A 766,167-nucleotide genomic window follows, 5' to 3' on the forward strand; every position below is an offset into this window, starting at 1 on the left:
CACACCAGAAGCCGCCATAACAGGTTCCTCAGCAGGTCACCCGAAGCGGCCATGTCAGCTTAGCTCAAAGCGGACATTACTACTTTGCCTCCTCAATCAAAGGGCGCATAATGTATATTATGTTAAATGAAGTATGTGAACGCGCACTTAAATCACCATCAGCCCATCACCTGCCTTCAAACACCTCATTCACCAACAATCCGTAACCAGCGATAATCCTGGCAACGGACTGTTGAACTAACGATGCCGTTATCTGCGGCCTTTGATCACTGACGCCTTCCAGTTGAAATCGCTAACCTCGCTCTCTTTCAGCGACTCCGGTTTCTTCCTGCGCGTTGGCGTTTTCTTTGCTTTATCAGCCAGCGCTTTCTCTTTGACCAGTTTCGCCGTCATGATTTGCTGACGGGCTTCCGCCGTGAACTCTTTCTCTTTCTTTGCATCCGGCTCTTTGCCGGTGCGTTGGCGATACTTCTCCATCAATCCTTTAAACGCTTCTTCTACTGCAACGCGTTCACTGAGATTGAATTGATCGATGGAAATCATTTTCTTGTCGTTCATAGCGTACCGTCCAATAGTGATTTTCTGGCAACAAGTGTACCGCATTTACCGGCAATGAAGATCGCACCATTGCCGCTGGCGAGGCTTTCTTGTAACCTTTGCCGTCAACATTTTAAGGATTTCCTATGAACGATCATCGCTCCAAAGATCCCTTGCACGGCGTGACGCTTGAGATGCAAATTAATGCGCTGGTCGCCCATTATGGCTGGGCCGAACTGGGCAAGCTTATTAATATCAACTGCTTCAAAAGCGATCCAAGCGTCAAATCGAGCCTGAAGTTTTTACGCCGCACACCGTGGGCACGCGCTGAAGTTGAAGCACTTTATCTGGATTCACTGGATGATTTTGCTACAGATAAGCCGGATGATTCAGCGCCAAATCCCTGGACGATGGGCAAAGATAAGTAATTTCTGGCGATAAAATCGGCAGTGCTACGTGAATTCTCAGCAGTTACTACCCTGCTCTTTTGGCAGAATTCACGTAGCGACGTCATATTAATATCCCCGTTTATCCTCCGTTCTGTCACTTTCATAACTTCCCAACCTTGCCTGCGTCATCACATTTTCCAATGACCGATCGTATTGTAAGTTTCTATCCTGCGTGACAATATCGCTACATGTATATACATGTACCGCCAAGATAAGCCACATCATACTAACAATAATTCGCCCTCTTTAGACGCTTCAGCGAGGAAACTATGTCAGCCGAATCACCTGCAGCAGATTACGCCGGCGCAGAGAAACAGCGCCTGTCAGAAACGCGATCCATTGATTACATTCCTCCGAGCGAACGCCACGGACACCCTTTTAGCCAGTTCACCTTATGGTTTGGCGGCAATCTGCAGATCACCGCTATCGTGACCGGCGCACTGGCGGTGGTGTTGGGCGGCGATGTGGTATGGTCGATCATTGGCTTGTTGGTTGGGCAAGTTGTCGGTGCGGCGATCATGTCGCTGCACGCGATTCAGGGACCGCGCCTCGGATTGCCGCAAATGATCACCAGCCGCATGCAGTTTGGCGTTTATGGTGCGGTGATTCCGTTAGTGTTGGTGTGCATCATGTATGTCGGATTTTCTGCCAGCGGCACGGTGTTGGCCGGACAGGCGCTGGCCAAACTGATCAATACCAGCAATGCTTCAGGCATGATCCTGTTTAGCGCGATTATCGTCGTCATCGCGGTGCTGGGATATCGCGTGATTCACAAGCTGGGTAAAGTGGCCAGCGTGATTGGCGTGCTTGCCTTTGTTTACCTGTTTATCACGCTGCTCTCAACGCATGATCTTTCTGCGGTGTGGCAAAACCAGCATTTCACCGTCGCTAACTTCCTGCTGGCGGTTTCGTTGTCGTCGTCATGGCAGATTGCATTCTGTCCGTATGTCTCTGACTATTCACGCTATTTACCGGCCAACGTCTCAGCAAAAAAACTCTTTAGCTGCGTTTTCTTCGGTACCGTTTTAGGCACCCAAGCTTCAATGACCTTGGGTGTGATTGTCGCGGCGATTGCCGGTAAGGCTTTTTCTGGCAACGAGGTTGGCTATATCGTCAGTTTAGGCAGCAGCGCCACGATGGCGATGGTGATTTACTTCGCGATCAGCTTCGGCAAAATCACCTTCACCACGCTGAATGCTTACGGCAGTTTTATGTCGCTTACCACCATCGTTTCTGGTTTTCGTCAGAAAACCGCGTTAAGTCGTGGCGGCCGCATTCTGTTTGTGGTGCTGATGGTGACGATTTCCTGTGTGATTGCGCTGATTAGCGAACCCGCGTTCCTGAAATCTTTCACTCATTTCCTGCTGTTTTTACTGGCCTTTTTTGTGCCGTGGAGCGCCATCAGCCTGACGGATTTCTACCTGATCACCAAAGGGAAAGTCGATGTTCCGGCGCTTTCCCAACCCAACGGACGTTACGGGCGCTGGAACTGGGCGGGGATTATTGTCTACTTCTGCGGCGTGCTGGTGCAGTTGCCGTTCATTGATAATCCGCTGCATCACGGTTCGTTAACCTGGATTTTTGCCGGTAACGATGTGTCGTGGATTATTGGTTGGTTTGTCACCGCGCTGCTGTGGTTAGCCGCAAGAAAGTTCGATCGTCGCGGAATGTTAGCACAATCTGTTTACCCCAATTAGTGACAATGTCACGCACCCTGCATTAATGAATTGCGCTCACAAGTGCTTGCAGCTTTGAGCGCATTATCATTCAGCCATCCCGCCGCTACACTTTAACCATGCTGCACTTACATGGAGATAAAGATGAAAGACCAATTTGATGGCAATGGTATCTTCCCGAAAGGGCCTAAAAACGACGCTTTTGCGCAATACTTTACCGGTACCAGCTATCTGAGCATGCTGACGACTGAAGGCGTCAACATCGGCAACGTGGTGTTTGAACCGGGCTGCCGCAATAACTGGCACATCCATCACGGCGGCGGCCAGATTTTGCTGGTGACTGGCGGAACCGGTTGGTATCAGGAGTGGAATCAGCCAGCGCGTCAATTAGTGGCGGGCGATGTGGTAAACATTCCGGCGGGACTGAAGCATTGGCATGGCGCGTCGGCGGATAGCTGGTTCGCACACATTGCTATCGCAGTACCGGCTGAAGGTGCTTCTAACGAGTGGCTGGAACCGGTTTCTGACGAGGAATATCAGCAACTGTAAGGTGCGCATTTTGATAGCGGTCGCCATGAATGGCGACCCTACGGGATTATTTGTAACTCACTACCGTCACCCAGTTGGCGTCTCCGCCGGCCGGTGCCTCGCCAACACGTTTCAGCGCCCCGCTTTCTTGATCAATGGCATAGCTGCCGGTAACCGCACTCTTTTCGCCGCTGGCAATCAGCCAACGTCCGTCAGCGGTAATCGCGATACCGCGCGGCTGCTTCTCGATTTGCCAGCTATCAATCAGCGTCAGTTTGCCGTCATCTTTATTGATCCGGTATCCGCTGATGGTGCTGCTGGTCCGCTCGCTAACATACAGAAAACGGCCGTCCGGCGTGAGACGAATATCGGCCGCCCAGATGCGCGGCGTGGTGTCGCTGTAGCCCGGCGGCCGCTCTTTACCGTGTTGCAGTTTATATTTTTCCGCTACAGCATTCGGCGTCTCCGCCACTTTCACTAGCTCGCCGCTGGCTTCGCGCCGAAACTGCGTAATGATGCCGCCCATTTCACCGATATTGTAGAGATAGCGATTATCCGGGGACAACACCGAATGGCGCGGTCCGTTTTCTGTCGCCGTTTTAACATAACCGTTGCCCAAACCCGACAGTTCGCCTTCGGCGCTCAGCTTCAATTGCAGCACGCGATCGGTGCCGAGATTGCCGACATAAGCGTGTTCTCCGCTCGCATCGACAATCACTGAGTGCGCGGCATGTCCGGTTTTGTAGCTGCCGATTGGAGGCGCAATCAGCTTGCCATCGTTATTGAGTTTGTAAACGTGCACCACATCGCCATCATAGGACGCGCCCAGCAGAAAACGCCCTTGCGGGTCCGTGCTGATGTAGGGATAACTGGCCGCAGCGGATACGGCGTTCAAAGGGCTGAGATCGCCCGATTTGCTGTCGATGTTCCAGCTGACAACTTGCAGCGGTTTGCTGCGAATCGCGGCGTACAGTTGTTTATGATCGGCGCTCAACGCCATCGGCATCACTTTGCCACCGGCTTGCGTGCGTCCCAACAGTTGTAGCGCACCGGTTTGCTCGTTCAGCGCGTAGCGCGCGATGGTGCCATCATCGGCTTCTGAAACGTAGACAAAAGTTTGCGCCAGTAACGGCGCGCTGGCAGCTAACGACGCTAACAGCGTCGCCGCGCTTAATAGGTTCTTCATGCGGCTTCCTTAGCGTACCAATGACGGACGTTTGGCGTCATAGCGCCAGTTATCGATCAAAAACTGCATCCCCAGCGCATCGTTGCGATTTTTATCCGGCAGCGCGTTGTAGAGCGCATGCGCTTGCTCGACGCGATCCATATCCAGCTCAATGCCCAATCCTGGTCCCGGCGGCAGCTCCAGATAGCCGTCACGGATCTGCGGCGGTTGACGTGTAAGCTGCTGACCATCCTGCCAAATCCAGTGCGTATCAAAGGCGGTTTGACGATCGCCCGGTGCCGCGGCGCCAAGGTGCGCGACCATCGCCAGCGAAATATCAAAATGATTATTGGAGTGGCAGCCGGTTGTCAGCCCCCATTCATTGCACAGCTGCGCCACCACGTTGGCGTTGCGCATCGTCCAGAAGTGCGGATCGGCGAGCGGGATATCGATAGCATTCAGCTGCAGCGCATGATGCAGCTGGCGCCAGTCGTTGGCGATCATGTTAGTCGCGACCGGCACGCCGGTGGCGCGGCGAAACTCGGCCAGCGTTTCCCGGCCGGAATAGCCCTGTTCAGCGCCGCAAGGATCTTCCAGATAAGGCACTTTCCCGGCCAGCTGCTTGCCAAAGCGAATCGCCTCATCCAGCGACCAGCTGGCATTAGGATCGACGGTGACGCGCGCGTCAGGGAAGCGTGCCAGCAGCGCCTCAACCGTTGCCACTTCCACTTCGCCTGGCTGCACGCCGCCTTTCAGCTTAAAATCGCGGAAGCCGTATTGCTCAACCGCCGCTTCGGCGAGCCGCACCACGGCATCGCTGTCCATCGCCGCTTCATGACGCAGACGGAACCAGCCATCTTGCTCATGCTCTCCCGATCGATAGTTCATATTGGTGCGCTGGCGATCGGCGATGTAGAACAAATAGCCCAGCACTGGAATGCGATCGCGCTGTTTGCCGCTGGCGAGCAGATCCGCTACCGGCAGATTGAAAAGCTTGCCTTGCAGATCCAGCAGCGCCGCTTCAATCGCGGCGGCAGCGTTATAAAACTTCTCCGGATTCATCTGCGGGATATGAATGTCATTGGTGTGCGAAGTTTGCTGCTGACGTGCCTCGCTGCTGAACAACTGGCCTAGCGTCGCGTTGAGGCGCAGCAGCGAACTGCCTTCGATCAGCGGACGAAACTGTTCCAGCAGCTGCAAGGTGGATGCATGACACGGCGTTTCACCGACGCCGGTATGTCCAGCGGAATCGGTCAATATCACGATGATGCGCGTGAAATAGCAGTTATGGGCGCCGCCAATGTTCAATAACATGCTGTCGTAACCGGCAACCGGCACGATGCGCATCGATTTAATGACTGGACTGTCTGACATGGTTTCTCTCCGTGTGACCGAATGCGGGTGGAACAGGCTTGCGACGCAGCAGCAAATAGAGTCCGGTAACCACAGACACGCTGGTTAGCGCGTAAAGTCCGCCGGTGGTGCTGCCGGTATGCATTTCGAGGTAGCCGAATACCGTGGGCGCAAAGAAGCCGCCCAGGTTGCCAATCGAGTTGATCAGTGCAATGCCGGGTGCGGCAATCGAGGCCGGTAATTCACTTTGTGGCATCGGCCAGAAGAACGCCGCGCTCACTTTGGAGCCGATACAGGCCACAATCATCGCCACAAAACCAAACCACGGTGTACCTAGCGTGGCCATAAAGGTGCCGCACGCGGCGATCAGCATGGCGATGCCGAGCCCTCTATCCAGTTTGTCGCGATAGCGGTCGGTGGCTTTGCCCAGCAGAAACAGCGCGACAATCGCGAACAACCACGGAACGGCGGTCAGCAATCCGGTTTCAAAACTGTTGAAGCCCTGAATACGCTGAATGATCTGCGGTAGCCAGAACACTAACGTGTAGCCGGTCATGGTCATGGTGAAGAAGATTAGGCAGTAAGACAAAAGGCTGCGATCGGTGATCAAGCCCCAGCGGCCGTGTGTCACCGCATGCTCTTCGCGAGCATCATCTTCCAGTGCTAGTTGCTGCGCCAGCGCCTGCTTCTCCGCGTCGCTGAGCCACTTCGCGCCTTCAGGTTTGGATACCAACACAAAGGCGGCCAGCAAGCCGATCACAATCGATCCGCCGCCTTCCATAAACATCACCCATTTCCAGCCTGCGATGCCGCCAACATCGTGCATCATCAGAATGGCGCCGGTGAGCGGACCGGAGAACAGAAAGGCGCTGGCGGTGGCGCTCAACACCATCGCGGTAGCGCGTCCTCGCCAGGCATTCGGCACCCATTGGCGAAAATAGAAAAGCACGCCAGGGAAGAAGCCGGCTTCCGCCACGCCAAGTAAGAAACGCAGCAGATAGAAATGCAGCGGCGTACTGACAAAACCGGTAAGCACCACCACCATGCCCCACGTAATCATGATGCGCGTCAGCCACACGCGTGCGCCGAGTTTCTTCAGCATCATGTTGCTCGGCACTTCAAACAGCGCATAGCCGATAAAGAACAGCCCTGCGCCTAAACCGAAGGCGGCGGCGCTGATGCCCGCATCCGTTTGCAGTTCGGCTTTGACGAAGCCAATGTTTGCCCGGTCAATCTGGTTCACAATTAACATCAGCGCCAGCATCGGAATGATGCGGCGGAAAAACTTGCCGATGGCTGAGGCGATATGCGCGTCATGATCGGGCGAGAGTGCGTATTGTTGTTGTGTCATGCGTCACCTGTAGGGAGAAAAGCATCGCTATAGGTATACGCAGCAGAGTGAGGCCTAGTGTATGTGGCATTGCCCGAGACCGCTTAGGCAAATGCCCTATGAATGTTAAAATTCATGGTGTTATATTAATTCGCGTCGAAAAGTTTACGCTTGGTTTGTGCGCTGGCTCACTGGCGTTTTTACCAGGTGCGCATAAATGCGCACCTTACGAAACATCTGTAGGGTCGCCATTAATGGCGACCTTATCCTCAAACTTGCCTTTTCCTCGTCTACACTTCCCTCACGTGAAAACGCTAATAGAGGTAAAAATGTCGCAATCAAATCAATGTAATCAAGCTTGGCTATTAGCCTCACGCCCGCATGGTGAACCGGTAAAAGAGAACTTCCGCCTGGTGGAGCAGCCAATTCCTGAGGTGAAGGATGGCCAAATCCTGCTGCGCACGCTCTATTTGTCCCTCGACCCGTATATGCGCGGGCGCATGGATGACAGCAAATCCTATGCTGCGCCAGCAGAACTCGACCAACCGATGGTTGGCGGCACGGTGAGCGAAGTAGTGGAGTCTAAACACGCGGATTTCAAACAAGGTGATGTGGTCCTCGCGCAGAGCGGCTGGCAAAGCTATGCGGTTTCTGACGGAAACGGCGTGGCGAAACTGGGCGATCTGCCCCATCCTTCCTGGGCGCTGGGCATTCTCGGGATGCCAGGCTTTACCGCCTATATGGGCTTGATGGATATCGGCCAGCCGAAACAGGGTGAAACCTTAGTGGTCGCGGCAGCTACCGGCCCGGTCGGTGCCACGGTGGGTCAGCTTGGCAAGCTCAAAGGTTGTCATGTGGTAGGTGTTGCCGGCGGCGAAGAGAAGTGCCGTTATGCGATTGAGAAACTCGGTTTCTCTGCCTGTGTCGATCACCATCGTGACGATTTTGCAGAACAGCTGGCGGCGGCCTGCCCGGACGGCATCGATATTTATTTCGAGAATGTCGGCGGCAAGGTGTTTGATGCCGTATTCCCGCTGTTAAATACCGCTGCGCGCGTGCCGGTATGTGGTCTGGTTTCTGGTTACAGCAGCCGCGAATTACCGCCGGGCCCGGATCGCACCCCGCAAATCATGGGCGGTATTCTCAAACGTCGTATTCGCATGCAGGGCTTTATCATCTTCCAGGATTACGGCGATCATTATCCTGAATTCCTCAAAGCGATGACACCGCTGGTGGAGCAGCAAAAAATCCACTATCGCGAGCACATGATCGACGGGCTGGAAAACGCGCCGCAGGCGTTTTTCGATATGCTAAAAGGTAAAAACTTCGGTAAAACCGTGGTTAAAGTCAGTTAACGCTTTTCAGGGCGAAAGGGATCTTCGCCTGTTTATGCCGAGTTAAGTAAAGATACTGGTAATCCATACAGATAAGGTTCAGGATGGTCGCTCATCCTGGATTAGCACCCACGGCCATTCACCCTCAATCTGAGGGCTCGTAATGAACTTTTATTCAACTGAAACCGTTTGCGCCATTACCGGTGCCAACCGTGCCAATTTACGTCGCTGGTTGCGCGGTGGATTAATTTCTGAGAATCACGTCAATAAGGATTGGAGCCGACATCAGGTTGATGAAGTGCTCGCCATGATGGCATTAACCGCCGGTGGCGCCACGCTGTGGCAAATCTATCAGGGCAGACACTGCGGGCTCGATTACTCGTCGTCTGGTTGGGTGGCACGCCGTGGCGATCTGTTACGACAACTGGAGCTAGGTTCTGACCGCGAACTGGCGCGTACCGTGCGCAATCTGGCGGGCGATTATAGCAGCGATGATTTCGTCAACGTGCTGATGAAACCGCTTAATCGCTGGCTGCGTGATGATACACGTCGTGGCGCATCGCGTCGGTTAACGCGCTTCCATGAGGCGATCGTGCATCATAGCGACTGCGTAAAACGCGCGTCAGCCCGTCAGCAGCAGATGCCACTGTTGCTTGAAGTGGTCAGCACCGGCGATGAAACTGAAGTGTGGCTGGAAGCCATTCGCCTTAGCGGACAAGGATTCTGCGTTGATGTCGATCAAACCTCACAACCGATGCTGTACGGATCAGAAAGCCGTCACGATCATCACCTGCTGTGGTGCGGTGCCGGAATCAGCCAAGAACGCATGACCCAATTCCAGCGCGGATTACGTTCCGGTAAACCGGTGATGCTCAGCGGGCCAGATCGCAGCATTCATCCGGCTGTCGCTGCAGCTAAGGTTGCTTAGCCGGTGCATTATGCACCGGTCTCACCGTTTATCGCATTCCGCACTTTGCTTATTCAAAAGAAGTAGTTAGCCACGGCAACAACGGTTAAGTCCGATCTATCCCTCTTCTGTTACGCTCTCGCCTCCCAATCAGGAGGATCCATGAGTTCATTAATCGATATTTTCACCAGTCATAAAAGCGATCGCAGTTTTACCGACCTTCCCGTTGAGGATGCGGTGCTGGATCGCATCATTTCGGCCGCGTATCGCGCGCCAACCTCGGTGAACTCGCAGCAGGTCTCTTTGGTGGTGACGCGCGATGCTGAGAAACGCGCACAAATCTCACAGATTGCCGGCGGCCAACCGTGGATTGCCAAAGCGCCGGTGTTTATTACCCTGGTGCTGGATATGCATAAATCGCGCCTGGCGATGAATGCGATCGACCGCGAGCAAATCGCCCAGCAGAGTATCGAAAGCATTGTGTCGGGCTCAACCGACGTCGGTATTGCGCTGGGTTCGATCATGGCAGCGGCGCGCGCAGAAGGTTTGGGCATTGTGCCGATTGGCGGTATTCGTCGCGATCCACAGGCATTAATCAGCTTGCTGGATTTGCCGGAATACACTTTCCCGGTGGCGGGCGTGGTGATTGGCCATGTCGATCAGCCTGCGCATCAGAAGCCGCGTCTGCCGCTGGCAACCTTCCGTCATGAAGAGCGCTATCAGCGTGATGGACTGGAGCAGCACATCGCCGCCTATAATCAGGAAATGGTGCAGCACTGGAAAAATACTGGACGTGATGATGGCGATAGCTGGAGCGAAAGCGTCAGCGGTTATTATCACAAGATTTACTTCCCACACGTGCTGGACGCGCTGAAGAAGCAAGGATTTGGTAACGACAAGTAACGGCTTTTCCCCGCGCACTCTGCGCGGGGAATGAAAAATTAACGCCCTTTCTTCTTACGACCCGGCTGCGCGAAACGCTGGCGATTCGCTGGTTTTGCACCCGCTTTCTCACCCGGCTTAGCTCCGGCAGCGGGCTTTTTCGCGGGGCTGGCCGGTTTCTTCTTCGCCTGCGTCTTCTGCGTTTTTTGATCTTCGGAAGACGAGTCTTCAATCAGTTTGAACAGGTCGATCAGCTCGTCATCGGTTAAATCACGCCATTCGCCGAGCGGAATCCCTTTCAGACTGACGTTCATGATGCGCGTACGTTCAAGCTTGGTGACTTCAAAACCGAAGTGCTTGGTCATGCGACGAATCTGACGATTCAGCCCCTGAACCAGAATGATGCGGAAGACAAAGGTCGACTCTTTTTTAACTTTGCACTTCTTGGTGACGGTGCCGAGCATCGGCACGCCCGCGCCCATTCCGGCAATAAATTCATCGGTGATCGGCTTATCGACGGTAACCACATACTCTTTTTCGTGATTATTACCGGCACGCAGGATTTTATTCACCAGATCGCCGTGGTTGGTGAGGAAAATCAGCCCCTGCGAATCTTTATCCAGACGACCAATCGGGAACACGCGTTTGCTGTGATTGACGAAATCGCCGATGTTGTCGCGTTCACCCTCTTCCATGGTAGTGATGATGCCAACCGGTTTGTTCAGCGCAATCAGCACTAAATCTTCTTCGTCACGCGGCTCAATCAGTTGCCCGTTCACTTTGACTTCATCCCCCGCAAACACCTGCGCACCGACGGCAGCGCGTTTACCGTTAATGAAAACGTTGCCTTGCTCGATGTAACGATCAGCATCGCGGCGTGAGCAGATACCGCTCTCGCTGATGTATTTGTTCAGGCGTGTGGATGAGTTAGGCAGCATGGTTCCTCCGAAAAAAAACGGACTATACAGCAACCTTAGGCGTTGGTTAAGCATCGCGACAATCATCCGCATTTCTCTCACCACGATATAACAGCACACTAACAATGTGGTTGTTGTCAGCAGATCGATCAGCGACAATTCGCACCCATCGTTTTTTCTTATGACAGAGTGATTCCCTCATGACAAATCAGCCATCGGTGACGTGGATAACCTCCGTGCGCACCTTTCTGGCCCGCCTTTGGCCTCATCCGTTACCGGGAGGCAAAAAGCAGATGGTCATCGCCAGTGTTGGCGCGGGATTGGGTTTAATGATTACCAGCCTGACCAGTCACTGGCTGCTGGGCGAAGTGAATCTGTGGTTTGTCGCGCCGATGGGCGCTTCGGCGGTGTTGCTGTTTGGTCTGCCGAACAGTCCGCTGGCGCAGCCGTGGTCAATTGTCGGCGGCAATCTGGTGGCGGGCGTTGTCGGTGTTACCATTGCGCTGTTGGTTCCCCATGCTGCATTGGCGTGCGGCATCGCGGCCTGTTTGACCATTGCGTTGATGTTTCAACTGCGCTGTCTGCATCCACCAAGCGGCGCGGTGGCGCTGACAGCAATATTGGGCGGTAACGGTGTCCAGCAGCTGGGTTACCACTTTATTTTGACGCCGGTGTTGTTGAACTCGGTTTGCCTCGCGCTGCTGGCGTTGGTGTTTAATAATCTCGCCGGACGTCGTTACCCGCATCCGCTGGCGGCAACTGAAATCAAAGCACCGCCTGTGGTGATCGACGTACCTATTACGCGTGAAGACCTGCATCAGGCGCTGGAAAGCGGTGAAGTGCTGGATATTGATGAGGATGATTTGCAACAGTTGCTGCAGCGCGCCGAAGAGATTGCGATTCTTCGTCAGCGCGGGCAAATGCCAGTATCATCATGAGCGGTCGCCATGAATGGCGACCCTACGCCGTATTCTTTCACGCGTACTTCGTCGCCCTCAATCTCAACCACTGCAAACGGCACCTCGTCTGCTCCATCCAGCATGCCTTTCAGCGTATAAAAGCCTGTTTGACCGATGCGCGCAAAGCCGCCGCGGTGGTCGTGCCCTGAGAAACAGCACTGTATGTTGTAACTAGAAAGGAGATCTGCCAGCGCGCTGCCGTTTAGTAAGTTGTGGCTGTTGTGCGGTGCCAGCGGATAATGACCAAACACCACCACTTTCTCTCCTTGCTGCTGGGCTTGCAGCAACTGCTGCTCAATCCATGCCAGTTGCTGCATTCCTACCGCGCCGTTCCACGGTTTCGCCTGCGGCTGCTGACGCTCGGTCAGATCCACCAGCATCGCCTCTGCCTGCGCGCGATCGTCACCATTCTGCGTGTTGCAATAGAGGCTAATATCGTTGCCGTCATAAACAATAAAACGCCAGCCCTGCAATCCAAAGGCGTAATAGCTTTTTGGCAGCGCGGCAGCTTCGTTGAGATGCTGCGCGATGGTCTGCGCATCGTGATTGCCCAGCACCACCGCATGTGGATGTTCGAGGCGATCGTAAATCGGCAATATCGCCGCGTAGCTGCTCCAGTCGCGATCGACTAAATCCCCCAGCGTGACGACAAAATCCAGCGGCTGCTGATTCAACACTTCTATCGCCTGCGGTAACTTGCGCAGCGCATGACGATAGTAGAGATTTTTCGCGATATCGGCGTCGATGTCGGCGTATTGTGGATCGGCAATCAAACCAAAACGCAGCGTGCCGCTCAGCGGTGCGCAACGCACATCGGGTAAAGCATAGAGCTCGGCGACATCGCCCAGCAGTTCACGCTGCAATTCAGTCAGCGGATGCGGATAAGACACGAAAAGCACTCCTTAGCGAATACCTGCACGCATAAACGATTGAATAAACTGACGCTGGAAAATCAGGAACAGCACCAGCAGCGGCAAGGTGGTCATCAACGTAGCAGCGCCAATCAACGCCCATTGCACGCCCTGCTCTGGCGCCGAGAACAGTTGCAGGCCAACGGTAAGCGGCCGCACGTTGACGGAATCAGTAATCACCAGCGGCCAGAGGAAATCATTCCAGTGGAAGCTGATCGATACCAGCGCAAAGGCCACATAAATCGGCTTGGCCAGCGGAATGTAGATCTTGCGCAGAATGTAAAAGCGGCTGGCACCTTCGACAATCGCCGCCTCTTCCAATACCAGCGGAATACTTTTAAACGTTTGGCGCAGCAGAAAGATGGCGAATGCCGAGGAAAAATACGGCAGCGCGATGCCGGTCAGCGTATCGCGAAAACCCAGTGCGCCGATGGTTTTGTAGTTATTCAGAATCAACACGTCGGGGCTGATCATCAGCTGCAGCAAAATCAGCGCAAAGATCGCGCCCGAGAACTTCAGGCGGAAGCGTACTAACGCGTAAGCGGCCATGGTCGCCAGAATCAGCTGCACCACCACAATCATCAGCACCAGCAAACTGGTATTGAGGAAGTAGCGACCAAAGGGCGCGGCATGCCAGGCATTAACGAAGTTTTGTACCGTCAGCGGCGAAAACAGCGAAAAGCTCGCCTGATCGGATGCTGGATGAATCGCCACCCAAAACGCCACCAGAATCGGTAAAAACCACAGTAAAGCGGCAAGCCCAATGGCCGTATTCAGGCATAGGCGACCAAAAGTGATTGTCGGCTTCATTGGTAATGGGCTCGCTTGTCCAGCAGGTTGAATTTAAGCAGCGCAATTGCGGCGAGAATCACCAACAGCACCACCGTCATGGCCGCCGCTGCGGGCATATCCCAGAAGCTGAAAGCGGTTCGATAGATGTAGAACAGCAGCAAGCTACTGCTGTTATTCGGTCCGCCGTTGGTCATGGCGATCACCTGATCGACGATGCGGAAGGCATTCATCGACGCATTGATCAGTACAAACAGCGTGGTAGGCATCAGCAGCGGCCACTGCACGCGACGGAAAAAATAGCTGCGTGAGGCCCCTTCTATCTGCGCGGCTTCGCTGAGGCGCGGATCGATCTGCTGCAAAGCGGCGAGATAAAAGATCATAAAGAAGCCCGCTTCACGCCAGACTGAAACCGCCATCAAGCAATACAACGCGCTACCCGGTTCGCCGAGCCAGTTAATCGCTGGCAGCGAAAACAGCGCCAGCAGCTTATTCAGCAAGCCCAGCTGCGGCGTGTAGAAGAACAGCCACAGATTGGCGATAGCGATCATCGGCAGCAGCGAAGGAATAAAGAACGCGGTACGCACCAGCGCATTAGCACGCATATGGCGATTGACCGCCAGCGCCATCAGCAGCGCCAGCGTGACCGCCAGCGGAATGGTGATCAGCGCATACAGCAGGTTATTCCACAGCGACTGGATGAAGATGTCGTCATCCAGCAGCGCGAGATAGTTATCCAGCCCAACAAAATGGGCTGGACGACCGTTACGCGCTGCGCTGAACAGGCTTTCCCACACGGTCGCAACCGCCGGATAGTGGGTGAACAGCAGTAAAAAGCTCAGTGCTGGCAAAATCAGCAGATAGCCATACAGCTGCATCGACCATAACCGGGGACGACGAACCGGCGCGACGGTGAGAATCGTGCTCATAATTATTGGTATGACTTCAGCAGACGATCGGCTTGCTTCTGCGCGCCTTCAAGTGCTTCGGCTGGGGTTTTCGCCTGCGTTACCGCCGCTTCTACCGCGTGATTGAGCGCATCCTGAATCTGCACGCTGTTGTAAGTAGAGAGTTCCGGCTGCGCATACTTCAGCTGTTCACGCGCCACCAATGCCTGCGGAACGTCTTTGACGTAATCCTTCATCACCGTGGTATCCCACGCTGCCGGAGACGTCGCAACGTAACCGGTGGCGATACTCCAGCGCGCCGCCTGCTCGGGTGACGTGACCCAACGGATAAATTCCATCGCCGCTTTCTGCTGTTCTGGCGAAGCGTTTTTGAACACATACAGGTTGCCGCCGCCGGTTGGGCTGCCGCGCTGGGTTTTCTCCGGCAGCATCGCTACGCCGAACGGGAACTTCGCGTTATCACGCACGTTGGTCAGGTTGCCGGTGGTGGTCACCATCATGGCGGTTTTGCCGCTGATGAAATCCTGTGGCGTGGTGCCCCACGCAATCGCACCCTTCGGCGACACTTCTTCTTTCTGGCCGAGATCGGTCAGCCACTGCAGCGTTTCCACGTTGCCCGGCGTGTTGAAGTGCACCGCTGTGCCTTTGCCGTTATCCAGACGACCGCCGTTGGTAGCGGACAAGCCCTGGAAGTTCCAGTAGCCGTTTGGCGTGGACGGAATCTCGATGCCCCATTGGCTGACGCCGTTGGCATCTTTGATCGTGAGTTTCTTACTGAACTCGACCACTTGCTGCCAGTTGGCCGGTGGCGTATCGGCGTTCAAACCGGCTTTCTCAAACGCCTGTTTGTTCCAGTACATCACCACGGTTGAACGCTGGAACGGTACGCCCCACACTTTGCCGTCAATGTGACGCAGAAACGCCGGATAGAAACCGTCGATCCATTTTTTGCCTTCATCGCCCTGCGCTAAATCGCTGGCCGCCACAATCGCACCGGCATCAATCAGAGAATAGGCTTCGATATCGCCGATCACCGCCAGCTGCGGCGCGTTGCCACCGCGAAATGCGGTCAGCGCTTTGGTCACGGTGGTAGCGTAGTCACCGGTATACACCGGCTGAATGCTCACGTCCGGATGCACTTTCTGGAAATCCGCCACCAGCGTGTCCACGGTGTGGCTCACTTTGCCGCCCACCGCGATCGGGTAATACATTTGCAGCTTGACCGGTTCAGCCGCAAAAGCTGAGGTGGTAACGGCGAGGACTAATGCAGAAAGACGTGAATAACGAATTGCAGACATGATTTTCCCTTGGGCAAATGACAACGGTTAAACGGCGTATTTTTTCTGTGAGGCAAACATGTGTTGTTCAGCTGGCGCGCAGCGCTTACCGCTCTGGCTATGAAACAGATATTGCCGCGCGGCGGACCACTGCAATCCCACTTCGCTGCCATCGGTAAAGCGCTGCATGCCCGGCACTTTGACCGTCAGCGGCTCGCTGATGCCGGTAAGCTGGCACACCAGCAAGGTATCAGCGCCCATATATTCGGAACTGATCACCCGCGCGGTCAGCGCTGCCTGTTCTGCGGCGATCAGCTGAATATCTTCGGCACGTAATCCAAGACTCAGCGCTGCTTCGTGGTATTCCACAACGGGCGCGGTCAGGTGCATCAGAGTGTGATGTGCGCCGTTGCGCTGCAGCGGCAGGATATTCATCGGCGGTGCGCCTATGAACTGCGCGGCAAACACGCTGGCAGGATTGTTATAGAGATCGTCTGGCGTGCCGTGCTGTTCGATGTGACCGTCGTTGAGCAGGATAATGCTGTCGGCCATGCTCATCGCTTCGGTTTGATCGTGCGTCACGTACAGCATGGTCAGGCCAAGTTTCTTCTGCAGCGCGCGGATTTCACGGCGCATGCTCTGACGCAACTTGGCATCGAGGTTCGACAGCGGCTCATCCATCAGGCAAAGCGTGTTATTGGCGATCACCGCACGGCCCAGCGCCACGCGTTGCTGCTGTCCGCCGGAGAGCTGCGACGGCAGACGATCCAGCAGCTTATCCAGCTCCATCAGCTTACTGACGTTATTGAGGCGTGCAGCAAATGACTGCTTCTCCTCGCCGCGCGCTTTCAAACCAAACAGCAGGTTTTCACGCACGTTGAGATGGGGAAACAGCGCGTAGGATTGAAACACCATCGACAGCTTGCGCTGCGACGGCGGCAGATGAGTGATATCGGCGTGTTTAAAGTGGATCGCCCCGCGATCGGCCGTTTCCAGCCCGGCAATGGTGCGTAGCAGCGTTGATTTACCGCAACCCGATGGACCGAGCAGCGCGACAAACGAGCCTTCTGCCGCGTCGAAGCTGATGTCGTCCAGGGCGATTTTCTCGCCCCAGGCTTTAGTGATGTGATGAAGCGAAAGGTGGCTCATGCATCCGCAATCCAGAAATCAGAATGGCGGTAAGCTAGCGGAAGGAAATGAAGGATTTATGTCACTGCGGTGACCGGGCGGTTAAAGTGGCTCCCGTAGGGTCGTCATTTATGACGACCTTCTAACACGCATCACTGATCAAAATAATGCCGCTTCAAAATCGCCGCCCCATCATCAATCGCTTTCATCAAAATCTTCTCACTGGTAACACCATCTCCCGCCTGCAACGCTTCCAGCAGATGATCATAATTATGATGCCCATTCACCACCTCGGCCGGCTGCGGATAGAGATAGTTAAAGCACGGACCAATCTGCACCCAAAGCTGTTCAATCAGCGCTTCAAGCGTAGGCATTTGCGCATAGCCATACAGCGTAAAACGAAACGCGCGATTGGCTTCGAGCGCCAATGCTGCATCGCCGCTTAACTTGGCCTGCATAAAGCTGACGCAGAGTTTTTTCAGTTCAGAAAGCTGTTTTTTTCCCACAAACGGCGTTGCCGTTCTCACTGCTAAACCTTCAAGCTGCTTACGAATTAGCGTGATTTCCTCGAAGCGCTGCAGTGACATTTCCGGCACTAAAAAGGCGGCGGCGGGCGTGGCATCCAGCGCGCCGGCAGAAACCAGACGCAATAAGGCTTCACGCACCGGCGTGATGCTGGTACCCAGTTGAGCCGCCAGATCGCGCGTCACCAGCCGTGCGCCAGGTTTTAACTTGCCGACAATCAGCGCGCTGCGCAGTGACGATTCCACCTGCGCGGTCAAACTCATGCGCTGCGCTTTATCCATTTCGATCATTTTTTGTGAGCCCTTTACCGAAATCCGCAAATGGTAAGTTATTTTTAATGTTTTATTGCCAACCAGCCAGATTATAGGATATATCATGTATTACAAATAAGCACAGTCTTGATTCTGGCCGCAGCCACTCTTTTCACTACCTTGCCCTGGCAATTTTTGGAAAACGTTATGAGACTACCTGCAGTGAAGTTTGTCACTACCGCGTTGCTATTTGCTCTGATGCCTGCTGTACAGGCGGCAGAACTGACCATTGGCCAACCCACGTCTGCGACGGCGATGGATCCCGGCTTTCTTAAAGAATCTGCCACACTGGTAGATAACATCTTCGATACTTTAGTGCGCCGCGCCGATGACATGTCATTGCAGCCGGGCTTAGCCACTGAGTGGAAAGCGATTAACGAAACCACCTGGCAATTTACCCTGCGCCAGGGCGTGAAATTTACCGATGGCGAGCCGGTTAACGCCGAAGCGGTGAAATTCTCCATCGATCGTATTTTAGACCCCGCCAATCACGCGCCGACGATTTCCTATATCCGCACCATCAAATCGGTGGAGGTGATCAACGATTATCAGGTGCAGATCCACACCAACGGCCCGGATCCTCTGCTGCCGACGCGCATGAGTCGCTATCCGGCTTACATTGTGCCACCGGCGTACGTGAAGAAAGTCGGCGCCAGCCAGTTTGCGCGCAAGCCAGTGGGCAGCGGCGCTTACAAGCTGGACAGCTTTATCCCGGACGAAAAAGTGGTGATGGTCGCAAATGAAACTTACTGGCGCGGCAAACCGGCGATTGATCGCGTTACCTGGCGTCCCATTCCCGAAGCCACCGCGCGCCTTACCGCGCTGCTGACCGGTGAAGTGCAGCTGATTGAAAGCGTGCCAGCCGATTTAGTCCCCGCGTTGAAAAATCGCCCCAACGTCGAGCTGGAACAGGTGAAAGGCGGCGGGTTGACGATTTACCTCGGCCTTAAAGATGATGAGAAACCGCTGAGTGATGTGCGGGTACGTCAGGCGCTTTCGCTGGCGTTGAATCGCCAGGCGTATACCCAACAGCTGCTGCACGGTTTCGGCACACCAACCGGCACCATGGCCGGAGCCAATGACTTTGGTTATCTGGCGGTTCCGGCTACCGCGCAAGATGTGGCGAAAGCCAAATCGCTGCTGGCTGAAGCCGGTTACGCTAACGGTTTTACCCTGCGCTTCCAGGCGCCGCGCCGCTATATTGCCAGCGCCGATGTGGCGCAAGCCATCGTGCAGGATTTAGCCGCAATTGGCGTGAAAGCCGAGCTGGAAGTGCCGGAATGGTCGGTTTACACCCAGCAGGTCGCATCACAGAAACAGGCTCCGATGTATATGCTGGCGTGGGGCTCAACCCAAACGCTGGATGCCGATGCCGCGCTGTTCCCGATTCTGCGCAGCGGCGAGCCCTATTCCACCGTGCATGATGCAGAGCTGGATAAGTTGCTCGATCAAAGCCGTCAGATTGTTGATCCCGCTGCGCGCAAAAAGGTGTTAGAGCAGATTCAGCAACGCGTTGCTGAACAACAGCCGCTGCTGCCGCTGTATCGTGAAGACACCTTGTATGCACACAGCACCTCGCTCAACTTCAAAGGCCGCGTCGATGCCCGCATCCCGCTGTTTGATTTGAGGCTGAAATGATTTCACCGGGCAACGTGCTGCAGCGCCGTCCGCGCCGCCTGATTTACGGCGATGCGGTGATCGGCAGCGTATTGCTGATCGTGGTGATTGCCGCGGCGCTGCTCTCTCCGTGGCTGCCGTTGCCCGATGCCTTAAGTAACAACCTTAATGAGATGTTCCTGCCGCCGGGTTCGCCCGGTGCGCAAGCCACGCATTGGCTTGGCACTGATCAACTGGGCCGCGATCTGCTGGCGCGCATTCTCTCCGGCACGCGCTTGTCGCTGCTGGTGGTATTAGTCGCGGCGGCGATTGGCGCGGTGATTGGCGTCGCGCTCGGCATGATTGCCGGTTACGCCGGCGGTTGGGTTGATGCGCTGATCATGCGCCTGATCGACATCCAACTGGCGGTGCCGTTTATTCTGTTGATTCTGCTGGTGATTGCGCTGATGGGCGCATCACTCACCAACATTATTGTGATTATGGGCTGCACCAGCTGGGCGATTTATGCCCGCGTGGCGCGCGCCAAAACCTTAGAAATTCGTGAACTGGAATATATTCAGGCGGTGCGCGCCATGGGCTTTTCGCCGCTGCGCGTGCTGCTGCGGCATATCCTGCCCAATCTGCTGACGCCACTGGTAGTGCTGCTGACGCTGGATATCCCACGCTTGATCGTGCTCGAAGCCTCAGTCGGATTTCTTGGCATGGGCATTCAGCCGCCCACGCCGACGCTGGGCAACTTAATTGGCGAAGGCCGCTCTTACATGCTGCTGTCGCAATGGCTGGTGCTCTATCCCGGTTTAGTGATTGCGGCGCTGGTGATTGGCTGCAACCTGCTCGGCGATGCGCTGTTACGTCGCACGCACACAAGGCTGGATTAAGATGCTGAACATTCTGCTCAATCGCCTTGGCCAATCAGTATTAGTGCTGCTTGGCGTGTCGCTGCTGATTTTCTTTAGCCTGCACATGACGGGCGATCCGGCGGCGCTGATGATGCCGCCCGGCTCCAGCCAGCAGGAGATTGATACGTTCCGTCACAGCATGGGCTTTGATCGCCCGCTGCTGTGGCAGTACAGCCACTATCTTGGCGGCGTGCTACACGGCGATTTTGGTGAATCGCTGCGCTACAGCCAGCCGGTGCTGGCGCTGATTGCTGAACGCTTGCCGGCAACAGCGCTGCTGGCGGTGAGTGCGCTGGCGTGGAGCTCGCTGCTCGGTCTGCTGCTGGGCATTATCAGCGCCCTGCGACCGCACAGCATTTGGGATTTGCTGTGCCGCCTGCTGGCCTTCTCTGGTCAGGCGATTCCGGTGTTCTGGCTGGGGCTGCTGCTGATTTTGCTGTTTAGCCTGAAGTTACAGTGGCTGCCTTCCAGCGGTTACGGCACTTTCGCCGCGCTGGTGATGCCCGCACTCAGCCTTGGTGCGTTTTACATGAGCGCCGTAGCACGTTTGACGCGCGCCAGCCTGCTGGATGTGCTGCAACAGGATTATATCCGCACCGCGCGCGCCAAAGGGCTCAGCGCCTGGCGCATTGTGGTACGCCATGGTTTGCGTAACGCGCTGATTCCGGTGATCACCGTGCAAGGCATGTATTTCGCCTCGCTGCTCGGCGGCGCACTGGTAACAGAAATTATTTTTGCCTGGCCGGGCATTGGTCGTCTGGCGATTCAGGCGATTCAAAACCGCGACTTCCCGCTGGTGCAAGCGATTGTGTTGCTCGCTGCGGTGGTGTTTGTGGCGATCAATTTGCTGATCGACCTGCTCTATCTGGTGCTGAACCCGAGGATTCGTTTATGAGTCGCCTTGATGCCACGCTTGAACTGCTGAGTGAACTGACGCGCTGGCCGAGCGTGGCCGGTCAGTTATCCTCGCAGCGCGGGTTGGCCGCCTGGCTGGAACAGTGGATGGTGGAGCAACTTGGCGCCAGCGTGATTTATCCGGTGGCGTCGCAAACCGACAATTCTCCGCCGCTGGTGCATGTGCGCATCGATAACGGCAGCGCCAAAACCGTGGTGCTCTACAACATGTATGACGTGATGCCTGCGGATGATGCCGGTTGGGATGTGCCGCCGTTTGTCGGTGGCGTGTGTCACTGGGACGATCTCGGCGCGGTCTTTGTCGGACGCGGCGCAGAGAACAACAAAGGCCCGGTCGCCGCCCTGCTGATCCTGCTGCGCGAACTGCAGCAGAGCCAGCAGCTCGATTTTAATATCGAAATTTTGTTCGAGGGCGAAGAGGAAATCGGCAGCGGCGCACTGCGACGTTATCTGGCGCAGCAGCCTTGCCCGATCGCGCCCGCTGAAGCGGTGCTGTTCCCCTCGCTGTGCGAATACGGTGGCGGCGCACCGCGCGTTTACCTCGGCTTTACCGGACTGGCCAGCGGACGTCTCAGCGTCAGCGGCGGCGCATGGGGCGGACCTTCCTCCGCGATTCATGCCAGCAATGCCGGTTGGATCGCCAATCCAGCGTGGCGCTTAGTGCAGGCTCTGAATGCCATCGCACCGGCCGCACACAGCGGCGTGCTGGCGTGTAATGCCACGGACGATGAGGCGAATCAGTTATTGGCGACCTTAGCCGCCGAGTTCAGCATCGATGATGAACTGCAGTTCCGTCGCAGCCAGCGCCTGATGATTGAGGGCGACACGCTGAGCTGCCTGCAAACGCTGCTCGGCAGCGCGGTCTTGACGCTGGCTGAACTGCACAGCGATCCGCCGGGCGGACGCGGCGTCATCCCGTTCCGTGCCAGCGCGGAACTGGCGTTTCGCATTCCGCCGGGTTTCGATCAGGACGCGATGATTGAAGCCGCGCAGCAGCGCCTGGCGCAAGCCGATTTAGCCGGCAGCGAACTGCAACTGTTCGATCGTTATCCCGGCGTGCGCTTTAGCCGCAGCGCCAGCGGCGTCGATGCTTTGATCGCCAGCTATCAAACGCTAGGCGCGGCACCGCAAATCTGGCCGTGGGCACCGGGCTGTGCGCCCGCTTACGCTTTCGCGGCCGTCGCTCCCGCCTTTCTGATTGGCGGATTAGGCCACGGCGGCAACGCCCACGCCGTCAATGAGTTTGTCACGCTGGCGGGACTCGAACGCTTCCAGCAATCCATGAGCTTATGGCTCAACGCATTCAATGATTCGGCCATTGGCCGGGTCGCGCCACACCAGGGAAACACCGCAGTACATAAAAATATAGGTAACACATAATGAAATCAGTTGAAGAGTTTGAACGCGTTCCGCTCGGCTTCTTCCCCACGCCTCACGAGCCGCTGCCGCGGCTCAGTGAGGCACTTGGGATTACGCTGACGATCAAACGTGATGACTACAGTGGCTTCGGCGGCGGCGGCAACAAAGTCCGCAAGCTGGAGTATCTGATGGCGGAGGCCTGCAAAACAGGCGTGAATGTGGTGATCACCACCGGCGGGCATCAGTCGAACCACGCCCGCATGGTGGCCGCCGCCGCACGCAAGTTTGGTATGCGTCCGGTGCTGGTGCTGCGGGGCAATCCGCCCGCAAGCTGGCAAGGTAATCTGCTGCTGGACAAGCTGTTCGGGGCCGAGGTGCAGTTCCTCGATCCCGACGGCTATTTCACGATGATTGAAGGTGCGATGCAGGCGCATGCTGATGCGGCTCTCGCGCAAGGTGAAACCCCAATGATTATTCCGCTGGGTGGCGCAACGCCACTCGGCGCATTGGGTTATGTGCGGGCAGTGGAAGAGATCGCGGCGCAGCTGGCACCCAGCCAGACGCCCGCGCCCGATTTCATCGTCGCGCCCACCGGTTCTGGCGGCACGCTGGCGGGATTGCATGTGGGTACGCGCCGCTATTGGCCCGATACTAAGGTGATTGGCGTGAGCGTTAGCGCCAAAGCCGACTGGTTCCAGCCACGCATTGCCGGCATGGCGCAGGATTGTGCCGATCTGCTGCAATGGCCGCAGCAATGGCAACCGGAGGATATCTGGATTGAAGATGGTTATGTCGGTCAGGCATACGGCGTGCCATCGGACGGCGGCATTGCCGCCATCTACCAACTCGCCCAGCTGGAAGGCGTGCTGCTGGATCCGGTTTACACCGGCAAAGCGATGCACGGCCTGTTCTCGCTGGTCGAACAAGGGCACATTCCACAAGGATCGCGCGTCACCTTTGTGCATTGTGGCGGTTCTCCGGCGCTCTATCCCTTCGCCGATCGCCTGCTGGAGCAGTAATGGAAGCGTTATTGCGTGTACTGGATGAAGCCACCGTCGCGCAATTAGGCGGCGGCGATGTCGCTCTGGCGCTGGAAGACGTCAAAGCGGTGATTCGCCTGATGCGTCTCGGCGAGGCGCAAATGCCCGCTGAAAATCACATCGATCTCGGTACGCCGCTTGGTAAAGCTTATGCCTTACCGGCGCGCGTTGGCGGCAGCTACAACGCTGCGGGCGTAAAGTGGACGGCACATCGTCCACAGCGACCCGATGCGCTGCCCGCCGCCTTAGCCTTAACCCTGATTAACGATGCGCAAAGCGGTATTCCGCGTGGTTTGCTGGCCAGCGGCGCATTAACCGCGGCGCGCACCGCGGCGGTGAGCGCACTGGCGTTACAGCTGGCCGCGCCGCGTCCGGTGAAACGCGTGCTGCTGCTTGGCGCTGGTTTGCATGCTCAGGCGCATTTGCGCATGTTGCAGCAGTTGTTTCCACAGCTGGAACAGATTGGCGTGTGGAATCGCTCGCCTTTTAAACTCAATGCGTTGCGCGAAGTGCAGATCGAAACTGATTTGCAGCTCGCTCTGGCGCAGCCTTATGACGCGGTGCTGACCTGCACCAGCGCCGACCAGCCGATTATTGACGCCGCAGCGGTCCAGCCCGGCAGGATCATTGTGCAGGTCGGCTATCACGAAGTCAGTTTCGCCGCCATCAAAGCCAGCAGCAAGGTGGTGGTTGATGCGTGGGGCGATTTTGCCCAGCGCAGCGCCAAAAGCCTGTTCCAGATGTTCCGCGCCGGTGAGTTTCGTGAGCAGGATGTGGCGGCCGATCTCGCCGCGCTGCTGCTGGATAACTGGCGTCCACAGCCCGATGACAGCGTCTATTTCTCCTCGTTTGGCCTCAACGTGTTTGATATCGCCCTCGCCGCCCGCGTGTTACAGGCCGCCGAGCACGACGAACTCGGTTCGTTGCAGTCGCTGTTTTCAGGAGTTCTGCATGATCATTGATGTGCTTGCACTGCATCAGCGCCAGGCAAAAGGCGAAGCGTTTCTGCTGATCGACGTGCGCGAGTTCGCCGACTGGCAACGCGCCACCTTGCCCGGCGCGCAGCACTGTAACGTCTACGACTATTTTATTGAGGATTGCAGCGAGGCAGGTTTAGCGGTGATGGCTGCAGAAGCCGCCACCGCGCTGCAACCGATGTTTACCGCCTATCCCAACGCCACGCCGGTGTTTTTCGAACAGCAGGTTGGCATGCGTTCGCCGCGTGGGGCCTGGTTTGCCTGGCTGCTGAAGTGTGATGATGCGCTGATTCTGGATGGCGGCGTGGATGCGTGGATTGCGGCAGGTTATGAACTCAGTCCGGGATTGGGATTAAGCCGCACGGTGGCGCATCCGCCTGCAGCAAACGCACCCGCGTGGAATCGCGAGCTGGTATGCAGCCGGGAACAGGTATTAGCAGCGGATGGCGTGAATGTGGTCAACGTGGATGCACGTCGCCCCAGCGAATTTGACGGCAGCTTTGCGCATGCATGCTGCCAGCGCGCCGGACGCATTCCGCACTCTCAGCTGCTATTTTGGGAGGATCTCATTGCCAACGGCCATTTCTTAGCAGCGCAGCAGATTGCCGCACGTGCCGAGGCGGCAGGATTGAGTAAAGACGCGAAGTTGCAGGTTTATTGCCATCGCGGTGCCCGCGCCGCCACGGTGTTAGCGGCGTTGAAGCTGGCGGGCTATCCCCATGTTTCGGTGTATGTCGGTTCCTGGCACGAATGGGCTGAACATCACGAACTGCCGCTGTTACACTGCAGCTGATCGTAGCGCCAGCGCCTGCTGAACGTCCGGCGCAGCGGCGAGCAGTTGGCGGGTGTAATTGTCCTGCGGATGATTAATCACGCTGGCGGTCGCGCCGGACTCCACAATCCTGCCGTGATACATCACCACTACGCGATCGCACAACTGACGCACCGCGCTGAGATCGTGGCTGATAAACAGTACCGATAATCCCAGCTTGTGGCGTAAATCATTAAACAGCGCCAGAATCTGCCCGCGCACTGATAAATCCAGTGCCGCCACCGCTTCATCCGCCACCAGCAACTTCGGCTCCATCGCCAGCGCGCGCGCAATGGCGATACGCTGACGCTGACCGCCGGAAAACGCGCCCGGCAGACGTCCGGCATGTTCGGCCTTCAATCCCACCAACGCCAGCAGCTCTTTAACCCGCTGATCCACCGCCGCGCCTTTGCGCAGTTGCCAGACGCGCAGCGGTTCGGCGATCTGCTCACCGACTGGAATTTTGGGATTCAAACTGGCGTAAGGGTCTTGAAAGATGATCTGAGCATGACGACGTAACGTATTCAGTTGGCGCCCTTGCAGATGCTGCCCCTGAAAATGTACCTCGCCGCCATCCGCCGTAATCAGACCAATCGCCGCGCTGCCCAAGGTGGTTTTACCGGAGCCTGATTCGCCAATCAGCCCAACTATCTCGCCCTGCGCAATCGACAGATTAGCCGGATGCAAAACGGTTTGCCGTTTGGCTGGCCACAGCGGCATGCGGCGCGGCAGCGGATAGCTTTTACTGATGTCACGCAGCACCAGCAGCGGCGGCTGCTCAACCGGCACAATTGCCTCAGGGATTTGCGTCGCTGAAGCGGCAATCAATTTGCGTGTGTAAGGATGCGTTGGCGCGCCGAGCGTGCTCAGCACCGCGCCCTGTTCAACCAGCCGCCCTTGCTGCATCACGCAGACGCGATCGGCGTAGCGCGCCACCACCGAGAGATCGTGGGTGATCAATAAGATCCCCATGCCCATCTCTTGCTGCAGCTCCTGTAGTAGCGCCAGAATCTGTGCCTGAATGGTGACGTCCAGCGCGGTTGTCGGTTCATCGGCAATCAATAATTCCGGCTGACCGCTAATGGCGCTGGCGATCATCACACGTTGCCGCATGCCGCCCGACAGCTGATGAATATATTGCCGTGCGCGCTGCGCCGGATTGACGATGCCAACGCGTTCCAGCAGCGCTATCGCTTCCTGCTGCGCCTGTTTCCAGCTGAACTGTCGATGCCGCACCAGCACTTCGGCAATCTGCTCACCAATACGCAGCGTGGGATTCATGCTGGTCATCGGCTCCTGAAACACCGTGGCGATGCGGCAGCCGCGTAATTGCTGGGTCTTACACGCATCCAGCGGCTCACCATTAAACACCACGCGGCCACCACTTTGCTGCACGCCTGGCGGCAGCAAGCTCATCAGCGCCAGCGACGTTAAGGTTTTACCCGAGCCCGACTCGCCGACTAATGCCAGGATTTCCTTGCGACCGAGATCAAAAGAGACGTTATCCACCAGCAAGCGCTGATCGTGAGTGTGCAGCGAGAGGTTTTCAACCGAGAGCAAGCGCGTGTTAGTCATCTGGCAGGGATTCTCAACAAGGAAAAATACAGGATATATCCTGAACATAGCACGAACAAGACCGTTAGGTTATGGCACTGCGCGTTGCGGAATAAGTCTGATTTGAAAGGTTAAACTTATGCTTTAGTAGATATGGCCCGCGCGGTAGCAAGATACGCCAACACCGCGCCGCTGCACGCATCCTTACGACTGACCATCATTAAATTCGCCGATAACTCAGCTGAGTCCAGCGTTCGATAAACCACGCCGGGGATCGCCACTTGTGTTAACGGTGCCGGCACCAGCGCGATGCCCAGTCCGGCACCGGCCATCGCAAGCACGCTAAGTGTGCTGGAGATACGATGCGCGATATGCAATCTGTCACCCAACAGGCGATGTAAAACGGCGTCAAAATGAGACTGACCTTCATGGGTGGCGTACATAATCAGTGGCTGATGCGCCAGCATCTCAATAGTCACGCGCGGCTTCGCCGCCAGCGGATGATCGCTGGACATCACCACCACGCGTGGCCACTCACCAATTAAGTCATACGCCAGCGCAGACGTCGGTTCTGGATGATAGTCAGGCATATAGCCGACATCGAGCATGCCGTTGTTAATCGCCTCATGTTGCAGATGCGGCGCCATCTCCTGACACACAAGTTCGGCCTGCGGATACGCTTGATGAAAGGCGCGTATATCACGCATCAATCTGCCGCTAAACACGGCGTTGCCAGCGAACCCGATGCGTACACGCCCAATTTCACCGCGCATTGAGCGTTGAACCACATGACGGGTGTGCTCAGCTTGCTCCAGCGTGCGTTTCGCCTCGGCCTGCAATAGCAGGCCCGCTTCGGTGAGTTCGACGCGACGACTGGTGCGTAAAAATAGCGGGCCGCCCAGCTCAGCTTCCAGCGCTTTAATCTGCATACTCAACGCAGGTTGCACAATATTCAGCCGTTGCGCCGCGCGGCCAAAATGCCCCTCTTCTACAACAGTTAAAAAGTAGCGCAGATGACGCAATTCCATATTCGCCCCATTAATCACTAAAAATGATTGATCCGTAATTTCTATCTATTTGAGTTTAGCGCAATCAGCGCACAAACTGAACGCCGTCAACTTACAGGAGCAATAACATGCAAAACCAATTACAGGATCGCCAACAACTCAATGACCTTATGAATGGCTGGATGCACCGCGATTTGGGCGAATGGGATCAATTACGCGGTCTGTTCCATGCCGATGGCACGATTGAAATTACCTGGTTTGAAGGGCTGGCGAGTGACTTTGTCACGGGTTCAATGCGCATGGGGAAATCCGATCTGCGCACCAAACACTTCATTGCCTCTCCCGCCATCACCTTCAATGCCAGTGGCAACAAAGCGATTCTAGAAACCAATGCGATGATCATTGCGGAGAATGTGAAACTGAATGTCGGCTGTGAATGCCACAACCGCTTTTATGACATGGCTGAAAAACGCGACGGCGTGTGGCGACTGGTGCGTCGCCAAAGTATTTACGATATGGGGACCTTTACCTTCCCGCTGGGTCTGGTGGAAATAGACCCCGCCGTGGTAGCGAAATATCCGCGTGAATACGCCACACTGGCGTATCTGCTGGAGCAGAGCGGCTTCCCGTTACAGCGCGTTTTTGCTACGCGCGGCAGTGAACTGGAGCAAAACATCAAACGCGATGCTCAGCAGTGGTTGGCCGTCTAACTAAACCTTTTCCTGCGACAAACTCAATATGGTGCGGATGTTCTGCGCAGTGGTGGCGATGATATCGATCGCGCCAGTGCGCAGTGCACCAAGGATCGCCATCGCTTTGGTATTTTCTGCGGCAATGGCGATCACGCAGGGAATTTTGCGCAGCTCATCGATGCTCAGCCCAATCACGCGATCGTTCATCACGGTATCTACGTGTTGGCCTTGTGAATTAAAGAAGTCATAGCCGGCGACATCGCCCGTCACACCCTGATTAACGCTGGCGTCGATGATTTCGTGCGGCGTGAACCAGCCGAGTTTCACCATATAGCTGTTTTCATTCATGTCACCAATACCCACCAGCGCCACATCCGCTTTGCGCGCGCGGTCCAGCGTCTCTTTGATGGTGCCGTTTTGCATAAAAGCATCGCGCAGCGCGCGGTTCTCAACATAGGCAGGCGCGTACAGCGTTTCGCTGATGCCACCAAACTTCTTCGCCAGACGACGGCTGATATGGTCAGCGTTGATGGCATCGCCTGGACGATGCGTGCCGCCAATGCCGCTAATGAACAGGCAGTTACGCGTCGGTACCTGGCCGGGATAATCGGCGACAGCGGCAACGTTGCGCCCTTGCCCAACGGCGACAATGGCGTCGTCTTTCAGCGACTGCGCTAAATGTGACGACACCAGAGCGGCAACCTGACGTCGCTGCTCTTCCTGATCGGGCTGATCGAGCGCTATTAGCGCACGTTGCAGTTGTGGGAAGCGATTTTGCAGCTGTTGTTCGAGGCGGGTACTGAAGACGGGATGGTAACGCACGTTGATTTCGACGATGCCCTCTTCGCGCGCACGTTTGAGCAGTCGACCGACTTTAATGCGGGAAATACCAAACTTACGCGCAATCTCCTCCTGGGTGATTTCGTCCTGATAGTAGGCGACAGCTATTTCCGTCAGCAGCTCGGAGTCCTGAGAAAGCGTGTTTTTTTCCATCCGTAACCTGTCTTTTGTTGGAATCGTGCGCACGGGCGCAAGCGGATCGTTGTAGGGTCGCCATTTATGGCGACCAGGGATTTTGGGAAGGAGTTATATCATTGATACGACTCGCTTCGCCAGACAACAGCGCCGCGAGTCGATCGAGCATCACGCTTAGCGCTTGATGGCGTCGATTTTCAGCATACGGGCAATCACGATATCCAGCTCTTTCTGATCGAAGATCTGTTTCCAGTCAGGTTTCACAATCTTCTCACGGCCGTACTCCATGGCGATCATGCAAGCATCCGAGAACGGGTTAGTTGCGCGGAACGCCACGGCCAGCGCGATTTGAATATGGCCATACAACATCGCTTTGGCCGCTTCTTCCGGTACGCCACTGTGTTTCACGGTTTCATCCAGCGCTTCTTTCATAAACGCGCCGACCATGCAGGCCACGGTTTCCACCAGCGTGGGTTCCAGATACGCCAGTTGCGTCACGGTAACCCAATGTACTTGCTCCACCGGCCCGTACATCACGCTGATCACCTTGCTCAACTCGGCTTTCTGCTCATCTGAACCGGTTTCATACGAAGCCGCCACGTGCTGAACCGCCGCGATACCGCCGAAGGCATCGGCATGTTCTTCTTTGGTGTAACGCTCAAGGAAGACCGACGGATGGCAAGGATGCGCCACCGCGTATTCAATGCCATCGCGATGGGCGATCAGATTGGCGTAGGCCGCTGCGGGGTCCAGCGTCAGCAGAATCGCGCCCGCTTTCATCTGTGGCACCACGCCTTCAGAGACTTTGCCCAGCACGATATCCGGCACCGCCAGAATCACCACGTCGCTCAATGGCACCACGGAGGCCGCATCAGAGAGTTCGCGCCCCTGCGCGCTTACCTGCTCTTGCGCCTTAGGTGAGTTCTCACAGTAAAACACCTGATAATCGCTTTTCTGGAAGTTGGCAGAAATACGCATACCCATTTTGCCGCCCGCGCCAATCACGGTGATGGTTTTAAGTTGCACGCTCATGTTGTTACTCCTGATCTTGTTTACTACGTAAGAATTCAACGGTGCGGCGAGTCCATTCGGCTTCTCGCTCGCAGGTCAGCGCGGCATCGTCCTGCCACGGCAACCAATGTTCGACGATTTGGTTAATGCCTTTATCCGCCGGGCGCACGCTAGCGATCATCCGGTCGTAATCGAGCAAGCCTTCGCCCATCGGGCAACCGGCAAAGGTAAAGCCAACCCAGCCATCACGACGGGTGAAGGCAAAGTCTTTGATGTGCAGATTGCCGACGCGCGCGGCGGTGTTGGCAATCACCTGCTCTGGCAATTCGAGTCCGGCGACACAGTTGGCGGGATCGAGACACACGCCGAGCCACGGCGACAGGAACTTGTTGATCACCGACATCATCGCGCCGCTGTTCACCTGCTCGTATGTCTCCAGACAGAGACGCACCTGCTGGCGGGCAAAATCCGGCAATACCGCGCCAATCAGCGCGGCAGCTTCGTCGAGCGAAGGACGGTGATCGGCGGTGTAGAACATCGAGCGTATTACGCGCGCATCGAGGATTTCCGCCATATGCAGATAACGACGCAGATGCTCTGTGCCAAGGCCGCGCGTGCCGAGTTCCAGCGTGATGCCGAGCGCATCGGCCTGCTGACGTAGCGTCAACAGTTGTGCGTCAGACCAGGTTTCAATCGCCGGATAGTCGCAGATTTGAAACACCGACACATCGAGATCGGCGGTCTGCTGCAGCATCTGTTCCAGTGTCAGCGGGTTTGCTACTTTCGACGACATGCGCCAGAAAAAGGCGTAGGTACTGAGTCCGATACGGCTCATCAACCGAGCTCCTGAGCCAGCTCACTGGCTTCATCAATAATTTGTGCCAATGCTTTAGGATCGTGGGCAAAGCGTCCCAGGAACAGGCCATTCACGTCCGCGCCAAGCCGCTGAATCAGTCCCGGACCGGCACTGCCGCCGTAGATGATTTTGAGAGTGATGCCGGACGGCGTGGCGAGCTGCTGCAACCCGGCGCACACTGCGCGGATGTAGCTGTCTGGTGCCGGTTGCGGCGCACCAATCGCCCACTGCGGTTCATAGGCAAAGAACACTTCGCCCTTTAAGCCCTGCTGCGCCGAGTCGGCTAGCGCTTCGGCCAACTGCTGCTGGCACAGTGCGATCGCCTGCTGCGGTTCTGCCTGCACTTCTTCACCGATGCACAACACCGGCGTGATGCCGTGACGCAGCGACATCGCCACTTTGGCGGCAATTTGCACTTTATCTTCGTGGAAATGACGACGGCGCTCAGCGTGACCAATTTCGGCCAACGAGCAGCCCAACTCCTGCAACATGCTGGCGCTGACTTCGCCAGTCCAGGCGCCGTTCTCCGCCTGGCAAACATCCTGGCCGCCGAAGCGCACTGGTGTGTTAGCGAAGATCTCTGCAACCGCCGGAATCGCCGGATAAGCCGGTAACACAAACAAGCCCACTTCGCCGTTTTTCACCGCAGCGTGGTTGGCGAGTGCCGCTACATCGCGACACCATTGCAAGGTTTGCTGATAACCGAAGTACATTTTCAAACTGACGCCGAGCCAGATTTTTGGCTGAGACATGCTTCAAGCTCCTTGTTCAGAGGCACTGTGTTCTTTTAGCAGATCGCCGACGGTATTGACGATCAATGCCAGCGAAATCGCTCCGGCATCCGGCGTGCCAACGCTTTTTTCTGCCAGCGGACGCGCGCGCCCCATTTTTGGTACCAGCTGCGCGGTGTCCTGCGCGGCTTTATCGGCCACCTGCGCCGCCTGCAGCCAGGCGTCGGTTAACGACGCGCCAGCGGTAACCGCTTCGTTGAGGCTGTCGCTAAACGGCACCAGCACATCAACCATGGTTTTATCGCCAACGCGCGCTTTACCAAAGTGCATGATGCCTTCTTTCGCTTCACGTACGCCGGTGGCCACGCGCTGCGCATCTGCCGTCTGACGATCGCCAAGCGCGGTACCCAACGCGGTAAGCGCCACGCCCCACAATGCGCCCGACGTACCACCGGCTTTATCTGCCCACGCATCCGCCGCGCGGCACAGCAAGCTGCCCGCACCGGCACCACGCGCCGCAACTTCACGCGCCTTTTCAACCGCGCCCAGCACGCCGCGCTCCATGCCGATACCGTGATCGCCGTCGCCGGCCACCGCATCGATATCGCCAAGACGCTCAGCGTTACGCTGTAACATTTCTGCCACTGCTTCGAGCAGCTGCAGTACGCGTTTCGCGCTCTCTTGCGATTCCGCTGTAGCTGATGGCAAGGCTTCTTCCGTGCTTTCAATCAATTCTGCGGCGCTTAACGGCTCGGCCACCAATACGCTGCCTTTACGGTAAGCGGGCGTATTGGTCGGCGCACGCCACAAAGTTTCCAGCTGATCGTCCAGCCACATCAGCGTCAGTGACGCACCGGCCATATTGAAGCTGGTGACAAACTCACCGACGTCCGGCTCAACCACCTGCAGCTTAGCCGCCTCCAGCAGTTGCGCAACGCGACGATAGACGACAAACAGCTCTTCATATTTCACCGAGCCCAGCCCGTTGAGGATCACCGCCACGCGCTGACCTTCGGCCTGCGGGATATCGGCTGGCAGTTCATTGAGCAAGCGCTCCACGAAGATCTCGGCCAGCTCATCCGCACTCGGCATGTCGGTCTCTTTGATCCCCGGCTCGCCGTGAATTCCTAAGCCCAGCGCCATGCGCCCTTTTTCCACTTCAAACAGTGGATGCGAGGCGCCCGGCAAGCTGCAACCGGAAAACGCCACGCCAAATGTACGCGTGCGGTTATTCGCGTGCTGTGCCAGCTGCAGGACTTGTGATAAATCATGACCCGCTTCAGCTGCGGCGCAGGCGGCTTTGAACACGCACAGATCGCCTGCCACACCGCGACGCTTCTCCAGCTCATCTTTACCCGCGCTGGAGATATCGTCGGTTACCGCCAGCACTTCACAAGCGATGCCTTCCGCGCGCAGACGCTCGCAGGCCTGGCCGAAGTGCAGCACATCGCCAGCGTAGTTACCGAACATCAGCAATACGCCCGCGCCGTTATGGGCCGCACGCGCCACGTTGTAGATCTGCTGCGCCGACGGCGATGCAAATAAGTTGCCCATCGCCGCGCCGTGCGCCAGACCTTGTCCAACCAACCCGGCGAACGCCGGATAGTGACCGGACCCGCCGCCCACAATCACCGCCACCGTATTCGGCTGGCTGCGGGTGCTGCGCACCACGCCTCCGGCGACCTGACGGACTTTATCGGCGTTGGCGGCAACAAAGCCTTCGATAAGCTCAGCGGCAAAGGCTGAAGGTTGGTTAAACAGGTACGTCATATTAATGCTCCTGAGCTAAAGAGGTCGGCTGAGACGGCGAGCGACGGCGATTAAGTAACAGCATGAGGAACGCTGACAGCAGCATGAATCCACCTACCACAAACATCGGCAAGGCGTAGCTGTTGGTGGCGTCATGCAGTGCGCCGGTGATGTAGCCCGCAGAGAAGCCCGCTACGTTTCCTAAGGTGTTGATCAAGGCAATGGCTGCGGCGGCAGATGCGCCGGTCAGGAATTGCGTCGGTAAGGTCCAGAAGTTCGGCAGCGCGGCGAAGATGGAGCTGGCGGTAATCGCTATCACCATGATGGTGGTGAACGGCGAATCCATATACAGCGCCAGCGGCACGCTGATGCCGCCTGCCAATGCCGGAATGGCGATGTGCCAGGTTTTGCAGCCGCGACGTGTGGCATCTTTCGACCAGAAGAACATCACCACCGCCGCGATCAGGTACGGCACGCCGGTAATCAGCCCTTTCTGCATCACGTTAAAGGTGGTGCCAAATTGTTGCTGGAAGCCCGCGATGATGGTCGGCAGGAAGAACGCCAGCGCATACAGGCCATAGATAAAGCCGAAGTAAATCAGGCATAGCATCCACACGCGGCCGTTACCCATCACCGAACGCAGGCTGTGTTTTTGATGGCCCTGCTTCTGTTGATGCTCGGCTTCCAGTTCGGTGGTCAGCCAGGTTTTCTCTTCGGCGGTCAGCCACTTGGCCTGACGCGGCGAATCCACCAACCAGAACAGTGCGACGATACCAATCAGAATCGCGGGAATTGAGACACCCATAAACATCACGCGCCAGCCTTCCATACCAAACAGGCCGTGCTGCTGAATCAGTGACGCGGCTAAAGGTGCACCGAACACCACCGTCAGCGGCTGCGCAAGATAGAACAGCGACAGGATTTTGCTGCGATGACGTCCCGGTACCCACATGCTGAGATAGAGAATCGCGCCAGGGAAGAAGCCGGCTTCGGCGATACCCAGCAGCAGACGCAGCGTATACAAGCCTTCCACACTGCTCACCCAGGTGAACAGCAGCGAGACAATGCCCCAGCTGATCATGATGCGCGCCAGCCAGCGACGCGCGCCGAACTTATGCAGCGCGAGGTTGCTTGGTACTTCCAGCAGGATGTAACCAATAAAGAAAATGCCCGACGCCAGGCCAAACTGCAGCGCGGTGAGGCCAAGGTCTTGCGTCATGCCGTTGGGGCCGGCAAACGAAATCGCGGTGCGATCGAGAAAGTTGATAAAGAACATCAGCGCCACGAACGGCACTAAGCGCCAGGAGATTTTTCTGATGGTGGATTGCTCCACCGCCGTCATTGTTTGTTGGTTCATAACGCACCTCCACGACGTGCGTGAGTGATCATTTCTTTATGTGGTGTTGACCAATCGCCAAAGAGGCGCTGGCTGCAGGAGTACTGAGAGGTACGGTGTAAATGACACATGTTCGAGTCCTCGATGGGTCTTCTTGTACATTGGTATAGTCATGCGAACATATGAACACTACACGGATAATTGTGCATCTCTCAACTGCAACACGTGAAAGTGTGAGCGGCTTCATGAGATTTGATTTTGGTCAATTTATCGGATTACTGCGCCCATCCAGCGCAGCAAAGGCGGTTTGACAGGGTTTCCTGAGGAATTCAGGCGCGATCCTGAAGGTAATTCATATGAACAGCCATTGAACATATGATTGTATTTATGGCAGGCTAACCATGAACATCTTCTCGCCTGCTGAACAAACGTGCAGGCGTCATTGCACACCCTGCTGGAGAACGACGATGAAAACTATCGCAATTGGCGCCGATGATGCGGCTATCGAATTGAAAAATGTGATTAAAAAGCTGCTGGAAGAGAAAGAGTATGTGGTGACGGATTACACCAATGACGCGCAGAACGACCGTCCGATGTACCCGGATGTGGCATTTGCGCTCGCCACCGCCATCCAGAAGAACGAATTTGAGCGCGGTATTCTGCTGTGCGGCACCGGTATCGGTGTGGCGATTGTCGCCAATAAAGTAGAAGGCGTCCGCGCGGCGCAGTGTCACGACACCTTCTCTGCCGAGCGTGCTCGCAAGAGCAACAATGCGCAGATCATGACCATGGGCGCGCGCGTCATCGGGCCTGAGCTGGCGAAGAACATCGTGAATGCCTGGCTGGCATCGGAGTTTGAAGGTGGTGGCTCAACCGCCAAAGTTGAGAAGATCGGTTACTACGAACAAGTATCTCACGCTAAATAAGCGCCGACGTCGCACCTCTGGAGAACCTTATGTCTACACGCCGGGAAAGAGCTAACGCTATCCGCGCTTTGAGTATGGATGGCGTACAACAAGCCAATTCGGGACATCCGGGTGCCCCGATGGGCATGGCGGATATCGCTGAAGTCTTGTGGCTCGACTTTTTGCAGCACAATCCACGCAATCCCAACTGGGCTAACCGCGACCGCTTCGTTTTATCGAACGGTCATGGCTCAATGCTGATTTACAGCCTGCTGCACCTGAGCGGTTACGATTTACCGCTCAGCGAATTAAAAAATTTCCGCCAGCTGCACTCTAAAACTCCAGGCCACCCGGAATACGGTTATACCGCAGGCGTTGAAACCACCACCGGCCCGCTCGGTCAGGGCATCGCGAACGCAGTCGGTTTTGCTATTGCCGAGCGCACGCTGGCGGCGCAGTTCAACCGTCCGGGCCATGACATCGTAGACCATAACACCTACGTGTTTATGGGCGACGGCTGCATGATGGAAGGCATCTCACACGAAGTCTGCTCCATCGCCGGTACCCTTAAGCTGGGCAAACTGGTTGCCTTCTATGATGACAACGGCATCTCTATCGACGGTCACGTTGACGGCTGGTTCACCGACGACACCGCTAAACGCTTTGAAGCCTACGGCTGGCACGTGGTGCGCGACGTGGACGGTCACGACGCAGACGCGATTAAGAAAGCGGTTGAAGAAGCCAAAGCGGTTTCCGACAAGCCTTCGCTGCTGATGTGCAAAACCGTGATTGGCTTCGGTTCGCCGAACAAAGCCGGTACGCACGACTCGCACGGCGCGCCGCTGGGTGCCGATGAAATCGCGCTGACCCGTAAGCAGCTGGGCTGGAATCACGGTCCGTTTGAAATCCCTTCAGATATCTACGCGCAGTGGGATGCCAAAGAAGCCGGCCAGGCGAAAGAGTCCGCGTGGGACCAGAAGTTTGCGGCCTATGCCGCTGCACATCCTGAGCTGGCTGCGGAGTTCAAACGTCGCGTCAACAACGAGCTGCCAGCTAACTGGGCAACTGAGTCGCAGAAATTTATCGAGCAGCTGCAGGCCAATCCGGCGAAAATTGCCAGCCGTAAAGCCTCGCAGAACGCCATCGAAGCCTTCGGTAAAATCCTGCCGGAATATCTGGGCGGCTCTGCTGACCTGGCACCGAGCAACCTCACCATGTGGTCCGGTTCGAAGCCGATCAATGAAGACGCGGCGGGAAACTACATCCATTACGGCGTGCGCGAGTTCGGTATGACCGCCATCGCTAACGGCCTGGCGCTGCACGGCGGTTTCCTGCCGTACACCGCCACCTTCCTGATGTTCGTCGAGTACGCGCGCAACGCCGCACGTATGGCCGCGCTGATGAAAATCCGTCAGATCATGGTCTACACCCACGACTCGATTGGTCTGGGCGAAGATGGCCCGACGCACCAGCCGGTTGAGCAGATGGCCAGCCTGCGCGTGACGCCTAACATGAGCCTGTGGCGCCCGTGCGACCAGGTTGAGTCAGCGGTGGCGTGGAAGTACGCTATCGAACGTGTTGATGGCCCGTCGGCGCTGATCTTCTCGCGTCAGAACCTGGCGCAGCAGGATCGCAGCGCTGAGCAGCTGGCTAATGTGGCGCGCGGCGGTTACGTGCTGAAGGACAGCAATGGCACGCCAGAGCTGATCCTGATCGCTACCGGTTCAGAAGTGGAGCTGGCGGTGGCTGCATTTGAACAGCTGACGGCGGAAGGCCGCAAGGTGCGGGTGGTGTCTATGCCATCCACTGACGCCTTCGACAAACAGGACGCGGCGTACCGCGAATCCGTGCTGCCGAAAGCGGTTGCCGCTCGCGTGGCGATTGAAGCGGGTATCGCGGATTACTGGTTCAAATACACCGGCCTGAACGGTGCGATCGTCGGCATGACCACCTTCGGTGAGTCAGCGCCTGCGGATCAGCTGTTCAAAGAGTTTGGTTTCACCGTTGAAAATGTGGTTAAAACGGCGAAATCGATTCTGTGATTTGAGGTCGCCATAAATGGCGACCCTACGGTTATTTGGCGAGGTTTTCGTAGGGTACGCATTCATGCGCACCTGGTCGCCATCAATGGCGATCCGACAAAATCAAGGGCGACTCAGTTGAGTCGCCCTTTTTACTACGCGGTAATACGAGTAATTTTTTGCGTCATGCTCATGGCGGAATCAAACGGGCCGGTATTGCGCACGATTTTCACCATCACGCTGGCGCCCACCCACAGCTGGTAAAGGCTTTCCGCCACACGGTTCGGTTTATCATCGATAACTAACGAACCTTCCTCAACACCCACTTCTAACGCTTCCGCCAGTCGCGCGATAATGCCGGCTGTTCCGGTTTGTAGCGTGCTGCGCATACTATCTGATAAATCGGCAACTTCCGCGCCCAGCTTCACTGCCAGACACTTGCCCTGACAATCGGAGAACGATTGCGATTCACGCCACAGCTGCCAGTAATTCATCAGCCGCTGCGCCATCGTCAGGCCCGGCTGACTCAACGTCGCATCAAGCTCAGCCAGATAATCATCGAAATAGCGCGCCAGCATATCCACCCCAAAAGCCTCTTTCGAGCTGAAGTAGTGATAGAACGAGCCTTTTGGCACACCGGCATCGGTGAGGATTTCATTTAATCCGACAGCCGAAAAACCCTTGCCGGCCATAATGCGTTGGCCAGTGGCAAGGATGTGATCGCGGATTTCATTGCTATGCAATTGGGATGAAGTAGTCATAGCGTTAGATTACCAAATACTAGACCAGTCGTCTATGCACTGAACATGCGTTTACTACTGCGATAAGCTGCGTGCCGCTTTCTCGATCACGGCCGCAATTTCTTTCGGCTGTGAAGCATAAATCGCATGATTCCCTTTCAACTCCGTCACGCTGCTATGCGCACGTTGCGCCATAAAGCGTTCCAGCTGCGGATTGATCGCGCGATCTTCAGTTGCTACCACCGCCCAGCTGGGTTTGTTTTTCCACGCTGGCGCACCGGCCGGTGCAGCAAAGGCCGCGACAGCAGGCATCACCTGAGAACGCGCCAGCAAATCGGTCTCTTTAACGGGCAAATCGGCGGCGAAATCAGCGTGGAATTTTTCCGGTTCCAAATAGAGATAATGGTCGGTCGTTTCAGCGATGGATTGCGCGGCGGGCGGATATTTTTTCGCCAGACTCAACAGCGATTCCCCTTGCTCCGGCTGGAACGCGGCAATGTACACCAGGCCAGCAACCGACGGATCGTTACCCGCATCGCTGATAATCATGCCGCCATAACTGTGTCCGACCAGCAGTGATTTGCCCTGCTGCAATGCAAGAACGCGTCGGGTGGCTGCCGCATCATCAGCCAGCGAAGTTTGCGGCTCCTGCACAATCGACACTTTGTAACCGGCTTTATCGAGAATGCGCGCCACCGGATTCCAGCCCGAGCCATCCACAAACGCACCGTGAACCAGCACAATGTTTTTCACCGGCTCAGCCAATGACGCCTGCGCATACACCGACAGCACTGCGCCTAACGCTAACGTGGTTAATGACTTTTTAAACATTATTTTTCTCTCCACAATTTTCACGATGCAAAACAAAGGAGGCGAACAGCGGCTCACCTCCCGATGCGTTTATTGCGCCAGTTGCTTGATCAACTGTTGCGCCGTCTCTGCTGACGAGGTTGGGTTTTGTCCGGTAATCAGCAAACCATCGCTGACCACATAAGAACTCCAGTCCGCGCCTTTCGAATACAGACCGCCCTTCGCAATCAGCTCGTCTTCCACCAGGAAAGGCACCACCTGGGTCAGGCCGACCGCTTCCTCTTCGCTATTGGTAAAGCCGGTGACTTTACGGCCTTCGACCAGCGGTTTTCCTTCCGGCGTTTTGACGTGACGCAGCACGCCCGGCGCATGACACACCAGCGCAACGTGCTTATTTGCGGCCAGGAAACCTTCGATCAGCGCGATGGAGTGCTGATCTTCTGCTAAATCCCACAATGGGCCGTGGCCGCCTGGGTAAAACACCGCGTCGAAATCGGCTGGCGATACGCTGTCGAGACGTACAGTAGAGGCGAGTTGCGCGGTTGCTGCGGCATCCGCTTCAAAACGATGCGTTTGCTCGGTCTGGAAATCGGGCTCATTGCTTTTAGGATCTAACGGCGGATTGCCTCCTTTCGGTGACGCCAGCGTGATTTCAGCGCCAGCATCTTTGAATGTGTAGTAAGGCGCGGCCAGCTCTTCCAGCCAGAAACCGGTTTTACGTCCGGTGTCACCCAATTGGTCGTGTGAGGTTAAAACCATAAGAATCTTCATCATCAATCTCCTGCTTGCTGGATTTAAACATCTAAACTAGACCAGTCGTCTAGCGCTTGAATTCAAAGTAACAGCTAATAGACCAGTCGTCTAGCGGTTAAATCATTTTTTTACTGAAATGAAATGCGCCGCTGTTTCTTATCTTTCGATTAGCTTAAGCGTACTCTATCCCGATTTGCCCTTTCTCACGGAACCGAAAAATCATGTCCACCCTGCGTTTGCTGATTTCTGACTCACACGATCCCTGGTTCAACCTCGCGGTAGAAGAGTGTATTTTCCGCCAGATGCCGACAACGCAGCGCGTGCTGTTTCTTTGGCAGAACGCCGAAACAGTGGTGATCGGCCGCGCACAGAATCCGTGGAAAGAGTGCAATACGCGGCGGATGGCGGAAGACGGCATCAAGCTGGCACGACGCAGCAGCGGTGGCGGCGCGGTGTTTCACGATTTGGGTAACTGCTGCTTCACCTTTATGGCTGGCAAACCGGAATACGATAAATCGGTCTCCACTGCGATTATCCTGCGCGCGCTGGAACAGCTCGGCATTCCAGCTGAAGCCTCGGGTCGCAACGATATCGTGGTGAACGTGGATGGCGAAGTGCGCAAGATTTCCGGATCTGCCTATCGTGAAACGCCGGATCGCGGTTTTCATCACGGCACTTTTTTGATGGATGCCGACCTTTCACGTCTCGCCGATTACCTCAATCCAGACATTAAAAAATTACAGGCGAAAGGCATTACCTCGGTGCGTTCGCGCGTGGCCAACATTGCCGATTTGGTGCCGGGCATCAGCTTTGACGCAATCTGCCGTGAGGTGATTGCCGCGTATTTTGCTTACTATCAGGAAGAGTGCGAACCGGAGCATATCTCCCCCGCCGCACTGCCTGATTTGCCCGGTTTTGAAGAGCAGTTTGCGCGGCTAAGCAGCTGGGAATGGAATTTTGGTAACGCACCGGATTTCTCGCATCAGTTGAATGAGCGCTTTGTCTGGGGCGGCGTAGAGATCTATTTAGATGTGGAGCGCGGCGTGATTTCTCGCTGCCAGATTTTCACCGATAGCCTGAACCCTTCACCATTAGAAGCGCTGGCGTTACGTCTGCAAGGCGCGGTATATCGACCTGAAACCATGTTGGCGCAATTAACGCAGTTGAAAACGGAATATCCAGAGCAGTTTAATGAATTGAGCCAGCTGGAAAGCTGGCTGGTGGCGAGTGTGAGCTAAGTGTAAATCGGTCGCCATAAATGGCGACCCTACATTACTTATTCTCGGGCTGTGCGACTAAATCAGGTTCCTTTCCCACCAAAATCAACGTCAGACTAAATGACATGATAAGCGCAATGGCGACGCCGGAAACGGCCCAGATAAAGTACGGGCCAATATAGGCTGGCAGACTGAATATACTCGAAAGAATGTAGCCATATAAACGCACGCCAAAGAAACCGATAAAGGCTGAAGCAAGCGCACTGGAAACCGTTGCCGCAATAAAGGCTTTTTTGTAGCGCGTTAATACGCCAAACAGCGCCGGTTCTGTGATGCCTAATAACGCTGAAATCGCGGCTGAAAGCGTGACCACTTTGTCCTGACGATTTTTACTCAATTTCCAGATAGCGAAGGTTGCTCCGGCAATCGACATGTTTGCCATAAACATCATCGGCATCAACATGTCATAACCGCGATCGCTGAAGTTCTGTAGCGCGATCGGTGTCATCGCGTGATGCATGCCGGTTAGCACCGCCACCGGGCGAATGGCGCCGACAATTAAGCCAGCAAAGCTCGCTGAGATACTGAATAAGCCCTCAATAAACAGCGCCAGACCTTTGCCAAGCCAAATCCCCATCGGGCCAATCACCACTAGCGCGGTCAATGCCGCGAGGAACAGCGTCAAGGTTGGGGTAAATACGGTTTTCAATACTTCCGGCATAATGCGATCCACCCAGCGGTGGATATAGCTGAGCGCCAGGATAGAGAAAATGACCGGGATAACGCTGGAGGCATAATTAAACACTGAAACTGGCAGCACGCCCATCAGCCAAAACGCGCTCACTGCGCCCTCCTGATGCGCCGCCAGCGCTTTTGCCGCATCAATTAGAGAGGGATACATTAAACAAGCCGCCACGGCCGCGGCTAAATACTCGTTGGTTTTGAAAATTTTGGCGGCGGAGACCGCTAAAAAGAACGGCAGGAAATAGAACACGCCGCTGGCGATTAAATCAATCACCATCACAGTGTCGCTTTTGGCCGAGACCAGCTGCAACGCCACTAATCCAGCCAGCAAGCCTTTGATCATCCCTGCGCCAGCAATGGCGGGAACTATTGGTCCAAATACGCCCGAGACGGTATCCATAAACAGCGATATCAGGCTTTTACGTGTTTTCTCATTTTGCGCCGGCTGGACTCCATCGTTATTTAATACCGGAACGATTTGCTCATACCAGCTATTCACCTTCGGCCCGATAATAATCTGGAATTGTTCGCTCTGCATTTGAGCGCCCAGCACACCGGGCAAGGTTTTAATTTCGCTCTGGTTAACTTTATTGTCATCAATAAGGTCAAAGCGCAAACGCGTCATGCAATGCCAGACTTTATTGATATTATTCTTCCCACCCACTAAGTGGATTATATTTTTTATTACTTCCTGCGTTCCCATACGTGCTCCTGAGGGAAGAAAAACAGCCTGATGAAATCTGCACTGGATGGTAATAAATGACACCAGACAAAACAAACCAATAAATCATGACTGCGATCACAAAACCTGCCGCATCAAGGTCATTAAGCCATAAATTGGTAAATTGGTCTGTTTTATAGCGATAAAAACTCTGATTTACTGACCAATATTTATTGCCCAAAAAAGGGTTTGCGTCGCAATAAAAACCCGGTAATGATACGGCAAAAATAGCTTAGCAACATGCCTTGATATTGCGTGCAGTCACTGCACCACAGGAGTATTTCTCGTGACCCCAACCATTATTGAAAGTATTGAGTGTTTTATTACCCGACCCGATCGCCATAATCTTATTACCGTACGTGTCACCACCAATAAAGGGATTACCGGTCACGGCTGCGCCACCTTTCAACAGCGTCCCTTAGCGGTAAAAACCATGGTGGATGAGTATCTGGTGCCGCTATTAATGGGACGCGATGCCAACAATATTGAAGACCTGTGGCAGATGATGAACGTCAATGCTTATTGGCGTAACGGGCCGGTAACCAACAATGCCATTTCGGGCGTGGATATGGCGCTGTGGGATATTAAGGCGCAGTTAGCCAATATGCCTCTTTATCAACTGTGGGGCGGCAAGGCACGCGATGCAATTGCGGCTTACACCCACGCCAGCGGTGAAACACTGGACGAACTTTATACCTCGGTCGATAACGCCTTAGAGAAAGGCTATCGCCATATCCGCTGTCAGCTGGGTTTTTACGGCGGAACGCCCAAAGAACTCAACGCACCGGAAAATAGCACCTCAGGCGCTTATTACTCGCAGCAAGAGTACATGGCAAATACGGTAGAGATGTTCCGTGCGTTAAGAGAGAAATACGGACATCGTTTCGAAATTCTGCATGACGTGCATGAGCGCTTATTCCCGCAGCAGGCAATTCAACTGGTGAAACAGCTTGAGCCGTATATGCCCTATTTTCTTGAAGATGTGCTTCCTCCCGCGCAAACCGGCTGGCTAGAGCAGCTGCGTCAGCAGAGCGCGGTGCCATTAGCCTTAGGTGAATTATTTAATAATCCAGCAGAATGGCACGAGTTAATTGTGAATCGTCGCATCGACTTTATTCGTTGTCACGTCTCGCAGATTGGTGGCATTACGCCAGCGTTAAAACTGGCAGCGCTGTGTCAGGCATTTGGCGTGCGACTGGCATGGCACGGACCGGGCGATATGACGCCGATTGGCGTGGCGGTAAATACGCATCTGAATATTCATCTGCACAATGCAGCAATTCAGGAATTTATTCCGCGATCAACGCTGACCGATGCCGTTTTCCCTGGTGCGCCGGAGATTAAAAATGGCTATATTTATCCGCCACAAGCATCAGGTATTGGCGTCAGCTTTGATCAAGCGTTAGCGGAAAAACATCCGGTGGTTTATCGTCCGCATGAATGGACGCAGAGTCGCTTGCCAGACGGCACCATTCACACGCCATAATTTAGCGCTGTTGCTGGCGGAAACGCAGATTATCCGGGTTATGCGGAATCAAATAGGTGCAGGTGTAATTAATATCAACGATGTCGCTGATTTCATACACCTGCCCGCCTTGCAAAATACCACGGTTAATAATGTGCATTGCCGGACTGCCTTTTTTGCAACCCAGTAGCGTCGCCTGTTCGCGATTAACGCTAATCGCGCGGTAGCTGGTGAGTAAATGAGAGATTTGATAGCCTTTGGACAACACATATTGCTGTATCGATCGCTCAATAATGTCACCGTTGATATCGCTAAATAAGGTTGCTGGCATGCGCGATATTTCAATCTGTACCGCCACATTATCGACATAGCGCAGGCGGGAAAACTCCCAGATAAAAGCATCATCGTTAATAGCGAATATCTGTTGCTCGTCACTGTCCGGGCGTCTTTTACGCAGGCCGATTGAACGGTAATGCATTTGATCGAAACGCTTTTCGGTAATCGAGTTATACACCAGCGGGTTATTACGCACCGTTTCGTTAATCCAGATGCCCGATCCCTGCACGATACGCACCGCTCCGATACTGACCAGCTTCTCCAGTGCTTGCCGGATGGTGAAACGTGATACGCCATACTCTTCGGCCAGCTGGCGTTCAGGCGGCAATTTGCGTGGCGCGGAGGTATCTTCCTGATAAATCTTGCTCAGCAAATCCTGGGTAACGAACTCTTTCTTTTTCATGGGATTAGCCTGCTCCTGTGTTTTATTCGCAGATGATAACACGATGTTATGAGGAGGAAGGGTTAGGTGCGCATCAAATGGGCAGAGGTCGCCATGATTGGCGACCCTACATGTATTACTGCACCAGAAAGGCGATTAGCGTTGCATCCCGTTCTCCCGTCAGCACGGGTAATGGCGCGGTATCGCTCACGGAATCGCCCTTGTGCAACCGTTCATTATCGATACGCACAATGCCGTCCAGCACGGTAATCCAGCTGGAAAAGCCTGCACGCTGTGGCACATCCACCTGTTGGCCGCGCTCCAGTTTCAGGTCATAAATATATACCGCCTGATTCAGTGGCAGCGGCGCCTCGCTGCCGTGCGGCCCTGCCAGTAACGTCCATGCGTTGACTGCCGCACCTTCCGCACGGGTAAAGGTATTCACCTGCGGTTCACCGCCGGTTTGAGCTGGGCGAATGGTGGCCTGCAGCAGTTCGGTTTCGATAAAAGGCGCAGACTCGGCAAAGCGTATCCCGCTGCCTGCACTCAGCAGCAGCGCGCGTTTGGCGTTGAGGGAATGCGTTTCACCCTGCTCGGTGCTGTGCAGCAGCGAACCGCGCCAAACGTAGCTGAAAATCTCACTATCCTGATGCGAATGCAGCGGGATGCTGGCATCCAGCTGCAGCGTCATGTGATCGACAATCTCCAGCGGTCCAAACGCTTCACCTGGACGCTGACGGCGAATGTTAAACGGACCATATTCAAACAGCTGATCGCGTTGGGCGCGCAGAATGTTCATGGTGTAACTCCTTGATGATTTTTCTCTGTCCACCATCATAAAGGTCTGGAAAATCATGAACAGCAGGCAAAACTGCTCGCTTAAATCAAAAAAACTGAACAACGATTAAGTGCCGAAATAATAAGATCAGGTTAATGTTTTTATTAATCGCCAGCGCAGGTTTAATTGCGTAAAATAGCCGCTTTATTCTGTGAGTGTAATAATCATGAATCGAAGCGAACAAATTCTTACCGCCGCCGAGCAATGCATGCGGCAAAAAGGTTTTCACCAGACATCGATTCAGAATATTGCCACTCAGGCCGACGTCAGCATCGGTTTAATTTATAAATATTATAAAAACAAAGAGGCGATCATTGAGGCGTTAGTCACCAGTGTGGTGCAACGGATGATCGCGCTGCTGAATGCCGATTTCGAACGTATCGCGCATATGAAGGGACAGTATCATGAAGCGGAAGATATTGTGCCTGCGGCAGTGGAAAACAGTATTATTCTGCTGATGGAAGTGTCGTCTGAAGCCACGCGTAATAATCGCATCCAGCAAATTATGTTCGATGCCTGGCATGAGCTTAAAAATAACTTTATCGCTCAGGAGCAGGCGCTGCATCCCGAACAGGACGCCAATGCCATTCACACCCGCTTATATGTGATGTCGCTGATTATTGACGGCGTCATTATTCGCCGTTGCATGAAACAGCGCGATCTCGCGCCGGGCTTTATGCCGTTTTTCAATGCGGTGGTGCATGACGTCTACCCGCACAGTGCTGCCTAATCTCAACCGAATAGATGCTGGCTAAGAATGCCGTTCACGCGCTGCATTTCATTCTGATCAAGGTCGCTATCGCCAAACGCGCGGCAGGCGACACCATCCACCAGCAGCAATAAAAATTGAATGCGGTTGGCGCGTTGCGATGCGTTGGTTTCAGCTGTTTGTGCGGCAAAATGCACATCTAATTCGGCAAGTAATAATTGCTCTTGCTGGGCCAGAATGGTGCGCACCGATTCATTTCGCGACGCCTCAGAATACATTTCCAGTAATAATTTCCGGTCCTGACTCGGCCAATGCTGCCAGAATGGTGAATCAGCGTTGATAATATCCTGCGTCGATTGTTGCGCAGGTAAATGTTGTACTAAAAACAGGCGCCAGTTGTGCGCGATGCTTTTGATTGTTTCCGTGACAATTAGCTCTTTACTGCTGAAGTAACGATATATTTGCCCTGCCCCTAAAGCGGATTCACGGCTAATATCCGCCATGCTGGCGCCATGAAATCCGGAGCGACTGAAACAAACTTTTGCCGCATTAATAATCTGCTGCTGACGCTGCAAAAAGAATTCGTCATGTTCAGAGTGGCTCACATTGGCTCCGAAAAATAATTTATCGTTTTAATTGCGTTATCATACGCGATGCGTATCCGGTGAGAAACCATGACAATGTTTCCAATATTTGCGGTTGGTGCGCATAAATGCGCACCCTACGAAAAACGCGCCAATCCTTTGTAGGGTCGCCATTTATGGCGACCGAAAGACGATTAACTGACGAGCATTACGCAGTTATTGCGTGCTCATTATTTCAGACTCTTTCAACGCCGTGCCGCCGCCCATCACTTTATAGAAGGTGATCAAATTCAGGTAATAGGCTTGCTGCGTACTCACCAGACTGGTGCGGGCGCTGTACAGCGTGCGCTGCGCGGTCAGGGCATTGAGATAAGTATCAACGCCGTTGCGATAGCGCAAATCCGCCAGATGGTAATAGGTTTGCGACGCCGCCACATTACTCTGCTGACTGCTGAGCTGATCGTTGATAGTGCCGCGACGCGCCAGCGCATCCGCCACTTCCTGGAAGGCGGTTTGCACCGCTTTCTCATACGCCGCCACGTAATACTCTTTCTGTGCTTTGGTGTATTTCAGGTAAGAAACGTTGTAGCCGCCCTGGAAAATCGGCAGCGAAATGCCTGGCGCAAACGACCAAATGCCCGCTCCGTTTTTAAACAGCGTCGAGAGATCGGCACTGCCGACGCCGCCGCTGCCGGTCAGCGTAATGCTCGGGAAGAAGTTGGCACGCGCCGCACCAATACTGGCGTTGGCAGATTTAAGATTATGCTCGGCTTGCAACACATCAGGGCGATTTAGCAGCGCATCCGATGAGACGCCTGCCGGCACCTCACGCAATGCGTTACCAATCGATTCAATGCTGTCCGGCAGCAGGTTATCCGGCACGCTGCGGCCCACCACTAAATCCAGCGCGTTTTTGTCCTGCGCCACCAGCGTGGTGTAGCTGGCGACATCGGCCTGCGCAGATTGATAAGTGGTTTCCGCAGACGAGACATCCACCATCGAAGCGATGCCATTTTCCATCTGCTTACGCGTCACCTGCCACGATTGACGCGCGCTCTCGGCGGTCTCTTTGGCAATCGCCAGATTGCTGCGATCGGCGGCGAGTTGCAGCCAGTAATCCACCGTGTTGTACAACACCGTCAGACGCGTGCTGCGCGCGCCCTGCAGCGTGCCGAGGTAGGTTTCATACTGTTCGCGCGTCAGGCTCTGGTTTTTGCCAAACAGATCGAGTTCAAACGAACTCACGCTGCCTTCTGCAGAATAGCTGTTGCTGATGGCGGTTTGATTGCCTTCACCGGTCAACTCACGAGAGCGCGTGCCGCTCACGCCGGCGCTGAGGGTCGGGAACAGATTGGCGCGCTCTTCGCCATATTGCGCATGCGCAGACTTCACGCTGGCCACCGCTTCACGCAGGTCGCGGCTGCTATCCAGCGCCATCGCCACCACCTGACGCAGTTTGGCGTCGAGCACATAATCCTGCCAGATCAGGTCGCGGTAGTTGCTGGCCTGCGTGCCTTGCAGTGAACGATAGGCATCACCGCTCGGCATCTGGTTGCTGACCGCGCCTTGCGGGCGTTCATAGTGCGGATCGAGTGAGACACAACCCGACAGCAGCGCGGGAATTAACACCATTAAGAGTTTTGCCGACATGTTATTCCCCCGCCTTCGCCACAGATTGATGATTATCGTCATGCGGAATCGCCGGGAAGACGCGACGCACCAGAACAAAGAACAGCGGAACAAAGAAGATCGCCAGCAAGGTGGCGGTCAACGTACCGCCAATAATGCCGGTACCAATCGCAATGCGGCTGTTGGCGCCCGCGCCCGTGGAAATCGCCAGCGGCAATACGCCAGCGGTAAACGCCAGCGAGGTCATGATGATAGGACGCAGACGCATCGATGCCGCGTGCGTCGCCGCTTTCACGAGGTTTTCCCCTTTGCGGTAATTGTCTTCGGCGAACTCAACGATCAGAATCGCGTTCTTCGCCGACAAGCCAATGATGGTTAACAGCGCCACCTGGAAATAGACGTCGTTTTCCAGTCCGCGCAGGCTGATTGCCAGCAGCGAGCCGATCACGCCGAGCGGCACCACCATCATCACCGAGAACGGCACCGACCAGCTTTCATACAACGCCGCCAGACACAGGAACACCACAATCAGCGAGATGCCATACAGCGACATTGCCTGGTTGCCGGAGAGTTTTTCCTGATAAGACAAACCGCTCCACGCAAAGGTGGTGCCCGCTGGTAGCTTCGCCGCCAGTTTTTCCATCGCGCCGATCGCGTCCCCGGAACTCTTGCCTGCCGCCGCCGAACCTTCGATCTCGTAGGACGCCAGACCGTTGTAGCGTGACAACACATCCGGGCCATACGCCCATTCTGACGAGGCAAACGACGCAAACGGCACCATGGTGGTATTGCTGTTGCTATCGCTGCCGCGCACGTACCAGTGATCGATATCTTCCGGCTTGCTACGGAATTGCTGATCGCCCTGCATATAGACCTTCTTCACGCGGCCACGATCGGTGAAGTCGTTGATGTAGCTGCCGCCAATCGCCGCACTGAGCGTGTCGTTGATGTCGCTGATGGTGAGCCCCAGCGACTGCGCTTTTTCATCGTCGATATTGACCTGCAGCTGCGGTAAATCTGGCAAGGTGTTGGCACGCACCGCGCTGAGCAGCGGATCCTGATTGGCTTCAGCAATCAGCTGGTTGCGCATCTTCAGAAGCTGGTCGCGCCCGGTGGTGCCGCGCGCCTGCAGTTCGAAGGTGAATCCGTCTGACTGCCCTAAACCAGACACCGACGGCGGCGACAGCACGAAAATCTGCGCATCACGAATGCTGGCCAGGCTGGCCATCGCACGCGCGGCAATCGCATCGGCACTGTTTTCTGTACCTTTTCGCTCGCTCCAGTTCTTCAGCGAGATAAAGCCAATCCCGGCGTTCTGGCCGCTGCCGGCAAAGCTGAAGCCGTTCACCAGCATGCTGACGTTGACGTTGTCTTTTTCTTTAGTGGCAAAGTATTCCTGTACCTGACGACGAACCTCGCTGGTACGGTTTTCCGTCGCGCCCGGTGCCAGCTGATATTGCACCATGATGTAGCCCTGATCTTCCGTCGGCAGGAAGCCGGTCGGCAACCGCATGTACATCACCGCGCAACCGATCAGTAGCACCGCGTAAAGCAGCAGATAGCGCACCGAACTGTGCAGCACATGGCCGACGCCATTGTGATAACGCGCCTGCACGCGTTCGTAGCTGCGATTAAACCAGCCGAAAAAGCCCTTTTTGCCGCCTTCTTCGTTATGCGGTTTGAGCAGCGTGGCGCACAGCGCTGGTGTCAGTGTGAGCGCCACAATCACCGACAGCACCATCGAGGAAACAATAGTGATGGAGAACTGACGATAGATAACGCCGGTTGAGCCGCTGAAGAAGGTCATCGGCAGGAATACCGCCGACAGCACCAGCGCGATACCAATCAACGCGCCGGTGATCTCTTTCATCGATTTCTCGGTGGCCTGACGCGGCGGTAAACCCTCTTCGCGCATCACGCGCTCGACGTTCTCCACCACCACAATCGCATCATCCACTAACAGCCCGATGGCGAGCACCATGCCGAACATGGTTAAGGTGTTGATCGAGTATCCAAACAGCGACAGCACGCCAAAGGTTCCGAGCAACACCACCGGCACGGCAATCGCCGGAATCAACGTGGTGCGGATGTTCTGCAGGAACACAAACATCACAATCACCACCAGGATCACCGCCTCGATCAGGGTTTTCACCACCTCTTCGATCGAGATTTTCACGAAGTCGGTGCTGTCGAGCGGATACGCCACTTCATAGCCCGCCGGCATGCTGCTGCGGAATTCGTCGATGGTGGCTTTTACCTGTTCGGCGGTTGACAGCGCATTGGCGCCGGACGCCAGCTGCACCGCGATCCCCGAAGCCGGATGACCGTTGGCCAGCACGTTGGCGCTGTAATCCTCATCTCCCATTTCTACGCGTGCCACATCGCTAAGATGCACCACTGAGCCGTCGTTTTGGCTTTTCAGCACGATATTGCGGAACTGTTCCGGCGTTTGCAGACGCGAACGCGAACGCACGGTCGCCACCAGTTGCTGCTCTTTGCTGGCCGGTTGCGCGCCTAACTGACCCGATGAAACCTGGGTGTTCTGGCTCTCCAGCGCGTTTGTCACATCGGATGGCATCAGTGAATAGGAGGCGAGTTTGGCGGGATCGAGCCAGATGCGCATGGCGTATTCGGCACCAAACACCTCAACGCTGCCGACGCCCGGCACGCGCGCCAGCGAGTCTTCCATGTTGCTGACCATGTAGTCCGCTACATCGGCCGAGGTGCTTTTGTTGGTTTTATCGTACAGCGCCAGAATCAGCAGGAAGTCGCTCTGCGCCTTCTCTACCGTCACGCCTTGCGTGGTGACGGACGTCGGCAAGCGGCTTTCGGCCTGCTGCACTTTGTTCTGCACCTGCACCTGCGCAATGTCCGGATCGGTGCCCTGCTGGAAGGTGACGTTGATTTTCACCTGGCCGGTTGAAGCGGTGCTGGTGGAATCGAAATAGAGCAAGCCGTCGATACCGGTGAGCTGCTGCTCGATCACCTGCGTGACGCTGCTTTCCAGCGTTTCCGCCGACGCGCCGGTGTAAGTGGCCTGAATACTGATCTGCGGCGGCGCGACGTCGGGATACTGCGCAATCGGCAGACTTTTGATGCTGAGCACGCCAAACATCATGATGCAGATGGCGATCACCCAGGCGAATACCGGGCGGCGAATAAAGAACTGAGCCAACATAATTACTGGCCTCCGCTGCTGGCGCTGTTCGGCGTCACTTCAACTGCTTTTACCGTCATCCCGGCCTGCACTTTGGCGGTGCCTTCGACAATCAGTTTGTCGCCGCTGTTTAAGCCGCTGGTCACCAGCCAGGTGTTGCCGATAACCCGATCGGTCACCACTTCCCGGCTCTGCACTTTGTTCTCTTTATCCACCACCAGCGCCGTGGCGTTGCCTTTGGCATCTCGCGTGATGCCCTGCTGCGGGGCCAGAATCGCATCGTTTTTAACCCCGTTGGTGACGCTGGCGCGCACATACATGCCCGGCAACAATTCATGCTGCGGATTGGGGAAGATCGCGCGTAGCGTGACGGTTCCGGTGGCTTCATCAACTGCTACTTCGGTCAGTTCCAGCTTGCCGGAATGATCATAATTACTGCCGTCTTCCAGTTTGACCGTCACCGGCACCACATCGCTGCTGTGCTGTAAAGAAGCCTGCTGACGCTTCAGTTTCAGCAGTTGCACGCTGGATTGGGTGAGATCGACATAGATGGGATCAAGCGCGCGGATGGTCGCCAGCGCGGTGGTTTGTGCAGACGTCACCAGCGCACCCGGCGTCACCGACGAGATGCCGATGCGGCCAGAAATCGGCGCTTTGATTTGCGTGTAGTTGAGGTTGATACGGGCGCTTTCGACAGCGGCACGATATTGATCAACCGACGCTACGTTCTGTTGATAGGTTGCCAGCGCATCGTCGGCATCCTGGCGCGACACGCCATTCTCTTTCACCAGCGCGCTGTAACGCGCGGATTTTAACTGGCTGCTTTTGACTAACGCCTGCGCATTTTTCAACTGCGCAACGGCCTGATCGTAACTGGCTTGATAGCTGGCCGCATCAATTTGATAAAGCACCTGGCCGGCTTTAACTTCATCACCTTCGGTAAACAGGCGTTTCTGGATGATGCCGTCCACCTGCGGACGCACTTCCGACACCATGCTGCCCACCACACGTCCGGTGAGCTGGCTATCGAGCGTCACCGGCTCGGTTTGCAGCGTTTTCACGCCGACTTCGGTGGTCATCTCGCCCGCTGGCGGAGCGCTGTTCTGGTCACAGGCGGCGAGCAATAACACCAGCCCGGCGATGGCCGTGCGCTGAAAATTCTTCATGAATAATCCTGTAGTGAACGTTCATTCTCAGTTTTAAGTCTACCAAATCGCAGATGTGGGCGTATGTCAGGAAAATGAAAAGAGCGATCCTGAAAAGCGGCAGCAGAAAAGCGTCCTCTTTGATTGAGGATTTATAGTGGTTAAATCGCGATAGGTTACAAAGTGTTGCTAAAGATAATGAGTAATAAGCATTAATGCAAATGATTATTATTTACAGATGACTTGTAGGGTCGCCATTTATGGCGACCTCCAGCCAGGTGCGCATAAATGCGCCCCTACGAAATATGACTTACAACCTTCAACGCCAATTGCGGGCTGGTTAACGGCTGATTATCCGGTCTAAACAAACTGGTCGCAGCCGCCATCGAAACCTGGGCCAGCGCCACGTGATCCGCGCCCTGCTGTTTCCCTTCTGCCACCGCTTGCGCAATCATCTGCAGATACGCCTCCTGCTGGCCCGCTTTAAACGCCGCCCAGGCGCCAGGAATCAGCTGCACGTCAGGATGCTGTGCAACCGGCAGCGTCGCTGGGCAAAACAGCGCGCGCGTCGCCGCCAGCGTGGATTCTGCCGCACACAGCACCAGCGCTTTTCCCGGCAAACGGTGCACCGCATCGGCCAGCATGCGATCGGTGCGATAAACCGGGCAATCATGCCCTTCAGCGTTAAAACCATCGGCGACCGGGCCCAGCGTCGAGCAGGTAATCAGAATCGCGTCGAACCATGGCGTCAGGCTGTTTAACAACTGTTCCAGCTTGTGCTGCTGCGGCGCGGTCATGCCACCGGTCAGCTCCGCTTCCGCCAGCAAATGTGGCATGACGATATGGCTCAGGGGATTATGGAGGGCCAATGAGCGCGCAGCGTCATCGAAAATAGCGATATTGCTGGCGGCGGTATGCAAACAGGCGATGGTCATAGTGTTCCTGAATAGACGACGGCTAAATAAGAAACACTATAACCTAATGGCGCTTAATATCACTGGATGCGCGTACCTCAGGCGATTTTTTGCTTAAAAAAATCATTGTGGAATTTGAATAGCTCTAAATCACTTTTCATCCCCATTTTCCTGAGCGCATTATTTTTATGTCCGGCGACTGTTTTACGACTGCGCTCAAGTTCTTTGGCAATATCGCTGATCGACATTCCTGACAAGAAATAGCTGATCACCGTCGTTTCACTGGGTGTTAACAGTTTATCCAGTACGGATGAAGCATCCACATCATGAGAGTGCGGCTTAGGCAGATAGTCATTATTTTTGCCGGTGAACTGCACCAGTTGTTCCGCGATAGCAGGCGGAATAAACCGCTGACCATGCGCTACAGTACGAATCGCGGAGCTATAGACTGTGCCACTCTCGCGTTTAGATATATAGCCTTTGATACCCAACATATAAGCCGCCCGGATAACTGCCATACTTTCAACAGAAGTAGATAACAGAATATTGATGTCAGGATAGCGGCTTAACAGCGATTTAATCAGGGACAATCCATCCTGATCTTCAGCCAATAATAGATAATCAAGGATCAGAACATCGCATTTTACAAACTGTAACTGAGTAAATAGCTCCGCACTTTCACCATAACTGCCAACCAGCTTTAAATCTTTTTCTTCATCACACAGAATTTTAAATGATTGACGAAATATCGGGTGATCGTCCAGTAAAGCCAGGCGAATTTTCCGTTTGATATTGCTCATAATGCTCTCAAAAAAAGACGCCTCTCAAAATATGAGAGGCGCAATGAATTAACGTGGCTGAGGATTATTTTTTAGCCAATTCATTAACTGGCCTGCGCTGGCGTAGCCGCGGAAAATAGCACTGTAGCCATCAAAACGGTTGGTCACTTCGCCAACACGGTTGTTGTAATAATCTGATTCAGCACTCAGTACATCGAGCAAGGTACGCTTGCCGAGGTGGTACCACTGGTCAAAGAAGTCCAGACGAATGCGGTCAGATTCACGCGTCAGATTGCGATACAGATCGGCACGTTGCAGCATCGAACGGGCATCCTGATCGGCGGCACGCACGCGTTGTTTCAGATCATCGCGCTGATTATCGGCTTGCTCACGCATCGCTGCGGCACGCTGCACCGCCGCACGTTCTGCAGCACTGGCGGAACCGCCACGGAACAGCCCCCAACTGACGTTAATCCCGGTTTGCCATGCCTGCTCACGACCGTAGTAATCTTTGCCGGTGTCTTTGCTCACCACCCAGTTGATCTTCGGTAAAGAAGAGGATTTCAACGCATCCGCTTCAGATGATGCGGCCAGAGACTGCGCGCGCGCTTGTGCCAGCGTAGGGTGTTTATCTACCTGCGCCAGCAACGCATCCAGCAGAGCGGGTTGTAACTGCCACTGCATTGATGGCGGCAACGGTACCTGGCTTTCGCCCAGTAAACGATACAGTTGAATTTCAGTGTCACGCGCTTTTGCTACGGCGTTATCCAGTGCGGATTGCGCCTGCAGATAACGGCCGGTGGCCTGTGTCAGCTCACTGCGACGGCCCTGGTCAGCTTCAACAATGCCGCTCAACATTTTCACCAGTTCCTGCATACGCGCAACGTATTGCTTACTCATTTCAATGATCAGGCGCTGCTTACTCAGCTCCACCAAACCATTACTAACTTGCCATGCCAAATCTTCTGCCTGCGCGGTATTCTGGAAATCTGCCGCTTTAACCGAGAACTCTTTGCTTTTAATGGTGTTACTGGTTTGACCAAAATCGATCAGATTGGTCGCCACGTTAACGCCGAAGGCCGGCATATTGCTGTCGCTGGCATTGCGGTTGCCTTTACCAAATTCATAACGGCGTGAGTTAGAGGTGACATCAACCTGCGGCCAGCGCTGGCCTTTAGCATTGCTGACATCCTCTTTTGCCGCTTCCACTTGCAGTTGGGTGCTGCGTAATTGCGGACTGCGCTCCAGCGCCGTCATTACGGCACGATAAAATATGCCGCGCAGTTCCAGCTCGCCCGGACTGGCACGTTGCACCGTCACCGGCGCTTTCGCCACCGATAACGCCGGTTCAGGCGTTAACTGCGGCTGACCTACGCCTGGTAAGCTGCTGGCGACCGGTTCACTGGACGGCGCCGGACGGAACACCGGCAGTTCAGATTTCGCACTGATCCTCAACGATTCACTCGGTACCACACGCGAAGGTTCAGCGGCCTGACGAATCGGTGCCGGAGCCTGGGTCTCGATCGTCGAGGAAGCTAGCAATTTCACCGGGGGTGCGCTTTCAACTTGCGGCGTGGTAATCGCTTCTTGCGCCTGCTCCAGCAAAGGTTTAGCTGGTGGGGTGGAAACCGTGACCACCGGATTAGCAAGTAAAGGCGTGGCCGGCAGTGTTGACGGCGCGGGCATACTCAGTACCGGCTTAGAGGCCACCACCACCGGTTTTGCCACAGGCGGCTTGCTTACTGGCACGGCGGGCGCACGCTTCTGCGTCTGGGTTTGCTGCACCAGCATTTTCGCCATCGCGTCGGCAGAAACCGAATTACTGGTGCGCACCGGCGCCACTGGCGCGGATTTTTGCTGTTTGCTCAGATCGACAAACATCAACAGTTCGTCATCATCATTGGCGTAAAGACCGCCACTTTCCATCGCCATCAACGCGCCAACTAACAGCGGTAACAGGCGCAATGAGGTGTTTATCTTTTTCATTGTCGTCTCTCTGTTAGCGTTCGCGGAAAGCTTCACGCGCTTTCATCACCGGTTTCAGCAGGTAATCAAGGATGGTTTTTTCACCGGTTCGGATCTCAACCGAAGCAATCATGCCGGGAATAATCGGAAGTGCTTTGCCACCGGCATTTAAGGTGCTGGTTTCGGTCAGCACCATCACGCGGTAATAGGTATCGTCGGGGCGACCAGCGGCGGCTTTACTGTCATCTTTCAGCGTGTCCGGACTGATGAACTCCACCTGGCCTTTTAATCCACCGTAAATGGCGTAGTCATAGGCGGTGATTTTCACCGTGGCCGGCAAACCGGGATGGAGGAACGCAACATCGGAAGGACGGATTTTGGCTTCAACCAGCAGCTGATCTTCCAGCGGCACAATCTCAAGGATGTGTTCACCGGGCTGAATAACCCCGCCAATGGTGTTAAAGCGGATGTTCTTCACGGTGCCGCGAACCGGTGCGCTGATGGTGGTGCGCTCCATGATGTCGGCACGGCCAATCAGGTTTTCACTGGTTTGCGACAGTTCCAGCTCCAGCTTATTCAACTCGGAGTTGGCATCGGCCTGATAGCGGTTACGGCGCTCAACAATTTGCGACTGAATTTCGTTGGCCTGACGGCGCATACGCAGCAGTTCGACTTCGGATAACAAGCCACGCGACGCCAGCGGTTCTGCCAGACGAATCTCACGCATGGAAAGCTCATAGCTGCGCTGCAGCGCACTTACCGAATCATCCAGCGCACGTTTACGCGCCTGATAGGCTTTAGTTTCCTGCTCGATGACGGTTTGGTCTTTTTGTACCTGCTCATCATCAAAACGCAGCGGTTGGTTGTAAGCTTCGGCACGCAGACGCGCAATGGTGGCTTTCAGCCCCACCACTTTGCTCAGAGCTTCGCGGTAGCTGGCCTGTGCGCGCGTTGGGTCAATTTTCAGCAGCACCTGGCCGCGTTCCACTTCCTCACCTTCACGCACGTTCATCTCGGCTAAAATCCCGCCCTCAAGGCTCTGTATAATCTGCTCGCGGCTCTTCGAAATAATTTTGGCTTCGCCTTTGGTGATCTCTTCCACGCGGGCAAAATGTGCCCAGGTTAACCCACCCGCCAGCACCGCAATCACAATCCACATCACCATGCGCGAGCCTGGTGTGCGTTGGCTTAGCAGTGATGACTGGATGTCATTCATGAAATCGGCGTCGGCATCCGACAATTTGGGTTTGCGACTAAATAAGCTAAACATTATGCAGATACCTCAACATCACTTTTGCCATCAGCGTTTGTTGCGGCGCGACGGTTAACCATCGGGGCTGCTGGCTTTTCGCTGGTTTGATTCGCAGCAGGATTCGGTTCAGCGTTCGCTGCCGGTTGTTGCGCTGCGGTTTTTACCTGGCCGGTTTTGGCTGGCGGCGTGGGTTGGCCGCTTAAGCGCGCCAGCACGGTCTCTTTCGGCCCATCAATCGCCACTTTGCCGTTATCAATCACAATCACACGATCAACTAATCCCAGCAGTGAAGGACGGTGCGTTACCATCACCAGCGTTTGGCCTTGCGTTGCCGCATGTAAATGCTTCAGGAAAATCTGCTCAGTTTGGCTGTCCATGGCGCTGGTCGGTTCATCCAGTAGCAGTACTTCCGGGCGGCTCAGCAAGGTACGCGCTAAGGCAACTAACTGACGTTGACCACCGGACAAGCTGCAGCCGTTCTCACCCACCGGCAGGTTGATGCCCAGCGGATGGCGTGCCGCAATCTGATCGAGACCGGTTAAGCGCAGCACGCGCAGGAACTCATTCGGTGCTGCATCCGGCATACCGAGCATCACGTTTTCACGCAGTGAGCCGTAGAACAGACGCGAATCCTGGCTGACAAAGCCAATGTGACGACGCCAGTCCGCCGGGTCGATCTGGTTAACATCCAGACCGTCGGTAAACAGCTGTCCTGCGGTCGGCTGATAAAGACGCGCCATCAGGCGCAGCAGCGTCGATTTGCCGCTCCCAATTGCGCCCAGAATGGCAATGCGCTCACCGGCTTTGATATCGATGTTGATGCCCTTGAGAATCTCGGGATTCGGCTGCATCGGCGGTGCTGGATAAGAGAAGCCCACCGCTTTCAGCGTGATGTCACCTTTCAGCTCCGGGTTAGGGATGTATTCTTGTTCTGGATTGTGGTCGGTCGGCATCTCCATCAGTTTATTTAGCGATGACAGCGCCGCTTTCGAAGATTGATAACGCGTTGCCAGGCCAATCACCTGCCCCAACGGTCCGGTTGCACGTCCAGCCAGCATCACCGTACCGATCAGGCCACCCATCGTCAGGTCACCGGCATCGATCATGTAGACGCCAATCAGAATCAGCATCACCGTCTGGAACTGTTGCAGGAAAGTCACTGCCGTCGTGGCCAGCGTAGAATAACGTTTGGATTTAGAACCGCTGGCGGCCTGTAAGGCGCTGAATTTCTGCCAGCGACGTTGCATATGTGCCTGGCCGTTGGTGGCTTTTAACGTTTCCATGCCTTCGATTGATTCAATCAGCACGCCCTGCTTCAGCGCCGAATCTTTCATGTTTTCACGCATGATCTTCGCCAGCGGCCACTGAATGATCACGCTGATCAGGATGATAAGCGGCAACATCAGCAGCGGCACGAAGCCCAGCGGGCCGGAGATCATAAAAATCACCCCGACAAACAGCAGCACGAACGGCAAGTCAGCCAGTGCAGCCAGCGTGGCAGAGGAGACAAAGTCACGCAGAGATTCGAACTCACGCAGTTGGTTAGCGAAGGTGCCCGATGAAGCCGGTTTATGCTCCATGCGCACCGCTATCGCCTGGCGGAACAGGACGCTGCCGACAATCAAATCCGCCTTTTTACCGGCGGTATCCAGCAGGTGGGCACGGATAAAACGCGTTAATGCTTCAAACAGCATTGCCACGGTGACGCCGATCGCCAGTGACCATAAGGTGACAAATGCCTGGTTAGGAATGACGCGGTCATAGACGTTCATGGTGAAGAAAATACTCGCCAGCGCTAACACGTTAATCAGCACTGATGCGATGGCCGCGCTGCGATAATAACGGCGATAGCGCCATAAGGTGCTGAACAACCAGTGCTTCTGGTTTTCAGGTAGACCCTCTTCTACGCGGCGATCCACTTTGGCAGTAGGTTTGGCGAAAATAGCAAAACCGCTGTACCACTCTGCGATTTCGGCGTGTTCAATTTCTACCGGCGTTTCGCCCACTTCGGGCAGAATCACCTGATAGAAGTAGGTCATTTTCTCTTCGGCATTTTTCTTCCGCACGCGGTCCAGCAAAATGCAGCCGCCGGAACCTTTACGTACCAGAATCACCGGCATGATCTGCTGCGGCACATCCCACAGGCTGCGCTCGACCAGGCCGCCAGTGATGCCAGCGCTTTCAAGCGAGGTCAGTGCCAGCGACGGAGAAAGAAAGACATCTTTCGGCAATCCGGCCGTCAGCGCGTCAAAGCTGCGCCCCTGACCATAGTGACGGCAGATCCAGTCCACGCTTTGCAGCAAGGTATCGTCAATGCGCGTTTGCACTCGCGCCAGTGACTGGAGTTCCTGCTGTTGGTTATCAGTTTCTGTTGCGTTCATGCACCGCATCTCTTTTTAAATAATTCGGCCCGACATAGCTCCGGGAATGTGGGAAAATTCTCGCTTTTGTGCGAACTCCCTGATACGAGCCGGGTCTTGCTTTAGCGGGTTAACGGGTTATTTTTTCCGGTAACCAATTGATAAAAATAAAATAGATTCTTAGCGAACCAAAATCTGCACGCGTGGATTGTCTCCAGGACAATCGCTGCCACAGTGGACAAACTCAGCGCGAATCAAGGCATCGGGAATAGCGGCTAAGGTCAGCGCATTGCGAATCGCTTTTGCCTTGCTGCGCAACACGCCCTCGCCGTCGGTACGGGTCTCGAGACGCAGAATGACGCTGTGCAACAACGGGTGCTGCTGGCGTACCGTCACCACCATTTCATTCAATGCTTCCATGCCCTGATCGCTCAGCATCATGATCCCGCCTGTCTGTTTGAACAGCTCATTGCTGGTGAACAGGTAATGACTGGCGCTTTGCGCTGCGGCACGGTCATAGACACAGGGCACAATGTCGGTGGCACGAGAACGCGCATGAATCTGACGACGTGACTGCTTCACTTCGCTTTCACCCTGCTGTCGATGCACCGCGCTGGGCGGCTGCTGCAGTTGCTGCTGCTCGTCTACACGCAGGTAATAAGTGGTGCCGCCCATTAAATCCGCCATATAGCGCCCCTGGGTTTTACCGAGATATTGTGGGTCGTTGACGAACGCTCCCAGCGTGTGAGAGCCGGCTTTCAGGCAAAAACTGGTGAATCCACCGGGCAATAAACTGGTGTGATAACGTCCATCGACATACACGTTGGCTGGCGCAGGATGAATAGCGCTGCCTTTTGCGCGGTAGTACACAATCTGCGTCAGCTCGCGTACTACAGGCGGAACCGCCTGATACTTGTCACCGAAGGTATTGGGCGCCTGTAGCATCGCGGAGGATGGCAGCGCGCTGAGCAGCCCAGCCAGAAGCACTCCGCTGGAGATCAGAGAGTTGTTGAACACGTTATTACCTCATGAAAAAGCCAGCCGGGAATCGCGGCTGGCGGGAATGTTATTGGCTGGTTTCGACGCGCACGATGACGCGGCGGTTAGGTGCGTTACACGCTATGTTAGCTTTGCCAGCCGTTGGTCGACACTGCACCACCGGTTGGCTGCTGCCCATGCTGCGCGTAGTGAGCTTGTCACCCGAGATACCCATCTGCATCATCAGTTGTTTAACCGATGCAGCGCGGGCGGCACCCAGTTTCTGATTGCGTGCGCCGTTGCCGATGGCATCGGTATGGCCGATGATTTCAATGCGGTTGTTCTGTTCATTGTTCTGCTTCAGACGCGTAACCAGCGCTTCAATGGCCTGACGCCCTGCTGGCTGCATATCCTGCACACCAGATTTAGCGAAGCTAAACAGCACATCACTGCCAAGGGTGTAATCCATCGACGGTTTTTGGTCGTAATTGCAGGCTTCGACCGCCGAGGCACGCGACAGCGCATGTTTCTGCAAACGCAGCGTACTCAGTTGCTGCTCCGCATCGGCGCGTTTTACCGCCAACGGACGACCGTTAACTTCACCGTCCACCTGCACAAAGTAGGTTTTGCCGCCTTTCAGGGTGGCACTGAAACCGGGCTCGCTTTTACCTTTGTAGAACGGCGCATCTTTTTGATAGGCACCCAGCGTATGGCTGCCCTGCGCCACGCAGAAGCGGGTAAACATGCCCGGTAATAACGCCGCCTGGAATTCGCCGTCGATATACACCATCGCGGCATCTTTACCGCTCACCGCTGGCGTGCGGTAGTAGATCACCTGCGCCTGATTACCGGCTGGCGTACCTTGGGATTGCCACACTTCACCAAAGGCGCGTGGGTCAACCGCTGCTTGTGCCAGCGATGAAACACTGCTCATAACCACGCCGCAGATGATTAATGTCAGCAGCATGCTGCGATCTAAACTGTTCATTTTGATTCTCCCCGGCAACGCTCCTGCCGGACTTGTGGATTTAAGGCGTTCAGACCGGGAAGTGGCCTGTGCTCGATAAGTCATCCAGCGTGTTGCTGGTATGGTCGTTCACCGGGCTAACTAACGACTCTGCGTTCAGCTCTTCCGGCAGCGACAGTTGTGCCCAACTCATTAGGTCACTGTCTGCGGGTAGTAAATCTTCCATGCTCAGCGCTTCCGCTGCGGGCACGCTGCTGGTGTCGATAATCACCACTGCGGGATCGGAAGGTGCGGATACCGCGCCTTGCGGATCGGTCACCACCACCACAAATTCGTGTTGCCCATCGGTGAGCGGCGCTTCTGGCGTGAATTGCCAGTTGCCTGCAGCATCGACAACAGCAGTGCCAATCACGCTGCCGTTATCACTGATTTCCACCGATGAATCGGGCTGCAAACCGCTGCCACTTAGTGTCGGCTGGCTATCGTCGGAGGTGGCTTCCGGTGCGATAGCACCCTGCTCTGCGCCGACGTCATCGGTAATGTTATCAATCAGCGCTTTGCCGTTTGCCGTATCGTCTGTGGGCAATTCTTCGATGGCTTCAGGAGGCGCTGCGTCGTGCTTGTCATCTTTGTGGTTATCGCCGGTGATAAACACCAACGCGGCGGCTGTTCCCAGCACGCCAACCGCGATCAGCCCCATCGCCAGCGCATTGCTATCAACCGAGAGATTTTCCAGCTGGGCAGCATTTTCCTGGCTCAGGAGCACCGGAGACATTTCGCCATCCTGCAACGCGGCCGGATCCTCGGCGCGATCGGCATTGGCCGAGCTGTAGTTGTGCCAATCGCCCGCTTCACCACGGCCAATCAGTTCTCCGGGATGGTCGTAATAGTTTTCGATGATCAGCTGTGGCTGATCGTGGCCTTCCAGCATCAACCACAAATTTTTTCCGCTGCGCTTTACCGTGATGTTCTGCGGGCCGACTAGCTTGTCGCCTTCAGCCAACACGTAACGTGCGCCTTTTACCGCTTTAATCGTGACCGGATTAGAACTGGCACTGAGACTTTCGGCCTGAATGATGCGCTGACCGCTTACCACCGCCAGATTGACGTCAACCATTGCTTTTGTTTCCTCGCTCTGGGCGATGCGTCCGCGCTATCGCCGCTGCCGTCGGAAATTTCCGAGGGCTGTTAAACATGCTGAGCATTAGACAGGAAAGGTCTGAATCCCAGCCACAGGCCGGGTCTTGGATGGCGATAAGCGGAGGAAAACAGGCAAAAAAAATGCCGGGGCAATCGCCACCGGCATAGGACAAATCAGTCAGAAATTACTGCGTTTGCACGCGCACCACCACGCGACGGTTAGGGGCGTTGCAGCTGATCTGCTCGGCACGCGAGCCGCTACACTGCACTACCGTCTCATTGCTGCCGGCGCTGCTGGCACTCAGGTTGCGAGCAGGCAAGCCGCCCTCGATCAGCAACATGCGCACAGTGTTGGCACGCTGCTGGCCAAGACGCAGGTTGGTGGCCGCTTTACCGATCGGATCGGTATGGCCGATAACCTGAATACGGTTCAGCTGCACGCCGTCTTTATTCAGCTTGCCAATCAGCTCGCTGATCGCCTGACGTCCCTGGTTAGAGATATCGTTGCGCCCCGCTTTACCGAAGTTAAACAGCACATCGCTCGACAACGCATAATCCATGGTCGGCTGAGCGGTGTAACGACAGTTTTCCACCGCCGAGGCACGGCTCAGCGTGTGCGCCTGCGCCTTCAGGATTTTCAGCTCACGCTGCGCCTGTTGCAGATTGACCTGCAACGGGCGACCCAGCGCATCAGGATCGACCTTCACGTAGTAAGTTTTACCGCCGGCAAAGGTGTCGCGATATGGCTGCATCTCTTTGCCTTTGTAGTACGGCTCATCCTTCATAAAGCCACCGAGCGAGTGACTGCCCGGTGACACGCAGAAGGTGGTGAACATGCCCGGCAACAGCGCCGACTGATATTCGCCATCCACATAGATGTGCGTAGCATCGCTGCCTGCCACCTGCGCGGTACGGTAATAGACAATCTGCGCCTGGCTGGCTGGCACGCTGGCAACCGGCTGATACGCCGCGCCAAACACCTTTTCGTTATTCACAGCGGCCTGTGCAGCAACGGTAAACAGACCACCTGCCACCATTACCGCAATCAGTGAAGCGTTAAATTTAGTCATGACTCCTCCACGGAGGCCCGGTTGGGCCCCCGATTTGATTGTTGAATTGATGGATTAATGGTTGTTCAGGTTGGTCTGCACACCTTGCTGGATTAACAGCTCAGTATCCGTTCCTTCATGCTGATACACCTCGTACTGCACGCCACCGACGGTGACGGTGCCTTCAGCTTTGGCCCAGTTGCCTGGGTCAGTGCCGTCTGGCAGCAGATCGGAGAGGTTCACCACATCGCCCTCGTCGCCTTTGATCATCAGCTGTTTGGTGTTATCGGCGGTGAAGGCATGCTCTTCACCGTGCGCTAACACATCACCGAGGCTGATATTCAGCACATTCGCTTCACTGTTAGCCATATCGACCACGGTGACATTCATGTTGCTATCTGCCAGTGTGCTGAAGTCGATGGGTTGCTCGGTATATTCGATGGACAACGTTTTATGAGTTGCATCGTAATGACTTTGCGGTTGCTCATTCGAATTAAGCGCTAATAAGCTTAATTCATCATTTAATGTATCAGTATCACTCCCAAATGGGCTTAAGAAACTGCGGGTGGTTTGTTGTCCCCAAGTAAGATCATCAAGAGCAAAACCGTCAGCATCATTTGTATAAATTGACACTTTAGCGATAGTTTTGCCATTTGGTGCTACATAGTTAACAGGCACCCTATCATAATAATTAGTTGAACTATAAGTATCGGTAAATAACAAATCATTGTTTTCGTCGAAGAATTTAACTACACCGCTACCGTATCCTCCCGCCGAGTTTCCCCAGGTTGTAAGTATAAAGGACATGTCACTTGTATTACCCACTGACAATACAATTGTACAATTCTGTTCGATCCACAAATGCCCACCTACTGTTAAATCTCTTAAGCGTGCTGATGGATAGTCATATTCCAAAACTTGTAATCCTGAGGGTAAAACGGTCCCAACAGCAAAAAAGTAATCGTAATTAGAGTTATATGGATAATTAGTAAAGTTTTCACTCCCTTTAGTTGATGTTGAAATGATGTTAATTTCGTAATCTGCGGATTTAGCAGAGATATTTCCGGCGCTATCAGTTGCTTTCACATAGAAATTATGTGAGCTTCCTACTTGCAGGGCTGTTGGTGTAAATATCCAGTTTCCTGCCCCATCAGTTTGAACCGAGCCGATCTCTGTAGCACCATCATAAATTGTGACAATGCTATTCGCTTCAGCCTTACCTACCAGCGTTGGCGTGGTGTCATCGGTTGTACCGCCATTGGCAATATCACCTTGTGACGCACCAACATTGTCAGTAATGGTCGTTATCACCGGGGCGTTTGGTGCAACCGTATCAACCGTCACAGTGTAGGTTGCAGACTGCGCCGAGGTATTACCCGCCGCATCGGTTGCCTTCACGTAGTAGCTGTAGGTGGCGCTTGCCAATGCTGCCGGTGTCCAGCTCCATGCTCCAGTGCCAGTTGCAGTCGTACTACCTAACACGCTTCCGGTAGATGAGTAGATCGTCACCACACTTCCCGCAGCTGCCGTACCACGCAACTCAGGACGGTTGTCATTGGTGATGCCGTTATGCGCCACCAGGGCGTTATACACGCCACCCGCGACATCATCCCATGCGCCGCTGATGACCGGTGCGTTTGGCGCCGTGGTGTCCACGTTCACCGCCCAGCTGTTTGACACCGGCGAGGTGTTACCCGCCGCGTCCGTCGTCACCGTGGTCAGCGTGTGCACGCCGTCCGCCAGTGCCCCCGTTAACTCCAGCGACCACTTGCCGTCCGCGCCCACTTTCACGCTGCCCAGCACGGTGTTGCCTTCGCGAATTTGCAGCACACTGTTGGCTTCCGCCGTGCCGCTGAACGTCGGACGATTGTCGTTGGTCAGACCGCCGTTGGCAATCGCACCCACAATTCCCCCCGCAACGTTGTCCGCCGCGCCGCTGATGACCGGCGCGTTTGGCGCCGTGGCATCCACGTTCACCGCCCAGCCGTTCGATACCGGCGAGGTGTTACCCGCCGCGTCGGTAGTCACCGTAGTCAGCGTGTGCACGCCGTCAGCCAGCGCCGCCGGTAACTCCAGCGACCACTTGCCGTCCGCGCCCACTTTCACGCTGCCCAGCACCGTGTTGCCTTCGCGAATCTGCAGCACGCTGTTGGCTTCCGCCGTGCCGCTGAAGGTTGGACGGTTATCGTTGGTCAGACCGCCGTTAGCAATCGCACCCACTACGCCGCCCGCGACGTTGTCTTCCGCGCCGCTGATGACCGGTGCGTTTGGCGCCGTGGCGTCCACGTTCACCGCCCAGCTGTTTGACACCGGCGAGGTGTTGCCCGCCGCGTCCGTCGTCACCGTGGTCAGCGTGTGCACGCCGTCAGCCAGCGCCGCCGGTAACTCCAGCGACCACTTGCCGTCCGCGCCCACTTTCACGCTGCCCAGCACGGTGTTGCCTTCGCGAATTTGCAGCACGCTGTTGGCTTCCGCCGTGCCGCTGAACGTCGGACGGTTGTCGTTGGTCAGGCCGCCGTTAGCAATCGCACCCACGATGCCGCCCGCGACGTTGTCTTCCGCGCCGCTGATGACCGGTGCGTTTGGCGCCGTGGCGTCCACGTTCACCGCCCAGCTGTTCGACACCGGCGAGGTGTTGCCCGCCGCGTCGGTGGTCACCGTGGTAAGCGTGTGCACGCCGTCCGCCAGCGCCGCCGGTAACTCCAGCGACCACTTGCCGTCCGCGCCCACTTTCACGCTGCCCAGCACCGTGTTGCCTTCGCGAATTTGCAGCACGCTGTTGGCTTCCGCCGTGCCGCTGAACGTCGGACGGTTATCGTTGGTCAGACCTCCGTTGGCAAGTGCGCCTACAACTCCGCCCGCCACGTTGTCCGCCGCGCCGCTGATGACCGGCGCGTTTGGCGCAACGGTATCCACGTTCACCGCCCAGCTGTTTGACACCGGCGAGGTGTTGCCCGCCGCATCCGTGGTCACCGTGGTCAGCGTGTGCACGCCGTCACGCAGCGCCGCCGGTAACTCCAGCGACCACTTGCCGTCCGCGCCCACTTTCACGCTGCCCAGCACGGTGTTGCCTTCGCGAATTTGCAGCACGCTGTTGGCTTCCGCCGTGCCGCTGAACGTCGGACGGTTGTCGTTGGTCAGCCCACCGTTAGCAATCGCCCCCACGATGCCACCCGCGACGTTATCCTCCGCGCCGCTGATGACCGGTGCGTTTGGCGCCGTGGCATCCACGTTCACCGCCCAGCTGTTTGACACCGGCGAGGTGTTGCCCGCCGCATCGGTGGTCACCGTGGTCAGCGTGTGCACGCCGTCAGCCAGCGCCGCCGGTAACTCCAGCGACCACTTGCCGTCCGCGCCCACTTTCACGCTGCCCAGCACGGTGTTGCCTTCGCGAATTTGCAGCACGCTATTGGCTTCCGCCGTGCCGCTGAACGTCGGACGGTTGTCGTTGGTCAGACCGCCGTTAGCAATCGCACCCACGGTACCGCCCGCGACGTTGTCTTCCGCGCCGCTGATGACCGGCGCGTTTGGCGCAACGGTATCCACGTTCACCGCCCAGCTGTTTGACACCGGCGAGGTGTTGCCCGCCGCGTCCGTGGTCACCGTGGTCAGCGTGTGCACGCCGTCAGCCAGCGCCGCCGGTAACTCCAGCGACCACTTGCCGTCCGCGCCCACATGCACGCTGCCCAGCACGGTGTTGCCTTCGCGGATCTGCAGCACGCTGTTGGCTTCCGCCGTGCCGCTGAACGTCGGACGGTTGTCGTTGGTCAGACCGCCGTTAGCAATCGCCCCCACAATGCCGCCCGCGACGTTATCTTCCGCGCCGCTGATGACCGGTGCGTTTGGCGCAACGGTATCAACTTCAATATTGAACGCCGGTGACTTAGGTGAAACGTTGCCAGCTTCATCCATCGCTTTGGTATAAAACTCATGCATGCCTTCTCCCAGATTGGTAGAAGGTGTCCAGCTCCATTTACCCGCAGAATCTGCGGTGGTGCTGCCTTGCACTGAACCGTCAGCTTTATAAATGGTTACGATGCTGCCAGCCTCTGCTGTACCACGCAGCTCAGGTGTTGGATCGTTGGTCACACCACCATTCGCAATAGAACCATTAAATACACCACCCTGAACATCGTCCCATGCATCAACGATAGCTGGCGCCAGTGGAGCCTGAGTATCAATGATAATGGTATACGGATCAGACTCTTCGGAGCTGTTGCCCGCAGGGTCGGTGACGATGACGGTGAAGTCATGTGCGCCTTCATTCAGCGGGGTATCCGGCGTGAACTGCCAGCCGCCGTTCTCATCCGCCACCGCCGAGCCAATCGGCTGGCCGTTGTCGATGATGGTGACCACGTCACCCGGCTGCAGGCCGCTACCTTCAAGACGTGGCGTGGTGTCGTCGGTCACGTCACCGTTGCCCACGCTGCCCTGGATTGGGCCCACGTCGTCAATGATGTCACTGATACCGTCGCCGCCGGTGCCGCCTTCGCCCGGTTTGGTTGGCGCGGTGGTGTCGATGACCAGTTCAAACTCCGCCGTTGGCGCGCTGACGTTACCGGTCGCATCGGTGGCTACCGCAGTAAACTTATGCGGGCCTTCGCTCAGCGCCGCTGCCGGCGTGAAGCTCCACTTGCCGAATCCGTTCGCCTGCACGGTGCCCAGCGACGTTTTACCGTCAAAGATTTCCACGATGCTGTTGGGCTTCGCCATACCGACCAGCGTCGGCGTGTCATCGTTAGTGACGGTGCCAGACGCCATGTTGCCGGTATACGCCTCAACATCGTCAATCGCGTAGTCGATGCTGACAATCAGGTCAGACAGGTCAACGATGAAGTCGATCGGGTCTGACGGGTTGCTCTGGTTGCCGGCCGGGTCTTCGATGATCACGATAACGCTGTGCTCGCCTTCCTCCAGCGGGGTCTCCGGGGTGAACTCCCAGCTGCCGTCTTCACCGACGATGGTGCTGCCGATCACGTCATCATTGTCTTTAACGATCACGGTGTCGCCCGGCTCGCCGGTGCCGCCGAAGGTCGGGGTGCTGTCGTCGGTGGTGTCGCCGTCCAGGATCGGACCGGTGATCGGGCCGACGTTGTCTTCCGCCGTTACATCATCCGCTGCATCCGGTGCAGTGACGTCGATTTCCAGTGCAAAATCACCGCTCGCAACGATCTGACCTTCAGTATCTTTCACTTCCGCACGGAAGTTATGCACACCTTCGGCAAGATCGGCTGTTGGCGTCCACCTCCAGCGACCATTGCTGTCAGCTACTACGCTGCCCTGTGCTTTGCCGTCCATCACGATAGTGACCACGTCGCCCGCTTTCGCCGTACCCTGCAACTCAGGGCGCGCGTCGTTGGTGACGTCGCCGCTGTGCAGCATGCCGGTTTTCGCCTCCACGTCGTCCCACGCGCCGGTGATGGCCGGGGCCGTGGCGTTACCGCCCGCGATCAGCTCAAAGCCGATGCTGTTGGAGTCGTCGCTGACGTTGCCCGCCGGGTCCTGCGCCTTCGCGGTGAACTCGTGGTCGCCGTTCAGCAGCGGCGGAACCGGAATGAACGACCAGTTGCCGCCCGCATCCGCCACGGTGCTGCCGATAACCACGCCGTTGTCGGAGATGATCACCGTGCTGCCCGCTTCCGCGGTGCCGCTGATTTCCGGCTGCGCGTCGTCGGTGGTGCCGCCGTTGGCAATCGGGCCGGTCACGTCGCCCTGGTCGTCGATAATCTGTTTGATCACCGGCGCTTCAGGTGCTTCGGTATCGACGATAACCGTGTACGGATCCGACTCTTCGGAGCTGTTGCCCGCCGGGTCGGTCACGATAACGGTGAAGTCGTGCGCGCCGTCGTTCAGCGGGGTATCCGGCGTGAACTGCCAGCCGCCGTTCTCATCCGCCACCGCCGAGCCGATTGGCTGGCCGTTGTCAATGATGGTGACCACGTCGCCCGGCTGCAGACCACTGCCTTCCAGCGTCGGGGTGGTGTCGTCGGTGACGTCGCCGTTACCCACGCTGCCCTGGATCGGGCCCACGTCGTCAATCACGTCGCCGATGCCGTCGCCGCCGGTGCCGCCTTCGCCCGGCTTGGTCGGTGCGGTGGTATCAATTACCAGCGCAAACTCCGCCGTCGGTGCGCTGACGTTGCCGGTCGCGTCGGTGGCTACCGCAGTGAACTGGTGCTCGCCTTCGCTCAGCGCCGTCGCCGGCGTGAAGCTCCACTTGCCGAACGCATTCGCCTGCACGCTGCCCAGCGAGACGCCGCCGTCGAAGATCTCAACGATGCTGTTGGGCTTCGCCATGCCGACCAGCGTCGGGGTGGCGTCGTCCGTCAGCGTGCCGCTGCTCATGTTGCCGGTGATGCTGCCCGCGTCGTCAATCGCGTAATCGATGCTGACAATCAGGTCGGACAGGTCAACGATAAAGTCGATCGGGTCGGACGGATTGCTCTGGTTGCCCGCCGGATCTTCGATGATCACGATGATGCTGTGCTCGCCTTCCTCCAGCGGGGTCTCCGGGGTGAATTCCCAGCTGCCGTCTTCGCCGACGATGGTGCTGCCGATCACGTCGTCACCGTCTTTAACGATCACGGTGTCGCCCGGCTCGCCGGTGCCGCCGAAGGTCGGGGTGCTGTCGTCGGTGGTGTCGCCGTTGCTGATCGGACCGGTGATCGGGCCGACGTTGTCTTCCGCCGTCACGTCATCCGCCGCGTCCGGTGGGGTAACGTCCACTTCCAGCTGGAAGTTGCCGCTGGCGGTTTTGTTGCCCGCCGCGTCGGTGACTTCCGCGCGGAAGCTGTGCTTGCCTTCGCTCAGGTCAGCCGCCGGCGTCCACGACCACTGGCCGTTCGCATCCGCCACTACGCTGCCCTGCACCTTGCCGTCCATCACGATGGTGACAATGTCGCCGGCCTGTGCGGTACCGCGCAGCTCAGGACGCGCGTCGTTGGTGACGTCGCCGCTGTGCAGCATGCCGGTCTTCGCTTCCACGTCGTCCCACGCGCCGGTAATGGCCGGGGCCGTGGCGTTGCCGCCCGCGATCAGCTCAAAGCCGATGCTGTTGGAGTCGTCGCTGACGTTACCCGCCGGGTCCTGCGCCTTCGCGGTGAACTCGTGGTCGCCGTTCAGCAGCGGCGGAACCGGAATGAACGACCAGTCGCCGTTGGCATCCGCCACGGTGCTGCCGATAACCACGCCGTTGTCGGAGATGATCACCGTGCTGCCCGCTTCTGCAGAACCGCTGATTTCCGGCTGCGCGTCGTCGGTGGTGCCGCCGTTGGCAATCGGACCGGTCACGTCGCCCTGGTCGTCGATGATCTGCTTGATCACCGGCGCCGCAGGCGCTTCGGTATCGACGATCACCGTGTACGGATCCGACTCTTCGGAGCTGTTGCCCGCCGGGTCGGTGACGATAACGGTGAAGTCGTGCGCGCCGTCGTTCAGCGGCGTATCCGGCGTGAACTGCCAGCCGCCGTTCTCATCCGCCACCGCCGAGCCGATTGGCTGGCCGTTGTCGATGATGGTGACCACGTCGCCCGGCTGCAGACCACTGCCTTCGAGGGTCGGGGTGGTGTCGTCGGTGACGTCGCCGTTGCCCACGCTGCCCTGAATTGGGCCCACGTCGTCAATCACGTCGCCGATGCCGTCGCCGCCGGTGCCGCCTTCGCCCGGCTTGGTCGGTGCGGTGGTATCAATTACCAGCGCAAACTCCGCCGTTGGTGCGCTGACCGCGCCAGTTTTCGGATCGGTTGCCGTTGCGGTAAACGCATAGCTGCCATCCTGCAGAGCAGGCGTAGTGAAACTCCAGCGACCAAAACTGTCAGCCTGCACGCTGCCGACCGGACCGTTCGCATCGCTGATGATCACCATGCTGTTAGGTGTCGCTTTACCGACCAGTGTTGGCGTGTCGTCGTTGGTGGTGGTGCCCGATGCAATGTTGCCAGTATGTGCTGCAACGTCGTCAATCGCGTAGTCAATGCTAATAACTACGTTGCCGGTGCCGACATCGAATTCAATTGGCGTGCTTGGGTCTGACTCATTACCCGCTTCGTCACGAATAACCACGATAATTTCGTGATGGCCGTCTTCCAGTGGGATTTCCGGGGTGAATTCCCAGTGGCCGTCTTCACCCACAATGGTAGAGCCAATGATGTCATCGCCATCTTTAATGATAACGGTGCCGCCCGGCTCACCTTCGCCACCAATGGTTGGCGTGCTGTCGTCAGTGGTATCACCGTTTTCGATTGGTCCGACAATCGGGCCAACGTTATCCTCGGCACCTACATTTTCTGCTGCATCCGGTGGCGTTGCGTCGATCTCCAGCTGGAAGTTGCCGCTGGCGGTTTTGTTGCCCGCCGCATCGCTCACTTCAGCGCGGAAGTTGTGCTTGCCATCCGTCAGATCGACTGCCGGCGTCCATGTCCACTGGCCATTGCCGTCAGCCACCACGCTGCCCTGCGCTTTGCCATCCATGATGATGGTGACAATTTCGCCCGGCTGCGCGGTACCGCGCAGTTCAGGACGCGCATCGTTGGTCAGCGCGCCGTTATCCAGCATGCCGGTAAACGCTTCCACGTCGTCCCATGCGCCAATAATGGCCGGAGCCGTGGCGTTGCCGCCGGCGATCAAATCAAAGCCGATGCTATTAGATTCGTCGCCGATATTGCCCGCTTTATCCTGGGCTTTTGCCGTGATGTCGTGATCGCCGTTCATCAGCGGTGGAACCGGAATAAACGACCAGTCGCCGTTCTCATCGGCTTCGGTGCGACCGATTTCCACGCCTTTGTCATAAATGATGACGGTGCTGCCCGCTTCTGCGGTACCGCTGATTTCCGGCTGTGCATCGTCGGTGACGCCGCCGTTCTGGATCGGACCGGTCACGCTGCCCTGGTCGTCAATGATCTGTTTAATCACCGGCGCAGCTGGCGCTTCAGTGTCAACAACAATCAGATAAGGGTCAGACTCTTCAGAGCTGTTGCCTGCCGGGTCGGTGACGATAATCGTGAACTCGTGATCACCTTCGTTCAGCGGGGTATCCGGTGTGAACTGCCAGCCACCGTTCTCATCTGCGACCGCTGAGCCGATTGGCTGGCCGTTGTCGATGATGGTGATTACGTCGCCCGGTTGCAGGCCACTGCCTTCAAGCGTTGGCGTAGTGTCGTCAGTCACGTCGCCGTTGCCCACGCTGCCCTGAATTGGGCCTACGTCATCAATGATGTCGCCGATGCCGTCGCCGCCGGTACCGCCTTCGCCAGGTTTGGTTGGCGCATCAACATCAACGATCAATACAAATTCAGCGGTAGGTGCGCTGATGATGCCGTATTTAGGATCGGTTGCAGTTGCGGTGAAGCTGTGTGAGCCCGCGCTCAGTGCTGGCGTGGTGAAACTCCAGCGGCCAAAGCTGTCGGCTTGTACGCTGCCGATTGGACCGTTTTCATCGCTGATGATCACCAGACTTTTCGGTGTTGCTTTACCGACCAGCGTCGGCGTGTCGTCGTTGGTTAAGGCGCCGGACGCCATATTACCGGTGTGCGCGACTACATCATCAATCGCATAGTCGATGCTGATGATGACGTTAGAAGGGTCAACGATAAACTCGATCGGATCGGATGGGTCACTCTGGTTGCCCGCCGGATCTTCGATGATAACGATGACGCTGTGTTCGCCATCCTCCAGCGGGGTTTCAGGGGTGAATTCCCAGCTGCCATCTTCACCCACAATAGTGGTGCCGATGATTTCATCATTGTCTTTAATAATAACGGTATCGCCCGGATCGCCAGTGCCACCGAAAGTCGGTGTGCTGTCGTCGGTGATGTCACCATCTTTGATCGGACCGATAATTGGACCGACGTTGTCTTCTGCCGTGACGTCGTCAGCAGCGTCTGGGGCCTGGGTATCGATTTGCAACTGGAAGTTGCCGGTAGCGGTTTTGTTGCCTGCCGCGTCTGATACTTCGGCACGGAAGTTATGAATACCGTCTTTCAGGTCCGCATCTGGCGTCCACGACCACTGACCGTTGGCATCCGCCGTCACGCTGCCCTGTGCTTTGCCATCCATGATGATAGTGACAATTTCGCCCGGCTGTGCGGTACCACGCAGTTCAGGACGCGCGTCGTTGGTCAGATCGCCGTTGTGCAGCATGCCGGTTTTGGCTTCAACATCGTCCCATGCGCCGGTAATCGCCGGAGCCGAAGCGTTGCCGCCTGCGATCAGGTCGAAGTCAACTTTGTTAGATTCGTCGCCGATGTTACCGGCTTTATCTTGAGCCTTGGCGCTCAGTTCGTGGTCGCCGTTCAGCAGTGGCGGAACCGGCGTAAATGACCAGTCACCGTTTTCATCGGCTTCGGTGCGACCGATTTCCACACCTTTGTCATAAATGATGACGGTGCTGCCCGCTTCTGCGGTACCGCGAATTTCCGGCTGAGCGTCGTCGGTGGTGTCGCCGCTGTTGATTGGGCCGACTACGTCGCCCTGATTGTCGATAACATCGGTGATGACCGGCGCATCTGGTGCGGTGGTGTCGACGATGACTAACCAAGGCTCTGACTCTTCGGAGACATAACCGGTTGAGGTTTCAATAATGATGGTGAAGTTGTGGTCACCTTCAGGAAGCTCAGGATCCGGCGTAAACTGCCAGCCACCATTTTTATCAGCTACAGCACTACCAATGATGGTGCCGTTATCTTTAACGATGATAATTGAACCAGGCGTCTGGAAAGAGCCTTCAAGGGTAGGCGTGGTATCGTCAGTAATACCGCCATTGCTGATTGAACCAGTGATTGTGCCGACATCATCAATAACGTCGTCAATGCCTGGCGTACCGTCCTGGCCTGGAATGCCAGGAATGCGGGTATCGATGTTGACATCATAAGGATCGGAAGGTTCTGAACGGTTGCCAGCTGGATCACGGGCAACGACTTCAACGGTGTGTTCACCGTCTTTCCACGGCTCAGTTGGGGTGTATTCCCAGGTGCCATCGTCTTTAACAATGGTGCTGCCCACTTCTTTACCGTTGTCGATAATGATAGTGGTATCGCCTGGCTCTTGCCCGCTACCGCTGAAGGTTGGCGTATTATCATTGGTCCAGTCGCCGCTGGCGAGTGGTCCGGTTTTAGGTTCGAAATCATCAAATACCTGACCAATTTCAGGGCGTGCTGGCGGATCGGTATCAATGATCACGATGAACTCTTCACCCGGTGCGCTCTCGTTACCTGCAGGATCGCGCTCTACCAACTCGAAGCGATGTTCACCATCTTCTAGAGGAGTTTCTGGCGTCCACGTCCAGCTGCCGTCTTCGCCGACAATGGTTGAACCGATAATTTCGCCTTTATCGCGAATAATAATGGTATTGCCAGGTGTGCCTTCGCCACTCAAAGTTGGCGTGCTGTCATCAGTGATGCCGCCATTACTGATTGGACCCGTGAATTCGCCCGCATCATCCATTACTTCTTTCAGGCTGGGAGGAAGAACAATGAAACCACCGTCTCCATCGCCGTTGTCGCCGTTGTCGCCACCATTACCGTTACCGCCTTTATCACGGTGATGTGCAATTGCGGTTGCCAAACCTGCTGCAGCAATAATGCCAGCCAACGCACCCAAAGCCAGCAATGCAGGAGACAACGCTAACGGAGCCAGTGCTAACCCGTCCAGACTACCAATTGAGCCTGCACCTAATACCAGCGCAGAAGACTCACCATCCATCAGGAAGGCGGCTTCATGATCGCTGTCGCCATCAGTCGAAATGTATTCGTGCCACTGACCATCTTCAGCTTTACCCACCAGTTCGCCTGGTTTGTCGAAGAAATCTTCGATAATGAGCTGAGGCTGATCCAGCTCGGTTCCTTCAAGGAACACATGCAAATCTTTACCTACACGCTTAACGGTGATGTTCTCTGGCGCGAAGCCCTTTTCACCTTCAGCAAGAATATATTTGGCCCCTTTGACGGCCTTGAATTTTACCGCTTTACCCGCTTTTTCCGCGCGCAGCACATCGGTTTTAACAATGGTGTTGTTCTCCACCATTGCTGCGTTGACTTGTACGAGACTCATATAGACCCTTTTTAAGCAATTAATTTCCTGCCCGGTTTGGGCGATACCCGAAACCGGGCGGTAATGGCTGGGTGGTCTGATGTGATCCTTGCCCAGATAGCAGCATGTTTTACAGATGTGTCTGAGAGGAAAATACGGGCTGAGTCTTGGATGAATTAAGGTGGGTTAATTACAATAAATCGAGAATATAAAGTGGGTTATTTGATCTTAGATTAAGAAACATTATGAAATCTATTGTACTGGACTTCCTGACGCTTCAATAACTGGTTTTTAGCACAAAACCGAGACTGGGCTTGGTCCAATAATCAGAAAACCCCTTCAGAATTTAAGGTAATTGCAGGAGAAATCCTGCGTCATTATCGAAATTAAGGTATTAATATGCCCGTTACTCAGCACACAGCATTGACGCTAAATAATGAAGATCTCGCTTTATCGCAAACACATCATTTAAAGGGCTATGCCGCAATATCTAAATCCAGCCAGTCTCTTGATGAGGTTGAAGCAGAAGAACGCCATGGTGGACAGTATCATTTGCGCCATCATCTCAGTGGTTGTTCACAAACACTTCATGTAATTGATTTCAGTGAGATAGTCGCTTCTGGTAGTGCGCCTGCTGACTCAACACTATCATTAATGCCGAACGAAAATGCTCAACAAACAACCGCGATGGCAGCTAATACGCACATCGGAGATTCGCCAGTTGAACTCCTCGCGGCAACCGTTATGCCACAACCTTTACTTGCTGAATTTGCTTCAAACATACAAAATGGAAATGTAACTTTTGACGCGTCTGAAGACATAAAATTGAGTCGCCAACAAACTGCTAATGAAACGATTACACTCAGAGAGCTGAAAGCAATTACGGAGTATAATCCGATTACATCAAGCGCCGAAAATCTTGAGAATAGTGTTAAACCTGGTGCGGTCGACAATAATATGCAATACGATAATTGGCAGATTAATGATTCCATCGAGACTCAGCTTAACGAAAATGGGCAACTAGTCATTAATGACTCGCTAGTCGAAAACAGCACGCTATTAACCCAGAAATTACAGATTAGTGCAAATAGCCATTATCAATTTAATATGCGGATGATTATGGATGATCACTCTGAGCCCCCTGCTTTTTCCTTGAATGTTGATGGTCAGGAAATTTTGTTAACTGCTGTTCGTGTGGCTGAAGGCTATCAACTTCGTGGAGAATTTACCTCATCAGACACGGACACAAAAACCATTTCATTGGTGGCTAAAAGCCCATTAGCTTCGGGCCATCATCTGTATATTGATCATCTTGTCTTTGAAGTTATGCTGCCAAAGCCGGTTTCTGTACATCTGCCTGAAGAAACGGTGTTTGATTTTGCAGCCATTACAGTGATTGAACCAGAGATCATCAGTAATAAAGCTGAAGTTACATTTACTGATAAGAACTTACTGGTGGATGTCCATGCAGAGCTGGCTATTACACCTGCCGTTGAACCCAGCGAAGCAATGGCTGATATTACGTTGGACTCGATTTCAGGTGATGTTAAGGCAGAGCATTGGAATACGATTGCAACAAATGAATCGGTAGCGCTGATGATTATGCCAACGGAAGTTGAGTTGCAGATTAATCCATTAGAGGAACAGCTTTAAATCTTTTGTCTCCACCCGCTGAAAAGCGGGTGAGGATGGGATCTATAAAGAGATTAGCGGAAAAGATCTTCGCGGTATTTAAATAACTCCAGGTCGGATGACAAGCCGAGTTTTCGCATCCCAGTTTGTTTATGACCACTGATAGTTTTACGGCTGCGTTTCAATTTGGCAGCAATCTCAATGATTTCCATGCCATCAAGGAAACAGCGGATCACTTCAGCTTCACGAGGGGTGAGCAATTTAATCAGTTCGGCCACATCGCCTTCATTTACCGATTCATTCGACGAGCCATTTATCATCGCTTCATCTTTTTTACGCGTTGGTACCTGAGAGAGACCTTCAACGATGTCTTGCGGAATATAGCGCTGTCCACTCGCTACCATACGTATGGCAGCAAGATATGTCGACGTTTCTTCACGCTTTCCAATGTATCCCTTAATGCCAATCATATAAGCAGTACGAATCACTGCCAGACTCTCAACGGAAGAGGACATCAGGATTTTCACTGTGGGATGACGTGCGAGAATTTGCTTAATTAATGACAAACCATCGAGTTCATCGCTGTTAAGGATGTAGTCAAGGATCAATACATCCACCTCGTTTTCTCGCAGAAAAGCTAATAGGTCACGACTTTGGGCAAAGCTGCCTACGATGGTCATATCGGTTTCTTGCATCGAAACCACTTCAAATGAGCGTAAAACGATTGGATGATCATCCAGAATAGCGATTCGGATGTTTCTATCGAAGTTCAGTGACATGAATGCCTCTACAGTATTGGCGCAAACGCGGCGTGGAAATCATTAGGTGCCTGATCTTCAACACTATCTCGTGCAGGCACATTCAAAAGTATCCTTAAAGGGCGATAACGACAACCATAAGCTTAGTTATAGCTTTGTTAATAAAAAATGAAAACCTGCCCCTTCTGTAAGAACATTCTCACCGCTAACCAAGACAAATCCCATAAGCCAAGTCTTGGTTGCAGACAGCAACGCCTGGACGCATATTGCGCCACAGAAAAACACCAGGAAGTAGAGGAAAAAATAGATCACCCAGAAAGATAGCGGGTGACCCATACACAGGAAAAGGATAAATAGAACAAAAGGGAAAAGTCCTCCGGGTCAAAGAGGAAATACCATTGTATTCAAGCCATAACCAAAATGATGTCAGCATTACCCCAACAATCAGTAGGAAAGGACTGACATAACAGAAGTAAAATTCTCAACCAAGACCTCACCTGGCGCATCAACTTCCATAATAAGTCATACTAAACAATACTTAATGTTCAGCAGTGAACGGCTTATCTTCATCGGCGAGCATAGACTACGCTTTAACCTTCATTACAGAACGATGTTGCTTTAAGCCTTTTGGCTTAGATTTTTCTTTTTATCTATTGGGATATGTCACCACCATGCGCGCCTGGATTCAGATTTTACTTGTCGTGTTCATTATCTTCTCTTCCTTTTCCAGGGCAGATTCGACCGGATTAACCTTGCAACCTCGGATTCAGGTTAATGCGCCTCAGGTGAAGTTTCAGGATGATACGCAACGCTGGTTAAATGCGCATAAAGTGGTGCGCGTAGGCGTTTGGGGGCCCTCTCATCCTCCGATTGGTGAAGGTATGGTGCGAGGCATTTATCAGGGCATTGCAGCAGATTACCTGGCTATATTGCAGGATAGCCTGCAGATAACTTTTGAGCTGCACCATTATCAGAACAGCACCGAAGCGCGAGCCGCTCTGGCACATCATGACATTCAAATGCTAGCGATGTGGAATCCCGAGCGTTGGCCGAGCCACACCACGCGCGCCTCGTTGCCCTGGCTGCTGGATAATCCGGTGCTGCTGAAGCGTAAACAGGAAGAAAATACCTCCGCTTCTCTTTCCCATTTTTCTCTTGGTGCCATGTCTGATGACATACTCGCAGTGCCGTTAAAGAAAGCCTATCCCGGCAGCATCCTGCGTTCATTCCCCGAGTTGGATCAGGCAATTAACGCTGTAGCCTATAGTCAAATTAATGCATTGTGGATCAATCGAACCAGCGCTAGCTATCTGCTGCACTCTCGCCAGATCGCAGGATTGGAGATGGTGCCAGATACCACCTTGACCAATCTCAATTTAAGTTTCGGTATCGATAGCAGTGAATCACAACTGCTTGATGCCATTAATACGGCTCTACAGCAAATCCCTTTAGCCAGCCGATTACGCATTGGCAGCGGCTGGGGATTAGATAGCGGTGCCATCATGATGCAAAATCCGCTGGGTATGACGGTTGAAGAGGAACAATGGTTAAAAGGGAAAAAGCGTATTGAAGTCCTGCTGCACAGCCAACGTCCGCCCATCAGTTTTGTCTCACCCAATGGCGCACCTGAAGGTTTGATGATTGATGTTCTTAATCGCTTAACCCGCGAATACGGCCTCAATTTTTCACTCCTGAGTTACCAAAATAGCAGCGAACGCGATGCTCTGATAAATACGCATCCTGATGCCTTAGTGCTTAATGACTGGGTTCAGGGTGAAGTAGCACCAGCGGATTTTTTCACCCCGGTATTGAGTTCAGCAATGGTCGTCATCATGCAGAGAGATGTGCCACTGCCAGAAAACTTTTATCAATTGAAAGGCGAGCGCATGGCCATCGTGGGTGATAACCCATTGATATCGACGCTGGAAACCTGGTATCCCACGTTACGTCTAAGCAAAAGCGAGAACCTTTATCAGGCACTCGATTTGCTGAAAAATAGATCGGTGCGCGGCGTTGTCGCTCCTCAATTTGTCGCGCAGTACATGCTTTCACTTGCGCCCTATTCTGGATTGAGAATCGCGGCTACCGTGCCAACTGCCTCAACTGAACTGGGTTTTAAAGCCCAGGCGCAGGGCGAGATTCCGCTGCAAATTGTCGATAAAGCCTTGCGTGGGCTTACACCCGATCAACTGATTTCGCTTTCTATTCCCTGGCGCCAGGCGGAACCTGAAGGTATCGATAGGTTCAGCAATAAGAATCTGCTCAGTTTCCTCATTCTTGCCATTTTGTTCATTACCACCTTAGTGGCCAGTATCTTCTGGATAAAAAGCTTACGACGTGCATTACAGACCGGTGAACAGGCGCAAAAAGATCTTAGCGATCAGCTTAATTTCACCCAAACGCTAATAGATAACGCTCCCGTTGCGCTTTATGCCCGCGATCTTGAAGGCAAGCTTTTGCGTTTTAATCAGGGCTGGGCGGAAACCGTCAAGCGTGATGGTGCAATGTATACCGGCAAAACTCTGGAACAGATCGATAACGTTAACCAGGATGCGCTACAACGCCTTGAAAGCCAGTATCAACATGCGCTTGAGACGGGTGAATCTCAGCAATGGTCAGGCCCCTTTACTGTCGATGGCCAGTTGCACTATCTGTCAGGCTGGACGGTGCCCTGGCGTGACCGCAATGGAAAAATTTGTGGATTAATCGGCGGCTGGCTGGATATCACTGAGCAGCAAGCCATGATTGAACGCATCAGGCAAACCAAAGCCGCATTGCGTCAGGCAAATGCGAGTAAAGCTGCGTTTATGCAAAGCATGGGGCATGAAGTCCGTACGCCACTCAATGCCATCATCGGCTTGCTGGAAATGGAGATTCAGCAGCAACAATCGGCGGGAAACAGCAGCGAGAATTTACCGCTTATCTGGGAATCTGCTTGTAATCTGCTTTCTTTAATAGGCGATGTTTTTGATGTGTTTCGCGCAGATGATCAACAACTTCAGGGTATGGTGCGCAGTGTTAACCTGCCACAATTGATCCATAGCACCGTTGCGCTTTATCGATTACAGGCTGATGAAAAGCATGTTCATATTGAAGTCGATACCGCGCTTAAAACAGACCATTTTGACACCGACTCGTTGTTGATCATCCGGGTATTCTCCAGCCTGCTACGTAACGCCATTAAACATAGCACCGGTAAAACGATCACTGTCGCACTATTCCAGGGACGTAGTGAGCCTGGCGAAACGCGTGTTCCACTGGTGCTTGAAGTTTCGAATGAGGGAGAATTGCTCGATCCTTCCCAACCCGATGCCGAGACTACCGCGCCAGTATGGTCTGAAACCGGTATTCCGCTGAGTGTGTGCCAGCAACTTGCGACTCAGCACGGCGGGGAAATTGCGCTGGAGAGCGATGAGAACGGTACGGTAGTCAGTTTTTACTTCCAGGCACCTCCCTCTTCTCTGACTGCCGCGCCCATCTCAACGCCAGCGACAGAAGGAATCAATATTCTGATCGTCGACGATTACCCACCAGGCCGCCGTGCACTGCAGCAGCAACTGGAGAGTTGGGGTCACGCGGTGTTTATTGCAGAAGACGGTGCCCAGGGATTAAATAAATGGCGGAACCAGCACCCTACGTTTGACTTGATCATTACCGATTGCACCATGCCTGTTATGGATGGATTCGCAATGACAGAAGCTATTCGTGCTGAGGAACTACGTAATGAACAACCACCCGTTCCGATTTTTGGTTTGACGGCGCTGACCAGTTTTGAAGCCACCGCTCGCTGCCTTTCGGTCGGCATGAGTGAGTGTTTGGTCAAGCCACTCTCTCCTCAAGCGTTGCACACTATTTTGCAGCGTCATTTCCCACATCTCAGCTTAACTCAACCAGAAAATGAGCAGGCCCCATTACACAGCTCGCTTAAAGAAGAGATGGTGAAACTTCATCAACAAGACGCTGAATCATTGAAGATGAATCTGTTACAAGAAAATCGCGATGAGGTATCACGCCTGGCTCATCGAATCAGCGGCAGCGCCAGCTTACTGCGTGATGTGCCCTTTATCGAAAAATGTAAACAACTGGAGAATGCCTGCGACACAGGAATGTGCTGGGAAACAATTAATGATTATGCCCAACAGCTCTTTGCTTGTATGAGCCAGATTAATGCCGAGCTGCTGGAAGAAATTGCAGTGGATAATCATTCATCAGCATCGTGAGAAAGGTTCAGTATCAATTTCTGTCATCACAGACGCGTCCCGTATTTATCCCCAGATAACTGTGAGAAATTATGACTGTTATTCACTGAGGGATGTAAAGATGAGGGAAAAGGTCGTTATTTTCGATAGTAATCCAGTGATCATTTCTGGAATGCGGTTTTGCTTATCACAGCATGGTTTTGACGTGGCCGCCACGACCACCATTCCTGAAGAGCTCTTCCGTATTATTCTTTTTGTAAAACCAGACTTTGTTATCATTGATCCAGTGCTAATGAAAGAAGAGTATATTAGTCGGCTGGGGCAATTAACTTCAATCCTGAAAGGATTGCGCATTGTTATATTCGCCTCTTCTGACAGTGCGTTTCATATTTTACGTACACACCGTCTAAACTGGATGGTTTACCTAAGTAAAAACCAACCGCTCGAGAAGCTGATTCACACCCTGAATTTTCCGCCTAAATATAATTTGGTGGTGATTGACAATGAGGTAAGTGAGAGTTTGCAGGATGCCTCGGCCACTGCCATTCTTCGTCATCTCACCGGCAGAGAAATGCAGGTTTTACGAGAGATAGGGGCAGGCAAAGCCAACAAAACCATCGCTGAAGAAATGCAGCTGAGTAATAAAACCATCAGCACCTATAAACGCAGCATCATGCAAAAACTGAATACCACCGATCTCCGGGTGGTGATTGATTTTGCTCGTCGCAACGGTTTCTGACGGGTTGCAATGTTTGCCAACATCAGAGGTCATTTCACCTGGGCGCTGATATCACTCCTCAGCGGTTCGAGCAAGCCAGGCTTGCAGCTCTATTTTCAGTTGATGCCAGCATTGCTGGCACTGTATCGACTGATGTTCGCTTGAAAGACAGGCATTTTCCAGCGCCTGACATAAGGTTGCTAGCTTAGTTTCACGTGCAATCCGAACACTACCGCACATGCGATGCGCCAGATTACCCAGTGTTTCCCACTCTTGCTGGCTGGCGGCAAAGCGCATGGCGGTATAGTCCTGCATAACTGTTTCATGCAGTTTTTTCTGCAATTGCTGCTGTAAAACGGCGTCATCCCTGGTTAAATCTGACAAAGTTAACCCTTCATATTTAACGTCATCACGCAGATTTAAAGCATCTGCCAGGCTATTCAACGTACAAGGTTTGAAGAGACAACCATTCATACCTGCACGATGACAGCGCTCAATGATTTCCTGCATAGCATTCGCAGTGAAACCAATCATCCACACCGCTTCACGTTGTTCTTGTGCTTCAATTTCGCGAATGCGTTGCGCCAGTTGATAACCGTTCATACCAGGCATATTACAATCGGTGATCACGACATCGAAATCATGTTTACGCCACAGATTAAGCCCTTGCTCACCGTCTTCGGCAACATGAGCATGATGACCCAGCCAGGCCAGTTGCTTGGCGAGGAGAATCCGGTTGGCCGCGTTATCATCGACCACCAGCACATCCAGTGAAACTATCTGCGCAGCGACCGGCGATTCTTCTTTCTTAGTTACCTCAATATTTTCGGCAATAGGCAGTACAAACTCGGCGCGCACACAGGTTCCCACATTCTGTTCGCTAGTAAGGGTGAGGTTTCCTCCCATGTTTTGGCACAAATTACGGCTGATATATAAACCTAAGCCGGTTCCAGCACGACGATTATCGGCCTGAGCAAAAGGCTGGAATAATTTATCTTGCTGTTGGCTGTCAATCCCCACCCCACTGTCTTGCACTTCAATAACGTAGCGAACCTGACGTTCCTCAGTCTGAGGATAATGCTGCAAGCGTAAAGTAACGCCGCCATGGTCCGTAAACTTAATCGCATTGCTCAGGATGTTAGAAAGAACTTGTTTGATGCGTAATGGATCGGCAATAACATCCGTATTTGCATCGTCAGGAATTTCTTTATGCAGACGAATACTTTTATCCAGTGCTAATCCATTAAAAATAACCATTAGCTGGTTAATCAGGGCGGCCAGGTTAATACGTACAGGCTTAAACTCTAGTTCACCGCCTTCAATACGAGAAAGATCCAAAATATCGCCAATTAACCCCACCAATCCCTCAGACGATTCATACGCCACTTCCAATGCCTGAATATCCTGCTCCCCTTTCCTTGCTTTTTTTATAGCCATGTCAAGCATGCCGATAATGGCATTCATCGGCGTGCGTATTTCATGACTCATAGTAGAGAGGAAAGTGGATTTTGCTCGATTTGACTCTTCAGCACGTTCGCTAACTTCTGATAGTTGTCTAAGTAATTCAACCCGATCTGAAACGTCCCAGATAAGACTTAATACACCAATTTGTTTGCCCGCACTGTCATGCCAGGGCAGCATCCAAACATTGCCAATAAAGGTTCTGGCAACATTCCCTTCATTATCAAGTATTGAGAAACTCAAGTCGTTTCTATAAGGCGTACCCGTGCTTGCTACCATACTGGCTTTATTTTGAGAGAAAACAGCTTGTTCGTAAATAACGTTACGCGGCTGCTCCGTCAGTAGTGTCCCTTTTATAGTTTCAAAATCGATGCCGAATAAATCAAGAAAAGGCTGATTAGCATAGCTTAAGCGGCCTTCAATATCGCGCAATGTAATAGGGAAAGGCAACTCGTCTAATAAACGCTGCAATTGCCGGTTTTGATTCTCAACAAGAGACATTTCACGGCGCAGCCACAGGGTCCGCATAAGAATAAGAAGTGCTACAATAATCGCGGCCACCATGCCAGTTACTATCGCCATGCGATGACGAGCCCAAAAATTGTCCACTACTAAAAGATTATTGGGTCGCCAGTGGTTTGCCAGGATATCGAGTTCATCTGGCGGTAAGTTTTTAAGCACATTGTCGAATATATCGCGTAATTCCGGTGAATGATTATTAACACCAAATGATATAAAGGTGGAATCATTACCTATCACGCCAACCATTTTTAATTTATCTGCATTATGCTTGCCAATGAGATAATCTGACGTAATTAATATACCGATAATGGCATCTACATCACCGTTCGCAGCACTATTAAATAAGTCCTCTGATTTATCAAAAAAGACCAATTTGATGTCAGGGTATTTTTCTGCGATGAATTTTGCGAGCGTAGCCCCTTTATTCACCCCCAATCTTTTTCCGCGTAAATCCTCTAATCGGTTAATGCTGTTGTTATTTTTTTCCGTAATTAAGGTGAACGCGGTACGCACATAGGGATAGGTAAAGAGCATGGCTTCACTGCGTTCTGTGCTGGGGGTGATTGCTGCAACCATATCAACATCACCCTTAGTCACTTGACTCGTCAATTCAGACAGTGATGACGCTGTATTAACCCGAAATTGAAGACCTGTTTTGAGTTGCACCAAACCTAAAACATCGGCGGCTATACCGCGCAGTGCACCATCTTTATCAATAAAGGCAACGGGTGCCAAATAATCTTCACCATACACAACCACATTCACCACGGGATGCTTATCAATCCATTGCTGTTGTCGTGGAGAAAATGTCAGGGGTTGATTGATGACACGTAGTTCATTTGATTGCCACAGTTGACGAACCTCAATTTGTTTTTCGGACGGCAATGCTTCAATGGCGGCATCTATTAATGAGGCCAGTGGCGAGGTATTGCGCAACATAGCAAAACCACTCTTCCTTTGCGGTAATCTGGCGTAGCGCTCAATACGTAAATTATTGAGGAAGTTCCGTCCAATGGGATAGCTATTACCCATGTAAACGTCAGAGTGACCAAATGCTACGGCACTGAGAGCTTCCTGATAGTTGTCAAATAACTGAAACCGCGCGTTAGGATAAGCCTGTTTTAATTCCTTCAAAGGCCAGTATCCCGCAGCTAGCGCAACCGAAGCGTTATTGAGTTCAGCAGGAAGAGGTTTGGTATTGCTCACACTGGTGGCAAGAATTGGATGTTCAGTGACATAAGGAACAGAGAAAACTAAATCTTTATTGTCCGATTCCGCAACACGGTTTGGAATAATGTCAATATCACCATTTTTCAATGCCCGCATGCGTTCCTCATTGGTCTGGAAGGTTATTAACCTCACCTCCAAACCTAACTGGGCCGCAATTAATCCAAGAAAGTCAGCATTCAGACCTTCAAAATCATTGGGTGGTGTAAGCAGACTCAAGGGGGGCGAATCGTGAGCATAAATGCCTACATTAAGCACTTTCTTCTGTTGCAGCCATTGATGCTGCTGTGGTGTGACAACCAGCGGTGTCACACCCGATAATGAGACATGCATGAGCAAGTTCCGTGATTCTGTCGGTTCAGAAGCGACAAAAAAAGGAAAGATAAGCATCAATGCCAACAGCTCGAAGCGAAAACGTCTAATCAAGTAGCTTATTCCTGCGCGCAAAATCAATAAGATCAATAATAGACCGCGCATTGAGTTTAGCCTTAAGTCGATGCTTATAGGTACTGATTGTTTTCTCACTTAGCACCAGTTGTTGGCTGATCTCTTTGTTGCTCATGCCACTTGCCAGGCTGACCAATACACTCATTTCACGATCTGAAAGCTGGGTTAAAACGTCCTGATCCTGAACAGGAACTTCTGGCTGGCCTTGCTCCAGATAGTCGGCCTGAGGAAAATAGTTGTATCCTCGCCCTACCACGCGTACAGCATCAACTAACCCAGAAAGGTCTTCCGTTTTAGTGACAAAACCATTCGCCCCGGCCTTCTGACAGCGTTGAGCAAAGTGGGCCGTGGCCTGAGAAGTCAGAACTAAAATTTTGATCTGCTGGGTTTGACTGCGTAAATGTTCAATCACCTGAAAGCCATCAATTTTGGGCATGCTCATGTCTAACACAATAAGATTGGGTTGTAATTGACGCGCCATTTGGATGGCATCTGCGCCATTGCTGGTTTCGCCGACGACTTCAATACCCACTTTTTCTAATAACATTCTTACTGCAAAACGTACGACCGGATGATCATCAACAAGTAAGGTTTTCAACATTTGATTGCCACTTTTAATCTATAAGGCCTGAATAACTGATTCCCCAACATGTAAAGAGAATTGATCCTCTTTAAATTTGGCTTACTCTTGCCGTTTAATTTTTTATTTAATTCATTTATCACGCTGTTATCAGCGAAGAAAACGACCATTAATCAAGAATCTTTGATCATTATCATCAATGCTCGATATTAAATTAAAACACCTAATAATAGAGACTATTTTAACGAGGGCTTATAAACAAGGAGTAAAACAGAAAACAAGACCTGACTTGGTCATACATAACAACCAGGACTCAGCCTGGTATTTTAATTTGCTTAAACAAGATATATTGAAAACACATTCCAGCGAAAAAACAGATTATTTTCAGCGTTGCGAATGCAAATAAAAAAGGGCCTTTAAGGCCCTTTTTTATTTGCATTATCTATATTCGTTAACGGCTGACTTCGTGCCCAATCAAACCACCAATGGCCGCACCACCCAGTGTTCCGAACGTGCTGCCGCCTGTTAATACTGCACCACCCACCGCACCCACTCCGGCACCGATAGCAGTATTGCGTCCACGATGCGACATTCCACAAGCGGTGACAGAAAACATAACCACCAGAACAATGGCAATATTACAGCTGCGTTTTAAAAGCATACAAATCCTCACTGCCACGAATTTTGGCATGCAAAAATGTTTATTTGATTGTTGTTTAGATACTCACGTGTTGTGAGTGGTACTGGTTGTCGACGTGAATTTAGGGGTTTTTCGTACGCGCTGGAAGGTAAAAATTCCTATTTAATGATGGCACTGCCTGTGTCGGGGGGCGCAAAGATGCGCCCCCCGAAAATGGTGACTATTTTATCTCCGCCAATATAACTTCTGCCTGCGCCTTATCCACCGCCACGCCATCAATAAACAACTGACGCTGTTCACCCGGCGGCACCATAACGTTCAGCGTTTGCCAGGCTGGCTGGAAGCTGCCTTTGCGCCGGAAGTTAAGGTGGATTGCCTCAGCATCACTGCGCATTTCCCAGTTGAGCCACAGCGCATTGCCCTGCTGATAACCCCAGCTTTCGCCATCATCCTCAAAGAGCACACCGTGGCTGACGCCTTTGCCTTTGAGCGGGAACAGCTGCAAGGTGCGGCGATCGTCAGTTTTAGCATCAACATGACGCAGGCGCTCGCTAAGCGGTAAGCCCGCACCGGCACGCACCAGCATCGGCTGAGTTTCCAGCGGTGCTGCCAGCGTGATCCATTGACCGCCGCTGTACCATTGCTGAGTGGCAAAGTCATACCAGCCGGTTTGGTTGTCAGGCAGCCACAGGCGACGTTCGCGCTGACCGGGCTCAACCACGCTGGCCACCAGCAGATCGCGGCCCAGCATAAACTCATCGCACTCGGCGAACGTCTGCGTATCCTGTTCATGATCGAGGAAAGTCGGACGCAGCATCGGTTCATCGTCAGCATGCGCCTGCCACAGCAGCGTGTAGAGATAAGGCAGCAGACGATAACGCAGCTCAATTGCGGCGCGGATCGCAGGCGTGGCCGCTGGATACATCCAGGGTTCATTGACGGTGTGATCGTCATTCCACGAGTGAATAGTGAAACGCGGATGCATCACGCCGTTCTGTACCCAGCGCACAAACAGTTCTGCATCTGGCTTATCGCCAGAGAAGCCACCCACATCATGTCCCACGTTGTACAAACCGGACAGGCTCATGCCCAATCCCATGCGAATGTTGTAGCGCAGCGTGGTCCAGTTGGTGCGGTTATCGCCACTCCAGGTTTGCACGTAGCGCTGCATACCCGCGCATCCCGAACGGGAAATCAGGAATGGACGCTTTTCTGGCGCGAAGCGCTGCTGCGCTTCCATGGAGGCGCGCATCATCAGCAGCGGCATCACCGGGCGAATGTGCTTAATAGCAATCGGCGTGCCGAAACCATGGCAGCGCGCTTCGCCATCCCACACTTCATATTCGTTATTATCGTTCCAGGTGGAATCGATGCCCTTTTCCAGCAGCTGTTTAGTGACGTTTTCCTGCCACCAGGCAACGGCTTGCGGATGGGTGAAATCGAGATGTGAACCTTCATCATCCCAGAACACCGAACGCTCGGGCGCATCCTCTTCCGAGTCACGAATAAACAGACCTTGTTCCGCCACTTCGTTGTAACGCGGATGATCCTGCAACAGGCACGGTTTTATATTAGCGGCAAGGCGCAAGCCCGCGTCATGAAACGCCTGGCTCATCACTTCCGGCTGCGGCACTTTGTCGTAGTTCCAGTTGAACACGTAGCGCTTGTTGTTAATCGAGGTGTAACCGGACGAGAGCTGGAACGAATCGCACGGAATATCGTGCTCTTCACACAGGCGGATGAAGTTCATCAGCTGATTTTGCGCGTCCGGCGCATCGGTGTAATGCATGGTTGAACCGCTGTAGCCAAGGCTCCATTTCGGGCCGAAGAGCGTTTTACCGGTCAGACGCACAAAGGCTTTGGTGATATCCAGCACCTTGTCACCAACAAACAGGTAATAGTCGATATCACCGCTTTCGGCCTGCCAGCGGCGATACGGCTTGTGATAGTTATCGAGCTCATTACCGAGATCAAACCAGCTGCTGCTGAGGTTATCGTAATAGAGGCCAAAGCTGACGTCGGTGCGGCGCGTGATGGTAAACGGCACATGCTTATACAGCGGATCGGTCGCGGCGGCGTTGTAGCCCATCGCGTCAAGGTTACGCATCTCGTAGCGCTGACCGTTACGCTGCAAATCGCCGCTTTTCTCGCCGAGGCCGTAATAACGATCGTCGTTCATGCGGCACTGATAGTGCGCCACGCCATCGCCGTGCGCGTTGATTTGATAAGCGCTGGTTGGACGGTCACAGGTCAGCAACTGCCATGCGCCGTGGCTGTCGCAATATTGCCACTCCAGCGCCAGCGGTTGATGCACGATCACCCGCAGCTTATCGGTGGCGACCACCAGCGTGTCGCCCTCTTCTTCCAGCGTGAACGATGGCAAGGCGAAGCCGGCCAGGCTGTCGCGCTGACGCCCTTCCCACGGCACATCGCTTTCAGGCGCGATGCTCCAGGTGCGGTCAAGGCTATACGCGCCCTGACGTTTAATCACCACGCGGAACATGCCCGTTTCCAGCACATACAGACACAGCGTGTGTTTGCCGTCAACGGTTAACGCCACGTGGTGCGCATCGGAACCGACTAATGACCAATTTTTTAACGTTTTCATCGTTACCTACTTTTTCATGCGCGCTGTGCGCGACGTTCAGCAATAAAAGCAATCAGGAATACGGCGCCAATCAGGTCGAAGAAGCCCATGGCGACAAACAGCGGATTAAATCCAATGGTGTCGGCGGTAACGCCGATCAGCAGTGAGAACAGGAAGCTGGAAATCCACGCGAACGAGCCGCGCATGCCGTTGACGGTGGCCATCTGGCCTTTATCAAACTTCTCTACCACCAGCGCGCTCAGCATGCAGGAGATGATCTGATGACCGAAGCCACCAATTGAGATCAACGCAATCGCCATATACGGATCTTTGGTCATCGCCACTGCGGCCAGAGACAGCATCAGGAACGCGCCGGTAACTGAACTGGCGACCACTGAATTGACTTGGGTGAAGCCAAAGATCTTAGTGTAAAGGCGCGTCAGATAGCCGCTGGCAGCGCTGCCGAGATCGGCGGCGAGGAACGGCAGCCAGGCGAACATAACAATCTGTTTCAGATCCATGCCGAGCTCTTTTGCCAGATAGAGCGGCACCCAGAAACTCAGTACGCCCCACGCCGGTTCGGCCATGAATGCCGGAATGGCAATGCCGTAGAAACGCTTGTTCTTCGATACGGTTTTCAACGCGGTAAAGAATGGCAGTTTCACTGCCGGTGGTTCGTTGTCCTGGCGGATGAAATCCAGTTCGGATTTCGACAAATTAGGGTGCTGATCGGGATCGCGATACAGCCACCACCACAGCAACACCCAACCCAGTGCCAGCGCGCCGGTGAACAGGAATGCGCCCTGCCAGCCGCCAAACGCCGCATGGGCAAAGTAGATAATCGGCGGTGCCAGCATAGCGCCGAGGGAGAATCCGACACCCGCCCAACCCGCGGCGATAGGACGCTCTTTTTTCGGGAACCATTCACCAATTACTTTGGCGTTGGCTGGCGTTGCAGCGGCTTCTGCGCTGCCCATAACAAAACGCAGAATCGCCAGATGCAGCCAACTGCCCGCTCCAGCATGGAATAAACAGGCAATGGCCCACACCGAGGCGCAGATCAGGAAGCCTACTTTCAGGCCAATCACATCAATCAACCAGCCACAAATCGGTTGGAAGAACGTATAGGCCAGTTGGAAGGCACCGACGATGTAGGAATATTGCTCGGTGGTGATGTTAAGGCTGTCTTTGAGCTCTGGGGCCAGCAGCCCTAACGAGTTACGGGTGATGTAATTGACCGTCACGCCGGCTAAGAACAGCACCAGCACCCACCAGCGCATATGGCGGAAGGTGCGTTTGGTGCCAGCGGCGGTTATCCCTGGATTTAAACTGCGGTTCATCTGATTCTCCGTTAGTGAGTCATTTCTAACCATCCGCCAGGAGTGAACCACAGTTGCGAAAAGTGGTCGCCAGCTCGATGTCGCAAATGTGATCTGGTTAACCAAAATCACTCACCAGGTTGACTTAACCGGACAAAGAGCAGAGTTTTAACCGCGAATCGCGTGGTTAATGTTTGAAGTAACACGCTAGCAAGGAATATTGGTCAACCAATCGTGAGTGAGGTAACAACATGAAGCAGACCTGGCGCTGGTACGGCCCCAACGATCCTGTCTCTCTGGCCGATGCGCGCCAGGCGGGCGCAACCGGCATCGTCACCGCACTGCATCACATTCCCAACGGCGAAGTGTGGTCAGTCGACGAAATCATGCAGCGTAAAGCGCTGGTGGAAGCCGCAGGTTTGGTGTGGTCGGTGGTGGAGAGCGTGCCGATTCATGAAGAGATCAAAACCGGCAGCGGCCGCTATCAGCACTGGATCAGCAACTATCAGCAGTCGCTGCGTAATCTGGCGCAATGCGGCATCAAAACCGTGTGCTACAACTTCATGCCAATCCTCGACTGGACGCGTACCGATCTCGAATATCTGCTGCCGGATGGCGCGAAAGCCCTGCGCTTTGATCAGATTGAGTTCGCGGTATTCGAACTGCACATTCTGCAACGTCCCGGCGCGGAGCAGGATTACAGCGCGGAAGAGATCGCCCAGGCCGCTGAACGCTTTGCAACGATGAGTGAAGAGCACCGTAACCGCCTGATGCGTAACATCATTGCTGGTTTGCCGGGCGCTGAGGAAGGTTACACGCTGGATCAATTCCGCGCCCAGCTGGCGCGCTATGAAGGCATCGGTAAGGCCGAACTGCGTGAAAATTTTGCCACTTTCCTGCGTGCCATTGTCGCGGTTGCCGAAGAAGTGGGCGTGCGCATGGCGGTGCATCCGGACGATCCGCCGCGGCCGATTCTTGGTTTGCCGCGCATTGTTTCCAACGCCGACGATCTGCAGTGGATGATCGATACCGTCAGCAGCCCCGCCAACGGTTTCACCATGTGTACCGGCTCGTACGGCGTACTGGCAGAGAATGATTTAGCCGGCATGGTCAAACGCTTCGGCCCGCGCATCTACTTCGCGCATCTGCGATCCACCAAACGTGAAGAGAACCCCAACAGCTTCCACGAGGCCGCGCATTTAGGTGGCGATGTGGATATGTTTGCGGTGATCAAGGCGATTGCCGAAGAGGAACAGCGCCGTAAAGCTGCGGGCGAGGAAGATTTGATTCCAATGCGTCCCGACCACGGCCACCAGATGCTGGATGACCTGAAGAAGAAAACCAATCCTGGCTACTCGGCGATTGGTCGACTGAAAGGATTAGCTGAAATTCGCGGCGTCGAACTGGCGATCCACCGCGCCTATTTTGCTCAGGAAGCCCAATAATGCGCTTTATGGATGAAGATTTTCTGCTGCAGAGCGATATCGCGCGGCGCTTGTACCACGACTTCGCTGCGGATATGCCAATCTACGATTATCACTGTCACCTTAATCCGCAGGAGATTGCTGAAGATCGTCGCTTTGCCAATCTCGGCCAAATCTGGCTGGAAGGCGATCACTACAAATGGCGCGCGCTGCGTGCTGCCGGCGTGGATGAGTCGTTAATTACCGGCAAGAACACCAGCGACTACGACAAGTATCTCGCGTGGGCGCAAACGGTGCCCAAAACCCTTGGCAACCCGCTTTATCATTGGACGCACCTTGAGCTGCGTCGTCCGTTTGGCATCACTGATACGCTGTTTGGCCCGGACACCGCGCCTGCTATCTGGCAGCGCTGCGCTGAACAACTGGCGACGCCGGAATTTTCCGCGCGCGGCATCATGCGCCAGATGAAGGTGCGCATGGTCGGCACCACCGACGATCCGGTTGATTCGCTGTGTTATCACCGCCAAATCGCCGATGACAGCAGCTTTGATATTGACGTTGCGCCGAGCTGGCGTCCGGACAAAGTCTTTAAAATCGAGCTGGAGGGTTTTGTCGACTATCTTGGTCGCCTGGAAGCCGCCGCCGATGTCGCCATCGACAGCTTTGATGCGTTACGCCGTGCGCTGTTACGTCGCCTTGACCACTTCTCCGCTCACGGTTGTCGCGCATCGGATCACGGCATCGAAACCCTGCGCTTTGCGCCGGTGCCTGACGACAGCGTGCTCGATACAATTTTGGCGAAACGTCGCCGTGGCGATGTGCTGGATGAATTGGAAATCGCCCAGTTCAGCAGCGCAGTATTGGTGTGGCTCGGCAGCGAATATGCGCGGCGCGGCTGGGTGATGCAGCTGCACATCGGCGCGATTCGTAATAACAGCACGCGCATGTTCCGCCAGCTTGGGCCAGACAGCGGTTTTGATTCGATTGGCGATAACAATATTGCCTGGCCGCTGGCGCGCCTGCTGGATGCGATGGACCTCAACGATCAGCTGCCGAAAACCATTCTCTATTGCCTCAATCCGCGCGATAACGAAGTACTGGCCACCATGGCGGGCAACTTCCAGGGCGCGGGTATCGCTGGCAAAGTGCAGTTTGGCTCCGGCTGGTGGTTCAACGATCAGCGCGACGGCATGCTGCGTCAGCTGGAGCAGCTGTCGCAAATCGGCTTACTCAGCCAGTTTGTTGGCATGCTGACCGATTCGCGCAGCTTCCTCTCCTACACGCGCCACGAATACTTCCGCCGTATTCTGTGCAATCTGCTGGCGCAGTGGGTGCAAGATGGCATTGTGCCGCATGATGAGCCGATGCTTGGCAGCATGCTGCGCGACATCTGCTTCAATAATGCCGAACGCTATTTCGCACTTAACGCTTAGTAATGAAGGCCTGGTACTGCACGTCGTGCCCAGGCCGATTCTTATTCGCTATGCTATAGTGCGCGTCTCTGAGTGAGGCTGTATCAGAGGTTGTGAATCCTTTAACACACAGAAAAGAGCACGATGAAAACTCAAACTTCAGCACAGCGCCCTTATCAGGAAGTCGGGGAAATGCTCCGCCAGATGATCACCCAGAAGCAGTATGCGGTGGGCGAACGTCTGCCGCCGGAGCGCGAACTCGCCGCGCTGCTGGACGTGACGCGCACGCTGGTGCGTGAAGCGCTGATCATGCTGGAGCTGGAAGGATTAATCGAAGTGCGTCGCGGTGCGGGCATCTACGTGATTCACGACTCGCCGCAACAGCCCGTTTCGCTTCGCAAGGCCAGTAACGATGCCGGGCCGTTTGAGATGTTGCAGGCGCGCCAGCTGCTGGAGAGCAATATCGCTGAGTTTGCTGCGCTGCAAGCCACGCGGGAAGATATCATGAAGATGCGCCAGGCGCTGGAGCTGGAAGAGAAAGAGCTGGCTTCGGGTGCGGTCAACCAAAGCGAAAACGGCGATCGTGATTTCCATCTGGCGATTGCTGAAGCCACGCACAACAGCATGCTGGTTGAGCTGTTTAAACAATCCTGGCAATGGCGTGAAGATAACGTGATGTGGAGCCAACTGCATCGCCATCTGGTCAACAACAATTACCGCAAACAGTGGCTCGACGATCACAAAAAGATCCTCGCGACGTTGATCAAAAAAGACGCGCGCGCCGCCAAACTGGCGATGTGGCAACATCTGGAAAACGTGAAACAACGGCTGCTGGAGTTCTCAGACGTCGATGATATCGATTTCGATGGTTATCTGTTTGAATCCTGGCCGCTGTACGCCACCCATAATCCGCCTAACTAATTTGCGTTTCCTCTTTTGACGCTACGACAGTAATAAGGTCAACCACATGCTGCGGGAAAACTTCAACGACCTGATCTATTTAGTGATGGTGGCACGCGAATGTAGCTTCACGCGCGCCGCAGCTAAATTAGGCGTGTCGCAATCGGCATTAAGCCACTCGATTCGCGGTCTTGAAGAGCGATTAAATACGCGTTTATTAACGCGCACCACGCGCAGCGTCGCGCCAACCGAAGCCGGTGAAAACCTGATTCAAAGTGTGGCGCCGATGATGGCCGATATTGAGAAAGCTCTGCTGCAACTAGCCGATAATCAGGGCAAGCCGTCAGGGAATATTCGTATTACCGCCGGCGAACATGCGTTGTCTTCCACATTGTGGCCGCTGCTCAAACCGTTTCTGCAAGCCTATCCCGAAGTGAATGTGGAGCTCTCTGTTGATAACACCTTAACGGATATTGTCAGCGGGCGTTTCGATGCCGGCGTGCGACTCGGCGAGAGCATTGAGAAAGATATGGTGGCGGTGCGAATCGGCCCTGACTGGAAAATGGTAACTGTTGCATCGCCTGACTATTTGCAAAAACACGGCATTCCCACCACGCCCTATGAATTGCAGAATCACAACTGCATTAATATGCGCCTTCCTACGCTGGGAGGATTATATAGCTGGGAGTTCAGTAAAGATGGCAAAGATATTCGCGTTAAAGTTGAAGGGCAGCTGATATTTAATAATCTGGCTTCGCGTATTGATGCGGTACTGTCCGGCATGGGTATCGCCCATGTCCCCGAGGATACCGTTAAACAGCACATCGCCACCGGTGAACTGCAATGCCTGCTTGAAGACTGGAGCGAACCGTTTAGCGGATATTATCTCTATTATCCGAGCCGCAAACAGCACACCGCTGCGTTTGAGAAATTGATTGAAGCCATTAAATATAAGGGCTGAAAGAACGTCTATTGAGCCTTTAGGTCACCATAAATGGCGACCCTACAATGAGCACGATTTTGTAGGGTCGCCATTCATGGCGACCTCAACTAATTACATCAACTCACCACGCTCAATGCCAAATCCTTCGCCAAAAAGAACGGCCGCAAATACGCCACGCTATTCGATAAAGGCAAGATTTCTTCGCTGAGCTGAATGCCGATGGTTTCCCGCAAATAACGGCGACGGGTTTCGATGCGTTGCCACAGCGCCGGATATTGATTGCGGATGTCGCTTTGCAGCGCCGCATCGGCCAGCACCACGCACTCTTCAACACTGGCACCGTTGTAGCCCGGCACCGATGGGATGATATCAATTTGCAGCATCATGCCGCTTTTGAGCAATTCGGTGGAATGATGATAAATCGGTGAAGACATCCACTCCTCATCCGCCACCAGATGTCCCGGATTGAGATGCCAGCCGAAGCGCTCTTTTGGTAACACCTGCTCGATAAGCTGATACAGTGCCCCGCCGCTCATGCCGCAGCGAATATTTTCCAGCCACGCCACCACCGCAGTGAAATAGGGTTTGGCGATGCGATCCAGATAATCTTGCTGGCCTGACGGCAGTTCGCGTTGATCGGCAATGACGAAACCGCTGCGGCTGGAGAGCCCGCCTTTGAAGGCGGTAGTCAGCGAGAGCGGATCGCCGCGCTGCACTTTTTTGTAAGTCGGATAGAGATTCGCCTTGTCGAAACGGCTGCCGGTCGCGGCGATGGTCACCACCGTGTTGCATTGCCCTTCCGCCTGCAGTAACGCGCCCAACTCGGTTTCACGCACGCCCACCTCGATGGCATTCAGCGCGTCCAGCATGCAATTTGATGCGAGGTTTGCGCCATATTCGTAATGCGCGATTTCATTGGCATTGCAGGTAGTGCGCGCGCCGTGATCGCCAATAAACAAGTGGATGGCATTTTCTAATAAGGCGTTATCGCTGAGCGTGCGCTGGATGGCGTCGACGATAAAATATGGCAGATCAAACATAGCGCGCCCATCGCCCGCAGCGGGCGTAAACATCTTCCAGCCCACCAGCCCTACTTTATCGCCGTTGGCTAAGCCAGCGTCTTTGAACAGGCTTTCCAGCGGCGCTTCATTGTCCATGGGCTGATTGGGTAGCGAGAAGTATGGCGTGTGCACCAGCGCAGCAGAGGTGCGTGAGAAGCGCGCCATTTTGAGGTTTTCGTTGCCCAGTACCAGCGTGCAATCCCCGGACTGATTCAGCAGCAGCAATCCTTCTTCGAAACGCGGGATAAATCCGGTGAGATATTCGAAATTGCTGCCGTGTTCCTTGTCGGCGTAGATTACCAGCCAATCAAAACCCTCGCGCTGCATGCCCGCCAGCACCGAATTTTTACGCTGCAACAGCGTATCATCGGTGAGAAAAACCGGTTCAACGTCGCTGAACGTCACCGGCGCGCTAATCGGCCCGAACGTGATTGCCATGATGCACTTCCTCGCATTACAGAATGAGATGAGGATAGTAGCGTTTTTAGCGCAGCGGATTTTGATCCACGCGAAAAAAGGCGGAGGGGTGAGCTCCGCCTTGTCTCAAGTTCCGATCAGTGTGCCTGACCGGTCAGTTGCAAAAGGGCAACGATGATTTGAAGAATGATGCGGACGATGTCCAGCAGCAATCGAACAAGTTCCATCACTTTCCTTCTCCTCTGAGAGGAGCGCGCCTTTCAGCTGCCGGGGCTTTGACTCCACCCGCCGACCGCCTAAGCACAATTGTGAGGAGTGCTGAGCGGCTCTCATTGTAAAAGCCACAGGCCAGCACCACCTGAAACCTGCCGGGATTTGACTATCCGCGCCCCTGGAGTCATCAGAAAAACAATGAGGCTTCGCTCGTCACTCAACACCTGTATAACCATACAGTATTATGGCAAAACTTGAAATATATCGCCGCACATTTTATTATCGCCTCTGTGAGGAGTGCTGAGCACCCCGTTCGCGGCGCGGTTACCAGCCGGTTAGCGAACATAAAAAAAAGGATTTGGCTTAATGCCAAATCCTTTTTTATTGCCCGCGATTGATTATCTGGCGGAACTGATACGCCAGATGGTATTTCCCGCATCATCGGCAATCAACACGCCGCCCTGCTGATCGGTGGCTAAACCCACCGGCAAACCGCGCACCTGCTTCTGATCGTCCGTCAGGAAACCGGTCACTACCGGCTGTGGCTGCCCTACCGGTTTCCCATTCTCGAATTTCACCCACACCACCTGATAGCCGTTGAGCGGCGTGCGGTTCCAGCTGCCATGCTCGCTGATAAACGCGCCACCGCGATACTGCGGCATATTATCCGCGCCGTAGAACAACAGGCCGAGCGGTGCAACGTGTGAGCTCAGGGCGTAATCCGGTTTGATCGCTTTCTCCACCAAATCTGGCCTTTGCGGCTGCGCGCGTTCATCCACGTGCTGGCCATAATAGCTGTACGGCCAGCCGTAGAAGCCTTTGTCCTGCACCGACGTCAGGTAATCTGGCACTAAATCCGAACCGATCTCGTCGCGTTCATTAACGACAGCCCACAGCTTGCCGCTTTGCGGCTCCCACTGTAAGCCGGTTGGATTGCGCAGGCCGCTGGCATAAATCCGGCTGGCACCGCTGGCCGCATCCACTTCCAGCACCGCCGCGCGGCGATACTCTTCGCCAATACCGTTTTCCGTCACGTTACTGTTCGATCCCACGCCGACATAAAGCTTACTGCCGTCGGGGCTGGCGAGCAGCGATTTAGTCCAGTGATGGTTAATCGGCCCGCCCGGCAATTCGGTCACTTCCACTGGTGGCGTGCGGATCTCGGTTTGCCCGGTCTGATACGGGAATTTCACCAGGCTATCGGCATTCGCCACATACAAGGTGTTGCCCACCAGCTGCATGCCAAACGGTGCAGACAGATTTTCGATGAAGCGATGTTGCTCCCATTTACCGTTAACGTTACGCAGCAAGGTGATGCGATTACCGCCCGCGCCGCCTTTGCCGGACGCTTTCTGCACCAGTCCCATGATCAACTCTTTGGGCGCACTGATGGTTTTAGCCATGCCATTGGATTCCGCCACCAGCACGTCATTGTTCGGTAGCACCAACACCTGACGCGGATGCTGCAGATTTTCGGTGATCTTTTCGATCTTCAACCCATTCGCCACTTTCGGCATTTCACCGGCTTTCCACGGCGTGCCTTCCGGCACCTGCATCGGCGGCATAAAGAAGTTCTTCGCCTGCGGCAGTTCAGGATTTGGGCCAATTTGCTTTTGAGGATCGATCAGCGCCCCGTCGTCACAGGCGCTGAGCAACATCGCAATAGCTACCGCGCTGAGTAAGTGTTTCATACGCGACCTCCTTGCGTGCGACGTTCGCGCAACACCAGCTGCACGTTAGCGATCAGCAGCAGCGCCACCACCAGCGTCGACAGTGTCACGCCCAGTGGCACCACTGCGTAAGCATCGCGGCTGTGAATAAAGGCATTAACCACCGCCAGTACGATTGCCAGCAGCGACAGCCAGAAATGGGTTTTCTCATTCGGCCGCGCGCCTCGGAATAAATAAACCAAACTGATTAATCGTGGCAGGATAGCCAGCACCAGACCAATGGTGATTAGCCAACTGGCCGATTTGGTCCACATGATGACGAAGGTTTGCAAATAGAGGATATCGAAAAACCAGGCGGCAACAAAAAAGCCCAGCGGCAACGGTTCCAGCAGCGTATACAACGTCACACCGAACACCGATCTTCCTGAGGTATGAAACATTACTCTCTCCCTTTTACCGTATTAACATCAGATGGTGCACGCGTTTCGCTTTTCTGAAACAACGTGTCACCACCTGTGAAATATTAGTAAAGATAAACAGTAATGTTTAACACTTATCTAACACGTTCAAACTTAAGACTTATCTGCCGGCAGGCTTACCCAATAACCAGGCTGATATGGCAATGGCAGGAACTTTTCGTGGAACTCACGGAACGTGGCGTCCGGATCGAGATCGGCAAACAGTTCAGGATGCAGCCACTTCGCCAGCGCCTGAATCGCAACAAACTGATATGGGCTGTCGTAGAACTGATGCCAGATGGCATGCGCGTTACCGTTATGCGCTACCGGCAGCGTTTTGAAGGCATCACGCATCATTAACAGCTGCAAACGCGCCGTCGCTTCTTTTACATCTGCACCGGGGCCCACGCCGACCCATTTGCCGACGGTGTTGTAGTTTTTCCAGTTCGCACCGGTTACCACCACCACATCGGGACGGCTGGCGATGATTTGTTCTGGATTGAGCGTGCCGAAGGTGCCCGGAATCAGGTCTTTGGCAATATTGCTGCCGCCCGCCAGTTCCACCATCTGCCCAAAGTTCTCGTTACCAAACGACATGCAGCACTCGTCGGTGTAGCCGCCGGCGCGATCAATCATCACTTTCGGGCGCGTGCCGTTAAAGTTCTTCAGGCGATCGGTCACCTTTTCGATTTGCGCACGGCGGAAAGCTACGATCTCTTCGGCGCGCTGCGGATTGTTTACCAGCTCGCCCATGATGCGAATGCTTTGCTCAGCATGTTCCATCGGCTTCTCGCGGAAGTCGATAAACACCACTGGCACGCCCACCGCTTGCAACTTCTCGATCAGCTTGCCTTCGTCGGTCGCGGCTTTGGATTCGAGGTTCATCAGCACCAAATCCGGCTTAAGCGTCAGCGCCTGCTCGACGTTAAAGGTGCCATCTTTCGCGCCACCAAAGGTCGGCAGCTTTTTGATCTGCGGATATTTCTTCTCATACGCCATATAGCCGTCGTAATCGGCTTTATGGAAATCGTCGCGCCAGCCCACCACGCGCTGGAACGGCGCAGCAGTATCAAACGCCGCCAGCAGATACATCTGGCGCCCTTCGCCGAGAATAATGCGTTTGGATTCTTCTTTGACTTCAACCTGTCGTCCAGCCACATCGGTAATCGTTTTAGCAGAAGCGTGACTCGCCACCGCCAGTAACCCCAGTGCAAACAGCCATTTTTTCATTTGATCTACCCGGAATGATAATGATTATTATTAAAATTTCGCGGCGTCACTATTACCTGGCTGACAGCAAATGAAAAGCCCCGGAGACACATTTTTTTACATTCCCTCAGCGATTTCCCACTGTGCAATCGCTCACAAAATGCCCTTCATTCGTGAAAAACCTCACAGCGCACCGGGCAAATGCCCAATTAATCGCCGCGCTATCCCGCGCTTTGGCTAATGCGTAAACAAAATGTGAACGCTAAATTACAAAATGAAACGGCGTTTTATTTTTTATGTTAATGCCCAACTGGGCAAGCTACCGAGTTGAAGGAGGAGTTACCGTGAAGATCAGTGCCATTGATGTCACCCTGTTTAGCTACCCTACGCGCCGCGTCTCTGACAGCGCCGGACATTCGCATCCCGGCGCAGAGACCGATGCGCAAATGGCGCTGCTGACCATCACCAGCGAAGATGGCGATTGTGGCTACGCCTTCGCCCCGGCCGAAGTGATTCGTCCGCACGTGGTAAATGCCTTCTTCCGCAAAGTGCTGATTGGGCAAAATGCCTTTGACCGCGAACGTCTGTGGCAGGATCTGGTGCACTGGCAGCGCGGTAGCGCCCATCAACTCACCGAACGCGCGTTATCAGCGGTGGAACAGGCGCTGTGGGATTTGATTGGCCGCAAACTCAAGCAGCCGGTGCATAAGTTGCTTGGCGGTTATCGCGAGAAAATCCCGGCTTACGGCAGCACCATGTGCGGCGATGAGCTGGAAGGCGGTTTATCCACACCCGAAGAATACGCGCAGTTTGCCGAAAAGCTGGTCGCACGCGGTTATCAAGCCATCAAACTGCACACCTGGATGCCGCCGGTGTCGTTCGCGCCAAGTCCACAAATGGATATCAAAGCCTGCGCTGCGGTGCGCGAAGCGGTTGGTCCAGACATCGCCCTGATGCTCGACGGCTATCACTGGTACAGCCGCAGCGATGCGCTCACCATCGGTAAAGCGCTGGAAAAACTCAATTTCGCCTGGTTCGAAGAGCCGATGGAAGAAGAAAGCATGGCGTCGTACGCGTGGCTGGCGGAAAACCTCAGCATTGACGTGCTCGGCCCGGAAAGTCTCGGCGGCAAACACCACAGCCGCGCCGATTGGGTGCGTGCCGGTGCCTGCGACATTCTGCGCGCCGGTGCGAACGGCGTTGGCGGCATCTCGGCCACCATGAAGGTAGCCAGTCTCGCCGAAGCCTTTGGTATGGATTGCGAAGTGCACGGCAACGGTGCCGCCAGCATCGCGGTGGTTGGCGCCATCCGCAACTGCCGTTGGTACGAACGCGGTCTGCTGCATCCGTTCCTTGATTACGAGCAGCCACCCGCCTATCTCAACGCGCTGGTCGATCCGATGGATGCCGACGGTTTTGTGCATCTGCCAACGCGCCCTGGACTTGGGGAGGATATCAATTTCGCGTGGATTGAGACGCACACGCTAAATCGCTGGTAAGCGCCCAACACAAGCAGTACGGCAAAAAACTATAAACCTCTGACCTGCTGGACTTTGCTTATGAACCTGATGAACCCCTGCAGAGCGTGGTGCGCCGCGCTGCTGCTGCTCACCTGTAGCCCGTCGCTACTGGCGTCCACGCCAGACGACCAGCTGATCGTGGGCATGAACATGAACAACCTGCTGACGCTCGATCCCGCCGCCATGACCGGCAACGAAGTGGTCGGCATTGTCGTCAATCTCTATGACGGTTTAGTCGAGTTAGATCCGCAACAGCTCACTAACGTGCGTCCCGCGCTGGCGGAGCGCTGGGAAATCAGCCCCGACAACCGTCAACTCACCTTCCATCTTCGTGACAATGTCACCTTCCATTCAGGCAATCCGTTGAGCAGCGCCGATGTGATTTGGTCGATGCGCCGCGTGCTGCACCTTAATCTGGCGCAGGCGTCGGTATGGAAATCATACGGCTTCAGTAAAGAGAACGTGGATCAGATGATCACCGCGCCGGACGCGCACACGGTGGTGATTCGCCTGCCCAAGCCTAACGATCCCAAGCTGGTGCTCTACTCGCTGGCAGCGCTCGGCAGCATGGTGGTGCTCGACAGCAAAACCGTGCAGGCGCAGGCGGTGAATAACGATTGGGGCAATCGCTGGCTCACCACCCACGAAGCAGGTTCCGGACCGTTTCGCCTGGATGTGTGGCAGGCCAAAGATGTGCTGCGCATCAGCCGCGATGCCAACTATTGGCGCGGTGCGCCGAAGCTGACGCGCGTGGTGTTCCGTCATCTGCAAGAGTCGCAAACCTTGCGCCTGATGATGGAGAAAGGTGATCTCGATATCGCCAGCAACATGGCGATCCCCGACGTGAAAGCACTGCGCCACGATCCCGATCTCACCATCGATGCGGTACAAAAAGGCACTATTTATTACCTGGCGATGAGCATGAAGGACGATCACTTCGCCAATCCGCAGGTGCGCGAAGCGCTGCGTTATCTGGTCGATTATCAGGGGATTAACAAAACGCTGATGGCCGGTTACGGCACGCTGCATCAGCGGCCGATCCAATCCGGCATGCCGGCAACGTTACCCGATCCGGGTTACAAGCTGGATGTACCACGCGCCAAAGCGCTGCTCGCCGCCGCCGGTTATCCCAACGGTTTTGATACCACGCTGCGCGTGCTGGCCGATCAGCCGTTCCTTAATGTCGCGATTGCGATTCAGTCCACGCTGATGCAAGGCGGGATTCGCGCCAAAATCATTACCGGCACCGGCAACCAGATTTACGGTGCGATGCGGGAACGTCAGTTCAACCTGCTGGTGGGACGCGGCGGCAGCGGCGTGGAGCCGCATCCGCACTCCAGCTTGCGCGCGCTGGTGTATAACCCGAATAACGCCGATAGCGCGCGACTCACCAATTTTCAGGGCTGGCGCACCGGTTTTTATGACGCGCAGCTGAACAGCATGATCGATAAAGCGCTGCTGGAGCGCGATGTTAAACAGCAACAGCAGGATTACTTCGCCATCCAGAAGCGCTACGACCAACTGATTCCGGCGCTGATGCCAATCTCGCAAATGACCGATTCGGTGGTGGTGAATAATCGCGTGCAGGATTACGTGCCGCATCCGTCGGCCACCACTTTCCTGCGTGACGTTTGGAAAACGCCAGACAGCCTGGCGGGAGGTGCGCAATGAAGCTAACAAAAAGCCACTGGCGACGCCTGCGTAGCCGCAGCGTACAGGTCGCGATCACGCTGTTTGGCCTGCTGCTGCTGACCTTCTTTATTGGTCGCGTCATGCCGCTCGATCCGGTGCTGGCGATTGTCGGGCCGGATGCCGACCACAACACCTATCAGCAGGTTTATCACCAGCTCGGCTTCGATAAACCGCTGTGGGTGCAGTTTGGTATCTATCTGCAAGGCCTGCTGCACGGCAACCTCGGGCTGGCGCTGCTGACCGGACAACCGGTGATCAACGATATCCTGCGCGTCTTCCCGGCCACAGTGGAACTGGCAACGCTGGCGATTGTGATTGGTACCGGCCTCGGCGTCCCGCTGGGCGTGTGGGCCGCCGCGCGCCGCAACAGCGTGATTGACTATCTGGTGCGCATCATCAGCCTGGCGGGTTACTCCACGCCGATCTTCTGGGTAGGCATGGTCGGCCTGCTGCTGTTTTATGCCCATCTCGGCTGGGTCGGCGGCGCGGGGCGTGTTGATTTCAGTCTTGATGGCATTGTGCCGCGTCGCACCGGTTTTCTGCTGATCGATGCCTTGCTGGTGGGCAACTTCACGGTGTTCAGCAATGCGCTCAATCACCTGATTCTGCCCGCGTCGCTGCTCGGCTTTCACTCGCTGGCTTACATCAGCCGCATGACGCGCAGCTTCATGCTGGCACAGCTGTCGCAGGAGTTCATTTTGACGGCGCGGGTGAAAGGTCTCAGCGAATGGCAGGTGATTTGGCAGCACGCGTTCCGCAATATTCTGGTGCAGCTGCTGACGGTGGTGGCGCTGGCGTACGGCTCGCTGCTGGAGGGCGCGGTGCTGATTGAAACCGTGTTCTCGTGGCCCGGTTTTGGTTCCTATCTCACCGGCAGTTTGATGCTCGGCGATATGAATGCGGTGATGGGCTGCGTGCTGGTGGTCGGCCTGATTTTCGTGCTGCTCAATCTTCTCTCTGACCTGCTCTATCAGGTGTTCGATCCGAGGACCAAAGTATGACGATTTCTCTCGATACGCCGTTAGCAAGCCAGACGCGCGAACGGCTGGCGCGCTGTCGCCGCACCGGCGCACGTATCGGCCATTTTCTCTGGCAGATGGCGCGCAACCCGTTAACCGCGATTGGCGGCGGCATCATTTTGCTGCTGCTGATAGTGGCGCTGTTCGCACCGTGGATCGCACCCTACCATCCGCTGATTCAGGATCTCAACAATGCGCTGACGCCGCCCAACGCGCAGCACTGGTTTGGCACCGATGAGTTTGGCCGCGACATCTTCAGCCGTCTGGTGTGGGGCGCGCGCATCACGCTGTATATCGTGCTGCTGGTGTCGATCACCGTTGGCCCGCTGGGTTTGCTCCTCGGCGTCACTGCCGGTTATTTCGGCGGCAAAGTCGATAGCGTATTGATGCGCGTCACCGACATCTTCATCTCCTTCCCGAGCCTGGTGCTGGCGCTGGCGTTTGTCGCCGCGCTCGGTCCGGGACTGGAGCATGTGGTGATCGCTATTACCCTCACCGCCTGGCCGCCGATTGCACGCCTGGCGCGCGCCGAAACGCTGTCGCTGCGCCAGGCCGATTTTGTCTCCGCAGTGCGCTTACAGGGCGCCTCTTCACTGCGCATTTTGTGGAAGCACATCGTGCCGCTGTGCCTGCCGTCGGTGATTATCCGCATCACCATGAATATGGCAGGCATCATCCTGACCGCTGCCGGACTGGGTTTTCTCGGTTTGGGCGCGCAGCCACCGGATCCGGAATGGGGTGCGATGATCGCCAGCGGCCGCACTTACATGCTGGAGTGTTGGTGGGTGGTGACGGTGCCGGGTCTGGCGATTCTGATCAACAGCTTAGCGTTCAACTTCTTAGGAGATGGCTTACGTGACATCCTCGATCCCCGCAGCGAATAGCGCTGCACCGTTGCTCGACGTGCAGGATTTACAGGTCAATTTCGTCAATGGCCGGCTGGTGACGCCCGCCGTGCGCGGCATCTCCTTCCAGTTGGGCAAGGAGAAACTGGCGATTGTCGGTGAATCCGGTTCCGGCAAATCCACCGTGGGCCGCGCACTGTTACAGCTGCATCCGCGCAGCGCGCAGGTTACGGCACAGCGCATGCAGTTTGGTGACGTGGACCTGCTGCGCGCCACGCCAGCCCAGATGCGCGCCATTCGCGGCAAGCGCATCTCAATGATTATGCAGGACCCGAAATACTCGCTGAATCCGGTGGTGCGTGTGGGCGAGCAGATTGCTGAAGCCTGGCGCAGTCATCATCCCGGCCAGCGCGAGGTTGCGCGGCAGCGAGCGATGGAGATGCTCGAAGTGGTGCAGGTGCGCGATCCGGGCCGTATCTATCAATGTTATCCGCACGAGATTTCCGGCGGTCAGGGCCAGCGCGTGATGATCGCCATGATGCTGATTACCGATCCTGAACTGCTGATTGCCGATGAACCCACTTCGGCGCTGGATGTTTCGGTGCGTTTGCAGGTATTGGCGCTACTGGACGATTTGGTTAAACAGCGCGGTCTTGGGCTGATTTTTATCAGTCACGACATCAATCTGGTGCGGCGCTTCTGCGACCGCGTATTGGTGATGTATGCCGGGCGCGTGGTGGAGTCACTGGCGGCCAGCGAGCTCGATCAGGCGCAGCATCCTTACACGCAAGGCTTACTCGCCGCGCTGCCGGATATGGATCAGCGTCGCGCCCGTCTGCCGGTGCTGCAACGTCAGGCCAGCTGGCTGCAACCCTAAGGAGCAATGATGAACGAGATGATCCGCGTAAGTAATCTCAACCTCAGTTTTGGTGAGGAGGAGCGGCGTAATCAGGTGCTGTTCGACGTTAATTTATCGATTCGTCAGGGTGAAATTTTTGGCCTGGTCGGCGAATCAGGATCGGGTAAAACCACGGTACTGAAGTGCCTTGCCGGGCTGTTCACCCACTGGCACGGTGAGCTGGCGATTGATGGCGTGCCGCTCGAACATCGTATCGCTCGCGAGCGCTGCCGCAGCGTGCAGATGGTGTTTCAGGATCCGTACGGATCGCTGCATCCGCGTCACACCATCGGCGATATTCTCGAGGAGCCGCTACAGATTCACGGCATCGGTCAGCGCCAGCAGCGCGTTATCGCCATGCTGGAGAAGGTCGGCCTCAATCGCGCGTGGCAAACCCGCTATCCGCACCAGTTGTCCGGCGGCCAGCGCCAGCGTGTCGCGATTGCCCGCGCGCTGATCCTCGAACCGCGCGTGCTGCTGCTGGATGAACCAACCTCGGCGCTGGATGTCTCGGTGCAAGCGGAGATCCTCAATCTGCTCAGCGATTTGCAGCAGCAGGAGAAGCTAACCTATTTGATGGTGACGCACGATCTCGGCGTGGTGGCGCATCTGTGCCATCGCGTGGCGGTGATGCAGCACGGCAAAGTGCTGGAGACGCTGGATGTGGATGCGCTGGTGCACAATCGAGCGCAGGTGGCCTATACGCAGATGCTGGTGGATGCGAGCCGGCAGGATAACGGGGTTTTGGCGTAGGGTCGCCATTTATGGCGACCACTTTACCAGGTGCGCATGAATGAGCACCCTACAAAAAATGCATCTCACATTTGTAGGGTCGCCATTTATGGTGACCGAAACGCACGCAGTAGTTGAATGAGTTTATGCAAAGCTCACCCTATCAAATAACTCGCCAATAGCCGCCCCTAGCCGCCCCCACTCTTTCCAGCCGATGATGTGATTGGAGGAGTTTTAAATTACGCTCAATGGTTCTGCTACTCACTCCCAACAACTGAGTCAGATCAGCAATGGTCATATCAGGTGATTTACTCAGGGCAGCAAATATTTTTACGGCGGTGGCAGGAAGTTTAGCATTATTTTTCTCCGACATTTTCTCCGACACTTTCTCCGACATTTCTAATGTCGAGATGTCGGTAGAAGAAGAGTGCAAACCAATACCTTCAACTAATGCTTCAATCAACTTTTCCAGCATGAAAGCGATAAACGGAGTGCAATCACTGGCCCGATCACATTCGCCTAAAACGCGATAATAATGCTGCTGCTGATTATGGATCAGCGTTTCAACCGGAAGCCAGGCGAACTCAGGACGCCATTCGCTGAGAATTAATGTTTGCCATAATCTTCCCATGCGTCCATTGCCATCGGTGAAAGGATGAATAAATTCAAATTCATAATGAAAGATAGAGCTGGCAATTAACGGGTGAATATCTGTGTTTTTTAGCCAATTGAGCAAATCCCCCACCAGGCGTGAAACCTGGTTCGCCGGTGGTGCCATATGGATAAGTTGCTGTTCGCGATATACCCCAACATTGCCATTACGTAATTGACCCGGCGCATCGACCAGTCCCATCATGAGCAACTGATGCGCCGCCAGTAAATCGGCTAGTTTTGCGCTTTGCCAGTCATTGAGCTTTTCATAAGCCAGAATAGCGTTGCGCACTTCCTGAATATCTTTAGCCGGAGCCAATACACGCTTGCCTTCCATGATCGCTGTCACCTGCTCGGTTGACAGACTGTTGTGCTCAATCGCCAGTGAAGCCTGAATGGTACGAATGCGATTCTCTTTACGCAAAAGCGGTGAAGATTGTTCTGCCAGAGCAGCCCAGCGGCCTAGTAATTCACCTACTTCAATCACCTGATTCAGGATGGTTGGCGTGATGGTGTAAGGCGGCTGATAACCTGCCATGCGTCTCTCCCTTGATGATTGCTGATATTTACCAGACGGCTACAACGATGAAATTAAGCGTGACCTGCGAGGATATTACAATTTTGGTCATCGTGTGATGGGGAAAATGAGATTTCAAATCCTGAAGTGAAAAAACAACAAAGCCAGGTTTCCCTGGCTTCGCTTAACCGATATTGATTACTGCGTCAGTTCACGCACAAAACCCACAATCTCCTGATTCTGCCCATGTTCAAACAGGCAATGTTGCAGGCGCGGGCCGCTTACAGCGGTCTTCACCAGTTCAGGATCGATGGCGCGCAGTGAATCGAGGTAATTCTCTTTCAACAGCGCGGCTTTCACTTCGTTCAGGATACCTGCGTTGCGCACCTGTGGTTCTTTGCGCTCGGGCGGATAACCGTGCCCTTTTTCGCCGGTAAAGGCTTTTTCGAAAATAAAGCGTAGGTTCAGTTCCGCGCCCCAGCCAAAGCCTTTGGCGAACGGCAGCGACAGCGCATTACCGTTATTGATTTGCGCAAACAGATAGGCATCCGCCGGATCGATGCAGTAGCCGCATACCACGCCAGGATGCAGGTTCAGCGACATCAGCGCGCCCTGGCCGGTGCCGCAACCGGCTACCACAAAGTCTACCGCTTTGCTGTTAAGCAGTACGTTGGCCATGATGCCGAGGTGAATATAGGTAAGATGGTGATCCTGTTCGTCGCTCATACCGACGTTAAACACCTGATGCCCGAGCGGTTGCGCCACAGACTGAAGCTCTTTCAACACCGTTGCGTTCTTCGCAGCCTGGCTGTTTTCCATCATCAAAGCGATTTTCATGATCCATCCTCAGATTAAATTGAAACACCGTTTCATTTTAATCAAAGATCGTTAAAATGCAGCCTTTAAATGCCTTTTTGACTGTGAGTTAAGTCACACATTGACGATGCAACCTGCAAGGAGAAACCATGTTTATCTATAAAAGCGCAACCCAACTGGACGATTTAGGCAACGGCGTGACGCGCCGAATTCTGGCGCACGGCGGCACCATGATGGCGGTGGAAGTCACCTTTGAGCAGGATGCTGTTGGTCCGCTGCATCACCATCCGCATGAGCAGCTCACCTACGTGCTGTCCGGACGTTTTGCCTTCACCATTGATGGCGTGACCAAAGAAGTCAGCGCCGGCGATACGCTGTATAAAGCGCCGAACATTGTGCACGGCTGCGTGTGTCTGGAAGCGGGCGTATTGCTGGATACCTTTACGCCGCAGCGCGAGGATTTTCTGGCGGCACCGTAACGTGCCGCCAGAGAGACTAGCGGGAAGCCCACCAGAGGCGCAGCTTCAGCCCCCAAGCGCTGGTCCAGCCGCTGCTGGTGCTAATGACTTTGCCCTGATGCAGCACGATAAAGGTCGGCGTGGCCTGAATATCCCAGCGCTGGCCGATCGCCCCGCTCTCATCATTGATCGCCACGCCTTGCAGCCCTTTCTTCTCCAGCCAGGTTGCTACGCGCGTATCGTTACCGGATCGCAACGCCACGCTCGCCACCTTGTATCCTTGCTGGCTCATCGCCGCCACGGTTGGCGTGGTGAGTTTGCACACCCCGCACCAGCTTGCCCAGACGTAAACCAGCAATGGCCGATCCTGACTGAGCTCCGCCAGATTGACCTTGCCTTGCAGCGAGGTGAGCGGCTGTTGCGCCAGGTCGGCAGGCAACTGCGGTGCGCGCAGCCAATCCATGCCCCACAGCGCCGCCGCGACAATCAGCACCAGCAGCAGCGCCTCACGCAGCCAGCGCTTTAGTCGACTCATGGCTTCGCCTGCAGCGCGCCTTTCACTGCCGCTTCCAGTTGCTCATACGGCACCGCGCCGCTGATCATCTGGTCGCCCACCAGCGTCGCTGGCGTACCCTGTACGCCGAGCTGCTGCGCCAGCGTCAGGTTGCTGTTGATGGTGTCGAGGCTGACTTTGCTTGGCTCTTTCAGCTTGATGCCGGTTTTCTCCAGCGCCGCGTCGATGCTGGCGGTATCGTGATTGCCCTTTTTCGCCATCAAACGCTCATGCAGCTTGAGGAAGTTTTTCGGCTGCTGCTCCCACACGGTGAGCGCCAGACGCGCCGAGGTGAGTGAGGTTTCAGAGCGATACGGCAGCGGTTTAATCACCACCGCAACCTGCGGATACGCTTTCAGCAGTTTTTCGATATCGGCTTCAAACTTCTTACAGAACACGCAGTTGTAATCGGTGAAGTAGACCAGCGTCAGCGCCGGTTTTTCAGCACCGATGCGCGGTGAACCTGCATCGTTGAACAACGCGTCATGGTTTTTTTTCACCATTTGCGCCACTACATTTTGCTGCTGTTGCGCTGCTTCTTTATCAAACGCATCAGCCGCTTCCGCCAGAATTGACGGATTCTGCACCAGGGTTTCACGGATCAGCTCTTTGATGCGCGCTTCCTGCTCAGGAGTAAAAGGCGCGGCCGCCAGTGCAGGCATGGCAAGAAACATCAGTGGCAGTAACAGGGATTTCTTCATTATTTTTTCGCCTCAGAGAGAGTGGAGATCACCGCTTCACGACTCAGCAGCGGTGACAAAATCTGGCCTTGCGGCAGTGCCGGGCCATAAATTTGGTTAAAAGGGATCGCCACGCGGTCGCGGCGGCGCAGGAATTCACCGATGGCAGGATCGGGCTGCGTCCAGTCGCCGCGCAGCAGCACCACGTCATCGGCTTTAAGCGCAGCACGCACATCGGGCTGATTCAGAACGCGGGATTTGTTCACTTTGCAGGTGATGCACCAGTCGGCGGTGACATCGACAAACACCCGTTTATCCTGCTCGAGCGCCTGATGGATCGCCGCTTCGGTCAGCGGCTGCCAGTGCAGCGTCTCCTCTTCCGGCGTGATGCGCGTCATCAGGAATAGCGCACCAGCCAGCGTCAGAGTGATAAACACCACGCCCGCCTGTTGTAGCGCGCGACGTTTCACCAGCCAGCCGCAAAGTACCGCGAGTAACATACCCGCCAGCACCAGCGCGAAGGTGCTGCCCCAATGCGGTACCAGCAATGTCACCAGCCAGAAGGTGGCGAGCAGCATAAACAGGCCGAGTACGCTGCGCAGATGCACCATCCAGCGCCCCGGACGCGGCAGGCAGCGGGCCATGCCCGGCAACGCCGCCACCAGCAGCCACGGCAAACTCATGCCAACGCCGAGCGCGACAAACAGCAGCCACAGTTGCGGCAGCGGTGCCGTCAGCGCATAGGCCACCGCTGTACCGAGAAACGGCGCGCTGCACGGCGTAGCCAGCAAGGTGGCAAACGCGCCCTGACCGAAGTGCCCAAGCAAGCCGTCGCCGCCCTGCGTCGCCAGTTTGGTATTCAAACCCGACGGCAAGCGGAAATGCAGCAGATCAAACAGGCTGGCGCTGAACAGGAACATCACCAGCACCATCACCAGCAGGAAGCCGCTGCTCTGGAACTGAATGCCCCAGCCAAGCGCCTGACCGCTGAGACGCAGTCCGGTCATCAACAGCGCCAAAAGCAGGAAGGAGAAAATGATCCCGGCGCTGGAAGCGAGAAACTGCTGGCGCGTCTGACGCTGCGTTTGCCCTTGCTGCTGCACCAGACTGCTGAGCTTGATCGCCAGCACCGGCAATACGCACGGCATCAGGTTGAGGATCAAGCCACCGAGCAGCGCCAGCAGCAACACCGACCATAAGGTTTGCGCGCCATCGCCAGATACCAGCGTTTCCGCGCCAATATTAATCGCGCTTTGCTGTGCAATCCCACCATCGGCCACCACCAGCGACAGCGTTTTGCCGCGCAGATCCGGAGCCGCTTCGCCCCATTCATCGGTGACCGCCACCCGCGCGCTGAGCGTGTCGCCTTTCACACTGATTTGCGGTGCCGCCAGCATGCTGCCCTGCGGATAATCGAAGAACAGTTCAGGTTGTTGCCAGCCGCCCTGACGCTGTGCGCGAATCTGCAATTCGCCATTCACAAAGCTGGCGTCGAGTTGATCGGTTAAGCCGCTGGCGGCCGGGATTCGTCCCATCGCTTCGGCGAAATCGCGGGCAAAATCGGCGTCAGCGGGCTGCGTCAGATCGAGGCTGAATGGGAAGTCGGTGAGGATGCAGACATCGCTGCAGGTCGAGAGCGTCAGCGTTCCTGCGAGCTGCTGGCTCGACAGTTTCGCCAGTTCGATCGGCAGCGTGATATCGCCTTTGTAGCCTTGCGTGGTCAAGCCGCTAACGTCAAAACGCTCAGGCGCAGGCCAGAACCATTGCGCGTTGACCTCCGGCGTTTGCCAGCGGATTTCCGGCGCAACGCCGCCTTCGCCTGGCGTACGCCAGTAGGTTTTCCAGCCGGGTTGCAGGCGAATATCCAGCAGTAGTTGCTGATTATCGTTGTGGCTGGCGCTGCGCAGGCGCACTTCGGCATGGCTATTTTGCGCATTACGCAGCCAGCCGGTGTCTGCCGCCTGCGCAGTAATCGCGCAGCTCGCCAGCAGGAGCAACAGGCTCCTGATCAATACAGTCATGTGAATTCTCCAGTGAATAACAGGGTTTACGCGATGTAACGCGCAGGTGTTATTCCCGGAAGACGCAGAAGGTCAGATGCCGCCGTCGCAGAGGCGGAAACAGCGGTGCACGGCGATAGCCGACGGAAGTGGTAGTTTGTGTGAAGGTGGCGATCAGCGCCAGCAGCAACAGCAGGAAAGGCAATGCGGTATCAAGGATGGGTGCGGCGGCACTCAGCGATTTGGCGCTCAGCGCACAAGGTTTTTCACTGCCGCTGGCATCGTCACTGCTGTGAGTTTGCGCGGACGCGCTGACCGGCGTTAAAGGTGCAGAAGGCAAATTGAAGCTGCGCTGGACGAGACAAAACGCCAGCACCAGACAAACCAGTGCCAGAATCCATTTTGCGCGTGATAGCGATATCGTCATGCCGCAGCCTCAGAGAAAAGTGCGGGCATTTTAAGCATCTGCAGCAGAAACACCAAGCTTTGCTGTGTAAACTTTTGTCTTTGTGGTGCGAGCGTCCTAGGGTCGCCATTCATGGCGACCTTGTCAATCACCGCACCCGGCTAAACAATATCATCCACCACGCCGCCATCAACGCGCAGCGCGGCACCGGACGTCGCGGATGCCTGTTTCGAACAAACATACACCACCATATTCGCCACCTCTTCCACCGTAGCAGCACGCTGGATCACCGAACTCGGACGCTGAGCCATGACAAACTCTTTCGCCAATTCTTCCAGCGGCTTACCGGTGCGTTTCACTTCATCTTCCATCATTGCGGCAAAACCATCGGAGAGCGTTGGACCCGGCAACACGCTGTTCACCGTCACGCCGCTGCCCGCCACCACTTTCGCCAGCCCGCGCGCCAACGACAACTGCGCGGTTTTACTCACGCCGTAATGCAGCATATCAGCGGGAATATTCAGCGCCGACTCTGAGGAGATAAACACCACGCGACCCCAACCGCGTTTCACCATCTCCGGCAATAAGGCCCGCGACAGGCGCACACCGGACATCACGTTGGTTTGCCAATAGGCATCCCAGGTGTCGTCATCCACTTGATAAAAATCCTGCGGACCGTAAATCCCGGCGTTATTCACCAGAATATCGATTGGCGGCAAGCCGTCGAGCAGTTGCTTAACACCCTGTGCACTGCCGAGATCGGCGATAAAGGTGTGAATTTTCGCCCCCGCCACTGAGCCGTTGAGCTTCTCGCGCGCACGACTCACCGAGGCTTCACTGCGCCCGTTCAGCACTACTTCCGCCCCGCTGGCCGCCAGACCTTGTGCAATGGCAAAACCGATACCGCCGGTTGAGGCGGTAACTAAGGCTGTTTTTCCGTGTAGATCGATATTCATCATGCTTTCCTCTGTGAGCGTAATCACAAAGCCTGGTTCAGGCAGGAGAAGATGCATTGACGATTCATGCGATGGAGGTGTCGGCCGCAGTGCTGATGTGCGTTCAGCCTGCTGCCGACATGGTTCAGCCCGAGGCCGATAAAGCCGGTTGAGCGCTGATCGGCAGCCGCAGTTGGCGCTGCAACCAGGCGCAGGCCGCCGCCTGGTCCGGGTTGCGCGCGTTAAGCTGCAACACCGGACCCAGCGCCATCGGCTTGGCGGTTTCCGCTAACTTACGCAGTTCTGGCAGATACTCCGCGCCCGGATGTCCCGGCATGCGATCGGTTAAACGTGCCTGATAACGCGCCACCGCCTCATCTGGCGTGATCGCCAGCCACAGCTCCAGCACCCGCGTCACGCCCGCCTGTTGCAATCCCTGCTGCAACACCTCTTTCGGCTGGAAGCCAAACCAGGCATCGATGACATAGATGCAGCGCGTTGGTGCTTGTGCCACCACTTGCCAGATCGCCTGATACGCCGCACAACCTAACTGGCGATTGCGCAGGCGATCCACCGGCGCAAAGCTGGCCATAAACGGCTCTTTCAGGCTATCCAGCGTCAGCACCGGAAAACCGAATTGCTCGGCCAGCGCGCGCGTCAGGGTGCTTTTGCCGGAAGCCGGAATGCCGTTCACCAGCACCACCATCTTCTCTTCAGTGTCGGTTGTCATAGGATCTCTATCACCTCCGCAGCACTGCTGGCGTTGCGCAAGCGCACCAGCGTCTCCTCATCTTCCAGCAGCGTGACAATCGCGCGGATGCCCTCTTCAATGTGGGCGTTGCTATCACGCGCACCGAACATAATCACAATGTCGGCTTTGTCGCTGCCGTCGAAGGAAATCGGCTCATCCAGCACAATCATGCTGAAACAATCTTTCAGCACGCCGGTTTCCGGCCGCGCATGGGGAATGGCGATGCCCTCCTCAAACACGTAATAAGCGCCATGCTCCAGCGTGTTGGCGATCACCGCTTCCGGATAACTGGCTTTGATGTAACCGCCGTTCACCAGCGGCAGCGCCGCCAGCGCGATCACCTCGCGCCAATCCCTGGCGCTGATCCCCACCTGAATCGCACTTGCCTCCTGCAGCAGCTGTTTAATACTCATACTGCCTCCTTAAAATGATTTGCGAATGGTGTTGCGCAGTTCATCGATTTTGACAAACAGCGGATCAATTTCCTGACGAAAGCGGCGGCTTTTCGCAAAGATATTTAATGCACGATTATATTCCAGCATTAATTGTTTTTGCGTCTCTGTCGCCTGCGGATTATTGGCTAACTGTTGTTCCAGTTCGCTTATTTTCCCGCTGATGGTTTCAGCCTGAAGATCTATTTCCTGTGAATCCTGGCTCTTATTATCGGAGCCCTTTTTCAAGAATCCAAACATAGCGTCTCCTGCCCCGAATGGCGCCGGGCACCTCAGGTTATTACGTCATGAGTGAGTCGGAATTAGCGGAACAGCTGAATCTTTTCTACCAGCACATTGGTTACGGCATCGTTGGCCGGCACAAGGAAATTACGCACGCTGTCGTTGACCTTGCCCTTTTCAAATGTCTGCTTGCAGTTTGCGACCCACTGCACATTCATCTCGGTGCCGACGTTGACTTTCTCAATGCCGCTGCGCACCGCAAGACGCATATCTTCATCGCTGACGCCGGTTCCGCCGTGCAGCACCAGCGGCGTTTTAGTGGCATCTGTGATATCCGCCAGGCGTTGATGCTGAATATGTGCTTTGCCGGTATACAAGCCGTGCACGGTACCGATGGAGATGGCCAGCATATCGACGCCGGTTTCATCGACAAAGCGTTTGGCTTCATCGACGGTGGTAAAGGCCGCATCGTTCATTTCCACTTCTTTGCCATCTTCCGAGCCGCCAATCGCGCCTAGTTCCGCTTCCACTGATACCGCCAGCGGGCGCGCCATATCAATAACACGGCGCGTATTGGCGATGTTCTCTTCAATCGGCAAATGTGAGCCGTCATACATAATTGAACTGAAGCCTGCATCCAGCGCAGTTTGAATCGCGTCTAAATCCGAACAGTGATCGAGGTGCAAACAGGTCGGCACGTTACGGCTTTCTGACAGTGAGCGAATCGCATCCACCAATAATTTATGTCCGAGATATTTGGCGGTACCAGTAGAGATCTGAATCATTAATGGACTATTGGTTTTCTCCGCCGCTTTAAAAAAGGCTGGCAGCATTTCCAGGCAGTGCAAATTAAAGGAACCGAGCGCTTTAAATTCACGTTCTTTAGCCACCTGTAACAGATCGGTAAAGTTATAAAGTTTCATGGAGCTTTTCCTCATGGGATTTAGACTTAGTGGATTTTCCGTTAACAAACCAGGCGATGAGAGTAATGAAGGCAATAAACAGCGCGACGAACAGCCAGTTATTCTGGAATGCATGGCCGAGCACCAGGCCGGTACTAATGACATCCGAATCACTGAAGGTGACGCCGGTAAAACCGTAACTTTCCAGCATCGGCACCAGAATCGCCGGCAGGAAGGTGATGAACAGACCGTGCACGAAACCGCCGATCATCGCCCCGCGACGACCACCAAGCGCATTACCAAACACGCCTGCGGTGCCACCGGCAAAGAAGTTGGTCAGCAGACCTGGCAGAATCATCGCCAGACCAAACATCGGGAACACCAGCATGCCCACCACCGAACCCAGCGTGGTGGCGAGGAAGCCGACGATCACCGCATTCGGGGCGTATGGGAACATCACCGGGCAGTCGAGCGCCGGTTTCGCATCCGGAACCAGACGCATGGCGATACCACGGAAAGCCGGTACCAGTTCGTTCAGCAGCAGACGCACGCCGCTATACAGCACGAACACACCGCACACGAACTGAATCGACTGCATAAAGGCGTACATCAGGTAGTTCATGCCGTTGCTGTACTGGCCGATAAATTCCGGACCGGCGGCGACCGCAGGAATCAGGTACATCGGCACCATCACCACCGCCATCGACAAATAGGTGTCCTGCAGGAATTTAAAGTTGTCGGGCAGTTTGAGGTCTTCAGTGGAGCGCGAACCTTTGCCTACCACCTTCGCCACCGCCGCCGTCAGCAGATAACCGATGGTGCAGAAGTGACCGAGCGCCACGTCGTCGGAATCGGTGATACGACGCACCACCGGTTGTGCCAGCGCAGGCATCACGACCGCCATAATGCCGCCAAAGATGCCGCCGGTAAGGATCAGAGGTAAGCCTGTCAGCCCCGCTTTATAGCCAATCACCGCACCGATGGTCGCCATCCACAGCAGCGCCTGACCGGTAAGGAAGATGTATTTGAACGGTGTCAGACGGGCGATAATGATGTTGACGATAAAGATCACCAACAGCGTCAGCGCCACTTCTGAACCCAGCTCGCGGTTTGCTAACCCGGCAATGGCGGCAACGTCGGTGATATAACCCTGCATGCCAAAACCGTGGGTGAAAATGGTGTTCAGGAAGGTCAGCGTACCGACAATAATGTTGATACCGGCCATCATAATTAAGAAACCAAGCAGGGTTTTAAAGGTGCCTTCCACCACCTTGCCCGCTGATTTTTTTTGCAGTAGCAGACCAATCAGGGCAATAAAGGCGATCAGAATTGATGCCTGCCCTAATAAGTCTTTTACCAGGAAGTCGATCACACTATTCATGATTAGCAACCTTTAAGTTACGTTCTTTCATAAACGCCACGATTTTCTCTTCAATTTCCGCTTTGTCGGTCAGCTTATTGAGAATAATCACCCGTTTAATCTGTTCCGGGCTGGCATCGGCATTTAACACATCAGCAAAGGCTTTCTGGGTCAAAATCATGTCGGATTTAAAGGCGTTGGCTTCAGAAATGGTGGTGTGATCGATATCAGCATCAATTTCGAGTTTCTTTAATACTGACTTGGCGCTCATCTCAATCGCAAAGCTTGAACCCAAACCACATCCACAGACACATAATATTTTCAGCATGGCTATTTCCTCACAGAATTTGCAGTTGTTTAGCGAGTTTATAATGATGCCCTTCCGTATCGACCAGGCGTTTTTTCATGCTTATTAAATCAATCGGAATCGGTCGATTACTGCCATTAATAATCACCGCTTTGTTGCGCATTCCCGACTGAATACAACGCGCGACTTCACTGGCCATAATGGTGCCCTGATAAATCTCTTCACAGGTAGGATCGCCATTACGCAGGCCATAACCGATAATTGTTTTACGAATACGCACACCAATTAACGGTTCAATTTGTTTAATTAAGGTATCGATAGCGCCCTGAAAGCCCGGCGAATATTCACGGGTGTAGCCTTCCGAGCACAAAATAATCACGCTGTTCTGCGCCGCCAGCCGCTGCGTGATGCGCTCGGCCAGCTCCTGCGGCGCAATCTGGCATTCCGGGATCAGCGCGAAATCCGCATTGGATTTGATCGCCGACTGCAAGGTTAATTCACCGCAATAACCGCCCAGCAACTCCACCATAAACACACGACCGGTTAAGGCGCGGCCGGTATTGCGTAATTTCGCCACCTCTTTTAAAACCTGCTCGCAGGCGGTGGAGAAACCGATGCTGTAATCACTGCCAAACACATCGTTATCGATGGTCATGCCGACGCCAAAACAGTTAACGCCAAATTCGCTTAGCGTATGCAGGAATTGTAATGAGCCATCGCCGCCCGCCATAATTAATACATCGATGCGCAGCGACTTAAGATGTTTGGCGATGGTTTCATATTCTGGACGAATTAATTTTCTATTGGTTCGTCCCGATTGCATCACCGGAATAGCAGCGATGGCGTAATCCACTAAATCGCGCTGGGATATTTCCTGGTGATTGTTTTCCAGCAAGCCCGGAATGCCACCGTTAAATAACACCATTTCCGCCTTAGTTAAGCGCGATATTTGATACACAAAGTTATTAATCCCGGTAACATCGCCACCGCTGATCACCATGCCAATTCTCATTGTCATCATCCTTTATGCTGTGCGTCTGGAATTCATTCTTCCGATTAACGACATTGTTATTTGCAACGAATGTCACACTTTTGCGATGAATTCCCCGAGTGAGATCATTGACAGCATCCAATACAGGCTAGATTTTGTGATATAAATCACATGCCACTTTTCACCTTAAATCATTAATAACAAATAAAATCATAGGTTTATATTAATTTTGCGCAGTAAAACCGGCGGCTTAAATAAACACCCTACTCGCTGTTTTTCTTTCGATCTATTTTGTGATTTCCCGCGCATTTTTATCGGTTCCTGACGCTTATTCCGTATCAGATAAAGGGATAATGATTACGTGCGTTATTTATGCGTCAGGGCCAGTGAATGATTGACTCAATGCCAATGCGCTTGTCCAATACCGTGGCAGATAAAGAATAAAGAAGAGAAAAAATGAGCATGCAGAAGGATATGTTGCGTAAGTTGGCAGAGGTGGTTGGCGAGAAACAGGTATTAACCCATGCGGATGACAAAGCCTGGTACATAAAGGGATTCCGCGTCGGACGCGGTGAAGCGCTGGCGGTGGCGTTACCGCAAACGCTGTTGCAGCTGTGGCAGACGCTGCAAGTTTGCGTGGCGCACGATGTCATTGTGCTGATGCAGGCGTCGAATACCGGCGTCACCGGTGGCTCAACGCCCGACGGCAATGATTACGACCGCGATATCGTGATCATCAGCACCCGCCAGCTCAAAGGCGTGCAGGTGATTGATCAGGCGCGTCAGGTGATTGCTTTCCCTGGCACCACCTTGACCGAACTGGAGCACACCTTGCAGCCGCTCGGTCGTGAGCCGCACTCGGTGATTGGCTCGTCCTGCATCGGCGCGTCGGTGGTCGGCGGCATCTGCAATAATTCCGGTGGCTCGCTGATTCGGCGCGGCCCCGCTTTCACAGAAAAATCCTTGTTCGCCCGCATTCACGACGATGGTCGTTTAGAGATGGTCAACCATCTCGGCATCGAGTTGGGCGACACGCCAGAAGTGATGCTGGAAAACCTGACGCAGCAGCGCTATCAAACCGGTGAGCAGCCCGACTGGCAGGGAAAAATCTGGGCGGATGATTATGCCGACCGCCTGCGAGATGTGGCCGCAGATTCCCCGGCGCGCTTCAATGGCGATCTGCGTTACCTGCACGACAGCTCGGGCAGCGCCGGCAAAGTGGTGGTGTTCGCTGTGCGCTTGCCGACCTTCGAAGCCAGCACCGGCAGCGATACCTTCTACATCGGCACTAATGATGAGAGCGTGCTGGTGGCACTGCGCCGTTTCCTGCTAACCAAAATGAGCGAGCTGCCGCTGCAGGCGGAATATATCCATCGCAACGCCTTCGATTTAACCGTGCGCTACGCCAAACATATGTATCTGGCGATCCGTAAACTGGGTCCGCAGGCCATTCCGCAGATGATGGCCAATAAAGCCAAATGGGATGTGCGCGTCAGCCACCTGAAGTTCCTGCCGCGCAATTTTGTTGATCGGGTGCTGCAATTCTTTAACCAGCTGACGCCGAGCTTTATCGCGCCGCGCATCATGGATTACCGCAGCGAGTATCAACATCATCTGATGATCAAAGTGGAGTCGCCACAAACCGATGAGTTACAGAGCTTGTTACAGCAGTTCTTTGCTGAGCAGCAAGGCAGCTTTTTCCACTGCAATACGCGCGAAGCGGCGGATGCATTTTTAGTGCGTTTCGGCGTGGGTGGTTGCACCATTTCCTACTGCGATGCGCTGGGCTACAACCCCAACGAACGGCTGGTGGCATTTGACGTGGCGCTGCGCCGCAATGACGATGCATGGCGTTTGACGCTGCCGGATCATCTGGCGGCCCAGGTACAGGTTGATTCGTGCTGTGGGCACTTCTTCTGCTTCGTCAATCATCAGGATTACGTGCTGAAACCGGGTTACGACGCGAAAGTGTTTAAGGAAGAGGTGAAGCGCTATCTGGAACAGCGCGGCGCGAAGTATCCTGCCGAGCATAATGTCGGACATCTCTATCAGGCATCGTGCGAGCATGTCGAGCACTGGAAACAACTTGATCCCACCAACAGCTGTAATCCGGGGATTGGTAAAACCAGTAAGAAGAAGTTTTGGCGGGAGTTGTAGCGTCGGAGTTTCGAAAGGTGCACATTCATGCGCACCTGGTCACCATAAATGGCGACCCTACGACAACGGTGCGGGTTTCGTAGGGTGCGCATTCATGCGCACCTGGTCACCAAAATCAACCAACGATGCCGTTCGCGCAGCAGACGCTGGTGCAGTTGCTGAAGCTGCGGCAGCGTGAGCGACTGAATGGCAGCGCGATTGAGCGTCGCCAGGCCGTGCTGTTGGCGCAGGGTTTCGAGTGCGGCCTCGCCATTGTCTTTGCTTGCGCATTGCGTCATTAAGCTTGCCTGCCAAGCCGGCAGCTTTTCCGGCGAAATTGACGCAATCTCCTCAACCATCTCACGCATAAAGCGTTTGCAGTGACCCAGCAACGCGCGCCAGGTGATATCCGGCGATTGCAGTGCGAGCATTAAGCCATCCACATCTGCCACCCGTTGATAACGCGCTGACACCACATAACCAATTTGCTGATCCACGCGCAGTCGCTGGAAGAAACGCGTTTCCAGCATCAGCGCCAGCACACGTAAAACGGCCAGGCTGGCATCGTCGGCGTGTGGTAGCGGCATAAACAGCAACAGCGCCTGATCGGGTCCGTCGCAGTCGATGGGCACAATGCCGCGTTGCAGTTGTGCGGGCGGCGTGTAGCGCGCCAGATCCGGCGCAAAATCGCTGAGCAGATGCGCCACGCGCTGGCTTAGCGCGCTATGGGTGCCGCACCATGCCGCCAGCCATTGCGGCGATGGCGATGGCTTAATCAAGCAAGTTGGCAAAGCGGCGAGTAGCTGACGAATGACGATGGAGTGTGTTGTCGCTGCGGATTGTGCCAGCACCGGCTTGTTCAGCGCCTGTAATGCCTGATGCACGCTTAACAACGCGCGCTCTTCGGATGCGGGCAGATTGAGCAACAGCTGCCAGCTTCCCTGCGTTTGTTGCCAACTGCCGTTGCCGCCCGCGTGGCGCAGTTCCGCCAGCAGCGGGCGCAACTGGCGCTGCCGCGCCTGCGCTTCTTCATCGCTCAAGGTTTGATAAAACGCCGGACGCAGCAGCAACGTCTCAACCTGTTTTACCGGTGCAATCAGCGGCAGTTGCTGCGCCACGGGCGGAAGACGGGGGAACTGAATTTCCGCCGAAGCGGGATAGAAGTGAAACGCTGCGGATTCTGTCGCATCCGGCAACGCCGGCAGCCACTCGGCCAGTTGCAGAGTAAAGCCTTGTGTCTGATGCGGTGCGCCGTCGATCTGTCGCTGCGTGAGCAGACGCGTACGCGGCCAATGCGGCAGCGCGGCGGCAAAATCCGTGAAGTTATCTGAAACCGCTAAGTCAGGCGCGAAACCCAACGCGCGGCCACGCAGCTGTTCCAGCGGCGACAAGGCCGCGAAGTCCTGCTGCGCGAGTTGCGCGTAATGCTGCAGCTGAATCGCGTTACACTCGATTAACGCAGCCAGATGCTGCCAAACGCGTTGTTCAATCTGTTGCGCCTGTTCCGAAGAAATGCGCGTTGCGCTAAAACGCAGCGCCAAAAATGCGTGTTGCTCATCTTGCCATAACCATTGCACGTCAAGGGCTTCACATAGCGCTTCAGCCCGCAACTGCGCCAGCAAGCTGCCCGGCGCTTCGTCTTGCCAGAACATCTTAAGCAAGGTGACATTGTCACGAACAGTCTGTTCATCGCCCGCGATCAATAACGTCAGCCAGAAGTTTTCTTCACCGCGTGATTGCAGCAAACGATCGCCGGGCAGCAGCGTAGGTATAACAGCCGCAGCGCGTTCTCCATCCGCCAGCAAACTGGCGCCATAGCGGGTCGCTAGCTGTGTTAGCTCATCAAGCGATTGCGGCCCTTGCAGCCAAAGCTCCATATTTTCAGCGCGATAGTAGCGGCGATGAAAATCGCGGAGTGCGGATTGCAACTCCGTGACATTGTCACTAAAAGCAAGCCGACTACCGACGCGGAAGCGCTGAAAGCGTCCCTTTAGCTTATCCAGGATGGCGGCTTCACTCAGCGTGTCGGCATGGTTTTGCAGCAGTTGAAACTCTGCTTCAATCACCGCTGCTTCCTGTTGAATGGCCTGCGTCGTCAGCAACGGCGACGCCAACATATCGCACAGCCGCTGCACGCCTGCTGACAACGCTGAAGCTGGGAGTTGAAAGAAATAGGCGCTGCGGCTCAACTGCGTGGTGGCGTTCACCTGGCCGCCCTGCTGCTGCAGCCACGGCATCAGGCGATCCTCGCCGTTAAAGCTTTCGCTGCCGCAGAACAGCAGATGTTCCAGCAGATGCGCCAAACCCGGCCAGCGATCCGCCTCATCCAGACTGCCGGCCTGCACGCGCACCAGCGCGGCGGCCTCACGCGTGTCAGGTTGATGATAAAGATGGCAGCGCAGGCCGTTGGCAAGCGTGAGCTGGCGCGCGTTCATCAGGTGACGCGCTGCTTAAAGATCAGTTCGGAGTTGCTGCGATTGCGGAACTGTAGCTGCTGGATTTTGATATCGCTGCAGTTGGCTTCACGCCGTGCTTCGAGGATCTTGCCGTGATGCGGCGATTTGCTACACACCGGATCGGTGTTATCCGCATCGCCAGTCAGCATAAAGGCCTGACAGCGACAGCCGCCAAAGTCTTTATCTTTCTCATCGCAGGAGCGACACGGCTCTGGCATCCAGTCAAAGCCGCGATAGCGGTTGAAACCAAACGAGTTATACCAGATATCGTCCAGCGTGCGTTCCAGCACCGACGGGAACTCGACCGGCAGCTGACGCGCGCTGTGGCACGGCAATGCGGTGCCGTCTGGCGTGACGCTGAGGAAGATCGATCCCCAACCGCCCATGCAGGGTTTCGGGCGCTCTTCATAGTAATCCGGCGTCACGAACAGCAGATTGGTCAGATTACCGGTGGCGCTCATGCGCTGACGATAATCGGCCACCACCGCTTCAGCGTTGGCGATCTGCTCGCGCGTCGGCAGCAAACCTTCACGATTGAGCTGCGCCCAGCCGTAGAACTGACAGGTTGCCAGCTCAACATCGTCGGCTTCCAGTTCGATACAGAGATCGATGATTTTGTCGATCTGGTCGATATTGTGGCGATGCAGCACAAAGTTCAGCACCATCGGATAGCCGTGTGCTTTCACCGCTTTTGCCATCTCCAGCTTCTGCTGGAAGGCCTTTTTCGATCCGGCCAGCGCGGCGTTGAGCGTTTCATCGCTGGCCTGGAAACTGATCTGAATATGATCGAGCCCGGCATCGGCAAAGGCGTCGAGTTTTTTCGCCGTCAGGCCAATGCCGGAGGTGATCAGGTTGGTGTAGAAACCGAGATCGCGCGCGGCGCGGATCAGTTCCGGCAGGTCTTTACGCGTCAGCGGTTCGCCGCCGGAAAAACCGAGCTGCACGCTGCCCATGGCGCGCGCCTGACGAAACACCTCAATCCACTGTTCGGTGGTCAGCTCTTTCTCCTGCTGGGAAAAATCCAGCGGATTGGAGCAATACGGACACTGCAGCGGGCAGCGATAGGTCAGTTCTGCCAGCAGCCACAGCGGCGGCGTCACGCTTTTACTCGGGTTCACGACACTGTATCCATTTTTGTTCGATGGCTGATTGCAGGAACTCTTTAACGTCATCGCCGACGCCGCCCGCGTCCGGAAAACGCGCATCCAGCGTGGCAACAATCGCCGCCACATCCTGTATGCCATCCACCAGCTCGAGGATCGCCACAGCGGTTTCGTTCAGTTTGGCCATGCCTTCAGGATAGAGCACCACATGGCTGTCTTGTGCAGCTTCCCACTGCATGCGGTAGCCGCGACGGAAAGCGGGAATCACATTATCTTTCATGTTGTTATACCAGTCTTGTGCTGTGCCAGGACACCTGATCGGTGACCGTATGATAAGGCGGACGTTGCAGCGTATACGCCATGGTCATGGCATCGAGCATGGTCCAGAGAATATCGAGCTTGAACTGCAGGATCTCCAGCATGCGGTTCTGCTGTTCGGCGCTGGTAAACACCTCAAGCGCCAGCGCCAGCCCATGCTCCACATCGCGGTTCGCCTGGCTCAGACGGCTACGGAAGTAGAAATAGCCTTCCTCTTTGATCCACGGATAGTGCTGCGGCCAGCTGTCGAGGCGCGACTGATGAATCTGCGGCGCAAACAGTTCGGTCAGCGAGCTGCAGGCCGCTTCCTGCCAGTTGGCACGACGCGCAAAGTTAACGTAGGCATCCACCGCAAAGCGCACGCCTGGTAGCACCAGCTTCTCCGACAGCAACACTTCACGATCCAGGCCCACCGCTTCACCCAACTGCAGCCAGGCTTCAATGCCGCCTTCGTGTCCGTTGCTGCCGTCGTGATCGAGAATACGCTGCACCCATTTACGCCGCGTCGCCGCATCCGGGCAGTTCGCCATAATTGCCGCGTCTTTCAGCGGAATATTGGTCTGATAATAGAAGCGGTTCGCCACCCAGCCCTGAATCTGCTCGCGCGTCGCATCGCCGTTGTGCATGGCAATGTGATACGGATGATGAATGTGGTAGAACGCGCCTTTATCGCGCAGCGCCTGCTCAAACGCGGCGGGCGATAACGCTTCAGTAATGATCACGATGCAAACTCCTGCAGATGAATCGCCATGCCATCCCAACTCACTTCAATGCCCTGCTGCGTCAGATAGGCGCGCTGCGGCGATTGCTCATTAAGGATCGGATTGGTGTTGTTAATGTGAATCAAAATCTTGCGTTTGGCCGGCAGCGCGGCCAGCAACGCCATCAAACCTTGTTCTTCGGCTAGCGCTAAGTGGCCCATCGCTTTGCCGGTATTTTTGCCGACGCCGGTAGCGAGCAGCTCGTCGTCCTGCCACACCGTGCCATCAATCAGCAGGCAATCGGCTTTTTGCAGCCACGGCATGATCACCGCATCCGGCTCGCCGAGTCCCGGCGCATACAGCAGCGTTTGGCCGTTGCCGGTGTTTTCAATAAACAGCGCCACGTTGTGGCCCGGCAGCGGGCGATCGCGATACGGCGAATACGGTGGCGCGTTGCTAAGAATCGGAATCGCGGTGAACTGCAAACTGTGGCAAACATCGACGCGAAACGGTTCCAGCGGCGTTAACGCATGATGCTGCAAGCCGCCATTCCAGTGCTGCAACATGGTGAAAATCGGGAAGCCGCTGGTGAGATCGCCATGCACTTCCGGCGTGCACCACACCTGATGTGGGCAACCTTCGCGCAGGCTCAGCAAGCCGGTGGTGTGATCGATTTGGCTGTCGGTCAGAATGATGCTGCCAATCGCCGTGCCGCGCAGCACACCCTTTTTGATCAGTTCTGGCGTGTGGGCAATTTGCTGGCTGATGTCCGGCGAAGCGTTACACAGCACCCAATCTTCACCGTTGTCGCTGACAATGATCGAAGATTGCGTGCGCGCCTGCGCCTGGATGCTGCCGTTACGCAGGCCGCTGCAATTGGCGCAGTTGCAGTTCCACTGCGGGAAGCCGCCGCCCGCCGCTGAACCGAGGACTTTAATAAACATGAAAGTTGACCAGAGAGAGAAAACAAAATGCCCGCACGAACGGCGGGCAGAAGTCTTAGCGGTTGGAGATGTACAGAGTCACTTCCAGGCCCAGACGCAGGTCAATAAACGCAGGTTTTTTCCACATAATGGTCTTCCTCTTAAAGCTAAAACGCAGAGAAATCTCTGCTGAAGAGGATTGCGGCTGTGACGTAGATCACATCGCAATCCGTACGCGCGCAGATGTTGCGCCAATGTAGCGAGCAGATCAACCCTGATTCGGTAAGGGAATTGTGCTAATCCTGCCAAATTTGTTGCAACACGCGCTGCCAGTTGCCCCATGCGAGCTGCTCAAGTGCTGTTTGATCGTAGTCGAATGAACGCAACAACGCATAAAGATGCGGTAATCCACTGACATCTTTCAGCGCATCAGGCACGCTAATGCCGTCAAAATCGGAGCCCAGCGCCACATGATCGCGGCCCATTATCGCGATCAGGTACTCAACATGTTTAACAATTTCGATCAATGCGGTGTCGCTGTCGCGTTTTCCGTCGCTGCGCAGGAACGCGTTGCCAAAATTCACGCCCACCACGCCGCCGCTGTCGCGGATGGCGCGCAGCTGATCGTCAGTAAGATTACGTGGCTGCGCGCAGAGCGCATGCGCATTGGAGTGCGTCGCCACCAGCGGTGCAGTTGACAGGCGCGCGGTGTCCCAGAAGGCTTTCTCGTTCATGTGCGACATATCGATCAGCATGCGATGGCGATTGGCTGCGGCGATCAATTGCTCGCCTTGTGCGGTCAAACCCGGTCCGCTGTCCGGCGAGTTGGGGAATGATCCACTGACGCCTTCACCAAAGCGATTAGGCAGATTCCAGAACGGCCCGATGCTGCGCACGCCCGCTTTATAGAACGCATCAAGCGCAGCGCCATCGCCATCAAAACCGTCTGCGCCTTCAATATGCGCCACCAACGCCAGCACGCCGTCCGCACGACAGGCAGCAATATCAGAGGCACGGAGGCATAACCGCGCGCGCCCGTCAGATTGCGCCGCCAGCGTTTTCAGGATGTCGAGCTGCTGCCAGAGAATATCCAGCGGTTCGAGATTTTCCTCCGCTCGCTGCGGCGCGACTTCTTTGACATAACGCTGTGGCGGTACAAACATCGCGAACAGCCCACCGGCAAAACCGCCCTGCTGCATGCGCGGAAAATCGAGATGGCCCTTTTCGATGCCGTGAAAAAATGCCTGCGCCGGATCATCGCGATGATGCAGCCACAGATTGAGAAGCAGGTCGTTATGACCGTCGAAGGTTTTTAGCAACATAGGGAGATCTTTGACGAAACAACATGCCGCCATGCTACGCGCGCGCTGCTGTTTCGCCAAATATGGGCGCACAAAGGGTTAGTTCTGCGCAACCTTTAAGCCGTGATAAAAGGTTGGTTTCACATCCAGATGCTGCTGGATCAAACCGTATTTCTGGTAGAAATCGGCGGTCTCCTGCTGCTGGGCGATGGTGGCATCATCAATGCTCTGCCAGTGCGATTTGCGGCGTGAGAAGGATTTCGCCGCCGCTTCTTTCGGGAAGCCGATGATTTTCGCCAGTGTGGTGGAGTACTCATCGACATGGCTGTTGGCCCAGCGATCGGCAGCCGCTAAACGATTGACATAATCCTGCAGCGCCGCGCGTTTGGCCTCATTTTGCAACGCGGCGTCGGTGGCGGCGAGGAAACTGTTGCCGCTGGACAGCCCGACGCCGTTAACCAGCACGCGGCCGGTATGGGTCACTTCCGCCAGCGCGGTGTAGGGATCCCACGTTGACCAGGCATCCACCGAGCCGTTTGCCAGCGCAATACGCGCATCCGCCGGCGTTAAGAAGCGCCATTTGACCTCCTTATCGCTGACGCCCGCCTGCTCCAGCGCTTTAAGCGCCTCAAAGTGACCAATCGATCCGCGTCCAGTGGCGATGTTTTTGCCCTTCAGCTCGGCCACGGTTTTGATGGGTGAGTCCGGGCTGACCAGCACCGCCAAACCTTCGGGTATCGACTTACTCACCGCCACTGCTTTCACCTGCGAACCGGCCGCCAGCGAGAACAGCAGTGGCGCATCCCCGATAATACCGGCATCCACCGCACCGGCATTCAGCGCTTCCGCCAGCGGTGCCGCCGCCGGGAATTCGGCCCATTCGATTTTATAATTGAGGTTGTTCAACTGCTGCGCTGCGGCCATTTCCGCGTGCATATTTCCCTTCTGATCGGCAATGCGTAGCGTCACGGGTTCTGCCGCTGCCGCGCCGCTCGCTGCCACGATCAATAGTGCCAAAGCTGCTCTTTTCATTGTGTTTTATCCCATCGCGCAAAACCCCAGCCTAACCCGCGCGCGCCAAATGACCGATGCCGATTTCGCATGAGATATGCCGACAATGGTATATAGCGGTGAGATGCGGTCGCCAACAGCATGACCACGTGCATTTGTAGGGTCGCCATTTATGGCGACCAGGCATACCGCGCGGTTGTCACTTTTGCGCGTGTGGTTGTCAGCAATGCGCGAGCCGCGCCGCGTGCTGCTGGGTGAGACTGAATACAACATCACAAGGAGATCGTTATGCTCACGCAACCCGCAGCAAAATACCGCCCGTTTCCGGTCATCGACTTACCCGACCGTCAATGGCCATCACGCCAGCTGACGCAGGCACCGCGCTGGCTCTCTACCGATTTACGCGATGGCAATCAGGCGCTGGCGACGCCGATGGACAGCGCGCGCAAGCTGGAGTTCTGGCAACTGCTGCTGCGCTGTGGCTTCAGGGAGATTGAGGTGGCGTTCCCGGCGGCATCGCAGACCGATTTTGATTTTGTCCGTTTGCTGATTGAGCAGAACCACATTCCAGACGATGTGGCGATTCAGGTGCTGACCCAGGCGCGCAGCGACCTGATCGATCGTACCTTTGAAGCACTGCGTGGCGCACCGAACGCCATTATTCACCTGTACAACGCCACCGCGCCGCTGTTCCGCGAGCGCGTGTTCCGCCAGAGCAAAACCGAGATTATTGAACTGGCCTGCGCCGGTGCACGGCAAATTCGCGCCCGCTGCGAAGCGCAAAAGGATACCGCGTGGACCTTCGAATATTCGCCTGAAACCTTCTGCTTTACCGAGCCGGAGTTTGCGCTGGAGATTTGCGAAGCGGTGGCGGCGATTTGGCAACCGGGCCCGGCGCGTCCGATGATCATCAACCTGCCCGCCACCGTCGAAGTGAATACGCCGAACGTCTATGCCGATCAGATTGAGTATTTCTCTCGCCACTTCAGCCAGCGTTCGCAGGTGTCGATCAGTGTGCATCCGCATAACGATCGCGGTACTGGCATTGCCTGCGCCGAGCTGGCGCTGTTGGCGGGTGCCGATCGCGTCGAAGGCTGTTTGTTCGGCAACGGCGAGCGCACCGGCAACGTTGATATCGTCACGCTGGCGCTTAATCTCTATACCCAAGGCGTGGCGCCGCAACTCGATTTCAGCGATATCCAACAGGTGCTGGAAGTGGTGACGCGCTGCAACCAGCTGCCGGTGCATCCGCGCCATCCGTATGCCGGTGAGCTGGTGTTTACCGCCTTCTCCGGTTCACATCAGGATGCGATTCGCAAAGGCTTTGCCGAACGCGCTGAGCGTGAAGAAACCTTCTGGCAGATGCCGTATCTGCCGCTCGATCCGCTGGATATCGGCTGCAGCTACGAAGCAGTGATCCGCGTCAATAGTCAATCCGGCAAAGGTGGCGCCGCGTGGCTGCTGGAGCAGAATCACGGCCTGCAGCTGCCGCGCGGCTTGCAGCAGGATTTCAGCCGCCTGGTGCAGCAACAAACCGACCAGCACGGTCAGGAGATGACGCACCACGCGCTGTGGCAGCTGTTCTGTCAGCATTACGGCTTAACCCAGCCGGCGCGTCGTTTGCTGGAAGCGGAAAGCCACAGCGACGATAAAGGCGAAACGCGTTTCAAAGCGCGACTGCAACAGGGCGCGCAGCCGGTGACGCTGGAAGGCAAAGGTAACGGCTTGCTCTCTGCCGCCGTCACCGCGCTGCGTCAGCGCTACGACATCGTCATCACCATTGAGGATTATCACGAACACACGCTGGGCAAACGCAGCGACAGCCGTTCGGTGACGTACATTAGTTGTATTAACGCACGCGGTGAACGCGCGTGGGGCGTGGGCATTGATAACGATGTGGCGCGCGCTTCATTGCAGGCGCTGCTCAACGCAGCGCACGCTTTTCTGCCGCAGGAAAGTAGTTCGCTGGCGTAACGCCGAGCACGCGACGAAACATCGCACTGAAGGCGCTCGGGCTGTCGTAACCGAGATCGAGCGCCACCGTCAGCACGCTTTCGCCCTGCGCTAAGCGGGTCAATGCCACGCTCAGTCGCGCGCGGCGCACCCAATCGCTGAACTGTAAACCGGTTTCGCGGCTGAAATGGCGCGCCAGCGTGCGTTCCGCCACACAAAGTTGCGTAGCCGCGCGGGCCAGCGTCCAGTTTTCGCCGGGTGCTTGCTGGATGTGCTGGCACAAACTCAGCAGCCGCTCGCTCTCCGGCAGCGGCAGGCCAAACGGCAGCACATCCATCACGCGGATCTCATCGAGGATCAATTCGTAAATACGCTCTGCGCGACTGCCGGGAACGTACTGCTCCGGCAGCGCCAGCGCGCTGACAATCAACTCACGTAGCAGCGGCGAGATCTGTACCACCTGACAACTGGCGGGCAGATCGGCGCGCGCCAGTGGATCAACAAACAGCGTGCGCGCCGCAACTGCGCCGACAATGTGCAGCGCGTGACGCGTTCCCGCTGGCAGCCAGACGCCGCGACTCGGCGGCACAATCCAGCTGCCGTGCTGCGTTTCAACTTTCACCACGCCGCTCAGCGTGTGGATCAGCTGCGCGCATTCGTGGTGATGCCACGGCTCCGCGTCGCCATGCGCATAATCATGCGCATAGGGCACCAGCGGACGATGGGCGAAGTCGAAGTTGAGCCGCGCACTCATGTTAGCGTTTCAGATATTGATAAACCGCCGCCAGATCCTGCTCGCCGTAACCGGCGTCCACCGCTTGCTGCCAGACATCTACGATGTTTTCCAGCGCCGGCAGTTTGCTTTCGCCTGCCGCATCCAGCGCCAGTTTGGCGTCTTTCAGCGCCCACACCAGATGCATCTGCGGCGTGAAATCACCGCTGGCGATCATGCCGAGTTTCATTTTGGCGTACGGTGCCGCCAGCGGACCGCCATCCAGCACTTTCCACAGATCGTCGGTGCTGAAACCAAACTCTTCCGCCAGACGGGTACTTTCCGCCAGGCTCTGCATCAGGCCAATCAACCAGCTATTCACCACCAGCTTCATGCGTGAGCTAGCGCCCGCCTCGCCCAGCCATTGCGTGCCTTTACCGATTGCCGCAAACACCTGCTCGGCGGCCTGCGCTTTGCTCTGATCGCCGCTGGCCAGCACCAGAATTTGCGCATTTTCTGCCGGCGCTTTGGTGCCGGAAACCGGTGCATCGATAAACACCACGTCTGGACGTGCGCTTTTAAATTTAGCAATCAGTTGATCGGTGGCTTCCACGCCGATGGTACCCATCTGGCAAATGGTCGCACCCTGCTTGAGCGCAGAGCTGGCGTCGTTCAGCGCCTGCCGCGTGGTATCGCCGTCGGACAGCATGGCGATCACCACATCCGCACCTTCTACCGCTTGCGCGGCGCTATCGGTCAGCGTGATGCCAACATCCAGCAGATCTTCGCCTTTAGCACGCGTGCGGTTCCAGCCGCGTACCGTGAAGCCTTTTTTCAACAGGTTAGCGGCAAACGCATGGCCCATCGCGCCTAATCCCAGTACCGCGACCACAGGTTGTTGACTCATCATTCCCTCTCTTTTGTGCTTTCAGACAAAACCGCCAGACTGACAGAATTTCCCTGACGCAGCCAGGCCACAGATGCGATGAAAAAACATTTTCAACACCGCAATTATTAATAATCCGTCATACTATTAACGCTTTTCAAACAAATGATAAAACGATTAACATACGCGCCATTAATGTTCCATTCGGTACATTCCACGCCCTTTTTACGGTCTTTCATAATGAAAATAGCTTTACTGCGACAGGCTTCGTTGCTGATGCTGCCTGCGATGTTGCCGGTCTCAGCGCTGGCGGCGAACGCGGCCAATAACACCATGGTGGTGAGCGCTGCGCCGTCCGCATCCGGACTTTCTGAACTTGATACGCCAGCCGCAGTTAGCGTGGTTTCCGGCGAAGATATGCGCCATGCGGCACCGCGCGTCAATTTGTCAGAAAACCTCAGCAGCGTGCCAGGTTTGCAGATACAAAATCGCCAGAACTATGCGCAGGATTTGCAGATTTCGGTGCGCGGTTTTGGTTCACGTTCCACCTTCGGCCTGCGCGGCATTCGTATGTATGTCGACGGCATTCCAGCAACCATGCCCGACGGCCAGGGACAAACCTCTAATATCGATATTGGCTCAATCGATCACATCGACGTGCTACGTGGCCCGTTCTCGGCGCTGTATGGCAACTCGTCGGGCGGCGTGATTAACGTTGAAACCGAAACCGGTCAGCAACCCACCACGCTGGAAGCCAGCAGCTGGTACGGCAGTTACGGCAGCTGGCGCAACAGCGTTAAAGCCAGCGGAGCGACCGGTGACGGTACGCAAGCCGGAGACGTTAATTACACGGTTTCCGCCTCACGCTTTACCACGCACGGCTTTCGCGATCACAGCTCGGCGCAGAAAAATCTCGGCAACGCCAAACTCGGCGTGCGCATTGATGATGTCAGCACCCTGACGCTGCTGTTCAACAGCGTGCACGTTGATGCGCAGGATCCGGGCGGTTTGACCGCTGAACAGTGGAAAGATAATCCGCGCCAGGTCGCCAGCAACGTGACCTTGTACGACGCGCGTAAAACCGTCGATCAAACCCAGGCGGGCCTGCGCTATCAGCGCCAGATGAGTGAAAATGATGACCTGAGCGTGATGATGTACGCCGGTGAACGTGAAACCACGCAGTTTCAATCGATTCCTAAAGCCACCCAGCTGCGCCCAGGTTATCCCGGCGGCGTGATCTCTCTGTCACGTCATTATCAGGGCATCGATACCCGCTGGACGCACCGCGACTCGCTCTTCACCATTCCGGTGACCTTCACCGGCGGCCTCGATTATGAAACCATGACCGAGAAGCGCAAAGGTTATCAAAACTTTAGCGGCGACGAATTGGGCGTACAGGGCGAGATGCGTCGTAACGAACGCAACCTGATGTGGAACCTCGATCCCTATATGCAAACCGAGTGGCAGCTGACCGATAAACTGTCGCTGGATGCTGGCGTGCGTTTCAGTACGGTGAATTTCGACTCGAATGACTATTACGTCACCTCAACCGATCCGGATGACAGCGGCAATCGTCGCTACCATCGCTGGCTGCCTGCCGCTGCGCTGAATTACGCCATTGATAACAGCTGGAACGCCTACGTTTCAGCTGGTCGCGGCTTCGAAACGCCGACGTTAAATGAATTGTCATACCGTTCTCTAACGCAGTCCGGCCTTAATCTGGATTTGAAACCCGCCACCAGCGAAACGGTTGAACTGGGCAGTAAGAAAAGGATCGGCAATGGCCTGTTAACCGCGGCTATTTTCCAAACCGATACCAAAAACGAGATTGTTTCAAATGGCAATTTTGAGGGGCGATCAACATACAAAAACGCCGGTGAAACTCGCCGTCGTGGATTAGAACTCGGCCTCGACCAGCAGTTTGGCGAAAGCTGGCGCTTCAAAGCCGCATGGACCTTGCTGGATGCCCGCTATCGCTCCAACGCCTGCGGCACCGAAAGCTGCGACGGCAACCGCATTCCCGGCATTGCCCGCAACATGGCTTACGCCGGATTGGCTTACGCGCCCGATCAAGGCTGGTATGCGGGAACCGATGTGCGCTACCTAAGCGATATCGCGGCGGATGATGAGAACGATGTGAAAGCGCCGTCTTACACCGTGGTCGGCGTAAACAGCGGTTATAAGTGGCTGGTGCAGAACTGGACGCTGGATCTGTTTGGCCGCGTCGATAACCTGTTCGACCGCAACTACATCGGTTCGGTGATCGTCAATGAAAGCAACGGCCGCTATTACGAACCCGCACCGGGCCGCAATTACAGCGTGGGCCTGACGGTGAGTTATGCGTTTCAGTAAATAAACTTGAATGCCGGTGCGCATAAATGCGCACCCTACGAAAGCCTCGCCAATTACCGTAGGGTCGCCATTAATGGCGACCTGTAAGCCAAGTGCGCATAAATGCGCACCCTACCAAAGCCTCGCCAATTACCGTAGGGTCGCCATTAATGGCGACCTGTAAGCCAGGTGCGCATGAATGCGCACCCTACGATGAACCTTACTTCAACAACGCCAGCACATCATCGGTGGTGCCGGTCTCGCCCAGGCGCGGGAAGATGCGCTCGATGCTGTTTTTGTGCGTTTCGGCATTCAGGCAGGTCATAGCATCGGTTGCCAACGTGACGTTGTAACCCAATTCATACGCCTGGCGCGCCGTGGATTCCACACCGATGCTGGTGGCGATACCGCAAATAACCACTTGCGTGATGCCGCGCTGCTGCAGTTGCTCATGCAGATCGGTGTTGTGGAATGCGCCCCAGGTTTTTTTGGTGATGGCGATATCACCGCGCTGCTGCGCCAGATCCGGCACCAACGTGGCCCAATCGGCAGGCAGATCGCCACCGTGTTTCGGCTGCTCATTACGGCCAGGTGCGCCGCCCGCAACGTTAACCAGCACCACCGGGCGCTTTTGCCCACGGAAGGCATCAGCCAGACGCGCTGAGCGCTCAATCACTTCATGCGCCTCTAACGGAGCGACAGGCAGCGCAACGATGCCGTTCTGCAGGTCAATTACAATCAGCGCGGTGTTGTCGTCAAGGGTAGTTAAAGCCATGTTGAGTCCTCTCAGGATTATTGGTCGGCAAGTCGTTGCAGTAAGGGAATCGCGGCCAGCAGCGTGTGTTGTTCCTGCGCATTCAACTGCGTCGCGATGCTGTTGAGCAGCCAGTCATCACGTTGTGCGCGGTTGGCGGCGATCAGTTTCAGGCAAGCATCGGTAGGTTGATAACGGGTTTTGCGGCCATCCTGCGGATCGGCGGCGCCCTGCACCATACCCAGCGTTTGCAAGCTGGCCACGGTGGCGCCCATCGACTGCGTGCGCACACCTTCCAGCGTAGCCAATTCCGTTACCGTCATAGCTCCCTCGCGCACCAGATAACCGAGGACCGATACCTGCGGCCAGGTGAGATCGCCCGGCGGCGCCGATTCACGCAGACGACGCGCCAGTTTGCCATTGATGCTGCGCAGTAACGCCGCCGCGCTGTTGAGGTCGCTCATGGCACCTTCTCCTTACAGATGAGCCGCGAGTATATAAATACGAAGGCAAACTGTGTAGTTTACCTTCGTATCAATTTGTAATTGTGCCGGGTTATGAGGTGGTCGCCATGAATGGCGACCCTACGGGCGTTGCAGATAATGGATCAAACTGTGGAAACGCAATGGCGTGCTGAGAGGATTGCGATAACTGTGCGGCGTATCGGCGGCGAATTGGCTGGCTTCGCCCGCAAGCAAGCGGCGCCATGTGCCTTCCACGCCAAGCAACAATTCACCCTCCAGCACCACCACCTGCTCAATCACCCCGCTTTCATGCGCCGATGAATCGCTCTGCGCGCCACCCGCTAGCGTCACTTCCAGTAGATCAAAACGCAGTTTGGCATCGTACGGCAGCAGCGGCTTAACCTGCATCTGCGCATTAGGCTGGCTAAAAGTCGCCACGCTGCCCGGCGGTTGATCGCTGCCCTGCACAAAGAAGGAAAACGGCACGTTAAAGCCGGTGGCGATTTTCCACAGCGTCGCCACCGTGGGGCTCGATTCGCCGCGCTCGATCTGGCCGAGCATCGCTTTGCTCACGCCGGTGCGATCCGCTGCCAGCGTCAGGCTCCAGCCGTTGGCCTGACGCAGCTGCTTCAGCGCCAGACTCAAATGTAGATGCAAATTTTCCATGTGTTCTCCCGAAAAGCTCGCGCGCAGTGTAGCACTTGTGCGCTATAACGCTCCATGCCACTATGTGCGCTATAACGCACAACCGGATGTGACCTGATGATGACCGCCACCACGCGCAGTGCTTTCTCTTTCCCGATGCTGATTTCTGGATTTATCGCCGTGCTGGTGGGCTACAGCAGCACGGCGGCGCTGATCTTTCAGGCGGCCCAGGCGGCAGGCGCTTCGCCGGAGCAGATCGGTGGCTGGCTGTCGATGCTCGGCGTCGGCATGGGATTGGCCTCGTTCGGCTTATCGCTGTGGACGCGCATGCCAATCCTCGCCGCATGGTCAACGCCTGGCGCGGCGCTGCTCGCCACCAGCGTGCAGGGTTTGACGCTGAATGAAGTGGTTGGCGTATTTGTCGCGACTAACCTGCTGATTGTGTTGTGCGGCGTCACCGGCCTGTTTGCTCGTCTGATGAATCACATTCCGCAGTCGCTGGCGGCGGCGATGCTGGCCGGGATTCTGCTGAAGTTTGGCATCGGCACCTTTAGCGGTTTGCAGAGCAATTTCGCGCTGTGCGGCAGCATGTGTCTGGTGTGGCTGTTGAGCCGTCGCTGGCTGCCGCGCTACGCGATTATTCTGGCGTTGATCGCCGGCGTGCTGGTGGCGCTGGGCCAGCAATCGATCCACTTTCCGCCGCATGCGCTGGCGATCAGTCGGCCGGAATTTATCATGCCGCAGTTTAATCTGGCAGCGCTGATTGGCGTAGGTTTGCCCTATTTTCTCGTCACCATGGCGTCGCAAAACGCACCGGGCATCGCCACCTTGCAGGCGCACGGTTACCAGCCGCCGGTTTCGGCGCTGACCGGCTGGACGGGATTTATCGCCTTAGTGCTGTCGCCGTTTGGCGGATTTTCGGTGTGTATCGCCGCGATTACCGCCGCCATCTGCATGGGTGACGATGTCGATCCCAATCCGGCGCGCCGCTGGATGGCCTCCGCATTGGCGGGCGTGTTCTACCTGCTGACTGGCTTTACCGGCGGATTGATCGCCATCATGCTGAGCGCCTTGCCGCCGGTATTGATCGCCACGCTGGCCGGTTTGGCGTTGCTGGCCACGCTCTCCGGCAGTTTGCAGCGCGCTTTAGCGGAGCCGGATCAGCGCGATAGCGCTATCGTGGCGTTCCTGATCACCGCCAGCGGCATTTCGCTGTTGGGCATCGGATCCGCCTTTTGGGGCTTGCTCGGCGGCATGCTGACCTATTTTATTCTTTCCCCACGACGCCGCGCTTAAAATTTCAGCAATCTTCTCCGCACCCGGGAAAAACGCCCTGTTTTTCCCCCTTTATCAGCCGTTTGATTTCGCAGCATTTGGCTTAAGATCACTATCATCGCCAAAAACACACACTGTTCTGCCTCAGACAACCACCGATAAGGGCCCAACGAGTGGCAAAAACTTTTCTGCGCAGCGGCAATCTGGACACGGTACTGGCACTGGGTGAAAACGGCCAGCCGGTCTGGACGTCCGCGCTGCAAATCCGTGAAACCCTGCGCCTGCGCCGCCAAACCACGCTGGCCAATTGCCTCGCGATTCCGCAGGTCAACGAGCGCGGTGACCGCCTCGATTGGTACGCCCCGTTTAATGGCAAAGTAAAATCCTGGCTGGGTGCCAGCGATCACGAGCGCCGTCAGGCGCTGGAACTGCTGACGCTGAACCAGCAGGATTTACAGGCGCTGAGCCTGCGCGCGCGCGACGCGGAGAATCCGGCGATGCGCTTGTTTGGTGCGTTGCTGAGCAAGACGTTGCAGTTCCCGGATCAGCAGTACGTTTATCTGGTGGATGGCAAACCGGTGATCACCTTCTGGGGCTTTGTCGATCCGCAGGCGCGTTCGCGTGATGACGCGCTGGCTTGCCTGCGTGATTCACTGGAAGATGAACTGCCGCCGCTACTGCCAGAACCGCCAGCGCCCGCTCCGCTGGTGGTCGCGCCAGTGATTGCGCCACTGATCGACGTGCCACCTGCTGCTGCCGAACCGCTGGTCGAGCCGGAACCTGAAGTCGAAGAACCAGAAGCCGAAGTCATTCCTGAGCCAGCGCTTGAACCGGCACCTGTTGTGCCGCCACGTCGCGCCTTTGCCGTGCGTCCGCTGATGCTGCTGTTGCCGGTTGCGGCGGTGGTCGCTGCGGGCGTCGCCTTCTGGCTGCACAGCGCACCACAACCGGCTGCGATTAGCGTTGCCGATATACCTGTGCCGGTGAGTAAGCCGCCAGCCGTGATGGTTAAAGCGGAAAAGCTCGCCGCCACGCTGCCACAAACCGCCGCCACCGTCATTGCCGCCCCAGCGCCGGTTGCTGCGCCTGTCGCACCGCCTGAGGTGGTCGCTGAACACACCGAACCGGCCAAAGCCGATGATTTGGTGATGACCACCGAAGATGCGCGCGTTGGCTCGGTGAAATTTATCAATGGCACCTGGCGCGTGACCTTGCGTCAAACCAATCTGCCGACCGGCAAACCGCCAAGCCTGCGCTACCAGATCCGCAACGGCAAAGGCACCGCCACCATTACCCAGGGCGACAACATCCGCTGTAAAGCCGATGTCACCGCCGCGATGACCAGCGCCGGCAGCATGGAAGTGCGCAGCCGCTATACTGCGACCTGCAGCGACAAATCGCGTTACCGCATGCCGGAACTGGTGTGTAAAGCCGGTGATGGCATCGCCAGCTGTACTGCGCAATACGGCGCAGATCAGGTCTTCCCGTTGACGATTAAGCGTGAGAGTAAGTAAACATGTTGGCTCCCCTCATCGATGACAAACAGAAAATCACGCTGATTGAAGATAGCGGTGTGCAGTTTCTTGATTTCGGTTTGCGTTTGCCTGCATTGCAGGCTCGCCGCCAGTTCGTGCGTCAAACCGCCAACGGCCCGCTGCTGCGCCTCAACGTCGACGGCAACAGCGGCAAGTTCCTGCTCTATCCGGAAGATGGCGGCGCGGCGGAAGTGGTGCGACCGGAAACGGATATCGCGCTGGCCGATTCGCTGAAGCTGCTGGCTCATCAATGGCTGCCGCTGCCGGTGATGCGCTGCACCAGCGGACGTCGTTTTATCGGCGGCCCGGACAACTGGGCGCGTCTGCATCTGGCACCGCTGGCGCAACCTGATGCGGCAGGCAACACTCATCGCATTACCCTCGCCTTCGATACGCGCATTGTTTCAGAACAAGATGGCGGCGAGCAGCACGGTTTAAGCAAAGCCGATGCGCAGAACGGCGTAAGTTTCGCCCTCGCCTGGCACAACTACGAGCTGGGCGAATTCCTCGACCATACGTGGGTCGATGGCTGGCTGCGTGAAACCTTTAGCCAGCAGGTGCATGCGCTGGAGTCGCGTCGCGAGCAGGAGCTGAACCAGGCGCTGCGTGAGTTCGAATATCAGGCGCACTATCTCAACCTGCTGGAACTACTGGGCGAACAGCTCGATCTGGCGGAAATCTATATTCAGGCGACGTCGCTGCAAACGCCGGCGGTCAACGTCGATATCATTCTCGACGTCGGCAACTCGCACACCTGCGGCATTCTGGTGGAAGATCACGCCGAAGAGAGCAGCGGCCTGCGTCAAACCTACGAGCTGCAGCTGCGCGATCTCTCTGAGCCGCATCAGGTGTACAACGAACTGTTCGACAGCCGTCTGGAGTTTGCGGAAACCCGTTTCGGCAAGGCCAACTTCTCGCTGGAGAGCGGCCGTGAAAATGCCTTTATGTGGCCTTCGCTAACGCGCGTGGGCCGCGAAGCCAGCCGTCTGGCGCTGCTGCGTGCCGGCACCGAAGGCAGCACCGGCTTGTCCAGTCCGCGCCGCTATTTGTGGGATGAAGCGCGCTATCAGCCAGGCTGGCGCTTCAACGCCAACGGCAGCAGCGATGAGCCGCAGGCGACTGCGCTGCCGTTCACTTTACTGATCAATGACGAAGGCCAACCGCTGCACGCGCTGGCGGAAGACGATCGTCTGCCGGTGTTCTCCGCCAGCTACAGCCGCAGTTCGCTGATGACCTTTATGCTGTGCGAACTGCTGGCGCAGGCCATGATGCAGATGAACAGCGTGGCGCAGCGCCAGCGCATGCCGCAAAGCCAGGCGCCGCGTCAGCTGCGTCATGTGATTCTGACATTGCCGTCGGCGATGCCGAAGCCAGAGCGTGAGATTTTCCGTCGCCGCATGCAGGAAGCCATCGCGCTGGTATGGAAAGCCGAAGGCTGGCATCCCGCCGAAGAAGAGTTCACCGCCGCCAGCCAGGCAACCAGCCTGCGTCCGGTGCCGGATGTGCAGATGGAGTGGGACGAAGCTACCTGCGGTCAAATGGTGTGGCTGTTCAACGAAACTCAGGTCAACTTTGCTGGTCGCGCAGAAGATTTCTTCAGCAGCATGGCGCGCCCGGATCGCCCGCGTGAAGTCGATGAGCTGCCGGGTAAAAGCCTGCGCATCGCCTCGATTGATATTGGCGGCGGCACCACTGATTTAGCCATCACCCAATATCGCCTCGATGACGGCCAGGGCAACAACGTCAAAATAACCCCGCGCTTGCTGTTCCGCGAAGGCTTCAAAGTCGCCGGTGACGATATTCTGCTGGACGTGATTCAGCTGTGGATTCTGCCGGCATTGCAGCAGAGCTTGCAGAAAGCCGGATTGCAACTGGCCGAACCGCTGATGAACAAGCTGTTTGGTCACGACAGCCGCATGGACGGACAAGCCACGCTGCGTCAGCAAGTGACGCTGCAGCTGTTTATTCCGCTGGCGCAGGCGGTGCTAGAGCAGTACGAAAACTGGGATCCGCTCGACAGCCACAGCGAAATCAATGCGCTGTTCGGCGAGCTGGTGCCGCAAAAACCGGCCAGCAGCGTGCTGGCATTTGTGAACGGCGAAATTCAGCGCACGCTCGGCGGCGATAGCCGTTTCGATCTGCTTGAGGTGCCGCTGGTGGTCAGCATGGCGCAGCTGCACGGCGAGTTCCTGCAACACCGCATGGCAATTATTCCGGCGCTGCGCGCAATGTGCGAAGTGGTGTCGTTGTATCAGTGTGATGTGCTGCTGCTTACCGGTCGCCCGTCACGCTTCCCCGGCATTCAGGCGCTGGTGCGCCATCTGCAACCCTTGCCGGGCAGCCGTATTTTGTCGCTGGAAGGCTATCACACCAGCGACTGGTATCCGTTCAACAAGCAAGGCCGTATTGATAACCCGAAATCCACCGCCGCGGTGGGCGCGATGCTGTGCTTGCTGGCGCTCGATCTGCGCCTCAGCAGCTTCTGGTTCCGCGCCGGTGATTTCGAACCTTACTCCACCATTCGCTATCTCGGCGTGCTGGATGAGACCTCAGCGCTTAGCGACGATAATCTGTGCTACAGCGAGATCGACCTCGACAGCAGCAGTTTCGCGCTGGATCGCAAAAGCAGCTTCCGCATTCGCGGCAACGTTTGCCTTGGTTTCCGCCAGCTGGAAAACGATCGCTGGCCGGCATCGCCGCTGTATAGCCTGAGCATTGTCGACCCGACGCTGGCGCGTCAGGTTGCCGGTGAAAGCGTACTGCGCATCAAATTGGCGGTGCAGCCGGGCCCGGATAATCTCGGCCCTGAACGCTTAGTGTTAAGCGATGCTCGCATGGATGACGGCACGCGCGTGCCGCTGGAGCAGCTGAGTCTGAAACTGAATACGCTTTCCGCCACCGGCAACGCGAATGCGCAATATTGGATCGACAGCGGGAGCGTCTGCAAACGATGAGAACTGCCAAAAAAGCCTCGCCGGTTACGCCCGCGAAACGTCTGAGCCTGATGCAGGAAACGCTGGATGGCGCGCTGAACTGGGTGGAAACCCATCAGGCGCACGCACCGCGTCTGGCGCTGGAAGCCGAAACCCTGACGCTGCAGCTGCGCCGCGCGCGCGTGGAAAGCCATGCCCTGGCGCGCCAGCTGGCGCGTCCGGTGACGCTGGCGCTGTTTGGTCAGTCGCAGGCGGGCAAAGCCTGGCTGCTGAGTGAGATGGTCGGCGATGCGCAGGGCCAACTTATCGCGCGTCTCGGCGATAAAACCCTGAACTATTTCCAGAACATCAATCCCGGCAATCTCGATTTCGCCATCGCCACCCGCTTCAGCCACCAGCGCGAAACCCAATCCAACGCCTGGCCGCTGGAGATGACGCTGCTGAGCGAAGTGGAGCTGATTCGTTTGATGCTGGCCTGCGCCAAAACCGAGCTTCAGCCCGACACCGCGCAGATCGATGGCGCTTTGCAGCGTTTGCAGCGCCATCGCCAGGATGAACCGCAGCCGGGCCTCGACAGCGATGCGCTGATCACGCTGTGGGCGTGGAGCCGTCGTCACCATCGTCATGCCGAGATTCTCGACCGCCACTTCTGGCCGCAGGCGATTACGCTGGCACCATGGCTCAACGTCGACGATCGCGTACAGCTGTTTGCTCTGCTGTGGCCGGGCCAAAACGCGCTGAACGAAAGCCTGCGCAGCCTGATGCACTTGCGTCACCAGCTGCGCCACGCGCCGCGCGTGTTAGCACCGCTTAGCGTGCTGGTGGACGATGCTGCGCTGCCGGCAGAAAAACTGATTGGCAACGATGCCGACTGGCAAGAAATGATCGAAGTGTGTCCGATCGTCGCCAATCGTGTGGGGAAAGCGCAGCATGTGCCGCTGGGATTGCTGTCGCTACTAACGCTGGAGATCACCTTGCCGCTCAGCTCCACGCCGCGACAGGCGCTGTACGATGATGCGGATATGCTCGAGCTGCCCGCGCCGGGCACGCCAGCCGATCGCGCCCAACAGGATGAACTGGCGCAGCTGCGCAAACGCGATCCGCTGCGCGCCACGCTGCTGGAACAGAAACGCGCGCTGCTGCCGGGCCTGTACGCCGCGCGTCAGGGCATCGATTTGATGCTGATCTGTACCGCCGCCAGCCAGCGTCAGGATACCGATGTCGCCGCCAGCGCGCTGCGCGAGTGGCACATGCATCAAACCATCGCCGCCAGCGGTGAAAAGCCGCGTCTGATTTGGGCGATCACGCCACATGACGCGCGCTATCAGCAGCAGCAGATTAACGTTGATGAAGCAGTGCAACGGCAGATTGGTCAGCCGGGACAGAGTTGGGGATCGATGCTGGCGCTGGATCGCGCGGGCGTCGATCGTATGGGCAGCTGGTTGCAGGATGAGATGCAGCCGGAAGCGCGCCGCGATCGTCTGGCATTGCAGCTCGGCGGGCTGCAGCAGAAGCTGGTAGAACGTTTGCAGCCGTGGACCGAATCCAGCGCCACGCCAGAACAGGCGGCTCGCAAGCAGGCGATCTCCGATACGCTGCTGAAATGTTTGCAACATCGCACCGGTTTGCACGGTGAACTGCTGGAGCGTTTGCAGCCGTCGCGTGAAGCGGTGCGTCAGCTGTGGCTGAGCCAAAGCAGCAGTACTGCTATTCAACATAGCGCCAAAACCGCAGCCGCTGAGCAGAGCTATTTTGGCATCGGCTTTGAGTTTGATCTTTTTAAAGATGAGCCGGTCGCCGCCGCTGAACCGCGCAGCTCGGGCGGTCAGCGCGATCAGCAATTTCCGCAGCAGGTGTTTGCGCTGTGGCTGGAGCATTTGCGTCAGCTGCCGGAGAGCCGCAGCCTGCTGGCGCTGCTCAACGTCGATAAACCGACGCTGGAGATGCTGGTGGAAGAGTTGATTACCGCCAGCTTCCGCCTCAAAGTGCTGAGCAAACTGCAAAGCGCGCTGAATGAGCCGGATGCGCAGGCCAGCGCCCACGAAGCGCGTACCGATCGTCAGGTTTCACGCGCCATGACGGTGCTGGGGGATTTTGTCGCGTGGCTGGGCTTTTTACAGCGTCCGGAGAGCGAACGTCCTGAAAGTCGCGTCAATCGCGGTCAGACGATTTTTGCCCGTCCGCCTGCGCCGAGCGTCAGCTTCTCGCCGGGACAGCGCTTAACACGTCTGTCGGCCGCTCCCGCCAATCATACCGCTTACTACATCTATGACTGGCTGGTGGGGTTGAATTCGGTGATCGTTGAGAACAACGGCTATACCGGCGGTGGCGATTTGCCCGCGAATGCCCGCCAGATGCTGGCGATTTTGCTGTTACCGCTGCACGCTTAATTTACTCGCCACGCACCAGGCGCAGCTCGCCGTCTAACTGCTGCTGCGCCTCTTCCAGTAACGCCAGCACCGGCGCGAATTCGGCACTCTCGCTGGCGTCATCGGCATGCGCTAAATAGAAGGTCGCCGGCAGCGCCATGCCGCCGGTCAGCCAATCCCACAGCGCATCAAGATTGTTACCGAAATCCACTGGGCAGGCACTTTGCTGCACCAGCGCGCGGTAAAACGCCTGGCGATCCGACAAGTTTTCAAAGTCAAAATGGAGCGTCAACATGGTTAAGGCACCTGTTTGAAGCTGCGATAGTGATCGGTGGTGAGGAAAATCAGTCCATCGGAAGAGTAAAGCAGACGATCGGCATCGCGGTGGCCGCAATCGTAATTGACGTCCGCTTCATACCACTGCCTGCCCGCCTGTATCGGCAACCTTCTTTCGCGGTTGCTAAAGCGATCGCCACCAATCGCGCGGCCCGGCAAGACCTCACACAAGTTACCCTTGCTGGGATTCCAGCCCTGGCGACGCGCTTCATTTTTGGTGAGATAGAGGTCGGGTAATTTGTGATGCTGCTGCACCCAACGCGCCACGGTGTTGGCATCGGTGAGCTGCGAGATATCGGGGTGGCTGGCGGACCATTTATCGGACAAACGCGGTTTCAGCCCGAGCCATAGCGCGGCGAGGACCAGAATTAAGGCAATCCAGAGTTTTTTTGACATGGTGGCATCCTGAAAAACAGGACGACGATAATAACAGATTTAGGGCAGGGAAAAACGCGGGCCAGCAAAGCTGGCCCTGGCGGGGTTTACTGCATTGCGCTGGCGGATGGCGCAGCGTGACGACGCCATGCTCCAGGCGCTACGCCATACTGGCGTTTGAAGCTGCGGTTAAACGACTGCTGCGAGTCGAAACCGAGTGAAATCGCCACGTTAAGAATTGGTTCATTGCTAGTGGTCAAGCGATCCGCTGACTTCTTCAGCTTCTTCTCACGAATGTATTCACCCAGAGGCAAACCCGTGTGCTCTTTGAACATACGTTGCAGGTGCCATTTCGAATAACCGGCGCGCCCCGCTACGGTATCCAGATCCAGACGCGTTTCAATATTGTTGTCAATCCAGTCGATCAAATCGTGAATAAATGCGGTGGTCATCATCTCGTTTTCTCCGGTCGCCGTTGCGAACAGTATCAGTATCAGTTGCAATTACACTTTAAGGTTGAACGACTATGCCAGTTAATGCAAGTTTTATTATTGCATTAAATGCCGCACTGCGCGTAGGGGCTTTGATCCTCGTGCAACGCAATGATCAAAACCGCACATAAAGTGTATCAGATATTCTTGCAGATGCAGTTTGAGCAAGCCTACACTCGTGGCGTTTTAATGCAATCATAAAAGTTGCAGATTTTTCGTACGTCTCCTTTCTTTTTCACCAATGCGGAATAACAACAATGCATCTGCAAACATATAGGGTTCAATGGGCGGTAAGCCTGTCAGGAGTGATGTTGCTGGGAAGCCTGCTGGCCGGTTGCGATCGCGGGGTGGCGCAAAACGCCCCGCCGCCGCCGCCCGAAGTAAGTGTCGCGCAGGTGGTAGAGCAGAAAGTCAGCCAATGGGATAGCTTCAATGGCCGTTTCGAAGCGGTGCAGAGCGTGCAGCTGCGGCCGCGCGTTTCCGGCTATATCGATCAGGTCAATTATCGCGAAGGCGACGAGGTGAAAAAAGGTCAGGTGCTGTTCACTATTGACGATCGCACCTATCGCGCCACGCTCGAGCAGGCGCAGGCTGAACTCGCCAACGCGCGCAGCCAAGCCACGCTGGCCCGCAGTGAATCGGCGCGTACCGATAAACTGATCGGCACCAATGTGGTGTCACGCGAAGAGTGGGAACAGCGTCGCTCGGCGGCTAATCAGGCGCAGGCCAGCGTGCTGTCGGCGCAGGCGGCGGTGGATATGGCGCAGCTGAACCTCGATTTCACCCGCGTCACCGCGCCGATTGAAGGTCGCGCCAGCCGCGCGATGATCACCACTGGCAACCTGGTGACCGCCGGTGACAGCGCCAGCGTGCTGACCACGCTGGTATCGCAAGATCGCATGTACGTCTACTTCGACGTCGATGAAGCCACCTATCTGCATTATCAGGCGATGGCGCGTAAAGGCGAAAATCGCGGATCGCTGCCGGTGGAAGTGGCGTTGACCGGCGAAGAGGGTTTTCCGCATCGCGGCACCGTGGATTTCCTCGATAACCAGCTGACCGCCAGCACCGGCACCATCCGCATGCGCGCCTCGCTGGATAATCAGCAGCGTCAGTTCACGCCAGGCCTGTTTGCCCGCGTGCGCTTGCCGGGCAGCGCCGACTTCACCGCGCTGTTAATCGACGATAAAGCCGTGCTCACCGATCAGGATCGTAAGTACGTTTACGTGGTCGATGCCCAGGGTAAAGCCCAGCGCCGCGATATTCAGGCCGGTGATTTAGCCGATGGCCTGCGCATTGTGCAGCAAGGCCTGAAACCTGGCGACAAGGTGATCGTTAACGGCTTGCAGAAAGTCTTTATGCCTGGCATGCCGGTGACCGCCCAACCGGTGGCGATGCGCTCCGCTCAATAACCTTCGAGACTGCCTTTTATGGATTTCTCCCGCTTTTTTATCGACCGGCCGATCTTCGCCGCGGTGCTGTCGATTTTGATTTTTACCACCGGATTGATCGCCATTCCGCTGCTGCCGATCAGTGAATATCCCAACGTGGTGCCACCGAGCGTGCAGGTGCGCGCAGAATATCCCGGCGCCAACCCCAAAGTGATTGCAGATTCCGTGGCGACGCCGCTGGAAGAAGCCATCAACGGGGTAGAAAACATGATGTACATGAAATCCGTGGCCGGTTCCGACGGCGTGCTGGTCACCACCGTGACCTTCCGTCCAGGCACCGATCCGGATCAGGCGCAGGTTCAGGTGCAGAACCGCGTGGCGCAGGCTGAAGCGCGTCTGCCAGAAGAGGTGCGACAACTCGGCCTCACCACGCAGAAGATGTCGCCGACGCTGACGCTGGTGGTGCACATGTTCTCGCCGCACGGCAAGTACGATTCGCTCTATCTGCGTAACTACGCCACGTTGAAGGTGAAAGATGAACTGGCGCGCCTGCCGGGCGTGGGTCAGATTCAGATCTTCGGGGCCGGTGAATACGCGATGCGCGTGTGGCTCGATCCCAATAAGGTGGCGGCACGTGGTTTGACCGCGTCCGATGTGGTCAGCGCGATGCAGGAGCAGAACGTGCAGGTTTCTGCCGGTCAGCTTGGCGCAGAGCCGCTGAAGAAACAGAGCGATTTCCTGCTGTCGATCAACACCCAAGGTCGTCTGGAGAGCGAAGAGCAGTTCGGCAATATCATCCTGAAAACCGCCGACGACGGCACGCTGGTGCGCCTGCGTGACGTGGCGCGCATCGAGATGGGTTCCGGCAGCTACGCGTTGCGTTCGCAGCTGAACAACAAAGATGCGGTGGGTATTGGTATCTTCCAGGCGCCGGGCGCCAATGCTATCGACCTGTCGAATGCGGTGCGCGACAAAATGGCTGAACTGGCAACCCGCTTCCCGGACGATGTGCAGTGGGCCGCGCCGTACGATCCAACGGTGTTCGTACGTGATTCGATCCGTGCCGTGGTGCAAACGCTGTTCGAAGCGATTGTGCTGGTGGTGCTGGTGGTGATTCTGTTCCTGCAAACCTGGCGCGCGTCGATCATCCCGCTGCTGGCGGTGCCGGTTTCGGTGGTCGGTACCTTCAGCATCCTCTATCTGCTTGGCTTCTCGCTCAATACCTTGAGTTTGTTCGGGCTGGTGTTGGCGATCGGTATCGTGGTGGATGACGCCATCGTGGTGGTGGAGAACGTCGAGCGTAATATCGAACAAGGCTTGTCGCCGACGGCGGCGGCGCATCAGGCGATGCGTGAAGTGTCCGGCCCGATTATTGCCATCGCGCTGGTGCTGTGTGCGGTGTTCGTGCCGATGGCGTTCCTGTCCGGCGTGACCGGCCAGTTCTATAAGCAGTTTGCGGTGACGATTGCCATTTCAACGGTGATCTCCGCCATCAACTCGCTGACGCTGTCACCGGCGCTGGCGGCGCTGCTGCTGAAGCCGCATGATGCCGCGAAAGATATGCCGACGCGCATTATCGATCGCCTGCTCGGCTGGCTGTTCCGTCCGTTCAACCGCTTCTTCCAGCGCAGTTCGGATGGCTATGAATCGCTGGTGGGTAAAACCTTGCGGCGTCGTGGCGCGGTGTTCGGCGTGTACGTGCTGCTGCTGGCGGGTGCGGGCTTTATGTTCCATACCGTACCGGGCGGTTTTATTCCAACGCAGGATAAGCTCTATCTGATTGGCGGCGTGAAGATGCCGGAAGGTTCGTCGCTGGCGCGTACCGATGAAGTGATTCGCAAGATGAGCGAAATCGGCATGAGCACTGAAGGCGTGGCCTATTCCGTCGCCTTCCCCGGTCTGAATGCGTTGCAGTTCACCAACACGCCGAATACTGGCACGGTGTTCTTTGGCCTGAAACCGTTCAATGAGCGTAAACGCAGTGCGGCGGAGATCAATGCCGAGATCAACGCTAAGATCTCCAAAATCCAGCAAGGCTTTGGCTTCTCAATTATGCCGCCGCCGATTTTGGGTCTGGGACAAGGTTCGGGATATTCGCTGTATGTGCAGGATCGCGCAGGCTTGGGTTACGGTGCGCTGCAAACCGCCATCAACACCATGACGGGGGCGGTGTTACAGACGCCGGGTATGATGTTCCCGATCTCATCCTACCAGGCCAACGTGCCACAGCTGGATGTGCAGGTGGATCGTGATAAAGCCAAAGCGCAAGGCGTGTCGCTGACCGAACTGTTCAGCACGCTGCAAACCTATCTGGGATCGTCGTACGTTAACGATTTCAATAAGTTTGGTCGTACCTGGCGCGTAATGGCGCAGGCGGACGGCGATTTCCGCGATAGCGTACAGGATATCGGTAATCTGCGTACCCGTAACGATCGCGGCGAAATGGTGCCGATTGGCAGCATGGTCAATATCACTACCACTTACGGCCCGGATCCGGTGATTCGCTATAACGGCTATCCGGCGGCGGATCTGATTGGTGATGCCGATCCGCGCGTGCTCTCTTCGGCGCAGGCGATGCAGAAGCTGGAAGAGATGTCGACGCAGGTGCTGCCGAACGGCATGAACATTGAATGGACTGACCTGAGTTATCAGCAATCAACGCAGGGCAATACCGCGCTGATCGTCTTCCCGGTCGCCGTTTTACTGGCGTTCCTGGTGCTGGCGGCGCTGTATGAAAGCTGGACGTTGCCGCTGGCGGTAATCCTGATTGTGCCGGTAACCATGCTCTCTGCGCTGGTCGGCGTGTGGCTGACCGGTGGCGATAACAACGTGTTTGTGCAGGTTGGGCTAGTGGTGCTGATGGGGCTGGCGTGTAAGAACGCGATTCTCATCGTCGAGTTTGCGCGTGAGCTGGAGATGCAGGGCAAGAGCATTGTCGATGCGGCGCTGGAAGCCTGTCGTCTGCGTCTGCGTCCCATCGTCATGACCTCGATTGCCTTTATCGCCGGTACCATTCCGCTGATTCTTGGTGAAGGTGCGGGCGCGGAGGTGCGCGGCGTTACCGGGATTACCGTGTTCTCCGGCATGCTGGGCGTGACGCTGTTTGGTCTGTTCCTGACACCAGTGTTCTATGTGACGCTGCGTAAGCTGGTGACGCGTAAGCAGCCGCAGGCTGAAGTGCAAACGGTGTGAAGGTTTTAGGTTAAATGAACAATCCGGGCCAAGTGCCCGGATTTTTTATATTATAAATGTGCAGCCTACAGAAACCTTGTCAAACAACTGTAGGGTCGCCATTCATGGTGACCGATTAGCTAAAAATTAAGTGCAATACGCCAATGTGCATTGGATTTGATGGCTGGAGTTCGAGGCAATAAAAAGGTCGCCATGAATGGCGACCTTACGGGGTGTGGTTTTAGCGGCCTTTCTTACACAGGTCGGCGAGTTCGAGATCGGGCAGCTCTTCGCAGTTGCTGGTGTCGTTATGCTTCAGTTCGGCCAGCGCGTCCGCCACGGTGCGGGTTTCCAGCACTTTTAGCGACGCTTCTTCAGCCTCTTCAGCAATCGATTTAAAATACCAACACAGGTTGGCGCTGACCAGACAACGCGGTGCCACATCAGGGCGTGATGCCCAGAGTTTTTTATCTTCAATCACAGAAGTATAAATGTCGCGCAGCGTGATCTCGGCGGCCGGGCGCCCCAAATGAATCGAGCCGGTGCGGCCAAGCGTTGAGACGATGATGCCGTCACGCGTGAGCGGAACCATAAGTTTCCGAATGAAACTGGGGTTCGCTTCAAGACCATACGCCAATATGGCACTGGTCGAGCGTTTACCCAGTTGCTCCGCCATCGCTACGCTCAAAACCATCTGCAAAGCTGTCGGGAAGCGGTAATCAAGCATTTCAATATCCTGAGTTGCGGTTATCTTGTTGTTTTTATGCCGCGACAGTGAGTAATCAATGAGCAATAAATATAACAAACACTGTTGCTTTTTAGAAGTCAACGTCCGTGATCCAGGCACGTATTCCCCATTTAATCGGGCAGAAGCGCACAGGCTGCTTAGTTTATCACTCCCCTTTCCGACTGTGGGCTGGCCTGCGGCAACTTCTGCTGCAAAAGCACTACCAACAGCACGTTAATCAACGCCAGAACGCATAACAACCACAGCGTGGCGCTGGCTCCGAGATGCTGAAACACATAGCCGCCAGCCAGCGGCGTCAATGCCTGACCGATCAAGGCGGGACGCGCCATGCGCCCTACCACAATCGCGTAAGCCTCTGGTTTGACCATCACCAGCGGTAAAGTTCCCCGCACAATGGCACGCAACCCATTCCCGGCACCGTACAGCACCATGCTGAGCACCGCAAACTGCGGATAACACGCCAGCAGCAGCAAGCCGAGCGCCACTAATCCCACCGAGAAAAAGGTGGTCCAGATCGGGTGACCACGCTTAAAGGCGATATCCACGATGCGTGATCCTACCTGACACGGACCGAGAATCGCACTGATGGCCAGCGCCGACGCCAGCGTGTGGCCGCTGGCCTGCAGCAAGGTGATCAGCTGCACCGAAATGGCCGTCATGATCACCGATGCAAGGGTGAAAATGCTGCATAGCAGCCAAAACAGCGTTGGCGCCAGTTCGTCGCCCTGCGCGGTTGGTTTTGCTCTGGCGGCGGCGATTTTACCTTCCGGCGCGGGCAGCGCGTATAGATAGGCGGGCAATACTGAAACACATAACAATCCGGCGATAGCAAAACAGGCGCCACGCCAATCCAGCCAGTGAATCAGCAGCGCGGTGCCCGGCCACACCAAGGTGGTACAGAAGCCGGAGATCAGCGTGATGCCGGTAATCGCACCGCGCGCCTGGCCGCCGTACAGCGTACCGAGCGTGGCAAACAGCGCATCGTACAGGCCCATCGCCATTCCAATGCCGATAATCAGCCAGGCAAACAGAAACAGCGGCAGGTTATGACTCAATCCCATAATCACCAGACCGAGCGCCATCACCGCCCCGCTCGCCGCCAGCAATGCGCGGCCATAAGTGCGGGAAATCAGTCGCCCGCTCAACGGTGCCAGCAAACCGGAAATCAGCATGCCGAGCGATAGCGCGCCATACACCCATTGTTGCGACCAGCCGGTTTCCGCCACGATGGGATTCGCCATCACCGCCATAAGATAGAAGGAGCCGCCCCATGACAGGATTTGCACTAATCCAAGCGTAACGATGGCGGCGGCAGGTGGCTTTGGCTGAGGCTTCACAACAATTATCCATTAGCAGGCAAAGCATTGTTATAACACGTTCATCCCGCTGGAAAAATCCCGCCGTTGGCTGCTTAACAAAAACCTTGCGCTGCGCTGGCAGACCAGCGTCTAAGTCAGTACACTGAAAAGTATGTTGTAACTATGGAGGCCATTTATGGCTCGTTATGATTTGGTTGCCGATCTGCACGACTGCGTCAACGCGCTGGAAGCGAGTTTGGGCGCGTTGCGTCAACAGATTGAGCAGCAACCGCTGCTGATTGCGCGGGTGTTTGGCCTGCCGGAAATCGAGAAAGGCCGCGAACATGATGAAATTGAACGCATCGCAGTGACGCAGCATCTTGGCAAAACGGCGCGCGATATGGCGCTGGCGCACTATTGCCGCCTGTTTATGCAGCATCAATCGGAAAAGCTCAGCACCAAAGCCGCAGTGCGCTTGCCGGGTGCGATTTGCATTGAAGCCGATGGCGATGTGCATGAACAGATTACGCAGCAGGTTACGGAGATAAATACCCTGAAGCAGCGGCTGGAACAGCTGATTACCGTGGAGTCGGGCTTACCGAGCGAAGCGCGCTTTGAGTTTGTCCACCAGCATCTGCGCGGGTTAATTACACTCAATGCTTACCGCAGCGTGACGCTGCTTAACTCACCGGACAGTTTGCGCTTCGGCTGGGCAAATAAAAATATCATCAAAAACGTCACGCGTGATGAGGTGGTTGAACAGCTGGAGCGCAGTCTGAAGGCCAATCGCGCTCAGGCGCCGTGGACGCGCGAGCAGTGGGCGGAAAAAGTGCAGCTGGAGCTGGAAGCGATCCTCGCGTTACCGGCGGGTGCGAAACTGAAAATCAAACGTCCGGTCAAGGTGCAGCCGATTGCCCGCGTGTGGCGCGCCAGCGAAAAGAAACAGGTGCAGCTTGCCTGCCCTTCTCCGCTGCTGGTGCTGTGCCGCGATCGCACCCAGGTACCGATTTTGGGTGAGCTGCTGAACTACGATGCCGATAACGTGGCTTATCGCCACAAACCGCTGGCCGAGCCGCTGCATCTGATCATTCCGCGCCTGCATTTATGGAGCGATCGGCAGGTTTAAAAATAAATTTCAAAATCACTGCATCCAATTCATCACCTGCCCTCGTATATCAGAGTGTGAGCAACTTCTTCGCTCCCTACTACGAGGATTTATGATGAAAAAGCTAATGGGCATTGCAGTCGTATCCAGCACTTTACTGTTCACCGCAGGCGCGTTCGCCGCGATGGATAATGGCTCCGTGATGGTAGGCGGAGCCGCGATGTATCCGCAAAAAAACATCGTTGAAAACGCGCTGAACTCCAAAGATCACACCACGCTGGTTGCTGCCGTCAAAGCGGCGGGCTTGGTGGAAACCCTCGAAGGTAAAGGTCCGTTTACCGTTTTCGCGCCAACCAATGCGGCCTTCGCCAAGTTGCCAGCGGGCACCGTTGATAGCCTGGTGAAACCGGAGAACAAAGCGAAGTTGACCAGCATCCTGACTTATCATGTGGTGGCGGGCAAATACGACATGAAAGCGCTGGAGATGAAAATCAAGCAAGGTGGCGGTCATGCCGAGCTGAAAACTGTTAACGGCCAACCGTTGTGGATTATGAATAATGGCCCGCACAATATTCAGCTGAAAGATGGTCAAGGCAATGTGGCAAATATCAGCACTTATGACGTCAATCAGAAAAATGGTGTGATTGATGTGATTGATACCGTCTTAATGCCTAAGTAATTGCCTATACTCGGATTGGGCATTTTAGCCAACCGGGAAGATTATGGATAATAGGCTAACAGAACAGCTAGTGACGTTATTGCCGGCGATCGCACAGGGCGATCGCCGCGCGTTTGAACAACTCTATCGACTGACTTCGCCACATCTTTTCGCCCTCACCCTGCGCATGCTACGCCAGCAAGGCTGGGCGGAAGAGGTGCTGCACGATTGCTATCTCACTATCTGGAACCGCGCCAACGCCTACGATGCCGCCCTTAGCGCGCCGATGACATGGATGACGCACATTGTGCGCAATCGCTGCATTGACGGGCTACGCAGCGGACAAGCGCGCATGACGCTAAATACAGAAGAGTTTGACGATCTGCTGCAGATAACAGCGGAAGACGAACAGAATACCTGGCACGATCCGGCGCAAGCCGATCGCCTGCGACACTGCATTGGCCATCTGAGTAGCGAACAGCAGCAAAGCATCACGCTCGCCTATTATCAGGGGATGTCCCACAGTGATATTGCCGCCTGGCTGCAACAGCCGGTTGGCTCGGTAAAAAGCTGGATTCGCCGCGCGCTGGAGCATCTGCGGGAGTGTGTGGGCCTATGAACGAAAACTTACAACGCGATGATGCCTTAGCGGCTGAGTATGCGCTGGGTACTTTAAGCGAGCTGGCGCGTTTGCGCTTTGAGCGCCGGCTGCGCAACGAGCCCGAGCTTGCGGCTAACGTCGCACGCTGGCAAACCATGCTGGCGGGCCTTGATAATCAACTTGCACCGGTCACGCCGCCGGAAAAGGTGTGGAAGAAGATTACGTTGAGCTTACCCGAGCAACGCGCGATTAAACCCAAACGTCATTATGCCGGCTGGCTGGCGGCCGCCAGTATCGCGGCGATCGCCCTGCTCGCCTCACTGTTCCTGCAGCAGCCGACGTTAACGCCATTGACGGTACTGAACGATGCCCAGCATCAACAGCAATGGGTGGTCAGCGCGGACAGCAAGCTGGCGCAGCTGAGCCTGACGCCGTTACATCCGGTGGCCATCGCCGAAAACAACAGTTTGCAGCTGTGGCTGATTCCGCCAGGTAAAGCGCCTATTTCGCTGGGCTTACTGGATAACCAGAAGGCAACCGATGTTGCGTTGAATAGCACGATTTCTCGCTCAGGCGTGATCGCTATCAGCCTTGAACCGCGCGGCGGCTCGCCAACGGGCCAGCCAACCGGTCCGGTGCTGTATAGCGGGCAGCTGTAAACGAAAAAGGCCGTTCAAATGAACGGCCTTAGCTTGTTCAGCAACTATTGCTTCATGCTGCCAACCATCTCTTCCGGACGTACCCACTCATCGAACTGCTCTTCGGTCAGATAGCCGAGCTTCAGCGCCGAGCCTTTCAGCGTCAGGCCCTCTTTATGGGCTTTCTTGGCGATTTCAGCTGCTTTGTCGTAACCGATATGGGTATTCAGCGCGGTCACCAGCATCAGCGATTCGTTCAGCAACTGATCGATGCGCTCGCGTACCGGCTCAATACCAATCGCGCAGTGGTGATTGAAGCTGTCCATACCGTCGGAAAGCAGACGCACCGATTGCAGGAAGTTGTGGATCACCATCGGACGGAATACGTTGAGCTCAAAGTTGCCGGATGCGCCGCCAATGTTCACCGCCACGTCGTTGCCCATCACCTGGCAACACAGCATGGTCAGCGCTTCGCACTGCGTCGGATTCACTTTACCTGGCATGATCGAGCTGCCAGGTTCGTTTTCCGGGATCGCCAGTTCGCCGATGCCGCAACGCGGGCCAGAGGCCAGCCAGCGTACATCGTTGGCAATTTTCATCAACGAAGCCGCCAGACCTTTCAACGCACCGTGCGCGTGGACCAGCGCATCGCAGGTCGCCAGCGCTTCAAACTTATTCGGCGCGGTAACAAACGGCTGTTTGGTCAAATCGGCCAGCGCTTTCGCCACGCGTACCGCGTATTCCGGATGGGTATTCAGGCCGGTACCAACCGCCGTGCCGCCCAGCGCCAGCTCCGCCACGTGCGGAATACTGTTTTCGATGTGCTTGAGATTGTGCTCGAGCATCGCCACCCAGCCGGAGATCTCCTGGCCGAGCGTCAGCGGGGTCGCATCCTGCAAGTGGGTACGACCAATCTTGACGATATCTTTGAAGGCGTCGGACTTCTCACTCAGCGTCTTTTTCAACACGTGAATCTGCGGAATCAGCTGCTTCCGCACGGCGATGACCGCGGCCACGTGCATGGCGGTGGGGAACACATCATTGGAGCTTTGGCTTTTATTGACGTCGTCATTGGGGTGCACCAGACGCGACATGCCACGCTCGCCGCCTAGAATTTCACTGGCGCGGTTGGCCAGCACTTCATTCATGTTCATGTTGGTCTGGGTGCCGGAGCCGGTCTGCCAGATCGCCAGCGGGAACTCGTCGCTGTGTTTATCTGCCAGCACTTCGTCGGCGGCTTTAAGAATCGCCTGAGCGCGATCGGCAGGAAGCAAGCCGAGATCCTGGTTCACCTGCGCTGCCGCACGCTTGGTCAGCGCCAGCGCATGCACCAATGCCACAGGCATTTTCTCGGTTGAGATTTTGAAATGTTCCAGCGAACGCTGGGTTTGTGCGCCCCACAACTTATCTGCCGGTACTTCGATCGGTCCCATTGAGTCTTTTTCAATGCGATTGGCTGCCATGACTACGTCTCCTTAGCTCAGATTTTGAGGTTTCCGCTCTAAACGCCTTCCCGCGACGCCGTTGAGCGAGCAAGATTGTCACATACAAGAATTTAACATTATGCGAGCCTATCGCCTTTATTGCACTTGTTCGTGTATTTTCTATGGCACTTTCTGCTTTAATAAGCCTATTTACTTACGGTTATTAAGGGTAAACGATGCAAAAATTGAACAATTCGCTGCAAAATTACGCCTGGGGCAGCAAAACTGCGCTGACAGAACTCTATGGCATCGAAAATCCACAAGGTCTGCCGATGGCGGAACTGTGGATGGGCGCGCACCCGAAAAGCCCTTCGACCGTTGAGATCAACGGTGAAGCGCGTTCGCTGCGCGAAGTGATTGATGCCGGCAAGGTCGCCACGCTGGGAAAAGCGGTCGCTGAACGTTTCGGCGAGCTGCCATTCCTGTTTAAAGTGCTGTGCGCCGATCAGCCGCTGTCGATTCAGGTACATCCGAGCAAAGCCGCTGCCGAAGAGGGTTTTGCGCGTGAAAATGCTGCTGGCATTCCGCTCAGCGCCGCTGAACGTAACTATAAAGATGCCAACCACAAACCCGAATTAGTGTATGCGCTGACGCCATTCCAGGCGATGAACGGTTTCCGCGAGCTGCATGAAATTGTCTCGCTGCTGGAGCCGGTGGCCGGTGCGCATCCGCAAATCGCTCACTTCCTGGAAAATGCTGACGAAGCCAATCTGGCAAAACTCTTCGCCACGCTACTTTCGCTGCAGGACGAGGCCAAATCGCGCGCTATTGGCGTGTTGAAATCGGCGCTCAACGCGCGTGAAGGCGAACCGTGGCAGACGATCAAATCCATCGCCACCGATTATCCGGATGACAGCGGGCTGTTTTCACCGCTGCTGCTCAATGTGATCACCCTGCAGCCGGGCGAAGCGATGTTCCTGTTTGCCGAAACGCCGCACGCCTATCTGAAAGGCGTGGCGCTGGAAGTGATGGCGAACTCCGATAACGTGCTGCGCGCCGGTCTGACGCCGAAGTTTATCGATATCCCGGAACTGCTGGCTAACCTGAAGTTCCAGGCAAAACCCGCCGCGACGCTGCTGACGCAGCCGCAGCGCGACGGCGAAACCCTGAACTTCCCGATTCCGGTAGAAGACTTTGCCTTTGCCATTCATGGGCTTTCCGCTGAGCCGCAAGCGCTGTCACAAAACAGCGCTGCCCTGCTGTTCTGCATTGAAGGCCAGGCGGTGATTGAGAAGTCCGGTCAACAACTGGTGCTGAAACCGGGTGAATCCTGCTTTGTCGCCGCCAATGAGTCGCCGGTCAACGCGGCGGGCACCGGTCGTCTGGCGCGCGTGTTTAATACGCTCAACTGAGATCCGGCTGACGCTGCCAGCATTAACTGCTATTCTTTCAAACTATTAATTTAAAACGCCTGCGGGCGTTTTTCTTCACCCGTCGCGCACCGACCAGCGGCGTGCGGACGCAAGGATAAGGACGACACAGCGATGAAAAAGACCCAGGTTGCCGTAGGTGTAATTGTGGCGCTCGGCGTGATTTGGACTGGTGCTGCATGGTTTACCGGTAAACAACTGGAAAGCCACATGGATCAGATGTTGCAGAATGCCAACGCGCAGCTGAATGCTTACGCACCGAACAGCCGACTGACGCTGAGCTATCAGGATTATCAGCGCGGCGTGTTCAGCAGCAAAACCAAGTTGGTGGTGCAAGCCAGCTCGCAAACCAATGACAACCCGCTGTTGAAGCCTGGTCAAAGCATCGTGCTGAACGAGACTATCGATCACGGTCCTTTCCCGTTCGCCCAGTTGAAGCGCGGCAGCCTGATCCCAAGCATGGCGTCGGTGCACACCGAGCTGGAAAACACCGATGCGGTGAAGAAACTGTTTGAACTGACCAACGGCAAATCGCTGGTTAATGCTGATACCCGCGTCGGTTACAGCGGTGCGACCAATACCGATCTCAACCTGCTGGCGGTGGATTACAATAATCCGCAGACCGGCGATCGTCTGGCCACCAACGGCGGCACGCTGAACATCAGCGCCGACAGCAAAGGCGACAAAGTCAGCCTCGACGGCGACTTCTCCAGCATCGCGGTCACCAGCAAAAATCAGGTGGAACAGCCAGTGCTGTTCACGCTCAATGGCCTGAAGCTGAGCGGCGATACCCACCTCAGCCCAGAAGGCGTGCGCGTTGGCGATCAGTCGATCTCTCTGGATAAACTCGATGCCAGCATCAACGGTCAGGAAGGTTTGTCACTGGAGAAGCTGAAAACCACCTCTTCCTTCGACAATAAAGAGGGCAAGATTGGCGGGCAGCTGGACGTCAACGTTGACAAAATCACCCTGCAGAAGCAGCCATTTGGTGAAGCTAAGCTGGCGATGAAGTTTGCGCAGTTCGATGCACAGGCGGTGAAAGCCTTCTCCGATACCTACAATGCGCAGATGCAGGATCTGCTGAACCAGCCGGGCGTGGCGGAAGATCCGATTCGCTATCAGGCCAGCGTGCAAACCATCCTGCGCAATAACCTGCCAACGCTGTTGAAAGGCTCGCCAACGCTGAGCATCGCGCCGCTGAGCTGGAAAAATGACAAAGGTGAAAGCACCTTTAATCTGAACGTCGGCTTTAACGATCCGGCCACCGTGACCGGCGAAGCGCAGAGTTTGGGTGCCGCAGTGGATCGCGTGCTGAAAACCCTCGACGGCAAGCTGGCGATCAATATGCCGATGGCGACAGAAACCATGCGTCATGTCGGTTTAGCGGAAGGTTATCAGGGTGATGATGCGCAGAAGCTGGCGGATCAGCAGGTGAAAGGCTTAGCGGCGATGGGCCAGATGTTCCGCCTGACGCAGCAGCAGGATGACAACATCGTCACCAGCCTGCAATACGGCAACGGTCAGGTAACCATGAACGGCGACAAGATGACGCTGGAGCAGTTCCTGTCACGTTATATGCTGGGCGCACCGACCAGCGAAGGTATGCCAGAGTAAATCACTTAAGCAATAAATTGCCAATGTAAGCAGGTGCGCATGAATGCGCACCCTACGAAAATCCCGCCAAATCCCCGTAGGGTCGCCATTTATGGCGACCGACTCACGCTTAATTGACGAGCATAACCGCCAATTGGCCGCCCTTAAACTTCCCCGCGCATCAGCTGCGGCGGCACAATCAAGCTTTGAATCTCCGCTTCCGGCTGCGCCAGCCGCTGCAACATCCTTTCCGCCGCCCTTCTTCCTACATCACGCGCTTCGCTACTGACAAAGGTCATTGTGGGATCGTGCAACTCCCGCTGCGGGTCGTCATTAAAACCCACCAGCGCCAGTTGCTGCGTGTAGTAGCTATCCACCGCGCCTTCACCAAAGGTTCGCCCACAGCGTAACGCACCAAAATAGCAGCCGAGCGCGGTGCTGCCGTTATGCGCCAAAATCGCGGTAATGCCGGGATGTTGGCGCAACAACTGCAGCGTTAGTGCCGACACGCTTTGCTGGCGATCGTCACACTCAATAATCCAGTCAGATCGAAACGGCAAACCGTATTGCAGCAAAGTGGCGCAATAGCCGCCAATCCGCTCGGCGCGCGTCAGAGACGATCCCAAACCGCCCATCCAGGCGATGCGCTGATGGCCCTGACGAATCAGATACTCCGTCGCCATGCGCGCCGCCTGACTATTATCGGGACGCAATGAGTCAACGTTATCCAGGCTGCTGGCGCGCGAGGCACAGACTAAGGCGATGTTCTGTTCCTGCGCCTGCGGCACCAGCGTTTCCGCCTGCGCCACCGCACCGCCGAGCACAATCCCTTCCGCGCCCTGCGCCACCAGCGTGTCAAAACAGCGTTTAAGATGTTGGCCGTGCTGACCGCTTTGTGTCAGCACCAGCACTTTGCCCTGCAGCTCCAGCACTTCGCTAAGTCCTGCCGTCATCGCGGCATAAAATGGCTGGCTGAGATCGCGCACGATCAAGCCAATCACGCCGCTTTCGCCGCCGCGCAAGATTGAGGCCGAACGATTACGCACGTAGCCAAGCTGCTCAATCGCCTGATTGACACGTGTGGCCGTAGCGGGCGAAATGCGCCCTTTGCCGGATAGCACCAACGACACGGTAGAGACCGACACCCCGGCGACCAACGCCACATCATGAATAGTGGTTTTCTGCTGGGACATAGCGTTCCGTTACCAACGTCCAAATTCAAAGAGGTAAAACGTTACACTGATTGCACCAAAAATAAAGTCTGCAATTAGTCACTCTTTGTGATTATAGCCACAAAAATAAGTGGTAAAACGTTTTATCATCCTTGACCACATTGAAGCCTTTAACTTTTATTGCCAGGAGAGTCTATGTCCGCCAGTCGTCCCAAAATGTCACTTTGGGAGTTTTTCCAAAGTCTGGGCAAAACCTTTATGTTGCCCGTCGCGCTGCTTTCGTTCTGCGGTATCCTGCTCGGCATCGGCAGTTCGCTCAGCAGCCGCGATGTGCTCACGCTCATCCCCGCGCTCGATCAGCCTTTCCTGCAATATATGTTTATCTGGCTGGCGAAGATCGGTTCCTTTGCTTTTAGCTATCTGCCGGTGATGTTTGCCATTGCCATTCCGCTCGGTATGGCGCGCGAGAACAAAGGCGTGGCAGCGTTTGCCGGTTTTGTTGGCTATGCGGTGCTGAACCTGAGCATCAACTTCTGGCTCAACATCAACGGCATTCTGCCAACCACCGATGCGGCGGTGCTGAAAGCTAATAACGTACAAAATATTCTCGGCATTCAGTCCATCGACACCGGTATTCTCGGCGCGGTGATCGTGGGTATCGTGGTGTTCTGGCTGCATGAGCGTTTCCACAACATTCGCCTGCCGGATGCGCTGGCATTCTTCGGCGGCACGCGCTTTGTACCGATCGTCACCGCGATGGCGATGGGCGTGTTGGGCTTAGTGGTTCCGCATATCTGGCCATTCTTCGCCCGTGCAATTACCGGCCTCGGCTGGGTGATTAACAGCGCCGGTGAATTTGGTCCAATGATTTTTGGTACCGGCGAACGTCTACTGCTGCCGTTTGGTTTGCAGCACATTCTGGTGGCGATCATCCGCTTTACCGACGCTGGCGGCACCATGGATGTGTGCGGTAAAAGTGTCAGCGGTGCGTTAACCATCTTCCAGGCGCAATTAGCGTGTGCGGATACGCACGGCTTTGCTGAGAGCGCCACGCGCTTCCTGTCGCAGGGTAAAATGCCGGCCTTCCTCGGCGGTTTGCCGGGTGCAGCATTGGCGATGTATCACTGCGCCCGTCCGGAAAACCGTCATAAAATTAAAGGCCTGCTGATTTCCGGCGTGGTGGCTTGCGTCGTGGGCGGCACCACAGAACCGCTGGAATTCCTGTTCCTGTTCGTCGCGCCGGTGCTATATCTGATCCACGCACTGCTGACCGGTTTAGGCTTCACCGTAATGGCAATGCTGGGCGTAACTATCGGTAACACCGACGGCAACGTGATCGACTTCTTCGTCTTCGGCGTGCTACACGGTCTCTCCACCAAATGGTATTGGGTGCCGGTGATTGCTGCGGTGTGGTTCGTGTCTTATTACGTCATCTTCCGTTTTGCCATCAGTCACTTCAATATCAAAACGCCAGGTCGCGAAGTGGAAACCAACAGCGTGGAGCAGCAGGTTAATCGCGCGGCTGTCGGTAAATCCGGCTTCAACACGCCAGCGATTCTGTCGGCGCTGGGCGGCGTGGAAAACATCGCTTCACTGGATAACTGCCTGACGCGTCTGCGCATTACCGTGGTCGATATGAGCAAGGTGGATGATGCAACACTGAAAGCCAACGGCGCGATTGGCGTGGTACATGTCAATGCCACCAATCTGCAAGTGGTAATGGGCCCGCAGGTGCAGTCGGTTAAAGATGAGATGGCACACCTGATGAGCGCGACGGTGTAATGATGCAAGGTTTTGATTTCAATCAGGTGGTAGATCGCCACGGCAGTTGGTGTACGCAGTGGGATTTCGTTGCCGACCGTTTCGGCGTGGCGGACTTGCTGCCCTTCACCATCTCCGACATGGATTTCGCCACTGCGCCTTGCATCATAGAGGCGCTGCAACAGCGCCTCACGCACGGGGTGTTTGGTTACAGCCGCTGGCAGCATGACGATTTTCTTTCTGCCATTCAACACTGGATGCGCAGCCGTTTCGCTACTGAAGTCGCGGCAGAATCGCTGGTTTATGGCCCGTCAGTGATTTACATGGTGGCGCAGCTGTTGCGCCACTGGACGCAGCCGGACGATGAAGTGCTGATCCACACGCCTGCTTACGATGCGTTTTATAACACTATCAACGGCAATCAGCGTCGCGTGCTGGAGCTGCCGCTGCAGCGCCACGGAAGTGATTGGGTCTGCGACATGGCGCAGCTGGAAACTTTGTTGGCGCGTCCGCGCTGTAAAGTGATGCTGCTGTGCAGTCCGCATAATCCTACCGGCAAAGTGTGGCGCGAAGATGAGCTGCGCCAGATGGCCGCGCTATGTGCAAAGCATGGCGTGAAGGTGATTAGCGATGAAATCCATATGGATATGGTGCTGAGTGATGCGCGGCATACGCCGTGGAGCCAGGTTGCGCAGTCCGATTGGGCGCTGTTCACCTCGGCCTCCAAGAGCTTCAATATTCCGGCGCTGACCGGCGCATGGGGCATCATTCCAGATGAGCGCGATCGTCAGGCGTGGTTCCACGCGCTGAAGCAGCAGGATGGTTTATCCTCGCCGGCAGTAATGGCGCTTACCGCCACCATCGCCGCGTATCGCGATGGCGCGCCGTGGCTGGATGCGCTGCGTACCCATTTACGTGGCAATATGCAGCACATTGCAGAACGGATGAACTCGGCGTTTCCGCAGCTCAACTGGCAACCGCCCGCCGCCACTTATCTGGCGTGGATCGATCTCAATCCGCTTGGCATTGAAGAACAGGCGCTGCAACAGCGTCTGATTCAGCAACACAAAGTGGCGATCATGCCCGGTTCGACTTACGGCGCGGCGAGCCACGGTTATCTGCGTCTCAACGCCGGTTGTCCGCGCAGCAAGCTGGATGATGGGCTGGATCGTCTCATCGCCGCGTTAAAATCGTTCTGAAATGCGACGGATGCTGATTAATTCAGCATCCGTTTTCCTGTTTGCGCAAATCGCTGGCGCTGTTGCGCAAGATGTTTTTATAATCCTCTGCACTTTATGAAACTTAAGCGAGTGCGCCATGATTGATCTAAAACTCCCCCTCACCGACATTCACCGCCACCTTGATGGCAATATCCGCGCACAAACCATTCTCGATTTAGGTCGCCAGCATAATCTTGCGCTGCCTGCTGATACGCTTGATACATTGCGACCGCATGTGCAGGTCACCGCGAATGAACCGGATCTGGTGAGCTTCCTGCAGAAACTCGACTGGGGCGTGAAAGTGCTGGGCGATCTTGATGCCTGCCGTCGTATCGCACTGGAAAACGTCGAAGATGCGGCGCGCGCCGGCATTCATTATGCGGAACTGCGCTTCTCACCGGGCTATATGGCGATGACCCACAAGCTGCCGATTGCCGGCGTGGTTGAAGCGGTGATTGATGGCGTGCGCGCCGGTATCCAGCAATACGGCGTCGATGTGCGCCTGACCGGCATTATGAGCCGTACCTTTGGTGAAGAAGCTTGCCTGCGCGAGCTGGAAGGTTTGCTGGCGCATCGCGATGGCATCACCGCCGTCGATTTGGCCGGTGACGAGTTAGGCTTCCCAGGCAGCGAATTCCTCAGCCACTTTAATCGTGCGCGTGACGCTGGTTTCCGCATTACCGTTCACGCCGGTGAAGCAGCAGGCCCGGAGAGCATCTGGCAAGCGATTCGCGAGCTGGGCGCAGAGCGTATTGGTCACGGCGTGAAGGCGATTGAAGATCGTGCTCTGATGGATTTCCTTGCCGAGCAGCGTATTGGTATTGAGTCGTGCCTGACCTCGAATATTCAAACCAGCACCGTATCGTCGCTGAGCAGCCATCCGCTGAAAACCTTCCTGCAGCATGGCATTCTCGCCACCATTAACACTGACGATCCGGCGGTTCAGGGCGTTGAGTTGGCACATGAGTATGAAGTGGCGGCACCGCAAGCGGGATTGACGGCGGAAGAGATGCGTCAGGCGCAGGATAATGGCGTAACCATCGCTTTCCTGAGTGATGCCGAGAAAGCCGCGCTGCGCGCACGCGTGGCGGGATAAAATATTCCCTCTCCCGCGTGCGGGAGAGGGTTAGGGTGAGGGATAAAGCGCACGGAGTGTTTTCCCCTCACCCCGGCCCTCTCCCAAAGGGAGAGGGAGTAAAGCGGATTAACGCAACGACATAGTCTGGCGCTTCTCGGCGGACTGCAAGCCCAGCTCGATCAACTCCATAACCTGAATCGCCTCTTCTGCCTGCACCGGATTTGCACCTGTGCCCGCAATCGCATCACGAATACCTGCGTAGTACGCCGGATAGTTGCCTGGCAAGGTCAGCAGCTCTTTCTCCACCATCACATCGCCTTCCGCCAGCGTCAGCGTACCGTTGCGCATGTCGTAGCCCCAATCTTCCTGCGGCGGACGTTCACCCGCTTTCAGACGATCTTCCTGAGGATCGAGGCCGTATTTCACGTAGCTGCCGCGCGTGCCGTGCACCACAAAGCGTGCTGATTCCGCCGCCACCAGCATGCTGGCGTGCAGCACCACGCGGCGCGTTGGATAGGTCAACACGGCATGGAAGTAATCGGTGGTTTGTGCGCCTGGACGCAGCTCTGCCATATCGACATTGATGGCGACCGGCGTGCCAAACAGCTGCAGCGCTTGGTCCAGCACGTGTGGTCCAAGATCGAACCAAATGCCGCTGCCCGCGCCTTTCATTTCACGCCAGCGCTGACGCACTTCAGGGCGGAAACGGTCAAAGTGGGATTCGAAGTAACGCACTTCGCCCAACGTGCCGTCGTTCAGCAAGGATTTCAGCGTCAGGAAATCGCTGTCCCAGCGGCGGTTATGGAACACCGACAGCAGCAGACCTTTGGCTTTCGCCAGCGCATCCAGTTCACGCGCCTGTGACAACGTCACGGTAAATGGCTTATCGACCACCACGTGTTTACCGGCGTTAAGTGCGGCTTTAGCTAAGGGAAAATGGGTGTCATTCGGGGTCGGAATAACAATCAGTTGCAGTGTCGGGTCGTCCAGCAGCGCCTGTGGATCGGAAACCACCTGCACTGACGGCCAGTCAGCATGCACTTTGCTGGCATCGCTGCTCGAGATCGCCGCCAGCTCAACATCCGGCGTACCGGCGATCAAGGGTGCATGAAAGGTTTTGCTGGCAAAACCGTAGCCGATTAGGCCGACACGTAATTTATCGCTCATTCTCATTCCTCTTGTTCGTTACCAGACTGATTTAAGACGAATCGGTCTATAAGAACAAGGCGGAATCACCTGAAAACTCAGGAAATAGCACTCCGTGCGGATTGCCAGCTCTCGTGAGCCACCAAAGCGTCCTGTGCATCCTGGCTGCGGCGGCGGAAGTCGCTGGGGCTAACGCCAACGCGTTTGCGGAACACGCGCGAGAAATAGAGCTGGTCGTCGTAGCCCACTTCGCGGCCAACAGAAGCAATCGGTTCCTGAGTGGTTTGTAGCAGCAGTTTGGCGCGTATCACGCGCTGATCTTCACGCCAGCGCAGCAGATTAATACCCATTTGCTCGCGGAACAGATGCGCCAGCCGTGACGGCGACAGGCAAACGTGGCGCGCCACTTCTTCAATCTTCACTTCACCCGCCAGATGATTGGTGACGTACTGGCAAGCTTCAATCACGCGTGGATCGCGAATCTGTTGATGGCTGCGCGGGTCCTCTTCCACCGCACGCAGCAGCAGGCGCTCGAGCAGGTTCATCGCCAGCTCTTCAGCGAAGCGACGTCCGGAGTTGTGGGTTTGCTCGATGCTGGCGAACAGGCGATCAAACTCGGCACGCTGCGCTTCTGACAGACGCAAACGCCCCACGCCCTGACTTTCATCCTGCCACTGCAACCAATCAGTCCAGTAGGCGCGCGGACGGAAATAGACCCAGCGATGGAACCAGCACGGGCTATCGGGTGCGCGTCCGTAATAGTGCGGGGTTTTCGGTTGAAACAGCAGCAAATCGCCAGGCTCGCAGTCGAAGGCGGATTCACCATCAAACACGCGGCCCTGACCTTTAATGGTCAGATTAAGGATGTAGCCTTTCATGCCGTGCGGACGATCGATAAAGAAATCGAGCGCGTCATTGGCGTTAATCGGCGTCAATCCTGCCACCAGCCAGGCATTGAACGCATAGCCCGGCAATAAGGGATTCTGCTGCTCACTCGGGGGTTCACGATGGTACATAGTGGCCTCACTTATCGCGTGAAATGCGCTGAGCGCGCCCGCTATCCGGCACGCTCAGCCTTGGTTATCAGGCTGCTTTACTTTTCTGTTTGTAGCGGTCAAAAATCACCGCCGCTAACAGTATCAAACCGCGCACCACATACTGTGAGAATGGCGAGATATTCAATAAATTCATCGCATTCTCAACCGTGCCGAGAATCAGCACGCCCGCTACCACGTACGAAATTTTGCCGATGCCGCCTTTCAGCGATACGCCGCCCAGCACGCAAGCCGAAATCACAATCAGCTCGTAACCGAGCGACGTCATTGGCTGGCCGCTGGTCATGCGCGACGCCAGAATGATGCCCGCCGCCGCCGACACTAAACCCGACAAGATGAAGATGATGATGCGCGTACGCACCACCGGCACACCGGCCAGACGTGCGGCTTCTTCGTTGCCGCCAATCGCCAGCGTATTGCGACCAAAGGTAGTTTTGTTCAGCAGGAAGCCGAACAGCACCATGGTGGCAATGGTCAGCCAGATTGGCGCCGGCACGCCAAGCCAGTTGGCGTAACCGAGGGTAAAGAAGCGCTCGTCTTCGATGCCCACCGCTTTGCCGTCGGAGAAGATGTAAGCCAGGCCGCGCACAATCTGCATGGTGGCCAGCGTGGTGATCAGGGCGTTGATTTTTAGCCGCGCTATAACAAAGCCGTTAATAAAGCCGGTGGCCATGCCGAGCAGTAAACCGGCCGCGACGCCAATCCATAGACTTTCGGTCATGTTGATCACCACTGCGGTGACCACACCGGCGCAGGCGATCACCGACGCCACAGAAAGGTCAAAGTCGCCGGAGGCGAGGCAGAACAGCATGCCGCACGCCACCATGCCGGACATCGACATCGCCAGACCGAGCCCTTTCATATTAATGATGGAGCCAAAATTCGGCACGAAAATGGCACAAACGATAAACAGCAGTGCGAACACCACCAGCATGCCGAAGTTGTCCCAAATCCGCCCAAGTTGCAGCCCGTTGCGCTGCACCGGTGGCGTGTTGGAAGTGGTAGATGAAGCCATTATTGCTCTCCTTTACATCAGGCCACGGCGGCCGCTTGAGTGGTTTTCGGCATCGCCAGGCTCAGCGTCAGCTGCTCTGTGGCCGTGTCGTGGGACAGTTCACCGGCAATTTCACCTTCACGCATCACCAGAATGCGATCGGCTAATCCCATCACTTCCGGCAAGTCGCTGGAGGCAAACAGCACCGCAATGCCTTTTTTCGCCAGGGCATAAATCAGGTTGTAGATTTCGTGTTTGGCACCGACGTCAATGCCGCGCGTTGGCTCATCAAGCAGAATCACGTTCATCTCTTCCGACAACCAGCGGCCCAGAATTGCCTTCTGTTGGTTGCCGCCCGAAAGGTTCATGATCAGCTGCTGCGGACCCGGCGTTTTGATGTTGAGTGAACGAATGTGGATATCGGCGTTTTTCGCCTCCCAGCTCGGTTTGATCAGACAACCGGCGGTAAGATTGTGGCGACGCGCGCTGATGTTGATGTTATCGCGCACCGAATGCACTGGAATGATGCCCTCAGATTTGCGATCTTCCGGGCACAGCATGATGCCGGCGCGGATAGCGTCGATCGGCTGGCGGATGTTGAGCTTTTTGCCATCCAGCGTCACGGTGCCGCCGCGCAGTTTGGTGGCACCGAACAGCCCTTTCATCAGTTCGCTGCGTCCCGCGCCAACCAGACCAAAAAGGCCCACGATTTCACCGGCACGCACCGACAGCGAAATCGGCGTGCGCACGCCCTTCGCCTCCACCGCGTCCAGCTGCAGACGCACGGGACCAAGTTCACGCGGCGCGTAACCATAAATATCCCCCAGATTACGTCCCACCATCGCCTGCACCAGATCGTCGTGATGGGTGTTTTTCATGTCGGTGAAGGTGCGCACGTAGCGACCATCTTTAAACACGGTGATAGCGTCGCTGAGCGCAAAAATCTCCTCCATGCGGTGCGAGACATACAGCACGGTGCGGCCCTGCTCGCGCAGCTGACGGATGACGCGGAACAAGTGATCAATCTCGCGCGCCGACAGCGAGCTGGTCGGTTCATCAAAGGCGATAATGCGCGCGTTACGCGCCAGTGCTTTGGCAATCTCCACCATCTGCCACTGGCCGAGCGACAGATATTTCAGCGGCATATCCGGATCGATATCCATGCCGAGATTTTGCAATTGCAAACCGGCTTCATAGCGCAGCAGTTTGCGATTCACCAAACCGCGCTTGTGCGGCAGCTGGCCGAGATAGATGTTCTCCGCCACGCTCATTTCCGGCACCAAGTGCAGTTCCTGGTAAATGATCGCCACGCCAGCGTCCAGCGCATCCACGGTGGTGTTGAAACTCTTCGACTGGCCTTTAATACGAATCTCGCCGCCGCTCGGCTGATAGCTGCCGCTGAGGATTTTCAACAGCGTCGATTTACCGGCACCGTTTTCCCCCATCAGCGCGTGCACTTCTCCGGCGCGGCAGCTGAATGAGATATCCTGCAGCGCTTTCACGCCAGGAAAGGTTTTGCTGATGCCATGAAACGACAGAAAGGCTTGATCAGTGTTCATGGAAACTCCTAAGTCATTGGCCCTGCGCATTAATGCGCACCCTACAAAACCGCATCGTAGGGTCGCCATTTATGGCGACCTTCCAAAAGCGCTAATCCTTACTTCAGCCCTTTCTTATCCAGCTCGGCTTTGAAGTTATCGCGGGTAATCAGCACCACATCGGTGACTTCGGTGAACTTCGGCGGCTCCTGATCTTTGGTTACCCAGTTGTAGAGCATCTGGCTGCTCTTATAACCGTGCACGTCCGGGCTTGGCAGCAGAGAACCGTAGAAGCCGGTAGCGGAACCTTTCGACAGCTCACTTACCGCATCAACACCGTTGATGCCGATACCGATCACATCTGGCGCCTTGAAGCCCTGACCTTCGGTGGCGCGTACGCCGCCCAGCACGGTGTTATCGTTCATGCCGAGAATCAGCCAGTGTTTAACTCCCGGATGCTGCACCAGCAGCGAGTTACCGGCGTCAAACGCGCCAGGAATATCGTTGGATTTGGTTGGTACCTGATAAATCTGCTTCTCCGGGAAACCGGCAGCTTTCAGCGCGTCCATCGAACCGCTGGTGCGACGGCGGGCGGTGTCGAGCTCGTTGGCGGTGATGGCCATCACGCCGGTCTCTTTCACATCCCAGCCGCGTTTCTGCATCTCTTTATACAGTTCTTGTCCCTGACGCTCGCCGATCTTGGTCGCGGCCATCATCACTAATGGCACGGTATCCATCGGCTTGCCTTTGGCGGTGACGAACTGGTCATCGACGGCGATCACTTTCAAGCCGTAACCGCGCGCTTTGGCGACAATCGCCGAGCCGAGTTTGGGGTCCGGCGTACAGATAACGAAGCCTTTCGCGCCGCTGGCGGCCAGGCTATCGATAGCGTTGAGGGTTTTCTCGCCGTCAGGCACCGCAATTTTGATCACTTCGAAACCGAGATCCTTGCCGGCTTTATCCGCGAATTTCCATTCGGTCTGGAACCAGGGCTCTTCCGGTTGTTTGACAAGGAAACCGAGTTTCATGGTCTCGGCGATAGCGGATTGTGACATAACCGCAGCGAGACCAACCGCCGCCAGCGTTTTAGTGAATTTATGCATGATGCTCTCCGGCACAATGTTGTTTTAGGCTGTTATTAACCAATCGGTGTAAACGCTACCAATCAAATAATTCTGTGGGGTACAGCTAAAAATCAGCGCGTTAGCACAAAGGTTGTACAAAGGCTGCGCAAACGCTGGGCTAGTTGTAGCGGGAATGGGGATGAAAAATGTAGAGCGGTATCACATCTCAAAACGATGACAAAATCCTCCATATATTCAGCAAATTTAACCGGTCATTAACTTTTGCAGTGGATCACACATCCTCGCCGATGGCAGAAAAGTGCATATTCTCAGCGACTGATGACTAACCGCTTCTGCCGCCCCATTCCAGGATAGAGCCAGATAACTCACACAGGAGAATCCCAATGGGTGCTGGCACCATAACAATTGGGCTGGATTTCGGCAGTGACTCGGTGCGTGCGCTGGCCGTGGACTGTCACAGTGGCAAAGAGCTGGAAAAAGCGGTGGTCAACTATGCACGCTGGGCCAACGGCGAATTCTGCGACGCGCACGCCAACCGCTTTCGTCACCATCCGCAGGACTATATTGATGCGTTAGAACAGGCGATTGTCACCGTGGTTAACGCCTTAACGCCTGAACAGCGCGCCACAGTGGTCGGGATTGGCGTGGATTCTACCGGCTCGACGCCCGCGCCCATCGATCGTGATGGCAACGTGTTGGCGCTGCGCCCGGAATTCGCCAATAACCCCAACGCGATGTTTGTGCTGTGGAAAGATCACACCGCGATTGAAGAAGCCGAAGAGATCAATCAGCTGTGTCGAAGCGGTCGTTTCGACGATTACACCCGCTATATTGGCGGCGTGTATTCGTCGGAGTGGTTCTGGGCCAAGATACTGCACGTGTCACGCGCAGATGCTGCGGTACGTGACGCGGCAGTGTCTTGGGTGGAACTGTGCGATTGGGTGCCCGCGTTGCTCAGCGGCACCACCGCACCCGCGCAATTGCGTCGTGGACGCTGTGCCGCCGGGCACAAATCACTGTGGCATCCGGAGTGGCAAGGCTTGCCGCCGGCTGACTTCTTCCGCGCGCTCGATCCTCTGCTGGTCGAGCAGCTTGATTCTCCCCTGTTCGAAGAAACCTGGACCGCCGATGTGCCGGTTGGCACGCTCAGCAGCGAATGGGCGCAGCGCCTCGGTTTATCGGAAAAGGTGATACTTTCGGGCGGTGCGTTTGACTGCCACATGGGCGCGGTCGGTGCCGGTGCGCAGCCTTATACGCTGGTGAAAGTGATTGGCACCTCAACCTGCGACATTCTGATTGCCGACAGCGACACCGTTGGCGACCGCGCCATCAAAGGCATCTGCGGCCAGGTGGATGGCAGCGTGGTGCCGGGCGCGATTGGCTGCGAAGCCGGTCAGTCGGCGTTTGGCGATATTTATGCCTGGTTCAGCCGCTTGCTCGGCTGGCCATTGCAGCAGGCGTCGCAGCAGCATCCGGAGCTGCAACCGCAGTTAGCCGCGCTGCAAAAAGATCTGATCCGCAACCTCACCGAAGCCTGGGCGGCCAATCCGCAGCTCGATCATCTGCCGGTGGTGCTCGACTGGTTCAACGGCCGCCGCACGCCGGATGCTAATCAGCGCTTAAAAGGCGTGATCACCGATCTCAACCTTGGCACCGATGCGCCCGCACTGTTTGGTGGCCTGATCGCCGCGACCGCGTTTGGCGCACGCGCCATTATGGAGTGTTTCGAACAGCAGCAAATTCCGGTGCAAAGCATCCTGACGCTCGGCGGCATCGCCCGCAAATCCCCCGCCATCATGCAGGCGTGCTGCGACGTAATGAACCGTCCGCTGGATATCGTCGCCTCTGACGAATGCTGCGCACTCGGCGCCGCCATTTTTGCCGCCGTCGCTGCGGGCGTGTATGCCGATGTGCCTGCCGCCCAGCAAGTTATGGCCAGTCCGATTGATGTCACGCTGCAACCCAACGCCGAGCGCGTGGTGGTTTATCAGCAACTTTATCAACGTTATCAAAACTGGTGCCAGGCCGCTGAACCGCAGTATGCCGCGCGCACCGCATCCGCTCAGTAAAGGAGAGATTTAATGGAACAGCACAACGCACAACAGGTGTGGTTTGTAATTGGTACGCAGCACCTTTACGGCGCGGAAACCTTGCGTCAGGTGGAACAGCACGCTCGCCAGGTGATGGAAGGCTTGAATCAAGCTGGCACTTTGCCGGTGTCGCTGGTGCTGAAGCCGCTGGTGAAATCGCCGGACGAAGCGCTGGCCTTGTGCCGCGCTGCCAACCACGACAATCAGTGCGTCGGCATCATTACCTGGCTGCACACCTTCTCGCCAGCCAAGATGTGGATTGGTGGCCTGAGCATCCTCAATAAGCCGCTGCTGCAATTCCATACCCAGTTCAACGCGGAGATTCCGTGGGACAGCATGGATATGGACTTTATGAACCTCAACCAAACCGCGCACGGCGGCCGCGAGTTCGGCTTCATCGGCGCGCGCATGGGTTTGCAGCACAGCGTGGTGACGGGTCACTGGCAGGATAAAGCCAGCCAGCAGCGCATCGGACGCTGGATCAATGCCGCGCTGGCAAAACAGGCCAGTCAGCAGCTGAAAGTGGCGCGCTTCGGCGACAACATGCGCGAAGTGGCGGTAACTGAAGGCGATAAAGTTGCGGCACAGATTCAGTTTGGTTACTCCGTGAATGGCTGGGGCGTGGGCGATCTGGTCGAAGTGGTCAACAGCGTCAGCGATGGTGATGTCAACGCGTTGATTGATGAATATGAAAGCCAGTATCGCTTTACCGATGTAGCAGCGGTTAACGGCGAAAAGCGTCAAAACGTCCTGGATGCGGCACGCATCGAGCTGGGTCTGAAGCGTTTCCTCGAAGCTGAAGGCTGCAAAGCCTTCACCACCAACTTCCAGACCTTGCACGGCATGACGCAACTGCCCGGTTTGGCGGTGCAGCGCTTGATGGGCCAGGGCTACGGCTTCGCCGGAGAAGGCGACTGGAAAACCGCCGCGCTGCTGCACATCCTCAAGGTACAAGCGGGCACGCGTGCAGGCGGCACTTCCTTTATGGAGGATTACACTTATCACTTCTCACCGGGCAACGATTTGGTGCTGGGTTCGCACATGCTGGAAGTGTGTCCGTCCATCGCCAAAGAGGAGAAGCCGCTGATTGATGTGCAGTTCCTCGGCATTGGCGACAAAGCCGATCCAGCGCGCATGATCTTCTCCACGCCAGCCGGACGCGCGGTGAATGCCAGCGTCATCGACATGGGCGATCGTTTCCGCTTGCTGGTGAATGTGGTGGATGCCATCGAACAGCCCAAACCGCTGCCAAAACTGCCGGTGGCGCGTGCTTTGTGGCGTGCCCAGCCGTCGCTGGCAACGGCCTCCGAAGCCTGGATTCTGGCCGGCGGCGCGCACCACACGGTGTTCAGCCAGGCACTGGATTTGGATGATATGTATCTGTACGGCGAACTGAACGGCATTGAAGTGCTGGTGATTGATGAGGAGACGCGCTTACCGGCATTTAAAGATGCCCTGCGCTGGAATGAGGCGTACTACCGCCTGGCGCGTTGATGTGATCTGGAATGAACAAGGCCGCGATGATTCGCGGCCTTTTTGTTGGCGGCGGTAACGGTGGTCGCCATAAATGGCGACCCTACATCTTCGTAGGGTGCGCATTCATGCGCACCTAGTGTGAAACAGCGATGAAATTATCCACGGGGGACAGGAAAGGCCAGCCCGAAGAGCAAAGCGTCCGAGCCATGGATGGCGAGGCCGATCTGCAGGGATGCAGGGTTTCTTTGCGATCGGGCTGGCCTTTTCTGGCCCTGGCGCAGATCCAGCAGTCATCCAGCAAACCAGGTGGCCATAAATGGCCACCCTACAAAACTACGAGGTTAATCTTTTGACAGGTGCGTTCTGCTGGCGATCCCACATAACCGTTAACAGGCGTTGCAGCGCAATAAAGGCGAACAGCAGAATGCCGATGGCGATTTTTGTCCACCATGAACTCAAGGTACCGTCGAAGTTAATCCAGGTCTGAATCAATCCCTGAATCAACACGCCGAACAGCGTGCCTAATACCGTGCCGACGCCGCCGGACAACAACGTCCCGCCAATCACCACTGAAGCAATCGCGTCCAGCTCCACGCCCAATCCCGCCAGCGCATAGCCCGCCGAGGTATAAATCGAGAACACAATGCCCGCCAGCGTCGCCAGCGTGGTTGACAACATATAAATCTTAATGGTGGTCGCGCGCGTAGACACGCCCATCAGCTGCGCCGAAGTCAGACTGCCGCCAATCGCATACACCTGATTACCAAAACGCGTGCGGTGCGCCAGAATAATGCCGCCGAGCACCACCACCAGCATAATCAGCGCCAGCAAGCTCAAACGCCCGCCGCCGGGGATCTTCCACGCCAGGCTCGACAGCGTGGTATAGAGCGGATGATCGATAGGAATCGAATTCTCCGACACCAGATAGCTACAGCCGCGCAGGAAAAACATCCCCGCCAACGTAATGATAAATGCCGGGATTTTCAGCGCATCGATCAACCAGCCCATCATCGCGCCAAACAGTGCGCCCATCGCCAGCACCAGCGCAAACGCCAGAAGCGGATCGAGATGATAATCGCCAATCACCCGCGCGAGGAACACGCCGCTAAAGGCGATCACCGCGCCCACCGACAGATCAATCCCGCCGGACAAAATCACGAACGTCATTCCCACCGCAATAATGCCGAGGAAGGCATTATCGGTAAGGATATTGCAGATCACGCGCGTTGAGGCGAAGCCGGGAAATTGACTCAGGCAAAACAGATAACCCGCCACAAACACCAGCAGCGTGATCATCAAGGGCAGATGACGTTTAATCATTTCGGGCGTCTCCGTTTCAACATGGCAATAAAGCGTGGCGACTGCAGCAGCAGCACGCACATCACCACCACCGCTTTCACTACCTGATTGAGTTCAGGCTGGAAGCCGGACAGCAAAATACCGGTATTCATCGACTGAATAATCAACGCGCCAATCAGCGACAGCACCAGATTAAAGCGTCCGCCCATCAGCGAGGCACCGCCAATCACCACCGCCAGAATCGCATCCAGCTCGAGCCACAAACCGGCGTTATTGGCATCGGCCCCACGGATATCTGCCGCGACGATCATGCCCGCCACCGCCGCACACATGCCGCTAATCACATAGGTCGACATCACCACCAGCCAGCCATTCACACCGGCATTGCGCGCCGCGCGCAGGTTGATACCCACCGCTTCGATAAACAGTCCGAGCGCGGTTTTGCGCGTCAGCAGCCACACCACTAACGCCACCAGCAGCGTAATCCATACCGGCACTGGCAACAGCCACAGCGAACCGCTACCAAACCACGCCAGGCTATCGCTATTGAAGGTGACGATTTGCCCCTGCGTAATCAACTGCGCCACGCCGCGTCCCGCCACCATCAAGATCAAGGTGGCGACAAACGGCTGAATTTTTAGTAGCGCCACCAAAATGCCATTCCACAAACCGCAGGCCAGACCGGTACCGAGCGTCACCAGAATGATGAACGGCAAACTGTGCCCCGCCACGGTCAGCGTCGCCGCCGTCGCGCCCGCAATCGCCATCACCGCGCCCACCGACAGATCGATGCCGCCGGTGGCAATCACCAGCGTCATGCCGATCGCCAGCAGCGCCACCGGCGCGGCGCGATTGAGAATATCAATCGGACTGCCGAACAAACGGCCATCCTGAATGTGGATGGCAAAAAAGTTATTCGCCACCAGGCTATCCACCAGCAGCACCAGAATCAGCGCCACAATCTGCGGCATGCCGGGCGGCAGCTTCGGCTTACGCCGTTCGGGTTTGTCATGTGTCATAGGGGATTCAAGCATGTTGTGCTCCTCCATCGGCGATGGCGTTGACGATCGCGGCCACCGACAGCTGCTCCAGTGGGATTTCGGCCACTTGCTTCAAATCGCGCATAATCAACACGCGATCGGCATAGCCCACCAGTTCTTCGAGTTCAGAGGAGATAACCAGCAGCGCCAATCCGTCGGCGCACAGGGTTTCAATTAGGCGAATGATCTCGGCGTGCGCGCCCACATCAATGCCGCGCGTTGGCTCGTCGAGGATCAGGAATTGTGGTTTGGTCACCAGCCAGCGCGACAGCAGCACCTTTTGCTGGTTGCCGCCGGACAACAGCTCAACCGGCTGATCGGCATGCGGCGTGCGAATGCCAAGGCTCTTGATAAAGCGCTCGGCGATCTCCTGCTGCTCACGACGCTTAATCGGTCGCAGCCAGCCGCGCTGTGCCTGCAATGCCAGAATGATATTTTCGCGTACCGATGCGCCACCAATGATGCCGTCGGTTTTACGATCTTCCGGACAGAACCCCATACCAAGGCGCGAGGCCTTCGCGGGCGTGCGGATGTTCTGCACTTTGCCCTTGATAGTTGCAGTCCCGCGATCGGCGCGGCGGATACCAAACAGCACTTCGGCGGTTTCGGTACGACCGGAACCGAGCAAACCGGCCAGACCTACCACTTCCCCCGGACGCACCTGCAGGTTGAACGGTTCAATGGTGCCCTTCTTGCCGTAATCTTCAAACGACACCACCGGCTGATTGCTGCGCAGCGTGCTGCCCTGACGCTGCAAAGCGGTTTCCAGCAGCTCGCGCCCCAGCATCAGCTTAATCAGTTCAATCTGCGGCAGCGTGGCGGTATCGCGCGTGGCAATAAACTGGCCGTTTCGCAGCACGGTGATGCGATCGGTAATGCGGTAAACCTGGTCGAGAAAGTGGGTCACAAAAATCAGGCTCATCCCTTTGGCTTTCAGCTGCGCCATCAGGGTAAACAGCATTTCGACTTCGTTGGCATCGAGGCTGGCGGTCGGTTCATCGAGGATCAACACCTGCGCGGAGAGATCGACCGCGCGGCAAATCGCAATGATCTGCTGCATCGCCACCGAGTAATGGCCCAGCGGACGCGTCACGTCGAGCACGAAACCGTAATTGCGCATCAGCGCATCAGCATCGCGCACCATGCGCTTGCGATCGATCATGCCAAAGCGACGCGGCTCGCGGCCAATATACAAATTATCCGCCACCGACATATTCGGCAGCAGATTCACTTCCTGATAAACGGTGCCAATGCCCATCTCCTGCGCATCAGCAGTATTGTGCGGCGTAATCGCCTTGCCATTCAGGGTTACGGTGCCGGCATCGCGGGTGTAAACGCCGGTCAGGACTTTAATCAGCGTAGATTTGCCCGCGCCGTTTTCGCCCAGCAGCGCCATGATCTCGCCCTTGCGGATGCTGAACGAAACATTATCCAGCGCCTTCACGCCGGGAAAGCCTTTGCTGACGCCGCTGATGGTCAGCAGTGTGGTTTCATCGGAGGTGCTCATCGGGTTCTACCTCGCCTTACGTCATCAAAAACCGCCCCGAAGGGCGGTTGCGGGGATCAGTAACCCATGCCTTTTTTGGTATCGAGCTGTGCCTGCGCTGAGTCCGGCAGATACAGTTTCGATTCTGTTTTGATGATTTTCGGCGGCATCGTGCCGTCTTTCTTGAATTTCTCCAGCGCGTCAAATGCCGGGCCGGCCATGTTTGGCGTCAGCTCTACGTTGGCATTGGCTTCACCGGCCAGCATCGCTTTGTAGATATCGGGCACGCCGTCAATCGAACCGGTCAGGATATCTTTACCTGGTTTGAGGCCGGCTTCTTTGATCGCCTGAATGGCACCGATCGCCATATCATCGTTATGCGCGTAAACCATGCAGATGTTCTTGCCGTTGTTTTCCGCCTTGATGAAACTCTCCATCACCTCTTTACCTTTGCTGCGGGTAAAGTCACCGGACTGCGAGCGAATCACTTTGATGTTGTCGTGTCCTGCGATGGCTTCGGCGAAGCCTTTCTTACGGTCAATCGCTACGCTGGCGCCAACGGTGCCTTGCAGCTCGACGACGTTACATTTTTTGTCCGCAACAGTTTTCACCAGCCAGTCACCAATCAACTTGCCTTCCAGCACGTTGTCAGCAGTGACCACCGCCATGTACAGCGATTTGTCTTTCACCACGATGGCGCGATCAAGTAAGAACACCGGAATCTTGGCGTCTTTGGCTTCTTCCAGCACCGGCTCCCATCCCGTTTGCACCACCGGCGCAATGAAGATGGCATCAACGCCCTGCGCAATGAACGAGCGCACCGCTTTGATTTGGTTCTCTTGTTTCTGTTGGCCATCGGCGATTTTCAGTGTGATGCCGCGCTTTTGCGCTTCACTTTTTGCCACATTGGTTTCTGCTGAACGCCAGCCAGATTCCGAGCCAACCTGTGAGAAGCCCACCGTCATATCAGCAGCCAACACCGACGTACTCAGTGCCGAGCTCACCATAGCGGTCAAGAGTAAACGTTTCCACATAATTTCATTCCTCTGAAGGGAGTGTGTTGTAGGGGTACAAAACGCGAATTAAGCCTGGCTGAAAAGCGCGTAAACAAGCGCGACTTACTTCACAAATCAGAGTGAATTAAAGGAGTTACGCGAACGGGCAAGGCTTGAAGGAGAGTGGCGTTATGGACAAAATGCCTGCTTATTATTGCGCAGGTGGTTAAATAAATGTAATAAACAGAATCGGTTATGTTTCTCACTACTGGAAACGATTACAGCAGGTACGTAAAGAATGGTTATTGTCTGTCCAGACAAACAATTATTGATTTTGTGACTGCTCGCACAGATTGTGAGTGCTGGTTTCATGGCGTGTGCATAAATTTACCGACCAGTCGCGAATAATTAGCGGATTCGTCAGCAGCACGATCGGAAATAACTATTATAGAGACGGATAAATAATGGCTAACCAGTATGGATTAATTAGTGTGAGATTTTCTCACATACCCGCTAATTACCGGCCTGAATTTGCCTTAAATCGCTTTTCAAATACGCGTTTAAAACGTTTAAAAGGTAAAAAAGTGTCGTTTCATGAGCGAATTAGCGCATGTTGTCTGAATTTTGTATTTTTTTACAAGTCGCGTATGGACTCTCGCTGCGTGCTCCCTATACTTGGGCACTTCCGAGTACTTTATATTTAAATGGCAATCATGACTGCGTTAGATTACCTGCTGAAATTCCGCAAAGTGAATAATCTCGATAGTCTGGAAAAACTCTACGACCATCTTAATTATTCGCTGACTGATGATAATGAGATCATCAATATGTATCGCGCTGCCGACCATCGACGTGCTGAACTGGTCTCTGGCGGACGTCTGTTCGACATGGGCCGCGTGCCTAAAACCGTCTGGCGTTACGTGATCTAATTGATTTATCCCCTCTTTATCTGCGCTCTTGCGTTGTCCAGGTCGGGCGTGCCCCGTTTGGACATGATACGCTCTGCATCGCCCTCTTCTCTGCAAACAGGATCTTCCCGATGACCGAACAGGTGTTCCCGCCGCGTATCGCTGGCTGGTTATTGCTGCCGCTGGCGTGGCTGATCATGACCATGCTGACCAGCGCGCTGGTGGTGGCGATGTATTTGAGCCCGCTGTTCAATCCCGAATTGCGTACTACGCTGTTTTCACACGGCGGCATTTTGCTCACGCAATGGTCGATCTCACTGCTCACCGCCGCAGTGGTTTGGCTTTACAGCATGTGGGTGTGCTGGATTTTCTGTAAACGTTCGCGTCGCTTACCGCGCCACTACATTCTGTGGCTGTTGATGACGATTTTGCTGGCGTTAAAAACCTTTGCCTTCACGCCCGTTGCCGACGGCAAGGCGATTCAGACGTTGCTGCTGTCGCTGTTGGCTGCGGCGGTGTTTGTGCCCTATTTCAAACGCTCTCAACGTGTAAAACAGACGTTTATCCAGCCATAATGATGTGAGTTTCGTCAGCAATTTAATTCTGAGTGCTCTCAACGACCACACAAACCCGGTGAAGGTTGAGATGCACCTCTCAATTCCGGATAATAGACGCCTTTCGGCTTCCCAGGTTAAAAAATGACCGATTACTTACTTCTCTTTATTGGCACAGTGCTGGTGAACAACTTCGTGTTGGTCAAATTCCTCGGCCTTTGTCCCTTTATGGGCGTGTCAAAAAAACTGGAAACGGCCATCGGCATGGGACTTGCCACCACTTTCGTGATCACGCTGGCGGCGATCTGCGCCTGGCTGGTAAACCACCTGATTCTGGTGCCGCTCGATCTGGTTTATCTGCGTACCCTCGCCTACATCCTGGTGATTGCTGTTGTGGTGCAGTTCACCGAAATGGTGGTGCGCAAAACCAGCCCGTCACTTTATCGCCTGCTGGGAATCTTTTTGCCGCTGATCACCACCAACTGCGCGGTACTGGGCGTGCCACTCTTGAGCGTTAATTTGAATCACACCTTCCTGCAAGCAGCGCTGTACGGCTTCAGCGCGTCACTCGGCTTCTCGCTGGTGATGGTGCTGTTTGCGGGTATGCGCGAGCGTCTGGTGCTGGCGAATGTTCCTGCACCGTTTAAAGGCAACTCGATTGCGCTGATCACCGCTGGTTTGATGGCGCTGGCCTTTATGGGCTTCACCGGGCTGGTGAAATTCTAATGACCGCGATTTGGATTGCGATTGTCGCACTTGCTGCATTGGGCCTGGTGTTCGGTGCCCTGCTCGGTTACGCCTCGCGTCGCTTCGAGGTGGAAGAAGATCCGATTGTTGAACAGATCGATGAGATTTTACCGCAGAGCCAGTGTGGGCAGTGCGGCTATCCCGGCTGTCGTCCGTATGCCGATGCGGTAGGTAATAACGGCGAAGCCATCAATAAGTGCGCACCTGGCGGCGAGCAGACCATGCTCAAGCTGGCCGCGCTGCTCAACGTTGAACCGCAACCGCTCGACGGCGGCGCAGAAGTGCTGGAGCCAATACGTACCGTGGCGTGGATCGATGAGGAGAACTGCATCGGCTGCACCAAATGTATTCAGGCTTGCCCGGTTGACGCCATCGTCGGTGCCACGCGCGCCATGCACACCGTGCTGAGCGATGTCTGCACCGGCTGCGATCTCTGCGTTGCGCCTTGCCCGACCGACTGCATTGAGATGCGCCCGGTTGCCACCACCACGGCCAACTGGAAGTGGAATCTCGACACCATTCCTGTACGGGTGATCCCGGTAGAAACAACCCATGCTTAATTTGTTTAACCTGTTCCGCAAAGAGAAGCTGTGGGATTTTCAGGGCGGCATTCATCCGCCGGAAATGAAAACACAGTCCAACGGCACGCCGCTGAGTCAGTTACCGCTGCCTGAGCGCTTTATCATTCCGTTAAAACAGCATATCGGCCATGAAGGCGAAATTTGCGTCGCGCCCGGCGACAAAGTGCTGCGCGGTCAGCCGCTGACCTTTGGCGGCGGACGCATGCTGCCGGTCCACGCCCCGACCTCCGGCACTATCGAAGAGATTGCGCCACACATGACGGCGCACCCTTCTGGCCTGTCGGAGCTGTGCATTTTCCTGCGTGCCGACGGCGAAGATCGCTGGACGACACTCGATCCGCAGCCCGATTACCGCGCCCTGTCGCGTGAAGAGGCCGTTAAGCGCATTCACGATGCCGGCATTGCCGGTTTAGGCGGCGCGGGCTTCCCAACCGCCACCAAACTGCGCGGCGGCCTGCGCGGTGTCAAAACCCTGATCATCAACGCCGCCGAGTGCGAGCCTTACATCACCGCCGATGACCGTTTAATGCAGGATTGTGCCGCCGAAGTGCTGGAAGGCTGCCGCATTCTGGCGTGGGTGTTGCAGGCGGAACGCGTGCTGATCGGCGTTGAAGATAATAAACCTGAAGCCATTGCTGCGCTGAAGCAGGCATTGGGTGGCGATCGTGAATTGCAGATTCGCGTCATACCGACCAAGTATCCTTCTGGCGGCGCGAAGCAGCTGACGCAGATTCTTACCGGTCTCGAAGTGCCACACGGCGGACGCTCCACCGATATCGGTGTGTTGATGCAGAACGTCGGAACCGCGTGGGCGGTAAAACGCGCCATCGTTGACGGCGAACCAATCACTGAACGCGTAGTGACGCTGACCGGCGAAGCGCTGGCGCGCCCGCGCAACGTCTGGGGCCGTCTCGGTACGCCGGTGAGCCACCTGCTGCAGCATGCCGGTTTTACGCCGGGATCGCGCCAGATGGTGATCATGGGCGGTCCGCTGATGGGCTTTACCTTGCCGTCGCTCAACGTGCCGCTGGTGAAAATCTCCAACTGTATTCTGGCGCCGTCCGCCAGCGAAATGGGCAACGACCAGGAAGAACAATCCTGTATCCGCTGCAGCGCCTGCGCTGATGCTTGTCCGGCTAAACTGCTGCCGCAGCAGCTATTCTGGTACAGCCAGGGCGGCGATCACGAAAAAGCGCGCGCGCACAATATTGATGACTGCATTGAGTGCGGTGCCTGCGCTTACGTTTGCCCAAGTAACATTCCGCTGGTGCAATATTATCGCCAGGAGAAGGCGGAACTGCGCGCCATCGACCTCGAAGCAAAACGCACCGCCGAAGCGAAAGCGCGTTTTGAAGCGCGTCTGGCACGTCTGGAGCGCGAAAAACAGGCGCGTGAAGCGCGTCATGAAAACGCCAAACAGCGCGTGGCGCGCAGCGACCAGGGTGAACGGGACGCTGCCGTGGCACGTGTGAAAGCGCGTCAGGAAAAAACGCCGGAGCAGGATGCTGCAGAGCGCGAAGCGCGTCACGCGCAAGCCTTAGCGCAGCAGGCCGAGAAGCAAGCTGAAACTCAGGCACTTAGTCGTCAACCTGGCGATCCGCGTAAAGCGGCGGTGGAAGCGGCAATTGCGCGTGCGAAGGCGAAGAAAGCAGGCGCACCTGCGGCTGAGGTAGCGCCTGCCGCTGAACCGGTGGCTGAAGTCGATCCGCGCAAAGCGGCCGTTGAAGCGGCGATTGCGCGTGCGAAAGCGAAGAAAGCCGCCGCTGCCGCTGAACCGGCACCTGCCGAGCCGCCAGCTGAAGCACCTGCTGCTGAAGTCGATCCACGCAAAGCTGCCGTTGAAGCAGCGATTGCCCGCGCGAAAGCGAAGAAAGCCGCCGCTGCCGCACAACCTGCTGAACCTGCGCCAGTAGAGCCGCCAGCTGACGCGCCTGCTGCTGAAGTCGATCCGCGCAAAGCCGCCGTTGAAGCGGCAATAGCGCGCGCTAAAGCGAAAAAAGCCGCTGCGGCTGTCGCGCAGCAGGCTGAAACACCATCTCCTGAAGTGGAGGCTGCTGCCTCTCCTGACTCCGCCGACCCACGCAAAGCGGCAATTGCCGCTGCGGTCGCCCGTGCCAAAGCGCGTAAAGCGCAGCAGCAGCCTTCGACGACTGAGGATTAAATGGCTTTTCGTATCGCAAGTTCTCCCTATACCCACAACCGCCGCAGCACCGGCAATATCATGCTGCTGGTGGTGTTGGCCGCGCTGCCGGGCATGGCAGCACAGTGGTATTTCTTTGGCGTGGGTTTTTTAATTCAGGTTTTGCTGGCGATCGCCACCGCGTGGGCCACCGAAGGCGCGATTCTGCGCCTGCGCAAAACGCCGCTGGTGCCGACGTTATCCGATAACTCCGCCCTGCTCACCGCGTTGCTGCTCGGCATTAGCCTGCCGCCGCTTGCGCCGTGGTGGTTGGTGGTATTGGGTACCATTTTCGCCATCGTCATCGCCAAACAGCTGTACGGCGGTTTGGGGCAAAACCCGTTTAACCCGGCGATGGTGGGTTACGTGGTGCTGCTGATCTCCTTCCCGGTGCAGATGACCAGCTGGCTGCCGCCCGATAGTTTGCAAGCCATCAAACCTGGCCTGCTGGATTCGCTCAGCATGATCTTCACCCACCACACGCTGGCCGGTGAAACCATGCAGCAGCTGCAACTCGGCGTTGATGGCGTCAGCCAGGCGACGCCGCTCGATACCTTTAAAACCGGTCTGCGTGCCGGACACTCCGCCGATCAGTTGCTGGCGCAGCCGATTTACAGCGGCGTGTTAGCCGGTCTCGGCTGGCAGTGGGTTAACCTCGGTTATCTGCTGGGCGGCGCGCTGCTGCTGGCGAAAAATGCCATCCGCTGGCACATTCCGGTCAGTTTCCTCGTCTCGCTGGCGTTCTGCGCCACGCTGGGCTGGCTGTTCTCGCCGGAGTCGCTTAACTCACCGCTGATTCACCTGTTCTCCGGTGCCACCATGCTTGGCGCGTTCTTTATTGCCACCGATCCGGTGACCGCATCTACCACCAATCGCGGACGCCTGATTTACGGTGCGCTGATTGGTTTGCTGGTGTGGCTGATTCGCAGCTTTGGCGGCTATCCAGACGGCGTCGCCTTCGCGGTATTGCTGGCCAATATTTGTGTGCCGCTGATTGATTACTACACCCAGCCGCGCGTTTACGGCCATCGCAAGGACTGAAGATGATCGAAGCTATTCGTAAAAATGCGGTGACGCTGGCGGCGTTTGCGGTGATCACCACCGGCGTGACGGCGGTGGTTAACTATGTCACCAAACCGACGGTGGAGCATCAGACCGCGCTGCAACAGAAAAATCTGTTAGATCAGGTAGTGCCGACCGATCTGTACGACAATCACATCCAGCAAGAGTGTTATCTGGTGACCGATGCGGTGGCGCTGGGCAATGGTAAACCGCATCATCTCTATTTAGCGCGTAAAGGCGATCAGCCAGTGGCGGCGGCGCTTGAGACCACCGCGCCAGACGGCTATTCTGGGGCGATTCAGATGTTGGTCGGGGCCGATTTCCACGGCAAAGTGCTGGGCGTGCGCGTGGTTGAGCATCATGAAACGCCGGGCCTTGGCGATAAAATCGAACTGCGTATTTCAGACTGGATCAACAGCTTCAATGGCAAAGTGATCCACGGCGCTGAGGACAAAAATTTTGCGGTGAAAAAAGACGGCGGTGAATTCGACCAATTTACCGGCGCAACAATTACGCCACGTGCGGTGGTCAACGCCACTAAGCGCACCGCGCTGCTGATTGAAACACTGCCAGCGAAGTTATCTTCGCTGCCTGAATGTGGAGATGCAAATGAGTGAAGCCAAGAATTTACTGGTCGGCGGCCTGTGGAAAAATAACTCCGCGCTGGTGCAGCTGCTCGGCCTGTGTCCGCTGCTGGCGGTCACCTCAACCGCCACGAATGCCCTCGGCTTAGGCCTGGCGACCACGCTGGTGCTGACCATCACCAACAGCGCAATTTCTGCTTCACGTCGTTGGGTGCCGGCTGAAATCCGTATCCCGATTTACGTGATGATCATCGCCTCGGTGGTGAGCTGCGTGCAGATGCTGATCAACGCCTACGCATATGGTTTGTATCAGTCGCTCGGCATCTTTATCCCGCTGATCGTCACCAACTGCATCGTGGTGGGTCGCGCCGAAGCGGTCGCCTCGAAGAGCAGCATTCCGCTCTCCGCGCTGGATGGTTTTGCCATCGGTATGGGCGCAACCTGCGCGATGGTGACGCTGGGTTCGATTCGTGAGCTGATTGGCAGCGGTACGCTGTTCAACGGTGCGGATCAACTGCTGGGGCCGTGGGCCAAAGCGCTGCGTATTGAAGTGGTGCACTTTGATTCCCCAATGCTGCTGGCGATGCTGCCACCGGGCGCCTTTATCGGCCTCGGCATGCTGCTGGCGGCGAAATACCTGATCGATCAGAAGATGAAACAGCGTGCGGCCACACGTGCGGCGGCGCCTGAAGCCGAGCCGCAAGGCGCAACCGGGAAAGCGGTGTGAATAAAGAGAAACGCGCGCAAATTCTGACGCGCCTGCGTGATGAGAATCCGCATCCAACCACAGAACTTAACTTCAGCTCGCCATTTGAGCTGCTGATTGCGGTGTTACTCTCCGCGCAAGCCACCGACGTTAGCGTCAACAAAGCCACCGCGAAGCTCTATCCGGTAGCGAATACGCCAGCAACCATTCTGGCGCTCGGTGTGGATGGCGTGAAGGAGTACATCAAAACCATCGGCCTGTTTAACAGCAAGGCGGAGAATGTCATCAAGACCTGCCGCATTCTGCTGGAACAGCACGGCGGCGAAGTGCCAGAAGATCGTGCGGCACTGGAAGCGCTGCCGGGCGTTGGGCGCAAAACCGCCAACGTGGTGCTCAATACCGCTTTTGGCTGGCCGACGATTGCTGTCGATACGCATATTTTCCGCGTCAGCAATCGCACCCGCTTCGCGCCGGGTAAGAATGTAGAAGAAGTGGAAGACAAACTGCTGAAAGTGGTGCCGGCTGCGTTTAAAGTTGACTGCCATCACTGGCTGATTCTGCACGGTCGCTATACCTGCGTGGCGCGCAAACCGCGTTGCGGATCCTGTCTGATCGAAGATTTGTGTGAATTCGACGCCAAAACCGAACTCTGAGTCGCTGCCGATAAGCAATCTCGCGCTCGCTTATCGGCAGTTTGGCGATCCTGCCAGCGTACTTACGCTCGAATCCTCTGCTTTAGCGCCCTGCGCTGCTGGCCTGCTGCGCGTGGCGATGCAGTTTGCTCCTATTAATGCTTCCGATCTGATTCCGATTACCGGCGCCTATCGCCATCGCGTCTCGCCGCCGCTCATCGCTGGCTATGAGGGCGTCGGCACGGTGATGGCTGCTCCGCCAGCGTTTAGCCATTTGCTCGGCCAGCGCGTGCTGCCGCTGCGCAGCGTTGGCACCTGGCAACGTTATATCGATTGCGATCCGCTGATTGCGGTGCTGGTTCCGCCCGACATCAGCACCACGCTGGCGGCACGCGCCTATATCAATCCACTGGCGGCGTTGCTGATGCTCAAACAGTGGTCGCCAGCCGGTAAACGCGTGTTGATCACCGCAGGCGGTTCCGCTTGTGCCCTGTTACTGGCGCAGTGGGCAAGGCTGATGGGCGCGATTGATATCACCCTAATTCATCGTGCGCCGCAGCATGGCGCACGCTTGCAGCAATTGAGCATCGTTGCGCTGGCTGAAACGCAGCGGGCCGAAATTGCTGCTGCCGCGCAGCAGTGCGATCTGGTATTTGATGCCGTGGGCGGCGAAATCGGCCAGTTGATTTTGCAATCATTATCTCCCGACGCTGAATTCATTGCTTATGGCGTGCTGAGTGGCAAGCCGGTGCGGGTTAATGCGCCACGTCCGGCGCTGCACTGGTTCCACGTGCGGCATACGCTGGAGGATTTAGCGCATCAGGATTGGCAAACGTTATTCCGTGAGATCTGGCCGCTGTTACGTGCCAGTGAGTGTGGCGAAGTGGTGATTTTTCCGCTGGCGAACTGGCGGGATGCTATTCAGTGCTATCACCAATCGGGGCGGGATTGTAAGCCGTTGTTGCAGATCAGCTGATAGAGGTCGCCATGAATGGCGACCCTACGTATTTAAACTGCGGCTGCCTGCAGCCACGCGACTACCAGCGGCGAAAGCTGGTTTTGTAACGCTGCACGTTCGGACTGGAACAAGGTAGCCACAAAGAACGGGTGATCGGTCAATTCAATGCCGCGCACGTCGCCGTCCAAATCCCAGGAAGTGATCTGCAGATTCTGTGTCGCTAGCGCTTCGCTGAACTCAGGGTTGACGCCAAAGTTGCAGTGGTAACCCTCATCGCCCTGCAATGCGCCGTAAGCCTTTGCAATACGTGAACCCGGCTGGAAGGTGACGCTTCCGCGCTGTTCCACCAGTGAACACGCCAGCGGCGCAATCACCCAGCGACCGCTGGCATCGGTTTCCGCATGCGCCGCATCTTCCCAGCCCAGCACATTGCGCGCGTACTCGACGATGGCGTACTGGAATCCGCCACACGAACCTAAAAATGGCTTACCGCTTTCCCGCGCCCAGCGAAGAGTGGCAAACACGCCCGCGTCATTGAGATAAGGACTGCCCGGTACCAGCCAAATCGCCTGGTAATCATCGAGGTTATGTTGGTCGAGCTCGGGAGTGGCAATCCAGTCGGCGCTAACGTTAAGGGAAAGAGTGTTTGCAGCGAGTTGTACGGCGGGAGGAATGGCTTGATGCGCAACGGCATCAGCACGGTAATCGCCAATCAGGGCAACACGAATCGACTTCATCATGACTACGTCCTTTCAGGGAAAAAAGGTGGTTACAGCAAAGTTAACGCGCTGTCTAAACGCCTTAATTGCCGATTTTTGCGCCTTTCGTTTCCACGCATTGCGCTTATGGCGGCCTGTTTATCTGGCAAATAATGTATCCAATCGCGCTAAAATTCGTCAGATGTATGCTGCGCAAACGTTTTCTTCTTTTAGCCTGCTAATTAATTCACGGTTTTGTGCGCAGGATCAACTAATTAGCGATCTGGAATCTTTTGACTGCTTATTACGCTCACCAATCAAGCTGTTGTGCTTATATTCTGCACAACAGCAATAATAATCCCTGTATAATTTATGAACTTTAGCGTTATATTCCAACAATGTCTCTCTGAGCAGTTTATATCAGGAAAATGATCTTCCAGATCTGCATTTCACCTGTTTATCCTGATATAATGCCACGCAGCGAGATTTAACACTGATTTACAACTTTGTATAACGGCATTAACCCTACCTATTGCAAGTATTTCAGCGTGTAGAAAATGCTTGCCCTGTTGGACTGATTCAGCCAAATTAGTCGCCGTTTTTCCTTTCTAATAACAATGTTGCGCGGGATTACCCAGCCCGACGCAGACTTAATTCCTGTCGCAAAACAGGCTATGTTAAAACTGAGGTACACGTGTCAACTGCAAACAAACACACTGACGGGGCGCCAAGCCTCAACGCTTTTAAGCAACCGAAAGCGTTTTATCTGATCTTCTCCATCGAACTGTGGGAACGTTTTGGTTACTACGGTCTGCAAGCCATCATGGCGGTTTACCTGGTTAAACAGCTGGGCATGTCCGAAGCGGACTCCATTACGCTGTTCACCTCGTTTAGCGCGCTGGTTTATGGTTTGGTCGCCATCGGCGGCTGGCTCGGCGATAAAGTGCTGGGTACCAAACGCGTTATCGTACTCGGCGTGATGGTACTGGCGCTGGGTTATGCGCTGATTGCCTTCTCCGGTCATGACACCTCAATGGTGTATATCGGTATGGCGACCATCGCCGTTGGTAGCGGCTTGTTTAAAGCTAACCCTTCTTCCCTGCTGTCGACCTGCTATGAGAAAGATGACGCGCGCCTCGACGGTGCCTTCACCATGTTCTACATGTCGATCAACATCGGTTCGCTGTTCTCGATGATGCTGACGCCGTGGCTGGCCGCGAAGTATGGCTGGGGCGCAGCGTTCTCGCTGTCGGTTGTCGGTCTGGTAATTACGCTGCTGAACTTCCTGTTCTTCCAGCGCGTGGTGAAAAACTACGGCTCCAAGCCGGATTTTGCCCCGCTGCAGATGGGTAAACTGCTGATGACGCTGGTTGGCGTGGTAGCGCTGATTGCGCTGGCGGCCTGGTTGCTGCATCACCAGAGCATCGCACGCATGACGCTGGGCGTCATCGCCGCGGGTATCGTGGTGATCTTCGCCAAAGAAGCTTTCGCGTTGAAAGGTGCCGCCCGTCGTAAGATGATCGTGGCCTTCCTGCTGATGGTAGAAGCGATTGTGTTCTTCGTGCTCTATATGCAGATGCCGACCTCACTCAACTTCTTCGCTATCCGCAACGTTGAGCATGCCATTCTCGGCATCACCTTTGAGCCAGAGCAGTTCCAGGCGCTGAACCCGTTCTGGATTATGCTGGCAAGCCCGATTCTGGCGGCGGTGTATAACAAGCTCGGCGATAAAATGCCGATGCCACACAAATTCGCCTTCGGTATGGTGCTGTGTTCAGCGGCCTTTCTGGTGCTGCCGTTTGGTGCCAAATTTGCCAACGAAGCCGGTATCGTCTCGGTGAACTGGCTGATCCTCAGCTATGCGCTGCAGAGCATCGGTGAGCTGATGATTTCCGGTCTGGGCCTGGCGATGGTCGCACAGTTGGTACCACAGCGTCTGATGGGCTTCATCATGGGTTCCTGGTTCCTGACCACCGCAGGTGCAGCAATGATTGCGGGTAAAGTCGCCAACCTGATGGCAGTGCCGAGTGATGTGACCGATCCGCATACTTCGCTGGCAGTTTACAGCCATGTGTTCCAGCAGATTGGTATTGCTACCGGCGTGATTGCCCTGCTGATGTTGATCACCGCGCCATTGCTGAACCGCATGACGCAGGATGACAGTCAAACTGAACTGAAACGCGCTAGCGCCAATCAGTAAGTGAGAAAGCCGGGCGTGTCCCGGCTTTTTTCTGCCCGCTATTTCACTTCCATTCACATTTGCTTTAACGATTTCTGCTGCTCACACTTCGCTTTTCGCTCACTTAACTTCATGATGTCGGCTCACTGTTAATCAGCGTGGAAGAAGCATGGACAGGTTTGATGAGCTTGAGGTGTTTGTCGCGGTTATCCAGCAAGGCAGTTTGGCTGGCGCCGCGCGTTTATTGCAGCGATCGCCACCGGTGATCACTCGCACTCTTAATACGCTCGAAGCCCGTCTCGCCACCACCCTGATTGAACGCACCACGCGCCAATTGGCACCCACCGAAGCCGGCTGGCAGCTGTTTGAGCAGGCGCAACGCGTGTTGAGCGATTATCAGCGCGCCATCGACAGCGCTCACCACAGCGGCCTGCATGGCTTGCTGCGTTTAACCGCACCGGTGCAGTTTGGTCGTCGCCACGTCATGCCTTTAGTGAATGCCTTTCTGCAACAGCATGCGGAGATGCAGATTGAAGTGGTGCTCAGCGACACCTATCAGGACCTGATTGAAAACGGTCTTGATATCGCGCTGCGCATTGGCGAACTGCAGGACTCTTCGATGGTGGCGCGTCAGGTTGGCACGGTGCGTTCAACGCTGGTTGCCTGCCCCGGCTATCTGCAACAGGCTGGCACGCCTCTTCATCCCACTGAACTGACTCAACATGCGTTAGTGACGAGCCTGCGCCATACACGCGAGTGGCGCTTCGCCCAGGATCTGCGCGTGCGCATCACGCCGCGTCTGCGGGTTAATGATGTGGAGAGCCAGCTGGAAGCGTTGCGCAGCGCACAAGGCATTGGACGGCTGCTCTCGTATCAGGTTATCGACGATATCCACAGCGGAAAATTGCTGCGTTTACTGCCTGAATGGGAGCCGGCACCGTTGCCGGTGCAGTTAGTCACCCAGCGCGTGAAGAATATGACGCCTAAAGTGCGGCAATTTTGGGATTTCGCGCTCGAAAAGCTGCCATTACTGCCATGCTTTGCTGAATAAACCTGAACGGTGACCGCAATTCCTGATCGCTGTCACTGGCAAAAATCCCTGGCAGACTTATGCTGCTTCGATCACCACAACACTCAAGGAGAAGCCATGATGAAACTCTATTGTAAGCCCGGTGCCTGTTCGCTATCACCGCATATTGTCGCGCTCGAATGCGGACTGGACTTTACCCAGGTGAACGTGGACCTGCAGAAGAAAGTGACCGAGCAAGGAGAAGATTACTGGCAGATTAACCCGAAAGGACAAGTGCCGGCGCTGCAGTTTGATGATGGCAGCATCCTGACCGAAGGCGTGGCGATTGTGCAGTATCTGGCGGATCTCAAGCCGGATCGCAACCTGCTGGCACCAACCGGCAGCCTGACGCGCTATCACACGCTGGAATGGCTGAGTTATGTCAGCAGCGAACTGCACAAGGGTTTTAGCCCGCTGTTCCGTCCTGATACGCCAGAAGAGTACAAAGCCATTGCGCGTGCGCAGCTGGAGAAGAAGTATCAGCAGGTGAATGAGGCGTTGCAGGATAAACAGTGGCTGCTGGGATTACGTTTTACCGTTGCCGATGTGTATCTGTTCGTGGTGACGCGCTGGGCTAAAGCCATCAAGCTAGATTTGAGTGGACTGGATGCGCTGGAAGCCTGGTTTAGCCGGGTTGCAGAGCGCCCAGCGGTGCAGGCGGCGTTGAAGGCGGAAGGTTTGGTTTAATCCGACGCAATTCTTTGTCGCATCGCTATTAATGCGCACGCCCCAGAACGTAGGGTCGCCATTAATGGCGACCTCAATTACAGGTGCGCATGAATGCGCACCCTACGGGAATTTACAGCTTTTCTGCCGCGAAATGCTGAGTCGGTTTGGCAATCGCATCCTGCGCGGCCACCAGCTGCAATTCGTACTCGCCCATTTCGTGGGTTTTCAGCATCACTTCATACACCGCCGCCGTAATGTGCTCGAGCGCATCCTGCAGCGACTTACCGTGCAGCAGATCGACCAGCAGCAGGCCGCTGGTGAGATCGCCCACGCCAACCGGCTGACGCACGCCAAAGTCCACCAACGGACGGCTGATGTGCCAGCACTCATCAGCGGTCACCAGCAGCATCTCAAAGCGGTCGCTGCGGCGTCCGGCGCGCGCCAGATGTTTCACCAGCACCACTTTCGGGCCTTTACTAATCAGTTCACGTGCCGCAACCACCGCTTGCTCCACGTTGGCCACTTCATGCCCGCTGAGCATCTCCAGCTCCAGCAGGTTCGGCGCGATGATGTCGCTGGCGGGCAACGCCATTTTGCAGTGAAACTCCGCCACGCCCGGCGCCACAATGCAGCCTTTTTCCGGATGGCCCATCACCGGATCGCAGAAGAACCATGCGTTCGGGTTGGCTTCTTTCACCAGACGCACGATCTCCAGAATCTGTTCGCCCTGCTCCGCCGATCCCAGATAGCCGCTCAGCACCGCATCACAGGTCTTCAGGCGGTCAACCGCCGCAATGCCTTTAACGATGTCGGTCAAATGCGTGGCGGGCATCACGGTGCCGGTCCAGTGACCATACTGGGTGTGATTAGAAAATTGCACGGTATTCAGCGGCCAAACGTTTGCGCCCATGCGGCGCATCGGGAATTCGGCAGCGCTGTTACCGGCGTGTCCGTAAACAACGTGAGATTGAATTGCGAGAATATTTTTCATTTTGCCCTGTACTGCTGTCTTGCCATAAAAAAGGGCCGGAAGCCGGCCCTGAACGCTTACTGCCAGTTAATCAGGCAGTAATGTTTTTTACCGCGACGCAACAACGTGAAACGTCCAAACAGTTTATCGCTGTCGCTGAAACGGTACTCCGCATCTGACTGTTTTTCGCCATTCAGCGAGACCGCGTTAGAACCGATCATGGTGCGCGCCTGGCCGCGTGATGGCACCAGCTCAGCCGCTACCAGCGCCTGCTGCAGATCGTCTTCTGCCGTCAACGTGATGGTTGGCATGCCGTCCTGCGCCAGCTGCTCGAAGTCCGCTTCGGTCATCGCGCTCAGGCTGCCGGAGAACAGGCTCTCGGTGATGCGTTTTGCCGCCGTTAAGCCGCTTTCGCCGTGCACCAGACGCGTCACCTGCTCAGCCAGCACGTATTGCGCGCGTGGCGCTGTGCCGCTGTTTTTGTCCTCTTCTTCCAGCGCATTGATTTCTTCAATGCTCATGAAGGTGAAGAACTTCAGGAAGCGATACACGTCTGCATCTGCGGTGTTGATCCAGAACTGGTAGAACTTGTATGGACTGGTTTTCTTCGCATCCAGCCACACTGCGCCACCTTCGGTTTTACCGAACTTGGTGCCGTCAGATTTGGTGATTAGCGGTACGGTCAATCCCCACGCCTGCTGCTGATGCAGACGACGCGTCAGGTCGATACCAGAAGTAATGTTGCCCCACTGATCGGAACCGCCAATCTGCAGCACCACATCGTGACGCTTGTTCAGCTCAGCAAAGTCATAACCCTGCAGCAGATTGTAAGAGAACTCGGTGTAGGAGATGCCCTGATCTTCGCGGTTCAGACGCTGTTTCACCGCTTCACGGTTGATCATCTGGTTGACGGAGAAGTGCTTACCGATGTCACGCAGGAAGGTCAGCACGTTCATGCCGCCAAACCAGTCGTAGTTGTTCGCGGCAATCGCGCTGTTGTCACCACAATCGAAGCTGAGGAAAGGCGCGACCTGGTTGCGGATCTTGTCGACCCACTCGCCAACGGTTTCAGCGGTGTTAAGTTTACGTTCTGCTGCTTTAAAGCTGGGATCGCCAATCAGACCGGTGGCACCACCCACCAGCGCGACCGGCTTGTGTCCGGCATCCTGAAAACGTTTCAGGCAGAGCAGCGGCACCAGATGGCCCAAATGCAAGCTATCAGCGGTAGGATCGAAGCCGCAATAGAGTGCAATTGGCCCTTGCGCCAGTCGCTCTGCTAACGCTTCTTCATCCGTTACCTGGGCGACTAAGCCCCTTTCTTGCAATTGTTGTATCAGGTTACTGCTGGTCATCACTGACTCCAAATTGATCAGACTGCACCTAGGCTGGTACACAGCTTTCCGCCGACGTGCGGAGACGAAAAAAAGAGGGCTATAGCATAAAGCGCTGACGCCAACTGCGCCAGCGTTGAAAGGGGATAAAACGCAGTTTTACGGGGCTAAACGGTCAATCGACCAGCCATTGTCATTACGCTGGTAGAGGAAGCGATCGTGCAGGCGATGTTCGCCGCCCTGCCAGAACTCCACGGTGTGGAATTTGACGCGGTAACCGCCCCAAAAACTCGGCAGCGGTACTTCACCCTGCTGGAATTTCTGTTTGAGTTCGAGGAACTTCCCTTCCAGCACGCCGCGCGCCGAAATGCGGCTCGACTGCTTCGACACCCACGCACCAATCTGGCTATCACGCGGGCGACTGCTGAAGTACTTCAGCACCTCGAGCGGCGACAGTTTTTCCACTTCGCCCAGCACCATCACCTGACGCTCCAGGAAGTGCCACGGGAAGTGCAGCGAGATACGCGGATTCTCTGCCAGCTGCAGCGCCTTGCGGCTGCCGAGGTTGGTATAGAACACCATGCCTTGCTCGTCGTAGTGCTTCAGTAGCACGATGCGCTGATAAGGCTGGCCGCTGCTGTCAACGGTGGCCACCGTCATCGCCGTCGGATCCGGCAACTGCGCGGTGCAGGCCTGCTGCAGCCACTGCTCAAACAGCGCCAGAGGATTATCGGGCAGATCTTTACGTCGCAGCCCGCCGCGGGTGTATTCACGACGCAGATGGGCAATATTTTGCAAGCTGTCACTGTCGCTCATGCTGTTTCTCTTTCTCAAACGTTTACTGAGCGGAGGTATCCGCGTTCTGCAATTCACAATCATTAATCACGATTTTGTTATTACGTTCAACAAAAGCGCCATTGCCTTTTGACCAGAAGACGTAAGTGCCGTCGCTGTAGCGCGCGCCAGATGCCGAGACCGTTTGTGTCAGCGTTAGCGGCTTGCCATCCAGAATAAAGCTCACCTGCTGCTTCGCGTTATCCTGAGTGACCGTCAGCGGCAAGGTACCGCACTGGTAGCGCAACTGTTGTGGCGTCTCTTGCTGTTTATGCATCATGCCGCAGCCACTCAAGATCGCCACGCTACTCAGCATCATAATAGTTTTTTTCATCTTCACCTCTTAACGAATAGGTCGGGGATTGGCCGGATAAATCGCGCCCAATACACTCATCTCCCGCGCGCCGGTTACCGCTGGCAGGTTGCCCGGTAAGCCATTTAATGTGCGAAACGCCAGCCAGGCAAAGGCCAGCGCTTCCATATCATCACCGCTGATGCCCGCTTCGTCGGTGGTACCCACTTCAGTACCCGACAGATGCGTGGCGAGACGCGCCATCAGCAGCGGATTACGGCTGCCTCCGCCGCACACCAACAGACGATCGCAACCGTCGTTGAGCTGCACCTGCTGCGCGATGGTCAACGCCGTCAGCTCAGTCAACGTGGCCTGCACATCTTGTGGTGCCAGCGCCGGGAAACGCTGCAACTGCTGCTCAATCCAGCTAAGATTGAAATATTCGCGTCCGGTGCTTTTTGGCGGCGGCAGCGCAAACCACGGATCGCCTAGCATTAACTCCAGTAGCGCCGGAACCACCTGACCGCTGCGCGCCCAGCCGGCATTTTTATCGTACGGCAAACCTTTATTGCGCCAAATCCACGCATCGATCAGCATATTGCCCGGCCCGGTATCAAAACCGCGTACCGGTTGGCCGGGAATTAATAGCGACAGATTGGCAATGCCGCCGATGTTTAGCACCATGCGGCGTTCGACGCTGTCCATTAACAGCGCCTGATGGAAGGCCGGCACCAACGGCGCGCCCTGCCCGCCGAGCGCCATATCGCGGCGACGAAAATCACCGATCACCGTTACGCCGGTGGCCGCCGCGATCTGGTTGTTATCGCCAATTTGCAGCGTATTCGGCGCATCACTTTGCGGCTCATGCCACACCGTTTGTCCGTGGCAGCCAATCGCCATAATGTCGCTGGCTTCCAGCGACTGCTGGTGCATCAAGGTCAATACCGCCTCGGCGAACAGTTTGCCAAGCCGCGTGTCCAGTTGTCCGAGCTGCGATAGCGTCAATGATTGTCCCTGACAAATCGCCAGCACCTGCTGGCGTAATTCCTGCGGGATGGGATGACAATAGCTGGCCTGCTGCGCCACCATTTGCCCATCAATGGCCGCCAGTACCACGTCCACGCCATCAAGGCTGGTGCCGGACATCACGCCAATATAGCGTCCTGATTTCATAGCGGTTCACTCCCTTAACATCATCTGGCTTAAGCCTGGCAAATTACCGGGGCTAATTCTATGATAAAATTCCGCTTTTCAGCGTCACTGCGCAGTGGATTCCAGCTCAGAAATATTTTCTGCAGGTAATTGAATTTTTGTTGATGGTAGACGGTCTATGCTTCGGCCCAGCCGCGTATTATACGGACTTAGAGTCATTTGCCAGTTTTCTGTCTTATACTCTGTGCAGTACAGGATGAGAAATATGGCGTTTTTTTGCATTAAGGAGCGTTCTGATGATTAAGCGTTTTGTAGCCGTGGCGTTGACCGGCTTAACTCTGGCAGGTTGTGCCAACGACAGCACCCTTTCCGGTGACGTTTACAGCGCCAGCGAAGCTAAACAAGTACAAAGTGTTTCCTACGGCACGCTGGTTTCGGTGCGTCCGGTGAAAATCCAGGGCGGCGATGAAAACAACGTGATTGGCGCAATTGGTGGTGCGGTGCTGGGTGGTTTCCTCGGTAACACCATTGGCGGCGGCAGCGGTCGCAGTCTGGCAACCGCAGGCGGTGCGGTACTCGGTGGCGTAGCCGGTCAGGGCGTGCAGGGTGCAGTTAACAAATCTGACGGTGTCGAGCTGGAAATCCGCAAGGATGATGGCAACACCATCATGGTGGTGCAGAAGCAAGCTGCCACCCGTTACTCGGTTGGCCAGCGCGTCGTGATGGCGTCAAACGGCAGCCAGGTTACCGTTTCGCCACGTTAAGCGAATAGATAAAAAAAACCGACGCCTGGCGTCGGTTTTTTTATTTCTCGCGGTTGTGAAACTCGAGAATGTTTTTTTCCAGCCGCGCAATCAGCGTCACCATCTGATTGATCTCTTCCAGGCTGATGCCGGAAAGAATGTCATCGCGCGTGGCATCAATCACATTCTCAACCTGCTCGATGATCGGCTCAGCTTGCTTGGTCAGCTTGATGCGCTTGGCGCGGCGATCGTTGGCGCAGGTCGCGCGGGTGATCAAGCCTTTCTCTTCCAGCTGATCCAGCGTGCGCACCAGTGAAGGCTGCTCAATGCCGATGGCTTTTGCCAGCTGAATCTGAGACTGCTCTGGCGGGAGTTGATGAATATTGTGTAGCGTCACCCAGTGTGTTTGTGTCAACTCGAGCGGTTTTAAGCGCTGATCGATTAACGCGCGCCAAATGCGCACCAGGCGAGACAGATCGGTTCCCAAGGGCGTATCCATTGCATCTCCTTATAATTAGCTTGCTAGCTATTAAGCCAGATTTTACACTATTCTGCGAGTTTACCTGGCAAATTACAAATACCAGACCTGCATATACGCTTGCCGTCTACGCTCTATTTAGATGATTCCCGGTCAAAAAGGATGATGACACGTGTCCCTAACCGCTTTTTCCCCCAGCGCCCCGCTTACCGACCTGGTGTTCGGTGCGTCGCTGTTTTTCCCGCCGCTGTTTAAAGCGGTGTTACTCGGATTCTTTTTCTGGTTGTTGATTCACCCGCTGATACGCGGCTGGATCTACTCCGGCGATGTCTGGCATCCCACCTTAATGGACCTTTCCCTGTTTGTACTGTGCGTCGCTGGCGCATTGTGGTTACTGAGCCTCGGATAAATCACTATGAAATTCAACCCTTTTAAGTATTTTTCAACCGTAGTGATCTTTGCGCTGGCCCTGCTTGCCGGATGGTGGATGTGGAATTACTACATGCAATCGCCGTGGACGCGTGATGGCAAAGTGCGCGCCGAACTGGTGGATATCACGCCGGAAGTGTCCGGGCGCATCATCGCCCTGGAGGTGCGTGACAATCAGTTCGTGCATAAAGGTGATGTGCTGCTCAAGCTCGATCCGGTGCCGTGGCAAATTGCGCAGTCCAACGCCGAAGCGCAGCTAGCCAAAGCGCAGGCCGATCTGGCGAAAGCGCAGCATGAAGCTAATCGCCGCGCCAGCCTGCCGCGCAACGTCATTTCAGCGGAAGATATGGACGCCGCGCGCTTAACAGCCAATGCCGCCGCATCAACGGCGAAAGCCGCGCAGGCCAGCCTCGATCAGGCGCGCTGGAACCTCGATCAAACTACGATTACCGCGCCCACCGATGGCTGGATCAGCAATCTGACGCTTCGTACCGGCAACTATGCCAGCGCCGGTACGCCGCTGTTTGCGCTGGTCGATAGCCACTCTTATTACGTGATGGGTTATTTCGAAGAGACCAAGCTGCGCCATATTCAACCCGGCGCTGCGGCGCAGATTGTGTTGTACAGCAACGGTGCGCGTTTGCAGGGCAAAGTCGAGAGTATCGGACGCGCCATTTATGACCAAAGCGTCGCCAGCGATGGCGGTTTGGTGCCGGATATCAAGCCTAACGTGCCCTGGGTGCGTCTGGCGCAGCGCGTGCCGGTGCGCATTCGCTTAGACGCATTGCCGGAAGGCGTGCCGCTGGTGGCGGGCACTACCTGCACCATCTCGATCGCGCACTGAGGTTGTGATGAATTTTCAGTGGCTGGCCTGGCAAAATCTGCCGTGGATAAAAGCAAGCTGGGGCGAGTGGCGCTACGCGCTGCGTAATGGCATTGCGATGTGTCTCGCCTTGACCATCGCTTATGCGCTGCAACTCGATGAACCATACTGGGCCATGACATCGGCGGCGGTGGTGAGTTTTCCCACCGTCGGCGGTGCCATCAGTAAAAGCCTGGGCCGCATCGTTGGCAGTTTGCTCGGTGCCAGCGCCGCGCTGCTGATTGCCGGACACACGCTAAACGAGCCCTGGCTGTTTGCCTTTTTCATGGCCGGTTGGTTGGCGTTCTGCACCTGGATCGCCAATCACTACCAAAACAACGTGGCCTACGCGTTTTCGCTGGCGGGATATACCGCCGCCATCATTGCCTTTAGCAGCGTCAATATCACTGATGTCACTCAGCTGTGGGATATCGCGCAAGCGCGCGTGTGCGAAGTGATCTCCGGCATCCTATGCGCCGGATTAATGATGATGATTCTGCCCAGCACCTCGGATGGCAATGCGCTGATGAGTTCACTGCGTCAGATGCACGCGCGTTTGCTGGATCATGCGGTGTTATTACTGCAGCAAGGCAGCATCGATAACGTGCGCACCGCCCATGAAAATGTCATTAGCCAGATTCTCACCATGAACCTGCTGCGCATTCAGGCGTTCTGGAGCCACTATCGTTTCCGCCGTCAGAACAACGTGCTGAACTATGTGCTGCATCAGCAGCTGCGTCTGACCAGCGTACTCTCCAGTCTGCGCCGCATGTTGCTGAACTGGCCCGATGCACCGCCTGAACTTTACGATGCCATGGCAAAACTGCTGCACGAATTGGCGCAGCCGCACTGCGACAAATACCGGTTGGCTCTGATTTTGCGCGGCATCACGCCATCAGCAACCGGTGATTACCGCCAACGCGCATTCGTTCAGCGCCTGCGCTATTTCTGCTGGGTCTATCTCAACGTCAATCGCTGGATTCGCCTGATTGAACGCGCCGATGCCGATACCCGTTTTCAGCCGCCGTATGCGCCGTCGCTGGCGCGCGAAAGCGACAGCGCAGAAGCCGGCTGGAGCGCCCTGCGCACTTTTAGCGTCATCATGCTGGGCTGCGCCTTTTGGATCACTACGCAATGGGATTCCGGTGCCGCCGCCCTGACGCTCACCGCCATCGCGTGCGTGCTTTACTCTTCCGCGCCTTCGCCGAGCGGCAGCGTCTCGCTGTTACTCAAAACCTTGCTGTGGCTGTCGCTGTTTAGTTTTGTGCTGCAGTTTGGTTTGATGGTGCAAATCAGCGCGCTGTGGCAGTTTTTGCTGGTGCTGTTTCCGCTGCTGCTCACCTTGCAGTTGTTTAAACTGCAGCAGAAGAAACGTGCGGGAATGTGGGGTCAATTTATTGTTTTTATGGGATCCTTTATCGCCGTCACCAATCCGCCGGATTGGGATTATCAAAGCTTCCTCAATGACAATATCGCCAAGGTGTGCGGCGTACTGCTGGCGTGGCTGGCGTTTCAGGTGCTGCGTCCCAGCTCCGATGCGCGCCGTAGTCGTCGGCATATTCGCGCCCTGCGCCATGCATTTCTTGATCAGCTACGCCACCATCCGCGCTTGAGCGAAAGCCACTTCGAATCACAGATTTATCATCACATCAGTCAGCTCAGTAACAGCCGTGACGAGCAGGCGCGTGTTTGGCTGCTGCGCTGGGGCGTGGTGCTACTCAACTGTTCCCACATTGTCTGGCAGCTGCGCGAATGGCAGCCAACTTCGGCTACGCTCGGGCAAATGCGCGACAGCAGCCTGCAGGATCTGCAACGGATTATGAGTCTGCGCGGCGTGCATCACACCGCGTTGCAGGCCACGCTGGATGAGCTGGAAACCATGATTGAGCAACTGCAGCAGCAAGCAGAGAGCGAAGCCAATACGCTGGCGGGTATTTTGTGGCGCCTGCGCTGCTCACTCGCCCAGTTGGCGCAGGCGGTGCCGGATTAATCACTGACAATATTGCGTGGTCTGGCGATTAAAATCGTCCTGCAACTGCTGCAGCGATTTCTGTCCTTCGAAGCGGGTTTTGTCCTGATCGGTCATCGGTTCAATCACCAGCGCTTTCTCTTCTGAAGAGTAGATAAAACGTCGATACAAGGTGGTGCCGGTGAAACTTTTACCCTGAATGCCACCGCATACCACCGTCATCGCATGACGATAAGTTTCGCTGTGGGTGAAATTGGTTTCGGTGGCGCTGCGCAGAACGTTTTCGCAGCCTTTGGCTTCCAGACGATGGAGGGTGTGCTGTGTCAGCCATTCACGCCCACGCGCAATCTTTTCACACTCAACACGCAGCGGGTTGGTATCGATGGTGCGTTGCAGTTGTCGACTGGCATCTAAACGCAACTGTGTGTCGTTGGGTTGATCGCATCCCACCAGCAATAAACATAACAACATCATCCCACGCGCTTTCATTCCTGCCCCTGAAGGTTTTATTCCTGAATCAATATCATAGGACGGAAAAACCGCTGAGAGTAGCAAGAAAATGGGTCAATTTTTTTCAAAGTAAGTAAATCAGGGCGACAAGCTGCTGCCGCCCACGAAGTTAAATTACACCGCAGGCAAAACGCGCCCCGCCGCCGCCGAGCGGTTGCGGATGGTCGGCATGATTATCGCCGCCCACATGCACCATCAAGGCTTTACCTTTGATTTCACTCAGGGATTTGATGCGTGGCGCAACCACCGGATAATTCGCCTTGCCATCTTCGGTTACAAACAGCGCGGGCAAGTCGCCAAGGTGACCATCGGCATACGGGCCAAGATGCTTGCCGGTTTTTTGCGGATCGAGATGTCCGCCCGCCGCACCGGCCGCCACAATTTTACCGTCTGATTCGCCCGGTTCACAGCTGCCTTTGGCATGCACGTGGAAACCATGAACGCCCGGCTTCAGGCCGCTTAACGCTGGCGTAAATTGCACACCGTACGGCGTTTCGCTGATAGTGACTTTGCCAATTGCCGCTCCGATGCCCTGCGCGGTGGTTTCGTGCAGCGTGACTTCTTCTGACGCCGCCTGCGCACCTGCGGCGCAGGCCAGAGCCATCATAACAATGAGGGTCTTCTTCATAACGTCTCCTTACGGTTAGATTCTCTGTAAGCCTGGACCGCTTTCATCCAGGCTGCCGTAATTTGACGCAGCTTTACGCTTTAGGGCACATCGTAGCCGATGGCGGCTTTGCGGATGCGGAACCATTGCTGGCGATCGAGGGTTAACTGGCAGGCGCCAACCGCTTCTTTCACACGTTCAATTTTGCCTGATCCAATAATCGGCAGCGGACGGCTTGGCAACTTCATCACCCATGCATACACCACTTGTTCGATATTGCTGGCGCCAATCTCCTGCTTCACCTGCTCCAGCTCATCGCGCAACGGCTGATAGTGTGGATCGTTAAACACGCGACCGCCGCCGAGGCAGGACCACGCCATTGGGCGGATACGGTTCTGCTGGCACTGATCGAGCGAGCCATCCAGCAGCGACGTTTGCTCCAGCGGGGAGATTTCCAGTTGATTAGTGACCAGACTAAATGGCAAACGCGATTGCAGCAGCGTGAACTGAGACGCAGTGAAGTTAGAGACGCCAAAATGGCGTACTTTGCCGCTCTGATGCAGCGCCGTAAAGGCTTCGGCAATTTCATCCGCGTCCATCAACGGATCCGGGCGATGAATCAGCAGCAAATCAAGGTAATCGGTATTGAAATGGCGCAGCGAATTCTCGGCGCTGTGCAGAATGTGGCTGGCTTCGGTGATGTAGTGACCAATGCGGTGTTCGGGTTTGGCGCGCGTCGCAATGCCGCATTTAGTGACGATTTGCAGCTTTTCACGCAAACCCGGCGCCAGGCGCAGTGCTGCACCAAAGGCGGCTTCACACTGGTAATCGCCGTAGATATCAGCGTGATCGACAGTGGTAATGCCCAGCGCTAAATGGTGCTCAATAAACTGCACCACTTGCTGCGGCGTCATGCCCCACTCCATTAAACGCCAGTAACCGGCAATCAGCGGTGAAAAGGACGGTCCCTGCGGTGCAATAGCCTGCGGTTGTAACATGGTTAAACTCCCCTAAACACGATTCCAGATAACGAAAGCGGGAGTATAACGGAAAGGCAAATCGTCGTTTTCTTAAAACAGTTCCGGTTGTTGTGGATCATGATCTTCATCGACTTTTTGCTGGCGCTGCAGACGCAAAAAGCGTTGCCGGCACAAGCGCAGCACATCGCGCTTTTGCGCATCGCTGAATTTCATCCAGTTAAAGCGCTCTTCCCGGCTGCGTAAACAGCCACGACAATAGCCACGTGCGTCACTCTGGCAAATGCCACGACACGGGCTGGGAACGGGGAAGAACTCGAGTTGCTCGGCCACATGCACTCCGCAATTAACATCTCAAATCACATTGATAACAGCTTAATGACATTGTGCAAAGAGTATACGGGCATTGCGCATAATCAAGCCATCGCGGCATTTCGTTACGCCTGTTTACCAAAAAGCCAGCATTTAAAGGATTTGGATTGCTTACGTTTAATCTTCGTTAAGGTTTTCCTCATCTTGTCTTCATACGATTGTCACATTACCTCTTACCGTTGAGTTTTCATGAGATTCCCGATCACCTTTCAGTGCGGCACCAACGGATTTAATCTTATTGCCGCCCTGTTTTTCGCATTAGTCCTGAATGCCCTTTTCTTGCTGCGCGCCTGGGAAATGATCCCTTACGATCACGTCCACGATTATCTGTTCGCCGCCAGTATTCCGCTGGTGCTCGCCTCGGCTTTCTATTTTCTCTTCTCGCTAGCCGCCTGGCCTTATCTGCGCAAACCGTTGCTAATTGCGCTGGTATTAGTTAGCGCCGCCGCCAATTACTTCATGCACAGTTTTGGCACGGTGATCGACACCAATATGATTCAAAACGTCTTTGAATCCGACCCGCAGGAAGCCGGTGCGCTGATCAGCAGTCGCTATCTACTCTGGATGCTGTTGATGGGAATGGTGCCGGTTGTGCTGATTTGCGGCGTGCGCATCAATAATGGCACGCGCTGGTGGTGGAATCTGCTGCAACGTCTGACGGGCGCACTGGGGGCAATATTAATCATATTGCTGATGGCGGCGCTGTTTTACAAAGATTACGCCTCGCTGATTCGCAACAATAAAAACCTGATCAAGATGATTACTCCGGCCAACGTGGTCAGCGGTACTGGCCACTATGTCGATCAACGTTATCTGCAAGGTAGTCAGGAGTTGGTAAAGATTGGCGAGGATGCCTACAAAGGCCCATTAATCTCCGCAGCAACCAAGAAAACGCTGGTGGTGTTAGTGGTGGGTGAAACGGCGCGCGCCGAGAATTTTTCGCTGGGTGGTTACGCGCGTGACACCAATCCGGAGCTGAAAAAACAGCAGGTCATTTACTATCCCAACGCCACTTCCTGTGGCACAGAAACCGCTATATCGGTGCCATGCATGTTCTCCAATATGCCACGCGTGCATTACGACGCGAATCTGGCACACCATCAGGAAGGCGTGCTTGATATCCTGGCGCATGCCGGCGTGAGCGTGCTGTGGCGCGAAAACGATGGTGGTTGCAAAGGCGCCTGTGACCGCGTGCCGCACACCGACATGACGCAGTGGAAACTGCCACAATATTGTCACGATGGGTTTTGCCAGGATGATGTGTTGCTGCATCGTCTTGATAACTATTTTGATAGCCTACACAACGACGGCATTATTGTACTGCATCAAATGGGTAGCCACGGTCCAGCTTATTATCAGCGTTATCCGGCTGAGTTCCGCCGTTTTACGCCCACCTGCGATAGCAAACAGATTCAGGATTGCGATCATCAGGCATTGGTAAATACCTACGACAACTCGCTGCTATATACCGACGACATGCTGAGCCGCACCATTGATAAGCTCAAAGGCCTGAGCGATCGCTTCAATGTGGCGCTGGTTTATCTCTCCGATCACGGCGAATCACTTGGCGAACGCGGGATGTATCTGCACGGTGCGCCTTATATGTTTGCGCCCTCACAGCAAACACACATTCCTCTGCTGATGTGGATGTCACCGGGATACGCGGCGGCGAATCACATCAATGAGGCTTGTGTGCGCCAGCAAGCTGTCGACGCAAAGGTATCGCAAGATAATCTTTTCCATACGCTTTTAGGTATGTTCAATATCCAGACCCAACAGTATCAACCGCAGCTGGATATGAACAGATCGTGCCAAACCGCCGCCTGAGGGTTGCGCTAGACTGACTGGTCTAATAACCTGCGACCCATGAACAAGACTCTGCAACGCAACGATACTCGTGAACATCTGCTCGCTATTGGCGAGCAGGTTTGTTTACAGCGCGGCTTTACCGGCATGGGTTTGATCGAGATGCTGGCGCTGGCGGAAGTCACTAAAGGCTCGTTCTACCACTATTTCGGTTCGAAAGAGGCCTTTGGCGTGGCGCTGATTGAGCGCTATTTCGCCCACTTCCAGCAACAGATTGATCAGCAGCTGAGTCTGCCCGGTTTACCGCCGAGCGAACGCCTGTTAGCGCATTTCCGCTACGGCGAAAGGCTGTTTATCGAGCAAGGTCATATTGTTGGCTGCCTTGGGGTGAAATTGTCAGCCGAAGTGTGCGATCTCTCCGAACCCATGCGCGATGCCCTGCAACAAGGCGCCAATGCCATCATCGCTGCCTACACGCGCTGTTTGACTGAGGTAGCCGCTGAGCAGCCGCTGCCGTTTGGTCAAACGCCGCAGCAGCTGGCGCAGCGCTGCTACTTGTTGTGGCTCGGAGCCAGTTTGCAGAGCAAGATTTCCCGAGAGCCGGGTCCGATTAGCCTGGCGCTCGAAACCATCGAACAGTGGCTGATAAGTCACTGATTTTTAAAAATCGTCGTTACTAGACGACCGGTCTTCCTGGAGCAATCAATATGGCGAGTAAGCAGCTGTTCTCCCCACTCAAAGTGGGCGCGATTACCGTACCGAACCGCATTTTTATGGCCCCGTTGACGCGCCTGCGCAGCATTGAGCCGGGCGATATTCCGACGCCGCTGATGGCTGAATATTATCAGCAGCGCGCCAGTGCCGGTTTGATCATCACCGAAGCCACCCAGATCTCTTTCCAGGCGAAAGGCTATGCCGGTGCGCCAGGTCTGCACACACAGCAGCAAATTGCCGCGTGGAAAATGATTAACGAAGGCATTCATGCCGCTAAAGGTCACAGCGCCGTGCAGCTGTGGCACACCGGCCGAATTTCTCATAATAGCGTGCAGCCAGAAGGCAAAGCGCCGGTCGCACCGACCGCGCTGGCGGCAGGTACACGTACTTCCCTGCGCGCTGCGGATGGTTCGGTCTACCGTGAAGACACCTCAGTGCCGCGCGAGCTGTCAGTGGCTGAAATTCAGCAAATCGTCAAAGATTTTGGTCAGGCCGCCGCCAATGCGCGCGAAGCCGACTTCGACCTGCTGGAGCTGCACTCAGCGCACGGTTATCTGATGCATCAGTTCCTCGCACCCGGCTCAAATCAGCGTAGCGATGAGTACGGCGGTTCGATTGAGAAACGTGGTCGTTTCGCGCTGGAAGTGGTGGATGCGGCGATTGCTAACTGGTCTGCCGATCGTATCGGTATCCGCGTTTCGCCAATCGGTGCCTTCCAGAATCTGGAAAATGGCCCGGAAGAAGAGAAAGCAGCGTTGTGGTACATCGCCGAGCTGGGCAAACGCGGCATCGCCTATCTGCACCTTTCTGAGCCAGACTGGGCGGGTGGACAGCCATACAGCGATGCATTCCGTGAGAAAGTGCGTGCGCTGTTCCCAGGCGTGATTATCGGTGCCGGTGCCTACACCGTTGAGAAAGCGGATGATCTGATTGCGCGCGGCCTGATTGACGCGGTGGCGTTTGGTCGCGACTTTATCGCTAACCCGGATCTGGTTGCTCGTTTGCAGCAAGATGCGCCACTCAATCCGCAGCGTCCTGAGAGCTTCTACGGCGGCGGCGCGGAAGGCTATACCGATTATCCAACCCTGTAAGAAAATGGCTGCCGCGTTGGATAGGCGGCAGCGTTGTTTCATCAGTGTGTATACTTAGTTGTCTTGTCATTCACTGATGACGTTTTAAAAAAGAGGATGTTATGCGTTTACTTCACACCATGTTACGCGTTGGCGATTTGCAACGTTCTATCGATTTCTACACCCGCGTGCTCGGCATGCGCGTGCTGCGTCAGAGCGAAAACACCGAGTACAAATACACGCTGGCATTCGTTGGCTACACCGAAGAGAGCGAAGGCGCGGTGATTGAGCTGACTTACAACTGGGGCGTGGATAAATACGATCTCGGCAACGCTTACGGCCATATCGCGCTGGGCGTGGACAACGTGGCTGACACCTGCGAACGCATTCGCAGCGCGGGCGGCAACGTGACGCGTGAAGCGGGCCCGGTAAAAGGCGGTTCTACCATTATTGCGTTTGTTGAAGATCCAGACGGCTACAAGATCGAACTGATTGAAAACAAACATGCCGGTCACGGCTTAGGCAACTAAGGTTGCTGGTCAGCCTGCTAATTGCAGGCTGACTTCCCTCTCCTGCTGCACCCTCCTGCGATTTTTGCCATAATGCGCGCTGCCCTATTTATTGCCATGAGATCCTGATGTCTGAATCGAACGCTTTAAACGCTCTCCACCAACGCTTCCGCGGTTTTTATCCTGTTGTGATCGACGTTGAAACCGCAGGTTTCAATGCACAAACCGATGCACTGCTGGAAATTGCAGCCACAACGCTGAAAATGGATGAAGACGGCTGGTTGCACCGCGATGAAACGCTGCATTTCCATGTGGAACCGTTTGAAGGCGCCATTTTGAATCCTGCGGCGCTGGCGTTTACCGGCATCGATCCCACCAATCCGCTGCGCGGTGCGGTAAGTGAATACGAAGCGCTGCATGCGATTTTTAAAATGGTGCGCAAAGGCACCAAAGATAGCGGCTGCAATCGCGCCATTATCGTGGCGCACAATGCCACTTTCGATCTCAACTTCGTGATGGCGGCCGCAGAGCGCGCCAGCCTGAAGCGCAATCCGTTCCACCCTTTTGCTACCTTTGATACCGCAGCGTTAAGCGGCTTAGTGCTGGGGCAAACCGTGCTGGCGAAAGCCTGTAAAGCGGCGGGAATGGAGTTTGATAGTACGCAAGCGCATTCGGCGCTGTATGACACCGAGCAAACCGCGACGCTGTTTTGTGAGTTGGTGAACCGCTGGAAACGCCTTGGCGGCTGGCCGCTGGCTTTCAGTGAAGAACCCGCAGACGACGCGTCTGTCGAGTAAGCAAAGAAAAGGCCGACATTTGTCGGCCTTCTGCATTATTCCGCTTCTTTATACTTCTCAGCGGTCTCTTTCAGCAGTGGCTGAAGTTCACCGCGCTGGAACATCTCAACGATGATGTCGCAGCCGCCGACCAGTTCACCATCGACCCACAGCTGCGGGAAGGTTGGCCAGTTAGCGTATTTTGGCATTTCAGCGCGAATGTCCGGGTTCTGCAGAATGTCCACGTATGCGAAACGCTCGCCACACGCAGAAAGCGCCTGCACGGCTTGCGCCGAGAAACCGCAGCTTGGCAGCTTTGGAGAACCTTTCATGTACAGCAGAATCGGGTTTTCTGCGATCTGACGCTGAATTTTTTCAACAGTACTCATTATTGCCTTCCTTAATCTTCTACTTCGTGTTTGTTTATTGTAGCGATTTCGCTCCCGGACTGAAAACGGGATTTTGCGTTTGCACTGGCTAATCGCCATGTTTGTTAAGTTAACGCATGACAAATAACATTTTCATATCATTAATTGGCATTAATAAATTAATAATTAGCAATAGTTTCGCTGCGTTAACCAGCTGAAATCGCTCATTTTTGCTACAGAATCAATCTGGTAACATATTAATGGAAAAAGGCCTTACCTTTTGGAAAAAAAGTGGATTAGAATTGCCTCGGCGCTGATCGCTTGATCAGATTTCTCTCACTTTAACGCAGTCTGCTTTCATTCAGCCTGCTTAACCTGTAACCGGATTATGCGTCTACTAATTACGCTTTTCATACTGGCTTTTGCCCAACTGTTTTTTAATGTGGCTGCTGCATCTCCGCATGCGCCCGTTAATGCCAGTTCGCTTAAAGCAGAGAAAAAGAGCGCACGTGAAGACGAGCGCCGCAAACGACGCCCGGTGAAAACCACCACTAAAAAATCGCGCCTGACTGCTGTTCAAAAATTCAAACTCAAAAAACAGACCAAAACAGAAACCGCGCTGCACAAGACCACCAGCAAAAAATCCCCGCTGAAACTCTCTGCTAAGAAATACGGTCATCAACGTTTAGCGAAGAAAACACCTGAGATCGCCGTCGATGATGAAGCGTTAGCGCTGACCGGCATCAAAATGAGTAAGGCGCACCGCCAGCGTTATCAAAAGGCGCGTGAAACGGCGATGACCAAATTAATGGGCCAACTCGGCAAACCTTATCAATGGGGCGGCACTTCGCCACACACCGGTTTCGACTGCAGCGGCTTAGTGTGGTACGCCTATAAAGATCTGGTGAAATTCAAATTCCCGCGCACCGCCAATGAGATGTATCACCTGCGCGATGCGGCACCTATCAAGCGTGAAATGCTGGAGAAAGGTGATCTGGTGTTCTTCCGCATCAATAATCGCGGCGCTGCCGATCATGTTGGCGTGTATCTCGGCAACGGGAAATTCATTCAGTCGCCGCGTACCGGCAAAGATATTCAGATTAGCGCATTGGGTGAGGATTACTGGCAGAAACACTATGTGGGCGCGCGTCGCATGATGACGCCAAAAACTATTCGCTAGCTGTTGCGCAACAATCATAAAAAAGCCGGATGCTGTTCTCAGCTCCGGCTTTTTTGTTAATGCATGATCGCAGTAAAGCTGAAGGCGATAATCATCAACAGTGCGCCAACGGTGGTCATTAGCGCCAGCTTCAGGTCGGTATTCATCACAACTCCTTAGTCACACAATTATTAGGGTTAAGGCGATTTTCGCACAGCAATGGGCAAAAATCTCGTGTTATCCGCGCCAGCTTGCTAGAATCGCCGCCTTTCGTTGCGCAACAGATTTTGCGCGTGCTGTATTTACAGCGTGATGAAGTGATTTCGCCTGCTAAAACACACCGTTTTGCCCGCTCTTTTGGGCTATAAAAGCATTAGCAGACGCAAACGTTTAACAATATACTTATCAGTAAGTTGCGATAAGCCCAGGAGTACCATTTTCATGGCAACAATTAAAGATGTCGCAAAACGCGCGGGTGTCTCAACCACCACGGTTTCGCATGTCATCAACAAAACGCGTTTCGTTGCGGAAGAGACGCGTAACGCCGTATGGGAAGCGATCAAAGAATTACACTACTCGCCCAGTGCCGTGGCGCGTAGTCTCAAAGTTAATCACACCAAAACCTTAGGTTTGCTGGCGACCTCCAGCGAAGCGCCCTATTTCGCTGAAATTATCGAAGCGGTGGAGAACCGTTGTTTCGAACGCGGCTACACGCTGATTCTCGGCAACGCGCATAACGATCTGCAAAAGCAACGTGCTTACCTGTCAATGATGGCGCAAAAGCGCGTCGATGGCTTGCTGGTGATGTGTTCTGAGTATCCAGACGATTTGCTACAGATGCTGGAAGAGAACCGCAACATTCCCATGGTGGTGATGGATTGGGGTGCATCGCGCGGTGACTTCACCGATACCGTGCAGGACAATGCGTTTCAGGGCGGCTATCTCGCCGGGCGTTATCTGATTGAACGCGGTCATCGCGATATCGGTGCCATTCCCGGCCAGATGGAGCGCAACACCGGCGGCGGCCGTCACGCTGGCTTCCTGCAGGCAATGAACGAAGCGGGCATTACGGTGCGTCCGGAATGGGTAGTTCAGGGCGACTTTGAGCCTGAATCGGGCTATCAGGCGATGCAGCAGATTTTAAATCAGAAACAGCGCCCAACGGCGGTGTTCTGCGGCGGCGATATTATGGCGATGGGCGCGATTTGCGCTGCTGATGAGATGGGCTTGCGCGTACCGCAGGATATCTCGGTCATCGGCTACGATAACGTGCGCAACGCGCGCTATTTCACGCCAGCGCTGACCACTGTGCATCAGCCAAAAGCCGAACTGGGTGAAAAAGCGCTGGAAATGCTACTGGATCGCATCACCAGCAAGCGTGAAGATCCGCAAACCATTGAGGTTCAGCCAACGCTGATTGAGCGCCGTTCGGTGGCGTACGGTCCGTTCCGCGACTATCGCCGCTAAGCCGACACTTCGCTGAGCCATTCGTGGTTCAGCGTTTCGGCATCCCCGAGATAAGCTAGTAACCACTCCAGCGCCGGTGACGCGCGCTGTTCTGACCAGCTAACGCAGCACGGACTGTCCGGAAAGGCTTGCGGCAGTGCCAGTTCGACCAGTTTATGGCTATCCAGCAGCGGACGTGCCAGATGGCCCGGCACCATTCCAACGCACAATCCTGCCAGCAAACAATCCATTCCGGTTTCCCATTCTGGTACCACCAGACGTCGCTGATTATCCAGCGTCCATGTCATACGGCGCGGCAAAGCACGCGAGGTATCTTCCAGCACCAGCGATGGCCATGCCCGCAATGTTTCATCATCCAGCTCCCTGCTGTTAACCAGTGGATGATCGGGACTCACTACACAACGCCAGTTCAGTGCGCCCATATCCTGAAAGGCAAAACGTCCGCCCACCGGAATCGCTTGGGTTGCGCCAATCGCCACATCAACCCGGCCATCTGCCAACGCATCCCACACGCCGTTAAACACTTCGTAGCTGATAATCAGCTCCATATCGGGAAAGTGGCGATAGAAATCCTTCACTAACTGCCGCGTGCGCTGCGGTTTAACGATGCAATCAACCGCGATGCTTAGCTCCCCGCGCCAGCCATTTGCCAGTTGCTGACACTGTCGACGGGTTGCCAGCATTTTTTTGATAACAGATCGTCCTTCACGTACAAAATGCTCGCCCGCCGGTGTCATCACCACTTCGCGGTGCTGACGCTCAAACAGCGGCACCGCCAGCCAGCTTTCCAGCTGGCGCACGGTATAGCTGACGGCAGAAGGCACACGATGCAGCTCCTGCGCTGCCGCACTAAAACTGCCAGTGCGCGCCACCGCATCAACCACTTCAAGCGCATATTCTGACCACATAATTTTGCCTTCAAAAAATTTAACAGCACTATGCAAATATTAGCGTTTCACAAAGCGCGTTGCATCCTTTTACACTCCCCGGCGTTCAACCTGCCCAAATGAGAATCACCATGTTGTCGTCTAAAGCATTTATGCCTTATCTCGCCGTGCTCAGCATGCTCGGCTTTCTTGCCACGGATATGTATTTACCCGCCTTTGGCGATATGCAGCGTGATTTCGCGAGCGCACCCGGCACCATCAGCGCCAGCCTGAGTCTGTTTCTCGGCGGTTTCGCCTGTGCCCAGGTATTTTGGGGGCCGCTGTCAGATCGTTACGGCCGTAAACCCATTTTGCTGGCCGGTTTAGCCATCTTCGCCCTTGGTTGTCTGGGAATGCTTTGGGTGACCGATGTCCGCCTGATGCTGGCGCTGCGTTTTGTGCAGGCGATTGGTGTGTGTGCGGCTGCCGTGAGCTGGCAGGCGCTGGTGGTGGATCACTATCCAAAAGCCAAAGCCAATAAAGTGTTTGCCACGATTATGCCGCTGGTTGCGCTGTCTCCGGCGCTGGCACCGCTGCTCGGCGCCTGGCTTATCGGCCACTTCCACTGGCGCAGCATCTTTATCACACTAACGCTGGTTGCCGTGGTGCTACTGATCGGTACGCTGCAGTTAACCTCGCCTAAGCGCGAGAAAGTTGCGTCAGGCAAACAACCCGGCTGGTTGACCTTATTGGGTACTCGCGTTTACAGCGGTAACGTCTTGATCTACTCGGCGTGTTCGGCGAGCTTTTTCGCCTGGCTGACGGGCTCACCATTCATTCTCGCCGCTGCTGGCCTGACGCCGGGTGATATTGGCCTGAGCTATATTCCGCAGACCATTGCGTTTCTGATTGGCGGCTTTGGCTGCCGCACGCTGTTAAATCGTTATCAGGGCGCGCAACTGCTGCCGTGGTTGCTGGTGCTGTATAGCCTGAGCATCCTGAGTTTGTTTGTCATCGCCCTGATGCCTTCCGCGCCGCTGTTTGTGCTGTTGATGCCCTTCTGCGGCATGGCGCTGGCCAATGGTGCGATCTATCCGATTGTGGTTGCCAGCGCATTAGCGCCCTTCCCGCACGCCACCGGTAAAGCCGCAGGATTACAGAACTTATTCCAGTTAGGATTATGCTTTGTTGCCAGCCTGCTGGTCTCCGCCGGTCTTGAGCAGGCGCTGTTCAACACCACGTTAGTGATGGTGGCTACTGTGGTACTGGCGTGGGCGGGCTTTGTCTGCCAGCGATCGCTAAACGCACAAAGTGATATTGCCCACACTTCCCGTCCCTGCGAAGATAATCTCTAAGCCAACGATTTTCGTTAGCAAACTAACGATAACCCGTTGAATATTGACCCACGTGAGCATATACTCTGTGGGTCAGTAATTCTGTATTAAATCAATAATATAAATGTAATAGCTTTAGCGACACTGTCGCGGGATGGCGTCTGCACATTATCCGGTGCGGCGACCCACTTTTCTGCTCAAATTCATACCTCTGTACTACGTCGTACAACGTCGGATTTCTGGCGCACGGATTTTCCGTGAGTTCTCTCACAGGTCTTGGGAAATTGGCTATTCTTTTTCTCAGGTTCAGATCGGAAGGTGATGGAGAAGCTATGAGTTCATCTGTTATAGAAGAAGTGAGCCTTGAAGAAAACCATTGGTATCGGATCGTCAATGAACTGCTAGAGCGGGCTGATATTGCAGTTAATGGCACTCGTCCCTGGGATATTCAGGTAAAGCATCCAGATTTTTTTAAACGCGTTCTTGAGGAAGGATCGCTCGGATTAGGTGAAAGTTACATGGATGGTTGGTGGGAGTGCGAACAGCTCGATATGTTCTTCCATCGCGTTTTAAAACACCATCTGGATAAACAATTACCCCGGCATTTTAAAGATACGTTGCGCATCGCCGCCGCGCGTCTCACTAATTTGCAATCAAAAAAACGCGCCTGGATTGTGGGTAAAGAGCATTACGACCTTGGTAATGATCTATTCTCACTGATGCTTGATCCTTATATGCAATATTCCTGCGGCTACTGGAAAGATGCTGATACCCTGGAAAACGCGCAGCAAGCCAAACTGGATATGATATGCCGCAAGTTGCAACTTGAACCGGGCATGACGCTGTTGGATATCGGTTGTGGCTGGGGTGGACTGGCAGAATATGCTGCGCGCCATTATGGCGTCACGGTGCATGGCGTGACTATTTCAGCAGAGCAACAAAAACTGGCACAACAGCGTTGTGAAGGACTGGATGTCACTATATTACTGCAGGACTATCGCGACCTGAATAATCAATATGATCGCATCGTTTCTGTCGGTATGTTTGAACATGTCGGGCCGAAAAACTATGCCACTTATTTTGATGTTGCTGACCGCAACCTCAAACCAGACGGCATATTTTTGCTGCACACCATTGGCGCCCTCACCACAGATATGAATGTCGATCCGTGGATTGATAAATATATCTTCCCCAACGGCTGTTTGCCGTCGGTACGTCAAATCGCTGATGCCAGCGAGCCACATTTCGTCATGGAAGATTGGCATAACTTTGGCGCAGATTACGATACGACGTTAATGGCATGGTATGAACGTTTTCAGGCGGCGTGGCCGCAGCTGGCTGAGAAATATGGCGAACGTTTTAAACGAATGTTCGACTATTATCTCAACGCCTGCGCCGGTGCGTTTCGTGCCCGTGATATTCAGCTGTGGCAGGTAGTATTCAGTCGTGGCAAGGATGGCGGTTTACGCGTAGCGCGTTAATAAGCTTTCAAATGAATCAAGGCGCCGCATGGCGCCTTTTTTAACGGTATTATTCTGCGCTAGCAATCTGCGCCAGTGCAGCGGCTTCACGCTGCGCTAATACGCGCTCAACCGTTTCCACAATGGCCTGCGTATGCGGATCAATCTCAATATTGACCTTATGACCAAACTTCTTCGCGCCTAAAGTGGTGCGCTCCAGCGTTTCCGGAATCAAATGCACACAGAATTTGCTTTTCGTCACGTCTCCAACGGTCAAACTAATTCCATCGATACCCACGAAACCTTTGTGCAGAATATATTTGATCTGCGTGGCGTCCTGTAATTTAAACCAGATTTCGCGGTTGTTTTCTGACTGGATAATTTTGCAGATTTCCGCCGTGGTCATAATATGGCCAGACATCAAATGGCCGCCAATTTCATCACTGAACTTCGCTGCACGCTCAATATTCACCACATCACCCACCTTTAATTCACCCAGGTTGGTAATGCGCAATGTTTCTTTAATCAGATCGAAGCTGACCAGATCGCCGTTAATCTCGGTCACGGTCAGGCAGCAGCCGTTGTGTGCCACCGATGCGCCCAGCGCCAGGCCCGGTAACAGATCCTCCGGTAAGCGCACAATATGGGTACGAAACAGATCTTTCTCTTCAATGCCGACAATTTCTGCCGTGCCTTGCACAATTCCAGTAAACATAATCTCAGCCTCTGCAAAGTTTGCGTCAGTTTATCACAGCTTGTCGGCGGCAGCTTAATTTGGCGGAGTTCAAACTTTACACAAATTGCTAAACAAAATGCGATCAACGTTTGGCGGAAGCCAGCGCTGCCGCTACACTATGCCGCGCATTCTTTGGGGATTTCGCCCCGCTCTCTTCTTTAATTAAGCAGGTGTAACGTGCAGAAGTATTTTACAGAAGCGCGTCAATTGCTGGCCCTCGCGATCCCGGTCATCCTTGCTCAGGTGGCCCAGACGGCGATGGGATTTGTAGATACTGTTATGGCCGGTGCGGTAAGCGCCACGGATATGGCCGCCGTTGCTGTCGGCACCTCTATCTGGCTTCCCGCCATTCTGTTTGGTCATGGTCTTCTACTGGCTTTGACGCCTACCGTTGCGCAACTCAACGGTTCAGGACGACGCGAACGTATCGCGGAACAAGTGCGCCAGGGATACTGGATGGCAATTTCCGTTGCGCTACTGATTATGGTGGTGCTGTGGAATGCCGGTTATCTGATTAACACCATGCATGACATCGATCCTGAATTGGCCGCCAAAGCCGAAGGATACCTGCATGCGTTGCTGTGGGGCGCACCGGGATATCTGTTGTTCCAGGTGATGCGCAACCAATGCGAAGGTTTGTCGAAAACCAAACCGGCGATGCTGCTCGGCTTTCTCGGCCTGATGGTGAACATTCCGCTCAACTATGTCTTTATTTACGGACATTTTGGCATGCCGGCCTTAGGCGGCGTCGGCTGCGGCGTGGCGACGGCGTCGGTCTATTGGGTGATGTTCCTGGTGATGCGCTTCTGGGTCAAACGCATGGCAAGCATGCGCGATATCCGCATGAAAACGCGCTGGTCCGCACCGTCACGCGCAATTTTGTCACGCCTGTTCACACTGGGTTTGCCAGTGGCGTTGGCGCTGTTCTTTGAGGTGACACTGTTTGCCGTGGTGGCACTGCTGGTGTCACCGCTCGGCATCGTCAAAGTGGCCGGGCACCAGATTGCGCTCAACTTCAGCTCGTTGATGTTCGTGTTGCCGTTGTCACTCGGCGTGGCCACCACCATTCGTGTTGGCTATCGACTTGGACAAGGTTCCGCCGAACAGGCGCGCGTTGCCGCGTGGACCGGGCAAGGCGTGGGCATCAGCATGGCGGCCATCACCGCGCTGTTTACCGTGATCTTCCGTCATGATATCGCTGCGCTGTATACCGCAAATCCTGAAGTCATTACTCTTGCGGCGCAACTGATGCTGCTGGCGGCGATCTATCAGTTCTCAGATTCGATTCAGGTGATTGGCAGCGGTATCTTGCGAGGTTATAAAGACACGCGCTCGATCTTCTTCATTACCTTTATCGCCTATTGGGTGCTGGGTTTGCCGGTGGGTTATGTACTGGCGATGACGGATTGGGTATTGCCGAAACTCGGTCCCGCCGGTTTCTGGTGTGGCTTTATTATCGGCCTGACCTCCGCAGCAGTGATGATGATTTGGCGCATCCGTCGTTTGCAGCGCCTGCCTGCGCAGGTGATTTTGGCGCGCGCGGCGCGCTAAGTGGCTGGTAACGGCGAAAAAAACGACGCATAGCACAGTTGCTGGTCAGTCGTAGGGGAAAAACACTTTTTCCCCTTGCCAGCATCACAGCCTGCCGTTAATATTCGTCCCCGCTGTCGCCCTGACAGCGTGTTGCGCTCTTAGCTCAGTTGGTTAGAGCACCACCTTGACATGGTGGGGGTCGATGGTTCGAGTCCATTAGAGCGCACCAAGTGCGTCCGTAGCTCAGTTGGTTAGAGCACCACCTTGACATGGTGGGGGTCGGTGGTTCGAGTCCACTCGGACGCACCAATTATTGAATATTCTGCATGCGCTCTTAGCTCAGTTGGTTAGAGCACCACCTTGACATGGTGGGGGTCGATGGTTCGAGTCCATTAGAGCGCACCACTCTGGTTTTATCTCCTTGCGCAACACCTTTTTCTTGATCTGCATCGTCTTTATCACGCCGCTTTTATATTGGTTTTCGCATACTTAGCGACTATACTATGCCGCGTTGTTCCACCTGAAAGGTTTCAGCGCTAACGTGCCTATGCAAACAACTCCAATGATTTGCGCAACACTGATCACTCAGTTCCCTCGCGTACTGCATAACTTCTCTGCACGCTTTGCTTTCGTCTCCTATTCTTATTTCTGTGAAATCCGTTCCAACACCATAAATATTCTCACTTCGGTGCCATGCGCATCGAATCCCGACCTTTATCATCCATCACAACTTATAGAAAACCTGACATGAAAAAGACCAAAATCGTTTGTACTATCGGTCCAAAAACCGAATCTGAAGAGATGCTGACCCAACTGCTGGAAGCGGGCATGAACGTGATGCGCCTGAACTTCTCGCACGGGGACTATGCTGAACACGGCCAACGCATTACCAACATGCGTGCCGTTATGGAAAAAACCGGTCGTCAGGCCGCTATTCTGCTGGACACCAAAGGTCCGGAAATTCGTACCATGAAACTGGAAGGCGGCAACGATGTATCGTTGAAAGCGGGCCAGACCTTCACTTTCACTACCGATCAGTCGGTGATTGGTAACAGCGAACGTGTTGCCGTGACCTACGCCGGTTTCACTGAAGACCTGAAAATTGGTAACACCGTGCTGGTCGACGATGGCTTGATCGGTATGCAGGTGACTGAAGTCACTGAGAACTCAGTGATCTGTAATGTCCTGAACAACGGCGATCTGGGTGAGAACAAAGGCGTTAACCTGCCAGGTGTCTCCATTCAGCTGCCTGCACTGGCGGAAAAAGATAAGCGCGACCTGATCTTTGGTTGCGAGCAGAACGTTGATTTCGTCGCCGCTTCATTTATCCGTAAGCGTTCTGACGTGCTGGAAATCCGTGAGCACCTGAAAGCACACGGCGGCGAACACATTCAGATCATCTCGAAAATCGAGAACCAGGAAGGCCTGAACAACTTCGACGAAATCCTCGAAGCGTCAGACGGCATCATGGTTGCGCGTGGCGACCTCGGCGTTGAGATCCCGGTTGAAGAAGTGATCTTCGCGCAGAAGATGATGATCAAAAAATGTAATAAAGCCCGCAAAGTGGTGATCACCGCGACACAGATGCTGGATTCAATGATCAAAAACCCGCGCCCTACCCGCGCAGAAGCCGGCGACGTGGCTAACGCCATCCTCGATGGTACCGATGCGGTGATGCTGTCTGGTGAGAGCGCGAAAGGCCGCTATCCGCTGGAGTCGGTCACCATCATGGCGACCATCTGTGAGCGCACCGATCGCGTGATGAAATCCCGCATCGATTCGCTGCAAGACTCACGCAAGCTGCGCATCACCGAAGCAGTGTGCCGCGGTGCCGTTGAGACTGCAGAGAAGCTGGAAGCGCCACTGATTGTTGTAGCCACCGAAGGCGGTAAATCAGCCAAAGCCATCCGTAAGTATTTCCCGGATGCCACCATTCTGGCACTCACCACCAACGAAACCACCGCGCGTCAGCTGATTCTGAGCAAAGGTATCGAAACCCACCTGGTGACAGAAATTGCCTCAACTGATGATTTCTATCGCATTGGTAAAGAAATGGCGCTGGAAAGCGGATATGCGCAGAAAGGCGATGTTGTGGTAATGGTTTCAGGCGCATTAGTACCAAGCGGAACGACAAACACCGCTTCTGTACATGTAATCTGATTAGCAACTGAATTTTTATTAAAAAGCGCCTTTTCCAGGCGCTTTTTTTATTGCTGATGTAATACAAAAACCAGAAATTTCCAATCGAAATTAACTATTCAAAATCTCGTATGATTAAGGTTAGTCCGATTAAATCTCTCTGTTTTAGCTAATTATTTTCATCTTCTTCTGTGAAATGCTGTTTCTTTGAGCGAACGATCAAAATTAAGCATGTTCTCATCAAAAATTTATTCTCAACTCAAAAAGCTTTGTGTAATACTTGTAACGCTACATGGAGATTAACTCAATCTAGAGGGTATAAAGAATGAATCGCACTAAACTGGTACTGGGCGCTGTAATCCTGGCTTCAACTATGCTGGCTGGTTGCTCAAGCAACGCTAAAATCGACCAACTGTCTTCAGACGTTCAGACTCTGAACGCTAAAGTTGATCAGCTGAGCAACGACGTGAACGCAATCCGTTCTGACGTTCAGGCTGCTAAAGATGACGCAGCTCGCGCTAACCAGCGTCTGGACAACCAGGCTCACTCTTACCGTAAGTAAGAGTACTGGTTGAAAAATGGTGCCCATGTGGCACCATTTTTTTTGTTCTGATTCTGCGTTTCTCTGGTCCGAATTAGGGTTGCGCTACTGCTTCACCTACAGCTTCAGCACTCTGATTAGTTACCGGCTCACCGCTGCTCACTAACACCGGCATTCCTGAACGTCGGGCTATCACTTCCTTAATCAACGCGATATCGCTCTTCTCACTCTTTGAGAAGGCTTTCAGCTGCGCAGACTGCGCAATCGGCATGGTTTGTGGATCATCCTTATCGTTGCGCGATAAAGGCTGATGCACTTCAACGTAGCGCTTACCGTCGGGCTCAATCGCATATTTGATGGGCTGGTTGATGACCTGCACGCGCGTTCCTTTCGGCACGCTGTTGAACAGCGCTTCAATATCATCCGGTCGCAGGCGAATACAGCCAGAACTCACGCGCATTCCAATACCAAAGTCAGCATTGGTGCCGTGAATCAAATACTGACCTGTACCACGCGCCAGACGCATGGCAAACAGCCCCATTGGGTTATCTGGTCCGGCGGGCACCACGCCCGGCAAGGTAATGCCCTCTTTGGCATAGCGCTTGCGGATATTGGTGGTTGGCGTCCAGGTAGGATTAGGGATTTTCTGACTGATACTGGTGACCATGGTTGGCGTCATGGCGCCCAGTTGACCGATACCAATCGGATAGACCACCACACGATCTTCACCTTTCGGATAGTAGTAGAGTCGCAGTTCCGCGAGGTTAATCACGATACCTTCGCGTGGCGCATCAGGCAGCAGCATCTGCAGTGGCACGGTTAATTGTGTACCGGCCTTTGGCAGCCAGGGATCAACGCCTGGATTGGCTTCCAGCATGCCGAGCATGCCTATCTTATAACGCGCGGCAATGCTCTCCAGCGGCCGTTTGTCATCCGGCACGGTGGTTAGGGTATTCTCGCCAATTAAACGGCTGTTATCGGCTGGTAGGGGATATTCCGTAGCAAATGCAGGTGCAGAGAGTCCGCAACAGGACAACAGCAATGCACCGGCTAAACGTAAGGCTGGTTTCATGCAATTTTCTCTTTGTCGGATAGAACAGACCCCGGTCAAGCCGGGGTCTGGAGAGTGTAACTTAGCTGAGGGTCTGAGCGTTATGCCGGATCGCGCGGATCATGGCTTCCAGACCCTGTGAACGCGAGGGAGTAAGATGTGAGGTCAGCGCTAATTCGCCGAACCAGTGACGCACATCGAGATCGAGAATCTCTGGCGCCTTGAGCCCCTGATACAGGCTAAATACCACTGCAATCAACCCTTTAACGATGGCGGCATCACTGTCACCTTCGAAGGCGATGGTGCCATCGGCCTGCGGGGTCATGCGTATCCACACCTGGCTCTGACAGCCTGAAATCACATGTTCTGGCTGCTGTAAGCTTTCGGAGGATTCTGGTAATTTCCCACCGAGTTCAATGATGTAGAGGTACTTCTCTTCCCAGTTAGCGCAACGATTAAAGTTACGAACCAGTCTCTCTTTATCTGGCAAATTCGCCATGAATCACTCCTGAAATCTGCTCAACCGCCCAGCAGACGATGAATACGGGTCAAACCTGCGGCCAGGCGATCGGCTTCTTCTTCGGTGTTATACAGCGCGAAGGAGGCACGACACATCGCCGGCACCGCATAATGACGCATCAGCGGCATTGCGCAATGATGGCCAGTGCGGATCGCAATACCGTATTGATCAAGGAAACTGCCGACATCAAACGCGTGATGCTTGCCGAGGTTAAAAGCCACCACGCCGCTACGACTCTCCGGACCGTAAATCACCAGATCCGGCACCGAAGCCAGTTTATCCAGCGCATAACGCATCAGCATCGATTCGCGCTGATGAATAACGTCCAGGCCCAATTCGCTGATCCACGTTAACGCCGCACCCAAACCAATGATACCGCCGGTATTTGGCGTGCCCGCTTCGAAACGCCATGGCGTACTGTTAAAGGTGGTGCCGGTTGGCAGCACCACTTCAGAAATCATCGAACCGCCGCCTTCCCACGGTGGCATGATCTCCTGCAACGCTTTACGCGCGTACAGCACACCAATACCGGTCGGACCATAAATTTTATGGCCGGAGAAGGCGTAAAAGTCACAGTCGATATCCTGCACATCCACCGCGTGATGCATCACAGCTTGCGCGCCATCTACCAGCGTAATTACGCCAGCGGCTTTCGCTTGCGCCACGATGGCTTTCACAGGATTGACGGTTCCGAGCACGTTTGAAACGTGGGTCACCGCCAGCAAACGGGTGCGGCTATCAATCAAGCCACTCAGCTGTTCCAGCGCCAGCTCGCCCTGCGCATTTAGCGGCAGTACGCGAATTTCTGCGCCGGTACGCTGTGCCACCATCTGCCACGGTACGATGTTAGCGTGATGCTCCATCTCGGTGATGATGATGTTATCGCCCGGCTGCAGCTGACTGCCGCCCCAACTGTTAGCCACCAGATTGATGGCTTCCGTGGTGCCTTTGACGAAGATGATCTCTTCAGGCGAAGCGGCGTTAAGAAAACGCGCGGCCTGATGACGCACGTTCTCCATGTCGGTGGTCGCCTGCGCGCTCAACGAATGGATACCGCGGTGCACGGCTGCATAGCCGTGCTGGTAGAAATAACTTTCCGCATTGATGACCGCGAGCGGGCGCTGGGCGCTGGCCGCGCTATCAAGGTAGGCCAGCGGATGTCCGTTGACCTCACGTTTCAGAATCGGAAATTCCGCTCTGATGCGTTCGAGATCGAAACTCATGACTCAACTCCCGGAATACGCACGGCAATGCGCTGCAGCACCACCTGACGCAGTACCGGATTCTCCAGCGTTTCGGTGAGTTCAGCGGCAAATGCATGGATGATCATACGCTGTGCGGCGGTCTCATCGATGCCGCGCGAGCGCAGATAGAACATCTGCTCTTCATCTATACGACCAATGGTCGCACCGTGACTGCACTTCACGTCATCAGCATAGATTTCCAGCTGCGGCTTGGTGTCCACTTCAGCCAGACGGCCCAGCAACAGGTTGTTGTTGGTCATCTGTCCATCAGTTTTCAGCGCGTGCTGTGCCACTTTAATCATGCCGTTGAACACCGCACGACCTTTATCGCGCGCGATGACTTTGTGCATCTGACGGCTGGTGCAGTAGCCTTTGTTGTGCTCCAGATAGCTGCGGGTATCGCACACTTCCTGATTCACTGGCAACGACAAGCTGTTGATCGCCAGATTGGTATTTTCGCCATTCAGCTGCGCGCTGGTGTTGTGACGCGATAAGCCCGCACCCAGCAGGAAGCTGGTGGTGGCCACATTCGCATCACGGCCCATCACCACGTCATTGTGCGCGAAGTGGTAAGCCTTCTCGCTCTCAAATGACAGTTTGATGTGCTGCAGTTTGGCATTGTCGGCCACGTCGAACGTGAAACGCGCGCCGGTAAAGTGCGCCACGTCATTCAGCGTAACGTAGTGCTCAATCACTTCCGCTTCTGCGCTGGCTTCCAGCTGCAAATGGTGGCGATGATGCACGGTGTTAGTGCCCGCGTCCTGACCGCTGGTGATGTGCAGCAGATAGAGCGGTTTAGCCGCTGATTTGCCACGCGCCAGACGAATAGTCGTAGCTTCTTCCGCCAGACTTTCGGTCAGATGCAGGAACACTTCCGGCTGAATCGGTGCCGGCAGCGGACGACGCTCAGAAGCCTGCGCATGCTGAATTTCAAACAGGCCGGTATCACGGCTGCTCAATTCAGCCTGAAAGCGACCATCAATAAACACCAGACGCACCGCATCAACCGGCAGCGCCAGCGCTTCAACTTGCTCAGCGCTCACTTCCTGCGGCTGTGGCAGCACAAATTGCTGCGCCAGCAGGCCATCAAGCGGCGTGTATTTCCAGTTTTCGTGCTTACGCGTCGGCAGGCCGACACGCATCAGTTGCTGCCAGTGCTGCTGCGCCTGTAAAGAACGCACGTCACCGCGCGATTCAAACAGGTGATGCCACTGCTGCAGGGCGTTATCACTCTTGGTCGGTAAGCCAGCCATAGCCTTGCTCCTCCAACTGTTTCACCAGCGAGAAGTCGCCAGATTTAACGATCTTGCCCTGATACAGCACGTGTACGTGATCCGGCTTGATGTAATCCAGGATGCGCTGATAGTGCGTCACGATGATGAATGAACGCTTACCGTCACGCAGGCTATTAACGCCTTCGGCTACGATTTTCAGCGCATCGATATCCAGACCGGAGTCGGTTTCATCCAGGATGCACAGCTCAGGTTCCAGGGCCGCCATCTGCAGGATGTCGTTACGCTTCTTCTCACCGCCGGAGAAACCCACGTTCACTGAACGGGTCAGCAAATCTTCTGGCATCTTCAGCAGCTGGATTTTATCTTCGATAAAGTCCTGGAAGTCGAAACGGTCCAGTGGCTCCTGCTCACGGTATTTACGTACCGCGTTGACCGAGGTCTGCAGGAAGAACTGGTTGCTGACGCCCGGAATTTCTACCGGATACTGGAACGCCATGAAGATGCCTTCACCGGCACGCTCTTCTGGCTCAAGTTCCAGCAGATCTTTGCCCTTAAAGGTGACAGAACCGCCAGTGACTTCGTAATCTTCACGACCAGCCAGCGTTGCAGACAGGGTACTTTTACCTGAACCGTTCGGTCCCATGATGGCGTGGACTTCGCCCGGTTTTACTTCAAGGTTCAGACCGCGCAAAATCTCTTTGTCTTCAACGCTAACCTGCAAATCTTTAATGCTTAACATACTCTTTCCTTCACATTGCTTCCGGCAACGGGCATCAGCCCACACTGTGCTCAAGGCTGATAGCTAACAATTTTTGCGCTTCCACGGCGAATTCCAGTGGCAGCTCGGAGAAAACGTCTTTGCAGAAGCCGTTAACGATCATTGAGATCGCATCTTCTTCGCTGATGCCGCGCTGCAGGCAGTAGAACATCTGATCTTCACCGATGCGCGAGGTAGTGGCTTCATGCTCCAGATGGGCGGTGTTGTTGCGCGTTTCCACATACGGGAAGGTGTGCGCACCGCACTCGGCGCCAATCAGCATCGAGTCACACTGGGTGAAGTTACGCGCGTTGGTGGCGGTTGGCATGATTTTCACCAGGCCGCGATAGGTGTTCTGGCTCTTACCGGCAGAGATACCTTTCGAGATGATAGTCGACTTGGTGTTTTTACCAATGTGAATCATCTTGGTACCGGTATCCGCCTGCTGGCGGCCCGCGGTTAGCGCGACTGAGTAGAACTCACCAATCGAGTAGTCACCGCGCAGAATGCAGCTTGGATATTTCCAGGTGATCGCCGAACCAGTCTCGGACTGGGTCCAGGACATCTTGCTGTGATCGCCTTCGCACAGGGCACGCTTGGTGACGAAGTTGAGGATACCGCCCTCGCCTTCACCGCCTGGGAACCAGTTCTGTACGGTTGAATATTTCACTTCAGCGTTCTTGTGGATGATCACTTCTACCACTGCGGCGTGCAGCTGATAGGTGTCACGCACCGGCGCTGAGCAACCTTCGATGTAGCTGACGTAGCTATCTTCATCGGCGATCAAGATGGTGCGCTCGAACTGACCGGTTTTTGCCGCATTGATGCGGAAATAGGTCGACAGCTCCATCGGGCAACGTACGCCTTTCGGGATGTACACGAAGGTACCGTCAGAGGCCACAGCGGAGTTCAGCGCGGCAAAGAAGTTATCGTTTGGCGGCACGACAGTACCGAGATACTTCTGCACCAGCTCTGGATGATCGTGAATCGCTTCGCCGAACGAGCAGAAGATAATGCCCTGCTCCGCCAGCTTGCCGCGATAGGTAGTGGAAACGGAGACGGAGTCGAAAATCGCATCCACCGCCACTTCACGCCCTTCACGCACCGGAACGCCTAACTGGTTGAACGCGTCTTCCACTTCCTTCGTCAGGTAGTCGCTGGAGGCGACGCTGCCGGAGGTTTGGGTTGCGCCAGGTTCAGAAGCACAGCTGTCATCGCAGTTGCCGCAGGACGGCGCGGAATAGTAGCTGTAATCCTGATAATCCAGTTTTTCGTAGTGCGCTTTCAGCCAGTGCGGCTCTTCCATTTGTTCCCAGGCGCGGAACGCTTTGAGACGGAATTCAAGCATCCATTCAGGTTCGTTACGTTTAGCCGAAATGGCGCGCACCACATCTTCATTGATGCCGTGAGCAAATTCTTCGGTTTGTAACTGGGTAAAGAAGCCCTCTTTATAGTTGAGCTTGCCTTCCCACATTTGTACATCATCAGATGCTTCGGTGTGTCGTGACATGTTTTACTTACTCGACGCCAAAGCTTTCACCGCACCCGCAGGCGTGTTGAGCTTTAGGGTTGTTGAATTTAAAAATCTGGTTAAGACCTTCGCGGACATAATCCAGCTCGGTACCGTCAACAAACGGCATCGCCTGAAGTGGCACAAACAGTTTTGCGCCGAATTGCTCAAACTGCAGGTCGTCATCGGCAGGATCTTTTACCAGATCCATAACGTACCCAAAGCCGGCACAGCCGGACGTTTTCACACCCAGTTTCAAGCCCTTGACTTCAGGGTCTTGTTCTACCAGGTTAAGAATCTGTTTCGCTGCCGATTCGGTCAGCGTGAGCCCTTTCCAGACGAAATCTTCGGGTGAAAAGGAGTCGGCATTTACTGATGACATTGTGCTACCTCGTATGTCTGGGCCTTTTCAGGCTATCCCCCTATGGTAGTGATATCAGATATCACTTCAACCTCTTGTTTTGCAGGGATAATCATCTCGTGCTATTTTTCACTGTTGCTTTATTAAGCATAGTCGCTTCAAAGCAGATTGACGGCGGCATTCCCGCGCGCGCCTGACCTGCGTAACCCGTTAAATTGCCGCAAAATTTTTAAAATCAATTTTACGATTTAATCCTGATTGATAGGTTACGCCTTTCTACTATGTAAAGAAATTGTTATTGCCGATTTTAGTAACAGGCAGAAGAAATCAATAAAATTTCACAGCGGGAATTGCATTCCTGACGCGGTTGAATATGATAATGATTATCATTAACCTAAAAAGGTGGCGATATGACGCTTACCGTCTCAGCCTGGTTACAACATAAAATCGACGAATATAAGTTTTCGGTGCGCGATATCACCGTTGACTTCTACATGGCTCAGGCAAAGCTCAACCGCACCGATTGCACTCTCGACCAACTGCGTCGCTTCAACGACACCTGCCTCGATATGGCAGAAATCTGCGAACTTAACGGCGACGATCACAGCTTTCTGCATGCCATGGGCAAGCTCCATCACCGCTTAGTGCAGGAGATGGGCAATGCCGATCGTGACCGTTTGTTCCGGATTCAGGCCTATCAACTGGCGCGCCTGTCATTAACACGTTTGTGTCATCAACTGGCGCTCAGCGGCGAGTGGGATCAAGCTACCCGCCTGCAGAGTGATTTTGTTCGCCACGCAGGCTGGATATTCTAATCCAGCTTTGTGACGTCTCCTACAATTTGTTTACATCATTTCCAGTAACGCTTGCAGTGGATGACGCATGCCATTGCCTTCTGCGCGTTTCACCTGGCTACGACAGGAAAAGCCGGTCGCGAGACAGCGTTGACGCGGCAGCTTTTGCAGCTGCGGATGCCAGGAAAGCTCATAAATCCCCAGCGAATTCTCCAGGTTTGCGCTTTCGTGACCATAGGTTCCCGCCATGCCGCAACAACCGACATTGACGTTTTCCAGCTTCGCGCCAAAGCGCGCAAAGATGCTCTGCCACTGATTCGGCGTGGATGGCAGCGCGGTCACTTCGGTGCAGTGCGCAAACAAATACCAGGCTTCGCCGCTGGCGGTTTGTTCCGCGCGTGGAGACAACGCGGTTTGCAGCCACTCGTGCACCAGCTGCACGTTAAATTCGCAGCGCTGCTCGCCCAGCACCTGATTATACTCATCGCGATAACAGAGTACGGTCGCCGGATCGACGCCGACCATCGGCATGCCCAGCTTCGCTACGCGGTTGAGAAAATCGGCGGTTTTGCTGGCGGTACGTGCAAAGCGTTGCAGGAAGCCTTTCACATGCTGCGCCTTACCGTTCGGCGAGAACGGCAGCAACACCGGACGATAACCGAGTTTCTCAATCAGCTTGACGAAATCGGTGACCAGCTGCGCCTCGTAATAGCTGGTGAAAGGATCTTGCACCACCAGCACGCAGTTTTCGCGTTGCGCCGCATCCAGCGCTTCTAACTGCTCCAGCGTCAGGTTCATCGCCGGATGACCGCTTAACTGCTGCTTGAGGCTCGGCGATGACAGCAGTGGCAAATCCACCATGCCGATATGCGTTTTACTCAGTTCGCGCATCCACGGCTGTTTGAGGAAGAAGTTGAACACCTTGGGCGCTTTGGCCATCAACGGCGCGTAACTTTCCACGCTAGCCACCAGATGATCGCTCATCGGACGCAGATAGCGCGTGTGATAAAGCTGCAGGAAGCGTGAACGGAAGTTCGGCACATCGATCTTGATAGGACACTGCGTCGAGCAGGCTTTACACGCCAGGCAGCCCGACATCGCCTCTTTCACTTCGTGCGAGAAGTCATATTCGCCCTGATTCGCGTGCCAGGTATTGCGCGTGCGCTGAATCAGCGTACGCAAGCTCGCGCCCTGTTTGGGCAGCGCCTGCTCCAGCTGAACGGGATCCACGCCCTGCTCGGAGAGCAAGCGCAGCCATTCACGCGTCAATGTCGCGCGACCTTTCGGTGAGTGAATGCGGTTGCGGGTGATTTTCATCGACGGGCACATCGGGCTACGCGCATCAAAGTTGAAGCACAAACCGTTGCCATTACACTCCATTGCGCCACGCCACTCGTTGCGCACCGTGACGGGAATCTGCCGATCGTAGGTGCCGCGTTTCACTGCATCAACCTGCATCATCGGTTCATCACTGCCCAGCGGCGTACAGATTTTGCCGGGATTCATGCGGTTGTCAGGATCGAAGGCGGCTTTGATGCGGCGCAATTCGTTGAACAGCGTTTCGCCAAAAAATTCCGGGCTGTACTGCGCGCGGAAGCCTTTGCCGTGCTCGCCCCACAACAAACCGCCGTAGCGCGCAGTCAGCGCCACCACTTCATCGGAGATCTGCTTCATCAGCAGCTCTTGCTGCGGATCGCACATGTCCAGCGCCGGACGCACATGCAGCACGCCAGCATCCACGTGACCAAACATGCCGTAGCTCAGGCCGTGGCTATCGAGCAGCGCACGAAAATCGACGATATAATCCGCCAGCTGTTCTGGCGGCACGGCGGTATCTTCGACAAACGGAATCGGCTTGGCGCGCCCTTTGGCGTTCCCCAACAGGCCCACCGCTTTTTTGCGCATATTATAGATGCGCTCAATGCCGCCTAAATCGTCGCACAGTTGATAACCAATCACGCCGCCCATCTGCTGCTGCATCAGCTCATCCAGGCGCTGGCACAATGTGCTGATCTGCTGATCAATCAGTTCGCCATCATCACCGGCAAACTCCACGATGTTGAGGCCAAGCATCTCTTTATCTGGCACATCGGTAATCAATTCATTCACCGAATGCCAGACGATATCTTCACGCGCCAGGTTCAATACTTTCGAGTCAACGGTTTCTACCGACAACGCTTTGGCTTCCACCATAAAAGGTGCATTACGCAGGGCCGAGTCGAAGGAGTCGTATTTGATGTTCACCAAACGGCGCACTTTCGGGATGGGCGTGATGTCGAGGCGCGCTTCAGTAATAAAGGCCAATGTGCCTTCCGCGCCGCACAGCAGACGCGTCAGATCGAATGTCTGTAAATCATCGCTGAACACATGGCGCAGGTCGTAGCCGGTCAGGAAGCGATTGAGTTTGGGAAATTTCTCCAGAATCAGATCGCGCTGTTCACGACAGCGGCTAAGCACCTGCTGATAAATGCGCCCTTCCGCCGTTGGCGTGTTCGCCAGCTGTTCCGCCAGTGCGGTCGGCATGGCACGCGTATCCAGGATATCGCCGCCCAGCAGCACCGCACGCAGACCTTCAACGTGAGCGGAGGTTTTGCCATACACCAGCGAACCCTGGCCCGATGCATCGGTGTTGATCATGCCGCCAAGCGTGGCGCGGTTGCTGGTGGAGAGTTCCGGTGAGAAGAAGAAGCCATACGGCTTAAGCCACGCATTGAGCTGATCTTTCACCACGCCCGCTTCAACACGCACCCAACCTTGCTCGGTATTGATTTCCAGGATGCGGTTCATATAGCGCGACATATCCACCACGATGCCCTGATTGAGCGACTGCCCGTTGGTGCCGGTGCCGCCACCGCGTGGCGTAAACACCAGGCTGGTAAAGCGGGTTTCACCGGCGAGGCGCGCAATCAAGGCTACATCCGCCGTCGAGCGCGGAAACAGCGCTGCATCAGGCAGCAGCTGATAAATACTGTTGTCGGTGGAAAGCGAGAGGCGATCGGCATAGCTGGTAGCGGTATCGCCGGTAAAGCCTTGCTCTTTTAAGGACTGCAGGAATGTCAGCACCAGTTGAACGAGGCCCGGTGCCTGAGAAATCTGTGGGATCATTATTGAGTGACCGAGATGTTGTAAACGTTTGCGTCGTAATTTTTTTCAGCCATTGGTTTTATCATACTTTTCCGCTGGCTGCTGTTTTTTCAGGAAAGCGCGCCGCCGTCGCTGCTTTTCCTGTTTAAATTTCAGGAAATAGATCATCATTAATCAGGGCTGTTCAGCCCCACTCTGAAGGATTCAATCGAGGTTAACCGTTGTGATGAAAGACCTGCAACGCGGTATGGATTTACCGCAAATGCTGTTTTCACTGATGTTCATTCTGATCATGATCATCGCCAGTCTGTGGGTGGTGCAGCCCTTTATTCTCGGCTTTGCCTGGGCCAGCATGGTGGTGATCGCCACCTGGCCGTTGATGATTCGTCTGCAGCAGATGTTATGGGGACGCCGCTCGCTGGCGGTTATCGCCATGACCATTTTGCTATTACTGCTGTTTATTATTCCTATCGCCCTGCTGGTCAGCAGCCTGATTGATAACAGCGCGCCGGTGATTGCCTGGGCAACGCAGCGCCATCTGGTGATGCCAGACTTCGATTGGTTGCGACAGATTCCCTATGTCGGCAGAAAACTCTATTCCAGCTACCACAAATTGGTGGATGGCGGCGGCGCGGCGATGCTGAATCAGGTGCAGCCTTATATTGGTCGCACCACGGGTTTCTTCGTGGCGCAGGCCGGGCACTTTGGCCGCTTTATGATGCACCTCATCGTGATGCTGCTGTTCAGCGTGCTGCTCTACTGGCGCGGCGAGCAGGTGGGTCACGGGATTCGTCATTTTGCTTATCGCATGAGCGGACGCCGTGGTGATGCCGCGGTGCTGCTGGCTGGTCAGGCGATCCGTGCTGTGGCGCTCGGCGTGGTGGTCACCGCGCTGGTGCAGGGCGTGCTCGGCGGCATCGGTTTAGCCATTTCCGGCATTCCTTATGCCACGCTGTTAACCGTGTTGATGATTCTGACCTGTCTGGTGCAGCTCGGACCGCTGGTGGTGTTAGTGCCAGCAATTATCTGGCTCTACTGGAGCGGCGATACCACATGGGGCACGGTGCTGTTGGTATGGAGTTGCGTGGTCGGTACGCTGGACAGTGTGTTGCGTCCGATGTTGATTCGTATGGGCGCCGATTTACCGATGATCCTGATTCTCTCCGGCGTTATTGGCGGATTGATTGCTTTCGGTATGATCGGACTGTTTATCGGTCCGGTGGTATTGGCGGTCTCTTATCGTCTGGTTTCGGTGTGGATGCATGAAGCGCCTGAACCCGATGACGATATGCAAACCGCCATCGAAGCACTAGCCGATCACGAAGAAGAACAACGTTAAGTTCGTAGGGTCGCCATTCATGGCGACCTGATACACCTGAATGCCCACCCTGCAAAAGATGCACAAACTCTCCGTTTTACACTGGCCTTACTTTAACCCGCCTAATGCCTCAACTTCGTCACCTTGCATTCCCTACCGATAATAATTTTTTTCCATAAGCGATTTTTAAGAAAAAACGCAGTTTTAGGCGCTTTAGGTGGGATTCGCTTACGGAATGATTATTTTTGCAGCTGAAACAGCAGTAGATCACTAAGAAAATCACCACGAAAGGTTATCAGCTTTAAACTAATAAGAGGATTCTTAAAGACGCCAGCGGGCCTGATCAATAACATGTTTCCTATGTTTGGAATCAAGCTACTGATTTTTAAACAACCTTATTCCCCTGAGTAAAGTGAAGAATTGCTGTGTGTAGTCTTTGCCCATCCCCTGTGATGGGCTTTTTTTTGGCTTTTTTTCAGGAAAAACAACAAGGCCAGCAACGCTGGCCTTGATAATTACCTTAATGACACGTCAAATTCTCATCTGAGGCATTAAATTGCCGCTTGGTTAATGTTTCGCAGTGTTCAACTCTGCCAAACCTAACCAGGTTTCAACCACGGTATCCGGATTCAGCGACAGGCTATCAATGCCCTGCTCCATTAACCATGCCGCAAAGTCCTGATGATCTGATGGGCCCTGACCACAAATACCAACGTATTTGCCCTGCTTTTTCGCCGCTTTGATCGACATCGACAACAGCGCTTTCACCGCATCGTTACGCTCATCAAACAGCGCGGACACCACGCCAGAGTCACGATCGAGGCCCAGCGCCAGCTGCGTCATGTCGTTTGAGCCGATGGAGAAGCCATCGAAGTGCTCGAGGAACTGCTCAGCCAGCAAGGCGTTGGACGGGATCTCACACATCATGATCACTTTCAGGCCGTTCTCGCCGCGCTTCAGACCGTTTTTCGCCAGCTCAGCGACCACCGCTTCGGCTTGATCGACGGTACGCACGAACGGGATCATGATCTCAACGTTGGTCAGTCCCATTTCGTTACGCACGCGCTTCACCGCTTCGCACTCCAGCTTGAAGCAGTCGCGGAAGTTGTCAGCAACGTAACGACCGGCGCCACGGAAACCAAGCATCGGGTTCTCTTCTTCCGGCTCATAACGCTCGCCGCCGACCAGGTTGGCATATTCGTTGGTTTTGAAATCCGAGAGACGAACAATCACGCGCTTCGGCGCAAACGCCGCACCCAAGGTCGCAATCCCTTCGGTCAGACGGCCGATGTAGAACTCAATCGGATCATCAAAGCCTTTCATCATCTGACGAATCTGCTGCTGCAGTTCCGGCGTTTGCTGATCAAACTCCAGCAACGCTTTCGGATGCACGCCAATCATGCGGTTAATGATGAATTCCAGACGCGCCAGGCCGACACCTTCGTTCGGCAAGCAGGCGAAATCAAAGGCACGATCCGGGTTACCGATGTTCATCATAATCTTCAGCGGCAGTTCCGGCATGGTATCGACCTGCGAGCTGGTGACTTCAAAGTCCAGCAGTTCGTCATAGACATAACCGGTATCGCCTTCGGCACAGGAAACCGTGACTTTATGGCCATCTTTAAGGTGATCGGTGGCATCGCCACAGCCCACCACCGCCGGAATGCCCAGCTCACGCGCGATGATCGCCGCGTGGCAGGTACGACCGCCGCGATTGGTCACGATGGCCGAGGCTTTCTTCATGATCGGTTCCCAATCGGGATCGGTCATGTCGGTCACCAGCACATCGCCTTTTTCAATGCGGTGCATCTCGCTGATGTCGTGAATGACTTTGACTTCACCGGCACCGATGCGATGACCAATGGCTCGCCCCTCGACCACCACTTTGCCTTTGCCCTGCAGCGTATAGCGTTCCATCACCTGACCGTTGGAGCGCACCGTTTCCGGACGCGCCTGCACGATGAACAGTTTGCCGGTGTGGCCATCTTTCGCCCACTCAATGTCCATTGGGCGTTTGTAATGCTGCTCAATCAGCACCGCCTGACGCGCCAGCGCTTGCACTTCGTCATCGGTTAAGCTGAAGCGATCGCGCTGTTCCTGCTCGACATCTTCAATGCGCACCTGCTCGCCATGCTCCTGCGAATCGGCATATACCATGCGCAACTTTTTCGAGCCCATGGTGCGGCGCACAATCGCCGGACGGTTGGCTGCCAATGTCGGTTTGTGCACGTAGAACTCGTCGGGGTTAACCGCGCCCTGCACCACCATTTCGCCCAAACCAAAGGCTGAGGTGATAAACACCACCTGATCGAAGCCTGATTCGGTATCAATGGTAAACATTACGCCCGACGAGGCGAGATCCGATCGCACCATGCGCTGAATACCGGCCGAGAGCGCTACGCCGCGATGGTCGTAGCCCTGATGCACACGGTAAGAGATAGCGCGATCGTTAAATAAAGAGGCATACACGTGCTTCACCGCGATGATCACCGCGTCATAGCCCTGCACGTTAAGGAAAGTCTCCTGCTGGCCGGCAAACGAGGCGTCGGGCATATCCTCGGCGGTGGCTGACGAGCGCACCGCAAAGGAGGCGTCGGCATCATCAGCAGAGAGTTGTTCGTAGGCGCTACGAATCGCCGCTTCCAGCTCAGGCTGGAATGGCGTATCGACCACCCATTGACGAATCTGTTTACCCGCTTGCGCGAGTTCAGCAACATCATCAACATCCGTTTTATCCAGCAAATCATAAATACGCTGGTTCAGTCCGCTTTGATCGAGGAACAGATTAAACGCATAAGATGTGGTCGCATAACCGTTTGGCACGGAAACACCCAGCGACGACAAATTCGTAATCATTTCTCCCAGGGAAGCATTCTTGCCTCCCACCCGATCAACATCATGCATGCCAAGCTGGTTGTACCAGAGCACTAGCGACTGTTGGTCTTGATTGGACATTGAGATTATCCTTTTAAATGATGTGAATACACATGGAACATTTTGCTATTCGCCAAAACAGCCTGGCACAACCGATAAATAAAGACTAAGTGTTGAATCGTTAAAGCAGGAAAAGAACGGCAAAATCGGATTAGTACTTAGAATTAATTGAGTTGCGCAACCTGGCTATTTCACGCTAATGGATTGCTGCAACGATATTTTTCCCCTTTTCAGAGGGTTAGCGATTGATTTTTGTTGCGCAACGGCTTCACACTTTATTTCATGCGCGAAAAGGAAAATGCGCGAAAATAACGCTTTTCAAAACAGCATTTCATCTAATATTGATTATTCGCTGATTCATCTTTGTGAGCGCAATAGCGGACAATATGGATATTTCATTTTACTATTAATTAAAATGAAATATTGTCATCAATAATTTAGGCATTGATACGCAAGAGGATATTTGCACGATGAACACTGAACGCAGCGTATTCTACATTTCTGATGGCACCGCCATAACCGCCGAAGTACTGGGCCATGCGGTGTTATCTCAGTTCCCGGTGATGGCCCACAGCGTGACGCTGCCGTTTGTTGAGAATGTGCAGCGCGCTCAAGCGGTTAAAGCACAAATCAATGCGCTCTATCAGCAGAGCGGCGTACGCCCGCTGGTGTTCTTCTCCATTGTCACGCCCGATGTACGCGAAATTATTCTGGAGAGCGAAGGCTTTTGTCAGGACATCGTGCAGGCGCTGGTGGCACCGCTGCAGAGCGAGTTGGGCGTGGCGTCAATGCCAGTGGCGCACCGCACACACGGTTTAACCGCCAGCAACCTCGGCAAATATGACGCGCGTATCGCGGCCATCGATTACACCCTTGCGCATGATGACGGCATTTCTTTGCGCGGTCTGGAAGATGCGCAGGTGATTTTGCTCGGCGTGTCTCGCTGCGGGAAAACGCCCACCAGCTTGTATTTAGCGATGCAGTTTGGCGTGCGCGCCGCTAACTATCCGTTTATTGCCGATGATATGGATAACCTGAAACTGCCGCCGGCGCTACGTGCACATCAGCATAAGCTGTTTGGTTTGACCATCGATCCTGAACGTCTGGCGGCGATTCGCCAGGAGCGCGCGGAAAATACCCGTTACGCCTCGCTGCGCCAATGCCGTCTCGAGGTGGGCGAAGTGGAAGCGTTGTTCCGCACCAATCAGATTCGTTATCTCAACAGCACCAACTATTCGGTGGAAGAGATCGCAACCAAAATCCTCGACATTATGGGCCTGAACCGCAACATGTATTAGGTGTTGCTGCCGGTCGCCATAAATGGCGACCCTACAAAAACCGCACTACACATCCGTAGGGTCGCCATTTATGGCGACCTGATCTCACTGTAATTCCAATGTAAAGCCACGCTTCCGTCCGATTTGATGACCTTTGTTTTTAGCAGGTTGAATTCGCAGGCTATTAGTTTATTGTGACCACCATCACTTCCCGGTATTTCACCGCTGCGAAGAAAAAATTTTTGAGAACCCAATGAACAAGACTGATGAACTGCGTACCGCGCGCATCGGTAGCCTGTTAACTCCGGCTGCGCTCGCGCATGAACACCCTATTTCGGCAGAAATTGCCGCCAACGTCACCGCTTCCCGTCAACGCATCGCGCGCATTCTGACCGGCGAAGATCCGCGTCTTTTAGTGATTATTGGACCTTGCTCTCTGCACGATCCTAAAGCGGCGATTGAGTATGCAGAACGTCTGAACGTGCTGCGTGAGCGCCATAAAGATCGTCTGGAAATTGTCATGCGCGCCTATTTTGAAAAACCGCGCACCGTGATTGGCTGGAAAGGCCTGATCTCCGATCCGGACTTAGATGGTAGCTATGATGTCAATCGCGGCATCGCCATCGCGCGCAAACTGCTGCTGGATATCAACGCGCTCGGCATGCCAACCGCCACCGAATTCCTCGATATGGTGATCGGCCAGTTTATTGCCGACCTTATCAGCTGGGGCGCAATTGGCGCGCGAACCACTGAAAGTCAGATCCACCGTGAGATGGCATCGGCGCTCTCCTGCCCGGTCGGTTTCAAGAACGGCACCGACGGCAACGTGCAGATCGCGGTCGATGCGATTCGCGCCGCGCGCGCCAGCCACATGTTCCTGTCACCGGATAAAAACGGTCAGATGACCATTTATCAAACCAGCGGCAATCCGCATGGTCATGTGATCCTGCGCGGCGGTCGTCAGCCGAACTATCACGCCGAAGATGTGGCAGCAGCGGCGGCCAATCTGCGCGACTTCAATCTGCCGGAGCAGCTGGTGATCGACTTCAGCCACGGCAACTGCCTGAAGCAACATGGTCGTCAGCGTGATGTTGCCGATGACGTGGCGGCGCAAATCCGTGCCGGATCGCGCGCGGTCGCGGGCGTGATGATCGAGAGCTTCCTGCAGGAAGGAAATCAGAAAGTGGTGAGCGGTGAAGCGCTGACCTACGGCCAGTCGATCACCGATCCGTGCCTCGGCTGGGAAGACAGCGCCGAGGTGCTGGCAAAACTGGCTGCCGCAGTCGACAGCCGTTTTTAATCCCGACCTAGCTGGAACAACTTACTTCCAGCGTTTTGCCCCACTCTGGTGGCCGTTGACGCAACTCCGCGCTGACGGCCGCATCGCTAAACGGCTGCTGTAACGCGCTGTGCAGCCTGGCTAACGCCGTGGTCTCGCCGTTTTCTACCTCTTCAATTACCTGCTGTGCCAGATAGTTGCGCAATACCAGCGCCGGATTAGCCGCCTTCATCACCGCCTGACGCTGCGCATCGCTGGCGTTATCTTGCAACAAACGCTGGCGATAATCGCTATACCAGCGATCAAAAGCGTCACGATCGATAAACTCATCACGCAACGGCGAACGGCTTTCATCTTGCTGCGTGTCGCTTAGCATGCGGAAGGTCAGCGTGTAATCACTGCGTTCCGCCGTCATCATCGACAGCAAGCCGGTCAGAAGCGTGTTGTCATTGGCATCCGCCGTCAGCAAGCCGAGTTTGGCTCGCATCTTCTCGCCCCATACGCGCATCAACTCGTTTTCATAATGACCGAGCGCCAGTTTGAGTTGCTCGGTGGTCATTAAGCCCGACAAGGCGTGCGCCAGGCGATTAAGGTTCCACAGGCCAATCATCGGCTGATTTTCAAAGGCGTAGCGGCCCTGATAATCACTGTGATTACAGATGTAATCCGGCTGATAGTCGTCGAGGAAACCGTACGGACCGTAATCCAGCGTTAAGCCCAGAATCGACATGTTATCGGTGTTCATCACACCGTGCGCAAAGCCCACGCTTTGCCAATGGGCGATCAGGCTGGCGGTGCGTTTAACGATATCGGTGAACCACAGCAGATAACGGTCCGCTTCCTCTTTCAGCTGCGGCCAGTGATGGCGAATAGCGTAATCCGCCAGCTGGCGCACTTTGTCTTGTTCACCGCCGTAATAGAAATGCTCAAAATGGCCGAAACGCAGATGGCTGTCGGCAATGCGCATCAGCATCGCACCGCGTTCCTGGGTTTCGCGCAGCACCGGCTCATCGCCGATGGCGAGCGCCAGCGCGCGCGTGGTGGGAATGCCAAGATGGTGCAGCGCTTCGGAAGCGAGGAATTCGCGTACGCTGGAGCGGATCACCGCGCGACCGTCGCCCATGCGCGAATAAGGAGTTAATCCAGCGCCTTTCAAGTGCCAGTCGAGCTTACGACCGTTTGCCAGCTGCTGTTCACCCAGCAGAATGCCGCGCCCATCGCCCAGTTGTCCGGCCCAGACGCCAAACTGATGGCCGCTATACACCTGCGCCAGCGGCGACATGCCGGGCAACAGTTCGCGCCCTGACCACACGCCATGCCCGCTGCCGGCGAACAGCGCATCGTCTAAACCCATCTCTTGTGCCAGCGGCGCATTGTGATAAAACAGCCGTCCACCTGCCAATGGCGTTGGGTCCAGCGCGGTGTAGAATCCGGCTAATTCTTGCTGCCAGCTATTGGTAAATTGCATCGACACTCCGGAAGGTGCGCTTAATGAAGGCACCTGCATTGAGTTTTAAGATAACCAGGATTGTAACGCCGACGCGGCGCGGAAGACAGGCGAAAGGATTACTGCTGCGAAGGCGTGTGTAAATTCAGATCGGAGTAGATGAGATCGCTAAGGCGTTCAGCTTTAACAACCGGGAACAAACTGCCCTGCAGCTGCGCACCGCTCAACGTGCTCATCTTTTCCATCATTTGGTTATCGTCAATACCACAAATAATGATCTGCTCCGCAAAATCAGAAAAATTATTGATAACCGTCTGAATAAAAGGCGTAAACGAGGCACGTTTTGCCAGGTTCTGAATAAAGACTTTATCCAGTTTTAACACGCTAAATAGATTATCGTATACCGCCGTTGCCGGTGCTTTTCCTGCACCAAATTGTGAAAGCGATAAACGAAATTCACTTTGTAATGCGGCGAGCAACGGATGGGATTTACCCAAAGATAATTGCGGAAACGTTTCGCTGATATCCAAAACAATAAAAGGAATTTGTCGGAATTTCCTTAACAGAAATTCGCTGGCTAAAAGTGTATTGGCCATGGAATCATCGATACGTACCAAAGCGGTAATTTGATTAACCTCAAAAAATTCGCGGTACTTTTCCAGCAATGAAAGCTGGCTCTGCAGCAAACGTAATTGCTGCGCATCGTCCAATTGTGGCAATAGCAAATCCTGCGGCAGCGTAATAGGTGCGCTGTCGTGGACAAATTGCGTCACCAGCTCGACCGCAGTCAGCTGGCCCGCCAGAGAGTAAACTGGATAAAACCAGGTTTCCGACTGATAGTCGGCAGACAAATGGACTTTCATTTTTCAAGCCAGAAGCAATGGCAATTGGCGCATCGTATATCAACGAATACCACCAGGCAATAGGACCAAACGTTTGAAGAGGTGCCGTTTTAGGTCTTATTACGCCGATTTAAGCCGCAAATAATACTTAAGCCAAATAAGCCGGGGTTAATGTCCATACCAATTAAATAAATTTAGCTTTATTATTAGTATTAAATCGATGGCGGGTAAAGTGCCATTCTAAATGATAGTTAAATATCGGCACGATTCGGAATTAATTCAGGGTGAGATAACCTTTCTTTTTCCGCGTCTTTATTAAGCGATATAAGCACTATTTAGATGCGACGCGCCTGCCAAAATACTTTGCGCCAGTAAACGTTATCCAGCGAAGAGCGGATCACACCCTGGCTGGTCGAGGCGTGAATAAAGGTGTTGTCGGTATCGTAAATACCCACGTGCAAACCGTTTTCTCCGCTGCCGGTTTTGAAGAACACCAGATCGCCAGGCAGCAGATCGCCTTTGTCGATGCGCGTACCAATGTCGGTTTGGTCAATGGTCGAGCGCGGCAATTGCATCTCGAATTTATCGCGGAAGGTCAGGTAGACGAAGCCGGAACAGTCCACGCCACCGCGGCTTAACCCGCCGTAGCGATACGGCGTTCCGCGCCAGCGGCTCAGCTGATCGTTGAGTTGGGCAATCACGGTGATGGAATCAGAAAGGCGACCATTAGGCGGCGGCGCATGATGGCTACAGCCCGCCAGCAACAGTGCCAAAATCAAAATTGTCAGCCGCATCAGCCTTTTCCTCTCTCCCTCGTCCGGCTGACACTTTAGCGGCAAAGCGCCACGGCACGCAATCCTCAGTCAGGGAATAAACAGCAGCGGGCCTTGTGCAGTATCGATTTGTTCAAACGGGGTTTGATAAAGCGGTGCTAATTGCGCAGCGGTCAGCACGTCACGGGCGCTGCCCTGACGCACCACCGCGCCTTGATGCATTAGCCACACGCGATCGGCATGGCGCAAGCTGTGGTTGAGGTCGTGCCCGCTGGCAACAATCGCCAGTCCGCTGCGACACAGTTCAGCTAACAACTTATCAACTGCACGCTGTTGCGCCACATCAAGTGCGCTCATCGGCTCATCCAGCAGCAGCAGCTTGCCGCGAGGATTGATCGCTGGATGCACCTGTAACACCACGGCAGCCAGCCGCACGCGTTGCCATTCGCCACCAGAAAGCTGCGTCAGGCTGCGCGTCAGCTTGTCCTGCAGAGCTAACTGCGCGAACACATCCTGTAAAACGCGGTCCGTTTCCGCCGTCTGGCCGGAGATATGCATGCGTAAGTAATGCCATACCGGCATTTGTCCCGGCGCCATCTGCTGCTGCGGCAGCCAGCCGCGCAGCTGAGCCAATGCCGCACCGTTTAACGTGGACAGCGCCGCGCCATCCAGCACAATGCTGCCCTGACTTGGCAACAAACCGGACAGCACGTTGAGCAAGGTACTTTTGCCAGCACCGTTCGGCCCCACCAGATGTACTAACTCACCGGCGTTAACGCTAAGTTCGACGGGAGCCAGCCGCCCTGCGACGCTGGCTCCCTGACACTGCAATAGCATTTACTCGGCCAGCGCCTGCTCAACACTTTTCAGGATGATAGGATCGTCCGGCGTCATATCCGGTGAGAAGCGCGCAATCACTTTGCCCTGCTTATTAATGAGGAACTTCTCGAAGTTCCACAGGATATCGCCTGGCGCTTTCGGCGCGCGGCCTTTGCTCTCCATGCGCTCAAGGAAACCGCTGCCTTCCGGGCGTTGCGCCACTGGCTGCGCCGCCGTCAGCTGCGCATAGAGCGGATGACGATGCTCGCCGTTGACGTCAGTTTTATCGAACATCGGGAAAGTCACGCCGTAGGTGGTGCTGCAGAAGGTTTTGATCTCTTCGTTGCTGCCCGGCTCTTGCTCGAGGAACTGATTGCACGGGAAGCCCAGCACGCTGAAGTTCTTATCCTGCCAGGCTTTCTGCAGCGATTCTAACTGTTCGTACTGCGCCGTCAGGCCGCATTTCGATGCCACGTTCACCACCAGCAGCACCTTGCCTTCATAGGCGGCCAGCGAGGTTTTTTCACCGTCCAGCGTCACCAGTTCTGTTTGATAAATGCTCATAGTCGATTCCTGTTGTTGATAACACGTTGCCAGCCGTAGCTAGCGCGAAGACTTCACTAATAACACGATAAACAGCGGCGCGCCGAGCGTGGCCGTTACCACGCCAATTGGCAGTTCGGCGGAGGTTAACACCAGCCGCGCAATAATATCCGCGCCCAACAGCACTGCGGCACCGGCTAAAGCCGCCGCAGGCAACAAATAACGATGATCGCTGAATCCGCTGAGACGCAATAAATGCGGGATAACCAGACCGACAAAGCCGATTGCCCCTGCCATCGCCACGCTCACGCCCACCAGCCAGCCCATTGCCAGCACCAGCAGGTTGCGCCACAGCAGCAGCGGTAATCCGAGCTGACGCGCCGAGGTTTCACCTAGCGCCAGCAAATTCAGTGTGCGTGCGGTAGCGATCAGCAGCAGCGTAACCGGCAGCAGCGCCAGCATCATCCAGCCATAGCGCCAGTCGATACCGCTAAAGCCGCCCATCATCCAGTACATCAGTTGGCGCAGATCGAGGCTGGTGCTAAAGTACACCGTCCACGTCATGATGGCGCTACAGATAATGCCGAGCGCCACGCCGGTTAACAGTAGTCGGCTCACCGAGAGTTGTTTGTGAGCGAAATGCAGCAGAATCAGCGTGATCAGCAGCGCACCGGCCATTGCCGCCAGCGCTAAACTCCATAACGAACCGTTACCGAGCATTACGCCCAATACCAGACCAATCCCCGCCCCATTCGACACGCCCAGTAAGCCAGGTTCCGCTAACGGATTGTTGAACAGCGCCTGCATCACCACGCCGCACACCGCCAGCGCCGCACCCACCAGCAGCACCGCCAGCGTACGCGGCATGCGCAGTTGCCAAACGAATAGATCGCCTTGCGCCGAAAACCATTGTGTGGGGGAGATCCAGCTATCACCGGCAGACAGGCTAAGCCCAATGAGCAGCAACAACAGCGCACTGAGTGCGATGAGCCAGCGCTGGCTGCGGCGATTTGCCTGAGAAGCAAGCTGATCCAGCAGAGTCATAGATAAGATTGGCTGAGAAAACAGAGATTTGATTGTAGTGGGATTACAGCAAAAAGAAAGCGGCGCTGTGGAGGCGCCGCCAGAGAAGCATTACTGATGCGGAGGAAGGGGCTGACCGTGGTTATCACGCTTCTGCTGATTATCATGCTGATCGTGATGCTGCGGTTGCGGCTGATGCTGTGGCTGACGTTTGTCATCCCGATGCGGTCCATTGCCCGGATGCTGCGCCTGCCAGCCGTTACCGTTCCAGTAACCGTGCGGACCTTTGGTGCCAATCCGCTGGTTATGGTGCTGTTTCCACCACGTTGGCGCACGCCAGTCGTAACCATCCCAATAGTAGCCACGCTTATCCTGATCGCCGATATGAATCGAAACGCCCGGTGTGTTGATGTTGACGGAAACATTGGCGCTAGCCAGCAGCGGCATGCCTAACAGGATGCTTAATAAAAGTGCTGTCTTTTTCATTATTCAAACCATTTGCTATGTGATGGCGCTGTTATAACAAAAGTGTCGACGCCGTCACTATCAGTGAGGACCGATTTTCGCCCTATTTTCCGGATACTTACGAAATCCTTACATCGTGGATAAATTGTGTAGAACGACCAAATTTAAGGCAAAAAAAAGGCCGCTAAGCGGCCTTTTTGTCGTACTGAAATTAGTCAGCATCCTTGGGTGTCGCGTTCTCGACGCGACTTTTCAACTTCTGTCCCGGACGGAATGTCACCACTCGGCGCGCGGTGATAGGAATATCTTCCCCCGTCTTCGGGTTACGGCCCGGACGCTGGTTTTTGTCACGCAGATCAAAATTACCAAATCCGGACAGTTTTACCTGTTCTCCGTTTTCCAACGCGCGGCGAACCTCTTCAAAAAAAAGTTCTACCAACTCTTTGGCATCGCGTTTGCTCAACCCGAGTTTTTCAAACAGGTACTCTGACATTTCAGCTTTTGTAAGCGCCATAGGTTCAATCCCTCAAGGTTGCCTGGAATCGCTCTTTTAATGCCGCAACGCATTTGGCAACGGTCGCGGCAATCTCCTCTTCTTCGAGTGTCCGGCTGGTATCCTGCAAAATCAGGCTAATCGCAAGGCTCTTTTCACCCTCGTTTACGCCCTTACCACGGTACACGTCAAACAAGTTTACGCCAACTACCTGATTTACGCCAACTTTCTTACACTCCGCAATGATATCTGCTGCAGGCACGTTTTCAGCCACAACAACGGCGATATCACGACGGTTTGCCGGGAAGCGGGAAATCTCGCGCGCATCAGGCAGGACGCGGTCTGCGACCTTATTCCAAAGCAGTTCAAACACTAAGGTGCGCCCGTTAAGATCCAGCTTACGTTCCAGCTCTGGATGAACCACCCCGATAAATCCGATTCGTTCGCCGCGTAAATAAATTGCGGCGCTTTGTCCTGGATGCAGCGCCGGATTGGCTTCCGCACGGAAGGAAATCTCATCAAGTTTACCGGTCAAATCCAGCAGCGATTCTAAATCGCCTTTCAAATCATAGAAGTCAACCGTCTGACGCGCCAGATCCCAATGCTCTTCATAGCGATTACCGCTTAAAACGCCGGCCAGCATAAGATCCTGGCGGATACCCAGATCGGCCTGTGTATCAGGAACAAAGCGCAAACCGCTCTCAAACAGGCGTACGCGGCCCTGCTGACGGTTTTGGTTGTACACCACCGCGCCCAGTAAACCGGTCCACAGCGACAGGCGCATGGCCGACATATCGCTGGAGATTGGGCTTGGCAGGATCAGCGCTTCTTCGCCCGGATGCAGCAACTGCTGCATTTTTGGATCGACGAAGCTATAAGTAATCGCTTCCTGATAGCCTTTATCCACCAGCAGATTTTTCGCACGCTTCAGCGACAGGTCAGCTTCACGATGTTGCGTCATGATCAGGCTGGCTTTCACCGGCACATCAGGAATGTTGTTGTAGCCATAAACGCGTGCCACTTCTTCGACCAGATCTTCTTCGATGGCCATATCGAAACGCCAGCTTGGCGCAACGGCTTGCCACTCGCCTGCACCGACCGTCACTTCACAACCGAGACGCGTCAGGATGTCAGTAACCTGATCGTCAGCAATCACGTGACCAATCAGGCGATCAAGCTTTTCACGGCGCAACGTGATGGTGGCGCGTGGCGGCAGTGCGCTCGCGTCAGTTTGATCGATGACCGGGCCCGCTTCGCCGCCACAGATGTCGAGCAGCAGCTGCGTAGCGCGCTCAATCGCTTTGTGCTGCAAAGCAGGATCGACACCACGCTCATAACGATGTGATGCATCGGTATGCAGGCCTTGACGGCGTGCGCGGCCGGTAATCGCCAGCGGATCAAAGTAGGCGCATTCGAACAGCACGTTTTGCGTCTCTTCATTCACACCTGAATGCTCGCCACCAAAGATGCCGCCCATCGCCAGCGCTTTCTGGTGATCGGCAATCACCAGCGTGTCACTGCTGAGTTTGGCTTCGGTTCCATCCAGCAGCGTCAGGGCTTCGCCCTCTTCTGCCATACGCACCACGATGCCGCCGTCGATGCGGTCGAGATCAAAGGCGTGCATCGGCTGGCCAAGCTCCAGCAGCACAAAGTTGGTGATATCAACCACCGGATCGATTGAACGAATACCGCAGCGACGCAGCTTTTCACGCATCCACAATGGCGTAGCGGCTTTGACGTTGATACCTTTTACCACGCGGCCAAGATAGCGCGGGCACGCGGCGGTGGCATCGACGCGAATCGGGAAAGTATCGGTGATGGTGGCTTTTACCGGCTCAATAGCAGGCGCCGTCAGCGGCAAACCGTTCAGTACCGCTACATCACGCGCAACCCCGATGATGCCCAGGCAATCGGCACGGTTTGGCGTAACGCTGATTTCGATGGTGTTGTCATCCAACTGCAGATAGCTACGGATATCGGTACCAATGGGCGCATCGGCTGGCAGCTCGATAATGCCGCTGTGATCGTCGGAAATACCGAGCTCGGAGAAGGAACACAGCATGCCTTCAGAGGGTTCGCCACGCAGTTTTGCCGCTTTGATTTTGAAATCGCCCGGCAGCACAGCGCCAACGGTCGCCACTGCCACTTTCAGGCCCTGACGGCAGTTTGGCGCGCCGCAGACGATATCCAACAGGCGATCGCCACCGACGTTGATTTTGGTGACGCGCAGTTTGTCGGCGTTTGGATGCTGGCCGCACTCAACCACTTCACCTACGACAACACCGTTGAAAGCGCCGGCAACCGGATCCACACCGTCCACTTCAAGGCCGGCCATGGTGATTTGCTCAGACAGCGCAGCGCTGTCCAGGGCTGGATTTACCCATTCGCGTAACCAGAGTTCACTGAATTTCATTGGATAACCTGCCCTTATTTAAATTGTTTGAGGAAACGTAAATCATTTTCGAAGAAGGCGCGCAGATCGGTCACACCATAGCGCAGCATGGTGAGACGCTCCATGCCCATGCCAAACGCAAAGCCCGAATAAATTTCCGGATCGATGCCAACATTGCGCAACACGTTCGGGTGCACCATGCCGCAACCCAGCACTTCCAGCCACTTGCCGTTTTTACCCATCACATCCACTTCTGCGGACGGTTCGGTGAACGGGAAGTAAGAAGGACGGAAGCGAATTTGCAGATTCTCTTCGAAGAAGTTGTTCAGGAAATCGTGCAGCGTGCCTTTCAGGTTGGTAAAGCTGATGTCTTTATCAACAATCAAACCTTCCATCTGATGGAACATCGGTGTGTGCGTCTGATCGTAGTCATTACGATAAACGCGGCCTGGCGCGATGATGCGGATCGGCGGCGGCTGGTTTTTCATGGTGCGGATCTGCACGCCTGAGGTTTGGGTGCGCAGCAAACGCGTGGCATCGAACCAGAAGGTATCGTGGTCGGCACGCGCCGGGTGATGGCCTGGAATGTTTAGCGCATCAAAGTTGTGATAATCGTCTTCAATTTCCGGACCTGTCACTACCGCGAAACCCAGTTCGCCGAAGAAGGTTTCGATACGGTCGATGGTGCGGGTCACCGGGTGCAAGCCACCATTCTCAACGCGGCGGCCAGGCAGCGACACATCGATGGTTTCCGCAGCCAGACGCGCATTCAACTCGGCGCTTTCCAGCGTATCTTTGCGCGCAGTAAGGCGATCCTGCACTTGTTGTTTGGCATCGTTGATGACCGCACCCGCTGCCGGACGCTCTTCTGCTGGCAGTTCACGCAGGGTGGTCATTTGCAGCGTCAGATGCCCTTTCTTACCCAGAAATTCGACGCGCACGGCGTCCAGAGCAGCGATATCCGCCGCCTCGTCGATGGCGGCCGTGGCACGAGCCACCAGGTCTGCGAGTTGGGACATGATTTCCTCTTCTTCCAGCCGGGCTGGTCAGTTCTCGTTGGGATCAGCTGATCCGATTAAGTGTCGCCAGAAACAAAAAAGCCTCCACGAGGGAGGCTTTTAGCGCGATTTTTCGTTTCTTTTCTTATGCGCAAAAGCCCCTGATGTTCAGGCGCTAAAGTAAAAAAAGAAACGGAAAATAGCAGCATTCATGCTTGCGTTACCTTGTCATATTTAGAAACCGCACTATTGAAATGCGCAGCGGCCAAAATGTCAATCTTTTGCGTGAGTTGCGGGTAATAAAAAAGGGAGCAAGCTCCCTTTTTCAACTGACTTACGCCAGAGCTGATTTTGCTTTTTCAACAAGTGCAGTAAATGTCACTTTGTCGAATACAGCGATGTCAGCCAGAATCTTACGGTCGATTTCAATAGAGGCTTTTTTCAGGCCATTGATGAAACGGCTGTAAGAGATACCGTTCTGACGAGCCGCAGCGTTGATACGCGCGATCCACAGTTGACGGAACTGACGCTTACGTTGACGACGGTCACGGTAAGCATACTGACCAGCTTTGATAACAGCCTGGAAGGCAACGCGGTATACACGTGAACGTGCACCATAGTAGCCTTTAGCTTGTTTTAAGATTTTCTTGTGACGTGCGCGAGCAATTACACCACGTTTAACGCGAGCCATGTGAGCTCTCCTATATCATATTCTGTGACGCCCTATTCCTTGCAAGCCAATGGCCAGTACGCAAAGTTTTCGGGCAAATTTATAAAAAACTTACTTATGCGTACGGCAGGCAGGCAATAACCAGACCCAGATCGCCTTTAGACACCATGCCTTTCGGACGCAGGTGACGTTTACGCTTAGTAGACTTTTTAGTCAGAATATGACGCAGGTTCGCGTGCTTACGCTTGAAGCCGCCAGAAGCGGTCTTCTTGAAGCGCTTAGCGGCGCCACGTACAGTTTTAATCTTTGGCATTTTTACAAATATCCACTTCGCATTGTTAATAAAATGAATCAGACAGGCGAATAAAAATCCGCACAACGCAAGCGCTGCGCGGCTTTATTACTTGAAGGCCTACTGTTTCTTCTTAGGAGCGAGCACCATGATCATCTGACGACCTTCGATCTTCGAAGGGAAGGATTCGACAATCGCCAGATCCATGTCTTCACACAGATCTTTACGGACGCGGTTAAGCACTTCCATACCGATCTGCTGGTGCGCCATCTCACGACCGCGGAAACGCAGCGTAATTTTGGCTTTATCGCCCTCTTCCAGAAAGCGAATCAGGTTGCGTAGTTTGACCTGATAGTCGCCATCATCGGTACCAGGACGGAATTTGATTTCCTTAACCTGGATAACTTTCTGCTTCTTCTTCTGTTCCTTAGAAGACTTGCTTTTTTCATAAAGGAACTTGCCGTAATCCATGATACGGCAAACCGGCGGTTCGGCGTTCGGGCTGATTTCAACTAAATCTACGCCGGCTTCTTCAGCTTTCTCAATGGCTTCACGCAGGGTGACAATGCCAAGTTGCTCGCCGTCTACGCCAGATAAGCGCACTTCGGTAGCACGGATTTCGCCGTTGATACGGTTCGGACGTGTTGGTTGTACTCGTTTTCCGCCTTTAATAACCTGTTTCCTCTAATTGGTGAAGATGTCGGCTGCGAATCTCTTGTTGCAGCTTCTCAACAAACACATCTACGTCCATGCTCCCAAGGTCTTTACCACGGCGGGTGCGCACGGCAACTTTGCCTGCTTCCACCTCTTTGTCACCGCAAACCAGCATATAAGGGACGCGACGTAATGTGTGCTCGCGGATTTTAAAGCCTATCTTCTCGTTTCTCAAGTCCGCTTTGACACGAATACCTGCATTCTGCAGTTTCTTTGTCAATTCGCTGACGTATTCAGACTGACTGTCGGTGATATTCATCACCACAGCTTGCACTGGTGCCAGCCAACTCGGGAAGAATCCAGCGAACTCTTCGGTCAGGATGCCGATAAAGCGCTCCATTGAACCGAGAATTGCGCGGTGAATCATCACCGGTGTCTGACGATCGTTGTTTTCACCGACAAAAGTCGCGTCCAGACGTTTCGGCAGGGAGAAGTCTAGCTGAACGGTACCACACTGCCAGGCGCGGTCGAGACAATCGTACAGAGTAAACTCAATTTTAGGGCCGTAGAAGGCACCTTCTCCCGGCTGATATTCGAATGGAATGTCATTCTCTTTCAGCGCTTCTGCCAAATCCACTTCCGCACGATCCCACATTTCGTCGGTACCGATACGTTTTTCCGGACGGGTCGACAGTTTCACCACGATTTTTTCAAAACCGAAGGTGCTGTACATGTCGTAGACCATGCGGATACAGCTGTTCACTTCATCACGTACCTGATCTTCGGTACAGAAGACGTGAGCATCATCCTGGGTAAAGCCGCGTACGCGCATCAGACCATGCAAGGCACCTGATGGCTCGTTACGATGGCAGCTACCAAATTCAGCCATACGCAGCGGCAGGTCGCGGTAGGATTTCAGACCCTGATTAAAGATCTGAACGTGGCCTGGGCAGTTCATCGGCTTGATGCAATATTCACGGTTCTCTGAAGAGGTGGTGAACATTGCTTCTTTATAGTTCTCCCAGTGCCCGGTTTTTTCCCACAGCACGCGGTCCATCATGAACGGACCTTTCACTTCCTGGTAGTCGTACTCTTTCAGCTTGGTACGCACAAACACTTCCAGCTCGCGGAAGATGGTCCAGCCGTCATTGTGCCAGAACACCATGCCCGGAGCTTCTTCCTGCATGTGGTAGAGATCAAGCTGCTTACCGATTTTACGGTGATCGCGCTTCGCCGCTTCTTCCAGACGCTGCAAATAAGCAGCCAGCTGCTTTTTATCCGCCCAGGCCGTACCGTAAATACGCTGCAGCATTTTGTTATCGCTGTTGCCGCGCCAGTAAGCCCCGGAGATTTTCTGCAGTTTGAAGTGATGGCAGAAACGCATGTTCGGCACGTGCGGACCGCGGCACATATCGATGTATTCTTCATGGTGATACAAGCCAGGACGATCGTCGTGGCTGATGTTCTCGTCAAGAATGGTGGTTTTGTAGCTTTCGCCACGCTCAGCAAACACGTCACGTGCTTCCTGCCAGCTCACCTTTTTCTTCACCACATCGTAGTTGCTTTCAGCCAACTGGTGCATACGCTTTTCCAGCAGCTCAAGATCTTCCTGGGTTAAGGTATGTTCCAGGTCGACGTCATAATAGAAACCGTTATCAATCACCGGGCCGATAGCCATCTTGGTGTTTGGCCACAGCTGCTTAATCGCATGCCCTAACAGGTGCGCGCAAGAGTGACGAATGATTTCTAAACCGGCGTCGTCTTTAGCGGTAATAATCGCGACCTGAGCGTCTTCGGTGATCGGATCAACCGCATCAACCAACTCGCCATTCACGCGACCCGCGATACAGGCTTTCGCCAAACCCGGTCCAATATCCAACGCAATATCCATCACGCTGACCGGACGGTCAAAGCTGCGCTGGCTGCCATCAGGAAGAGTAATTACTGGCATTTAATATCCTTAATTGCAGTGGTAAGCCACACGAAAGCCTACATGCAAAAATGAGTTTCGTAGTGTGTAACCCGGCGTGATGTCAGACCCACGTTGTCGGAATGACGCCAGGAATGTAAAGCGGCGATGATAATAGCAGCTTTCGCCGCCGATCAAAACCCGTGCAGAGTTTCGCTAAGCTAAAGAGAAATAAAAAAAACCGCTGCGAGGCGCAGGCCTGGCAGCGGTGATTCACATCCGTCTCGCTTACATTGAGTATGAGAGCTGGATCGTGGTTTTGGTATCAGTACGATCCGGCGCAGATTCTGGCGGATTGTTGTTCCAGGTCACGTTGTAGCCCAGCTTCAGCGCGAAGTGAGCATTGATGGCCACCTGCAGCGCAGTCTCTGAGTTCAGCGTGGTGTCTTCACCGAAGCTGCTCAGCACAGAAACACCCTGAATAAATTTGGTAGTATCTGTCAGCTGCCATTGATAGCTCACTGCACCATAACCCAATGCTTTGGTTTCATGGCCGCCTTCATGGAAATCGTCGTAACGCACACCCGGACCGAATTCAGCACGCAGTGAGTGAACCGGACCGTTAAGGATCTGACGACCGTAACCGGCGGTCAGTACATCGCGTGAGTCATACCCGTTGAAACGGTCGCTCAACCAGCTCGCCTGACCAAACAGGTAATCGGCGCTGTTGAGGTTATAACGGCTACGGCCACCGATGTTGTAGGTCTCAGATGAACGCTCATCGTTAGAGGAGTTGTTCGATGCGTTACCCCACAGGCTCAGTGCGGTGTTGGTTTGGTACCACGTCATATTGGTAGCCGCACTCAACGAAGAACTGGTGGTGTTACCGGTTTGAGCCAGGTAACCCGCTGACGCACTGCCTTCAAACGGTTTTTTCGCCGTTGAAGGGTCATCCATGGAGGTGAAAACGGCGTTATCTGCAAATGCCTGGTGACAAAATGCTCCAGCAGAGAGCAATAAAACAGCGGACAGCTTGTTAAAGGCTTTCATTAAAAGTAACCCGTACGACAGTTTAAAAAACGAAGAGTCTGAAGCGTTTCTCCGGTCAATCAATGCAATTTACCGTAAGTTTTGTAAAAAATTATGTACCCGCAAAAAAAGCCAGGAAAGTCGCTGGACCGCTCTTTTAATGGGACTTTTCCCATTTTCGTTGCGCATTATAGGGGGCAATTACTTAAATAGCAGCCCAAAAGCCAGAAGAATTTTCTGAACTTTTTTGACAGAGCTTTACCTGCCATTCCTGCTGATCAATCGCCTAAAATTCGCTCTATCCTGTCCGCTGGTCTACGCTGAAATCTGTTCGATAACAATGAGGTGAATAATGAGCGACCATGATGTTAAACGTTACATTGTCACGTTAAAGTATCAGGAAAATGGACTTGGCGACTTGCAGTCAGTGAATAGCGCCATGATCAATGGCGGATATAGCACCACGTTAAGTGATGATGAAGGTCATCCGCATGAGTTGGGCACTAACAGTTTCGGCATTGTTAGCGCTTTAGAGGAGCATGAAGTGGCGGAGCAGGCCGCCGGATATGCACAAATCGCTCTCGACAAAAAACCTGAAGTCACCGTCACTACGCTAGAGGCATTTTTGAAAGAACAATCCTGACGCAGTGCAAAAAACGGCATCGACGCCAGGTTTGCTCAGGTTTTGCGCGTTACAATCGAACTCACGCAGCGAACAAAGAGGATTACCCGATGTGGTCAGCCATTAGTCGTCTGTTAAGCGAGTACGCCGGTGATGCTGAAATCATCGACCGTCAGGAACTTCCCGGTGGCGATGTCCATCCTGCCTGGCGTTTCCGCTATGGCGAGTTAGATGTGTTCGTCAAATGTAACACCCGCGACATGCTCACCTTGTTTAGCTGGGAAGCCGATCAACTCGACCTGCTGGCGCGCACGCAAACCGTTCGCGTACCGAAAGTGTATGGCGTCGGTAACGATCGTGATACCAGCTTCCTGCTGCTGGAATATATTCCGCCTCAACCCTTTACCGAGCAGAGTGCTTTCCAACTCGGTCAGCAGTTAGCGCATCTGCACCAATGGAGCGAGCAACCGCAATTTGGTCTCGATTACGACAACAACATCACCACCTCACCACAGCCGAACAGCTGGTTACGCCGCTGGTCGGTGTTCTTCGCTGAGCAGCGCATCGGCTGGCAGCTGCAACTGGCTGCAGAAAAAGGTGTGCATTATGGCGATACCGAGTTGATTGTCGATTGCGTGCAGCGCACGTTAGCCAACCATCATCCGCAACCCTCTTTATTACACGGCGATTTATGGCCCGCCAACTGCGCTGGCAGCGCAACCGGTCCGTGGCTGTTCGATCCCGCCTGCTATTGGGGCGACCGCGAATGCGATCTGGCGATGCTGAGCTACTACGCCGATTTACCGCGCCAGATTTATGATGGCTACCACGCGGTTTGGCCACTGGAGGACGGATTCTCGCAGCGTCAGCCGGTTTATCAGCTCTATTACCTGCTCAATCGCGCCAATGTGTTCGGCGGCAACTGGACGGGCGAAGCGCAGTTCGCCATCGGCCAGTTGTTAGATGAAGATGTGTTGGGAGAACGTCAGGCCAGACCGGCCTGACGCGTTACAGCATGCCGAGTAGCTTCAGCACAAAGTAGCCGGCGATAGCGATAATGATCGGCAGGATATACAGCGGGAAAATCTGCAAGAAAATGGTGTGACGCGGCATATGGATTTTCTCTTCCAGCTGCGCTCGCGTACGCCCTTCACTGCCTTTTGCCTGTTCCATGATCAGCTGATCTTCAATGCCCTCTTTAATATGGCGCGACTGACGCCACATCCGCGCACCCGAAGCCTGCAGCGCAATGCCGACAAAAATCAGAATGTAGATCAGCCAAAAGCCGATATTCGCGCCGCCATTAAATTCCGGCACCGGCGAGTTCTGCCAAAACACATTGAGGAACGGCGTATTGAATTTCACCATGTCGACCATGACATGGACAAAATCGAGCATCACGGCATCAATGCCTGGCTGCTTTTCACTGTGCTTAAACATAAAGCCCAGCAGCGAAATAAGGGTGGATAACAGTGCTGGTATAAAAATCACCCAGCCAGCCACTCGCTTAAGGATGGCGATGCGGCCAGCCTGTTGGTAAGTCATGGTGTCTCCCTGAACCGAAAATAGTTTTGCCTAAGTCTACCTGCACTACTGCAATTTTTCCTGAAAAATGCGTGGCCTGCCGCAAGTCGGCTTTCTCCGGCACTCGTGCTAAGGTAAGCCAAATTTCCAAGGGAGCAGTTGTATGTCATATCGTCGTCCTGTATTGGCCGCCATCTTTGATATGGACGGATTGTTGATCGACTCAGAACCGCTGTGGGATCAGGCGGAATTGGATATCTTCGCCAGCCTTGGCGTTGATATCACCCGCCGTCACGAATTGCCCGATACGCTGGGTCTGCGCATCGATCAAACTGTGCGCATGTGGTTTGAAGCGCTGCCGTGGAACGGCCCGGATCAGCAGGAAGTGACCCAACGCATCATTGCTCGCGCGCTGGCGCTGGTGGAAGAGACGCGTCCGCTGCTGCCCGGCGTGGAGCAGTCGCTGCAACTGTGCCAGCAGCAAGGTTTGAAAATTGGCCTCGCCTCTGCCTCACCGCTGCATATGCTGGAGCGCGTGCTGGAGATGTTTGACCTGCGCAAATACTTTGATGTGCTGGCATCTGCGGAAGCGCTGCCGTACAGCAAACCGCACCCGCAGGTCTATCTCGACGCCGCAGCCAAACTGGGTATCGATCCACTGAACTGCGTGACGCTGGAAGATTCCTTCAACGGCATGATTGCCACCAAAGCCGCCCGCATGCGCTCGATTGTGGTGCCAGCAGCCGATCATCGTGATGATGCGCGTTGGGCGTTAGCCAATGTGATTCTTGATGATTTAACCCAGCTCAAACCCGAACATCTGCACGGTTAACCGGCCCCCCTATTTCTGTGACTGAAAATGAAAAGCCCCGAAAGCAAGGACATCAACTTTCGGGGCTTGTTACTACAAAGCCAGATTAATCAAAGCTTATTAATGCTGGTCAGTCTGAACACCTTGCTGAATCAGAACTTCAAGTGCGTGGTTATCCGCCTGATAAACACTGTATACCGTGCCGCCGACGGTGACTTCGCCCATCATGTTCCAGTTTTCAACGCCATTTTCACCAGCAATCGCTTCAAGACTCACGTGGTCACCGGCATCGCCATTGATCATTAGCTGCTTGCTGCCATCCTGAATGAACAGATTCTCATGTCCCAGCGCCAGTACATCTTCCATGCGCAGGTTCAGGGTGTTATCGCCATGACCTTCCAGTGAGATGCTATGAATATCCTGCTGTTGCTGCGCGATATTGGACAAATCCAGCACCTGCTCATCTCCGGCCAGCAACAACGCATAGTTATTGAGGCTGAAGTTTTCGTCGACCATGTTGAAGCCTGCAGGAGCCGGATTCAGATCAGCATCGTTGGCTTTGTAATACTCAAAATTGTCAATCGCGAAACCATTAGGATCATTTAGCGCGATGATTTCGATACGGGCAATGAATTGTCCTTCCGGTGCTTCATGCACAATGCTTGTCTTAGCCAACGCTACACCCGTCTCCTTTGTAGCGATTAGCTGATTGTTTTCATCATAGTAATTCAGTGTCAGAGTCGTTTGTACACCGGCAACCATGAATGCAAACTTCGTTGTAGGCGCATCCAGTTCCAACGACAAGGACACTTCTCTCCCAGTAACCTGAATGGCCATGCCATCCAGTGCCGGGGTTGCTGTGTTCGTGGTATAAACGCGACCATTGGTATGAACAATGTTCAGCGTAGCGCCGTTCAATTGGGTGGTCGGCAGCAGGTCAAAGCCTTCAGCAAAACCAGAGAAAGACTCCACCATCTTCTCTGCCACTTTCACCACAAAATCGGTGCTGGTATCTGTGCCCACCACGCCACTGCGGCTGACCGCTACCGCATTGAAGGTATAGTTGTCATACGCTAGGGGATTGGATGGCGTCCAGGACCAGTTACCGTTGCTGTCTACCGGCACACGCGCGATTTCCCCAGAGGCATCCGACAAAATGATTTCGCCATCAATGGGTCCTTTACCGTTGAGCGTCGGGGTTTGATCGTCTGTGATGCTGCCAGAAGCCATATCACCGGTTTCGGTTCCCACATCGTCGTTAAAGTTTGCAAAGATTGGTGCATCTGGAACAACGCTGTCGAGATCGAGTGCAACCGAATTTGATTTGGCACTTTCATTACCGGCAGAGTCAGTGAAGGTGGTGCTTAAATTATATAATCCATCATCAAGACTACTGATTAAGCTCCAGCTTCCGTCTGTCTGCACGACAACTGTTGCTATGGCGTTATTACCATTATAAAGCGTAACGATGTCACCTGGTGTACCATTCTGGCCTGATAGGGTGATATCACCATTATTAATCACTCCACCCGCTGAAAGATCCGTATTGTTACCATCGGTAATTGAGCCAACAACAGGAGCATCGGGCGCAGTAATATCATAGGAGACCGGCATTTCTGGCGAGCGGCCGCTGCTGTTGCCTGCTGCATCGCGCACTTCCAGCTGGAAATTGTACTCACGCTCTTCGGTCATCTCAGCCGGCAAGCTCCACTGCCCACCCGCGCCAACCACTACAGAGCTCACCAGATCGCTACCATCCCACAGATATACGATGTCACCTTCTTGTGCGTCTCCGGAGAAAATCAGCTCACTGCTGTTCACAATGTCGCCTGCAGCCACCGCTGCGCCTGTGCTATCAGCAATACCGACGTTGGAAGCCTGTACAGGTGGCGTCAGGTCGATTTCAAGGTCATAACTGTCAGATTTTTCGCTGCGGTTTCCGGCAGCATCTTCAATTTCGGTGCGCAGCTGATGGTCGCCCTCTTCCAATCCGGAAACGGGGATCGCCCATTGCCCATCTGCACCAACGCGTACTGAACCAATCTCTTCATCTCCGTCGTACAAACGAACAATCTCGCCCTCTTCGCCAGTTCCACGGACAATCAGGTCTGTCGCATTAGTTAATCCTTCCTGAATCAGCGGGTTACCGTTGCCATCGGTGATGGTGACATCGCTCATATCCGGGGTATCGGGTGCCGTCACGTCAAAATCAAAATTAAACTCTTCAGAGCGACCTTGCTCTTCGCCTTCTGGCGAGGTGATGATCAGGCCGACTGACTGCGCACCTTCCTGATCCTCAGGAATTACCAGCTCGTAATGCCACTCACCGCCATCCCCCACAATTACGCTGCCCGCAGGCTGGCCATTACGGATGATAGTGACAATGTCGCCCGGTGTGCCGCTACCGCCCATTTTGATCGGGCTAGTGTTGATTGCTTCGCCAGGCTGTAGCGCGTTGTCGTTACCGTCGCGGATATAGCCGAATTCTGGTTGGTCTAACAGAGTATCGTCGATGATGATCGGGCCAAGGTTAACCGGCAAACCAACATTGCCAGCCGGATCAACCACCACGACAGAAAAGTTATGCTCACCATTTTCAAGCGCGGGTGATGGGGTAAAGGACCATTTGCCGTCTTCGCCCACCAGCACGGTACCAATTAGCTCACCATTGTCGCGGATCTCGACCGTGGCACCTGCTTCGGCGTTCCCGGAGAAAGTTGGCGTGTTGTCATTGGTGGTTTCACCCGGCTGAACAGGTCCACGGTGATTGCCAGCGTCATCAGAAAGCGTTAAATCAGTAACACGTCCCGGCGCGGTCAGATCAAGCTCAAAACCAACAGATTCAGAACGCGGCCCTTCAACACCATCACGGTTCATTTCAGAGAAGCTCAGCTCATGATCGCCCGCTGGAAGATTGCTCTCCGGCTGCCACGACCAGCGGCCATCTTCACCAATCTGCACGCTACCAATCAGCTGGTTTTTGTCATAGACGCGAATGATGTTGCCCGGTGTACCCACGCCCTCAAACAGTGGACGTGCATCGTCCGTTGTACCGCCCACCGCGATAGGACCCGTCAGGCTGCCAACACGATCCATCATCACCAGTTCACTCAGATCCACCGGCTGCGGTTCAGGCGCTGGGGCTGGCGGATTATTATTATCGCTTCCACCGCCGCCACTGCCGCCGCCTGCGGCTGCTGCAATGCCGCCTAACGCCAGCAGACCACCAATCGCGCCTGCAACTAACCAACCCGTGGATAAACCTCCTGCCACCGCACTGGTCATGCTCAGTCCGCTCAAGCCGGTTGTGCTTTCCGATGCCATCATCAACGGCATGGCCGCACCATCATTCATCATTGCGAAGGCTTCAGTCTCGCCTGCTTCAGTGACAAACGTATGGTACTGCCCATCACTGCCCATACCTGCCAGTTCGCCCTGGTTAGCGTAAAAATCCTCGATAACCAGCTGCGGCTGATCGTCATCGTCGTTAAGGAAAACCTGCAGATTTTTTCCGCTGCGCTTAACAATAATGTGCTCGTTTACCGCACCATCTTTTCCGGTGGTGAACAGATATTTAGCGCCCTTTACGGCTTTAATGTTTGCTGGAGCCCCTTTAGCCTGCAGGGGAAGCTCCGCGCTTTGGGTGATCTTTTTTCCTTCAACGACAATGACGTTAACCGGTGTATTCATGATGTTTTCAATCTCTTTGCTGATAAATGAAACTGCTGAGGACAGGAGGAAAACTCCTACAATTTGATGCAGCAAATTCTGAAGAATTTTTGCAAAAAAAAAGCCAGGTCAGGTCTTGGTTGCTTTAAGCACAAAAAGCGATTTTTATAAGCAAGTTGATCGCCAACACAAATAAATAAAACATCGTTTCATTTTTATTGAATTCACATCTCATCCTACTTAAGATGCCCAAAGACCCGCATCGGGACCACTTCCTTTGACTCTTGAGAGGCCTGAGATGGACATTCGTCAAAGCATTCATAGCGAACATGCCAAAACGCTGGACACTGACGGCCTACGCCGTGAGTTTCTGATCGACAAGATTTTCGACGCCGACAATTACACCCTCACTTACAGCCATATCGATCGCATCATCATCGGCGGCGTAATGCCGGTGCAGAAATCCGTGACCATCGGCCATGAAGTGGGTAAGCAGCTGGGGGTCAGTTACTTCCTCGAACGCCGTGAACTCGGTGTAATTAACATTGGTGGGCCGGGATTGATTGAAGTGGATGGCAAAACCTGGGAAATCGGTAATCAGGAAGCATTGTATGTCGGACAAGGCGCGCAGAGCGTGATTTTCCGCAGTAGCGATGCCAATCATCCGGCGAAGTTTTACTACAACAGCGCGCCGGCACACACTCATTATCCGGACAAAAAAATCACCCTCGCCGAAGCGGTGAAAGCCACGCTGGGCGACGCCACCACCTCGAATCGCCGCACCATCAATAAATTCATCGTGCCCGATGTATTACCAACCTGTCAGTTAACCATGGGATTAACCCGCCTCGATGACGGCAACCTGTGGAACACCATGCCGTGTCACACCCACGAACGCCGCATGGAAGTCTACTTCTACTTCGATATGGCCGACGACAGCGCCGTGTTCCACATGATGGGCCAGCCGCAGGAAACGCGTCATCTATTAGTGCACAACGAGCAGGCGGTGATTTCACCGAGCTGGTCGATTCACGCGGGCGTCGGAACGCAGCGCTATACCTTTATCTGGGGCATGGTGGGCGAAAACCAGGTTTTCGATGACATGGACCACGTCGCCATCAGCGCGCTGCGCTAACAAGGAGCAAATCATGATACTTAACGCATTTAGTCTTGAAGGCAAAGTCGCAATGGTCACCGGTTGCAATACCGGTTTAGGACAAGGCATGGCGCTGGGTTTGGCGCAGGCAGGTTGTGACATTATTGGCGTCAATCGCGCTGGGCCGGATGATACGCAAGCCAAAGTTGAGGCGTTAGGCCGCCGTTTTTGGTCGATTCAGGCCGATCTGACCAAACCGTCCATCGTGCCGCATATTGTTGAACAGGCAGTGGCGCAGGCCGGTCGCATCGACATTCTGGTAAATAACGCGGGCATCATCCGCCGCGAAGATGCACTCAACTTCAGCGAACAGGATTGGGATGATGTGATGAACATCAATAGCAAAAGCCTGTTCTTCCTGTCACAACAGGTCGCGCGCCAGTTTATCGCGCAAGGTAACGGCGGCAAGATCATTAATATCGCCTCGATGCTGTCGTTCCAGGGCGGCATTCGCGTGCCTTCTTATACCGCATCTAAAAGCGCGGTGATGGGGTTAACCCGCCTGATGGCCAACGAATGGGCCAAGCACGGCATCAACGTTAACGCCATTGCGCCGGGCTACATGGCCACCAATAACACTGAACAATTGCGTAGCGATGAGTCACGCAACGAGGAAATTTTGGGCCGCATTCCATCGGGTCGCTGGGGCGTCCCGGACGACATGATGGGCCCGATTGTCTTCCTCGCCTCCAGCGCCTCCGATTATGTGCAAGGTTATACATTGGCCGTCGATGGCGGATGGTTAGCGCGCTAAGCTAACCCGTTCTTTTCCCGCGTCATTGTGACGCGGGAAAGTGAAAAATATTAACGCTTCGTTACAGCGTCACCATTCTCATTCACTGGATAAATCCCTATACTGGATGCATCGACAGTTTTATGCAGCCAGGTTTCATCATGACGGCCGAAGGCCATATCATTTTTGCCATTGCCAGCGCCATTTTTGCCAAGCGCGCGGAGCTGACGCCAGTTTTGGCCAGCGCCGATTGGTGGCATTTAGTGCCTGCTGCGCTGTTAACCTGCCTGCTGCCTGATATCGATCACCCTAAATCCGTGTTAGGTCAGCGATTAAAGTGGCTGTCGCATCCCATCGCTCGCGCCTTTGGTCATCGCGGTTTTACCCACAGTTTGCTGGCGGTAGCGGTGAGTTTGTGGTTATTCCAAATCAATGTGCCCGCCGACTGGTTTCTTCCCGCCGATGTGCTGCAAGGTATGACGCTCGGCTATCTCAGCCATATTGTCGCCGATATGCTAACGCCCGCTGGCGTGCCATTGCTGTGGCCTTGCCGCTGGCGCTTCCGTTTGCCAATCCTCAATAGCCAGAAAGGTAATCAGCTGGAGCGCGCACTTTGCCTGGCGCTGGTCGGTTATGCATTGTGGTTCCCGCCCGGCATGCCCTCTTTTGGTGCCAACGGCTGGCCGGAACAACTGTTCAATACGCTACAAAATGGCGTCGGTCGGTTGGTTAATGGTCAAAGCGGTCAATAACCAGTCGAATCAAGCGATAAAGTTATAAAACATTCTTTTTGGGTATAAGCCCGCCCCACGCTGAACTGATAACATTCTAAATATTCCCTAACGGGGACTTACTGTTTTACGTGCCATCCCAGGGCGATGGCACGTCACACTCTGGAGTTGAGCATGGATTTTCCCCTCATTATTAATATCGTGGCGTTTATCGCGCTGCTGATTCTGTTGAATCGCATTGGCAACCAAAGCTGGAGCCTGTCAAAGCGCGTGTTGACCGGATTAGTGTTCGGTGTGGCCTTTGGTCTGGCGCTGCAAACCATCTATGGCGAAAACAGCCCAACCGTGAAAGCGTCGATTGGCTGGTTTAACATCGTTGGTAACGGCTACGTGCAACTGCTGCAGATGATCGTGATGCCGCTGGTGTTCGCCTCGATCCTGAGCGCAGTCGCACGTCTGCACAATGCCTCATCGCTGGGTAAAATCAGCGTGCTGACCATTGGCGTACTGCTGTTTACCACCGCAATCTCCGCGCTGGTCGGCGTGCTGGTGACTGGGCTGTTTGGCCTGAGCGCGGAAGGTCTGGTGCAAGGTGCGCAGGAAACCGCGCGTCTGAGCGCAATTCAGAGCAACTACGTAGGCAAAGTGGCTGATCTCAGCACGCCGCAGCTGTTGCTCTCCTTCATTCCGAAAAACCCGTTTGCCGATCTGGCGGGCGCCAATCCAACCTCGATCATTAGCGTAGTGATTTTCGCCGCCTTCCTCGGTGTAGCAGCGCTGCAACTGCTGAAAGATGACAAGGTAAAAGGCGAGCGCGTGCTGGTTGCAATCGACACCCTGCAATCCTGGGTGATGAAGCTGGTGCGTTTGATCATGAAGCTGACGCCGTACGGCGTACTGGCGCTGATGACCAAAGTGGTGGCCGGTTCCAACCTGCAAGACATCATCAAGCTGGGTGGCTTCGTGGTGGCTTCTTATCTCGGTCTGGCAATCATGTTTGCCGTGCACGCGCTGTTACTGTCGGTTAACGGCATCAACCCAATGCGCTTCTTCCGTAAAGTGTGGCCGGTGATCACCTTCGCCTTCACCAGCCGTTCCAGCGCCGCCAGTATTCCACTGAACGTGGAAACGCAGACGCGTCGTCTGGGCGTGCCGGAATCGATCGCCAGCTTCTCGGCATCGTTCGGTGCCACCATCGGACAGAACGGTTGTGCGGGTCTCTATCCCACCATGCTGGCGGTGATGGTTGCGCCAACCGTGGGCATCAACCCGTTTGACCCAATGTGGATTGCGACGCTGGTGGGTATCGTGACGCTGAGTTCTGCCGGTGTGGCAGGCGTCGGCGGCGGTGCAACCTTCGCTGCACTGATTGTGCTGCCTGCGATGGGCCTGCCGGTGACGTTGGTCGCGCTGTTGATCTCCATCGAACCGCTGATCGATATGGGCCGTACCGCGCTCAACGTAAATGGTTCAATGACCGCCGGTTCACTCACCAGCCGCTGGCTTGGATTGACCGACAAAAAAGTGCTGGAGAGCGACGAGCACGCCGAACTGGCACACCGCTAACGCTCCTCGATACCACAACGGCAGGCCAATTGGTCTGCCGTTTTTTTATGCCCTATTCTCCCCAATTCCCCCCAATCATGGCGCTAGCGTCAGGAAAACGTTAAGCATGGTAAACAGAGGAAAAATCAGCCTCTTTTCGCTTGAGTTTTCGCTCAGGAAGGCCAATTCTGCTGTCAGTCACAGCAGGAGAATCACCGATGAAAACAGTTATCGCCTCGGTGCTGGCGTTAACCTTATTAACACCAGCAATCAGTTTCGCCCATCCCGGCGGCTGGGGCCCCGGTCCAGGTCCGCATTGGGGTGGAGGTCCACATTGGGGCGGTCCCGGCCCGCTGCGCTTCTTACCAGAAGCAGCAACCGCAGTTTTGCTGGGCGGCCTGACCTATTACATGCTGAACGGCAACTACTATCAGCGCCAGGGCGACACCTATGTCGTGGTGCAGCCGCCTGAAGCGCCGCCGGGCGGCGGAATGCGCGTGCTGGATTTCAACGGCAAGCGCTATTACGTGCAGGAAGGTCATTACTACCAGCGCGAGATCGGTGGTGATTATATCGAAGTGCCGCGTCCTTACGGTTTATAAGCGCCACAACGAAAAACGGCCCGTCAATGACGGGCCGTTTCTTATTCTGCTGCGATTACTGAGCCGCTTGCGGATCGGTATCGTAGTCTTTACAGCTCTGGAAACCGTAGTTCATGACGCGACCGGTATCGTTATAGCTAACGAAATAGGTCTGCGGTTTGCCGTCGCGCTCGCCAATCACGTAAGTCTGGCAAGTACCGCGGGCGTGAACCATGGTGATTTCAGTAGAGGCTGGACCGGCAATCTGGCGAACCTGATCACGCGTCATGCCTTTCTTCACATCCTTCACAACCGGCTTGGTTACGTAGCTTTCAGCTTTGTCATAAGTCGTACAACCAGACAGGGCTGCCAGCGTCATAGCGGCAGCGATACATCCCATCACTTTATTCATGTTGTTGTTCCTCGTTTTTTGTCCATGTGGAATAAGCCTGGAACATAAATCCAGATTTATCAACTTTATGGGACAAATTCAGCCAAATTCCGAAGCGTTAGGATTTGGTAAAAATGCTGTGTTGATGCGCTACGGTTCGTATAATCACCCGCGAAAAAATACCTATAGCAATGAATAAAGACAGAGGATTAATGACACCTGCACCTTCTAATCGGCTGGTTTATGCCATCACGCTGGGCCTGCTCGCGGCACTCGGGCCACTCTGTATCGATCTTTACCTGCCGGCGCTGCCGGAACTGGCGCGCGATCTGCACACCGAAACCGCCACGGCGCAGCTGAGCCTCACCGCCGGCTTGCTCGGTTTAGGTGCCGGTCAGTTGCTGTTTGGTCCAATGAGCGACAAGTTTGGTCGCCTGCGTCCGCTGCTGTTATCGCTGGTGCTGCTGTTTATTGCCTCGATTGGCTGTGCGCTGGCAAAAGATATCAACTCGCTGTTAGTGGCGCGTTTGTTTGAAGGCCTGGCGGGCGCAGGCGGCGCGGTGCTGTCACGTGCGATTGCCCGTGATATGTACAGCGGTCATGAACTGACGCGTTTCTTTGCCCTGCTGATGCTGGTCAACGGTTTAGCGCCGATTGGTGCGCCGGTGCTGGGCGGTGCCTTGATGACAGTGCTCAACTGGCGCGGCATTTTTGTGGTGCTTGGCTGCATAGCCATCGTGTTGATCTTTCTCGCCCGCTGGAAATTGCACGAAACTTTACCACCTGAGCGCCGCAGTCAGGGCTCGATCTTTTCCACCTGGGCGGCGCTCGGCCAGGTCGTCACGCATCGTCAGTTTATGGGCTTCTGCCTGACGCAAGGTTTTATGATGTCCGGCATGTTTGCCTACATCGGCGCCTCGCCGTTTGTACTGCAACAGCTGTACGGCCTGACACCGCAAGCCTTCAGCTTCTGCTTCGCTGCTAACGGCCTCGGCCTGATTATTGCATCACAAACCAGTGCGCGCCTCTGTCCGCTGTGGGGTGAATACCGTGTACTTAAAGGCGGCCTGACGCTGGCTTTTGTCGCTTCGAGCTGTTTGCTGCTGGCGGGGCTGACAGGCGCGGCGCTGCCGATTCTGCTGGTCGCGCTGTTCTTCACCATCGCCAGTAACGGCGTAATCGCCACCACCGCTTCTTCGCTGGCGATGCAAAGCCAGGGCCAGCGTGCGGGCAGCGCCTCGGCGGTGATTGGCGTGTGCATGTTCACCTTTGGTGCCATCAGCGTGCCGATCACCGGCCTGGGCGGCACCTCGGTGGCCAGCATGACTGGCACCATCTTTGGCTGCTTTATGCTGGCGATTGTGTCGTTCAATTTGCTGGTGCAGAAGGCAAAAAACGCCTGATTTGCCAGCAAATAACCTGAACAACAAGCCGTGCGGCTTGTTGTTTGTCGGGAGAGGCGTTAGCTTTAGCAGATGATTCGCATTGTGCCGTCAGGCTACTGACTTGAGGAGAGGTTCATGTCACTGCAACAGGAAATCATTGAAGCCCTTGGTGTAAAACCCGTTATCGACCCGCAGCAGGAGATCCGCGTCAGCGTTGATTTTCTGAAGTCTTACCTGAAAGCCCATCCCTTTTTGAAAACGCTGGTGCTCGGCATCAGCGGCGGCCAGGATTCGACGCTAACCGGCATCTTATCGCAAACCGCGATTCGCGAACTGCGTGAAGAGAGCGGCGATAACGATTACACCTTTATCGCCGTGCGTTTGCCGTATGGCGTGCAGGCCGATGAGCAGGATTGTCAGGACGCGCTGGCGTTTATCCAGCCGGACCGCACGCTGGTGGTGAACATCAAAGAAGCGATTCTGGCCAGCGAACGTGCGTTGAAAGACGCAGGTATCACGGTGTCGGATTTCGTGCGCGGCAATGAAAAAGCGCGTGAGCGCATGAAAGCGCAGTACAGCATCGCTGGCATGACCAAAGGCGTGGTGGTCGGTACAGACCATGCGGCAGAGGCGATCACCGGTTTCTTCACTAAGTACGGTGACGGCGGCAGCGACATCAACCCGATCTTCCGTCTGCACAAAGGCCAGGGCAAACAGCTGCTGAAAACGCTGGGCTGCCCGGAGCACCTCTATCTCAAACATCCGACCGCCGATTTGGAAGATGATCGTCCCGGCTTGCAGGATGAAGTGGCGCTTGGCGTCACTTATCAGCAAATCGATGCCTATCTGGAAGGCAAAACCATTGATGCCGCCGCAGCAAAAACCATCGAAGGCTGGTATCTGAAAACCGAACACAAACGTCGCCCGCCGATCACCGTGTTCGACGATTTCTGGAAACCATAAGTTACGCAAGTGCGCATAAATGCGCCCCCGCCAAATCACCGTAGGGTCGCCATTCATGGCGACCTAATTCAAATCGGAACCTAAAGTGGCGATAAAAAGCACAGTTTGATACACTGGATAGACAACCAGTAATTGGAGTGTGCTTTGGTCAGACGTGCAGCCAGCCACCGCCTCGATTTCGATGCGGCAGCAATCTATCAATACCCCGAACATTTACGTCAGTGGCTGGAAGGTTTACCCAACCAGCCGGGCGTCTATACCTTTCACGGTGAAAGCGAAAACCTGCCGCTGTATATCGGCAAAAGCGTCAACCTGCGCAGTCGGGTGATGGCGCATTTCCGTACGCCAGATGAAGCCAAAATGCTGCGTCAGGCGCGACGCGTCACCTGGATCCCCACGGCTGGCGACGTCGGCGCACAGCTGCTGGAAGCGCAGATGATCAAGATGCAACAGCCGCTGTTTAATAAGCGCCTGCGTAAGAATCGCCAGCTCTGTTCGCTGCAGCTGGGTGACGGTGCGCCGCAGGTGGTATATGCAAAGGATCTCGACTTCTCGCGCTCGCCCAATCTTTATGGCCTGTTTCGCAGTCGCTTTGCCGCGCTGGAGAAGCTAAAAGCCATCGCCGATGAGCAGCATTTGTGTCACGGCTTGCTGGGCCTGGAATCGTTACGTCCGGGACGCGGCTGTTTTCGCGCCGCCCTGAAACGCTGCGCCGGTGCCTGCTGCGGTAACGAATCGGTTGCTGAGCATCAGCAGCGCTTGCATGCGGCGTTAGAGCAAATGCGCATTCAGTGCTGGCCGTGGCAAGGCCCGGTTGGCATGGTGGAAACGGGCACGGACATTACACAAATTCATGTGATCGATCACTGGTTCTGGCTGGGATCGGTAAACAGTGAAGCCGAAGCACGCCAGCTGCAGCGCGCCTCGCACGGCTTCGATCATGACGGCTATAAAATCCTCTGTCGTCCGCTGCTTTCTGGCGTGTTCCCGCTGATCGAGCTGTAAAAACAAAACCGCCGAGGTTGCCCAAAGCATCAGATGCGATGGACAACCCCGGCGGTCTCTATTCAGTTAGCGAAAGAACTTATTCAGCATCAGCCGGCGGTGGCGTCATTTTGCCATCGTGCGGGCCTTTCTCGGTTAAGCGCTTCTCAAAGTTCGCGTTGTACTGTTTCTTCTGCTCTGGTGTCAGCACGTTGTAGATCTTGTTCTGGGTTTCCATCATCTGCAGCGCGCGGTCTTTGGCGTTCGCTGTCATCTTCTCAGCCTGCGCTTCGGCTTTCGCACGGTCGAAGGTATCGGAAGCGATGATGGCATGGTCAGCACGACGCTCTTCCAGCGACGGGCGTTTCATATCTTTGTGACCATCACGCAGAATAGTTTTGATCTGCGCTTTCTGCGCGTCGGTCAGGTTCAGACCTTTAAACATCATCTCCATACCGTGATGGCGCATCGGCGGCTTGTGCATCGATTTTTCGCTGCCTGCTGGCGGCGGAGTCAGGTTGTCTGCCGCTGCATGGACGATATTTGCAGCACCAAGAGCCATTGCGGTAGCCAGGAACACAGAAGTTAATTTACGCATAATATTGTCCTTACTTATCAGTTTAATGACGACAGCCTGTGTCGCGTCTTCGGAAACAAGCATACGACGCTGAACGTCAACTACTCAGAGGCTGAGTAAAGCCCTGAAAGCATAAAAGACAGAGATCAGGCAATCATGGAGAGAAAGAGAAGAAATGCGTGAGGAATTGCAAAAGTTTATGACAATCAAGGGAAAAACGCAGGAATTAAGGAGGAGTGTAACGGTATTGTCGGTTTTCAGGAAGGGAAATGTCGGCGGTTTTAACGCCTCTGCACTTTGATGCCCTCACCCTGGCCCTCTCCCACAGGGAGAGGGAAACGCTGCAACATGTTAGCTCGATCGATTCCCTCTCCCGCCTGCGGGAGAGGGTTAGGGTGAGGGAAAATTACAACGCCAACGCCTGCGTCTGTTCATTCTCCTCCACCAGCATCAGACCGGCGCGCAATCCCGGCGCGACATTCGGATTCGGGAACAGCACATACTCGCGTGCCTGCTGCACGTAGTAGCGCCGATCGCCCTCTTCCGCCAGCAGCGTGCCCTGCGGGAAAGCGGTGAAGTTCAGCGTCTCTGGTCCCATGTGCAACACAAACTTATCGCCGTGGCGAGTCAACTGCTGCGCCACGCGATAATGACGCGGCTGTTCACGCACCTCCGGCAAGGCCTCGCCATACAGCAATGCCGCCAGCGCCCGTTGCACACCGCTAAACTGACTCAGATCGTTCTCACCAAACGGCAAAGCCTTGCCCAGTTCCAACGTGCAGCTCGCCGCATTATGGTGCTCGCAGCTGTAATGGGTGAAAGTGCCGCCCGGTGAACGATGGAAAACCAGCGCTTCCATTTCTGCCGCCGCCAGCCAGTGCATAAATTGTTCGGGCCACGGATTGGGATTCAGCGGCATCACGCCAAAACGCGCATGATACGAGCCACGGATCGCGGTATGCAGATCGAGGTGCCAGCGCACTTCGTGATCGAGACAGGCACGCCAGAAACTCTCCAGCTCCTGCTCCAGCTGCAACACACGCTGCGCTTCGGGTACATCGGCCACCTGCTGCCAGCGGCCACCAAACAGGCGGTTGATATCGTATTGCTGGTAGCGCTTGCCGCTGCGCAACGCGGCGGGATTACCCAAAATCACCAGCAAACGCACCGCCAGCGGTTTCTCGCCTTTCAATAATGGCGTCAGCAACAGATTGAGAATCTCAACCGGCGCGGTTTCGTTGCCGTGAATGCCCGCAGAGAGCACCAGCGCCTGCTGCGTGGGCGTGTGCGGCGTGAGGGACAGAAGTCCCTCGTTATGCCATTGCCAACTCAGATGATCGTTGCTGCCCTCTCTTTGCTGTGGCGGCTCACCAGACAAGGTCTGCTGTAAAAAATCCTGCATGTTCACTCCTTTTTAACAACGTGGGGTGAACCTCTCACCCCGGCGTTAACGCTGAAACGCGTAGACACTGCCTAAGTCTAGCAGCTTCGTCAGCTCATCCAGCGCGGTGCGCCCTTCACGCAGCAGTTGCGGGTCGGCTAAATCGGCCTGGGTTAGGCGATCGCGGTAGTGGCGATCCACCCAATCGTTGAGCGTGGCAAACAGGCGATCGTTCATCAGCACCGCCGGATTCAGCGCCTGACGCTCGGTTTCGGTTAACACCACGCGAAGACGCAAACAGGCCGGGCCGCCGCCGTTAAACATACTTTCACGCAGATCGAACACTTTTAGTTCACGAATCGGCCCGCCGCTCTCCACCAGCTCGGTGAGATAACGCCACACGCCCGCATGCTGGCGCGACTCTTCGGGCAGCACCAGCAGCATACCGCCGTCGGCACGCTGCAATAACTGGCTGTTAAACAAATAGGTATTGACCGCATCGGTTACCGACACTTTATCGCGCGGCACTTCAATTGGCTGGAAACCGTTGACGCGCGCGGCGAGGTCGTTCAGCAACTGCGGCTGATTAACAAAGGCATCCTGATGGCAGAACAGCACCTGCTGATTGCTCACTGCAATCACATCGTTATGGAACACGCCCTGATCGATCACCGCCGGATTTTGCTGCGCAAACAGCGTGCGTTGCGCATCGAGCTGATGCAAACGCGCCACCGCTTCGCTGGCTTCACGCGTTTGGCGCGCCGGATAACGTGCCGGTGTTGCGCCCTGCTGCTGCCCATCGCGGCCATAAATAAACAGCTGCACGCCCGCATCGCCGTAATCACTGCCGAAGCGATTGTGATTGGCCGCGCCCTCATCACCGAATTGCGCTACCTGCGGCAGCGCATCGTGCACGCTGAAGTGCTGCGGGTTACGGAAAATGGCGCGCAGCAGATCGGCAGTTTCCGGCGCCTCAATGGCGCGATGGAATTTGTTATTCAGATTGGCAACGGTGAAATGCACGCGACCATCGGCGCTATCCGCCGACGGCGACACCGTGGCGGCATTGGCCACCCACATCGCCGAGGCGGAGCTGGCCGCCGACAACAGCTGCGGCGCGTGCTTCGCCGCCTGCGCCAGCACCTGCTCATCGCTGCCGCTAAAACCAAGTTGACGCAGCAGCGGCAGATTAGGACGCTCGTGCGGCGGGATCACGCCCTGCACGTAACCCATATCCGCCAGCGCTTTCATCTTCAGCAAGCCCTGCTTCGCCGCCAGACGCGGGTTCGAAGGCTGCAGCTGATTGCGCGTCGAGGCTTCATTACCAAACGACAATCCCGCGTAGTGATGTGTCAGGCCGACCAGCCCATCAAAGTTAGCTTCAAACGCTTTCATTATTTCGCTCCCTGCGCGGAGAAATCGAGGCCCGGCGATAAGCTGCCCGGCAGCGCCAGGCTTGGGCTCTCCAGCGACGCCATTGGCCACGCGCAGTAATCGGCGGCGTACCATGCGCTGGCACGATGATTCCCCGAGGCGCCGATGCCACCAAAAGGTGCGGTGCTGGCCGCGCCGGTCAGCGGTTTGTTCCAGTTAACGATACCGGCGCGCGCCTCGAGCAGCAGCTGATCAAACTGCGCGCGCTGCGGCGAAATCAGGCCGCATGACAAGCCATAGCGGGTGTTATTGGCGATGGCGATCGCCTGCTCGAAACTGTCGTAGCGAATCACCTGCAGCAGCGGACCAAAAACTTCTTCATCCGCTAAATCTTTCACTTCCGTCACATCAATGATGCCCGGCGTGATGATGGCGCTGTCGCGATCCCGCCAATGCATGCCGAGCAACACTTTTCCGCCCTTTTCCACCTGCTGCTGCCAGGCGGCAAAAATATGTCCGGCGGCGACGGGTGAAATCACGCTGCCCATAAACGGCTGCGGTTCGGCATTCCATGCGCCAGGCTGCAAGCGCGCGCTGACCTCAACCAAACGCTGCAGGAAGGCATCGCCCGCCGCGCCGCGCTTCACCAGCAGACGACGCGCACAGGTGCAGCGCTGTCCGGCGGTAATAAAGGCCGACTGAATAGCGATATGTACCGCACCATCGAGATCAGATGGATCTTCGACAATCAGCGCATTGTTGCCGCCCATCTCCAGCGCCAGCATTTTTTCTGGCTGCCCGGCGAACTGACGATGCAGGTGATAGCCGGTGGCGGCGCTGCCGGTAAACAGCAGGCCATCAATTTGCGCCGCATTGGCCAGCGCCTGGCCGGTTTCACGCCCGCCCTGCAGCAGCGCCATCACGCCCGCCGGTAAACCGGCTTGCTCCCACAACTGCACGGTTTTCTCCGCCGTTAGCGGCGTCAGCTCGCTCGGCTTAAACACCACGCAGTTCCCCGCCAGTAGAGCCGGCACGATATGGCCGTTCGGCAGGTGGCCAGGAAAATTATACGGGCCAAATACCGCCAGCACGCCGTGCGGACGATGGCGCAACGAGCTCTCGCCGTCGGCCTGTTCGCCGGTGCGGCTGTGATAGGCCTTAATCGAAATGGCGATTTTGTTGATCATCGCCTGCACTTCGGTCAGCGTTTCCCAGCGCGGCTTGCCGGTTTCCTGGGCGATAGTTTCCGCCAGCGTGGTTTTATGGCTTTCGAGCAGACGGGCAAAACCTTCCACCAGCGCCTGACGTTCCGCAAACGGTTTTTTCGCCCACTGCGGGAACGCCGCGCGCGCCGCTTCGCAGGCCGTAGCCACTTGTGCTGCCGATGCCGCTTTGCCCTGCCACAGCGTTTCGCCGGTTACCGGATTCTGTTTGCTCAGGGCGTCAGCGCCGCCGGTCACCCATTGACCTTGAATAAAATGCGTCATGCTTTTTTCTCCTCGCGACACAGCGTGACCACACGCAGTTGATCGCCAATGTTGCAGTGCAGCGCCGCGCGCTGGCTTTCAGTCAGTTTTACCGTGCCGGATGCCATATCCACCGGCAGCAGCGCCACGCGGAAATGCTGGTAATCGGCGTTTGCCACCAGACACAGCGGCCAGCTTTCATCGGCGACACCGCTCTCAGCGGTTAACTGGCGACTCTTGCGAATGGCACGGATGCGGTCGATTTCGCACTCCAGCGTCGGGCCGCCGTCGAAGATGTCGACATAGTTGAGATAGCGGAAGCCTTCCGCCTCCAGCACCGCACGCGCCGGTGCGGTTTTCGGATGGACTTCGCCGATCACTTTTTGCGCCGCTTCAGACAGGTAATGAATGTAGAGCGGATGTTTGGGCATCAGCTCGGCGATAAAGGCTTTCTGCCCGGTGCCGCTGAGAAAATCGGCTTTGCTGAATTCCATCGAGAAGAAGCGACTGCCGACACTGTCCCAGAAGGGCGAGTGACCATTGTCATCACTGACGCCACGCATCTCCGCCACCACGTGCTTCATAAAGCGGTCGCGGAAGTTAGCCATAAACAGAAAACGTGATTTCGACAGCAGATGGCCGTTTTTGCCATCGCGGTAATCGGGATCGAGGAACAGCGTACACAGCTCGCTGCTGCCGGTGTGATCGTTGCTCAGCGACAGCGTCGGCAAGCTGGCATAGACATTCAGCTCTTTCGAGGCGTGCACCTGCGTGCCGACGCGGAAGTTGTACCAGGGATCCTGCAAACCTACCGCCGCTTCGATGGCGCAAATGCCGACGGCACGATTGTCTTCGCTGTCGGCCAGCACAAACACATAGCCTTGCTCGGCAGGCGGCAGCGCACCTTGCCAGGTGAGCAGCGAACGCTCAATTCGGGCTTTGAGCGTATCGCTATCCGCAGGCAGCGAGGTTAAGCCGCCCCCGGTTTTGCCCGCCAGCGACAACAACTGCGAGAGATCGTCACGTTCGACGGGGCGAATCACCATCATGATGTGGCTCCTTTGAGCACGCGTTCACAGGCACGTTCGAAGCGCGCCAGGCCTTCTTTTACTTCAAGCTCGCTGATGTTCAACGCAGGCGCGAAACGCACCACGTTAGCGCCGGCAATCAGCACCATCACGCCCTCTTCGGCCGCAGTGAGGTTGAACTGTTTGGCTTTACCGGCGAAATCGTCGTTTAGCACCGCGCCAATCAGCAGTCCCAATCCGCGCACTTCTTTAAACACCGGCAGACGCTGGTTAAGTTCCTGCAACGCAGTAACAAACCATTGATGACGCTCGGTTACGCCCGCCATAAAGGCTGGCTGGTTAATCAGCTCCATCACTTTGCCCGCGACGGCGCCCGCCAGCGGGTTGCCGCCGTACGTGGTGCCGTGCGTGCCGACGCCCATTACCTGCGCCAAATCTTCACGCGTCAGCATGGCGCCAATCGGGAAGCCGCCACCCAGCGCTTTGGCTGTGGTTAACACATCCGGCGTCACGCCGTAATGCATGTAGGCGTACAGCGAACCGGTGCGTCCCACGCCGCTCTGTACTTCATCAAAAATCAACACCGCATGATGCTTATCGCAGAGTTCGCGCAATCCGCGCAGGAAAGACGGATCGGCTGGCAGCACGCCGCCTTCACCCTGAATCGGCTCAACGATCACCGCGCAGGTTTGGTCATTGATCAGCGCGGCCGCCGAGGCCAGATCGTTGAAATTAGCGTGTGCTACCGCTGGCGGCAGTGGCGCAAAATCACGGGAATAGGCCGGTTGTCCGCCCGCTGTTACGGTAAACAGCGTGCGGCCGTGGAAAGCGTTGTTAAAAGCAACGATTCCGTTCTTCTCAGCGCCGAAACGGTCGTGTGCGGTTTTACGTGCCAGCTTCAGTGCTGCTTCATTCGCTTCAGCGCCGGAGTTACAGAAGAACACGCGGTCGGCAAAGGTGGCATCAATCAATTGTTTGGCGAGACGCAGGATCGGTTCATTGGTGTAGCCGTTACCGGTATGCCACAGTTTGCTCGCCTGTTCGGTCAACGCCTGCTGCAACGCGGGATGCGCATGACCCAGGGCGTTAACGGCAATGCCACCGGCGAAATCGATATACTCTTTACCTTGCTGATCCCACAGCGTAGAACCTTCAGCACGAACCGGAACAAAAGCCGCGGGTGCATAAACTGGCATCATCCATTGATCAAAATTTTGACGCGAAACCTGCTGTGACATAGCCCTCTCTCCTGCTTCACACCCGGTGAAGCCTTTGTTTTGAAATTGTTAAAAATGTTAAGTGGCAGCTCTACTGTATCTTGCAGATAGCGTGCCAGCCAGCCGCAAAAATGCATAAACGTCTTGCCACTACGAAATATCAATAACTTAACCAGTGCGACTATTCACATTAATTGCATAAAAAGTGAATATCAGTCTGATGCAGGCTGAATAGCAGCAATTTATTTAGCGGATTTATGCATCGGCAAAATGAAATATTGCTTTTGTGATCGGGCAGGAAATATTTCGCCAAATTAATGCGATAAACGCACTTTTTTGGGGCGAGATGTGCCTGATTGGTGCAGGAAAGTGTTAGCGCGGTGCAGATTTAGCATGGAGTGGATTAATCGGTTTTTAACATTTACATGTTCAAATTGAATGTTATTTCGCCAGTTCGTTATTAAACGAAACCTAAATAACATTTTGTGACCAAGGTTATTATCAGAACAGAAATAAACAGACACAAAGCCATGAACCCGATAATTACCATGCTAACGATTAGCTGGATTCAGATATTTGCTATTGAACAATTATGCATAGGCTTGTGCTATTTCACGAACAAGCTAGTTACTTTATTTACGCATCTTTAATTTTTAAAATATCGTATAAAATCATTAAGATAACTATTTAAACATTCATATCCCTTGTTGTTTTAGGGATAAGTTTAACCAATACAAAATTCCACATAATGGAATTTAAGATTAAAAATCACACAAAAAGTTAATGGGAAATATTTAGTTACATATATTGCACTGTCGATCTTGAACCTTTTGTGTCATTTTCTTTTCACCCCGAATAAGGGGACAAAATTAAAAAATATCACAGGGTAAAAATTAAATGATGAAGCGCTCCTTACTGGCAGCAGTGATGCCTTTACTGCTGGGACTTTCTTCGGCTCAGGCCGCCGAAATCTATAACAAAGATGGCAACAAACTGGACCTGACTGGCAAAATTAACGTCTCGCATCTGTTCTCTGATAACGATGCATCTAATGGCGACACCTCGTCTTATACCCGTCTGGGTTTTAAAGGCGAAACCAAGATCAACGACCAACTGACCGGTTACGGCCAGTGGCAGTATCAGTACAGCCTGACCAACTCTGAAGGCAGCGATGCTAACAACGGTAACAAGACCCGTCTGGGCTTTGCCGGTCTGAAGTTCGGTCAGTTTGGCTCAATTGATTACGGTCGTAACTACGGCCTGATTTATGACGTGCTGGGTTACACCGATATGCTGCCATTCTTCGGTGGCGATCAAGGTTACTCTGATGGATTCCTGTCCAGCCGCTCAGGTGGCGTGCTCACCTGGCGCAACAAAGATTTCTTTGGTCTGGTGAAAGGCTGGAACGTTGCGGCTCAGTACGAAGGTAAAAACGATCGCAGCGCTTCAGACATTGCGGTACGCCGTTCGAATGGTGATGGCTTCGCGCTCTCCACTTCCTATGACTTCGATTTCGGTCTGAGCCTGGTTGGCGCTTACGCTAGCCTGGATCGTACCAATACGCAGAACCAGGCCTTACGTGGCGATGGCGAGAAAGCACAACACTGGACTACTGGCCTGAAATACGATGCTAACCAGATTTATCTGGCAACCATGTACGGCGAAACGCTGAACGCAACCCCAATCAATGGTGGCTTTGCTAACAAAGCGGTTAACTTTGAAGCTGTGGCGCAGTATCAGTTCCTGAACGGCCTGCGTCCTTCAATCGGTTACGTTTCATCGAAAGGCAAAGAGATTGAAAATATTGGTGATGTCGATCTCACCAAATATGTTGCTGTCGGTGGAACCTATTACTTCAACAAAAACATGTCTGTGTATGCTGAATACAAAATCAACCTGTTGAAAGACGATAATGCGTTGGGCATTGCTTCTGATGATGTCACCGCTGTAGGTCTGGTTTACCAGTTCTAAGTTGCATTACCCTCATAGCTATTCGGCTAGTGTCGGCTGAACATGCGCAAAGGGCAGCGAAAGCTGCCCTTTTTTATTGGCGTGATGCGATTACGGCGCCATCAAATCAAAACGATTATCATCACCCTGATCCAATGAGAACGGCGGTTGCAATTGCAGGACGATTTCGTTCGAAGTGACGCGATTCTGTTTGCTGTCTTCTAACACCACCGACAAGCGATAACTGTTATGCGCGCCCGGCGAGCTATCCCAGGCTGGCATGATCACGCTCCAGCCCTGCGGATCGTTGGGATTGGCACCCGGCGTCAGGCTTAGCGCCTGGGTATCGCCCTGCCACATCACTTTAGCGATCGGATTGGTGCTGCGGATCTGCAGTTTCAGCGGCAAGCTTTCTCCGCCATTTAGCTGCCACGGCGGCGTAGCGAGAAATACCGACAGCGTTTTACGCTGGCGATATTCCAGCACCGGCGTATAGCTGCGCGTCACGTTATCGTAGCGACTGCCGCGCAGCGAGTGCGCCGCCGCTACGTTATCCGGACTCAGCTGCTGGCTGAGAGCCACGCCAAAACGGTAGTTGAGACGCAAACCGAGCTGATCCTGGCTCTCACCGCTGTCGCTGGTTTTGTGGCTGGCGGATAAGGTCACCAGCGGCACTGGCGTGTAAGTGACGCCAAAGGTCAACGCCGACGGATTGTGGTAGCGATTGCCGGAGCTAAACAGATCGACGTTATCGCCAAGATATTGCTGCCAGCTCACTGATGCACCGAGCTGGCGATACTGCGGCAAATAGCCCTGGGTGGTGAAATCGTAGCCGCGCGCCATACGCTGCTGCTGGAAAGGATTGCGATCCTGCCAGCCCGATAGCGGCGTGTAGTAGTTGGCGGAGAAGCGCAGATAGTCGCCCCACGCTTCGGTACCCAGCGAGGCGCGCTGCAGGCCGCTGCTGAACATGCGGTCCACAAAGCCGTTATAGCCCAGCTGCCATTTGCCCGCCATCCAACGCTGGCCGAGCCCCACATTGCCCACCAGCCCATCATCGGTTTGATGGAAACCCACCTGACTGAAGGTCAAATAGCGATAGTTATCCGCCCACGGCGTCAGCAGCGAAGCACCGCTGCCGTTAAAGTTGCCATCGATGTCAACGTTGAAATCGATCTGCGCGTTGCCATACGGCGACAGCAATGATTGACCTTCATTGACCAGACGATTTCCCACTTCATCGCGGAAGTGATTAAAAGCCCAAAGTCCGGCCTGCTGGCTTAACGAATTGTCGTCCGTGCTGTTCTGGCTGGCTTCGCCAATGCTTTTGGCAATAGTCGCCAGCTTTTTGTTGAACGCTTCGGTTTCGTCCTGATAGCCCAACGCAGGTAACTGATCGGCCATTTTCTGAAAACGTGTGGGATCGCTAAACGGCGCATCGGCGAGTTTAGTGTCAGAAATCAACGCCAGCGCAGGCGCGGATGCAGCAAGTAATGAAAAACCAGAGAGATATCGCACGCTTTTGAGTGATAACAAAGTAGATAACATAGCTAAAAATAGGGTTCGACCCAGTTCAGAATTTGAGGTGGCTCACAAAAGTGCATAAGTCTACCCTAGCATATTCTGATGCAAGTGCCGGAAATGTCTGGTTTCGATTAAGACATTGGCGGGAACTTTCGGATTTGTAGAGTGCGCATTCGTGCGCATCTGGAAACCAGGTCGCCATAAATGGCGCCCCTACGGATGCAGCGATTGTTTTGTAGGGTGCCCATTTATGGGCATCTGGAAGTCAGGTCACAATAAATGGCGCCCATACAGTTGCAGCAATTGTTTTGTAGGGTGTCCATTCATGGGCACCTGGAAGTTAGGTCACCATAAATGGCGACCCTACGGAGGTAATCGCTGTTTTGTAGGGTGCCCAATTATGGGCACCTGGAAGCCAGGTCGCCATAAATGGCGACCCTACGGTGAACTATCAGGAGAAGATTAAACCGCCATCCACATTGATGGTCTGCCCGGTGATATAGCGAGCATCGTCAGACGCGAGGAAAGCCACTAAACCGGCGACATCTTCCGGCTGCCCCGCGCGCTTAAGCGGGATATTTTCCACCCACTCCGCCATAAGCTCGCCTTTGCCATACTGCTTTTTATCGCTGCTGAGGATCTCGCCCCACACGCGATCGTTGTAGTCCCACATTTCACTCTCGATAATGCCCGGACAGAAGGCATTCACCGTGATATGCCACGGTGCCAGCTCCAGTGCCAGGCTCTGGGTAATCCCGATCACGCCCATCTTGCTGGCCGCATAGTGCGGAGTATAAATGAAGCCCTGACGTCCCTGGCCGGACGAAGTGTTAATCAGGCTGCCGCTGCCCTGCTTGACCATATATTTCGCCGCTTCCCGACAGCACAACCACACGCCGGTGGTGTTCACCGCAAGGATCTTTTCGAAGTCGCTTTTTGGCATCGAGTCGAAGCGATCGATGGTGATGACGCCCGCATTTTGAATCGACACATCAATGCTGCCGAAGCGCTCAGCCGCCTGCTGATAGAGCTGCTGTACCTCATTTTCATCGGTAACATCGACCTGCAGCGCCAGAATCTCACTACCAAACTGCTGTTCGATGGCCTGCGCAGTACTGAAGACGCGTTCCGAGTTCGACACCATCACCAACCGCGCGCCGTCGCGGGCAAAACGCGCCGCAATGCCCGCGCCAATCCCGCGGCATGCGCCGGTAATCACCACCGTTTTTCCACTAAAATCGCGTGTCATGTTGCCTCCTGTTATCCATGTGTTGCTTCAGGCAGGGCGGCCGATTGCTGCTTTTTTTCATGTCTGCGCAGCAGCACCACCTTACTTTGTAATTTTTGCTGGAATTGGTCGATCACCACCGCAGTAACAATTACCAAACCTTTAATCACCATTTGCCAGAAATCGCTGACGCCCATCATCACCATGCCATCGGCAAGGAACACGATGACAAAGGCACCGATAATCGAGCCCGAGACCCGCCCGCGTCCGCCCGCCAACGCCGTGCCACCCAGCACCGTGGCACCGATGGCGTCCATCTCGAACATATTGCCGGTCATCGGGTGCGCGGTTTGCAGCTGCGACGCCACAATCAAACCGACCAGCGCGGCGCACAAACCGGAAAAGGCGTAAACAAACACTTTGACCTTGATAATCGGCACACCCGCCAGGCGCGCCGCCGATTCGTTGCCGCCGGTGGCGTAGATGTAACGTCCGAGCGGCGTTTTGCGTGTCAGATACAATCCCAGCAGCAGGAAACCGAGCATCATCCATATCGGGATATACACGCCCAGCACCGAACCGGAACCGAGCAAGGCGAAGCCGGTGTTGCCAAGCGCTGGCGTACCGACGAGGTTGGCGTAGGTGCTGCCATCGTTGAACAGCAGCGCCGCGCCGCGTGCCACATACATCATGCCGAGCGTGCAGATAAAGGGTGCTACGCCGAGTCGCGTGACCACCGTGCCATTAATAAGCCCCAGTGCAACGCCAAACAGCGCCACCACCAAAATCACTTCTGGCACGTTGAAGAACAGCACGTTGCCGCCCCACAGCGGAACGCCGTTAGTGAGCAGCGCACCCGCTACCATGCCGCATATGCCCGCCACCGCGCCCACGGACAGATCGATGCCGCCGGTCAAAATCACCAGCGTCATGCCGATCGCCAGCAAGCCGGTGATCGCCACATGCTGCGTCATGATCAGCAGGTTGGAGGTGGTGAGAAAGTTAGGCACCATAAAGCTGAAGAAACTCACCACGATTAATAAAGCAATAAAGGTGCGCGCCTTAAGCAGGTACATGTAGATCAGGTATTTTTGATTCATCGTTTTACTCTCCAGCGGGCTCAATCATGCGGCGTTGAGGCGCTAATCAGGGCTTCGCGCGTGGCCGCCGCGCGCGGTAAATCGGCGGTGATACGACCATCCGCCATCACCAAAATGCGGTCAGCCAGCGCCATCACTTCATCCAGCTCGGACGAGGAAAACATCACCGCCAATCCCTGCTGCGCCAGACTGCCAATCAGGTGATAGACGTCGGTTTTGGCGCCCACATCAATGCCGCGCGTCGGCTCATCCAGCAGCACCACCTGCGGACCGGTCATCAGGGCTTTGCCCAGCACCACTTTTTGCTGATTGCCACCGCTTAACGAGGTGATCGGCAATTCGGCATCGCTGACTTTGATGGCGAGATGACCAATCATTTCATCAACGCGACTCTTTTCTTTGTGCGGATTGAGCATGCGCCAGCAGCGGCGAAAGCCGCGCAGGCTAAGATCGCTGAGCGTCATATTGGCGGTGATCGACATCAGCTGCACCACGCCTTCGGTTTGACGATCTTCCGGCACCAGCGCGATACCTTTTTTCAGTCGCTGCTGGAAGCTGCGCTTCTCCAGCGCTTCGCCGTTCAGACTGACGCTGCCCGACTGACAGTGCATCATGCCAATCAGCCCTTTGAACAACTCGGTGCGCCCGGCGCCCAGCAAGCCGTAGATGCCAATCACTTCGCCTTTGCGCAGCGAGAAAGAGACATCATTGAGTTTGTAGCCGCCGTTTTGATGTAGCGCGGTAAGCCCGCTGACGCTGAGTACCGTTTCGCCCTGGGTCGCCGGTTGGTAGTCGAAGTGTTTCTTCTTGTCGCCCACCATCTGCTCGATGATCCACGGAATCGAGGCGTCGCGGACTTCGCGTTCGCTGATAAAGCGTCCGTCGCGGAAGATGGTGATGTGATCGCCAATCTCCATCAGCTCCTCCAGCCGATGTGAGATATAGATGATGGTGACGCCGCGCCGTTTGAGCTGGTCGATGACGTTGAACAGCACCTTCACTTCTGACTGGCTGAGCGCGCTGGTCGGTTCATCCATGATCAGCACGCGCGTGTCTTTTGATAGCGCGCGGGCGATCTCCACCAGCTGCTGATGGCCAATACCGAGTTCAGCCAGCGGCGCGTAGGGATCGACATCCAGCTCCAGCCGTTCCAGCAGCGCTTTGGCCAGTGAATATTGGTACTTCTCGTTGATCACGCCGCGCTGGAAAAACTCATTTGCCATGAAGATGTTGTCCATCACATTCATGTTGGGAAACAGGTTCAGCTCCTGAAAGATAATGCTGATGCCCTGTTTTTCCGCCTGATGTGTGGAGCTTAGCGACACCGCCGCGCCGTCCAGCAGAATCTCGCCCGATGAGGGGATCTCCACGCCCGCCAGCATTTTCATCATGGTGGATTTTCCCGCGCCGTTTTCGCCAATCAGCACGTTCACTTTGTTGCGATAGACGCGGTAATTGACCTGATCCAGCGCGGTAACGCCGGGATAGATACGCGACACGTTGCGGGTTTCAATAATCACGTCATGTTGAGGCTGTTGCATATCCGCTCCTTACTGACGTGTAATCGCCGCAGGTGTCACATTCGGCACCTGCTCCGGCGTATCGAAGCTGCTAAACACGCCAGCAAGCTGCACTTTGTCACCCACTTTGGGCTTGAAAGCACTCATCATGTTCGCCGCCTGCTGATTGATCGCGCGGCTGTAGTCGCCGAATAACACCTGATCGTTAAAGTCCTGATAGCTAGCACCTTTGTAGGCATCGCGTAACACCGTGCCGGGAAAAATCGGGCCAACCTGCACCGTGATGTTGTCACCGGACACATCCTTAACCGTCATCCGGCCATTACGCGACGTGGTGTTGACGGCGGTGACTTCGCCGCTCACGTTGACACTGAACACACACGGATTCTCTTCCTGACTGCGATAGCCGTAGGTTTTACAAGCGCTATCAAAATCTTTGGCGGACTTCAGCGCATTCAACAACTCAGCCACCGGCTTCGCATCATGCTGAATCTGCGGCACCAGCTTCTGTTGCCATGTTTGGGCAATATTGCCCATTTTGGGATTGGGAGGATTTTTCAGGTCGGCCAGCTCCTGCTGCGACACAATGCGGCAACCGCTAAGGATCACGACAGGAAGCAGTAACCAGAGTCGTCTGTGCATCACATTCTCCTGGGCGCCCGATAGACGGGCGCACCGCATTGATTACGACTTGAAGTTAAAGTCCTGCACGCCTTTGGCGTTGTCTGGCGTGATGAGAATGCCGCGGAACATCACGCGCTGCTTCTCAGGTTTGGTGCCTTTCTGAATAAAGTTGTCGAGGTCGGTCACGCCCTGTGCGGCGATGGCTTGCGCCTGCAGCATCACCGTGGCTTTCAGGTCGCCTTTTTCCACCGCGTCACGTTCATCATTGCTGCCGTCAATGCCGACCACGATGACGTCGTTACGGCCCGCCGCTTTCAATGCCGCAATCGCGCCCAGCGCTACCGGACCGTTACCGCAGATCACCCCTTTCACATCCGGATGCGCCTGCAGAATGCTGTCCATGATGCGTTTGCCGTCAATCAATGTGCCTTTGGCATCCTGACGCGCGACGCTTTTCATGTCTGAATATTGGTCGAGCACCTGATGGAAGGATTTAGAGCGAGTGACGCAGTTGTTGTCGGCGAGGTTACAGGTGAGTTCCGCGTAGCTACCCTTTTCTCCCATCTTCTCGACAAACACGTTGGCCACGTCAGATCCGGCCTGGAAGTTGTTGTGGGTGATCTGCGCCAGCGCCACGTCGTCTACCGGGATTTCACGGTTAATCAGCACCACCGGAATGCCGGCATCTTTGGCTTTTTTGATGGCGGCAACGCTGGCGGTGGAGTCGGCGTTATCCAGCACGATGCCCTGCACCTTTTTGCCGATGGCGGCATCAATCAGTTCACTTTGTTTTTTCACATCTTCGCCATGCGACAGCACGCTGGTTTTATAGCCCAGCTGCTGCGCTTTGAGGTTGGCACCTTTGGCTTCGGAGGCGTAATACGGGTTATCCAGCGAGTTCACCAGAATCATGATGGTGCCTTTATCGGCAGCGAAACTGGCTTGGGAGATCATGCAACTGGCAATGGCAGTTAACAGCAGGGTACGTTTTTTCATGGTGAGGTTCTCTCATTGTTATATTGGGTCACGCAGGGTCAGCCGTTCTGGTGTTGGCGCGGCTTACCAGATGGTAAAGCCACCGTCGATCATTAAATCTGCGCCGGTGATCATGTCGCTACCGTTGCTGGCGAAGAACAGCACTGCGGCGGCGATTTCGTCGGTATAGGCAAAGCGTCCGAGTGGGATCAGCTTTTTCATCTGCTCGCCCTTCTCGCCGCGCCAGGCTTTTTCACCCATCGGCGTCAGCACCACGGTGGGCGATAAGGTATTAACGTTGATGCGATAGGGAGCGAACTCTTTAGCCATCACTTTGGTCATGCCGAGCAGACCGGCTTTGGCCGAGGTGTAGGCAACGTGGTTATCGATCGCGATAGAAGCGGCCTGCGAGGCGATATTGATGATTTTGCCGCCGTTACCGGCGCGCACCATGCGTTTACCGGCTGCCTGCGAGCAGAGGAAAGGTCCGGTAAGATTGACGTCGATCTGCTTTTGCCACTCGGCAAAATCGGTTTCTAACACCGGTTGCAACATCACGTAGCCCGCGCAGTTCACCAGGATATCAATCTTGCCGTAATGCTGTTCGACGTTATCAAATGCCGCTTCAACCGAGGCTGGATCGGTCACGTCGCAGCACACCAGCAGCACACGATCGGCAGCAAACTGATCCTGCACGCCCGCCACTTTTTCGCTTTCAAAAGGCGGATAGAGCAGCGCCAGCCGTGCGCCCTTCTCCAGCAGCATGGCGTTACTGGCCATCGCAATCCCGCCTAGCCCGCCGGTGACCACCGCCACTTTTCCGGTTAAATCCTGCTCAATGTTCACGCCGTAGCGCAGGTTAACGTCATATTCCCCACTCATCGTCTCTCTCCATAATGGTGTACGGCGGCTCTGGTTACGGCTGGCCGGGTTATCGTTTTGGCAAATATCATTTTCGAACAAAAATATAAGCTATCGATTAATAATGGTTTGTGGAGGAGATCAAATTTCATACAAATCGCAGCAAGAAAAATTATCCCCATGATTTTATTAACTTTGCGTAAATTACTGAATTTATGACATGGAGAGAGCTGCTAGTGGCTTTCTGCGAAATCAATCGCATAGCAGATGGTGATTTTCATTCGAAAGCCAATGATTCTGGAAGCTGCCTCGCAAATGCCCAAAACGCAGAGTAAAATCAGCTCGGGTTTCCTTATTGGCGAAACCAGACCGTGATTGGAAAGAGGGAGCATTTCGATTGAAAAGCAAAACTGAGCAGCTGGCTGATATGCAGCAGCGCCGTGAGAAGATTCTGGAGATGATCCGCGAAGACGGCACAGTCACGGTTAAAGCGCTAACCGACACCTTCGGCCTGACCGAAGCCACCATTCGCACCGACTTGCGCATGTTGCAGCAAGAGGGGCACGTGCAGCGTTATCACGGCGGTGCCACCTTGATGACCGGCAAGCAGAATACCGGCGCAATGTTGCTGGAGCGTCAGACGCATCTTGAAGAAAAACAGGCGATTGGCCGTCTTGCCGCGCAGCATGTGGAAAATGGCGACACGGTGATTTTCGATTCCGGCACCACCACCACGGCGATTGCCGAGGCGATTAGCCATATTCGTCGTTTATCGGTGATTACCACGGCGGTGAATATTGCGCTGAAACTGGGCGGCGAGCCGGGCATTAATATTTTGCTGACCGGTGGGACGTTCAAGTTCCCTACGCTTTCGACTTCGGGCGAGAAAGCGGCTTCGTTTTTCGAAAACGTGCTGGCGGAAAAGCTGTTTCTTGCCACGGCCTGTATCTCGCCGCGTCTGGGGTTGAGCTTTCCCAGCGAGACGGATATCAAGGTGAAAATGGCGATGATCAAGTCAGCCAACACCGTGTATGTGGTGGCGGATTCCAGCAAGATCGATAAGGTGTCGATGTTCGCGCTACCGTGTGACTGGAGCCATATTCACTATCTGATTACCGATAGCGGTATTTCTCCGGCGCAGGTTGCGGCGTTTGAGGCGTTAGGCGTGGAAGTGTTGGTGGCGCAATTGGCGTTGGCGCAGAAGCGCGCGGTGTAAAACCAGGTGGGCATAAATGCCCACCCTACGCGGTTTTGTAGGGTCGGCATTGATGCCGACCGCTCGCAAACCGTTAAAACCCTAAGCTATCCAGCAGGTCATCAACCTGATCCTGGTTCGCCACCACGCCGGGTGCATTGGCGTGGATCTGCGGACCGTTCAGCAGGCTGTTGCCCTCTTTACGCGCCGCGGCGTTGGCTTCTGGCATATTCTCCAGCAGCACCATCAACAGCTGACGCTCGATCTCCTGGATCACATCCATCATGCGCTTGATCACCTGACCGGTAAGGTCCTGGAAATCCTGCGCCATCATGATTTCGAGCAACTGCTTATTGGTGTACGACGTGTGTCCCGGAACGTCAGTCAGGAACTGGCGCGTATCCGAAACCAACTCGCGCGCATCAGTCAGTTCAATCGGATTTTCAAACCACGCATCCCACCGGCCTTTCAGCTGGTTAGCGCCGGCTTCCATTTGGTCCTGGTGTGGCTGCGCTGCATCAACGCAGTTCAACGCACGTTCTGCCGCTTGCGCCGTCATTTGCACAACATAATCCAGACGATCGCGCGCGTCAGGAATGGCTTCCGCCGCTTCAGCAATCGCCTGGTCTAACCCCAGCTCACGCAGACTGTCACGCAACATGCGCGTCAGTGAGCCGATGCGGGTAATAATGTCGTGTGCCGAGGCTTCTTCGGTTGATTTCGGAAGGTCGCTCATCACATCTCCTTACATACCCAGTTTTTCGAATATTTTGCCTAACTTCTCTTCCAGCGTGGCCGCCGTGAACGGTTTCACCACGTAGCCGCTGGCGCCCGCCTGCGCGGCCGCGATGATGTTCTCTTTCTTCGCTTCCGCGGTCACCATCAGCACCGGCAGTTTATTCAGCGTGGCGTCAGCACGAATGGTTTGCAGCAGCTCCAGACCGTCCATGTTCGGCATGTTCCAGTCGGAAACCACGAAATCAAAGCCACCGGCACGCAGTTTGGTCAGGGCATCGACGCCATCTTCTGCTTCTTCGACGTTATTGAATCCAAGCTCTTTCAGCAGGTTACGGACGATACGACGCATCGTATTGAAGTCATCCACCACCAAAAAGCGCATATTTTTATCAGCCATATCTACTCCCGTGTTGTCTCGTCCAGCAGGACGGGCTCGTTAAATTCGCAATGCCTGTCCGGCGCTAATTTTCGCCAGCATGTGCTGACTGATGTGGCCTAAATCGACCACTTCACTGGTGCCGCCCATCGCAATCGCTTCGCGCGGCATACCAAATACCACGCAGCTGGCTTCATCCTGCGCGATGGTCCAGGCGCCCGCGCGATGCATTTCCAGCATCCCGGCCGCGCCGTCGTTACCCATCCCGGTCAGAATTACACCCACCGCATTTCGTCCTGCGTGCACCGCCACCGAACGGAACAGCACATCTACCGATGGCTTGTGTCGGTTCACTGGCGGACCGTCATTCAGTTTCACCACATAGTTGGCACCGCTACGGCCCAGCTCCATGTGCATCGCGCCTGGCGCAATATAGGCGTGGCCCGGCAGAATACGCTCGCCGTCTTCCGCCTCTTTCACGGTGATCTGGCACAGCTTGTTCAGACGCTCGGCAAACGAGCGGGTAAAGCCAGGCGGCATATGCTGAGTAATCAGCAGCGCCGGGCTGGTCGCCGGCAGCGGCTGCAGCACATGGCGAATCGCCTCGGTACCGCCAGTGGAAGAGCCGATGGCAATCAGCTTTTCACTGCTCAGCAGCGGGCCCGCTTTCAGCGTCACCGGCATCGGCGTGGAGGCACGCACATGCAGCTTGGCGCGCGCGGCGGCGCGGATCTTGTCGGCAATCATCTGGCTGTACGCCAGCATGCCTTCGCGAATACCGAGCTGCGGCTTGGTGACGAAATCCACCGCACCCAACTCGAGCGCGCGCAGCGTTACTTCCGAACCTTTACCGGTCAGCGAAGAAACCATCACCACCGGCATCGGGCGCAGGCGCATCAGCTTCTCGAGGAAATCGAGGCCATCCATACGCGGCATCTCCACATCCAGCGTCAACACCTGCGGGTTGTACTGTTTGATTAAATCCCGCGCCACCAGCGGATCTGGCGCACTCGCGACCATCTCCATATCGGGATGGCTGTTGATGATCTCTGTCATCAACTGTCGCATTAGCGCAGAGTCATCCACGCACATCACGGTGATTTTGCTCATCGTCTTTCCTTGCTCAGTCCATAGACTGTCTGTCCACGCAGCCAGAACTCTTTGCTGATCTGACTAAAGTTCTCGGAATGCCCGGCAAACAGCAGACCGCCGGGTTTCAGCAGGGGCACGAAACGGCGCAGAATCTGTTCCTGCGTCTCTTTATCGAAATAGATCATCACGTTGCGACAGAAAATCGCGTCGAACGGACCCGGCAACGCCCAGTCGTTAGCCAGTAAATTCAGTTGCGTATAGTTCACCATGTTGGCGAGGTCGGAACGCACGCGCACCATGCCTTCGTGCGGACCGGTGCCGCGCAGGAAAAAGCGCTGCAGCTGTGACTGCGACAAGGTACGCAGCTCTTCCTGGCGATACACGCCCGCCACGGCTTTCTCTAATACCTGCGTGTCGATATCGCTGGCATGGACCTGGAATTTACCCGGACCGGTGCCCAGCGTTTCCGCCAGCGTCATGGCGATGGAGTACGGCTCTTCGCCGGTTGAGGCGGCGGTGCTCCAGACGCTGTAATTACCCGTGCGCTTACGCGCATGATCCGCGAGGATCGGGAAGTGATGCGCCTCGCGGAAGAAAGAGGTCAGGTTGGTGGTCAGCGCGTTAATAAACGCCTGCCACTCCGCACTGTTTTGGTCTTGCTCCAGCAGCGCCAGATAGCGGCCAAAGTCATCAATATTCAGCATGCGCAGACGACGCACCAAACGGTTGTAAACCATCTCGCGTTTGTGGTCGGCCAGCACAATACCCGCGCGCTGATAGATCAGCTGGCTAATGCGACGAAAATGCGTATCTGAGAGCGGTAAGCGCTGCACCATTTGCGACAGCAGCGTGGTCGCTTCACTTTGATCCAATAACGTCGATTTCTTCATTTCAGGTCACCCGGCAACAAACTGTTTAAATTGTGATACTGCGGTTGCTACTGTGCTGCCAGTCGCGCCATTCTTATGGGCCGCCTTGCGGCGGCCACAAGGATTAAAAGGTTTCCCAGTTATCGTCAGTGCTACGTGCGCCTGCCGGTGCCAGTGCTTTTGGCGTGCCAGAACGCAAATTTTTTGCCGCTGTAGATACGTTAACGGCCTGAACGACAAATTCTTTACCGATATTGAACACCGCAACTGACTGTTTCAGTCGGCTGGCCTGATCTTCCAGCGCCGCTGCCGCAGTCGCGGACTCTTCGACCAGCGCGGCGTTCTGCTGCGTCACGCGATCCATCTCGTTCACCGCCAGACCGACCTGATCGATACCACGGCTCTGCTCGTCCGACGCCGAGGCGATTTCGCCCATGATGTCGGTGACGCGCGTGACCGCATTCACGATGTTGGTCATGGTTTCCCCGGCGCTCTCCACCAGCACAGAACCGGTGTTGACGCGGCTGACCGAATCTTCGATCAATCCTTTAATCTCTTTCGCCGCTTGTGCGCTGCGCTGTGCCAGACTGCGCACCTCGCCCGCTACCACAGCAAATCCACGTCCTTGCTCACCGGCGCGCGCAGCTTCTACCGCGGCGTTCAGTGCGAGGATATTGGTCTGGAAGGCAATGCCATCGATCACGCTGATGATGTCAGCGATTTTCTTCGAGCTGCCGGTAATCTCTTTCATGGTGGTAACCACGCCATCCACCACTTTGCCGCCCTGCTGCGCGGTTTCCGAGGCGTTGAGCGCCAGCTGCGATGCCTGACGAGCATTTTCGGCGTTCTGCTTCACGGTGGCGGTCAACTGCTCCATGCTGGCAGCGGTCTCTTCCAGCGAGGCCGCTTGCTGCTCGGTACGCGAGGAGAGATCGTTGTTGCCCATGGCGATTTCGCTGGCACCGGTGTAGATCGCATCGGAACCGTCACGCACGGTACGCACCGTCCGCGCCAGCTCTTGCTGCATCTCTTGCACCGAAGTGAGCAGCTCGCCCATCTCGTTGCGCACCGTGATGTCGACCTGCTGCGTCAAATCGCCACGCGCGATGTGACGAATGTGCTCGATGCTCTGCTTCAGCGGACGGATCAGCACCGTACGCATGCCGCTCCACACCAGCGCAATCACCAGCAAGGTCACCAGCAGCGTGCCGACCACCAGCATGATGGACTTGGTATACGCCGCGTCATTGGCTTCAATGCCCTGATTGGCGAGCACAATGTTGTAGCTCAGCCACGCGTTGTAATCTTTGGCAAATTTGTCCTGGAATCCCTGCGTCGGCTGATCAACAAATCCTTTGAAATTTCCGCTACCGAGGAAATCGATCAACTCACCCAATGCACCCCGATAGGCGTTGTAGTTGGCCTGCAGCGTCAGCACGTTCTCGGCCTTTTTGCCCTTTTCAGACAGGTTGGCGTTAAATTCGGCAAAACCCTGATCGGCGTTCTTCAACTCCTCACTCGCCAGCGCCACCAGATCTTTCACGGTTGCGCCTGAGCCAGCCTGCTGACTGTCCAGCAGGTAACGGATCCCCGCACGGTTCAGCGTGTTACGCGCCTGAACCAGCGATACCCATGAGGTGCCCATTGCCCGCTGCAGCGTGCTAAGACGCTGGTTATAGGCAAAATTATCTTTATCGGCTTTGACCGTGGAGTAGAACACTCCACCGGAGAACAGCTGCAGTAAGGCAAACAGCGCCAGCACGCACAGCAGGCCGGATACAACACGAATACGACTAAACATAAACACCTCATTGGTTGGCGGATCGCCTCTGTTATCGGCGCTCAAAGAGGGATCTTTATGTGTGTTCGCAGGGGTTGGACCAGCTTGGGTTAGATGGGTGCTCGCTGTCCCTCACCCTAACCCTCTCCCGCAGGCGGGAGAGGGAATTGATCGAGCTAACATATGGCAGCGTCTCCCTCTCCCGTTTACGGGAGAGGGCCGGGGCGAGGGACAAACGACTCAAAACTTAAAACGTCTCCCAGTTGCCTTCACTCACCGGCGCGGCAGCCGCTTTGCGCGGTGCGCTGGCGATCTGACGTACCATGCTCGCCTTCGGTTGCGCCTGGGCGGCGCGCGGAATGCGGAACACCGATACCGCTTGGCTCAGGCGGCTCGCCTGCTCTTCCAGTGATGCAGCAGCAGCAGCGGACTCTTCCACCAGCGAGGCGTTCTGCTGGGTGACGCGGTCCATCTCGGTCACCGCTTGTCCTACCTGATCGATACCACGGCTCTGCTCATCCGATGCCGAGGCGATTTCGCCCATAATATCGGTGACGCGCGTGACGGCACCGACGATATCATTCATGGTCTCTCCGGCGGTGCCGACCAGCTGCGAACCGTTGTTGACGCGGTTCACCGAGTCTTCGATCAAGCCTTTAATCTCTTTCGCCGCCTGCGCACTGCGCTGTGCCAGGTTACGCACTTCACCTGCCACCACGGCAAAACCACGGCCCTGTTCACCGGCGCGCGCCGCTTCAACCGCCGCGTTCAGCGCCAGGATGTTGGTCTGGAAAGCGATGCCATCAATCACGCTGATAATGTCGGCGATCTTCTTCGAACTGCCGGCGATATCCTGCATGGTACGCACCACGCCATCGACCACCTCGCCGCCCTTGCGTGCGGTGTCGGACGCGCTGAGCGCCAGCTGCGACGCCTGACGTGCATTTTCGGCGTTCTGTTTTACCGTCGCGGTGAGCTGCTCCATGCTGGCTGCAGTCTGCTCCAGTGAGGCGGCCTGCTCTTCGGTACGCGCAGAGAGATCGTTATTCCCGGCGGCGATTTCGCTGGCGCCGGTGAAAATCGCATCGGAACCGTCACGCACATTGCCCACGGTGCTAACCAGCGACTGCTGCATTTCATGCAGGCTGCCGGCCAGCTGGCTCATTTCATTGCGCCCTTCCACCACGATATGTTGCGTGAGATCGCCAGCAGCGATATGACGAATATGCGCCAGCAGCTGATGCAGCGGCTGAATCAGCACGCTACGCAGACCAAACCAGCAGCCAACAATCACCGCCACCACCACCAGCGCCACGGACGCCAGCAACCACATCATGGTCTGGAAGGCGCGCTGGTTTTGCGCCACGCCTTCTGCCGCCAGTTTGCTTTGCTCAGTCCGCCACTCTTCGTAAGTGGCTTTCATCGCCACCTGTTTCGCTTCGATATTCTGCGCAAACATGCCTTGCAGATCGTTGGCTTTCAGGCGATCCAGCATGGCTTTCAATCCGTCGTTAAAGGCGGCGTAGTTCGCTTCCAGCTTATCGCGCAGCGCTTCCGGCAAGCCCGGCGTGGCCGGTAAGTCGTAGTAGCGTTGATAATGACCGGCAGCCACATTGAGCTGCTTTTCAGTTTGCGCAATTAACGCCGCCAACTGGCCGCCATTCGCCTGCGCGGCCATGGTGCCCTGCATACGCAACATGGCGCGGTTGAGCACCGTGCGGGTTTGGTTCAGTTCAATCCAGGCATCGGACATTGCGCCGACGTTGTTGGAGGAGATCTGCGCTACCGCAAACGCCTCTTTATCTTTTTGTAAGGCGGACCAGAACAGGCCACCCGACAGTAATTGTAAAGCGCCAAAAACCAGCAATACGGCGATGAGGCTGGTCACTACATTGATTCGTTTTAACATGGGTTCTCCAGGGATGCGTTTCGGCTCCCCCAGTTATCGACCGGTAATCTGAATATTTCAGGGTGCTTAAGCTACTTTACGAATTAAAACTCTGCGTTTGAGCATGATTACAGTGTTTTATAACTAAAGAAATTAACAGTAAAAAAATGCGCCTTTTATCGGGTGAGCGATAAAGGCGCATTTTTTTAATGTTGGTCGCCATGAATGGCGACCCTACAAGTGAGATGTGCGTAGGGTCGGCATTAATGCCGACCGCTATTTAACGCGTTAAAACGTCTCCCAGTTGCTGTCACCCGCCGCAGCGGTCACCGCTTTACGCGGTGTACCTAGCGTTGGTGGTGCGATCTGTGGATGACGCACGCCGGCTTTGGCTTGCGGCTGCGCTTGCGCCGCGCGCGGTACGCGGAACACTGCTACCGACTGGCTCAGGCGGCTGGCCTGCTCTTCCAACGATGCCGCCGCCGCCGCCGACTCTTCCACCAGCGAGGCGTTCTGCTGCGTCACGCGATCCATCTCCGTTACCGCCTGACCAACCTGATCGATACCACGGCTCTGCTCATCCGACGCCGAGGCAATTTCGCCCATGATGTCAGTGACGCGCGTCACCGCATTAACGATATCGCTCATGGTTTCACCGGCGGTGCCAACCAGTTCAGATCCGCTGTTCACACGTTGGACGGAATCTTCAATCAGCCCTTTGATCTCTTTCGCTGCTTGCGCGCTGCGCTGGGCCAGATTACGCACCTCACCGGCAACCACCGCAAAGCCACGGCCCTGCTCGCCGGCACGCGCCGCTTCTACCGCCGCGTTCAGCGCCAGGATATTGGTCTGGAAAGCGATGCCATCGATCACGCTGGTGATGTCGGCGATCTTCTTCGAACTGCCGGCGATGTCGCTCATGGTGCGCACCACGCCTTGCACCACGTCGCCGCCCTTCTGTGCGGTTTCGGAGGCGCTCAGCGCCAGCTGCGACGCCTGACGCGCGTTTTCGGCGTTCTGCTTCACGGTGGCAGTCAGCTGTTCCATGCTGGCGGCGGTCTGCTCCAGTGAAGCCGCCTGCTCTTCGGTACGTGCCGAGAGATCGTTGTTGCCCGCAGAGATTTCGCTCGCCCCGGTAAAGATGGCATCCGAACCGTCACGCACATCACTCACCGTGCGTACCAGCGACTGCTGCATCTCATGCAGGCTTTCCGCCAGCTGGCTCATTTCGTTGCGCCCTTCGACCGCAATGCTCTGCGTCAAATCGCCCTGCGCAATGTGCTGAATATGCTGGATGTTCTCATTAAGCGGCTTGATGAGAATTTTGCGCATGCCAAACCAACACAGCACAATCACCGCCACCACAATCGCCAGCACCGCGCCTAACAGCCAAATCATGTGTTCGTAAGCTGAGCTGTTGGCTTCGACGCCCGCAGCGGTCAGGCGATCCTGATCGGCACGCCACTGGCGATACTCTTTCAGGAAGGCGTTTTGACTCGGCGCAACCGGCGCTTTGGCTGCCTGATCGAGATCTTTTGCCACCAGCGCATCGTGCAACTGGCCAAGCGCGCTGGCATAGGCGGTATAGGTTTCATCCACACGCTTATTCAGTGCGGCATCCTGTCCCGGTGTGTCCGGCGTGGCTTTAAACAGCTGGTAGTTATCGGCGGCGTCTTTCTGGAAGGCTTTGCTATCGTCATACAAACCAGCGATATCCGCTTCGTTGCCGGTGAGTTTGCTGGTTGCCATACGCAGCTGAATGCGGGTTAACACTACACGGCTCTGGTTGAGGCTCATGTAGGCGTCGTTGATGGCGGCAGTGTTTTTGCTCGCCAGTTGTGAAACGTTAAAACTGTTTTTGTCATCGCTTAGCGCTTTGAAAAACAGTGAGCCGGATGCCAGCTGTAAAAAGCCAAACACCAACAACACCAGCAATAAGCTGGTGACCACGCGGATTCTCGTAAACATAGTTTGCCCTGGAAAATGAAGAAAAATGGTACAGATCAGTTATCGACCAAAGGCGGAGAATATTGAGGGATATTGCAGAGGTTTTTCGCGGCTTTGTTGTTGATTTGTAAGGAATTAATTCACGCACGTGATGATAACGGGCCGCAGCAGCGCGGCCCGTTGCAGGGATTATGCGGTACGCAGGTTATCCACCAGCGCCATCTCTTCGCTGCTCAGCAGCTTTTCGATGTCGACCAGAATCAGCATACGTTCACCCAACGCGCCGAGACCGGTCAGGTACTCGGTGGACATGGTGACAGCGAACTCTGGTGAAGGGCGAATCTGCTCTTGCGTCAGTGACAGCACGTCAGAAACGCCATCCACCACGATTCCTACCACGCGATGTTCAAGATTCAGCACGATCACCACGGTGTTCTCGTTGTACACCACATCCGGCTGCGAGAATTTCACGCGCAGGTCGATGATTGGCACGATCACGCCGCGCAGGTTGGTCACGCCTTTGATGAATTCCGGCGTGTTGGCGATGCGGGTTACCTGATCGTAACCGCGAATCTCCTGCACTTTCAGAATGTCGATGCCGTACTCTTCGTCACCCAGTGTGAAAACTAAGAATTCCTGGCCCACGGTTTCGCCAGCGATTTTGGTCACGGTTGCCATGTCAGTCATTTTTTTACCCTTTCGTTATCTATTACGCTGCGGCACCGGCCACACGCTTTTCACGGTTCAACGATTGCAGTGCTGAGACATCCACAATCAGCGCCACGCTACCATCGCCCAAAATGGTGGCGGCAGAGATGCCCGGCACTTTGCGATAGTTGCTTTCAAGGTTTTTCACTACCACCTGATGCTGACCAATCAGCTGATCAACCAGCAGCGCATAGCGACGGCCTGCGCTTTGCAGAATCACCACGATGCCTTGGGTGGCGTCGGTTTTGGCGTTCTGCACCTCAAACACATTCCACAACTCCACCAGCGGCAGATATTCGCCACGCACTTCCAGCACGCGCTCGCCACCGGCCAGCGGTTTCAGCTCTTCGGCGGTCGGCTGCAGCGATTCCATCACTGCGTTGAGCGGCAGAATGAACACTTCGTTAGCCACGCGCACTGACATGCCGTCAAGGATCGCCAGCGTCAGCGGCAGCAGGATGCGAATGGTGGTGCCTTTGCCCTGCTTCGAGGAGATTTCGACGTGACCGCCCATCTCCTGAATATTACGTTTCACCACGTCCATGCCCACGCCACGGCCCGACACGTCGGTAACCTGCTCAGCGGTGGAGAAGCCCGGCGCGAAGATCAGCATGCCGACTTCTTCATCGCTCATGCTGTCGCTGACCGGCAGACCAGACGACAGCGCTTTGGCCAGAATACGTTCGCGGTTCAGACCGGCACCGTCATCGATCACTTCGATGCAGATGTTGCCGCCCTGATGTTCCGCAGAGAGCGTCAGGTTGCCGACGGCGGTTTTATTCGCCGCCAGACGTTTTTCCGGGGTTTCGATACCGTGATCGAGGCTGTTACGCACCAGGTGCGTTAACGGATCGATGATGCGCTCAATCAGGCTCTTATCCAGTTCGGTTGAGCTGCCGAGCAGCGTCAGTTCCACTTCTTTGCCCAGCTTGCTGGCCAGATCGCGTACCAGACGCGGGAAGCGGCTGAAGACATACTCCATCGGCATCATACGAATCGACATCACCGATTCCTGCAGATCGCGGGCATTACGCTCCAGCTGACCCATGCTGTTCAGCAGGTCGCCGTGCGCCACCGGATCCAGCGCGCCGGAACGCTGCGCCAGCATCGATTGGGTGATCACCAGTTCGCCAACCAGGTTAATCAGCTGGTCAACTTTCTCTACTGCTACACGGATGCTGCTGGATTCGCTGCCTTTGGCCGGTGCGGCGGCACGCTTAGGCTCACGTTTCACCGCTGGCGTAATGTCGGTCACGGTGGCGGTTTGCACCGCTTCTGCAGCCACTTCCGCTACCGGCGCTTCAGCAACTGCCGCTGCGCCTGACGGGAAGTGGATCTGTGCTTCATCCAGCACAAAACACAGCACCGCTACGATGTCATCTTTGCCGACGCCATCAATGGTGACTTCCAGCGAATTGGCGCCTTTCACCACGTTACTAACGGTACCCAGATTACCGAGCTCTTCCAGCATCAGCTCCGGCTCTTTCTCTTTCAGGTCAACCAGTTGCAGGCGCAGACCGCTGCCGGCAACGGCTGCAGCAATCTCAACCACTTCGGCCACTTTCGGTGCTTCAGGCACAATGCCTTTCGCTTCCAGTGCCAGCTGACGCAGCGCTTCGCAGATGTATTTAAAGCTTTCTGCATTCGGCTCCTGCGCCGTTTTATAGGCATCGAGCTGTTCTTGCATAATATCTTTGGTTTCCAAAAACAGGTTGATGATATCGGTGCTGAGCTGCATCTCGCCGCGGCGCGCACCATCCAGAATGTTTTCCAGGATGTGGGTGGTTTCCTGTAAAACCGTAAAGCCAAACGTACCGGCTCCGCCCTTGATGGAGTGGGCGGCGCGGAAGATGGCATTCAACTGCTCGGAATCGGGCTCCTGGGGATCAAGTCCCAACAGGTGTTGCTCCATATCCGCTAACAGCTCATCGGCTTCATCGAAAAACGTCTGGTAAAAATCGCTGATGTCCATGCTCACGGGATCACCTCGGCTGTGAGGGTTGGTCTGGTGTCACCGCGCTCGCTGCGGGCGCCGCCGCTGCCGCAGGTGCCGTTGCAGCAGCCGGCGCAGCCGGTGTCGCAGTGGAACCTGTTGGGGCAGTCGACGCAGCCGGAACAGCGGGTGCGGTAATGTCGGGAATAATTTGCGCCGGGTCGCTTACCTGAACGGCATCGCTCTCGGCATTCTCTTTTTCAATCGCCGCTTCGGTGTCGTGATTCAACACCAGCAGGCTAATGCGGCGGTTGACTGCATCATTAGCACCACGGTTTTTCAGCTTCATGGTGTCGGCCATACCGACCACACGCAGCATTTTGGCGCCGTCGAGGCCACCAATCACGAGCTCGCGCCGTGAAGCATTGGCACGATCCGCCGACAGTTCCCAGTTGCTGTAGCCACGGTCGCCGTTGGCATACTGGAAATCATCGGTGTGACCCGCGAGGCTGATTTTGTTCGGGATATCATTCAGTACCGGCGCGATAGTGCGCAGGATGTCGCGCATGTAAGGCTCCACGTCCGCGCTGCCGGTTTTAAACATCGGGCGGTTCTGGCTATCGATAATCTGAATGCGCAGTCCCTCTTCCACCATGTTGATAATCAGGTGCGGACGCAGCGCTTTCAGACGCGGATCGGCTTCAATCAGTTGGTCGAGCTTTTCACGCAGGCGATTCAGGCGGATCTCCTCCAGCTTCTTCTTCTGCGCATCCATATCGACAATCTTCTTTACTTCACCCTTCTGCTGCGTCGGATCGTCGCCGCCGCCAGGGATTGGACTTTCGCTGTCGCTGCTGCGCTGACCGCCGGTTAACGCCACTTTCAACGGCGTTTTGAAGTATTCCGCAATTTGGACCAACTCTTTGGGGCTGGAGATGGAGAGCAACCACATCACCATAAAGAACGCCATCATCGCCGTCATAAAGTCGGCATAGGCAATCTTCCACGAACCGTGGCTCCCATGGTGACCTTTATGTTTGCGCTTTTTAACCAGCACAATGGGGCGATTGCCTGCTTTCATGAATTCTCATCCGAAGTTTGTTTCGCCGGGTTCTTGGCGTTACGCACGTGCTCTTCCAACTCTGAGAACGATGGACGCTCGGCGGAGTACAGCGTTTTACGACCAAATTCCACGGCGATTTGCGGCGCGTAACCGTTGAGGCTGGAGAGCAACGTCACCTTCACGCACTGCATCATCTTGGTGGTTTCGGCACATTTCTGACGCAGCACCGACGCCAGCGGAGAAATAAAGCCGTAAGCCAGCAAAATTCCGAGGAAGGTACCGACCATCGCGTGGGCCACTAACGCTCCCAGTTCGGCCGCCGGACGGTCGGCTGATGCCAGTGCGTGCACCACGCCCATTACCGCCGCGACAATACCGAAAGCCGGTAAACCATCACCCACCGCCGATATACTTTGCGCTGGTACTTCGCACTCGTGCTCGTAGGTCTCGATCTCTTCATCCATCAACGCTTCGATTTCGAAGGCGTTCATATTTCCGCTGACCATTAAACGCAAATAATCGGTAATAAAATCGACTAACTGTTTATCGGACAAAATACGCGGATAGTTAGCGAAAATTTCACTCTGGCTGGGATCTTCAATGTCGCGTTCTAATGACAACATGCCTTGCTGACGCGATTTCGCCATCAGGCGATACAGCAGCGCCATTAAATCCATGTATACCGCTTTGTTATATTTCGAGCCGCGCATTAACAATGGCAGCGCTTTTAATGTTTTCTTAATCGATTTGCCATTATTGCCGACTAAAAAGGCACCAATACCGGCACCGCCGATAATGATCAGCTCCGCCGGTTGATATAGCGCGCCTAAATGTCCGCCGACCATCGCGTAGCCGCCCAACACGGAGCCGACGACCACGATATAACCCAGAATTATCAGCACAAAAAATCCTTACGTCCGTAACGTGTTGATGGAAGTTAAGCCAGAGAGCCGCAGGTGTTATTCGTTTATCGCAGGCAAAAAAAAAGCAGCGGTATTAACCGCTGCTGGATGTTTTCCACGATGCGAACAAACTTAAACGGCGCGTTTAACCTGTTCATCCAGCAGTTGTGGAAAGGTATCGGCAGAATCTGCAGAAAGTTTACGTCTTTTTACGGCACGTGATGGCGGCTGGCACAGGCTGCAGACAAAGCTGCCGACGGGCTGGTGCGCGTGGTTAATAAAGCTTCCACCACAGCACTTACAGTCAGAAAGTTCCAGCATGCCGCTTTCAACGAATCGCACCAGGGTCCATGCACGCGTTAGCGCCAACAGCGGGCCCTCGTCCGATTGCGGACACTGCTCAAGATACAAGCGATAAGCTTTGATTACCGCTTCAACGCCACTGTTCAAGCCGGTTTTCAGCAGGAACTGCCAGGCGTTACAGAACATAGAAGAGTGGATGTTTTGTTCCCAGGTCATGAACCAATCAGTAGAGAATGGCAGCATGCCTTTCGGTGGTGGAGCACCACGCAGTTCTTTATACAGTTTAATCAGGCGACCACGGCTCAGCTGCGTTTCACTCTCCAGCATTTGCAGTCGTGCGCCCAATGTAATCAGCTCCATTGCCAGCTGAATATCGCGCGCTTCCTGAACAATACTTTTTTCGGTCATTAAACGGCCCTCTTCTTCGCGGAGACGTCATCTTTAGACGCATTCCGCAGCAGGCGGCTGGATAATAAAATACCGGTGTGGATTTGCTGCAAGTCATCCACGCGTGACTCTTGAGTCAGACGATTAATATGGTTGTGATCGGTAAAACGGAACTGGCAAACCAGTTGATTGGTTTCCGCTAATTTTACCATCTCAGGTAAGGTTAATTGCGACAATGCATCAGCCATCGATTCATCGATGCCTAAACGAAACATTGCTGAAGCTTTTTCCTGGTTAATTAAACGCTGAGCAAGAAGCAAATATGACAGATTGATGTCATATATATGTTTTAGTAATTCTGATGTACCCATTTTTTTCCATCCTGATAGACGCGACACATATACGGCCACAGAATTAAATTGTTCTATGGTTCGGGCTGCTGGTTGGTAAATCTAAAGATGGCAAAAAATAATCAGGCTTGAGCCAACGCGTACCTAACTGTTTCACTTCCCGTCAGGACACTGATCAGTAGTAATCAAAACTCCAGGCCATTCTTTGCTTGAGTAGTAACCATCTTCCGTGACGTCTGCTTACAGTTTTTTAAGACTAATCTGAAAACAAGGCAAATCTATATCGTCTGATTTCGACATACAACGTGAGTGGCGCGAAATTTTAGATAAAGTGTGATCTACGTCACACTTTTAAGGCAAATTTTTTCGCTAACCCTTCAGCATCGCTTTTCTGTTGTCTTTTTTTTGCGCGATTTCTGATTATTTCTTTAATATTTTGCTGAAGTAAGGCGGATTTTAGGCTCTGCGGAAGATTGTCATTACAACGCGATCAGATATCTGTTTTGTTGGAATTAGAGTGCTATAACGCGCCATATAAAGAATTATATGCAGCATAATACTCTGAATTAGCGCGAAACTATTCGCTTCTAAATTAATCACTTACAGGGAATATTGCCCATGTGCCGTAAAGCGAGACGCTAGCGAAGCGTGAAGACTGGGCGTAGAGCGCCTGGGAACTGTCAATGGATTGTAGGGAGTGTTTAGCGCACGGCAGGGGATGTAACAGAGCGTTACATTAGAGAAATGAATGAATCGGTGTTTTTTCGGTTTGCTACGCGATTACTATCGGCGTACCACCTGAGATCTTTAGGGTTGAGATGAAAAAAAGCTTTTTTGGCCTTTCGATTGCGTTCTTTTTAACCAAAATGTGCGCTTTTTGCTGATGAGTCAGCGCATTAGCGCTTAAAGAAATGAAATCGATTTCGTGAAGTTAGGATGGCGCGTGAAAACGCTGTGCAGCGAAGCGGAAATGCGGTGGCGATGGGTGGCGTAATGGCGGGAAGTTTTTTGGTGAGGAGATTGTCATTGATGGCTGGGAGTTTTTGGAAACAAGGTCGCCATTAATGGCGACCTTACTTATTTGGTGCGTCTTACGCTAATTTCGGAAAGGTAGCGACTTTATTTGCCGTGCCGTGATCGTCACTGCGTACTGGCAACGTATTTAAATCTTTCAGGAAGCTTTCGCGCCAGTGCGAAATATCCTGTTTACGCAACACCGCCATCATGTCGTTATAACGCGAAATACGTTCGGTACGCGGCATGGTCAACGCGCGGTCCAGCGCCGCCGCCACCTCATCACGGTCGTACGGATTGACGATCAGCGCCGACGTTAACTCATTGGCCGCACCGGCAAAGCGTGACAATACCAGCACGCCAGGATTATCCGGGTCCTGCGCGGCCACATACTCTTTCGCCACCAGATTCATGCCGTCACGCAGTGGCGTAATCAAGCCCACGTTGGTGAGACGGAAGATCTTCATTAACAGGCGGCGATCAAAGTGCTGATTGAGGTAATAGAGCGGCGTCCAGCCCAAGGTGCCGTATTTACCATTGATGCGCCCCGCTTCCGTTTCCAGCTGGTGACGGATGTCCTGATAAGCCTGCACGTCGCCGCGCGAGGTGGGCGCAATTTGCGAATAGCGCACATTGCCGCGATGCTGCGGGAAATTCGCCAGCAAGGCTTCAAAGGCGAGGAAGCGCTCCGGCAACCCTTTGGAGTAATCCAGACGCTCGCAGGCGATGATGTTCTGCAAATCGCCCAAATCACGTTTCATCGCCGCCATTTTCGGTGGCAGCGGCCCTTCCGCCATCTCTTTAATGGTGTCCGGCTCAATACCAATCGGATAGACCTCGGTCATAAAGGTGTTGCCGAAGGCGCGATGCTTCTTCTCTCCTTTATTCTGCAGCTGCGTCAGCTGACTCAGGCTATCGAGGAAGGCAACGCGGTCGGATTCTGTCTGGAAACCCAGCAGATCGTAGTCGCACAGCATCTCCAGCAGTTCCTGATGCGGCGGCAACGCGTTGAAGATCTCAGGCGTTGGGAACGGGATATGCAGAAAGAATCCGATGCGGTTATTAATGCCCTGTTTGCGCAGTTCGGCGGCAAACGGCAGCAGATGGTAATCGTGGATCCACAGAATATCGTCAGGCTTCAGCAGCGGTTTAAGACGCTGTGCCAGCAAGGTGTTGACGCGGCAATAGCCATCCCAGGCTTCGCGCTGATACTGCACCAGATCGAGACGATAGTGGAAAGCCGGCCAAATCACGGTATTGGAGAACTGGAGATAATATTGATCGTAATCGTTTTGATTCAGCGGCAGTGACGCATAGGTAATGCCGTCTTTTTCGATCTGCGAAAGTTCTTCATCTTCCTCTTCGCCTGAGAATTCGCTGATCTCTCCGTTCCAGCCAAACCATAATCCTCCGGTATCTCGCAGAGCATCCAAAATACCGACAGCAAGCCCGCCTGCGCTGGCCTTGCTACCATCGGGAATCGCGATACGGTTAGATACGACGACTAAACGACTCATAACCTAAACTCCTTACCCACATTGTCATGTTCTAGTTGTAATAATAGTTGTTCAAGCCAGTGCCATACGGCCTCAACGCTGTCGAGGCGATAGCGTGCATGGCTGGCCCCTTCACCGACTTTGACAGAAATGCCCTGCATGGCGTTGACCGCGAGGAATCCTTTTTCGTCTGTCAGGTCGTCTCCCACAAATACCGGAATGCGTCCGGCAAAGGGCGCTTCCTGCATAAATTCACGTACGGCGGCACCTTTATCGATGCCTTGCGGCTTCAGTTCCACCACGCATTTGCCTGGCTGCAGCGCCAGCTCGGGAAAACGCGCAACGGCGTCTTCGGCCAGCTGCATGATGGCGTTTTCATACTGCGGCGCATTGCGATAGTGCAGCGCAAACGCCATGCCTTTCACTTCTAAAAGCGTATTCGGCCATTGATCCAGCGTCTGCTGCAGTTCGGTTTGCAGCGTTTGCGCAACATCGCCCGGCAAGCTGTGGCGATGTACGCGGCCCGCCGCATCGCGGCGTTCTGCACCGTGCACACCAGCGGCTGGCGCTTCGAGCGGTGCCACTAAGGCGTCGAGTTGCGCAATCGGACGTCCGGAAACCAGCGCGACTGCGCCGTGGCTGAGATTGGAAATTTGTTGCAGGAGCTGGCGTACCGAGGCGGGAATGGAGACCGACTCGGGCTGCGACTGAATCGCTGCCAGCGTGCCGTCGACATCAAAAAAGAAGGCATAAAGTCCGCCACTTAACGACGGCAAGGTGCTGTTCTGATTAACCGCGGGGGTCACGACTCTTCTCCTGTCTTGTGGAATTTACCATCACAGGATGTTCGGAGGCTGGCTGGGCGATCGAGGCGGTTACAACCGCAGAAGTGTGTGCGAGGAGGTTTTGCAGATAACACGGAATTTCGATAGATAACTCTCCACAAACAAACATCATTTGAACTCACTCGCCAGGCTGACTGCGAACATCGTCAGCTTTAAGTGTAGACGCAGATCACGATATTGCCAGATTCATGCGGCTTCGCTATAGGATAAGTGGCAGTTTTAGGGGTTATGCCGCAAAAGAATCGCCTCACGGGTTTTTCATACGCTTCGCTTATTTCTGGCAGTATTACGCCCTTCTCCCGCCTTAATTCCCGGATTATGCCGACTTGCATCCGCCGCGCGGATTATCATATGGTGCGTTTACCGTGCGGCTACAGCGCGGAAATAGAGCCCTGAACCGCATAGATCACGGCTTTTAGATCCATTCAGGCAGGAATCCGGATGATGGAAAACCGATCGACATCACATTTTTCATATGTCATGGCGGGTGAACGACGATGATCCCGCAAAGCTATAGCCAACGCGTTCACTTCTATTACTGCATTCTGGTCGCCCTGAAAATCAACGCCAAAACCAAGAAGTCTGGCGGTGTGCGCGGCAAGAATAACTTCCTGCTGAAATGGCTGCGTAATGCGCAGAACAACACCATTTTCCCGCCGGATATAACCAGCGAGATTGAGTGGCTGCGCGCCAAGATCATCAGCTCCGGGCCCGACACCGATCTGGAACCGATGCTGCAATATGTCTACGACACCGCAAAGCGTGCCGAGACCCTGCGTTTAGGTTTGTGATTGTTGCGCCGGTTCGCCGGCGCGTTTCCTGCGTAGTTCTACCTATTTCCCTGCGTATTCAACCGCATGTTTTCCCCCTCTCGCATTACCTATGATTCGTCATCAGGAACAGCCACGTTCCTCCTTTCCACCTGACGAAGAGAATGGATTCAGATGAAATTAAAACAACTATGCTGCGCGCTGCCCTTGATGATCATCGCCGGTTCGGCCGTGGCAGCGGACGTGAATCAAGGCTATTACGCTTCGGCGAAATATCTGCAAAACCAGCAGAATGCTAAAGAGATGAACACCAGCGCGCGTCCGGGCGTCGGCCAGTTTGTTGCGGGTAACGAGAAGGCGCATCAGGCCACTGCCGCGCTGGCGCTCGGTTATCAATGGGGCAACGGCTGGCGCACCGAAGGTGAATACACCTTTGGCCAAAGCGCGGAGTTCACCAGCGGTTCATCCACCTTCGCCACCAGCTATAACCATCTGCAAACTGACGTTCAGCGCCTGATGTTCAACCTCTATCGTGATATCGAGCTCGGCTATAACATTTCGCTGTACGGCACCGCTGGCGTGGGCGTGAGCAAAATCAAAGCGGGCGGCTGGCAAGGCGTGCCATCGCGTGAGTACGCCTCAAGCACGCAAAACAATCTCACCTACAGCATTGGTGCCGGCTTGAGTTACGCACCGATCGATCGCATCGCCATCGACGTCGGCTATCGCTACGTGGATATGGGCAAAATTGAGAGCGGCTATAACAACTTCGTCAATGCGCGTGGTTATAAGGATGAGCAAATGAAAGCCCATCTGGTTGAGAACCAGTTCACGCTGGGCGTACGCTATTTGTTCTGATGCGTTAATTTCTCCCCTTCCCCTGATTTCGCGTTGGGGGAAGTTTGCCCGCGAAATTCCAGCCCTGCGGAAACCACGTTTTTATTGAGAAATCTCAATACCTGCCCGCCGATTACCCCGTAGATCTAGATCAGGTTAAATCTTCTTATCTTGATGAATTTAATCGAAAAAACTTAAATCTGGCATCTACGTGAAGGTAATTAATATGATTAACAGAATGATCCTCAATGAGACCGCTTATTTCGGTGCGGGCGCGATTAATTCGATTGTCGATGAGATTCACAAACGCGGTTTTACTAAAGCGTTGGTGGTCACCGACAAGGATTTGATCAAGTTTTCGGTCGCCACTCGCATTACCGATCTGCTGGCGCAGCACGACCTCAGTTTCGAAATCTATGATGAAGTGATTCCTAATCCCACCGTTGATGTGGTGCATGCGGGCGTCGATGCTTTTCGTCGTTCGGGCGCCGATTATCTGATCGCGGTGGGCGGCGGCTCGCCGCAGGATACCTGCAAAGCCATCGGCATGATGATTGCCAATCCCGAGTTCAACGATGTGCGCATGCTGGAAGGCGGTGCCGCCACGCGTAATCCTTCCGTGCCGATCATTGCGGTACCGACCACCTCGGGCACTGCGGCGGAGGTCACCATCAATTACGTCATCACCGATGAAGAGAAGAAGCGCAAGTTCGTCTGTTATGACCCGCACGATATTCCGGCGATTGCCATCATCGATCCCGACATGATGGCCAGCATGCCCGCCAGCCTGAAAGCGGCAACCGGCGTAGATGCGCTGACCCACGCCATTGAAGGCTACATCACGCGCGGTGCGTGGGAGCTCACCGATATGTTCCATCTCAAGGCAATTGAAATTATTGGTCGCTCGCTGCGTGATTCGGTCAAAGGCTTGCCTGCGGGCGTTGCCGATATGGCGCTGGGTCAATACATTGCCGGGATGGGTTTCTCGAATGTCGGACTCGGTCTGGTGCACGGTATGGCGCATCCGCTGGGCGCGTTTTACGGCACGCCGCACGGCATCGCCAATGCAGTACTGCTGCCACACATTATGGCATTCAATGCCGAGCATACCGGCGAGAAGTACCGCGCTATCGCGCATGCGCTTGGCATGGAAGGTGCCTATGCCTGTTCATTAGCCGACGCACGTGCGCTGGCGATTGATGCGGTGATTACCCTGAACCACGATATCGGTATTCCGCTCAGACTGCGTGATATCGGCATGCAGGAGCAGGATGTGGATGCGCTCGCTGCCGCCGCCTTCGTTGATGTGTGTACGCCGGGCAATCCGCGTGAGTGCAGCGTTGAAATGATTAGATCGCTTTATCGTGAACTGTTCTGATTAATGCTAAATAGGCAATGCTGAATGAACAGCATTGCCTGTTATTAGCCGTATCGGTTATTCCCTGTTTATCGCCAATCACGCGACTTCTATCGGCAGATTAATCTGGAAATTTTGCTTAATATTCGGTTATGAGGCGTTCTCTTTGCAGGATGTGCCATAGTTCATGTTGATATGAAATATAAAGGATCCTGCTATGTTTGGCTTTTTAACCTCTCTTTTTGGTAGTCCAGAATCATTAGTGCAAGTCATGACGCGCCAGGACATTCAGGAATCGATTGAAGAAGGTGACAGAATTATTATTGATGAAGACGGTAACGCTTCGGTTAATCCATTGAGTCCTGAAGTACAGCGCGATTTTGCCCATCATGTCAGCACATTAAAGGATATTTAAATGGGCACGGCGATATTTATGGTAATGATGGTATGCGGTTATTGGTATACTAGCCGCGACATGTCGAGCCGTTTGAAAATTAAGCGTTCTTTTGGCTGGGATGTCTATTTTCTTATTGCACTGTATGGCTGCATATTTGTACTGCAAGGCGTGTTGGCGACCGCCATTATCTGGCTAATTCTGCTGGCCGCATCCGGTGTGAACAATGCCTTTGCCCTGACTTCAGCAGAGAATGTGCACTGGAACGTCGATTTCATGACGTGGAGTTTTTTAGGCATTCAGGCGCCGGTAGTGCTGATGTTGGCCTTTGCCATTCTGTTCTGTATGTATCGATCCAATTGGGCGGTGAGCGCCCGGCTCAACGCCGGTGGGCGCAAAGAGCTTTATCAGCGCCTTTCACGCTCCAACGGTATTGAACAGTTGCTGCTGCAGTGTATGGAAGAAGGCGAACTGGCGTGGGTTACGCTGAAATCGCGCCGTATCTATATCGGCATGATTCATGCGGCGACTTTCGAATATGCCAATACCGCCAATATTGTGTTGATCCCGATGCTGAGCGGCTATCGCGATTCGCGCACGTTAAATTTGGCAATTGAGCATAATTACAGTAAGTGGTACCACAATCACGACATCGATTTCTCTTCGTCACCGAAAAGTGCCCTTGAGTTTCGCAAAGTGATTATGGTGCACCAAATAGAAAGTTTGTCGCTGTTTGATCCGGCTAGCGCCAGCGCATTAGCCATGGATAAGCAAAGCGGTAATAAACGCAAATGGATTAGGAAGTCTGCACCTAAACGCGACTATCCATAATTTAATAATCAAAGATGCTGGCATAATTTTTTATGTTGTACCGAGCCAGCAATACTCCATAATAAGTCAAAATAATAAGGTAATCATGATGGACTTTAAAAAGTTCGAGGCCACTCTTCAGCTGTGGGGGGATTTACACTTCACAGGAATTGAATTACAACAGCGTGATGATAAAAGCGAAATTTACGCCACCGGCACCAATAATCATACCCAGAGTCAACTTTATATTTGCACGCTTTCTACTGAGATTGCGTCACATATTCAGCTAAAACAGTTTCGCACCTGGTTACACAGAATTAACATTGGTAAATCAAAACGCCGGTTGGCTCTGTTACGAAAGGAGTAATTACAATTACATTGTCCCCGCGTGGGGGACAGCGGAAAATATCAGGCGTCGTCAGGCGTATAGCCCACCACAATTTCCAGCGTTTTGCGCAGCACATCGGCTTCAGCATCACTTTCTGCGGTTTCCAGCGCCATAATCAGACAAAGAATAATCGATTTATTACTGACGCGCCCTTCCGTGGCCAGCACGTGGCGGATAACCCTATCCAATACGGCAGCTTCGTTTCTTAACGTACTGTCTGCATTGCGAAAATGCTCTGCCAGCTCGGTATCAGGCAGTGCAGCATAGAGGTTGTGATTTTCCGACATGATTCCAGTCCCGTGATTGCGTGTGTGCCCGCATTGCTATGTCCTAAACGCGAGCCAATCGGTCAATGTTTACGATTGTTGCCAGACTGCTGGTTATGACCAAACAGCTGGAGAACGTTATCTCTTTGCGGCTGCTCTTCGCGCAGTTTTTTCCCCGCCGAAATGCTGTTGCGCACATCGGTGATGGCGGCAGTAATCGCTGCACGCTGTTCGTCATCGGTGCTCTGCTGTTTCATCAGCGTCAGCTGATCCATCAGCGCCTGAGTATTAACGGGACCCGGCTGCTGCAGCAACGCCAGCGCGGCTTCGCCAATAATTTCATCGATTATTTTTTGCTGTTCACTTCTATTCATAACGAATCATTCATAACGAATCTCTGATCGCCGCTTCGCCCCGGTGCGGAGCGAAGCCAGTGTGGGAGCGTATTCAGAGTAAAATTTTAATACTTGTACAAGTTTGGCGTCTGACAGGCTCTCAGCTTTCGCGTTCGAATAATAAGCCAATCAGCTGATGATAATGATGCTCTTCTTCGGCATTGGCGGCCAGTTCCAGTCTGCGCAACAGCTTGGTGCAGAGCGATTTGCGGTTGAGATTACGGCCTTCGCGTAAGATTTCAACCACGATCTGACCCAATGTTTCCTGCTGCGATGGCAGCGACGCTTTGCTGAAGTAGTTGGCAATGGCCTCGACTGAACTCGGCGTGTATCCGTTCTGACGCATAATTGACCCCAATAATTAAAAAAGTTAGGTCATTTGACCTAAGTAAAGTTGTACAGATAGCAAAAAGCTGTACAAGGAGCTTACTCAAGTTAGCAGGCGGGATTTGTTGCAAAAAGTGCTAATAAAGGTGAATTAGGATAATTGGAAAGCTTTTGTTTCCAAATCCGTGAGCTCAGCGCCGAAAGTCATCGACGCGTGAGCCTGTTGGGCTAGTCAACTGTCGTCGGCATCGGCCGAAGGCATTCTGACGCTGCCTTCCTGACGACTCAACCCGCGCAACGCGGAATGGACGCGGTTATCGCTGCCCGCCGGTTGACGGTGCGTGAGCAACCATTGCTGAGCCTGGGCAATGCGCTGCTGCTGTTGCGTGTTTTGCTCTTTTCTCGCCATGCGCGCGAGTTCTGCCAGCAGTGAGGAGACGCTGACATCCTCACGACGTAGCAGTAACGCATAGGCCGCTTCGCCGATAATTTTAGGTTGCGAATCTGACATCTTCTACCTCCTGAGAATATGGGCTTACGCTTGCTTCTCACTACTCACTATAGATCATCAGCGTGGCGCCTTGTTAACAGAAAGCTCTGGTTATCTTGGGTTTTTGTTACTAACACGTTATGGTAACAGCCCTTCGGTGGCCTCTGCCCGCACCGACGATGTGATTAATAACAAGAATGAAGCAAGGAAATCTGGCATGGAGTTCACCATACGCAAAGCCAAGGCAGAGGATGCAGAGCTGCTGCACCTGCTGGGCCGCATGACCTACAGCGCGCATTTTAAACATATGTGGGTTTCCGCAGAAGAGCTGGATGCCTTTATCGACAAGGAATACGGTCTGGCGGAGCTGAATAGCAGCCTGGCGGCCCCCAACGAGAGCTGGCTGATCGCCGAGACCGATAAGCCGATTGGCTTTGCCAAAGTCACCTGGAACACACCAGTACCGGATTCCGGCATGAGCGGCGCGCTGCTGAATAAGCTGTACCTCAATCCGGAAGAAACTGGCAAAAACTACGGTCGCTGGATGTTCGAGAGCATCATCAATGAGGCGCGCGACAAGCGTGAAGGCTATCTGTGGCTGGAAGTGTTAGGCGATAACGTGCGTGCACGTAAGTTCTATGAAGCCTTTGGCATGCAACACATCAAAGACATTCCGTTTGTCACCGCTTCGCAGCAGAGTACCCTGCAGATCATGGGAATGATGATTTAAGCGCAGCGGCACGAGTGTTTTGTAAGCCAAATGTACGCCAATAATTTTTAAGCCGAATTACTGACATAGTCTAGTTTTAAAAAATCATTAAATATAAACAGTTAGACCTTGGGTGATTGAAAACCACCCAATAAAACCCCTTTACTTTTAGTAGCGACTTCCTCAGCGCGGTGTACCTTAATTCAGCAGCGGACAAACGCTCTTATCCCAATGTTGCTCCCGTTAAATTCCATGCTCAGATGAAGCCCCCAACAACATCTCCCACCATCAATCTGTAGTTGCATAACTAAATTTCTACTCTGTTCAATGCGTTCAGGCTATGTACAGAGAAGTTACTTGATCAATTACTTCGCGATCACTACTGTATATAAAAACAGTAATTAAGTTGTTAACCATGAAAACTATAAGTCGTCCTTTTATTCATGAAACCTTGAAACTACCACTTTATCTGGAGAGGGTTCCATGTGGCTTTCCTAGCCCGGCGCAAGACTATGTCGAAGATACTCTAGACCTGAACAAACTGGTCGTGAAGCACCCAAGTGCGACCTACTTTGTCAGAGTGAGTGGTGACTCGATGGTTGGTGCAGGCATCAGTGATGGCGATCTACTGGTGGTGGACCGCTCGCTAACAGCCACGCACGGCGATATTGTAGTGGCTTCCGTCGCCGGCGAATTCACCGTAAAGGAACTTCGTACCAGGCCCTTTGTGCAACTCATTCCGCATAACATTCACTACTCCCCGATAAATTTTCGGGATGAAGAGGAATTGCAAATATTTGGTGTAGTCACATTCACTTTGAAGTCAAATAGAAATGTACGCGCTAGTTGATGTAAATAATTTTTACACTTCCTGTGAGACTGTTTTCCGTCCCGACCTTTATGGAAAACCGGTTGTTGTAGTATCCAACAATGATGGTTGTATTATTTCACGTTCAGCAGAAGCGAAATTGCTGGGAATTAAGATGGGTGCACCTTACTTTAAAATAAAAGAGGAATTGCGTCGGCAAAATGTGACGGTTTTTAGTTCGAATTATGCTCTCTACGCAGATCTTAGTCACCGAGCAATGCTAACACTCACAGAAATAGCCCCAGCGGTAGAGGTCTATTCTATCGATGAAGCTTTCATAGATATATCAGGCCTATCCAACTGCATATCACTGACAACATTTGGGCATCAGTTACGTAATCAGGTTTTAAAAAATACAGGTTTAACTGTAGGTGTAGGGATAGCTCCCACAAAGACGCTCGCTAAACTTGCTAATTTTGCAGCCAAAAACTGGCCTAAGATTGGTGGTGTTGCCGAATTATCAGACCATCAGCGTCAGCGCAAATTAATGTCCAAAGTGCCAGTAGAAGAAGTATGGGGAGTTGGTCGCCGCATCAGTAAAAAACTGCAGTCTATGGGCATTGAAACAGCTTTGCAGTTGGCTGATAGTTCTAGCTGGATTATCCGTAAAAACTTTAATGTTGTTCTTGAACGCACGGTCCGAGAGCTACGCGGTGAATCCTGTCTTGCATTTGATGAGTTCTCACCAACTAAACAACAGATTATCTGTAGCCGCTCGTTTGGCCACCGCATTACCGAATATGAAGACATGCATCAGGCGATTTGTACTTATGCCGAACGAGCAGCTGAAAAACTGCGAACTGAAAAGCAGTTTTGCTGTGTTATAAGCGTATTTATGCGAACCAGCCCACACGCTAATAATGAGATATTTTATAGTCCACAGGCAAGTGGTCGCCTGGCGATCCCTTCCAACGATACCCGTGACATTATACGCGTAGCCATCAATTCCCTTGATCGTATCTGGAAAGAAGGTTTTCGTTATATGAAGGCAGGCGTAATGCTGAGCGACTTTTTCAGCCAGGGAGTAGCTCAACTTAATTTATTCGATGAGCATAAACCTTGGCATAATAGTCGTGAGCTGATGCTGGCTATCGATGAACTCAACCGTTCAGGCCGAGGTACGGTATGGTTTGCTGGACAGGGAATCCAGAAAAGTTGGTCAATGAAGCGAGAAATGCTATCGCCTGGTTACACGACGCGCTACTCAGACCTGCCAATTGTTAAATGATTTATTTTTCGTCCTGACGCCAATTTCATATGGAATAAATTCATGTATGTAATTTCTCTTAACGAGTTGGAAAAAGGTGACATTCTTCTCACTGCAGAGAACTCTGCAACAAGTAAAATTGTGAGGAAATCGACTGGAAGCTCTTTTTCACATGCTATTCTTTATGTTGGTTCCGGAACTTACATTCATTCTGATGCAAATGGAGTTCATTCAGGAAATATGCAAAGACTGCTTTTTGACACATCTGAGAATGTAACTATTTTGAGAGTCGCCTGTAGTCCTGATGCGCTTAGGAAAGCTTGTATGTTCGCAAGATTAAAGATAGGAACAAAGTATTCGATAAGGGATGCAATTAACTCAAAATTAAAAACAACTACAAAAGAAAGAAAAAACAGGCAGTTTTGCTCAAGGCTTGTCGTGCAAGCATATGAAAATGCCGGCATTAAATTAGTCGAAAACACTTCTTTCTGCACCCCACAAGAAATACTTGAATCAAGGCTTGTCCAAAAAGCATCTGTTAACATTAGGAAAGCAACAATTGAAGACGTCGCTATTTTCCAAAGTAAAAACCCTCTCAACAAACAATCATCTATAATAAATGGAATACTTAGAAAAGTTAGAGCTATAACTAAAGAAGATATTCAGACATTGGAACAAGTAACTCATCATTTAATGAACAACCCAAAAGATGATAGAGCGATATCCAATGTATACAAAAAATCCGGTTATCTGACGATGTGGAAGTATGATATTGAAGAAAATCCCTGGAGGTATGATGGAAAGCAATTTTTGGAAATCCCTTTATCAAAGATTGAGTTAATTCAACTAGCAACATCTGAAAGAAATAATGCCATAGATAGACTTATACTTTACAAACATAACTTTGATCAATATTTTTATATCAATGAAATACATAGATTAGAATATTCACAGATGCACTTTAAATTGTATCATCAACTACTCAAAAACACATTTGATAATTTAGATGCAGCGAACCATGTATTAAAAAACATCTAAAAAACCCATTTTCCCTGTAAAAATTAAAGTTGCCCGGATAAAACATACCTTACGTCGCATCATCCTTATTACGCCAACGCGGCTAGCCAAACCATGATACGCCCACCGCTGACAGCCGCGATATTATTCAGGCCACGCTTAATTGTTTAGATCGTATCTGGGTTCCCGATAAGCGTTATATGAAAGGCGGCGTGATGCTCGTCAGTTCAGCTTCTTTCGGTCACCATAAATGGCGACCCTACAAAGGCTTGGCGCGTTTTTCGTAGGGTGCGCATTCATGCGCACCTGCATGCATAGGCAAATTAATGCTTAACTGAGCGGTATTAAGGCAGTCAGCGCGGTTTTTTGCAGGCATCTGGCGTGGGTGCGTTACTTTGCCGCCCTGTTCGCCTCAGAAGCGGCATTCATACCCGGGTGCAGATTTATCCCTGAAACGTCGGTGGTTTCTCGTGCCTTATGCAGGTCGCATGCAGCCTGCATTGATAACCACAGGCGCGCCGCAATACCCAGCCCCGCCTCGAGGCGCACCGCCATTTCAGGGCTAACCGATGCTTTACCGCTGGCGACTTTACTCAGCGCTGAAGCAGAAACGCCAAGCTCTTTCGCCAGTACGCGCAAGCCAATATTGTTATCTTCGATGTATTCGGTGATCAGACCGCCCGGATGCGGGGGATTGAACATTGCCATCAGTGGTAGTCCTCCAGGTTGAGAATATAGGCATCGCCGTCGGTGAATTCGAAGGTGACACGCCAGTTAGCCCTGACCGTTAATGAAAACAGGTTTTTCTATACCATATGTTTCCCAACAAGAAACAGACCTAAATCTTTCTTTTTCGCAGCACGCCACAGACTCAAGCCCTTAGAGGATCTTCCGCTGGCGAAGTAACCGCTTCACGCTTGAATTACGCGCATGCCAATGCGATATTCAGGCCCTGACACAGCCACAGCTTAATAACATCCGGAGAACTTATGTCGAATGAAGAACGCGTAAACGAGCTGGAAGAAACGGTAAACCAGCTGCAGATTGAAGTCGCTGCCTTGCGCGAGTTAATGATTAAGCAGGTGGCGGTTAATAACATCACCTTCAAAGGTAAATATGATGAGGTGATTATTCAGCTGGCGAAAGAATATGAAGAGCGCGGCTTAGAGGACGAAAGGAATAGCCAGATGCACGAAGCGCTGCGTCAATATATCAAATACCAGCTGCCTGCCGTGGAATAAGCCCACGCTTATTTCTGCTCTTCTGGCAGCGAGGCGATATTCATGCCTTTCGCCCCATCACGCCCTTCACGCTTTGCCTGATACAAAGCATGATCGGCGTATTCCAGCAGTTTAACGGCGCTCACCGCCGCCGCCGTAACGGTGGTGGCGCAGCCGGCACTGAGCGTGACATGGCCAACGGGCGAGGCAACATGGGGAAGCTGCATCACCCTCACCGCTTCAACCACGCGGTTGGCAATGGTCATGCCTTCGCCAAATGTGGTATCCGGTAATATCAGCGCAAACTCCTCGCCGCCATAACGCGCGGCCATGTCTGAACGTCTTCCGGTGACAGACGCCAGAACCTCGCCAACCATTTTCAGGCATTTATCCCCGGCAATGTGACCATAGGTGTCGTTGTAATGCTTGAAGAAATCGATATCCATCATGATAAGCGAGAGCGGTTTGCCGCTTGCCGCCGCATGGGTTAACGCTTCACGCAGGAAACGATCAAATTCCCGGCGATTCGCCAGCCCGGTTAAGCCATCGACATGCGCGAGTTTGTTCAGCGTCAGGTTGGCGTTGTGCAGCTCGTCACGCAGCAGCGTAAGCTCCTGCTGATAGCGCAACACGCGGCGCGCCTGACGCAGCTGGAAGGTGCCGAGTAAAATGATGGTCAGCAGCAGAATGATGCTGAGCAGAATATCCTGCGCCCGACCGTTAACCCACACGTGGAACAGATCGTCGCTGTTGTAACCCGCCGCCACAATAATTGGATAACGATCGGAACGGGCAAAGCCAAAGATACGCGGTTGACCATCCAGCACCGATCGCCACTGCCCGCTGCCGCGATCCATCTTAGCCAGCATCTCCTGAAACAGCGGGCTGGCCGAGAGATTCTTACCGATGTAACTGTCTGGCATCGGGCGCGCATAGAGCACGGTGCTATCGGCCAGCATTAACACCAGCACATCGCGTGCACCGATCTCATAGTAGCTGTAGAAGCGGCGGAAAAAATCCACCTTGATGGTGGCCAGCAACACGCCTTTAAATCCACCGCTGGCATCACTGACGCGCAGGGAAACGGGGATCACCAAATCGCCGGTGCTACGGCTGGTGATCACCGGGCTAATATGCACGCTGTTACGATGGTTGCTGCGCTGAAAGGTGAAGTATTCACGATCGGAGTTATTAATATTGTTGGGCACGCGTTCAGCAGAGGTCGCAATCCACTTGCCCTCGGCATCGTAATAGAACAGTCCATGCAGTTGTGGCAGACGACGTTGCAGTTCGCGCATGGTGTTACTCAGGTCTGCGCCCTGAATATGCGTGGCCAGCTGTAGCTGGAGATCGCGCTGCATCTGCCGCAGCGACAGCTCCGTCTGCAGAAAGGTATCTTCAGCCTGGCGCGACTGCGACAGCGCCAAATTCATCGCCGTTTGCTGCGTTTGTCGCACGGTGCCGAGCCAGTCTTCGCGCAGGGTCCAGATACTCATCCCCACCACGGTGATAATTAAAAAGAGACCGGACAGCACAATACTTTGCTGCAAACCTGCGTCAGATGTCGTTCTGGGATCCATTTTTCTTTTTAACTGCATGTTGTCCTCTGTTTTCAAGCTACAACAGAGTTAAGCAGGTAATTGATGCAGCGCGGGATGAGGCGGATATTTTTCGGACCATCGATAACTCATATGACCAGTAACCAGATATTACTGTAGTATAGCTCCACCACACACAGTGGCTGCACTACGGCACGCGTTTACAACGAGATCATTCGGTAGTCACATCGACCAGCCCGCAAATTGCGGGCTTTTTTTATTTGAGATGCAGGGAAAACGGACGGAGCAGAAAGCGCCGCCCTGAAGTTTTATGCTGCGACGGTCAGCGCTTTTTTACTGCGCGACCAGACGCGATGAGATGCCATCAACGCGAGGAAATCCGCCATAAAGCTGCCTTCGGCTTTCACCGCTTCCACCAGCCCTTCTTCGGTTTCATTATCCTGCACGTTGAACTGCGCTTTAAACCGGCGCGCATCACCGCTCAGACCAATGGCTTTGAGATGCTTATACGCTTCCAGCAGGAAATAGCGCGCATCGCCACTCAGCAGCAACGCATCAATATTGCCATCCGGTACAATCACCGCATCAAAGGTCAGCGAAGGAAGACCGGTAAAGGTGGCATCTATCGGCAGCACCGAACCGTCATCAGCCAGCACTTGCCCCATATGTGCCGCCAGGATTTTGGCATGCACGCCCTGCGCTTTTAGCGCCTGCAGAATCGCCAGCACGTCGGCAGCTTTCACACCATCACTCAACAGTAACGCGACCTGACGACCTTTAATATCGCCGCTCGGTTGTGCGTAAAGACTGAGACTTTCGTCCTTTTGCAGTCCATTGACATCCTTCGGCGGCGCGGTTTTCAGCTGCTCATCACTTAGCTTCAGACCGAGATTTTTCGCCACGGCCTGCGCCAGCGTGATATCAATCTGCAGCAGATGATCGACCACGCGTTCACGGATATAAGGGCGCGCCACCTTACTGAGCTCAAACGAGTAAGCGCCAATAATGTGCTGCTGCTCTTCCGCCGTCTGGCTCAGCCAAAACAGCCGTGGCTGTGAGTAATATTCGCCAAACGATGGGCTGCGCTCGCGCACCTTGCTGCCTTCAATGCGTTCCTGATAACTCTCAAATCCGCCCTGTTTCGCCGCTGGCGGCACTTCACGCGGCCAGTTGTTGTTGATGGAGTTCGGTTCGTAGTTGGCCGGATTGGTATCGATTTCCGTACGATGCATGCCCTGACGCTGGAAGTTGTGGTACGGGCAAACCGGACGATTGATCGGAATCTCGTGGAAGTTCGGCCCACCCAAACGGCTGATTTGCGTATCGGTGTAGGAGAACAAACGGCCCTGCAGCAGCGGATCATTGCTGAAATCCAGCCCCGGCACAATGTGGCCCGGATGGAACGCCACCTGTTCGGTTTCGGCGAAGAAGTTGTCCGGATTGCGGTTGAGCACCATTTTGCCGACCAACTCGACCGGCACCAGCTCTTCCGGAATCAGTTTGGTGGCATCAAGAATGTCGAAATCGAACTTGAACTCATCCTCTTCCGGAATCAGCTGCAGACCCAGCTCATATTCCGGGAAATCGCCGGCTTCAATCGCTTCCCACAGATCGCGACGGTGGAAGTCAGGATCGCGGCCGGTCAGCTTCTGCGCCTCATCCCACAGCAGCGACGCTTTGCCCGCCACCGGTTTCCAGTGGAAACGCACGAAGGTGGATTTACCCTCAGCGTTAATCAGGCGGAAAGTATGGATACCGAAGCCTTCCATGGTGCGATAGCTGCGCGGAATGCCGCGATCCGACATCGCCCAGATGACGTTGTGCAGCGTTTCCGGTTGCAGCGACACATAATCCCAGAAAGTGTCATGCGCGCTCTGCCCTTGCGGAATTTCGTTGTGCGGCTCGGGTTTCACCGCATGCACAAAGTCCGGGAATTTATGCGCATCCTGAATGAAAAACACCGGCGTATTGTTGCCGACTAAATCAAATACGCCCTCATCGGTATAGAACTTGGTGGCGAATCCACGGATGTCGCGCACCGTATCAGCCGATCCTGCGCCACCTTGCACGGTGGAAAAACGCACGAAGACGGGTGTGATTTTTTCGGCATCGCTGAGGAAGCCTGCTTTGGTCAGTTTTTCCAGCGAGCGGTAAGGCTGGAAATAGCCGTGTGCCGCCGAACCGCGCGCATGCACGATACGTTCAGGTATGCGTTCGTGGTCAAAATGCGTGATTTTTTCGCGCATGATGAAATCTTCAAGCAGCGTGGGGCCGCGTGAACCGGCACGCAGTGAGTTCTGATCGTTGGCGATGCGCGTGCCCTGATTGGTGGTCAGGTCAGCGTTTTCACCATTTTTACGGTACTCATCGAGCTGCTCAAGCTTGTCGTTTTGCGTTGCGGGCGCTTTGAGGCTGCCAGGCGCGGTGGGCTGTTTGCCCGGCGGTGTAGGTTCGGCGGCAGGTTTATGTCCACCATCATGCGGCGCTAAGTCGCCTAAACCCGGCTCCGAGGTTTCTGGCCCTTTGTGCGGCGCGGTATGGGTTAAATTCTGTTCTTTTTTATCTTTCGACATTTCACATGCTCCTCCAGTTAAGACCCTATTAACTGTAGAGCAAAAATAGCGTTAAAATTCCGCTTCGCTTATAAATGATGTTTAAAGAGATTAATGAGCTTGATTTAAAGCGAGGTTATTTTAAGCGAACCGTTTAATTAATTTTTTATTAATGAGATTAATCCTGATAAATAGCGCTGCGTTTGTCGTGCAGCCACGCTTATTTGTGCCAGACTTAACACCGTGTGAGCAGGAAAATCCATGGAGAGCGTATGAAACAGTTTGTTTTAGCTTCGGTAATCATGATGTTCAGCGTCGGCGTAAGCGCAGCAGAAGGCGGCTATAAATCAGGCGAAACAGCACCGCCGCAGCAGAATCAAGATGCCGGTTATAAAGGTTCGGAAGATACCGCGCAAACACCGATTTCACGTATTCGTGATTTCCGTCAGGGCGGCTATGTCACGCTCGAAGGCCATATTATTGAAAAGCTGAAAGGTGATAGCTATAAATTCCGTGATGATACCGGCACGATTATCATTAATGCTGAGCAACCCGCATTCAAAGAGAAAACCTATTCAGCGAGTGATAAAGTTCGCGTCAGCGGAAAAGTGTATGGGCGTGGCGATCAAACCACCTTAAAGGTATCGCGGATTGAAGAACCTTAAGGTTACGCAGTTATTACCTTAAGAATGGCGGGTGAGTGCATGGCTTTTCATCCTCACCCTTTTTAGACCGAATAGCGCAGCAGATAATCACTTTCACCTATAAGTTTTTCGCCATTCCTAAGAGACTATTTTGCGGGTATATTAGTTCGCATGTAGTGAATAGAACTCGTAAGAGTCTGAATGAGTTTTTATGGATAGAACGATTTATATTGTTGACGATGATCCTGCGGTCACCAACGCGCTGCAAAATCTTCTGAGCTCAGAAGGCTACCTGATCTCGACCTTTACTTCCCCCGCTGAATTTTTAAATCAGCCGCATTACCATATTCCGAGCTGTTTAATTGTCGATATGAATATGCCGGGCCTCGACGGCTTTGATGTCTCGCACCATCTCACCGCACGCGGCTACACCCTTCCCACTATATTCCTCACCGGCTTTGGTACCATTCCCCTGACGGTCCGCGCCATGAAGGCGGGCGCCTTTGAGTTTCTCACTAAACCGGTGATGCCGGATGAGCTGATGCAAGTGGTATCCGCTGCCATGGCGCTGGCTGAAAAAAGCGCGGCACTTTCACAGGAAAGAATTGTCCTCACCGGGCGTTATCACTCTTTAACGCCACGCGAAATGGAATTAATGCAGTTTGTTATTCGCGGTTTATTAAATAAGCAAATTGCCGCTGAGATGGGCATCAGTGAAATTACGGCAAAAGTGCATAAACGCCGTGTGATGGAAAAAATGGCGGTGCGCTCGGTTTCAGAATTAGTCAGAGCCGCCGAGAAACTTCATTTACTGCAAGATGAATAACGTCAGGCTTTATAACGATAACTACTCAACAATCCTCCCGCGGAATAGCGCGGGAGGCACAGATACACTATTTCCCTGCATTAAGCGGTAAGATAAAGCTAAATACGCTGCCACCCTGCAGGCGGTTTTCCGCACTTAGCACTCCACCATGACGTTTGATGATTTCGTTACTGATGGTCAGGCCCATTCCCATCCCTTCCGCTTTGGTGGTATAGAACGAGTCGAAGATCTTGCCGATAACCTCTGCCGATAAGCCGGTGCCGTTGTCGGCAACCTCAATACGAATAAGATTAGCGTCAGGATTAGAGGATGAGAGCCGCAAGATACGTGCCCCTGAATTATCGGCCATCGCCTCAATGGCATTAATCACCAGATTCAACAGCACCTGCTGAATCTGTACGCGCTCGCAAAATACCTCATCCCACTCTGCTCTGATATCCAGTTCCAACGCCACGAAGCGGCGCTCAAGTTCCAGACGCGACAAGGTTAAAATATCGCGCGCCAGCAGATGCAGCCTGGCTGCGCCATACTCCGCGACATTATTGCGCGTCAGTGACTGCAGGCCGCGAATAATTTCGCCGGCGCGCCGCCCTTCGTTAATGATCTCCTCGATGCTTTCGCTGGCTTTGTCGAGTTGAGCCGGTTCGCGTTTCAACCAGCGCAGGCTGGCACCGGCATTGGCCACAATCGACATCAGCGGCTGATTGATTTCATGGGCGATCGATGAGGTGAGTTGTCCTACCGTGGTAGCGCGCGCCACGCGCGCCAGCTCTGCCTGCGCAATCCTGGCGGCATCCTCAGACTGACGCTGCGCGGTGATATCCGTCAGCGTACCGAAATATTCGGCGACCTCCGGCCAGTTCTCCACCGGCTCACCGATGCCTTTGATGTAACGGCATTCGCCGTCATCACGAATGATGCGGAATTCAGCCTGCATGCTCACGCCCTGCGCCACGCTGGATTCAATCAGCGCTTTCAGGCACTGAATATCATCTGGATGTACCCGCCGCTGAAACTCCGCCATCGAGGTACTCACCTGCCCGGCGGGCAACCCCATGATGCGTTTATATTCATCCGATATCAGCTGAATGTCCGGACCCAAATGCCAGTGCCAGGTGCCGGTATTACTGATTTTTTCACCCAGCATCAGGGATGTCTGGCTGGCGCGCAGCTGTTTTTCAATTTTCCGCCGCTGGATGTTCTCTTCCACCAGCTCGGCATACAGCCGCGCCGTTTCCAGGGAGACTGCGGCCTGCGCACCTAACATCGAGACAATGCGCGAGTGCTCAGCGGTGAAAACGTCAGGCATCAGCCGGTTTTCCAGGTAAAGCACCCCCACCATTTGCGCCTGGCGGAACATCGGTACGCACATCACCGCCGCGCCGGAGGCGACCAGATAGTTATCCTGACTAAACGGACTGAAAACTTCCGGTCTGCCGGTACGGATTTCTTGTCCGGTGCGGATCACCGCCGAGAGAATCGACAGCGGCAGATCGGTCGCCACCGGCAGTTCATTGACGATTTTGACTCTGACGCCTTCCACCGTAGAGGAAGCGCGGGCCTGAATTTCCGGCACATTGCCGTCGATAAGACGAATCAAAATACAGTGCTGCGCCCCAGCGCGCTCCACCAGCATCATCATCAAAATATGGATCAGCCGATCAAGATTGATCTCTTCGGTTAACGCGCGCATCGCGGTCACCATGCTTTGCAGGTCGCTGATCGCCGCGCTCTGTTCAAAGGTCACGGTATTTAACGCGGTCTGCAACGGTTGCGCCGCCAGATGCGGATAGTGCATTTCAAGCTGGCGCACCTTGGCACCCGCGCCCCAGCGATCCCATGCGGCAAGCGCGCCTTTGATATATCCCTCGGCGGCGAACGCCATGCCGCGCGCATTGGCGCAGCGCGCGGCCAGTTCGCATGCCAGGCCGTTGATCGGATGGAACTGACCTTTGCGCGACAGCTCAATGGCTTTTTCAAACTGCTCCAGCGCCGCACCGCTGTTATCCTCCAGCCTGAGCAGTTCAGCGCGCAGCAGCGCTTCCTTGTCGGCAAAGGTGCCCGGGTTCTCCGCTGACCAGGTCATGATTCTTTCGAGATGGCGCTGCAGTTGCTGCCGCTGCGTGGCATCAAGCTCATTCGGTTGCAGCGGTATAGTGAGCGAAAGCGCGCTATAAAGATGAAAATCCAGCATATGCACATGGCCGGGAATCACATCTGTCAGCGGCGCGGCGTCATTGAACTGGCGATGGGCAGCGGCATACTCACCAGCAAAGAAATGCGCCATGCCTTTATACAGTCGCGCCCAGAACTGCATCAGATACAGCGGTTCAATAGCGTGTTCCGGTTGCACCACGTTTAACGCAGGTGCACTGAAATCATCGCCGGACAATGTCTCACCGACGGGTTTACGCAGGAACATCACGTAATCCAGCTGCATGCCGAGAATCACTTCCACATCGCGATATTGCGCTTTGCGCACATATACCATGCCGCGCATGATCGAGGTATGCACCCCATCAAGATGGTCACCGCGCGCCAGGCAGTTCATGGTGAGGTGACGCAGCGCCAGACACGCCGAGGTGCGATCGCCAATATCGACCGCCACATCAAAGGTCGCTTTTGCGCACTCAATGGCATAACTCAGCGGCATGGTCCAGACGCTCACCTGATCCAGCGGCATCAGCGTACGCGCTTTATAGCTGACGAAATCGTGCTTATACACCAGCTCGCGGGCCAGCAGCGCGCTGGCAAAGCCACGGCTATATTCATCGAACTGATCGCCACACACCACGCCGTACCACGCAAGCGCCAACGTGGAAGCTCCGCTGATACCCTTCTCCATTGTCAGGTGCAGAAGTTTGCACAGGATAATGAACTGCAAGCGTGGGCTGATAAAGGCGGCGAAGGTGCTGGCGCTGGCCATCAGATTCATCACGGCTTCGGTTTTATGGCAGGTCACTCGCGGCAGAGAACGGAAACGCGTGTAGGGATTTTTGCCGACATCCTTTTTCAGCAATTGCCGGGCGGCATCGCATTCGGCTTTATCCGGATAGCGGTTTAGATGAATGCCAAACACCGCCAGCCAGGCCAGCGCGGTTTCCAGCGCCAGCTGACTGTCGGACTGACGCATATGAATTTCCGCAATCAGCGTCGCGGCTTCGGCTTTATCGGTGACCGCGCCGGGCGTGGCGAGAATCTCAGAGCTCAACGCCAGCGCGCCCGATAAGTTGCCGCTTAGAAACTCACACTCTGCTTGCTCAAACAAAATTACGCCGCCCTCCTCCGCGCCTGATTCTGCGTTGAGCGCGCGGGCGGTGTGTAAGAAGCGCAGCGCGGAAGCGTAATCGCCCATAATCTTCGCGCGTCGGGTGGCGTTGAGTAACAGCAGACCGAACGCAGCGGCTTCAGGCGTTAAAAGTGCGCGGTTTTGCAGCGTGATGGTGTGATGCGCGGCACTGAACAGCAGCGCATGCGCATTATCCTCGCGCGCGGCCTGCATGTAATAGCGGGCGGCGGCAAAGTGAAAATCATCTTTTGCTGCCGACGACAGCAACTTCAGCGCGGCCTCATGCATGCTGTCATGCATAAAGGCGTAGCTGTGATCGGTCAGCGAGATCAACCGCGCCTCGGCCGCAGGTCGCAGCGTGACATGAATCGCGCTAACCGCTGTCTGCAGAATGCCGGCCAATACCGGCAGATCGCCGCTGCTGCCGATGCAGGCCAATCGGCCCAGCAGCTGGCGCACCGGCAGCGCGAGCAACTGCAGCTGTTGCAGCACGCTGGCTGCAACGTTCGCGGTGTAATGGCTGTTTCTCAGCGCGTGCGGATTGTAGGTCCATTTATGGGATGCGATGTGCGTGATGTGATGATCGCGCACCGCCTGGCGGTAAAACTCACGCGTGGCGAGCGGATTCCCGGCGGTTTTTTCATGAATAATCTGCGCCAGCTCTGCGGTCTCTACACTGCGCGTGTGAAAAATGCCGGCCAGCCAGCTGGCGATATTTTTCACCGACAGCGGATCGGGCGTCACATCCACAATGCGCGTGGCGGCTGCACGAATCCGATCAAGGCTGGCGACCACCGTCGGACAGGGCAACGAAGCGTGATCGCGGTGAGAGATTACCAGCAACAAGGGAATATCGTCGCTGGAACGCAGCAGATTCTGCAACAGCTGCAAAGTCGCCTGATCGGCCCAGTGCACGTCATCAATCAACAGGATCAGCGGCCGCCCCGGTACCGTAAAGGCTTTCACCAGGCTGCAGGCCACCAGATTCAGGCGATTGCGCGCATCCAGCGAGCGCGCATCCGCCTGCACGCTGGCTTTGTGGTTGAGCAAGATGCCCAGCTCGGGCACCAGATTGACCGCCAGCCCGACATAATGCCCCAGCTGACGCGTGATGTGTGTTTTCCAGCGCGCCATCTCTGCGGCGGGCAACCCGAGCAGATGCAGCGTCAACGATTGAAACGCTGAGGTAAAGACCGCATAGGGCAAAATGGGTGAGTGCTGATCGGCTTTGGTCACCGTTAGCAGCGCATTTTTTTCCCGCAGGATTTTAAGCGCCGAGGCAATCAGCGACGATTTTCCAGAGCCGGGCGCGCCGCTAATCGCCACCATGCAGTGTTTCCCGCTGCTGCTCACCTCATCAAACGCCGCCAGCATCTCACTGGCCTGAGCATGGTCGCTGTACAGCACATCAGAGGATAGCGTCGAGGTCGGCACATCCTGTAAGCCCAGCGCAAAGGATTCGACCAGGCCATCAGGCATTAAGTTGGATTCGCAGCGTCGCAGATCGGCCAGCACGCCCTCGACAGTTTGATAACGCTGTTCCGGCGATTTGGTCAGCAGTCGTAAAATGAGGGACGAGAGCACCAGCGGCACGTCTTTGCGCAGCCGGTGCGGCGGCAGCGCTTCGGAGGCAATGTGATGATGCACCCATTCGGCCGCGCCCCCTTCGGCGCTGCCGTAGGGAAGCCTGCCGGTGAGCAATTCGTAAAGCACAATGCCAAGGCTGTAGAGATCGCTGACCCGGCTAACCGCATGCGCGGTGCGCGAAGTATGTTCCGGCGACATGTAGGCCAGCGTTCCGCCTGTCACCGCGGCGCGCAGCGGCTGCTGTGAGTCCGCTTCCATAAACGCCAGGCCAAAGCCGCCCAGCACCACGTCGCCCTGGTCGGTGAAGAAGAAATTGGCCGGTTTGATGTCGCCGTGCACCAAACCTTGCTGATGCAGCTTGCTGAGCGCATTGCACAGTAGGACGGCGCAGCTGATGAACTTCTGGATTTTCCCGGCAGGCAGGCGCAGATAATCCGCCAGCGTTTGGTAGCGGAAAGCGGGATAAATCAGCGCGTAGCGCCCTTGATATAAGGTGTGGCGCAGCGGTTTTAGCGCCCAGCTCTCGGCTAATAAGGTGCGCAGCGCATACTCATTTTTCAGCAGTTGCGTCACCGGAAACACCGCCTCTTCGGCCGCCGCCGTAGCCAGCACAAAGCACTCGCCGGAAATCAAGTGGCGGCATTCGATCCACTCAACTTGTCCTTCCTGCGCCAGCGGGGTGAAAACGATGTCATCCGCCAGCACCAGCGCCGCGTCATCCGAGATATTTAACGACAGGAAAAGCGTGCTCATTGGCGCGCCGCCTGGGAGGAAAACGCCAGGCGGATATGTTCAAACAGCAGGTCGATATCAATGGGCTTTCGCATAAAGGTTATCGCGCCTAGATTGATGGCATACCAGAGCATATTCTCATCGCCGTTGCCGGAGATGATGATACCGGGTGGGTTCTCGAGACGCTCTATCAGCGCACGGAACAACTCAAAGCCCGACATGCCGTTGAGCTCAACATCAATAATAAACAGCGCAGCGTCGTGCAGCGCCGTCTCGTCCGCCAATAGCGCTTCAGCCGACTCAAATGCCTGCGTTGCGTATCCTTCCGACTGAAGCAGATTGCATAAACCACTGCGAACAGATCGTTCATCATCAACAACGACAATGCGCTGCGACAGCTGCATGCTGTGTTCCTTAATTATTATTCACTCCCTGCGGCGCGTCCTCAGGAGGTTTTGTCACTGGGCGGCGGCGTGCCGCTGATTTTAGGCACGCACTCATGACGAAACCAGGCCAGCGTTACCGGTTGACGGTTAATCAGGCGCTTGCACAGCGGGATAATCTGTTCGCCGACCAGCATACCAAACAGGCCAAGTAGCGCAATCACTGGCGGCGCCGGGGAATTGACGTCGATAACGGCATAAATGATGCCGACTAAAATGCCGACGGAGAGCGAAATCGCATAGGTTTTCAGCATGTTCATCCCGCCTGTTTTGGCGTGAGCGTGGCGGAGTGTGACGGCTTCTCAGCGGCAATCGCGTGCTGCGTTTTATCAACTGGCGCAGCGGCGGCCATGGGATGCGTCAATTTTCCGCCCAGCGAGCTGCCCACGATCATGCCCAGCAATCCCACCAGCGCCACGGCGGGCGGTGCTGGCGATCGCACGTTGAGTAAGGCGTAAATCAGGCCGATAAACACGCCCGCAGCCAGAGAAATCAGTAAAGGATTCACCGGTCCTCCTTACAAAAGAAAGGCGAGCCCGATAGCGCTCGCCTGCGTGACGATTTAGCGAACGGGTGCAGGAACCGGCGCCAGCGTGCGATGCTCGCTCTTCTGACGCGACGGCGCTTTGTGCACCATGGTGTATGCGTAATCCACGCCGATGCCGTAAGCGCCGGAGTGCTCTTTGGCGATATCCATCACCGCGTTGTAGGTCTCTTTGTGCGCCCAGTCGCGCTGCCACTCCAGCATCACCTGCTGCCAGGTCATCGGGATCACGCCCGCCTGAATCATGCGCTGCATGGCATAGTCGTGGGCTTCTTTGGTGGTGCCGCCTGAAGCATCAGCCACCATATAGATTTCATAATCGCCTTCCAGCATGGCGCACAGCGCGAAAGTGTTGTTACACACTTCGGTCCACAGGCCGGAAACCACAATTTTCTTTTTACCGTTGGCCGCCAGGGCGTCACGCACTTTCTGGTCATCCCACGAGTTCATTGAGGTACGCTCAAGAATGTCCTGGCCTGGGAACACATCCAGCAGCTCCGGGAAGGTGTTACCTGAGAAGCTCTCGGTCTCCACCGTGGTCAGCACGGTAGGAATGTTGAAAACCTTCGCCGCTTTCGCCAGCGCCACCACGTTATTTTTCAATACCTGACGGTCGATGGACTGCACGCCAAAGGCCATTTGCGGCTGCTGGTCAATGAAGATGATCTGGCAGTTGTGCGGCGTCAGTACTTCTAATTTACTGGTTGTCATTTTTGTATGCCCATTGAGGTGAATGTCTGGACGCAGTGTAGGAACCTTTAGGCACACGAACTATTATCTAAAGGTATAACTATACGAAGGTATACCTATCCTTTTGTATAACTAGACGCTTTCCAGACCTCCTGAACATAATCCCTCCACGCATTTCACCTGCGCAATTGGCAGGACATCTCATTCAGGAGGTTTTATGGTTACGTTAGGTAAAGCAGATATCATTTTGACTAATGGGCGGTTTCATACCGTCGATCGCGGTAACCCGATTGCCGAGGCCGTGGCGATGCGCGATGGCAAATTTCTCGAAGTGGGCAGTCTGGCCGACGTGATGCAGCATCACTGCGAAGGCACCAAAGTGATTGACCTCAAAGGTCATACCGCCATTCCCGGCCTGAATGATTCCCACCTGCACCTGATCCGTGGCGGCCTCAATTACAATCTCGAATTGCGCTGGGAAGGCGTGCCCTCCATCGCCGATGCACTGCGCATGCTGCGTGAACAGGCGCTGCGCACGCCATCGCCACAGTGGGTGCGCGTGGTGGGCGGCTGGACCGAGTTTCAATTTGCCGAGCGTCGCATGCCGACGCTGGATGAGATCAATGAAGCCGCGCCCGATACGCCGGTGTTTATCCTGCATCTGTATGACCGCGCCCTGCTCAACCGCGCCGCGTTGAAAGTGGTGGGCTATACCAAAGACACGCCCAATCCGCCGGGCGGCGAGATCCAACGCGACAGCAATGGCAACCCAACCGGCATGCTGATTGCGCGCCCGAACGCCATGATCCTTTACGCCACGCTGGCGAAAGGGCCAAAACTGCCGCTGGAGCAGCAGGTCAATTCCACCCGCCAGTTTATGCGCGAGTTGAACCGCCTCGGCCTGACCAGCGCGATTGATGCGGGCGGCGGTTTCCAGAACTATCCCGAAGATTACGAAGTCATTGCCGAGCTGCATGAGAAGAAGCAGATGACGCTGCGTATCGCCTACAACCTGTTTACTCAGCGTCCGGGCCACGAGTTGGAAGATTTCGAAAAGTGGACCGATATGCTGACGCCGGGCCAGGGCAGCGACTATTTCCGACACAATGGTGCCGGTGAAATGCTGGTGTTCTCCGCCGCCGATTTTGAAGATTTCCTCGAACCGCGTCCGGATCTGGCGCCCGGTATGGAAGATGAGCTGGAGCGCGTGGTGCGCCATCTGGTGGAACACCGCTGGCCGTTCCGCCTGCACGCCACTTACGATGAATCGATCAGCCGCATGCTGGATGTGTTTGAGAAAGTGAACCGCGACATTCCGTTCAACGGGCTGCACTGGTTCTTCGATCACGCCGAAACCGTGACGCAGCGTAACCTTGACCGCATTAAAGAGCTGGGCGGCGGCATTGCCGTTCAGCATCGCATGGCGTTCCAGGGCGAATACTTTGCCGAGCGATATGGCATTGAGGCGACTCGCCATACGCCGCCGGTGGCGCGCATGCTCGAGACCGGCGTGCCGGTGGGTTTGGGAACCGATGCCACCCGCGTGGCGAGTTACAACCCGTGGACCGCGCTTTACTGGCTGGTGTCGGGACGCACCGTGGGCGGCATGCAGATGTATGACGTTAACGCGCGCCTCGATCGCGATACGGCGCTGATGTTGTGGACACAGGGCAGCGCCTGGTTCTCCAGCGAGCAAGGCAAGAAAGGCCAGATTAAAATCGGCCAGTTGGCCGACATGGTGGTGCTGAGCAAAGATTACTTCAGCGTGCCTGAGGAGGAGATCAAAGGCATTGAGTCGGTGCTGACCCTGGTCGACGGGAACATCGTCTATGCCGCAGGATCCTTCAGTTCCGAAGCGCCGCCCTCAATTCCGGTGCTGCCGGAATGGTCGCCGGTGGTCAAGGTTCCCGGCCACTATCGCAGCGCGCCGCCCACCGCCACCACGCGCGTTGGCATGATGCCGCAAGCGCATCACTGCAGCGGCCCGTGCGGCGTGCATACGCATTCCCATGAGATTGCGCGCGGTGCCAACCTGCCGGTTTCGGAAGAGAACGCCTTCTGGGGCGCGCTCGGCTGCAGCTGCTTCGCCTTCTAACCATGAAACATTCACTCTCTCAGCCGCCCCGCATTGATGCGGGGCTGTTCTTCCTGCGCCTTACCGGCTGCCTGCTGTTGCTGCACGTGCACGGCTTGCCGAAGGTATTCCATTTCAGTGAAGAACTGACGCGTATCGAGGATCCGTTTGGCCTTGGTGCTTACCTCAGCCTGCTGGCGGCGATCGTTGCTGAAGTGGTCTGCCCGCTGTTTATCCTGCTTGGCGTTTTTACTCGCCTCGCCTGCCTGCCAATTATCGGCGTGCTGCTGGTGGCGATGCTGTTTGTCCATCCCGGCTGGAGCATAGCGGAAGGTCAGTTTGGCTGGCTGCTACTGATCATCTTCACCACGCTGGCGCTGACCGGCCCCGGTCGCTGGCGCGTGTTTGGCGGAGTTGCGGAGGTTGAACGTGGCGCAGGTTAATGACATTCATGACATCGCGGAGGCGGATCTCCCGCCCGTTCCGCAGACGGTTTCACCGTGGCAGCCGCTGCGCCAGCGCGTGTTCCGCATGCTGTGGATCGCTACCGTGGTCTCCAATGTCGGTTCATGGATGAACGACGTGGGCGTTAACTGGACCATGCTGACGCTGAGCGCCGATCCGCTCTCGGTGGCGCTGGTGCAGGCCGCCAGCAGCTTACCGATGTTTCTGTTTGCGCTGCCGTCCGGCGTGATGGCGGATATCGTTGACCGGCGTAAATACCTGCTGTTCTCGCAGATTTGGGTATTTATTGCCGCCGCGAGCCTGACACTGCTGTCGTGGGCGGGGCTGGTGACGCCAATGGTGCTGCTTATTGCCGCCTTCCTGCTGAGTACCGGCGCGGCCATGAGCTCTCCGCCCTTCCAGGCCATCGTGCCCGATTTGGTCAGTAAGGAGGAACTCGGTCCGGCGATCGCGCTCAACTCGCTTGGCATCAACATCAGTCGCGCGATTGGCCCGGCGCTCGGCGGCCTGATTCTGTCGTTTGCAGGTCCGTGGATGGTGTTTCTGCTGAATACGCTCTCGGTACTCGGCGTGTTTCTGGTGCTGTATCTCTGGAAAGCGCAGCCCAGCGTGCAGCGTTTACCGCCAGAACACTTCTTCCCGGCGGTGCGCGCTGGCGTGCGCTATGTGCACGCCGCGCCGGTACTGCGTAATGTGCTGGTACGCACAGTCGCCTTTTTTGTCTTTGGCAGCGCCGGTTGGGCGTTGCTACCGCTGGTGGCACGGCGCGAGTTGGGCCTCGGGCCAGGGGGCTACGGCATTATGCTGGGTTGCATCGGCGTAGGCGCGATTTGCGGTGCGCTGCTGTTGCCGCGTATGCGTAAACGCTTCAATCCCGATCAGCTGATGGTGCTGGCGAGCGTGATATTTGCCATCACTATGTTGGCGCTGGCGTTTATTCGTCACGTCTGGTTGCTGAATGCGTTCGAATTCTTTACCGGCTTTGCGTGGATCGCCGTGCTTTCCACCCTCAATCTTGGCGCGCAACGTAGCGCCGCAAAATGGGTGAAAGCCCGTGCGCTGGCGGTTTATTTAACGGTGTTTTTTGGCTCAATGACGTTAGGCAGCGCTATCTGGGGACAGCTGGCATCAAAATTCAGCATCCCCTTCTCCTTAACGGTCGCCACCGTCGGCATGCTGCTGGCGAGTTTGACGGTGCTGCGCTGGCGGCTGGATCAGGATCCGGATTTGAACCTCGACCTCAGCACGGTTAGCGACCCCTTGCCCGAGCTGGAGATTCGTCACGATCGTGGGCCGGTGATGGTCAGCTATCATTATCAGATCAACCGCAGTGAGGCACATGCCTTTGCGGTGTGCATGCAGGATATGCGTCGCGTCAGACGGCGTGGCGGCGCGCTGAACTGGTCGCTGTATGAAGACATGCTGCAGCCCGGCATTTTTGTCGAGACGTTTGTCGTCGGCTCATGGATGGAGCATCTGCGTCAGCGCGAGCGTTACACCATGAACGATCAAAAGATTCAGAATCGCGTGCTGGGATTCCATCAAGGCACAGCACTTCCCGAAGTTCGTTACCTCGTGGCGCCTGAATGAGGCGCTCTCATCTCTCGACATCAATAAGGCTGGAACATGAGCACATTCAACACTCAGGATGGTACGCAGATCTATTTCAAAGATTGGGGTACCGGCAAGCCGGTGCTGTTCAGTCACGGCTGGCCGCTCGACGGCGATATGTGGGATAGCCAGCTGAATTTCCTGGCGGATAAAGGCTATCGCGTTATCGCTTTTGATCGCCGGGGCTTTGGGCGTTCCGATCAACCGTGGGAAGGCTACAACTACGACACCTTTGCATCGGATATTAACGACCTGATTACTCATCTGGATCTGCAAAACGTTACGCTGGTGGGTTTCTCAATGGGTGGCGGCGATGTGACGCGCTACATCAACAATTACGGCACAGCGCGGGTTGATAGCTTAGTGCTGCTGGGCGCGGTGACACCGATCTTCGGCAAGGCCGATGATTATCCGGCGGGCGTCGATTTATCGGTGTTTGAAGGCATTCGTCAGGGTTTACGTAAAGATCGCGCGCAGTTTATCAGTGATTTTGCCACACCGTTCTACGGCATTAACGCCGGTCAAACGGTTTCACATGGCGCGCTGACGCAGACATTGAATATTGCGCTGCTGGCCTCGCTGAAAGGCACCATTGAATGCGTTACCGCCTTCTCCGAGACCGATTTCCGCCCTGATATGGCGAAAATCGACGTGCCGACGCTGGTGATTCACGGCAGCAATGACCAAATCGTGCCGTTCGAAACCACCGGGAAGGTCGCCGCCGAAATGATCGCCGGTGCGCAGCTGAAAGTGTATGACAACGCACCGCACGGCTTTGCAGTGACGCATACCGATCAGCTCAACGCGGATCTGCTGACGTTCCTGCAATCGCTTTAACTCCGTAGGGTCGCCATTTATGGTGACCAATGCTTGTCATTGAAACCAACGGCGAGTGCGTGTTATTGAAAAGGGCACATTTTACAGAGGCGCTGACACGTCTGCTGCGGCAAAAGGGCTATCCGCAGCGCTGAGGCTTTTACGTTGGGCCAGGAGCCTCGCGCATGGATGCGTGAGGCAGTTCGGGGCCGGCCTGGACGGCCGATCCGCGAACGGTCCGTTGGCACGACGTGGAAGCCGAAGGCACCGCGTTAGCGGCGCGAGGACGGCCCGTGACGCAGCAGATGTGTCAACGCCCGCACCGGATTTAAAACTTACAGTGACCAGGTGCGCATGAATGCGCACCCTACGAAATTAATTACAGCCCTAACACCGATTGCGGCGTGGCAGCAGCGAATTTCTCCAATGCCGCCCCGTCGAGTCGATAACGCACCCACTCATTTAACGGCAGCGCATCAATACTGAGATAGAACTCTCTGGCGGACTGATCCCAATCTAATGCACTCCACTCAATACGATTACACTGGTGATTGACCGCGTGCTGCGCGACATACTGCAGCAGCGCTTTGCCTGCGCCCAGACCACGAAAATTGGGCGAGAAGTACAAATCCTCCATATACATCCCGCGACGCCCAAGCCACGCCGAGTAGCTACGCGTAATCACCGCATAACCGGCAGTTGAGCCATCAATCTCGCACATCAGCGCTTCGCTATTACTGTCGGGATTAAATAGCATCGATCTGATCTCTTCTGCAGTCGTCACTGAGTGCTGCAATCCATGCTCATAAACCGACAACTCGGCAATCATGCCGTAGATGGCGTCTGCGTCTTCAGGATTAGCTGGCCGAATAGTCATCTTCATGCATTATTTTCTTTCTTAATCAGATTGATGCTGCTCAGCATAATGGGTATTGTTCGATGAAATAAGTGCAATAAAATCAATGATAGGTGAATTTCATGCATCATGTTCTGCGTCGACTGGACTTGAATCTTCTCCCCGTTTTCGACGCAGTTTTCAGGCACGGTTCGGTCAGGCTGGCGGCGATTGAACTCAATCTGAGTACCTCGGCACTTAGCCACGCGTTGTCCCGATTACGTGATTTTTTTAAAGATCCGCTGTTCTACCGCGAAGGACACAAAATGTGTCCCAGCGTCTACGCCTGCCAACTGGCACCCTATATTGCCGAAACGCTAAGCGGATTGAATCGGCATCTCAGCCCGCTGCAGCCTTTTGATCCCCTGACCAGTGATGACTGTTTCAGAATTGCGGTAACGGATTACACCGCTTTTTGCGTGTTTCCGGGTCTGATGAATGCGCTGACCAATACGGCACCCAAACTGAGTTTTGAACTCTGCCATTTGCCGCACAATCCGGCGCTGATTGAATTACTCGCCGGTGAAATCGATATGGCGCTGAGTTTTAGCGAGCCCGACGGCATGCATCATCCCGATCTGGAAGAGACCGATTTATTCAGTGATGAGTTTATTGTGATTGCCAATACGCGACGTAGTAGCCTGAATCTTCAAGACTATCTTGCCGCCGGACATTTGGTCGTGACGCCGTGGAATGAAAAACAGGGATTGCTGGATTCCCATCTTGCGCGCCTGGGACTTAAGCGCCGCATTGCCATTAGAACGCCATCCATGCTGAGCGCGCCCTTTATTATCGCGGAAAGTGAATTGCTGATGGCGATCCCGTCCTTCGTCGCCAGTAAAATCAAACAAGCCGCCGATGTAAACTTGTTCAAACTGCCGTTTCCCGCGCCAAGGTTCACCGTGAAAATCTATTCACACAAACGCAGCGGTAAACGGGAACCCACTGAATGGATTAAAACCATGATGGCTAACAGCATTATGGAGAAAACCTACCGTTTTGATGATTAATGAGCGGCGAACATTACGCCGCCTGCCACTCCTTCACCAGCGTTTTAACCAATTCAGCAGCCGGCATTTCGCGTGCCAACGCCGCGCCCTGTCCGGCCCACTGCGCGCCAAAGCCGTGCACGCCTTTGGCAGCCGCTGCGGCGGCGAGGGCTTTGCCTAACGCATAGGTGAGTGGATAAGGTGGAATGGATTCCTGCGCATATTCGCGCGCCAGATGGCAGAAATCGTTGGTGAGACATCTTGCCGAGCGGCCAGAGATGGCTGCGATCATCTCGGTGCTGTTAGCCTGCTCGCTTTTCAGCGCCTGACGATACGCCGCATTGGCAGCGGATTCCGGGCACAGAATAAACGCGGTGCCCAGCTGTACACCCGCCGCGCCCAGCTTGATTATGGCGGCAATGCCCGCGCCGTCCATCACACCACCGGCGGCAATTACCGGCAGACGCGAAACCTGGCGAATCGCCTGCACCAACGTGAAGGTGCTGAGCTGCTGATCGTCGCCTGCAGGCTGGAATATCCCGCGATGTCCGCCCGCCTCAATGCCCTGCGCCACAATAAAATCGATGTCGGCGGCTTCAATCGCCTGGGCTTCGCGAATACTGGTGGCGCTCGCTAGCGTGATAATGCCGCGACTTTTCAAACGCTGTACGAAAGCGGCGGACGGCAAACCAAAGTGGAAACTCACTGCGGCGGGCACGGTCTTCAGCAGCACCTCCAGCATTGCGTCGTTATCGACAAACGTTTGGTAAATCTCCGACAGCGCATCCGGCGGTGTCGCTTCATAGCGAGCAAACACCGGCTGGAAGCGGGCGATCCACGCCTGTTCTAACTGCGGATTGCGCTGCACCGGCGCATGGCAGAAGAAGTTGACGTTGATCGGTGCGGAGGTCAGCGCGCGCGTTTTACGGATCATCATCTCCGCCTGCTGCGGCGTTGAGGCACCCACGCTGATCGATCCCAATGCGCCGCTGTTACTGACCGCCGCCGCCAGCTCCGGCGTGGAGACGCCGGCCATCGGCGCCTGAATGATTGGATAAGTGAGGTTCAACTTCTGGCACAGCGGATTATTCATTTTGGCCTCCCTGCTTAATTAACGGTGATTAACCACGTTAAACCCTTCCTCGCTGTGTGGCGCGACGAAGTAGCTGCTGATCAACGCAAACTGCGCGTCGGTGGCGGCGAAGTCGTGCTGGCCGGATGCATTGCGCGCGTGCAACCGCGATTTGCACAGTTCATCGGGCACATCGAGGAAATGCAGTTGATGTTCAGCCTCGGCGCTGTTGATCACCGCCTTCATCCACTGGCGTTGAGCCACGGTGTTGGCGGGGAAATCCAGCACCACCGACACACCGCACTGCAACAGCGAAATCAGATGCGGCGTCATCGCATTACGCAGTTTACCGGCACAGCGCACGTAATCCGCCACATCCTGCATCTCTTCAGCAAACAGATGCGCCAGCCAGGCATCTTCGCTAATGATCACCGCACCAGTTTGCTGCGCCAGCTGATGAGCCAGCGTCGATTTTCCAGCCGCAATTTTACCGCACAGCAGATGCAACACAGGACGAGATGTGGACGCGCACGCAGATTCCATAAAACAGCTCCAGATAAGATGACGCATTAACATGCCGTGAAATGCCAGCCCAGTAAAGGGTGGCAGCTACACTTAGAACATCTGTACCTACAACAGGAGAATCCCGATGCATAAAATCGACTTTCCGGTGAGTAAAGCGCGCAAATATCTGGAGCCGGGTCCGGTGGTGCTGCTGAGTTCACAGTTTGAGGATCACCGCGACATCATGACGCTCGGCTGGCACACCATTCTGGAGTTCTCGCCCTCGCTGGTTGGCTGCATGATTGCCGGCGGCAATTACAGCCATGAACTGATTCGCCAGAGCGGACAGTGCGTGATTAACGTGCCGTCGGCCAATCTGGTGGATAACGTGGTAGCGATCGGTAACAGTCACGGCGATCGCCTTGATAAGTTTGATGCCTTTAACCTGACGCCCGAACCGGCCAGCGTAGTCAATGCGCCGTTAATCGATGAGTGCTTTGCCAGCTTCGAGTGCCAGCTGTATGACGATTCGATGGTGGATAACTACAACTTCTTTATCTTTGAGATCGTCAAAGCGCATGTGGCGGAAACGCCGGAGTTTCCACCGACGCTGCACTACACCGGCGAAGGACGCTTTAGCGTGATGAGCAACTTGCGGCTCGACAAGCGCAGCGACTTTAAGCCAGAAATGTTAATTTAACTGCTTGAATTGATATGGGCTTGCCCCCACTTTTAACCTTTCGCCCTGACAGGAGTAAATATAATGGCAACCGAATATGCGGTGATCGCTGGTGGCTGTTTCTGGTGTACTGAAGCAGTGTTTAAAGATGTGATTGGCGTCGAGTCAGTCGAGAGTGGTTATACCGGCGGCGCACGTCCGAACCCAACCTACGAGCAGGTGTGCAGCGGCGCGACCGGCCATGCCGAAGCGATTCGCATCGGTTTCGATCCGGAGCAGGTGAAATATGGCGATCTGCTGGATATCAGCTTTGCCACCCACGATCCGACCACGCTGAATCGCCAAGGAAACGATGTGGGCACGCAATATCGTTCGGCGATTTTCCCGGCCAATCCTGAGCAGGAAGCCGAAGCGATTGCCGCAATTGCGCGTGCGCAGGAAGGCCTGAGCGATCCGGTAGTCACTACCATTGAGCCGCTGAAAGAGTGGTATGCGGCGGAAGGTTATCATCAGGATTATTGGGAAGGCGCAGGTCAACGCAACGGCTACTGCATGGCGGTGATCCCACCGAAACTGCAGAAGCTGCGTAAGAGTTTTGCCAATCGGGTTAAATCGAGTTAATTCCCGCGTGAGTTCAGACGGTCGCCATGAATGGCGACCGTACGTGATACGCGACCTTCTGCAGTTTATCCGTCATAATACACGCCCTCTTCTCCTCCGAGAGCGATCATGTCTTCTTCACAGCAAGGAATCACGGCGCGCAAGCAGCCGATGAAGCTCAATACGCTGGTCACTCTAATGCTCAGCGCGGTGATTGTGCTGGTACTGCTCAGCGTGCATATGTTCTATTTCTTCCAGATTGGCGCCGCGACCCGCGCGCAGCTGGAAGATAAAGCCATGGCGGTGGCGCGCACATTGGCCAAATTTCCTGAGATTCAGCGCGCGCTGATATTGCCGCCAAATGCCACCAGCATCCAACCCATTGCTAAAGCCGTGCAGGAGAGCAATAACCTGCTGTTTGTGGTGGTGACCAACATGGATACCATCCGCTATTCGCACCTGAATCCTGAACTCATCGGCCAGCACTTTATTGGCACTGATATCGAGCCCGCGATACGCGGTCATGAAAATGTCTCCGTCAATCAAGGCGTGCTGGGCCGGGCAATGCGCGTCTATACGCCGGTCTATAATGCGCAGCATAAGCAGATTGGTGTCGTGGTGGTGGGCATTTCACTCAGCGCCGTTACCGATCAGATTAATCAAAGCCGCTGGAGCATCTTGTGGACTATCCTGATTGGCACCTTTGCGGGCGCCATCGGCACCTTTGTATTGGTGCGCGTGCTGAAGCGCATCCTGTTTGGCCTTGAACCCTACGAAATTTCTACCCTGTTTGAACAGCGCCAGGCAATTCTCAACTCGCTGAAAGAGGGCGTGGTGGCGATGGACGATCAGGCGCAGATGACGCTGGTGAATCAGGCGGCGCGTTCATTGCTGAACGATTCGATGGGCACCATCAGCGGCGACCGCATCTACGATGCCTCGGTGATCAACCATCATCTGCAGGATGTGCTGCACAGCGGGCGCGCACGGCGTGATGAAGAGTTAAATGTGAATGGCCGCGTATTGCTGAGTAATACCGTGCCGGTGCGCAGCCAGGGACGGATTATCGGCGCGGTCTGCACCTTTAGGGATAAGACGGAAATCAGTCAACTGATGCAGCGCCTGACGGGCATGGTAAACTACGTCGATGCGCTGCGTGAGCGCTCGCACGAATTTATGAACAAGCTGCATGTGATTCTCGGCCTGCTGCATATGAAAAACTACACGCAGGTGGAAAGCTACATTCTCAAAACCGCCAATAATTACCAGACGGAGATCGGTTTCCTGCTCGATAAAATTAAGTCGCCGGTGATTGCCGGTTTCTTGCTGAGCAAAATCAATCGCGCATCGGATTGCGGTCATCGCCTGACCATCAGCGATGCCAGCTTCCTGCCTGACAGCGGCAATGAGCAGCAGATGGCGGCGCTGATTACGGTGATCGGCAATCTGATTGAGAACGCGCTGGATGCGATGAGCGAGCAGGTTGAAGGCGAGATTCACGTGATGCTGCACTATCAAAACGGTTGGCTGACCTGTGAAGTGAGTGATGATGGTCCGGGCATTGAAGCCGATCACCTCAGTACCATTTTCGAAAAAGGCTTCTCCACCAAAGGTGAAAACCGTGGTGTCGGGCTGTTTCTGCTGCAGCAGCAAACCGAAAATATCGGTGGCAGCGTGAGCGTCGAGTCAGAACCCGGCGTATTTACCCAATTTTTAGTCCAACTTCCCTGGGATGGAGGAAACCAATCCGCATGATCAATGTGTTAGTGGTCGATGATGACGCCATGGTCGCCGAGCTTAATCGCGCGTATATCGGCCAAATTCAGGGCTTTCACTGTTGTGGCACCGCCTCAACCTTGAAGCAGGCGAAAGAGATCCTGTTTAACAGCGATACCGCGGTCGATCTGGTGCTGCTGGATATCTATATGCAGCAGGAGAATGGCCTCGATCTGTTGCCGGAGCTGCGCACGGCGCAGAGCGCGGTGGAAGTGATCATCATTTCGTCAGCGGCCGATGCGGAGAATATCAAAACCTCGCTGCACTACGGCGTGGTGGATTACCTGATCAAACCGTTCCAGTTCCCGCGTTTTGAAGAGGCGCTGACCGGCTGGCGGCAGAAGAAGTCGCTGATGGACAACCAGCATTACTATCAGCAAGCGGATGTGGATCTGCTGATTCACGGCAGCCCGGCGACGCAGCACGACAATAAGCGCCTGCCAAAAGGCTTAACGCCGCAAACGCTGCGCACGTTGTGTCAGTGGATTGATGCGCATCCGGGGCACGAATTCTCCACCGACGAACTGGCGGCTGAAGTGAATATCTCGCGCGTATCCTGCCGTAAATACCTGATTTGGCTGGCGCAGATTAATATTCTGTTCACCAGCATTCACTACGGCGCGACCGGTCGTCCGGTGTACCGCTATCGTCTCCAGCCGGAATACCATTCGCTGCTGCAGCAATATTGTCAGTAACGCAGCTGCCAGTCGAAATCGAGCTGCTGGAAATGGAAATGATGCGGCGAGGAGCAGATGATCTGCCGATCGCGCGTAACGAAAACCGCGTCGATGTCGGGCTGGTCAGCGAGATAAGCCAGCCCTTGCTCTACACCCATGCCGTAGAGCAGCGTGGTGTAGATATCACCATCAATTGAGCGATCAGAAATCACCGTCACGCTCAGCAGTTCGTTATCCAGTGGATAGCCGGTTTGCGGATCAAAAATATGATGCCAGCAGCGTCCATCCAGTTCGAAGTAGCGTTCATAAATCCCCGACGTCACCACCGATTTGCCCTGCACCTGCAGCACGCCTAACAGCTCATCATCGCGTCCAAACGGCTTTTTCAGGCCAATGCCCCAGCCTTGCGGCTCGTGCGGCGGCGATCCCAGCGTCTGCACATTGCCACCCAGATTAATCAGCGCCTGCTGAACGCCCTGCTGACGCAAAAACGCCTGCACACGATCGGCGATGTAGCCTTTGGCGATGGCGCCGAGATCGATCTCCATGCCCGGTTGTTGCAAAAACACGGAGCGTTCGGCGGGATTGAGCAGCACCTGATGCGGATCGGTCAGTTTCAGCAGTGAAGCGATTTCCAGCGCAGGCGGTACGGCGCGACCGTGAAAGCCGATTTTCCAGCGCTTCACCACCGGGCCGATGGTGAAATTGAAGGCGCTCTCCGGCAGCAAACTCACCGCGTGCGCCACGCTGATCAAGGCAAACACTGGCTCGCTGACGATCACCGGATGGCGGCCTGCGGCGTGGTTGATCGACATGACTTCGGATTCAGCGCGATTAACGGTGAACAGGTTTTCTTGCTGTTTGATCAGTTGAAAGACGTGGTGGGCAAGCGTGGGATTGTCATCGAACAATTTGAGCAGAATCGGTGAACCCATCAGAACGGCAGAGTAAGAAAAAACGCCAGCGGTCATTGCATGCCTCTAAATAAAACGATGCCCGCACAAGGCGGGCATCTTTACAGCTTAATGTCCTAACGCCAGTTTAGCCGCGTTATGACCGGCTTTGATACCGAAGATGATGATGTCGGCCACCGCGTTGCCGCCGATGCGGTTGGCGCCGTGGATGCCGCCGACCACTTCACCCGCCGCCCAGGCACCTGGAATCACCTCTTTCTGCGCATCCAGCACCGCGGTATCGGTGTTGATGGTCACGCCGCCCATAGTGTGGTGCACGCCCGGTGCGATACGAATCGCGAAGTACGGTCCTTTATTCAGCGGGTGACGCAGCGCAGTCTTACGACCGAAGTCTTCGTCATCCTGCTTCGCCACAAACTCGTTGTAACGACCCAGCGTGGTTTGCAGCGCTTCCTGATCCATGTTGAGTTTCACCGCCAGCTCGTGTGGCGTTGGTGCGCTGATGACAAAACCTTTGGCGATGTATTCGTCAGCCGCTTTGTTGTTGGCGCGTACCTGCTCATCAAACACGATCCACGCACTCTTCTCTGGCAGCGCGATGATCTCAGCGGAAACTTTGTCACGGGTTTCCATTTCGTTGTAGAAACGCTTGCCCGCCTGGCTCACCAGAATCGCCCCGCCGCCGCGCATCGCTTCGGAAATCAGGTACGAGGTGGTTTGCTCAACCGTTGGGTGAATCTGGATTTCGCCCATATCCACGGTATCCGCACCGATGTGTTGCAGCATGGCGATGCCGCTGCCGGTGGCGCCTTTGTGGTTGGTGGTAACAAAACCGTCCAGCTCAGGGCGGTATTTCACCACCATTTCGCGGTTGGCACTGAAGCCGCCGGTCGCCACAATCACGCTTTTGGCGTTGATGATGCGGCTGTCGTTGTACTCATCCACCACTTTCACGCCGGTGACCGCGCCGTTTTCCACCAGAATTTCAGCTACCGAGGTTTCCAGCAGCACTTCGATATTGCGCTGGTTAACGTTTTTCACCAGGCCGCTGATCAGGAAGCCGCCGACCGCAGAACGATCTTCCGGACGGTGCGTACGATCGATGCTCATGCCGCCGGTGATGGTGATGTCGCACAGCTCGATCTCTTTCGCTGCCAGCCACTCAATCGCTTCAGGCGCTTGCTCAACAAACTCGCGCAGCAGCACCGGATTGTTTTTGAATTTGCCGCCTTTCAGCGTCTCTTCGTAGAACAGCTCTTTGCTGTCTTCGATGCCTTTCAGCTTCTGATAACGGGTTTCCGCTGCGTTCATACCGACCGAGGCTTTGATGGTGTTACCGCCGATGGTTGGCATCTTCTCGATGATCACCACGCGAGCGCCATCGTCATGCGCCTGAATCGCCGCCGCCAGACCGGCACCGCCAGTGCCCACTACCACGACGTCGTAATTCACCGGTGCGTTCGGATTACCGCCCTCTTCAATCACATACTCTTTGCTTGAAGTGGTCATGGCGCGCGATACCGCTTTTTTCAGCGCTTCACTCTGCGTGGTAGCGCCGGTGATGGCATCCACGTGCGGGCTGTTCGCCACCAGAATGCGTTCACGCAGGCTTTCGAAGGTGCTGGTGAAGTCGACGTCGAGGCTTGGATCCGGCACCAGAGAGATATCGGTGATACGGTCGGTGTCGAGCGTAACGTTGATTTTCAGCTTCAGCGCTTCGGCTTCCACTTTGGCCTGATACACGCCCGCTTTGTATTTACGGCCGGTATCGCTGGTGTCGCGGATCATCGCATCCACCAGCGAGAAGCGCCACAGCGGTTCTGGAATGGTCAGCTCTTCGCGCTTGGTGCTGTCGATATACAGCTCCATGTGCTGATTTTTGATGACGCGATCGGTCCAGTCCGGATAAGCGATGCAGGCTTTACCCACCGCCACTAAATCGAAACCGTGCTCCAGCGCGTTCTCGGCATCTTCTTTATTGACGATGCCGCCAACGCCAATCACCGGCACTTTCGCCAGGTTAGGTGAGCGTTGCGCCAGATATTTGGTGATCAGCGGCGTTGGATCCTGAGTGTCAACAATTGACGGGCGCAGCAGCTGGCCCACCGAGAAGTGCACGTAATCGAGACCGCGTTCCGCCAGTTTCTCCAGCAGGTAAAGCGTGTCGTCCCAGCGGATGCCCGGCACTTCCAGCTCTTCCGGTGAGAAGCGATAACCGATGATGAAGTCTGCCCCAGCGAAGCGGTCCGCCATCTTATGGGTGATTTCCAGCACTTCCAGTGGGAAACGCGCGCGATTGTCGCGGCTGCCGCCCCATTTGTCGTCGCGCTGGTTAGAGTTTGGCGAGTAGAACTGCTGGATCAGATAGGTGTTGGCACCGTGGATCTCCACGCCGTCGAAGCCGGCTTTGATCGCACGGTTCACCGCATCACCAAACTTGGTGATCATCACATCCACTTCTTCTGCAGTCAGCGCCTGAGGTTTAGTGGCACCGTCACGCGGTGCGGCGATAGCGCTTGGTGCGACTGGGGTTTTACCGCCGATCAGCGCCGGTTCCACCATGCGGCCGCCGTGATAGATCTGCAGAACCGCTTTGGAGCCTTGCGATTTGATGGCGTGGGCAATTTTCGCCAGACCGGGGATTTTGTTGTCGCTGTCGATACCGAGCGCGCCTGGGAATGCAGGACCACGGTTATCAATAAAGCAGCACTCTACAATTACGGTACCGATGCTGCCGGCACGCACGCGATAATATTCGACAAGGTCACTGGTAACACCGCCATCGTAATAACCGGTACAGGTGGTCATCGGTGCCATAACCAATCGGTTTTTAAGCACCGCACCTTTCGGAAGCGTAAGCGGATTAAGAATCGGGGTGAGCGTATTCATGATGAGCAACTCCAGAATTAAGAAACTTTGTATTCAATTCTTTGGCGGTTCGGAGACATTTATAATTATTTGAGTGGTCCGATTTCATGGCGTAAATATACCATTTTATTTACTTACATAACCTTATTCGTTAGTTATATAAGTTTTACGCATGGAAATAATATTTGATACCTATTGCTGAAAGTTGCGCTGAGCTAAGTTTTAACCAAGACTTGACAAAAATCAACTTTTTCCTTACATTTAAAACAAATCCAGCCTTATCATAAAGATAAATCGTCTCCTTTCTCTGTTTTTTGCTTGATTTGTGCCGTTTTATTCACCTCACACAGTTAATTTTCACCTAATGGTTCATTTATTAAGGCGTGCATGTTTAAAGCAAAAAAACCACGAATAAATTTTATTGATCTGGATCAAAATAGATATTTTAATTAATCGCATCATAGGCGCATCCATTAGATAATTCGCGCATCAAATTTTGTAAATAGCGATTTATTAAAACTCAGTTTTAAATGTCACGACTAATCTGTTAAAAGAGTTTTGTAACTAAAAAAACCAGCTTGGTTCGGGGCGTATATACGCATTCTCCATAACTTGCAGACAAAACTATGAACACACAAACAACCCAGAGTGAATCCCTCACCGCGCCTCCCGCGGCACCGGGGAAGAAAAAGAACCGCCTGATAATGTTGTGCCTGCCAATTATTGTGGCTGTGCTGTTGCTGCTGGTGCCGACTCCTGCGGGATTGGAACCTTACGCCTGGCACTTCTTCGCCATTTTTGTCGGGGTTATTGTGGGACTGATTTTCGAACCGCTGCCGGGCGCCGTTATCGGTTTAACCGGCGTGGTGGTGATTGCGCTGTTCAGCCAGTGGGTGCTGTTTAGCCCGGCAGAACTGGCAGATCCCAAGTTCAAAACCGCTGCGCAGTCATTCAAATGGGCGGTAAGTGGCTTCGGCAACTCTACGGTCTGGCTGATCTTCGGTGCCTTTATGTTCGCCGCCGGCTACGATAAAACCCAGTTCGGTCGCCGCCTGGCGCTGATTCTGGTGAAATATCTTGGCCGCCGCAGCCTGACGCTGGGTTACGCCATTACCTTCGCTGACCTGTTGCTGGCACCGTTTACGCCATCCAACACCGCGCGCAGTGGCGGTACCATCTATCCAATCATTGCTAACCTGCCGCCGCTGTACGGTTCAAAACCGAATGACCCGAGCGCACGTAAGATTGGTTCTTACCTGATGTGGGTGGCGATCACCGCTGCCTGTATCACCAGCTCAATGTTCCTTTCAGCTCTGGCGCCGAACCTGCTGGCGCTGGCGCTGGTGAAAAGCGTGGTGGGCTTTGAAATCTCATGGGGCATGTGGTTCCTCGCCTTCCTGCCGCTGGGTGTGCTGCTGATTCTCACCATGCCGCTGCTGGCTTACTGGCTCTATCCGCCAGAAGTGAAAGTGAATGACGAAGTGCCGCGCTGGGCGACGGCTGAGTTGGAAAAACTCGGCAAGCTGAAACGTAACGAAATCCTGCTGCTGGGCTTCGTGGTTGCGGCGCTAATGATGTGGATCTTCGCCACCGCCTGGATTGAGCCGGCGATGGCCGCACTGTTAGTCATCGTGCTGATGCTGTGGACCGGTGTACTAAACTGGAATGACATTACCAGCAATAAAGCCGCATGGAACACCTTCGCCTGGTTCGCCACGCTGGTCGCGCTGGCAGATGGTTTAGCGCGCGTCGGCTTCATCGCCTGGCTGGGTAAAGAAGGTGCGATGCTGCTGCACGGTTACGATCCTCAGGTTTCTGCGGTGGTGCTGTTAATCGCCTTCTACCTGCTGCACTACCTGTTCGCCAGTACCACCGCGCACACCACCGCGCTGCTGCCAGCAATGCTGACTATCGCCGCCTCAATCCCGGGCATCAACATGCCGGTATTCTGCTTGATGATGTGTGTTTCTCTGGGTGTGATGGGCATTATCACCCCGTACGGCACCGGCCCAAGCCCGATTTATTACGGTAGCGGCTATCTGCCAACCAAAGATTACTGGCGCCTGGGCACCATCTTCGGCGCGCTGTTCCTGGTTCTTCTGATGGTTGTCGCCTATCCATGGATGGTGATGATGTTCTGATGATGTTGCTTCGATGTTAAAAACGGAGCCGCGCATTACCGTGAAAATGTTATGATGCTCGCCAGTCAGCCCCTGCGGAGGGCTGGCGAGAGAAAATCGAATAACAGACTGCCTAATTTGTCGCCCGTCATGCTGGCGGGCAACACGAAGCTAAGTGAGCCAACATGTCGAACAAACCCTTCTATTATCAGAATCCCTTTCCTCTCGCCAAAGATGATACCGAATACTATCTGCTGAGTACTGATTACGTCTCGGTGGCCAACTTTGATGGCGAAGAAGTCCTGAAAGTCGATCCCAAAGCGCTGACGCTGCTGGCGAAGCAGGCATTCCACGATGCCTCTTTCATGCTGCGCGCCTCGCATCAGGCGCAGGTCGCGTCAATTCTTGCCGACGACGAAGCCAGCAAGAACGACAAATACGTTGCCCTGCAGTTCCTGCGCAACTCTGAAATTGCCGCCAAAGGCGTGCTGCCAACCTGTCAGGATACCGGCACCGCCATCATCATGGGCAAAAAAGGCCAGCGCGTCTGGACCGGCGGCGGCGATGAAGCCGCACTGTCGCAAGGCGTCTACAACACCTTTATTGAAGATAACCTGCGCTATTCACAGAACGCCGCGCTGGATATGTATAAAGAGGTGAATACCGGCACCAACCTGCCGGCGCAGATTGACCTGTATAGCGTTGATGGCGACGAGTACAAATTCCTGTGCATTGCTAAAGGTGGCGGTTCCGCCAATAAAACCTATCTGTATCAGGAAACCAAAGCGCTGATTACGCCCGCCAAGCTGAAAAATTATCTGGTCGATAAGATGATGTCGCTGGGTACCGCAGCTTGCCCGCCGTACCACATTGCGTTTGTGATTGGCGGTACTTCAGCCGAAGCCACGTTGAAAACCGTCAAGCTGGCCTCAACCCACTATTACGATTCACTGCCGACCGAAGGTAATGAACACGGTCAGGCCTTCCGCGACATTCAGCTGGAAGAAGAGCTGCTGAAAGCCTCGCAGGAACTGGGTCTCGGCGCGCAGTTTGGTGGTAAATACTTTGCCCACGATATCCGTGTGGTACGTCTGCCGCGTCATGGCGCATCCTGCCCGGTAGGTATGGGCGTATCTTGCTCAGCAGACCGTAATATCAAAGCCAAGATCAACCGTGAAGGTATCTGGATTGAGAAGATGGAAGACAATCCAGGCCGCTACATTCCTGAAGAACTGCGTCAGCAGGGCGAAGGCGAAGTGGTGCATGTCGATCTGAACCAGCCGATGAGTGAGATTCTGGCGCTGCTGTCGGCCTATCCGGTTTCAACTCGCTTGTCACTCAACGGCACCATCATCGTGGCGCGCGACATTGCCCACGCCAAGTTGAAAGAGCGCATCGACAACGGCGAAGGTCTGCCGCAGTACATTAAGGATCATCCGGTCTATTACGCAGGTCCGGCGAAGACGCCAGAAGGTTATGCCTCTGGTTCACTCGGCCCAACTACTGCAGGTCGTATGGATTCCTACGTTGACCTGCTACAAGCCAACGGCGGCAGCATGGTGATGCTGGCGAAGGGCAACCGCAGCAAGCAGGTTACCGATGCGTGTCATAAACACGGCGGCTTCTATCTGGGCAGCATCGGCGGCCCGGCAGCGGTACTGGCACAGCAGAGTATTAAGAGTCTGGAATGCGTGGAGTATGCCGAACTCGGCATGGAAGCGATCTGGAAGATTGAAGTGGAAAACTTCCCGGCGTTCATTCTGGTGGATGACAAAGGTAACGACTTCTTCCAGCAGATTCACAATAACTGCGCCGCCTGCGTGAAGTAATCTACGCATCGCACCGCAAAAAAGCCGTTATCGCGTGATAGCGGCTTTTTTATTGCGATATTTCTGACGAATTGATCATTAAATGAGGCAAAGCAGAAAAGTTAAAAACGGAATTGGCTCTCCAGCTGACGCAATGTTTCCATCCGCTGCGCCGTGGCGACTTCGCGTGCTTTCACTTCCAACAGCAGGTCAGCATCGTTCTGACCAATTACATACACCGCCTGACGTCCAGGCAGGTTAACGGTAATAATATTTTGCTCCACACCGTCCAGCATCTCGTCATGCTGTTCCAGGTAGTTATACAACGTGTTCATGGGTTCTCCTTGAAAATAGGTGGGCTATTCTGCCCAATCGCATCCTTTAAACACACAAGACCTGGCTTAAAGATGCCACTTCCATCAGAAGTTTCTGGCGATAGAGTCATCCTGCGGCCGTAAGATGACGAAGAGATGAAAAGGCAGCGGATCACTCCGCTGCCTTTTATCATTAGAAGAAACCGAGCGGTTGCGTGCTGTAGCTCACCAGCAGGTTTTTGGTCTGCTGATAATGGTCGAGCATCATTTTGTGGGTTTCGCGACCAATCCCCGATTTCTTATAACCGCCAAACGCCGCGTGCGCCGGATAGAGGTGATAGCAGTTGGTCCACACGCGACCAGCTTTAATCGCGCGACCCATGCGATAGGCGCGGTTGATATCGCGCGTCCATACGCCGGCGCCAAGCCCGTAAATCGAGTCATTGGCGATAGCCAGCGCTTCGGCTTCATCTTTGAAGGTCAGCACGCCAACCACCGGGCCAAAGATCTCTTCCTGGAACACGCGCATGCTGTTATCGCCTTTCAACAGCGTCGGCTGGATGTAGTAGCCGCTGGCAAACTCTTCGCCCACTTTTTCTACGCCGCCGCCGTGCAGCACCTGCGCGCCCTCTTGCTGCGCGATCTCCAGATAGGAGAGAATTTTATCGAACTGCTGCTGCGACGCCTGCGCGCCAATCATGGTTTCGGTATCAAGCGGATCGCCACGTTTGATGGTTTTGATTCGCTTCATCACCGCCGCCATAAACGGCTCAAAGATCGATTCCTGCACCAGCGCACGTGATGGACAGGTACAGACTTCCCCCTGATTAAGGAAGCCGAGCACCACACCTTCGGCGGCTTTCTCAATGAAACTCTCTTCGGCATCCATGATGTCTTCGAAGAAGATATTCGGCGATTTGCCGCCCAGCTCAACGGTGGACGGAATCAGACTTTTCGCCGCCAGCTCCAGAATATGGCCGCCGGTTGCGGTGGAACCGGTAAAGGCGATTTTGGCGATGCCCGGATGCGACGCCAGCGCTTCGCCCGCCTCTTTGCCGTAGCCGTGCACCACGTTAATCACGCCTGGCGGCAGCAGATCTTTAATCACTTCCATAAACAGCGTGATCGACAGCGGCGTTTGCTCAGCCGGTTTCAGCACCACGCAGTTGCCTGCGCCAAGTGCCGGTGCCAGTTTCCATGCCGCCATCAGCAGCGGGAAATTCCAGGGAATGATTTGCCCGACCACGCCCAGCGGTTCGTGGAAGTGATAGGCGGCGGTGAACTCATCGATTTCAGCAGCGGTGCCTTCCTGCGCACGCACGCATCCAGCGAAATAACGAAAGTGATCGACCGCCAGCGGCAGATCCGCTGCCAGCGTTTCACGCACCGGCTTCCCGTTATCCCAGGTTTCGTTGACCGCGATGTATTCCAGATTCTCTTCCAGCCGGTCGGCAATTTTCAGCAGCACCAGCGAGCGTGCCTGCGGTGAGGTTTTGCCCCACGCATCGGCAGCGGCCTGGGCGGCAGCCACGGCGTTATCGATATCGGCACGATCCGAGCGTGGGAACTCGCCAATGGTGGAAGCATTAATCGGTGAGGTGTTGACGAAGTAGTTACCGTTCACCGGCGCAACAAATTCGCCGTTGATAAAGTTGCCATAACGCGATTGCAGAGTAATGAGAGAACCTTGTTCTCCCGGAGCAGCGTAACGCATGGTGTTTCTCCTTGCGGACAGAGTGTCGATTAACAACTATGAAACCTGTTATTAACATTGAGCGATCAACGCCAGCCTGTCAGATCGCAGAAGGGGAAACTGTGACCGCATCGAAGGAAATCCGGCACAGCCCATCGCTTTACGATTTTTCACATTGCCCTAAGTTTCAGCCAGGTCTTGTATGCCTAAAATGCAGCCTGATTATCATGCTCTGTTCCGTTACGGAAAATTCCGAGTTTTCCCACTTAAGCCGCAAAAAGCGGAACATGGGCGAAATATGTGGTCAATATGAAGCAGGATACTAACCAGGAGAAACAGATGTTGGCTTCAGCCCTGACGTTAATGCGCGCCAAAGCGAACTTTGTTCAGCAATTCATCCGTAACCCGCGCAAAATGGGCAGCATCACGCCCTCTTCCGCCGCGCTGTGCCGCACCATGTGCGATGCGGTAAATTGGGATAACAGCCTGCGTATCGCCGAACTCGGCGCCGGTGATGGCGTACTCACACGCCACGTGCTGTCGCGTATGTCACCGCAAGCTCAGTTGGATGTATTCGAAATTAGCCCGGAACTGGTGAAAAGCCTGCGGGGATTGCCCGATACGCGCATGCAGGTGCGCGCCTGCTCGGCGGAATATCTTGCGGGGGAATATGATGTGATTTTCTCTGGCTTGCCGCTGCTGTCGTTACCGCCCGCCACACGCGACAATATTCTCAGCGCGGTGCATGATGCGCTGGGTCCACGTGGCGTATTCGTGCAGTTTCAATACACCTCGTTTACCCAGCCAAATTTGTCACGCTACTTCACCTGGGAACGCCAGCGGGTGCTGAAAAACATGCCACCCGCGTGGGTTTATCGCTGCACGCGTAACTACGCGCCCTGAACCTGTGCGCGCGGCTGCGGCCGCGTTTGCAGCCAGAAGCGGCGCAGCAGTTCGCGCGACCAATCTTCGCCCGCAAGTTGCGTACCCTCGTCACTCACGCCCGCCGGTAAACAGGCGCTCATAATGTCGCGGGTAAATTCCGGATGGAACTGCACCGACAGCGCCTGCGGCGAGTAACGCAAAATCTGACAGCCATCCTGCGTCGAACTTGCCAGCACCTGCGCATGCTGCGGCGGCGTTAGCACCGATTGCCGATGTGACAACCACGCCTGAAATTCACCCGGTAACGCAGCCAGCCACGGATCGTTGTGCGCCTGCGCGCTGCGCGTCAGCGGTTTCAGTCCACGCTCCCAGCCATGCGGGTTATCGCCCACTTTGCCACCCAGCGCATACGCCATCAATTGATGTCCGTAACAGACGCCAAGCAGCGGCAGATCCGCTTCCAGCGCGCCCCGAATCCAGGCGGCAGTGCGTTCGCTCCAGTCAGCGTGATCGGTAACCATCGCCCACGATCCGCTGAGGATCGCGCCACTGACGCGGTCAAAGGCCGGTAAATCATCACCCAGATGCGGACGCACAATCACATAGTCATCAGGCTGCAATTGCAGCGCGTCGATAAACCAGCGGGGTTGTTCACCAATTTGCGCCACAACCTGCGGCGGCGGAACTTCGAGTTGAATCAGAGCAAGAGGTAAAGCGCGGGTGTGTGTCATGCCGAATACGGTCCTCATTATGGTCGCCTTTCGGACGTCCACTTTGACAGTAAATCAGCGACATGTCTTATTTTTTTCCTGCATAAGCTCATGCTTATGCGAAAAAAGTTTTGTCAGACATGTCCGAAGTCGACGGCTTCATGCCATCATTAAGGCGGTGATAATCTTTGTACAGCGTGAAGGAAGACCTCGTGGCAGTGCGGCATTTTTTAATGGTTCTGATGGTGGTTTCCATCTGGGCTTTCAACAACGTGGCGGTGAAGTGGGGATTGCTGGAACTTCCGCCGCTGTTTCTCACCTGGATGCGCTTTGTGGTGGTGGCGATTGTGCTGGTGCCGTTTTGCCGCATCACGCGCGCACAATTGCCGTGGCTGCTGACGCTGGCATTCACCTTTGGCTTTATGCACTTCTCGCTGCTGTTTGTCGGCATGCGCTACACCGATGCCGGCACCGGCGCCATCGTGGTTCAGCTCGGCACGCCGATTGCCATGCTGCTGGCGATGGTGATTTTGAAAGAGAAATTGCGCCTGGTGCAGCTGATCGGCATCGCCATTTCGCTAAGCGGCGTCGCGGTGCTGTCGGGCAGCCCGACCATTCCGGCCTGGTGGGTGCTGTGTATTCTGCTGTGCAGCGCGTTTGGCTGGGCAATCAGCAATATGATTGTGAAAAAATCACCGCCGATAAAACCGCTGACGCTGACCGGCTGGATCTCCTTCCTCGCGGTGCCGATTGTCGGTGCCGCTTCGTGGCTGACCGAATCCAATCAGTTTTACGCATTGAGCCACGCGGGCTGGCGCGGCTGGTTTGGCATTCTGTATAGCGCGCTCGCCTCGTCGATTGTCGCCTATACGCTGTGGTATGCGCTGCTGAAGAAGTACAACGTCAACCTGATCATGCCCTATTCGCTGCTGACGCCGGTGCTGGCGGTGTTGATGGGCGTTTTTGTCTTGGGTGATAGCATGAACAGCTTTAAGATTCTCGGCGCTTCGTTAGTGGTGCTGGGCACCGCCATTGCGGTGATCAACCTGCGTAACCTGCGGATGCACGCGCGTTTCCCGCGCTTACGCCGCCGATAATCCGCTCTGCTATGCTTGAGTCTCGCGCATTATCCGGAGACTCAACATGGATTCTCAACGTGCTGCCGCACTGTGGCAGCAAATGTGGCAGGGATTGCGAGGCGCGGACCCGCTTCCCTCCCCTACTTTTCTCCAGCCCGACACCTTTTCTTCTGCCTTCGCCGTCAGCGAACTGGCGGCCACCAGCATCGGCCTCGCCAGCCAGGCGCTGAGCGATCTGCTCGGCCAATCCGCGCCGGTCAGCATCAATGTCCGTCTCGCCTCGCGCTGGTTTCAGCACAGCCTAATCCCGCTTAATCGACCACCTGCCGCGCTGTGGGATGAATTCGCCGGTGATTACGCCAGCGCCGACGGCTGGATCCGCCTGCACACCAACGCGGCTCATCATCGTGCGGCGATGGAGCGCGTGCTCGGCCAGCATGCTAATCGTGCCGCACTGGCCGATGCAGTGGCACGCTGGCCCGCCGCTACGCTGGAACAGGCCGTGATTGATGCTGGCGGCTGCGCCGCGCAGATGCGTAGCGAAGCGCAATGGCTTCAGCATGCGCAAGGCCGCGCCGTGCAGCAGGAAGCGCTGATTGCCCAACAGGCCACCGACGCTGCACCCGCGCCTGCCTGGTCGTTATCGCCCGCGCGGCCGCTGCTCGGCGTACGCGTATTGGATCTCACGCGCATCATCGCCGGTCCGGTGGCGACGCGTTTTCTCGCCAGCCTCGGCGCGCAGGTGCTGCGCATCGATCCGCCCGACTGGCATGAACCGACGCTGGAAGAGGAGATCACCTGCGGCAAACGCTGTGCACGGCTTGATATCAAATCCCGCGCGGGGCGTGAACAGCTGCGCCAGCTGTTGCAGCACAGCGATGTGCTGGTACACGGTTATCGTGCCGATGCGCTGGAAAAACTCGGGCTGGATGCTGAGACGCGCCGCAAACTCGCGCCGGGCTTAGTGGATGTCAGCCTCAATGCGTGGGGCTGGAGCGGGCCGTGGCGCAACCGCCGCGGTTTCGACAGTCTGGTGCAGATGGGCTGCGGCATCGCCGAACAAGGCATGCGCTGGAGCGGCAATAACCAACCAACGCCGCTGCCGGTGCAGGCGCTCGATCACGCCACCGGTTATCTGATGGCTGCGGCGGTGCTGGAAGGTTTACGTCAGCGGTTGATCAATGGCGTTGGCTGGCAGGCGCGCTTATCGCTGGCGCGCACCGCTCGGATGTTACAGCAGTTCGGTGCCGCGCCGGAGAATGTGCAAAACGGTATCCACGCGCAGCACGATGACGCGTTGAGCGCGATAGAGATTAATCAATGGGGAATTGCCGAGAGATTGCGTGCCGCAGCGTATTTGCCCGGCACGCCAATGATCTGCGCGACGCCGGGCGTGAAGCTCGGCAGCAGCGCAGCCAGCTGGTAACGGTTAGGCCTCGTCGCCCTGCTCTTCGTTCAGCTCGTCGTACATCGCCTGAATCGCCTCACGGCTTAGCGCCGCCAGCGTGCGATAAAACGCCGTGGTAGCATGCGCTTCCACTTTGCCGAGGAACGCGCCGCACCACGGCAGCAGATACTCATCAAACAGCGCCAGCTGCGCGGCGGATTCATCTTCCGCTGACTGATCTTCCAGCCATGATGCCGCCAGCAGCAGCACGCCAAAGTGATCGGCGGGTGCTTCGCTCAGCGGCATGCCGCGCGCGCTGAGAAATGCACGCACGTCCGCTTCAGCAACCCCGTTCGGCCACTGGGATGCGTACGGCGGCACGCTGCAGTCGCTGCCAACAAACAGCGCGTTGTAGTCGGCGGCCAGCGCCTGCGGATCGCTATTCTGCTGCAGGCGCGTCAACAGTTCATCCTGCTCCAGCGGCCACTGCTGTTGCAGTTTGCCTTCACGCAGCAGAGTGAACAGCGGCACCAGCAGCGGATCCTGCGGCTGGCGATTAAACAGCGAGCCGATGACGCGGCAGAGAATGGAAAACTCATTCATGCAACAGAATTCCTTGAGGCAAAAAAGTTAAAAATCAGCAAATTCGGCAATCGTTTTACCGGTGCGCAGTTCGAGGAAATCGAGCAGGCGACGCGGCGTGACATTTAACACGCGATCTTCAGGAAAATCCACTTCGCTGGTGATGCGCAGGCAGTGTTCGAAATTTCCCAGCGTAAACGCCGTATGCGAATCGGAGCCAAATGCCAATTTACCGCCCGCATCGCGCACCGCTTCGGCAATAGCGCGACAGTTCGGTTCGCTGCCGAGGCGCGAATGGGTAAAGGAGGAGTTGTTGATCTCCAGCGCCACATCGTAATGCGCGGCGGCTTCGGCTATTGCGCGGATATCCACTGGGAATTTCGGGTTGCCCGGATGCGAAATGATATGCACCAAACCGCCCGCCATCGCCGCAATCATCGCTTCGGTGTGATGCTTTTTATCACGCGGTGCATAAACCGGCTCGTGGAAGCCCGCAACGATCAGATCCAGCGCATCGAGCATCGGGCCGCTGCAATCGATCTCGCCCTGCTGATTTTTGATGTTGGCTTCAATGCCGCGCAGCACGCCAACGCCATCAATCACCCGCGGCCAAATGCGCATGTTAACGAAGTGCCAATAGTGCGGCGCATCGGCCATATCCGGACCGTGATCGGTAATCGCGAACAGCTTCAGGCCGTTCTTTTTCGCCTGCGCCACATAATCATGCAGCGTGCTGTAAGCATGCGTGCTGGCAACGGTGTGCATATGTAAATCAACGGGATACATCTTCATCTCCTGACCCAATGTGAATTAATAACCGCGCTGGCGATCGACCAAACCACCCGGCTGTTGACCTTGCTCCAGAGCAAGTATGGCATCCGCAATGTAATCCATCGCCTCGGCTGGCAAGGTAATCGCTGCAGTATGTGGCGTGATTGTGACATGCGGATGAGACCACAACGGATGATCGTGCGGCAGCGGCTCGGTCTGGAACACATCCAGCGCGGCGGCGGCCAATTGACCGCTGTTCAGCGCCGCCAGCAGATCGGCTTCCACCACATGCGCACCGCGCGCCAGATTGAGGAAGCAGGCACCGCGCGGCAACGCGCTGAGCAGCTGGCTATCAATGAGGTTGGTGGTTTCCGGCGTGGTAGGCAGCAGATCGATCAGCACCTGCGTGCCCTCCAGAAACGCATTGAGTTGATCGCGGCCATGGAAGCTTTGCACGCCGTCGATCTGCTTCGGCGAACGGCTCCAGCTGCGTAACGGGAAGCCCCATTGACGCAAACTCTCCAGCACGCTGCGGCCTAACACGCCCGCGCCGAGCACGCCAATGGTGAAGTTCTCGCGATCCAAACCATCCAGCTCCTGCCACTGCCCCTGCTGCTGCAGTTGACGGTATTCCGCGAAACGGCGGAACCAGCCTAGCACGCACCAGTTGGCGTACTCCTGCATCTGGCGCGCCATGCCGGTATCTTCGAGGCGGAATAACGGCACATTGTCAGCCAGCATTTGTGGATTGTCACGCAGCTGCTTGAGGATCTCGTCCACGCCCGCGCCCATGGCAAACACGCCTTTCAGTTGACGCCCCGCCAGCATCTCAACCGGCGGCGAACGCACCACCGCGTAATCGGCCGGCGCGTTGTCGCCCGGCTGCCAGTAACGCACGCGCGCCTCAGGTAAACGCTGATGCAAACCTTCCAGCCAGCCCTGCGGCGCCAGCGACGGGTGATACCAGATAATCTCCATTCGACTCTCCTTTTTTTTGCTTCAGCCTCAGGCAAATAGCCGAACAGGGCAAGCAAAAACCTTAGCCTTGATGCAATTTCTCGCGTGATTAATTCCGGGCGCTTCACATTTCCACCGCTGTACAAGGCTAAGCGGTGCGATTGCGACTAAAGTTGTTCGGGTGGTCAATGCGTTAGCACACCACCTTTTCGGACAAGGAGAAAAACCGATGATAAAAAATGCCGTATTCACGCCCGCGCGTCTGACCTTTTTACTCAGCGCTGCGTTGCTGGCCGCTGCCAGCAACGCACACGCCGACGCTCAAAGCCGCATGCTCAGCAACCAACCGCAGCCGCCAGATGTGCGTCTGGGACCGCTTTTCAATGCCGTGCAGCAGGCGAAATTTTATCCGGACCAGAAAACCTTCGCCGATGCGGTGCCGAAATCCAATCCCTCTTCGATTCTGGCCGACTGGCAGATGCAGAAAAGCCAGCGCAACTTCGATCTCAAGCATTTTGTCGACAGCAACTTCACGCTGCCAAAAGAGGGAGACAAATATGTGCCGCCCGCCGGGCAAAGCCTGCGCGAGCACATCAACGGTTTATGGCCGGTGCTGACACGCACCGCGCAAAGTGCCAGTCAGTACGATTCGCTGCTGCCGCTGCCGAAACCTTACGTGGTGCCAGGCGGCCGATTCCGCGAAGTCTATTACTGGGACAGCTACTTCACTATGCTCGGCCTGGCGGAGAGCGGTAACTGGGATCGCGTGCAGGATATGGTGGATAACTTCGCCACCGAACTCGATAAATATGGCCATATCCCCAACGGCAACCGCAGCTACTATCTCAGCCGCTCGCAGCCGCCGTTCTTCAGCCTGATGGTTGACTTGCTGGCGACGCACAAAGGCGACGATGTCTATCGCCAATACTTGCCGCAGCTGCAGAAAGAGTACGATTACTGGATGGCGGACAGCGACAAAGTGGCAGCCGGCCAGGCCAGCAAACGCGTGATCAAACTCAGTGACGGCACGCTGCTTAACCGCTACTGGGACGATCGCGATGCACCGCGCACCGAATCCTGGCTTGATGACGTCAACACCGCGAATAAAGCGCCGGATCGTAATAAGCAGCAGGTTTATCGCGACTTGCGTGCTGGCGCGGCATCAGGCTGGGATTTCAGTTCGCGCTGGTTCACCGATGCGCACAATCTGGCGTCCATCCGCACCACGCAGCTGGCGCCGGTCGATCTTAACAGCCTGATTTTCCACCTCGAACAGACATTGTCTAAAGCGTCCAAACTGGATAAGCAGGATGACAAAGCCAAACAGTTCGCGGCGGATGCCGAGAAACGTCAGGCGGCGATCAATCGCTATCTTTGGGATGACAAAAAAGGCTGGTACGCCGATTACGATTTCCAGAAGAAGCAGGTTCACTCACAGCTGACCGCCGCCACGCTGTTCCCGCTCTATATGCAGGTGGCGAGCGATAAGCAAGCTGAGCGCACCGCTTCCGCCGTCGAAAAACAGCTGCTGAAACCGGGCGGCCTGGTGACTACTACGGTGAATAACGGCCAGCAATGGGATGCGCCAAACGGCTGGGCGCCGCTGCAATGGGTGGCGGTGGAAGGTCTTGAGCATTACAAGCAGCCGAAACTGGCGCAGCAGATTGGTCAGCGCTTCCTGCAGAACGTGCAGGCAACCTATGACAAGGAGCATAAGCTGGTCGAGAAATATGTGGTTGAAGGTGCGCAGTTGGGCGGTGGTGGTGGCGGTGAATATCCGCTGCAGGACGGCTTCGGCTGGACCAACGGTGTGACGCTAAAGCTGCTCGATAAGTACTGCCCGAAAGACAAAACCTGTAATAACGCTGGCGATATCCCGAATATGCCGGTTTTGAGTAGCGCGAAGTAACGTTTTTCCTGATCCATATGTAACCGTTGTAGGGTCGCCATTCATGGCGACCATTAAATCAGGTGCGCATTAATGCGCACCCTACAGCCTCATATGCTCGCACGCGAATCCCGCCCTGCCTGTGCATTTTCCTCACAACCCTCTTACAACAAACTCACATCTTGAAACACTCGCGACAAAAGATAATAATTCTCAATCTAATATCGATAGCTATTCCCATTAAAATATCAGGAACCTCTCATGACCTCGCTGTTTACCCTTAACCGTGGCCGCGTTCTGTGCGCGCTTGCGCTGGCTTTACCCGCTGCAAGCTTCGCCGAAGAGTCGATTGTCGTCACGGCGCAACCGCAAGAGAGCGCCACCTCGCCGACGCAGGGCTATCTCGCCACGCGGAGCAGCGGCGCCAGCAAAAGCGATCAGCCGCTGATTACCACGCCGCAGTCAATTTCGGTAGTCACTCGTCAGCAGATGGAAGATCAGGGCGCGCAGGATCTCAATCAGGCGCTGGGTTACACGCCGGGCGTGTTCACCAACTTTGGTGGTGCCGCCACGCGTTACGACACCATCGCGCTGCGTGGTTTCCACGGCGGCGATGTCGACAACACCTTCCTCGATGGCCTGCGCGTAATGAGTGACGGCGGCAGCTTCAACATCCTGCAGGTGGACAACTGGTTCCTTGATCGCATTGATGTGATCAAAGGTCCCTCCTCCGCGCTTTACGGCCAAACGGTGCCGGGCGGATTAGTGAACATGGTGAGCAAGCGTCCGCAGTTTGCCGAAGAGGGTCACTTCCGCCTGTCGAGCGGCACCAACGCCACCAACAGCGCCGCCTTTGATTACACCAACGCCATCAACGATCAGTGGGCGTTTCGCTTAACCGGCATCACGCGCAACAGCGATACGCAGTACGATCACACCCGCGAAGAGAAATATGCGATTTCGCCTCAGCTGATGTGGCAGCCAAGTGAAGACACCAACTTAGTGCTGCGCGCCTATCTGCAGAAAGATCCATCCGGCGGCTATCACGGTTCGGTACCGGCGGAAGGCACGCTCTACAGCCATAACGGCCGCAAGTTGAGCGACAGTTTCTACGAAGGCGACAGTTCGCTCGATCAGTTCAAACGTCGCGAGCAGATTTACAGCTATGACTTCTCACACCGCTTCAACGAAGTCTGGTCGGTATACTCCACCGGCAGCTACAGCCACTCGAATACCGATCTCGATCAGGTTTATCAAATTGGCTGGAACGCAACGAATCCTGACCTGCTAAACCGTTACTACTCCGGCGAGCGTTCATCACTGAGCGCATGGGCGAATGACAACCGCTTGCAGGCCGATTTTGCTACTGGCGCGGTGCAGCATCGCGTGACGCTGGGCGCGGAATACCATCGCTATAAAAATGACATCACCAAAGCCAGCGGTGCCGCCAGCGCGCTGAATGCGTGGAACGGCGAAGAAGTGGGCATCATGCCGGACTTCGACTGGACATCGCAGACGCGCCGCTACTATCAAACCGGTTTGTATCTGCAGGATGAGTTGCAGCTCGATCGCTGGCATTTGGATTTGTCGGGACGCTATGACCGCATCGTGTCGGAAAACGGCACTAGCCGTCGTCAGGACGATCACATCAGCGGCCGCGCCGCGCTGCTGTATGCCTTCGAGAACGGCATCTCGCCATACGTCAGCTGGAGCCAGGCGATTACGCCAGCTTCGTTAACCGATCCGCAGGGCAATCAGCTGAAACCGACCACCTCAGAGCAATATGAAGCGGGCGTGAAATATCAGCCGGTAGGCACGCGCGATATGTACTCAATCGCGCTGTACGATTTGACCCAGGACGATGTCGCCAACCGTAACGTGCTGGACGGCACCTACACGCCGTCGGGCAAAGTGCATTCGCAGGGGATTGAACTCGAAGCCCGTAATCAGCTGACGCAGCGTTTCAGCACCATCGCAGGCTACACGCTGAATCATCTGCGCTTCAAAGATTCGGTGGACGGTAACGATGGTCATACGCCGTATGTCACGCCGAACAGCATGGCATCGTTGTGGGGACATTATCAGTTTGACTACGGCTTGAGCGCCGGCGCCGGTGTGCGCTATATCGGCAAACAGTGGGCGGATAACGAGAACACCACGCGTCTGCCATCCGTGACGCTGTTTGATGCGTCAGTTCGCGCCGATCTGGGCGCATGGAACTCACAGCTGAAAGGCGCATGGCTGCAGGTGAATGCCAACAACCTGACTGATAAAAAGTATCTGGCCGCTTGTTATGGCACCGGTTACTGCTATCGCGGTGCCGAGCGTACTGTGATGGCTACGGTGGGCTACGACTTTTAATCAGACATAAAAAAATCCGCCATCCTTTACGGAATGGCGGATTTCATCAAATCTCTATGCTGTTAACTTCGTACTTTACGGTAAATCCACAGCACCACAATGGCACCAATCACGGCCACCACGAAGCTACCGAAGTTGAAACCGTCAACTTTACCGAAACCAAACAGGGTACTGATCCAGCCACCGACAACCGCACCAACCACACCCAGAACCACGGTGATGATAAAGCCGCCGCCATCTTTACCCGGCATAATCCACTTCGCGATAATCCCGGCAATCAGACCAAAAATAATCCATGAAAGAATACCCATGTACTGCTCCTTACGTTATTAATCAATGTGTTCACCGCCTCTAGTATAGACGGGATTTTATGATCTGCCTCGCAACTTACCGCAGTAAATAATCGTTAGCTAACTAAAGGTTAGCGCAGCCACGCCGATAACTGACGAACAGCATTGTCAGTCGTGAAAATAACAATCGGATAAGTGGAGCAGGACGTGGGAGAAGCCGATAAAGAACAATACCTCAAGCGAGGCACGTTAGCGGTTTTGGGCGTGATGAAGGATCTGTTGCGTTTTCAAACCCCGTTGATGGTGAATTTTTCGCGCGGTCAGTTTATCAGCCGCATGCTGTCAGCCGATGAAGATCAGGTGATCTTTGACCTTGGCAGCAACGCGCTGGATAACGATTTAGCGCTGCAAGGTGGTGAAGTGAATATCTTTGCCGAAACGCACGGTGCCAAAGTCGAATTTAGCTTAATCGGTTTACAGCGTATCGAATTCGAAGGCTTGCCCGCTTTTGCTGCGCCACTACCCGAACTGGTGTGGCAGATTCAACGCCGTGAGTTCTTCCGTGTCAATGCGCCGCTGGAACCGGTTTTTTATTGCCACAGCCAGTGGCCGGATGGAACCACTGCGCGTTTTCGCCTGCAGGATCTGTCATTGGGCGGCGTGGGCGTGCTGCTGGACGAAGCGCTGCCAGAAGGCCTCAATCGCGGCGATACCTTTAAAAAGCTGCGCGTTGACCTGGCTGAATACGGTCACTTTGAGGTGACCGCACAGCTGCTGCACATTGGTGAGCGCACCATGGTGACCAGCAAGAATGAAACTCGCGTCACACCGCGCCTCAGCTTCCGCTTTACCGCCATCGAGCCGATTCAGGAACGCCAGCTGCAGCAGGTAATTTTTGCGCTGGAACGTCTGGCGCGTGATAAGGCCAACCGTTTCCAATAGCTTCGTTCAATTTTATGGCGTAATGCTTGTCAGCCAGGCGTGAATCGGTCGCCATGAATGGCGACCCTACAAAGGATTGGCGCGTTTTTCGTAGGGTGCGCATTCATGCGCACCTGCATACATATGTAGATTAATGCTTAACTGAGCGGCTTTACGCCACTCATGGCGACCACTACCCCAGATTTGCACAAAACCGCACCCATCATCGTGGCTGATAACGGCAACGCGCCACCGCATCGAGCCAGCCGTGATAATTCTCTTGCATGCTTTTCGCCTGATCTTCACGCGGCATAATTACGCTGCCGCCCTGCAACGCCTGCATCTCACTGCCCTGCTGCCACCAGCCTAAGGTGCGGCCCGCTAATAGCGCGGCACCCAGCGCAGAAACTTCGGCCGTCGGTACGCGTTTCAGTGGCCGCTGCAACACATCGGCCTGCATCTGCATCAACCAGCCGTTTTCCGTGGCGCTGCCATCCACGCACAGCGCAGGAAGTTGCACGCCGCTGGCCTGCTCCATGGCAAAAAACACGTCGGCGATCTGGAAAGTGATCGATTCCAGCGCCACGCGCGCCAGCACCTCCGGCGTTGCAGCATCGGTCAAACCACACACCATGCCGCGCGCTTTTAAATCCCACCAGGGCGCGCCGAGACCAGAGAGCGCCGGTACAAAATAGATGCCCTGGTTGTGTTCGCTGCGCTGCGCCAGCGCGGTGAGTTCTCGTGGGTCCTTGATGCCCAGCATGCGGCCCAGCCACGCCGCGCCGGAACCGGTGTGGGTAATATTGCCTTCAAAGGCATAGCGCAGCGTGCCGTCGTGCCACGCCACCGTGGTGCTGAGGCCATTTTCCGTTAGCAGCGGCGTCGCCATCGACATCATCAGTGACGAACCGGTGCCGTACGTGGCTTTGACCACCTCTTCGCTGCCACTGCGCTGCGCTTGCAGTGCGGCGTGCGAATCGCCGATGCGCGACAGAATTGGCGTGCCAGGCGCTAAACCGGGAATATCGTTACGTGTCACTACACTCTGCTCGCTGGCCGAGGGCACAATCTGCGGCAGCGCCGCGCGGGGAATATGGAACAGCGCTAGCAGTTCCTCGTCCCAATCGCCACTGTGCAGGTTATATAACTGGGTGCGCGCCGCATTGGCATGATCGGTGACAAAGCTTTCGCCGCCACTCAGCTGCCAGCTCAGCCAGCTATCCACGGTGCCGATACAGAGTTCACCGGCCTGCGCGCGAGAAAATCCGTTCGGCAGCGCGGCCAGCATGCCGGTGAGCTTACCGGCCGGGAACATCGGATCGACCGCCAACCCGGTAAGCCCAGTGATGCGCGGCGCTTTACCCGCCACGCGCAAATCGCGACAAAACGCCTCCGAGCGGCGATCCTGCCAGCTGACCAGCGGCGTCAGCGGCTGACCGTTATGTCGCTGCCAGATCAGTACCGATTCGCGCTGGTTGCTGATCGCCACTGCCGCAACTTGCGCACCCGCACACTGCGCCAGACAATCGCTCACCGCCTGTTTAACCGCCTGCCAAATCGCCAGTGGATCCTGCTCCGCCAAACCCGGCTGCGGATGTTCCAGCGTCAACGGCTGGCTACCACGCGCCACCACGTTCCCGCCACGATCAACCGCTATCGCTTTCGCGTTGGTGGTGCCTTCATCAATTGCCAGTATCACCGAACCTGCCATCTTTACGCTCCTGCACAGATGCGCGCTGCACTCTTCACTACGCTGGCGGCATCAATGCCATGTCGGGCACGGGTTGAGGCGCGATCGCCCGCAATCGCGTATTCGCCATCGGGGATACCCAAACGCAGCAGCGGGATGCCACAGCCGCCTTCCGCCAGCACTTCTGCCACCAGGCTGCCGACGCCGCCGTTGACGTTGTGTTCTTCCACGGTAATTACCGCTGGATAGTGATTTAACAGCTCGCGCAGCTGTTGGGTATCACAAGGTCGAATCGATGGAATGCTGATCACACCTGCTGTAATGCCTTGCTCATGCAGTTGCTCGGCGGTGTGAACCACCTCGTGAACCGTCGAGCCCATCGCCACCAGCACAATGTCATGACCTTCACGTAAAACGTCGATTTGGCCAGGACGGAATTGGTAGTTCTCATCGTGCAGCTGCGGCAGATCTTTACCGTCCAAACGGATATACACCGGTCCAACATGCGCCAGCGCATACTCAATAATCTGTCGGCACTCCAGCGGGCAGGATGGCGCGTAAATTTCGATGTTGCCGAAGCCGCGCATCACCGCAATGTCATCGATGCTGTGATGGGTGCTGGCGAGCGGCCCGTAGCTGGCACCGGCATTCAGGCCAAACAATTTCACGTTGGTGTTGTTGTAGCAGACGTCGACCTTAACCTGCTCATTGGCGCGCGAAACCAGGAACGGCGCGGCGTTACAGGTTACGGCCACTTTGCCGCCAATCGCCAGACCAGCGGCGGTGCCCACCAGCGTTTGTTCGGCGATACCCACGTTAACCAGCCGATCGGGAAAGGCTTTGATAAAGGGCGCAATTTTGGCGGTTGAAGTGGAATCGGCCACCACCGGCACTAAATCGACGCCGCGATTAACCGCATCAATAAATGCCTCGACCATTACCGTCGCCAGGTGTTTTGCATTACTCATCTTTCAACTCCTCCAGTGCCAACTCAATCTCTTCCCCTTTCGGCACGCGGTGATGCCACTCCGGTTTGCCCTGAATAAAGGAGATGCCGAAGCCTTTTTCGGTGTGCGCCACAATCACCTGTGGCTTGCCGCTGTTGCGCGGCAGGTTTTCGATGGCCTCAACCACCGCCGCCATGTCATTACCGTTGCACTCGCTCACCTCCAGACCAAAGGCGCGCCATTTATCCGGCAACGGATCGGTGTTCATGATGTCGCGCGTGTGCCCCGCCAGCTGCAGCTTGTTCTTGTCGTTGATGATCACCAGGTTATCGAGGCCGTAATGCGCCGCTACCAGCGCCGCTTCCCAGTTGCTGCCTTCTGCCAGCTCACCGTCGCCGGTAACGACAAAAATACGTCGGTCGCTGTTATCTTTCTTCGCCGCCAGCGCAATGCCGACCGCCACCGGTAAACCGTGGCCCAGCGCACCGGTATTCAGCTCAACGCCTGGCGTTTTTTGACGCACCGGATGGCCCGGCAGATGTGAATCCGAATGCTGATAGGTCGGCAGCCATTCGGTCGGGAAATAACCGGCTTCTGCCAGCACGCAGTAATAACCGCCCACCGCGTGGCCTTTCGACTGGATATAGATGTCGCGTTGCGGATCGTTGGTGCGATCCGGCGCGCAGTTAAGAATGCGAAAATAGAGTGCGGTGAGGATCTCCACCTGTGAGAGATCGGCACCGGTATGCCCGCCCGCCGGGCTGCCCGCATTGAGCTGAATGATGCGGCGGCGCACGGCGCGCGCTTTCGCTGCCAGATCCGCTACCGAATATTTGAAAGGATTCATAGACACCTCTGAATTTTAAAGCATGGATGAATATTTATTCGTGATGGAGAAAAAAAGGTGCAGACAATCAGCGCCTGCACCCAACCGATTAACCTTTTGCCGGGCTACCGCCCTCCTCAATCAACGCTTTCTGCGCCACCACCGCCGCTTTCTGCTGCATGCGGCTCTGCATTTGGTCGATGATCACCGCCACGATAATCACGATGCCTTTGATCACCATTTGCCAGAACTCGCTCACGCCCATCATGATCAAACCGTCGGCGAGAAAGCCGATCACGAAGGCACCAATCAGCGTGCCGAGAATGGTGCCGCGTCCACCGGCCAGCGAGGTGCCGCCCAGCACCACTGCGGCAATCGCGTTCATTTCAAAGGAGGTTCCGTTCGCCGGATGGCTGGCTACCAGCTGAGACGAAACCACGATGCCGGCAATTGCCGCGCAGAAACCGGAGATGGCATACACCCAGATTTTCACCGACTTCACTTTCACGCCCGAGAGTTCAGCAGCGCGTTCGTTATCGCCAATCGCGTAAACCTGACGACCAAACGGTAGACGGCGCGCGACATAGGCAATCACCAGCGCCAGCAGCACCATCATCCAGATGGCCCACGGCAAACCAAGAAAATAGCCCGCGCCAATTTTGTCGAATCCGGTATTGCCGAGCATTTCATTGCCCTGTAAACCGGGAAAGGTTTCGCCGCCTGACGTAAGCATCGCCGTGCCGCGCAAAATGTACATGGTGCCGAGCGTGCAGATGAACGGTGCCACGTTATAGCGCGTGATGATCCAGCCGTTTGCCGCGCCAATCAGGCCGCCAATCAGCAACACAATCGGTACGATCAGCCACACGCTGGGGAAGATGGCGATGCCAAACATCGGCAACACAATGCCTTTGGTGATCAACCAACCGGCGATCATGCCGCACAGGCCGAGCGTGGCGCCGATGGAGAGATCGATGCCCGCCGTGATGATGACAAATGTGATGCCGAGCGCGAGGAAGGCGTTAATGGCGATGTGTTTCACCATGATCACCATGCTGCCCACCGCGAGGAAATCGGGCACAGTGATAGCGAAGAAACCGACAATCAGAAACAGCGCAATAAAGGTGCGCAGTTTGAGCAGCAGCAATATCAGGCTTTCGCGTGAGTTGAACGCTTTAGCTGGCGATGCGAGCGCGAGCGCGCCGTTGTTTTTCATATCAGAACCCTTGTGCGCTTGCTTTAACCAGCGCCGCCTCTTCCGCTTCAGCGCGCGGCAGGTCAGCAGTTAATTTGCCGCCGGACATCACAATGATGCGATCGGCAACGGCCATGATCTCTTTCAAATCAGAGGTGGAGAACACCACCGCAATGCCCTGTTCGGACAGCTTCACCATCATGCGGAACACTTCGCCTTTGGCCCCGACGTCGATGCCACGGCTTGGTTCATCCAACAGCAGCAAGCGCGGATTGGTCAGCAGCGAACGGCCAATCACCACCTTTTGCTGATTGCCGCCGCTCAGCGCGCTGATGGCGACATCTGGCGAAGAGATTTTGATCGCCAGATTGCCGACGGTGCTGGACACCACTTCGCGTTCCGCCTCCTCTGAAATCACCGTGCGATGCGACAGACGCCGCCAAAGGCTGGCGATGGTGAGATTGCTCGCCACCGATGAGATGGGAAAAATGCCCGAGCGTTTGCGATCTTCCGGCACCAGACTCATGCCCATACGGATACGTTCTGCGGTCGGCAGACGCGTCGGCAGCGGTTTGCTGTCGAGCCACAGCTTGCCGAGATAGTTACGCTGCGTACCGAGCAAACACTCAAACAACTCGGTGCGTCCTGCGCCCATCAACCCGTAAATGCCGACGATCTCCCCGGAACGCACCTGAAAGCTGACATCATCCACCAGCGTGTTGCCGTTCGGGCTGACGCAGGTGATGTGTTCAGCTTCCAGCACCGGCGCACCAAACTGGCGGTCCGGCGGCAGAAAGGTGCCCACCGGTTCGCTGCCCAGCATTTCGCGTACGATCCACGGCACGTCGATATCGCTGACCTGCGCTTCAGCCTGAAAACGCCCGTCGCGCAGAATGGTGATCACATCGCCAATCGCCATCAGCTCCTCCAGCCGATGCGAGATATAGATGATGGAAACGCCCTGGCGCGTCAGTTCGCGGATCACCCGAAACAGGATCTCCACTTCGGTTTTGCTCAGCGCCGAGGTCGGTTCATCGAGGATCAAAATGTCGGCGTCCTCCGCCAGCGCTTTGGCGATCTCCACCAGTTGCTGCTGGCCGACCTTCAGGCTGCCAACCTTCTCATCCGGTGAAATCGGCTGATCGAGGCGCTGCATCAGCGCGGCGGTGCGGCGTTTCTGCTCGACTTCATTGATGGGCCGGATGCCGCTTTGAATTTCGCGGCCGAGGAAAATATTTTCCGCCACGCTGAGGTTTTCAAACAGGTTGAGTTCCTGATGCACCATGCCGATGCCGTGGCGCGCGGCGTCTCGCGTGCTGTGAAAAGCCACTTTGGTGCCGTTGAGGAACATCTCACCGCTGGTCGGCTGCTGCACGCCGGCGAGAATCTTCATTAGCGTCGATTTCCCCGCGCCGTTCTCGCCGATGATGACGTTGACTTTGCCGCGCCACACGCGGTAATCCACACGATCCAGCGCTAAGGTGCCGGGGAACAGCATCGACATCTGATTGGCCTGCAGAATGATCTCGTCGCTCATTATGGATTCCCCTGCTTCAGCTGAATCGCCACCACATCATCCACCGTGCCTGCGCCCATGCTGACGGCAAGCAGCGCCTGCGCCGGTTTGCCCACCCAGCTGGCATCCACCGCTGGCAGCTGTTTCACCGCATGGCGATTCAGTGCTTTGGTCAGTTGCGCGTATTGCACCTGATTGGTGAACTCTTCAAAGCGGAAACCGGCCGCATCGCGGATGGCGTTGCCGCGCAGCACCGGACCAATCAACACTTTCACCGGCTTGCCGTTGATGGTCATGGTGAGGCTGCGTTCCCGATCGTTGCTGTTGTCAAACGCCGTCACAGTGCCCGCTGCACGCACAAACACGCTTTCGCTGCCGCCGGCTTTGACGGTATGGCTTTTGGTTTCCATATCTGCCCAGCTCAGCGCCTGCTTCTCAGCGGGCTGCTGCACGCGGCTGGCCCAGCTTGACTCCGCGATCTGCTGCGGCGTTTGATCGCTATAGCCCGGTTTGGCGTTGGGATCTTTCGGCATGATGGGTTTGCCGTCGGCATCCAGATCCACCACGGTGCAGGCGGCTAACATCAGCGTCAGCAGCGCCACCAGCATGCCGCTCAGCGCTTTCCCCTTCATGCCGACCTCCATGTTATTGCGCCAGCTTGAAGGTTTTCAGCTTCGAGGCGTTGCTGTCGTCAATCAGCACGCAATCCATCAGCTGCTTCTCCTCTTTCTGCGCTTTGCCATTCTTCAGGTAGTAATCCACCTGCTCAACGGCCATCTGCGCCTGATCCCAGCCCGGCTGCAGCACGGTGGCTTTGATGTTGCCTTTATTAAGGATGGAGTCGCGGGTGTAATCGCTGCCGTCGAAGCCGACCACAATCACATTGGTTTTGCCCGCCGCTTTCAGCGCCGCTTCCGCACCGAGCGCCATGGTGTCGTTACCGGAGATCACGCCAACGATATTCGGGTTCTTCTGCAGGATGGTTTCCATGCGGCTGAAGGCTTCGGTTTGGCTCCAGTTGGCACTCTGCTGCGCCACCATTTTCAGATCGGGATAATCATCCAGCACGTCGTGATAACCCTGCGAACGCACGCCCGCATTGGTATCCGACTCTTTGCCCAGCAGCTCGACGTAATCCCCTTTGCCGTTCAGCAGTTTGGCGAACTTCTCGGCTCCGAGCTGTGCGCCTTGGTAGTTGTTGGAGACGATTTGCGCCACGGCAATGCCGGTTTTGTTGATTTCGCGGTCAATCAGGAAGGTAGGAATGCCGGCATCTTTGGCTTTTTGCACCGGGCCAACCGTGGCATCCGCACCGGCGTTATCGAGGATGATGGCTTTGGCTTTGCGCGCGATGGCGGTTTCGATCAGCTGGTTTTGCTTATTCACGTCATCATCGTGTGAGGCCACCAGCGTGGTGTAACCGAGCGCTTTGGCTTTTTCCTGCGCGCCATCGGCTTCCGCTTTAAAGAACGGGTTGTCATGTGATGGCGTAATGATGGCCAGCAACCCCTTATCCGCCGCCAGCGACGCCGCCGAGATCATCATGATTGAAGCAAGTAGAGAGACTTTGAGGACAGAGGCTTTCATTTGTTATCTCCGATTGAATATATATTCAATTGCGATTTTATATGCATAATGACTATGCGCTGGCTTTCTGAGCACGTCCATTGCCCGATCCTCAAAAAGCGAAAACGATCACAAAATGTTCTGCGTTGTTATTTATGACAGGCTGATTAACAATACCAGGCAGGTTAAGAGAGAGAAAAAACCATGGCAAAACAGGATGAACAGCGGCTGATGGTGAAAATCGCCACGCTTTATTATGTGGAAGGCAGGAAGCAGTCCGACATTGCGCAGCTGCTGAAGCTGTCGCAATCCTTTGTGTCGCGCATCCTCAATCGCAGCGTGAAAGAAGGTGTGGTGAAGATCAGCGTTGTGCCGCCGGCCAATGTGTTCCCTGAACTGGAAAAAGCCATTGAGCAGCTCTATCAACTGCCGCAGGTGATTGTGGTGGATGTGCCGGATCAGGCGTCGGCGTTGCAGATTAAACAGGCGATCGGTTCCGCTGCCGCGCACTATCTGGAAACGCGGGTGCGCGCCGATGAGCTGATCGGCATTTCATCCTGGAGCGGCACGATTCGCGCGATGGTGGATGCGCTGCATCCGCTCAGCGCGCCGTGCAAAGGCGTGATTCAGCTGCTGGGCGGCGTGGGCGCCAACGGCAATGTGCAGGCCACGATTCTGACGCAGAATCTGGCGGCGCTGCTGGATTGTCCGGCGTGGCTGCTGCCGTCGCAGTCGATTGAGCATTCTGTGCAGGATCGCCAGCGTTTGTCGGTTAATCCCGATGTCGCGGTGGTACTGGAAAAGTTTGATCAGGTGGATCTGGCGATTGTCGGCATCGGCGATCTCGAGCCTTCCGCCCTGCTACGCAACTCCGGTAACTATTACGACGGTGAGATGTTGCAAACGCTGGCCGAACGCGGCGCGGTGGGCGATATCTGCCTGCACTATTTTGACGCCGATGGTCAGCCGGTGCTGAGTGCAGAGGAAGATCCGGTGATTGGCATGGAGCTGGCGCAGGTGAAACGCTGTCCGCAGGTGGTGGCGTTAGCGGGCGGTAAAGAGAAAGCGCAGGCGATTCGCGGGGCGTTACGTGGTGGTTATGTGCAGGTGCTGATTGTGGATTATCCGACGGCGAGAATGTTGGTGGAGGGTTAGTTTGGTGGGGTTATTGATAAGGTCGCCATGAATGGCGACCCTACATTCAACCAATGGTGCGGTAGGCGGTGGTGACTTTCCACAGATAACGCGGAGCCTGCGCCGCCGGATGTTTGTTCTGTACGTGCTGGTAAAACTCGTCCGGCGTCATGGAATTAATCATCGCAATCGCACGGTCGCGGTCACGCGAGAAGGTCCGCAGCAAGGCGCCCGCGCCGTTGGCGTAGGAGACAATGGTGGCGTAACGCAGCGTCAGCGGATCACGAATCCCGGCTAATGCAGAGTCCTGCAAAATTTTCAGGTAGGCGGCGCCGATATCAATGTTCTTCGCCGGATCGCGCAGCTCGGAAGAGGATGGCTGACCATGACGGCCCTGAGTGCGATAGACTTCGCGGCCCGCAGTCGAAGCCTTAATTTGCATCAGACCGACCGCATTGGAACGGCTCACCACGGTGGGATTGCCTCCGGATTCGACACTAATAATGGCGCTGATTAACTTCTCATCAACGCCATAATGACTGGCGGCATCTTCGGTAAACATTGACCATGCATCATTCACTTTCGACGGCGGTGCCTGGGTCAACGGCGTATTCTTCTCGGGCAGTGCCGGTTTTTCCGGCTCGCTTGAACAGCCAGCAAGCAGCAGTGCAGAAAGCATAAGTAGGCGAATTTTCACTGATTTTTGGTTCCGCAATAGGGTTGGCGCAAGCTATCATACCTGGCGCAGCGCGATGCAAAATTACCGTTTATCCTAAATCGGTAAAAAACCTTATGCTACCGTGACTTCGATAACGCATTTCGTCATCATCGGCAGGCCACTCTACAGCAGGATGGAAGTTATGGTTACTCCCCGCACGCTACGTCTTATCGCCCCTTCCGGTTATTGCCACAATCAGGACGCCGCCCAACGTGCGGTGCATCGTTTACAGGCCGCAGGCCATCATCTTGAGAATCTCTCCGCCATCACCCGCCGCTTTCAACGCTTTGCTGGCGATGATGCGCAGCGGCTGAATGATATCAATGCGCTGGCTACGCTGGAGGCGCTGCCTGATATCGTGCTGGCGGTGCGTGGCGGTTATGGCACTTCACGCTTGCTGGATAAGATCGATTACGTGGGTCTGCAACGTCGATTGCTCAATCAACCGGTGGCGCTGTGCGGCCACAGCGATTTCACCGCTCTGCAGCTGGCGTTACTGGCGCAAATCGGCCTGATTACCTTCAGCGGTCCGATGCTGGCCGGTAACTTTGGTGCAGAGGCATTATCTGATTTTACCGAGTCGCACTTTTGGCAAACGCTAACTTCACCTACAGTCAATCTAAGCTGGCCGAGCGCAAGCCCGGATCACGGCCGCTGGCAAGGCACCTTGTGGGGCGGCAATTTAGCGATGATTTGCTCGCTGATTGGTACGCCGTGGATGCCGCAAATCGAAGGCGGGATTCTGGTGATCGAAGATGTGAACGAACATCCATTCCGCATCGAGCGCATGCTGATTCAGCTGCAGCAGAGTGGCATTTTGTCGCGCCAGCAAGCGATTATTACCGGCAGCTTCACCAGCACATCGCTGTCGGCGTATGACAACGGTTTTGATTTTTCCACCGTGTGGCAGCGCATCCGTGATGAGTTTCAGATTCCGGTGATTAGCGATCTGGCTTTTGGACACGATGCCGATACCGTGACGCTGCCGCTGGGTGCCAGCGCCACGTTGCAGATTGAGAATGGAGAAGCACAGTTCGCCTTCACCGGCCACCCGACATTGCGCTAACGTTTTGCCGCAGGAGACCGACAATGAAGCCACTGTACGACGACTTGTGGATCTCCACGCCAGAATTCCCCGCCGAAGAGACGGCGAGTGATCTAATGATGCATGGCTTTATGCTGTGCCACCCACGCGGCAATTTATTGATTGGTCGCGTGGAGCATCCACTCGACCATGAATTCCTCAACGATGCCGGCGGCGTGATTCGCCACTATTTGACCCACTGGCATGAAGCCGCACCGGGCGCGATCGCCATTCAGCAGCGCTTTAATAGTGCGCTCTATTGTCACAGTCGTTCGCTGGGACCGGTTAGTTTAGTGATTGAGCCTGACGAAACCTTTACCCAACAAGAGACACACTTCGGCGATTTTCACCTGTTGCCGACGCCCGGACATACGCCCGGCAGCAGCAGCTATCTCTATCACTCGCCGCTCGGCCAGACTTATCTGTTTGTCGGCGATACGCTGACCCGCGACTATAACCGCTGGATCAGCGTGCTGATGCCCGACAGCAATCCTACCGAACTGCAGCAGTCGCTTGAGCTTTATCGCTCATTGCGTCCCGATGTGGTGTTGATGAGCACCACGCGCGGACATCTGTCGTGGGCCAAAGTGAATTTGCAGAGCTGGCTGGCAGCCATCGATGAGGCAGAACAATCACCGCTGGATTTGCGCCAGCGGCAACTGATCAAACAGGGTTATTAACTCACGAATTTGGGCGCGCGCTGTCGTCGTAGCGTTCCAGCGAAAGAATCTGTGCATCGCGCTTATCGGTACGGCTGCAGGGCAACAGCTTGTTGCTGTTGGCGTAGACGAAGAAGGTTTCATCGTTATTTTTATTCACGATTAACTGGTCGCCATTACGAAAACGGGTGATGGCAACTTTGTCACCGCCTTTCAGGCTGGTGCGCTGCTGACCAGCAGCGATCTGGAAGTGGCGCGTCGGCCACATTAAGGTACTCAAACCATACTCGGCACGCGATACCGTCATGGTGGGACGGCCGGGACAGGTAATTTGATATTCGGTTTCGCTCCAGGCGGGCGCAATCTGACAAGCCAGCACGCCAACGGCCATAACTATCGCCTTCATTGGGTTCTCCGCTGAGGTTAAATGATGATTTCGTGGAGTGATTGGCCTTGCTGCTGCATTCCATGAACGTTATCTAACAGCAGCAAAGCCTGGTACATCAAACGTGGCGAAATTTCGCGGGAGCAGGAACTACTCAGCAGCCACTTGCGCCGCGACCAACATCAATGCCAGCCCGGCCTCTTCGGCTTCAAAACGCTGCATCACTTCCTGAATGGCCGCTACGCAGTTCATTACCTGCTTCTTTTTGTCGGCTTCTAATTTGTCGATCGCGTGCTGAAGAATCATTAAACTCGCTTCTTCTTCTTTCATTAATTTACCCTTGTTTTGCTTACCCGGTGCGCAACGCTGGCAAGAATACCGTTTCTCTGCTAGTAAAGTCACCCCTTTACATTCCTTCCGCTTAACGATTATACAAATGACAAATGGGAAGCAGCGCCAGACCTGCTATGATCCACTTATCAGTACGCATTGGCGTGCCATTGCAAACCAGGGAATGAAGCAGGTGCTCATGTGGCGAATCACGGTTGTACTCACCCTTTTAGTTTTAGCTGGCTGCAGTTCCGCACCGAAAGGTGTCGACTGTCCGGGCGAAGTGTCGACGATTTATGGACAATCGATGGGCAATACGCAGGCGCGCATCTTTGATTTGGTGAACGCCTTCGCCGTCTCGCGCGACGGCGTGAAGGTGCAAAGCGGCACGCTGCACTCTACCGATCGCTTTCAGTACGTGCCTTCGGCCATCACCGCAGAAGGCTTCTACGCGCAACGGCTGTCTGATAAACAGTTCCGCCTGATCAATCCCTATCAGAACACCATGATCACCTGGACGTGCCCATAAGCCGTGCGTCGCAGTGCGAGATGGTTTATTGTCTGACCATCTCACGCTGCGGACCTGCCTGATGGAAAAGAGTCTGGATAACAACGGTTATATCGATTTCCCCTTCCCGGCCAGTACTAATGCGGATGGCTCGGTGAATCCTTGTGGATTCGACCTGACGCTGGAAACCGATCGTATTGATGAGATCACCGCCGGTAAACATTCCGAAAATATGCGGCGCCTACTGGAAGAGGTCAATTTGCAGGAGGGCTTGTTTATGACGCTGGCCTGCGACTGGCAGCAGCGTGACGACGGCGTGTGCGGCTTTATCGATGTGGCATTTCGTCCGACAACTGCAGGCTTTAACACGGAAGAAACACAAAGCCTCGATCAGGCGTTTGAAATCTACCTCAGCCGACAAGAGAAGCAGCACAATATGCAGAGCGGCACGCTGATCAATTATGCGCGTGCCGTGTTGGATTGGGGTTGGTCACCGCTGCAGCAGCGCCACATGCGTTATGAAAAAGTGACCTTGCGCTATTACTGCCAGCAGGCCGACGATGCCGAATGGTGTTTTGATCATCTGCGTCACTTCCTTGTGAGCTGGTATCCGGCTTATCGTGGAAAAACCTAAGTTCAGTCCCTTGCGTTCCCACCCTTCTGCTGCGCGCAGAATTTTCGCGTACTGCAAACTGCTGTTACAACCTTTACCGCTGCGTCATTTGCTGCCTGCAGTTTCTCTGACTACGCTTTACAGGACATTCACCACGATCAGGGAGTAATTATGAGCGACAAAGCGGAAGCAAAATTGAATGAAGCGGCAGGTGCCGTTCAGGAAAAATTTGGCGAATTCACCGGTTCACGCCGTCAGCAAGCCAAAGGTGCGGCGCGTCGTTATCCGGCTCAGGCTAGCTATGCGGTTCAGGATGCAGCGGATTGTGTGGTGAAATCGGTACGCGATAATCCCGCGACCGGCCTGGCAGTTGCAGCAAGCATTGGTGTGATTGTCGGTTTTCTGCTCGGACGTAAGTAATCTGTAAATGGGGCCTTAAGGCCCCAATTTATCGGCGATGTCCAACATCCTCAACGCGTTCCTGAATATGTTCATCCGGCGTTTCAGCCACATCTGCAGTGCTGTTTTCCATCTTCAAATGACGATCGTGCGGCATGGTGAGCGTAATTACGCCTGAAGGCTGGGCGCAAGCAGCCACGGACAGCAGCAGAAAAAACCACGCAGCGATAACCTTCTTTCCCATCGTTTTTTTACCAGCAAGCTGAGATATGTCGGCTCAGATTGCCCGAGTAAGTGCAAATCAGCGTCAACTTGCCGCAAAGCTCTGTAGTCAGTTGTGTACAACTAAACTTGCGCGCGCCGTGCTTTGTATCGTGCAACCATGGTCATCAGCGCCTGATAAATTAATCCCGCATACAAGCTCATCACGATCACCATGCCGATCTCTTTGCCCTGCGCCTGCCACGAAACAAACCACATAAAAATGCCCCACAACAGGGAAAAAATCAGCCAGCCTTTGACGAACTTGATTACACCTTGCATACCACCTCCTGAATCGTAAGCGCTGAAGATAGCGGTTTAGTCTTTAATTCACACTGCCATCAGCACGTAAATGTTAACTGATTCAAACTTCCATGAAGTGAATTGTAAAGCAACGCAAAGTGATAGGAATACGCTGCACAAATTGCACTTTAGCTCTGCCGCAACTTTGACGTCATCAGGTTAACTTAAGCGCGGTTAAGCATGCCATGAGCAAGGCAGGACGATTGCATGGGTGTGTATCGTGTGTATAATTTGATGGCAGGGATGGCGATGAAAAGCTCTGAGCTAATTAAAATGCTGGTGAACACCGGATGGAGTCTTGAAAGAATCAAAGGCAGTCATCATCAGTTCTCCCATCCTGATTTCAGTTATCTCATCACCGTTCCGCACCCGAGAAAGGACCTAAAAACAGGCACGCTGATGCAGATTTTGAAGGACGCCAAACTTAAATAGCGCGATTACGCCCTACTAAACTCAGCCACAGGTGAACATTATGTTGTATCCCGCCTTTGTTGAAATTGATGTTGATGGCTCTGCCAGCGGTTTCTTCCCTGACGTAACCGGCTGCTACTTTGCTGGAGATACACCTGAGCACACCCTTTACGATGCCCAGTCAGCGCTGAGTGCGCATTTTGAATTAATGGCAGAGAAAGGCATGCTCATTCCCGAACCTTCGCAGAAGTGGATAACCGATTTTAGCCAGACAGGAATTTGGATTTATGTTGAGATCGATATTACGCGTTATCTGGGTAAATCTGAGCGCATCAACATCACTATGCCGAACTTGTTGATTGAGAAGATAGATCAGGCCGTGGGGAATGATGCGCGCTATAACAGCCGCAGCCACTTTCTCGCTGAAGCCGCGCGTAAAGCGTTATCACACTCTTAACGTGTCACTGCGCAACAACGCCTTTGCGCACGCGTAGCATATCGCCTTTGGCGCGTTTATGTTTGAATTCCCGCCAACACTGTCCGGCATGTGGTTGAAATGAATTATTTAAGCAAGATACAAAGTTTTATTGAGGGCAACACGGTGCTGTCGGCCACGTTTAGCCTGGTTTTACTGATGTTTGCCGGCATGATCGCCCATCTGATCTGTAAATTCTTTATCGTGAAAGTGGTCAGAAAGGTGTTCTTCAGCACGCACAAGAATCAGGTGCCGCTGGATAAGGACGTCAGGCTGTCGGAGAAGCTCTCTAACTTTATCCCGGTGATCACGGTCTATTATCTGCTGCAATTTATGCCGGATTTACCTGAGCATCTGTTAATCGCGATAAAGACCATCTGCGGCATTCTGTTCTTCGTCTATTTATCACTGTTCTTTACCGAAGTGCTGGAGATCGTTAATAACTCCTATTCGAAAAAAGCCAAACGCAAAAACCACTCGATCAAGGGTTATATCCAGGTCGGCAAGATTCTGGTGCACATCATTTCGGCGATCATGATTCTGGCGATTATGTCGAATAAATCGCCGGTGATTATTATCTCCAGTTTGGGTGCGGTAGCGGCGGTATTGATGTTGGTGTTCCAGCATACGCTGATGTCGCTGGTGGCCAATATTCAGGTGTCCTCTAACGATGTGTTGCAACTCGGTGACTGGATTGAGATGCCTGACAATGGCATTAGTGGCGAAGTGATCGATATCGCGCTGCATACCATCACCATTCGCAATTGGGACAATACCCTGTCGCGCATCCCGACCAAAAACTTCCTCACCGAAACCTACACCAACTGGCAGGCGATGTTCTCCTCGGGCGCGCGCCGCATTATGCGCAGTTTCCATCTTGATCAGATGTCGATTCGTTTTCTCGATCACGATATGGTGCAGCAAATGAGCCAAATTCGCGGTGTCAGTGAGCAACTCTCGGCGCTGATGGATGGCCGCGACAGCAATGCGGTGGGCGAACGCTGGTTTGCGGAAAACGGCATCACCAACCTGACGGTGTTTCGTAAATACCTGACGGCATGGCTATCGCAGCGCGACGATATCAAGAAAGATATGTATATCGTGGTACGCGCCATGAAGCCTTCACCCGAGGGCTTGCCGGTGGAGGTTTATTGTTTCACCTCGTCAGTGCTGTGGGTGGATTACGAGGATTCTCAATCGGCCATTTTTGAGTATATCTACGCGATTGTCGGCCACTTCTCGCTGCGGATGTATCAGCAGCCGGGCGGTAGTGATTTCTGGCGGCTGTCGCAGGAGCGAGCTCAGGTGGCAAAATCCAATGAGCAGCAAATCGATTGATGCAATAAAAAATGGGAGCCACTGGCTCCCGTTTCTTTAATGTTCGTAAGCCAATGGCTTTCTCTAATGACATGTTGGCGAGAACGATGATTTTACAACTTTATTTGTTGTGAGCCTCCATGTAAAATTCCCCACTATTTTTAAAATAATGATGTCCTCATGGCTAACATTTCACTATGTTGAAATTATTCTCACGGTTTTTATCAGTTGGCATCATTAACACCTTGATCCATTGGATGGTGTTTGCAGCCCTGTATTCTCTGAATACCCGCCAATGGCTGGCTAATCTGTTGGCTTTCATTGTCGCCGTAACATTTTCATTTTTTGCTAACGCACGCTGGACGTTTAAAGCCGAAGCGACAACTTTTCGCTATGTCATCTTTGTTGCTTTTATGGGCATGATGGCCGCAGGTATTGGCAGTTTCGCCGATCATACGCATATTAATCCGATTATTACGCTTATTTCATTTTCCATAATAAGTCTGATATTCGGCTTCATCTATTCAAACTTTATTGTTTTTAGGGTGAAAAAATGAAAATTTCTCTGGTGGTGCCTGTCTTCAACGAAGAGGATGCAATTCCGGTTTTTTACCGGACGGTTAAAGAAAAACTTTCTTCTTACAATCTTGAAATCATCTTTATTAATGATGGCAGTACTGATAGCACAGAGCAGATTGTTAAATCGATTCAGAATAATGACGAATCTGTATTAGTCATCAATTTTATTCGTAACTTTGGTAAAGAAGCCGCGCTGCTCGCTGGACTTGAACATTCTAGTGGTGATGCAGTCATTCCGGTTGATGTTGATCTTCAGGATCCCATTGAAGTCATTCCTTTGCTGATAAATAAATGGCAAGAAGGCTGGCCGATTGTATTGGCCAAGCGCAATGATAGGCGTAGCGATAGTCGTTTTAAGCGAAAAACTGCTGCATGGTTTTACAAGTTACACAATAAAATTAGCTCACCAAAATTAGAAGAAAATGTTGGCGACTTTCGTTTACTTTCTCGTGCAACTGTCGAAAACATTAAGCAATTGCAGGAACGCAATCTGTTTATGAAAGGTCTTCTGAGTTGGGTGGAAGGTGATTCTGCCATCGTTGAATATAGCCGCCCAGCGCGCATTGCCGGAGAGGCAAAATTTAATGGATGGCGACTTTGGAATCTGGCTCTTGAAGGGCTTACCAGCTTTTCAACATTTCCGCTCCGAGTGTGGACCTATATTGGTTTTTTTGTCGCGTTCTTGTCGTTCGTTTATGGCGCATGGATGATTATTGATAAAATAATATGGGGAAATCCTGTTGCCGGATATCCGTCACTACTGGTTTCAATACTCTTTTTAGGTGGCATTCAGTTGATAGGAATAGGTGTATTAGGTGAATATATTGGCAGGATCTATATTGAAACCAAACACAGACCTCGATATATAAAAAAGGAATCAAATGACTAATATAGTCTGCAATAACTTTAAAATTTATTTTTTATTAGCCGTGGCCTTGCTCGCCAGTTATAGCCCTGTTTTTCTCTCGAGCTATGCTTTTTCGGATGATTGGTACTATCTGTTCAGCTCTCAGACTGATCCAGCCAGCATTTTTAAATGGGATGTTCTTTCAGGAAGGCCGGCCTACGGCGGTTTGCGCTATTTACTCTCATTCTTTATATCCAGCGTGGACTCGTTAATACTGTTAAGACTGCTATCCGTTTCTTCTCTTATCATACTAAGCTGTTACTTTTACAAATTTATCTCTGATAGAAATATTCTCAAAAATACTCTGCAGAGAGTGATATTCTCATTAACGATCTGTTTGCTGCCCTCTTTCCAGGTATTCAACTCGTGGTCAGTATGTTTTCCTTTTGTCACCTCTATTATTCTTGCTGGATTGAGTTACTCAGCACTAACTACATTGCGCGGCATTTCAGGGATTATGTTATCAGCATTGCTGATCACGTTCTCCTTCGCTATTTATCAACCCACTGCAATGTGTTTCCTTTTTTTTGCATTTATGGACACTTGCCTGACCTCCCGCAAAATTGAAAAAAAGGAACTCATTCGTACTTTCGCAATGATTTTCTTTGGTATGCTGATGGCATTAGTATTAGCTAAAGCCATTCCGCTCCTGTTATTCGGCGAGACACTTTCAAGAAGTAACATCACCATTGATCTTATAGGAAAGATTAAATGGTTCTTTGTCGAACCATTAAAAAATGCCATCTGTAATTATGACACCGGCAGAAAAGCACTCTCGATCATCATATCGCTAGGTTTTATCTTAATCGGATTGAAAAACATTAGCGAGAATGGCAAAGAAAAAGTATTTTTATCTTTCCTCTTCTCTGTTGCAGCAGTGACACCAAATTTACTGGTGACAGAGAGTTGGGCGGCTTACCGTACTATCAGTGCGCTTTCGTTGATTACCACCTCTTGCTTTCTTATCGGGCTATTCTTTATTAACGATAAAATAAAATACTCACAATTCATTTATCTTTTGCTTCCTGTTGCTGCAGGATGGCTTGCAGCCAGCAATATTAAAGAGGGGTTTTCTTCGCCTCAGCAAAAAGAGTATGCACTTTTACAGGCCGAAATCACTAAAGTGGTGCCAAAAGATTTCGATGGCACTCTTTACTACCGATTAAATACTGAGAATTTGCCAAAAATTGCAAAATCATCGAAATATGATGAGTTTGGTTCTTTATCTTTAGGCATGCCGTGGACATTTGCTGGTATGGCATACACCGTAAAGAAAGAAGCAGGTATGAATTTCACTCTTCCGGAATCGCCAGTGATCACCGGAAACGACAACTGCCCAGGCAAGTGCATTATTATTGATGCTCAATCCGTACTGGCAATGAAATAAATTCTTAGCTGTAATAGTCGCTCATTTTAAAGCAAAAAAAAAACGGGAGCCATTGGCTCCCGTTATGCTTTCTGCCTGAGTGGCAAATTACATGTTGTTGATGATCGCGTCACCAAACTCTGAACATTTCAGCAGTTTAGCGCCGTCCATCAGACGTTCGAAATCGTAGGTCACGGTTTTGTTAGCGATAGCGCCTTCAACACCTTTAACGATCAGGTCAGCCGCTTCGAACCACTCCAGGTGACGCAGCATCATTTCTGCCGACAGAATAACTGAACCTGGGTTCACTTTATCCTGACCAGCATACTTAGGTGCTGTACCGTGCGTTGCTTCGAACAGAGCACATTCGTCCCCGATGTTTGCGCCTGGTGCGATACCGATACCGCCAACCTGTGCCGCCAGGGCATCAGAGATGTAGTCACCGTTCAGGTTCATACAGGCGATCACGTCGTATTCAGCTGGACGCAACAGGATCTGCTGCAGGAAGGCATCCGCGATCACGTCTTTAACGATGATCTCTTTACCGGTGTTCGGGTTCTTGAACTTCATCCACGGGCCGCCATCGATCAGCTCGCCGCCGAACTCTTCTTTCACTAACTGGTAGCCCCAGTCTTTGAAAGAACCTTCGGTGAACTTCATGATGTTGCCTTTGTGAACCAGGGTCAGAGAATCACGATCGTTGGTGATGGTGTATTCCACTGCTGCGCGCACCAGACGTTTGGTACCCTCTTCCGAGCATGGCTTAACGCCGATCCCGCACTGCTCAGGGAAGCGAATTTTCTTCACGCCCATCTCTTCGCGCAGGAACTTGATCACTTTATCCGCTTCTGGCGTGCCCGCTTTCCACTCGATACCGGCATAGATATCTTCTGAGTTTTCACGGAAGATCACCATGTCGGTCTCTTCAGGGCGTTTAACCGGGCTTGGCGTGCCTTTGTAGTAGCGAACCGGACGCAGACACACGTACAGATCCAGCTCCTGACGCAGCGCAACGTTCAGAGAACGAATACCGCCGCCAACTGGCGTAGTCAGTGGGCCTTTGATGGCAACGCGATATTCTTTGATTAAATCGAGGGTTTCCTGCGGCAGCCAGACGTCCTGGCCGTAAAGTTCTACTGATTTTTCACCAGTATAAATTTCCATCCAGGAAATTTTACGCTCGCCGTTGTAGGCTTTCTTCACAGCGGCATCAACCACTTTCAACATTACCGGGGAAACATCAACACCGATACCGTCACCTTCAATGTAAGGAATAATCGGGTTATTCGGAACTGTAAGTTTTCCCTGAGCCAGGGTGATTTTTTGACCTTCCGCCGGAACAACTACTTTGCTTTCCATCAACCTCTCCTTCGAGCGATTTTTTGTTAATGATTTGTAAGATGCGGGTCAATACTACTTGATTATTTCCGCTACGCCAATCACCGTAGTTTCGCGCTATAATGCGCCGAATGTTTCTGACTGCAAAGCCCATGCGAAAAACTTCTCAACGAATTCACCAGGATAAGCGTGCGAACGCCCCAGCACGTAAGCCCGTGCGTCGTGATACCCGTCCGAAAGGCCCAAGACGCGTCATACTCTTTAACAAACCCTTCGATGTTTTGCCGCAATTCAGTGATGAAGCCGGACGCCGCACGCTGAAAGATTTTGTGCCGGTAGGCGACGTTTATGCTGCGGGCCGCCTCGATCGCGACAGCGAAGGATTGATGATTTTGACCAACGATGGCGCGCTGCAAGCCGCGCTGACGCAGCCTGGCAAGCGCACCGGAAAGGTCTATTTTGTGCAGGTGGAAGGCGCACCGCAGGAATCAGATTTATCCCTGTTACGCAACGGCGTGACGCTCAACGATGGCCCAACGTTGCCGGCAGGCATTGAGTTGGTGGACGAGCCAGAGTGGCTGTGGCCGCGCCAGCCGCCAATTCGCGAGCGCAAAGCGATTCCCACCAGCTGGCTGAAAATCACCCTGTTTGAGGGCCGAAATCGCCAGGTACGCCGCATGACGGCCCATATCGGTTTTCCGACGTTACGTCTGATTCGCTTTTCGATAGGCGAACACCAGTTAGGCGATTTGCCGCCGGGTGAATGGCGCGATATCAGTGTAGCCATTTAATAACTTTTAGTTAACAATTTCGGAGGAAGGATGTTTAAACCTCATGTAACGGTCGCCTGCATTGTACAGGCGCAGGGACATTTGCTGGTAGTCGAAGAGCGTGTGCACGGTCGTATTACCTGGAATCAGCCCGCCGGGCATCTTGAGGCCAATGAAACCCTGCTCGAAGCCGCCCAGCGTGAACTGTTTGAAGAGACCGGCATCGATGCCCATCCCGAATATTTCCTTGGCGTACAGCAGTGGATTGCCCCGGACGATACACCTTTTGTGCGTTTCCTGTTTGGCCTCGATCTGACCGAAAAAGTCGAAACTTCACCGCACGATCGCGACATCGATTGCTGCTGGTGGCTGCCGCCAGAGCAGATTCTGACGGCTAATCGCCTGCGTTCGCCGCTAGTGGCAGAGAGCGTGCGGCTGTGGCAACAAGGGGAGCGTTATCCGCTGCATCTGGTTGCGCCGTTCCAGTGGCCGTTTCATGAGGGTGCGCGCCCCGCTTCTGCATGATAGAATGCGCCGCCTGTTTTTATCGTAATTTAAGAGTGCGTCATGTCTGACAACAGCCAGAAAAAAGTGATCGTCGGAATGTCCGGCGGCGTCGATTCTTCCGTTTCCGCCTGGTTACTGCAGCAGCAGGGCTACCAGGTTGAAGGCCTGTTCATGAAGAACTGGGAGGAAGACGATGGCGAGGAGTATTGCACCGCCGCCGATGATCTGGCTGACGCACAAGCCGTGTGTGACAAACTCGGCATCAAACTGCACAAAATCAACTTCGCCGCTGAGTACTGGGATAACGTGTTCGAGCACTTCCTGGAAGAGTACAAAGCGGGCCGCACGCCGAATCCCGACATCCTGTGCAACAAAGAGATCAAGTTCAAAGCCTTCCTTGAATTCGCGGCGGACGATCTCGGCGCAGATTTCATCGCCACCGGCCACTACGTGCGCCGTCAGGATGTTGACGGTCAAAGCCGCCTGCTGCGCGGCCTCGACGGCAACAAAGATCAGAGCTATTTCCTCTACACGCTCAGCCACCAGCAGATCGCGCAAAGCCTGTTCCCGGTTGGCGAACTGGATAAGCCGGAAGTACGCCGCATCGCTGAGCAGCTGGACCTGATCACCGCGAAGAAGAAAGATTCCACCGGCATCTGCTTTATCGGCGAGCGCAAGTTCCGTGACTTCCTTGGCCGCTATCTGCCTGCGCAGCCGGGCGAAATCGAAACCGTTGACGGCGAAATCGTCGGTGAACATCAGGGCTTGATGTACCACACGCTCGGCCAGCGTAAAGGCCTGGGCATTGGCGGTCGTAAAGAGAGCAACGACGATCCCTGGTATGTGGTCGACAAAGATGTGGCGCGCAATCGTCTAATCGTGGCGCAAGGCGGCGAGCATCCGCGCCTGATGTCTGTGGGGTTGATTGCCCAACAGCTGCATTGGGTCGATCGCCAGCCGATTACCGCCCCGCTGCGCTGCACGGTGAAAACCCGCTATCGCCAGACCGACATTCCGTGTGAAATCATTCCGCACGGCGACGACCGTATTGAAGTCCGTTTTGACGAGCCGGTTGCGGCCGTCACGCCAGGCCAATCTGCCGTGTTTTATCTCGGTGAAGTGTGCCTCGGCGGCGGCATTATCGAACAACGCCTGCCTCTGGCAGAAGCCTAAGGTCGGCGCTGCCCGACGCGATGACAGGAGTTAAGCGTGGCTAAGAACTATTATGAGATTACACTGGCGCTGGCGGGCGTATGTCAGGCCGCCCATGTGGTGCAACAGCTCGCGCAGCAGGGACATTGCAATACCGCGGCACTGAACGTGTCGCTGCGCAGCCTGATCGATCTCAATCCCGGTTCAACGCTGGCGGTGTTTGGCAACGACGAAGCCAATTTGAAGGTTGGATTAGAGACCTTAATGGCGGTGCTGAATAGCAGCAATCGTCAGGGCGCCAGCGCAGAGCTGACGCGCTACACCTTAAGCATGATGGTGCTGGAGCGTAAGCTGCACAGCAATAAAACCGCGATGAACACGCTGGCACAGCGCATCAGCCAGCTTGACCGTCAACTGGCGCATTACGAACTGGAATCGGACACCATCACCAGCGCGATGGCTGGCATTTATGTCGATGTGATTAGCCCACTGGGCCCACGCATTCAGGTAACCGGTTCGCCGCAGGTATTACAGAATTCACAAGTGCAGAGTAAAGTGCGCGCCGCCCTGCTGGCCGGCATTCGCTCTGCGGTGTTATGGCAGCAGGTTGGCGGTGGCCGACTGCAGCTGATGTTCTCGCGCCAGCGCTTGCTGAGCGAAGCCAAAACCATTTTATCCCGCCTGGGCCCGGCGTATTAAGCGCCGCCCCGGCATAATTGTTAAACGATTCAGGAGTTGCACTGATGGAATTATCCTCTCTGACCGCCGTTTCACCTGTCGATGGTCGTTACGGCGATAAAGTCAGCCCACTGCGCGCCATTTTCAGTGAGTTCGGTTTGCTGAAATTCCGCGTTGAGGTTGAGGTTCGCTGGTTACAAAAACTAGCTACGACTGTAGAGATCAAGGAAGTTCCTGCATTTGATGCCGACGCAAACGCTTTCCTTGATGCCATTGTCGCCAATTTCAGCGAAGAAGACGCGGCGCGTATCAAAACCATCGAGCGCACCACCAACCACGACGTTAAAGCCGTGGAATATTTCCTGAAAGAGAAAGTGGCCGATATCCCTGCGCTGCATGCGGTGTCTGAATTCATCCACTTCGCCTGCACCTCCGAAGATATCAATAACCTGTCGCACGCGCTGATGCTCGAAACCGCACGTCGTGATGTGATCGTGCCGTTCTGGAACAAACTGATCGATGCAGTTAAAGGTCTGGCGCACGAATACCGTGACATTCCGCTGCTGTCGCGCACCCACGGTCAGCCAGCAACGCCGTCAACTATGGGTAAAGAGATGGCGAACGTGGCGTATCGTCTGGAGCGCCAGTTGCGTCAGCTGAGCAAGATTGAAGTGCTGGGTAAAATCAACGGCGCGGTCGGCAACTATAACGCTCACATCTCGGCTTATCCGGAAGTGGACTGGCACCAGCTGAGCGAGCAATTTGTCACCTCGCTGGGCATCACCTGGAACCCGTACACCACGCAGATCGAACCGCACGATTACATCGCTGAACTGTTTGATTGCATCGCGCGTTTCAACACCATTCTGATCGACTTTGATCGTGATATCTGGGGCTACGTTGCGCTCAATCACTTCAAGCAGAAAACCATCGCCGGTGAAATCGGATCGTCCACCATGCCGCACAAAGTGAACCCGATTGACTTCGAAAACTCGGAAGGCAACCTCGGTCTGGCTAACGCGATGATGCAGCATCTGGCGAGCAAACTGCCGGTTTCACGCTGGCAGCGCGACCTGACCGACTCCACCGTGCTGCGTAACCTTGGCGTCGGTATCGGTTATGCGCTGATCGCCTATCAAGCTACGCTGAAAGGCATCTCTAAGCTGGAAGTGAACCGCGATCGTCTGCTGGACGAACTGGATCACAACTGGGAAGTGCTGGCTGAGCCGATCCAAACAGTGATGCGTCGTTACGGCATTGAAAAACCGTACGAGAAGCTGAAAGAGCTGACGCGCGGTAAACGCGTTGATGCCGCCGGCATGCAGACCTTTATCGATAGCCTCGAGCTGCCGGAAGAGGAGAAAGTGCGTCTGAAGCAGATGACGCCAGCCAACTACCTCGGCCGTGCGATTCAGATGGTTGATGATTTAAAATAGTCGTCAGCAACAGGTGTGTTTTATTTGGGTGCGCATTAATGCGCACCCTACGACATCCGCGCTGTAGGGTCGCCATTTATGGCGACCTGATGTCTTCCAACATTGCCCGGTGTTAATCTGCGGTTTAGCTCTTCTCGCATATACTCATTCCATCATCACTACGTTCGAAGCTAAGGAAATACTATGCGTGTACTGGTTGTGGAAGATAATGCGCTGCTGCGCCATCACCTCGCCGTGCAGCTGCGTGACATGGGCCATCAGGTCGATGCTGCAGAAGATGCCAAAGAAGCGGATTATTTCCTGCAAGAACATATCCCCGACATCGCGCTGGTCGATCTCGGTTTGCCGGACGAAGATGGCATGTCGCTGATTCGCCGCTGGCGCACCGATGCCGTTCGCCAACCGATTCTGGTATTAACCGCTCGCGAAGGCTGGCAGGCCAAAGTGGAAGCGCTGGAAGCCGGTGCCGACGACTACGTGACCAAGCCGTTCCACATTGAAGAAGTGGCTGCACGCTTGCAGGCGCTGATGCGTCGCAACAGCGGGCATGCATCGCAAATTATCTCTATGCCGCCGTTCCAGGTCGATCTCTCTCGCCGTGAACTGACGGTGCAAGACGAACCGGTAAAACTTACCGCCTTCGAGTACACCATCGTCGAAACCCTGATTCGCAACGCCGGTAAAGTGGTAAGCAAAGATTCACTGATGCTGCAGCTCTATCCCGACGCCGAACTGCGCGAAAGCCACACCATTGACGTGCTGATGGGTCGTCTGCGCAAAAAAATTCTGTCACTCTATCCGACCGAAGTGATCAACACCGTGCGCGGCCAGGGATATCGCTTTGATCTCTGATTTATGACGTGGTTACAACGCTTACGCCCCTTCTCACTTCGCGCCCGTTTCCTGTTGGCGACGGCCGCGATCGTACTGTTTTTGTCGCTCTCCTACGGCATGGTCGCCGTGGTCGGCTACGTTGTCAGCTTCGATAAAAATACCTATCGCGTTATGCGCGGCGAGAGCAATCTGTTCTTCACGCTGGCGCAATGGCACGACAATCAGCTCACCATTGGTCAGCCCGAGCGCATGACGCTCAATTTCCCCACGCTGGTCTTTATCTACGATGAACACGGCAAACTGCTGTGGCAGCAGCGCGATGTGCCAGACATTCGTAAAAAGATTCGTCGTGAATGGCTGCTCAAGCCCGACTTCTACGAAATCGACACCAGCAATCGCACCAGCATGGCGGCGATGGGCAATAACCCGCAGGCGAAAGAGCGACTGCACGCGCTGGATAGCGACAGCAATGACACCTTTACCCACTCGGTCGCCGTCAATCGCTACGATGCCACCACCAACTTACCGGCGTTAACCATTGTGGTGGTCGATTCGATTCCGCAAGAGCTGCAGCATTCCGATGTGGTGTGGTCGTGGTTTAGCTATGTGCTGGCGGCGAATCTATTACTGGTGATTCCGCTGCTGTGGCTGGCGGCACACTGGAGTTTGCGGCCGATTGGCGATCTCACTTCGCAAGTGCGCGAGCTGGAAACAGGCCAGCGCGAGAATCTCGATGACAATCCGCCGCAGGAGCTACGCAGCCTGGTGCGCAATCTTAACCTGCTGCTGACCAATGAACGCCAGCGCTACACGCGCTATCGCACCACACTTTCGGATGTCACCCACAGTTTGAAAACTCCGCTGGCGGTGCTGCAAAGTACGCTGCGATCGTTACGCAATGGTAAAGAGTTAACCATTGAGCAGGCCGAACCGGTGATGCTGGAGCAGATTAGCCGCATCTCACAGCAGATTGGTTATTACCTCCATCGCGCGAGTATGCAGGCCGATCACAATCCTCTGCAGCGCGATTTGCATTCGGTGTCGGCGCTGCTCGACAGCCTGTGTTCGGCATTAAATAAGGTCTATCAACGTAAAGGCGTGGCGATCACGCTAGATATTTCGCCGGAACTGACCTTTATCGGCGATAAAAATGACTTTATGGAAGTGCTGGGCAACGTGCTGGATAACGCCTGCAAATATTGCCTCGAATTTATTGAAGTTACCGCGCGCCAAACCGACAACACCTTGCATCTGTTTATTGATGATGACGGCCCCGGCATCCCGGAAAGCAAACGCGATTTGATCTTCGTGCGCGGTCAACGCGCCGACACCTTGCGTCCCGGCCAGGGATTAGGCTTAGCCGTGGTGCGCGACATCCTCGAACAGTACGCCGGTCAGGTGATTGCGACCACCAGCCCGCTCGGTGGCGCGCGCATGGAAGTGATTTTCCAGCGCCAGGAAGTCGAGCATCACCGCGAGTAGAAAGGGACGCGGGCTGTTATACTTGCCATCATTCTTTGCAGCAAACGGACTCCTCATATGGACTATCAGCTCGATATCAACTGGCCTGACTTTATTCAGCGCTACTGGCAGAAACGCCCGGTGGTGCTTAAACGTGGATTTAAAAACTTCGTCGATCCTATTTCTCCTGACGAGCTGGCTGGTCTGGCAATGGAAAATGAGGTGGATAGCCGCCTTGTCAGCCATAACGAAGGCAAATGGCAAGTCAGTCACGGCCCGTTTGAAAGCTACGATCATCTCGGTGAGAGCAACTGGTCGCTGCTGGTGCAGGCGGTCAACCATTGGCATGAACCTTCTGCCGCGCTGATGCGCCCATTCCGTTTCCTGCCCGACTGGCGCGTTGACGATCTGATGATCTCTTTTGCCGTGCCAGGCGGCGGCGTGGGCCCGCATTTCGATCAGTACGATGTGTTTATCATTCAGGGCACTGGCCGTCGTCGCTGGCGCGTGGGTGAAAAAGTGCCGTTGAAACAGCACTGCCCGCATCCGGATCTGCTGCAGGTTGAGCCGTTCGACGCCATCATCGATGAAGAGATGGAGCCCGGCGATATTCTCTATATTCCGCCTGGATTCCCGCATGAAGGCTATTCGCTGGAAAACGCCATCAACTATTCGGTCGGCTTCCGCGCACCGAACGGTCGCGAGCTGATCAGCGGTTTTGCCGATCACATGCTGGCCAACGAATTGGGCAGCTATCGCTACAGCGATCCCGATGTGCCATCGCGTGAATGCCCATCGCAGATCCTGCCGTCTGAACTGGAAGGCATCCGCAAAGTGATGATGGATGTAATTAACCAGCCAGAGCAGTTTAATCAGTGGTTTGGCGAGTTTATTTCTCAGTCGCGTCATGAGCTGGACGTTGCGCCGCCGGAGCCGCCGTATCAACCGGATGAGATTTACGATGCATTGCAGCAAGGCGATGCGCTGACCCGTCTCGGCGGCCTGCGCGTATTGACCATCGGCGATGTGGTGTTCGTGAACGGGGAATCGATCACCAGCAGCCATCCGCATGTGCTGGCGGCATTGGCACACAATCATGTGCTGACGCTGGAAGATTTCGGCGATGCGCTGGATGATCCTTCACTGCTGGCGCAGCTGGCGGCGTTGGTGAATAGCGGATATTGGTTTTTCGGCGAGTAAGCTGGCGTTACGGTCGCCATGAATGGCGACCGTACGACGTTGTAGGGTGCGCATTTTTGCGCACCTGGATACTGTTACTTTTTCTGTCCCGCCAGCTCAGCCAAACGCACAATCACATCCACTGACTGCGCCATCACATTAAGTGAGGCGAACTCGTGCTTGCCGTGATAGTTGTAGCCGCCGGTAAACAGGTTCGGGCACGGCAATCCTTTCCACGACAACGCTGAGCCGTCGGTGCCGCCGCGAATTGGTTTGACGTTCGGTTCAATGCCACAATCGCGCATCGCCTGCAGCGCTAACTCAATAATGTGCGGATGCGGTTCAACCTTCTCGCGCATGTTGCGATAGCTATCGCTGATTTCAACTTTCACCGAACACTCGCTTTGCAGCCCTTTGCTGACGCGCTGGCCAATCTCTTCCAGCAGCTGTTTACGCTGTTCATAGCTGTCAGCATCAAAATCACGGATCAAATACATCAGCTCGGCATGCTCAACCGTGCCTTTGATGGTGTGCAGATGGAAGAAGCCTTCGTAACCGTCGGTGAACTGCGGCTTCTCTTTGGCAGGCAATTCCGCGTGGAAGCGCATCGCCAGATCCAGCGCATTGACCATCACATTTTTGGCGCTGCCCGGATGCACGTTGTTGCCGGTGATTTTGACCATTGCGGTGGCGGCGTTGAAGTTCTCGAACTCAAACTCGCCGAGATCGCTGCCATCAACGGTATACGCCCAATCGGCGGCAAAGCCTTCGACGTCGAAGTGCGATGCGCCACGACCAATCTCTTCATCCGGCGTGAAGGCCACGCGAATCGCGCCGTGTGGCGTATCACTTTTTGCCAGACGCGCCATCGCGGTCATGATCTCGGCGATACCGGCTTTGTCATCTGCGCCGAGCAGGGTTTTACCATCGGTGGTGATCAGCGTATGGCCGATCAGCTTATGCAGGATCGGGAACATCACCGGCGACAAGATTTCATCGCCGTTGCCGAGCGCGATATCGCCACCACGATAATTTTCAATAATCTGCGGATTGACGTTTTTAGCGGTGAAATCCGGTGAGGTATCCATATGCGAAATAAAGCCGATCACCGGCGTGGCCCAATCGACGTTAGCCGGCAAGGTGCCCATCACACAGCAATGATCGCTCAGAGAGACATCAACAAAGCCCAGCGCGATGAGTTCTTCCTGTAATTGGCGCGCCAGCGTCCACTGCCCTTCGCTGCTTGGCACCTGTCGTGCCTGAGGTTTTGACTGAGTTTCTACTGCGACATAACTGAGAAAACGCTCAAGTAATTGATCCATCTGTCATCCCTCTAAAGAACCTGCGTCATTATCATGGTGGCCTGATGGCACCATGTTGCGTCAAATCATTATCCTTCAGGTTAGCTCTCTCAACGTGAATTGCGCTGAAATTCGCTCACTATCGCCTGTCCGACTTATCCGTAACGCATACTCCGGCATTTTTCAGAGTTTTCAAGGTAAATCCGTGGCAAAACATGGCATTGACACATTTTTGCGGTATCATCGCGCCCTTCATCACAGCAAGCGGCCACCAGCGGCTATGCTGTAACCTGATTCACCATCAGACTGAGTGACTAAAATGACGCAAACACGCGCGCCTGCGCTGGTTACGCTTTCTGGCATCAGTAAAGCTTTCGATGGCAAAAGCATCATCTCTGACTTCGACCTGACCATCCGTCACGGCGAGTTCATCACGCTGCTTGGCCCTTCCGGCTGCGGAAAAACCACCATATTGCGGCTGATTGCCGGGCTGGAAGATGCCGATCGCGGTCACATCATTCTTGATGATAATGACATCACCGATCTGCCCGCCGAGCATCGCCACATCAACACCGTGTTTCAGAGCTACGCGCTGTTTCCGCACATGTCAGTGTTTGAGAACGTCGCCTTTGGTCTGCGTATGCAGAAAACCCCAGCGGCCGAGATCACCACGCGCGTTAACGATGCGCTGGCAATGGTGCAGCTGGAGAGTTTTGCCGATCGCCGTCCGCATCAGCTTTCTGGCGGTCAGCAGCAGCGCGTGGCGATTGCGCGCGCGGTGGTCAATCGCCCGAAAGTGCTGCTGCTGGATGAGTCGCTGTCGGCGCTGGATTATAAGCTGCGTCGCCAGATGCAAAACGAGCTCAAAGCGCTGCAGCGTAAGCTCGGCATCACCTTTGTCTTCGTCACCCACGATCAGGAAGAAGCGCTGACTATGTCCGATCGTATCGTGGTGATGCGCGATGGCCGCATCGAACAGGACGGCACGCCGCGCGAGATTTACGAAGAGCCCGCCAACCTGTTTGTGGCGCGCTTCATCGGCGAGATAAATGTGTTCGATGCCGAGGTGTTGAACAGCGACCATGCGCCCACTATCCGCGCGCGCGTGGAAGGCCGTGAATGTGAGCTGCAATGTGATTTCCCGGTCAGCGCGGGCGATAAGCTACTTGTGCTGCTGCGCCCGGAAGATCTGCGCGTCGAAGAGATTGATCACGACAGCCGTAGCGACAACCTGATCGGCTACGTGCGCGAGCGCAACTATAAAGGCATGACGCTGGAATCCACCGTTGAGCTGGAGAACGGCAAGCTGCTGACGGTGAGCGAGTTCTTCAACGAAGACGATCCCGATTTTGATCACTCGCTGAACCAGAAAATGGCGGTCAGCTGGGTGCCAAACTGGGAGGTGGTGCTGCCGTATGAAGTTGATGCGTAACCGTCTGCAGAAAGTGATTGTCGCGCTGATCGTCAGCTGGCTGGCGCTGTTTGTGCTGCTGCCCAACCTGATGATCTTCGCCACCAGCTTCCTGACGCGCGACGATGCGCATTTTGTCAGTATGGCCTTCACCCTCAATAACTACACGCGACTGCTCGATCCACTTTACGCCGACGTGCTGCTGCACTCGCTGAATATGGCGTTTATCGCCACGCTGTGCTGCCTGCTGCTGGGTTATCCGTTTGCCTGGTGTCTGACGAAACTGCCGGCGCGCCTGCGTCCGCTGATGCTGTTCCTGCTGATTGTGCCGTTCTGGACCAACTCGCTGATCCGCATCTATGGCCTGAAAATCTTCCTCAGCACACGCGGTTGGCTGAATGAATTTTTGCTGTGGCTTGGGGTGATCGATAAACCGTTTCGCATCATGTACACCTCGGAAGCGGTGATTCTGGGACTGATCTACATTCTGCTGCCGTTTATGGTGCTGCCGCTCTACTCCAGCCTGGAAAAACTGGATAAGTCCTGCCTCGAAGCGGCGCGCGATCTCGGCGCCAATAAAGTGAAAACCTTCTTACGCATCATTCTGCCGCTGACCATGCCGGGCATTGTCGCCGGTTGCCTGCTGGTGTTTATCCCGGCGATGGGCCTGTTCTTTGTGGCGGATTTGCTGGGCGGCGCGAAAAACCTGTTAATTGGCAACGTAATCAAGAGCCAGTTCCTGAATATCCGCGACTGGCCATTCGGTGCCGCCACCAGCATTGTGATGACGCTGCTGATGGGATTGATGCTGCTGGCTTACTGGCGCGCAGCGCGTACGCTGAACAGCAAGGTGGAACTGCAATGATGGCGCGCTGGTTACGTGGCGGCTTCATGGCCGTGATTTACGCCTGGTTTTATATCCCGATCATCATTCTGATCGTCAACTCCTTCAACAGTTCGCGTTTCGGCATTAACTGGCAGGGCTTCAGCACGCAGTGGTATCGCCTGCTGATGAACAACGACAGCCTGATTCAGGCGGCACAGCATTCATTGTTGATGGGCGTGCTCTCCGCCAGCTGCGCCACGATTATCGGCTCGCTGACCGCCGTCGCGCTCTATCGCTATCACTTCCGTGGTAAACCGTTCGTCAGCGGCATGCTGTTTGTGGTGATGATGTCGCCGGATATTGTGATGGCAATTTCGCTGCTGGTGCTGTTTATGCTGCTGGGCATTTCGCTTGGCTTCTGGTCGCTGCTGTTCTCGCACATCACCTTCTGCCTGCCGTTTGTGGTGATCACCGTCTATTCGCGCCTGAAAGGGTTTGATGTGCGCATGCTGGAAGCCGCCAAAGATCTCGGTGCCAGCGAAGTCACCATTTTGCGCAAAATTCTGCTGCCGCTGGCGCTACCGGCGGTCGCAGCGGGTTGGCTGCTCAGCTTTACGCTGTCGATGGACGATGTCGTGGTATCGTCGTTCGTCACCGGCCCGAGCTTCGAAATTTTGCCGTTAAAAATCTACTCGATGGTTAAAGTTGGCGTGTCACCGGAAGTGAACGCGCTGGCGACAATTTTGCTGCTGCTGTCGCTGCTGTTGGTGGCGCTCAGTCAGCTGTTGCTCCGTGATAAAACCAAATAGAGGATAATCGATGAAAAAGTGGTCTCATTGGCTGGCGGCTGGGGCGCTGGCATTGGGCATGCAGAGCGCGCAGGCGGATGCCGGCAAAACGCTCTACTTCTATAACTGGACTGAATACGTGCCGCCGGGACTGCTGGAGCAGTTCACTAAGGAGACTGGCATCAAGGTGATTTACTCCACCTACGAATCCAATGAAAGCATGTATGCCAAGCTGAAGACCTGGAAAGATGGCGCTTACGATTTGGTGGTGCCTTCAACGTACTTCGTCGCCAAGATGCGTAATGAAGGCATGCTGCAAAAGATCGATAAATCCCAGCTCAGCAACTTCAAAAATCTCGATCCTAACCTGCTGAATAAGCCGTTTGATCCTAATAACGATTACTCGATCCCGTATATCTGGGGCGCCACTGCCATTGGCATCAACACCGACGAAGTAGATGCCAAAAGCATTACCCGCTGGGCTGATTTGTGGAAGCCAGAGTATAAGCAGAGCCTGCTGCTGACCGACGACGCGCGTGAAGTGTTCCAGATGGCGCTGCGCAAGCTGGGCTATTCTGGCAACACCCGCGATCCCAAACAGATCGAAGCCGCTTATGAAGAGCTGAAAAAGCTGATGCCGAACGTGCTGGCGTTTAACTCCGATAATCCGGGCAACCCGTTTATGGAAGGCGAAGTGAACGTTGGCATGATCTGGAACGGTTCCGCCTACGTTGCGCGCCAGGCGGGTACGCCGCTACAGATTATCTGGCCGCAGGAAGGCGGGATTTTCTGGATGGATAACCTGGCGATTCCCGCCAACGCGAAAAACCGTGAAGGCGCACTGAAGCTGATTAACTTCCTGCTGCGTCCAGACGTGGCGGCGCAAGTAGCGGAAACCATTGGTTATCCCACGCCAAACCTGGCAGCGAAGAAGTTATTGCCAAATGAAGTAGCCAACGATCCTTCGCTTTATCCTGCTGAAGACGTGATTAAAAACGGCGAGTGGCAGAACGATGTCGGTGAAGCCAGCGTGCAGTATGAGACGCTGTTCCAGAAGCTGAAGGCGGGACGTTAGTCCTCTGCGACTTCCCCTCACCCTGCCCTCTCCCGCAAGCGGGAGAGGGTTCCGTCTAGCCCCTTCTCCCTCTGGGAGAAGGTTGGGATGAGGGAAAACGCGCACAAAACTACTTATACAACCCACGCAAAAACGTATGCACAAACTCCGGCACCACTTCGCTTGCTAAACCGTAATGACGCTCGGCAAACTCATTGCCGACCTGGCTCGGTTCCAGGTTCAGCTCCACGGTATGCGCGCCCTGCAGTTTCGCCTCGTGGACAAAACCGGCGGCGGGATAGACATGGCCCGAGGTGCCAATGGCGATAAACAGATTCGCCTGCTCAATCGCCTGATAAATCTCCTCCATCCCTAGCGGCATTTCACCAAACCACACGATGTGCGGGCGCAGCATGGCCGGGAACTGGCAGCAGGTGCAGCGATCGTCCGGGGTTAAATCTTCCGTCCAATCGAGCACTTGTCCACTGCTGACACAGCGCACCTTCAGCAATTCGCCGTGCATATGCAATACGCGCTGGCTGCCGGCGCGTTCGTGCAGGTTATCGATATTCTGCGTCACCAGCAGAAAGTTATCGCCCAGCACCTGCTCCAGTTCCGCCAGCGCTTTGTGCGCGGCGTTGGGCTGAATTTCGGGCTGCTGCAGCTGCTGGCGGCGCGCATTGTAAAACGCCTGCACCAGCGCCGGATTGCGTTGAAAACCTTCCGGCGTGGCGACATCTTCCACGCGGTGCTCTTCCCACAAGCCATCGGCGGCGCGGAACGTGCGAATACCCGACTCAGCGGAGATACCCGCGCCGGTCAGCACCACCACGCGCGGTTGCGGATGCGCGGCCAGTTCAGCTTTGCGATCGCGCTCGAAGATGCGCTGGCGAAAGCGCTGATGCACCTTGCGGCGGTTTTTTTTGTCGCGGGCGAGTCGTAGGCGGCGGCGCGGTATGCGCATAAAAGCTCCTTATCTGCGGCGTTTATCGCCGCGCGTCGGGTATTTTTCGGGCTTATCTGCCCGATAATAGCAGCCGCACGGCGGCTGCGTTTTATCTTTACTGACCGCTAAGCACGCGGGCCGGATCGATACGGCTGGCGCGTCGTGCCGGATACCAGCTGGCAATCAGGCTCAGAACAATCGCGGTGCCCAGCACCGAAATCACATCAATCCAGTGCAGTTCGGACGGCAGGAAATCGATAAAGTAGATATCCCCCGCCAGCAGCTGATGTCCGGTCAGGTGCTCAAACACACGCATCACCGGCGTGAGATTGAGCGCCACCAGCACGCCGACCACCACGCCGCTGACGCTGCCGAGCAGGCCCGCCAGCAAGCCGTACCAGATAAAGATGGCGCGAATCAAACCATCTTTGGCGCCCAGCGTACGCAGCACCGCGATGTCGCTGCTCTTGTCTTTCACCGCCATCACCAGCGTCGAAACGATGTTGAAGCAGGCCACGCCAATCACCAGCACCATGGCTAAATACATAATGGCGCGAATCATCTGGATGTCACGGTACATGTAGCCGTAAGTGCCAATCCAGCTCTTGATATAGACGTAAGAGTGCGTCACTTCACCGGCGTCTCGCACCAGCTTCTGCGCCTGGAACGGGTCATTCATCTTCAGCGCGATACCGCTGACGCTGTCGCCCATATCCAGATACTTCTGCGCATCGGCCAGCGGCACCAGCGCCAGGCTGTGATCGAGCATGCCGCTCAGTTGCAGCACGCCGCTGACCTGCAAACGAATGCGTTTCGGCTGCAGCAGCTTATTCTCGCCATCGTTATTCGGGATCATGATGGTGATCCAGTCGCCCTGTTTAACGTTGAGCGATTTGGCGATGCCGCCACCCAGAATGATCTGCTGTTTACCGGCCGCGAACTGTGACCACGCATCACCGGCAACAAAGCTCGGCAAGGCGCTAAGACGCGCTTCCTGCTGCGGATCGACGCCTTTCACCTGCAGCGCTTGCAGCTTCGCGCCGCTCTCAATCAGCCCGGTGAAGTTGATATAGGGCGCAGCGGCGGCAATGCCAGCAACCTGCTCAATCGGTGCGATCATCGGTTGCCAGTTGCGGAACGGCTGGTTCACCGGCTCGATTTCACCGTGCGGAACCACCGCCAGAATGCGGTTGTTCAGCTCACGCTCAAAGCCGTTCATGGCGCTCAGGCCGATGATCAGCACCGCCACGCCTAGCGCGATGCCGATGGTGGAGATGATGGAGATCAGCGAGACCATGCCACCACGCCGCCGACCGCGGCTAAAACGCAGCCCGAGCAGCAGGGATAATGACGAAGCCATCAGATCACTCCCAGCGTCAGTTGGTCGCTCAGCTCACCGTCGCGCATCTCCATCTGACGGCTTAGGCGTTTGGCCAGCTGCAGATCGTGCGTCACTACCAGGAAAGCGGTGCCCTGCTTGACGTTCAGCTCGCCCAGCAGTTCGAAAATTGCATCGGCGTTGCGCGCATCGAGGTTACCGGTGGGTTCATCGGCCATCACCAGACGCGGACGATTCACCAGCGCGCGGGCAATCGCCACACGCTGACGTTCACCGCCCGACAGCTCAGAAGGCCGATGCGCAGCACGTTTTTCCAGCCCGACCGCCGCCAGCATTTCACGCGCGCGTGACTCAGCTTCCGCTTTGCCGATTTTGCCAATCAGCAGTGGCATAGCCACATTCTCCAGCGCGCTAAAGTCCGGCAGCAAGTGGTGGAACTGATAGATAAAGCCCAGCTCGCGGTTACGCAGCTCGGCTTTCGCGGCGGACGACATCGCATTCAGCGATTTACCATCAAAAATCACATCGCCCGAGGTAGGCGCATCCAGGCCGCCAAGCAGATGCAGCAAGGTACTTTTACCCGAACCGGAACTGCCGACAATCGCCGTCAGTTCACCCGGCTGCAGGCTGAAAGCCACATTGCGCAGCACATCGGTCTGCACGCTGCCTTCCTGATAGCGTTTGCACAGGTCACGACACTGCAACAAAGGAGTATTACTCATAACGTAAAGCCTCAGCGGGTTGGACGGCGGCAGCGCGCCACGACGGATAAAGAGTAGAGAGCAGCGCGACGGCCATCGAGACCAGCGCGATGGTGATCACCTGCAACACATTGATGTCGACCGGCAGCGCCGCGCCATCGAGGAACAGGCCAATTACCGGCATCAAATTATTCAGTTGGCTGGCAAGCAGCACGCCAAGCACGGTGCCCAGCAGCGCGCCAATAATCCCTGCGCTGGCGCCCTGCACCATAAATACCGCGACAATCTGACGGCGGGTCAAACCCAGCGTTTGCAGGATCGCCACTTCACCCTGCTTCTCCATGATCAGCAGGCCGAGCGAGGTAATGATATTGAAGGCCGCCACCGCGATGATCAGGCTCAGCAGCAGCCCCATCATGTTTTTCTCCATGCGCACCGCCTGGAACAGATCGCCTTTGCGTTCACGCCAGTCTTTCCACGCCAGTCCATCCGGCAGTTTCTGCTGGCTGAGCGCATCAACGCTCAACGGCTTATCCAGCCACAAACGCCAGCCGGTGATGTTGCCGAGCGGATAGCGCATCACACGTGATGCATCCTGCTGATTAACCAGAATCTGATAGCCATCCACTTCGCTGTTGGCAGCATATGTGCCGGCCACGGTGAAAATACGCTGGCTCGGCAAACGCCCCACCGGCGTGAACTGGCTGACCGACGGCACCATCAAACGCAGCTGATCGCCACGCTTCACGCCCAGCTGTGAAGCCAGCTGTTCACCGAGGATGACGTTGTACTGGCCCGCTTGCAGCACGCTTTGTTGGGTGTTGACGAGGAATGGCGTCAGCGGATCCTGTTCGTCAGGATTGATGCCGAGCATCACGCCGACCGAAACGTTACGCGCGCTCTGCAATACCACATCGGCGGTAGTGAGCGGAGCGATGCGCTTAACACCTTGCAGCTTGAGGTCCTCGGCTGGCAATTCCTTTGGGTTGATGCTGCCTTTGTCGCTGGTGATCAGCGCCTGCGGCATCAGGCCGAGGATATTACCTTCCAGCTCGCGCTCGAAGCCGTTCATCACCGATAACACGGTGACCAGCGCCAGAACGCCGAGCGTGATGCCAATAGTAGAGAGCCAGGAGACGAAGCGACCAAAGCGGTCTGAGGCACGTCCACGCATGTAGCGCAAACCGATGAATAACGCGACTGGTTGATACATGAGATCCGTCTTGGCAGTTGCCTGAAAATAAGTAGTGGGATGATAAAGGAGGCGTCCCCTTTATGAAACCTCTAACCCTCTGAGTCTGCGGCAAAGTTGTGTCAAAAACCGTACCAGCCAACGCTTATGCATAAAATTGCGACAAATTAATGATGTTATTTGTACGTTTATTAGTCATAGGCTGGCGTAGACTTAAAGGTGAATTACCGTAGGCGATGAGGAGTACACCATGTTCAAATTCCCCAAAAGCAGTATTGTGAAACACAAATCGGGTGAAATTAAAGGCGAGATCGTTAACGTTTTTGAACAGGGAGATGCGCCAACCGGCTATTACGTGAAGTGGGACGACGGCAATCACAGCTACCATCTGGAGAAAGAGCTGTCATGGGCCAATGTCGATCGCCCACGTATGCACTACACACAGCAATCGAGTAAGTGATTCGTGGGGGTTTTGTAGGGGCGTCATTTATGGCGACCTGGCAGAAACTCAGAAACGACAGATGATCCTCAGGGCGGATTATGGAATGATGACGCCCTGTAATCCAAGGAGAGAATGTCGAGATCCCATGTCGGAACAGAGTCGTTATACCCTGCCAGTCAAAGCCGGCGACCATCGCCAGCTCGGCCAGCTAGTCGGCGCCGCGCAAGCGCTTGAGTGTGCCAGTATCACCGAACGCCATAGCGGTCCGGTGTTGATGATTACCCCGGATATGCAATCTGCCTTGCGTCTGCAGGAGGAGATACGCCAGTTCACCGATCTGCCGGTCACTAACCTCGCTGACTGGGAAACCCTGCCCTACGACAGTTTCTCGCCGCATCAGGACATTATCTCTGCTCGCCTCTCCACGCTGTATCAACTGCCCAATTTAACGCGCGGTATGCTGATTATGCCGGTCAACACGCTGATGCAGCGCGTATGTCCGCACAGCTTCCTGCACGGCCATGCGCTGGTGATGCAGCAAGGGCAAAAGCTGTCGCGCGATGCGCTGCGCGATCAGCTGGAGCAGGCCGGTTATCGCCATGTCGATCAGGTGATGGAGCACGGCGAATACGCCACGCGTGGTGCGCTGCTCGATCTGTTCCCGATGGGCAGCGATCAACCTTATCGCATCGACTTCTTTGATGACGAGATTGACAGCCTGCGCTTGTTTGATGTCGATACCCAGCGCACGCTGGAAGCGGTCAACGCGATTAACCTGCTGCCTGCGCATGAATTCCCCACGGATAAAGCCGCCATCGAGCTGTTCCGCAGCCGCTGGCGCGAAACCTTTGACGTTCGGCGCGAGCCGGAGCACGTCTATCAGCAGGTGAGCAAAGGCACGTTGCCTGCCGGTATCGAATACTGGCAGCCGCTGTTCTTTGAGCAGGAATTGCCAACGCTGTTTAGCTATCTGCCTGCCAACACGCTGCTGCTCAACAGCGGCGATTTGCTGGCCAGCGCCGAGCGCTTCTGGCTAGACGCCAACGCGCGCTTTGAGAATCGCCGTATCGATCCAATGCGTCCGTTACTGGAGCCAGTTACGCTCTGGCTGCGTCCTGACACGCTAATGAGTGAACTGAAAGCCTGGCCGCGCATGCAGCTAAGCAGCGACACGCTGCCGGAGAAAGCGGCAAATACCAATCTGGGTTATCAGCCGCTGCCGGAATTAACCGTGCAGGCGCAGGCCAAAGCGCCACTCGATCTGCTGCGTCAGTTCCTTGAACAATTCAGCGGTCAGGTCATTTTCTCGGTGGAGAGTGAAGGCCGCCGCGAAAGCCTGCAAGAGTTGCTGACGCGCATCAAACTGCGTCCACATGCCATCGATCACTTTGATCAGGCCGCCAATCAGCCGCACAGTCTGATGATTGGCGCCAGCGAGCGCGGCTTTATCGATACGCAACGCCAGCTGGCATTGATCTGCGAAAGCGATCTGCTTGGCGAGCGCGTCAGTCGTCGTCGCCAGGATAATCGCCGCACCATCAATCCTGATGTGCTGATCCGCAACCTTGCCGAGCTGCATCCCGGCCAGCCAGTGGTGCATTTGGAGCACGGCGTTGGACGTTATATCGGCCTGACCACGCTGGAAGCCGGCGGCATCGTGGCCGAATATCTGATGCTCTCCTATGCGGGCGACGCCAAGCTGTATGTGCCGGTTTCATCGCTGCATCTGATTAGCCGCTATGCCGGTGGCGCCGATGAGAATGCGCCGCTGCATAAACTCGGCAGCGATGCCTGGTCGCGCGCGCGACAGAAAGCCGCCGAGAAAGTGCGCGACGTAGCGGCCGAGCTGCTGGATATCTACGCTCAGCGCGCAGCCAAAACCGGCTTCGCCTTTAAGCACGATCGCGATCAGTATCAGCTGTTCTGCGAAGGCTTCCCGTTTGAAACCACGCCGGACCAAGGCCAGGCGATCAACGCGGTGCTGAGCGACATGTGTCAGCCGCTGGCGATGGACCGTCTGGTGTGCGGTGACGTCGGCTTTGGTAAAACCGAAGTGGCGATGCGCGCCGCGTTCCTCGCGGTTGAGAACGCCAAACAGGTCGCGGTGCTGGTGCCCACCACCTTGCTGGCGCAGCAGCATTACGACAACTTCCGCGATCGTTTCGCTAACTGGCCGGTGCGCATTGAAATGCTATCGCGCTTCCGCACCGCCAAAGAGCAGAGTCAGGTGCTGGAACAGGCGCGCGAGGGCAAAGTCGATATTTTGATTGGCACGCATAAGCTGCTGTCCAACGACCTGAAATGGCACGATCTCGGCCTGCTGATTGTCGATGAAGAGCACCGCTTTGGCGTGCGTCACAAAGAGCGGATCAAGGCGATGCGCGCCGATGTCGATATTCTGACGCTCACCGCCACGCCGATTCCGCGTACCCTGAATATGGCGATGAGCGGCATGCGCGATCTGTCGATTATTGCCACGCCACCGGCACGACGCATGGCGGTGAAAACCTTTGTGCGCGAGTACGACAGCTTGGTGGTGCGCGAGGCGATTCTGCGTGAAGTGCTGCGCGGCGGCCAGGTTTACTATCTCTACAATGATGTGGAGAACATCGAAAAAGCAGCGCAGCGACTGGCCGATCTGGTGCCGGAAGCGCGTATTGCCATTGGTCACGGCCAGATGCGCGAACGCGATCTCGAGCGGGTGATGAATGACTTCCACCATCAGCGCTTTAACGTGCTGGTGTGTACCACCATCATCGAAACCGGTATCGACGTTCCCAGCGCCAACACCATTATTATCGAACGCGCCGACCACTTTGGTCTGGCGCAGCTGCACCAATTGCGTGGCCGCGTGGGACGTTCACACCATCAGGCCTATGCATGGCTGCTGACGCCGCATCCAAAAGCGATGACCACCGATGCGCAGAAGCGTCTGGAAGCTATCGCGTCGCTGGAAGATCTTGGCGCCGGTTTTGCGCTGGCAACCCACGATCTGGAGATTCGCGGCGCGGGTGAACTGCTCGGCGAAGACCAGAGCGGACAGATGGAAACCATCGGCTTCACGCTGTATATGGAGCTGCTGGAGAATGCGGTCGATGCGCTGAAGGCGGGCCGCGAGCCGTCGCTGGAAGATCTCACCAGCAATCAAACCGAAATCGAATTGCGTATGCCTGCTCTGTTGCCGGATGATTTTATCCCGGACGTGAATACCCGCTTGTCGCTCTACAAGCGCGTAGCCAGCGCGGCGGATGAGCAGGATTTGGCGGAGCTGAAGGTCGAGATGATTGACCGCTTCGGCAAACTGCCAGATGCCGCACGCAATCTGCTGGATATCGCCGGGCTGCGTTTAGTGGCGCGTCAGCTGGGGATTCGTAAGATTGAAGCCAGTGACAAAGGCGGCTTCTTCGAGTTTGCGCCGCAGAATCAGGTTGATCCAGGCTGGCTGATTGGCCTGCTGCAGAAAGATCCTAAGCAGTGGAAACTGGATGGCCCAACGCGCCTGAAATTCACCCGAGACATGGCGGACCGGAAAATCCGTATGGAATGGGTGCAGAGTTTTGTCAGCGAGCTGGCGAAAAACCGGGTTTGATGTTGTGTTTCGGGAGGTCGCCATGAATGGCGACCCTACGGCTGAGATGATGTGTGATACGAAAAAAGCGCCTTGCGGCGCTTTTTTGTTACTGCTGCTGTGATGCATCTTTGCCCAATTAGGCCTGATTCGAATTCAGGATCAGCTGACCATTACGGTCGAGCGGAATGCGGGTGCCAGGGTCATTTTCCATGCGGATTTTGCCCTGCTGGTCGCCTATTTTATAGGTCACGTCATAACCCAGCATTTTTTCCTGCTTATCGTATACCGTTTTGCAACGTTGCTCGTTGGTGGTGTAAGTGTCGCGATCCTGCAGCGCACCCTGCACCTGATTACCACCGTAACCACCGGCCAACGCGCCCGCTACCGTAGCCACATCGCGTCCGCGTCCGCCACCAAACTGATGGCCCAACACGCCGCCCGCTACTGCACCCAGCACCGAGCCGGCAATGCGATTCTCATCCTGCACCGCACGACGATGGGTCAACGTCACATTGCGACACTCCTGTCGCGGCTGCTTGATGCTCTCTTTGATCGGCGTCGCCGACAGAACTTGTGCAAACTGCGGGCCGCGATCGAAGACATCCATGCTGGCGACAGCGGCAACGCCTAACGCTGCTGCTACGCCGATACCGATACCCGCTAACATTGATTTATTCACAGGAATGTCCTCCTGAAGGTTGTTACCGCGCATTCCTGCCGCTACGAAATCCTGATGTAGCCGAGGCATAACCGGCGTGCGCGCCGCGCCGTGTTTGTTGGTAATAAGTTTTACAGATGGACCGTAATTGCAACATCAGATTAATGGAGGAAACGCAGCGGAAACCCATCAGGGCCAGCTTTTAGGAGAGTTCTGAGAGCGGGTGAAATAGTGCCGTAACCTTAAGCTGAACGTGCAGTTTTCAGCGGGTTACGGCAGCTGACGTGGCGTAGGGCAGCATTCACCGCCCGAAAATCATCAGTGCAGCTTGAGGCGCGGACGTAGGACGCGGTTAAGACTGCCGACCAGCATCATCAGACCGGTCTTGAAGTATCCGTGGAGCGCAATCTGGTGCATACGATATAGAGAAATGTAGACAAAACGCGCAATGCGCCCTTCCACCATCATCGATCCGCGCATCAGGTTACCCATCAAACTGCCCACGGTGCTGAAGCGCGACAGCGATACCAGCGAACCGTGATCTTTATAAACATAGGCTTTCAATGGTTTATCTTTACGCTGTGCAAGGATGTTCTCCAGCGCGCGCGACGCCATCTGATGCGCTGACTGCGCGCGCGGCGGCACGAATCCGCCACCTGGCAGCGCGCAGGAGGCGCAGTCACCAATCGCGTAGATGTCGTCATCCAGCGTAGTTTGCAGCGTCTCTTTCACCACCAGCTGATTGATGCGGTTGGTTTCCAGCCCGCCAATCTCTTTCAGGAAATCTGGCGCTTTGATACCGGCCGCCCACACCATCAAATCGGCCTCGATGAATTCGCCGCCTTTGGTATTCAAGCCGTTTTCGGTGGCGCTGGTGACCATGGTTTGCGTCAACACCCGCACGCCAAGTTTGGTCAGCTCCTGATGCGCTGCCGCTGAGATGCGCGGTGGCAGCGCAGGCAGAATGCGTTCACCGGCTTCCACCAGCGTGACGTTCAGCGAGCTGCTATCCAGACCTTTGTAGCCGTAGCTGTGCAACTGTTTCACCGCGTTATACAGCTCAGCGGAGAGTTCCACGCCGGTAGCACCGCCGCCGACAATGGCGATGTTGACTTTTTCCAGGCTGCCTTCGCTGGCCGAGAAACGCAGGAATAGGTTGAGCATTTCGTTGTGGAAACGACGCGCCTGATGCGGGTTATCGAGGAAGATACAGTGATCTTTCACGCCCGGCGTGCCGAAATCATTTGAGGTGCTGCCAAGCGCGATCACCAGACGATCGTAGGCCAGCTCACGCTGCGGCACTAACAACGCGCCTTCCGCATCGCGGATTTCGGCCAGCTCAAGGGTTTTGTTTTCACGGTTGATTTGCGTCAGCGATCCCAGCTGGAACTGGAAGCCATGATTACGCGCGTGCGCCAGATAGCTCAGCGCATCAATCCCTTCGTCCATCGAACCGGTTGCCACTTCATGCAGCAGCGGTTTCCACAGATGACTGTGATTCCGATCGACCAGAATGATCTCGGCCTTTTTCTTGCGTCCCAGCTTGTGACCGAGCTGCGTTGCCAGCTCTAAGCCGCCAGCACCACCGCCGATGATAACGATTTTTTCCATAGATGTAGTCAACAAAGACCCCCTTAAAGTTGTAAACCAATAGTTAATTAATGGTTAATAAAAACCTTAATAAACATAGGGTTGGCGACGTTAAATCGCGAGCTGAGGGCAGAATATCACGGCGTCAAAGACATCACATAAGAAAATTGATGTACATCAATCTTTCAGCAGCATTATCAGAATGTTACACATTTTATGCGCCGCGTCACACGGCGCACCGACGGTCAGGCGAGGAGTTTGAAGGCTTTGATGCGCTGTAAATGCGGGGCGATGTTCTTGAATTTGTGGCTGGCTGCGTCATCCCAGATGATTTCATAGAACGGCTGCAGATACGCCGCGCTGCGCTGATTATCCAGCGCTTCATCCTGACGAGACAAAATCGCCAGACACTTATCGCGGTTCTTCTCGCGGAAATCATTGACGCATTTGGTAGCAATATCGAGATACTCTTCCGGGCGATCGATTTTGCCTTCCATGTTCTCAAACGGGAACAGATTGGGATTAAAGATCACCTGACGCATGCCACACAGGAAGCCAATGCGCTCGGCCCAATAACCGCCCAGCCCAACCCCGCAAATCAGCGGATGTGCATCGTCGCCTTGTTGCAGCAGCTTGTCGCACTCTTTCAGCAGAAACTGCATGTCGTGTTTGGGATGGCGGGTGCTGTAGCTGACTAATCTGACGTCCGGGTCAATAAACTGCAGCTGCAGCACCTTTTCATGGTTGCCCGGACTGTTGGAATCAAAACCGTGCAGATAGATGATCATGATTTTCCTCAGCGTGGAATAAATCCGGGCAGCGCGGCTTATCTGCCCGAAGCTTTGTGCGCCAGCCAGCGCTCTTGCAATGCGCTAAGCTGACGCTGATTTTTCCGCCAGCGCTCGCTTGCCAGCAGGCTTTGACGGGTAAAACGCCCTTGATGGTATAACTGCGTCACGCGCTCTGCCCCGATCGGCGTCAAGTTATCCAGCACGCTCACCGCGCCGGCGCGCTGATTGCACACCAGGATCATATCGCAACCGGCATTCAGCGACTGCTGTGCGCGTTCGGCGTAGCTGCCCATCACGGCGGCACCTTCCATCGACAAATCGTCGGAGAAAATCACGCCGTTGAAGCTGAGCTCTTTGCGTAACACAGTTTGCAGCCAGTATGGTGAACCGCTGGCGGGCAACGGATCCACCTCAGTATAGATAACGTGCGCCGGCATCACCGCATCGAGCAGTTGCTCATCGATCAACTGCTTAAAGATCGCCATGTCATGCTGACGCAGCGTGGCGGCATCGCGGTTATCGCGCGGCGTCTCTTTATGCGAATCCGCGCTGACCGCACCGTGACCGGGGAAGTGTTTGCCGGTGGTTTTCATGCCAGCCTCATGCATGCCGTTGATAAAGCGACGCGCGACTTGCAGGGCGATGGCCGGATCTTCATGGAACGAACGGTCGCCAATCGCCGCGCTGATATGACCAATGTCGAGCACCGGCGCGAAACTGATGTCGATGTCCATGGCGATCATTTCCGATGCCATTTGCCAGCCCGCCTGCTGCGCCAGTTCACCGGCACTGTTGAGATCGTGCAGCGCGGCGAAGGATTGCATGGCCGGCAACTGCGTGAAGCCGTCGCGGAAACGCTGCACGCGCCCGCCTTCCTGATCCACCGCGACAACCAGACGATGGCGCGACGCGGCGCGAATCTGGCGCACTAGCTCTGCCAGCTGGTCGACATCGTGGAAGTTGCGGGCAAACAGAATCAGTCCGCCTACCAGCGGATGCTGCAGAATTTCGCGTTCTTCGGCGTCCAGCTCATAGCTTTCGACGTCGAGCATCAGCGGTCCAGGCGTGTTCATGGTCATGATTAAAATCCTACGTTAAAGGTCGTGCCAACTGGCCTGCGCCAGCTGTTGTAATGTGTCGTCCTGGCTCTGCTCGGCGCGCAGTTGATACCAGCTGGCCATCAGCAATTGCAGCCACGGCTGCCAGCGCTGCATCTGGCGCGCCAGTTCATGCTCATCCAACTTCGCGCGCGCGGCGTACTCGGCAATCCACGCTGAACGCGTATCGCCATCAACCGCACAGACCGCTGCCAGCTCCAGCGCCACGTCGCCATCGGCGGCATATTCCCAATCGATCAGGCGTAAACCGGCTGGCGTAGCAATCAGGTTGCCGGCGTGGACATCCATATGCAGCGGTGCCAGGCGCAGCGGCGGCGGTTCGCCCTGCTGTAATAAGCGTTGCAGACGACGCTGCCAGCGCCAATGACGCTGCTGGCAAAGTTGCCAATAACGCTGTAGCAGCGGCGCTAAACGTAAACGATAGCCGGTGAGTGGCTGTTGATGCAGGCGCTGCAGCAGCGCCACAATCGCCTCCCGCTGCGCGTTAAACTGCGCGGAGGTGAGCACCTCGCCCGGCAACCAGCTTTGCAGCAGCCAGGGATCGCGCCACGCCAGCGGCTGCGGCCCGAGCTCTGCATACCTGAACTGCTGCAGGATGCGGTATTCGCGCTGGCGATCGACAAACGGGATCGGCTGCGGCGGCGCACGTCGCGCCAGCAACGCGCCCTGCGGCATCTGCACGCGCACGCTTTGCCCGCTCAGTCCCGGCAGCGCGAAAAAATGACCGGCAGCTTGCGCCGTCGGCCATTGTTGCTGAAGCATGTTTTGCAGCTGCGGATCAGGGTTGAGCAACACCGTTTCCTGACCAGATGATTTCACCGGTTTGTACCAGCATCAGCTGCATTTGCAGCGTTGGTGCTTTCACATCGCCCTGCGCATTGCTGTAGAGCACATACTGCGCGTTAACGTTGCGCGCCAGACCAATCGCTTTACTGCGCGAGTTGAGGCTGTCATCCGGCGATAAGCCCAGCGTCTGCTTGGCCTGCGCCAGCTGTTCGGGTGTGATCAGCGTGAACTTGCCGTTGTTGGCCAGCGCATTCTGAATCGCATCGGTGGCTTTGTCGGTTTGCAGCGCGCCGTTGGTGCTGTTCTTAATACGATCCACCAGCAGCACGCTGCCAGGATTCACGCCTGAAGATTGCACCATCTTGCCGACCAACGGCTGGACGCTGGCATCCCAGTTAATGGTTTTCAGCTTCGGTGGCTGCGGCACGGTTTCTGGCGGCGGCACCGGCTGCGGCGTCGGTTCTACCGGCTGAGTCGGCGTGGTCGGCTGCGTGGGTTCTACCGGCGCTGGCGTCTGTTGTTTCACCACACAACCGGTGAGCATTAGCGCAAATAACAACGCGCCCGAACGTTTTACACTGCGAATCACAGCTTACTCCTCAAAGATAAAGATAGAGACGCACCTTACTGGCGGTCGGATTGCCCATTTGTGAGGCCACTTCTACGCTGCCATGCGCCGGGACAATTTGGCTCTGCGCCGGCTCTTCCGGCGTGATTTCCAATCCTTTGTCGTCGTACCAATAGAAACGATAGTGCACTTTCACCGGCGTTTCCCGCTGGTTATACAACACGCTCATGGCACGCTGCTGACCATCTTGTTCGGTCAGTTTCGGATCATCGGTAATAATGCCCGCAGATAATACTGACGATTCCATCACCAGCGACTGCGAGGTATTAATCATCGGCTTATCGCTGCTGCAACCTGCAAGGGTCAGCAACAGCAAGCCACTCAGCCATTGACGCATCAATTTGTCCGCCTGAGTTAGATGGCCAGCATTGGGCCCAGCGGCTGACCGCCGACCAAATGCATATGGATGTGATAAACCTCCTGACCGCCATGACTGTTGCAGTTCATGATCAGACGATAGCCATCTTCGGCAATGCCTTCATCACGGGCAATTTTGGCGGCCACGGTGATCATCCGGCCCAGCGCCTGCTCGTGTGCGGCCTGCACATCGTTGGCGGTGGGAATCAATACATTGGGGATAATCAGAATATGGGTGGGCGCTTTGGGCGCGATATCACGGAAGGCGGTGACCAGTTCGTCCTGATAAACCACGTCGGCGGGGATCTCGCGACGGATGATTTTACTGAAAATGGTTTCTTCAGCCATGGTGCATTTCCTTAAGCCTGAGTTCAGTCAGGCAGTATGCGTGAGGAATTCCATTTCTTTCAACCTCAGGACCACATTTCCTGTATTAAATGACTGCCTTTAAGCCGTTTTCTCCCTTCGCCACGCATTGTGCTGCAACTCGCATTTCTAACATCTCATTAACCACAAAAATGAAACGCTGTTTTATAAATTAGAGATATCACGCCATTTTCTTTGTGATTTTGCCATCCACCAGAAAGTCATTGCGAAATCACGAAGGTTTGCACGCTTAAGCCGCTCTACTTTCAATCCAATCCGAGCAAGTTGTACGGAGTGATGAGGGATGTGTTTACCGACTAATTCAAGGAGAACCTGCCATGCGCTCTCGTAAGATTGGCCTGGGCCATTATCTGGCCTATGGGTCCGGGGATTTCCTCGGTGCAGGCACCACGGCGTTAACCGCCGCCTGGCTGCTCTACTTTTACACCACCTTTTGTGGGCTCTCGCCGATTCAGGCGACCTTCATTTTTGCTGCCGCTCGCGTGCTGGATGCGGTAGTGAGCCCACTGATGGGATTTCTGACCGACAACTTTGGTTCGACCTGGCTCGGCAAGCGCTTTGGCCGCCGCAAATTTTTCATTCTGCTCGGCATCCCGTGCGTGTTCAGCTACAGCCTGATGTGGGTTGGCGACATGAGTTTCTGGTGGTATCTGCTGACTTATCTGCTGTTCGATATGGTCTACACCATGATTCTGGTGCCCTACGAAACGCTGGTGCCGGAGATGACCGATGATTTCAAACAGAAAACCCGCTTCTCTGGCGCGCGTATTGGGTTGGCGCAGCTGTCGGCCATTCTGGCGGCGTTCCTGCCAGGCGTGCTGATTGGCTGGTTTGGCAAAGATAATCCGATCTCCTTCTTCTACGCCAGCCTGGTGTTCTCAGTGATTTGTGCGCTGGTGTTAACGCTGGTGTGGCTGTTTACCTGGGAGCGCGATCCCAACGATTTCTCTGCTGAATCACGCCGCGCAGAGCAGGAAAAATCACAGCTGACCTTGCTGCAGAGCCTGAAACGCCTCTACACCGAGCTGGCCTCAACGCTGCGCATTCGTATTTTCCGCCAGCATCTGGGTATGTATCTCGGCGGCTATATCGCGCAGGACGTGTTTAACGCGGTGTTTACCTGGTATGTGGTGTTTGTGCTGATGCAAAGCGCGCAGATCGCCTCCAACCTGATGGGCACCATGGCGGTGATGCAGTTTATTGCGGTGATGGCGATGATTCCGCTGTGTATCCGCCTTGGACCTGCGCCGGCGTATCGTATGGTGGTGGTGCTGTTTGGTCTGAGCGCCCTTTCCTACGCCGGATTGTGGTACACCGGCATGAACGACAACTTCGCCCTGCTGGTACTGATTTCAGGCCTTGCTGGTCTTGGTCGCGGTGGCATCAACTATGTGCCGTGGAATACTTACACCTACATCGCTGACGTCGATGAAGTGATTACCGGTCAACGTCGCGAAGGCATTTTTGCCGGCATCATGACGCTGACGCGCAAAGCCTCACAAGCGGGTGCGGTGATGTTCGTCGGTATCGTGTTGCAGCTGGCGGGCTTCTCCTCCGGCAAGGCCACACAAGTCCCGGCTGTCGGCCATACCATTCTGGCGATCCTCAGCGTGGGCACACTTTGCGTGCTGGCCTGCGGCTTCATTATTTCGCTGCGCTTCAAACTCAACCTGCAAACCCACACGGTGTTGCGCGAAGAGACATTGAAAATGCGCGAAGCCGGACGCGTGGTGCCGGAACGCATTACGCCGCAAGCGCGTGAAGTGGTCGAAATGCTGGCGGGTATGCCGTATGAAAATCTGTGGGGCAATAACAACGTCGGGTATCTCAACCGTCATAAGCCTGCCGCACCGCCGCTGCCGACTCAGCCACGAACTTTACCTTCTCTCTCTACCCTGATTAACGATAGGAATGAACCATGACTGTATTTCCTGTGAAGCACAGCGCGTTACTGCGTCAGCCTGAATATCTGTTGCCACGTAGTGAGCTGGTGCAGTTGATTCAGCGGCTAACCCATAATCTGGTGAATATTACCGATCACAGCGGCGAGTTTTTGCTGCGCCTCGATGATGGCCGCGTGATCGATACCAAAGGCTGGGCCGGTTGGGAGTGGACACACGGCATCGGCCTGTACGGCATGCTGCACTACTATCAGCAAACCGGCGATCAAGAGACGCTAAAGATTATCGATGACTGGTTCAGTACGCGGCTGGCGGAAGGTACGCCAACCAAGAACGTCAATACCGTTTGTCCGTTCCTGACGCTGGCGTATCGCTATGAAGAGACGCGAAATGCCGCGTGGCGGCCGGTGCTGGAGCGTTGGGCAGAATGGGTGATGTATGAGATGCCGCGTACCGAGCAAGGCGGCCTGCAGCACATCGTCTACAACAACGAAAACACTCAGCAGCTGTGGGATGACACCTTGATGATGAGCGTGATGGCGCTGGCGAAGATTGGTCAGCTGCTGGATCGTCCGGAGTTTGTCGAAGAAGCTAGCTATCAGTTCCTGATTCATACCCAATATTTAATGGATCGCCAAACCGGTTTGTGGTTCCACGGCTGGACGTTCGAGGGACGGCACAACTTCGCCAACGCACGTTGGGCGCGCGGCAACAGCTGGCTGACTATCGTTATTCCTGATTTCCTCGAGATGATGAACTGGCCGGAACAGCATGCCACGCGGCGTTTCCTGCAGCAGGTGCTGGAGAGCCAGGTGAAGGCGCTGAGCACCTGTCAGCACAGCAGCGGTTTGTGGCACACCTTGCTCGACGATCCCAACAGCTATCCCGAAGCCTCCGCCACCGCCGGTTTCGCCTACGGCATTCTTAAAGCGGTGCGCAAACATTATCTTTCGCCCGCGTATTTGCCGCTGGCGGAGAAAGCATTGCGTGGCGTGATCGGTAATATCGATGAGGATGGGGAATTGAAGCAGGTGTCGTTCGGAACGGCGATGGGTAGCGATCTGGAGTATTACCGTCAGATACCGCTCACCTCGATGCCGTATGGTCAGGCGATGGCGCTGCTGTGTTTGACAGAGTATTTGCGAGTTTATTTATAAATAAAAAATGCCCTCATTTGAGGGCATTTTTACGCACCGAAAGTGAAGTGCGATGAAGCGGCGGCAGAGGAGTAAAGCGTCCCAAGCCAGGGATGGCTTGGGCCGAGCCCCAGGGATGGTTTATGGCGTCTTTACGATCTGACGCCGCTTCATCGCACCGGCTCTGCCTGCCCTTTATCGTTACATGCTGCGGATATAATCATCCATTTCAGTTTTCAGGTTATCGGACTTGGTGCCGAAGATCGCCTGAACGCCTGAACCTGCTACCACCACACCACGTGCGCCTAGGCTTTTCAGTTCAGCCTGATCAACCTTGCCGACATCTGCCACGCTCACACGCAGACGAGTGATACAGGCATCAAGGTTAGTGATGTTCTCTTTACCACCAAACGCGGTAACCAGTTTGCCAGCCATTTCGCTGCCGGTTGCGCTGCTCTGCTCCATCGCGGTGTCCTCACGGCCAGGGGTTTTCAGATTCAGTTTCACAATCAGGAAACGGAACACGGTGTAGTAAATCAGGCCGTAGATGATACCCACAATCGGGAACAGCCAGATTTTACTGCTGTTACCGCTCAGCACGATAAAGTCGATCAGACCGTGTGAGAAGCTGGTGCCATCACGCATACCCAGCAAGATACAGATTGGGAAGGCCAGGCCCGCCAGAATCGCGTGGATCACATACAGAATCGGCGCCACGAACATGAAAGCGAACTCGATTGGCTCGGTAATACCGGTCAGGAACGAGGTCAGCGCGGCTGAGATCATGATGCCGCCCACTTTGGCGCGGTTTTCTGGTTTAGCGGTATGCCAAATCGCAATCGCTGCTGCTGGCAGACCGTACATTTTGAACAGGAAGCCGCCTGACAGTTTGCCTGCGGTTGGATCGCCCGCCATGTAACGTGGGATATCACCGTGGAACACCTGACCTGCGGCATTGGTGAATTCACCAATCTGCATCTGGAATGGTACGTTCCAGATATGATGCAGACCAAACGGTACCAGCGAACGCTCAATCAGACCGTAAAGTCCAAAGGCGACGACTGGGTTTTGGTACGCAGCCCACTGTGAGAAGTCCTGAATCGCGGTACCGATTGGCGGCCAAATGAATGACAGCACCACACCGGTGAAAATCGCGGCCAGACCGGAGATGATCGGCACAAAGCGCTTGCCGGCAAAGAAGCCGAGATACTCAGGCAGTTTGATGCGGTAGAAGCGGTTAAACATATACGCCGCAATGGAACCGGCGATGATCCCGCCGAGCACACCGGTATCGGCAAGATGCTTGGCCTCGATTTCTCCGGCAGGCATATGCAGTACCAGTGGTGCAACCACCGCCATGGTTTTCACCATGATGCCGTAAGCAACCACGGCCGCCAGCGCGGACACGCCGTCGTTATTGGTAAAGCCAAGTGCCACACCGATCGCAAAGATCAGCGGCATATTGGCAAACACCGAACCACCCGCTTCGGCCATGACGTGGGAAACCACTTCCGGCAGCCAGCTGAAGTTTGCTGAACCAACACCTAACAAAATACCGGCAATCGGCAGAACCGATACCGGCAACATCAGCGATTTACCTACTTTCTGCAGGTTCGCAAATGCGTTCTTGAACATAGAAACTCCTGAGTATGAGTGCAATTTTTTGCGCAGTGCGCATGGCTTAGGGGGAGGATCCTTCGCCGGAGTGACGCTGAGCGTCTTTTGATTTATTACGAAGAGTAAAATAAATCGCTAATTGTTAAATTGACGGCCATCACATTTCGCTAAGAGCGGCCCCTTCCTTTCAGTCATTTCTGACTGACTTGCGCTAATAAACAGCAATAAATCACTGCCTGCGTCCAGTCAGACGCAGTGCAGTTGGGTGATTTTTGATTAATTACAGCGTTTGAAATAAAGCGGTTAGCCGCCGAGACGACTCATCGGGATGTGGAACAGGCGGGAGAAGTTTTCAGTGGTGGCAGCGGCGAGGGTTTCGATATCCACGCCTTTTAATACCGCCATGTAATCCGCCACATCACGCGTAAACGCCGGCTGATTCTCTTTACCACGGTGCGGTACCGGCGCCAGATACGGCGAATCGGTTTCTACCAGCATGCGATCAAGCGGCACATAGCGCGCCGCATCGCGGATCTGTTCGGCATTTCGGAAAGTCAGAATGCCGGAGAAGGAGATATAGAAACCGAGATCCAGCAGTTTGGCTGCGGTTTCTTTATCTTCGGTAAAACAGTGCAGCACGCCACCGCATTTCTCAACCTGCTCTTCGCGCAGAATTGCCAGCGTGTCTTCACGCGCATCACGCGTGTGCACAATGATCGGTTTATTCAGTGCGATACCGGTTCGAATGTGCTCACGAAACGAGGCTTGCTGCTGCGCTTTGGTTTCCTGCTGATAGAAGTAATCCAGCCCGGTTTCACCCAGCGCTACCACGCGATCCTCGGCGGCCAGACGGCGGAACTCTTCGACGTCATACGGCGCTTCCTGGTTCAGCGGATGCACGCCACAAGCCAGCGCGACGTTTTCACGATCGCCCACCAGCTGTTTGATTTTGTAGTAATCCGTCAAGGTGGTGGCAATTGCCAGCATAAACTTCACATCACGCGCCGCCGCTTTGGCGATGACATCATCCAGATCGCGATGGTGTTTTTCATAATCGAGGCCATCGAGATGGCAGTGGGAATCGACAATAAACATAGAGCTCTCTTTTCGCTTAGCCGACCGTTGCCGGAGCCAGTAAACGTCCCCAGGCGAGTAAACGATCGGTCAACATTAATTCACGGTTGAGCGCGGCGACATGTAACAGCTGTTCGCGGCACTGCATCCATTGCTGCGCGCTGCTGTTGAGCGCACTGCTATTCATTCTTTGCGCCAACTGCGTGACCACATCTGGACGATCGCCGTTGCTCAGCCACTGACTGGCGCCCTGCTGCACTTTCATCGCATCCACCAGCAGCGAAATCAGCCAGCTGAGGCGTTCGGCCACATCTTCACTGTTCAGCGCGGGTAACAGCTGCAGCACATCGCCGTTTAGCGCTTTGATCAGCGTTTCGCACAGCGTTTCACGCGCCTGCCAGCGCTCGGGCTGCAGCAGCGTCAAGGCGGCGGCGGGTGCGCCATTACTCAAACGTAAGGCGGCGCGCAGCTTCTCTTCCGGCTGCGGTTGCTGCTTCTGCAACCATTGCAGGCTATGTGCCTCTTCTGGCGGCGACAGATGCCACGTCATGCAGCGACTGCGCAGCGTCGCCAGCAGGCGCGAAGGTTCGCGCACGCTGAGGAAAAACCAGCAATTCGCCGGCGGCTCTTCCAGCGTTTTCAGTAATGCGTTGGCGGCGGCTTCCGTCAGCTGCGCGGCATCGGGCAACCAAACGATCTTTGCGCCGCCCTGCTGCGCGAAGTGATACAGCTTTTCAGTGACGTCGCGCACCGCATCAATACCCAGCGAGGATTTCCCCTTTTCGGCTTCCAGGCGATACCAATCGGGATGCGTATGCGCCTGCATTAACTGGCAGCCGTGGCAGTGGCCACAGCTCTTCAATCCTTCCGGCTGCAAACACATCAACCAACGGCTTACGCCCCAGATCAACGCATCGTCACCCATGCCTTCAATGGCCTGCACCAGCAAGGCGTGATGAGCCTGGCCGCTTTGATGGCGGGCGATAATTTGTCGATAAGGCTGATTCAGCCACGGATACCAGTTCATGCGGATTGGCCTGCAAGCCAGCTACGCAAGGTGCCTTGAAGTGACGATGTCACGTCTGCAATATTTTGCGTCGCATCAATAGTTAGAATTGAGGGATCCTGAGCGGCCAAAGCCAGATAGCGTTCACGCGTGCGCTCGAAGAATCGCAACGACTCTTGCTCAATACGATCCAACTCGCCACGTGCGCGGGCGCGTTGCAGGCCAATTTCTGGCGTTACGTCGAGATAGAGTGTGAGATCGGGACGGAAATCGCCCAGCACCGCATCGCGCAGCGTGGTCATCAGCTGCGTATCCAGACCTCGACCGCCGCCTTGATAGGCTTGTGAAGAGAGATCGTGACGATCGCCCACCACCCAGGCACCGCGTGCCAGCGCCGGTTTGATCACGTTCTCTACCAGCTGCACGCGTGCCGCGTACAGCATCAGCAGCTCGGCTTTATCGGTCACCTGCTCGCCATCAATGCCCTGCTTGACCAACACTCGCAGTTGTTCTGCCAGCGGCGTACCGCCCGGCTCGCGCGTGAAGACGACATCATTAATGCCGTGCTCATGCAGCACGGCAACCAGCGCATCACGCGCGGTGGTTTTGCCTGCACCTTCCAGGCCTTCAATGACGATAAACTTACTTTTCATTTTTTTCCTTCATTGCCAGCCGGTAAACCTGCACCGCTTTATTGTGGCTGGCCAGATTGGTGGTAAAGGTGTGCCCACCTTTGCCGTCCGCGACAAAATAGAGGTAATTGGTTTTTTCCGGATGCGCAGCCGCTTCCAGTGAAGCACGGCCCGGCATCGCAATCGGACCCGGCGGCAAACCGCTAATGGTGTAGGTGTTATAGTCGGTTGGCGTTTCCAGATTTTTACGGGTTAGCGTGCCGGTGTAGCTGTCGCCCATACCGTAAATCACCGTGGGATCGGTTTGCAGTTTCATCCCGGTACGCAGGCGATTGATAAACACCGACGCCACGCGTGCACGCTCTTCGCTCACGCCAGTCTCTTTCTCAATGATCGACGCCATGGTGACCATGTCCTGCTCTTTCTTGTAAGGCAGATTCTCCATGCGTCCCTGCCAAATCTCATCGACCAGCTTGTTCATGCGCGCATGGGCACGTTCCAGCAGCGCCACATCGCTGGTATTGGCGGTGTAGAGATACGTATCAGGATAGAAGCTGCCTTCCAGTTGGCCCACGTCGAGTTTGAGCGCAGCGGCAACGGTGGCAAATTGATCGTCGGTCAGCGTGTGTTTCAGGTATGGCGCTTTGCGTAGCTCGGCTAACCACTCGGTAAGACGCGAACCTTCAATAAAACGCACCGGGAATTGCGCTTCTTTACCGCTTGCCAGCAATTGCAGCAACTGTCGCACCGTCATGCCGGTTTCCAGGCGATAGGTACCGGCCTTAAAACGCGCCAGTTCCGGTTCCAGTTTCAGCAATGGCCCAAACCAGATGCTTTGCGGAATGATGTGCTGGCTTTCGAGTTGCGCTTCCAGTACTACACGGCCGCTGCCAGCCGGCAAGGTGTAAATGGTTTCCTGCTGCAGTGTTAAGGGCGTATCGGCTAAACGTTCAATCTGCCAATAGCTAAAGGCGGCGGCGAGTCCTGCGACTACCACAACGCCTGCGAGAATTTTCTTCATTCGAGTCATGATGCTTCCATCGTCGGGCAACTGGCGCGCAGTTGCTGATACAGCGATCGTGCGCTAAACGAAACGTCGTCAATTTGTCGCACGGGTAAAACGGGCATCAGGGCGTTACATATCACCACTTCATCAGCGTTCAACACGTCGTCCCTGCTGCCATCGATCAGCTGACAAGTCTGGCCATTCGCGGCCATCTGCGCCATCAGATAACGACGCATAATGCCATCCACGCCAGCCTGCTCAAGCTGCGGCGTAAAGACGTTGTTGCCTTTGCGCCAGAATAAATTGGCCGCACAGCATTCCACCACCGTCCCGTTAGTGTCAAGCACCAGCGCCTCGTCGCCGCCCGTCTGGTCAAGATGCTGGCGAATCAGCACCTGCTCAAGCCGATTCAGGTGCTTTACGCCGGCCAGCAATGGATTGCGTGCCAGTCGCATTGGGCTGGTATGCAGCACAGCGCCCTGCTGTTGCAGCGTGGCGTAATGCTGTGGCCACGGCGAAAGTGAAAGGATGCGCGTCGGTGTTTGGCAGCCTGCGCGGCTATAACCGCGTCCGCCAGCGCCCGGTGTCAAAATCACCTTGAGCACTGCCTGCGTTTGTTGCGCAGCGGCGTGATGCATTTCTGCGGCGAGTTGAGCTAAATCAGGCGCATCCATCAATAACCGTGCGCAGCCCTCTTTCAGCCGCTGCAGATGCGCATCCAGCATAACAATATGGCCGTTGATCACTGCAGCAGTGGTAAAACAGCCATCGCCAAATTGCACTGCGCGATCGCGTGCTGAAAGCTCGGTTTGCGGTATGCCGTTTATCCACATGTTGGCCGCCTTGATTACCACGGTAGAATATATAAAAAAGGCCCGCATTGCGGGCCTCTGTACGGCTGAGGAGCGATTAAACCTTGCGGAAGATCAGCGAGCCGTTAGTGCCGCCAAATCCAAAGGAGTTACACAAGGTGTACTCCAGTCCGCTGACCTGGCGCGCCGTATGCGGCACGAAGTCCAGATCGCAACCTTCGTCAGGATTGTCGAGGTTGATGGTTGGTGGAATCGCCTGGTCGCGCAGCGCAAGAATCGAATAAATCGCTTCTACCGCGCCCGCAGCACCCAACAGGTGGCCAGTCATCGACTTGGTGGAACTGACCATCACACTGTGGGCCGCCGCACCAAATACCGATTTCACCGCCTGCGCTTCCGCTTTGTCACCGGCTGGCGTCGAGGTGCCGTGCGCGTTGACATAACCAATCTGCTCAGCGTTCAGCTGCGCGTCACGCAGCGCGTTAACCATCGCTGCTGCTGCACCTGAACCGTCTTCCGGAGGTGACGTCATGTGGTAAGCATCGCTGCTCATGCCGAAACCAATGATCTCAGCATAAATCTTCGCACCACGTTTCTTCGCGTGTTCGTACTCTTCCAGTACGATAATGCCAGCACCGTCACCCAACACGAAACCGTCACGATCTTTATCCCACGGACGGCTTGCCGCCTGAGGATTGTCATTACGCGTGGAGAGCGCACGAGCAGCACCGAAACCACCGACACCTAATGGCGTACTGGCTTTCTCCGCACCACCTGCCAACATCACATCAGCATCGTTATACGCAATGATACGCGCCGCATGACCAATGTTGTGGACACCGGACGTACAGGCAGTTGCGATAGAGATGCTTGGACCTTTCAGGCCGTACATGATGGTGAGGTGACCTGCAACCATGTTGACGATGGTAGAAGGCACGAAGAATGGGCTGATTTTGCGCGGTCCACCGTTGACCAGCGAGCTGTGGTTATCTTCGATTAAACCCAGTCCGCCAATACCAGAACCGATTGCCGCACCAATGCGACCAGCATTCTCATCGGTTACGACCAGACCGGAGTCTGCCATAGCCTGAATGCCTGCAACGATGCCGTATTGGATGAAGTCATCCATCTTGCGCTGATCTTTGCGCGAGATGAAATCATCGCAATTAAAATCTCTTACTAAGCCCGCAAAACGCGTTGCATAGGCACTAGTATCAAAATGGTCGATCAGGCTAATGCCGCTCTGACCGGCAAGGAGAGCACTCCAGGTAGACTCTACGGTATTGCCGACAGGAGACAACATGCCAAGACCAGTCACAACTACACGACGCTTAGACACGCACGTCCTCCAGGGAGGGAAAAAATAACGCTATGTGGGGCATACATAAAACTCAGGCGGTCGAGGTGACCGCCTGAAGATATTCATTAGTCGTGTTTATGACTATTGATGTAATCGATCGCTGCCTGAACGGTAGTGATTTTCTCAGCTTCTTCGTCTGGAATTTCAGTATCAAACTCTTCTTCCAGAGCCATTACCAGCTCAACGGTGTCAAGAGAATCTGCACCAAGGTCTTCAACGAAAGAAGCAGTGTTAATCACTTCGTCTTCTTTAACACCCAGCTGCTCAGCTACGATTTTCTTAACGCGTTGTTCGATATCGCTCATACTATTTAATTTCCTATCAAAACTCGCTTTCGCGATGGTTTTCGTAGTGTATAAAATGTTGAAAAAGATGCAACAAAATCCCGGCTGGTCGAACCACGATTTTGCGTTATTCTGCGGTGTTTGCCGCAGATAAAGCAAATGTTTTCGTGATTATCAGACCATGTACATGCCGCCATTGACATGAAGCGTCTCACCCGTGATGTAGGCTGCTTCGTCAGAGGCTAAGAATGCAACAGCATTGGCAATTTCCTGCGGGTCACCTAAGCGACCTGCTGGAACTTCTGCCAAAATACCCGAACGTTGATCTTCGTTCAGTGCACGCGTCATGTCCGTCTCAATAAAGCCCGGAGCCACGACGTTTACAGTAATGCCACGTGACGCAATTTCTCGCGCCAGTGATTTGCTAAAGCCAATCAAACCTGCTTTTGCTGCCGCATAGTTTGCCTGACCCGCGTTACCCATGGTTCCAACTACAGAACCGATGGTAATGATACGGCCCACGCGTTTTTTCATCATGGCACGCATAACCGCCTTAGAAAGACGGAAGACAGATGTCAGGTTGGTATCAAGGATATCCGCCCACTCATCGTCTTTCATGCGCATCAACAGATTGTCACGCGTAATGCCTGCATTATTGACTAAAATGTCCACTTCGCCAAATTCGGCGCGAACTTGCTCGAGGACGCTCTCAATTGAGGCGGCATCAGTGACGTTCAGCAGCAGGCCTTTGCCCTTGTCGCCGAGGTAAGCACTGATTGCTTCCGCACCGCTTGCACTGGTGGCGGTTCCCACCACTTTGGCACCGCGCGCAGCCAGCGTTTCCGCAATGGCGCGACCAATTCCACGGCTTGCACCGGTAACCAGCGCTACTTTACCTTCAAAGCTCATGTTTTTCCTCTTATTCCTGTGAAAGTGCAGCACTCAGTGAAGCAGAATCGTTCACCGCAGCAGCACTCAGGCTATCCACAATACGTTTGGTCAGACCGGTCAGGACTTTACCTGGACCGACTTCCAGCAATTGCTCAACGCCCTGCGCAGCAATAAACTCGACCGATTCAGTCCAGCGCACCGGGCTATACAGCTGACGGACCAGCGCACTACGGATCGCAGCAGCTTCAGTTTCACACTTCACGTCGACGTTGTTCACCACTGGTACCGAAGGTGCATTGAAGGTGATCGCTTCGAGCGCCACCGCCAATTTATCGGCCGCAGGTTTCATCAAAGCACAGTGCGATGGCACGCTAACTGGCAGCGGCAGTGCACGTTTGGCACCAGCAGCCTTACAGGCTGCACCCGCACGCTCAACCGCTTCTTTGTTGCCAGCGATAACCACCTGGCCCGGCGAGTTGAAGTTAACGGGTGAAACCACCTGGCCTTGAGCGCTCTCTTCGCAGGCTTTACGGATGGATGCGTCATCCAGACCGATAATCGCCTGCATCGCGCCAGTACCTTCCGGTACCGCTTCCTGCATCAGTTTGCCGCGCAGCTCAACCAGTTTAATGGCGTCAGCGAAATTCAGCACACCGGCACATACCAGCGCCGAGTATTCACCGAGGCTGTGGCCGGCCATCATGGTTGGCTGCACCGCATTTTTGCTCTGCAATACGCGATAGATAGCAACAGAAGCCGCCAGCAGCGCAGGCTGCGTCTGCCAGGTTTTATTCAATTCTTCAGCCGGTCCCTGCTGGACCAGCTGCCATAAGTCATAACCCAGCGCATCAGAAGCTTCACGGAAAGTGGCTTCAACCTGCGGGTTTTCAGCAGCCAGCTCGGCTAACATGCCGACGGTCTGCGATCCCTGTCCTGGGAAAACATAAGCAAATTGCGTCATCTTTCGTTCCTGTCAATCAAAAGCGAACCAGCGCAGAACCCCAGGTGAAACCACCACCGAAGGCTTCCAGCAGAATCAGTTGTCCCGGCTTGATACGGCCATCGCGCACCGCTTCGTCCAGAGCACTTGGCACTGACGCGGCCGAGGTATTACCGTGACGATCCAGCGTGACGACAACTTTATCCATGCCCATGCCGAGCTTTTTGGCGGTTGCGCTAATAATGCGCAGGTTCGCCTGATGCGGCACCAGCCAGTCGAGCATTTCACGATCAAGATTGTTGGCTTGCAGAGTTTCATCAACAATGTGTGCCAGTTCAGTCACGGCCACTTTGAAGACTTCATTGCCCGCCATCGTCAGATAAGCAGGCTCGTCCTGATGGGCACGATCCTGATACGGCAGCGTCAGCAGTTTGCTGTAACGGCCGTCGGCGTGCAGATGGGTAGAAAGGATGCCTGGCTCTTCGCTCTGGCTCAGTACCACCGCGCCCGCGCCATCACCAAACAGAATGATAGTGCCACGATCATTAGGATCGAGCGTACGTGCCAGCACGTCTGCACCGATCACCAGCGCATGTTTTACCACACCATTTTTGATGTATTGATCGGCAACGCTCAGTGCATAGGTGAAGCCCGCACAGGCAGCGGCCAAATCGAAGGCAGCGCAATCATTGATCTCCAGCATTTGCTGGATCATGCACGCTGAACTAGGGAAGGCATGGCTGGAAGAGGTGGTTGCCACAATGATCAGGCCAACGTCGCTCGCATTCACACCCGCCATTTCCAGCGCGCGCTGTGCTGCGGTGAAGCCCATAGTAGCAACGGTTTCTTCCGGAGCGGCAATACGGCGCTCACGGATGCCGGTACGGGTGACAATCCACTCGTCCGTCGTCTCGACCATTTTTTCCAGATCCGCATTGGAGCGAATCTGCTCAGGCAAATAGCTGCCCGTACCGATAATTTTGGTAAACATCTACGCTTTGTCACTCCTGGCTAATACAGTGTCAAGGCGCGCAGCAATCCTCTCTGGGACTTGCTTTCGCACCGTCTGCTCTGCCTGCTCTATCGCCACGGCAAATGCACGTTGATTCGCCGCACCGTGGCTTTTGATCACTGTCCCGCGCAACCCTAACAGACAAGCGCCATTGTACTGGTCGGGGTTGAGATGGCCGAAACGCTTTGCCAGACGCTTTTGAATCCAGCGCCCCAACAATGTTAGCCACCAGGCCCGTTTTTTTCCTTCCTCTGACGATTTGATCAGAGAGAGGAACATTCTTACCACGCCTTCCATGGTCTTCAACGTGACGTTACCAACGAAGCCATCACAAACCAGCACATCCGTCTTGCCGGTGAGGAGATCGTTCCCCTCAAGGTATCCAATATAGTTGATTTGCGGTGACGCTCGCAGCACCGCAGATGCGGCGCGGATTGTTTCTAATCCTTTGGTCTCTTCCTGACCAATATTCAGCAGCGCCACACGCGGCTGGGCGATCTCCAGCACTTCTTCGGCCATTACAGCGCCCATGATCGCAAACTGCACCAGCATGGCGCTGTCAGACTCCACGTTAGCGCCAAGATCAAGCACCACCGTTTTGCCATGCTGCTGATGCGGCAACACCGTCATCAACGCCGGACGCTCAATACCATCCAGCGGCTTTAATAACATTTTCGCCAGCCCCATCAGCGCACCGGTATTTCCCGCACTGACACAGGCTTGTGCTTTCCCCTCTTTCACCAACTCTAACGCCACACGCATTGAACTGCCGCGGCTGTTACGAATCGCCTGAGAAGGTTTGGCATCACTTGCAATAACCGATTCGGCAGGAATAACCTGCACACGCCTCTGTAACGAGGAATCCGCTTTGGCAAGAAATGACGAGATGATGTCGGGATCGCCGACCAGAAGAAGAACCAGCTCCGAATGAGAGGCCAGTGCCTGCAAGGCTGCAGGCACTGTCACGCAAGGACCGAAGTCCCCGCCCATGGCATCAACTGCCAGGGTCAAACGTGTCAAGGTATCGCCTTGTGTAATCGCGAGGATTACTTGGTGATAACCTTGCGACCGCGGTAGTAACCATCCGCAGTGATATGGTGACGCAGATGAGTTTCGCCAGAAACTTTATCTACTGACAGAGCAGCAGTGGTCAGAGCATCGTGTGAACGACGCATACCACGCTTAGAACGGGTTGGTTTATTCTGTTGTACGGCCATGGACCTTACTCCTATTACTTACGCTTTAAACTGGCTAATACGGCAAAGGGATTTGGTTTTTCTGCCTCTGGAGGCAGTTGACCAAACACCATGTCCGCGTCGGACACTTCACAGTGTTCAGAATCATGCACCGGAACCACGGGCAGCGCGAGGATGAGCTCATCTTCGATCACTGCCAGCAAGTCGATCTCACCAAAATCATTGACATCAACTGGCTCGTAGGCTTCCGGTAGTGCCTCGGCCTGCTCATCAGAAGAGACAGGACTGAAGCAATAGCTTACGTGAACATGACGTGGAAACGACTGGTTGCAGCGTTGACATGACAGAGTCACCTGCACTTCAGCTGTTCCTTGCAGAACGGCGAGGCGCTGGTTATCAACCGCAAACGACATATCGCATTCAACTTCACTGTCCACACTCACGACCGTTTCGGCCAAGCGCGCCACCAATTCAGGTGCATAAACACCATGATAATCAAGGCGTTTTTGCGCGGCGCGGACCGGATCGAGCGTCAGGGGTAATTTTACCTTTTGCATAGGGCGCGCATATTAACTTTGTAACGTCATAGAGTCAAAGAAAAAGGCCGGTTTACGGCATCTTTCACCCGTTAGTCGCATCCAGTGCGGCGCATAGTTTAAAATGACTGTCATCTTTACGCTATCTATTCTGAAAAAAAATGATGACACCTTTAGTTTTAGCTTCTACTTCCCCTTTTCGTCAGGCGCTGCTAAGCAAACTGGGCCTGCCTTTTATTACCGCCGCCCCAGATTGCGACGAATCCCCGCTACCGCATGAATCGGCCCCCGAGCTGGTGCAGCGTCTGGCATTAGCCAAAGCGCAGGCGCTGGCCGCACGTTACCCGGACAGCTGGATAATCGGGTCCGATCAGGTTTGTGTGCTGAATGGCGAGATAACCGGTAAACCGCACACTGTGGAAAAGGCCTGCCAGCAACTTGCGGCGGCCAGCGGCAACGCCATCACCTTTTATACCGGCCTGGCGCTTCTGCAACCGCAGAGCGGCAAACAGTCGGTCATTTGCGAACCCTTTAACGTGCATTTCCGCGAGTTGAGTGCTGAAGAAATTCGTGGCTACGTTGAAAAGGAGCAGCCGTTGCAGTGCGCTGGCAGTTTCAAAAGCGAAGGATTGGGGATTTGTTTATTTGACAGGCTGGAAGGTCGCGATCCCAATACCTTGATTGGTTTACCGCTGATTGCGCTAGATGAAATGCTAAGAAAGGTGGGCATCAACGCATTGTGTTGATGCCCGGATAATCAGGCTTTTTTCTGACGCAGTTTGGCGAGGCAATTCTTCAGTGCGCCATCCAGTGGCGCTTCCATCCGTAACACTTCTCCGGTGTTGGGATGGGTGAAGGTCAACGCGGCGGCATGTAAGAACAGGCGCGACAAACCGGTTGAACTGAGCTGTGCATCAAACTCGCGGTCGCCGTAACGATCGTCGAAGGCGATCGGGTGGCCGCCATGAAGCGTATGCACACGAATCTGATGGGTACGACCGGTCACCGGGCTGGCTTTCACCAAGGTCGCGAAACCAAACCGCTCTTCGACTTTAAAACGCGTCTCAGAAGGCTTGCCTTCCGCACTAACGCGAACTACACGTTCGCCGCTCTGCAAAATGTTTTTCAGCAGCGGTGCCTGCACCACTTTCAGATGCGATGGCCAGTCACCGCGCACCAGAGCCAGGTAATCCTTCTGCATGCCCTTCTCGCGCAGCTGCTCATGCAGCGAGCGCAAAGCAGAACGCTTCTTCGCCACCAGCAGGATGCCAGAGGTATCACGATCGAGGCGATGGACTAACTCAAGGAAACGCGCTTCCGGACGCAACGCACGCAGCCCTTCAATCACACCAAAACTTAATCCGCTGCCACCGTGTACTGCGGTGCCCGACGGTTTATTCAGCACCATCAGGTAATCATCCTCATAGAGAATGGCATTGGTGAGCGCCGCGACTTTATCCAGCTTCGGTGAAACCGTATTCTCTTCGCGCTCGGCAACCCGTACCGGAGGGATACGCAGCTCGTCGCCATCCTCCAGCTTATATTCCGGTTTGACGCGCTTTTTATTCACCCGCACTTCGCCTTTACGCAAAATGCGATAAATCATGCTTTTCGGCACGCCCTTAAGCTGGGTGCGCAAAAAGTTATCAATTCGTTGTCCGGCATTTTCAGCCGTGATGGCGACATACTGTACGCCGGGATTCTCTGTTTTCATGGCGGCGATTCTAATTAGTGTCCCTGGATAGCGCCACCCCTTTTTCTGTGCTTAACTCTCTCTTTGTCGCGTGATGAAACGGTGAAAATGGCGACATTTTCAGCGATGCGATGATTAGCCCTGCAAATGAACAGGTTATGGACGAATAAACTTCTCAGCTTGGCAAAAGTCGCCTTGCTTAATGTTGGTTAGCAATGGAATAATGCAGGGGTTTCTGCCCTGGAAAGATTCAGGCAGAAAAAAGAGCGAAATAAGTCATTTTGCCGGATTGAACGGACACGCAGCAATGGCGTAAGACGTAATGTTAAATCAGGCACTTAGCGGGCTGCGGGTTGCGGCCTGGACGACAGACTAGGATGTGTGGATTTTTGAATACTCTGTAACATTTCCACCTTCAGGCGCTGGATTTCCTTATGAAAAACAGGCCACCGACAAGATTTGCGCCCCTTTAGCCGCCGACAACCGTGAGGTTGACGTCAGTGCATTAAGACACGGGGCCATCGGTTGATTCTCGTCCAGGGTACGATGCCCGCAGCTAGATCACTCATGTGAGAATAACGAGTAAGTCACGATGAAAAGAATGTTAATTAACGCAACTCAGCAGGAGGAGTTGCGCGTTGCCCTGGTTGATGGACAACGTCTGTACGATCTGGATATTGAAAGTCCTGGACACGAACAGAAAAAAGCCAACATATACAAAGGTAAAATCACCCGCGTTGAACCTAGCCTTGAAGCTGCATTTGTCGATTACGGTGCAGAACGTCACGGTTTCCTCCCTCTGAAAGAAATTTCCCGCGAATATTTCCCCGCCAATTACAACGCACATGGTCGTCCGAATATCAAAGATGTGCTGCGTGAAGGTCAGGAAGTTATCGTTCAAATTGATAAAGAGGAACGCGGTAATAAAGGTGCAGCACTCACCACCTTTATTTCTCTGGCCGGTAGCTATCTGGTATTGATGCCGAACAACCCACGTGCCGGTGGTATTTCACGCCGCATTGAGGGCGACGATCGTACCGAATTAAAAGAAGCACTTTCCGCACTGGAACTTCCAGACGGCATGGGATTAATCGTCCGTACGGCGGGCGTAGGCAAATCTGCCGAATCACTGCAGTGGGATCTCAGCTTCCGTATGAAGCACTGGGAAGCCATTAAGAAAGCTGCAGACAGCCGCCCGGCGCCTTTCCTGATCCATCAGGAAAGCAACGTTATCGTGCGCGCCTTCCGCGACTATCTGCGTCAGGATATCGGTGAAATCCTTATCGATAATCCAAAAGTCCTGGAACTGGCTCGTCAGCACATTGCTGCACTGGGTCGTCCAGACTTCAGCAGCAAAATCAAACTGTACACCGGTGAAATCCCGCTGTTCAGCCACTACCAAATCGAATCGCAGATTGAATCAGCTTTCCAGCGTGAAGTGCGTCTGCCATCAGGCGGCTCGATTGTTATCGATAGCACCGAAGCCCTGACGGCGATTGATATCAACTCCGCACGTGCAACTCGCGGCGGTGATATCGAAGAAACCGCCTATAACACCAACCTGGAAGCGGCCGATGAGATCGCTCGCCAGCTACGTCTGCGTGATCTCGGCGGCCTGATTGTGATCGACTTCATCGACATGACGCCAGTGCGCCACCAGCGCGCAGTGGAAAACCGTCTGCGTGAAGCGGTGCGTCAGGATCGTGCGCGTATTCAGATCAGCCACATTTCACGCTTCGGTTTGCTGGAGATGTCGCGTCAGCGTTTGAGCCCGTCACTGGGTGAATCCAGCCATCACGTCTGCCCTCGCTGCAGCGGTACCGGCACCATCCGTGATAACGAATCTCTGTCGCTGTCTATTCTGCGTCTGATTGAAGAAGAAGCGCTGAAAGACAACACCAAAGAAGTGCATGCCATTGTTCCGGTTCAGGTCGCCTCTTACCTGCTGAACGAAAAGCGTGATGCCGTTAGCGCCATCGAAAAACGCCAGGGCGGCGTGCGTGCCATCATCGTGCCAAACGATCAGATGGAAACCCCACACTACTCGGTACTGCGTGTTCGCACCGGCGAAGAGACGCAAACGCTGAGCTATCACTTACCGAAACTGCACGAAGCGGAAATGGCGCTGCCTTCTGAAGAAGAGCACGCTGAGCGTCGTCGTCCGGAGCAGCCAGCACTGGCCGCCTTCGCGATGCCAGATGCGCCGCCTGCGCCGGTTGAAGTGGTGAAAGAGTCTCAGCCTGCAGCAGAAGTGAAAACCAAGCCTGCTGTTGCAGCACCCGCGGTGACTAACACCGGCTTCGTGGCACGCCTGCTGAGCGGATTGAAGAAACTGTTTGCCGGTGACGCGCCAGCTGCGGCTCCTGCTGAAACTCAGCAAGAAACCCCAGCCGTTGTTGCCGCTGAATCTGAAAATACCCAGCAGCGTGGCGAACGTCGCAACAATAACAACCGCCGCAACAACCGTCGCGAACGTACTCCGCGTAATGGCGAGAATGGTCAGGTGCGCGAAGGTCGTGAACCGCGCGAGCCGCGTGAAGCACGTGAGCCACGTGAAGCCCGCGAACCGCGTGACAATCAGGACAATCGTCGCAACAAGCGTCAGAACGAGCCGCGTGAAGCGCGTCCGGTCCTGAGCGATGAAGCGCTTGAGCAACGTGATGAGCAGCAGCAACAGCGCCGCGAACAGCGTGCCGATCGCCAGCGTCGTCGTCAGGAAGAGAAGCGCACTCAGCAGCAGGATCAGAAAGCCGCTGAACCGGTTGTTCAGGCTCCTGTCGTTGACGAAAACGTCGAGCAGGAAGAAGAACGCGTTCAGGTAATGCCGCGTCGTAAGCAGCGTCAGCTGTCACAGCGCGTGCGTGTGGGCGATACCACTGAAATTGCTGCCGAAGCGCCAGTGGTTCATGAAGCCGCCGTTGAAACTGCGCCGCGCGCTCAGTACCACGAACATCCTGAAGCCAGCAATGACGAGCAAGATGATAGCGATAACCGTGATAGCGCCAATATGCCGCGCCGTTCACGTCGTTCACCGCGTCACCTGCGCGTGAGTGGCCAGCGTCGTCGCCGTTATCGTGACGAGCGTTACCCAACGCAGTCTGCAATGCCGCTGGAATCGGCTGCTGCCTCACCAGAAATGGCGTCAGGCAAAGTGTGGATCTCTTACCCGGTTGCGCAAGCGCAGGAAGAGTACAGCACGCAAGATGCGATGCATGAAGTGTCGGATTACGGCTACCAGCAAGCCGCAGATGCCGAGGCTCAACCCGCTGCAGTTGAACCGGCCGTTGAGCAGGTTGCCGCTGAAGAAGCTGTGCATCATGCTGAACCACAGGCACATACCGATGTTCCAGTGGTAAACACTGATGACGTCACGCCGATTGCCGCGCCTGTCAACGAAGAGCCAGCCGTGATCTCTGCTGCTGATGAACAAGTTGCACAGGAAACTGCGGCTGAAGCGGAACCGGCTGTTGTCGTTGAAGAAGCGAAGCCTGAAGGTGAAGTCAGCGAAGTCGCTGCGGTTGTAGAGCAGGCGCCAGCTGATGTTTCTCCAGCAGTGGAAGCTCAGGTTGAAGAAGTGCTGGCTGCGCCAGTCGCGGCTGAAGCGGAAGTCACGCCGGTCACTGAACCTCATGCGCCGGTTGCGGCTCGTGATACCGCAGTGACCACGGTAGAGACGCGCTTCAAGCACCACGCTACCGCACCGATGACCAAAGCACCGGCTCCGGCCTGGGAACCTGAACCGGTTCGTAACAGCGACTGGGTCCGTCCAGCGTTTGGCTTCGAGGGCCGCGGCTCTGCCGGCGGTCACAGCGCAACGCATCAGGCAACCGCCCCGGCAACCCGTCCGGAAAGCGCGTAAGCTCTAGCAAGTCAGTAAACAGCAAACCCCGGCCAGTCCGGGGTTTTTTATTGCCTGCAGTCGCCATATATGGCGCCCCTACGATGCGCGGCATTGCGCCATTTGTGGTGTAATGCCGCTTAATTAAGCAATAAATTTCCTATCTATAACGCAAACCTTGCCAAACAAATGTAGGGTCGCCATTAATGGCGACCGATTCACGCTTAACGGACAAGTATTACGCCATTTATGCGACCTGAATAACAGGCAAAAAAAATCCCACAGCCCCGAAAGGCGGTGGGAGAAACTAAGCGCACCCGGTTAAAGTACGCTCAAAGGTTCAGGTCAATTACGAATTAAGCTGGAACAGCGAGAGTTTCGACATATCGGTAAAAGTCTTATACGACGCCTGCAAAGCCGTTTGTTGCATGGTGTAGCTGGAAATGGCTTGCGTATAATCAACCTGCACCAGATCTGTCATTTGTGAAGCCATAATGGTGTCACGGTCATCGCCCTGCGCATCCAGCGTATCCAGTTCAGCCAACTGTGAACCTACTGCTGAACGCACCGCCAACACGTTGTTCAATGAGTTGCTCAAGCCACGGTTGGATTTATCCATTGCATCCTGGAAAACCTGCTTGGTTGCGTCATCAGCATCATCCTGCGGCGTATTGAGTGCTGCAATTGCGCTATCAAGCATGTTAAACAGATTGGTTTCACTCGGGCTGCCGTCCGGCTCTGCTTTCGCGTTGCTGGTCAGTGACATAAATACTGACGATCCTGCGCTACTCACCGCCATCGTGCGACCATCATCGACCTTCTGCGTAATCGCATCGGTCCCGCCAACATACGTAACGCCCGTTGGGGCTCCAGCGTCACTGAACGGTGCAACATCAGTTTGATAGCCCGCAAAAATATAGCGACCATTGCCGTCACGGCTGTTAGCCTGGTTCAGCAGTTGGTCACGAATACCTTGTAATTTGGTGGCAATCGATGCGCGGTCATCGTCACTCAGCGTACCGGTTGAACCATACACAATCATGGTTTGCGCATCCTGAATGCTGCTGGTCACGCTGGAGAGTGAGTTCTCTTCCATCGACAAGCTTTGATCGGCAAAGCTGCGTGCCGTGGCATATTGGCTACTTTTCGCCTGCGATTGCGAAAGCACTACGGCGCGAGAGGCGGCGATTGGATCATCTGAGGGATTGCTGACGCGCAGCCCGGTAGAGAGCTGTTCACCTACTTTTAACCAGGAAGCTTGCGAGTCAGTAATCCCGCGGACCTGCTGGTTGAAAATCATATTGGTACTAAGACGCATGGTTTTTATCCTCTATGCTTAGCCGCGGATGCCCATCAGCGCATTAAAAATGGTACTCGCCGTTTGCAGTACTTGCGCGTTCGCCATATAGAACTGCTGATACTTCGTCAGATTAGAGTACTCTTCATCGAGGTTGACCCCTGAAACTGACTGCTGGCGATCGCTTAGCTGAGTAACCACGTTTTCTTGTGTGGTGCTGGCCGTTTCCAGCGTGCTGGTTTTGTTACCGACGCTGCTGACAATACTGGCGTAAGCCTGAGCGATGGTCGCATTACCATTCACCAACTTGCTATCCTGCAGATCCAACAATTTCTGCGCATTACGGTTGTCACTTTCACCGCTGGTTGCGCTGGATGCCGCAGCAATTTGCGACTCATCGGTGATCGCAACCGACATACCGGCAATGACGTTCTGTACCGGTTTGACCAGGAAACTGTCTTTAGCGTTAGGTGCGGGTGATGTACTCACCGTCAGTTTCAGGCCATCAAAGTTAAGGGTGCCGTCAGTCGCATCTGGCGTAACGCTAAACTTCACGTTGTCAGACATGCGGGTCACCGACCAATTACTGCCGTCATAACTCACGGTGTAGTTAGACGCTTTCATCGCGCTGGTATCTGACCATGCAGCCGTAACGGTAGCCGCTGAGGTATTTTTGCTGTTACCCACCACGGTTGGCGAACCTATATTAAAGAAGTTGCCACCCTGGTCACCGTTGCTGTCATACCCTTCGCTGTGCACGGTATTGAAGCTAGTGGTGAACGCCGCAGCTAACTGGCCGAGCTGATTCTGCGCGGTATCCAAATCCTGCGTACGAAACGCCAGCAAGCCGCCGAGTGAACCGGTGGTCAATGTCTTCTCAGGGATCTCAACATTACCCGCCTGCTTATCGACATAGCCGACAGTGGTACGTGTTGAATCGCTGCTGGACGGCATCGCCACCAAACTGGTGGAGTTTTTACCATTCACCAACGTCACGCTGCCCATTGAGACGATATAGCTACCGTCCTGTTGAGATACGTTAACGCCAACCACATTATTCAGGCTGTTCACTAACTGATCGCGCTGATCCAGCAAATTGTTCGGCGCCGCGCCACCGCCGGTGGTCAGCTTGGCGATCTGACTGTTCAGGTCGGCAATCTGACTGGTGAAGGTGTTGATTTGGTCGACGTTCGAGGCGATATCTGTATTAACGCTGTTCTGCATATTATTGAGATATTGCGCCGTGGTCTGGAATTGGTTCACCAGGCCTTGTGCGTAACTCAGCATTGATTGACGCGCCGACGGATCGTTGGCGTTACTCACCACGTTCTGCACGTTGGTGAAGAAGCTTTGGATTGAGGTCGACAAGCTGGTGGTCGACGTCGACAGCAGATCATCAATGTTCGAAATTTGGTTGTACTGCGTATTCACGGCGCTGTAGTTGGCGCTGGAGCCACGGAGCTGGGCGGTGATGAACTCGTCATACTCACGCTGAACGCCGGAGAGCGTTACACCGTTGCCGTAATAGCTGTTGCCCTGCAGGGTGCTGTTCGACTGCGACAGAATCGCCGTCTGACGCGAATAGCCCGCTACCGTGTAATTGCTGATGTTATTACTGGTGGTGCTTAATGCAGCCTGTGCGGCGCTCAGCCCACTCATCGCTGAGTTAATTATGCTGGACATCTCGGTTCCTTAATTTCCCGTTAACCGGGCTGGCAGTCATCAGTGCGATTGCGCGGGCGGTGAACGCCCGTGGCATGTGATTGTTATCGGCGTGCTTAAGTGAAACTTGAGAGCAAAAATCAGAACAAATCGTTGATGTCGTTGCTGTACGCCTTCACCACTTTTTCGCCCATGTTTTTGAATTGCTGGATCATTCCCACCAGTTTTTGCGCATACTTTGGATCGGTAGCGTAACCGGCGGCCTGCAAGGCACGCGCGCCCTGCTCGGCGCTCGGTGCGTTGGCAACGGCGGCATAACGAGGATTATTGGACAGCAGTTTGACGTAGTCGCTGAGCGCTTCCATATAAGAGCCATACACACGGAAACTGGCGCGCACTTTTTTCGCCACGCCGCCTTCGTATTCGGTGGTCATGATATCGGTAGTTGCGCCCTTCCAGTCACCGCTCGCCTTAATACCGAACACGTTGTAACTCGGCTTGCCGTCGCGCGTCAGGATCTGTCGCTGGCCCCAGCCGGATTCCAGCGCGGCCTGCGCCAGGATCAGATGATGCGGAATGCCGCTCTGCTGACTGGCGACCTGCGCCGGTTGCGCGAGCTGGGCGATAAAGTCGTTGCTGTCGCTGGGCAAACTGCTCGGCGAGACCGGCAAACGCGGCACCGCTTTACGCACCATCTGCTCCAGCTGATTCGACGGCAGGTTGCTATAGATGAAGCTGTTGTCCAGCTTCATCGGCACCGTACCGGCGGTTTCGTCCGGCTCCTGAGCGGGCTGCATCTGTTTAACGATAATATCGGCCATGCCGAGACCACGTTTACCGATGTCCTGCGCAATCTGCTGATCGTACATCGAGGTGAAAAGCCGCGTCTGATCGTTGCTCAGCAGGCCATCCTGCGGCAGCGCTGCGCGCATGCTTTTCATCATCATTTGCACGAACATCCCTTCCACCTGCTTGGCCACCTGCATCGCCTTCCCTTTCGGGTCGGCGGCGGCTTCGCGTTTCAGGTCGTTCAGCGAGCGGCTGTCATACGCCGCATTCACTAGCGATTGCGTATCGTTCATCAGATAATTTCCAGTTTGGCGCGCAAGCAGCCTGCGCTTTCCATCGATTGCAAAATCGACATCAGCTCAATCGGTGACGCACCCAGCGCATTCAGCGCACGCACCACGTTGTTGAGGTTGGCACTGGAGTTAACACGTTGCAGCGCGCCGCCACTCTGACGCAGATCGATCTGGGTATTGTTAGTTGTCACGGTCTGACCGCCCGCCAACGGCGTATCAGGCTGACTGACGTTCTGCTGCTGATTGACGGTAACCGACAGATTGCCCTGCGCCACCGCACAGGTGTTCAGCGTCACTTCGCGGTTCATCACCACCGAACCGGTACGTGAGTTGATAATCACCTTGGCATCTTCCAGCGGCACCGAAACGTCGAGGTTCTGAATTTCAGCCAGCAGACGCACCTGAGAACTGTTATTCGGCGACACGCGGATCTGCACGGTACGCGCATCCAGCGGCTGCGCGGAACCAATGCCACGGCTGTTAATGGCGTCGGCGATGCGCTGCGCCATGCTGAAGTCTTCATTATTCAGCTGCAGGTTGATGGTGTTCTGGCTACCAAAGTTGCTCTGCAGTTCACGCTCTACCGTTGCGCCGCCGGTAATACGGCCACCGTTCAGTTGGTTAACCTGCACGCTGCTGCCACCGGCTGAAGCGCCGGCACCGCCAACCAGAATGTTACCCTGCGCCAGCGCGTAAACCTGGTTATCCACGCCTTTCATCGGCGTCATCAGCAGCGTACCGCCGCGCAAACTTTTAGCGTTACCCAGCGAGGAGACCACCACATCAACGGTTTGGCCCTGACGCGCAAAGGTCGGCAGCTTGGCGGTCACCATGACGGCCGCCACGTTTTTCAGCTGCATATTGGTGCCAGCCGGCACGGTAATGCCGAGCTGGGAGAGCATGTTGCTCACGGTTTGCGTAGTAAACGGGGTTTGCGTGGTCTGGTCACCGGTACCATCAAGGCCCACCACCAAGCCGTAACCGATCAGCTGGTTATCGCGCACGCCCTGTACGGAGGTCAGATCGCGGATGCGATCAGCATGCGCCAGAACGCTGAAACCCAGCAGCAAGCAGAGGCTCAGGCGGAGCAGAGTCGTCATATTCATTCTTAATACCTCTTACATCGGCGAGACGTTCAGGAAGAAACGCTGGAACCAGCCCATCGTCTGCGCTTCATTGATATAACCATTTCCGACGTACTCAATACGTGCATCGGCCACCGCGGTGGAGAGCACCGCATTGCTGGCGCTGATAGTGCGCGGGTTAACCACGCCCGAGAAGCGGATGAATTCGGTGCCCTGGTTAATTTCGATCTGTTTCTCACCCACCACGCGCAGGTTGCCGTTCGACAACACCTGATTGACGGTGACGGTGATGGTGCCCGTAAAGGTGTTATTCGCCGTGGCGCCACCTTTGCCGGCGAAATCATTTTTGCCATTGGCATCCAGCGTGGCTTTTTCGCCACCGGCACCCACCAGACCACTCAGGCCGGTTGGTACACCTGTCACACCAAAACTGTTGCTGCCATCGCGGCTGGCGTTGGCGGAAGAACTTTTGCTGGCGCTGACGTTTTCCTGCAAGGTGATCGTCAATGTGTCGCCAATGTTGCGTGGACGGCGATCCTCAAACAGCGGCTGATAGCCGTAGTTCAGCGGTGCGACGCCCTGAAAAATGGAACCGTTCACCACTGGCGGTGCGGATGGCGTCGGCTCTGCCGTTGTCGCCCCTTGCACCAGTGGCGTGCGCGGAACCAGCGCACAACCGTTAAGAGTGAGTAGCAGCGTGGCTACCAACCAATGACCAGGCTTGAGAATCACTTGCTTCGCCACGGAGTTCTAACCTTATTCATGTTGCTTAATCAGGCCAGCCAGGCTGGCCCAACGACACCAGCATTACAGCTGGGTTAACTTCGCCAGCATCTGATCGGAGGTGCTGATCGCTTTACTGTTGATCTCGTAGGCGCGCTGCGTCTGAATCATGGTGACCAGCTCTTCCGCCACGTTGACGTTCGAGGTTTCGACATAACCCTGATACAGCAGACCCGCGCCGTTCTGGCCTGGCGTGCTCTGCGTTGCCGCACCGGATGCCTGCGTCTCCTGATAGAGGTTTTCACCCTGGCTATTCAGGCCCGCATCGTTCATGAAGGTGCTGAGCGTCAACTGACCGACCTGCGCCGGGTTGGTCTGGCCCTGCTGCGTCACGCTCACCACACCATCGCGCGAGATAGTGATGCTGGTGGCGTTGGCCGGAATGGTGATACCTGGCTGAACCGGATAACCGGCGTTGGTTACCAGCTGACCGTTCTGGTCAACCTGGAATGAACCATCACGGGTATACGCCGAGGTGCCGTCTGGCATCTGCACTTCGAAATAACCCTGGCCGTTGATAGCCACGTCTTTCGAGTTGCTGGTCTGCGACAGATTACCCTGCTGATGCAGACGTTCGGTGGTGACAGGACGCACACCGGTACCGATCTGCAGACCTGACGGCAGCGTAGTTTGCTCCGACGACTGGGTGCCCGGCTGACGCAGGGTTTGGTACATCAAATCTTCAAATACCGCGCGCGAACGTTTAAAGCCGTTGGTGCTTACGTTCGCGAGGTTGTTGGAGATGACGTCCATGTTAGTTTGCTGAGCGTCAAGACCGGTTTTGGCGATCCATAAAGAACGAATCATGGTGTTTTCCTTACGCCTTAGCTGCTCATGTTGAGCAAGCTGTTAGCTTTTTGTTCGTTTTCATCGACGTTGGAGATCACTTTCATCTGCATCTCAAAACGTCGTGCGTTGGCGATCATATCGACCATGGTTTCCACCGGCTTCACGTTACTGCCCTCCAGCACGCCAGGCATCACCGTCATGGTGGCATCGTTCGCCAGCGCAGCGCCGCGCGTCGCCTGGGTTTGCTGGTTAGGACGGAACATGCCGTCATCGCCACGTTGCATCTCTTTACCGGTGGCGCGCACCAGCTTCAGGCGACCAATCTGCACCGTGGCATTGGGTGCATCACCGGCGTTACGCGAGGTGATGGTGCCGTCTGCCGCGATGGTCAATTCAGCACCTTGCGGGATGGCGATCGGACCGCCATCGCCCATCACGGGATTGCCCTGAATGGTCAAAATACCGGTCGAGCTGATCTGCATGTTGCCGTTGCGGGTATAGGCTTCGGTACCGTCAGCGGCACGCACTGCCAACCAGCCGTCCTGCGCGACACCCACATCCAGCGTGCGGCCGGTGTTATCCATCGAGCCCGGTGACATATCGGCGCCCGGCGTGGAAGCGGCAACCAGCGTACGCGTTGGCAGCGACCAGCCGCTGACCGGCACCGCGCGCAACGCGTTGAGCTGAGCACGAAAGCCCGGCGTTGAGGCGTTGGCGAGGTTGCTGGCCGTTACCGACTGCTGCTCCAACGTCTGACTGGCCGCGCCCATAGCGGTATATATTGCGTGATCCATAAAGCAATCCCGTTAGCGAATTAACGTAAGTTAACCAGGGTGTTAAGAATCTGGTCCTGAGTTTTGATGGTCTGGCTGTTAGCCTGATAGTTACGTTGCGCAACGATCATGTTCACCAGCTCTTTACTCATATCGACGTTGGATGCTTCCAGCGCACCTGACGTCAGGTTGCCGTAAGTACCAGTGCCTGCCAGACCAACCGCAGCCTGACCTGATGAGCTGGTAGCTGACCAGACGTTATCGCCTTCAGACTTCAGACCTTCCGGGTTAGAGAAGCTCGCCAACACGATTTGACCCAACAACTGGGTTTTCTGGTTGGAGTAAGTACCGGTAATGGTGCCGTCATCATTGATGGTGTAGCTGGTCAAATCGCCAGGCTGATAACCGTCCTGCGTTGGGTTACCAAAGGTGGTCGCACCGGTGTTTTGCTGCAGGCTGCCCAACATGCTCATGCTGATGTTCATGCCATCCGCACCGTTGGTGCCGCTCACAACCAGGTTTGCCAGTGAGGCGCTGGTGGTCGTGGTATCCGGAATTGCAGTGCCCGGGTTGGCCGGATCGTCAATCATTTTTGATACGCCGGTCAGCTTACCGTTGGCATCAAACTTCATCTGGTAGCCCAGGTTGTCGCCTGCTGCGGTGTTACCGACTTCATTACCCGTGGTGGAGTCAACCATATGCACGGTCCAGGTGTTATCCGCAGTTTTGATGTAGTACATATCTAACTGATGATCGTTACCCTGGGTGTCATACACCGTCATGGTGGTTTTTGCGTTGTAGCTATCAACGTTGGACTTATCAAACGTTGTCACCGTTGGTGTGGTGCTGGTTGAGTTCAGGTTCGCAACCTGAGTCGCGGTCGTCGTTGCGCGAGCGCCCATCTGCGTGGTCGGAATACTCAGCGCCACCGGGTTCGCACCGGTCTGAATGGTTGGCGGTGTGCCGCTGGCCGGATAACCGGAAACGTTCAGACCTTGGGTGTTCACCAGGTTACGGTTGGCATCCAGCGTGAACTGGCCGTTACGGGAATAGAACACGCCGCCGCTGGCGTCGGTCATACGGAAGAAGCCGTTGCCGCTCAGCGCTACGTCCAGTCCACGACTGGTTGACGTGGTACTACCATCACCAAAGTCCTGGATGACGGCGGCAACTTTAGTACCCAGACCGACATTAGAACCGGCAAACATATCGGCAAAGGCAATGGTGCTGGATTTAAAACCGGCTGTGGCGGAGTTGGCGATGTTGTTACCAATTACATCCAGATTGCTGGAGGCAGCATTCAGGCCGCTCACCGCTTGTGAAAAAGACATAGTATTTCTCCTGCTAAAGGTTAATCAGAGAATCTGACGAATTTCATCGAGGGTTGCGGAGCCCATGGTGCCGAGATCCAGTTTTGCGGTGTCACCCACTGTGCTGACGCCATTGACGTAGGCATAGTTGAGCGGTTGAGCCACCAATTGGGTGCTGCCACTGCTGGCGGCCAGTGAAACGGTATATTTTCCATCCGGTGCAGTGCTGCCATCGGTCAGGGTGCCATCCCATGAGAAGGTATGGACGCCTGCAGTCAGTGCACCCAAATCGATGGTGCGAACAGTCGCGCCACTGGCATCTTTGATGGTGGCGGTGGTCGCGGTTGACGCGGTGCTCAATTCCACACCGAAAGGCGTGGTCGTGCCGCTGCCCACCAGGACCTGGCTGCCGTTAACCATCACGCCGTGACCAATTAAGGTTGCGCTCTGCAACGACTGGCTAGAGCTAATCTGACCAGAGATGGATCCCAGCGTGGTATTCAGCTTTTCAATACCGCTCAGGGTGTTGATTTGAGCCAACTGGGTGGTGAGCTGGCTGTTATCCATTGGATTAGTGGGATCCTGGTTTTTCAGCTGCGCCACCAACATATTCAGAAACTGATTCTGCAGGTCGGCGGAGGTATTGCCGCTCGAAGCACTGCTGGAGGTCAGTACCGTTGGGTCCAGACTGTCTTTAATTCCTACTGCTACGCTCATCGTCGTTCTCCGTTACTGACCCATGGTGAGGGTTTTCATCATCATTGACTTCACCGTGTTCAGCACTTCAACGTTGGCCTGGTAGCTGCGCGACGCGGACATGGTGTTGACGGTTTCGGACACAACATCAACGTTTGGCATCTTGACGTAGCCCTTCTGATCCGCCAGCGGATTGCCTGGGTCATACACTAGTTTTGCCGGAGTAGGATCGTTAACCACGCCTGCGACCTTCACGCCGCCGGTCGCTGCACCTTGTGCGGCGTCGGTCTGGAAAATCACCTGCTTTGCCACGTAAGGTTGGCCATCAGGGCCGGTTACGCTGTCGGCGTTGGCCAGGTTACTGGCGCTGACGTTGAGGCGCTGTGATTGCGCTGTCATCGCAGAACCGGCGATATCAAAGATATTCAGCAATGCCATGCTTATTGCCCCTGCAGAACGCTCATCATGCCTTTGATCTGGCTACTGATGAGGGTGAGATCGGTTTGGTATTTCAGGCTGTTATCAGCAAACTGCGTACGTTCGCGATCCATATCCACGGTGTTGCCATCCGCGGCGGGTTGATCGGGAATGCGGTACAGCAGATCCAGTGACGGCTGAGAGTTGGTTTGCGCTTCAATGTGGCGTGAGGACGTCACATTCAGCGCCAGACTGCTGCCTTCGGCGCGACCGTTTTGCATCACCTTGCTCAGTTGGCTGGCAAAGTCGATATCCCGCGCCTGGTAGCCCGGGGTATCGGCGTTGGCAATGTTTGACGCCAGGATTTCCTGACGCTGAGCACGCAGGTTTAACGCTTCAGTACCAAATCGCAGCGCGGCATCGAGTTTGTCGAGCATGCTTCCTCCGCGAATGAGAATTTCGAGCTGACAGCTTAAGTGGACAAATGCAAGGGCGATCGTCTGAATAGCAGCAAAAATGACGGCTATTTTTGACATTGATTTTTTTACGCGAGGCGTAGACTCGGTGCCATCTTCTCGTCAGGAGGCGTTATGCGCAGATATTCCACTTTGCTAGCCACACTTTTGCTGGCACTGGCGCTACCCAGTTCTGCCGCGGACCTTACCGCGCAGTTAACCCAATTTTTTAAGGCGCGCGACCCACAACATGCCGCCGGCATGACGGTAGTGGTACGTACGCCGCAGGCGCAGTGGCCAAACTGCGAAACCCCTGAACTGCAACTGCCGGGTAATAGCCGTCAGTGGGGCAACATCAGCATCGCCGCTAACTGCGATCAAAACCGTCGTTTCCTGCAGGTTCAGGTGCAGGTGACCGGACAATATCTGGTGGCGAGCCGTCAGGTGGCGCGCGGCAGCAATCTCAGCCAGTCTGATGTGCGTCTGGAAACCGGGCGGCTGGATGAACTGCCGGCGCGCGCCTTGATGGATAGCAGCGGCGTCATTGATGCGGTCGCGCTGCGCGATATCCCGCCAGGACAGCCGGTGACTGCCAGCATGGTGCGCCAGCCGTGGCGCGTGAAAGCCGGTCAAAATGTGATGGTAGTCGCCAGTGGAAACGGGTTTAATGCCAGCAGCGAAGGACGTGCGCTGAACAACGCCAGCGCGGCACAAATGGTGCGCGTGAGGATGGGAAATGGTCAGGTTGTCAGTGGTCGCGTCGACGCGGATGGGAATATTCTGATATCGCTATAAAGCGTTAAAGAACCCTGTTGTTCTGCCGATAGAGATATCAACAAAGACATTACCCTATGCTGACTCAGTTGGCTGACCCCCAACTGACCTTACAGGAGCCTTACCATGAGCATCGACAGAACGCAGCCTACGAATCCGGTTAGCACTGTTCAAACACGCGATACCAACGATAACAGCAGCAAAGTGCGTCAGAGCGCGACGCCAGCAGCCAGCACCACCAGCGAAAGCGGTGCGGAAGTGAAGTTGAGTACCGCGCAGGCGCAACTGATGCAGCCTGGCAGCAAAGACATTAATACAGCGCGCGTTGAGCAGCTGAAGACGGCCATTCGTAATGGCGAATTGAAAATGGATACCGGTAAGATCGCCGACGCGCTGATCGCCGATACCAAGGCGTATTTAGAGGGTAACTAATCCCAATGGACAATCTGCTGATCACCTTAGACAAAATGCAGGACGTGCTGACATCCCTTGCGGTGGTAATGGATGAAGAACAACAGCAACTTTCTGCCGGCCAGGTTAATGGCAACATGCTGCAGCGTATTTCTGAAGATAAAAGCGCGCTGCTGACTACGTTGAATTATCTGGACGAGATGCGCCGCACCACCGAGAAATCCCTCGGCACGCAAGCGCCCTATGGTGATCACAGCGATCGCGAAAACCGCTGGATGCGTATTCAACAGCATACGCGCCGCTTACGCGATGCCAATACGCATAACGGGATTTTGTTGCAGCATCAGATTGGCTTCACCAATGAAGCATTGGCGGTATTGCGACCGCACCAAACGCAGGCATTTTACGGGCCGGATGGTTTGGGTAAAGGTCAGGCGACACTGAGTCGTAAAGGGTAAAAAAAGTGGGTTTGAAGAGGCTGCTATCTTTCGGGATGGCGGCCTTTTTGTTGTGTGCGGGACCTGCAACATCTGCCGCTGCCGGGCGGTCCTCGCGCCGCTTACGCGGTGCCTTCAGCTTCAACGTTGTGCCGACGGACCGTTCGGGATCGGGCTTCCTGCCCGGCCCGAACTGAGCCCCGCATCCATGCGGGTCTCTCCTGGCCCACCATTTACGCTTCAGCGCTGCGGATTGCCCTTGCGCAGCGGCAGACGCTGCATGTCCGTTAAGTTAGTGCGAGCTCTACGCCATAGTGCGGCGCGCGAAGTCGCGCGGGCGGAAGCCGAGCAGACCGAGCATCACAAAGTATGAGCCACCGCCGATGGCGCAGACCGCCGCCAGGCGAATCAGGCGCCACCACATCTGCCCCTCTTCCCATGCTGGCATGACTTGCAGAATGCCCAGCAGCGCTGCGGCCATCACACATACCGCAATCAGCAAACGAGTCAGGAAACTGAACCAGCCAGGCTGCGGCTGGAAGATATCCTGCTTACGCAGTTGCCAGTACAACAGCGCGGCATTCAGGCAAGCAGCCAAACCGATCGACAGCGACAAACCAGCGTGTTTGAGCGGACCGATAAATGCCAGGTTCATCAATTGCGTCACAATCAGCGTCACGATGGCAATTTTCACCGGCGTCTTAATGTCCTGGCGAGAATAGAAGCCGGGTGCCAGCACTTTCACCACAATCAGCCCCATCAAACCCACTGAATAGGCAATCAGCGCGCGCTGCGTCATCAAGGCATCAAAGGCGGTGAATTTCCCGTACTGGAACAGCGCGACCGTCAGCGGCCCGGACAAAATCCCCAGCGCTACCGCGCTCGGCAACGCCAGCAGGAAGCAGAGACGCAGGCCCCAATCCATCAACCGCGAATACTCTTCCTGATTGCCACTGGCAAAACTCTTCGCCAGCGAGGGCAGCAAAATGGTGCCCAGCGCCACGCCCAGCACGCCGGATGGAAACTCCATCAGACGATCGGCGTAGTACATCCACGAAACCGAACCGGAAACCAGAAAGGAGGCGAAGATGGTGTTGATGATCAGTGAAATTTGACTGACCGACACGCCAAGAATCGCCGGTCCCATTTGACGCATTACGCGCCACACGCCCGCATCGCGCAGATTCAGACGCGGCAGAACCAGCATGCCAATTTTCTTCAGGTGCGGCAGTTGATAAAACAGCTGCAACACGCCGCCCACCACCACGGCCCACGCCAGCGCCATCACCGGAGGATTAAAATGCGGCGCAGCGAAGACGGCAAAACCAATCATGCTGATGTTGAGCAGCGTTGGCGCAAACGCCGGCACGGAAAAACGGTTCCAGGTATTGAGGATGGCACCCGCCAGCGACGCCAGCGAGATCAGCAGAATATAAGGAAAGGTGACGCGCAGCAGCGCGCTGGTTAAAGCGAATTTATCAGCGGTATCGGCAAAACCTGGCGCCGTCACCACAATTACCCAGGGCGCAGCGATCATCCCCAACACGGTCACCACCGCCAGCACCAGCGTCAATAAACCGGAAACGTAGGCGACAAACACCCGCGTGGCATCTTCGCCCTGCTTGCTTTTATATTCCGCCAGAATCGGTACGAACGCCTGAGAAAACGCGCCTTCAGCAAAAATGCGGCGCAGCAGGTTAGGCAGTTTGAAGGCAACAAAGAAGGCATCGGTTGCCATCCCCGCACCGAAAACGCGCGCCACAATGGCATCGCGGGCAAAGCCCAGTATGCGGGAAAACAAGGTCATCGAACTGACCGCAGCCAGCGATTTCAACAAATTCATATTGAGTGGCGCATCCTGAAAAGTGTCGGAGAAATGAGCGACTTAGCGCGGACATCCCGTGATGTCCGGCGATAGTCTACTGACACGGCGGGAAATGACCAGCATTGAGTGTTACAAGGGATTATTCACGTTCGGCATCGCGCCACAACTTTTCCACCAGACGCTGCGCCGCCAGCGCCTGTTCGCCACTGGTTTCAGGCATCGTCTGATTTTCAACACACTGAATGAAATGGTGCGCTGCGCCGCTAAAACCGCGCTGGGTAAGATGGCTTTGCCACGCGGGCGGCACATCACGCACGATGCCGCTGCGGTTTTCCTGCTGCCAGTCGCGCATCTCGTTAATTTCGATGTAATCACCATCGCAGATGGCGCTGACCACTTCGCGTTGCGTGCCGGCGCGGCGATGCATGCTGGTGGTGATTTGCAGCGAACCGGCGGTGAAATGGTGTTCGGCGTACAACATCGCGCCATCTTCATTGGTTTCGATATGTCCCAGCTCGCGCGTCAGGCTGCCGCCCGCCAGCCACAGCGCGGTATCAACCACGTGCAGATAATCATCCAGCAGGGTAAAACGCAGATCGTGCGGGCCAACGCTATCCGCGCGATGCTTCTCAATGCGCAGCGAGGCCGCACGTGGCATGTCATTTTTTAGCTGCTGGTAACGCGGCGCAAAACGGCGGTTAAATGCCACCATCAGCTTGCGCTTATGCTTGTCCGCCAGCGCCACCAGCGCTTCAGCCTGTTGCAGCGTTTCGGCTAGCGGTTTATCGACGCACACATCTTTGCCCGCCAGCAACAGCGCTTTGACCACTTCGTAATGACTGGCGGTGCTGCTATGAACAAATACCGCATCGCTGGCGGCGGCCAGCGCATCCAGTTGACCAAAATAGGGTATGCGATAGCTATCGCAGATCGGTTGCGCTTTTGCCTGATTGGGCGAAAAAGCGCCAGCCAATTGCCAGCCGCTGGCCTGCGATAACACCGGCAGCCACGCTTTCTGCGCGATACCGCCTAAACCTACAATGCCAATGCGCAGCGTCATGTCAAAGCTCCTTTTGCAGCAGCTGTTGCAGTTGCGACTGCAACTGAGCAACCGTTTCTTCAAGTTGCGCGACACGCGCGGTTAAATCGTCATTGTCGCTTGCGGTTTCTGCGCTGGCCGCGTCTTCCACCACTTCGCCGCCAAACAGATGCATATAGCGGCTTTCACGTTTGCCCGGTTCGCGCGCCAGGCGCACCACCATTGGACCATCATCGCGCGTGGTCAAACCGTTAAGCGTCTGCTCGACTTCATTCATATCACTGAATTCGTGCAGACGACCGCTGCGGGTACGCAGCTCGCCCGGCGTCTGAGCGCCGCGCAGGAACAGCAGCGTCAGCACCGCGACTTCAGCGCTGCTCAGTTGCAAGTTACCGAACGCGGAGTTGCAGAAACGCTGTTCATACTTGCTGACGCGCTGGCCGAAGCCATTATTGGAGGTCACCAGATGCTTTTTCACCAGCTCATCGAGCTGCGTTTGCACCTCCATCTCGCTGAGATTCAGCACCGGTTCGCGGTTGGATTTCTGATTACAGGCGGTGACAACGCCATTAAGGGAGAGCGGATATTGATCCGGCGTGGTGACCTGCTTCTCCAGCAGGCATCCAATTACGCGCAGCGCCTGCGCGGATAAGGCCATTTTCATTGGGGTAATCCTTTTTTATTGTCCACGGCGATCCGGGGTCCACTCCCGGTAGGTCAGCGCAGTCAGGACATGATCCTGCCAGCGCCCATCAATCAATAAGTAATCTTTGGCGTAGCCCTCTTTTTCAAATCCGAGGCGCGCCAGTAGATCGCCACTGCGCTGATTGTGCGGCATGTAGTTTGCCATGATGCGGTGAATGCGCTGCTGGCGTTGCATATAGCGAAGGGTGGTCGTGAGCGCTTCAAACATCAATCCCTGACCTTGCCACTTCTCGCCCAGCGAATAGCCGAGATAGCAGGCGTGAAACGATCCGCGCAGCACGTTGCTGTAGTTGGCCACACCACGCACTTCGGTCTCTTCCGGGTCCATCAGCACAAAATAGTAGGCTGAGCCCTGTTTATGCATGTCAGCGATCAGTCCGAGGCGTGCTTGCCAACCGGAAGGATAACAGTGGCTCTCGTCGCGCACCGGTTCCCACGGCTTGAGAAACGCACGATTTTCAGCGTAATAATCCGCTAATCGCCAGGCATCGCGTTCGTGTACTAAACGCACCACTAAGCGATCGGTAGTGAGGCGCACGCGTGGGCCAGCAGAACGATAGCCAAACATCATGACTCCTGAAATCCATAACTTAAGAAAGATGTACGCCAGCGGCGATACTTCTCACTATAACCGTCACCCCGCTTGCGGTAAAACCCTTGAACGCGTTCCTCAGAATTCATCCTGATTGAGGATTAATATTTCTGCGGATTCGATGAAAAAATATCATCCTGTTAAAGCTGTTTTTCGCCCCTGAGCAGGCGGAAAATAGACCAATTGGTCTCTTATCTCCTCTCACTTGCTCAGGAATTAGCATGTCTCGGGTTGCGCGGGCACGACGCCTCGGTAAAACATTTCTTTTAGTGGATAACATGTTGGTTGTGATGGGATTTTTCGTGGTATTTCCTCTCATCTCCATCCATTTTGTCGAACAGCTGGGCTGGGCCGCGTTGATGGTCGGCATTGCGCTTGGCTTGCGCCAATTCGTCCAACAGGGATTTGGCATCTTCGGCGGTGCGATTGCCGACCGTTTTGGTGCGCGTCCGCTTATCGTCACCGGCATGCTAATGCGTGCGGCGGGTTTTGCCTGCATGGCGCTGGCGCATGAACCCTGGCTGTTATGGTTTGCCTGCTTGCTTTCCGGTCTTGGCGGCACGCTGTTTGATCCGCCACGTAGCGCACTGGTGATGAAACTGGTGCGCGCACGCGATCGCGGCCGCTTCTTCTCTCTACTGATGATGCAGGACAGTGCCGGTGCGGTGCTGGGCGCACTGATTGGTAGCTGGCTGCTGGCGTGGGATTTCCGCCTGGTATGTTGGGTTGGCGCGGCGGTGTTTGTCGCTGCTGCGCTGTTCAACGCCATTTGGTTACCGGCGTGGCGTATCTCAACAGAACGTATTGCGATGCGTGAAGGGATGCAACGCGTCTGGCAGGACAAGCGTTTTCGCCTGTATGTACTGACATTGACCGGCTACTACATTCTCGCCGTGCAAGTGATGTTGATGCTGCCGGTGATGGTGAATCAGGTGGCCGGTGCGCCTGCTGCGGTGAAGTGGATGTACGCCATTGAAGCGCTGCTGTCATTAAGCCTGCTTTATCCACTGGCACGCTGGAGTGAAAAACGCTTCCGCCTGGAAACGCGTCTGATGGCCGGTTTGTTCCTGATGACGTTCAGTCTGCTGCCGGTTGGCATGACCGACTCGCTGCCGTCGCTGTTTATGCTGATCGCCATCTTTTATCTCGGCTCCATCATTGCTGAACCGGCGCGTGAGACACTCAGCGCTTCGCTCGCCAGCTCCCGCGCACGCGGTAGCTACATGGGCTTCAGCCGTCTCGGCCTCGCCATTGGCGGCTTGATCGGCTACTCCGGTGGCGGCTGGATGTTCGATATGGGCCAGCAATGGGCGCTGCCGGAACTGCCGTGGATGCTGCTGAGCAGCGTCGGCATGATCACCCTTTTGGCGCTGTGGTGGCAGTTCCAGCCGCGTTCGGTGGCGCCAGCGATTTTCAGCAGCTAGTTTGCCCCTGCCACAGATCTCTTCCATACTTCCCGCACGTCCGAAAAAAGGGTGACCTCCGTCACCCTTAGAACCACAGGAGAAACGGGATGAAACTCTACATCTACGATCACTGCCCTTTCTGCGTCAAAGCACGCATGATTTTCGGCTTAAAAAATCTGCCGTTAGAACTCATCGTTATGCTGAATGACGACGAGCAAACACCGAAAAAACTGATCGGCCAGAAAATGGCGCCGATTCTACAAAAGGCCGATGGCAGCGCGGTACCGGAAAGTATGGATATTGTGCGGCTGGTGGATAAATACGATCACGAGCCGCTGCTCAATGGCAAAAGCAATCCGGCGATTAGCGACTGGCTGCGCCATGTGAATGGCTACGTGAATAAGCTGCTGCTACCGCGCATTGCCGATGCCTCCTTTGCCGAATTCGCTACGCCGGAAGCGCGCAGCTACTTTAGCGAGAAGAAGCAGGCCAGCGTCGGCGATTTCAGCGAGTTGCGGAAACACGCGCCGGGCTTAATCAAAAACATCAGCGATGATTTGCGCCAGCTCGATAAGCTGATCGTCAAACCCAATGCGGTCAATGGTGAACTCTCGGAAGATGACATTCATCTGTTCCCGCTGCTGCGCTCCTTAACGCTGGTCAACGGCATTGAATGGCCAAGCCGCGTTGCCGATTATCGCGATAATATGGCGAAACAAACTCAGGTCAATCTGCTCTCCTCCATCGCCGCATAATCCTCATCCACGAGAGGCGCTCCGGCGCTTCTCATCTCTCTCCTGGTGACAGGTGCCGCTGATTCAGGCAGGCTATCGCTGTTTTGCCGTTTCGATCAGGATGAGGACTATATGAAAAAGGCGTTTACCGGGCTTGTCGCCCTGCTTTTTGCCGTGCTACTCAGCGGCTGTAACCAATTGACGCAATACACCATCAGCGAACAGGAAGTGAATCAGGCGCTGCAAAAGCGCAATAACTTCGAAAAAGACATCGGTGTTTCCGGGCTGGTGAATGCGCACATTGTGCTGAGCGATCTCAACAGCCAGATTGGCCGTGAAGAACCCGGCAAAATCACGCTATCGGGTAAAGCTAATATTAATGTCAGCTCACTGTTTGGCCCGCAGCAGGCCGAAATGCTGCTGAAGATGAAGGCGCAGCCGGTTTACAACGCACAGGAAGGCGCGATTTATCTGCATGATATGGAGATTGTCGATGCGCAGGTGCAGCCAGAAAAAATGGCGTCGATCATGAAAACCCTTACGCCTTATCTCAATGAGTCGCTGAAGCGCTACTTCAATGAGAAACCCGCCTACGTGCTGAGCGCAGACCGCAGCAAAGGCGAAGCGCTGGCGAAGAAACTCGCTAAAGGGATTGAAGTGAAACCGGGACAATTGGTGATTCCGTTTACTGATTAATCCGCGCAGCCGCACCTTCGGGTGCGGTTTTTGTTTGTCACAATAAAATCCCGTGCAAACGGTTGCCCACATCCTTATGATTACTCCCCGGCCTAAACGTGCCTCTCGTTTTCTTCTCAGCCGGAGTCTTTTTGAATGACAGCCCAACCTCAGCAAATCACCATCCGCCGCCCTGACGACTGGCATATCCATCTGCGCGATGGCGCGATGCTCAACGCCGTACTGCCTTATACCAGCGCAGTAAATGGTCGTGCGATTGTCATGCCAAACCTGGTTCCACCGGTTATTAGCGTGGCCGCTGCCGTGGCTTACCGCGAGCGCATTATGGCCGCGTTACCTGCTGAGCATGCTTTTACTCCGCTGATGACCTGCTATCTCACCGACTCACTCGATCCTGATGAGATCGAGCGCGGCTTCCGTGACGGTACTTTTACCGCTGCCAAGCTCTACCCTGCGCACGCCACCACCAACTCCAGCCACGGTGTCACCAATATCGCCGCGATTGCGAAGGTGCTGGATCGCATGCAGCAGATTGGCATGCCGATGCTGGTGCATGGTGAAGTGACCGATTCTCATATCGATATTTTTGATCGCGAAGCGCGCTTTATTGAAACCGTGCTGGAACCGCTGCGCAAACAGTTCCCGGCGCTGAAAGTGGTGATGGAACACATCACCACCAAAGAAGCAGCAGAATATCTGGCTGCCGGAAACGATCTACTGGGCGCCACCATTACGCCACAACACCTGATGTTCAACCGTAACCACATGCTGGTCGGCGGCGTGCGCCCGCATCTCTACTGCCTGCCGATTCTGAAGCGCAATATCCATCAGGAAGCACTGCGTAAACTGGTTGCCAGCGGTAATCGTCGCGTATTCCTCGGGACCGATACCGCGCCACATCTGCGTCACCTGAAAGAAGCCAGCTGCGGCTGCGCCGGTGTGTTCAATGCCCCGACCTCATTGCCTGCTTACGCCACGGTGTTTGAGGAGCTGAATGCGCTGGAGCATTTCGAAGCCTTCTGCTCGGAAAATGGCGCGAACTTCTATGGTTTGCCGCTGAATGAAGGCACTTTGACGTTGGTGCGTGAATCCTGGCAGGTTGAAGAGAGCATTGCCCTGGCGGATGACACGCTGGTGCCTTTCCTTGCCGGTGAAACGCTGAACTGGCGCATCAAAGAATAATTTTCTGCTGCTTGCCTTCGGGATAACTATACTGTACAAATAAACAGTATATTATTCCGGAGGCTTCTATGCGTGTTGAAATTACCGTAGCAAAAACTTCGCCCCTTCCTGCAGGTGCACTTGATGCACTCAGCATCGAACTGGTTCGTCGCATTACGCAGGATTTCCCTGACGACGATCATCACGTCAAAGTGCGTTATGCCGGCGGCAACCAACTTAGCGTGTTTGGTGGCTGCAAAGAGTCACGTGAACGCATCAGCGAACTGTTACAAGAAACCTGGGAAAGCGCTGACGACTGGTTTAATAACGATTAACAGCCACTGTGCCGTTTTTGCCGGGTTTCGCCACCCGGCTTTTTTGTTTTTATTTCCCTCTCGCCAGAAAAACTTCCTGCATCTAGACTCATGTTAAACGATCCCCTATTCTTGCCTCGTCATGCTTACAGGAGGTGTTTTACATGACTACTGAAAAACCAGAAGAGGCGATGACCTTCGGAGAGTTGCTGGCATTTATTGCTGAGCAACAGCGCCGCTTAACCGTATTAGAAAATGCGTTTGCCACCTTGACCTTCTGTCTCGACGATCGCGCCAATCAGTTGCTGGTCCACAACCTGACGCTGGAAGCGCAAAACCAGAACCATGACGAGCAGTTACAGCAGCATTTTACCCGGCTGGCGGAAGAGATTCAGAAGCGTCACGGCCTGCTGCCGAGCGAGCCACACGCCTAAAAGATTATCTTTTTTCGACCTAAAGTTTTCTCTTATAAAAGCCGATAATTTCGTAACTACCGCCAGTAATATTTCCAATAAAATGCCTGACGTTTCGGGCATTTTATTATTCGCCATAACGTCAATGTGAAGCGCATTTATTTTCACTCAGATTAGGTTCGTCATACCTTTTAACTATTGTACCCGCTATTTCATGTTATAATTGTTTCGCTAGTGCACGATACAGCCGCATTGAACCTCAAGAAGCACTTCGTTTAACGAGTAATACGGAGGTTATAATGGACAGAAATAAAGACGTCATCCAGACTCATCCGTTGGTAGGATGGGACATCAGCACCGTAGACAGTTATGACGCCATGATGATTCGCCTGCACTCGCTCTCCTCGCAGGGGCAGAAAGAAGAAGAAGCTGACGTGGGCCCGACCTACTGGCTGACTACCGATGTAGCCAGACAGTTCATCTCTCTACTCGAAGCTGGCATTGCAAAAATAGAGTCTACCGAGCAGTACCTACGCGACAATCAAAAGCATTAATTTCTACTATCGCGTGAAAGGGCACCCAACAGGGTGCCTTTTTCATGGGCGCTCTCTTTTGATATGCTATTGAAAAATTTCGCCGTTTTGCTGGAGTGATGTCGTTATGGTTTATGATCTGATTGTGGTGGGAAGCGGTTCGGTAGGCGCAGCAGCCGGGTTTTACGCCACGCAGGCTGGCTTATCGGTACTGATGATTGATAGCGCCCATCCTCCGCACAGCCAGGGCACGCATCATGGCGAAACCCGCCTGATTCGGCATGCTTATGGCGAAGGTGAACGCTACGTGCCGCTGGTGCTGCGCGCGCAGACGCTGTGGGATGAGCTGGAACGTCAGAGCGGCGAGCGCATCATGCATCGTAGCGGCATCCTCAACTTAGCGCCTATTACCTCCTCCTTTATTCAAAATGTCATCGATAGCGCGAAAGCATGGCAGCTGGATGTGAAAATCCTGCAAGCCGATGAAGTGCGCGCGCGCTGGCCGCAGTTCACGGTGCCAGATGGCTATATTGGCGTGTTCGAACCTAACTCCGGTTTCCTCAAATGCGAGCAGGCGGTGCGCAGCTGGGTGCAGCTGGCGGAACAAGCCGGCTGCGCGCAGCTGTTTAACTGCCCGGTGACAGAAATTGGTCGCGATGGCGATCTGCAGCAGGTCACCACCAGCGATGGCATTTTCCGCGCGCGTAAATTGCTGGTCAGCGCCGGAACATGGGTTAGCCAGTTGGTCGCTGATCTGCCGGTTGCGCCGGTGCGTAAAGTTTTTGCCTGGTATCAGGCAGATGGTCGCTACAGCGAGAACAACAAATTCCCCGGCTTTACCGTAGAGATGAGCGATGGCAGCCACTTCTATGGCTTCCCAGCGGATAACAATGCGCTGAAAGTGGGACGTCACGATGGCGGCCAGTTGATGCAAACGCCAGCAGACCGCAAACCTTTTGGCAGCATCGCGGTGGATGGTAACGAGTCCTTTAACTTCCTGCGTCAATTTCTGCCGGGCGTGGGCGTCTGTTTGCATGGCGAAGCCTGCAGCTACGACAATACGCCGGATGAAGATTTCATCATCGATACGCTGCCCGGTGAGCCAAATCGCCTGATCATCACCGGTTTAAGCGGGCACGGTTTCAAATTCGCCAGCGTGTTGGGTGAACTTGCCAGTGAATTTGCCCAGAACAAACCATTCTCTTTCGATATTAAGCCCTTCTCACTCGCGCGATTTAACTGATGCGCAGATGCCGGCGCTCATTCCGGGCCGGCAAGATTGACGCAAGTTGACATTTAATTACCTAAATAAACATTCAATGCAGCGAAATGCCGCATTTGGTGTAGTCAATATGCAATACCCCGCAATAGCCTTCGTCTTTTAAGTCATCCCTTCAATTATCCTGACTGAGATTTAATTAAATCCTCATTTATTCCGAAGATGATTTTCGACTTTATAGAAAAGTAAGGTTAATTGATCTTTCATTGCAAAATGTAGATGCTCATTGCCACTTATTTCATTCCTGGAACTTCATATGTGGCGTAATTCCACACAGCATTTCGGCGCTGTCTCCATTTTATTGCATTGGCTTATGGCGCTGGCTATTTACGGCATGTTTGCGCTGGGTTTGTGGATGGTCGGATTGGGTTATTACGACGGCTGGTATCACGACGCGCCCGAAATTCATAAAGGCATCGGCATCCTGCTGTTCGCTGCGCTGCTGCTGCGCCTCGGCTGGCGAATTATTTCACCGCCACCCAAACCGTTGTCGAGCTATTCCCCCGCCGTTCGGCGCGGTGCCACTGCCGCGCACTGGATGTTATACGGCTTGCTAATTGTGCTGCTGTTCACCGGTTATCTCATCTCCACCGCCGATGGCAAACCGATCTCCGTATTTGGCTGGTTTGAGGTTCCCGCTCTGTTCAGCGGTGCCGCGCAGCAAGCAGATCTGGCAGGCGACATTCATCTTTGGCTGGCGTGGGGTTTGGTGCTGTTCTCTGCACTGCACGCGCTGGCAGCCCTGAAACACCATTTTATCGACCGTGATGTGACACTGAAAAGGATGTTGGGTTACCGCATCCCGTTAACCTCTGAAAAGGAAAAGTAACATGCTAAAGAAAACATTATTGGCAGTAGCAGCGGCCGGCTTATTGAGCGCCAGCCTGACGGCCAGCGCAGCTGACTATAAATTTGATAAGGAAGGCCAGCACGCGTTTGTTCAGTTCCGCATTCAGCATCTGGGCTACAGCTGGTTGTACGGTACCTTTAAAGATTTTGACGGCAGCTTCACGTTTGATGAAGCCAATCCTGCAGCAGATAAAGTCAACGTGACCATCAACACTAACAGCCTCGATACCAACCATGCTGAACGTGATAAACACCTGCGCAGCGCGGATTTCCTCAACACCGGTAAGTTCCCGCAGGCGACCTTTGCTTCTACCGCTGTGAAGAAAGACGGCAAGGATTACAAAATCACTGGCGATCTGACGCTGAATGGCGTGACCAAGCCCGTGACGCTGGATGCAAAATTGATGGGAGAAGGCAAAGATCCGTGGGGCGGCTATCGTGCAGGATTTGAAGCCAGCGGTGAAATCGTGTTGAAAGAGTTCAACATCAGCAAAGATCTTGGCCCGGCATCGCAGAAAGCTGAACTGATTATTTCGGTGGAAGGCGTGCGTAAGTAAACCAAATGCAGCCTGAAGTCCGCTGACTTCAGGCTGTTTTGCGCTTATTTTTTATCTGGCGCGGGAATCGCCATCGTCATGTTCAGCAAACCGCGTGATTTGTTAAACACCTTGTTGCCATTTTCACGACCCGCACGGCGTGCGCGCTGCTCTTCTGGCGACAACGTTGACTCTTCCATGCAGATTGGGCTGCAGCAGTTGTTGTATTTTTCAGCACAGCTTGGGCACTGAATAAACAACAAGTGACAGCCATCATTGATGCAGTTGGTGTGGCTATCGCAAGGCGTGCCGCACTGATGACAGCTGGAAAGGATATCGTCGGAAATGCGTTCGCCCATGCGTTCATCAAAGACAAAGTTTTTGCCCTTGAAACGCACCGGTAAGCCCTGCTCGCGCGCGCGACGGGTGTATTCAATAATCCCACCTTCAATGTGATAAACATCATTGAAGCCGTTGTGCTTCATCCAGGCGCTGGCTTTTTCACAACGAATGCCGCCGGTGCAGTACATGACAATCTTTTTGTCTTTCTGATTCTGCAGCATATCAACGGCCATCGGCAGCTGATCGCGGAAGGTATCGGCCGGCACTTCCATGGCATTATCGAAACGCCCCACTTCATATTCGTAGTGGTTACGCATATCCACGAACAGCGCATCCGGATCGTCGAGCATCGCGTTAACGTCAGCGGCTTTCAGGTAAGCACCCACATCGCTGGCATCGAAGCTATTGTCTTCAATCCCATCCGCCACAATGCGCTCACGCACTTTCAGGCGCAGCACCCAAAAAGATTTACCGTCATCATCCAGCGCAATGTTCATGCGCAGGTTGTTCAGTGCCGCATCAAAGGCATACAAAGCGGCCTTCATCTTTTCATAGCGGCTAGCGGGCACGCTGATTTGCGCGTTGATACCTTCATGCGCGACATAGACGCGACCAAACACCTTGAGTTTGGTTAACTCAACGTAAAGGGCATCACGGAAGGCTTTAGGATCGGCAATCTGGAAGTATTTATAAAAAGAGACTGTGGTACGTGGTTCGGTTTCCGCCAACATACGTTCCTTCAGCTCTTTATTGGAAACAAGGTTATGTAACACTGGCATGGTGTTCGTCCTGTTAGCAATCAGAGAAATTTAGCGCGCGTATGATACCCGAATTCTGCCAGATACAAAAACTTTGGTGTGATAAGCCTGACGAGTGCAATTACAGGCGCATTTCTGCGACACAATTGCGTTTTCGTGCGCATACCTGCTGCCAGATAGCCGTCCACGGTCTATGCTTGATTTCAGCCAGAATGAAAAAATGGCATAATGACAAAAAATTACAGAAACCGGACTCTCTGGCATAAGACGCAGGATACTGACATTTCCATGACTCAACTTCCCAAACTCACCCGTGAACTCCTCTATCCACGCTATTGGCTGACCTGGCTCGGCATTGGTTTTCTCTACCTGTTAGTGCTGTTGCCCTATCCGGTGTTGCATGCCATTGGCTGTGGACTGGGTCGCATTGCCATGCGTTTCATGAAACGTCGCGTTGAAGTGGCGCAGCGCAATCTGGAAGTCTGTTTTCCCACCATGCCGACTAATGAACGCGACGCGATGGTGAAGCACAACTTTGAATCGGTGGGCATGGGACTGATTGAAACCGGCATGGCGTGGTTCTGGCCAGACTGGCGCATCCGTAAATGGGTCACCACCAGCGGCCTGGAACATGTTGCTAACGCGCTGGCAGAGAAGCGGGGCATATTATTAATTGGTATGCACTTTCTGACTCTGGAATTGGGCGCGCGGGTATTTGGTATGCATAACCCAGGCATTGGCGTGTATCGTCCGAACGACAATAAGCTCATCGACTGGCTGCAAACCTGGGGCCGCATGCGTTCCAATAAAAGCATGCTGGACCGCAAAGATCTGAAAGGCATGATTCGCGCCATGAAGAACAACGACATTATCTGGTATGCACCGGATCATGATTATGGCCCGCGCAGCAGCGTGTTTGCGCCTTTCTTTGCGGTTCAGGACGCGGCGACAACAACCGGTACGCATATGTTGATTCGTCTGGCAAATCCCAGCGTGGTGCCATTCCTGGCGCGACGTCTGCCAAACGCACGCGGCTATGAGCTGAAAATGATGCCTGATATCCGTGATAAATTTACTCTGGAATCTGAACTTGAGACCGCTGTAGTGATGAATAAAGTGGTGGAAGAGACGGTGTTACTGGCTCCAGAACAATATATGTGGCTGCATCGTCGGTTTAAAACCCGTCCACAAGGTGAGCCTTCGGTTTATTAATGTGATGTGGGGCATGATTACGCGCCCCACGCCCTTCAGCAGAAATTTACCTTATTACGTGATTTTATCCGGTTATTAACCAGCTAATCGGTCCAGCCTGAGCTTGGGCTAATTGTTCAGTTAGCACCACTCTTAACCCATCAAATCCTTCTTTCTTAGCTATATCTTTGCAAGAAATTAATCTTTCAAGGCAATGCGCCGGCAAAAAACTGCGCTAGTATTTGATTCTGCCGCAGGTTAATCGGAAATATTTACTAATCAAAATATGCCGTTTCGGACCTGTTTTTCCCAACATCCAGGGCTATTCCTATTTAATTTTGCTGAACCCTTCGGCCTCGCTTATCAATGCAGTAAAATTAACTTAGTAAACAAGGTATTGTCTTAATAAAAATCCCTATATTCCTTTTTGATGAAAAATACACACCTTTTATATCCTTATGGAATTTGTCGACAAAATCGAATCCAGTTAATTTCGTGATGTCAGTTAGAACATTAAGTTCACTTTTAAAAAATATAAAAAGATTTCACACAGCAAATATATCTCAGGACAATCATAAAATGAATAAAGGCATCTACTACTACGTGACGATCAGTACCGATCAGGAAGGTTATCATCTTCTACATCGAAAAGAGTGTAAACGGCTACCAGTAAAGGAGGATATGGTTTTTATCGGCACTCTGTATAATTTAAATCAGGCATTATCAACCGCGCGTATTAATTTCAAAAAGGTTAAGCCCTGTATTAAATGTTGTATTCGTTACTCTGCTCCAATTATTCATGAATCTGTACGTCCGGTATTACACTTTCCTCAGAAAATAGCCTGACCGGTTGGGCGGTTGAATTTCATGCAACCGCCCAACCGATATTTCCTCTGCGCCCCGCACTTCACGATTTTTCGTCTATCCTTCTGTGAAATCCCTTTTTTACAGACATGGAGTTGATGATGAGCCTGTTTAGCACCCTTGAAGAAGCCATTGAAGCCGCTCGCGAAGAGTTCCTTGCCAGCCAACCTGAGATCGCCGAAGAAGATGCCAGCGTCAGCCAGTTTGCCCTGCAGAAGTATGTGATGCAGGATGGCGACATTATGTGGCAGGCCGAGTTTTTCGCTGAAGAGGATGGCCAGGGTGAATGCCTGCCGATCTCCAGCGGAGAAGCCGCACAGGCCATTTTTGACGGTGATTTTGATGAAGTCGAACTGCGTCAGGAGTGGCAGGCGGAAAATACGCTGCACGAATGGGATGAAGGCGAATTCCAGCTGGAACCTCCGCGTGACCTTGAAGAGGGCGAAGCGGCGGCGCAAGAGTGGGAAGACGACAACAGCCCTTCTGACAATCTGTAATAACGCTTATTCGTACGGGCCGTGACTGGCATCCACTGGCAGTAACAGCGTGTCCATCACCAGCGATAGCGGCAAATCGAGAATGGTCAGCACACGCCACGGTCCGTCACGAACGTCCCACTGCACGCCGGGATAGTATTGATTGCCGTGACCTTGGCCAGGAAAGGTGCGGCTGATGATACTGCCACAACCAGTGAGCAGAAGAATGGCGGCGCTAAGCGCGGTTATTTTCAGGAAATAATTCACAACATTTACTCACAATGAACTGGCGTTAGTTTAACTGCCTGTGAGGTGAAATACCTACTCCTGACTCGTAAAGATTGCGTCATATTCCGGGCGAAAAAAAAGCGGCATCTCTGCCGCTTTTCACTTTCTCATCTTCAGCGCTGTGGCAGCGCTTCAGGATTGAGCTTCAGCTTCTGATAGCTTTCCACCCACTGATGATATTTGTCCGCGCTTTCCCACAGGCGTGAGTGCACACGCGCCAGCACCACTGGATCGCTGATCAGCTGCAAACGCTGCTCGCGGTTCAGTTTCTCTGGCGCATCACTCAGCGCCTGATCGACACGACGGTCACGCGCATGGTCCAGCAAATCGCTCTGCTTATGACGCGATGTTGCCATCGCCGTCGCCAGCGCGTTAAACGCCGGGTTAAACAGCGCATGCATAAAGCCATTTTTCAGCGCGCGTTGACGGTTGATCTGCAGGTAGTGATCGGTATCGACCAGCTCTTTTGGTGGCTCATACTCTTCCGGGATCAGGAACAGCTTAGCGTTCTTACTCTTCTGCCCTACCGTTGCACGGCTCGACATCACCGACACAAACGGCGACAGGATCAGCGAGAAGACGATCGGCGACAGCCACCACAGGAAGTTCAGGTCGAGGAAGCCCATTCCGCCCGCCCACACGATACCTAACAGCATCTGTGAACCATGACGACGGAAAGCTTCGCTCCACGGCGTCGCATCATCATCACGCTGCGGCGAGTTCCACACCACTTCCCAGCCGAGGAACGCACTGACCACGAACACGGTGTGGAACAGCATGCGTACCGGCGCCAGCAGCACCGAGAACAGCATTTCCAGAATCAGCGAGAAGAACAAGCGGATGGCGCCACCGTAAGGTTTCGCTCCCTTGAACCAAATCAGCACCACGCTCAACAGCTTCGGCAGGAACAGCAGCACCAAAGTGGTTGAGAACAAGGCAATCGCCAGATCCGGACGCCACTGCGGCCACACCGGGAACAGCTGGCGTGGTTGCAGGAAGTAGGTCGGTTCCATCAGCGTGTGCACCACCTGCAAGGCAGTAGACAACGCAAGGAACATGAACCACAACGGCGCAGAGAGATAAGACATTACACCCGTCAGGAACACTGCACGGTGAACCGGGTGCATCCCTTTTACCAGGAACAGACGGAAGTTCATCAGGTTACCGTGACACCAACGGCGGTCACGCTTCAGCTCATCCAGCAGGTTCGGCGGCAGTTCTTCATAGGAGCCCGGCAGATCGTAGGCGATCCACACGCCCCAACCGGCACGACGCATCAGCGCGGCTTCAACGAAGTCATGCGACAGGATCGAACCGGCGAAGGAACCTTCACCCGGCAACGGCGCAAGCGCACAGTGCTCGATAAACGGCTGCACACGAATGATGGCGTTATGGCCCCAATAGTGTGATTCACCCAACTGCCAGAAGTGCAGACCAGCGGTGAACAGCGGACCGTACACGCGCGTGGCGAACTGCTGGCAACGGGCATACAGCGTATCCATGCCTGACGCTTTTGGCGACGACTGGATAATACCGGCGTTCGGGTTAGCATCCATCATGCGCACCAGACCGGTAAGACACTCACCGCTCATCACGCTGTCGGCGTCCAACACCACCATGTAACTGTAGTTGCTGCCCCAGCGACGGCAGAAGTCATCGATGTTGCCGCTTTTACGCTTCACACGACGACGACGACGACGATAGAAAATCTTACCCGCGCCACCAACATCACGCACCAGTTCCATCCAGGCTTTCTGCTCGGCGATGGCGATATCCGCATCGTAGCTGTCGCTGAGAATGTAGACGTCGAAGTGTTCTGCATTGCCCGTACGTTTGACCGATTCCCAGGTCGCACGCAGGCCGGCAAACACACGTTCTACGTCTTCATTACAGATCGGCATGATCAGCGCGGTACGATGTTCCGGATTCAGTGGTTCATCGCCTGTGGTCGAATACGAAATGCTGTACTTATCGCGACCAATCAGCAACTGCAGGAAGCCCATCAGCGCGGTCCAGAAACCAGCTGAAACCCAGCAGAAAAGAATGGCGAACAGGAACAGAATCCCGGTCTGCAGGATGTACGGCAGAATCAGCTCAACCGACTGCAGCCAGTTCTGGTTGAACATCTCGATCGGATCGATCAGCGTCCAGCCCTGATACGGCAGAATGGTTTTCATGTACCAGGTTGCCACCACGGTCTGCAGAATCGTCAGAATCAGCAGCACATAACGACGCATGGAGCCAACGTGGCGCCACTTGTCCTCAGTTTTCTGCTCTTCAACGGTGGCATAACGTGGATTGGATTTCTGGCCACGCAGGGAATCCCATGCGCGCGCAATCGGATTGGTGCGCCAGATCTCCGGGAACATCAGCGAACGCTTCACTTTCGGCATCGCCTTGAGTGTGGTGCGGTCGAGATAATCCTTGCTGAGCTGCTGACCATCCGCCAGTGAGTCCGGCCAGGCCATTTGCACACGGGATGACACCGATTTCAGCGGCGCATCATCCGGGCGCTCGCTGGCGGCGTTATCCTGCCCCAGCGACGTATGAATAGCGTGGAACGCCTGCGCATTCTGTAGCGAATCGCTCAGACGGGCGCGCCCTGCCGCATCAAGCGGCAGAGCCTCCACGTAAGATTGAGGTAGAAATATCGATTTATTCATTGGCAGGTAGCTGATAGCTCCAGGTTTCCGTCAATGTCTTGTCGCCGCTCACCAGCGCCGCACGCATCTCAGTCGGCTGCTTGTTATCTTTCACACGCAGACGCAACACCAGACGCCAGCCTTTGGTCACCGGGTTGTAGCGCACACTCTGCTCAACCACGTCAGCGTTATTACCCACGCTCACCTGCGGTGCCACTTGCGTATCTTCCGGCAGCTTGCTCATCGCTTTGCCAACGAAATCCACGGTGAAGGCGATAGAACCATCAGGTTGACGTACCAGATTCGACTGCTTCACATCACCGGCAGAGCGCAGCGTGTCTTTCACCCAAGCGATATCGTCGGAGTGCAGCTGATTCTCGTCACGGGTGAAGTGCAGACGATACTGGAAGTTCATCTCTTTGCCTGGCTCAGGCAGTTTTTCCGGCGTCCAGAACGCAACGATGTTGTCGTTGGTTTCATCCGCGGTTGGAATCTCGACCAGCTCAACGCGACCTTTGCCCCAATCACCCTGCGGCTCAACCCAGCCACTTGGACGCAGATCGTAGCGATCGTCGAGATCCTGGAAGCGGCTGAAATCGCGCGTGCGCTGCAGCAGGCCAAAGCCTTTCGGGTTTTCAACGGTAAAGGTGCTGACCGCCAGATGTTTCGGGTTATTCAGCGGACGCCAAATCCACTCACCGTTACCGGCATGAATCGAAAGACCATTCGAATCGTGCAGCTCTGAACGGAAGTTGGTCACCGGCGAAGGCTGGTTAGCACCAAACAGGAACATACTGGTCAACGGCGCAACGCCCAGTTTGCCGACGTTATCACGCAGGTAAACTTTGGATTGGACATCAACCGTCGATTCTTTGCCCGGTTTAATGATGAAGCGATAGGCACCGGACGCACGTGGCGAATCCAGCAGCGCATAAATTACCAGCTGCTTGTCCTGCGGTTTTGGACGTTCAATCCAGAACTCTTTAAAGCGCGGGAACTCTTCGCCGGACGGCAAGGCGGTATCAATCGCCAGACCGCGCGCCGAAAGACCGTACACCTGGCCTTCGCCAATCACACGGAAATAGCTGGCACCGAGGAAGCTGGTGATCTCGTCGTCTTTGCCCTTTTTATTTAAAGGATACAACACCTTAAACCCAGCAAAGCCGAGGTTTTTGACTGAATCAGCATCGTGTTTTACGTTGCCGAAATTGAAGTAGTCAGGGTTATATTTAATTTCACGTACTGAAGACGCCGTCACTTCGTTAATTTTCACCGGCGTATCGAAATACATGCCCTGATGATAGAACTCAAGCTTAAACGGCGTGCGCAGTTTGCCCCAATAAGCTTTGTCGTGGTTAAACTGGATCTGCTGATAGTCAGCAAACTTCATTTCACGAAACTGAGAGGGTAAATTGCTTTTTGGCGCTTCGAAACTTTTCCCTGCCAACGCCTTGGCTTGTTTTGCAACATCATCAATGTTAAACGCCCAACTATTGTTGGCATACATAGCCAGCAGAACTGCCGCGCCTACCCAGCGCATCTTTACCAGTCCCACTTTATTATTCACATTATTCAGCACATCCCCCCCTTTCGTGTGCTTAGATCAAACCCGATTATCTTAAAGGATTATTCGGTTTTCCGACAGCGTATGTAATAGATTGTTCCGCTGATTTGTAAGCTGAAAGTGTGCTTTTAGGATAATTAAACCCCGCAAAATCACATACAGATTCACCTGATAGTATACCCTGTTTACAGCCGGTAGAATTTTCCTTCGGCATAATCCGGTTTCAGGGTGAAACCGGCAAGTAAACTGACTATTGGAAGATTATGAGTTCAGCAAAACCCGAACGTGAATATTTCCTCGATTCGATTCGCGCATATTTAATGTTATTGGGCGTGCCTTTTCACGTCTCCCTGATTTACTCCACGCAAAAATGGGCCGTGAACAGCCATGACGCCTCGATGTGGTTGACGGTGTTGAATGACTTTATTCACGCTTTCCGCATGCAGGTGTTCTTTGTTATCTCAGGCTATTTTTCCTACATGCTCTACTTACGCTACCAGCCGCAGCGCTGGTTGAAAGTGCGTCTGGAGCGTGTTGGCATCCCGATGTTGACCGCCGTTCCGCTGATCACGCTTCCGCAGTTTTTCATCACCAAAAATCTCACCGATAAAATCGGCAACTGGAGCAGTTTCTCGCTGTACGACAAGTACAACACGTTGATGTGGGAGTTGATTTCGCATCTGTGGTTTTTACTGGTACTGGTGATTTTGACCACGCTGGGTATGGTGGCGTTTCGCTGGCTGAACAAGCAGCAGCGCGGCATCAATTATCAGCAAATTGGCTGGGGTAAACTGACGCTGGCGCTACTGATTTATGCGTTGATTTGGTGCGCCTTCCGCCGCGTGCTGTTTTATTTCGTCCCGGCCGTTTTTGCTGATGGCCTGTTCAGCATTGCCGTGATGCAAATGCTGATGTTCCTGCCATTCTTTATGCTGGGCGCGCTGAGCTGGAAGCATCAGGCGCTGAAGGCGCTGTTTGTACGCTTTAATCCGGTGATGTGCTTTGGCGCTATCGCGGTATTTATCGCCTACAGTCTGAATCAGCGTTACAGCAGCGGTGAAGGTTGGCTGTACGAGATTGATATGATCATTTCGACGCTGATGGGTTTGTGCATGCTAAACGTCTGTTTTAGCTTTGGGCATAAGCTGCTGAACAGTCATTCACCGCGCATCATGTATCTGGTGAATGCTTCGCTGTTTATCTATCTGGTGCACCATCCGCTGACCATATTGTACGGCATCTACATCACGCCGCACATTGGTAGCGACACGCTCGGTTTCTTTGTCGGCTTGCTGATGGTGTTTGGCGTGGCGTTTACGCTGTATGAAATCCACCTGCGCATCCCGCTGCTGCGCTTCCTGTTCTCCGGTAAGCCGCAGCAGCAAAAGAAATAATCGGTTAACGCAGCAGACTCAAGCCATAAATGCCTGGTTTTCCAGGTGCGCATAAATGCGCACCCTACGAAAACCGGGCCCAACTTTTGTAGGGTCACCATTTATGGTGACCGAATTATAACAACCACTCAACCGGCAAACGCCACACCAAACGCACCAGCAAGCGCTGCAGCAGCGTGCACTGCGGTTCGTGTTTATGCACCACTTCGCCCTGCTCGTTCGCAAACTCCACCCAATTGACGCGTCCCCACTTATCCAGGCGCAGCGTCCATGCGCGATCGCGCATCCCGGCAATAAAGCGCTGATGGGTTTGCTGCGCCAGGGTTTCACTCTCAATCACCAAACCCATTTCGGTGTTCAGCATGGCGGAACGCGGATCGAAGTTAAACGAGCCGATAAACACTTTGCGATTGTCGACGGTAAAGGTTTTGGCATGCAAACTGGAACCCGAATTACCGGTGATGCCGCGGTCGTGTGGCGCGCTTTGCGGATTGTCCTGCGGCTTCAATTCATACAACGCGATGCCGTGGCGCAGCAATTTTTTGCGCCAGCGCGCATAACCGGCATGCACCACCGTGACGTCATTCGCCGCCAGCGAATTGGTGAGTATCGCAATCTTCACCCCGCGCCGCTTCAACGCCAGCAGCTGCGCCACGCCAGCACGCGTCGGGACAAAATAGGCCGAGATAATATCGAACTGCTGCTGCGGCGTACCAATCACTTCCAGCATGCGCTGCGGCAGTAAACTGCGGCGTTTTGCTTTGCCAAGCCCTTTACGCGGATCGTCGCTCAGCAGACGCGATTCCGCCCACGTCATCTCCAGCTCGCCCTGCTCCATCTGGCTGATAAACGATGAATGCTCCAGCCGCGCCAGATAGCGCTCTACCGCTTCACTCTGCTGCCACTCTTGCGGCAAGCGCACCGCCTGATGCGCATCGCCGCTCACGTCAACCACCTTGCGCAGCGGCGAAACGGCTTTACTGCGCCAGTAGCGTTCGAAATCCTGTGTCACTTCGTCGACCACCGGACCAATCGCCAGCACATCGAGATCGGTAAACAGCGGCTCATCGCCGGTACCAAAATATTCGTCGCCGATATTGCGCCCGCCCACCAGCGTCGCAGCGCCATCCACCGTCAAACTTTTATTGTGCATACGCCGATTGAGGCGGGAAAAATCGGTGAGATAACCGAGCGCGCGCAAGGTGCGGAACGAGAACGGATTGAACAGACGCACGGCGATATTGGCGTGACGATCGAGTTCCGCCAGCGTTTCATCCAAACCCGGCGTGTTGTTGTCATCCAGCAGCAGTCGCACTTTCACTCCGCGCTCGGCGGCATCCAGCAGCGCGCTAAACAGCAAGCGGCCGGACATGTCGTTGTGCCAAATGTAGTACTGCACATCAATGCTGTGCTGCGCCATGCTCATCATCTGATAGCGCGCAGCAAAAGCGTCCAATCCGTCGTTAAGCGGATGAATGCCGCTCATGCCCGGATGCAGCGCGCAACGCGCCTCAACACTCGGTTTCAGCCCGTTGCCCGAATGTTCCTCAGGCGGCAAAGAAGTTGCTGCTTCACTCATAGTGAATCCCTGAAAGCTGTGGACCTATTATTGTTGGTATCAATGCGCTAACAAGCAATCGGAGGCTTCCTTTTCTGCCCGATGGCGCACCGTCAATTTAGTCTAGACTTAGCCAGGCGTTCTGCATTCTGCATCCGGCGTTCACCGTGAGGAGAGGATTATGACTCAGCAATCCCTGCGCCATCACCCTCAGCTGTTCCGCAGTTTCTTTCAGGGCAGTTTTCCCTGTTCAACCGCCTGTCGCGCAGGCGGACGTCGGCTCGATATGGTGATCAGCAGCGGCCACGACATGCTGCTGGAAAAAGATTATGCCGCGCTGGCGCAAGAAGGTTTGCACACCGCGCGCGATGGCGCTCGCTGGCATCTGATTGAAGCCGTGCCCAACACATATGACTGGCGCACCTTTCTGCCGATGGTGCATGCCGCAGCGCGTCACGACATGCAGATTATCTGGGAGCTGGCGCACTTTGGCTATCCCGATCACCTGGATATCTGGAAAGCCAGCTTTGTCGATCACTTCGAACGCTTCGCCCGCGCGATGGCGCAACTGATGCGCGATGAAGGCATCGAACAGCCCTTTTTCACGCCGATTAACCAAATCTCATTTTGGTCGTGGGCCGGCGCGGACGTTTCCTGGCTCGATCCCTACGCCAGCGATCGCGGTCGCGAGCTGAAGCGCCAACTGGTACGCGCCTCGCTGGCGGCGATGTACGCCATTCGTGAGGTATATCCCAATGCCCGCTTTGTGCTGACCGATCCGCTGGTACAAGTTGCGACAGATCCCGATAATCCCGACAGCAAACCCTACGCCGACGCGCAGCATCAGGCGCAATTTGAGGCCTGGGATTGGATTGGCGGACGCGATGCGCCGGAACTGGGTGGCCGCGCGGATTTCCTCGATATTCTGGGTCTCAATTACTATCCCGACAATCACTGGTTTTTCTCTGGCGAAACCATTCCGCTTGACCATCCGACGCGGCAACCGCTGCACCGTTTATTAATGCAGTGCTGGCAACGCTATCAGCGCCCGATGATTTTGGCTGAAACCGGCGCTGAAGGTGATGCGCGTGCGCCCTGGCTGCGTCACATAAGTGAAGAAGCGCGTCTGGCGCTGGATCACGGTGTGGCGCTGGAAGGAATTTCGCTCTATCCGGTGGTGGAATATCCAGCGTGGGCCGACGATCGGCGTTCACCGGGCGCGCTATTCGGCCTTGGCGATCCCAATGGCAATCGCACCTTGCATGAGGCGCTGGCGCTGGAGTTGCGCAGTCAACAGATTAAGTGGCAGAACTGGCAGACAAAAAGCTAAGACTGTTGCGTGGTGTTGGGTTTTTGCGGACAGGTTTGCACATCAAGTGAAGGATCAGCCGGATGACGTACGTCGGTGAGCCAGGTCATAGTGAAGAGAAATACCACGCCAATTAAACAGGCGGAGAGCAGGCCAATTATGGCGATCAGTTTGTCATCTCTGGATTCCATCGACATCTCCTTGCAGGCTTCCTTTTCCCGGTGCTGACCTTAACTCATCCACAGCGTAATCATCAGGACGAAGATTATAAGCGTAACCGAAGTGACTGCAAGTACCACAATGGCGAAGAGCGCGTCGTCGAGCGGCTGCCGATAAGGTTCGTCGTGGTCGTCTGGTGGTGCAGGTGAACTCATGATGACTCAAAATAATGGCGAGTTTTCGTGCAGGATTGCCGCTCAGAGTGTAATGCAATGTGCTTAAAGTTACAGGATTATTTCTGGCGGAGAAAATAACGGGGCGCAAGCGCCCCGTGAAGAACAGATTAGAAATCGTAGCTCAGTGAAACCTTCACCGTGCGCGGTTCACCCTGAGACAAATAGGTGCCGCTGTCATCGACATTGGCCCAATATTTCTCATTGGTGACGTTATCCACGCCCACGCGCCACACCATATCGTTCTGGTTAACCTTCATGCGGTAACGCAGACCCAAATCCAGCGTGGTGTAATCATCCAGCTTCATGTTGTTTGCCAGATCAGCGTATTGCGAGCCGGTGTAGTTCAGCAATGCCGTGGCAGTCAAACCATCAACTGGCTTGATGTCATACTCCGCACCCAGCGCCGCAGTGAAGCGCGGTACACCAATGGCGTTTTTGCCATTCTGATCGCTGTCACCGGTTTTGGTCATATCCGGATCGATCCAGGTGGCGCTGCTGTTGAGACGCAGGCCCAGCACCGGCTCACCGAATACGTTTAGCTCAACGCCACGGTTACGCTGCTCGCCGTTCAGTTGGTAAACCGAATTGTTCAGCACGCCAACAGGCTGTTTGATTTCAAACAGCGCCAGCGATCCGCCAACGCGACCAAAGTCCGCTTTCACACCCAGTTCGTTCTGCTTGGCATGCACAATGCCGGTCACGCTACCGTAGTTGGTGGCGGTAAACGGCGCGGCGGTGCCCGGCGTCAGCGATTCGGTATGGTTGGCATACAGCGAGATATTTTGCGTGGCTTTATACAGCAAACCGTACGCTGGCAACCAGCGGCTGCTGTCGAAACGTGTCGCCGTATCTTCCGCACCGTCATAACCGTAGTTACGCACCACTACTTTCTGATGACGCGCGCCGACGGTTGCCAGCAAAGTGTCATCAAAGAAGCCCAGCGTATCGCTCAGCAGGTAACCCTGCGAACGTGAACGGTACGTGGTCAGTGGATCGCTGAATTTAGCGCCACCGGCAAACACGCTATCCGGTTCGGCCACATCCTGCGGGTTATAAATGTTCACATTGGCATCGTTGCCCGACGACATGCGATAGCTGTTTTTCGCATTCGCAGTCATCGCCGAATAGCCGAAGTTCACTTTATGCGTCACTGGACCGGTGGTGAAATCACCACGCAGGCCAACCATGCCGCTCATGTTGTCCTGCACGCGATTGGTACGGAAGCGGCCAATGGTCGCGTTACCGGCGCTATCGAGGATCTTCGGAATGCCGTAGTTGCCCACTTCATGGGTGTGCTGCGCGCCGAGGCCCGCATAGGCGGTCCACTGATCGGTCAGATCGTATTCGGCTTTCGCCAGACCAAACTCCGACTCGATATCGCTAAACACCCAATTCTGGCTGTAATTTTTCGAGTTGGATGGCACATCAGGAATGAAATCGATGCCGCTGATGTTGATGCCGTTACGCGCATCGTGGAAGGTCTTTTTCTGGTAGCCGACGTCGAGCGACGTACGCAGACGATCGCCACGATAATCCAGGCCGAGTGACGCAGCGGTGGTGCGTTTCTTCTCGCCATCCACCTCCGTGCCGCCTTCGCGGTTAACCGCATTCAGACGCATACCAAACTGGTTATTGTCGCCAAAACGACGGCCGATATCGGCGGTGCCGCCCACTTGTGAACCGGAAGTGTAATCCACACCGATGCGCGTCAGTGGCGTATCATCAGCGTGCTTCGGCTCAAGGTTAATCATGCCGCCGACGCCGCTTTCCGCCGAACCATTCAGCAAGGCGTTAGCGCCTTTGAAGATTTCCACGCGATCAATCAGCGAGGCATCCATCACCTGACGCGGCACGATACCGGCCAGGCCGCCGTAGGTCATGGCATCGCCGTCCAGCTTGAAACCACGGATGCGATAGCTCTCGGCAAAGTTGCCGTAGCCTTTAAGATTCTGCACGCCAGCATCGTTGCGCACCACATCACCGATGGTTTGCGCCTGTTGGTCCTGAATCATTTTCGAGGTAAAACCGATGACGTTAAACGGCACGTCCATGGCGTTTTGCTCACCCAACATGCCAAGACGGCCGCCGTGCGCAACCTGGCCATCAAGGAACGCCGGTACCAGATCGTCGCCGCCTGGTTTGAAATCGGTTTGTGGTGTCGCGGTTACGGTCAGCGTCTGCTGCTCGTTTTTCGCGTTGGTTTGAGTTGTGGTGTTGGTGGTAGCAGCCATCACTGGCAAACAACCGGCGCTGACCATTACGGCCAACAGCGTCGGTTTCAGTCCGGGATTGAAAGGCATAGCGCGCATGGGATCCCCTAATGCAAACGAAGTGATAATCATTATTATTGCGGTTTGCGATTATGCGCAGTCGTTGCCCGAAAGCAAGAAAAATCCTACTTTCTGCGTTCATATCATGGAGGAGTGGTGCATTAGATACCCTGCCCGGTCTTGTAGGGTCGCCATTCATGGCGACCAATGCTTATCTCTGAAGAAAGGGTTTTGCTTTGAATAGGTAGCGGGTTCTGACACATCTGCTGCGTCACGGGCCGTCCTCGCGCCGCTGGCGCGGTGCCTTCGGCTTCCACGTAGTGCCAACGGACCGTTCGCGGATCGGCCTTCCCTGGCCGACCCCGAACTGCCTCACACATCCATGCGTGAGGCTCCTGGCCCAACGTAAAAGCCTCAGCGCTGCGAATAGCCCTTTTGCCGCAGCAGACGCGCCAGCGCCTTTGGCAACTGTGCCCTTTTCAACAACATGTACCGAAGCTTACGAGTAGGCCGGGTGCGCTTTTGGTCAGGCAATCCGCAGCGCTGAACGAAGCGAGGAAGCCAGGAGAGCCCGCAGGACGCGGGCGAAAGGCGGAGCCGGGACAAGGAAGTCCCGTCTCCGCCGGTCCGTCAGGCAAACGAGCGAAGTGAAGGTACCGCGTAAGCGGCGCGAGGACCGCCGGACCAAAAGCGCATCCGGCATGCGCTCGTCGCGGACTTAACTAACAAGCGCCATTTATGGCGACCTACTATCAGCCATCGCGCCAGCGTTTAAACACCAACGAGGTATTAATACCGCCAAACGCGAAATTATTGGATTGGATATAATCCGTCTCAATCTGGCGCGCTTCGCCGATGATGTAATCAAGTTCACCGCATTCCGCTGCAGGTTGCGACAAATTCAACGTCGGCGCAAACCAGCCTTCGCGCATCATCTCAATGCTCATCCAGGCTTCCAGCGCCCCGCAGGCGCCCAGCGTATGACCAAAGTAGCTTTTCAGCGAAGAGATTGGCGTGCTATTGCCATAAATCGCCGCGGTGGCCTGACTCTCGGCGATATCGCCGCGATCGGTGGCGGTGCCGTGGGCGTTGATGTAGCCAATCTGCTGCGCCGTGACACCGGCGGTTTTCAGCGCACGCTCGATACAAATCTGCATGGTTTCCCGCTGCGGCTGGGTAATATGCGCGGCGTCGCAGTTGGTGTGAAAACCCACCAGCTCCGCGTAAATGGTGGCTCCGCGCGCCTGCGCATGTTCCAGCGATTCGAGAATCAAAGTGCCCGCGCCTTCGCCAATCACTAAACCGTCGCGTTGCTGGTCAAACGGTGCGGGCGAGGTGTGCGGCGCGTCGTTGCGCTGGCTGGTGGCAAACAGCGTGTCAAACACCGCTGCTTCGGACGGACACAACTCTTCCGCGCCACCTGCCACCATCACGCTTTGATAACCGTGGCGAATCGCTTCCCACGCATACCCAATCGCCTGGCTGCCCGACGTACAGGCGCTGGACGTCGGGATCACCCGGCCGCGCAGGCCGAAGAACAGGCCCGCATTGACTGCGGTGGTGTGCGGCATCATCTGCACATAAGTGGTACCGGTGATGTTGTTGGTGTGCTTTTCCGTCAGCATGGTAGCGAACTCACTCACCGGTCCGGTGCTGCCGGTTGAGGAACCGTAGGCAATGCCGGTTTCACCGTTGGTCAGCACCGGATGGTCGATCAAACCGGCCTGTTCCAGCGCGAGTTCGGTCGCGCGCGTTGCCATCAGTGAAACACGGCCCATCGAGCGAATGCGTTTGCGCGTGTAATGCGCGGGCGGCGTGAAGTCGTCCACCGGCGCGCCGAGCAGCGTGTGCAAGCCGTCGTAAACCTGCCATTCCGGCATATGACGCACCGCATTTTTGCCCTGCCTGATCCGCTCAGCCACCGCGCTCCAGCTCTCACCAAAGGCAGTCACGCCGCCCATGCCGGTTACCACTACACGCTGAATCACAGCATACCTCCATTAATTGAAATCACCTGACGCGTGACGTAGCCCGCGATGTCCGACATTAAGTAGCTGGCCAATCCGGCGACTTCATCTGCCGCGCCCATGCGCTTCATCGGAATCAGCTTCATTGCTTCATCAATCACCAGCGGCTCAAGATCGGTCATGCCGGTATCAATTAAGCCAGGGGCGATGCAGTTCACGGTAATTTTGCGTTTCGCCAGCTCAATCGCCAGCGCTTTGGTGGCACCGATGATGCCCGCTTTGGCCGCGCTGTAGTTGACCTGGCCGCGATTGCCCATGATCCCCGATACAGAAGAGAGCGTAATAATGCGTCCGCCCTTGCGCAGGCCAATCATCGGCATCACGCACGGATGAATCACGTTGTAGAAGCTGTCGAGATTGGTGTGAATCACGCTGTCCCACTCATCATCGGTCAGCGCCGGGAACGCCGCATCGCGCGTGATGCCCGCATTGCTCACTACGCCGTAATAGGCGCCGTGCGCGGCAATGTCCTGTTCAAGTGCGTTGCGTGTGGCTTCGCGCTGCGCCACGTCAAACTGCAAGGTGCGTCCACATCCGCCCGCCGCTACAATCTCTGCCAGCGTGTGCGCTGCACCGGCGCTGTCGCGGTGATAATGCACCACAATCTCAAAGCCATCCTGCGCCAGACGCTGTGCAATGGCGCGGCCAATTCCTTTACTTGCGCCGGTCACTAAAACGCTGCGTGTCATGACTGAATTCCTTGTTGCAATTGAATTAACTCGTGTTCATTGGGCTGATAGGTATTCAGCCGCCCACTGGCGATGATCGCCTCACCGCAGCGGATTTCCCCTTCAAAGCTGCCCAATCGGTCGTCACGCATCAGCAGGCGCATTTCAACGCGTAGCATGCTGTTGGCGGCGAAAGCGGCGCTGCTGGCACGATAGCCACGTCCGCCCAGCAGCATGCCGGGACGAATCTCACTGTCGCCGCGCTGACGTGCATGAAATCCCGACCAGACGCCAACGGTCTGCGCCATGATCTCCACGCCGTACCACGCCGGCAAATCGCCCTGCGGCGTGAGAAAGGGTGCCAGCACGCCCGTAGCGTTGATGCTGACTTCGCAGATCACGCTGTCGTCGGTGACCTGGATGACGCGATCCAGCAGCAGCATCGGCGCGCGATGCGGCAGATAGGCATCAACCGGCAGAAAATCACTCATGAGGCTTTCCTACAATCAGGCAGGTATTATTCCCGCCAAAAGCAAACGAATTTGAAGCAATCACCGGACGCGCCAATGGCTGCGGCGCGGTGATCAAACCGCATTCTGGCAGCGAGGTATCGCGTGCCACCTGCGAGAAATCCTGCGGCGGCAGCGGCAGATTCTGCTGCAGAATCAGTGCAGCCAAAGCCGCTTCGGTCGCGCCCGCCGCGCCCAGCGTGTGGCCGGTAAGGTGTTTGGTTGAGCTGCACGGCACGCTATCGCCAAACAGACGATGGATCACCGCCGATTCCACCTGATCGTTCAACGGCGTGGCGGTGCCATGCAGGTTGATGTAACCGACATCCTGCGGCTGTAAATCCGCCTGTTGCAGCGCCATCAGCATAGCGCGCTCGGCACCGACGCCTTCAGGATGCGGTGCCGACATGTGCCACGCGTCCGACGATTCACCGCAGCCGAGCAGCGCTAGCGGCTGCTGTTCGCGCGTCAGCAGCAGCAGCGCGGCAGCTTCGCCAATCGAAATGCCGTCGCGATCGGCGCTAAAAGGCGCGCAGTGACCTTCAGAGAGCGAATCCAGGCTGGCGAAACCGTTAATCGGCATGCGGCTCAGCGAATCCGCGCCGCCCACCAGCGCCACGTCCGCTAATCCGGCATCGATCAAACGTTGGCCGCTGATGATCGCGCGCGCGCTGGAGGAGCAGGCAGTCGAAATGGTGTAAGCCGGACCATCCAGTTCTAAATAGTGCGCCAGGAAGCGCGACGGATCGCCAAGCTCCTGCATGCGGTAATCGTAGCCCGGCAATGCGTCATCCACCTGACGATCGCCTTCATCGACGCCGGAGGTGCTGGTGCCGAGCACAATCGCCACGCGCTCGCGGCCATGTTGTGCGATGGCCGCATCCACTGCCGGGCGTATCTGCGCCAGCGCAGCCAGCAACAGCTGATTGTTGCGGGTGTTATGCGCCGCCAGCGCGGCAGGAATTGGCGGCAACGCGCCCTGCACTTCGCCCAGCCAGCAGCGTTTGCCATCTTGCAGCCAGCCGTCGCGCGGCTGCATGCCCGGCGCTTCACCGGCTTGCAGCTGCGCGGCAATTTGCGCCAGGTTATTGCCCAGCGCATTCACCATGCCAAAAGCGGAGAGGTAGATCATGATGAGGCATCCAGATGTTGGATTTGAATCTGATAGCCAAAGGCGCGTTGGTCGATGCTGATCGGCTCACGCAACTCGCCGCGCTGCAGATAGCGAATCAGCGTCACCACTTTGCCAGAAGGATCGCGCAGCTCGCGGCGATCGTCGATGTCGGTCAACGTCCAGCCACGCGGCAACTGCGGCTGCCATGCGCTGATCGGCCAGTGGCTGAGCATCACATCCGCCAGCACCTGACTGGCGGGCGGCATTTCCGGCAGCGCCATCATCTGCTGCGTGTGAATGCCGTTTTTATCATAGGTGACGCGGAACAGGCGAATGCCAAGCGATGACAAACCGGCGAGGCTCAGCTGTTGCGAATCGGCGCTCAGCAGCACCAGCAGCGACTGGGTTTTGCCCTTGGCGTGGCCGGTCAGCAACTGCTGCTGCTGAAACGCCGGCGAAATGCCCGGCGCTGGCAGCGTGACGCGCACGCCCGGTTTCAGCCACGCGCTCGGTCGATTGAGATCGTTCTGATGCTGCGCGCAGCCGCTGACTAGCAGGCTCAACAGCAGCAAAATGCCCATTTTCATCGTTGCTTCCTTTTCCCCGGAGCCAGCGCCAGCGGCGCCAGCAAGAATGCACAAAAAATCCCGCTGCATAGCACGGTACCAAAACCGCTAATAGCCGCAGTGCTGCTGAACACCAGCATGCCGAGCGTTAACAGCGTGGTCATCATCGCCAGCGTCACCGCCAGCATCGAGGTTAACGGCGTGCCGCGCGAATTGCTGAAAAACAGCGTGTAATTAATGCCGATGCCCAGCACCAGAATCAGCGCCAGCAAGGCAAACAGATTGAGGCTCGCGCCGATCCAGCCCAAGGTCGCCAGCGCCGCCGCCAGCGACAGCCACGACGGCAGCGCGCTGCGCATGCCGGCTTTCACGCCCAGTCGCAGCATGTAGCTGGCGGTAATCAGCAATAACGCCAGCGCCAGCAATCCGCTCAGCAGCGTGCGCCAGAAGCGGAACAGTTCATCATAGCTGGCCTTGCGATCGATCCAGCTGACGCCTGCCTGTTGTGACGCCAGCTGCTGCAGCGCGGCACTGTTTTTAACGCCGCCGATCGGCACCAGCACGCTGCTGCGTCCGTCCGGCAGCGACAACCACAGCAGCCGCCAGCCTTCACTCAGCGGGCTCGCCAGCCAGTCGGCGGCGGTCACCGGCATGGCGCTGAGATTGGCATTCGCTACCGTGATGCCCGCCTGCTTCAATCGTTGCAGAATGGTGGGTGCGGCCTGTTGTAGCAGCGCCACATCCTGCTGCTGCTGCGCCAGCGAACTGAGCGGCAGCACGCGATAACTCGCAAACCAGCCTTGTTGCTGCGCCTGCTGCAGCTTTGGTGCCAGCGTGCTCAGCCGCTGCAGCGCTTGCTGTTCATCATCGCCCCACACCACAAACCAGGTTTGATCGGCCTGCTGACCGGTCAGTTGGGCCAGCTGACGATCCTGCGCTAACAGTTGCGCCGGTGCGCTTTGCAGATGCGCAATATCATCATCGACCTTAAGTTGCAGCATGCCGCTCAGCGCATAGATCGCCACCAGCGCCGGTAAGCCGCGCTTCAGCCAGTTATTGCGCCGCCACGCGGCCAGCCAGCGCGCCAGCCACACCATTGCCGGAATCGGTCGCACCGGTAAACCGCGCACCAGCCACGGATAAAAACAGATCACCGTCAGGCAGGAAGCGCTCAATCCGCTGGCAGCAAACACCGCCAGCTGGCGCAAGCCGGGGAACGGTGCCAGCAGCATCAGCAGCCAGGCAATCGCTGTGGTGCCGAGCGCCAGCAGCAGCGTGCCGCGTACCTTATGCAAACTTTGCCACGGCGTGGCCTGCTCGCCGTGCACCATGCGTTCCGTCAGGTAGTAAAGCGTATAATCGGCCGAGATACCGACAATGCTGAGGCTCATCACTAAGGTTGTGAGGTGCAGCTCACCAAAACAGAGCAGCGTTAGCACCGTGCCCGCCATCGCACCAATCGCCACCGACAGTGCGCACAGCGCCAGCGGCCGCAACGAACGGAAAACCAGCCACACCAGCAGCAGCAATCCCGCTAATGTCGCACTGCCAAGGGTTTCGACATCATGCTGCGCGCGCTGGCTGGCATCGTCGCTAAACAGCACCGTGCCACGCGTCAGTAATTGCGCATCCGGCCAGCGGGTTTTCAGCTGCTGCTCCAGCTGATTGAGCGCGGTCACCAGCTGATGGCTCTCTTTGATACTGAAAGCATTGCTCGCCAGTTCACCGTGCAGGAAATACCAGCGGCGCTGCTGCGCATCGTTGACCGTCAGCCAGCCGTTATGCAGCAGCATTTTGTTGGCACTCTGCTGCATCGCCAGCTGTGCGCCGCGCACCAGCAGCAGCGGATCGTTGCCGATCTCTTTGCTGCCGACGCCCGCGAAGGCCGAGAACAGCTGCGCCAGTATCCAGTCAGCCTGCACGCCGCCGCCGTTCTGCAAGCGCGCGCGCGTGGCCGGATCGATCAAACCGTTGCGATGCTGAAACGCATAGGCGCCCCAACGCTGCATTTGATCGTCATCCAGCGCGCCGCTGACCTGTTTCAGCATCGGCAAGGCTTGCAGCTGCGCTTGCCACCAGGCCGCGACCGCATCGCCGTCTTGATTGTTGGCGCTCACCAGCCACACCAGTTGACGATCGAGGCGCTGCATAAAGCCGTGCTGGATCTCCGCTGGTGCCTGGCCGAGATTCTGCTGCGGCAATAACGCCAGCACGCTGCTGTTCAGCTGGCTGCGCGGCAGCAAAACCGCCAGCGCCAGCGCTAACGTCAGGCACACCGCCAGCCACAGCAGCGCAACGGTTTTCTCACTGCGCTGGGGCAAAACGGGCTCGCTCTTCATCAGTCAATTGTTTAGGTTCGGTGCGAGTAGCGCTTAGGGTGATTTCGGTTTTATCGCCCTGCTTGTCATCCAGCGTGATGCGGTTGAGGAACGCTTCGCCCTGCAGATCGATACGGTTAAAGATCTTATTCAACGGCGCGGCTTTCGGCGTCAGGCCCAGCTGCCAGCGGTTGTTGCCCAAATCGTGGAAATCGAGTTCAAAGTTCTCACGCAGTACCTTTTCATCCGCCTGGAACAGCGCGCGCAACAGATGGTTGAACTGGAACATCTGCGGATTGCTGTCGGCAGTGATCACCTGCGGCGGCTGGCCGCTCATGCTCTGCACCATGCGCTTGTCATCGAGGATCAGCATCAGCGGGAACGGCGTGGCTTGCTGCCACCACAAACCCTGCTGCTGGGCGATCAATAGCTGACCGCGTGACACTAGCGGCTGCGCCATGCCAGCAATGGTGCGCACCTGAACAAAATTGGCGCGGATCACCGGTTGACTGGCGAAACGCTGTTGCAGCTGCTCGAGCGTAACCGCGCTGGCGTTGGCACAGATCACCAGCAGCAGCAAACAAAGGGTTCTGATCACGGTTTCACTCCCAGGCATTCAAACAGAATATCGGGTGAGACAAAACACATCTCCTGCGTGGCCGCATTTACCGCCACTTGCAGCGTGTGTGCTTTGGTGGTCACCTGCCCCGCAGCGTTGCGAATCACATAATCGATGCGTAAACGGTTTTCGTATTCGCTGATACTGGCGGCGACGCGTACCACCTCTTCGCAGCGCAGTGGCTGGCGGTATTTCACGTGGGTATCCACCACCGGCCAGACGTAGCCGCTGGCGGCCATTTCGCCGTAGCTGTAATTAACGCTGCGCAGCAAGGCTTCGCGCGCCACTTCAAAAAAGCGGAAATAGTTGCCGTGCCACACCACGCCCATCGGATCGCAGTCGTGAAACGACACGGTAATTTCCACCTCAGCGCGGTAGTTGCTTTCACTCATCGCGGCTTTTCTCCTCGGGCAACGTCCAGAAATCGTAAAAGTTAAACCAGTCCAGCGGCGCCATCAGCGCGTGCTGTTGTAACCGTTCGGCGTAGCGATCGACCGTGGCTTGTAACGCCTGCTGGCGCTGCGCGCGCGGCAGCGAGAGCGGATTGGCAAAGGCTTCGCAATGCACCCGCAAGCGGCCCTGTTCGCGCAGGGCGAACATCAGCAGCACCGGACAGCGCAACGCTGCCGCCAGCACAAACGGTCCCTGCGGAAACGGTGCGCGCTGGCCCATAAATTCGCTCCACACCACACGACGCTCGCCGCCACGCTGGCGATGCACGGCGGTGCGATCGCCAACAATCGCCACCCATTCACCGGCATCCAGTTTTTGCTGCAGCAGAATGGCGGTATCTGGGCCGATATCGGTGACCGGCATCAGATTCACGCCCGCCTGTGGCGCAATGCTCTCAAGCACCTCGCGGAAGCGCTGCGCGTTGTCGGTAAACACCAATGCATTAATCACCAGTCCGCTGACCTGTTTGGCCATCGCGCGGCAGGCTTCGATATCACCGAGATGCGAGGCGAGAATCAAATGACCTTTGCCTTCGGCGGCGCGAATGGTGGCTTCAGCACCGGGAGCGAAATCAATGTCGCGTCCCCATTGCAGATCGCCGCGCCAGCTGGCGACTTTATCCAGCATGCTGTAGCCGAAACGCAGAAAGTGACGATAGCTGTTGAGCGGCGCAGGCAACGCGATGTTCTGCTGTTGCGCCACCGCCTGCACCCGCGTCAGCCACTGCTGCGAGGCGGCGCGCGCGGTGCGTCCGGTTAGCCAGTAAACCGCCACCACCGGCCACAGCAGCAAGATAAAAGGTAAGCGCCCGGCACGCCGATAGAGCCACAGCATAAAGCGCAAACCGCTCTGACCGCGCCGTTCCGGCGTCGCCGACCAGTGCTGCGCATCGCCACGCTGACGCAGCAATTGCGGGATGCGCGGCAACATGCCGAAGAACAGGCGCGTATGCATCCATGAGATGCGCATGTTGTCACGCAGCGCGTCAAAGTGCGACACGCCGCTGGCCGGATAGGTCACGCGGGTGGTGATAAAACGGCTCGGCGTGCCCTGCCAATAGAGACGCACCATGATTTCGGTATCGAAATCCATGCGCTGACCAATCGGGCGGCGATCGCACAACGCCAGCGACGGTGCGAGCGGATAGACGCGGAAGCCGCACATGCTGTCTTTCAGCGAAAACGACAGCGTTTCGACCCACACCCAGAAATGGGTGATGTAGCGGCCATACAGACGCGATTTGGGAATCGAAGCGTCGTAAAGCGGCTGACCGGAGATCAGGCAGTGCGGATAACGCTGTGCTTCGGCTAGCATACGCGGCGTATCTTCCACCTGATGCTGACCATCGGCATCGAGCTGCAGCGCGTGGCTATAACCCGCCGCCGCCGCCGCGCGCAGGCCGGCAATCACCGCCGCGCCTTTGCCCTGATTATGCGGTAGCGTCAGCACCTGCAACTGCGGCGCATCCAGCGCCGCAATCTGCCTTTTGGTGATGGTATCGCTGCCGTCATCCACTAGAATCACCGGCAAATTAAACGGTGCCAGCCGCGCCAGCACCGACGCCAGCATCGCGCCGTGGTTATAGCAGGGAATTAATACGCAAGGCATGAAGTCAGGGCTTAACACAGGCGGATCTTCCCGCTGCTGGCGATCGTTGCCACGTCGCCGTTGATCAGGCTGTAGCTGAAACTGAGCAGCGATTTATCTGCCTGCCACTGCAGCTGCAATTGCAGTTCAGCATCCGGCGGCACCGGCTGCTGAAACTTGATATTGTCGATGGCGGCAAAAGATTTACCGACAGCTAAACGCGTCAGACCATAATGCAGCGCCCAGTCAAGCTGCGCCACACCCGGCAAAATCGGCAGCGTCGGGAAATGGCCGCGAAACCAAAACAGATCAGCGGCAACGTGCAGGCGCAATGTCAGTGCATCGCCCTGCTGTTCGGCATGCAGTTCAACCGGCAACATCAAACAACTCCTCAATTTGTGGCCAGGCGCGTTTACTTTGTGCGGTGACAGGAATGGTTGTCACCACGCGCCAGTAGCGCGGCATCGCCACCGGCTCCAGCCAGGGTTGCAGCGCGCGTTTCCACTCAATCTTTAGCTGATGCAGCGTCGCCGCATCCAGCATTTCGGGCAGCGCCAGCACCACGCCAATCGCGTGGCGACCGTGACGCTGAATCGCCAGCGCGGCGGCATCGTCCACTCCGGGCAACGCCAGCAGGCGGCGTTCAATTTCACTCAACGAGACGCGCTTATCTTCAATCTTCACCACGCGATCCTGACGTCCCGCCAGCTGAAACTGCCCGGACGGCTGCTGCACGATACGATCGTCGAGCGCGCAACCGGCATCGGTTTCCAGCAAAGCGGAAAACACCCGCCAGCGTCCGGCTTCCTGCTCACGCAGAGTAATCTGCGGGAAACAGTGCCACAGTGCGTTCTCCTCGCTGGCGCAGCGCCAGCCAATCACGCCGGTTTCGGTACTGCCATAAATTTCATCAACCGTGCAGCTCAGCGCCTGTTGCGCATGCTGCGCCGCCGTCCACGGCAATGCGCCACCGGCGGAGACGATCAGCTCACAGCACGGCCCGGCCAGCGCCGGATCGAGACGACGCAAAAACGCTGGGCTGCTGATAAACGCGTAGCGACGATCGGGTGATTGATCGGCCAGCTGTTCGCTGTAGAAAATTTGCTGCGCCGCAAAGGGTAAACCCAGCGCCATCGGCAGCACGATACGGAAACTCAGGCCATACAGATGTTGATGGCTGACGGAGGCAATCACATGGCAATCACGTAAGCGTGCGCCCCACAAGGTGTTGAGCCAGCGGGCTTCAAGATCCAGCGCGCGCAGCGATTTCACCACGCGACGCGGCGTGCCGGTCGAACCGGACGTAAACAGCACCAGCGTGGCGTCGGTGGCGATCGGCGGTAATGCGTCGCTCGCCAGCGCGCCATCCCAGTACAACTGCGGCAAGGATACCGCCAGCGGCATATCGCTGATCACGCCATCGAGGCTGTCGGCCATCTCTTCCAGCTGGGCCGCGCGACAGTGTCCGGGGATCACCGGCGTTTTACCGGCGTGCCACAGCGCCAGCAGCGCGGCGGTGAAGGCATAACTGTTGTCAAAACACAGCGCCCAATATTGGCCGGGCTGATTTTGTAGCCGATCAACCAGCGCCTGCACCTGCTGACGCAAGATATGCAGCGTATATTGCTGTTGGCCGTGCCAGGCCACAATGCGATCCGGCGTGCTGAGCCAGTCGCGAAGGCTATGTAGGTTCATGCCTGTTTCCTTATGCGCTGACGCAGCAGCCATTCGCCGCCCATCAGCGTGCCCATCAGCAAATAGCTGATGCACCCATTCCAGAGTGTCCAAAGCGTGACATCATTGAGCAGGCAGGTGAGCAACGCCACGCTGCCGTTGAAGATGAAAAAGCCGCACCACACTTGCGTCACGCGGCGGGTATAACGCACCGCGCGCGGTGGCAGATCCGGTTCGCGCAGCCGCGCCAGCCGCTCCACCAGCGGCATTGGGCTCCACAATGACGCGCCAAACAGCAGCAGCATCAGCGCATTGACCACCAGCGGATACCACAACAGCAGATGTTGCGATCGCAGCAGCAGGCTGGCGAGGCATAACGCGCTGCCGACCAGCGCCAGCAGCAGCATCACGCGCGCCATCGGCCCGGCGGCGCGGCGCAGCGTCCAGACGCGCAGCACAAACAGCAGCGCCAGCAGAGCCGTCACGCCGCGCCACTGTGGCTGGGTGATGTTTAACCACACCAGAAACGGCCACGCCAGCAGCGCCACGCCGTTTAGCAGCCGCAGCAGCATACGATCAGGCTTCGTCGCGCATCAGTTGGTCGACGGCATCCACCACGTCCTGCACGGTACGCACCGCGCGGAAGGTTTCCGGTTTGATTTTGCGGCCGGTACGCTTTTGCAGATGCACCACCATATCCACCGCATCGATGCTATCCAGCTCGAGGTCTTCATACAGGCGAGCGTCCGGACGAATATCCTCCGGCTCAATTTCAAACAGCGAGGTGAGCAGCGAAGCCACTTCCTGGTAAATTTCGTTTTTGTTCATCATGTTGACTGTTCTCAGGCTTGCTGTTGTTCAACAAACGCGGCCAGTGTAGCCACGGAAAAAAAGTGCGCGCGCAGCGTTTCGCTCTCGGCTGAGAGCTGTACGCCGAAGCGATTTTTCACCGCCAGTCCCAGCTCCAGCGCATCGATTGAATCGAGGCCCAGCCCCTCGCCAAATAGCGGCGCGTCGGTTTCGATGTCGTCAGGGCTGATATCTTCCAGATTCAGCGTGTCGATAATCATCTGTTTGATGTCGTTAATCAGTACTTGCATAACTTAGTTGGTCTCGTCAGGCACCAGCGCCTGTTGCAGATGACGCGTCAGACGACGTGCGGCCAGCGGCTGCGCATCCTCTTCGGCTTCACTAAAGGCGTGGCTAGCAATACGCGATTGTACGCGTACAGTAAAAATCGGTTTAACCAGCGGAATCTGATACCAGCGGCTTTGCTTATCGAGCATGCGCTCGGTGCAGCTAATGTGTACCACGCGCAGATCGCAGCCAGCGCGCACCGCAATGTTGGCAGCTCCGCGCTGTAACTTCAGCGGCTCGCCATAACGCGTGCGCGTACCTTCCGGGAAAATCAGGATGGTATCGCCGCGCGCCAGACGCTGTTGGCTGTCCGGCAGCAGCGTATCGGCTTCGCTGTTAATCAGGTAATCGGCGGCGCGAATCACGCCACGGAAGAAAATGTTGTGCTGCAGCTCGGCTTTTACCAGGCAATCCATCTCCGGCAGCACCGACGCGATCATCACGTAATCGATCAATGACGGATGGTTGGCGACGATCAGGCAGCCGCGATCCTGTCGCAGCTGTTCTGCGCCAATGATCTGGTAATCGTACACGCCGACAAAACGGCAGAAACGCAAGAAGCAGCGGAAGCTCCACGCAATGCTGCTGCGGGCAATGTGGCGACGACGCAGCCCATCGCGCTGCACCAGCAGCAGAAGATTGAACCAGATCAGCGACAGCAACAGGCCTCCCACGCTGAACAGCGTGAAGCTGACGGCGGTCATTACCAGCCGCCAGTAATAGTTGAAACCAGGACGCGCCTGCGCCAGCGAATTATCCACCATGCTGACGCTCCCAGTGCCATTGATGGCGTTCGCCAGCCACGCTAAAACCTGCCGTGTTGTGCAGCATCGCCGCCAGAAATTGCAGACTTTGCGGCAGAACGTCATGCGGCTCAGTGGGTTTGCCCGCCTGTTCTTCGCAGCGCCACGCCTCGCCCGCGCGCAGCAGCAGCGCCACCGCGTACGGCGCATTAAAGCGATCGATTTCCGGCAGCCACGGCCGATAGTAATCCGGCACCACGCCGTCAAAATCCACCAGCAGCACCTGCGCGTAACCCGCCTGATGCAGCGTCGCTACTTCAATCAATCCTTGCTGGAAGCTATCGATACCGGCCGAAATCGAGGATGAAACCAGCGGCTGACGCGCGGCGATAGTCAAACTGCCTACCGCAGAGTTATGGACCGACATGGCGAAATCGGTCGGCGACAGCGCTTGCTGCTCCGCCAGCGCGGTGAGAATGCGCAGATTGCGTTCCAGTTCGCCGTGGCGACTGGTGAAGACGATGGCGTCCACGCTTTGCCGCGCCAATAGCGCCAGTCCGCACTCAACCGCCGCACGGCTGCCTGGGCTGAGACGACGCGCGGTCATCATCGGCAAAAATTGGGGTTTCGCGATAGGTTGCGTGGCATCTAACGCCGGTGCCTGTTGCGCCCAACGTTGCCACTCTTCTGCGGTGCTGTTGCCCGGCGCGATGGCGTGCCAGTCAACAAGGGAGTAAGCGAGTTTCATACCTGTATTCTTTCTTCAGCCTCAGGGATGGTCAGATTTTCGCTGCGCGGCATCCCTTCCTTGCTCTCAATACCCGTCATCCCATGCGGATGTCGCCGATTAACAAGGCGGGCACATGGCCCGCCTGTTTCTATTTCGGCAGCGTGTCGGCTAACTTTACAACATTATGTCAGCAATCACGCTTCGCGCTTATTTAGCGGCTTCGACCGCCAGACGCGTTTGAATGCCCTGGCTCAGATTTTGAATCCAGCGGTTGTAATTACGGTGAATCTGACCGCTACCGGCTTTCAGATTCTGGCTGCTGACATACTGGATTTGATAGCTGTTCGCGGTGTAATTCACGCGAATATCCGCCGTATGTCCGCGCTCGGCCAGATGACCATTCATCGCACCTGGACCCGCTGGCGTCATCACCCAATGGTTAGCGGCACCTGACTGGATGATCGCCTGCTTCATTTGATCATCTGAGTAGCTTTGACCCACGGTCTGGCTAACATTCTGGATCGGCGCAGTACGTGGCGCGCAACCGGTTAACAGGACCGCAGATACTAACAAAGCAAAACCGATTTTCTTATTCATCATTTCCTTTTCTTCCCCTGTCTTTGCAAGCCGCCTCAGTGGGCGACCGCGCTGGTAAACTTACCAACACTGTTCCGTTCAGACTGTGTAAAGCGGGCGGATAATAACATTATTTGTAAAGACAAGTAAAAATAAGCATGAATCACTTAAGAATCGTTTAATGCCGATTTAAAACTATTCACAGGCCCTCTTACGGCGGAATTTCTACCGAAAAATGGTCTTGTCGCATGATGTTTAACCCTGCCAGCCGCCACCGAGCGAACGATAAAGATCGATTTGTGCCAGCAGCAGCGTATTTTTTACTGAAACAATATTGAGCTGCGTGCTGAACAGCGTGCGCTGGGCATCCAGCTCATCCAGATAAGAGGCGTAACCGTTTTGATAGCGGTTATGCGCAATGCGATACGCTTCCGCCACATAACCTTCCTGCTTCTGCAACTCTTCAAGCTGCTCCTGACTGCGGCGAATGGCATCCAGCGCGTTATCCACATCGGAGAAAGCATTGCGTACCACTTTCTCATAGCCATAAAGTGCCTGATTGCGCGTTGCCATCGCCACATCAACCTGAGCAGTCAGCGCTTCGCGATTCAGCAGCGGTGCCAGAATGCTGCCGCCAATGCTCCACAAACGGAACGGATTATCCAGCAGCTGATGAAGTTCGCCGCTTTGCAAGGTGCCGCTGGCGGTGAGATTAAGCGACGGCAACAATTTGGCCTGGGATGATGCCAGTGACGCGTCGGCGGCCAGCAGCTGTCGCTGCGCCTGCACGATATCCGGCCGGCGATTCAGCAACTGCGACGGCAGCAGCGATGGCAAGATTTGCGGTTTGATATGGTCGAACTGGCTACTGCGCGCAATTTCACGCGGGTTCATGCCCACCAGCACGCTGAGCGCATTCTCCTGTTGCTCGATCTGATGCTGCAGCTGCGGGATCTGCGCTTTAGCCGTTTGATATTCCGAGGCGGCCTGCATCCATTCGAGACGCGAGGTGTAGCCGGTTTCAAACTGACGCTGCGCCAGATTGAGTGAATTTTCGCGCGTTGCTAACGTCGCTTCAGTGACGCGTAACTGCTCATCAAGTGCGCACAAGCTGAGATAGCCCGATGCCACCGAACTGGCGACGGTGAGCTCAGCGGCAGACGCGGCGGCACGCTGCGCATCCAGCGAAGCTTGCGCAGCGCGGATGCTGTTACTGCGGCTGCCCCATAAATCCACTTCATAGTTGGCCTGCAGCAATCCCTGAAACACCGCGTTTTCATACGGCTGACCGGTCGCCGCCGATAGCGCACGCTGATGCGTGGCCGCGACGCCCGCCGACAGCGTTGGGAAATTGTCGCCCTGCGCGGCACGTAATTCGGCACGGTATTGATCGACGCGTGAACGCGCCGTGAGAATATCGCTGTTGTGCTGCAACGCCTGCGTGACGAGGCGATTGAGATCGGCATCGCCAAAGTTCTGCCACCATTGCGCTTCCGGCAGCGCATGTGGGCCGACCTGCTGACGCCAGCTATCGGGAATCGGCAACGATGACGGCGCTTTTTCCACTTCCGTCGCACAGCCACCCACCATTAATGCCACGCACGTGGCTAACAGTAAGCGCTTCATGGCGCATCCTTGTGCGGTTCAGCGGCGGTATCAATGCTCACTTCCACCGACATGCCAGGGCGCAGCGCCTGCAGATCGTCGTTAAGAATTTTAATGCGTACCGGAATACGCTGGGCAATTTTCACAAAGTTGCCGGTGGCGTTATCCGGCGAGATAGCGCTGAATTCGGAACCGGCGGCAGGCGAAATAAACTCGACGCGGCCATCGTAATGCCTACCGTCTAACGCATCGACGCGGATGTTCACCGGCAAACCGGGACGCACGCGCGCCAGCTGGGTTTCTTTGAAGTTGGCGATGATCCATTTGTTTTCCGGCACCACCGAAGTCAATCGCGTGCCAGCGGTAACATAGGTGCCTTTACGCACCGACAGCTGACCGAGCTGGCCGCTGTCCGGCGCGATAATGCGTGTATTCGCCAGGTCGATGTTTGCCAGCTCTAACGCCGCCTGCGCACTGGCGACATCGCCTTGCAGTGAAGCCTTATTTACCACCACGGTTTGCAGATTCTGTTGTGAAACGGCGACCTGTGCATCCGCCTGACGCAACTGCGCCTGCGCCTGGGCATTCGCCGCGCGCGCGGCATCGCGTTCACGTACCGACAGCGAGCCGTCAGCCGCCAGATTTTCTACACGCTTGAGATCGAGGCTGCTTTTCAGCGCCTGCGCTTTGGCATTTTCCAGCGCCGCTTTGTTGCTGAGAATATTGGCTTCGGCACTTTTACGCTGCTGCTGGTTATTGTTCTGCGCGGCGATTTTCATATCCAGCTGCGCCTGCGCCTGATGCACGCGCTGACGGTAAATACGATCGTCGATGGTCATCAGCAACTGGCCTTTGGTTACCGGCTGCAAATCCACCACGTTAACCTCGGTCAGATAGCCATTCACCTGCGGGCTAATAAAGGTCACCTGGCCGCGCACGTAGGCGTTTTCCGTCGACTGAACGGTGCTGGTGAACGGCCACAGCTGCCAGGCATACAGAATTACCAGCACGCCGACGATAACAATGCCGCTGCCGGCGGCGATGGAAAGAATGCGTCGGCGGTTGCTGCGCTCGCGCTCCGCCGCCTGAATGTCGTCCTGTTGGCTCATGAATTCTCCGTCGGGGTTACTGGTTGTGCCGCATTCATTTTGGTCTGACGCCAGTTGATATAGCGTAAACGCGTCAGGCGATACAGCACCCAGATTAAGGTGATGAAAGCCAGCGCGGCGGTAAGAAGATAGGTGTCGTTATAGGCCAGCACGTTGGCTTGCAGCGTCGCCACGATTTGCAGCTGGCTGCTGCTTTGCGCGCTGAGTAGAACGCTATCCGGCAACTGGCTGCTGAACAGCGAGCTGTACTGGCTGAGGCGTTCGGTAACGTTGGGATCGAGCTGCGACAGCTGATCGCCCAATAAGCTGGAGTGATACTTTTCGCGCCACGTCTGGAACGTGCCGAGAATGGCCGCGCCGATCAAGCCGCCTAAGTTCTGGCTCATGCCAAACAGCACCGAGAAGCTCACCAGGTTCTTCGGCTGCGTCACCACGCCGCCAATCCCCAGCAGCATGGCGGGCCCGAGGAAGAAGGCGCTGCCGAAGCCGAGTAAAAACTGGCTAAAGTAGAGATTGTTGGCACGCGTTAGCGGGCTGGATTGCGCATCCATGAGTGAGGCGACGATCATCACCACCAATGACGCGACAATCGGCCAGCTCAGATGCGTAGGTTTGATGGTTAACGCGCTGGCGATCATGCCGCAAATTACCCCGGCGATGATCGCTAACGCCAGACCGCGCATCTGATCGTTGAGTAAACCGAGTTGCTGCAGGAAGCCGACCGCACCGGTGTTTTGTTCAGCCAGCAGAATACGCATCATGATCATCACAATGCCGAGCCGTACAATCATTCCATTGCTGAGCCAGCGCGTGTTTATCAATGGATTTTTACGATTGTGCTCGACGACGATCGCCGCCACGATCAATACCAGCGCCAGCGCCAATGCCACACCGAGCCACGGCGTGCTGAACCACCATTCGATACGTCCTAGCGACAGCACCGCACACAACAGCGCCATGCCCGGTGCCATCAGCATAAAGGTGAGGAAATCCATCTTTTCAAACGCTTTAATGCGGTCGCCGGGCGGCAGTTTCACCACCAGCACGCAGCCCAGCGAGAGCAGCGCCAGACCGAGTTCAAACAGGTACAAACCGCGCCACTCTTGCAGCTGCAGCAGTTCGGTGGAGAACAATCTAGCCAGCGGAATCGCCAGCTGCGACGCGGTAATACCAATCACCAGGGCTTTAAGCCGATGCTTCGCGGGCCACGCCTGAATCTGGTAATAGATGCCGAGCGAACTGAGCGCCGCACCAACCATGCCGTGCGCGGTGCGCACAATGATGGCCGAGCTGAGATCGTTGGCCAGCAGGTGGAAAAACGCCACGATCACATACAGCACCAGAAACGCTTCAGTGAACAGCCGCAGACCAAACTGCTGGCGGAACTTCACCAGCAGCAGGTTGATGGAGATGTTGCCCATCACATACACCGCAGGCAGCCAGGCGATCTCATTGCTGTATGCGCCAAAAGTGCCTTGCAGATTGGTGAGGTTGGCAGAGACCAGCGCGTTACTCAACGCGCCGGTAATTGAGATCAGTAAACCGATGATGCCAAACGCGATGCGCTTCGAGGGCGAATGCAGCGGCGTTGAGGGCGAACCCGGCAGCATCGGCTTTTCATGTGGCAGCCATTCGCGTGGGGCATAAGGATTACGTTTCGCCACGGTTAAACGCTTCCCAGACGCGCCAGCAGTTGTTTCAGCACCTGTTCCGTTATCGCCAGCGATTCGGGATCGATATCCGCCAGCAACTGCGCACGTAGCGCATCGGCCTGGGTTTTCACTTCGGCAAAGGCCACGCTGCCTTGCTCCGTCAAAATCAGCAGGCGCTTGCGGCGATCTTCCGGCGGCTGCACGCGCGCCAACAGCTGCTGCTTCACCAAACGATCTACCAAGGGCACGACGCTGGCCTCTTCCAGACCGAGCAATTGCGCCAGGGCTTTTTGCGTTGGCGGCTCGGCGGCGGTAGCAACGCTGGCAATCGCCATCCAGCTGCTCATACTTAATCCGCTCTCTTTGAGGCGACGATCAACGGCCAAACGCCACGCGTGCGCGGTGAGATGCAGCAAACGAGAAAAGGGTTGCGGATAGTCGCTCAAAACGTAGTGGCCTAATGGTTAGGTATCTAACTAAACGGGAGCGTTATTATAGGCGAAGCCGCTCACCAATGAAAACGTTGCTTACATCAGCAAACGTAGTTGGCACGGCAAAAAATCTCCAGCTTTCTGTATCAGTTGTACAACTCGCGGATTTTTTTGCTGTTCCTGCATAGGTTTGTATAGATTTCAGAAAACATTACAAATTATAACTCTTTGTTAAATATACATTAGCACAAATTGCTTAAGATCCTTGTTGTACAAGTTACTCCAGATTGTATAAGTTTACATCCCGCGAGCCAGCTGATGGCTCCGTAACGAATGATGCACTTTGCGTCGCCTCTGAAGGTGTTGTGGATTTCCACCTTCAGAGGTGTCTTTTTGCGTTGGTTGATGAGTTGGGTGGTGCGCGCCTGTCCGCGTGCACGTTTTTTCATCAAGGAGCTGAAGGCACATTGCCATCAGGCCGATCTTAAGGGCTTCACATATGCAAAACGCCGCAAACAGTAGCGCTGCCATCGCTGACTACTTCAAACTGGCCGGTAACAGCGACAGCAGTGAGATGGAAGTTTTCGGGCAGATCATCGCCGAAATCCTGCAAGCCGGTATGCCGGTTTCCAATAAAGCGATTATTGCATCGCTGATTAACCGTCTTGAGATGGAAAGCGATGTGATTCAGCTGGATATTTATCGCCACCTGCTTGAATTGGTTGTGAATAAAACACCTGACGATCTCGCGGTTTAAAGCCGGATTCCAGGGATGGAATCACCCTCACCTGCCCCAACGCGCTAGCGTCTAATCTTATTGCCCGGTAACATCCTCTCTCGAAAATTCTAACTGGTTACTGCCGTACCGCGACGGTATGCGCACAATAATAAAAGAGCCTGCACAATCTATGAGCCAACCAACTGAGCGCACCACTACGGTGGAGAGCGATATCACCGTGGGGCGCGTATTACGTTCGCCTGCCCTGCTAACCCGCGAGTGTCTGGCCGGCATTATTACCGCGCTGGCGCTGATTCCTGAAGTGATCTCCTTCTCCGTGATTGCCGGTGTCGATCCCAAAGTCAGCCTTGTGGCCTCGGTGGTGCTGTGCCTGACGCTGTCGATTCTGGGTGGTCGTCCGGCGATGGTCACAGCTGCAGCCGGTTCTGTGGCGCTGGTGATCGGCCCGATGGTGCATGCGCATGGCGTCGAATACATTCTGCCGGCGGTAATTATGGGTGGCGTTATCCAGATTATCTTTGGCCTTGCTGGGTTGTCGCGCATGATGCGCTATATCCCGCGCTCGGTAATGATCGGCTTCGTCAACGCCCTCGGCATCCTGATCTTCTTTGCGCAAGTCCCGCACGTTTGGGGGCAATCCACTTTGGTGTGGGCTCTGTTTGCCGTGACGTTGGCGATTGTGCTGCTGCTGCCGAAAGTGCTGAAAAGCGTCCCATCACCGCTGGTCGCCATTGTGGTGGTGACGGCTGTAGCGTTGCTGCTCGGCTATCGTGTACCGAACGTCGGCGATGAAGGGCCAATGACCGCTGGTCTGCCTGGCTTCACCACTTTATTGGTGCCAATCAATCTACACACCCTGCAAATCATCTGGCCAACCGCCTTGAGCATCGCCTTTGTTGGCCTGATGGAATCGCTGCTGACCGCCAAACTGGTGGATGACATCACCGATACGCCTTCCGGTAAACGCCGTGAATCCTGGGCGCTCGGCGTTGGCAACATTCTGGCCGGCTTTTATGGCGGCATCGCCGGTTGCGCGATGATCGGTCAAACCATCGTTAACGTCGAGCTGGGCAAAGCGCGTACGCGTGTTTCGACCATCGCGGCGGGTATCGTGCTGCTGTTATTAGTGACAGGACTGAGCCAGATTATGGCGCAGATCCCAATGGTGGTGCTGGCGGGCATTATGATGGTGGTGGCGGTGAAAACCGTGAACTGGCACAGCCTGCAACCGGCAACGTTGAAACGCATGCCGTGGTCTGAAACCTTTGTAATGGTGCTGACGGTGGCGGTCACCGTGTGGACCGGCAACCTGGCGATTGGCGTACTGGTTGGTGTAATTCTGGCAATGATGCTGTTTGCCCGCCGTATCGCCCATGTGATTCACGCAGAACGCCACTTGAGCGACGATGGCGAACAGGTCAATTACACCGTGCGCGGCCCGCTGTTCTTCGGTAGCAGCAATGATTTGTTTGAGCACTTCAATTACGGCCACGATCCTAAATCTGTCACTATCGATTTAACCCATGCGCAGATTTGGGACGCATCCAGCGTGGCGGCCCTTGATGCCATCGAATATCGCTATCAGCGCCATGGCGCGAAAGTCACCTTTATTGGGCTGGATAACCGCAGCAGCGATTTCCGCGAGCGGCTGAGTGGGAACTTGGGATAGCAATTATTAGGATTGAGACGAAAAACGCCGGAAATCCGGCGTTTTTTATGCATATTACCGCGCTTCGCTTGCGTAATGTGCTGTCACTGACTTTGCTTACCTCAAGGTCAATCCTTTGATCTCTTTGAGATTGGTTACTCAATCGCTCATTTATGAGGAGCAATAGATGAAAGTTTTAGCAAAAGCAGCATTGGTGACGTTAACGTTGGTCTCGTTGGCGGGCTGTATGCACAAAAGTGATGCGGTCGGCGGCGATGGGCGTCCACATGCGCCAAGTAACCAACCAGTGCCAGGCGCCAGCGAAGGTGCCGGTCCGGTGGGACAACCACAATCGTAATGATTTGCCCGGCTTTGCCGGGTTTTTAATTGATTTTAGTAAAAGACAAAAACAAAAAAACCGCCCTTAGGCGGTTACGACATTACTGCTTATTGCTTTATTTTATTCGTTTTATCAACTGCGAATATGGTGCCCGGGGCGGGACTTGAACCCGCACAGCCATAAGCCGAGGGATTTTAAATCCCTTGTGTCTACCGATTTCACCACCCGGGCAGGGTGTAAATTGGAGGCGCGTCCCGGAGTCGAACCGAGGTAGACGGATTTGCAATCCGTTGCATGGCCACTCTGCCAACGCGCCTTTAATCTGATATGTAATCCGTTGAATACGAATCACTAAATTTGGAGCGGGAAACGAGACTCGAACTCGCGACCCCGACCTTGGCAAGGTCGTGCTCTACCAACTGAGCTATTCCCGCATAATCTTCGCCTGTTAACTTGTTGCTACGTTGGCTGCCTTCACTCACCCAGGTCACTTACTAATGTAAGCTCCCAGGGACTCGTTCAGTTGCCGACTTGCACCAACTTAACATGCTCGATTCTGTTACATCATTCATCGAACTTACTGATTTCACTCAGCTTCTTGCAGACTCGCTGCTGTTCGATGCGATGCATTCTACTTATCTGACGCAGTGAGTCAATATAATTATCCACACACTGCGTCCGTTTGCTGCTTTTTAAATCGCATCGATCAGCTATCGAGCAAATCGCCGCGCGCCGCGCTCAAATACTGGAACATTGACCAGAAAGTCAGCACCGCGGCGATGTACAGCGCAACCACACCCACGCCTACCACCGTGGCTTCAGGACGCCACAGCAAGGCGAACAGCGAGAACATCTGCGCGGTGGTTTTCACTTTGCCGATCCACGACACCGCTACGCTGCTGCGTTTGCCAATCTCTGCCATCCACTCACGCAGCGCAGAGATTATGATCTCGCGGGCGATCATGGTTGCCGCAGGCAGCGTAATCCACCATGCATGGAAATGCTCCGCTACCAGTACCAGCGCAATCGCCACCAGCACTTTATCCGCCACCGGATCGAGGAACGCGCCAAAACGCGTGGTCTGCTTCCAGCGACGCGCTAAAAACCCATCAAACCAGTCAGTGACCGCAGCAATCACAAAGATCAGTGCGGTAGCAAAAGGAGCCCATTGAAATGGCAGATAAAACGCCAGGACAAAGAAGGGAATAAGTACGACTCGAAACAGGGTAAGACACGTCGGAATGTTAAATTGCATATGCCAGTAACTGTCTGGTGTGAGTAGGGTTTCATGTATGTTCCTACATTGCCCCCCCTCTTTCAACGTTAGTGTTTCAGTGAGTAGTAGATTTTTTCCGCCAGCGCGGTAGAAATTCCCGGCACTTTGGCGATCTCATCGACGCTTGCATTCATCAACGGTTGCAGGCCGCCCATATACTTGAGCAGCTGTTGGCGCCGTTTTGGCCCCACGCCTTCAATGCTTTCCAGTGCGCTGGTGTTCTTCACTTTGGCGCGTTTTTTCCGGTGACCTGAAATCGCATGATTGTGAGAGTCATCACGAATATGCTGGATCACATGCAGTGCAGGCGAGTCTGGCGGTAAAGAAACGCCCTCACCTTCCGCTTCAAAGAACAGCGTTTCCAGCCCGGCTTTACGATCGCTGCCCTTCGCCACGCCGAGTAAAATCGGACGATCTTTATCCCACGGCACATTCAGCTCGGCGAACACCTGTTTCGCCTGCGCTAACTGGCCTTTACCGCCGTCGATGATAATCACGTCGGGGATTTTGTCCTCTTCCAGCGCTTTGCCATAACGACGGCGCAGCACCTGATTCATCGCCGCGTAATCATCGCCCGGCGTGATACCTTCAATGTTGTAGCGACGGTAATCGGAACGCAGCGGGCCATCACGGTTGAACACCACGCACGATGCAATGGTCTGCTCGCCCATGGTGTGGCTGATGTCGAAGCACTCCATGCGATGGATGGTGTCAAGCTCGAGGAACGTCGCCAGCGCCGCCAGACGCTGTTGAATGGTCGAGTGCTGCGACAGCTTGGTAATCAGCGCCGTCGCCGCATTGGTACGCGCCAGTTTCAGGTAGCGCGCGCGGTCGCCACGCGGCTTACTTTGAATATTCACTTTACGCCCCGCCAGCACGCTAAGCGATTCGGCCAGCAGCTCGCGTTCTGGCAGATTAAAGTCCAGCAGGATTTCCGCCGGCAAAGTGCGCGCTTCACTCCCTTGTAGATAGAACTGGCCGACAAAGGTTTGCACCACTTCGGTCAGTTCGGTATCAGCGGGCACTTTCGGGAAGTAGCTGCGGCTGCCGAGCACTTTGCCCTGACGAATAAACAGCACGTGCAAACAAGCCATGCCGGCATCAAAGGCCACGCCCATCACATCCAGGTCTTCACCCTGATTGGAGACGAACTGCCGCTCGGTAACACGCCTTACCGCCTGAATCTGGTCACGTAAGATCCCCGCCTCTTCAAAACGCAGTTCCTCACTGGCCTTTTCCATGCGTTTGACCAGTTGATTGATCACCTGATCATCTTTGCCCGCAAGGAACAGACGCACGTAATCGGTTTGCTGCGCATACTCCTCTTCGCTGACCAGCCCCGAAACGCAAGGCCCAAGGCAGCGGCCAATCTGATACTGCAAACACGGGCGCGAACGGTTGCGATACACGCTGTTTTCACACTGACGAATCGGGAACACCTTCTGCAACAACGCGAGGGTTTCACGCACCGCATAGCCATTTGGAAACGGCCCAAAATATTCGCCTTTAGCATGCTTCGCGCCACGGTGCATCGCCAGGCGCGGATGGGTATCGCTGCTGAGGAAAATGTAAGGATAGGATTTGTCATCGCGCAGCAGCACGTTATAGCGCGGCTGGTAGAGCTTGATGTAGTTATGCTCCAGCAGCAGCGCTTCCGTTTCAGTGTGCGTCACGGTGACGTCGATGTTCTGGATGTTGCTGACCAGCACTTCAGTTTTGCGACTGCCCACCTGCGTACGGAAGTAGCTGGTCAGGCGCTTTTTGAGGTCTTTGGCTTTACCAACATAGATCACCATGCCGGTCGCATCGTACATACGGTAGACGCCGGGTTGGCTGGTCACGGTGCTGAGAAAGGCTTTGGAATTGAAGACGTCACTCACTACTGATTAATGGCTCCGCATTGAACAGGCCATGTCGAATGGCCAAATGCGTTAACTCGACGTCGCCACTGATATTCAGCTTACTGAACATGCGATAGCGGTAACTGTTAACGGTTTTCGGGCTGAGACTGAGTTGTTCGGAGATTTCCGTCACTTTCTGCCCGCGCGTGATCATCAGCATAATCTGCAATTCCCTTTCCGACAAACAGCTGAACGGTGATTCGGCTTTTTGCGGTTCGATCTGGCTGAGTGCCATTTGCTGAGCAATATCGGAGGCGATATAGCGTTGCCCCGAATGTACCGAGCGAATCGCACTTACCACTTCCTGTGGCGCGGCACCTTTGCTGAGATAACCCGCTGCGCCCGCCTGCATCACTTTCGCCGGCAGTGGATTTTCGGTATGAATGGTGAGCATGATGATGCGGATGTCGGGGTTAAAGCGCACAATTTTGCGTGTTGCTTCCAGGCCGCCAATACCGGGCATGTTCATGTCCATCAGCACCACGTCAACCGGATTGCTGCGGCACCATTTCACGGCGTCTTCACCGCAGGCCGCTTCACCGGCTATGACGAGTCCTTTCATATCTTCCAGAATGCGGCGAATACCGGCGCGGACCAGTTCATGGTCATCAACAAGAAGCAGGCTGATCAACGGGACGTACTCCGCAGGTTAAGAAAGGGAAATATATTTCAGAGCGGCTATCTTACCGGTTTTCAGGTGGAAAAAACATCTATCGCCACAGATAAATCTCAAATGAAATGATGCAAATCAATAACATTCTTTTGATCTTGCTTTTACAGCACCGGGCAATAACATGCAAAATTAGAGAAGTAAAATTGTGACTAATATCATTAAGTTATAATTTATAGCTCGATTTTGTTATCGCACTCTGTTTGCCGGGTAAATAACAGCTAAACGCTAATTCTGATTGCTGACAAATAGCGCAATAGGCAATTAAATCGCGGTCTGGCTTTTACCGCTTCGCCTGCATTAAAATTCGTCTGACAACCATATGATATACTCTCTTTTTTACGCACAGGAAGAATGTGTCTACATTGAGTAACACCACCAAGGAGTCAATTATGAGTGATGAAGATTTCGCAACTTCACGAGACACGCAGGCGCTGGCAGACGAAGTCGCCTGTCTGAAAATGATGGTGACGCTGATTCTGAAAGGAATGGGTCAAGCCGATGCCGGTAAGGTGATCATCAACATGGAGCGTTATGTGCAAGCTTCGTTAGGCGATAAGCCGCAGGCGGAAGTGTTTAATAATACGATTCGTCAGATCAAAACTGCTTACCGTCAATAAGCGATATTCCCCGCGCGCGATGCGCGGGGTATTTAGCTGTGTGATTGCCAGTTCACTGAAACACCCAGCGATGGCAGCACCTCTTCCGGGCTAAAGCGTCGCGTACCACGATACTTCTCCGCCAGCGCCGGTTGATCAACCGGAATGCGAATGGCAAACAGATTGTCTTCAGATTGGATCAAGCCCGGTGAGAGCGGCTCGTAGACCACCTGATGCTGTTCAAACATCTTCTCAAGCATCGGCGTTGCCGAACTGATCAAATACTCCATGCCACTCAGTTCAGCTAATTGCACCGAGTGCCACAAAATACTCAGCGGCAGCTCCGCGTCCACCTCAAGGCGCGCCGAGAAGCGCGACATTTCCCAAACCTTTTCCTGATCGAAAGGCAGAACAAAACCTTCAGGCACTTCAGGTTCATGCCACGGCAACAGACGTGCACAACCACAAATGCCCTGACGTGCGTTCCAGGCAATCAACCAGGTGACATCCGAACGATCAAATCGATCGTACTCTTGTCCTGGCGTACTTAATCGCGGTGGAATCGACCACCCTTCGCCGCGCGCAAACACGCTATAGCGATACGTTCCCAGTTCTGCCAACAGTGAGGACGGCATATCCTTAAGCTGTGTTTGAATTACTTTCATCATGCGCCTCTGACATCCCCATGTATGCAATGATTTCTTTGAGCCAGCCTGGCAACATTGCGCGCAGGGTAGACAACTGACACTGGAGAAGGAACTACTAAAATTAGTAGTTGCGTTTTCGCTATATCAGGCCAACCGCTGCGGCATAACAGGCAATCTGCGTTTTATTGGAAACATTAAAACGCTTTTGCATATTCTTTTGGTGAAAATTCACCGTATGTTCAGATATGGCTAAAATAAGTGAAATTTCCGCAGACGTTTTTCCTTCTGCCGTCCATTTCAGAATTTCTAATTCACGCTGACTAAAATCGTTAGATAAAACGACCATAGAATCGTCATTCAGACGCTCCAACACGCGCAAACTCAGTTCCGCCAGAAGATGCAGTTTCACCTCTAACTGTACACGTAAGTGTTGGGTCTTACTGTGAAGCGTCGATGCAATTGATAATATACCAATGGTACGATTTGGTGCCATTGCTGAGCAGGAAAAGCCGCTCATTAATCCTGCGGCGTTAGCTTCCACCCATAAATTACCCGCACCGGTAAATAAATCTCGCGTCCATTCCACACCGCGTCCCGGCCGCTGACAGAGTAATAGCACCGGATCGACCGCATAATAGTTCTCACTTTCATAGCGTTTTACCCAGCTTTCCGGGTACGTACTGAACAAAAACAGGCGCGGCCGGGTAAAAGGTACCGGATGCTGAACCAAAAAAGCGAAGTAATCAAAACCCAGCTTTTCAATCTGCTGTTGCAATAGCGATTTCAAATGCGCCACTTGCGTTAGCGCCAGAAATTCATTTTCCATTTCGTCTCGCCAGACGAAATAATTATCGGTCGTCATTATTGCCTTAGCGCTGTTTCACGCTTTTACATTCTGAAATTGATGCGTGTTAACGCAAAAAATAAATTAGCCAGACAAAAAATATTGATTGAAAAGAGAGCATATTTTCCAGCAGCGGGCATAACTCTTCTAATGTCAATGCTTTAACGTAATGGAAATGTGTAAGTTCACGCTATTTGTTAACAGGTTCACAACTTTAATTCCTCAGCAGATTAGAATAGGATTTTTCTGAAGTAGTTTCAATCACCCGTTTGATTGAAAATGAACGTTAGATTGATAAATTTTTAGCATCGTCATTAACTAAAATTAACGCATGGCAAAGCATATTTTTTGCCATCAACGCCATTTCTACGGTGAATTAGTTTTTACTTAATCTTAATCCCATCTATTTCTGCGGTTGAGATAATGCTTTTAGTAATGATGTGATTTCTCTCTCGCTGATTCACGGCTACGCTTAATACTCGCGGCATGAGAAATGAAGGTAAAGAGGCAATGGGGGACAATGCGGCAGAACGGCTCAGGCGCATTGTCGCAGGTAGGTGGGAAACTTAGCGGAACCGACTATGTTGAACCAGTTGGCATTACCTTTCCTTGTTCTGGGCGGCTGTACTGCCCTGATGATTCTAAAAGACCTGTTTCGCCATCCGCATCCTGTCGCGGTGATGAATATCATTTGGCCTATTACTGGCTTGTATATGCCTTTTATTGGCTGGATAGCCTGGTGGTACTTAGGCCGCAAGCCTTCACAACAGCAAAAACTTGCGCTGCTGGTTCCACAAAAAATACGCAGTAATGCCAGCTGGCAAACCATATTTATTTCCACTTCTTTATCCGCAGCGGCCTGTATATTCGGCGATATAATGACAATCCCGATAGTCACATTACTAAAACAATTTGCCTTTAATCCAACGATTGGGATGCAGGCGCTTATTTGCATTATCGTTTCATTGTTCATCGGATTACTATTTCAATTCCTGGCGATTCGTCAACGTGAAAAACATTCATTTGGCGGCGCATTATTATTGGCGTTGAAAACCGAGATTTTCCCACTGCTGATTTATCAATTAGGTATTTTTATCTTTATGGCATTGGCCCTAAAGTTTGTGCTGCACGAGCAAGTCAATCCGCTGCTGGTGGCATTCTGGTTTATGCTGCAGCTGGCAATAATGATTGGCTTTATTTTCTCCTGGCCGGCTAATCATTTCCTGATAAAACGTGGACTTAATCCTGCGGTATAGCTAACGACAGTAACCTGAACCGCGCATGCCGAGATGAAAATGGCTGGCATGCGCAGCGTTGTAATCAGGCCCCAGCGCATTACCGAATGTGGCGCAGCCGTTACGCCACAGCGCATGCAGTCCTGCCGCCGCATCCTCCGGCTGTTGCCAGTTTTTCCCTACCTGTAACCAACGTCCATTCGCCAGCTGAAATCCGGTGATATCCCAGGCATCAGCGCTGGCGTGCTCACTCAAACGCCCTTCCTGACGATGATAGATATTGCGACAAGCGTAGCTGCCAACATGAGCAATGCGTTTCAGCGGGCTGTCAAAACCGGCCTGGCGTAACGCGCTGTCGCTGTTAATCACGAACATGGTGCTGGTCACCGCCATTGGACAGCTGGCGAGAAAACTGCTGCTAAGAGAAACATCGCCGTAGCCGCTGATGCGTAGCGGCTGTTCGATCGGACAATCACCCTGCATCGGCGGCACGGCGCGAAACTGCACTAGCCGCTGTTCACTGGCTTGCCGCATCACCGCCATGCAGGCGGCAGGATCACCACTCAGCTTTTTCAGCTTGTAGCGCGTCATCCAACCGGGCGGATCGGTAACGTTGAGCGGCGTGAAGGGATTCCACTGAGGCGGCAGATGGGTTTTCAACCACGGCAAACTGAGCCAGCCGCAAACAGCCAGCAACGCGACGGCGAACAGAGCGCGCACAATGCCTCACTTTTCCTGATGAAACGAACTAACAAGTGTAGAAGTCATGCGGATGGAAAGTGACGTAAATCGCTTAATTGTTGAAGATTTACGCAAAATGACGGCGCTTTAAACTCTGTAAATAATTACTGACACAGCAAAGCGCGTAAAAGGTCACAAAGGGGGAAAAACCATTACCGACACTGCTTAGCTTTCCACTATCTTATGCCACTTGCCTATACAAAGGCTCATAACGATTGCCCTAAATAATTCGAGCCGCAGGAAGGCGGCAAGTGGGTGAATCCTCAGGAGCTTACTTTAGTAAGTGACTGGGGTGAACACGCGTAGCCAACGCATCTGCGGCTCGAAGTATGACGGGCAAAACAGCCATTAGAGCTGACACAACATCCCGACAGGAAAGAATAATTTATGGTTGATCAATCAAAAGAGGCGCTCGTTGAGGCCGAACAGCCGGATAAACTCCAACGTAGCCTGCATAATCGTCACATCCAGCTGATTGCCATCGGTGGCGCCATCGGCACCGGGCTGTTTATGGGCTCGGGTAAAACCATCAGTCTGGCGGGTCCGTCGATCATTTTCGTCTATATGATCATTGGCTTTATGCTGTTCTTCGTCATGCGCGCCATGGGCGAACTGCTTTTATCCAACCTCGAATACAAATCCTTTAGCGATTTCGCCGCTGATTTACTCGGTCCGTGGGCGGGTTACTTTACTGGCTGGACTTACTGGTTCTGTTGGGTGGTGACCGGCATCGCCGATGTGGTCGCCATCAGCGCCTATTTCCAGTTGTGGTTCCCGGACTTCTCCATCTGGATGAGCGCCCTGCTGTGCGTCTTTGTCTTCCTGGCATTGAACATCGCCACGGTGAAACTGTTTGGTGAGATGGAGTTTTGGTTCGCGATTATCAAAATCGTCGCCATTGTGGCGCTGATCATTACCGGCATTGTGCTGGTGAGCATGCATTATCCGTCGCCGAACGGTGGCACCGCATCCCTGAGCAATATCTGGGATCACGGCGGCATGTTCCCCAAAGGATTGAGCGGCTTCTTTGCCGGCTTCCAGATTGCGGTTTTCGCCTTTGTCGGTATTGAGCTGGTTGGCACCGCTGCAGCAGAAACCAAAGATCCGCACAAAGTTCTGCCACGCGCGATCAACGCCATTCCGCTGCGTATCATTATGTTTTACGTGCTGGCGCTGATGGTGATCATGGCGGTAACGCCGTGGAATCAGGTGCTGCCGAATCGCAGCCCGTTCGTTGAGATGTTTGTGCTGATTGGCTTGCCTGCTGCTGCTAGCATCGTCAACTTCGTGGTGCTGACCTCCGCCGCCTCTTCCGCTAATAGCGGTATCTTCTCCACCAGCCGCATGTTGTACGGTCTGGCGGAACAAGGCGTGGCGCATAAAGCCTTTGGTCGCCTCTCAGCGCGTGCGGTGCCAACCACCGGCCTGTTCTTCTCCTGCCTGTGTTTGCTGGCCGGCGTGGCGCTGATCTACCTGATTCCGGATGTGATGACGGTGTTCACCATGGTCACTACGGTGTCGGCGATTCTGTTTATGTTCGTCTGGACCATCATCCTGTGCAGCTATCTGGCGTACCGTAAGCAGCATCCACAGCGCCATGCCGAATCGACGTTCAAAATGCCGCTGGGTAAGTTTATGTGCTGGGCATGCATGGCGTTCTTCGCCTTTGTGCTGGTGCTGCTGACGCTGCAGGAAGATACCCGCCAGGCGCTGATGGTGACGCCGCTGTGGTTTGTGATGTTGACCATGGGCTGGTTGTTACGTCGTCGTAAAGCGTAAAAAGTTAAAGGCAAAGGCGCGTGCGCTGGCCGGGGACACTTTTGCCAGAGGCGCTGGCGCGTCTGCTGCGGCAAAAGGGCTATTCGCAGCGCTGAGGCTTTTACGTTGGGCCAGGAGCCTCACGCATGGATGCGTGAGGCAGTTCGGGGCCGGCCAGGACGGCCGATCCCCGAATGGTCCGTCGGCACGACGTGAAAGCCGAAGGCACCGCGCTAGCGGCGCGAGGACGGCCCGTGACGCAGCAGATGTGTCAGCGCCCGCACGGGTAGCAATCCTTAAGAATAATGCAACCAGGTCGCCATAAATGGCGACCCTACGGAATCAGAGTCGTTCGCGGAGTTTATGCCATGCCTGCGCCAGCGAGGGCCGCATCGAAGGTTCACGCTGTGGCGCGAGCTCCGGCGACTGCGGAGATCCCAGATTAAAGGTAAAGGTGTAATCCGGCTCTTCACCCATGCGCAAATCGCTGATCAACGTACGATCGCCCTGCTGCTTCATCGCGTAAAAACCATGACTAAACCACGCCACACGCTCGGCATGCCATTGTCCTTTGAACGGCGCAAACAGCGCGGGTTGACGGTCGTGCCAGTTTATCTGCAGCGGACGCCCCGGTGACAACAGCGACCAATAGGCTTCGCCATAACGATCCGCCGTCATGATCACCGTGCGCCACACCAGCGTATTAAAGGCGGTCGGCGTCACCAGCAATTGCTCGGGCTGCACCGATTGCTGCGTCAGCGCTTGCTCAATGTGCTGCGTCGCAATGCTCTGTGCCACCATGCTCCAGCCGAGATAGAGCGTACTCACCAGCAATCCCGCCTGATTCCAGCGCAAACCCACCGCATCACGCCGCCATAGAGCCACCAGCAGCGCAATCAGCAACGGCAAGGTATACAGCGGATCGATGATGTACATACTGCCAATGGCATAGGGGAAATCGGTGAGCGGCAGGCCCAGCTGCGTGCCGTAAACCGTGGTGAGATCCAGCAGCGGATGCGTAATCAGCGCCAGCCACATCGCCAGCGTCCAGCCGCGCCAATGTGCGCGACTGCGTGTCGCACCGGCCACCAGCCAGCCGAGCAGCGGCGCAAATAAGGTGAGGAATATCAGCGCATGACTTTCGGTACGATGCAGCGTCATATTGCGGATAGCATCGCCGTGATCGATAAACACGTCGAGATCCGGCAAGGTGCCCGCCACCGCGCCTACCAGCGCCGCTTGCCACAGCGGAACGCGTTTGCCCATCACCGCAACGGTGACCGCCGCGCCTAACGTCAATTGTGATAACGAATCCATGCACTCTCCTTGAACCAGCGGGATCAGCGCACGCGGATCCCTTCAATAATCATGCGTTGCACATTTTCCAGCGTCTGTTCAAAGAACGCCGCATCGTTCAACGTCTGGCCGGTAATCGCTTCCACCTGCGAGGCGAAATCCGCATAGTGCTGCGTGGTCGCCCACAGCAGGAAAAACAGGTGCTGCGGCTGCACGCCCGCCAGCCGCCCTTCAGCGATCCACTGCTCGATAATCGCCGCTTTCTCATCCACCAGCGCTTTTAAATCACCGGCCAGTTCACCTTTCAGCAGTGGCGCGCCTTGCAACATCTCAAGGCAGAACAACCGTGAAGCTTGCGGATGATCGCGCGAGACTTCCAGTTTGAGCCGAATGTATTGACGAATGGCCGTCAGCGGATCGTGATCGTGCTGCAGCGCACGCAATGGTGCCAACCACACATCAAGAATCTCTTTTAAAACTGCCACATACAGCACTTCTTTCGACGGATAGTAATACAGCAGATTGGTTTTAGAGACGTCGGCACGCTCCGCCACTTTATCCAGGCTGGTGCCGTGAATACCGTATTGCGAGAAGAAGGCTAATGCCGCTTCCAGAATGGCTGCCCGCTTTGCGGCGACCGCACGCGAACGGCGTCCCGGTTTTTTTTCATCGCTTTTCACACTGTTACCTCTTCCGTCCTGCATGAACGCATCATAACAAAGGCCCTCTTTCCTGCCTAATCGCCTGCCTGCACCTTTTTTGACCATGTCGCGCATGAAAAACGTGCAGAACGTTTTGACCAAACGGTCTGAATTGGACCAATTACTCCAGTTTACAAACATCGCTACTTTTAACACATTGTTATTTAAGTCTTTTGAAAATGTGGCACAGCCTTTGCAATTTTGTGATGGAGCGCCGCCCGCAGGATGCGTGCAGGAAGCAGCGCAGCGCGTGAAGCAGTCCCCGTCTAATGCAGAGAGGTTTCACATGAAAATTGGCGTCTTTATCCCGATTGGTAATAACGGCTGGCTGATCTCCACCCATGCGCCGCAATACAAACCGACCTTTGAACTGAACAAAGAGATCGTGCTGAAAGCGGAGCACTATCATTTCGACTTTGCCCTTTCGATGATCAAGCTGCGCGGCTTTGGCGGTAAAACCGAGTTTTGGGATCACAACCTCGAATCCTTCACGCTGATGGCGGGACTCGCGGCGGTGACCTCACGCATTGAGATCTACGCCACCGCCGCCACGCTCACCTTACCGCCCGCGATTGTGGCGCGTATGGCTTCCACCATTGATTCCATCTCCAATGGCCGCTTCGGCGTCAACCTCGTCACCGGCTGGCAGAAACCCGAGTACGAGCAGATGGGCTTGTGGCCGGGCGATGCCTACTTCTCCAGTCGTTACGAATACCTGACCGAATACGTCACCGTGCTGCGTGATTTGTGGGGCACCGGCCAGAGCGACTTCAAAGGCGAGTTCTTTACTATGAACGATTGCCGCGTCAGCCCGCAGCCGCAGAAACCGATGAAAGTGATCTGCGCCGGCCAGAGCGATGCGGGCATGGCGTTCTCGGCGCAGCATGCCGATTACAACTTCTGCTTTGGCAAAGGCGTCAACACGCCAACCGCCTTCGCGCCAACCGCCGCGCGTATGAAACAAGCTGCCGATAAAGCGGGCCGCGACGTCGGTTCTTATGTGCTGTTTATGATCATTGCCGCCGAAAGCGACGAAGCCGCACGCGCCAAATGGGAGCACTACAAAGCCGGTGCCGATGAAGAGGCGCTCGCCTGGCTCACCACGCAAAGTCAGCAGGACACTAAATCCGGCAGCGACACCAACGTGCGCCAGATGGCCGATCCAACCTCCGCCGTCAACATCAACATGGGCACGCTGGTGGGTTCATACGCCAATGTGGCACGAATGTTGGATGAGGTTGCTTTAGTAGATGGCACGCAAGGCGTGTTGCTCACCTTCGACGACTTCCTGCAAGGCATCGAAGATTTCGGTGAACGTATTCAGCCATTAATGCAGTGTCGTCACGATTTAATCGCATCCCAGCAGGAGGTTGCCTGATGAGTACCGTTGTTTGCGCCCACACCTCAAGTTTACCGAACGTCACCTTGCCGGCGCGCCCGGAAGCCATCGCGCTGCCGCCCGCGCAAAGTGCGCTGATTGTGGTGGATATGCAGAACGCCTACGCCACGCAAGGCGGCTACCTCGATCTGGCGGGCTTTGATGTCTCCGCCACCAAACCGGTGATTGCCAAAATTCATCAGGCGGTCACCGCAGCGCGTGCCGCCGGGATGCAGATCATCTGGTTCCAGAACGGTTGGGACGACCAATACGTCGAAGCCGGTGACGCTGGATCCCCTAACTTCCACAAATCCAACGCGCTGAAAACCATGCGCAAGCGCCCGGAATTACAGGGCACGCTGCTGTCGAAAGGCGGCTGGGATTATGCGCTGGTCGATGAACTGGTGCCGCAGGAAGGCGATATCGTGCTGCCGAAACCACGCTACAGCGGCTTCTTCAACACCTCGCTCGACAGCATGCTGCGCAGCCGTGGCATCCGCCATTTGGTATTTACCGGCATTGCTACCAACGTCTGCGTGGAATCGACGCTGCGTGACGGCTTCTTCCTGGAGTATTTCGGCGTGGTGCTGGAGGACGCGACCTATCAGGCAGGTCCGGCGTTTGCGCAGCAGGCGGCTATTTTCAACATTGAAACGTTTTTTGGCTGGGTCAGCGATACCGACACGTTCTGCGAAACGCTGAAAAGCTAACGCCTCGATTCACCTGCACATCAATAACAAGAGGATTTCACCATGCCTAAAAGTGTGATTATTCCGCCCGGCAGCGGTACGCCAATCGCGCCATTCGTGCCCGGCACCTTAGCTGACGGCATTGTGTATGTCTCCGGCACCTTGCCGTTTGATGCCAACAACAACGTGGTGCACGTCGGTGATGCTGCCGCGCAAACGCGTCACGTGCTGGAGACCATCAAAAAGGTGATCGAAACCGCTGGCGGCACCATGGACGACGTGACCTTCAACTCGATTTTTCTCACCGACTGGAGCAACTACGCGGCGATTAACCAGATCTACGCCGAGTACTTCCCCGGCGATAAACCGGCACGCTTCTGCATCCAGTGCGGCTTAGTGAAACCGGATGCGCTGATTGAAATCGCCACCGTTGCGCATATCGGCAAACAGGAGGCGTGATGCATCTGGAGATTCAGGGTTTAACCGCTGAAGATGCGCCGACGCTGGTGCTCGCCTCTGGTTTAGGCGGCGTCGCCGGTTTCTGGCAGCCGCAGCTGGCGGCGCTGACGCCGCATTATCGCGTGGTGACCTACGATCAGCGCGGCACCGGCCGCAGCGCAGATACGCTGCCGGACGGCTACAACATGACGATGATGGCGGCGGAACTGGCGGAGGCGCTGGAACAGCACGGCATCCAGCATTACGACATTATCGGCCATGCGCTGGGCGGCTTAATCGGCCTGCAACTGGCGCTGGACTTCCCGCAGCGCGTGGGCCGCGTGGTGGTGATCAACGGCTGGCTTTCGCTGGATGCGCACACGCAGCGCTGCTTCCAGGTGCGTCAGGATCTGCTGATGAACGTCGGCGTCGAAGCCTTTGTGCGTGCGCAGCCGCTGTTCCTCTATCCCGCTGAATGGCTGGCGCGCAATCAGGAGCGCATTAACGCGGAAGATGCCCTCCATGTCGCCCATTTTCAGGGCATGGAAAACTTGCTTCGCCGCCTGCATGCGCTGAAAAGCGCGGATTTCCGTCCACAGGTGGCGCACATTATCCAGCCGGTATTAGCGATTTGCAGCCAGGACGATCTGCTGGTGCCGTGGAGCTGCTCACCGCAGCTGGCGCAGGCGCTGCCCAACGGCAGCCTGATTGAGATGGCCTGGGGCGGACACGCGATGAGCGTTACCGATGCCGACAACTTTAATGCGCTGCTGCTGCGCTGGCTGGCCGACACGGCTGCGCCTGCTCAGCGTGCAGCCAGCTAATCACAGGAGCAGCCAATGAGCGTGCATGAACTGCCGGTTTTACCCGCTGTAGAACGCGATGCATTTCGCAACGCGATGGCGTGCTTAGGCGCAGCGGTAAATATCATCACCACCGCCGGCCCCGCCGGACGTGCCGGTTTTACCGCCTCGGCGGTGTGCAGCGTGACCGATTCGCCGCCGACGCTGTTGGTTTGTCTTAATCGCTCAGCGTCGGTGTGGCCGATTTTCCGCGACAACGGTTATCTGTGCGTCAACACACTTGCCGCTGGGCATGAAGAACTCTCGACGCTGTTTGGCGGCAAAACGCCAATGGCAGAACGCTTTGCCGCCGCTGACTGGCACACGCTGGCCAGCGGTTCACCGCTGTTAGACGGCGCGCTGGTGTCGTTTGATTGCAAAGTGGCGCAAGTGGTCAGCGTGGGCACGCACGACATTCTGTTTTGTGAAGTGCAGGCGCTGGTACGCAATGATGAAACCCACGGTCTGGCATGGTTTGACCGTGGCTATCATCACCTTTTACGGCAGGACGCCCGCTAACGCCGCATTGTGCGGCCCGCTTTCACTGACACCCTGGAGATGACGATGGCGAGTTCCTGGTTCCCCCGCTGGCAGAAAAAGTCAGCCTTGACCGATGATGGGCTGATTGCGCCGGACGAAACGCTGCCGTTTGCGCAGACGGTCGTTCTTGGCCTGCAGCATGCTGTGGCAATGTTTGGCGCAACGGTGCTGATGCCGTTGCTGATGGGACTGGATCCCAATCTGGCGATTCTGGTTTCGGGCATCGGTACGCTGCTGTTCTTCCTGATCACCGGCGGACGCGTACCCAGCTATCTCGGATCCAGCGCGGCGTTTGTCGGCGTAATCATTGCGGTAACCGGCTTTAACGGCCAGGGACTCAACCCCAATCTGGCGCTGGCGCTGGGCGGCGTTATCGCCTGCGGCGCGCTTTATACCGTGATTGGCCTGATCGTGATGAAAGTCGGCACCGGCTGGATTGAGCATCTGATGCCGCCGGTGGTCACGGGCGCAGTGGTGATGGCAATTGGTCTGAACCTGGCACCGATTGCGGTGCACGGCGTTTCCGGCTCGATGTTCGACAGCTGGATGGCGGTGATGACGGTGCTGTGCATTGGTCTGGTGGCGGTGTTCACGCGCGGTATGATCCAGCGCCTGCTGATTCTGGTCGGCCTGATTGTCGCGTGGGCGATCTACGCGCTGCTGACCAACGTGATGGGCTTTGGCAAACCGGTGGATTTCAGCGGCCTTGCCAGCGCGCCGTGGTTTGGTCTGCCGCACACCACCGCACCGATCTTTGATATGCAGGCCATCGTGATGATTGCGCCTGTGGCGATCATTCTGGTGGCGGAAAACCTCGGGCACATTAAAGCCGTAGCAGGTATGACCGGACGTAACCTTGATCCCTGGATGGGCCGCGCCTTTGTTGGCGATGGCCTGGCAACCATGCTGTCGGGCTCAATCGGCGGCAGCGGCGTCACCACCTACGCGGAAAATATTGGCGTGATGGCGGTAACCAAAGTCTATTCCACGCTGGCCTTCGTGGCCGCCGCAGCGATCGCTTTGGTCCTCGGCTTCTCACCGAAATTTGGCGCGCTGATTCACACCATTCCCGGTCCGGTGATTGGTGGTGCATCGATTGTGGTGTTTGGTTTGATTGCGGTGGCAGGTGCACGCATTTGGGTGCAGAACCACGTGGATTTCAATCAGAATGGCAATTTGATCATGGTAGCGACCACGCTGGTGCTGGGCGCAGGTGATTTTGCTCTGAAGATTGGCAGCTTCACCATTGGCGGCATTGGCACTGCAACCTTTGGCGCCATCATCCTGAACGCCATTTTACAACGTCGCGGCGCCGCACTGGCGAACCAGGCGGCACGGCAACATCCTTAAGGTTCGAGCGGTGCCTGATCGGGCACCGCTTTCTTGCGACGAATACGCAGCTCGCTGACGATCACGCCACAAACAATCAATGCCGCGCCCAACAGTGCCGCCGCAGGTAAACGCTCACCCGCCAAACGTCCCACCACGCCCGCCCATACCGGCTCACCGGCGTAAATCACCGTGGCACGCGTCGGTGAAACACTGCGTTGCGCCCAGTTCATCGTCACCTGAATTAAGGCGCTGGCTGCGCCCAAACCCAACGCGCTCAGCAGCAGCGGCGTTGACATAGCGGGAACCGATTCGCCATTGGGGATCATCAGAACAAAAGCGCAGGCCGATGCCACCATCAGCTGAATCAGCGTTACGCGGCGCACATCAACCTGTCCGGCATAGCGGCTGATCAGGATAATCTCTGCCGCAATCGCCAGCGTACTCAGCAAGGTAGCGATCTCACCGGCATTCAGCGTCAAACTGCCATCCTGTGGACCGGCCACCAGCACTAAACCGGTAAATGCCAGTAAAATGCCCAGCCACGCCATTAATCCCGGCGGACGACGCAGGAATAACCACTGCAGCAGCGGTACCACCGGCACATACAGCGCGGTAATAAATGCCGACTGGCTGCTGGAAATGGTTTGCATACCCCAGGTTTGCAGACCGTAGCCGCCAGCAATCGACAACCCGATCAACGCGCCAGCTTTAATTTCCAGCCAGGTCACCTGTTTAAGATAACGACGGAAGAAAAAGGCCAGCAGCAGCGATGCCGTGGCAAAACGTAATCCCACAAAGAAGAACGGACCGGAATGCGCCATCGCGCGGTGTACCACCAAAAAGGTGCCGCCCCAAACCATGGTAATAAAAATGAGCACCAGCTCCTGACGCGAAATACGCAGGCTGAGACGAGAAGAGGAAGCGGACATAACGCACCAGAATAATCAGTTGGCGGTCAGTTTGCTCAGAGAGCGGGGAAATTGCAATGCTTGTTACCGCCGGGCGAACCCGGCGGCCGAGGATTAACGGGCAGTCGCGTTATTTCTTGCCGCGGCTGCGTCCCCCTTTTTCACCGGCTACAGAAGCGCGCTGTGGGTCGTTTCTGAAATTACCCCCGCTGTTTTTGCCGCCTTTGCGACCCGCTTCTGCGGCCCTTTCACGGTCCTCTGCGAAATTGCCTGATCCTCCACGATGTTCGGCCATCATTTCCTCCAGGGATTGAGCGTTCAGATTAGGGGCTGATCACGATGCTGCCGTGAAAAGCACGGCGGCGGACATTCCGCACGCCTGATTAAATAATAGACAACGCAACGGTGAGATCGGCCTGATATTCATAATTTGAAACAGATAATTCACTCATTTATCTGCGAAAAACCAAATTTACCGCCGCGTTACAAGCAGTTAGCCGACACTTATTGGCACCTGCTTAACCTCTGTACAGCAGCCTGCGCAGGCTCTTCTATACTTCTGATTACTCATCACCCCAGCAGGATGAAAACTATGGCAAAGATTTTGGTGCTCTATTATTCGATGTACGGACATATTGAAACCATGGCGCAAGCCGTGGCCGAAGGTGCAAAGAGCGTGAGTGGCGCGGAAGTCACGATATTACGCGTGCCGGAAAGCATGGATGCCGAGCGTTTCGCCCAGGTTGGCGGCAAAGTGAATCAGGCCGCGCCTGAAGCGAAACCGGAAGATTTGCCGCAGTACGATGCCATCATCGTTGGCACACCCACGCGTTTCGGCAACATGGCGGGCCAGATGCGCAACTTCTGGGATCGCACCGGCGGCCTGTGGGCTTCGGGTGCGCTGTACGGCAAAATCGCCAGCGTCTTTGCCTCCACCGGCACCGGCGGCGGCCAGGAGCAAACCATCACTTCCGTCTGGACCACCCTCGCCCACCACGGCATGGTGATCGTTCCTATCGGTTATGGCACGAAACAACTTTTTGACATTTCTCACGTACGCGGCGGAACGCCTTACGGCGCGACTACGCTGGCGGGCGGAGATGGATCACGTCAACCTTCGGCGGAAGAACTGGATATTGCCCGTTATCAGGGTCAACACGTCGCCGGACTGGCGGTTAAGCTGCAGGGATAAAATCCACAACAGGAGATCTTCATGACAACAGAACAGTCGAAAGAGCATCACGTGGGCGAATGGGCATCACTGCGCCACACTTCACGCGAAATCGCTGAAGCCATTTTTGAGGTAGCCAACTACGACGAACGTTTAGCCGAGCAGATCTGGAGTCAGCAAGGCAGTGATGAAGTGCTGATTCGCGCCTTCAAAAAGACCGACCAGGATGTTCTGACCTGGGACGACAAAACGGTCGAGCGGAAAAACGTTTGAGTTATAGGCGGGCACTGTCCCGCCTTTGTTACCTTTACATCACCAAGGAGCCTTGTATGTCTGCCTATCAAAGTATCAATCCAGCCAATAACCAACTGCTAAAAGCGTGGAACGAGCACGATGATGCCTATGCACAACAGGCACTGAAAACCGCAGATGCGCTCTATCATTCCGCGTGGAGTAAAGGCGATATTCAGCCGCGTTTGCAGGTGCTGCATCGTTTAGCCGACCTGATCGACCAACGTGTTGAAGAACTGGCGACCATCGCCAGTAAAGAGATGGGCAAGTTAATTGGGCAAAGTCGCGGTGAAGTGAAAATCTGTTCGCAGATCGCCCGCTACTACGCTGAACATGCCGCGACATTTTTACAGCCGCAGCCCTACGCCAGCGATGTGGGCGATGCCTGGCTTGAGTACCATCCGATTGGCGTGATTGTCGCGGTTGAACCGTGGAACTTCCCTTACTATCAGCTGATGCGCGTACTGGCGCCAAACCTGGCGCTGGGCAATCCGGTACTGGCAAAACACGCCAACATTGTGCCGCACTGCGCCGATGTATTTGAAAAACTGGTGGAAGAAGCCGGTGCGCCAAAAGGCGCGTGGACCAATTTGTTTATCTCTACCGATCAGGTTGCGGATCTGATCGCCGATCCACGTGTGCAAGGTGTGGCGCTGACCGGTTCCGAACGCGCCGGTAGCGCCGTGGCGGAACAGGCCGGTAAACATCTGAAGAAATCGACGCTGGAATTGGGCGGTAACGATGTGTTTGTGGTGCTGGACGATGCCGATATCGATGAAGCGGTACGTCAGGGCGCGCAAGCTCGCCTCAGCAACTGCGGCCAGGTGTGTACCGCTGCCAAGCGCTTTATTCTGCACGAGAAAATTGCCGATACCTTTATGGCCAAATTCAGCGCGGCTCTGCAATCGGCCACGCCGGGCGATCCGCTCGATGAGAAAACCACGCTCGGTCCACTCTCTTCTAAAGATGCGCGCGATCGTTTAGTGAAGCAGGTTGATGAAGCGGTAAAAAATGGCGCGCGCGTGGAATTTGGTGGACGTGCCATTGATGGCGTCGGCTGCTATTACCAGCCAACGGTGCTTACCGGTCTAACGCCAGATAATCCAGCTTACTATCAGGAGTTCTTCGGCCCGGTGGCGCAGGTGTATGTGGTGGCGGACGATCGTGCCGCTGTGGCGCTGGCGAATGATTCAAATTACGGCTTGGGCGGTTCGGTCTGGACCAAAGACATTGCGCGCGGCCGTAAGATGGCGTCGCAGATTGAAACCGGCATGGTGTTCATCAATTCGCAGAGCGATACCTCAGCAGAGCTGCCGTTTGGTGGCGTCAAACGTTCCGGTTACGGGCGAGAGCTGTCGGATTTGGGTATTAAAGAGTTCGCTAACCAAAAATTGGTTGTGGTTGCCGGTTAAGTTCACAGGCATAAAAAAACCCCGCTTCGGCGGGGTTTTGTTTTTTCAGCAAACTCAGTTGCTGGTCGCCGCTTTGGCCGGCTCTTCTGGCTTGGCTGGCGTGGCATCGGCTTGTGCTTTCTGTGCAGCTGCCGCATCGGCCTTGGCTTTGTCATCCGCTGCTTTTTGGGCGGTGGATTTCTCGGCTTTGGCTTTCTCGTCGGCGGCTTTCTGCGCTGCAGCTTTATCCGCCTTCACTTTCTCTTCAGCCGCTTTCGCGTCTGCAGCCTTCTGTGCTGCGGCTTTATCTGCTGCTGCTTTGTCTGCAGCCGCTTTATCGGCAGCGGCCTGATCGGCTTTCTGCTTAGCATCATCTGCGGCTGGTGCGGCCGCCGCTGGTGCTGGCTGTTCTGACGGAGCCGGTGCAGCAGCAGGCTGCAGTGGCGTACCTTGCAGAGCGCCATTCAGTGCGCCGGTGAATTGATCCCAGCTGCAGTAGCCGTTGGCATCCGTTTCACAGCCTGCCAGTTGCAGCGTGACGCGCTTCGGCGGATTTTTCAGGCTCAGCACATCGGCATCGCGCAGCTGATCGGCCGTTTGATAGACGTACTCAATTTTCAACAAATCTTTGTTGTTCTTCACATCGTGCCAGCGTTCGAATACTACCTGACCGCCAATTGGCGTTTTCTCATCGTTGCCCGGCAGTTCATAAGGCTTAACCTGCAGCGCGCTGAGTAAGGATGCGATGTTGGAATCATGACCGACCATTAGCGTCACTTTTGGCGCGTTGGCTTTGTCCTGATCGACTAACTGGCTGCGGATGTAATCCACCAGCGGTGCGGCCACTTCGCGCGCCACTTCAGGAGAGGCGAACAGCGCATCCTGATAACCGTTTTTGATCGACGCCAGCTCTTTCCACTGCTCAGGCGTTTTGATCTGGCCCCAGGCAACCTGATCGGCCGGGAAACCTTCGTAATATTGCAGCGTAAACGCATCCACCAGCGAGTTGCCGATTTTAAGCGGACCGCTTACGTTTGGCTCTTTACCGTTATCCGCGCTGAAGGTGTTATCGCCGCTGCTCAAATCACACTGCTTTTTGCCGTTACAGGCCGGGGCAGATTTGTAATCAACGATTTTTTCCAGGTGCTGGAAGGCAGGTTTCAGTGCCAGCTTTTCATTGGCGGCGGTCATGGCAGCCAACGCTTTCTTGTTGAATTCATCGCTGCCGTCAGTGACGACCGGATTGAAGATAGGATCCATGGTGCCCATCGCATCCTGATGCGTTACCGCGATATCACAGCCAGGGAAAGCGCCAGTGATAAAGTACTGCGCGGTCGCCACGGTGCGCTGCAGGCTATTGGCGTAGACAAAGATGTTGCTGCTGTCCGGGCAAGTACCATTCTGGACTAAGCCCTGCTGTGCCAGCCACTGACGGGTGTAATTACCCATGTAGACTTCCAGCACGCCACCTTTGGTGGTGAGCTCACCGCCCGCGACATCCCACTGCGGCCAGCTCTTCTTGGTGGATTGTTCCAGTACGCTGCCGTTATTGGCGAGCGGCGCACGCAGGTTATGACGGCTTAACATCAGCACCTGCTGGAGTTGCATATCTCCATCCGCAGCATATGCGGACATGCCCATCGGGAGCGCAGCGATGACTGACAACGCGCAAAGACTCAGTTTCTTGATCATTGTGCCTATTCCATAATTCATCAGTGAAACACTCTGGCTTTCAAACGATTAGCCCGCCAAAGAGCGAATTACCGCACAGTGTAACTCAGCTTGCATCGGAAAATCGCCAGATGTTTGCAAAAAACCGTGCATGGAATATAGCAGTAAACGCGCGTGGCGTTGGGCAATGGCAGCAGATTGAAAAGCAACGCGATGTTTTTCGGAATCTGTGAACGCAGAAAAGCAAAAAGCCCGCATTTCTGCGGGCTTCTTTAATATGGCGGAGGAACAGAGATTCGAACTCTGGGATGGTTTCCCATCGACGGTTTTCAAGACCGTTGCCTTAAGCCACTCGGCCATCCCTCCGGGGATTTTTTTGTTGCGTCACTCAGCGAGAGTGAATGGCGGAGGAGGAGAGATTCGAACTCTCGGATGGTTTCCCATCGACGGTTTTCAAGACCGTTGCCTTAAGCCACTCGGCCACCCCTCCGCAATGAGGCGCACTATAAACATCCCCCATAACGATGTAAAGCCTGCAATGAATCGTTCGGCTGAAAAACAGCCAAATTCTATTTTTTCGGCGTCAATTTCGCCATTCTGCTCAGCGAAACAGCAATTTATCGCGTAAAGATGGGTAAAACGCCTTTTCTGTCTTTCAGGCGCTGCGTATCCTCGTGCCATATTTGGTGTTTCTCTCTTTAAGGAGCGCGTGATGGAAAGAGTTTTTAGCTCGTCGCAGCAATCGTTAGTCAGCACCCACAAGGTGCTGCGCAATACTTATCTGTTACTTGGCTTTACGCTGGCCTTCTCGGCGGTTACCGCAACACTGAGCACCGTGTTTGCGTTACCTTCACCGGGACTGATTCTGATGCTGGTGGGCTTTTATGGTTTGATGTTTCTGACGCATAAACTGGCTAACAGCCCAGCAGGTATTCTGGCCGCGTTCGCCTTTACCGGTTTCCTCGGTTACTGCCTTGGCCCAATCCTCAGTTCATTCCTCACTGCGGGCATGGGTGATGTGATCGCCATGGCATTAGGCGGCACCGCATTGGTGTTCTTCGGTTGTTCGGCTTATGTGCTGACCACGCGCCGCGATATGTCATTCCTGAGCGGCATGATGATGGCCGGCTTTGTGGTGCTGCTGGTGGCGGTAGTTGCCAACATCTTCCTGCAACTGCCTGCGCTGCATCTGGCGATTAGCGCCCTGTTTATTCTGTTCTCTGCCGGTGCCATTCTGTGGGAAACCAGCAACATCATTCATGGCGGCGAAACTAACTACATTCGCGCCACCGTGAGTCTGTATGTCTCGCTGTATAACATCTTTGTTAGCCTGTTGAGCCTGCTGGGCTTCGCTAACCGCGATTAAGATGCCGTAACCGTTATCAAACCCCGCTTCGGCGGGGTTTTTGCTTTTTATGGCCGGGCGAATTTACAATGTGTCGATTAACGCAATGAGGAATGACTGTGAATTTTGCCGGTAAAGAGATTGCCACCGATGCGGAAGGCTATCTGAAAAATAGCGCTGACTGGAGCGAACCGCTGGCCGCCGCCATTGCGGAGCAAGAGGCGATCGTAATGAGTGAAGCGCACTGGGAAGTGGTGCGCTTTGTACGCACGTTTTATCAGGAGTTTAATACCTCGCCGGCGGTGCGCATGCTGGTGAAAGCCATGGCGCAAAAGTATGGCGAGGAGAAAGGCAACAGCCGCTATCTGTTCCGCCTGTTCCCGGAAGGCCCGGCGAAGCAAGCGACTAAAATTGCCGGATTGCCGAAACCGGCCAAGTGCCTGTAATTAGCCGGTGGTGAATCGTGTAGGCACTTCCCTAGGCTGATGCGGCTCCACCAGCACTTTGTCCACCCGCGCGCTACGCGGCCCGCCCGCTTTTAGCCAACTGATCAATGCATCGACCTGCTGCGCTTCACCGGACGCCAGCACTTCAACGCTGCCGTCCGCCAGATTGTGCGCATAACCGTTTAGATTCAACTCTCTGGCTTGCGCTTGCGTGTGGTAGCGAAATCCCACGCCCTGCACGATGCCATGCACCCAAATTTTGCAGCATGTGGTTGCCATTGCGTTCTCCCATCACCTTGCGTTGCAATTTGCCGCCATCCGCCGGAAAATGGCGCCTCATTTTTTCAGGTAAGCATAGCAAACTATGACCGTTCGATTGATTCTCGCAAAGGGACGTGAAAAATCCCTGCTCCGCCGCCATCCGTGGGTGTTCTCTGGTGCCGTTGCACGTATGGAAGGTAAAGCCCAGTCTGGTGAAACCATTGATGTCTGTGACAGCAATGGCAAATGGCTGGCTCGCGCCGCGTATTCTCCGCAATCACAAATTCGCGCACGCGTCTGGAGCTGGCAACAGGATGAGTCAATCGACATCACCTTCTTCGTGCGCCGCTTTGAGCAAGCGCAGCTGTGGCGTGACTGGCTGGCAAAACGTGACGGGCTGGACAGCTATCGCCTGATTGCCGGTGAGTCCGATGGCATGCCGGGCGTTACCATCGATCGCTTCGGCAACTTCCTGGTGCTGCAGCTGTTATCTGCAGGTGCCGAATATCAACGTCCGGCCATCGTATCAGCCTTACAGCAATGCTTCCCGGATTGCGCTATTTACGATCGCTCAGACGTGGCGGTGCGTAAAAAAGAGGGACTGGAGCTGGCACAAGGCCCGGTTTCGGGTGAACTGCCGCCAGCGCTGCTGCCGATTACCGAACACGGCATGAAGCTGTTGGTGGATATTCAGGGCGGCCATAAAACCGGTTATTACCTTGATCAGCGTGACAGCCGTTTTGCCACGCGTGGCTACTCAGAGAATGCACGCGTGCTGAACTGCTTCTCTTACACCGGTGGATTTGCGGTTTCGGCCTTGATGGGCGGCTGCAGTGAAGTGATCAGCGTTGATACTTCGCAAGACGCGCTCGACGTGGCGAAACAGAACGTTGAGCTCAATAGTCTGGATGTGTCGCGCGCCCAGTTCGTGCGTGATGATGTGTTCAAACTGCTGCGCCGTTATCGCGACAGCGGCGAGAAGTTCGACCTGATCGTGATGGATCCGCCGAAATTCGTAGAGAACAAGAACCAGCTGATGGGCGCGTGTCGCGGTTATAAGGACATCAACATGCTGGCCATTCAGCTGTTGAATCCCGGCGGCGTGTTGCTGACTTTCTCCTGTTCTGGCCTGATGCCGACCGATTTGTTCCAGAAAATCATCGCGGATGCCGCCGTTGATGCCGGCCGTGATGTACAATTTATAGAGCAGTTCCGTCAGGCAGCCGACCATCCAGTGATCGCCAGCTATCCTGAAGGGCTTTATCTGAAAGGTTTTGCCTGCCGCGTGCTGTGACTTGAAAACGCTGTCCCTGCCTCCATATTGGTTACAGGGCAGTCTTTTGGGAGGTCACAATGATTACGACTAAATTTGGAATTGGACAGCAGGTCCGACATCGTCTCTCCGGGGTGCTCGGCGTTATCGTGGATGTCGATCCGGAGTTTTCGCTTGATGAGCCAGAAGTTGATGATGTCGCTGCCAGCGAAACGCTGCGCGCCGCGCCCTGGTATCATGTGGTGATGGAAGATGAAGAAGGCGATCAGGTGCATACCTACGTGGCGGAAGTTCAGCTGGCGGGAGAAACCTCCTTTGAACATCCCGAACAACCTTCAATGGATGAGCTGGCCGCGTCAATTCGGCAGCAGCTGCAGGCACCCAGCCTGCGACATTAATGACAACGGCGACTCAGGTCGCCGTTTTTGTTTTAGCGCATGATACCCAGCCGTGGAATTTCAATCTTTGGACAGCGATCCATCACCACAGTCATACCCGCATCTTGCGCCAGCACCGCCGCCTGCTCATTAATCACGCCCAGCTGTAACCACAACGTGTCTGCACCAATGGCAATCGCTTCCTGCGCAACGCCCCACGCCGCTTCGGCATTGCGAAACACATCCACCATATCCACTTTTCCGGGTACATCCGCCAGCGTGGCATAAGCGGTTTGACCAAGAAGTTGTTGACCTGCCAGTTTAGGGCTCACTGGAATCACGTCGTATCCCTGATCGAGCAAGTATTTCATCACGCCATAGCTTGGGCGATCGGGACGATCGCTGGCGCCCACTAACGCGATACGTTTGGTTTTAGTCAGCACATCGCGAATCGTTTGATCATTCATCTTTTTTCTCCTGGTTCATTCGCTTAAGTGTAGATGGCATTGCGCATTAGGCTGCAACTGCCGGGCACGAGAACTTTGCGCAGCAGCACGAATAAATATGTAAAAATGTAAATTTACTGCCATAATGTAATACTTTGCTACACATAATCGATTTACCCCCTTCTGCCGGGAGTTGAAATGAAGCTGTCTTTAACTGCTACGGGTTTACTGCTGTTGCTCGTATCAGCCTCATGCCAGGCCATCACTCTCAAGCTCGATCCCGAGATCGAACTGCTGGTGCTGGACGGGCGTAAAATCTCTGGCTCGCTGCTGAAAGGTGCTGGCAGCCTTGAGCTGGAGCGTGGGCAGCATCAGTTTCTGTTTCGTGTGGAAAAACCGGGCGCTGACGCCGCGCACTTTCAATCCGTGCCGATGATTGTCACTTTTAACGCCAACGCCCATTCGGTGGCGATTCGCTTGCCCGCGCTCAATAATCGTCGCGAACGCACTACCTTCGACAAAACGCTCAACTTCCAGCTGATTGATGAACGCGGCATGGAGATCACCAGCCTGCGCGACCATTTGCCAAAGGAAAGTGATAACGATTTCGAAAAGGCGATGGTGAATTATAATCGTGATGCCCACGCCGCTTCGGTTCCGCGTTTTGCCTTACATTCGCTGAGCGTGAGCGAGGCGCAGTTGAATATGGATTACGCCTGGCAGGACGTTAGCGATCTCCCCTCTTTGCAAGGGTGGTTCAAGCGTTTTGATGCCGCCACACGTCTGCGTTTTATTAGCTGGATGAAAACCTTACGCACAAGTTGATAGTGATGAAACGCCAGGGGTAAACTCCTGCATTAACACATAATGCATGAGAAGAAACAGGAAGCCCTATGGAGCAGACCGTTCGTACCCTTCAGGTTCAGAAACATATCGCCCTCGTTGCACACGATCACTGCAAAGCCTCGCTGCTTGAATGGGTGCAAATCAACCAAAGCACGCTGCAAAAGCATGTGCTTTACGCTACCGGCACCACCGGCAATCTGATTAATCGTCATACTGGATTAGACGTTAACGCCATGCTGAGCGGCCCGATGGGCGGCGATCAGCAAGTGGGCGCGTTGATTTCGGAAGGTAAAATTGATGTGCTGATTTTCTTCTGGGATCCGCTGAATGCGGTGCCGCACGATCCGGATGTCAAAGCGCTGCTGCGCCTCGCCACAGTGTGGAATATCCCGGTGGCCAATAACCGCACCACCGCAGATTTTATTATTCAGTCACCGAAGTTTGCCCAGCAGATTGAAATTCAGATTCCAGACTATCAGCGTTATCTCGCCGAACGTCTGAAACCCTAATCATCAGGCCTGACGGCTTTGCGGCACACCTAACTCGCGCAGGTGTTCGACAAATACCGAAGGCCGATCTTTATCAAACATTAGCCATACCTGCTGGCGCGCGCGCGTCATCGCCACATACGCCAGCCGACGCTCCTCCGCATCCGGGAAATCTTCCGGCTGCGGCAGCAAACCCTCTTCCATGATGGATTCACGCGCTTCTGCCGGAAAACCGTCGCGTCCCTGATGCAGCCCCAACACAATGACGAAATCCGCCTGTTGGCCTTTGCTGGCATGAATCGTCATAAAATACAGCTTTAACTTTGGCCAGCGCGTTTTGGCTTTATCGAGGATTGCGGGGCGCAAATGGTGGTAACGCGCCAGCAGCAGCACGCGCTCATCGGGTTTGGCATAGCCGCTCAGTTTATCGAACAGCGCTTCCAGTTGCTCCTGCGGCAGCAAAGTCACCGATTTTTTATTGCCCTTGCTCAAGCTATTTAGCGGCTTGCGCAGCTGATGCGGGTTTTGCTGCACGAAGCGATTGGCAATCTCACCAATGCGATCGTTAAAGCGATAAGTGGTATCCAGCACACAGCGATCGCCATCACCGAAATAGTGATGGAACGCGGTAGTCAGACTCATTTCGGCACCGCTGAAGCGATAGATTGCCTGCCAGTCATCGCCCACCGCGTAAAGGCTGGTTCGCTTGTTTTGCTGACGCAGCGCCGTCAGCAGGGCGGCTCGCTGCGGTGAGATGTCCTGAAACTCATCGACCAGAATATGCTTCCACGGGCTGATAAAGCGTCCTTTCTCCAGAATGGCAATCGCCTGATGAATCAACCCGGAGAAATCGACCGATCCTTCCTCTTTAAGCGCGCTTTTCCACGCTTTAAGCAGTGGCGCCATCAGTTTGACGCGTTTGCTGAAGTTATCGCGCTGCGCTTCTGCCACATCCGCGATCATTGCCGCCTGCGCGCCGCCGTGCATGCGCATCAAACCCAGCCAGCGCTCCATGCGCGATGCGATACGCTGCGCCAGTTTGTCATCCTGCCAAAACGGACCTTCGGGGATTTCCCACTCCAACTCATCCTGCAACCACTGACGCCAGCCGCTGGCCTGCGCTTTTTTGCTGTTGCACTGCTCGCGCCAGGTCTCAATCAGCAGCTGTCGCCGCGCCTTGCTGTCACTCTCCAGTTTGCTGATAACCGGTTGTTTGTTGCTGCCTTCACGGATGATATGCAGCGCCAGCGCATGGAAGGTACGCGCCTGAATCGCGCTCTCGCCAAGACGCGTTTGAATGCGGTCATTCATCTCTTCTGCCGCCTGACGACCAAACGCCAGCAGCAGAATTTGATCCGGTTGCGCCAGTTTGCGTTTCAGCAGCCAACCCGCACGCGCCACCAGCACCGAGGTTTTGCCGCTGCCAGCACCCGCCAGCACCAGCAGCGCATCTTCGCCATTTACTACAGCTTCACATTGCGATGGATTGAGCGGCGTGGTTTCAACCTTGGAGAAGAATTCGTGATAATCGCTGAGGATCTTGCTGGTCCATTCACGATTGCGTTGGCGAATGGCCGTTTCACCCTGATCCAGCCATTGCTGGCAGAATTCCCAGCGTTCACGACAGTTGTCAAACTCGGCAATACGCGCGAGGGGCAACGGCAAGGCAGAAAACTGGCGCGTAATGCTCTCTTTCACCGCGCTCAGCTCACTGCGTTTCAACCAGCGATCCTGCTGCGTAAAGGCAAGGATTTCCTGCTCCAGCGCGGCGAGCACCTCGGCGCTCACCTCGCTCATCTCCTGGCTCCACTGCTGCCAGGCGTGCTGCAAGTAGTGGAAAAAGCGCTGCGTTTCCTGCCATTCGGTGCCATGCAGGCGCACCACTTTCTCATCTGGCAGCAGGAACTCCAGTTCGCCCCACACCATGCCGCGCTTGCAGGCAATGTTGAGCAACTGGTTAAACGGAATCAGATATTCATGGCGATCGCCACTGACTTCCACGCCGGCGGCCAGCAAGCGCACCCGATTATAGGGATGCTGTGCCAGACGTTTACCCATTGATGTTGCTTTCAGTTCCATGTCCGCACCGTCATGTGGAATTCGATATCGCGCAGTTTACCTGTCAGACTCTTGGCGCTCCAGCCTTAAAAAGAGCTAAACTTGGCGCCACATATTGCGGATTGCAAAAGGAAAAACACGTTTATGCGTACCGTACTTAATATTCTTAATTTCATTCTTGGCGGCTTCTTCACCACCCTCAGCTGGCTGTTCGCCACGCTGGTGAGCATCGTACTGATTTTCACGCTGCCGTTGACGCGTTCCTGCTGGGAAATCACCAAGCTGTCTCTGCTGCCTTTTGGCAACGAAGCGGTGCATGTCGATGTGCTGCGCCCCGACAGCAAAAGCCATGTGATGAATACCGGCGGCACCTTCCTCAACATCTTCTGGCTGATTCTGTTTGGCTGGTGGCTGTGTCTGGCGCATATCTCGGCCGGTATCGTGCAGTGTCTGACTATCATCGGCATTCCAGTTGGCATCGCCAACTTCAAAATCGCCGCAATTGCGCTGTGGCCGGTGGGCCGTCGCGTGGTCTCTGTTGAAGAAGCACAGGCCGCGCGTGAAGCCAATGCGCGTCGCCGTTACTGAGGCCGTTCAATGATTCATGACGCCTTGCCAGGCTGGCGACGTTATCTGTTTAACAGCAGCCTGCGCTATTTGCTGCGCATCTTCTTTGCCTTAACCGGATGCGCGGCGGTGCCGTGGTGGCTGCACCAAATCGAGTGGACCATTCCGCTGACGCTGGGTGTAGTCGCTGCGGCGCTGGCGGATCTCGACGATCGCTGGGTTGGGCGTGTGCGCAATCTATTGATCACGCTGGTGTGTTTCTGTATTGCTTCGGTGTCGGTGGAACTGTTGTTTCCCCATCCGTGGGCATTCGGTTTGGGTCTGGCACTTTCCAGCTGGGGCTTTATTTTGCTCGGTGCGTTGGGACAGCGTTATGCCACCATCGCCTTCGGTGCGCTGCTGATTGCGGTTTACACCATGCTGGGCATCGGCTTATTCCCGCAATGGTGGATGCAGCCCGCGCTGCTGTTGATCGGTGCCCTTTGGTACAACTTGCTGACCTTTATCGGTCATTTGATGTTCCCGGTGCGCCCGGTTCAGGAGCAGCTGGCAGGCAGTTTTTCCCAGCTGGCGCGCTATCTGGAAGCCAAAGCGAACCTGTTTGATCCCGACGGGGACGATCAGGATGACGCCACGCTGGTTGCCACGGCGATGGTTAACAGCCAGTTGGTGGCACAGCTAAATCTCACTAAAAGCACTATTCAAACCCGTCTGCGTGGCGACCGCGGTTCACGCAGCACACGTCGCAGCTTGCACTACTATTTTGTCGCGCAGGATATCCATGAGCGCGCCAGCTCCTCACATCTGCAATACCATTTGCTGCGTGATAACTGGCGTTACAACGAAGTGCTATTCCGTTTCCAGCGCCTGATGAATATGCAAGCGCGCGCCTGCCGACAGCTGGCGGAGACCATTTTGCTGCGTCAGCCGTGGCATCACGACAGCCACTTTGAGCGCACCTTCGAACGGCTGGAAACCGCGCTGCAACGTCTTCAACAGAATGAGCCGCAGGATCCACACATTCACGCGCTGTTTTGGCTGCTGCGTAATCTGCGTGCTATTGATGCGCAACTGGCGTCGATTGAATCAGAACAGATGCTGGCCGAACCGTCCCCGCAGAGCGATCATCATCTGTCACGGGAAGGACTCAGCGGGTGGACAGATATCCGTTTGCGCCTCAGTCGCCATCTTAGCCCGCAATCTGCCCTGTTCCGCCATGCAGTGCGTATGTCGCTGGTGCTGTGCGTTGGCTACGCCTTCATTAAAATCACCGGCGTCGATCGCGGTTACTGGATCTTGCTGACCAGCCTGTTTGTCTGCCAACCCAACTACAACGCCACTCGACGACGCCTCGCATTGCGTATTGGCGGCACCTTAGCCGGCATTGCCATCGGCCTGCCGGTCTTGTGGCTGGTGCCCTCGATTGAAGGCCAGCTGGTGCTGATTGTACTGAGCGGCGTGCTGTTCTTCGCCTTCCGCCAGATTCAGTATGCGCAAGCCACCTTGTTTATCACTTTGCTGGTTCTGCTGTGCTTCAATTTGCTCGGCGAAGGTTTTGAAGTGGCGCTGCCGCGCGTGGTGGATACCTTACTGGGCTGCGGTCTGGCGTGGCTGGCCGTGGCCTTTGTATGGCCAGACTGGCGTTTTCGCAAAATCACCGCCGTTGCCGATCGCACACTGGACGCGAACTGCCGCTATCTGGATGCGATTATGGAGCAATATCATCAAGGCAAGGACAATCGTCTTGCTTATCGCGTGGCACGCCGCGATGCGCACAATGCCGATGCCGAGCTGGCGTCAGTGGTGTCAAACATCAGTGGTGAACTCAAGCTACAACAACCGCTACGTGAGAATGCGTTTCGACTGCTGTGCCTGAACCACTCCTTCCTCAGCTATATCTCCGCATTGGGAGCGCACCGCGAACATCTCGCGGATAGCACCTTGCTTACCTTACTGGATGACGCCGTCTGCTTCATTGAGGATGTGCTGCAGATCGACCGGGTTACGGATGTTCAAGCCACTGAGATGCAGCAGGCGCTAATGCAGCGCATGAGCGAGATGAAAAACAGCCCGGATACACGCGCACCACTAGTGATTCAGCAATTGGGCTTGTTAGTCGCGCTGCTGCCTGAAATCGCCCGTCTACGCCGTACCCTCGTCAACGATTAAAGCGGTTGATGCTCCGCCGCGTGCTGGCGGAGCATTTTTAGATACCAGGTATAAAGCTCTTGCCTGATTGCGCTGGGTAACGCTGCTTCATGATGTCCTGATATTGCACCTTCCAGCGCCAACAGCGTTTTTAACCCAATGTGCTTATTCACCGCCCGCAGTTTCAGCCAGCTTTGTCGCGACCCTGTTTCACACAGCAATTGCACCGAACTGATCCCTACCTTATGCAGCATCAGCTCCAATCGCAGGCTTAAATTCGGCAGGTCTTTCAAACGCAGCGAGACAAGTCTGGTAGCCGCTTCGTCCTGTGCGGCACGCAGAGAACATGCTGACAGCTGCAATAACTGTTCAGGGTTTTGCCACAATTGCGTATCCACTTTGAAGTAGCTCAGTGTCACCGGCACGCCACGCTTACGGTACACCAGCGGTTCCAGTGAACGCTGTGCGTTATAGACGTGAAGCGCCTCGCTGGCTCGAAGATAGAGTGCATCCTCATTGATATACGCAAAAATTATCTTCTCAACAGTCAGTGCATAGCCACCAAATTGCGTGCGCGATTCAATTTTACCTAATGCTGCCAACTGCGATTTCGATTGCTCAACTACCGGGTTATATCTCTTCATAACGCCCCCTTCAATGGATTCCATGCGCGGGAAATTTCCTATAAAAGCTCGCAGATTCATCTGGTTAGAAGATAAAAAAAACAATTTAGCTGTTCAATGAATAAAAGCAGGCGGGCGGTATCTTGTGCAGAAATTGCGAGGCGTTTTCAGAAATTGAGGTTGATCTTTATCCAGGAAGCCATTACTGTACATCCATACAGTTCATTACTGAGTGATTAAATTATGCGTACTCATTTCTCTGGCTCTGCTGACCGTTCAAATCGTTTCGCTTCATCCAGCCTAGCGCAACCTTCGCTGGGTGGAATCACTGAACTGCGTTCCAGCGAACAACCTGGAATGATGCAACTTATGCTGTTGCCGGTACTAAAACAGCTTAGTGAGCAATCACGCTGGCAGCTGTGGCTCACTCCAGCGCATAAGCTGAATCGTAACTGGATGCAGCAGTCGGGATTGCCGTTAGAAAAGAGTATGCATATCACCGAATCTGAGCGTTTTAACACCGTGGAAAGTATGGTGAAGGCATTACGTACGGGTAATTACAGCGTCGTTCTTGCCTGGATTCCGTACGAATTGAGTGATGAAGAGCGTTTAGAATTGGAACAAGCAGCGGCGGAAGGTGAAGCACTCGGTCTGATTTTGCGTCCGCAGGGACGTCAATATGCCCCTTCCAGACAACCTAACTCAGCAAAAATTCCGTCTGAATTGTTTCATTAAGTAAATTCCAGGAATTTTCTCAGCATTTTTTTTGCATAAGTTGCATCTAAGCTACTGATTCTTTTCCCGCCAGCTATGACAATGGCTTAGAAGCTTTTTTGTTTTCTAATACCGAAGATTTAGCCAGGTGATTTGTTAAAATGTGTGTATAAATCGCTGTTTTTTTGCTGCCCGGCGTCACATCATACTTGTAAGTTTCCAATCTCGTTGTAGACTTTAGCTCGCCAGGGTGCTCAATAACCTCCGTTTTTTCGGTAGAGTCAAAAGCGAGCGTTTAGACCCGGCGAAGGATTAACACAAAGAGCAACCTTTTTGCTCATTGCCTATTTGGATGATAACGAGGCGCAAAAATGAAAAAGACAGCTATCGCAATTGCAGTGGCACTGGCTGGCTTCGCTACCGTAGCGCAGGCCGCACCTAAAGATAACACCTGGTACACCGGTGCTAAACTGGGCTGGTCTCAGTATCACGATACTGGTTACTACGGTAACGGTTACGAGAACAACAACGGTCCAACTCACGAATCTCAGCTGGGTGCTGGTGCATTCATGGGCTACCAGGCTAACCCGTACCTGGGCTTCGAGCTGGGCTACGACTGGTTAGGCCGTATGCCTAACAAAGGCAGCGTGACCAATGGCGCGTTCAAAGCACAAGGCGTTCAGCTGGCTGCTAAACTGAGCTACCCAATCACCGAAGACTTCGATGTCTACACCCGTCTGGGTGGTATGGTATGGCGTGCTGACTCTACTCAGACCAACCCAACTACTGGCCGCATCAGCGACCACGACACCGGCGTTTCTCCGCTGGCTGCTGTTGGTGTTGAATACGCACTGACCAAAAACTGGGCGACTCGCCTGGACTATCAGTGGGTTAACAACATCGGTGACGCAGGTACTGTTGGTGCGCGTCCAGACAACAGCATGCTGAGCGTCGGCGTTTCTTACCGTTTCGGTCAGGAAGAAGATGCAGCGCCAGTTGTAGCTCCAGCTCCAGCTCCAGCGCCAGTTGTTGAAACCAAGCGTTTCACTCTGAAGTCTGACGTTCTGTTCACCTTCAACAAGGCAACTCTGAAGCCAGAAGGTCAGCAGGCTCTGGATCAGCTGTACAGCCAGCTGAGCTCAATGGATCCGAAAGACGGTTCTGTTGTAGTACTGGGCTTCACCGATCGCATCGGTTCAGAGCAGTACAACCAGAAACTGTCTGAGAAACGTGCTCAGTCTGTAGTTGATTACCTGGTATCTAAAGGTATCCCTTCTAACAAGATCTCTGCACGCGGTATGGGCAAATCTAACCCAGTTACTGGCAACACCTGTGACAGCGTGAAAGGCCGTAATGCCCTGATCGACTGCCTGGCGCCAGACCGTCGCGTTGAAATCGACGTGAAAGGTATCAAAGACGTTGTAACTCAGCCACAGGCTTAAGTTATCACGCAGTAAAAAACCCCGCTAAGGCGGGGTTTTTTTATGGCTGAATGTAATGAGAACGAAAAGAATTCTACTCTTTTTCCGAGCCACCATTCCCGAGGATCGCCTGCAGATCTTGCTTCAGCGTAGACATCTGGCTGGCATACTTCTCTTTGCGTTCGGCATCTTCAATCAACTGGACGATAGTTTCTGACAGCGTATTACTGCGACGCTGCGCCAATCCTGCCAGACGCTGCCACACCAGATATTCCAAATCGATCGATTTCTTACGCGTATGTTGATGCTCGGCATTAAAGTGACGCTTACGGCGCGCACGTATCGTCTGCTTGAGACGATTCTCCAAATCAGGATGAATGTGCTGAGCGATCCACTCGTTAACCTCAACCGGGCTATTTTCCATCGATAGCAGCGTATCAACCGCAGCTTGCGCCGCACTAAGCTCAAGATGACGGGTGATCAGTTCACCCTCCCGATGCTTTTTCACCAGGTATTTCCACTTCCATCCACTTTCAAGATTTTCGAGTTGCTGGTATTTCATCGGAATCTCATCGTGATCACGTAACAAACTAAGAATAACAGCTTTTTTCCTGGATGCAGCAAGGAAAAACATGTTGCAGCCGTCACAATCCGGGCCGGAACTCCGCCGTGATTAACCGGGTTGATTCCTGTATAATCGCGCTTTTCCTAAATCAGACTAATGCGAATATTTTGACCAGCACTCAAATTACGTGGCAAGCCCTGCAGCCGGATAGCGACCGCTACCAATCCATTTTCTCGAACGTCTCACTGGAAGATTGCGATAGTCTTGCCGCGGTTCAGCCGCGTCTGCTGAATGCGCTGGCGCATTTGCATCATCAAACCCTGGGTTTTCCACTGCTGTTATTGCGCAGTCAGGAAAACAGCGATTACCTGGCCTGCATCGCCGATGCAGCGCAGCGTTTCCAGCCGGATGAGATTGCTCTCTACGGTGGTGACTACCATGTAATGGGCGATAACGTCAGCTTGCTCGCACCAACCGATATCAATCGTCCGTTTACCAGCCAGGGCGGCGTGCATTTCGCCGACTGGATTGAAGCTGAGCAACTGTTCGGATGTGTACGTCAATATAAAGACCGTGTGCAACCTGAACCAGGCTTACTGCATCGTGCCAATGGCGGCACGTTAATACTTGCGGTCAATACTTTGCTGGCACAGCCGCTGTTGTGGCTACGTCTACGCAAGTGCATTGAGCAAGGTCGCTTCGATTGGTATTCACAGGATGAGCGCCAACCGCTGCCCGTAGCCATTCCCTCGCTACCGCTGCAACTGCGTCTGGTACTGTGTGGCGATCGTGATGCACTGGCCGCCTTCCAGGAAATGGATGTCGAAGTTCATGAGATGGCGCTGTATAGCGAATTTGAAGAGAGCTTACAGATTCTCGACGAAGACGACATGACGTCATGGTGTCAGTGGACGCTGACACAAGCTGAACAGGCCGGATTAGCGCAGCCTGAAGCGGATTTCTGGCCATTGTTGATCACCGAAGCGGCACGCATGACCGGTGATCAAGACACCTTACCGCTTTGCCCACGCTGGCTTCGTCGTCAACTGCAGGAAACGGCGCTGCATGGCGACAGCATCAATGCCGAAGCGCTGAAAGAAGCACTGGAAGCACGCCAGTGGCGTGAAGGCTTCCTCGCCGATCGCATGCGCGATGAAATCCTGCTTAATCAGATCATGATTGAGACCGAAGGCGAAGTGGTTGGCCAAATCAATGGCCTTTCAGTGGTTGAGTTCCCTGGTCATCCGCGTCCGTGGGGCGAACCTTCACGCATTACCTGTGTGGTGCATCCGGGCGATGGCGAATTCACCGATGTAGAGCGCAAAGCTGAGTTAGGTGGCAATATTCATGCAAAAGGCATGATGATTATGCAAGCCTACCTGATTGCCGAGCTGGAGCTGGAGCAACAGTTACCCTTCTCGGCTTCGCTGGTGTTTGAACAATCCTATTCCGAAGTGGATGGCGACAGCGCCTCGCTGGCCGAGCTGTGTGCGTTAATCAGTGCACTGGCTAACCAGCCGGTTAACCAGCAGATTGCGGTGACCGGTTCAGTCGATCAGTTTGGTAACGTGCAGCCCGTCGGCGGCCTGAATGAAAAAATTGAAGGCTTCTTCCACATCTGCAACTCACGTGAACTGACCGGTAAGCAAGGTGTGATTTTCCCTGCCAGTAACGCGCGCCATCTCAGTCTGAATCAGGACGTAGTGGAAGCGGTTAAAGCCGGACAATTCCATCTTTGGGCCATTGAGAGCGTAGATGAAGCGCTGCCGCTGCTGACCGGTATTGCCTGGCAGAGTGAAAGCGGCGAATCACTGCTTAGCACCATTCAGGAGCGTATTACCCAGTTGAACCAGCAGGAAGCTCGCCTGCGTCCATGGCCATTACGTTGGCTCAACTGGTTCAACCACAGCTGATAAGATTGCTCAGCGTACAACTGTTCGCTAATATTCGGGCTTCACTAAAAGAAGGCATATTGAGAACATGGTAGATAAACGCGAATCCTATAGTAAAGAAGACCTGGTTGCCTCAGGTCGCGGCGAACTGTTTGGCGAAAATGGACCGCCGCTTCCATCCAACAACATGTTGATGATGGACCGCGTGGTCAAAATGACCGAAGACGGCGGTAAATTCGATAAAGGTTTCGTAGAAGCCGAACTGGATATCCGCCCTGACCTGTGGTTCTTTGACTGCCACTTCATTGGCGATCCGGTGATGCCGGGTTGCCTTGGCCTTGATGCGATGTGGCAGCTGGTTGGTTTCTACCTCGGCTGGCTGGGCGCAGAAGGTAAAGGCCGCGCATTGGGCGTGGGTGAAGTGAAGTTCACTGGACAAGTCCTGCCTACCGCGAAGAAAGTGACCTACAAAATTCACTTCAAGCGTGTGATCAACCGTAAACTGGTGATGGGCGTGGCAGATGGCGAAGTCTTCGTTGACGGGAACCTGATTTACTCTGCGACTGATTTGAAAGTGGGTCTGTTCAAAGACACTTCAGCTTTCTAATCCTTCCAAACGAAAACCTCCGCACGCAGCGGAGGTTTCTTCCATAATGATAGACATCCAGCAGTGCTAGGCCACCGCTGACCTGTCCTCCATGGCTTGACGCCAACCTCCCAACCAGTGAGACCGTGCATCGATCAATTGATAAGGGCATATCTCTTTTGAACGCCCTGTAATCCCGGCTTGGTAGCCTCGTGAATGTGCTCGTTCCAGGCGGTCTCTCTTCTGTCTCTTCATGCCTCGTTTCCCTCATTTTTCAGGTCTGGTGGAATCTGGGTGGAAAGAAAGAGTGGCGATATAATGTTCAACCACAGTAATGTTCTAACCCGATGCAGAAGAAAGGTCAATGCGCAAAATTCACGCCAATGTCATGTTTTTGACGTTAAAGTGCCATGTAGAATTGTCAGTGGAATGTCTATCTGGCTGATTAGGCAATAAAAAAAGCCCCTGATTTGACTGCGATCACACTACAGCAAATCAAGGACTTAGCATAAGCATCGAACAAATCTTAATTTAGCGAAACGACACTATTTGCGATTTGTTGCGCCGTTTGCTGCCAGCCGAGAGCCAGAGTACGCACCAACGCATCATAGCCATCTTCAGTTTGCGGCAGCGTCAGATTAAAGCCATGTTTGATTAGGCGCCCTTGATGCTGCAGTAACCATTCGCCACTTACCACCACTTGCCCATCGTAACGTCCCTGGAAACCGGTGACATTGACGGAGAGCGTATCGTGGCTATCGCCCAGCGGAGCACCAGCAACCAAACGACCAGGCAGCGCTTTGCTGAGATTACTGATCAGCGTTTGCTGCAGCTGTTGATCAAGCGGACTGGCCCACAGGTTATTGGCCGCAATCACGTACTTCACATCGCTGGTCTGATACACCAGGCCGTTGCCCGCCATATAATCCGGTACCGTCACCTGCTCGACCCAAATCATCGGCTGTCCAGTGCCAGCGGCACTTTCAACGCGCGCCACATTATTGCCCGCCGGCAGCTGATAATAGGTATTTTCAATGGTGCTGCTGCAGCCTGCCAGCAGCAACAGCGCCCCGATAATTAGCCCTTTTTTCACTGTTTCGCCCTCTTTGGCTGTGGATCCTGGCCCGGCTTGGCTTCAAACACCAGCGCGTTACTTTTGCTATTCAGCGTTTTCAGCACCGGCTGCAGTTCACGTAGAACCTGATCAAGCCGCTGCATATCGCCCACCAGCTTGCTGTAAGCCGGCGAACCAGGTTGCAAACCTTTCATGCTGCGATTCAGTTCGCGCAGGGTTTGCTGCATATCTGAAGGCAGCGTTTTCATCGCCGGATTCGCCGTGACCTGATTGAGGTTATCCAGCGTCTTCTGTAGCTGCTGCAGCGTGCGCTGGCTCTCTTTCAAGGTACCAGTGGCTTCGTTCAGCACAGGATTGAGTGGCAAGCCGTTAATCTTATCCAGCGCCGCCATCAATTTCTGCTGAATCTGCGCCAGGCCGCCGCTGACGGTTGGAATCACTTCCAGGCCAGCCACTTCGTTCGGGCCTTTATACGCCGGTGCGTTGTCGTAGAAATCAAGATCGATAAACAGCGCGCCAGACAGCAGGTTACCGGTCTTCAGCGTCGCACGCAGACCGCGTTTTTTGCCTTCCTGCAGATGCTGCTCAAGATTGAAATCCCCGCCCAGACGATTAACAAAACGATCCGGCTCAATGCGGATCAGCACTGGCACACGATAGTCAGTATTCAGCGCCTGGTTCACGCCTGGAATCATGTAAGGTACTTGTGAAACCGTACCCAGACGAATGCCACGGAACTCAACCGGTGCGCCAACCTGCAAGCCACGAATCGAATCGGTGAAGAACAGCAGGAAATCGGTGTGAGCACTGTAGAGCGAATCCTGGATGCTGCGCTGATCGTCATACAGATGGTATTCCGCTTTGTTCTCCGCAGCACGGCCCAACTCAGCGCCGTCCGGCACGTCAAAACTGACGCCGCCGCTGAACAACGTGGTGAGCGATCCCATCTCTACGCGCATGCCGGAAGCCGACATATCCACCGCAATGCCGCTGTCTTTCCAGAAGCGCACGTTGGTGGTGATCAGGCGATCATAAGGTGCCGAGATAAACAGCTGGTAAGCCATCATGCGTTTATCGGTATCAAAGGTGCTGGTTTCTACTGATCCGACACGATAACCACGGAACAGCACCGGATCGCCCGGATTCAACTGCCCCGCTTTTTTACTGTCAAGCGTGACACGAATGCCTTTGGCATCCGGCGGGGCTAACGGCGGCGCATCCAGCAGTTGGTATCTCTCTGGCTTATCGCCCTTCGCGCCCGGCTGCAGTTCAATGTAAGCACCAGACAATAAAGTCCCTAAACCGGAAATACCTTCGCGGCCAATTTGCGGTTTGACCACCCAGAATGCGCTATCGCCTTGCAGCAACTTTTCCATGCCGGAATTAAGACGCGCTTTGATCTCGACGTGATGTAGATCGTCGGTCAGAACCGCGCTTTCCACCACGCCGACGTTAACGCTGCGGCTTTTAATGGTGGTTTTACCGGCTTCAATGCCTTCAGCATTCTCGGTAATCAGCGTGACTTCCGGGCCCTGATGGCTGAAGTGATAAAAAAGAATCCATCCGCCGATTAACAGCGTGACGATGGGTACAATCCAGACCGGTGACCAGCGTTTAATCTGGTCGACCTTAGCAGTCCCGTGATGGTTGTCCGTCAAGACGCGGCTCCTTACGTTCAGTTTCTCGTTGTCGATCCCACAGCAGGCGCGGATCAAAGGTCATGGCGGCGAACATCGTGAGAATCACCACCATGGCAAACAGCAGCGCACCCGGCGCAGGATACACACTCATCAGCCTTCCCATCCGCACCAGCGCAGAGAGAACGGCGATGACAAACACATCAATCATTGACCAGCGGCCAACGAATTCAACCACCTCATAAATCACGTGCATCTTTTCATCATCGCGCCCGCCGCGTCCGCTGCCGTGCCAGCACAGCCAGGCGATCGCCAGCATTTTCAGCGAAGGCACCATGATGCTGGCGATGAAGATCACCAGCGCTACCGGCCACGAACCGTCGCTCCACAGCAAAATCACCCCGGCCATAATGTTCGAGGGATATTGCGAACCGAGTGTTTCGGTCACCATGATCGGCATGATATTGGAGGGAATGTAGAGCATCACCGAGGTGATCAGCAGCGCCAGCGTCCATTGCAAGCTGTTCTTGCGGCGCGCATGCGCCTTCACACCACAACGCGGACACGCCAGTTGGTCGGCGGGCAGAATAGCGGTGCAACAAGGACAGCTACGCAAACCCTGCTTTAAGCCGCTAACACCGGCCAGCGGCACTTTCGGCAGCGGCGGTAACGGATCGATACGTTGCCACACCCAGCGGCGATCAACACATTGAAACGCCCGCAGATGCAGCACGCAGAACAGACACCACGGCCAGAAGCTGCTGCCGAGGCCAATTTCACCGTACGCCATCAGCTTAACGAAACTGACCAGCACGCCGGCCATAAAGATTTCCGCCATGCCCCAGCTACGCAGCTGAAACAGCACGCGCGCCAACCCAAGCCGCAGGTTATGCGGCATGCGAACGTTATTGACCAGCAGGATAATGGTGATCATGCAGAAGGCGGGAATGCCCTGCACGAACAGCAGAAACAGCGTTGCCAGGCTGCGGTAATCTTCGCGATCCATCACCTGCGGGATTTCGAGCAGCGATATCTGGCTGCTCAATCCCGCGACGTGCATATTGATGAAAGGAAACAGATTGGCCAGCACCAGCATAAACAGCGCCGAAAGGGCGTAGCCGGTCGGACGTCGACGCGGCTCCTGCCAGTTGGCTTGCAGCGTGGTGTGACAACGCGGGCAACGCGCACGGCTGCCGACCGGTACAGCGGGCAGCTTTACTGTTAAATCACACTGTGGACAAAGACTCCACTGATGCGCTTGATCCGCTGCACACATGCTGACTCCTTCCGATTACGCGCCGTTTTTCAGCGCTTCCAGCTCTTCCCAACGTTCAAACGCCACTTCCAGTTCCTGCTCGGTTTGCGCTAGCGCATCCAGAACCGGCTGGGTTTTATCGTGTGGCTGGCTGAAGAAGTCCGGATGACTCATTTTAGCCTGCAACTCACCGATGCGGGTTTCCAGCTGTTCCAGTTTTTGTGGCAGCTGTTCCAGCTCACGTGCCAGGTTATAGCTTAGCTTGTTGGCTGGACGTTTGGAGGCGTCACTTTTCTCTGCGGTTTTCGTCGGAGCAGCCGATTTGGCCTGAGTGGCTTTGCCCTGCTTATAAGCCGCGCGCTGCTGCTGTGCATCGTGATAGCCACCAACAAAGGTACCGATTTCGCCGTTTCCTTCGAAGATCCAGCACTCCGTCACGGTATTGTCGACGAATTGACGATCGTGGCTCACCAGCATCACGGTGCCCTGATAACCATCCACCAGCTCTTCCAGCAGCTCCAGCGTTTCGACGTCGAGGTCGTTGGTCGGTTCATCGAGAATCAGCAGGTTGCTTGGCTTGAGGAACAGACGCGCCAGCAGCAGGCGGTTACGCTCACCGCCGGACAAGGCGCGCACCGGCGTCATGGCACGTTTCGGATGGAACAGGAAGTCCTGCAGGTAACCGAGCACATGGCGCGGTTTGCCGTTAACCATCACTTCCTGCTTACCTTCAGCGAGGTTATCCATCACGGTACGATCCGGATCCAGCTCAGCGCGGTGTTGATCGAAGTAAGCGATTTCCAGTTTAGTACCACAGTGCACGCGGCCGCTGTCGGCTTTCAGCTGATCCAGCATCAAACGCAGCAAGGTGGTTTTACCGCAACCGTTCGGGCCGATCAGGGCGATTTTGTCGCCGCGCTGTACCTGAGTAGAGAAGTCTTTCACCAGGGTTTTGCCACCCACGCTGTAATTGACATCTTCCATCTCAAACACGATTTTGCCGGAACGGGCCGCTTCGCCGACCTGCATATTGGCTTTGCCCATCACTTCACGGCGTGCAGAGCGCTCGTTACGCAGCGCTTTCAAAGCACGTACGCGGCCTTCGTTACGCGTACGGCGCGCTTTGATGCCCTGACGGATCCACACTTCTTCCTGCGCCAGCTTGCGGTCGAACTCGGCGTTCTGCATCTCTTCGACGCGCAACGCTTCTTCTTTACCAGTCAGGAACAGATCGTAGTTGCCCGGCCAGGAAACCAGCTTGCCGCGATCGAGATCGACAATACGCGTTGCCATGTTGCGGATAAATGAACGGTCATGCGAGATGAACACGATGCTGCCGCTAAAGGTCTTGAGGAACGTTTCCAGCCAGTCGATGGTTTCGATATCGAGGTGGTTCGTTGGTTCGTCGAGCATCAGCACGCGCGGGTTGCTCACCAGCGCGCGGCCCAATGCCGCTTTACGCAGCCAGCCGCCGGAAAGCGAGGACAACTCGGTATCCGCATCCAGACCAATCTGCAGCAGCACGTCGTTGATACGGCTATCCAGCTGCCACAGGTTTTGGTGATCAAGAATGGTTTGCAGACGGCCCATCTCGTTGAGGTTCTTCTCGCTCGGATCTTCCATCACCAGATGGGAAATCGCGTGATAAGCCTTGAGATGCTCCGCCTGCTCGGCCACGCCTTCGGCAACGAAGTCGTAAACGGAACCGGTAATGTTACGTGGCGGATCCTGTTGCAGACGCGCCACCACCAAATCCTGCTCATAAATGATGCGGCCATCATCCAGCGGCTGTTCGCCGTTGATGATTTTCATCAGCGTCGATTTACCGGCGCCATTACGGCCAACCAGACAGACGCGTTCGCCCTCTTCGATATGCAGTTCGGTGTTATCCAACAGCGGCGCATCGCTGAACGAGAGGTAAGCGCCATGGATACTGATCAGTGACATAAAACTTATTCCTTACCGGCGTGGCTAACCAGCCAGCAGTTGTGAATTTGACGGTTGCGCGCGAAATCCTGCGACAGCGTTTTTTGGGTAATTTCCTGCGCCTGCAGACCCAGACGTTCTAAGCCGTCGAGATCCATTTTGAAGCCGCGCTTATTGTTGGAGAACATAATGGTGCCACCGCGACGCAGCAGACGTTTCAGGTTCTGCATCAGCATCATGTGATCGCGCTGCACGTCGAAATCGTCTTCCATGCGTTTTGAGTTAGAGAACGTCGGTGGATCAATAAAGATCAAATCGAACTGCTCATCACTCTCGCGCAGCCAGCTCAGGCAATCCGCATGCATCAGGCGGTGCTGACGACCGGTTAAACCGTTGAGACGCAGGTTGCGCTCGGCCCACTCGAGATAGGTACGCGACATATCTACGGTGGTGGTGGTTTTCGCGCCACCCAAACCGGCGTGCACACTGGCGGTGCCGGTATAGGCAAACAGGTTGAGGAAATCTTTGCCTGCGCTCATTTTGCCCAGCATCTGGCGCGCGATACGGTGATCGAGGAACAAACCAGTATCCAGATAATCGGTGAGATTCACCAGCAGGCGCGCATCAAATTCCTGCACTTCGAAGAAATCGCCCTTCTCGCCCAGCTTTTGATACTGGCTTTTACCTTTCTGGCGCTCGCGGGTCTTCATTACCAGACGATTCGCCGGGATCTCCAGCACGCTCAGCGTGGCGCTGATCACATCGAACAGACGCTGACGCGCTTTGTTGGCGTCCACGGTTTTCGGCGGCGCATACTCCTGAATCACCACCCAATCAGCGTAACGATCGACCGCCACGTTGTACTCGGGCAGATCGGCGTCATACAGACGATAGCAGTCGATATTCGACTGACGCGCCCATTTATCCAGCTTCTTCAGATTCTTACGCAGGCGGTTAGCAAAATCTTCCGCGATCTGCGCGCCGCCCTCTGCGCTGGTCGCAGCCAGCTGATAGTTTTTCTGCACGCACTCCAGCGGGCCGTTTTTGGCTTTGAACTGGCGATCGGCACGCAGTTGCAAACAGCTCAGCAACTCTGGCGAGGCGCTGAACAGCGACAGATTCCAGCCGCCGAAATTCTGCTTCATGATGCGGCCCAGCTGGCTATGCAAAGCAATCAGCGCCGGTTCACTTTCCAGACGCTCGCCGTACGGCGGGTTGCTCAATACTGTGCCGGTTATCTCTTTGCCCGCCAGCGGATTTTTCAGCTTGATCACATCCTGCTGCGCAAAGGTGAACAGCTCGAACACGCCTGCACGACGAGCATTGGCGCGCGCCGATTCCAGCACGCGGCTGTCATTATCGTAGCCATAGAAACGGGCGGTCGCCGCAGCGGTGCCGACGCGTGCGCGCTCTTTCGCGGCAGCATGAACTTCCTGCCACACCGCCTGATTGTGTTTCTTCCAGCGATTGAAGCCCCAATGGGTACGCAACAGGCCAGGCGCGCGATCGCAGGCGATCAGCGCCGCTTCCAGCAGCAGCGTACCGGAACCACACATTGGATCGACCAGCGGCGTGCTGCTCTGCCAACCCGAACGCATCACAATGGCCGCCGCTAAGGTTTCTTTTAACGGCGCGGCGCCGGTTTGCTGGCGATAGCCGCGCTGATGCAGTGAATCACCGCTCAGATCCAACGCGATGCTGACACGATCTTTGTTCAGCCACGCATTGATGCGGATGCCCGGTTGTTCACGATCAACGTTCGGGCGTTCCAGGTTCTGACGGGTAAAGCTGTCCACGATGGCATCTTTGATACGCAGCGCACCGAACTGGCTGTTGCGGATCACCTCGTTGGTGCCGCTAAAATGGATGGCAAAACTGGTGTTGCTGTCGAACATCTCGGTCCATGGAATACTTTGCGCACCCACGTAAAGATCGAGATCGCTCCAGACGCCAAATTCTCCCAGCGGCAGCAAAATGCGCGAAGCCAGACGGCTCCACAGCAGGCTTTGGTACATTACATGGTCGTCGGCCTGAAAGTGGACGCCGCCCTGCACCACCTGCAAATCCTGCGCACCCAGCGCGTCTAGCTCACTTTTCAACAGCTCTTCGAGCCCACGCGCCGTACTGGCAAACAGAGAATTCATATCGTCACTTTTTACTCTTGCTTAAATTGCTGCGCATTATAGCGAATCAGCGTGCTATGTCATAAAGTTAGCTTCTTTTAAACTTATGACCCTATTTCTGGAGTGGTGATGATTACGCTTTCACGCCTTTACATCTATCCCGTTAAATCTATGCGCGGTCTGCAACTGTCACATGCGCAGGTGCTGGAAAGCGGTCTGGGCTTTGATCGCATCTTTATGGTGACCGAACTGGACGGCACGTTTGTGACCGCGCGCCAGTTTCCGGAAATGGTGCGTTTCACACCTGCGCTGCTGCCTGATGGCCTGTTTTTACAAGCACCGGATGGATCGCAGGCGCTGATCCGCTTCAATGATTTTACCGCTGAGCAGTCACCTACCGAAGTATGGGGTAACCATTTCACCGCGCGTATTGCACCGGAAACCATCAATAGCTGGTTGAGCACCTTCTTCCCGCGTCCGGTGCAACTGCGCTGGACCGGCGCGGAACCGACGCGCCGCGTGAAGCGTTTTGATCACGTGCCGCTGAGCTTTGCCGACGGTTTTCCCTACCTGCTGGTGAACATGGCCTCATTGCAGGATCTGCAACAGCGCTGTCCGGCCAGCGTGCGCGTTGAGCAGTTCCGACCCAATCTGGTAGTAAGCGGCGCGGCCGCGTGGGAAGAAGATAGCTGGAAGCGTCTGCAAATTGGCGAGATCACTTTTGAAATGCCGAAGCCGTGCAGCCGCTGCGTGTTTACCACCGTCGGCACCGAAACCGGCCGTAAACATCCTAATGGCGAACCGCTTACCACCTTGCAGGGTTTCCGCAGTGCGCAGGATGGCAGCGGCGACATCGATTTCGGTCTGAATTTGATTGCGCTCAACAGCGGCATTATTCGCGTCGGCGATGCAGTGACCATTTTAGAGAAGCAAACGCCGCGCGCTTACGGTGCCGGCGCCGTGGTCGAAACGCTGGCGCCGGTCGCCAGCAGTCACAGTACAGTAACCATTGATTATCAGGGTGCGAGCTTTAGCGGCGACAATCAGCAAGTGTTGCTGGAACAGCTGGAGATGCAGGGTTTCCGCATTCCCTACTCGTGCCGCGCCGGACTCTGTGGCAGCTGCAAAGTGACGTTGGTCGCGGGTGAAGTGAAAGCACTGAAGAAAAGCGCGGTGCGCGCAGATGGCACGATCTTAAGCTGCAGCTGTATTCCGGCAGGCGATATCGAACTGGCGTAAGCCGATTACACCGCCCGCGCAAAGTGGGCGGTTTGTTCCTGCTGCTGTGGACGTAAACGATCGTTCATGATCTTGATCGCATCACCCAACTGCATACCTTTACCCGCCACGGTTAACGCATTTTGCGCTAATAAGCACAGCGCCGCATTTTCACCGCTTTCAACCACAAACAGTTGTGCCTGCTCGCCGCTATCGGCTAGCGTCACCGCCACCATATCGCCCGCAGCCGGCTGCCAGCTGTGCGCGTGATGAGCAAAGTGCCAGCTTTTAGGCATCAAGGGTTTGAGAAAACGACTGGCCACCAGCGCGTTTAAAACTAATTCGGCACGCTGATCGCCTTTTAATCCACTCTGACGGCAACGTTCTTCAAAAGTAAAATAGAGCGCGGCGTCATCAACGCAAAAGCCGCTGATATTAAATGCATCAGGCGTCAGCATTTTGCGCGAGAAGCGCGAGCGAAATAACATGCCGTCGGCTAAATCCAGCATCATGCGGTCATGCTCTGCGTCGAAATACCAACGCCAGTTGTCATCAGGTTTGATTTTCATGATCTGCCCTGTGGTTTATCGCTGCGCTAAATGGCGCTTAATTAAAAAAATAAATCTGAGAAAAAGCTGAAAAATGCACCAGCAGGACAAAATATAAACGAGCCGAAGGGATAAATAAACCCCTCGGCGCAGTAAAGTGGGAAATGTCTTAGAGGTGGGTCACGATATCTTTAATTAAGCCTGGGCCTTTATAAATAAATCCGGAGTATATCTGCACTAATGTTGCACCCGCGGCAATTTTCTCGCGCGCTGAAACCAGCGAATCAATACCGCCGACGCCAATAATAGGTAAGCGGCCCTGCAGCTCTTGCGCCAGGCGGCGAATCACTTCGGTGCTGCGTGATTGTACCGGACGACCACTTAATCCACCTGCTTCTTCGGCATATTTAAGGCCGCTCACCAGCGAACGATCGAGCGTGGTATTGGTGGCAATCACACCATCAATATTGTGGCGCAGCAAACTGTCGGCAACCTGGATCAATTCTTCTTCGGTAAGATCCGGCGCGATCTTTACCGCCACCGGCACATATTTAAGGTGCCGTTCTTGCAGCTCTTGCTGTTTTAATTTGATGGCAGAGAGAAGATCGTCCAGCGCTTCACCATATTGCAGCGTGCGTAATCCTGGCGTGTTCGGTGAGGAAATATTGATGGCAATATAACCGGCGTGGGCATATACCTTTTCCATGCAGATCAGATAATCGTCTTTACCATTCTCAACCGGCGTATCTTTATTTTTGCCAATATTGATGCCGAGAATGCCTTTAAAGCGCGACTTTTTGACGTTGGCGATCAGATGATCAACGCCGTGATTATTAAACCCCATGCGGTTAATAATCCCTTCCGCAGGCACTAAGCGGAACATACGCGGTTTATCATTTCCCGGTTGCGCCAGCGGCGTTACCGTTCCCACTTCGACAAAACCAAAGCCCATCGCGCCGAAGGCATCAATGCACTCGGCATTTTTATCGAGGCCAGCCGCTAAGCCGAGCGCGTTCGGGAAGGTTAATCCCATGCAGGTGACCGGACGGGATGGCAGCGACTGGCGAATCAGCCCTTCCAGCGGAGTGCCGCTGATAAAACGTAGTTGTTGAAAGGTGAGTTCGTGCGCACGCTCAGGATCAAGCTTAAACAGCGCCGGCCGGACGATAGGATATAACATGCACTCTCCTCAATGACGGAAACCAGGGAAGTCGGGGTGCACGGGAAAATGTGCGCCAGAATGGTAAGGTGCTCTGGCGCAAAAGTAAATTGTTCTACTGCATCACAATTTGATCGTTATCAGCGTCGTGCAGAATAGCGGCCAAGCTGTTCACGACACGCCTGCAGGCCACTGTAAATCGTCGGGCAGTACCACATCAGCTTCAGACGCGCGCTGTGCTGCAACACATTGCGCACCAGCTGATTCACCTGCGGCTGCCAATCTGTTGGGATCACCATGTGATTTTTGCGGATCTGCGCCAAACAGCTGTGCATCACCGTTTGGTAATAGCTATCCAGCAAGGCTGCATCCACCGGCAATTGCTGGTCACGCAGGAACTGTTCGCTGCTTTCACGCGCAATAAAGTAGTTTTTCACGTAGGAAAAATCGCGCGTACTCTGCGACAACGAGGTCAGCATAAAGCGCTTGTAGTAATAGCTTTGGCTGGTGCAATAAATGTTACGCGCCTGCAGATAGAGCGCAAACATGTACGGTGCATCTTCATGGTTCTGGATCGGCAGAAATTGCAGCGCCAGTTGATCAATTAAGCGACGCGAAATGATGCTGCTCCACACCACGCGGTGCGCCGACTGATGCTGCATCAGCGTACGCAAGCTGGTGCTGCCGCCGGGCAATAATCCACTGACGTGACGCTGATGAATGGTTTGATAGTGGCGCTGCGCGGCGGGCAGATCGAAGAACATTTTCGCGCCAAAGCAGAACAGATCGATATCCTCATGGCGCGCCTGCACGCGACGGAAGTCGGCGAACAAGTCGGTGGAGACAAAATCATCCGCATCCATGAAGTAAACAAAATCGCCGGTTGCAACAGAGAGCCCTTTCATACGCGCGGCACTGACGCCACCGCGCTCACCGCTCAGCAGCATCACCTGCGGATGCTGGGCCGCAAACGCCGTTAGCCAGGCCACGCTGCTATCGCTGGAGCCATCGTCGATAACAATGATCTGTTCCGGCGGCGATGACTGCCGCAACAAAGAACTCATCGCTTCTGGCAGCCAGGGCGCGCAATTCCAGTTCGGAATGATGACCGAAACCGTAGGGATACGGTGAGATGACATCATGCTCATCCTCTTTCCTCAACGTTAAACAACGGAATTCTGAGACGCTTCAACACCACGCTGTGCAGCAGGCAGCAGACACCAAGATTGAAGGCGCCAATCAAGCCGAGCCACAGCAGGTTGATCCAGCGATTTTGATTCCACTCGATCGGCAAGAAAGTGCTCAACCAGGCGATGGCGGCGGAAACCGCCCAAATCAGCATTACGTCGCGGGTTAACCAGGTGAAGTGAATGCCCGGCGCGAAGCGGCGATGCACCAGCCACGCCCAACCCACCAGATAGAAGATGTTTTGTCCCAGCCATAACCAACCGGTGCCCAACGCGCCGTAGTGAATAGCGCACCAGATGTTGAGCGGCACCAGCAGCACGGCAAAGCAGGTGAAGCCTTTCATGTGCAGCTTGAGGTTGCCGTTGATGTATTGCAGGTGATAGAGCAAGCCACAGATGGCCTGAATGCCGCTGCCCAATGCGTACAGGCTGAGAACAAACGACATCTCATCAACAATCTGACTCTTCTGCGTCCATGCCCACAGCAGCGGGCCGGCGTAACAGGCAATAGTAATGCTGAGCGGCGCCATAAAGATCGCCACCGCCTGCGTAGTGTAGCGATAGAGTTTCAGCGACTCCGCATCGCCCTCTTTACGGGTTTTCATGCCGGTCATACGTGGCACAATCGCCTGCATAATCGGGCTGCTGAGCAGCAGAATGCCGGTCGCAGCCGTCGCCACCACGGTAAACGAACCGTATTCGCTTAGCGGCAACGTCTTGGAAAGTACCAATCGGTCGATTTGCGAAATAAAGGTCCACACCGCACTGGAGAATGCCGCGCTGAGGGCAAAACGAATAAAGGGTTTCAGCACCTCTTTCAGATCGCCGCGCTTCTCTTTGCGCGCCGCTTTGGGAATCAGCTGACAAGATTTATAGATACAGCAGGCTGCTTCGGCAATCGATACCAGCAGTTGCCAGACAAAGAACGCCAATACCGGATTAGAGAAGAACTGAATCACCAGCACTGCGCCGAAGGTGCGTAAGGTGGTGATGATCAGGTTGACGCCGTTCAGCCAGACTTGATGTTCGAAGCCGACAATTACGCTGCGATACGGACTGGTGCGCCAGCGAATCGCGGCGGTAATCACCATAATCGCCACGGCAATCACCACATCGCCCGCCGGAAGATGACGTGCATCCAACCAATGCGTGGCAATCCACGGCGTTGCCAGCCAACCCAACACCACCAGCACAATGGTGGAGAACAGGAAGAATTTGGTCAGCGTGGCAAACAGCGCCGGGAACCAGACGAACTCCGCCTGATTTGCACGATAGCGCGCCGCTTCCCGCATTAAGGTAGTAGAAACACCGGCATCGAGTAATTGCAGCCAGGTTAATAAGATCGAAAAGAAGCCCACTAAACCGTAGGCTTCCATTCCTAAGTGTTGAATATAAAGTGGTACAACCAAAATACCTGACAGCGTCAGATAGATTTGACCAACATAGTTGGCAATCGCGTTACGTTTTATAGACATAGGTGTTTTGGCATCTGGGGATTATCTCAGTGGCCTTAAGCGTGACATAAAAGTATTCACGCGCACACCGGAGTTATTCTTAAAATTAACCTTGGTGCTAAGCGCCCAGCCTTTTTCTCATTTTCATCATGGAGAAATAGATGTCAGGTTGTTTCAGCATAAGTTTTTCCATTGCACCCTTGGCCGGGAAATTTTCCGCAAAGTAGGTTAATGCGTGGCGGGTATTATCTGAGAATTTCGCCGCGCCACTTAACTCATACTGGACTAATTGTAATAATCCGCTGCGTAAATAACTTTCCCGATAGCGGTTTCGCTCCGGAATATAGTGTGACAAACGCGTGAGTTTTTCATAATCAGTAATAAATTGCTGATAAGTTAAGCGCGGCGCGGCATCGGCTTTGGTGGTCAGCGAGGCTTCGCTGGCGTAGTCGAGCACCCACGCCGTTTGCGTATGCAGTAATCCGGCCAGCATCACATCCTGAATACGTGTCAGCGGCGCACCCACGCGGGCCAGGCCAGCACGCAAGATCACCGCAAAGCCGCCCTGCTGCCACCAGCGTTGCTCATGCAGTTGCTGAAACAGCTGCAGAGACGAGTGTAAGCCGTTCGCCAAGTCGCGCTTCGCCAGCGAGATAATAAAGCAGTTCAGCTCTGGACGCTGGTCACTGAGCTTCGCCACATCCTGCAGCAGGCTGGCCGGCAAGGCGCTGCGCTCCGCGCTGAACAGCAGGAAGTCATCTTCTGCCGGCGTGCTGTGTGGGAAGGTTGGTAGCAATGAAGAAGTAAGATGCGCGCCTGCGGCATCGGGTTGCAGCCAATAACACACCAGCTCTTCTTCTGGTTTAGGTGAGGGTGAGATGCGATTGAAGGTGGCAGGCACGACCTGCTGCTCAGTTAAATCCTGAGCAAATGAAGAACTACCCATATTTATCTCCCTAAGAATAAATTAGCTTGCCGCAACGGCAGTTCACGCCACAAAACGCGGGCGTAAATAAATAAGTGAAATATCGTTATCGTGTTCTAGCGGAAATTAGCTCAACCAATTATAAACAGGCCGGGGATTGCAATTCCAACCACTAATAGCATTAACACGTAACTTAAGAGATTCATTGTTTAGCGCGACTGCATGAAGTGTGAAGTTGATCTGCGCAAATTTGCATTAGTTGTAACCAGCGAGATGAATGGCACGTATTTTATTAACCTTTATTCGCGTTTCGACATAAATTTCGCGAAATAAAAACCACGGTATATTAGGAAACAATCAAAGCTTGCTAAGTTTAATCCGATTCATAAAAAAATGAATAGTGGTGAATTGCTGGTTTTTCCCTATATCTTTCAATAGAAACCGCTGCATTTATCCGGCATCCACGTGGTCTGTGTAAATATATTTCTTCGGTTACTCCTCTGTTTTACCCATGCATTACGACCCTTAATCATTAAACTGCGTCCAATGGGCCTCAGGATTTATATAACCGCCTACTTCCTGCACCGCTTTTCAGATTATGCCTAAGCACCCATCGGCAGCTTTTTTATCCTTCCTTTATATGTCGCTGGCTATCCCATTTTGCGACTTAGGATTACCAGATAAATCATTTAAGCCTCGCTGCCTGCTCTGACAGTATTGAACACATCAGTTCTGAATATCAGATAATCAATAACTTTCAGTTATAAGGAGTGACCATGCGGGTTATTACGCTGGCGGGCAGCCCTCGCTACCCTTCACGCTCTACTGCGCTGCTGAGCCTTTGCCAGCACGCGCTGGAAGCACGCGGTGTCGAAGTGATTCCGTGGAATATTCACAACTTCCAGCCTGAAGATTTGCTCTATGCACGCTTCGATTCACCTGCCTTAGCCGCGTTGAAAGCTGATTTGGCGCTGGCAGATGGCGTGATTGTCGCCACGCCTATTTATAAAGCTTCGTTTTCTGGCGCACTGAAAACTCTGCTCGATCTGCTGCCAGAGCGCGCGCTGGAGCACAAAGTGGTGCTGCCACTGGCAAGCGGCGGCAGCGCGTCACATCTGCTGGCGGTGGATTACGCGCTGAAGCCGGTGCTGAATGCGCTGAAGGCGCAGGAAGTGTTGCACGGCGTGTTCGCCACTGACGGCCAGATTACTGATTACGATCGCCAGCCGCTGCTCGATCCGCTGCTGTCGCAACGCATTGACGAAGCGCTGGATACCTTCTGGCATGCGCTGCATCGTCGCCACCAACCCTACGCACAAGCGGTATAAAGGAAGAGAGATGAAAAGGATATTGACGGGTTTAATCATGCCAGCCGTGGCGGCACTGTTCACCTTGAGCGTGAGCGCCCAGGCCGCCGATGCCCCCGAACAGTTGCGTATCGGATATCAGAAAGGTTCGGTGAGCATGGTTTTGGCGAAAACCCATAAGCTGCTGGAGCAGCGCTTCCCGCATACCAACATCAAGTGGGTGGAATTCCCGGCTGGCCCGCAAATGCTCGAAGCGCTTAACGTCGATAGCATCGATTTGGGCAGCACCGGCGATATCCCGCCGCTGTTTGCCCAAGCTGCGGGTGCCGATCTGCTGTACGTCGGCTCGGAGCCACCTAAGCCGCAGGCCGAAGTGATTCTGGTGCCGAAAGATAGCCCGATTCACAGCGTGGCTGAACTGAAAGGCCATAAAGTGGCGTTCCAGAAAGGCTCCAGCTCGCACAACTTGCTGTTGCGTGCGCTGGAACAGGCCGGACTGAGCTTTAAAGATATTCAGCCAACCTATCTGACACCCGCCGATGCGCGCGCCGCGTTCCAGCAAGGTGACGTCGATGCCTGGGCGATTTGGGATCCTTACTATTCCGCCGCGCTGCTGCAAGGCAACGTGCGCGTGCTGGCCGACGGCAGCAAACTCAATCAAACCGGCTCCTTCTATTTAGCCACGCGCAAATACACCGAAGCTAACGGCGCCTTCGTGCAGCAGGTTCTGAATACCTTCAGCGACGCCGATGCATTAACGCGCAGTCAGCGCGACCAGAGTATCGACCTGCTGGCAAACGCCATGGGCTTACCGAAACCGGTAATTGCCAGCTATCTCGACCATCGTCCACCGACCACCATTACGCCGGTCAGCGCCCATACCGCGCAGGCCCAACAGCAAACGGCCGATCTGTTTTATGCCAATCATCTGATGCCGGTAAAAGTGAATATCGCAGACCGCATCTGGCATCCACAATCCGCCCAGCCCAAAGGAAATTAATCATGAGCGTATCCGTATTTTGGTTTCTCCCGACGCACGGCGATGGTCACTATCTTGGCACAGCGGAAGGTTCGCGCCCGGTTGATCATGGTTACCTGCAACAGATTGCGCAGGCAGCGGATCGCCTTGGCTTCGGCGGCGTGCTGATCCCCACCGGCCGCTCCTGTGAAGATGCCTGGCTGGTGGCAGCATCACTGATTCCGGTGACGCAGCGTCTGCGTTTCCTCGTTGCACTGCGTCCGGGCGTGATTTCGCCGACGCAAGCGGCGCGTCAGGCCGCCACGCTGGATCGTCTGTCAAATGGTCGCGCGCTGTTTAATCTGGTTACCGGCGGCGATCCGGAAGAGTTGGCTGGCGACGGTGTGTTCCTCGATCACCGCGAACGCTATGAAGAATCCGCCGAGTTTACCCGCGTCTGGCGTCGCGTTAGCGAAGGCGAAACGGTCGATTACGAAGGCAAGCATGTGAAGGTGCGCGGTGCGCGTCTGATGTTTAAAGCGGTGCAGGAACCGCGTCCGCCGCTGTGGTTTGGCGGATCGTCGGATGCCGCGCAGGATCTGGCCGCCGAGCAGGTTGATGTTTATCTAACCTGGGGCGAACCGCCCGCGTTAGTTAAAGAGAAGATTGAGCAAGTGCGCGCCAAAGCGGCAGCGCAAGGCCGCACCGTGCGCTTCGGGATTCGTCTGCATGTGATTGTGCGTGAAACCAATGAAGAAGCGTGGCAAGCGGCGGATCGCCTGATTGCCCATCTCGACGATGCCACCATTGCCAAAGCGCAGGCGGCGTTTGCGCGCACCGATTCAGTGGGCCAGCAGCGCATGGCCGCACTGCACGGTGGACGTCGCGACAAGCTGGAGATCAGCCCGAATCTGTGGGCCGGTGTCGGTCTGGTGCGTGGCGGCGCGGGAACCGCGTTAGTGGGCGATGGCCCAACCGTAGCGGCGCGCATGCAGGAGTATCAGGATCTCGGCATCGAGACCTTTATTCTCTCCGGCTATCCGCATCTGGAAGAGGCTTATCGCGTGGGCGAGTTGCTGTTCCCGCACCTCGATTTGGCGATTCCGGAAGTACCGAAGCCGCGCGTGGTGCAAGCACACGGTGAAGCGGTGGCCAACGATTTCACGCCGCAAAAAGTGTCGCAGAGCTAAAGGAGCCGATGATGGCGAACGTTAAAACCAAGCTGACGAATGCTGTACTGCCCTGGGTTTTGCCGGTGGTGCTGATTGCGGTGTGGCAACTGGCATCGCAAGTGGGTTGGCTGTCGACGCGCATTTTGCCGTCGCCGGAAAATATCCTCATCACCTTCTGGAAGCTGACGGTGAGCGGTGAACTGTGGCAAAACCTGGCGATCAGCAGCTGGCGTGCCGCCATCGGTTTCTCCATCGGCGGCTCGATTGGTTTGATTCTGGGTTTGATTACCGGCACCTCGCGCGTCGGTGAACGCTTGCTGGATACTTCGGTGCAGATGCTGCGTAACGTGCCGCATCTGGCGCTGATTCCGCTGGTGATTCTGTGGTTTGGCATCGACGAATCCGCCAAGATTTTCCTCGTGGCGCTCGGCACCTTGTTCCCGATTTACCTCAACACTTATCACGGCATTCGTAACATTGATCGGGGTTTAGTTGAGATGGCGCGCAGCTACGGCTTGTCTGGCTGGAGCCTGTTCATTCAGGTGATTCTGCCAGGTGCGCTGCCTTCTATTATGGTTGGCGTACGTTTTGCCCTTGGCCTGATGTGGCTGACGCTGATTGTGGCCGAAACCATTTCCGCTAACTCTGGCATTGGTTATCTGGCGATGAACGCGCGTGAATTCCTGCAAACCGACGTGGTGGTGGTGGCCATCATTCTCTATGCCCTGCTCGGCAAACTGGCCGACGTTGCAGCACAACTGCTGGAGCGCGTCTGGCTACGCTGGCATCCGGCCTACCAATTGAAGGAGAACGCATGAGCAACGCAACCCTAAATCCGGCGCGTTTAAATCGCGGTACGCCGGTTGGTGTGAATGGCGTCAGCAAGCAATATGGCGATCGCACCATCCTGAATAATATCGATCTGCATATTCCGTCCGGGCAGTTTGTCGCCGTCGTCGGCCGCAGCGGCTGCGGGAAAAGTACCTTGCTGCGTCTGCTGGCGGGACTCGAATCAACCACGCGCGGTGCCTTGCTGGCGGGCAATGCGCCGCTATCCGAGGCACGCGAAGATACGCGTTTGATGTTCCAGGATTCACGCTTGCTGCCGTGGAAAAAGGTGATTGATAACGTTGGGCTGGGACTGAAAGGCCGCGAATGGCGTGCCGCCGCGCTGGACGCGCTGGAAGCCGTGGGATTGGCGGACCGCGCCAACGAGTGGCCTGCTGCGTTGTCCGGCGGACAGAAACAGCGTGTGGCGCTGGCACGTGCGCTGATTCATCGCCCAGGTTTGCTGCTGCTCGATGAGCCACTCGGTGCGCTGGATGCGTTGACGCGCATCGAAATGCAGGGATTGATTGAGTCGCTGTGGCAGCAACATAACTTCACCGTGCTGCTGGTGACGCACGATGTCAGCGAAGCGGTGGCGATTGCCGATCGTGTGCTGCTAATCGAGGAAGGACAGATTGGCCTGGATTTGCTCGTCGATTTGCCACGACCACGCCGTCGTGGATCAGCGCGGCTAGCAGAGCTGGAAGCGGAAGTACTGGATCGGGTGATGAAACGCGGTTTGTCGGAACAGCCGTTGAAGTTTGCGCAGCAGAGTTAGTGATAGAGGTCGCCATAAATGGCGACCCTACGGTTACTTTTACGCGTTCAACGCCTTGGTGATCTTTTCGTACAGATCGCCAGACAGCTTATCCAGCCCTTTCAACGTTTCCAGCGCCTTACGCATCAGCGCCTGACGATCGGCATCGTAGCGTTTCAGGCGAATCAGCGGCTCGATCATCCGTGCAGCCACTTGCGGGTTGCGCGTGTTCAGATCGGTCAACATCTCCACCAGGAACTGATAACCGCTGCCATCTTTGGCGTGGAATGCCGCTGGATTGCCTGAGGCAAACGCACCAATCAGTGAACGGATACGGTTCGGGTTACCCATGGTGAACGAACGATGATTCAGCAGCTTACGCACGTTGCTCAGCACATCCGCCGCTGGGCTGGTGGCTTGCAGTACAAACCATTTATCCATCACCAGACCATCCTGATGCCAGCGCTCATCATAGGCCGCCAGCAGCGAATCGCGGCATGGCAGGTTCGCCGCCACCGCTGCCGCCAGCGCCGCTAATGCGTCGGTCATGTTGTTCGCCTGCTGATATTGCGCCTGCACCAGCTTGTCGGCCTGTGCCGCATCAGCAAACGCCAGATAGCCGAGGCAGACATTCTTCAGCGTGCGCTTGCCAATCTCCGCATGCTCAATTTTGTATTCGCTGCTTTGGTTGGCCAGATAGAGCGCAAAGAATTCGTCACTCAACTCTTTAGCCAGCGTACGCACCAGCGCATCGCGCACTGCCGAGATCGCCAGCGGATCGATAACATCAAACAGTTCGGCGATTTCATTCTCAGACGGCAGCGACAGAATCAACGCTTTCAGCGCCGGATCGCCCTGCTCATCCAGCAATACCGCGCGGAACGCATCAGCCACATGCAGCGGCAGCGACAGCGGCTGACCCTGCTGATGGCGCGCCACATTGAGGCGAATGTAGGTCGCCAGCAGGCTTTGCGCCGCATCCCAGCGCGCGAAGTCGTTGCGCGCGTGGCGCATCAGGAAGGTGAGTTGCGCATCGCTCCATTTGTAGTCGAGCTTCACTGGCGCAGAGAATTCACGCAGCAGCGACGGCACCGGCTGGAAATAAACGTTATCGAAAATAAAGGTCTGGAACTCTTCGGTAACGTTCAGCACGTGATGCACCGGATGACCGTTATGCTGCAGCGGAATCACCTTGCCTTCGTTATCGTACAGTTCGATATCCAGCGGAATGTGCAGCGGCAGCTTCTCTTTCTGCTCGGCGGTGGCCGGCGTGCGCTGGGTGACGTGTAGTGTGTACTGTTCCAGTTCTGGGTTGTAGTCATCGCGCACCGTCAGAATTGGCGTGCCCGCCTGGCTGTACCAGCGGCGGAACTGCGACAGATCGACATTCGACGCATCTTCCATCGCCTGTACGAAATCATCACAGGTTGCGGCGCTGCCGTCGTGACGTTCGAAATAGAGTTGCATGCCTTTCTGGAAGTTCTCTTCGCCCAGCAAGGTGTGCATCATGCGGATCACTTCTGAACCTTTCTCATACACCGTTAAGGTGTAGAAGTTGTTCATCTCGATAACCTGATCCGGACGGATCGGATGCGCCATTGGGCTGGCGTCTTCCGCGAACTGCGCACCGCGCATCACGCGTACGTTATCGATACGGTTCACCGCGCGCGAACCGAGATCGGAGCTGAACTCCTGATCGCGGAACACCGTCAAACCCTCTTTCAGGCTGAGCTGGAACCAGTCGCGGCAGGTCACGCGGTTGCCGGTCCAGTTGTGGAAATATTCGTGACCGATAACGGCTTCAATACCGAGGTAATCTTTGTCTGTGGCGGTTTCAGCTTTCGCCAGCACATATTTGGAGTTGAAGACGTTGAGGCCTTTGTTCTCCATCGCGCCCATATTGAAGAAATCCACCGCGACGATCATAAAGATGTCGAGGTCGTACTCAAGGTTAAAGCGCTCTTCATCCCACTTCATGCTGGCTTTCAGCGAGGTCATCGCCCAATCGGCACGATCGAGGTTGCCGCGATCGACAAAGATCTCCAGAGCCACATCTCGGCCAGAACGGGTAGTAAAGCTATCGCGTAACACGTCGAAATCACCGGCCACCAGCGCAAACAGATAGCACGGTTTCGGGAACGGATCTTGCCACTTCACCCAATGGCGGCCATCTTCATGGCGGCCGCTCTCAAGCTTGTTGCCGTTGGAGAGTAAATAAGGATAACGCGCGGCATCGGCAATAATGGTGGTGGTGAAGCGCGCCAGCACGTCCGGACGATCGAGATACCACGTAATGTGGCGGAAACCTTCAGCTTCACATTGGGTACAGAGCGCTTCGCCAGATTGGTATAACCCTTCCAGCGCGGTGTTTTTATCCGGATGAATGTCATTAATGATGGTCAGAGTGAAGTTGTCCGGTAGCTGGCTAATGAACAACGCGCCCTCTTCTTCGCGGTAATGCGGCCACGGATTACCATCCACCGCCAGCGACACCAGCGTGAGATCTTCGCCATCCAGACGCAGTTCAGCATCGGCAGCGCCCAGACGCTTCACCTGACTGACCGCCGTGACGCGCGTCGAAGCCGCATCCAGATCAAACGTCAGGTCGATATCGGTAATGGTGTAATCCGGCGCACGGTAATCGTGGCGATATTTAATTTGCGGCTGTTGCGTCATGAGTCCTTCTCGCATCGTTAAATCGTTAATATGTTGACCCGTCAAAGTCTAAGCGGGTTGTGCCTCGGTTGCCACGCTCAATGCGTGCGTTCGTTGAAAAGGCTACAATTCATTAACAATGGCACAAATGACCCTCGACCTGCCACCCGCAATTATGGTGTGATCGCGGTCATTACTGCTTTATACTCCTGCGTCTTTATGACTTTGTTGAACACCGGGCTTTGCTCCGCGGAAGAGGATGCTGAAACGCACCATGACTGGACATGCTTCCCCGATTTTGACCACGCTGCTTGATACCGATGCGTACAAGCTTCATATGCAGCAGGCCGTCTATCATCGCTATTATGATGTCCCGGTTACGGCGGAATTTCGCTGCCGTGGCGACGAACTGCTCGGTATTTATGCGGACGAGATCCGCGCACAAATTGAAACCCTGCAAACGCTCGCCCTGAGCGACGATGAGTATCACTACCTCAGCGGGCTGCCTTTCTTCCAAAGCGATTACCTTAACTGGCTGCGCCAGTTCCGCCTCGATCCGTCACAAGTCAACGTGCGTAATAACAACGGCCATCTGACGATTCAGATCAGCGGGCCGTGGCGTGAAGTGATTCTGTGGGAAGTGCCGCTGCTGGCGCTGATCAGTGAGGTGGTGCATCGCCATCGCACGCCGCAAATGGGTGTGGATCAGGCGGTTGCGCACTTGCAGCACAAGCTTACGGATTTCCGTCAGCAAGTCGGCGATTTGGATATGTCACGCTTCCAGCTGATGGATTTTGGTACGCGTCGTCGCTACTCCAAAGCCGTACAGGAAGCGATTGTCGCTACGCTCAAAGCGGAATTTCCTTGGCTGGTTGGCACCAGCAACTACGATTTGGCGCGCCGCCTGCAGCTTAATCCGGTGGGCACGCAAGCACACGAATGGTTCCAGGCGCACCAGCAAATCAGCCCGGTATTGGCGAACAGCCAACGTGCGGCGCTGCAATCCTGGCTGGACGAGTATGATGACCAGTTAGGCATCGCCCTGACTGACTGCATCACCATGGATGCCTTCCTGCGCGACTTTGGTCCTGGCTTTGCTCATCGCTATCAAGGCCTGCGCCATGACTCCGGCGATCCAGTGGAATGGGGTGAAAAAGCCATTGCGCACTATCAGCGTCTGGATATCGATCCAAAAAGCAAAACGCTGGTGTTCTCAGATAATCTCAATCTGGATAAAGCGCTGGCGCTCTATCGTCACTTTGGCCAACGTGCCAACGTGGTGTTCGGTATCGGAACGCGCTTGTCCTGCGATATTCCGGGCGTTACGCCGCTGAATATCGTGATCAAACTGGTGAGCTGCAATGGCAAACCGGTGGCAAAACTTTCCGACAGCCCCGGCAAAACCATTTGCCAGGATAAAGCCTTCGTGCGCGCCTTGCGCAAAGCCTTCGATCTGCCGCTGGTCAAAAGAGCCAGCTGATTCTTATTGCAGGGTGCTTGCACCCTGCTTTCACGCAACAAATCTCCGATTAACCCGGCAATTTTGCTTGTTTCCTGTCGGCTCGCAAGTAACATAGCAAAACCCTGAAAAAGGGCTTTTATCCACCTTCTTTTATATATAGAGAGAACTTTATGAGCGTTGTGCCTGTAGCGGATGTACTGCACGGCCGTGTCGCGGTTGACAGTGAAGTCACCGTACGTGGTTGGGTGCGTACCCGAAGAGATTCCAAAGCTGGTCTTTCCTTTATCGCCGTTTACGACGGTTCCTGCTTTAATCCCGTTCAGGCCGTCGTCAATAATTCTCTGAATAATTATCAGGATGAGGTGCTGCGTCTGACAACCGGTTGCTCGGTGATCATTACCGGCAAAGTGGTCGAATCGCCAGGCGAAGGCCAGGCCTTCGAGATGCAGGCAACCAAGGTTGAAGTTACCGGTTGGGTTGACGATCCGGACACCTATCCGATGGCGGCGAAACGTCACAGCATCGAATACCTGCGTGAAGTGGCGCACCTGCGTCCGCGTACCAACCTGGTCGGCGCAGTGGCGCGCGTGCGTCATACGCTGGCGCAAGCGCTGCATCGCTTCTTCCATGAAAACGGCTATTTCTGGGTTTCGACTCCGCTGATCACCGCTTCGGATACCGAAGGTGCTGGCGAGATGTTCCGCGTTTCGACGCTGGATCTGGAAAACCTGCCGCGCGATCCGCAGGGCAAAATCGATTTCGATAAAGACTTTTTCGGTAAAGAAGCGTTCCTGACCGTATCCGGCCAGCTCAATGCCGAAACTTACGCCTGTGCGCTGTCGAAGGTCTATACCTTTGGTCCAACGTTCCGTGCCGAAAACTCCAACACTAGCCGCCATTTGGCGGAATTCTGGATGCTGGAGCCGGAAATTGCATTTGCGACGCTGGATGATGCCGCAGCTCTGGCCGAGTCCATGCTGAAATACGTGTTCCAGGCCGTTCTCAACGAACGTGCTGATGACATGGCATTCTTTGCCGAGCGTGTTGATAAAGATGCCATTGCGCGTCTTGAGCGTTTCGTGACTACCGACTTTGCTCAGGTGGATTACACCGATGCGGTTGAAATCCTGCTGAAAAGCGGCCAGACCTTCGAGAACCCGGTTTCATGGGGCGTGGATCTGTCATCCGAGCACGAGCGTTACCTCGCAGAGCAGCACTTCAAAGCGCCAGTGGTAGTGAAAAACTATCCGAAAGACATCAAAGCCTTCTATATGCGTATGAATGAAGATGGCAAAACCGTGGCGGCGATGGATGTACTCGCGCCGGGCATCGGTGAAATCATCGGTGGTTCACAGCGTGAAGAGCGTCTGGATGTGCTGGATGCGCGTCTGGCGGAAATGGGTCTCAATAAAGAAGATTATTGGTGGTATCGTGACCTGCGTCGTTACGGCACCGTGCCACATGCTGGTTTTGGATTAGGTTTCGAACGATTAATCGCCTATGTCACCGGCGTACAAAATGTAAGGGATGTTATCCCCTTCCCACGTACTCCACGCAACGCGAATTTCTAAATTTAGCGATTAATTATAAGTAATTCATATATATAAAGAGGTCGGCCTAGCCGGCCTTTTTTTATTTTTGTAAATTTAGAGTTCTCTCACAAAGTTCCCGATATTTTACATTTTGTAATACATATTTTCCTTTTGATACCTAATCGAGAGATTTGAATCATTTTCGGGCTAGAATTAGCAACCCTGTGATGGAAAGATGCGTGCAGACACAGGAGACATCAAACTTCTTTCAAGGTTCTGTAAAGATTTCTTGGCAGCAGTGGCAGATGTCCAAATAACTCCAATGAGGGTAATAAAAAATGATGAAGCGCAACATTCTTGCAGTGGTTATCCCTGCTCTGTTAGCTGCCGGCGCAGCAAACGCAGCAGAAATCTATAATAAAGACGGCAACAAGCTGGACCTGTACGGTAAAGCTGTTGGTCTGCACTATTTCTCGGATGACGCTGGCAGCGACGGCGACCAGACTTATGTTCGCTTCGGCTTCAAGGGTGAAACCCAGATTAATGACCAACTGACCGGTTACGGCCAGTGGGAATACAACATTCAGGCTAACAACTCTGAAGGTTCTGATGCACAAGACGGCAACAAAACCCGTCTGGGCTTCGCAGGTCTGAAATTTGGCGATGCGGGTTCAATCGACTACGGTCGTAACTATGGCGTTGTATATGACGCAATTGGCTGGACTGACGTTCTGCCAGAATTCGGTGGCGACTCAGGTTACTCAGACAACTTCATGAACGGTCGTAGCACCGGCCTGCTGACCTACCGTAACACCAACTTCTTCGGTCTGGTTGACGGTTGGAACTTCGCAGCACAGTACCAGGGCAAAAACGATCGCTCTGATATCCGCCGTGCAAACGGTGACGGCTATGGCCTGTCAACCTCTTACACCTCACCAATCGGTGTTGGTGTAGCTGCAGCTTATAGCAGCAGCGACCGTACTAATGCGCAGTCAGCAGGTACTGTGCGTGATACTGATACTTCAACCAACGTAGCGACTGGTGTTGGCGCTGGTAAACGTGCTGAAAACTGGGCAACTGCTCTGAAGTATGACGCTAACAACGTATACCTGGCAGCAATGTACGGCGAAACTCGTAACTCGACTCCAATCAGCTCTGGTGACTTGTCTGCGTTCGCTAACAAAGCTCAGAACTTCGAAGTTGTTGCACAGTACCAGTTCGACTTCGGTCTGCGTCCGTCCATCGCCTATGTTCAGTCTAAAGGCAAAGACATCGAAGGCGTTGGCGATGCTGACCTGGTTAAATACATTGAAGTTGGCGCAACTTACTACTTCAACAAAAACATGGCTACCTACGTTGATTACAAAATCAACCAGCTGAACGATGACAACCCACTGGGTATTGCTACCGACGACGTAGTTGCACTGGGTCTGGTTTACCAGTTCTAATCACCCGATTAGATTTGCGTATTACCTAAAAACGGAGCCTTCGGGCTCCGTTTTACATTTCAGTGATCGGCTTCGCAATTAGCTTTTCTACTTTATCCTTCTGACATATTTCTTTTTTATATCAGCGGTTGGCAAGCGTGCCGACTGACGTTAACCTGATAGCTCATTTCGCTAAAGTTCACCCAAACGGAACTGACTCATGTTTGAATCGATCTCTGCCGCACCCGCCGATCCTATTCTGGGACTGGCTGACCTTTTTCGTGCCGATGACCGCACGAATAAAATCAATCTTGGCATTGGTGTTTATAAAGATGAAACCGGTAAAACGCCGGTCCTCACCAGTGTTAAAAAAGCTGAGCAGTATTTGCTGGAAAATGAAACCACCAAGAACTACCTGAGCATTGATGGTCTGGCGGATTTCGCACGTTGTACGCAGGAGTTGCTGTTCGGCAAAGAGAGCGCGCTGATTTCTACAGGTCGCGCCTGCACCGCACAAACGCCAGGTGGCACCGGCGCCCTGCGCGTAGCGGCAGATTTTCTGGCAAACCAGACCAGCGTAAAGCGCGTTTGGGTGAGCAATCCAAGCTGGCCGAACCATAACAATGTGTTCAACGCTGCTGGCCTCGAAGTATGTGATTACGATTATTACGATGCAGTTAGCCACAGCCTGGATTTCGACGCGATGGTGTCATCGCTGCAGGAAGCCAAAGCGGGCGATGTAGTTTTATTCCACGGCTGCTGCCACAACCCAACCGGCGTTGATCCTTCTGCAGAGCAATGGCAGCAGCTGGCGCAGCTGTCGCTAGAAAAAGGCTGGCTGCCGCTGTTTGATTTCGCCTATCAGGGCTTTGCTAGCGGTCTGGACGAAGATGCTGAAGGGTTGCGTATTTTTGCCGCTTCACATCAGGAACTGATCGTTGCCAGTTCTTATTCGAAGAACTTCGGTTTGTATAACGAGCGTGTTGGTGCATTGACGCTGGTTGCTGCCAGCAGCGACGTGGCGAAAACCGCGTTTAGCCAGGTGAAATATACTATTCGCGCCAACTACTCAAACCCGCCGTCACACGGCGCGGCAGTAGTCGCCACCATCCTCAGCAACGACGCGCTGCGTACCATCTGGATTCAGGAGCTGACCGATATGCGTCAGCGCATCCAGCGCATGCGTCAGCTATTTGTGAACACGTTGGCGGAGAAAGGTGCTAATCAAGATTTTAGCTTCATCATCAAGCAAAACGGCATGTTTTCGTTTAGCGGCCTGACCAAAGATCAGGTGGTACGTCTGCGTGAAGAGTTTGGTGTGTATGCTGTGAACTCTGGTCGCGTTAACGTGGCAGGCATGACGCCTGACAACATGTCGGCGCTGTGTGAAGCGATTGTCGCGGTGTTATAAATCAGGCGGCGAATAACGACAAATGGGCCTAAATGGCCCATTTTTTATTCTTGAAGGAACGGATTGCTGATGCGTTCGCGACCTAGCGTCGAGATTGGCCCGTGACCCGGCACGAAAGTCACATCATCGCCTAGCGGCAGCAGCTTAGCTTTAATCGCATCGATTAGGTCGCTGTGGCTACCCTGTGGGAAATCGGTGCGTCCCACGCCACCGTTAAAAATCACATCACCTGAAATCAGCAGACGTCCTGCACGATCAAAGAATACGATGTGTCCCGGCGTATGGCCCGGACAAAGCAGTACTTCCAGCACGACATTTCCAACCTGAACAGTTTCGCCCTCTTCCAGCCAGCGATCGGGCGTCAGCGGCGCGCATTCAGGTAATCCAAACATGCGGCTCTGTGTAGGCAGATTGTCTAACCAGAAAGCATCAAGCGGATGCGGACCGACAATCGGCACCTGATAATGTGCCGCAAGTTCCGCAGCGGCACCAACGTGATCGAGGTGTCCATGAGTGAGCAGGATTTGTGACGGCGTCAAACCACGTTCTGCCAGCACAGCTTTGATGGTTTCTGCATCGCCGCCGGGATCGACTAATGCGGCTTGTTGGGTTTCGTCATCCCAAATAACTGAACAGTTCTGGGAAAAAGCCGTAACCGGAATAATTTGGTAATTCATAGCGCTCCATGACCGGCACACGCAGCGCTGCCGGTATCAGGACCAGTGCCTTGCAGGCCCGGTATCTATGTGTACGAAGTTGCTGCGCGGGTAATATCCTACACCACCGGCGCGCATAGATAACGCCGCTTTGCGAACATTGCTCAACGAAATTCCCTCAATGTGGAAATCCATCGCTTGTCCTTTGGTGTGATAGCTTTTTTTCGCCACGCCCGGACCCGATTCACGCAGCATGGTATTGGTGGCTAAGGTGCGGTAACCCGAGATCAACTGCACCGGCTTACGCGTATCGAGCAACGTTTGCAGGCGGTAAAGCTGATCAAAAAGATGGGGATCGATGTTCTTCACTTGATTGGCGCGGTAATCACGGAAAAAGTGATTTAAGCGGGCTAACTCATCCTTGTCATAACGCTTACCGTTAAAAAACTCCGTTTTAAGGGTTTCGCCGGTGTGAAGGTTACTAAGTGTCAATACTCGAGGGCGGGCGGTGGAAAGCGAAGCCAGAGCGGAGCCAGGAAGCAGTGATAATCCTGCAGCTGCGCCTCCAATCAAGAGTAATCGACGACGTTGAGAATCAATATTAGCCATGAAGCGAGGTTACCTAGTCTAAAGCGGATAAAATATGTGCGAAAAATACACAAGGCCGAACATTAACGTCCGCCTAAGACTCAGTCAACCCAGAATATGTTGCAGAAGACCAAAACCAGCTCAAAATCAAATTTTCGAGACTGGTCTTGGTTAAATTCATGTGAAGAGAAAACAGCCAAATCAAGTACTAGAGTAACAATTGGCCGGCTTTATACAGCACCTGACTGCCGGAACGCGCAGGATTATCATAATTGTAAATATCTGTACGATATTGCGGGAGCCCATCATCTGCAACCCAGGCGGTGAGGTAGTAAAGATTCACTGGAATGCGATGGCGAATCGGCACATAACGGGTATTCCCCTCTTTCAAGGTGTCCGAAATACGGCCGTCATTCCAGCCCACATCCTGCAGTAGCAGATCGGCCAATTCCGAGGCTTTATTGACGCGCACACATCCGGAACTGAGCGCACGAATATCGCGCTGGAACAGATTATGGTTTGGCGTATCGTGCAGATAGATAGCATCCGAACTCGGCATATTGAATTTGTAGCGACCCAGCGAGTTAGTCGCGCCTGGCGCCTGACGAATGCGATACGGGAAGCTCGCCGCCGACACCATATGCCAGTCAATCATTGAAGGATCGATCACTTCCGCATCCGCACTCCAACCCGACAGCAGCGTATAACCGTGCTTATAAAGATATGACGGATCCTGCTTCACCTTCGGCACAATATCCTGGCGCACCAGCGTGGTTGGGACATTCCAAGGTGGATTCAGCACCACATTATTCAGCGCGCTGCGCATCAGCGGCGTTTTGCGATCGGGACGGCCCACAATCACGCGTGATGATAAAATGGTGGCGCCATTGTTGTAGTAGGTCAGCGAATAGTTGGGAATGTTTACCATGATGCCGTTATGCATATCATCTGGCAGCAGACGCAGACGCTGAATATTGAGCGCCAGCAGCGAGGCGCGCATCTGCGGCGGCACATTCAGCCATTCACGGGTACGCGGACCAATCGCGCCATCATCGGCCAAGCCTTGCCAGTGCTGGAAGCGTTTCACACCTTCCACCAGCGCAGCGTCATAGACGTTGGGGCCGGTTGCCGCTGGATTGGCAGCAACATTATTAGCCACTTCAGGCGTAGCAGCGAGTGCCGGAGCCGCATCAATATCATCAAAGTTTGCCGCAGAGGGGCTCACCGCCACCGGCTGATTGCTCTGACTCACCGGAACCGGCGCTGTGGGTACCGCATCTTCCGCCGGCGTTGGTGTAGTGCTGTGGCTGGCGGTCAACATACCGGTGCGTTGCAGAATCTCACGCAGTGCAGGCACATCATTGCTGATTTGTCCTGGGCGCAGCGTAGCGGTATCACGCAGCTGTGGCCACGGATGATGATCATTTAGCAACGTTTTCAATGCATTATGCATCGGTAGATATTGCGGATGCTGCGGTTGCAGTGACACCACGAAAGTACGGCTGCCACCACCATTCACCGCATTCTGCCACTGATTGATGGCCGCCAGCGATGGCATGGTCAGCTTGTAAGGCACATTGCTGTAGAGCCAGGTCTCACCCTGTGTCGGGACATTGGCAACGAACTGCAGATAGCCAAGCATTGCATCACTGAGCACGATATCCCGCGCTAGGCCTTTAATGTTCGGATTGGTTAGCCGCTCCACCCAGCGAGTGAACTGCGGCTGCACGCCTGAGAGCGCCACTTCCGCAAGCTGCTGCTGGAAAGCCTGCACCGCTTGCTGGTCCTGCCACAGCGGCGCCATGTCACGCGACGCATAAATGCCGGCCAAGCCTGGCAGGTAGAAGGGTTGTTCAGTGGCGCTAAACGCCTGCTGAATCTGCTGCTGACTGGCAGCAACCGACATCGAACTGTGATGCGTCGAGTTGGGTAGCGTGGAGGTGATGGCCGCATGGCTGACAGCCAGCGGCGATAATACCAGTGACAAACCGAGTGCTACTGCAGCACGGCTCATTTTGCGCTTATTGTTTAGCAACATCCCTGCCCCCTTCTCACCAATGACATAGCGCCCTGTGATCGCCATGTACAGCCATACTCTTAATGTTGAGTATACGAATAAAAAACGGCATCTGCCTCTAAGTGCAGATGCCGCATACAGATTAAACGTAGTGCTGTTTTTTAACCAGATTAAGCGCTATGAATTCTCATATTCAAGACCGACCTTAGGACTTTGATCCTTGCTCGGTGCAGGATCCGCCGAGAAGCCGCGCAGACCAACCACATGCACGTGTTCAGTGTTATTGAACATCTTACGCACCAGTTTGTAAGTGGTGCCTTTTTCCGGGCTGATATTCTCTGGTGCCGCGATGATCAGCTGCATCTCCAGACGTTCGCACAGCTCAAACAGTGTGGCGATTGAACGGGCATCCAGACGTGCCGCTTCATCGAGGAACAGCAGACGACACGGCGAGATATCTTTGCCGCGCAGACGACGTGATTCCTCTTCCCAGCTCTGCACTACCATCACCAGAATCGACATCCCGGTACCGATCGCTTCACCGGTCGAAAGTGCGCCACTTTCTGCACGCAACCAGCCATCAGAGCCACGATTCACTTCCACTTCCATCTCAAGATAGTTGCGGTAGTCGAGCAACTCTTCACCGATGGTTTGCGGCGTGCGCTGGCCCATGTCAATCTGCGGATTCAGGCGCTGATAGAGTTTCGCCAGCGCTTCCGAGAAGGTTAAGCGGTTGCTGGTAAACAGATCTTGATGCTGTTCATGCTCTTCCGACAGCGTATCCAGTAGCGTTGAGTGCGCTTCACGCACGTTCACGTTGAGGCGCACGCTGCGCACCTGACCAAAGCTCACCGCCTGCAAGCCCTGGTTCAGCTGACGAATACGGTTCTGCTCGCGCTGAATGGTTTTGCGAATGATGTTCGCCGCGCTGCGTGAGCTGATTGCCAGCGTCTGTTCACGCGCCGTCAGCTCTTCGGTCAGACGATTCAGCTCGATTTCCATCTGCTCGATGGCTTCAACTGGATCGTCGGTACGAATGATGTCCTGACGAATACGTTCGCGCAGATGCTGATAGACCGCGATAAAGAACTGAATCTTACGTTCCGGACGTTTCGGGTCTTCCGACATGCGCAGCACATCGCGCAGATGCTCGTTATCCGCTACCGCCAGACGCAGCGCACCCAGCGCCTTATCCGACATCGAACGCAGCTCATCGCCGCTGAGATAGGCCAGTTCACGACGATGCAGACGACGCTCAACGCCGTTCTCTTTAACCAGGCGCAACACCGTGCACCAGCCCGCTTTCGCGCTGACCACCTGCTCACGAATCTGATGATAATCGCGTTCCAGCTTGCGCAGTTTCTTCTGCAGGCTGTCCATTTCGGCTTCACAGAAGGTGATCTGTTTTTCCAGCTGGTTGCGACGCGCACGGTTGTGGCTCAACGCGCTGTACAGCTCGTCACGACGAATGCGCGCGCGCTCTTCTGCGCTGGCATCGGCATGCACGCCGATGTCCTGCATCTCTTGCTGCAACTCTTTCAGCATGTCGCGTTTGGCATCGTAAGAACTTTTCAGCGAAGCCAGCACCTGCGAATACTGCGTCAGCTGCGCCTGATGTCCACGCAGACGTTCACGTGCGCGGCTGCGCTCGCCTTCCGCTTGTTCCAGACGCTGACGCAACTGTTCATTGAGATCGCTGTTACCGCCCAACATGCCCGCCGAACTTTCATAGCTGAAGTGCGCACGGCGCTGCACCACTTCGGTCAGGGCAAAGGCCTGCTGACGCGCATCGCGCTGCTGCTGCTGTGCCTGCTGATAGTCACGCTGCAGCTGATCGTGCTGCTGCGGATCGCTTTGCAGTACAGAAATCAGCGGCTCCAGCTTAGTGAGTTTGTTGCCGTGCTGATGCAGGAAGCGCGCGGCTTCCTGCGCTTCTTCCACGCGCTCGCGGATCTCTTCACAGCGATCGCCAAGCGTGTCGTCGAGCAGCAGATTAACGCGTGGCAACAGGCGGTTAAGCTGGCTGACGCCCTCTTTTGCCTGCTCAAACTGCGCACGCTGCTGCTGATTGTCATTTTCATGCTGCGCCAGCGCCCGCTCCAACTCGCCACGGCGGCTGTTAAGCTGACGAATCTGCGCTTCTGGGTCTTCATCAAACGCCACCGCTAAATGACTGCCGATGAAGCGGCTGAAGGATTGATGTAGACGCTGGGTTTTCTGCACATCAAACGACAGCGTGGCATAACGTTCAGCCAACTGTTCACGTTCGTTGTTCAGCAACTCAAGCTGATTTTCACGCGCCGCGCGACCAAACAGCGGCACTTTCGGGAAGCGGGAGTAGCGCCACTGACGCTCAGCCACTTTCACTACCACCGCTTTTTCCAGCTCTTCGACGCTAAATACGCTGTCGTCAAAGGCTTGCGGATCGCCTTCAATTAGATAGAGATCTTCCGGGCACTCGTCTAAACCGTCGAGCAGGTCGCGCACCAGCGACAGATCCGGCACCACAATGGCGTGACGCGATGGACCGTACAACGCCGAGAAGTACGGTGCGTCATCCAGCGTAACGTCATCATAAATTTCCGACAGCAGCACGCCGCCAAAACGTTCCGCCAGCTGCGTCAGGCGAGCATCTTCCGCGCCGCCCGGTTGGCTCAGCCGTTCAATCTGCTGTTCAATGTCACGCTTACGCGCGGCCAGCTCGTCGCGTTCAACCGTGGTTTCACGCTCGCGCTCCAGCAGTTGCTGCATAAATTCAGTGATCTGCTGGCTGCTGGTCAGCTCCTGACCGGTTTGCTCACTCAGCTGCGTCAGAATTTCCTGCGCCGCCAGCCAGTGCGGCGCACGCGCAGTCAACGCGGAGATGCGTTCACGCAGCTGCTCCAGCTCCTGACGCATCAACATGCGGCGTTCGCCGGCATCGGCAACGCTGCTATTCAGCTGTTCAATCTGCGCTTCGAGTTCACGCTGCAAGCCGTCCAGCGCATCCGCATCGTATTGCTGGCCCTGACGTTTGCAGAAATCCGCCAGCAGACGCTCGGCATCATGCTGCTCACGCAGACGGGTTTCTAATTCATTGAGGCGCAGACGCAGCGAGGAAAGCTGTTCGGCATGATGACGCTGATTGCCGGCGTCACGCAGTAATTCGCGCCCCACTTGCCACGCATCCTGACGACCGACGTCACCGGCGATGCTGGTGACTAACGCTAGCGCTTGCTCAAACTGGCTATGCGCCGCTTCGGCGACGCTCAGCTTCTGTTCGAGACGCAGCAGGTGTTCGGTGGCTTCCTCTTCACGCGCCTGGAAGGTTTCCTGCCATTCAGCGGCGTTATCGATAGATAAATCGGGCAGTTGACACTGTGTGCGTGCTTTCTCCAGCGCCTGCAAGGCTTGCTGATACTGAATGGCACGCGTCTGCTGCACGTCGAGCGCCTGCTGGAAGTCGGCAAGCTGGCTTTTCAGCTCATCCACTTCCACTTCAGCCGCTTCGGCGCGTGCTTCATTCTCTTCCTGCACTTCACGCGCTTCGGCTACAACTTCATTTTGCTCTTCAAGGCGATAAGTCAGCTCTTCCAGATCGGCATCGTAACGCTCAATCTTCTCCTGCTGGCGCATGGCGGTTTGCACCAGATTCAGGTGGTCGCTGGCGCCCTGATAATCGCTTTCCAGATCGCTTTCTGCACCATTGTGCTCGGACAACTCACGCGCCATTTCAATGTGGCGATACTGCTCGGAAATCAGCTGATTGCGGCTGGTGAACAGCTCATTACGCAGCTGCAGCGCGCCATCGAGGTGAATGCGGCGCTCGTTGGCGTGGCGCATGTAGTCGGCGGAAACGTAGCTGGTAGCTTCTGAAATCAAATGCTTAAACAGGTCGCGATCCGATTGGGTAACGCGAATCGCTTCCAGCGTCATGCGGTTTTCCCGCAGCGCGGCTTCCATATCCTGGAAGGCTTTACGCACGCCGCCGTTTTCTGGCAGCAGGTAATCGCGCAGCGAGCGGGTGATGGCGCTGGAGATACCGCCGTAAAGAGATGCTTCGATCAGACGATAGAACTTGCTGCGATCGCTGGCGTTACGCAGACGACGCGGCACCACGCCGAGCTCGAACAGCACCGCGTGATAATCGGTGACCGAGTTGTACTGTTTGAACTGCACGCCTTCCTGCGCTTCCACGCGCTCCTTCACTTCCGTCAGCGGCAACACGCGCGCCTGACGATTGTTGAGGATTTCGGTCAGCATATCGGTAGCCTGCGAATCGCTCGGCAAGCCGTGAATACTGAATGGCTTGATATCGACCTTTTTATCGCGTCCCGCCACCTGCTGCAGACGTACGCCAACAATCACGCGTTGATGGCGTGAGTTGACCACATCCAACACCGAATAGCAGACGCCAGCGCGCAGCTTACCGTGCAGGCCTTTATCGCGTGAACCCGATGTCGCACCGGCTTCGGTGGTGTTACGGAAGTGCAGCAAGGTTAAGTCAGGGATCATCGCCGTAACGAAGGCGGCCATGGTGGTGGATTTACCCGCACCGTTACCGCCCGAAAGCGTGGTGACCAGTTCATCAAGATCAAAAGTACGGGCAAAGAAGCCGTTCCAGTTGATCAGCGTTAGCGAACGAAATTTACCGCGTTCAATCATGCTTGTTCATCCTCCGCGTTATCACTCGCGTCGCTATCAGCGTCAATATCGTTATCTGCTTCATCGTTTTCTGCCGCAGCCGGCGCGCTTTCCAGCGTCATCGCTTCACCGTCACGAATCAGGCGCAGCTGCGCTTCACGCGCATCGTCACCGCTGCGCACGTCGGCGCCAAAGCGGAACACCGATTCGGTGATGCGGAATTTGCTGCTGTCGTTGCCCATAAACCACACCATGCCAAGACGGCGCAGGCGGCTCAGCGACGCACGCATTTTTTCCTGCAACTTGGCGCGGTCAAGATCAGAACCGGTGGAACGCTGATTTACCAGCTTGAGCAATTTGCTCTCATCGGCCAGCGACAGCAGTTCGTCATACAGCTCTTGCTGGGTAAAAATTCCCTCATTCGCCAGACGTTCCGGGCTGAGATAGAGATAGCAAAGAATTTTGCCCACCATCATGTCCAGCTCGGACAGCACCGAGCGCGGAATCAAGGTGGTTGAACGCGGACGCAGATAGAAGAAGCCTTCCGGCGCGCGGATCAGCTCAACGTTGTAGCGCGCGTAAAACTCTTCGAGATATTCCTGGTAATCCATCAGGAAGGCGTGGTTATCCAGCTCTTCAATGCCAATGTGGCGACCCGCGCGTAACTGGCTATCGAGCGCCGGGAAAATCGGGTTTGCCAGAGCCAATGCCAGTTTGACTGGCATCACTTGTTCAATATTTGTCGATGACATGTGCCTGCACCTTGGCTCCGTAATCATTAATGGCCTGCCATTGCGCAGGCAGACCGGCTAAATCAGCTTCGGCCACGCCGAGTCGCACCGCTTGATCGATGACGATACGCGCCAGATCAAAGTGGCGCGCGCGCGGATACTGCGACAGATAGTCGCGCATCACCGTGGCAAGATGGAGCGGCTTCTGCTCCTGCTTATAAATTTGCAGCGCCTCTTCGATCATCGCGGCCAGTTGCTCGCGAATCTCATTAAACTCTTCGTATTCCATTTCCGGCGGCAGCTCGCCCATCACCTCGTCATTACGCAGCGTCATCTCTTCATCGCGCATATCGTAAAGACGATCGGCATTGGCGTAGGTCAGCGCCCACGGCTGATCGAAATAGTTTTGCACCGACAGGCGTAAACGCTGCGCAAATACGCGGTTCTTATCCATGTCGATGGCGGTACGAATAAACTTGTGTACGTGGCGGTCGTAGCCGATCCACAGATCGATAGCCTGCTGGCCCCAGCTGATAATGCGATCGAGCTTGTTTTGCAGGTCAAACACCAGCTTATCGACAAAGCCCAGATCCGGGCTGCTTAGCGTCGCATCCTGAATGCGCAGTAAATTGGCCTGCAGCTTATCGCCCGCCGCTTCCAGCGTATCCTGCAGTTCACGTAGCGTACCGGAGGTTTCCGACAGCAACATTTCACAGCTGGAGATCGCTGCGCGCCAGTCTTTGTTGAGCAGATCGGCAATATCGGTTTTCACCGCTTGCTGCTGCTCGTCCATCAGACGTTGCGTCATGTCGATGCTATCGAAGATTTCCGCCACCGAATATTTCAGTGGTGCAAACACGTTGCGATGCCAGTGGAATTCGTCACCGTCTTCTTCGGCGGCGTCTGCGGCGCGTTTTAACTCCTGCGCCACAATCGACAACTGCATCGACAGGCGCAGCGTGGAGAACTCGCGCTGACGGATGTAATAGTCGGTAATGCCGATGGCGAGCGGCGTCAGACGATAGATGGCGTGGCCTTCCGTTAGCTCGCTGGTAAAGCGGTTAAGCAAGCGCTGACGCACCATGTCATTGATGGCGTTGTTGGCACGGACCTGCACGGTTTCGTGGGTTTGTTCGAATGCTTTGCTAACGTGACGAAACGCGTCAATCAGCTCGCCTTCACTCATCTCGCCGTCCATGCGCTCACCGTTTAAGGTGGCGATGGCCAGCAAAAAGGCCAGACGTTCTACCGGCAGCGCAAGCGAAAAATCGTTCTTGCGCGCCCATGCCACCAATTCGGGGACCGTCTGGGAAAATTCGCTCATAGTTGATCCTTCTAGCTGGGTTTGCGCGCGGTCACGTGGATATAGCGCCCTAAACTTAAAAAGGGCTCCTGGCGACAGAAACGCCGTTCCATCTCAATGATTTCCTCAACGCTCTTCCCTGCGCCGGGTTGCGGCTTCATGTAATCACAGAAGACGCGAATGCCCGCACGCCGTTCAATTTCAAATCCGCAGTTTGTCAGCCAGCGCGTCACATCATCGGGATCGCGCGGGAAATCGGGCGACAGCGTGCGCTTTTTGCGTTTGCTCATATTGGCGCGCATATAACCGAAATTGCCGAGCGTCAGGGTGCGGAAGGTTAAGCCGTGCGCGTTGTAAAACATCAACGACAGCACGCCGCCGGGCTTAAGCGTGTGCCACAGCGCTTGCAGCACCTCTTCCGGATGCGCGACCCATTCCAACACCGCGTGAAACAATACCAGATCAACCTGCGTATCCAAATGTTCGCCCACCTGCTGGGCGCTAATTTGTTTGAATTGCATGTTGTGGCTCACACCCGCGGCGAGCGCATGGGCTTCCGCCAGCTTCAGCATCTCAGCAGAGAGATCGCACAGCACCACCTGATGACCGCGCGCCGCCAGCCCGCTTGAGACTTGTCCTACGCCACCGCCGGCATCCAGCACCTGTAAAGGTCCGGCAGGCAGTGTCGGTAACAGGGCTTCCAGCTCGTCCCAGACTATCGCCTGGCGCACTTGCCCTTTGCGCGTGCCATAAATGTTCTGTGAGAATTTGTCCGCCAGATCGTCAAAGTTACGATCCTGCATGATGATGGCTCCGCTTTGCTGCATTCAACTTGTGCTATTTTGTCACAGGCTCAACAAGAATGAACCTTTCATGCCGCAGTAACCGTCTGGCAGCTGTTTTTTTGGACAAAAGAGGCCATATTCGATGTTTTTCGCATTTAAAAAAGTCATTGGCGGGATGTTGCTCCCCTTGCCGCTGCTGTTATTGCTAATGGCGGCAGGACTTTTACTGCTCTGGTTCAGCCGCTGGCAAAAAAGCGGCAAAATCCTCATCTCTTGCAGCTGGCTGCTATTGCTGGTTTTAAGCCTGCAGCCGGTTGCCGATCGCCTGCTGTCACCGCTGGAAAATCATTATCCCACCTGGAACGGTAACGAGCCGGTCGATTATATCGTGGTGCTTGGCGGCGGCTATACCTTCAATCCGAATTGGGCGCCGAGTTCAAATTTAATCAGTAATAGCTTGCCGCGCGTGGCTGAAGGCGTGCGTCAGTGGCGGCGCTATCCGCAGGCGAAAATGATCTTTACTGGCGCAGCAGCCGGCGAAAACCCACGCAGCAGCGCCAGCGTGGCGGCTGAAGTGGCAGAAAGTCTTGGCGTACCGCCAGAAGCGATGATTCAGTTAGATCAACCGCGCGATACCCTTGGTGAAGCACGCGCGGTGAAACAGACGATTGGGGAACATCCGTTTTTACTGGTGACCTCCGCTAACCATCTGCCACGTGCGATGCAATTCTTCCAAAGTGCCGGCATGAATCCTCTGGCTGCACCTGCGAACCAGCTGGCGGTGACATCGCCGCTCAACTGGTGGGAACGCGCGATTCCGTCACCGCTGTGGCTCGGTCACAGTGAGCGAGCGATCTATGAAACGCTAGGACAGATCTGGCAGAAGCTGCGCGGTGACGATCTCACCTCAACCCAGCCAAGGGAGTAATTGCGCACGAGCATGATCGAAGCGCGGGCGGTCAAACTGTCCGCTGCTGACCAGCGTGTCGACGCAATCCCACAGTTGATACAACCAGCGTCGCCAGAGGAAACCTTCCGCCACGGGCGCACGCTGCAGATAGTGTTGCAGCAGTGACGCTTCTGCGCCGCTATCCGCCAGGCGCATCAGATCATATTCGCGTGGAGCCCAGAGAATGTTGCCCGGCTGCATCATCGCAATCAGCTGATCGCTGTGCGCATCTTTCAGCATGCTGGCTAAGCGCAAATTGCCATGCATCAGCACGCAGGGATCGTCAAAGCCGTTGAAAAGACGCGGTAATAGCTGACGGCTGCGAAACAGAATTTGACGGTCTTCCAGTGTGAAAAACGGCGGTGACAGATAACCCAGCGTTGACCACAATACATCCACCCGCTGGCGATACCATGCGGGCCAGCTATTCTCCTGCACGCTGTCCACGCTGCCGACTAAGCCATGGCTGTCGATGCGATGCCACGCCAATACGCCTTCGACGATCTGCTCGCACAGCTGTTCCCAGCGTGCTGCGCTGCGTGCCGGAGCTTCCGCCGAGACGCCGTTAAAGCGCGCCATCAGCAACATTTCATGTACCGGCTTTTGCTGGCTGAGCACCAGACCAAACACTGCGGGCACGGCAATTAAGCCATCATGGCCGAGCATGGTCAGCTTTTTGGCTTCCAGCGCAGCACGTCCCTGATGACGAAAATACTTTACCACCAGCGGCATCGGTTTACCGGCGTTATCGTATAGCGCATACAACCGCGTGTGCGTATTCTCGCTAATGGTTTCGAGACGGCTGATGCATTCACCGAGCACCAATGCGAGTTCTGAACGGAGCTGTTCCATGCAATATCCTCCGAAGTCAAAGGGCTGGAATATGCTGGAGGTGATGGCGGCGCAAAGCTTAGCGCCAGATCAAACTTTAAGGCCAGCGAGAGCCGCTGGCCGGTCGGAGATTAACCCTGCATAGCGAGACGAACCCGCTCAAGGTCTTCCGGCGTATCCACCCCAACACTTGGGATAGCTTTTGCCACCGCGACGTGAATCTTTTCACCGTACCACAGCACGCGCAGCTGTTCGAGCAGCTCAATGTGCTCCAGCGGGCAAGGTTCCCACGCGATATAGCGACGGATAAAACCGGCGCGATAAGCGTAGATACCAATGTGGCGCAGCAGCGTGTCGCCAATCTGCTCGCGCGATTGAGCATAACGCTCGCGATCCCAGGGAATGGTGGCGCGTGAGAAGTAAAGCGCATAACCTTTGGCGTCCATCACCACTTTCACCGCGTTCGGGTTAAAGGCTTCTTCTGCATCGGTGATCGGCACCGCTAGCGTCGCCATTCCGGCTTCAGATTGCGCCAGATTAACTGCCACCTGACGTACAATCTCCGCCGGGATCATCGGCTCGTCGCCCTGCACGTTAACGATGATGGTGTCGTCGGCAAACTGATACTTCTCGACCACTTCTGCCAAACGCTCGGTGCCAGACTGATGATCGACCCGCGTCATGCACACTTCGCCGCCCGCTGCGGTTACCGCCGCCGCCACATCCGGATGATCGGTGGCGACAATCACGCGATCGGCACCCGATTCACGCGCGCGTTCCATGACGTGCAGCACCATCGGTTTACCCTGAATATCCACCAGCGGTTTGCCGGGCAGACGCGTTGAAGCGTAACGCGCGGGAATAATGGCAACAAAACTCATGGATGGATCTCTTCAACAGACAGCGTACGCGCTTCCACTTCCAGCAGCACTGGAATGCCGTCACGTACCGGGTAAGCCAGGCCATCCGGTTTACAGATCAGCTCTTGCTGCTCTTTGTTGAAGTAGAGTTTTCCGTTGCATACCGGGCAGGCAACGATTTCGAGTAAACGGTGATCCATAATCTTCTCCATTCAGGACCGATTCAGGCGGTTAGCATATCATAATAGCGTGCGCGTGAATGGCGCACTCAAGCCAGACAAATGGCGGCTTTATTCACCAATCGACCAGCGATTTGACCAGGCAGCCAGCAGTTCTGCCGGCGCATTTTCGATAATCACTTCATTGGCACCTTGCCACGCAGCAAAGCGATTAATGGCTTTTTGTACGTCATTAAGGAAAGCGTTACTGACGCGTGTGCTTTCTTCCAGCCAGAATGCACGAATTACCAATTGTTGTGCCTGACGCTCCATTTTGGCGTCGATGCGCGCTTTCAATACGCCGCGATGCAACACCGGCAGGACAAAATAACCATATTTGCGCTTCTCTGCTGGCGTGTAGCACTCGATGCGGTAATCAAAATTAAACAGCTCCAGCGCACGACGGCGATCCCATACCACCGGATCAAAGGGTGATAACAGCGCGGTATGCGTGGCCGAGAGTGGTTTTTCCAGCAGCGGTAATAACGCGTTGTGTAGCCACATTTCACCCAGCTGCTCGACCTCAACGCGAACTATCTCTCCGCGTGCGGCGGCATCCATGAGCCACGACTTGAGTGGTGCGCGTTTGAGGCGATAGTAATCAGCTAGCCAACTATCACGGAAAATGCCGAGGCTGCGCGCGCTGTGACTCAACATCTGTATCACTGCTTCGTCTTCACTCAGTGCATGCTGTTCATCAATCCAGTCCGGCATTACGCGGCTGTGCAGATCATAAACCCGCTGGAAGTTGCGCCGCTCCACCACCATCAATTGACCGGCACTGAACAAATTCTCCAGATGACGCTTATGCGGCTTCCACGCCCACCAGCCTGGTTTGGTCTGTTTATCATTGCTGAAATCGGCTGCACGTACCGGACCATTGGCGGATATGTGTTGCAGAAGGTCAGTGATTTCCTGTTGATGTTCCTCAACCCACTGTTGGTTGTACTTCCAGCCAAGTCGCTGCGGTTCCAGCATGCGATGGCGCAGCAATGGGTAATCTTCGACAGGAATAAAACAGGCTTCATGCGCCCAATATTCAAATAACGCGCCAGATGCCAGCGCCTGTTCCAGCCAATTGGCCTGGTATGCGCCAAGGCGGCTAAACAGCACCAGATAAGGACTGCGTGCCACCACATTGATGGTATCGATTTGCAGCAAAGACATTTGACGCACAGTGGCGTGAATATCGGTAAAGCGCGCCCGACGGCCCAAAGGACGTAACAGTCCCTGAGCAGCCAGATGAAGGTGACGAGCAGTTTGTAACGAGAGGGAAGCGACGCGGTTCATGACTCAATTCCCTTTTCGGAGGTTAGCGCGAACGGGCGTCGCGCGCGTTGGTGCAGAGATGAGTGATATCGTCTAACAAGGTTGCCACCGCCGCGCCCTGCAGATGCGCATCCACCGGCAGATACCACCAGTTTGGGCGAGCAAAGCCACGACATTTCACTGCATCTTTTTCCGTCATCAGTAAACACTGTTCTGCCTGAGTCAGACGTTGCAATTCGTCTTCGCTGTAAGCGTGGTGATCGGCGAAGGCAATTTCTGCCACCGGCTGAATACCTTGCTGTTTGAGCGTGTTGAAGAAGCGCGGCGGATGACCAATACCGGCCATCGCGACAATTTCCGGCAACTGCGCTAACGCTACGGTTGCGCCGCTGATCAGGTTTACCGCCAGACCGGGCTGCAATGTCATCGCAATTTCGCCCGCCTGCGCATCACCACCATTAACGATCACCGCATTCACCGTCTGAAGTCGCGAAGCACGTTCACGCATCGGCCCAGCCGGTAACCACCAGCCATTGCCAAAACGACGCATACCATCCACCACCACGATTTCACGATCGCGCTGCAGCGCGTAATGCTGCAGGCCATCATCGGTAATGATCACATCCAGATCGTGCGCAGCGAGCAGACCTTCTACCGCCAGACGCCGCTGCGATGCAACCGCGACTGGCACCTGCGTACGCTGAGCGATTAAAACAGGTTCATCGCCAGCCTGCGCCGTGGGCGTTTCAGCGGTAACCAACAGCGGATATCGTTCAGCTTTTCCGCCGTAACCCCGCGACACCACGCCAGCACGTAAACCGCGTTGTTGCAGCGCCTGCACCAACCAGATCACTACAGGCGTTTTACCATTCCCGCCTGCGGTGAGATTCCCCACCACAATCACCGGGCAAGGTGCGCGCCAGCTTTTTCGCCACCCGCGCTGGAAGCTGAGGCGAATCAGCGAGGTGATCGCCCCATAAAGCAGACTCAGCGGCCATAGCAGCAGCCATAACGGCGAGCGCCCGCTCCAGATGCGTTCAATCATTGACCGAACTGCAGCTTGTGAAGCTGCGCATAGGCGCCCTTCTGTTCCAGCAGCACGCTGTGAGTACCACGCTCGACAATGCGACCATCTTCAACCACGACGATCTCATCAGCTTTTTCAATGGTCGACAGACGGTGCGCAATCACCAGTGAGGTACGGTTCTTCTGCAGCTCATCTAGTGCGGCCTGAATCGCACGCTCAGATTCGGTATCCAGCGCTGATGTGGCTTCATCGAGAATCAAGATTGGGCAGTCGCGCAGTAAGGCACGCGCAATCGCAATACGTTGACGCTGACCACCAGAAAGCAGCACGCCATTCTCACCAATCACGGTATCGAGGCCATTATCCATCTTCTGGATAAAGTCCATCGCATGCGCCATGGTCGCAGCCTGCTCAATTTGTTCACGCGTGTATTGGCCATTGCGGGCATACGCAATGTTGTTGGCGATGGTGTCGTTGAAAAGGTGCACGTTCTGGGAAACCAGCGCGACCTGGTTACGCAGTGAGCGCAGGGTGTATTCACGCAAATCGTGACCATCCAGCAAAATTTCACCGCTGTCGATGTCGTAGAAGCGCGTCAACAAACTGGCCATGGTGGATTTACCCGAGCCGGAACGACCGACCAGTGCAACCGTTTTACCGGCAGGCAGCGACAGATTGATATCGCGCAGCGCAGGGATTTCACGGCCTGGGTAGGTAAAGGTCACGTTGCGGAATTCAACATCACCTTTGGCGCGATCCATCTCACGCTTGCCGTTATCCACTTCCTGCTCACTGTCGAGAATCGAGAACAGCGTCTGACATGCCGCCATACCACGCTGGAACTGCGCATTGACGTTGGTCAGTGACTTCAGCGGACGCATCAGGGCGATCATTGAAGAGAAGACCACGGTGATGGTACCGGCTGTGAGCGTATCCATCACGCTTGGGAAGCTGGCGGCATAAAGCACGAATGCCAGTGCCAGTGAGGCAATTAACTGAATCACCGGATCAGAAATGGAGGACGCTGACACCAGTTTCATGCCCTGCTGACGCATCTTGTTGCTAACCTGAGAAAAGCGCTTCGCTTCGACGTCCTGGCCACCAAAGATCAGCACTTCTTTATGCCCTTTAAGCATCTGTTCGGCGCTGGTTGTCACCTGTCCCATGGTGTTCTGCATGTTCTTACTGATGCTGCGGAAGCGCTTTGAAACGGTACGAATGGCAAAAGAGACGATCGGCGCCAGCACAATGAGAATCAAAGACAGCTGCCAGCTGTAATAGAACATCATGATGAACAGGCCAATGATCGAGGCCCCTTCACGCACCACGGTAACCAGTGCGCTTGAAGAAGAAGAGGCAACCTGCTCAGAATCGTAGGTGATGCGTGATAGCAGCGTACCCGTTGACTGTTGATCGAAGAAGGTAACCGGCATGCCCATCATATGGCCGAACAGACGGCGACGCATGTTCATGACCACGTTGCCGGAAACCCATGAGATGCAGTAACTGGAGATATAGCTGGTCACGCCACGCACCAACATCAGGCCGATTACCACCAGCGGCATCCACAGCATTACGGATCTGTCAGCTTTACCGAAGCCATCATCCAGTAAAGGTTTCAACAGAGAGAGCATCAGGGTATCGCCTGCCGCATTGAGTATCAGCGCCACTGCTGACACATACAGGCCAGCCTTATGGGGCGCAATCATCGGCCAGAGTCGACGGAATGTCTGCCACGTTGAGAGATCTTTATCTTGATGCATTATTTATTCACGCTGTTTGAAATAGCCGCTCATTCTACCTGGAATCGCGTTTGACGCCAAACCACTGATGGTACCAGCGAGGCATTATTTGCTCTCTTAAGCCCTTAATTTGCCAATGACCTTGTCTGATACCCACATGAATCTGCCCCGATTGTGCCGTGTCGTACCACACGTAGCCTTGCTGACGATAGCGCTGCACCACGGCTGGTGCCGGCATACGCCAGGCGTTATAACGCGCCACCGAAGCGAATGCGGCCTTACCAGCAACATTACGTAACAGTAACGCGCCTGACGAAGTACGACTGCCATGGTGCGGCACCTGCAAAATCGTCGCGTTGAGTGCATCTTTTTCCAGCGCGACAATTTTTCTTTCGGCTTCTAACTCAATATCACCGGTGAGCAATACGCTAAATTGCCCGTCATTGATTCGCACCACACACGAATCGTTATTTTGTCCCTGGGTCTGACTCTCCGGCGGCCACAAGGCGGTAAATTGCAATTTGCCCCATTGCCACTGCTGGCCACGGAAGCATGGCAGATGTCCCTTTTCCGCTAAGGCACTTCGAATTGCTACCGCTGGATTAACTTTGAGCAATGAGTGTAGCCCACCACGATGATCCAGATGCTTGTGGCTTAGTATCAGAGAATGAAGGCTTCTGCCGTGATACTGCAACCATGGCAGGATGACGCGTGAACCGGCATCATCCTGCTTCCAGCCCGGTCCAACATCATATAGCACCACTTCATTGCCTTGCGTAATGGCAATAGCCAGGCCGTGCCCCACATCAATCATGTCGATTTGCCAATCATCACGCTGAGTAGTGCTGCGCCAAAGGATGATCGCGAGTACCAGGCTAAAACACGGCATAAGGCTGCGATATATCAGCTTGCTACGCCAAAGAAGTAATCCCACCCACAGCAGCACGATCGCGGGTAAGGTATCGCTCCATGCCCACCAGCCCGCGGGTAACCACTTCAGCACGAGCAATATTTTGTTTATAGAAAGATCCGCCAGATACCACAGTCCCGCTGAAATCGGCGGCACAGGCAAGAGCATTGCCAGCAATATCAGTGGCACCGTGACAAATGACACAACCGGCACCGCGATCAGATTTGCCAATAAAGCACTCAGGCTTATTCCCTGAAACAAGAAGATTTGTAGCGGAGCCATGAGGATCATCATGCCAAGCTGCAGATGCAGCAATTGCAGTAGCAGCCATCGACGCTTTGAGCGAAAGCGATGCGGCAATGGAAACCATTGATACCAGACAATTAGCATCGCGACCGCCAGTGCTGACAACCAAAAGCTTTCTGACAGAACGGTTAATGGATCAAGTGCCAGCAAGGCGCCAATACACAATGTCCATACTTGCCAGCCACTGAGTTGCCAACCAACGCTACGAATACCTGTCCAAATCATGAGCGCGATAATCGCGCGCTGGGCCGGTGCATGGCTGCCAGAAACCCACGTGTAGATGGCTGCGGTTATGATGCTAATCAGCAGTGGAAACAAATGGCCTATCAAATGAGCGGGGAAAATCACCTGAATTGCACGCGCCAATAGCCATCCAACACTGGCAGCTAACGCAATGTGCATGCCTGAGATGGCCATCAAGTGGGCGGTGCCTGTCTCCCGCAGCAATTGCCGCTGCTCTTCGATTATGTTGGCACGTATACCAAATGCTAAAGCCTGCATAATTGCGGATTGCTGGAGCGTATCGAATGTTGGTAAGTGATAATTAATGAAACGCGTGCGCCAGTTGCAGGTTAGCGATTCCGCCTGCTGACTGATGATGCGACCTTGCAGCGGAGTGTGATTCGACAAAGCAAAGCGTTGCAAATCGAACTCCCCTTCGTTCAGTCTGCCGTGCACGGCACGCAGTCGCAATTTCATCTGCCAGCGCTGACCGGCACAAAATGGTTGGTCTGTAGAAGCATTATTGAGCGTGACAAATAGAGGTGGAAATTGATAACGCTGACCGACACGCAGGATTTGCGCTGTCAGCTGCTGCTTCTGTTCACGCACTTCAGTGATACGCACCGTGGCTTCAATAGATGCGGCAGCCAGTTCCTCAATGCTATTAACCATCTGCCGAGCTTCATTCATTGTCCAGGCCAACATTAACAGAGCAATCCCTAATATCCGCAGCAACGTGATTGGCATCAACCCGAGTAACACCGCGAATCCAACCATGATGAGTATTACGCTGGCGGCGGGTATGTGCGGCAATATGCCCAACGGCAACGCCGAGGCAATCATCAATCTCGCCAGAACAATCCAGTTCATATGCATTAGTACTCTCCCTCATTGGGGGAAGAGTTTGCAGTGAAGATGGGGGATTTGCTTCAGTGAAAAGAGTGTGTGTCGCGATGGATTCAGAGAATTTTGCAGAGATTACATTGGTGGGACTTCATTTTGGAAAGCAGCTCGCAATTCTGCATACTGCAAGCAAAAAAAAACGACACCCTAAAGTGTCGTTTTTATCGTTCGGTAACGGCTTAGCCGTAGATATTCGCACGGTCACGCAATTCTTTGCCCGGCTTAAAGTGAGGAACGTATTTACCTTCCAGATCCACTTTGTCACCCGTTTTCGGGTTACGACCCGTACGCGGTGCACGGTAATGCAAAGAAAAGCTGCCGAATCCCCGGATTTCAATGCGCTCGCCCTGGGCCAACGTAGTGGCCATGTGCTCAAGCATCTCTTTGACCGCATCCTCAACGACTTTCGCCGGAATATGAGTATGCTGGCCAGCAAGTCTTTCAATCAGTTCTGACTTGGTCATGTAACCTCCGGTTAATCCTTATTGGGAAAGGTATGACAGCTTTTACCGAAACCGGACGATTTTCATCGTCCGGTGCCTTAGGTCGATTACTCGCCTTTAGCCGCTTTGAACGCTTCAGCCATCGCGCTAGAGAAGTTGCTGCCTTCATCCTGTTTGGTGTTAACAGTGTTGATAGCTTCTTTCTCATCAGCCTGGTCTTTAGCACGAACAGACAGGCTCACAACGCGGTTCTTACGGTCAACGCCGGTGAATTTAGCTTCAACGTCGTCGCCAACACTCAGAACCAGAGTTGCGTCTTCGATGCGGTCCAGAGAAGCTTCAGAAGCGCGCAGGTAACCCTCTACGCCGTCAGCTAATTCTACTGTAGCACCTTTAGCGTCAACTGCAGTGACTTTACCAGTCACGATAGCGCCTTTCTTGTTCAGGGTGATGTAGTTGTTGAATGGATCTTCAGCCAACTGCTTCACGCCCAGAGAGATGCGCTCGCGCTCTGCATCAACCTGCAGTACAACGGCAGCGATTTCGTCGCCTTTTTTGTACTCACGAACGGCTTCTTCGCCAGTCGCGTTCCAGGAGATGTCAGACAGGTGAACCAGACCGTCGATGCCACCGTCCAGGCCGATGAAGATACCGAAGTCAGTGATTGACTTGATTTTACCTTCAACGCGATCGCCTTTGTTGTGGGTCTCAGCGAACAACTGCCATGGGTTAGATTTGCACTGCTTCAGACCCAGGGAGATACGACGACGCTCTTCATCAATGTCCAGAACCATTACTTCAACCACGTCGCCTACGTTTACAACTTTAGACGGATGGATGTTTTTGTTGGTCCAGTCCATTTCAGAAACGTGTACCAGACCTTCAACGCCTTCTTCAATTTCTACGAAGCAGCCGTAATCAGTCAGGTTGGTTACACGACCAGTCAGGCGGGTGCCTTCTGGATAGCGCTTAGCGATAGCCACCCAAGGATCTTCGCCCAGCTGTTTCAGGCCCAGAGATACACGGGTACGCTCGCGGTCGAACTTCAGCACTTTAACAGTGATTTCGTCGCCCACGTTGACGATTTCGCTCGGATGCTTAACGCGTTTCCAAGCCATATCGGTAATGTGCAGCAGGCCGTCAACGCCGCCCAGATCCACGAATGCACCGTAGTCAGTGAGGTTCTTAACGATACCTTTAACTTCCATGCCTTCCTGCAGGTTTTCCAGCAGCTGATCGCGCTCAGCGCTGTTCTCAGATTCGATAACTGCACGACGTGAAACCACGACGTTGTTACGTTTCTGATCAAGCTTGATTACTTTGAATTCAAGCTCTTTGCCTTCCAGGTGCAGAGTATCGCGAACCGGACGAACGTCTACCAGTGAACCTGGCAGGAACGCACGAATACCGTTCAGCTCAACTGTGAAGCCACCTTTAACTTTGCCGTTGATAACACCGGTAACAGTTTCAGCGTCTTCGTAAGCTTTTTCCAGCGTGATCCAAGCTTCGTGACGTTTAGCTTTTTCACGGGACAGCAGGGTTTCACCGAAGCCGTCTTCTACTGCGTCCAGCGCAACGTCAACTTCGTCGCCTACCTGGATTTCCAGTTCGCCGGCTGCGTTCTTGAACTGCTCTGCAGGAATTGCAGATTCAGATTTCAGACCCGCATCAACCAGAACTACGTCTTTGTCGATAGAGACAACAACGCCACGAACGATGGAACCCGGACGGGTTTCGATTTCTTTCAGGGACTCTTCAAAGAGTTGAGCAAAAGATTCAGTCATATTGATAATCTTAGGATTCTTCAATTTAACGTCCACCTGACTTCATTGTCGGATGGGGTTGTTTCACATGCCCTGCACCGGGTCCTTGGTACAGGGTTACAGCAATTCGGTTGCCGAAAGATTAAATGCCCAGCTTCTGCTTAGCATAATCAAGCGCCTTTTCAATCACTTGCTCAATCGACATACTGGTTGAATCCAGTACCAGAGCATCTGTGGCAGGTACTAAAGGTGCGATGGCACGATTACGATCGCGGTCGTCGCGTTCCTTTATCTCGGATAAAAGGCGATCAAAGTTAACATTAAAGCCCTTCTCCTGCAACTGTAGCATACGGCGATGCGCACGCTCTTCTGAGCTGGCGTCGAGGAAAATTTTCACTGGCGCGTCAGGGAAAACCACGGTTCCCATATCGCGTCCATCAGCGATTAAACCGGGCTCTTCGCGGAATGCACGTTGGCGACGAAGCAGCGCCTCACGCACCCGCGGAAAAGCGGCCACGCGCGATGCGGTGTTGCTCACTTCTTGCGTGCGGATTTCACCGGTAACGTCTTCACCTTCAAGCACCACCTGCATTTCACCGTCAACCGACAGAAAACGCACATCAAGATGCGCGGCAATCGGAACTAATGCTTCTTCAGACTCAATATCCACCTGATGGTGAAGTGCAGCCAATGCTAAAACGCGATAAATAGCGCCAGAATCCAGTAAGTGCCACTGCAACGACTCCGCCATCGCTTTACATAAAGTCCCTTTACCCGCGCCACTTGGCCCATCGATGGTAATAACCGGGGCGATTGCCGTCATTTTTCTCTCCTGTTGCTGCGTGCTTATTGTCAGCCCTTCTAGGCCGCCTGGATTGCGCGGCATTATACGCTGCCTGCATCAGGTTAGTTACCCTTTAGCGTAGACAGCGCTAGAAATATAGACAGATTCAGAAGAATTTCCGCTTGATGAGGCCAAAGGAGAGCAAAGAAACCCGGCGCAGTGCACCGGGTTAGACGATCAGGAAGTATGACTGATTTTCGCCAACTGCTGGAAATAGCTTGGGAAGGTTTTCGCGGTGCAGCCTGGATCAAGGATGGTTACCGGCGTATCAGACAGAGCCACCAGCGCGAAGCACATCGCCATGCGGTGATCGTTATAGGTACCGATATCCGCATGTTGCAACTGAGCAGGCGGTGTCACACGAATAAAGTCGTGTCCTTCTTCCACTTCAGCACCGACTTTGCGCAACTCAGTCGCCATCGCAGCCAGACGATCGGTCTCTTTTACGCGCCAGTTATAGATGTTACGCATCAGCGTGGTGCCTTGTGCGAACAGTGCTGTGGTTGCAATCGTCATTGCCGCATCGGGAATATGGTTCATATCCATATCGATTGCCGTCAACGATCCACGCGTACAGGAGATGTAATCATCGCCCCACTCAATCACTGCGCCCATCTTTTCTAGCACATCAGCAAAACGAATATCGCCCTGCACGCTGTTACGGCCGATACCGGTTACACGCACGGTACCACCTTTAATGGCAGCCGCAGCGAGGAAATAAGAAGCAGAAGACGCATCACCTTCCACCAGGTAATCGCCCGGAGACTGGTACTGCTGCTGCCCTTTGACCACAAAACGCTGATAGTTCTGGTTATCAACGTCCACACCAAAGCAGCGCATCAGGTGCAAGGTAATGTCAATATAAGGCTTAGAAACCAGATCGCCTTTGATGGTGATGATGGTGTCTTGCGGCGCCAGCGGCGCGGTCATTAACAACGCCGTCAGGAACTGGCTAGAAACGCTGCCATCAACGCTGACTTCGCCACCAACAAAACCGCCATTGAGACGCACTGGCGGGTAATCGGTCTGCTCAAGATAGTCGATCTTTGCTCCGCCCTGACGCAGTGCATCAACCAGGTGACCAATCGGACGCTCTTTCATGCGCGGCTCGCCTGTAAGGACAATTGACTGCTGGCCCAAACACAGCGCAGCAGCCAATGGACGCATCGCGGTGCCTGCGTTACCCAGAAACAGCTCAAGTGACTTTTCAGCGCGCAAAGGTCCCGCGTTACCTACTACTTCGCATACGGTGCGATCGTCAGAGAGCGTATAGCTGACACCCAGCGCTTTCAGGGCGTTCAGCATGTGCTTAACGTCATCGCTATCGAGCAAATTAGTCAGGCGAGTAGTGCCTTTTGCCAGCGCGGCCAGCAAGAGAGCGCGGTTCGAGACGCTTTTTGAACCCGGTAAATTTACCGTGCCGTCAACGCGAGCAATCGGTTGTAGAGTCAGGGAGTCCTGCATGTGAAACCAAATCTCCAGAAAATACGAGACCCCATCTTGCGACGGGGTCTGATACCAGACAAGCTGGCATGAAAAAAGCAATTAACCGCGGCGACGTTCGAAGTCAACCATGAACTCAGTCAGAGTTTTAACGCCTTCCAGCGGCATCGCATTGTAGATCGATGCACGCATACCGCCAACCACGCGATGGCCTTTCAACGCATGCAGACCAGCCTTGAGAGACTCTTCCAGGAACACTTTGTCCAAAGATGAATCGGCTAACTGGAATGGCACGTTCATACGTGAACGGTTTTCGCTTGCGACATCGTTGCGATAAAACGCGCTGTTATCAATCACGCCATACAGTAAGTCGGCTTTTGCCTGATTCAGCTTGTCCATCTCGGCCACGCCACCCTTCTCTTTCAGCCATTTGAATACAAGGCCAGAGAGATACCATGCGAAAGTTGGCGGAGTGTTAAACATCGATTCGTTTTCGGCCAGCACCTTGTAATCAAGGATAGAAGGCACATAACGCTGTGCTTTACCCAGCAGATCTTCGCGCACAACCACTAAGGTTAAGCCCGCCGGGCCGATATTTTTTTGTGCGCCAGCATAGATCACGCCATAGCGACTCACATCGATTGGACGAGACAGAATAGTAGAAGAGAGATCGGCAACCACGATCTTATCGCCAAAATCCGGCTCTTCATCGATAGCAATGCCATCAATCGTTTCGTTCGGGCAGAAATGGACGTAAGCCGCATCATCATTCAGCTGCCATTCACGCATTGGTAATAAAGCACGTTTACCATCACGCGTGGTTTTTATATCAATAGTATTTGGCGAGCAGAATTTTTCGGCTTCTTTAATCGCGCTGTGAGCCCAGTAACCGCCGTCAATATAATCTGCGGTTTTTGCCTCACCCAATAAGTTGCCGGGGATGGCCGCGAATTGTGCACGCGCACCGCCGTGGCAGAATAAAACTTTGTAATTGGATGGGATCTTAAGCAGATCGCGAAAATCTTGTTCTGCCGCTTCCGCAACAGCAATAAACTCTTTACTGCGATGACTGATCTCCATCACCGAGGTGCCTAACCCGTGCCAGTTTGTCAGTTCTTGTTCTGCGCGACGGAGCACTTCTACCGGCAGCATAGCCGGGCCAGAGCTAAAATTATAAACCTGAGTCATTTCCCCTCACCACTGTCATATCGAACGGTTATGAATACCCCACCGGTTTTATCATTGCCTCCAGATAGCTGCAATCATTAATCCGGCGGCGATCACATTTCCAGAGCCAACTCCACCGCAGCTTATGTCATAAATGCATTAAGCCGTGGAATTTTGTGAGGTAGTTCCAGAAAGAAAAAGAGGGAAGCTGAATGGCGTAAAAACCTTAACCAGACTGAGATAAATTTGGCTGACTGAATAGCGAAGCATGCATAAAACCCGTATTATTGCGCGCTTTACGCCCACCCCATTGACTTAAGAGAGCGCCACCATGACGCAAACGTTTATCCCCGGAAAAGACGCCGCACTGGAAGATTCCATTGCTCGCTTTCAGCAGAAACTGCAAGACCTTGGTTTCAACATTGAAGAAGCTTCCTGGCTGAATCCGGTGCCACACGTCTGGTCAGTGCACATTCGCGATCGCGACTGCCCGCTGTGCTTTACAAATGGCAAAGGTGCTAGCAAAAAAGCCGCTCTGGCTTCAGCACTGGGCGAATATTTTGAGCGCCTCTCTACTAACTACTTCTTCGCCGATTTCTGGTTAGGTAAATCCATCGCTAATGGTGATTTTGTTCACTATCCGAATGAAAAGTGGTTCCCGCTCACCGAGGACGACAGCCTGCCAGAAGGCATTCTGGATGCGCGCCTCCGCAAATTTTATGATCCTGAAGAGAGCCTGGGCGCTTCAGAGCTGATTGATCTGCAATCCGGCAATGATGAGCGCGGTATTTGTGGCCTGCCATTTACCCGCCAATCTGACCAGCAAACGGTTTATATCCCGATGAACATCATCGGAAATCTGTACGTTTCGAATGGTATGTCAGCTGGTAACACCGCGAACGAAGCGCGCGTACAAGGCCTGTCTGAGGTATTTGAGCGCCATATCAAGAATCGCATCATCGCCGAATCCATCAGCCTGCCAGAAATTCCAGCAGAGGTGATGCAACGTTATCCTGGCGTAATTGAAGCGATTGATCGTCTGGAAGCAGAAGGTTTCCCAATCTTCTCTTACGATGCTTCACTGGGCGGTAAATATCCGGTTATCTGCGTAGTGCTGTTCAATCCAGCAAATGGTACCTGTTTCGCTTCATTTGGTGCACATCCGGACTTTGGCGTCGCACTGGAGCGTACCGTTACTGAACTGCTGCAGGGCCGTGGTCTGAAAGATCTCGACGTGTTTACTCCGCCGACGTTTGATGATGAAGAAGTGGCGGAACACGCTAACCTGGAAACGCATTTCATCGATTCAAGCGGTCTGATTTCATGGGATATGTTCAAAGACGATGCTGACTATCCTTTCGTCGACTGGAGCTTTGCGGGTACCACGCACGAAGAGTTTGATACGCTGATGGCGATCTTCCGTGCGGAAGATAAAGAAGTCTATATCGCTGACTATGAACATCTGAGCGTTTACGCTTGCCGCATTATCGTTCCCGGTATGTCTGATATTTATCCAGCGGAAGATCTGCTGCTGGCGAATAACAGCATGGGTGCACCACTGCGCGAAACGCTGCTGGCGCTGCCGGAAAGCCAATGGGAACCTGAGGCCTATCTCGAGCTGATCGTGCAACTGGATGAGGAAGGTCATGATGACTTTACTCGCGTGCGCGAACTGCTGGGTCTGGCATCAGGCAAAGATAATGGTTGGTACACGCTGCGTATCGGCGAGCTGAAAGCGATGCTAGCGCTGGCAGGTGGCGACCTGGATCAGGCTCTGATCTGGACTGAATGGACGATGGAATTTAACCAGTCCATCTTCAGCGAAGAGCGCGCTAACTACTATCGCTGCCTGCAAACCTTGCTGCTGCTGGCAATGGAAGAGGAACGCGATCCGCTTCAATATCATCGTGCCTTTATCCGTATGTATGGCCAGGCGGCAGTTGAGGCCGCTTCAGCGGCTATCAGTGGTGAAGCGCCTTTCTATGGATTGCAAGCGGTCGATTTGGACCTGAAAGCCTTCCCAGCGCATCAATCATTACTCGCTGCCTATGAAAAACTGCAGACAGCTAAACGTCGTTATTGGTCACAAAAATAGCCTTGGCGCTTTTAATGGTTATTTATAAAAATTAGCGTATTGGTAAATGGCACTGAAAAAATCAGTGCCATTTTTTTATATTGGTCATGCAAAGAGATTAAAGCGCATTATTGAATAACAATTAAGCTTTATTCGTTAATGATATTTAACAAAACCATCCTTAACTACAGCCACCTTAAACTTATTTTGCATAATTTAAAATTTATTTATTTCAATTAATTCAATAGATTAGCTTCAAAACACTTACTTTATCGCTTCGCTTATCAGCAACCTTCCGGTCAAATATGATCCATATCAATTTCTGACCTATACTCCTTTGTTAGTATCTTTACAGGCAATTTTTGGAGAGCGTTAGTGTGAAAGCTGACAACCCTTTTAATTCATTATTACCGGCGGCAATGGCGAAAGTTGCAGAAGAAGCCGGCATATATAAAGCTACTAAACGTCCTTTAACCACATTCTTCCTTGCCATTACTGCTGGCGTATTTATTTCAATTGCATTTGTCTTCTATATCACTGCAACTACCGGAAGTGGAGCCATGCCCTACGGCATAGCAAAACTGATCGGCGGTATCTGTTTCTCACTCGGTTTAATGTTAGTAGTCGTGTGCGGCGCTGACCTGTTCACCTCAACTGTTCTGATCGTGGTGGCAAAAGCCAGCGGTCGAATCACCTGGCTGCAACTTGGTCGACATTGGTTGACCGTCTATATAGGTAACCTGTTTGGCGCGCTGTTCTTTGTAGCGCTGATCTGGCTGGCCGGTGAACACATGGTGGCGAATGGTGCCTGGGGCTTAAACCTTCTGCAAACCGCTGACCACAAGATGCATCACACCTTTATTGAAGCAGTCAGTCTCGGCACGCTCGCCAATTTGATGGTTTGCCTGGCGGTATGGATGAGTTACTCCGGCCGAAGCCTGATGGATAAAATGTTTGCGATGATCTTACCGGTAGCGATGTTTGTTGCCTGCGGCTTCGAACACAGCATAGCCAACATGTTCCTCATTCCGATGGCCATTGTTATCCGTGATTTTGCCAGCCCGGAATTCTGGCAAATGGCTGGTGCAAGCGCAGCACAGTTTCCCTCACTCAGCGTTAGCGATTTTATTCTTAATAACCTTATTCCCGTAACCATCGGCAACATTATTGGCGGCGGATTATTAGTCGGTTTGACCTACTGGGTAATCTATCTGCGTGGCGATGAGCCGGTGCATTAATGAATTGGTACTGGCGTGCTGAAGCAGCGCGCCATACGTCAAAGTCTCCCTAAATAAGGCAGGTATATCATGTCCGAACTGAATGAAAAAATGGCGTCAGCCTGGGAAGGATTTAGCGCCGGCGAATGGCAGAACAGCGTCAACGTCCGTGACTTTATCCAGAAAAACTATACACCGTATGAAGGCGACGAATCCTTCCTCGCTGGCGCAACCTCAGCCACGACCAAACTGTGGGACAGCGTGCTTGAAGGCATCAAAATTGAGAACCGCACTCACGCGCCGGTGGATTTTGACACCGATTTGGCTTCAACCATCACCTCTCACGACGCCGGCTACATCAGCAAATCGCTGGAAAAAATCGTTGGTCTACAAACTGAAGCGCCTCTGAAACGTGCCATCATTCCGTTTGGCGGCATCAAAATGGTTGAGGGCTCTTGCAAGGTTTATGGCCGCGAACTCGATCCCGCACTGAAAAAAGTCTTCACTGATTACCGTAAAACTCATAACCAGGGCGTATTCGATGTTTATACCCCAGACATCATGCGCTGCCGTAAATCAGGCGTACTGACAGGTTTGCCTGATGCCTATGGCCGCGGTCGTATCATCGGTGACTATCGCCGCGTCGCGCTGTACGGCATCGATTACCTGATGAAAGACAAAGTTGCTCAGTTCAATTCTCTGCAAAGCGATATGGAGAATGGCGTTGACCTCGAAGCCACTATTCGCCTGCGTGAAGAGATTTCTGAACAGCATCGTGCGCTGGGTCAAATCAAAGAGATGGCTGCGAAGTATGGTTCAGATATCTCGTTGCCCGCTACCAATGCACAAGAAGCCGTTCAGTGGACTTACTACGGCTACCTCGCGGCGGTGAAATCTCAGAATGGTGCGGCGATGTCCTTCGGTCGCGTATCCACCTTCCTTGATGTGTACATTGATCGCGATATTCAGGCCGGGAAACTGACTGAAGAAGACGCACAGGAACTGATTGACCACCTGGTGATGAAACTGCGTATGGTGCGCTTCCTGCGTACGCCTGAATACGATGAGCTGTTCTCCGGTGACCCAATCTGGGCAACAGAATCATTAGCGGGTATGGGCGTCGATGGCCGTACTTTGGTGACCAAAAGCACCTTCCGTTTCCTGAATACGCTTTACACCATGGGTCCATCTCCGGAGCCAAATATGACCATCCTGTGGTCAGAAAAACTGCCGGTTAACTTCAAGAAATACGCCGCAAAAGTTTCTATCGATACGTCCTCATTGCAGTATGAGAATGACGACCTGATGCGTCCTGACTTTGACAACGATGACTATGCTATCGCCTGCTGCGTTAGCCCAATGATTGTCGGTAAGCAGATGCAGTTCTTCGGTGCGCGTGCCAACCTGGCAAAAACCCTGCTGTATGCAATCAACGGCGGCGTTGATGAAAAACTGAAAATGCAGGTAGGCCCGAAAGAAGCACCAATCACTGACGAAATTCTTGATTTCGACATCGTGATGGAGCGCTTGGATCACTTCATGGATTGGCTGGCGAAGCAGTACGTCACCTCCCTGAACATCATTCACTACATGCACGATAAGTATAGCTATGAAGCTTCACTGATGGCGCTGCACGATCGTGACGTTTATCGCACCATGGCATGTGGTATCGCGGGTCTGTCTGTTGCGGCTGACTCACTTTCAGCCATCAAATACGCCAAAGTGAAAACCATCCGTGATGAAGATGGTTTAGCGGTAGACTTTGAAATTGAAGGTGAATATCCGCAGTTTGGTAACAATGACTCGCGCGTTGATGACATGGCGTGCGATCTGGTTGAACGTTTCATGAAAAAAATTCAGAAACTGCAAACCTACCGCAATGCGGTGCCAACTCAGTCAGTACTGACCATCACTTCTAACGTGGTTTATGGTAAGAAAACCGGTAACACGCCAGACGGACGTCGTGCGGGTGCACCGTTCGGACCGGGTGCTAACCCAATGCACGGCCGTGATCAGAAAGGTGCGGTAGCTTCATTGACCTCGGTCGCGAAACTGCCCTTCGCTTATGCTAAAGACGGCATCTCTTATACCTTCTCCATCGTGCCAAATGCACTGGGTAAAGATGATAACGTGCGTAAAACTAACCTTGCTGGCTTGATGGATGGATATTTCCACCATGAAGCTAACATTGAGGGCGGTCAGCATCTGAACGTTAACGTGATGAATCGAGAGATGCTGCTGGATGCGATGGAACATCCTGAGAAGTATCCTCAATTGACCATTCGCGTATCCGGTTATGCTGTTCGCTTTAACTCGCTCACCAAAGAGCAGCAGAAAGATGTAATTACCCGTACGTTCACTCAGTCGTTGTAATAGCACTTTACTGAGATTAAAAGGCTCCTGCGGGAGCCTTTTCTCCACAAGTCCGTTTTGCCAGCTTGCTGGTGCTGGCGACCTGGCAAAATCGACTTTCACTTTTAGAGCACGACATAGATTGTGCTGCCTGATGTTCAGGCTCACCTGGAGAACCCATCGCAATGTCAACCATCGGTCGTATCCACTCCTTTGAATCCTGCGGCACCGTTGATGGCCCAGGCATCCGTTTCATCACCTTTTTTCAAGGCTGTCTTATGCGCTGCCTGTATTGCCATAACCGCGATACATGGGACACGCATGGCGGTAAAGAAGTGACCGTTGAAGAGTTGATGAAGGATGCGCTCTCATATCGTCACTTTATGAATGCATCTGGCGGCGGCGTGACCGCATCGGGTGGCGAAGCGATCTTACAAGCCGAGTTTGTGCGTGACTGGTTCCGCGCCTGCCAGGCAGAAGGTATTCACACCTGCCTTGACACCAACGGCTTTGTTCGTCGCTACGACCCGGTGATCGATGAATTGCTGGATGCCACTGACTTGGTCATGCTTGATCTGAAACAAATTAATGATGAGGTGCATGAAGTTCTGGTTGGCGTTTCGAATCACCGCACGCTGGACTTCGCGCGCTACCTGCAGAAGAGAGGCAAACGCACCTGGATTCGTTACGTTGTTGTGCCTGGTTACTCTGATGATGATGATTCCGTGCATCGCTTAGGTGAGTTCACTAAAGATATGGATAACATTGAGAAGATTGAACTGTTGCCTTATCACGAGTTAGGCAAACACAAATGGATTGCCATGGGTGAAGAGTACAAGCTGGATGGTGTTAAGCCGCCGAGCAAAGAAACCATGGAGCGAGTGAAGAATATCCTCGCCAGCTACGGTCATGAAGTGATGTATTAACCGCAAACAAAAGGGGAGCCGCTGGCTCCCCTTTTTACTATTTTATATTAATGCGTTAAGCATGTGCAACCGGCGTTGCCTGATGATCGGCTTTGCGCAGTAACATCACCAGATAAACCAGTGCAACTGCAGCAATCATCACAAACAGCAGGCGGTCAGAGTAGTTCTGCATCAGCATTGACGTCATTCCCGGCCCCACCAAACTACCCACCGTATAGCTGAACAGTAATGCCTGATTCATCGCCACTAACTCATGATGCGCCACGGTTTCGCACGCCCAGGACATCGCCACTGGGTAGAGAGTAAAACCCGCCAGACCCAGCACAAACAGTGCTGGCGCCATCGCAGCATCACCCAACATCGCAATCGCCCCCAGAATAACCACGAACACTTGCACGCGCAGTACCATCAGGCGACCAAAGCGATCGGCTAAACGTCCTACTGGCCACTGGCCGACAATACCCGAGCTGACCAGTAACGCCATCCAGTAACCGACGGTTGCATCACTCATGCCCTGATGCGACAGATACAAAGGCATCAAGCCATAAAGCGAGCCGAGAACGATACCGGAAATGATGCAGCCATTGATGCCGAGACGTGAACTACGACGGCGCAACATCACCCAAAGGCGACCCGTCGAGGCTTCTTCCGTCGCAGCGCTGGCATTAACATGCACAAATACGACCGGCAACACCGCACAGATAATCAGCGCAGTCACCCACGGAATCACGTGGAGCAGCTCCGTCGACACACGACTCACCAACAACTGGCCGGCAACCGTGCCGAGGTAATAGATAATCATGTATGCCGCGAGCAACTGGCCACGATTACGTACGGTACCGCTGCATAATAAGGCGCTCTCAACCACCACCCAAATCAGTGCACAACCCACACCTGCGGTGAAGCGCAGCATGGTCCAGCTATAGAAACCATCCAGCATCACCATGCCCATGGTCGCCACGGCAAAAAGAACGCTGGCAAGGTAGAAACAGCGATTAAAACCGTAACGCGTGATCAACCAGCCCGCGAGCAAAGTGCCCAGCAAATTACCGGTGTAATACGATGAGCTAGCCATACCCACTTGCCAGGTTGGCAATTGATCATGGGTAAGCCATAGCGGTACCAGCGTATTAAGCACAGCAATAGACACCGTCATGAGCATTAAGCCGCAAAGCAGCAAAACGACGGGGCGCGACCAGGTTGACATAGGGAATAAAACCAAAAGAGATGACGATAATTGCGCGCAGTTTGCCATTTGCTAATTTAAAGTCAATGTGCAAAAAATCGTCGCCGCACGATTTGCTGCAGCACAATTTATTTTATTTATCTTCAGCGGGTTAGAGGCAGGATGAAAGATAACAGGCAGGCATCTATCTATTTGAATTTATGATTTTTAATGGTTAACGGCCATTTATTATCGATAACGTTTATTTCTGATTAATTCCAACTAAAAAATAATTATTTTTCAGCTTAAGAAACAAAAAAACCCGGCATTGCCGGGCTTATATAATTGCTTGTTGATTAGCCAACGAATTCCAGTCCGCCCATGTAAGGACGCAACACTTCAGGCACCTCAATGCGGCCATCTGCTTGCTGGTAGTTTTCCAGCACAGCAACCAGAGTACGACCAACCGCCAGACCAGAACCGTTCAGCGTGTGCACCAAACGTGGTTTCTTGTCGGTTTTGCTGCGGCAGCGCGCCTGCATACGACGAGCCTGGAAATCACCCATGTTGGAGCAAGAGGAGATCTCACGATAAGTGTCCTGAGCTGGCAGCCAAACTTCCAGGTCGTAAGTCTTGGCAGAACCGAAGCCCATATCGCCGGTGCAAAGCAGCACTTTACGGTATGGCAGATTCAGCAGCTGCAGCACTTTCTCTGCATGGCCGACCAACTCTTCCAGTGCGTCCATAGAAGTTTCAGGCGCCACAATCTGCACCATTTCCACTTTGTCGAACTGGTGCATACGGATTAAACCGCGCGTATCACGTCCGTACGAACCGGCTTCAGAACGGAAGCATGGCGTGTGTGCGGTGAGTTTGAGCGGCAAAGATTCTTCTTCAACGATTTCATCGCGCACCAGATTGGTCAGCGGCACTTCAGCGGTTGGGATCAACGCATAGTTGCTGCTACCTGCTTCTTCGCCCAGCGGCTTGGTATGGAACAGATCTTCACCAAATTTCGGCAGTTGTCCGGTTCCATAAAGTGTTTCCTGATTAACCAGATACGGAACATAGGTTTCAAGATAACCGTGCTGCTGCGTGTGCAGGTCAAGCATGAACTGGCTAAGCGCACGGTGCAGACGCGCAATCTGGCCCTGCATCACAATGAAACGTGAGCCCGTCAGTTTAACCGCTGCGGCAAAATCCAGACCTTTGGCGGCTTCACCCAGCTCAACATGGTCTTTTACCGGGAAATCGAACTGGCGCGGCTGGCCCCAGCGGCTGACTTCCTGGTTCTCGCTGTCATCTTTACCCAACGGGACTTCGTCAACCGGGAGATTTGGCAATGCGAGGGCAAAGTCACGAATTTCGTTCTGCAGGGCATCCAGTTCTGCTTTAGCCGCATCCAGGCGTTCGCCCAGTGCGTTCACTTCCTGACGCAGCGGCTCGATGTCTTCCCCACGTGCTTTGGCCTGACCGATGGATTTGGATCGGGAATTACGCTCAGCTTGCAGATTTTCAGTTTCTACCTGCAATACTTTACGACGCTCTTCGAGCGAACGTAAGGTTTCCACATCCAGTTTAAATCCTCGGCGTGCCAGTTTTTCTGCGACTGCGTCTGGCTCGTTACGCAGCAGGTTGGGATCGAGCATGCTAATCCTGTGTAATAAAAGGTTGATTGAACGAATGGCGGGACTTGCATCCCTATGGAATGCAATGAAATCCTTGCTCACCTTACCGTAAGGTGTTTATCAGCGGTAGCGTTTTATCGGGCTATTTTGATCCTGCTCAGCCAGCCAGGCGAGTTTTTCGCCAATTTTCCCTTCAAGCCCGCGATTAGTCGGTTGATAGTAGCGTGTCTGCGCCATTTCTGGCGGGAAATAGACTTCGCCAGCGGCATAGGCGTTAGTCTCGTCGTGCGCGTAGCGATACTCTTTACCCAGCCCCATCTCCTTCATCAATTTGGTCGGAGCATTGCGTAAATGTTCCGGCACATCGTAGTCAGGAAATTCGCGGGCATCGCGCATCGCGGCTTTGAAAGCGGTGTAAACGGCATTACTTTTGGGTGCACTGGCAAGGTAGACAATCGCCTGCGCAATCGCCCTTTCCCCTTCGGCAGGACCGACGCGCGTAAAACAATCCCAGGCCGCTAACGCAACCTGCATGCCGCGCGGATCGGCGTTACCCACATCTTCCGAGGCGATAGCCAGCAAACGGCGGGCGACATACAGCGGATCGCCGCCGGCGGTGATGATTCTTGCATACCAGTAAAGTGCCGCATCAGGTGCTGAACCGCGTACCGATTTATGCAGAGCGGAGATCAGATCGTAGAAACGATCGCCTTTGTTATCAAAACGCGCCGCTCTTTCACCGGAAACTTCGTTAAGCAACTGTGGCGTTAATTCACGCTGGCCTTCGGCGTTACTTTCGGCCATATCCGCCATCATTTCCAGCGTATTCAGTGCCCGACGCGCATCCCCGTTCACCAACTCTGCAATCATGCGGCGCGTATTATCCGGCAGCACAATATCGCTTTTGCCATAACCGCGATCGTCATCATGCATCGCCTGCAGCAAAACCTGTTCGATATCAGCAGTGGTGAGAGATTTGAGTAAATAGACACGAGCACGCGATAGCAGCGCCGAGTTGAGCTCAAACGAGGGATTTTCGGTGGTGGCACCGATAAACGTGATGGTGCCATCTTCAATATGTGGCAGGAATGCATCCTGCTGACTTTTGTTAAAGCGATGAACTTCGTCGACAAACAGAATGGTGCGTCGGCCCACCTGACGATTTTGTCGGGCGCGCTCTATCGCTTCACGAATCTCTTTGACGCCAGAAGTCACCGCAGAAATCCGCTCAACATCAGCTTTACCGTAATGGGCGATGATTTCGGCTAATGTTGTTTTCCCTGTCCCCGGCGGTCCCCACAAAATCATCGAATGCAGATGCCCGGCCTCAATAGCGCGCGGCAGCGGTTTACCAGGCGCCAGCAAATGCTGCTGCCCAATGTAATGTTGCATCGTCGCCGGCCGCATACGCGCGGCCAGCGGCTGAAACTCATTCGAAGGTGCGAAATCCAGAGACAGGTTACTCACCGTGACCTCACTGACGTTGATCGTCCACCGTTACCCCTTTTGGCGGCGTAAAGGTGAATTTGTCTGGGCTAATGGCGCCGTTGTTTTGGCTCTTCAGCTGATAATCGCTGTGCTGACCATCTTGCTCAATTGCGCTGAACTTATTGATGGTGCCAGACGATGTCACATTGATGGTGAACTGCTTGAGGTTGCCATCACTGCTCTTCGGCGTTAGCTCGAAGTTATCGCCCTGTTGCTTGATGTTGTACTGTTTCCAGTCGCTTGGCTGATTACGCGCAATCAGCATAAACGGCGTATTACTTGCCGCATTTTGCAGCAGGCTAACGCTGGCTTGTTCAACGAAGGGATTGTAGAACCACAGATTTTTGCCATCAGAAATAATTACGCTTTCGTCCGGCGCGGTCATGTGCCAGTTAAACAAACTTGGGCGCTTAACCCACAGCTCACCTTCACCATCCTGCACGTTAGCGCCGCTGCCATCGGTCACTTTCTGACTGAAGCTGGCATGGAAGCTGTTCACTTTATTGAGACGCTGTTGCAGATCGCTGGACGCATCCGCCAATACTGATGCGGAAACAAAACTGGCCAACAGGCCACAGGCAATAACGCGTAATTTCATCTGATTCGATTCCTTATTCATTGTTTCCCGACACTTACTGCATTAAACGTAGTTGCCGTCCTGTCTCTTCGACAGGAGAAAAAGCCGAAAGCTCCCGAAGATATGGGGATCGACCAACAGATAAACAATGGGCCAGTGTTAACTGGCCCATAAGCAGACAATCGCACGCGATTATTTACATTTCGTGTGGCGGCGGCGAAAGCACTTCGCGGTTGCCATTGTGTCCCGGTTCAGAAACGATGCCCTGCGCTTCCATCTGCTCGATGATGCGTGCAGCACGGTTATAACCAATACGGAACTGGCGCTGAACCCCAGAAATGGACGCCCGGCGTTTTTCCACCACGAAAGAGACGGCCTGATCGAACAGCGGATCCAGCTCTTCATCACCCATCATACCGCCAGCCGCGCTATCGCTCTCTTCACCAGCGGTGATGCTTTCGATGTATTGCGGGCGACCGCGTGCTTTCCAGTCCTGAACGACAGCATGGACTTCCTGATCGCGCACGAATGCACCGTGCACACGCACTGGCATTGAGGAGTTTGGCGGCATGTAGAGCATGTCACCCATGCCCAGCAGCGATTCCGCACCGCCCTGATCGAGGATGGTGCGTGAGTCGATCTTACTGGAAACGGTAAAGGCGATACGTGTCGGGATGTTGGCTTTGATTAGACCGGTAATCACATCGACCGACGGCCGCTGTGTCGCCAGCACCAGGTGAATACCCGCCGCACGTGCTTTCTGTGCCAGACGAGCAATCAACTCTTCAACTTTCTTACCGACCGCCATCATCAGATCGGCAAATTCGTCAACCAGTACCACGATATAAGGCAGTTTTTCCAGCACTGGCGGAGTGGTGTCCATGCTATCGCCCGGCTTCCAGAACGGATCGGGAATTGGTCGGCCCATCGCTGCAGCCTGCTCAATCTTCTCGTTATATCCGGCAAGGTTACGCACGCCCAATGCAGACATCAGCTTATAGCGACGCTCCATTTCACCAACACTCCAGCGCAGCGCATTGGCCGCATCTTTCATATCGGTAACCACTTCCGTCAGCAAGTGCGGAATGCCTTCATAGACTGACAGCTCAAGCATTTTCGGATCGATCATGATAAAGCGCACTTCTTCCGGCGTGGCTTTATACAACATGCTGATGATCATGGTGTTAACGCCCACCGATTTACCGGAACCGGTGGTACCGGCAACCAGCAAGTGAGGCATTTTCGCTAAATCAGCCACAACCGGCTGGCCAGCAATATCCTTGCCCAACACCACTGCAAGCGGTGACGGATTTTCACGGAATTTAGGGCAATCCAGCACTTCGCGCAGATAAACGGTTTGACGATGTTTATTTGGCAGTTCAAGCCCGACATAAGGCTTGCCTGGAATCACTTCCACCACGCGCACCGCAACCGCTGACAGTGAACGAGCCAGGTCACGCGACAAGTTAGAGATACGTGAGGCTTTAACACCTGGCGCTAAGTCGAGCTCAAAACGGGTGATGACTGGCCCAGGCGAAATACCTACTACTTCCGCCTTCACACGATAATCAGCCAGTCGAGCCTCAACCAGTCGCGCCGTTTGCTCAAGTGCAAACATATCCACCGGCTCTTCTTCTGCCGGTGGTGACGTGAGCAGATCCAGCGTTGGCAGCGGCGTAGAGGGTTTTTCCAGCGGCTGTTCATGGCGAACCAGGAACGGATGGAACAAGCTATCCTGCGCTGGCGCTGCAGGTTTCACTGGCGCAGGCGGCGCAGAATAGGCTTCCTGTTCCGGTGACGACCACGGGCTAGATTCAGCACTCAACGACGGTAATGACGCTGGCTCCGGCGCAGCGGGTTGCTGCCACTGCGCAGGTTCTTCTGGCTCTGGCGCTGCAGAGATCGTAAAGAGCGGCTCGCTTGGGCTGTCGTCGACCAGATCTTTCATTGGCGAAAAATCAAACGCAGACGAGGTATCCAGATTAAAGACCGGCGCCTCCTTCACTTCAGGTTCGTTATAGCGTTGCTGCTGCTGATCGGCGAACTGACGTGCCAGTTGAGCCTGCTGCAATGCATCTTCATCCTCAGGCTCAGACGTATCCTGCCAGCTTTCGCCATAACGATTCTGCTGCTGTGAGGCGAAGGCTTCACGCAACTGCGCCTCTTGCAGCTCAACATCATCCTCCTGTGGAGGAACGCTGTAAGACGCGGTGACTTCCGGCTGTTGCTGCTCAGCATCTTTAGCCTGCTCTTCCGCCATACGCTGCGAAGGCAACTTGATGCCGTACGACGCTAACTCGCGTCGTGTTGGCAACTTAACCTTATTCGGACGCGGCAATTCTGGGCCAATGCCCTGCTTGACCTGCGGGTTGTAATCACGCTCAGGCACGATATCGAAAGCAGGCGAATAAGCAGCTGTTGAAGATGCTGCTTTTACTGCTCCCGCAGCCAATGATGCAGCGGCGACACTGTTTAAAGGCGCTGAAGATGGAGCGGCATCCTGCCAGTTGCCCATACTCGGGCCTTCATCGTCATCAGCCGGCGAAAACGGCGAAGGTGCCGGTTCATTTGGCATCTCGAAACGATAGAGCGGCGTAGAAGGCTGCGCGATCGGTTCGGGCGCCGCAGCGACAGGCTGTGGAACCGAAGTTGGCTGGGCACCAGGTTCAGCAACGCGCGGCATTGCGGCAGGTTCTGCAGGCGCACTTGACCCTGACTGCGTGGCTGCCGGGGTTTGCTGTGCGGCTTGCGTGGTAACCGCAATTGCAGCGGCAGTTGCCGCACTGGCCTTCGCCAGCAGCGGATCGTCGCCCAACTCTGCAACAACGGGTTCGCTAATCTTGCGCGGTTTGGCTAACAAGACATCGTGTTCTTCATTTGCAGGCTGTAAAGCAGGCATAGAAGGCGACACCTCATCAGCCTGCTCTTCGTCGTCGTATTCTTCTTCCTGCCAGGGTTCGTCATGCCGTGAACGGTTGCTGGCAAAGGTCAGAACACCCATTACAACGCCGCCGATCTTCTCGGCAATCGTCAGCCATGACCAACCGGTATAAAGGGTGATCCCGGCAGCCCAGACGCAAAGCAGCGTTAAAGTGCCGCCAGCCGAACTGAACCACGGTGCCATCGCATTGCTGACCAGGCTGCCAATGACGCCGCCGGAAGCAAAATACCAGATGTCATCAACGTTGAGCGCTGCAAGACCACAGGTTGTTACCACCAGGGCCAGCACGCCAATCAGTCGTAAACCCACGGCAAAGTAGTCGATGTAATCCTGGCGATCGCGTTGGCGGAAGGTGATCCAACACAGACCAATAATGACGGGAGGAATGGCGTAAGCCATCACGCCAAAAATGAACAATAGCGTATCGGCCAGCCATGCGCCGACGCTACCACCCAAATTATGGATAGGTTCGTGCCATGCGGTTTGTGACCAGCTTGGATCTGAAGGGTTAAAACTAACCAGCGACACCATCAAATAGATGGCGAACAAGGCCACAAGAATGAGCAACGCTTCCAGCAGACGACGTCCACTGCTCAGCGGTTGTAACGAAACATCTTTATCTTCTGTATATTCCTGGCTCAAGAGAACTCTCCAGGTGCCTGTAAATTAAGAAGGCAACAACGTCGGGCATGCCCGACGCTGGTCCTGTATGAATTCACAGGAGTGTACCGAAATCCTGCAAGCTTTGCACCTGCCCTGCACTACCGGGTTTTGATCACCAGACGATTGCTCTGTTTGACCTCTTCCATCACCACGTAAGTACGGGTGTCGTTTACGCCCGGCAGACGCAGCAAGGTTTCACCCAGCAGTTTACGATAGGCGGACATATCCGGTACGCGGGTTTTCAGCAGGTAGTCAAAGTCACCGGAAACGAGGTGACATTCTTGAGTTTCCTCAAGTTTTTGCACAGCGGCGTTAAATTGTTCAAACACATCTGGCGCACCACGATTCAGAGTAATCTCAACGAAAACCAGCAGTGAAGCATCCAGATAATGGGGATTGAGCTGCGCAGTGTAGCCCAGAATGAAGCCTTGACGCTCGAGGCGACGTACGCGCTCAAGACAAGGAGTTGGCGATAATCCAACACGTTTGGAAAGCTCGACATTGGAAATTCGACCGTCTTTCTGCAGTTCATTCAGAATATTTCTGTCGATACGATCTAAATCTTTTCCGGGGCGTTTCTTATTGTCTACCATTATTATTGTCTCTCTTAATTCCTTCCCTTTACCTGCCACACCCTGAAAACGCTCATTGTTCAGGGCCTTACTGAAGTGAAGACCATAAGCCTGTGCAGTAACGCGTCCATCCGTATGACGCATGTTGTCTGTCCACATCATGCGTCACTACCAATGTCAGGCTGAGTTTATTCGGCTAAAAAGGCCAAAACAGAAATGAAATTCTGTTTTGAATCGCTAAATATTCTCTGCTTCTCCCAATGTTTTCGCAAAAGCGCAGGCGATTGTCAAAGTAAAACATCCAAATTCAGTACAAGATGCCAGATAGAGTTCTGGGTTGCTGTTTTTAAATGAGAATTTTTATGCTGCTGCACCACTAATTGCCGAGCATTGCCCCCTTTTGGCGCAACGCGCGTGCAAAATTTACACTCATCGTCTACGCCGCTCGCAGTGATTGTTAACAAAATTGCTGAAGCCTTTTTTTGCGACGTTAATTTCCCTACAATCAAAAACTATGTTGTCAGAAAAATTGAGGAACGCATGAGTACGGCCAAACACAGTAAGCTGCTCATTCTGGGCTCCGGCCCTGCCGGTTACACTGCTGCGGTATATGCAGCGCGCGCTAACCTGAATCCGGTATTAATCACCGGGTTGGAAAAAGGGGGTCAGCTCACCACCACCACCGAGGTGGAGAACTGGCCAGGCGATGCAAACGATCTGACCGGTCCAGCGTTGATGGAACGCATGCAAGAGCATGCTGAGAAATTCAACACCGAGATCATTTTTGACCACATTCATACCGTCGATTTGCAGAACCGTCCGTTCCGTCTGATCGGCGACAGCGGTGAATACACTGCTGATGCGTTGATCATCGCAACTGGCGCCTCAGCGCGTTATCTCGGTCTGCCATCAGAAGAAGCGTTCAAAGGCAAAGGCGTATCTGCTTGCGCGACCTGTGACGGTTTCTTCTACCGCAACCAGAAAGTTGCCGTGATTGGTGGAGGTAACACCGCCGTTGAGGAAGCACTTTACCTGGCTAACATTGCCGCTGAAGTGCATCTGATTCACCGTCGCGACAGCTTCCGCGCTGAGAAAATCCTCATCGACCGTCTGATGGAAAAAGTGCGCAATGGCAACATCGTGCTGCACACCGACCGCACACTGGACGAAGTGGTCGGCGATCAAATGGGCGTGACAGGTTTGAAACTGCTTTCTACCAAAGGTGAAGCGGCGGAATCACTCGATGTCGCTGGTCTGTTTGTCGCTATCGGCCACAGTCCAAATACCGCAATCTTTGACGGTCAGCTGGATTTAGAAAATGGCTACATCAAAGTGCAGTCTGGTTTGCATGGTAACGCCACTCAAACCAGCATCCCAGGCGTGTTCGCTGCCGGCGATGTGATGGATCATATTTATCGCCAGGCCATTACCTCTGCCGGTACCGGCTGTATGGCTGCGTTGGATGCGGAACGCTTCCTCGATGGACTGGTTAAAAACGATAAGTAAGTTGTTAATAACCTGATCATAATCGTCTAAAGGCGGCCAGTTTTGGTCGCCTTTTTTGTTACCTGCGTGCTACAGTTCACGCGCCCGACATTGCTGGGTTTTCATCCGGGATTCACATCTCTTTTGAGTTACCAAACGGCATCGCATGAACAAATCACGGCAACAAGAACTTCTCCGCTGGCTCCGTCAGCAACGTCATCACGGTGCGCGCAACTTGCGTGTGGCTTCGCTGTTGGGTTTTGCTGGCGCACTGGTCATTATCGCTCAAGCCTGGTTAATGGCTTCACTGCTGCAAAATCTGCTGGTCGCGCAACAACCTCGCGCATCACTGCTCACCGATTTTCTGTTGCTGCTGCTGTGCTTTGTCTTACGTGCTGGATTGCATTACGCCCGCGAAATGGCAGGACATCGCGCAGGCGTCGCCATTCGCCGTGCGCTGCGTCAGCAGGTTCTGGATCGCCTCAATGTGCTCGGTCCCGCCTGGATTCAGGGTAAACCCGCAGGCAGCTGGGCTACGCTGCTGCTTGAGCAAATCGAAGAGATGCAGGAATACTACGCGCGCTATCTGCCACAAATGTCGCTGGCGGTCTTTATTCCATTAGCTATTTTGATCGCCATTTTCCCGATTAACTGGGCGGCAGGATTGATTCTGCTGGTGACCGCGCCACTGATTCCCCTGTTTATGGCGATGGTTGGTATGGGCGCGGCTGATGCTAACCGCCGCAACTTTGTTGCTCTCGCCCGACTAAGCGGTGATTTTTACGATCGTCTGCGTGGACGTGAAACGCTGCGCCTGTTCTATCGCGGCACGGCAGAGCAAGAAGCGATTGCCGCCAGCACCACCGATTTCCGTCAACGCACCATGGAAGTGTTGCGCCTCGCGTTTCTCTCTTCCGCCGTGCTGGAGTTTTTTGCCTCACTGGCGATTGCTGTCGTCGCGGTCTATTTCGGTTTTTCTTACCTTGGCGAACTGAATTTTGGTCATTACAGCACCGGCGTAACGCTGTTTGCCGGTTTCCTGGCCTTAATTCTGGCACCTGAATTTTTCCAGCCGTTACGCGATTTAGGTACTTTTTATCACGCCAAAGCGCAAGCGATTGGCGGAGCTGATGCGCTGGACCAGTTTCTACGTGAAAGTCCCGATCCAACCTTAGAACACGCTTCTCGCGAGCTTTCCCTCACGGCACCGCTACACCTTCATGCGCAGGATCTAGTGGTAATGACAGCCAGCGGTGAAGCGCTGTCTCAATCGCTTAATTTTACTCTCAACGCCGGTAAACGCGTGGCGTTAGTAGGACAAAGCGGCGCAGGGAAAACCGCGCTGATGAACGTCTTGCTGGGTTTCCTGCCTTATCAAGGATCGCTGCAGATTAGTGGACAGGAGCTGCGCGATATCAGCCGCGACAGCTGGCAAAAACATATCGCCTGGGTGGGCCAAAATCCTCATTTACCCGCGCAAACGCTGCGCGAAAATCTGCTGCTCAATAGCCGCATTGATGACGCTACGCTCATGTCGGTTCTACAGCGCGCGGGTGTTGATGAATTTTTAGATCGTCTGCCACAAGGATTAGATACCGTTTTAGGCGATGGCGGCGTGGGTCTTTCCGTCGGTCAGGCGCAGCGTATTGCCGTGGCGCGAGCATTGTTAAAACCTGCGCAACTGCTGCTGCTTGATGAGCCGGGTTCTGGGCTGGATAGCCAAAGTGAGCAACACGTGATCAGCGCATTGCAACAAGCAGCCACTCAGCAAACCACGTTGATGATCACACACCAACTTAACGAGCTCGCGAGTTGGGATGAAGTCTGGGTGATGCAGGCGGGGCAACTGGTGCAACAAGGTCCCTGGCAGCAGCTGATTGAACAAGATGGACCACTGCGTGAAATGGCGCAGCATCGTCAAAAGGAGATCGCATAATGAACGATTTATTGCCTTTCCTGCGTCTGTTTAGCCGTCATCCATGGCGTTTAGGACTTGGCGTTGTTCTTGCCATCATCACCTTGCTTGCCAGTATTGGACTGCTTACGTTATCCGGCTGGTTCCTCGCCGCCTCTTCACTGGCGGGCGTAGCGGGACTTTACACGTTCAACTATATGTTGCCCGCAGCTGGCGTACGTGGCGCGGCGATCACGCGCACGGCTGCGCGTTATTTTGAGCGCCTGGTGAGTCACGATGCCACCTTCCACGTGCTACAACATTTGCGCGTATTTACTTTTGGCAAACTTATCGCCCTTGCGCCAGAACAGCTGGCTCGTTTTCGTCAGGGTGAATTACTCAACCGCTTTGTCAGCGACGTCGATACACTCGATCATCTCTACCTGCGTGTGATCTCACCGTTGATTGGCGCAGCCGTGGTAATTGTGGTGGTCACCTGCGGCTTAGCCTTGCTGGATGTACCGCTAGCTTTGCTGCTCGGCGGCATCATGCTATTGACGCTATTGCTTATGCCGCCGCTCTTCTGGCGGCTTGGCACTTCAGCCGGACACCAGATTGCCCAGCATCAGGCCAGCTGGCGCATGCAATTGACGCATTGGATTACCGGTCTGTCTGAGCTGAAAATTTATGGCGCTGCACATCTGTGGCGCGCCCAGCTTGATCGCGAAGAACTCAACTGGCAACAGGCGCAACGCAGACAGCATCGCCTGCAGGCGCTGGCGCAAAGTCTGCTGCTGGTCATCAGCGGCGCAACGGTGACGCTGTTGTTATGGATCTCCGCCAATGGCGTAGGGGGAAACAGTGCACCGGGCGCATTTATCGCGCTGTTTGTGTTTTGCGGACTGGCGGCATTTGAAGCGCTGGCCCCGGTTGCCGGAGCGTTTCTGCCGCTTTCGCAGGTGACCAGCGCCGCTAAGCGGGTACAGGAAATCATTGAGCAGCCCACTGCGATACATTTTCCCTACGCTAAAATCAGTAGTGCTTCAGGTATTAACCTGAAAATGGAGAACATCAGTTTCAGCTATCCGCAGCGTCCTGAACCGGTGTTGCAGCATTTCTCTCTATCGCTAAATGCAGGCGAACATCTGGCGCTGCTCGGTCCAACCGGCTGCGGCAAATCCAGCCTGCTGGCGCTGATTACCCGAGGTTGGGAAGCGCAACAAGGTTCGATTAGCCTGAACGACAGCGATATCGCTTTATGGGATGAAGCTTCGCTGCGCAGCCGCATTAGCGTGGTAACACAGCGCGTGCATCTGTTTAGCCAAACGCTACGCGACAATTTGTTGCTGGCAAAACCTGATGCCAGTGATGAGCAACTGGTTGATGCATTAAACAAGGTCGGTCTGGCTCATCTGGCCGAACACAACGAAGGATTGAACGCATGGATGGGCGATGGCGGTCGACCGTTATCTGGCGGTGAACTGCGTCGTCTGGCAATTGCGCGCGCTCTGCTGCACGATGGCGATTTGTGGCTGCTGGATGAACCCACTGAAGGTCTTGATGCCAGCACCGAGCAGCAGATTCTGACGCTATTGCAGCACGTCACCCGTGGTAAAACGCTGATTATGGTGACGCATCGCTTAAGCGGTTTAAATGCTATGGACCGTATTTGCGTTATGGATCAGGGACAGATTATTGAATCCGGTTCGCACGCCGAATTAATCTCAAAAGCAGGACGCTACTGGCGTTTCCATCAGCGCTTTACGCTATAGTCTTAGCCAACAGCCCTGAGTGTGATTGACGCAATGAGACTGATACAGCTTTCACGAGATTCATTAAATTTCCCACCACCGGAAATGGCGCTGCGCGAGCCCAATGGATTATTGGCGATGGGCGGCGATCTCTCCCCTGCTCGCCTGATGAATGCTTATCAGCGTGGCATTTTCCCGTGGTTTTCTCCGGGCGATCCGATTCTTTGGTGGTCGCCGGATCCCCGCGCGGTAATGCTGCCCGAATCTTTCCATCTCAGCCGCAGTATGGCGCGCTTCCATAAGCGCTCACCGTATCGCGTCACCATGAATCATGCGTTTCCGCAGGTGCTGGAAGGCTGTGCCAGTGGTCGACAGGAAGGTACGTGGATTACTTTTGAAGTGAAACGGGCGTGGTTACGATTGTACGAACTGGGCCATGCACATTCGATTGAAGTCTGGTGCGATCAGCAACTGGTCGGCGGGATGTATGGCCTGGCGCTGGGGCAAATTTTTTGCGGTGAATCGATGTTTAGCCGCCAGGAAAATGCTTCGAAAACCGCACTCTGGGTATTCGCGCAACATTTTCTCGCGCATCAGGGCCGACTGATTGATTGTCAGGTACTGAACCCGCATACCGCTTCCCTGGGTGCGGTTGAAATTCCCCGCGTCGATTATCTACAGTACGTGCAAACGCTGGCGTGGCAACCGGTTTCCGAGAGTTGCTGGCAAACACAAACCCTTTTTTGACATCGGTCACCGATGTTTTGCACACAATTCCCGACAAAAGTGATACAATAAGCGAGTTTGGTATGTCGTCCGCGCTTCGCTGTGGCGAGCCGGAATTGCCAGGTTGGGAATCTCACACATTTCCCGAAGCTGTTTTGATTGTGCAACTGATGCCGATTGCTACAGATTCTTAGCCCGCTAATCCCCCGCAGACGTCAAAAAACACCCTAATTTATCCGTACTGCACGCGCAACGGCGCGACGCACGGCGAAGCGTTGGCAAAATCATCAACGGTTCTTTACATAAATCATGGAATTCGGCATTATCTTGCCGGTTCAACAGTTTGGTAGTACACCCAGAGGATTCGATGGCCAAAGAAGACAATATTGAAATGCAAGGTACCGTACTGGATACGTTACCGAACACCATGTTCCGCGTAGAGCTTGAAAACGGGCACGTGGTTACCGCTCATATCTCCGGTAAAATGCGCAAAAACTACATCCGCATCCTGACGGGCGACAAAGTGACTGTCGAGTTGACCCCGTACGACCTGAGCAAAGGCCGCATTGTCTTCCGTAGTCGCTAAGTAAATATTCACATCTCGCGATGGTTATATTTACATAGCGCGAAAAAAAGGCCGGATTCGCATCCGGCCTTTTTCATATCTGCATTTCGCTTAGTGCACTGTACCTTCGGTTTTACGCTTTTCCGCACTCAGGAAGTGGTAAGTAAGCTGGTTTTTATCTTTATCCAGCGCTACTGATACCGATCCACCATCAACCAGCGAACCAAACAGCAGTTCATTCGCCAACGGTTTCTTCAGATTTTCCTGTACGGCACGTGCCATCGGACGCGCTCCCATCGCTTTGTCGTAACCTTTATCAGCCAGCCAATCGCGCGCGTCATCGCTAACTTCCAGCGATACGCCCTTCGCATCCAGCTGAGCCTGCAACTCGACGATGAATTTATCCACTACCTGATGAATCACTTCCTGAGACAGGTGACGGAACCAGATAATGTTGTCGAGACGGTTACGGAACTCTGGCGTAAAGATCTTTTTGATCTCTTCCATCGCGTCAGTACTATTGTCCTGATGAATCAGGCCAATCGACTTACGTTCAGTCTCGCGTACACCGGCGTTGGTGGTCATCACCAGCACCACGTTGCGGAAGTCAGCTTTACGGCCGTTGTTATCGGTCAGCATACCGTTGTCCATCACCTGCAGCAGCAGGTTGAAGACATCCGGGTGCGCTTTCTCGATTTCATCCAACAGCACCACAGCGTGCGGATGTTTAATTACCGCATCCGTCAGCAAACCGCCCTGATCGAAGCCAACGTAGCCCGGAGGCGCACCAATCAAACGGCTGACGGTATGACGTTCCATATATTCGGACATATCGAAACGCAGCAGCTCGATACCCAGCGCTTTAGCTAACTGGACAGTAACTTCTGTTTTACCGACACCGGTTGGGCCCGCAAACAGGAAGGAACCAACCGGTTTACGATCCTGCCCCAAACCTGCACGACTCATCTTGATTGCTTCAGTCAGTGCTTCAATCGCATTATCCTGACCAAACACCAGCATCTTCAGACGATCGCCAAGATTTTTCAGCGTATCGCGATCGGTTGCTGACACGCTCTGCTCAGGAATACGCGCAATACGCGCCACCACCGTTTCGATATCCGAAACGTTGACGGTTTTCTTACGCTTGCTGACCGGCACCAGGCGCGCACGCGCACCGGCTTCGTCGATCACGTCAATAGCTTTATCCGGCAGATGACGATCGTTGATGTATTTCACCGCCAGTTCCACCGCCGCACGCACCGCTTTCGCGGTATAACGCACATCATGGTGCGCTTCGTACTTCGGCTTCAGGCCGTTGAGAATCTGCACGGTCTCTTCCACAGAAGGCTCGGTAATATCGATCTTCTGGAAACGACGCGCCAGCGCACGATCCTTCTCAAAGATATTGCTGAATTCCTGATAAGTGGTTGAACCCATCACGCGGATTTTACCGCTGGAGAGCAATGGTTTGATCAGGTTTGCCGCATCGACCTGGCCACCCGATGCCGCACCGGCACCGATAATGGTATGAATTTCATCAATAAACAGGATGCTGTTACTGTCCTGTTCCAGCTGTTTCAGCAGCGCTTTGAAACGTTTTTCAAAATCACCACGGTATTTGGTACCCGCCAGCAGCGAACCGATGTCGAGTGAATAGATGGTGCACTCTTTCATCACTTCCGGTACGTCGCCCTGCACAATGCGCCAGGCAAGTCCTTCAGCAATCGCGGTTTTACCCACGCCCGATTCACCCACCAGCAGCGGGTTGTTCTTACGACGACGGCATAATACCTGAACAGTACGTTCCAGCTCTTTATCGCGGCCGATCAGCGGATCGATTCCGCCGACACGAGCAAGCTGATTAAGATTGGTGGTGAAGTTTTCCATACGATCCTCCCCGCCTGCTTGCTCTTCGTTAACCGGATTCTCCGCATTGTTCTGCGGCTGGCCGGGTTCGTCTTTACGCGTACCATGGGAGATGAAGTTCACCACATCGAGGCGGCTCACTTCGTGTTTGCGCAGCAGATAAGCCGCTTGCGACTCCTGCTCGCTGAAAATAGCGACCAGCACGTTCGCGCCTGCGACTTCGCTGCGACCGGAAGACTGGACATGGAATACCGCGCGCTGCAACACGCGCTGGAAGCTGAGCGTAGGTTGGGTATCGCGCTCCTCTTCACTGGCAGGCAGCACCGGCGTGGTTTGTTCGATGAAGGCTTCGAGTTCCTGACGCAGAGCCACGATATCCACCGAGCAGGCTTCCAGTGCCTCTCTGGCCGACGGGTTACTGAGCAATGCCAGCAACAGATGCTCGACGGTCATAAACTCATGACGGTGCTCGCGCGCTCTGGCGAAAGCCATATTTAAACTGAGTTCCAGTTCTTGATTGAGCATTTGGCACCTCCCCCAATTATCGCTCTGACAACCTATCTCCTATATGGAGATGGCTTCAGGCTTTTTCTAGCGTACACAGCAACGGATGTTCATTATCTCGTGCGTAATTGTTCACCTGGGCTACTTTGGTCTCCGCCACTTCTGCAGTGAATACACCACAGATTGCTTTTCCATGGTAGTGAACTTTCAACATCAGCTGCGTTGCACGTTCAATATCATAAGAAAAGAACTTTTGCAGAACGTCAATAACAAATTCCATAGGTGTATAATCGTCATTGTTGAGAATGACTTTATACATTGAAGGCGGCTTTAACCCTTCGCGTACTTTATCTTCGGCTAGATGTTCAAAATTAAGCCAGTCGTTTGTGTTTGCCATAATGTTCCGTCGAAATTCTGCGTTACGGTTGTGCACATCTCTGCGCCCATTCCTAAAGTTTAACATGCCTGTCAAGCCGGTTTTCAGTTGATAAAAACTGGCCCTAAAAGCACATGCGCGACCTGTATCACAAAATTTGCAATAGCGTTAACTGCCTCAAATTTTGATGAATTTATCCCCGTCCGCCAGGGCCGTTTGCTTGACGATAAGGTCCGTTTCTCTACATTCTACTAACACAAGCTGATTGAGTTTTAAACAAACTCGACTCACAGCTTCAATGACCTCACCTACTTATCAAAATGTCTTGCGAGGGAAGTAAAAGCATGGAGACGGGTACAGTAAAATGGTTCAACAACGCCAAAGGCTTCGGGTTTATCTGTCCGATTAGCGGCGGCGACGATATCTTCGCACACTACTCCACGATTCAGATGGAGGGATACAGAACGCTGAAAGCTGGCCAGCAGGTTCAGTTTGATGTCCATGAAGGACCAAAAGGCAATCATGCCAGCCTGATCGTGCCCTGTGAAGCCACGCAAGCCGCGGTCGCTTAACGCACATGCTGTTTCACATATTCTGACCACTCCCGAAAAAAAATGCCAGCCGCAGACGCTGGCATTTTTATTTGGCGCATCTCACACTTTCATCAATCCGCCCGGCCGCGCGCCAACCACATCACGTGCGCAAACAGCTGATCCAGCAACGGCGGGATCGCCTGTGGCCCGCGTTCAGCCGCAGCCATCGCGACGGCAATCGCCAGCTCAGGTTTCGAGCTGTGCTGAATGGCTTTACTAATAATACGCCGCGTATTCATCGGCGCGTTTAACGGCAGGTGCGCCGTCTGGTGATAAACATCGCTGAAGCCCTGTTTATAGAGAAAATGTTCGATATCCGGTGCCGGAAATTGCGTGAGATGATCGCTTTCCCGCGCCGCCGATGGCAGTTGACTGCGGGCAGTAGCCGCATATTTGCTACCCGCCTGGTCGCCATCGGTCAGCACATGCCAGGCGATGCCCATGCGTTGGGCAAACTTCAGCAGCGGTTTCAAACCCGATTGCGCAAACTCAATCACTTTCACTCCTTCCGCCGCGAAGTGATAGCCACGCTGCCGCGCCAGCTCATTGATAATCCACACTTCGGTCTCGCCTTCCACCAGCAGCCAGCAGCGGGCAAACAGCGCCGAAGGACGATTAACGCGGATGTGGAAACCGATACGGCGGCTCTCTTCAGCACTTAAACCTTCGGGTCCAATGCGCCATGCCGCCACACGCGCGGGTTCGCGCACCAGACGACAGATATTCTCCAGCGGCACCTGCGATAGCAGTTCGCCCGAGTTGGTGGTGGCGATTTTTTGCAGCGGCATCAGCTCCAGTAAATTCCACGCCACCGACAGCATAATGGGATGCAGCCGCGTTTCTGGATCTTCCACCAGCAGCAGCGGATGCGCGCCCGCCGGCAGCGGTTCGTTGCCGTGCGCCTGAATCAACAGCGAGAACATACGCAGCAAAATCACCTGACGACTGCGCGATTCCGTACCGGCAATCAGGTGATTAAGTTTATCCAGCGAACGCCAGCCTTCACTGCCATCGCGAACTTCCGGTGCCACGCGCGGCGCGTTACTACCTGATTGCTGCACCAGAAAATAGTGTTCCAGCAACTGCTGCATGGTGTGCAATCCCTGACGCAACAGATCGTCGCTCAGCGTTTGTGGCCGCACCACCAAATCGCGCGTCAGATTTTCCACTTCCTGTGCCAATGCCGTCAGCGTCGTCGCGCGGCGTTCAACATCGCTGTCCGCATGGCGGTTACGACGGCCAAAACGCGCATCGCGTAAACGCAATACCGGATAATAAGCGCGCAGATGCGCCAGCGCCGCGTCGGTGCCCGCCAGCGGCAACACATCGTTATGCTGGTCGATGAAACGCCAGCTGGTTTTTACGCCCTGATCCTGACGCTTAGCGCGAGTGCTAAAGTGAATATAGCGGCCGTGCTCATCGTGCTGCCAAAAGGCCTGAAACAACGCGCTTTCATCATCGCTCTGGGCGCGAAAACGAAATACCAGCTGCAACTGACGCATGCGGGCATCAATATCGCCGGGAGGAAAGTGGAAGTCGTGTTCAGTGAATTGATAAGGCTCGGCGGCAGGCGCCAGCAACAGCGTTAGTGCATCGAGCAGGCTCGATTTACCCCAGGCATTTTCCCCAATCAGCAAATTGGTGTTGGTCAACGGCAATGACAGCCGATTAATGCCGCGAAAACCGTGAATATCGATATGTTCCAGAATCATCATACATTCCATCCGAAGCTTTGCCTGAGCATGGTCCGCCACGTTGCGTTGGTCAAGTCAGCGCCGGGGGAAAAGGTTTACACTTCAACCGTTTTTCGCTAGCGTGGCAGCCCGCCAATCATGGATAGAAAACCCACATGTACGGATTGATTATCATCCTTTTGCCGCTAATTCTTGGCTATCTGCTGCCGCTGCGGCACACCACGCTTTTACAGGCGGTTGGCCGCACGTTGAGCGCGCTGGTCTACATCATTCTGTTCTTTATGGGCACCAGCCTGGCGTTTCTCGATAACCTGAGCAGCAATCTGCTGGCCATTTTCCACATCGCCCTGGTGAGCATGCTGAGCATTCTTGCCTGCTCGCTGCTAGCGCTGTGGCTGCTGGAGCGACGCTGGCCGTGGCGTCATCAGCACAAACCTCAAGCGCTGCCGTCAAGGCTGCATATGGCGCTGGAGTCGCTCAAGTTGTGCGGTTCGGTGCTGGCGGGCTTTCTGCTTGGTTTGAGTCAGTGGGCGCCGCTGCGTCATGCCTCGACCATCAGTGAATACGCCTTGATGCTGATGCTATTGCTGGTCGGTATTCAACTGCGCAGCAGCGGCATGACGCTGCGTCAAATAACCATCAACCGTCGCGGCATGTTGGTGGCGCTGGTATCGCTGTGCAGTGCACTGGTGGGCGGCATGATTGCCGCGCTGCTATTAGATCTGCCGATCAAAACCGGCCTGGCGTTAGCCAGCGGCTTCGGCTGGTATTCACTCTCAGGAATACTGATGAGCGAATCGTTCGGCCCGGTGATAGGCAGCGCCGCCTTCTTCAACGACCTGCTGCGTGAGCTGATTACCATTATGCTGATTCCGCTGCTGATAACGCGTCAACGCAGCATGACGCTAGGTTTGAGCGGCGCGACCTCGATGGATTTCACCCTGCCGATCCTGCAACGCACCGGCGGCATGGAAATCGTGCCCGCCGCCATTGTGCACGGTTTTATTATGAGTTTGCTGGCCCCAATCCTGATCGCCCTGTTCTCGGCATAACGCATTTTTTCACGGCTGCACGCCAGCTTCATCGTCTACGCTTTCTGACTGACACGTTTTCGCCATCGGCATGGATGGCTCAACACCAGAAAGGAGCATAACGATGAAGCAAACTGTGGCAGCAATGCTGGCAAAAACCCTGGAAAACGCCGGTGTGAAACGCATTTGGGGCGTCACCGGTGACTCACTTAACGGGCTGAGCGACAGCCTGAATCGCATGTGCACCATCGAATGGATGCCGACGCGCCATGAAGAAGTGGCGGCGTTCGCGGCCGGCGCCGAAGCCCAAATCAGCGGCGAACTGGCGGTATGCGCCGGTTCCTGTGGACCGGGCAACCTGCATCTCATCAACGGCTTATTTGATTGCCACCGCAACCACGTTCCGGTATTGGCGATCGCCGCCCACATCCCTTCCAGCGAAATCGGCAGCGGCTACTTCCAGGAAACTCATCCGCAAGAATTGTTCCGCGAATGCAGCCACTATTGCGAGCTGGTGTCCAATCCGGAGCAGCTGCCGCAGGTGCTGGGCATTGCGATGCGTAAAGCGATTCTCAATCGTGGCGTATCGGTAATTGTGATCCCCGGCGACGTGGCGTTGCAGCCGGCGCCGGAAAGCGCACGCAGTGAATGGTATCCGCCGCAGCTGCCACACGTGGTGCCAACCGCCAGCGAAGTGTCCGCCTTAGCCGAAACGCTGAACGCAGCGGAAAATATCACTCTGCTGTGCGGCAGCGGTTGCGCTGGCGCGCACGCCGAAGTGGTGAAGCTGGCAGAAACGCTGAAAGCGCCGATCGTGCATGCGATGCGCGGTAAAGAGCACATCGAATACGATAACCCTTACGATGTCGGCATGACCGGATTGATTGGTTTCTCCTCTGGTTTCCACGCCATGATGAATGCTGATACCTTAGTGCTGCTGGGGACGCAATTCCCCTACCGCGCCTTCTATCCGGCTGATGCCAAAATCATCCAGATCGATATCAATCCCGGCAGCCTTGGCTCCCACAGCCATGTCGATATGGCGCTGGTCGGTGACATCAAAACCACCTTACATGCGCTGCAGCCGCAGCTCACCAGCAAAACCGATCGCCAGCATCTGGATAAAGCGCTGGAGCATTATGTCGATGCGCGTAAAGGGCTGGATGAGTTGGCCACCGCCAACGATAAGTTGGCAATTCACCCGCAATATCTGGCCCAGCAAATCAGTGAATATGCCGATGACGACGCCATCTTTACCTGCGACGTCGGCACGCCAACCGTGTGGGCGGCGCGCTATTTGAAGATGAACGGCAAACGTCGTTTAATCGGCTCGTTCAATCACGGGTCGATGGCCAACGCCATGCCGCAGGCGTTAGGTGCACAGTCGCTGGACAAGCAGCGTCAGGTGGTTGCGCTGTGTGGCGACGGTGGTTTTAGCATGCTAATGGGCGATTTCATTTCGGTGGCGCAGCTGAAACTGCCGGTGAAACTGGTGATCTTCAATAATAGCGTGCTGGGCTTTGTGGCGATGGAGATGAAAGCTGGCGGCTATCTAACCGATGGCACCGATCTCGAAAACCCTGATTTCGCCGCCATTGCCGCCGCCTGCGGCATCAAAGGCATTCGCGTCGAGAAAGCCTCCGATCTCAACGGCGCGCTGCAGGAAGCCTTTGCGCATGATGGTCCAGTGCTGCTTGACGTAATTACCGCCAAGGAAGAGTTGTCGATGCCGCCGCAAATCAAAGCCGAGCAGGCCAAAGGTTTTAGCCTCTATATGATGCGCGCCATTCTGAATGGACGTGGTGATGAGATCGTGGAGCTGGCGAAAACCAACTGGCTGAGGTAAAACAATTCAGGCCAAACATGATGATAACGCGGGCGCTCTGCCCGCTTTTTTATTTCAGGAGAGCGACGTGATCGATTTACGCAGTGATACCGTAACCCGCCCGAGTGCTGCCATGCTTGATGCCATGATGGCAGCCGAAACTGGCGATGATGTCTACCGCGATGACCCCACCGTACACGCACTGGAAGTCGAAGCCGCACGCTTGAGCGGCAAAGCCGCTGCTCTGTTCTTCCCCACCGGCACGCAAGCCAATCTGGTGGCGCTGCTGTGCCATTGCCAGCGCGGCGATGAATATATCGTGGGTCAACAGGCGCACAACTATAAATATGAAGCCGGTGGTGCGGCGGTGCTCGGCAGCATTCAGCCGCAGCCGATTTTGCACGCCGAAGATGGTTCCCTGCCGCTGGCAGATGTAGCAGCCGCCATCAAACCCGACGATTTCCACTTCGCCCGAACGCGTCTGTTGAGCCTGGAAAATACCCATCACGGGAAAGTGCTGCCGCTCAGCTATCTGGAGCAAGCGTGGAAGTTGACCCGTGAGCGCAAGCTGGCGCTGCACATTGATGGCGCGCGTATTTTTAACGCCGTGGTGGAACAGAACGTTGAACTGGAAGCGATTGCACGTTACTGCGACACCTTAACCATCTGCCTGTCAAAAGGGCTCGGCACGCCGATTGGTTCGCTGCTGTGTGGCGATGAGGCGTACATTGAGCAAGCGCGTCGCTGGCGCAAAATGACCGGCGGCGGCATGCGCCAGTCGGGCATTCTGGCCGCTGCTGGCCTGTATGCGTTAAAGCACAATGTCGCGCGTCTCAAAGACGACCATGACAACGCAGCGTGGTTAGGCGAGCAGCTAAGTGCCATCGGCGTTGAAGTGCTCAATCAGCACACCAACATGCTGTTTGTGAAGGTGCCCACCGAAAAAGTTGAAGCGCTGAAAAGCTGGATGCAGTCGGGCGATGTATTAATCAGCGTCGGGCCCGTGACGCGTATTGTCACGCATCTGGATGTCAGCCGTCAGGATCTGCAACGGCTGGTGGCGCACTGGCAGGCGTTTCTGCAGCAGTAAACAAACCGTCGCCATTTATGGCGACCGATGCGGCGCATCACTGCGCCGCACCGTACTTCGCTAATAACGCACGCGCAATCGCGAGGGTTTCCGCATCGGCGATGCCGCGATAATCACGCGGGCGGAAATGCATCTGAAACGCTGCAATCAGCTTGCGCTGCATCTGCGGCGTGGTTGCCGCCGCAACGTCGTAGCCATAGCGCTGCAGCGCATCCAGCAATGCTGCCTGATCCACGCCCTCATCCGCTGCGCGTCCGTTAAGATAACGCTGCACCGTTGCCTGCTCGGGCCACGCGCCTAAACCTTGCTCTGCCAGTTGTTGCCACGGAAACAGCGGACCGGGATCCTGCTTACGCTGCGGTGCGATATCGCTGTGTCCGACCACATTTTCCGGCGCGATACCGTAGCGCTGGGTGATGTCTTCCACCATCGCCATCAGCGCGCTGATCTGCTGCGGCGTAAAGGGCTGCCACTGTAAACCTGTCAAAGTGCGGCGATAACCGCTGTTGACGATTTCAATGCCAATCGAGGTGTCATTAATGCGCGTTGCGCCGCGCCAAAAACTCTGGCCCGCGTGCCATGCGAGCTGGCTTTCCGGCACCAGTTGCCACACTACGCCCTTGCCGTTTTTCTGCGGCGGATGCTGCGGAATCAGGTAGTGCGCGCTAACGTCCCGATCGGTCAGTGTCGCCAGCGAACTGGAGAAATCCTCGGCGGTGTAGTGAATTACCACCACCTTAATGCGCGGTCGCGCGCCCTGCGCTGGATGCGCGGTATCGACCCAATAACCGTGACGCGCTTCAATCGATGACTGACAAGCGCTCAGTAACAGCGCCATCGCCAACAGAACCACCACGCGCATTAGCGAATAATCACGGCGGTGCCGGTGACGCTCACCATCAACATGCTGCCCTCTTTACCGACGGTTTCGTAGTCGATATCGATGCCCACTACCGCGTTGGCACCGAGCGCTTTCGCCTGCTCTTCCAGCTCTTTGAAGGCAATCTGACGCGCTTTGCGTAACTCTTTTTCGTAGGCGCCAGAGCGGCCACCAACGATATCGCGAATGCCGGCGAAGAAATCGCGGAAAATATTGGCGCCGAGAATCGCTTCACCGGCGACCACGCCGCAATATTCACTGATGCTGTGTCCTTCCAGCGTGGGCGTTGTAGAAAATTTCATGGTGTTCTCCTTTTCTGAATCAGCTCGTAGCGCTTAAAAGCAAGGCTATACTCTATGCTAAAAATGGCGCTTTGCCAGTGAACAATAAGGAAATCGAGATGAGAAACAATGCCTTTGCGCTGCTTATTCCTGCAGCGTTGCTGCTGAGTGCTTGTACCACCGTTGAGCCGGTCATTAAGGATAATGGCCCGCGCACCGCTGCCTGTGTTGAAGGTGGTCCGGACAGCGTGGCACAACAGTTCTACGATTTACGCGTCAGCCAGCCGACGCAAGGTTTGCCAGACAGCAACACACTGGCGAAATATCGCCCTTACCTCAGCGATCACCTGTATCAGAAGCTGCTGAGTGCCAGCAGCCAGAATCCAAAACCGGCGGCCTGGAGCCAAGGCGATCTCTTCTCCAGCCTGGCGCAAGGCCCAACCTCGGCGGAGGTTGCCAGCGCATCCACCATTCCTAACCGCGACGCGCGCAATATCCCCCTGCGCGTCGAGCTGAGCCGCGATAACAAAACCTGGAAAGATGAAGTGCTGATGATCCACGAAGGCACTTGCTGGGTAGTTGATGATGTGCGTTATGTCGGCCAGGTGCCGCACGTCGGTGGCGGTTCGCTGACGCAGCTGCTGGAAGCGAAAAAGTAACCGTTCACTTTTCCCGCAGTTAACACCATTGATTAGCGCGCCGCATCCTTGCGGCGCTTTTTGTTGATATTTTGTGAACTAAATAGGGCTCGCCAGCCCTCATCCACCTTGAGTTGCGCGATATTGTGCTACGCTTTGGAGGTTTCACTGCTCTTTAATAAATATTAACCCACCACAATTGCATAACTATTCTGGTGACGTTAAAATCCGCGACACTAATTACTATTCATTTTTAGCGCATGAGTATTCAACTAAACGCCATAAACTGTTTTTACGGTGCCCATCAGGCACTGTTCGATATCAACCTGGCTTGTCCGCAGGGTGAAACGCTGGTGTTGCTCGGCCCGAGTGGCGCGGGTAAAAGTTCGCTCCTGCGCGTTCTCAACTTGCTGGAGCAACCGCGTTCCGGCAGCCTGCAGATTGCCGGCAACCAGTTTGATTTCACCAAAGCCCCTTCCGACAGCGCAATTCGCGAGCTGCGGCAGAACGTGGGCATGGTATTCCAGCAATACAATCTGTGGCCGCACCTGAGCGTGGTGCAAAACCTGATTGAAGCACCGTGCCGCGTGCTCGGTCTCAGCAAAGATGCCGCGCGTGCGCGTGCGGAAAAGCTGCTGGATCGTCTGCGCCTGACGCCGTACGCCGATCGCTTCCCGCTGCATCTTTCCGGCGGCCAGCAGCAGCGCGTCGCGATTGCCCGTGCGCTGATGATGGAGCCGCAGGTGCTGCTGTTTGATGAACCGACCGCCGCGCTCGATCCCGAGATCACCGCCCAGATCGTCAGCATTATTCGTGAGCTGGCACAGACCAACATCACACAAGTGATCGTCACGCACGAAGTGGAAGTAGCGCGTAAAACCGCCAGCCGCGTGGTGTATATGGAAAACGGTCACATTGTTGAGCAAGGCGATGCCAGCCACTTTACACAGCCGCAAACCGACGCGTTTGCTAATTATCTTTCGCATTAAGTCAGGAAGCTTCTAATGAAAAAAGTTGTAATTGCTGCCCTCCTTGCTGGCCTGAGCCTCAGCGCTTCAGCGGCACAGACACTGCGTTTTGCTACCGAGGCTTCTTATCCTCCGTTTGAATTCGTCGACTCTGATAACAAAATTCAGGGCTTTGATGTCGATCTGGCTAACGCGCTGTGTAAAGAGATGGATGCGACCTGCACCTTCACTAATCAGGCATTCGACAGCCTGATCCCCAGCCTGAAGTTCCGTCGTTTTGACGCGGTGATGGCGGGCATGGACATCACGCCAGATCGTGAGAAGCAAGTGCTGTTCTCCAAGCCGTACTACGACAACTCTGCCATCTTCATCGCGCAGAAAGGCAAAATGGCTGACGTGGCCGCGCTGAAAGGCAAGCGTGTTGGCGTGCAGAACGGCACCACGCATCAAAAATACCTCTCTGACAAGCACAGCGACATCACCGTTGTGCCTTACGACAGCTACCAGAACGCGGTGCTGGATCTGAAAAACGGTCGCATCGACGCTGTATTCGGTGACACCGCCGTGGTCAACGAGTGGCTGAAGCAGAACGCCAACCTCGCGCCGCTGGGTGAGAAAGTGACGGATAAAGATTACTTCGGTACCGGTTTAGGTATTGCCGTGCGTCAGGGCAATAGCGAGCTGCAGGGCAAGTTCAATGCGGCGCTGGAGAAGATCAAAGCTGACGGCACCTACAAAACCATCTACAGCAAATGGTTCCAGCAGTAATTTCTGATGAATGAAATGATTCCACTCGCAAGCGCCGCCGGTATGACCGTCGGCCTTGCCGTTTGTGCACTGATCGCCGGCCTTGTGCTGGCGATGATTTTTGCTGGCTGGGAATCGGTACGCTGGAAACCGCTGGCGTGGCTCGGTACCGCACTGGTCACGCTGATTCGCGGCCTGCCGGAAATTCTGGTGGTGCTGTTTATCTATTTCGGCGCTTCTCAGCTGCTGCTGACGCTCTCCGATGGCTTCCACATCAATCTCGGCCTGTTTGCTATTCCTGTGCAGGTGCAGATTGAAAACTTCGACGTCAGTCCTTTCCTGTGTGGTGTGATTGCGCTGGCGATGCTCTATTCCGCCTATGCGTCACAAACCCTGCGCGGCGCGCTGAAAGCGGTGCCGGTCGGCCAATGGGAATCGGGCCAGGCGCTGGGCATGAAGAAGTCGGCGATTTTTCTGCGCCTGATCATGCCGCAGATGTGGCGTCACGCTCTGCCCGGTTTGGGTAACCAATGGCTGGTTTTGCTGAAGGATACTGCGCTGGTCTCGCTGATCAGCGTCAACGATTTGATGCTGCAAACCAAAAGCATTGCCACGCGCACCCAAGAGCCGTTTACCTGGTATCTGGTGGCGGCGGCGATCTATCTGATTATCACGCTATTCAGTCAGTTCGTGCTGCGCCGCATTGAATTGCGCACCACGCGTTTTGAGCGGGGGGCTTAAGCATGCTGGATTACTTACCCGAGCTGCTGAAAGGGTTACACACCAGCCTGACGCTGACCGTGGCTTCGCTGATTGCGGCTTTGGTGCTCTCTGTGCTCTGCACCATCGTGCTGGCGCTCAAAGTGCCAGTGCTGAATTGGCTGGTGAAAGGCTATATCACCCTGTTTACCGGCACGCCGCTGCTGGTGCAGATCTTCCTGATCTATTACGGTCCCGGCCAATTCCCCAGCATCCAGAACATTCCGTGGCTGTGGCATCTGCTGTCGCAACCGTGGCTGTGTGCGCTGCTGGCGCTGTCGCTCAACAGTGCGGCTTACACCACACAGCTGTTTTACGGTGCGGTGCGTGCGATTCCATCTGGTCAATGGCAATCCTGCGCGGCGCTCGGCATGAACCGCAAAGATACGCTGCGCATTCTGCTGCCCTACGCCTTCAAGCGCGCCCTGTCGTCCTACTCCAACGAAGTGGTGCTGGTATTCAAAAGTACCTCGCTGGCTTACACCATTACGCTGATGGAAGTGATGGGCCACGGGCAGCTGCTATATGGCCGCACTTACGATATCTCGGTGTACGCTGCCGCTGGCTTGATCTATCTGGTGGTTAACGGCTTGCTGACGCTGATGATGCGTTTGGTTGAGAAGCGTGCGCTGGCATTTGAGCGCCGTAACTGATGTCACCATAACAGGCGCCTGAAACGGCGCCTGTTATCATTTAAATTAATAAGCAAAAATATTGCATATAAATTCATTAACTGGCATCGTGTAACCCGTTCCGTCTCTGGCATGGTTTACAGGAGTTACATAATGAAAAAATGGATCGTTGCTGCTGCACTGGCAACTCTGGCAATGAATGCTTATGCGGCCGAAAAAATCCGCTTTGCCTCTTCCGCAACTTATCCCCCGTTCGAATCCCTTGATCACGACAACCAAATCGTTGGTTTCGATATCGATCTGGCAAAAGCACTGTGCCAGCAGATGAAAGCGGATTGCACCTTCACCAACAACGCCTTCGATAGCCTGATTCCATCGCTGAAATTCCGTCGCTACGACGCCGTCATTTCCGGCATGGACATCACCGCCGATCGCAGTAAGCAGGTCGATTTCACCCAGCCTTATTATGCTAATTCGGCGATTGTGATTGCGCATAAAGGCCAGTTCACCGATTTCAGCCAGCTGAAAGGCAAACGTGTTGGCGTTGAGAACGGCACCACGCATCAGAAATACCTGCTGGAGAAACATCCAGAGGTGATTACGGTGGCGTATGACAGCTATCAGAACGCGATTCTCGATCTGAAAAACGGTCGGCTGAACGGCGTGTTTGGTGATACGGCGGTGGTGAATCAGTGGCTGAAGGCCAATGACGATCTTAGCGCGGTCGGCGAGCACATCACCGATACCGACTTCTTCGGCACCGGTTTAGGCATTGCAGTACGCAAAGGCAATGAGCCGCTGCTGAATGAGCTGAACAGCGCGTTAGTGGCGTTGAAAGCCAACGGCACCTGGCAGCAAATCAATCAGAAGTGGTTCCCGGAATAAGCATTATGGGATAGCGTGGCGGGCGCCAGACAGGTTCTGCACGTCCTCCGTTCCGGTGAACGTTACGCTGTTCCACCCTTCTTGCTTAACAAGCACAGCACTTCAAAATGCACAGTATGCGGGAACATGTCGAACAGCTGCACGCGGATCACGTCATACTCCGCCAGACGCGCAATATCCTGCGCCATGCTGGTGGGATTGCAGCTGGAATAGAGAATGTAATCCGGCGCCATCTCACTGAGATAAGCACACAACTCTGCGCCGATACCACGACGCGGCGGATTCACCAGCACCAGCTGCGGCACCGCTTCACGCGAAGTGGCGAACTGAGTGGAATCCAGCGCGGCAAAACTCACTTTTTCTAATCCAAGCTGCTGTGCCGACTGCTGCGCACAGGCAATGGCTTCAGCATTGATTTCGATACCGGTCAGCTGCATCTCCGGCGTTGCGCAGTGCAAACCAAATCCCCCGACGCCACAAAACAAATCCCACATGCTATTAACCGGCAACTGCGCAACCCAATCACGCGCGGTGGCGTAAAGATCGGCGGCAACCTGTGGATTGGTCTGGAAGAAGCTTTGCGGACGAATATAGAGCGGCACCTGATTAAAGCGCTCCGCCAGCGCCTGATCCGGCGTCAGCGCAATTTCTTCATCACCTTCAAGAATCGCCATATGCACCGGCTGAATATTAGCGGAGATCACCTTCAGCTGCGGCAGCTGCTGTTGTAGCCACGGCAAGGCATCGCGCAGCTGCTGCAGCTTATTGGTGGATCGCAGCACAAAACGCAGCATCATGCCGCCCTGGGTACTCTCCGTCAGCAACAGGAATTTCAGTTCACCGCGTTTGCGCGCCACGTTATACGGCGTTAAACCGGCGCGGGCGATAAAGGGTTTGAGCAGCGTGAACACCGCGCTGAAGCTGTCGGGATAGAGCGGACAAGCGCAGAGATCGACCGGTTCACCGTCGCGCGCCACCATGCCAAAAATCGGCCGCTCAACGCTACCGCTCACCACCATTTTGGCTTTATTACGAAACCCTTGCTGCGCGGATTGCACCGGCGGCAACCATTCGCCCATCGGCCTCTCAGCCAGCAGTTGTTCCAGCAACGACTGCTTGTCGTTGAGCTGTTGCGGATAGGGTTTTTCCAGCCACTGGCATGAACGACAGCGACCGGCATCATAAAGCGCGCAATGCATGCAAATGCCTGTATTCAGAATCGGGAGAAAAAATGGGGGGCGATTGTATCACCGGTGCCGGAAAAAAGCGCGGCTGCTGGCGGGCACAAACAGCAGCGCTAACACCAGCACATCCGGCAGCTTTTGCAGCAGCGTGTGATGAATAATTTGCGCATTACTTTCGCCAGGGATGCTGAAAATTTCCGGGTAGATCCAGCCCACCGATGCCATCAACATGTAGATCAGCACAATGATTTGCGTCGCGACATAGCCCCAGCGCCCACGATTATTGCCGCGCATCAGGGTAAAGGCGCAGCGCAGTTCAAACAGGAAAATCAGCTGGCTGGCGATAAAGATCAGCGTGGAATCCCAGGCTTGCGCGCTGCGATGCACGAAATTGGCAAGTTCGTCGTAACCCAGTTCGTTGGCCAGCATCAACACGCTGAGGCAGCGCGTAATGATGATGGCACAGCCCGCCACCATTACCGGCACCGGCGTAGCGTTAATCATTGAACCGTGTTTCAGGGTTTCCGACATGGTATTGCTCCGTAACTGAGGTGCGCATAAATGCGCACCCTACGACGTAGGGTCGCCATTAATGGCGACCTTAATGTTACGGCGTTCAGCCACGTTTTGCTTTCTGAATATCGCGTAAACGCTGCTTTTCTTCGTGCGCCATAAAGCGCCAGGCGATAAAACCGACTAAACCGACGACAAACAGAATCAGCGAAGCTAAAGCGTTGATCTCCGGATTCACGCCACGACGCACGGTAGCGAAAATCGCCATCGGCAAGGTGGTCGCGCCTGGGCCGGTCACGAAGCTGGCAATCACCAAATCATCCAGCGATAGAGTAAACGCCAGCAGCCAGCCGGTAACGATAGCGGGCGCGATCATCGGCACGGTGATGACGAAGAACACTTTCACCGGCGTTGCGCCGAGATCCATCGCCGCCTCTTCAATCGAGCGATCCAGCTCGCGCAGACGCGAGTTGATCACCACCGCCACGTAAGCGGTACAGAAGGTCACGTGCGCCAGCCAGATAGTCAGCATGCCGCGATCGCTCGGCCAGCCAAAGGTGTTGCCCATCGCCACGAACAGCAGCAGCAAGGATAAACCGGTGATCACATCGGGCATTACCAGCGGCGCCGTCAACATAAAGGCGAAACCGTTATGCCCACGGAAGCGACCAAAGCGCACAATCACCACCGCCGCCATAGTGCCGAGCACCACCGCCATGGTGGCTGAGAGCGCGGCGATGGTCAGGCTGAGACCCACCGCATCCAGCATCGCTTGATCCTGGAACAGCACCTTGTACCAGTGGAACGAGAAGTTCTCCCACACCGTAACCAGCGGCGAACTGTTGAAGGAGTAAACCACCAGCAGCAGCATCGGCGCATACAGGAACATAAAGCACAGCACCAGAATCACGGTGCGCCACGGAGAGCGAATGGTCGGTAACTGGCTCATTCTTTCTCTCCCACTTCACGGTTCTGGTGCTTGTGGAACCAGATAATCGGCAATATCAGAATCAACAGGATGATCACCGCCAGCGCGGACGCTACCGGCCAATCGCGGTTGTTAAAGAACTCCTGCCACAAAATACGCCCAATCATGATGCTGTCCGGGCCGCCGAGCAGTTCCGGGATCACGTACTCACCGACCGCCGGAATAAACACCAGCATCGAGCCAGCAATAATCCCGCCTTTGGTCAGCGGCACAATCACGCTGAAGAAGGTTTTCAACGGACGTGCACCGAGATCCAGCGAGGCTTCCACCAGCGAATAATCAATACGCGTCAGCGCGGTATAAATTGGCAGCACCATAAACGGCAGATAGCAGTAAACGATGCCGATATACACCGCCGTGTTGGTGTAGAGGATCACCAGCGGATGATCGATCACGCCGAGCCACATCAGGAAGCGGTTAAGAATGCCGTTGTTGTTGAGCAGGCCCATCCACGCGTATACGCGCACCAGGAACGAGGTCCACGACGGCAGGATCACCAGCAGCAGCAGAATCGTACGCATTGATGGCTTGCTGTGCGCCACCGCCCACGCCAGCGGATATCCGATCATCAGGCAGATAATGGTGGAGATGCCCGCCACTTTCAGCGACGTCAGATATGCGTCGGCATACAGCGGATCGTCGGTCAGCGTGAAGTAGTTACCGAGGTTAAGCACCAGATTGAGCTCGCCATCGGCCCAGGTGACCAAATCGGTGTACGGCGGAATGGCGCGCGCAATATCGGCGAAACTGATCTTCAGCACGATCAGGAACGGCAGCAGGAACAGCAGGATCAGCCACAGATACGGCAAGGCAATCACCAGCTTGCGGCCATGCTGCATCTTGATGCGCGTTGCCCAGCGCTGCAGCGGCGTGCCCACCACTTCGGGCTCGCTGCGTTGAGAAATCTGGCTCATATCGCCCCCTTAAACCGTCAGAACCACACAGCTGTCGGCGTCCCAGCAGAGACGCACTTCATCGCCCCACGTTGGCGCGCCTTTGCGGTAGCGATGGGCGTTTTGCAACTGTGCGCTGATCATCTGACCGCTGCGCAGACGCACGTGATAAATCGACAGGTCGCCGAGATAGGCGATGTGAACCACTTCACCCACGGCAAAGTTACAGCCATCGGCAGGGACTTCTTCGCACAGCATCACTTTTTCCGGACGCAGCGCCACGTGCACCGGCACGTTATCCACCACGGAGACATCGGTCTGCACTTTCAGCGGATGCACTAAGCCAGGCGCGTCAATGATCAGCGCGTCTTCACCGCGCTCGCGCAGCAAGCCTTCAAACACATTCACCGAACCGATGAACTCCGCACTGTAGCGGCTGGTTGGATGCTCGTAGATCTCTTCCGGCTCACCAATCTGCACGAATTTGCCACGGTTCATTATGGCGATACGGCCCGCCATGGTCATTGCCTCTTCCTGATCGTGCGTTACCATCACGCAGGTAGCGCCGACACGCTCGAGAATATCGACCACTTCATGCTGCATGCGATCACGCAATTTTTTATCCAGCGCGCCCATCGGTTCGTCGAGCAGCAGCAGCTTAGGGCGTTTCGCCAGACTACGCGCCAGCGCCACACGCTGACGCTGACCGCCAGAGAGCTGATGCGGCTTACGCTTGGCGAACTCCTGCATATGCACCAGCGACAGCATCTCTTCGACGCGGCTAGTGATTTCGCCTTTCGGCAGTTTGTCCTGCTTCAGGCCGAAGGCAATGTTCTGCTCCACCGTCATGTGTGGGAACAGTGCGTAGGACTGAAACATCATATTGATTGGGCGCTGATACGGCGGAACATGGGAGAGATCCTGGCCATCCAGCACAATCTGGCCGCTGGTTGGCGGTTCGAATCCCGCCAGCATGCGCAGCAAGGTCGATTTGCCACAGCCGGATGCGCCCAGCAGCGCAAAAATCTCACCTTTGTAAATGGTCAGACTGACATCATCCACGGCGTGCTGGCCGTCAAAAGATTTGGTCAGGTTGCGAATTTCCAGCAGCGGCGTCATCGCCTTAGCCGTTTTATTTGGGGGGCGGGGAATCGCGTCGTTCACTAACATTTCTCCGGCGCTAAAATCGCGCGGCACAGCCAGCCGCTAAAAATGGCACAACAGAGGCCATCACTGCGCCTCTGCTGTCGTCTTCAGGCAATAATCGTTCAGAACGAATTACTTACCACTTTTTACTTTAGTCCATGCACGGGTACGCACACGATCCAGTTTCGGATCCTGGACCTTGAGCACAAACAGTTTGGCCATGGCATCCGGCGTTGGGAAGATGCCCGGATTGTTACGCACGTCCGCATTGATCAGCGGCAGCGAGGCTTTATTACCGTTGGCATAGTTCATGTTGTTGGAAACATCAGCGATGACTTTTGGATCCATCATGTAGTTAAGGAACTGGTAGGCTCCTTCCACATTTTTCGCGTCTTTAGGAATCGCAAACATGTCGAAGAACGCCAATGCGCCCTGCTTCGGCACGATGTAGCCGAGATGCACGCCGTTGTTGGCTTTATCCGCACGATCTTTCGCCTGCAGGATATCGCCCGACCAGCCAATTGCGACACAGATGTTGCCGTTCGCCAGGTCGTTGATGTACTGCGACGAGTGGAAGTAACGGATGTTTGGACGCAGTTTCAGCAGCAGATCAGTCGCCGCGCCAGAGTAATCTTTCGCGTCAGAGCTGTTTGGATCTTTGCCGAGGTAGTTCAGCACGGTGGCGAAGATCTCTTCCGGTGCATCAAGGAAGGAGACGCCACAGCCTTTCAGTTTTTCCAGGTTTTCTGGTTTCAGCACCAGATCCCAGCTATCCAGCGGTACATCTTTGCCCAGTGCGGCTTTCACTTTATCGACGTTATAGCCGATGCCAGTGGTGCCCCACAGATAAGGAATCGCGTATTTGTTACCCGGATCGTGCTGGGCCACTTTCGCCATCAGATCGGGATCAAGATTTTTGTAGTTCGGCAGCTTGCTCTTATCCAGCTCCTGGAACACGCCCGATTGCAGCTGACGCGCGAGGAAGCTCGACGACGGCACCACCACGTCATAACCGGTGCTACCGGCCATCAGTTTGCCTTCCAACACTTCGTTGGAGTCAAAGACGTCATAAACCACTTTATCGCCGGTCTGCTTTTCGAAGTTCGGCACGGTATCCGCCGCGATATAATCGGACCAGTTATACACATGAACCGTACTACCTTCGGCCTGCGCACCGCCGGCCGCAGCCATCAATGCACCAGCAACCACACCTGACAACCATTTTTTACGTTGGTTGAACATGTTTTACTTCCTCCTGAGCGGGTCATCACAACGCTGCATACACGGCGATCCGGACGTTGCGTTTTCTGTTAAATCACAGGCACACAATGAATCAATATTCAGCGGGAGTTTAATAGCAAAAACCTATACCTGCGCTGAGGTTGCACGTCTCAAGCAGCCCCGCAAGAATAGCCCCCCCGCACCACCTGCACCAGATCCCAGCTTAAAAAACGCCTTTTCGCGATAAGTTATGCATGTTTCTGCTATGGGGTTTGGCGTTAGTGGCATAAAGCACGACTAATATCTGGCAATAAAGGGCAAAGTGCAGAATAAAAAGTGGTGGGACAAAAATGAAAACTGCCGCAAAAAGCGGCAGTTAGCGAGGCGGGGAACTCAGTGCAGCATCGCGTGGCTGCTGGAGCTGGGTTGTCGCTCCTCTTCTTCTTCTACCACCAGCAAGTGGTTAGCAAAGGCTTCCATGATCACCATAGAAACGCCCTCTTCACTTTGCTTCATAAAGTGGGAGAACTGACCGAAGGTTAATCCGGCACTGGTACTGATCGACTGGCAGACAATCAGCTTCGGCAGATTGTCGTCCTGAATATCAACAAAGGCTTTAATGGTCAGCGAGCTGGCGTTGATCTGCGATAAATCGCCCACCAGCGGAATCAGCGCCGTCGGTTTTACTTCTGCCAGCGCGGAGAAGAGGATAACGTTATCCACCAGGTCAATTTTTGCATCAAACACCCCGTCAAAATTCTGCATATGCGGCAGATGCAGTGCCTGACAGGCATCGCATTCGAACCAGGTGATATTTTGTTGATCCAGCCAGCGACGCAGCACGTCAATGTCCGGAACGACCAGTGAATCCATCGTAATATCCTGTGGGGTGAAGAAATGAGCGCCTTAGCTTACGGAAAAACCGATCTGGATGCCACGAAAACCGCTGAAAAGCGCGGGTTAGCCGCCGGTTTTAGGACGATAGCCGGGGCAAGCGTGCTGCTCAATCCACTTGATCATCATGGTGGCGATATCTAATCCGGTAATGCCCTCAATTCCTTCCAGTCCGGGCGAGGCGTTCACCTCCATAACCAGCGGTCCACGATTTGCGCGCAGGATATCCACGCCCGCTACCTCGAGCCCCAGCGTGCTGGCGGCTTTTACCGCGATATCCCGCTCCTGATCGGTGATCTGCACGGCTCGTGCTTTGCCGCCGCGATGCAGATTAGAGCGAAAATCGCCCTCTTTCGCCTCACGCTCAATCGCCGCCACCACTTCATTGCCAATCACCAGGCAGCGAATATCACGTCCTTGCGCTTCCTTAATGAACTCCTGCACCAGAATATGCGCATTGAGGCCACGAAAAGCGTCAATGACGCTCTCCGCCGCCTGGCGCGTTTCCGCCAGCACCACGCCGATGCCCTGCGTCCCTTCCACCAGCTTCACCACCAGCGGCGCACCGCCGACCATCGCAATCAAATCATCGGTATCATCCGGCGAGGAGGCAAAACCGGTGATCGGCATATCAATGCCTTCACGCGCCAGCAGCTGCAGCGAACGCAGCTTGTCACGCGCGCGGGTAATAGCGACTGATTCATTGAGCGGATAGCTACCTCGCACCTCAAACTGGCGCAGCACGGCGGTGCCGTAAAAGGTGGTGGCGGTGCCAATGCGCGGGATCACTGCATCAAAATGCCCCAGCGTCTCGCCGCGATAATGCACCGCCGGTGAATCGGAGTTGATGTTCATGTAGCAGGAGAGCGGATCGATGATCTGCACCTGATGACCACGCTCCTCCGCAGCGTCGCGCAGACGCTTACACGAATAGATCGATCCATCGCGGGTGAGAATGGCCATTTTCATTGCAGAGTTCCTTGTGCTTAGCGCGTCGCCCAGCCCTGCTGATGCAGGTAATCCAGAATGAAGGGACGCGTTTCTTTAATAATCAGGCGTTGAATCAGCTGGCTCCAGGTTTCGGAACGCTGGTTGCTATCACGTTGCTGATAATAAGCAGTAATTTGCTCATCGTACTGTGCCAGCAGCTTTTTATCGACGGGCTGATAACGATTTTCATGCACCAGCATCGCTTGCGGCATGCGTGGCTTGACGTCTGGCGCATCAGCTGGATGACCGACGCAGAAGCCGAACAGCGGCAGCACAAACTTCGGCAGTTCCAGCAGTTCGGTTACTTGAGCAATGCTATTACGAATCCCGCCAATGAATACGCCGCCAAGGCCCAGCGATTCCGCCGCCACCATGGCATTTTGCGCCATCAGCGCGGTATCAACGCAGCCGAGCAGCAGCTGTTCAGCACGTCCTAATTGCGCATCCGGGCAGATCTGCTGGTGACGATTGAAATCCGCGCAGAACACCCAAAACTCCGCTGCCGCGCTAACCCAAGGCTGGCCGCCGGTGAGTTGTACCAACTGCTCGCGCTTTGCGGAATCGGTGATACGAATAATCGAGGAGCACTGCAAAAAGCTGGAGGTTGAAGCCGCTTGTGCCGCTGCAATAATGGCGCTGCGTTGCGCCTCATCAATGCCCTGTTCGGTAAAAGCGCGAATGGAACGGTGGCTGCACAGTAAATCGATAGTCGGCGTCATAAATCCTCTCCGGTGGTTACTTCTTTTTATTGGAATGATTGAACAATTGTGGAGCCATCGCCTTCGCCGTGCGCCACATCATCATCCACGCGGCAGGCAGCATCAACGCGATGCCGAGAAAAAACAGCAGCGTCGCCAGCGGCTTTTTCGCGATGAAGTCAGGCGCACTCACCCAATCGTTGGTGAGCAACAATGCGCCAATCACGGCAAGCACGCCGAGCACTTCGAGCAGTAACACGGGTTTCGGTAATGTGGCGAGATCACGCATGCGAGGGTTCCTTGGCGTTCAATCAGTTTTAGCGTCTGCATAGGCAGCAGGTATCAGAATAACAGGTAACTTCTTCTTTCATTAAGCAGGATGGGCGGGCATGATGTGACGCATTATTCACGCTGTGATGTGATTCTAGTCACAAAACAGCAGCGGAAGGAGAGAAGCAATGATTGCAGTGATTTTTGGCCGTTCTAGCTGCCCTTACTGCGTACGTGCGAAAGAGTTGGCCGCCAAGTTGACCAGCGAGCGCGACGATTTTAACTATCAGTACGTTGATATTCAGGCCACCGGCATTACTAAAGCCGATCTGGAAGCCCGTGCCGGCAAGCCGGTAACAACCGTGCCACAGATTTTCCTCGACGATCAGCACATTGGTGGTTACACCGAATTCGCTGCCTGGACCAAAGAAAACCTGGGTATCGAAGCGTAAGAGAACGGGCCTGCGGGCCCGTTTTTATTGGTGCTATTCGGCACGCATCGCCAGCATAATCCGCAGCAAGCGCACCAGCAACGCACCACATCCCGCCCAAAACAGCGCACTCAAACTCCAGGCCACAATCAACAAGCCGCTATGCGTCATTGGCACCGCCAGCATCAACCACATCATGCCCAGCAGCGTACCGCCCAGCGCCACCCACAAGGTGCTGATCAGCGGACTTTCCGGCTGCAGTAGCGCCATCAAACATCCCGGCAGTAAAAACAGCAGTAATTCTGGTTGTCCGCGCACGGCTTGTTCACTGGCGGCGGCCCAGAAATGATGTGCATAAATAAACACCAGCGTATAAAGCATCACGCCCAGAATGGATGCTGGCCAGCGATTATTGCGCTGCAACATAATTATCCTCAACTTTGACGTTAACAATTATGAAACTTTTTCTGCCCTGATGCGCACGACTGGAAATAAAAAGAAACAGCTGGAGGCGAAAGGAATGAAAACTGCCGATAGCTGAGGGTGTTAATTATGATTAGAATGACGCCGCTTTAGATTTCGGCTTGAACGCTTTTGTTGCAGGAACCTTAACGTTCGGCACAAGATAGCGAAAAAAGGTCATCTCATCAACTGGTTACAGGTTAAGAAGAAGTTAAACCGTGAACATTAACGTCGCAGAATTGTTAAGCGGAAATGACGTTCTGTTATTATTTGTCGTTTTAGCACTCGGACTCTGCTTAGGTAAATTACGCCTCGGCTCGGTCCAACTCGGTAATTCCATTGGCGTGCTGGTTGTTTCGTTGATTTTAGGTCAACAGCACTTCGCCATTAATACTGACGCATTAAGTCTTGGCTTTATGTTGTTTATTTTTTGTGTCGGCGTGGAAGCCGGACCTAACTTTTTCTCGATATTTTTTCGCGACGGTAAAAATTACTTCTTCCTGGCGATTGTTATGGTGGTCAGCGCGCTGTTAATCGCGCTGACGCTTGGCAAAGTATTCGGCTGGGATATTGGTTTAACCGCAGGCATGTTAGCCGGTTCGATAACCTCGACGCCGGTGCTGGTGGGCGCTGGCGATACGCTGCGGCAAAGCATCAGCGACAGCCATCAGCTCACGTTGATGCAGGATAATCTCAGCCTCGGTTATGCCCTCACCTATCTGGTAGGTTTAGTCAGCCTGATTTTTGGCGCACGCTATCTGCCGCGCCTGCAACATCAGGATCTACCGACCTGTGCGCAGCAAATCGCACGCGAGCGCGGCCTCGACGCCGACAGTCAGCGCAAAGTGTTTCTGCCGGTGATTCGCGCCTATCGCGTCGGTCAGGAACTGGTGGAGTGGAGCGGCGGCAAAAACCTGCGCGAGCTGGGCATTCATCGCCAGACCGGCTGCTACATTGAACGTCTGCGCCGCAACGGCATTCTCGCCAGCCCGGACGGCGACGCGATGCTGCAGTTGGGCGACGATATCTCGCTGGTGGGCTATCCCGATGCACACGCGCGCCTTGATCCCAGCTTCCGTAACGGTAAAGAGGTGTTCGATCGCGACCTGCTGGATATGCGCATCGTCACCGAAGAGATCGTGGTGAAAAACCACAACGCGGTGAACAAGCGCCTGAGCCACCTCAAACTGACCGATCACGGCTGCTTCCTCAACCGCGTGATTCGCAGCCAGATTGAGATGCCGATCGATGACAGCATTATGCTCAACAAAGGTGATGTGCTGCAGGTAAGCGGCGAAGCACGTCGCGTCAAGAGCCTCGCCGATCGCATTGGTTTTATCGCCATTCACAGCCAAATCACCGATCTGCTCGCCTTCTGCGCCTTCTTTATCGTCGGCTTAATGATCGGCATGATCACTTTCCAGTTCAGCAATTTCAGCTTTGGCATCGGTAACGCCGCCGGATTGTTGTTCGCGGGCATCATGCTCGGCTTTATGCGCGCCAACCATCCGACCTTTGGCTACATCCCGCAAGGTGCGCTGACGATGGTGAAAGAGTTTGGTTTGATGGTGTTTATGGCGGGCGTTGGCCTGAGCGCGGGCAGCGGTTTGCAGCACGGTTTTGGCAGCGCCGGTGCGTTGATGCTGGTGAGTGGCTTACTGGTGAGTTTGCTGCCGGTGGTGATTTGCTATCTGTTCGGCGCTTATGTGCTGCGCATGAACTGCGCGCTACTGTTTGGTGCCATCATGGGCGCGCGTACCTGTGCACCGGCAATGGAGATCATCAGCGATACCGCGCGCAGCAGCATTCCAGCCTTGGGCTATGCAGGAACTTATGCGATTGCTAACGTTTTGCTGACGCTGGCCGGCACCTTGATCGTGATAATCTGGCCGCTTTTGCCTTTATAAAAATATTTTCGCGCTGTCCAGAACTTTCTTTGGGGGGCGCAGTCTGAATAAGTGCCACTGCTTTTCTTTGAAATCCCCAAATTGTGGAGCCCGCCGGTCACTGACTTGCGGGTTTTTTTATGGCTTTTTCGCCAGCTTGCCAAAATCCCCTTCGTCATCCTCTTGCTTCGCCCTGTTTTAATTAAACCTTCTTGCAACTTTCATCAAAGTTAAACACTCCAACAACCCGCAATAAGTTTAAGAGCGCGACTATGTACTCATAGCTGGTCCGCTTTTAGGCTATCAAACTTATTTTGCAGCCATATTTGCGCTGCTGTTTTTGGGTAAACAAGACGAGGACAAGGCATCGTGATGGAAGCACTGAACCACACGCTTTTTTTATGGATCAACGCCACGCAGGATTCACCGCCGTGGCTGATTAGTCTGGCGACCTTTATCGCCAAAGATGTGATTGCCATCGTGCCGCTGCTGATTGTGGCGCTGTGGCTATGGGGACCGCGCGAACATGTGCAATCGCAACGTGCGCTGGTGTTGAAAACCGGCATGGCGCTACTGTACGCGCTGAGCATCTCATGGTGCGTCGGCCAACTGTTGCCGCATCCACGCCCATTTGCCATAGGATTCGGGCATCAGTTCTTATCTCACGCCGCAGATGACTCTTATCCGAGCGATCACGGCACCACCATTTTTACCTTTGCGCTGGCATTTATCTTCTGGCATCGCTTGTGGTCGGGCGTGCTGTTGCTGGTGATCGGCAGCGCCATTGCGTGGTCACGCGTCTACCTTGGCGTGCACTGGCCAATGGATATGCTGGGCGGCTTTTTGGTTGGTTTGCTGGCGTGTCTGGCGTCGCACATGGCGTGGCAACTGTATGGCGAGCGCATGCTGGCGTTTACGCATCAGGTGTATCGCGCACTGTTTGCTATGCCGATTAAGAAAGGGTGGATTCGCGAATAATTGTTTTAGTCGCCATGAATGGCGACCCTACAACACGGTGCGCTTGATGCGCACCGTTTTTTATTAACTAAACCACTTCCCGAACCAGCCGTGGAATTTCATCATAATGAAGTCCCAAATCCGGCCAATAAAGCCGCCTTCCGGCACCGCTTCCATCGCCACCAGTGGACGTTGTTCAATGGTTTTGCCATCCAGCTGGAAATCGATAGTGCCCACCACCTGATTCTTCTCCAGCGGCGCTTCCAGCTGCGGTGAGTTCAGGGTAAAGCTGGCCTTGAGGTTTTTCATCTGCCCTTTCGGCACGGTGATGGCTGCGTCTTTTGCTACACCGAGATTGACCTGGCTATGATCGCCAAACCATACGCGCTGCTGCGCAAATGGCTTGTCGGCCTTAATCGGCGTCACGGTTTCATAGAAGCGGAAGCCCCACGTCAGCAGCTTCTCACTTTCACGGAAACGCGTAGCATCGGTTGCCGCGCCGAGCACCACGGAAATCAGGCGCATATCACCTTCGGTTGCCGAGGCCACCAGATTGTTGCCCGCGCCGGAGGTGTGACCGGTTTTAATACCATCCACCTTCAGATTAGTGCTCCACAGCAGACGGTTACGGTTCATCTGCTTGATCTTATTAAAGGTGAACTCTTTTTCGCTGTTGATCGCATACTCTTCCGGCACATCGCTGATCAGGCGCTGGCCGATAATCGCCATATCACGCGCGGTGCTGTATTGCCCTTCGGCGTCCAGGCCGTGCACCGTCATAAAGTGGGTGTTTTGCAGGCCAAAGGCTTTGACGTAGTTGTTCATCAACCCGATAAACGAATCCTGGCTGCCCGCGACATAATCAGCCAATGCGATACAAGCGTCGTTGCCAGATTGAATCACCACGCCTTTATTCAGTTCAGAGACCGGAATGCGATCGCCAGGCTTGAGGAACATCAGCGATGAACCGCGCAGTTTGGGATTGCCGGTGGCCCACGCATCCTGACCAATGGTGACCATGTCATCGTTGGTTATCTTGCCCGATTTCAGCGCCTGGCCGACCACATAGCTGGTCATCATTTTGGTCAAACTGGCGGGATCGAGGCGCTGATCGGCATTGGATTCCGCCAGCACTTTGCCGCTGTTGTAATCCATTAAGATCCAGGCTTTGGCGTCTATCTGCGGAGCGGCTGGAGCTTGTTCTGCCAGCGTTGAAATAGGAATGAAAAGTAATAATAGTGACGATGCAGCCAGCGGCCGCCATGCAGTAGCGAAGGTGTTTTTTCTCATGAGGATGACCAGATTGTCCTTGTTAAATCTTGGTTTTTTGCAGATAAGACGTGTCTCATCCCACGCTAACGGTTCAGGCCAGCGAAAAAAACCGTCCAATCGTAAAGTTTTATAGAGTTTATTAGAGTAACCCTGGCACCAACCGTGCAGCGCCGCCACTTTTGCCCATCTGACTATTGAAAAATTTTGCGTGTAATTCCGATTTTTCGCAGAACGGTTAAGCCAGTCACAAATTTCCGCTAACCTGAATTCAGTCAGCCTGAGGAGAGCCGCGATGGACTTAGCCATTTTCGATTTGGACGAAACCCTGATTTGTGAAGACAGCACCAGCCTGTGGCTGCGCTGGTTGGTTTCACAGGGATTTGCCCCCGAAGAGATCATCCAGCAGGAGAAAATCCTGATGGAAAAATATCACACCGGTACGTTATCGATTGAAGAGTATATGAACACCACGTTGGCGCCACTCGCCGGTATGGCCACCATGACCGTGGAAGGCTGGGTACGCCGCTTTATCCATCGCGACATCATGCCGCGCGTGTTCCCCGCCGCCCGTGAGCGCATTGAGTGGCATCAGCAGCGCGGCGACACGGTAATGATCATCACCGCCAGCGGCGATCATCTTGCTGTTCCCATCGCCGAGCGCCTTGGTGTTCACGGCGCACTGGCAATTGGCGTTGAAGTGGTGGATGAACGCTACAGCGGACAAACTTACGGCACCATGACCTATCGTGAAGGCAAAGTGACGCGCCTCAGCGACTGGAAAGCGTTACAGCAGGACCAACGCTTTGAACGCACCTGGGCTTACAGCGATTCAATGAATGATTTACCGCTACTGGCGCATGCCGACCATGCATGGGTGGTGAATCCCAATCCGCTGCTGCTGCAGGAAGCACAGCAGCGCGGATGGGAAGTGTGTAACTGGGCACGCTAAGTTAACCGCGTGGGGCGCTAGCGGCGTCTGGCAGCCCCACTTTCAGCAGCTTGCCGTTGGACTCATCGGTTAGCACATAGAGATAACCATCCGGGCCTTGTCGTACATCACGAATACGCTCGCCACGATCTTCCAGTAAGCGCTGCTCCTCCACCACTTTCTCGCCATTCACCTGCAAGCGAATCAAACTCTTCTCCTTCAGCGCGCCGATAAACAGTGAGTTTTTCCACTGCGGGAAGCGCGCGCTGTTATAGAAAGCCATGCCGCTGATGGCCGGTGAGACTTTCCAGTAGTGCAGCGGTTGCTCGGTACCTTCGACTTCACTGCCTTTCGCTTCCGGCACTTTCTTTCCGCTGTAATCAATGCCGTACGTTGCCAGCGGCCAGCCGTAATTTTTACCCTTCTCCGGGATGTTTACCTCATCGCCACCGCGCGGGCCGTGTTCGCTTTCCCACATTTGCTGCGTCCACGGATTGAGCGCTAGCCCTTGCGGATTGCGCATGCCGTAGGACCAGATCTCGGCGCGCGCGCCCTGGCGATTAACAAACGGGTTGTCCGGCGGGATTTCACCGTCTTTGGTCAGACGCACGATTTTGCCGGAGAGCTTATCCAGCTGCTGCGCGCTGCTGCTGGCGAAGTTGTCACCGAAGGCGATATAGAGAAAGCCCTGACGATCAAACGCCAGTCGCGTGCCGATATTGGCGCCACTCGACAGCTTCGGCGTTTGCTCCAGCACCACTTTAAAGTCGCTCAGTTGGCGATTGTCATCGCCTAATCGGCCATAACCCACCACGCCGCCGGCGCGGCCGCTGGCATCGGCGGTGGTGTAGCTGAGCCACACGCGGCGGCTTTGGGCAAAGTCCGGCGCCAGCACCACATCCAGCAGACCGCCCTGACGATTCGCCCACACCTTCGGCACGCCGCCGATCGGTTGCGACAGGCCTTTGCCCGGCTGCCAGCTGCGCAGTTGGCCGGATCGTTCAGTGATTAACAGCGTTTGATTGTCGGGCAGAAAAGCTACGGACCACGGATGATCGAGCTTGTCCTGCAGCACCTGAACCTGCACATCGGCAGCGAATAACGGTAAGGACGTGCTTAAAGCGCCAAACAGCAGCGCGGCGGGCAGTAAACGCATGGCATTCTCCTTTATCACGGTCTGCCGTTAAGGGTAGTCAGCGCGTGACAAAGGATGTGCAGGATTTACAAAACATTAAGCCCGGCACACGGCCGGGCACAGGTTCACGGCACGGAGAACGCCAACGTGTCACGCACCATCTCATCAATGCCTGGACGAAGATCGGTTAGGGTAATTGGCGTGTTGTTGTTCGGCAAGGTTTTGCCAAAGGCTTTGCGCACTACTTTAATCATCGGCTTGCCGGTTTGAGCATCCACCGCTTCGATTTCGAGGAACAGCGAGCTCTCTTGCGTGCGGTGCCCGGTGGCCGCCATGGTGCTGGCAACAACGGCAGCAATCGGCACCACTTCGTAGAACTGCACGCCTTCATTCTCTGCAGATACCGCAGTAATCGCCGCTTTCACCAGCAACGTACGCGGGCCTTTGGTGGTCACCAGCGGTTTGCGTTCAGAAATCGCCCGCTTCAGCTGGCTATCGGTGTAACTGCGCACCTCATCCAGCGTTTGCTGGCTGATACGCGCGGTCGGGTGCGCCGCCGGATAATAGACCACCGGCGTGTAAACCACGCCACGATAATCAGCATCGTGATAATCGGGAGAGATCCAGCGCAGCGTCGGTTTACCGCTTGGCGATTGGGTCGATTGCAGCTGACTATAATCGCCGAGGAAGCCGGAATATTGTTTTTTGTCGGCCACATGAGAGGTACAGCCCGCAGCCAGCAGCGCCAGCGTTAACACGGGAACACAAAGGGGAAATCGCATGAGAGAGCCCTTATCAGAGGTAATTGCTTCTCAAGTGTAGAAGTTGGTTTTCAGCGCGGGAGGAAATATTAGCGAAATGCGAGGAAAAACCACCTGCATTGCAGGTGGTTAGGCGGAATTACTCGAAGCAGGTTTCCGGGTTTTCCGACAGTGAAATAAAGGATTCACCGCCTTTGGTCAGCGCAATGATGCCACCGCTCTCAATATCATAAACCCACCCGTGCAGGCGCACTTTGCCTTTACGCAGCGCGACCGCCACAGAAGGGTGTGTTTTGATATTGTGCAGCTGCGCGATCACGTTCTCTTTCACCATTTCGTTGAGACGTTTCTCAACCGAATCGTAGTTGCGCTCTTCCACCACCGCTTTGGCCGCGTTGGCGTAGTGCAACCAGTGATCAACCGCTGGCATGGTTTCCAGATCGGCATTGGAAGCAATCGCGTTCATGGCACCGCAGTTGGAGTGACCACAAATAATAATTTCGGTCACGCCCAGCGCCACTACTGCGTACTCAATGGTGGCGGACACGCCGCCCGGCTCTGGACCAAACGGTGGCACGATATTACCAGCGTTACGGATCACGAACAGCTGACCCGGCTCGGACTGCGTCACCAGCTCTGGCACCAGACGGCTGTCTGAGCAGGAGATAAACAGGGCTTTGGGATTTTGGTTGGATGCCAAACTTTTGAAAAGATCCTTCCTTTCAGGGAACACATTCTGTTGAAAATTCAGAAAACCTTTGACGATCTCTTGCATATGTCTGCTCTCACATTATCCACTTCTGCCCTGGCAGTGAGGATTCACTATCAGTGCGATTTGAAATTTTCAGTGAAGATAAGTACTTACCTTTACCGACCCAACATTTAAGCAAAACACGTCAGCTTACACAACTCGGATCACGTTCGCAGACGAGCAACTCAGGCGCGGCGCTTAACCAGAGCGCGCGTCGCTCACTGAGTTAAGCATATCTACAGCACATTGGTTGTCGATAAGGAGATTCTTACACAGCCTATACATTTTCCTCTGCAACCTCTGTACAATCGCCCCCCTATCCACACTAATTATGATGAATTTTTAACCTTATGAGCCAAGTCAAAAATCCACCGCGCGTGGGGTTCGTCTCCCTCGGCTGTCCGAAAAACCTCGTCGACTCTGAACGCATCCTGACGGAGCTGCGTACTGAAGGCTATGACGTGGTGCCACGCTACGATGATGCAGAGATCGTCATCGTTAACACCTGTGGATTTATTGATAGCGCCGTACAGGAATCACTGGAAGCGATTGGTGAAGCGCTGAACGAGAACGGCAAAGTGATCGTCACCGGCTGCCTCGGTGCCAAAGTGGATCAGATCCGCGAAGTGCATCCAAAGGTGCTGGAGATCACCGGCCCGCACAGCTACGAGCAGGTTCTGTCGCACGTGCACACTTATGTGCCTAAGCCGGAGCACAACCCGTTCCTCAGCCTGGTGCCAGAGCAAGGCGTCAAACTGACGCCGCGCCATTACGCCTACCTGAAAATTTCCGAAGGCTGCAACCATCGCTGCACCTTCTGCATCATTCCATCGATGCGTGGCGATCTGGATAGCCGTCCAATCGGTTCGGTACTCGACGAAGCCAAACGTCTGGTCGAAGCCGGCGTGAAAGAGCTGCTGGTGATCTCACAAGACACCTCCGCTTACGGCGTGGATGTCAAACATCGCACCGGTTTCTGGAACGGATCGCCAGTGAAAACCAGCATGGTGAGCCTGTGCGAGCAGTTAGCCAAACTCGGCGTGTGGGTGCGTCTGCACTACGTTTATCCGTATCCGCATGTGGATGACGTCATTCCGCTGATGGCTGAAGGCAAGATTCTGCCGTACCTCGATATTCCGCTGCAGCACGCCAGCCCGCGCATCCTCAAGCTGATGAAGCGTCCAGGCGCGGTAGAGCGTACGCTGGAGCGCATTAAGCGCTGGCGTGAAATCTGCCCAGAGCTGACGCTGCGTTCAACCTTTATCGTCGGCTTCCCCGGTGAAACCGAAGAAGATTTCCAGATGCTGCTCGACTTCCTGCAGGAAGCGCGCCTCGATCGCGTTGGCTGCTTCCAGTACAGCCCGGTAGATGGCGCAACCGCCAACCAGTTGCCGGATCAGGTACCGGATGACGTGAAGCAGGATCGTTTTGATCGCTTCATGCAGCTGCAGCAGAAGATCTCCAGCGAACGTCTGCAGGAGAAAATCGGCCGTGAAGTGCTGGTGCTGATTGATGAAGTAGACGAAGAAGGTGCGGTCGGCCGCAGCATGGCTGACGCCCCGGAAATCGATGGCGCGGTCTATCTGAACGGCGATCGTCAGGTGAAAGTCGGCGACGTGGTGCGCGTTAAAGTCGAACACGCCGACGAATACGATCTGTGGGGCACGCGCGTTTAACCATACTTTTGCTGGTGCGCACGTTTGCGCGCCAGATAGTCAGTATCCGCGCGCAGTTTATCCCAGCACGCTTTGAAAACGGCCGCCGCAGCGGCCTTTTCTTTTTCTGTAGTTCGCGGCAATTCGTTGCCGGCCTCGTCATATTTTCGTCCGCCCTGATGATTGCTGTAGCGACGCGCACGCGTGTACCCCATCTGAATATATTTGCGCGCCATGTCCATGCCGACAAAATCGTCCTGCGCGCGATACGCTTCAAATAACTGCATAATCTGCTGTGAAGATTGTTTTGCCAGCTCGACGGTGCGAAAACGCCAGTGCGGCAGAATCTCACTTTTGTAAGGTTCGACCATCAACACGCCCTGCTCGCCGCGCCCCACCTGATACAGCTCTGGCTGCTGGCGAAAGTCGATGTGCTTGAAATCCTGCTCGTAATTAAACGCTTTCATCTGTTTTTTCCCGCCTCTCATCATCCCGTGACGTAATTATTTCCCGCTGGCACTTAAGCGATTTGCTTTTATACCGATAACTTCAATATCAGCCTACTTCCTCAGAGACGCACCTATGTTTAAACGAATGAAAATTGTGACGGCCATCATGATGATATTGGTGGTTTTCACCGCGATGCAGGCGATTTCCGGCTCGCTGTTTTTATCATCACTGATTACCGGACAGCATAATTTCACCACCAGCAATCAGCTGTCGCACCAGCAGCGTGAGCTGGCCGATGGCTGGCAAACGCTGGTGAAAACCCGCGTGATTATCAACCGCGTCGCCATTCGTATCCTGAAAAAACAGACGGATGAAGCGTCAGTCGCCGCCATCAACAAACTGCTGATCAGCGCTGGTGCGTCACTGGATGAGGCAAAGCAACATTACGATCTCTACAAGAGCATGCCGCACATTGCCGGACAAAGCGCGGACTCAGCCAGTGTAGTTGACACTAAGTTTGCTGCCTTCGCTGATTTGTTGAAACAGTCGGCGACGTTCCTGAAAGCCAATGATTACGCCGCCTATGGCAATCTTGATGCCCAGCAGGCGCAGGATGATCTGGAAGCGGCCTATAAACAGTGGCGTGAACATAACGTGCAATTGTTAACGGAGCGCAGTGCAGACTACGACAGCGCCTACCAGCATATGTTGGTGATGATGGCCGTAATGGCGGTGGTTGTGGTGCTGTTACTGGTTGCCGTGTGGATTCTGGTGCGTCGTATCCTGCTGGCACCGATGAAGCAGGTACAGCAGCAGATGGAGCGCTTCGCAGACGGAGATCTCTCCGCCAGTTTGCAGGTGGAAGGCCGCAGCGAAATGGCGTCGATTGCCGCCAGCCTCAACCACATGCAGCAGTCGCTGCTCAGCACCATCAACAATGTGCGTGATAGCGCGGATGCGATTTTTGGCAGCGCCAGCGAGATCGCCACCGGCAATAACGATCTCTCCTCACGTACTGAACAGCAGGCTGCGTCACTGGAAGAGACTGCGGCGAGCATGGAAGAGCTGACCGCCACGGTGAAACAGAACGCCGATAACGCGCGTCAGGCGACGCAGTTGGCGAAAACCGCCTCGGAAACCGCCGACAAAGGCGGCAACGTGGTGAATGGCGTGGTGAAAACCATGCGCGATATCGCCGACAGTTCGAAGAAAATCGCCGATATCACCAGCGTGATTGATGGCATCGCTTTCCAGACCAACATCCTTGCGCTTAACGCAGCGGTAGAAGCGGCGCGTGCCGGTGAACAAGGGCGCGGTTTTGCCGTGGTGGCAGGCGAAGTGCGCAATCTGGCACAGCGCAGCGCCCAGGCGGCGAAAGAGATCAAACTGCTGATTGAGAATTCCGTGCAGCGCGTCAACACCGGTTCACAACAGGTGAGCAGCGCCGGTGAAACCATGCAGGAGATCGTCAGCGCCGTCACCCGCGTCACCGATATCATGGGCGAGATTGCTTCGGCATCCGATGAGCAGAGTCGCGGCATCGACCAGATTGGGCAGGCGGTGAACGAGATGGATCGCGTCACGCAGCAGAACGCCACGCTGGTGCAGGAATCCGCTAATGCGTCGGCATCGCTGGAACAGCAGGCCAGCAGCCTCTCATCTGCGGTGGCCCGCTTTAAAACCGGCGCACGCCAGGCCGCTGCGCCGCAGCCGAAAGTGGTGAAACCGGTGATGACGCCAACCCGCGCCGCACCTGCCGCCGCGCACAGTAATGACAATTGGGAAACGTTTTAAGGGCGGGATTGTGCGGTTATTGAAAAGGTCGCCATGAATGGCGACCCTACGAATGATCGATGAAGGTTTTGCACGGCGGAAACGAGCACGTTTTTGTAGGGTCGCCATTTATGGCGACCGAAACAGCATCAGGTCTTCAATTTCGGATCCAGCGCATCACGCAAACCATCACCTAGCAGGTTAAACGCCAGCACGGCAAGGAAAATCGCCAGGCTTGGGAAGATGGCGACATGCGGCGCAATCACCATATCGGCGCGCGCTTCATTGAGCATTGCGCCCCACTCCGGCGTGGGTGGCTGCGCGCCGAGGCCGAGAAAGGACAAACTCGCCGCCGTAATAATCGACGTACCAATGCGCATGGTGAAATAGACCACAATCGACGACACCGTGCCGGGCAGGATGTGACGCATGATAATGGTCCAGTCCGACGCACCAATGCTGCGTGCCGACTCAATATAGGTTTGATGTTTCAGCACCAGCGTATTGCCACGCACCAAACGGGCAAACGCCGGAATGCTGAAGATCGCCACCGCGACAATCACGTTGCTCATGCCGCTGCCCATAATTGCTACCACCGCAATCGCCAGCAGAATGCCGGGGAACGCGAACAATACATCGCAGATGCGCATGGTGATGCGATCCCACCAGCCTTCGTAATAGCCTGCCAGCAGACCTAACACGGTGCCGATCAGCGCGCCAATCGCCACCGAGAAGAAACCGGCAATCAGCGAAATGCGCGTGCCTACCAGCACCCGGCTGAAGATATCGCGACCCAGCGAATCAACGCCAAACCAGTGCATTAGCGATGGCCCTTCGTTCAGCCGGTCGTAATCGAAATAGTTTTCCGCATCAAATGGCGCAATCAGCGGCGCGATAAACGCCACCACAATCAGCAGCAGCACAAACAATCCGGCCAGCAGCGCCACATGCTGACGGCGAAAGCGCCGCCAGAATTCGCGCCACGGCGTCCGTACCCGGTTTTCCGTGATAGTCGGCATGGTTTTCAATGCCGCGGCTCGTCGCCAGTTCTTCAATTGCGACTCCTTACTTGTAGCGAATTGCCGGGTTGATTGCCGCGTACAGCACATCGACAATCAGGTTGATCAGAATGAATTCCAGCGAGAACAGCAGCACTTCGGCCTGAATCACCGGGTAATCGCGCATCTCGACTGAATCCACCAGCAAGCGGCCTAAGCCTGGCCAGTTGAACACCACTTCCACCACAATCGAGCCGCCGAGCAGGAAACCAAACTGCAGGCCCATCATGGTAACCACTGGAATCATGGCGTTACGCAGGCCGTGTTTCACCACCACCAGCGATTCGCGTACCCCTTTGGCGCGTGCGGTGCGCATGTAATCTTCCTGCATCACCTCCACGAACGAGGCGCGGGTGAAGCGCGCCATCACCGCCGCCACCGCTGCACCCAAAGTGACCGACGGCAAAATGTAGTGTTTCCAGCTATCCGCGCCGACGGTCGGCAACCAGCCGAGCTCGACGGAAAACACCTGCATCAGCAGCATGCCGAGCGCAAACGCCGGGAACGAAATACCCGACACCGCCAGCGTCATGCCGATGCGATCCGGCCAGCGATTGCGCCACACCGCCGAGGTGATGCCAATCGCCATACCGAAAATCACGGCCCACACCATGCTGCTGAGTGTCAGCCACAGCGTCGGGAAAAAGCGCGCGGCAATTTCGTCAATCACCGGACGTTTCGAGACCAGCGAATGGCCGAAATCGCCCTGCACCGCATTAATCATAAAGTGCCAGAACTGCTTGATCAGCGGCTGATCGAGGCCGAGATCCTGACGCACCAGCGCCACCACCGAAGCATCCGCTTCCGGGCCGGCAATCAGGCGCGCCGGATCGCCCGGCAACAAATGGACGAACAGGAACACCAGCACCGCCACAATCAGCAGCGTGGGAATCAGTCCCAGTAATCGTTTGAGAAAATAGTTGAGCATGCGAAGTCCTGCGCAGCATCGGCCAGCCCGCTAAGGCTGGCCGCGTCTGTTACTTCAGATCGGCCTCATCAAAATTGAATGAGGTATCGGGCATGACATAAAAACCGCTGAGGTTTTTATTGTTGGCTGACAGCAGTTGTTCCACCACCAGCGGGATCCACGGATGGTCGTTCCAGATGCGATCCTGCGCGTCTTTGTACAGCTTAGCTTTCTGGTCGCGATCGGTGGTTTTCAGCGCGTCGGCGAGATCTTTATCCACCTGCGGATTGCTGTAGAACGCGGTGTTGAAGATCGCTGGCGGCCATGAGGTGGTGGCGAACAGCGGCGTCAGCGCCCAGTCGGCTTCACCGGTCGATGCTGACCAGCCGGTGTAGAACATGCGCACACCGCTCTCTTTCTGCCCTTTACTCTCCACTTCAGCGGCACGTTGACCGGCATCCATCGCCGTCACTTTCACCTTCACGCCCACCTGCGCCAGCTGCTGCTGGGTGAACTGCAGCACTTTCTGCGCGGTACTGTGGTTATGCGACGACCACAAGGTGGTTTCGAAACCGTTCGGGAAGCCCGCTTCCTTCAGCAATTCGCGCGCTTTAGCCGGATCGTATTTGATCGCCGGATAACTCTGCGCAAAATCGATGCTCGGTGGCACGATGCCGGTGGCTGGCGTGGCGTAACCGGCAAAGGCGACTTTCGCCAGCGCCTGACGGTTGATCGCATACTCCAGCGCTTCACGCACTTTCGGGTTATCAAACGGCTTTTGCGTCACGTTGAGGCTGATGTAGCGCTGCATGATCGATGGCGTGGTGACCACATCGAGCTTGCTGTTGCCTTCCAGCAGTTTGGCCTGCTCGAACGGCACCGGGAAAGCAAAGCTTGCTTCGCCGGTTTGCAGCATCGCCGCGCGGGTGTTGTTATCCACCACCGGACGCCAGGTAATGCTATCCAGCTTCGGATAACCTTTTTTCCAGTAGCCATCCCACTTCTTCACTTTCACGAAGTCGGTCTGGTTCCAGGTATCAAAGGCAAACGGGCCAGTTCCCACCGGATGGAAGCCGATATCCTTGCCATATTTCTTCAGCGCGGTTGGCGAAATCATTACCGCCGCCGGATGCGCGAGGTTGTTAATGAAGGCCGAGAACGGCTGCTTCAGGGTGATCTTGACCGTGCTCGGATCGACCACTTCGGTGGTGGCGATATATTTGAACAGGTTATAGCGTTTGAGATGGTTATCCGGATTGCTGGCGCGATCAAGGTTAACTTTTACCGCTTCGGCATTGAAGTCGGTGCCATCCTGGAATTTCACGCCAGGGCGTAGCTTGATGGTGTACGTCAGACCGTCACTGCTTGCCTGATAGCTTTCTGCCAGCACGTTGGTCAGCTTCATGTCTTTATCGAAGCCAAACAAGCCCTGATAGAAAGACTTCGCCACCGCCTGCGACAGCGTATCGTTCGCGTCATACGGGTCGAGCGTGGTAAAGGTCGAGGCCACCGCAATCACCGCATCTTTCGCCGCCCACGCGGGCAGCGCCAGCGCCGAACTCAACAAACCGGCAGTGATAACCCCTTTTCGCATAATATGGTGCATCGTTATCGTTCTCCTGTAATCCCTGTCATGCGCGACATCCAAAGATGTGCGGTTGTTTGCTGCTCAGGCGCCACTAATTGCGTGTCGGGCGACAAAATGGCCCGGTGCCACTTCCAGTAAAGGCGCCACTTCCGGCTCATCGCCCAACGGGCGAATCGGGCTGGGGATCTCATCCACCATCAGCGCCCGCTCACGATGCCGATGCGCCGGATCGGCCACCGGCACTGCGGCCATCAGTTTTTTGGTGTAGGGATGGCGCGGCTGCTCAAATACCGCCTGACGCGGCCCCATCTCCACAATCTGTCCGAGATACATCACCGCCACGCGATGGCTGATGCGTTCTACCACCGCCATATCGTGCGAGATAAATAAGAAGGCGATACCAAATTCACGCTGCAAATCGAGCATCAGGTTGATGATCTGCGCCTGAATCGACACGTCCAGCGCCGACACCGATTCATCGGCGATCACCACTTTGGGATTGAGCGCCAGCGCGCGTGCAATGCAAATACGCTGGCGCTGGCCGCCGGAAAACTCGTGAGGATAGCGCTGCGCATGTTCCGGCAGCAGGCCAACGCGCTCCAGCAGCCAGGCAACGCGTTTCTCCGCCTGACGGCGATCCAGCGTTTTATGCACCAGCAGCGGTTCCATGATTGAGAAACCCACGGTCAAACGCGGGTCGAGCGAGGCGTAAGGATCCTGGAAAATAAACTGGATATCGCGGCGCAGCGACGCCAGCGCATTGCCCTGCAGCGCATCGATGCGTTGGCCGTCAAAGGTGATGGTGCCGCCCTGGCTAGCCACCAGCCGCAGCAGTGAACGTCCGGTGGTGGATTTTCCGCAGCCGGATTCGCCTACCAGCGCCAGCGTTTCACCGGCATGGAGATCGAAACTGACTTTCTCCACCGCGTGCACGCGACGCTTGACGCGATTGAGTAAGCCGCCGCGAATATCAAAGCGCGTGACTAAATCACGCACCTGCAAAATTGGCGGTCGATCGTGACGCACCGTGTCCTGCGGCTCGGCTTTCTCTTCACGGCCGTTGCTGTGCAGTAACGGAAATTTGGCCGGTAACGGCTGGCCGTGCATCGCCCCCAGTTTGGGCACCGCTGCCAGCAACGCGCGGGTATAAGGCTGCTGCGGCTCAGCAAACAGCTGCTGCACCGGCGCGCGTTCCACCACATCACCGCGATACATTACCTGCACACGATCGGCCATCTCCGCCACCACGCCCATATCGTGGGTGATAAAAATCACCCCCATCTGCATCTCTTTTTGCAGCACGCGGATCAATTGCAGAATTTGCGCCTGAATGGTGACGTCGAGTGCGGTGGTGGGTTCATCGGCAATCAGCAGCGCCGGTTTGCACGACAGCGCCATGGCAATCATCACGCGTTGGCGCATGCCGCCTGAGAGTTGATGCGGATAGCGTGATAACACGTTGTTTGCTTCGGGAATGCGCACCAGATCGAGCATGCGCCGCGCTTCTGCCAGCGCCTGCTGATGACTTTTGCCCTGATGCAGACGGATGGATTCCGCAATCTGCTCGCCAACGGTGAATACCGGATTGAGCGAGGTCATCGGCTCCTGAAAAATCATCGCCATATCGGCGCCGCGCACTTTGCGCATCTGACCGTTCGACGCGCGCATCACATCCAGCACCTCGCCATTGCGGCGACGCAGCTGGATTTCGCCGCTCACTTCACCGCCGGCCTGCTGAATCAAACGCATCAGCGCCAGCGAGGTGACAGATTTTCCCGAGCCCGATTCGCCCACCAGCGCCAGGGTTTCACCGCGATGCAGGTCGAGCGACAGGTTGCGTACCGCTTCGGTAATGCGCCCTTCATGCTCAAAGCGCACGTTAAGATCGCGCACCGCCAGAACCTGCTCCGGCGCAAACTGCAGCTGTTGGTCCGTCATGCCTGCTCCTTAGCTGTCGCGGTAAATCGCTACCTCAACGTCGCCATCCACATAGGCGAATCCGCGATACATACCTTCGCTGTTAAACGGCAGCGCCACATTGCCTACGGCGTCAATCGCAATCAGCCCGCCGCTACCCTCTAGCTCCTGCACTTTGTCATGAATGACGTTGGCGGTGGCCTGTTGCAGCGAGCGTCCGGCGTAATGCATCTGCGCCGCTACGTCATAGGCGGCGAGCGTACGGATAAACACTTCGCCGGTGCCGGTACAGGAAACCGCCACTGTGTCGTTGCTGGCGTAGCAGCCCGCGCCAACCAACGGTGAATCGCCCACGCGTCCGGCCTGTTTGTTGGTCATGCCGCCGGTTGAGGTGGCGGCCGCCAGATTACCCTGAAGATCGAGCGCCACCGCGCCGACAGTGCCGAATTTGCGATCCGGGTCCAGCGGATCGTTGCTGTGGCTGTTTGCTTCACCGTCGTGATCCAACACCATCTGCTGGCTGTGCAGCGCGCGCTGCAGCTGTTCCCAACGTTCCGGCGTGGAGAAAAAATCTGCCTCGACCGGCACTAAGCCTTGCTCTGCGGCAAAGGCTTCTGCGCCCACACCGATAAACAGCACGTGCGGGCTGTTTTCCAGCACTTTACGCGCCGCCAGAATCGGATTGCGGATGTGGCTGACGCCCGCGACCGCGCCGACGTCCAGCGTGCGGCCATCCATAATGCTGGCATCGAGTTCATGCGTGCCCTGATGAGTGAATACCGCGCCCTTGCCTGCGTTAAACAGCGGACACTCTTCCAGCAGGCGCACGGCTTCGGTAACGGCATCCAGCGCACTGCCGCCGGCGGCAAGAATCTGCTGGCCTGCGGTAACGATTGCGCTGAGTTGCTGACGATAGTGCTGCTCTTTTTCGGCGCTCATTGCCGCACGCGTAATCGCGCCCGCACCGCCGTGAATTGCGATAACTGCTTTAGCCATAACCGGTACCCTGTGAAGGAGTCAGAACCAAAAACACTGATTTAGAATGGTTTTCATCTTTTTTTGGCAATTTTCGACTATAGAAAGGCCCCCTCATCTTGTAAAGCAGAAACTGCCTGCGCGGTCATAACCTTTTATTGTGGATTATGCTTTTTTGGTTGTGAGTGGTTTTTCCGGTCGCCATAAATGGCGACCCTACTAATACACGCGCAATATTGTAGGGTCGCCATTTATGGTGACCGAAAATTCAATCAGCCGTAGCGTGAAATACCCCTTACTGACCACCAACTCTCGCTTAACGGCCACGCATTACCCATAATAGACCGCATCTGAAATTAACCAGGCAGAGATGGACATGGAACCTTTTACCGCAGGATTAATCTCCCTCGAAGACGCGCAGCAAAAGATGCTGCAACAGCTGAAGCCGATCAGCGATTCGCTTAACGTCTCGCTGTTTGAAGCCGCCGGACGTATCACCGCGAAGCCGATTCTTTCGCCGCTCGATGTGCCCTCGTTTGATAACTCGGCGATGGACGGTTACGCGCTGCGCCTGGCTGATATCGCGCCTGACCGCGTGTTACCGGTGGCCGGTAAAGCGTTTGCTGGTGCGCCGTTTAACGGTGCCTGGCCAGCGGGCAGCGTGATCCGCATCATGACCGGCGCGCCGATTCCCGCCGGTTGTGATGCCGTGGTGATGCAGGAGCAAACGGAGCAGCGCGACGGCGGCATTGTGATTACCGCGCCGGTGCAGGCCGCGCAGAACATTCGTCGCATCGGCGAAGACATTCAGGCGGGCAAACAGGTGCTGGACGCCGGAGTACGTCTCGGCGCGGCCGAACTGCCGCTGCTGGCGTCGTTGGGGATTGCTGAAGTGAGCGTACTGCGCAAACTGCGCGTGGCCATTTTCTCCACTGGTGATGAATTGCAGGCGGTCGGCCAGCCGCTGGCGGAAGGTCAGATTTACGACACCAACCGCTTTACCGTGGCGTTAATGCTCAACAAGCTGGGCTGCGAAGTGATTGATCTTGGCGTCATTGCCGACGATCAGGCGGCGCTGCGTACCGCCTTTACTGAAGCCGATCGTCAGGCCGATGTGGTGATCAGCACCGGCGGCGTGTCGGTTGGCGAGGCCGACTTCACCCGTGCGATGCTGGAAGAGCTTGGCGCTATCACCTTCTGGAAACTGGCGATTAAGCCGGGTAAACCTTTTGCTTTTGGGCGTCTGGCAAACAGCTGGTTCTGCGGTTTACCGGGCAATCCGGTTTCTGCGGCGGTAACTTTCTATCAATTAGTCCAGCCGCTGCTGGCCACCTTAACCGGCCAAACCACGCGCATCATGCCGCTGCGCCAACGCGCGCGCGCCACGCAGCGTTTGAAGAAATCGCCGGGTCGTCTCGACTTCCAGCGTGCGATTGTTAGCCGTGGCGATGACGGCGTGCTGGAAGTCCGCAGCACCGGTGCGCAAGGTTCGCATGTGTTCAGTTCGTTTGCGCTGGCAAACTGCTTTGTGGTGCTTGAGCGCGATCGCGGCGATGTCGAACCCGGCGAATGGGTGGAGATCGAAGCCTTTAACACGCTGCTGGAGGGTTAATGAGCGTTGAGTTGAGTGATGAAGAGATGCTGCGCTACAACCGCCAGATCGTACTGCGCGGTTTTGATTTTGATGGCCAGGAAAAACTGAAGGCATCACGCGTGTTGGTGGTCGGCCTCGGCGGTCTCGGCTGTTCAGCAGCGCCCTATCTGGCATCGGCGGGCGTGGGACATCTCACCTTGCTCGATTTCGATACCGTTAGCCTGAGCAATCTGCAGCGTCAGATCCTGCACAGCGATGCGAAGATTGGCATGGCAAAAGTCGCCTCGGCGCAGCAGCAGCTGGCGGCGATTAATCCACATTGTCAGCTGGAGCCAATTGATGCACAGCTGGACGACGCGCAGCTCAGCGCATTGATTGCGCGGCACGACGCGGTGGTGGATTGCACCGATAACGTCGATACCCGCGAGCAGATCAATCGTCTCTGTTTTCAGCACAAGGTGCCGCTGATCTCCGGCGCAGCGATTCGCATGGAAGGCCAGCTCAGCGTCTTCACCTGGCAGCCCGGCGAGCCGTGTTATCGCTGCATCAGCCGTTTGTTTGGCGATCAGGTGTTAAGTTGCGTCGAAGCGGGCGTGATGGCACCGCTGGTTGGCGTGATTGGCGCGATGCAGGCGATGGAAACCTTAAAAGTGCTAACGACGTTCGGTCAACCCGCTAGCGCGCGCTTACTGATGTACGATGCGATGAGCGCGGAATTCCGCAGCATGAAGGTGGCACAAGACGCGCACTGCGAAGTGTGTGGTAAATAACGCGCGCGTCCCTGCGCGCCCCGTAGGGTCGCCATTCATGGCGACCTGGTAACGAGCAGCACTACTCTTGCGGGAAAATGGTGCCTTTATTCATAATCCCATGCGGATCAAACGCGGTCTTCAGCGCCTGTAAAATCGGCCAGGCGCTGCCGTGCTCCTGTTTCGCCCACTGCACACGATGCTTACCAATGCCGTGGTGATGTACCATCGAACCGCCCAGCTTCAGCGTCTCTTCCACAATCATGCCGTTAAGCGGCACATGGTATTTCGCCATCTCCTCTTCCGGGCGGCAATCCACCACGTTGTAGTCATACACGAAATACATATTGGTGCCGTTGATGTAGCTGTGCGACGAGTGTCCGCCGAGCATGGTGATGTCCTGCGCATGCGGAAATTCGTTGCGAATGCGCTTCAGCACGTTTTCGTAGATGGCATTAATGGTTGACCAGTCGCCCGATACTTCGGTGGTGAAGCCCATGTTGCCGGTGCGCATAATAAAGTCGCGCTCGGCCTGCACTTTCTCCGGTCCCCAATTAAGGTTTTCGAACCAGTTTTGGATCAGCTTACTGTCAACCGGCTGACACTCGCGGTGCTGCGCCACAATCGCCTCAATGCCTTTCCCGGTGGCTTCGCTGATCCCGCGCGTCCCTTCCGCCATGAAAATCAGTACGCATTTGTCTTTCGAGAAGTGACTGAAGTGCTGATTAGCATCCTCAGGATCGTAGAGACGCGCAATCGACGGGCGATAACCATCAACCATCACTTCCCGCAGGATGGCGAAGCCGGTTTTCATCGAATCAAGCAGATAGCCATAAAAACGGTTATTTTCTGGCTGATATTTAAACATTTTCACCGTGACTTCGGTGATGTAACAGAGCGCACCTTCGTTACCGATAATCACATGGCGAATATCCGGACCGGCCGCACGACGCGGAACGTTTTTGATGCGGGTGATGTCACCGTTCGGGAACACCGCTTCCAGTCCCACCACCATATCTTCGATGGCACCATACAGCGTGGAGAACTGGCCGATACTGCGCGTGGCGACCAAGCCGCCCATCTGCGCTAACGGCTTCGACTGCGGTGAATGGCCGGTGGTGTAACCCTGGGCGCGCAGCTGATTTTCCAGCACTTCCAGCGTTACGCCACACTGTGCGGTGACCTGCATGTTTTCGATATCGATCTTAATGACCTTATTCATGCCGGAACCATCCAGCACCACCGAATTCGGTGCAGCGGTTTCCAGCCCGCCTTCGGTGGCCGATGCGCCGGTACGCGGCACGCCGTTAATCTGGTGGCGATTCATAAAGGCCAGCACTTCGGAAACCTGTTGGGTGTTTTGTAACTTCACCACCGCTGCCGGAATAGGCATGGTATACACGCCGTGAATATCGGCATATTTACGGAACCGATCGTGGCTGCTGCGCTTTAATTCTGCTTCATCGGTAATCACCTGCTGCGGACCGGCGATCTCTTTTAATTGTTCAACAATAGCTTCGCGTGAGAGCGTCATAATTCATTCCTCAATTTTTAGCGAACGCGGTAGCCGCCATCGACGACTAATAAATGACCGTTAACATAATCTGATGCGCGGCTGGCTAAATAGACCATCGCGCCCATTAAATCCTGCGTATTTCCCCAGCGATTAGCGGGAATATGATCCAGCACGCGTTGATTGGTTTCAGGATTGCTGCGGGTATTTAACGTAATCGGCGTCGCGTAATAACCCGGCGCAATGCCATTGACCTGAATATTGTGTTGACCTAACTCGTCACAATAGGCTTTGGTTAAACCGGCAATCGCATGTTTGGTAGCGGCATAGGCCGGCGATCCTTGTCCTCCTAGCCAGGAGAAGAGCGAGCAAATATTAATTATCTTGCCCGACTTCTGCGGCACCATTATTTTTGCTGCCTGATGACTCATTTCAAATGCTGCGGTGAGATTCACCTGAATCATTGGATCCCAATCCTGACGATCAAATTCCAGCACCGAATTTAACTTACAGATCCCAGCGTTATTCACCAGAATATCCAGCCGACCAAAGCGTTCCAGACATTCGGCAATAATGCGTGCCGGTTCGCCCGCCTGCGTGATATCGGCTTGCATGAACTCCACCCGAACGCCACAACTTTCAATCAGTTGGCGCGTTTCGGCATTGGCAGGTGCCAGATCCGGAATAAACACGTTGGCACCCGCTTTGGCTAACGCCACGGCAAAGGCCTGGCCGAGACCGCTGTTGCCGCCGGTGACAATGGCGCTTTTGCCATGCAACCCAAAGAAGTCGAGAGAAAAACTCTCCAGCGCTTCCGTCGTCATCATTTCACCTCCTGGCTAAATAACGGGCAATAAAAAAGGAGAAAAGCAAGCTCCTTCGCGGTGAAGCGAAGAAGTTACTTTTCTCCTAATCTCGAGTAACTGCCAATTACGCTAGCATGGCGAATTAAAAATAAAAAGCGATCGTAATCACAAAAGTTATTGCAACAAAAGTATGCGCTAATCACGCCATATAATTTACTGCGCACAAATTAAATAGGATAAAACCGAGAGCACAGTGAAACTGGCTTTTGTGATTCTCTTCACAACGCAAACTCCTGGCTGCGTGTTAAAAATGGCGTCCGTTACTGTCTGAGACGAAGAGAAAAGTAACTTTCCGCAATTGCGGAGAGGATGCTTTTCTCTTTTTTTTGTTTCTAATTTTGGGGATTTGAGATGCACGCTAAAAATACCACGCGCTGGCTAACCCTGGCGGTAATAAGCATCAGCGGGGGCATTAGTTTCGATCTCGCCTATTTACGCTATATCTATCAAATTCCCATGGCGAAATTTATGGGTTTTTCCAATACCGAAATTGGTGTCATTATGAGCACCTTCGGTATTACAGCGATTTTACTTTACGCGCCGGGCGGCATCATTTCTGACAAATTCTCGCACCGCAAAGTGATGTCCGGCGCGATGATCGCCACCGGCTTATTGGGCATGATTATGGCAACTTATCCGCCGCTGTGGGCGATGTTGCTGATTCAGGTTGCCTTCGCCATCACCACCATTTTGCTGCTGTGGGCCGTATCGATCAAAGCGGCATCGCTGCTCGGCACACGTGAGGAGCAAGGCAAAATCATGGGCTGGATGGAAGGCCTGCGCGGTGTCGGCGTGATGGGCCTGGCGCTGTTTACCGTGTGGGTGTTTTCACGCTTTCATCCGGACGATCCCAACAGTCTTAAAGCGGTGATCCTGATTTACAGCGGCACCTATATTGCGCTGGGGATCGCCTGCTGGTTTCTGGTCAGCGATGGCTTTGCCCAGAGCGGCGACGAGGCACAATCTGCCTTTAGTCTGCAGCATGCGCTACGCGTGCTGAAAATGCCCACCACCTGGTATTGCAGCATGATCATCTTCGGCGTCTATACGCTTTACGCCATTCTCAGCTACTCCACCAACTATCTCTCCGAGATTTACGGCATGTCGCTGGTCGCCGCCAGCTATATGGGCATCATCATCAACAAAGTGTTTCGCGCCATTTGTGGTCCAATGGGCGGCATGCTCACCAGCTACAGCCGCTGGCGTTCGCCAACGCGCGTGATTCAGGTATTTGCATTGGTGAGTTTCACCACGCTGATTCTGCTGTGGCTGGTCACACGGCAGCCGGTGAGTTTAGTGCTGGCGATTGGCCTGATTCTGTTGATGGCCTTTACCTGCTACGCCTCGCGCGGGCTCTACTTTGCCTGCATCGGCGAAGTGAATACGCCAAAACAAATTCTGGGCACCACCATCGGCATCTGCTCGGTGATCGGTTTTCTGCCGGATGTATTCGTCTACCCGATCATTGGCCACTGGCAGGATACGCTGCCGCCCGCCCTCGCCTATCGCAATATGTGGATGATGGGCGCCACGGCCAGCGTCTTGGTGCTGGTGTTTACCGCATTATTAATGGGACAAATCAAGCGCGTCGCGGCTGCGACTGCGCTGGCAAAAGGAGTCTGATATGTCTGGCTATTTGATGGGCATCGATGTGGGCACGCAAAGTGCCAAAGTGGTGATCTTCCAAACGGATGGCAAGGTGCTGTGCAGTGCTCAGCAACCGCTGCGCGCGCTGGCTATCCCGCAGCCAAACCGTGCTGAACATCCTGACGACGATCTCTGGACATCGGTGCAACAAGCCTGCCGCGCGGCAATGCTGCGTTTTCACCAGTTGGGCGGGCAACCGCATCAGCTGCTGGCCGCCGGGTTGTGCGTGATCCGCTGCTGCCGTGTGCTGATGCGCGCTGACGGTGAACTGGCATGGCCAGTGATCAACTGGATGGATGTGCGTCTTAATCAGCCTTATCAGCACGAAACGGCTTATGGCGACGTGCGCTGGATCACCACCACATCCGGCTATATCACCCATCGTCTTACCGGGGAAACGCGTGATACCAGCGCCAACTATATTGGCTGCTGGCCGATGGACGATGTGCATCAGGATTGGGATAACGCGCAGATGACAGCCTGCAATCTGCGCCGCGAACAGCTGTTTGATGTGGTGCGGCCGGGCGACGTACTCGGTCAGGTAACGTCTGCCGCCGCCAAAGCCAACGGACTGCCGCAAGGCTTGCCGATTGTGGCCACCGCGCATGATAAAGCGGTGGAAGCCTTGGGCGCGGGTGCGTTAGCCGATGATGAAGCGCTGATCTCACTCGGCACGTATATCGGTGCGATGGTGCACGGTGATGAAACTCCGCGCAGTAGCGATCACTTCTGGCCGTTTCAGGCCGCGCTGCCACAACGTTTTCTCTATGAATGCATGGGCGTGCGTCGCGGCATGTGGACCATCAGCTGGTTCCGCGATCAGTTTGGCGCAGCCGCTGTCCAGGATGCGCAGGATCGCGGCATCGACATTGAGAGCTTGCTGAGTGCCGAAGCCAGTCGCGTGCCCGCAGGCAGCGACGGGCTGATCACACTGCACGATTGGGCGGCACCGGCGCACGCATCGTGGCGCAAAGGGGCAATCATCGGATTCGATGGCCGCCATACGCGCGCGCATCTGTTCCGCTCGCTGCTGGAGGGCATCGTGTTCACGATGAAGAATCATCTGGATCCGATGATGCAGGCGCTGGAGCGCCCGCTGGCGCAGCTGGTGATTTCGGGTGGCGGTGCCAATAGCGATCTGTTTATGCAACTGTTTGCCGATATCTTTGGCGTGCCAGCACGACGTAATGCCATGCGCAGTTCAGCGGCGATCGGCTGTGCCATCAGCGCGGGCATAGCGGTTGGCGTGTGGCAACAGTACGCCGATGCGGTGGCAGCGCTGGTGCAGCCGGGCGAGACCTTCATGCCCAACGCCGCACATCACGCGCACTATCAACAGCTCAATCAGCAGGTTTATCAGCAGTTGCATGCGGCGCTGGATCCGCTGTTACAGCGATTGAGTCCGCTGGCCTGATATCCAGGTGCGCATAAATGCGCACCCTACGGAATAGCGGCAGCCAATGGCCACACGCTCGCATTGGTCGTGGACACCGCCAGCGCGCCGGCTGCCAGCGCCAGACGCGCATCCTCTTCATCGCACACCAGCCCGCCGGCAATGATCGGCTGGCTGATGCGTTCGGTGATCCAGCCCAGCACTTTCGGCATACAACCCGGAAGGATTTCAACAATATCCGGCGCTGACTGCGCTACTTGCTTCTCAATGTTGTTGAAGGAGATGGAGTCGAGCACGAAGAGCCGGTGAATCGCCCAGAAACCGTGCTGGCGCGCGGCTTTCAGCATCGCCGGTTTGGTGCTGATGATGCCATCCGCCTGGGTGACGATTTTCAGAAACTGAATTACCACTTCCTGACGCGAGCTGCCTTCCAGCAGATCGACATGGACGAAGGCCATTTTCCCGGCCTGTTTGATCTGCCCAACGATACGCCCGATGTTGCAAATGTTGCCGTAGAGCACCGACACCACCTGACAAGGTGAATCCAGCGCCTGTTGCAGACTTTGCGCATCTTTCACCGCCGCTACCACCGGCGCGTTCTTTAACAACTCAACTAAATCCACTGCACACCACCTTTTCCATTAAAGCGTCATCGTGGCAATCGGCGCGGCAGCGTTAAAACGCTGCATCTCCGTCAACAGCCAATCGCGAAATACGGTCACGCGCGGCAGCGTCTGTTTGCCGCCCGGTACTTCCAGCCAATACCCGTTCGCGCTGGCGAGCATCTGTGATGACACCTGCACCAGCACGCCATTGTTCAGTTCATTACGCACCATCGCACGATCCAGCACCGCATAACCCGCACCGGTCACGCAGGCGTTGATCACCTGATCCTGGGTACTGAAGGCCAGCCCGTTATCTTCCAGCGCCGGGGCTTCACCGCAAGCCTGACACCAGCGCGCCCAGTTATCCAGCCGGCTGTCGCCATTGAGGATGTGCAACTGAGGCATCAAATTGATATCTGGCCAGGCCCCATCCAGCATCAGCAGCGGACTGGCCACCAGCACCAGGGTTTCATGGCACAGCCATTCCCCTTCGCCGCCCGCCGCCTGCGCCTCTTCCTGCGATCCAAAGCGGATAGCGCAGTCAAAGTCGCTGTATTTCTGGCGCGCTTCACTGATCAGCATGATTTGCAGATGGCGATGCTGTTGACGCAGCGTGACCAGCCGTGGCGCTAACCAGCGCGTGGCAAAAGTAGGCGCAACCTGCAAACGCAGGTGCTGGCGCGGATTGTGTTGTTGCACGCCGCGCACGCCCTCTTCCAGCAAATCCAGCGACTGCCGCACCACCGGCAGCAGCTGGATCGCTTCAGGGGTAAGCAGTAAACCGCTATGGCTACGCACGAACAGATCTTTGCCGAGGAAGGTTTCCAGCTGACGCATCTGACGACTGGCGGCGCTCTGCGTCATGAATAACGCATCGGCGGCTTTGCTAAAGCTCAGGGTGCGACAGGTCTCTTCGAACAGCCGCAACATATTGAGAGAAGGTAACTTTCTCATCTCTGCCTCCGGCAGACATGGGTGAAATGTTGCGCCAATGTAACCACAGCCCTTTCAGCCAGGGAGAATCAAACGCCAATTTTATGAGAGCAATCACAGGAAATTGCGGAATAGGGGTATGAGTTTTTCGCACTCGCCTGCGCCCGGCTCAAATGTCACAGTAATTTCGCATCCAGATAACAATAAAATAACAATCATCTCTCCAACCAGAAGGAAGGAATATGAAGCAAACCACTCTGATGGATGACGTACCCTTAAATCGCTTTCACCTCAAAATCACCGGTTTGACCTTCGGCGCGCACCTTACGGATGGCTACATTCTCGGCTCTGTTGGCTTCGCGCTGACGCAAATGACGCCGCAGATGAACCTGTCGCCGTTCTGGCAGGGGATGATCGGCAGCTCCGCCTTAATCGGCCTGTTCCTTGGCAGCTTGATTCTTGGCTGGATCGCCGACTCCGTTGGCCGTCAGAAGATCTTCTGCTTCAGCTTTATTCTCATCACCCTCGCCTCCGGCATGCAGTTTTTTGCGCAGTCGGCTGAGCAGCTGTTCCTGCTGCGCGTGCTAATTGGCTTCGGCCTCGGCGGCGACTTCGCGGTCGGTCACACCATTCTGGCGGAGTTTGCGCCGCGTAAGCATCGCGGTGTGCTACTTGGCGCCTTCAGCGTGTTGTGGACGGTTGGCTACGTGGCGGCGAGTTTTGCCGGACATCTGGCGCTCAACGCGCATGCAGACGGCTGGCGCTGGCTGCTCGCCTCTTCGGCGCTACCGGCGCTGGCGATTCTGCTGTTGCGCATCGGCACGCCGGAATCCCCGCGCTGGCTGCTGCGTCGTGGGCGAAGGGAAGAAGCGCTGGCGATTGTGGCGCGTCTGTTTGGCCCGAATGTGACCTTGCCGGAAGAGCGCCAGCAAGCACCCGATGGCGGCCTGAGCGCGCTGTTCAGCCCACACTATCGTCGTCGCACCGCCTTTAACTGCTTGTTCTTTGTCTGTCTGGTGATCCCCTACTTCGCCATTTACACCTTCCTGCCGGCGATTCTGCGTCAGATGGGTTTGGATCAGGGCTTCGCCACCGATTTGCTGTTGAGCGGCCTGTTATTGGTCGGCGCGGTGTTGGGCATTGTGCTTACCGCCATGTGTTCACGCCGCGGCTTCCTGATTGGCTCGTTCATCTTCCTCGCCGCCTGCTTATTGCTGCTGAGTCTGCTGCACAACAGCGCGGGCATCTGGCTGATTGTGCTGTTCGCGGCTTTCACCTTAGTGATGTCGGCAGTGAGCAACCTGGTGGGCGTGTTCCCTGCCGAAAGTTTCCCAACGGATGTGCGCTCACGCGGCGTGGGTTTCGCCACCTCAATGAGCCGCCTTGGATCGGCGGTCGGCACGTTATTGCTGCCGCTGGCGATCGTGAATTACGGCATCGGCGGCACCATGGCGTTACTGGCCGCGATTCTGGTGCTGGGCGCGTTGGTTTCCATCGCCTGGGCGCCAGAAACCAAAGGATTGACGCTAACCGACGCGTCACAAGACACACCGCCGGCTGACAAGTCGCTCAGCCCGCACGCTTCAACTTCAACGCAACAGCTGTAACGGGAGGCAATAATGGAAATGTATATCGGTGAAGGTTTTGCAGGCGACGGCGTGAATGCCTCGCACATCAATATCATGATTGGACCGCGTGACGGCGTGGTGGGACAGGCGTTCTCCACCAGCCTGGCCACGCCATCGCAAGGGCACTGTCCCTTTATGGTGGTGATTAAACCCAATGTGCCGGCCAAACCTATGACCTTGTATGTGAATAAAGCCGCAATTGATGGCGAACTGCACGGCAACGCCACCTGGGGCGCTTCGCAAGCGGCGATTGCCAAAGCGGTCACCGAGGCGCTGCTGAAAGGTACGCTGCCCGCCGAAGCCGAAGATGAGTGGTGCATCGTCACGGCCAACTGGGTGAATCCGGGCTGTACCGATGTGGATGAGGTGTTCGCCAATAACTATCGCGCCTGCACGGTGGCCATTGAGGCAGCAATGGAAAAATTACCGGGCCGCCAACAGTTGCAGCAGGCGCTGTCGCAGTTGGGCAATCCGTTCTATACCCCGAAGTAACAGGAGTTGCAGCATGGAATACATCAATCTCGGCCACAGCGGTTTACGCGTATCCCGTCTTTGTCTCGGCACCATGAACATGGGCAGCAAGAGCTGGAAACCGTGGATTTTTGATGAGGCGCAGAGCGAGCCAATCATTCGTCACGCGCTGGAGAACGGCATTAACTTTATCGATCTGGCTGATTTCTACTCCAGCGGAGCCGGTGAAGAGGTGGTAGGCCGCGTGCTGAAACGCGTGGCACAGCGTGACGAACTGGTGCTGACCACCAAAGTCGGGTATCCGCTTGGCGGCGGGCACAACAATCAGGGCCATTCGCGTAAGCACATCCTCGACAGCATTGACGGCAGCTTGCGCCGCCTCGGCACCGATTATGTCGATATGTATATGCTGCACTATTTCGATGTGAATACGCCGATCGAAGAGACGTGGGAAACGATGAACAGCATCGTGCGCAGCGGCAAAGCGCGCTATGTCGGCGTGTCCACCATGTATTGCTGGCAGCTGGCGAAGATTTTGTGGTGCTGCGAACGCAACGGCTTCGTGAAGCCCATCAACATGCAGTTGCAGCTTAACTGCGCCTATCGCGAAGAGGAGCGTGAAATGCTGCCGTTCTGCCGCGATCAGGGTTTGGGCGTCTCGGTGTTCAGTCCGTTAGCGCGCGGTTTGCTGAGTGGCGATGTGCAGTCGGTGCGCAATCAAACCGACTTCTTTACCCGCGAAATGTATGGCGATGAAGCCTCATTGCAGATCGCCGAATCGGTGGGCCGCGTGGCAGCGGCGCGAGGACTTTCCAGCGCACAAATCGCGCAAGCCTGGGTGCTGTCCCATCCAGGCGTGGATGCGATGCTGGTCGGGGCCGACAGCGTAGCGCAGCTGGATAGCGCGATCGCCGCATTGGATACGCCGCTGGATAGCGAAGAGCGTTTCGAGCTGGAACGCAATTACACGCCATGCGATGTGATTAACGATTACACCGCCGGTAAACGCATTACCCGCCACAGCCGCGCGCCACGCACGGTGTTTGCCGATCAGATTCAACCTGCGAGGAATATTGCATGACAACTTCACTGCTACGCACCGGCTGGTACTGCGATGGACAATGGCTGGAGAGTGAACACACCTATGAGGTGAATAATCCGGCCGATGATAGCGTGGTGGCGCACGTTGCTCACGTGGGTGAAGCCGAAACCACGCGGGCGATTGCGGCGGCCACTGCTGCCCTGCCCGCCTGGCGCGCCCTAACCCCCAAAGCGCGCGCGGTGGTTTTGCAGCGCTGGTATCAATTGATCCTGGAAAATCAGGAAGCGCTGGCGCAATTGGTGGTGCAGGAACAGGGCAAAGTGCTGGCCGAAGCGCGTGGCGAAGTGCTGTACGCCGCCAGCTTTATTGAATGGTTCGCCGAAGAAGGCAAGCGCGCCAACGGCAAAACCATTCCGTCCACCAAAGCGGGCAATCTGATCCTGACGCTGAAACAGCCGGTTGGTGTGGTCGCCGTCATCACGCCGTGGAATTTTCCGCTGGCGATGTTGACGCGTAAACTGGGCCCCGCTCTGGCGGCAGGTTGTACCGCCATCGTCAAACCCGCCAATGAAACGCCGCTGTCGGCTTTTGCCTTGCTGGTGCTGGCGGAGCAAGCGGGCGTGCCTGCGGGCGTGCTGAATGCCGTCAGCGGCGCCACGGTGGAGATTGGTCATACGCTGACGCACGACGATCGCGTGCGCAAAATCTCCTTCACCGGCTCAACGGCGGTGGGAAAATTGTTGATGCGCGATGCCGCCAGCTCGGTGAAAAAGTTGTCGCTGGAATTAGGCGGCAACGCGCCCTTTATCGTGTTCGACGATGCGGATATTGATGCCGCGGTAGAGAGCGCAATGGCGGCAAAATTCCGTAACAGCGGGCAAACCTGTATTTGCGTGAATCGCTTTTACGTGCAGGACGGCGTTTACGATCGTTTCGTCAATAAACTGGCCGATGCAGCGCGGGCACTGAAAGTGGCGCCGGGTTTGACGCCTGGCGCACAGCAAGGTCCGCTGATCCATCGGCGCGCCATGGAAAAAGTCGAAACCCATGTTAAAGATGCGGTGCAGCGTGGTGCACGTTTGCTGTGCGGCGGTGAGCGTCATGCTCTGGGCGGCAGTTTCTATCAGCCTACAGTGCTCGCCGATGCCAATGAGCAGATGTTGCTGGCGCATGAAGAAACCTTCGGCCCGGTAGCCGCCTGCTTCCGCTTCACCACTGAAGATGAGGTGATCGCCCGCGCTAACGCCACGCCATATGGATTGGCGGCTTATCTGTGGACGCGTGACTTAGCGCGCGCGCTGCGCGTCACGCCACAGCTGGAGAGCGGCATGGTGGGTGTGAACGAAGGGATCATTTCCACCGAAGTGGCACCGTTTGGCGGCGTGAAAGCATCAGGTTTGGGACGTGAAGGCGCTGATGTTGGGTTGGACGAATATCTGGAAACGCAGTATGTGAATATTGGGCAGATTGGGAGTTGAGGGGATTTGCTGCTTTCCCGAGCAAGGTTGAGAGAATGACGCCCGATCGCAAAGGATAACCGCATCCATGCTGATCGGCCTCGCCATCCATGGCTCGGATGCTTTGCTCTTAGGGCGTCACTCCCTCACCCATCAAGCAGAGGTGCGGCTGTTTAAACCAGGTGCGCATTAATGCGCACCCTACAACGCTGGATTGCTATTCAAACTTCATTGCGGCTGTTTAAACCAGGTGCGCATTAATGCGCACCCTACACGTAGGGTCGCCATTTATGGCGACCTGGTTAAATAATACCTTGGCTGCTATGGCGACCTGGTTAAACAATCCCCTGGCTGCGCAGGTAATCTTCATAGTTACCGGTGAAGTCGATAATACGATCGGCTTTCATCTCCATCACGCGGGTGGCCAGCGAGCTGACAAACTCACGGTCGTGCGAGACGAAAATCAGGGTACCTTCATACATCTCCAGCGCCATGTTGAGCGACTCGATCGATTCCATATCAAGGTGGTTAGTCGGCTCATCCATGATCAGGATGTTCGGCTTCTGCATCATTAGCTTGCCAAACAGCATACGGCCCTTTTCACCACCCGACAGCACTTTGGCTGGCTTATTGATCTCGTCGTGACCAAACAGCAGGCGGCCAAGAATACTGCGCACCGCTTGCTCATCATCGCCTTCCTGCTTCCACTGGCTCATCCAGTCGAATACCGTCAGATCTTCAGCAAAGTCTTCCGCGTGATCCTGGCCGTAATAACCAATACGCGCATTCTCGGACCATTTCACCGTGCCGCTATCCGGCGTATGTTCACCGACCAGCGTTTTCAGCAGCGTGGTTTTACCGATACCGTTGGCACCGAGGATCGCCAATTTCTCGCCGACTTCTAACATCAGGTTGAGTTTATTAAACAGCGGACCGTTATCAAAACCTTTGGTCAGCGCTTCAACTTCCAGCGCATTACGGAACAGTTTCTTATCCTGGTCAAAACGGATAAACGGGTTTTGACGGCTGGACGCTTTAACTTCTTCCAGCTTAATTTTATCAATCTGCTTGGCACGCGAAGTCGCCTGACGTGATTTAGAGGCGTTGGCGCTAAAACGGCTGACGAACGATTGCAGATCGGCAATTTGCGCTTTCTTCTTGGCGTTATCCGATAATAAACGTTCGCGTGATTGAGTAGCCGCGGTCATATATTCGTCATAATTACCTGGATAAACGCGCAGTTCGCCGTAATCCAGATCCGCCATATGCGTACACACCATATTCAGGAAGTGACGGTCATGCGAAATGATGATCATGGTGCTGTTACGTTCGTTGAGCACTTGCTCCAACCAACGAATGGTATCGATATCCAGGTTGTTGGTCGGTTCATCGAGCAACAAAATATCAGGATTGGCAAATAATGCCTGCGCTAAAAGCACACGCAATTTCCAGCCCGGCGCAATTTCGCTCATCGGACCGTAGTGCTGCTCCACCGGAATGCCAACGCCCAGTAATAATTCACCGGCACGTGATTCCGAACTGTAACCGTCCATCTCGCCGTATTCGACTTCGAGATCGGCGACTTTATAGCCTTCCTCTTCGCTCATTTCCGGCAAAGCATATATACGGTCACGCTCTTGCTTCACTGCCCACAATTCATTGTGGCCCATAATCACGGTGTCCAGCACACTATATTGCTCAAAGGCAAATTGGTCCTGACGTAACTTACCGATACGCTCATTAGGGTCGAGGGAAACATTTCCACCCGTCGGCACCAGGTCGCCGCCCAGTATTTTCATAAAGGTAGATTTACCGCTGCCGTTCGCACCGATTAAACCGTAACGATTACCGCCGCCAAATTTAACGGAGATATTTTCGAACAGCGGCTTACTGCCGAACTGCATGGTGATATTGCTGGAAACTAACACGGCATTGACCTTTGTTACGCAGTGGAGGAAAAAACAGCGGGCATTATGCCAGAAGCGGGCACCCGTACGCCACCTCTGCGCCAGAGGCAGAGAGGGTAATCGGCTGAACGTCTTGAGCTAATACAAAAAAATAAATAAAAAAGCCGAAGGCGTTGGCCTTCGGCTCCCACTTACAAGGATTGTGCGGATTATTTGATCAGGAAAGTATCGAGGCTTTTACCTGAATCCAGCGCTTTTTTAATCGCAGCTGGGGTACGGCCTTGGCCGGTCCATGATTTTACTTCACCGTTTTCGTCGGTGTAAGAATATTTTGCTGGACGTGGTGCACGCTTAGCGCGTTTTTTACCAACTTCCAGAGCACCCAGTAATTCGTTCGGGTCAATACCGTCAGCCAGCAGCATTTCGCGATATTTAGACAGCTTCTCTTCTTTTTCGCGGTTCTGCGCTTCTTCTGCGTTTACTTCGTCACGACGTTCAGTCACAACAACAGTTAATTTTTCCAGAATTTCTTCCAGATCGGTCAATGGCAGTTCACGAGCCTGCGCACGTAATGTGCGAATGTTGTTCAGAACTTTAAATGCGTCACTCATCACAATGTCCTTGCTTAAGGGGGTTAAATAAACTGTAGTGGCAAGATTACCTAATTCAAATAAAAAAATAAATTAATTTTATTGTCCGGATTTATCTGAAGTTGCTTACCTAATTCTTACATTGAGCTTTAAAACGGGTAAGGTTGCTTTAATTAACCCTGAATTAACAACTCAAGGTTGTTCCTTATGGAGGAACTGGAATCGATTTCAGTCCGATATTCTCAGGTAATAAACAACCATTTAGGTGCTATTGCGTGCTGCAGCATTAGTGAGCATAAAGGTAAGCAAGGATTAATGGTGTAACGAAAAACCTATTTTCATTAAGGAGTAATATATTGCTGAGGATGAGAGAAGAATCTCATTTTTTCTTATCGTGCCGATAAAAAAGCCGGTGTTTAACCGGCTACTAAGGGAAATTAATGCACTTCCGTCGCGGGACCAAACACTGAATAGTCTGGCAGATTGACATTTTGATAAGGTTCCCAGCCACCGCCCAGCGCTTTATATAACGCCACTAAATCGAGCGCACTTTGCATGCGCGCCTGCGTCGATTGCGCTTTAGCTTGCGCCAGTTGTCGCTGTGCATCTAATACATCGAGGAAAGTAGAAATACCCTGACGATAACTGTCGCTGGCTAAATCAAATGCACGTTGCAGTGCGCCGGTGGTTTCATCCAGTGCAATAACCTGCTGTTGATCGGCGCGATAACTAACCAGCGCGTTCTCCACATCCTGTAGCGCGGTTAATACCGTTTGCCGATAATCAAGCGCCGCGCTGGCTTGCTGCGCGCGCGCCAGTTTTACGCTGGAGACTAAACGGCCGCCCTGAAAAATAGGAATCGACAGCGACGGCCCAACGCTGAAGAAGTGGCTGCTCCAGTCATCCAGATAGCTGGCATCGGTATTTCGCACACCCAGTTGCCCGGTGAGCGACAAGCTGGGGAACAGATCGGCAACCGAAACGCCAATATTCGCGGTTTCCGCATGCAAGGTCGCTTCGGCCTGACGAATATCCGGACGTCGCCGCGCCAGCGTGGACGGAATGCCCACCGGCACCAATTTAGGCAAATCGGGCAGTGGTTTGATGTTCATCAGTTCATTATCCAGCGCGCCCGGCGTTTTACCCAGCAGCACCGCCAAACCGTTCATCGCCTGCTGCTGCTGCGCCTGATATTGCGGCAGCTGCGCATTCAGTGAGGCCAGCTGCGCGCGGGCATTTTCCACATCCGTGGTGGGTGCTAAACCGTTTTGCTGCTGACTTTTGGTTAGTTCCCAGGTTTGCTGAGCCACCTCGATCTGCTGTTGCAAGGTCGCCAGCACCGCCTGCGAACCGCGCAGTTGCAGGTAGGCGCGCGCGACTTCAGCTTCCAGCGAGACCAACGCATCGTTGCGCTGCTCGATAGCCGCCTGCTGCTGCGCATCCGCGGCTTCCATCTGGCGGCGCACTTTGCCCCACAGATCCAGCTCCCAGCTGGCGTCAAAGCTGCCCTGATAAAGAGTAACGGAATGATCTAAACCGTTGAGCTGGCTGGCGACATCGCTATCAACCTGATCATAAACGCCGTTGGATTTCAGCAAGCCTTTCAAACCCAGCTGCTGACGCGTGACCTTTGCCGAGCCGTTAAGCGACGGGAATAAGCCACCGCGCGCCTGCGCCAGCTGCTCACGCGCACCGGCAATACGCAGTACCGATTGTTGCAGCGTTAAGTTGCCAGCAATGGCGCGCTCAATCAGGCTATCAAGCTGCGGATCGTTAAAGCTTTTCCACCACAGCGGATTGGTCGCCGCCGCCAGCGGCTTAGACGCTTGCTGTGAAGGTAAATCATGGTAGCCGCCCGGCGTGTGCGCCTGCGGTGGCTGATAATCCGGTCCTACCGCGCATCCGGCCAGCAACAGTGACAGCGCCAGCAACGTCAGTGACGGCTGAGATCGCGAAATCATTTTCATTTTAATGTGCTCCTGCACCGCCTTCGCTCTTAATTGGCGAAAGCAACCAACAGAATGGAATCAATAGCAGCGCCACAATACTCAGGCCCATAAATACGTCGATGTACGCCAGAATACGCGCCTGGGCGATCATCTCCTGATAGAGCTGCCCGCTCGCCAGCACCAGCGGATCGCCCACGGCGGTGGTGAAATTGCGGATCGAATCAGCCCAGTGTTGCAGCGTGAGATTGTAAGGCTCGTTGAGCGGCGACATATTGTGCACCATGCTGGCCGAACGCGTCTGCATGCGTTCGGTAATGGCCGCCGTCGACAGCGAAATGCCGATCGAGCCCGCAACGTTACGGAACATGGTGAACAATGCTGAGGCATCGGCGTTTAATCGCTGCGGCACGGTGATGAACGCAATAGTAGTCAGCGGCACAAACAGGAAGCCAAGGCCGATCGACTGCGCGCTGCGCATCATCACCAGCGTGGTGAAATCGACGTTAGGCGTTAACGTGGTGGAATAGAAGAAGGCGCTGGCAAGACAGGTGAAGCCGAACGCTATGATGTAGCGCGTTTGCACGATCGGCATCAGTTTCAGCACGATGGGTATCGTCAGCACAATCAATATCGCGCCGGGCGATAGCACCAGCCCCGACCAGGTTGCAGTGTAGCCAAGATCCTGTTGCGCCAGCTGGGGAAGCACCACCGAACTGCCGTAAAGAATCATCGCCATGCCCGCCATCAACAAGCCCGCCACCCAGAAGTTGCGATCTTTCATTACGGTGAGATCAACCACCGGTTTACGGGCATATAGCAGCCAATAAATGGCGCCGATAATGCCGATCACCGCCAGCATGGCGAACAGGCGGATAAAGTGCGAGGCAAACCAATCTTCATCTTCGCCACGATCGAGGAACACCTGCAAACAGCCCAGCCCCAGCGTGATCAGGCTGATGCCGATGTAATCGATCTTCAGGCGGCCTTTATCCCACTTGCGTTCCCACGGCGGATCTTCCAGCAGCTGATAAATCGCCATCACCGTCAAAATGCCAACCGGAATATTAATGAAGAACACCCAACGCCAACTGTAGTTGTCGGTGATCCAGCCGCCGAGCGTCGGACCAATCACTGGCGCAACAATAATCGCAATCGACGACAGGCCAAAGGCTTTGCCGCGATCTTCCGCTTTGAAGTAATCGAGAAGTACCGATTGCTGCACCGGCTGCAATCCGCCGCCAAAAAAGCCCTGCAGCACGCGGAACAAAATGATCTGCCACAGTTCCGTGGCGATGCCGCACAGGAAGGAGCAGATGGTGAACATCACGATGCAGATCAGGAAGAACTGCTTACGGCCAAACAGGCGGCTGAAGAACGCCGAGATCGGCAATACGATGCCGTTGGCGACCAGATATGACGTTAAAACCCAGGTCGATTCGTCATAACTGGAGGAGAGCGAGCCGGCAATATGCGGCAGCGCAACGTTGACGATGGTGGTGTCGAGGATCTCCATAAACACCGCCAGCGTCACCGTAATAGCGACCAGCCACGGATTGCTGGCCGGACGCCAGCTTTCGCTCGCACTCATTCCACTGTGACCTTCGGCTCAACCGACAAGCCCAGTGGCAGCGGATGGTTGGGATCTAACCCTTTATCGATGACGATTTTCACTGGCACGCGCTGCACGATTTTCACGTAGTTGCCGGTGGCGTTTTCCGCCGGGAAGGTGGAGAAACGGGAACCCGATCCCATCTGCACGCTATCCACATGCCCTTCCAGCTTCATATCCGGCCAGGCATCGACACTGATTTCCACTTTGTCGCCCGGCTTCATGCGCGCCAGCTGCGACTCTTTGAAGTTGGCGTTAATCCAGATTTCAGGCGAAACCAGCGAGAACAGCGCGCTGCCAGCCTGCACCAGCGTGCCGAGGTGCACGTTACGCTTGGTGACGAAGCCATCGTATGGCGCGCGAACCTGAGTATAAGAGAGATTCAATTCGGCGGTGTTGAGCTGCGCCTGCGCCTGCTCAACTTGTTGCTCACGCGCTTCAACATTGGTTTCCTGCTGGCGGATTTGCAGCTTCACCTGAGAAGCCACTTCAACCTGCGCTTTAGCGCTTTGCAGTTGCGCTTCAGCCGAACGCAGCTGCGCGGCGGCAGTATCAATATTTCGCTGTGAAGTGGCTCGCGGATCAACGCCGCGCTGGCGACGATAATCGGCCTGTGCGTTGAGCAAATTGGCCTGCGCTTTAGCCTGATCGGCGAGCGCTTGATCGCGCTGCGCCGGATACTGCACGCGAGACAAGGCTAACTGCGCCTGCGCCTGATGCAGCTGCGCCTGTGCCAGACCAAGCTGAGCTTTGGCCTGATCGCGCTGCGCTTCGCTGTCGCGCGCATCGATCTCCACCAGCAAATCACCCTGCTTCACGCGCTGGTTATCGCGCACCAGCAGCTTGACCACGTAACCGGCCGCTTTCGGCGCGATAGTCACCGCATTGCCTTCGGTAAAGGCATCATCAGTGCTTTCAATATTGCGCGTGGTGAGCCAGAACCATAATCCCACCACGATCATGATCACCACCACAATGGCGAGAAAAATCAGTGGCTTCTTTCCGGGGCGTTTACGTTCTGGTTCGTTGTTATCTTGATGGGTATTCGAGGTTTTTTGCGGATCCTGCTGATCGCGTTCAGACGGTTGATTCTGGTTTTCCATAATTTTTCATCGTAGGCGGTTGTCCCGATTCCCGGGCAAAAACGGTCAACATAACCTTAGATGGGAAATTGACAAATGCCAATGCAACTTTACACAAGCCGACATTGGCATGGCGCTAACGTATGAGGTGTAACAGCAGCCATCCGCCCAACATCGACCAGCCCAGCATCGGAATGGAAAACAAGTGGAAACGCCACCAAACACGCGCATCTTGCGCCATGCGCAAGGCAATCAGGTTGGCGAGCGATCCCGGTAATAAGCCAAATCCACCGATATTCACCGCCCACGCCAGCACGTCGGACGGTGGCACTTTCTGCAAAAGCAGAATGGTGGCGGGAACGTTACTGATGAATTGCGACAGGCCAATGGCCAGTAGATAGAGTCCGCCCTCGCCTAGCTGACCAATAGCGGCAAAATGCGGCTGCAGCCAGGACAAATGCATCAACAGGAAGACATCGATAAACATCGCCACAAACACCAGCAGCAAACTCCAGTCGATGCTGATCAACACGCTGCGCGCCATGATCAGGAAACAAACCGCTACCAGCAGCAACGCCCAGCCGGTCATTTTCAGCTCGAGCGCCACGATAAACACGATGTACAGCAGCACGCTGATCATGAAGAGCGGCTTCTGCCATGTTTGGCTTTCGGTTTGGTCATGTTTCTGGATTACGCGCGCCGGGAAACTCCACCACGTCAGCGCCATTAGCGTGAGCATTAAAAATGCCGCCAGCGGCGCCATTTGCGCAATGAAGCCTGGCACGCTGAGCGTACCGTGACTCCACAACAGAATGTTTTGCGGGTTGCCAACCGGCGTCAGTAAGGAACCTGCGTTCACCGCCAGCGCTTCGAAAATGATCAGGCGGGAAATCGGCAAGCGCGAAAATTTGCGCAGCGTTAGCGTTAGTGGCACCAGAATAAACAGCGCAACATCGTTGGTGAGAAAAGTAGACAGCAACGCGGCGGCGCATACCATGAACAGCGCCAGTGCGCGTTCATGCTGAAAGCGCTGAATCAGGCGCGCGCCGAGCACATCAAAATAGCCGCTGTTCTCTAGCCCTTTGGTCAACATCAATAAGCCGGTGAGCGTCATGATGGTGTGCCAGTCCACCGCGGCAGGCAGTTGCGACCAGCGGAAATTCGCCAGCGGCAACATGATCACACCTAAAAGCAACAGCAAATGCAAAATACGATCGCGCATTAAGGAACGAAGCAGATTGGGCATGATGGCGGAAGGCCTTGTAGTTAGCGACTCTCGTAGAATTTCTGGAACACGGCCAGGGTTTCATCACTGACGTGATGCTCCAGGCCTTCTGAATCACGGCGCGCGGTTTCCGGGCTAACGCCCAGCGCCAACAGGAAGGTTTCAACAATATGATGACGAACGCGGCTCGCTTCCGCCAGCTTCTCACCTTCGGCAGTGAGGAACACTCCGCGATACGGCACTTGCTCGACTAAACCGGTGGTGCCAAGACGCTTCAACATTTTCGCTACCGTCGGCTGGGATACGCCCAAACGTGCGGCCATATCGACCTGACGCGCTTCGCCAAATTCACGAATCAAATCAGAGATTAATTCAACGTAGTCATCGATCAGCTCACGACGATGCGCCTCGCGCACCTGACGAAATCCTTCGACATGCTCCTCTATCTCTTTTAGCGGGCCCTGGGGCATGTTGGTGGCGATTTTTGCACGACGACTCATCTAACTTCCTCTTTATTATCTGCCGCACTTTACCTGCGGTGCGGGCTGGCTGCGCCCATTGTAAACCAGGCACAAATAAGCACAAATTTTTCCTAAATAGTGTTGGCTAAAGAGTATAGCCAGTGCTATCTTTGTTGATAATGTAAGCGAATAGCTTATAAAGGCTACAAAGAAATTGTCGTCATTCACTCGGGAGGTGAACATGACTACCATGAAAAACTGCCTCGACTGTGGCAAATGTTTCCAGGCTGAACAGAGCAAACCGGCTTTTGAGCTGAAATCACTGCTGTGCCTGTTTACCCGCTCGCCGTTTGCGCTGCGTTTGATGCTGATTGAAAAGCTCACCGGCAAACAGCTGGTTGAACGTCCGTGCCCAAACCTGATCTGGCGCGGCTAAGGTTCCCGACTTCCAATAAAACCCGCTCACGTAGCGGGTTTTGTGTTTCTGGTAGCCGGTAAACCCTATTTTGCGCCCATAAAAAAACGGCCCCGAAGGACCGTTTATTGTGCAACTGGTCTAAGCAAGAACTTAGAAGCTGTAACCTACGCCAGCAATCCAGGTGCCAACATCGACGTTGCGGATACGGCTCTGCTCGTAACCTACGTCAACTGCGATGTTCTCGATTGGGTTGAACTGCATACCCGCACCGTAAGAGAAACCGTAGTCGCTTGAATCAGACTTAGAACGTACTGCGGTATCGTTCTGCTGGAATTTGCCGTAGCCCACACCAACAACACCGTAGATGCTTGCCCAGTCGTTCAGACGGTAAGCTGGACCACCGGTGATGCCGTAGTACTGGCCTTTGTTATAAACGCCAGCATCAGTACGATCTTTCTCGGTGTAGGTGAAAGAACCGATCCAACCCAGTGGGTTAGAACCGTCTTCGTAACGATATTTCAGGTTGAAGCCGTTTGCTTTGTTAGCAACGCCTTGATAATCGCTCTGAGCGTAACCACCGGTAACGGTGCTTTGTGCCATGGCAGAACCTGCAGAAACTGCAAGTACACAAGCCAATGCTGAAAGACATGCAATTTTTTTCATAACCACCTCAAATGTGAATATACTTCTCTCCTGACAACGCTGTAAATATAACAAAAAACAGCAAGAAACTCTGCCCGCATTTTGTTGTCTAACAGATTGTTTGGTGTAACAGAAAGTTAATGAAGTTTCCTATGTCATTCATTTTACTTATAAAAACCATCATATTCCTGCAACATAAATTCCGATCACAAAAAATGCCTTTAAGTAAATTCCTAAACTAACCTGACGTTTCTTTACGGAAATGGCCCTAAAAATGGCCAAATTATGACCTGTTAGCGCTTTTTAATTCCCCGATTCGCGTCTCCTTATTTGCTGAAGATTCCTTTACACTGAGCACTTGTTACCCTGCTGTTAATAAATAAAGGACTGGATTACAGGATGTCTGCGCCTCAAACGACCAAAAATATGGCCCCGGTGTTGTTCCCTATTACCGTACTGCTGATTGCCATGCTCTCGCTGCAAGGCGGCGCTTCTCTGGCGAAATCACTGTTTTCCACCGTTGGCGCGCCCGGCATTACCGCGCTGCGTCTTGGTCTTGGCACGCTGATTCTCTGCATCATCTTCAAACCCTGGCGTTTGCGCTTTACGCGCGAGCAACGCAAGCCGCTACTAATGTACGGCTTGGCGCTTGGCTGCATGAACTATCTCTTCTATTTAGCGATTCGCACCGTGCCGCTGGGCGTTGCGGTTGGATTGGAGTTTCTGGGTCCACTGACGCTGGCCTTGATCGGCGCGCGTCGTCCGCTTGATTTTATTTGGGTGCTGCTGGCGGTGGTGGGTTTGTGGTTCCTGTTACCAATCGGTGAAGGGATGAGTCATATCGATCCGCTCGGTGCGCTGTTAGCGGTGGGTGCGGGTGCCTGCTGGGCAGTCTATATTCTTGCGGGTCAGCGGGCGGGCGCGGAACATGGCCCGGCAACGGTGGCGATGGGTTCGCTGATTGCCTCGGTGATTTTTGTGCCGCTCGGCCTGACATTCGCCGCGCCGGGCATCTGGCATTGGGAAGTGCTGCCGTTAGCGCTGCTGATCGCCCTGCTCTCGAGCGCCATTCCCTATTCTTTAGAGATGATGGCGCTGACGCGACTGCCGGCGCGTATTTTCGGCACATTAATGAGTCTGGAACCGGCGATGGCTGCGCTTTCAGGCATGCTGTTCCTCGGCGAACTGTTAACGTTGCAGCAGTGGATGGCGCTGCTGGCGATCATCATCGCCTCGGCAGGTTCAACGCTGACTATGAAACAAAAGAGCGCAAAAATAAGCGAAGTGGATATCAATCATCCGCAATAAATATTCAACACGTTAGCCTGCTTCGCGGCAGGCTAAATATAGAAGCATTCTCATTTTCATTTTTAATGTGGCGTTAGGATTTCTCCGTTATTATTTTGCAACACGATTAATAAATAATTAACAAAAACCGCAACCTTCTGTTTTACCTAAACTAATACTTAAACCGCACAATCCCTGAGCAACATTAAGGTTTATCTATTCCTGTCATTGATTTAATCAATCCTGCAGATTAAAAAACTGCTGCTATACTTATTTCCGTGCTTGATTAGGACAACCATCAATAAGAGGACATTAATGATGAGTACCGCAAAACTGGTTAAAACTAAATCGTCTGATCTGATTTACACCCGTAATGACGTCGCTGACAGCGATAAAAAAGCGACCATCGAGGTGCTCAACCGTCTGGTAGTGGAGTTTATTGACCTGTCGCTGATCACCAAGCAGGCGCACTGGAATATGCGTGGCGCTAACTTTATTGGCGTACATGAGATGCTGGATGGTTTCCGTGCGGCCATTACCGATCACCAGGACACTATCGCTGAACGTGTGGTTCAGCTAGGCGGCGTAGCGCTGGGTACCACTCAGATCGTTAACGACAAAACACCACTGAAAAGCTATCCGTTGAACATTCATAGCGTGCAGGATCACCTGAAAGCGCTGGCCGATCGCTACGCGATTGTGGCGAATGACACGCGTAAAGCCATTACTGAAGTGAGCGATGAAGACACCGCTGATATTTTCACAGCAGCATCGCGTGATCTGGATAAATTCCTGTGGTTTATCGAATCGAATATTGAATAAATTTCAGTGTTATAACGAAGGCGGGTTATCCCGCCTTTTTTTACGTCTGTAACATTGTGGTGCTTTTTTTGACGTCGTTAACAATTCCTTAATCCCTTCTTTCGCTCTCCCCGCCCTTGGTGCACACTGTGCCTGCACCACAACAGCACCATGCACCAAAATAAAGCACCAATAAGGTGCAAAACTTTTCTTCTGCGCAAAATCGTGTCAGCAAGTGCTTAAAACTACTGATTTCCTGCAAAATGAAAAGTTGGCATAATTTTTTCATATGATACGCCGTACAGCAGGCCACAAGGCCTGAAGGGTAATAAGGAAAAAAATGATGAAGTCATTGATTAAAGTCTCCGTGGCCGCGTTAGCGCTGGCCTTCTCGCTTTCTTCCACCGCAGCAGACAAAAAACTGATCGTCGCGACCGACACCGCATTCGTTCCCTTCGAGTTCAAACAAGGCGATAAATACGTCGGTTTTGATATCGATCTGTGGGATGCCATCGCGAAAGAACTGAAACTCGATTACGCCTTTAAGCCAATGGATTTCAGCGGCATCATTCCTGCGCTGCAAACCAAAAACATTGACCTGGCGCTGGCGGGTATCACCATCACCGAAGAACGTAAAAAAGCCATTGAGTTCTCTGACGGCTACTACAAAAGCGGCCTGCTGGTGATGGTGCGCGAGAATGAAAAAGACGTGAAGAGCATTGACGATCTGAACGGCAAAGTGGTCGCAGTGAAGAGCGGCACCGGTTCGGTTGATTACGCGAAAGCGCACATCAAATCGAAAGACTTGCGTCAGTTCCCGAACATCGACAACGCTTACATGGAGTTAGGCACTAACCGTGCTGACGCTGTGCTGCACGATACCCCGAACATCCTGTACTTCATCAACACCGCTGGTAAAGGCCGCTTCAAAGCGGTTGGCGAGTCGATTGAAGCGCAGCAGTATGGCATCGCGTTCCCGAAAGGCAGCGACGATCTGCGTGAAAAAGTGAACGGCGCACTGAAAACCCTGCGCGACAACGGCACTTACAACACCATCTATAAAAAATGGTTCGGTACTGAACCAAAATAATTGCGGCTTAAGCCGATTTTTCCAGCAGGGAGCCTAACACTCCCTGCTTTTTACATTTCCACGCAACAGATTTTGGAGTCACACCATGGAGTTTGACTGGAGCGTCATTTGGCCTGCCCTGCCGATTTTAATCGAAGGTGCCAAAATGACCCTGCTGATCTCGGTCCTCGGCCTGGTCGGCGGTTTAATTATCGGTTTAGTCGCCGGTTTTGCCCGCGCCTACGGCGGCTGGATCACCAACAACATCGCCTTAGTGTTTATCGAACTGATTCGCGGTACGCCAATCGTGGTTCAGGTGATGTTTATCTACTTCGCCTTGCCGATGGCTTTCCCGGATCTGCGTATCGATCCGTTCAGCGCGGCGGTGGTCACCATCATGATCAACTCCGGCGCCTACATCGCAGAAATCACGCGCGGTGCGGTGCTGTCGATCAACAAAGGCTTCCGTGAAGCGGGTCTGGCGCTGGGTCTGTCGCGCCGCGAAACCCTGCGTTACGTGATCATGCCGCTGGCACTGCGCCGTATGCTGCCACCGCTGGGTAACCAGTGGATTGTCAGCATCAAAGATACGTCGCTGTTTATCGTGATTGGCGTGGCCGAACTGACGCGTCAGGGTCAGGAGATCATTGCCGGTAACTTCCGCGCGCTGGAGATCTGGAGCGCCGTTGCCATTATCTATTTGGTTATTACGTTGGTGTTGAGCTTTGTGCTGCGCCGTATTGAGAAAAGGATGAAAATTCTGTGATTGAATTTAAAAACGTCTCGAAGAATTTCGGCCAGACTCAGGTTCTGCACGGCATCAACCTGAAGATTAATCAAGGCGAAGTGGTGGTGATTATCGGGCCGTCCGGTTCCGGTAAATCCACGCTGCTGCGCTGCATCAACAAGCTGGAAGAGATCACCACCGGTGACCTGATTGTCGATGGCATGAAGGTTAATGATCCGAAAGTGGATGAGCGCCTGATTCGTCAGGAAGCGGGCATGGTGTTCCAGCAGTTCCATCTGTTCCCACAGATGAGCACGCTGGACAACGTTGCCTTTGGCCCGATTCGCGTGCGCGGTGCGAAGAAAGAAGAAGCGCATAAGCTGGCGCGTGAGCTGCTGGGTAAAGTTGGCCTCGCCGAGCGTGCACACCACTTCCCGTCTGAACTTTCTGGCGGTCAGCAACAGCGCGTGGCGATTGCCCGCGCGCTGGCGGTGAAGCCGAAGATGATGCTGTTTGATGAGCCAACCTCAGCGCTGGATCCCGAGCTACGTCACGAAGTGTTGAAAGTGATGCAGGATCTGGCGGAAGAAGGCATGACGATGGTCATCGTGACGCACGAAGTCGGATTCGCTCAGAAAGTGGCTTCGCGTCTGATCTTTATCGATAAAGGTACCATTGCAGAAGATGGCAACCCGGACGATCTGATCACCAACCCGCCAAGCGATCGTCTGCGCGAATTCCTGCAGCACGTCTCCTAATCCGTAGGGTCGCCATTCATGGCGACCTTCTTCTTACCCGCACCCAACAATTTTCCTTTCAGAATCCTAACCTTCCATCACTGACTATACTTCTCTCTTGTGCCGCTGCGCGAAGCTAAAGGAGAAAAGCGATGTCGTCTGCCAGCCCACCATGGCGTTTAGCCATGTGGTTACTCTTCAGTTTGTACACTCTGTTTCTCATTGCCCCGGCGCAGGCGGTTACCCTGCCGCAGGCGGCCGTTGCAGCTCAGCAGTCACAAACCCCGGCAACGAATAGCACAGCCGAAAGCGAACCCAGCTTAGACGAGAAAAAAGCCGCTTATGCCGCGCTGGCGAATATTCTGGATAACAACGCTTCGCGTCAGGAGCTGATCGATCAGTTACGTCAGGCGGCGAACAGCCAATCCACCAGTGAACCGCCGGTGCTGGCACCGCCGCAGGCCAGTGAAGAAGATCCCACGGTGCTGGAGAGCGTCACTAGCGTGACGCGTGAATATGGTGGCGCGGTGGCCGCGCAGTTTGTCCAGCTGCATGACAACATCACCAACGCGCCGCACAAAGCCTTTAACCAACAAACCTTCCTCAACGCGCTGAAATACTTTGCCGCCCTCGCCGCTGCGGTGTTTGCGTTTTACTGGCTGACACGCCGTATGATGTGGCCGATCTGGCGACGCATGGGCCGCTGGGGACGCAATCAAAACCTTGAGCGCACCAAGTGGCTGCACCTGCCCGCCACCATCTTAATGGCCTTTGTGCTCGATATTGTGCTGCTGGCGCTGACGCTGTTTGTCGGGCAGATCATCAGCGACAACTATCACAACAACAACCGCACTATCGCCTATCAGCAAGGTTTGTTCCTTAACGCCTTTGCGTTGATTGAATTCTTTAAAGCGGTGCTGCGTCTGATTTTCTGCCCGCGCTTCCCCACGCTGCGCTTCTTCCACTTAACTGATGCGCGCGCCAGCTACTGGAACACACGTTTGAGCTGGCTGAGCGGCATCATCGGTTATGGTTTACTGGTGGTGGTGCCGATTGTCTCCAATCAGGTCAACATTCAGGTGGCCGCGATGGTCAATATGCTGATTATGGGGATCATGACCGGCTGGGCGCTGTGGCTGATTTTCCGCAACAAAAACAACATCCATCAGGAGTTGTCGCGTCTCGCCGATCGCAGCATGAGCTTCTTTGCGCTGTTCATCCGCGCCTTCGGCATGGTGTGGCACTGGCTGGCCAGCGCCTACTTTATCGCGCTGTTCCTGTTCTCGATCTTCAATCCCGGCGACAGCCTGAAGTTTATGATGTCCGCTACGGTGCGCAGCCTGGCGATTGTGGTCATCGCCGCACTGATTTCCGGCATGCTGACGCGCTGGATTGGCAAAACCGTCACGCTGTCGCCCGATATGCGCCGCAACTATCCCGAGCTGCAAAAGCGCGTCAACGATTGGGTGAAAGCACTGCTGAAACTGGCGCGCGTGGTCACGGTGTTTGCCACGCTATTGCTGCTGCTCAACGCATGGAATCTGTTTGATCTCTGGCACTGGCTCACTCTTGGTACCGGCCAAAAAATGGTGGATGTCCTGATTCGTATCGTGATGATTGTGCTGCTGTCGGCGGTGGGCTGGACGCTGCTGGCAAGTCTGATTGAAAGTCGCCTCGCCTCGGATTCGCACGGCCGCCCGATGCCGAGCGCGCGCACCCGCACGCTGCTGACGCTGTTCCGCAACGCGCTGGCGGTGGTGATCAGCACCATCACCATTATGATTTTGCTGTCGGAAGTGGGTGTAAATATTGCACCGCTGCTGGCCGGTGCCGGCGCGCTCGGTCTGGCTGTGTCGTTCGGTTCACAAACGCTGGTAAAGGACATCATCACCGGCATCTTTATCCAGTTTGAGAACGGCATGAACACCGGTGATTTAGTCACCATTGGCCCAATCACCGGCACGGTAGAACGCATGTCGATTCGCTCAGTGGGCGTGCGTCAGGATACCGGCGCGTATCACATTATTCCGTGGTCATCGATCACCACCTTCGCCAACTTTGTGCGCGGCATCGGATCGTTTGTGGCGAACTACGATGTGGATCGCAGTGAAGATACCGAACGCGTTAACCAAACGCTGCAGGGCGCAGTGAAAGAGCTGCTGGAGAACCCGGAGATTCGCGGCATGGTGATTGGCGAGCCGAGCTTTGCCGGATTAGTGGGATTAACCAACCAATCTTTTACCGTGCGCGTGTCATTCACCACCCAGCCGCTGAAGCAGTGGACGGTACGTTTTGCGCTGGATGATAAGGTGAAGAAGCATTTTGATGCGGCCGGCATTAAAGCGCCGCACCAAACGGTAGAAGTGATGCAAACCGGCAGCGATATTACCTCCGCTGCCAGCTTACCGGCGTTGCCGCCGGCACAATAAGCTTAGCGTTTCAGCCGTTTGGCGCGTGTTGCCGGCGGCTGGAACGTCCAGGCGATAAAGCGGCTCTGCTTCTGCCCTTGCGCCATTTCGATGATGCGCACTTCATAAGCATCAAGATCGCGCAGCTGGTCGCGCAGCGCCGGTAAATTCTCTTTGCGCGAGACCAGCGAGGTGAACCAGATAATATGGTCGGAGTACGCCACGCTTTCAGCGATCATCTGGCCGACGAACTTGCGTTCGCCACCGTCACACCACAATTCATTATGATGACCACCAAAATTGAGCGGCGCGTTTTTGCCCAGGCCGAGGTTACGCGTTTTACGCTGACCTACGGTGGCCGCCTCTTCCGCAGATGCGTGGAACGGTGGATTGCACAGCACCGCGTGATAGTGCTCATTCTTATGCACCACGCCAGCGAAAATCGCCGAGGCATCTTTTTGCCGACGCAGACGCACGGCGCGCTGCAAGCCCGGATTGCTCGCCACAATCTGTCCCGCAACGGTAATCGCTTCGGAGGTGATATCGGTGCCTGTGAAGCGCCAGCCATATTCGGCGTTGCCAATCAGCGGATAGATGCAGTTCGCGCCGCAGCCGATATCCATCACATCCAGATCGCGTGGCACCACGCCGCCGTTATCGCCTGCCAGCAGATCGGCCAGCGCGTGCACATAATCAGCACGGCCCGGCACCGGCGGCGTCAGATAACCTGCAGGCAATTGCCAGTTGAGGTTATAGAACAACTTCAGCAGCGCCTGATTCAGCAGCATCACCGCTTCAGGATCGGCGAAATCCACCGACAACTCGCCGTAGCCGTTGGGACGCACTTTCACCGCCAGCGGCGGATGGGCTGCGGTCAGAGCAGCAAAATCATAACGGCCTTGATGGCGGTTACGCGGATGGAAAGGTGACGTGGCGGCTGGCTTGTTCATAGTTTCTCCGGAAAATAGCGCGGGCGTAAGATACTCTGGCTAGCGGCATCGCACAATGCGCTTAATCGAATTCACCGTATTAGATGAGATTAGTGCACCACACTCAGGTTCCCTTATAAGGATGGTTATGACTCGTCAGCGTTACTCTTATCAGCCCCGCGCTGGGCACGGTTTGCCACACGATCCTTTGAATGCGATCGTCGGCCCTCGCCCAATTGGTTGGGTCAGCTCACAAAGCACCAGCGGTCTGCGTAATCTCGCGCCCTACAGCTTCTTTAACTGCTTCAACTATCATCCGCCCATTATCGGTTTCGCCAGCAGTGGCTGGAAAGACAGCGTGCAGAATATCTCCGAGACCAAAGAGTTTGTCTGGAATCTGGCGACGCGTCCGCTGGCCGAGGCGATGAACGAGAGCTCCGCGTCGGTACCGTCTGATCAAGATGAGTTTGCGCTGGCGGGATTAACGCCGCTCGCCGCATCACACGTCAATGTCAGCATGGTGGCGGAAAGCCCGGTGAATTTTGAGTGTAAGTTGACGCAGCTGATTCAACTGCAGGATGCACAAGGCAACCCGATTGATAGCTGGCTGGTGATGGGCGAAGCGGTCGCCATTCATATTGATGAATCACTGCTGGAAGAAGGGATCTATCAAACCGCCAAAGCGCAGCCAATCCTGCGTGCCGGTGGCCCGTCGGCCTATTACGGCATTAGCGAAGAACTGCGCTTTGATTTGGTGCGCCCGGATGCGCGCCGCTGATCAGCTAATCGTCGGCCAGGTCGCCATAAATGGCGCCCCTACGACCGGGTTTTGTAGGGTCGCCATTTATGGCGACCGCATTACAAACCGCTTTTCAACACCTGCACCGCACGCGCAATCTCTGGCGCCAGCCAGCGATCTTCCTGCCAGTTAGCCACCACCGCGCGCAGGCGACCTAATGCCTGTGCCGTCCCTTGCGCCAGCTGCTCTTCGCCGTGGAAATCCAGCGCCTGCGCCGCCAGCAGATACTCAATCGCCAAAATCTGCCACACGTTGCCCACCAGCTTCATCAGCTTGAGTGCCGCGCCGGTACCCAAGCTGAGATGATCCTCCTGCAAACCCGAGGTCACATAATTATCTAGCACCGCCGGTTGCGCCAGCTGCCGATTCTCCGCACAAAGTGATGCCGCCACATACTGCGCAATCATCATGCCGGAGTTGACGCCCGGCTGCGCCACCAGAAACGCCGGTAAGCCGCTCACCAGCGGATTGACTAACCGATCCAGCCGCCGCTCGGCGATGCTGCCGACTTCCGCCATGGCAATCGCCAGCAGATCCGCCGCCATCGCCACCGATTCGCCGTGCGGATTAGCCTGCGACACCACGCGCCAGTTATCCGGCGTGCCGAGCACCAGCGGATTATCGGTGCAGGCATTAAGTTCGGTTTCAATCTGGCGCGCCGCGTGATCGAACTGATCGCGGCTGGCACCGTGCACCTGCGGCATTGAGCGTAAACTCAGCGCATCCTGGGTGCGAATGCCGACGCTGGTCGCCAGCAGCGGGCTATCACTCAGCAGATCGCGTAAACGCTGACCGCTCAATTGCATGCCCGGACTGGCTTTCAACGCGATCACCTCGGCATCAAAAGCCACCAGCTGTCCACGCAGCGCCTCGAAACTCATCGCGCCGGTGACATCCGCCCAATCCAGTAAACGCGCCGCATCATCCAGCGCCAGGCAGGATAAGCCGGTCATGCATGGCGTGCCGTTGACCAGGCTTAACCCCTCTTTGGCACCCGGACGATAGGGCTGTAATCCCGCCAGCGTTAACGCCTGCGCGGCAGGCATGATCTGGTTTTGATACTCGACGTCGCCAACACCAATCAGCGCCAGCCCGATATGCGCCATATGGCTGAGGTAGCCCACCGAACCCTGCGACGGCACCTGCGGCGTAATCTGCTGATTGAGCAGCGCCAGCAGATGCTGCACCAGCGCCACCGACACGCCCGATTTGCCGTGGCTGTAATTGGCAATTGCCGCACACAGAATGGCGCGCGCCTGCTCACGCGTCAGCAGCGGACCGACGCCACAGGCGTGGCTCAGCAATGTGTTGCGCGACAGCTGGCTGAGCTGATCTTCCGGCAGCGTGATATTGCACAGCGCGCCCAAACCGGTATTGATGCCGTAAGCAATCTGTCCGCTGGCGACAATCTCATCGACAATGGTGCGCCCTTGCGCAATGCGCTGCCAGGCGCTGGCACTCAAACTGAGTTCCGCGTCGTGCCGCGCCACCTGCACCAGCTCTTGCCAGGTTAATGGGCCATCGCCCCACACCACGGTCATGCTGGCTGCTCCGCGCCGTGATGGCTGGAGATAAACTGCTTAAAGCGTTGCGATCCCTGGTCGCCAAACATCTCTTCCGGCGCGCCCTGACAATCAATAGTGCCCTGATGCATAAACACCACGCGGTTGGAGACGTTGCGCGCAAAGCCCATTTCGTGCGTCACCACCAGCATGGTGCGCCCCTCTTCGGCCAGGCTGCGCATCACTTTTAGCACTTCGCCTACCAGCTCCGGATCGAGCGCTGAGGTCGGTTCATCGAACAGCATCACTTCCGGATCCATCGCCAGCGCGCGGGCAATCGCCACGCGCTGCTGCTGGCCGCCCGACAGCTGCGCCGGGTAAAAATCTTTGCGATTGAGTAAGCCGACGCGATCCAGCAGTTGCTCCGCCTGAGCGATGCAGCTTTTCTTGTCGCGCTTCAGCACATAGTGCGGCCCTTCAATGACGTTTTGCAGCACCGTCATGTGTGACCACAGATTAAAGCTCTGGAACACCATGCCGAGGCGTGAACGCAAACGCTCAATCTGCTTCGGATTGGCCGCCAGCTGATGACCGCGCGCATGGCGTTTCATCTCAATGGTTTCACCGCCGACGCTAACGACGCCAGCGTCCGGCGTTTCCAGCAGGTTGATGCAGCGCAGCAAAGTACTTTTGCCCGAGCCGCTGGCACCAAGAATCGAGATGACATCGCCTTTATGCGCCTGCAGCGAAATGCCTTTCAGAACTTCCATCGCGCCAAAGGATTTATGGATATCGGTGGCGGATAAGGTAACGGGTGATGTGGAATGCATATTACTCTCCGGCAAGCGGTTTAACGGCGGGCAACGGCTTTTTTGCGACACGATGCGCCGGGGTCAGACGACGCTCTAACAGCGCGTACAGCTGGACGATAATAAAGTTGAGAATCAGGTAGATCGCCGCCGCACAGACAAACACTTCCATGGTGCGATAGGTACGCTGAATGATCTGCTGCGCCACGCCGGTCACGTCCCAAACGGTGACGAGGCTGGCGAGCGCGGTGGATTTCACCAGCAAAATCGCTTCGGTGGAGTACGCCGGCAGCGCATAGCGCAGCATGATTGGTGCGATAATGCGGCGCAGCAGCAGCCAGCGCGACATACCGCAGGCGAGGCCCGCTTCCACTTGTCCAGCTGGCACGGCGAGCAGCGCCCCGCGCAAGATCTCGGCGGTATAAGCTGCTGTACAGAGTGACAGCGCCAGTACCGCGCAGATAAAGGGTTCGCGCAGGAACGGCCAGACGAAGCTGTGACGGATCACGCCAAACTGCCCAAGACCGTAATAGATGAGAAACAGCTGGATCATCAGCGGCGAGCCGCGAAACACCAGAATGTAGCCGCGCGCGAAACCGCTCAGCACCCGCCAGCGGCTCATGCGCAGGGACAAAATACCAATCGCCAGTAGGCCGCCGCAGATAAAGGCGCTGATAAACAGGCCAAGCGTCACCGGCAGCGCGGCGCTCAGCTTGAGAAAGGTATCAAAGAGAAAAGCGAAGTCGATCATGCTGCTGCTCCTTAATGCTGTGCCGCAGTGCGACTTTGCCACGCACGACCAAGGCGCGATTCCGCCCGACGAAACGCATGATTAGACACCAGCGTCAGCACCAGATAACAGGCGCCGCCGATCAGATAGAAAGTGAAGTAATCGCGTGTGGATCCGGCCGCAACCTGGCTGGCGCGCATCAGCTCGACGATGCCGGTGACCGACACCAGCGCCGAATCTTTCAGGCTCATCTGCCACACGTTCGACATGCCCGGCAGCGCATAACGCACCACCTGCGGCAGCAGAATGCGTTGCGCGATACGCCAGCGCGGCATACCAATCGCCACCGCAGCTTCCACCTCGCCTTTCGACAGCGCCAGGCGCGCCGCGCGATACACTTCACCCTGATACGAACCAGAGATGAGCCCGATAGCCAGCGCACCAATCAGGAACGGCGGCGCTTCGATAAAGCCATCCGCGCCGAACATCTGCCCAACCAACGTAATCAGGCCGGATCCCCCGAAATAGAACAGGTAGATCACCAGCAGTTCCGGGATGCCGCGAAACACCACCGAATAGCTTTCACCCAACCAGCGCAGCCAGCGCTGAGGCGATAATTTGGCGGCCGCCACACCGGAACCGACCACCGCACCAATCATCAGCGCTACCAGCGACAGCAGCAGCGTAGTGCAGGCGGCACTCAGGATCAGGCGGCCCCAACCATCAGCACCAAAACTCAGCAGGCTCATCATCTTTCACCTCACTTACGGGGTTACGTCAGTTTTAAACCACTTCTCACTGAGCTTTTTCACCGTGCCGTCAGCCAGCGCAGCATGAATCGCCTCATCCAGCTTGGCTTTCAAATCGTTATCCGCCATGCGCACGCCCATCGCTTCGCCCTCGCCCCAGATTGGGCCGCCGAGCTGTGGACCGCTGAAGATCAAATTGCTGTTCTCTTTGCGCGCCAGCATCGATTGCGCAAAGGTCACGTCATCGAACACCGCATCGATACGGCCCGATTGCAGATCGAGCATCGCATCTGCCGACGAGGTGTATTCGCGTACGTCAGCATCGCCTTTGAAGTACTTATCGATAAATGGCGTGTAAACCGTGCCCGAGGCGATACCGATGGTTTTACCCTTCAGCGCCGCCTTCAGCGGAGCAATTGCCGCGTTGATCTCTTTCTCATCGTCATGCAGCTTGATGATATTGTGATCGGCTGGCAGCAGCGGGCTATCTTTGGTGGTAATGAAAGTGGCGGGCGTTGAGGCATATGGCGTGGTGAAGTTGACCACTTTTTTGCGATCTGGCGTGATGACAATCGCATCCATGATCACGTCATATTTACCGGCGTTTAGGCCAGCGATCATGCCGTCCCAGTTCTGCACCACCAGCTTGCACTGAATGCCCATGCGCTTGCACAGGTCTTCCATCAGTTCAGGTTCAAAGCCGCCTAACTTGCCGCCCGGCAGCGTCAGGTTCCAGGGTTCATAGCTGCCTTCGGTAGCGATGGTGATCGATTTCCACTCTTTCGCCTGTACGGCAATGCCGCTCATCATCAGGCTGGCAAACAGGGTCGTGAGGCAAAAACGGCGAATCTGAACACGGTGCGTCATGCGGCTTCTCCTGGCTATTAATCGAGTTTGTCAGTCTCTGCTTGTGCAATATTTGCAGATGACCTTTCATGTATATACAAGTTAGCGTGCGGCAGATCATTGTCGGCATAAGCTTTTTGTGAGCCAGCCAGTATAAAAATTAATAATCGCTGCGTGGTCTTTACTTGTACATACAACCTAGCAAGCGCTATGCCAAATCGGCAAAGCCGCAAAATCAGGGGGATTGTCACGCGATGGACGTAATGTTGCACTGTGGTGTAGCAGAGAATGCATTGCGATGGTGCAGTAGGGTCGCCATTCATGGCGACCAATTAACGCTGTGCGTACATTTTAGACGGTCGCCATGAATGGCGACCCTACTAATGTGGTTTTTATTGAGGTTTACCCGCTGCAAGAAACGCCTGCATCAGCGGTTTCAGCACCTTCTGCAACTGCGCAGCGCGATCCTGCTGCCAGGCAAACGGCGGAGTTTCATCCATATAATTAAGCTGCGCCAGCTCCAGCTGCACCGCCTGCACGCCCTGCTCCGGCTGGCCGTAGGCGCGGGTAATGTAGCCACCTTTAAAGCGCCCATTCGCGATCCAGCTGTAATCTTGCTGCTCGCTGCAAACTTGCTTAATCGCCTCGATCACCGCCGTTGAACAACTGGCACCATCGTTGGTCCCGATGTTGAGATCCGGCAATCGTCCCTCAAACAGGCGCGGGATCACCGAGGCGATTGAGTGCGCATCAAACAGCAGCGCGTAACCGTGCTGCGCTTTCAACCGCGCCAGCTCCTGCTGTAGCTGCTGGTGATACGGTTGCCAGATGGTGTCGAGATAACCCTGACGCACCTCGGCGCTCGGCGTTTTACCTGCAGCAAAGGTTGGGCTGCCGTCAAACAAGGTTTCCGGATACAAGCCGGTGGTCGCCGTGGTATAGAGCGGCTGATTATCCGCCGGGCGATTGAGATCGATAACAAAACGCGAATAGTGACCAATCAACACGCTGGCACCAAGATCGCGCACAAAGTCATACAGCAGCGGCAAGTGCCAGTCGGTATCCGGCAGGCCGCGCGCGGCATCGCTCAGGCCGGCGTCTACTTCTGGCGTTAACTGCGTGCCGGCGTGCGGAATGCTAACCAGCAGCGGAATCTTGCCGGCGGTGAAATGAAAAGGTGTCATTGCGCTTCTCCACGATAAATAACCTGGCACGGCAATTCGCCGCCCAGCCAGTAAACCAGCTCTGCCGGACGCGCCAGCGGCCAGTGTACAAAATTCGCGACTTTGCCCGCTTCCAACGAACCGTGCGAGTGCTGTAATCCCAGCGCTTTCGCGCCCCACAAGGTCACGCCCGCCAACGCCTCTTCCGGCGTCAAACCAAATAGCGTGCAGCCCATGTTCAGCATCAGACGCAGCGAAAGCGCCGGTGACGTGCCCGGATTGGCATCGCTGGCCAGCGCCATCGGCACGCCGTGTTCACGGAATAGCGCCACCGGCGGACGCTGAGTTTCGCGCAGCAGATAAAATGCGCCCGGCAGCAACACCGCAACGGTACCGTGCTGCGCCATCGCTTGCGCGTCGGCTTCGGTAGCGTATTCCAGATGATCGGCGGAGAGCGCACCGTAACCCGCCGCCAGCGCCGCGCCGCCGAGCGCCGAAAGCTGCTCGGCATGCAGTTTCACCGGCATGCCCAATGCTTTGGCTGCATCAAATACCGTGCGAACTTGCTCAGGAGAAAAGGCCAAATGCTCGCAAAACGCATCGACTGCATCCGCCAAACCTTCGGCTTTCACCTGCGGCAGCAGGCGCTGGCAGATGATATCGATCCAGCCTTGCGGATTGTCTTTAAACTCCGGCGGGAAACCGTGAGCGGCCAGGCAAGTAGCTTGCACATCGGCGGGCACCGTTTCCGCCAGCTCACGAATAGCGCGCAGCATAGTCAGCTCGCTTGCTTCATCAAGACCGTAACCGGATTTGATCTCCACCGTGGTGACGCCTTCCGCCAGCAGGCGATCCAGCCGCCAGCGCGCACTCGCCACCAGCTCTTGCTGGGAAGCGGCGCGGGTGGCGCGCACCGTAGAGAGAATGCCGCCGCCCTGCGCAGCAATTTCCGCATAACTCACGCCATTAAGACGCTGCTCAAACTCCTGGCTGCGATCGCCGCCAAACACCAGATGCGTATGGCAATCCACCAAACCAGGCGTGATGATGCCGCCGGAAAATTGGTGCTGTTCACGCGCGGCAAAAGACGGGCATTCGCTGCGCGGCCCCACCCAAATCAGTTTTCCCTGATCGACCGCCAGCGCGCCGTCGGCAATCAGATTGTAGTGTCCGTCACGCATCGTAACGATGTCGGCCCCCAGCCACAGGCTGTCGATCTGCTCTGTTTCTGCCATCCCACTCCCCTTCGCGTTCGGCGATTTACACCAGGCTTCAAAGTATGTATATGTATATACAACCTTTCGCCATGCAGGATCAACCATGACAACCTATTTTGCCCCACGCGCGCTGCTGGCCGACGGCTGGCATGAGCGCGTGCTGATTACCACCAACGCAGCTGGACAGATCACACAACTCGCGCCCAACAGCGAGCCCGGCGATGCAACGCGTCTTGCCGGACCGGTGATTCCAGCGATAGCGAATCTGCATTCACACGCTTTCCAGCGCGCGATGGCGGGCCTGGCCGAAGTGGCGGGCGATCCGCAGGACAGCTTCTGGACATGGCGCGATCTGATGTATCGCATGGTGCAGCGCCTGTCGCCCGAACAGGTTGGCGCCATCGCCACGCATCTCTACATCGATATGCTGAAAGGCGGCTACAGCCAGGTGGCGGAATTCCACTATTTGCATCACGATCCACAGGGTAAACCTTACGCCGATGATGCCATGCAGTTAGCACTGATGGCGGCGGCGGATAACGCAGGCATCGGCCAAACCTTGCTGCCGGTGCTCTACAGCTACAGCGGTTTTGGTTCGCAGCCGGCCAGCGACGGCCAGCGCCGTTTCATCCAGCAAACTGACGCCTATCTGCAACAACAGCAGCGCGTGGCAAGCTGGAGCGCGGATAAGCCGCTGCTTAATCATGGCATCTGCTTCCATTCGCTGCGCGCGGTGAATGAAGCGCAGATGCATGAGGTCTTAGCCGCCTGCCCGCAGGATGTGCCGGTGCACATTCACGTCGCCGAGCAGGAGAAAGAGGTTAACGACAGCCTGGCGTGGAGCGGTGAACGTCCGGTGGCGTGGCTGCTCAACCGTTTCAAGGTCGATCAGCGCTGGTGTTTGATTCACGCCACCCATCTTGATGACGATGAAATTCAGCGCATGGCGGCGAGCGGCGCGGTGGCGGGCTTGTGTCCGACCACGGAAGCCAATCTCGGCGACGGCATTTTCCCGGCGGTGGACTACATCGCGCGCGGCGGCCGCTGGGGCATTGGCTCCGACAGCCACGTGTCGCTTAGCGCATTAGAAGAGCTGCGCTGGCTGGAGTACGGTCAGCGACTGCGCGATCGTCGTCGCAACCGCATCACCTTGCCCAATCAACCTTCCGTCGGCGATCTGCTGTGGCAGCAAGCCGCACAGGGTGGTGCGCAGGCGTGTGGCTTATCGGCGGGTGAATTGGCGATCGGCAAACGTGCTGACTGGCTGGTGTTGGCAGAAGACGCGTTCCTCAGCAGCGTCAGCAGCACATCACTGCTAAACCGCTGGCTGTTTGGCGGACAGCGCGAACAGATCCGCGACGTGTTTGTGGCGGGCAAACAGGTAATTAGCGAAGGCCATCATGCGGCAGAAGAGCGCGCGGCAGCGAACTTTGCCGAGGCGATGAGGGCGTTGCAATGAGAACCCGTTTTGCTTATGACCAGCTTCCGGTCAGCCGCTGGCGCAACGGCGGCGGTGAAACGCGGGAAATCGTCAGCTATCCGCAGGGCGACGCACAGTTTGCCTGGCGCGCCAGCATCGCGACTATCTCCGCCGACGGGCCGTTTTCGCCCTTCCCCGGCATCGATCGGGTGATTACCTTGCTGCATGGCGACAGCGTTTTACTTGAGAGTGAACAGGCTCAGCAGCGCTTAACTCAGCTGCAGCCGTGGGCGTTTCCCGGTGAATGGGCAATTGAAGCTAAAATTTCGGGCAGCTGTCAGGATTTCAATATCATGACGCGGCGCGACAGTTGGCGTTCTGCGTTGAGCATCGCGCAAGAAACGGTCAGCAGTGAAAACGGTGTGGGGTGGGTGGTGGCGGGCACATGGCAAACATCGGCCGGAGAAACGCTGGCGGTGGATCAGGGGATGTGGTGGCTGGATGAAAAGCTACAGCTGGCACCACAAACGTCGGATGCCAGACTGTTATTTGTCACGCTTAACCGTGTCCTCTAAAGCGACCCAGCAACTTATAGCGCGATCCTGGATAAAGCAGGCGCGCGTAGGTCACAATCTTGTTGTCGCTCCACGTCTGACGACGAATCAACAGGCACGGCTCATGTTCATCCAGCGCCAGATGCTTACGCTGGCGCAGATCCGGCAGCACCGCTTCAACAATATGCTCACCGGCGGTCAGCGGGGCAACGCGCATCAAATAGGTGTACGGCGTCAGCTGATGATAATCCTGACTGAGATAATCCGGCGCCACCAGCGGATTGACCAAACGATCTTCCAGCTGCACCGGCAGATCGTTTTCGTAATGCACAATCAGCGAATGGAACAGCGTTTGCCCGGTAGATAATCCAAGCACCGCCGCCTGTTCTGGATCGGCCTTCATCTGCCCAATCGACAAAATCTTGCAGCTGTGACGATGACCGCGCTGCGCAATTTCATCGGCGATGTTGTGCACTTCCAGCATCGCAGTGTAGCCCTTCATCTCAGCGACAAAGGTGCCTACGCCCTGCATGCGCACCAGAAAACCTTCGCTGGTGAGTTCACGCAGCGCGCGGTTAATGGTCATGCGACTGACACCCAGCTCGTTTACCAGTTCACTTTCAGACGGCACACGCTGATTGGCTTTCCAGTGGCCTTCACGGATCTGGCTAACGATTGCCTGCTTCACCCGCTGGTAAATCGGCGCAGGCTCATCGCCCATCGCCGCAGCCAGCTGTGCTACTGCTGTTTGCTCCGCCATTTCCTGTTCCTTTAAAGAATAATGCCCAAAGTTTACTGTCTCAGCCGGTAAATGTATATACATCTAATTGTGCAATCCGCCCAGCAGTGGTGCAGCTTTCGTGCCATTACGGTGCAATCACGCTGCGGTTTCGCTTCTTTAACCGCTTTGCGCCGCATTTCACAGAACAAGAACAATCTGGCATAGCGCTTGCTACTTGTATAGACAAGATTAGACACTTATGCTTCACTCATCGCAATCCACGGCAAATCGGACAGCCACATCGCAAAATATTGGCGTCCGATTCATGCCAGAACACTTGTATAGACAGGAGTAGACTATGTCAGGTTCGGTTCAGGAAATTCGCCTCGTTCCCGGTGAAGTGGACCTCGCGACCTTGCGCTGCATTTATCAAAGCAAGGTAACGCTCACGTTGGCCGATGAAGCGCGCGCAGCGATTGCCCGTGCCCATGAAACCGTCGATGCCATCGTCGCATCCGGCAAAGTGGTGTACGGCATCAACACCGGTTTCGGCAAGCTGGCGCAGACGCAGATCCCTTCGGCGCGGCTGGCAGAGCTGCAGCGCAATCTGGTGCTGTCGCACAGCGTTGGCCTGGGCGATTTGCTGCCGGACAACGTGGTGCGGCTGGTGGTTGCCACCAAAATTATCAGCCTGGCGCGCGGTCACTCTGGCGTGCGCATTGAACTGATTGAAGCGCTGCTGGCGCTGTTCAACGCGGGCGTGATGCCGTGCATTCCGGAGAAAGGATCGGTTGGCGCGTCAGGCGATCTGGCGCCGCTGGCGCATATGTCGCTGATGCTGCTGGGCGAAGGTCAGGTACGCGTCGATGGCGAATTAATTCCTGCAACTGAAGGCTTAGCGCGCGTTGGCCTGCAGCCGATAGTGTTGGGCCCTAAAGAAGGTCTGGCGCTGCTCAACGGCACGCAGGTCTCTAACGCGCTAGCGCTGCGCGGTCTGTTCGAAGCGGAAAATCTGTTCGCTGCCGGCCTGATGGCCGGCGCGCTGTCGCTGGAAGCCATTAAAGGTTCGGTGAAACCTTACGATGCGCGTATTCACGAAGCGCGTGGTCAGGTTGGACAGATTAACGTTGCCGCTGCCGTCTCCTCTTTATTATCCGGCAGTGAAATCCTCGGCTCGCACACCAACTGTGGTCGCGTGCAGGATCCCTACTCGATTCGCTGCGTGCCACAGGTGATGGGCGCCTGCCTGGATAACCTGACGCACGCCGCGCGCGTATTACAGATTGAAGCCAACGCCGCCTCCGATAATCCGCTGGTGTTCAGCGACAGCGGCGATGTGATTTCTGGCGGCAACTTCCACGCTGAGCCGGTGGCTTTCGCCGCCGATATTCTGGCGCTGGCGATTGCCGAAATCGGCGCAATCTCCGAGCGTCGTCTGGCGCTACTGCTGGATACCGGTCTTTCCGGTTTGCCGCCGTTCCTCGTCAATGATGGCGGCGTTAACTCCGGCTTTATGATCGCCCAGGTCACTGCGGCGGCGCTGGCGTCTGAGAACAAATCGCTGGCGCATCCGGGCAGCGTGGATAGCTTGCCGACCTCCGCTAACCAGGAAGATCACGTTTCGATGGCGACCTACGCAGCCCGCCGCCTCGGCAGCATGTGCTTCAACACCGCTGCTGTAGTGGGTATTGAAGCGATGACCGCTGCACAAGGCATCGATTTCCATCGTCCGCTGCAGAGCTCGCCGACGCTGGAACAGGAGATGAGCCGCATCCGCGAGAACGTGGCCTTCCTCGATCACGACCGTTTACTGGCGCCGGATATCGAATCCATGCGTCTGTGGGCCAGCGCATCCGCTTGGCCTGAATCCCTTACCGCGCTGCTGCCAAGCCAGCGTAAGACTGTTAATTAAGGAATCGATGATGAGCGAAACTTTGACTCAGGCTGTAGCCCGTGAAATCCGTGCGCCGCGCGGTAATGAATTACACTGCGCCAACTGGTTGATTGAAGCGGCTTACCGCATGATCCAGAACAACCTCGATCCTGACGTGGCGGAACGCCCGGAGGATTTGGTGGTATACGGCGGCATCGGTAAAGCCGCACGTAACTGGGAGTGCTTCGAGCAAATTCTGCGTTCATTGCGCGCGTTGCAGCCGGAAGAGACGCTGTTGATCCAGTCCGGCAAGCCGGTGGGTGTGTTCCGCACTCATGCCGATGCACCGCGCGTGCTGCTGGCTAACTCGAATCTGGTGCCACATTGGGCCAACTGGGATCACTTCCACGAGCTGGATCAAAAGGGCCTGATGATGTACGGCCAGATGACCGCCGGTTCATGGATCTACATCGGTGCGCAGGGCATCGTGCAAGGTACTTTTGAAACCTTCGCCGAAGCCGGTCGCCAGCATTACGACAGCAACCTCAGCGGCCGCTGGATCCTCACCGCCGGTTTAGGTGGTATGGGCGGCGCACAACCGCTGGCTGGCGTGTTGGCCGGTGCCAGCGTGCTGGCCATTGAGTGCCAGGAATCACGCATCGATTTTCGTATCCGTACTCGCTACGTTGATCACAAAGCCTACACGCTGGACGAAGCGCTGGCGCTGATTGATCAGGCGAATAAAGAGAAGCGCGCCATTTCTGTTGGCTTGCTGGGTAACGCCGCTGAAATCGTGCCGGAGCTGGTGAAACGTGCCAAAGCGGGCGGCATGAAGCCGGATATCGTCACCGATCAAACTTCGGCGCACGATCCGATTAACGGTTATCTGCCGGTCGGTTGGGATGTGGCGCGCTGGGAAGCCGAGCGTATCAGCAACCCGAAAGCGGTGGAGAAAGCCGCGCGCGCCTCAATGGCGGTGCATGTGCAGGCGATGCTGGACTTCCATCACATGGGCGTCCCGACCGTGGATTACGGCAACAACATCCGTCAGGTGGCGCTGGATGAAGGCGTGAAAAATGCTTTCGATTTCCCGGGCTTTGTGCCGGCCTATATTCGCCCGCTGTTCTGCGAAGGCAAAGGTCCGTTCCGCTGGGTGGCGCTGTCAGGCGATCCAGAAGATATCTACAAAACAGATGCCAAACTGAAAGAGCTGTTCCCGGATCACCAGAATCTGCACCGCTGGCTCGACATGGCGCAGGAGCGCATCGCCTTCCAGGGCTTACCGGCGCGTATCTGCTGGCTGGGTCTTGGCGAGCGTCACAAAGCGGCGCTGGCGTTCAACGAAATGGTGCGTAACGGCGAGCTGAAAGCGCCGATCGTCATTGGTCGCGATCATCTGGATTGCGGTTCCGTGGCGTCACCGAACCGTGAAACCGAAGCTATGAAGGACGGCTCGGATGCCGTATCGGATTGGCCGCTGCTGAATGCCCTGCTGAACACCGCAGGCGGCGCGACCTGGGTGAGTCTGCACCATGGCGGCGGCGTCGGCATGGGCTTCTCGCAGCACTCAGGTGTAGTGATCGTGTGTGACGGCACTAAAGAAGCCGATGCGCGCTTAGGCCGCGTGTTGTGGAACGATCCGGCCACTGGCGTAATGCGTCACGCGGATGCCGGTTATGAACTAGCGCAAAGCTGCGCACAGGAACACGGCTTAAACCTGCCGATGCAGAAATAACGTTCACCTCGCGCATTATCATTGTAGGGTCGCCATTCATGGCGACCTCTTTTATTAAAACCCGCATATTCCATTCCGCTATACCCTATAGCCAAATTATTCCGTTCCGCGATAGACGCCGCCATGCGCTTGCCACTACAGTAAATACATTATTTTGCAGCTCACGCTGCTAATGGAGAGCCTTACCTTATGAGCCTGCCTGCTGCACTGCTGGAAAACGCCCTCGACTGGCGTCGTCAGTTACACCAACATCCTGAACTGGGTTACCAGGAGCAGCAGACCAGCGAGCTCGTCGCGAAGGTACTTACTGATGCCGGATTACAGGTATTTCGTGGCTTAGCCGGCACCGGCGTCATCGGCACCTTAGAGAACGGTCCCGGACCGGTTATTGGCCTGCGCGCCGATATGGATGCGTTACCGATCACCGAAAAAGGCGCGCCGCAGTGGAAGTCGCAAAAAGCCGGCGTTATGCACGCTTGTGGCCATGATGGTCACACTTCTATTCTGCTGGCTGCGGCCTGTCAGCTGGCGGCCACGCGCAACTTCAGCGGTACCATTCACTTCATCTTCCAGCCCGCCGAGGAGAATCTCGGTGGCGCGCGCAAGATGGTGGAAGAAGGTTTGTTCCAGCGCTTCCCGATGGATGCGGTTTACGCCATGCACAACTGGCCGGGTATGCCGGTGGGCACGCTGGCGGTGAACCCGGATGCGATGATGGCATCACTCGACTCGTTCGAAATTACGCTGCACGGTAAAAGCTGCCACGCGGCGATGCCGGAGAGCGGTGCCGATCCAATGGTGGTAGCCGCCGAACTGATTCTGGCGCTGCAAACCATTCCGTCGCGTCGTCTGTCACCGCTGGCTTCGGCGGTGGTGAGCGTGACGCAGATTCACGGTGGTGAAGCGATTAACGTCATTCCTGAGCAGATTGTGTTGCGCGGTACGGTGCGATGTTTGCAGACCGACGTGCGCAATCGCGTGCGCGGTCTGATTGAGGATTTTGTCACTACGTTGCCGCGCCCGTTTGGCGTCAGCGGCGAGATTCACTGGTATCCCGGTTATCCGGTCACCGCCAACCATGCAGAGCAAGCCGAACAGGTGCGTGCGGTGGCGGTTGATGTGCTCGGCGAGTCGCAGGTGCATTGGCAGGTGAACCCTTCAATGGCTTCGGAAGATTTTGCCTGCATGATGGAAGCCTGTCCCGGCGCCTATTTCTGGCTCGGTGCCGATGGCGCAACGCCGTCCGCCCCGCTGCATAACGCCCATTACGACTTTAATGATGAGCTGCTGCCGATCGGTATTACCTTCTGGCAGCGGTTGGTGGAGAGCGTGTTAGCGAAAGCGTGATTACGTGTTTGCGGTCGCCATAAATGGCGACCCTACGAAAACCGCGCGATGCACCTGGCAGAACTCAGATTCCCGCCTGTTTTAACCGCCCTTCCGCGTCCGCCATGCTGACCGATTCCCCGGTTGCCACCAAACAACACGCCAGCTGCAAACGCAGCGCCTGTGGGACCGCGCGTTCCCCGACTAACACCTGATTGATCCACTCGGCGGTATCCTGCGCGCTTTTGCTTTCCGGCAGTTCAACGCTGACTTCCGGCTGGCGTTCAACCCATACTTCCGCTTCTGCACCCGCACCGCGAATGAAGTTAATCGCCGGGCAGCGCTGCGGATTGGCATACACCTCGCCTTCGGTGCCGTTGAGCAGAATTGCCGGTGCATCGATATCCTGGAAGAATTTCCCTACGCGCGGCACATATTCCGGATGCGAGACGCTGGCCAGACGCAGCGCGGCGCGTTCGGCAAACGGCGTCGCCAGTTTCGCCAGCGTATGCGCACTGTTACGCACGCCCATGCGCCAGCGCAGCGACAGCTGTTGCGCCATCGGCGCACACAGATGATCAATGGTGATAAATGCCAGCTCGCCGTTATCCAGCTTCGCCTGCGCCTGTGCGGCGGAGGTCATGGGCGCGATGTCCAGCGCCGCCAGCACCGCTTCGGTGGTGATGCGCGTGGGATCATCGCTAACGCCGTGCAGCAGCACCGGGAAGCCGAGTTTCACCAGCAGCAGCGCCAGCAGCGGCGTCAGATTGCCCTGACGACGCGCACCGTTGTAGCTGGGAATAACAATCGGCATCGGACGATGAGCCGGTGCCTGCAACCGCATCATCTGCTGCTGCATCGCGTGGTAAAAACCGCGCATCTCCTCTTCGCCTTCGCCCTTGATGCGCAGCGCAATCAGCACGCCACCCAATTCCAGCTCCGGCACTTCACCGGCCAGCATCGCGTTGTAGAGCGCCTGCGCGGTGTCGAAATCGATATCGCGCGCGTGATTTTTACCGCGCCCAATCTCTTTAATGATTTTATTCAGTTCCATCAGGCATTCCCGCTTCCAGGGCGCGCCGCCATGCGGCTGCCAAAGTTAGATTTTCTTACTGCGACTTTTTTTCGGCTTGTCACTGCTGGCTTCCGGCATCGGCGGTTGCTCAATCGGGAACACCGGTAACGCGGCCAGCAGTCGGCTGCCATAAGCTTTGTTGAGCAGGCGGCGATCGTAAATCACGATTTCGCCAAAGCAGCTGTGGCTGCGAATCAAACGTCCTACCTGTTGAATCAAGGTAAAGGAGGCGCTCGGCAAGCTCTGCACCTCGAACGGATAACGTTTCAGGCTCTTCAGCCATTCGCCCTCGGTCAAAATTACCGGACTGTCCACCGGTGGAAAAGCGATTTTATGGATATGCACCTGCGACAGCAGATCGCCTTTCAAATCCAGCCCTTCGGCGAACGATTGCAGCCCGACCAGGATACTGGTTTTACCAGCTTCAACGCGTTCCCGGTGCAGCGCCACGAGGCGCGAACGTGGCTGGTCACCTTGCACCAGCATTGATAAACGCAGCTCCGGAATGTGCGCGACAAACTGCTGCATCGCGCGGCCGCTGGCGAACAGCACCAGCACGCCTTTGTGCTTCTCTTCGGCTATCTGCTGACGGAAGAAGCGCGCCATCTCCGCGATGTGTTCCGCTTCCTGCGCCATCTGCGGCTCAAACTGCATCTGCGGAATCACCAGCTTGCCCTGATCGATATGGTTAAACGGTGAATCCAGCGCCACAAAGCGGTCGCCGGCTTTCTCGCTCAATCCCGACATCTCCTGCAAACGGTTGAAGCTGTTGAGCGATCGCAAAGTGGCGGAAGTCACCACCACATGCGGGATTTTGCGCCACAGGATTTTTTCCAGCTGATCGCTCACGCGGATACCCGCACAGTGGAACAGCAGATGTGCCTGGCCTTCACGGATCTCACGCGTAATCCACTTCGACACCGGCGCATTCGAAGCTTTCTCCATCGCCGCCAGCCGCCACAATTTACTGATTGATTCGAACCAGCCAAAGTGGCGATTGAGCTGAATAATCGCTTTATGCAGCCGCATGATGTCGGCTTTACCGGTTTGATCGCCCAACTCATTGAGCAGGCCTTCGCTCAGGCCACGCAGCGCATCGCTCAGTTTGAACAGCCGCGCGCACAGGCTCAGCAGCTCTTCAGGCAATTCGCCCAGCACAAAGCGGAACTCGCCCGGCTGATTATGGCCCGGCAACAGCGGATTGAGGGCATCGCAGAGAATCTGCAGCAGCTCACGCATTTCATCGCAGTGGCCTTTCAGGCGTTCCGGATTGGTGAGCGGCGGCGGCGATTTCGGGCGGAACTGCACCATGATGGTTTCCACCAGCCGCACAAACAGATCGAGCTGCAAACTGCTCCAGCCTGGCGTGATCTCTGCGCTCATCTCCAGCGCATCGCGCGCCACTTCCGGCAGATGATGGCCTTCGTCCAGCACCAGCATCAGGTTTTTCGCCGGTGGCAGCACCGATTCATTCTCCATCGCCGCCATCACCAGCGCATGGTTGGCGACCACCACATCCGCCTGCTCAATTTCGCGACGCGCGACAAAGAACGGGCATTCACGATACCAGCGGCAGTGATGGCCGAGGCAGTTGGCTTTGTCGGTGGAGAGGCGTTGCCACAAGCTGTCGTCAATGTTGACATCGGTGTGATCGCGCAAGCCATCCCAGCGGTAGCTGCTGAGCTGCTTCTCCAGCTTGGCGCAGAATTTCTGCTCCTCTTTCGAGCCGGTGACCGCCTCTTCATCAAGATAGAGCAGCAAATCGCCCTGCTGATCTTCGGTCGCCGCCAGCGCCGCAAGGTTGCGTGGACAAACATAGCGTCCACGGCCAAAGGCAGCGGTAAAGGTGAGATCGGGGATGATTTTCTTCAGCAGCGGCAGATCCTTGGTGAAGATCTGATCCTGTAATGCCACGTTGGCGGTGCTGATCACCAGCCGTTTTTCCTCGGCGCGGCTTACCGCAATACCGGGAATTAAATAAGAGAGGGTTTTGCCGACGCCGGTTGGCGCTTCAATCGCCAGATGACGCCCTTCGTCACCGGCCAGACTTTTCGCCACTTCGGCAATCATCTGGCGCTGCGGCGCGCGCGGGATAAAGTCAGGAACCTGCTGCTGCAGCGCCTTATACCATTGCGCAATCTGGCTTTTTATCGCTGCTGTCAGGGCCATTTTCGTTACTGTTTGCTGAATTGGCCTGTATTTTTACACAGTATTGGCGCAGCGTCAGCTTTCGCTGCTATTTTTTCGCGCTGGATTCAGAATTTCACGCATCGCGCGGATCAAGGTTTCCCGCGCGCGCCCACGGCGAAAAGCAAAAGAGAAAGGCGCGCGGAAGTGGAAATGGTGCGGCAGCAAGCGACGCAGCGCGCCCTGCTGTTCCCAGCTGCGTGCATAGTGTTCGGGTAAATAGCCGATGAAGCGGCCGGAGAGAATCAGCGTCAGCTGCGCTTCAATGCTCTCCACCGATGCGTTGCTCTGGCGAAAGCCGCGCTTGTTCAGCTCCTGCTGATTCCAGTAACGCCGCGTCACCATGCCGGTTTGCTGCACGGTGCGCACATCCGGATGACCTTCAGCCAGCGGATGTTCCGGGCTGCAATAGAGCCAATGCTGCTCTTCATACAGCGGAATGGTCACCAGATTGCTGGCGCGCAGCGGGAAGTGACCAATCGCCAAATCCAGCCGATCCTCCAGCAACTGCTGCTGCAACTCATTGGGATCGCGCACGCTCAGATTGAAAAACACCGCCGGAAAGCGCTGATTAAAGCGCGCAATCGCAGCGGGCAGATCCAGCGTACTGTCGGTGACGGTGGCATCCACCACGCCAAGCGAAAAAGTGCCGCCCTGCGCGCTTTTCAGCGTTTCCACCTGCTCCTGCCAACCCGCCAACGTCGCCAGCATCTCCTGACTGTAGCGATAAAACTGCTCGCCTTTGCTGGTCAGGGTAAAGCCGCCGCGTCCGCGCTGACAGAGGATAAAACCGAGCTGAGTTTCCAGCTCGCTCATGTAGGCGCTGATGGCGGGCGTGGTCATGTTCAGCGCCTGCTGCGCGCGCGAATAGCCCTGATTTTCCACCACGCTGGCGAACACCTGCAGCAGTTTAAGGTTGGGAAGCGTCTGCACCGATTTTCCTTCAGTGATTGCTAACTAAAGTTAAGTAATCTCTGAAGTGATTATCTGCTGTCAAGGATTTTTCCGGCGCGCAGGCTGGGTAATGATGGGTTTCACCTGACTGAAGGAGTGCGTGATGACCGATTTCCCCCAGCCGCAAGGCGGCAACGAGATGCCCCGTTTTGCCGGACGCGGCACCATGATGCGTTTGCCCGCCGCTGACACACCGGCCAATCTGGATGTGGCATTCGTCGGCATTCCGCTGGATATCGGCACCTCGCAGCGCAGCGGCACGCGCTATGGCCCGCGCGCCATTCGCGCCGATTCAGTGATGATCCGCCCATACAACATGGCCACCGGCGCCGCGCCCTTTGATTCACTGCGCGTCGGCGATCTCGGCGATGTACCGATCAATACCTACAACCTGCTGAAATCGGTTGATATCATCGAAAACTATTATACCGAGCTGAATAACTGGCCGATTATCCCGTTAACGTTGGGCGGCGATCACACGTTGACGCTGCCGATTTTGCGCGCGCTGGCGAAGAAGCATGGACCGATGGGTCTGATTCACATTGATGCGCACACCGATACCAACGACGAGATGTTTGGCGAGAAGATCGCGCATGGCACCACGTTCCGCCGCGCGGTGGAAGAAGGCCTGCTCGACTGTCAGCGCGTGGTGCAGATTGGGCAACGTGCGCAAGGTTACGCCGCCGATGATTTTCAGTGGGGCGTCGATCAGGGCTTCCATCTGGTTCCCGCCGAGCAGTGCTGGTATCGATCGATGACGCCGCTGATGGCCGAGGTGCGCGCACGTATCGGCAACGGTCCGGTGTATCTCTCTTACGATATCGACAGCTTCGATCCCGCATGGGCGCCCGGCACCGGTACGCCGGAAGTGGGCGGTTTAACCTCAATGCAAGGGCTGGAGATCGTGCGCGGCTGCCGTGGACTCAATCTGGTGGGCGGCGATCTGGTGGAAGTGTCGCCGCCGTATGACATCAGCGGCATGACCTCGCAGCTGGCGGCCAATATCCTTTATGAGATGCTGTGCGTGTTGCCCGGCGTCCGTTACACAGAGAACAAGTGATGACACAACAGAATCTGGTGTTCCCGGCGCGCGTGCTGCGCGGTGCGGGCGTGATCAATCAATTAGGCTCGATCTGCGCCGGACTGGGCCAGCGTGCGCTGCTGATTGGCGGCCATCAGGCGTTGCAGGCGGTTGAAGCGCAGGTTCGCGCGCAGCTGCTGGCAGCCAATGTCACGCTGCTGGCGCAAGAGTGGTTTGGCGGCGAAACCTCGATCAATAACATCAACCGTTTAGCGGCGATGGCAACCGAACTGCAGGCCGAGGTGCTGATTGGCGTTGGCGGCGGTAAATCGCTGGATACGGTGAAAGCGGTTGGCGCAAAGCTCGGCTTGCCGGTGGTGACGCTGCCGACCATTGCCGCCACCTGTTCAGCGGTAACGCCGCTGAGTATTCGCTATGACGATAACGGCAATTTCTTCGATATCTTCCCGCTGCCGCAGGCACCAGCAGCAGTAATTATCGACAGCGAGCTGCTGGCAAAAGCGCCCGCACGCTGGCTGGCCGCCGGGCTGGGCGATACGCTGGCGAAGTGGTACGAGTTCCGCGCGGTCAGCGCACGCCATCCGGCGCGCGATGGCAATGCGCTCTCGTCACTGGCGCACAGCCAGATTTGTTATGACGTGATTGCCGAACACGGCCCGGCGGCCTACGCCGCAGTGCTGCGCGGTGAGAGCAGCGCGTCGCTTGATCAGGTGCTGGATGCGATTTTCACCTGGGCAGGATTAACCTCGCTGATGAGCAATGGCGCACACGCGGCAGCTTCGCACGCGATTTATGAAGGTTTTACCTTCTGCGATAAAACCCGCGAGTTTGGTCATGGCTTGCTGGTCGGCTTCGGCAACCTCTGTTTGCTGGCGCTGGAGAACCGCGCCGATGAAGAAGTGCTGGATGAGATGCGCCTGGCGCGCGACTGCGGCGTGCCGCTGACGCTGAGCGAGATTGCCGAGCTGGATGAGCATGAGCTGGCGCTGATTGTGCGCGAATCGGTGCATGCGCCGGATATGGAGAACATGGCCGAAGCGGTGACCGAAGCGCGCTTGCTGGCGGCGATGGTGCGGGTTGAGGGGTTGGCGGGCAGGGTTTAATCGCGGTCGCCATTAATGGCGACCCTACGCTGAAATGTGCGGATTTTGTAGTGTCGGCATTCATGCCGACCTGACTGAGCGTGAGCTTGCGGCGATGGCGCGGATCAAGAGGTTGGCGGGCAGGATTTAAAGCGGTCGCCATTAATGGCGACCCTCCGCCGAAATGCGTGGATTTTGTAGGGTCGGCATTCATGCCGACCTGGTTTTACCTCAGCGCCAACAACCCCACCACTTCCCTTACATCCGCCACTTCATCCAGCTCCAGACACACCGCCTCGAGCCGTTCGACTTGCTCCAGCGGCAACACGCGCGCGGCCAAACTGCGGTACTTCGCCAACAGCGCATCCAGCGTGAGCGGATTGGTCGGCGCGCCTGACGGCACCGGCACATGCTGCTGCCACTGCGCGCCCTGCTCGGTTTCCAGCCGCACCCACGGTTCATCGTCGCGGCTCTGCTGCTCATCGATCACCAGCTCAATACGCGCCAGCAACGCTTCCACATCAGGATGCAGCCGTTTGGCGTCGTCATAACTCGCCAACTCCGCCGAGCCGTAAAGCGCACGCGCAGCCAGCGCATACGGCAAGCTCATCTGCGCCGCCGCCAGACTGTGCAACTCACGTCCGCCGCACATCTCCAGCAGGAATGGATTCACGCCCACCACGATGCGCGCGATCTGCTCTGCGCGCACATCATGCTGTTGCAGCATTATCCCCAGCGCATCAATCGCCGCGTGGGTGCCACGGCATGAAGCGTACGGTTTGATCGAGCAGCGCGCCAGTTTCCACACGTCGCCGAGATCCGCCGTTAAGACCTGCGGCTGCTGAGTATCTGCCGCTAAAGTTTGCAGGAAGCCGCCCCAGCGCGGTTCAAACACCGCCGAAGGGCCGCTGATACCGCGTTGTGCCAGCAGCGCGGCTTGCACGCCACCTTCTGCGGCGCGCGCGGCATGCAGTTTTTTGGTGTGCGAGCCGTCATGAATAAAGCCCCACAAACCGCCGCTAAAGCTGGCGGCTATGCCCAGCGCAGACGCACACTGCACGCGATCCAGCTGCAGCAGCGAACACACCGCCGCCGCCGCACCAAATACGCCGCAGCTGGCGGTAGAGTGCCAGCCTGCGCCGTTGTGCGCAGAGTATCCGCCGCAGGCTTCTAACACGCGGCGGCCGACGTCATAGCCGATCACCATCGCCACCAGCAGCGCTGGTCCGTCCACCGGCTGCGTCGCCAGTGGCAAGGCCGCCAGCAGCGCCGAGATCACCACTGCGCCGGAGTGATCGCAGCCGCCGGTGTCATCGAGTTCATACATATGCGCCGCCACGCCGTTCAGCCACGCCGCCTGACGCGGATTGGCCTGCTGCGCGCTGCCCCAAATCTGCGCCTGCTCGCGTCCACCTTCGGCCTGCACCAGAGCCAGACATTCGCGCCAAATCGGGCTGTCGCAGCCCGCCAGCGAAGCACCGAGCGTATCAAGCAAATGACGTTTCGCCTGCTCCACCAGCGGCGCAGGCAGTTGTGCAAAACGCGTCTCGGCGATAAAGGCCGCCAGTTGATCAAGCGTGCTCGCCATGCGCACCTCCGATGATGCGAGTAAACACTTCCGCCGGATGGGAGACATCGTTATCCGGCTGCGTCTGCCAGTGCGCCGCCGCCTGCTCGGCAGTTGCAATCCACACGTTGTGCTGTTGCAGCGTGTCGAGCAGCGCCCGCAGCAGGCCAATACGTCCGGCGGTGCCGATAATTTCCGGATGCAGGCGCAGCAAGTAGCACAGACCAAAGCGGTGGAAGCCGTGGAAATCCTGCGTCATATTCGCCAGCGTTTCCGCATAAGGCGCGATGCGCGATTGTCCCGGTGGAATCGCCGGGCTGAGGTTGAAGGCGAAATAGGGCTCATCTTCCAGCGTGTAGTGCATCGGCAGTTCCACCAGGCGCGTGCCGGGATGGAAGTACGGCAAATCGTCGCCGCGCCAGCTCGATGACCAGCAAATACCGCGTTCTATCAGCGCCTCGGCCAATCCCGGTTTCCACTGCCCGGCGGGCGTGCGGAAGCCGATAATTTTGCGCCCAGTAATTTGCGCCAGTTTGTCGCAGCCGCGCGTCACGCTGGCAATTTGTTGCTCCAGCGTGAGTAACGAGAAATCTTCATGCATATCGCCGCTGCAGGCAATTTCATGGCCGTCGGCCACCATACGCTGCACCAGCTCCGGCTGCTCTTCGGCGACAATCGCCGGCATACACCATGTGGCTTTGAGCTGCTTTTCCGCCAGCAGCGCCAGCAAGCGATCAACGCCGCGCAGCGTGCCGTAGCGCCACACCGATAGCGTTTTATCGCGCCCCGCTACCGCCGGTGCCTGAGTGAGAATGCCGTGAATATCGTTGAAGTCGATGGTGAGGATCGCCGCCGACTGGAAGCCCAGCGGCCAGCGTGAAGGTTCAGTCATGCTGTTGCTCCTGCAAATACCACTGCGCCACCGCATCGCAGCGCGCAAACCACACGTCGTCGCGCGCCGTCATATGTTCAAACAGCTGTTCGAGCAGCAAAATGCGTCCCGGCTGGCCGGAGATTTTCGGGTGGAACAGCGTGGTGAGGCACAAGCCTTCATCCATCGCGCCATCGAACTCGCGCTGCCAGTTATCGCGCGTGTGCGCATAGCTGGCGATGCGGTCGCCGCCTTTGGGGAAATCGGGCTGGCGCGTGTAGGCCAGCGAGGCGTAATCATCCATCTCCCACTTGCCGGGGATCTCCACCAGCGGCGTATGACCCGCCACCGGAATGCTGTAAGGACGATCGTCGCCGCGCATGCTGCTGGAGTAGATCACGCCCGCATCGCGCAGGATTTGTGGCGTTTCGGCATGCCAGTCGCCCGACGGCGTGCGAAAACCGCAGGCGGTGATGCCGAGAATGTTGTGGAAAATTTCTGCCGATTTCGCCATCACCGCACGCTGTTCATCCGGTGAAATCGCCCAGAAGGATTCGTGGCGATAGCCGTGATAGGCCACTTCGTGGCCATGTTCGATAATCGCCTGACACTGCTGCGGCCACTGCTCCACCACCCACGCCGGCACAAAGAAAGTGGCGGGGAGTTGGAAGGCACGCAGCAGGTCAAGCAGACGCCCGAGCGCGCGGTACGGCCCGTAAGCCCCAAAGGTAAAATACTCTGGCGTTGACCACAGGCTGCCATTCAGCATGGCATCGCCGGTGGGACCGTCAAGGTCAAACGCCAGCGCCATACAGCCGCGTTTACCCTGCGGCCAGCGCACTGCGCCCGGTTGTTGCATCTGCGCGCTCCTTAGCCCTGGTTAACCGTAGCCTTCGCCACGCCGTTGTCTGCCAGGCCCCATTTGCCGAGGATTTTCTGGTAAGAGCCATCGGCAATCATCGCGTCGATCGCCGCCTGAATCGCCGTGGTCAGCTCGCCCGCATCTTTACCAATCGCCATGCCGGTGTACTGGAAGGAGAAGGCTTTATCCAGCGCCTTATATTTGCCCTTTTCCAGATCCATGATGTACGGCAGGGTTTCGCTGCCCTGCACCACGCCATCCAGACGGTTCTGACGCAGCTGAGTACGCGCATCGGCGGTGCCTTCGGCGCCAACCACAATGATCGCGGGCTTACCGGCCGCTTCACAGTGCGCTTTTGACCAGTTAGCAATTTCCAGTGGGAAGGTGGTGCGACGGCTGGTGCCAACTTTCTTGCCGCACAGATCCATCGCGCTGTTGATATCGCTGCGCGCGGATTGGGTGTAGAACTGCGGACCGGTTTTGAAGTAGTCGATAAAGTTAACCACCTGCTGGCGCTCTTTGGTGTCCGTCATGCCGGACATCACCAGATCAACGCGCTTGGTCACCACGGCGTTCACCATCTGCTCGAAGGCGATCTCCTGCCAGTTGATCTTCACGCCGAGCTTTTCACCAATCGCCTGGCCGAGATCGTAATCCACGCCGGTCAGCTGGTTAGTGGCCGGATCTTTAAAATCCATTGGCGGGTAGTTCGGCATAATCGCCACGGTCAGTCCTTTTTCTTTGATCGCAGCCGGTACGGCGATATCTGCCCAGGCAGAGGATTGCAGCAAAACGGCGGCACTGATGGCACTCAATAACAGCTTTTTCATATTCACCCCGGTAATGTTAAAGAAGAATCGCGTTAATAAAGTTTTTCATCCGTGGATTTTGCGGGTTCAGCAGAATGTCTTCCGGTGCGCCCTGCTCGATAATGCGTCCCTCGTCCATAAACACCACCTGATTGGCCACCTCACGGGCAAAGCCCATTTCATGGGTGACCACCAGCATGGTGGTGCCCTCTTTTGCCAGCTGACGCATCACCGCCAGCACTTCGCCCACCATCTCCGGATCCAGCGCCGAAGTGGGTTCGTCAAACAGCATCAGTTTGGGTTTCATCGCCAGCGCGCGGGCAATCGCCACGCGCTGCTGCTGGCCGCCAGAGAGCGACTGCGGATAGTCGTGCGCTTTGTGCGCCAGACCCACGCGATCGAGCAGCGCCATCGCCTCTTCGCTGGCTTCGCGCCTTGGGCGCAGCAGCACGCGACACGGTCCTTCGATGATGTTCTCCAGCGCGGTTTTGTGTGGGAACAGATTAAAGCGCTGGAACACCATGCCGGTTTGCAGGCGCTGACGCGCAATCTGCTTGTCGCTTAGCGCATGCAGTTTGTTCCCGGCGATGCGATAGCCCGCCAGCTCGTTGTCGACCCAAATCCCGCCTTTATCGACCTTCTCCAGCTGATTAATGCAGCGCAAAAAGGTGCTTTTGCCGGAACCGGACGGACCGAGGATGCACATCACCTCGCCGTAGTTCACTTCGAGGCTGACATCCTTCAGGGCGTGGAACTGGTCGAAATATTTGTTCACCTTGACGGCGCGCACGATGTTTCTCATGTTGGGCTCCTGATTACTGACGCTGACGATGGCCGCGTGAGAAGTAACGTTCCAGTCGGCTCTGTCCAAACGACAACACCGTGACCACAATCAGGTACCAAATGCCCGCCACGAACAGCAGTTCCATTACCCGCGCGTTGGCGAAGTAGATGGTTTGCGTGTTGTAGAGCAGTTCGGAGTACTGAATCATGCTGGCGAGACTGGTGGTTTTGATCATGCTGATAAATTCGTTGCCGACCGGCGGCAGAATCACGCGCATCGCCTGCGGCAGAATGATGCGATGCAACGCCTGCAGACGCGGCATGCCGATGGCTTTCGCCGCTTCGTACTGTCCGGTATCCACCGACAGCAAGCCCGCACGCACCACTTCCGAGGTGTACGCGCCTTGATTGATGCTCAAACCGAGCAGCGCGGCGAGAAACGGCGTCATGATGGTGACGGTTTGCACGCTGAACACGCCGGGAATGCTGATGGTGGGAAACACCAGCGCGAGGTTGAACCACAGCAGCAGCTGCAGAATCAGCGGCGTGCCGCGAAAAATCCACGCGTAGCCCACGGCGATGTAGTGCAGTACCGGATTCGGCGACATATACATGATGGCGGTGATGACGCCAAACAGCACACCAAGCCCCATCGCCAGCACCGACATGATCAGCGTGTTGACCACGCCGTTGAGAATCGCCTGAGCGGTAAAGAATTGGCCGACAAACGACCATTCGATATTGCCGTGGGCAAAGGCGTTCACCAGCAGCGCCAGCAGCACCAGAATCACCGCCGACGCGGTAATGCGGCCATAATAACGGCGCGGCACCACCTGATAACGATCGAGATCGTAATGCGTCTGCTCGCGGCTGTTGTTCAAACCCGGCTCAATCGGCGTTGATTGCGACATAGAGCTCTCCTCAGGCGCGTGGGCCAGCGTAATCTTCGGTCCAGCGCTGCTGGTCCTGCATCAGGGTTTGCAGACGTGCCAGTTGCTCACGCACGCGTGCCGGTGCGGTACCGCCGTAGCCGCTGCGGGCCGCCAGCGCGGCTTCCAGCGTCAGGGCGCTGCGCACGTCCGGTGTTAAGCGGGCATCCACCGCGTGCAGCTGCGCATCGCTGAGATCCGACAGACCGCAATTTTCGCGCTCGCACAGCTGCACCAGTTGGCCGGTGATCTCATGCGCCTCGCGGAACGGCACGCCGCGCATCGCCAGCCAGTCGGCCACTTCGGTCGCCAGCGTGAAGCCGTCCGGCGCCTGCTCACGCATCACGTCGGTGTTGAATTTCAGCGTCGCCATCATGCCCGCCATCGCTGGCAGCACCAGCAGCAGCGTATCTACCGCATCGATCACGTTGCGTTTGTCGTCGCTGAGATCGCGGTTGTAGGAGAGCGGCATCGCTTTCATGGTGGTGAGCAGCGCCATCAGATTGCCGACCAGGCGGCCAGAGCGACCGCGCGTCAGTTCGGCGATGTCCGGGTTTTTCTTCTGCGGCATGATGGAACTGCCGGTGGCGTAGCTGTCGTGCAGCTCAACCCAGCGGAACTGGCGAGATGCCCACATGCACACCTCTTCGCACAGGCGTGACAGGTTGATGCCGATCATGCTGGTGACGAACAGGAATTCAGCGGCGTAGTCGCGGCTGGCAACGGCATCGATGGAGTTTTCACACGGCGCGAGGTAGGCAAGATCGGCGGCGGCTTGCTCCGGCTGACGCGCAATGGCAGAACCGGCCATCGCAGCGGCACCGAGCGGACAGCGCGCGCTGCGGCGATCCCAATCCTGCATGCGTTCAATATCGCGGGCAAAAGATTGCGCATGGGCCAGCAACTGATGGCCGAACACAATCGGCTGCGCCTGCTGCAGATGCGTAAAACCAGGCGCGACGCTTTCGGTGTGCTGTGCCGCCTGCTCGACCAGCGCCTGCTGCAGGGCCAGCAAGGCGCTGACCACTTTGCGGCCGTTGTCGCGCAGATAGAGACGCAGGTCGTTAACGGTTTGATCGTTGCGCGAACGCCCGGCGCGCAGCTTGCCGCCCAGCGGGCCTAAACGCTCGGTCAGCGCGCGTTCGATAAACGTGTGCACATCTTCGTCGGCGGCAATCGGATGCAGCTGACCGGCGCGATAATCGGCGTCTAAGGCGTCAATGGCGTCCAGCATGGTACGGAGCTCTTCCGCACTCAGCAGATCGCCTCGCGCCAGTTCACGGGCATGCGCCCGGCAGCCCGCCAGATCGTAAGGTGCCAATGCAAAGTAATAATCCGGGCTACGAGACAGCGCGGTTAAACTCGCCGCCGGTGCCGCTTTAAAACGCGCGCCCCATAACAGTTCGGCATTATCAGACATGCTATTTCCCCTTACAGATAATCATCAGCGATATGAAAAAGATATGGATGAGCCAGTTGAGATAATAAAAACTTATTTTATGGCTACACTGGTAAATAGGGCCTATTTCAGGTTCACTGTACTTTCACCGCAATTATTCCGGAGTTGAATAGCAAAAATGGAAAGTAAAGTTTCCCAGTCCGGAAACAATGCAAATAATCGCAGCGATAATGCGGTTCTGGCACTGAGTAATATCGATTTAAAATTACTGCGGGTATTTAAATGCGTGGTGGAAGCCGGCGGATTAACCGCTGCCAGTCACGAATTGAATATTGGTCTGGCGGCGATCAGTAAACAGGTTTCCGATCTGGAAATTCGTCTCGGCATGACATTGTGCAGCCGTGGACGCGAAGGTTTTGAGCTGACGCAATACGGCATCAACGTCTATCAGGCCACGCTGGAGCTGTTCGTCTCGCTGAATCTGTTTCGCGAGCGGCTGCATAACAGCCGCAACGAACTGCTGGGCGACATTGCCATTTGCGTGGTGGATAACACTATTTCGGATCCGCAATCACCGGTCACCGCGGCGGTGCAACAGCTGCACCAGAAAGCGCCAAAGGTACAAATTCGACTGCAAACCGCGCAATTAGATGATATTGAACGCGGCATCAGCGAAGGCCGTTTTCATTGTGGCATTGCACCGGTTTATGAAATGAAAAGTGATTTTGATTACTTCCCGCTTTATAAGGAATATTCAAAATTATATTGCTCTATGTCACATCCTTTATATTCCGGCTCGTGTGATAAAAATATCTCACTGGAAATATTACGTGAGCAGAAAATCATTAATCATTTATATGTGACGCCACGCGACGATCGTCGCATCATTCCGTTGCAGGACAGCGGTGCGCAGGCGGTTCAGGTTGAATCTGTCGCCATGCTAATTTTGACCGGCCATTTTATTGGTTATTTACCGGATCATTATGCCGCCGCGTTTATTGCGCGTGGTCAGCTGTGTGAGTTGGGCGATGATTCGATTCGCCGTGAAAACCCGTTTTGTTTGATGATGAAGAAGGGCCGCAAAATAAACCCGATTATCCGGCTGTTTATGCAGGCGCTGGGCGTGGCAGAGGCGGAGGCGGCGCACTGATTTGGTGCAGAGTTTTGCACAGGTCGCCATGAATGGCGACCCTACCGTAAGGGCGGCATTTATGCCGACTTGGTCAACGCAGCAGCTTAAACATCACCGTGGTCGCATCCAGCACACCTTCAGTTGACTCGGCATACATTGGAATCGACCCAGCAATCTGCCAATCCATCGACAAATACAAATCCGTCGCCACGTCGCCGCTGCGCGTGTCCAGCACCAGCAAGTTTTTGCCCTGCTCTGCCGCCAGCTGTTCGGCCTGCTGCATCAGGCGGCGCGCAATGCCCTGACGTCTGGCGCGCGGATGCACCAGCAGTTTGCTGATCTCCGCACGATGGCGACCGTTCGGCATCGCGCTGAAACCTACCATCACCGTCGCCACAATCACGCCCTGCTGATACGCCACCAGCAGCTGATTGTCGCCGCTCGCCAGGCTGTAAATTTTGTCCTGCCAGAAGCGCTCAATGGCCGCGCGATCGTCGCCATCAATAAAGCCCACGCTGGCGCCGTCAGCAACGCAGCCCTGCAGCACATCACATAATGCCGCCAGCAGCGGTTGCGCCTGGGTGGCGCTGAGACGTTCGATGTCAATCATGGTTTGCATACCACCAAAATGTAGCGCGCGCCGCCTTCGGCATGGGCGGCAAACGCGGATTTGCCAGTGAGGTGGAAGCGCAGACAGTCGCCTGCCTGCAGCGTCCAGTGTTGATCGTCCATGCTGATAGTCAGCTCGCCCGATTGCAGCCAGATGTGCTGCTCCAGTCCCTGAATCGGCGGCGCGTCGTAATCAATGCGCGCGCCGGGACGCAGCACGCCTTCCACCACTTCCGCTTTAAAGTGGCTGGCGGGCGGTGATACGTTGCGGCGCTGGAAACCGCTGGCGTCATCGCGCCACACCGGCTGTTGCTCCGTTTTCAGCAGCAGCGCGGCCTCCTCTTCCACCTCGCTGAGCAGGCGCGACATGGTCAATCCATAAGCCACGCAAAGGCGGTTAAGCAAAGCGGCTGTGGGGCTCGTTTCAGCGCGTTCAATGCGCGACAATGACGCCCGACTGATGCCGGTCGCCATCGCCAAATCATCTAATGACCAACCGCGCTGTAGGCGTAATTCGGCCAGTCGTGCCGCCAGTCGATCGTCAGTATCAGAAGCAGACATCTTCACCTCTCATTTATGGGAAATAAATCTCACATATGAGATAACACTACGAATCCTAAACAAGGTCAAGTTGTACAACTAAAAAATCGTTGTACAACCCAAGCGTGGGGGTTAAGGTGTTGTTATGCAGGTCAGTATTTTCGAGGAGTCTATGGCCTTATACAGTATCGGGGATGTGGCCGAACGCTGTGGAATCAACCCGGTAACGCTTCGCGCCTGGCAGCGACGTTACGGTCTGTTAAAACCCCAGCGCACCGAAGGTGGTCATCGGCAGTTTGATGATGAAGATGTTCAGCGTATCGAAGAGATAAAACGCTGGATAGAGAGTGGCGTGCCCGTCGGCAAAGTAAAAGCGTTGCTGGAAGGTGCTACCGTCAATGTGCATGACGGTTGGTCGGCGCTGCAGGAAGAGTTGATGAGCGTGCTGCGTCACGTTCGCCCGGCAAAACTGCGCGTCAAAATTGCCACCATTGGCCGGGAACATCCGGTGGATGCGCTGATCGATCACGTGTTCGTGCCGGTTCGTCAGCGTCTCGGTTTAGATCAAAATACTGCGCGTACCATGTGCAGCCTGCTTGATGGCGCGCTGATTGATTATGTGGCGTTTTGTTTGGCCGGTGGGCGTAAAAAAGCCGGTAAAGATGCGCTGATGATTGGCTGGGCGGTGGAAGATCGTACCCGCATCTGGCTGGAAGCCTGGCGTTTGTCGCAGCAAGGCTGGCGCATGGATGTGTTGGCGGAACCGCTGGACATGCCGCGCCCTGAGTTATTCCCCGGACAAAATCTGTTTATCTGGACCGGCAAAAAGCCGACGCGTCGTCAGGTCGAGCAGTTTGAGCACTGGCAGGCACAAGGTTTTGCCATTCACCTGCACGATCCCGCGTAACTAAAAATCGCACACACGGCCTTTGCCTGGCGTGGTGTGCGCGTTATCATGCCGCCCTAAATTTCTTTTCTCAGGTCTCCACATGAACTGGAATAAACTCCTCATCGGTTCCCTGTTTGCCATCATGGCGCTTGGCGGCATGGGCGGCATGATGCTGGTCGGCTACAGCCTCATTGTGCATACCAACTAAGTTTGCGCTGCACGCGCTCTAGCAGGCGATCGCAAATCAACGCCAGCAGCGCCACCAGCAGCGCGCCCTGAATCACATAGGCGGTGTTAAAGCCGCTCAAACCGATAATCACCGGCGATCCAAGACTCTCCGCGCCCACCGTGGAGGCGATGGTTGCCGTGCCGATGTTGATCATCACTGAGGTTCGCACGCCCGCCATAATCACCGGTGCTGCCAGCGCCAGCTCAATCTGCCACAAGCGTCGCCACGGCCCCATGCCAAGGCCGACCGCGATTTCACGATTGCTGGCCGGTACGCTATCTAAGCCCGCCAGCGTGCCCTGTAAAATCGGCAGCAAGCCGTAGAGAAACAGCGCCATCACCGCGGGCGTCGCACCAAATCCCATCACCGGCACCGCAATCGCCAGCACCGCTACCGGCGGAAAAGTCTGCCCGGCCGCCGCCACCGTTTCCAGCAGCGGACGAAAGACGCGACCGGCGTGACGCGTAGCAAACACCGCACAGCCAACGCCAACCAGCAACGCCAACAGGCTGCCGCTGACCACTAACGCCAGATGCGCCAGCGTCAGCCGCCAGAAACTCTCCTGCTGATAGAGCGGACGCTCCAGCTGCGGAAACCAGTGGGCAAACAGCGGACCGCTGTGCGGCAAGCCCCACAGCAACAGCAGAAAAGCCGCCAACAGCCAGTAAAGCGGATCGCGTAACAGCCGCATCAGCTCGCCTCCCGCTGACGTAGCAGATCGCTGAAGTGCAGCACGCCGAGCGGCTGCTGATGCTGATCGATCACCGGCAATTTGTCGGTGCGGCGCGCAATAAACTGCGATAGCGCTTCACGCAGCGTCAGCGATGCGGCAATCGGTTCGGCATCCAGCCATTCACCGCGTCGCGCTGCGCTGCCCGCACGCCCCAGCGCCAGCAAACGCACGCCCAGCTCGCTGCGACCAAAGAACTCGCGGGCAAAGTCATTCACCGGCTGCGTCAGCAGATCGATCGGCCTGCCCTGCTGCACGATTTCGCCGCCGTCCATCAGCACCAGTTGATCGGCCAGCGTCAGCGCTTCGTCGATGTCGTGCGTCACCAGCACCACGGTGCGGCCGGACATTTTCTGAATGCGCAGCATCTCGTGTTGCAGCGCCAGACGGTTAACCGGATCGAGCGCGCCGAAGGGTTCATCCATCAGCAGCAATTCGGGATCGGCCGCCAGCGCACGCGCCACGCCGACGCGCTGCTGCTGTCCGCCCGACAGCTGATGCGGCATGCGCGTCGCCAGATGGCTATCGAGATTGAGCAGCGCCAGCAGCTCCTCGACGCGTTGGTTGATCTTCGCCTGCGGCCAGCCGAGCAGTGACGGCACCGTGCCGATGTTCTTCGCCACGTTCCAGTGCGGAAACAGGCCAATCGACTGAATGGCGTAACCGATGCGGCGGCGCAGCGCGCGCGCATCCATGGTTTCGATGGCTTCTCCGGCAAAGCGGATTTCGCCGCTGTCGTGCTCCACAAGCCGATTGATCATCTTCAGCATGGTCGATTTGCCGGAACCGGAGGTGCCGATCAGCACGGTAAAACTGCCCTTTTCAATCTTCAGCGACAGGTTACGTATCGCCTCTTTGCCGGCGAACACTTTGCTCACCTGGTGAAATTCAATCATGACGTCTCTCCAGCAGTGCCGACAGTAAACGCAGTAGTGCATCAAAAATCACCGCCAGCGCCACCACCGGAATCACGCCCAGCAGCACCAGATCCAGCGCGCTGCTCAGCAATCCCTGAAAAACAATGGCGCCGAATCCGCCCGCTCCAATCAGCGCCGCGACCACCGCCAGGCCAACGGTTTGTACCACCACCACGCGCAGCCCGGAGAGCCACACCGGCAGTGCCAGCGGCAGCTCGGCGTGCCAGAACTGTTGCCACGCGCTCATGCCCATGCCGCGCGCGGTTTCACGCACTTCCTGCGGCACCTGCTGCAAACCGGCCACCACGCTGCGCACCAGCGGCAGCAGCGCATAGAGCACCAGCGCAATCAAGGCCGGAGCGATGCCGATGCCGCTGATGCCCCAACGGGCCAGAACCGGGAAATGCGCCACCAATCCTGCCAGCGGCGCAATCAGCAAGCCGAACAGCGCCACCGACGGCACGGTTTGGATCAGATTGAGCACGCTAAATGCGGCGTTTTGCCAGCGTGGACGGCGCGCAATCGCCAGGCCGAGCGGCAAACCAATGATTACCGTCGGCAGCAGCGTGCCGCCCAGCAGCCACAAATGCTGCGTGAAGGCCGCGTCAAACACTGCCGTGCGATTGGCGTACTCTTTCATAAGCGAGAGACGATCGAGATGACCGCTGAGTAACAGCGCCAGCGGCAACAGCCAGATTTGCAGGTTGAGCACAATGCGCCACGGCGTACTGCGCGTGATTTGCCGTATCGCTTCCGCCGCCAATAGCAGCGCCAGCGCCGCCGCGCACCACAAGCCGCTACCAAACGCGGTGCGTGCCAGCGGGCTGCCGCTGTTCGCCAGTTCCGTGGCCTGCTGTCCAGCTAGCCAGATGAGCAAGGCCAGCAGCAACTCCGCCGCCAGCAGCACCGTTATCGCGTGAATGCGGCGCGGCGGCCACCACAAGCTCTGCCAAAGCCACAGCAGCGGAATCAACAGCAGTGCGCTGTTCGTCACCTGCCAGAAAGTCAGCGGCTGGCCAGAAACCAGCCGATTGGCAGCAAAGCTCAGCAGCGGGAAGGCAAACAGCGCCAGCGTGATAAGCGTGATTAACACCAGCAGCACCGGCTGCTGGCGCGGTCTGAGTAACAACGACGACACTGCTTACAGCAACTTATTGGTCTGTAACCACTGTTTCGCGACCTGGCTGGCATCCTGACCATCCACCGCGATCTGCGCATTTAGCTGCTGCAGGGTTTTCTCATCCAGCTTGCTGAAGACCGGCTGCAGCCAGTTGCCGATGTCAGGATATTGCTTGAGCACGCTTTCGCGGATTACCGGCGCAGGCGCATAAATCGGCTGCACGCCTTTCGGATCGCTCAGCGTTTGCAGGCCCAGCGCCGCCACCGGACCGTCGGTGCCATACGCCATCGCCGCGTTCACGCCAGAGGTTTGCTGCGCCGCCGCTTTGATGGTCACGGCGGTGTCGCCACCGGCCAGCGACAGCAGCTGCGCCTGCTCCAGCTTGAAGTTGTAGGCTTTTTCAAACGCCGGTAAGGCATCGCTACGTTCGATAAATTCCGCCGAGGCGGCCAGCTTGAAGGTGCCACCTTTTTTCAGGTAGGCGCTGAGATCGTCCAGCGAGTTGAGGTTGTTCTTCTGCGCTACGTCGCCGCGCACCGCAATCGTCCAGGTATTGTTGGCCGGCGCGGGCGTCAGCCACACCAGATGATTTTTCTCAGCGTCGAGTTTTTTCACTTTCTCGTAGCCCTGCTGGGCGTTTTTCCACGCGGTATCTTTCTCATCGTTGAAGAAGAACGCGCCGTTGCCGGTGTATTCCGGGTAGATATCCAGCTCGCCGGCGGTGATCGCACCGCGTACCACTTGCGTAGTACCGAGCTGGATTTTGTTGACAGTTTTTACCCCGTGTTTGTCCAGCACCTGCAGGATGATGTTGCCGAGTAGCGAGCCTTCGGTATCAATCTTGGAACCCACTTTAACCGGATCCGCCGCCTGCGCTGCACCCACGCTCATTGCCAATGCAATCATTCCCAATAAACCCTGCTTTATCATCTCGCTTCCCTCATTTGTTTTCATTGTGTGACTATCAAGCGTAGCCTGGCGAATCAGGATGGGCGCGGTCAAGCGGCTTACTTCGTGCTTTTTTTGCTATCAATATCGCAACGGTTATAACCAAAACGCAGCACATATAATTAAATGGAATTTTCGATGCTTCGGTGGCGGCTTATGCTCACAGTCCCACTCATTACAATAAATTACAAAACATCATGACCGACTTAGCTTCTCCGGCGCACGTCGCGCAGGCAGGGAATACACCAACCGGCGAGACCAAATGGATCCGCAGCGCGGCCGATGTCTCCGGGCTAGTGAATAACAGCGACGAATCGCGCAGCAACGCGCGGATCGTCATCGCCATTGCGCTGGGCGGCGTGTTCCTCGACGCCTACGATCTCGGCGCATTAGCCTTTGGCATCAAAGACGTGACGCGTGAGTTCCAGCTTACGCCAGCGGGCACCGGCATGGTGGCATCGGCGATTACCTTTGGTGCGATTGTTGGGGCGCTGATTGGCGGCTACCTCACTGACAAAATCGGCCGCTATCGTGTGTTTATGGCCGATATGTTCTTCTTCGTGGTGGCGGCGTTAGCCTGTGCGTTTGCGCCAAACGAGTATGTGCTGGCCGGCGCGCGCTTTGTGATGGGCCTCGGTGTGGGGATTGATTTGCCGGTGGCAATGGCGTTTCTCGCCGAATTTTCGAAGCTGCGCGGGCAAGGTAACAAGGCCGCCAGCGTGGCGATGTGGTGTCCGACGTGGTACGCGGCGATCAGTATTTCCTATCTGCTGGTCCTGCTGCTGTATGCGGTGTTGCCCGAAACCCACACCGATTGGCTGTGGCGTTTGATTCTGGGTTTTGGTGCGGTGCCTGCGCTGCTGATCATCGCCATTCGCAGCCGCTACATGAGTGAATCGCCGATTTGGGCAGCCAATCAGGGCAACCTGAAGGGCGCGGCGGAGATTCTGCGCAACTCCTACAACATCAACGCGCAGGTGGCGGATGACGCCGATCTGACGCCGCAGAAACCGGTGCGCAAAGCCAGCTGGCGCAACTACGGCGCGCTGCTGCAGGGCGTTTATCGCCGTCGTACGATTCTGGCTACCGTCACTTCGATTGCCTCGTCGTTTGCCTATAACGCGGTGGCGTTTGGTTTGCCGGTGATTATCTCCAGCTTCTTTGCACAATCGATGCTGACCACCATTCTGGTGTCGCTGGCGCTGAATCTGCTGTTTGCCTTTGTCGGCGGCTTGCTGGCGGTGCGGCTGGTGCCGCGTCTTGGCGCGTGGAAGATGTCAGTGGCCGGTTACGCCTGTCAGTGCGTGGCGCTGCTGGGATTGGCGTTGATTGGTCGTCCGGAAGGCGGCGAACAGGCGGCGGTGGCGATTGCCATGCTGGCGCTGTTCCTGTTTGGTCAGGGTTTTGGTCCCGGCTCACACACCATGACGTTTGCCTCGCTGAGCTATCCGGCTTCTCTGCGCGGCGTGGGCGTCGGCTTCAACCAGACGCTGATGCGCGGTAGCTCCACCGTGTCGCTATTTGCTTTCCCGCTGCTGGTGGCGGCCTTCGGCACTGGCGTGTTCTGGGTGATTTTCCTTGCGCCGCTGATTGGCTTGCTGGCGCTGCTGGCGATTCGCTGGGAGCCGTCGGGTTACGACGTGGATGCGGAAGATTTTCAGTGATGGATTAACAGAGGTCGCCATAAATGGCGACATCACCTCGTAGGGTCGCCATTCATGGCGACCTCCGCCATTACGCCGTCAGGCGAAACTCCCCAAGCGTATTGGGGATTCGCGGGAAGGTGTGCAAAAACCACGGCGTGAACTGCGCCGGATTCTCGTGCATCTCCTGCTGAATCTGCGCAATCGAACGATAACACCACGCATCGGCTTCTTCGGGATTCAATACCGGCTTCTCGTCGCTGATGGCGAAGAACACGTGGCCATATTCATGCTCGGTTAACCCGTTGCTCAGCGGCAGGTTGTAGCTCAGCTCAAACACCGGCGTTAACGCCACATTCATGCCCATCTCTTCACGCAAACGGCGCTCGGCGGCGTCGCGCGTTGATTCCTGCGGATAGGGATGACTGCAGCAGGTGTTACTCCACAAGCCACCACAGTGATATTTACTGCTGGCACGGCGCTGCAGCAACACTTCATGGCGCGAATTGAACACGTAAACCGTCACCGCGCGATGCAGCAATCCTTTTTCATGCACTTCCAGCTTTTCCATTTTGCCGATAGGACGATCGAGGTGGTCAACGAGAATAACTTCAATGGCGGGCATGACAACTCCTTCGGAAAATTCGCAGCTATTGTACACAACCTCCACAGGGTTGATGGAGGAAATAGCGCACATTCCGTGCGTTAACGTGGGCACATTAAAGCGTAGCAGCCGGCGGGCAATTCAGCATAAAAAGGCGGGGAACGGCGTTAATGGAGGAGATGTGTGCGGAGGGTGAGAAGCTCGCCATAAATGGCGACCCTACGGGAGAGTTGTGCCGGCCGCAATTTTTCGACGGCCGGGAGATTTTGTAGGGTCGCCATTTATGGCGACCGCTTCCACAAAACTTACAATTTAAAGCTCTGCACCACCTGCTCCAGCTGCACGCTCTGCTGCTGCATCGACTGCGCGGCGGCGGAAACCTGCTCGACCAGCGCGGCGTTCTGCTGGGTACTGCCATCCAGCTGAGTAATCGCCACGTTCACCTGATCGATGCCCATGCTCTGCTCACGGCTGGCCGACATGATTTCGCTCATCAGCGTGGTCACGCTGATGACGCCCTGCATCAGCTCATCCATGGTTTGCCCGGCCTGCTCCACCAGCTGGCTGCCGGTATCAATATTCGCCACCGACTCCTCAATCAGCTTCTTAATTTCACGCGCCGAGTTAGCTGAACGCTGTGCCAGGTTGCGCACTTCCGATGCCACCACGGCAAAACCGCGCCCCTGTTCACCGGCGCGCGCCGCTTCTACCGCAGCGTTCAGCGCCAGGATGTTGGTCTGGAAGGCGATGCTGTCGATGACGCTGATGATATCGACCACTTTGCGCGAAGAGTGATTGATCGCGCCCATGGTGGTGACCACCTGACGCACTACTTCGGTGCCGCGCGCGGCAACCTGCGACGCGCCATCCGCCAGCTGGTTTGCGTGCGTGGCGTTGTCGGCGTTCTGCCGCACCGTGCCGGTCAGCTCTTCCATCGACGCCGCCGTTTCAACAATCGAACTGGCTTGCGATTCGGTACGCGCCGAGAGATCGGCGTTGCCGCTGGCGATTTCACGCGAAGCCGCCGTAATCGCCAGCGCGCTGTCGCCCACCTGACGCATCAGGCCTTGCAGATAGGCGATGAACTGGTTGAAGCTCTGCGCCACGGCATTGAATTCCGGGCTGTTACTGGCAGGCAGACGCTGCGTCAAATCGGCGCCGCCGGTTGATAAGGCTTCAATGTTGCTGTTCAGCACGGCGAGACGTTTCATCATGGCTCGCACGAAGCCAAGCAGCACCAGTAGCAGGATCACCGCCAGAGGAATCTGCACCAGACCAAGACGCGTCAACATGCTGTGGGTTTGTGCATCCAGCAAGCTGGACGGCACATCACTGGCGAGATACCACGGGCTGCCGGCAATCGCCTGCACGAACAGCGTGTGTTCGCCATCTTCACCTTCAAAGGTGGTTTGCGCGGGCTGACTGCCCGCCTGCGCCAACAAACCTTTTAAAGCAGACGCCATCGGCAGCTGGGTATCCGCGAGGTTTTCCAGCTTCGGCGCGCCATCTACCAGCGCGGCGTTACCCACCACTTTGCCATCAGCTTCAACGATCAGTACGCGGCCCTGAATCGCCTCACCCATCTGTTTTGCCAGCTGGTTGAAGAAGCCGAGCGTCACGTCAATCGTCGCCACACCCCACGCGGTGCCATCGCGATAGATCGCCATTGCGCAGTTGGTACGCGGCTGCGGGCTGGCAGCATCCTGATAGGCTTTCGCCCAGGCGCACTGGCCTTTAGGCGCGGCTAAACCATCTTTATACCAGGATTGCTCCCAGTATTTGTCGGCGGCATCCGAGTTCCAGTAGGTGTTGACCTGCAGCTGGTTGCTGGCGTTGCGCGCAAAGAACGAGCTGTTCTTCTCTTTGGCCGGATCGCGACGGTTTGGTAACGGCCAGATGCCGCCGCCGAACACATTGCTGTCCTGATATTGGTTAACTAAGGCGGGCAGCAAGGTATCGATGGCTGCGCTGTCCATCACGCCTGCGGCTTCGGTAATGGCGCGCTGCTGCGCCTGTACGCGGTTCATCTGCTCGACAATGCGACCGGCCAGACCGTCCACTTCGTAACGCACCAGACGACTTTCGTTGTGTGAGAGTTGCGGCGCGATGAACTGATTGATTACCAGTACGGTAACCAGCATCAGACCGGCAAAAAAGGCGACAAGTGTCGCGGTGAAACGGGATTGTGTTGTTTTGAACATTATGTGTGCCCTTACCCTGGTTGGCGAGTTGCCTGATCGAGGTTAACGGCGTGTTAATGGGGAACTTGAGGTGAGCGGGATCACAAAGCAGTGAAATAGTTGATTTGGGTGATAATTTAAAATCGTAGGGTCGGCATTGATGCCGACCTGATTTACGGTGCGGGGGTTTCCACCACTTCCTGCCGTGGCCGGAAGACATGATTATTGCCGTCCGCCAGCAAACGTTGCAGCAGCTGTTGTCCACCTCGATCGTCAGCCTGAGCAAACTGGCGTTCGGCTTCGGTAATCGGCGTGGACCACAGCAGATTCACGCGATCGCCATCGCGTTTTGGCAAGCGGAACTGCGCCGCTTCGGGCGCTAAATCATTCGCCAGCAGGAAACTTTCAAAGCCCACCGGTGCCACTTCCGACGCCAGCGTATGTCCTTCGCCAATCCAGGTCAGGCGCGCCCAAGGCAGATGGGCAAACTCAGCCAGCGCGCTCGCCATCTGCACCGCGTTGGCTTCGGTCATCACTTCACCGTCTACCGCCATCGCCAGCTCAACGCGGCGATACTGCGGGGCCAGCTCGTCAAACAGATGATCCACCTGCGGCATCGGGCGAATTCCCATGCCCAAGGTGAGGAAGTACCAAACGCCATTGTGCAAGTGCTGCGAAATCGCCATCGGCGGCCAGTTGCCCTGATCGATGGAGTAATATTTTACCGACTCGCCAAACTGCGCCTGATAACACTGCATCAGCTCGCGCTGCACCACATCCCACAAATGGCCGTCGTGCCAGTCGCGCCAGAAGTGGCGCTGCTGTTCAGCGCGCGCGTAGTAATCGTTGGTGGAGGCCGATCCAAGCGGCGCGGTCAGGCGATTCTCTTTGATGCAGGCAGCAGAAAAACTCACCTGTTTATCCTGATACAGGCTCCAGCCGGGGATCACCGCCAGCAGCTGGCCGTAATACCACAGCGCTGCTCCATCGTCGCTGGGCTCCCACAGCACCTGTAATCCCGCAGGATCGAGCATCGGCTCGGCTTCCAGCGTGCGGCAATACTCGGCACTCAGCAGCGGCGCGATGCCCTGCTCCATCGCTTCACGATCTTCCTGCGCGGGTGCCGGCAGCAGGTTACGCAGCCAGCAGCCGCGCACCGCATATTGGCTGCGAAACAGGTCATTCGGCCAGATGTAAAAATAGGCCGTACGCGCATCCTGCTCGACGATCGCGGTTAGTGTGTGTTGCTGATTCGGCACCTCAGCAATCAGAGGTTGGTGGGTCATAACGCCTCGATATTACCTGGAGGAATCCATTTTCCCCGAGAATAGAGCAGGATCGGCACTCGTGCCATGTGACACAAGGGTAAAACTCTCAAAGTGCGGTGGGAAATAGATGAGAGCGGCTTATGAATCGCCGCTTAACTGGCTGACAAGCTTCAGATTAATTTGCGATTCTTTTACAATTTCGCGTGATATTGTTTGCACATTCGCCTCTTTGGAGCTGCCATCATGGTGCTGCAAAACCTCGATCTGAACCTGCGGGATGTGGTTATTTTCGTGATGTTGGTGTGGCTGTTTATCCGCTATACGTGGGTGATGTCGTCGCTGACCTTGTTGCTAAGCGGCGTGGCATTGCTGGTGTTATTACCGATTGATATCTATTACAGCTTGTTGCCGCTGGCGCTGATTGGCCTCGGGCTCGGCATGTTGCTGCATCATTATCAGCAACGTCAGCTGGCGTTAAAACGTCAAGCGCGCACGCCGCGCACCTACACGAACAAGCAGGATGAGCTGCATCTGTAACCTTCAGCGGCCCATGCGCTGCATGGCGCGGGTATAAGCACCGCGCTGAATCGACCAGCGCAGCAGTGCGGCGATCACCGCCATTTCCCGATCCACCCGCCACTGCGTCAGCGGCGCAACCGGCTGCTGGATCTGCTGTTGCGCCCAGTCCGGTAACAATCCCATTCCCGCTTTCAGCATCACGCGCATTGCCGGTTTTGCCTGCCAGCTGGGCGCGGGCGCGTTAATCAATAACTGCATCACCTCCAGCGTGCGCGCATCGCAGATCAACTCAGGCCGCATCATCTGTAGATACGCTTCAACCGCCTGCACGCTTTTCGGCACCCGCTGCGCACCTAGCGCTTCGGCAACTAATGCCGCTTCCTGATAATAGCGATCCTGATCGGCGAGGCTGAGCTGCGGATTCTTATAGCGCAAATGCGCCGCCAGAAAACGGCTGGTTTCCGCGACGTGCACCCAGGTGAGCAGATGCGGATCGCTGGCGGCATACGGCTTGCCCGCGTTATCAACACCGGTGACGCGCAGGTGGATACGTTTGACGCGGTCGATCAAGATATTGGCATCGGCGGTATTACCGAAAGTGGTGACGGCAATAAACTGGCTGGTGCGGCGCAGGCGCCCCATCATGTCCTGACGGAAATTGGAGTGATCCCACACGCCCGCCAGCGCCGCCGGATGCAGCATTTGCAGCATCAAGGCGCTGATGCCGCCGCACAGCATGGAGGTGAAGTCGCCGTGGACGCGCCAGATAACGTGGTCCGGGCCAAATAAGCCGGGATCGCCAGGCGGTTGCGAGATGTCGAATTCGTTGAGTGACAGGCCGTTGAGGCGGAAGACTTGCTGTTGGATGCGTTCGCGGATGTTCATGGGTTTGTGCTTGTGCGGTTAATGCCCTCACCCCGGCCCTCTCGCGCAAGCGGGAGAGGGAGAGGATCGCGCCGGGATTGAATACCGCACCCATCGGTTCCCTCTCCCGCGTGCGGGAGAGGGTTAGGGTGAGGGGCATCAGCGATTACAGATAATCAAACTGCGCATCCTGAGTGCGCACCGAATCCAGTCCAATCATTACGTTGATTTTGCCCGGCTCGGCGATGTGCTGCATCTTCTGGTTCCAGAATTTCAGCGCATCAACGTCGATTTTAAACTTCACGGTCTGGGATTCACCGGCTTTCAGCATGATGCGCTGGAAGCCACGCAGCTCCTGCACCGGACGGCTGATGCTGGCCACCGGATCGTTAAGATAGAGCTGCACCACGGTTGCGCCATCGCGTTTACCGCTGTTGGTGACGGTCACTGACGCTTCCACCGAGCCGTTACGCGGCATGGTGCGTGACGACATCTTCACCGGCGATACGCTGAAGGTGGTGTAGCTCAGACCGTAACCAAACGGATAAAGCGGACCGTTCACCGCATCGTAGTAATGCGAAGTGTACTTGTTCGGCTTAGCAAAGTTGTACGGACGACCGGTTGGCAAATGGTTGTAGTAAATCGGAATCTGGCCCACGGAACGCGGGAAGGAGACCGGCAATTTGCCTGACGGGTTGTAATCGCCGAACAGCACATCAGCGATCGCGTTGCCGCCTTCGGTGCCGCTGAACCAGGTTTCCAGCATCGCATCGGCTTGTTTATCTTCATTGACCACCGTCAGCGGACGGCCGTTCATCAGCACGATTACCAGCGGTTTACCGGTGGCTTTCAGCGCCGCCAGCAGCTTCTGTTGGCTAGGTGGAATGACGAGATCGCTGCGGCTGGAGGCTTCGTGCGCCATGCCTTGCGCTTCACCGACGGCGGCCACCACCACATCAGCTTTTTTCGCCTGTGCTACCGCTTCATCAATCAGCTCCTGCGGCGAACGCTTATCCACGCTTACCGCTTGCTCATACAGATTGAGGAAGTCCTGAATGCCTTTGTTGTCGCTGATGTTCGCACCTTTGGCATACAGCACCGTGCCTTTGCCGGCCATCGCATTACGCATGCCTTGCAGCAGCGGGATCGATTGTTTCGCTACGCCAGCGGCCGACCAGCTGCCCATGATGTCGCGCTGGCTATCCGCTAACGGTCCCACCAAGGCAATGGTGGCGTCTTTCTTCAGCGGCAGCGTTTCACGCCAGTTTTTCAGCAACACAATGCTTTTGCGCGCCACATCACGCGCTTCGGCGCGGTGCAAACGACTTTCGGCATTAGTGTCCTGCGGATCGCTCTCCTTCGGTCCTAAATGGCTGTAAGGATCGTTAAACAGGCCCATGTCATATTTGACGTTCAGTACATGGCGCGCGGCATCATCCACTTCCGCCATGCTCACCGCGCCGCTCTTCACCAGGCCCGGCAGGTATTTGCTGTAGTATTCGTCGCTCATGCTCATGTCGATGCCTGATTTCATCGCAATGCGCACCGCATCCTGCGGATCGCTGGCTACACCGTGTTTAATCAGTTCTTTAATCGCACCGTGATCGCTAATGGTGATGCCTTTGAACTTCCAGTCGCCGCGAAGGATATCTTTCAGCAGCCAACTGTCCGCCGTGGCCGGCGTGCCATTCAGCGAGTTGAGCGCCACCATCACGCCACCGCTGCCGGCATCCAGTGATGCTTTGTACGGCGGCAGATAATCCTGGAACAGGCGCTGCGGGCTCATGTCGACGGTGTTGTAATCACGTCCGCCTTCCACTGCGCCGTAGGCCGCGAAGTGCTTCACGCTGGTCATGATCGAGAAGCGATCCGCCGCGCTTTTGCCCTGCATGGCTTTGACCATGCTGCTGCCCATTTGCGCGCTGAGGAAGGTGTCTTCGCCGAAGCCTTCCGAGCCGCGTCCCCAACGAGGTTCGCGTGACACATCAACCATCGGTGCCCACGTCATATTCAGGCCATCATCTGCGGCTTCATAAGCAGAGACGCGTCCCACCTCGGCAATGGCATCCAGATCCCAGCTTGCCGCCAGGCCGAGTGGAATCGGGAAGATGGTGCGCTGACCGTGCACTACGTCATAGGCGAAGAACAGCGGAATTTTCAGGCGACTGAGCTGCATCACCTGATCCTGCATGGCGCGAATATCCTGACGCGTCACGGTGTTGAAAATTGCCCCGACCTGACCATGCTGAATCATGTCGCGAACCGCCGATTTTGGCGTATCCGGTCCTACGCTGATCAAACGCATCTGCCCGATTTTTTCATCAAGGGTCATTTTGCTGAGCAGCTGATTCACAAAGGCGTCGCGCGCCTGTTCAGTCATCGGATGTGGGCCAAACAAGTCGTCCGCGAAAGCGGGTTGCATGGCTAAGGAGACAGCGAGGCTAACAGAGTAAATCCATTTCATCAGGTCGGGTTCTCTTAAGTGACTGCGCAATATCGAAATAACCGGGGCAGTTTGCCACAAGATGAGGATAGCAGGTAGCCGCCATGTCACACCGCGACCCTGTCGCTGACGCGTGCTACAGTAAATGCGCCATGTTAAAGACAAGGATAGGCCAATGAATAACAACACTTCGCACCCTACTCTGCTCGCCGAACTGCGTCGTCTGGTCGGATCGTCGAACCTGTTAACCGATGCGGAGCAAACCGCGCGCTATCGTAAAGGTTTTCGCTCCGGCGAAGGCGAAGCGCTGGCGGTGATTTTTCCCGGTTCACTGCTCGAGCTGTGGCGTGCGTTGCAGGCGCTGGTGAGCGCCGATGCGATCATTTTAATGCAGGCCGCCAACACCGGTCTGACCGAAGGTTCCACGCCGAACGGCAACGATTACGATCGTCCGGTGGTAATCATCAGCACCTTGCGTCTGGATAAGTTGCAGCTGATCGACAGCGGCAAACAGATCCTCGCCTTCCCCGGCAGCACGCTGTATCAGCTGGAAAAAGCGCTGAAGCCGCTTGGACGCGAACCGCATTCGGTGATTGGTTCCTCCTGCATTGGCGCCTCGGTGATGGGCGGCATTTGCAATAACTCGGGCGGATCGCTGATTAAACGCGGTCCGGCCTACAGCGAAATGGCGCTTTTTGCCCAGATCGATGCCAGCGGCAAACTCAAGCTGGTAAACCATCTCGGCATCGATCTGGGTCACTCGCCGGAAGAGATGTTGGGCCGGCTGGATGACGATCGCTGGCAGCAGAGTGATGTGCGCTGGGACGAGCGTCACGCCTCGGATCACGAATACGCCGAGCGCGTGCGCGATATTAATGCGGAGACGCCAGCGCGCTTCAACGCCGATGAGCGCCGTCTGTTTGAAGCCTCCGGCTGCGCCGGGAAGCTGGCTGTGTTTGCCGTGCGCCTGGATACCTTCCCCACCGAACCGCAGCAGCAGGTGTTCTATATCGGCACCAACAATCCGGCGGAGCTGGGCGATATTCGCCGCCATATTCTGGCGGAGTTTACCCATCTGCCGGTGGCGGGCGAATATATGCACCGCGACATTTTCGACATCGCCGAGGTGTACGGCAAAGATACCTTCGTGATGATCGACAAACTCGGCACCGACAAAATGCCGCTTTTTTTCACCCTTAAAGGCCGCGTGGATGCCTGGCTTAGCAAGCTGAGCTGGGTGAAACCGCATCTCACCGATCGGTTATTACAGCGTGTCAGCGGCTGGCTACCGGCGCATCTGCCTAAGCGCCTTAAACTGTATCGCGACAAATACGAGCATCACCTGATGCTGAAGATGTCTGGCGACGGCGTGGCCGAAGCGCAGACTTATCTGACCGAATATTTCCGCGAAGGCGGCGGCGCGTTCTTCGCCTGCGACGCCAAAGAGGGCGCGCACGCGTTCCTGCATCGCTTTGCTGCCGCCGGTGCTGCGGTGCGCTATCACGCGGTGCATGCCGATGAAGTGGAAGACATTCTGGCGCTGGATATCGCGCTGCGTCGTAATGATGAAGAGTGGTTTGAGCGCCTGCCGGCCGAGTTCGATAAGGATTTAAGCCATCGTCTCTATTACGGCCACTTCTTCTGCCACGTGTTCCATCAGGATTACATCGTGAAAAAAGGCGTGGATGCGCATGCGCTGAAAGAGAAGATGCTGGCGATATTAGCCGCGCGCGGTGCCGAATATCCGGCCGAACATAACGTCGGCCATCTGTATCAGGCAAAACCGCAGCTGCAGGCGTTTTATCAGCAGCTCGATCCTACCAACAGTTTTAATCCGGGGATTGGCAAAACCAGTAAACAGAAAGGTTGGGCGGTGAAGGTTTGAGACCGAGCGGTTGTTGTTAAGGTGGCCATGAATGGCCACCCTACGGATTTATGGCAACGGATCGCTTTGCTGATCTTGTGCCGCAGCCATGGCGCGGCGCTCGATAATCATGGTTTGCGGCGTTGACAGCATAATGCCCTCTTTGCGCAGACGCGTCAGAATATCGAACAGCAAATCACTCTTGGCACCGGAAATCTGGCGCTGACCCGCCACGTTGCCGGTAACGCTCAACACTATGCCCGCCGGCGTCAAATCTTTGAACGACACTGACGGCTCCGGCGTCTCCAGAATACGTTCGTTCTCCTGATACACTTCCAGCAGAATTTCCCGCACCCGCACCGGATCGATATCCAGCGGGAAGGTCAGCAAGATGGTGACCACGCCTTGCGCATTGCCCATGGTGGCGTTACGCACGTTCTGCGAGATAAACTGCGAGTTCGGCACAATCACCGTCGATTTGTCGCCCAGCTGAATTTCGGTGGCGCGCACGTTGATGCGACGAATATCCCCTTCAATGCCGCTGATGCTTACCAAGTCGCCCACTTTTACCGGACGTTCGGTCAACAGAATCAGGCCGGAGATAAAGTTCTTCACAATCTCCTGCAAACCAAAACCGATACCGACCGACAAGGCGCTGACGATCCACGCCAGCTTGTTCCACTGCAGGCCCATAATCGACAGCGTCAGCAGGATAATCAGCACGTAACCGATGTTGCTGAACAGCGTCACCAGCGACACGCGCATGCCAACGTCCATGGTGGTTTTTGGCAGGAAATCTTTATCCAGCCAGCGACGCACCGAACGCAGCACGTAAATCCCCACCACCAAACAAAGAATCGCGTTGACCATGTGCGCCGGCACAATGTTCAGCGACTCCAGCCCTTTACCGCCCCAGAATTCAATCACCTTCTGGATCAGCTCAATCGGCGTTGATGAGGCAAAGGTGCCGTTCAGCAGCGCCAGCGCCAGAATCGCAATCAGCAAGGTTTTACCCAGCGCGCTGAGCAGCGTCGCCGCCTGTTGCAGGTAGCGCTCATCGATATTCAGCGTGGTTTGCAGGCGCTTGCCGGTGGCATTGCTGGTGGAGAACAGGCTTTCGCAGCCGTCATTCACCAAATGGCTGAGGAAGTAGAACGAACCAAACAAGATGCCGCACCAAATCACCTCATAACTGAGGAAGCGCGCCAGCGTGACGTAACCGATAATCAGCGAAACCAGAATGCCCAGCGCCGTCAGCATCAACGCCAGCTGCACCAATCCCACCAGCGTTGAGCGTGCTTCAGGCTGATGACCTTCCTGCACCATGCGGCGGCGTACGCGGTTGATGCGCATGCCGATCGCCAGTCCGGTGCTGCCGATCAGCAGCGCGGTCAAGCCGTTAGCAAAAATGGTGGTATTCAGGCTGGTGCCGACGCTGTAGTTGAAGGCTTCCACCGTCTGGAAAACGAACACCAGCGCCGCAGTGAATGGCGGGAACGGTTTTAGCGCCTGCGCCACTTCGTTGGAGATGGCCGGCAGACGCCAGCTTGGGCGACGGGTTGAGAGGAACGCGCGGCCTAAACCGGCAATCAAGCCGCAATAGACGCTGAGCTGCACCAGACGCTCGACAAAATCCTGCACATCGCCAGAGACTTCGTCGCGGCGCGTAAAGGCCAGCGCGATGAAGTTGAAGGTGAGTACCACCGCCGCCAGCGTGGTGAGCGCGGTGGTAGCGGCGAGGAAGCTGCGACGTAAGCGCCCTTCCGGCATTTTATGAATGCTGACCCAGGCAAAGAACTCTTCGCTGTAGCGGCGTCCCAGCGTCATCACCAGCATCGCCGCAAACAGCCAGGCGATGGTGCCAAAACGCCAGCCCGACTCCCACGACAGCGCGGCGGTGTCCTGCAATTCGGCGATAAAATCGCTGATCTTCTCGCCATCGAGATCCTGGCTGCTCATCACCGGCGCCCAGAAACGCGGGCCGAGGATACTGCCGGAGTTCAGCGCCAGCTGGCTTTTCAGCTGGTCACGACGCAGGTTGACGATCTGCGATGACAGCACCAGCGCACCGTTTTTGATGCCATCAGCTTGTTTGATCTGATCGTCCAGCTTGGCTTTCTGGCTCTCCAGCGCCGCACGTTTGCGCGTCACTTCGGGCGTCTCTTTCACGCCGCTGTCGGCTTTGGGTGCCGGGCCGAGCACCGCTAACTGGGCATCCAGCTGCTGACGCTGCGGCACTAAGGCCTGGCCGAGGGTTTCGGCATTACCGGAGAGCTCCAGCGCCATCTCATTGAGCTGGTTGAGCTGGCTTTCATTGGTATCGCCTGAGACCTGGCCTTTAATTTTGTCGAGAATTTTCTGCATTTTAGGCAGCTCGACCGAGGCGTTAACCTTGGGCGCGGCGTCTTCTGCCTGATCGTTGGGCGGTGTGTCGGCGGCCACGCTCAGCGTGGGGGCTAACAGCACAAGCAGCAGTAAAAACGGGGTAAACAGATGACGAAACTTGAACATATGAATGAGATTCCAGCGCAATAACAGCCGATAAACGCAAGTGCGATCGTGAATGGCGGCTAGTTTAAGACGTTGCCGACACTGAAACTATAGGAATGAAGGTGTAAAACTTTGGCGCTAACGATAAGAGATTTTGTCGGTAGCCTGGGTAAATCAGGTCGCCATGAATGGCGACCCTACGACAGATTGCAGCTTACCTGCGAGTGATTATTCCGCCTCGCTGTTGCTGGCGGTCAAGCCGGACTTCTGCTTTTTATACGCCAGCGCAGCGGCCGGAACCGGTGCGGCTTTGCCGGTTTCCAGCCAGTCGCGCAGGCGATTAGCATCGGCGAAATGAGTGTATTTGCCAAAGGCATCCAGCACCACCAGCGCCACCGGACGGTTGTTGATCACCGTGCGCATCACCAGGCAATGCCCGGCTTCATCGGTGTAACCGGTTTTGGTCAGCTGAATACGCCAGTCGTTTTTGTACACCAGATGATTGGTGTTACGGAACGGCAGCGCGTAGCTCGGATGTTTAAATACCGCAGTATCTTCTTTGGTGGTACTCAGCTCGCCAATCAGCGGGTACTGACGCGTGGCTTTCACCAGCTTAACCAAGTCTTCCGCGCTGGAAACGTTCTGAATCGACAGGCCCGTCGGCTCTACATAGCGCGTGTGCGTCATGCCGAGTGAACGCGCTTTGGCGTTCATGGCGCGGATAAACGCATCGTAACCGCCTGGATAGTGATGCGCCAGGCTGGCGGCAGCACGGTTTTCCGAGGACATCAGCGCCAGCAGCAGCATGTTGCGGCGGCTGATTTCGCTGTTCAGTTTGACGCGGGAGAACACGCCGCGCATCTCAGCGGTATGGCTGATATCCACCGACAGCATCTCATCCATCGGCAGTTTGGCATCCAGGACCACCATCGCCGTCATCACTTTGGTGAGTGAAGCGATTGGACGTACGCGGTTAGGATGGCTGGAAAACAGCACTTTGCCATTTTCCAAATCAACAATCATGGCACTGCCGGAGGCGATTTGCGGTTGAGCAATCGGCGCCAGGTTAGATAGTGCCGCCGGCGCAGCCAGCGCGGGCGTTACAGCGGCTGGCGCGGCGACAAACAGCGCCAGCGACAGCAAGGAAATACGCATTTTTGCAGACATCGTGTCAAAAAAATCCGGTAAGGAGTTTTGCGCTGTGTTGAGACACAGGCCGCCCGCAACAATCCAGACAGGATGCGGGCTGGCAGCAGTATCATACGCACTTACCTGAGAAATTTCTTATCGAGATTGTTTCTGGGCGTTAAAAAGGTCGCCATGAATGACGACCTTACGGGTTGGGTGCGTTTTAGGGGAAGGTCGCCATGAATGGCGACCCTACGGGGTGGGTGCGTTTTATTGGAAGGTCGCCATGAATGGCGACCTGGCTAACCTCAGAACAAACGCGGCCCGTAACCCCACAAAATCACCGTAAGCGCTAGCAGCACCTCAAACACCAGCACACCAATCGCCAGCGTTGAACCGGAGAAACGCAGGCTCTCTTCACGGTCAATGCTCAGGAACACCGGGATACCGACGTAAAGCAGATAACCGGTGTAAACCAGCGCCACCGCACCCGCCAGCACGCAAAGCCATACCAACGGATAGAGCGCCACCAGCCCGCTGAGGAACAGCGGCGTTGCCACATAGCCGGCAAATACCGTGCAGCGCTGCAGGCTAGGACGCTGCGGATAGTTTCGCGCCATCCAGTGGATCACCCGCCCCATCACCGCCACGCCGCCGAGAATAATCAGATAGAACAGAATGCCGAGACCGATACCGGTCAGTAGATTGAGTTGTACGAATTGCCCTTCGCCCAGATTCCAGCCCAGTTGCGTGGTCCCGATAAAGGCGCAGATCACCGGGATCGCAGCCATTAGCAGAACATGATGGGTGTAATGGTGCGAAACGCTCTCATTTTCCTGTTTAATATCGCGCATTTCCTGACCTGGATGCGCCAGTAAACCCCAGACATGATTCATACATCTACTCCTTTGCTGCGATGGGCTGCCCTTACAGCTAACGGCCTGATCAACGGAGGCAGCGTTAACTCAAGTATAATCGTCAGCGCCGTTTTTGCGGGCCACCACACAAATTAAGCCGCTGGTATACACTAATAGCGATTTCACACTTTGCAGGGAGGATAATTTGCATCTCGATATCAATGGATTAATCACCCAATACGGTTATCTGGCGCTGCTGATTGGTTGTATCGCCGAAGGGGAAACGTTCACGCTGTTGGGCGGTGTGGCGGCGCATGAAGGCTTATTGCACTTCAGCGGCGTGGTGCTGGCGGCAATGGCGGGCGGCATCATTGGCGATCAGCTGCTGTTCTGGCTGGGACGTCGTTATGGCACGCGTATTTTGCGCCGTTTCAGTAAACATCAGGAAACCATCGGCAAAGCCAATCGGCTGATTCGCAAACATCCCAGCCTGTTCGTGATTGGCGTGCGCTTTATGTATGGCTTCCGTATTGTCGGGCCGATCATCATCGGCACCAGCCATCTCAAGCCGCTGCGCTTCTTTATTCTTAACGTGATTGGCGCAGCGCTGTGGTCACTGATCTTTGTTTCGCTCGGCTACTTCGCCGGACAGATCGTCGCGCCGTGGCTGCACAAAATTGATCAGCACCTCAAGCCGGTATTGTGGCTGGCGGCAGCGGTGATTTTCGGCATCGTACTGCGCTTTATCATTCGCCACTGGAACCGCCGCCGCGCCGGTTGATTACTGGTGGTAACCTTTAAACTGTGGATTGGCCAGCATAAAACCACCGTCGACAATAAACGATTGTCCGGTGGTATAGGTTGCCCACTCCGAGCAGAGCCACGCCACTAAACTCGCCACTTCGCGCGTATCGCCGGGACGCCCAATCGGGATTTCCGGCATGCGTCGCCCTTGCTGATCATCTTTCATATCGTTCATTGCGGTGGCAATTGCGCCCGGCGCGACCGCGTTCACCAGAATGTGGTGCGGCAACAGACTCAACGCCATCGATTTGGTCAGGCCACCAAGCGCATGTTTGGCGGCGGTATAAGCAGTGGCATCCGGCAGCGGCGTGTGTTCATGCACCGAGGTGATGTTGATGATGCGTCCGCCGTCGCCCTGATCCACCATATGGCGCGCGGCAATCTGCCCGCACAGAAACGCGCCATCGACATCCACATTGAACACCTTGCGCCAATCCTCAAAGGTGACGTCGAGAAAGTCGGCTTTGGTCATCACGCCGGCGTTGCTCACCAGCACGTCGATGCGCCCCAGCGAGTTGATCAGCTGTGCCAGTTGCTGCGCGCCAGCTTGCGGATCGGAGAGATCAACCTGCCGCACCTGCGCCTGCTGTCCACGGCTCTCCACCATGCGTGCGGTTTCCTGGGCGCCCTCTTCATCCGAACTCCAGGTGATGCCAAGCGTATAGCCCGCTTCGGCCAGCATCACCGCACAGCTGCGACCAATGCCAGAACTGGATCCGGTGACCACAGCGACTTTCTGTTTTCCTGAGCTCATAACATTCTCCTGATTGAGGGTGTCTTTACAGTATAGAAGTTATCCTTCTGTGCCTCGGCGCCGCCGAATCTGCCGTTTCGTCTATAGTTAACAATTACATACGCATTAGGGGGCACGATGAGCGAGATAAAACGAAGAATAGACGACCACGGTGTGATTGGTGATTTACGCACCTGCGCCCTGATCGCGAATGACGGCACCATCGATTATTTGTGCTGGCCGGAGCTCGATAGCCCGTCGGTTTTCGCCGCCCTGCTCGACAGCGATGAGGCAGGCTTTTTCTCCCTCGCGCCGGACTGGAAACATGCCCGCCAGCAGCAGCTTTACCTGCCGGATACCAATATTCTGCAAACCCGCTGGCTGGATGACGCGGGCGTGGCAGAGATCACCGATTACATGCCGATTTGCGATGAACACAGCAAAGTGCCGCGTATCGTGCGTCGTGTGAAGATGGTACGCGGCACGGCAAAATTTCATCTGCTGTGCGCCCCGCGACACGACTATGCACGCGCCGAAACCACCACCGAGCTGCGACCCGGCGGCATTGCGTTTCTTGCACCCGGACAACCCACGTTGCGCCTGAGCGCCACGGTGGTGATGACGCGCGAAAATCACAGCGCGGTGGCGGAATTTACCCTGAAAGCCGGTGAAACCGCTGAATTTGTCTTTGGTAACGATGACGATGCCAACGTGGCCGAGATCGCCACCGAGCAGTGTTTCCATGACACGCTGCAGTACTGGCGCCGCTGGAGCAGCCACAGTTCCTATCGTGGCCGCTGGCAGGAGATGGTGACGCGTTCGGCGCTGGCGCTAAAGCTGCTAACCTCGCATCAGCACGGTTCAATCGCCGCAGCCGCCACCTTTGGCTTACCGGAAGAGTTGGGCGGCGAGCGTAACTGGGATTATCGCGCCTCATGGATCCGCGATGCCTCATTCAGCATGTACGCGCTGATGCGCCTCGGCTACACCGAAGAAGCGCGTGACTTCACCAAATGGGTCGGCCGCTGCGTCGAGCACAGCCACGACGACACGCCGCATCTGCAGGTGATGTATCGCCTCGACAGCGGCACCGAGCTGCACGAAACCGAGTTGCTCAATCTTTCCGGCTACGCCAATTCACGCCCGGTGCGCATCGGCAATGATGCCTGGCGTCAGACGCAGCTCGATATTTACGGCGAGCTGATGGATGCCATTTATCTCGCCAACAAATATGGCGAGGCGATTTCACATCGCGGCTGGAAGTACGTCTCCGATATGATCGATTACGTCTGCGTTAACTGGAATCAGCCCGATGCCGGCATCTGGGAGATGCGCGGTGAGCCGGAGCATTTTCTGCATTCACGCCTGATGTGTTGGGTGGCGCTCGATCGTGCGCTGCGATTGGGCATGAAACGTTCATTGCCGATGCCGTACGAACGCTGGGATAAGGTGCGCAGCGAGATCCGCGATGATATCTGGCAGAACTTCTGGAACCCGGAACTGGGCCATTTCACCGCCACGCGCGGCGGAACCTTCCTTGATGCGTCGATGCTGCTGATGCCGCTGGTGCGCTTTGTCAGCTCCACCGATCCCGACTGGATTTCGACGCTGGACGCGATTAAAACGCATCTGGTGAGCGACGGTTTAGTTCGACGCTATAACATTCACGAGACGCCTGCCGATGCTTTAACCGGTGGCGAAGGATCCTTTGCCGCCTGTTCATTCTGGTATGTGGAGTGTCTGGCGCGTGCGGGTCGCGTACATGAGGCGCATTTTGAGTTTGAAAAGCTGCTGAGTTACGCCAATCCGCTCGGTCTGTATGCCGAAGAGTTCACTTCGCACGGCGAAGCATTGGGTAACATGCCGCAGGCGTTGACGCATCTTGCATTAATCAGTGCCGCTTTTTTCCTCAATCGTAAACTGAGTAATGAAGTGACGCTGTGGCAGCCGTGAAAATTCACATTTTGGGCTGCGAATCCAAGAGAATTGTCTGGTAAAGACAAGGAATTGCGTAAAGTATCTGCAGCCAGTAAAAATCCTGATTTCCATCAATGCGTCAATGCACATATAATGCGCAGCGGGTCATACTGACCACGATGGATTCGACACACTGACAAGCCTGAAACATGGCCATAACGACTTGAAAAACATGAAAATGAGCATTCGCGCGTTCGCTTCACTCGCCCTCGCACTGGCGGCGTTCAGCCAGTCGGCATTTGCAGTAGTCTATCCGCTGCCGCCGGCTAACAGCCGTCTGATCGGCGAAAACATTGAAATCACCGTACCTGATGACAGCAAACTTCCGCTGGAAGCCTTTGCTGCTCAGTATCAGATGGGCCTCAGCAACATGCTGGAAGCCAATCCGGGCGTTGACGTTTATCTGCCGAAAGCTGGCACTAAAATGATCATCCCACAGCAGCTGATTCTGCCTGACGCGCCGCGTGAAGGCATCGTGATCAACAGCGCTGAGATGCGTCTTTATTACTATCCGAAAGGCACCAAGACTGTAGTCGTGCTGCCAATCGGTATCGGCGAGCTGGGTAAAGATACGCCGATCAACTGGACTACTGCGGTTGAGCGTAAGAAAGATGGCCCAACCTGGACGCCAACCAAAGCGATGCACGCAGAGTATGCGGCACGCGGCGAGAGCATTCCTGCGGTGTTCCCGGCTGGCCCGGATAACCCGATGGGCCTGCACGCGCTCTATATCGGCCGCCTGTATGCGATTCACGGCACTAACGCCAACTTCGGTATCGGCCTGCGCGTGAGCCACGGCTGTGTGCGTCTGCGCGCTGACGACATCAAATGGCTGTTCGACAACGTGCCGGTTGGTACGCGCGTTCAGTTCATCGATCAGCCGGTGAAAGCCACCGTTGAGCCAGATGGTTCGCGCTATGTGGAAGTGCACAATCCGCTGTCGACCACCGAAGAGCAGTTCAACTCACGTGAAGTGGTGCCGATCAACCTGACTTCCGCTGTGACCAAAGTGATTGCCGATGCCAGCACCAACCAGGATGCGGTCAACAACGCTATCCAGGCGCGTAACGGTATGCCGATCAAGATTAACGGTCCAGCAGGCGAAGTTCAGCCAGCACCGGTTCCGGTTCAGGAGTCTTCTGACGCATTGCCGAAAGAAGAGCCAATGACACCGCAAGGTATCAACGGTGCAGCGCCAGCGGCGCAGCCGACCACCAGCCTGTAATCGCGGTTATGATGTGAAGATCCAGCCTGCGGGCTGGTTTTTTTGTGCCTGCTTTAAGAAGGTCGCCATAAATGGCGACCCTACGCAAACGGCAAGATCGCCATTCATGGCGACAGCGTCCGTTCCGGGTTTTGTAGGGTCGCCATTTATGGCGACCTGGCCAAATCAATCACGCGGTCGTCGAAACGCCAGCCACCCCGCCACCAGCGTAAACGCCAGCACCACCAACACCAGCAGCAAAAAACCGTGCGGATTATTCGCCAGCGGAATCCCGCCCACGTTCATCCCAAAAAATCCCGCCACGATATTGATCGGCAGCGCCAGCACGGTAATCACCGTCAGCAAAAACAGCGTGCGGTTACTCTGCTCCATTAATCGCGCGGCGATCTCTTCCTGCAACAAACGAATCCGCTCCATCAAACTCGCCAGGTCATTCAGCGCCACGCTGAACTCTTCGGTGAAAATCCGCAGCTCGCCTAACGGTTCGCGCTTCAGCCATTTGGGCGGACGATTCAACAGGCGAAACAGCGCCGCCGGTTCCGGTGCCAGTAAACGCTGCACGCGCAGCAGCATGCGACGCAGTTGCCCCAGCTCGCGGCGATTGGTTTTGATCGCCGCACTCAGCAACCGCTCTTCAATCGCATCCACCGCCTGACTGGATCGCCGCACCACTTGCTCCAGCTGCGCTTCCTGCTCGCCAAGCAGCCACAGCAGCATCGCATCCGGCTCGGCGAACTTCAGCCGATCCATCTGCTGATGCATGCGTTCAATCATGCCAACCGGGCGAAAACGCGCGGTGACCACCACACGCGGGCAGCACCACATCCACAGCGTGGCGTTCTGCGTGCTGCGCTCCTCTTTACTGAAAGTCACGTCATTGAGCACCGCCAGCAGCGCATCATTTTGATGGGCTAAACGGGTGCGCGGCGAAGCCGAATGTATCTCGTCAAAAAAATCGTGGTCTACGCCAAAGTGGTCCTGAACCCAACGCTCCGCACGTGCGTGATTAAGGTTGATGTGCAGCCAGATAAAGTACGACTCCGGCAGCTGCTGCTGCGCCAGCTGGGCCGCTTCACGCGCATTGAGGCGCTGGGGCGGGGACGCGGGGGTAAACAGATAACCGTGAATCAATCCGGCGACTTCATTGTTGAAGTCCGGCAGCGAGGCGAGTGGTAGTACGGGCTGGAGCATTAGCAGGTCATTCCGCAGCGGTCAGATCCACAGCGTGCGACAGCTTTGTTGCAGCACGATGACACAGCGTGATCGCCATCATCATTCTGTCATACAAAGCACGTATCACACTGCCATTAACGGATGCCGTTCGAGCATCGTGATTTAACACTGAGGTGTTTTATGGCTGAAAACAGTTTACCTGCATCGACCTCCTCGTCCCACAGCGGACGCCCGAACCTTAACCGCGGCAACGGTCCAGCCTCACGCCTGATCTTTGTACTGTTGCTGATCGCTGGCCTGATGTATGCCGGCATTAACCTGTTTAATGACGTGGAAGAGACCGGCGCGCCGGTCACCAGTTATACGCCGTTCGTGCTGCTTGGCGTGGCGCTAATCATCGCGCTCGGCTTTGAATTTGTGAACGGTTTCCACGATACCGCCAACGCCGTCGCCACGGTGATCTACACCCATTCGCTGTCGCCGGGCGTGGCGGTGATGTGGTCCGGTTTCTGTAACTTTTTGGGCGTGCTGCTCTCCAGCGGCGTGGTGGCGTTCGGCATCATCTCGCTGTTGCCGGTGGAATTGATTCTGCAAGCGGGCAGCGGCCACGGCTTTGCCATGGTGTATGCGCTGCTGTTCTCGGCGATTATCTGGAACCTCGGCACCTGGTATTTTGGTTTGCCGGCCTCCTCTTCGCATACGCTGATCGGTTCGATCATCGGCGTCGGCGTGGCGAACGCCTTGCTGCATGGTCGCAGCGGCACCAGCGGCGTGGACTGGGATCAGGCGATTAAAGTCGGTTACGCATTGCTGCTATCGCCGATTGTTGGCTTCGTCTGTGCCGCCCTGCTTCTGCTGGCGATGAAAGCCTTTATCCGCAATCGCCAGCTGTATGAAGCGCCTAAGGGCAATCAGCCGCCGCCGGTATGGATTCGCGGCTTGCTGATCCTCACCTGCACCGGCGTCTCTTTCGCGCATGGCTCGAATGACGGCCAAAAAGGCATGGGATTAATCATGTTGATTCTGGTCGGCACCATGCCGATTGCCTATGCGCTGAACCGCTCGCTGCCGCCGGAGCAGATTCCGCGCGTCGCCGCCTTAACTCAGGTGACGGAACAGCAGCTGCTAACGCTGCAACCCGCGCCCGCTGCCATGCCCGCGCCGCGTGAAGTGCTGACCGAATTTGTGCGCACCAACCAAAATCGCCCGCAAGTGTTACCGGCGCTCGGCATGATGCTCGGCGATATTGGCGATCAGATTCGTCGCTACGGCGCGGTGGAGAATATCCCGGCGCAGGCGGTGACCAACACGCGAAACGACATGTATCTGGCATCGGAAACCATCAAGCATCTGCAAAATGCCAAGGTGACGCTACCGGAAGAGACCGCGCGCAACCTGGCGGCGGTGAAGAAAGAGCTGGATGCCGCCACGCGCTTTATCCCGATGTGGGTGAAAGTGGTGGTGGCGATAGCGCTGGGCCTCGGCACCATGGTCGGCTGGCGTCGCATTGTGGTAACGGTGGGTGAACGCATCGGTAAAACCCATCTCACCTACGCGCAAGGGGCCAGCGCCGAGCTGGTGGCAATGGCGACCATCGGCGCGGCTGATGTGTTTGGCCTGCCGGTTTCCACCACGCATGTGCTCTCTTCAGGCGTCGCCGGTTCGATGGCCGCCAACCGTTCAGGTTTGCAACTTTCCACCATCCGCAATCTGGCGATGGCGTGGGTGCTGACGCTGCCGGTTTCTGTTTTACTTTCGGGGCTCCTTTACGCCCTGTTTATCCACCTGTAACGGGAGAAAATAATGGCGACACACGACAATAGCTTCCACAGCGAGACCTTTAATCAGCGTCTGCTGCAGGAGTTTTACGACAGCTACGACGAAGAGCTGGAGATGGAGCTGGATGACCTGCGTTTTAACGACAGCGGCGAGCCGCAGGCTGATGACGATAAAGCCTTTCGTCGTCGTTATTTCCGCGAGCTGCTGCATCTGCAAGGCGAGCTGGTCAAGCTGCAGGATTGGGTGATGCGCACCGGACATCGCGTGGTAATTCTGTTTGAAGGGCGCGATGCGGCGGGAAAAGGCGGCGTAATCAAACGTATCACTCAGCGTCTCAATCCGCGCACCTGTCGTGTAGCCGCCCTGCCCGCGCCCAACGATCGCGAGAAAACGCAGTGGTATTTTCAGCGCTATATCGCCCATCTGCCGGCCGCCGGTGAGATCGTGATGTTTGACCGCAGCTGGTACAACCGTGCGGGCGTTGAGCGCGTTATGGGTTTCTGCAACGAAGATGAAGTGGAAGAGTTTTACCGCAGCGTGCCGGAGTTTGAAAAAATGCTGACGCGCAGCGGCATCCAGATCATCAAATACTGGTTCTCAATCACCGATGAAGAGCAGGAATTGCGCTTCCTCAGCCGCATTCACGATCCGCTCAAACAGTGGAAACTGAGCCCGATGGATCTCGAAAGCCGTCGTCGCTGGGAAGATTACACCGAGGCGAAAGAGGAGATGCTGGAGCGCACCAACATCCCCGAAGCGCCGTGGTGGGTGGTGCAAGGCGTGGATAAGAAGCGTGCGCGACTCAACTGCATCAGCCATTTGCTGCAGCAGATGCCGTACGAAGAGAGCGAAGCCAAACCGATTATGTTACCGCCGCGCGAACGTTCTGAAGACTATCGCCGCGCGCCGGTACCCGAGCATATGGTGGTGCCGGAGAAATACTAAAGCGCTTGCGCGGCCGTCTGGCGGCCGTGCTGTTGGTGCAGGCGCAGCGTGATGGCAAACGCGCCAAGCACCATCAGCGCCGCCGCCAGATAAACCGACTGCATGCCCCAATGACCAATCAGCAAGCCCGCTACCGGCCCGGTTAATCCCAGCCCTAAATCGAGAAACGCCGAATAGGTGCCAAGCGCCGACCCCTGATCCTGCTGCTGGACGCGCTTCACCGCTTCCACGCCGAGCGCCGGGAACACCAGCGAGAAACCGCCGCCGGTAAGGAACGCGCCCAAATCCACCAGCCAGATGCTGTCGGCCTGCCAAATCAGCAGCAAGCCGGCACACTCCAGCACGAACGACACCAGCGCCACCTTCAGGCCACCAAAACGCGTGATGTAGCGACCAAAACCGAGGCGCACAATCACAAAGCCGAGGCTGAACAGCGTCAGCGCGAACGCGGCACCGCTCCAGTCGCGGCTGGCGAAATAGAGGGTGATAAAGGTGGAGATTACGCCGAAGCCGATGGTGCCAAAACCGAGCGCCAGGCCAAACATCCACACGCGGCTGACCACGCGATGAAACGGAATGCGCACTCCGGCGGTGACGCTGACGCCCGCTTTGCGGCTCGCCATCCAGAATCCGGCAACGCCCATGATCGCCACCAAACCGGCAAAGCCGCTGATGCCAAACCATTGATTGAGCAGCACGCCGAGCGGAGCACCAATCGCCATGGCGAAATAGGTCGCCACGCCGTTCCATGAGATCACGCGCGCGGTTTGCAGCGGGCCGACAATGTTCATGCCCCACAGCGTCGATCCGGTGCTGCTAAAACTTTCACCGACGCCGAGGAACAGGCGCCCCGCCGCCAGCAGCGCCAGGCTCAGCAGCGGCATATCGCTGCACAGCGCGGCGATAATCGATAACACGCCGCTCATGCCGCAGAACACCAATCCCATCATCACCACGCGTTTTGGACCGTAGCGATCCGCCAGACGACCGGAGTGCGGGCGACTTAAAAGCGTGGCGAAGTATTGCAGACTGATGATTAATCCGGCGATAAACGAGCTGAATCCAAGCTGGTTATGCACAAAGCCCGGCAGCACCGCGAGCGGCAAACCCACCGAAAGGTAGCAAAAGAAGGTGAAGACAATGACGGAGAGAATACGTTTATTTAACTGAGCGTTACTCAGTACAGCGGCGTCAGACATGGAAGGTGGCGTCGGGCATGATGATGAAATTGAACGACAACTATAACCTTAGCCTGCTAATAGATCGCGGATTTTTTAGTTATAAAGTTTATATGCACTTGTATGATAAGGTCGCCATGAATGGCGACCCTACAAATGATTGGCGCGATTTTCGTAGGGTGCGCAGCATTTCGCCATGAATGGCGATCCGATAATGGTTTTGCGGTATTAAACGATTATCGCTGATGCATGCCGCTCAATCGCGGTGGCGATTTCGGCGGAGACTTTGAGGGTGCGAACTTCGCTGAACAAGCCGTCAGCTTGGTGATACGCCTTGCGCAGGTAGCCAAGCCACTGCTTAATGCGCGCCACGTGATACATGCCGGTATCGCCCTGCTTTTCCAGCAGAGTGTACTTCAGCAACAATGCGACCACGTCAGACCACGGCATCGGCGCTTCGTTGTACTTCACCACGCGCGCCAGATTCGGCACGTTAAGCGCACCGCGCCCAATCATCACCGCATCGCAGCCGGTAATGCGCATGCAATCCTGCGCGTCCTGCCAGTTCCAGATTTCACCGTTGGCGATCACCGGAATGCGCAGACGCTGGCGGATTTCGCCAATCGCCTGCCAGTTAATGCTTTCGGCGCGATAGCCATCTTCTTTGGTACGACCGTGCACCACTAATTCGCTGGCACCGGCTTGCTGCACCGCATCGGCGATTTCAAAGCGACGATCGCCGGAATCCCAGCCAAGGCGCACTTTCACCGTCACCGGCAGATGATCCGGCACCGCTTCACGCATCGCTTTCGCGCCGCGATAGATCAGTTCGGGATCTTTCAGCAAGGTGGCTCCGCCGCCGCTGCCGTTTACCAGCTTCGACGGACAACCGCAGTTGAGATCAACGCCCCAGGAACCGAGTTCCACCGCGCGCGCGGCGTTCTCTGCCAGCCACTCAGGATATTGCCCGAGCAGCTGCATGCGAACGCGCGTGCCTGACGGCGTGCGGCTGTGGTTATGCAGCTCAGGACACAAACGATAGAAGGATTTTACCGGCAGCAGCTGATCGACCACGCGCAAAAACTCGGTCACGCATAAGTCATAATCATTAACCCCGGAGAGCAGCTCACGCACCAGCGAATCGAGCACGCCCTCCATCGGCGCCAGCAAAACCCTCATGACGTTAGGCGTTCCCGGTTTTCTTCGGTGCCGGACGACGACGACCGCTGTTGGCGGCTGGCGCGGCCTGGCTTGCGCCCTGCGCTGGACGACGCGCTGAACGCGCTTCACCCTGCGGACGAGGTGCATTGCCGCTGTGTGGACGAGAAACGTTGCCGCCCTGTCCGCGACCCTGACCTTGACCACGTCCACCCTGACCGCGACCGCCGCCCTGCTGCTGACGACCGTTTTGGATTGGCTCGGCTTTGATGCTTGGATCGACTTCGAAACCAGGTAGCTCGATGCGTGGGATTTCACGCTTCAGCAGACGCTCAATGTCACGCAGCAGTTTGTGTTCATCAACACACACCAGCGACAGTGCCGCGCCGGTAGCAGCCGCACGGCCGGTACGACCGATACGGTGCACGTAATCTTCCGCCACGTTTGGCAGCTCGTAGTTCACCACGTGTGGCAGCTCTTCGATATCCAGACCACGCGCCGCGATGTCGGTGGCAACCAACACGCGAATGCCGCCAGATTTGAAGTCAGCCAATGCACGAGTACGTGCGCCCTGGCTCTTGTTGCCGTGGATCGCGGCAGCAGTGATGCCGTCTTTGTTCAGCTGTTCAGCCAGGTGATTGGCGCCGTGTTTGGTACGGGTGAAGACCAGCACTTGCTGCCAGTTATCACGGCCAATCATCAGCGACAGCAGTTCCCGCTTGCGCTTCTTATCCACGAAATGCACTTGCTGGGAAACCTGCTCAGATGCGGTGTTACGACGCGCAACTTCAACCTGTTCTGGGTTGGTGAGCAGTTTTTCCGCCAGTGTTTTGATCTCGTCAGAGAAGGTGGCAGAGAACAGCAGGTTCTGACGCTTAGCAGGCAGACGCGCCAGAACGCGACGGATGTCGTGGATGAAGCCCATGTCGAGCATACGATCCGCTTCATCCAGCACAAGGATTTCAACCTGTGACAGATCAACCGCGTTCTGGTGTGCCAGATCGAGCAGACGGCCCGGTGTTGCTACCAGCACGTCAACGCCGCCGCGCAGTTTCATCATCTGCGGGTTGATGCTCACGCCGCCGAAGACCACCAGCGAACGGATATCCAGATATTGGCTGTACTCACGCACGTTCTCGCCAACCTGAGCCGCCAGTTCGCGGGTCGGGGTCAGGATCAGCGCACGCACCGGACGGCGGCCACGCGCCGTAGACGGTTTTGCAGTCAGACGCTGCAGCAACGGCAGCGTAAAGCCGGCGGTTTTACCGGTGCCGGTTTGGGCGCTCGCCAGCAGGTCACGACCAGCCAGCACCACAGGAATTGCCTGACGCTGAATCGGCGTCGGCTCTTGGTAGCCTTGTTCTGCTACCGCACGCAAAATATCGGCACTTAAGCCGAGAGAGTCAAATGACATGCAGGTGTATTACTCCGAACCGTCCTGATCGCCGTAAGCGATGTAGTTTTCAGGAGGGATATGACGCAAGCGCGGGGCTCACGTGTGAAAAGGGCACAAACTACCATGCGTAAGGGCGCGAGTTTAGCAGCTTTCCGCGCGTACAGCATCCATAAAAAAAGGAGCCGCATTTGGCTCCTTTTGTCAGGTCCGCGGGGTTGCGGTCCCTAATCGATCAACTGCGCTTCTTCTCGATGCGCTGGACCGGCTCTTTCGCCAGCAGTGATACCAGCGCCGGTCCCACCAACATCACCACGCCGAGGATACCAATCAGCAGGTTGTTGTGGATAAAGCGGGAGATCAGGAACAGCGTTAACATCGCTGCGCCAAAGTAGTACGTGGTGGTCACCTCTTCGAGGGAATCACCCATTCTACGTAAACGGGCACTACGCTGCATGACCAGCATGGTAATAAATACCACCGCATAAGCTGCCACCAGGGTACTGCTCACTTCAACCAGCGCCCTATGTTTCCAGCCCCAAACCAGCGCGGCAATCACCAGCAGGTGCATTGCAATGTGCAAACAGGTTTGTCCGGTAACAATCTGAACACGATTAGACCATTTCATTCTCTTCTCCTGGCAGACCCAACAGGTCGCCCAAGTGTATCTGGCTGGAGGCCAGACGAACGTCCTCAATGTAAAGCAAATTTCGGATTACGCCCTAATTTTCTGCCCTTAACACCACCCATTTGTGACAAAGACTACACTTTGTGCTGTTGATGATGAAAAGGAGCGCGTCGAAGTATGCCACAAAATACGCAAGGATTTTCATTTAAAGTCCTGACGATCAATACCCACAAGGGGTTCACCAGCTTTAATCGCCGCTTTATCCTGCCGGAATTGCGCGACGCTGTCCGCGCGACATCAGCGGATATTGTCTTCCTGCAAGAGGTGATGGGCACCCACGCTATCCATTCACTGCACATCGAAAACTGGCCGGAAACCTCACATTACGAGTTTCTGGCCGATACCATGTGGGACGATTTCGCCTATGGCCGCAACGCCGTTTATCCCGAAGGACATCACGGGAACGCGATATTGTCACGATTTCCCATCGTTGAATATGAAAACCGCGATATTTCCGTCGCCGGAAGTGAAAAGCGCGGCATGTTGCACTGCCAAATTCGCCTGCCGGATCGGGCGGAGCCGCTGCATGTGTTCTGCGTGCATCTCGGTCTGAAAGAGAAGCATCGCCAGGCGCAGATGAAGATGATGTGCGACTTCATCGATACGCTGCCGCCCGATGCGCCATTGGTGGTGGCCGGTGATTTTAATGACTGGCAGGTCAGCGCCAATCGCTTTCTCAAGCGCGCGGTGGGCTTAGAGGAAGTGTTCAGTATCAAAACCGGCCGCCCTGCCCGCACCTTCCCGGCGCGTTTCCCGCTTTTACGGCTTGATCGTATCTACATCCGCAACGCAACGGTGAGTCGTCCGTGGGCGCTGCCGGTTAAACCCTGGTCACACCTGTCCGATCATGCGCCATTAGCGGTGGAGATTTTCCTATGAGTTTCAATTGGCGCGACGGTAATCAACTCCGTTTGCTTGAGAACGGTGACGCATTTTTCCCGCGCGTGTTGGGCGCGATTCAGCGCGCTGAGCGCACGCTGCTGCTGGAAACCTTTATTCTGTTTGAAGATGAAGTGGGTAACGACCTGCACGAAGCGTTGCTTAACGCAGCGCAGCGTGGAGTGAAAGTTGAAGTGATGGTCGATGGTTACGGCTCGCCGGATCTCTCCGATCGATTTGTTAATAGCCTGACCGCCGCTGGCGTGCGCTTTATCTATTACGATCCGCGTCCGTTGGTGCTCGGCATGCGCACCAACGTGTTTCGTCGTTTGCACCGCAAAATCGTGGTGATCGATGAAGCGATCGCCTTTGTCGGCGGCATCAACTTCTCCGCCGAGCACAACATCGATTTTGGCGCGCAAGCCAAACAAGATTATGCGGTGGAGGTGAAAGGTCCGGTGGTTTTGGATATTGCCCAATACGTGCAGCAACAGATGGGCAGCGAACAGCACACGCGGCGCTGGTGGGGCGCGCGTTCACATCGTCCGGCGGTTAACGCCATGCCCGGTGAAGCGCAGGTGCTGTTTGTCTATCGCGATAACGACGAACACCGCGACGACATTGAGCAGCACTATCTCGCCATGCTGCGCAAAGCCCAGAAGGATGTGATCATCGCCAACGCCTACTTCTTCCCCGGCTATCGTTTGCTGCGTGAGATGCGCAGCGCAGCACAGCGCGGCGTGCGCGTCAGGCTGATTGTGCAGGGCGAACCCGATATGCCGATCGTTAAAGTTGGTGCCGAGCTGCTGTACAACTATTTGGTCGATGGCGGCGTAGAAGTGTATGAATACTGCCGCCGCCCGCTGCACGGCAAAATTGCGGTGCAGGATCAGCAGTGGTCCACCGTCGGCTCGAGCAACCTCGATCCGCTGAGTTTATCCCTCAATCTTGAAGCCAATTTGATGGTGCACGATCGCGCCTTCAACCAGACGCTGCGCGACAATCTGGAATTGCTGATTCAGCAGGACTGCGTGCGCGTGGAGGATGACAAGTTGCCGCCGCGCAACTGGTGGCAACTGACCAAAGGCGTGATTGTGTTCCACTTTTTACGCCACTTCCCGGCTATCGCCGGTTGGTTGCCTGCGCATACGCCGCGCTTGTCGCAGGTTGCGCCACCGGTGCAACCTGAAATGGAAACCCAGGATCGGGTTGAAGCTGATAATCCAGGAGCGAAACCTTAATGTCGAAAAAGAATCCGCGCTGGCAACTGGCGAAAAAAATCCTCACCTGGCTGTTTTTTATCGCGGTGATTGTGCTGCTGGTGGTGTATGCGCGCAAGGTGAACTGGGAAGATGTCTATACCGTCATCGTCGGCTACAACCGCTATGTGGTGCTGAGCGCTGCCGCGCTGGTGGTGGTGAGTTATCTGACTTATGGCCTTTACGACCTGATTGGACGCGCGTACTGCGGCCATAAGCTGGCGAAGCGTCAGGTGATGCTGGTGTCGTTTATCTGTTATGCCTTCAACCTGACGCTCAGCACCTGGGTTGGCGGCGTGGCGATGCGTTATCGGCTCTACTCGCGACTCGGTTTGCCGGGCAACACCATTACGCGCATTTTCTCGCTGAGCATCGCCACCAACTGGCTAGGCTATATTCTGCTGGCCGGCGTGGTGTTTGCGGCGGGCATGGTGCCGATTCCTTCCGGCTGGTTCATTGGCGAAACCACGCTGCGCATTATTGGCGCAGTGCTGCTGGTGATGGTGGCGGTCTATTTGTGGGCGTGCGCCTTTGCGAAGAAGCGTCGCTGGACGGTAAAAGGCCAGCATCTGCAGCTGCCTTCGCTGCGCATGGCGCTGTTCCAGTTTGCCGTCTCCTGCGCCAACTGGATGGTGATGGGCATGATTATCTGGCTGCTGCTGGCGCGTCAGGTGGATTATCCGATTGTGCTGGGCGTGCTGTTGATAAGCAGTATCGCGGGCGTGATTATTCATATTCCGGCCGGGATTGGCGTACTGGAGGCGGTATTTTTGGCGCTGCTGAGTGGGCAACATGCTTCGCACGGCAGCATTATCGCGGCGCTGCTGGCTTATCGCGTGCTCTATTTTATTCTGCCGCTGTTGGTGGCGCTGGTGCTCTATTTGTGGCTGGAGAGCCGCGCGAAGCATTTGCGGCAGAAGAATGAGCAGAAGATGGAGAAATCGGTTTCGCGGTAAATATCCTCGTAGGGTCGGCATTTATGCCGACCCGGTCGCCATGAATGGCGACCCTACGAAGATACACGAGACTTAGCGGCGGTTGCCGAAGATGCGCAGCAGCATCAGGAACAGGTTGATAAAGTCGAGATACAGCGTCAGCGCGCCCATGATGGAAGTGCGACGCAGGTTCTCTTTATCATTGACGTTGATGTTCTCGCCAATCGCCTTCAGCTTCTGCGTGTCATAGGCGGTTAAGCCGACAAACACCACCACGCCGATATAGGTGATCGCCCACATCAGTGCCGGGCTTTTCAACCAGAAGTTCACCAGCGACGCCAGCAAAATACCGATCAGCGCCATAAACAGCAGGCTGCCAAAACGGCTCAGGTCGCGCTTGGTGGTGTAACCGTAGAAGCTCATGGCACCAAACATCCCGGCCGTCACAAAGAAGGTGCTGGCAATCGATGAGTAGGTGTAGACGAGGAAAATACTTGCCATCGTCAGGCCAGTCAGCGCCGAATAGAGCATAAACAGCGCGGTGGCGACCGCGCCGCTCATCCGTTGCACCATGCCAGACAGCACAAACACCAACGCCAGCTGCGCGATGATCAGACCAAAGAAAGTGATTCGGTTAGCAAACACCAGTTCCATTACTGCAGGTGTGCGGGCAGCAAACCACGAAACAAACGCGGTGAGCAGCAAGCCGCAGGTCATCCAGCCATATACCTGCGCCATGTAGGTCTGCAGCGAGGTGGATGCCTGCTGCACGATTGAATCATTACGTGGATATCGATCCATGAAGCGCCTCATTAGCTGTTACGTTAACAAACTCTGTAAGTGTGGAGTGTACACCCGTTTGCGTCAACGGCGCGTCAAGCACTGTTGATAGCGGCCATTAACGCGCTGGGCAAACCACGCGGTGGTGAGATTGCGGGTGATTTTCGGGCTCTCCAGCTTGATGCCCGGCAGCATTTCGCGCGGCAGACGTTTTCCGGCCATCTTATCGGCAAGGATAAAGGTCTGCTTCCACAGCGTGCTTTTGGCAAAATCTTCAGTGTCGCCCTTCTCCAGATCGCGGCGGATTTCACGATTGCTCATATCCAGCTGCTTGCTCAGGCTGCGTACCGCCAGTTCGGTGGAGCCGGCCTGCTCGCTGCCATACATAATCAAATCGCCATCCAGTTCCAGCTTGATGCCGCTGGCGCGCGCAATCGCTGCCTGAAATGCCGCGTTGCGGCTGGCGTACCAACCGGCGTTGAAGTCGGCGAAGCGATAAAGCGGCTGGCTGTAATCGGCCGGATAGCCAAGCAGATGCAGCGTGCCGAAGTAGATACCACCGCGACGGGTGAAGACTTCTCGACGAATCGAACCGTCAACCGCATACGGATAGCCTTTGGCGTGCGCTTCCGCAAACTCAATGCTGACCTGCATCGGCCCGCCGGTATGAATCGGGTTAAGGTTGCCAAACAGTTTCTGCCCCATCGGCACCATATCGATGAAATCATCAAAGATGGCGCTCAGTTCTTTCTCGCTGCGCACTTTATCCAGACGCGCGGCATAGCTTTCACCGTTCGGCGATTTGATCAGCAGCGCGGTGCGCACCAGAAATGCCGGAACGTGTACTTTGGCGGCGCGGCGATCGATTTCGCCCCAGGCGATTTTCGGTAAGCCTGGTACTTCCGCATCAGCACTGAAGTTGGACTCCTGATCGGTGACGGCAATTACCGCGCAGATGTTGCTGACGCTGGCATCGATTTGCTGCACGCGGAACGCGGTATAGATGTCGTCGGCCCAGGCGGACTTTTGCTTCACGTCGCTGGGCAACAACTGCTGGATTTGGCTTTTAACATCGGCGGGCTGACGCGCAGGCGCCTGCGGCTCTTTTTTGCTGCTACAACCAACCAGCACCAGCGCAGTCAGCAATGCTGCGCCTTTCATCATCTTGCTCGTGTTCATCCTGCTCCCTGACGCCAACAAAAACCGTACCTTAACGTTTTCAGTGGCCTGCCGCTATCGGAGCCGGAGGATTTTGCGCGCTAGCTCCAGCGCTCAGCGGCCTGATGATCGCTGTCGCGGGCATCGACCCAGCGATCGCCTGCAGCGGTAGCTTCGCGCTTCCAGAACGGTGCGCGGGTTTTCAGGTAATCCATGATGAACTCAGTGGCAGCGAAGGCGCTGCTACGATGCGCGCTGCTGACGCCCACAAACACAATTTCATCGCCGGGGAACAGTTCGCCAACGCGATGAATTACCGTGACCTGCTGCAGCGCCCAGCGCTGACGCGCATCTTCAACGATATCGGCCAGCGCTTTTTCCGTCATGCCGGGATAGTGCTCCAGCGTCAAAGCCGCCACGCTAGCGCCGAGATTGTGATTGCGCACTTTGCCGGTAAAAGTTACGACCGCGCCGTCGCTGTCATGGGCGGCGAGTTTTTCATACTCTTCGCCGACGTTAAAAGGCTCTGAACCCACACGAATCCGCGTTTCCATCATCAGCCTCCAGTGACCGGCGGGAAAAAGGCCACTTCATCACCGGCACGCAGCGGATGAGTCATCGGCACCAGCGTTTGGTTTACCGCCGCCAGCAGCTTGCCAGATTCCAGCGCCAGCGCCCAGCGATCGCCCTTCTCCGCTAACGCCGCGCGCAATGTCGCGACGTCATCATATTCTGGAGCCAAATCAAGTGAGCTGGTGCCGGTCAATTCACGCACCTGAGCAAAAAACAGCACCTTAATCATGGCTCACCGCCTTGAAGTCGCCGGACTTGCCGCCGCTTTTAGTCAGCAAACGCAATTGGTCGATGACGATGTCTTTTTGCACCGCTTTGCACATGTCATAGATGGTCAGCGCCGCGACGGAAGCCGCCGTCAACGCTTCCATCTCGACGCCGGTTTTGCCGGTCAGACGACACAGCGAGGTGACGCGCACGCGATTGTGCTCAGGTTCAGCAATCAAACTGATTTCTACTTTGCTCAGCATCAGCGGATGACAGAGCGGAATCAGTTCCCAGGTACGTTTTGCCGCCTGAATACCGGCGATGCGCGCGGTGGCGAAGACGTCACCTTTGTGATGGCTGCCGTCAATAATCATCTGCAGCGTTTCGGCGCTCATCAGCACCAGCGCTTCGGCCTGCGCTTCGCGTGCCGTTTCGGTTTTGCCAGAGACATCCACCATGTGGGCTTCGCCAGCGGCATTGATATGAGTTAACGATGACATGCTTACAACTTCTTCAAATGTGAGACGAAATTACACGGACGCGTACGCGCATCCAGCTGATCTTCAATAATGCGTTCCCAGGCGCTGCGGCAGGCGTTGGTCGATCCCGGCACGGCAAAAATCAGCGTCTGATTGGCTAATCCAGCCACCGCGCGCGACTGCAGCGTCGAGCTGCCGATCTCTTCATAGGAGATCATGCGGAACAGCTCGCCAAAGCCTTCGATTTCGCGGTCCAGCAGCGGCAGCAACGCTTCTGGCGTGCTGTTTTTGCTGTTGAAGCCGGTGCCGCCGTTCACGATCACCACTTGCACATCGTCGCTGGCGATCCAGCGCGACACCGTGGCGCGAATGCGATAGCGGTTATCCGGCACAATCGTGCGATCCACCACCTGATGCCCGGCTTCCGCCAGCGCTTCACGCAGATAATCGCCCGATGTGTCATTGCTGGCATCGCGGCTATCCGAGACGGTCATCACCGCCACATTTATGGCGACAAATTCGCCAGAAGGTTTACCCATGGCCGTAACTCCTGTGTTTAGCCACCAATAAAGGAGAGATTTTGTGTGATGCCGGTGTTGCCCTGATGCAGGAAATGCGTCTGCTTTTTCTGTCCAAGGCTGTGTGCAATCCGTGCCTGCAACGCATCTTGCTGATCGTCAGAGGCCAGCAGATCGCGCAGCGACACGCCGCCATCGCCAAACAGGCACAGATGCAAATTGCCCAGCGCCGAGACGCGCAGGCGGTTGCAGCTGGCACAGAAATCTTTCTCGTACGGCATGATCAGGCCCACTTCGCCCTGATAATCGGGATGGCGGAACACCTGCGCCGGGCCGTCGCTGCGACCGCGCGGCTGGCGTTGCCAACCTTGCATGATCAGCTGATCGCGGATCACTTCACCGGAGATGTGATGACGGCGGAACAGATCGCTGCCTTCGCCGGTTTCCATCAGTTCGATAAAGCGCAGTTGAATTGGTCGCAGGCGCAGCCACTCAAGGAAGGTGCTGAGACTGTGGCTGTTCACATCGCGCATCAGCACGCTGTTCACTTTCACCTTCTCAAAACCGGCATCAAAGGCGGCGTCGATTCCCGCCATCACCTCGGCAAATTTGTCCTGGCCGGTAATGGCGTGAAACTGGCGTGCGTCGAGGCTGTCGACGCTGACGTTGATATGGGTGAGACCGGCGGCGCGCCACGCACGTACGTCACGCGCCATGCGGTAACCGTTGGTGGTCATCGCGATCTGGCGAATGGCAGCGTTTTCACGCACGGCGGCGATGATGTCGGTAAAATCACGACGCATAGAAGGTTCGCCGCCCGTCAGGCGCACTTTTTCCGTGCCCGCAGCCGCAAAGGCACGCGTCACGCGACGAATCTCATCCAGCGAGAGAAAGCTTTTATTGTTCGAACCGTTCGGCTTGTAGCCATTCGGCAAGCAGTAGGTACAACGGAAGTTACACACATCCGTGACCGACAGGCGCAGATAGTAAAAGCTGCGCGCGTAGGCATCTGTAAATTGTGGCACCTGAACACCTTTCCAAAGTCGGGAGATGCAGTCATTTCTTTCTGCACCCTGGCAGCTCAAGGCTGCGGCCTGCATTCCATATCTTTAACGACTTAGGAAACCAGGCTTGGGAGTTTGTTGTCATTATGGACAACACGGTTAAAACGAATGGTAGCGCGATTAGCGATTCGCATCCATCAGTGAATTTCGCTATATATCTTGATGTATAACGTGTTTTTCACCGCATTTTCGCGACAGGATACGGTAAAATGCATCACAGATATTGATGCACATCAGATCAACTACGCCTCAACGCGAGGACGTCAGTGACAAAGGAGATACATGAATCGAACCCTGGCAGATTTGGACCGCGTAGTGGCATTAGGTGGCGGACACGGTTTGGGCCGCGTGATGTCGGCGCTGGCACCGTTAGGCTCGCGCTTAACCGGTATTGTCACCACCACCGATAACGGCGGATCCACCGGCCGCATTCGCCGCTCGGAAGGCGGCATTGCGTGGGGCGATATGCGCAACTGCATCAACCAGTTGATTACCGAACCCAGCGTCGCCACTGCGATGTTTGAGTATCGCTTCACCGGCAATGGTGAGTTGGCCGGCCACAACCTGGGCAACCTGATGCTGAAAGCGCTCGATCACCTAAGCGTACGCCCGCTGGAAGCGATCAATATCATTCGTAATCTGCTTAAGGTTGATGCGTTTCTGATCCCGATGTCGGAACAGCCGGTCGACCTGGTGGCGCAGGATGGTGAAGGCAATATGGTGTACGGCGAAACCGCGATTGATGAGATGAAGCAGCCGCCCGAAGAGTTGATGTTGCATCCCAACGTACTGCCAACCCGTGAAGCGATTGAGGCGATAGGCGAAGCGGATTTGATTCTGATTGGTCCCGGCAGTTTTTACACCAGCCTGATGCCGATTCTGCTGATGGAAGATATGGCGCGCGCGCTGCGTCGCACGCCAGCCACCATGGTGTTTATTGGCAATCTGGGCCGCGAACTGAGCCCGGCGGCAGCCAGCCTGAATGTGGCCGATAAGTTGGCGATTATGGAGAAAGCGATTGGCAAGCGGGTGATTGATGCGGTGGTGGTGAGTCCGGCCGCCGATATTCGCGGCGTGGAAGAGCGTTTAATCATTCGCGAACCACTGGAAGCCGCCGACATCAAATATCGCCACGACCGCCAGCTGCTGCGTATCGCGCTGGAGCACGCCATTCAGGCCGTGTAGGGTCGCCATTTATGGCGACCTGGTTACAACCATCATGATTATGGCGACCTCGCTACAACCATCACGAAGCCGCAATAAACAGCTCGCGCAGTTGATGTAACTGATCGCGCACGCTGGCGGCTTCTTCGAACTCCAGGTTCTGCGCGTGTTGCTGCATCTGCCCTTCCAGCTCGTGAATTTTCTTCTGCATCGCCTGCGGCGTAAGCGCCATATAGTTAGCTTCGGCTTCTGCCGCAGTGCGTGACGCGGTTTTGCCTTTGCCGCGCGTTTTCACCACGTTTTTACCGAGCTCAAGAATATCGGTGATCTTCTTGTTGAGCCCTTGCGGTGTAATGCCATTCTCTTCGTTGTATTTCTGCTGCTTCTCACGACGGCGCTCGGTTTCGCCCATCGCGCGCTCCATCGACGGCGTGATTTTGTCGGCGTAGAGAATCGCCCGGCCGTTGATGTTACGCGCGGCGCGGCCAATGGTCTGAATCAGCGAACGCTCGGAACGCAGGAAGCCCTCTTTATCGGCATCGAGAATCGCCACCAGCGACACCTCCGGCATATCCAGACCTTCTCGCAGCAAGTTGATGCCAACCAGCACATCAAATTCGCCGAGGCGTAAATCGCGGATAATCTCCATACGTTCCACGGTATCGATATCCGAGTGCAGATAGCGCACCTTCTCGCCGTGCTCCACAAGGTATTCGGTGAGATCTTCCGCCATACGCTTGGTCAGTACGGTCACCAGCACACGCTCGTTGATCTCAACACGCTTGCGGATTTCCGACAGCAAATCGTCGACCTGCGTCGCCACCGGACGCACTTCCAGAACCGGATCCAGCAGGCCGGTTGGACGCACCAGCTGATCGATCACTTCGCTGCCCGATTTTTCCAGCTCGTAATTACCCGGCGTGGCCGACACATAAATGGTTTGCGGCGCTGCTGCTTCAAACTCTTCAAAGCGCATTGGACGGTTATCCAGCGCTGACGGCAGGCGGAAACCGTATTCCACCAGCGTCTCTTTACGCGCGCGGTCACCGCGATACATACCGCCGATCTGCGGAATAGTGACGTGCGATTCGTCGACCACCAGCAAGCCATCCGCCGGTAAATAGTCGAACAAGGTCGGCGGCGGCTCGCCCGGTCCACGACCGGAGAGATAGCGCGAGTAGTTTTCGATACCGGAGCAGTAACCCAACTCGTTCATCATTTCGAGATCGAACTGCGTACGCTGAGAAATACGCTGCTCTTCAAGCAGCTTATTGTTCTCCAGCAGCACTTTGCGGCGGATCACCAGCTCATCTTTGATCTCTTCCATCGCTTGCAGAATGCGTTCACGCGGCGTCACGTAGTGCGTTTTGGGATAGACGGTAAAGCGTGGGATGACGGAATCAATCTGGCCGGTGAGCGGATCAAACAGCGACAGCCTTTCAACTTCTTCATCGAACAACTCAATACGCAGCGCGATGTCATCCGATTCGGCCGGGAACACATCAATCACTTCGCCGCGCACGCGGAAGGTACCGCGCTGGAAGGCCTGATCGTTGCGGGTATATTGCAGTTCCGCCAGGCGACGCAGAATACTGCGCTGATCGATAATCATGCCGCGCGTCAGGTGCAGCATCATTTTCAGGTAGAGATCGGGATCGCCCAGACCGTAGATCGCCGAAACCGACGCCACCACAATCACATCACGACGCTCCAGCAGCGCTTTGGTCGCCGATAGACGCATCTGCTCAATGTGCTCATTCACCGAGGCATCTTTCTCGATAAAGGTGTCAGAACTCGGCACATAGGCTTCAGGCTGATAGTAATCGTAATAAGAGACGAAAAACTCCACCGCGTTATCCGGGAAAAACTCCTTCATCTCGCCGTAGAGCTGCGCTGCCAGGGTTTTATTCGGCGCCAGCACCATCGTCGGACGGTTGAGGTCGGCAATCACGTTCGCCACGGTAAACGTTTTACCAGAGCCCGTCACGCCCAACAGCGTTTGATGCGCGAGTCCATCTTCCAGCCCCTCTTCGAGACGGCGAATCGCCTCAGGTTGATCGCCTGAAGGCTTGAAAGCGGAGTTGAGTTTAAAGGCTTTGCTCATGTTTTAGCGGTTCCAGCAGATGAAGTCGGCGGGCAGGCTGCTAATTCTACTCTGCTATGGCGAATTTGCCAGAAAAAAACACTGGACATAATCACAGTAACCTTGCACGATAATGGAACCTGAAGCCGATTTTCTTCAGTGCAATTTAAGCGGCAGCCAGCAAGCTCTTGTTGCGCAATGTTATCCCCAAGCGGAGGACGCTTTTAACATTTGTCAATAGAGTGTCATTAAATTGCAGTCCGATGACAAGCCAGATAATTCGCATGCTTGATTTTAACTAACCTGCTGTTTTTACTGACATTGACTCAAAAGCCCAGTTTCTCATCATAATGTATGAAGGCCGCGAATTTACTCGCTTGCACACGGTTTTCAGTCGCTAATGCACAAGGTTATCCACAGTAATGGTGGATAAGTGAATCCAGCCCCGAGCCCATCGGCTGTGTATAATTTTCTCTCGCCCATTCTTAAGCGCGAAAAAAAATTTTTTCGCATTTATTTTTCTCCGCCTGCGTGTCGCATTAACCCTTCTTTTTCCCTGTTTACCTCTCCTTGCCGGGAGAAAAGCCAGGCTTTAAGACCATTTATTTCCCCGGTTATTGCCTTACGAACGATCAAATGCACCAGAAACGTTAAGCAGTCAGCACCGTCAAAGTGCAGCTCATTTATCACCGCCGGCAATTGTTAAGCGTTTCTCAACTTTTAGCGGTTGATTTGTCAGGTTTCCGACCTGGAAAGAGTTAAATTCCTAACCTGGCCTGGGAATTGCAGTGTTAGCTGTATGGAGTGACGAGTCCATATCGGCGCTTGCCGACGACAGCGGTGTCCATCAATCGTGCACGACTGTATGCCAGACGACACAGAGCGGGAGCATTCAGGCTAATAATCTGGAAGGAGTATGTCAGATGCTGAGTTTACGTTCGGTGAATCAGTTTTACGGTCAAAATCACATTCTGTGGGATGTGGATCTCGATCTGCCGCCGGGCACCTGCACCGGCGTGCTGGGCAGCCCCGGCATGGGCAAAACCACGTTGGTGAACTGCATTATGGGCCGCCTGCCGATTAACAGCGGCTCGATGACCTGGCAGGAAGATGGCGCGCCACCGGAAGATTTGCTGCTGCAACCGGCCGAGCTGCGCGCGCGCACCGGCATTGGTTACGTGCCGCAAGGACGGCATATTTTCTCGCAGATGAGCGTGGAGGATAACCTACTGATCGCCCTGATGGCGGCGCAGGACGATCGAAGCCGCGCCATTCCGGAAATGGTGTTTGACCTGTTTCCGGCGCTCTATTCATTGCGCCATCAGCGCAGCGGCGAGCTACCGATGGAACAGCAGCAACATTTGGCACTGGCGCGCGCGCTGGTGCTGCAGCCCAAGCTGGTGATTCTGGATGAGCCAACGGAAGGGATGTCGCCGTGGCTGGAAGAGGAGATGGGCAATCTGATTCGTCGGCTAAACCGTGAGTATGGTTTAACCATTTTGCTGCTGGAGCAGCACGTGTCGTTTGTCCGGCGCGTCGCCGACTATTTCCTGCTGCTGCATCGTGGGCGTAACGTGGCGCATGGCAAAGTGGCGCAGCTGGATGATTTGACGGTGAATAAGTGGCTGACCGCGACGTGACGATGTAGCCAGGTCGCCATGAATGGCGACCCTACGGAGCATGATGTGGTTTTGTAGGGTCGCCATTTATGGCGACCTGGGTTATTTATCGCGGCAACGTCAAATAACGCCCACATTCCGCCTGTTCGGCCGTATCGCTCAAATGTGGAATCTCACCAAGGAACGGCGCATCAATGCGCTGACGCAGCGTGGCCATATACTCCTGATGGCGTTTGCCGGGCGGTTGAATATCATTGGCAATCCAGCCCGCAAGACGCAATCCGCGCGCTTTAACCGCTTCGGCGGTGAGCATCGCATGGTTGATGCAACCAAGTTTCACGCCCACCACCAGAATCACCGGCAATTGCTCGGCTTCCACCCAATCGGCGTACGTTTGCGTTTCCGACAGCGGCGTAAACCATCCGCCTGCGCCTTCGACTAACACCCATTCCGCCTGCTGCTCCAGCGCGCGCAAGCCCGCTGACAGCGTGGCAAAAGTAATCGGTCTGCCCTCTTCCGCGCTAATGATATGCGGCGAGGTCGGCTCAACAAACGCCAGCGGGTTCACCTGCTCATAGCTTAACGCCAGGCTGCTGTAGCGTTGCAATGCCAGCGCGTCGCTGTTGCGGATGCCTTGCGGCGTGATCTCGCAGCCGGATGCCACCGGCTTGTAGCCTGCGGTGCGTAAACCGGTGGCGCTCGCCGCCTGCAGCAGCGCGCCGCTGGCCACGGTTTTACCCACTTCAGTATCGGTTCCGGTAATAAACCAGCGTGTCATTTGCTTAAAACTCCATATATCAGGTGATAACTCAGGCGATAACCGGCTTCATCCTGCGGCCAGTGCTGCTCAAGTTGTGCCAACTGAGCGCGCGTCAGTACGCTGGCGCCGCGTCCGTCGTGCAGATGCGTGGCACCAATGCCTTTCAGCGAGCGCATGGCGCTGAGCGCACTGGGAAAATGCAGCGTGATAACCTGCTGCTGCTTAGCGATCGGCAGCGTCGCGGTGGCCGCGTCAAACTGCGCGGCGCTGAGGAAACGGTTGGCGTGCTGACGACCATCCAGTTGCGCCCACGCGTGATGCACTTCGTGCAGCGACCCGTCGAGCAGCGTGGAAAACAGTACCGTGCCGCCTGGGCGCGTGACGCGTAATAACTGCAGCAGCGCGGTGTGCAAGTCGCTGCTCCACTGAACCGCCAGATTGCTCCACACGCCGTCAACGCTGGCGTCTGGTAGCGGCACCTCATCAATATCGCCCAGCAGATAGTGCTGCGCCGATTGCTGATCGCGCGCGGTTTGCAGCATGTTGGGCGACAGATCAAGCGCCGTCAGCGTGCGCCCGCGATCGCGCCAGTAACGGCTATACCAGCCGGTGCCGCAGCCAGCATCCAGCAGATGCGGGCCAAAACCGGCGGGCGCCAGCGCCAGCAGCGCATCACCGCTCAGCCGCTGTAACTGCGCGTGCTGCTCGTAATGCGCAGCCGCACGACCAAAAGCGTTTGCCACGGCCTGCTTGTTAACCTGCAGCGTCATACAGCGCCTCCAGCAGACGATCAATATCATCGGTGTGATGCGCAGCGGTAAGCGTGATGCGCAGCCGTGCGGTGCCCGGCGGCACGGTCGGTGGACGAATGGCGCTCACCCAGCAGCCGGCCTGTGCCAGCCGCTGGGATAACGCCAGCGCCGCGCTGTTTTCACCGACGATCAGCGGTTGGATGGCACTTGCAGAGGCACCTAATTGCCATGGCAAATCGGCGGCTCCCGCACGGAAACGCGCGATGTGACTGTGCAGTTTTTCGCGCAGCACATCGCCTTGTTGAATCTGCCGCAGTGCCGCCAGCAGCGCGAAGCACTGCGCCGGTGGCATCGCGGTGGAGTAGATGAGATGGCGTGAAAACTGCTCGACATAATCAGCAGTGATGTCATCACACAGCAGCGCCGCGCCGCTGACGCCAAACCCTTTGCCGAAGGTGACGATAAGCAGTTCCGGCTTGACCTGCTGCTGCCAGCAGCTGCCGCGCCCTTGCGCACCGGTGACGCCGATGCCGTGCGCATCATCCACCAGCAGCCAGCCGTTACCGAGCCGCGTCTCTTCTGCGATAGCTGCCAGCGGTGCACTGTCGCCATCCATGCTGAACACGCCTTCGGTCACCACCAGCGTGCCGCCATCCGACGGCGTTGCCAGCAGCTTCGCCAGACTTTCCGGCTGATTGTGCGCAAAGCGACGCAGACTCGCCGGGCTGTGGCTGGCGGCATCCAGCAGTGACGCGTGCGCCAGCTTATCGGTGAAGATGCGATCCTGTTTTTCCGCCAGCAGATGGATCACCGCCTGATTGGCGGCGAATCCCGAAATAAATAGCAGCGCGCGCGAATAGCCCAGCCAGTCCGCCAGCTCCGTTTCGAGCTGCGCATGATGGCGGCTGTAGCCGGTGACATGACCGGATGCACCCGCACCCGCGCCTGATTCGGCCGCGCCCTGCTGCCAGGCAGCGATCACCGCCGGATGCTGACTCAAGCCGAGATAGTCGTTGCTGGAGAAGTGGCGATAGCGCTGCCCTTCGAGCGTAATTTCCCGCACGCTGTTGTGCTCAATGGGACGCCGCAGCCGCCAGCCATCAGCGGCACGCCGCGCCGCCAGCGCCTGATCGATACGTTGTGACCAGCCCATTTACACAGCCGCGTTGTAGAACTGCTCGGTATCCGCGTGCAACAGCTGCTCGCTGAGCTGATATTGCTGCTCGTTGTCACCGGCGGTTGTCGCGGTATGCTCAGGATTCAGGCCCAGTTTGCGGAACAGAATCAGGTCTTTATCCTCTTCCGGGTTTGGCGTGGTGAGCAGTTTGCAGCCGTAGAAGATTGAGTTAGCACCGGCCATAAAGCACATCGCCTGAGTTTGTTCGCTCATCTGCTCGCGACCGGCTGAAAGGCGCACGTGCGAGGATGGCATCATGATGCGCGCCACCGCGATGGTGCGGATGAAGTCGAAGGGTTCAACGTCGTCGTTATCGGCCAGCGGCGTGCCTTTGACCTTCACCAGCATGTTGATCGGTACGCTCTCAGGCGGCGTCGGCAGATTCGCCAGCTGCACCAGCAAGCCCGCGCGATCCTTCACCGTTTCACCCAGCCCCACGATGCCACCTGAGCACACTTTGATGCCCGCGCCGCGCACTTTATCCAGCGTATCCAGACGTTCCTGATAGCTGCGCGTGGTGATGATGTTGCCGTAGAACTCTGGCGAGGTGTCGAGGTTATGGTTATAGAAATCGAGCCCGGCTTCGGCAAGACGCTGTGCCTGGCTGCCATCCAGCGTGCCGAGCGTCATGCAGGTTTCCATGCCCATCGCTTTCACGCCCTGTACCATCTGCTGCAGGTAAGGCATGTCGCGCTCGTGCGGGTTTTTCCACGCCGCGCCCATGCAGAAACGGCTCGATCCCGCCGCTTTGGCTTTGCGCGCCGATTCCAGCACCGCATCCACTTCCATCAGCCGTTCTGATTCCAGACCGGTTTTGTAGCGCGCGCTCTGCGGACAATATTTACAGTCCTCCGGGCAGGCGCCGGTTTTGATCGATAGCAGCGTGCTGACCTGCACCTGACGTGGATCGAAATGTTGACGATGCACTTGCTGCGCTTCAAACATCAACTCAAGGAAAGGTTTATCGAAAAGTGCCTGAGCTTGTGTCAGTGTCCAGCGGTTTGCCATTGCTTACTCCAGAAAAAGGGGGTTCATCCCGACGATTAACGTGGTTATACTTGTAAACTAAATCTTTTTAAAATGGTTTACAACTCACATGTTCACTCAGGACGACCTCAACTTTGACCGCCAGCATATCTGGCATCCCTACACGTCGATGCGCGATCCCCTGCCCTGTTATCCGGTTGTGGCGGCGCACGGCTGTCAGCTGCAGCTGGCCGATGGACGTGAACTGGTGGACGGCATGTCGTCGTGGTGGGCGGCGATTCACGGCTACAACCATCCGCGCCTCAATCAGGCGTTGCAGCAGCAAATGATGCAGATGTCGCATGTGATGTTTGGCGGCATTACCCATCCGGCGGCGGTGGAACTGAGCCGCCAGCTGGTTGCCATGACGCCTGAGGCGCTGGAGTGCGTGTTCCTCGCCGATTCAGGTTCGATCGCCGTCGAAGTGTCGATGAAAATGGCGCTGCAATACTGGTTGGGACGAAACCAAACGCGGCAGAAATTCCTCACGCTGAAGCGCGGCTATCATGGCGATACCTTTGCCGCGATGTCGGTGTGCGATCCGGAAAATTCGATGCACAGCCTGTGGCGCGGCTATCTGCCGGAACATCTGTTCGCCAACGCGCCGCAGTGTGCTTTCGATGATGCGTGGAACGAGGCGGATTTCGCCGATTTCGCGCAGCTGGCCGAAATCCACCATCGCGAGATTGCGGCGGTGATTCTGGAGCCGATTGTGCAAGGTGCTGGCGGCATGCGTTTCTACCATCCGCGCTATCTGCAGCAGGTGCGCGCGCTGTGCGATCGCTACGGTTTGCTGCTGATTGCCGATGAGATCGCCACCGGATTTGGCCGCAGCGGCAAGTTGTTTGCCTGCGACCATGCGGGCATCACGCCGGACATTCTCTGCCTCGGCAAAGCGCTGACCGGCGGCACCATGACGCTCTCAGCCACGCTGACCACGCGTGAAGTCGCGGACACCATCAGCCGCAGTGCAGCAGGCTGCTTTATGCACGGCCCCACCTTTATGGGCAATCCGCTGGCCTGCGCGGTGGCGGTGGAAAGTCTGAAAATGGTGAATGAAGGGCATTGGCAATCGCAAGTGGCACAGATTGAACAGCAGCTGCGTGCTGAACTGCTGCCGCTGCGCAGTCATCACGCGGTGGCCGACGCACGCGTGCTGGGCGCGATTGGCGTGATCGAAACCCATCAGCCGGTGAACATGGCGGCGTTGCAGCACTTCTTCGTGGAGCGCGGCGTGTGGATTCGTCCGTTTGGACGATTGATCTATCTGATGCCACCTTATCTGATTTCTGCCGCCGAACTGACGAAACTGACGCAAGCGGTCGGCGCGGCACTGGATGTTGCGGCGCATTTCCACCATGATTGAGGGCACTGCACAACCAATAAGGAGCGATCATGCGCGTAGTTAGCCAGGATTTTAACGACGGCGATAAGATGCCAGAGCGACACGTTTTCAACGGCATGGGTTACCAGGGCGACAATGTGTCACCGCATCTGGCGTGGGATGATGTGCCGGAGGGCACTAAAAGCTTTGTCGTCACCTGCTACGATCCCGACGCGCCAACCGGTTCCGGCTGGTGGCATTGGGTGGTAGCGAACATTCCGGCAGAAGTCACCGAGTTGCCGCAGGGCGCCGGTTCCGGCGTGGCGGAACTACCGGAGAGCGCGATTCAGACGCGCACCGATTTCGGCCAAACCGGCTACGGCGGCGCAGCGCCACCGCAGGGCGAATCCCATCGCTACATCTTTACGGTGCATGCGCTGGATACGGATAAGATTGACGTAGATGAAGGCGCGAGCGGCGCGATGGTGGGTTTTAACGTGCATTTCCATGCGCTGGCCAGTGCGTCGATTACAGTGAAGTACGCGTAATAAAAAAAGGTCGCCATGAATGGCGTAATGCCGCTCAGTTAAGCGCAGAGCGGCTTTCGTTCGCCAGGTGCTGAGGCAGTTCCAGCACCATGCTGCGGCGACCGAGCAGAGGACGCCTGGCTGCACTGAACCCCAAAACCTGGACACATTTTACATCTCTTTTGATGCCCGGTATTCCACCGGGCTCATGCCCGTTCTGAGACAAATTCGTTCGTG

Annotated in this window: 693 protein-coding genes, 8 tRNA genes, 1 other RNA gene, 1 pseudogene, 1 riboswitch and 1 other annotated feature; of the genes and pseudogenes, 285 read left to right on the plus strand and 418 right to left on the minus strand. The window is 55.1% G+C overall.

Annotation, left to right across the window (positions count from 1 at the left end; all coding sequences use genetic code 11):
- Positions 1-249: 249 nt before the first annotated feature.
- Positions 250-558, minus strand: coding sequence for a hypothetical protein (locus tag BM323_RS00005; RefSeq protein WP_008104100.1), 309 nt, complete (start codon positions 556-558; stop codon positions 250-252).
- 125 nt (positions 559-683) lie between these two features.
- Between BM323_RS00005 and BM323_RS00010 the strand changes: the two genes are divergently transcribed.
- From BM323_RS00010 to BM323_RS00020, 3 genes are all read left to right on the plus strand, one after another.
- A complete protein-coding gene (locus BM323_RS00010; RefSeq protein ID WP_008104098.1) occupies positions 684-965 on the plus strand; it encodes a VF530 family protein in 282 nt (93 codons plus the stop codon).
- A 290-nt stretch (positions 966-1,255) separates the two neighbouring features.
- Entirely contained in the window at positions 1,256-2,683 is a 1,428-nt protein-coding gene (locus tag BM323_RS00015) for a purine-cytosine permease family protein (protein ID WP_008104096.1), read from the plus strand.
- A 123-nt stretch (positions 2,684-2,806) separates the two neighbouring features.
- Complete coding sequence (locus BM323_RS00020; protein ID WP_008104093.1) at positions 2,807-3,211, plus strand: cupin domain-containing protein; 405 nt, start codon at positions 2,807-2,809, stop codon at positions 3,209-3,211.
- Between the two features lie 46 nt (positions 3,212-3,257).
- On the opposite strand, the gene BM323_RS00025 is transcribed toward BM323_RS00020, so the two are convergent.
- From BM323_RS00025 to BM323_RS00035, 3 genes are read right to left on the minus strand one after another with little or no spacing between them, the layout of a single operon-like run.
- Entirely contained in the window at positions 3,258-4,376 is a 1,119-nt protein-coding gene (locus BM323_RS00025; RefSeq protein ID WP_008104091.1) for a lactonase family protein, read from the minus strand.
- Between the two features lie 9 nt (positions 4,377-4,385).
- Positions 4,386-5,729: an enolase C-terminal domain-like protein gene (locus BM323_RS00030; RefSeq protein ID WP_008104090.1), complete on the minus strand. Its 1,344-nt coding sequence runs from the start codon at positions 5,727-5,729 to the stop codon at positions 4,386-4,388.
- Entirely contained in the window at positions 5,707-7,059 is a 1,353-nt protein-coding gene (locus BM323_RS00035) for an MFS transporter (RefSeq protein WP_008104088.1), read from the minus strand. The genes BM323_RS00030 and BM323_RS00035 overlap by 23 nt, the downstream gene beginning before the upstream one ends.
- Before the next feature lie 308 nt (positions 7,060-7,367).
- On the opposite strand from BM323_RS00035, the gene BM323_RS00040 reads away from it, so the two are divergent.
- The 3 genes from BM323_RS00040 to BM323_RS00050 all read left to right on the plus strand — a co-directional run bounded on the left by BM323_RS00040 (position 7,368) and on the right by BM323_RS00050 (position 10,182).
- On the plus strand, positions 7,368-8,393 hold the full coding sequence (locus tag BM323_RS00040; RefSeq protein WP_008104085.1) for an NADP-dependent oxidoreductase: 1,026 nt from the start codon (positions 7,368-7,370) through the stop codon (positions 8,391-8,393).
- Between the two features lie 142 nt (positions 8,394-8,535).
- The gene (locus BM323_RS00045; RefSeq protein WP_008104083.1) at positions 8,536-9,300 is read left to right on the plus strand and encodes a hypothetical protein; all 765 of its coding nucleotides are present in this window, start codon (positions 8,536-8,538) and stop codon (positions 9,298-9,300) included.
- A gap of 141 nt (positions 9,301-9,441) precedes the next feature.
- Positions 9,442-10,182 carry a nitroreductase family protein gene (locus BM323_RS00050; RefSeq protein WP_008104080.1) on the plus strand — a complete coding sequence of 247 codons (741 nt, stop codon included), beginning with the start codon at positions 9,442-9,444 and terminating at the stop codon, positions 10,180-10,182.
- A 38-nt stretch (positions 10,183-10,220) separates the two neighbouring features.
- Here the strand turns inward: BM323_RS00050 and rluF are convergent, their stop codons facing one another.
- Entirely contained in the window at positions 10,221-11,099 is an 879-nt protein-coding gene (gene rluF / locus BM323_RS00055; protein WP_008104077.1) for a 23S rRNA pseudouridine(2604) synthase RluF, read from the minus strand.
- Positions 11,100-11,278: 179 nt separating this feature from the next.
- Here rluF and BM323_RS00060 point away from each other — a divergent pair, with 179 nt between their 5' ends.
- Positions 11,279-12,016, plus strand: a complete 738-nt coding sequence (locus BM323_RS00060; RefSeq protein WP_008104075.1) for an HPP family protein — start codon at positions 11,279-11,281, stop codon at positions 12,014-12,016.
- Here BM323_RS00060 and BM323_RS00065 read toward each other — a convergent pair.
- The 6 genes from BM323_RS00065 to BM323_RS00090 form a co-directional block, all read right to left on the minus strand.
- A complete protein-coding gene (locus BM323_RS00065; RefSeq protein ID WP_008104073.1) occupies positions 11,986-12,927 on the minus strand; it encodes a metallophosphoesterase in 942 nt (313 codons plus the stop codon). The two genes, BM323_RS00060 and BM323_RS00065, sit on opposite strands and share 31 nt — an antisense overlap.
- 12 nt (positions 12,928-12,939) lie before the next feature.
- Positions 12,940-13,758 carry a carbohydrate ABC transporter permease gene (locus BM323_RS00070; protein WP_008104071.1) on the minus strand — a complete coding sequence of 273 codons (819 nt, stop codon included), beginning with the start codon at positions 13,756-13,758 and terminating at the stop codon, positions 12,940-12,942.
- Complete coding sequence (locus tag BM323_RS00075) at positions 13,755-14,666, minus strand: carbohydrate ABC transporter permease (protein ID WP_008104070.1); 912 nt, start codon at positions 14,664-14,666, stop codon at positions 13,755-13,757. Before BM323_RS00075 ends, BM323_RS00070 begins: the two co-directional genes overlap by 4 nt.
- Before the next feature lie 2 nt (positions 14,667-14,668).
- Positions 14,669-15,943, minus strand: a complete 1,275-nt coding sequence (locus BM323_RS00080) for an ABC transporter substrate-binding protein (protein ID WP_008104068.1) — start codon at positions 15,941-15,943, stop codon at positions 14,669-14,671.
- A 27-nt stretch (positions 15,944-15,970) separates the two neighbouring features.
- Positions 15,971-17,071 carry an ABC transporter ATP-binding protein gene (locus tag BM323_RS00085; RefSeq protein ID WP_008104066.1) on the minus strand — a complete coding sequence of 367 codons (1,101 nt, stop codon included), beginning with the start codon at positions 17,069-17,071 and terminating at the stop codon, positions 15,971-15,973.
- 131 nt (positions 17,072-17,202) lie between these two features.
- Complete coding sequence (locus BM323_RS00090; RefSeq protein ID WP_008104064.1) at positions 17,203-17,865, minus strand: FCD domain-containing protein; 663 nt, start codon at positions 17,863-17,865, stop codon at positions 17,203-17,205.
- A gap of 168 nt (positions 17,866-18,033) precedes the next feature.
- Between BM323_RS00090 and BM323_RS00095 the strand changes: the two genes are divergently transcribed.
- The 7 genes from BM323_RS00095 to BM323_RS00125 are packed head-to-tail and all read left to right on the plus strand — an operon-like array spanning position 18,034 to position 25,486.
- Complete coding sequence (locus BM323_RS00095) at positions 18,034-19,524, plus strand: ABC transporter substrate-binding protein (RefSeq protein WP_008104062.1); 1,491 nt, start codon at positions 18,034-18,036, stop codon at positions 19,522-19,524.
- A complete protein-coding gene (locus BM323_RS00100; RefSeq protein WP_008104060.1) occupies positions 19,521-20,381 on the plus strand; it encodes an ABC transporter permease in 861 nt (286 codons plus the stop codon). Before BM323_RS00095 ends, BM323_RS00100 begins: the two co-directional genes overlap by 4 nt.
- 1 nt (position 20,382) lies before the next feature.
- Complete coding sequence (locus BM323_RS00105) at positions 20,383-21,297, plus strand: ABC transporter permease (RefSeq protein WP_008104058.1); 915 nt, start codon at positions 20,383-20,385, stop codon at positions 21,295-21,297.
- A complete protein-coding gene (locus BM323_RS00110) occupies positions 21,294-22,697 on the plus strand; it encodes a M20 family metallopeptidase (protein ID WP_008104056.1) in 1,404 nt (467 codons plus the stop codon). The genes BM323_RS00105 and BM323_RS00110 overlap by 4 nt, the downstream gene beginning before the upstream one ends.
- Positions 22,697-23,695, plus strand: coding sequence for a 1-aminocyclopropane-1-carboxylate deaminase/D-cysteine desulfhydrase (locus tag BM323_RS00115; protein WP_008104054.1), 999 nt, complete (start codon positions 22,697-22,699; stop codon positions 23,693-23,695). Before BM323_RS00110 ends, BM323_RS00115 begins: the two co-directional genes overlap by 1 nt.
- Entirely contained in the window at positions 23,695-24,678 is a 984-nt protein-coding gene (locus tag BM323_RS00120) for an ornithine cyclodeaminase (protein ID WP_008104052.1), read from the plus strand. The genes BM323_RS00115 and BM323_RS00120 overlap by 1 nt, the downstream gene beginning before the upstream one ends.
- Entirely contained in the window at positions 24,668-25,486 is an 819-nt protein-coding gene (locus BM323_RS00125) for a sulfurtransferase (RefSeq protein ID WP_008104051.1), read from the plus strand. Before BM323_RS00120 ends, BM323_RS00125 begins: the two co-directional genes overlap by 11 nt.
- Here BM323_RS00125 and BM323_RS00130 read toward each other — a convergent pair.
- A complete protein-coding gene (locus BM323_RS00130) occupies positions 25,472-27,079 on the minus strand; it encodes a dipeptide ABC transporter ATP-binding protein (protein WP_008104049.1) in 1,608 nt (535 codons plus the stop codon). The two genes, BM323_RS00125 and BM323_RS00130, sit on opposite strands and share 15 nt — an antisense overlap.
- A 116-nt stretch (positions 27,080-27,195) precedes the next feature.
- A complete protein-coding gene (locus tag BM323_RS00135) occupies positions 27,196-28,086 on the minus strand; it encodes a LysR substrate-binding domain-containing protein (protein WP_091003148.1) in 891 nt (296 codons plus the stop codon).
- Positions 28,087-28,193: 107 nt separating this feature from the next.
- Between BM323_RS00135 and BM323_RS00140 the strand changes: the two genes are divergently transcribed.
- A complete protein-coding gene (locus tag BM323_RS00140; RefSeq protein WP_008104045.1) occupies positions 28,194-28,775 on the plus strand; it encodes a nuclear transport factor 2 family protein in 582 nt (193 codons plus the stop codon).
- Here BM323_RS00140 and BM323_RS00145 read toward each other — a convergent pair whose 3' ends face one another.
- From BM323_RS00145 to BM323_RS00170, 6 genes are all read right to left on the minus strand, one after another.
- A complete protein-coding gene (locus BM323_RS00145) occupies positions 28,776-29,750 on the minus strand; it encodes a sugar-binding transcriptional regulator (protein WP_008104043.1) in 975 nt (324 codons plus the stop codon). It lies immediately after the preceding gene.
- Positions 29,751-29,906: 156 nt separating this feature from the next.
- Entirely contained in the window at positions 29,907-30,764 is an 858-nt protein-coding gene (locus BM323_RS00150; protein WP_008104041.1) for a phosphogluconate dehydrogenase C-terminal domain-containing protein, read from the minus strand.
- A gap of 4 nt (positions 30,765-30,768) precedes the next feature.
- Positions 30,769-31,578 carry a sugar phosphate isomerase/epimerase family protein gene (locus tag BM323_RS00155; RefSeq protein ID WP_008104039.1) on the minus strand — a complete coding sequence of 270 codons (810 nt, stop codon included), beginning with the start codon at positions 31,576-31,578 and terminating at the stop codon, positions 30,769-30,771.
- Positions 31,578-32,351 (minus strand): triose-phosphate isomerase family protein, encoded by a 774-nt coding sequence (locus BM323_RS00160; protein WP_008104037.1) that lies wholly within the window; start codon positions 32,349-32,351, stop codon positions 31,578-31,580. Before BM323_RS00160 ends, BM323_RS00155 begins: the two co-directional genes overlap by 1 nt.
- A 3-nt stretch (positions 32,352-32,354) precedes the next feature.
- The gene (locus BM323_RS00165; protein WP_008104034.1) at positions 32,355-34,100 is read right to left on the minus strand and encodes a dihydroxyacetone kinase family protein; all 1,746 of its coding nucleotides are present in this window, start codon (positions 34,098-34,100) and stop codon (positions 32,355-32,357) included.
- Between the two features lies 1 nt (position 34,101).
- Positions 34,102-35,436, minus strand: a complete 1,335-nt coding sequence (locus BM323_RS00170; protein WP_008104032.1) for an MFS transporter — start codon at positions 35,434-35,436, stop codon at positions 34,102-34,104.
- 446 nt (positions 35,437-35,882) lie between these two features.
- Here BM323_RS00170 and BM323_RS00175 point away from each other — a divergent pair, with 446 nt between their 5' ends.
- Both BM323_RS00175 and tkt read left to right on the plus strand, forming a co-directional pair.
- Positions 35,883-36,341: an RpiB/LacA/LacB family sugar-phosphate isomerase gene (locus tag BM323_RS00175; RefSeq protein WP_008104031.1), complete on the plus strand. Its 459-nt coding sequence runs from the start codon at positions 35,883-35,885 to the stop codon at positions 36,339-36,341.
- A 29-nt stretch (positions 36,342-36,370) separates the two neighbouring features.
- A complete protein-coding gene (gene tkt / locus BM323_RS00180) occupies positions 36,371-38,362 on the plus strand; it encodes a transketolase (RefSeq protein ID WP_091003153.1) in 1,992 nt (663 codons plus the stop codon).
- Between the two features lie 134 nt (positions 38,363-38,496).
- Here tkt and BM323_RS00185 read toward each other — a convergent pair whose 3' ends face one another.
- From BM323_RS00185 to BM323_RS00195, 3 genes are all read right to left on the minus strand, one after another.
- Positions 38,497-39,102, minus strand: coding sequence for a TetR/AcrR family transcriptional regulator (locus BM323_RS00185; protein WP_008105884.1), 606 nt, complete (start codon positions 39,100-39,102; stop codon positions 38,497-38,499).
- Between the two features lie 54 nt (positions 39,103-39,156).
- The gene (locus BM323_RS00190; RefSeq protein ID WP_008105882.1) at positions 39,157-39,912 is read right to left on the minus strand and encodes an alpha/beta fold hydrolase; all 756 of its coding nucleotides are present in this window, start codon (positions 39,910-39,912) and stop codon (positions 39,157-39,159) included.
- A gap of 69 nt (positions 39,913-39,981) precedes the next feature.
- Entirely contained in the window at positions 39,982-40,662 is a 681-nt protein-coding gene (locus tag BM323_RS00195; protein WP_008105881.1) for a type 1 glutamine amidotransferase domain-containing protein, read from the minus strand.
- A gap of 203 nt (positions 40,663-40,865) precedes the next feature.
- On the opposite strand from BM323_RS00195, the gene BM323_RS00200 reads away from it, so the two are divergent.
- Positions 40,866-41,882, plus strand: a complete 1,017-nt coding sequence (locus BM323_RS00200; protein ID WP_008105879.1) for a lipoate--protein ligase A — start codon at positions 40,866-40,868, stop codon at positions 41,880-41,882.
- A 34-nt stretch (positions 41,883-41,916) separates the two neighbouring features.
- Here the strand turns inward: BM323_RS00200 and BM323_RS00205 are convergent, their stop codons facing one another.
- The gene (locus BM323_RS00205) at positions 41,917-43,308 is read right to left on the minus strand and encodes a PTS transporter subunit EIIC (protein ID WP_008105877.1); all 1,392 of its coding nucleotides are present in this window, start codon (positions 43,306-43,308) and stop codon (positions 41,917-41,919) included.
- Between the two features lie 304 nt (positions 43,309-43,612).
- Here BM323_RS00205 and BM323_RS00210 point away from each other — a divergent pair, with 304 nt between their 5' ends.
- Positions 43,613-44,812: an enolase C-terminal domain-like protein gene (locus tag BM323_RS00210; protein ID WP_008105875.1), complete on the plus strand. Its 1,200-nt coding sequence runs from the start codon at positions 43,613-43,615 to the stop codon at positions 44,810-44,812.
- Position 44,813: 1 nt separating this feature from the next.
- Here the strand turns inward: BM323_RS00210 and BM323_RS00215 are convergent, their stop codons facing one another.
- Together BM323_RS00215 and BM323_RS00220 are read right to left on the minus strand one after the other, a co-directional pair.
- Entirely contained in the window at positions 44,814-45,530 is a 717-nt protein-coding gene (locus tag BM323_RS00215; protein WP_008105873.1) for a GntR family transcriptional regulator, read from the minus strand.
- Positions 45,531-45,645: 115 nt separating this feature from the next.
- Positions 45,646-46,308, minus strand: coding sequence for a pirin family protein (locus BM323_RS00220; protein WP_008105871.1), 663 nt, complete (start codon positions 46,306-46,308; stop codon positions 45,646-45,648).
- A gap of 205 nt (positions 46,309-46,513) precedes the next feature.
- Between BM323_RS00220 and BM323_RS00225 the strand changes: the two genes are divergently transcribed.
- On the plus strand, positions 46,514-47,077 hold the full coding sequence (locus tag BM323_RS00225; protein ID WP_008105870.1) for a TetR/AcrR family transcriptional regulator: 564 nt from the start codon (positions 46,514-46,516) through the stop codon (positions 47,075-47,077).
- A gap of 2 nt (positions 47,078-47,079) precedes the next feature.
- Here BM323_RS00225 and BM323_RS00230 read toward each other — a convergent pair whose 3' ends face one another.
- From BM323_RS00230 to BM323_RS00295, 14 genes are all read right to left on the minus strand, one after another.
- Positions 47,080-47,661: a TetR/AcrR family transcriptional regulator gene (locus tag BM323_RS00230; RefSeq protein ID WP_008105868.1), complete on the minus strand. Its 582-nt coding sequence runs from the start codon at positions 47,659-47,661 to the stop codon at positions 47,080-47,082.
- A gap of 195 nt (positions 47,662-47,856) precedes the next feature.
- Positions 47,857-49,290 carry an efflux transporter outer membrane subunit gene (locus BM323_RS00235; RefSeq protein ID WP_008107987.1) on the minus strand — a complete coding sequence of 478 codons (1,434 nt, stop codon included), beginning with the start codon at positions 49,288-49,290 and terminating at the stop codon, positions 47,857-47,859.
- Between the two features lies 1 nt (position 49,291).
- Positions 49,292-52,447, minus strand: coding sequence for an efflux RND transporter permease subunit (locus BM323_RS00240; protein ID WP_008107985.1), 3,156 nt, complete (start codon positions 52,445-52,447; stop codon positions 49,292-49,294).
- 2 nt (positions 52,448-52,449) lie between these two features.
- Complete coding sequence (locus tag BM323_RS00245) at positions 52,450-53,592, minus strand: efflux RND transporter periplasmic adaptor subunit (protein ID WP_008107983.1); 1,143 nt, start codon at positions 53,590-53,592, stop codon at positions 52,450-52,452.
- A gap of 275 nt (positions 53,593-53,867) precedes the next feature.
- Entirely contained in the window at positions 53,868-54,506 is a 639-nt protein-coding gene (locus BM323_RS00250) for an aspartate/glutamate racemase family protein (protein ID WP_008107981.1), read from the minus strand.
- Between the two features lie 77 nt (positions 54,507-54,583).
- Complete coding sequence (locus tag BM323_RS00255) at positions 54,584-55,285, minus strand: response regulator transcription factor (protein WP_008107979.1); 702 nt, start codon at positions 55,283-55,285, stop codon at positions 54,584-54,586.
- Positions 55,286-55,333: 48 nt separating this feature from the next.
- The gene (locus BM323_RS00260; RefSeq protein ID WP_008107977.1) at positions 55,334-57,250 is read right to left on the minus strand and encodes a TolC family protein; all 1,917 of its coding nucleotides are present in this window, start codon (positions 57,248-57,250) and stop codon (positions 55,334-55,336) included.
- 13 nt (positions 57,251-57,263) lie between these two features.
- Positions 57,264-58,499: an HlyD family type I secretion periplasmic adaptor subunit gene (locus tag BM323_RS00265; RefSeq protein WP_008107976.1), complete on the minus strand. Its 1,236-nt coding sequence runs from the start codon at positions 58,497-58,499 to the stop codon at positions 57,264-57,266.
- The gene (locus BM323_RS00270; protein WP_091003157.1) at positions 58,499-60,862 is read right to left on the minus strand and encodes a type I secretion system permease/ATPase; all 2,364 of its coding nucleotides are present in this window, start codon (positions 60,860-60,862) and stop codon (positions 58,499-58,501) included. Before BM323_RS00270 ends, BM323_RS00265 begins: the two co-directional genes overlap by 1 nt.
- Positions 60,863-61,021: 159 nt before the next feature.
- Positions 61,022-61,858 carry a hypothetical protein gene (locus BM323_RS00275; protein WP_008107974.1) on the minus strand — a complete coding sequence of 279 codons (837 nt, stop codon included), beginning with the start codon at positions 61,856-61,858 and terminating at the stop codon, positions 61,022-61,024.
- 49 nt (positions 61,859-61,907) lie between these two features.
- Positions 61,908-62,807 (minus strand): OmpA family protein, encoded by a 900-nt coding sequence (locus BM323_RS00280; protein WP_008107973.1) that lies wholly within the window; start codon positions 62,805-62,807, stop codon positions 61,908-61,910.
- Positions 62,808-62,856: 49 nt separating this feature from the next.
- The gene (locus BM323_RS00285) at positions 62,857-63,903 is read right to left on the minus strand and encodes an Ig-like domain-containing protein (protein ID WP_008107972.1); all 1,047 of its coding nucleotides are present in this window, start codon (positions 63,901-63,903) and stop codon (positions 62,857-62,859) included.
- A 208-nt stretch (positions 63,904-64,111) separates the two neighbouring features.
- A complete protein-coding gene (locus BM323_RS00290) occupies positions 64,112-64,996 on the minus strand; it encodes an OmpA family protein (RefSeq protein WP_008107970.1) in 885 nt (294 codons plus the stop codon).
- Positions 64,997-65,050: 54 nt separating this feature from the next.
- On the minus strand, positions 65,051-77,017 hold the full coding sequence (locus tag BM323_RS00295; protein ID WP_091003160.1) for an Ig-like domain-containing protein: 11,967 nt from the start codon (positions 77,015-77,017) through the stop codon (positions 65,051-65,053).
- Between the two features lie 378 nt (positions 77,018-77,395).
- Here BM323_RS00295 and BM323_RS24210 point away from each other — a divergent pair, with 378 nt between their 5' ends.
- Complete coding sequence (locus tag BM323_RS24210) at positions 77,396-78,649, plus strand: hypothetical protein (RefSeq protein ID WP_008110011.1); 1,254 nt, start codon at positions 77,396-77,398, stop codon at positions 78,647-78,649.
- Positions 78,650-78,702: 53 nt separating this feature from the next.
- Here BM323_RS24210 and BM323_RS00305 read toward each other — a convergent pair whose 3' ends face one another.
- Positions 78,703-79,407 (minus strand): response regulator, encoded by a 705-nt coding sequence (locus BM323_RS00305; RefSeq protein WP_008110013.1) that lies wholly within the window; start codon positions 79,405-79,407, stop codon positions 78,703-78,705.
- A gap of 530 nt (positions 79,408-79,937) precedes the next feature.
- Between BM323_RS00305 and BM323_RS00310 the strand changes: the two genes are divergently transcribed.
- On the plus strand, positions 79,938-83,606 hold the full coding sequence (locus tag BM323_RS00310) for a response regulator (RefSeq protein WP_139221395.1): 3,669 nt from the start codon (positions 79,938-79,940) through the stop codon (positions 83,604-83,606).
- Between the two features lie 100 nt (positions 83,607-83,706).
- A complete protein-coding gene (locus BM323_RS00315) occupies positions 83,707-84,324 on the plus strand; it encodes a response regulator transcription factor (RefSeq protein WP_008110017.1) in 618 nt (205 codons plus the stop codon).
- A gap of 51 nt (positions 84,325-84,375) precedes the next feature.
- Here the strand turns inward: BM323_RS00315 and BM323_RS00320 are convergent, their stop codons facing one another.
- From BM323_RS00320 to BM323_RS00340, 5 genes are all read right to left on the minus strand, one after another.
- Positions 84,376-87,939 (minus strand): transporter substrate-binding domain-containing protein, encoded by a 3,564-nt coding sequence (locus tag BM323_RS00320; protein ID WP_254773227.1) that lies wholly within the window; start codon positions 87,937-87,939, stop codon positions 84,376-84,378.
- Positions 87,932-88,561, minus strand: coding sequence for a response regulator transcription factor (locus tag BM323_RS00325; RefSeq protein WP_008110021.1), 630 nt, complete (start codon positions 88,559-88,561; stop codon positions 87,932-87,934). Before BM323_RS00325 ends, BM323_RS00320 begins: the two co-directional genes overlap by 8 nt.
- 430 nt (positions 88,562-88,991) lie before the next feature.
- Positions 88,992-89,201 (minus strand): glycine zipper 2TM domain-containing protein, encoded by a 210-nt coding sequence (locus tag BM323_RS00330; RefSeq protein WP_008110024.1) that lies wholly within the window; start codon positions 89,199-89,201, stop codon positions 88,992-88,994.
- 199 nt (positions 89,202-89,400) lie between these two features.
- Positions 89,401-91,788 carry a glycoside hydrolase family 31 protein gene (locus BM323_RS00335; protein ID WP_008110026.1) on the minus strand — a complete coding sequence of 796 codons (2,388 nt, stop codon included), beginning with the start codon at positions 91,786-91,788 and terminating at the stop codon, positions 89,401-89,403.
- Between the two features lie 14 nt (positions 91,789-91,802).
- Positions 91,803-93,107, minus strand: a complete 1,305-nt coding sequence (locus BM323_RS00340) for an MFS transporter (protein ID WP_008110028.1) — start codon at positions 93,105-93,107, stop codon at positions 91,803-91,805.
- Positions 93,108-93,337: 230 nt separating this feature from the next.
- Between BM323_RS00340 and uxuA the strand changes: the two genes are divergently transcribed.
- From uxuA to BM323_RS00360, 4 genes are all read left to right on the plus strand, one after another.
- Entirely contained in the window at positions 93,338-94,531 is a 1,194-nt protein-coding gene (gene uxuA / locus BM323_RS00345) for a mannonate dehydratase (RefSeq protein ID WP_008110030.1), read from the plus strand.
- Positions 94,528-95,943: a glucuronate isomerase gene (gene uxaC / locus BM323_RS00350; protein ID WP_085982369.1), complete on the plus strand. Its 1,416-nt coding sequence runs from the start codon at positions 94,528-94,530 to the stop codon at positions 95,941-95,943. The genes uxuA and uxaC overlap by 4 nt, the downstream gene beginning before the upstream one ends.
- Before the next feature lie 123 nt (positions 95,944-96,066).
- Positions 96,067-96,843, plus strand: coding sequence for a Uxu operon transcriptional regulator (uxuR, locus tag BM323_RS00355; protein WP_071531677.1), 777 nt, complete (start codon positions 96,067-96,069; stop codon positions 96,841-96,843).
- Positions 96,844-96,889: 46 nt separating this feature from the next.
- Positions 96,890-97,783, plus strand: a complete 894-nt coding sequence (locus tag BM323_RS00360; protein ID WP_008110036.1) for a LysR family transcriptional regulator — start codon at positions 96,890-96,892, stop codon at positions 97,781-97,783.
- A 98-nt stretch (positions 97,784-97,881) separates the two neighbouring features.
- On the opposite strand, the gene BM323_RS00365 is transcribed toward BM323_RS00360, so the two are convergent.
- From BM323_RS00365 to BM323_RS00385, 4 genes are all read right to left on the minus strand, one after another.
- Positions 97,882-99,264, minus strand: a complete 1,383-nt coding sequence (locus tag BM323_RS00365; protein WP_008110038.1) for a M24 family metallopeptidase — start codon at positions 99,262-99,264, stop codon at positions 97,882-97,884.
- Between the two features lie 590 nt (positions 99,265-99,854).
- Positions 99,855-101,147: a PQQ-dependent sugar dehydrogenase gene (locus BM323_RS00375; protein WP_008110041.1), complete on the minus strand. Its 1,293-nt coding sequence runs from the start codon at positions 101,145-101,147 to the stop codon at positions 99,855-99,857.
- The gene (locus tag BM323_RS00380) at positions 101,144-101,566 is read right to left on the minus strand and encodes a DUF2231 domain-containing protein (protein WP_008110043.1); all 423 of its coding nucleotides are present in this window, start codon (positions 101,564-101,566) and stop codon (positions 101,144-101,146) included. Before BM323_RS00380 ends, BM323_RS00375 begins: the two co-directional genes overlap by 4 nt.
- A gap of 132 nt (positions 101,567-101,698) precedes the next feature.
- Entirely contained in the window at positions 101,699-102,814 is a 1,116-nt protein-coding gene (locus tag BM323_RS00385) for an ABC transporter substrate-binding protein (RefSeq protein WP_008110045.1), read from the minus strand.
- A gap of 323 nt (positions 102,815-103,137) precedes the next feature.
- On the opposite strand from BM323_RS00385, the gene BM323_RS00390 reads away from it, so the two are divergent.
- The 6 genes from BM323_RS00390 to BM323_RS00415 are packed head-to-tail and all read left to right on the plus strand — an operon-like array spanning position 103,138 to position 109,520.
- The gene (locus BM323_RS00390; protein WP_008110047.1) at positions 103,138-104,292 is read left to right on the plus strand and encodes a mandelate racemase family protein; all 1,155 of its coding nucleotides are present in this window, start codon (positions 103,138-103,140) and stop codon (positions 104,290-104,292) included.
- 60 nt (positions 104,293-104,352) lie between these two features.
- The gene (locus BM323_RS00395) at positions 104,353-105,984 is read left to right on the plus strand and encodes an ABC transporter substrate-binding protein (protein WP_008110049.1); all 1,632 of its coding nucleotides are present in this window, start codon (positions 104,353-104,355) and stop codon (positions 105,982-105,984) included.
- Positions 105,981-107,006, plus strand: a complete 1,026-nt coding sequence (locus tag BM323_RS00400) for an ABC transporter permease (RefSeq protein WP_008110051.1) — start codon at positions 105,981-105,983, stop codon at positions 107,004-107,006. The genes BM323_RS00395 and BM323_RS00400 overlap by 4 nt, the downstream gene beginning before the upstream one ends.
- A complete protein-coding gene (locus BM323_RS00405) occupies positions 107,003-107,908 on the plus strand; it encodes an ABC transporter permease (protein WP_008110053.1) in 906 nt (301 codons plus the stop codon). The genes BM323_RS00400 and BM323_RS00405 overlap by 4 nt, the downstream gene beginning before the upstream one ends.
- Positions 107,880-108,746 (plus strand): ABC transporter ATP-binding protein, encoded by an 867-nt coding sequence (locus BM323_RS00410; RefSeq protein WP_008110055.1) that lies wholly within the window; start codon positions 107,880-107,882, stop codon positions 108,744-108,746. Before BM323_RS00405 ends, BM323_RS00410 begins: the two co-directional genes overlap by 29 nt.
- An 18-nt stretch (positions 108,747-108,764) precedes the next feature.
- Complete coding sequence (locus BM323_RS00415) at positions 108,765-109,520, plus strand: ABC transporter ATP-binding protein (RefSeq protein ID WP_036650049.1); 756 nt, start codon at positions 108,765-108,767, stop codon at positions 109,518-109,520.
- 142 nt (positions 109,521-109,662) lie between these two features.
- On the opposite strand, the gene BM323_RS00420 is transcribed toward BM323_RS00415, so the two are convergent.
- Together BM323_RS00420 and BM323_RS00425 are read right to left on the minus strand one after the other, a co-directional pair.
- Positions 109,663-110,688, minus strand: a complete 1,026-nt coding sequence (locus tag BM323_RS00420) for a Fic family protein (protein ID WP_008110059.1) — start codon at positions 110,686-110,688, stop codon at positions 109,663-109,665.
- Between the two features lie 177 nt (positions 110,689-110,865).
- The gene (locus tag BM323_RS00425; RefSeq protein ID WP_008110061.1) at positions 110,866-111,504 is read right to left on the minus strand and encodes an RpiB/LacA/LacB family sugar-phosphate isomerase; all 639 of its coding nucleotides are present in this window, start codon (positions 111,502-111,504) and stop codon (positions 110,866-110,868) included.
- Positions 111,505-111,632: 128 nt separating this feature from the next.
- Here BM323_RS00425 and BM323_RS00430 point away from each other — a divergent pair, with 128 nt between their 5' ends.
- On the plus strand, positions 111,633-111,962 hold the full coding sequence (locus tag BM323_RS00430) for a cupin domain-containing protein (protein WP_008110063.1): 330 nt from the start codon (positions 111,633-111,635) through the stop codon (positions 111,960-111,962).
- 16 nt (positions 111,963-111,978) lie between these two features.
- On the opposite strand, the gene BM323_RS00435 is transcribed toward BM323_RS00430, so the two are convergent.
- The 12 genes from BM323_RS00435 to BM323_RS00490 form a co-directional block, all read right to left on the minus strand.
- Positions 111,979-112,476 (minus strand): protein disulfide oxidoreductase, encoded by a 498-nt coding sequence (locus BM323_RS00435; protein ID WP_008110065.1) that lies wholly within the window; start codon positions 112,474-112,476, stop codon positions 111,979-111,981.
- On the minus strand, positions 112,473-113,195 hold the full coding sequence (locus BM323_RS00440) for a DsbA family protein (protein ID WP_008110067.1): 723 nt from the start codon (positions 113,193-113,195) through the stop codon (positions 112,473-112,475). The genes BM323_RS00435 and BM323_RS00440 overlap by 4 nt, the downstream gene beginning before the upstream one ends.
- Positions 113,195-115,195 carry a protein-disulfide reductase DsbD family protein gene (locus tag BM323_RS00445; RefSeq protein ID WP_008110069.1) on the minus strand — a complete coding sequence of 667 codons (2,001 nt, stop codon included), beginning with the start codon at positions 115,193-115,195 and terminating at the stop codon, positions 113,195-113,197. Before BM323_RS00445 ends, BM323_RS00440 begins: the two co-directional genes overlap by 1 nt.
- Positions 115,196-115,244: 49 nt before the next feature.
- Positions 115,245-115,601 (minus strand): hypothetical protein, encoded by a 357-nt coding sequence (locus BM323_RS00450; RefSeq protein WP_008110072.1) that lies wholly within the window; start codon positions 115,599-115,601, stop codon positions 115,245-115,247.
- A gap of 140 nt (positions 115,602-115,741) precedes the next feature.
- On the minus strand, positions 115,742-116,536 hold the full coding sequence (locus BM323_RS00455; protein ID WP_036650052.1) for an SDR family NAD(P)-dependent oxidoreductase: 795 nt from the start codon (positions 116,534-116,536) through the stop codon (positions 115,742-115,744).
- Between the two features lie 124 nt (positions 116,537-116,660).
- Positions 116,661-117,245: a P-loop nucleotide/nucleoside kinase family protein gene (locus BM323_RS00460; RefSeq protein ID WP_008110077.1), complete on the minus strand. Its 585-nt coding sequence runs from the start codon at positions 117,243-117,245 to the stop codon at positions 116,661-116,663.
- Positions 117,242-117,679, minus strand: a complete 438-nt coding sequence (locus BM323_RS00465; protein WP_091003163.1) for a PTS sugar transporter subunit IIA — start codon at positions 117,677-117,679, stop codon at positions 117,242-117,244. The genes BM323_RS00460 and BM323_RS00465 overlap by 4 nt, the downstream gene beginning before the upstream one ends.
- 9 nt (positions 117,680-117,688) lie before the next feature.
- Positions 117,689-117,958, minus strand: a complete 270-nt coding sequence (locus tag BM323_RS00470) for a hypothetical protein (protein WP_008110081.1) — start codon at positions 117,956-117,958, stop codon at positions 117,689-117,691.
- A 62-nt stretch (positions 117,959-118,020) separates the two neighbouring features.
- Positions 118,021-118,863 carry a class II fructose-bisphosphate aldolase gene (locus tag BM323_RS00475; protein ID WP_008110083.1) on the minus strand — a complete coding sequence of 281 codons (843 nt, stop codon included), beginning with the start codon at positions 118,861-118,863 and terminating at the stop codon, positions 118,021-118,023.
- Positions 118,850-120,223 (minus strand): PTS sugar transporter subunit IIC, encoded by a 1,374-nt coding sequence (locus tag BM323_RS00480; protein WP_008110085.1) that lies wholly within the window; start codon positions 120,221-120,223, stop codon positions 118,850-118,852. Before BM323_RS00480 ends, BM323_RS00475 begins: the two co-directional genes overlap by 14 nt.
- Complete coding sequence (locus BM323_RS00485) at positions 120,216-120,530, minus strand: PTS sugar transporter subunit IIB (protein ID WP_008110086.1); 315 nt, start codon at positions 120,528-120,530, stop codon at positions 120,216-120,218. The genes BM323_RS00480 and BM323_RS00485 overlap by 8 nt, the downstream gene beginning before the upstream one ends.
- Before the next feature lie 10 nt (positions 120,531-120,540).
- Positions 120,541-121,521 carry a 6-phosphofructokinase gene (locus tag BM323_RS00490; protein WP_008110087.1) on the minus strand — a complete coding sequence of 327 codons (981 nt, stop codon included), beginning with the start codon at positions 121,519-121,521 and terminating at the stop codon, positions 120,541-120,543.
- 435 nt (positions 121,522-121,956) lie between these two features.
- Between BM323_RS00490 and dld (BM323_RS00495) the strand changes: the two genes are divergently transcribed.
- Positions 121,957-123,657 carry a D-lactate dehydrogenase gene (dld, locus tag BM323_RS00495; RefSeq protein WP_008110088.1) on the plus strand — a complete coding sequence of 567 codons (1,701 nt, stop codon included), beginning with the start codon at positions 121,957-121,959 and terminating at the stop codon, positions 123,655-123,657.
- Between the two features lie 92 nt (positions 123,658-123,749).
- Here the strand turns inward: dld (BM323_RS00495) and pqqF are convergent, their stop codons facing one another.
- The 8 genes from pqqF to BM323_RS00535 all read right to left on the minus strand — a co-directional run bounded on the left by pqqF (position 123,750) and on the right by BM323_RS00535 (position 131,470).
- On the minus strand, positions 123,750-126,071 hold the full coding sequence (gene pqqF / locus BM323_RS00500; RefSeq protein WP_008110089.1) for a pyrroloquinoline quinone biosynthesis protein PqqF: 2,322 nt from the start codon (positions 126,069-126,071) through the stop codon (positions 123,750-123,752).
- Positions 126,071-127,210 (minus strand): pyrroloquinoline quinone biosynthesis protein PqqE, encoded by a 1,140-nt coding sequence (gene pqqE, locus BM323_RS00505; RefSeq protein WP_008110090.1) that lies wholly within the window; start codon positions 127,208-127,210, stop codon positions 126,071-126,073. The genes pqqF and pqqE overlap by 1 nt, the downstream gene beginning before the upstream one ends.
- Positions 127,197-127,475, minus strand: coding sequence for a pyrroloquinoline quinone biosynthesis peptide chaperone PqqD (gene pqqD / locus BM323_RS00510; protein WP_008110091.1), 279 nt, complete (start codon positions 127,473-127,475; stop codon positions 127,197-127,199). The genes pqqE and pqqD overlap by 14 nt, the downstream gene beginning before the upstream one ends.
- 4 nt (positions 127,476-127,479) lie before the next feature.
- The gene (gene pqqC / locus BM323_RS00515; protein WP_008110092.1) at positions 127,480-128,235 is read right to left on the minus strand and encodes a pyrroloquinoline-quinone synthase PqqC; all 756 of its coding nucleotides are present in this window, start codon (positions 128,233-128,235) and stop codon (positions 127,480-127,482) included.
- Positions 128,232-129,158 carry a pyrroloquinoline quinone biosynthesis protein PqqB gene (gene pqqB, locus BM323_RS00520; protein WP_008110093.1) on the minus strand — a complete coding sequence of 309 codons (927 nt, stop codon included), beginning with the start codon at positions 129,156-129,158 and terminating at the stop codon, positions 128,232-128,234. The genes pqqC and pqqB overlap by 4 nt, the downstream gene beginning before the upstream one ends.
- A gap of 55 nt (positions 129,159-129,213) precedes the next feature.
- Positions 129,214-129,285 (minus strand): pyrroloquinoline quinone precursor peptide PqqA, encoded by a 72-nt coding sequence (gene pqqA, locus BM323_RS00525; protein ID WP_002905689.1) that lies wholly within the window; start codon positions 129,283-129,285, stop codon positions 129,214-129,216.
- A gap of 148 nt (positions 129,286-129,433) precedes the next feature.
- On the minus strand, positions 129,434-130,459 hold the full coding sequence (locus tag BM323_RS00530; protein ID WP_036650030.1) for a dipeptidase: 1,026 nt from the start codon (positions 130,457-130,459) through the stop codon (positions 129,434-129,436).
- Positions 130,460-130,537: 78 nt separating this feature from the next.
- A complete protein-coding gene (locus BM323_RS00535) occupies positions 130,538-131,470 on the minus strand; it encodes an ABC transporter substrate-binding protein (RefSeq protein ID WP_008110095.1) in 933 nt (310 codons plus the stop codon).
- 267 nt (positions 131,471-131,737) lie between these two features.
- Between BM323_RS00535 and leuA the strand changes: the two genes are divergently transcribed.
- Positions 131,738-133,423 (plus strand): 2-isopropylmalate synthase, encoded by a 1,686-nt coding sequence (gene leuA, locus BM323_RS00540; protein WP_008110096.1) that lies wholly within the window; start codon positions 131,738-131,740, stop codon positions 133,421-133,423.
- Here the strand turns inward: leuA and BM323_RS00545 are convergent.
- Both BM323_RS00545 and BM323_RS00550 read right to left on the minus strand, forming a co-directional pair.
- The gene (locus tag BM323_RS00545; protein WP_008110097.1) at positions 133,374-134,156 is read right to left on the minus strand and encodes an AraC family transcriptional regulator; all 783 of its coding nucleotides are present in this window, start codon (positions 134,154-134,156) and stop codon (positions 133,374-133,376) included. The two genes, leuA and BM323_RS00545, sit on opposite strands and share 50 nt — an antisense overlap.
- A gap of 1 nt (position 134,157) precedes the next feature.
- Positions 134,158-135,021 carry an NAD(P)-dependent oxidoreductase gene (locus tag BM323_RS00550; protein WP_008110098.1) on the minus strand — a complete coding sequence of 288 codons (864 nt, stop codon included), beginning with the start codon at positions 135,019-135,021 and terminating at the stop codon, positions 134,158-134,160.
- Positions 135,022-135,240: 219 nt separating this feature from the next.
- On the opposite strand from BM323_RS00550, the gene pqqU reads away from it, so the two are divergent.
- Positions 135,241-137,352 carry a TonB-dependent receptor PqqU gene (gene pqqU, locus BM323_RS00560; protein ID WP_175501672.1) on the plus strand — a complete coding sequence of 704 codons (2,112 nt, stop codon included), beginning with the start codon at positions 135,241-135,243 and terminating at the stop codon, positions 137,350-137,352.
- Between the two features lie 199 nt (positions 137,353-137,551).
- Here the strand turns inward: pqqU and BM323_RS00565 are convergent, their stop codons facing one another.
- From BM323_RS00565 to BM323_RS00575, 3 genes are all read right to left on the minus strand, one after another.
- Positions 137,552-138,106 (minus strand): isochorismatase family protein, encoded by a 555-nt coding sequence (locus BM323_RS00565; RefSeq protein ID WP_008110171.1) that lies wholly within the window; start codon positions 138,104-138,106, stop codon positions 137,552-137,554.
- 17 nt (positions 138,107-138,123) lie between these two features.
- A complete protein-coding gene (locus BM323_RS00570; protein WP_008110170.1) occupies positions 138,124-138,549 on the minus strand; it encodes a MarR family winged helix-turn-helix transcriptional regulator in 426 nt (141 codons plus the stop codon).
- Between the two features lie 120 nt (positions 138,550-138,669).
- The gene (locus BM323_RS00575; protein ID WP_008110168.1) at positions 138,670-139,215 is read right to left on the minus strand and encodes a helix-turn-helix domain-containing protein; all 546 of its coding nucleotides are present in this window, start codon (positions 139,213-139,215) and stop codon (positions 138,670-138,672) included.
- A gap of 96 nt (positions 139,216-139,311) precedes the next feature.
- Here BM323_RS00575 and BM323_RS00580 point away from each other — a divergent pair, with 96 nt between their 5' ends.
- The 4 genes from BM323_RS00580 (at position 139,312) to BM323_RS00595 (ending at position 147,327) form a co-directional block, all read left to right on the plus strand.
- On the plus strand, positions 139,312-140,490 hold the full coding sequence (locus tag BM323_RS00580) for a benzoate/H(+) symporter BenE family transporter (RefSeq protein ID WP_008110166.1): 1,179 nt from the start codon (positions 139,312-139,314) through the stop codon (positions 140,488-140,490).
- A gap of 152 nt (positions 140,491-140,642) precedes the next feature.
- Positions 140,643-141,983 (plus strand): SrfA family protein, encoded by a 1,341-nt coding sequence (locus BM323_RS00585; protein WP_008110165.1) that lies wholly within the window; start codon positions 140,643-140,645, stop codon positions 141,981-141,983.
- Positions 141,984-141,985: 2 nt separating this feature from the next.
- A complete protein-coding gene (locus tag BM323_RS00590) occupies positions 141,986-144,958 on the plus strand; it encodes a virulence factor SrfB (RefSeq protein ID WP_008110163.1) in 2,973 nt (990 codons plus the stop codon).
- The gene (locus BM323_RS00595; protein WP_008110161.1) at positions 144,955-147,327 is read left to right on the plus strand and encodes a virulence factor SrfC family protein; all 2,373 of its coding nucleotides are present in this window, start codon (positions 144,955-144,957) and stop codon (positions 147,325-147,327) included. The genes BM323_RS00590 and BM323_RS00595 overlap by 4 nt, the downstream gene beginning before the upstream one ends.
- Position 147,328: 1 nt before the next feature.
- On the opposite strand, the gene BM323_RS00600 is transcribed toward BM323_RS00595, so the two are convergent.
- From BM323_RS00600 to BM323_RS00610, 3 genes are all read right to left on the minus strand, one after another.
- The gene (locus tag BM323_RS00600) at positions 147,329-147,601 is read right to left on the minus strand and encodes a barstar family protein (protein WP_008110160.1); all 273 of its coding nucleotides are present in this window, start codon (positions 147,599-147,601) and stop codon (positions 147,329-147,331) included.
- A 2-nt stretch (positions 147,602-147,603) separates the two neighbouring features.
- Positions 147,604-148,038, minus strand: a complete 435-nt coding sequence (locus tag BM323_RS00605; RefSeq protein ID WP_008110159.1) for a ribonuclease domain-containing protein — start codon at positions 148,036-148,038, stop codon at positions 147,604-147,606.
- Positions 148,039-148,124: 86 nt separating this feature from the next.
- On the minus strand, positions 148,125-148,472 hold the full coding sequence (locus BM323_RS00610) for a helix-turn-helix domain-containing protein (protein ID WP_008110158.1): 348 nt from the start codon (positions 148,470-148,472) through the stop codon (positions 148,125-148,127).
- 293 nt (positions 148,473-148,765) lie between these two features.
- On the opposite strand from BM323_RS00610, the gene BM323_RS00615 reads away from it, so the two are divergent.
- Both BM323_RS00615 and oqxB read left to right on the plus strand, forming a co-directional pair.
- Positions 148,766-149,920 carry an efflux RND transporter periplasmic adaptor subunit gene (locus BM323_RS00615; RefSeq protein ID WP_008110157.1) on the plus strand — a complete coding sequence of 385 codons (1,155 nt, stop codon included), beginning with the start codon at positions 148,766-148,768 and terminating at the stop codon, positions 149,918-149,920.
- An 18-nt stretch (positions 149,921-149,938) separates the two neighbouring features.
- A complete protein-coding gene (gene oqxB / locus BM323_RS00620; RefSeq protein ID WP_008110156.1) occupies positions 149,939-153,091 on the plus strand; it encodes a multidrug efflux RND transporter permease subunit OqxB in 3,153 nt (1,050 codons plus the stop codon).
- A gap of 220 nt (positions 153,092-153,311) precedes the next feature.
- On the opposite strand, the gene BM323_RS00625 is transcribed toward oqxB, so the two are convergent.
- On the minus strand, positions 153,312-153,797 hold the full coding sequence (locus BM323_RS00625) for an RrF2 family transcriptional regulator (protein WP_008110154.1): 486 nt from the start codon (positions 153,795-153,797) through the stop codon (positions 153,312-153,314).
- A 158-nt stretch (positions 153,798-153,955) separates the two neighbouring features.
- Positions 153,956-155,155 carry an MFS transporter gene (locus tag BM323_RS00630; RefSeq protein ID WP_008110152.1) on the minus strand — a complete coding sequence of 400 codons (1,200 nt, stop codon included), beginning with the start codon at positions 155,153-155,155 and terminating at the stop codon, positions 153,956-153,958.
- 157 nt (positions 155,156-155,312) lie between these two features.
- Here BM323_RS00630 and tus point away from each other — a divergent pair, with 157 nt between their 5' ends.
- The 4 genes from tus to BM323_RS00650 all read left to right on the plus strand — a co-directional run bounded on the left by tus (position 155,313) and on the right by BM323_RS00650 (position 158,139).
- Positions 155,313-156,242: a DNA replication terminus site-binding protein gene (gene tus / locus BM323_RS00635; protein WP_008110150.1), complete on the plus strand. Its 930-nt coding sequence runs from the start codon at positions 155,313-155,315 to the stop codon at positions 156,240-156,242.
- Positions 156,243-156,336: 94 nt separating this feature from the next.
- Positions 156,337-156,900 carry a fasciclin domain-containing protein gene (locus BM323_RS00640; RefSeq protein WP_008110148.1) on the plus strand — a complete coding sequence of 188 codons (564 nt, stop codon included), beginning with the start codon at positions 156,337-156,339 and terminating at the stop codon, positions 156,898-156,900.
- A gap of 43 nt (positions 156,901-156,943) precedes the next feature.
- Complete coding sequence (locus BM323_RS00645) at positions 156,944-157,498, plus strand: sigma-70 family RNA polymerase sigma factor (protein WP_008110146.1); 555 nt, start codon at positions 156,944-156,946, stop codon at positions 157,496-157,498.
- Positions 157,495-158,139 (plus strand): anti-sigma factor, encoded by a 645-nt coding sequence (locus BM323_RS00650; RefSeq protein ID WP_091003168.1) that lies wholly within the window; start codon positions 157,495-157,497, stop codon positions 158,137-158,139. Before BM323_RS00645 ends, BM323_RS00650 begins: the two co-directional genes overlap by 4 nt.
- Before the next feature lie 44 nt (positions 158,140-158,183).
- Here the strand turns inward: BM323_RS00650 and fumC are convergent, their stop codons facing one another.
- Complete coding sequence (gene fumC, locus BM323_RS00655) at positions 158,184-159,581, minus strand: class II fumarate hydratase (protein ID WP_008110225.1); 1,398 nt, start codon at positions 159,579-159,581, stop codon at positions 158,184-158,186.
- 197 nt (positions 159,582-159,778) lie between these two features.
- Between fumC and manA the strand changes: the two genes are divergently transcribed.
- Together manA and BM323_RS00665 are read left to right on the plus strand one after the other, a co-directional pair.
- Positions 159,779-160,954, plus strand: coding sequence for a mannose-6-phosphate isomerase (manA, locus tag BM323_RS00660; protein ID WP_008110226.1), 1,176 nt, complete (start codon positions 159,779-159,781; stop codon positions 160,952-160,954).
- 132 nt (positions 160,955-161,086) lie between these two features.
- Positions 161,087-162,586 (plus strand): YdgA family protein, encoded by a 1,500-nt coding sequence (locus BM323_RS00665; RefSeq protein WP_008110227.1) that lies wholly within the window; start codon positions 161,087-161,089, stop codon positions 162,584-162,586.
- A gap of 143 nt (positions 162,587-162,729) precedes the next feature.
- On the opposite strand, the gene malI is transcribed toward BM323_RS00665, so the two are convergent.
- Positions 162,730-163,758: a Mal regulon transcriptional regulator MalI gene (malI, locus tag BM323_RS00670; protein WP_008110228.1), complete on the minus strand. Its 1,029-nt coding sequence runs from the start codon at positions 163,756-163,758 to the stop codon at positions 162,730-162,732.
- A 174-nt stretch (positions 163,759-163,932) separates the two neighbouring features.
- Here malI and malX point away from each other — a divergent pair, with 174 nt between their 5' ends.
- The 3 genes from malX (at position 163,933) to add (ending at position 167,814) form a co-directional block, all read left to right on the plus strand.
- Positions 163,933-165,519: a maltose/glucose-specific PTS transporter subunit IIBC gene (gene malX, locus BM323_RS00675; RefSeq protein WP_008110229.1), complete on the plus strand. Its 1,587-nt coding sequence runs from the start codon at positions 163,933-163,935 to the stop codon at positions 165,517-165,519.
- Positions 165,519-166,697 (plus strand): MalY/PatB family protein, encoded by a 1,179-nt coding sequence (locus tag BM323_RS00680; RefSeq protein ID WP_008110231.1) that lies wholly within the window; start codon positions 165,519-165,521, stop codon positions 166,695-166,697. The genes malX and BM323_RS00680 overlap by 1 nt, the downstream gene beginning before the upstream one ends.
- A 118-nt stretch (positions 166,698-166,815) precedes the next feature.
- Positions 166,816-167,814, plus strand: a complete 999-nt coding sequence (add, locus tag BM323_RS00685) for an adenosine deaminase (protein ID WP_008110232.1) — start codon at positions 166,816-166,818, stop codon at positions 167,812-167,814.
- 108 nt (positions 167,815-167,922) lie between these two features.
- Here the strand turns inward: add and BM323_RS00690 are convergent, their stop codons facing one another.
- The 5 genes from BM323_RS00690 to BM323_RS00710 all read right to left on the minus strand — a co-directional run bounded on the left by BM323_RS00690 (position 167,923) and on the right by BM323_RS00710 (position 173,632).
- Positions 167,923-168,963, minus strand: coding sequence for an oxidoreductase (locus tag BM323_RS00690; protein WP_008110233.1), 1,041 nt, complete (start codon positions 168,961-168,963; stop codon positions 167,923-167,925).
- Between the two features lie 77 nt (positions 168,964-169,040).
- Complete coding sequence (gene araC, locus BM323_RS00695) at positions 169,041-169,958, minus strand: arabinose operon transcriptional regulator AraC (protein ID WP_008110234.1); 918 nt, start codon at positions 169,956-169,958, stop codon at positions 169,041-169,043.
- 67 nt (positions 169,959-170,025) lie between these two features.
- A complete protein-coding gene (araH, locus tag BM323_RS00700) occupies positions 170,026-171,012 on the minus strand; it encodes an L-arabinose ABC transporter permease AraH (RefSeq protein ID WP_008110235.1) in 987 nt (328 codons plus the stop codon).
- 17 nt (positions 171,013-171,029) lie between these two features.
- A complete protein-coding gene (araG, locus tag BM323_RS00705; protein ID WP_008110236.1) occupies positions 171,030-172,550 on the minus strand; it encodes an L-arabinose ABC transporter ATP-binding protein AraG in 1,521 nt (506 codons plus the stop codon).
- 98 nt (positions 172,551-172,648) lie between these two features.
- A complete protein-coding gene (locus BM323_RS00710; protein ID WP_008110238.1) occupies positions 172,649-173,632 on the minus strand; it encodes an arabinose ABC transporter substrate-binding protein in 984 nt (327 codons plus the stop codon).
- A 365-nt stretch (positions 173,633-173,997) separates the two neighbouring features.
- Between BM323_RS00710 and BM323_RS00715 the strand changes: the two genes are divergently transcribed.
- Together BM323_RS00715 and araA are read left to right on the plus strand one after the other, a co-directional pair.
- Positions 173,998-175,683, plus strand: a complete 1,686-nt coding sequence (locus tag BM323_RS00715; protein WP_008110240.1) for a ribulokinase — start codon at positions 173,998-174,000, stop codon at positions 175,681-175,683.
- A gap of 12 nt (positions 175,684-175,695) precedes the next feature.
- Positions 175,696-177,198, plus strand: a complete 1,503-nt coding sequence (gene araA, locus BM323_RS00720; RefSeq protein WP_008110242.1) for an L-arabinose isomerase — start codon at positions 175,696-175,698, stop codon at positions 177,196-177,198.
- Positions 177,199-177,513: 315 nt separating this feature from the next.
- Here araA and yjfF read toward each other — a convergent pair whose 3' ends face one another.
- The 4 genes from yjfF to ytfQ are packed head-to-tail and all read right to left on the minus strand — an operon-like array spanning position 177,514 to position 182,039.
- Positions 177,514-178,500, minus strand: coding sequence for a galactofuranose ABC transporter, permease protein YjfF (gene yjfF, locus BM323_RS00725; protein WP_008110244.1), 987 nt, complete (start codon positions 178,498-178,500; stop codon positions 177,514-177,516).
- Positions 178,497-179,513: a galactofuranose ABC transporter, ATP-binding protein YtfT gene (ytfT, locus tag BM323_RS00730; protein ID WP_008110246.1), complete on the minus strand. Its 1,017-nt coding sequence runs from the start codon at positions 179,511-179,513 to the stop codon at positions 178,497-178,499. The genes yjfF and ytfT overlap by 4 nt, the downstream gene beginning before the upstream one ends.
- A complete protein-coding gene (locus tag BM323_RS00735; protein ID WP_008110248.1) occupies positions 179,506-181,026 on the minus strand; it encodes a sugar ABC transporter ATP-binding protein in 1,521 nt (506 codons plus the stop codon). The genes ytfT and BM323_RS00735 overlap by 8 nt, the downstream gene beginning before the upstream one ends.
- 56 nt (positions 181,027-181,082) lie before the next feature.
- Positions 181,083-182,039: a galactofuranose ABC transporter, galactofuranose-binding protein YtfQ gene (gene ytfQ, locus BM323_RS00740; protein WP_008110249.1), complete on the minus strand. Its 957-nt coding sequence runs from the start codon at positions 182,037-182,039 to the stop codon at positions 181,083-181,085.
- Between the two features lie 674 nt (positions 182,040-182,713).
- Here ytfQ and ydgT point away from each other — a divergent pair.
- The 10 genes from ydgT to BM323_RS00790 all read left to right on the plus strand — a co-directional run bounded on the left by ydgT (position 182,714) and on the right by BM323_RS00790 (position 190,929).
- Positions 182,714-182,929 (plus strand): transcription modulator YdgT, encoded by a 216-nt coding sequence (gene ydgT / locus BM323_RS00745; RefSeq protein ID WP_036650139.1) that lies wholly within the window; start codon positions 182,714-182,716, stop codon positions 182,927-182,929.
- A 110-nt stretch (positions 182,930-183,039) separates the two neighbouring features.
- Entirely contained in the window at positions 183,040-183,483 is a 444-nt protein-coding gene (locus BM323_RS00750; RefSeq protein ID WP_008110253.1) for a DUF2569 domain-containing protein, read from the plus strand.
- 123 nt (positions 183,484-183,606) lie between these two features.
- A complete protein-coding gene (gene rsxA / locus BM323_RS00755; RefSeq protein ID WP_008110256.1) occupies positions 183,607-184,188 on the plus strand; it encodes an electron transport complex subunit RsxA in 582 nt (193 codons plus the stop codon).
- Complete coding sequence (rsxB, locus tag BM323_RS00760) at positions 184,188-184,769, plus strand: electron transport complex subunit RsxB (protein ID WP_008110257.1); 582 nt, start codon at positions 184,188-184,190, stop codon at positions 184,767-184,769. Before rsxA ends, rsxB begins: the two co-directional genes overlap by 1 nt.
- Complete coding sequence (gene rsxC, locus BM323_RS00765; protein WP_008110258.1) at positions 184,762-186,951, plus strand: electron transport complex subunit RsxC; 2,190 nt, start codon at positions 184,762-184,764, stop codon at positions 186,949-186,951. Before rsxB ends, rsxC begins: the two co-directional genes overlap by 8 nt.
- The gene (gene rsxD / locus BM323_RS00770) at positions 186,952-188,010 is read left to right on the plus strand and encodes an electron transport complex subunit RsxD (protein ID WP_008110259.1); all 1,059 of its coding nucleotides are present in this window, start codon (positions 186,952-186,954) and stop codon (positions 188,008-188,010) included.
- Positions 188,011-188,012: 2 nt separating this feature from the next.
- Entirely contained in the window at positions 188,013-188,648 is a 636-nt protein-coding gene (rsxG, locus tag BM323_RS00775) for an electron transport complex subunit RsxG (RefSeq protein ID WP_091003171.1), read from the plus strand.
- Positions 188,641-189,342: an electron transport complex subunit E gene (locus tag BM323_RS00780; protein ID WP_008110261.1), complete on the plus strand. Its 702-nt coding sequence runs from the start codon at positions 188,641-188,643 to the stop codon at positions 189,340-189,342. Before rsxG ends, BM323_RS00780 begins: the two co-directional genes overlap by 8 nt.
- Positions 189,339-189,974 carry an endonuclease III gene (nth, locus tag BM323_RS00785; protein ID WP_008110262.1) on the plus strand — a complete coding sequence of 212 codons (636 nt, stop codon included), beginning with the start codon at positions 189,339-189,341 and terminating at the stop codon, positions 189,972-189,974. Before BM323_RS00780 ends, nth begins: the two co-directional genes overlap by 4 nt.
- On the plus strand, positions 189,946-190,929 hold the full coding sequence (locus BM323_RS00790) for a zinc-dependent alcohol dehydrogenase family protein (RefSeq protein ID WP_349775165.1): 984 nt from the start codon (positions 189,946-189,948) through the stop codon (positions 190,927-190,929). Before nth ends, BM323_RS00790 begins: the two co-directional genes overlap by 29 nt.
- Before the next feature lie 32 nt (positions 190,930-190,961).
- Here BM323_RS00790 and BM323_RS00795 read toward each other — a convergent pair whose 3' ends face one another.
- Positions 190,962-191,651, minus strand: coding sequence for a CTP synthase C-terminal region-related (seleno)protein (locus tag BM323_RS00795; RefSeq protein WP_008110264.1), 690 nt, complete (start codon positions 191,649-191,651; stop codon positions 190,962-190,964).
- 652 nt (positions 191,652-192,303) lie between these two features.
- Between BM323_RS00795 and dtpA the strand changes: the two genes are divergently transcribed.
- The 3 genes from dtpA (at position 192,304) to gstA (ending at position 195,544) form a co-directional block, all read left to right on the plus strand.
- Positions 192,304-193,809, plus strand: a complete 1,506-nt coding sequence (dtpA, locus tag BM323_RS00800; protein ID WP_008110266.1) for a dipeptide/tripeptide permease DtpA — start codon at positions 192,304-192,306, stop codon at positions 193,807-193,809.
- Between the two features lie 148 nt (positions 193,810-193,957).
- Positions 193,958-194,839 (plus strand): LysR family transcriptional regulator, encoded by an 882-nt coding sequence (locus tag BM323_RS00805; protein ID WP_008110268.1) that lies wholly within the window; start codon positions 193,958-193,960, stop codon positions 194,837-194,839.
- A gap of 99 nt (positions 194,840-194,938) precedes the next feature.
- Entirely contained in the window at positions 194,939-195,544 is a 606-nt protein-coding gene (gstA, locus tag BM323_RS00810; protein WP_175501674.1) for a glutathione transferase GstA, read from the plus strand.
- Positions 195,545-195,656: 112 nt separating this feature from the next.
- On the opposite strand, the gene pdxY is transcribed toward gstA, so the two are convergent.
- The 5 genes from pdxY to anmK all read right to left on the minus strand — a co-directional run bounded on the left by pdxY (position 195,657) and on the right by anmK (position 200,126).
- Positions 195,657-196,517 (minus strand): pyridoxal kinase PdxY, encoded by an 861-nt coding sequence (pdxY, locus tag BM323_RS00815; RefSeq protein WP_008110272.1) that lies wholly within the window; start codon positions 196,515-196,517, stop codon positions 195,657-195,659.
- Between the two features lie 56 nt (positions 196,518-196,573).
- Positions 196,574-197,848 carry a tyrosine--tRNA ligase gene (tyrS, locus tag BM323_RS00820; protein WP_008110275.1) on the minus strand — a complete coding sequence of 425 codons (1,275 nt, stop codon included), beginning with the start codon at positions 197,846-197,848 and terminating at the stop codon, positions 196,574-196,576.
- 138 nt (positions 197,849-197,986) lie between these two features.
- Complete coding sequence (gene pdxH / locus BM323_RS00825) at positions 197,987-198,643, minus strand: pyridoxamine 5'-phosphate oxidase (protein WP_008110277.1); 657 nt, start codon at positions 198,641-198,643, stop codon at positions 197,987-197,989.
- 22 nt (positions 198,644-198,665) lie between these two features.
- Entirely contained in the window at positions 198,666-198,995 is a 330-nt protein-coding gene (locus tag BM323_RS00830) for an MliC family protein (RefSeq protein WP_008110279.1), read from the minus strand.
- A 9-nt stretch (positions 198,996-199,004) separates the two neighbouring features.
- Positions 199,005-200,126 carry an anhydro-N-acetylmuramic acid kinase gene (gene anmK / locus BM323_RS00835; RefSeq protein WP_008110280.1) on the minus strand — a complete coding sequence of 374 codons (1,122 nt, stop codon included), beginning with the start codon at positions 200,124-200,126 and terminating at the stop codon, positions 199,005-199,007.
- A 275-nt stretch (positions 200,127-200,401) separates the two neighbouring features.
- Between anmK and slyB the strand changes: the two genes are divergently transcribed.
- Positions 200,402-200,869, plus strand: coding sequence for an outer membrane lipoprotein SlyB (gene slyB / locus BM323_RS00840; protein WP_008110282.1), 468 nt, complete (start codon positions 200,402-200,404; stop codon positions 200,867-200,869).
- A gap of 40 nt (positions 200,870-200,909) precedes the next feature.
- Here slyB and slyA read toward each other — a convergent pair whose 3' ends face one another.
- On the minus strand, positions 200,910-201,347 hold the full coding sequence (slyA, locus tag BM323_RS00845; protein ID WP_007892783.1) for a transcriptional regulator SlyA: 438 nt from the start codon (positions 201,345-201,347) through the stop codon (positions 200,910-200,912).
- A gap of 151 nt (positions 201,348-201,498) precedes the next feature.
- On the opposite strand from slyA, the gene BM323_RS00850 reads away from it, so the two are divergent.
- The 3 genes from BM323_RS00850 to BM323_RS00860 are packed head-to-tail and all read left to right on the plus strand — an operon-like array spanning position 201,499 to position 204,607.
- On the plus strand, positions 201,499-201,735 hold the full coding sequence (locus tag BM323_RS00850; RefSeq protein WP_008110284.1) for a DUF1656 domain-containing protein: 237 nt from the start codon (positions 201,499-201,501) through the stop codon (positions 201,733-201,735).
- 6 nt (positions 201,736-201,741) lie between these two features.
- Positions 201,742-202,599, plus strand: coding sequence for an efflux RND transporter periplasmic adaptor subunit (locus tag BM323_RS00855; protein WP_008110286.1), 858 nt, complete (start codon positions 201,742-201,744; stop codon positions 202,597-202,599).
- 7 nt (positions 202,600-202,606) lie between these two features.
- The gene (locus BM323_RS00860; RefSeq protein WP_008110288.1) at positions 202,607-204,607 is read left to right on the plus strand and encodes an FUSC family protein; all 2,001 of its coding nucleotides are present in this window, start codon (positions 202,607-202,609) and stop codon (positions 204,605-204,607) included.
- Here the strand turns inward: BM323_RS00860 and BM323_RS00865 are convergent, their stop codons facing one another.
- From BM323_RS00865 to BM323_RS00880, 4 genes are all read right to left on the minus strand, one after another.
- Positions 204,608-205,075, minus strand: coding sequence for a hypothetical protein (locus tag BM323_RS00865; RefSeq protein WP_008110290.1), 468 nt, complete (start codon positions 205,073-205,075; stop codon positions 204,608-204,610).
- Between the two features lie 130 nt (positions 205,076-205,205).
- A complete protein-coding gene (gene sodC / locus BM323_RS00870; protein WP_008110292.1) occupies positions 205,206-205,724 on the minus strand; it encodes a superoxide dismutase family protein in 519 nt (172 codons plus the stop codon).
- A gap of 80 nt (positions 205,725-205,804) precedes the next feature.
- Positions 205,805-206,701 carry an aldo/keto reductase gene (locus BM323_RS00875; RefSeq protein WP_008110294.1) on the minus strand — a complete coding sequence of 299 codons (897 nt, stop codon included), beginning with the start codon at positions 206,699-206,701 and terminating at the stop codon, positions 205,805-205,807.
- A 72-nt stretch (positions 206,702-206,773) separates the two neighbouring features.
- On the minus strand, positions 206,774-207,013 hold the full coding sequence (locus tag BM323_RS00880) for a DUF1289 domain-containing protein (protein ID WP_008110296.1): 240 nt from the start codon (positions 207,011-207,013) through the stop codon (positions 206,774-206,776).
- Between the two features lie 228 nt (positions 207,014-207,241).
- On the opposite strand from BM323_RS00880, the gene eptA reads away from it, so the two are divergent.
- The 5 genes from eptA to rnt all read left to right on the plus strand — a co-directional run bounded on the left by eptA (position 207,242) and on the right by rnt (position 211,948).
- On the plus strand, positions 207,242-208,879 hold the full coding sequence (gene eptA / locus BM323_RS00885) for a phosphoethanolamine transferase EptA (RefSeq protein ID WP_008110297.1): 1,638 nt from the start codon (positions 207,242-207,244) through the stop codon (positions 208,877-208,879).
- A gap of 39 nt (positions 208,880-208,918) precedes the next feature.
- Positions 208,919-209,515 (plus strand): TetR/AcrR family transcriptional regulator, encoded by a 597-nt coding sequence (locus BM323_RS00890; RefSeq protein WP_008110299.1) that lies wholly within the window; start codon positions 208,919-208,921, stop codon positions 209,513-209,515.
- A 50-nt stretch (positions 209,516-209,565) separates the two neighbouring features.
- Positions 209,566-210,663 (plus strand): alkene reductase, encoded by a 1,098-nt coding sequence (locus tag BM323_RS00895; RefSeq protein ID WP_008110301.1) that lies wholly within the window; start codon positions 209,566-209,568, stop codon positions 210,661-210,663.
- 101 nt (positions 210,664-210,764) lie between these two features.
- On the plus strand, positions 210,765-211,172 hold the full coding sequence (gene gloA / locus BM323_RS00900; protein WP_007892766.1) for a lactoylglutathione lyase: 408 nt from the start codon (positions 210,765-210,767) through the stop codon (positions 211,170-211,172).
- 107 nt (positions 211,173-211,279) lie between these two features.
- A complete protein-coding gene (gene rnt / locus BM323_RS00905) occupies positions 211,280-211,948 on the plus strand; it encodes a ribonuclease T (RefSeq protein ID WP_008110303.1) in 669 nt (222 codons plus the stop codon).
- 35 nt (positions 211,949-211,983) lie between these two features.
- Here rnt and BM323_RS00910 read toward each other — a convergent pair whose 3' ends face one another.
- The gene (locus tag BM323_RS00910; RefSeq protein ID WP_175501675.1) at positions 211,984-212,319 is read right to left on the minus strand and encodes a Grx4 family monothiol glutaredoxin; all 336 of its coding nucleotides are present in this window, start codon (positions 212,317-212,319) and stop codon (positions 211,984-211,986) included.
- A 364-nt stretch (positions 212,320-212,683) separates the two neighbouring features.
- On the opposite strand from BM323_RS00910, the gene BM323_RS00915 reads away from it, so the two are divergent.
- Entirely contained in the window at positions 212,684-213,475 is a 792-nt protein-coding gene (locus tag BM323_RS00915; RefSeq protein ID WP_008110305.1) for a C40 family peptidase, read from the plus strand.
- A gap of 56 nt (positions 213,476-213,531) precedes the next feature.
- Here BM323_RS00915 and BM323_RS24205 read toward each other — a convergent pair whose 3' ends face one another.
- Complete coding sequence (locus BM323_RS24205) at positions 213,532-213,621, minus strand: cytochrome bd-I oxidase subunit CydH (RefSeq protein WP_007892756.1); 90 nt, start codon at positions 213,619-213,621, stop codon at positions 213,532-213,534.
- A gap of 274 nt (positions 213,622-213,895) precedes the next feature.
- Here BM323_RS24205 and purR point away from each other — a divergent pair, with 274 nt between their 5' ends.
- A complete protein-coding gene (gene purR, locus BM323_RS00920) occupies positions 213,896-214,921 on the plus strand; it encodes an HTH-type transcriptional repressor PurR (RefSeq protein WP_008110309.1) in 1,026 nt (341 codons plus the stop codon).
- Here the strand turns inward: purR and punR are convergent.
- On the minus strand, positions 214,918-215,829 hold the full coding sequence (gene punR / locus BM323_RS00925; protein ID WP_008110311.1) for a DNA-binding transcriptional activator PunR: 912 nt from the start codon (positions 215,827-215,829) through the stop codon (positions 214,918-214,920). The genes purR and punR overlap by 4 nt on opposite strands.
- Before the next feature lie 110 nt (positions 215,830-215,939).
- Between punR and punC the strand changes: the two genes are divergently transcribed.
- The gene (punC, locus tag BM323_RS00930) at positions 215,940-217,142 is read left to right on the plus strand and encodes a purine nucleoside transporter PunC (RefSeq protein ID WP_008110312.1); all 1,203 of its coding nucleotides are present in this window, start codon (positions 215,940-215,942) and stop codon (positions 217,140-217,142) included.
- Between the two features lie 311 nt (positions 217,143-217,453).
- Positions 217,454-218,602: a cyclopropane fatty acyl phospholipid synthase gene (cfa, locus tag BM323_RS00935; protein WP_008110314.1), complete on the plus strand. Its 1,149-nt coding sequence runs from the start codon at positions 217,454-217,456 to the stop codon at positions 218,600-218,602.
- A gap of 49 nt (positions 218,603-218,651) precedes the next feature.
- On the opposite strand, the gene BM323_RS00940 is transcribed toward cfa, so the two are convergent.
- The gene (locus tag BM323_RS00940) at positions 218,652-219,296 is read right to left on the minus strand and encodes a riboflavin synthase (protein WP_008110317.1); all 645 of its coding nucleotides are present in this window, start codon (positions 219,294-219,296) and stop codon (positions 218,652-218,654) included.
- Between the two features lie 198 nt (positions 219,297-219,494).
- Between BM323_RS00940 and BM323_RS00945 the strand changes: the two genes are divergently transcribed.
- The 6 genes from BM323_RS00945 (at position 219,495) to BM323_RS00970 (ending at position 223,551) form a co-directional block, all read left to right on the plus strand.
- Entirely contained in the window at positions 219,495-220,868 is a 1,374-nt protein-coding gene (locus BM323_RS00945) for an MATE family efflux transporter (RefSeq protein WP_008110319.1), read from the plus strand.
- Between the two features lie 134 nt (positions 220,869-221,002).
- Positions 221,003-221,079, plus strand: a tRNA-Val gene (locus BM323_RS00950).
- 3 nt (positions 221,080-221,082) lie between these two features.
- Positions 221,083-221,159 (plus strand) — tRNA-Val (locus BM323_RS00955).
- Positions 221,160-221,178: 19 nt separating this feature from the next.
- Positions 221,179-221,255 (plus strand) — tRNA-Val (locus BM323_RS00960).
- 342 nt (positions 221,256-221,597) lie between these two features.
- Positions 221,598-223,010 (plus strand): pyruvate kinase PykF, encoded by a 1,413-nt coding sequence (pykF, locus tag BM323_RS00965; RefSeq protein ID WP_008102983.1) that lies wholly within the window; start codon positions 221,598-221,600, stop codon positions 223,008-223,010.
- Positions 223,011-223,314: 304 nt separating this feature from the next.
- A complete protein-coding gene (locus BM323_RS00970; protein ID WP_007892735.1) occupies positions 223,315-223,551 on the plus strand; it encodes a major outer membrane lipoprotein in 237 nt (78 codons plus the stop codon).
- 73 nt (positions 223,552-223,624) lie between these two features.
- On the opposite strand, the gene BM323_RS00975 is transcribed toward BM323_RS00970, so the two are convergent.
- The 7 genes from BM323_RS00975 to sufA form a co-directional block, all read right to left on the minus strand.
- Positions 223,625-224,602, minus strand: a complete 978-nt coding sequence (locus tag BM323_RS00975) for a L,D-transpeptidase family protein (RefSeq protein WP_008102981.1) — start codon at positions 224,600-224,602, stop codon at positions 223,625-223,627.
- Between the two features lie 61 nt (positions 224,603-224,663).
- Complete coding sequence (sufE, locus tag BM323_RS00980; RefSeq protein WP_008102979.1) at positions 224,664-225,080, minus strand: cysteine desulfuration protein SufE; 417 nt, start codon at positions 225,078-225,080, stop codon at positions 224,664-224,666.
- 20 nt (positions 225,081-225,100) lie between these two features.
- Positions 225,101-226,324 (minus strand): cysteine desulfurase SufS, encoded by a 1,224-nt coding sequence (gene sufS / locus BM323_RS00985; RefSeq protein WP_091003179.1) that lies wholly within the window; start codon positions 226,322-226,324, stop codon positions 225,101-225,103.
- Complete coding sequence (gene sufD, locus BM323_RS00990; RefSeq protein ID WP_008102975.1) at positions 226,321-227,598, minus strand: Fe-S cluster assembly protein SufD; 1,278 nt, start codon at positions 227,596-227,598, stop codon at positions 226,321-226,323. The genes sufS and sufD overlap by 4 nt, the downstream gene beginning before the upstream one ends.
- Positions 227,573-228,319, minus strand: coding sequence for a Fe-S cluster assembly ATPase SufC (gene sufC / locus BM323_RS00995; protein ID WP_008102973.1), 747 nt, complete (start codon positions 228,317-228,319; stop codon positions 227,573-227,575). Before sufC ends, sufD begins: the two co-directional genes overlap by 26 nt.
- Positions 228,320-228,353: 34 nt before the next feature.
- Positions 228,354-229,847 carry a Fe-S cluster assembly protein SufB gene (gene sufB / locus BM323_RS01000; protein WP_008102971.1) on the minus strand — a complete coding sequence of 498 codons (1,494 nt, stop codon included), beginning with the start codon at positions 229,845-229,847 and terminating at the stop codon, positions 228,354-228,356.
- Between the two features lie 7 nt (positions 229,848-229,854).
- On the minus strand, positions 229,855-230,229 hold the full coding sequence (gene sufA, locus BM323_RS01005; protein WP_007892717.1) for a Fe-S cluster assembly scaffold SufA: 375 nt from the start codon (positions 230,227-230,229) through the stop codon (positions 229,855-229,857).
- 389 nt (positions 230,230-230,618) lie between these two features.
- Between sufA and BM323_RS01010 the strand changes: the two genes are divergently transcribed.
- Positions 230,619-231,023, plus strand: coding sequence for a hypothetical protein (locus tag BM323_RS01010; RefSeq protein ID WP_008102969.1), 405 nt, complete (start codon positions 230,619-230,621; stop codon positions 231,021-231,023).
- 30 nt (positions 231,024-231,053) lie between these two features.
- Here the strand turns inward: BM323_RS01010 and BM323_RS01015 are convergent, their stop codons facing one another.
- Positions 231,054-234,107 carry a D-2-hydroxyglutarate dehydrogenase YdiJ gene (locus BM323_RS01015; RefSeq protein WP_008102967.1) on the minus strand — a complete coding sequence of 1,018 codons (3,054 nt, stop codon included), beginning with the start codon at positions 234,105-234,107 and terminating at the stop codon, positions 231,054-231,056.
- A gap of 205 nt (positions 234,108-234,312) precedes the next feature.
- Here BM323_RS01015 and ydiK point away from each other — a divergent pair, with 205 nt between their 5' ends.
- Positions 234,313-235,425: an AI-2E family transporter YdiK gene (gene ydiK / locus BM323_RS01020; protein WP_008102965.1), complete on the plus strand. Its 1,113-nt coding sequence runs from the start codon at positions 234,313-234,315 to the stop codon at positions 235,423-235,425.
- Positions 235,426-235,764: 339 nt separating this feature from the next.
- Positions 235,765-235,872, plus strand: an RNA gene (gene rprA, locus BM323_RS01025) — antisense sRNA RprA.
- Positions 235,873-235,971: 99 nt separating this feature from the next.
- Here rprA and ppsA read toward each other — a convergent pair.
- Positions 235,972-238,359: a phosphoenolpyruvate synthase gene (gene ppsA, locus BM323_RS01030; protein WP_008102963.1), complete on the minus strand. Its 2,388-nt coding sequence runs from the start codon at positions 238,357-238,359 to the stop codon at positions 235,972-235,974.
- A 449-nt stretch (positions 238,360-238,808) separates the two neighbouring features.
- Between ppsA and BM323_RS01035 the strand changes: the two genes are divergently transcribed.
- Both BM323_RS01035 and BM323_RS01040 read left to right on the plus strand, forming a co-directional pair.
- Complete coding sequence (locus BM323_RS01035; RefSeq protein ID WP_008102960.1) at positions 238,809-239,636, plus strand: posphoenolpyruvate synthetase regulatory kinase/phosphorylase PpsR; 828 nt, start codon at positions 238,809-238,811, stop codon at positions 239,634-239,636.
- Positions 239,637-239,868: 232 nt separating this feature from the next.
- Positions 239,869-240,915, plus strand: coding sequence for a 3-deoxy-7-phosphoheptulonate synthase (locus tag BM323_RS01040; RefSeq protein ID WP_008102958.1), 1,047 nt, complete (start codon positions 239,869-239,871; stop codon positions 240,913-240,915).
- Positions 240,916-240,922: 7 nt separating this feature from the next.
- On the opposite strand, the gene BM323_RS01045 is transcribed toward BM323_RS01040, so the two are convergent.
- The 16 genes from BM323_RS01045 to BM323_RS01115 all read right to left on the minus strand — a co-directional run bounded on the left by BM323_RS01045 (position 240,923) and on the right by BM323_RS01115 (position 255,264).
- Positions 240,923-242,362, minus strand: a complete 1,440-nt coding sequence (locus BM323_RS01045; protein ID WP_008102956.1) for a protein adenylyltransferase SelO — start codon at positions 242,360-242,362, stop codon at positions 240,923-240,925.
- Between the two features lie 98 nt (positions 242,363-242,460).
- On the minus strand, positions 242,461-243,204 hold the full coding sequence (locus BM323_RS01050) for an EAL domain-containing protein (protein WP_008102954.1): 744 nt from the start codon (positions 243,202-243,204) through the stop codon (positions 242,461-242,463).
- Between the two features lie 314 nt (positions 243,205-243,518).
- Positions 243,519-243,977, minus strand: a complete 459-nt coding sequence (locus BM323_RS01055) for an NlpC/P60 family protein (RefSeq protein ID WP_008102952.1) — start codon at positions 243,975-243,977, stop codon at positions 243,519-243,521.
- A 69-nt stretch (positions 243,978-244,046) separates the two neighbouring features.
- Positions 244,047-244,793, minus strand: coding sequence for a vitamin B12 ABC transporter ATP-binding protein BtuD (gene btuD, locus BM323_RS01060; RefSeq protein ID WP_008102950.1), 747 nt, complete (start codon positions 244,791-244,793; stop codon positions 244,047-244,049).
- Complete coding sequence (locus BM323_RS01065; protein WP_008102947.1) at positions 244,794-245,339, minus strand: glutathione peroxidase; 546 nt, start codon at positions 245,337-245,339, stop codon at positions 244,794-244,796.
- A gap of 39 nt (positions 245,340-245,378) precedes the next feature.
- Complete coding sequence (gene btuC / locus BM323_RS01070; protein WP_008102946.1) at positions 245,379-246,362, minus strand: vitamin B12 ABC transporter permease BtuC; 984 nt, start codon at positions 246,360-246,362, stop codon at positions 245,379-245,381.
- A 90-nt stretch (positions 246,363-246,452) separates the two neighbouring features.
- Positions 246,453-246,827, minus strand: coding sequence for a DUF2502 domain-containing protein (locus BM323_RS01075; protein ID WP_008102942.1), 375 nt, complete (start codon positions 246,825-246,827; stop codon positions 246,453-246,455).
- Between the two features lie 190 nt (positions 246,828-247,017).
- Positions 247,018-247,320 (minus strand): integration host factor subunit alpha, encoded by a 303-nt coding sequence (gene ihfA, locus BM323_RS01080; protein WP_007892687.1) that lies wholly within the window; start codon positions 247,318-247,320, stop codon positions 247,018-247,020.
- A gap of 4 nt (positions 247,321-247,324) precedes the next feature.
- Positions 247,325-249,712 carry a phenylalanine--tRNA ligase subunit beta gene (gene pheT, locus BM323_RS01085; RefSeq protein WP_008102940.1) on the minus strand — a complete coding sequence of 796 codons (2,388 nt, stop codon included), beginning with the start codon at positions 249,710-249,712 and terminating at the stop codon, positions 247,325-247,327.
- Positions 249,713-249,726: 14 nt separating this feature from the next.
- Positions 249,727-250,710: a phenylalanine--tRNA ligase subunit alpha gene (gene pheS / locus BM323_RS01090; RefSeq protein ID WP_008102938.1), complete on the minus strand. Its 984-nt coding sequence runs from the start codon at positions 250,708-250,710 to the stop codon at positions 249,727-249,729.
- A gap of 71 nt (positions 250,711-250,781) precedes the next feature.
- Positions 250,782-250,907, minus strand: a sequence feature (Phe leader region).
- A complete protein-coding gene (pheM, locus tag BM323_RS24445) occupies positions 250,858-250,902 on the minus strand; it encodes a pheST operon leader peptide PheM (RefSeq protein WP_106120997.1) in 45 nt (14 codons plus the stop codon). (Overlaps the previous feature by 45 nt.)
- 116 nt (positions 250,908-251,023) lie before the next feature.
- Positions 251,024-251,380, minus strand: a complete 357-nt coding sequence (gene rplT, locus BM323_RS01095; RefSeq protein ID WP_007892678.1) for a 50S ribosomal protein L20 — start codon at positions 251,378-251,380, stop codon at positions 251,024-251,026.
- Positions 251,381-251,474: 94 nt separating this feature from the next.
- Complete coding sequence (gene rpmI / locus BM323_RS01100) at positions 251,475-251,672, minus strand: 50S ribosomal protein L35 (RefSeq protein WP_004157374.1); 198 nt, start codon at positions 251,670-251,672, stop codon at positions 251,475-251,477.
- A 99-nt stretch (positions 251,673-251,771) separates the two neighbouring features.
- Positions 251,772-252,323 (minus strand): translation initiation factor IF-3, encoded by a 552-nt coding sequence (gene infC / locus BM323_RS01105; protein WP_036647992.1) that lies wholly within the window; start codon positions 252,321-252,323, stop codon positions 251,772-251,774.
- On the minus strand, positions 252,319-254,256 hold the full coding sequence (gene thrS, locus BM323_RS01110) for a threonine--tRNA ligase (protein ID WP_007892653.1): 1,938 nt from the start codon (positions 254,254-254,256) through the stop codon (positions 252,319-252,321). The genes infC and thrS overlap by 5 nt, the downstream gene beginning before the upstream one ends.
- Positions 254,257-254,502: 246 nt before the next feature.
- Positions 254,503-255,264: a DUF481 domain-containing protein gene (locus BM323_RS01115; protein WP_008102936.1), complete on the minus strand. Its 762-nt coding sequence runs from the start codon at positions 255,262-255,264 to the stop codon at positions 254,503-254,505.
- A gap of 331 nt (positions 255,265-255,595) precedes the next feature.
- On the opposite strand from BM323_RS01115, the gene ghoS reads away from it, so the two are divergent.
- Entirely contained in the window at positions 255,596-255,886 is a 291-nt protein-coding gene (gene ghoS / locus BM323_RS01120) for a type V toxin-antitoxin system endoribonuclease antitoxin GhoS (protein WP_008102934.1), read from the plus strand.
- Positions 255,887-255,975: 89 nt separating this feature from the next.
- Entirely contained in the window at positions 255,976-256,869 is an 894-nt protein-coding gene (locus tag BM323_RS01125) for a fructosamine kinase family protein (RefSeq protein WP_008102931.1), read from the plus strand.
- Between the two features lie 4 nt (positions 256,870-256,873).
- Here BM323_RS01125 and BM323_RS01130 read toward each other — a convergent pair whose 3' ends face one another.
- Positions 256,874-257,410, minus strand: a complete 537-nt coding sequence (locus BM323_RS01130) for a YniB family protein (protein WP_008102926.1) — start codon at positions 257,408-257,410, stop codon at positions 256,874-256,876.
- A gap of 142 nt (positions 257,411-257,552) precedes the next feature.
- Here BM323_RS01130 and hxpB point away from each other — a divergent pair, with 142 nt between their 5' ends.
- The gene (gene hxpB / locus BM323_RS01135; RefSeq protein ID WP_008102924.1) at positions 257,553-258,221 is read left to right on the plus strand and encodes a hexitol phosphatase HxpB; all 669 of its coding nucleotides are present in this window, start codon (positions 257,553-257,555) and stop codon (positions 258,219-258,221) included.
- Between the two features lie 99 nt (positions 258,222-258,320).
- Here hxpB and BM323_RS01140 read toward each other — a convergent pair whose 3' ends face one another.
- On the minus strand, positions 258,321-261,890 hold the full coding sequence (locus tag BM323_RS01140; protein ID WP_091003183.1) for an Ig-like domain-containing protein: 3,570 nt from the start codon (positions 261,888-261,890) through the stop codon (positions 258,321-258,323).
- Between the two features lie 277 nt (positions 261,891-262,167).
- On the opposite strand from BM323_RS01140, the gene kduI reads away from it, so the two are divergent.
- The 5 genes from kduI (at position 262,168) to BM323_RS01165 (ending at position 266,636) form a co-directional block, all read left to right on the plus strand.
- Positions 262,168-263,004: a 5-dehydro-4-deoxy-D-glucuronate isomerase gene (gene kduI, locus BM323_RS01145; RefSeq protein WP_008102918.1), complete on the plus strand. Its 837-nt coding sequence runs from the start codon at positions 262,168-262,170 to the stop codon at positions 263,002-263,004.
- 13 nt (positions 263,005-263,017) lie between these two features.
- A complete protein-coding gene (gene kduD, locus BM323_RS01150; protein WP_008102917.1) occupies positions 263,018-263,779 on the plus strand; it encodes a 2-dehydro-3-deoxy-D-gluconate 5-dehydrogenase KduD in 762 nt (253 codons plus the stop codon).
- Positions 263,780-263,919: 140 nt separating this feature from the next.
- Positions 263,920-264,510, plus strand: coding sequence for a metal-dependent hydrolase (locus tag BM323_RS01155; RefSeq protein ID WP_008102915.1), 591 nt, complete (start codon positions 263,920-263,922; stop codon positions 264,508-264,510).
- Positions 264,511-264,663: 153 nt separating this feature from the next.
- Complete coding sequence (locus BM323_RS01160) at positions 264,664-266,055, plus strand: L-cystine transporter (RefSeq protein ID WP_008102914.1); 1,392 nt, start codon at positions 264,664-264,666, stop codon at positions 266,053-266,055.
- Positions 266,056-266,252: 197 nt separating this feature from the next.
- Positions 266,253-266,636: a DUF6515 family protein gene (locus BM323_RS01165; RefSeq protein WP_008102911.1), complete on the plus strand. Its 384-nt coding sequence runs from the start codon at positions 266,253-266,255 to the stop codon at positions 266,634-266,636.
- Between the two features lie 55 nt (positions 266,637-266,691).
- Here BM323_RS01165 and osmE read toward each other — a convergent pair whose 3' ends face one another.
- Entirely contained in the window at positions 266,692-267,027 is a 336-nt protein-coding gene (gene osmE, locus BM323_RS01170; RefSeq protein WP_007892614.1) for an osmotically-inducible lipoprotein OsmE, read from the minus strand.
- A 191-nt stretch (positions 267,028-267,218) separates the two neighbouring features.
- On the opposite strand from osmE, the gene BM323_RS01175 reads away from it, so the two are divergent.
- The 3 genes from BM323_RS01175 to cho all read left to right on the plus strand — a co-directional run bounded on the left by BM323_RS01175 (position 267,219) and on the right by cho (position 270,359).
- Positions 267,219-268,409 carry a multidrug effflux MFS transporter gene (locus BM323_RS01175; protein WP_091003186.1) on the plus strand — a complete coding sequence of 397 codons (1,191 nt, stop codon included), beginning with the start codon at positions 267,219-267,221 and terminating at the stop codon, positions 268,407-268,409.
- Positions 268,410-268,526: 117 nt separating this feature from the next.
- Positions 268,527-269,354 (plus strand): ammonia-dependent NAD(+) synthetase, encoded by an 828-nt coding sequence (gene nadE / locus BM323_RS01180; RefSeq protein WP_008102906.1) that lies wholly within the window; start codon positions 268,527-268,529, stop codon positions 269,352-269,354.
- A 144-nt stretch (positions 269,355-269,498) separates the two neighbouring features.
- On the plus strand, positions 269,499-270,359 hold the full coding sequence (cho, locus tag BM323_RS01185; RefSeq protein WP_091003189.1) for an excinuclease Cho: 861 nt from the start codon (positions 269,499-269,501) through the stop codon (positions 270,357-270,359).
- A 79-nt stretch (positions 270,360-270,438) separates the two neighbouring features.
- Here cho and spy read toward each other — a convergent pair whose 3' ends face one another.
- The 6 genes from spy to BM323_RS01215 all read right to left on the minus strand — a co-directional run bounded on the left by spy (position 270,439) and on the right by BM323_RS01215 (position 277,402).
- Positions 270,439-270,936: an ATP-independent periplasmic protein-refolding chaperone Spy gene (spy, locus tag BM323_RS01190; protein ID WP_008102902.1), complete on the minus strand. Its 498-nt coding sequence runs from the start codon at positions 270,934-270,936 to the stop codon at positions 270,439-270,441.
- Between the two features lie 385 nt (positions 270,937-271,321).
- The gene (gene astE / locus BM323_RS01195; protein WP_008102898.1) at positions 271,322-272,317 is read right to left on the minus strand and encodes a succinylglutamate desuccinylase; all 996 of its coding nucleotides are present in this window, start codon (positions 272,315-272,317) and stop codon (positions 271,322-271,324) included.
- A gap of 45 nt (positions 272,318-272,362) precedes the next feature.
- Positions 272,363-273,691, minus strand: coding sequence for an N-succinylarginine dihydrolase (astB, locus tag BM323_RS01200; RefSeq protein WP_008102897.1), 1,329 nt, complete (start codon positions 273,689-273,691; stop codon positions 272,363-272,365).
- Positions 273,691-275,157, minus strand: a complete 1,467-nt coding sequence (gene astD / locus BM323_RS01205) for a succinylglutamate-semialdehyde dehydrogenase (protein ID WP_008102895.1) — start codon at positions 275,155-275,157, stop codon at positions 273,691-273,693. Before astD ends, astB begins: the two co-directional genes overlap by 1 nt.
- Entirely contained in the window at positions 275,154-276,185 is a 1,032-nt protein-coding gene (gene astA / locus BM323_RS01210) for an arginine N-succinyltransferase (protein ID WP_008102893.1), read from the minus strand. Before astA ends, astD begins: the two co-directional genes overlap by 4 nt.
- On the minus strand, positions 276,182-277,402 hold the full coding sequence (locus BM323_RS01215) for an aspartate aminotransferase family protein (protein ID WP_008102891.1): 1,221 nt from the start codon (positions 277,400-277,402) through the stop codon (positions 276,182-276,184). Before BM323_RS01215 ends, astA begins: the two co-directional genes overlap by 4 nt.
- Before the next feature lie 876 nt (positions 277,403-278,278).
- Between BM323_RS01215 and BM323_RS01220 the strand changes: the two genes are divergently transcribed.
- The gene (locus BM323_RS01220) at positions 278,279-279,352 is read left to right on the plus strand and encodes a porin OmpC (protein WP_008102889.1); all 1,074 of its coding nucleotides are present in this window, start codon (positions 278,279-278,281) and stop codon (positions 279,350-279,352) included.
- A gap of 90 nt (positions 279,353-279,442) precedes the next feature.
- Here BM323_RS01220 and BM323_RS01225 read toward each other — a convergent pair whose 3' ends face one another.
- The 7 genes from BM323_RS01225 to BM323_RS01255 all read right to left on the minus strand — a co-directional run bounded on the left by BM323_RS01225 (position 279,443) and on the right by BM323_RS01255 (position 287,184).
- Complete coding sequence (locus tag BM323_RS01225) at positions 279,443-280,879, minus strand: YchO/YchP family invasin (protein WP_008102888.1); 1,437 nt, start codon at positions 280,877-280,879, stop codon at positions 279,443-279,445.
- Between the two features lie 427 nt (positions 280,880-281,306).
- Positions 281,307-282,104, minus strand: a complete 798-nt coding sequence (locus BM323_RS01230; RefSeq protein WP_008102885.1) for a glucose 1-dehydrogenase — start codon at positions 282,102-282,104, stop codon at positions 281,307-281,309.
- 11 nt (positions 282,105-282,115) lie between these two features.
- Positions 282,116-283,183 carry an ABC transporter permease gene (locus BM323_RS01235; protein ID WP_008102883.1) on the minus strand — a complete coding sequence of 356 codons (1,068 nt, stop codon included), beginning with the start codon at positions 283,181-283,183 and terminating at the stop codon, positions 282,116-282,118.
- A 20-nt stretch (positions 283,184-283,203) separates the two neighbouring features.
- Positions 283,204-284,724 (minus strand): sugar ABC transporter ATP-binding protein, encoded by a 1,521-nt coding sequence (locus BM323_RS01240; protein ID WP_008102881.1) that lies wholly within the window; start codon positions 284,722-284,724, stop codon positions 283,204-283,206.
- A 9-nt stretch (positions 284,725-284,733) separates the two neighbouring features.
- The gene (locus tag BM323_RS01245; protein ID WP_008102880.1) at positions 284,734-285,345 is read right to left on the minus strand and encodes a DUF2291 family protein; all 612 of its coding nucleotides are present in this window, start codon (positions 285,343-285,345) and stop codon (positions 284,734-284,736) included.
- Positions 285,346-285,387: 42 nt separating this feature from the next.
- Entirely contained in the window at positions 285,388-286,323 is a 936-nt protein-coding gene (locus BM323_RS01250) for a D-ribose ABC transporter substrate-binding protein (protein ID WP_008102877.1), read from the minus strand.
- Between the two features lie 63 nt (positions 286,324-286,386).
- On the minus strand, positions 286,387-287,184 hold the full coding sequence (locus tag BM323_RS01255) for a GolD/DthD family dehydrogenase (protein ID WP_008102876.1): 798 nt from the start codon (positions 287,182-287,184) through the stop codon (positions 286,387-286,389).
- A gap of 376 nt (positions 287,185-287,560) precedes the next feature.
- On the opposite strand from BM323_RS01255, the gene BM323_RS01260 reads away from it, so the two are divergent.
- Entirely contained in the window at positions 287,561-288,379 is an 819-nt protein-coding gene (locus BM323_RS01260) for a DeoR/GlpR family DNA-binding transcription regulator (RefSeq protein WP_008102874.1), read from the plus strand.
- A gap of 73 nt (positions 288,380-288,452) precedes the next feature.
- On the opposite strand, the gene cheZ is transcribed toward BM323_RS01260, so the two are convergent.
- From cheZ to otsB, 15 genes are all read right to left on the minus strand, one after another.
- Positions 288,453-289,094: a protein phosphatase CheZ gene (gene cheZ, locus BM323_RS01265; protein WP_008102872.1), complete on the minus strand. Its 642-nt coding sequence runs from the start codon at positions 289,092-289,094 to the stop codon at positions 288,453-288,455.
- Positions 289,095-289,103: 9 nt separating this feature from the next.
- Positions 289,104-289,493 carry a chemotaxis response regulator CheY gene (gene cheY / locus BM323_RS01270; protein WP_008102871.1) on the minus strand — a complete coding sequence of 130 codons (390 nt, stop codon included), beginning with the start codon at positions 289,491-289,493 and terminating at the stop codon, positions 289,104-289,106.
- 39 nt (positions 289,494-289,532) lie between these two features.
- Positions 289,533-290,582 carry a protein-glutamate methylesterase/protein-glutamine glutaminase gene (locus tag BM323_RS01275; RefSeq protein ID WP_008102868.1) on the minus strand — a complete coding sequence of 350 codons (1,050 nt, stop codon included), beginning with the start codon at positions 290,580-290,582 and terminating at the stop codon, positions 289,533-289,535.
- Positions 290,579-291,454, minus strand: a complete 876-nt coding sequence (gene cheR, locus BM323_RS01280) for a protein-glutamate O-methyltransferase CheR (RefSeq protein WP_008102867.1) — start codon at positions 291,452-291,454, stop codon at positions 290,579-290,581. The genes BM323_RS01275 and cheR overlap by 4 nt, the downstream gene beginning before the upstream one ends.
- A 103-nt stretch (positions 291,455-291,557) precedes the next feature.
- Entirely contained in the window at positions 291,558-293,234 is a 1,677-nt protein-coding gene (locus BM323_RS01285; protein ID WP_008102864.1) for a methyl-accepting chemotaxis protein, read from the minus strand.
- Between the two features lie 226 nt (positions 293,235-293,460).
- Positions 293,461-295,122 (minus strand): methyl-accepting chemotaxis protein, encoded by a 1,662-nt coding sequence (locus tag BM323_RS01290; protein ID WP_008102862.1) that lies wholly within the window; start codon positions 295,120-295,122, stop codon positions 293,461-293,463.
- Positions 295,123-295,389: 267 nt separating this feature from the next.
- The gene (locus BM323_RS01295; protein ID WP_008102860.1) at positions 295,390-297,069 is read right to left on the minus strand and encodes a methyl-accepting chemotaxis protein; all 1,680 of its coding nucleotides are present in this window, start codon (positions 297,067-297,069) and stop codon (positions 295,390-295,392) included.
- Between the two features lie 168 nt (positions 297,070-297,237).
- The gene (cheW, locus tag BM323_RS01300; protein ID WP_008102858.1) at positions 297,238-297,735 is read right to left on the minus strand and encodes a chemotaxis protein CheW; all 498 of its coding nucleotides are present in this window, start codon (positions 297,733-297,735) and stop codon (positions 297,238-297,240) included.
- Positions 297,736-297,757: 22 nt separating this feature from the next.
- The gene (gene cheA, locus BM323_RS01305; RefSeq protein WP_175501677.1) at positions 297,758-299,728 is read right to left on the minus strand and encodes a chemotaxis protein CheA; all 1,971 of its coding nucleotides are present in this window, start codon (positions 299,726-299,728) and stop codon (positions 297,758-297,760) included.
- Between the two features lie 10 nt (positions 299,729-299,738).
- Entirely contained in the window at positions 299,739-300,770 is a 1,032-nt protein-coding gene (motB, locus tag BM323_RS01310; RefSeq protein ID WP_008102855.1) for a flagellar motor protein MotB, read from the minus strand.
- Positions 300,767-301,654 (minus strand): flagellar motor stator protein MotA, encoded by an 888-nt coding sequence (motA, locus tag BM323_RS01315; protein ID WP_007891047.1) that lies wholly within the window; start codon positions 301,652-301,654, stop codon positions 300,767-300,769. Before motA ends, motB begins: the two co-directional genes overlap by 4 nt.
- A gap of 132 nt (positions 301,655-301,786) precedes the next feature.
- Positions 301,787-302,365 carry a flagellar transcriptional regulator FlhC gene (gene flhC / locus BM323_RS01320; RefSeq protein WP_008102852.1) on the minus strand — a complete coding sequence of 193 codons (579 nt, stop codon included), beginning with the start codon at positions 302,363-302,365 and terminating at the stop codon, positions 301,787-301,789.
- On the minus strand, positions 302,365-302,715 hold the full coding sequence (gene flhD / locus BM323_RS01325) for a flagellar transcriptional regulator FlhD (protein ID WP_008102850.1): 351 nt from the start codon (positions 302,713-302,715) through the stop codon (positions 302,365-302,367). Before flhD ends, flhC begins: the two co-directional genes overlap by 1 nt.
- Before the next feature lie 1,070 nt (positions 302,716-303,785).
- Positions 303,786-305,225: an alpha,alpha-trehalose-phosphate synthase gene (otsA, locus tag BM323_RS01330; protein ID WP_008102848.1), complete on the minus strand. Its 1,440-nt coding sequence runs from the start codon at positions 305,223-305,225 to the stop codon at positions 303,786-303,788.
- Complete coding sequence (gene otsB / locus BM323_RS01335; RefSeq protein WP_008102845.1) at positions 305,222-306,010, minus strand: trehalose-phosphatase; 789 nt, start codon at positions 306,008-306,010, stop codon at positions 305,222-305,224. Before otsB ends, otsA begins: the two co-directional genes overlap by 4 nt.
- 539 nt (positions 306,011-306,549) lie before the next feature.
- Between otsB and BM323_RS01340 the strand changes: the two genes are divergently transcribed.
- From BM323_RS01340 to BM323_RS01365, 6 genes are all read left to right on the plus strand, one after another.
- Positions 306,550-306,840, plus strand: coding sequence for a hypothetical protein (locus tag BM323_RS01340; RefSeq protein WP_036648001.1), 291 nt, complete (start codon positions 306,550-306,552; stop codon positions 306,838-306,840).
- 153 nt (positions 306,841-306,993) lie between these two features.
- Positions 306,994-307,677: an outer membrane protein gene (locus BM323_RS01345; protein WP_008102841.1), complete on the plus strand. Its 684-nt coding sequence runs from the start codon at positions 306,994-306,996 to the stop codon at positions 307,675-307,677.
- A gap of 205 nt (positions 307,678-307,882) precedes the next feature.
- A complete protein-coding gene (gene fucO, locus BM323_RS01350) occupies positions 307,883-309,034 on the plus strand; it encodes a lactaldehyde reductase (RefSeq protein WP_008102839.1) in 1,152 nt (383 codons plus the stop codon).
- A gap of 196 nt (positions 309,035-309,230) precedes the next feature.
- Positions 309,231-309,428 (plus strand): hypothetical protein, encoded by a 198-nt coding sequence (locus BM323_RS01355; RefSeq protein WP_008102837.1) that lies wholly within the window; start codon positions 309,231-309,233, stop codon positions 309,426-309,428.
- Positions 309,429-310,238 (plus strand): hypothetical protein, encoded by an 810-nt coding sequence (locus BM323_RS01360; protein WP_008102835.1) that lies wholly within the window; start codon positions 309,429-309,431, stop codon positions 310,236-310,238.
- Positions 310,239-310,323: 85 nt separating this feature from the next.
- Entirely contained in the window at positions 310,324-310,584 is a 261-nt protein-coding gene (locus BM323_RS01365) for a hypothetical protein (protein ID WP_008102833.1), read from the plus strand.
- A 41-nt stretch (positions 310,585-310,625) separates the two neighbouring features.
- Here BM323_RS01365 and BM323_RS01370 read toward each other — a convergent pair whose 3' ends face one another.
- The 4 genes from BM323_RS01370 to BM323_RS01385 all read right to left on the minus strand — a co-directional run bounded on the left by BM323_RS01370 (position 310,626) and on the right by BM323_RS01385 (position 312,104).
- A complete protein-coding gene (locus BM323_RS01370) occupies positions 310,626-310,892 on the minus strand; it encodes a biofilm development regulator YmgB/AriR family protein (protein WP_008102831.1) in 267 nt (88 codons plus the stop codon).
- 62 nt (positions 310,893-310,954) lie between these two features.
- Positions 310,955-311,245, minus strand: coding sequence for a hypothetical protein (locus BM323_RS01375; RefSeq protein WP_008102829.1), 291 nt, complete (start codon positions 311,243-311,245; stop codon positions 310,955-310,957).
- 121 nt (positions 311,246-311,366) lie between these two features.
- Entirely contained in the window at positions 311,367-311,612 is a 246-nt protein-coding gene (ycgZ, locus tag BM323_RS01380; protein ID WP_007891089.1) for a regulatory protein YcgZ, read from the minus strand.
- 213 nt (positions 311,613-311,825) lie between these two features.
- Positions 311,826-312,104 (minus strand): hypothetical protein, encoded by a 279-nt coding sequence (locus BM323_RS01385; protein WP_008102827.1) that lies wholly within the window; start codon positions 312,102-312,104, stop codon positions 311,826-311,828.
- 196 nt (positions 312,105-312,300) lie between these two features.
- Between BM323_RS01385 and BM323_RS01390 the strand changes: the two genes are divergently transcribed.
- The 4 genes from BM323_RS01390 to BM323_RS01405 all read left to right on the plus strand — a co-directional run bounded on the left by BM323_RS01390 (position 312,301) and on the right by BM323_RS01405 (position 315,905).
- The gene (locus BM323_RS01390; protein WP_008102825.1) at positions 312,301-312,813 is read left to right on the plus strand and encodes a GNAT family N-acetyltransferase; all 513 of its coding nucleotides are present in this window, start codon (positions 312,301-312,303) and stop codon (positions 312,811-312,813) included.
- A 394-nt stretch (positions 312,814-313,207) separates the two neighbouring features.
- A complete protein-coding gene (gene umuD, locus BM323_RS01395) occupies positions 313,208-313,642 on the plus strand; it encodes a translesion error-prone DNA polymerase V autoproteolytic subunit (RefSeq protein ID WP_008102823.1) in 435 nt (144 codons plus the stop codon).
- Positions 313,626-314,888, plus strand: a complete 1,263-nt coding sequence (gene umuC, locus BM323_RS01400) for a translesion error-prone DNA polymerase V subunit UmuC (RefSeq protein ID WP_036647970.1) — start codon at positions 313,626-313,628, stop codon at positions 314,886-314,888. Before umuD ends, umuC begins: the two co-directional genes overlap by 17 nt.
- A 42-nt stretch (positions 314,889-314,930) precedes the next feature.
- Entirely contained in the window at positions 314,931-315,905 is a 975-nt protein-coding gene (locus tag BM323_RS01405) for a YiiX/YebB-like N1pC/P60 family cysteine hydrolase (RefSeq protein WP_008102819.1), read from the plus strand.
- Between the two features lie 369 nt (positions 315,906-316,274).
- On the opposite strand, the gene BM323_RS01415 is transcribed toward BM323_RS01405, so the two are convergent.
- Positions 316,275-316,640 carry a HigA family addiction module antitoxin gene (locus BM323_RS01415; protein ID WP_349775166.1) on the minus strand — a complete coding sequence of 122 codons (366 nt, stop codon included), beginning with the start codon at positions 316,638-316,640 and terminating at the stop codon, positions 316,275-316,277.
- 233 nt (positions 316,641-316,873) lie between these two features.
- Here BM323_RS01415 and BM323_RS01425 point away from each other — a divergent pair, with 233 nt between their 5' ends.
- Positions 316,874-317,125 carry a hypothetical protein gene (locus BM323_RS01425; protein ID WP_008102814.1) on the plus strand — a complete coding sequence of 84 codons (252 nt, stop codon included), beginning with the start codon at positions 316,874-316,876 and terminating at the stop codon, positions 317,123-317,125.
- Between the two features lie 8 nt (positions 317,126-317,133).
- Here BM323_RS01425 and BM323_RS01430 read toward each other — a convergent pair whose 3' ends face one another.
- A complete protein-coding gene (locus BM323_RS01430) occupies positions 317,134-318,702 on the minus strand; it encodes a sensor domain-containing diguanylate cyclase (protein WP_008102812.1) in 1,569 nt (522 codons plus the stop codon).
- A gap of 269 nt (positions 318,703-318,971) precedes the next feature.
- Positions 318,972-321,236, minus strand: coding sequence for a catalase HPII (katE, locus tag BM323_RS01435; protein WP_008102810.1), 2,265 nt, complete (start codon positions 321,234-321,236; stop codon positions 318,972-318,974).
- A 251-nt stretch (positions 321,237-321,487) separates the two neighbouring features.
- Here katE and BM323_RS01440 point away from each other — a divergent pair, with 251 nt between their 5' ends.
- Together BM323_RS01440 and BM323_RS01445 are read left to right on the plus strand one after the other, a co-directional pair.
- Complete coding sequence (locus tag BM323_RS01440) at positions 321,488-321,880, plus strand: YgiW/YdeI family stress tolerance OB fold protein (protein ID WP_008102808.1); 393 nt, start codon at positions 321,488-321,490, stop codon at positions 321,878-321,880.
- Positions 321,881-322,070: 190 nt separating this feature from the next.
- Positions 322,071-322,685 carry a response regulator transcription factor gene (locus BM323_RS01445; RefSeq protein WP_008102806.1) on the plus strand — a complete coding sequence of 205 codons (615 nt, stop codon included), beginning with the start codon at positions 322,071-322,073 and terminating at the stop codon, positions 322,683-322,685.
- Between the two features lie 67 nt (positions 322,686-322,752).
- Here the strand turns inward: BM323_RS01445 and BM323_RS01450 are convergent, their stop codons facing one another.
- From BM323_RS01450 to BM323_RS01470, 5 genes are read right to left on the minus strand one after another with little or no spacing between them, the layout of a single operon-like run.
- Positions 322,753-328,314, minus strand: a complete 5,562-nt coding sequence (locus tag BM323_RS01450; RefSeq protein ID WP_008102804.1) for a trifunctional serine/threonine-protein kinase/ATP-binding protein/sensor histidine kinase — start codon at positions 328,312-328,314, stop codon at positions 322,753-322,755.
- Positions 328,311-328,697 carry a response regulator transcription factor gene (locus tag BM323_RS01455; RefSeq protein WP_008102802.1) on the minus strand — a complete coding sequence of 129 codons (387 nt, stop codon included), beginning with the start codon at positions 328,695-328,697 and terminating at the stop codon, positions 328,311-328,313. Before BM323_RS01455 ends, BM323_RS01450 begins: the two co-directional genes overlap by 4 nt.
- A gap of 41 nt (positions 328,698-328,738) precedes the next feature.
- Positions 328,739-328,990, minus strand: a complete 252-nt coding sequence (locus tag BM323_RS01460) for a XapX domain-containing protein (protein WP_008102799.1) — start codon at positions 328,988-328,990, stop codon at positions 328,739-328,741.
- Between the two features lie 2 nt (positions 328,991-328,992).
- Positions 328,993-329,244, minus strand: a complete 252-nt coding sequence (locus BM323_RS01465) for a DUF1427 family protein (protein WP_008102797.1) — start codon at positions 329,242-329,244, stop codon at positions 328,993-328,995.
- 54 nt (positions 329,245-329,298) lie between these two features.
- On the minus strand, positions 329,299-329,991 hold the full coding sequence (locus BM323_RS01470; protein WP_008102794.1) for a hydrolase: 693 nt from the start codon (positions 329,989-329,991) through the stop codon (positions 329,299-329,301).
- Positions 329,992-330,187: 196 nt separating this feature from the next.
- On the opposite strand from BM323_RS01470, the gene BM323_RS01475 reads away from it, so the two are divergent.
- Genes BM323_RS01475 through BM323_RS01490 form a run of 4 tightly spaced genes read left to right on the plus strand, consistent with a single transcriptional unit; the run spans position 330,188 to position 334,957 of the window.
- A complete protein-coding gene (locus BM323_RS01475; RefSeq protein WP_008102792.1) occupies positions 330,188-332,065 on the plus strand; it encodes an amidohydrolase in 1,878 nt (625 codons plus the stop codon).
- 2 nt (positions 332,066-332,067) lie between these two features.
- Positions 332,068-332,487 (plus strand): DoxX family protein, encoded by a 420-nt coding sequence (locus tag BM323_RS01480; protein WP_008102790.1) that lies wholly within the window; start codon positions 332,068-332,070, stop codon positions 332,485-332,487.
- Complete coding sequence (locus BM323_RS01485) at positions 332,474-334,099, plus strand: MFS transporter (protein ID WP_008102788.1); 1,626 nt, start codon at positions 332,474-332,476, stop codon at positions 334,097-334,099. The genes BM323_RS01480 and BM323_RS01485 overlap by 14 nt, the downstream gene beginning before the upstream one ends.
- Before the next feature lie 36 nt (positions 334,100-334,135).
- Positions 334,136-334,957: an alpha/beta fold hydrolase gene (locus tag BM323_RS01490; protein ID WP_008102785.1), complete on the plus strand. Its 822-nt coding sequence runs from the start codon at positions 334,136-334,138 to the stop codon at positions 334,955-334,957.
- A gap of 358 nt (positions 334,958-335,315) precedes the next feature.
- Here BM323_RS01490 and BM323_RS01495 read toward each other — a convergent pair whose 3' ends face one another.
- On the minus strand, positions 335,316-335,819 hold the full coding sequence (locus BM323_RS01495; RefSeq protein ID WP_008102783.1) for a GNAT family N-acetyltransferase: 504 nt from the start codon (positions 335,817-335,819) through the stop codon (positions 335,316-335,318).
- A gap of 95 nt (positions 335,820-335,914) precedes the next feature.
- Here BM323_RS01495 and BM323_RS01500 point away from each other — a divergent pair, with 95 nt between their 5' ends.
- Positions 335,915-336,841 (plus strand): LysR family transcriptional regulator, encoded by a 927-nt coding sequence (locus BM323_RS01500; protein WP_008102781.1) that lies wholly within the window; start codon positions 335,915-335,917, stop codon positions 336,839-336,841.
- Positions 336,842-336,854: 13 nt separating this feature from the next.
- Here BM323_RS01500 and BM323_RS01505 read toward each other — a convergent pair.
- A pseudogene (locus BM323_RS01505) lies at positions 336,855-337,922 on the minus strand (NAD(P)H-dependent flavin oxidoreductase); the annotation flags it as partial.
- Positions 337,923-337,931: 9 nt separating this feature from the next.
- Positions 337,932-338,435, minus strand: a complete 504-nt coding sequence (locus tag BM323_RS01510; protein WP_008102777.1) for a P-loop nucleotide/nucleoside kinase family protein — start codon at positions 338,433-338,435, stop codon at positions 337,932-337,934.
- Positions 338,436-338,541: 106 nt separating this feature from the next.
- On the opposite strand from BM323_RS01510, the gene BM323_RS01515 reads away from it, so the two are divergent.
- The 4 genes from BM323_RS01515 to dcuR all read left to right on the plus strand — a co-directional run bounded on the left by BM323_RS01515 (position 338,542) and on the right by dcuR (position 342,146).
- A complete protein-coding gene (locus BM323_RS01515; protein WP_008102775.1) occupies positions 338,542-339,096 on the plus strand; it encodes a flavin reductase family protein in 555 nt (184 codons plus the stop codon).
- A gap of 63 nt (positions 339,097-339,159) precedes the next feature.
- Positions 339,160-339,696, plus strand: a complete 537-nt coding sequence (msrA, locus tag BM323_RS01520) for a peptide-methionine (S)-S-oxide reductase MsrA (protein ID WP_008102773.1) — start codon at positions 339,160-339,162, stop codon at positions 339,694-339,696.
- Between the two features lie 108 nt (positions 339,697-339,804).
- Positions 339,805-341,430 (plus strand): sensor histidine kinase, encoded by a 1,626-nt coding sequence (locus tag BM323_RS01525; RefSeq protein WP_008102771.1) that lies wholly within the window; start codon positions 339,805-339,807, stop codon positions 341,428-341,430.
- Positions 341,427-342,146: a two-component system response regulator DcuR gene (gene dcuR / locus BM323_RS01530; protein ID WP_008102769.1), complete on the plus strand. Its 720-nt coding sequence runs from the start codon at positions 341,427-341,429 to the stop codon at positions 342,144-342,146. The genes BM323_RS01525 and dcuR overlap by 4 nt, the downstream gene beginning before the upstream one ends.
- On the opposite strand, the gene BM323_RS01535 is transcribed toward dcuR, so the two are convergent.
- Both BM323_RS01535 and BM323_RS01540 read right to left on the minus strand, forming a co-directional pair.
- The gene (locus tag BM323_RS01535; RefSeq protein WP_008102767.1) at positions 342,140-343,099 is read right to left on the minus strand and encodes an FAD:protein FMN transferase; all 960 of its coding nucleotides are present in this window, start codon (positions 343,097-343,099) and stop codon (positions 342,140-342,142) included. The genes dcuR and BM323_RS01535 overlap by 7 nt on opposite strands.
- A gap of 51 nt (positions 343,100-343,150) precedes the next feature.
- The gene (locus BM323_RS01540) at positions 343,151-345,931 is read right to left on the minus strand and encodes a flavocytochrome c (RefSeq protein ID WP_008102765.1); all 2,781 of its coding nucleotides are present in this window, start codon (positions 345,929-345,931) and stop codon (positions 343,151-343,153) included.
- 605 nt (positions 345,932-346,536) lie between these two features.
- Between BM323_RS01540 and BM323_RS01545 the strand changes: the two genes are divergently transcribed.
- Complete coding sequence (locus BM323_RS01545; protein ID WP_008102763.1) at positions 346,537-348,051, plus strand: anion permease; 1,515 nt, start codon at positions 346,537-346,539, stop codon at positions 348,049-348,051.
- A gap of 164 nt (positions 348,052-348,215) precedes the next feature.
- Positions 348,216-349,859 (plus strand): class I fumarate hydratase FumA, encoded by a 1,644-nt coding sequence (fumA, locus tag BM323_RS01550; protein WP_008102761.1) that lies wholly within the window; start codon positions 348,216-348,218, stop codon positions 349,857-349,859.
- Positions 349,860-349,960: 101 nt separating this feature from the next.
- Here fumA and BM323_RS01555 read toward each other — a convergent pair whose 3' ends face one another.
- Entirely contained in the window at positions 349,961-350,173 is a 213-nt protein-coding gene (locus BM323_RS01555; RefSeq protein WP_008102759.1) for a hypothetical protein, read from the minus strand.
- A 172-nt stretch (positions 350,174-350,345) separates the two neighbouring features.
- Complete coding sequence (locus tag BM323_RS01560; RefSeq protein WP_008102757.1) at positions 350,346-351,866, minus strand: acetaldehyde dehydrogenase ExaC; 1,521 nt, start codon at positions 351,864-351,866, stop codon at positions 350,346-350,348.
- 318 nt (positions 351,867-352,184) lie between these two features.
- On the opposite strand from BM323_RS01560, the gene BM323_RS01565 reads away from it, so the two are divergent.
- On the plus strand, positions 352,185-352,748 hold the full coding sequence (locus BM323_RS01565; RefSeq protein WP_008102755.1) for a class I SAM-dependent methyltransferase: 564 nt from the start codon (positions 352,185-352,187) through the stop codon (positions 352,746-352,748).
- Here the strand turns inward: BM323_RS01565 and BM323_RS01570 are convergent.
- Entirely contained in the window at positions 352,736-353,461 is a 726-nt protein-coding gene (locus tag BM323_RS01570; RefSeq protein WP_036647964.1) for a glutamine amidotransferase, read from the minus strand. The two genes, BM323_RS01565 and BM323_RS01570, sit on opposite strands and share 13 nt — an antisense overlap.
- A 191-nt stretch (positions 353,462-353,652) precedes the next feature.
- Between BM323_RS01570 and BM323_RS01575 the strand changes: the two genes are divergently transcribed.
- Complete coding sequence (locus tag BM323_RS01575) at positions 353,653-354,537, plus strand: DMT family transporter (protein ID WP_008102753.1); 885 nt, start codon at positions 353,653-353,655, stop codon at positions 354,535-354,537.
- Between the two features lie 46 nt (positions 354,538-354,583).
- Positions 354,584-355,945 carry a CoA transferase gene (locus BM323_RS01580; protein WP_008102750.1) on the plus strand — a complete coding sequence of 454 codons (1,362 nt, stop codon included), beginning with the start codon at positions 354,584-354,586 and terminating at the stop codon, positions 355,943-355,945.
- A gap of 3 nt (positions 355,946-355,948) precedes the next feature.
- On the opposite strand, the gene BM323_RS01585 is transcribed toward BM323_RS01580, so the two are convergent.
- The 3 genes from BM323_RS01585 to ghrA are packed head-to-tail and all read right to left on the minus strand — an operon-like array spanning position 355,949 to position 358,237.
- A complete protein-coding gene (locus BM323_RS01585) occupies positions 355,949-356,509 on the minus strand; it encodes a TorD/DmsD family molecular chaperone (protein ID WP_008102748.1) in 561 nt (186 codons plus the stop codon).
- A 27-nt stretch (positions 356,510-356,536) separates the two neighbouring features.
- On the minus strand, positions 356,537-357,274 hold the full coding sequence (locus tag BM323_RS01590) for a phosphatase (RefSeq protein ID WP_008102746.1): 738 nt from the start codon (positions 357,272-357,274) through the stop codon (positions 356,537-356,539).
- Between the two features lie 24 nt (positions 357,275-357,298).
- Positions 357,299-358,237: a glyoxylate/hydroxypyruvate reductase GhrA gene (gene ghrA, locus BM323_RS01595; RefSeq protein WP_008102744.1), complete on the minus strand. Its 939-nt coding sequence runs from the start codon at positions 358,235-358,237 to the stop codon at positions 357,299-357,301.
- Between the two features lie 208 nt (positions 358,238-358,445).
- Between ghrA and treA the strand changes: the two genes are divergently transcribed.
- Both treA and BM323_RS01605 read left to right on the plus strand, forming a co-directional pair.
- Positions 358,446-360,125 (plus strand): alpha,alpha-trehalase TreA, encoded by a 1,680-nt coding sequence (gene treA / locus BM323_RS01600; protein WP_008102742.1) that lies wholly within the window; start codon positions 358,446-358,448, stop codon positions 360,123-360,125.
- 240 nt (positions 360,126-360,365) lie between these two features.
- Positions 360,366-362,465 (plus strand): TonB-dependent siderophore receptor, encoded by a 2,100-nt coding sequence (locus BM323_RS01605; RefSeq protein ID WP_008102740.1) that lies wholly within the window; start codon positions 360,366-360,368, stop codon positions 362,463-362,465.
- 62 nt (positions 362,466-362,527) lie between these two features.
- On the opposite strand, the gene BM323_RS01610 is transcribed toward BM323_RS01605, so the two are convergent.
- Positions 362,528-362,776: a GlsB/YeaQ/YmgE family stress response membrane protein gene (locus tag BM323_RS01610; protein ID WP_008102737.1), complete on the minus strand. Its 249-nt coding sequence runs from the start codon at positions 362,774-362,776 to the stop codon at positions 362,528-362,530.
- A gap of 186 nt (positions 362,777-362,962) precedes the next feature.
- Here BM323_RS01610 and BM323_RS01615 point away from each other — a divergent pair, with 186 nt between their 5' ends.
- Positions 362,963-363,697, plus strand: coding sequence for a flagellar brake protein (locus BM323_RS01615; protein ID WP_008102735.1), 735 nt, complete (start codon positions 362,963-362,965; stop codon positions 363,695-363,697).
- 202 nt (positions 363,698-363,899) lie between these two features.
- On the opposite strand, the gene BM323_RS01620 is transcribed toward BM323_RS01615, so the two are convergent.
- The 7 genes from BM323_RS01620 to BM323_RS01650 all read right to left on the minus strand — a co-directional run bounded on the left by BM323_RS01620 (position 363,900) and on the right by BM323_RS01650 (position 371,437).
- A complete protein-coding gene (locus BM323_RS01620) occupies positions 363,900-365,387 on the minus strand; it encodes an FGGY family carbohydrate kinase (protein ID WP_008108199.1) in 1,488 nt (495 codons plus the stop codon).
- A gap of 2 nt (positions 365,388-365,389) precedes the next feature.
- Complete coding sequence (locus BM323_RS01625) at positions 365,390-366,334, minus strand: transketolase family protein (RefSeq protein WP_008108198.1); 945 nt, start codon at positions 366,332-366,334, stop codon at positions 365,390-365,392.
- The gene (locus BM323_RS01630) at positions 366,327-367,160 is read right to left on the minus strand and encodes a transketolase (RefSeq protein WP_008108197.1); all 834 of its coding nucleotides are present in this window, start codon (positions 367,158-367,160) and stop codon (positions 366,327-366,329) included. The genes BM323_RS01625 and BM323_RS01630 overlap by 8 nt, the downstream gene beginning before the upstream one ends.
- Before the next feature lie 88 nt (positions 367,161-367,248).
- On the minus strand, positions 367,249-368,355 hold the full coding sequence (locus BM323_RS01635; protein WP_008108196.1) for an ABC transporter permease: 1,107 nt from the start codon (positions 368,353-368,355) through the stop codon (positions 367,249-367,251).
- A 1-nt stretch (position 368,356) separates the two neighbouring features.
- Complete coding sequence (locus tag BM323_RS01640; RefSeq protein WP_008108195.1) at positions 368,357-369,871, minus strand: sugar ABC transporter ATP-binding protein; 1,515 nt, start codon at positions 369,869-369,871, stop codon at positions 368,357-368,359.
- The gene (locus tag BM323_RS01645) at positions 369,871-370,482 is read right to left on the minus strand and encodes a DUF2291 family protein (protein ID WP_008108194.1); all 612 of its coding nucleotides are present in this window, start codon (positions 370,480-370,482) and stop codon (positions 369,871-369,873) included. The genes BM323_RS01640 and BM323_RS01645 overlap by 1 nt, the downstream gene beginning before the upstream one ends.
- 13 nt (positions 370,483-370,495) lie before the next feature.
- Positions 370,496-371,437 carry a D-ribose ABC transporter substrate-binding protein gene (locus tag BM323_RS01650; RefSeq protein ID WP_008108193.1) on the minus strand — a complete coding sequence of 314 codons (942 nt, stop codon included), beginning with the start codon at positions 371,435-371,437 and terminating at the stop codon, positions 370,496-370,498.
- A 183-nt stretch (positions 371,438-371,620) separates the two neighbouring features.
- On the opposite strand from BM323_RS01650, the gene BM323_RS01655 reads away from it, so the two are divergent.
- Entirely contained in the window at positions 371,621-372,571 is a 951-nt protein-coding gene (locus tag BM323_RS01655) for a sugar-binding transcriptional regulator (protein WP_008108192.1), read from the plus strand.
- 46 nt (positions 372,572-372,617) lie between these two features.
- Here the strand turns inward: BM323_RS01655 and emtA are convergent, their stop codons facing one another.
- Entirely contained in the window at positions 372,618-373,247 is a 630-nt protein-coding gene (gene emtA / locus BM323_RS01660; protein WP_072093393.1) for a membrane-bound lytic murein transglycosylase EmtA, read from the minus strand.
- 163 nt (positions 373,248-373,410) lie between these two features.
- Here emtA and ldcA point away from each other — a divergent pair, with 163 nt between their 5' ends.
- A complete protein-coding gene (gene ldcA, locus BM323_RS01665; RefSeq protein WP_008108191.1) occupies positions 373,411-374,334 on the plus strand; it encodes a muramoyltetrapeptide carboxypeptidase in 924 nt (307 codons plus the stop codon).
- A 23-nt stretch (positions 374,335-374,357) separates the two neighbouring features.
- Positions 374,358-375,032 (plus strand): MBL fold metallo-hydrolase, encoded by a 675-nt coding sequence (locus tag BM323_RS01670; RefSeq protein WP_008108190.1) that lies wholly within the window; start codon positions 374,358-374,360, stop codon positions 375,030-375,032.
- Position 375,033: 1 nt separating this feature from the next.
- Here the strand turns inward: BM323_RS01670 and BM323_RS01675 are convergent, their stop codons facing one another.
- Positions 375,034-375,417, minus strand: a complete 384-nt coding sequence (locus BM323_RS01675; RefSeq protein ID WP_008108188.1) for a hypothetical protein — start codon at positions 375,415-375,417, stop codon at positions 375,034-375,036.
- A 129-nt stretch (positions 375,418-375,546) separates the two neighbouring features.
- Positions 375,547-375,726: a hypothetical protein gene (locus BM323_RS01680; RefSeq protein WP_008108187.1), complete on the minus strand. Its 180-nt coding sequence runs from the start codon at positions 375,724-375,726 to the stop codon at positions 375,547-375,549.
- A gap of 199 nt (positions 375,727-375,925) precedes the next feature.
- On the opposite strand from BM323_RS01680, the gene BM323_RS01685 reads away from it, so the two are divergent.
- The 3 genes from BM323_RS01685 (at position 375,926) to BM323_RS01695 (ending at position 377,267) form a co-directional block, all read left to right on the plus strand.
- Complete coding sequence (locus tag BM323_RS01685; RefSeq protein WP_008108186.1) at positions 375,926-376,255, plus strand: hypothetical protein; 330 nt, start codon at positions 375,926-375,928, stop codon at positions 376,253-376,255.
- Positions 376,256-376,316: 61 nt separating this feature from the next.
- Complete coding sequence (locus BM323_RS01690; RefSeq protein ID WP_008108185.1) at positions 376,317-376,868, plus strand: hypothetical protein; 552 nt, start codon at positions 376,317-376,319, stop codon at positions 376,866-376,868.
- A 150-nt stretch (positions 376,869-377,018) separates the two neighbouring features.
- The gene (locus BM323_RS01695) at positions 377,019-377,267 is read left to right on the plus strand and encodes a CsbD family protein (protein WP_007891510.1); all 249 of its coding nucleotides are present in this window, start codon (positions 377,019-377,021) and stop codon (positions 377,265-377,267) included.
- 28 nt (positions 377,268-377,295) lie between these two features.
- Here BM323_RS01695 and BM323_RS01700 read toward each other — a convergent pair whose 3' ends face one another.
- Complete coding sequence (locus BM323_RS01700; protein ID WP_036649441.1) at positions 377,296-377,490, minus strand: hypothetical protein; 195 nt, start codon at positions 377,488-377,490, stop codon at positions 377,296-377,298.
- Positions 377,491-377,591: 101 nt separating this feature from the next.
- A complete protein-coding gene (locus BM323_RS01705; protein ID WP_008108184.1) occupies positions 377,592-377,789 on the minus strand; it encodes a DUF6404 family protein in 198 nt (65 codons plus the stop codon).
- A 270-nt stretch (positions 377,790-378,059) separates the two neighbouring features.
- Between BM323_RS01705 and BM323_RS01710 the strand changes: the two genes are divergently transcribed.
- From BM323_RS01710 to BM323_RS01735, 6 genes are all read left to right on the plus strand, one after another.
- Positions 378,060-378,242 carry a type II toxin-antitoxin system HicA family toxin gene (locus tag BM323_RS01710; RefSeq protein WP_036649445.1) on the plus strand — a complete coding sequence of 61 codons (183 nt, stop codon included), beginning with the start codon at positions 378,060-378,062 and terminating at the stop codon, positions 378,240-378,242.
- A gap of 40 nt (positions 378,243-378,282) precedes the next feature.
- Entirely contained in the window at positions 378,283-378,678 is a 396-nt protein-coding gene (locus BM323_RS01715; protein WP_008108182.1) for a type II toxin-antitoxin system HicB family antitoxin, read from the plus strand.
- Between the two features lie 99 nt (positions 378,679-378,777).
- Complete coding sequence (locus BM323_RS01720; RefSeq protein ID WP_036649439.1) at positions 378,778-380,034, plus strand: mechanosensitive ion channel family protein; 1,257 nt, start codon at positions 378,778-378,780, stop codon at positions 380,032-380,034.
- Between the two features lie 176 nt (positions 380,035-380,210).
- On the plus strand, positions 380,211-380,570 hold the full coding sequence (locus tag BM323_RS01725; protein WP_008108178.1) for a GtrA family protein: 360 nt from the start codon (positions 380,211-380,213) through the stop codon (positions 380,568-380,570).
- Positions 380,567-381,481: a glycosyltransferase family 2 protein gene (locus BM323_RS01730; RefSeq protein WP_008108177.1), complete on the plus strand. Its 915-nt coding sequence runs from the start codon at positions 380,567-380,569 to the stop codon at positions 381,479-381,481. Before BM323_RS01725 ends, BM323_RS01730 begins: the two co-directional genes overlap by 4 nt.
- Entirely contained in the window at positions 381,474-382,886 is a 1,413-nt protein-coding gene (locus BM323_RS01735) for a hypothetical protein (protein WP_008108176.1), read from the plus strand. The genes BM323_RS01730 and BM323_RS01735 overlap by 8 nt, the downstream gene beginning before the upstream one ends.
- 87 nt (positions 382,887-382,973) lie before the next feature.
- On the opposite strand, the gene icd is transcribed toward BM323_RS01735, so the two are convergent.
- Entirely contained in the window at positions 382,974-384,224 is a 1,251-nt protein-coding gene (gene icd / locus BM323_RS01740; RefSeq protein ID WP_008108175.1) for an NADP-dependent isocitrate dehydrogenase, read from the minus strand.
- Positions 384,225-384,325: 101 nt separating this feature from the next.
- Here icd and rluE point away from each other — a divergent pair, with 101 nt between their 5' ends.
- From rluE to BM323_RS01780, 8 genes are all read left to right on the plus strand, one after another.
- Entirely contained in the window at positions 384,326-384,994 is a 669-nt protein-coding gene (rluE, locus tag BM323_RS01745; protein WP_371515144.1) for a 23S rRNA pseudouridine(2457) synthase RluE, read from the plus strand.
- A gap of 30 nt (positions 384,995-385,024) precedes the next feature.
- Positions 385,025-385,498 carry an NUDIX domain-containing protein gene (locus BM323_RS01750; protein WP_008102999.1) on the plus strand — a complete coding sequence of 158 codons (474 nt, stop codon included), beginning with the start codon at positions 385,025-385,027 and terminating at the stop codon, positions 385,496-385,498.
- Between the two features lie 42 nt (positions 385,499-385,540).
- Complete coding sequence (mnmA, locus tag BM323_RS01755; RefSeq protein WP_008103001.1) at positions 385,541-386,653, plus strand: tRNA 2-thiouridine(34) synthase MnmA; 1,113 nt, start codon at positions 385,541-385,543, stop codon at positions 386,651-386,653.
- Positions 386,654-386,689: 36 nt separating this feature from the next.
- Positions 386,690-387,331 carry a high frequency lysogenization protein HflD gene (hflD, locus tag BM323_RS01760; RefSeq protein ID WP_008103003.1) on the plus strand — a complete coding sequence of 214 codons (642 nt, stop codon included), beginning with the start codon at positions 386,690-386,692 and terminating at the stop codon, positions 387,329-387,331.
- Positions 387,332-387,375: 44 nt separating this feature from the next.
- Complete coding sequence (gene purB / locus BM323_RS01765; protein WP_008103005.1) at positions 387,376-388,746, plus strand: adenylosuccinate lyase; 1,371 nt, start codon at positions 387,376-387,378, stop codon at positions 388,744-388,746.
- 183 nt (positions 388,747-388,929) lie between these two features.
- Positions 388,930-389,598, plus strand: coding sequence for a two-component system response regulator PhoP (gene phoP, locus BM323_RS01770; RefSeq protein WP_008103006.1), 669 nt, complete (start codon positions 388,930-388,932; stop codon positions 389,596-389,598).
- A 3-nt stretch (positions 389,599-389,601) separates the two neighbouring features.
- On the plus strand, positions 389,602-391,062 hold the full coding sequence (phoQ, locus tag BM323_RS01775) for a two-component system sensor histidine kinase PhoQ (RefSeq protein ID WP_008103008.1): 1,461 nt from the start codon (positions 389,602-389,604) through the stop codon (positions 391,060-391,062).
- A gap of 57 nt (positions 391,063-391,119) precedes the next feature.
- Entirely contained in the window at positions 391,120-392,241 is a 1,122-nt protein-coding gene (locus BM323_RS01780) for a ribosomal protein uL16 3-hydroxylase (protein WP_008103010.1), read from the plus strand.
- Between the two features lie 74 nt (positions 392,242-392,315).
- Here the strand turns inward: BM323_RS01780 and pepT are convergent, their stop codons facing one another.
- Complete coding sequence (gene pepT / locus BM323_RS01785) at positions 392,316-393,542, minus strand: peptidase T (protein ID WP_008103012.1); 1,227 nt, start codon at positions 393,540-393,542, stop codon at positions 392,316-392,318.
- A gap of 298 nt (positions 393,543-393,840) precedes the next feature.
- Here pepT and potA point away from each other — a divergent pair, with 298 nt between their 5' ends.
- Genes potA through potD form a run of 4 tightly spaced genes read left to right on the plus strand, consistent with a single transcriptional unit; the run spans position 393,841 to position 397,621 of the window.
- Positions 393,841-394,953, plus strand: a complete 1,113-nt coding sequence (gene potA, locus BM323_RS01790; protein WP_008103014.1) for a spermidine/putrescine ABC transporter ATP-binding protein PotA — start codon at positions 393,841-393,843, stop codon at positions 394,951-394,953.
- Positions 394,937-395,797 (plus strand): spermidine/putrescine ABC transporter permease PotB, encoded by an 861-nt coding sequence (gene potB, locus BM323_RS01795; protein ID WP_008103017.1) that lies wholly within the window; start codon positions 394,937-394,939, stop codon positions 395,795-395,797. The genes potA and potB overlap by 17 nt, the downstream gene beginning before the upstream one ends.
- Positions 395,794-396,567 carry a spermidine/putrescine ABC transporter permease PotC gene (gene potC, locus BM323_RS01800; protein WP_008103018.1) on the plus strand — a complete coding sequence of 258 codons (774 nt, stop codon included), beginning with the start codon at positions 395,794-395,796 and terminating at the stop codon, positions 396,565-396,567. Before potB ends, potC begins: the two co-directional genes overlap by 4 nt.
- A gap of 10 nt (positions 396,568-396,577) precedes the next feature.
- Positions 396,578-397,621, plus strand: a complete 1,044-nt coding sequence (gene potD / locus BM323_RS01805; protein ID WP_008103020.1) for a spermidine/putrescine ABC transporter substrate-binding protein PotD — start codon at positions 396,578-396,580, stop codon at positions 397,619-397,621.
- 109 nt (positions 397,622-397,730) lie between these two features.
- Here the strand turns inward: potD and cobB are convergent, their stop codons facing one another.
- The 4 genes from cobB to lolC all read right to left on the minus strand — a co-directional run bounded on the left by cobB (position 397,731) and on the right by lolC (position 401,799).
- On the minus strand, positions 397,731-398,564 hold the full coding sequence (gene cobB, locus BM323_RS01810) for a Sir2 family NAD+-dependent deacetylase (protein ID WP_008103022.1): 834 nt from the start codon (positions 398,562-398,564) through the stop codon (positions 397,731-397,733).
- Between the two features lie 97 nt (positions 398,565-398,661).
- Complete coding sequence (gene lolE, locus BM323_RS01815) at positions 398,662-399,906, minus strand: lipoprotein-releasing ABC transporter permease subunit LolE (protein WP_008103023.1); 1,245 nt, start codon at positions 399,904-399,906, stop codon at positions 398,662-398,664.
- A complete protein-coding gene (gene lolD / locus BM323_RS01820) occupies positions 399,906-400,607 on the minus strand; it encodes a lipoprotein-releasing ABC transporter ATP-binding protein LolD (RefSeq protein WP_008103026.1) in 702 nt (233 codons plus the stop codon). The genes lolE and lolD overlap by 1 nt, the downstream gene beginning before the upstream one ends.
- The gene (gene lolC / locus BM323_RS01825; RefSeq protein WP_008103027.1) at positions 400,600-401,799 is read right to left on the minus strand and encodes a lipoprotein-releasing ABC transporter permease subunit LolC; all 1,200 of its coding nucleotides are present in this window, start codon (positions 401,797-401,799) and stop codon (positions 400,600-400,602) included. The genes lolD and lolC overlap by 8 nt, the downstream gene beginning before the upstream one ends.
- 229 nt (positions 401,800-402,028) lie before the next feature.
- Here lolC and BM323_RS01830 point away from each other — a divergent pair, with 229 nt between their 5' ends.
- Entirely contained in the window at positions 402,029-402,238 is a 210-nt protein-coding gene (locus BM323_RS01830) for a hypothetical protein (protein WP_008103029.1), read from the plus strand.
- Between the two features lie 127 nt (positions 402,239-402,365).
- Positions 402,366-405,809, plus strand: a complete 3,444-nt coding sequence (mfd, locus tag BM323_RS01835) for a transcription-repair coupling factor (protein WP_008103030.1) — start codon at positions 402,366-402,368, stop codon at positions 405,807-405,809.
- Between the two features lie 118 nt (positions 405,810-405,927).
- Here the strand turns inward: mfd and BM323_RS01840 are convergent, their stop codons facing one another.
- From BM323_RS01840 to hinT, 8 genes are all read right to left on the minus strand, one after another.
- A complete protein-coding gene (locus BM323_RS01840; RefSeq protein ID WP_007885735.1) occupies positions 405,928-406,470 on the minus strand; it encodes a glycine zipper 2TM domain-containing protein in 543 nt (180 codons plus the stop codon).
- Between the two features lie 297 nt (positions 406,471-406,767).
- On the minus strand, positions 406,768-408,072 hold the full coding sequence (locus BM323_RS01845; RefSeq protein WP_085982346.1) for an NAD(P)/FAD-dependent oxidoreductase: 1,305 nt from the start codon (positions 408,070-408,072) through the stop codon (positions 406,768-406,770).
- Between the two features lie 212 nt (positions 408,073-408,284).
- Positions 408,285-408,827 carry an alpha/beta hydrolase YcfP gene (ycfP, locus tag BM323_RS01850; RefSeq protein ID WP_008103034.1) on the minus strand — a complete coding sequence of 181 codons (543 nt, stop codon included), beginning with the start codon at positions 408,825-408,827 and terminating at the stop codon, positions 408,285-408,287.
- 38 nt (positions 408,828-408,865) lie between these two features.
- On the minus strand, positions 408,866-409,909 hold the full coding sequence (gene nagZ / locus BM323_RS01855; protein WP_008103036.1) for a beta-N-acetylhexosaminidase: 1,044 nt from the start codon (positions 409,907-409,909) through the stop codon (positions 408,866-408,868).
- 15 nt (positions 409,910-409,924) lie between these two features.
- Positions 409,925-410,740 (minus strand): thiamine kinase, encoded by an 816-nt coding sequence (thiK, locus tag BM323_RS01860; protein WP_008103039.1) that lies wholly within the window; start codon positions 410,738-410,740, stop codon positions 409,925-409,927.
- Positions 410,727-411,323 (minus strand): penicillin-binding protein activator LpoB, encoded by a 597-nt coding sequence (lpoB, locus tag BM323_RS01865; protein WP_008103041.1) that lies wholly within the window; start codon positions 411,321-411,323, stop codon positions 410,727-410,729. The genes thiK and lpoB overlap by 14 nt, the downstream gene beginning before the upstream one ends.
- Positions 411,324-411,333: 10 nt before the next feature.
- Positions 411,334-411,699: a YcfL family putative periplasmic lipoprotein gene (locus tag BM323_RS01870; RefSeq protein WP_008103043.1), complete on the minus strand. Its 366-nt coding sequence runs from the start codon at positions 411,697-411,699 to the stop codon at positions 411,334-411,336.
- A gap of 17 nt (positions 411,700-411,716) precedes the next feature.
- Positions 411,717-412,067, minus strand: a complete 351-nt coding sequence (gene hinT / locus BM323_RS01875) for a purine nucleoside phosphoramidase (RefSeq protein WP_007885755.1) — start codon at positions 412,065-412,067, stop codon at positions 411,717-411,719.
- Positions 412,068-412,423: 356 nt separating this feature from the next.
- Between hinT and BM323_RS01880 the strand changes: the two genes are divergently transcribed.
- Together BM323_RS01880 and BM323_RS01885 are read left to right on the plus strand one after the other, a co-directional pair.
- The gene (locus BM323_RS01880) at positions 412,424-414,028 is read left to right on the plus strand and encodes an MFS transporter (RefSeq protein WP_008103045.1); all 1,605 of its coding nucleotides are present in this window, start codon (positions 412,424-412,426) and stop codon (positions 414,026-414,028) included.
- Positions 414,025-415,164, plus strand: coding sequence for a beta-galactosidase BglB (locus tag BM323_RS01885; protein WP_008103047.1), 1,140 nt, complete (start codon positions 414,025-414,027; stop codon positions 415,162-415,164). The genes BM323_RS01880 and BM323_RS01885 overlap by 4 nt, the downstream gene beginning before the upstream one ends.
- 180 nt (positions 415,165-415,344) lie before the next feature.
- On the opposite strand, the gene ptsG is transcribed toward BM323_RS01885, so the two are convergent.
- The 14 genes from ptsG to yceD all read right to left on the minus strand — a co-directional run bounded on the left by ptsG (position 415,345) and on the right by yceD (position 427,530).
- Positions 415,345-416,778 carry a PTS glucose transporter subunit IIBC gene (gene ptsG, locus BM323_RS01890; RefSeq protein WP_008103049.1) on the minus strand — a complete coding sequence of 478 codons (1,434 nt, stop codon included), beginning with the start codon at positions 416,776-416,778 and terminating at the stop codon, positions 415,345-415,347.
- Between the two features lie 285 nt (positions 416,779-417,063).
- Complete coding sequence (locus BM323_RS01895) at positions 417,064-417,855, minus strand: metal-dependent hydrolase (protein ID WP_008103052.1); 792 nt, start codon at positions 417,853-417,855, stop codon at positions 417,064-417,066.
- Between the two features lie 16 nt (positions 417,856-417,871).
- Positions 417,872-418,861, minus strand: a complete 990-nt coding sequence (holB, locus tag BM323_RS01900) for a DNA polymerase III subunit delta' (protein ID WP_008103053.1) — start codon at positions 418,859-418,861, stop codon at positions 417,872-417,874.
- On the minus strand, positions 418,858-419,493 hold the full coding sequence (gene tmk, locus BM323_RS01905; protein WP_008103055.1) for a dTMP kinase: 636 nt from the start codon (positions 419,491-419,493) through the stop codon (positions 418,858-418,860). Before tmk ends, holB begins: the two co-directional genes overlap by 4 nt.
- The gene (gene mltG, locus BM323_RS01910) at positions 419,483-420,502 is read right to left on the minus strand and encodes an endolytic transglycosylase MltG (RefSeq protein WP_008103057.1); all 1,020 of its coding nucleotides are present in this window, start codon (positions 420,500-420,502) and stop codon (positions 419,483-419,485) included. Before mltG ends, tmk begins: the two co-directional genes overlap by 11 nt.
- Positions 420,499-421,311 carry an aminodeoxychorismate lyase gene (pabC, locus tag BM323_RS01915; protein ID WP_036648037.1) on the minus strand — a complete coding sequence of 271 codons (813 nt, stop codon included), beginning with the start codon at positions 421,309-421,311 and terminating at the stop codon, positions 420,499-420,501. Before pabC ends, mltG begins: the two co-directional genes overlap by 4 nt.
- A gap of 76 nt (positions 421,312-421,387) precedes the next feature.
- On the minus strand, positions 421,388-422,629 hold the full coding sequence (fabF, locus tag BM323_RS01920; RefSeq protein WP_008103061.1) for a beta-ketoacyl-ACP synthase II: 1,242 nt from the start codon (positions 422,627-422,629) through the stop codon (positions 421,388-421,390).
- A gap of 86 nt (positions 422,630-422,715) precedes the next feature.
- Positions 422,716-422,955 (minus strand): acyl carrier protein, encoded by a 240-nt coding sequence (acpP, locus tag BM323_RS01925; protein ID WP_008103063.1) that lies wholly within the window; start codon positions 422,953-422,955, stop codon positions 422,716-422,718.
- Positions 422,956-423,108: 153 nt separating this feature from the next.
- Entirely contained in the window at positions 423,109-423,843 is a 735-nt protein-coding gene (gene fabG / locus BM323_RS01930) for a 3-oxoacyl-ACP reductase FabG (RefSeq protein ID WP_007885776.1), read from the minus strand.
- 10 nt (positions 423,844-423,853) lie between these two features.
- Positions 423,854-424,786 (minus strand): ACP S-malonyltransferase, encoded by a 933-nt coding sequence (gene fabD, locus BM323_RS01935; RefSeq protein WP_008103064.1) that lies wholly within the window; start codon positions 424,784-424,786, stop codon positions 423,854-423,856.
- Positions 424,787-424,802: 16 nt separating this feature from the next.
- A complete protein-coding gene (locus tag BM323_RS01940) occupies positions 424,803-425,756 on the minus strand; it encodes a beta-ketoacyl-ACP synthase III (RefSeq protein ID WP_008103066.1) in 954 nt (317 codons plus the stop codon).
- Positions 425,757-426,797 (minus strand): phosphate acyltransferase PlsX, encoded by a 1,041-nt coding sequence (gene plsX / locus BM323_RS01945; protein ID WP_008103068.1) that lies wholly within the window; start codon positions 426,795-426,797, stop codon positions 425,757-425,759.
- A 26-nt stretch (positions 426,798-426,823) separates the two neighbouring features.
- The gene (rpmF, locus tag BM323_RS01950; protein ID WP_007885783.1) at positions 426,824-426,994 is read right to left on the minus strand and encodes a 50S ribosomal protein L32; all 171 of its coding nucleotides are present in this window, start codon (positions 426,992-426,994) and stop codon (positions 426,824-426,826) included.
- Between the two features lie 14 nt (positions 426,995-427,008).
- Entirely contained in the window at positions 427,009-427,530 is a 522-nt protein-coding gene (yceD, locus tag BM323_RS01955) for a 23S rRNA accumulation protein YceD (RefSeq protein ID WP_007885785.1), read from the minus strand.
- A gap of 143 nt (positions 427,531-427,673) precedes the next feature.
- On the opposite strand from yceD, the gene BM323_RS01960 reads away from it, so the two are divergent.
- Positions 427,674-428,255, plus strand: coding sequence for a Maf family protein (locus BM323_RS01960; protein WP_175501679.1), 582 nt, complete (start codon positions 427,674-427,676; stop codon positions 428,253-428,255).
- Between the two features lie 11 nt (positions 428,256-428,266).
- Here the strand turns inward: BM323_RS01960 and rluC are convergent, their stop codons facing one another.
- Positions 428,267-429,223, minus strand: coding sequence for a 23S rRNA pseudouridine(955/2504/2580) synthase RluC (gene rluC / locus BM323_RS01965; protein WP_008103072.1), 957 nt, complete (start codon positions 429,221-429,223; stop codon positions 428,267-428,269).
- 571 nt (positions 429,224-429,794) lie between these two features.
- Here rluC and rne point away from each other — a divergent pair.
- Positions 429,795-433,061, plus strand: coding sequence for a ribonuclease E (gene rne, locus BM323_RS01970; RefSeq protein ID WP_008103074.1), 3,267 nt, complete (start codon positions 429,795-429,797; stop codon positions 433,059-433,061).
- Between the two features lie 328 nt (positions 433,062-433,389).
- Here rne and flgL read toward each other — a convergent pair whose 3' ends face one another.
- The 11 genes from flgL to flgB form a co-directional block, all read right to left on the minus strand.
- Entirely contained in the window at positions 433,390-434,358 is a 969-nt protein-coding gene (gene flgL / locus BM323_RS01975) for a flagellar hook-associated protein FlgL (protein ID WP_008103076.1), read from the minus strand.
- Positions 434,359-434,376: 18 nt separating this feature from the next.
- On the minus strand, positions 434,377-436,020 hold the full coding sequence (gene flgK, locus BM323_RS01980; protein ID WP_008103077.1) for a flagellar hook-associated protein FlgK: 1,644 nt from the start codon (positions 436,018-436,020) through the stop codon (positions 434,377-434,379).
- Positions 436,021-436,139: 119 nt separating this feature from the next.
- On the minus strand, positions 436,140-437,081 hold the full coding sequence (gene flgJ, locus BM323_RS01985; RefSeq protein WP_008103079.1) for a flagellar assembly peptidoglycan hydrolase FlgJ: 942 nt from the start codon (positions 437,079-437,081) through the stop codon (positions 436,140-436,142).
- Positions 437,081-438,187, minus strand: coding sequence for a flagellar basal body P-ring protein FlgI (locus BM323_RS01990; RefSeq protein ID WP_008103081.1), 1,107 nt, complete (start codon positions 438,185-438,187; stop codon positions 437,081-437,083). Before BM323_RS01990 ends, flgJ begins: the two co-directional genes overlap by 1 nt.
- A gap of 12 nt (positions 438,188-438,199) precedes the next feature.
- A complete protein-coding gene (locus tag BM323_RS01995; protein WP_008103082.1) occupies positions 438,200-438,910 on the minus strand; it encodes a flagellar basal body L-ring protein FlgH in 711 nt (236 codons plus the stop codon).
- 63 nt (positions 438,911-438,973) lie between these two features.
- On the minus strand, positions 438,974-439,756 hold the full coding sequence (flgG, locus tag BM323_RS02000) for a flagellar basal-body rod protein FlgG (protein WP_007885801.1): 783 nt from the start codon (positions 439,754-439,756) through the stop codon (positions 438,974-438,976).
- 17 nt (positions 439,757-439,773) lie between these two features.
- Positions 439,774-440,532 carry a flagellar basal body rod protein FlgF gene (locus tag BM323_RS02005; RefSeq protein WP_008103084.1) on the minus strand — a complete coding sequence of 253 codons (759 nt, stop codon included), beginning with the start codon at positions 440,530-440,532 and terminating at the stop codon, positions 439,774-439,776.
- Positions 440,533-440,552: 20 nt separating this feature from the next.
- A complete protein-coding gene (flgE, locus tag BM323_RS02010; RefSeq protein WP_008103086.1) occupies positions 440,553-441,842 on the minus strand; it encodes a flagellar hook protein FlgE in 1,290 nt (429 codons plus the stop codon).
- A 24-nt stretch (positions 441,843-441,866) separates the two neighbouring features.
- On the minus strand, positions 441,867-442,538 hold the full coding sequence (flgD, locus tag BM323_RS02015; protein ID WP_008103087.1) for a flagellar hook assembly protein FlgD: 672 nt from the start codon (positions 442,536-442,538) through the stop codon (positions 441,867-441,869).
- A 12-nt stretch (positions 442,539-442,550) separates the two neighbouring features.
- The gene (flgC, locus tag BM323_RS02020) at positions 442,551-442,955 is read right to left on the minus strand and encodes a flagellar basal body rod protein FlgC (protein ID WP_008103089.1); all 405 of its coding nucleotides are present in this window, start codon (positions 442,953-442,955) and stop codon (positions 442,551-442,553) included.
- A 2-nt stretch (positions 442,956-442,957) separates the two neighbouring features.
- The gene (gene flgB / locus BM323_RS02025) at positions 442,958-443,371 is read right to left on the minus strand and encodes a flagellar basal body rod protein FlgB (RefSeq protein ID WP_008103091.1); all 414 of its coding nucleotides are present in this window, start codon (positions 443,369-443,371) and stop codon (positions 442,958-442,960) included.
- 153 nt (positions 443,372-443,524) lie between these two features.
- On the opposite strand from flgB, the gene flgA reads away from it, so the two are divergent.
- From flgA to flgN, 3 genes are all read left to right on the plus strand, one after another.
- Positions 443,525-444,184: a flagellar basal body P-ring formation chaperone FlgA gene (flgA, locus tag BM323_RS02030; protein WP_008103093.1), complete on the plus strand. Its 660-nt coding sequence runs from the start codon at positions 443,525-443,527 to the stop codon at positions 444,182-444,184.
- Positions 444,185-444,289: 105 nt separating this feature from the next.
- Positions 444,290-444,595: a flagellar biosynthesis anti-sigma factor FlgM gene (gene flgM / locus BM323_RS02035; protein WP_008103096.1), complete on the plus strand. Its 306-nt coding sequence runs from the start codon at positions 444,290-444,292 to the stop codon at positions 444,593-444,595.
- A 5-nt stretch (positions 444,596-444,600) separates the two neighbouring features.
- Positions 444,601-445,032: a flagellar export chaperone FlgN gene (gene flgN / locus BM323_RS02040; protein WP_008103097.1), complete on the plus strand. Its 432-nt coding sequence runs from the start codon at positions 444,601-444,603 to the stop codon at positions 445,030-445,032.
- Positions 445,033-445,315: 283 nt separating this feature from the next.
- Here the strand turns inward: flgN and murJ are convergent, their stop codons facing one another.
- The 4 genes from murJ to rimJ all read right to left on the minus strand — a co-directional run bounded on the left by murJ (position 445,316) and on the right by rimJ (position 449,148).
- Positions 445,316-446,854, minus strand: coding sequence for a murein biosynthesis integral membrane protein MurJ (gene murJ, locus BM323_RS02045; RefSeq protein ID WP_008103100.1), 1,539 nt, complete (start codon positions 446,852-446,854; stop codon positions 445,316-445,318).
- 121 nt (positions 446,855-446,975) lie between these two features.
- Entirely contained in the window at positions 446,976-447,896 is a 921-nt protein-coding gene (locus tag BM323_RS02050; RefSeq protein WP_008103102.1) for a Gfo/Idh/MocA family protein, read from the minus strand.
- Position 447,897: 1 nt separating this feature from the next.
- On the minus strand, positions 447,898-448,539 hold the full coding sequence (locus tag BM323_RS02055) for a DUF480 domain-containing protein (RefSeq protein ID WP_008103104.1): 642 nt from the start codon (positions 448,537-448,539) through the stop codon (positions 447,898-447,900).
- 15 nt (positions 448,540-448,554) lie between these two features.
- A complete protein-coding gene (gene rimJ, locus BM323_RS02060) occupies positions 448,555-449,148 on the minus strand; it encodes a ribosomal protein S5-alanine N-acetyltransferase (protein WP_008103106.1) in 594 nt (197 codons plus the stop codon).
- 245 nt (positions 449,149-449,393) lie between these two features.
- On the opposite strand from rimJ, the gene mdtH reads away from it, so the two are divergent.
- The 10 genes from mdtH (at position 449,394) to BM323_RS02110 (ending at position 457,114) form a co-directional block, all read left to right on the plus strand.
- Complete coding sequence (mdtH, locus tag BM323_RS02065; protein ID WP_008103107.1) at positions 449,394-450,596, plus strand: multidrug efflux MFS transporter MdtH; 1,203 nt, start codon at positions 449,394-449,396, stop codon at positions 450,594-450,596.
- An 89-nt stretch (positions 450,597-450,685) separates the two neighbouring features.
- Positions 450,686-451,333, plus strand: a complete 648-nt coding sequence (gene grxB / locus BM323_RS02070; protein ID WP_008103110.1) for a glutaredoxin 2 — start codon at positions 450,686-450,688, stop codon at positions 451,331-451,333.
- Positions 451,334-451,444: 111 nt separating this feature from the next.
- On the plus strand, positions 451,445-452,008 hold the full coding sequence (locus tag BM323_RS02075) for a lipoprotein (RefSeq protein WP_008103112.1): 564 nt from the start codon (positions 451,445-451,447) through the stop codon (positions 452,006-452,008).
- A gap of 135 nt (positions 452,009-452,143) precedes the next feature.
- A complete protein-coding gene (gene pyrC, locus BM323_RS02080) occupies positions 452,144-453,190 on the plus strand; it encodes a dihydroorotase (protein WP_008103114.1) in 1,047 nt (348 codons plus the stop codon).
- A gap of 68 nt (positions 453,191-453,258) precedes the next feature.
- Positions 453,259-453,504 carry a DNA damage-inducible protein I gene (gene dinI, locus BM323_RS02085; RefSeq protein ID WP_007893661.1) on the plus strand — a complete coding sequence of 82 codons (246 nt, stop codon included), beginning with the start codon at positions 453,259-453,261 and terminating at the stop codon, positions 453,502-453,504.
- A gap of 143 nt (positions 453,505-453,647) precedes the next feature.
- Positions 453,648-453,917 carry a hypothetical protein gene (locus BM323_RS02090; RefSeq protein WP_008103116.1) on the plus strand — a complete coding sequence of 90 codons (270 nt, stop codon included), beginning with the start codon at positions 453,648-453,650 and terminating at the stop codon, positions 453,915-453,917.
- Positions 453,918-454,195: 278 nt separating this feature from the next.
- The gene (gene bssS, locus BM323_RS02095) at positions 454,196-454,450 is read left to right on the plus strand and encodes a biofilm formation regulator BssS (RefSeq protein ID WP_008103119.1); all 255 of its coding nucleotides are present in this window, start codon (positions 454,196-454,198) and stop codon (positions 454,448-454,450) included.
- 106 nt (positions 454,451-454,556) lie between these two features.
- Positions 454,557-455,672: an N-methyl-L-tryptophan oxidase gene (gene solA / locus BM323_RS02100; protein ID WP_008103121.1), complete on the plus strand. Its 1,116-nt coding sequence runs from the start codon at positions 454,557-454,559 to the stop codon at positions 455,670-455,672.
- Between the two features lie 292 nt (positions 455,673-455,964).
- Entirely contained in the window at positions 455,965-456,537 is a 573-nt protein-coding gene (locus tag BM323_RS02105; RefSeq protein WP_008103124.1) for a cytochrome b, read from the plus strand.
- 1 nt (position 456,538) lies between these two features.
- Positions 456,539-457,114, plus strand: coding sequence for a YceI family protein (locus BM323_RS02110; protein WP_008103126.1), 576 nt, complete (start codon positions 456,539-456,541; stop codon positions 457,112-457,114).
- 44 nt (positions 457,115-457,158) lie between these two features.
- Here the strand turns inward: BM323_RS02110 and BM323_RS02115 are convergent, their stop codons facing one another.
- Entirely contained in the window at positions 457,159-458,214 is a 1,056-nt protein-coding gene (locus BM323_RS02115) for an oxygen-dependent tRNA uridine(34) hydroxylase TrhO (RefSeq protein WP_008103128.1), read from the minus strand.
- Positions 458,215-458,481: 267 nt separating this feature from the next.
- Between BM323_RS02115 and BM323_RS02120 the strand changes: the two genes are divergently transcribed.
- From BM323_RS02120 to BM323_RS02130, 3 genes are all read left to right on the plus strand, one after another.
- Entirely contained in the window at positions 458,482-459,405 is a 924-nt protein-coding gene (locus BM323_RS02120) for a Kdo(2)-lipid IV(A) acyltransferase (RefSeq protein ID WP_008103130.1), read from the plus strand.
- A 558-nt stretch (positions 459,406-459,963) separates the two neighbouring features.
- Positions 459,964-460,230, plus strand: coding sequence for a hypothetical protein (locus tag BM323_RS24705; protein WP_008103132.1), 267 nt, complete (start codon positions 459,964-459,966; stop codon positions 460,228-460,230).
- Between the two features lie 119 nt (positions 460,231-460,349).
- The gene (locus tag BM323_RS02130; protein WP_008103134.1) at positions 460,350-460,745 is read left to right on the plus strand and encodes a MysB family protein; all 396 of its coding nucleotides are present in this window, start codon (positions 460,350-460,352) and stop codon (positions 460,743-460,745) included.
- A 6-nt stretch (positions 460,746-460,751) separates the two neighbouring features.
- Here the strand turns inward: BM323_RS02130 and BM323_RS02135 are convergent, their stop codons facing one another.
- The 3 genes from BM323_RS02135 to BM323_RS02145 all read right to left on the minus strand — a co-directional run bounded on the left by BM323_RS02135 (position 460,752) and on the right by BM323_RS02145 (position 465,203).
- Positions 460,752-460,991 (minus strand): YceK/YidQ family lipoprotein, encoded by a 240-nt coding sequence (locus BM323_RS02135; protein WP_008103136.1) that lies wholly within the window; start codon positions 460,989-460,991, stop codon positions 460,752-460,754.
- Positions 460,992-461,125: 134 nt separating this feature from the next.
- A complete protein-coding gene (gene mdoH / locus BM323_RS02140; protein WP_008103139.1) occupies positions 461,126-463,675 on the minus strand; it encodes a glucans biosynthesis glucosyltransferase MdoH in 2,550 nt (849 codons plus the stop codon).
- On the minus strand, positions 463,668-465,203 hold the full coding sequence (locus BM323_RS02145; RefSeq protein WP_175501680.1) for a glucan biosynthesis protein G: 1,536 nt from the start codon (positions 465,201-465,203) through the stop codon (positions 463,668-463,670). The genes mdoH and BM323_RS02145 overlap by 8 nt, the downstream gene beginning before the upstream one ends.
- A gap of 278 nt (positions 465,204-465,481) precedes the next feature.
- Between BM323_RS02145 and mdoC the strand changes: the two genes are divergently transcribed.
- Positions 465,482-466,612: a glucans biosynthesis protein MdoC gene (gene mdoC, locus BM323_RS02150; RefSeq protein WP_008103142.1), complete on the plus strand. Its 1,131-nt coding sequence runs from the start codon at positions 465,482-465,484 to the stop codon at positions 466,610-466,612.
- A gap of 115 nt (positions 466,613-466,727) precedes the next feature.
- On the opposite strand, the gene BM323_RS02155 is transcribed toward mdoC, so the two are convergent.
- Positions 466,728-468,191 (minus strand): phospholipase D-like domain-containing protein, encoded by a 1,464-nt coding sequence (locus BM323_RS02155; RefSeq protein ID WP_008103144.1) that lies wholly within the window; start codon positions 468,189-468,191, stop codon positions 466,728-466,730.
- A gap of 160 nt (positions 468,192-468,351) precedes the next feature.
- Here BM323_RS02155 and BM323_RS02160 point away from each other — a divergent pair, with 160 nt between their 5' ends.
- Positions 468,352-469,500 (plus strand): hypothetical protein, encoded by a 1,149-nt coding sequence (locus BM323_RS02160; protein ID WP_008103147.1) that lies wholly within the window; start codon positions 468,352-468,354, stop codon positions 469,498-469,500.
- Here BM323_RS02160 and BM323_RS24450 read toward each other — a convergent pair.
- The 23 genes from BM323_RS24450 to BM323_RS02275 form a co-directional block, all read right to left on the minus strand.
- A complete protein-coding gene (locus BM323_RS24450; RefSeq protein ID WP_008103149.1) occupies positions 469,497-469,670 on the minus strand; it encodes a hypothetical protein in 174 nt (57 codons plus the stop codon). The two genes, BM323_RS02160 and BM323_RS24450, sit on opposite strands and share 4 nt — an antisense overlap.
- Before the next feature lie 311 nt (positions 469,671-469,981).
- On the minus strand, positions 469,982-472,183 hold the full coding sequence (locus BM323_RS02165; protein WP_008103152.1) for a TonB-dependent receptor: 2,202 nt from the start codon (positions 472,181-472,183) through the stop codon (positions 469,982-469,984).
- A 713-nt stretch (positions 472,184-472,896) separates the two neighbouring features.
- Positions 472,897-474,132 carry a beta-ketoacyl-ACP synthase gene (locus BM323_RS02175; protein ID WP_008102269.1) on the minus strand — a complete coding sequence of 412 codons (1,236 nt, stop codon included), beginning with the start codon at positions 474,130-474,132 and terminating at the stop codon, positions 472,897-472,899.
- Positions 474,129-474,860 carry a 3-ketoacyl-ACP reductase FabG2 gene (locus tag BM323_RS02180; protein WP_008102271.1) on the minus strand — a complete coding sequence of 244 codons (732 nt, stop codon included), beginning with the start codon at positions 474,858-474,860 and terminating at the stop codon, positions 474,129-474,131. The genes BM323_RS02175 and BM323_RS02180 overlap by 4 nt, the downstream gene beginning before the upstream one ends.
- Positions 474,857-475,330: a hotdog family protein gene (locus BM323_RS02185; protein WP_008102273.1), complete on the minus strand. Its 474-nt coding sequence runs from the start codon at positions 475,328-475,330 to the stop codon at positions 474,857-474,859. The genes BM323_RS02180 and BM323_RS02185 overlap by 4 nt, the downstream gene beginning before the upstream one ends.
- Positions 475,323-476,480, minus strand: a complete 1,158-nt coding sequence (locus BM323_RS02190; RefSeq protein WP_008102275.1) for a beta-ketoacyl-[acyl-carrier-protein] synthase family protein — start codon at positions 476,478-476,480, stop codon at positions 475,323-475,325. Before BM323_RS02190 ends, BM323_RS02185 begins: the two co-directional genes overlap by 8 nt.
- Positions 476,477-477,049: a DUF3261 domain-containing protein gene (locus BM323_RS02195; RefSeq protein WP_008102277.1), complete on the minus strand. Its 573-nt coding sequence runs from the start codon at positions 477,047-477,049 to the stop codon at positions 476,477-476,479. The genes BM323_RS02190 and BM323_RS02195 overlap by 4 nt, the downstream gene beginning before the upstream one ends.
- On the minus strand, positions 477,046-479,367 hold the full coding sequence (locus tag BM323_RS02200) for an MMPL family transporter (RefSeq protein ID WP_008102279.1): 2,322 nt from the start codon (positions 479,365-479,367) through the stop codon (positions 477,046-477,048). The genes BM323_RS02195 and BM323_RS02200 overlap by 4 nt, the downstream gene beginning before the upstream one ends.
- Positions 479,333-479,941 carry an outer membrane lipoprotein carrier protein LolA gene (locus BM323_RS02205; protein ID WP_370463588.1) on the minus strand — a complete coding sequence of 203 codons (609 nt, stop codon included), beginning with the start codon at positions 479,939-479,941 and terminating at the stop codon, positions 479,333-479,335. Before BM323_RS02205 ends, BM323_RS02200 begins: the two co-directional genes overlap by 35 nt.
- On the minus strand, positions 479,941-480,357 hold the full coding sequence (locus BM323_RS02210; RefSeq protein WP_008102284.1) for an acyl-CoA thioesterase: 417 nt from the start codon (positions 480,355-480,357) through the stop codon (positions 479,941-479,943). The genes BM323_RS02205 and BM323_RS02210 overlap by 1 nt, the downstream gene beginning before the upstream one ends.
- The gene (locus tag BM323_RS02215) at positions 480,350-482,026 is read right to left on the minus strand and encodes a glycosyltransferase family 2 protein (protein WP_371515146.1); all 1,677 of its coding nucleotides are present in this window, start codon (positions 482,024-482,026) and stop codon (positions 480,350-480,352) included. The genes BM323_RS02210 and BM323_RS02215 overlap by 8 nt, the downstream gene beginning before the upstream one ends.
- Before the next feature lie 11 nt (positions 482,027-482,037).
- Positions 482,038-482,385 carry an ApeI family dehydratase gene (locus tag BM323_RS02220; RefSeq protein WP_008102287.1) on the minus strand — a complete coding sequence of 116 codons (348 nt, stop codon included), beginning with the start codon at positions 482,383-482,385 and terminating at the stop codon, positions 482,038-482,040.
- Positions 482,372-483,700, minus strand: coding sequence for an AMP-binding protein (locus BM323_RS02225; RefSeq protein WP_008102290.1), 1,329 nt, complete (start codon positions 483,698-483,700; stop codon positions 482,372-482,374). Before BM323_RS02225 ends, BM323_RS02220 begins: the two co-directional genes overlap by 14 nt.
- The gene (locus BM323_RS02230) at positions 483,697-484,251 is read right to left on the minus strand and encodes a COG4648 family protein (protein WP_008102292.1); all 555 of its coding nucleotides are present in this window, start codon (positions 484,249-484,251) and stop codon (positions 483,697-483,699) included. The genes BM323_RS02225 and BM323_RS02230 overlap by 4 nt, the downstream gene beginning before the upstream one ends.
- 4 nt (positions 484,252-484,255) lie before the next feature.
- Positions 484,256-484,510, minus strand: a complete 255-nt coding sequence (locus BM323_RS02235) for an acyl carrier protein (protein WP_008102294.1) — start codon at positions 484,508-484,510, stop codon at positions 484,256-484,258.
- Positions 484,511-484,521: 11 nt separating this feature from the next.
- The gene (locus tag BM323_RS02240) at positions 484,522-484,779 is read right to left on the minus strand and encodes a phosphopantetheine-binding protein (RefSeq protein WP_007887282.1); all 258 of its coding nucleotides are present in this window, start codon (positions 484,777-484,779) and stop codon (positions 484,522-484,524) included.
- Between the two features lie 3 nt (positions 484,780-484,782).
- The gene (locus tag BM323_RS02245) at positions 484,783-485,580 is read right to left on the minus strand and encodes a lysophospholipid acyltransferase family protein (RefSeq protein WP_008102296.1); all 798 of its coding nucleotides are present in this window, start codon (positions 485,578-485,580) and stop codon (positions 484,783-484,785) included.
- On the minus strand, positions 485,570-486,307 hold the full coding sequence (locus tag BM323_RS02250; RefSeq protein WP_008102298.1) for a beta-ketoacyl synthase chain length factor: 738 nt from the start codon (positions 486,305-486,307) through the stop codon (positions 485,570-485,572). The genes BM323_RS02245 and BM323_RS02250 overlap by 11 nt, the downstream gene beginning before the upstream one ends.
- A 189-nt stretch (positions 486,308-486,496) precedes the next feature.
- The gene (locus tag BM323_RS02255; protein ID WP_036647881.1) at positions 486,497-486,886 is read right to left on the minus strand and encodes a hypothetical protein; all 390 of its coding nucleotides are present in this window, start codon (positions 486,884-486,886) and stop codon (positions 486,497-486,499) included.
- A gap of 234 nt (positions 486,887-487,120) precedes the next feature.
- Positions 487,121-488,491, minus strand: coding sequence for an efflux transporter outer membrane subunit (locus BM323_RS02260; protein ID WP_008102303.1), 1,371 nt, complete (start codon positions 488,489-488,491; stop codon positions 487,121-487,123).
- Positions 488,488-489,579: an HlyD family secretion protein gene (locus BM323_RS02265; RefSeq protein ID WP_008102304.1), complete on the minus strand. Its 1,092-nt coding sequence runs from the start codon at positions 489,577-489,579 to the stop codon at positions 488,488-488,490. Before BM323_RS02265 ends, BM323_RS02260 begins: the two co-directional genes overlap by 4 nt.
- Positions 489,576-491,243, minus strand: a complete 1,668-nt coding sequence (locus BM323_RS02270) for an MFS transporter (RefSeq protein WP_091003194.1) — start codon at positions 491,241-491,243, stop codon at positions 489,576-489,578. The genes BM323_RS02265 and BM323_RS02270 overlap by 4 nt, the downstream gene beginning before the upstream one ends.
- A 2-nt stretch (positions 491,244-491,245) precedes the next feature.
- Positions 491,246-491,677 carry a MarR family winged helix-turn-helix transcriptional regulator gene (locus BM323_RS02275; RefSeq protein ID WP_008102308.1) on the minus strand — a complete coding sequence of 144 codons (432 nt, stop codon included), beginning with the start codon at positions 491,675-491,677 and terminating at the stop codon, positions 491,246-491,248.
- A 484-nt stretch (positions 491,678-492,161) separates the two neighbouring features.
- Between BM323_RS02275 and BM323_RS02280 the strand changes: the two genes are divergently transcribed.
- The 3 genes from BM323_RS02280 (at position 492,162) to BM323_RS24455 (ending at position 494,407) form a co-directional block, all read left to right on the plus strand.
- Positions 492,162-492,419: a biofilm/acid-resistance regulator YmgB/AriR gene (locus BM323_RS02280; RefSeq protein WP_008102310.1), complete on the plus strand. Its 258-nt coding sequence runs from the start codon at positions 492,162-492,164 to the stop codon at positions 492,417-492,419.
- A gap of 151 nt (positions 492,420-492,570) precedes the next feature.
- On the plus strand, positions 492,571-494,070 hold the full coding sequence (locus tag BM323_RS02285; protein ID WP_008102312.1) for a SulP family inorganic anion transporter: 1,500 nt from the start codon (positions 492,571-492,573) through the stop codon (positions 494,068-494,070).
- A 166-nt stretch (positions 494,071-494,236) separates the two neighbouring features.
- Positions 494,237-494,407 carry a hypothetical protein gene (locus tag BM323_RS24455; RefSeq protein WP_008102314.1) on the plus strand — a complete coding sequence of 57 codons (171 nt, stop codon included), beginning with the start codon at positions 494,237-494,239 and terminating at the stop codon, positions 494,405-494,407.
- Positions 494,408-494,534: 127 nt separating this feature from the next.
- On the opposite strand, the gene BM323_RS02290 is transcribed toward BM323_RS24455, so the two are convergent.
- The 6 genes from BM323_RS02290 to uvrY form a co-directional block, all read right to left on the minus strand.
- A tRNA-Leu gene (locus tag BM323_RS02290) sits at positions 494,535-494,620 on the minus strand.
- A gap of 11 nt (positions 494,621-494,631) precedes the next feature.
- A tRNA-Cys gene (locus tag BM323_RS02295) sits at positions 494,632-494,705 on the minus strand.
- Between the two features lie 42 nt (positions 494,706-494,747).
- Positions 494,748-494,823 (minus strand) — tRNA-Gly (locus BM323_RS02300).
- Between the two features lie 272 nt (positions 494,824-495,095).
- The gene (gene pgsA / locus BM323_RS02305; protein WP_008102316.1) at positions 495,096-495,644 is read right to left on the minus strand and encodes a CDP-diacylglycerol--glycerol-3-phosphate 3-phosphatidyltransferase; all 549 of its coding nucleotides are present in this window, start codon (positions 495,642-495,644) and stop codon (positions 495,096-495,098) included.
- 68 nt (positions 495,645-495,712) lie between these two features.
- Entirely contained in the window at positions 495,713-497,545 is a 1,833-nt protein-coding gene (uvrC, locus tag BM323_RS02310; protein ID WP_008102318.1) for an excinuclease ABC subunit UvrC, read from the minus strand.
- On the minus strand, positions 497,538-498,197 hold the full coding sequence (uvrY, locus tag BM323_RS02315; protein ID WP_008102320.1) for a UvrY/SirA/GacA family response regulator transcription factor: 660 nt from the start codon (positions 498,195-498,197) through the stop codon (positions 497,538-497,540). Before uvrY ends, uvrC begins: the two co-directional genes overlap by 8 nt.
- A 431-nt stretch (positions 498,198-498,628) precedes the next feature.
- Between uvrY and BM323_RS02320 the strand changes: the two genes are divergently transcribed.
- Positions 498,629-498,856 (plus strand): DUF2594 family protein, encoded by a 228-nt coding sequence (locus BM323_RS02320; protein ID WP_007887303.1) that lies wholly within the window; start codon positions 498,629-498,631, stop codon positions 498,854-498,856.
- A gap of 32 nt (positions 498,857-498,888) precedes the next feature.
- Here BM323_RS02320 and BM323_RS02325 read toward each other — a convergent pair whose 3' ends face one another.
- Positions 498,889-499,500 (minus strand): acyl-homoserine-lactone synthase, encoded by a 612-nt coding sequence (locus BM323_RS02325; protein ID WP_008102322.1) that lies wholly within the window; start codon positions 499,498-499,500, stop codon positions 498,889-498,891.
- Between the two features lie 121 nt (positions 499,501-499,621).
- Positions 499,622-500,344 (minus strand): transcriptional regulator SdiA, encoded by a 723-nt coding sequence (gene sdiA / locus BM323_RS02330; RefSeq protein WP_008102324.1) that lies wholly within the window; start codon positions 500,342-500,344, stop codon positions 499,622-499,624.
- Between the two features lie 563 nt (positions 500,345-500,907).
- Here sdiA and BM323_RS02335 point away from each other — a divergent pair.
- Positions 500,908-501,582: a DUF4396 domain-containing protein gene (locus BM323_RS02335; RefSeq protein WP_008102325.1), complete on the plus strand. Its 675-nt coding sequence runs from the start codon at positions 500,908-500,910 to the stop codon at positions 501,580-501,582.
- Here BM323_RS02335 and BM323_RS02340 read toward each other — a convergent pair whose 3' ends face one another.
- Positions 501,583-502,281 (minus strand): extensin-like domain-containing protein, encoded by a 699-nt coding sequence (locus BM323_RS02340; protein ID WP_008102328.1) that lies wholly within the window; start codon positions 502,279-502,281, stop codon positions 501,583-501,585.
- A gap of 408 nt (positions 502,282-502,689) precedes the next feature.
- Between BM323_RS02340 and cycA the strand changes: the two genes are divergently transcribed.
- Positions 502,690-504,081, plus strand: coding sequence for a D-serine/D-alanine/glycine transporter (gene cycA, locus BM323_RS02345; RefSeq protein WP_008102329.1), 1,392 nt, complete (start codon positions 502,690-502,692; stop codon positions 504,079-504,081).
- A 321-nt stretch (positions 504,082-504,402) separates the two neighbouring features.
- Here the strand turns inward: cycA and BM323_RS02350 are convergent, their stop codons facing one another.
- Both BM323_RS02350 and rutR read right to left on the minus strand, forming a co-directional pair.
- Entirely contained in the window at positions 504,403-505,377 is a 975-nt protein-coding gene (locus tag BM323_RS02350; RefSeq protein WP_008109446.1) for a metal-dependent hydrolase, read from the minus strand.
- 23 nt (positions 505,378-505,400) lie between these two features.
- Positions 505,401-506,036, minus strand: coding sequence for an HTH-type transcriptional regulator RutR (rutR, locus tag BM323_RS02355; protein WP_036649823.1), 636 nt, complete (start codon positions 506,034-506,036; stop codon positions 505,401-505,403).
- Between the two features lie 307 nt (positions 506,037-506,343).
- Between rutR and rutA the strand changes: the two genes are divergently transcribed.
- The 6 genes from rutA to rutG are packed head-to-tail and all read left to right on the plus strand — an operon-like array spanning position 506,344 to position 511,294.
- Positions 506,344-507,435 (plus strand): pyrimidine utilization protein A, encoded by a 1,092-nt coding sequence (gene rutA / locus BM323_RS02360; protein WP_008109441.1) that lies wholly within the window; start codon positions 506,344-506,346, stop codon positions 507,433-507,435.
- Complete coding sequence (gene rutB / locus BM323_RS02365) at positions 507,435-508,145, plus strand: pyrimidine utilization protein B (RefSeq protein WP_008109438.1); 711 nt, start codon at positions 507,435-507,437, stop codon at positions 508,143-508,145. The genes rutA and rutB overlap by 1 nt, the downstream gene beginning before the upstream one ends.
- Before the next feature lie 42 nt (positions 508,146-508,187).
- Positions 508,188-508,583 carry a pyrimidine utilization protein C gene (gene rutC / locus BM323_RS02370; protein ID WP_008109435.1) on the plus strand — a complete coding sequence of 132 codons (396 nt, stop codon included), beginning with the start codon at positions 508,188-508,190 and terminating at the stop codon, positions 508,581-508,583.
- A complete protein-coding gene (gene rutD, locus BM323_RS02375; protein ID WP_008109432.1) occupies positions 508,583-509,386 on the plus strand; it encodes a pyrimidine utilization protein D in 804 nt (267 codons plus the stop codon). The genes rutC and rutD overlap by 1 nt, the downstream gene beginning before the upstream one ends.
- Positions 509,387-509,401: 15 nt before the next feature.
- Entirely contained in the window at positions 509,402-509,923 is a 522-nt protein-coding gene (rutF, locus tag BM323_RS02380) for an NADH-dependent FMN reductase RutF (protein ID WP_008109431.1), read from the plus strand.
- Positions 509,924-509,968: 45 nt separating this feature from the next.
- The gene (rutG, locus tag BM323_RS02385) at positions 509,969-511,294 is read left to right on the plus strand and encodes a pyrimidine utilization transport protein G (RefSeq protein WP_008109429.1); all 1,326 of its coding nucleotides are present in this window, start codon (positions 509,969-509,971) and stop codon (positions 511,292-511,294) included.
- Here the strand turns inward: rutG and BM323_RS02390 are convergent.
- A complete protein-coding gene (locus BM323_RS02390; protein ID WP_008109428.1) occupies positions 511,291-512,205 on the minus strand; it encodes a DMT family transporter in 915 nt (304 codons plus the stop codon). The genes rutG and BM323_RS02390 overlap by 4 nt on opposite strands.
- Before the next feature lie 109 nt (positions 512,206-512,314).
- Positions 512,315-512,479 (minus strand): con-10 family general stress protein, encoded by a 165-nt coding sequence (locus BM323_RS02395; RefSeq protein ID WP_061717065.1) that lies wholly within the window; start codon positions 512,477-512,479, stop codon positions 512,315-512,317.
- A 297-nt stretch (positions 512,480-512,776) separates the two neighbouring features.
- On the opposite strand from BM323_RS02395, the gene wrbA reads away from it, so the two are divergent.
- Genes wrbA through BM323_RS02410 form a run of 3 tightly spaced genes read left to right on the plus strand, consistent with a single transcriptional unit; the run spans position 512,777 to position 515,058 of the window.
- Positions 512,777-513,376, plus strand: a complete 600-nt coding sequence (gene wrbA, locus BM323_RS02400; protein ID WP_008109426.1) for an NAD(P)H:quinone oxidoreductase — start codon at positions 512,777-512,779, stop codon at positions 513,374-513,376.
- Between the two features lie 21 nt (positions 513,377-513,397).
- On the plus strand, positions 513,398-513,628 hold the full coding sequence (locus tag BM323_RS02405; protein WP_007887329.1) for a YccJ family protein: 231 nt from the start codon (positions 513,398-513,400) through the stop codon (positions 513,626-513,628).
- 56 nt (positions 513,629-513,684) lie between these two features.
- Positions 513,685-515,058: an NAD-dependent succinate-semialdehyde dehydrogenase gene (locus tag BM323_RS02410; RefSeq protein WP_008109425.1), complete on the plus strand. Its 1,374-nt coding sequence runs from the start codon at positions 513,685-513,687 to the stop codon at positions 515,056-515,058.
- Positions 515,059-515,112: 54 nt separating this feature from the next.
- Here the strand turns inward: BM323_RS02410 and agp are convergent, their stop codons facing one another.
- The 3 genes from agp to BM323_RS02425 all read right to left on the minus strand — a co-directional run bounded on the left by agp (position 515,113) and on the right by BM323_RS02425 (position 517,198).
- Entirely contained in the window at positions 515,113-516,729 is a 1,617-nt protein-coding gene (gene agp / locus BM323_RS02415; RefSeq protein ID WP_091003198.1) for a bifunctional glucose-1-phosphatase/inositol phosphatase, read from the minus strand.
- A 257-nt stretch (positions 516,730-516,986) separates the two neighbouring features.
- A tRNA-Ser gene (locus BM323_RS02420) sits at positions 516,987-517,074 on the minus strand.
- 36 nt (positions 517,075-517,110) lie between these two features.
- Positions 517,111-517,198: transfer RNA gene (locus tag BM323_RS02425), tRNA-Ser, on the minus strand.
- A gap of 222 nt (positions 517,199-517,420) precedes the next feature.
- Here BM323_RS02425 and yccA point away from each other — a divergent pair.
- Positions 517,421-518,074 carry an FtsH protease modulator YccA gene (yccA, locus tag BM323_RS02430; RefSeq protein WP_008101414.1) on the plus strand — a complete coding sequence of 218 codons (654 nt, stop codon included), beginning with the start codon at positions 517,421-517,423 and terminating at the stop codon, positions 518,072-518,074.
- Between the two features lie 92 nt (positions 518,075-518,166).
- Positions 518,167-518,499, plus strand: a complete 333-nt coding sequence (gene tusE / locus BM323_RS02435; RefSeq protein WP_154181459.1) for a sulfurtransferase TusE — start codon at positions 518,167-518,169, stop codon at positions 518,497-518,499.
- On the opposite strand, the gene yccX is transcribed toward tusE, so the two are convergent.
- Positions 518,500-518,778, minus strand: coding sequence for an acylphosphatase (gene yccX, locus BM323_RS02440; protein ID WP_008101418.1), 279 nt, complete (start codon positions 518,776-518,778; stop codon positions 518,500-518,502). It abuts the gene before it with no gap.
- Between the two features lie 85 nt (positions 518,779-518,863).
- Here yccX and rlmI point away from each other — a divergent pair, with 85 nt between their 5' ends.
- Positions 518,864-520,054, plus strand: coding sequence for a 23S rRNA (cytosine(1962)-C(5))-methyltransferase RlmI (gene rlmI / locus BM323_RS02445; protein ID WP_008101420.1), 1,191 nt, complete (start codon positions 518,864-518,866; stop codon positions 520,052-520,054).
- A gap of 59 nt (positions 520,055-520,113) precedes the next feature.
- Positions 520,114-520,431 carry a heat shock protein HspQ gene (gene hspQ, locus BM323_RS02450; RefSeq protein ID WP_008101422.1) on the plus strand — a complete coding sequence of 106 codons (318 nt, stop codon included), beginning with the start codon at positions 520,114-520,116 and terminating at the stop codon, positions 520,429-520,431.
- 32 nt (positions 520,432-520,463) lie between these two features.
- Here hspQ and BM323_RS02455 read toward each other — a convergent pair whose 3' ends face one another.
- A complete protein-coding gene (locus BM323_RS02455) occupies positions 520,464-520,877 on the minus strand; it encodes a CoA-binding protein (RefSeq protein ID WP_008101424.1) in 414 nt (137 codons plus the stop codon).
- Between the two features lie 177 nt (positions 520,878-521,054).
- Here BM323_RS02455 and BM323_RS02460 point away from each other — a divergent pair, with 177 nt between their 5' ends.
- Positions 521,055-521,681 (plus strand): YccT family protein, encoded by a 627-nt coding sequence (locus BM323_RS02460; protein WP_008101427.1) that lies wholly within the window; start codon positions 521,055-521,057, stop codon positions 521,679-521,681.
- 68 nt (positions 521,682-521,749) lie between these two features.
- A complete protein-coding gene (locus tag BM323_RS02465; RefSeq protein WP_008101429.1) occupies positions 521,750-522,211 on the plus strand; it encodes a methylglyoxal synthase in 462 nt (153 codons plus the stop codon).
- A 3-nt stretch (positions 522,212-522,214) separates the two neighbouring features.
- On the opposite strand, the gene helD is transcribed toward BM323_RS02465, so the two are convergent.
- Positions 522,215-524,269: a DNA helicase IV gene (gene helD, locus BM323_RS02470; protein ID WP_091003201.1), complete on the minus strand. Its 2,055-nt coding sequence runs from the start codon at positions 524,267-524,269 to the stop codon at positions 522,215-522,217.
- A gap of 123 nt (positions 524,270-524,392) precedes the next feature.
- On the opposite strand from helD, the gene BM323_RS02475 reads away from it, so the two are divergent.
- Both BM323_RS02475 and yccS read left to right on the plus strand, forming a co-directional pair.
- A complete protein-coding gene (locus BM323_RS02475) occupies positions 524,393-524,836 on the plus strand; it encodes a YccF domain-containing protein (RefSeq protein ID WP_008101434.1) in 444 nt (147 codons plus the stop codon).
- Positions 524,837-524,845: 9 nt separating this feature from the next.
- Entirely contained in the window at positions 524,846-526,984 is a 2,139-nt protein-coding gene (yccS, locus tag BM323_RS02480; protein WP_008101436.1) for a YccS family putative transporter, read from the plus strand.
- Here yccS and BM323_RS02485 read toward each other — a convergent pair.
- Positions 526,981-527,607, minus strand: a complete 627-nt coding sequence (locus tag BM323_RS02485; protein ID WP_036647432.1) for a TfoX/Sxy family DNA transformation protein — start codon at positions 527,605-527,607, stop codon at positions 526,981-526,983. The genes yccS and BM323_RS02485 overlap by 4 nt on opposite strands.
- A 222-nt stretch (positions 527,608-527,829) precedes the next feature.
- Here BM323_RS02485 and sulA point away from each other — a divergent pair, with 222 nt between their 5' ends.
- The gene (sulA, locus tag BM323_RS02490; protein ID WP_008101440.1) at positions 527,830-528,321 is read left to right on the plus strand and encodes an SOS-induced cell division inhibitor SulA; all 492 of its coding nucleotides are present in this window, start codon (positions 527,830-527,832) and stop codon (positions 528,319-528,321) included.
- A 350-nt stretch (positions 528,322-528,671) separates the two neighbouring features.
- On the plus strand, positions 528,672-529,742 hold the full coding sequence (gene ompA / locus BM323_RS02495) for a porin OmpA (RefSeq protein ID WP_008101442.1): 1,071 nt from the start codon (positions 528,672-528,674) through the stop codon (positions 529,740-529,742).
- A gap of 73 nt (positions 529,743-529,815) precedes the next feature.
- On the opposite strand, the gene matP is transcribed toward ompA, so the two are convergent.
- Entirely contained in the window at positions 529,816-530,283 is a 468-nt protein-coding gene (gene matP / locus BM323_RS02500) for a macrodomain Ter protein MatP (RefSeq protein ID WP_008101445.1), read from the minus strand.
- A gap of 53 nt (positions 530,284-530,336) precedes the next feature.
- Between matP and BM323_RS02505 the strand changes: the two genes are divergently transcribed.
- Both BM323_RS02505 and fabA read left to right on the plus strand, forming a co-directional pair.
- A complete protein-coding gene (locus tag BM323_RS02505) occupies positions 530,337-532,199 on the plus strand; it encodes an AAA family ATPase (RefSeq protein ID WP_052025978.1) in 1,863 nt (620 codons plus the stop codon).
- Positions 532,200-532,266: 67 nt separating this feature from the next.
- Positions 532,267-532,785, plus strand: coding sequence for a bifunctional 3-hydroxydecanoyl-ACP dehydratase/trans-2-decenoyl-ACP isomerase (gene fabA / locus BM323_RS02510; RefSeq protein WP_007887361.1), 519 nt, complete (start codon positions 532,267-532,269; stop codon positions 532,783-532,785).
- A gap of 66 nt (positions 532,786-532,851) precedes the next feature.
- On the opposite strand, the gene rmf is transcribed toward fabA, so the two are convergent.
- The 6 genes from rmf to rlmKL all read right to left on the minus strand — a co-directional run bounded on the left by rmf (position 532,852) and on the right by rlmKL (position 540,801).
- Complete coding sequence (gene rmf / locus BM323_RS02515; RefSeq protein ID WP_071531634.1) at positions 532,852-533,019, minus strand: ribosome modulation factor; 168 nt, start codon at positions 533,017-533,019, stop codon at positions 532,852-532,854.
- Positions 533,020-533,290: 271 nt separating this feature from the next.
- Complete coding sequence (gene pqiC / locus BM323_RS02520; RefSeq protein WP_008101448.1) at positions 533,291-533,857, minus strand: membrane integrity-associated transporter subunit PqiC; 567 nt, start codon at positions 533,855-533,857, stop codon at positions 533,291-533,293.
- Positions 533,854-535,497: an intermembrane transport protein PqiB gene (gene pqiB / locus BM323_RS02525; protein WP_008101450.1), complete on the minus strand. Its 1,644-nt coding sequence runs from the start codon at positions 535,495-535,497 to the stop codon at positions 533,854-533,856. Before pqiB ends, pqiC begins: the two co-directional genes overlap by 4 nt.
- Entirely contained in the window at positions 535,469-536,752 is a 1,284-nt protein-coding gene (gene pqiA / locus BM323_RS02530) for a membrane integrity-associated transporter subunit PqiA (RefSeq protein ID WP_008101452.1), read from the minus strand. The genes pqiB and pqiA overlap by 29 nt, the downstream gene beginning before the upstream one ends.
- A gap of 15 nt (positions 536,753-536,767) precedes the next feature.
- Positions 536,768-538,678 carry an ABC transporter ATP-binding protein gene (locus tag BM323_RS02535; RefSeq protein WP_008101455.1) on the minus strand — a complete coding sequence of 637 codons (1,911 nt, stop codon included), beginning with the start codon at positions 538,676-538,678 and terminating at the stop codon, positions 536,768-536,770.
- Between the two features lie 5 nt (positions 538,679-538,683).
- A complete protein-coding gene (gene rlmKL, locus BM323_RS02540) occupies positions 538,684-540,801 on the minus strand; it encodes a bifunctional 23S rRNA (guanine(2069)-N(7))-methyltransferase RlmK/23S rRNA (guanine(2445)-N(2))-methyltransferase RlmL (protein WP_008101457.1) in 2,118 nt (705 codons plus the stop codon).
- A gap of 108 nt (positions 540,802-540,909) precedes the next feature.
- Here rlmKL and BM323_RS02545 point away from each other — a divergent pair, with 108 nt between their 5' ends.
- Positions 540,910-542,019, plus strand: a complete 1,110-nt coding sequence (locus BM323_RS02545) for a YcbX family protein (protein WP_008101459.1) — start codon at positions 540,910-540,912, stop codon at positions 542,017-542,019.
- A gap of 5 nt (positions 542,020-542,024) precedes the next feature.
- On the opposite strand, the gene BM323_RS02550 is transcribed toward BM323_RS02545, so the two are convergent.
- The 5 genes from BM323_RS02550 to BM323_RS02570 all read right to left on the minus strand — a co-directional run bounded on the left by BM323_RS02550 (position 542,025) and on the right by BM323_RS02570 (position 547,292).
- Positions 542,025-542,567 (minus strand): cell division protein ZapC, encoded by a 543-nt coding sequence (locus BM323_RS02550; RefSeq protein WP_091003219.1) that lies wholly within the window; start codon positions 542,565-542,567, stop codon positions 542,025-542,027.
- A gap of 148 nt (positions 542,568-542,715) precedes the next feature.
- On the minus strand, positions 542,716-543,726 hold the full coding sequence (pyrD, locus tag BM323_RS02555) for a quinone-dependent dihydroorotate dehydrogenase (RefSeq protein WP_008102342.1): 1,011 nt from the start codon (positions 543,724-543,726) through the stop codon (positions 542,716-542,718).
- Positions 543,727-543,845: 119 nt separating this feature from the next.
- On the minus strand, positions 543,846-544,847 hold the full coding sequence (locus BM323_RS02560; RefSeq protein ID WP_238541688.1) for a glycosyltransferase family 2 protein: 1,002 nt from the start codon (positions 544,845-544,847) through the stop codon (positions 543,846-543,848).
- Between the two features lie 2 nt (positions 544,848-544,849).
- Positions 544,850-546,367, minus strand: coding sequence for a lipopolysaccharide biosynthesis protein (locus BM323_RS02565; RefSeq protein WP_008102345.1), 1,518 nt, complete (start codon positions 546,365-546,367; stop codon positions 544,850-544,852).
- Positions 546,368-546,464: 97 nt separating this feature from the next.
- Positions 546,465-547,292, minus strand: coding sequence for a hypothetical protein (locus BM323_RS02570; protein WP_008102348.1), 828 nt, complete (start codon positions 547,290-547,292; stop codon positions 546,465-546,467).
- Between the two features lie 755 nt (positions 547,293-548,047).
- On the opposite strand from BM323_RS02570, the gene ssuE reads away from it, so the two are divergent.
- From ssuE to ssuB, 5 genes are read left to right on the plus strand one after another with little or no spacing between them, the layout of a single operon-like run.
- On the plus strand, positions 548,048-548,599 hold the full coding sequence (gene ssuE / locus BM323_RS02575) for an NADPH-dependent FMN reductase (protein WP_008102350.1): 552 nt from the start codon (positions 548,048-548,050) through the stop codon (positions 548,597-548,599).
- Positions 548,600-548,609: 10 nt separating this feature from the next.
- A complete protein-coding gene (locus tag BM323_RS02580) occupies positions 548,610-549,578 on the plus strand; it encodes a sulfonate ABC transporter substrate-binding protein (RefSeq protein ID WP_008102352.1) in 969 nt (322 codons plus the stop codon).
- Between the two features lie 2 nt (positions 549,579-549,580).
- Positions 549,581-550,726, plus strand: a complete 1,146-nt coding sequence (gene ssuD / locus BM323_RS02585) for an FMNH2-dependent alkanesulfonate monooxygenase (protein WP_008102354.1) — start codon at positions 549,581-549,583, stop codon at positions 550,724-550,726.
- Positions 550,727-550,737: 11 nt separating this feature from the next.
- On the plus strand, positions 550,738-551,526 hold the full coding sequence (gene ssuC, locus BM323_RS02590; RefSeq protein ID WP_008102356.1) for an aliphatic sulfonate ABC transporter permease SsuC: 789 nt from the start codon (positions 550,738-550,740) through the stop codon (positions 551,524-551,526).
- On the plus strand, positions 551,523-552,314 hold the full coding sequence (gene ssuB, locus BM323_RS02595) for an aliphatic sulfonates ABC transporter ATP-binding protein (RefSeq protein WP_008102357.1): 792 nt from the start codon (positions 551,523-551,525) through the stop codon (positions 552,312-552,314). Before ssuC ends, ssuB begins: the two co-directional genes overlap by 4 nt.
- A 39-nt stretch (positions 552,315-552,353) precedes the next feature.
- On the opposite strand, the gene pepN is transcribed toward ssuB, so the two are convergent.
- Positions 552,354-554,969 (minus strand): aminopeptidase N, encoded by a 2,616-nt coding sequence (gene pepN, locus BM323_RS02600; protein ID WP_008102359.1) that lies wholly within the window; start codon positions 554,967-554,969, stop codon positions 552,354-552,356.
- Positions 554,970-555,222: 253 nt separating this feature from the next.
- Between pepN and pncB the strand changes: the two genes are divergently transcribed.
- The 4 genes from pncB (at position 555,223) to BM323_RS02620 (ending at position 560,780) form a co-directional block, all read left to right on the plus strand.
- Positions 555,223-556,428 carry a nicotinate phosphoribosyltransferase gene (pncB, locus tag BM323_RS02605; RefSeq protein ID WP_036647933.1) on the plus strand — a complete coding sequence of 402 codons (1,206 nt, stop codon included), beginning with the start codon at positions 555,223-555,225 and terminating at the stop codon, positions 556,426-556,428.
- A gap of 152 nt (positions 556,429-556,580) precedes the next feature.
- Positions 556,581-557,981, plus strand: a complete 1,401-nt coding sequence (gene asnS, locus BM323_RS02610; RefSeq protein ID WP_008102363.1) for an asparagine--tRNA ligase — start codon at positions 556,581-556,583, stop codon at positions 557,979-557,981.
- A 299-nt stretch (positions 557,982-558,280) separates the two neighbouring features.
- Positions 558,281-559,390 (plus strand): porin OmpF, encoded by a 1,110-nt coding sequence (gene ompF / locus BM323_RS02615; RefSeq protein ID WP_008102365.1) that lies wholly within the window; start codon positions 558,281-558,283, stop codon positions 559,388-559,390.
- Between the two features lie 199 nt (positions 559,391-559,589).
- Positions 559,590-560,780, plus strand: coding sequence for an amino acid aminotransferase (locus tag BM323_RS02620; protein WP_008102367.1), 1,191 nt, complete (start codon positions 559,590-559,592; stop codon positions 560,778-560,780).
- 44 nt (positions 560,781-560,824) lie between these two features.
- Here the strand turns inward: BM323_RS02620 and BM323_RS02625 are convergent, their stop codons facing one another.
- From BM323_RS02625 to cmoM, 7 genes are all read right to left on the minus strand, one after another.
- Positions 560,825-561,457, minus strand: coding sequence for an MBL fold metallo-hydrolase (locus BM323_RS02625; protein ID WP_008102368.1), 633 nt, complete (start codon positions 561,455-561,457; stop codon positions 560,825-560,827).
- 36 nt (positions 561,458-561,493) lie between these two features.
- The gene (locus BM323_RS02630; protein ID WP_008102370.1) at positions 561,494-562,045 is read right to left on the minus strand and encodes a peptidoglycan L,D-endopeptidase MepK; all 552 of its coding nucleotides are present in this window, start codon (positions 562,043-562,045) and stop codon (positions 561,494-561,496) included.
- A gap of 187 nt (positions 562,046-562,232) precedes the next feature.
- Positions 562,233-564,062, minus strand: coding sequence for a L,D-transpeptidase (ldtD, locus tag BM323_RS02635; RefSeq protein ID WP_036647897.1), 1,830 nt, complete (start codon positions 564,060-564,062; stop codon positions 562,233-562,235).
- 156 nt (positions 564,063-564,218) lie between these two features.
- Positions 564,219-568,685, minus strand: a complete 4,467-nt coding sequence (mukB, locus tag BM323_RS02640; RefSeq protein ID WP_008102374.1) for a chromosome partition protein MukB — start codon at positions 568,683-568,685, stop codon at positions 564,219-564,221.
- Positions 568,682-569,416, minus strand: a complete 735-nt coding sequence (mukE, locus tag BM323_RS02645) for a chromosome partition protein MukE (protein ID WP_008102376.1) — start codon at positions 569,414-569,416, stop codon at positions 568,682-568,684. Before mukE ends, mukB begins: the two co-directional genes overlap by 4 nt.
- Positions 569,397-570,719, minus strand: coding sequence for a chromosome partition protein MukF (gene mukF, locus BM323_RS02650; protein WP_007887410.1), 1,323 nt, complete (start codon positions 570,717-570,719; stop codon positions 569,397-569,399). Before mukF ends, mukE begins: the two co-directional genes overlap by 20 nt.
- A gap of 11 nt (positions 570,720-570,730) precedes the next feature.
- A complete protein-coding gene (cmoM, locus tag BM323_RS02655; RefSeq protein WP_008102377.1) occupies positions 570,731-571,501 on the minus strand; it encodes a tRNA uridine 5-oxyacetic acid(34) methyltransferase CmoM in 771 nt (256 codons plus the stop codon).
- A 124-nt stretch (positions 571,502-571,625) separates the two neighbouring features.
- Here cmoM and elyC point away from each other — a divergent pair, with 124 nt between their 5' ends.
- Positions 571,626-572,411 carry an envelope biogenesis factor ElyC gene (elyC, locus tag BM323_RS02660; RefSeq protein WP_008102379.1) on the plus strand — a complete coding sequence of 262 codons (786 nt, stop codon included), beginning with the start codon at positions 571,626-571,628 and terminating at the stop codon, positions 572,409-572,411.
- Here elyC and BM323_RS02665 read toward each other — a convergent pair.
- The 12 genes from BM323_RS02665 to serC all read right to left on the minus strand — a co-directional run bounded on the left by BM323_RS02665 (position 572,391) and on the right by serC (position 586,401).
- Positions 572,391-573,284 carry a YcbJ family phosphotransferase gene (locus BM323_RS02665; protein ID WP_008102382.1) on the minus strand — a complete coding sequence of 298 codons (894 nt, stop codon included), beginning with the start codon at positions 573,282-573,284 and terminating at the stop codon, positions 572,391-572,393. The genes elyC and BM323_RS02665 overlap by 21 nt on opposite strands.
- 110 nt (positions 573,285-573,394) lie before the next feature.
- Positions 573,395-574,144, minus strand: coding sequence for a 3-deoxy-manno-octulosonate cytidylyltransferase (gene kdsB / locus BM323_RS02670; protein ID WP_008102384.1), 750 nt, complete (start codon positions 574,142-574,144; stop codon positions 573,395-573,397).
- Complete coding sequence (locus BM323_RS02675) at positions 574,141-574,323, minus strand: Trm112 family protein (protein WP_007887424.1); 183 nt, start codon at positions 574,321-574,323, stop codon at positions 574,141-574,143. The genes kdsB and BM323_RS02675 overlap by 4 nt, the downstream gene beginning before the upstream one ends.
- A gap of 90 nt (positions 574,324-574,413) precedes the next feature.
- Positions 574,414-575,631 (minus strand): winged helix-turn-helix domain-containing protein, encoded by a 1,218-nt coding sequence (locus tag BM323_RS02680; RefSeq protein WP_008102387.1) that lies wholly within the window; start codon positions 575,629-575,631, stop codon positions 574,414-574,416.
- Between the two features lie 22 nt (positions 575,632-575,653).
- Positions 575,654-576,655: a tetraacyldisaccharide 4'-kinase gene (gene lpxK / locus BM323_RS02685; RefSeq protein ID WP_008102388.1), complete on the minus strand. Its 1,002-nt coding sequence runs from the start codon at positions 576,653-576,655 to the stop codon at positions 575,654-575,656.
- Positions 576,652-578,400, minus strand: coding sequence for a lipid A ABC transporter ATP-binding protein/permease MsbA (msbA, locus tag BM323_RS02690; protein WP_008102390.1), 1,749 nt, complete (start codon positions 578,398-578,400; stop codon positions 576,652-576,654). Before msbA ends, lpxK begins: the two co-directional genes overlap by 4 nt.
- A gap of 34 nt (positions 578,401-578,434) precedes the next feature.
- Positions 578,435-580,693 carry a DNA internalization-related competence protein ComEC/Rec2 gene (locus BM323_RS02695; RefSeq protein ID WP_091003222.1) on the minus strand — a complete coding sequence of 753 codons (2,259 nt, stop codon included), beginning with the start codon at positions 580,691-580,693 and terminating at the stop codon, positions 578,435-578,437.
- 206 nt (positions 580,694-580,899) lie between these two features.
- The gene (gene ihfB / locus BM323_RS02700; RefSeq protein ID WP_003849360.1) at positions 580,900-581,184 is read right to left on the minus strand and encodes an integration host factor subunit beta; all 285 of its coding nucleotides are present in this window, start codon (positions 581,182-581,184) and stop codon (positions 580,900-580,902) included.
- A gap of 86 nt (positions 581,185-581,270) precedes the next feature.
- A complete protein-coding gene (gene rpsA, locus BM323_RS02705) occupies positions 581,271-582,947 on the minus strand; it encodes a 30S ribosomal protein S1 (RefSeq protein WP_052025984.1) in 1,677 nt (558 codons plus the stop codon).
- A 121-nt stretch (positions 582,948-583,068) separates the two neighbouring features.
- On the minus strand, positions 583,069-583,749 hold the full coding sequence (gene cmk, locus BM323_RS02710; protein ID WP_036647904.1) for a (d)CMP kinase: 681 nt from the start codon (positions 583,747-583,749) through the stop codon (positions 583,069-583,071).
- Between the two features lie 198 nt (positions 583,750-583,947).
- Positions 583,948-585,234: a 3-phosphoshikimate 1-carboxyvinyltransferase gene (gene aroA, locus BM323_RS02715; RefSeq protein ID WP_008102399.1), complete on the minus strand. Its 1,287-nt coding sequence runs from the start codon at positions 585,232-585,234 to the stop codon at positions 583,948-583,950.
- A gap of 81 nt (positions 585,235-585,315) precedes the next feature.
- Positions 585,316-586,401 carry a 3-phosphoserine/phosphohydroxythreonine transaminase gene (serC, locus tag BM323_RS02720; RefSeq protein ID WP_008102401.1) on the minus strand — a complete coding sequence of 362 codons (1,086 nt, stop codon included), beginning with the start codon at positions 586,399-586,401 and terminating at the stop codon, positions 585,316-585,318.
- A gap of 310 nt (positions 586,402-586,711) precedes the next feature.
- On the opposite strand from serC, the gene ycaO reads away from it, so the two are divergent.
- The 4 genes from ycaO (at position 586,712) to pflA (ending at position 592,949) form a co-directional block, all read left to right on the plus strand.
- On the plus strand, positions 586,712-588,475 hold the full coding sequence (gene ycaO, locus BM323_RS02725) for a 30S ribosomal protein S12 methylthiotransferase accessory factor YcaO (protein WP_008102403.1): 1,764 nt from the start codon (positions 586,712-586,714) through the stop codon (positions 588,473-588,475).
- Between the two features lie 356 nt (positions 588,476-588,831).
- Positions 588,832-589,692, plus strand: a complete 861-nt coding sequence (gene focA / locus BM323_RS02730; protein WP_008102405.1) for a formate transporter FocA — start codon at positions 588,832-588,834, stop codon at positions 589,690-589,692.
- A gap of 69 nt (positions 589,693-589,761) precedes the next feature.
- Entirely contained in the window at positions 589,762-592,044 is a 2,283-nt protein-coding gene (pflB, locus tag BM323_RS02735) for a formate C-acetyltransferase (protein WP_008102407.1), read from the plus strand.
- Between the two features lie 164 nt (positions 592,045-592,208).
- Positions 592,209-592,949: a pyruvate formate lyase 1-activating protein gene (gene pflA / locus BM323_RS02740; protein ID WP_008102409.1), complete on the plus strand. Its 741-nt coding sequence runs from the start codon at positions 592,209-592,211 to the stop codon at positions 592,947-592,949.
- 55 nt (positions 592,950-593,004) lie between these two features.
- Here pflA and BM323_RS02745 read toward each other — a convergent pair whose 3' ends face one another.
- The 6 genes from BM323_RS02745 to lrp form a co-directional block, all read right to left on the minus strand.
- Positions 593,005-594,156, minus strand: a complete 1,152-nt coding sequence (locus BM323_RS02745) for an MFS transporter (RefSeq protein ID WP_008102411.1) — start codon at positions 594,154-594,156, stop codon at positions 593,005-593,007.
- 314 nt (positions 594,157-594,470) lie between these two features.
- Positions 594,471-595,763, minus strand: coding sequence for a serine--tRNA ligase (gene serS / locus BM323_RS02750; protein WP_008102413.1), 1,293 nt, complete (start codon positions 595,761-595,763; stop codon positions 594,471-594,473).
- Between the two features lie 99 nt (positions 595,764-595,862).
- Entirely contained in the window at positions 595,863-597,209 is a 1,347-nt protein-coding gene (locus BM323_RS02755; RefSeq protein ID WP_008102415.1) for a replication-associated recombination protein A, read from the minus strand.
- A 7-nt stretch (positions 597,210-597,216) separates the two neighbouring features.
- Positions 597,217-597,828, minus strand: coding sequence for an outer membrane lipoprotein periplasmic chaperone LolA (gene lolA / locus BM323_RS02760; RefSeq protein ID WP_008102417.1), 612 nt, complete (start codon positions 597,826-597,828; stop codon positions 597,217-597,219).
- 175 nt (positions 597,829-598,003) lie between these two features.
- Positions 598,004-601,390, minus strand: coding sequence for a DNA translocase FtsK 4TM domain-containing protein (locus BM323_RS02765; RefSeq protein ID WP_008102419.1), 3,387 nt, complete (start codon positions 601,388-601,390; stop codon positions 598,004-598,006).
- Positions 601,391-601,509: 119 nt separating this feature from the next.
- Positions 601,510-602,004, minus strand: a complete 495-nt coding sequence (gene lrp, locus BM323_RS02770) for a leucine-responsive transcriptional regulator Lrp (RefSeq protein ID WP_006118610.1) — start codon at positions 602,002-602,004, stop codon at positions 601,510-601,512.
- 519 nt (positions 602,005-602,523) lie between these two features.
- Here lrp and trxB point away from each other — a divergent pair.
- From trxB to infA, 5 genes are all read left to right on the plus strand, one after another.
- Positions 602,524-603,489, plus strand: coding sequence for a thioredoxin-disulfide reductase (gene trxB, locus BM323_RS02775; protein WP_008102423.1), 966 nt, complete (start codon positions 602,524-602,526; stop codon positions 603,487-603,489).
- A 145-nt stretch (positions 603,490-603,634) separates the two neighbouring features.
- A complete protein-coding gene (gene cydD / locus BM323_RS02780) occupies positions 603,635-605,404 on the plus strand; it encodes a heme ABC transporter permease/ATP-binding protein CydD (protein ID WP_008102424.1) in 1,770 nt (589 codons plus the stop codon).
- Positions 605,404-607,134, plus strand: a complete 1,731-nt coding sequence (gene cydC, locus BM323_RS02785; RefSeq protein ID WP_008102426.1) for a heme ABC transporter ATP-binding protein/permease CydC — start codon at positions 605,404-605,406, stop codon at positions 607,132-607,134. The genes cydD and cydC overlap by 1 nt, the downstream gene beginning before the upstream one ends.
- 33 nt (positions 607,135-607,167) lie before the next feature.
- The gene (gene aat, locus BM323_RS02790) at positions 607,168-607,860 is read left to right on the plus strand and encodes a leucyl/phenylalanyl-tRNA--protein transferase (protein ID WP_036647907.1); all 693 of its coding nucleotides are present in this window, start codon (positions 607,168-607,170) and stop codon (positions 607,858-607,860) included.
- A gap of 346 nt (positions 607,861-608,206) precedes the next feature.
- Positions 608,207-608,425 (plus strand): translation initiation factor IF-1, encoded by a 219-nt coding sequence (gene infA / locus BM323_RS02795; RefSeq protein WP_002211347.1) that lies wholly within the window; start codon positions 608,207-608,209, stop codon positions 608,423-608,425.
- A gap of 90 nt (positions 608,426-608,515) precedes the next feature.
- On the opposite strand, the gene clpA is transcribed toward infA, so the two are convergent.
- A complete protein-coding gene (clpA, locus tag BM323_RS02800) occupies positions 608,516-610,795 on the minus strand; it encodes an ATP-dependent Clp protease ATP-binding subunit ClpA (protein WP_008102430.1) in 2,280 nt (759 codons plus the stop codon).
- Between the two features lie 55 nt (positions 610,796-610,850).
- A complete protein-coding gene (gene clpS, locus BM323_RS02805; RefSeq protein ID WP_007887621.1) occupies positions 610,851-611,171 on the minus strand; it encodes an ATP-dependent Clp protease adapter ClpS in 321 nt (106 codons plus the stop codon).
- Positions 611,172-611,494: 323 nt separating this feature from the next.
- Between clpS and cspD the strand changes: the two genes are divergently transcribed.
- Positions 611,495-611,722, plus strand: coding sequence for a cold shock-like protein CspD (gene cspD / locus BM323_RS02810; RefSeq protein WP_007887624.1), 228 nt, complete (start codon positions 611,495-611,497; stop codon positions 611,720-611,722).
- 92 nt (positions 611,723-611,814) lie between these two features.
- On the opposite strand, the gene BM323_RS02815 is transcribed toward cspD, so the two are convergent.
- Positions 611,815-613,455 carry an ATP-dependent nuclease gene (locus BM323_RS02815; RefSeq protein WP_091003225.1) on the minus strand — a complete coding sequence of 547 codons (1,641 nt, stop codon included), beginning with the start codon at positions 613,453-613,455 and terminating at the stop codon, positions 611,815-611,817.
- 137 nt (positions 613,456-613,592) lie between these two features.
- Here BM323_RS02815 and BM323_RS02820 point away from each other — a divergent pair, with 137 nt between their 5' ends.
- The 3 genes from BM323_RS02820 to ltaE all read left to right on the plus strand — a co-directional run bounded on the left by BM323_RS02820 (position 613,593) and on the right by ltaE (position 617,383).
- Positions 613,593-614,489, plus strand: a complete 897-nt coding sequence (locus tag BM323_RS02820) for a LysO family transporter (protein ID WP_008102433.1) — start codon at positions 613,593-613,595, stop codon at positions 614,487-614,489.
- Between the two features lie 103 nt (positions 614,490-614,592).
- Positions 614,593-616,314 (plus strand): ubiquinone-dependent pyruvate dehydrogenase, encoded by a 1,722-nt coding sequence (gene poxB / locus BM323_RS02825; RefSeq protein ID WP_008102436.1) that lies wholly within the window; start codon positions 614,593-614,595, stop codon positions 616,312-616,314.
- A gap of 67 nt (positions 616,315-616,381) precedes the next feature.
- Entirely contained in the window at positions 616,382-617,383 is a 1,002-nt protein-coding gene (gene ltaE / locus BM323_RS02830; RefSeq protein ID WP_008102438.1) for a low-specificity L-threonine aldolase, read from the plus strand.
- 37 nt (positions 617,384-617,420) lie between these two features.
- Here the strand turns inward: ltaE and BM323_RS02835 are convergent, their stop codons facing one another.
- Together BM323_RS02835 and BM323_RS02840 are read right to left on the minus strand one after the other, a co-directional pair.
- Positions 617,421-618,245, minus strand: a complete 825-nt coding sequence (locus tag BM323_RS02835; RefSeq protein WP_008102440.1) for an N-acetylmuramoyl-L-alanine amidase — start codon at positions 618,243-618,245, stop codon at positions 617,421-617,423.
- Positions 618,245-618,565 (minus strand): heavy metal-binding domain-containing protein, encoded by a 321-nt coding sequence (locus BM323_RS02840; RefSeq protein WP_007887640.1) that lies wholly within the window; start codon positions 618,563-618,565, stop codon positions 618,245-618,247. Before BM323_RS02840 ends, BM323_RS02835 begins: the two co-directional genes overlap by 1 nt.
- A gap of 98 nt (positions 618,566-618,663) precedes the next feature.
- Between BM323_RS02840 and BM323_RS02845 the strand changes: the two genes are divergently transcribed.
- The 6 genes from BM323_RS02845 (at position 618,664) to artJ (BM323_RS02870) (ending at position 623,173) form a co-directional block, all read left to right on the plus strand.
- On the plus strand, positions 618,664-619,203 hold the full coding sequence (locus BM323_RS02845) for a lipoprotein (RefSeq protein WP_008102441.1): 540 nt from the start codon (positions 618,664-618,666) through the stop codon (positions 619,201-619,203).
- Between the two features lie 239 nt (positions 619,204-619,442).
- Positions 619,443-620,171: an arginine ABC transporter ATP-binding protein ArtP gene (gene artP / locus BM323_RS02850; protein ID WP_008102444.1), complete on the plus strand. Its 729-nt coding sequence runs from the start codon at positions 619,443-619,445 to the stop codon at positions 620,169-620,171.
- Positions 620,172-620,186: 15 nt separating this feature from the next.
- Complete coding sequence (gene artJ / locus BM323_RS02855) at positions 620,187-620,918, plus strand: arginine ABC transporter substrate-binding protein (RefSeq protein ID WP_008102446.1); 732 nt, start codon at positions 620,187-620,189, stop codon at positions 620,916-620,918.
- A 6-nt stretch (positions 620,919-620,924) separates the two neighbouring features.
- Entirely contained in the window at positions 620,925-621,638 is a 714-nt protein-coding gene (gene artQ, locus BM323_RS02860; RefSeq protein ID WP_008102448.1) for an arginine ABC transporter permease ArtQ, read from the plus strand.
- Between the two features lie 2 nt (positions 621,639-621,640).
- Positions 621,641-622,309, plus strand: a complete 669-nt coding sequence (gene artM, locus BM323_RS02865) for an arginine ABC transporter permease ArtM (protein WP_008102451.1) — start codon at positions 621,641-621,643, stop codon at positions 622,307-622,309.
- Between the two features lie 132 nt (positions 622,310-622,441).
- The gene (gene artJ, locus BM323_RS02870; protein WP_008102453.1) at positions 622,442-623,173 is read left to right on the plus strand and encodes an arginine ABC transporter substrate-binding protein; all 732 of its coding nucleotides are present in this window, start codon (positions 622,442-622,444) and stop codon (positions 623,171-623,173) included.
- A gap of 62 nt (positions 623,174-623,235) precedes the next feature.
- On the opposite strand, the gene rlmC is transcribed toward artJ (BM323_RS02870), so the two are convergent.
- From rlmC to BM323_RS02920, 10 genes are all read right to left on the minus strand, one after another.
- Positions 623,236-624,372 carry a 23S rRNA (uracil(747)-C(5))-methyltransferase RlmC gene (gene rlmC / locus BM323_RS02875; RefSeq protein ID WP_008102455.1) on the minus strand — a complete coding sequence of 379 codons (1,137 nt, stop codon included), beginning with the start codon at positions 624,370-624,372 and terminating at the stop codon, positions 623,236-623,238.
- A 48-nt stretch (positions 624,373-624,420) separates the two neighbouring features.
- Complete coding sequence (locus BM323_RS02880; protein WP_008102457.1) at positions 624,421-624,888, minus strand: YbjO family protein; 468 nt, start codon at positions 624,886-624,888, stop codon at positions 624,421-624,423.
- An 85-nt stretch (positions 624,889-624,973) separates the two neighbouring features.
- A complete protein-coding gene (gene potI, locus BM323_RS02885; RefSeq protein WP_008102460.1) occupies positions 624,974-625,819 on the minus strand; it encodes a putrescine ABC transporter permease PotI in 846 nt (281 codons plus the stop codon).
- On the minus strand, positions 625,816-626,772 hold the full coding sequence (potH, locus tag BM323_RS02890) for a putrescine ABC transporter permease PotH (protein ID WP_008102463.1): 957 nt from the start codon (positions 626,770-626,772) through the stop codon (positions 625,816-625,818). Before potH ends, potI begins: the two co-directional genes overlap by 4 nt.
- 9 nt (positions 626,773-626,781) lie before the next feature.
- A complete protein-coding gene (potG, locus tag BM323_RS02895) occupies positions 626,782-627,915 on the minus strand; it encodes a putrescine ABC transporter ATP-binding subunit PotG (protein WP_008102465.1) in 1,134 nt (377 codons plus the stop codon).
- Positions 627,916-628,029: 114 nt separating this feature from the next.
- On the minus strand, positions 628,030-629,139 hold the full coding sequence (gene potF, locus BM323_RS02900; RefSeq protein ID WP_008102467.1) for a spermidine/putrescine ABC transporter substrate-binding protein PotF: 1,110 nt from the start codon (positions 629,137-629,139) through the stop codon (positions 628,030-628,032).
- Between the two features lie 372 nt (positions 629,140-629,511).
- Positions 629,512-629,991 carry a type III secretion system chaperone family protein gene (locus BM323_RS02905; protein ID WP_008102469.1) on the minus strand — a complete coding sequence of 160 codons (480 nt, stop codon included), beginning with the start codon at positions 629,989-629,991 and terminating at the stop codon, positions 629,512-629,514.
- 87 nt (positions 629,992-630,078) lie between these two features.
- Positions 630,079-630,981, minus strand: a complete 903-nt coding sequence (rimK, locus tag BM323_RS02910) for a 30S ribosomal protein S6--L-glutamate ligase (RefSeq protein WP_008102471.1) — start codon at positions 630,979-630,981, stop codon at positions 630,079-630,081.
- A 17-nt stretch (positions 630,982-630,998) separates the two neighbouring features.
- On the minus strand, positions 630,999-631,721 hold the full coding sequence (gene nfsA / locus BM323_RS02915; protein WP_008102473.1) for an oxygen-insensitive NADPH nitroreductase: 723 nt from the start codon (positions 631,719-631,721) through the stop codon (positions 630,999-631,001).
- A 16-nt stretch (positions 631,722-631,737) separates the two neighbouring features.
- Positions 631,738-631,989, minus strand: a complete 252-nt coding sequence (locus BM323_RS02920; protein WP_008102474.1) for a DUF1418 family protein — start codon at positions 631,987-631,989, stop codon at positions 631,738-631,740.
- A gap of 169 nt (positions 631,990-632,158) precedes the next feature.
- On the opposite strand from BM323_RS02920, the gene BM323_RS02925 reads away from it, so the two are divergent.
- Complete coding sequence (locus BM323_RS02925; RefSeq protein ID WP_007887673.1) at positions 632,159-632,422, plus strand: GrxA family glutaredoxin; 264 nt, start codon at positions 632,159-632,161, stop codon at positions 632,420-632,422.
- A 33-nt stretch (positions 632,423-632,455) separates the two neighbouring features.
- On the opposite strand, the gene ybjM is transcribed toward BM323_RS02925, so the two are convergent.
- Positions 632,456-632,827, minus strand: coding sequence for an inner membrane protein YbjM (ybjM, locus tag BM323_RS02930; RefSeq protein WP_008102476.1), 372 nt, complete (start codon positions 632,825-632,827; stop codon positions 632,456-632,458).
- A gap of 254 nt (positions 632,828-633,081) precedes the next feature.
- Between ybjM and BM323_RS02935 the strand changes: the two genes are divergently transcribed.
- Together BM323_RS02935 and ybjG are read left to right on the plus strand one after the other, a co-directional pair.
- The gene (locus BM323_RS02935) at positions 633,082-634,770 is read left to right on the plus strand and encodes an aspartate:alanine antiporter (protein ID WP_008102478.1); all 1,689 of its coding nucleotides are present in this window, start codon (positions 633,082-633,084) and stop codon (positions 634,768-634,770) included.
- Between the two features lie 351 nt (positions 634,771-635,121).
- A complete protein-coding gene (gene ybjG, locus BM323_RS02940; protein ID WP_091003229.1) occupies positions 635,122-635,727 on the plus strand; it encodes an undecaprenyl-diphosphate phosphatase in 606 nt (201 codons plus the stop codon).
- 63 nt (positions 635,728-635,790) lie between these two features.
- On the opposite strand, the gene BM323_RS02945 is transcribed toward ybjG, so the two are convergent.
- Positions 635,791-636,996, minus strand: a complete 1,206-nt coding sequence (locus tag BM323_RS02945) for a serine hydrolase (protein WP_071531640.1) — start codon at positions 636,994-636,996, stop codon at positions 635,791-635,793.
- Positions 636,997-637,270: 274 nt separating this feature from the next.
- Between BM323_RS02945 and BM323_RS02950 the strand changes: the two genes are divergently transcribed.
- Entirely contained in the window at positions 637,271-637,927 is a 657-nt protein-coding gene (locus BM323_RS02950) for an HAD family hydrolase (RefSeq protein WP_008102483.1), read from the plus strand.
- Position 637,928: 1 nt separating this feature from the next.
- Here the strand turns inward: BM323_RS02950 and BM323_RS02955 are convergent, their stop codons facing one another.
- The 3 genes from BM323_RS02955 to BM323_RS02965 form a co-directional block, all read right to left on the minus strand.
- Complete coding sequence (locus BM323_RS02955) at positions 637,929-639,062, minus strand: PQQ-dependent sugar dehydrogenase (protein ID WP_008102485.1); 1,134 nt, start codon at positions 639,060-639,062, stop codon at positions 637,929-637,931.
- Between the two features lie 104 nt (positions 639,063-639,166).
- Positions 639,167-639,823 carry a DUF3313 domain-containing protein gene (locus BM323_RS02960; RefSeq protein WP_008102487.1) on the minus strand — a complete coding sequence of 219 codons (657 nt, stop codon included), beginning with the start codon at positions 639,821-639,823 and terminating at the stop codon, positions 639,167-639,169.
- Between the two features lie 118 nt (positions 639,824-639,941).
- Positions 639,942-640,577: a carbonic anhydrase gene (locus BM323_RS02965; protein WP_007887698.1), complete on the minus strand. Its 636-nt coding sequence runs from the start codon at positions 640,575-640,577 to the stop codon at positions 639,942-639,944.
- A gap of 326 nt (positions 640,578-640,903) precedes the next feature.
- Between BM323_RS02965 and rimO the strand changes: the two genes are divergently transcribed.
- Complete coding sequence (rimO, locus tag BM323_RS02970; protein WP_008102489.1) at positions 640,904-642,229, plus strand: 30S ribosomal protein S12 methylthiotransferase RimO; 1,326 nt, start codon at positions 640,904-640,906, stop codon at positions 642,227-642,229.
- Here the strand turns inward: rimO and BM323_RS02975 are convergent.
- Positions 642,226-642,675 carry a DUF4385 domain-containing protein gene (locus tag BM323_RS02975; RefSeq protein ID WP_008102491.1) on the minus strand — a complete coding sequence of 150 codons (450 nt, stop codon included), beginning with the start codon at positions 642,673-642,675 and terminating at the stop codon, positions 642,226-642,228. The two genes, rimO and BM323_RS02975, sit on opposite strands and share 4 nt — an antisense overlap.
- 115 nt (positions 642,676-642,790) lie before the next feature.
- Here BM323_RS02975 and BM323_RS02980 point away from each other — a divergent pair, with 115 nt between their 5' ends.
- Positions 642,791-644,452 (plus strand): methyl-accepting chemotaxis protein, encoded by a 1,662-nt coding sequence (locus tag BM323_RS02980; RefSeq protein ID WP_091003232.1) that lies wholly within the window; start codon positions 642,791-642,793, stop codon positions 644,450-644,452.
- A gap of 128 nt (positions 644,453-644,580) precedes the next feature.
- Here BM323_RS02980 and gsiD read toward each other — a convergent pair whose 3' ends face one another.
- The 5 genes from gsiD to BM323_RS03005 form a co-directional block, all read right to left on the minus strand.
- Complete coding sequence (gene gsiD / locus BM323_RS02985) at positions 644,581-645,486, minus strand: glutathione ABC transporter permease GsiD (RefSeq protein ID WP_008102495.1); 906 nt, start codon at positions 645,484-645,486, stop codon at positions 644,581-644,583.
- 10 nt (positions 645,487-645,496) lie between these two features.
- Entirely contained in the window at positions 645,497-646,417 is a 921-nt protein-coding gene (gene gsiC / locus BM323_RS02990) for a glutathione ABC transporter permease GsiC (protein WP_008102497.1), read from the minus strand.
- A 49-nt stretch (positions 646,418-646,466) separates the two neighbouring features.
- Positions 646,467-648,002, minus strand: coding sequence for a glutathione ABC transporter substrate-binding protein GsiB (gsiB, locus tag BM323_RS02995; protein ID WP_008102499.1), 1,536 nt, complete (start codon positions 648,000-648,002; stop codon positions 646,467-646,469).
- 63 nt (positions 648,003-648,065) lie between these two features.
- Entirely contained in the window at positions 648,066-649,922 is a 1,857-nt protein-coding gene (gsiA, locus tag BM323_RS03000; RefSeq protein ID WP_008102501.1) for a glutathione ABC transporter ATP-binding protein GsiA, read from the minus strand.
- 9 nt (positions 649,923-649,931) lie between these two features.
- A complete protein-coding gene (locus tag BM323_RS03005) occupies positions 649,932-650,897 on the minus strand; it encodes an isoaspartyl peptidase/L-asparaginase family protein (RefSeq protein ID WP_008102502.1) in 966 nt (321 codons plus the stop codon).
- 355 nt (positions 650,898-651,252) lie between these two features.
- Between BM323_RS03005 and moeA the strand changes: the two genes are divergently transcribed.
- Together moeA and moeB are read left to right on the plus strand one after the other, a co-directional pair.
- The gene (gene moeA, locus BM323_RS03010; protein WP_284155555.1) at positions 651,253-652,488 is read left to right on the plus strand and encodes a molybdopterin molybdotransferase MoeA; all 1,236 of its coding nucleotides are present in this window, start codon (positions 651,253-651,255) and stop codon (positions 652,486-652,488) included.
- Positions 652,488-653,240 (plus strand): molybdopterin-synthase adenylyltransferase MoeB, encoded by a 753-nt coding sequence (gene moeB, locus BM323_RS03015; protein WP_008102505.1) that lies wholly within the window; start codon positions 652,488-652,490, stop codon positions 653,238-653,240. Before moeA ends, moeB begins: the two co-directional genes overlap by 1 nt.
- Before the next feature lie 61 nt (positions 653,241-653,301).
- On the opposite strand, the gene BM323_RS03020 is transcribed toward moeB, so the two are convergent.
- Both BM323_RS03020 and BM323_RS03025 read right to left on the minus strand, forming a co-directional pair.
- A complete protein-coding gene (locus BM323_RS03020) occupies positions 653,302-654,753 on the minus strand; it encodes an FAD-binding oxidoreductase (RefSeq protein WP_008102506.1) in 1,452 nt (483 codons plus the stop codon).
- Positions 654,754-654,770: 17 nt separating this feature from the next.
- On the minus strand, positions 654,771-655,556 hold the full coding sequence (locus BM323_RS03025) for an SDR family oxidoreductase (RefSeq protein WP_036647936.1): 786 nt from the start codon (positions 655,554-655,556) through the stop codon (positions 654,771-654,773).
- Between the two features lie 393 nt (positions 655,557-655,949).
- Between BM323_RS03025 and BM323_RS03030 the strand changes: the two genes are divergently transcribed.
- On the plus strand, positions 655,950-657,221 hold the full coding sequence (locus BM323_RS03030) for an MFS transporter (RefSeq protein ID WP_008102509.1): 1,272 nt from the start codon (positions 655,950-655,952) through the stop codon (positions 657,219-657,221).
- Between the two features lies 1 nt (position 657,222).
- Positions 657,223-658,659, plus strand: coding sequence for an FGGY-family carbohydrate kinase (locus BM323_RS03035; protein ID WP_008102511.1), 1,437 nt, complete (start codon positions 657,223-657,225; stop codon positions 658,657-658,659).
- A 26-nt stretch (positions 658,660-658,685) separates the two neighbouring features.
- Here BM323_RS03035 and BM323_RS03040 read toward each other — a convergent pair whose 3' ends face one another.
- Together BM323_RS03040 and BM323_RS03045 are read right to left on the minus strand one after the other, a co-directional pair.
- Positions 658,686-659,261, minus strand: coding sequence for a glycerol-3-phosphate responsive antiterminator (locus BM323_RS03040; RefSeq protein ID WP_008102513.1), 576 nt, complete (start codon positions 659,259-659,261; stop codon positions 658,686-658,688).
- Positions 659,262-659,279: 18 nt separating this feature from the next.
- Positions 659,280-660,197 carry a LysR substrate-binding domain-containing protein gene (locus BM323_RS03045; protein ID WP_008102515.1) on the minus strand — a complete coding sequence of 306 codons (918 nt, stop codon included), beginning with the start codon at positions 660,195-660,197 and terminating at the stop codon, positions 659,280-659,282.
- A gap of 221 nt (positions 660,198-660,418) precedes the next feature.
- Between BM323_RS03045 and BM323_RS03050 the strand changes: the two genes are divergently transcribed.
- The 4 genes from BM323_RS03050 to BM323_RS03065 are packed head-to-tail and all read left to right on the plus strand — an operon-like array spanning position 660,419 to position 664,795.
- Positions 660,419-661,783: an MFS transporter gene (locus tag BM323_RS03050; RefSeq protein ID WP_008102517.1), complete on the plus strand. Its 1,365-nt coding sequence runs from the start codon at positions 660,419-660,421 to the stop codon at positions 661,781-661,783.
- A gap of 12 nt (positions 661,784-661,795) precedes the next feature.
- Complete coding sequence (fae, locus tag BM323_RS03055) at positions 661,796-662,296, plus strand: formaldehyde-activating enzyme (RefSeq protein WP_008102519.1); 501 nt, start codon at positions 661,796-661,798, stop codon at positions 662,294-662,296.
- 13 nt (positions 662,297-662,309) lie between these two features.
- On the plus strand, positions 662,310-663,356 hold the full coding sequence (locus BM323_RS03060) for an aldo/keto reductase (protein WP_008102520.1): 1,047 nt from the start codon (positions 662,310-662,312) through the stop codon (positions 663,354-663,356).
- Positions 663,353-664,795 (plus strand): NAD-dependent succinate-semialdehyde dehydrogenase, encoded by a 1,443-nt coding sequence (locus BM323_RS03065; RefSeq protein WP_008102521.1) that lies wholly within the window; start codon positions 663,353-663,355, stop codon positions 664,793-664,795. Before BM323_RS03060 ends, BM323_RS03065 begins: the two co-directional genes overlap by 4 nt.
- 314 nt (positions 664,796-665,109) lie before the next feature.
- Here BM323_RS03065 and BM323_RS03070 read toward each other — a convergent pair whose 3' ends face one another.
- The 7 genes from BM323_RS03070 to mntR form a co-directional block, all read right to left on the minus strand.
- On the minus strand, positions 665,110-666,702 hold the full coding sequence (locus tag BM323_RS03070) for an ABC-F family ATPase (RefSeq protein ID WP_008102523.1): 1,593 nt from the start codon (positions 666,700-666,702) through the stop codon (positions 665,110-665,112).
- A 188-nt stretch (positions 666,703-666,890) separates the two neighbouring features.
- On the minus strand, positions 666,891-667,292 hold the full coding sequence (locus tag BM323_RS03075; protein ID WP_008102525.1) for an H-NS family histone-like protein: 402 nt from the start codon (positions 667,290-667,292) through the stop codon (positions 666,891-666,893).
- A 416-nt stretch (positions 667,293-667,708) separates the two neighbouring features.
- Positions 667,709-669,238, minus strand: coding sequence for an efflux transporter outer membrane subunit (locus tag BM323_RS03080; protein ID WP_008102527.1), 1,530 nt, complete (start codon positions 669,236-669,238; stop codon positions 667,709-667,711).
- A gap of 1 nt (position 669,239) precedes the next feature.
- Positions 669,240-670,808, minus strand: coding sequence for a DHA2 family efflux MFS transporter permease subunit (locus tag BM323_RS03085; RefSeq protein WP_008102529.1), 1,569 nt, complete (start codon positions 670,806-670,808; stop codon positions 669,240-669,242).
- A complete protein-coding gene (locus BM323_RS03090; RefSeq protein ID WP_008102532.1) occupies positions 670,805-671,932 on the minus strand; it encodes an HlyD family secretion protein in 1,128 nt (375 codons plus the stop codon). The genes BM323_RS03085 and BM323_RS03090 overlap by 4 nt, the downstream gene beginning before the upstream one ends.
- A gap of 115 nt (positions 671,933-672,047) precedes the next feature.
- Positions 672,048-673,157, minus strand: a complete 1,110-nt coding sequence (locus tag BM323_RS03095; protein WP_008102534.1) for an SLC13 family permease — start codon at positions 673,155-673,157, stop codon at positions 672,048-672,050.
- 20 nt (positions 673,158-673,177) lie between these two features.
- On the minus strand, positions 673,178-673,636 hold the full coding sequence (gene mntR, locus BM323_RS03100) for a manganese-binding transcriptional regulator MntR (protein WP_008102536.1): 459 nt from the start codon (positions 673,634-673,636) through the stop codon (positions 673,178-673,180).
- 202 nt (positions 673,637-673,838) lie between these two features.
- On the opposite strand from mntR, the gene BM323_RS03105 reads away from it, so the two are divergent.
- Entirely contained in the window at positions 673,839-674,033 is a 195-nt protein-coding gene (locus tag BM323_RS03105) for a hypothetical protein (RefSeq protein WP_008102539.1), read from the plus strand.
- A gap of 132 nt (positions 674,034-674,165) precedes the next feature.
- Here BM323_RS03105 and ompX read toward each other — a convergent pair whose 3' ends face one another.
- The gene (gene ompX / locus BM323_RS03110) at positions 674,166-674,678 is read right to left on the minus strand and encodes an outer membrane protein OmpX (protein WP_008102541.1); all 513 of its coding nucleotides are present in this window, start codon (positions 674,676-674,678) and stop codon (positions 674,166-674,168) included.
- A 378-nt stretch (positions 674,679-675,056) separates the two neighbouring features.
- Between ompX and rhtA the strand changes: the two genes are divergently transcribed.
- The 6 genes from rhtA to ybiO all read left to right on the plus strand — a co-directional run bounded on the left by rhtA (position 675,057) and on the right by ybiO (position 681,707).
- Positions 675,057-675,965, plus strand: coding sequence for a threonine/homoserine exporter RhtA (gene rhtA / locus BM323_RS03115; protein ID WP_008102544.1), 909 nt, complete (start codon positions 675,057-675,059; stop codon positions 675,963-675,965).
- Positions 675,966-676,262: 297 nt separating this feature from the next.
- Positions 676,263-676,766 (plus strand): DNA starvation/stationary phase protection protein Dps, encoded by a 504-nt coding sequence (gene dps / locus BM323_RS03120; RefSeq protein WP_036647916.1) that lies wholly within the window; start codon positions 676,263-676,265, stop codon positions 676,764-676,766.
- A gap of 322 nt (positions 676,767-677,088) precedes the next feature.
- On the plus strand, positions 677,089-677,835 hold the full coding sequence (glnH, locus tag BM323_RS03125; RefSeq protein ID WP_036647919.1) for a glutamine ABC transporter substrate-binding protein GlnH: 747 nt from the start codon (positions 677,089-677,091) through the stop codon (positions 677,833-677,835).
- An 85-nt stretch (positions 677,836-677,920) separates the two neighbouring features.
- Entirely contained in the window at positions 677,921-678,580 is a 660-nt protein-coding gene (gene glnP, locus BM323_RS03130; RefSeq protein ID WP_007887744.1) for a glutamine ABC transporter permease GlnP, read from the plus strand.
- On the plus strand, positions 678,577-679,299 hold the full coding sequence (gene glnQ, locus BM323_RS03135) for a glutamine ABC transporter ATP-binding protein GlnQ (protein WP_008102550.1): 723 nt from the start codon (positions 678,577-678,579) through the stop codon (positions 679,297-679,299). Before glnP ends, glnQ begins: the two co-directional genes overlap by 4 nt.
- A 131-nt stretch (positions 679,300-679,430) precedes the next feature.
- Positions 679,431-681,707, plus strand: coding sequence for a mechanosensitive channel protein (ybiO, locus tag BM323_RS03140; protein WP_008102552.1), 2,277 nt, complete (start codon positions 679,431-679,433; stop codon positions 681,705-681,707).
- A 2-nt stretch (positions 681,708-681,709) separates the two neighbouring features.
- Here the strand turns inward: ybiO and rlmF are convergent, their stop codons facing one another.
- Positions 681,710-682,636, minus strand: coding sequence for a 23S rRNA (adenine(1618)-N(6))-methyltransferase RlmF (gene rlmF, locus BM323_RS03145; protein WP_008102554.1), 927 nt, complete (start codon positions 682,634-682,636; stop codon positions 681,710-681,712).
- 127 nt (positions 682,637-682,763) lie between these two features.
- Here rlmF and BM323_RS03150 point away from each other — a divergent pair, with 127 nt between their 5' ends.
- Complete coding sequence (locus BM323_RS03150) at positions 682,764-683,393, plus strand: flavin reductase family protein (protein ID WP_008102556.1); 630 nt, start codon at positions 682,764-682,766, stop codon at positions 683,391-683,393.
- A gap of 80 nt (positions 683,394-683,473) precedes the next feature.
- Here BM323_RS03150 and hutH (BM323_RS03155) read toward each other — a convergent pair whose 3' ends face one another.
- The 7 genes from hutH (BM323_RS03155) to hutI all read right to left on the minus strand — a co-directional run bounded on the left by hutH (BM323_RS03155) (position 683,474) and on the right by hutI (position 690,448).
- On the minus strand, positions 683,474-684,955 hold the full coding sequence (hutH, locus tag BM323_RS03155) for an HAL/PAL/TAL family ammonia-lyase (RefSeq protein WP_008102558.1): 1,482 nt from the start codon (positions 684,953-684,955) through the stop codon (positions 683,474-683,476).
- Positions 684,952-685,746 (minus strand): ABC transporter ATP-binding protein, encoded by a 795-nt coding sequence (locus tag BM323_RS03160; RefSeq protein ID WP_008102561.1) that lies wholly within the window; start codon positions 685,744-685,746, stop codon positions 684,952-684,954. The genes hutH (BM323_RS03155) and BM323_RS03160 overlap by 4 nt, the downstream gene beginning before the upstream one ends.
- 1 nt (position 685,747) lies before the next feature.
- Positions 685,748-686,476: an ABC transporter permease gene (locus BM323_RS03165; RefSeq protein WP_008102563.1), complete on the minus strand. Its 729-nt coding sequence runs from the start codon at positions 686,474-686,476 to the stop codon at positions 685,748-685,750.
- Between the two features lie 11 nt (positions 686,477-686,487).
- Positions 686,488-687,207 (minus strand): ABC transporter permease, encoded by a 720-nt coding sequence (locus tag BM323_RS03170; RefSeq protein WP_036647922.1) that lies wholly within the window; start codon positions 687,205-687,207, stop codon positions 686,488-686,490.
- 12 nt (positions 687,208-687,219) lie between these two features.
- Positions 687,220-688,071: a transporter substrate-binding domain-containing protein gene (locus BM323_RS03175; protein WP_008102567.1), complete on the minus strand. Its 852-nt coding sequence runs from the start codon at positions 688,069-688,071 to the stop codon at positions 687,220-687,222.
- Between the two features lie 371 nt (positions 688,072-688,442).
- Complete coding sequence (hutG, locus tag BM323_RS03180; RefSeq protein ID WP_008102570.1) at positions 688,443-689,234, minus strand: N-formylglutamate deformylase; 792 nt, start codon at positions 689,232-689,234, stop codon at positions 688,443-688,445.
- Entirely contained in the window at positions 689,231-690,448 is a 1,218-nt protein-coding gene (hutI, locus tag BM323_RS03185; protein ID WP_008102572.1) for an imidazolonepropionase, read from the minus strand. The genes hutG and hutI overlap by 4 nt, the downstream gene beginning before the upstream one ends.
- Before the next feature lie 85 nt (positions 690,449-690,533).
- Here hutI and BM323_RS03190 point away from each other — a divergent pair, with 85 nt between their 5' ends.
- Both BM323_RS03190 and BM323_RS03195 read left to right on the plus strand, forming a co-directional pair.
- Entirely contained in the window at positions 690,534-691,889 is a 1,356-nt protein-coding gene (locus tag BM323_RS03190) for a formimidoylglutamate deiminase (RefSeq protein WP_008102574.1), read from the plus strand.
- Entirely contained in the window at positions 691,886-692,425 is a 540-nt protein-coding gene (locus BM323_RS03195) for a HutD/Ves family protein (RefSeq protein WP_008102576.1), read from the plus strand. Before BM323_RS03190 ends, BM323_RS03195 begins: the two co-directional genes overlap by 4 nt.
- On the opposite strand, the gene hutC is transcribed toward BM323_RS03195, so the two are convergent.
- Entirely contained in the window at positions 692,409-693,164 is a 756-nt protein-coding gene (gene hutC, locus BM323_RS03200) for a histidine utilization repressor (RefSeq protein ID WP_008102577.1), read from the minus strand. The two genes, BM323_RS03195 and hutC, sit on opposite strands and share 17 nt — an antisense overlap.
- A gap of 319 nt (positions 693,165-693,483) precedes the next feature.
- On the opposite strand from hutC, the gene hutH (BM323_RS03205) reads away from it, so the two are divergent.
- From hutH (BM323_RS03205) to BM323_RS03215, 3 genes are all read left to right on the plus strand, one after another.
- Positions 693,484-695,037: a histidine ammonia-lyase gene (hutH, locus tag BM323_RS03205; RefSeq protein WP_008102579.1), complete on the plus strand. Its 1,554-nt coding sequence runs from the start codon at positions 693,484-693,486 to the stop codon at positions 695,035-695,037.
- 10 nt (positions 695,038-695,047) lie between these two features.
- A complete protein-coding gene (gene hutU / locus BM323_RS03210; RefSeq protein ID WP_008102581.1) occupies positions 695,048-696,733 on the plus strand; it encodes a urocanate hydratase in 1,686 nt (561 codons plus the stop codon).
- A 189-nt stretch (positions 696,734-696,922) separates the two neighbouring features.
- Positions 696,923-698,080, plus strand: coding sequence for a M20 aminoacylase family protein (locus tag BM323_RS03215; protein ID WP_008102583.1), 1,158 nt, complete (start codon positions 696,923-696,925; stop codon positions 698,078-698,080).
- A 64-nt stretch (positions 698,081-698,144) separates the two neighbouring features.
- Here the strand turns inward: BM323_RS03215 and ybiB are convergent, their stop codons facing one another.
- From ybiB to BM323_RS03230, 3 genes are read right to left on the minus strand one after another with little or no spacing between them, the layout of a single operon-like run.
- Positions 698,145-699,113 (minus strand): DNA-binding protein YbiB, encoded by a 969-nt coding sequence (ybiB, locus tag BM323_RS03220; protein WP_008102585.1) that lies wholly within the window; start codon positions 699,111-699,113, stop codon positions 698,145-698,147.
- A 45-nt stretch (positions 699,114-699,158) separates the two neighbouring features.
- Positions 699,159-701,303: an ATP-dependent DNA helicase DinG gene (dinG, locus tag BM323_RS03225; protein WP_008102586.1), complete on the minus strand. Its 2,145-nt coding sequence runs from the start codon at positions 701,301-701,303 to the stop codon at positions 699,159-699,161.
- 54 nt (positions 701,304-701,357) lie between these two features.
- Entirely contained in the window at positions 701,358-702,254 is an 897-nt protein-coding gene (locus BM323_RS03230; protein ID WP_008102589.1) for a LysR family transcriptional regulator, read from the minus strand.
- Between the two features lie 124 nt (positions 702,255-702,378).
- Here BM323_RS03230 and speB point away from each other — a divergent pair, with 124 nt between their 5' ends.
- Both speB and BM323_RS03240 read left to right on the plus strand, forming a co-directional pair.
- Entirely contained in the window at positions 702,379-703,335 is a 957-nt protein-coding gene (gene speB, locus BM323_RS03235; RefSeq protein ID WP_008102591.1) for an agmatinase, read from the plus strand.
- Complete coding sequence (locus tag BM323_RS03240) at positions 703,335-704,420, plus strand: iron-containing alcohol dehydrogenase family protein (RefSeq protein WP_008102594.1); 1,086 nt, start codon at positions 703,335-703,337, stop codon at positions 704,418-704,420. Before speB ends, BM323_RS03240 begins: the two co-directional genes overlap by 1 nt.
- A 205-nt stretch (positions 704,421-704,625) precedes the next feature.
- On the opposite strand, the gene BM323_RS03245 is transcribed toward BM323_RS03240, so the two are convergent.
- The 7 genes from BM323_RS03245 to argH are packed head-to-tail and all read right to left on the minus strand — an operon-like array spanning position 704,626 to position 711,640.
- Complete coding sequence (locus tag BM323_RS03245) at positions 704,626-705,987, minus strand: MmgE/PrpD family protein (protein WP_008102596.1); 1,362 nt, start codon at positions 705,985-705,987, stop codon at positions 704,626-704,628.
- Positions 705,971-706,858 carry a polysaccharide deacetylase family protein gene (locus tag BM323_RS03250; RefSeq protein WP_008102598.1) on the minus strand — a complete coding sequence of 296 codons (888 nt, stop codon included), beginning with the start codon at positions 706,856-706,858 and terminating at the stop codon, positions 705,971-705,973. Before BM323_RS03250 ends, BM323_RS03245 begins: the two co-directional genes overlap by 17 nt.
- A complete protein-coding gene (locus BM323_RS03255) occupies positions 706,851-707,696 on the minus strand; it encodes a polysaccharide deacetylase family protein (RefSeq protein ID WP_008102600.1) in 846 nt (281 codons plus the stop codon). Before BM323_RS03255 ends, BM323_RS03250 begins: the two co-directional genes overlap by 8 nt.
- 11 nt (positions 707,697-707,707) lie before the next feature.
- Positions 707,708-708,529, minus strand: a complete 822-nt coding sequence (locus BM323_RS03260; protein WP_008102602.1) for an ABC transporter substrate-binding protein — start codon at positions 708,527-708,529, stop codon at positions 707,708-707,710.
- Between the two features lie 16 nt (positions 708,530-708,545).
- Complete coding sequence (locus BM323_RS03265; RefSeq protein ID WP_008102604.1) at positions 708,546-709,310, minus strand: amino acid ABC transporter ATP-binding protein; 765 nt, start codon at positions 709,308-709,310, stop codon at positions 708,546-708,548.
- Between the two features lie 13 nt (positions 709,311-709,323).
- Positions 709,324-710,202, minus strand: a complete 879-nt coding sequence (locus BM323_RS03270) for an amino acid ABC transporter permease (protein WP_008102605.1) — start codon at positions 710,200-710,202, stop codon at positions 709,324-709,326.
- A gap of 10 nt (positions 710,203-710,212) precedes the next feature.
- Positions 710,213-711,640: an argininosuccinate lyase gene (gene argH / locus BM323_RS03275; protein ID WP_091003235.1), complete on the minus strand. Its 1,428-nt coding sequence runs from the start codon at positions 711,638-711,640 to the stop codon at positions 710,213-710,215.
- A 157-nt stretch (positions 711,641-711,797) separates the two neighbouring features.
- Between argH and BM323_RS03280 the strand changes: the two genes are divergently transcribed.
- Complete coding sequence (locus BM323_RS03280) at positions 711,798-712,769, plus strand: LysR family transcriptional regulator (protein ID WP_008102610.1); 972 nt, start codon at positions 711,798-711,800, stop codon at positions 712,767-712,769.
- A gap of 73 nt (positions 712,770-712,842) precedes the next feature.
- Here BM323_RS03280 and BM323_RS03285 read toward each other — a convergent pair whose 3' ends face one another.
- Positions 712,843-713,361, minus strand: coding sequence for a GNAT family N-acetyltransferase (locus BM323_RS03285; protein WP_008102611.1), 519 nt, complete (start codon positions 713,359-713,361; stop codon positions 712,843-712,845).
- Positions 713,358-713,921 (minus strand): helix-turn-helix domain-containing protein, encoded by a 564-nt coding sequence (locus BM323_RS03290; RefSeq protein WP_008102614.1) that lies wholly within the window; start codon positions 713,919-713,921, stop codon positions 713,358-713,360. Before BM323_RS03290 ends, BM323_RS03285 begins: the two co-directional genes overlap by 4 nt.
- Before the next feature lie 151 nt (positions 713,922-714,072).
- Between BM323_RS03290 and BM323_RS03295 the strand changes: the two genes are divergently transcribed.
- Positions 714,073-714,807, plus strand: coding sequence for a MerR family transcriptional regulator (locus BM323_RS03295; RefSeq protein WP_008102616.1), 735 nt, complete (start codon positions 714,073-714,075; stop codon positions 714,805-714,807).
- A gap of 170 nt (positions 714,808-714,977) precedes the next feature.
- Here BM323_RS03295 and BM323_RS03300 read toward each other — a convergent pair whose 3' ends face one another.
- The 4 genes from BM323_RS03300 to BM323_RS03315 are packed head-to-tail and all read right to left on the minus strand — an operon-like array spanning position 714,978 to position 718,715.
- Entirely contained in the window at positions 714,978-715,709 is a 732-nt protein-coding gene (locus tag BM323_RS03300; RefSeq protein WP_008102619.1) for an ABC transporter permease, read from the minus strand.
- Positions 715,709-716,644 (minus strand): ABC transporter ATP-binding protein, encoded by a 936-nt coding sequence (locus BM323_RS03305; RefSeq protein ID WP_008102622.1) that lies wholly within the window; start codon positions 716,642-716,644, stop codon positions 715,709-715,711. Before BM323_RS03305 ends, BM323_RS03300 begins: the two co-directional genes overlap by 1 nt.
- On the minus strand, positions 716,637-717,803 hold the full coding sequence (locus tag BM323_RS03310) for an ABC transporter permease (RefSeq protein ID WP_008102624.1): 1,167 nt from the start codon (positions 717,801-717,803) through the stop codon (positions 716,637-716,639). Before BM323_RS03310 ends, BM323_RS03305 begins: the two co-directional genes overlap by 8 nt.
- 3 nt (positions 717,804-717,806) lie before the next feature.
- A complete protein-coding gene (locus BM323_RS03315) occupies positions 717,807-718,715 on the minus strand; it encodes a glycine betaine ABC transporter substrate-binding protein OsmF (protein ID WP_008102632.1) in 909 nt (302 codons plus the stop codon).
- Between the two features lie 215 nt (positions 718,716-718,930).
- Here BM323_RS03315 and BM323_RS03320 point away from each other — a divergent pair, with 215 nt between their 5' ends.
- Complete coding sequence (locus BM323_RS03320; protein WP_008102633.1) at positions 718,931-720,397, plus strand: MFS transporter; 1,467 nt, start codon at positions 718,931-718,933, stop codon at positions 720,395-720,397.
- 70 nt (positions 720,398-720,467) lie between these two features.
- Here BM323_RS03320 and idi read toward each other — a convergent pair whose 3' ends face one another.
- From idi to BM323_RS03335, 3 genes are all read right to left on the minus strand, one after another.
- Positions 720,468-721,001, minus strand: coding sequence for an isopentenyl-diphosphate Delta-isomerase (gene idi, locus BM323_RS03325; protein WP_008102635.1), 534 nt, complete (start codon positions 720,999-721,001; stop codon positions 720,468-720,470).
- Between the two features lie 284 nt (positions 721,002-721,285).
- Positions 721,286-723,181: a methyl-accepting chemotaxis protein gene (locus BM323_RS03330; protein WP_008102640.1), complete on the minus strand. Its 1,896-nt coding sequence runs from the start codon at positions 723,179-723,181 to the stop codon at positions 721,286-721,288.
- Positions 723,182-723,333: 152 nt separating this feature from the next.
- The gene (locus BM323_RS03335; RefSeq protein ID WP_008102641.1) at positions 723,334-724,446 is read right to left on the minus strand and encodes a suppressor of fused domain protein; all 1,113 of its coding nucleotides are present in this window, start codon (positions 724,444-724,446) and stop codon (positions 723,334-723,336) included.
- Between the two features lie 225 nt (positions 724,447-724,671).
- On the opposite strand from BM323_RS03335, the gene BM323_RS03340 reads away from it, so the two are divergent.
- Positions 724,672-724,965 carry a hypothetical protein gene (locus BM323_RS03340; protein ID WP_008102643.1) on the plus strand — a complete coding sequence of 98 codons (294 nt, stop codon included), beginning with the start codon at positions 724,672-724,674 and terminating at the stop codon, positions 724,963-724,965.
- Positions 724,966-724,968: 3 nt separating this feature from the next.
- Here BM323_RS03340 and BM323_RS03345 read toward each other — a convergent pair whose 3' ends face one another.
- Positions 724,969-725,832, minus strand: coding sequence for an oxygenase MpaB family protein (locus BM323_RS03345; RefSeq protein ID WP_008102645.1), 864 nt, complete (start codon positions 725,830-725,832; stop codon positions 724,969-724,971).
- A 145-nt stretch (positions 725,833-725,977) separates the two neighbouring features.
- Positions 725,978-728,275 carry a beta-glucosidase BglX gene (bglX, locus tag BM323_RS03350; RefSeq protein ID WP_008102647.1) on the minus strand — a complete coding sequence of 766 codons (2,298 nt, stop codon included), beginning with the start codon at positions 728,273-728,275 and terminating at the stop codon, positions 725,978-725,980.
- Positions 728,276-728,429: 154 nt separating this feature from the next.
- Between bglX and dld (BM323_RS03355) the strand changes: the two genes are divergently transcribed.
- Entirely contained in the window at positions 728,430-730,139 is a 1,710-nt protein-coding gene (gene dld, locus BM323_RS03355) for a D-lactate dehydrogenase (RefSeq protein WP_008102649.1), read from the plus strand.
- A gap of 48 nt (positions 730,140-730,187) precedes the next feature.
- Here the strand turns inward: dld (BM323_RS03355) and BM323_RS03360 are convergent, their stop codons facing one another.
- From BM323_RS03360 to BM323_RS03370, 3 genes are all read right to left on the minus strand, one after another.
- Positions 730,188-732,629, minus strand: coding sequence for a DUF3772 domain-containing protein (locus tag BM323_RS03360; protein WP_008102652.1), 2,442 nt, complete (start codon positions 732,627-732,629; stop codon positions 730,188-730,190).
- Positions 732,630-732,836: 207 nt separating this feature from the next.
- The gene (pbpG, locus tag BM323_RS03365; protein WP_008102654.1) at positions 732,837-733,775 is read right to left on the minus strand and encodes a D-alanyl-D-alanine endopeptidase; all 939 of its coding nucleotides are present in this window, start codon (positions 733,773-733,775) and stop codon (positions 732,837-732,839) included.
- 269 nt (positions 733,776-734,044) lie between these two features.
- On the minus strand, positions 734,045-734,632 hold the full coding sequence (locus tag BM323_RS03370; protein WP_008102656.1) for a Yip1 family protein: 588 nt from the start codon (positions 734,630-734,632) through the stop codon (positions 734,045-734,047).
- 166 nt (positions 734,633-734,798) lie between these two features.
- Here BM323_RS03370 and BM323_RS03375 point away from each other — a divergent pair, with 166 nt between their 5' ends.
- Positions 734,799-735,374 carry a DedA family protein gene (locus tag BM323_RS03375; RefSeq protein WP_008102658.1) on the plus strand — a complete coding sequence of 192 codons (576 nt, stop codon included), beginning with the start codon at positions 734,799-734,801 and terminating at the stop codon, positions 735,372-735,374.
- Here the strand turns inward: BM323_RS03375 and BM323_RS03380 are convergent, their stop codons facing one another.
- A complete protein-coding gene (locus BM323_RS03380) occupies positions 735,375-736,151 on the minus strand; it encodes an SDR family oxidoreductase (RefSeq protein WP_008102660.1) in 777 nt (258 codons plus the stop codon).
- A gap of 117 nt (positions 736,152-736,268) precedes the next feature.
- Here BM323_RS03380 and BM323_RS03385 point away from each other — a divergent pair, with 117 nt between their 5' ends.
- Positions 736,269-738,083 carry a glycoside hydrolase family 15 protein gene (locus tag BM323_RS03385; protein WP_008102661.1) on the plus strand — a complete coding sequence of 605 codons (1,815 nt, stop codon included), beginning with the start codon at positions 736,269-736,271 and terminating at the stop codon, positions 738,081-738,083.
- A 196-nt stretch (positions 738,084-738,279) separates the two neighbouring features.
- Complete coding sequence (locus BM323_RS03390; RefSeq protein ID WP_008102664.1) at positions 738,280-739,332, plus strand: L,D-transpeptidase family protein; 1,053 nt, start codon at positions 738,280-738,282, stop codon at positions 739,330-739,332.
- A gap of 165 nt (positions 739,333-739,497) precedes the next feature.
- On the opposite strand, the gene BM323_RS03395 is transcribed toward BM323_RS03390, so the two are convergent.
- Positions 739,498-740,523, minus strand: coding sequence for a transporter (locus BM323_RS03395; protein WP_008102665.1), 1,026 nt, complete (start codon positions 740,521-740,523; stop codon positions 739,498-739,500).
- A 162-nt stretch (positions 740,524-740,685) separates the two neighbouring features.
- Here BM323_RS03395 and BM323_RS03400 point away from each other — a divergent pair, with 162 nt between their 5' ends.
- A complete protein-coding gene (locus BM323_RS03400; protein WP_008102669.1) occupies positions 740,686-742,296 on the plus strand; it encodes an inorganic phosphate transporter in 1,611 nt (536 codons plus the stop codon).
- Between the two features lie 12 nt (positions 742,297-742,308).
- Entirely contained in the window at positions 742,309-743,229 is a 921-nt protein-coding gene (gene ppk2 / locus BM323_RS03405; protein WP_008102671.1) for a polyphosphate kinase 2, read from the plus strand.
- Here ppk2 and BM323_RS03410 read toward each other — a convergent pair.
- The 4 genes from BM323_RS03410 to BM323_RS03425 all read right to left on the minus strand — a co-directional run bounded on the left by BM323_RS03410 (position 743,226) and on the right by BM323_RS03425 (position 747,586).
- Positions 743,226-744,428, minus strand: a complete 1,203-nt coding sequence (locus BM323_RS03410) for an MFS transporter (protein WP_008102673.1) — start codon at positions 744,426-744,428, stop codon at positions 743,226-743,228. The two genes, ppk2 and BM323_RS03410, sit on opposite strands and share 4 nt — an antisense overlap.
- 207 nt (positions 744,429-744,635) lie before the next feature.
- Positions 744,636-745,586: a tRNA dihydrouridine(16) synthase DusC gene (dusC, locus tag BM323_RS03415; protein ID WP_008102678.1), complete on the minus strand. Its 951-nt coding sequence runs from the start codon at positions 745,584-745,586 to the stop codon at positions 744,636-744,638.
- Positions 745,587-745,590: 4 nt separating this feature from the next.
- Complete coding sequence (rhlE, locus tag BM323_RS03420; RefSeq protein WP_008102680.1) at positions 745,591-746,979, minus strand: ATP-dependent RNA helicase RhlE; 1,389 nt, start codon at positions 746,977-746,979, stop codon at positions 745,591-745,593.
- A 214-nt stretch (positions 746,980-747,193) separates the two neighbouring features.
- Entirely contained in the window at positions 747,194-747,586 is a 393-nt protein-coding gene (locus BM323_RS03425) for a YbhQ family protein (RefSeq protein WP_007890591.1), read from the minus strand.
- A gap of 177 nt (positions 747,587-747,763) precedes the next feature.
- Between BM323_RS03425 and BM323_RS03430 the strand changes: the two genes are divergently transcribed.
- From BM323_RS03430 to BM323_RS03440, 3 genes are read left to right on the plus strand one after another with little or no spacing between them, the layout of a single operon-like run.
- Positions 747,764-748,525 (plus strand): endonuclease/exonuclease/phosphatase family protein, encoded by a 762-nt coding sequence (locus BM323_RS03430; protein ID WP_008102681.1) that lies wholly within the window; start codon positions 747,764-747,766, stop codon positions 748,523-748,525.
- Positions 748,522-749,766: a cardiolipin synthase ClsB gene (gene clsB, locus BM323_RS03435; protein ID WP_008102683.1), complete on the plus strand. Its 1,245-nt coding sequence runs from the start codon at positions 748,522-748,524 to the stop codon at positions 749,764-749,766. The genes BM323_RS03430 and clsB overlap by 4 nt, the downstream gene beginning before the upstream one ends.
- The gene (locus BM323_RS03440) at positions 749,766-750,740 is read left to right on the plus strand and encodes a lysylphosphatidylglycerol synthase domain-containing protein (RefSeq protein ID WP_008102686.1); all 975 of its coding nucleotides are present in this window, start codon (positions 749,766-749,768) and stop codon (positions 750,738-750,740) included. The genes clsB and BM323_RS03440 overlap by 1 nt, the downstream gene beginning before the upstream one ends.
- A gap of 72 nt (positions 750,741-750,812) precedes the next feature.
- Here BM323_RS03440 and BM323_RS03445 read toward each other — a convergent pair whose 3' ends face one another.
- From BM323_RS03445 to moaA, 7 genes are all read right to left on the minus strand, one after another.
- Positions 750,813-751,520 carry a Bax inhibitor-1/YccA family protein gene (locus BM323_RS03445; RefSeq protein ID WP_008102687.1) on the minus strand — a complete coding sequence of 236 codons (708 nt, stop codon included), beginning with the start codon at positions 751,518-751,520 and terminating at the stop codon, positions 750,813-750,815.
- A gap of 63 nt (positions 751,521-751,583) precedes the next feature.
- The gene (locus tag BM323_RS03450) at positions 751,584-752,678 is read right to left on the minus strand and encodes a DUF1615 domain-containing protein (RefSeq protein ID WP_008102689.1); all 1,095 of its coding nucleotides are present in this window, start codon (positions 752,676-752,678) and stop codon (positions 751,584-751,586) included.
- 80 nt (positions 752,679-752,758) lie between these two features.
- Positions 752,759-753,211 (minus strand): molybdopterin synthase catalytic subunit MoaE, encoded by a 453-nt coding sequence (gene moaE / locus BM323_RS03455; RefSeq protein WP_008102692.1) that lies wholly within the window; start codon positions 753,209-753,211, stop codon positions 752,759-752,761.
- A 2-nt stretch (positions 753,212-753,213) separates the two neighbouring features.
- Positions 753,214-753,459: a molybdopterin synthase sulfur carrier subunit gene (moaD, locus tag BM323_RS03460; RefSeq protein ID WP_008102694.1), complete on the minus strand. Its 246-nt coding sequence runs from the start codon at positions 753,457-753,459 to the stop codon at positions 753,214-753,216.
- Positions 753,452-753,937, minus strand: coding sequence for a cyclic pyranopterin monophosphate synthase MoaC (gene moaC, locus BM323_RS03465; protein WP_008102696.1), 486 nt, complete (start codon positions 753,935-753,937; stop codon positions 753,452-753,454). The genes moaD and moaC overlap by 8 nt, the downstream gene beginning before the upstream one ends.
- A gap of 2 nt (positions 753,938-753,939) precedes the next feature.
- Positions 753,940-754,455, minus strand: a complete 516-nt coding sequence (moaB, locus tag BM323_RS03470; RefSeq protein ID WP_008102697.1) for a molybdenum cofactor biosynthesis protein B — start codon at positions 754,453-754,455, stop codon at positions 753,940-753,942.
- Positions 754,456-754,472: 17 nt separating this feature from the next.
- Positions 754,473-755,459, minus strand: a complete 987-nt coding sequence (gene moaA / locus BM323_RS03475; RefSeq protein ID WP_008102699.1) for a GTP 3',8-cyclase MoaA — start codon at positions 755,457-755,459, stop codon at positions 754,473-754,475.
- Positions 755,449-755,584: riboswitch (molybdenum cofactor riboswitch) on the minus strand. It overlaps the preceding gene by 11 nt.
- 196 nt (positions 755,585-755,780) lie before the next feature.
- On the opposite strand from moaA, the gene yvcK reads away from it, so the two are divergent.
- Entirely contained in the window at positions 755,781-756,683 is a 903-nt protein-coding gene (yvcK, locus tag BM323_RS03480) for a gluconeogenesis factor YvcK family protein (RefSeq protein ID WP_008102701.1), read from the plus strand.
- 61 nt (positions 756,684-756,744) lie between these two features.
- Here the strand turns inward: yvcK and uvrB are convergent, their stop codons facing one another.
- Complete coding sequence (gene uvrB, locus BM323_RS03485) at positions 756,745-758,766, minus strand: excinuclease ABC subunit UvrB (RefSeq protein WP_008102704.1); 2,022 nt, start codon at positions 758,764-758,766, stop codon at positions 756,745-756,747.
- 902 nt (positions 758,767-759,668) lie between these two features.
- Between uvrB and BM323_RS03490 the strand changes: the two genes are divergently transcribed.
- On the plus strand, positions 759,669-760,385 hold the full coding sequence (locus BM323_RS03490; RefSeq protein WP_008102708.1) for an ABC transporter ATP-binding protein: 717 nt from the start codon (positions 759,669-759,671) through the stop codon (positions 760,383-760,385).
- An 85-nt stretch (positions 760,386-760,470) separates the two neighbouring features.
- Here BM323_RS03490 and bioD read toward each other — a convergent pair whose 3' ends face one another.
- The 4 genes from bioD to bioB are packed head-to-tail and all read right to left on the minus strand — an operon-like array spanning position 760,471 to position 764,061.
- The gene (bioD, locus tag BM323_RS03495; RefSeq protein ID WP_008102710.1) at positions 760,471-761,142 is read right to left on the minus strand and encodes a dethiobiotin synthase; all 672 of its coding nucleotides are present in this window, start codon (positions 761,140-761,142) and stop codon (positions 760,471-760,473) included.
- Entirely contained in the window at positions 761,139-761,894 is a 756-nt protein-coding gene (bioC, locus tag BM323_RS03500; RefSeq protein ID WP_008102711.1) for a malonyl-ACP O-methyltransferase BioC, read from the minus strand. Before bioC ends, bioD begins: the two co-directional genes overlap by 4 nt.
- The gene (bioF, locus tag BM323_RS03505) at positions 761,878-763,029 is read right to left on the minus strand and encodes an 8-amino-7-oxononanoate synthase (RefSeq protein WP_091003238.1); all 1,152 of its coding nucleotides are present in this window, start codon (positions 763,027-763,029) and stop codon (positions 761,878-761,880) included. The genes bioC and bioF overlap by 17 nt, the downstream gene beginning before the upstream one ends.
- The gene (gene bioB, locus BM323_RS03510) at positions 763,030-764,061 is read right to left on the minus strand and encodes a biotin synthase BioB (RefSeq protein WP_007890608.1); all 1,032 of its coding nucleotides are present in this window, start codon (positions 764,059-764,061) and stop codon (positions 763,030-763,032) included. It lies immediately after the preceding gene.
- A gap of 88 nt (positions 764,062-764,149) precedes the next feature.
- Between bioB and bioA the strand changes: the two genes are divergently transcribed.
- Together bioA and BM323_RS03520 are read left to right on the plus strand one after the other, a co-directional pair.
- Positions 764,150-765,445, plus strand: coding sequence for an adenosylmethionine--8-amino-7-oxononanoate transaminase (bioA, locus tag BM323_RS03515; RefSeq protein ID WP_008102715.1), 1,296 nt, complete (start codon positions 764,150-764,152; stop codon positions 765,443-765,445).
- A 29-nt stretch (positions 765,446-765,474) separates the two neighbouring features.
- Entirely contained in the window at positions 765,475-765,951 is a 477-nt protein-coding gene (locus BM323_RS03520; RefSeq protein WP_008102716.1) for a kinase inhibitor, read from the plus strand.
- The last annotated feature ends 216 nt before the right edge of the window (positions 765,952-766,167 follow it).

Origin of the sequence: Pantoea sp. YR525 (assembly GCF_900116775.1) — a bacterium.
GTDB classification, from domain to species: domain Bacteria; phylum Pseudomonadota; class Gammaproteobacteria; order Enterobacterales; family Enterobacteriaceae; genus Pantoea; species Pantoea symbiotica.

What these genes read in the sequence shown, in the direction of transcription:
- BM323_RS00005 (WP_008104100.1), bottom strand. Translation starts at nt 558, where the DNA reads ATGAACGACAAGAAAATGATTTCCATCGATCAATTCAATCTCAGTGAA.
- BM323_RS00010 (WP_008104098.1), top strand. Translation starts at nt 684, where the DNA reads ATGAACGATCATCGCTCCAAAGATCCCTTGCACGGCGTGACGCTTGAG.
- BM323_RS00015 (WP_008104096.1), top strand. Translation starts at nt 1,256, where the DNA reads ATGTCAGCCGAATCACCTGCAGCAGATTACGCCGGCGCAGAGAAACAG.
- BM323_RS00020 (WP_008104093.1), top strand. Translation starts at nt 2,807, where the DNA reads ATGAAAGACCAATTTGATGGCAATGGTATCTTCCCGAAAGGGCCTAAA.
- BM323_RS00025 (WP_008104091.1), bottom strand. Translation starts at nt 4,376, where the DNA reads ATGAAGAACCTATTAAGCGCGGCGACGCTGTTAGCGTCGTTAGCTGCC.
- BM323_RS00030 (WP_008104090.1), bottom strand. Translation starts at nt 5,729, where the DNA reads ATGTCAGACAGTCCAGTCATTAAATCGATGCGCATCGTGCCGGTTGCC.
- BM323_RS00035 (WP_008104088.1), bottom strand. Translation starts at nt 7,059, where the DNA reads ATGACACAACAACAATACGCACTCTCGCCCGATCATGACGCGCATATC.
- BM323_RS00040 (WP_008104085.1), top strand. Translation starts at nt 7,368, where the DNA reads ATGTCGCAATCAAATCAATGTAATCAAGCTTGGCTATTAGCCTCACGC.
- BM323_RS00045 (WP_008104083.1), top strand. Translation starts at nt 8,536, where the DNA reads ATGAACTTTTATTCAACTGAAACCGTTTGCGCCATTACCGGTGCCAAC.
- BM323_RS00050 (WP_008104080.1), top strand. Translation starts at nt 9,442, where the DNA reads ATGAGTTCATTAATCGATATTTTCACCAGTCATAAAAGCGATCGCAGT.
- rluF (WP_008104077.1), bottom strand. Translation starts at nt 11,099, where the DNA reads ATGCTGCCTAACTCATCCACACGCCTGAACAAATACATCAGCGAGAGC.
- BM323_RS00060 (WP_008104075.1), top strand. Translation starts at nt 11,279, where the DNA reads ATGACAAATCAGCCATCGGTGACGTGGATAACCTCCGTGCGCACCTTT.
- BM323_RS00070 (WP_008104071.1), bottom strand. Translation starts at nt 13,758, where the DNA reads ATGAAGCCGACAATCACTTTTGGTCGCCTATGCCTGAATACGGCCATT.
- BM323_RS00075 (WP_008104070.1), bottom strand. Translation starts at nt 14,666, where the DNA reads ATGAGCACGATTCTCACCGTCGCGCCGGTTCGTCGTCCCCGGTTATGG.
- BM323_RS00080 (WP_008104068.1), bottom strand. Translation starts at nt 15,943, where the DNA reads ATGTCTGCAATTCGTTATTCACGTCTTTCTGCATTAGTCCTCGCCGTT.
- BM323_RS00085 (WP_008104066.1), bottom strand. Translation starts at nt 17,071, where the DNA reads ATGAGCCACCTTTCGCTTCATCACATCACTAAAGCCTGGGGCGAGAAA.
- BM323_RS00090 (WP_008104064.1), bottom strand. Translation starts at nt 17,865, where the DNA reads ATGATCGAAATGGATAAAGCGCAGCGCATGAGTTTGACCGCGCAGGTG.
- BM323_RS00095 (WP_008104062.1), top strand. Translation starts at nt 18,034, where the DNA reads ATGAGACTACCTGCAGTGAAGTTTGTCACTACCGCGTTGCTATTTGCT.
- BM323_RS00100 (WP_008104060.1), top strand. Translation starts at nt 19,521, where the DNA reads ATGATTTCACCGGGCAACGTGCTGCAGCGCCGTCCGCGCCGCCTGATT.
- BM323_RS00105 (WP_008104058.1), top strand. Translation starts at nt 20,383, where the DNA reads ATGCTGAACATTCTGCTCAATCGCCTTGGCCAATCAGTATTAGTGCTG.
- BM323_RS00110 (WP_008104056.1), top strand. Translation starts at nt 21,294, where the DNA reads ATGAGTCGCCTTGATGCCACGCTTGAACTGCTGAGTGAACTGACGCGC.
- BM323_RS00115 (WP_008104054.1), top strand. Translation starts at nt 22,697, where the DNA reads ATGAAATCAGTTGAAGAGTTTGAACGCGTTCCGCTCGGCTTCTTCCCC.
- BM323_RS00120 (WP_008104052.1), top strand. Translation starts at nt 23,695, where the DNA reads ATGGAAGCGTTATTGCGTGTACTGGATGAAGCCACCGTCGCGCAATTA.
- BM323_RS00125 (WP_008104051.1), top strand. Translation starts at nt 24,668, where the DNA reads ATGATCATTGATGTGCTTGCACTGCATCAGCGCCAGGCAAAAGGCGAA.
- BM323_RS00130 (WP_008104049.1), bottom strand. Translation starts at nt 27,079, where the DNA reads ATGACTAACACGCGCTTGCTCTCGGTTGAAAACCTCTCGCTGCACACT.
- BM323_RS00135 (WP_091003148.1), bottom strand. Translation starts at nt 28,086, where the DNA reads ATGGAATTGCGTCATCTGCGCTACTTTTTAACTGTTGTAGAAGAGGGG.
- BM323_RS00140 (WP_008104045.1), top strand. Translation starts at nt 28,194, where the DNA reads ATGCAAAACCAATTACAGGATCGCCAACAACTCAATGACCTTATGAAT.
- BM323_RS00145 (WP_008104043.1), bottom strand. Translation starts at nt 29,750, where the DNA reads ATGGAAAAAAACACGCTTTCTCAGGACTCCGAGCTGCTGACGGAAATA.
- BM323_RS00150 (WP_008104041.1), bottom strand. Translation starts at nt 30,764, where the DNA reads ATGAGCGTGCAACTTAAAACCATCACCGTGATTGGCGCGGGCGGCAAA.
- BM323_RS00155 (WP_008104039.1), bottom strand. Translation starts at nt 31,578, where the DNA reads ATGAGCCGTATCGGACTCAGTACCTACGCCTTTTTCTGGCGCATGTCG.
- BM323_RS00160 (WP_008104037.1), bottom strand. Translation starts at nt 32,351, where the DNA reads ATGTCTCAGCCAAAAATCTGGCTCGGCGTCAGTTTGAAAATGTACTTC.
- BM323_RS00165 (WP_008104034.1), bottom strand. Translation starts at nt 34,100, where the DNA reads ATGACGTACCTGTTTAACCAACCTTCAGCCTTTGCCGCTGAGCTTATC.
- BM323_RS00170 (WP_008104032.1), bottom strand. Translation starts at nt 35,436, where the DNA reads ATGAACCAACAAACAATGACGGCGGTGGAGCAATCCACCATCAGAAAA.
- BM323_RS00175 (WP_008104031.1), top strand. Translation starts at nt 35,883, where the DNA reads ATGAAAACTATCGCAATTGGCGCCGATGATGCGGCTATCGAATTGAAA.
- tkt (WP_091003153.1), top strand. Translation starts at nt 36,371, where the DNA reads ATGTCTACACGCCGGGAAAGAGCTAACGCTATCCGCGCTTTGAGTATG.
- BM323_RS00185 (WP_008105884.1), bottom strand. Translation starts at nt 39,102, where the DNA reads ATGACTACTTCATCCCAATTGCATAGCAATGAAATCCGCGATCACATC.
- BM323_RS00190 (WP_008105882.1), bottom strand. Translation starts at nt 39,912, where the DNA reads ATGTTTAAAAAGTCATTAACCACGTTAGCGTTAGGCGCAGTGCTGTCG.
- BM323_RS00195 (WP_008105881.1), bottom strand. Translation starts at nt 40,662, where the DNA reads ATGAAGATTCTTATGGTTTTAACCTCACACGACCAATTGGGTGACACC.
- BM323_RS00200 (WP_008105879.1), top strand. Translation starts at nt 40,866, where the DNA reads ATGTCCACCCTGCGTTTGCTGATTTCTGACTCACACGATCCCTGGTTC.
- BM323_RS00205 (WP_008105877.1), bottom strand. Translation starts at nt 43,308, where the DNA reads ATGGGAACGCAGGAAGTAATAAAAAATATAATCCACTTAGTGGGTGGG.
- BM323_RS00215 (WP_008105873.1), bottom strand. Translation starts at nt 45,530, where the DNA reads ATGAAAAAGAAAGAGTTCGTTACCCAGGATTTGCTGAGCAAGATTTAT.
- BM323_RS00220 (WP_008105871.1), bottom strand. Translation starts at nt 46,308, where the DNA reads ATGAACATTCTGCGCGCCCAACGCGATCAGCTGTTTGAATATGGTCCG.
- BM323_RS00225 (WP_008105870.1), top strand. Translation starts at nt 46,514, where the DNA reads ATGAATCGAAGCGAACAAATTCTTACCGCCGCCGAGCAATGCATGCGG.
- BM323_RS00235 (WP_008107987.1), bottom strand. Translation starts at nt 49,290, where the DNA reads ATGTCGGCAAAACTCTTAATGGTGTTAATTCCCGCGCTGCTGTCGGGT.
- BM323_RS00240 (WP_008107985.1), bottom strand. Translation starts at nt 52,447, where the DNA reads ATGTTGGCTCAGTTCTTTATTCGCCGCCCGGTATTCGCCTGGGTGATC.
- BM323_RS00245 (WP_008107983.1), bottom strand. Translation starts at nt 53,592, where the DNA reads ATGAAGAATTTTCAGCGCACGGCCATCGCCGGGCTGGTGTTATTGCTC.
- BM323_RS00250 (WP_008107981.1), bottom strand. Translation starts at nt 54,506, where the DNA reads ATGACCATCGCCTGTTTGCATACCGCCGCCAGCAATATCGCTATTTTC.
- BM323_RS00255 (WP_008107979.1), bottom strand. Translation starts at nt 55,285, where the DNA reads ATGAGCAATATCAAACGGAAAATTCGCCTGGCTTTACTGGACGATCAC.
- BM323_RS00260 (WP_008107977.1), bottom strand. Translation starts at nt 57,250, where the DNA reads ATGAAAAAGATAAACACCTCATTGCGCCTGTTACCGCTGTTAGTTGGC.
- BM323_RS00265 (WP_008107976.1), bottom strand. Translation starts at nt 58,499, where the DNA reads ATGTTTAGCTTATTTAGTCGCAAACCCAAATTGTCGGATGCCGACGCC.
- BM323_RS00270 (WP_091003157.1), bottom strand. Translation starts at nt 60,862, where the DNA reads ATGAACGCAACAGAAACTGATAACCAACAGCAGGAACTCCAGTCACTG.
- BM323_RS00280 (WP_008107973.1), bottom strand. Translation starts at nt 62,807, where the DNA reads ATGAACAGTTTAGATCGCAGCATGCTGCTGACATTAATCATCTGCGGC.
- BM323_RS00285 (WP_008107972.1), bottom strand. Translation starts at nt 63,903, where the DNA reads ATGGTTGACGTCAATCTGGCGGTGGTAAGCGGTCAGCGCATCATTCAG.
- BM323_RS00290 (WP_008107970.1), bottom strand. Translation starts at nt 64,996, where the DNA reads ATGACTAAATTTAACGCTTCACTGATTGCGGTAATGGTGGCAGGTGGT.
- BM323_RS00295 (WP_091003160.1), bottom strand. Translation starts at nt 77,017, where the DNA reads ATGAGTCTCGTACAAGTCAACGCAGCAATGGTGGAGAACAACACCATT.
- BM323_RS24210 (WP_008110011.1), top strand. Translation starts at nt 77,396, where the DNA reads ATGCCCGTTACTCAGCACACAGCATTGACGCTAAATAATGAAGATCTC.
- BM323_RS00305 (WP_008110013.1), bottom strand. Translation starts at nt 79,407, where the DNA reads ATGTCACTGAACTTCGATAGAAACATCCGAATCGCTATTCTGGATGAT.
- BM323_RS00315 (WP_008110017.1), top strand. Translation starts at nt 83,707, where the DNA reads ATGAGGGAAAAGGTCGTTATTTTCGATAGTAATCCAGTGATCATTTCT.
- BM323_RS00325 (WP_008110021.1), bottom strand. Translation starts at nt 88,561, where the DNA reads ATGTTGAAAACCTTACTTGTTGATGATCATCCGGTCGTACGTTTTGCA.
- BM323_RS00330 (WP_008110024.1), bottom strand. Translation starts at nt 89,201, where the DNA reads ATGCTTTTAAAACGCAGCTGTAATATTGCCATTGTTCTGGTGGTTATG.
- BM323_RS00335 (WP_008110026.1), bottom strand. Translation starts at nt 91,788, where the DNA reads ATGAAAACGTTAAAAAATTGGTCATTAGTCGGTTCCGATGCGCACCAC.
- BM323_RS00340 (WP_008110028.1), bottom strand. Translation starts at nt 93,107, where the DNA reads ATGAACCGCAGTTTAAATCCAGGGATAACCGCCGCTGGCACCAAACGC.
- uxuA (WP_008110030.1), top strand. Translation starts at nt 93,338, where the DNA reads ATGAAGCAGACCTGGCGCTGGTACGGCCCCAACGATCCTGTCTCTCTG.
- uxuR (WP_071531677.1), top strand. Translation starts at nt 96,067, where the DNA reads ATGAAAACTCAAACTTCAGCACAGCGCCCTTATCAGGAAGTCGGGGAA.
- BM323_RS00360 (WP_008110036.1), top strand. Translation starts at nt 96,890, where the DNA reads ATGCTGCGGGAAAACTTCAACGACCTGATCTATTTAGTGATGGTGGCA.
- BM323_RS00365 (WP_008110038.1), bottom strand. Translation starts at nt 99,264, where the DNA reads ATGGCAATCACGTTCGGGCCGATTAGCGCGCCGGTGACGTTCAGCGAC.
- BM323_RS00375 (WP_008110041.1), bottom strand. Translation starts at nt 101,147, where the DNA reads ATGAAACACTTACTCAGCGCGGTAGCTATTGCGATGTTGCTCAGCGCC.
- BM323_RS00380 (WP_008110043.1), bottom strand. Translation starts at nt 101,566, where the DNA reads ATGTTTCATACCTCAGGAAGATCGGTGTTCGGTGTGACGTTGTATACG.
- BM323_RS00385 (WP_008110045.1), bottom strand. Translation starts at nt 102,814, where the DNA reads ATGAAAAAATGGCTGTTTGCACTGGGGTTACTGGCGGTGGCGAGTCAC.
- BM323_RS00395 (WP_008110049.1), top strand. Translation starts at nt 104,353, where the DNA reads ATGAACCTGATGAACCCCTGCAGAGCGTGGTGCGCCGCGCTGCTGCTG.
- BM323_RS00400 (WP_008110051.1), top strand. Translation starts at nt 105,981, where the DNA reads ATGAAGCTAACAAAAAGCCACTGGCGACGCCTGCGTAGCCGCAGCGTA.
- BM323_RS00405 (WP_008110053.1), top strand. Translation starts at nt 107,003, where the DNA reads ATGACGATTTCTCTCGATACGCCGTTAGCAAGCCAGACGCGCGAACGG.
- BM323_RS00415 (WP_036650049.1), top strand. Translation starts at nt 108,765, where the DNA reads ATGATCCGCGTAAGTAATCTCAACCTCAGTTTTGGTGAGGAGGAGCGG.
- BM323_RS00420 (WP_008110059.1), bottom strand. Translation starts at nt 110,688, where the DNA reads ATGGCAGGTTATCAGCCGCCTTACACCATCACGCCAACCATCCTGAAT.
- BM323_RS00425 (WP_008110061.1), bottom strand. Translation starts at nt 111,504, where the DNA reads ATGAAAATCGCTTTGATGATGGAAAACAGCCAGGCTGCGAAGAACGCA.
- BM323_RS00430 (WP_008110063.1), top strand. Translation starts at nt 111,633, where the DNA reads ATGTTTATCTATAAAAGCGCAACCCAACTGGACGATTTAGGCAACGGC.
- BM323_RS00435 (WP_008110065.1), bottom strand. Translation starts at nt 112,476, where the DNA reads ATGAGTCGACTAAAGCGCTGGCTGCGTGAGGCGCTGCTGCTGGTGCTG.
- BM323_RS00440 (WP_008110067.1), bottom strand. Translation starts at nt 113,195, where the DNA reads ATGAAGAAATCCCTGTTACTGCCACTGATGTTTCTTGCCATGCCTGCA.
- BM323_RS00445 (WP_008110069.1), bottom strand. Translation starts at nt 115,195, where the DNA reads ATGACTGTATTGATCAGGAGCCTGTTGCTCCTGCTGGCGAGCTGCGCG.
- BM323_RS00450 (WP_008110072.1), bottom strand. Translation starts at nt 115,601, where the DNA reads ATGACGATATCGCTATCACGCGCAAAATGGATTCTGGCACTGGTTTGT.
- BM323_RS00455 (WP_036650052.1), bottom strand. Translation starts at nt 116,536, where the DNA reads ATGAATATCGATCTACACGGAAAAACAGCCTTAGTTACCGCCTCAACC.
- BM323_RS00460 (WP_008110077.1), bottom strand. Translation starts at nt 117,245, where the DNA reads ATGACAACCGACACTGAAGAGAAGATGGTGGTGCTGGTGAACGGCATT.
- BM323_RS00465 (WP_091003163.1), bottom strand. Translation starts at nt 117,679, where the DNA reads ATGAGTATTAAACAGCTGCTGCAGGAGGCAAGTGCGATTCAGGTGGGG.
- BM323_RS00470 (WP_008110081.1), bottom strand. Translation starts at nt 117,958, where the DNA reads ATGTTTGGATTCTTGAAAAAGGGCTCCGATAATAAGAGCCAGGATTCA.
- BM323_RS00475 (WP_008110083.1), bottom strand. Translation starts at nt 118,863, where the DNA reads ATGAAACTTTATAACTTTACCGATCTGTTACAGGTGGCTAAAGAACGT.
- BM323_RS00480 (WP_008110085.1), bottom strand. Translation starts at nt 120,223, where the DNA reads ATGAATAGTGTGATCGACTTCCTGGTAAAAGACTTATTAGGGCAGGCA.
- BM323_RS00485 (WP_008110086.1), bottom strand. Translation starts at nt 120,530, where the DNA reads ATGCTGAAAATATTATGTGTCTGTGGATGTGGTTTGGGTTCAAGCTTT.
- BM323_RS00490 (WP_008110087.1), bottom strand. Translation starts at nt 121,521, where the DNA reads ATGAGAATTGGCATGGTGATCAGCGGTGGCGATGTTACCGGGATTAAT.
- dld (WP_008110088.1), top strand. Translation starts at nt 121,957, where the DNA reads ATGAGCATGCAGAAGGATATGTTGCGTAAGTTGGCAGAGGTGGTTGGC.
- pqqF (WP_008110089.1), bottom strand. Translation starts at nt 126,071, where the DNA reads ATGAACGCGCGCCAGCTCACGCTTGCCAACGGCCTGCGCTGCCATCTT.
- pqqD (WP_008110091.1), bottom strand. Translation starts at nt 127,475, where the DNA reads ATGAAAGATAATGTGATTCCCGCTTTCCGTCGCGGCTACCGCATGCAG.
- pqqB (WP_008110093.1), bottom strand. Translation starts at nt 129,158, where the DNA reads ATGTTTATTAAAGTCCTCGGTTCAGCGGCGGGCGGCGGCTTCCCGCAG.
- BM323_RS00530 (WP_036650030.1), bottom strand. Translation starts at nt 130,459, where the DNA reads ATGTTGCTAAAAACCTTCGACGGTCATAACGACCTGCTTCTCAATCTG.
- BM323_RS00535 (WP_008110095.1), bottom strand. Translation starts at nt 131,470, where the DNA reads ATGAAAAGAGCAGCTTTGGCACTATTGATCGTGGCAGCGAGCGGCGCG.
- leuA (WP_008110096.1), top strand. Translation starts at nt 131,738, where the DNA reads ATGCTCACGCAACCCGCAGCAAAATACCGCCCGTTTCCGGTCATCGAC.
- BM323_RS00545 (WP_008110097.1), bottom strand. Translation starts at nt 134,156, where the DNA reads ATGAGTGCGCGGCTCAACTTCGACTTCGCCCATCGTCCGCTGGTGCCC.
- BM323_RS00550 (WP_008110098.1), bottom strand. Translation starts at nt 135,021, where the DNA reads ATGAGTCAACAACCTGTGGTCGCGGTACTGGGATTAGGCGCGATGGGC.
- pqqU (WP_175501672.1), top strand. Translation starts at nt 135,241, where the DNA reads ATGAAAATAGCTTTACTGCGACAGGCTTCGTTGCTGATGCTGCCTGCG.
- BM323_RS00565 (WP_008110171.1), bottom strand. Translation starts at nt 138,106, where the DNA reads ATGGCTTTAACTACCCTTGACGACAACACCGCGCTGATTGTAATTGAC.
- BM323_RS00570 (WP_008110170.1), bottom strand. Translation starts at nt 138,549, where the DNA reads ATGAGCGACCTCAACAGCGCGGCGGCGTTACTGCGCAGCATCAATGGC.
- BM323_RS00575 (WP_008110168.1), bottom strand. Translation starts at nt 139,215, where the DNA reads ATGGAAAATTTGCATCTACATTTGAGTCTGGCGCTGAAGCAGCTGCGT.
- BM323_RS00580 (WP_008110166.1), top strand. Translation starts at nt 139,312, where the DNA reads ATGATGACCGCCACCACGCGCAGTGCTTTCTCTTTCCCGATGCTGATT.
- BM323_RS00590 (WP_008110163.1), top strand. Translation starts at nt 141,986, where the DNA reads ATGTTGGCTCCCCTCATCGATGACAAACAGAAAATCACGCTGATTGAA.
- BM323_RS00595 (WP_008110161.1), top strand. Translation starts at nt 144,955, where the DNA reads ATGAGAACTGCCAAAAAAGCCTCGCCGGTTACGCCCGCGAAACGTCTG.
- BM323_RS00600 (WP_008110160.1), bottom strand. Translation starts at nt 147,601, where the DNA reads ATGTTGACGCTCCATTTTGACTTTGAAAACTTGTCGGATCGCCAGGCG.
- BM323_RS00605 (WP_008110159.1), bottom strand. Translation starts at nt 148,038, where the DNA reads ATGTCAAAAAAACTCTGGATTGCCTTAATTCTGGTCCTCGCCGCGCTA.
- BM323_RS00610 (WP_008110158.1), bottom strand. Translation starts at nt 148,472, where the DNA reads ATGATGACCACCGCATTTATTCACGATTTGATCGACTGGATTGACAAC.
- BM323_RS00615 (WP_008110157.1), top strand. Translation starts at nt 148,766, where the DNA reads ATGCATCTGCAAACATATAGGGTTCAATGGGCGGTAAGCCTGTCAGGA.
- oqxB (WP_008110156.1), top strand. Translation starts at nt 149,939, where the DNA reads ATGGATTTCTCCCGCTTTTTTATCGACCGGCCGATCTTCGCCGCGGTG.
- BM323_RS00625 (WP_008110154.1), bottom strand. Translation starts at nt 153,797, where the DNA reads ATGCTTGATTACCGCTTCCCGACAGCTTTGCAGATGGTTTTGAGCGTA.
- tus (WP_008110150.1), top strand. Translation starts at nt 155,313, where the DNA reads ATGGCTCGTTATGATTTGGTTGCCGATCTGCACGACTGCGTCAACGCG.
- BM323_RS00640 (WP_008110148.1), top strand. Translation starts at nt 156,337, where the DNA reads ATGAAAAAGCTAATGGGCATTGCAGTCGTATCCAGCACTTTACTGTTC.
- BM323_RS00645 (WP_008110146.1), top strand. Translation starts at nt 156,944, where the DNA reads ATGGATAATAGGCTAACAGAACAGCTAGTGACGTTATTGCCGGCGATC.
- BM323_RS00650 (WP_091003168.1), top strand. Translation starts at nt 157,495, where the DNA reads ATGAACGAAAACTTACAACGCGATGATGCCTTAGCGGCTGAGTATGCG.
- fumC (WP_008110225.1), bottom strand. Translation starts at nt 159,581, where the DNA reads ATGGCAGCCAATCGCATTGAAAAAGACTCAATGGGACCGATCGAAGTA.
- manA (WP_008110226.1), top strand. Translation starts at nt 159,779, where the DNA reads ATGCAAAAATTGAACAATTCGCTGCAAAATTACGCCTGGGGCAGCAAA.
- BM323_RS00665 (WP_008110227.1), top strand. Translation starts at nt 161,087, where the DNA reads ATGAAAAAGACCCAGGTTGCCGTAGGTGTAATTGTGGCGCTCGGCGTG.
- malI (WP_008110228.1), bottom strand. Translation starts at nt 163,758, where the DNA reads ATGTCCCAGCAGAAAACCACTATTCATGATGTGGCGTTGGTCGCCGGG.
- malX (WP_008110229.1), top strand. Translation starts at nt 163,933, where the DNA reads ATGTCCGCCAGTCGTCCCAAAATGTCACTTTGGGAGTTTTTCCAAAGT.
- BM323_RS00680 (WP_008110231.1), top strand. Translation starts at nt 165,519, where the DNA reads ATGATGCAAGGTTTTGATTTCAATCAGGTGGTAGATCGCCACGGCAGT.
- add (WP_008110232.1), top strand. Translation starts at nt 166,816, where the DNA reads ATGATTGATCTAAAACTCCCCCTCACCGACATTCACCGCCACCTTGAT.
- BM323_RS00690 (WP_008110233.1), bottom strand. Translation starts at nt 168,963, where the DNA reads ATGAGCGATAAATTACGTGTCGGCCTAATCGGCTACGGTTTTGCCAGC.
- araC (WP_008110234.1), bottom strand. Translation starts at nt 169,958, where the DNA reads ATGTACCATCGTGAACCCCCGAGTGAGCAGCAGAATCCCTTATTGCCG.
- araH (WP_008110235.1), bottom strand. Translation starts at nt 171,012, where the DNA reads ATGGCTTCATCTACCACTTCCAACACGCCACCGGTGCAGCGCAACGGG.
- araG (WP_008110236.1), bottom strand. Translation starts at nt 172,550, where the DNA reads ATGAACACTGATCAAGCCTTTCTGTCGTTTCATGGCATCAGCAAAACC.
- BM323_RS00710 (WP_008110238.1), bottom strand. Translation starts at nt 173,632, where the DNA reads ATGCATAAATTCACTAAAACGCTGGCGGCGGTTGGTCTCGCTGCGGTT.
- BM323_RS00715 (WP_008110240.1), top strand. Translation starts at nt 173,998, where the DNA reads ATGGGTGCTGGCACCATAACAATTGGGCTGGATTTCGGCAGTGACTCG.
- araA (WP_008110242.1), top strand. Translation starts at nt 175,696, where the DNA reads ATGGAACAGCACAACGCACAACAGGTGTGGTTTGTAATTGGTACGCAG.
- yjfF (WP_008110244.1), bottom strand. Translation starts at nt 178,500, where the DNA reads ATGATTAAACGTCATCTGCCCTTGATGATCACGCTGCTGGTGTTTGTG.
- ytfT (WP_008110246.1), bottom strand. Translation starts at nt 179,513, where the DNA reads ATGCTTGAATCCCCTATGACACATGACAAACCCGAACGGCGTAAGCCG.
- BM323_RS00735 (WP_008110248.1), bottom strand. Translation starts at nt 181,026, where the DNA reads ATGAGCACCTCCGATGAAACCACACTGCTGACCATCAGCGGCGTCAGC.
- ytfQ (WP_008110249.1), bottom strand. Translation starts at nt 182,039, where the DNA reads ATGTGGAAACGTTTACTCTTGACCGCTATGGTGAGCTCGGCACTGAGT.
- ydgT (WP_036650139.1), top strand. Translation starts at nt 182,714, where the DNA reads ATGACTGCGTTAGATTACCTGCTGAAATTCCGCAAAGTGAATAATCTC.
- BM323_RS00750 (WP_008110253.1), top strand. Translation starts at nt 183,040, where the DNA reads ATGACCGAACAGGTGTTCCCGCCGCGTATCGCTGGCTGGTTATTGCTG.
- rsxA (WP_008110256.1), top strand. Translation starts at nt 183,607, where the DNA reads ATGACCGATTACTTACTTCTCTTTATTGGCACAGTGCTGGTGAACAAC.
- rsxB (WP_008110257.1), top strand. Translation starts at nt 184,188, where the DNA reads ATGACCGCGATTTGGATTGCGATTGTCGCACTTGCTGCATTGGGCCTG.
- rsxC (WP_008110258.1), top strand. Translation starts at nt 184,762, where the DNA reads ATGCTTAATTTGTTTAACCTGTTCCGCAAAGAGAAGCTGTGGGATTTT.
- rsxD (WP_008110259.1), top strand. Translation starts at nt 186,952, where the DNA reads ATGGCTTTTCGTATCGCAAGTTCTCCCTATACCCACAACCGCCGCAGC.
- rsxG (WP_091003171.1), top strand. Translation starts at nt 188,013, where the DNA reads ATGATCGAAGCTATTCGTAAAAATGCGGTGACGCTGGCGGCGTTTGCG.
- BM323_RS00780 (WP_008110261.1), top strand. Translation starts at nt 188,641, where the DNA reads ATGAGTGAAGCCAAGAATTTACTGGTCGGCGGCCTGTGGAAAAATAAC.
- BM323_RS00795 (WP_008110264.1), bottom strand. Translation starts at nt 191,651, where the DNA reads ATGATGAAGTCGATTCGTGTTGCCCTGATTGGCGATTACCGTGCTGAT.
- BM323_RS00805 (WP_008110268.1), top strand. Translation starts at nt 193,958, where the DNA reads ATGGACAGGTTTGATGAGCTTGAGGTGTTTGTCGCGGTTATCCAGCAA.
- gstA (WP_175501674.1), top strand. Translation starts at nt 194,939, where the DNA reads ATGAAACTCTATTGTAAGCCCGGTGCCTGTTCGCTATCACCGCATATT.
- pdxY (WP_008110272.1), bottom strand. Translation starts at nt 196,517, where the DNA reads ATGAAAAATATTCTCGCAATTCAATCTCACGTTGTTTACGGACACGCC.
- tyrS (WP_008110275.1), bottom strand. Translation starts at nt 197,848, where the DNA reads ATGACCAGCAGTAACCTGATACAACAATTGCAAGAAAGGGGCTTAGTC.
- pdxH (WP_008110277.1), bottom strand. Translation starts at nt 198,643, where the DNA reads ATGAGCGACAGTGACAGCTTGCAAAATATTGCCCATCTGCGTCGTGAA.
- BM323_RS00830 (WP_008110279.1), bottom strand. Translation starts at nt 198,995, where the DNA reads ATGAAAAAAACTATTATGATGCTGAGTAGCGTGGCGATCTTGAGTGGC.
- anmK (WP_008110280.1), bottom strand. Translation starts at nt 200,126, where the DNA reads ATGAAATCAGGACGCTATATTGGCGTGATGTCCGGCACCAGCCTTGAT.
- slyB (WP_008110282.1), top strand. Translation starts at nt 200,402, where the DNA reads ATGATTAAGCGTTTTGTAGCCGTGGCGTTGACCGGCTTAACTCTGGCA.
- slyA (WP_007892783.1), bottom strand. Translation starts at nt 201,347, where the DNA reads ATGGATACGCCCTTGGGAACCGATCTGTCTCGCCTGGTGCGCATTTGG.
- BM323_RS00855 (WP_008110286.1), top strand. Translation starts at nt 201,742, where the DNA reads ATGAAATTCAACCCTTTTAAGTATTTTTCAACCGTAGTGATCTTTGCG.
- BM323_RS00860 (WP_008110288.1), top strand. Translation starts at nt 202,607, where the DNA reads ATGAATTTTCAGTGGCTGGCCTGGCAAAATCTGCCGTGGATAAAAGCA.
- BM323_RS00865 (WP_008110290.1), bottom strand. Translation starts at nt 205,075, where the DNA reads ATGAAAGCGCGTGGGATGATGTTGTTATGTTTATTGCTGGTGGGATGC.
- sodC (WP_008110292.1), bottom strand. Translation starts at nt 205,724, where the DNA reads ATGAAGAAGACCCTCATTGTTATGATGGCTCTGGCCTGCGCCGCAGGT.
- BM323_RS00875 (WP_008110294.1), bottom strand. Translation starts at nt 206,701, where the DNA reads ATGTTACAACCGCAGGCTATTGCACCGCAGGGACCGTCCTTTTCACCG.
- eptA (WP_008110297.1), top strand. Translation starts at nt 207,242, where the DNA reads ATGAGATTCCCGATCACCTTTCAGTGCGGCACCAACGGATTTAATCTT.
- BM323_RS00890 (WP_008110299.1), top strand. Translation starts at nt 208,919, where the DNA reads ATGAACAAGACTCTGCAACGCAACGATACTCGTGAACATCTGCTCGCT.
- BM323_RS00895 (WP_008110301.1), top strand. Translation starts at nt 209,566, where the DNA reads ATGGCGAGTAAGCAGCTGTTCTCCCCACTCAAAGTGGGCGCGATTACC.
- gloA (WP_007892766.1), top strand. Translation starts at nt 210,765, where the DNA reads ATGCGTTTACTTCACACCATGTTACGCGTTGGCGATTTGCAACGTTCT.
- rnt (WP_008110303.1), top strand. Translation starts at nt 211,280, where the DNA reads ATGTCTGAATCGAACGCTTTAAACGCTCTCCACCAACGCTTCCGCGGT.
- BM323_RS00915 (WP_008110305.1), top strand. Translation starts at nt 212,684, where the DNA reads ATGCGTCTACTAATTACGCTTTTCATACTGGCTTTTGCCCAACTGTTT.
- BM323_RS24205 (WP_007892756.1), bottom strand. Translation starts at nt 213,621, where the DNA reads ATGAATACCGACCTGAAGCTGGCGCTAATGACCACCGTTGGCGCACTG.
- purR (WP_008110309.1), top strand. Translation starts at nt 213,896, where the DNA reads ATGGCAACAATTAAAGATGTCGCAAAACGCGCGGGTGTCTCAACCACC.
- punR (WP_008110311.1), bottom strand. Translation starts at nt 215,829, where the DNA reads ATGTGGTCAGAATATGCGCTTGAAGTGGTTGATGCGGTGGCGCGCACT.
- punC (WP_008110312.1), top strand. Translation starts at nt 215,940, where the DNA reads ATGTTGTCGTCTAAAGCATTTATGCCTTATCTCGCCGTGCTCAGCATG.
- cfa (WP_008110314.1), top strand. Translation starts at nt 217,454, where the DNA reads ATGAGTTCATCTGTTATAGAAGAAGTGAGCCTTGAAGAAAACCATTGG.
- BM323_RS00940 (WP_008110317.1), bottom strand. Translation starts at nt 219,296, where the DNA reads ATGTTTACTGGAATTGTGCAAGGCACGGCAGAAATTGTCGGCATTGAA.
- pykF (WP_008102983.1), top strand. Translation starts at nt 221,598, where the DNA reads ATGAAAAAGACCAAAATCGTTTGTACTATCGGTCCAAAAACCGAATCT.
- BM323_RS00970 (WP_007892735.1), top strand. Translation starts at nt 223,315, where the DNA reads ATGAATCGCACTAAACTGGTACTGGGCGCTGTAATCCTGGCTTCAACT.
- BM323_RS00975 (WP_008102981.1), bottom strand. Translation starts at nt 224,602, where the DNA reads ATGAAACCAGCCTTACGTTTAGCCGGTGCATTGCTGTTGTCCTGTTGC.
- sufE (WP_008102979.1), bottom strand. Translation starts at nt 225,080, where the DNA reads ATGGCGAATTTGCCAGATAAAGAGAGACTGGTTCGTAACTTTAATCGT.
- sufS (WP_091003179.1), bottom strand. Translation starts at nt 226,324, where the DNA reads ATGAGTTTCGATCTCGAACGCATCAGAGCGGAATTTCCGATTCTGAAA.
- sufD (WP_008102975.1), bottom strand. Translation starts at nt 227,598, where the DNA reads ATGGCTGGCTTACCGACCAAGAGTGATAACGCCCTGCAGCAGTGGCAT.
- sufC (WP_008102973.1), bottom strand. Translation starts at nt 228,319, where the DNA reads ATGTTAAGCATTAAAGATTTGCAGGTTAGCGTTGAAGACAAAGAGATT.
- sufB (WP_008102971.1), bottom strand. Translation starts at nt 229,847, where the DNA reads ATGTCACGACACACCGAAGCATCTGATGATGTACAAATGTGGGAAGGC.
- sufA (WP_007892717.1), bottom strand. Translation starts at nt 230,229, where the DNA reads ATGTCATCAGTAAATGCCGACTCCTTTTCACCCGAAGATTTCGTCTGG.
- BM323_RS01010 (WP_008102969.1), top strand. Translation starts at nt 230,619, where the DNA reads ATGACGCTTACCGTCTCAGCCTGGTTACAACATAAAATCGACGAATAT.
- BM323_RS01015 (WP_008102967.1), bottom strand. Translation starts at nt 234,107, where the DNA reads ATGATCCCACAGATTTCTCAGGCACCGGGCCTCGTTCAACTGGTGCTG.
- ydiK (WP_008102965.1), top strand. Translation starts at nt 234,313, where the DNA reads ATGAAAGACCTGCAACGCGGTATGGATTTACCGCAAATGCTGTTTTCA.
- ppsA (WP_008102963.1), bottom strand. Translation starts at nt 238,359, where the DNA reads ATGTCCAATCAAGACCAACAGTCGCTAGTGCTCTGGTACAACCAGCTT.
- BM323_RS01035 (WP_008102960.1), top strand. Translation starts at nt 238,809, where the DNA reads ATGAACACTGAACGCAGCGTATTCTACATTTCTGATGGCACCGCCATA.
- BM323_RS01040 (WP_008102958.1), top strand. Translation starts at nt 239,869, where the DNA reads ATGAACAAGACTGATGAACTGCGTACCGCGCGCATCGGTAGCCTGTTA.
- BM323_RS01045 (WP_008102956.1), bottom strand. Translation starts at nt 242,362, where the DNA reads ATGCAATTTACCAATAGCTGGCAGCAAGAATTAGCCGGATTCTACACC.
- BM323_RS01050 (WP_008102954.1), bottom strand. Translation starts at nt 243,204, where the DNA reads ATGAAAGTCCATTTGTCTGCCGACTATCAGTCGGAAACCTGGTTTTAT.
- BM323_RS01055 (WP_008102952.1), bottom strand. Translation starts at nt 243,977, where the DNA reads ATGCGGCTGACAATTTTGATTTTGGCACTGTTGCTGGCGGGCTGTAGC.
- btuD (WP_008102950.1), bottom strand. Translation starts at nt 244,793, where the DNA reads ATGCTATTGCAGTGTCAGGGAGCCAGCGTCGCAGGGCGGCTGGCTCCC.
- BM323_RS01065 (WP_008102947.1), bottom strand. Translation starts at nt 245,339, where the DNA reads ATGAGCATTTATCAAACAGAACTGGTGACGCTGGACGGTGAAAAAACC.
- btuC (WP_008102946.1), bottom strand. Translation starts at nt 246,362, where the DNA reads ATGACTCTGCTGGATCAGCTTGCTTCTCAGGCAAATCGCCGCAGCCAG.
- BM323_RS01075 (WP_008102942.1), bottom strand. Translation starts at nt 246,827, where the DNA reads ATGAAAAAGACAGCACTTTTATTAAGCATCCTGTTAGGCATGCCGCTG.
- ihfA (WP_007892687.1), bottom strand. Translation starts at nt 247,320, where the DNA reads ATGGCGCTTACAAAAGCTGAAATGTCAGAGTACCTGTTTGAAAAACTC.
- pheT (WP_008102940.1), bottom strand. Translation starts at nt 249,712, where the DNA reads ATGAAATTCAGTGAACTCTGGTTACGCGAATGGGTAAATCCAGCCCTG.
- pheS (WP_008102938.1), bottom strand. Translation starts at nt 250,710, where the DNA reads ATGTCCCAACTCGCAGACCTGGTGGCTCGTGCCACGGCCGCCATCGAC.
- rplT (WP_007892678.1), bottom strand. Translation starts at nt 251,380, where the DNA reads ATGGCTCGCGTTAAACGTGGTGTAATTGCTCGCGCACGTCACAAGAAA.
- rpmI (WP_004157374.1), bottom strand. Translation starts at nt 251,672, where the DNA reads ATGCCAAAGATTAAAACTGTACGTGGCGCCGCTAAGCGCTTCAAGAAG.
- thrS (WP_007892653.1), bottom strand. Translation starts at nt 254,256, where the DNA reads ATGCCAGTAATTACTCTTCCTGATGGCAGCCAGCGCAGCTTTGACCGT.
- BM323_RS01115 (WP_008102936.1), bottom strand. Translation starts at nt 255,264, where the DNA reads ATGAAAGCCTTTAACAAGCTGTCCGCTGTTTTATTGCTCTCTGCTGGA.
- ghoS (WP_008102934.1), top strand. Translation starts at nt 255,596, where the DNA reads ATGAGCGACCATGATGTTAAACGTTACATTGTCACGTTAAAGTATCAG.
- BM323_RS01125 (WP_008102931.1), top strand. Translation starts at nt 255,976, where the DNA reads ATGTGGTCAGCCATTAGTCGTCTGTTAAGCGAGTACGCCGGTGATGCT.
- BM323_RS01130 (WP_008102926.1), bottom strand. Translation starts at nt 257,410, where the DNA reads ATGACTTACCAACAGGCTGGCCGCATCGCCATCCTTAAGCGAGTGGCT.
- hxpB (WP_008102924.1), top strand. Translation starts at nt 257,553, where the DNA reads ATGTCATATCGTCGTCCTGTATTGGCCGCCATCTTTGATATGGACGGA.
- BM323_RS01140 (WP_091003183.1), bottom strand. Translation starts at nt 261,890, where the DNA reads ATGAATACACCGGTTAACGTCATTGTCGTTGAAGGAAAAAAGATCACC.
- kduI (WP_008102918.1), top strand. Translation starts at nt 262,168, where the DNA reads ATGGACATTCGTCAAAGCATTCATAGCGAACATGCCAAAACGCTGGAC.
- kduD (WP_008102917.1), top strand. Translation starts at nt 263,018, where the DNA reads ATGATACTTAACGCATTTAGTCTTGAAGGCAAAGTCGCAATGGTCACC.
- BM323_RS01155 (WP_008102915.1), top strand. Translation starts at nt 263,920, where the DNA reads ATGACGGCCGAAGGCCATATCATTTTTGCCATTGCCAGCGCCATTTTT.
- BM323_RS01160 (WP_008102914.1), top strand. Translation starts at nt 264,664, where the DNA reads ATGGATTTTCCCCTCATTATTAATATCGTGGCGTTTATCGCGCTGCTG.
- BM323_RS01165 (WP_008102911.1), top strand. Translation starts at nt 266,253, where the DNA reads ATGAAAACAGTTATCGCCTCGGTGCTGGCGTTAACCTTATTAACACCA.
- osmE (WP_007892614.1), bottom strand. Translation starts at nt 267,027, where the DNA reads ATGAATAAAGTGATGGGATGTATCGCTGCCGCTATGACGCTGGCAGCC.
- BM323_RS01175 (WP_091003186.1), top strand. Translation starts at nt 267,219, where the DNA reads ATGACACCTGCACCTTCTAATCGGCTGGTTTATGCCATCACGCTGGGC.
- nadE (WP_008102906.1), top strand. Translation starts at nt 268,527, where the DNA reads ATGTCACTGCAACAGGAAATCATTGAAGCCCTTGGTGTAAAACCCGTT.
- spy (WP_008102902.1), bottom strand. Translation starts at nt 270,936, where the DNA reads ATGCGTAAATTAACTTCTGTGTTCCTGGCTACCGCAATGGCTCTTGGT.
- astE (WP_008102898.1), bottom strand. Translation starts at nt 272,317, where the DNA reads ATGCAGGATTTTTTACAGCAGACCTTGTCTGGTGAGCCGCCACAGCAA.
- astB (WP_008102897.1), bottom strand. Translation starts at nt 273,691, where the DNA reads ATGAAAGCGTTTGAAGCTAACTTTGATGGGCTGGTCGGCCTGACACAT.
- astD (WP_008102895.1), bottom strand. Translation starts at nt 275,157, where the DNA reads ATGACGCATTTTATTCAAGGTCAATGGGTGACCGGCGGCGCTGACGCC.
- astA (WP_008102893.1), bottom strand. Translation starts at nt 276,185, where the DNA reads ATGATGGTGATTCGCCCCGTCGAACGTGACGATCTCTCGCAGTTGTTG.
- BM323_RS01215 (WP_008102891.1), bottom strand. Translation starts at nt 277,402, where the DNA reads ATGTCACAGCAGGTTTCGCGTCAAAATTTTGATCAATGGATGATGCCA.
- BM323_RS01220 (WP_008102889.1), top strand. Translation starts at nt 278,279, where the DNA reads ATGATGAAGCGCTCCTTACTGGCAGCAGTGATGCCTTTACTGCTGGGA.
- BM323_RS01225 (WP_008102888.1), bottom strand. Translation starts at nt 280,879, where the DNA reads ATGTTATCTACTTTGTTATCACTCAAAAGCGTGCGATATCTCTCTGGT.
- BM323_RS01230 (WP_008102885.1), bottom strand. Translation starts at nt 282,104, where the DNA reads ATGACACGCGATTTTAGTGGAAAAACGGTGGTGATTACCGGCGCATGC.
- BM323_RS01235 (WP_008102883.1), bottom strand. Translation starts at nt 283,183, where the DNA reads ATGAATCAAAAATACCTGATCTACATGTACCTGCTTAAGGCGCGCACC.
- BM323_RS01240 (WP_008102881.1), bottom strand. Translation starts at nt 284,724, where the DNA reads ATGCAACAGCCTCAACATGACGTGATTATTGAAACCCGCAACGTGTCG.
- BM323_RS01245 (WP_008102880.1), bottom strand. Translation starts at nt 285,345, where the DNA reads ATGCACAGACGACTCTGGTTACTGCTTCCTGTCGTGATCCTTAGCGGT.
- BM323_RS01250 (WP_008102877.1), bottom strand. Translation starts at nt 286,323, where the DNA reads ATGAAAAAACGTACCCTGCTGTTAACTGCCATTGCCAGTTGCATGATC.
- BM323_RS01255 (WP_008102876.1), bottom strand. Translation starts at nt 287,184, where the DNA reads ATGAGTGGGGAATATGACGTTAACCTGCGCTACGGCGTGAACATTGAG.
- cheZ (WP_008102872.1), bottom strand. Translation starts at nt 289,094, where the DNA reads ATGAGCGACCTTCCGAAATCAACCGAAGAAGCCTCGGCACACGACATT.
- cheY (WP_008102871.1), bottom strand. Translation starts at nt 289,493, where the DNA reads ATGGCTGATAAAAATATGCGCTTTTTGGTGGTGGATGACTTCAATACG.
- BM323_RS01275 (WP_008102868.1), bottom strand. Translation starts at nt 290,582, where the DNA reads ATGAGCAAAATCACCGTGATGTGCGTGGATGACTCTGCGCTAATGCGA.
- cheR (WP_008102867.1), bottom strand. Translation starts at nt 291,454, where the DNA reads ATGAAGAAATCGACGTTATTGGATCAAAGTGAAGCGACCACGCTGCTG.
- BM323_RS01285 (WP_008102864.1), bottom strand. Translation starts at nt 293,234, where the DNA reads ATGTTTAGTCGTATTCGTGTTGTATCCGGCCTGCTGTGCGTGCTGGCG.
- BM323_RS01290 (WP_008102862.1), bottom strand. Translation starts at nt 295,122, where the DNA reads ATGTTAAAACGAATCAATGTAGTGACCAGCCTCATCGCCGTATTGCTG.
- BM323_RS01295 (WP_008102860.1), bottom strand. Translation starts at nt 297,069, where the DNA reads ATGTTTACGAGAATCCGCGTGGTCACCAGCTTATTGCTGGTGTTGTTG.
- cheW (WP_008102858.1), bottom strand. Translation starts at nt 297,735, where the DNA reads ATGACTGACATGGCAACCGTGACCAAAATCGCTGGCGAAACCGTGGGC.
- cheA (WP_175501677.1), bottom strand. Translation starts at nt 299,728, where the DNA reads ATGGACATCAGCGATTTTTACCAGACGTTTTTCGATGAAGCCGATGAG.
- motB (WP_008102855.1), bottom strand. Translation starts at nt 300,770, where the DNA reads ATGAAAGCAGGCAATCGCCCCATTGTGCTGGTTAAAAAGCGCAAACAT.
- flhC (WP_008102852.1), bottom strand. Translation starts at nt 302,365, where the DNA reads ATGACCGAAAAAAGTATTGTTCAGGAAGCGCGCGATATTCAGCTGGCA.
- flhD (WP_008102850.1), bottom strand. Translation starts at nt 302,715, where the DNA reads ATGGGTACATCAGAATTACTAAAACATATATATGACATCAATCTGTCA.
- otsA (WP_008102848.1), bottom strand. Translation starts at nt 305,225, where the DNA reads ATGAGTCGTTTAGTCGTCGTATCTAACCGTATCGCGATTCCCGATGGT.
- BM323_RS01345 (WP_008102841.1), top strand. Translation starts at nt 306,994, where the DNA reads ATGAAATTAAAACAACTATGCTGCGCGCTGCCCTTGATGATCATCGCC.
- fucO (WP_008102839.1), top strand. Translation starts at nt 307,883, where the DNA reads ATGATTAACAGAATGATCCTCAATGAGACCGCTTATTTCGGTGCGGGC.
- BM323_RS01355 (WP_008102837.1), top strand. Translation starts at nt 309,231, where the DNA reads ATGTTTGGCTTTTTAACCTCTCTTTTTGGTAGTCCAGAATCATTAGTG.
- BM323_RS01360 (WP_008102835.1), top strand. Translation starts at nt 309,429, where the DNA reads ATGGGCACGGCGATATTTATGGTAATGATGGTATGCGGTTATTGGTAT.
- BM323_RS01365 (WP_008102833.1), top strand. Translation starts at nt 310,324, where the DNA reads ATGATGGACTTTAAAAAGTTCGAGGCCACTCTTCAGCTGTGGGGGGAT.
- BM323_RS01370 (WP_008102831.1), bottom strand. Translation starts at nt 310,892, where the DNA reads ATGTCGGAAAATCACAACCTCTATGCTGCACTGCCTGATACCGAGCTG.
- BM323_RS01375 (WP_008102829.1), bottom strand. Translation starts at nt 311,245, where the DNA reads ATGAATAGAAGTGAACAGCAAAAAATAATCGATGAAATTATTGGCGAA.
- ycgZ (WP_007891089.1), bottom strand. Translation starts at nt 311,612, where the DNA reads ATGCGTCAGAACGGATACACGCCGAGTTCAGTCGAGGCCATTGCCAAC.
- BM323_RS01385 (WP_008102827.1), bottom strand. Translation starts at nt 312,104, where the DNA reads ATGTCAGATTCGCAACCTAAAATTATCGGCGAAGCGGCCTATGCGTTA.
- BM323_RS01390 (WP_008102825.1), top strand. Translation starts at nt 312,301, where the DNA reads ATGGAGTTCACCATACGCAAAGCCAAGGCAGAGGATGCAGAGCTGCTG.
- umuD (WP_008102823.1), top strand. Translation starts at nt 313,208, where the DNA reads ATGAAAACTATAAGTCGTCCTTTTATTCATGAAACCTTGAAACTACCA.
- umuC (WP_036647970.1), top strand. Translation starts at nt 313,626, where the DNA reads ATGTACGCGCTAGTTGATGTAAATAATTTTTACACTTCCTGTGAGACT.
- BM323_RS01405 (WP_008102819.1), top strand. Translation starts at nt 314,931, where the DNA reads ATGTATGTAATTTCTCTTAACGAGTTGGAAAAAGGTGACATTCTTCTC.
- BM323_RS01425 (WP_008102814.1), top strand. Translation starts at nt 316,874, where the DNA reads ATGTCGAATGAAGAACGCGTAAACGAGCTGGAAGAAACGGTAAACCAG.
- BM323_RS01430 (WP_008102812.1), bottom strand. Translation starts at nt 318,702, where the DNA reads ATGCAGTTAAAAAGAAAAATGGATCCCAGAACGACATCTGACGCAGGT.
- katE (WP_008102810.1), bottom strand. Translation starts at nt 321,236, where the DNA reads ATGTCGAAAGATAAAAAAGAACAGAATTTAACCCATACCGCGCCGCAC.
- BM323_RS01440 (WP_008102808.1), top strand. Translation starts at nt 321,488, where the DNA reads ATGAAACAGTTTGTTTTAGCTTCGGTAATCATGATGTTCAGCGTCGGC.
- BM323_RS01445 (WP_008102806.1), top strand. Translation starts at nt 322,071, where the DNA reads ATGGATAGAACGATTTATATTGTTGACGATGATCCTGCGGTCACCAAC.
- BM323_RS01450 (WP_008102804.1), bottom strand. Translation starts at nt 328,314, where the DNA reads ATGAGCACGCTTTTCCTGTCGTTAAATATCTCGGATGACGCGGCGCTG.
- BM323_RS01455 (WP_008102802.1), bottom strand. Translation starts at nt 328,697, where the DNA reads ATGCAGCTGTCGCAGCGCATTGTCGTTGTTGATGATGAACGATCTGTT.
- BM323_RS01460 (WP_008102799.1), bottom strand. Translation starts at nt 328,990, where the DNA reads ATGCTGAAAACCTATGCGATTTCGCTCTCCGTCGGCATTTTAGTCGGC.
- BM323_RS01470 (WP_008102794.1), bottom strand. Translation starts at nt 329,991, where the DNA reads ATGACAACCAGTAAATTAGAAGTACTGACGCCGCACAACTGCCAGATC.
- BM323_RS01475 (WP_008102792.1), top strand. Translation starts at nt 330,188, where the DNA reads ATGGTTACGTTAGGTAAAGCAGATATCATTTTGACTAATGGGCGGTTT.
- BM323_RS01480 (WP_008102790.1), top strand. Translation starts at nt 332,068, where the DNA reads ATGAAACATTCACTCTCTCAGCCGCCCCGCATTGATGCGGGGCTGTTC.
- BM323_RS01490 (WP_008102785.1), top strand. Translation starts at nt 334,136, where the DNA reads ATGAGCACATTCAACACTCAGGATGGTACGCAGATCTATTTCAAAGAT.
- BM323_RS01495 (WP_008102783.1), bottom strand. Translation starts at nt 335,819, where the DNA reads ATGAAGATGACTATTCGGCCAGCTAATCCTGAAGACGCAGACGCCATC.
- BM323_RS01500 (WP_008102781.1), top strand. Translation starts at nt 335,915, where the DNA reads ATGCATCATGTTCTGCGTCGACTGGACTTGAATCTTCTCCCCGTTTTC.
- BM323_RS01510 (WP_008102777.1), bottom strand. Translation starts at nt 338,435, where the DNA reads ATGGAATCTGCGTGCGCGTCCACATCTCGTCCTGTGTTGCATCTGCTG.
- BM323_RS01515 (WP_008102775.1), top strand. Translation starts at nt 338,542, where the DNA reads ATGCATAAAATCGACTTTCCGGTGAGTAAAGCGCGCAAATATCTGGAG.
- msrA (WP_008102773.1), top strand. Translation starts at nt 339,160, where the DNA reads ATGGCAACCGAATATGCGGTGATCGCTGGTGGCTGTTTCTGGTGTACT.
- BM323_RS01525 (WP_008102771.1), top strand. Translation starts at nt 339,805, where the DNA reads ATGTCTTCTTCACAGCAAGGAATCACGGCGCGCAAGCAGCCGATGAAG.
- dcuR (WP_008102769.1), top strand. Translation starts at nt 341,427, where the DNA reads ATGATCAATGTGTTAGTGGTCGATGATGACGCCATGGTCGCCGAGCTT.
- BM323_RS01535 (WP_008102767.1), bottom strand. Translation starts at nt 343,099, where the DNA reads ATGACCGCTGGCGTTTTTTCTTACTCTGCCGTTCTGATGGGTTCACCG.
- BM323_RS01540 (WP_008102765.1), bottom strand. Translation starts at nt 345,931, where the DNA reads ATGAATACGCTCACCCCGATTCTTAATCCGCTTACGCTTCCGAAAGGT.
- BM323_RS01545 (WP_008102763.1), top strand. Translation starts at nt 346,537, where the DNA reads ATGAACACACAAACAACCCAGAGTGAATCCCTCACCGCGCCTCCCGCG.
- fumA (WP_008102761.1), top strand. Translation starts at nt 348,216, where the DNA reads ATGTCGAACAAACCCTTCTATTATCAGAATCCCTTTCCTCTCGCCAAA.
- BM323_RS01555 (WP_008102759.1), bottom strand. Translation starts at nt 350,173, where the DNA reads ATGAACACGTTGTATAACTACCTGGAACAGCATGACGAGATGCTGGAC.
- BM323_RS01560 (WP_008102757.1), bottom strand. Translation starts at nt 351,866, where the DNA reads ATGCGTTACGCTGCTCCGGGAGAACAAGGTTCTCTCATTACTCTGCAA.
- BM323_RS01565 (WP_008102755.1), top strand. Translation starts at nt 352,185, where the DNA reads ATGTTGGCTTCAGCCCTGACGTTAATGCGCGCCAAAGCGAACTTTGTT.
- BM323_RS01570 (WP_036647964.1), bottom strand. Translation starts at nt 353,461, where the DNA reads ATGACACACACCCGCGCTTTACCTCTTGCTCTGATTCAACTCGAAGTT.
- BM323_RS01580 (WP_008102750.1), top strand. Translation starts at nt 354,584, where the DNA reads ATGGATTCTCAACGTGCTGCCGCACTGTGGCAGCAAATGTGGCAGGGA.
- BM323_RS01585 (WP_008102748.1), bottom strand. Translation starts at nt 356,509, where the DNA reads ATGAATGAGTTTTCCATTCTCTGCCGCGTCATCGGCTCGCTGTTTAAT.
- BM323_RS01590 (WP_008102746.1), bottom strand. Translation starts at nt 357,274, where the DNA reads ATGTATCCCGTTGATTTACATATGCACACCGTTGCCAGCACGCATGCT.
- ghrA (WP_008102744.1), bottom strand. Translation starts at nt 358,237, where the DNA reads ATGGAGATTATCTGGTATCACCCGTCGCTGGCGCCGCAGGGCTGGCTG.
- treA (WP_008102742.1), top strand. Translation starts at nt 358,446, where the DNA reads ATGATAAAAAATGCCGTATTCACGCCCGCGCGTCTGACCTTTTTACTC.
- BM323_RS01605 (WP_008102740.1), top strand. Translation starts at nt 360,366, where the DNA reads ATGACCTCGCTGTTTACCCTTAACCGTGGCCGCGTTCTGTGCGCGCTT.
- BM323_RS01610 (WP_008102737.1), bottom strand. Translation starts at nt 362,776, where the DNA reads ATGGGTATTCTTTCATGGATTATTTTTGGTCTGATTGCCGGGATTATC.
- BM323_RS01620 (WP_008108199.1), bottom strand. Translation starts at nt 365,387, where the DNA reads ATGGCAGGTTCGGTGATACTGGCAATTGATGAAGGCACCACCAACGCG.
- BM323_RS01625 (WP_008108198.1), bottom strand. Translation starts at nt 366,334, where the DNA reads ATGAGTAATGCAAAACACCTGGCGACGGTAATGGTCGAGGCATTTATT.
- BM323_RS01630 (WP_008108197.1), bottom strand. Translation starts at nt 367,160, where the DNA reads ATGAATCCTTTCAAATATTCGGTAGCGGATCTGGCAGCGAAAGCGCGC.
- BM323_RS01635 (WP_008108196.1), bottom strand. Translation starts at nt 368,355, where the DNA reads ATGAAAAACAACGGCGCGCTCGCGCTCGCATCGCCAGCTAAAGCGTTC.
- BM323_RS01640 (WP_008108195.1), bottom strand. Translation starts at nt 369,871, where the DNA reads ATGAGCGACGAGATCATTCTGCAGGCCAATCAGATGTCGATGCTGTTC.
- BM323_RS01645 (WP_008108194.1), bottom strand. Translation starts at nt 370,482, where the DNA reads ATGAAGGGGAAAGCGCTGAGCGGCATGCTGGTGGCGCTGCTGACGCTG.
- BM323_RS01650 (WP_008108193.1), bottom strand. Translation starts at nt 371,437, where the DNA reads ATGAAAGCCTCTGTCCTCAAAGTCTCTCTACTTGCTTCAATCATGATG.
- BM323_RS01655 (WP_008108192.1), top strand. Translation starts at nt 371,621, where the DNA reads ATGGCAAAACAGGATGAACAGCGGCTGATGGTGAAAATCGCCACGCTT.
- ldcA (WP_008108191.1), top strand. Translation starts at nt 373,411, where the DNA reads ATGGTTACTCCCCGCACGCTACGTCTTATCGCCCCTTCCGGTTATTGC.
- BM323_RS01670 (WP_008108190.1), top strand. Translation starts at nt 374,358, where the DNA reads ATGAAGCCACTGTACGACGACTTGTGGATCTCCACGCCAGAATTCCCC.
- BM323_RS01675 (WP_008108188.1), bottom strand. Translation starts at nt 375,417, where the DNA reads ATGAAGGCGATAGTTATGGCCGTTGGCGTGCTGGCTTGTCAGATTGCG.
- BM323_RS01680 (WP_008108187.1), bottom strand. Translation starts at nt 375,726, where the DNA reads ATGAAAGAAGAAGAAGCGAGTTTAATGATTCTTCAGCACGCGATCGAC.
- BM323_RS01685 (WP_008108186.1), top strand. Translation starts at nt 375,926, where the DNA reads ATGTGGCGAATCACGGTTGTACTCACCCTTTTAGTTTTAGCTGGCTGC.
- BM323_RS01690 (WP_008108185.1), top strand. Translation starts at nt 376,317, where the DNA reads ATGGAAAAGAGTCTGGATAACAACGGTTATATCGATTTCCCCTTCCCG.
- BM323_RS01695 (WP_007891510.1), top strand. Translation starts at nt 377,019, where the DNA reads ATGAGCGACAAAGCGGAAGCAAAATTGAATGAAGCGGCAGGTGCCGTT.
- BM323_RS01700 (WP_036649441.1), bottom strand. Translation starts at nt 377,490, where the DNA reads ATGGGAAAGAAGGTTATCGCTGCGTGGTTTTTTCTGCTGCTGTCCGTG.
- BM323_RS01705 (WP_008108184.1), bottom strand. Translation starts at nt 377,789, where the DNA reads ATGCAAGGTGTAATCAAGTTCGTCAAAGGCTGGCTGATTTTTTCCCTG.
- BM323_RS01710 (WP_036649445.1), top strand. Translation starts at nt 378,060, where the DNA reads ATGAAAAGCTCTGAGCTAATTAAAATGCTGGTGAACACCGGATGGAGT.
- BM323_RS01715 (WP_008108182.1), top strand. Translation starts at nt 378,283, where the DNA reads ATGTTGTATCCCGCCTTTGTTGAAATTGATGTTGATGGCTCTGCCAGC.
- BM323_RS01720 (WP_036649439.1), top strand. Translation starts at nt 378,778, where the DNA reads ATGAATTATTTAAGCAAGATACAAAGTTTTATTGAGGGCAACACGGTG.
- BM323_RS01725 (WP_008108178.1), top strand. Translation starts at nt 380,211, where the DNA reads ATGTTGAAATTATTCTCACGGTTTTTATCAGTTGGCATCATTAACACC.
- BM323_RS01730 (WP_008108177.1), top strand. Translation starts at nt 380,567, where the DNA reads ATGAAAATTTCTCTGGTGGTGCCTGTCTTCAACGAAGAGGATGCAATT.
- BM323_RS01735 (WP_008108176.1), top strand. Translation starts at nt 381,474, where the DNA reads ATGACTAATATAGTCTGCAATAACTTTAAAATTTATTTTTTATTAGCC.
- icd (WP_008108175.1), bottom strand. Translation starts at nt 384,224, where the DNA reads ATGGAAAGCAAAGTAGTTGTTCCGGCGGAAGGTCAAAAAATCACCCTG.
- rluE (WP_371515144.1), top strand. Translation starts at nt 384,326, where the DNA reads ATGCGCCGAATGTTTCTGACTGCAAAGCCCATGCGAAAAACTTCTCAA.
- BM323_RS01750 (WP_008102999.1), top strand. Translation starts at nt 385,025, where the DNA reads ATGTTTAAACCTCATGTAACGGTCGCCTGCATTGTACAGGCGCAGGGA.
- mnmA (WP_008103001.1), top strand. Translation starts at nt 385,541, where the DNA reads ATGTCTGACAACAGCCAGAAAAAAGTGATCGTCGGAATGTCCGGCGGC.
- purB (WP_008103005.1), top strand. Translation starts at nt 387,376, where the DNA reads ATGGAATTATCCTCTCTGACCGCCGTTTCACCTGTCGATGGTCGTTAC.
- phoP (WP_008103006.1), top strand. Translation starts at nt 388,930, where the DNA reads ATGCGTGTACTGGTTGTGGAAGATAATGCGCTGCTGCGCCATCACCTC.
- phoQ (WP_008103008.1), top strand. Translation starts at nt 389,602, where the DNA reads ATGACGTGGTTACAACGCTTACGCCCCTTCTCACTTCGCGCCCGTTTC.
- BM323_RS01780 (WP_008103010.1), top strand. Translation starts at nt 391,120, where the DNA reads ATGGACTATCAGCTCGATATCAACTGGCCTGACTTTATTCAGCGCTAC.
- pepT (WP_008103012.1), bottom strand. Translation starts at nt 393,542, where the DNA reads ATGGATCAATTACTTGAGCGTTTTCTCAGTTATGTCGCAGTAGAAACT.
- potA (WP_008103014.1), top strand. Translation starts at nt 393,841, where the DNA reads ATGACGCAAACACGCGCGCCTGCGCTGGTTACGCTTTCTGGCATCAGT.
- potB (WP_008103017.1), top strand. Translation starts at nt 394,937, where the DNA reads ATGAAGTTGATGCGTAACCGTCTGCAGAAAGTGATTGTCGCGCTGATC.
- potC (WP_008103018.1), top strand. Translation starts at nt 395,794, where the DNA reads ATGATGGCGCGCTGGTTACGTGGCGGCTTCATGGCCGTGATTTACGCC.
- potD (WP_008103020.1), top strand. Translation starts at nt 396,578, where the DNA reads ATGAAAAAGTGGTCTCATTGGCTGGCGGCTGGGGCGCTGGCATTGGGC.
- cobB (WP_008103022.1), bottom strand. Translation starts at nt 398,564, where the DNA reads ATGCGCATACCGCGCCGCCGCCTACGACTCGCCCGCGACAAAAAAAAC.
- lolE (WP_008103023.1), bottom strand. Translation starts at nt 399,906, where the DNA reads ATGGCTTCGTCATTATCCCTGCTGCTCGGGCTGCGTTTTAGCCGCGGT.
- lolD (WP_008103026.1), bottom strand. Translation starts at nt 400,607, where the DNA reads ATGAGTAATACTCCTTTGTTGCAGTGTCGTGACCTGTGCAAACGCTAT.
- lolC (WP_008103027.1), bottom strand. Translation starts at nt 401,799, where the DNA reads ATGTATCAACCAGTCGCGTTATTCATCGGTTTGCGCTACATGCGTGGA.
- BM323_RS01830 (WP_008103029.1), top strand. Translation starts at nt 402,029, where the DNA reads ATGTTCAAATTCCCCAAAAGCAGTATTGTGAAACACAAATCGGGTGAA.
- mfd (WP_008103030.1), top strand. Translation starts at nt 402,366, where the DNA reads ATGTCGGAACAGAGTCGTTATACCCTGCCAGTCAAAGCCGGCGACCAT.
- ycfP (WP_008103034.1), bottom strand. Translation starts at nt 408,827, where the DNA reads ATGATCATCTATCTGCACGGTTTTGATTCCAACAGTCCGGGCAACCAT.
- nagZ (WP_008103036.1), bottom strand. Translation starts at nt 409,909, where the DNA reads ATGACCATGAACACGCCTGGACCGCTGATGCTCGACGTCGAAAGCTAT.
- BM323_RS01870 (WP_008103043.1), bottom strand. Translation starts at nt 411,699, where the DNA reads ATGCGTCAATGGCTGAGTGGCTTGCTGTTGCTGACCCTTGCAGGTTGC.
- hinT (WP_007885755.1), bottom strand. Translation starts at nt 412,067, where the DNA reads ATGGCTGAAGAAACCATTTTCAGTAAAATCATCCGTCGCGAGATCCCC.
- BM323_RS01880 (WP_008103045.1), top strand. Translation starts at nt 412,424, where the DNA reads ATGCGCTCTCGTAAGATTGGCCTGGGCCATTATCTGGCCTATGGGTCC.
- BM323_RS01885 (WP_008103047.1), top strand. Translation starts at nt 414,025, where the DNA reads ATGACTGTATTTCCTGTGAAGCACAGCGCGTTACTGCGTCAGCCTGAA.
- ptsG (WP_008103049.1), bottom strand. Translation starts at nt 416,778, where the DNA reads ATGTTCAAGAACGCATTTGCGAACCTGCAGAAAGTAGGTAAATCGCTG.
- BM323_RS01895 (WP_008103052.1), bottom strand. Translation starts at nt 417,855, where the DNA reads ATGTTTATTGTCGATTCCCACTGCCATCTCGATGGCCTCGATTATGAA.
- holB (WP_008103053.1), bottom strand. Translation starts at nt 418,861, where the DNA reads ATGAACTGGTATCCGTGGCTGAATCAGCCTTATCGACAAATTATCGCC.
- tmk (WP_008103055.1), bottom strand. Translation starts at nt 419,493, where the DNA reads ATGAAAAGTAAGTTTATCGTCATTGAAGGCCTGGAAGGTGCAGGCAAA.
- mltG (WP_008103057.1), bottom strand. Translation starts at nt 420,502, where the DNA reads ATGACTCGAATGAAGAAAATTCTCGCAGGCGTTGTGGTAGTCGCAGGA.
- pabC (WP_036648037.1), bottom strand. Translation starts at nt 421,311, where the DNA reads ATGTGGATAAACGGCATACCGCAAACCGAGCTTTCAGCACGCGATCGC.
- acpP (WP_008103063.1), bottom strand. Translation starts at nt 422,955, where the DNA reads ATGAGCGATATCGAACAACGCGTTAAGAAAATCGTAGCTGAGCAGCTG.
- fabG (WP_007885776.1), bottom strand. Translation starts at nt 423,843, where the DNA reads ATGAGCTTTGAAGGTAAAGTAGCGCTGGTTACCGGTGCAAGCCGTGGA.
- fabD (WP_008103064.1), bottom strand. Translation starts at nt 424,786, where the DNA reads ATGACGCAATTTGCTTATGTTTTCCCAGGACAGGGATCGCAGACCGTC.
- BM323_RS01940 (WP_008103066.1), bottom strand. Translation starts at nt 425,756, where the DNA reads ATGTTTACCAAAATTATCGGTACGGGCAGCTATTTGCCTGAGCAGATT.
- rpmF (WP_007885783.1), bottom strand. Translation starts at nt 426,994, where the DNA reads ATGGCCGTACAACAGAATAAACCAACCCGTTCTAAGCGTGGTATGCGT.
- yceD (WP_007885785.1), bottom strand. Translation starts at nt 427,530, where the DNA reads ATGCAAAAGGTAAAATTACCCCTGACGCTCGATCCGGTCCGCGCCGCG.
- BM323_RS01960 (WP_175501679.1), top strand. Translation starts at nt 427,674, where the DNA reads ATGACACCTTTAGTTTTAGCTTCTACTTCCCCTTTTCGTCAGGCGCTG.
- rluC (WP_008103072.1), bottom strand. Translation starts at nt 429,223, where the DNA reads ATGAAAACAGAGAATCCCGGCGTACAGTATGTCGCCATCACGGCTGAA.
- rne (WP_008103074.1), top strand. Translation starts at nt 429,795, where the DNA reads ATGAAAAGAATGTTAATTAACGCAACTCAGCAGGAGGAGTTGCGCGTT.
- flgL (WP_008103076.1), bottom strand. Translation starts at nt 434,358, where the DNA reads ATGCGTCTTAGTACCAATATGATTTTCAACCAGCAGGTCCGCGGGATT.
- flgK (WP_008103077.1), bottom strand. Translation starts at nt 436,020, where the DNA reads ATGTCCAGCATAATTAACTCAGCGATGAGTGGGCTGAGCGCCGCACAG.
- flgJ (WP_008103079.1), bottom strand. Translation starts at nt 437,081, where the DNA reads ATGAACGATACGCAATCGCTAGTGAATGCGGCGTATGACAGCCGCTCG.
- BM323_RS01990 (WP_008103081.1), bottom strand. Translation starts at nt 438,187, where the DNA reads ATGAATATGACGACTCTGCTCCGCCTGAGCCTCTGCTTGCTGCTGGGT.
- flgG (WP_007885801.1), bottom strand. Translation starts at nt 439,756, where the DNA reads ATGATTCGTTCTTTATGGATCGCCAAAACCGGTCTTGACGCTCAGCAA.
- BM323_RS02005 (WP_008103084.1), bottom strand. Translation starts at nt 440,532, where the DNA reads ATGGATCACGCAATATATACCGCTATGGGCGCGGCCAGTCAGACGTTG.
- flgE (WP_008103086.1), bottom strand. Translation starts at nt 441,842, where the DNA reads ATGTCTTTTTCACAAGCGGTGAGCGGCCTGAATGCTGCCTCCAGCAAT.
- flgD (WP_008103087.1), bottom strand. Translation starts at nt 442,538, where the DNA reads ATGAGCGTAGCAGTAGGAATTAAAGACAGTCTGGACCCAACGGTACTG.
- flgC (WP_008103089.1), bottom strand. Translation starts at nt 442,955, where the DNA reads ATGGCATTGCTGAATATCTTTGATATCGCCGGTTCTGCGATGACAGCG.
- flgB (WP_008103091.1), bottom strand. Translation starts at nt 443,371, where the DNA reads ATGCTCGACAAACTCGATGCCGCGCTGCGATTTGGTACTGAAGCGTTA.
- flgA (WP_008103093.1), top strand. Translation starts at nt 443,525, where the DNA reads ATGCGCAGATATTCCACTTTGCTAGCCACACTTTTGCTGGCACTGGCG.
- flgM (WP_008103096.1), top strand. Translation starts at nt 444,290, where the DNA reads ATGAGCATCGACAGAACGCAGCCTACGAATCCGGTTAGCACTGTTCAA.
- flgN (WP_008103097.1), top strand. Translation starts at nt 444,601, where the DNA reads ATGGACAATCTGCTGATCACCTTAGACAAAATGCAGGACGTGCTGACA.
- murJ (WP_008103100.1), bottom strand. Translation starts at nt 446,854, where the DNA reads ATGAATTTGTTGAAATCGCTGGCTGCGGTCAGTTCGATGACCTTGTTT.
- BM323_RS02050 (WP_008103102.1), bottom strand. Translation starts at nt 447,896, where the DNA reads ATGACGCTGCGCATTGGCATTGTAGGTTTAGGCGGTATCGCGCAGAAA.
- BM323_RS02055 (WP_008103104.1), bottom strand. Translation starts at nt 448,539, where the DNA reads ATGAAAATGGCCTTATCCGCGCAGGCGCTGCGCGTAATTGGATGCCTG.
- rimJ (WP_008103106.1), bottom strand. Translation starts at nt 449,148, where the DNA reads ATGTTTGGCTATCGTTCTGCTGGCCCACGCGTGCGCCTCACTACCGAT.
- mdtH (WP_008103107.1), top strand. Translation starts at nt 449,394, where the DNA reads ATGTCTCGGGTTGCGCGGGCACGACGCCTCGGTAAAACATTTCTTTTA.
- grxB (WP_008103110.1), top strand. Translation starts at nt 450,686, where the DNA reads ATGAAACTCTACATCTACGATCACTGCCCTTTCTGCGTCAAAGCACGC.
- BM323_RS02075 (WP_008103112.1), top strand. Translation starts at nt 451,445, where the DNA reads ATGAAAAAGGCGTTTACCGGGCTTGTCGCCCTGCTTTTTGCCGTGCTA.
- pyrC (WP_008103114.1), top strand. Translation starts at nt 452,144, where the DNA reads ATGACAGCCCAACCTCAGCAAATCACCATCCGCCGCCCTGACGACTGG.
- dinI (WP_007893661.1), top strand. Translation starts at nt 453,259, where the DNA reads ATGCGTGTTGAAATTACCGTAGCAAAAACTTCGCCCCTTCCTGCAGGT.
- BM323_RS02090 (WP_008103116.1), top strand. Translation starts at nt 453,648, where the DNA reads ATGACTACTGAAAAACCAGAAGAGGCGATGACCTTCGGAGAGTTGCTG.
- bssS (WP_008103119.1), top strand. Translation starts at nt 454,196, where the DNA reads ATGGACAGAAATAAAGACGTCATCCAGACTCATCCGTTGGTAGGATGG.
- solA (WP_008103121.1), top strand. Translation starts at nt 454,557, where the DNA reads ATGGTTTATGATCTGATTGTGGTGGGAAGCGGTTCGGTAGGCGCAGCA.
- BM323_RS02105 (WP_008103124.1), top strand. Translation starts at nt 455,965, where the DNA reads ATGTGGCGTAATTCCACACAGCATTTCGGCGCTGTCTCCATTTTATTG.
- BM323_RS02110 (WP_008103126.1), top strand. Translation starts at nt 456,539, where the DNA reads ATGCTAAAGAAAACATTATTGGCAGTAGCAGCGGCCGGCTTATTGAGC.
- BM323_RS02115 (WP_008103128.1), bottom strand. Translation starts at nt 458,214, where the DNA reads ATGCCAGTGTTACATAACCTTGTTTCCAATAAAGAGCTGAAGGAACGT.
- BM323_RS02120 (WP_008103130.1), top strand. Translation starts at nt 458,482, where the DNA reads ATGACTCAACTTCCCAAACTCACCCGTGAACTCCTCTATCCACGCTAT.
- BM323_RS24705 (WP_008103132.1), top strand. Translation starts at nt 459,964, where the DNA reads ATGAATAAAGGCATCTACTACTACGTGACGATCAGTACCGATCAGGAA.
- BM323_RS02130 (WP_008103134.1), top strand. Translation starts at nt 460,350, where the DNA reads ATGAGCCTGTTTAGCACCCTTGAAGAAGCCATTGAAGCCGCTCGCGAA.
- mdoH (WP_008103139.1), bottom strand. Translation starts at nt 463,675, where the DNA reads ATGAATAAATCGATATTTCTACCTCAATCTTACGTGGAGGCTCTGCCG.
- mdoC (WP_008103142.1), top strand. Translation starts at nt 465,482, where the DNA reads ATGAGTTCAGCAAAACCCGAACGTGAATATTTCCTCGATTCGATTCGC.
- BM323_RS02155 (WP_008103144.1), bottom strand. Translation starts at nt 468,191, where the DNA reads ATGAGTGAAGCAGCAACTTCTTTGCCGCCTGAGGAACATTCGGGCAAC.
- BM323_RS02160 (WP_008103147.1), top strand. Translation starts at nt 468,352, where the DNA reads ATGACTCAGCAATCCCTGCGCCATCACCCTCAGCTGTTCCGCAGTTTC.
- BM323_RS24450 (WP_008103149.1), bottom strand. Translation starts at nt 469,670, where the DNA reads ATGGAATCCAGAGATGACAAACTGATCGCCATAATTGGCCTGCTCTCC.
- BM323_RS02165 (WP_008103152.1), bottom strand. Translation starts at nt 472,183, where the DNA reads ATGCGCGCTATGCCTTTCAATCCCGGACTGAAACCGACGCTGTTGGCC.
- BM323_RS02180 (WP_008102271.1), bottom strand. Translation starts at nt 474,860, where the DNA reads ATGACACGCAGCGTTTTAGTGACCGGCGCAAGTAAAGGAATTGGCCGC.
- BM323_RS02185 (WP_008102273.1), bottom strand. Translation starts at nt 475,330, where the DNA reads ATGAGTGATTTTCTGCCGGTTGATGCCTATCTGCCGCATCGCGCGCCG.
- BM323_RS02190 (WP_008102275.1), bottom strand. Translation starts at nt 476,480, where the DNA reads ATGATCTACCTCTCCGCTTTTGGCATGGTGAATGCGCTGGGCAATAAC.
- BM323_RS02195 (WP_008102277.1), bottom strand. Translation starts at nt 477,049, where the DNA reads ATGAAAATGGGCATTTTGCTGCTGTTGAGCCTGCTAGTCAGCGGCTGC.
- BM323_RS02200 (WP_008102279.1), bottom strand. Translation starts at nt 479,367, where the DNA reads ATGAAGAGCGAGCCCGTTTTGCCCCAGCGCAGTGAGAAAACCGTTGCG.
- BM323_RS02210 (WP_008102284.1), bottom strand. Translation starts at nt 480,357, where the DNA reads ATGAGTGAAAGCAACTACCGCGCTGAGGTGGAAATTACCGTGTCGTTT.
- BM323_RS02215 (WP_371515146.1), bottom strand. Translation starts at nt 482,026, where the DNA reads ATGCCTTGCGTATTAATTCCCTGCTATAACCACGGCGCGATGCTGGCG.
- BM323_RS02220 (WP_008102287.1), bottom strand. Translation starts at nt 482,385, where the DNA reads ATGTTGCCGGTTGAACTGCATGCCGAACAGCAGGGCGATGCACTGACA.
- BM323_RS02225 (WP_008102290.1), bottom strand. Translation starts at nt 483,700, where the DNA reads ATGAACCTACATAGCCTTCGCGACTGGCTCAGCACGCCGGATCGCATT.
- BM323_RS02230 (WP_008102292.1), bottom strand. Translation starts at nt 484,251, where the DNA reads ATGCTGCTGCGGCTGCTAAACGGCGTGGCGCTGCTGGCGTGGCCGTTT.
- BM323_RS02235 (WP_008102294.1), bottom strand. Translation starts at nt 484,510, where the DNA reads ATGATGAACAAAAACGAAATTTACCAGGAAGTGGCTTCGCTGCTCACC.
- BM323_RS02240 (WP_007887282.1), bottom strand. Translation starts at nt 484,779, where the DNA reads ATGCAAGTACTGATTAACGACATCAAACAGATGATTATCGACACGCTG.
- BM323_RS02245 (WP_008102296.1), bottom strand. Translation starts at nt 485,580, where the DNA reads ATGGTGGATAATTCGCTGGCGCAGGCGCGTCCTGGTTTCAACTATTAC.
- BM323_RS02250 (WP_008102298.1), bottom strand. Translation starts at nt 486,307, where the DNA reads ATGAAACTCGCTTACTCCCTTGTTGACTGGCACGCCATCGCGCCGGGC.
- BM323_RS02255 (WP_036647881.1), bottom strand. Translation starts at nt 486,886, where the DNA reads ATGAATAAGAAAATCGGTTTTGCTTTGTTAGTATCTGCGGTCCTGTTA.
- BM323_RS02260 (WP_008102303.1), bottom strand. Translation starts at nt 488,491, where the DNA reads ATGAAGCGCTTACTGTTAGCCACGTGCGTGGCATTAATGGTGGGTGGC.
- BM323_RS02265 (WP_008102304.1), bottom strand. Translation starts at nt 489,579, where the DNA reads ATGAGCCAACAGGACGACATTCAGGCGGCGGAGCGCGAGCGCAGCAAC.
- BM323_RS02280 (WP_008102310.1), top strand. Translation starts at nt 492,162, where the DNA reads ATGCAAAACGCCGCAAACAGTAGCGCTGCCATCGCTGACTACTTCAAA.
- BM323_RS02285 (WP_008102312.1), top strand. Translation starts at nt 492,571, where the DNA reads ATGAGCCAACCAACTGAGCGCACCACTACGGTGGAGAGCGATATCACC.
- BM323_RS24455 (WP_008102314.1), top strand. Translation starts at nt 494,237, where the DNA reads ATGAAAGTTTTAGCAAAAGCAGCATTGGTGACGTTAACGTTGGTCTCG.
- pgsA (WP_008102316.1), bottom strand. Translation starts at nt 495,644, where the DNA reads ATGCAATTTAACATTCCGACGTGTCTTACCCTGTTTCGAGTCGTACTT.
- BM323_RS02320 (WP_007887303.1), top strand. Translation starts at nt 498,629, where the DNA reads ATGAGTGATGAAGATTTCGCAACTTCACGAGACACGCAGGCGCTGGCA.
- BM323_RS02325 (WP_008102322.1), bottom strand. Translation starts at nt 499,500, where the DNA reads ATGAAAGTAATTCAAACACAGCTTAAGGATATGCCGTCCTCACTGTTG.
- sdiA (WP_008102324.1), bottom strand. Translation starts at nt 500,344, where the DNA reads ATGACGACCGATAATTATTTCGTCTGGCGAGACGAAATGGAAAATGAA.
- BM323_RS02335 (WP_008102325.1), top strand. Translation starts at nt 500,908, where the DNA reads ATGTTGAACCAGTTGGCATTACCTTTCCTTGTTCTGGGCGGCTGTACT.
- cycA (WP_008102329.1), top strand. Translation starts at nt 502,690, where the DNA reads ATGGTTGATCAATCAAAAGAGGCGCTCGTTGAGGCCGAACAGCCGGAT.
- BM323_RS02350 (WP_008109446.1), bottom strand. Translation starts at nt 505,377, where the DNA reads ATGGATTCGTTATCACAATTGACGTTAGGCGCGGCGGTCACCGTTGCG.
- rutA (WP_008109441.1), top strand. Translation starts at nt 506,344, where the DNA reads ATGAAAATTGGCGTCTTTATCCCGATTGGTAATAACGGCTGGCTGATC.
- rutB (WP_008109438.1), top strand. Translation starts at nt 507,435, where the DNA reads ATGAGTACCGTTGTTTGCGCCCACACCTCAAGTTTACCGAACGTCACC.
- rutC (WP_008109435.1), top strand. Translation starts at nt 508,188, where the DNA reads ATGCCTAAAAGTGTGATTATTCCGCCCGGCAGCGGTACGCCAATCGCG.
- rutD (WP_008109432.1), top strand. Translation starts at nt 508,583, where the DNA reads ATGCATCTGGAGATTCAGGGTTTAACCGCTGAAGATGCGCCGACGCTG.
- rutF (WP_008109431.1), top strand. Translation starts at nt 509,402, where the DNA reads ATGAGCGTGCATGAACTGCCGGTTTTACCCGCTGTAGAACGCGATGCA.
- rutG (WP_008109429.1), top strand. Translation starts at nt 509,969, where the DNA reads ATGGCGAGTTCCTGGTTCCCCCGCTGGCAGAAAAAGTCAGCCTTGACC.
- BM323_RS02390 (WP_008109428.1), bottom strand. Translation starts at nt 512,205, where the DNA reads ATGTCCGCTTCCTCTTCTCGTCTCAGCCTGCGTATTTCGCGTCAGGAG.
- BM323_RS02395 (WP_061717065.1), bottom strand. Translation starts at nt 512,479, where the DNA reads ATGGCCGAACATCGTGGAGGATCAGGCAATTTCGCAGAGGACCGTGAA.
- wrbA (WP_008109426.1), top strand. Translation starts at nt 512,777, where the DNA reads ATGGCAAAGATTTTGGTGCTCTATTATTCGATGTACGGACATATTGAA.
- BM323_RS02405 (WP_007887329.1), top strand. Translation starts at nt 513,398, where the DNA reads ATGACAACAGAACAGTCGAAAGAGCATCACGTGGGCGAATGGGCATCA.
- BM323_RS02410 (WP_008109425.1), top strand. Translation starts at nt 513,685, where the DNA reads ATGTCTGCCTATCAAAGTATCAATCCAGCCAATAACCAACTGCTAAAA.
- agp (WP_091003198.1), bottom strand. Translation starts at nt 516,729, where the DNA reads ATGATCAAGAAACTGAGTCTTTGCGCGTTGTCAGTCATCGCTGCGCTC.
- yccA (WP_008101414.1), top strand. Translation starts at nt 517,421, where the DNA reads ATGGAAAGAGTTTTTAGCTCGTCGCAGCAATCGTTAGTCAGCACCCAC.
- tusE (WP_154181459.1), top strand. Translation starts at nt 518,167, where the DNA reads ATGACTGTGAATTTTGCCGGTAAAGAGATTGCCACCGATGCGGAAGGC.
- yccX (WP_008101418.1), bottom strand. Translation starts at nt 518,778, where the DNA reads ATGGCAACCACATGCTGCAAAATTTGGGTGCATGGCATCGTGCAGGGC.
- rlmI (WP_008101420.1), top strand. Translation starts at nt 518,864, where the DNA reads ATGACCGTTCGATTGATTCTCGCAAAGGGACGTGAAAAATCCCTGCTC.
- hspQ (WP_008101422.1), top strand. Translation starts at nt 520,114, where the DNA reads ATGATTACGACTAAATTTGGAATTGGACAGCAGGTCCGACATCGTCTC.
- BM323_RS02455 (WP_008101424.1), bottom strand. Translation starts at nt 520,877, where the DNA reads ATGAATGATCAAACGATTCGCGATGTGCTGACTAAAACCAAACGTATC.
- BM323_RS02460 (WP_008101427.1), top strand. Translation starts at nt 521,055, where the DNA reads ATGAAGCTGTCTTTAACTGCTACGGGTTTACTGCTGTTGCTCGTATCA.
- BM323_RS02465 (WP_008101429.1), top strand. Translation starts at nt 521,750, where the DNA reads ATGGAGCAGACCGTTCGTACCCTTCAGGTTCAGAAACATATCGCCCTC.
- helD (WP_091003201.1), bottom strand. Translation starts at nt 524,269, where the DNA reads ATGGAACTGAAAGCAACATCAATGGGTAAACGTCTGGCACAGCATCCC.
- BM323_RS02475 (WP_008101434.1), top strand. Translation starts at nt 524,393, where the DNA reads ATGCGTACCGTACTTAATATTCTTAATTTCATTCTTGGCGGCTTCTTC.
- yccS (WP_008101436.1), top strand. Translation starts at nt 524,846, where the DNA reads ATGATTCATGACGCCTTGCCAGGCTGGCGACGTTATCTGTTTAACAGC.
- BM323_RS02485 (WP_036647432.1), bottom strand. Translation starts at nt 527,607, where the DNA reads ATGAAGAGATATAACCCGGTAGTTGAGCAATCGAAATCGCAGTTGGCA.
- sulA (WP_008101440.1), top strand. Translation starts at nt 527,830, where the DNA reads ATGCGTACTCATTTCTCTGGCTCTGCTGACCGTTCAAATCGTTTCGCT.
- ompA (WP_008101442.1), top strand. Translation starts at nt 528,672, where the DNA reads ATGAAAAAGACAGCTATCGCAATTGCAGTGGCACTGGCTGGCTTCGCT.
- matP (WP_008101445.1), bottom strand. Translation starts at nt 530,283, where the DNA reads ATGAAATACCAGCAACTCGAAAATCTTGAAAGTGGATGGAAGTGGAAA.
- BM323_RS02505 (WP_052025978.1), top strand. Translation starts at nt 530,337, where the DNA reads ATGCAGCAAGGAAAAACATGTTGCAGCCGTCACAATCCGGGCCGGAAC.
- fabA (WP_007887361.1), top strand. Translation starts at nt 532,267, where the DNA reads ATGGTAGATAAACGCGAATCCTATAGTAAAGAAGACCTGGTTGCCTCA.
- rmf (WP_071531634.1), bottom strand. Translation starts at nt 533,019, where the DNA reads ATGAAGAGACAGAAGAGAGACCGCCTGGAACGAGCACATTCACGAGGC.
- pqiA (WP_008101452.1), bottom strand. Translation starts at nt 536,752, where the DNA reads ATGTGTGCAGCGGATCAAGCGCATCAGTGGAGTCTTTGTCCACAGTGT.
- BM323_RS02535 (WP_008101455.1), bottom strand. Translation starts at nt 538,678, where the DNA reads ATGTCACTGATCAGTATCCATGGCGCTTACCTCTCGTTCAGCGATGCG.
- rlmKL (WP_008101457.1), bottom strand. Translation starts at nt 540,801, where the DNA reads ATGAATTCTCTGTTTGCCAGTACGGCGCGTGGGCTCGAAGAGCTGTTG.
- BM323_RS02545 (WP_008101459.1), top strand. Translation starts at nt 540,910, where the DNA reads ATGATTACGCTTTCACGCCTTTACATCTATCCCGTTAAATCTATGCGC.
- BM323_RS02550 (WP_091003219.1), bottom strand. Translation starts at nt 542,567, where the DNA reads ATGAAAATCAAACCTGATGACAACTGGCGTTGGTATTTCGACGCAGAG.
- pyrD (WP_008102342.1), bottom strand. Translation starts at nt 543,726, where the DNA reads ATGTTATATCCTATCGTCCGGCCGGCGCTGTTTAAGCTTGATCCTGAG.
- BM323_RS02560 (WP_238541688.1), bottom strand. Translation starts at nt 544,847, where the DNA reads ATGATGTCATCTCACCGTATCCCTACGGTTTCGGTCATCATTCCGAAC.
- BM323_RS02565 (WP_008102345.1), bottom strand. Translation starts at nt 546,367, where the DNA reads ATGTCTATAAAACGTAACGCGATTGCCAACTATGTTGGTCAAATCTAT.
- BM323_RS02570 (WP_008102348.1), bottom strand. Translation starts at nt 547,292, where the DNA reads ATGGGTAGTTCTTCATTTGCTCAGGATTTAACTGAGCAGCAGGTCGTG.
- ssuE (WP_008102350.1), top strand. Translation starts at nt 548,048, where the DNA reads ATGCGGGTTATTACGCTGGCGGGCAGCCCTCGCTACCCTTCACGCTCT.
- BM323_RS02580 (WP_008102352.1), top strand. Translation starts at nt 548,610, where the DNA reads ATGAAAAGGATATTGACGGGTTTAATCATGCCAGCCGTGGCGGCACTG.
- ssuD (WP_008102354.1), top strand. Translation starts at nt 549,581, where the DNA reads ATGAGCGTATCCGTATTTTGGTTTCTCCCGACGCACGGCGATGGTCAC.
- ssuC (WP_008102356.1), top strand. Translation starts at nt 550,738, where the DNA reads ATGGCGAACGTTAAAACCAAGCTGACGAATGCTGTACTGCCCTGGGTT.
- ssuB (WP_008102357.1), top strand. Translation starts at nt 551,523, where the DNA reads ATGAGCAACGCAACCCTAAATCCGGCGCGTTTAAATCGCGGTACGCCG.
- pepN (WP_008102359.1), bottom strand. Translation starts at nt 554,969, where the DNA reads ATGACGCAACAGCCGCAAATTAAATATCGCCACGATTACCGTGCGCCG.
- pncB (WP_036647933.1), top strand. Translation starts at nt 555,223, where the DNA reads ATGACTGGACATGCTTCCCCGATTTTGACCACGCTGCTTGATACCGAT.
- asnS (WP_008102363.1), top strand. Translation starts at nt 556,581, where the DNA reads ATGAGCGTTGTGCCTGTAGCGGATGTACTGCACGGCCGTGTCGCGGTT.
- ompF (WP_008102365.1), top strand. Translation starts at nt 558,281, where the DNA reads ATGATGAAGCGCAACATTCTTGCAGTGGTTATCCCTGCTCTGTTAGCT.
- BM323_RS02620 (WP_008102367.1), top strand. Translation starts at nt 559,590, where the DNA reads ATGTTTGAATCGATCTCTGCCGCACCCGCCGATCCTATTCTGGGACTG.
- BM323_RS02625 (WP_008102368.1), bottom strand. Translation starts at nt 561,457, where the DNA reads ATGAATTACCAAATTATTCCGGTTACGGCTTTTTCCCAGAACTGTTCA.
- BM323_RS02630 (WP_008102370.1), bottom strand. Translation starts at nt 562,045, where the DNA reads ATGGCTAATATTGATTCTCAACGTCGTCGATTACTCTTGATTGGAGGC.
- ldtD (WP_036647897.1), bottom strand. Translation starts at nt 564,062, where the DNA reads ATGTTGCTAAACAATAAGCGCAAAATGAGCCGTGCTGCAGTAGCACTC.
- mukB (WP_008102374.1), bottom strand. Translation starts at nt 568,685, where the DNA reads ATGATTGAACGCGGTAAATTTCGTTCGCTAACGCTGATCAACTGGAAC.
- mukE (WP_008102376.1), bottom strand. Translation starts at nt 569,416, where the DNA reads ATGTCATCGACAAATATTGAACAAGTGATGCCAGTCAAACTGGCATTG.
- mukF (WP_007887410.1), bottom strand. Translation starts at nt 570,719, where the DNA reads ATGAGCGAATTTTCCCAGACGGTCCCCGAATTGGTGGCATGGGCGCGC.
- cmoM (WP_008102377.1), bottom strand. Translation starts at nt 571,501, where the DNA reads ATGCAGGATCGTAACTTTGACGATCTGGCGGACAAATTCTCACAGAAC.
- elyC (WP_008102379.1), top strand. Translation starts at nt 571,626, where the DNA reads ATGTTTTTCGCATTTAAAAAAGTCATTGGCGGGATGTTGCTCCCCTTG.
- BM323_RS02665 (WP_008102382.1), bottom strand. Translation starts at nt 573,284, where the DNA reads ATGGAACAGCTCCGTTCAGAACTCGCATTGGTGCTCGGTGAATGCATC.
- kdsB (WP_008102384.1), bottom strand. Translation starts at nt 574,144, where the DNA reads ATGAGTTTTGTTGCCATTATTCCCGCGCGTTACGCTTCAACGCGTCTG.
- BM323_RS02675 (WP_007887424.1), bottom strand. Translation starts at nt 574,323, where the DNA reads ATGGATCACCGTTTACTCGAAATCGTTGCCTGCCCGGTATGCAACGGA.
- BM323_RS02680 (WP_008102387.1), bottom strand. Translation starts at nt 575,631, where the DNA reads ATGAACCGCGTCGCTTCCCTCTCGTTACAAACTGCTCGTCACCTTCAT.
- lpxK (WP_008102388.1), bottom strand. Translation starts at nt 576,655, where the DNA reads ATGATTGAACGCATCTGGAGCGGGCGCTCGCCGTTATGGCTGCTGCTA.
- msbA (WP_008102390.1), bottom strand. Translation starts at nt 578,400, where the DNA reads ATGCATCAAGATAAAGATCTCTCAACGTGGCAGACATTCCGTCGACTC.
- BM323_RS02695 (WP_091003222.1), bottom strand. Translation starts at nt 580,693, where the DNA reads ATGCATATGAACTGGATTGTTCTGGCGAGATTGATGATTGCCTCGGCG.
- ihfB (WP_003849360.1), bottom strand. Translation starts at nt 581,184, where the DNA reads ATGACCAAGTCAGAACTGATTGAAAGACTTGCTGGCCAGCATACTCAT.
- rpsA (WP_052025984.1), bottom strand. Translation starts at nt 582,947, where the DNA reads ATGACTGAATCTTTTGCTCAACTCTTTGAAGAGTCCCTGAAAGAAATC.
- cmk (WP_036647904.1), bottom strand. Translation starts at nt 583,749, where the DNA reads ATGACGGCAATCGCCCCGGTTATTACCATCGATGGGCCAAGTGGCGCG.
- aroA (WP_008102399.1), bottom strand. Translation starts at nt 585,234, where the DNA reads ATGCAGGACTCCCTGACTCTACAACCGATTGCTCGCGTTGACGGCACG.
- serC (WP_008102401.1), bottom strand. Translation starts at nt 586,401, where the DNA reads ATGACTCAGGTTTATAATTTTAGCTCTGGCCCGGCTATGCTGCCGGTA.
- ycaO (WP_008102403.1), top strand. Translation starts at nt 586,712, where the DNA reads ATGACGCAAACGTTTATCCCCGGAAAAGACGCCGCACTGGAAGATTCC.
- pflB (WP_008102407.1), top strand. Translation starts at nt 589,762, where the DNA reads ATGTCCGAACTGAATGAAAAAATGGCGTCAGCCTGGGAAGGATTTAGC.
- pflA (WP_008102409.1), top strand. Translation starts at nt 592,209, where the DNA reads ATGTCAACCATCGGTCGTATCCACTCCTTTGAATCCTGCGGCACCGTT.
- BM323_RS02745 (WP_008102411.1), bottom strand. Translation starts at nt 594,156, where the DNA reads ATGTCAACCTGGTCGCGCCCCGTCGTTTTGCTGCTTTGCGGCTTAATG.
- serS (WP_008102413.1), bottom strand. Translation starts at nt 595,763, where the DNA reads ATGCTCGATCCCAACCTGCTGCGTAACGAGCCAGACGCAGTCGCAGAA.
- lolA (WP_008102417.1), bottom strand. Translation starts at nt 597,828, where the DNA reads ATGAAATTACGCGTTATTGCCTGTGGCCTGTTGGCCAGTTTTGTTTCC.
- lrp (WP_006118610.1), bottom strand. Translation starts at nt 602,004, where the DNA reads ATGGTAGACAATAAGAAACGCCCCGGAAAAGATTTAGATCGTATCGAC.
- trxB (WP_008102423.1), top strand. Translation starts at nt 602,524, where the DNA reads ATGAGTACGGCCAAACACAGTAAGCTGCTCATTCTGGGCTCCGGCCCT.
- cydD (WP_008102424.1), top strand. Translation starts at nt 603,635, where the DNA reads ATGAACAAATCACGGCAACAAGAACTTCTCCGCTGGCTCCGTCAGCAA.
- cydC (WP_008102426.1), top strand. Translation starts at nt 605,404, where the DNA reads ATGAACGATTTATTGCCTTTCCTGCGTCTGTTTAGCCGTCATCCATGG.
- aat (WP_036647907.1), top strand. Translation starts at nt 607,168, where the DNA reads ATGAGACTGATACAGCTTTCACGAGATTCATTAAATTTCCCACCACCG.
- infA (WP_002211347.1), top strand. Translation starts at nt 608,207, where the DNA reads ATGGCCAAAGAAGACAATATTGAAATGCAAGGTACCGTACTGGATACG.
- clpA (WP_008102430.1), bottom strand. Translation starts at nt 610,795, where the DNA reads ATGCTCAATCAAGAACTGGAACTCAGTTTAAATATGGCTTTCGCCAGA.
- clpS (WP_007887621.1), bottom strand. Translation starts at nt 611,171, where the DNA reads ATGGCAAACACAAACGACTGGCTTAATTTTGAACATCTAGCCGAAGAT.
- cspD (WP_007887624.1), top strand. Translation starts at nt 611,495, where the DNA reads ATGGAGACGGGTACAGTAAAATGGTTCAACAACGCCAAAGGCTTCGGG.
- BM323_RS02815 (WP_091003225.1), bottom strand. Translation starts at nt 613,455, where the DNA reads ATGATTCTGGAACATATCGATATTCACGGTTTTCGCGGCATTAATCGG.
- BM323_RS02820 (WP_008102433.1), top strand. Translation starts at nt 613,593, where the DNA reads ATGTACGGATTGATTATCATCCTTTTGCCGCTAATTCTTGGCTATCTG.
- poxB (WP_008102436.1), top strand. Translation starts at nt 614,593, where the DNA reads ATGAAGCAAACTGTGGCAGCAATGCTGGCAAAAACCCTGGAAAACGCC.
- BM323_RS02835 (WP_008102440.1), bottom strand. Translation starts at nt 618,245, where the DNA reads ATGCGCGTGGTGGTTCTGTTGGCGATGGCGCTGTTACTGAGCGCTTGT.
- BM323_RS02840 (WP_007887640.1), bottom strand. Translation starts at nt 618,565, where the DNA reads ATGAAATTTTCTACAACGCCCACGCTGGAAGGACACAGCATCAGTGAA.
- BM323_RS02845 (WP_008102441.1), top strand. Translation starts at nt 618,664, where the DNA reads ATGAGAAACAATGCCTTTGCGCTGCTTATTCCTGCAGCGTTGCTGCTG.
- artP (WP_008102444.1), top strand. Translation starts at nt 619,443, where the DNA reads ATGAGTATTCAACTAAACGCCATAAACTGTTTTTACGGTGCCCATCAG.
- artJ (WP_008102446.1), top strand. Translation starts at nt 620,187, where the DNA reads ATGAAAAAAGTTGTAATTGCTGCCCTCCTTGCTGGCCTGAGCCTCAGC.
- artQ (WP_008102448.1), top strand. Translation starts at nt 620,925, where the DNA reads ATGAATGAAATGATTCCACTCGCAAGCGCCGCCGGTATGACCGTCGGC.
- artM (WP_008102451.1), top strand. Translation starts at nt 621,641, where the DNA reads ATGCTGGATTACTTACCCGAGCTGCTGAAAGGGTTACACACCAGCCTG.
- artJ (WP_008102453.1), top strand. Translation starts at nt 622,442, where the DNA reads ATGAAAAAATGGATCGTTGCTGCTGCACTGGCAACTCTGGCAATGAAT.
- rlmC (WP_008102455.1), bottom strand. Translation starts at nt 624,372, where the DNA reads ATGCATTGCGCGCTTTATGATGCCGGTCGCTGTCGTTCATGCCAGTGG.
- BM323_RS02880 (WP_008102457.1), bottom strand. Translation starts at nt 624,888, where the DNA reads ATGTCGGAAACCCTGAAACACGGTTCAATGATTAACGCTACGCCGGTG.
- potI (WP_008102460.1), bottom strand. Translation starts at nt 625,819, where the DNA reads ATGAGCCAGTTACCGACCATTCGCTCTCCGTGGCGCACCGTGATTCTG.
- potH (WP_008102463.1), bottom strand. Translation starts at nt 626,772, where the DNA reads ATGAGCCAGATTTCTCAACGCAGCGAGCCCGAAGTGGTGGGCACGCCG.
- potF (WP_008102467.1), bottom strand. Translation starts at nt 629,139, where the DNA reads ATGTTCAACCAACGTAAAAAATGGTTGTCAGGTGTGGTTGCTGGTGCA.
- BM323_RS02905 (WP_008102469.1), bottom strand. Translation starts at nt 629,991, where the DNA reads ATGGATTCACTGGTCGTTCCGGACATTGACGTGCTGCGTCGCTGGCTG.
- rimK (WP_008102471.1), bottom strand. Translation starts at nt 630,981, where the DNA reads ATGAAAATGGCCATTCTCACCCGCGATGGATCGATCTATTCGTGTAAG.
- nfsA (WP_008102473.1), bottom strand. Translation starts at nt 631,721, where the DNA reads ATGACGCCGACTATCGATTTACTGTGCAGCCACCGTTCCATTCGCGCT.
- BM323_RS02920 (WP_008102474.1), bottom strand. Translation starts at nt 631,989, where the DNA reads ATGCGTGATCTCGCCACATTACCGAAACCCGTGTTACTGCTCGAAGTG.
- BM323_RS02925 (WP_007887673.1), top strand. Translation starts at nt 632,159, where the DNA reads ATGATTGCAGTGATTTTTGGCCGTTCTAGCTGCCCTTACTGCGTACGT.
- ybjM (WP_008102476.1), bottom strand. Translation starts at nt 632,827, where the DNA reads ATGTTGCAGCGCAATAATCGCTGGCCAGCATCCATTCTGGGCGTGATG.
- ybjG (WP_091003229.1), top strand. Translation starts at nt 635,122, where the DNA reads ATGGAAGCACTGAACCACACGCTTTTTTTATGGATCAACGCCACGCAG.
- BM323_RS02945 (WP_071531640.1), bottom strand. Translation starts at nt 636,996, where the DNA reads ATGAGAAAAAACACCTTCGCTACTGCATGGCGGCCGCTGGCTGCATCG.
- BM323_RS02950 (WP_008102483.1), top strand. Translation starts at nt 637,271, where the DNA reads ATGGACTTAGCCATTTTCGATTTGGACGAAACCCTGATTTGTGAAGAC.
- BM323_RS02955 (WP_008102485.1), bottom strand. Translation starts at nt 639,062, where the DNA reads ATGCGTTTACTGCCCGCCGCGCTGCTGTTTGGCGCTTTAAGCACGTCC.
- BM323_RS02960 (WP_008102487.1), bottom strand. Translation starts at nt 639,823, where the DNA reads ATGCGATTTCCCCTTTGTGTTCCCGTGTTAACGCTGGCGCTGCTGGCT.
- BM323_RS02965 (WP_007887698.1), bottom strand. Translation starts at nt 640,577, where the DNA reads ATGCAAGAGATCGTCAAAGGTTTTCTGAATTTTCAACAGAATGTGTTC.
- rimO (WP_008102489.1), top strand. Translation starts at nt 640,904, where the DNA reads ATGAGCCAAGTCAAAAATCCACCGCGCGTGGGGTTCGTCTCCCTCGGC.
- BM323_RS02975 (WP_008102491.1), bottom strand. Translation starts at nt 642,675, where the DNA reads ATGAAAGCGTTTAATTACGAGCAGGATTTCAAGCACATCGACTTTCGC.
- BM323_RS02980 (WP_091003232.1), top strand. Translation starts at nt 642,791, where the DNA reads ATGTTTAAACGAATGAAAATTGTGACGGCCATCATGATGATATTGGTG.
- gsiC (WP_008102497.1), bottom strand. Translation starts at nt 646,417, where the DNA reads ATGCTCAACTATTTTCTCAAACGATTACTGGGACTGATTCCCACGCTG.
- gsiB (WP_008102499.1), bottom strand. Translation starts at nt 648,002, where the DNA reads ATGCACCATATTATGCGAAAAGGGGTTATCACTGCCGGTTTGTTGAGT.
- gsiA (WP_008102501.1), bottom strand. Translation starts at nt 649,922, where the DNA reads ATGACGGACCAACAGCTGCAGTTTGCGCCGGAGCAGGTTCTGGCGGTG.
- BM323_RS03005 (WP_008102502.1), bottom strand. Translation starts at nt 650,897, where the DNA reads ATGGCTAAAGCAGTTATCGCAATTCACGGCGGTGCGGGCGCGATTACG.
- moeA (WP_284155555.1), top strand. Translation starts at nt 651,253, where the DNA reads ATGGAACCTTTTACCGCAGGATTAATCTCCCTCGAAGACGCGCAGCAA.
- moeB (WP_008102505.1), top strand. Translation starts at nt 652,488, where the DNA reads ATGAGCGTTGAGTTGAGTGATGAAGAGATGCTGCGCTACAACCGCCAG.
- BM323_RS03020 (WP_008102506.1), bottom strand. Translation starts at nt 654,753, where the DNA reads ATGACGCTCTCACGCGAAGCTATTGTTGAACAATTAAAAGAGATCGCC.
- BM323_RS03025 (WP_036647936.1), bottom strand. Translation starts at nt 655,556, where the DNA reads ATGACGACGGAAGCGCTGGAGAGTTTTTCTCTCGACTTCTTTGGGTTG.
- BM323_RS03030 (WP_008102509.1), top strand. Translation starts at nt 655,950, where the DNA reads ATGCACGCTAAAAATACCACGCGCTGGCTAACCCTGGCGGTAATAAGC.
- BM323_RS03035 (WP_008102511.1), top strand. Translation starts at nt 657,223, where the DNA reads ATGTCTGGCTATTTGATGGGCATCGATGTGGGCACGCAAAGTGCCAAA.
- BM323_RS03045 (WP_008102515.1), bottom strand. Translation starts at nt 660,197, where the DNA reads ATGAGAAAGTTACCTTCTCTCAATATGTTGCGGCTGTTCGAAGAGACC.
- BM323_RS03050 (WP_008102517.1), top strand. Translation starts at nt 660,419, where the DNA reads ATGAAGCAAACCACTCTGATGGATGACGTACCCTTAAATCGCTTTCAC.
- fae (WP_008102519.1), top strand. Translation starts at nt 661,796, where the DNA reads ATGGAAATGTATATCGGTGAAGGTTTTGCAGGCGACGGCGTGAATGCC.
- BM323_RS03060 (WP_008102520.1), top strand. Translation starts at nt 662,310, where the DNA reads ATGGAATACATCAATCTCGGCCACAGCGGTTTACGCGTATCCCGTCTT.
- BM323_RS03065 (WP_008102521.1), top strand. Translation starts at nt 663,353, where the DNA reads ATGACAACTTCACTGCTACGCACCGGCTGGTACTGCGATGGACAATGG.
- BM323_RS03075 (WP_008102525.1), bottom strand. Translation starts at nt 667,292, where the DNA reads ATGAGTGACGCATTTAAAGTTCTGAACAACATTCGCACATTACGTGCG.
- BM323_RS03080 (WP_008102527.1), bottom strand. Translation starts at nt 669,238, where the DNA reads ATGAAAATGATTTCGCGATCTCAGCCGTCACTGACGTTGCTGGCGCTG.
- BM323_RS03085 (WP_008102529.1), bottom strand. Translation starts at nt 670,808, where the DNA reads ATGAGTGCGAGCGAAAGCTGGCGTCCGGCCAGCAATCCGTGGCTGGTC.
- BM323_RS03090 (WP_008102532.1), bottom strand. Translation starts at nt 671,932, where the DNA reads ATGGAAAACCAGAATCAACCGTCTGAACGCGATCAGCAGGATCCGCAA.
- BM323_RS03095 (WP_008102534.1), bottom strand. Translation starts at nt 673,157, where the DNA reads ATGCCCAATCTGCTTCGTTCCTTAATGCGCGATCGTATTTTGCATTTG.
- mntR (WP_008102536.1), bottom strand. Translation starts at nt 673,636, where the DNA reads ATGAGTCGTCGTGCAAAAATCGCCACCAACATGCCCCAGGGCCCGCTA.
- BM323_RS03105 (WP_008102539.1), top strand. Translation starts at nt 673,839, where the DNA reads ATGACTACCATGAAAAACTGCCTCGACTGTGGCAAATGTTTCCAGGCT.
- ompX (WP_008102541.1), bottom strand. Translation starts at nt 674,678, where the DNA reads ATGAAAAAAATTGCATGTCTTTCAGCATTGGCTTGTGTACTTGCAGTT.
- rhtA (WP_008102544.1), top strand. Translation starts at nt 675,057, where the DNA reads ATGTCTGCGCCTCAAACGACCAAAAATATGGCCCCGGTGTTGTTCCCT.
- dps (WP_036647916.1), top strand. Translation starts at nt 676,263, where the DNA reads ATGAGTACCGCAAAACTGGTTAAAACTAAATCGTCTGATCTGATTTAC.
- glnH (WP_036647919.1), top strand. Translation starts at nt 677,089, where the DNA reads ATGAAGTCATTGATTAAAGTCTCCGTGGCCGCGTTAGCGCTGGCCTTC.
- glnP (WP_007887744.1), top strand. Translation starts at nt 677,921, where the DNA reads ATGGAGTTTGACTGGAGCGTCATTTGGCCTGCCCTGCCGATTTTAATC.
- ybiO (WP_008102552.1), top strand. Translation starts at nt 679,431, where the DNA reads ATGTCGTCTGCCAGCCCACCATGGCGTTTAGCCATGTGGTTACTCTTC.
- rlmF (WP_008102554.1), bottom strand. Translation starts at nt 682,636, where the DNA reads ATGAACAAGCCAGCCGCCACGTCACCTTTCCATCCGCGTAACCGCCAT.
- BM323_RS03150 (WP_008102556.1), top strand. Translation starts at nt 682,764, where the DNA reads ATGACTCGTCAGCGTTACTCTTATCAGCCCCGCGCTGGGCACGGTTTG.
- hutH (WP_008102558.1), bottom strand. Translation starts at nt 684,955, where the DNA reads ATGACCGTGGTGTGGGGCGATGGCCCATTAACCTGGCAAGAGCTGGTG.
- BM323_RS03160 (WP_008102561.1), bottom strand. Translation starts at nt 685,746, where the DNA reads ATGCATTCCACATCACCCGTTACCTTATCCGCCACCGATATCCATAAA.
- BM323_RS03165 (WP_008102563.1), bottom strand. Translation starts at nt 686,476, where the DNA reads ATGATCGACTTCGCTTTTCTCTTTGATACCTTTCTCAAGCTGAGCGCC.
- BM323_RS03170 (WP_036647922.1), bottom strand. Translation starts at nt 687,207, where the DNA reads ATGATGAGCCTGCTGAGTTTTGGTGCTGATGGTTGGGGCCGCCTGATC.
- BM323_RS03175 (WP_008102567.1), bottom strand. Translation starts at nt 688,071, where the DNA reads ATGACGCACCGTGTTCAGATTCGCCGTTTTTGCCTCACGACCCTGTTT.
- hutG (WP_008102570.1), bottom strand. Translation starts at nt 689,234, where the DNA reads ATGACACCTTTTCATTTCACCGCCGGCAAGATTCCGCTGCTGGTTAGC.
- hutI (WP_008102572.1), bottom strand. Translation starts at nt 690,448, where the DNA reads ATGGCAGAAACAGAGCAGATCGACAGCCTGTGGCTGGGGGCCGACATC.
- BM323_RS03190 (WP_008102574.1), top strand. Translation starts at nt 690,534, where the DNA reads ATGACAACCTATTTTGCCCCACGCGCGCTGCTGGCCGACGGCTGGCAT.
- BM323_RS03195 (WP_008102576.1), top strand. Translation starts at nt 691,886, where the DNA reads ATGAGAACCCGTTTTGCTTATGACCAGCTTCCGGTCAGCCGCTGGCGC.
- hutC (WP_008102577.1), bottom strand. Translation starts at nt 693,164, where the DNA reads ATGGCGGAGCAAACAGCAGTAGCACAGCTGGCTGCGGCGATGGGCGAT.
- hutH (WP_008102579.1), top strand. Translation starts at nt 693,484, where the DNA reads ATGTCAGGTTCGGTTCAGGAAATTCGCCTCGTTCCCGGTGAAGTGGAC.
- hutU (WP_008102581.1), top strand. Translation starts at nt 695,048, where the DNA reads ATGAGCGAAACTTTGACTCAGGCTGTAGCCCGTGAAATCCGTGCGCCG.
- BM323_RS03215 (WP_008102583.1), top strand. Translation starts at nt 696,923, where the DNA reads ATGAGCCTGCCTGCTGCACTGCTGGAAAACGCCCTCGACTGGCGTCGT.
- ybiB (WP_008102585.1), bottom strand. Translation starts at nt 699,113, where the DNA reads ATGGAACTGAATAAAATCATTAAAGAGATTGGGCGCGGTAAAAATCAC.
- dinG (WP_008102586.1), bottom strand. Translation starts at nt 701,303, where the DNA reads ATGGCCCTGACAGCAGCGATAAAAAGCCAGATTGCGCAATGGTATAAG.
- speB (WP_008102591.1), top strand. Translation starts at nt 702,379, where the DNA reads ATGACCGATTTCCCCCAGCCGCAAGGCGGCAACGAGATGCCCCGTTTT.
- BM323_RS03240 (WP_008102594.1), top strand. Translation starts at nt 703,335, where the DNA reads ATGACACAACAGAATCTGGTGTTCCCGGCGCGCGTGCTGCGCGGTGCG.
- BM323_RS03245 (WP_008102596.1), bottom strand. Translation starts at nt 705,987, where the DNA reads ATGGCGAGCACGCTTGATCAACTGGCGGCCTTTATCGCCGAGACGCGT.
- BM323_RS03250 (WP_008102598.1), bottom strand. Translation starts at nt 706,858, where the DNA reads ATGACTGAACCTTCACGCTGGCCGCTGGGCTTCCAGTCGGCGGCGATC.
- BM323_RS03255 (WP_008102600.1), bottom strand. Translation starts at nt 707,696, where the DNA reads ATGCAACAACCGGGCGCAGTGCGCTGGCCGCAGGGTAAACGCGGCTGT.
- BM323_RS03260 (WP_008102602.1), bottom strand. Translation starts at nt 708,529, where the DNA reads ATGAAAAAGCTGTTATTGAGTGCCATCAGTGCCGCCGTTTTGCTGCAA.
- BM323_RS03265 (WP_008102604.1), bottom strand. Translation starts at nt 709,310, where the DNA reads ATGAGAAACATCGTGCGCGCCGTCAAGGTGAACAAATATTTCGACCAG.
- BM323_RS03270 (WP_008102605.1), bottom strand. Translation starts at nt 710,202, where the DNA reads ATGTCGCAATCAACGCCGATTGAGCCGGGTTTGAACAACAGCCGCGAG.
- argH (WP_091003235.1), bottom strand. Translation starts at nt 711,640, where the DNA reads ATGTCTGATAATGCCGAACTGTTATGGGGCGCGCGTTTTAAAGCGGCA.
- BM323_RS03280 (WP_008102610.1), top strand. Translation starts at nt 711,798, where the DNA reads ATGGAAAGTAAAGTTTCCCAGTCCGGAAACAATGCAAATAATCGCAGC.
- BM323_RS03285 (WP_008102611.1), bottom strand. Translation starts at nt 713,361, where the DNA reads ATGATTGACATCGAACGTCTCAGCGCCACCCAGGCGCAACCGCTGCTG.
- BM323_RS03290 (WP_008102614.1), bottom strand. Translation starts at nt 713,921, where the DNA reads ATGTCTGCTTCTGATACTGACGATCGACTGGCGGCACGACTGGCCGAA.
- BM323_RS03295 (WP_008102616.1), top strand. Translation starts at nt 714,073, where the DNA reads ATGGCCTTATACAGTATCGGGGATGTGGCCGAACGCTGTGGAATCAAC.
- BM323_RS03300 (WP_008102619.1), bottom strand. Translation starts at nt 715,709, where the DNA reads ATGCGGCTGTTACGCGATCCGCTTTACTGGCTGTTGGCGGCTTTTCTG.
- BM323_RS03305 (WP_008102622.1), bottom strand. Translation starts at nt 716,644, where the DNA reads ATGATTGAATTTCACCAGGTGAGCAAAGTGTTCGCCGGCAAAGAGGCG.
- BM323_RS03315 (WP_008102632.1), bottom strand. Translation starts at nt 718,715, where the DNA reads ATGATAAAGCAGGGTTTATTGGGAATGATTGCATTGGCAATGAGCGTG.
- BM323_RS03320 (WP_008102633.1), top strand. Translation starts at nt 718,931, where the DNA reads ATGACCGACTTAGCTTCTCCGGCGCACGTCGCGCAGGCAGGGAATACA.
- idi (WP_008102635.1), bottom strand. Translation starts at nt 721,001, where the DNA reads ATGCCCGCCATTGAAGTTATTCTCGTTGACCACCTCGATCGTCCTATC.
- BM323_RS03330 (WP_008102640.1), bottom strand. Translation starts at nt 723,181, where the DNA reads ATGTTCAAAACAACACAATCCCGTTTCACCGCGACACTTGTCGCCTTT.
- BM323_RS03335 (WP_008102641.1), bottom strand. Translation starts at nt 724,446, where the DNA reads ATGACCCACCAACCTCTGATTGCTGAGGTGCCGAATCAGCAACACACA.
- BM323_RS03340 (WP_008102643.1), top strand. Translation starts at nt 724,672, where the DNA reads ATGGTGCTGCAAAACCTCGATCTGAACCTGCGGGATGTGGTTATTTTC.
- BM323_RS03345 (WP_008102645.1), bottom strand. Translation starts at nt 725,832, where the DNA reads ATGAACATCCGCGAACGCATCCAACAGCAAGTCTTCCGCCTCAACGGC.
- bglX (WP_008102647.1), bottom strand. Translation starts at nt 728,275, where the DNA reads ATGAAATGGATTTACTCTGTTAGCCTCGCTGTCTCCTTAGCCATGCAA.
- dld (WP_008102649.1), top strand. Translation starts at nt 728,430, where the DNA reads ATGAATAACAACACTTCGCACCCTACTCTGCTCGCCGAACTGCGTCGT.
- BM323_RS03360 (WP_008102652.1), bottom strand. Translation starts at nt 732,629, where the DNA reads ATGTTCAAGTTTCGTCATCTGTTTACCCCGTTTTTACTGCTGCTTGTG.
- pbpG (WP_008102654.1), bottom strand. Translation starts at nt 733,775, where the DNA reads ATGTCTGCAAAAATGCGTATTTCCTTGCTGTCGCTGGCGCTGTTTGTC.
- BM323_RS03370 (WP_008102656.1), bottom strand. Translation starts at nt 734,632, where the DNA reads ATGAATCATGTCTGGGGTTTACTGGCGCATCCAGGTCAGGAAATGCGC.
- BM323_RS03380 (WP_008102660.1), bottom strand. Translation starts at nt 736,151, where the DNA reads ATGAGCTCAGGAAAACAGAAAGTCGCTGTGGTCACCGGATCCAGTTCT.
- BM323_RS03385 (WP_008102661.1), top strand. Translation starts at nt 736,269, where the DNA reads ATGAGCGAGATAAAACGAAGAATAGACGACCACGGTGTGATTGGTGAT.
- BM323_RS03390 (WP_008102664.1), top strand. Translation starts at nt 738,280, where the DNA reads ATGAAAATGAGCATTCGCGCGTTCGCTTCACTCGCCCTCGCACTGGCG.
- BM323_RS03395 (WP_008102665.1), bottom strand. Translation starts at nt 740,523, where the DNA reads ATGCTCCAGCCCGTACTACCACTCGCCTCGCTGCCGGACTTCAACAAT.
- BM323_RS03400 (WP_008102669.1), top strand. Translation starts at nt 740,686, where the DNA reads ATGGCTGAAAACAGTTTACCTGCATCGACCTCCTCGTCCCACAGCGGA.
- ppk2 (WP_008102671.1), top strand. Translation starts at nt 742,309, where the DNA reads ATGGCGACACACGACAATAGCTTCCACAGCGAGACCTTTAATCAGCGT.
- BM323_RS03410 (WP_008102673.1), bottom strand. Translation starts at nt 744,428, where the DNA reads ATGTCTGACGCCGCTGTACTGAGTAACGCTCAGTTAAATAAACGTATT.
- dusC (WP_008102678.1), bottom strand. Translation starts at nt 745,586, where the DNA reads ATGAGGGTTTTGCTGGCGCCGATGGAGGGCGTGCTCGATTCGCTGGTG.
- rhlE (WP_008102680.1), bottom strand. Translation starts at nt 746,979, where the DNA reads ATGTCATTTGACTCTCTCGGCTTAAGTGCCGATATTTTGCGTGCGGTA.
- BM323_RS03425 (WP_007890591.1), bottom strand. Translation starts at nt 747,586, where the DNA reads ATGAAATGGTCTAATCGTGTTCAGATTGTTACCGGACAAACCTGTTTG.
- BM323_RS03430 (WP_008102681.1), top strand. Translation starts at nt 747,764, where the DNA reads ATGCCACAAAATACGCAAGGATTTTCATTTAAAGTCCTGACGATCAAT.
- clsB (WP_008102683.1), top strand. Translation starts at nt 748,522, where the DNA reads ATGAGTTTCAATTGGCGCGACGGTAATCAACTCCGTTTGCTTGAGAAC.
- BM323_RS03440 (WP_008102686.1), top strand. Translation starts at nt 749,766, where the DNA reads ATGTCGAAAAAGAATCCGCGCTGGCAACTGGCGAAAAAAATCCTCACC.
- BM323_RS03445 (WP_008102687.1), bottom strand. Translation starts at nt 751,520, where the DNA reads ATGGATCGATATCCACGTAATGATTCAATCGTGCAGCAGGCATCCACC.
- BM323_RS03450 (WP_008102689.1), bottom strand. Translation starts at nt 752,678, where the DNA reads ATGAACACGAGCAAGATGATGAAAGGCGCAGCATTGCTGACTGCGCTG.
- moaE (WP_008102692.1), bottom strand. Translation starts at nt 753,211, where the DNA reads ATGGAAACGCGGATTCGTGTGGGTTCAGAGCCTTTTAACGTCGGCGAA.
- moaD (WP_008102694.1), bottom strand. Translation starts at nt 753,459, where the DNA reads ATGATTAAGGTGCTGTTTTTTGCTCAGGTGCGTGAATTGACCGGCACC.
- moaC (WP_008102696.1), bottom strand. Translation starts at nt 753,937, where the DNA reads ATGTCATCGTTAACTCATATCAATGCCGCTGGCGAAGCCCACATGGTG.
- moaB (WP_008102697.1), bottom strand. Translation starts at nt 754,455, where the DNA reads ATGGGTAAACCTTCTGGCGAATTTGTCGCCATAAATGTGGCGGTGATG.
- yvcK (WP_008102701.1), top strand. Translation starts at nt 755,781, where the DNA reads ATGAATCGAACCCTGGCAGATTTGGACCGCGTAGTGGCATTAGGTGGC.
- uvrB (WP_008102704.1), bottom strand. Translation starts at nt 758,766, where the DNA reads ATGAGCAAAGCCTTTAAACTCAACTCCGCTTTCAAGCCTTCAGGCGAT.
- BM323_RS03490 (WP_008102708.1), top strand. Translation starts at nt 759,669, where the DNA reads ATGCTGAGTTTACGTTCGGTGAATCAGTTTTACGGTCAAAATCACATT.
- bioD (WP_008102710.1), bottom strand. Translation starts at nt 761,142, where the DNA reads ATGACACGCTGGTTTATTACCGGAACCGATACTGAAGTGGGTAAAACC.
- bioC (WP_008102711.1), bottom strand. Translation starts at nt 761,894, where the DNA reads ATGACGCTGCAGGTTAACAAGCAGGCCGTGGCAAACGCTTTTGGTCGT.
- bioF (WP_091003238.1), bottom strand. Translation starts at nt 763,029, where the DNA reads ATGGGCTGGTCACAACGTATCGATCAGGCGCTGGCGGCGCGGCGTGCC.
- bioB (WP_007890608.1), bottom strand. Translation starts at nt 764,061, where the DNA reads ATGGCAAACCGCTGGACACTGACACAAGCTCAGGCACTTTTCGATAAA.
- bioA (WP_008102715.1), top strand. Translation starts at nt 764,150, where the DNA reads ATGTTCACTCAGGACGACCTCAACTTTGACCGCCAGCATATCTGGCAT.
- BM323_RS03520 (WP_008102716.1), top strand. Translation starts at nt 765,475, where the DNA reads ATGCGCGTAGTTAGCCAGGATTTTAACGACGGCGATAAGATGCCAGAG.